This window comes from Sphingomonas sp. R-74633, from assembly GCF_013416555.1.
Lineage (GTDB): Bacteria > Pseudomonadota > Alphaproteobacteria > Sphingomonadales > Sphingomonadaceae > Sphingomonas.
In genome coordinates, this window is sequence record NZ_JACCFG010000001.1 from 57,333 (window position 1) to 965,164 (window position 907,832).

A 907,832-nucleotide genomic window follows, 5' to 3' on the forward strand; every position below is an offset into this window, starting at 1 on the left:
GGGCGTTGCCCGCCGTGTGCCCGTCGGCTCGCATTTCCAGACGCGTATTGCGGTCGACAGCATCGACCAGATCGAAATCCTCGGCTGATCGCCGGGCTCAAGCAGGAATACCAAAAGCATGTGCGGAATCGTCGGGATCGTCGGCAAGGAAGACGTCGCAGAGCGGCTGTATGACGGGCTCAAGCGGCTCGAATATCGCGGCTATGACTCGGCCGGCATCGCCACCGATGTCGAGGGCCGGATCGAGCGCCGCCGCGCCTCGGGCAAGCTGGTCAATCTCGGCAAGGAGCTGGCGGCCAATCCGCTGCCCGGCACCACCGGCATCGCCCACACCCGCTGGGCCACGCATGGCGGCCCCACCACGAACAACGCCCACCCGCACGCCACCGGCGAAGTCGCGCTGGTCCACAACGGCATCATCGAGAATTTCAAGGCGCTGCGCGACGAGCTGCTCGCCCGCGGCCGCACCTTCGAGAGCGAGACCGACACCGAAGTCGTCGCGCATCTGGTGAGCGAGAAGGTCGAGGCCGGCATGGCCCCGGCCGAGGCGGTCGCCGAAGTGCTGCCGCGCCTGCACGGCGCCTTTGCGCTCGCCATCCTGTTCCGCCAGCATCCCGATCTGCTCGTCGGCGCCCGCCTCGGTTCGCCGCTGGTCGTCGGCTATGGTGAGGGCGAGACCTATCTCGGCTCCGATGCCCTCGCGCTCGCGCCGCTGACCCAGCGCATCGCCTATCTCGAGGAAGGCGACTGGGTCGTCATTACCCGGGACGGCGCCCAGATCTTCGACAAGGACAACAACCCCGTCGAGCGCCCGATCACCATCTCGGGCGTCACCGGCGAGCTCGTCTCCAAGGGCAATCATCGGCATTACATGCTCAAGGAGATCTACGAGCAGCCGATCGTCGTCGCCCAGACGCTGCGCTCCTACCTGCAGCGCATGGAAGAGCAGGTCACGCTGCCGATCCCGGACTTCGATCTCTCCGCGATCAAGCGCGTCACCATCGTCGCCTGCGGCACCAGCTTCTACGCCGGCATGGTCGCCAAATACTGGTTCGAGCAGTTCGCCCGCGTCGCCGTCGACCTCGATGTCGCCAGCGAGTTCCGCTACCGCGCGCCGGTGATGGAAGAGGGCGGCCTGATGATCGTCATCAGCCAGTCGGGAGAAACCGCCGACACGCTTGCCGCACTCCGCCACGCCCGCGCCGAGGGCCAGACGATCGCCGCGGTGGTCAACGTCCCCACCAGCTCGATGGCGCGCGAGGCGGACTTGCTGCTGCCCACCCACGCCGGCCCGGAGATCGGCGTCGCCTCGACCAAGGCGTTCACCTGCCAGCTCGCAGTGCTCGCCGCGCTTGCCGCCAATCTCGCCAAGGCGAAGGGCAAGCTGTCCGACGCCGAGGAGAAGGCGCTGGTCAAGCATCTCGCGGAGGCCCCGGCGGCACTCAACGCCGCGCTCGCCTATGACGAGGCGATCCAGGCGATGTCCGGCGTCGTCGCCGCGGCGCGCGACGTGCTCTATCTCGGCCGCGGCACCGATTATCCGCTGGCGCTGGAAGGCGCGCTGAAGCTCAAGGAAATCAGCTATATCCATGCCGAGGGCTATGCCGCCGGCGAGATGAAGCATGGCCCGATCGCGCTGATCGACGATGCCGTGCCGGTGATCGTGATCGCCCCCTCGGGTCCGCTCTTCGAGAAGACCGTCAGCAACATGCAGGAAGTGCAGGCGCGCGGTGGCAAGGTGATCCTGATCTCGGACTATGACGGGATCGAAGCGGCGGGCGAGGGCTGCGTCGCGACGATCACCATGCCCAAGGTCCACCCGCTGATCGCGCCGCTGGTCTATGCGGTGCCGGTGCAGCTGCTCGCCTATCATGTGGCCGTGGCCAAGGGCACCGATGTCGATCAGCCGCGCAACCTGGCGAAGTCGGTCACTGTCGAATAGGCTGGCTCACGGCCGCCAGATCATGCCCTGGTTGATCGCGGTGGGCTCGCCATGGTCAGCGAAACCCAGCCGCAGATAGAGCGCGCGGGCGCGAGGATTGTTGTGCATCACGCTCAGCCGCACGCCCTCGGCGCCCGCGTCAGCGGCGGCGCGCTGCAGCCAGCCGACCAGCGCGCTCCCGATGCCGCTGCCTTGCGCCGGGACCGCCAGCAATATGTCGATCAGCACCCATAAGGGCTCGTGCCGGTTGAAGTAGAAGCGGCCGATCGGCGTGCCGGCCTGCGTCACCGCGCGGAAATCGCCCTTCGAGTGCGCGACGACATAGTGCCGATGCTGCAACACGAATTGCTGGTCGAGAAAGGCGCGCTTCTCCACCTGCGACCAGGGCGCGAGCAGCAGGTCGGCGGCGCGTGAGGCGGCGTGAAGACCGGCGAACAGCGGCAAATGGCTGGCGTCGGCCTGCGGCAGTGCGATGCCAGGCAGGTCCAGCGGCGGCAGCGGCCTTGGCCTCGGGAAAGGCGGAAGGGCGACGCGCTCCATCAGCGATATTCTCCAGTCATTTGCCCCGAAGTGGCGCGGACTGGCTTCCCGCCCGGGGCTGAACCCGGCAGGATGCGGGTCCGCAGGGCTGGACGGCCATGAAGTGCGCGGAAGGGGGAGGAAGAATACATGCGATTGCTCGGGCCCGAAGAATTCCAACCCTGGGTCGGCCGCAAGGTCCGCGTCAATACCGTACCGGAGCCGACGGAGGTCACGCTGGACCGGATCGAGCTCAGCCCGCGCCTCGGCGCCGGTCTGGACTTTCGCCAGCCCTTCTCGCTGTTCTTCTCCTCGCCGCTGAAGGTCTATCTGCTCGACATGGGCTATGAGTTCGACTGCGGACGCGGCGGACCGCACACCATCGTCATCTCGCAGCTGCCGCCTCTGCCCAACATGCGCATCTACCAGGCGAGCTTCAACTAAGGCGTGCTTTCGGCGGAGGTCCGAAAAACTACGGGCCGCGCTGCTAGCAGGAGCGGCGCGGCCCGATGTTCGTTGCCGGTGCGGATCAGTTGCGCGAGGGGAAGAGGCCCGCCGTGCAGATGATCGCGGTCAGGCCCAGATAGGGCTGCATGATCGAGAACGGCAGGTTCTGGCCGGCCGGGCCGGTCGAGCCTGCGATCGTGCCGCCCGCGAGGTTGACCGGCGTGCCCGAGCCTGCCGGCGCGTAGATCACCGGCGAGCTCTTGCCGTCCGCGTCCTGCACCGATGCCAGGCAACCGCCCGCGATCGGATCGGCGCTCTCGTCGGCAGCCGCAACGCCAGTGCAGGCCTGCAGCGTATAGGGGATCGACACGCTGTGCACATGGGCGGGCATCTGGCTGGTGTTCAGCGTCACATTCTCGGTGCCCGAGATTTCGCCAATCTGATAATTGTGACCGACCCCGGGGGCCTGGCCGGTGCCGAGCGCCGCGCGTCCGCCGAGATGCGGCAGCTGGAACGTCTGCATGCCATTGCCGCCGAAGGTCGTACCGAGAATGGCAAACAATGCCGAGCTCTGTGAGATCGAGAGCAATTGCCCCATGCACATCTGAAAGTTCTTCGGCGCGAAATTGCCGCCGAAATACATGACCACTCCCATATAGGCTTCCATGAATATCCCTCCCAGCTGTGCAAGCGGCAGTCGACAACGGGCACAAGCCGCCCGCCGCGGAAGGAGTGACCCATCCGCGTTCGCGATCTCCGAGACGATGCTAACTAAATCTAGATTAACCGATCTACCTGCCGCGAAAACCTGCGGCAGTGCAGAGTATGTTCATCGTGTCGGGATGGCAATGAATTCAGTCGGAAATGGTGCAATTCGAGTAAAGAGCGGCCTGCTTCGAATAAAGACAGTTCTCACAGCCGCTTGCGCATGAACTGTCCTTGCCCTGAAAGAAAAATGCCCTAGTTTCCCGACGATATACGCTCACGCGACTCGCGATGGGCGTGGGGGGATTTTGGGGGCAATTTGATGCATATCGGTGCAATTCCAGCGCTTTGTATGCTTGGCAACGCCATTCGATCCGTCGCGTCGAGCGCTCGACGGGGATTTGGCGCTGCAGCTACCCCTCGTCCCAACCCCAGGGCTGTCGCGCAACTGGCGCTGCTGCTGCTCTTCGGCATCGCGGTTCCCGCGGCCCAGGCATCGACGGGCTGCGACGCGATCAACAGCAATTCAGTCTATTTCCAGGGAAGCGCGACCTATGCCGCAGGTACGCTGACCTCGGGGCTGAAGTTCAAGAACGCGAACCAGAATTCCTACAGCATCGTTCGCACGTCCGCGCAGACCGCCGACAGCAACGTCGGGGGTAACTGGGCCTCGACGCTGGTCCCCGACGGCACGACGACCTATACCTTTGCCGCCGGCGACACGATCAACCTGAATGTGGATGTGAATTCCTATTCGGGCACCGGCACCTATAATGTCAGCATCCTCCACGCCGCCAGCAATGGGGCGAGCACGGTGGAATATGCAGGTGGCACCAGCACCCTGACGTCGAGCGGTGGCACTGTGAGCTATGTCGTCGGCGCCAGCGATACCGAGATCGGTCTTCGTTTCCTCCGTTCGGGAACCAATCTCAACGCGGACATCGATTATCAGATGACCTGTGTGTCGGCCTCCGGCCCGGCGACGCAGCTCGATTTCGTCCAGCAGCCGACCTCGACTGTCGCCAATGCGGCGATCAGCCCGTCGATCACCGTCCGTATCCTCGATGCGGGCGGTACCCTGACGACCAGCACCGCGGCCGTCACGCTCGCGATCGCCAACAATCCGGCTTCCGGCACGCTGGCCGGCACCAGCACGGTGAACGCAGTGGCCGGCGTGGCGACCTTCCCCGGGCTGAGCATCAACAAGTCCGGCAACGGCTACACGCTGTCGGCTGCCTCGGCCGGGCTCAGTCCGGACACCAGCTCGGCGTTCAACATCACACCCGGCGCGACCACGCAATTCACTGTCACGGCGCCTTCAACGGCGACGGCGGGAGTCGCGTTCAACACGCTTGTCGTGACGGCGAAGGACGCCGCCGGCAATACCACGCCTGCTTATGCGGGCACGGTGCATTTCACCTCCAGCGATGGCGCGGCGGTGCTGCCTGCAAACTCCACGCTGACCAGCGGCACCGGCACTTTCTCGGCTACGCTCAACACCGTCGGCTCGCGGACGATCACTGCGACCGATACGGTGACGGGCTCGATCACGGGCACATCGGGTGCGATCACCGTGGCCACGCCGGCGCCCACCGCCTCCGCGGCTAGCGCGAACGCGGCCTACAGCAATGGTTCGCCGGCGGTTCCGACCAATATCGACCTGACCGCCTCGGTGGCGAACGCCAGCTTCGTCAGTCCGGCGACTGCGCCGACGCACGGCACGCTCAATGTGGCGAACGGTGCGAATGCCGCGGGCAAGGTGCTGATCTACACGCCGACCGCCGGCTATCACGGCGCCGACAGCTTCACTTATCGCGCAGTCGCGTCGGACGGCACGACCGTTTCCGCTTCGCCGGCGACCGTGACGATCACGGTGGCCGATCCGGTGCTCACGGCGAGCGTTTCCGGCACCGGTGCGGCGGCAGGCGCGCCGCTCAGCGGCTATACCATCGACACGACGGGCGGTTTCGGCACGCGCACCTGCGCGCCCGGCGCCACCGCGCCGCCGGCCTGGCTGACGGTGAATTCGAACTGCACGCTCACCGGCACGCCGCCGGGAGGGGGCACGGTGAACTTCGGCGTCGACGTCACCGACCAGTCCAACCCGGCCTTCACGGCGTCGAACAAGCCGGTGAGCTTCAACATCCTGTCGAATGACGCGACGCTGTCAGCGCTCGCGATCAAGAACGGCGCGACGACGCTCACGCTGACCCCCAGCTTCGCTTCGGGCACGATCAGCTACACGACCAGCGTTGCGAGCAACGTGACCTCGGTCACCGCCACGCCGACGGTCAATGCCGCGGGCTCGACCGTGACGGTCAACACCGTCGGCGTTACCTCGGGCAATCCGTCGGGCGCGATCGGCCTTGCGGTCGGTACCAATCCGGTCGTCGTGCACGTCACCGCGCCGGACGGCGTGACCACCAAGGACTATACCGTCACGGTCACCCGCGCGACGCCGGTGCCGACGCTTACCTCGCTCTCGGCCTCCGTCGCCAATGGCGTGGGCAGCACCACGGGCGGCGGCAGCGCGAGTACGCTGACGCTCACCGGCTCGGACTTCACCAACGCGACGCAGGTGAATTTCGGCGCGGCGACCCTCAGTGGCGGGGCCTTCACGATCGCCAGCGACACCTCGATCACGCTCACCGTGCCGACCGCGGCGCTGGCGGGCGCAACCGGTGCGGGCAGCACGATCACCGTCAGTGTCGCGTCGAGCGCGGGCACCAGTGGCACGCAGAGCTTCACCTATGTGCTGACGCCGACCGTCAACGCGGTGACCACGCCGAGCAATGACAACACGCCGACCTTCACTGGCACCGCGGCGCCGAACGCGACGATCAACCTGACGCTCACCGGCCCGTCGTCGCTGAGCACCAGCGCGATCACCGCCAATGGCGGCGGCGCCTGGACCTATACGCCGACGGCCCGTTCGGACGGCAGCTACACCGTGTCGGTCACCCAGACTCTGTCGACGGTCACGTCCGGCAGCTCGGGCGCGGTCGCGTTCGACATCGACACCACGGGTCCGGCCGCGCCGGTCGTGACCTCGCCGACCGAAGGTGCGAGCACCGGCAGCAACGTGACGCTGACCGGCACCACCGAGGCGGGCACCACGGTCGAGGTCAAGATCGACGCCGGCGGCTTCCTCGCCGCGTCGGTGACCGGCACGAGCTGGAGCTACAACGCCACCGGCCTCGCGGTCGGCGGGCATAGCGCCACCGTCCGCGCCCGTGACGCGCTCACCAATCCCTCGACCGATGCAGTCCGCAACTTCACCGTCGCCTCGGGTCCGTCGATCGGCTCGCTGTCGCCGAGCGGCGGCCCGATCGCGGGCGGCAACACGGTGACCGTCAACGGCGCCAACCTCACCGGCGCAACGCTGACGGTCGATGGCGGCGCGGTTGCGACCAGTGGCAATACCGGTTCGAGCTTCTCCTTCGTCGCGCCGGCGCATGCCGTCGGGCCGGCGACCGTCGTGGTAACCACCGTCGGCGGTACCGCGTCGAGCAGCTATACCTATATCGCGCCGGTGACGCTCTCGCCCGCGTCCGGGACACTGCCCGGCGGCACGGCGATGACCGCCTATTCGCAGAGCTTCACCGCGAGCGGGGGTACTTCACCCTATACCTATGGCTCGACCGGCACGCTGCCGCCCGGCACCACCTTGTCGGCCGGCGGCGCGCTCTCCGGCACGCCGACCGCAGCGGGTACTTTCAACTTCAATGTGACCGCGACCGACAATTCGGCGACCTTCGGGGGCAGCGCCCTCACCGCGACCGAGAGCTATTCGATCGCGATCGCGCTGGCGAGCCAGACGATCACCTTCGGCCCGCTGCCCAACACCTCGCTCTCGGCCGCGACGCTGACGCTGACGGGCGGTACCGCCGCCACGGCCTCGTCGACCCTGGCGGTGACCTATGGCTCGACCACCACGTCGATCTGCACCGTCAGCGGCAATGTGGTGACGCTTGTCGCCATCGGCACCTGCACGATCACTGCCGACCAGGCCGGCAACGCCGCCTATAGCGCAGCGCCGCAGGTCTCGCAGAGCTTCACGGTGACGCCAGCCACTCTGACGATCGCCGTCACCGCGCCTGTCAGCGCATTGACGGTGGGCACGAGCTACACCCAGACGAATCAGGCCGCGGGCGGTCTCACGCCCTACATCTATGCGATCGCGTCCGGGGCCCTGCCAGCTGGCACGACTCTCGATCCCGCTACGGGCACGGTTGCGGGCAGCCTGACGACCGCGGGCGGCTTCAGCTACTCGATCCAGGCGACCGACCATCAGGGGACACCGGTCACCGTCACGGGAACCACCGTGTCGGGCACCATCGCCAAGGCCAACCAGACGATCACCTTCCAGTCGAGTGCTCCCATCGGCGCATCGGTGGGCGGCGCTGCTTACACCCCGACCGTCACGGCTTCCTCGGGGCTGCCGGTAACCCTCTCCCTGGATGGCGCCAGCAGCGGCTGCGTGCTCTCGGGCGGTACGATCACCTTCAATGCGACCGGTACCTGTGTGGTCAATGCCAACCAGGCCGGCGACAGCAACTGGAACCCGGCGACGCAGGACCAGCAGAGCTTCACGGTAAACGCGGCGGGCGCGATCGGCGTAACGGTCAGCTTCTCGTCGAGCTCGATCGGCGTCGGCCAGGCCGGGACCGCGACGATCACCTTCACCAACGGCAATGCCTCGGCCTCGCCCAACATCGCGCCACTGTTCAGCGGCTCGGCGCTGGTCAGCCGCGGCGCGTTGGGCGGCACCTGCGGCGCAAGCGGAGCGGATAGCGGCGCCGACTTCCAGTTCAACGGCTTCAGCGTGCCCGGCCTGGGCAGCTGCACCGTCACGATCGACTATACCGGTGTCACCGCGGGTTCGGTGGCGGGCCTCTCGCTCGGCGGCTTCACGCCGAGCGGCTATGCGCCCACCGGTGCGGCCAGCAGCAGCGGCTTTGCCGTCCTGCCGACGGTGACCGGCGTGTCGCCGAACACGGGGCCGGTCGGCCAGGTGGTGACGGTCAGCGGCACCGGCTTCAGCATCACCCCGGGCAACAACACCGTGACCTTCGGGTCGGCGGGCAACGGCGCCGTCACGGCCGCGAGCGCGACCTCGCTCACCGTCACCGCGCCGGCTGTCGGCACGGGCGCGCAAACCATCACGGTCAAGGTCAACAACGAGACCAGTACGGGGTCTGCGGCGATCTTCACCTTCGTCGCGCCGCCGACCACGCCGCCCGTGTCGCAGGCGGTGGCCTATGACAGTCCCGGCACGGTGATCCACCTGGCGAGCTCGATCACCGGCAGCTATACCAGCGTCATCGTCACCACCCCGACGCACGGCACCGCCACCATCGCGGGCACCGACGTGACCTATATCCCGACCGCCGGCTATTTCGGGCCGGACAGCTTCGACTATACCGCGACCGGGACGGGCGGATCGAACACGGGTACGGTGACCCTCACGGTGGCAACCCCGGCAGCTCCGACGGTCGCCGCCCAGAGCGCCGCAGTTCCCTATAACAGTGCGGGCACGGCGATTGACTTGTCCGGCTCGATCAGCGGCGTCCATACCGGTATCGCCACCAGCACACCGTCGCACGGCACGGTGACCATCACGAACGACGTGGTCACCTACACGCCGACGACCGGCTATTTCGGGCTGGACAGCTTCACCTACACGGCAACCGGTCCTGGCGGCACTTCGCCCCCGGCCACGGTGACTGTGACGGTCGGGAACCCGCCTGCGCCGAGCGTCGCCAACAAGACCGGCGTCGCGGTGCCCTATGCCAGCACCGGCACAGCGATTGATCTCACTGCCTCGATCACCGGCGTTCATACCAGCATCGCGACCAGCACGCCGGCAAACGGCACGGTGAGCATCGCGGGCGACGTCGTCACCTACACTCCGGCGGCCGGCTATTATGGCGCGGACAGCTTCACCTACACGGCCACCGGCCCCGGCGGCACTTCGGCGCCCGCTACCGTATCGCTGACGGTGGCGACGCCGGCGGCCCCAGTCACGGCGGACAAGCCGGGCGTGGCAGTGCCCTATGCAAGCGCGGGCACGGCGATCGACCTGACGGCCTCGATCACCGGCGTTCACGCGACCATCGCGATCGGCACGACGCCGGCGCATGGCAGCGTTACGATCGCCGGCGATGTGGTGACCTACACTCCGGCGGCCAGCTATTATGGCGCGGACAGCTTCACCTACACCGCGACCGGCCCGGGCGGCACGTCGAACGTCTCGACGGTCAACCTGACCGTGGCGACGCCCGCTGCACCAGTCGCGTCGAACAGGAGCGGCGTCGCGGTTGCCTATAACAGCGCCGGTACCGCGATCGACCTGTCCGGCTCGATCACCGGCGTCCACGCCAGCATCGCCACCAGCACGCCCTCGCATGGCACGGTGACCGTCGCGGGTGACGTCGTCACCTACACGCCGGCCACGGGCTATTTCGGCCCGGACAGCTTCACCTTCACGGCGACCGGTCCTGGCGGCAGCTCGCTCGCGGCGACGGTAAGCCTGACGGTGGCCACCCCGGCGGCGCCGGTCGCGGCCGACAAGAGCGGCGTGGCAGTGCCCTATGCGAGCACCGGCACGGCGATCGATCTGTCGGGCTCGGTCACCGGCGTCCATACGGCAATCGCGATCGGCACGGCGCCGGCGCATGGCACGGTGGCGATTGCCGGCGATGTCGTGACCTACACGCCGAACCCGGCGACCTATTATGGCGCGGACAGCTTCACCTTCACTGCGACCGGCCCGGGCGGCACCTCGGCCCCCGCGACAGTCTCGCTGAGCGTGGCGCTCCCGCCGGCGCCGGTAACGGCGGACAAGAGCGGCGTCGCGGTGCCCTATGCCAGCGCGGGCACGGCGATCGACCTGTCGGGTTCGATCACCGGCGTGCGTTCCGCGATCGCGATCGGCACGGCGCCGGCGCACGGCACGGTGACCATCGCGGGTGAGGTCGTGACCTACACCCCGGCGGCGACCTATTATGGCGCGGACAGCTTCACCTACACGGCCACCGGCCCGGGCGGCACCTCCGCCGCCTCGACGGTGAGCGTGACGGTGGCGACGCCCGCGGCGCCGGTCGCGGCCGCCAAGAGCGGTGTCTCCGTCGGCTATAACAGCGCCGGCACCGCCATCGATCTGGCCCCGTCGATCACCGGGGTGCACAGCGCGCTGACGGTCGCCACGGCGCCGACGCACGGCACCACCACGGTCAGCGGCGATGTCGTCACCTACAAGCCGACCGCCGGCTATTTCGGGGCGGACAGCTTCGCCTACACCGTCACCGGCCCGGGCGGCACCTCCGCCGCGGCGACGGTGAGCCTGACGGTCGCCACGCCGCCGCCGCCGGTCGCGGCGCCGGGCACCGGCTCGGTCGCGGGCAGCACCACCACGGCGGGTACCAGCGTCAATATCGACCTGTCGGCGCTGGTCACCGGCGTCTATGACACGATCCAGATCCAGACGCCGCCGGCGCACGGCACCGTAACGCTGAGCGGCGGCACGCCCAATACGCCGGCCAAGGGCGATGCTGCCCCGGCCAGCCCGATCATCGCGACCTACACCCCGGCGGTGAACTATGCCGGTACCGACAGCTTCACCTTCGTGGCGGTCGGCCCGGGCGGCACCTCCGCGCCTGGCACAGTGTCGATCACCGTGGTCGGCCAGGTGCCGGTCCCCGTCGCCAAGACGGCAACCACGGGTGACGGCCAGATGGTCTCGGTGATGCTCACCGACGGGGCGCAGCGCGGTCCGTTCACCGGAGCGACCGTGGTCAGCGTCTCGCCGGCCAGCGCAGCCACCACCGCGATCGTCGCGGCAGGCGGGGGCTATCGCCTCGACGTGACGCCGAACAACCGCTTCGGCGGCACGATCGTGGTCACCTATACGCTGAGCAACCTCTACGGCGCCTCGCTGCCGTCCACGGTCACGCTCACCGTCCAGGCGCGCCCCGATCCGCGCAACGATCCGAACGTTGGCGCGATCAGCGATGCCCAGTCCGAAGCGACCCGCCGCTTCGCCCGCGCGCAGGTGTCCAACTTCATGCGGCGCACCGAGCAGCTCCATAATGGCGGCGGCCAGGCCGGCATGGCGATGGGCGTGACGCTCGTCTCGCGCGACGGCTATGGCGGAATGCAGCGCCCCGACGACCGGGATTGGGGCCTTGCGATCACCGAGCGGATGCGGATTTCGGGTGAGGATCCGGCGATCGGCCAGTTCGCCAATGATCCGCAGTCGCCGCTCTCGCGCGGGGACAAGCTCGGCTACGCCCGGACGATGACCACGGCGGGCGGCACGACTTCGGCTGCGGACGCACCCTATCAGGCCGCGGAAACGAACGAGGATGGCACCCGCCGCACCGGTTCGGTGGCGACCTGGGCGGGCGGCGCGATCGACATCGGCACGCGCGACAAGACCACCGACCGCACCAAGGTGACGGCAACCACCGCCGGTCTCAGCGCCGGTGCCGACATCAAGCTCGGCGACGGGATCGTCGTCGGCCTGGGCGGCGGCTATGGCAATGACCTCAGCCGGATCGGCTCGGGCGCGCAGGTGCGCGGCACCAGCACGCTCTATGCCGCCTATGCCAGCCTCCAGCCGGCCCAGGGTGCCTTCATCGATGGCGTGATCGGCCGCGGCCAGCTCGACTTCACCACCCGGCGCATCGCCGCGGCGGTGGATGCCACGGCACGCGGCAGCCGCGACGGCAACTATACGGTGGCGGGCATCTCGCTCGGCATCGATCGCAGCAATGGCGGCCTGCAATGGTCGATCTACGGCCGCGGCGAATATATGGATGCCGATCTCAAGGCCTATACCGAGAGCGGGGCAGGGCGGTACAATCTGCGCTTCGATGCCCGTCAGGTCAGCTCGATCACCGGTACGATCGGCGCCCGCTTCCAGTATCGCCAGAAGATGAGCTTCGGTTCGGTCACGCCGCGCGTCCGCGCTGAGTGGAACCATGAGTTCGCCGATGTCGATGCCCAGTGGCTCGATTATGCCGACATCCCGGGTGCCGCGACCTATGCGCTCACCGGCAATGGCTGGAAGCGCGAGCAGCTCCAGCTTAGCCTGGGCGCGCGGTTCGACATATTGAAGGGCGGCTGGTCGTTCGACTTCGAGACCGGGCTGCGCACCGGCCAGGGTGAGAAGGCCGGCACGCTGCAGCTTCGCCTGTCGAAGCAGTTCTAAAGGCGGGGACCGGGGCGGCGGCTGCGCTGCTCCGGGCCTTGCAATGTAGGATTTCGCCTGCTTGGCTTCCGCCTTGTTGGTTCTTTGGCAAGTCGCCCCGCGGGCGCGATCAGGTCCGGAGCATCTGGCCGAGCGCGCCGGCCACCTGGGCCTCGCGATAGGGTTTCTCGATCATCGGCACGCCTTCGCCAAAGCCCTCGGGCGGATTGCCGTAGCCGCTGGCAAAGGCGAAGGGCAGGCCGCGTTCGCGCAGCATCTGGGCGATCGGGGTGCTGCGCTCGCCGCCCAGATTGATGTCGAGGATCGCCGCGTCGAAGCCGCCGGCCTCGGCCAGCGCGATGCCCTCGGCCAGCCGGCTGGCCGGCCCGATCGTCTCGCAGCCTAGCGCCTCCAGCATGTCCTCGAGGTACATCGCCACCACGGGCTCGTCCTCGACGATCAGCACGCGCAGGCCATCCAGCCCGCTCATTCCGCGCCCTCGGGCAGCGGGGCGTCGACCGTGCAGACCAGTCCCTCGGGGCGGAACTCGATCGCCACCGTGCCGCCCAGCTCGGCGGCCAGCCCGCGCTCGATCATCCTGGTACCGAAGCCGCGCCGCGTCGGGATGGTAACCGCCGGGCCGCCCTGTTCCTGCCAGGTCATGGTCAGCCGCGCCGGGCCGCCGTCTCGCACGCGCTGCCAGGCGATCGTCACATGACCCTCGGGCCGCGACAGGGCGCCGTGCTTCACCGCATTGGTCGCCAGCTCGTGGATCGCCAGCGCCAGGCTGATCGCGGTCTTGGGCAGGATCGTCAGGTCGGGCCCGTCCAGCGTGAAGCGGCCGCTTTCGCCGCCATGCGGGCGCAGCGCGTCGTCGATGATCTGGCGCATCGAGACGAGGCTCCAATGCTCGCGAGTGAGCAGGCTGTGCGCCTCCGACAGCGCCGCCAGCCGGCCCTCGAACGCCGCGCGCGCCTGGCGTGGGGGCACGTCGTCCTTGAAGCTTTGCTGGGCGATGCCCTGGACGATCGCCAGCGTGTTCTTCACCCGGTGGTTGAGCTCGTCGACCAGCAGCCGCAGATGCGCCTCGGCACGCTTTGCCTCGGTCATGTCGCGGGCGATCGCGTGCAGCGCCACCGGCCGGCCCTGCTCGTCGAGGCTGAGCTGCGAATTGACTTCCCAGATCAGCTCGCGCCCGCCCTTGGCACGCAGCTTCACGGTAAGCCGGGTCGATCCGCCATGCTGGAGCTTGCGGTTGAACGCATCCATGGCGATCCCGAACTGGTCCGGGTCCATGAAGTCGCTGATCGTGCGGCCGATGATCTCGCCCACGGGATAGCCGATCGCCTCGATCACCGCCGGGTTCACCGAAGTGATCCTGTTGTCGAGCGTGGTGGTGATCAGGAAGTCGTTGGCCTGCTCGAAGATCGTGCGGAAGCGCGCCTCGCTCTCCCGCAGCTCTTCCTCGGCCCATTTGCGGTCGGTCACGTCGAACGAGACGCCGACGAAGCGGCTCATCCGGCTGTCGGCATAGTCGATGCGGCTGCCATGGCTCTGCAGCCAGCGTTCGGCGCCGTCATCGGCGCGCAGGATGCGGTATTCGATCGTATAGGGCACGCCTTGCTCGAAGCAGCGGCGGGCGGCGGTCTCGGCCAGCGCGCGATCCTCGGGATGCACGCGGTCGAGCCATTCCTGGAAGGTACCGCGGCTGTCCGGGCTGCGCGGCATGCCGAGCAGGTCGAAGCGGTTGGGCGACCACACCCCCTCCAGCGTCTCGAGATCGACTTCCCAGGTGGCCATGCCCGCCGTCTCGGTGGCGAGGCGCAACGTCTCCTCGCTCCGGCGCAGCGCCTCCTCGTCCTCGCGCCGCTGAGTCACGTCAAGTGTCACCGAAAGCACGCCGAACGGCTCGCCCGTCGGTCGGCGGATCACCGCCACCGAATTGTTCACCCACACCACGCCGCCATCCTTGCGGATATAGCGCTTCTCGTGGGTGTAGGAGGTGCCATCGCGCACCGCCTTGTCGAACAGCGGCACGTTGCGGGCGAGATCGTCCGGGTGGGTGATCTGCTGCATGGTCATGCCCATCAGCGCGTCGCGGCTCCAGCCGGCGATTTCGCAGAACCGGTCGTTGACCAGCGTGAAATTGCCCTCGAGGTCGACCTGAGCAAAGCCCGCGGTGGTCTGGCTGATAAAGGCGGAGAGCTGTGCCTCGCGTTCCCGAAGCGCGAGTTCGGCGGTCTTGGCGGCGGTCACGTCGTGCGCGACCCCGATAAAGCCGATGTGCCGCCCTTCCGCGTCGCGGCGCGGCTGCGAGGTGGAGTGGAGCCAGCGCCATTCGCCCTGCGCGTTGCGATAGCGGCCTTGCAGCTCGAAAGTGGCAAGGCTCGCCTCGCCCGCGATCGATTCCTCGAGCATCCGCGCCGCATCGTCGGGATGGATGATCCGCCGCCAGTCGAAGCTCAGCGCTTCTTCATAGGAGACGCCGAGGAACTCGACATAGGCGCGGTTGACGAAGCTGCGCTGCCGGTCGAGCCGCGTGACCCACACGGAAACGGGGGCGCTGTCCGCGATCAGGCGGAATTCGTCCTCGCCCACCGGGAGCGGTTCGGCCGAAGCGTCGATCATCTGGCCCCAAGCAGCTGCATCAGTGATTTCCTAGACTTAGCGCAGCTAAACATCATTCCCGGCGCATGGCCAGCACGGCTTGTGCGCGCTTGAGATGCGGCATGTCGAGCATCTCGCCGTCCATGCCGATCGTGCCCACGCCCGGCGCCGCGGCGAAGGCGGCAACGATGCGCTCGGCCCGTTCGACCTCGGCAGGCGAGGCGGAAAAGGCGCGGTTGATCACCGGCACCTGGTCGGGATGGATCGCGAGCATGCCCCGGAACCCCGCACGCCGCGCCTTGGTCGCGACTTTCTCCAGCCCGTCAAGGTCGCGGAAATCGCCATGGATCGTCTCGATCGGCGTCACCGCAGCCGCCGCAGCCCCGGCCAGCGCGAGCGCGCGGAACACCTGATAGGGAAAGTCATATTCGCCGCTTTCGTCGCGATTGTGCGTGGCGCCCAGCGCGGTTGCGCTGTCCTCCGCCCCCCAGGTGAGCGCGGCAAGGCGCGGGCAGCCGCCATAATTGCCCAGCCCGAAGATCGCCGGCGCCGTCTCGGTCGCCACCACGATCGTGCGGATCTCGCCCTGCGGCAGGCCGTGCGCCGCCTCGAGCGCGGTCAGATAATGGTGGAGCAATTCCGCCTCGGCGCGGGTCGCCTTGGGCAGCATGATCCCGTCGGGTTTGCCTGGGACGATCGCGGCCAGGTCGGCCAGCGCGTGGGGCGTGTCGAGCGGGTTGATCCGCACCCATTGCGGCTGGGCACGCTCGGCAGTCTTCAGATGTTCGGCGACCAGGGCGCGCGCCGCCGGCTTGTTCGCCTCGGCCACTGCGTCTTCGAGATCGAGCAGCACCAGATCAGCCCCGCTCGCACCCGCCTTGGTGATCTTCCGTTCGGAATCCCCCGGCGCGAACAGCAGCGATCGTGCGGCCAGCACTTCAGTCATGCATCCTCCTGTTATCCGGCCTTGCTATCGTGCCGGGGCAGGCGGGTAAACCAAAGCGCGCGCCTTAACCCTGTCACGCGGCATTTCCCCTGCGCCGGCGTAACGATTTTACCGCTCCTTAACGCTGTCCGCTTACCCCGTTTGAAGGATTGAGCGAGGGGATACAGGCACGTGCGCATTTTGATCGTGGACGACGAACCGGCGATGCACGAGTCGTACCGCCAGGTGTTCGGGGCGCGAAGCGGCGGAAACGCCATAGCGCTCAACGCGATGGCGGCCGAGCTGTTCGGTGACGATGACGCCGCGCCGGAGCCCGAGCCCGCCAACGACACGCTCGAATTCGATTGCGCGCATTTCAACCAGGGGCTCGACGCGGTCGAGGCGCTCAAAGACTCGATCGAGACCGGCAATCGCTTCGCCGTCGCGTTCATCGACGTGCGCATGCCCCCGGGCATCGACGGCAAGGAAACCGCCCGCCGCATCCGCGCGCTCGATCCCGACATCAACCTGGTGATCGTCACCGGCTATTCCGATTTCTCGCCACTCGACATCAGCCGCGCCGCCGGGCCCGCCGACAAGATCTTCTACATCGCCAAGCCCTTCCAGGCCGAAGAAGTGATGCAGACCGCCACCGCGCTCTCGCATCGCTGGCAGGCGGACGCCAAACTCAAGAGCGCGATCACGCTGCTCGAGGAGCAGAAGCTCGAGCTCGCCGCCAATGAATCCCGCGCCGTCCATATGGCCAACCATGATTCGCTCACCGACGCGCCCAACCGGCTGTCGTTCCTCCACATGCTCGGCAAGGCTGTGAAGGGCGACCAGTGTTTCGCGATGGCGATGATGGACCTCGACCGGTTCAAGATCGTCAACGACACGCTCGGCCATCTCGCCGGCGACGAGCTGATCCGGATGGTCTGCGAGATCCTCCAGACCAATGTCCCCGCCGAAGGCTTTGTCGCCCGCCTGGGCGGCGACGAGTTCGCGATGCTCTATCCGGTCACCGGCGAGGATGAGGCGGAGATGGTCGCCGAGCGGCTGCTCAAGGCCGTCTCGATCAGCTTCAAGGTATTCGGTCATTCGGTCCAGGGCGGCGCCTCGCTTGGCCTGATGGTCGTCGCGCCGGGCACGATCAACGATCCGATCGACGTGATGCGCCGCGCCGACCTTGCGCTCAATGACGCCAAGCATGCCGGCCGCGGCATCGTCCGCCTGTTCGACGAAGTGATGGACGAGTCGATCCGCTTCCGCCGCCAGATCGAAGGCGGGCTTTCCGAAGCCATTGCCAAGGGCGAACTCAAGCTCGTTTTCCAGCCGATCGTCGGCCGCGACCAGCTCGAGATCACCGGCTTCGAGGCGCTGATCCGCTGGTGCAGCCCCGAATATGGCATGGTCTCGCCGGGCATGTTCATCCCGATCGCCGAGGAATCGAACCTGATCCACGAGCTGGGCGACTGGGTGATCGATCGCGCGGTGGAGACGGTGAAAACCTGGCCGGGCCAGTATGTCTCGGTCAATTTCTCGCCGCGCCAGTTCCGCCGCCATAACTTCGTCGCGCACATCATGGAGCGCGTCGCCAGCGCCGGCGTTGAGCCGGGCCGCTTCCAGATCGAAATCACCGAGACGGCGATCTTCGACGATGTCGAGCGTGCGGCCGAGACTTTGTTCAAGCTGCGTCAGATGGGTTTCCGCATCGCGCTCGACGATTTCGGTACCGGCTATTCGAGCCTCTACAATATCCGCCGCTTCGCGCTCGATTGCCTCAAGATCGACCGCAGCTTCGTCGACGGGATGGGCCGCGAGCGCGAGAGCGCCGCGATCGTCCATTCGGTCATCCATCTCGGCCGCGCGCTGGGCATGGAAGTCGTTGCCGAAGGCGTCGAGACCCAGGCCCAGCTCCAGGCGCTGCGCCTGGCCGGGTGCAGCCATATGCAGGGCTATTATCTCGCGCGCCCGATGGACGCCGACGACGCGCTGGTCCTGGCGAACAACCGCTTCATGGGCACCGATGAGCCCGAGGTCGAGCTGAGCAACGGGACGCACGGCTGATGCCATCCGCATGGCGCCTCAAGGCGCCGGCCTCGCTCGGCGCGAAACTGGTACTGATCCTGACCGGCGTCGGCGTGCTTGGCGCCGCCGCACTCGCCCTGCTGCTCGCCACCGTCATCACCCCCAGCTTCCGCCATCTCGAAGACGATGCCGTGGGTGCGCATGTCGCGCGTACCCAGGCCGTGGTGCATGACGTCTCGGCCAAGGTCGAGAACGCGGTGCGGGACTATGGCGACTGGAACTCGTCCTACGATTACATGGCCAACCCGACCAAGGCGTTCGAGGAGGAGAGTTTCTCCGCACTCGCCATGGTCAATCTCGACGTCAACGGCATGGCCTATGTCCGGCCCGATCGCTCGATCGTCATCGCGCGCTGGCTCGACCTCGAGAAGCAGGCCGATGTCCCCGCGATGCGCGCGCGCCTCACCGATGCCATTGCCCGTCTCGATTTCGCCAGGGCGCTGAAGGGCCAGAGCTCGGCCGGCTTCTTCGTTCGCCTCGGCGACACGCTCGCCGCGGTCGGCATCGCCCAGGTCCGCAAGAGCGACGGCAGCGGTACGCCGCGCGGCTATGTGCTGATGGCCCGCGCCGTCACCGCCGCGCAGCTCAGCACCCTGCTCCAATTGAAGGCGAGCCTCGCGCTCGACAACCCGGTGGCCGAAGTCACCCGGACGCCCGGCGCAACGCGCACGCAGATCGCCGTCCCGATCCCGGGCGCAGATGGTCGCCCGGTCGCCACTGCCACCTACAGCGTCCCGCGCGACCTCTCGACGCTCGGCACCCGGATGCTGATCCTCGCCGTGGTCGGGTCGTCGGTATTGTTGGCGATCGTGCTGCTGGCGCTTCGCCGGATGATCACGCGTCTCGTCCTGCGCCCGCTCAAGCGCGTCGAGAGCCATATGGGCGTCGTCCGTGCCTCGGGCGCGCTCGGGCTGCTCACCGACAAGCAGCGCGACGACGAGATCGGCAGTCTCGTCACAAGCTTCAATTCGATGCTCAAGCAGCTCAAGGACCTGCGCGAGCAGCTCGAGGTGCAGAGCTTCACGCTCGGCCGCAGCGAAAGCGCCGTGGCGGTGATGCACAATGTCCGCAATGCGCTGAACCCGATCAGCACGATCCTGAGCCAGGGTCTCGGCACCGGCGCGCCGATGGACCGCGCACTGCTCGATCGCGCGCTTTCGGAGCTGGCGAACGAAGACGTGCCCGCGGTACGCCGCCAGAAGCTCGTCGCCTTCCTCGCCGCCGCGATCGAAAGCGTGGAGCAGGAGCGGGCCGATCGTCGCGAGCAGATCGCGGTGGGCCGCGAGGCGCTGCACCATGTGCTCGAGATCATCGGCCAGCAGCAGGAAGCCGCGCATGAGCGCCCGCCGCTCGACGCCTGCGACATCACTGATATCGTCGCCCAGAACGCGACGATCGCGCGCTATTCGGGCGAGAACTCGATTGCCTTCAGCTTCCCCTCGGCCTCGCATCTGGTGATGGCCAACCGCGTGATCCTCAGCCAGGTCGTCGGCAACCTTTTCGCCAACGCCGCCGAGGCGATCGCGGCGACCGGGCGCAAGAGTGGCTCGATCGCCGTGACGATCCACAACAAGGGCGACAGCACCGAAATCCATATTCGCGATGACGGCGAGGGCTTCGACCCGTCAACCGCGCCCACATTGTTCCAGCGCGGTTTCTCCACCCGTGCGCACAAATCGGGCGGACTTGGGCTGCACTGGTGCGCGAACTCGATGCTGGCGATGGAAGGCCGGCTCGACCTGGTCAGCGACGGCAAGGGGACGGGCGCCAAGGCGATCCTCACCATGGGAACGGCACAGCTCGCCCAGTCGAGCGAGATCGCGGCCTAGCGCCGCCCCACAACCTTTCGCGGCCCGGCGACCTCGTCCTTCCGCCGCAGATAGGGCGCCACCAGGTTGCGCGCGCGGAACCACTCCTGCCGATCGGGGTCGAGGCTGTCGAAATTGCCGATCACCCGGCGGCACCCTTCCGAGCGGCACTGGCAGATCATGTGCCAGTTCGATTCCCTGAGCGTCGTCGAATAATCCCAGGCGATCTCCTCGCCCGGTTCGATCGCGCGCACCGCGACGAGGAACACGCCGTCATCGGTGAAGCGCAGCCCGGCATTGGGGTCGCAGCTATGGTTGACCAGATCGTCGATCCGGCCGGACGGGCCCATATAATGGTCGGGCGTCACCTGGACGAAACGGTCGCCGCGGCCGCGCATCAGGCTGGGGATCTGGTCGGCGCGGAAGCGGCGGCCGGTGAATTCGATCAGCACATCGCCCTCGGCAAAGCCGCTCGCGGCGAACACGGCCTTGCCCAGATGGTTGTCACCCACCTTGAAGAGGTTGTTCGAAGGCCGGTAGCGGTCGAGCCACACCAGCCCGCCACGGCGCGTGCCGAAGCTACGCAGGGGGTTGATCGTCGCGAGGCCGATCAGGAACCATACGCTGGCATGGCAGAGGAACTCGACCACGACATAGCCGAGCTCGGCCACCCCCAGCTCCGCGCCGCGCACCGCAACCAGCAGGGTGGCGAGGTCGCCAAAGGTCCACAGGCCCCAGGCCGGCGAGCGCTCGCGGCTGCGATCGGTCCACACGCTCGCCCAGGTCGGCCAGAAGCTGACGGGCACGGCGATGACGACGAGCATGTGCGCCCAGAATGCCTCACGGAAGACGAGCCACAGCATCAGTGCGGTCAGGCTGGCGGCGATGCAGAAGGTTTCGGTGGGCGAAGGGGCTGCCCAGGACGAGCGCCGCCAGATGCCGAGCGTGACGATGATGCAGGCGACCGAGGAGACTGCGAACACCCAGCCCTGCGGCGCGCCGGGGTTCACCGCGGCATAGGTCAGTGCCTCGAGCGTGGTCGCCGCGCTCCAGATCAGCCACGACGCTCGGTTCGGCTCCACCAGCTCACGACGCAACCCGATCAGGTACGTCGCATAGCCCGCAAAGCTGAATCCGATCGCTAGCCAGAACCAGATTTCGGCAGTCAAAAACGCCCCTCCCAAACGGAGCGTTTACCATATTCGGGATTCGCCGTCTACGCGCGACTCGCCTTGAATCCGCGAGTCGCCGGGAATCGGGAAGAGTCACTTAGCGGTGGAATCTCAGAGATTCAGGCACCGCAATCCTTCACCGCTTCGAGCACGATCGGCGCCCATTCCTTGCGACAGATCAGCAGGTCCGGGATGCTCGTGCTCGGCTGGTTGTAGACGATCGGCGAGCCGTCGATGCGCGAGGCGTGCAGCCCGGCAGCGAGCGCCACTGCGACCGGCGCGCAATTGTCCCACTGATGCTGGCCGCCCGAATGGAGGTAGATCTCGGCCTGGCCGCGCACCACTGCCATCGCCTTGGCGCCGGCCGAGCCCATGCCGATATGCACCGCACCGATCCGCTCGCCGACATTGGCGCAGAGCTGGCTCGGCCGGGTGCGGCTGACCAGCATCCGGGGGGGCAGTTCGCCTTCGGGCAGTGCGGGCGGACAATCGCTCGAAAGCGTGCAGCCAAGCCGGGGCAGGGCGACCGCACCCACCGCCGCCTGGCCGTCGATCGCGAGCGCGACGTGCACCGCCCAGTCCTCGCGCCGCTCGGCGAACTCGCGTGTGCCGTCGAGCGGGTCGACGATCCACACCCGCTTCGCCGCCAGCCGCGCCGGGTCGTCGGCCGATTCCTCGGACAGCACCGCATCGTCGGGCCGGGCGAGCGCCAGCGCGGCGAGGATCAGCGCATTGGCCTCGCGATCGCCGCGATCACCGCCGGCGCACTCCTCCTGGATGCGGAGCAGCAGCGTGCCCGCTTCCGCCGCGATCTCCCGGGCCAGTTCGGCGTCGGTCATCAGATCACCGGGCTCCAGCCGCCCATGATCGTCTCGACGATCCGTTCGGCAGCTTCCTCGGGCGTTTCCTTGGCGGTGTTGACGCGGATCTCTGGGCTCTCCGGCGCCTCATAGGGGCTGGAGATGCCGGTGAAGTTGGCGATCTCGCCGGCGCGCGCCTTTTTGTAGAGCCCCTTCACGTCGCGACTCTCGGCCATTTCCAGCGGCGTATCGATGAAGATCTCGAAGAACTCGCCCTCGGGCAGCATCCGGCGCACCAGCTCGCGTTCCGCGCGGAAGGGCGAGATGAAGGCGGTGAGCACGATCAGCCCGGCATCGGTCATCAGCTTGGCGACTTCGCCCACGCGGCGGATATTCTCGATCCGGTCGGCATCGGTGAAGCCCAGATCCTTGTTGAGCCCGTGGCGGACATTGTCGCCGTCGAGCAGGAAGCTGTGCTTGCCCATCGCGTGCAGTTTCTTCTCGACCAGATTGGCGATGGTCGACTTGCCCGAGCCCGAAAGGCCGGTGAACCACAGCAGGCGCGGAGCCTGGTGTTTCTGGCGGGCATGCGCCTCGCGGTTGATCTCCACCGCCTGCCAATGGACGTTCTGCGCCCGGCGCAGCGAGAAGTTGAGCATGCCGGCGGCGACAGTGGCGTTGGTCGCCTTGTCGATCAGGATGAAGCCGCCCAGGTCTTTGCTGTCCGCGTACGGCTCGAAGACCACGCCGCGATCGGTATAGACTTCGGCCACGCCGATATCGTTGAGCCCCAGCGTCTTCACGCTCAGCTCGGCCATGGTGTTGACGCACACTGCATGGCGCGGCGGCTGGACGGTCGCGCTGACGGTCTGGGTACCGAGCTTGAGCCAATAGGCGCGGCCCGGCAACATCTCGGCCTGGTCCATCCACACGATCGTCGCCTGGAACTGGTCGGCGACCTGCGGCGGCGCATCGGCGGCGGCGATCACGTCGCCGCGCGAGCAATCGACTTCATCGGTGAGCGTGATCGTCACGCTCTCGCCGGCGACGGCTTCCTCGCGATCGCCGCCGAACGCGACGATCCGCGCCACGCTGGTGGTCTGGCCCGAGGGCAGGATCCGCACCTTGTCGCCGGGCTTCACGCTGCCCGCCGCGATCATCCCGGCAAAGCCGCGGAAATCGAGGTTGGGGCGGTTCACCCATTGCACCGGCAGGCGGAAGGGGCGGGTGGCATCGGCATCCGCGTCGAGCTCCACGCTCTCCAGATGCTGGAGCAGCGACAGTCCGGTATACCAGACCGTGTTGGGGCTGGTCCCGGTGATGTTGTCGCCCTTGAACCCTGAGATCGGGATCGGCGTGAATTCGGTGATCCCGATGCTCTCGGCGAAGGCGCGATAGTCCTCGACGATCGCGTCATAGGCGGCCTGATCATAGCCGATCAGGTCCATCTTGTTCACCGCCAGCACGATGTGGCGGATGCCGAGCAGGTGGCAGAGATACGAATGTCGCCGCGTCTGGGTGAGCACGCCCTTACGCGCGTCGATAAGGATCACGGCGAGATCGGCGGTCGAGGCACCGGTCACCATGTTGCGGGTATATTGCTCGTGCCCCGGCGTATCCGCGACGATGAACTTGCGCTTCTCGGTCGCGAAGAAGCGATAGGCGACGTCGATCGTGATGCCCTGCTCGCGCTCGGCGGCGAGGCCGTCGACGAGAAGGGCGAAGTCGATCTCGCCGCCCTGCGTGCCGACGCGCTTGCTGTCGGCTTCAAGCGACGCGAGCTGGTCCTCGAAGATCATCTTCGAATCATAGAGCAGCCGCCCGATCAGCGTGGACTTGCCGTCGTCGACGCTGCCGCAGGTGATGAAGCGCAGCAGCGACTTGTTCTGGTGAAGCTGGAGATAGGCGGAGATGTCGGACGCGATCAGCGCGTCGGGGCGATAGGAGGTCATCAGAAATAACCCTCCTGCTTCTTCTTCTCCATCGACGCGGCCTGGTCGTGATCGATCGCGCGGCCCTGACGCTCGCTGGTCGTCGTCAGCAGCATCTCCTGGATCACCGCCTCCAGCGTATCCGCTTCGCTCTCCACCGCGCCGGTCAGCGGGTAACAGCCGAGCGTGCGGAAGCGCACCGAGCGCTCGACCGGCACTTCGCCGTCCTTCAGCCGGAAGCGATCGTCATCGACCATCAGCAGCAGCCCGTCACGCTCCACGGTCGGGCGGGGAGCCGCGAAGTACAAGGGCACGATCTCGATCCCCTCGGCGAGGATGTACTGCCAGATATCGAGCTCGGTCCAGTTGGAGATCGGGAAGACGCGCATGCTCTCCCCCTTCTGCTTCCGGGCATTGTAGAGATGCCAAAGCTCGGGGCGCTGGTTCTTGGGATCCCAGCGATGCGAAGCGGTGCGGAAGCTGAACACGCGCTCCTTGGCCCGGCTCTTCTCCTCGTCGCGCCGCGCGCCGCCGAACGCCGCGTCGAAGCCGAACTTGTCGAGCGCCTGCTTGAGCCCTTCGGTCTTCCACATGTCGGTATGGCGGCCGCCATGGTCGAACGGGTTGATTCCCTGCGCTTCCGCCTCGGGGTTCTTGTGGACGAGCAGCTCCATCCCGGCATCGCGCGCGGCCTTGTCGCGCAGGTCGTACATCGCGCGAAACTTCCAGGTCGTGTCGACATGGAGCAGCGGGAAGGGCGGGGGCGCCGGGTAAAAGGCCTTGCGCGCCAGATGCAGCATCACCGCGCTGTCCTTGCCGATCGAATAGAGCATCACCGGGCTTTCGGCCTCGGCGACGACTTCGCGCAGGATGTGAATACTCTCGGCTTCCAGCCGCTGGAGATGCGTCAGGCGTGCGGGCGTGAGCCCGGCGGTCGCGCCTTCTGCCTGTGTCTCCGTCATGTTCCGGGAATGCAGCATGGCGGGCGATTTAGGAAGCCCGCCGGGGTCGCGCGATCTAGTTTATGTTTAGCGGTGGATACCGCCGCAAACGGGGCGGGCCGACTACCAAATGGCTGATAATGCGCGTATCAGGACCGCCAACGCAGAAATGAGTCGGAGAGACCGATGCGAGAAGAGGGACTGGAGACTGCGGGCGAGTCCGTCGCGCCGCGGGCCTTTGCATTTGATGGCTGGTCTATGGTGCCGCTCGATGCGCCGCGCCGCGAGCCCGCCGTTGTCGATGCCGATATTGCCGAGAGCGACGTACTGCCCGCCTGATATCTTCCACGGTTAGCAGTTCTTGAACCAATTCCGGTGCACAATTCGCCGTGCGCCGCGCTCCTGTCGCGCCCCGGCGCCGGGGAGGAAAATTGGTCGTTTCGTCCGCATCTGCCGCGCCTTCGGGCCGGCCCGTGAAGGGGATCATCCTCGCGGGCGGCGCCGGTACGCGCCTTTACCCAGCCACGCTGTCGATCTCGAAGCAGTTGCTGCCGGTGTTCGACAAGCCGATGATCTATTATCCGCTGTCGGTGCTGATGCTCGCCGGCATCCGCGACATCCTGATCATCTCGAGCCCGCGCGACCTGCCGATGTTCAAGCTGTTGCTGGGCGACGGTTCGGCCTTTGGTATCAACTTCGAATATGCCGAGCAGCCCGCGCCCGAGGGCCTGGCGCAGGCCTTCACGATCGGCGAGGCGTTTCTCGACGGCGGCCCCGCCGCGCTGATCCTCGGTGACAACATCTTCCATGGCGACGGTCTCGCCACCAAGGGTCGCGCTGCCGCCGAAGCCGCCATGCAGGGCCAGTCGACGGTCTTCGCCTATCAGGTCGACGATCCCGAGCGCTACGGCGTCGCCACTTTCGATTCCGAGACCGGCAAGGCGACCAGCGTGGTCGAGAAGCCCGAGGAGCCCAAGTCGAACTGGGCGGTGACCGGCCTCTATTTCTTCGACAGCCAGGTCGTCGATATCGCCCGCACGCTCAAGCCCAGCCCGCGCGGCGAGCTGGAGATCACCGATGTGATCTCGGCCTATCTGGAGCAGGGCAATCTCAACGTGAACCGGCTCGGCCGCGGCTATGCCTGGCTCGATACCGGCACGCATGACAGCCTGCACGACGCGGCCAGCTTCGTCCGCACGATCGAGAACCGTCAGGGCATCAAGATCGCCTGCCCGGAAGAGATCGCGTTCGACCTCGGCTATCTCTCCGCGGAAACCGTGCTCGCGCGCGCCGATACGATGGGCAAGACCGACTATGCCCGTTATCTGCGCCGCTGCGTGGACGCCGCCGCGGCATGAGCTTCCTTGAACCGGTAGGGGCGCCCGCGCCGAAGATCCGCCGCATCCTGGTAACCGGTGGTGCCGGGTTCATCGGCTCGGCGGTGTGCCGCCTGCTGGTGGCGAAGCGCTACCGCGTCGTCTGCGTCGACAAGCTCACCTATGCCGGCAACATGGCGTCGCTCGCCAGTGTCATGGCCAGGCCCAATTTCCGTTTCGTCGGCGCCGATATCGGCGATGCCGCAGCGATGTTCCGCCTGATGCGCGACGAGCGGATCGAAGGGGTGATGCACCTGGCTGCCGAGACGCATGTCGATCGCTCGATCGACAGCCCGGCGGCATTTGTCGAGACCAATGTGCTCGGCACGGTCCGCTTGCTCGACGCGGCGCTGGAGCATTGGCGCAGCCTGTCCGACGCGAAGCGCGCGGCCTTCCGCTTCCACCACATCTCCACCGACGAAGTGTTCGGCGATCTGCCGTTCGACAGCGGCGTGTTCAGCGAAACCACGCCCTATGCGCCGTCCTCGCCCTATTCGGCGAGCAAGGCCGCGTCGGACCATTTCGTCCGCGCCTGGCACGAGACCTATGACCTGCCGGTGGTTCTCTCGAACTGCTCGAACAATTACGGGCCGCATCACTTCCCCGAGAAGCTGATCCCGCTCGTCATCCTCAATGCGCTCGAAGGCAAGGATCTGCCGATCTACGGCAAGGGCGCGAACATCCGCGACTGGCTCCATGTCGAGGATCATGCCGAGGCGCTGGAACGCGTGCTCACCCGGGGCCGGAGCGGCGAGACCTATCTGATCGGCGGCCGCCAGGAGCGGACCAACCTCCAGGTCGTCGAGGCGATCTGCGACCTGCTCGATACTCGCGTAGGCGGCCGCAAGCACCGCGACCTCATCCGCTTCGTCCAGGACCGGCCGGGGCATGATCGCCGCTATGCGATCGATCCGTCGAAGATCGAGCAGGAGCTGGGCTGGCAGCCGAGCGAGACCTTTGAGACGGGGCTTGCGAAGACCGTCGACTGGTATCTTGCAAACCGCGACTGGTGGGAGCCGATCCGCACCGGTGCCTATCAGGGCGAGCGGCTGGGGGTTCTCTAGACCCCGCCGATCCAGCTGCGCGTCACTTCCAGCGCGTCGTTCACCAGCACCAGGTCCGCCCGGTAGCCCGGCGCGATCCGGCCGAGCTGCCCGCTCAGGCCAAGGAATGCCGCCGGGGTGGCCGAGGCCATGTGCGCCGCCGCGTCGAGCCCCACTCGGCCCTGTTCCATCATGCCCTTCACGGCGCCCGCCATGGTCAGCGTTGAGCCGGCCAGCGTGTTGTCGGCGCCGAGCAGCCGGTCGCCTTCACGGTGGATCTCGCGGCCATGGATCAGGAATATGCTCTCGTCGCTGCCGACGCTCGGCATCGCATCGGTCACCAGCATCAGCCGCTCGGGGCCCTTGGCCCGCAGCGCCACCCGCAGCGTCGCCGGGTGGAGGTGATAGCCATCGGCGATGATCCCGGCGAAGACTTCGGGGTCCTCCAGCGCCGCGCCGACCATGCCCGGGGCGCGGTTGGTGAGCGGGGACATCGCGTTGAAGATATGGGTGAAGCCGCTTAGCCCGTTGTCGATCGCGTCGCGCACTGTCTCATAGGGCGCATCCGAATGGCCGGCCGAGACGATCACGCCCGCCGCGACCAGCCGGGCCACCTGCTCGGGCGTCGCCGCCTCGGGCGCCAGCGTAACCAGCGTCTTGCCGCGCGTGGAGGACTCGAGCAGCGCCAGGAACTGGTCCTGCAGCGGCTGGATCTTGCTTTCGCTATGGATGCCGCGCCGCACCGGATTGAGGAACGGCCCCTCGATATGGATGCCGAGCACGCCGGGCACGCGCGCCTCGATCGCGGCATCGACCGCGCGGATGCCGGCCTCGACTACGGACAGGTCGTCGCTGATCAGTGTCGGCAGCAGGCCTGTGGTGCCATAGCGGCGATGCGTCTCGGCGATCACCCGGATCGTCTCGACGCTGGGATCGTCGTTGAACAACAGCCCGCTGCCGCCATTCACTTGTACGTCGATGAACCCGGGGAGCAGCGTGGCGCCGCCCAGGTCGATCACATCGACGCCCGCAGGGGCCTCGCTCAGGATCGCGGCGATCCGGTCGCCTTCCACCACAACGCACCCATCGTCGCGCCAGCCCTCGGCCAGCAGCATGTGTGCGTTGCGGAATGCCTTCACGCCAGCGTGTCCAAAGCCGCGCCCAGGCTGCCCTGCGCCGCCGTCAGCCGTGCCCTAGCGTCGTCCGGGTTCAGCCCGCGGGCGACCAGCACGGCCGTCTTGATGTCGCGCCCGCCGGCGTCGAGCGCCGCCTCGGCGGGGCCAGCTTCGACCTCCGCCAGCGTGCCGACCATGCGGATCGCGCGCTGGCGCAGCTTTGCGTTCGAGACCTGCATGTTCACCATAAGCCCGTGATGAACGAGCCCAAGGCGCAACATGATCCCGGTGGAGATCAGATTGAGCGTCACCTTCTGCGCAGTGCCCGCCTTCATCCGGGTCGAGCCTGCCACGACTTCGCTGCCGGTATCGGCCAGGATCGCATGTTCTCCGGCGCGCAGCACGGGCGTGTCGGGGTTGTTGGCCACGCCGATGGTCAGAGCGCCCGCCCCGCGTGCGGCCTCGAGCGCGGCGATCACATAGGGCGTGCGCCCGCTGGCGGCGATACCGATCAGCACATCGTCGGGGCCGATCTCTTCGGCGACAATGGCTTGCTCGGCCGCCTCGCGGCTGTCCTCGGCGCCTTCCTGCGTCCGGGTCAGCGCGGCGGGGCCGCCGGCGATCAGGAAGACCAGCCGTTCGAACGGCCAGTTGAAGGTGGGAGTGAGCTCCACGCCGTCCTGCACGCCGATCCGGCCAGAGGTACCGGCGCCGGCATAGGCGATGCGTCCGCCGCGCCGCAGGCGTTCGGCGGCGGCGTTGATAGCTGCGGCCATCGGCGCGGTCTGGCTCTTGAGCGCCGCGATTGCGGCAAGCTGCGCCTCGAGCATCGCCTCCACCGCAGTCTCGGTGGGCCAGCGGTCGATCTCGCGGTAGCGGGGGTCAGTGGTCTCAGTGGACATCGGATTTCCGGGTCGGCAGGGCGGTAGCAGGCAGGCCGGCGAGCAGCAGCGCGCCGTCGAGCGGATCGGAGATCGCATCGGTCAGCCGCGCCACGGTGCGCGCGCGCAGCCAGGGCTTTATCCGCAGCGCCAGGCCGCCGGCGAGCGCGCAGCGAACGGCGCCGCGCGCGAAGATCGTCTCGATGAAGCGCTCGATATGCTGGGCCGCATCCTCGACGATCGAGCGGGCGATCGCGTCGTTGTTCTCGGCATAGTCCATCACCAGCGGGGCGAAGGCGGCATAATCCTTGGGCGTCGCCGCATCCATCCAGGCAACCGCGCGGGCGGTATCATGTCCGAAGCCGGCCGTGACGGCGTGGCTGAGCGGCGTCACTTCGCTGCGACCGTCGAGCGCGCGCAGCGCGTGGCGCATCGCGCTCAGGCCCAAAGCCGCGCCGCTGCCCTCGTCGGAGATCGGGAAGCCATAGCCGCCGATCGCGAAGCTGGTGGTGCCCACGCGGACCTCGGCGATGCTGCCGGTGCCGATGATCAGCGTCGCGCCCTCGGCACCGCCATGCGCGCCGAGGTTGGCAATCGCGGCATCGGTGACGAAGGCGATCTCGGTGAAGGGGAAGGGGAGCGCCGCAAGCTGCTCGCGCATCCCGGTGCGGGTGATCCCGGCGATGCCCATGCCGGCGCGGATCGTCGCGACCTGGGCTTCGTCGAGCCCCGCTTCGGAGATCGCCTGCTGCGCGACGTCGCTCAGCACGGCGTGGAGCCGCTCGATGCCGATCCGCGTATTGGCCGGGCCGCTCTCGCCGGTGCCCAGGATCGCGCCGTCCGCATCCGTCAACCGGCTGCGGCAATGGCTGCCACCCGCATCTATGCCGAGGAAATAAACCATGTCCGTTCCCTACAGCAGGCGGTCGGGCCTGTGCCATGCCCAGCGGCGCCCGGCCCATAAGTGCCGGGCATGGGCGATATCAGAAGCGCGCTTCTTCGTAGACGCGGGTGATGTCGCCGCCCCAGTCGCCATTGTAGCGGTCGAGCAGCACCTGCGCGGGCACCTTGCCGGTGCGCACCACTTCGCGCAGCGGGTCGAGGAAGCCGCTCTCATTGTCGCCCGAGGCGTTGAACCGCGCCCGCGCATTGAGGCCCGCCGTCGCGATGTCGAGAACCTCGCCGGCGATGTCCTTGAGCTTGCCGCCACCCGGCAGCGGCGCGTCGAGCGCCAGCTTGGGCACCGCGCTACGCAGTTCCTCGCGGCCTTCCATCGACCAGCCCTTGACCAGGTCCCATGCCGCGTCGAGCGCACCCTGATCATAGAGCAGGCCGACCCAGAAGGCGGGTAGCGCGCAGATCCGGCCCCAGCGCCCGCCATCGGCGCCGCGCATCTCGAGGAAGGTCTTGAGCCGTACTTCGGGGAAGGCCGTGGAGAGATGGTCCGCCCAGTCGTCGATCGTTGGCTTCTGGCCCGGATAGGCGGGCAACTCACCCTTCAGGAAGTCGCGGAAGCTCTGCCCGGCGGCGTCGATATATTTCCCGTCGCGGTAGACGAAGTACATCGGCACATCGAGCGCATACTCGGCATAGCGCTCATAGCCGAAGCCGTCCTCGAACACGAAAGGCAGCATGCCGGTCCGCGCCGGATCGGTGTCCGACCAGATATGCGAGCGATAGCTGAGGAAGCCATTGGGCTTGCCCTCGGTGAAGGGCGAGTTGGCGAACAGCGCCGTCGCCAGCGGCTGCAGCGCCAGCCCGACGCGGAACTTCTGCACCATGTCCACCTCGGTGGCGTAATCGAGGTTCACCTGGATCGTGCAGGTGCGCAGCATCATGTCGAGGCCGAGATTGCCGACCCGCGGCATGTGGCGGAGCATGATGCCATAGCGGCCCTTGGGCATGATCGGCAGCTCGGCACGTGTCTTGTCGGGCCACATGCCGAGGCCGAGGAAGTTGATCCCCAGCTTGTCGCCGACCTGCTTGACCTGCTCCAGATGGCGCCCGGTCTCGTTGCAGGTCTCGTGGAGATTCTCGAGCGGCGCGCCCGAAAGCTCGAGCTGGCCGGCGGGCTCCAGGCTCACCGTGCCGTCCGGCCCCGAAAGTGCGATCACATTGTCGCCCTCAAGCACCGGCTTCCAGCCATAGCTGGTCAGCCCGTCGAGCAAGGCGCGGATGCCAGCCTGCTCGTCATAGCTTGGCGCGTGATGATCCTGGGTCGAGAATACGAACTTCTCGTGCTCGGTGCCGATCCGCCACTGTTCGCCCGGCTTCTCGCCCCCGGCGAAATAGTCGATCAGCTGCTGGCGATCCTCGATCGGAGCCGACACCTTGGTATTTTCGGTCTTGGTGCTCATGCAAAGGTCTCGACGGGAGGGATGGGCCGGCGGTGGCGCAGTACCGGAACGCGCGAACGGACGTCTTCGACGCGGGCAGGGTCGATCTCGGCCGAGCCAAGCCCGGCTTCTTCGCCCATGTCGAGCAGAATTTCGCCCCAGGGATCGATCACCAGCGAATGGCCATAGGTGGCGCGGCCATCCTCGTGCACGCCGGTCTGCGCCGCCGCGATGACGAAGGCGGCGGCTTCCACCGCACGCGCGCGCAGCAGCAGGTGCCAATGCGCCTGGCCCGTGGGCCGGGTGAAGGCGGCGGGGACGGAAAGGGCGGTGGCGCCCGCATCGCTCAGCGCGCGGAACAGGTCCGGAAAGCGCATGTCATAGCAGATGGCGAGGCCGAGCCTGCCGATCGGCGTGTCGACCACGATCGCGCGCTCGCCGGGACAATAGGTGTTGGATTCGCGCCAGCTCTCGCCGGTGGGCAGGTCGACATCGAACAGGTGGAGCTTGTCGTAGCTCGCCCGGATTTCGCCGGTGCCGTCGATCACGAAGCCGCGATTGAGGAACTTGCCGCTCTCGCCGAGCACCGCCAGCGAGCCGAGGTGCACCCAGACGCCATGTTTCGCAGCTGCCTCGCGCGTCGCGGCGAGAACGCGGTCGTCCGCCTCCGCCACCACATTGCTGCGCGCGCGCTCGCGATTGCCGTCGAGCAGGCCTGACATTTCCGGCGTGAATAGCATCGCGCTGCCTTCCGCCGCCGCGCGCGCCACGCCCTCGGCGATCACGCGTGCATTGGCGGACGGATCGATCCCGCTCGTCATCTGCAGCAGGCTGGCCTTCATTGCTTTCCTCCCCGGAAGAGCGTGGCTCAGGCGCGCTTCGGCTTGCCGACGCCGACCAGCGTCAGGCCGGCACGTGCGGCATCGGCGGGCGGATAGATATTGCGCAGGTCGACGAGCAGCGGCGTCTTGAGCAGCGACTTGATCCGGCTCAGGTCGAGCGCGCGGAAGGCGTCCCACTCGGTCACGATCACCAGCGCATCGGCGCCGTCCGCCGCGGCATAGGCGCTCTCGCTGAATTCGACATTGGGCAGCAGCGGCCGCGCCTGTTCGAAGCCTTCGGGATCATAGGCCTTCACCGTGGCGCCGGCATCCTCCAGCGCCGCGACGATCGAAAGGCTCGGCGCGTCGCGCATATCGTCGGTGTTGGGCTTGAAGGTGAGGCCGAGCAGGCCGACGGTCTTGCCGCGGATGTCGCCGCCCATTGCCTTGATGACCTTGCGGCCCATCGCGCGCTTGCGGGCGTCGTTCACCTGCACGGTGGCCTCGACGATCCGGAGAGGGGTTTCGTTGTCGCCTGCGGTCTTGAGCAGCGCCAGCGTGTCCTTGGGGAAGCACGAGCCGCCATAGCCGGGGCCTGCATGGAGGAACTTGCCGCCGATGCGGTTGTCCATGCCGATGCCGCGCGCGACTTCCTGCACGTCGGCGCCCACTTCCTCGCACAGGTCGGCGATCTCGTTGATGAAGGTGATCTTCACCGCCAGGAACGCGTTCGCGGCATATTTGATCAGCTCGCTGGTGCGGCGGCCGGTGAACAGGATCGGCGCGCTCTGGTTGAGCGACAGCGGGCGATAGATGGCACGCATCACATCGCGCGCTTCTTCGTCATCGGTGCCGACTACCACGCGGTCGGGGCGCTTGAAGTCCTCGATCGCCGCGCCTTCGCGCAGGAATTCGGGGTTGGAAACGACCTTCGCGGCGGCGCCGGACGCCACTTCGCGCAGGATCCGCTCGACTTCGTCGCCCGTGCCCACCGGTACGGTCGACTTGGTGACGATCACGGCCGGCCCAGTCAGGTTCTCGGCGATCTCGCGGGCGGCAGCGAAGACATAGCTCAGATCGGCATGGCCATCGCCGCGCCGGCTGGGCGTGCCGACGGCGATGAACACCGCGTCGGCATCCTTCACGCCTTCGGCCAGATCGGTGGTGAAGGACAGGCGCCCCGCCTTCACGTTCGACGCGACCAGTGCGTCGAGGCCCGGCTCGTAGATCGGCATCACGCCCTGGTGGAGCAGCTCGATCTTGCGCGCGTCCTTGTCGACGCACACCACTTCATGGCCGAAGTCCGAGAAACAGGCGCCGGAAACCAGGCCGACATAGCCCGTGCCGATCATCGCGATGCGCAACGTGGATCCCCTTGGGAAGAAAGTCTGAAGCGCAGATAGCGACGCCAGCGCCCGGGGCAAGGGCGCGATCGTGGCTCTCTCCGTACGCCAGGCAATAAAAAAGGCGGCTCGAGGCCGCCTTTCTGTTTGTCGTCCGGGCCGGTCAGCACGACCTCAATTGAGATCGCTCCACCGCCGGCCCGGATGAACGTTCGTTAGAACGGACGGATGTCGTTGCCGCCGCCGTCACGGAACAGAAGGGTGAAAAACGCAGACATTTCTAATCTCCCATCGGTGCGCACGGATGCGCGATTCGGATGGTTAAAGATCACTTAACAATGAATCAATCAGGATTTCTGCGGAATTGGCGCGATCGAAATCACTTTGGCGGCTTGATTTAACGGTTCCTTCAAGGGTCACCGCTTAGGCAAAAGGGGCATGTCGGCACGCAAAGAGCCTTTGGGGAACCCGACCAGCGCTGCATTCAGCGCGGTCGCGAAATCCGCGGAACACGCGGAAATCGCGAGGGAATTCGTGCTGTCCCATGAAGTGCGGGAAAGCCGGAGCGATAGTGGTGGGCGCGTCGAGCGCCGGGCCAGGCCGCGCCGGGGCGAATTGCACCGGGCAAGTAACGATCGTCACGTCGAAGGGCGCTACTGGCACGTTTTGGGACTGTGCGAGATTGCGAATTTTGCGTCGCTGCGCCGCCATCTCGGCCGTGCGCGCGCCGATTCGCTGGTTCTGGACGTCGCCCGGCGAATCACCACGCTGGTCCCAGACGCCCGAATCGCTGCCGCCGGCCGCGCAATCATCGAGATCGCCTTCGAGCGGGAATCGCCCGAAGCCGCCGCCGATGAGATCGACCGGATCCGCAAGGGTTTCCTGCGCACGCTCGACCTTGATGGCGAGCCGCACCAGCTCCAGATGCATTTCGGTGTTGCTGCAGCGCCTTCGGTCGAGGATGACGAGGTTCTCCTCGCCGAGGCCGCCGAATCCGCGCTCGATCAGGCGCGCGCCGATGGCCGGGTGGTGATGCTCGATCTCACCCGCGCCGATCTCGCCTTCGACAAGCTCACCCTGATGCGCGAACTGCCGCGGGCGATCGCCGGGGGCGAGATGTTCCTGCAATACCAGCCCAAGGTGCATGTCCGCCGCCAGGAGATCGCCAGCGCCGAAGCGCTGGTCCGCTGGCAGCATCCTACCCGCGGGCTGATCCTGCCGGGCGATTTTATCGCGGTTGCCGAGCAGTCGGGCGAAATCTCTGCGCTCACGCTGTGGACGCTGCGCCAGGTGATCGAGGACCAGAAGAAGCTGCGCGCCGACGGGTTCGACCTGCTGCTCTTCGTGAACATCTCGGGCCAGCTGCTGGCCGATCCCGGTTTCGTCAACGAAGTCTGCGAGATGCTGGCGAATACCGATGCCAAGCTGGGCTTCGAAATCACCGAGACCGCGGTCATCCGCGATCCCGAAAGCGCGATCCGCCACCTGCAATGGTTTGCCGACAGCGGCGTGACGCTGGCGATCGACGATTATGGCGCGGGACTCTCCTCGCTCGCCTATCTCAAGAAGCTGCCAGCCAAAGAGCTGAAGATCGACAAGATGTTCGTCATGCAGCTCACCAGCAGCAACCGCGATCCGCTGATCGTGCGCTCGACGATCGACCTCGCCCATGCGCTCGAGATGGAAGTCACCGCCGAGGGCGTCGAGACGCCGTCCGCGCTGGCGCTGCTCAGCGTGATGGGCTGCGACATGGTCCAGGGCTTCCTGATCTCGCGCCCGCTCGGGCTCGACGCCTTCCGCAAGTTCATGATCGACGACGGCCATCTCGACAATGCGGGCGGGTCGCCGACCTCGTTCGTTCGCCCCGAGAGTTTCTGGAAGCGCGCCTGATGCGCGCCGCCTTGCGCCATTTCCTCGCGCTTCTGGCGTTGTTTGCCGTGGTCCCGGCGCTCGCCCAGACATCGCCCGGTGCCGCGCCTGCCTTTACGCCGGCCATCACCGCCGAGATCCAGGCGGCGAAGGACAGCATGATGAGCGATCAAGCGGAGGCGCTGCGCCACGCCGCGACGATCGATCTGCTTGCCCGCAAGTTGCCCGATTCCCGGCAGCGCGCGCTCGCCCAGGCCACTGCGCGCTGGCTGTCGGCGGAGGCGCATCTGCGCAACGACGAACCGGCCAAGGCCGAGCCGTTGATCGCCGACGGGCTTGGCTTGATCAACGCGATCCAGGAGCCGATCAAGTTGCGTGGCGACCTGCTGATGTCGCAGGGAGCGCTGTTCATGGCACTCGACCAGGCGGTGCGCGCGCTCGACAGCTACCAGAACGCATTCCGCATCTTTGGCGAGGTCAAGGAAGCGCGCAGCCAGGCCGTCGCGCTGCAGAACATCGCATCGCTCTACAGCTCGGCAAATGACAATGGCCGTGCCGAGCAATATTTCCGCCAGGCCGCCGATCTCTATGACGGCGATCCGGTGCTCTCGCTCTCGCTGCACAATAATCGCGGCAACGTGCTGTTCGCGATGGACCGCAACGTCGAGGCGGCGCGCGAATATGAAGAGGCGCTGCGCATCGCGCGCGAGATCGGCAAGCCGGTGCTCGAGGCGCGCATTCTCAGCAACTATGCGCGCAGCCAGGTCGCGCTGAAGCATTTCGACCTCGCCAGTGAGCTGATCTCGCGCGGCTTCGAACTGGTGAAGGGGGCGGACGCCGATCTGTTGCGCCGGCACTTGCTGGCGACCGCCGCCGTGCTCGCCTCCGAACGGGGTGACAATGGTGCGGCGGTGCGGCTGATCCGCCAGACCTTTGCCGGCATGGATCTCGCCAAGACTACCGTCGAGTTCCGCAGCGACCATCTCTACGCCTATGAGATATTCGATCGCGCGGGCGCCAATCATGATGCGCTCGAACACCTCAAGGCCGCGAAGCGGCTCGGTGACGAGGCATCGAAGGTCGCCACCACCACCGGCGCCGCACTGATGGCGGCGAAGTTCAACTGGGCCGATCAGCAGACCAGGATCGAGCGCCTGAAAGCCGACGAGGCCGAGCGCACCGCTCGCTACCAGCTCAGCCTGTTCCTGCTGATCGGTGCGGCGACGGTGATCGTGATGGGCGCGCTCGGCTGGGGGCTCGTCACGATCCGCAAGAGCCGCAACCGCGTGCGCGCCGCCAACGTCGTGCTCGGCGAGACCAACAGCGCGCTGGAAAAGGCGCTCAAGGCCAAGACCGAGTTCCTGGCGACGACCAGCCACGAGATCCGCACGCCACTGAACGGCATCCTGGGGATGACCCAGGTCATGCTTTCGGATTCCAGGCTCGAGCCGCAGATCCGCGAGCGGATCGGCATCGTCCACGGCGCCGGCATCACGATGCGCACGCTGGTCGACGACATTCTCGACGTCGCCAAGATGGAGACGGGCAATCTCGCCGTCGAGGCGGCGCCGATGGACCTCACGGCGATGCTGCGCGAAGTCACGCGCCTCTGGGAGGAGCAGGCCCGCGCCAAGGGGCTGACCTTCAAGCTCGAACTGAGCCACGCGCCGCACTGGATCGTCAGCGATACCGCGCGGCTGCGCCAGGTGGTGTTCAACCTGCTCTCCAACGCGATCAAGTTCACCGAAAAGGGCGGCGTCACGCTGCGCGCAGTGGGTGAGGGGGAGGGCGATGCCCGTCGCCTCAAGCTCAGCATCGAGGATACTGGCATCGGCATCCCGCGCGCGAAGTTCGAGGAGATCTTCGAGAGCTTCCGCCAGGTCGATACCAGCACCACCCGGCGCTTCGGCGGCACCGGGCTCGGCCTCGCCATCTGCCGCAACCTCGCCCGCGCGCTGGGTGGCGACATCCAGGTGGAGAGCCAGGACGGCCAGGGCTCGCGCTTCATCCTCGATCTGCCGCTGGTCCCTGCCGAGGCGCCCGAGGCCGCCACGACCAGCGAGTGCGCCGGCGGGCTCGATCTGGTCGTGCTCGACAGGAACCCGATCGCCCGCTCGATGCTGCGCACGCTGTTCGAGCCACGCGTCGCCCGTCTCCGCTTCGCCGCAAACGTCGCTGAGGCGCTGGCGATGCTCGAGGCAGGCGGTGTCAGCCATCTCCTTGCCGATGAGGGGACTCTCAAGATTGAGTCCGAAGGGGCCGCATCCGCCCTTCGCGCGCTCCGCGCGGCGAGCGAGACCACGTCGCATTTCGTGCTCTGGCTCAAGCCCGATGTAGAGACCGTTGATGAGCTGGTTGCGGCAAGTGGCGGGCGGATAATCGAAAAACCCGTTACCGGCGCAGACCTGATCAATGCTATCATTCCGCCTGCGGAAGAAAATTCAAAAGCGGGTGGTCGCGACCCGCTTGTATCTCGAGCGGCTTAGGGCGATAGCACACCGGACATGAAAAAAACGGTCGCGCGCACTTCCTGGAAACCGGTCGCCATGGGCGGGCGGGCATGAACATCCTCTTCATCGAGGACGATCCGATGAACCGTCGGGTCGTGAAGGACATGCTCGACGTTGCGGGGGCGACGATGGCCGAGGCCAGCTGGGCCGAGGAAGGCCTGGCGATGCTCGAGGCCGAGAGCTTCGACGTGGTGCTGGTCGACCTGCGCATGCCGGGCATGGACGGGTTCGAGACGATCCAGCGCATCCGCGCGCGGGGCGACGCCAAGGGCGAGATACCGATCATCGTCGTCACCGCCGATACCGCGGTGGACCTGCGCGAACGCTGCATGGCGGTGGGCGCCGACGATGTGCTGTTCAAGCCGGTGGCGATGGACGCGCTGTTCGATTCGATCGGCCGCGTCCTGGCGATCCGCGGCGGCGGGGGCATGATCCTCTAGGATCACGCCCGCCGCGCCGGCACCCTATCGCGCGATGCCGATCACTGCCGTGGCCGTATAGCCCGCAGTCACGCTGCCGCTCATCACCGGCGTCTGCTGGGCGATCTGCGCGCTGCTATTGTCACCGAACACATTGTCGCTGTTCAGGCTGATGCTCGCGAAGTTGCGCACGCTCGTCGTATAGCCGCTCGCCCCATTATAGACCGTGCTGCACGCCGCGCTCGGCATCGCAAGCTGCGAGACCAGCGTCGCGTAGCGCCCGCCCGTCGCGTTCGCCACGCTCGAGAAGATCTCGAAATGGATGTGCGGCCAGCGCCCCGAATAGCAGCCTGGGAAGATCGTGGTGAAGGTCACCTGGCCGTTGCTGTCGGTCACCCCCACGCCGCGCAGATAGCTCTCTGCCGGCAGGTCGTAGAGCGAGTATTTCCCGTCGCGGTCGCAGTGCCAGATATAGATCGCATAGCCCGCCAGCGGCGCGCACGCCGCGTTCACGTCGACCAGGGTGAGCGTCAGCACCACCTGCACCCCCGCCGCCGTCGCAGTCGAGCTGCCGAGGAAGCTCGAACGGATATCGCTGCGCACCACATTCGCGGCGGTCAGCACATTGGAGGTGATCCCGCTCGACGTGTTGGTACCGTCGGCCGGGTAGGGGCCGTTGGTCTCGGTCGGATCGACCACGCAGGTACCGCTCGTGGCGGTCGCAGTCGGTGTCGGGGTGGCGGTGGCCGAAGGGGTGGGCGTCGGCGTCGCGCTGCCGGTGGAACCGGTGCTCGCGGTGGTGCCGCTGCCCGATCCCCCGTCGCAGGCGGCGAGCAGTGCCGCGCCGCTTGCGCTTGCGAACCAGCCGAGCGCCCGGCGGCGGCTGGCGAGCTGCTCCATGGCCTTCAGGTCATGGGCGAGGCCCAGATCATGGTCGTCGAAATGTTGCATCGTGCCTCCTTGGTAGAAGGCTCCAGTCACATCCCGGACATACGATGCGATTTCGCGGGGTAGCGAAATGTTGCAGCGGATTGCAGCTCAGGCGGGGAGCCGCACCCGCACGCGCCCGCCGCCCTCGCGATTCTCCAGCGTCACTTCGCCGCCATGCGCCTCGGTGATCGAGCGGACGATCGCCAGGCCGAGCCCGGTGCCGCCGGTCTCGCGGTTGCGCGATGCCTCGCCGCGCACGAACGGCGCGAACAGTGCATCGGCGCGGGCCAGGTCGAAGCCGGGCCCGTCATCCTCGACCACCACGTCCACCTTGCCCCCGGCCACGCTCCAGCTGAGGTCGGCGCGCTCGCCATAGCGCACCGCATTCTCGATAAGATTGGCGAACAGCCGCCGCAGCTTCGCCGGATCGCCGCGCACCACCGCGCGCGGGCCCGGCTCGGCGGCCACCGGCGTGCCTGCCGCGGCCAGATCGTCGACCAGGCTCTCGACCAGGCTGCCCAGATCGAGCTTCTCATGCGGGGCCGCGCTGCGTTCGTCGCGGGTGAAGCGCAGCGCCGCCTTCAGCATCGCGCGCATCTCTTCGATATCGGCCTCGGCGCGGACGCGTGCCGCATCGGGGAGCTGCTCGACCCAGAAGGCGATCCGCGAGAGCGGCGTGCCCAGGTCATGCGCGATCGCGCCCAGCATCGCGCCGCGATTCTCGGCCTCGAGCAGGATGCGCTCCTGCATCGAATCTAGCGCGCGGGCGAGGTCGTGCACTTCGCGCGGGCCCTTGTGGGGGATCGGCTGGCGCGCACCGAGCCGCATTCGCGTGGCGGCGCCCGCCAGTTCGCGGATCGGCCTCGAGATGCGGCGCGCAACGCCCCAGGCAAGCAACGACAGCACCAGCAGCGTGCCGAGCATCCCCAGCAGCCGCGCGAGGTGCCAGGGCGTGAAGGCCGGGCGGAACGCGCTGGAGGCAACGACCCAGCCATCGCCGTCCGCCAGCGCCACGGTGAAGCTGCCGTGCATGTCCTGATCGGGGTCACGCGCCGGGAATTCATAGAGCCCGTGCACGCGCTCGACCGGCACGCCCGCCAGCCGTGCGATCGCGGCGTCGCGCTCGGGGGAGGGGCGCTCGTCGGCACGGCCGAACTTGTCCTCGGTGGTGCGGGTCACGCTCATCCGGGCCTGCGCCGTGGGCGCCACGGTGCCGGTGCGCAGCGCCTCCGCCACACGGATGAGCGGCAGCGGCCCCGGCCCGGGGGGCGGGCCGTTGAACATGATCGTGAATTGCGTCGTCGTCGCGATCAGCGCCGCGACGATCACCAGCAATACGATGGGAACGGTGATCGAGCGGCGCGTCCAGGACTGGATCACTTGGTCGTCACCTCGGTGACGAACATATAGCCTTCGTTGCGGATCGTGCGGATCAGCTCTTCCGAGCCCGGGCGGGCCAGCTTCTTGCGCAGGCGGCTCATCTGCACGTCGATCGCCCGGTCGAAATGCTCGGCATTGGGGCCGCGCGAGAGATCGAGCAGCATGTCGCGGGTCAGCACGCGCCGCGGCCGCTCGACCAGCGCGAGCAACAGGCGGAATTCGCCGTCGGACAGGTTGATGATCACATCGTCCGGATCCCAGAGCTGGCGCGCCACGGGGTCGAGCCGCCAGCCGGCGAAGCGCAGGAAGGCGCGGGTCGGGATCGCGGCGGGCGCGGCGCGGTCGCCCTGGCTGCGGCGCAGCACCGAGCGGATGCGCGCCAGCAACTCGCGTGGATTGGCGGGCTTGGGCACATAATCGTCCGCGCCCATCTCCAGCCCGACGATGCGGTCGATGTCCTCGCCAATCACCGAATGGAGGATCACCGCCGGGCCGGTCTCGCGGTCCATCGAGCGCAGGATCGACAGGCCATCCTCGCCCGGCATCATCACGTCGAGGATGATCAATGCATAATCGTGGCGCGCGGCGAGGGTGCGCATCTCGATCGCGCCCGATGCGGTGTCGACGACATAGCCGTGCTGCGACAAGAAGGCCGCGGTGAGTTCGCGGATTCCGGGATCGTCATCGACGATCAGCAGGCGGGTCTCGATATCCAAGGCGGGTGCTAAAGCTGCTTGTGGCATCCCATAGAGATAGAGGCCGAGCCTAACGCCGGTATTGCACGGCTGCAACGCACGGAAACATTAGACGGAGCGGCGAAGGAAAACCCGTAACGGTTTGTCGCGACGGTCCGCACTTTCTTTCCCGCCAACGCTTCTTTCCCCGGCGAAGGCCGGGGCCCAGTCCTTGAAAGTCACGCGCCCTTGGCGCGTCTTCGCCGCGCACGGCTTAGTCTGGGCCCCGGCCTTCGCCGGGGAAAGGGGCGATATGCCCAGCCGTCACCCCGGCCTTGTGCCGGGGTCCACTATGCCTTGCGCAATGACTTCAAACCTCTTGTCCATGGCCAGCCTCGCAGTGGACCCCGGCACAAGGCCGGGGTGACAATGGAAGGGTACGGCCAGTGAGGTCATTTGCTAATGATTAGCAATAACTCATCAATCCTCGAGGATCTGCGAATGTTTCGCAGTGTCCCGCATCCGCAGATAGGTGATCAGCGACACGCCGATCATCGCCGTGACATACCAGTAGAAGCCGCGCTCCCAGCCCTCATGCTTGAACCAGAGCGCCACGCTCGGCGCCGTGCCGCCGAACAGGGCATTGGCCAGCGCATAGGGCAGGGCGACGCCCAAAGTGCGGATATGCGCGGGGAACAGCTCGGCCTTCACCACCGCGTTGATCGAGGTATAGCCGGTGACGATCACCAGCGCGCCGGTCATCAGCAGGAACGCAGTCATCGCGTCGCGCGCGCCTTCCATTGCGACGAAGATCGGATAGCTGAGCAGCGTGCCGAATATGCCGAAGCCGATCATCAGCGGCTTGCGCCCGATCCGGTCCGATAGCGCGCCGGCCAGCGGCTGGATCGCCATGAACACGAACAGCGCCGCCGCATTGACCTGCGTCGCCGCGGCGTCCGAGAAGCCCGCGGTCTTCTTGAGGAATGCGATCGGGTAGATCGTATAGGCGTAGAAGGCGAGCGTGCCGCCGGCGGTGAGCAGCATCACCACTGCCGCCTCGCGCGGATGATCGCGGATCAGCGCCAGCGCGCTCGATTGCTTGCCCGCGTCGCGTTTGGCGAAGCTCTCGGTCTCGGCGAGCCGGCGACGCAGCCAGAACACGCCCAGCGCGAGCACCCCGCCCACCGCAAAGGGGATGCGCCAGCCCCATTGCTTCAGGTCGGCCTCGGTCATCACCGCCTGGAGCACGAGCAGCACGACCAGCGCGACAAGCTGGCCGGAGATCAGCGTGACATATTGGAAGCTGGAGAAGAAGCCGCGGTGCTTCTTGCCCGCCATTTCGGAAAGATAGGTGGCGCTGGCGCCATATTCGCCGCCCAGGCTCAATCCCTGGAGCAGCCGCGCGGCGACGAGCGCGATCGTGGCGGCGACGCCGATCTCCGAATAGCTCGGCGTCAGCGCGATGAGCAGCGAGCCTGCGCACATCAGCGTCACCGACAGCGTCAGCCCTGCCTTGCGCCCGCGCCGGTCGCCATAGATGCCCATCAGCCAGCCGCCGATCGGCCGCATGAAGAATCCGATCGCGAACACGATCCAGGCGCTGATGTCCTGGCTGGCGCCCTTGGGGAAATAATGCGGCGCGAGATAGCTCGCGAGCACGGCATAGGCGTACCAGTCATACCATTCGACCAGATTGCCCGCCGATCCCCCCAGGATCGAGCGCAGGCGGTGCGGGGGCGGGGCGGCGGGCGGCTGGGCGGCGGCGGTGCTCGTCATCGCGCCACTATAACGCGAAGATCGGTCTTGTCTTTGGCGGCGGGATCGGCTGTGGAAAGCCCAGGAATTTGGAGAGGGACTTCATGAAGATGCGTGCCACCCTTCTGGTCGGCGCCCTTGCGCTGGCCGGGTGCCAGTCCGCCGCGGAGCGCCAGGCCGCTGCCACCGGCGAGGTCGATGTGAGCAACGCCTCGATGAAGGACGTCTCGGGCCTCACCAAGGCGGCGCGCGCCAAGCAGGCGATGCAGCCGGGCACCTGGGAATCGGGCACCGAGCTCGTCTCGGCCGATTTCGGGCCGGGACCGGAGCATGACGGGCAGATGGAGGCTGCGGCGAAGATTCCACGGCACGCCGTCAAGTGCCAGAAGGCAAGCGACCTTGCGCCCGTGGACATCACGATGCTCGAAAAGGTTGGTGGCACCTGCACCTTCCCGCACTTCGTCCAGAAGGGCGGCAAGATCGACGTCGAGATCCAGTGTACCCAGGTGAATGGCGCGAAGACCACGCTCCTCTACAAGGGCACGATGGGCAAGGATGCCTATGACGTCGACGTGCAGCAGAACAGCGGCGTGAAGGGCCAGGCCGGCTATGCTGCGGTCCGCATGCGCGTCTATGGCAAGCGCCTTGGTCTTTGCACCGGAAAGCCGGCCGCCTGAGCGGCTCGCCGTATTGCTGGGGGCGTGGGGCCTGTTCGCCCTTGTAAAATAGGATTTACGCTGTTAGGTGGCCGCCCTTACGCCGCAACCTTCGCGTTCCGGCGAACCCTTTTCTATTGATTTGACCGGAGCACTGACGGGTTTATGCAGATCATCGTTCGCGACAACAACGTCGACCAGGCACTGCGCGCACTCAAGAAGAAGCTGCAGCGCGAGGGCGTGTATCGCGAGATGAAGCTTCGTCGTCACTACGAGAAGCCCAGCGAGAAGCGTGCTCGCGAGCGTGCTGCCGCGGTTCGCCGCGCCCGCAAGCTCGAGCGCAAGCGCATGGAGCGCGACAGCGCCCGGTAATCCTGCGCTCGCTCGCGCGCGCTCCCGCGCGTGAGTGTCGTGACTTTCGTGACTTTTGGGTAGCTGAATACCCGGCCTGGAGCTTTTCGCATGTCTGTGACCGCCGTTCCGCTCCAGCCCGTAAAATCCAGCTACAAGGTCTGGCTGTGGGCCGGTCTCGTCCTCGCCATTGCGATCGCAGTGGCGCTGGCCTGGACCGGCACGCGCGCTTCGGTCGCGGCCAAGGGCAGCGACGCGGAGTTCCTCGCCTGGAACAAGGGCCAGATCGGCGTGCAGACCACGCCGTCGGGCCTTGAGTATCAGGTGCTCAAGGAAGGCGCCGGCCCCAAGGCGCAGGAAGGCGACGGCGTGAAGGTGTTCACCACCGGCACGCTGCGCGACGGCACGGTCTTCCAGCCTGCCGGAGAGATTCCGCTCCAGGTCGGCGGCGCGATCCCGGGCTTCGACGAAGCGCTCAAGATGATGAGCAAGGGCTCGAAGCTGCGCGTGTGGATCCCGTCCAGCCTCGCCTATGACAAGGCCGGCCCGCAGCACCCGCTCTACGGCAAGCTCCTCCAGTTCGACCTTCAGGTGAACGACCTGATCCCGGCCGAGCAGCTGCGCCAGATGATGATGCAGCAGATGATGCAGCAACAGCAGCAGGGCGGCGGTGCTCCGGGTGGCCCTGGTGGTCCGGGCGGAGCCCCTGGCGGCCCGCAGCCGGGCGGGCCCGAGGCGCAGTAAGCGCTTGCGGTTGCGCGTTCGGCATGTCCGGTCGCTCTCTCGACGGCTGGGCGTCTGCTACGTATAGACCTGATCCGACGTGAAATTTGAATCGAATTCGGAGGGGCGGGCTGCTGTGAACTCGACGACGCAGGCGGCTGCACGCGATGGCCTGCCGGGCCAGGCTGCGTCGGCCTTGCCAGACTCCGCTGACGACTCCGCGCTCCTCACCACGCATCCGCACATGAAGTACCGCCCGGAGATAGACGGGCTTCGCGCGCTGGCCGTCGTGCCGGTCGTGATATTCCATGCCAGCAAGGATCTGCTCGGCGGGGGCTTTGTTGGGGTCGATGTCTTCTTTGTGATTTCGGGCTTCCTGATCACGTCGATCATCCTCAGCGATATCAATTTCGGTAAGTTCTCACTCATCACATTCTACGAACGGCGCGTACGGCGAATCATTCCCGCCCTGTACATGATGCTGCTGGCGTTGTTCATTGTCGGATTTGTTTCGTTCGATCCCGATCATTTGTTCGCCGCGGCGAAGGAAATCCTGGCGACGACTTTTTTCGCGTCGAACATCCTGTTCCTGCGCCAGGCGGACTATTTCGATTCTGAATCGATATTGAAGCCGCTGCTCAACACTTGGTCGTTATCGGTCGAAGAGCAGTTCTACGTCCTGTTTCCGCCGCTTCTGTTCGTGATTACACGATACTGGCGGCGAGGACTCGAGCCGGTACTCTGGTTCCTGTTCGTCGTGTCGCTCGCGTTCAGCATTGGCCTTCAGCAGGTCAATCCCGACGCGAACTTCTATCTGCCCTTCGGTCGGGCCTGGGAGCTGATGACGGGCAGTCTACTGGCGGTGGGGGCCGTGCCAGCGATCCAGCGGCCGACGACGCGCTCGATTCTCGCGCTGCTCGGCGTGGTGCTGATCGGCATCGCCATGTTTACCTATACCGATCGCACAAGCTTTCCAGGATTGGCGGCGATCCCGCCCTGCCTGGGAGCGGCATTGTTTATCCATTGCGCGCAGAACACCGGCGTCGGCCGCCTTTTCTCTATGCGGCCCTTCGTCTTCATCGGGTTGATTTCCTATTCGCTGTACCTCTGGCATTGGCCGTTGCTGTCGATAGCCCGCTATCTGACCCTCGGCGATCTGACGTTGCCGCACGCGAGCGGTGTCGTGGTGCTCGCGGTGGTCGTGGCCTATCTTTCGACACGCTTCGTGGAGAAGCCGTTCCGCTCGAAGGCGTTGAGTCGCAACAAACTGTTCACGATAGGATTCGTCGCTACGCTGGCGGTCATTGCGCTCTGCGCGGGAACCCTTGCCACGCACGGTGTCGTGTCCCGCGCCAACGCCGCGCCCGAGCAGGCCCAACAGATCGCGAAGGAATCGTCTGCCTTTGGCGCGTCGCCGTGCCTTGTGCAGGGTTCGACGCTTCCGGTGAGCGGGCAGTGCCGTATCGGCGACCCTTCCCGTCCGGTGAACGCGCTGCTGCTGGGGGACAGCCATGCGGGTCAGCTCGCGCCGCTGTTCGAGGCGGAGGCGGTGCGCAACGGCCTTTCCATGGCTCGGTTCACCAAGGCGCGTTGCCTGCCGGTGGTCACCGGCCGGTTCGAACCGGCCGATCCGATCCAGAAGGGCTGCAGCGCATTCAACGCGGCAGTACTGGACTATATCGCCCGCAATTCCGAGCTTAAGATGGTGTTTCTCGCGGCGCGGTGGGACATCTACGCTGACGGAACGATCCGTGCCGGGCCGGCGAGCGGCAAGTGGGTAGGGGATCCGCGATCCTATGTCGCTGGTCAGCTGGCGAGCTTTGCCCAAGCGATGCGCGCCCGCGGAATTGCCGTCGTGGTGTTCGGGCAGGCGCCGATCCCGATGTCGGACCCGGCGTCCTGCCTCAAGGCCGCGGCGTTCAATGGCCGGAGCAATGCCAAGTGCTTGACCTTCGATATAGGGCGCGTGGCTGCGATCGATCGGGAAGTGAACGCTTCTATCCTCGGCCAGCTTCGGGGTTCCGCCACCGTCCTGCCGCTGTTCGATCTCTATTGTGCCGGACAACGGTGCGATGCCGCCCGAGGGGGCGTCATGCTGTTCATGGACAAGGCGCACCTATCCGCCGCAGGTGCGCTGGCCATTTCCGCCCGACTTCAGCAAGTGTTCGACCGCTTGCGGCCGGCGTCGGCAGGTCCGGGTGCCGACAAGGGCAATTAATGCGTTTCCGGTGCCCGCGCGCCTCCAAAGCGGACAGGCTTTGATGCGCGCGATACCCGGCTGGTGATGGGACGGAGGATTGTGTCGACCGACGAACAATGGTTCGACAGGCGTAAGGCGCTGGGGTTGTTTGGCGCTGGCTCCGCGGCGGCGGCGGGTGCTCTTCTGCCGGGTTCGCCCGCCGCTGCCCAGGCGCAGGCGTCCCCGCCGCCGTCCGGGGTTGGGCGCGAAACCAGGTCCTTCGAATCCTTCGGCGCGCGCGCCGACGGCGCCATGGCGCCGCGTCAGCTCTTGGCCGCGATAACGGAGGCGTGGCAGTCCGCATTGCGTTTCGGCCATGATCTCCATCACCCTGGCGGCGTCTACGACATCGGCGACGCGCATTTCCCGTGGCGGCAGACCGGCGCGATCGACGCGCTGCTCGATTGCCGGGATATTGTTATTTCCGGCTGCGGCCCATCCTCGGTGTTCAAGACCACTTCGGTTGGCGGCGCCGACGTCTTCCAGCTTCGCGGTCTGCGCAATCTCCATTTCCGCGACCTGCGCCTGATGGCCGACTTGCTCGGCCGGGCGGGCTCGGGCTCAAATGCTGTGAGCATCACCGGCGGCTTCGACAATATCACCTTGATGGATATCTGGTGCGATCAGCTTCCCTCGGTCGACAAGTCCGATTTCGTCGATGGCGGCAAGGCGCTGACGATCCAATGCTTGCCGCAGACGCGCGACCTCGGGCGGCTCGTGGCGCGGCTGTTCGCCTATGGTTGCGCGCAAGGCTTCGGTGCAGACATCGACCCGGTATCATTCGCCGGCAAAAAGATGGCAGTGGACGTCGAGCTGTTCGCGGAGGCGTGTTTCACCGCGGTCGCGATTGGCGGCGAGCCCGCCTCGCGTCCTGTTCCACCCGGCGCTTATTCCGGGCTGCGGATCAGGGCGCAGGCGATCGACTGCCAGAAGGACGTGCTGCTGGGACGAGTCCATGGCATCGACGTCGATTGCCATGTCATATCGAGCAAGTCGGCCGCGGCGCGGCGGTTGGCACCGTCAGGCAAGCCCTGGCAGGCGCAGGAAGCCACCGTCGAGGCGCTGGTCTGCACCTATGCCAAGAATGCGCGCCTTCGTGTAGTCGGTGACAAGGGCGAGTGCGATCGCAAGGCGCTGATCGGGAGCGCTGACCCAGGGCACAGCGGCCGCGGCAGTGCGACCAGCAGTTGTGACATCTTTCTCGACATCGGCGGCACCGCGCCCAGGGGCGGGGTCGTTGTGGCGGATGACCACGGGCCGCCGCTAAGGGATACCGTTCTGGTCGTCACGCCGGAGACGGGCTCGGTCCCCAAATCCTTTTACGTGCCGGGCGTCGCGAACCTGATCGTGCAGGGCAGTCGTGCGCGCCTCTATGATCCGATCATCGTGGGGAGCATGCGCTTCGCGGGAAGTGACGGCAATGAGACTGCCGAGCTCGGGGGGCTGGACGGCGCGCTCGCGCTTAGGCAGCGCGCATCGTCGGAGGCTGGCCAGCTCGTCTTTGCCATTCAGAACGACAAGGGCCGTATTGTCGCAGGCATAAGAAACGACGGCGCCAGTCTCGCGGGTGCGACAATTCCTGCCGTTGGCATGATTGGGGATGTTGTTTCGGTCAAGCCGGAATATGATGAGCACAATAAGTTGATTGGATACTCGCCAATATATCGATCTTTCAGGCCTGTATGAAGATATATATCCTTGGATCGATCGTTTATTTTTGAATATTGAGTGATGATCGTGAAGATTTACTTATGGTATTATGCCAATACAACTCGAATTATTCCGTGATATTGCGGTGATGGCCGCAGAGTAGGGTTGACGCGCCGCGGCGGAGAAATTAGGGCACGGATGCAATCGGGGCTCGCGGGGCGGTTTCCGAAGTAGATTCGCGGTGGTTTCACTTGGTGCGTCGCAAGACTGATGAGGACCGTGCATCGGCCCAATTCTGGGTGCTGTCAGCATTCCTGGCGGTGACGTTCGCTTTCGGTGGTGGCGCGCGTGGTGATATCCAGTCGCTGATTTTTCTGCGCCCGCTGTCGGTCCTTATGTGCGGCTTCGCAATCTGGACAATCCGACCCGGGGTACTTCGCGCGAGCAAGTTCCTCCTCGGTTTCGTAGCCGCCATCTTCGCCGTTGCGTTAATTCAGCTCATCCCGTTGCCGCCGAGCATCTGGGCGTTGCTCCCCGGGCGCGGCGTTCTCGCTGAAGTTGACCGGCTCAGCGGGGAGGGGGCGACCTGGCGGCCGCTCAGCATGGTGCCGAGCGCGACCTGGAACGCCGTTTTCTCATTGTTCGCGCCGCTTGCTGTGCTGCTTCTCGCAATTCAGCTGCGCCGGCGCGATCTGTCGCGGATTCTGCCTGTTCTGATCGTGGTCTGCTTCGTTTCGGGTCTTGTCGGCCTGTGTCAGATGCTCGACGGCTCGCGCAGTGCCTTCTATTTCTACGAGATCACCAACCGTGGCTCGGCGGTGGGGTTGTTCGCTAACCGCAATCACGCCGCGGTGTTCCTGGCATGCATCTTCCCGATGCTCGCGCTCTTCGCCTCGGAGCCGGTTCGGATGGTCGATCATGCTCGAGTGCGGCAGGGGTTGGCGGTTGCAATCTCGCTCATCGTCGTTCCCCTGATCCTGGTGACGGGCTCGCGCGCTGGCTTGATCGCGGGCGCGTTCGGGCTGCTTGCGGTGCCGTTCCTCTATCGCGCTCCTGAGATTGAAGGGCAGCTCAAGCGCGGCGCGCGCCGGTCGATCGCGCCGCTCGTGATCGTGGGTGCATCGGTGCTCGGCGTTGCCGCGGTGACGATCCTACTCGCGCGTGGCCAGGCATTCGACCGTCTCATCGCGCCTGGCCAGGCGGAGGATGCGCGGTTCGGCATGTGGGGGCCGATTGCTCACATGGCTTCCGGTTACTTTCCCTTCGGATCCGGTCTGGGGTCGTTCCAGCAGGTCTATCAGATCCAGGAGCCGCTTAGCCAATTGCGCACGACTTACGTCAACCATGCGCACAACGACTGGCTCGAAATCTATCTCACCGCCGGCCTGTGCGGGCTGCTCGCGCTCGTCACCGCCGTGGTCGCTTGGGCGGTCGCCTCCCTTCGGGTCTGGCGGCAGGCGGCGACCGGTGCCTCGGCAGCGGCTTATGGCCGATTAGGCTCGGTGGTTCTTTTGATCCTTGGCTTTGCCAGCGTGGGTGACTATCCTCTCCGTGTTCCTTCGCTAGCTTGTTTCGCGGTCGTCGCGGCAGTGTGGTTGCTCGACGGCATGCGAAGCCGGAACGGCCATCTATATCTGCTACGAAACAAGGCTGGAGCGGGCGCTCCGGAGATAGCGGGTTCATGAGTTCGCAACGAGTGTCGCAATGATCAAACTAGCCCTGCCTCTATTTATCTGCATCGCACTTGCCGGCTGCACCGGGGACAAGCGTTCGCTGATGACCCCCGGCGCGCCCTCCAACATCCAGGTGGCGCAAGGCGAGTTGCCGCCGCCCGAGCGCACGGATCTGTTCGAGCAGAACCGCCCGTACCTGATCGGCCCGTTCGACAAGCTGGTCATCGACGTGTTCGGGATCGAGGACCTAAGCAAGAAGGAAGTTCAGACCGATGCCGGTGGACGCATTTCCTTCCCGCTCGCCGGGATCATCGAGGCCGCCGGCAAGACCCCGGGCGAGCTTGAGAAGATCATCGAGGATCGGCTTCGCTCGCGTTTCGTCCGCGATCCGCAGGTTACCGTCAATCTCAAGGAGACGGTCAGCCAGGTAATGACCGTGGATGGCGAGGTGAAGGAGCCGGGCCTCTATCCGGTCGTCGGCAAGATGACGCTGATGCGCGCGGTCGCCACGGCGAAGGGGGCGACGGAATTCGCGCGCCTCAGCGACGTGATCGTCTTCCGTACAGTCGATGGCAAGCAGATGGCTGGCATCTACAATTTGAAGGCGATCCGGAGTGGCTATTATGGCGACCCAGAGGTCTTCGCCAACGACGTGATCGTTGTCGGCGACTCCCAGGCGCGGCGAGTCTTCCGCGATGTGTTGCAGGCTACGCCGCTCTTGACCGCGCCCCTGATACTGCTGCTGCAGTAACGCGCCGCCATCAGTGATTTATTGAGAAAGCGATATGTTTCAGACTTCTGCCGCCAAGAACCTCGCGGTTCAGCCTCAAACTGGCGCCGTCGTCGAGGGCGGCGGTCATGAGTTCTCCGCTGCCCCGATTCTGCTCCAGTACTGGCATATCGTGCTGCGCTGGAAATGGGTCATAGCGAGCATCGTGGCGGCGTCGCTCGCCGCGGGTCTGGTGATCAGCCTGCTGATGACGCCGAAATATACGGCCACTGCTCGCATCGAGATCAGCCGCGAGCAGAAGAACATCACGAACGTCCAGGGCATCGAATCGCCCGAGGCCAGCCGTGATCTGGAATTCTATCAGACTCAGTATTCGCTGCTTTCGGCCCGCTCCCTGGCCGAGCGCGTCTCGCGCACGCTGAAGCTCGGATCGAGCCCGGAGTTCTTCCGTGCCTTCGGCGTCGATATCAGTAACGGTTCGTTCTTCGGCCGCGACGAAGGACCTGTGACGGCGCAGGAGCGCGCCAATCGTGAAGCCCTTGCCGTTCAGCTTCTTCTAAAGAACGTGGCGGTCCAGCCCGTTCGTAACTCGCGCCTCGTTGACGTTGGCTTCACGAGCGCATCGCCGACGCTCTCGGCGCAGATCGCCAATACCTGGACCCAGCAGTTTATCGAGTCGAGCATCGATCGCCGATTCGCGTCAACGTCGGATGCCCGCAAGTTCCTTGAGGAGCGTTTGAACGAACTGCGCGCGAAGGTTGAGAATTCCGAGCGCGAGGCGGTTAACTATGCCCAGAGCAAGGGCATCGTCGCCCTTGGGCGCAGCAAGGGTGCGGATGGCCGTAGCGAGGTCGACCGAACCTTGGTGTCCAGCGACCTCGAGGCGCTTAACGATGCGCTGGCGCGTGCAACTGCGGACCGAGTGACGGCGGAGAGCCGCCAGCAGGCGAGCGGCCAGAACGCGAGCCCCGAGGCGCTTTCCGGCACCTCGTCGATCTCGATGCTGCGCCAGCGACGAGCGGAGGCGGCTGCCGAATATCAGAAGCTTCTGGTTCAGTTCGAGCCTGGCTATCCCGCCGCGCGCGCGCTTGCGGAGCAGATCCGCAGCCTGGATGCGAGCATTGCCCGCGAAGAGGCGCGAGTTCGCACTGGCCGCTCGCGCGAATATACCGAAGCGCTCGAGCGCGAGCAGAACCTGCGCGCGCAGGTCGAGGCGCTAAAGGGCCAGATGAACACGCAGCAGCGTGATACCATCCAGTACAACATCTATCAGCGCGAAGCCGATACCAACCGTCAGCTCTATGACGGCCTGTTGCAGCGCTACAAGGAAATCGGCGTCGCGGGTGTCGGTGCGAACAATATTGCGATCGTCGACGTCGCTAAGGTACCCGAAAAGCCCTCGGCGCCGAAGCTGTCGCTGAACCTCGCCTTCGCGTTGCTCGTGGGCATGGGCCTGGCTGGTCTCGCCACGCTTGGACTCGAGCAGATCGACGAAGGCCTGAGGGAGCCGAGCCAGGTCACGCGAGCGCTGCAGGTGCCGCTGCTGGGCAGCGTTCCGGACGTCGAGGACGAAGACGTGCTGGGCCTGCTCAACGATACCAAATCGGTGTTGTGGGAAGCCTATCTCAGCATACGGTCGAACCTGGCCTTCTCCACGGACCACGGGGTTCCCCGGGCGTTCATGGTGACCAGTACGCACCCTGCAGAGGGCAAGAGCACGACCAGTTGGGCGCTGGCCAAAGTGCTGGGCCGGACCGGCAAGCGTGTCATCATCATCGATGCAGATATGCGTTCGCCCTCGCTGCACCATTTCGTCAACATGACGAACGATCGTGGCCTCAGCAATTTCCTGGCGGGGGAGAACGAGTGGGCAGGCTCGGTCGTCGAGACTGGCAGCCCGGGACTCAGCGCGATGTTCGCCGGGCCGACACCGCCCAGCGCGGCCGAACTGCTCAGCGGTGATCGGATGCGTACGCTCACCAAGGAGCTGCTGGAGAATTACGACCACGTTGTGATCGATTCCCCGCCGATTCTGGGCTTGGCCGACGCTCCGCTTCTGTCGCGCGTGGTCGAGGGCTGCATCTTCGTCGCTCAGGCGGAAGGCGTCGCTATTCGCGGCCTGCGTGCGTCGCTCGAGCGCTTGCGCTCGGTCCACGCCCATGTCTTCGGCACCGTGCTGACAAAGCTCAAGGCGCGCCAGGCGGGCTATGGCTATGGCTATGGCTATGGCTATGGCTATGGCGGCAGCGGCGACGCCAAGGGCGACGCCGAGACGTCGGTCCTGAAATAATGCCTGCTTTGGGGAATGGTAGCGCAGGGCGTATAGCCGGGCGCGTCGCGTTGGCAGCGCTGACCGTCGCTCTGTCGGCTTGGGCCGGGCTGTTCTCCGCCGTGGAATATCTGCGTTATCACAACCCGCCGCGCGCGCTCGCCCTAAATGCAAACGATGCAGGCGCCCTAGTCCGTAACATGGACAATCAGATTCAGCGGGTGGGCCAGGTCCCCAGTGCGAATGCGCTGGCCGATGTGGCGCACCGCGCGCTTCGCTCGGCGCCGCTGTCAGCGGGTGCGGTGCGTCTTCTGGCAATTTCCGAGCAGCTACGCGGAAAGGCCGCCTCTTCCGAGCAACTGCTGTATCTATCCTCTCGCCTGTCGCGGCGCGATCTCGGCACGCAGCTCGCGCTGATCGAGATGATGGTTCAGAACAACGACATTCCAAAGGCGCTGGAGCATTATAATATCGCGCTGACTACGGCGAAGGACGCGGAAGGCATCCTCTTTCCAATCCTTGCCGAGGCGATCGAGGATCCGGTAGTCGGCAATGCGTTCATCAGCCAGGTCCGCGCGGGGCATTCCTGGATCGGTGCTTTTCTGAGCTACGCGATCCGTGCCGGCGGGCACTCGCAGACTGTGGCTCGGATATTGGCTGCTTCCGGTGCTGCTCCGCGTATCGATCCGAACGAGAACATCAAGAGCCTCCTGCTGGTCGGTCTTGGCGCGGAAAGGCATTTCGATACGCTGCGTCAAACCTTCCTGGGTATGCGTGGCGCCAAGGCAGAACTGCTTACGGCTGCCGGTTTCAACCCGGACAGCACCAAGCCGACCTGGGCGCCGGTCTCCTGGCAGCTCACGGGTGCTGCGCCGCTCTCGGTCGGCTTCCAGCGCCGAGAGGCAAGCGGCGAGACGACGGACCTGCATGTGCTTCTCGATTCCGGGGCGCAGCTGATCGCGGCACGCAAGTTGCTGTTCCTGCGTCCGGGGACCTACCATCTCAGGTCGAATCTCCAGAGCCAGTCCTGGCCTGCGGGCGCCGATGGTCGCTGGGCCTTGAAGTGCGCGCTCTCCGCTGCGGAGCCGACGATCTGGATGGGGACATTCGGCAGCGGCGGCACGATGCAAACGCCGACCGCGATCCAGGTTTCGTCGCAATGTGGGGTTCAGTACCTCGATCTCATTGTCACCTCGCCAGAGGGCCAATCGCCGCTTGAGTTCGTGATTTCGTCACCTGACTTGCGCGCAGGCTGATCTCCGCGCTGGGGCGGCTGCAAAACTCAGAATCTGATCGATTGGGATAGCATAGATGGCAAAGGTGTTGGTTACCGGGGCGGATGGGTTCATCGGCTCCCATCTGGTCGAGTTGCTGCTCGCGCAGGGCCACGAGGTCACTGCACTCTCGGTGTACAATTCTTTCAACTATTGGGGCTGGCTCGAAGACGTCGCCGCCAGCGATGCCCTTCGGATTGTCTCGGGCGATGTCCGCGATCCGCATTTCTGCCGCGTCATCACCAAGGGCCAGGATTTGGTGTTCCACCTGGCCGCCTTGATCGCGATTCCCTACTCCTACGTCGCGCCGGCGAGCTATGTGGACACGAACGTCACCGGCACGCTCAACATGTGCCAGGCAGCGCTCGAAAATGGTGTCGGACGCTTCATCCATACCTCGACGAGCGAAGTGTACGGTACCGCGTGCTACGTCCCGATCGACGAGAAGCATCCGCTCCAGCCGCAATCGCCTTACAGCGCTTCAAAAATCGGCGCGGATGCGATGGCAATGAGCTACCACAATGCCTTCGACCTTCCCCTCACCGTGGCAAGGCCCTTCAACACCTATGGCCCCCGCCAGTCGGCGCGCGCGGTGATCCCGACGATCATCAGCCAGATCGCCAGCGGCCAGGAGCAGATCAAGCTGGGTGACATCACCACTACGCGTGACTTCAATTATGTGACCGACACTTGCCGCGGCTTCCTGGCGCTAGCCGAATGTGACGCGGCGGCAGGCGAGACCGTCAATATCGGCTCGAACTTCGAGATCTCGGTGGGCGACACGCTCAACCTGATCCGCGAGCTCATGAACAGCGATGTGGAGTTCATCGAGGACCGGCAGCGCTCCCGGCCGGAAAAGTCCGAAGTCTTCCGCCTGTGGTGCGACAACGCCAAAATTGCCGAGCTCACGGGGTTCAAACCGGAAGTCGACATTCGGGCCGGCCTCCAGAAGACCATCGACTGGTTCGTGGAACCCGCCAATCTAGCGAAATACAAGCCGGGTCTTTACAATGTCTGAGACCGGGACCGCCGATCGCCTGATCCAGTTCATTCGCGAAGAATATCGCACGAGTGATCCGATTCCGCTGCACGCGCCGGCATTCCGGGGCAATGAGCAGAAATATGTCGCGGACGCGATCGAGAGCACCTTCGTGTCGAGCGTCGGCGCCTACGTCGACCGATTCGAACGCGATATCGAGGCGTTCACGGGTTGCGAACGGGCCGTTGCGACGGTGAACGGCACGGCGGCGCTGCATATCGGATTGCGGTTGCTGGGCGTCGGCCCGGGTGATCTGGTAGTGACGCAGCCATTGACCTTCGTCGCAACCTGCAACGCGATCTCCTATTGCGGCGCCGAGCCGTTGTTCATCGATGTCGATCGGCATACCATGGGCCTGTCTCCTGCTGCGCTGGCCGCCTGGCTCGAAGAGAATGCGTTCGTGGACGATGACGGCCTTTGCCGTACCAAGCAGGCCCAGCGCGCGATCCGAGCCTGCGTGCCGATGCACACGTTCGGGCATCCCGTGGAACTCGATCGGCTGGTGGATGTCTGTGCGATCTGGGGCATCCCGTTGCTGGAGGATGCGGCGGAATCGCTGGGGAGCTACTATAATGGACGCCATACTGGCACCTTCGGAGCGGTGGCCACGCTAAGCTTCAACGGCAATAAGACGATCACCACAGGTGGCGGCGGCATGGTGTTGACGTCGCACGCACTCGGCGCACGGGCAAAGCACATTACGACCACGGCGAAGGTCGCGCATCCGTTTGAATATGTGCATGACGAGGTAGGCTATAATTATCGCATGCCCAATCTGAACGCGGCGCTCGGTTGTGCTCAAATGGAGCAGCTCGCGGGCTTCCTCGCGGCAAAGCGTGCGCTGGCGGAGCGCTACGCAGCGCTGCTCGACGGCAACGAATATCAGTTCGTGCGGGAGCCGGAAGGGTGCCGTTCGAATTACTGGTTGAATGCCGTGATTTGCGAAGGCCGCGAGCAACGCGACGCGCTGCTCGGCCAGACTAACGGTCAAGGCGTGATGACGCGCCCGATCTGGGCCTTGATGAACCACTTACCGATGTACGAGAAGTCGATACGGGGAGACCTCAGCAACGCGCAATGGCTCGCGGAGCGGGTGGTCAACCTGCCCAGCAGCGTGCCGCCCGCTCAACTTTGAAGGTTTGGGGTATCACCCTTTTGCGCTTGCGGCTGGGAAAGTGGGTATTTCCGCTTCGGCGGGGCCGGGATGACCAGTCACCTTCGGCGCATCGCAAATTGACTTTGCATGTGCCGGTTTGTCGTGTGAAGGGGCGTCGTACCCGGGCCGGCGAACGCCGACGAATGTGGGGGGACGCGTGGTAGTCTTGGTATCCGGAGCCGCCGGTTTTCTAGGCAGCCGGCTGGTCAATACGCTGGCGCGATCGGGGCGCCCGGTCGTCGCGTTCGCACGTGGGGATGCGCCCGCCGAGATCGGCGGACTAGATGGCGTCCGCTGGGTCCGCCGTGACCTCGCGGCGGACGGAATCGATGCCGCCGACTTCCCCGATGTCGAGGCGGTCGTCCATCTCGCCGGAGCGACCGCAGGCGCACGGCCGCAGCCGGGGCGCGAAGAGAGCTTCTATGTCACTGCGAACGAGCAGACGACTATATGCCTGCTCGAGGCGTTTGCGCCGCGCGTGCGGCGTTTCGTCCTTGCTTCCTCGCAGGTCGTCTATGGCGCACCCAACAATCTTGCGGTCACCGAACAGTTTCCGCTGATCGGCACAGGCCCTTATGCCACAAGCAAGATAAACAGCGAGAATTGGGGGCGTTCTTTCCAGGCGCGCTACGGCGGCACGTATCTGGCACTGCGCCTTTGCGGATTCATCGATGGGGGTGGGGTTACAGATTATCTGATCGACACGCTGGCTGCCGGAAAGCCGGTCGAGCTATTTACCGGAGGCCGAATCCGGCGCGACTATCTGCCGGCGGAAGACGGCGTTGCGGCGCTTGTCGCCGCGATCGACGCGCCCGTCGAGCCGGGCTTCGTGCCGATCAATATCGGTTCCGGCCAGGTGGTTTCCTCGCGCGAAATAGCGGACATCGTCAAGCAGGCGCTCGGTGCCGAAGCTGAGATCAGGCTGCTGGACAACAAGGCCCCCCAAGGGGACTTCGTTTTCGACGTCGATTGCGCGAGGCGCGTGCTGGGCTTCGCACCCACCGATCTGCGTGAGGCGATCCGACGTTACGCGGCGGTCCGCAAGGGACAATTGCAAGGACTGGACAATTGAAGCGATCGATCACCATGGCTGACCCGCATTTCAATGCGGAAGACAAAGCTCGTATCCTCGAGGGGGTCGACCAGATCCTTGATGGCATGCTCAGTATGGGCCCGAATGTGAGGGCTTTTGAAGAGGAATTCGCAGCGATGGTGGGGACTCGCCACGCGATCGCGATGAATGCGTGCACCTCGACGCTCGAGGCTGCGCTGCAATATTATAACGTGGCCGGACGGGAAGTGATCGTGCCGGCGGAGACGTTCATCGCAACCGGGATGGCGGTGCACTTGTCTGGCGGCATTCCGGTGTTCGCAGAGGTCGGCGATAGCCTCTGTCTCGATTTGGCGGATGTCGAGGCGCGTGTCACGGAGCGCACCGCAGGTGTGATCGTCGTCCACATGGCTGGCAATATCGCGCCCGAAATCCAGGCGTTCCGCGAAATGTGCGACGCGCGCGGTATCTTCCTGATCGAAGACGCGGCGCACTCGCCGGGCGCCCGGATCGGCGACCGCCAAGCCGGGAGCTTCGGCCATGCCGGATGCTTCTCATTCTTCTCCACCAAGGTGCTGGCGGCGGGCGAGGGGGGGATGCTGACCACCGACGACGACGCAATCGCGACGTTTGCCCGCAGCTTTCAGCATCGCGGCAGGGATATGACGGCGAAGACTGAGCAGTATCTGATGCCGGGGCGCAACGTGCGCATGACCGAAATGGCTGCGCTGGTGGGGCGCACGCAGCTGGCGCGGCTGCATGAGTATCTCGATCGCCGGCGCATGGTCGCCGCGGTCTATGCTCGTGATCTGGCGGGGCAGAACGGCATCCGGCTCGTGATGCCGGCCAGCCTTGAGAACTCGTCGTTCTGGAAGGTGCCGCTGCTGCTCGATCCCGAGATCGATCGTGTCGCGGTGACCGAATATATGATGGGCCAAGGCGTTGCGGTGGACTGGGCCTATCAGCCGGCGCTACATCTTCAACCGGTGTTCCGGGCGATCGGCGGCTATTCCGAAGGCACGCTTCCCCGCACCGAGGCGCTGCTGAGCCGACACCTTTGCCTGCCGTGTCACCCGCGCATTTCGGAGGACGACGCCATCTACGTCGCGCAAACGCTTGTCGAAGCGGTGCGGACGGCGGCGCGCACGAGTGCATGATGCGGGTATCGATCCATCAACCACAATATCTGCCTTGGTTGCCCTATCTTCTGAAGATCGCGGAGAGCGATCATTTCATCTTTCTCGACAGCGTGGATTTTCAGAAGAACGGTCTGCAAAATCGCAACCAGGTGAAGACTGGGAACGGGCCATTGTGGCTCACGGTACCGGTGCAGCAAAGTCTCGGCCAAAAGATCTGCAACACGCCGATCCAGAACAGCGCCGACTGGCGTAAAAAGCATTTGCAATCGATCAAACAATCTTACGCCAAGGCAAGGGATTTTTCGCGGTTCGAATCCGACCTAGACGAGATCTTCATGCAGGAATGGGATAATCTTTCTGCGCTGAACATCGAGTTGACGCTTCAGATGATGCGGTGGTTCGACATTGCCACGCCCTGGTCGAAAAGCAGTGAAATGGAAGCCACTGGCAAGGCTTCCGATTTAGTACTTAACCTTTGCCAGGAAGTCGGTGCGACGCACTATATTTCGGGTACCGGTGGCAAGGACTATATGATTCTCAAAGATTTCGCGGCAGCTGGCGTCGAGGTAGAGTTTCGTGCGCCGGCGACGGTTGAACCCTATCCACAGATGTATCCAAAGATCGGTTTTGTTGGAGGACTTTCGGCGGTAGACATCCTTTTCAATTGCGGCCCCGAGTGGCGCAACTATCTCAAATCGTGAGCTGGTGATGAGTAAATCAAAAAAGCTGATCCTCGGGGTTACCGGAATTCGTTCCGAGTACGACATCATGTCGTCGGTGTTCGGTGCAATTGAGCGGCACCCGGCCCTCGATCTGAAGATCATCGCGACCGGCGCGCATCTGAGCGAAGCCTATGGCCGGACCATTGACGAGATCCGTGCGGACGGATTCGAAATCGCGGACGAGGTGCATAGTTTGCTCAACGGCGACGACCCCGCGTGCCGCGTCAAGGGGCTTGGAATTCAGCTGCAGGGGCTCGTGCAGGCGGTAAACCGCATCAACCCTGACATGCTGATTGTGCTGGGCGACCGCGAGGAATCGATGACCACCGCGCTGGTCGGCGCGTACATGAACATCGCGGTTGCCCATATCTCCGGCGGGGACCGGGTGGTCGGCAATGTCGACGACCAGGTGCGCCACGCGGTCACCAAGCTCGCGCATCTGCATTTCGCCACGAGCGCGCCGAGCGCCGAGCGGATCCTGCGGCTCGGCGAGCAGCCCGAGCGGGTGTTCAACGTCGGCAACCCCGGGCTCGACCGCCTGCTCGAGGTGCCCGAGCTGTCGAGCTCGGAGCTCTCCGCGCGGCTCGGCATCGAGATCTCGGACGACAAGCCGCTGCTCGCGGTGATCCAGCACGCGCTGTCGACGGAGATCGGCGAAGCCTATCAGCAGATGCGCGCCACGCTCGAAGCGGTGCGCGAGCTGCAGCTGCCGACCGTGCTGAGCTACCCCAATTCCGATGCGGGCGGGCAGCAGATGATCCGCGCGATCCAGGAGTTCGGGGACCTTCCGTTCCTCTACACCGCCGAGAACATCCCAAGGCTCGAGTTCGTCAACCTGCTGCGCCGCGCATCGTGCCTGCTCGGCAATTCGAGCGCGGGCATCCTCGAGGCGCCGCTGCTCAAGCTTCCGGTGGTGAATGTCGGAAACCGCCAGACCGGCCGGCTCAACGCGGGTAATGTAGAGTTCGTCCCCCACGACGTGGCGGCAATCGTCGCCGCCGTGAAGAAGGCGATCTACGACACCGACTATCGCGCGATGGTCGCCGCGTGCCAGAACCCCTATGGCGACGGGCACTCCTCGGCGCGCATCGCCGAGATCATCGCATCGACGCCGATCGACGAAGCGCTCCTCATCAAGGACATCACCTACTGATATGGCCAGGACGATCCTCTGTATCGCGCCGCATCCGGACGACGAAACGCTGGGCTGCGGCGGCACGCTGCTTCGGCACATCGCCGAAGGCGATGCCGTCCACTGGCTGATCGTGACCGAGATTTCGGAGGCGATCGGCTTCGCTGCCGAGCGGGTGGCGAGCCGCGCGGCCGAGATCGAGGCTGTGGCCAAGGCCTATGGCTTTGCCGGCGTCCACCAATGCGCCCTGCCGAGCATGCGCCTCGAAACGCTGCCGTTGCTCGATGTGATCGGCGCCGTGGGTCGCGCAGTCTCGGCGATCGAGGCATCCGTACTCTACGTGCCGTACCGCAACGACGCGCACAGCGACCACGCCGTCGTTTATGACGCCGCCGTCGCCTGCGCGAAGACCTTCCGCTATCCCTATGTCCGCTCGGTCTACGCCTATGAGACGGTATCGGAGACCGAGTTCGGAATGAAGCCGGAGGATCCCGGCTTCCGCCCGAACCTGTTCGTGGACATCGAGGCGCATCTCGACCAGAAGATTTCGATCATGGAGATGTTCGAGGGCGAGATGGGCGCCTTTCCATTTCCGCGAAGTGAAACTTGTATGCGCGCGCTGGCGCAGTTACGCGGCAGCCAGTCCAGCCGGATGGCGGCGGAAGCTTTCATGATCATCAAGGAAATTCGCTGATGCGCGAAGTCTATGTGATTGCCGAGGCCGGTGTGAACCACAACGGCGATCGCGATCTTGCCTTCGCGCTCGTCGACGCTGCCGCGGAGACGGGGGCGAACGCAGTGAAATTCCAGACGTTCAACGCGGCGAAGCTCACCTCGCGCAAGGTCGGCAAGGCCGCGTACCAGACGGCCTCCACCGGCGGCGAAGAAAGCCAGCAGGAGATGCTGAGCAAGCTCGAGCTGCCCTGGGAATGGCATGGCGCGCTCAAGCATCACGCCGAGGCCAAGGGCATGGACTTCATGTCGACGGCGTTCGACGTCGAGAGCCTGGCGCTGCTGGTCGGGCTGGGCATCCCGATGGTCAAGGTGCCGTCGGGCGAGCTCACCAACGGGCCGCTGCTCTGGCAATATGCGCGGGCCAATCTTCCGCTGATCCTCTCCACCGGCATGGCGACGCTGTCCGATGTCGAGCAGGCGCTGGCAGTGTTGTCGCACGCCTTCAACGAGACGGAGGAGCCGCGGTCGCTCGACGACGTCTGGCGGAGCTGGAGCGTGGCCGAGCGGCGGGCGAGCCTGGCTGGACGCGTGACGCTGCTGCACTGCACGACGCAATATCCGACGCGCGCCGACGAAGTGAACCTCGCGGCGATGGACACGCTGCGCGCCGCTTTCGGCCTGCCCGTCGGTTATTCAGACCATACCATGGGTGCCACGGCTTCGGTCGCGGCGGTGGCCAGGGGCGCGGTGCTGGTCGAGAAGCATTTCACCATGGATCGCGCGCTCCCGGGGCCCGATCACGCGGCTTCGCTCGAGCCGGGCGAGTTCGCGGCGATGGTCCGCGAGATCCGCGCGGTCGAGCGCATGATCGGCGACGGGATGAAGGCGCCGCAGCCGAGCGAATGGGATTCGCGCCGTGCCGGGCGCCAGCAGGTCATCGCGGCACGCGACGTTGCCGCCGGCAGCGTGCTGTCCCGCGAAGATCTGACCACGGCGCGCTGTGGAGAGGGGCTCATGCCCGCGGAGATCTGGGGGCTGGTCGGCACCGCTGCCCGCCAGGACGTCGCCGCAGGTGAAGTTTACCCGCGGTGACCGGGATGCGCGTGGCCATCATCGGTGCCGGCGGGCACGCCGTGGTCGTCGCGGATGCGCTGCAGGCCGGGGGCAGCCGGGTGGAGTGTTTTCTCGAGACCGATCCGGCGAAGGTCGGCGCGCATATCTTCGGCATCGCCATTGTGCAGGAAGGTGATTTCCGGGGACGCGTGACCGCAGGCGAGGTCCTGCTCGTCAATGGCATCGGCGGTGTCCGCAGCACCGCCATCCGGCGGCGCGCGCAGGAAGCATTCGAGCGGGACGGGTGGCGCTTCGTCGGGGTGCGGCATCCGAGCGCCATCGTCTCGGAGCATGCGGAGATCGAGGAAACCGCGCAATTGCTGGCGGGAAGCGTGGTGCAGCCCGGGGCCCAGGTCGGGCGGGGCTGCATCGTGAACACGCGCAGCGTGGTAGAGCATGACTGCCAGGTCGGCGATTGGTCGCATATCGCGCCGGCGGCGGTGCTGTGCGGTGACGTCATTCTGAAAGATGGCTGTCATATCGGGGCGAGCGCTACGGTCCTGCAGGGCCGGAGCCTCGGCCCCGAGACGGTGGTAGGTGCGGGGGCCGTGGTCACGCGCGATTTCGAAGGTTACGGCACTCTGACCGGGGTGCCGGCAAGAATTATGGGGCAATTGCAGTGAACAACTGGGAGAGCACGCTCGTCGCTCCTGATGCGCCGCTTCGCGACGCGCTCGTCATGCTCAACCAGGCGGGCACCAAGGTGCTGCTGGTCGCGTCGCCGGACTGCAAACTGCTGGGCACGCTGAGCGACGGGGATATCCGCCGCGCGCTATTGAAGGGGGGCGAATTGTCGTCGCTGGTCAGCGAGGCGATGAACGAGCACCCGCATTGTGCCTCGGCGACGGACAGCACGGAAAGCATCCTCGCGACGATGCGTAGCGCTGCGCTGCATCAGATTCCGGTGCTGGACGAGCGCGGGATCGTGATCGGGCTCCGCCTGATCGACGATTTCCTGGCGCCGACGGCCCGCGACAATTGGGTGGTGATCATGGCCGGCGGCTTGGGCTCGCGCCTGCGCGAGCTGACCAAGTCGACGCCAAAGCCGATGCTTCCCGTGGGGCCGCGCCCGCTGCTCGAGACCATCGTGCGGAACTTCGTGGGGCAGGGCTTCACCAGCATCTACATCGCGGTCAATTATCTCGGCGAGCAGATCGAGGAGCATTTCGGCGACGGCGCGCGGTTCGACGCGGACATCCGCTATCTGCGCGAGGATCAGCGCATGGGCACGGCGGGGCCGCTCGGCCTGCTGCCCGAGCGCCCTGCGCTGCCGATATTGGTGACCAACGCCGATGTGCTCACCAAGCAGAATTTTGGCGCCATGATCGACGACCATGTCGGCCACGACACCGAGATCACCGTCGGCGTGCGCACCTATGACATGCAGGTGCCGTTCGGCGTGGTGCGGCAAAGCGAGGGCCGCGTCGTCGCGATCGAGGAAAAGCCGGTCAGCAGCTACACGATCAGCGCGGGGATGAACGTGATATCGCCCGGATGCCTCGATCTCATTCCACGGAACCAGTTCTACGACATGCCGTCGCTCTTTTCCGAGGCGGTGGGCGCCGGAAAGCTGGTGCGCACCTACAACGTGGAGAGCTATTGGCTTGATGTCGGGCAGCCGCATGAATACGAGCGCGCCAATGCCGACTTCGCCGCTCTCTTCAACTGAGGCCATCCCCGGGGCTGGCCGGGCGACGGTGATCGGCTTCGGTTCGATCGGTCAGCGTCACGCCCGTATCCTCGAGGAGCTGGGCTGCCAGGTCTCGGTGGTCAGCCGCCGCCCGGTCGAGCATCCCCGCGGGCGCCGCACGCTCGAGGAAACGCTCGAGACCGATCGGCCCGATTATGTGGTGATCGCGAACGAGACCGCGGCGCATTATGACACCCTGGCGGCGCTCGCCGCCCTTGGCTTCGAAGGGCGCGTGCTGATCGAGAAGCCGGCCTTCCAGGCCCCGTGCGCGGTTCCGGCGCATCGCTTCGCGGCAGTTTCGGTCGCCTATAATCTTCGATTTCACCCGGGCCTGCAAAAGCTTCGTGCCTTGCTGCAGGGAGAGACGCTGATCTCGACGAACATCTATGTGGGGCAATATCTGCCCGACTGGCGGCCAGGTACCGACTATCGCACCAGCTATTCGGCGGACGCTTCGCTCGGCGGCGGCGCCTTGCGAGACCTGAGCCACGACCTGGATTATGCCGGCTGGCTGCTCGGGCGCTGGCGCAGCGTCGCCGCGCTGGGTGGACATTTCAGCGATCTCGAGATCGCGAGCGACGACGTGTACGCGCTGCTGCTGCAGACGGCGTCCTGCCCAGTGGTGACTGTGCAGATGAGCTATCTGGACCGCGCCGCCCGTCGCCAGCTGGTGATCAACACGCAGGCGCATACCTATGCGCTGGACCTGGTGGCCCACACGCTGACGGTGGACGGCGTGCCGGAAGCGCTCACCGTCGATCGCGACACGACCTATCGCGAGATGCACAAGGCGCTGCTCGCGGGCGCCGATGCGGACGCCTGCAGCCTGGAGGATGGGCTCGACACGCTCCGGCTGATCGATGCCGCGGAGCGGGCAACCGAACGAAGGGAATGGGTGGCGGGATGAAGCGGATCTGCACGATATGCGCACGCGCGGGATCGAAGGGCGTGCGGGGCAAGAACGTCCGGATGCTGCATGGATTGCCGCTGATCGCGCACAGCGTCCGCCAGGGCGTGGCGTCGGGCCTGTTCGACATCGTCGCGGTGAGCAGCGATAGCGATCAGATCCTCAAGATCGCCGGGGAATATGGTGCGATGTGCCTTGTCCGCCGCCCGGACGAGCTGGCGACGGACACGGCCGCCAAGCTGCCGGTGATCCAGCATTGCGTCGCCGAGGTGGAGCGCCAGCTGGGCGCGCGGTTTGACATCTGCGTCGACCTCGACGCCACGTCGCCGCTGCGCTCGATCGAGGACATTCGCAATTCGGTCGCGATGCTCGAGGATCCCGGCGCGACGAATGTGATCACGGCGATGCCGGCCCGTCGCTCGCCCTATTTCAACATGGTCGAGCTCGATTCCGCCGGCGTGCCCCGTCTTTCCAAGGCGCCTCTGGCGCAGGTGGTGCGACGGCAGGACGCGCCTGCCAGCTTCGACATGAACGCCTCCATCTATGTATGGCGGCGCGCGGCACTGGAAAGCGGCAGCTCGCTCTTCTCCGATGGCACGCGCCTTTACGTAATGCCCGAGGAGCGCTCGATCGACATCGACAGCGAAGTAGATTTCCTGCTCGTGGAGCAACTCATGGGGCGCGCTGGCGCCGGAGAAATTTGATGAAGCTCGAGACCGGCGCGTTGCTCGCCGACAACACGGTGATCGTGGCCGGTGGGGCGGGGCGCCTCGGCAAGGCATTCTGCGCGGCGATCGCACGCCAGGGCGGCTATCCGGTCGTGGCGGATCGGGACCTCGCCCAGTCGGAAGCGGCAGCGCAGGCGATCGCGCAAGAGACGGGGCGCCCGGTTGGCGTGGCGCAGCTCGACATCACCTCGACCGACTCCGTCGAAGCGATGATCGCGCAGGTCCATGCGGATCGCGGGCGGATCGATGCGGTCGTCAACAGCGCGTATCCGCGTAACGCCAATTACGGCCGAAAGTTCGAGGAGGTCACCTATCAGGACTTCAGCGAGAACCTCTCGCAGCACGTCGCGGGCATGTTCCTCGTCAGCCAGCGCCTGGCCGCCTATTTCGAGCGCGAGAAAGTGCCCGGGAATATCGTCAACATCGCCTCGATCTACGGCGTGATGGCGCCCCGTTTCGAGGTGTATGAAGGCACGCCGATGACGATGCCGGTCGAATATGCCGCGATCAAATCGGCGGTCATCCACCTGACTCGCTACATGGCGAAATACTTTTACGGCAAGGGTCTCCGGGCGAATGTGATCAGCCCGGGCGGCATATTGGACGGGCAGCCCGAGCCCTTCCTCGACAAGTATCGCAGCTTCTGCGCGAGCAAGGGGATGCTCGACAAGGACGACATCTCCGGTACGTTGGTTTTTCTGCTTTCTAATCTGTCCGAGCACATCACCGGCCAGAACATCGTCGTCGATGACGGCTTTTCACTCTGAGAGATCCCATGCGCAAACTCGCGGTCATCGGTGCCGGACAGCTCGGCAGCCGCCATCTCCAGGCCCTGATGAAGTTGACCTTCCCATGCGAGATATGGGTGATGGACCCTTCAGCCGCCTCGCTCGACACCGCGCGGGAAAGGGCATCGGTCATTGCGCAGGGCGCGGATCATAAGTTGTATTTCACCCAGCAACTGACCGAGCTGCCGAGGGCTCTCGACTATGTCATCGTCGCGACCGCCGCCGATGTGCGGTGGAAGGTGCTGCAGCAGCTGTTGGGTGCCTCCTCGGTGCGGTATCTGCTACTCGAGAAAGTGCTGTTCCAAGACCTTGCGCACTATGACGCGGCGCAGCAACTTTTTGCCTCCTGCGGAACCTCGGTATGGGTCAACTGCACCCGCAGGGCCTATCCCATCTACGACAGGGTGCGCGATTTTTTCGCGGGGCGGCCGCTATGGCAGATGAACGTGTCGGGCGGCGAGTGGGGGCTGGGCTGCAACGGGGTTCATTTCCTTGACCTCTATGCCTTTCTCGGCGGCGAGACCGTCAACGCGTTCTCCACCGACGCGCTCGATCCCCAGGTGATCGCGAGCAAACGGTCGGGCTTCCACGAATTCACGGGAACGCTGACGGGAACCTCGCCGAGCGGCCGGTTCGAAGCGACTTCCCGTGGCGATTCCGGGGAGCCGATCATCATTGAGCTGCGCGCGGAAGGGCGCAGTTGCGTGCTGGATGAGGCAACCGGAACTGCTTTTTTCGGCGATCATGCGGAGAAGCGCTGGACGACCGAAGATTTCACCAACCCGTTCCTCAGCGATGTGGGCGCCCAGATTGCCGAGGGGTTGCTGAGCCGGGGCGAATGCCAGTTGCCGACCTATGCGGAATCGGCTGCCTGCCACGTGCCCTTCGTGCGTGCGCTTGCGTCGTTCGCTGCACGCTATATAGGCCAGCCTGCAAATATTTGCCCGATTACCTGAGGCACCTTCGGCATGCATTCTCAGTCAGTTCTCCTCGTCGGCTCTGGCCCGATGGCTGTCGACTATTGGAACGTGCTGACCGCGATGTCGGTGCCGATCACAGTGGTCGGGCGAAGCGAGGCTTCCGCCGCGCGGTTTCAGGAGAAGACCGGCGCGGAATGCGTGGCGGGTGGTATCGAGAACTATCTTGCGACGGCCCCCGTCTTGCCGGAAGTGGCAATCGTCGCGGTTACCGTGGAGCAGTTGGCACCCGTTGCGCGCGCGTTGATCGATGCTGGTGTCCTGCGCTTGCTGGTGGAGAAGCCCGGCGCACTCAACGAGGCCGCGCTTACTCAGCTCGCCGAGACCGCGCGTGCGCGCGGCGCGCAAGTGTATATCGCCTATAATCGTCGCTTCTATGCATCGGTGATCGAGGCGCGGCGCATCATCGCTGAGGAGGGCGGTGTCCGCTCGCTGACCTTCGAGTTCAACGAGTGGAGCCATATCATCGAGAGGATCCCCAAGGCACCGGGGGTGAAGGAAAACTGGCTCGTCGGCAATTCGACCCATGTGATCGATCTCGCCTTCCATCTCGCTGGCTCTCCGACGGAACTCTACGCGCTGACCTCGGGCGGCCTGGCGTGGCATCCTTCCGCATCCACCTTCGTGGGCGCAGGCAGGACCGAAAGCGGCGCGCTGTTCTCCTACCATGCCAATTGGGCGGCGCCCGGGCGCTGGGGTGTCGAAGTGCTGCTCCCCAGCAAGCGCCTGATCTTTCGCCCGCTGGAAGGACTGCAGTATATTTCGCTCGGCAAGGTTGCGCCGGTCGAAATCGAGCTCGACGACGCGCTCGACAAACAGTTCAAGCCGGGGCTCTACCGCCAGGTCGAGGTGATGCTAGACGGCGACGTCGGGCTCTGCACTCTCGACGAGCAACTGGCGAACTGGCCGATCTACAAGCGGATCGCGAATTACGGTTCCGATCAATAACGCCCGGATGCAGACAAGGGTGCCTCGTCCCACAATCCTGATCATCACTGACTCTCTCGGGTTCCCGCGGTCGGAGCCTGAATGGGTGCTATATGAGCAAAGCTACATCGCCCAGCTGAAGGCGGCGAACCCGGATTATGATGTCATCCACTATGGTCATGGCGGCGCCACGATCGAGCGGCTGTTCAACTATACGAGCTATTTTCACAGGACCGTCCGTCCGGATTTCTGCTTCGTGCAGTCCGGTATTGTCGATTGTGCCCCCCGGGCCCTCAAGGAGATCGAGCTGCAGGCGATCAAGGCGCTCCCGCTTGTCGGGAGAATGATTGGTAAGCTGGTGCAGAAGAATGCGGCGACCATCCGCAAGTTCCGCAAGCTGTCCTACACTCCAATCGACACCTATCGCGTCTATCTCGACAAGTTCGAGCAGACCTTTGGGCGGATCTGGTGGATCACCATACCGCCGGCTTCCTCGGCTTATGAGCAGCAATTGCCGGGTATTACCGCGCAGGTGGACGCATACAACCAGTTGCTCGAGGTGCGCCCTCACGTCGCGACTGCGGATTTCACTGAAGCCGAGATGATGTCTGACTTCCACCATCTCAGCGTGGCCGGGCACAAGAAGCTGTTCGCGCGCATGAACGCGATCGTTAGGGATCGGGGCGCAGGCAGTGTCGCCTAAGGATATTCTGCGAACCGCCCCGGTGAAGATGATCTTTCGTCTGATCAACACTCCGCTGTTGCGGCAGAGTGCGCTGTACACGAGCTCGATGCTCTTTAGCAAAATTGCTCAGCTGTTCTCGGTCTTCGTCTATTCTTATTTCGTCGATCCGGCGGAATTCGGATTCTACAGCGTCTTCTCATCCTATATCTGGATCTTCGCCAGCATTATATCCGTGAACTTGTACCTGGGGGTGGGGCGATATCTATACGAAGACGATGTCGACAATGACGTGATGATCTCCACCGTCCTGGTCGAGCTTGTGCTTGCTTCGTTGATATTCCTTGGCGTGGCGGCCTGGGTGGTCCAGCGCGGCTCCTCCGAATGGCCGCTGACAACCTGGCTATGCCTGCTCTTCGTCACGCACGGCTTCATCTTCGAGAGTCTCATCACGCAATTTGCGGCTTATAACCAGAACGGCATGTTCCTTCTGCGCGCCACGATCATCCGCGCCATCGCTTCTGTGTCGGTGACCATGGTGGCGCTGATGTTCATGACTTCGCATCGCGGCTTCGCACTGATCCTGGGAGACGTGGCGGGTGCCTTGCCCGTGATCGGTTACTTCATCTTCTCGGGCATGTTTCGCTTTAACCTAAAGCTTTCGGTGCCCTACATCCGCAAGATGCTTGGCTATGCCATGCCGATCACGCCCTACATGCTGAGCCTCACCCTGTTGTCGCAGGTGTCGCGTATAATCGTCGAGCATTACCAGGGAGAGCGAGCAGCAGGACTGTTCAGCCTGTCTTACAATTTCGGCATGCTGCCGCTGATCGCGGCGACAGCGCTGACCAATGCGGTGAATCGCAGCTTCTTCGATCAGCTCAAAGGCGATGACCAGAAGGCCCTTGTCTCAGGCGCAGACGATGTCTTTGCGCTGACGGCGCTGTGCTTCGCCGGGGTGATGGCATTCGGGGAGCTTGCGGCGTGGTTGTTCCTGCCCGACCGATATTCGGCCGCGTTTGCGATCATTCCCGTGGTCGCCTATGCCGGGATGGCGCTCGGGTTATTCCAGATCTGGGTGCGCGTGCTCGCGTTCCGGGACCGGCCAGGCGTCGTCTCGGTCGTCGCCACGCTCGGTATGGCGGTCAATATGGCGTTGAATCTGATGCTGATCCCGTCTCTTGGCTTCTCGATCGCCGCTTGGTCGGTCGTGATCGCCTATGTCGGTATGGCTCTCGGGTGTATGATGCTAGTCAAGAAGCTCGAAGGCATTGAACTCTTGTCGGTGAGTGCAGGGGCGCGCCATCTCGCGATAGGGGGGCTACCGCTGCTGATCGGGCTCGATCCCGATATTCCTTTCGCCGTGCGGCAAGTTCTACTTGGCGTCTGGTTCGTCGGATTCGCGATCTATCTGGTATTTCCACTGCTCAAGGTTCGAGGAATTTCCGTTTTCCCGAGCGCTGGAGGCGCGCGCTAGATGTTTCGTATCTATTTTATCCCCGCGCTGATCACGCTGAATCTGCTCATCGGCTTTGCGCCGTGGGGCGGGGTGTCGCTCGCACTGATCATCGTCCTCACCTATCTCGCCTTCCCGCCAGACCGCGTCTTCCATCCGAACAATATGCTTTTCGCATATTACGGACTCTATGTGGTCGTATCGTGCGGGTTGAACTTCATCCTGTCCATGATCGGGTGGGAGTATCAGCTGCCCTGGGGGCAGACTGTGTTCTGGGATACGTTCGCCACCTATACGCTGTATCAGATCGAGGTCACCTATCTCGTTTTGTACTTCGCGCTCTATTTCTTCTGCGGCGGCGCCAAGTCGTCCGCAGTCGGGCAGCCATCCGTCAAGCTGGAGATAGCCGAGGTCAGCCCGCCCATCGTCTATGCGACGATCGGCATATCCATATTCTTGGTTGTGTGGTTCATCCAGGCTACTGCGGGCATCGGTCAGTGGCTGTCGGACTATAGCGAGACCTATCTGTCCAAGCGCGAGGGCTATGGCCTGTTGAACGTGGCGATCGCGCCCGTTGGAACTGCCGCGGTGTTCCTGCTCGGCGTGATGACCTATCACGCCCAGCGCAAGGGCAGGCTCGTCCTGCTGTTCCTTGCGCTGCTGATCATTCTGTCCTTCCAGGCCGGATTCAAAAGCCGCCTCATCGTGTTGATTATGATCTACCTTGCGCCCTATTTGATGAAGCTGCGTTTCAGCCTCAAATGGGTTGGGCGGCTTGCTGTCATATTCTTCGTGCTACTCTACCTGGGGACCCTGATCCGTACAGGGGGATTCTATGCCTCGCCCGCTTTCTTCATGGAAATGCTGATCGGGTACTTCAATACTTATCAACTTCATGACTGGATCGTGGGGACTCGCAATCCGGATTGGTTCACGACCAGCTATCAGGTCCTGATCAAGCCGCTGCAGATTTTCGGCTATGCCGGGGTCGACGACGATTTCGATATCAGCGTAATGCTGACCAAGGAGTTCTTCCCCGAGCAATGGTATCGGGAGCATGCCACGCAGCAATGGCCCCTCGAAACCGAGCTTTACCTAAACTATTACGGTATCCTGCTCGAACCCCTCCCGCTCATAATCTACGCGAGCGTAATCGGCTGGCTGTTTCGTCGCGCGATTATCCGCATGAACCTGCCGATGATCCCGGTTTTTCTGCTCGAGTTCTTGCGCATGTTCAGTATGTTGCGGGGAACGCTCATCCCGTGGGAACTGCCGATCTACATTCTGCAGTATCTGTTGGTGTACGCGATTTGCCGGCTTGCGCTGACCGGCGGCGGTGTTCGCGCCATCTCCCAATATCAGCATGCGTGAGCCACGCACGCCGGCCCGGCCGGGTGCGATTGCCGGACTTGTGTTCCGAGCGTTGGAGAATGAGCGCGCTCTAGACGTCCAGTATCGGCGGGAGAACATGGTTGGCGAGGCCGCTCGCGGTTGGATGCCGAACTATAAGCCGATGGCGCAAATCGCACTTCGGCGGCGGGTGGGAAGGCTCTATCTTCCGTTTCTTGTTGCGGCTGCCGGCGCGATCGCACTCCGGCAGATAGCCGATCTCGCGCTTGCCGCAGGGCGCTCCATCCGAAGTGCGCGTCTCGGCGACGATGTCTGTCTATTGCCGACCGTGCCCAGCAATCGGGCGTTGATCCTGGATGCGATCGCGCAGGCGCCGGCGAGCGAAGGGCCGCCGACGCTTTTCGCAGAACTGACCCCGGCGAAGCTTGCATCCGCGATCGGCGTGCGGGGAGTGCTTCGCTGCGCACTTGCCATTGCGCTGCTCTACGGCCGTGTCCTGTCAGCGCGTTCCGGCCGGCGCTTCGATTTGCTGCTGCATATGCGAGACGCGACCGCGCTTGCGCTGCTGACGGCATTCGCGGCCGAGAATCCGGAACGTGCCGTCTGGACGGACGACCACTATCAGCGCTGGGCCTTTCTGCTTTCCAACGCTTCTCGCCGGCTGTGCATCGTGCAGCACGGGTTCCTCTCCAGCACGCTGGAGTTCCCGCATCGCTTTGGCACGGTGGAGATGCTCGGCGTCCGGGCTGAGCGCTTTGTGGATTTGTTTGCGGCCTATTTCCGCGTCGAACGATGGTTCCTGTTTCAGCGGGAGCCTGCGGCTCCGGCGGCAGTCCGTCAGGACATTCTGCTGCTTGCCTCTTCCGCGCCGCACATCGATGAGGAGATTGCCTTTCTCACGCGCTTCCGTGCCGGATCGGGCCTGCCGGTCGCAGTGAAGCTGCACCCGGCACACGTGTATGATGTGCGCAAGGATACGCTGCTGGATCTGGCCGATATCGTTTGTGCCAAGGAAGACCGCCCGGCGGTTAGCGTGTTCGCAAGCCACAGCTCGTTCATGGAACTGGATTACGAAGGCGGTGGGGCGCTGACATGCTCGATTGCGCGATGCGGCGGCGGAGAAGCTGCGGCGGAATGGTTGCTGGCAGAGCTGAAAGCCCTAGGATAATGATCGTTGCAGTGCCGCATCTTGCTTGCCAGCGAGAATTTTGTAGCCGATAGGAAAATCCGATTCAAACCATCGAGCTATAATCCCAATGTCTTCTGAAGAGCACGCGCGGCCGTATCAGATTTGTAACAATTGCATAATGGATACGAGCGATTCTCAGATTCGGTTCGATGATAACGGGCGCTGCGAATATTGTGAGAACTATTACTCCAATATTCTTCCGAATTGGCATGCCGATGAGCGCGGCGAGCGCGAGATCATGTCTCAGGTCGAGCAGATCAAGAAAGATGGAATCGGTAAAGATTTCGATTGCCTGATCGGTCTGAGCGGCGGTGTCGACAGTAGCTACCTAGTCTATCTCGCCAAGGAAAAATTTGGCCTTCGTCCATTGCTTTATCACGTCGATGCTGGGTGGAACTCCCAGGAGGCCGTGAATAATATCGAAAAGCTTGTGGATGGCCTGGGTCTAGACCTCTACACTGAGGTTGTTGATTGGCCCGAAATGAGGGACTTACAGCTTGCCTTCTTCAAGGCAGGTGTTCCGCACTTGGATACGCCGCAAGATCATGCCTTCTTTGCTGGCCTATACAATTTTGCGGCGAAGAATAAGGTGAAGTACATCTTGACTGGTGCCAATTATTCCACCGAATGCGTGCGCGAGCCGCTGGAATGGCACTATCATGCGTCGGATCTAATGCAGCTGCGTGACATTCACCGGAAGTTTGGCAAGCGCCCGCTCAAGAAGTTCCCATTGGCCGGTATCCTGAAGTTCAAGCTCTTCTACCGGTTCGTGAAGGGAGTCCGGGTAGTCAAGCCGCTCAACTCCGTGCCGTATCGCAAGGAAGCGGCGATGCAGGAGCTAGTCGATCGGTACGGATGGCAGCGCTACCCGCACAAGCACTATGAATCGCGCTTCACGCGCTTCTACGAGGGCTACTGGCTGCGCACACGGTTTGGCTATGACAAGCGCCGCGCGCACTTCTCCAGCCTCATTCTGACCGGTCAGCTGGCGCGCGACGAAGCGCTCGAGCGGATCGAGAAGGCGCCCTATTCGGATGAGCAGGTGCGTCAGGATTTCGACTATATCGCTACCAAGCTCGGTATTGAGAGCGCGGAGCTGCAGGCGATGTTCGAGGCCCCGAAGCACACCTATCGCGACTATCGGAACATCATGCCGGTTATGAGCCTCGGGGCCTGGGTGCTCCGCACGCTGGGGATCCAGAGGGCGATCATCCGGTGATCCATATCGTAGACTACGGCTTGGGGAACGTGGGAGCGTTTCTGACGCTCTACGATCGGCTCAACATCCGGGCAAAGGCAGCACGGACAGCCGAGGAGCTGGCCGAAGCCGATCATATCCTGCTGCCCGGCGTCGGAGCGTTCGATCACGCGATGGACCTGCTTGCCGCGTCGGGCATGCGGTCGATGCTCGATCGCCTGGTGCTCGAGCAGAAGGTGCCCGTGCTTGGTGTTTGTGTCGGGATGCAGATCCTGGGCGACAGTAGCGAGGAAGGGACCAAGCCCGGCTTGGGCTGGATCAGCGGCGTCGTGCGGTCGCTCACTGGGCGATGGTCGGCGCAGAATCAGCTGCCCCTGCCGCACATGGGTTGGAACGACGTCACTGCCGCGCGGCCCGTTAGCCTTTTGCGGAAGATCGAAAACCCCCGCTACTATTTCCTCCACAGCTTCTATTTCGACAATGCGCGAGAGGAAGATACTGCGACGACGGTCGAATATGGCGGGCGCTTCACGTGCATGGTGAATCGCGAGAATGTGTGGGGCGTGCAGTTCCACCCCGAGAAGAGCCATCATTTCGGACGTGAACTCCTCAAGAACTTTGCGGAGCTCTGATCATGCTGCGGCCCCGGATCATCCCCTGCCTGCTCGTGCACGAAGGCGGCTTGGTAAAGACCGTCAAGTTCAAGGACCCGAAGTATGTCGGGGACCCCATCAATGCCGTTCGCATTTTCAACGAGAAGGAATCGGACGAACTGGTCGTCCTCGACATCGACGCGACCAAGAACGGTGTCGAGCCTGACTATCGGATGATTTCCCACCTCGCCGCTGAATGCCGGATGCCGCTCTGCTATGGTGGCGGGATCACGACCGCGGAGCAGGCCTCGCGCATCATTAGTCTCGGCGTGGAGAAGGTCGCCCTTAGCGCGGCGGCGGTGCAGTCGCTAGCGCTGGTAGAGGAGATCGCGGCTGAAATCGGGCGCCAGAGCGTGGTCGTGGTTATCGATGTCCGCAAGCGCATGCTGGGTGGGGGCTACGACGTCTATACGCACAACGGCACTCGTAAGGCGGGCCTTGGCGCGCTGGAATTCGCCGAGGCCGCTGCGCGCGCGGGAGCGGGCGAGATCGTGATGAACGTGATCGAGCGCGACGGAACGATGTCGGGATATGACCTCAACCTCGCCCGGCAACTGCGCGAGCGCGTGAACGTGCCGATCAGCTTCCTGGGGGGATGTGGCTCGCTGGACGATATCGCCGCGCTGATCGATGCCGTTGGTGTCGTCGGAGCGGTGGCGGGAAGTCTTTTCGTGTTCAAGGGGCAGTATCGCGCCGTCCTGATCAACTATCCGTCGCCGGATGCGAGGGAAGCGATTGTCCAGCGAGTGGCGCACACAGGGTAGGGGGCGCTTTTCCGGTCTGTCCGTATGGCAGCAGCGCTGCCTGGAGCTGACCGGTGCGGCCCACGGCTCAATCGGAAAAAATGGGATCGAACTATGTTTGCTGGGAAGAGCCTGCTGATCACCGGGGGCACCGGGTCCTTTGGCAATGCGGTGCTTCGCCGCTTCGTCGACTCTGATTTGGCGGAGATCCGCATCTTCAGCCGCGACGAGAAGAAGCAGGACGACATGCGCAAGCACTTCAACAACTCCAAGTTGAAGTTCTACATCGGTGACGTCCGCGATTATCGTTCGGTCGCGCACGCGGTTCGCGGCGTGGACTTCATCTTTCACGCAGCCGCGCTGAAGCAGGTCCCCTCCTGCGAGTTCCACCCGATCGAAGCGGTCAAGACCAACGTCCTGGGCACGGAGAACGTGCTCGAGGCCGCCATCGCCAACGCCGTAAAGCGCGTCGTCTGTCTCAGCACCGACAAGGCCGTCTATCCGATCAACGCCATGGGCATTTCCAAGGCGATGATGGAAAAGGTCATGGTCGCCTCGTCGCGCAACCTCGAGGGCACTGGCACGGTGATCTGCGGCACGCGCTACGGCAACGTCATGGCCTCGCGTGGTTCGGTGATCCCGCTGTTCGTCGATCAGATTCGCAACGGCAAGCCGATCACGATCACCGACAAGTCGATGACCCGTTTCATGATGACGCTCGACGACGCCGTGGAACTGGTGCTCTACGCATTCCAGAACGGTCGCAACGGCGACATCTTCGTGCAAAAGGCGCCAGCCGCAACGGTCGACACGCTCGCCCAGGCGCTTCGCGAAATGCTGGGTAAGAAGGAGCATCCGATTCGCGTCATCGGCACCCGCCACGGTGAGAAGCTGCACGAGTCGCTGCTCAGCCGAGAGGAAATGGCGCAGGCCGAGGATCTGGGCGACTATTATCGCGTGCCGCCCGATGGCCGAGACCTCAACTACGAGAAGTTCGTCGAGCAGGGCGAAGCGCGCCTCGGTCAGGGCGAGGAATATAACTCGCACAACACGCACCAGCTCGATGTCGCGGGAATGAAGGCGCTCCTAGCCAAGCTCACCTTCATTCAGCGGGTGCAGGTGGGTGAGGACGCCGATAGCGAGGTGGTATAGTGAGCACGATCCTCGTCACTGGTGCAGGCGGCTTCATTGGGCGCAATCTGTGCGTCCGCTTGGCGGAGCTCGGCGTACACAACGTCATTCGAATGGGACGCAGTCCGGACGCCGCCGAGATCGCCGATGCCGCGAGCCGGGCGGAGTTCGTTTTCCACCTGGCGGGGGTCAACCGGCCGCAGGACCCGGACGAGTTCGCCACGGGAAACACCGGCTTCACCGAAACGCTGTGCGAGGCTTTTCGCGAGGCGGGAAACGCCGCACCGTTCGTTTACGCCTCGACCATCCAGGTGGCAGCCGATCATGCCTACGGCACAAGCAAGCGCGAGGCGGAGGACGCTTTGTTGCGGCTCGGCGAGGCCCTGGGTGCTTCCATCCATATTTTCCGGTTGCCCAACGTGTTCGGGAAATGGGCGCGGCCGGACTATAATTCGGCGGTGGCGACCTTCTGCCACAATATAGCCCGGGGCAAGCCGATCACGATCCACGACCCTGTCGCCCCGCTGCAGCTCGTCTATATCGATGACGTGGTCGATGCCTTTCTCGGCCTGCTCGCGAATCCGCCCCAGTGTTCGGGCTTGCGCGAGGTCGAACCGATCTATCGCATTACGGTCGGCGAAGTGGCCGACAGGATCCGGGGCTTTCGCGAGAGCCGTGACACGTTGACCACGCCGCCGGTCGGGACGGGCCTGGAGCGAGCGCTCCATTCGACCTATCTCAGCTATCTTCCTCCGGAAGATTTCAGCTATTCCGTCCCGGTGTATGGCCGCGAGGACCCGCGCGGCGAATTTGTCGAAATGCTGAAGACGGTCGATAGCGGCCAATTCTCCTATTTCATCGCGCATCCCGGCGTGACCCGGGGCGATCATTATCACCACACCAAGGCGGAAAAATTCCTGGTGATCCAGGGCAAGGCCCATTTCGGCTTCCGACACATCGTCACCGGCGAGAGGCATGAAGTGGTTACGCACGGAGGCGAGGGGCTAATCGTCGAGACCATCCCCGGCTGGACGCACAACATCACCAACGTGGGCGACGACAAGCTCATTGTCATGCTTTGGGCCAACGAGATTTTCGATCGCGCTCGCCCCGACACCATTTCGATGAAGGTTTAGGCTGTCATGAAGAAGCTCAAGGTCATGACCGTCGTCGGCACGCGGCCGGAGATCATCCGGCTGTCGCGCGTGCTTGCCGCGCTCGACGAGACTTGCGATCATGTGCTGGTCCATACGGGCCAGAACCACGACTACGAGTTGAGCCAGATATTCTTCGATGACCTCGGCATCCGCAAGCCGGACCATTTCCTGAATGCCGCAACCGGCGTTCCCTCGGCCACCATCGGCAACATCCTGATCAAGATGGATCCGCTGCTGCGCGAAGTGGCGCCGGACGCGTTGCTCGTGCTGGGCGACACCAATAGCTGCCTGTCGGTGATCCCCGCCAAGCGCCAGCACATCCCGATCTTCCACATGGAAGCGGGTAACCGATGCTTCGACGCGCGTGTGCCCGAAGAGACGAACCGCCGCATCGTCGATCACACCGCTGACGTGAACCTCACCTACAGCGATATCGCGCGCGAATACCTGCTGCGCGAGGGCCTCTCGCCCGATCTGGTGATCAAGACCGGCAGTCCGATGTTCGAGGTGCTGCACCATTATATGGAGCGGATCGACGCTTCCGACGTGCTCGACCGGCTCGAACTGACCGAGAACGGGTATTTCGTGGTCAGCGCCCATCGCGAGGAGAACATCGAGAGCGATGCCAACTTCTTCCGGCTCGTCGATATCCTCAATCGAGTGGCGGAGAGCCATCAGCTGCCGGTGGTCGTCTCCACGCACCCGCGTACGCTGAACCGGATCAACGCCGCGGGCGCCACCTTCCATCCGCTCGTCCGCCTCATGAAGCCGCTTGGTTTCCACGATTATGTGCGCCTTCAGAAATCGGCGAGGGCGGTGCTGTCGGATAGCGGAACGATCAACGAGGAATCCTCGATCCTCAACTTCCCGGCACTCAACCTTCGCGAGGCGCATGAGCGCCCCGAGGGCATGGAGGAGGCGGCCGTGATGATGGTAGGTCTCAACATAGAGCGCGTCGAGCAAGGGCTTGCGATTCTCGCCACGCAACCGCGCGGCACCCGGCGCGGGTTACGGCTTGTCGCGGACTATTCGATGCCCAATGTCTCGGCCAAGATCGTGCGAATCATCCACAGCTATACCGACTATGTTCGGCGTACGGTGTGGAAGGCATATTAGGGCGACCGATGCGCCTGCTCATCCTGAGCCAGTATTTTTGGCCGGAGAATTTCCGCGTCAACGACCTCGCGCACGAGCTGATCGCGCGCGGGCATGAAGTCATCGTGCTCACCGGGCAGCCCAACTACCCTGACGGGCATATATTTCCCGACTATCGCGCCGATCCGAAGCGGTTTGCCGAATTCGAGGGGGCGCCGGTCTTCCGGGTTCCCGTCGTGCCGCGCGGGCGCCGCAGCCTTCAGCTCATCGCCAACTATCTGAGCTTCGTCGTTTCCGGCTGGGCGTTCGGCCCGCGCAAGCTGCGTGGCCGCGAGTTCGACGCGATATTCGTTTTCCAGACCTCGCCGATCACGTCGGCATTGCCGGCGCTTTGGTTGCGCTGGCGGCGAGGCACCCCGGTTCTGATGTGGGTGCTGGATCTGTGGCCCGATACGCTTTCCGCGGTGGGCGTGGTCAAGTCCCCTCGTGCGCTGCGGGCGGTGGGGGCGCTGGTGCGCTTCATCTATCGTAGGTGCGATCGCATCCTCGTGCAGTCCAGGGCCTTTTTCGACAATGTCGAGCGCTATGCTGGCGGCACGGAGAAGGTCCGCTACTTCCCGGGTTGGGCGGAGGCGATGTTCGACGCGGACGGCGCAGCGGAGGCGCTGGCGCCCGAGCTCGATCCCTATGCGGACGACTTCAAGATCCTTTTCGCGGGCAATATCGGCCAGGCGCAGGATTTTCCGGCGATCATCGCAGCAGCGGACACGCTGCGCGATACGCCCGCATTGCGCTGGATCGTGGTGGGGGACGGACGCGCAGCGGAAGATGCGAAGGCCGATGTCGCCAGGCGCGGCCTCGAGGACAAAGTCGTCTTCCTCGGCCGCTTCCCGCTCGAACGCATGCCGTCCTTCTTCAATGGGGCCGACTGCCTGCTCGTGTCGCTTAAGAACGACCCGATCTGGAGCATGACCATTCCCGGCAAGGTCCAGAGCTATCTGGCCTCGGGGAGGCCTTTGCTGGGCATGCTGGATGGCGAGGGCGCTAATGTCATTCGCGAATCCGGTGCCGGCGTGGTCGGCCCGGCGAGCGATCCGGTAGCGTTGGCCGAGAATGTCCGTGCACTGATGCGCCTGAGCCCCGAAGAACGAAGGCATCAGGGAGAGAGCGGCCGCCGTTACTGCGCCCAGGAGTTCAATCGGACGGTCCTGGTCGATCGGCTGGAGCGCTGGATCGAGGCACTAGGCGAGGGGCGCCATGGGGTTCGCTGAATTCTCTCCCGCCTTTCTCGACGACCTTGTGGCGCGAGCGGAAGGCGCCCCCCGGCGCCGGCAGCATCATAATGTCCATTCGACCCTGGATGAGCCGGTCCAGAGACTGTTCAATGCCATTTGCGTCGACAGTTACATCCGGCCTCACCGGCATTGTGCCGATCCCAAGCGCGAATTGCTGATCGCCGTTAGGGGGCGGTTCGCGCTCGTTGCATTCGATGATGCGGGCCGCGTGTCGGATTGCGTTCCGTTTGGTACGAGCGCGCAGGATGGGGCTGGGGTCGAGCTCGACCCTGGCCAATGGCATACGGTGATTGCGCTTGCTGCCGGATCGATCCTGTTCGAAGTGAAGCAGGGTCCGTTCCAGCCCGCGGCCGCCAAGGAAGTCTCGTTCTGGTCGCCGGCGGAAGGGAGCGAAGCCGCGGTGCGCTATCACGATTTGCTGCGGGCTGAGGTGGTCAAGCGGTTCGAATGTCGAACTTACTCCGCCGATTCTCCGGCAGCGTCAGGCTCTTGCTTGTCTATGGAGGGCGGCTCCGATACGAGCCGCGCTTAAAGGTCGGAATGAGGCGGTTCGGTTTCGCGTAAACGCGGTGGAAAACGGCAGGGCCGGCTGAAGAGGGTAGATTGGTGGCACGGGTACTGCAAGCTAAGCATCATAATCGCTATGTGGCGTCGCGCATCTGGAACCGTATGCGGCTCCAGATGGGAGGCGCACTGGTGATCGGCGTTGTGCTGCCGATGGCCATTCTCGCGCTCTTCTATCCGAACCTTCTCCAGACATTGTCGGCGCAGCAGACCGCGCTGGGCGCGGCGGTTGCGGCCTTGGCCAGCGTGTATCTCGTCCGAAACATCTCACTCTATCCCGGTATCCACAGCGCCTTTTTCGTGTTTCCTTCCGTTCTCACTTGCTTCGGACTGACCTTCCTCATTTTCCTGCTGTTACGTCTCGACTATAGCCGCGCGGCCATGCTCGGCGCAGGGGGCGCCACGCTGATCTGGCTGTATGTCGTTCAACTGATGATCGAGCGGGCCCCGCCAGTGCGTGTCGGCATTGTGCCCTTCGGCAGCGTTGCCAAGCTCGCGGAGATCGCATCGCTGGAACTCGCCTGGCTGCACGAGCCCGTGCGCAGCGAGGGGCAGTACGACTTTCTCGTCGCAGACTTCCGGGCCGACTTGCCGAATGAATGGGAGGCGTTTCTTTCCGATTGCGCGCTGGAGGGCATGCCAGTCCTTCATGTGAAGCAATTGCAGGAATCGCTTACGGGTCAGGTCGAGATCGAGCATCTCTCCGAAAACAGCTTCGGTTCGCTTATACCGTTCGTGGGCTATCTGCGCTTGCGCCGGGTGATCGATTTCCTGTCGGCGGTTGTCGTCGGCCTGCTGCTGATGCCGTTCTTCGTGATCGTTGCTATACTCATCAAGCTGGACTCGCCAGGGCCTGTGCTCTTCCGGCAGGTCCGTGTCGGATATAGAGGGGAGCGCTTCCGCGTCGCGAAGTTCCGCACGATGGTAACGCGACCGGTGGAAGATGCGCGGGGCGATGCGATGACCAAGGACAACGATCCCCGCATCACGCGGCTCGGTCGGTTCATGCGCCGGACGCGGATCGACGAGCTTCCGCAGATTCTCAACATTCTGCGCGGCGAAATGAGCTGGATCGGCCCGCGGCCCGAAGCCCAGCAGCTTTCTACCTGGTATGAGAGCGAGCTGCCATTCTATCGATATCGCCACATCGTGCCGCCTGGCATTACCGGTTGGGCGCAGGTCAATCAGGGGCACGTCGTCGAGTTGAACCAGGTGATGAACAAGCTCCACTACGACTTTTACTACATCAAGAACTTTTCTCCGTGGCTGGATGCGTGGATCGTCGCGAAGACCCTGCACACCGTCGTGAGCGGTTTCGGATCCAGATAAAGGGAGGCGTCCGGGCTTCCCTTGCAGCTGCGGGCCTCTGGCGTTAGGCGCCGGTCTGCAGAACCCAGCGCTCTGTCCCCTGAAATCCCATGGCTGTCAGGCAGCCCGTGGCATAGGCGCCGGTATCGAGGCCGATCCGATGAGGGTGAATCTCGACCTCCGACGTGATCGTGTGTCCGTGCACGACGATCTTTTCGAATGGACCGAAGAATCCGAGGAATTCGTCGCGTATCCATCGCAGGTCCGATGACCGCTGTTGCGCGAGCGAGGTGCCGGGGCGAATCCCGGCATGGACGAAGACATAGTCGCCAAGGACGATCAGGTCTTCGAACCGCTGGAGGAACGCGCGGTGCGATGGCGGCACCCGCGTGCGCAGCAGCTCGAGCAGTTCGGAATAGTCGACAGCCCGATATTCTTCCTCGGATATGCCATAGCTAAGAATGGTTTCGCGTCCGCCGATTTTGCAGAAAAAGGCGAGCGCCTTCAGGTCGCCGCCCAGCGCCTTAAGGAAGACCTCTTCGTGATTACCCAGCAGGTACCGCGTGTTCCCGGACGCGGTTTCCAGTTGCAGCGCCCGCTCTACCACGCCCGCCGAATCGGGGCCGCGGTCGACCAGATCGCCAAGCAGGATGATCTGCAGAGCTTCGCTGCCGCCGCGCTTCACATGGTCCTGTGCGATCAGGCCTAGCAAGGTGTCGAACAGGTCGGCGCGACCATGGATGTCGCCCACCGCATAGATCCGCTTCCCGGGTGGGATGCTGCCTTGCGGTTCACGGGATACAGCTTTGCGTCGGAACAGTTGAGAAATCATAGGAAGCTTCAATGGAGCTTGTAAGCGAGAGATGCCTTTGGATCACCGTCATAGCGGTAACTCGGCGCCGTGTAACCTCTTGGGAAACAAGTTGCCCGTCAAGGCGATCGTGCATCGGGCCGTTGGGTGCTCGGCTTCACGTTGGCGCTCCGGGCGCGGGGGCGCATCTTTACCGAAGGGTTACCCAGACCAATCGAACGGCATCTACTGGGCACCAAGAAGGCTGGGCATAAAAAAGTGGCGGCCGTTAGGCCGCCACTTCGAAACTCTGCCTAGGCAGTCCGATACTACGGGCTGTCGGGCGTGTCGTCGCTGTCGGCGAGAACCACGGCGCCGCCGATGATGGCGACAGTGGCGAGAACGCCGATCAGAACGGCCGGAGCCAGATCGCTCTTCTTCTTGCTGGCGGTCGCGGTGCGAACACCCGACAGCGACAGCTTCGAAGCGCTCGTCGGAGCGGCCAGAACAGGAGCAGTTGCCATCGACGCGATAGCAGCAGCCGTAAGAAGCTTAGTGAACACTCTTTTTCTCCCTCTTTCGAGCTCTGGTGCTCTCGTCAGGCAGCCCTATGGCACAGGACTTGCGCTGCCGCAACACCTCAAACTTTGGCTACGGAGAGAAAGTTCTCGCCGTGACCCATTCGCAACACTTGGTTCGGTTTGTCCGAACTCCCGTTAGCACTCGGTCGACCCGAACCAAGTGGTTACGGAGCCGTCCTTAACGCGGTGCACCAATATCGCCAAGGGGGTTAATGAAGTCTCTCAGCCAAAATGGGCGTGTTTCGCGATGGTTAGAGGCGGTTTTTTGTGACGGTTTTGTTTAGATTGCACCGTTCCGGGCGAGTTGCGGCGCAAAAATCAGCAAGCGGCGCCCGAATCGCAATGCGGCCCCGGACGATTCGCACCTGCGCGCGCCGGTGCGGTTTGTTGATGGCGCCGGACAAGCGTAGGAGCAGGGCATGATGCTCGCATTTTCTCTGTTTCCCGGTCGCCGGCGCGGCGCAATGTCCGGTTTTATAGCGCTCGCTGCGCTCGTCGCCAGCCCCGCGCAGGCGGATGACACTTCTCTACTTGAGGCGGTGCGGTCGGCCGATATGCGCGTAGCCGGGATTGGCTGGCGGCTGGCGACCGCCAATGTACGCCTCTGTGACCGGATCGAGGCGGGGGTCGGCCTGCAGTTGCACACGCTCGACCAGTTCGACGCAGGCACGCGCGAATCGGCACGCGCGCATTTCCGCTTCGCCACACCGGTCGCGGTGGAAGGCCTGCTGCCGGACGGTCCCGCGGAGCGGGCCGGGCTGCACGCCGATGATTCGCTGGTGCGGCTCGGCACCGTCGATATCGCGGCATTGCCGGGAAAGCCGGGAAGCACCGACAAGCTGGTGGCGGCGCAGCTCGCCATCGCTGCGTTGCCTGCCGATGCGCCTATCGAAGTCGAGGCGATTCGGGCCGGTTCGCCGATTCGGGTCACGCTCGTGCCGGTGCCGGCCTGCAAGTCGCGCTTCGAGCTCGAGCTCGATGGCGGTTTTGGCGCCTCGGCGGACGGCACGATGGTGCAGATTGGCTCCGGCTTTCTGGACGACTATTCCGACGATCAGCTCGCTGCTGTCATCGCGCATGAGTTTTCGCACAACATCCTGCATCACCGCGACCGGCTGGAAGCGCGCGGGGTCGATTACGGGCTGCTCGCCGGATTTGGCGCCAATGTGCAGTATTTTCGCCAGACCGAGGTGCAGGCGGACCTGCTTTCGATCTACCTGCTCGCCAACGCCGATTATCCGATCCGCGCGACCGTCGCATTCTGGAAGCATTTCGGACCCAGCAAGGCGGGCGGCATCCTGCGCAGCCGCTCGCACCCTGCCTGGCGTGATCGAGTGGCGACGCTCGAGGCCGAAGCCGCCAAGATCGAGAAGCTGTCCAACCGCCCGCTGGTGCCGGCGCTGATCGCCGATCGCGGCAAGCCGCTGGACGGCGACTGGCAGTCGATCCTGGTCCGCCACTAAGGGCGGTGGATCAGCTCGCCAGCCGGAGTGGCTCGCCGGCAGTGCCGCGCGGCTGATCGGGCCAGATGCCGCGGGTGTCATAGACCTGCTTGTCGGCACGCTCGTCGAGCGGGACGGACTTGAACACGTCGTGATCGACTAGCACCACGAAGATGCCGCAGCTCTCGATCGCGCTGTCGATGTCGATCAGCCCGGCGCGGGTGCCGTCAAAGGCTGCGGGCAGGGTGTCGGCATAGGGCTCGACGATCTGGATGCGCTCGCCAAAACGCTGCGCCAGCGCTTGCGCGACCTTGAGCGCGGGGCTCTCGCGGAAATCGTCGATATTCGCCTTGAAGGCGAGGCCCAGGCAGGCGACGCGGGCCGCCGGGTTGGCCTCGAGCATCGCGGTGGCGTGCCCGATGACATAATCGGTCTTGCCGTCATTCACTTCGCGGGCGGTGCGGATCAGCGGCGTCTGCTCGGGCGCGGCGCTGACCAGGAACCAGGGGTCGACCGCGATGCAGTGCCCGCCGACGCCGGGGCCCGGCGACAGGATGTTGACGCGCGGATGGCGGTTGGCGAGGCGGATCACTTCCCACACATCGACACCCATCTTCTCGGCGACAAGGCTCAGCTCGTTGGCGAAGGCGATGTTGACGTCGCGGAAGGCGTTTTCGGTGAGCTTGGTCATCTCCGCGGCCTTCGCCGTGGTGGTGACGCATGCGCCGCGCACGAATCGTCGGTAGAATTGCAGTGCCTTGCGGGCGCAGCGCGGGGTGATGCCGCCGATGACGCGGTCATTGTCGATCAGCTCGACCAGGATGCGGCCGGGCAGCACGCGCTCGGGGCAATAGGCGATGGCGACGTCGGCACTGCCGGTGCAATGGCCGGGGATCTTGAGGTCGGGGCGGAGCTGGGCGAGCAGCTCGGCAACCTTCTCAGTGGTGCCCACCGGCGAAGTGGATTCGAGGATCACCACGTCGCCCGCCTTCAGCGTGATCGCGACATTGGTCGCGGCCTTCAGGACATAGCCGATGTCGGGCGCGTGATTCTCGCCGAACGGAGTGGGAACGGCGATGACGAAGACGTCCGCCGGCTCGACATTGAGCGAGGCGCGCAGGCTGCCGCGCGCGACGACGCCGGAGACCAGGCCGTCCAGGTCGATCTCCTCGATATGCACCTTGCCCGAATTGACCGTGTCGACCACCGACTGGTGGACGTCGACGCCCAGCACTTTCGCGCCGGTGCGTGCGATCACCGCTGCTGTGGGAAGTCCGATATAGCCCAGGCCGAGAACACAGACCTTGAGCTCAGAATCCGAAACCATGTGCGACGATCCCCGCAATCCGCGTGAGGCCGGGCCGCAGCTATGCGGGCCATGCCGATTGGAATGCGATCATGCCCGAGGAGCGTTGAGATTTCGGAAACGCGAATTGGCGCGAAGGCAATCGACGATGTTCGAGCCCGCTTGCTAGAATCGGGAGAAAGTGAAAGCATTCCCGGATCATCACGAGCTTGATCGTAAATTATGACCTCCGTCGCTTCGCCCCGCGATCACGTGCCGAATGCTCATCCGAAAGGATTGGAGCGGCGCGAAGCGCTGTTTGCGGTTCCGCTTGTCCTGGCCAGCCTGGTTACGGCGGGCCTGGCCACGGCGCAGGCGCTGTACACCGATACCAATCTGATCAACTTCCTGCTCAACGTGCAGTATCTTGAGGCGCAGTATCACAGCTACGCGACTTCGGGAGTCGGGCTTCCGGCGAATCTGCTGACAGGCACCGGCACTGCCAGCGCGGCGACTGGAGGGCGTCAGGTAACCTTCACCGACGCCAATCTGGCAGCGTATGCGAAAGAGATCGCCGCCGACAAGTTGGGCCATGTCATGGCGTTGCGGGCGCAACTCGGAGGCTCTGCGATTGCGCAACCCGCCATCGATATTGGCGGCACCGGCGCCAACGCGTTTTCGGCGCTGGCGCGCCTCGCTGACAACGATAGCGGTGGCGTCTTCGATCCATACGCCTCCGAAAATAACTACCTGATCGGAGCCTTCATCATCGCGGACGTGAGCGTAACTGCCAGTCGCGGTATTCTTCAGTCGCTCGATGGTCGCGGTGCTGCCTTGGACGTGGCAGTCGGGATCATGACTGCCCAAGCCTATCACGCCGCCGCGATCCGCTCGATCCTGTACGCGCGTGGCATTATCACCTTTGCACTGATCGATGCCGCCGAGAAGTTTTCGGCGGCACGGGACAGCCTCGATGGCACGGCAGACGACGATCAGGGCATTGCCGTGATCAAGGGGCCGCCGGCCGAAAGCAACATCGCGCCCGTCGATACCTCGGGCCGTATCTTCTCGCGCCCGCCGACCCAGGCGCTCAACCTTCTCTACCTCAATGCTTCGGCGGTGTCCTCCGGCGGTTTCTTCCCTGCGGGTGTGAACGGCGGGTTCGTTCGCAGTGATGCGAACTAGCCGAAGGATTGTCAGCATGAGTGGCACAGAGATGCGCAATCGCCGGAACGTCCTGAAACTTGCAGGAGAAGCTTCGATACTGGTCGGAGGCGCGGTGCTGTCGGGCTGCAGCTCGCCGACTCCCACGCCGGCACCCAGTCCCACGCCAACGCCAACGCCAACGCCCACGCCCACTCCAACGCCGACGTCGAACTACAACACGACCGACTATATGAATTTCGCGCTGAACGTCGCCTATCTGGAGGCCCAGTTCTTCGCCTTTGCCAGCACTGGAACCGGGCTCGACGCGTCGCTGCTGACTGGTACCGGTGTCCCGGGATCGGTGACCGGTGGCGCCAAGGCGCCGAGCAGCGGCGTGCTCGACGGTCTCCTCGCCCAGCACGTTGTCGAACTCGCCAGCCACAGCCGGGCGCATGTCATGCTTCTGCGCCAGCTGATCCTCAACGGCAGGATCGCTCAGCCGCAGATCGATATTGGCAGCAGCGCAACCGGCGGCTTCACCACGATCGCGCGTGCGGCAGGTATCGTCGACGCGACTGGGAGCTTCAATCCCTATGAAACGACCGAGACGCTCCTGCTGGCGACGTTCATCCTGCTGGATGTCAGCGTCAGCATGTATCATGGGGTATATATCGCGAGGTTGGCGGCATCCGAAGGAGCCGGGATCGCCGGGGTGCTCGGCGCCAAGGCGTATCATGCCGGCATGATACGCACGACGCTTCAGCGCCTCGGGACGCCGTCGGCGGCATCGCCGCTGATCGACCAGTCCGAGGCGATCTCCAGCGCGCGCGACGGCTTGGATGGAGCTAGCGACCAGGATCAGGGGGGGCGCGCCGTGAACGGAGTTGGCAATCTCGTGCCAACCGGCGCCAATGGCCTTGCCTATGCGCGCGCGCCGGAGCAGGTGCTCAACATCTTGTTCGGCACGCGCTCCGCAACCGATCGCGGCGGGTTCTTTCCCAACGGCTTGAATGGCGCCATCAAGATGAGTGCGGCGAACTAGCCGCGAAAGCTGTTTTCGACGATCGTGGCGATCCGTTCCGAGGCGAAGCCGTCGCCGAACGGATTGTGGGCGCGGGCCATGGCCGAGTAGGCGGACGGCACGTCGAGGAGGGTTGAGATTTCGGAAACGATGCGTTCCGGGCTGGTGCCTACCAGCTTGGCGGTGCCCGCCGCGACGCCCTCGGGGCGCTCGGTCGTCTCGCGCATCACCAGCACCGGCTTGCCGAGCGCAGGGGCTTCTTCCTGCACGCCGCCCGAATCGCTGAGCACGATATGGCAAAGCTCGAGCGCGCGGATGAAGTGCGGATAGTCGAGCGGCTCGATGCGGGCGACGTTGGGCCGGTTCCCCAGCAGCTTGTCCATCGCCGCGACGACATTGGGATTGGGGTGCATCGGAAACAGGATCGCGGTATCGTCGCGGTCGGCGATGCGGCCGAGCGCGCGGGCGATATCCTCCATGCCGCCGCCGAAATTCTCGCGGCGATGCGTGGTGACGAGGACGATGCGCTTGCCGGCGAAGCGGGCAGCGATCGGATCGAGTCCGGCGGCGAGCCCGGGATCCGCTTCGATGCGAGCACGGGTGGCGAGCAGGGCGTCGATCACCGTGTTGCCGGTGACGTGGATCGTTTCCGGCGCGATATTCTCGCGGCGCAGCGCCTCGGCGGCGGTGTCGGTCGGCGCGAAATGCTGGTCGGCGATCGGCGCAACGATGCGGCGGTTCACTTCCTCGGGCCAGGGCTGGTAGATGTCGCCCGAGCGCAGCCCGGCCTCGACATGGCTGACCGGCACCTTGCGGTAATAGGCCGCAAGCGCGCCGACCATCGCGGTGGCGGTGTCGCCCTGGACGATCACCCGGTCGGGCTTCTCGTCATCCATCACCTTGCCCAGGCCGATGAGCAGGCGGGCGGTGAGCTGGTCGAGCGTCTGGCCCGGCTCCATCAGGTCGAGATCGACGTCCGGCGTGAGGCCGGCGATCGAGAGAACCTGGTCGAGCAGCCCGCGATGTTGCGCAGTGACGCAGGTGCGTACGTCGAGCCCGGGTACCGCGGCGAGCGCACGGACGACGGGGAACAGCTTGATCGCCTCCGGCCTGGTGCCGAAGATCAGAAGGATGCGCTTGCCAGTTGCGGTCATGCAGGCTCCTTACCCCGGTCCCCTCACCATGTGGTTACGACAGGGGACATAATTGCGAAACCAAAGGCGCGCCGCTATGGCCGCCCGATTGCATTGGAGAGGCGTTTACTCGATGACCATCAAGCCGCTGCGCAAGGCCGTGTTTCCCGTTGGCGGCCTGGGTACGCGCTTCCTGCCGGCCACCAAGGCGCTTCCCAAGGAGATGCTGCCGATCGTCGATCGGCCGCTGATCCAGTACGCCGTGGACGAGGCGCTGGAGGCGGGGATCGAGCAGATGATCTTCGTCACCGGCCGCGGCAAGAGCGCGATCGAGGACCATTTCGACATCGCCTATGAGCTCGAGACGACGATGTCCGCCCGCGGCAAGTCGCTCGAGGTCCTCGACGCAACGCGCCTCAAGCCTGGCGCAGTCGCCTATGTCCGCCAGCAGGAGCCGATGGGCCTGGGCCATGCCGTGTGGTGCGCCCGCGACATCGTGGGCGACGAGCCCTTCGCGGTGCTGCTCGCCGATGACTTCATGCTCGGCAAGCCTGGTTGCCTGAAGCAGATGGTCGACGCCTATAACAAGGTGGGCGGTAACCTGATCTGCGCCGAGATCGTTCCCGACGACCAGACCCACCGCTACGGCATCATCACGCCGGGCGCGCGCGACGGGTCGCTGACCGAAGTGAAGGGGCTGGTCGAGAAGCCGGCCCCGGGCACCGCGCCGTCCAACCTGTCGGTGATCGGCCGCTATATCCTGCAGCCCGAAGTGATGCGGGTGCTCGAGAAGCAGGGGAAGGGCGCCGGCGGCGAAATCCAGCTGACCGACGCCATGGCCCAGATGATCGGCGGCCAGCGCTTCCACGGCGTGACCTTCGAGGGCACGCGCTATGATTGCGGCGACAAGGCCGGCTTCATCCAGGCGAACATCGCCGTGGCGCTGGAACGCGAGGACATCGCCCCGGCGATCCGCGAATTCATGACGAGCCGCTGCCCCGGCTGAGCCGCCGAAAGTCACGAAAGTCACGACACTCACGCGCGCGCGGGGCATCCTCCGCGATGCGCGAAGCGTGTTATTCCCGATTTCAAAGAACGGCCGGGAGTGATCCCGGCCGCTCGACTCAATCAGACGAAATCCTACATTTCAAGCTCAGGCCGGCTGCTCGACCTGATCGAGCCAGGCGCCATAGCCTTCGGCCTCCATCTGCGCCCGCGGGACGAAGCGCAGCGACGCGGAGTTGATGCAGTAGCGCAGCCCGCCGCGATCGCGCGGGCCATCGTCGAAGACATGCCCCAGATGGCTGTCGCCATTGGCGGAGCGGACTTCGGTGCGGGTCATGCCGTGGCTGGTGTCGCGCAACTCGGTCACATTGGCGATCGGCCGGGTGAAGCTGGGCCAGCCGCAGCCGGATTCATATTTGTCGGTCGAGGCGAACAGCGGCTCGCCGGAGACGATATCGACATAAATGCCCGCCTCCTTGTTGTTCAGATATTTGCCGGTGCCGGGGCGCTCGGTGCCGCTCTGTTGGGTGACGCGGAACTCTTCAGGCGAGAGCGCGGCGATGGCTTCGGGGGTCTTGCGATATTCGGTCATGCGAATCTCCGTTTCGCCTCGATATGTGGGGATGCGGAGGGGGCGCTTCCAAGAGGCGGCGCGGAGAAGCTAGTCGCCCCGCGTGACGGGCCTTGCGCGAAGCTGGACCTCAAGGCTGCGAAGCATCACAGCCCATACGATCTTGCGGATCGTCTCGATCCTCGCAGCGACCATGGTGCTGTCGTCCGACAGCACGGCATAGCGTTCGGGCAAGGCAAGCGTGGCCTGCTTGAAATAGTCCATATCGGGCTGCGGCGGACCAAACACGCCATCGGCCGCGCCCAACCCCGCGATATGCAACGCCACGCAATTGTCCATCCGCTGCCAATCCGGCTTGGCTTGCGTCTCGGCGATGCAGGTTCGCGCCTCCGTGGCGGCCGCTGCGCCGTCGCGGGCGGAAAGCGCGAGAAGGTTCTTGGCCGTGGTCGCGGTGCCGGCCTCATCCACCGGCGGCGGCGCTGTGTCGACTACCGGGCCGGACGGCGCCGCCGCATAAGCACGCGGCGTATCGAGCCCGAGAAAACGGCGGGCATTGGTGCGCATGCGTGAGATCGATGGATCGGTGACGATCCCATAGGCGGCGCGCTGCACCGGCGCGGGGAGGGCGATGTCGCTGTCGACGGCGAGGAACGCCACGCAGCCCATCAGTGCAGCGGTTATCCCCGCCAGGGCGAAGATGCGTAAGCGCCGGCCGCGCCGTCGTGGTGCCGGCACCGGCCGCGGAGGGCTGGGCGCAGGCCTGGCCCAGGGATGGCGCGGGGGCGTCGGCATGACCGCCACGCTGCGGTCATAGGCCCTGCGTGCCTCGGGTGTCATGAGCAGTTTGAAAGCGGCATTGATCCTGGCGGCAGTTTCCGCGGCGTCGGCAGCGGCGCTCGAATCGGGATGATGTTTGCGGATCAGCGCCTTCCAGGCGGCGCGGATCACGACATCGTCCGCCTTGCGGCTGAGGCCGAGAACCTCATAGGGATCGATGTCGCCCGGGCCCGGCATGACGCAGTGTCTATCAGCGGGGCCGGGGCCGCGAAAGAGCGCTGCGCTCAGGCGCGGACGATATTGTCCGATATGACGCCGGCGCGGGCGCAGGCGTTGCGGGTGTCGACGATCAGCTTCGCCGACGCCGCGAGGCCGGCATAGTCGACCGCGTCGTGATCAGTGGCGATCAGCACCGCGTCGTACTTGGCGACCTCCGTCTCGTCCCACGCCACGCCGTTGCGGAAGTTGAGCGTCGGATGCTCGCGGGTATTGTCGATCTGGGCGACGTGCGGATCGTGGAAATCGGCGATGGCGCCGCGCGCCTCGATCATCTCCATCAGGCGGAGCGACGGGCTTTCGCGGATGTCCTCGACATTCTTCTTGTAGGCGACGCCCATCACCAGGATGCGCGCCCCGCGCAGGCCGCGGCCGAAGCGGGCGTCCATCGTGTCGGCGAGGACCCGGACGACATGCTGCGGCATGTCCGCGTTGATCTGGCCGGCCAGCTCGATGAACTTGGTGTGCTGGTTATATTCGCGCGCCTTCCAGGTGAGGTAGAAGGGGTCGATCGGGATGCAGTGCCCGCCCAGGCCCGGGCCCGGATAGAAGGGCATGAAGCCGAACGGCTTGGACTTGGCCGCATCGATCACTTCCCACACGTCGATGTCCATCGCAGTGAAGATGAGCTTGAGCTCGTTGACCAGCGCGATGTTGACGGCGCGGAACACATTCTCGGTGATCTTCACCGCTTCGGCGGTGGCGGCCGATGAGACCTGGATCGCCTGGGGCACGATATGGCGATAGAGCGCGAGCGCCAGGTCTGCCGAGACGGTGTCGTCGGCGCCGACGACCTTGGGGATCTTGGTGGTCGAGAAGGTCGGGTTGCCGGGGTCTTCGCGCTCGGGCGAATAGGCGAGGAAGAAGTCCTTGCCGGCGATCAGCCCCTCGGCCTCGAGGATCGGCTGCATCACTTCCTTCGTCGTGCCCGGATAGGTGGTCGATTCGAGGATGATCAGCTGGCCGCGGCGCAGCGTCTTGGCGATCGCGCGGGTCGTGCTCTCGACATATTTCAGGTCGGGCTCGAGATGGCGGGTGAGCGGGGTGGGGACGCAGATCAGCACCACATCGGCCTCGCCCAGCCGGCCGAGATCGGCGGTGGCGCGCAGCTTCTCGTTCTCGACCAGCGGTGCGATGCGCGCGGCATCGATATGCTTGATGTAGCTCTCACCGGCTTCGAGCGCGTCGATCTTGGCCTGATCAACGTCGAAGGCGAGGACCGGGCAACCGGCTTCGCCAAAGGCAACTGCGAGAGGCAGGCCGACATAGCCCATGCCGACCAGGCCGATGATCGCCGTGCCGCCCTCGATCCGTGCCTGAAGCTTGAGGCCGTGGGCGGGCCATTCGATGCTCATAGAAACCCCATTACCGGTGAAACACGCTCTCGCGCGTCATGCCGGATCAGGGGTTTCAGTTTCGATAATGCGCCAGATACCAATCGATGAAGGCGGGCACGCCGGCGCTGGGCGGGGTGGTGGGCGCATAGCCGGTGAGCGCCTTGAGCAGCGCGGAGCTGGCCTCGGTGGCGGGCACGTCGCCTTGCTGCATCGGCAGGAAGTTCTTGATCGCTTCCTTGCCGAGCGCACGCTCGATCTCGCCGATATAGTCCATCAGTTGGGTCTGCTGGCCGGCGCCGATATTGACGACGCGGAAGGGCGCGACGGGGGAGAGGCTGTCGCCTTCCACCGGCGTGTCACCGGGGACCGCGTCGGTCAGGCGGACGATCGATTCGGCGAGGTCCTCCACATAGGTGAAGTCGCGGACCATGTTGCCGTTGTTGTAGACGTCGATCGGCTCGCCCGCGAGCGTCGCCTTGGTGAACTTGAACAGCGCCATGTCCGGCCGGCCCCAGGGGCCATAGACCGTGAAGAAGCGGAAGAAGGTCATCGGCGTCTTGAAGAGATGCGCGTAGCTGTGGCCCATCAGCTCGGTCGCGCCCTTGGTGGCGGCGTAGAAGCTCAAGGGCGTGGCGGTGCGCTGCGTCTCGGTGAATGGCATGTCCGTATTGGCGCCGTAGACCGAGCTGGTCGAGGCGGCGAGCAGGTGCCCGGTCTTGTGGCGGCGGGCCAGCTCGAGCACATTGAAGGTGCCGATCAGGTTGGCCGCGACATAGGATTCCGGGCTGTCGATCGAGTGGCGCACGCCGGCCTGCGCGGCGAGGTGGATCACTATGTCGGGCTGGAATTCAGCCCATTCTGCACCAAAGGCCTCCATGTCGTCGATCGAAACGCGGGCGACGCGGAAGTTCGGATGGTTCGACAGTATGTCGTTGCGCGCTTCCTTGAGTGCCACGTCGTAGTAGGCGCTGAAATTGTCCACGCCGAGCACGGTGGCGCCGCGCTGGATCAGCTTGCTGGCGGTGTGGAAGCCGATGAAGCCGGCGGAGCCGGTGACAAGGACGCGCTTGGTCATAGCGCGGGCGATACGGATGTACGGCTTTCAAGTCCACCATGGCTCGGCGGGGCTTCCCGGCGCGGAAGCGAGTAGCGTTCAGCATAGAGGCGGACCCGAATCGGGTAGATAAAGTCAATTCATGTCATTGCGAAGTCACGGGAAAAAGGTAGGGTGTTTGTCACGGCGGCGTCTTCGGCTCGCGAAGAATGGTGGGGATGCGATGCTCGGATATCTACGAACGCTAGCAATCCTGGCAATCCCGGCGGTTGCACTATGCGCCGACAACATCGCTCGGTCTGCCGATGCTCCGACGATGACGATCGAATCGGGCAACGGGCAGACGGTGGATCAGAATCGTGATATCGGGCTTCCGTTCCGGGTCAGGCTTACCAATGCAGCAGGTCAGCCCGACCAGAATGTCGGTGTCACTTTCACTGCAACGCGCAACAACGGCCTCAATGCCCCCGAACTGGTCGCGACGAGCACGGCAGGGACGGCAACCTGGGTGCCAGGCGCGTTCCGCAATCCGGGCGCCTATACGATTACCGCATCGGCAGCGGGCTACAATTCGGTGAGCTTCACGGTGACGGTGAACGACACGCCGAACGATTATGACGGGAACTATTACTGCACGACCTATCAGGGCCGTGATTCAACCCCTGGCGAGTCGCCGTCGATCGGGTCGCACGAGTTCACGATCTTGAACAATGCGCTCGTAGCGCGCGACCCGCTACTCTATCATGACTTTACCGGGACCTATGATCCCGCTGCGCACACGGTCGTTGGCTATATCGGGAGCGGGCTCTACGGCGTCGCGTTCAATCGGAGCCCGATCGTCATCGATGAAGAGGGGACGGCGCGGCTGACCGGCAGTTTTACGATTGCCCAGCAGGATGGCGGACTTCAGCCCCGACCGCGCGACTGGCGCTGCACCCGTCGGTGACTGGGCGATGCTCGCCTCGACCCATAAGAATACAAGGTGCCTCAATGTCTCGTGCCGCTGGTTTCGCTTTCGGTTTGATTGCCCTGACATTGGTTGCCGGTTGCGGCAGCGGCAGCGGCAGCGGCAGCTCCACGCCCGCGCCTACGCCTACGCCTACGCCAACTCCCACCCCGACGCCGACTCCCACGCCAACTTCCTCGAGTGGGTCGATTCGCGTCGAATCCGGCGATGCGCAAAGCGTCGATCAAGGCAACATGCTTGCGCGGCCGCTACAGGTACGGCTCACCACCGCGGACGGTGCCATTGCGTCGAATGTGTTGGTGACGTTCACCGGGTTTCGGAATGCAGGGCTGAACATGCCCGACCAAGTACGTACAGACGCGTCGGGGATCGCCACCTGGATGCCTGGCTATTTCAGTCGGCCCGGCATTTTCGCGATCACGGTGTCTGCCAGGGAATATGGTACGGTAAAGTTCAAGGTCGCCGTTGCCGATACTTCAAATCCGTATGATGGCTATTATCATTGCCGTACGGTAAGTACCATATATCCGGATTACTTCAAGATTGCGATCAAGAGCAGTCAAGTTGCTACGATGACTGATGTTCCCGTGCTGTACAGCACTCCTCTAACGATGGTGACTGCAAGCCTGATGCCAGGGACGGACGTCCTGCGCTTCACGCTCGGCAACTCGACGGGAACGATGGAAGGCAGCGCGCACATCATCATCGATTCGCAAGGCACGGCGCGGCCCTTCGGCTATTATGTGATGCATCGGAACAGCAACGGGGCACTTATGGATGCTGGATCCTGGGCCTGCCTGCGCGACTGACGCGACTTCAGGCTAGGGCGTTGCCGGCCCGGCGCAGGCCGGGCAGCCGGGATCCTTGGGGAGCGTGAGCGTGCGGAAGCGGAAGGCGAGCGCATCGACGAGGAGGAGCTTGCCTGCCGGGTCCTCGCCAAAAGGCGCGATTGCGCGAATGGCTTCCAGGGCGGCGAGGCTGCCCATCACGCCGGTGAGTGCGCCGAGCACGCCCTGTTCGGCGCAACTGATGCCGGGGCGCTCGGGGTCATGGCCGACGAAGCAGTGATAGCAGGGCTTTTCCGCCTCCCAGCCGCGGAACACGCCGAGCTGGCCTTCGAACTCGGAGACGGCGGCGGAGACCAGGGGGATGCGGTGGCGCTGGCACGCGTCGGCGACGAGCAGGCGGGTGGCGAAATTGTCGCAGCCGTCGAGGATCACATTCGGCTGGAACTGCGCGATCAGCGCGTCGGCACTGCGGGCATCGATCCGCTGCTCGAATCCGGTGAAGGTCACTTCGGGGTTTAGCGCGGTGACGCGGGCGCAAGCGGCCTCGACCTTGGGCCGGCCAACATCGCCGGTGGCGTAGAGCGTCTGGCGCTGGAGGTTGGAGAGCGAGACCTGGTCGTCATCGACCCCGCCGAGCGTGCCGATCCCGGCGGCCGCGAGATATTCGATCGCAGGCGAGCCGATCCCGCCCGCGCCGATCACCAGCACCCGCGCGGCCTTGAGCCGCATCTGCCCGCCGCCGCCAATCTCGCGCAGCACGATGTGGCGGGCGTAGCGCTCCAGCTCCGCGTCGGAGAGGGTCATTGCGTCCAGGTGAAGGTGAGCGTGGTGCGATACCATTGCTCGGTCGCTCCCGGGCGCGGGAGCAGGTTACCGCGCGCCAGGCCGGGGACGAGAGCCGCGGCATATTGCTCGACCGAGGGGCAGTTGATCGCGCGGGGGACCGAGGTGCGGACATTGCCGCTCTCGTCGATCAGCACCGCGACGGCGACGGCGATCTCGCCGGGCCTGGGCGTCGCGCATTTGCGCAGGCGCACTTCGCGCTTCACGAAGCTCTGCATGTCCGGCGTGACGATCGGCGGCGCGCGCCACGGCAGAGGGGCCAGCGCGTCCCAGTCGATCGGCGCCGTCTGCAGCGCCGCGGCAAGGAGGAGGAGGCTGCTCATCTGCCTGTCGAGCCGAAGCCTCCGCTGCCGCGCGCGGTATCGTCGAGCGATGCCACTTCCTCGAGATCGGCATGCTGGACCGGCGCGGGCACCAGCTGCGCGATACGGTCGCCGCGGGCGATCGGGAAGGGAGTGTCGCCGAGATTGGCGAGGATCACCTTCACTTCGCCGCGATAGTCGCTGTCGATCGTGCCGGGGGTGTTGAGGCAGGTGATGCCGTGCTTGAGCGCAAGGCCCGAGCGCGGGCGGACCTGGACTTCATAGCCGAGCGGGATCGCCATCGCGAAGCCGGTCGCCACCGCATGGCGCGCGCCGGGGGCGAGCACCAGGTCTTCTGCCGCGACCACGTCCATGCCGGCGGCGCCTTCGGTCGCATAAGCGGGGAGGGGCAGGCCCTCACCGTGCGGCAGGCGCTGAAGGGCAATGCGGATCGGTGCGAGCATCAAGATTTTCCTGGCAGGGCGGCGGCAAGGCGCTGGAGCGCGGAGATCACTTCGGGATCGCCGAGCAGCTCATGGTCCTTGCCGGGGATGATACGGAAATCGGTGGCGATGCCGCGCAGCGACAGCGCCTCGGCATAGAGGCGCGAGAAGCGCAGCGGCGTGGTCTTGTCGTCGGCACCGACCAGCACCGCAGCACGCAGCGAGGGCAACATGCCGCCGACCAGCTTCACCGGATCGAGGCTGGTGACCGGTGCGTCCCAGAGCGGGGTCGGCGAGACGGTCTTCATGTGCTTGCGCCATTCGGGCAGCGCACAGGGGCAGGAGACGAGGACGACACCGTCGACCAAGCCGGGATAGGTCGATGCCAGGTCCGCCGCGATCGCGGCGCCGCCCGAATGGCCGACGAGCACGGTGCGCGCCTGGCCATAGCGGTGCTGGAGGTGGCGGATCGTCTCGGCGACGGTGGCAATGCGGTCGGCGGTGTAATTGTCGCCGGTAGTCTGGCCGCGCTCGCCGGGCGAGCGATGGCCCTGCGGGTCCTCATAGCCGGGGCGGAGCAGCGCGACGGCGATGCTCTGCGGCACGGCGTCGGAGGCGGCTCGGGCAAAGGCGTAGTGATAGTCGGGCTTGGCGAAGGGCGCGTCGCCGTGAAGCACGACGATCAGCGTGCGGACCTGCTTGGCAGGCGTGTTGCCGAAGCTCTGGGTATAAAGTCCGGGGGCGGGCGCGGGGCTTCCCGGGCCGGTCGCCGGCGTGCAGGCAGCAAGGGCGCCGCTGAGCACTAGCAATGCGAGGCTAGAGCGCATCGGCGATACGTGCAGCGAGCCGGCGGGCGACTTCGTCCTTGGGCAGGCGTTCCCAGCTTTCGACACCATCTGCGGTGACGATATGAACGGCATTGGCTTCACCGCCCATCACATCGCCCGAAACATCGTTGGCGACAATCCAGTCTGCGCCCTTGCGAGTCCTTTTCGCGGTGGCGTGATCGATGACGTGCTCGGTTTCTGCCGCAAAGCCGATAACGAGTCCCGGCCGGCGCGGGCTGGCCGCGAGCATGGCGAGGATGTCGGGGTTTTCGGAAAGCGTGAGCGAGGGGGGCGTGCCGGCCTGCTTCTTGAGCTTCTGGTCGGCCCGTTCGGCATGCCAGTCGCCGACCGCGGCGACCATCACCGCGGCATCGGCGGGGAGTGCCTGGGCGACGGCATTGGCCATGTCCTGCGCGGTCTCGACATCGATGCGGGTGACGCCCGGGGGCGTGGCGAGCGTGACGGGGCCGGAGACCAGCGTGACCTTTGCCCCGAGGGCCGCGAGCGCGCCGGCGATCGCATAGCCCTGCTTCCCCGAGGAGCGGTTGGCGATGTAGCGGACGGGGTCGATCGGCTCATGGGTTGGGCCGGCGGTGACGAGGATGTGCTTGCCGGTGAGCTTGCCGGTGGCATCACCGGTCCCGCTGCCGAAATGGCGCTGGATCGCGGCGAGGATCGCCTCGGGCTCGGGCAGGCGGCCGGGACCGTATTCGCCGCAGGCCATCGGGCCTTCATCGGGCTCGAGCACCGTCACCCCGTCGCCGCGCAACGTGGCGACGTTGCGGCGGGTGGCGGCGTGCTGCCACATCCGCACATTCATCGCCGGAGCGGCGAGCACGGGCTTGTCGGTGGCGAGCAGCAGCGTGGTGGCGAGATCGTCGGCGATGCCGGCGGCCATCTTGGCCATCAGATCGGCGGTGGCGGGCGCGACAACGACCAGGTCCGCTTCACGGCTCAATTGGATATGGCCCATCTCGGCCTCGTCCTTGAGGTCGAAGAGATTGGTGTAGACCTGGTTCTCGCTGAGCGCCGCGAGCGTCATCGGCGTGACGAAATGCTGGCCGCCGGCGGTGAGCACGCACTTCACTTCGATCCCGGCCTTGCGGCACAGGCGGATCAACTCGCACGCCTTGTACGCCGCTATGCCGCCGCCGACGATCAGGAGGATCTTGTTCATGCGTGCCAGGCTCCACGGCGCACGCGCCACGCGGTCAGCGCGCCGATCATGCTCGCGATGTAGAGATAGAGGGCCGGGAGCAGGTAGCTCCAGATTGTGATCTCCCACCGCTCGAATGGCTCTACCGCCATAAATCCCTCAAACAGCAGGGCGATCGGAGTGGCCGCAGCGATCCCGAGCAGTAGCCAGACGTGGAGCGGCCTGGGGCCACGGCGCTCGGCAAAGCGAGCCAGAAGTACGAAGCACAGCGCGACAGCGGAGGCGATGGTCGCGGTGAGCATCGCGAACGGCAGGATGCCCGGGGACCAGTCCGCGAAGTCGAGGCCCTGCTCGGAGCTCAGGCCCCGCCACGCCTCTATCACGAGGGATAGCGTCGTACCGATCGCAAAGGGCACGAACGCGCCTACAATCCACGCCCGCGCCCAGCTGCCGCTGCGATTTAAAGCTGCGTCGCTCACCGCACCACCTTTGTCACGGTGATCCTACGCCTGTCGAGCGCCTGGCGGAACAGGTCGCGCAGGGCATCGGGCGCGAAGGCGAGGCCGATCAGCGAGAGCGGGGCGACCATCAATGCCCAGTAGAAGGTGTCGGGGCGGGCGAAGAGCGCGATGACGAGGCCGAAGGCAGCGAGCGTGCCGGCGACGCGGGCGGCGGCCTGGTCCTTCCAGCTGATCCAGCCGAACAAGGCGAGGGTGAAGAGCAGCACGCCGAGCGCCAGTGGGAAGAGCTGGAGCGCGGTCGACAGCACCATCGCCTTGGCGAAGAAGCCATAACCGCCCAGGCCCGCCCAGCCGGGCGAGGTGGGATCGGCGGCGCTGGTGACCTGGTTTACGGCGTAGAAGTGGAAGCCGAGCGCTACAGCAAGGCAGGCGAGTGCTGCGCCCCAGCCGATCGCCTCGCGCTTCTGGCCCTCGAGCCAGGCGGCGGCGAACATGACGATGGCGAACAGCGCGGCGGTCTCGCGGATCAGCATGGCGAGCAGTGCGATGCCGACTGCCTCGATCCAGCGACCCGGTTTGCGGATGCCGAGCGCGAGCGCGACGAGCAGCCCCGCCCAGATCTCGTGAAAGGCCCAGAGATCGGGCTGGACGAACGCCATCAGTCCGCCGGCGAGCAAAGTGAGGCCGATCGCGACGGGCGGCCAGCGCGTCATGCCAGAACGCAGCTTCATGCCCCAGACGGCGAAGACCGCGGCGACGAGCGCATAGAGCAGGCCAAGCGTCACCGGCTTGGGCAGGTGCGCCTCGACCATTGCGAGGCCGGGCAGGCGGAAGCAGATGAACGGGCGCAGTGGATAATTGCCGGCGCGAAGGGCGTCCGCCGCGACTTCGTAGTAGCCGCCGCCGTGCGCGACGCCGGCGACGATATTCTCGTAGAGCACGACGTCGCTTTGATCATCGGCGCGCTTGGCGGGGTCGCCGCTCACCGGGGGCGGCCCGAGTGCGACCAGCGCAGTCAGCGAGAGCAGCAGGAACAGGCTGAGAATGCCGAGCGCGATCCGGGCGCGGCCACGGCCGAGCGCGGCGAAGCGCGTCGGCTCGGCCAGCCACCGGAACGCGGGCGCCTTCACGAGAGCAGATACATCATGATCGCGGCACCGACGGCACCGGAGAATACGGCCACCAACGCATAGCGCCAGCCGCCGACCACGCGGATCCGCTCGATCTCCTTGAGCGGTGGCGAGGGCGGCGCGCCGCCCGGCCCGGGAAAGCGCAGCTCGATGTTGCGGATCAGATCGGGCAGGCGGGCGAGGGTACGGATGTCCTCAACGATGCGATCGGCGATCTTGGCCTCGGGGCCCAGCTCGGTGCGGATCCATTCGCGGACGAACGGCGCCGAGACGTCCCACAGGTTGATGTCGGGATCGAGCGTCCGCGCGACACCCTCGACCATCACCATCGTCTTCTGGAGAAGCAGGAGGTGCGGCTGGGTCTGCATGTCGAAGTCGCGGGTGATCGAGAACAGGCCGTCGAGCATCGCGCCCATCGACATGTCCTTGACCGCCAGCCCGCGCATCGGCTCGCCGACGGCGCGCAGGGCGGTGGCGAACTCGGCGACATTATGGTGGGGGGGCACATAGCCCGCCTCGAAATGGATCTCGGCGACGCGCTTGTAATTGCCGGTGATCAGCCCGTAGAGGATCTCGGCGAGCCAGACGCGGGCGCGGCGGTCGATCCGCCCCATGATACCGAAGTCGATCGCGGCGATGCGGCCGTCGGGGAGCGCGAAGAGGTTCCCCTGGTGCATGTCGGCGTGGAAGAAGCCCTCGGCGATCGCCTGGCGGAGGAAGGCCTTGATCAGCCGGCTGGCGAGGACGGTCGTGTCGTGCCCGGCAGCGACCAGCCGGTCGACATGCGACAGCTTGATGCCGTCGATCCATTCGAGGACGAGCACCTTGCCGGTGGTGCGCTGCCAGTCGATCTGCGGGACCATGAAATCGGGCTCGGCCTGCATGCCTTCGGCCAGCTCCGAAGCGGACGCGGCCTCGCGGCGCAGATCGAGCTCGCGCGCAGTCCAGCGCTTGAAGGTCTCGATGACGAGACGCGGGCGCAGGCGCGACGCCTCGCCACCCATGCTCTCGACCTGGGCGGCGGCCCATTCATAGGTGTCGATCGCGCGCGCGAACTCGGTCTCGATGCCGGGGCGCAGCACCTTCACCGCGACCTGGCGGCCGTCGGTGGTGATTGCGCGGTGGACCTGCGCGATCGAGGCGGCGCCGACGGGGTGCTCGTCGAACTCGGCGAAATAGGTCTCGAGCGGGCGGCCGTACGAGGCTTCGATCCGCTGGCGGATTACCGAAAAGGGCAAAGGCGGCAGCGCGTCCTGCAGGCGGAGCAGATCATGCGCCGCCTCGTCGCCGACCAGATCGGGGCGAGTGGCGAGCGTCTGGCCGAGCTTGATCGCGGCGGGGCCGATCGCCTGAAAGGCATCGGCGTAGCGCGGCACCTTGGGCACGCGCGCGCCGAAGCGGGCGAGGCGGGCGACGCGGCGCACGGGCTTGGGCGTGTGCGGATCCTGCTCGATGCCGCGAAGCGCGCCATGGCGCGCGAGGATGCGCCCCCATTTGAGCAGGCGCCAGAGATGGACGGCGGGTGCGGTCACGTGCGCTTAGATCTTCCAGCCCGAATGGATCGCGACCAGCCCGCCGAGCAGCGGCTCGACCTTGGTCTGGGTAAAGCCGGCCTCGCGGATCATGCGCTCGAACTCGGGCATCGGCGGGAAGCGGCGGATCGATTCGATCAGGTAGCGATAGCTCTCCGCATCGCCCGCGAGCATCTGGCCGAGCTTGGGGACGAGCTTGTGCGAATAGGCATCGTAGACTTCGGCGAAACCCGGCCACTGGGTCGTGGAGAATTCGAGCACGAACAGGCGCCCTCCGCGCTTCAATACGCGGTGTGCTTCGCGCAGCGCCTTGGGGATGTCGGTCACATTCCGGATGCCGAACGCGATCGTATAGGCGTCGAAGAACTTGTCGGGCCATTGCAGCGTCTCGGCATTGGCCTCGCTCCACACCAGCCCGTCGATCCCGCGCTCGGCGGCACGCTCGACGCCGACGGCGAGCATCTCGGGGTTGATGTCGGCCACCGTGATCGCGGCGCCCGAAGGCGCCATGCGGAAGGCGATGTCGCCGGTGCCGCCGGCCATGTCGAGGATATGCTCGCCGGCGCGCGGCTTCACGCGGCGGACGAACTTGTCCTTCCACAGGCGGTGGAGGCCGCCCGACATGGCATCGTTCATCAGGTCATATTTGGCCGCGACGCTGGAGAAGACCTCGCCGACGCGGCGGGTCTTTTCCTCGGGGGCCACATCCTCGTAGCCGAAGGAGACGGTGTCGGTCATGTCAGGGGCTCTAGCGGGCGTTTCTCGACGAAGGAAGGGCTGCTGGGCTAGGGAGCGTACATGCCTGAACTACCCGAAGTAGAGACCACTGTCCGCGGGCTGGAGCCCGTCCTCAAGGGCGAGGCGATCACGCGCGTGACGCTTCACCGCCCCGACCTGCGCCGGCCCTTCCCGGAAGGGCTGGGCCAGCGGCTGACCGGGGCGACCGTCACCGGACTCGGGCGGCGGGCCAAATATGGGCTGATCGAGACGAATCGGGGGGATACGCTCGTCTTCCATCTCGGCATGTCGGGGCGCTGGCGGATCGATCCCGAGGAGATCGGCAAGCACGACCATATGGTGCTGGATACCCAGCACCACCGGCTGGCGCTCAACGATCCGCGGCGATTCGGCTCAGTCGATCTGGTGCCGACTGACGCGTTGGCCGCCTGGCCGCCCTTTGCGGCGCTGGGACCGGAGCCGTTGGGTCCGGACTTCAATGCGGCGCATCTTGCGCGCGTGTTCAAGGGACGGGTGGCGCCGGTGAAGGCGCTGTTGCTCGATCAGCGAACGGTGGCGGGGCTCGGCAATATCTATGTGTGCGAGGCGCTCTACATCGCCCGCATCGCGCCGACCCGGGAGGCCGGGACGATCACCAAGCCGCGGCTGGACAAGCTGGTCACTGCGATTCGCGAGGTGCTGGAGAGCGCGATCCGCGCCGGCGGCTCGACGATTCGCGATTATGCCCGGCCCGACGGCGAGCTCGGCTATTTCGCCAAGGAGTGGCGGGTATACGGTAGGGAAGGCGAGCCCTGCGGCTGCGGAGGGTTGGTCGAGCGGCGGGTCGATTCGGGGCGGTCCACTTTCTGGTGCCCTGCCTGCCAGAAATAGGAGGGGGACATGCTGCTGACTGCTCTTGCGTTGCTCGCGGCCGGTACGGCGGACTGCCGGCATATCGGCGGGTCGCTCCGGGCTGCCCAGTTCGACCGGGCGGTACTGCGACCAGGCGACGAGACTGCGATCGAATTCGTGTATCGCGACGGGCCGGACGGCGAAAAGGCGATCCCCCAGCGCTGTATCACCAGCTTGCGGGTGAAGGGCCCGGCGCGACTGCGCGGGGCGCAGCGTTTGCAGGTCAGGCCCGATGCCAAGGCGGGCGAGGAGATCATCCTTTCAATGCGCGTGGGCGGCCTGCCTTATAGCCGCGCGGTGAAGGTCACCGGGCGGGAACAGCAAGTTCTCACTGGAAGCTGGCATCTGATCGAATCGCAGAATTGCCGGGCAAGGATGCCTTCCGAAATCCGCTTCTTCGACAATGGCGGATACGACTTCACCTTCCCGGAGGCGATGGTGGAGACGATGACGAGCGGCAGTGGCAGCTACACCTGGGACCAGGCTACCGGTGCCCTCTCGCTGGGAGGGGAATGGCGGGGCACTGCGCGATTCGAGAACAAGCGGCTCGTGATGGAAGGGGTTTTCTTCGACTCCCGGTGGGTGCCGATGCCAGGCGAGCCCATCCCACCACCGTGCCGTATCGTTCTTGGTTGACCCGAATCGCTGTGGGCGTTAAGGGGCCCGTCTTTCCGGGCGTGGAGGCTTGTTCCCCGCGCCCTAAACATTTCGAGCTAGGAACGACACGGCATGGCGAATACGCCGCAAGCGAAGAAGCGTATCCGGCGCAATGCGCGCCGTGCGGAGATCAACGGCACCCGCGTGAGCCGTATCCGCACCTTCGTGAAGAAGGTCGAGTCGGCCCTTGAGGCCGGCGACAAGGCTGCGGCTGCTGCCGCGCTCGCCGCTGCGCAGCCGGAAATGGCGCGCGGCGTGTCGAAGGGCGTGCTTCACAAGAACACGGCCTCGCGCAAGTTCGCACGTCTGAACAAGCGCGTCGAAGCGCTGGCATAATCGTAACTTTTCCGTAACAAACGCCCCGCGGGACCTGGTTCCGCGGGGTTTTTGTCGTGTCCGACAGATGCTTGCGGAACGAATCGTGGTTACCATCTTGGAACCCTGAGAAACGCGCGAGTCGCACTGTCTTTGGTCTGCAACAATTCGCAGAAACCAAGGTTTTCAGCGGGTTGTAGAAGCGTCCCCACGCATTTCCGTGGGTTATGGCGAGTCAACAAAACTATTTCAGAATCTTTACATGGGACCCCCTTGCTCGACTCGATTGGGGCTCCCTAAAACAGACCTCCCAGGCGAGATTCTTGCTCGGGTATCCGGGGGGTAACCTCACTCGGGTGTAATGGCCTACTGCACCATGACCGGGGATGTCCGGTGCCGGTGGGCTTCATGTCGGATCGAATTGGCGCGCGGGATGCAGACAGCTTCCCGCGAAGGAGGGGTGCGTCACGGTGACTCAGGTGCAGGCCTTGGAGCGGGATGGGATGGAAGCTTTGGTTGCAAAGGCATGGACGCATGTGCGCGCGAATCTGCGCCGCTCGGCGGGCCAGCGCCTGTTCGACCAATGGCTGAAGCCGGTCGTCCTGATCGCGGGCAGCGACGCTGAGATCGTGCGTCTTGGCCTGCCGTCGGCGTTTATGACCCAGTGGGTCAAGAATCACTATGCCGAGCGGCTGCTGCTCGAATTCCGCGGCCAGATCCCGGCCGTGCGCAGCGTTTCGATCGAGACGGTGGCCGAAGAGCCCAAGCGCGTGCTGAGCGCGGCGCCGGTGAGCGCCGATTCGGCTCCGGTGGCGGCTTCGGCCTCGCCGGCCGAGCGTCCGCAGTTCGACCAGCGCTTCACCTTCGACCGTTTCGTGATCGACGCAACCAACCGCGTCGCCTGCAACGCCGCCAAGGCGATGGCCGAGCCGGGTGCGCCCCGCTTCAGCCCACTTTATCTTCACGCCGGCACGGGCCAGGGCAAGACGCACCTGATGCACGCGATCGGCCACGCGTTCCTGGAAGCGAATCCGGAAGCGACCGCGATCTATGTGACCGCCGAGCGCTTCATGTTCGAGTTCGTCCAGGCGCTGCGCAACAAGGACACGCACGCGTTCAAGGCGCGGCTGCGTTCGGTCGACCTGCTGATGATCGACGATCTTCAGTTCATCGGCGGCAAGGACGGTACGCAGCAGGAGTTCTTCCACACCGTCAATGAGTTCATGTCCTCGGGCAAGAAGCTGGTGATCGCGGCGGACCGCGCGCCCCAGGCGCTTGAAGGCTTCGAGCCGCGTCTCGTCGGTCGCCTGGCCTCTGGGCTGGTGGCGGACATCAAGCCGGCTGAACTCGAGCTGCGCCGCGCGATCGTCGGCCGCAAGCTGCTCGAGATGCCGGCAGTGACGATGCCGCACGAAGTGATGGACCTGCTCGCGGCGCGGATCACCACCAATGTCCGCGAGCTCGAAGGCGCGCTCAACCGCCTGGTCGCCTATGCCCAGCTCAACGGCGAGACGATCACGATCGACTTCGCCACCAACGTGCTCGGCGAAGTGCTGCGCTCGGCCCAGCGCCGGATCACGATCGACGAGATCCAGCGCGCAGTGTCATCGCACTTCGAAGTCAAGCAGATCGACCTGATCTCGGAGCGCCGCGCCGTGGCAATCGCCCGGCCGCGCCAGATCGCGATGTACCTCGCCAAGCGCCTGACCACGCGCTCGCTGCCGGAGATCGGCCGCAAGTTCGGCAACCGCGATCACTCGACCGTGATCCATGCGGTGAAGCGGATCGAGGAACTGCGCGGCAAGGACGTGGAGATCGACACCGCAGTACGTACGCTGATGCGTACGCTGGAGGGCTAAAGGGCAAGCTTTAGGGCTATGTTCCCTCCCGTCCCCCGGGAGGGCAGGGTGGAGGAGCTGAGAGCGGGGCAACGCAGATCGGTCACGCCTCCACCCTGATACGTCCCGCAAGGGACGTGCGGAGAGGCCGGGGGGCAAGCCCCGGCCTTTTCTGTTTATGACTAGACATAATCAGCCCGCTCAGGGCACCAGCTTGAAATAATAGCTGTAGTTGCGCGCCGCACCGCTGACGATGACGTTGTTGATCGTTACGTCGTAAGTGGTGTTCGCCGTGAGGCCGGCCACGCTCCACTGCAGATTATTGGGCAGGCCGAAGCCGTCATTGTCGAACGAGATGTTCGACACGGTGAGCGCCGCACCGCCGCGCACCCGCACACTGATCGTCGCACCCGAGAAGTTGACCGAGCTGTTCGTGCCGAAGTTCGACGTCTTGTTGGCGATGACGCCGAATGAGAGCAGCGCGCCATTGTCATAATAGCGCGCCGGATAGTCCTGGAAGGGATAGGCGACATAATCGGGCAGCGGACCGGCGGTGTTCTGGCTGCTGTTGATCACCTTGATCGAGGCGCCATCGGCACGGTTGCTGGTCTGCCAGACGCCGGCAACGCGGCCATAGGCGATCGTCGAGAGGAACGGATAGAGCAGCCAGCGGCGATGGCCGATATTGTTCGCCGTGACGTTGTTGGTGTCGGTAAGCCAGCCGATCATGATGTCGGCATCCTGCGAATAGCGCAGCCCGCCGGTGCCCAGATAGATGTTGCTCTGCCCCGCGGCCGTGGCACCGGCGCTGGTGTAGCAGTTCCAGCTGGTCGGCGGATTATGGCTGAGCGCGCCATTGGCGGCCATCATCAGCGCGGATTGCTGGACGGCGGGCTCGTCCGCCGCAGCATAGGTGACCGGCGGCAGATTGTGATGCGCGCGAATGTCGTTGAGCGTCGCCAGCACGCGCGCGCCGACCTCGGGCTTGAGCGTGCCGGCGTTGCAGGCGCCGATATTGGGCGGAGCGCTGTAGAGCAGCGCCGCGCCGGTCAGGAAGTCGGTGCCGGTGGCGGGCTCGGTGCTGACCGGCGTCGGCGTGGGCGACACCGTGGGCGTTGGCGTCGGGGTTGAGCCGGGGGCGGGAGTCGGGGTGGGCGTGACGACCGTCCCGCCACCGCCGCCGGAACCACCTCCGCCACCGCTACAGGCTGCAACTGCGCTCCCGAGGAGCAGCACGGGTATCAGGCTACGCATGGGCACTCTCCGCCCACAGAAACCCGGCGGTACCCATAAGGGTTCCCCGGCGAAACTGGTCAACAACCCGTAACGGTTGCGGCCTTCGCCGGGGAAGAAGCGGGGATCAGACCTGCAGGCCGACCGCTTTTTGGGCCGCGAGCAGCGTCGGCGCGGCGAGCGTGTTGGCGCGCTCCGCACCCCTGGCGAGCTGTGCGCCCACCGCCGCGCGGTCGTTCAGTAGCTGGTTAAGCCGCTCCCGAACCGGCGAGAGCACCGAGACGGCGAGGTCGGCGAGCGCCGGCTTGAAGGCACCGAAGCCTTGGCCGGCGAACTCGGCGACCACCGATTGCGGATCGCGGTCCGAGAGCGCGGCGAAGATCGTCACGAGGTTCTTCGCCTCGGGGCGCTCGGCCAGCGCGTCGAACGAGTCGGGCAGGGGCTCGGGATCGGTCTTCGCCTTTTTGAACTTCTGCGCGATCGTGTCGTCATCGTCGGACAGGTTGATGCGCGACAGGTCCGAGGGATCGGACTTCGACATCTTTGCGCTGCCATCGCGCAGGCTCATGATCCGCGGCGCGGCCTTGGAGATGAAGGGCTCGGGCAGCGGGAACAGCTCGACTTCATAATCTGTGTTGAACTTGGCCGCGATGTCGCGGGCGAGCTCGAGATGCTGTTTCTGGTCCTCGCCGACCGGCACATGCGTGGCCTTGTAGACGAGCACGTCGGCTGCCTGGAGCACCGGATAGGTGAACAGGCCGACAGACGCTCCTTCACGATTTTTGCCCGCCTTGTCCTTCCACTGGGTCATGCGGTTGAGCCAGCCCATGCGGGCGGTGCCGTTGAGGATCCAGCACAGCTCGGCATGCGCGGGCACGCGCGCCTGGTTGAACAGGACCGCGCGATCGTCGATGCCCGACGCCATCAGCGTCGCGGCCATCTCGATCGTCGAATTGGCAAGCTCCTGCGGCGAGATATTGCCCGTCAGCGCATGGAGATCGGCGAGGAAGAACAGGCATTCCCCCTGGTCCTGCATCGCCACCCAGTTCTTGATCGCCCCCAGATAGTTGCCGAGGTGAAGATTGCCGGTGGTCTGAATGCCGGAAACGACGCGCATGCTATTCCTTCCACGCCCGGGCTGACCGTTCGGCCTTTGGACGGGCCGCGGGTCCGAGACGGCGGGGACGCGGCCGCACAGCGGTGTCAGGGACAAAAGGGCTCTAGCGGGCCGGAAGCGGGGAGGGAAGCGCCGCGAATTGACCGATCGCGGCACCGTCGGCATGCTGGGTGGAGGGGGAATGATGGCGACAGATTTTGCGAAGACGATGGCGCGGCTGCCGGACGAGGCGCTCTTCGATATCGCGCATCCGGATATCGGCGAAGACTATGCGCCCGAGGCGATCGCCGCGGCGCGGGCCGAGATCGGCAGGCGCGGCATCTCGGAGGAGGAAGGCCGCCAGATCCGCTACGATATCTTCCAGGAGCGCGAAGAGCGCCTGCCTCCGGCCGAGGAGCCGCTGAGCAAGGCCGGCCGCATCGCGAGCATGGCGTTCTCGATATGCCTCGGGCCGATGCTCTTCGTCATCCTGATGCTCTTCTTCCTGGGCTATCGGGAAAAGGCACTCAACACGGCCGCGTACATGGCGATCGGCCTCATGGGGTATTTCTGCCTGGGGATCGCGGCGCTCACATTGGTTTGGCTGTTGAGCTGAGTCGGCTCAGCCCGCCGCGCGCCGCCGCACCAGCGCCTTCAGGTCGGACAGGCGGAAGGCGCGCGTGATGAAGCAGGCGACGACATAGATCGCTACGCCTGCGCCGACGAGCGCGACCAGCGCGACATAGCGCTGCCACAGAAAGCCATCGAGCCAGGGATCGAGCAACCGGTCGAACCCGAAGATCGCGGCACCCATCAGCCCTGCCGCCAGCGCGAGGCGGGGGAGGCGGCGCTTGAGCTGCGCATCGGGAATGAAATGGCCGCGCTTGCGCAGCGCCGCGTAGAGCAGCCAGACGTTGACGGTCGAGGACAAAGCCGTCGCCAGCGGCGGGCCGATATGGCCGATCGCCGGGATCAGCGCGAGATTGGCCGCGATGTTCACCGCTACCGAGATCATCGCGAAGCGCACCGGCGTGCGCGTGTCCTGCCGGGCATAGAAGCCAGGGGTCAGCACCTTGACCAGCACATAGGACGGCAGGCCGATCGAGAAGCCGGCGAGCGCCCAGGCGCATTTCACCGTGTCGTCGGCAGTGAAATGGCCATATTGGAACAGCCCGCGCACGATCGGCTCGGCGGCGACGATCAGTGCGACCATCGAGGGCAAAGTGAGGAACAGCGCGAGCTCCATGCCGCGATTCTGCGTCTCCATCGCCTCGGCGTCCTTGCCGGCGGTGAGCAGGCGCGAGATGGTCGGGAGCAGGATCGTGCCGAGGCCGATGCCAATCATCCCAAGCGGCAGCTGGTTGAGGCGATCGGCATAATAGATGAACGAGATCGAGCCTTCACCGAGCAGATAGCCGGAGAGCGCGGTGGAGATGACGAGGTTGAGCTGCACCGCGCCGGCGCCGAGCGCGGCGGGCAGGAGCAGCTTCATCAGCTTGCGTACCTCCGGATCGAGCCGCGGCAGGCGCGGACGCAGCGAGACGCCGGCGGCGCGGCAGGCGAACCACAGCCAGAGCAATTGCGCGACGCCGCCCAGCGGCACCGAGATCGCCTGGGCGCGGGCGGTTTGCTCCGGCGTGCCGTGGAAGACGAACAGCGCCGTCACCATCGCGATGTTGAGCAGGATCGGCGCCGCGGCGTTGACCCAGAATTTGTCGAGCGAATTGAGGATGCCGCCCAGCAACGAGGCGAGGCAGATCAGCATCAGATAGGGGATGGTGATCCGGCTGAGCTCGACCGCGAAGGCGAACTGGTCGTGCGTTGGCGCCTGCTTGTGAAAGCCGCCCGAGAGGATCGCCGTGAGTGGCCAGGCAGCGGCGAGCATCACCAGCGTCATCGCGACGAGGAAGGTGAAGAGCACGGCAAGCGTGCGCTCGGCAAAGTCGAAAGCCGGCCCGCGTTCGCCATCGCTCCCGGCGAGCTTCTGGTTGAACAGCGGGATGAACGCCGACGAAAAGGCGCCCTCTGCGAAGAAGGCGCGGAACATATTGGGGAGGCGGAAGGCGACGAGAAACGCATCCGACGCGAAGTTCGCGCCGACATAGCGGGCCTGCAGCGAATCGCGCACCAGCGCGAGGATGCGGCTGGCGAGCGTGAGCCCGCCAACCGAGCCGAGGCTGCGGGCGAGCTTCATCGCCTTCCCCCCTTAAATATGGATCAGGCTTCGCCCGCCATGTCGCCGGTCAGACCCGACTGGTTCATCTCGCGCTGCTGCAGGTAGATGCCGCCGAAATCGATCGGCTCGAGCATCAGCGGCGGGAAGCCGCCGTCACGCACGGCATCGGCCAGCACGCGGCGGGCGAACGGGAAGAGCAGGCGGGGAGCCTCGCCGAGCAGGAAGCCGTCAAGCGCTTCACCCTCGGGGATGTTGCGGATGCCGAACAGGCCGGCGTAGGACAGATCGACGATGAACGCGGTCTGCGCCTCGGCATTGGCGCGCACTTCGATCTTGAGCACGACTTCGAACACGTCGTCGGCGACCTTGCCCGAGCCGATGTTGAACTGCACGTCGATCGCCGGGGCGGTCGGGTTCTGGTAGATCGCCGGTGCGTTGGGGTTCTCGAACGAGAAGTCCTTCACATATTGCGACAGCAGGCCAACGGCGGGCGCGGTGTCTTCGCCATTCGCTGCGGGCTCGCCGAATTCGGCGATCGTGTCGTTCTCGGCCATTTCAAGCTACCTCTTTTCGGAAAGTTTCACGCTGTTGAAGCGTTGGGTCGGCTGCGCGCCTAGCAGGCGGGCGGCTGTGTTTCAATTACCCCCGATTGTGGCGATTTGAAACGCGGGCCGCTTAGGCCTATGTTAACCGGCGAAGCGTTTGGAGGCGTAGTGTACACGATAATCCTGTTCGCCATGGTGGCCGGTTTCCTGGCTCTCCGTCTTTATGCCGTGCTCGGTAAGCGCACCGGCCATGAACAGGCATTGCCCAAGCCCAGCGAGGAGCGCGTGCCGCTGCCGCCGCTGCCGCGCACGATCGATCAGGTGCCCGAAGTGCGCGAACCCGGCGGGCGCGCGATCGAGAGCGGCGCCGAGACCGGCCTGAAGGCCGTGATCGCCGCGGATTCGAGCTTCGACGTCGCCCAGTTCATCGAGGGCGCCAAGAGCGCCTACAAGATGATCCTCGAAGCCTTTTGGAAGGGCGACGAAGAGACGCTCGGCTGGCTGGTGGAGGACGATGTCCGCGCCGGCTTCGCCCAGGCGATCGCCGACCGCAAGGCCGCCGGCCATGTGCTGGAGAACCGCCTGGTCGTGATCGAGCGCGCCATGATCTCGGAGGCCGTGGTGGAGGGCAAGAATGCCCGCATCACCGTGCGCTTCGATGCCGATATCGCCGCGGTGACGCGCGACAGCGAAGGCAATGTGATCGGCGGCTCGCTGAGCGACGCGGTCGAGACCCACGACATCTGGACCTTCGCGCGGAAGCTCCGCAGCGACGATCCCAATTGGAAGCTCGTCGAAACCGACGAAGCCTAAGGGGCCTGTACATGCGAATCTGGGGGGGAGTCGCGCTCGCTGCGCTGTTGAGCGCGTGTTCGGGCGGCGTGGTGCCGCATGGCGTCGATACCAGCTATACGCCGCCGGCGCGCGAAGTGCCGAGGACCGTGCCCCGCGAGACGCGGAACGTGGCGGAGCCGCATTCCAACCCTGCCGCGCGCCAGCCGATTCCGGCAACGCCGCTCCCCGCGCTGCCGGCGGCGGCCGCGCCTGCCGGTACCGCTAATTCGAAGGCAGCCGGGCTGATCCCGGGACCTGATTTCGACACGCTGCCGTTGAGTGACGATGCTGCGGCACGCGCGCTGGTTGCCTTCCGGCTGAGCTGCCCCTCGCTGGTGCGCCGCACCGACACGAGCGGGCTCACTCAGGGTGCTGACTGGCAGCCGGCGTGCGATGCTGCGAAGACCTGGTCGACTAGCGATGCGCATGCGTTTTTCGGGCGCTGGTTCGAGACGGTGCAGGTCGCCGACGGCAAGGCGCAGGCAACCGGCTATTACGAGCCCGAGATCGCCGGATCGCGCCACAAGCGTTCCGGCTATGAAGTGCCGGTCTATGCCAAGCCCGACGACATCATCGAAGTCGATCTCGGCCAGTTCTCCACCGACCTGAAGGGCAAGAAGATCCGCGGGCGCGTCGCCGGCAAGATGTTCGTCCCGTATTTCGATCGCAAGGACATCGACCAAGGCGCTCTGAACGGGCGCGGGCTTGAGATCGCCTATGCGGCCGATCCGGTCGAGCTGTTCTTCCTCCAGATCCAGGGCTCGGGGCGTCTTCGCGGACCGGACGGGCAGGTGATGCGCATAGGCTTCGCGGGCCAGAATGGCCGCGAATATGTCGGCATCGGCGCGCTGATGCGCGATCGCGGGCTGCTCCAGCCCGGCAAGGCATCGATGCAGGGCATCATGGAATATCTGCGCACCCACCCCGAAGAGGGGCAGGCGATCATGTGGGAGAATAAGAGCTATGTGTTCTTCCAGGAACTGAAGGGCGCGGGGCCGAACGGCTCGCTCGGGCTCCCGGTGACGGGCCAGGTGAGCGCCGCGGTCGATCCCAAGTTCATTCCGCTGGGCGCGCCGGTGTTCCTCTCGATGGACCGCGCGGAGGCCAATGGCCTGTGGATCGCACAGGATACCGGCGGGGCGATCAAGGGCGCCAACCGAGTCGATACCTTCTGGGGCGCGGGCGACGATGCGCGCGCGATCGCAGGCGGCATGAATTCGCGCGGCACTGCCTGGCTGCTGCTGCCGGTCGGCACGCTCAGCAAGCTCGGCGGCGCGCCCATCGCCGGCGTTCGCCAGCGGTGAGACGGCTCGCGCCCGAGGAAGCGGCGCTGTGGAAACGGGTGGTCGCCAGCGTCACGCCGATCAAGGCGCGGCCGGTGAAGTCCGTCGAGGCCCTTGAAAAGGCAGCGCCGGTCGCGCCTGCGCCCGTTCTGGCCAAGCCCAAGCCCAAGGGTCGTGTTCCGGCGCCGCGCCCCGTAGCGCCGCCGCTCGCGCCGGCGCGCGGCCAAGCCGCCAACACGCTCGACGGCTCCTGGGATCGCCGCCTGTCGCGCGGGCTGGTCGCGCCGGAATCGACCGTCGACCTGCACGGGCACAGCCTCTCCTCCGCCTATGACCGGCTCGATTTCGGGCTGGAGGCGGCGATAGCGCGCGGTGACCGGGTGCTGCTGCTCGTCACCGGCAAGGCACCGCGACCGGAATCGGAGCGACCGCATGCCCGCGGCGCGATCCGCGCGGCAGTGGGCGACTGGCTCGGCGCATCGCGCTTCTCCGATCGTATCGCTGCCGTAAGGAGCGCGCATTCGCGCCACGGCGGGGCTGGTGCGCTCTACATCGTGCTGCGGCGGCCCCGAGAAAAATCTTAACTTCTCTCTGCGAATGATCCTGGGTCGTCGCCGGTCTTCTGCCGGCATGTGAGTGATTCCGGGGGGAAGAACGAGCGCAGTGGAAGGGTTTTCGCTCAAGAGCCGTGCAATCGCCTTTGCGATGTGCGCCGGAGCCGTGGCGTTCATCCTGGCGCTGGCTGCAGCCTCGACTCCCGAGATGATCACCGTCGAGAGCGCCGGGCGCGCTCTGATTGCCGCGATTGTCTGCGGCGCGATGTGCTGGGCCTCGGCCGAGCGCACCATCGCCTCCACCGCCGAATCGCTCGACGCCGCCATCGAGCGCCTGCAGGGCGCCGCCAATGGTGATCTGCAGAGCGGCATCCCACCCCAGGTGGGCGAATCGGTGCCGCAGCTTGCCCGTGCCATGGATGGGCTGTTCAGCCAGCTCCACGCCAATCTGGAGAGCGTCCAGCGGCTGGCGATGTTCGATCCGGTCACGTCGCTGCCCAACCGCACCAATTTCCGCCGCGCCGCCGAACGCATGCTCGCCGAGCTGCCGCCGACGACGACCTCGGTGCTCTATTTCATCGATCTCGACCGCTTCAAGCACGTCAACGACACGATGGGCCACGCTACCGGCGACGCGCTGCTCGGCATGGTCGCCAATCGCCTTCGGGCTGTGGCGGACCGCTTCGCCGCCGAGGCCGATGCCCGGCCACCGCTGATCGGGCGTCTCGCCGGTGACGAGTTCACGATGTTCTTCCCGGTGCTGCGCAATGTCCGCGACGCCGAGCGGATCGGCCGCGGCATCCTTTATGCGCTGTCCGAGCCGTTCGACCTGGCCGACCAGGAAGTGTCGATCGGCGCCTCGATCGGCATTGCGCTGCGCCCCGAGCACGGCACGACGCTGCACGACCTGATGCGTGCCGCTGACGCCGCCATGTACCACGCCAAGGCGATGGGCCGCGGCCGCGCCGAGCATTTCACCGAGATCCTCGCCGCCGAGATCGCCGACCGGGCACGCCTCGAAAGCGATCTCCGCGAAGCCGTCGACAAGGACCAGTTCACCCTCGTCTACCAGCCCCAGGTCTCCGCCGCCGACGGCCGCATCGTCGCCGCCGAGGCACTGCTGCGCTGGCGCCACCCCGATGGGCTCAAGATGCCCGGCACCTTCATCCAGCGCGCCGAGGAGACCGGCCTGATCGTCGAGATCGGCGAATGGGTCGTCGAGAGCGTCGCCGAGACCATCTCGCGCTGGGGCCGCCTCGGCATCCAGCAGCGGCTCGCCGTCAACATCAGTCCGCGCCAGCTCGACCATGCCGGCTTCTTCCGGATGCTCCGCGAGGCGATGCTAGCGGCCAATGCCCCGGCGCATCTGCTCGAGCTCGAGATCACCGAGACGCTGGCGATGCACTGTTCGAGCGAAGTGCTCGACGCCATCGCCCTGCTCCGCGCCGACGGTGCCACCGTCGCCATCGACGATTTCGGCACCGGCTATTCCAACATCGGTCGTCTGCGCACGCTGCCCATCGACCGCATCAAGCTCGACCGCCATCTGATCGAGCATGTCGCCGACAGCGCCGAGGCCCGGACCATCGCCCAGGCGGTGATCGGGCTGATCCACGGGCTGGGCTGCGAAGCCGTTGCCGAGGGGATCGAGAGCGAGGACCAGGCCACCGTGCTGCGCGTCATTGGCTGCGACATCCTGCAGGGCTACGCCGTCGCCACGCCGATGGAAGAAGAAGCCTTCCTCGAATGGGCCCGCGGCGTCGCGCCGCAGCAGCGGATCGCAGGTTAAGCGAGCGCTCGCTTCAATATCTCCTCATAGACATTGGTGAGTGCGACGAGATCGGGGAGGGCAACGGCCTCGTCGAGCTTGTGCATCGTGGCGTTGAGCAGGCCGAACTCGACCACCGGGCAGAGCTTCGAGAGGAAGCGTGCGTCGGAGGTGCCGCCGGTGGTGGACAGTTCGGGCACCACGCCCAGCTTCGCCTCGATGGCCCCTGAAATCAGCGCCGAGAGTGCGCCGGGCTCGGTGAGGAACGCCTCGCCATAGACCCGGCCCTTGACCACGCCGCGGGGGGCGTGGCGCTGCACGATTTCCTCGATCCGGGCGATCAGGTCCGGGCCATATTGCTGGTCGTTGAAGCGGATGCTGATCCGCGCCTTGGCCTCGCCGGGGATGACATTGGTCGCCGGATTGCCGACGGTGAGGTCGATGATCTCGATGTTCGAGGGTTGGAACCAGTCATTGCCGGCATCCAACTCGATGGCGTCGATCTCGGCGAGCGCCCGGACCAGGCGGGGAATGGGGTTATCCGCCAAATGCGGATAGGCGACATGGCCCTGCTTGCCGGGCACGACGATGTCGATGACCGTTGAGCCGCGACGGCCGATCTTGATCATGTCACCGAGTCGGTGCTGCGAGGTCGGCTCGCCGACCAGGCACATGTCGGGCAGCAGGCCGCGCTCGGCCATCCGCTCGATGAGGCGGGGCGTGCCGAAGGTGGCGGGGCCTTCTTCGTCGCCGGTGATGATCAGGCTGGTCACGCCGCCCTGAACCCGGGACGCGGCTTCGACGAATGCGGCGATGGCGCCCTTCATGTCGACTGCGCCGCGGCCATAGAGCAGGTCGCCGCGGACTTCCGGCTCGAAAGCGCCGCTGGTCCAGCCGGCACCCGGCGGCACCACGTCGAGATGGCCGGCAAAGGCAAAGTGGGGGCCGCTGGTGCCGCGCACCGCCAGCAAATTCTCGACCGGCCCGTCGGGTGCCTCGCCCTCGACAAAGCGCTCGACCTTGAAGCCGAGGGGGAGGAGCGCCGCCTCCAGCACGTCGAACACGCTGCCCCGGGCTGGCGTGACGCTCTCGGCGGCGATCAGGGCCTTGGTCAGTTCGATGGCGTCGGGCAAGATAGTCTCCGGCATTGGTTGGAGGTGGCATTGCCCAAGCTCGATCTCGATACAATCCCGCAGACCAATGCGACCGGCTATCCGGCCGAATATGCCGGGCCGGTGCAGGGGCGCTGGTATCGCCGGCTGGCCCCGGCCAGCGGGATCACCGACATCGGTTTCAGCCATGTCACGCTCGAGCCCGGCGCCTGGTCCGCCCAGCGGCATTGGCATGAAGGCGAGGACGAGTTCGTCGTCATGCTCGCCGGCGAGGCGGTGCTGGTCGACGATGGCGGCGAGACGATGATGCGGCCCGGCGACGTCGCGGCCTTTCCAAAGGGGGACGGCAACGGCCATGTGCTGCAGAACCGGAGCGATGCGTCGTGCGTGTACATTGCCGTGGGCCGGCCCTCGGCCAGCGACTGCCATTATCCCGACATCGACATGTTCCTGCCTGCCGGACAGGGGTTTCGGCGGAAGGATGGATCGTCCTTTTCCTGATCCGTCATCCCCGCGACGGCGGGGATTCAGGGTAACAAGCCGAATCGCCTTTGGCTCTGGATCCCCGCCTTCGCGGGGATGACGAACGGAAAGGGCAGGGTTTGCCCTCATAAAATCAGCGCCTTCATCTTGGCGTAGCGGGCTTGGCGGTCGGTCCAGCCGTTGGGGTCCTTGGTCGAGGTCGGGCTGCCGCGGTTGATGCCGTTGGATACGGCTTTGAGATTGTCCTTGTCCGCCCAGTCGTTGAGCGCGCAATTGTCCCAATAGGCGCAGAAGGCGAGCAGGCCGAGCGACCAGGCCTCGAGCAGTTCGGGGTTATTCTCGAAATCGATGCCGAGCTTGCGGCCATAGAGGCGGTAATTGGCGCGGCCGGTGAGCTGGCCGGGGCCGCGGCCGAGATAGCGCAGGCCATCGCCGGGTTGATCATTGCCCAGCGCGGCGTTCATCTCATATTTCTTCTGCGCCGCCGTCGGCCCCCAGATTTCGCGGTTATATTTGAAGCCGCCGCTCTCATGCGCGCACTGCGCCATGAAATGGGCGAGGCGCAGGCCGTTATCGAGGATGCCATAGGTGCGCAGATGGACATTGGCGGCGAGCCCGAGCTCGGGGGCAATCGCCGCCGACGCTCCGGCCTTGGCGCACAGGGCGGCAAGCGTATCGCGCCCCAGCCCGCCATCCGCCGTCACGCCGAGGCGCTGCTGAAGCTTCTTCACGTCTAGCATGCACTTTCTCCCGGGTTGAGGTTTGCGACCCGGTGGAAGTGTATTTTGGAAAACCTGCGCGCGACTGCACGGTCGCGCAAGCCGATCAGACCGGATCGGCTTCGAATTGCTGGATCACCCAATCCTCTTCCTGCGCGCCGGCGATCCAGTCCTGCATGAAGGGATGCTGGAGCACGGCGTTCATATAGGCCGGGGCAAAGCGGGCCACGGGCAGCGAATAGGTGACGAAGCGCGTCACCACCGGAGCGAACATGATGTCCACCGCGCCGAATTCGCCGAACAGGAACTGGCCCTCGCCGCCATAGCGGGCACGCGCCTGCGCCCAGAGCTCCATGATCCGGGCGATCTCCTGGAGCACATCGGCATCGGGGGTCTTGGGCGGATAGACCTGGCGGATGTTCATGCCGTGCTTGCGGCGCAGACTGGCGAAGCCCGAATGCATCTCGGCGGCCATCGAGCGGGCCATGGCACGGGCGGCAGGGTCGGCCGGCCAGAACTTCTCGTTGCCGGTCTTGTCGTTGAGATATTCGACGATCGCCAGGCTGTCCCACACCACGGCATCGCCGTCCCACAGGATCGGCACCTTGCCCGAGGAGGGGGCGAACTCGTCGCCCTCGCGGCGCTTCTCCCAATCCTGGTCGTAAAGCGGCACCACCACTTCCTCGAAGGGGAGTCCGGCCTGCTTGCAGGCGAGCCAGCCGCGCAGCGACCAGGAGGAATAGGCCTTGTTGCCGATATAGAGCTTCATGGCAGCCGGGATAGCGGCGGGGCAGGGGGAATGGCAACCGCCCGAAAACGTTGACTCCTTTGACTCGCTTACATGTGACTTTCCGGGGCGAGGCAAGGGAATTTGAGAACATAAATAGAACATAGCTCGGCTATGCACCTGTAGGAAAGCGACAAATGCCAAGTCACCGCAATGGGTTGATCGGTGGCGTGCAGGGAGTTGCCAGCGCGGAGCGGTGCGGTAAGCTTGCGGGCAAGAGGGGGCTTCAATGCTGAAAGCTGGATCGATCGCGTTCGCGCTGCTGGCGGCTGCCGTGCCGGCACAGGCTCAGACGGCACCGCAAGGGCAGGACGCCGTGGCCGCGGTGCAGGCCGGCCTTGGCCACTATGCCGAGCCCGCGGAGAGCGCGCTGCTGCCGGATATCGCGATGGCGCTGACGATGCGGGAGCCCAAGGACGGGCTGGCCGCGTTCGACACGCTGGTCGCCCGGCTCGATCGGCCCACCCCGCTGCGTGGCATCGTCCAGTCGATGCGCGCGACGCTGCTTTCGCGGGTGAACCGGAATACGGACGCGCTGATGGCCGCGGAGGAGGCGATCCGGCTTGCGCCCGGCGTGCCCCAGGTCAAACTCTACGCCATAAATGCGATGGTCTTTTCCGGCGCGCCCCAGCGGGCAGCGGACCTGTGGATGGCGCTGAGCCGCGAATATCCCAGCCTCGCGATGATGAGCGGGAGCTATGAGCTCGACACGATGCGCGAACGGCTGCGCGATCTCGGCGACAACAAGCGTGCCGACGCGCTTTCCGCGCGCATCGCCGAGATGGGCATGGCCGATCAGACCGCACGGCGCACCTCGGACGGGGCGCTGGCGCAGATCCGGATATATGTGGAGGCGGGCAAGATCGCCGAGGCCGGCGCGCTCGTCCCGTCGGTGCTGGCCCCCCGCGATCTCGTGCAGCTCTATCTCGATCGCCGCTACGAGAAGCTGTGGCCGGCGATCGCCCGCTGGAGTGGCGACGACCTTTCCCGCAGCCAGAAGCTGTATTTCGAGGCGTTGCGCCGCGACTGGCGCAGCGGCGGTAGTCTGGATAGCGCAACGGACTATGCCCGGGGCCTGAACAGCGTGCGTGCCTATTCGGCGATCACCGACCTGTTCCTGCCCATGCTCGCGCCCGAGGCGCTGAAGTTCGACGATGACGGAGTGGAGTTCATCACGCCGGTGGTGGCGCGCGGGCTGCTGGGGCAGGGGAAGGGCGACGAGGCGGTCGCGCTGCTCAAGCGCGTCGACGCGGCCTATCCCTATCCCGATTCCGCGCAGCAACTGAACTTCACCGGCAACCTGGCGGAGATCTACTTCACGCTCGGTCGCTATGCCGAGTCCAGCACCACCGCGACCGCGTGGCTGCGTTCCGCCCAGCGCAAGGGCGCCGAGATCAACAAGGCGGCGCTGGTCGGCGTCGAGGCGGTGCGGGCCTGCGCGCTGATCCGGGGCGGCAAGGCCGACGAGGCGCACGGCGATGTCGCCGATGTGCTGATGTCGCGGATCGGACTTCCCGACCCGGCGATAGAAATCTACGGATGCCAGGACGATTTCGCCGGCGGCAAGGCGCTGCTGATCGAGAGCCTGGCCGACGAGAGCCGCCGCGGCTGGGCGCTGCGCTGGCTGCAGCCCAGCTCGGTCAATTATCCGTTCGAGGAATCACGCCGGATCGACCGGTTCCAGAAGCGCCTTGCCGCCGATCCGGACGTGCGCGCGGCGGCGGAGAAGGTGGGCCGGATCCTGCCGTTCACGCTCACCGAGAAGATGCCCGCCGGTTTCGATCCCGCCGGGCCGGCCGATCTGCATGCACCGGAACAGGACGCGGCGCCGCTGAGCTGACGGCAAGCCTTGATGTATATACATGATGTGTATACACGATGCATATGCATCAAGATCAATTTTCCGTGACCTGCGCCTGCACGATGCTGCGCAAGGCGACCCGGGCGGTGGCGCGCGTCTATGACGAGGCGCTGGCCGGCCATGGCATGACCACCGCGCAATTCTCGATCCTGCGCAAGATCTCGCGGGCGCAGCCGCTGGCACTGAGCCGGCTGGCCGAGCAGCTCGAGATGGACCGCAGCTCGCTCTACCGGGCGCTGGCGCCGCTGGAGAAGCTGGGCTGGGTGACGGTGCGCGCCGGCAGCGGGCGGACCAAGCTCGCCACGCTGACACCGGCCGGGCACGCCGCGATGACCGGTGCCGAGCCCGATTGGGAAAAGGTGCAGGGACGGGTGGAGGCGGGCATGGGCAGCGAGCTGCTGCGCGGGCTCGATCTCGGGCTCCAGGCGCTGGTGCGCAGCGCCGAAGGCGGCCGGGCATGATCGCGGTGCTTTCCCGTCTGCCGCTGGGCGCGCGCGGCTATGCCGGGATCGTCGCGGGCGTGACCTTTGTCGCGCTGCTCGTCTCTGCCGGGCTGCGCTCGTCGCCGGGCGTGATGATGCTGCCGCTCGAGCAGCATTTCGGCTGGGATCGCGCGACGATCTCCGCCGCGGCGGCGATCGGCATCATGCTCTACGGGCTGGTCGGGCCGTTCGCCGCCGCGCTGATGCTGTCGTTCGGGATCAAGCGGACGATGCTCGCCGGGCTGGCGCTGATGTCGGCGGCGACCTTTTCGAGCCTGTGGATGACCGAGCCGTGGCAATATGTGCTGAGCTGGGGCGTGTTCTCGGGCGTGGGCAGCGGCGCGGTGGCGTCGGTGCTGGGCGCGGCGGTGGTCAATCGCTGGTTCGCGACGCGGCAGGGGCTGGTGATGGGCATGCTGACCGCGAGCACCGCGACCGGCGCGCTGGTGTTCCTGCCGCTGCTTGCCTGGCTGGCCGAGGGCGGGGCGTGGCGGCCGGTGGCGCTGGCCGTGTCGATCGCCAGCGCCTGCGTGATTCCTTTGGTGCTGTTCTTCATCCCCGAGCATCCGCAGGATGTGGGCGTGCGCCGCTTCGGCGAGACCGAGGCGAGCGCGCCGCCGCCGCCGATGAAGCAGGCGGCGACCCCGGCGCTGGCGTTCACTGCGCTGTTCCGCGCGTCGAAGAGCATGACCTTCTGGCTGTTGTTCGGCACTTTCTTCGTCTGCGGGCTGACCACCAACGGGCTGGTCGGCACGCACATGATCGCCTTTTGCGGCGATCACGGGATCGGGCCGGTGCAGGCGGCGGGGCTGCTTTCGCTGATGGGATTGTTCGACCTGATCGGGACGACCGCTTCGGGCTGGCTGACCGACCGCTATGATCCGCGCAAATTGCTGTTCGTCTATTACGGCCTGCGCGGGCTTTCGCTGCTCGCGCTGCCATTCCTCGATTTCAGCGCGTCGAGCCTGTTGGTGTTCGCGATGTTCTATGGGCTCGACTGGATCGCGACGGTGCCGCCGACGGTGAAGCTGGCGAACGTCCATTTCGGCGAGCGCGATGCGCCGATCGTGTTCGGCTGGGTGATGGTCGGGCATCAGGTCGGCGCGGCGACCGCGGCGTTCGGGGCGGGCGCGGTGCGGGCGTGGACGGGGACCTATACGCCGGCGTTCCTGGTGGCGGGGGCGTTCGGGCTGGTGGCTGCGGTGGCGATCCTCGCGGCGCGGGTGGAGAAGGGGCCGGAGGTGGCGGTGGCTTAAAGCCCTCTCCCTTTGGTAGAGGGTTGGGTGAGGGCAGCTTCGCCGCAAGCTTGAAGGATTGAGGCGCGCCTGCCCTCATCCTTCCCACTCGCTTCGCGAGCGGGCCCCTTCCTTCTCCCAAATGGGAGAAGGAGTTTACGCCGCCCTTAGTGTCCCCAGGAATTCCTGCATCTCGTGCATCAGCCGGCGGGCCTGGCCGACCAGCGTGTCGGTGGCGGCGTCCATTTCGGCCGTGGTGCGGGCGGCGCTTTCGGTGGCGGCTTCGGCGCTGGCGGCGCCGGCCTGGAGATCGGCGGTGAGCGCGGCTGCGGTGCCGGCATAGCTCTGGATCGAGCGGATCACGTCGCCCTGATTGGCGATCGCGTTGCCGACGGCGCCGCCGACTTCGCCGATCCGGTCGAAGCTGTCGCGCATCTCGCCGACGATCGAGGTGGTGGCGTGGACTGCGCCGGTCATGCGCTCGAGCTGGGCGCGGATATCGCCGGTGGCGATCGCGGTCTGGCTGGCGAGGCTCTTCACTTCCTGCGCGACGATCGCGAAGCCGCGGCCGGCCTCACCGGCGCGCGCGGCCTCGATACTGGCGTTGAGCGCGAGGAGGTTGGTGCGCGCGGCGATCTCGGCGATCATGTCGGCGATATTGCCGACGCTGGCGCTGTGCTGGGTGAGCGTACCGAAGCGCGCGTCTGCAGAACGGGAGAGGTCGTGGAGGTGCTGGGTGGTCTCGCTCTGCGCGGCGATGCTCGCCTCGACGGTGGCGAGGGTGCGGCTGAGATTGGCCGATTCCTCGAACAGCGTGGCGGCGCCGGTATCGGCGCGGACGGCGCGGCCGGCGACGCCGCGGATCTCGTCGCGGGTGGAAATGGTGGTGCCAGCCAGGCCCTGGGCGGAGGTGCGGGTCTGCTCGGCGGCGGCGGCGAGCTCGCTGATCGCCGTGACGAACTGGTGCTCGAAGCGGTCGGCGATGCGGGCGATCTCGGCGCGGCGTTCGCGCTCATGCTCGACCTGGGCGCGGTGGCGTGCCTCGGCGGTGTTGGCGGCGTGAAGGAGCTCTTCCTGCTGCTTGGTCGCGTGGACCAGCTCGCGGTCGCTGGCGGCGCGGGCGAGCGCTTCGCCCTGCGCGAACTGCTCGCTGACCAGCTCGGCCTGCCCGATCACGGTGCGGGCGAGCAGGGCGACGAAGACGGCGAGGAAGATGAACACGCCGGTGGGGATATTGGCGAAGATCGCGTAGAGCGCGCAGATGACGACCGCGATGCCGAGCCAGGCGAGGCTGGCGGGCGGGAGCGGGGCGTAGCGCAGCGCGCCGATCGCGACGACTCCGGTGATCGAGGCGGTGGTGACGATCAGCTCCTGATCGGTCGCGCCGACGCCGAGTGTGGACAGGAGCAGGAACCAGCCGAACGAGACCGCGGCGGCTTCGATGACGGTGGCGCGCAGCGTCGTCGCGCTGTTTTCCACCCACCAGTCGCGCGCCTTGCCGTCGCGCCAGCGGACCAGCACCGCGGTATTGATCGCGAGGTGGAGCGCAAGCGCGGCGATGTGCCAGGCGAAATAGCCGTTGGCGTGGATCATCAGCGTCATCATGATGCTGACGAAGACGCTGGCGGCGAAGGAAACCGGATAGCCGCGCTGGATCGCCACGGAGTGCGCGCGCATCAGGCGCGGCTGCAGCGCCGCCCATTTGCCCCAGATCGCCCGCTTGAGCGCGTGTTGGTCAACCTTCCCCATTTGGAAGGTCTCTAGCGTGGGATGGTTACCAGCTCGTTTATCATAGCCGCAGGTGGATGCCGCGCTTGTGGAGCGGGATGAGCAAGGCGAGCACGACCACCAGCAGGCCGAGTGCGAACAGGAACGAGGCGAGGAGCAGGTTGCCCGGCATCAGCGTCTCGAGGCCGTGCCAGGCCCAGCGCTGGAAGCCGGTGCGGATCATCGCGAGCGAGAGCAGCAGCGAGAGCATATAGCCGAGGATGGCGTTCATCCCCAGCACGTCGAGCGGCCACAGCGCACTGCGCACGCCTGCGGAGCGCGACGCGACGATGCAGCCGGTGTACAGGATCGCCGAGAGCCCCGAAGTCCACAACGCGAAGCTGCTGGTCCACAGCTTCTTGTTGAGCGGGAAGGCAAAGGACCAGGCATAGCCGATCACGGTGAGGGCCACGCCCGCGAGCAGGATGCGCATCGTCGCGCGGCCGGGATCCGTCTTCCACAGCAGGGCCGCGAGGGCGCCGAGCAGGACGTTGACCAGCGAGGGCAGGGTGGAGAGCAGGCCCTCGGGATCATAGACGATATTGCCTGCCGCGTCGGTGCCGTAGCGGTACATATGGTGGGTGGTGACGGCGATCCGGTCGATCCAGCCGGCGAGATTGCCCTCAGGGCTGAGGTCGCCCGCCATGTGACCGGGTGCGGCGATGAAGGTCATCAGCGCCCAATAGCCGATCAGCAGGACAGCGGCGGCGATGCCGAGCGCGGGGGCATTGAGGTGCGCGCGGCCGTCGGGGTCGCGGCGGGCGGTGAGGATCGCGAGGCTGGCGGCGAGGCCGTAGCAGAGCCCGAGGCGGGGGAGCACGCCGAAGACGCGGAAGTCGACCGGGCCGCGGGCGAGGAACTGCCAGGCCCAGCCGAGCGCGATCAGCAGCGCGGTGCGCCGGGCGATGCGGGTCCACAGGCTGCGATCGATCGCGCGCGGGAAGGACAGGCCGAGCGCCACGCCCATCGCGCAGAGAAAGGCGGGGAAGACGAGGTCGGTGGGGGTGAAGCCGTGCCACTCGGCATGATCGAGCGGCCACCAGACATGGTCCCAGCTGCCCGGCGTGTTGACGATGACCATGCAGGCCACGGTCAGCCCGCGGAACAGGTCGAGACCCGCGAGGCGGGCGGGTGCGCTGGGCGCAGTGGTCATGTGGCGGGTCCCCTCCGTTTGGGAGGAGTGTGGCCTACAAGCAGGAAGAGGTCACTACCTTACGTGTTTTCGGGCTACTCAGCATGATCTCGATGGTTTCATTGACCAGTTGAAACGGCAGGGTAATTTGGGCCGGATAGATCTGGAGCGGAATGTATGACTGTTGCAGGCGCTGCCACTCTCGCTGGTGAGATTTTGGAGGCCTATGAAGCCATCCGGAAGGGAAGGCAAAATAGAGATCTTAGAGACGAGTGGGCTGAGTTTTGGGGTACACAATACGGTACCGGAGAATTTTGGTTCGCATACGCGCAGTTCGCCGCAAAATTGGATGATCTTCGAAGCCAGATTGAAGAATCCGTGAAAGATGAGAGATCGAAGGAATTGTTCTTAGGGGCCCTTCGTAGAATGAGGGCTTCTTATGATGTAATATATCTTCAGAATAATGTTTCAAATATTGCTCAGCTTGACGAAACGTTCAATATTATTCATCTTGCCTCTAATGTTCTTCCAATGAATACTCGTTCAAATATTGAAACGGTGACAGTGGAGGCGGTGGCTGCCCAAATTGCAGAACTCATTGATGGGATTGAAGGGGCTGATTTTGACGGACAACTTGCAAGGTTTCTCCGCGGACAGTTAACCTTCCTCCACTGGGCAGTTGAGAATTATCCTTCGTTGGGCATTGCTGGGCTCTCAAAAGCCTATGGCATGGTCGCGTCTGAGTTTGCTCGAGCCTGGTCGAACCGGGCCGAGGGAGATGAGGTAAAGGAAAAATGGTGGGAAAAGACCCGGAAGGGTCTTAAACTTGTCGGCGAAGGCGTCATCTGGGGTGAGAAGGTTGCGGCGGGGGCAGAAAAGCTGCTCACGCATGCCGACGATATTGCAGGAATCATAAGTTAGTCAGCCGATGTTATAAAGATACCGTCGGCGAAGCCTTCACGTACACCCAGGCGGTAATGCCCGACGCCAGCGGGGCGGCGACGCGGGTGTAGTTCTCGCTCTCATAGACATCGGCGGCGGCCAGCTCCTCCGGCGTCAGGCGGAAGACCTTGCCGGGAATGGGTGGGGCGCTGGCGTCGGGGACCAAGGCGAGGTGTACTTCGATGCCGCTGGCTTCGAGCACGTCCGGGTCGCGGATCGTGATCTCGATCTGGCGGTAGCCGTGGAGCACGTCGTCGCTGCCTTCGAGCAGGCGGCCGAACTGGCTCAGTTGCACGCTCGCCAGCTGGAGCGTGCCGTAGGAGAAGAGCAGCGCCTCTGCGCTCAACCGATCGCCTCGAGCACCGCGGCGCGCAGCTCGGGGAGGCCCATGCCCTTTTCCGACGAAGTCGAGATGATGTCCGGATGCGCGGCGGGGCGCTTGCGGGCCTCGGCCTGGGTGCGGGCATAGACGTCGGCGAGCTCGCTCGCCTTGATCTTGTCGGTCTTGGTCAGGACGATGCGGTAGCTGACCGCCGCCATGTCGAGCATGTCGAGGATGTCGTTGTCGACATCCTTGATGCCGTGGCGGCTGTCGATCAGCACCAGCGCGCGCTTCAACACGTCGCGGCCGCGCAGGAAGTCGTTCACCAGGTAACGCCACTGGCGCAGCATGTCGCGCGGCGCCTTGGCGAAGCCGTAGCCGGGCATGTCGACCAGGCGGAACCTGAGCGGATCGCCGACGTCGAAGAAGTTGAGCTCCTGCGTGCGCCCCGGGGTATTCGAGGTGCGCGCCAGCGTGTTGCGGTTGGTGAGCGCGTTGATCAGCGACGACTTGCCCACGTTCGAGCGGCCGGCGAACGCAACCTCGGGCACCACCGGATTGGGGAGGTGCTCGAGCTTGGGTGCCGACTTCAGGAACGTGATCGGGCCGGCGAAGAGCTTCCTCGCCGCCTCGATCTGGTCGTCGTCGAAGCTGCTCACTTTGCGGGTGCTTCCTTCTTCATCGACTGCTTGAGCACCGGATGGCGCGAATAGAGCCACTGCTGCTGCAGGATGGTGATGCAGTTCGAGGTGATCCAGTAGAGCTGCAGGCCGACGGCGAACGGCGCCATCATGAACATCAGCATCCACGGCATGATCGCGAAGACCTGCTTCTGGACTTCGTCCATCGGCGCCGGGTTGAACTTCATCTGGAAGAACATCGACACGCCGAGCAGCACCGGCACCACGCCGATCGCCAGGAAGCCCGGCGGGGTGAAGTGGAGATAGCCGAACAGGTTGATGATCGTCGCGGGATCGGGTGCCGAGAGATCGTGGATCCACAGCGCGAACGGCTGGTGGCGCATTTCGATCGTGAGCAGCAGCACCTTGTAGAGCGCGAACATGATCGGGATCTGAAGCAGGATCGGCAGGCAGCCCGCGAGCGGGTTCACCTTCTCTTCCTTGTAGAGCTTCATGATCTCCTGCTGCTGGCGCTGCTTGTCGTCCTTGTGACGCTCCTGCAGCGCCTTCATCTTCGGCTGGACGACGCGCATGCGGGCCATCGATTCGAACTGCTTGTGCGCGATCGGGAAGAGCAGGCCGCGGATGGTGATCGTCAGCAGGATGATCGCCACGCCGAAATTGCCGACGAGGTGGAACAGCCAGTCGAGATAATAGAAGATCGGCTTCTCGACGATCTCGAACCAGCCCCAGTCGATCGCGCGGCTGAGCTGCACGACGCCGAGCTTGGCCTGATAGGCCTCGAGCTGCTTCACTTCCTTCGCGCCGGCGAAGAAGCGGCTGGTGTAGCTGGCCTGCTTGCCCGGCGCGAGCGCAAGCGGCTGGGCCAGGCTGTAATCGGCCTGGTAGGTCTGCTTCGCAGTGCCGCGCTGCTGGAGCGCAACCGGGATATGCTGATCGGGGATCAGCGCAGTCAGCCAGTAATGATCGGTATAGCCGACCCAGCCGCCGGTGGTGGGAAGCTGGGTGGGCGCGGCTTCGATATCGCCCCAGTTGATGTACTTGGCGGCACCGTCGGCGACGGCGACCGGGCCGACATGCGCGGCCCACTGATCGACGTCCTTCGAGCGCTGCGCGCGCGAAACCAGCGAATAGGGCGTGACCGACACCGGCGCCGCGCCGACATTGGCGACCGTCTGGCGGATCGTGAACATATAGTCGGGATCGACCGAGAGATCGATGCGATAGACCTGGCCGGTGGCGGTCTTCGTCGTCAGCGTCACCGGGGTGGTGGGGGTCAGCTTGGTGCCGCTTGCCTGCCACACGGTGTTCTGGTCGGGCGCCTGGGCGCCGCCCTGCCAGCCGAACTGCGCGAAATAGGCGCCCTCGGCACCGCTCGGCGAGAGCAGGCGGATCGGCGGCGATTTCTTCGCGGTCGTCTCGGCATATTCGACGAGCATCAGGTCATCGATGCGCGCGCCCTTGAGGTTGATCGAGCCCTTGAGCGAGGGCGTCTCGATCGCGACGCGCGGGCTCTCGCCCAGCACGACCGCACGGTCGCGCATCGCGGTGGGCGAATCGGTGGCGGGAGTCGCGCCCGGCGTGACCTTGGTCGGCTTGCCGTTCACCGTCTGCGTGGCGGCCGGCTGCTGCGGGAAGAGCCAGTGCGTTGCATAGGGCCATGCGAACAGCAGCAGCCCCGCGATCACCGCGAACAGCACGAAATTCTTCTGGTCTTCCTTCACGTACCGATTCCCCGGAAAAACTTATGGCACTGGGTCGTAGCCGTGGCCGCCCCATGGGTGGCAGCGGGCGATCCGCCGGATGGCGAGCCAGCTGCCTTTGACAGCCCCATAGCGGCGAAGCGCCTCGATTGCATAGGCCGAACAGCTGGGCGAGTAGCGGCAGCTCGGTGGGAGCACCGCCGAAGGGCCGATCTGCCACGCGCGGGTGAGCAGGATGAGGAAGCGGGCGATCACCGCTTCACCTTCGCCAGCGCCTTGACCAGCTCGGCCTTGAGATCGTCGAACGGGCGCTCGATGCCGCTGTTCCGGCCGATCAGCACATGATCGGCGCCGGGCAGGCCCGCTTCGGGCAACACTTCGCGGACAAGCGCGCGGAACCGGCGCTTCATCCGGTTGCGGATCACCGCGTTGCCGACTTTCTTGGATACGGTAATGCCGACCCGCATCAACGGATCGGCATCGTCACGCGCACGAACGATCAGGACAAAACCGGGCATGGGAGCCCGTTTGCCTGCGTTTGCCGCGAGATAATCCTTGCGCTGCGTAAGCCGCGCAACGGCAGTCGGAATTAGGCCGACAGCTTGTTGCGGCCGCGGGCGCGGCGGGCGCGAATCACGTTGCGGCCGCCCGGGGTCGCCATGCGGCTGCGGAAGCCGTGCCGGCGCGCACGCACCAGGTTGCTCGGCTGAAAGGTCCGCTTCATCGCTCATCCTCAAGTATCTAGAACGTAAAAGGGCCACCACAGGGGCGGCCGCGTGTCGGGTGCCCATAGTGGGACGTTCCGACCGAGTCAACGCGCTGTGTCTCCAAAACCCAGCAGTTCGGCCTCTGCACGGGCGATTTTCGCCTCCTCGGCACGCAGACGGCGGCGCCGCGCGCTGGCCCGGCGCAGTGCCTTGTCGGCGTAATGGCCGAATCGCGGCCAGCGGCGCTTGGTACGCGCGAACACCTTCTGCGCCCATAGCGAGTTCTGGAGGACGAGCACCAGCCCGGCGGCGAAGACGAAGATTCCGCCCGGGCCGGGGATGATCCCGACCAGGGGCGCGACGGCGATCAGCAGCGCGCCCGTGACGAACAGGGCAGTGCGGAGGATCGGGCTGCGTGCGCGGGCCATATACTCGACGTGGGGAGTGTGTGTTGGTTGTGCAAGACACGCGGAGTTGGTTCATCGTGCTTTAGGCTTGTTTCATCGACGCGAGGTCAGCCCTTGTCGCACCTTTCTCGTCTGTGCGGGACGCGAGTGGGCAGGGGCGGCGCATGAATAGATCTGCTCCCACGCTCGCCCTTATGCTGTTCCTTGCCGCCTGCAGTGGCGGAGGCGGCGGCGGTGTCGTCTCGCCGACGCCGAGCCCGACGCCTTCGCCGACTGCGACCGGGCAGGTGACGATCAAGATCACCCCGGCAGCCGCGCAGGTCGCGGCCAATGGCAACCAGCAATTCGCCTGTGCGGTGACCGGCGATATCGACACGCGCTGCGGCTGGAGCGTGCAGGAAGCGAATGGCGGTTCGGTTTCGATCGCCGGGCTCTATGTCGCGCCCGAGATGGCGGGGACCTATCATGTGATCGCCAAGAGCCTGGCCGATCCGAGCAAGACGGCGACGGCGACAGTGGCGGTGACGCTGCCCGGCGTCGCCAGGCCCTGGGTAACTGCCTATTATCTCGGATATTTCTGGGACAATATGTATCCGCCCGAAAAGGTCGACATGACCGCGCTCACTCATTTCGTCTTCGGGCGGGTGGCGCCGGGCGGGGGCACGCTGCACGGCGCGCCGGGGGCTGTGGTCGAGGGCGCCGGCACCGCGCACGAGGCGAAGCTGTCGCCGGACGGGGTGCGCAGCGTCGAGGACTATCTGGTCAAGCGCACGCATGATGCGGGCCGCAAGGCGCTGCTGATGCTGGGCGGCGCGGCCGATGGCGACGGCTTCCTGCTCTCGACCAGCGATGCGGTCCGCCCGGTCTTCGTCCGCAACATCGCCGACTATATGGTCGCGCATGACTATGACGGGCTCGACCTCGACTGGGAGGACAAGTTCGAGGGCAGCGACGACATCACTCCGCATGTGAGCGGCGACGAGGCCAAGCGCCGCGTGTTCGCGCTGATCGCCGATCTGCGCGCCGAGTTCGCCAAGCGCCCGCGCTACCAGGGGGCGGGCAAGGCGGCGCTGCTCACGCTGCCGGGCTATACGGTGTCGATCAACGACCTCGAGCCCGGCGGCAAGGTGCCACAATGGCAGGCCGACCTCGCCAACGCCGTCGATCAATACAATATGATGAGCTACGGCATCGGCACGACCTGGAGCGGCAATGGCTGGCTTTCCTGGTTCAGCAGTCCGATCTTCGGCGCGACGGGCAAGACGCCGCGCGACCTGGCGTCGAGCGTCGAGGCCTATGCCAAGACCGGGGTGCCGCGCAGCAAGATCGGCATCGGCATCGGTTTCTACGGCATCTATTTCGGCCCCGGCGTCACCGGCCCGCGCCAGGATACCGAAGCCAACCGGATCTTCGAAGTCGACGATGTGGCGCTGCGCTATTCCGAGCTGGTGCGCATGGGCTATCTGACCAACGGCACCTATCACTGGGATGCCGAGGCGCAGGTCGGCTATCGCAGCTATGCCGGCGGCGGCTACACGCCGGCGGGATCGGGCCGCAACAAGGCGGGATTCCTCTCCTTCGAGAACGAGCAGTCGATCGCGGCCAAGGCGGCCTGGGTGCGCGAGGCGGGGCTGGGCGGCACGATCCTGTGGGCGATCAACTATGATTATCTGCCGAACGGCACGAGCCCGCTGCTGGGCGCAGTGAAGAAGGAGTTCGCGCCGGTGGCGCCGTGATCGTCGGCGCTCAGTCGTTGTTGAAATGCACCGGGATCACCACCCAGGCCTCGGCATCGACCGTAGTGCCGCGCATCGGCGGATTGATCTGGAAGTCGCGCGAGGCATCGAGCGCCGCCGCGCCGAAGAAATAGCCGCGCGGGGTCTCGCGGACGACGCGGCAGGATTTGGGGCGGCGGGTCGGCAGGATGTGGCAGGCGAGCAGCACGTCGCCGCTCTGGTTCTGCGCCTGCGCGCCGGGCGGGTTCACGCGGCGGAGCTCCTCGGGCGTCGGCATATGGACCCAGTCGGGCGGGAGCAGCCGGGGTTTGGCCGGGGCGGGCGCGGGGATACCGCTGCCGGTGCCGCTGCCGGTGCCGCTGCCGGTGCCGCCGCCGATGCCGCCCTTGCCGCTGCCGCCGCTCCCCTGCGCCGTGCCGCTACCGATGCCGCCGGGGCCGATCACGGGCGCGACGGGCGGGGCCGCGGGCGCCAGCGGGGCGAGCGTGGCGGTTGGGGTCTGGGGCGGGGCTGGAGCAGGGGCAGGTGTGCCCGGAGAGATGCGGTGCGACTGGGGCGGGACCGGCTTTGGCTCGGGCCGGGGCAGCTCGGGTGGCGGCGGGAGCGTGACGAATTCGACCGGGAGCGGGCGCTCGTGGGTCGGCGGGAGCAGCAGCACCGAGAGGCCGGCGCGCAGCAGCAGGAACACCAGTACCAGCACGCCCGCCGCCGCCAGGGCGGAAGCGCCGCGATTGCCGGGGGTGAGCGCGCGGACCATGTGCGGCAGGCTATGCCGGTGCGGTGCTTCCCGCAACGGGCCCGCGCTTGATCCATAACGGGGGCACTTCCCCGCCGCTTTGGAGAAATGCCGCTATCCTTGCCAGCACTTGGGGGAGGGCAGGGCTTGGTCGCGAGCGTTTCGACGGTTGCCTATCTGGGGCTGGAGGCACGTGCGGTGGAGGTGCAGTGCAACCTTGTCGCCGGGCTGCCGAAGTTCGTCGTGGTCGGCCTGCCCGACAAGGCCGTGGCGGAGAGCCGCGAGCGGGTGCGCGCCGCGATGGCCGCGATCGGGCTGGCGCTGCCGCCCAAGCACATCATCCTCAACCTCTCGCCCGCCGACCTGCCCAAGGAAGGATCGCATTTCGACCTGGCGGTGGCGCTGGCGCTGCTCGGGGCGATGGGCGTGGTCGATGCCGAGACGCTGGCGGGCTATGTCGTGGTCGGCGAACTCGCGCTGGACGGCCGGATCGCGCCGAGCCCGGGGGTGCTGCTCGCGGCGCTGCATGCGGCGGAGATCGGCAAGGGACTGGTCTGCCCCGCCGCGCAGGGGCCCGAGGCGGCCTGGGCGGGGCAGGTGGAAGTCGTCGCGGCGCCCGACCTGATCGCGCTGCTCAACCACTTCAAGGGCAACCAGCTGCTGCCGGCACCGGCGGCGGGGGAAATCGAGACGCCCGCGTTCGGGCCCGACCTCACTCAGGTGAAGGGGCAGGAGACCGCCCGGCGCGCGCTCGAGATCGCGGCGGCGGGCGGGCATAACCTGTTGATGTGCGGGCCGCCGGGCGCGGGCAAGTCGCTGCTCGCCTCGTGTCTGCCCGGGATATTGCCGCCGCTCGATGCGGGCGAGGCGCTCGAAGTGTCGATGGTCGCGTCGGTGGCGGGGACGCTGAATGGCGGTCGGCTGACGCGGGCGCGGCCGTTCCGCTCGCCGCACCACTCGGCCTCGATGGCGGCGCTGACCGGGGGCGGGCTGCGCGTGAAGCCGGGCGAAGTGAGCCTGGCGCATCTCGGCGTGCTGTTCCTCGACGAGCTACCCGAATTCCAGCGCGCGGTGCTCGATTCGCTCAGGCAGCCGATCGAGGCGGGGGTGGTGAGCGTGGCGCGGGCCAATGCGCATGTGACATTTCCGGCGCGCGTACAACTGGTCGCGGCGATGAACCCGTGCCGCTGCGGGCATCTCGGCGATCCGGCTTTGGCCTGTGCGCGGGCGCCGCGCTGCGCGGCGGACTATCAGGCGAAGGTCTCGGGGCCTTTGCTCGACCGGATCGACCTGCATGTCGAGGTCCAGCCGGTGACCGCGGCGGACCTGGTGCTGGACCGGGTGGCGGAGGGATCGGCCGAGGTCGCGGCGCGGGTGGCGGAAGCACGGGCGGTGCAGGGCGCGCGCTACCGCGACGTGGCGGCGCGGACCAATGCCGAGGCGGACGGGGAGGTCCTCACGGCGCATGCCTCGCCCGACGAGGCCGGGCGCAAGCTGCTGGCGCAGGCGGCGGAGGCGATGCGGCTGTCGGCGCGCGGCTATACGCGGGTGCTGCGCGTGGCACGGACGATCGCGGACCTGGCGGGCGCGGAGGGCGTGGGGCGCATCCATGTCGCGGAGGCGCTGAGCTATCGGCGGCAGGCGCCGCGGAGTTGAGGGCGGGCGCTCATTCCGTCGCGCGCATCCGAACGGATTGAAGCATGCGCTTGGCCCTGTTTAAGAGGGGCGACTGCTGGGACACAAATTGAACGACACGCTTTCATTCTTTGCCGGCCTAGTCCTGTTCATCGCCTGCGCATGGAGCCTGGTGAACGGCTTTCGCACGGGAACCATGACCGTGCCCTGGGGGGTATGGGCGGTCGGCGCGCGCCACAGGCGACCTTTTACTTTCTGGATTTTCGCGGTGAACAACGCAGTCTTCGCTGCTGGGGGAGTCTGGCTGGTAGCGCGCACGCTCAGGTTCGTTCCAGGCTAGACCCGGCCGGACCTGCAATAGCGGCTAGAATTCCTCCGCAGGCCTTCTTATAGCGACCAACATCGATGCCTGGCCGCTGCGCCGATCGGCATGCGGGTGTGGCGGAATGGTAGACGCAGCGGATTCAAAATCCGCCGTTGGCAACAACATGTCGGTTCGAGTCCGACCACCCGTACCAGGACAGTCCGGCGCGCTGCCGCGGAGCGTTGCTCCGACCTTCCGCTTTGACTAACGCTAATCATTCGCAACGGGTAGGCCTGTCGAATGAAGCGCACGCTGCATGGATGAAGGGCAGGAGAGGCCGGGAAACCGGCTGACGCGGCCGCTATGGATCGCGCTGGGACTGTTCTTCGTCGCGCTGGGCATCATCGGCGCGCTGCTGCCGCTGATGCCCACGACGATCTTCCTGATCCTCGCCGCGGGCTGCTTCGCGCGCTCCTCGCCGCGGCTCGAGACCTGGCTGCTCACCCATAAGCGCTTCGGCCCGACGCTCGTCGCCTGGCGCGAGGAGGGGGCGATCCCGGCCCGGGCCAAGGCGTTCGCCTGCGGGGGCATCGCGATCGGCTATGCGGTGTTCTGGTGGGGCGCGCGGCCGCCCGTGTGGGTCGACCTGGTCGTGGCGCTGGTGATGGGCGCCTGCGCGGCCTTCATCCTCAGCCGGCCCGCCCCGAAGCCCCGCCCATAAAAAACCGGCGCGGAACCCGAGGGCGCCGCGCCGGCAAGGACGGAGGTTGGAAGGGTTCGCCGGATCAGAGCTTCAGGCGCGCCCCGAACAGGATCGTGCGGCCGAAGTGGTTATACTCGTAGTTCCGGTTCGCAGCGGTGTCGGTGTAGCGATCGCGATAGGCGTCGGTGAGGTTGGTGCCCTCGACCGACAGCTCGATCCACTCGGTGAGCTTGTAGCGGACCGAGGCATCGACGTTGGTGATCGCGTTATAGCCTTCGAACACGTTGCCGGTGCCCGAGCCCATGTCGACATAGGGTCCGCGATAGCTGACCGAGGCGCGCGCGCTGAACTTCTTGTCCTCATAATAGAGCGTCGCGTTGAACGCCTTTTTCGACACGCCGTACAGCGTCGAGGAGAAGACCTTGTTCGGCAGCGTCAGCGAGCCATTGGCGTTCACTGCCGTGGCCGGGGCCGACTGGCTGTAGTTCGCGGTCGAGTCGATGAAGGTGACGTTGGCGATACCGCCGAAGTTCTTGAGGAACCCGGGCAGGAAGCGGAACGGCGCCTGGATCGAGATTTCCGCGCCCTTCAGCGACGCGCCGGTGCCGTTGATCGTCGTCACGACGGTCCAGATCGGCTGCGACAGCTGGGCAGGGTTGAGGAAGGCCGGCGACGAGGCGGCGAGCACCGTCGAGGGCAGGCCCGTCGAGGTGAAGGTCTGGCCCGTCAGCGTGGCGCTGACCGGGAAGCTCTTCACGTCCTTCTTGAACAGCGCCACCGAGAAGATCGACTGCGGCGCGAAATACCACTCGGCCGCGAGGTCATAGGCCGTGGCGCGATAGGGATCGAGGTTCGGATTGCCGAAGCTCACCCGGTAGTTGAAGCCGTCGGCCGAGCCGCCCGGCGTCAGGCTGCCGAGCGTCGGACGGGTCATCACGTCGGAGATCGCGCCGCGCAGGATGATGTTCTCGGTCGGGAACAGCGCGACGTTCACCGACGGCAGCCAGTCCTCATAATCGCGCTTCACGGTCACCGGCAGCGTGCCGTTGATGCCGGTCGAGCTCTGGTTGGTCTTGGCATAGCGCATGCCGGCGTTGAGCGCGTAGCGCAGGCCGAGAATCTCGCCCTTGGCATCGAACTGGAGATAGCCGCCCTTCACTTCTTCGGTGACCTGGCGGTTGTTGCCCACGTCGAGCAGGAGCGGACGGTTGTAGAGGCCGGTATAGGCCGCGGCCGCATCGACATTGGCGACCACCCAGCTGGTGGTGGTGCCCGCCGGCTGGCCGGCGTTGCCGAGATTGACCAGCTCGGTCAGGCCCGCAGTGGCCGGGAAGCCGTAAACGGCGGTGGGGCCGAAGGTCGCGGTGGTCGAGCAGGTGAGCGTCTTCAGGACCAGATCGAGCCCGCCATTGCCGCACACCGCGGTATCGCGCTGATAGGCGACGACGTCATAGTCGAAGCGGCGATACATCGCGCCGGCCTTGATCTGGAAGCCCTCGGCGACGTCCCATTCGGTGCGCAGCTGCGCGGTCCTGAACTTGTTGGTGACGTTCGACGGGCGATCGCGGATCTCGGCGAGCTGGAAGTTCGCCGGATCGGTCACGCTGGTGCCGAAGCTGAGCACCGGGCTCTGCATGTTGGTATAGTCGTATTTATAGCCCTGCGCGTCGCGGTCATCGAGGATCAGCGTGGTCTCGACCGGGATGTCCGCATTCGACTTGGACAGGCCGCCCATCAGCGTGAAGCGGAAGCTGTCGCCCAGCTCCTGATCCCAGCTGCCGCCGATCTGGTAGAATTCGGTATCGGACTTGCGCAGATAATGTTCGGTGCGGACCCAGGCGTCGTTGAGCGTCGCCGAGATCATATTGTTGTTGCTGTCGTAAACCGGGTTCGCGACGTTGATCGAGCGCTCGTTCGAGCGGAGCAGCACTTCCAGCCACTTCTCCTCGCGGGTTTCCTTGAACCGCGAATAGAGGCCGTCGATCGAGATCTTGGTCGCGTCGCTCGGCGCCCATTGGACGCTGCCGGTCAGGCCCAGCCGCTCGCGATCGTGGCGGACAGTGCCGTAGCGCGGGATGCGCGGGTGGAAGGAGAGCGCTGCCTGCGAGCAGACGGCGCTGGGCACATAGGTGCCGCCCGAATTGGCGGTGGTCCAGCAATTGGTGCCGCTGACCTGGTCGAACGTGGCCTGGGCCCAGCGGACCGAGTTGTTGCCGAGCTCGAGATTGTCGGTCTTCGAATAGGCGCCCGAGACCGAGGCGCCGAAGGTGCCGTCCGCGGACTTCCACGAGAGCAGGCCGGCAAAGCGCGGGCCCCAATTCTTCGAGAGGTCGTTATAGCTGGCCTGGGCCGAGCCGACGAAGGTGAAGCCGGTCTTGCCGTTGAGCGGATTGCCGGTGTTGAGATCGACCACCGCGCCGAGCGAGCCTTCGTCGAGCGAGGCCTCGGCGGTCTTGTGGACGACGAGCGAGCTGAACAGCTCGGAGGCGAAGACGTTGAAATCAAAGGCGCGGTCGCGATTGGCCGAGGCGCCGTCGGTCGAGGTGGCGACGGTCTCGAGGCCGTTGACGCGGACGCGGGTGAACTGCGCGCCGAGGCCGCGAACGGTGATCGCGCGGCCTTCGCCGGCGTCACGCTGGATCGAGATGCCCGGGATACGCTGGAGCGATTCGGCGAGGTTCTGGTCGGGGAACTTGGCGATATCCTCGGCGACGATCGCGTCGACCGAGGAGACCGAGTTCTTCTTCACGTTCAGCGCCTTGTCGAGCGACTGACGGAAACCGGTGACAACAATCGCGCCGTCGGTGGTCTGGTCCGGCTCGGGGGCGGTGTTCTCGGCGGCGGGCGGTGTCTGCGCGTCCTGCGCGAGTGCCGGGGTCGCGATGCTCGCGCCGGCCATTACCGCCAGCGAAACGCCGGCATACCACATGTTGCGAGTCCCTTTACGCATCCTTGTTCTCCCATGATCAGTGTTTCCGGGCCGGCCACTTCTGCGGCTCGCCCGGCTTTTGGCCGGCTGGCGCCGGCTCTCTGTGAAACCATGGCCGGTTCTGATCCGGCCTATGCTCTTGTTACCGCGGTCCGCCTGCGCCCGTTGGCGAGTAGCTCGCGATGGAATTTCCTGAGCGATTCCGGGCCGTTGCGCTTTGCCTTGGTGCCCAGATCGTGCAGATCCAGCCAGGTCAGCGCCTCGGCGGCGCGCATGGCGGGTTCAATGCAGATTCGCTCGATATCCTGCGCCATCGGCGCGAAATAGGCTGCCTCTCCCTGAAATGCGGCGAGCTTGCTGCTCGTCTCTTCCAGTGTTTCATGTCCGATATGGACACCGGTGTCAACCAGTCCGCGGCCGATCCGGAACAACAGCCAGTGCAGATGGCCGAGCAGCGCGCGATCGTCGCCGGCAAAGGCGCCGTCGGCGGCCATCAGCTCCTCGCTGTAGATTGCCCAGCCCTCGGCAAAGGCGGGGGCATATTCGAGGCGCAGCGGGTGTGGATTCGCCGCTGCTTCGATCGGCAACTGGATCATATGGCCGGGCAGCAGCTCGTGATGGACGACGGCGGGGAGCGTCCAGCTGGGGCGATCGCGGATGCGTTGCAGGTCGGGATAATAGGCGCCCGCCGTGGTCTGCGTGGGGACAGTGCGATAGCCCTGCTTGCCCTCGGCTTCTTCCTTCGGCGTCATCCGCACCGCGGCGACGTTGCCGCATTCGGACGGCAGCGCGCCGAACAAGGCGGGCAGGCGCGGACGGGTCCGGGCGAGCCAGGCGTTCATGTCCGCCACGGCGCGGTCGCGCCCGGCATTGTCGTCGCTGTACAGGAAGCGCGGATCGCGGAACGCCGCGCTGATCCGGGCGCCGACGCTGCCCTTGGTATAGCCCAGCCGGCGGAGCACCTTGTCGGCGCGCCTGCCGAGTTCGTGTGCCTTGTGCAGCATCCTGCGATGCGCGTCCTTCGGGTCGACCCGGCCGTAATGGCGCGCGAGCAGCAGCGCGAAATAGTCCTCGCCGCCCGGAAAGCGGCCGGTGCCCGGCTCGGCGGGTGCCTTTGGCGCGAGTTCGGCGAGCAGCGCCGCCTGTTTGCGCAGCGCCTCCGCCGCCGGGCCGTTCGCCTTGCCGGTGGCTGCGGCGACACCGGCGCGGGTCTTTTCGAGCAGCGGGGCGGGCAGGACCACGCCGCGCGCGGCATCGGCCTCGATCTGCGCGGTCTCGGCCTCGACGCGCTCCGCGGCCGGCGCAGCCTCGCGCCAGGCGCCGGCATTGGGCGCGATCACATAGGGCGAGCGCCCGAAGCGGCCGCCGGGGAATATCCGGGCCATCGAGGAGTCGGCGTCGAGCCCGGCGACAACCGTCTCGAGGTCGATTCGCGACGCGGGCGACAGCCCGTCTGGATCGAAGCCGGAGACCCGCCCGAATTTCACCGAGGGCGTGCCCGAAAGCTTGTCGAGCATCGCCCGCAGCTTGGCGTCGCGATCGGGCTCGGCAAAGGCGACGCGCGGGAGCGCGGCGATGCCGGCGGCGGCGAGGAACTGGCGGCGGTACATCGCGATCCTCCGGTTCAGCGGGGCAGCGCCACCACATTGTTGCGCTGCGTGACCTCGGCGGCGTTGCCCGGCAGCGCCACCCGGACGCGGACCGCGCTCTTGGGGAGCGCGAGGCGCAGCGTCGCCGTCTTCGGGGTCAGGTCGAGCGGGGCGGCGAGGGCGGGGATCGCGGTGGTCGCCAGCGCCTTGCCCGCGGCGTCCTCGATCGTCAGCGTGCCGCCCGCCGCTTCCTTCGCGCCGAGGCTGTGGACGGTGACGGCGAGCTTGCCGGACTTCACCACGACATCGTCGCTGCCGATGCCGAGATCGGGGCGCGTCGACACATCCTCGCCCGGCGTCTTCAGCGTGAACTCGATCTCGGTGGTGGCGTGCGGGGCAAAGGTCACCCGGGTCGCGGCGCTGCGCTCGAGATGGAGCGGGCTGGTGGCGCCGCCGCCGGTCATCTCCCACTCACCGGCGGTGACGTTCCAGCTCGTCATCTCGGCGGCCTGGGGCGTGTCGCCGGTGTTATAGGCGATGACCTTGAAATGGGCGGGAGTGGCGCCCGGCACCAGGATCGCGGTCCTGAGCGCGCCCTCGGGATCGTCGAAGCGCCAGCTTACCGCATTGCCCGGCCAGGTCTGGTTGCGGCGCAGCGCAATGCCGCCGAGACGCTCGCGCTGGAGGATCTCATTGGGCTGGTCGACGCGGTCGGACCACCAATGGCCCTCGGTGTACATATATTGGCGCTGCGACTTGTCCTCGATCGCGGCGGCGTGGAGCGAGTCCAGATATTTGGTGTCGCCGGTCGCGTCCCAGGCGGCCCATTGCTCGAAGGCGCCGCCCTTCTTCGCCTTGTCGGTGAGCGTCCTGGACCAGTCCCTGTCCTTGCCGAGCAGCGCGATGACGTTCTCGTTGATGTCCTGCACCGAGCCGGGACCACTCTTGGCGGCGCGGGCGAGCATCGGGGTGAGGTATTTGGCGTCGCCGGTAAAGCGATACGCCGCCCAGGCGGCCTGGAACGGCGTCGAGGCGCCGCCGCCGTCGCCGACACGCTCGGCATCGGTGCGCCAGTTGATCTCGTTGGGGTAGCTCCAATTGCCCTTGGCGTCCTGCTTGCCATGCGCGAGCAGGCCGTCGACCGTGCCGGTGATCAGCCCGCGGGCATCGGGATTGCCGTTGTAGAGGCCGACCAGAACGGGGGCGTGGAGGACGACCCAGCTATAGGGCTTCTGCCACTCGAACGGGCCCTCGCGATAGGTCTTCTGCGCGCCGTACCAGTTGCTGGCGAAGTGCATATGGCCAGCGGCGTTGGGGAGGATGACGGTCTTGAGCGCCTTCACCGTCGCCATCAGCCGCTCGACTGCGCGGGGCTCGCCCCAGTTGAGATAGAGCCGCTCGGCGTCCGAGTTCATGCCCTCCTCATAGGCATGGAGCTCGTCGGTGGTGATGTGGCCGAGGCCGTTCACCATCATGCCGTTCTTGTAGACCGCGTCCGAGAGCGCGCGCAGCGAGCCGTTGATCTTGTCCGGATCGACGCCCATCAGCGCCAGGCCCGGCCATTGCTGGGTGAGGTCGGTATCATCCGAGATGCCGCCGCCGAAATCGCCATAGGGCACCTGGCGATTGTCGATCCACCAGTTGACGAACTGGCGGGTGATCCTGAGGTCCTCGAGCTGGCGGAAGGCCCAGAGCGGCACGCCGGCGGGGGCTTCGGGCTGCTTGAATTCGGGCAGGTTCTGCGCGCCATAGCTGATGTCGGCCCAGTAGCGGCGGGCCTCGACATTGTCGGGATCGACGCGGAGCAGGTCGCTGACATCGCCGAAGACGCGGCGATAGAGGCCGGCGCGCTTGGAGGCGGTATGCTCCTCGACCAGGAAGGCCCAATTGTCCTTCACCTGGCTGAACCGGTCGGCGACATGCTCGGGAAGCGCGGCGGCACGATCCTTGAAGACCAGGCGGATGTTCATGCCGTCGAGCGAGGCCGGGCCGAAGTCGGGCGCGGCGGAAGCGACGCTCAGATAGAGGCTGTCATTGGTGAGGATGCGGTCGCGCAGGTCGAGCCACAGCGTGCGCGCCTCGTTCGGGCGGACCGAGACCGACAGGTCGATCATGTCGCGGCCCGGCCAGATCGGGTCCTTCACCTTGATGTTGAGCGGTATAAGCCCGTCCTTGCCGGGCGTGGCCTTGAGGGCGGGGATGTCGAGCGCGATCCCGTCGAGCCCGTCGCGGGTGTTCTCCCAGCCATAGTTCCAGGCGCGGGCGAGCGCGCGGCCGGGGAAGGCGTCGCCAAAGCCCGAGGGGATCAGGACATGGACGATCGGCATCGCCCCTTCGACATGCGCGGCGGCGCCGGTCGAGGCGGCGCTGCCCGCGCCCGCGGCGGCGGTACCGGCGCCGGGGGGAAGCGCGAGCACGGTGTTGCGCTCGTCGGCGGGGTAGCGGCCGCGGATGAAGGCGTTGAGGCTGTCGAGCGCGGCGAGATTGGCCGAGACCTTGGCGTCTACCGTGTAGTTGAGCTTGAAGCTGCCCTCGGGCTCCTTGAGCGAGCCGACATCATAGGCCCAGATTTCCTGGATCGGCTGCTCCTGCATCACATTGGTGAAGCGCAGCGTGCCGCCCTGTGCCTCGCCGAGCGCGGTGACGCTGCGGACGACGCCCTTGGGGCGCTTGGCCAGGCTGCGATAGGCAGTGCCGTCCGCCGAATAATCGAGCGCGCCATAGGCCGCGCCGCGGATCTCGACGCGGTTGAACTTCTCGGTCGCGGGCACGGTTAGCGTGTAGGTCTTGCCGCCCTCGACATAGACGTTCCAGTCGGGCAGCTCGAAATAATCGTCGCGGCCGGGCAGGCGCGAGCGGTTGTAGACGCCGGGCCAGGTGGTCTCGGCGATGCCGTCGACGCCCTTCCACATCCATTCCTTCAGGTCCTTCGCATCGGCGAACTCGACCTTGCGGACGCTGGTGACCTTGTCGTCGAGCACCGGCGGCGAGGCGGCGTCCCAGCCGAAGCGGTGGAGCCAGGCGGCCTGCTTGCCCGCATCGGCAACGGGGGCCGGGGTCGGGGCGGGCTCGGCCTTGGCGGCGAGCGCGGCGATGCCGGCGGCGTCGAGCATGCGATCATAGACGCGGATCTCGTCGAGATCGCTGCCGCGCATGAAATTGTAGCGGCTCTGCACCTGGTGCGGCGCCATGATCCGGCCCGCGAGGCCGAACTGGTCGAGCCCGGTATCGAGATCGGCCTTCTGGTCCTTGCGCGCGACTTCCTTGCCGTCGACGAACAGCCTGACCCCGACGGTCTCGTCCCAGGCGAAGGCGATGTGCTGCCATGCGTCGGGGGCGGGGGGCTTGGGCAGGGTGAACGAGACGCGGACGCGCGAGAGGTTGGCGTCGGTCACGAAGGCGTCGAAGCCGTGGCCATTCCAGTCGATGCGCAGGAACGCCATGTCCCAGCTCGAATGATCGGCATAGCCGACGCGGAAGATCACGAAGGGTGCTTCGCCGACCTGCTCGCGCGAGCGCCAGAAAAAGGCGAGGGTGCCGCGCTGTGCCTCGATATTGCCGGGCGCGTTCCAGGCGAGATAGCCGTCATCGGCCCAGCGGAACGCGCCGCCGATCGCGCCGTCGGGCGTGGTGGTCACGCGCGACTGGAAATTGGGGACCGCATCGCCGCCTGCCTTCTCCGCCGTGCCGCTCTTGTCGCCCGAGGCGCGGAAGAGCAGGCCGTCATCGGTGCCTTGCGCGAAGGCAGGTCCCGCGGCGAGCGCGAGTGCCCAGGCCAGGGCGATGCTGGTGGCCGAACTGCGGATCATGACATGCCTCTCTGAACGGTAGCAGGACGGTCTTTGCCGCCTTTCCTGTCAAGCATGGCGTCGAGTGACACCGGTGACAATATCTTTCTCGTTTCCGACCCATGTCCGCTTGACGCTGTGGCGCAGACGCGACAGCATCGTGGCAACCGGTGTCAAAAAGTACCGGAATGAGGGGAGATTGCCGATGTCTTCGCGCCGCGACCTGTTGCGCCATGCCGGTGCGGGTGCCGCTTTCGGGCTGGCGCCGCGCGCCGCGTTCGCTGCCGAGTCGGATCCGTGGGACCGGGCGGCCGAGATTGCGCGGGCGGTGAAGGCGCCGGTGTTTCCCGATCGCGACTTCGACATCACCGCGTTCGGAGCGAAGGGTGACGGGACGACGCTCAACACCCAGGCGATCGCCGCCGCGATCGCGGGCTGCGCTGCGGCGGGCGGGGGCAGGGTAGTGGTTCCGGCAGGGCGCTTCCTCACCGGGGCGATACATCTGCAATCGGGCGTGAACCTGCACGTCACCCGCGATGCGACTTTGCTCTTCAGTACCGATCCCGCGCATTACCCGATCGTCTTCACCCGCTGGGAGGGGATGGAGCTGATGAACTATTCGCCGCTCGTCTATGCGCGGCGGCAGAAGAACATCGCGCTGACCGGCGAGGGGACGCTCGACGGGCAGGGGAGTGCGCAGCATTGGTGGGCGTGGAAGGGGCCGTGGGGCGGCACGACCGATCATGGCTGGCGCGAAGGCATGCCCGACCAGCGCAAGGCGCGCGCGCGGCTGTTCCAGATGGCCGAGGACGGCGTGCCGGTCGAGAAGCGCATGTTCGGCGAGGGCGACTATCTGCGCCCGGCATTCGTCCAGCCCTATGAATGCGAGAATGTGCTGATCGAGGGCGTGAAGCTCCGGGGTGCGCCGTTCTGGCAGGTCCACCCGGTGCTGTGCCGCAACCTGATCGTGCGCGGGCTCGACATCATGGGGCATGGGCCGAACAATGACGGCTGCGATCCCGAGTCCGTCGACGGTGCGCTCATTGAGCATTGCATTTTCGACACCGGCGATGATTGCATCGCGGTCAATTCGGGGCGCAACGCCGATGGCCGGCGGCTGGCGCGTCCGTCGCAGAACATCCTGATCCGCAACTGTCGGATGAAAGCGGGGCATGGCGGCGTGGTGGTCGGATCGCAGATCTCGGGCGGCGCGCGCTGGATCTTCGCCGAGGATTGCGTGATGGACTCGCCCGACCTCTGGTACGCGATCCGCTTCAAGAACAACGCGCTGCGCGGCGGGCTGCTCGAGAATTTCTATTATCGCAACCTCGATGTCGGCCAGATCGGCAAGGCCGCGGTGACCTGCGACTTCAATTACGAGGAAGGCGCGAACGGGCCGTTCGTGCCGAAGCTGCGCAATGTCGTAGTCGAAGGGCTGCGCGTGAAGAACGCCGTACGCGTGCTCGACAGCCAGGGCCTGCCGGGAGCGCCGGTGACGGGAATCACGCTGCGGAATTGCAGCTTCGAAGGTGTCACCCAGCCGAGCATCGTCACGCATACCGAGGGGCTTCGGCTCGAAAATGTGCGGGTGAACGGTGCGCTGGTCGATCATCTCGCCTGAGGTGCGTTGACGTGCCCGCCTGACACCGGTAGCATTGGCCAGACAACTCGCGGACCCGCGCAAAGCCGGGCCGCGGCCACTCGGAGAGGAGATCGCGCGCAAGTTACTCGACATGGTCCGGCACCGGTTCGGCCTGTCTTCTCCACCTTAGGGAATCGTCGGAGGCGAGCGGTTCCTGCAAGCGGGCGAAGCGGGACGGGCAGCGATGTCGGGCGCGGCCGCGTTCGCGCGTGCCGGACATGACGAGAGCTCTCTCGCGACCTGCAACATGGGGAATTTGCGTTGATTGAAGGACGGGAACCGGCCGAGGCCATCGCCCAAGCATTTGTTTCGGCCCGCCACACCGGCAATGCGCTGATCGATTATCCGGGCGAGCTACCCGGCACGCTCGACGAAGCCTATGTCATCCAGGAGCGCGCGATCGCGCTGTTCGGGGACAAGGTCGCGGGCTGGAAAGTGGGCAAGATCCCCGAGCCGCTCGACGCCACCTTCGGCACCAACCGGCTGACCGGCCCGATCTTCGCCGATTCGATCGTCACGCCGGGCGCGGGCGAAGTGCCCGAGATGCCGGTGTTCGAGCAGGGCTTTGCCGCAGGCGAGGCGGAATATCTGCTGCGCCTGGGCGCGCTGCCGGAGAATTTCGACCGCGCCTGGACCAACGAAGAAGTCGCCGAATATGTCGACGCCATCCATGTCGGCATCGAAGTGGCGAGCTCGCCTTTCCCGGGCATCAACCTGCACGGCCCGGCGGTCACAGTCTCCGATTTCGGCAACAACAACGGCCTGGTGATCGGCGCGGCGATCCCGCGCGGCACCGATTTTATCGAATGGCCGGTGGCACTTACCATCGAAGGCGAAGTGGCCGGCGAGGCGACGGCGAGCACGATGCTCGACGGTCCCTTCGGTGCCGTGCGCTTCCTGTTCGAGCTTGCCGCCAACCGGCAGCTGCCGCTCGCGCCGGGCCAGTGGATCTCCACCGGCGCGGTCACCGGCGTCCATCCCGTTCGCGTTGGCGAGCTGGTGGAGGCGCGGTTCGCGAATGACTACAGCGTGAAGTGCCGTATCGTCGGCATTCACGACGCCTGATTCGGCGGTCGCGGGCAGAAAATAAGAGGGAGAGAGTGATGGCGGGTTCTGGGGAGGCGGCAATCGCCGGCGCGACGGCGCGCATCGGGCGATACCGCTGGGTGATCGTGGCGCTGCTCTTCGCGGCGACGGCGATCAACTATATCGACCGTCAGATGATCGGGCTGCTCAAGCCGATCATGATGGAAGATCCCGCCCTCCACATGGACGAGCGGACCTATGCCGACATCGTCGTCTGGTTCCAGATCGCCTATGCCATCGGCTATCTCGGCTTCGGCAAGGTCGTCGACGCGATCGGCGCGCGGCTGGGCTATGCCGTCGCGGTGGTGATCTGGACGATCGCCCATATCGCGCATGGCGGCGCCTATAGCGTCACCCAGTTTGCGCTGGCGCGGTTCAGCCTTGGCATCGGTGAATCGGGCAACTTCCCGGCCGGCGTGAAGTCGGTCGCGCAGTGGTTCCCGCAAAAGGAACGCGCTTACGCGATCGGCCTGTTCAACGCGGGCTCGAACGTCGGTGCGATCCTGACGCCGCTGATCGTCTATCTGATGATCTCCCATTTGCACATGAGCTGGCGCACGGTGTTCATCGCCACCGGCATCTTCGGCGTGCTGTGGCTGATCGCCTGGCTGTCCTTCTACCGCGACGATCCCGCCGCGCATCCCAAGGTGGACGAGGCCGAGCTGGCCTATATCACCCAGGATCCGGCCGACCCCGATGTGAAGACCCCGGGCCTGTGGCTGCGCCTGCTCGCCACGCGCGAGACCTGGGCGTTCGCGCTGGGCAAGTTCTTCATCGACCCGATCTGGTGGTTCTATCTGTTCTGGCTGCCCGGCTTCCTGGGCGCGCAGTATAATCTCGATCTCAAGACCTGGTCGACGCCGACCGCGGCGCTGGCGCTGGGCGCGATCTACCTGATCTCAGACGTGGGCAGCATCTTCGGCGGCTGGCTCTCGGGCCGCTTCATGAAGTCGGGCATGAGCGTCAACAAGGCGCGCAAGCTCACCATGCTGATCTGCGCCTTTTTCGTGCTGCCGGTGGTGTTCGCCACTTCGGTCGACAATCTGTGGATCAGCGTCGCGCTGATCGGCATTGCGGCTGCGGCGCACCAGGGCTTCTCGGCCAATCTCTACACGCTGCCTTCCGACACGTTCCCGCGCTTCGCCGTGGGTGCGGTGATCGGCATCGGCGGCACCGTGGGGGCGATCGGCGGCGCGCTGTTCTCGAAATACTCGGGCGACATCCTCGACCGCGTCGGCAGCTACGCGCCGATGTTCATCAGCGCAGGCGCGGCCTATTTCCTCGCCGTGCTGGCGGTGCATCTGTTGTCGCCGCGTCTCGAGCGCGTGGAGAGCTTCCGCGCCTCGACGCCCTGGGCCGTGATCGCGGCTGCGGTGACCGGCTTGGTCGGCGTGGTGATCTTCCTCGCCTCGGGCAAGCCGACGGTCGAGGGTTGCGTGCCGGTGTGGATGGGCCCGGCGAGCCCGTGCTTCGAACCCGGCACCTATCACGCGATCCTGGGCGTCTGCGCGGCGGTCACGGTGCTGGCGATCGTTGTCAACGCAATGACACGCAAAAAGGCGTAAGAGGACCGCATGTCACGTCCCCTCAAGCTCGACCCGGACCGGCTGCTTCCCGCAGAGGACCGCATGCGGGGCATTGCCCGCGCCCTCTATGCGGAAGTGGCCGGGCTGCCGATCATCAGCCCGCACGGTCACACCGATCCGACCTGGTTCTCGACCAACGCCAACTGGTCGAACGCGACCGAGCTGCTGCTGTCGCCGGATCACTATATCTACCGCATGCTCTATTCGCAGGGCGTGTCGCTCGACGCGCTGTGCGTGCCGAGCAAGGCGGGCATGCCGGCGACCGATCCGCGCGCGGCGTGGCGGACCTTTGCCGAGCATACCTATCTGTTCCGCGGCACGCCCTCGGCGATGTGGCTGGGGCATGTGTTCGGCGAGGTGTTCGGCTTTGACGTGGCGCTCGATGCGAGCACTGCGGATCATTATTACGACACGATCAACGAGAAGCTCGCGACCGACGCGTTCAAGCCTCGCGCCCTGTTCGACCGGTTCAACATCGGCTTCCTCGCCACGACCGAGGGGCCGCAGGACGATCTCTCGCCACACCACGCCATCCACAACAGCGGCTGGAACGGGCGGGTGGTCACCACCTATCGCCCCGACGCAGTGATCGACGTCGAGCATGAGCAGTTCGCCGGCGCGATGAAGATCTTCGCCGAGAAGACCGGCGAGGACGTGTATTCGTGGGACGGCTATCTCGCCGCCCATCGCAAGCGCCGCGCCGATTTCCGCGCGGCGGGAGCGACGGCGACCGACCATGGTCACCCGACCGCGGCGACGGCGAACCTGTCGAAGGACGAAGCCGAGCGGCTGTTCCGCACGATCCTGTCGGATCGCTGGACCCCGGCCGATGCCGAGCTGTTCCGCGCGCAGATGCTGACCGAGATGGCGGCGATGAGCGTCGAGGATGGGATGGTGATGCAGATCCACCCCGGCAGCTTCCGCAACCATAATGGCGGGCTGTTCGAGAGCCATGGCCGCGACAAGGGCGCGGACATCCCGATGCGCACCGATTATGTGCACGGCCTCAAGCCGCTGCTCGACCGGTTCGGCACTTCGACCGACCTGTCGATCATCCTCTTCACGCTCGACGAGACCGTGTATTCGCGCGAGCTGGCGCCGCTGGCCGGGCATTATCCGTGCCTCAAGCTGGGGCCGAGCTGGTGGTTCCACGACAGCCCCGAGGGCATGCGCCGCTTCCGCGAGCAGGTGACCGAGACCGCGGGCTTCTACAACACCGTCGGCTTCAACGACGACACCCGCGCCTTCCTCTCGATCCCGGCGCGCCATGACGTCGCCCGGCGGATCGATTGCGGCTTCCTCGCCCGGCTGGTCGCCGAGGGGCGGCTGCTCGACTGGGAAGCGGCGGAGCTCGCCCATGAACTTACCAACGGGCTGGTGCGCAAGGCGTACAAGCTCGACCAACCCGCGCCGGCGCCCGTCGCCGCCGCAGCCTGAACCTAACGGAGTCCTCCCCCATGTTCGATCGTACCTATTACGCCACGCACCCCGACATGATGGAGTGCGTCTCGAACGAGGAACTGCGCGATCGCTATCTGATCACGGACCTGTTCCGCGACGGTGAGTGCGTGCTCAACTACACCCACGCCGATCGCATGGTGATCGGCGGCGTCGCGGTCGACACCGGTTCGGTGAAGCTGCCCGACCAGACCGAGCCGGCCTCGGCGGCGGGGCATCCGTTCCTCGAGCGCCGCGAGCTGGCGGTGGTCAACATCAGCGGTGTCGAAGGCACCGTGACCGTGGACGGCGAGAGCTTCACGCTGGGCAACAAGGACTGCCTGTACGTGACTATGGGCGCCAAGGACGTGCAGTTCTCGGGCGACGGCGCGCGCTTCTACCTGGTCTCGTGCCCGGCGCATAAGGGCTTCCAGACCCGCAAGCTGGGCATCGCCGACGCCAACCGGCTGGACCGCGGCACGCTGGAAGAGTCGAACGAGCGCTCGATCTACCAGCTGGTGATCCCGGGCGTGTGCGACAGCGCGCAGCTGGTGATGGGCCTGACCGTGCTCAAGCCCGGTTCGGTGTGGAACACCATGCCCCCGCACATCCATGAGCGCCGCAGCGAGATCTATCTCTATTTCGAGCTCGAGAATCTCGAGAAGGACCGCGTCTTCCATTATATGGGCCAGGAAGATGCGCTGCGGCACATCGTCGTGCAGAACGAGGAAGCGGTGATCAGCCCGCCCTGGTCGGTGCACATGGGCTCGGGCACCAAGGCCTATGCCTTCATCTGGGCGATGGCCGGCGAGAACCAGGACTATACCGACATGAACGTGCTGGACATCTGCCAGCTGGTGTAAGTCCTTTTACTCCCCTCCCGCTCGCGGGAGGGGCTGGGGGAGGGCGTGTCCTTCCCCGATGCATTACAGGCCCTCCCCCGACCCCTCCCGCAAGCGGAAGGGGAGCGATGGCGGTGAGGGGTGGGAGTAGATCATGACCAATCCCTTCGATCTTTCCGGCAAGGTTGCCGTAGTCACCGGCGCCAATACCGGCATCGGCCAGGGCATCGCGCTGGCGCTCGCCGCCGCCGGTGCGGACGTTGCCGCTGTCGGCCGCACGCCAGCGCAGGAAACGGTCGAGAAGGTGCGGGCGCTGGGCCGCAAGGCGGAGATCATCTCGGCCGATCTCTCGACTATCGAGCCTGTGAACAGGGTTGTGGACGAAGCTGTGGATAAGTTGGGCGGGCTCGACATCCTGGTCAACAATGCCGGCATCATCCGCCGCAACGACAGCCTCGACTTCACCGAGGAGGATTGGGACGCGGTCGTCGACACCAACCTGAAATCGGTGTTCTTCCTCTGCCAGGCGGCGGGCAAGCACATGGTCGCGCAGGGACGGGGCAAGATCATCAACATCGCCTCGATGCTGACCTTCCAGGGCGGCATCCGCGTGCCGAGCTATACGGCGTCCAAGTCGGGCATTGGCGGGCTGACCAAGCTGCTCGCGAACGAGTGGGCGGCCAAGGGTGTCAACGTCAACGCGATCGCGCCGGGCTATATCGCCACCAACAATACCGCGGCACTGCAGGCCGATGAGAACCGCAACCGCTCGATCATGGAGCGCATCCCGGCGGGCCGCTGGGGCGATCCGGCGGACATGGGCGGCGCGGCGGTGTTCCTCGCCTCCTCGGCCTCGGACTATGTTCAGGGCCATATCCTCGCGGTCGACGGCGGGTGGCTGGCGCGATGAGCATTGTCTTTTTCGGCGAGCTGATGCTGCGGCTGTCGCCCCCGGGGCGCGAGCTGCTGCTCCAGACGCCGAAGCTCAAAGTGAATGTCGGCGGGGCCGAGGCGAATGTCGCCACCGGGCTCGCCTGCCTGGGTCACAAGGTCCGGATGATCTCCGCGGTGTCGGACAATCCGCTGGGCGGCGCAGTGATCGGCGAATTGCGCCGGCGCGGGGTCGATACTTCGACGGTGGTTTCGGAAGCCGGCCGACTGGGCCTGTATTTCCTGACGCCGGGCGCGGGGCTGCGCGCTTCCGAGGTCGTCTATGATCGGGCCTATTCGGTGTTCGCCCAGCGCGATGCCTCGTCCTGGGACTGGGATGCGCTGCTCGAAGGCGCCACGCGGCTGCATCTTTCGGGCATTACGCCTGCGCTTGGCCACAACACCGCCGCTGCTGCGATTGCCGCTGCCGAGGCGGCCGGCGCGCGCGGCATTCCGGTGTCGTTCGACGGCAATTACCGCGCAAAGCTGTGGGAGAGCTGGGACAGCGATCCCAAGGCGGTGCTGACCCAGCTGATCGGCCATGCCGATCTGCTGTTCGGCAACCACCGCGACATTTCGCTGCTGCTCGGCCGCGAATTCTCGGGCGACGGCGCCGATCGCCGGCGCGAGGCGGCGGAGGCGGCGTTCGCGGCCTTCCCGAAGCTCCAGACGATCGCCAACACCGCGCGCCATGTCGACGACGCCGACAGCCACCGCGTCTCGGCGCGGGTCGATACGCGGGCCGGTGGCTATCAGACCGACGAAGTTCTTATCGCCGGCATCGTGGATCGTATCGGGGCAGGCGATGCGTTCGCCGCGGGCGTGCTGCATGGCCTGATCGAGAGCAAGGGCGACGCAAAGGCCGCGGCCCATGCCGGCCTTGCGCTGACCGCGTTAAAACATTCGCTACCAGGAGATGCGAGCCTGTTCACGCGCGCCGATCTGGCAGCATTCGACGAAGGCGGACTCGACGTCCGTCGCTAATCGGGCCGGAGGCGAAAAATCGTCCCGGGCAAGGGGTGGGGAATGGCCGATGGGAGAGACGTTCGCGATTGCCGCTGAAGCGGCGCCGGAGGCGCGCGATGCCGCCGATCTGCGCCGGGCTTACGGGATAGACCACACGCTCGAGGCGGAGCTGGGTGAGGCATGGCGCTTCATCGAGCCGCATATCGCCGGCATCGCGCGCGAGCTGCTGGAGCGGCGCGCTGGGCATGCGGTGGCCGACACGCTGGTCGAAAGCCGGGTGGACTATGCCCGGATCAAGCTTTCCCGCCCGATCGACCAGGCCTGGATCGACCGGATCGTGGCGGAGGCTGACCGCATCGCCGAGGACGGGATGGACTTCTCCACCGTCGCCGCATCGATGCTCGTCGCGCAGATGCACATCCATGCGCTGTTCTTCGAGCTTTCGCAGGACCCCGCCCAGCTCGAGCGGCTGACGCGTGCCACGCAGCGGCTCGCCGTGATCGAATTCGAGATCATCGCCAGCCGGCTGCGCCAGATCGCACGGCAACGGGCGCAGGCGACCCGTCGGCAGGAACTGAGCGAAGTGCGCGCCGAGCTCAACGTATCGCTGGCCAGCACCGCGCGGGCGAGCCGCGAGGTCGCCCAGTTCACCGAACATACCGCCGCCGAGCTGCTCGGGCTGCGCAAGCCGGCAACCGAAGTCGCCTCGGCGGCGGATCAGGCGGCGGTGGCGATGGGCGAATCCGCACGCAACGCGGCAGGGCTGATCTCCGCCTATGAGCGCGCGCGCGAGGATGTGCAGGTCGCGGCGGAAGTGGCCGGCAATGCTGATGCGATCGCCAACAAGGGCGCGGAAAGCGCGGACATGCTGGCCAGCCACACCGCGCGTATCGAAAGCGTGATCACGCTGATCTCGGGCGTCGCCTATCAGACCAAGCTGCTCGCGCTGAACGCCAGCATCGAGGCGGCGCGGGCAGGGGATAGCGGGCGCGGCTTCGCGATCGTCGCACAGGAAGTGCGCACGCTGGCCGACCAGGCCGCCGAGGCGACCGGCGGGGTGACCCAGACGATCCGCGAGGCACAGGCGGCGAGCGGCGCGATGGCGGAAACCAACCGCGCCATCCTGGCGATCGTCACCGAACTGCTGGCGCGCGTCCGCGCCATATCGGGCGAGATGGAGGCGCAGATGGCGACGGTGTCGGGCATCCTCGCCTCGATCGACGAGACGGCGGTCTCTTCGCGCGAGATCGCGGTGTTGATCGCGACGATCAGCGACCGGGTGGGCGGGCTGGCCAGCGAGGCCGAGGAAGCCGGGCGCCAGGCCGTGGTGACGCGCGAGGCGCTGGCGCGGATCGAAGAAGCCGCAGGGCATATGATGACGGGAGCTAGTCAATGAGTGGCGTATCGAGGCGTGCGGTGGTGGCGGGCGGCGTGGCGCTGGCGGCGGTGCCGCTGATTGCGCGGGCGGCGCCCGGGGATGCGGTGGTCGAGACCCGAGCCGGGCGCTTCGAGGGCGACAGGCTCGATGGCGGGATGCTGCGCTTCCGGGGCATCCGCTATGGCAACGCCCCGCGCTTCCGCGCGCCGACAGCCTTTGCGGCGCTGGGCCAGAGCGTCCCCGCGCACGACTTCGGACCGATCTGTCCGCAGGGGAAGGGCGGCCAGCCCGCCTCCGAGGATTGTCTGTTCCTCAACATCTGGACGCCCGGCGCCAACAAGGCGGCGAAGCGCCCGGTGATGCTCTACATCCATGGCGGCGCCTATTCGAACGGGAGCGTCACCGTGCCGCTCAACGACGGCGAGAAGCTGGCGGCGGCCGAGGATGTGGTGGTGGTGACGGTGAACCACCGGCTCAACGCGTTCGGCTATCTCTACCTCGCCCGGCTCGACCCGCGCTTCGCCGACAGCGGCAATCTGGGGCAGCTCGACCTGATCCTCGCGCTGCAATGGGTGCGGGACAATATCGCGGCGTTCGGCGGCGATCCGGGCCGCGTGTTCCTGTTCGGCCAGTCGGGCGGCGGCGCAAAGATCGCCACGCTGATGGGGATGCCGGCGGCCAAGGGCCTGTTCCATTCCGCCGCGACGATGAGCGGGCAGCAGGTCACGGCTTCGGGCCCGATCAACGCGACGAAGCGCGCCCAGGCCTATCTGGCGAAGCTCGGGGTGAAGGAGGACAATCTCCAGCCTTTGCTCGACATGCCGGTGGAGAAGCTGGTCGATGCGCTCGACGCGACCGATCCGATCCTGGGCGGGGGCGTCTATTTCGGGCCGGTGCTCGACATGAAGTGGCTCACCCGCCACCCGTTCTGGCCCGATGCCAACCCGCAATCGCTCGCGATCCCGATGATCCTGGGCAACACGCATGACGAGACACGCGCCTTCATCGATCCGGGCTCGGCGAAGGTGAAGGGGCTGACCTGGGACAATGTCGCCGCGCGGATGGCGCCGGAACTCCGCATGGACCTGCTGCCCGAATGGGTCGTCGGCCAGTATCGCGCGCATTTCCCGTCGGACACGCCCGAACAGCTCTTCTACCGCGCGACCACCGCCGGGCGAAGCTGGCCGGGCCAGTTGCTCGAGGCGGATGCGCGGGCGGCCTCCGGGGCCAAGTCGACCTGGGTCTATCAGGTCGATTTCCAGTCGCCGACCAAGCCCGAGCGCGGCGCGCCGCATACGATGGACATCGCACTCGCCTTCGGCACGCTCGAAGCGCCGGGCTCGTTCGCCGGCACCGGGCCGGCCGCGCAGAAGCTCAGCCGGCAGGTGATGGGCGCCTTCGCATCGCTTGCCCGCACCGGGCGTCCGGCGACGCGCGGGCTGGCCTGGGCGCCCTATACGTTGCCCAACCGCGCGACGATGGTCTTCGATGCGAACAGCCGCGTGGTCAACGACCCGCGCAAATGGGAGCGTGAGCTGTGGGGCAGGGTGCCGTATATCCAGCCGGGTTCCTGACCTGACACCGGTTACCTGACAGGGCTGTCGACAAACCCGTATCGCTTTGTCTCGTGGGTCATTATGTTCACGAATATGGAGAGAACCGGAAAGCCCACGATCAACGACGTGGCCCGCATCGCTGGCGTGTCGAAGAAGACCGTCAGCCGCGTGATCAACCGATCGCCGCTGCTCAACGGGGATACCCGCGCCAAGGTGGAGAAGGTGATCGCGGACCTAGGCTATGTCCCCAACGTCCAGGCGCGCGCGCTGGCGCTGCGCCGCAACTTCCTGATCGGGCTGATCCACGACAATCCCAACGCCCAGATGGTGATGAACGTGCAGGCCGGCATGCTCGAGGCGATGCGCGAAACCGAGTTCGAGCTGATCGTCCGCCCGATCGACCGCGGCAGCTCGACGATGCTCGAGGATGTGCGCAACTTCCTCGAGCGCCAGCGCCTCTACGGCGTGATGTTCCTGCCGCCGGTCTCGGAGAACGAGATGGTGGCCGAGCTCTGCCGCGAGCTGGGCATCCGCTATGTCCGCATGGGCTCGGCGACACTGGACTCCTCCGAGCACATGGTCGCGTCGAACGACAGCGAGGTGGTGACCGAGGCGGTGAACCATCTGATCGCGCTGGGCCATCGCCGCATCGGCCTGATCGCCGGCCCGCATGGCTTCCGCTCGGCGCGTGAGCGCCGCAAGGGCTTCGAGAATGCGCTCGAACAGGCCGGGATCAAGCTGCCGCGCAGCCTGATCGCCGACGGCAACTACACCTTCGAGACTGGCCTGGCCGCGGCCGACCGGCTGCTCGACCTGTCGCCGCGTCCCACTGCGATCTTCGCGTCGAACGACGAGATGGCGGCCGCGACACTCCACGCCGCGCGCCGCCGCGGGATGAGCGTGCCCGAGGATCTGTCGATCATCGGCTTCGACGACACCGCGATCGCCTCGCATATCTGGCCGCCGATGACGACGGTGCACTGGCCGATCATCTCGATGGCCCGCTCGGCGGCGCTCAAGCTGCTCGCCGAATATTTCGGGGGCGACGACAATGCCGTGGAGGAGCCGTCGCTGTTTCCCTCCACGCTGATCCACCGCGCCTCGGTCGCCCCGCCGCGCGACGGATAAGGCGTATTTTTGGGGTGCCGCACAGCGGCATTTCCCCGATGTTGCTGAAATAGCGCAATGCCCGAATTGTAACATTTTGTTCAATGACACCGGTTGACATCGGGGGCTTCCCGCGTGATCAAGAGGGTGAACAAGCGTGGCTGAGACGCTTGCGCTCAAGCGAACATGTAGATTCGCATACGGGGCGTAGGAGGGGGCAAGTCGCGACATAGCTGTATTTTGCGGAGCGACTTCGGTCGTCCTCCGCGTTGCTGTGTCGCACCCTAATTCCGGGCTCCAATGGGCGCATCGACCAGTGCTTGTCGATGAGAAGACTTTGGGGAGGAATCGATGCTTTCTACCGCTGACAACCTGGCTGTGCGCCGTTCGGCGCTCCGCGGCACGACGGCGCTCGGCGCGCTCGGCATTGCGCTGGTGATGGCCGCACCGGCCTGGGCCCAGACGGCCGGAGCCGCTGCCGAGACCACGACTGCCGTTGCCGCCTCCGCGCAGGACGTGCCGCAGGAAGCACCGCAGACCCCGGAGCAGGCCCAGGCCCAGGGCGAGACCATCGTTGTCACCGGTTTCCGCGCCTCGCTGGCCAACTCGGTCAACATTAAGAAGAACTCGAATCAGATCGTCGATGCGATCACCGCCGAGGACATTGCCGACTTCCCGGACGCCAATCTGGCGGAATCGATCCAGCGCCTGCCGGGCGTCTCGATCGACCGTGACAATGGCGAGGGCCGCACGATCACCGTGCGCGGCCTGGGCGGCGACTTCCAGTCGGTGCGCCTGAACGGCGCCGACGCACAGAACATCGCGGGCGGCAACCAGTCCGACGCCGGCGCGAACCGCTCGCGCGGCTTCGATTTCAACACCTTCGCCTCCGAGCTGTTCGGCGGGATCAAGGTGACCAAGTCCACTGCGGCGGAGAATGACGAAGGCTCGCTCGGCGCGATCATCGACCTGACCACCGGCCGCCCGCTCAGCTACAAGAAGAACCGCTTCGCCGTGGGCGCCGAGGCCGAGTATCGCGAGAACGGCAAGAGCTGGAACCCGCGCTTCACCGGCCTGGCCTCGGTCCATGTCACCGATAATTTCGGCATCCTGGTCTCGGGCGCGTACCAGAAGCAGGAGCAGCAGATCGACTCGTACCGCCGCAACATCGGCGTGTTCGAATATACGTATCGCAACTCGGCGATCGCGGGCGTGACGCCGGCGGTCTACGGCTTTGCCCGCCCGAACAACCAGGGCACCGGCGCGACCTTCGGTTCGGATCCCGCCGCCTATGCAGTGATCACCCCGACCACGATCATCCCGGGCCTGCCCTCGATCGGCCGCCAGTATCTCGACTATGAGCGGATCGGCGCCACCGCGACGATGCAGTGGAAGCCGAGCGCGGGCACCGAGATCACGCTCGACGGCGTCTTCTCGCGCTACGACCAGAACAGCGACAGCACCGGCATCACGCCGATCGGCCTGAACCGCAACGGCACCAACGCGCGTGTTCTCGGCGTCGGCACCGCCGGCCTGCGCGCGATCGGCACCGCGAATGGCTATGCGGATCGCGTGGCGCTCTATCCGAACTGCGTGCCGAGCGCGACGATCGACTGTAATGGCGATGCAGCGGGCAACGGCGTCGGCCAGACGCCGCTGACGGGCTATTTCAACAGCCTCAACCCGAACAACCTCAACCCGTATGACTATTACAACAATCCGGCCTCGCCCGGCTATGTCGCGAGCGGGACCCAGACCGGCTATTACAACGAGCTGCTCGGCCGTCCGAACACCAAGATCCGCGCCGCGCACGTCAACAGCGCCGGCCAGGCCGATTACATGGTGCTCGACGATGTCGACTGGCGCAGCTTCTCGGACACGCAGTTCGGCCGGACCGACTTCAAGCAGGTGACGCTGAACGTGCACCAGGAGTTCGCACCGAACTTCTATGCCGACGCCACCGGCGGCTGGTCCAAGTCCGAGTTCCGTTCCTACGGCACGCTCACCGAATTCAACGCGATCGATCAGGACAATTATGTCTTCGACGACCGCGGCGGCGACAAGATGCCGGTGTTCAGCCCGGGCTTCGACGTCGCGAACCCGAGCAGCTGGACGCTGGTGAAGGGCCTGTCGACGATCCGCTACTTCACCAACACCGTGGACAATGAGTTCAAGGTGGCGCGCGTCAACTTCACCTTCGACGCGCTGCCCGAGATGTCGATCAAGTTCGGCGGCACCGCCAAGCAGTTCGACTATGTCGGCGACCAGGGCCGTCGCACCCAGTCGATCGAGGCGATCAACCCGACGCTGGCGGAATCGCACCTCAACATCACCGATCTCGGCCGCACGATCAGCTTCGGACAGGGCCTGAACGTGTCGTCGGGCACGCCGACCAGCTATTATGCGCCGGATACCCAGAAGTTCATCAACCAGTTCGGCATCAACTGTAACTGCGTGAACAAATGGGGCGACTTCCGTGCCTCGGTCGACGGCCGCCAGAAGGGTGGCGTCACCGAGCAGGACGTGTCGGGCTATTTCCAGGTCGATTATAACGTCAACCTGCTCGGCCGCCCGCTGCGCGGCAATGCCGGTCTGCGCGTCGCCAACACCCGCGTGTTCGGTTCGGGCAATGTCGGCGGTGCCGATGGCGTCGCCGGCCTCGCAGTGACCGCCAAGAACGAATATTGGGACTGGCTGCCCTCGATGAACGCGAACTGGGAAGTGCAGGACAACCTGCTCATCCGCTTCGCCGCTTCGAAGGTGATGTCGCGTCCGCAGCTGGCCAGCCTGACCCCGGGCACCACTGCGTTCAGCTCGAGCCTCGCCACCAGCGGCGCGGCACCGTCGCTGACCGTGGGCAACCCCTATCTCAACCCGTTCCGCGCGACCAATCTCGACCTGAGCATCGAGAAGTATTTCACGCATAACGGCCTGATCGCAGTGAACCTGTTCAAGAAGAACATCGACAGCTTCCCGCAGCAGGTCGCACTCGAGGCGCCGCTCTCGGCCGTGTTCGAGCCGGCGGTGTACCAGCAGGTGCTGGGCTTCATCACCAACGCCGGCCTCAACGCCTATACCCAGGCGGGCGGGACCTGGGCGATCCGCCAGTTCCAGGACGCACCGGGCGGCACGATCAAGGGCGTCGAAGTCAATCTGCAGAGCGACTTCTTCTTCCTGCCGGGCTTCCTCAAGCATTTCGGCGTGATCGCGAACTACACGCACATCGACTCGAACCTGAGCTATCTGACGGGCACGGTGCTCAACACCACCACCTCGGTCTCGGGCACGGCGGCGAACACCTATGCCGAGGGGCCGTTCCTCAACACTTCGCCGGATGCGTTCAACGCGACGCTCTATTACGAGGACAGCAAGTTCTCGGCGCGTGTCTCGGGTTCGTGGCGCGCGCGCTATGTGAACCGCTTCCCGCTGGCGAGCGGCACCTGCTCGGTGGGCACCACCACCGTGGCGGGCGGCCCGTGCAACTCGCCGGTGTTCGCGGACTTCGGCTATAACGAGGAGCAGCTGAACATCGATTTCGCGATGTCCTACGCGCTCACCAAGTTCGCCAAGCTCTCGCTCGAGGGTCGCAACATGACCAACGCACCGCAGTACCGCACCATGTATGCGGCGAACCCGGTGAGCCAGACCTATGCCAGCACCGGCCGGATCGTGACCGCCGGGCTGCGCATGAACTTCTAGACCTTCGGGGGGAGGGGACGGGGCGGCGCCCGCAAGGCGCGCCGCTCCAACCTTGAGCCCAAATCATTCCCTTTCCTGGCCGGCGCCACGCCTCCGTGCGCCGGTCGTTTTGTGTCCGGCGGCCAGGCGACTTTACGCCTTCTTTATGCCCGGCCCGAACTTCCCCGTGGAACCTTAATGCCGGCCCGCCCCACATCGCCGCCGTGACGATGTGAGGAGTTTTCGCAATGCCGGCGTTACTGCGCCGCCTCGAGACGGGCGGATGCGGCTGGAGAATTGAGCTCGGGTTCCGGCTCGGCGGCGTGCTGCTGCTTGCCGCCTGCGCGCTTGCGCTCTGGACACTGAGCCTCTCGGCCAGCCGGCCGTCCCCCCATCCCGTCGCCCCCGCCGAATTCGGCGAGGCCATGTTTTCCGTTGCCGCCTGGGCACTCGGCTGGGCTCTGCTCGCCGAGGGCCCGGGCCTGTTCCGCCTTTGCGCGCTGCCCGAGCGGCATGCCCGCCACCGATAGGGGAAATCCAATGAACGACCTGATCTGGCTGGGGGTGCTCGCAGGACTGTTCCTGCTGACTCTCGCCTGTGTCCGCCTGTGCGACCAGGCCTGAGGAGAACCGCGATGCCGCTGCCGCTACTTCTCGCCGGGCTCACTGCGCTGGGCCTGCTCCTTTACCTCGTGGCCGTGCTCGTCCGGCCCGAGCGCTTCTGATCGGAACGCGCCATGACCGTCCAAGGCTGGATGCTGATCGTTGTTTTCGTGGCCCTCCTCGTCGCGCTGGCCAAGCCGGTGGGGCTGTGGCTGTTCGCCATTTATGAGGGGCGGCGCACGCCGCTCCATGTCGTGCTGGGCCCCGTGGAGCGTGGCTTCTACAAGCTGGCCGGGGTCGACCCGAATGCCGAGCAGGGCTGGCGCCGCTATGCGCTACATATGCTGGCATTCCAGCTGGCGGCGCTGTTGTTCACCTATCTGGTGCTGCGCTTCCAGGACCTGCTGCCGATGAACCCGCGCGGGCTCGCCGGCCTCTCGCCCGATGGCGCGATGAACACGGCGATCAGCTTCACCACCAATACCAACTGGCAATGGTATTCGGGCGAGGCGGCGCTTTCGAACCTCAGCCAGATGCTGGGGCTGACGATCCATAACTTCCTGTCGGCGGCGACGGGCATCGCGATCGCCTTCGCGCTGTTCCGCGGGTTCGCGCGGAAACAGGCGAGCGGGATCGGCAATTTCTGGGCCGACATGACTCGGGTGACGCTCTACGTGCTGCTGCCGATCTGCGTAGTGTACGCGCTCTATCTGATCGCCAGCGGCGTGCCGCAGACCTTCGCCGCGCTGGTCGATGCGACCACGCTGGAAGGCGCCAAGCAATCGATCGCGCTGGGGCCGGTGGCGTCGCAGGAAGCGATCAAGATGCTCGGCACCAATGGCGGCGGCTTCTTCAACGCCAACTCGGCGCACCCGTTCGAGAACCCCAGTGCGCTGACCAACTTCGTCCAGATGCTGTCGATCTTCATGCTCGGCGTCGGGCTGACCTACACGTTCGGCAAGGCGGTGGGGAATAGGCGCCAGGGCTGGGCGATCCTCGCCGCGATGCTGACGCTGTTCGTGGTCGGTGCGGGCGTGACCTATTGGCAGGAAGCCGCGGGCAACCCGGTGCTCCACCATCTCGGCCTGGCCGGCGGCAATATGGAGGGCAAGGAAGTCCGCTTCGGCATCGCCGCCAGCGCGCTCTTCGCTACCGTGACCACCGCGGCCTCGTGCGGCGCGGTCAATGCGATGCATGACAGCTTCACGGCGCTCGGCGGACTCGTGCCGCTGTTCAACATGGAGCTCGGCGAAGTCGTGGTCGGCGGCGTCGGTGCGGGCATTTACGGCTTCCTGCTGTTCGCCATCCTCGCGGTATTCGTCGCCGGACTGATGGTTGGGCGTACGCCCGAATATGTCGGCAAGAAGATCGAGGGACGCGAAGTGAAGCTCGCGGTGCTGGCGATCGCGGTGCTGCCGCTGATGATCCTCGGCGGCACGGCGCTCGCCTCGGTGCTGCCGGCGGGGCTTGCGGGGCCGCTCAACAAGGGGCCGCACGGCTTCACCGAGATCCTCTACGCCTTCACCTCTGCCACTGCGAACAACGGCTCGGCCTTTGCCGGCCTCACCGCGGGCACGCCCTTCTACAACGGGCTGCTCGGCGTCGCGATGTGGGTGGGGCGCTTCTTCATCATCGTGCCTGTGCTCGCCATCGCCGGCAGCCTGGCCGCGAAGCAGGTCCACCCGGAAAGCACGGGCTCGTTCCCGACGACCGGACTGCTGTGGATCGGCCTGCTCGTCGGCATCATCCTGGTGCTGGGCGGACTGACGTTCCTCCCCAGCCTCGCGCTCGGTCCCATCGCCGATCATCTCGCGATGATCCACGGCCAGCTCTTCTGAGGTCCCTTCAAATGACGACCGCAACCCTGTTCACGCCCGCGCTGATCGGCCCGGCCATCGGCGACGCGTTCAAGAAACTGAGCCCCCGCGCCCTGGTGAAGAACCCCGTGCTCTTCACCACCGCGGTGGTCGCCCTCCTGCTCACCGTGCTGCTGTTCCTCGGCGGGACCAGCCTGTCGATCGGCTTCCAGATCCAGCTCATCGTCTGGCTGTGGCTCACCGTGTTGTTCGGCACCTTTGCCGAGGCACTGGCTGAGGGCAGGGGGCGCGCCCAGGCCGCGTCGCTCCGCGCCACCAAGTCCGAGCTCACCGCACGGCTGCCCGATGGACGGACCGTAGCCGCCTCGCAGCTCAAAAAGGGCGATGTGGTACTGGTCGAGACCGGCGACCTGATCCCGGCCGATGGCGAAGTGATCGAAGGCGTCGCCTCGGTCAACGAAGCCGCGATCACCGGCGAAAGCGCGCCGGTGATCCGCGAGGCGGGCGGCGACCGTTCGGCGGTGACCGCCGGCACGCGGGTGATCTCGGACCGGATCAAGGTGCGCATTACGCAGGAGCCGGGCCAGGGTTTCCTCGACCGCATGATCGCACTGGTCGAAGGCGCAGAGCGGCAGAAGACGCCGAACGAGATCGCGCTGACGATCCTGCTCGTCGGGCTGACGATCATCTTCCTGATCGCGGTTTCGACGATCCCAGGCTTTGCCGCTTATGCGGGCGGGCAAATTCCCGTGGCGATCCTCGCGGCGCTGCTGATCACGCTGATCCCGACGACGATTGCTGCGCTGCTCTCGGCGATCGGCATTGCGGGGATGGACCGGCTGGTGCGCTTCAACGTGCTCGCCAAGTCGGGCCGCGCGGTGGAGGCTGCGGGCGACATCGATGTGCTGCTGCTCGACAAGACGGGCACGATCACGATCGGCGACCGCGCGGCGAGCGAGTTCCGGCCGCTGGGCGGGGTGACCAGCGACGAACTGGCGCGCGCTGCTTTGCTCGCCAGCCTGGCGGATGAGACGCCCGAGGGCCGCTCGGTCGTCGCGCTTGCCCAGGGCAAATATGCGGTGGCGACCAAGATACTGCCCGAGGGCGCGGAGATCATCCCGTTCACGGCGCAGACCCGCATCTCGGGCGTGCGGATGGGCGGCAACCTCATCCAGAAGGGCGCTGTCGATGCGATCCTGCGCGCCAATCCGGGGGTGGGGGAGACGGCTGTCGCCGGCGATCTGCGTCGGGTCTCGGAGGAGATTGCGCGGCAGGGCCAGACCCCGCTGGCGGTGGCCGAGGACGGCCGGCTGCTCGGGGTGATCGCGCTCAAGGACGTGGTGAAGGCAGGCGTCCGCGAGCGGTTCGGCGAGCTGCGCCGGATGGGCATCCGTACCGTGATGATCACCGGCGACAATCCGCTCACCGCCGCCGCTATCGCCGCCGAGGCCGGGGTGGACGATTTCCTCGCTGAGGCGACGCCCGAGGACAAGCTCGCGCTGATCCGCAAGGAGCAGCAGGGCGGGCGGCTGGTCGCGATGTGCGGCGACGGCACCAACGACGCGCCGGCGCTTGCCCAGTCCGACGTGGGCGTGGCGATGAACACCGGCACCCAGGCGGCGCGCGAGGCGGGCAACATGGTCGATCTCGACAGCGATCCGACCAAGCTCATCGAGATCGTCGGCTTGGGCAAGCAGCTGCTGATGACGCGCGGCGCGCTGACCACCTTCTCGGTGGCCAACGACATCGCCAAGTATTTCGCGATCATCCCGGCGATGTTCATCGTGCTCTACCCGTCGCTCGGCGTGCTCAACGTGATGCAGCTGGCGAGCCCGCAAAGCGCGATCCTGTCGGCGATCATCTTCAACGCGCTGATCATCCCGTGCCTGGTGCCGCTGGCGCTGAAGGGCGTGAAATACCGCCCGATCGGCGCGGGACCGCTGCTCGCGCGCAACCTGGCGATCTACGGGCTGGGCGGGGTGTTGGCGCCGTTCGTCGGGATCAAGCTGATCGACCTAGTCGTGTCCGGCCTTCACCTCGCCTGAGGAATAGATAGATGTTGAAAGACTTCACCACCGCGCTCCGTCCGGCGATCGTCCTGACGGTCCTGTTCGCACTGTTGCTCGGCATCGCCTATCCGGCGGCGCTTACCGGCATTGGCCAGCTTGCCTTCCCGCATCAGGCGAATGGCAGCCTGATCGTCGAGAAGGGCCAGGTCCGCGGCTCCGAGCTGATCGGCCAGGGCTTTGCCGGCGCGGGCTATTTCCACGGTCGCCCCTCGGCCGCCGGCGCCAATGGCTATGACGCCAGCGCTTCGGCCGGATCGAACCTCGGTCCCGCAGCGCAGGCGCTGTCCGACCGCGTGACCAAGGACATTGCCGCCACGAAGTCAGCACCAGCAAATTCGGTTCCCGCCGATCTGGTGACCACCTCCGCCTCGGGGCTCGACCCTGACATCAGTCCCGAGGCGGCTCTTTACCAGGTGGACCGCGTCGCCAAGGCGCGCGGGGTGGACGCAGAGAAGGTGCGGGCGATCGTCGAGGCGCATGTCGCGCATCCGCTGCTCGGCTTCCTCGGCGAGCCGCGCGTCAACGTGCTCGCGCTCAATCGCGACCTCGACAAGCAGGTGGCGCAGGGCGCACAAGCCACGCGGTGAGCGACGCGGACAACAGACCCGATCCCGATGCCCTTCTGCGCGCCGCCGCGCAGGAGGGCTTTGGCCGCCTGAAGGTATTCCTCGGCGCCGCGCCGGGGGTGGGCAAGACCTATGAAATGCTCACCGAGGCCGCGGCGCGGCGCAAGGCGGGCACCGATGTGATCATCGGCGTGGTCGAGACGCATGGACGGGCGGAGACCGAGGCGCTGGTCCAGGGGCTGGAGATCGTGCCGCGCCGGCCGGTGGACTATCATGGCCGCACGATCGCCGAGATGGATCTCGATGCGATCCTGGCCCGTGCGCCAGGCCTCGTGCTGGTCGACGAGCTCGCCCACACCAACGCGCCGGGTAGTCGGCACGACAAGCGCTACCAGGATATCGAGGAGCTGCTCGCCGCCGGGATCGACGTCTATTCGACGGTCAACATCCAGCACATCGAGAGCCTGAACGATGTCGTTGCCAGCTTCACCAAGGTGCGAGTGCGCGAGACGGTGCCGGACCGCGTGCTCGAGGCGGCGGATATCGAGATCGTCGACCTGCCGCCCGACGAGCTGATCGAGCGGTTGCGCGAGGGCAAGGTCTATGTGCCCGAGGAAGCGACGCGGGCGCTTGGGCATTTCTTCTCCAAGTCGAACCTTACCGCCTTGCGCGAACTGGCGCTGCGCCGCGCGGCGCAGGCGGTCGACACGCAGATGCTCGACTATCTGCGCACCCATGCGCTGGCCGGCACTTGGGGCGTGGGCGAGCGGCTGGTGGTTGCGGTGAGCGAGCTGCCCGGATCGGTCGAGCTTGTCCGCGCCGCCAAGCGCATCGCCGATGGCCTGCGCGCGCCGTGGACCGCGGTGCATATCGAGACGCCGCGCACCGCGCGCTTCGGCGATGCCGAGAGTGCGCAGGTTGCTGCGTCGATGCATCTCGCCAGCCAGCTGGGCGCGCAGGTCGCATCGGTGCCGGCGGAATCGGTGCTCGACGGCCTCAAGCGCTTCACCGCCGAGGCGCGGGCCACGCAGTTGATCGTCGGCAAGTCGGCGCGCTCGCGCTGGTTCGAACTGCGCCATGGGTCGGTGGTCGATCGGTTGGTCCGCGAGACGCCGGGCGTCGCGGTGCATGTACTGCCGATGCTCGAAGCGACGGCGCCGAGCGGGCCGGTGCGGCGGCCGGCGGGGGAATGGGGTTCGCCGGGGGTCTATGCGATCTCGCTTGCGCTGGTCGCGGGGGTGACCCTGCTCGGGGCGAGCCTGTTCTCGTTCGGCAGCATCACCAATATCGGGCTGCTCTATCTGCTGCCGGTAATGTTCGCGGCGACGCGCTACGGCGTGCGCGCAGGCGTGGTGACCGGGCTGATTTCGTCGCTCGCCTATAATTTCTTCTTCATCCCGCCGACCCACACTTTCACGATCCAGGACCCGCAGAACATCATCACCGTGCTGGTGCTGATGGGGGTGGCGGTGGTCTCGAGCCAGCTGGCCGCGCGCGTGCGGGCGCAGGCGGCGCTGGCGCAACGCAGCGCCGCGCAGAATTCCACGCTCGCCGGGTTCGCGCGGTTGCTCACCGGCATGAGCACGCAGGAGGAACTGGGCCAGACGCTGTGCGCGGAAGTGGCGCGTCTGCTCGACGTCAGCACGATGCTGCTGCTGCCCGAACCCGGGCAGCTGGTATTGCGCGCCGCCTATCCGCCCGAGGACCGGCTCGAGATGATCGAGCAGGCGGCGGCGCAATGGTCGTTCGACCATAACAGCCCGGCGGGGCGTGGATCTGACACGCTCACGGCCTCTGAATGGCTGTTCCACCCGCTTGCCGCCGGCGGGCGCGTGCTCGGTGTGTTCGGGATCGCGCGGAGCGACGCGGGCAATCCGCTGCGCTCGGACCAGCTGCCGCTGCTGCTCAGCCTGCTCGACCAGGCCGCGCTCGCCTTCGAGCGGATCGCGCTGGAGAGCGAGATGGCAACGGTGACGCAGCTGAAGGAGCGCGACCGGCTGCGCGCGGCGTTGCTCTCGTCGGTGAGCCATGACCTGCGCACGCCGCTGACCACGATCCTGGGCATGCTCGGCGAGATGCAGCCGGCGAGCGCGGGGCAGGGCGAGCAGCTCTCCGCAGCACGCGCCGAGGCCGAGCGGCTCAACCGCTTCGTCGCCAATCTGCTCGACATGGTGCGGATCGAGGCGGGGGCGCTCCACCAGTCGATCGAGCCAGTCGACCTGGCCGAGGCAGTGGCGAGTGCGGTGCATGACCTGCGCCGCGTGCTGGACGATCACCCGGTACGGCTGGACGTCTCGCCCGAATTGCCCTTCGTCTCGCTTGACCCGCAGCTCTTCCACCATTGCCTGATCAACCTGATCGAGAATGCCGGGAAATATGGCGACCCCGGCTCGCCCATCACGATCGCCGCGCGGCGCCAGCCGGGCAGCATGACGCTGAGCGTGATGGACGAGGGACCGGGCCTGCCGCCTGGGGATGAGGCGCGGATCTTCGAGACCTTTGCCCGGATCGAAGGATCGGACCGCAAGGGTGGCACCGGGCTGGGCCTTGCGATCGTGAAGGGCTTTGCCGAGGCGATGGGGCTCGGCGTATCGGCGGCGAATCGCAGCGACCCGGCGGGCGCGATCTTCACGATCCGCTTTCCCGAAACACTGCTCCGCAAGGGAAGCGCCGGCGAATGAGCCAACAGGCGAAGATATTGGTGGTGGACGACGAGCCCGCGATCCGCCGGCTGCTGAGCGCCGGCCTGACGCGAGCGGGCTACCGCGTAGTCGAGGCCGGCACCGCGCGCGATGCACTGAGCGCGATGCAGATCGACAAGCCCGAGGCGGTGCTGCTCGACCTTGGCCTCCCCGATCGCGACGGGCTCGAGCTGGTGCCGCTGCTCAAGGCGGCGGGCGCATCGGTGCTGATCGTCTCGGCGCGCGACGCGACTGACCAGAAGGTGACGGCGCTCGACCTGGGCGCGGACGATTATGTCACCAAGCCGTTCGATACCGAGGAAGTGCTCGCCCGCATCCGCACCGCGCTGCGCCACCGGCTTTCGGCCGAGGCGGAGGCGCCGGTGGTGCGGATCGGCGCGATCGAGATCGATCTCGCGGCGCGGCTGGTGCGCAAGGCGGGCGAGGAAGTGCATCTGACGCCGAAGGAGTTCGGCTTCCTGGCGGAGCTGGCCAAGCATCCCGGCCGCGTGGTGACGCACAGCCAGTTGCTGCGCACCGTCTGGGGGCCGGGGCATGAGCATGACGTGGAGTATCTGCGGGTGGCGGCGCGCGGCGTCCGGCGCAAGATCGAGAACGATCCCGCCATGCCCTCGGCGATCCGCAACGAGCCGGGAGTGGGCTACCGCCTGATGGCGTGAATGGTGCCGAGTGCAGGAATCGAACCCGCGACCTTCGGTTTACAAAACCGCTGCTCTACCAGCTGAGCTAACCCGGCACGATCGGGACTGCCGCGGACCCTTGCGGCTTTCTGCGCCTCTGCTCGGATCGGCCCGTCCGGTCAAGACTCGTTGCGGCACTATGCCTGGCTCGAATGATCGGGTGCCTTCTTGCCATGTTGCGTGGCCGACCGGATTGGTGAAGGGAGAGGGCGCGATACCGGACTTTACCGGTGGTGGCGAAAGGCATTGCAATGACCGTTGGCGCGCTTCCCGATCTGAAACTGTTCATCGCCGGCGAATGGCGCGGTGCGGCGGGGCGAGACACGCAGCCGGTGCTCAATCCAGCCACCGGAGAGACGATCGGCGATCTGCCGCTGGCGAACGGGCAGGACCTCGATGACGCGCTGGAAGCGGCGCAGCGCGGCTTCGCGGCGTGGCGGGCGACGCCGCCCGAGGCGCGCGCCGCCGTGCTGATGCGCACCGCCGCGCTGATGCGCGAGCGCGCTGATGCGCTGGCCGCGATCGCAACGCTCGAACAGGGCAAGCCGCTGGCCGAGGCACGGGGCGAGGCGCTCTATTCGGCGGCCCTGCTCGAATTCCATGCCGGCGAGGCGCTGCGCAACTATGGCAAGGTGCTGCCGCGCGTGCCGGGAACGCGTTCGCTGGTGGTCAAGCAGCCGGTCGGCCCGGTCGCGGCGTTCTGCGCCTGGAATTTCCCGGTGATCAATCCGGTGCGCAAGATTTCGCCCGCGCTCGCCGCAGGCTGCTCGGTGATCCTGAAGCCGAGCGAAGAGACGCCGGCCAGCGCGATTGCGGTGATGCAGTGCTTCCAGGATGCGGGGCTGCCGGGCGATGTCGCGCAGATCGTGTTCGGCGTGCCCGACACCGTCTCGCGCACCTTGCTTGCCTCGCCGGTCACGCGGAAGCTGAGCTTCACCGGCTCGGTGCCGATCGGCAAGCATCTGATGAAGCTCGCCGCCGACACGGTGATGCGGATGACGATGGAACTGGGCGGCCATTCGCCGGTACTGGTTTTCGACGATTGCGATCTCGAGAAGACGCTCGACACGCTGGTTGCGCACAAGTTCCGCAATGCCGGCCAGGTCTGCGTCTCGCCGACGCGCTTCTATGTCCAGGACGGCATCTACGACCGCTTCGCCGCGGGCTTTGCCGAGCGTACGGGGCGCATCAAGCTCGGTGACGGGCGTGACGCCGGCACCAACATGGGCCCGACCGCCAATCCGCGCCGCCCCGGCACGATCGAGGCGCTGGTCGAGGACGCCCGCAGTATGGGTGCCAAGCTGCTCGCGGGCGGCGGGCGCGGCGAAGGCAACGGCTTCTTCTTCCAGCCGACGGTGCTCGGCGACGTGCCGATCGACGCGGCGGCGATGAACGACGAGCCTTTCGGCCCGCTCGCGCTGCTCGCCCGCTTCGGCACGGTGGAGGATGCAATCGAACAGGCCAACCGGCTGCCCTATGGCCTCGCCGCCTATTGCTTCACCGAGAATGGCCGGCGCCAGAATCTGCTGGGCGACTCGGTCGAGGCAGGGATGGTCCTGATCAACAATGTCCGCACCTCCTGGCCCGACGCGCCGTTCGGCGGGCTGAAGGAAAGCGGCTTCGGCTCCGAGGACGGGCCGGAGGGCGTTGAGGGTCACATGATCACCAAGGCGATACACGCTAGCTGAGGCCGACAAGGGGGCGTTGGCAAGCGGGCGCGCGCTCCCCATTTGCGGTTCGACAGCTCGAAAAGGACTTGCCCATGCCGCGCCCGCTGAAGATCGATTTCGTCTCCGACGTTTCCTGCCCCTGGTGCATCATCGGGCTGCGTGGGCTGGAGGAAGCGCTGGCGCGGACCGAGGGCGTGGTCGCGGCGGATATCCATTTCCAGCCGTTCGAGCTCAATCCGCAGATGGCGCCCGAAGGCGAGAATATCGGCGAGCATATCGCGCGGAAATACGGCTCGACGCCCGAGCAGTCTGCCGCGAACCGCCAGATGATCCGCGACCGCGCCGCCGACCTGGGCTTCGCGATGAACAGCTCGGCCGATAGCCGCATCTACAACACGTTCGATGCCCACCGGCTGCTCCACTGGGCGGAGATCGAGGGCAAGCAGGCTGCGCTCAAGCATGCACTGTTCACGGCCTATTTCACCGACCAGCAGGATCCGTCGAACGCCGATGTGCTCGTCGCCGCGGCCGAGAAGGCCGGGCTCGACGGTGCGGCGGCGCGCGAGGTGCTGTCCTCGGGCCGCTATGCCGATGAAGTGCGCGCGGCCGAACAGCTGTGGCAGAGCCGCGGGATCAACTCAGTGCCCGCGATCATCATCGAGGACAAATGGCTGATCTCCGGCGGCCAGCCGCCCGAGGCGTTCGAGCAGGCACTGCGCGAGATCGCGGCGCAGGCGGCCTGAGCCGGTTCCGGGTCAATAGGCGGGCGGGTTCTGCGAGCGGGCGCGGAACTGCTTCGCGGTCATCCGCAGGCGCACCACATTGCCGTCTACCCAGGCCTCGCGCGGATAGATGCGGCGCAGGAAGAAAATCCGTTCCTCGAGCGTGAAGAAGCTCTTCTCCGCGACATAGGTCTGGCTGGGCTTTGGGATATAGGCGGTCTTGGCGACGGTCACCCCGTCGGACGAGATCACCGCCATGCCATCCTGCACCGTGATGCTCTCGGATATCGGAGCCGGGGCGGGCGCTGCCTGGGGTGCGAGGATGAGCGACGAGAGAAAGAGGAAAAGGGGCTGCACGCGGTTACTTCCTATGGTTTCCCGCCCCCTGCGCCGCTCGCGTTCCGCTGGCGCGCGCCGCGCGATGAAAGCGGATAGGCCTGCGACCGGTGCCGCTCAGCGCACGCCGAAGGTCCAGCCCTCGGTGCAGGCGAGCTCGGGGGTGAGGCCCTCTGGCGCCCACAGCCCCGGATCGTCCGCTACGGTGCGTAGCCAGGCGGCGCTGAGCATCGCATCGGTGGCGTGGTCATCATAGCGGGCGAGCGGGGAATGGGGACGTGAGCCCAGCACCGCAAGCATCGCGTCGAGCGTTTCGGCGTCGCGTATCTTGGAGATGCCCTTGCGCATCCCTGCGGTGCGCGACGCGAGCGCGGTGTAGATCTCGACGAGCACCGGTCCCGTCTCGGGCAGCGGGTCGAAAGGCCAGATCGGCACCTTGCCCCGGAGCTGGTGCAGCACGCGCATCCCGGTGAGGCTCGATTTGCCGACCTGCGAGGCGCCGACCAGGTTGAAGCAACTGTACGGGGACAGGCGCATCGCCTCCTGGCCATGTTCGCACACTCGGAAGCGCCCGCGACCGGGCGGAAACAGGTCGCCGCAATCGCCTCTCTGGCGGAAGTGGCGGCGCGCCTCGGAGTGCTGCACGAAGCTGGTCGCGGCGAGATGCGGGTCGTCGGCGGAGAGCTGGTCGACCAGCGCCCACAGCGCCGGGCCGTCGGGCGGCGAGCGGTTCCAGCTGGGGAAATAGGCCCCCTCGTCGGCCATCGGGAAAGCAGGGGACAGGTCCAGCCCGATCAGTGCCCGCGTGCCGCTGTCCGCCAACGCGCCGAGCCAGTCGGCAATGTCCTGGCGCGACCAGTTGCGCTCGACCAGTATCGGCGCGTCCGTGCCGGCCTGCGCACGGGCGACGGCCAGGCCCTTGGGGCGCTCGACTGCCTGGCCCGACCAGTCGATCGCAATGAAGTCGGTGAAGTTCAGGGCCGCTCCGCCATCCCGGCGGCGATGCGCTGGGGTTTCTTGGCGCGGTCCCACCAGGCGCGCTGGATGTAGAGCTCGATCCGCTCGCGGCTGTCGGTGCCGTAGCGGACGAGGAGCATCGGGTAGTTGGCGTAGTGGTCGGTCTGCCAGAAGGTCTCGGGGTCGGTCTCGAACAGGATTTCCTTCTCGGGATTGGTGACCATCAGCCCGAAGCTGCCCTTCTCGCGGCCGGGCGACATCAGTCCCTTGCCGTTGATCTTGGGGCAAGGCGTGCCCCACCAGCTTTCCATCACCACTTCGGGCAGGGTGCGGGCGAAGGCAGTGGCGTCGTCCCAGTCATCCATCGCGGCGCTTCTCCCGCATCTCGTTCCACCAGGCGATGCGCTCGGCGATGCGCTTCTCGTGCCCGCGATCGGTGGGGGCGTAGAAATTCTGGGGCGCCATTTCCTCGGGCCAGTAATTGTCGCCCGAAAAGCCGCCCTCGGCATCATGGTCGTAGGTGTAGCCCTTGCCGTAGCCGATGTCCTTCATCAGCCTGGTCGGCGCGTTGAGGATGTTCTGCGGCGGCATCAGCGAGCCGGTTTCCTTCGCCGAGCGCCACGCCGCTTTCTGCGCGGTGTAGGCGGCGTTCGATTTGGGCGCGGTGGCGAGATAGAGGCAGGCCTGTGCGATCGCCAGCTCGCCCTCGGGTGAACCGAGGAACTCATAGGTATCCTTGGCCGCGAGACACTGGACCAGCGCGTTGGGGTCGGCGAGGCCGATGTCCTCCACCGCCATGCGCACCAGCCGGCGCAGCACGTAGAGCGGCTCTTCCCCGGCGGTGAGCATCCGCGCGAGATAATAGAGCGAGGCGTCCGGATCCGATCCGCGCACCGATTTATGGAGCGCGGAGATCAGGTTGTAGTGCCCCTCGCGATCCTTGTCGTAGACCGCGACGCGGCGCTGGAGAAAGTCGCCGAGTGCTGCCGGATCGAGCGGCTTCTCGAAGCTTACCGAGAACAAAGTCTCGGCCTGGTTGAGCAGGAAGCGGCCATCGCCATCGGCGCTTGCGACCAGTGCCTCGCGCGCATCGGGGGTGAGTGGGAGGGGGCGTTCCTCAGCGGCTTCGGCGCGGTCGAGCAGGCGGGTAAGCGCGGCGGCGTCGAGCCGGTGGAGGATCAGCACCTGCGCACGGCTAAGCACGGCGGCGTTGAGTTCGAACGACGGGTTCTCGGTGGTGGCGCCGACCAAAGTGACGGTGCCGTCCTCGACATACGGGAGAAAGCCATCCTGCTGGGCACGGTTGAAGCGGTGGATCTCGTCGACGAAGAGCAGGGTCTTGCGGTCGAGCCGGGAATATTCCTTCGCCTCGGCGAACACCTTTTTGAGGTCGGCCACACCGGAGAACACCGCACTGATCGCGACGAAGCGCAGGCCTACAGCATCGGCGAGCAGCCGCGCGATCGTGGTCTTGCCGGTGCCCGGCGGTCCCCAGAGGATGATCGACGAGAGCTTGCCCGCCGCGACCATCCGCCCGATCGCGCCTTCGGGGCCGGTGAGGTGCTCCTGTCCTACGACATCGGCGAGCTGCTGCGGGCGCAGGCGGTCGGCAAGCGGGCCGTTCAGCGGCGCGGCTTCGGGGGCGAAAGACGGTTCCTGGGCAGCGAAGAGATCGGCCATCGGACCAAGATAGTCGCCCGCGACGATTTCTGCATCCCAAGCTTTGACCAAACGCAATTGGCAACGCGGCGGACCGGTGCATCATGCCCGCAAAGGAGGCGGGTTATGGACTATGACGTCATCATCGTGGGCGGCGGCCCGGCGGGACTGGCGTTGGCGCGGTCGCTGGATGACATGGGACTGGAGACGATCCTGGTCGAGCGCCAGCCGCACGCCGCGCTGGCCGATCCCGCCTATGACGGGCGCGAGATCGCGCTGACGCATGGCTCGCGCGCCATTCTCGAGCGGCTGGGGGCGTGGCGGCGCATTCCCGAAGGGCGGATCTCGCCGCTCAAAGCCGCGCGGGTGCGCAACGGACGCTCGGCCTTCGCGCTCGATTTCGAGCCGGGGCCGGCGGGGGAGGCGCTGGGCTGGCTGGTGCCCAACCATCTGATCCGCCGGGCGCTGTTCGAGAGCGTGGCTGGGCAGCCGGGGCTGCGGCTCGCCTGCGGTTCGAGCGTGGTGTCGGCGCACACCGACCGGCGCTTCGCCGAAGTCGCGCTGTCCACCGGTGAACGGATACGCGGACGGCTGCTGGTCGCGGCGGATTCGCGCTTCTCGCCGCTGCGCGAGGAACTGGGCATCGCCGCTGAGGTCAACCGGCTCGGCCGCTCGATGCTGGTCGCACGGGTGACGCATCCCAAGCCGCACGACCAGATCGCCACCGAATGGTTCGGCCATGGCCAGACGATCGCGCTGCTGCCGCTCAATGGCGGCATGTCGTCGGTGGTGCTGACCTTGCCCGAGCGCGAGATCGATCGGCTGGCGGCGCTGTGCGACACGGCGCTGGCCGTGGAGCTCACCCGCCGCTCGGCCAATGTGCTCGGGCCAATGGAGATGGCCGGATCGCGCCACGTCTATCCGCTGGTCACCACTTGGGCGAAGCATTTCGGCACGCGCCGCGCGGCGCTGATCGGCGATGCGGCAGTGGGGATGCACCCGGTCACCGCGCATGGCTTCAACCTGGGGCTGAGCGGCCAGAATCTGCTCGCGGCGGAGATCGGCGAGGCGGTGCGGCGCGGGCGCGATCCGGGCAGCGACGCAGTGGTCCGTGCCTATGAGGAGGGGCACCGCGCCGCCGCGCGTCCGCTGTGGCTCGGCACCAACTTCCTGGTGACGCTCTATACCGACGAACGCCCGATCGCGCGGGCGGTCCGCCATGCCGGACTGCGGCTCGGTGCGCGGGTGCCGATGTTCCGTTCGGGGGTGCGGAGCATGTTGATGGCGCGCTAGGGCTTGTAAAAAACAGTATAAGATATATCTTGTGCGCATCACGAGTCGTACAAGGAGTATTTATGCGACATCATCATTGCGGCCAGCGTGGCATGCATTTCGGCGGCCGCCGCGGCGGCTTTGGCGGCGGGGGCGACTTCTTCATGGCCTTTGGCCGGGGGCGGGGCGGCTTTGGCGGGGAGCGTGGAGAACGTGGCGCTCGCCGCCGCGTGTTCGACGGCACCGAGCTTCGGCTGGTCCTGCTCAAGCTGATCGAGGAGCAGCCGCGCCACGGCTATGACCTGATCCGCGAGATCGAGGAGCGTTCGGGCGGCGCCTATGCCCCGAGCCCGGGGGTGGTCTATCCGACCCTGACCATGCTCGACGACATGGACCTGATCGAAGAGAGCAAGAGCGAAGGCGCCAAGAAGCAGTTCGCGATCACCGCGGCCGGCACGGCGCATCTCGCCGAGCGGACCGAGGAAGTGGCGGCGCTGTTCGAGCGGCTCCAGATGCTCGGCCAGGAGCGCGAGCGCACCAGCGGCGGCCCGATCCGCCGTGCGATGGGCAATCTTCGCGCCGTATTGCAGGACCGGCTTTCGTCCGAGGGCGTTGATGCCGAGACTCTGCACGACGTCGCCGAGATTCTCGACGAGGCCGCGCGGAAGATCGAGCGGCTCTGAGCCTTGCCGCGGCTCGAACTATTGCGGCGGCGGCTCGGTATCGTGCCGCCGCCGATGGAGACGAAACCTATGACCATGACCACGATATCGGCCGAGACGCTGGCGCCCACCGACCATGCCAGCCGCTACCTCCAGCAGCTCTGCAAGCATTGGGAGCATAACCTCCAGGTAGAGTTCACCCCCGAGAACGGCACGGTGGTCTTCCCCAAGGACGCGCGCGGTGCGGACTACCCGGGGGACGCGGTGGTGACGTTCAACGTTGCCGAGACCGGGCTCGACATCCGCATCGATGCGAGCTCGACCGAGCAGCTCGACGGGCTGAAGGGTGCCGTGGAACGCCACCTCGACCGGTTCGCCTTCCGTGAGGAAGGGCTGAAGTACGACTGGAAGTAAGGGGGTTACGCCCCTCGTGCGTCCATCACTTCCAGATAGGTGTCGAGCACCTTCTGGTTGATCGAGTTCCAGTCATAGGCCGCGGCGATGCGGTGGCCCGCCTCGCCCGCGGCGTGGCGGGCATCGTCATTCTCGCAATAGAACTGGATCGCGTCGGCATAGCGCTGCGCAGCGCCCTTGCCGGGCTCGACCAGCAGGCCGTTGACGCCTTCGTCGACCAGCCCGACCGGTCCCGTCGCGCGCGCGGCGACCACCGCGACGCCGGCGGCCATCGCCTCCAGCGTGACATTGCCGAAGCTCTCGGTGACCGAGGGATTGAAGAAGATGTCCATCGAGGCGACCGCGCGGCCGAGATCGTCGCCCGCCTGGAACCCGGCGAACACCGCCTCGGGCACGCGCTCGGCGAACCATTCCTGTGCCGGCCCCTTGCCGATCACCAGCACGCGGTGCTTCACGCCGCGCTCGCGCAGCTCGGCGATCACCTCGGCGAAGATGTCGAGGCCCTTTTCCAGCACCAGCCGGCCGAGGAAGCTCACCGCCACCTCGTCGTCCTGGATACCCAGGCCACGGCGCCATTCGCTGCTGCGCTTGCCCGGGTTGAACCGCGCATGGTTCACGCCGCGCGACCAGATGTTCATCGGCACCTTCACGCCCCAGCCGCGCAGCATGTCGGTGAGCATCGGGCCAGTCGTCACCACCGCGTCGACGCTGTTGTAGAAGCGCGTCAGCAGCTTGATCAGCGGCTTTTCGAGGAAGCCGACGCCGTAATAGCGCGGATAGGTCTCGAAGCGGGTGTGGAGCGAGGCGACCGACGCGATGTGGTTGCGCCGCGCCCAGCGCACCGCAGCATGGCCGAGGAACTCGGGCGCCGACACGTGGACGATGTTGGGCGCGAAGTCCTTGAGGTCCTCGCGGATCTGCTTGGGCAGGCCGAGCGCGAACTTGTATTCGTCGCGGCCGCCGGGAACGGGAAGCGCGGGCACGCTCACCAGGTCGCCGGTCGGCGGGAAGGCAGGGGTGTCGGTGGTCGGCGAATAGACGCGGACCTGCGCGCCCTGTTCGAGCAGAAAGCCGACGAGCAGATTGAGCGCCTGGTTCGCGCCATCGCGGACATAATTATAGTTGCCGCTGAACAGCGCGACGCGGAGGTCGGTGGGCTTCATGCCGGGCGCGATACCGCCCGCGAGCGCATGGGGCAACCTTGTGGGCATGTGACGAATTGTCCCGCCCATGAGGAACAGCTTCCGAAAAGGCGCAAAGGTTCACTGGACCTGGGCCGACGACACGGCGCACGGCAAGATCGAGGAGCGTTTCGAGCGTCGTGTGCAACGGACCTTCAAGGGCACCAAGGTCGCCCGCAACGGATCACCGGAGAACCCGGCCTATCTGATCGTGCAGGAGGATGGGACCAAGCTGTTGAAGCTCGGCCGGGAGCTGACGGCTGACTAGCCTCTTGTTCCCTTCCTGTTCTCGCGCTACGTCGTGCGCATGGCGAAACCCAAGAAGCGTTATGTCTGCCAGGCCTGCGGCTCGGTCACCTCGCAATGGGCGGGGCAATGCAGCGATTGCGGCGAGTGGAACCAGCTCGTCGAGAACGCCGGCGCGAATGTGACGCCGTTCCAGGCCCGGCATAACCTCCAGTCGGGCGGGCGTGCCATTTTGATGAGCGGGCTCAACACCGACATCGCGCTCCCCGACCGGACCTCGACCGGGATCGCCGAACTCGATCGCGCGCTGGGCGGCGGCTTTGTCGAGGGCAGTGCGACACTGATCGGCGGCGATCCGGGCATCGGCAAGTCGACGCTGCTGCTGCAGGCGGCGGCCAAGATCGCGATGCGCGGGCTGACAGTCGCCTATGTCTCGGGCGAGGAAGCGGCGGACCAGGTCCGGCTGCGTGCGCGCCGGCTCGGTCTGGGCAAGGCGCCGGTGATGCTCGCCGCGGCAACCTCGGTACGCGATATCCTGACGACGATGGGGGAGGGCGAGCCGCCGGCACTGCTGATCATCGATTCGATCCAGACGATGCACTCGGACCTGATCGAGGGCGCACCGGGAACGGTGAGCCAGGTCCGCGCCGCATCGGGCGAACTGATCCGCTTCGCCAAGGAACGCGGCACCGCAGTGGTGCTGGTCGGGCACGTCACCAAGGACGGCAGCATCGCCGGGCCGCGCGTGCTCGAGCATATGGTCGATACCGTGCTGTCCTTCGAGGGCGAGCGCAGCCACCAGTACCGCATCCTGCGCGCGGTGAAGAATCGCTTCGGCGGCACCGACGAGATCGGCGTGTTCGCGATGCAGACCGAGGGGCTGGAGGAAGTCTCCAATCCGTCCTCGCTGTTCCTCACTTCGCGCGACGAGAGCGTGACCGGCACCGTGGTGTTCCCCGCGCTCGAAGGCACGCGGCCGGTGCTGGTCGAAGTGCAGGCGCTCACCGTGCGGCTGGCGAGCGGCGCCACCCCGCGGCGCGCGGTGGTCGGCTGGGATTCGGCGCGGCTGTCGATGATTCTCGCGGTGCTCGAGGCGCGCTGCGGGCTCAGCTTCTCGACCTGCGAAGTCTATCTGAACATCGCCGGCGGCTACCGGGTGCAGGACCCGGCGGCGGATCTGGCGGTGGCGGCGGCCTTGGTCTCGGCGTTGTCCGAACGGCCGATCCCGGCGGATGCGGTGGTGTTCGGCGAAGTCGCGCTTTCGGGCGAGGTGCGTCCCGTTGCGCATGGCGCGCTTCGGTGCAGGGAAGCGGCCAAGCTCGGCTTCGGTCGCGCGATGGCGCCGATCGCGCAGGTCAACGACAAGGGCGGGTTGCAGCTCGCCGGCTTCAAGTCGCTCGGCCAGTTCGTGGATCATCTGCTGGGGCGATAAGTTGAGGCGGCAAGGGGCTATTATTTCCGCAACTTACGCAGCAAAGTGACGCACATGAAACAATCGACCGCCCTCAAGATCGCCGCGGGTGTTGCCGCAGCCGCCATTGGCGGCGCCGTCCTCTATTCGCGCGCCACGCGCCCGCCGGTGATCAACAAGAAGGTGCCCGAGCCCGCCAAGCCGGTCGATCTCGCCCGCTATCTCGGCAAATGGTATGAGCTCGCCCGCCACGAGAACCGCTTCGAGAAGGGGCTGGACGCAGTCACCGCCGAATATGCGCTGCTCGACGATGGGCGGGTCAGCGTGATCAACAGCGGTACGCTGAACGGCGAGCGCAGCGTCTCCGAGGGCAAGGCGATCATCGCGGACGAGGTGACCAACGCCAAGCTCAAAGTCTCGTTCTTCGGCCCGCTCTACACCGGGGATTATTGGGTGCTCGATCATGGCGACGACTATGACTGGGCGATCGTCGGCGAGCCGAGCGGGCGCTATCTCTGGGTGCTCGCGCGCGAGGCGGTGCCGCCCTCGGCACTGGCGCAGAAGGTGATGAAGCGCGTCGAGGAACTGGGCTTTGACCGCTGGGCGTTGCGCATCACTCGCCAGGGCTGATTTCCTCTCCCGCTCCCTTGCCGCTTGAGGCATAGGAGTCCCCGGGAGGGACGTGTTCCAATGACTTTGACCGGGCTCGACATCATCGTGCTGCTCGTGATCGGCGGTGCCGGCGTGCTGGGATTCCTGCGCGGCTTCGTCACCGAAGTGCTGGCGCTGGTCGCCTGGTTGCTGATCGTGCTGGCGCTCAAGCTGTTCCACACCCCGCTCGCCGCGGTGCTGGCCGGGCTTGTCGGCACCGCGCAGGGCGGGGCGGTGCTCGCCTTTGTCGTGCTGACCGGCGTGACCTATTTCGGCGGGCGGCTGCTCGCGCGCTCGATCGGATCGCGCACCCGCGAGAGCTTCCTCGGGCCCATCGACCGCGCGCTCGGCCTGGGCTTCGGCGCGCTGAAGGGCCTGATCCTGGTCAGCATCGCCTTCCTGCTGCTCGTGCTGCTGTTCGACACGGTTGGCGGCGGCCCGGCCAACCGGCCGCAATGGATGACCAAGTCGACCACCTATCCGCTGCTCAACGCGACGAGCGCGGGCATCGCGGATTTCGTCGATCGCCGCCGCAAGGGCGAACCGGTCTTCGGCGGGGCACATGGCAATGAAGCTGCCGAGGTCGAAACGAATTCTACCCGATAGGGGGTCGCGCATCGCGGCCCGCTCCCCTAAGTCGGGGGCACATGAACGCGCCGCTCTACAACACTGAAATCCTGCGCCTCGCGGCATCCGTGCCGTTCGAGGCGCGGCTGGAGGGGGCGATGGCCTCCGTCGAAAAGCGCTCCCCGGTCTGCGGGAGCCGTGTCACCGTCGATGTGAACATGGATGATTCCGGCCGTATCGCCGCGCTCGGGCTGGTCGTGCGCGCCTGCGCGCTCGGCCAGGCATCGGCGGCGCTGATGGAAGCGCACGCGGTGGGCCGATCGGTGGAAGAGCTGGACGTGGCGCGCGACGATCTCACCGCCTGGCTCGCCGGCGATCGCGCCACGCCGCCCGACTGGCCGGGGCTCGACCTGTTCGCGCCCGCGCTCGAGCACCGCGGCCGTCACGCCGCGATCCGCCTCGCCTTTGAGGCGGTCGCCGAAGCCGCAAGCGAGGCGCGCGGCTGATGGAACACGCCAGTGATGCTTCGCTGCTTGGCGAATATGTGCCGCTGCTCGGCTTCGCGCTTGTCTTCGTCCTGATCTTCCGCCGCTTCGGGCTGGGTGCGACGCTCGGCTATCTCGTCGCGGGCGCCGTGGTCGGGCCGCAGGTGCTCGGGCTGGTCGGTGATGCCGAGAGCAAGATGGGCATCGCCGAGCTCGGCATCGCATTGCTGCTGTTCCTCGTCGGACTGGAGCTGAGCCCCTCGCGGCTGTGGCGGATGCGCAAGGATATTTTCGGGCTCGGCTTGCTCCAGGTGTCGATCTGCGGCGTGGTGATCGCCGGGATGGTGTGGGTCGCGACCGGCAGCTCGATCGGTGCCGCGCTCGCGCTCGGCCTGCCGCTGGCGCTGTCGTCGACCGCGCAGGTGTTGCCGATGCTGCAATCGGCGGGGCGGCTGCGCACGCCGCTGGGGGAGCGTGCTTTCGCGATCCTGCTGTTCCAGGACCTGTCGATCGTCCCGCTGATCACGATCGTCGCGGCGCTTTCGCGCAACCCGCACGCGCAGAGCGGCACGCCCGGCTGGCTGCTCGGCATCTATACGGTGGCCGCGATCATCGGGCTGATCCTCGCCGGCCGCTATCTGCTGCGCCCGCTGTTCCGGCTGATCGGCAATCTCGGCGAACGCGAGATGTTCATCTTCGCCGGGCTGTTCACCGTGATTGCCGCGGCGGCGGTGATGGAAGCGATCGGGCTTTCGGCTGCCCTGGGCGCCTTCATCGCGGGCGTGATGCTGGCGGACTCGCCCTATCGCCACGAGCTGGAAGCCGATGTCGAGCCGTTCCGCTCGATCCTGCTCGGCCTGTTCTTCCTGGCGGTGGGCATGACGCTCAACCTTCACGCGATCGCCGAGCGGCCTTTCTTCGTGGTCGGCATGGCGCTGGCGCTGATCGCGGCCAAGGCCGCGCTGATCATGGGGCTGGCGATATTGTTCGGCATGCCGCGCAGACAGGCCTTTGCGCTCGGCGTGCTGCTCAGCCAGGGCGGCGAGTTCGGCTTCGTGCTGTTCGCCCAAGCCCAGTCGGCGATGCTGATCGAAGGGCAGGCGGCGAGCATCTTCGGGGCGATCGTCACGCTGTCGATGGCAACGACGCCGTTCCTGATGATGGCCACCAAGCGGATCCGCACCGAGCCGGCCCCGAGTGCCAAGGACCTCGACCTGCCGCGCCACGAAGGCTCGAACGCGGTCGTGGTCGGCTATGGCCGCTTCGGCCAGACCGTGGCGCAGATGCTCCTCGCGCAGGACATTCCCGTCACCATCATCGATACCGATGTCGAGATGATCCAGACCGCCGGCGATTTCGGCATGAAGGTCTATTATGGCGACGGCCTGCGCATCGACCTGCTGCGCCAGGCAGGCGCTGCCGAGGCCGAGCTGGTGATGTTCTGCAACGACGGCGACAAGATTGACGCCGAGTTCCTCGAGGCCGTCCACCACGCCTTTCCCAAGGCGACGATCTTCGTGCGTGCCTTTGACCGGCGCAGCGTAATCAAGATGAAGGGCGCGCCGATCGGCGGCGTGGTGCGCGAAGTGCTGGAAAGCGCGGTGATGATGGCGCGCCAGGCGATGCAGGCCGTCGGCGTCGACCAGATGGAGATCGACAAGACCGAGGCCGAGTATCGCAAGCGCGACAATGCCCGGCTCGACGTGCAGCGCGAGACCGGCGACCTGCGCGCCGGGATCGACGGCATGATCACCCATGCCAGCCTCGCCGCGGCGATCGAGGTCGATCTCGAGAGTTCGGGATGAAGGGCCGGCCCTTCCGCGAGCGGATGGGCTTCGCGCTCGCCGGCATCCGCACCGGCTGGGCGCGCGAGGCGAGCTTTCGCAGCCAGGCGCGGCTCGCGGGCGCGGCGATCCTCGCACTGCTTGTGCTGCGCCCGGCGCCTATCTGGTGGGGGCTCGTCGCGGTGTGCTGCGCGATTGTCCTCGCGCTCGAGCTGGTCAATTCGGCGATGGAAGCGGTGATCGACCTGCTCCATCCCGGCATCCATCCGTCGATCAAGGTCGCCAAGGACATGCTGGCCGGCGCAGTGCTGGTGATGAGTTTTGCGGCGCTCGCCGTGGGAATCGCGATGGTGGTGGCGAGCGGGCCGCATTTCCTGAAGGAGATTGGATTGTGAGGATCGTGACCGTGCTCGCGGCGCTTTCGGGCGCGCTGGCCGTGGCGGCAGGGGCGTTCGCGGCGCATGGCGCGAGCGGGCAGGCGGCCGAGTGGCTCAAGACCGGCGGGCACTATCAGCTGGTCCACGCGGTCGCGACTTTGGTCGCGGTGCGGATGGGCGAGCGGATTTCGCCCTGGCTGTTCGTGGCAGGCGGCGCGGTGTTCGCGGGAACGCTCTATCTGATGGCGTTTGGCGCGCCGCATTGGCTGGGCGCAGTCACGCCGATCGGCGGCGCGGCGCTGATTGCCGGCTGGATCTGCATGGCGATCGGCGCATGGCGGCGGCCGGCCTGAACGTCACCGAGTTCATCCGGGACCGGCTGCCCGTGCTGCCCGTGCCCGGCATTCCGGAGATCGCGCTGCACAAGGCGGTGCCGGCGAGCGGGCTGGGCCGGCTGGCGGCGGACGATGACGCGTTCGGCTCGCCTTATTGGGCCTATTACTGGCTGGGCGGGCTGGCGCTCGCGCGCTTCGTAGTGGACCGGCCCGAGACCGTGCGCGGACGGCGGGTGCTCGATCTGGGCTGCGGATCGGGGCTGGTGGCGATCGCCGCAGCCAAGGCGGGTGCGGCGAAGGTGCTTGCCGCCGATGTCGATCCCTATGCGATCGCGGCGCTTGCGCTGAACGCCGCGGCGAACGGCGTGATGATCGAAGGCGTGCATGGCGACCTGACCGAAGGACCCGTGCCGGATGTCGATCTAATCCTGGCGGGGGATGTGTTCTACGATCCGGAGCCGGCGGCGCGGATGGAGCCGTTTCTCGCGCGCTGCCGAGCGGCTGGAATAGAGGTGCTGGTGGGCGATCCGTATCGGGCGCCGCTTCGGCTGGAGCGGCTGCGGGTGCTGGCAGAGTACGCCTTTGCGGAGACCGACAGCGCGGTGAAGAAGCCGACCGCGGTGTTCGCCTTCGAATAATTTTTTGCCGCCCGGGAATAAACCCGCGGCTCCTCCTGTCTTGGTGCGTGACGAACACGCAGGACAGGATCCGCCATGGACGACCATCACCACGAACCGCTCGACCGCCGCCGCATGCTCTCGCGCTGTGCCGGCTGGGCCGGGACCGCGGCGCTCTACACGATGAGCGGCGGCATCGCCTCATCGATCGATCTCGACAGCGCGCTCGCGATGCCCGCGATGGCGGGGAAGGGGCCCAAGCCCTTCACTTTCCTCCAGATCAGCGACACGCATATCGGCTTCGACAAGGCGGCCAATCCCAATACGCGCGCCACCGCGATGCAGGCGGTCGAGAAGATCAAGGCGCTCGCGGTGAAGCCCGACCTGATCTTCCATACCGGCGACATCACCCATCTCTCCAAGCCCGAGCAGTTCGACGATGCTGCGAAGATCCTCGCCGGGCTCGACGTGCCGATCTTCTTCGTGCCCGGCGAGCATGACTGGCTCGACGAGACCCCCGGCGCCAATTTCCTCGCCCGTCACGGCAAGGGGAGCATGGGCACCGGCTGGTACAGCTTCGAGCATGGAGGCGTGCATTTCATCGGGCTCAACAATGTCGCGGACCTGAAGGCGGGCGGCATGGCGCATCTGGGCGACGAGCAGCTTGCCTGGCTGGAGAAGGACCTGGCTGGGCTGTCGGCGAGCACGCCTGTCGTGGTGCTGGGGCATATCCCGCTCTGGACGGTCTATGAGGAATGGGGCTGGGGCACCGACGACAGCGCCCGGGCGCTGGCGCTGCTCCGCCGCTTCGGTTCGGTGACCGTGCTCAACGGCCATATCCACCAGATCCTGCACAAGGTTGAGGGCAATGTCGCCTTCCACTCGGCGCGCTCGACTGCCTATCCGCAGCCGGCGCCCGGCGCTGCGCCGTCGCCCGGACCCCTGACGGTGCCGGCGGCGCAGCTTCCGACAATGCTGGGCATTCGCACCGCCAATTTCGTGCGCGGCAACAGCCCCATCGCGCTGATCGAGCAGACGCTCGGCTGATCTTTCCCAAGGAGTATCTGTATGACTTTCCGCCTCACCGCGCGGGTGCTGTTCCTCGCCGCCTTCTCGTTGCCGATGCTCGGGCTCGGCGTCTCGGTCACTGCCGCGGCGATCGCGCCGGCGCCCGCAGTGAGCGTCGCAATCAAGAGCTTCGCCTTCACTCCGCAGGTGCTGACGATCACGGTCGGCACCACGGTGACCTGGACCAATGCCGACGAGGATCCGCACACCGTCACCGCGACTGATCACAGCTTCCACTCGCCCGCCTTGGATACCGGCGGCAAGTTCAGCTACACCTTCACCCGCGTCGGCGAGTTCGCCTATTTCTGCCAGCTCCACCCGCACATGACGGGCAAGGTGATCGTCAAGGCGCGCTGAGGGGATACGTGGGCGTCAGCATCTTCCGACCCAGGCTCGCTTTCTCCGCCGATCGCGCATCGGCGGAGCGCGCCGCCGCGCAGGAAAAGGCCGAGCGCTTCCGCAGTCTGATGCTGCCGCACATGGATGCCGCGCTGACGCTCGCCCGTTATCTGACTCGCGATGCCAGCGCGGCGGAGGACGTGGTGCAGGAAGCCTATCTGCGCGCGTTCCGCAGCTTCGACACATGGCGCGGCGAAGCGCCCAAGGCCTGGCTGCTGGCGATCGTGCGCAATTGTTTCCTGAACAGCCTCGGGGCGGCGCGCGCTACCGAAGAACTGACCGAAGAGCCGGTGGAGGACCAGAGCCCCGAAAGCGTGCTTGCGGAGAAGAGCGAAGCGGCGATGGTACGCGGCGTGGTCGAGCAATTGCCCGAACCGTTTCGCGAGACGCTGGTGCTGCGTGAGCTGGAAGAGATGAGCTACAAGGAGATTGCCGCCATCACCCGGGTTCCGATCGGCACCGTCATGTCGCGGCTGGCGCGGGCGCGGCAGATGCTCGCCGAGCTGCTGCTGCCGGCTGCGGAGAAGCGCGCATGACCTCGCATCCCGAGCCCGCGCTGATCCACGCCTATGCCGATGGCGAACTCGACGCGGCCAATACCGTGTCATTGGAAGCGCATCTGAAGACCTGTCCCGAATGCCGCGCCCAACTCGACGAGATCGAGGCGGTGCGCGCGCTGATGGCCGCTGCCCCGCGGACGGAGGCTTCGCCGGAATTGCGTGGGCGGATCGAGGCGATGCTCGATGCCGAGGTGCCCAAGCCTGCGCGGGCCGGGCTGTTCGGCCATATCGCGAGCGGGCGCTGGGCCTCGGGCGCGCTGACCGGCGCGATTGCCGCGAGCCTGGCGCTGCTCGTCGCGGCGCCACAGCTTACCCGCAGCGATACCGAGGACCAACTCGTCCAAAGCCATGTCCGCTCGCTGATCGCCGGCCATGTCGTCGATATCGCCACGTCGAACCGGCACGTCGTGAAGCCCTGGTTCAACGGCCGGATCGACTTCGCCCCGCCGGTGCCAGAGCTGGCGGCGCAGGGCTTCCCGCTGGTCGGCGGGCGGATGGACTATATCGAGGACAAGCCTGCGGCGGCGATCGTCTACAAGCGCGCGCTGCACACGATAAACCTGTTCGTGCGCCCCGCGGCCGGTCTGTCGCTGCCCGGCGCCAGCGCTGTACGGCACAAGGGCTACAGCCTGGTGCGCTGGACCAATGGTGGGCTCGAATATTGGGCGGTGTCGGACGTCGATCCGAATGACCTGCAGCTGTTCCGCCAAGCCTATCAGGGAGCGACGTCCGCGCGCTGATCAGTCGGTCGCGCCGACGATCTTCGCCACGCCCGCCGCTGCGTTCGGGTGGTACCCCGCCTTGGCGCTCTCGTAGAAGCGCAGCGCGATCGGCTTGCCCCAGTCGCCCTGGGCCATCAGGTCCTTGTAGATCGGATAGATCAGCAGGCCCCGGCCGACGCGCTTCACGAACGCTTCGATCGACGGCAGCGCGGGCTCGTAGCGGTTGGCGATCGCCAGCTCGGCCCAGGCGGAGCGGACATAGGCGTTGTTCGATGCCGAGAGGCCGAGCGTCTCGTCGAGTTCCTTCAGGCGCGCCGGGGTCTGCTGGCGGGGCAGGCCGACCAGGAAGCGCAGCCATTGCTGCGTCGCCCAGCCGGTCGGCTGCACTGCGCTTGCCGGGCCGCCGGCGTTGAAGGCGGCGAGCTTCGCGTCGACGGCGGCGAGCGTCTGCGACTGCACATGGACGGCATTGTCCGGGAGGCCGGCCATATAGGCCCAGCGATCGAGCTCCAGCTTCGCTTCGAGCGCGGCGTCGCCCTTGATCAGGTTCGCGCGCAGGTCGGCGAGGAAGCCGGCGGTGGTCTGCGGCTGGAAGGCGTGACGATCGAAATAGGAACGCAGATATGCGTCCCACTTCGCCCGCCCGACTGCCGCCTCGATCGTGCGCAGGAAGGTCGAGCCTTTGAAATAGTCGAGCTGGCCGAAGGTCGCGCCGGGATCGCCGTGAAGGCGCGTGGTCGGCGCATCATTGCCGCCGGCGTCCTTGATGTCGCGCACGAGGCCGTCCCAATCGAGATCGGCATACATGGCGGCGCGCTCCTTGCCGTAGACCGCCTCCATGATCCGGTTCTCGAAATAGGTGGTGAAGCCCTCGTTGAGCCACGAATCCGACCAGGTCGCATTGGTCACGAGATTGCCCGACCAGCTATGCGCCAGTTCATGCGCGACGACATCGGTGTTCGAGCGGTCGCCCGTGATGATCGTCGGGGTCAGGAAGGTGAGGGTCGGGTTCTCCATGCCGCCGTACGGGAAGCTCGGCGGCAGGACGAGCATGTCGTAGCGACCCCAGCGATAGGGGCCATAGAGCGCCTGCGCCGCGTCGATCATCTTCTCGACATCGCCGACCTCATAGGCGGCGGCATCGAGCTGGCTCGGCTCGGCCCATACGCCCGAGCGCGGGCCGGTCGCCTTGAAGGCGAGGTCGCCCACCGCCATCGCGATCAGGTACGGCGGCACCGGCTTGTCCATCTTGAAGCGGAACTTGCGCTTCTGGTGGGGCACCAGCTCGCCCTTGTCGCCGTCGAGCCGCTCGCCGCTCATCACCGCGACGAAGCCGTCGGGCACGGTGAGCGTGGCGGACCAGGTCTGGCGGATGCCGGGGCTGTCCTGCGTGGGGATCCAGCTGCGGTTGTTGATCGGCTGGCCCTGGCTGAACAGATACGGGATCTTCTTACCCGCGGTCAGCTCGGGCGCGAGCCACTGGAGCGCCGAGGCACCGGGCCTGGTCTTGTAGCGGACCAGGATCTGCGTGTTGCCCTCGAGCTGCACGCTCAGCGCCGAGCCGAGGCCGATCTCGGTCTCACGCGCGCCGATGGTGAAGGGCAGCGGCTTGCCCTTGGGGCAGGTGACGGAATCGATGATGAGGTCATCGACATCGAGCACGATTTTCGTCGCACCCTTGGCCGCCAGCACGTCGAGCGTCGCGACGCCCGAGAGCGTCTTGCTTGCGAAATCAACGTCGAGGTTCAGGTCGACATGCGTGACGCGCGCCACCTGCGGTTCGGCATGGGTCCAGACGTCCTTCGCCTCGGGCGTGGTCAGGATCGGGGCGGGCTTGCCGTTCTGGGCGGCGGCGGGGGCGGCGATCAGCATCGCGGCGGCAAGGGGAGCAAGGATGCGCATGGCGGCGTGCTAAGCCGATCGCGGGTGAACGGCAACTGACGCATCAGCCGTCCAGCACGTCGCGCACCTTCGCCGCCAGGTCGGTATAGGTAAACGGCTTGGGCAACAGCTGGACGCCGGGATCGAGCCGCCCGTGATGGACGATCGCATTGCGCGCATAGCCGGTGGTGAACAGCACCTTGAGCTCCGGCAGCTTCGCCTGCGCTTCGGCGGCGAGCACCGCGCCGGTCATCCCGCGCGGCAACACGACATCGGTGAACAGCAGGTCGATCCGCCCGGGCTCGGCCTCGATCGCCGCCAGCGCGGCGGGGCCGTCGCCCGCCTCGATCACCCGGTAGCCAAGCTCACGCAGCACTTCGACGGTGTAGGCACGGACATTCTCGTCGTCCTCGCACACCAGGATCGTCTCTTCCTGGCTGCCCTGCGGCACCACGTCGTTCGCGATATGCGGCTGCACCTCGGCCGCCTCGCCGAAGAAGCGGGGCAAATAGATCTTCACCGTCGTGCCGTGCCCGCGCTCCGAATAGATGCGCACATGCCCGCCGGACTGCTTGATGAAGCCATAGACCATCGACAGGCCGAGACCCGTGCCGCGGCCGACTTCCTTGGTGGTGAAGAAGGGCTCGAAAGCGCGGGCGGCCGTGTCCGCGTCCATGCCCGTGCCGGTGTCGGAGATGCTGATCAGCACATATTGGCCGGGCCGCACTTCGGCGTCGCGCGCGGTGTAATGGCTGTCGAGGTGCGTATTGGCGGTCTCGACCGTCAGCTTGCCGCCCTGCGGCATCGCATCGCGCGCGTTGATCGCGAGGTTGAGCAGCGCATTCTCGAGCTGGTTGGCGTCGACCTCGACCGGCCAGATGCGCGCGCCCTGCACAATCTCGGTCTCCACCGTCTCGCCAAGGCTGCGGTGGAGCAGGTCGGACATGCCGGCGATCAGCCGGTTGGGATCGATCCGCTCGGGGGCCAGCGGCTGGCGGCGCGCGAAGGCGAGCAGGCGCTGGGTTAGCACCGCGGCGCGTTGCGCCCCGTTCATCGCGGCACCGGCGGCGCGGATCAGGCGGGGCGAATCCGCCGGCAGGTTGCGCTGCAGGATGTCGAGATTGCCGGTGACGATCTGGAGCAGATTGTTGAAGTCATGCGCCACCCCGCCGGTCAGCTGGCCCACCGTCTCCATCTTCTGCGACTGGCGCAGCGCTTCCTCGGCGGCGCGGAGCGCTTCGGAAGCATCGCGCTCGGTAGTGATGTCGCGGGCGACGCAGTAGAGCATCTCGCCCTCGGGCACCGCGGTCCAGCTGAACCAGCGATATTCGCCATCCTTGCCGCGGAATCGGTTCTCGAAGCGCATCGTCGGCGCGCCACAGGAAAGATCGTCGATCTCCTCGCGCGTGCGCCGCACGTCGTCGGGATGCTCCATCCATTGCGAAGTGCGGCCGACCAGCTCCTCGGTGCTCCAGCCGAGAATCTCGGTCCAGGCGGGGCTTACGTTGCGCCACACGCCCTGATTGTCGGCGATCAGGAAAGGGTCGCGCGCCAGCGTCCATAGCCGGTTGCGATCGGCGATCGCCTCGCGTTCGGATAGCACGCGCGCAGTGGTTTCGCTGACGATGCACAGGACGCCGCCGACGCTGCCGTCATCGTCGAACACCGGCGAATAGCTGATGTCGAAATAGACTGTCTCGCCGCGCCCGCCGTCGCGCTCGATATAAAAGGGGCGGTCCTTCGCCCAATAGGTCTCGCCGGTATCGCGCACGCCCTGGAGCAGCGGTCCGAGATCGTCCCACAGCTCGCCCCACCAGATCCGGGCGCTTTGTCCCAGCGCCCGGGGATGCTTGTCGCCGATCGTGGGCACATAGGCATCGTTGTAGAGCGCACAGAATTCCGGCCCCCAGAACATCACGATCTCGGCGCGCGCGGGCAGCATCATCCGCACCGCGGCAGTGAGCGCGTTCGACCAGCCGGAAACCGGCCCAAGCGGCGATTCGGTGCCGATCGCGGCGGTCAGCCGGCCCAGCGTGCCGAGGCTGTCGAACGATGAAGCGGGACTCTCAGGAAAGGCCATCATATCCTTGGCGCAGCAGATTTTTCTGTCGTGGGCGAAGGTGGTGCCGCATCGGCGGCTACCTTCAATCCCGGACAACGCGGGGCGACAACAAGGTTTCCCTGCGCCCGAAGCCGCCATTTCCGATCGTCTCGGAGTCGACACGATACCGGCGGCGCCTAGTATCGGCGGCATCGGGGCGCGAGAAAATGATTCGACGATGATTGGCGTGCAGCGCCGGCTTCTCGGGAAGCCGGGCCGGTACACCTGCGCGAGGGGCGGAACCGATGGCGAATGATCCTGCCGTACGAGATCAGATACGTGGCATCCTGCTGGAGGGCCGCGGCGGACCCCGCCTGCTCACCGAAAGCGCCGTCCAGCTGGACGTATGGTACGCGTTCGGCAGCGATATCAACGGCACGATCGACCTGCTCCTCACGCCGCGCGAGACGATCCCGGCGGCGCGGCTGGCGCGCGCGCTCTTCGACGCATTGCCGCGCGCCGAGCCGGGACGCGAGCGGCACATCATGCCGGTGGAAGGCGCGGTGGCGGCGCGGCTGAGCTTCGACGATCTCGTCCATGTGGTACTGCCGCTCACCGGGCTCGACCTTCCCCAGCGCCTGCGCGAGCTCGACAATCTGATCGCCTCCTCGCCGATGCTGGAGATGCGCGAGGGCTCGTTCCTGATGATGCTGCGGCAATTCGCCAAGCAATATCAGGCCCAGCTCTCGGCCGAGTTGCGCGAGACGCTGCTGGTCGCCACGCTGCTCGCGGCGCGCGACGATCTCAGCTACGCCGGATGGCGCGAGCATATTCACTATGGCTGGCCCCGCCTGCCGCAGGACCTGCTCGACGCCGCCGGAATCTGGCGAGTGTCGCTCAACCGGGCAGTCCAGCCGTTCGGCGTGTCGATCGAGACGGTCAAGGCCGACGCGGCGCTGCGCGTGTTCGACATCGATTGCCGCACGGTGACCTGGGCAGTGATCGATTCGGGAATAGACGGGTCGCACCCCGCCTTTCGCGATCATGACGCGGGTGGCTTCGCGACGCGGATCGACAAGGCGCTCGACTTCTCGATGATGCGCGCGCTTGCCGCGTTCGACCTCGTCCTCGACGAAGCCGCGCGTGCGGCGCAGCTCGCGCTGATCCGCGACAAGCTGGCGATGAGCGAGGAAGAGGCGACGCATTGGCTCGACCGGCTGCGCGACGACGCGACGCAGGGGCGGCCCTATGACTGGGAGGCGCTGTCGCGGCTGCTCGAAGTGCCGATCGACCGGCTCGATCGCGGTTCGGACGACAAGCCCAACGGCCACGGCACCCATGTCGCCGGCGTGCTCGGCGGCGACTGGCGTGAGAATGACGAGCGGGTCTTCCGCGGCGTTTGCCCGACGATCCGGCTCTACGATCTGCGCGTGCTCGGCGAATCGAGCACCGATACCGAAGTCGCGATCCTGGCGGCGCTGGAATATGTCCGATGGCTCAACAGCCGTAACCGCTACATGATGATCCACGGCGTGAACCTGTCGATCGGCATGGAGCACGACATGGACAATTATGCCTGTGGCCGCACCCCGGTGTGCATGGCGTGCGAGGCGACGGTCAGCTCGGGCGTCAGCGTCGTGGCGGCAGCGGGCAATTGGGGCGCGCAGACTTATCTGACGACCAAAGATCCCTATCGCGGCTATGCGGCGATCTCGATCGCTGACCCGGGCAACGCCGCCTCGGTGATCACCGTCGGGGCGACGCACCGCGAGCGGCCGCACGAATATGGCGTGAGCTTCTTTTCCTCGCGCGGACCCACCGGAGACGGGCGCGCCAAGCCCGATGTGGTGGCGCCGGGCGAGAAGATCGACGGGCCGCTGCCCAATCTCGGCATCGGCCGGCTCGACGGCACCAGCATGGCCGCGCCGCACGTCTCCGGCATCGCCGCGCTGCTGATGGCGCGCCACCCGGAGATGGTCGGCGATCCGGCGGCGGTGAAGACGACGATCATGCGCAGCGCCACCGATCTCGGGCGCGAGCGGCACTTCCAGGGCGCCGGCCTGGTCGATGCCCTGCGCGCGCTGCAGACGCGCTGACCATGACCACCGACAGCAACCCGCTGAACGAGAAATACCTCCGGGCGAAGGCCACGGTCCAACCGAAGCCTCCCGAACCACCGACAAGGAGCACGACCATGTTGTTCGAAGCGCTTCCCGCCCGGTACGGCGACTGCCTGTTCCTCACCTTTCCGAGGTCCAACGGAGAACGTCCGCTGCGCCTGCTGATCGATGGCGGTCCGGCGGGCGTCTATGCGGGCTCGCTCAAGAAGCGGCTGGACGAAGAGGCGAAGAAATTTCCCGCCGAGAAACCGCTCAACCTCGATGCGGTGATGATCAGCCATATCGACGAGGATCATATCCTCGGCGTGCTCGACCTGTTCACCGCGATCCAGGATGCCGATCAGCGCAGGGCGCCGCGCCCGTACCAGCCGAAATGGCTGCTCCATAACAGCTTCGACGGACTGCTCGGCGAAGGCGAGGGCAATGCCGCACGTGCGCTCGACGCGCCGACGGTGCTTGCCGGACTGGGCGGCGAGCTGGCCTTCGGCGACGCCAAGTCGCACACCGCGCGGCTGGTGCTGCAAAGCTATGGCCAGGGCAGCAAGCTGGCCAGCATCGCCGCGGCGCTGCGCATCGTGCGCAACCCGCCCGACCAGCGGCTGCTCACGCTCGATCCCACGGCGCCGCGCGTGCTGCAGGTCGGCGACGCGACGATCACCATCGTCGGGCCGATCCAGAGCGGGATCGACAATCTGCGCAAGGAGTGGGCGGCGTGGAAGGCGAAGCAGCAGAAGAAGGACACTGCCGCGCTCGCCGCGCTGGGCGCCCAGCTTGATACCGCGGTGCCCAACCTGTCGAGCATCGTCGCGTTGCTTGAGCTCCACGGCACCAAGATCGTGCTCACCGGCGATGCGCGCGGGGACCATGTCGTGAAGGGGCTGGAGGAAGCCAAGCTGATGCCGGCTGGCGGGGTGCTCGATGTCGACGTGCTCAAGCTGCCGCACCACGGATCGATCCGCAACGTCACGCCCGGGCTGATCAAGCAGGTCCGCGCGAAGCACTATATCGCGTCGGGCGACGGCACCTATGGCAATCCCGATCGCGCGACGCTCGAGTTGATCGAGCAGATCCGGCCCGAGGGCGGCTATACCGTGCACCTCACCTATGATGCGGCGAGCTGCGATGCCACGCACGAAGCCTGGGGCAAGGGGCGCAAGGGCCAGGAATATGACCCGGCCAAGCACTCGATCGTCGAGGTGGTCGACCGCTGGCGGAAGGAAGGCAAGATCGTGGTCGAGGAAGGCCCGGTGAAGCTCGAATTCTAGCGCGGCTGCGCGTCGAGAAAGGCGGCGACGTCGGCAAGATCCACATTCTTGTCGAGATAGGTCTGGCCGATCCCGCGGGCGAGCAGGAAGGGCAGGGTGCCCGCGCTCATCTTCTTGTCGTGCAGCATATGCTCGACCAGACGGGCGCCGCTGGCGCTGATCCCGGCGGCCTTGAGCCCGTTGGGCAGGCCGACGGCAGCGAGGTGCGCCGAGACGCGCTCGGCATCCTGGCCGGGGCAGATGCCCTTGGCCGCCGAGAAGCCGAACGCCAGTGCCATGCCGGCGGCGACGCCTTCGCCGTGGAGCAGCTTGTCGGAGAAGCCGGCCTCGGCCTCGAGCGCATGGCCAAAGGTGTGGCCGAGGTTGAGCAATGCGCGCGTGCCGGTGGTCTCGCGCTCGTCGGCGGCGACGATCCGCGCCTTGGCGCCGACCGAATGGGCGATCGCATATTCGCGCGCCGCCGGATCGCCGGCCATCAGCGCGGCGGCATTGGCCTCGCACCATTCGAAAAAGGCGAAATCGTCGATCAGCCCGTATTTCACCACTTCGGCGTAACCGGCACGCAGGTCGCGGGCGGGCAGGGTATCGAGCACGCTCGGATCGATGATCACCAGGCTCGGCTGGTGGAAGGCGCCGACCAGGTTCTTGCCGGCGCGCGTGTTGATCGCGGTCTTGCCGCCGACCGAGCTGTCGACCTGGGCGAGCAGGGTGGTGGGGATCTGGACGAAGCTGCAGCCACGCTTGAGCACCGAGGTTGCGAATCCGACCAGGTCGCCGATCACCCCGCCGCCCAGCGCAATGACGTTGTCGCTGCGCTCGATACCGAGCTCGAGCAGTCTGTCGAGCAGCGCCTCGAGCTGCCCCCAGCTCTTGGTGCCTTCGCCCGGCGGCAGGATGATCGCCTCGCTCGGGCCGATCGCTGCCTGCAGTGTGGCGAGGTGCGGGCGCACATTCTCGTCGGTCACGATCACCCAGCGCCGCCCTTTGTCGAACGGGGCGAGCGCCTCGCCGGTGCGGGCGAGCAGCCCGGCTTCGATGCGGACGTCATAGCTGCGGTCGCCAAGCGCGACGGGGACGATGGTCACGGGTGCAGGGCCTTCAGGATCGCGTCGACGGTGGTGTCGTGCGGCGCTGCTATGCTGGGCACCCGGATCGGCGCAAGCGCGTAATAGGGATTGCGGACCGCGGCGAGCTCGATGAGCACTTCCTCGGGATCGCGGCCGCGCAGCAGCGGCCGCGTATCGCGCCGGCGGACGCGGTCGGCGAGCACCTCCGGCTCGGCATCGAGCCACACTGCGATGGAATTGCTCAGGATCAGCTCGCGCGTGCCTTCATGCATGAACGCGCCGCCGCCGGTGGCGATGATCTTGGGGGCGCCATCGACCAGCCGGGCGATCACGCGCCGCTCGCCGTCGCGGAAATGCGCCTCGCCGAAGCGCTCGAAAATGTCGGCCACGGTCATCCCGGCGGCAGCCTCGATCTCGTGATCGGCATCGACAAAGGGCAGGCGCATGCGCTGCGCCAGGCGCCGGCCGACCGTGGTCTTGCCCGCACCCATCAGCCCGATCAGCACGATCGGCTTGCCCATCCACCCGCTATTCACTGCCTGCGTCTCTAACATGTTCGTGAGGGCTATACAGCGAGGGCGGTCGTCGGGCAAAAGGCCCGCGAAGCCACTATTTCCGGACCCATTTTCATGTCCCGCTTGATCGTTGCGTTGATCGTCATCCTCGTCGTCCTGGTTGGCGGCCTGTTCTTCCTCGCGGGCCGCGAGACCAAGAAGGAGCCGGTCCGCATGGAGAAGGTGGTCCCGCTTGCAAATCTCGCCAATTAAGGGCCGTCACCTCGCCCTTGCCGGGCTGTTGCTGGCAGGGGCAGCGGTGCCTGCGCTCGGGCAGCAGGACAAGCCCGAATCGCTATTGCCGCCGGGCTTTGACGAGCCGACTCCGGCGCCCAAGCCCGCACCGAGCGCTGCCGCGCCCGCTGCGACGGCCCCTGCCGCGAGCGCGCCCAGCGCCGTGTCGAACGCGACCTATGGTGCCGATGCCGTCGCCGGGATCGTGACTATCGGCAACACCGCCGAGGCGGAGCCGCTGCCCACTGGCCCGGTCGATCTCTCGCGCTACGAACTGCCCGAATTCGCCCGGCATTCGCTGAACAAGGTCGGCGTCATCGCCGCGGGCAACACGCCATTCCCGGCCAAGGCTTTCGGCAAGACCGATGGCCGCGTCCTCGCCGCGCTGATGCAGCGGACGAGCGCGCCGGTCGCCTCGCGCTGGGTGTCGATTGCGCTCCGCCGTGCGCTGATGTCGCCGCTCGACACGCCCGCGCACATCAACGGCGCGGACTTCGCCGCCGAGCGCGCCTGGCTGCTGCTGCGCATGGGCGAGGCCAATGCCGCCCGCGCCGTGGTCAACGACGTCGATGGCGAGAATTACACCACCCGCATGCTCCAGGTGGCGATGCAGGTCTCGCTCGCCACCGCCGATCCGGGTGGCCTGTGCGGCATCGCCGATCGCGGCAACCAATATATCCACCAGCGCGGCTGGGCGCTCGCCAAGGCGATGTGCGCGGGCCTGGCCGGCAAGCCGAACGAAGCGGGCCAGCTGCTCGATCAGGCGCGCGGCGGCACCCCCGCCAGCGACATCGACAATCTCCTTGCCGAAAAGGTGCTCGGCACCGGCGCACAGGGCCGCCGCGCGGTCACGCTCGAATGGGGCGGGATCACCCGACTCTCCGCCTGGCGCTGGGGCCTCGCCACCGCGACGGGCGAGGACGTGCCGCTCTCGCTCTACGGCACCGCCGGCCCGCAGGTCCGCTACTGGCAGGCGCTGGCGCCGCAGCTCAGCCCACGCGCCCGCGCCGCTTCGGCCGAGCTCGCCGCCACTGCCGGCGTCTTTTCCAATGCCGGGCTGGTCGATCTCTACAGCGAGATCGCCGAAAGCGAGGACGCCAACACGACCGAGGGCGGTGTCGCGCGCGATCTGCGCACCGCCTATGTCGATGGCGATGTCGCCGATCGGATCAAGGCGATCCGCACGCTATGGGCCGAAGCGACCACGCCGCGCACCCAATATGGCCGGCTGATCCTCACCGCCCGCGCCGCCTCCTGGATCCCGGCCGATGCCAAGGTCGAGGAGCCCGAGCGGCTGATCGCCTCGATGCTTTCCGCCGGATACGAGACCAAGGCGATGGAGTGGCGCTCGGTGGTGCCGCGCGGCAGCATTGCCTGGGGCATGCTCGCGCTGGGCGATCCCGGGGCCGCCGGCCCGGTCGCCTATGGCGATTTCGACGCGTTCAAGGACGCCGCGGGCAAGCGCCGCGCCCAGCTCGCCTTTGCCGGGCTCGCCGGCCTCGGCCGCTTCGAGACCAGCGACGCCCAGCGTGGTGCCGCCGCGCTCGACGTGCGGATCGGCGCGGCGAACGACTGGACCCGCGCGATCGACGCGGCCGGCAAGCGCGGCGATTCGGGCATGGTCGCGTTGCTCGCCGCGGTCGGCATGCAATCGCGCATCTGGGACAATGTGACTCCCGAGGCGCTGTTCCACATCGTCGCGTCGATGCGCGCGGCGGGGATGACCAGCTATGCGCGGATGATCGCCGTGGAGGCGGTCACGCGGTCGGTTTGACCGCGCTTAGTGGTAGTGCCTCGCAAGGCTCGGCGGGCGAAGACCGCGCGCTGATCGAGCGCTTTCTCGAGATGATGCGGGCGGAGGCGGGTGCCGCCGCCAATACCATCGCCGCCTATGGCACCGACCTTCGCCTCGCCTCCGAGTTCCTCGCCGGCGCGATGAGCGGGGCAGGGCGGCCCGAGATCGAGGCGCTCGCCGCCGAGTGGCAGCCGCTCGCCCGCGCCACCGTTGCGCGCAAATCGGCGGCCCTGCGGCGGTTCTACGCCTTCCTTGCCGACGAAGGCCTGCGCAAGGACGATCCCTCCGCCGCGCTGCCGCGCCCCGGCACCGCCCGCCCGCTGCCCAAGATCCTCAGCGTCGAGGATGTCGACCGCATGTTTGCGGCGATCGCCGCCCGCATCGCCCGCGTGCCGCCCGATCCGAACGACCTGCGTCTCCAGGCGTTGATCGAGCTGCTCTACGGCTCGGGCCTGCGCGCCACCGAGCTGATGTCGTTGCCCCGCAACGCGGTGTCGCCAGACCGGCCTTATCTTATCCTCAAGGGCAAGGGCGGTCGCGAGCGGCTGGTGCCGATCTCGGATCGCGCCCGCGCCGCCGTCGCCGCCTGGCGCGAGCATGTCGCGCCGGGCAAGCCGTTCCTCTTCCCATCGGGCAAGGTCCATCTCTCGCGGGTGCGGCTCTACCAGCTCGTCCGCGCGCTGGCGGGGGAGGCGGGCATCCCGCCCGACCGCGTCAGCCCCCACGTGCTGCGCCACGCCTTCGCCACCCACCTGCTCGAGGGCGGCGCTGATCTGCGCGCGCTGCAGGCGATGCTGGGGCACGCGGACATCGCCACGACCGAAATCTACACCCATGTCGACAGCCGCCGGCTGGTCGAACTGGTCAACCAGAGGCATCCTTTGGGGGAAGCACTCGTTGACGTGAAGACACGGCAAGGTTAGCCCCCGCACCGATGACCACTTTCCTCGACTTCGAGAAGCCGATCGCCGAGCTTCAGACCCGCATCGACGAGCTGCGCCAGACCGCCGAGGGCGGCGCCGTCAACATCGATGCCGAGATCGGCCCGCTCCAGGCCAAGGCCGAGAAGCTGCTGCGCGACACCTATGCCAAGCTCACGCCCTGGCAGAAGACGCAGGTCGCCCGCCATCCCGAGCGTCCGCATTTCAAACATTATGTCGCCGGGCTGATCGAGGAATTCATGCCGCTGGGCGGCGACCGCGCCTTTGCCGACGACAATGCGATCCAGGGCGGTCTCGGCCGCTTCCGCGGGCGCCGGGTGATGGTGATCGGGCATGAGAAGGGCGACGATACCGCCAGCCGGCTCAAGCATAATTTCGGCATGGGCAAGCCCGAGGGCTATCGCAAGGCGATCCGCCTGATGGCGCTGGCCAACAAGTTCAACCTGCCGGTGATTACGCTGGTCGACACCTCGGGCGCGTTCCCGGGCGTGCAGGCGGAGGAGCGCGGCCAGGCCGAGGCCATCGCCCGCTCGACCGAGGCGTGCCTCAATCTCGGGGTGCCGCTGGTCGCATCGATTCTTGGCGAGGGTGGCTCGGGCGGCGCGGTCGCGCTCGCGGCGGGCAATACCGTGCTGATGATGGAGCACGCGGTCTATTCGGTGATCTCGCCCGAAGGCTGCGCCTCGATCCTGTGGCGCACGTCGGACAAGGCGCCCGACGCGGCGGAGGCGATGAAGGTCACCGCGCAGCATCTCAAGGAATTGAAGGTGATCGACCGGATCGTCGGCGAGCCGCTGGGCGGCGCGCACCGCGATGCCGGGGCCGCGGTCCATGCGCTGGGCGATGCGATCGAGGAATCGCTGCAGAAGCTCGACGGCATGTCGCCCGAGAGCCTGCGCCAGGCGCGCCGCGCCAAGTTCCTGGCGATGGGCCGGATCTAGCCGCGCTTAGCGGACCGGCGCGCTGTGCTCGCTGTCGGCGAGGCTCGCGCCCAGCATGCCGAGGCCCTGGACGACGGCGAGCACCGCGCAGACCGCAAGGAACGCGACCAGCACCAGCTCGGCCGGCGATACCGCCTTTTTGGAGGATAGCTGTTTCATCCCCTCCTTATAGGCGCCTGGGATGTACGTTCGGTGAAGCAGCCGGTTTTCCGGGGTTCAGGAAAAATCCCTAGCCGGTCTTCATGCTCGACGAGACATTGGTGAAGGTCTTTTTGAGCGTATTGCCCAGCCCCTGCATCGCCAGGATGGCGGCCACCGCGATCAGCGCGGCGATCAGGCCATATTCGATGGCGGTGGCGGCACGCGATTCGCGCCATAGTCTCAGGAAACGCTTGGGCACAGGCACCTGTCCGCAACGAAAAGGGGCGACGGGATGATAATCCCGCCGCCCCGATTTCGTTCCGAATGTCGGAAGGTGGCTTAGCCGACCTTCATGCTCGACGAAACGTTGGTGAAGGTCGACTTCAGGGTGTTGCCCAGGCCCTGCATCGCGGCAATCGCGGCAACGGCGATCAGAGCGGCGATCAGGCCGTACTCGATTGCGGTGGCACCCTTGGAATTCTTAAGGAACTTGCGGATCTTCATCATAACCGGTCTCCAGTGTTCAATTGCTTCATTCACCCGGCCTCTCCGGAAAACCGGTTCGGCAAGCTCGGGGATACCGGCGGGAAGTAAAGAAACGCCTAAAGGCAAGTGTTACGATGCCGTAACCAAACTTACTGCGAGGCGGCCGCGACCTTGTTGGAGACATTGCCCCACATGCCGATGGTGACGCCGGCCACGCCCTGCAGGCTCGCGATCATCGCGATGACGATAAGGGCGACGATCAGGCCATATTCGATCGCGGTAGCCGCGCGGCTATCGAGGATCGCAGACCGGATTAGGTGAACCAGGGCTCGCATTGACGGCGCTTCTTCTCCAATGATGGCCGGAAATTAGCCAAAGAGGCTTAACGAAGTGTCGATGGGCGTGTCTGAGATGTTGCTGGTCGTTGCGGTGGCGATGCATGACGGAAAGGGCCGCGTGCTCCTCCAGCAGCGCCCGCCGGGCAAGCCGATGGCGGGACTGTGGGAGTTCCCCGGCGGCAAGATCGAAGCGAACGAAAGCCCCGAGGCCGCGCTGGCGCGCGAGCTGCACGAGGAACTGGGAATAACGCTTAGCGTGAAAGACCTGGTGCCCCTGGCCTTTGCCAGCGAGCCGCTGGCGGGGCGGCATCTGCTGCTGCTCCTGTACGGGCTGCGCGAATGGGAGGGCGAGCCGGTGGCCCACCACGCGACCGAGCTGCGCTGGGTGACCCCGGTGGAGATGCGCGCGATGCCGATGCCGCCGGCGGATGTGCCGCTGGTGGAAGCGCTGGTGGGGATGGGGTGATGTGCGAACGACAGGATAGCGAGGGCTAACCCTATATCTCTTCCTCTTCTATGCCGATTGTGGCGGGGAAAGTCTCTACATATTCTCGGAAATCGACGTCATATTCAGGTGCAATATTACGGAAGGCATCACTTAATATCTTACGCGATTCAGGATCAAGTTCTAGCAAATCTATTGCGACGTTCTCCAATATCTTAACCACATCATCTTCGTGGATATCCTCTTCCGAGAAGTCTAGCGCGATATAAAAATTAGCTATCGTTCGTGCTAGTTGATGAACCATCATGATTTGGCTGTCCTAGCTTCGGTTGCGAGGATTGCTGGTGACAACAGCGCCTGGAGGTGGGGTGAATCGGAGCAACTGGTGCTAATATCGCCGGGGCCCGCCTCGTTAATGACAGAGTGGGGCCCGGCTCCAGGATGTGCCTTGGGTCAGCCTTCGAACTTTACCCCTTCATTGCCTTCTAAAGGCGGGTATACGATGGGCTTGTCGCCAAAATATTCCCGAACGATCCTGTCGCGCCGGTCGAGTGAATTCTCGATCTCTATAGGGGCAACCTCGTCAGCGTAGACGTACTTCACTTCGAATTTGCCATCGCGGATCAGATATTCCATCTCGGCCCAGCGCTCCCTCGGGGGAAAAGTATACCAAAGATCAAGGAGCACTTCGTCTAATAGATCAAGAGCCACATCTCGATATATTATATGATCTCCGAGGTCTTTGAAAATAGAGGGTCCGACCATGTTTTCCGCGAGTATCGCGTGAAGTAATATGCTGTCGAAGGGAGGTTCGAGATCTTCTGCAAGGAGATTTCCAATTTCCTGCAGTATTGCCTCACTCTCATTGCTCTGCATTTTCTATCCCCTTGCGCTCATTCCAAAATCTCTTTCTCGATCGATGCCCGTTTGTCGTGTACCTAACAACGATACTCGTGGGCCGCTGCGATGCCCCTCGATAGTGGGGGACGATATTCACTATTACGCGCTTACCTGCACGCTGGGACCGGGCCCACTCATCCTCCAGCCTCCGATATGCGCCCCGATTGAAATTCGCATTCTGAGCGAAATGGTTGAACGCGTCGCTCGGTCCATTAAAGCGCGCTGCGATATAGTGACCGCCGTCATCATCACGCCGTCTGTCGGAGCCGCCAGCTTGTTCCTGAGCTGTACGAGATCTTACTTGAGTCTGGCTTAGCATCAGCGTCCCGGAAACCTGCCGGGTGCGCCCCGCTGAATCGATCTGATATTCATATCCGTTGCGTTCGAAATGACGAAATTGCTCCGGTCGACGACTTCTCGCCGAAGCCTGTTGAAGTTGTGGGCGGGTTTGGGTTGGCGAATTCGGCAGTTTGGGTGCTGCACCCGACCAGCTTCCGCTCGAACCAGCACCGCCAAATTTATTGTCGTTTCTGCCGCTGTCGCTCCAACTGGCAGTCGCACCTGCCCCGCCGAAGCCCAAATTTGGCTTGGTCGGCGTGGGCTTTTGAGGTTTTGTCGACGAAGGGGCAGGCGTCCAACTTCCAGTGGCACCGCCACCTCCGAAGCTTCCGCCACCACCGACAAACCTAGGGACGACCCAGCTGCCAGTGGCGCCACCGCCGCCGAAACTTCCGCCGCCGCCAAAGCGAGGCGTGTCCCAACCTCCAGTTGCGCCGCCTCCACCGCCGCTTCCGCCACCGCCGACAAAGCGAGGTGCTTCCCAACTGCCGGTGGCGCCACCGCCGCCAAAGCTTCCGCCGCCACCGACAAAACCGGGGGCTTCCCAGCTGCTGGTTGCGCCACTGCCGGCAAAGCTTCCGCCACCGCTGACAAAGCGCGGTTCTTCCCAGCTACTGGTAGCGCCGCCACCGCCGCCGCTGCCGCCTCCACCGACAAAGCGCGGATCTTCCCAGGTGCCGCTCGCGCCGCCACCGCCGAAACTTCCGCCGCCGCCCGCGAAGGCGCCGCCAGCCCGGCTACCGGTAGCACCACTACCGCCAAAGCTTTCGCCCCCCGCGCGAGCATCTCCATCTCCTTGGGTTCCGCCTGCGACGCCGCTGCCGGCGAACTTGCCCAGTTGGTTCAGAGAAGTCTTGGCTGAAAAGAAGGCTTTATACCTCTCGTACTGCGCATCAATCGCCTTGAGGTAGTCTGGCTGCCCAGCATGCTTTGACCGCTCCCTAGTCCTCCAGGTCTCTACCTCCGCCATGCTATTGATTGGCGGTAAGGCGGGTTGTTCAACGTAGGTGACCTTTGACGCATCCTGGCTTCGGCGGCCGGCCGCCCTCGCCGTGCGAGCATTGGCCTGACCGCCCTGGCCGTAACTCTGCCCCGCCCCGGCGAACGTAAACTGCCCGTTCCGCGGATCGTGCCACGGGTTGAATTTTACCTCGACGCTTCGTGCTGCCTCCACACGCGGCCATCGCCCCGTCCGCATCCACATCGAAAACGCCGTTCGTCGCTCTTGCCCTGAAAATTGCATCCTGCCGCCTTTCGCTAATGCGGCAAGAACATTTCAGGAACATTTTCCAACATTGCAAGCGTAGTTCACTCCAAACCGGAGCAAACTGGCGCGGGCGGGGAGCAATCGCCGGCCCCTTAACCCTTCCCCTTCAACGCCTCCGCCAGCGACGCCACCGCGCTCCCCCGCTTCGCCGGCTGGGGCTGCGAGGCGTCCGGCGCCCAGCCGGTCAGATAGACGATCTCGAAGCGCTCCGCGGTCTTGCCGTCCGGGGCGGCGCGCTCGGCAAAGGCCTGGGCGGCGCGGGCCAGCGCGCCGCGGGTCAGCGGCGGGGTGCCGGGCAGCAAGTTGGTCGCCGCCATGCCGCGCAGGTCCTGGAGCAGCGCGAACATGCTCGAATAGCGCACGGTCAGCGTGTCGACATCGGCGACCGGCAGCGCGAAGCCGGCGCGGCTGAGCAGGTCGCCGGCGGCGCGCACGTCGATCTGCGGGTGGAAGCGCGCCACCGGGCGGTCGCCCTCGGCCGCGAGGAACACGCTGCGCAAGGTCGCCAGCGTGCCCGCGCCGAGAAAGGCGCCGAGGAACAGCCCGTCGGGGCGCAGCGCGCGGCGGGCAAGGGCGAGGGCGCCAGGCACGTCGTTGATCTGGTCGAGCACGCCGACGCTCACCACCAGGTCGAAGCTCGCCTCGGGGAAGGGGTGGCGGTCCTCGTCGGCGTGGATGCCGCCGGCCGCTTCCGCGAACGCACCGCCGGCGTCGATCCGGGTGATCGCGGCGCCGGGCAGGTCGAAGCCGCCGGCGAAGCTGCCCAGGTCGAGTACGTCGTGGAAGCTGCGGGTCACGCCGACCAGCCGGTCATGGATCCCCTCGAGCATATGCTCGCGGACAAAGCCTTCGTAGCGGCGGGCGGCGCGGTCGCGGCGCTTGCGGCGGAGCGTACGGCTGAAGATCTCGGAATCGCTGGGACCATTTTGGGGCATGGCGCGCTTGTGCGCCGCCGCGCCGCCGGGGACAAGGCGGCTATGGGCTGGGCAGCGCCTCTCGCTCGGATCGCCGATCTCGCGCTGCCGCCGCGCTGCCCGGGCTGCAGCGCGATCACTCCGGCGGACCATCGCTTCTGCCCCGGCTGCTGGACGAGCCTGCGCTTTCTCGGCCCGCCCTGGTGTGCCGCCTGCCATCTGCCGTTCGACTTTGACCGGGGGGAGGGGGCGCGCTGCGCCGCGTGCATCGCCGATCCGCCGCCGCATGACGGGATCCGCGCGGCGGTGGCCTATGGCGAGGTTGCCAGCGGGGTGGCGCTCAAGCTCAAATATTCGGGGCGGCTGGCCTGCGCGGCGACGATGGCGCGGGCGATGGCGCGGCTGATGCCCGAGGAGGCCGCGCTGCTCGTGCCGGTGCCGCTGCATCGCTGGCGGCTATGGTCGCGCGGGTTCAACCAGGCGGCGCTGATCGGGGCGACGCTGTCGCGCGCGCACGGCGTGCCGCTTGCCCCCGGGCTGCTGCGCCGGGTGAAGGCAACGCCGGTGCTGCGCGGGCTCGGCGCGCGGGCGCGGGCAAAGGCAGTCGCGGGGGCCTTTGCGCTGGCGCCCGGCGCGCGGGAAATGCTCGCGGGGAAGACAGTGGTGCTGGTCGACGATGTCCATACCAGCGGCGCCACTGCGGACGCCTGCGCGCGGCTGCTCAAGCGCGGCGGGGCGGGCAAAGTGATCCTTCTGTGCTGGGCGCGCGTTCTGGAAGGAGAAGAGGGCGCGGATTGACAAGCGCCCGTCGCAACCACAGGTTTCCAGGACAATGCCCAAGATCGAAATCTACACCAAGGCTTTCTGCCCTTATTGCACCCGCGCCAAGATGCTGCTCGACGGCAAGCACGCCGAATATGAGGAGATCGACATCTCGATGGGCGGCCCGCGCCGCGCCGAGATGATCGACCGCGCGCATGGCCGCACCACCGTCCCCCAGGTCTTTATCGACGACAAGCATATCGGCGGGTCCGACGACCTCGCGGCGCTCGATGCGCGCGGCGGGCTCGATCCGCTGCTCGCTGCCTGAGGGCAGGCGGGCGTGATCGTCTTTGACCTCAAATGCGCAGGCGGCCATGTCTTCGAGGCGTGGTTCGGGTCGAGCAGTGCCTGGGAAGGCCAGCGCGCCGCCGGGCTGGTCGCGTGCCCGATGTGCGGCAGCGCGCAGGTGGAAAAGGCTGTGATGGCGCCGAATGTGGGCGCCAAGGGCAATGCCGCCGCCGCGCCGGTGCCGGCCGCGGGGGAGGCGCCCGCGCTACCGCCCGAGGCGATCAAGGCGGCGATCTCGGCACTCGCCGCAATGCAGGCGAAGGCGCTGGAGGGCTCGCAGTGGGTCGGCAGCGGCTTTGCCGACAAGGCGCGCGCGATGCATCTGGGCGAGACGCCCCACGCCCCGATCCACGGCAAGACCAGTGCGGCCGAGGCGGTGGCGCTGATCGAGGAGGGCGTCCCGGTGGCGCCGCTGCCGCTGCCGGTGGTCCCGCCCGAGGCGTGCAATTGACCCGCCCGGCGCGGCTCGATACGACGCCCGCCGAGTGCCCCCGTAGCTCAGCCGGATAGAGCGACGGTTTCCTAAACCGCAGGCCGTGAGTTCGAATCTCGCCGGGGGCACCATTTTTTCGCGTGGGCCTGCGCGCTTATCACTTCAGCCTGGTCAGGATATCCGCCGGCGGGGCCAGATCGCCGGGGCGCAGGGTACCGCGGTCGATCCGCACCGCCACCAGGGTGGTCGTGCGGCCCCGAGAGGTAGTGACGCGCTCGAGTATCAACCCGTTCGCCGTCCGGCATTCGAGCTCGCCATAGTCCATCACGCCCGGCGCCATGTCGAACATCGTGCAGCGCTCGCCCAATATGGTTTTGGACGGTGCGCCGGGGACCTTGATCTCCTTGCCCAGCAAAAGGTTCGGATTGTCGTTCTGCGGGTCACGATTGAGGTCCAGCCGTATCAGCCCGCCATCCGCCCGTTCGTTTAGGCTCAGGCGCATCCCCGGCGCGATGAAGACGCGGGTGGTTTGGCGTCCGTCGGTCCACTCGGTCATCCTGGCCTTGCCCAGCCGGCGCACGCGGAAGCTTTCCGAGGGGGTATCGGCAGCACCGCGCAGCAGTACGTCGTCATTGGGGCCACCCGCGGCGCCCGGCTGCCATTCGCCCCAGCTGGTGAGGCGCAGCAGCTCGGCGGGAATCTCCGCGGCCTCGCGTGCGACCTTCCTGCGCGTGATCGAGACTGCCTTCGCGGACGACAATTCCCCGCCGTCGCGCCCGCTCACCAGGCTCTGCCACAGCATAATACCGTCTGCGGTCAGGCAGTTCTTCTCGGTATATTCCTTGGCCTTGAACTGCCAGACCGTGCAGCTTTCGCCGAGCAGGCTGTCGGTCTGCGCGGTCTTTTCGATCGAGAGCGGCGTGGCTCTCGCTTTGCCGATGATCGACAGGCCGGAATAGCGTCCGTCGGGAAAGCGGGCGAGGTGATAGGATACGCCCGATTGCATATCCGAGATCGAGGTCGATTTCTCGCCGTTCTCGATGCCGTCCTCGCGCAGCCAGTGGCCGGACCGGGTGAGGGTCGCCTGATCTTCGCCGGGCGGCCCCCAGCCGCGCTTGACCCGCATCACCGCGATATGGTCGGCGGCAACCGGCACGGCGAAGCGGGACCAGCCCGGCTTGGCGAACACGGTGTCCGCCTGCGCGTCGGCGGCGAGGAGAAGGGCAAGCAGCACTGTCACGCCCGGAAGAATGTCCGCCGGGCGTGACCAAATCGTTACGTCGTCAGTTCTGACTCGGGCTCGCGGTGGTGATCTTTTCCATCGCGTCGCTCACCGTGAAGCTTGCCGCCTTGGCGCGCGGGGGGAACTCCTTGAAGCTCTCGAGCAGCTTGCCGACGATCGCCTGGGCAGGGACGAACAGGAACATCCGGTGCGCCGACCAGTCGCCATAATAGATGCTCTCCGGCCCGCGCTCGAACGGATCCGAGCGGATATTGTAGAGCATCGGCGCGCGTAGCGCAGTGAAGGCGCCCTGCCACACGCCGAGCGGCGTCGTGTGGTCGACCTCCGAATTCTGCTCCTGGAACGCGACCTTCCACTGATGCAGGCGCAGTGCCATCAGGTCGCCGTCGTCGCTCCAATAGGCAAAGCCCGGGCGCGGCCATTGCTTCGCCTCGCCCTTGAAGCCGGGGGCCAGGTCGTGCCCGTCGAGATGCACCTTGAAGCTCTTGTCGCCGATCTTGCCGCCCTTGCGCACGCGCTCGACGACGTCGGTGTCGCCGGCCGCCGCCGCGAAGGTCGGCAGGAAATCCTCATGCGCGCAGATGTCATTGATGATCGTGTCCGGCTCGATGGTGCCGGGCCAGCGGATCACGCAGGGCACACGGAAGCCGCCTTCCCAATTGGTCGCCTTCTCGCCCTTGAACGGCGTGGTGCCGCCATCGGGCCAGGTGAAGCATTCGGCGCCATTGTCGGTGGTGTAGACGACGATCGTGTCGTCCTGGACGCCGAGCTCATCGACCAGAGCGAGCAGCTCGCCGACATGCCCGTCATGCTCGACCATGCCGTCGGGGTAGAGTCCGAGCCCGGTCTTGCCCTTCGACTCTTCCTTCAGGTGCGTGAACACGTGCATCCGGGTCGAGTTGAAATAGCAGAACCACGGGCCGCCCTCGGCGTGCTTGCGCTTGATGAAGTCCTTGGCGTCGGCGAGGAATTCCTCGTCGATCGTCTCCATGCGCTTCTTTGTCATCGCGCCGGTATTGTCGATCGATTGCCCGCCCTTGCCGTCGGCCTTGCACTTCAGGACCCCGCGCGGGCCGAACTTCTCCTTGAACTTCGGATCCTTGGGATAATCTTCATTCTCGGGCTCCTCTTCGGCATTGAGGTGGTAGAGATTGCCGAAGAACTCGTCGAAGCCGTGCATCGTCGGCAGATGCTCGTCGCGGTCGCCGAGATGGTTCTTGCCGAACTGGCCGGTGGCATAGCCCTGCGCCTTGAGCACCTGGGCGATGCAAGGGTCATCGGGCCCGAGGCCGAGATCGGCGCCCGGCAGGCCTACCTTGGTCAGCCCGGTGCGGATCGGGGATTGTCCGGTCAGGAACGCCGCGCGCCCCGCGGTGCAGCTCTGCTGGGCATACCAGTCGGTGAAGCGCGCGCCTTCCTTGGCGATGCGATCGATGTTGGGCGTTTTATAGCCCATCATCCCGCTATTGTAGCAGCTGGGGTTAAACCAGCCGATGTCGTCGCCCATGATGAAGAGGATGTTCGGCTTGCTCGCAGGCATGATGATCGCTCCAGTCCAGGGAACCCTAGGGTTCCAGACTGGGCCGGTTCGGCGGAGCGGGGCATCGGGCCGAACCCCGGTTTCGCGCGGGGGATGGCTTGTAGGGAAGGGGCGGGCTTGCCCCGAGCCTAGCGGACGAGCCGGGCGGTCGTGTCGAGCAACTGGCGGTTGTCGAACGGCTTGGGCAGCAGCTCCGCATCGGCGAACGCGCGCGGCAGCGAAGACCTGCCATAGCCGCTGACGAAGACGAACGGGATATCCTCGCGCGTCAGCAACGCCGCGATCGCATCGACCGTCTGGCCGCCGAGATTGGCGTCGAGCAAGGCGGCGTCGACTCGGTAGCGCTCGATCAGGCTCAGCGCCGCGGGCACGTTCGTCGCAGGGCCGACGACATGGGCGCCGGCATCCTCGAGCTGGCCGGCAATCTCCATTGCCACCAGCGGCTCGTCCTCGATGATGAGGACGCGCTTGCCTTCCAGCCGCTTCGGCGCGGCGGAATCGTTCGCGCCGGAACGCACCGGGGCGATGGCGCGCTGCTCGGCGATTGCGAGATCGGCGGCGCTGTCCTTCGGCAATGCGGCGCCGATCGGAAACACGATGTCCCAGCGCACGCCTTCGGGCTCGGCGAGCATCCGCGCTTCGCCGCCGGCGCCGCGCACGCTCGCTTCGATCAGGCGCGTGCCGAAACCGCGGCGGATCGGTGCCTTGATCTCGGGGCCGCCACGCTCGATCCAGCGCATCTCGATGCCCGCCTCATTGGCGGCCCAACTGATCGTCACCACGCCGCTCGTCTTCGACAGCGCGCCATATTTGAGCGAGTTGGTGCCGAGCTCGTGGAGGATCATCGCCATCTTCGGCACGGCGGTGGCGTCGAGATAGAGGTCCGGCCCCGAAGCCGAGATCTGCGCCTCGTCCACCGGGCCCAGCTTCATCTGGTCCTGGACGATGTCGCGAAGCTGTGTGCCTTTCCAGTCATTGGTGCTCAGCTGCGAATGGACGCGCGACATCGACTGGATGCGCCCGCCGAAGCTCTGGACGAAATCGGCCGGGTCGTCGCAGTGGCGCAGCGTCTGCGATGCGATCGCCTGCACCGTGGCGAGCATGTTCTTCACCCGGTGGCTCAGCTCGCCGGTCAGCATCTTCTGCAGCTCTTCGGACTCGCGCAGCGCCTCCTCTGCGATCGTCCGCTCGAGCAGGTCGGCCGCCTGCCGCGCCAGGATGTCGAGCATCCGCAGGTCGCGCTCCGACGGCTGGTGCGGCTTGCTCCAGTGCGTCGAGATCATCCCGAGCAGATTGCCTTCGCGCGATAGCAGCGGCGTGGTCTGCGCCGAGCGGATGCCGGTGTTGCGAAAGGCGATCAGATCCTCGGTGCCGGCGATCTCGTCCCATTCCTCATAGTCGGAAATGACCGAGCGCTCGCCGGAACGGAGCGCGAGCGCGCAGCTGCTGCGCGCGGCCGGGCTCACCCATTTCCAGAAGCCCACGGCCTCGGGCGGGAGTCCGCGCGAGCAGAGCAGCTGGAGATGGCCGCCGCGGCCCGACGGCTCGTCTGAAGGGGCGAGCATCTGCATCGTCCCGAACTGCGAGCCGGTGATCGAAATCGCCGCGTCGACGATCTTGCCGCAAAGCTCCACCCGGTCCTGCTCGCCGATCAGCGCGATGCTGATCGAGTGCAGAAGCTCGATGTCCGCCAGCTCGGTATCCGTCACGCCAACGGGCTGGTGCCGGGTTTTGGGCAGGCTGGCGTGGAGCTGGTGCGTCATGCGGCGTCCCGAAGGAGCGGTGGGAACGCCGATCATATCAGCTAACGGCTTGAATCGCGAAGCTGTTTTCGTTCCGCAATGGAGGATGCCGGGCATCCGGCCTGCTTCGTCTTGCAATGTAGGATTTCGCCCGCTCACCTGGAACGGCGGCGCCTTTGGCCCGCCGCTCTTTGACCCTGTGATTCCCTACGCTTGAGCGGCGATTTTGTTGCCGGCGTCGTGACTTTTGTGTCCTTCTGGCGGGCGGATTTGTGTAAGTATATTGCTATATCAATAGCTTACCTGGGGGGCGAGGTGTGGCGCAAAAGTCCAACAGCCCAGCCCGCGCAAAACGCGCCTTGGCGCGTACTTCGTGTACTTTGGAGTCCGAAGCGCCTAGATCGCCACCCCAAGCCCGCGCCCGATCGCCCGCACCCGGCCGATCAGCGGCGAGATCAGACGGTCCGGGTCGTTGGCGGGCAGATGGACGCTGTCGGGCAGGACGCCCATCGCCTGGCGCATCGTCACCGCGCCCTGGCGCAGCGCCGGGCGCGCGACCAGCCACCACAGCCGGGCATGCTCGCCATCGACCTCGATCCGCTCTTGTGGGGTGAGGGGTGTGCGGGCGACATGGTCGGCGTGGAGCGCGCCGAGGATGCGCGAAAGGCAGCCGAGCGTCGGCAGGTCGGGCACCGGATCGCGGGCCATGAAATAGCGGACGACCAGTTCGGCGTTCGCCTGGGCCTCGCCGTCGCCGAATACCGGCAGATAGCGCTCGGCAAGCACCCGCGCGGCGCTGGCCGCCATCATCTCGGCGAACTTCTTCGAAGCGCCGCCGGGATGACAGCGATAGAGGAGCTGCGCCTCGTCGAGCCGGGCAATCTGCCCGAAGCGGCTGAGGCGGTGATAGAGGTCGAAGTCCTCGGCATAGCGCACCTGCGGGCGCTCGAACGGGTCGAGCAACCGCGCGGCCTCGGCGCGGAACATGACGGTGGACCAGACCAGCGGGTTCTGAGTGAGCAGCAGCCAGTCGATCACCGCCGGGGTGAGCGCATGGTCGCCCGGCCAAGGCGTGACGCGGCCGTCCTCGAGCAGCTCCGCCGCGGTGGCGACCAGCACAATGCCGGGGTTCGCGTCGAGATAAGCGACCTGCGCGGCGAAGCGGCCGGGCTTGCAGAGGTCGTCCTGGTCGAGCCCGGCGATGTAGCGCCCGCGCGCCGCGGCGAAGCCGGTGTTGCGGGCGACGACCGGGCCGCCATTCTCGGCCGCGTGGATCACGGTGATCCGCGGGTCTGTGAGAGTGGCGAGCACGTCGCGGGTATTGTCGGTCGAGCAATCGTCGACGATCACCAGCTCCCAGTCGGCAAAGTCCTGGGCAAGGACGCTGTCGATCGTCGCGCCGATCCATGCCGCGCCGTTGTACGCCGGCATGATGACGCTGACGGTGGGAGCGGGGCCGGTCATGCGGCGAGGCTCACGGCCTGGCCTAGCAGCTGGTCGACGATGAGCTGGCCGACATCGTTCTGCCACTGCCACAGGCCATTGGCCTTGCCCTTGAAGCTCTTCTCGCCGCCTAGCCGCCCTTCGGGGACGAAGCCCGCGGCGAGGCCGATGCCATAGGCGCCGGGGAGGGGATGCCCCTCCGCATCGGTGACGCGGCAGAGTTGGTCGGCCAGCCGCGGGCGGCCCGGCGCGTGCGCGGCGAGCGCGATGCGCTGGCCGGCGGCGTCGAGCAGGGTCAGCGCGTGCGGCCGATAGCCCAGAGCCGCGACGACGACATCAGCCTCGGCGAGGATCTTCGTTGTCTCGGGGTTCGGCCCGCCAAGCTGGTGGAGGCGCACCCGCGGATCGGGTGTGCGGCCGCCGATCCGCAGCATCCGCAGCACCAGCTCGCGCGCTTCGAGGCGGAAGCCGGCGAGACGATAGACGAAGCCCGAAAGCGGGCAGATGTCATCGGGGCCGAAATCGATGAAGCCGTCGGCATGGGCGGCTTCGGCATTGGGATACCAGGGCCGCAGCGCCTCGCGGTGGAGCAGGCTCAGGCTCTCGGCACCGAACGGGATGTCGGACTTGAGGAGGAGGACGGCGGAGGCGATTGCGGAGGTGGAGGCGCCGATGATCGCGATGCGCGGGGCGCGCTTGTCGGCGATGCGCTCGCGCAGCCGCTCCATGCCGCCGGCGCGCAGCATGTCGTCGCACAGCATCAGCCGCTCGCCGACCTGGTTACGCAGCGGCGTGCCGGCGACGGGTGCAGCGGCAACGCTGGTCGGCGACTGGTAGCCGCCGGTGGCGATGACAATGTTCTGCGAAAGCAGTTCGCGCTCGGTGCCGGTGGCAACATCGCGGATCCGGGTCTGCCAGAGCCCCGCGGCGGTGCGACGACTGTCGAGCACTTCATGGCCGGTCAGCACGCTGCCGCCCGCCTCGGTCACGACCGCGCCGACGCGCTGGCCCATTGCCTCGAGGAATGGGCCAGTGCGGCTGAGGGGTACGCCGAGCTTGCCGATATACTGAGCGACCTCGCGGGACGCCGGGTGGTCCATCAGCGCCGCGATGCTTGGCTCGGGATTGTCCTTCACCGCGCTGAGAAAGGTCTCGGCGGTGCTGTCCGAGGTGATGGCATAGCCCGGCAGCTCGCCCGCACCGAGGCTTGGGCGCCGCTCGATCACCGCAAGCCCGGCGGCGAGTTCGCGCAGCTTGCCCTTCTTGCTTGCCGAGATGAGGAAGGCGACGCCGGCGGGGCCGCCGCCGATCAGGACGGTCGACAGTATGTCGGACTTGGCCGCTGGCACGGCGGCGCGCGGCTTGCGTAGCGCGGCCCGGAGGGCTTCGCAGATGGTGGCGACGTCGCTTTCGCGCATGGCATCGGTGACGGGTAGCGACAGCATCCGTGCGGCGAGGTCGTCGGCCACCGGCGTTGTGCTAACAACGCACTCGCGCTGGAAATAGGGCTGCTGGGCCAGATGCGGCGCGAAATAATGGCCGCTGCCGATGCCCTGCGCAGCAAGCTCTGCCATTACCGCGGCGCGGTCGGTGCCGGCTGGCAACAGCATCGGCATGAACTGGGCGACCTGGCGGGTGGCGGCCGCCGCCTGGAAGGTGACGTCGCCCTCCAGTCCTGAACGATAGGCACGGTCGAGTTCGGCGCGGTGCTTGGCTACGGCGTCGATCTCGTCGAGCTTGGCGAGGGCGAGCAGGCCGAGCACTTCGGGCAGTTTGGCGTTGGTGCCGGGCATCGTCGCCGAGCGCGGGGCGCCGAAGCCGAAATTGTGCATGGTCCGCAGCGCTTCCACCTGCGCTTCGTCGGCGCTGTAGATCAGGCCTCCCTCGGCGGTGGCGAAGGTCTTGGTGGCGTGCAGCGAGAAGACGCTGGCGAAGCCGGCGCCGGTACCGAAGCCATGGCCGGCGGCGTCGAGGCTGCCGAGTGACGCGGCGGCGTCGACCACCACGCCGACGCCGTGCTGCTCGGACAGCCGGGCATAGCGGGCCAGGTCGATGCAAGTGCCGAACGTGTCATAGGGGACAAGCACCGCGATTTCGCCAGCGTGGCGGGCCAGGGCAGCTTCCTCTGCCTCGGCGCTGGCGGCCCAGTTGGCGGGGTCGCTGTCGATAAGGATCGGGGTCAGGCCCCCCCAGATCGCGGCATGGGCGGTGGCGGCGAAAGTGAAGCTGGGGATGAGGGCGTATTTGCCCTTGCGGCCCTCTGCCGCCTGGCGGATCGCCAGGATCAGGCCGATGGTGGCGTTGTTGACCGCCAGCGCCGCGCCCTGGCCGCCGAACAGTTCGGCGACGACCCGCGTCTCGAATTCGCGGACCAACGGGCCGCCATTGCTGTACACGCCGCGGGCCTCGAGGGCCTGCAGTGCTTCGGTCATCTCGCTCAGCCGCGGTGGTTGCGGCGCGATCAGCGGTAGTTTGTGCATGTCCCCGGCAAGGTCCCACTCAATAGCGGGAAGAGGTTAGCCCAGGGTCTCCTAAGATTGCGTAAGTCGCTTCAAGGCCACCAATTCGCGATCCAATGCCTGGAGAAAGGCCGAGCGGTCCGTCGCCGAGAATGGCTTGGGGCCGCCGATCTGGTCGCCGCCGGCGCGCAGGTCGGCCATGATTGCCCGGGTCGCAATCGCCGCGCCGATCGAGCTGGTGGTGAAGGGCTTGCCGGTGGGCGACAGCACCCTGGCACCAGCCTTGAGCGCACGGTCGGCGAGCAGGATGTCGGCGGTGATCACCACACTGTCCGCACCGGCCTGCTCTGCGATCCAGTCATCGGCGGCGTCGAAGCTGTCGCTGACCACCTGGCGGCTGACCAGCGGGTGCTGGGGCACGCGCAGCCAGGAGTTGCTGACAATCACCACGGGCACCTCATGGCGCCACGCGACCTTGTAGATCTCGTCCTTCACCGGGCAGGCGTCGGCGTCGACGAGGACCCTCACCGGTGCGAGGGACCCCGTGCCGGCGGCGCCTTGCGGTACGGCTTGGCCTGGTGGCGCGGCGCACCCGGGCCGCCGGGACCACGCGGGCCGGCCGGACGGTTGGGACCATTGCGCTGCTGCGGCGGGCGACCACCACCACCCTCGACCGGGCCGTCGGACGGCTCGAAGCGGACGTCCTCATCGCTCTCGGCGGTACGCGCCACGGCGGCCATGAACTTGTTGGCCATGTTGCGCGGGATCTGGAACGCGGTCTCGTTCGGACCGATGCGGATCGCGCCGACTTCGTTCTTGGTGATATTGCCGCGGCGGCAGATCAGCGGGAGCACCCAGCGCGGATCGGCATTCTGGCGACGACCGATATCCATGCGGAACCAGACGACATCGTCAAAGCCCTCGCGGTGCGCGCCGGCCTGGCGATCCTCGCGCCGGTCGCTGCGCTCCATCATCTCCTCGGGAGCGGGGAGCGCGGCGCGGTGGGCGCGGACGAGCGCGGCGGCAATCTCGGCGGGCGTGCGTTCGGCGAGCAGGCGCTCGGCGATTGCCGTATCCTCCTCATCCACTTCCACCGGAGCGAGCAGCGCGGCGAGCAGGCGCTCGCGGTCCTGCGCACGGATCGCCTCGGGCGACGGCACGTCGATCCACTCGGCGTTGATGCGGGCGCCGCGCAGCATCGATTCCACCCGGCGACGGCGCGGGAAGGGGACGATGAGGACGGCGGTGCCCTTCTTGCCCGCACGGCCGGTGCGGCCCGAACGGTGCTGGAGCGCCTCGGCGTCACGCGGCAGCTCGACATGGACGACGAGGCTGAGCGACGGAAGATCGATGCCGCGGGCGGCGACGTCGGTGGCGACGCAGACGCGCGCACGGCGGTCACGCAGCGCCTGGAGCGCGTTGTTGCGCTCGGACTGGCTATGCTCGCCCGACAGCGCCACGGCGGAGAAGCCGCGCTCGATCAGCGTGGCGTGGAGGTGGCGGACATTGTCGCGGGTCGCGCAGAACAGGATCGCCGTCTCGGCTTCATGGAAGCGCAGCAGGTTGATCACCGCATGCTCGATGTCCGACGGGCTGACTGCCACGGCCTGATAGCTGATGTCGCCATGCCCGCGATCCTCGCCCACCGTCGAGATGCGCAGCGCATCCTTCTGGTAGCGCTTGGCGAGCGCGACGATCGGCTTGGGCATCGTTGCCGAGAAGAGCAGGGTGCGGCGCGTCTGGGGCGTACCGTTGAGGATCTCCTCGAGATCGTCACGGAAGCCCATGTCGAGCATCTCGTCGGCCTCGTCGAGGACGATGGCACGCAGCGAGGACAGGTCGAGCGCGCCGCGCTCGAGATGGTCGCGCAGACGCCCCGGCGTGCCGACGACGATATGCGCACCGAGGTTGAGCTGGCGACGCTCCTTCGAGGCATCCATGCCGCCGACGCAGGTGGCGATGCGCGCACCGGTGGGGCCATAGAGCCAGATCAGCTCGCGGCTGACCTGCAGCGCGAGTTCACGCGTCGGGGCGATGATCAGCGCATGCGGCTCGCGGGTCGGTACGATCTTGCCGTCCTCGCCGAGCAGCTCGGGATGCATGGCGAGGCCGAAGGCGACGGTCTTGCCCGAGCCGGTCTGTGCGGAGACGACGAGGTCGCGGCCGGCAGCTTCGGGTTCGATGACTGCGGCCTGGACGGCCGTGGGCGCGGCATAGCCACGCGATGCGAGCGCTTCGGCGAGAAGCGCAGGGAGTTCAGCAAATGACATGAGGCCGTGCACATGGGCTTGCAAGGGCCGTATCGCAAGGGAAAAGAGGGTTGATTGCCCTTGACGTGACTTTGTGTCGTTCAACCGATTGGTTGAGCAACTAAATGGCGGATTTACGCGGGTTTTCGATGCGGGTCGCAAAAGCCTGACAGCGAAAACGTTGATTCCGTTGACTCGTCTTCGTGTGAGAAGCCGCGGGAAAGCGGTGCTGGAGTCGGCCTGGCGCTGCATCTGGCAGGATAAACCAGACGAAATCCTACATTGCCAGTTCTATCTCCCCTCCCTTGCAGGAGGGGAAGTAGGTCAGCCGATCAGCGCCTTCACGCCATCGGCAAGGCTCGTGGTCGGATGCCCGATCAGCTTCGAGAGCTGGCCATTGTCGTCGAACAGCGCGCCGTTCGAGGTGTCGACGTCCCAGCCGGCGAGCATGTCGGCGACCGGTGCGGGGAGGCCGGTGCCGGCCAGTGCGGCGGCGTAATTGGTGGCGGAGAGGTTGTTGTAAGGGATGTCGCGGCCGGTCTGGCGCGAGAGTTCGGCGGCGAGATCGGTGAGCGTGAAGGCAGTGTCGCCGGCGAGTTCATAGGTCTTGCCGTCGTGGCCTGGGCCGGTGAGCACGGCGACGGCGGCATCGGCATAGTCGGCGCGGGCGGCGGCGGCGATGCGGCCGTCTCCGGCGGCGCCGATCAGCGCGCCATGGGCGAGGGCGGCCGCCACGCCGGACGCATAATTCTCGACATACCAGCCGTTGCGCAGGATGGTGTGGGGAATGCCCGAGGCGAGAATCGCGCGCTCGGTCTCGCTATGCTCGATGCCAAGGCTGAGCGGCGTCGTGTCGGCGCGCAGCAGGCTGGTATAGACGATGCGGCCGACGCCCGCCTGCTTCGCCGCGGCGATAACGGCGGCGTGCTGCGGCCCGCGCTTGCCGACTTCGCTGCCCGAGATCAGCAGCAGCGTGTCGACGCCGGCGAGCGCGGGGGCGAGCGTCTCGGGCCGGTCATAGTCGAAAGTGCGGGCGGTTACGCCCAGGTTGGCGGCCTTTTCGGGGCTGCGGACGAGCGCGACGATCTGGTCGGCGGGCAGCTTGTCCTTGAGCTTTTGCGTGATGAGGCGGCCGAGCTGGCCGGTGGCTCCGGTGATGGCGGTGGTCATTGGGTCCGTTCCTTATGGTGTCGGACCTCCAGATATTGGCCTTGCTTACTATTCGTAAGTACATACATTTGGGTAAGTATGGAAAATTCTTCTGAGCCTTTCTCGGCCCGGGTGCGGCGCGGCGACCTGATGGAGCCGGGCTGCCCGTCGCGCGAGGTGCTGAAGCACGTCACCAGCCAATGGGGCGTGCTGATCCTGATCGTGCTGGAAAGCGGCACGCATCGCTTCAGCGAATTGCGCCGCAAGGTGGACGGCGTGAGCGAGCGGATGCTGGCGCAGACGCTGCAATGGCTGGAGGGCGACGGACTGGTCGACCGCGTGGCCTATCCGGTGGTGCCGCCGCATGTGGAATATAGCCTGACTCCAATGGGGCGCGAGGCGGCGGCGCATGTCCGGGTGCTGGCCGACTGGATCGAGGCGAGCATGCCGGGGATCCAGCAGGCGCAGGCGGCGCGGCTGGCGGCGGAGTAGGGTCTGTCGCGCCTTCCTTTCTGGCTCCCCTCCCTGCAAGGGAGGGGTCGGGGGTGGGTTGCGAGCGCAGCGAGCCCGGCCAGGTGGTGGCGGAAAAAGAAAAGGCCGGGCATCGAGCCCGGCTTTCTCTAACCCACCCCTAACCCCTCCCTTGCAGGGAGGGGAATTGAAAGCGGGGACGTTCAGACCACGCCCAGCGCTCGCCAATGCGCCGCTGGGGTGCCGTCGCTAAGCGCCTGCAACGCCGCCTCGCTCGCCGGGATCGCCGAACCCAGCGCCGGTGCGGCCACGTAGCGATAGGGCGCGCCCGCAGCCGCCTCTTGGGCGATCACCGCGTTGATCCGGTGCGCAGCGGCGGGGTCGCCGGGCGCGGCGGCTTCGAGCGCCAGTGTGCCGGTGTGGAGCAGCAGCAGGAGCAATTGGCGGACATTGGCCATGCCCTGTTCGCGCAGGCCCGGCAGCGCCGCGATCTGCTCGATCGAGTGCGGGCCGGCGGCCAGCGCATCGAGGATGCCGGCAAAGGCGGGATATTGCAGTGCGATCTCGCCGAACGCGGCATCGACCTTCACCGTGGCGCCGCGCGCGGGCGGGGATAAAAGGCACAGGCGGAGCCGGCCGAGCGGCTGGGGCGCGGGCGCGTCGTCGCCGCGACGAAACAGGTCGCGGCGAAAGCTCTGGTTGATCGTGAAGTCCTGCACGTCCTGGCGCAGCCGCGCGTCGGCCTGCGCAGCGATCGTGTCGCGCAGCGGCGCGGGCAGGATGCCGGGGAGCATCGTCTCGGCCAGCGTCGCGGTGCCGGCATAAGCGAGGCCGGCGGCGGCGAGCTCCTTCGCGACTTCGCTGTGCCAGAAGGGCTGCCAATGCGCGTGGAGATATTCCTGCACGAGATAGCCGGTGCTGCGCGTCTTCACCGCATCGAGCCGCGCCTTGAGGCCGGGCAGGATCTGGAAGGTCGCGGCGCCGCCGGCGCGCAGCCGATCGAACAGCGCGATCGATTGCTCGAACACTGCACCGCCGGTCTTGCCGCTGGTTTCCTTGATCAGGTGCGAGAGATGCTGGAACGGCATGGTGGCGAGCCAGCCGGGCTGGGTGTTGTAGCTGACATAGACCAGGCTGCCGGCGCGGGTGGCGTGGCCGACGCACGCGACCACCGCGGCGCGGACCTTGGGCGGCACCCAGCTGTAGATGCCGTGCAGCGTCACATAGTCGAAGCTGCCGAAATCGCCCGGCCATGCGGCGGCGAGATCGAGGAAATCGGCCTGGACGAAGCGGATATTGGTGAGGCCGGCCGCCTTGGCGAGGCTTTCGGCATGGGCGATCTGTTCGGGGATGAAGTCGATGCCGATGAAGTCGCCGCGCGGATTGGCGGCGGCGAGCAGGCAGAGGCCGAAGCCCTGGCCGCAGCCCAGCTCAAGATAGCGGAAAGGGGCATCGGGTTCGGCGCGCGGCGAGGGCTGGTCAGCGGCGCGGGCGGCGAGATCGAGCCAGTCGGGCGCCATCTCGCGGTAGAAGCCATGGGTATAGGCGACCGAAGTGTCGTAGCCGTGCGTGGCGTCGTGCATGCAATGCCCTTGCGGTAGGTCGCACAGGGCTAGGCCGGTTTCGCTACGGAACGATGTCAGGCGAATGGGGTCAGGCGAATTGGGGGCGCCGCGTGGCGACGCCCCTTCCGGGTGAGATCAGAAGCTTGCCCATTCCTCGCTGGACGCCGGTGCCCGGGCTGCGCGCTGGGGAGCAGCAAGCGGCTTGACCGGGGAGACATAGCCACGCGGTTTTTGCGGGCGGCTGGGCAGATGGCTGCGGGCCGTGCCGCCGACTTCGAACTTGGCGGCCTGCTCGCCAAGTGCGGCGACTTCGCCGGCCAGGTTGCGTGCGGCGGCGGAGGTTTCCTCGACCATCGCGGCATTCTGCTGGGTCGACTGGTCCATCGTGCCGATCGCGGCGCTGATCTGGGTGATTGCGGTCGCCTGGGCCTGGTTGTCGCCGGCCATCTGGCCGAGCAGCGCATGGACTTCGCCGACATCGCCCGAGATGTTGGCGAGCGCGCCGTCGACCTTCTGGACCATCTCGACCGCAGTGACGATGTCGGTCTGGGTGGCGGTAAGCTGGTCGCGCGCGCGGCCGGCTTCTTCCTCGGCGCGCATCGCGAGCGCGCTGACCAGGTCGGCGACGACCGCGAAACCACGGCCCGCTTCACCCGCGCGGCCGGCTTCGACCGCGGCGTTCATTGCGAGGACGCGCGTCTGGAAGGCGATCTTGTCGAGACCCTCGATGACGCTGTCGATACCCTTGGCGCTGTCGGCGACGCGCGTCATTGCCTGCACCGCCTCGTCGGCGATCTCGCGGCCGCCTTCGACCGTGGCGATCGCGCCATCGGCGCGGGCGACAGTACGCCCGGCGGCTTCGGCGGTAGCCTTGAGGCGGCTGTCCATCTGCGCGACGGCGGCGCTGGTTTCTTCAAGGCTTGCGGCGTTGGCTTCGGTGCGGCGGGCGAGGTCCTCCGAGGCCTGGGCGATCTCGCCCGAGCCGGTCTGGATCGACGCGGTGCTTTCGGTGACCGAGCCGATCAGCGTGCGCAGCGAGGCGAGCGCGGCGTTGAAATTGGTCTTGAGCGCGCCATAGCCGGCGGGGAAACCGTCGCCGATATCGGCAGTGAGGTCGCCGCGGGTCATCCGCTCGAGGCTGGTGCCGAGAAGCGTGACTGCGACCGACTGTTCCTCGGCCTGGCGCTGCTGCTCGACGGCGTTGTCGCGGAAGGTGAGCATCGCCTTGGTCATGCGGCCGACGCAATCGGCATAGTCGGTGAACTGGATCGGGCTGGTCAGGTCGCCGGCGGCAAGCGCCTCCATGCGGACCACGGTGGTGACATAGGGATCGGCGATCGCGGTGCGGTAGCGCACGCACTGGATCGCGGCGCCGCCGATCAGCAGCGCGACGAGCGGCAGGGCGATCATCAGCGGCGCGACGAAGGCGACGAGCGCGACGAGCGCCATCACGCCGATCAGCGAGCTGAACGCGACGTAGAGCTTGAGACGGATAGGGGCGGTTGCCTGGAACCAATGCATCGGAAGTCCTCGTCAGAGGGCTCCCACGAGGTGCGACCCGGGAAGCCTGTTAGTTGCGCAGCTGTGCAGAAGCGCAGCCGGCACCTCCTTTGTAGAAGACACGAGTCCGAAACATTCCCATTTCGGTGTAATTCAATACGTATTTTTACGATGACAATTTTGTGGCGGCCGTGCGCATGGCGTGCTGACGCTACGGAATGCGTTGTTTCGTAAAAGCAGGCGCTTGGCGGCGCTTGCTGAGGCTAGAGCGCCAATCCGGCCGCGCGGCCGCTCGCCCAGGCCCATTGGAAATTATAGCCGCCAAGCCAGCCGGTGACGTCTACCGCCTCACCGATCGCATAGAGGCCGGGGAGCTTGCGCGCCTCCATCGTCTGCGAGCTGAGCTCCGCGGTGCTGATCCCGCCGATGGTGACTTCGGCCTTGGCATAGCCTTCGGTGCCGCTGGGGGTGAAGCGCCAGTCGGCGAGGCGGCGGGCGGCGTCGTCGAGCTTGCGGTCGGCGGTGTTGGAGAGCTCGGTGGGGAGATCGAGCTTCTCGGCGAGCGCGTCGGCAAGGCGGGCGGGGAGCGCTTCGCCGAGCAGCTTGCGCAGCGTGACACGGGGGCGCGCCCGCTTGGCGGCGAGCAGCCAGCCGGGTTCGGCTTGCGGCAGGAAATCGATGCCGATGCTCTCACCGTGCCGCCAATAGGAGGAGACCTGGAGGATGGCGGGGCCGGACAGGCCGCGGTGCGTGAAGAGCGCAGCCTCGCGGAAGCTGGCCTTGCCGGCGCGGGCGGTGACGTCGGTCGACACGCCCGAGAGCTCGCGGAACAGGGCTTCCTCGCCGCTCAGCGTGAAGGGCACAAGGGCAGGGCGGGGCTCGACGATCTTGAGGCCGAAGCGGCGGGCGAGGTCATAGGCGAAGCCGGTCGCGCCCATTTTGGGGATCGAGGGGCCGCCGGTGGCGATCACCAGCGCCGGCGCCTCGGCGATGCGCGTGCCGCAGGTGACCTTGTAGCGGGCGTCGGCATGCTCGACCTGCGGGCTGTGACCGAGCCAGATCTCGACGCCGCCTTGCGCGCATTCCTCGAGCAGCATGTCGACGATCTGGCGGGCCGAGCCGTCGCAGAAGAGCTGGCCGAGCGTCTTCTCGTGCCAGGCGATGCCGTAGCGCTCGACCAGGTCGAGGAAATCCTGCGCGGTGTAGCGGCCGAGCGCGGACTTCATGAAATGCGGGTTCTGCGACAGGTAGCGGTCGGGTGCGGTGCCGATATTGGTGAAGTTGCAGCGCCCGCCGCCCGAGATCAGGATCTTCTTGCCCGGTGCATCGGCATGATCGACGAGCAGCACGCGCTTGCCGCGCTGGCCGGCGGTGAGCGCACACATCAGCCCCGCGGCGCCGGCTCCCAGGATGATCGCGTCATACATTGCAGGCGGCCTAGCAGTTGTTCAGGCTGCGGCAAGCGCGGCCGAGGGACGTTGCGGATCCGAAAGGAGATTGGGGATGCATCTTCTGCTTGGCGCGGCGCTGCTGGCGGCGCCTTTCGTACAGGACGATCCGATCTGCGCGGATCTGCAGCGCCTGTCCGCTGCCACGGCGGATGCGCAGGCCTATGCCAGCCTTTACCGCTCGGATTTCGCGCCGCGGCTGTTGCGCGGCTGTTTTCGCAGCGAGGGCTATTTCTGCAGCCAGACGATGCTGCCGTCCGAGATCACCCATGAGACGATGGCCGGGCGGATCGCGGCGTGCCTGCCGGGCGCGACGGTCGCGCCGGGCAAGCCTTGGCCGGGCCTGGGGCATACCGTGGTGACGGGAGGCGGGCTGGTGGTCGATCTCGAGGAGAGCGGCAGCGAACGCGCGCATGTCGGGCGCATCCTGCGGATCCAGATCAAGCCTGCGGCGAAGCCCCAGCCCTAAAGGCTAGTGCAGCTTGGCGATGTTGAGCCCGTCGAGCTTGGCGCGGTCCTTCACCGATTCTTCGCTGCGGGTCAGCGCCTTGGCGATCGCGCGCAGCGGCATGCCCTTCTTGGCCAGCGTGTGGAGTTTCTGGAGCTCATCGGCGCGCCAGGGCTGGCGGTGGCGTTCGAACTTTTCGGCCATCGGGATCTCCTAAAGCAAAAGGGCGGGCCCCGATCGGGAACCCGCCCTTCGCGTTTTCAGCGACAGGGCCTTGCGGCCCCGACCGGCTTACTTGACGTGCTTCGCGATGTGCTTGTTCATCTCGAACATCGTCACCTTGTCGGCGCCGAAGATCGGCTTGAGCGTCGCGTCAGCCAGAATCTCGCGCTTGTTCGCCGGGTTCTGGAGATTGTTCTTCTTGATGTAGTCCCACATCTTCGAAACGATCTCGCTGCGCGGCAGCGGGTCCGAACCGGTGATCTTGGCCAGCTCGGGCGAAGGGGTCACCGGCTTGGCGATACCGCCGCGTGCTTTGGTCTCGGCCATAAAGTCTTCTCCTGTTCCTGCCCTGGACGGGCTATTCCGTCGTGGGCGCCAGCGGCTTGTGCGAACCCTCAGCCGCCTGTCGCGCCTACGATGTACCGTGGTGAGGGCGTTACTCCTCACCTGACAACCCTTTGATCGTGCCAAATCGCGTCTGTCTAGAGAGCAGATGCGCCGAGATGAGCCATGAGAGCGACATTTTGGGGATAAGTGGGGTTAAACCGCCGGTAGGAGAGCGGAAAAGGGCATGCTAAGAGGCATTTTCACGGCGAAAGGGGAGAGCGGGATGCGCGTTCTGGTGCTCGGCGGATTGCTGATTCTGGGCGGCTGCGGTGGCGGATCGACCACCGGGACCAACTATTCCGACCCGCCGCCCATGGCCGAGATCGTCGCCACGCCCAGCCCGAAGGCGACCGAACCGACCCCCGAGCCGACGCCGACGCCCGATCATGTCGAGACGACGGTGATCGCGCCGCCCAATAGCGCAGCTTCGGCAGGCGACAACGCGAACTGAGGTGGACAAGCGCGCGGGGGGCCGTCTAAGGGGTGCCCAACATGACGAACCGCGCGCTTCTTGGTCTGCGACTTATCCGCCCTTAGGGGCCGGACGCGCACGCGCACGCCCCTAAGGGCACATCACAAGTTGCAAACCAAGTCTCCAGCCGAGAGAGAGCTGTCATGTTGCGCGATCCCAGTTCCAAATACCGTCCCTTTCCCCAGGTGAACCTGCCCGGCCGCCAATGGCCGAGCCGCACGATCACCAAGGCGCCCCGCTGGCTGTCGACCGACATGCGCGACGGCAACCAGGCGCTGATCGATCCGATGGACGCCGAGAAGAAGACCCGCTTCTTCGAACTGCTCTGCAAGGTGGGCGTGAAGGAGATCGAAGTCGGCTTCCCCAGCGCCGGCGCCACCGAGTTCGATTTCATCTCGGGCCTCGTCCGGAACGACAAGATCCCCGACGACGTGATCGTCCAGGTGCTGACCCAGTCGCGCCAGGATCTGATCGAGACGAGCTTCCAGTCGCTCAAGGGCGCGAAGAAGGCGATCGTCCACCTCTATAATGCCGTGTCGCCCGCCTGGCGCCGCATCGTGTTCGGGATGAGCCGCGAGGAGATCAAGCAGATCGCCATCGCCGGCGCCAAGGTGCTGCGCGACGAGGCGGCCAAGCAGCCCGACACCGACTGGCATTTCGAATATAGCCCCGAGACCTTCTCGACCGCCGAACTCGATTTCTCGGTCGAGGTCTGCGAGGCGGTGATGGACATATTGCGCCCGACCACCGAGCGCCCGCTGATCCTCAACCTGCCGGCGACGGTCGAGGCGGCGACGCCCAATATCTATGCCGACCAGATCGAGTGGTTCTGCCGCAACATCCGCAGCCGCGACACGGTCGTCATCAGCCTGCATACGCATAACGACCGCGGCACCGGCGTTGCCGCCTCCGAACTGGGGCTGCTGGCTGGCGCGGACCGCGTCGAGGGCTGCCTGTTCGGCAATGGCGAGCGTACCGGCAATGTCGATCTCGTCACGCTGGCGCTCAACATGTACACGCAAGGCGTTGATCCGGGGCTGGATTTCTCGAATATCGACGAAGTGATCCAGACGGTCGAGTACTGCAACGCGCTGCCCGTCCATCCGCGCCATCCCTATGCCGGCGACCTGGTGTTCACGGCCTTTTCGGGCAGCCACCAGGACGCGATCAAGAAGGGCTTCGCGGCGCAGGAAGCGCGCAACGACGAGTTCTGGGACGTGCCGTACCTGCCGATCGATCCCAAGGATCTCGGCCGCGATTACGAGGCAGTGATCCGGGTGAACTCGCAGTCGGGCAAGGGCGGCGTCGCCTGGGTGCTCGAGCAGGACCGCGGGCTCAAGCTGCCCAAAAGGATGCAGGCGGATTTCTCGCGGCACGTCCAGCAGCTCGCCGACGAGACCAGCCGCGAACTCAACGCCGCGGATATCGGCGGGCTGTTCGACAGCACCTATCTGCCCGGCGATGACGCGCGGATTGCGCTGGTCGATTATGAAGAGAGCGGCTCGGCCGGCAATCGCGTGTTCGTCGGCCGCATCGCGGTGGACGGGACCGAGCGTTCGATCTCGGGGCGCGGCAACGGCCTTATCTCGGGCGTGATCGACGCGCTTGCGGGAACGACCGGGCCGAGCCTCGACGTGGTCGACTATAGCGAACATGCGATCGGCCACGGCGCCGATGCGCAGGCCGCCGCCTATGTCGAGTGCCGCACCGCCGATGGGCGCACGGTATTCGGCGTGGGCATCGACGCCGACATCGCGACCGCTTCGGTGCGCGCGGTGCTCAGCGCTGCGAACCGGGCCTGATCGGGAACTGGCGCGGGATGCTCTCCGGTGTCCCGCGCTGGTCCACGCTTTGGGCACTGGCCTGGTGGGCGGGGACGATCTGGGCGTTCATGCTCTACGGGCTCGCCTTTGTGGCGATGCACTCGGTGGCCGTCGCGATCGCCTGCACGATCGCCGGCGGGCTGATAGTGACGCTGGTCCACGAGAGCGGACATGCGGCGGCGGCGCTGTTCAGCGGATGGCGCGTCGTGGTCTTCTCGATGCGCCCGTTCGGCCTGCATCTGCCGACCGGGACGCTCGCCTGGCTGGGGCGGGGGCATGACGAAGGTGTGCGAGGCTATGTGGCCTGCGTGCCCGGGACAGCTGCTTCGGACACCACGGCACGCTGGATGTGGATCCTGGCGGCCGGGCCGATCGCGTGCCTGATCCTGCTCGCGGCCGGCCTGATATCCTGGCAAAGCTGGCTGGTCGCGTTCGACCGGCAGGGGATGATCGCAAGCAATCTCGGGCTCGCACTGGCGATCCAGGCCGGGCTTTCCGCATTTGGATCGTTGCTGCCGCGCGGACGGAATGATGGCGCGCAACTGCTCGCGGCGTGGCGGTGCGATCTGGAGGCGCTTCGCCATCGCCCCTGCATGTGGGTGTCGACGCTACTCGGCTATAATGTCCGCCTGCGCGACCTGCCCGAATGGCTGCTCACCGCACATCGCGCCGTGCCGCACGCCGACGGGGACCGGCATTCGGACGGCATCGAGATCGGCCGGGAGCTGGACAGGGACGCACCAGACTATGCCCGCGCCCGTGCGCTGATTGACGCCTATCGCGGGCGTTATGGCGGCAGCGTCTGGCTCGATTCCTGCGACGCCTATCTCACGGCGATCGGGGAGGAGGATGCCGAAGGTGCCGACGCCCGGCAGTGGTGCGGCGACATCGATCCGCAGATGGCGTCGATGCAACATGCCGCCAGGGCTTCGGTGCTTGCGGTGCAGGGCGACGCGGCAGGGATGCAGGCCGAACTGCACCGCATGCGCAAGGCAGTGCGCGCCCGGTCGCCCTATCGCAACGCCACCTTCCGCGACATTGAGCGCAAGATCCGCGCGGCGCTGCGCCCCGCCTGAGGATTTGGCCGGGCTGAAATCCGGACGACATGAAGCCATTCCACTGCCGCCCGATCGCCATCAGGAGCCTGTTGCAATGAACGAACCTTCGGCCGCGCCAGCCCTTGCGGACGAAGCGGACGGACTGCCGGTCCCGCGCCGCTATTTTGCGGCGGCGGCGATCTGGCTGGCGATCACCATGGCGGTGCTCGACGGCGCGATCGCCAATATCGCGCTGCCGACGATTGCCGGGCAGCTCGGCGCGCCGCCCGCGGTCGCGGTGTGGGTGATCAATGCCTATCAGCTCGCGATCACCGTGCTGTTGCTGCCGCTGGCGGCAATGGGCGACCGGATCGGCCACGCCAAAGTCTATCTGCCTGCGCTCGGCCTGTTCATCATCGGCTCGCTCGCCTGCGCGCTGTCGCACAGCTTGGGCATGCTGATCGCCGCACGCGTGCTGCAGGGCATGGGCGCGGCGGGGATCATGAGCATGAATGCGGCGCTGGTCCGCGCGACCTATCCCTCCGCCATGCTGGGCCGGGGCATGGGCTATAACGCGTTGGTGCTCTCCGCCTCGGCGGCGGCGGGGCCGACGATCGCATCGCTGATCCTGAGCGTGGCGAGCTGGCCCTGGCTGTTCGCGATCAACGTGCCGTTCGGCATCGCCGCGATCCTGCTCGGCCGCCGCTGCCTGCCGCGCGCGCCGGGGCATGGCCGCAAGCCCGATTTCCTCGCGGCCTTGCTCAGCGCCGGCATGCTCGGCTTCATCATTTATGGCGGGGAATCGCTGGCGCGCGAGGGTGCGACGTCGGGGCTGGTGCTGCTCGTGCTGGGCATCCTGCTCGGCATCATCCTGGTCCGGCGCGAGTGGCGGCGGCCGGCGCCGCTGGTGCCGATCGACCTGCTGCGCATCCCGATCTTCGGCCTGTCGATCGCGACCTCGGTCACGTCCTTTTCCGCGCAGATGCTTGCCTTCGTGACCATGCCGTTCCTGCTGCAGCAGGTGCTGGGCTACAGCGTAGTCGCCTCGGGGCTGCTGATGACGCCCTGGCCGCTTGCGGTGGGCTGCGTGGCGCCGTTCGCGGGGCGGCTGGCCGATCGCTATTCGGCAGGGCTGCTCGGCGGCATCGGGCTGGCGATCTTCGCCGCCGGCCTGCTCGCACTCTCCCTGCTCGGGCCCCACCCTTCGGCGATCGACATCATCTGGCGGATGGCGCTGTGCGGCGCCGGGTTCGGGCTGTTCCAGTCGCCGAACAATCGGGCGATGATCGGCGCGGCGCCGCGCGAGCGCTCGGGCGCAGCCGGCGGGATGCTGGCGACGGCGCGGCTGCTCGGCCAGACCATAGGCGCGGTGGCGGTGGCCTCGGGCTTTCACTGGCTCGGGCTCGGATCGGCGGGGATCCTGCTGGGCGGCGCCGCGGGCGCGGCGGCCGTCGCGGCCTGCCTCAGCCTGTTGCGGACGCGCGTCCCCAGCCCGGCAACGCGCCGTGCTGCCGCGATCATCGATCCGCCCTAGGTTCAGCCATTCTTGTTCCCCGGCGAAAGCCGGGGCCCAGAGTCACAGGCGACACGGCAGAGAAACCCTGGGCCCCGGCTTTCGCCGGGGAACTGGATGGGCCAATTGCCAGTCGCCTCAGCGGCTCGGGTCGATCAGATATTTCTCGCCGGTCGCCTTCTTCGCATAGGCTGCCACCACCGTCGGATCGAGCGCCTCGGCGAGCGAGATCGTCGCGGTGTAGGTGCTCGCGAAGGTCGTGGTCAGCTCCGCCGCGACGCGGGCGCGCAGCCGCATCGCGCCTTCCATGCCGAGCTTCATCAGGAAGGGCGTGACCAGGAAGCCATTGACGCCCCAGGCCAAGCCATAGCCGCGATCGAGCTCGGTCGGGCCGGTATCGAGCATCCCGTAGATATAGACCTGCTTCCAGGTCGAGGAGCCATAGCGGCTGTATGCGCCGGCGGTGCGGTTGGCCGCGGCTTCCATCGCGTGGAGGATCGTGTTGACGATCTTGCCGCCGCCAATCGCGTCGAAGGCGAGGGTGGCACCGGTCTCGGCGATCGCATCGGTCAGCGCTTCGCGGAAATCGGGGGCGCTGCTGTCGATGATGTACTTCGCGCCGATCTCGCGCAGGATCGCGGCCTGGGCGTCACTGCGCACGATGTTCACCAGCGGTACGTTATCGGCGATGCAGAGGCGGTTGAGCATCTGGCCGAGGTTCGAGGCGGCGGCGGTGTGGACCAGCGCCTTGTGCCCTTCCATCCGCAGCGTCTCGACCATCGAGAGGGCGGTGAGCGGATTGACGAACATCGAGGCACCGTCGGCCGCGGTGGCGCCTTCGGGCAGCGGGATGCAGTCGCGCGCGTTCAGCTTGCGATATTGGGTATACATCGAGCCGCCGAGCATCCCGACCTTCTTGCCGAGCAGCCCGGCGACGTTCGCCCCGGCCTCGACCACGGTGCCGGCGCCTTCGTTGCCGACGGCCATCGACTGGTCGAGCCGCGCCTTCATCGCGCCCATCCGGGCTGGCGGGATCGCGGCGGTGAGCGTGGGGCGGTCCGCGGTGCCGCCGGCTTCGAGCGTCGTCATGTCGGCCGGGCCGAGCAGCAGGCCAAGGTCGGACGGGTTGATCGGCGAGGCTTCGACGCGGACGATGACTTCGTCGGGGCCGGGCGCGCTCAGCGTCACCGGCTCGAGCGCAAGGGTGAGCTTGCCGTCGCTCGAGATCGTCGAGCGTAGTTCGAGGCTGGTCAGCGGGTCGGCCATTGCACTCTCCAATTGGTTGCCGTCCGTCGCGGCTTTGCACGCTTGATATCGTGCCTGATCGCGGCGTCCAGCGCGACGTTCACTGCGGCAAATACGTACGCGGTAAGGGTGAAATTAACCCATCCCCCGCAATGTCGGGGCTTCGGGGGTAGGTGGTTTGATCGTCAGCCTGACAGCGGTGCATGCATGCGTCTTCGCGACGCTGGCGCTGCTCGTGGGCGCGATCCGCATCGGGATGCGCAACGAATCTGCGCTGTCCTGGATGATCGCCGCGCTGCTGTGCGGCACCACCGAGATGCTGGTCCTCTCGCTCGCGCGGCATGGCGAGGCCGAGCTGCTCGCGGCGATGCTGCTGGTGCCGCCCGCCTATCTCTGCTTCAGCCAGGCGGTGCGCATCGCGACCGGCGGACAGCAGCATTGGCGGCTGATCGGGACGAGCGTGGCGCTGGTGCTTGGCGCGCTGGCGCTGTTCGCGGCGGGGGCACCGTTCGTGGTGACGACGATCCCGTTCCAGCTCGGCTGCGCGCTGGCGCTGGGTGACGGGATCGCGCATCTCTGGCGGCGGCCCAAGGGCGTGGTGGACTATGCCTTGCTTAGCTGCCTCGGCCTGCTCGCCGCGCTTTTCCTCGTCCGCATCCCGCTCTATCCGGTGCTGCTCGGCCTGCGTGTCGACTATGCCATGGTGATGACCGCGCCGTTCGAGCGCGGCCTGCTGCTCGTCTCGGCGCTGCTGACGCCGCCTTCGATTTTCCTGCTGCTCGCCAAGGTGATCGGCGGCATCCTGGCGCGCTACCGGCTGCGCGCCGAGCGCGATCATTTGACCGGGGTGCTCAACCGCCAAGCCTTCGAACAGGCGGTGCGGGCCGAGCCGCTACGTGGTGGCGCGGTGATCTTCAGCGACATCGATCATTTCAAACGGATCAACGATCGCTACGGCCATCATGTCGGCGATGAAGTGATTCGGCTGTTCGCCGACATCCTCGCCGAGACCGGCTTCCGGACGGGGCGGCTGGGGGGCGAGGAGTTCGCGATCTTCCTGCCCGGCAACAGCGCGGCCGATGCGGCCGGGCTGGCCGAAGTGCTGAGAATGCATTTCCATGCCAGCACCCACGAAGCGCTCGCGCCCGATCACCGGCTGAGCGCGAGCTTCGGCGTGGCGAACTATGAGGCCGGGGAGCTACCCACCGAGGCGCTGATCCGCGCCGATGTGGCGCTGTACCGGGCCAAGGGCGAGGGGCGGAACCGCGTCGCGATCTTCCATGCCTGGGGGCTGGGGCCGGTGGTGCAGGAGCCGCCGCGCGCGGCCGCCTGACTTAGCGCGCTCGGACGATTTCGCAGCCGATGCGGGCGTCGGGGTAGATGTCGAGCTTCATCGAGCGGACGATGACCTTGATCACGCGTTCGTCCGCCAGCGCCAGCGCGGCGACTTCGTCGCACAGAGTCTCCTGCAGCTCGAAATGGCGCGATTCCACGAGCTTGCGGATGCTGGTTCGCAGGAAGTCGTAATCGACCACTGCGTCGATCCGGTCCTCGGGCGGCGCATCGTAGCGGCAGGTCATCGCGACGTGCAGCGTCACCCGCTGCGGCGCGGCACGCTCCTCGGGATGGATACCCAGGCCCATCGTCACTTCGAGGCCGTCGAGCAGCACGGTATAGTCAGCCATGCGGGCGCTCCCGGCCTTCGAACATCACGTCGCCGTCGCGCTGGATAAAGCGCTGGCCGCAATCGACGAAGATGTTCTGCCCGGTGATGCTCGGCGTGGTGAGCAGCATCTCGACGGTGGCGGCGATGTCCGCCAGCGCGACCGGGCGCTGGAGCAGGTTCTGGCGGGCATGTTCGGCGAATTCCTCGGCGCTCTGGTCGAGGCTGGGCAGGGTGAGGCCGGGCGAGACGGCGTTGACGCGGATACGCGGGGCGAGGCCGCGGGCGAGCAGCTCGGTCGCGGTGGCGAGCGCGGTCTTGCTCAGCGTGTAGGTGAGGAAATCGGGATTGAGGTTGGCGAGCTTCTGGTCGAGCAGATTGACCACTGCGCCGGCGTCGAGGTCCTCCTGCGCCGCCAGCGCCGAGGCGAGCGCGATCGGGGCGCCGCAATTGACCCGCATATGCTGGTCGAGCAGCGCGAAATCGGTGAGGGGCAGGGCGTCCCAGGCGAATTGCGAGGCGTTGTTGACGAGGCCGTCGATCGGGCCGCCCAGGCCCTCGCGTGCCGCTTCGATCAGGGCAGGGGCAGTCGCCGCGTCCGCAAGCTCGCCGCACACCACGAAGGCGGTGCCGTCTTCCGCCGCGATCTGCGCACGCAGGGCTTCGGCCTCGTCCGGGGCGTGGTGGTGGTGGATCGCCACCTGATGGCCGCGCAGCGCCAGCCGGCGCGCGATCGCCGCGCCGATGCGTCGCGCGCCGCCGGTGACGAGTATTCGCATCAATAGCCCATCAGCTTGAGCACTTCCTGGCGGCTGCGTTCGTCATCGCGGAACACGCCCATCATGCGGCTGGTGACCATGCCGACGCCGGGGGTGCGGACGCCGCGCGCGGTCATGCAGCCATGCGTCGCCTCGATCACCACCGCGACGCCCTGGGGCCGCAGCTTCTCCCAGATGCAATCGGCGACCTGCGCGGTCAGCCGCTCCTGAACCTGGAGGCGGCTGGCGAAGCCGTGGAGCACGCGGGCGAGCTTGGAGATGCCGACGACGCGGTCCTTCGGGAGATAGGCGATCGAGGCCTTGCCGGTGATCGGCGCCATGTGGTGTTCGCAATGCGACTGGAAGGGGATGCCGTTCAGCAGCACGATATCGTCATAGCCGCCGACTTCCTCGAACACGCGGTTGAGGTGGTGCGCGGGGTCCTCGCGATAGCCCTGGCAATATTCCTTCCAGGCGCGGGCGACGCGGTGCGGCGTGTCGAGCAGCCCCTCGCGGCTGGGATCGTCGCCGGCCCAGCGGATCAGCGTGCGGATCGCATCGGCGACGTCATCGGGCACCGGAATCTTGGGCGCCGGCGCGACGATATCGCCATCTTCGGGTCCGTCGTGATCATGCACCATTTTCGTTTCTTCCTCGCCGCTTGCGGGCTTTACGCTACGGCAACTGCGCTTCTCGCAGAAACCGGGTGTGGCTATACTGTATCTACCCGAGAAAAATGGCCGGAAACCGCAGAGTTCCGCCCCTTATCCCCGTTGACGGGCTGAAAAATGCAGCGTTAGTTTCGCTGGCGATAAAAGCAACGCCGCGACCGGTACAAGCCGGCGCCGGCACCCAGAGGAGGGGATGCACCCGATGAAGAAGTTCGACCTGCTCGCGGCGACCGCGATCACGCTGTTCCTTGCGACGCCTGCCTTCGCCCAGCAGACCGCACCGGCGCCGACCCCGGCACCTGCCGCGGAAGATCAGGATTATCAGTCCGCCAACGAGATCGTCGTCACCGCGACCCGCCGTAACGAGACGGTGCAGGACGTGCCGATCGCGATCACGGCTATCGGCGCGCAGGAATTGCAGAACGCCGGCGTCGACAATGTCCGCGACCTCGAGCAGCTCGCCCCCTCCATCCAGAGCTCGACCGGCCAGTCCTCCGCGACCGGCACCACCATCTATCTGCGCGGCATCACCACGGGCGGCGACAATCCGGGCTTCGAGCCGGCGGTCGGCGTGTTCATCGACGGCGTGTTCCGCGCCCGTGCCGGTGTCGCCATCTCCGAGCTTCCCGAGCTGGAGCGCGTCGAAGTGCTGCGCGGCCCGCAGGGCACGCTGTTCGGCCGCAATACCTCGGCCGGCGCGCTGAGCATCTACACCGCGCTGCCGCAGTTCGAGACGCACGGCTATGTCGAGGGCAGCTACGGCAACTATAACGCCTATGGCATCAAGGGCGCGATCACCGGTCCGGTGAGCGAAGAGATCGCGCTGCGCCTCGACGGCAGCTACCGGAAGCGCGACGGCTATATCAAGGACGCCAATAGCGACCGCCGCTTCAACGATGTCGATCGCTGGAACGTGCGCGGCCAGGCGCTGATCGACAGCGGCGACGTGACCTTCCGCCTGATCGGCGACTATTACGAGACCAACGAAGTCTGCTGCGCCACCGTCTCGGTCGTCCGCGGCCCGATCGCCCAGGTGATCAACGGCCTCGCCGCGGCGCAGGGCCGCACCGGCATCTATGCCGGCCCGCCGAGCGACCGCATCCAGGCCGCTTCGCCCAATCGCAACTATGGCGAGAAGGTGAAGGACTGGGGCTTCTCGAGCGAGGTCAACTGGGACCTCGGCACCGTCAAGATGACCTCGATCACCGGTTATCGCGACTGGCGCGCGCTGCGCAGCCAGGACATCGATTTCTCGGGCATCGACCGTGCCTATCGCGACGGCTACCGCACCGAGCTGAAGGACTTCACGCAGGAAGTCCGCTTCCAGGGCTCGGCGTTCAACGGCGCGCTCGACTGGCTGGTCGGCGGCTTCTACCTGCATGAGCAGAACGACCTGACCGACACGGTGCGCGTGGGCAACGACGCCAACCGCTTCGTTGATGCGACCTTCAATGCGCTGGCGGGTCCGTCCTTCGGTGGCTCGGTGCAGTTCTACGGGTCGCTCGGCCCGACGGTGCCGACCCCGGGCGCAGTGTTCCTGAACCCGGCGGTGCCGAATTCGCTGCCGGCGCTTTCGGCGGTCTACGGCGCCACGCTCGCGCCGCTGGTCGGCTGCTTCCGCGCCCAGGCGGGCACGGCGCCGGCAGGCCTGTGCGTGATCCCGGGCTTCCCCTCGGCGCCGATCCCCGGCCTCGCCGCGCTGGCGGCCTCGCCGCTGCCCGGTGCCGCTGCAGGACAGGGCAACAACAACGACAATTTCGGCGTGAAGACCGACGCGATTGCGCTGTTCACCCACAACATCATCAACGTCAGCGACAATTTCTCGGTGACGCTGGGCGCGCGCTGGAATCATGAGCGCAAGGCGCTGAACGCCTCGATCAACAACAACACCGGCAGCTGCACCTTCTTCAACCAGGTGCGCGCGGGCCAGCCCGCGGCGACTGCCTATGCCAACCTGCTCAAGCAGCTCGGCATCTTCAACAACCTGTTCCTGCTGAGCTGCAACCCGGCGATCAACACCGAGTTCAACGGCCACTATACTGACAGCTTCTCCGATGACGAGATCACCGGCACCGTGAAGCTGGCGTACAAGCCGTCGAACCAGGTGCTGATCTATGGCAGCTACGACCATGGCTATAAGTCGGGCGGCTATAATCTCGACCAGGCGACCTTCGATTCGGTGCTGCTCGGCGGCAACGGTCCGCAGGGCCGCGACCTGCGCTTCGGCGCTGAGACCAACGACGCGTTCGAAGTCGGCACGAAGCTCAGCCTGAGCCGCGCGTTCTCGGTGAACGTCGCCGGCTTCTACATGAACTTCTACAACCTGCAGTCGCTGGTGTTCTCGGGCAACAACTTCGTCGTCCAGAACGTGCCGAAGAGCATCTCGAAGGGCCTCGAGATCGAATCGACGATCCGGCCTTCGAAGGACCTGACCTTCCAGCTCGGCTACAGCCTCATCAACGCGCAGTACGCCAAGACGAACAACTTCGCCGGCACGCCGCTGCAGGGCCAGGAAGGCCGCCAGTTCCAGAACCAGCCGAAGCACACGGTGACGAGCTCGGTGACCTGGGAGCCGCAGATCTCGAGCGGGCTCAAGGGCCTGATCCATCTCGATGCGCGCTATAACAGCGAAGTCGACATCCCCTCGAGCAACCCCGATCCGGTGACCGGCCACACGGCGATCCGCAACGAGGGCTACGCGCTGGTGAACGGCTCGATCGGCGTGCAGACCACCAACGGCAAGATCCGCGGCGAGATCTATGTCGAGAACCTGACCAACACCTTCTACTTCATCTCGGGCTTCGCCGTGCCGGAGCAGACCGGCAACTATAACGGCTATCCGGGATATCCGCGCTTCTATGGCGCGCGGGTGCGCTTCGGGTTCTAAGCCTTCGGGTCTTCGGACAGGGAAGGGCGCTCCGGGAAACCGGGGCGCCTTTTTCTTATCCCTCTCCTGAAAGCGGTAGAGGGTTTAATCCCCGAACAGCGCGTCGATCGGGCTCTTCGGCAGGAACCACAGCACCGCCACGACCGCCGCGCAGGCGAGGCCCGCCCAGGGCGAGACGAAGGTGAGGGCGATGCCGCTCACATAGATGGCCGCGGCGAACGCGCCCTTGCGCAGCGTGCGGGTGTGATAGTCCTGCGCGGCCGCGTCCTGCCGGCCGGTGCGGCGGACCACGGTCTGCAGCCACAGATAGGCGAAGCTCGGCAGCATCATCACGCACATGTAAACCAGCGCCGCATCATGGCTGAAATGCTGCTCGCCCAGATAGGCGGTGGCGAAAGGGACCAGCGACAGGGTGAAGAGCAGCGCGATGTTCGACCAGAGCAGGTCGTTGGTGATGTGCGCGGCATGCGCGAACAGGCGGTGGTGATTCACCCAGTAGATCGCGACATAGGCATAGCTGAGCACATAGGCGGTGAGGATTGGCCACAGCGCCCAGAGATGCGAGAGGCCCGGTTCTTCAGGCGCCTTCATCTCGAGCACCATGATCGTGATGATGATCGCGATCACGCCGTCGGAGAACGCCTCCACCCGGTTGACTCCACCACGGCCCTCGTCGGTATCGCTCATGCCTTGCCCCTGAAACAAAAAGACCCTCTCCCGACCAGCGGGAGAGGGTTGGTGGGTGAGCGAGTGCTCACCCTGCGCCTCATTGGGCTCCGTCCCTCTCCCGCAACCGGGAGAGGGATAGATTGCCTCAGTTCTTGTCCTTGTCGACCAGCTTGTTCGCGCCGATCCACGGCATCATCGCGCGCAGCTCGCTGCCGACCTGCTCGATCTGGTGGCGCTTCGCCGCGATGCGGCTGGCCTTGAGCTCCGGCTGGCCGGCGCGGTTGTCGAGCACGAAGTCCTTCACGAAGCGGCCCGACTGGATATCGGCGAGGACGCGCTTCATTTCCTTTTTGGTCTCTTCGGTGATGATGCGCGGGCCGGTCTTGATGTCGCCGTACTCGGCGGTGTTCGAGATCGAGTAGCGCATGTTGGCGATGCCGCCCTCGTACATCAGGTCGACGATCAGCTTGAGCTCATGCAGGCACTCGAAATAGGCCATTTCGGGCGCGTAGCCGGCCTCGACCAGCGTCTCGAAGCCGGCCTGGACCAGGGCGGTGGCGCCGCCGCAGAGCACGGCCTGCTCGCCGAACAGGTCGGTCTCGCATTCCTCGCGGAAATTGGTCTCGATGATGCCCGAACGGCCGCCGCCGACGCCCGAGGCGTAGGCGAGCGCGACGTCATGCGCGTTGCCCGAAGCGTCCTGGTGGATCGCGATCAGGCAGGGCACGCCGCCGCCGCGGGCATATTCGCTGCGCACGGTGTGGCCCGGTCCCTTGGGCGCGATCATGATAACGTCGATGTCCGACGGCACTTCGATCAGGCCGAAATGGATGTTGAGGCCGTGGGCGAAGGCCAGCGCGGCGCCGGGCTTCATATTGCCCTTGAGGTCGTTCTCCCAGATCGCGGCCTGGTGCTCGTCGGGTGCGAGGATCATCAGCACGTCGGCCCATCCGGCGGCGTCCTTGTTGCTCATCACCTTGAAGCCGGCGTCTTCCGCCTTCTTGGCCGAGGCTGAGCCGGGGCGCAGCGCGATCGCGACTTCCTTGACGCCGCTGTCGCGCAGGTTCTGCGCATGGGCATGGCCCTGCGAGCCATAGCCGAGGATAGCGATCTTCTTGCCGGTGATCAGGTTCAGATCGGCGTCGCGATCGTAATAGACACGCATTTGTTCAGTCCCACCTTATGTTGAGCGTGCGGTTGCCGCACGAGACCCCGTTGCCGGGGTGACGGTTATGATTTCAGGCCGCCTCGGCCCCTCTCGCAATCGCGACGATGCCGGTGCGCGCCACCTCGACGAGGCCGAGATCGCGCATCAGCTCGACGAACTTGTCCAGCTTCTCCGAGCCGCCCGTCACTTCGAAGACGAAGCTGGCGACGGTCGCGTCGACGACGCGGGCACGGTAGACTTCGGCGAGGCGCAGCGCCTCGATCCGGTGCTCGCCGGTGCCGGCAACTTTCACCAGCGCCAGTTCGCGCTCGACATGCGGGCCGTGCGCCGTGAGGTCGGTGACCTTGTGCACCGGCACCAGCCGCTCGAGCTGCGCCATGATCTGCTCCATCACCGGCGCCGAAGCGTGGGTGACGATCGTGATCCGGCTGATCAGGTCGTCGTCGCTGATCTCGGACACGGTGAGCGAGGAGATGTTGTAGCCCCGCGCCGTAAAGAGCCCGGCGATCCGGGCAAGGATGCCCGGCTCATTGTCGACGATGATCGCGAGCGTGTGCCGCTCGACGGCTTCTTCCTTGATATGCATGGATTTAGACCAGCGCCTTGGCTTCGTCGTCCATTTCGCCGGAGACTTCGGCGGCCTGGAGCAGCATTTCGGTATGGGCGGCGCCCGACGGGATCATCGGGAAGCAATTGGCGAGCTTAGCCACGCGGCAATCGACGATCACCGGCCCGTCATAGGCGAGCATCTCGGCGATCCCCGCATCGAGCTGGTCGCGGGTGTCGATGCGGATGCCCTTCCAGCCATAGGCTTCGCCCAGCTTGACGAAGTCGGGCAGGGCGTCGCTGTAGCTCTCCGAATAGCGCGACTGATAGGTCAGTTCCTGCCACTGGCGGACCATGCCCATATATTCATTGTTCAAAATGAAGATCTTGACCGGCAGGCGGTACTGGGTCGCCGTCGCCAGCTCCTGGATGTTCATCTGGATCGAGGCTTCGCCGGCGATGTCGATGACCAGCCGATCCGGATTACCCAGTTGCGCGCCGATCGCGGCCGGCAGGCCGTAGCCCATCGTCCCCAGGCCCCCGCTCGTGAGCCACTTGTTGGGCGCGTCGAAGTGGAAGTGCTGGGCGGCCCACATCTGGTGCTGGCCGACCTCGGTGGTGATGATCGGGGCCTTGTCCTTCGTGGCCTCCCACAGCGCACGGATCGCGCGCTGGGGCATGATCGCATTGCCCTCCTCGGGGAAGTCGAGGCACTTGGTCTGGCGCCAGCCGTTGATGCGGCTCCACCATTCGGACAGGTCCGGCTTCGGATGTTTGCGACGTTCATACGCCTCAAGCATCGCGCGGATCGCCGAACCGACATCGGCCACGATGGGCAGGTCGACGCGGACGTTCTTGTTGATGCTCGAACGGTCGATATCGACGTGGATCTTTGCACTGTTCGGCGCGAAGGCGTCGAGCCGGCCGGTCACGCGGTCATCGAAGCGGGCGCCGAGCGCGATGATCAGGTCGGCCTGGTTCATCGCCAGATTGGCTTCGTAGGTGCCGTGCATGCCCAGCATTCCCAGCCACTTGTCGTCCGAAGCGGGGAAGGCGCCGAGGCCCATGAGCGTCGATGTAACCGGTGCGCCCGTCATCTCGGCGAGCCGGCGGAGCAGGCGCGAAGCTTCGGGACCGGAATTGATGATTCCGCCGCCGGTGTAGAAGATCGGGCGCTCGGCCGCGGCGAGCATGTCGACCGCCTTTTCGATCAGCGCCATGTCGGGCTCGGTCTGCGGGCGATAGGTCTTGTGCGCGATCGGGCCGTTGTCGCCGCGCCGCGCGGTGGCGACCTGGACGTCCTTGGGGATGTCGATCACGACCGGGCCGGGGCGGCCCGAGGTGGCGATGTAAAAGGCCTCGCGGATCGTCGGCTCGAGCCGGGCGGGGTCCTTGACCAGATAATTATGCTTCGAGCAGTGGCGCGTGATGCCGACGGTATCGGCTTCCTGGAACGCGTCGGTGCCGATCAGCGCGGTCGGGACCTGGCCGGTGATGACGACCATCGGGATCGAATCCATCAGCGCATCGGTGATCCCGGTGACCGCATTGGTCGCGCCCGGGCCCGAGGTGACGAGGACGACGCCGGGCTTGCCGGTGGCGCGGGCATAGCCCTCCGCCGCATGCGTCGCCGCCTGTTCGTGGCGGACGAGGATGTGCTTGATCTTCTCCTGCTTGAAGATCGCATCGTAGATCGGAAGCACGGCACCGCCCGGATAGCCGAACACGACTTCCACACCGAGATCGCTCAGCGTCTCGATCAGGATGTCTGCTCCACTCTTCTCGGTCACATCGGCCTCCATTGCTGCGGTGCGGGAAACACCGCCGAAGGGCGCTGCTACCTGCACGAAAACTACGCGTCAAGCGGCTTTATAGCAACTTTATGTCGAATTGCTCAACGAGTCTGTTTGTTTGTGTCTCGTCCGTGCGCTCCCATTCCGGGGGCGGCTGGCGGCGGAACCAGGTATATTGGCGCTTGGCGTATTGCCGCGTGGCGAGCGAGCCGGCGAAATGCGCCTCGTCGAAATTGCTCTCGCCGGCCAGCGCCAACCCGACCTCGCGCACCCCGATCGCGCGGAGCACCGGAGCGTCGCTGGGTACGTCGGTGCGCGCAAGCAGCGCCTCGATCTCGGGCTTCGCGACATTGACCATGTGGCGGAAGCGGCGGTCGATCCGGTCGGAGAGCCAGGTCCGGTCGGGCAGGAGGATCGTCGCGGCGATGCGGACCTCGCCGGCGATCCCGCCATGACGCTCGGCCTGCCAATGCGCGAGCGTCTTGCCGGTGGAACGGACGACTTCGAGCGCGCGGGCGATGCGGACGCTGTCGATCGGGCCGAGGCGCGCGGCGGTCTCGGGATCGAGCCGGGCGAGTTCGGCCTGGGCATCGGCCACGGGCAGCGCGCGGACGGCCGCGCGGATGTCGGAATCGATCTCGGGGACCGGGGCGATGCCCTCCACGAGCGTGCGCAGATACATGCCGGTGCCGCCGACCAGGATCGGCAGGCGGCCGTCTTCATGCGCCTCCTGGATAGCTGCGCGCGCCTCGGCGGCCCAGCGCGCGGCGGAATAGGCGTCGGCACCGTCGACATGGCCGAACAGCCGGTGCGGGGCGCGCTTCTCTTCCTCCACGGTGGGACGGGCGGTGAGCACGCGCAGATCGGCATAGACCTGCATCGAATCCGCATTGATCACGGTGCCGCGATGCTTTTCGGCGAGCGCAAGCGCGAGCGCGGACTTGCCGCTCGCGGTCGGCCCTGCGATGAGCGCCACCATTGGCAGATCAGGGGATCCGATGTTCATCGCAACGCTCATAGCAGATGGCTTGACCGCAGGGCAGCTTTCCGACGCGGCCGATCGGCTGGCTTCGGTGCATTGCGCTCCGGGAAGCTGGCGCTGGCTCGATGACGGGCGTGCGGCGGACCTGGAATTCGCCATGCATCCCGATGCGGCGCGCGGCGCGCTCGAGGGGGCGTTTCCGTTTACCGACGTGGCGGTGCAGCCGGCCGAGGGGCGGGCGAAGAAGCTGCTCGTCGCGGACATGGACTCGACGATGATCACCGTCGAGTGCATCGACGAACTGGCCGATTATGCGGGCATCAAGGCGCGGATCGCCGAGGTCACCGAGCGGGCGATGCGCGGCGAGCTCGATTTTGGCGCGGCGCTGGATGCGCGGGTGGCGCTGCTCAAGGGGCTTTCGGAAAGTGCGATCGAACAGTGTTTGCGTGAGCGGGTTCGGTTGATGCCGGGGGCCAGGGCGCTGGTGCAGACGATGCGCGCGCGCGGCGCGACCTGCGTGCTGGTCTCGGGCGGGTTCACGCGCTTTGCCGAGCCGGTGGGGGCGGAGATCGGCTTCCACCGGGTGATCGCCAACCGGCTGGTGATCGCGGACGGCGTGCTGGACGGGACGGTCGAGCGCCCGATCGTCGACAGCGCGACCAAGCTGGACACGCTGCTGGCGGTGCGCGGCGAGCTTGGGCTTTCGGTCGCGGAGACGCTGGCGGTGGGCGACGGGGCGAACGACCTCGCGATGATCCGCGAGGCGGGGCTGGGCGTGGCGTACCACGCCAAGCCGATCGTCGCGGCGGCGGCGGGGGTAAGGGTGGATCATGGGGACCTGACTGCGCTGCTCTATGCGCAGGGGATTGGGCAGGGGGAGTGGACGCGCTGACGCTCCTGCGCGCGAACGCGCAGGAGCCGAGCAGGATCAGCCGTTCTTGGCCGAGACGTACATGAACTGCGGATCCGCCTGTGCGAGCGGGCCGCCGGCATCGATATAGGTGTAGAAGCGCGCGTTCGACGCCGTCTGGCTGCCGAGTGTGATCGAACCGGGATGGCCGGACGGGTTGGTGTTGAGCGACACCGATAGTGCATAGTCGTTGGTACGGAAGGGTTTATCCCAGTTCACCAGATAGTCGCCCACGCCGACGCGAACCACCGAGGCGCCCTGGCCGCCATCGATCACCACATCGGCGCCGTTCCAATGGAACTTCACCCAGGGTTCGGCATGGGCTCCGTCATAGAGCGTAAAGGCCGGGCCGAACGACGCCTTGGACGTTTCCACCGGCGGCGTAAGCGGATCGTTGTCGGTATCGGTGAATTGTGGCTCGGCCAAGAAGCCGGTCACGATGTTTCGCTGCCCATCGTCCACCATCTGCGCAGCGAGCGACGAATAGGAGAAATAGGGGAGCGCGATCCGGTTATTGTGCGAGCTGTTGCCGAGATAGAGGAAATAATCGAGTTGGGGCACCTCGCCCGTCACGTCCTGGCCCTCGATATAGCCATCGGCCATGTGATTGTTATAGCCCCCCACGCGGATCAGGAAGCTGGGATTGGCATTGTTCGGCTGCTTGACCACGGCCTGCAAGGTGTTGCCGCGCCACGAATTGCCCGTGGCATAGGGGCTCTCCTGAACGAGGATGTGATGGCCGCCCTGGAGATCGCAAGTGTCGACCGTCGTGCCGTGTGCCGCCGAGCTCGGGCAGAGGTCGCCGTCGTCCTGCGTAATCAGCTTGTAGGCACCCCAGACCGCGCAGTTGCGGATGGTGTTGACCTCGCCGCCTGCATAGGGGGTGACCTTTTCCTCACCTTCTCCGAGTTCGAGGCCGCTGCTGACATTGCCGATCACGATGCCATAACCTTGGATGTCATATTGCTGGCGGAGCGGCTTATCCAGAGCGCTATCGTGGGGCTTAATATTGCCCACATGCACGCGTTCCACGATCGAGCGCGTGATGTTGCGCAGGTCGACGCCGATCTGGATGTCGGTGGTGGTGATGCTGTTAGACGGGTGCGTCAGGACCACGCCGAAATCGCGCAGCACGACATCGGTGACATAGTCGTTTTCGCCCATTGGGTTGAAGGCGCGGCAGATGATCGATCCGCCCGAATAGGCGGCGAGATCGGTGATGGAACCGCCGCCCTCAAAGGCCCGCAGGATGGTGGCGCCGCGTCCTTCGCCGACGATCTGGCTGCCCGTCCGCACCACCAGGCCGACAGCGGGGTCGATCCGGGAAACGCCGGCGGGAATGAAGATCCGGTAGCTGTTGTCCAATGCCGCCTGGATCGCGGCGGTATCGTCGGTCACGCCATCGCCGGCGGCGGAATAAGGGGCGTCTTTCACATTGACGGTCATGAAGCTTGTCCTCGCTACACGACGGGCGCAGCACCCGTCGAACATAAGGAGAACAAAATCATTTCCTACATTGCAAGCGCTGCGCTCCGGTTTGTGTTCACCGCACGCCCCGCCCAAAGGTGAAGCTCAGCGCCGCACCGCCGGAGAACTGGTCGCGGCTGCCGATCGTGCGGGTGATCGGGCTGTCGGCGCCGTCGCCGGTAAGGCGGTCATATTTGGCATAGGCGTAGATGCCCCAGTGCTTCGAGAACTGGAAGGTCGTGGTGGCGTTGGCGCCGTACGCCTGGATCGCGCTGCCATCGGCCCGGTAGACTGCCAGCCCGGTGCGCGCGGCGACCGTCGGAGTGACTTCGAAATAGGCGCGGCGGTATTTGGCGTCGGAGAGGGTGACGCGCGGGCCGATCGCGAACAGCCATTTGTCGCCGTTTCGCGCGACATAGTCGAAGCCGGCCATGCCGGTCAGGCCGCCATGGCCGTTAATGCCCTGGCGCGCCTCGACGCGGAAGCGCAGCGGCTTGGCCAGCCAATATTGCATATAGCCGCCGAGCTCGACCGTGGTGCCGACCTCGTCGATCGCGATGCCCGCGGTCTTGCGGCGGCGGGCGCCCTGGAGGTTGGCGGCGCCGCCGATCTGGAAGCCCGAATCGTCGAGCATCGGCACTTCGAAACTCTCGTCCGCGGCTTCGAAGACGAAGGGCGTGTCGCCGCGAGTGATGCCGAGATCGATAAGCGGGCTGAGGCGCAGCTTGTCTTCGCCGGGATAGGCAGGGCTGAACTGCGGCCCGAGCGAGACGCGGTAGCGGCGCGGGGCCTTTTCGGCGGTGCCGTCCTGTTCCTGCGCATGCGCGGGAAGGGCGAGGACGAGGAGGGGGGCGAGCGCAAGCAAACGAACCATGGCGCCCCTAACGCCACGATCCGGCTTTTGTTGCAACTGCGATATGATTTGAGCCCTAGTTGCTCACCGGCACGCAGGGGCTGACGCCGCGGCAGGCGCCGGCGGCCTCGCCCTTGCTGGCATAGGGGCCGACCAGCACCTTGGTGAGGCTGCCCGACTTCACATAGCTGACTGAGCGCCCCGGGAAGCGGCTGCCGAGCTGGCCCCACAGCTTGCGGGCATTGGCGGGATCGCCGAACGCGCCGAGCTGGAGGCGCCAGCCGCCGTCGCGGATCGCGGTGGTGACGGGCGGCGGCGCGGCGGCGGCGACCTTGACCGGCGCGGGCGCCGGGGTTGCGGCAGGGCGCGGCGTGCGAACGGGGGGCGTGCGGACCGGCTGGTTGCTCGCCACCTCGACCGGCGGACGGCCGGTGCCCGGAAGCGGCGCGCGGTTCGCTTCCTCTTCGTACTTGCGCGCGAGAGTGAGGCCGGCCTGGCGGTCCTGCACGCTCATGTACTTGTCCATCTGCGACAGCGCGCCCGAGGCTTCGGCGAGGCCCGACTGCGAGGAGCGGGTGACCAGAGCATAGGCGCGCACCCAGTCCTTCTGGACGACGTCGCCGTTGAAATACATCGTGCCGAGAACGTATTGCGCGCGCGGATCGCCGCGGCCTGCGGCGCGCTGGAGCCAGGGCTGGGCGGCTTCGCGCTTGCCATTGGCGAACAGGGCGAGGGCATAGCTTGCCTCGGCCTGTTCATGGCCCTGCGCGGCGGCCTTGCCATACCAGAGTTCGGCCTGGTTGAGGTCGGCGGGAACGCCGCGGCCAAGCTTATAGGCCTGGCCGAGATTGAACTGCGCGTCGCTGTCGCCCTTCATCGCCGGGCCACGCCAGCGATCGACGGCGCCCTTGTAATCGCCGCGTTCCCACGCCTCGACGCCGGCCTTGACCGGGCTTTCCTGCGCGAGCGCAGGCACCGCGGCGAGCGCGAACCCGGCAGCAACGACGTAACCAAGCAATTTCATGCGACCCCGACTCCCGCCCCCGCGCGATTGGATAAATGCCCGTTTACCATCGTCCGGGAAAGAAATCCTTACTGCGAATCTCCTCAGGAGAATCCCGGGGCGGAACGCTGTTAACGCATTCTTAGACGCCGGCATGGCATTCGAAGCCCGGGTAAATAGTATCTCGAGGGGGTTCATGCGCGTTCTAGCGATGGCATCGCAGAAGGGCGGATCCGGCAAGACTACCTTGTCGGGGCATCTGGCCGTGCAGGCGGAACGAGCGGGCTGCGGTCCGGTCGTGCTGATCGACATCGATCCGCAGGGATCGCTGGCGGACTGGTGGAACGAGCGCGAGACGGATCTTCCCGCCTTCGCGCAGACCACGGTCGCGCGGTTGGCCTCGGATCTCGAGATCCTGCGCCAGCAGGGTTTCAAGCTGGCAGTGATCGATACGCCGCCGGCCATCACCATGGCGATCCAGAGCGTGATCGCGGTGGCCGAGCTGGTCGTCGTCCCGACGCGCCCGAGCCCGCATGATCTGCGCGCGGTGGGTGCCACGGTCGACCTGTGCGACCGTGCCGGCAAGCCGCTGATCTTTGTGGTCAACGGCGCGACGCCGAAGGCGCGGATCACCAGCGAGGCCGCGGTCGCCCTCTCGCAGCACGGCACCGTCGCGCCGATCACGCTGCATCACCGCACCGATTTCGCCGCATCGATGATCGACGGCCGCACCGTGATGGAAACCGACCCGAAGGGCCGTTCGGCCGCCGAGGTCGAGGCGCTGTGGACGTATATCAACGACCGGCTCGAGAAGAACTTCCGCCGCACCGTGTTCGCGACTCCGGCTTCGGCGCCGCACTTTGGCGCGGCGCGCTCGGCGGGCGGCTTTGGCCGCCGGGTGGTGAGCTGATGCTCGGCACCCCCAAGCCCACCGCTTCGCTCTCGTCCAGCCTGCTCGCCCGCAAGGGCCAGGCGCGCCCGGCGATGCGTCCGCAGGGGTTTGTCGGGATGAACCCGGCAACTTCGCAGGACGATCTCGGCTGGAACGACATGGGCGACGAAGCCTATGCCCAGCAGTTCGCGCCCGAGCCGGCCGCCAAGCCGCAGGTGCTCCGCCAGATCGAGGAACTCGACGAGCGGCTGAGCCAGAACGAGCCGCAGAGCCAGCCGGCGCTGCAGCCCGTGATCGAGCATCATCTGACGCCCGAGCCCCAGGCGCTTGCCGCGCCGGTGGTGGAACCCGTCGCCGTGCCGGTCGCGTCGCCTGTGATGGCGAAGCTGCCCGCGCTGGGCGCTGCTGCTGCCGAGCGGGTTGCCCGCGAAGTGGCCAAGAAATCCAAGGCGGCGTTCACGCTCCGCCTCGACAATGACCGGCATCTGCGACTGCGCCTCGCGTCCGCCGTCACCAATCGTTCGGCGCAGATGATCGTGACCGAGGCGCTCGACGCCTTTCTCGAATCGCTGGGTGAGGTCGAGGCGCTTGCGCGTCAGGTCGGCCCGGCAGCGAACCGCTAAGGACTGATGCAATGAAGACCCGTAGCAAGCTCCTGATCGGCCTTTCGGCGCTCGCCGCCGGAAGCACGCTGGCGGCCGGCATCGCGACCCAGGGCTTTGCGCTCTCGGCGTTCGCGAGCGACGCGCCCAATGCGAAGAAGGCGGCCGAGGAAGCGTCGGCTGCGCGCAAGGCGATCGCCAAGCGCAAGGGTGGCGACGCGGTGGCGCATGCCGAGCTGGCAGTGGCCAACGACCCGCAGAACGGCGACTATCGCGCGCTGCTCGGCCAGGCCTATCTGCTCTCGGGCCGCTTTGCTTCGGCGAACCAGGCGCTCAGCGACGCGCTGACGCTCAATCCGGGCAATGGCAGCGTGGCGCTCAACCTTGTCCTCGCCAAGATCGCCGGTGGCGACTGGGCGGGTGCGCGCGAGATGCTGGGCAGCCACCAGGACACGATCCCGGCGAGCGACCGCGGCCTGGCCTATGCGCTGGCCGGCGATCCCGTCACTGCCGTCCAGATTCTCGAGCCGGCCGCCCGCGCCGAGGACGCCACGGCCAAGACCCGTCAGAATCTCGCGCTCGCGCTGGCGCTCTCGGGCCGCTGGGCCGAGGCCAAGCAGGTCGCCTCCGTCGACGTCGCGCCCGACCAGATCGGCCCGCGCATGATGCAGTGGCTGACCTTCGCCCGCCCGACCAACGCCTATGACCAGGTTGCCTCGCTGCTCGGCGTGACGCCGGTGCAGGATGGCGGCCAGCCGGTGCGCCTGGCGCTCGCGCAGCAGAACGTCATGCTCGCCGCCGCCGCGACCCAGCCGGTGCAGACCCCGGCGCAGGATCCGGTCGACACCTATATGCCGGGCGTGCCCGCCAATGCCGAAGCGGTTGCGGCTGCTCCGGTTGAAGCCGCTGCACCCGTCGAAGTCGCGGCTGCTGCGGAGACCGCACCGGTTGCCGGCACCAATGCCGGTGTCGTGTTCGGGCCGCGCGCCGAAGTCGTGCAGATGGTTCCGGCCGCCACGGTGCGTGCTCCGGCGCCTGCCGTTTCGGTGAGCGCGCGTGCGCCCAAGCTGATCGAGAAGAGCGCCGTGGCCGCCAAGCCGTCGCGCGGCAATTATTACGTCCAGCTCGGCGCCTATGTGAGCCCGGCGGTGGCGCGTGACGCATGGGGCCGGATGGGCAACCGCGTTCCGGCGCTCGGCAGCCAGACGCCCTATGGCGCCAAGGTTTCGACCAAGGCCGGCAATTTCTATCGCCTGTCGGTGGGCGGCTATGACCGCAGCGGCGCCGACACGCTGTGCCGCCAGGTCAAGGCCGGCGGCCAGACCTGCTTCGTGCGCACCGGCGCCGGCGACGCGCTGGCCGACTGGGTCAAGCCGAGCCGCACGCGCGTGGCTTCGCGCTAACGAGTTTTCCGACTCCCATCGGGAAAACGGAAAGGCCGGGGCGTCGCCGCTCCGGCCTTTTTCGTGTCAGTCCAGCCCCGTCTTGCCCGGCGCCCAATAGGCTTTGGTGATGACGCGAGATCCGGGCAGGCCCAGCGCCTTGAGCGACTGGCGGACGCGCTGGACGGTGCCCGCCTTGCCCGCGAGGACGAAGCTGGCGCCCGCGGCGATCAGCGCGGGGAGGGTGGCTTCCATCGCGGGCAGATGCGTCTCGCCGGCGCGGCGGGGATAGAGCGCGACGCGGCCGAGGCCGAGCTGCTCGGCGACCAGGCAGGCGGCATCGGCATCGCCGATTTCGAAATGGCTGGTGACCGCGCGCTCCTGGCGCGAGAGCGCATAGGCGAGGCCGATCGCAGTCTCGTCGCCGAACAATGCGAGCGGGCCGGGCAGGCGGCTGGCGTCGAGCGAGCCGCGCGGGCCGAACAGGTCGCAGGCGTCGCCCGGCTCGGCACCGCGCACCCAGGCGCTGCCTGGACCCTCGCTATGCGCATAGCCAAGCAGGCACGTGCGACCGACGCTCTCGTTCCATTCGATCGGGGTGTAGGTGCGCGTGGCAAAGCCCGCGCCCATCGCGACCTGAACCTTCTGGCCCGGCGTCCAGCCGACATGGGCGAGTGCCGGGCCTTCAAGCGTGATCAGCCGGAAGCCGCCGGCCAGCTGCTCGTTGGCGATGACCAGGGCAGGGCGCATCAGCAGGCGGCGAAAGGCCTGGCTGAGCCGGCCGGGCGCCACGGTTGCGGCAGGGCGTTCGGGGGAATCGGGGGCGAGCATCACGGGGTCCCTTTGTTCGTGCCGGTGCGGAATTTGCCTCGACCGGCGTTGGGTTAGTTGATAATGGCTCGCAACACTGGCGTCATTACGAACTCCAGTCAGATTATTATTCGTTTCCGCCAACCCGTTTCCACAGGCCGCGCCGATGCCGATCCTCAACAGCCAGACCAAGCATGACGACTGGGTCGATCCCGACCTGGTGCCGCGCCCGGTGCTGTGCTTTGGCGCGGCGATGGCCGATGTTGACGGGTTCGAGCTCGACCATCATCGCCATCGCAAGGGCCAGCTGCTCTATGTGCAGAGCGGCGCGCTGAGCTGTGAAGTCGAGGGCGGGCTGTGGATCGTGCCGCCGCGCAGCGCGATCTGGATCCCGGGCGATGCGATGCACGCGATCAAGGCGTCAGGGCCACTCGAGGGGTATAATGCCTTTGTCGATCCGGACGTGGCGGCGGGGCTGCCGCCGACCTGTTGCGCGGTGTCGGTAAGCCCGTTGCTGCGCGAGCTGCTGGGGCGGGCCGCGCATCTGCCTGCGCTGTACGAGGAGGGCGGGGCGAATTGCCGGATGGTGGCGGTGCTGCTCGACGAGCTGGCGACGGCGGAAGTCGAGGATCTCCATTTGCCGATGCCCGCCGATGCGCGGCTGCGGCGGATCGTCGAGGCGATGATGGCAACGCCGGGCGATCGCGGGACGCTCGACGTCTGGGCGAAGCGGGCGGGGCTGAGCGAGCGGACGCTGGCGCGGCTGATCCACCGAGAGACGGGCATGAGCTTCGGGCGCTGGCGACAGCAACTGGGCGTGATGCTTGCGGTTAAGTGGCTCGCCGCGGGCGCGTCGATCCAGCAGGCGGCGGCGGACCTGGGCTATGAGAGCGTGCCCAGCTTCGTGACGATGTTCCGCAAGGTGCTCGGCACCTCGCCGGGGCGCTATATGGCGGAGCGGCATTCGGGCCGGGCTTGACTAACCGATAACCGTTTGGTTATGAGAACCCATAACTCAACGGTTATGGGAGATTCCATGCTTCGTCAGATCCACCGCTGGAGCGGTTTCGTGTTCAGCATCGCCGCGATCGTCAACATCGTTGCGGTGATCCTGAAGAGCAATGCGCAGTGGCTGGGACTATTGGCGGTCGCGCCGCTGCTGGTGCTGCTGCCGACCGGGCTCTACATGTTCGCGCGCCCCTATTTCGCGAGGAACGCATGACCCGGGAATTGACCGCAGCCGAGCAGATCGACGCCCGCATCGCGGCATTGGACGACTGGCGCGGCGAGACGCTGGCGAAGGTGCGCAAGCTGATCCACGAGGCCGATCCTGAGGTGGAGGAGACGTGGAAGTGGCGCGGCGTGCCGGTGTGGGAACATGCCGGGATTATCTGCACGGGCGAGACCTACAAGGCGGCGGTGAAGCTGACCTTCGCCAAGGGCGCGACGCTGACGGACCCGAAGCGGCTGTTCAATTCGAGCCTCGAGGGGAATGTGCGCCGCGCGATCGACATCCATGAGAGTGCGGCGATCGACGCGGCGGCGCTGAAGGCGCTGATCCTGGAGGCGGTAGCGGCGAACCTGGCCAAGCCGGCGAAGAAGAAGGCCTGATCCGTCATCCCGGCTTTCGGCGGGATGACGGTTATCGGTCTATTCGATCTCGCTGCCACCCTTGAACACGCGGTGGACCTTGCCCTGGACCGGCTGGCGGTGGAACGGCGTGTTGCCGGCGCGGGCCTTCATCGTCGTGCCGTCGACGACCCAAGGAGTGTCGGGCGCGAAGAGGATGAAGTCGGTGGGCTTGCCGGGGGTGAGCGTGCCGGCGTCGAGGCCGAGGATGCGCGCCGGGTTGGCAGCGAGCAGCTCGAACAGGCGCTCCATCGACAGCGTGCCGTCGCGGACGAGGCCGAGCGACAGTGCGAGCAGCGTCTCGGCCCCCGACATGCCGTCCTCGGCGTCTGCGAAGGGCAGGCGCTTGCCTTCGGGGCCGCGCGGGTCGTGGCCCGAGGCGATCACGTCGATCGTGCCGTCCTTGAGCGCGGCGAGCACGGCCTGGCGGTCGCCGTCGCTGCGGAGCGGCGGCGAGAGCCGCGCATAGGTGCGGTAGTCGCTGATATCGATGTCCGACAGCAGCCAGTGCGCCGGGGTGACCCCGCAGGTGACCTTGACCCCGCGGCGCTTGGCCTGGCGGATCAGGTCGAGCCCGGCGGCGGTGGTGACCTGGCGGAAGTGCAGCGTCGCGCCGGTATCCTCGGCGAGCATCGTGTCGCGGGCGATCGCCAGTGCCTCGGCGATGGCGGGGGCGGCGGCGAGGCCAAGCAAGGTGGCGGTGAGGCCCTCGGTCGCGACGGCGTCGCGCGCGAGGTTGCCGTCCTCGGCATGGGCGATGACCGTCAGCCCGCAGTCCCGGGCATAGGCGAGCACCTTGCGCATGACCCCGGCGTCCGCAATCCAGCGGCGGCCCGTGGCGACGGCCCTGGCTCCGGCGGTGGCGTTGATCGCCATCTCGGCGAGATCGGTGCCGGCGAGCCCGCGCGTGGCGGCGGCGAGGGGGTGGACCCAGAGGTCGGGCTTTCCCATCAAGGCGGCGCGGCGGATGATGCCGGGATCGTCGAGGATCGGCGATTGATCGGGCATCAGCCCGACGCGGGTGATGCCGCCGGCGCGACAGGCGGCGCGGTCGACCGCGAACACGCCGAGATCGATGATGCCGGGGGCGAGGGTGAGGCCGTTGCCGTCGATGCTCTCGGTGCCGGTGGCGGCGTCGAGGATCGTCTCGCCGTCCCAGGCGAAGCTGGTCGCGCCGCCGAGCACGCGGACATTGGTGAAGACCTGGCTCATGCCCAGCCCTCCACGCCGCGTTCGGCTCTGGTCAGCACGTCGAGGCAGGCCATGCGGACCGCCACGCCCATCTCGACCTGTTCGGTGATCGCGCTGCGCTCGGGATGATCCGCGACCGAGCTGTCGATCTCGACGCCGCGGTTCATCGGGCCGGGGTGCATGACCAGCGCATCGTCCTTGGCGCGGGCGAGCCGCTCGGGGGTGAGGCCGTAGCGGGCGTGGAATTCGCGGGTCGAGGGGATGAAGCCCCCGGCCATCCGCTCGTTCTGGACACGGAGCATCATCACGACGTCGGCCCGCTCTAGTGCAGCGTCGAAATCAGTGAACGGCGTGACATAGAGCCCCTCGATCGCCGGAGGCATCAGCGTGGAGGGGGCGACGACGCGGACCTCGGCGCCGAGCGCGGTCAGCGCCAGCATGTTCGAGCGGGCGACGCGGCTGTGGAGCAGGTCGCCGCAGATCACTACGCGCTGGCCGGCCACCGAGCCGCGGCGGCGGCGGATGGTGAGCGCGTCGAGCAGTGCCTGGGTGGGGTGCTCGTGCCAGCCGTCGCCGGCGTTGAGCACCGGGCAATCGACCTTGTCGGCGATCAGCTGCACCGCGCCGGACGACATGTGGCGGATGACGATCACGTCGGCGCGCATCGCGTTCAAGGTGACGGCGGTATCGATCAGCGTCTCGCCCTTCTTCACCGAGCTCTGGGCGGCGTGCATGTTGACGACATCGGCGCCGAGCCTTTTGCCCGCGATCTCGAAGGAGAGGAGCGTACGGGTCGAGTTCTCGAAGAACGCGTTGATCTGGGTGATGCCCTCAAGCCGCCGGTCGCTGCGTCCGCGGGTGCGGTTCGCCTCGATCCACTGCTCGGATTCGTCGAGCAGGAACATGATTTCGTGCGGCTGGAGCCCGGCAATGCCGGTGAGGTGCCGGTGCGGGAACACGGCGCGGCCCTGTATCTGGGCAGCGGGGCGATGATCTGAGGCTTGCATTAAAGCCGTCGCCTAGACCCCGGCGAGCCGGGTGGCAAGGAGTCTCGGGCCTGCCGCAAAAGCCGTTTACCAAGTTCGCCGCGTCACGTTTCGGGGGGAGCGTTCGTGTACGGGTGGTGGGCTTCATTTATTGGCTGGATGACGCGCGATCCTGCGTGGCTGGCGGCGCTCGACGCGGGGGCGTTGTTCTTCGGGCTCGCGCTGGCGCTGCTGCTCGGGTGGGAGCGGGCGCGGTGGCGGCCGATGCGGCGCTTGCTGGCGCTGGCGGCGCTGCAGGCGCACCGTGATTGCGGGGAGAATGTGCTGGCGCTCTCCCGGGAGTTCTTCCGCGAGAATGGGGCTGCGCCGCTCGAACGGCTGATCCGCGCGCGGCGGGCGATCGAGCAGCAGGCGGCGGACGGCGCGCGGTTCGGGCGAATGGTGTCGGTCTACGCGCCGGCGGTGGATGCGCGGCACGCGGCGCTGCTCGCCGATACCGCGGGGTTGGTCGGGCAGGCCGAGCATACGCTGGCGGGGCTGGCGCGGCTCTACCTCGGGCAGGCGAGCGTGCGGGTCGGGTCCAATGCGATGCACGGCGACGATGCACTGGGCTATGCGCCGGCGCAGCTCGTGTCGCTGGGCTATGTCGCCGAGATGGAGGCGCTGGCGGATGGCTTTGCCGAGGCCTCGGCGGCGCATCGTGGGCGCGTGGAAGCCGCGCTCGGCCGGCGGGCGCGCAGGGCGGCGCGGGCCGATCTCGAGCGGGTCGACGCGGATGTCGCGATGCTGGGGGCGGACGTGCGGCGGTTCTGCGCGAAGCTCCAGCCGGCGGACGCGGACTGCGTGGGCTACAAGACCCGGCCGCACGGGGAGCGGGTCAGCCGCACGCTCGACGCGCTGATCGCGCGGTTCGACCGGCGCTAGAAATTGGTCAGCGCGTCGATCGCCGCCTGGAGGATGTGCGCGGCGGCCATGTTGTCGATCATCTCGGCGCGGCGAGCGCGGCTGAAGTCCTGTTCGATCAGCGTGCGCTCGACCGCGACGGTGGACCAGCGCTCGTCCCACAACAGGATGGGCATGCCGAGATCGTCCATGTTGCGGGCGAAGGCGCGGGTGGACTGGGTGCGGGGGCTGTCGGTGCCGTCGAGGTTGAGCGGCAGGCCGATGACCAGCCCCTTCACCTGCTGCGCCGCGATCAGCGCCTGGAGCTGGGCCTTGTCCTTGGAGAATTTGGTGCGGCGGACCAGCTCGGCCGGGCTCGCAAAGCTCCAGCCGGCATCGCAGAGCGCGGTGCCGATCGTCTTGGTGCCGACGTCGAGGCCGATCAGGCGGCCGCCGTTGGGGAGCGCGGCGCGGAAGTCTGCGGAGGCGGTAGTGATCACTCCCGCTCTCTAGCTCGGGATTGTCAGAACGGCCAGAACTTGCGCTTGGCCTTCAAGCGCCGCTCGGCATCGGCGCGGACATTGGCCCAGAACAGGCTGTAGTCGAACACGTGATAATTGTTGCCCGGCAGCACATAGGGGCCGAGATCAGGCGGGGTGCTGCCGATCATCAGCACGCCGCGGCCCTCGCAGCGGGCCGGGACCAGGTTCTTCTGGAGCACCGCGCTGGTCAGATCCTTGCTCGGCAGCAGGCCGCCGAGATTGGCCTCCGCGCCCGCGCTGTCGTTCGGCTTGCCGGTGAGCGGGTTGGTGCAGACCATAGGCGTGCCCTTGCGCGGCTGGCCGGTGAAGCCGCTGGTCTGATCGAAGGTGTCGAGGATCAACGAGGGATCGGCCGGATCGGCGAAGCTCTGCCAGGAGAGGATGCAGCCGGTCTCGTCGGGCCCCGAACAGGCGGGGAGGCCGAGCTTGGGCAGGTCGGCAGTGATCGAGACGGGCCAGCCGATGACATAGGCCGCGACGATGCGCTTTGCCAAAGGCTTGCCGGCGACACGGTCGGCGAGCAGCCGGGTGAGGTGGAGCGCGCCCTGCGAATGGCCGGCGAGGATGATCGGGCGGTTGCCGGCTTCCTTGAGGAACTGGTCGAACGCCGCCTCAACGTCGCGATAGGCGAAGTCGAGTGCCTGCTGTGCCTGGGTCTTGCTGGTGAGGAAGGCGCCGAAAGTCGCCTGGCGGTAGCGCGGAGCCCAGACCAGGCCGGTCGAATTGAACGCGCTCGCCTGGCCGCGCAGGAACAGCTCGGCGCGGGCATTCGCCGCGGCGTCGTCGAGCGGGGCGTTCCATTGCGAGCGGTCGAGGAACGAGGTCGGGTGGATAAAGAACACCGCGGCGGGCGGGTTCTCGGCAGGCGTGAAGCCCTGCGGCGTCCATAAAGCGGGATTGCCCGGCTTGTCGGGGCGGGCGAGCCAGAGATCGGGCTTCGAATAGTCGCCGGGCGCGGAGAGCTGCACCACATCCGCGCTCGGCACCATGGCCTGGCGGAGCAGCTCGGCGCCCCAGAATCGAAATGCGAAAGTGGCGGCTGTTGCGAGCACGATGAGTCCTACGACGACATAGAGGAACTTACGGGCCAAGCCCCACTCTCCATTGTGCAATGCAGCATAAAGCCGTTTTGTTGCAATCGCATTCCCGTGGGGCACGATTTCGCCGGATGCAACCGTGATTGCCGTTGCAGCCATTCTGCACCGGAAATCCACTTTACCCATCCAGCGCGATGCGAGAGCATCCCGCCAAAGGGGAGAGCCTGCATGGATGAGATCGAGACCGGGCCGGACGAGGCCCCGGCGCGCTGGGCGCAGCGGCCTTTGCTGCTGGCAGGGCTGGGTCTTGCGACTGGCATCGTCGCGCACCTGATCCTGGGCAGCACCCAGATTTACGACAATGACCTGGACGGCGTGCAGGCCGCGCTGTTGCTCGGCGTGACGCTGGGCGCGGCGCTGATCGGCTTTACGATCGAGCGGCGGCTCTGGTGGGGCTCGCTGCTTTTCGGCGCGGTGATGGGCGTAGTCGCCTTCTTCGTCACGCTCGGCAACGGCGCGCCGGGCGGATGGAGCTCGAGCGAGCTCTGGCGGATTATGAGCCTGGTGCTGGCGCTCGCGATTGCCGCGCCGCTGTTCCAGGCCGCGCGCGACGCATGGACGCTGCGGCCGTCCTATATCGGCGTGCACGACCATGTCTGGTCCAACGTCGTGCTGTGGTGCGCGAGCTGGCTGTTCGTCGCGATCGTGTGGGTGATGGCGATCCTGCTTTCCGAGCTGTTCCACCTGATCAGGATCGACTTCGTCCGCGATCTTCTCGCCAAGGACTGGTTCGGCCGGGCGATGACCGGACTCGCCTTCGGATCGGCGCTGGGGCTGCTGCGCGAGCATGACCTGGTGGTGCGGACATTGCAGCGGGCGGTGGCAATGGTGCTTGGAGTGCTGGCGCCGGTGCTGGCGGTCGGGCTGGGGCTGTTCCTGTTCGCGCTGCCCTTCACCGGGGTGCAGGCATTGTGGGACGCGACATCGGATACCACGCCGCTGCTGCTCACCTGCGCGGCGGGGGCGCTGATCCTCGCCAATGTGGTGATCGGCCGAGAGGCGGCGGACGAGCGGCGCAACCCGCTGCTGCGCTATGGCGCAATGGTGCTGGCGGCGGTGATCCTGCCGCTCGCGGTACTGGCGGCCTTCGCGACCAGCCTGCGCGTCGGCCAATATGGCTATACGCCCGAGCGGCTCTGGGCAGTCGTCTTCGTCACGATCGCCTGTCTGTGGGGCACCGCCTATCTGGTCGCGCTGGTGCGCGGGCGGATGCAGTGGACGCAGCGCGTGCGCCCGGCCAATCTGGTGCTCGCGGTGCTGATCTGCCTGCTCGGCTTCGAGCTGGCCACGCCGCTGATCAGCTTCAACCGCATCTCGGCCCGCGACTAGGTCGCGCGGCTCGAATCGGGAAAGACCAGCCCGGAGCAGTTCGACTGGGCGGCGCTGGCCTTCGATTTCGGCGAGCCAGGCAAGGCGGCGCTCCGCAAGCTGACGAGCGTCAAGAATGCGGCGATCCGCGAAAAAGCGCTGGCGGCGTCGCGCGCACCGAACCGCTGGGTTGTCGAGCATGGTAATTCGCGGGAGCGGGATCGGGAAAAGCTGACACAGACGCTTCGGCTGGTGCCTGCGGGCCATCCGCCTGTCCCGGAGCTGCGCGATCAGGTCGCCAATGACGAGCCGGCGTGCGCCGGAATGTTCAAATGCACGCTGGCGTTCGTCGGGGACGAGGCGCTGCTTTTCAACGACAGCTGCTTCGGCGTGCCGGCATCGCCGGGCACCGCGCCGAAGGCGGACAAGCGTTCTTTCGAACCGATCGAATATTGCCGCGTGTTGGAGAGGTGGGTGCTGGCCGATGGCAAATGGGGACGGCCGGCGGTACGTCCCTCGGCCGATACCGCGCTCGACAAGGCGAATCGCGCGAAGGGCTATGCGGAGGGCAGGATCGAGGTCCGGCCCGTCCAGCGGCGCCAGGTGTTCGTCGGTGGCGTGCCCGTGGGCGAGGCCTTCGAGTAACCGGGTGCTTGAAGGCGGGAGGCGCGGCTGTTAGGCGCCTCCCTATGTCCGTCGATACCGCAACCGTGAAGAAGGTGGCGAGCCTCGCTCGCATCGCGATCAGCGATGCCGAAGCCGAGCGCCTCGCGCCCGAGCTCAACAATATTCTTGGCTGGATCGAGCAGCTCGGCGAGGTCGATACCTCGTCGGTCGAGCCGATGACTGCCGTGATCCCCAACACCCTGCGTCTGCGCGACGATGTGGTGACCGAGGGTAACCAGCGCGACGCCGTGCTGCAGAACGCGCCGCAGGGCGAGCACGGGTTCTTCACCGTGCCGAAGGTGGTCGAATGAGCGACATTACCGATCTGGGCGTAGCCGGGCTGCGCGACGGCGTACGCGGCGGCAAGTTCTCCGCGCGCGAAGTGGCCGATGCCTTCATCGTCAAGGTGAGCAAGGGCAAGGCGCTCAACGCGTTCATCGTCGAGACCCCCGAGCATGCGCTCGCCGCGGCCCGTGTCGCCGACGAGGCGATCGCAAAGGGCGAACCGCTCAAGCCCTTGTCCGGCGTGCCGCTGGGCATGAAGGACCTATTCTGCACCAAGGGGGTGCAGACCACCGCGGCCAGCCACATCCTCGAAGGCTTCAAGCCGGTCTATGAATCGACCGTGTCGCAGAAGCTTTGGGATGCCGGTGCAGGCATGCTCGGCAAGCTCAATCTCGACCAGTTCGCGATGGGCTCGTCGAACGAGACCAGCTATTTCGGCAATGTGATTTCGCCCTGGCGGCGCGGCGGTGGTGACAATGCCCCGCTCGCGCCGGGCGGCTCGTCGGGCGGCAGCTCGGCGGCGATCTCGGCACGGCTGGTGCCGGGCGCGACCGGCACCGATACCGGCGGCTCGATCCGCCAGCCCGCCGCCTTCACCGGCATCGCCGGCATCAAGCCGACCTATGGCCGCTGCTCGCGCTACGGCGTGGTCGCCTTTGCCTCGTCGCTCGACCAGGCCGGGCCGATGGCGCGCGACGTGCGCGACTGCGCGATCCTGCTCGAGAACATGGTGGGCTTTGATCCCAAGGACTCGACCTCGCTCAACCTGCCGGTGCCGAAGTGGGAGGAACTCCTCTCGGGCGACCTGACCGGCAAGAAGATCGGCATCCCGGCCGAATATCTCATCGACGGCATCCCGACCGAGATCGCCAAGCTGTGGGAAGCGGGCATCGCTTGGGTGAAGGATGCCGGTGCCGAAGTGGTGGAGGTCAACCTTCCGCACACCAAATATGCGCTGCCGGCGTACTACATCATCGCACCGGCCGAGGCTTCGTCGAACCTCGCCCGCTATGACGGCGTACGCTACGGTCTGCGCGAGCTGGCGGAGGGGCAGAACCTGCAGGACATGTACGCGGCGACGCGTGCGGCCGGGTTCGGTGACGAAGTAAAGCGCCGCATCCTGATCGGCACCTATGTGTTGTCGGCGGGCTTCTACGACGCCTATTTCACGCAAGCCTCGAAGGTGCGCAGCCTGATCGCGCGCGACTTCGAGAACGCCTTCACGCTGTGCGACCTGCTGCTGACGCCGACCGCGCCTTCGGCCGCGTTTGCGTTGGGTGAGAAGTCGGCCGATCCGCTGGCGATGTATTTGAACGACGTCTTCACCGTGCCGTCGAGCCTTGCCGGCCTGCCGGCGATGAGCGTGCCGGCAGGCGTGGACGCGGGCGGCCTGCCGCTCGGGCTGCAGATCATCGGGCGTCCGCTCGACGAGCAGGGCGTGCTCAATGCGGGCCTGGCGATCGAGCAGCGCGCCGGGTTCACGGCGCGGCCGGAAGCGTGGTGGTGATCAGGATGGAACTCATTCCGGAGCTCGGTCATCATTTCCGAGGCTGGAGCTACACCGTAACTCCTGTGGCGGAACAGCGCGAGCAGTCCTACCTGCCTCCCTCTTTCCATGCGGAAGTCGAGCCACTGACGAGTGAGGCACTTCCGGCATTTCGAGGTTTTTCCGGGCGGATAAGCGAGCCAAGTCATCATCTCGATGGATTGATGGTCCGGTTGATGAAGATCGAGAATCCTTATCATGAAGCAGGCCGGACGAGCGTCTCCGTCGGCGTAGGCGACGAAGGCGACGCTTTCCGAGTCTTCTGGGGCCAGGCTCATGTCAGCGCGGACTATTTCAATGACTGAATCCACCTACCGCATCCAGGGCGAAACTGGCGAATGGGAGGTCGTGATCGGCCTCGAAGTCCATGCCCAGGTGACCTCCAACGCCAAGCTCTTCTCGGGCGCGGCCACCGAGTTCGGCGCGGAGCCGAACAGCCAGGTCAGCCTGATCGACGCGGCGATGCCGGGCATGCTGCCGACGCCGAACCGCGAGTGCATCCGCCAGGCGGTGCGCACCGGCATGGCAATCGGCGCGGTGATCAACAAATGGTCGCGCTTCGACCGCAAGAATTACTTCTATGCCGATCTGCCGCAGGGCTATCAGATCAGCCAGCTCTTCCACCCGCTGGTGGGCGAGGGGCAGATCGAGATCAGCCTCGACGACAAGGATCCCGATGCCGCGATCAAGTCGATCGGCGTCGAGCGCATTCATGTCGAGCAGGATGCCGGCAAGCTGATGCACGACCAGCATCCGTCGCGCTCGTACGTCGATCTCAACCGCGCCGGCGTGGCGCTGATGGAGATCGTCTCGAAGCCCGACATGCGCTCGCCGCAGGAAGCCGGCGCCTATCTGAGCAAGCTGCGCGCGATCCTGCGCTATGTCGGTTCGTGCGACGGCAACATGGACCAGGGCTCGATGCGCGCCGACGTCAACGTCAGTGTGCGCAAGCCGGGCGGCGAGCTCGGCACGCGCACCGAGACCAAGAACGTCAACTCGGTCCGCTTCGTCATGCAGACGGTGGAGATCGAGGCGCGGCGCCAGGTCGAGGTGCTCGAGGCCGGCGGCCGGATCGTCCAGGAGACGCGGCTGTTCGATCCCGATCGCGGCGAGACGCGGTCGATGCGCTCGAAGGAAGATGCGCACGACTATCGCTACTTCCCCGATCCCGATTTGCTGCCGCTCGAGCTCGATGATGCGTTCCTCGAGGCGTGCCGCGAGAGCCTGCCCGAGCTGCCCGACGCCAAGCGCCGCCGCTACGAGAGCGAGCTGGGGCTGAGCGCATACAATGCCGCGACGCTGACCGCTGACGCGGACACCGCGCGCTGGTTCGAGGCGCTGCTCGCAGAGAGCGCGCGGGTGCAGAAGAAGGGCGAGAATGAAGTCGCGCGCGCCGCGGCTAACTGGCTGCTGTCGGACCTGTACGGCGCGCTCAACCGTCTCGGCAAGGACCTCGACGAGAGCCCGGTCAGCCCCGTGGGCGGCGCCGAGCTGCTCGCGCTTTCTGCCGACGGTACGCTGTCGGGTCCGCTGGCCAAGCAGGTGTTCGAGATCATGCTCGAGACCGGCGATCCGGCGGGCAAGATCGTCGAGGAGCGCGGGCTCAAGCAGACCAGCGACACCGGCGCGATCGAGGCGGTGATCGCCGAGATCCTCGCCAAGAATCCCGGCCAGCTCGAGCAGTATCGGGGCGGCAAGGAGGCTTTGTTCGGCTTCTTCGTCGGCCAGACGATGAAGGCGATGGCGGGCAAGGCCAATCCTGCGGTGGTCAACGAGCTGCTGAAGAAGGCGCTGGCGGGCTGAGCCACGCCACCGCCGGCTGCGCTGTCGCGGCCGAGATGCAGGTGAGTGCGACGAGCAGCGCCGCGTTCCGACGTGGCGCGCGCGGGGCGGTGGCGGTCAGGAAATAGGCGAGGCCGCCGATCGTGCCCGTGATCCCGTAGCCGGCGGCGACGAGCCACGCTTGCGGCGTCCCTTCCGAGAATGCGCCGATCACCGGTAGCGCCGCACCCGTGACCGCGCCGGCGGCGAGCGCCGTCCAGATATTCTCCTGCCGGAAATACCGGGCGACAAGGTAGAGCGGCAGCCCGATCAGCGTCGCGATAAACGTGGTGGCCCCGAATATCGGCACGTAGATCATCGGGGTGGTGAAGGCGGGCGGGAAGATGGTGAGCGTCAGCAGCAGCGACGCGAGGGCCACCGACACGAGCAGCGCGAGGCAACCGGGATGGTTCGGTGCAGGAGCGGCGTCGTCGGTCATGGCCGGGCCTCGATGGCCTGCAGGCTAGGCCGCGAGGGCAGCGTTCCGGGCGTCCGCACATCCCAGGCCAGCCCCGCGCGTTCCAGCACCTGGATGAAGACGAAGCCCAGGTCGCTCTGCCCCGGATAGAGGCCGATCTTCGCCGAGCCCGGAAAGGCGTGGTGGTTGTTGTGCCAGGCCTCGCCCATCGTGATGAAGCCGGCCCAGGGCACGTCATGCGCCTGCACCCCGGCATCGGCGACGATCCAGCTCTGCGGTCCGCGATTATGGGCGAGGTGGCCGACGAACCAGTGTCCGTGGACGCAGACGAAGACTCGTGCGCACAGGCCCCAGACGACAAAGCCCCAGCCGCCCGCCCAGAGCAGCAGCGCGGCAATCGGCAGCTGCTGGACCATCCAGCTGGCTTCGAGGAAGCGATAGACAGGGTCCCGGCCGATGCGGCCCAGATCGAAGCGGGGCGGGGCGGTGAGCTCGAGCCGGCAATGGAGCTGCCACCAGGCGTCCTTCCACATCGGGTTGGCGTGGCTGAGATAGGGATGGCAGTCCGCGCGGCGCTGCGCCCAGTCGCGCAGGTCGTGCGTGCGGATTATCGCGAAGGGGCCGCTCATCCCGACCATCGCGCCGAACCAGACCAGCACACGCTCCAGCCAGAGCGGGCAGGCGAAACTGCCATGGATCAGTCGCCGGTGATAGCCGACTGAATGGCCGAGCAGCAGCGTCGCGCCGGTGGTGACCACGAACACCACCCCCGCCGCGGGCGTGAGAGTCAGTGGACCGAGGATCAGCGTCGCCGCCATCATCCCGCCGTTCCATAGCGACTGGACCGGCGCCCAGCGCACCTGTCCGTGCACGGGATCGGCGCCTGGGGTATCGACGAGATAGTTCACGGCGTGCGGATCATGCATGGCAGCGACTCGCAAGTAATTAAGCAATTACCTAATTGCGTAATTCGCACTGGCAGGCAATGAAGAAATTGCTTAAATACCTTTTCATGCAACGCGTATTCGAAGCCCTTGCGTCCACCGTGCGCCGCAAGATCCTTGCCTATCTGAGCCATGCCGACCTGACCGCGGGGGAGATTGCCGCGCGGTTCGACATCTCGAAGCCGGCGGTGTCGCAGCACCTCTCGGTGCTTGAGAATGCGGGGCTGGTGACGAGCGAGAAGCGCGGGCAATATGTCCATTATTCGCTGGTGCGCGAGCATCTCGCCAATGCCCTGAACGGCTATGTGCAGGAAGTCTGCCCGGTATCGCGGCCGCTCAAGCGCGAGAGCGCGCAGCTGGCGGAGACGGGCGAAGAGGAGAAGGAATAGGATGCGCTGGCTTGCCGCTTTTCTGCTGACCTTGTTCGTGATGCCGGCGCTGGCCCAGACCGCGCCCGCAGCGGCTCCCGCTCTCCCGCGCGTCGCGATCGCCACCGCGCAGGGGACGATCACAATCGAGGTGGACAATGTCCATGCGCCGATCACCGGCAACAACTTCCTCAAATATGTCGACCAGAAGCGCCTCGACGGCGCGAGCTTCTACCGGGTGGTGAAGGTCGCCGATCACTATGGCTTCGTGCAGTTCGGCGTGCAGAACGCCCCGGCCAAGGTGCTGCCGCCGATCAGGCATGAGCCGACGACGCAGACCGGCATCAAGCATCTCGACTTCACGCTCTCCGCGCCGCGCCGGGCGGTGGGCACCGCGCAGGGCGAGTTCACGATCATGCTCGGCGACCAGAGCGCGTCGATGGATGCGGACCCGAGCAAGCCGGGCGACAATCTCGGCTATGCCGCCTTCGCGCACGTCGTGGAGGGGCAGGACGTGGTGCTGAAGATCTTCGACGCGCCGGTTTCGCCCGACGGCTCGATCCGCGGCGCGTTCAAGGGCGAGGTTCCCGCGGCGCAGGTGAAGATCCTCACTGCGCGGCGGGTGAAGCCCTGAAACACGCCGTCTTCAGCTGACCGGCTGAACCTGGACGAGGCCGTTGGACCAGAGCAGCAGGCTTTCGCGATTGGCCGGATCGCGGGCGATCAGCGGACCGTAGAAATCCGCGCCGAACGCCTTTTCGCGGCCCTTGGCGGTATAGGCCGCGACGTCCTGCTGGCCGAGCGCCAGCGCGCGCGGGATCAGATCCTCGAAGCGGGCAAAGGCGGCGGTGAGGCCGGCGCGGGCGCGCTTGCCATTTTCCTCGCTCCACAGCGTCGCGTTGGCGCGCGCGTCATAGGAACGGGCGCGCAGCTGGACGACGCTCCACACGCGCTGGCGGAACAGCACCGGATCGACGCCGGTCTTGCGCTTGCCCGCGCGCTCGATGCGGATGTCGGCGAGCACCCGGATCTGCGAGAAATCGGGCGACAGACCGTACCAATAGTCGACGAAGGTCACCTGCGACGCGCTCGATGCCGCGGCATAGCTGGCGCGTTCCTCTGGCGCGGCGTCATGCGCAGTCGCGATCGGCAGGCCCTGGAACCAGTCGTGCTTGCCAAGCCCGGCGCGCGTGGCGGCCAGCGCCAGACCCTCCACGTCGAAGCCGCCAAGCCCCTGGCGGATCGGCGAGGCATTGCTCTCCGCCTTGTCGATCGCGCTGCGCTGCATCTTCTTGGCGCGGTCGTCCATCGCAGAGATGAGGATCGCGCCCAGCAGCCCGCCACCATTATAGTTGGCGGCGATGCGGCCGAGATCGATCGTCGTGGCGATTTCGCGCTGCGCGAGCGTCACGCGGACGGCGCGGCCGGCAGGTGCGCCGCGGTCCTTTTCCGCAAGCAGGATCGGATCCTTGTCCGCTGCGGCTGCGTGGATCGCGCCGCCGGCGGCGAGCGAAAGGGCAAGGCCAAGGCCTAGCAACATGCGCATGGGATTCTCCTAAGGCCAGAGGAGCGGGGCCGCTGCGATGCGCGGCCCCGCCCGGGTTCGCGCCGGCTTACTTGGCCGAAACGCCCTTCGAGAATTCGAGGAAGTTCTTCACGAACGCGTCGCGCAGGTCCAGCTCGGCCGCGGGCTTCTCATCCTCGGTCTTGGGCGGGAAGTGCGACAGGCCGTTGCCGCCGCGGCCCTTGACCAGCTCGGCCTGCGCCTTGCCGTCGCGGAAGTCCTTGAGGATGAAGCGATTGTTGAGCGAGCGGCCGTAGATCGCGGTCTTCTTGAAGAAGTTCTGAGTGACCAGCAGCTCGACATAGCAGGGCGCCGACGAAGCGCTAAGGCGGTTGGTCGCCTTGGTGGTGATCTTGCGATCGGCGATCGGCGTCTCGTAGACGATGGTCGACGGCTGAAGCTTGAGCTCCTTCACGAGGTCGATCGTCTTGAGCGAATCGACCTGGAAGTTCGGCCCGAGCGCGTCCTTCAGATATTCAGCGTCGCGGACGTTGCGGTTCTTGTGGCCCGCCGCATCGGCGACGGCGCCGATCACGCCGAAGCCGGCGAGCAGGCCGGAGGACATCGCCTGGCCCTCAAGCGTCGGGAACACATGGAGCTCGCACGACGGCGCGGCGGCGTCCTGCGCGGCGGCAGCGCCGCTGAGGCCGGCGGTCAGAACCGCGGCGGCGAGCATCAGATAGGTCTTCATTTAGGTCATCCCCCTTTGGATTGCGTATCGCGATTCCGGCGGGAGGATGCTCGTGCGCGGCCGGCGGATACCTTCGATCGGGGGCATTGCGGGCGTGGCTGTTCCGCGTATCGGGCACGACGGAGACGGAGCCCGCGGCCTTGCCACGAACGATCTAGGTACGCCGTACTGAACAGTGCCTTCCCCCCGAAGGCATTCACGATGAATCGACTATAACCGGCGGTTTCGGAAGGGCAATTGGGTTCGCGTGCCGAATTGGGGCGATGTCCCGATCGGGGCGAGCCCTCAGCCGGGCTGGCGGTCGAGATAGAGATAGAGTGGGTCGAACTCGGCCAGTTGCTCGAGCCCCTTGCGGTCATGGATCGTCACCATGCCGCTGCGGAAATCGGCGAGCCCCGCCTCGCGCAGTTCGCGCAGCACGCGGTTCACATGCACGCCGGTAAGGCCCAGGCACTCGGCGAACTGCGTCTGGGTGATCGGCAGGCGGAAGCGGTTGCGCTCGGCCGAATCGACCACCAGCAGCCGCGAATGGAGCTCGCACAGCAAGTGCGCGGCGCGCTCGATCGCGTTGCGGCGGCCTAGCGAGACTTCCCACTCACGATGGATGCTCGCGTCGAGATTGGTCGAGAACCAGAAGCTGCGCGTCAAATGCGGGAAGCGATCGGTGATCATGTCCAGCTTGGTGTGCGGCATCCGGGCGATGCGGCACGGCGTGAGCGACATCAGATTATGGTCGAGATATTTGAGTGTGTAGCCGTGCAGGTCGGCGAAATCGCCGGGCACGTGCAGATGCGTGATCTGGCGCTGCCCGTCGCTCAAATCCTTGTACCGCGCCAGCAACCCCTCGATCAGCAGGATCGAGCTGGTGAGCGGCTCGCCGCGGCGCACGATGATCTGCTCGGCGCCGTAGTCGAACGGGCCCAGCATCGCGGCACGAATGGCCTCCTCCTCGGAAACGCCGATTTCGCAGCGCAGCCGGAGCTTTTGTAGATGTTTTTCGATCATGGGCGGTGGGCGTTACTGCGCGTCCGAGTCCTGGTTCTTGACGTCGCCGGCGGTGCCGCCGACGCCGTCCGAGGCGCCGGGGTCTTCGAGCGGCGAGTGACCGCTGCCGCCTTCGCCGCGCTTCACGGCATCGGCACGCGCTTCGACGGCCTGTTCAAGGTCGGAGCGCGGGTCTTCGCGATTCTGGTCGGGCATCTGTTCTCTCCTAATCAGGCGATGGGCTGGCCGGGGCTGGGCACCGCGGGGGTGGCCGGCTGCGGCGCGGGAACGTCGATGTCCGGCGCCGGCGGATCGAGCTCCGGCGGCGGGGTTGTCGGCTGGCCCGGCTGCGGCGCGGGCGGCTGCTCGGCGGGCGGCACGGTCGGCTGGACAGGGGGCTCAACGGGCACGGACAGTCTCCTTGTTTCGCTTCACCAACGCTTCGTGTCGCGATGAAGTTTCTTGTGCCCTTGCGATGAGACCCCCGACTGCTATAGAGCCCGCCGACCGGCGGTGCCCCTGCGGGCGTGGCGGAACTGGTAGACGCGCCAGATTTAGGTTCTGGTATCGAAAGGTGTGGGGGTTCGAGTCCCTTCGCCCGCACCAGCATCGCCGCTCGTTTCCCGCGTCACCGGACGCCGCGACTCTTTTTCTGATTTTGGAAGCCTGAGAAAAATGCAGACTGTCGAGACGTTGAACGAGGGCCTGAAGCGCGCCTATACGCTCAAGATCACTGCCAAGGACATCGACAAGAAGGTCGATGCCGAGGTCAAGCGGGTTGCCCCGCAGGTGCGCATGCCGGGCTTCCGCCCGGGCAAGGTGCCGACCAACCTGGTGCGCAAGATGCACGGCGAGGCGATCGCGCAGGATGCGCTGAACAATTCGATCCAGGAAGGCGTGCAGAAGCTGATCGCCGACAACAAGCTGCGCCCGGCCGTGTCGCCGTCGGTGAGCCTGGAAGGCGAATATGCGCCCGGCAAGGACGCCGAGATCAAGGTCGAGCTGGAAGTGCTGCCCGACGTGCCGACGCCGTCGATCGACAAGCTGAAGCTCGAGCGCCTGACCGTTCCGGTGAGCGACGACGAAGTGAACGAGCAGCTCAAGCAGCTCGCCGGCCAGCAGAAGGCGTTCACCGACGCGCCCGCAAAGCACAAGGCCGCCCAGGGCGACCAGGTGACCATGGACTTCGCCGGCTCGGTCGACGGCGTCGCCTTTGACGGCGGCACCGGCGAGGGCATGCAGGTCGAAATCGGCACCGGCCGTCTGATCCCGGGCTTCGAGGACCAGCTCGTCGGCGTGAAGGCGGGCGACGAGAAGACGATCGACGTCACTTTCCCCGAAGATTACGGCGTCGCCGACTTGGCCGGCAAGCCGGCGCAGTTCGCGCTGAAGATCACTGCGGTGAAGACCGCGGGCGAGACCGTGATTGACGACGACTTCGCCAAGACGCTGGGCCTGCAGAGCCTTGAGCAGCTCACCGGCCTTCTGAAGGGCCAGCTCGAGCAGCAGCTCGGCGGCCTGACCCGCACCTATATGAAGCGCAAGCTGCTCGACCAGCTGGCCGCCGGCCATGACTTCGAGGTTCCGCCCTCGATGGTCGAGGCCGAGTTCGACCAGATCTGGCACCAGCTCCAGCACGAAGCCGAGCATGAGGCCGATCCGGCCGCGGCCAAGGCCGAGCTGGAAGCCGAGCGCGACGATTATGTGAAGATCGCCGAGCGCCGCGTGCGCCTGGGCCTGCTCCTCTCGGAGATCGGCACTGCCAACGGCGTCGAGGTCAGCTCGCAGGAGATGAACCAGCTCATCGCCCAGGCCGCTGCCCAGTATTCGCCGAACGACCGCGAGCGCTTCTACCAGTATGTCCGCAACGAGCCGATGGCCGCCGCCCAGCTGCGCGCGCCGCTGTTCGAGGACAAGGTGGTCGACTATCTGTTCGACAAGGCCGAGATCAGCGACCGCGAAGTGACTCGCGATGAGCTGGAAGCCGCGATCGAGTCCGACGAGGGCTTCGACACCGGCACGCACCACCACGACCATGACAACCACAAGCCGCGCGCCAAGAAGGCGAAGGCCGAGGGCGCCAAGGACGAGGCCAAGGCCGAGAAGAAGCCTGCTGCCAAGGCAAAGAAGGCCGACAAGGCTGAAGAGCCCGCCGCTAAGGCTGAAGCCGAGCCGGTGAAGAAGGCCGCTGCCAAGAAGGCCCCGGCCAAGAAGGCCGAAGCTGAGGCGGAAGAGGCTCCGGCCAAGCCCGCCAAGAAGGCGCCGGCGAAGAAGAAGGCCGACTAAGTCTTCTTCCTTCGTGGAGAGTTAGAGGCCCTCGCTCCAGCCGGAGCGGGGGCCTTTCTCTTTGGGGTCAGGCGAAGACTTCGGCGACGCGCGGGCTGCGCAGTCTGGCCTGGTTCGCGGCGATCTCGCGGACCAGCTGGATCGCGACCAGCGCCAGCGCAGCTTCGGTGATCGCGAGGAGGAGAAGGATTAGCCGGTCCGCAACAAATCGGGCGAGCAGTATCTCGACACAGCGCGCCAGCCAGATCCCCCACCAGATCACGACGAGCGGTTCGGTCTCGCCAAGATTCCGCCGGCCGCGGCTGGCGTTCCACAGCTCGCGCATGCCCTGATAGGGCACCACGAGATTGGCGAAGGGCACCGCGAACCACCAGACACGCTCGTCGGGCGTGAACTCGAGGTCGTTGACGCCCAAATCGGCCAGGTTGCGGCCAGCGCGGTAGACCCACGCCAGCAACAGGATACCGGTCGCAATCTTGAACAGGGTAGCCAGCTGGTCGAGCCAGAGGCCGTGGGGCAGGATCGCGACGCCGTAGAGGACCCGGAACAGCCAGGCGCTGCCGAATATCAGCGGGAGGTAGAGTGCGTTGAGCGCCGTCATCGCGACAACGACCGCCGTCAATATCCTGAAATTGCGCATTTCCATCGCATATCCCCCCTGTGGAGGATGATGGGCGGAGACCCGGTCGCTGCCAAGGCGAAATTGCTATCGAACCGTAACCGTTTCGGCCTTATGGCTGGCGGATGACCATGCCCAAAGTCGCCGTGATCCTGCCCTGCTACAACGAAGAAGCCGCGATCGCGCAGACGATCGAGGGGTTCCGCAAGGTGCTGCCGGACGCGGCCATCTACGTCTATGACAACAACAGCAAGGACCGGACGATCGAAGTCGCCCGCGCCGCCGGCGCCGTGGTCCGCAGCGAGCGGATGCAGGGCAAGGGCAATGTCGTCCGCCGGATGTTCGCCGATGTCGAGGCCGACATCTATGTGATGGCCGATGGCGATGCGACCTATGACCCCGAAGCGGCCCCCGCAATGGTCGCGCGCGTGGCGGAGGAGGGCCTCGACATGATCGTGGGCACCCGCGTCCACGAGGCGGCGGAGGCCTATCGCCGCGGCCATGTGCTGGGCAACCGGCTGATGACCGGCATCCTCGCCAGCCTGTTCGGGCGCAGCTTCACCGACATTTTCTCGGGCTACCGCGTCTTCTCGCGCCGCTTCGTGAAGAGCTTTCCGGTGCTGTCCGCAGGCTTCGAGATCGAGACCGAGATCAGCGTCCACGCGCTCGAGCTCAAAATGCCCGTCGGCGAAGTCGAGACGCGCTATTTCGCCCGGCTCGAAGGCTCCAAATCAAAGCTCAACACCTATCGTGACGGCTGGCGCATCCTGAAGACGATCGCAGTGCTCTACCGGATCGAGCGGCCGATGCTGTTCTTCGGCTGGATCGCCACGGTGCTCGCCGCGATCGCGGTGGGGCTGAGCATCCCGCTGCTGTGGACCTGGTTCGAGACCGGGCTGGTGCCGCGCTTCCCGACCGCGATCCTGGCGACCGGCCTGATGATCCTCGCCGCGCTGAACGGGTTCACCGGGCTGATCCTCGACACGGTGGTGCGCGGCCGGCGCGAGATGCGGCGGCTGGCCTATCTGGCGCAGCCGGGGCCGCTCAAGCCTTAACCAGCCCCAGTTCGATCAAGCTGTTCGCCGTCGCGAGGATCGCTTCCTCGTTGCTGCGCGGCCGCCAGTCGAGCAGCTTGCGCGCCTTTTCGTTGCTGGCGTTGGACTGGATGCCGAGCCGCGGGGCGGCTTCGCGTGCCATCGGGTTGAACAGCGCCATGATGCGGACCAGCCAGCTCGGGATGCGGCGGCGGGTGATCCTGGCGCCGGCCGGGCCGAGATTCTTGCGCAGCACATCGGCCATTTGCGGGATCGACATCGCCTTGCCGGCGACCGCGAGGAAGCGCTCGCCCGCAGCATCGGGATGCGTCATCGCCTCGATCTGCAGCGCGGCGACATCGCGGACATCGACCACGCCGAACCAGAGATCGGGCAGGCCGGGCATCTTGTCCTCGATCATCGACTGGACCAGCCAGATCGAGGTCGAGAGGTCATCATTGAGTGCCGGGCCGAAGATGCCGACCGGGTTGACCACGGCCAGCTCCATCCCGTCGCCCTCGTTGGCGATGAAGTCCCAGGCGGCGCGCTCGGCGAGCGTCTTGGACTTCATATAGGGCTGGACGGCAGGGCCATCGACATCGGTCCAGTCGGCCTCGGTATAGTCGGCGGTGCGCTGGCCATGGCCATAGCCGATCGCGGCGAAGCTCGAGGTGACGACGACGCGCTTCACGCCGGCGGCATGTGCGGCGCGGAGCACCCGGAGCGTGCCTTCGCGGGCGGGGCGGATCAGCTCCTGCTCGTCCTCGGGCTGGTTGGGCGGGAAGGGGGAGGCGACGTGCTGGACATAGGTGCAGCCGGCGACCGCCTCGGCCCAGCCTTCGTCCTTTTCCAGGTCGGCGGCGGCGAAGCTGAGGTTGCTCGTGTCGGCGCCGGCCTTCTCCAGCGTGGCGCGGACCTGCGCCTCACGCGACAGGCTGCGCACGGTGGTGCGGACGCGGTGGCCCTGTGCCAGCAGCTGGAGGATGACATGGCTGCCCACGAAACCGGAGCCGCCCGTGACCAGGACATTATGCGTCGTCATTGCGTCACCATGGGCGAGCGCCCGCGTCGCTGCAAGGTGAGGAAGGTCTCCACAGCGAGCTGCGCGGCGAGGAAGGCGAGCAGCGGCCAGATCACATAGGCATAGCGCGGGATCGGCATCACCAGCGCATAGGGCAGGCCGGCGAGCGCGAGGTAGAGCGCGAACAGCCCGTAGAAGCGCCGCCGCTGGAACAGCCCGACGGCGAGGCCGAGCAGGCCGAAGGCGGCAACCAGCCGGATCATCTCGATCCTGAGGGTGGGGAAGGCACCCCAATTGGTCAGCCCGCCCTGCCAGCGATCGGGGAGATAGAATTGCCGGTAATGACGCAGCGCCAGCCGGGCGAAGTCGAGCGGGTGCGCGGCGATCCACGCCCAGGTCTCGCGGCCAAGCTGCCTTGAATAAGCGACCTCGCCGCCGGCAGCGCGCAGCCGGGCGAGCACTTCCGGGTTCTGATAGGGGTGGATGGCGCGGGCGCGGGCCAGCGTCTCGGCACGCGGATCGGCGGGATCGAGCGCGCCGGGATAGTTGGCCATCGCGATCTCGAGCCCGAAATTGTCGCGCAGCAGTACCGGGCTGCCCATCACCTCGGCGTTGCGCAGCATCCAGGGCGCGAGGAGCAGCGCCAGCGCCGCGGCAGCGATACCGGCAAAGGCGAGCGCCTGACGCAGCGGCAGGCGCCGCAGCGCGAGCCAGGCCCAGCAGGCATCGACCGCGAGCCCGGTGGTTGGGCTGATGAAGAAGGTGAAGGCCGAGAGCGCGGCGCCGAGCAGCAGCGGCTGGAGGTGGATCGTCTCGCGCTTGTCGAGCGTGACGATCAGCCAGAGATTGGCGAGCGCTAGCAAGGCGGCGAGGCCGCCTTCCCAGACGCGGAAGTCCGCGGCTTCCTGGACGATATGGCCCGGCAGCAGGCAGAGCAGGACAAGGCCTCCGATCAGCGCCTGCGGCCGCCAGCCGGCCTTGGCGAACAGCGCGCGGGCAAGCAGCCAGGTCAGCGCGAGCAGGGCGAGCGTCCACAGGCTGAGCAGCAGCGCGGCCATGCTCGAATTGCCGAAGACATTCTGCACGGCGCCGACCAGCACCACCATGCCCGGCATCAGATGCGCGGTGGGGCCGCTGCCTGGGGCGAAGGCGTCGGCGATCGTTCCGGTGCGGGCCAGCGTCTCCGCCGCCGCGCTTGCTTCGCCGAGATGGAGCGGGGAGAGTAGCGCGCGCACCAGCACCAGCCAGAGCAGCCGCAGCGCGAGCCCGGCGAGGATCAGCCACAAGGCTGCCCTGCGCGTCGCGCTCAGCGCGTCTCTTCTCCGCTCCCCGGTGATATGGCGTCTCCCCCAGATCCGCCTGTTACAGCGTAACCATAACCAAGGCTTGAACTCCGCACGTCAAGCGCCGATGTTGTTCGAGCCAACACACATAACGAGAAAATCATCCATGCATCCGCTTTCTGGTCAGATGACCATTGATCCCGTCACCGGCGGCCTCGTTCCCATCGTTATTGAGCAGTCGAGCCGCGGCGAGCGCAGCTTCGACATCTATTCGCGCCTGCTGCGCGAGCGAATCGTGTTCGTGACCGGCCCGGTCGAGGATCACATGGCTTCGCTGATCACTGCCCAGCTTCTCTTCCTCGAGTCCGAGAACCCGAAGAAGGACATCTGGATGTACATCAACTCGCCGGGTGGCGTGGTGACCGCCGGCATGGCGATCCACGACACCATGCAGTATATCCGCCCCAAGGTGGGCACGGTCTGCATCGGCCAGGCCGCCTCGATGGGCTCGTTCCTGCTCGCCTCGGGTGAGCCGGGCCTGCGCGTGGCGCTCACCAATGCCCGCATCATGCTCCACCAGCCCTCGGGCGGCGCGCAGGGCATGGCTTCGGACATCGAGATCCAGGCGAAGGAAATCCTGCGCATCCGTGCTCGGATGAATGCGCTCTATTCGAAATATACCGGCCAGCCGCTCGAGCGGATCGAGCAGGTCATGGACCGCGACAGCTTCTTCGAAGCGGACGAGGCCAAGGCATTCGGCGTGGTCGACGAGGTTTACGAGAAGCGTCCGACCCCGGCTGACGGCGAGGCAACGCCAGCCTGATTGTCAGTAGGTACTTAAGGAGTCTGGCGTAAAGCCAGATTCCGGTTTGCCCGAGTATCGCCCGCGTGTAGGATGGCGGGTGGCGTAATGTGCGCGCGGCGCACCAAGGATGGATTGAATGACCAAGCTCAGCGGCGGTGACTCGAAGAGCACGCTCTATTGTTCGTTCTGCGGCAAGTCGCAGCACGAAGTGCGCAAGCTCATCGCGGGCCCGACCGTGTTCATCTGCGACGAGTGCGTGGAGCTCTGCAACGACATCATTCGTGAAGAGACCAAGTCCGCGCTCGTTTCGAAGAAGGACGGCGGGGTCCCGACGCCGCAGGAAATCTGCGACGTCCTCGACGATTATGTGATCGGCCAGAAGCGCGCCAAGCGCGTGCTCTCGGTGGCGGTGCACAATCACTACAAGCGGCTCAACCACGGCGCCAAGGGTGCCGATGTCGAGCTGTCGAAGTCGAACATCCTGCTCGTTGGCCCGACCGGCTGCGGCAAGACGCTGCTCGCGCAGACGCTGGCGCGCATCCTCGACGTGCCGTTCACGATGGCCGATGCCACCACGCTCACCGAAGCCGGCTATGTCGGCGAGGACGTGGAGAACATCATCCTCAAGCTGCTCCAGGCTTCCGACTATAATGTCGAGCGGGCACAGCGCGGCATCGTCTATATCGACGAGATCGACAAGATCAGCCGCAAGGCCGAGAACCCGTCGATCACCCGCGACGTGTCGGGCGAAGGCGTGCAGCAGGCGCTGCTCAAGCTGATGGAAGGGACCACCGCGTCCGTTCCCCCGCAGGGCGGCCGCAAGCATCCGCAGCAGGAATTCCTGCAGGTGGACACGACCAACATCCTGTTCATCTGCGGCGGTGCGTTCTCGGGCCTCGAGAAGATCATCGGCGACCGCCTGCAGGGCAAGTCGATCGGTTTCGGCGCGCATGTCGCCGCGCCGGACGAACGCCGCACGGGCGAGACGCTGAAGCAGGTCGAGCCGGAGGATCTCCTCAAGTTCGGCCTGATCCCCGAGTTCGTCGGCCGCCTGCCGGTGATCGCGACGCTCGAGGACCTCGACGTCGATGCGCTGATGAAGATCCTCACCGAGCCGAAGAACGCGCTGGTGAAACAGTATCAGAAGCTGTTCGACATGGAGCAGGTCAAGCTCGGCTTCAACGACGACGCGCTGGTCGCGATCTCGAAGAAGGCGATCGAGCGCAAGACCGGCGCGCGTGGCCTCCGCTCGATCCTCGAGGGCATCCTGCTCGACACGATGTTCGACCTGCCGTCGATGGACGGCGTGGACGAAGTCGTGGTCGACAAGGACGTGGTCGCGGGGTCGAAGGACCCGGTGCGCGTCTATGCCAAGAAGGAAAAGGCGGGCTGAGGCTCGGCTTTACCGATAGATTTTGGAAGGCCCTTCCCGGAAGCGGGGAGGGCCTTCTGCTTTTCGACCTATCGTCATCCCGGCGAAAGCCGGGATCTCGTGCGGCTCCTTCCCGCGCCATCGCCTGAGATCCCGGCTTTCGCCGGGATGACGATCGAGGCGCGCTCTGGCAGGATGCCCTCATGGGGCGGGGAGAGAACAGCACGGACAAACTCGCTGCCCGGCAGGCGCGGCGCCGCAAGGTGCGGTTCCGGCACGCGTTCACCTGGCTGCTGGTCGGCGCGGTCGTCTATGCCGTCGCATTGGCGCTGGCGATCCTGCTCTATCCTGATCCCAAGGACGTGCTGGCGCCGGTCATCGGGCCGAGCCTCTATCTCACGCCATTGTTCGGACTGCCCTATCTCGTAGCCAGCGCGCGTCAGCGCGGCTGGTTCAGGCGGGTACTCTATTTCGGCGCGGTGCTTACCTTCGTCCATATTGTCGCCAACTATCTCGCCTGGCGCCACGCGTCGGTCAGCTTTGCGCTCGAGCCTGATCCCAAGGCCTATGTGCAGGATTTCGGCACGGGCGCGGTCGGCGGGTTCGCCGGCGGCACATTGGCGCTGATGCTGCTGATCCCGCTACGTCTCGCGCCGCTCAACGCGGGCAGCCGGGCGATCATCCTGCTGGGCATCGGTGCGCTCACGCTGCTCGGTGGGCTCGGCATGGCGCAGGGCCTGCTGCTCACCAATGCGCACGGCTATCAGATGAAATCCGCGGGCTTCGTCTTCTGGTTCGAGTGCGTGCATCTGCCGTGGCAGATATGCCTGGCCTTCTTCCTTGCCTGGCTCATGCGGCTGGGGCGGCGACCCGCGGGCTGAGCCGCATCAGGCCGAGATAGACGATCCCCGCGATCGCGAGCCCGACGAACCACGCCCAGGTGTAGATTGCCAGCCACATCGGGGCGACGCTGAACGCCCTGGGCGCGGCAGTGGCAAGAAAGCCGGGGAGGTTGGGCAGCACGCCCGCGGCAAAGGCGACAAGCGCCGCCGGGTTCCAGCCAGCGCGATAGCGATAGGCCCCGTCGGCGCGGTAGAGGTCGTCGACCTGCAATTGCGTGCGGCGGATCAGCCAGTAATCGGCGATCAAAATGCCCGCGATCGGTCCGAGCAGCGCCGAATAGCCGGCCAGCCAGACGAAGATATAGCCGCCACTCGAGGCGAGCAGCTTCCACGGCATCATCAGCACCGCGATCGTCGCGGTGATCATCCCGCCGGTGCGATAACTGATCCGCGACGGCCACAGCGATGAGAAGTCATAGGCCGAGGAGACCAGGTTGGCGGCGATGTTGCACGAGATGGTGTCGATGCTGATCACGACGAGGCCGAGCAGCACGAGCGGCCCGGTGAAGGTGCCGGAAAGCGCGACGGGGTCCCAGATCGCTTCGCCATAGATCACCACGGTGGCGCTGGTGGTGATGACGCTGGCGAGCGCGATCAGCCCCATCATCGGCGGCAGGCCGACCGACTGGCCGATCAGCTGGTCGCGCTGCGAACGCGCGAAGCGGGTGAAGTCGGGGATGTTGAGCGCGAGCGTTGCCCAATAGCCGATCATCGCTGTGAGCGCGGGCCAGAATACCGCCCAGAACTGCCCCTGCTTCGCGCCGCCGGGAACGAAGGCGGAGGGGGCATGGAAGATCGGGCCGAGACCGCCCGCGGCGTCGACTGCCCACCAGACCAGCGCGATGCAGACGAGGATCTTGACCGGCGCGGTCCAGGTCTCGAGCCGGCGGATGGTCAACAGGCCCTTGCGGACAAAGAAGAGCTGGATCGCCCAGAAGCCGAGGAAGGCGATGAGCTGGCCCGAGCCGATGCCGAGCATCGGGTGCGGCGTGCCGCGCAGATCCGTGCCGAGCGCCACGCCGAGCAGCGTCAGCAGAGCCTCGCCGCCGATCCATGTCTGGATGCCGTACCAGCCGCAGGCGACCAGCGCGCGGGCAAGAGCGGGGAGCCTGGCCCCGGTCGTGCCGAACGAGGCGCGGACCAGCACGGCATAGGGAATGCCGTGGCGCGCGCCGGCATGGCCGATCAGCAACATCGGTACGAGCACGATCAGGTTGCCGAGCAGCACTGTAAGCGCGGCCTGGCCGGCGGACATGCCTTGCTCGACGAGCCCGGCCGCGAGCATCCAGGCCGGTACTGCGACGATCATGCCGATCCACAGCGCGGCATAGTGATACCAGGCCCAGTTGCGCTGCTCTTGGCCGGTCGGCGCGAGGTCCGGATTCCACAGGCTGTCGTCGGTCACGCGCGCTTCCCCCAAGATGCTTCCCCAAGCCGCTGGAATGTCGCGCGATCTTCGCTGCGGTGCAAGATCGGCTTTTGTTGACGTGGGGCAAGATGAGGCGCACCTTCACTGTATTAGCCGGATAAAGGAGTCGTCCTATGTCTGATGCTGCCATCCTCGCGGACGAAGATCCCCGCGAGTTTCGTTCGCCGTTCGATCTTGCGCTTGATTCGGCCGCCGGCGCGGCATTCCTTTGGCTTGTTTTGGGCCATCTGCTTTTCGCCGCAGGCCTGTGCGTTCTCGTTCTCTCGAATGTCGCCAATGGGGCGATCTGGATTACGCCGCTATTGACCTTGCCCCTCGTCTGGGCAGGGCGCGGGCACCGGCTGGTGATGAAGGTCGCCGTGCTGCTCATCGGCTTTACCGTCGCGCATTGGGCGGCGGCAGAGCTTGCCGGGCAGGTCAATACGGTCACCCATCCGATGCTGCCGGGGCTTGTCGGCGGCGGGGTGGGAGCCGGGCTCTCACTGCTGCTGGTAATGATCACCGGGCTCGGCCGTCCGGGCACGCCGGTGGCGATCTTCGCGGTGTTCGGCACCGCGCTGCTCGCCGGGATCGGCGCGCTGGTCGTCTACCTCTACATGACGACGCTGGCGGGCAATGAGACCTTCCCTGGCAACTGGCTCCAGCTGCTCAAGATCTACACGCCCTGGCAGATCGGCTTTGCCTATGTGCTGGCCAAGCTGCTGCGGCCCGACGGCGGAATGCCGGAGGACTGAACAGAGGGCGCCCCGGGCTGGCCCCTAGATCAGCCCGGGGATGAAGCGCTTCACGCGCGCGGCATAGGCGTCATAGGCGGCGCCGAACTGCGCGCGCAGGAGCCTTTCCTCGCGGGTGACGCGCATCCAGGTGCCGATCCAGTAGAGCGGCACGCCGAGGATCAGCCCGCGCCAATGGCCGAGCGCCAGCGCCATCACCAGGATCCAGATGAACAGCGCGACGTAGATCGGGTTGCGGATCACCGCGAACGGTCCCCAGGTCACGAGCTGGTGGTCATCGAGCGTGCGCGCGACGATCGCCCAGTTGCGCCCCATCGCCCGCGACGAGGCCATGAACAGCGCGATCACCCCGGCGATCAGCACCAGCACCGCGATGACTTCGCCGATCGCCAGCGCGTCCGGCGATCCCAGGACCAGCTTGAGCGGGCCGAAGCCCACCACCAGAAAACCGAGCGCCTGGATGGCGACGCCCAGCATCGAGCCGGAATCGCGCGTGCTCGCCGCCTCTACTTCCGCGGTGCCGCGCCTGCCCTTGGCAACGAGCAGCACCGCGGCCCAGACGAACAGGCTGCCGAACAGCGCGATGACGGCATAGACGCTGGTGGGTTCGGGATGGACCAGTTCGATCATCATCACCTCCGATAGGCGTAGCGTTGATAGGCCTCGACGGCCGCCGAGTATTTCAGGATGCGCGAGTCCGGATCGACGACGACATGCGCGCCCGCCGGGACCTTGAGCGATCCGGTGCCGCCGCTCATCTCCACCATCTTCACCTTGCCGTCGACCGAGACCTCGACCGGCAGCGGGAAGGGCTTGTCATTCTCCACCTTCCAGCGGAGCGTCAGCGTGTCGCCCTGGCGATCCTCGACCAGATCGGGCAGCTTCGCCTGGTAGAGATAGACGTCGAAGAACCACTGCATGTCCTTGCCGGTCACCTGGTTCACGTACTTGATGAAGTCCGGCGTGGTGGCGAAGCGCGGCGTGAAATTGCCCGGCTTGGGGTCGAGGCGGCCATAGACGAGCAGCCGCGTCGCATCGAAGAACTTCTCGTCGCCGATCAGGTTGCGCAGCGTGTGGAGGATCCAGGCGCCCTTGACGTAGATGTCCTGGCCCGGCCCGCCATTGCCCTCTTCATAGACCTGCTCCTCGGTGCGGATCTGGCCCGAGACCACCGGCGCGCGGTTGAAGACGGTGAGGCGGAAATCCTCCATCATGATCGCATAGCGCGCCTCGCCCTCGCGCCAGCGGCCGTAGAGCGGCTGCATGTACTGGGCGAAGCCCTCGTGCAGCCAGTAATCGTCCCAGTTGCTCGCGGACATCTGGTTGCCGAACCATTCATGGCCGAGCTCGTGCTGGAAGATCTCGTCGAAGCCCGAGGGGTATTGCTTGTAGTTGTTGCCGTAGGCGTTGATCGTCTGGTGCTCCATGCCGAGATGCGGCGTCTCGGCGACGCCGACCTTCTCGTCGCTCCAGGGATAGGGTCCGATCACGCTCTCGTAGAAGTCGAGCGAAGGCGCGAACTCGTCGAACAGCTTCTTCGCCTTCTCGTCGCGGCCCGGCAGATACCAATATTCCATCGGGATCGTGTTGCCGTAGCGGCTCTTATAATCGGCCTGGAGCAGCTTGTAGGGCGCGATCTGGAGCGTCACCGAATAGGGGTTGGGGCTGCGCGTGTGCCAGTTCCAGATCGTGCGGCCATCGGGCAGGGTGTCGGTGCCGACCAGCTTGCCATTGCCGGCGACCTTCAGGTCCTTGGGCACGGTCACGTGCAGGTCGACGGTGTCGGGCTCGCCCTTGGGGAAGTCGAGGCAGGGCCAGAACAGGTCGCAGCCATAGCCTTCGGCGGTGCTGGCGATCCAGGGCAGGCGGTCCGGCCCCGGCGTCTTGGCCCAGACCATGCCGTCGTCCCACGGCGCGCGGACTGCGACATGCGGCGTGCCGCCATAGGTGATCTTCAGCATGACCTTGCCGCCGGCCTTTAACGGGCGGGGCAGGGTGATCATCAGCCGGCCTTCGGGATTGGCCCATTCCTTCGCCGTCAACGCCTTGCCGTCGACGCTGAGCGCGGAGACCGGCAGGTTCTTGTCGAGATCGATCTGAAGGATTTTTTGCGGGATCGCGCTGGTGACGGCCAGCGTCGCGGTGCCCTGGATGCGCTGCTTCTCGGGGAAGACTTCGATGGCGAGATCGACATGGTCGAGATGCAGCGCAGCGCGCTCGGGCGCGATCGGACCACCCGATTCCTGCGTGGTCGGAGTGATCGCCGGCTCGCCGGGCTTGATCGTCTGCGCGGCGGCGGGAAGGGCGGTGAGCGCCAGGGCCGAGGCGGCGAGGAGCAGATGGGTGCGGATGGGAGCCTCCTTCAGGCGATCAGGCGAATGCGGGGATCATAGGAAAACGGCGCGGATTTGAAAGTGGCGCGAGTCGCGGGGTTGGGACGGGCAGAACGGCGCCGGAAGTGCGCAAAAGCCCCTCATGCGGCGTGCTTTGACATCCGCAGCGGGCATAAAACCGCTTGCCCGTGCCGCAATGGGAAGCAACACTCCACAGCCTGATAGCGTTCGGCGATTGATGCCGGCTGCGCGGCCACCATATAATGGAGATGAGGAGCCCTGTGCGGGCTCAGGAGTATCCATGAAGCAGTCCTACCCCGTTCTTCCCCTTCGGGACATTGTCGTCTTCCCGCACATGATCGTGCCGCTGTTCGTCGGCCGCGACAAGTCGGTCGCCGCGCTCGAGGCCGCCATGGCCGACGACAAGGAGATTTTCCTCGTCGCCCAGCTCGATCCGGCCGAGGACGATCCCGGCCGCGAAGACCTGTACGATACCGGCGTCTCCGCCGAAGTTCTCCAGCTGCTCAAGCTGCCGGACGGCACCGTGCGCGTGCTCGTCGCCGGCAAGGAGCGCGGTTCGCTCGTCACGATGGAGGAGGGCGGCGCCTTCCTGACCGCCACGGTCGCGCCGATCGACGATGATGCGGTGGAAGGCACCGAGATCCAGGCGCTGATGCGCTCGGTCGTCGATCAGTTCGAGAATTACGCCAAGCTCAACCGCAAGCTGCCGGCCGAGACCGCGGTGCAGCTCGCCGAGCTGGAAGAGGCATCGCGCCTTGCCGACGCGGTGGCCGCCAACATCGCGGTGAAGGTGTCCGACAAGCAGTCGCTGCTGGTCGAGACCAATCCGATGAAGCGCCTCGAGATGGTGTTCGCCTTCATGGAGGGCGAGCTCGGCGTGCTGCAGGTCGAGAAGAAGATCCGCAGCCGCGTGAAGCGCCAGATGGAGAAGACGCAGCGCGAATATTACCTCAACGAGCAGTTGAAGGCGATCCAGCGTGAGCTCGGCAATGAGGGCGAAGAGGGCGACGGCGACGAGATCGCCGAGCTGACCCAGAAGATCGCCACGCTCAAGCTCTCGAAGGAAGCCCGCACCAAGGCGCAGGGCGAGCTCAAGAAGCTCAAGACCATGGCGCCGATGAGCGCCGAGGCCACGGTGGTGCGCAACTATCTCGACGTGCTGCTGGGGCTGCCCTGGGGCAAGAAGTCGAAGCTCAAGAAGGACCTGGTCGAGGCCGAGAAGATCCTCGATGCGGACCATTATGGGCTGGAGAAGGTCAAGGACCGGATCATCGAGTATCTCGCGGTCCAGGCGCGCACCAACAAGTTGAAGGGGCCGATCCTGTGCCTCGTCGGCCCGCCGGGCGTCGGCAAGACCTCGCTGGGCAAGAGCATCGCCAAGGCGACCGGGCGCGAATTTGTCCGCCAGTCGCTCGGTGGTGTGCGCGATGAGGCCGAGATCCGCGGCCACCGCCGCACCTATATCGGCTCGCTGCCGGGCAAGATCGTGTCGAACCTCAAGAAGACCGGGACCAGCAATCCGTTGTTCCTGCTCGACGAGATCGACAAGCTTGGCCAGGATTTCCGCGGCGACCCCGCCTCGGCGCTGCTCGAGGTGCTCGATCCCGAGCAGAACAACAAGTTCAACGATCACTATCTGGAGATCGACATCGATCTTTCGGATGTGATGTTCGTCACCACCGCGAACTCGCTGAACCTCCCGCAGCCGCTGCTCGACCGCATGGAGATCATCCGGCTCGAGGGGTACACCGAGGACGAGAAGGTCGAGATCGCCAAGGGCCATCTGCTCGACAAGCAGATCGAGGCGCACGGGTTGAAGGAAGGCGAGTTCATCCTCACCGACGGCGGCCTGCGCAAGCTGATCCAGGAATATACCCGCGAGGCGGGCGTGCGTACGCTCGAGCGCGAGATCGCCAAGCTCGCTCGCAAGGCGCTGCGCCGGATTCTGGAAGGCAAGACCGAAAGCGTGACGATCACGCCCGAGAACCTCCACGAGTTCGCCGGCGTGCAGAAATATCGCCACGAGCTCGGCGAGGAAGAGAACCAGATCGGCGCGGTCACCGGCCTCGCCTGGACCGAGGTGGGCGGCGAGCTGCTGACCATCGAGAGCGTCACCGTGCCCGGCAAGGGCATGATCAAGACGACCGGCAAGCTCGGCGATGTGATGAAGGAATCGGTCGAGGCCGCGTTCAGCTTCGTCAAGGCGCGCAGCCCGTCCTATGGCATCAAGCCGAGCTTGCTCCAGCGCAAGGACATCCACGTCCATCTGCCCGAAGGTGCAGTGCCCAAGGACGGGCCGTCGGCGGGCATCGGCTTGGTCACGGCGATCGTTTCGACGCTCACCGGGGTCGCCGTCCGCAAGGACATCGCGATGACCGGCGAAGTGACGCTGCGGGGCCGCGTGCTGCCGATCGGCGGCCTCAAGGAGAAGCTGCTCGCGGCGCTTCGGGGCGGCATCAAGACGGTGCTGATCCCGGAGGACAATCGCAAGGACCTCGCCGAGATTCCGCAGAACATCCGCGACGGGCTCGATATCATCCCGGTCAAGCATGTCGACGAAGTGCTGCGCCTCGCGCTCACCGAGCCGCTGACTGCGATCGACTGGAGCGAGTCCGACGAGCTGGCGGCCCAGCCGCCGGCGGGCACCACGGGCCTGGGGGACGCCGTCCATCATTGATGGGCGGCCGTCGCCAACCGTTCAGGCACCGTAACCTTTTCGTCATTTCGAGCGAAAAGCGGGGTGAAACGTTTTGACAGTGGCGGCGGCGTCGTGCTGACTTGATCGCTCGGCCTGTGGGCGCGACTCGCGTATTTGTGCGTATTTCATGAGGGGGAAAGTCACGAAATGAACAAGCAAGAGCTGATCGGACAGGTCGCCGAGACCTCCGGGCTGGGCAAAGGCGATGCGAGCAAGGCAGTTGAGGCTGTGTTCGATGCCATCCAGACCGCGCTCAAGAAGGGCGATGAGGTTCGACTGGTCGGCTTCGGCACGTTCTCGGTCAGCAAGCGCAAGGCCTCGACGGGGCGCAACCCGCGCACGCGTGAGCCGATGACGATCAAGGCGTCGAACCAGCCCAAGTTCAAGGCCGGCAAGGGCCTGAAGGACGCGGTCAACTAAGCCGCTTCAAACCGGGTTTTGGGGCTGGACAGCAGGGGCTGTGCCGCCTAAAGGCCCGCTTCCCATTTCGGCCTAACGGCCAATGGGCGCGTAGCTCAGTGGTAGAGCACACCCTTCACACGGGTGGGGTCGTAGGTTCAATCCCTACCGCGCCCACCATTTCAAAAGCCCGTCGGTCCTGAGGCCGGCGGGCTTTTTGTCATGTCTCGATCGAACGCGGACGGCGTCTGCATCCTCTCTGCACCCTGGCGAACCATGGCTGCCGAAACGGAAAGAGGGAGCATGTCCGTGCACAGCGGGTTCGCCTTGCTTATCGCTCTGGCGGGGTTGCTGTCGGGTTGCCTCGACCGCTCCGACGGTTGCCGAAATGATCCGCTCTCGGCGGTCGATGCGCCGGACGGCCGGCTGAGCGCAGTGCTGTTCCAGCGCGAATGCGGCGCGACCACGGGGTTCTCCACGCAGATATCCATCCTGCGTCCCGGAGAATTGCCTGCCGCCGGAGGAAATGTTTTCATCTCGGACGACGGTCACGGTGCCGCAATGCCGGCCGATTGGCATGGTCCGTGGGTTGACGTGCACTGGCTTGGCCCGGACCGGCTTCTCGTTCGCTACGCTGCTCGGTCGCGGATATTCCTCCGGAACGAAAATGTGTCCGGCGTGCGGATCACCTACCAGCCCGCGAATGATTTGTAGCCTCCCGCGCAAGGATATTGCGCGTCCCCGAGCAGCGTGACACACTTTCCCCAGACGCGCCTAACGTCGCAATTTCGGGGGACCGCCACGTGAAGAAATATCTGCTGCTCGCCTCGGCCATGGCCGTGCTTGCCGTGCCCGCGATCGGCCTCAGCCAGCAATCGGGCGCGCCCGTTGCCGTGGCCGATGCCGGCGCCACCCGCTACGGCGCCTGGGGCTTTGACCTCACCGGCATGGACAAGAGCGTGAAACCCGGCGACGACTGGTTCCGCTTCGTCAACGGCAAGTGGGTCGATCGCACCACGATCCCCGCCGACCGTTCGTCCTACGGCGCCTTCGCAGTGCTGCGTGACCTTTCCGAAGTCCGCACGCGCAACCTGCTCTCGGGCTATAGCGTCACCGACACCGCGCATCCGGACCGGATGAAGGCGGCGATCCTGTACAATGGCTTCATGGACGAGGCGCTGGCCGAAAAGCTCGACGCCCAGCCGCTCACGGATCGCCTCGCGCCGGTCAAGGCTGCGGCGAGCAAGGACGATCTCGCCCGGCTGATGGGTGCCTCGGTCGGCGGCTTTGGCGGCAGCTTCTTCGGTGTCGGCGTCAACGACGATGCCAAGAGCCCCGACGTCTATGCGCTGTACCTGCGCCAGTCGGGCCTCGGTCTCGGCGACCGCGACCTCTATCTCGACGCCAAGTTCGCGCCGCAGGTGGCGCGCTATCAGCAATATGTCGCGCAGCTGCTCGGCATGGCCGGCTGGGCCGATGCCGATGCGATGGCCGCCAAGGTGGTCGCAATGGAGACCCAGATCGCCAAGGCGCACTGGACCCGCGCGCAGAGCCGCGACCGCGACAAGACCTATAACCCGACCAGCGTCGCCGAGCTCAAGGCCAGCGCGCCGGGCTTTGGCTGGGATAGCTTCTGGGCGGCGGCGGGCCTCACCAAGGCCGACCGGGTGATCGTGTCGCAGAACACCGCGATCCCGGCGATCGCCAAGGTCTTCGCCGACACCGATCTCGAGACGCTCAAGGCCTGGCAGGCCTTCCGCACTACCGATGACATTTCGCCGATGCTCTCGAAGCGCTTCGTCGATGCGCAGTTTGAGTTTCGCTCCAAGTTCCTCAACGGCCAGCCGCAGCAGCGCGATCGCTGGAAGCGCGGCGTGGCGTTCGTCGAGCGCGGCATCGGCGAGGGCGTGGGCCGCGATTATGTCGCGCTCTATTTCCCGCCGGCCTCCAAGGCGAAGATGGACACGCTGGTCGGCAACCTGCGCGTTGCGCTCGCCGGGCGGATCAACAACCTCGCCTGGATGAGCCCGGCGACCAAGGCGCAGGCGCAGGAGAAGCTCAAGGGCTTCACCGTCAAGATCGGCTATCCCGACAAGTGGCGCGACTATTCGGCGCTCGAAGTGAAGCCGGGCGACTTGGTCGGCAATGCCGAGCGCGCCGGCCGCTTCGAATGGGATTTCCGCCGCAACCGCCTCGGTGGGCAGGTCGACAAGACCGAATGGGGCATGACCCCGCAGACCGTGAACGCCTATTACAACTCGGTGAAGAACGAGATCGTCTTCCCGGCCGCGATCCTGCAGCCGCCCTTCTTCGATCCGCAGGCCGATGATGCCGTCAACTATGGCGGCATCGGCGGTGTGATCGGCCATGAGATCAGCCACGGCTTCGACGATCAGGGCCGCAAGTCCGACGGCAATGGCGTGCTGCGCGACTGGTGGACCGCCGAAGACGCCGCCAAGTTCGAAGCCCAGGCCTCGATCCTCGGCGCGCAGTACGAGGCCTACAGCTTCGAGGGACTGCCCGGCGTCCACATTAACGGCCGCGCCTCGATGGGCGAGAATATCGGCGACTTGGGCGGCGTGCTGATCTCGCTCGACGCCTATCACCAGTCGCTCGGCGGCAAGAAGGCCAGGGTGATCGACGGCTATACCGGCGACCAGCGCTTCTTCCTCGGCTGGGGCCAGGTGTGGCGCACACTGTTCCGCACCGAGGCGCTGCGCCAGCAGCTGGTCAGCGACCCGCACTCGCCGGGCCAGATCCGCGCGATCAACCCGCTGCGCAATGTCGATGCCTGGTATGCCGCCTGGAAGATCGACGCGAGCCAGAAGCAATATGTCGCACCGGACAAGCGCGTGCGCATCTGGTGAGGTGATCGCCTTTCGTTGAATGAGCCCGCTGGTTTCATGACCAGCGGGCTGCTCAACCAAAGGTTACACCGTGGGGCTGCTTTGGTCAGTGATCTGCTTGATGGGCTCGTGAGTTAATGCGGGCGGATTGCAGAGGCGGAATTCCTGCTCCGCTTCAATTTTTCGTTCGATTTGAACGGTCTCCATCATTGAATCGATTGTCTTCTTCGCTCCCGGCGCATCCGCGAGGAAGCTGGTAATCTGCGGAAGGGTGCCAATGGCGCCAGCGAGAATCCAAAAAGGACGCAGGCCTGCTCGTTTTTGATCGAGCTGCGCTTCAACGGCATCCAGCTTTTTATGAAGGGAGACTTTAGCAGAATCTGACAGATTCGAGCGGTTCACAGAAGATCTAAGCTCTTCGATTTGTGATCGGATCGTCTCTTTTGTTGTATAGGAAAGAGTCACGGACTCGGTTCGCAGTGACCCGCGGAGTGCGATTTTTATGCTGGTAAGAATCCGAGCAAGCTGTGCATCGAACTCCGCAAGCGTCTCCGTGGTTTGTTGCGCAGTTGCTGCTGTCGGTAGTCCGGGGATTCCGAGCTCATCTGCGATTGCTGTTAGCTCCCAAACATACTGCCTCTGCCATGATTTTGTAGTGTAGGGTCCTCTGGCAGCGTCATCGCCTTGAAGGACTTCTGTTAGTCTGGTTCGCGCTATCTGGGCGAGAAAGAGGAATGCCTCACGATTATCCTCTGGAATGTCGTTCCAGGATTCTTCGGGGATGAGCGATGCTGTGATCATAAAACATATTACTACAGGTCCATAATGCTCTGTCGAGATCTCGGGTGAGGATCTTTTGAGCCGTAATTTCTACTCCTGCACATCCCCTGCACGGCGATTCCTCCGAAAGCTGGTTGGCGCTTTCGGGCGCCGAAGCGCAGAGCCTGACCGTCAACAACGGAGGCAGGCATGGCGGCGCAGGTGATGAACGAACCCCGGACCAGCACCCGGCTGCGGATCGCGGCGTGGAGCGCGGCGGCGGGCTTGCTGATGCTGCCGGCGATCGCGATGCAGCTTACCCGTGAAGTCTCCTGGGGGCCGGTCGACTTCCTCGTCGCGGCGCTGCTGATCGGCGGGACCGGGCTGATGTTCGAGCTGGCGATTCGTGCGCGGACCAGCGGGGCCTATCGCGCCGGGGCGGCGGTGGCGCTGTTCACGGCGTTCCTCACCGTCTGGATCAACCTAGCCGTCGGCATGATCGGCGACGAGGGCAATCCGCTCAATTTGATCTTCGGCGGGGTGATCGCCGTCGCGATCCTCGGCGGGTTCGTTGCGCGCTTCCAACCAATCGGCATGGCCTGGACGATGGCGGCGACCGCATTGGTGCAGGCCGCCACCGTCATCCCCGCGCTTACCACCGAGCCGCGCACCGCCGCGCTGATCGGCGCGTTCACGCTTCCTTGGCTGCTCGCGGCCGCGCTGTTTCGCGCCGCTGCGCGCCGGGGCTAGCGCGCCTTGCCCGCCTTTTCGTCGGCCAGCCGCTTCGCCAGCGCGGTGGCCGACTTGTCGGCATAGGCGCGGCAGGCGCCGGGATCGATATAGGGGTTGGGCCGCACGCCCTTGGCAAAGCGCGCATATTTCTCGATGCCGCCCGAATTGTCGGGATGCGCGCTGAACATGATGTCGCAGGGCATGACGCGGACGCGGGCCTGGGTCGCGCGGAAGCTTGCGACGACTTCGGGATGCTTGGTGAAGCGATAGCCGTCGGCGGCGACCGGGTTGAGGCTCGAGGCGAAGACCATCGTCCTGCACGCGCGGCCCTCGCAGCTCCGCCAGGTCCAGCTCATGCTGCCCGGCGTGTGCCCCGGCGTGGCGCGGGCGGTGACGGTGACGCTGCCCAGTCGGATCGCCTCGCCATCCTTCACCGCCCGCACCCGGGAGACGGCGGGGAAGGGGACCAGCCAAGCGGCCTGGGGATCGTCCGGGGTGCTCATCCCCTGCTTCAAGGCGGTCACCGCCCAGGCCCCGGCCAGCACGGTGGCGCCGCTGTCGCGCACCAGCGCGGCGAGGCCGCCGGCATGGTCGAAATGCGGCTCGGTGCTGAGGATCAGCTTCACATCCTGGATGCGGTAGCCAAGCTTGCTCAGGTTCGCCTCGACCGAGCGAACCGATTGCGGCACCGCGCCGTCGATCAGGATCAGCCCCTTGCCGGTGTCGATCAGGGCGACATTCATCCCCTCGAAGCCGACCAGCGAGGTGTTGCCATAGACGCGGACCGGCGCCTGCGGGCCGATCCACTTGGCCGCGGCCTCGGGCGCGATCGGGCGGGTCAGCGGATCGTCCTGCTGGTGGGTGGTGGCGGTGGTTAGGAGGGCGAGGGCGGCGAGGTGGATCGGCTTCATGCGCGGGTTCCTGAATTGCTGTGCCCGCGAGATGGCCTGCGCAGCCCCCGGCGCACAAACCACCATTTCTCGGAAGAGCCATTAGCTGGGTTGATGGCTCGCCTGGCGATGCCTAAGCGCAACCCGGGTCTGGGATAGGAGTAAGGCGTGCTCTGGGCAGTAGCGACGGTGGCGGCGGCGGGGTTTCAGGTGGGTCGCAACGCGCTCCAGCGGGGCATGATGTCGAACACCGGCCCCTGGGGCGCGACGCTCGTGCGCTTCCTGTTCGGCCTGCCATTCTCGCTCGTCTTCACCGGCGTGGCGTTCGCGCTCAGCCCACATCTCGATCCGCAGTTCGGCTGGGACTTCTGGTGGCCGGCGCTGACCGGCGCGCTGGCGCAGGTCATCGCCACCGCCGCGCTGTTGCTCGCCATGCACCATGCGGGCTTTGCAGTGGGCACCGCGCTCCAGCAAAGCTCGGTGCCGCTGGCGGCCACGGTGGGGCTGGTCGTGTTCGGGGACAATCTCTCCGCACTCGGCTGGGCGGGCGTGGCGGTGACCACCTTCGGGCTCGCCGTGCTGGTCTGGCCCAAGAAGATCGAGGGCGCGCATCACCCCGTGCTCGGCGTGACCTATGGCGTGCTCTCCGGGCTGTTGTTCGGCTTCGCGCTCAACGCCTTCCGCCATGCCGGGCTGCGGCTCGAGCCGCACCATCCCTGGTTCTCGGCGGTGGCGTGCGTCGCGATCGTCCAGGCGGTGCAAGCAGGCGGGCTGGGGCTTTATCTTCTGGTGCGCGACCGGGCGGCGCTGGTTGCAGTGGTCCGGGGCTGGCGCCAGTCGCTGGGCGCCGGGCTGTTCGGTGCGCTCGCCTCGTCGGGCTGGTTCCTCGCTCTCAACCTGGCGCCGGCCGCGGCGGTACGCGCGCTGGGGGTGATCGAGATGCCGATCGCGGCGGCGGCGGGGCACCGGCTGTTCCGCGAGAAGCTCAGCCTGCGCCAGGTGCTCGGCGTGGTGCTGATCGCCGGGGGCGTGGCGATGACCGCAATGTACTAATACTGGCGCTGCGACCGGCGTGCTGCCAGTCTGGCGGCATGACCACGCTCCGCCGCCTGCTCGCCGCCGCCTTGCTGCTCGTTCCGGGCGTCGCCGTCGCGCAAAAGGCGCCGGTGCTGCTCGTGCCCGACCGCGTGTTCACCGCGACCGACCGGGTGATGCACCCCGGCTGGAAGGTGCTGGTCGCCGACGGCAAGATCGTCGCCGCCGGGCCGGACGTCACTGCGCCCACCGGCGCCGAGACGCTCGCGCTGCCCGGCACCACGCTGATGCCCGGGCTGATCGACCTCCACGTCCATCTGTTCCTCCACCCTTATAACGAGACCAGCTGGAACGATCAGGTGATGAAGGAGCCGCTGGCGCTCCGTACCGCCCGCGCCGTCGCGCACGCGCGCGCGACGTTGATGGCCGGGTTCATTACCGTGCGCGATCTCGGCACCGAAGGGGCAGGGGATGCCGATGCCGGGCTCAAACTGGCGATCCAGCAAGGCATTGTGCCGGGACCGCGCCTGCTGATCGCCAGCCGAGCGCTCGTCGCTACCGGAGCCTATGGCCCCAAGGGCTATGCCTATGATGTGCCACAGGGCGCCGAGGAAGTGAGCGGGGAGGGGATCGTTGCCGCGGTCCGCGGCCAGATCGCGCATGGCGCCGACTGGGTGAAATTCTACGCCGATTACCGCTGGGGTCCGGGCGAGCCCAGCCGCGCAACCTTCAGCCTCGACGAGCTCAAGGCCGGCGTCGCCGCCGCGCATGATGCCGGGCGCAAGGTCGCGGTCCATGCCAGCACGCCCGAGGGGATGCGCCGCGCGATCCTGGCGGGCGCCGACACGGTCGAGCACGGCAATGATGCGACCGCCGAGACCTTCGCGCTGATGAAGGCGCACGGCGCCGCCTTCTGCCCGACGCTCGCCGCCACCGATGCGATCACCCGCTATGGCGGCTGGAACGGCATGGCGCCCGAGCCCGAGGCGATCCGGGCCAAGCGCGCGAGTTATGCCGCCGCGCTCAAGTCCGACGTGACGATGTGCGTGGGTGGCGACACCGGCGTGTTCGCCCACGGCGCCAATGCCCGCGAGATCGAATTGATGGCCGGCTGGGGGATGGCGCCGGCCGACGCCTTGTGGACCGCCACGGCGGGCAACGCCGCGATCCTGGGCATGCAGGACCGCATCGGCAGCATCGCGCCGGGCCGAATCGCCGACCTGGTCGCGGTCGCCGGCGATCCGCTCAAAGATTTGTTCGCGCTCGGAAATGTCCGGTTCGTGATGCAATCGGGCAACATCGTCACCACGCCCTGAACCATTTCGGGCGCGTACGGAGGCGCTGTCACAATCGAGTCACGAGAGTGTCTCGGAAACGTCTTCGATTCCGCGCCATCGCGTAACAACCCCCGCCTAGCGCCACTTTTGCGGCCGACGGGGGATAAGCCGAGTCGATCCCGCACACTGTTTCAGAATTCGTGCAACCCGGCGTCCGCCGGAACGGAGATCCTATGGCCAGCTTCAAACGCGTCAGCCTCATCATGATGACCGCAACTGCTTGCGCCGCCCTGGCGGCGTGCGATGGCGCGAACGACATTGCCTCGCCGGGCACCGGCGGCAACGTCATTATCAACAACCCGCCGGCCCCGACCCCGTCGCCCACGCCGACGCCGACGACCGCGCTGGTCACGCCGGCCACGGGCTGCCCGACGATCGCCGATCCCAAGGGCCTGACCGACGCCGGCACGATCACCGGCCCGACCGGCCAGTGGCGCGTCTGCACGCTGCCGTCGATGATCGCCAAGAGCATCACGCTGCCGAAGATCGCCGGCCTCGTCTACCAGATGAGCGGCCGCGTCGACGTCGGTTGCGATGGCGGCATCGTCGCTCCGACGACCGCTGCGCCGCGTGCCAGCACCACCGCGACCTGCACCACCGCCAACGGCATCACGCTGCCCGGCGGCAACCTGACCGCCGACACGAACGTCACCCTGACGATCGAGCCGGGCGTGATCGTGTTCGGCGGCACCGGTACGTCGTGGCTCGCAGTCAATCGCGGCAACAAGCTGAACGCCGTTGGCACCGCCACCGCGCCCATCATCTTCACCAGCCGTGACAACATCCTCGGCCTCAACAACGACCAGACCATCGGTCAGTGGGGCGGCGTCGTGCTGATGGGCCGCGCCAAGATCACCGATTGCACCACCGGTTCGACCGGCGCGGGCACCTGCGAGCGTCAGACCGAAGGCTCGGCCGATCCGGCCGTGTTCGGCGGCACCGACGACACCTACAACGCCGGTAGCGTGAAGTACGTCCAGATCCGCTACTCGGGCTATGTGCTCGGCGCGGACAAGGAGCTTCAGTCGCTCACCACCGAAGGCACCGGTTCGGGCACCACGCTCGACTTCTTCCAGAGCCACAACAGCTCGGACGACGGCGCGGAGTTCTTCGGCGGTACCGTCAACTTCAAGCACTACATCGCTTCGGGCGCCGATGACGACAGCCTCGACATCGACACCGGCCTCCAGGGCGCCTTCCAGTACCTGCTGCTGCTGCAGCGTCCGGGTCAGGGCGACGCGCTGATGGAGATCGACAGCGACGGCTTCGAGACCGACGCGCCGCGCCAGAAGACCGACATCGTCAACTTCACGGCGATCCAGCCGAGCGTCAGCAGCAACAACGAAGGCTCGGGCGACAAGGGTTCGACCCTGGTCCGCGGCAATTCGGACATCCGCTGGGGCAACGGCATCATCGTGTCGCCGAACAACGAGTGCCTGCGCATGAACGGCTCGGGTGCGACCCCGGCCACGCTGCTCGCCCGCGCAGTGGTGATGCAGTGCAACGCCACCAAGTACCTCGCGACCGGCAGCTTCAGCGTTGCCAACGTCTCGGCGAGCTTCGGTGCGGGCGCGAACGCCAACAGCGACACGTTCGTCCCGTCGCTGACCAGCCTGTTCATCAATGGCGCGACCGAAGCGGCCGTCGCCGGCTTCGACGTCAAGACCTGGAACCCCTTCTTCGACACCACGACCTACATCGGTGCCGTGAAGGACGCGAACGACAACTGGTACAAGGGCTGGACCTGCAACTCGGGCTACGCCGCGTTCGATACGACGACCGCTGCGGGCCGCAACTGCCTGTCGCTGCCGACCAACTAAGGCCAGCTGACGGATTGGGGGCGGAGCGCGGCCATGCGGCGGCGCTCCGCCCCTCTCAGGATTTGAATTTGGGGGTTTCACATGACGAAGCCGATGGGGCTCGCCCGCCTGTTGCTACTTACCTCCGCGCTCGTCGCGCCGTCGCTCGCCTGGGCGCAGACGACTTCGCCGGATCCGGCCGGCGCGCAGCCTGGCACCGGCACCACTGCTGAAACCCAGGATCAGGCCGCCGATCCCGCCGTGCAGGAAGAGCCCGCTCCGGACGTCTCCGTCCCGGGCGAGATCGTCGTCACCGGCCGCCGCACCAATGTCGTCCGCGACATGCCGCAGGTCGTCTCGGTGCTGTCGAGCGCCGACATCGCGCGCACCGGCGAAGGCGACATCGCAGGCGCGCTCAGCCGCGTCACCGGCCTCAGCGTGGTCGGCAACGGCTATGTCTATGTCCGCGGCCTCGGCGATCGCTATTCGCTGGCGCTGCTCAACGGCTCGCCGCTGCCCAGCCCCGAACCGCTCAAGCGCGTCGTTCCGCTTGATATCTTCCCGACCAACGTCGTCTCGTCGTCGCTCGTCCAGAAGAGCTATTCGGCCAATTATCCGGGCGAGTTCGGCGGCGGCGTGATCAACCTCACGACCAATTCTCTGCCCAAGGAAAGCTTCCTGACGCTGAGCGGCGGCATGGGCGCCAATCTCGTGACGACCGGCCATATCGGCTATGTCTATTCGGGCGGCGGCTATGACTGGAGCGGCTATGACGACGGCACGCGCGATCTGCCGCCGGCACTCGGCGCCTTCTTCTCCAGCGGCAACCGGCTGAGCTCGGGCACCGTCAACAGCCAGGCGATCGCCGGGCAGCTGGTCAACGCCAACAATTCGCTGGTCCAGAAGAACAGCAGCATCGGCCCGAACTGGTCGGCCAATTTCTCGGGCGGCACCACCTATGATGCGGGTGACGTGCGGCTCGGCCTGATCGCCACCGCCGGCATCAGCAGCAAGTGGACGACCCGCGACTCCACCCAGCAGACCTCGCTCACCAGCGATCTGTCGAGCCTCGAGAGCAATTTCGAGCGCGTCTCGACCGACAATCGCGTCGTGGTGAACGGCCTGCTCGGCGTCGGCGTCGAGTTCGGCGACAACAAGATCCGCTGGACCAACCTCTATGTCCACGACACGCTGAAGCGCGCGCGTCTGAGCCTTGGCCAGCGCCACGGCACCGACACCGACATCATGCAGCAGGACACCGCCTGGTATGAGCGCCAGCTGGTCGACACGCAGGTTGTCGGCGAGTTCAAGCTCAGCCCCGAGTTCAGCCTCGACGTGCGCGGCAGCTATGCCAACACCAAGCGCGAGGCGCCGGACGAATTCTCGTTCGAATATGTCCGCACCAACGCTGCTGCCGACCTTTACGGCGCGTACTTCGTCAACCGCCTCAACAACGGCAATGGCGGCGACGCCACGGTCAGCTACTCGTCGCTCAACGAGAATCTCTGGTCGGGCGGCGCGGATCTCACCTGGAAGCTCGATCCCAATCTGAGCCTTGCGGTGGGCTATGCCTATCTCAACACCCACCGCACCAGTTCGCGCCGTGACTTCCAGTTCAGCGCGTCCACCCCGCTGCCCGGCGGCGTGGCGATGCTGCGGCCGGATCTGCTGCTCGGCAGCGCGATCATCGACTATTACGACGTCAATCTGATCGAGACGAACGAAGGCAATCCGGCCTTTGCCGCCAGCCTCGACAACCATGCCGCCTATTTCCGCGAGAATTGGCAGATCACGTCGGAGCTCTCGCTGGATGCGGGCATCCGCTATGAGACCGCCAAGCTGGTCGTTTCGCCGATCCAGGTGTTCAACACCGTGGGCGCGAGCACCGCGGCGACCAATCTCGACAATGACTATTGGCTGCCCAGCGGCACGCTGACCTGGCAGTTCCAGCCGGGCATGCAGTTCCGCGTGAACGCCTCGAAGACGATCGCACGGCCGCAGTTCCGCGAGCTGGTCTACCAGTTCTACTTCGACCCCGACACCAACCGCCAGTATCGCGGCAACCCGTTCCTCCAGGACAGCCAGCTGCTGAACCTCGAGGCGCGCTACGAATGGTATATCGCGCCGGAGCAGCGCATCACGCTCGCCGGCTTCTACAAGCGCATCGACAATCCGATCGAGGCCTACATCTCGGGTGACGCCTTCGTCACCAGCTTCGCCAACGCGCCCAAGGCGGATCTCTACGGCGCCGAGTTCGAAGTGAACAAGAAGTGGCTGATGTTCGGGGAGCGCAGCCTGATCGCGATCGCCAACTACACCTTCACCAAGTCCAAACTGAAGGTGAATGCCGGCGACGGCGTCTCGGTGTTCGGCTCGTCGTCGAACCTCGCGACCGACTTCTTCAAGGATGGCGCGCCGCTCACCGGCCAGTCGGATCACCTGGTGAACTTCCAGGTCGGTCTGGAGGACAAGGCCTCGCTCTCGCAGCAGACCTTCATCCTCTCCTACGCCAGCAAGCGCGTCACCAGCCGCGGCCTGGCCAATTCGGGCCAGCCGGACGTGTTCGAATATCCGGGGTTCAACCTCGATTTCGTGGCGCGCCAGGGCGTGAAGCTTGCCGGTCAGCAGTTCGACCTCAAGTTCGAGGCCCGCAACCTCACGAACCGGAAGTACAAGGAAACCCAGTCGAACGGGAAGAACACGGTTATCTACAACCGCTATACCCCCGGCACGACGCTGAACGTCTCGGTCTCGACCACCTTCTGACCGAGGGCAGGGGCGCAAAGACAGGGAGCGGCCTGCACATGCGGCGCCGCTCCTTTTCTTTTGGGGCTAGTCTGTTCCGACCCTCGGCTCACCAGCCCCAGGGCTTCTCGCGATACCATTGCGTGACGACGTATTTGAGCCCGGCGCGCACCTTCATCGCGTGGTGGATGGTGCTGGGGTTGGGGGTGCCGTCGGGGCGCAGATTGTTCCAGGCGAGCACCTTGCCGGTCTCAGGCTGGACGATCTTGTCGATTGCCTTGAACCGCGTCGCCCCACCGGCCTCGACGTCGTTGAGGTAGAGCATCACCGTCCAGGTGCGCTGGCCCGCGACGCCGCAATATTTCTGATAGTCCGCGCCCTGCGGCTCGAAATAGTCGGTATGCGCCTTGAACTCCTGGCCCACCTCATAGCGCTGGCCCTGCATCGGCTCGCCGTGGCTGGGATCGAGCCCGGTGAAGGCGGTCATCCGCCGCTTCAATTCCATCACCACCGGGTCCTTCGCGCTGAAGTCGCAGGTCTCGCTGGTGCGGAAGGCATAATCGTCATTGGCGTCGGCGATGGTCGAGGGGCGCCGCTCGGCATCCACCTTGATCCGCAGCAGCTCGCACAGCTCGGGCTCCAGGAAGTTCTTGGCGATGAACATCTGGACCTTGGGGTGCGGCACGCGCTGTACGCCGGGCCACGCCATGATGTGATCGACGATGGGTTCGGACGAAAACCCCGAACCGAGATTGACGAGGGGAGAAGCGGCACTCTGCATCGCGGCTTTCTGCCAAAAGCCATCGCGCTGCGCCAGTATGACGCAAAACCGTCATAAAAACGCAAGCGCCGTGTCACATGACGTGCCTAGCGCGTGACGATCCGCAGAAGGGGATATGATGGACGTGGAAGCTGAAACGCTGGCGCCCGTGGCGGAAACGCCGCCGCCGCCGCTGCTTTCCGCCTCGCGCGCCGAATCGCCCGTCGATGCGCTGCTTGCCGAGGCCCGCCGCCGCCGCGCCTCGCACATCCATCTCGAGATCAGCCCCGCATCCACCGTAGTGCGGATGCGCATCGCCGGCCAACTCACCGAGCCGCGCCATTATCATGTCGACGCAGCGCTGGCCGCGGGCTTCCGCGACGCGCCCGGCGCGGCGCTGCTCGTGCGGGAAGACGGCGAGCGGATCGTGCTGCGCCTCGATGGCGGCGAGCGGCGCGAGCGCGCGCTCGAGGCGATCGGGATGCGCCGTGAACAGGTCGATGCGCTGCTGCCCGCGCTGCGCCGCGGCGGGCTGGTGCTCGTCGCCGGGCAGGCCGGTTCGGGCCGCAGCACGACCATCGCCACCTTGCTCCGCCATTTCGCCGGATCGCCCCGCCATATCGCGACGATCGGCACGCCATCGGTGGAAGGCGCCACCACTATCGACGGCGTCGCCGGTGCTGCCGCGATCCGTGCCGCGCTTGAGCAGGATCCGGACGTGATTGCGCTCGATACGCTCGAGGGTCGCGAGGCCGCCGCTGCCGTTGCAGAAGCTGCGGAGGGCGGCCATCTTGTCTTCGCCGGGATCGATGCGCCCGATGCCGTGTCCGCCATCCGCCGGATGCGTGACTGGCGGGTTGAGCCCTTCCGCCTCGCCTCCAATGTCGCCGCCGTGCTCGCCCAGCGTCTCGTGCGCCGGCTCTGTCCCGATTGCCGCCGCCCGGTGCAGGCGCAGGGGTCGGTCTCCGCGCTGCTCGGCTTCGATTCGGGGGCGATCGTGTTCGCGCCCGTCGGCTGCGAAAACTGCGAGGGCACCGGCTTTGCGGGAATGACCGGCGTGTTCGAGGCGATCATCGCCGATGGCGCGATCCGCCGCCTGATCAACGACGGCGGCGACGAGGCGATCCTGGCGAGCCATGCCTTCCTGCGTGCGCCCAACCTTGGTTCGGCCGCGCGCGCGCTGGTCCGCGAGGGCTGCACCACGCCCGAGGAGGCCGTAAGAATTTCACGCGGATAAGCGCCAAAATATCTCGGCAATTATCTTGCGCTCCGCGGCGACCCCCGCTAAGCGCGCCTTCTTCGTGGCGGTTGTAGCTCAGTTGGTTAGAGCATCGGTTTGTGGTACCGAGGGTCGCGGGTTCAAGTCCCGTCATCCGCCCCATTTCTTCCCTTCGTGACCGCGCGCGGCACACAGACGTGCGGCACTCTCCGCAGGATGTAGCGCTTGATCACCGACTGGGGCTTCCCCGATTTCGACGACCATGAGGGCGTCCACCTGTTCAGCGACCGCGAATCGGGGCTGAGCGCCATCATCGCAGTCCACTCCACCAAGCTCGGCCCGGCGGCCGGCGGCGTGCGCTTCTGGCATTATGCCGATCACCGCGCCGCGATCACCGACGCGCTGCGCCTGTCGCGCGGCATGAGCTACAAGAATGCGATGGCCAATCTGCCGCTCGGCGGCGGCAAGGGCGTGATCCTGGCGAGCGAGCCGGGCGCGACGGTCACCACTGCGCAGCTCGAAGCGTTCGGCCGCGCCGTCGCCTCGCTCGACGGCAAGTACGTCACCGCGGAAGACGTCGGCATGTCCGAAGAGCGGATGAAGGTCGTCGCGACCCAGACGAAGCACGTCTCGGGCCTGCCCGTCGCCGAAGGCGGGGCAGGGGGCGATCCCGGTCCGATCACCGCGCGCGGCGTCTATCTGGGCGTCAAGGCAGCGGCGAAGCGCGGCCTCGGCGCCGATTCGATGGCCGGCGTGCGCGTCGCGATCCAGGGCGTCGGCTCGGTCGGCGGCGGCGTTGCCCGCCTGTTGGCCAAGGACGGCGCCAAGCTGGTGCTGGCCGACGTCAATGCCGAGCGCGCCAAGGCGCTGGCGGCAGAGCTCGGCGGCGAGGCGATCGACGCCTCGGAGATCCTGGGCATCGAGACCGACGTGCTCAGCCCGAACGCGCTGGGTGCGATCTTCACCGAGCAGAGCATCGCCGCGCTCAAGACCAATGTCATCGCCGGCGGCGCGAACAACCAGCTCGCCACGCGTGCGGACGGCCAGCGCCTCCATGACCGCGGCATCCTCTACGCGCCCGACTATGTGATCAACGCGGGCGGGATCATCAATGTCGGCCTCGAATATCTCGGGCAGGGCAACATGGCCGAAGTGATGGCACGCGTGGGGAAGATCCCCGAGCGCCTGATCGAAGTCTGGGACGAAAGCGCCCGCACCGGCGACCCGCAGAGCGAAGTCGCCGACCGCATCGCGCAACGGCTGATCGGGCGCGGCTGATCTCTAAAGCCCTCTCCCCACCGGGGAGAGGGTTGGGAGAGGGGCTGGACGCTGCCGTTGTTCCCGCCGCGCATTGCTCAAGATACACTGCCTCTCTCCCTGTCCCTCTCCCCGGAGGGGAGAGGGAGAAGAAGGCCGCTTGCACCGGTCACGTCCCACCAATAGCCTCGCGCATCCTCCCTCGCTTCCCGCGGAGCCCCATGCGCACTTTCCTCCTCGCCACCGCTGCCCTGCTCGTCGCCGTCCCGGCCGCTGCCCAGTCCGTCGATCCCGCCGCCATGGGCGCGCTGGTCGATCAGGGCACCAGCCATTCGGAAGTGATGAACACCGCCGAGTATCTCGCCGATGTGATCGGCCCGCGGATGACCAATTCGCCGGGCATGCGCGAGGCTGAGGCCTGGACGCAGGCCAAGTTCCGCGAATGGGGCCTCACCGATGTCCACAAGGAAGGCTTCGACTTCGGCCGCGGCTGGTGGATCGAGAAGTCGAGCGTGCGCATGGTCGCGCCGCGCCCCGTCCAGCTCACCGCCATCCCGATCGCCTGGACCCCCGCGACCAACGGGCCGGTGACCGCCCCGGTGATCGTCGCGCCGATGAAGAGCGCCGGCGATTTCGCGCAGTGGAAGGGCAAGCTCGCCGGCAAGATCGTGCTGGTCTCCGCGGCCGGCACCGGCTCCGAGCCGAAGGAGCCCGATTTCCAGCGGCTGAGCGACGCGGACCTCGCCAAGCTCGACACCTATGAAGAGCCGACCTGGGATCCCGCCAAGCAGCAAGCGCTGACGGCGCGGGCCGGTTTCGAGCGGGCGCTCGCCAAATTCCTCGCCGATGAAGGTGCGGTTGCCTATGTCTCGCGCTCGCGCAGCGACGGCAAGCTGGTCCACGGCGAAGGCTATCTCCACCATGTCGGCGAGACGCCCAAGGTGCCCGGCGTCGAGATGGCGGCGGAGGACTATCGCCGCCTCGTCCGCCTCGCTTCGATCGGCAAGGCGCCGAGCCTCGAGATCGAGAACAACGTCCATTTCGACGACAGCGACCCCAAGGCCTATAACATCATCGCCGACATCAAGGGCAGCGATCCCAGGGCCGGCTATGTGATGGCCGGCGCGCATCTCGACAGCTGGGTGGCGGGCGACGGCGCCGCCGACAATGGCGCGGGCAGCGCGATGGTGATGGAGGCCGCGCGCATCATCAAGGCATCGGGCGTCAAGACCAAGCGCACGATCCGCTTCGCGCTCTGGGCCGGCGAGGAGCAGAGCCTGTACGGCAGCATCGCCTATATCGAGCAGCATCTGGCGACGCGTCCGGCCTGGGATCATGTGCCGAGCGCCGACGAATTCTATTACAGCTGGGCGACCCGCTTCCCGATCACGCCGCTGCCCGGCCACAAGGACCTCGCCGCCTATTTCAACATCGACAATGGCTCGGGGAAGATCCGCGGCATCTATGCCGAGAACAACATGGCCGTCGTGCCGATCTTCAAGGACTGGCTCGCCCCCTTCGCCTCGATGGGCGCCTCGACCGTGGCGATCCAGAAGACCGAGGGTACCGATCACCAGTTCATGCAGGCGGTCGGCATCCCGGCCTTCCAGTTCATCCAGGACCCGCTCGATTACGAGACGCGGGTGCACCACACCCAGCTCGACACTTATGACCATCTGAAGTCGGCCGACATGCGCCAGGGCGCGATCATCCTCGCGGCCTTCCTGGTCGACGCCGCCAACGCCGACAAGCCGCTGCCGCGCATGGCCATCCCGACTGCGCCGAGCGAGACCGACGCGATCGGGCAGTCGGCGAAGTAAAGGCACTTACCGGTTCCCCGGCGAAGGCCGGGGCCCAGTCTCAGCGTATTTGGCGAGTTGCGAGAGCCTATCGAAAGACATCGCAACTGGGCCCGGCCTTCGCCGGGGAGCAGCTTGGGGATCGGCACCGAGGGAGGCGCTCCCACGGGCGATTTTTCACGCCAATACGAAAAAATTCGCGCCGCATGTCACATCGGGCGCGGCTGTCTCGTCATGTCTGCGTCAAACCCAAAGGAGATGCATGATGACCACCCGCCTCGACCCCTTCAAGGCAGCCCCCGGCCCGATGAAGCTCTGGCTCGACGCCACCGCCAACATCGCGCCCACGCTCGAGAAGAGCCTGCTCGAACTGGTCAAGATCCGCGCCTCGCAGATCAACGGCTGCGCCAATTGCCTCAACATGCACACCGCCGACGCCCGCAAGGAAGGCGAGAGCGAGCAGCGCATCTATCTGCTGAGCGCCTGGCACGAAGCGCCCTGCTTCACGCCGCGTGAGCGTGCCGCGCTGGCCTGGACCGATGCACTGACGCTGGTTGCCACGGCCCGTGCGCCCGATGCACTCTATGCCGAAGTCGCCGAGCAGTTCAGCGAGGCCGAGCGCGTGGAGCTGACCCTGATGATCAATGCGATCAATGGCTGGAACCGCATCGCAGTCGGCTTCGACCTGTTCTACGGCACCGTGCCCGCCCGGGCGGCAGCATGACCGGCGCGGACGCAGCGGCGAGCTTCGATCCGCTGCGTCCGCGGCTGGCGCGCATCGCCTATCGAATGCTCGGTTCGGTCGCCGATGCGGAGGATGTGGTGCAGGACGCGTTCCTGCGCTGGCTCGATACCGACCGCGACCAGATCCGCGAGCCCGAGGCATTCCTGCGCCGCGTAGTGACGCGGCTGTGTCTCGACCAGCTCAAGTCCGCCCGCGCCCGGCGCGAGACCTATGTCGGCCCCTGGCTCCCCGAGCCGATCGTCGAAGAGGAGGACGAAGTGGAGGATGTCACCCTGCCGCTGATGATGGCGCTCGAACGCCTGTCGCCGCTCGAGCGCGCCGCCTTCCTGCTCCATGACGTGTTCGGTGTGGCCTTTGACGAAGTCGCGGAGACGATCGGCCGCGATCCCGCCGCGACGCGCCAGCTTGCCAGCCGCGCCCGCACCCATGTCCGCGCCGCGCGCCCGCGCTACGATATGCCGAAGGAGAAGGGGCTGGAGATCGCCGCCGCCTTCTTCGCCGCCTCGCGCAGCGGCGACATGACCGCGTTCCGCAGCCTGCTCGCCGACGATGTCGCGACCTGGTCCGACGGTGGCGGCAAGGTGCCCGCGGGCCTGCGTCCGATCCACGGCATCGATGACATGATCAAGCTCTACACTTCGCTCGCGCGCTTCTTCGTCAAGGAGCAGTCGCGGATCATACGCTACGGGATGATCAACGGGCTGCCGGGCTTCGTCTCGGTCGAGCCGGGCGGCGTGTTGCAGACCACCGCACTGGCGATCGAGGACGGCAAGATCACCGGCATCTATGTCACCCGCAATCCCGACAAGCTGGGGCATCTGGGGGCGGTGCATTGAGCTAAGCCGACTGGCCCTATAGCTTCGATGGCGAGCCGCTGGAGAAGGCGATTGGAACTGTTCGCGCTGATGCTGATCGGGCCCTTGCTGCTGCCGCTGGCGGCGCTGGCCTGGCTCCTGCTCAGGCGGCTGAGGCTGCTGCCGCCCGGGGCGCATCCGCTGATCCTGGTAACGCTGCTCTGGGCGATGCTAACCGGTGGCGTATTTGCAGGGATGGAGCTCGATGAACTCGTCGCGCGGCCCTGGCGCCTCCAGGCAGCACATCTCGGCGCGCAATATGGCACGCCCCTCGATCTGCGGCGCTATACCGTAAGCGGCTTCCAGGACGTCGACATCCTGTGGATCTACCAGCTCGCGCCCGATCGGGCGGCCAAACTGCGCACGCGCTGCGGCAAGCCCACATGGATCCGGGAATACCATGGCTGCGAGCTATACGGGTCGTGGATCGAAGCGCAGCAGCGCGGCACCCAGATCATGCTGGGTGGCGACCGGCTCTATCTTTCGGAGAGCATGTGATGCGGCCCTTCTTCCCTGTCGCATTCGCGCTCGGCGCGGTGCTGCTCTTGCTCGGCATCTGGATATTCATGGTCTCGGTGAATCCCGCGCCCACCGTCATGGGATGCGGCGCGGCTACGCTGGCGCTGACTGCGCTGGCGTGGCGCGGGCATCGTCGTGCGCGGAGGGCCGAGGCCGTTGATTAACCTCGACCGTTATCGCGGCGCAAAGCGGGAAGCGGGCAAGACCATGCGCATGAAGCCCCGCGCCCTGTCCCTCTGCCTGTTGATCCTTGCCGGCTGCGGGCAGGGCAACGGCAAGGCCACCGACGAGATCATCGGCCATCGCTGGGCACGCACGCTTGCCGAATGCGACGATTCCTATCTCGATTTCTCGCGCAACATGATCGATTTCGTCCGCGACGGGCGGCCGGTCAATTCGCTCGCGGTGTTGCGGATCGACAGCGATCCGGCGGATTCCTCCATCGCGACGTTCGTGATCGAAGGCGCACGCGGCGCTTCGGATGCCGCGATGGTGTTCAAGGTCGACGGCGACAGCCTGAAGCTTGTCGGCCAGGGCTCGCTGGACGCGCTCCAGCGGGTGGCCGAGGGAACCAGAGGCAATCGCAGCTTCGTCATGCGCCGCTGCCCCGCCTAGCGCCTTGCAATGTAGGATTTCGTCTGTTTCCCTCTTCCGGCCGAAATGTGTTCCGGCCGCTCTTTGACTCGTTGGAAATATAGGATTCGTGCCGCGCAACGATGTTGCGGGACCCGCGCGGTTCTGGGACGACGAGCCAATTTTCACGCCGATTTTACTAGGCTCTGTGCGTGTAGTTCGTGAAATTTGACCCGGCCGGCGGCACCGCAAAGTTGGATGGATTCCGCCCAAGAACCTCGCTAGTCATCGCGCGTGCCTGCCTTGCATGCCTTTGCCAATCCCGCGCGCTTCCTGAAGATTGCGCGGCCGCTGACGCCGGTCCTGTTCTGGGCCGGGGTGGCGCTGGTGGCGTTCGGTTGCTGGGCGGGGCTGACGCTGACGCCACCCGATGCGGTGCAAAAGGAAAGCGCGCGCATCCTCTACATCCATGTCCCCAGCGCCTGGCTGGGCATGGGCGGGTGGAGCGGGCTGGCGATCGCGTGCCTGAGCTATCTGGTCTGGCGGCATCCGTTGGCGAGCATCGCGGCGCGGGCGATTGCGCCGGCGGGGGCCACCTTTGCGGCGCTGTGCCTGCTCACCGGCTCCATCTGGGGCCGCCCGACCTGGGGCACCTGGTGGGAGTGGGACGGGCGGCTGACCTCGATGCTGCTGCTGTTCTTCGTCTATGTCGCCTGGATCGCGCTCGACCGTGCCGACGCCGAGCGTTCGGGCGATGGCCGCGTGCCGGCGCTGTTCGGCGTGGCGGGCAGCGTGCTGCTGCCGATCGTCCATTATTCGGTGATTTGGTGGAACACGCTCCACCAGGGCGAGAGCGTGCTCGCGGGCAAGATCGCGCCGTCGATGCTCTGGCCGCTGTTCTTCACGCTGGGCGGCTTCACTTTGGTCTTCGCCGGCGTGGTGCTGATGCGGATGCGCGCGATCCTCGCCGCGCAGAAGGTCGAAGCCCGGCTGCGGCGGATGGCGGCGGCATGAACCACTGGCCGTTCATCACTGCCGCGTACGCTATCGTGCTGCTCGGCACCGGCGGGCTTGCCGCGCTGAGCTTTGCCGCGATGCGCAAGGCCGAAGCTGCCGCCGAAGCGCTGCGGAGCGGCCGCGAATGAAGGCCAAGCATCAGCGGCTGACCCTCGGGCTGCTCGCGCTCGGCGCGATCCTCGGCGCCTCGGCGCTGGCGATGTCGGCGCTCAAGGATCAGGCGGCGTTCTTCTATGCGCCGGGCGATGTGAAGGGGAAGCCGCTCCCGCTTGACCGGCATGTCCGCCTGGGCGGGATGGTGCAGAAGGGCTCGATCGTCCGCGCCGCCGACGGCATCTCTATCCGCTTCGTGGTGACCGACGGGCAGGCGACGGTGCCGGTCGCGTTCAAGGGCGTGACGCCGGACCTGTTCAAGGAAGGATCGGGCGTGGTCGCCGAGGGCAAGTTCCAGGGCGATGGCAGCTTCGTCGCCGACAATATCCTGGCCAAGCATGACGAGCGCTACATGCCGCCCCAGGCCGCCGGCAACATGCACGAGACGAAGACGCTCGAACAGTGATCGCCGAAGCCGGTCTCGCCGCCTTGTGGCTCGCGACGGGCTTCGCGCTCGTCCAGGTGATGCTCGCCTTTGGCGCCGCCAGAGCCGCCGACGGCGAAGGCGGGGCAATGGTGATGACCGCGCTGCGCCGGGTCACGATCGTCCAGGGCCTGCTGGCGCTCGCCGCGTTCGGCCTGCTGATCACGTTGTTCGTTCAGTCGGACATGTCGGTGCTGCTCGTCATAGAGAACAGCCACTCGATGAAGCCGCTGATCTACAAGATCGCCGGCGCCTGGGGGAACCATGAGGGCTCGATGCTGCTCTGGGTCACCGTGCTGGCGGTGTCGGGGGCGGGCGTAGCGATCTTCGAGAGGCGCCTCGCGCCAGCTACGCTGGCGGCCACCCTGGGGGCGCAGGCGGCGATCGCGATCGGCTTCTATGCCTTTCTCGCCTTCGCTTCGAACCCATTCGTCCGGGTCAGCCCGGCACCTCTCGACGGGCAGGGGCTCAACCCGCTGCTCCAGGACCCGGGCTTGGCCTTCCACCCGCCGACGCTCTATCTCGGCTATGTCGGCCTCTCGGTGGCATTCAGCTTCGCGGTCGGCGCGCTGCTGATGCGTGATGTCGGTCCGGCCTTCGCCAAGGCGATGCGGCCTTGGGTGCTCGGGGCGTGGATCTTCCTGACGATCGGCATCACCGCGGGCAGCTACTGGGCCTATTACGAGCTCGGTTGGGGCGGCTGGTGGTTCTGGGACCCGGTCGAGAATGCGTCGCTGATGCCCTGGCTGGCGGCGACCGCCTTGCTCCATTCGGTGAGCGTGCTCGCCACTCGCGACGGGTTGCGTGCCTGGACGGTGATGCTGGCGGTGGTCGCCTTCTCGATGTCGATGATCGGCACCTTCCTGGTCCGTTCGGGCATATTGGTCAGCGTCCATGCCTTTGCCGTCGATCCGACCCGCGGTACCTTCATCCTCGGCCTTCTCGGCCTCTACATCGGCGGTGCGCTGGCGCTGTTCGGGGCGCGGATCGGCACGGTGAAGCAGGGCACGACCTTCGAGCTGGTGAGCCGTGAAGGCGCGCTGGTGCTCAACAATTTGCTGCTGACGGTGATCCTCGGCGTCGTCTTCATCGGCACGCTCTATCCGCTGGTGGCGCAGGCCGCCGGCGTGCAGCTCTCGATCGGCGCACCCTTCTTCGAGAAGGCGGCGGTGCCCGTCGGTCTGGCGCTCGTTGCGGCGACGGCTTGCGGGCCGCTGCTCAAGTGGCGGCGTGACCAGTGGAACACGCTGCTTGGCAAGCTGCTCGTGCCGGTAGCCGCAGCGGGCGGCACCTTCGCGCTGGTCTTCGTGCTGGCGGGGGCCGAGCACTGGATGGCGGTGCTCACCCTCGCGCTGGCCGCGGGGCTGGCGGTGGCCAGCGTTGTCCCGCTGGTTCGCCGCAACCTGCGCCGCACCCCGCTCAACATCTACGGTATGGTCGTTGCGCATCTCGGTATCGCAGTGAGCATCGCCGGCATGGCCGCGGACAGTGCTTTCAAGTCCGAGCGGCTGGCGGCGATCTCGGTAGGGCAGAACGTCACCGTCGGGCCGTATCGGATCGAGCTGCTCGAGGTGCGCCCGGCGATCGGGCCGAACTGGTCGGCGCTCGAGGCGCATCTCAAGGCCACCCGCGCGGGCGCCGCGCCGTTCGATCTGTTCCCGCAGCAGCGTTTCTTCGCCAATCCGCCGACCAACACCAACGAGGCGGCGATCGCCACCGAGCTCGATGGCCAGCTCTACACCGTGATCGGCCAGGGTGACGGGCAGGGGCGCTGGCAGCTGCGGCTGTGGTGGAAGCCGTTCGTCACGCTGATCTGGCTCGGCGGGTTCCTGATCGCGCTGGGCGGCCTGCTCTCGCTGGTCGGCCGAGTACGGCGCGAGCGGCGCGAGGCGGAGGACGCGCTGTGAGACGGCTGCTCCTCTGGGCGCCGCTGGCGCTGTTCGCGCTGGTCTTCGCGCTGGTCGCCGGCGGGCTGATCAAACCGGCGGACCGGATGGTGCACTCCGCGATGGTGGGCAAGCCGCTGCCCGAGCTGGCGATGAAGCCACTGCTGCCGGGCAAGCCGGGCGTGGCGAGCGCAGACTTCAAGGGCAAGCCGCGGCTGCTCAATGTGTTTGCCAGCTGGTGCATCCCGTGCATCGCCGAGGCGCCGCAGCTGATGAAGCTCAAGCAGGCCGGGGTCGAGATCGACGCAATCACGATCCGCGACACGCCCGAGGCCGTGCAGGCCTTTCTCGCCAGGAACGGCGATCCCTATGCGCGGGTCGGGGACGACCCCACCGGCAAGGCGCAGATCGCTCTGGGCTCGTCGGGCGTGCCCGAGACCTTCCTGGTCAACGGCAAGGGTGAGATCGTCGATCAGCATATCGGCGACATCCGCGCGGACGACATTCCCGAGATCCTGCGCAAGCTGGAGGCGGCGAAGTGAGGCGCCTCGCAATCCTTCTCGCTCTGCTCGCGACCGGCCCGGCGCGGGCGGACTCGAACCGCGCCCCGGCACCGCTTGCCTATAGCCAGCTCCCCGATCCGACGCAGGAGGCTGAGGCCAAGGCGCTGATGGAAACGCTGCGCTGCCTGGTTTGCCAGGGCCAGTCGATCGCCGACAGCGACGCCGAGATGGCCGGCGACATGCGCGCCTTGGTCCGCGAGCGAATCGCAAGGGGCGAGCGGCCCGCGGCGATCCGGACCTATCTGATCCAGCGCTATGGCGACTATGTCACTTATGATCCGCCGCTCAGCTGGGTGACCGCGCCTTTGTGGATAGCGCCGCTGCTGCTGCTGGGCATCGGCCTGTTGCTGGCGCGGCGGCTGTTTCGAAAAGGAGCCGCGTGATGGGCTGGGTGATGCTCGGCGCGATCGCCCTTGTCGCGCTGCTCGTACTGGCAGCGCTGCGCTATCCGGCCAAGCTGTGGGCGGTGCCGGCGACCGCGATCATGCTCGGCGCGGCCGGCTATACCTGGCAGGGCAGTCCGGGACTTGCGGGGCATCCGGTCAAGCCGAACACGCAAAAAGCTGAGGTCGACCAGGGGCTGATCGACCTGCGCGACGCGATGTTCGGCAAATACGGCACCTATGCCTGGAGCTATGCCAACATGGCCGACGGCATGGCCCGCACCGGCAATCCCGAGTTGGTCGTGGCGGTTTGGCAGGGCGCGGTGCGCAAGGTGCCAGAGGATGTCGCGCTATGGACCGGTTTCGGCGTCGCGCTGGCCGAGCATGACGGCAACCAGATCTCGCCGGCCGCGCAGTTCGCGTTCGACAAGGCGCTGGCGCTCAGTCCGGGCCATCCCGGGCCGCCCTTCTTCTACGGCCTCGCGCTGATCCGCGCGGATCGCTTCGCTGAGGCCAAGCCGTGGTGGGAAAAGGCGGTGGCGCTGACGCCGGAGACCGCGAGCTATCACCGCGAGCTGGCGATGCGGCTGCTGGCGCTGGACGCCTTCCTACAGGAAATGGAGCAGCGGCAAGCGATGGAAGCGGGCGCGGCGACCAAGCAATAACTGATCCCCGGCGAAGGCCGGGGATCAGCATCAATCAAGCAGGCAGGCGGTTCAGCCCGCCCAAGCCTCGTACGGCAGGTCGAGATCGTCGGCGACGGCCTTGAACGCGATCTTGCCCTTGTAGACGTTGAGGCCGTTGGCGAGGTGCTTGTCCGCCTTCATCGCGCCCTCGGCGCCGAGATTGGCGAGCTTGAGCACGAACGGCAGCGTCGCGTTGTTGAGCGCGAAGGCCGAGGTGCGGGCGACCGCGCCCGGCATGTTGGCGACGCAATAATGGATGATGCCGTCGACTTCGTAGACCGGGTTGTCATGCGTGGTCGCATGGCTGGTCTCGAAGCAGCCGCCCTGGTCGATCGCGATGTCGACCAGCACCGAGCCGCGCATCATCGTCTTGAGCATTTCCCTGGTGACCAGCTTCGGCGCTGCGGCACCGGGGACGAGCACCGCGCCGATCACGACCTGCGAAGTCTTCACGGCCTCGGCGATCGCGGCCTTGGAGGCATAGGCGGTCTTGATCTGGCTGCCGAAATGCATGTCGAGCTCGGCCAGACGCTCGTTGCTGATGTCGTAGATCGTCACATCGGCGCGCTGGCCGGTGGCCATCTGCGCGGCGTTGATGCCCGAGACGCCGCCACCGAGGATCGCAACCTTGCACGGCGCCACGCCCGGCACGCCGCCGAGCAGCTCACCGCGGCCGCCCTGTTCCTTCTCGAGATAGTGCGAGGCGACCTGGATCGACATGCGGCCCGCGACTTCCGACATTGGCTTGAGCAGGGGCAGGGCGCCCGAGTTCGAAGTGACGGTCTCATAGGCGATGCAGGTCGCGCCCGACTTCATCAGGCCCTCGGCCTGCGGCTTGTCGGCGGCGAGGTGGAGATAAGTGAAGAGCAGGTGGCGCGACTCGAGCATCGCGATCTCGCCCGGCTGCGGCTCCTTGACCTTCACGATCATGTCCGAGCCGGCGAACACGGCCTTGGCGTCCGGCGCGATCTTCGCGCCGACGGCGGTGTAGGCCGAATCGTCGAAATCGATGCCCATGCCGGCCTTGGTCTCGACCAGCACTTCATGTCCGGCATGGACCAGCTCGGCCACCGAAGCCGGGGTCAGGCCGACACGATATTCGTGATTCTTGATTTCCTTGGGAACGCCGATGCGCATGGGAGCCTCTCCGTGAAAGCGATTGGCGCGCAGAATATAACATGGCGGGCGGCGAATCCCTGCAAAGATATGACAAGGGCGTGGGGTTTGCGCATGAAATCCGTGTAATCGCGTGAAATTCCAGCTATCCATGCAACATGGACAGGATCGACGCAGCTATCCTCAAATCGCTCGCCGCAGACGCGCGCGCGCCGGTGAGCGCGATCGCGACTCAGGTCGGGCTATCGCAATCGGCCTGCACGCGCCGGATTCAGGCGCTGGAGGCATCGGGCCATGTCCAGGGCTATGGCGCGCGACTCGGGCATCGGCGGCTGGGCTTCCGGATCACCGCGCTGGTCGACATCACGCTCGGCACGCAGATCGAGGAGGATCTGGCGCGGTTCGAGGCGGCGGTGGCGCAGATCGATGGCGTGGTGGAATGCGCGCTGGTCTCGGGCGGGCAGGATTATCGCCTGAAGATCCTGGCGCGTGACCTCGACGACTACGAGCGGCTGCACCGCGAGCATCTCGGGCGGCTGCCCGGGGTGGTGACGATCAACTCGAGCTTCGTGCTGCGCGCGGTGCCGACGCGGAGCGAGGCGGAGGCGCTGTTCGGGGGGCGGTAGGCGCGGAGCGCTCGCTCACTTCGCCCCAGGCAGTTTGATCCCGAGCAGCACCAGCCGGTCGCCGGTGATGCCGAACCAGTGCGGCACCCCTGCAGGGACCAGGATGACGTCGCCGGGGCCGAGGGTGCGGGTGGTGCCGCCGTCGATGCGGCTGCCGTCGATCAGGCTTGGGTTGCGGGTTTGCGGATCGGCCAGGGTGCCGCCCGAGACCAGTGTGCCGGCGCCTTCCACTACGATCGCATATTCCGCTTCGGCCGGGTGGACGGCGGGGCGGCCCGGTTTCTTCCAGATCTCGATCGCGGCCACGGTCGCGCCGTTGCGCACCAGCGGGCGCCACATGAATCCCTGATCGGGCTTCATCTCGGCGAGCATCGTACGGACCTGAGCCTTCACGTCCGCACCGCTGGCGAAGGCGGTGGGATCGGCGGAGGTGCCAGCGGTGGTTTGCGCGGATGCTTGCCCGATCCCCAAGGAGGTCACCAATAAAATTGCCGGGATGCACGCCAGCGCTTTGCCGATCGCGTTCATGCTGTCTCTCCTGCCGCCGGTCTGCTGCCGCAGCCACGGGAGAACATAAGAAGCGCGACCCGGGGTCAAGTCCCGAGGGGACGGGGGAGCTACGACCATGGTCCAGCTTGCCACGAAAGGCTTTGCGGACGGGGACGCGCAAGGCAGGGAACCTGCCGCCCTCTTGCGCGTCGATCCCCGCGTAACGACATTCGTTGATTGCATATGCTGCGCGTGCTAACCGCCCGCCCGCAATTAGAAGATCGAGAACGCAGGTCGCATGGCCAGGTCCGTTTCCTTTCCGACGCGACATCCGCGCCCGTGAACATCACCCCAGAAGGAGCCGCACAGTCGGCTCCGGCAGAAACCGACGCGCACGCCGCGCATGGCCACGGCCATGATGCGACGTGGAAGCTCGCCATCGGTGCCATCGGCATCGTCTTCGGCGACATCGGCACCAGCCCGCTCTACGCCTTTCGCGAGACGTTCGACGGCCACCACAAGCTGACGCTCGACACGCTCCACATCATGGGCGTGATCAGCCTGATGTTCTGGTCGATGATGGTGGTGGTGACGCTGAAATACGTCACGATCATCATGCGCGCCGATAACAAGGGCGAGGGCGGCAGCCTGGCGCTGCTCGCGCTGATCTCGCGCAGCAGCGGCAATCCCAAGCGCTGGACGCAGGGAATCGTGCTGCTCGGCGTGTTCGCCACCGCGCTTTTCTATGGCGACTCGATGATCACCCCGGCGGTGTCGGTGCTCTCGGCGGTGGAGGGTCTTGCCGTCGCCGCGCCCGGTTTCAGCAAGCTGGTGCTGCCGATCGCAGTGGTGATCCTGGTGCTGCTCTTCTCGATCCAGCGGACCGGCACCTCGCGCGTCGGCACGTTCTTCGGGCCGATCATGCTGTTCTACTTCCTGACGATCGCGACGCTCGGCACGCTCAGCCTGATCCAGACGCCGACGATCCTCCAGGCGCTGTCGCCGCTCCACGCCTTCCAGTTCCTCGCCGACGACCCGCTTAAGGGTTTCCTGGCGCTCGGCTCGGTCGTGCTGGCGGTGACCGGCGCGGAGGCGCTTTATGCTGACATGGGCCATTTCGGCCGCAAGCCGATCCGGATCTCGTGGCTGTGGTTCGTGCTGCCGGCGCTGATCCTCAACTATATGGGCCAGGGCGCGCTGCTGATGCGCGAAGGCCATCACGCGCTGCGCAGCCCGTTCTATATGCTGGCGCCCGAAGTGCTGCAGTTCCCGCTAGTCATCCTGGCGACGATGGCCGCGGTCATCGCCTCGCAGGCGGTGATCTCGGGCGCCTTCTCGGTGACGCAGCAGGCGATCCAGCTCGGCTTCGTGCCGCGGCTGCGCATCGAGCATACCAGCGCCTCGACCGCCGGGCAGATCTACATCCCGCTCATCAACTGGGCGCTGATGATCATGGTGATCCTGCTGGTGCTGGCCTTCCAGACCTCGTCGAACCTCACCGCGGCGTACGGCATCGCCGTTACCGGCGCGATGTTCATCGACAACTGCCTGCTGGCGGTGGTGCTGTTCCAGCTGTGGAAGTGGAAGAAGCGCTATGCGATCCCGCTGCTCGCGATCTTCTTCACCGTCGATCTGGCCTATTTCGCCGCGAACCTGACCAAGGTGCCCGATGGCGGCTGGTTCCCGCTGCTCGTCGGCTTCATCGTGTTCACGCTGCTGACCACCTGGTCGAAGGGCCGCCAGCTGATGATCAACCGGCTTCGCGAGAGCGCGATGCCGATCAAGATCTTCATCACGTCGGCGGCGTCTTCGGCGACGCGGGTACCCGGCACCGCTGTGTTCATGACGTCGACCCCCGACGGCGTGCCGCACGCGCTGCTGCATAATCTGAAGCACAACAAGGTGCTGCACGACCGGGTGATCCTGCTGACGGTGAAGATCAAGGACGTGCCCTATGTCCCGGACGAGAACCGCATGATCGTCGACGATCTCGGCCGCGGCTTCCACCGCATGATCCTGGCGTACGGCTTCATGCAGGAGGCCGATGTGCCCGCCGCGCTTAAGCAGGCGAGCACGTGCGGCGCCGAGTTCAAGATGATGGAGACCAGCTTCTTCCTCGCCAGGCAGACGCTGCTCGCTTCGTCGCGGCCGGGGATGATGATCTGGCGCGAAAAGCTGTTCGCCTGGATGCTGCGCAACGCGGAAAGCGCGATGGAGTTCTTCCGCCTGCCCACCAACCGCGTGGTCGAGCTGGGCAGCCAGGTCGAGATTTGAGCGAACGCGCGGCGCCGCTGATCGTCACGGCGCTGCTCGGGCGCCAGGACCAGGCCTGGTTCAACGCGCTGCGCCGCGAGCATTATCCGCCCGAGCGCAATGTGCTCGATGCACATCTGACGCTGTTCCACCAGCTGCCGCCCTCGGTCGCCGAGGAGCTCAAGCACCGGCTCTCGATCGAGACGCGCGGGGTGCGGGCGCCGCGCGCCAGGGTGACCGGGCTGATGTCGCTGGGCGGCGGGGTGGCCTACCGGATCGAGGCGCCCGAGCTGGTGACGATCCGCGAAGGGCTGGTCGAGGCGTTCGCCGGGCTGCTCACGCCGCAGGACGCAGGCCGCTGGCGCCCGCACGTCACCATTCAGAACAAGGTCCGGCCGGTGCTCGCCAAGACGGTGCTGACGGCCTTGTCGCGCGATTTCGTGGCGCGCGAGGTCGAGATCGCCGGGCTGGCCAGCTGGCATTATCGCGGCGGGCCATGGGAAGCGCATTCGCGTCATATGTTCGCTTGACCGACTGCAAAGCGGGACCTATGTGGCCCCCTCGCTTGGCCGCAAAGCCCGGTTTTCGGGGCGGAGTAGCTCAGTTGGTTAGAGCACGGGAATCATAATCCTGGGGTCGGGGGTTCAAGTCCCTCCTCCGCTACCAAGCGACCATCCGACGATCGGATCCTCCATTTTCACGCAGTTCCTCGTGGCCGCCCTTGGGCGCGTCAGCGGGTGTGCCGCGCTGGGGAGCTGGCACACCCGCCGGTCACAGCGCCGGAAGGGCAGGCGCCGCGCATGGCGCCCGGCAGGGGGGATGGGGGGCGCCTGCTCCTTATCGCCCGTTCGGCGCCGCCCGGCGATCCACAGACGGGGGGAGGCGGCACTACCCATAGGGGGAGCCGGGGACTCGCCTTTGGCGTCATGCCGGTCATGATGGCGCGGGGACGAATCGGGGGGCGGGGGGAATGCTGAGCAGGCGCGAGATCATTGCCATGCTGGCGGCGGGCGCCGCTGCGCCGGCCTGGGCGCTGACGGCACCGGCGCAGCCGCGGCTGCCCTGGGCGGAATTCCGCCGGACGCCCGACTATCCGCGCCTCGTCGAGGCGGTGCGGCGGATGAAGGCCAATCCGAATGCCGACAGCCCGGCAAGCTGGGGCTTCTGGCCGATGGTCCACATGCACCATTGCCCGCACGGCCAGCCCTATTTCCTCGCCTGGCACCGCGGCTACCTCCATCTATTCGAAGCAAAGCTGCGCGAGATATCGGGCTCGACGACGCTGCGGGTGCCCTATTGGGATTATTTCGCCGATCCGCGCATTCCGGCCGAGTTCTCCACCGGCAATAGTGCGACCAACCCGCTGTTCGAGCCGCGCATCGGCGGTGAAGTGGGCAAGGCGCTGGGCTTTGCCGCCTTCGCGCCGCGGATCACCGGCTTCCAGCGCGGCGGCAGCCCCGAATGTTTCGAGGCGGAGGTCGAGGGCTTCCACAACAAGGTCCACAATCTGGTGGGCGGTCGGATGGCGACGATGCTGTCGCCCTCGGACATGATCTTCTGGGTCCATCACGCCAATGTCGACCGGCTCTGGGCCGCCTGGAGCGCGGCGGGCGAAGGGCGGGCGATGCCGCCGGCGGGCGACGCCTATTGGGCGGGCCGTTTCGACTATGCCGAGGGCGTGGCGCTCGATCGGAACGTGGCGCTCGACGGGGCCGGGCTCGGCTATCGCTATCCGGACCTCAAGCTTCCCGTGGGCGAGGCGGCCGGCGGCGCGATCCGCTCGGGCGAGGTGCGCGTGCCGCATGTGCCGCCGCCCGTGCGCGGCGCCCCCGTGATCGTCCAGGCACCCCCGCCGCCGCCCGTCGAGGCGCCGCCGCCCGCGCCGGTCGAGGCCGCGCCGCCCATGGCGATGGCGCCGCCGCCCGCTGCCGCCGCGCCCGCGCCGGTGCCCTATCGTGGCATCTGGCTGGGCGGCAGCCGCTACCAGCGCGAGCCGCTCCAGCGCTCGCGTGGCGCCAGCTATGTGCCCGATGAGGTGACGATAGTGCTCGATCAGGTCTCGCTGAGCGGCGCCGGTCAGCTCGGCGGCTATTTCTACGATCTCTATCTCGACCTGGACGGGGAGGGGCGCACGGTCCCCGAATGCCTGCTCGGCTCGATCGGCCCGTTCCAGATCGCCGCGGCGCGCCACCATAGCGACGACGGCATGGCCCGGCTCGAGCTTCCGGTTGGCGAAGTGATCCGCCGTGAGGCGCAGGGGCTCGACCTGGCCGATCTCGGCGTCGTGTTTCATCGTGTCGAGGTTCAGGGCGCCGCGGAGGGCGAGACGATTGCGATCGGCTCGATCGAGGTGGCGGGCTAGCCCTGCTTTCGGCGCCCCAGCCAAAGCTGTTGTCCACAGCCATTGCGGCACCGCCTACACTACCCATGTTGCCTCAAGCCTTGCCCAGCCCCTAGATGCGGGGCTCAGCCATTTCGGAAGCCTAGATGACCGCCACCCATTCGACTCGCATGCTGATCCTCGGCTCCGGCCCCGCCGGCCTCACCGCCGCCATTTACGGCGCGCGCGCCGGCATGGCGCCGATCGTCGTGCAGGGCATCCAGCCCGGCGGCCAGCTGATGACCACCACCGATGTCGAGAACTATCCCGGCTTCCGCGACGTCATCCAGGGCCCGTGGCTGATGCAGGAGATGCAGGCCCAGGCCGAGCACGTCGGCGCGCAGATGATGTGGGACACGATCGTTGAGGTCGACGTGACGCAGCGCCCGTTCCGCATGGTCGGCGACAGCGGCACCGTCTATCTGGGCGACGTGCTGGTGATCGCTACCGGCGCGCAGGCCAAGTGGCTCGGGCTCGATTCGGAGCGGCTGCTCCAGGGCAAGGGGGTCAGCGCCTGCGCGACCTGCGACGGCTTCTTCTTCCGCGGCAAGAAGGTCGCGGTGATCGGCGGCGGCAATACGGCGGTGGAAGAGGCGCTCTACCTCACCAATCACAGCCATGACGTGACCGTGATCCACCGCCGCGATTCGTTCCGCGCCGAGAAAATCCTCCAGCAGCGCCTGTTCGCCAATGAGCGGATCAACGTGCTGTGGAACAAGAAGGTCGAGCGCTTCATCGGCGGCGGCGATCCCGAGGGCCTCGTGGCGATCGAGTTGAAGGACATGGAGACCGGCGAGCTGTCGCAGATCGAAGTCGATGGCGGCTTCGTCGCAATCGGCCACCACCCGGCGACCGAGCTGTTTCGTGGCCATATCGAGCTCGATTCGGACGGCTACATCACCGTCGAGACCGGCACGACCCGGACGAGCGTGCCTGGCGTGTTCGCTTGCGGCGACGTGATGGACAAGACCTATCGCCAAGCGGTGACCGCCGCCGGCACGGGCTGCATGGCCGCGCTGGACGCCGAGCGCTTCCTGGCCGAGGCGGACTTCGAGACGGTGGTCCAGCACGCGGCGGAGTAAGAGCTAGGCGAGGCGCTCCAGCACGCGCTGGAGCAGCCATGTCTTGTCGTCCGCTGACGCGAAGCTGTGGCTGGCGCTGTCGAGCAGCTCGACTTTCACTCTGGCGCGGGCCGTATCGAAGGCCGGGCTCTTATGGGCATCGGCGAAGGCGATGGCGGTGTTGTCGCCCTTCGCCAGCAGGATCGTCACCGGTAGTTTTGCCTCGCCGAGTGCCACTGCCAGGCGGGCGGGCAGGCCGGCGGGCGCTTCGGGCGGCTTCTGCGAGGCCTTGCGCAAGCCCTTGACCAGCTTGGCGATATTCACCCCACCGCGCAGCAGCCGGAGCCATTCCCTGGGATCGCGCAGCTTGGCGGAATAGTGCGAGCGGATCGCGGCGGCGGGGGGCAGTTCGTCGGTGGCCTCGATCGCCCAGGGATTGGCGAGGAGGAGTGCGTCGATGCCCGCCTGGGCGTGGAAGAAGGCGAGCGCAGTGGCGGCGTCGCAATTGCCGAAGGCGACGATCTTCTCGATGCCGGCTCCGCGGAACGCGCTGGCGGCGGCGGCGATGTCGTCGGCGCTGGTATGGTAGCCGTGATTCTCGCCGGTCGAATCGCCGATCCCGCGGCGATCGAAGCGCAGCACCGGGTGGCCAGCCTCGGCTACGCTGGCGGCGAGCGAGGCCATCCCGCGATGCGCGCCGACACGGATCTCGTTGCCGCCTGAGACGATCAGCAGCCCGGTCTTGTCCGGGGCGTCGTCGAGCGTGCCGGCCAGCGTCTCGCCGGCGCAGGGGAAGGTGATCAGGCGCCGCACGTGCGCATCCAGCCGGCGATGTTGTCGGCGAGCAAGGCGGCGAGCGCGGGGTCGTTGTCGGGCTCGGCGCGGCGCCAGAGCGGGGCGGCGTCGACGCGGAAATCGGCGTTCTTGGGATCGCGGTCGACGCGGACGGTGTAGCCGGCCTCGGGCGCGGCATTGTCGAGTTCGGTGAGGAATTCGGTGGGGAGGAGGTTGCCGCCGAAGTCCTCGCCGCCGCCAGCAGTGCGGATGCGGGCGAGTTCGCGGACCAGTTCGGGGCCGGTCTGGGGAGCGAAATGCCAGCGGCCGGCCAGGACGGCGCCGCTGTCGAGCAGGGCGCCGCTGCGGATCGCGAGGCTGAAGGCCGGGCTGCCCGCGGCGCGGGCTGCGGCGGCATAGGCGGCGCGGAGGTTCGCGAGGCGGATTTCCGCTGTCGGTACAAGGCTTTCGCCCTGGCCGGGCAGATCGGGGAGGGCGCCGGCGATGCCGCGTTCGGCGAGCAGGCGAAGCAGGAGGACCGTGAAGGTCCGCGTGCGGTTCGCCTCCTCGAAGAGCGGCAGCGCCGCGACTACGACCGGGCCGTCAGCGGGACCGAAGCGAAGCATCGCTTCGCGGCCGCCGGCCCAGTCGTAATGGCCTGTCACCCGAGCGCCTTGGCCGCGGCGAAGCGGGTGAGGGCGCCGAAGCTCTCGAGCATCTCGCCGTCGACCTCGTCGTCCTCGATCAATATGCCGAGCCGATCCTCGAGCTCGGTCAGCACGCCGGCGACGGCGAGCGAGTCGAGCTCGGGCAGGGCGCCGAACAAGGGGGTGTCGGCCCGGAAATCGGCGACGCGCTCGGCACTTAGCCCCAGCACATCGCGGAGCACGCCGCGCACGGTATCTTCGACTTGGAGCGACCCATCGGGCTGCAATGCACTTCCCCTAGGAGGTTTTTTCGTTGCCCTAAGGGTTGGCGCGGGCGCTGCCAAGTATAAGGGTAGTCCCGTGATCGAACTCGACCCCGTTCCCCGGCCCCTCGACAGCCTGCCCGCACGGGGGAAACCCGATGCCGTGGCGCTGGAGGACAAGGCCGGGACGCTGACCTATGCCGAGCTGGAAGCGGCGGTGGGCAGCATGGCGGCGGCGCTGCAGGACCTTGGCCTGGCGCCGGGGGACCGGGTGGCGAGCTGGCTGCCCAAGACGCGGACGGCGTGCCTGATGCCGCTGGCGGCGGTGCGGGCGGGGCTGGTGCATGTGCCGATCAACCCGGTGCTCAAGCGGGCGCAGGTGGCGCATATCCTGGCGGACTCCGGGGCGCGGGCGCTGGTTTCCCAACAGGCGCGCCTTTCGATCCTCGAAGTTGGCGATGTTTGCGACCAATGCCGGGTCGTCGAGGAAGCCGCGCTCACCTCGGAGTGGACGCTTCCGGCCGCGGAAGTTGGCACCGACACGCTCGCGGCGATCCTCTATACCTCGGGATCGACCGGCAGGCCCAAGGGCGTGATGCTGAGTCACGCCAATTTATGGCTCGGTGCCATCAGCGTAGCACATTATCTTCACATTGAATCTGAGGATCGCGTGCTCGGCGTGCTGCCGCTCAGCTTCGACTATGGACAGAACCAGCTCTTCTCGACCTGGGCCGCGGGTGCCCGGGTGGTACCGCTCGATTACCTGACCGCGCGCGACGTCATCAAGGCAGTCGAGCGGTTCGGCATCACCAGCCTGGCAGGGGTGCCGCCGCTCTGGGTGCAACTGCTCGAGGCGGAATGGCCGGTTGAGACCGCGTCTAAACTAAAGCGGCTAACCAATTCGGGTGGCGCGCTTACCCCGAAGATGGTCCGCGACCTGCGCGCCCGTTTCCCGAACGCCGATCTCTACCCGATGTACGGCCTGACCGAGGCGTTCCGATCGACCTATCTCGATCCAACACTGGTCGACGCCAATCCCGATTCGATCGGAACGGCCATTCCGTTCGCCGAAGTTGTCGTCGTCGGCCCCGACGGCGCACGCGCCTCTCAGGGCGAACTGGTCCATGCTGGCCCTCTTGTCGCCCAGGGTTACTGGCGTGACGCGGAACGGACAGCGCAGCGCTTCCGCCCCGCGCCGGCGTTCGCGACAAGCGGCGGCATGGCCGTGTGGTCGGGCGACACGGTGAAGCTGGGCGCGGACGGGCTGCTGCGCTTCGTCGGGCGCGACGACGAGATGATCAAGTCGGCCGGCAACCGGATCAGCCCCACCGAGATCGAGGAAGCCGTGCTCTCAGGCGGCGAGACTGGCGAGGCGGCGGCGTTCGGGGTGAAGGACGATCGGCTCGGCCAGGCGATCGTGGTGATCGCGCGCGGCGACGGCGCGCTCGAGGACGCATTGCGGGAACGGCTGCGGCGCGAATTGCCGAGCTTCATGCAGCCGGCGCGCTACGATTGGCGGGCGGAGCTTCCACGCAACGCCAATGGCAAGCTCGATCGCACGGCGCTGAAGGCGAGTTTAGGGGGACTATGACGCTGACTGCCAAGCCGCATGGCCCGATCCCGCCCGAATTTGCCGGTCTGCGCCAACTTCCGTGGCTGGGCGTGCAGACTCCCGCCTATGTCTATGACTTCGCGGTGATCGAGGCGCGGATCGCGCGGTTGCGGGCGGCGCTGCCGGCCCGGGTGGCGGTGCATTATGCGATCAAGGCCAACCCGTTTCCGCCGCTGCTCGAACGGATCGCGTCGCTGGTCGACGGGATGGACGTCGCTTCGGCGGGCGAGATGGCGCGGGCGCTTGGCGTCATGGCGGCGGGCGAGATCAGCTTTGCCGGGCCGGGCAAGCGCGATGCCGAGCTCGAGGCGGCGATCCGCGCAGGCGTGACGCTCAATCTCGAATCGATTGCCGAGGGGCAGCGTGCGCTCGCCACGGCCAAGGCGCTGGGGATTACGCCGAGGCTGGCGGTGCGGGTGAACCCCGATTTCGAGCTGCGCGGCTCGGGGATGAAGATGGGCGGGCGCGCCTCGCCGTTCGGCATCGAGACCGCGCATGTCGCCGAGCTGGTCGCGATGATCCACGGCGAGGGCGGCGAGTGGCGCGGGCTGCATATCTTCGCCGGATCGCAATCGCTCGATACCGCGGCGATCATCGCGACCCAGGCAGCGACGGTGGACCTCGCCGCGCGGCTGGCCGACCAGATCGGCGCGGTGCCACCTTTGGTCAATCTCGGTGGCGGGCTGGGCATTCCCTATTTCCCGGGCGACACGCCCGTGGCGGTCGAGGCGATCGGCGCGGCGCTGGCGGGGGCGGTCGGCACGCTCGATACCGACTATGCGATCGAACTCGGGCGCTGGCTGGTCGGCGAAGCCGGCGTGTATCTCGCCCGCGTGGTCGACCGGAAGGAGAGCCAGGGCGAGACCTTCCTCGTGGTCGAGGGCGGGCTCAACCACCACCTCGCCGCGACGGGCAATTTCGGCACGGTGGTGCGGCGCAACTACCCGGTCGCGGTGGCGCACCGGATGCAGGATCCGGCGGAGGAAGTGGTGACCGTGGTCGGGCCGCTGTGCACGCCGCTGGATCGCCTCGCAGACCGCGTGGCGCTGCCGCGCGCCGAGGTAGGCGACATGATCGCAGTGTTCGCCTCCGGCGCCTATGGCGCGACGGCAAGCCCGAGTGCGTTCCTGGGGCATCCGCCGGTGACCGAGTTGCTGGTCTGAGCCGGGCCCCGATCTCCGCGCGCAGGCGGAAATCGGGGTGCCCAACCGACAGCGCGGCCGTCAGTCCATCGCGGTTGCCAGCTTGAGCCGCTCCATGCCGGTCGGCGGCTTGTGCTCGCCGAACTCGAAGGTGACCGATTCGATCGTCCCGGTGAACGGGAACAGGCCCTTCTCGTCATAGTCGTCACAGACCGGCGAGACGCAGTCCATGCCGACGTCCATCGTCTCGGTGCCGCAGCGCATCGGGATCTGCTCGTCGATCCGACCCTTGGCGACCGCCTTGCCGTCGATCGACAGCACGACATCGGCCGGGCAGCCGGGGGTCTTGGACTCCGGCGTGAAGTCGATAACGACCTCATGCTTGCCCGCACTCAGCTTCTCCGAGACCACGTCGTAGCGGCGGATGCCGAAGAAGTTGTAGTGGAAGCGCGCCTTGCCTTCCCACAGGAACAGCGAGAAGCCCGCGGCATCGCCGCCAAGCGCGAAGAGCACGCCTTCCGCTCCGCCATCGGGCACCTCGATCGGCACCGTCATGCGGAACGGCACGCCGACCAGCTTGGGGCCGCTGCCCTCGGGCAGGCGGGTCATGCCGGGGTAGAAAGTGACCTTGTCGCGCCCGAAGAAATAGCTTGGCCGCAGCGTGACATCGAGCCGCTCGGCGAAACGGTCGTCGAGTGGGAAAACATTGTATTTTGCCGCCTCACCGATGAACAGCGCGCGGAGATAGGTGAGCTTGTCGGGATGCTTGTCAGCCAGATCGACCGCCTGGGTGAAGTCCTCCTCGATATTGTAGAGCTCCCATTTGTCGTCGTCGAAGCTCCACGAGCCATGCGTCTCCCAGGGCAGGCGGCCGTGCCGGCACGAGGCGATCCAGCCATCGGCATACATCGCGCGATTGCCCAGCATCTCGAAATATTGCTGGGTCCGCGTGCTCGGCGCATCGGCATTGGCCTTGGCAAAGCTGTAGGCGAAGCTGGTGCCCTCGATCGGCCGCTGGATATAGCCGTTTACCTCCTTGGGCTCGGCGATGCCGACCACTTCCATCAGCGTGGGCATCACGTCGATGCAGTGGTGGAACTGGCTGCGCAGCGCGCCGTGGTCCTTGATCCGGTCGGGCCAGGAGACGATCATCGTGTTGCGCGTGCCGCCGAAATGGCTGGCGACCTGCTTGGTCCATTGGAACGGGGTGTCGCCCGCCCAGGCCCAGCCCACTGCATAATGCGGCGAGGTGCCGGGCATGCCCCATTTGTCGATGAAGCCGATCGATTCCTCCATGCTCGGCTGGCGGCCGTTGAGGCTCATCAACTCGTTGGGCGTGCCGACCAGCGAGCCTTCGCCCGACGAACCATTGTCGCCGATGATGTAGATGATCAGCGTGTTGTCGAGCTCGCCGAGTTGCTCGATCGCATCGACGACGCGGCCGGTCTCGTAATCGGCATGTTCGAGGAAGTCGGCATAATTCTCGGCCTGGCGCGCGAACAGCTTCTGGTGCTCGGGCGGCTGGCTGTCCCAGGACGGAATCTGCTCAGGGCGCGGAGTCAGCTTGCTGCCCTTGGGGATCACGCCCATTTCGAGCTGCTTCGCATGGACCTGCTCGCGATATTTGTCCCAGCCCATGTCGAAGCGCCCGGCATTGCGCCCACGCCAGTCGAGCGGCGGCTGGTGCGGCGCGTGCGCCGCGCCGGTCGAGAAATAGGCCATGAACGGGCGCTCGGGCGCGATCGACTTTTGCGTGCGGATCCAGCCGATGCACTGCTCGGCCAGGTCGCGGGTGAGCTGATAGCCGTCCTCGGGCCGCGCCGGTGGCTCGATCGGATCGGTGTTCTTGAGCAGCGAGGGGTAGAACTGGTCGGTCTCGCCCGAGATGAAGCCGTAGAACAGGTCGAAGCCCTGGTTGGTCGGCCAATTGTCGAACGGGCCGGCCGCGCTGGTCAGGTTATCGGGGACATTGTGGTTCTTGCCGAACCAGGCGCAGGTATAGCCGGTCTGCTTGAGCAGCTCGGCAAAGGTCGCGCAGCTCTTGGGGATGATGCCGCAATAGCCGGGATAGCCGGTCGCCATCTCCTGGATCACGCCGGTGGCGACGGTGTGGTGGTTGCGCCCGGTCAGCATCGCCGCGCGCGTCGGCGAGCAGAGCGCGGTGGTGTGGAACTGGTTGTAGAGCAGCCCGCGCTTGTGCAGCCGCTCGGCTGTGGGCATCCGCACCAGCCCGCCGCTCGCGCTCGGCCAGCCGAAGCCGATATCGTCGAGCAGCACCAGCAGGATGTTGGGCGCGCCCTCCGGGGCCTCCTTCATCGGCGGGAAATCGGGCTCGGACTCGGTCGCGTACATCCCGATTTTGGCGTTCGGGAATTCCCATTCGGGCTCGGGCAGGTGATTGCGATCGAGGTGAAGGGGGAATTCCGGCTTGTCCGACTTCGCCATGGGGACGGCTCCTTGTGACACAGGGCGCCCGCGCCCGGAGGCGGTTAAGTCTCGAAGCGGCGGGTTGCTTTTGGAGTACGGAGGCCCCCGGTGCGGGCCTATCGGGTAAATCCCCAGAACGCCGGTGTTTTAGCCTGAGAATGGCGGGCAGGGGTTCCGTGCGAGGCGTTGGTGGTGCTTTGCCCGGCAGTTCCAGTAGCTGAACGATGCGGCGGAAACATCACAGAAATATGGATAAAATCCCCGTAGCGGTGCAGTCGAGCGCTGGCGCGGGGCGGGCCCGATTGATAGGGATTGCCCCAGTTAAAGGGGGGATCATGACGATATTGCGAGCCGGCGCGGGCAAGTGCGCCATTGCCATTGCCACATTGGGCCTGGCGCTGAGCGGGTGCAGTGGCGGCGGTGGCGGCGGGGGCAGCACGCCGACGCCCACGCCGACCAACCACGCCCCCGGCATCACCTCCGCCGCGACCTTCAGCGTCGTCGAGAACAGCACTGCCGCCGTCTACCAGGCGAGCGCGACGGACTCGGATGGCGATGCGGTGACGCTGTCGCTGTCGGGCACCGATGCGGCGCGGTTCACGATCAGCGCCACGGGCGATGTCCGCTTCGCCGCGACGCCCAATTTCGAAAAGCCGGCCGATGCCGATGCGGACAATGTCTACAATCTCCAGCTCTCGGCGAGCGACGGCAAGACCAGCGTGAGCCAGGCGGTGACGGTTACCGTCACCAACAGCAAGGAAGGCATCGCGGTCCAGGACATCGCCTTTGGTTTCGACCATCCGGTGGCGATCACGAGCATTCCGGGCGACAGCCGGCTGATGATCGCCGAGCGCTCGGGCGCGATCTACATCTATGATCCGGCGGTGCAGCAGCATGTGCTGTTTGCCAAGGTTCCCAACCTGACCAATGCCGATGGCCAGGGCATCTTGAGCGTTGCCCCGGCGCCCGATTTCGCCACGCGGCCGATCGTCTACACGCTGATCGGGAACGGCACCTGGATCGAGCTCCAGCGGATCGGCGGCGCGAGCAAGGCCTTTATCGGTTACCATAATCTCTACACCAACAATGTCGGCGGCTGGGCGGGCTTCGGGGCGGACGGGCTGCTCTATGTCGCGACGGGCGATGCGGGCGGCACCAACGACCCGAGCGGCAGCGCGCAGAGCGGGCCGGAAAATTTCTTCTCCGCGCTGCTCGGCAAGCTGATGTCGTTCGCGCCGGCGGACTTTGACGCCTGGGAACGCGCGCAGGGCGGGGCCGCGGTGCCGCCGGCGATCGTGCCGCGCGCGGTGCTGGCGAAGGGGCTGCATTATCCGATCGGCGGCAGCTTCTATGCGGGAGGGCTGTTGCTGCCCGATCGCGGCCAATCGGTGCGCGAGGAAGTCAACGCGCTGACGCTGACCGCCGGCGCGACGGACAATCTGGGCTGGCCGTGGCGCGAGGGGACCAGCGTCAACCTCGCCGGCGAGCCTGCCGGGCTGCTCGCCCCGGTGCTCGACTATCCGCACGGCACCGGCACCTATGCCGGGCAGCAGATCATGAGCGGGCTGGTCTATCAGGGCGCCAATGCGTCGCTGGCGGGCAGCTACCTGTTCCTCGATGCGAGCGGGGCAGTGTTCACGGCGCCGGTTGCCAGCCTGCAGCGCGGCAGCACGGCGGGGGCGAGCGCGATGGAGCGGCGCGACCTCGACTTCACGCCGTCGAACGGCACGATCGTCCAGCCGGTGTCGATGACGCAGACCGCGTCGGGCGCGATCTATATCATCTGCGACAATGGCCACATCTTCCGGGTGACCGCGAGCTGAAGGCTCGACCGGGGAGCGGTGCTTGCGCGCCGCTCCCCTCGGCACCTACCAGCCCAGGCCGATACGGGCGTAGACGTAGCGCCCGCCGAACCCGAACGGCGAGTAATAGGGGAAGCCGACGACGCCGGTGGTGTTGTTCGCGGGGATCGTCGCGTCGGGATATTCGTCGAACAGATTGTTCACACCGAGTGCGAACTGCGCGCCCTTGAGTGCCTGATACCGCAGCTCGAGGTCGGCGATGGTGTGCTTGCCGGTATGGATGTCCGCCGCCGGGGTGGTGCCGGGCTGGTTGACGTCGCCATAATAGCTGGCGCGCGCCGTGATGCCGATCTTGTCGAGCGACCAGTCGATCGTGCCGGTGAGCTTCTCGCCCGGCGTGCCCTGTTCGATCGTGTAGATGCGGCTGCGCGCGAACAGCGTCGGGGCCGGGTTGATCGAGCCGGTCGAGGTCGGGATCGAGCTGCGGTCGAGCTTGGTCTGGTTGACGTTGCCGGCGAGGGTCAGGTCGAAAGTGCCGGCATCGGCGGTGGGCAGGCGGTAATGCGCGACGGCGTCGATGCCGCGGACGCGCGAGCGCAGGCCGTTGATGAAGAAGCGCGCCGCCGAGACGTTATAGGGCGCGAGCAGCGTGGCGACCTGGGGGCTGAAGCTCGCCGCGATATTCTCCGACAGCGCGAGCTGGTTGCGCAGGCGGATCTGATAGCCGTCGATCGTCAGGTCGAAGCCGCCCGAGCGGATGACGGTGCCGAGCGAGAGATTGGTCGAGCGCTCCGGCTCCAGGGGCAGGCCGCCCAGTGCGGTGGCGACGGCGCTGGTCGAGGGGAAGGTGCCGGTGAGGATCGGCGAGCCGTTCTGGATCACCGAGGCGACGGACGTGAAATATTGCTGCTGCAGGCTGGGCGCGCGGAAGCCGGTCGAGGCGGTGCCGCGGATCGCGAACCAGGGGGCGAAGTCGTAGCGCAGCGACACCTTGCCGGTGCCGGTGTCGCCAAAGTCGGTGTAGTGCTCGGCGCGGCCGGCGAGGCCGACGAGCAGCTTGTCGGTGACCTGGGCTTCGAGATCGACATAGCCCGAGATGTTCTTGCGGTCCTGCTCGGTGGCGTTGAGCGGGGAGAAGCCGCCAAAGCCCTGCGCGCCCGGCGCCTGGCCGGCGATCACGCCGCTGGTCGGGTAATCATAGGAGGCGCGCTCACCCGGGGTGATCTTGAAGCCCTCGCGGCGGCCCTCGACGCCGAAGGCGACGTTCAGCGACTGAAAGACGTCGAAGCTGCGCGAGACGTCGAGCCCGGCGACCCACTGGTCGTAGATCAGCGCGCCGTCATAGAAGCTGGTCGGCGAGGCGTTGCCATAGGCGTAATTGGCTGAATTGCGGGTGTAATAGGCGATCTTGTTGCGGCCGTACGCGACGTTGAGATCGACATTCCAGCCGGCGACATCGCCCTTGATGCCGAGCGCGCCATTGGCGTTGGTCGACTTGGTGTTGATGATCGGCAGGAAGCCATTGGGGTAGAGTGCCGAGACGGCGGCCGCGGCGGCGGGCAGGCGCGGGAAGGCGGCGCTGCGGCTGTCGCGGTCCTGATAGCCGAACCAGCCATAAAGCTTGAAATTGTCGCCGATGCCGGTGCCGGCGTTCACATAGCCGGTGTACTGCTCGACCGCCGGATCGCCGAAGCGGCCGGTGACGCGGGTGGGCGTGACGCGCGGGTCATAGTCGGCGCGGTTGGTCGCCTCGCGGTTGAGATATTCGCCCGAGACGGTGACGTAGCCGTCATTGCCGAAGCCGAGGCCCTGCCAGGCCGAGAGCGTCAGCGAAGGCTCGCCGGTGACCGAACGGCTGCCGCGCGCGGTGTCGATATCGGTGGCGTAGATGCCATAGGTGGCGGTGGCGCCGCCGCCCGAGCGGGCTTCGCGCAGTCGAATGTTGATCACGCCGGCGATCGCGTCCGAGCCGTACTGCGCCGAGGCGCCGTCCCGCAGCACTTCGATCCGCTCGAGCGCAGTGGCGGGGATGGTGTTGAGGTCGACGGCGGCCGAGCCGCGGCCGACCGAGCCGTTGATGTTGAGCAGCGCCGAGGCATTGGCGCGCACGCCGTTGATCAGGACCAGCGTCTGGTCGGGCGAGAGGCCGCGGAGCGTGGCGGGGCGGATCGCGTCGGTGCCGTCGACCGCAGAGGGGCGGGGGAAGTCGATCGAAGGGGCGACGGTGGCGAGTGCAGCGGCGAGCTCGGTCGTGCCCTGGTTGCGCAGCGCCGCGCCGCTCAGCACGTCGACCGGCGAGGCGGTGTCGAGGCGCGAACGGCCCTGGGCGCGGGTGCCGGTGACGACGATCTGGGTATCTTCGGGGGGCGGACCCTGGTCTGCCTGCGGCTCTGCGGTGGTGCTGCTGTCCTGCGCGAAGGCGGGAGAAGCAGCGAACGCCAGCGTGGTGGCGATGGCGAGGAGCGACGAGGAAACAATACGCATGGTAGCCCACCTTTTCTTATGGTGAGCATAATCTCTACCAATCCACTAGGGATTGACACAAAGGAAAGCTTGGCGCGGGCAAAAATGGATTTTGGCGGTGTGGCGACGTGGCAACACACCTGCATCGAAAACGCCGTTGTCGACGATTGGTTCCGCGAAAATCGCACGCTGTCCCGAGCCGGGACCGGTGCCCATCCGGGAAAACTCCCGCGACCCCTAACCCGATATTTACCTCTCGCTTCCATAGCTGACCCTGATCCTGTGCGGGTTGCTGTCGAGACGTCGACCGCCTCCGACCCCGCGGGAAAAGGAGCTCGGCATGCGTTTCATCGGTTTCGGCAAGACACTTCTGGCTCTCGGACTGGCGGCGGCGCTGGCCGCTTGCGGTGGCGGAGGCCGCCCCGAACTGCCGGCCGCGACTGCGGTGGCGTCGCGCGAGATGCCGAGCGAGGAATATGTCATCGGCCCGATGGACTCGCTCCAGATCTTCGTCTGGCGCAATCCCGAGCTGTCGGCGAAGGTGCAGGTGCGCCCCGATGGCCGCATCACCGTGCCGCTGATCAGCGACATGCCGGCCGTGGGCAAGACCCCGGCGATGCTGGCGGACGACCTGAAATATGCGCTCAGCGAGTATATCAAGGACCCGATCGTCTCGGTGATCGTCGAGAATTTCAACGGGACCTACAGCCAGCAGGTCCGCGTCGTCGGCGCGACCGAGAAGCCGGCGTCGATCCCGTACCGCGCCAACATGACCGCGCTCGACGCGATGATCGTGGTGGGCGGGCTGAGCGAGTTCGCCGCGGGCAACCGCGCGCGGCTGGTGCGCTACGACCGGCAGACCGGCAAGCAGACCGAATACAAGCTGCGCCTGGGTGACCTGCTGAAGAACGGCGACATCAAGGCGAACGTCAAGCTCGAGCCGGGCGACGTGATCATCATTCCTACAAGCATGTTCTGAGGTAGCGCCGGTGGGGAGCCTATACGACGAACTTCGCGGCGCACTGCACGCGATCTGGCAGCGGCGCTGGGTGGCGCTGGCCGTGGCGTGGGGCATCTGCCTCGCGGGCTGGCTGGTCGTCTCGCAGATGCCGAACAATTATGAGTCGCGCGCGCGCATCTTCGTGCAGCTGCGCCAGATCATCCCGACCGACGGGACGACTGCGCTCAACCAGCAAAAGGACCTCGACCGGATCCGCCAGACGCTGACCAGCGCGGTGAACCTGGAGAAGGTGGTGCGCGGCACCGACCTGGCACGGACGGTCTCGACCGACCGTGACGTGGCCGACCGCGTTGCCGGCCTGCAAAAGGCGATCAAGCTGACTGCGCAGCAGGATAACCTGTTCGAGATCAGCGTGACCGCGCCGAGCGGCAAGCTCGCCCGCCAGATCACGCAGAAGCTGATCGACATCTTCGTCGAGGCGAACCTTTCCGACAATCGCGACCAGTCGAGCCAGTCGCTCGACTTCATGGACCAGCAGCTCGCCGAGCGGCAGAAGCAGCTCGCCGACGCCGATACCAAGCGCGCCGATTTCCAGGCACGCTTCCTCGGCTCGCTGCCGGGCACCGGTTCGATCGACGACCGCGTTTCGGCGGCGCGCACGCAGCTTGCCCAGATCCAGGGCGACCTGGCGGCAGCGCAGTCGGGCCTCAACGTGGTCAACGCACAGATGGCGGGCACGCCGGCGAATGTCGCGGGCGGTGGCGGCGGTGCAGTGACGGGCCCGGCCCGCGCGCGCTTCGCGGCGATCCAGGGCCAGCTGGCCGATGCCCGCGCCAAGGGCTTTACCGACAGCCATCCCGACGTGATCGCGCTCAAGAACCAGCTGGCGGCGGCGCAGAGCGCTGCGGCACGCGAGCCGGTGGTGAGCGGCGCTTCGGCGGGCGCTTCGAACCCGGTCTATATCGGCCTCCAGTCGATGCGCGCGGACAAGCAGGCGACCGTCGCCGCGCTCGTCCAGCGCAAGGCGCAGATCGAAGGCGACCTCAATGCGCTCAGCGCCAAGATGGCGGAAGCGCCGGGCGTGGCCGCAGAGCAGGGCGAGATCGAGCGGCAATATCAGGTGCTCAAGGGCCAATATGACACGCTGCTCGCCCAGCGCGAGCAGATGAAGATCTCGAGCCAGGCGCAGACCGTGGCCGATGCCGACAAGTTCAACGTGGTCGATCCGCCGACGCAGCCGCGCGCGCCGACTTCGCCCAACCGTCCGCTGCTGCTCACCGGCGTGCTGATCGCCGGGCTTGGAGCCGGCGTGGCCGCGGCGTTTGCGCTCGGCAAGCTGACCACGACCTTCGCCACCGCCGGCAAGCTGGAAAAGGCGAGCGGGATGACCGTGATCGGATCGATCGGCGAAGTGGTGACCGCGGCGCAGACCGCGATGCGCCGCAAGAAGCTGACTTTGTTCGCCGGCGGGATGGCGGCGCTGGTCGCGGCCTATATCGGGCTGATCGGCGTCGAGTTCGTCCAGCGCGGAATGGGGGCCTGAGATGAACGACCATACGCCCCGCCGCCTGAAGGGATCGCTGCTCGAGCGGGCCGCGCAGGGCTTCCATTACGCGCCTGCGCCAATCGACGATGCGCCTGTAGCGCCGGTTGCGAAGCCGGCGCCGAAGCGCGTCGAGGCGCCGGTAGTAGCGCCTGAGATGCAGGTTCAGCCTGCGCCTGTGGTTGTGCCGCAGCCCGCGCCGCAGGCGGAGCATTTCCCCGGCGAAGGCCGGGGCCCAGCCTCAGCGTCCCAGACTGAAAGTCTGGGCCCCGGCCTTCGCCGGGGAGAAGCTCAGGAAGAAGCCGCTCCCCAGATCGCCGTGGCGCGCCCGACGGGCCGCCGGATGGCGCCGCTCGACCGGGCGGTGCTCGAAAAGGGCGGGATGCTGATGCCCGGCGCCGCGATCGGCCCGCTGGCGGAGGAATTCCGCATGGTGAAGCGCCAGCTGCTGCTCACCGCGCGCGCCGTCGCCGCCAAGGATACCGCGAAGGCCGCCGACCGCGCCCGCATGATCCTAGTCTGCTCGGCCCAGCCGAGCGAGGGCAAGACCTTTTGCGCGATCAACCTCGCGCTCTCGATGGCGACCGAAAAGGACGTCGAGGTGCTGCTGGTCGACGCCGACTTCCCCAAGCCCGACGTGCTGCCGCGCATGGGCCTGCCAGGTGGCCCGGGGCTGCTCGACGTGCTCGCCGGTTCGGTGGCGAACGTCGAAGACTGCATCATCGATACCGACATCCCGCAGCTTTCGGTGCTGCCGGCCGGCGCGCGCTCGAACAGCGACACCGAGCTGCTGGCGAGCGACCGCGCGCGCGCCGTGATCGACGGGCTGGCCGAGGCCAATCCGCGCCGCATCGTGATCTTCGATTCGCCGCCTGCGCTGGCCGCGTCGCCCGCGTCGGTGCTGGCGCTGCACGTCGGGCAGGTGATGCTCGTCGTGCGCGCCGACCAGACCAGCGAGAGCGACCTGCGCGCCGCGGTCAACACGCTCGATGCCTGCGAGCATATCCAGCTCGTGCTCAATTCCGTGTCGTTCCAGCCCGGCGGGCGCCGGTTCGGCAGCTATTATGAATATGGGGAGGAAAGCCGGTGAAGCGGCTGATTATCTTGGCGGGTGTTGCTACGGGGGTGGCGGCGCCGGCACAGGCACAGCGCGTCCAGGTCACGCCCTATATCGAGGCGAGCCAGGTCGTTGCGTCCGACCTCAATGGCGGCGACGTGCTGACCTATTCGACCGTGGGCGCGGGCATCGACGCGACGATGCATTCGCGCCGCGTCGAGGTGCAGGTGAGCTACCGCTACGAGCACCGGTTCGACTATCAGAACAAGCTCAACAACGATCACACGCATAGCGGCCTCGCCACCGTGCGCGCGACCGTCGCGCCGGGCTTCTCGATCGAGGCGGGCGGTATCGCCACGCGCACCCGTTCGGATATTCGCGGCGACGTGCAGACCAGCAATGTCGGCAATTTCAGCAACTCGGCGCAGGTTTTCTCGGGCTATATCGGGCCGAACCTGGCGACGCATCTGGGGCCGATGTTCGTCAACGGCGCCTACCGCTTCGGCTATACCAAGGTGGAGGCGCCCGGCCAGACCGGCGTCGACCCCAGCCAGCCGCGCCTCGATTATTATGACGATTCGACCGTACATGTCGCGACCGCCAGCGTCGGCGTGAAGTCGGGCACGGTGCTGCCGGTCGGCATCACCGCCAGCGGTTCCTACACGCGCGAGAACGCCGGCCAGCTCGACCAGCGCTTCGAAGGGAAGTGGGGCCGCGGCGACGTGGTGCTGCCGATCCTGCGCGGCCTCGCGCTGGCGGGCGGCGTTGGCTATGAGCAGATCAAGATCACCCAGCGCGATGCGCTGACCGTCGGCGGCGTGCCGGTGCTCGACGGGGCAGGGCGGTTCCGCACCGATCCCAATTCGCCGCGCCGCATCGCCTATGATTTGAGCGGCGTGTTCTGGGATGCCGGCGTGATCTGGAAGCCCAGCCGCCGCACCTTCTTCGAAGCGCGCGTCGGCCGGCGCTATGGCTCGATGAGCTATACCGGCTCGCTGAGCTATCAGGCGGGTCCGGGCAGCGGCATCCAGATCGGCGTGTACGACACGGTGCAGACCTTCGGCCAGCAGCTGAACGGCCAGCTCGGCTCGCTGCCGACCGCGCTTGCCAGCACCACCGATCCGTTCGGCAACGAATTCTCGGGCTGCATCTATGGCACCACCGGCGCCGCGACCGGTGGCTGCATGACCGGCATCTTCGCCTCCGCCACCACCTCGGCCTATCGCGGCCGCGGCGTGACCGGCGTGGCGGTGATGGGCCGCGGCGGCACCAAGATCGGCATTGGCGGCGGCTGGGCGAAGCGCGACTTCATCGCGCCGACCGGCGGCGGCACGGCCTTCACCACCAACGGCACCAGCGACACCACCATCTATGGCCAGCTCTTCGCCTCGACCGATGTCGGCGCCAACGGCTCGCTCCAGGGCAGCGTGATCGGCAGCTATTATGATAGCGACCTGCCGGGGAATGACGGCATTTACGGTTGGGGAGCGAATGCTGCCTATACCCACCGCTTCGGACGACTCGGTGCCACGCTTTCGACGGGCATCTTCGGGTTCGAGCGGGATGGCGAAAGCTCGGCCAGCGCGCAGGCGCTGCTCGGCTTGCGCTACGGCTTCTAAGCGTCGGGACGGAAACATGTACGACGACCAATATGGATTGACCGGCCGGCCCTTCCAGCTGACCCCCGATCCGAAATTCTGGTTCGACACGGCGACGCACCGCAAGGCGATGGCCTATCTCGGCTATGGGCTGAGCCAGGGCGAGGGCTTTGTGGTGATCACCGGCGATCCCGGCGTGGGCAAGACCACGCTGATGGGGCATCTGCTCGGCGAGATCGACCGCGAGCGGCTGAACGTCATCAAGATCGTCTCGACCCAGCTGCGCCCCGAGGACCTGCTGCGGCTGGTCTGCCAGGGGCTGCAGATCGACAGCTCGGACCTCAACAAGGCCGAGATGCTGAGCGCGATCGAGCGCGGGCTGCACAGCGTGGCGCGCACCGGGCGCCGCACGCTCGTCGTGGTCGACGAAGCGCAGTCGCTGCCGATCGAGAGCCTGGAGGAGCTGCGCATGCTCTCCAACTTCCAGGCGGGCGGCTATCCGCTGCTCCAGATCTTCCTGCTCGGCCAGCCCGAGTTTCGTCTCACGCTGAGCGATCCCCGCCTCGAACAGTTGCGCCAGCGCGTGATCGCGATGCACCATCTCGATCCGATGCAGGCCGATGAAGTCGAACCCTATCTGATCCACCGCCTGTCGTGCGTCGGCTGGCGGGGCAAGCCGCGCTTCACCAATGACGCGGTGGCGGCGATCCACCGCTGGTCGGGCGGATCCCCCCGGCGCGTCAACCAGCTCGCCAGCCGCGTGCTGCTGTTCGGCGCGGTCGAGGAGCTCGAGACGTTCGGCGCGCAGGAGCTGGCGATGGTGATCGCCGACCTGAACCAGGACACGCCGGTTTCGGCCTATCGCCCGGCACCGGCGCCCGCGCCGGTCGCTGAGCCTTACGAGCTGACCGATGTCGCGCCGATGCCGATGGGCGCGCCGGTGCCGCCGCCGCAGCCGGTGGAAGCCGTGCCGCTGCGCGCCGCGCCCGCGCCGGTTTCGGGCGATCCGGTTCAGCAGCGCATTTCCGAGCTCGAGGCGCAGGTGCGCGACCAGGACGAGGCGCTGCGCCGCGTGCTGGGGCTGCTGGTCGACTGGGTCGAGCAGGGCGAAGGCAATGGCCGCCGTCCGGACCTGTCGGCGGTGCGCGGAAACGCGGCCTGACGCAGATGGTGGTCAACGCCCTCTCGGTGGATGTCGAGGACTGGTTCCAGGTCGGCGCGTTCGAGAACACGATCGCACGCGAGGACTGGGACGGGCTCGAGCACCGTGTCGAGGCGAATACCGACAAGGTGCTGGCGCTGTTCGACGCCGGCGGAGTCAAGGCGACTTTCTTCACGTTGGGTTGGGTGGCGGAGCGCTATCCGGCGCTGATCCGCCGCATCGCCGAGGCCGGGCACGAAATCGCCAGCCACGGCTGGGATCATGCCCGCGTCTTCTCGCTGAAGCCGGAGGAATTCCGCGCCGATCTTGCCCGCGCCAAGGCGGTGCTGGAGGATGCGAGCGGCCAGCGCGTCACCGGATACCGCGCGCCGAGCTTCTCGATCGATCGCCGCACGCCCTGGGCGCATGAGGTGCTCGCCGAGGAGGGCTATGCCTATTCGTCGAGCGTCGCGCCGGTGAAGCATGACCATTATGGCTGGCACGATGCGCCGCGCGGGGCCTTTTGGCCGGTGCCGGGCGCCGAGCTGGTCGAGATCCCGATCACGCTGGCGAGCTTCTTCGGCCGCGAAGTGACGACCGGCGGAGGCTTCTTCCGCCTGCTGCCCGGCGAAGTGACCTATCGCGCGGTGCGCGCCGCCAATGACGCGGCTCGTCCCGCGATTTTCTACTTTCATCCCTGGGAGATCGACCCGGGTCAGCCGCGCGTGCAGGATGCGCCGCTCAAGTCGAAGCTGCGCCATTACAGCCGGTTGGGTGCGATGGCGGGCAAGCTGGGCACGCTGATCGCGGGGCATCAATGGGGTCGCATGGACGAGGTCGCGGCACGCGAGACGGCGCGGCTCAAGGCGAAATGCCGCAAGGAGAAGGCAAAGTGAACGCGCCGCTCCTGAGCAAGCCGGTCGCGCTGCGCATGGCCAATCTCGGCGACGAGATCGAGCGCGCGCGGATCGGGGCGTTCGTCCATGATCATCCCGAGGGCACGCCCTTTCATCTGCCCGCCTGGAGCGTCGGCGTGGCGCGGGGCTGCGGGCAGAGGAGCCATTACCTCGTCGCCGAGAGCGCCAATGGCGAGCTGGCGGGCGTGATGCCGCTTACCGAGATTACGTCGCCAATCTTCGGCAAGGTGCTCGCCTCGGCCGGGTTCGGCGTGGGCGGGGGCATCCTGACGCATGACCCGCGCATCGTCTCGCAGATGGCCGACCATGCCTGGGCGCTGGCGCAGACGCTGAACTGCCCGGTGATGGAAGTGCGCGGCGGACCGCTGCCCGGGCCCGAGTGGAGCGTGGACGACACGCGCTATCTGGGCTTTGTGCGCGAGCTTGCCGCGGACGATGAGGCCCAGCTTCTCGCCATTCCGCGCAAGCAGCGCGCCGAGGTACGCAAGGCGCTGGAGAACGACCTCGAAATCTCGATCGGCTGTAACGCGGATGACGTTGCCGCCCATTATGCCGTCTATGCCGAGTCGGTCCGCAATCTGGGGACGCCCGTATTTCCCCGGAGTCTTTTTTCCGAGGTTTTGCGGGAATTTGGCACTTCGGCGGACGTGCTTGTCGTCCGCCACGGCGGGGTGGCTGTGTCGAGCGTATTGAGCCTGTATTGGAAGGGGACGGTGTACCCCTATTGGGGTGGCGGCACCCCGGCGGCGCGGGGCCTTCGCGCCAATGACCGCATGTATTTCGAGCTGATGCGCCATGCCCGCACCCGCGGCTGCACGCGCTTCGACTTCGGCCGCTCGAAGGTCGGCACCGGCCCGGCGGCGTTCAAGAAGAATTGGGGCTTCGAGCCGAAGCCGCTGACTTATTATGACCGCATCGCCGAGGGCGCCAAGCCGCGCGACGCGAGCCCGGCCAATCCGAAATATTCGCTCCAGGTGCGCGTCTGGAGCAAGCTTCCTTTGTGGATCGCCAACCGCGCGGGTCCCCTCATTGCGAAGGGCCTTGGCTGATGGGCGACATTCTCTTTCTGGCGCACCGCGTGCCCTATCCGCCCGACCGGGGCGACAAGATCCGCGGTTTCCACATCCTGAAATATCTCTCGACGAAGAAGCGCGTCCACCTGATCGCGTTCGCCGACGATCCCGCCGACCTGAAGCAGAAGGGCGGGCTGACCAAGTACACCGGCAACCGCTCGATCGTGTGGCGCGCCAAGTCGCAGCTCATTGCGGGCGTGCAGGCGCTGATCCAGCACCGGCCGGTCTCGCTCACTGCGTTCGACAATGACGCGCTGCGCCAGGCAGTGGAGAACATCCTCGAGCGGCACCGGATCGACACGATCTACGTCTTCTCGAGCCAGATGGCCCAATATCTGCCGGCGCGGCCGCGCCAGCAGGTGATCATGGATTTCGTCGACATGGATTCGGCGAAGTTCGCGGCCTATGCGAAGAGCAGCAAGGGCCCGATGGGCTGGATGCTCGGGCGCGAGGCGCGGCTTTTGCTCGCGCATGAAAAGGCGATCGCGGCGCGCGCCGACGCCAATCTGTTCGTCAGCGAGGCCGAGGCCGACCTGTTCCGCCAGCGCACCCGCGCCGACCGCGTCCATGTCATCGAGAACGGCATCGACACCGAGTATTTCGATCCGGCCGCGACCTTCAAGCGCGTCGACGTGATGGGATCGACGATCGTCTTCACCGGGCAGATGGACTATCGCCCGAACATCGAGGGCGTGACCTGGTTCGTCGAGACGATCCTGCCGCATGTCCGGCTGGTCCATCCCGATGCGCGCTTCATGATCGTCGGCCGCAACCCGACCGACGCCGTGAAGGCGCTTGCCAAGCATCCCGGCGTGGCGGTGATCGGAGAAGTGCCCGACGTGCGCGGCTGGCTGGCGCAGGCGGCGGTGGTCGTCGCGCCGCTCAAGCTGGCGCGCGGCATCCAGAACAAGGTGCTCGAGGGCATGGCGATGGCGCGGCCGGTGGTCGCGAGCGAAGCGGCTGCGACGGGCATCGATCATGGCGGCACGATCCTGGTCGGGTCGACCGTGGGCGAGATCGCCGAGCATGTGACGCGGCTGCTCTCGGACCGCCGCCGCGCGACCGAGCTGGGCAATTCGGCGCGGAAGCGGGTGATGGAGCATTATAGCTGGGAAGCGCGGCTGAGCCCGCTCGACGCCGTGCTCGGCCAGCCGCTGCGCCCGGCCAAGGAAGAGCGCGTGTCGCGCGTTACCGACGTGCCGAAGAAGCCGCGGCGGGCGGCGTGACCGCGGCCGCTGCCCCGGCAGCGGGTCCTGCGCCCGCAACCGCCGTGTTCGATACGCGCTGGAAGCGGCATGCCGCGATCCTGGCGGGCGTGTGGCTCGCGCTGCTGGCGATCTTCCACCGCGACACCGCAGATCTCGCTACGATCTACTGGACCAACACCACCTTCGGGCATTGTCTGTTCATCGCGCCGGTGATCGCCTGGCTGGTGTGGCAGCGGCGCGTGGAGCTGAGCGAAGTGCCGCCGCAGGGCTGGTGGCCCGGGCTGGCGATCGTCGCGTGCGGCGGGCTCGGCTGGATGGTCGGCGATGCCGCGGGCGTCGCGCTGTTCCGCCATGCCGGGCTGGTGCTGATGCTGCAGGGCGCGGTGGTGACCGTGCTCGGGCCGAACGTCGCCCGGGCGCTGCTGTTTCCGCTTTGCTATATGGCGTTCCTCGTGCCGTTCGGCGACTTTCTCGAAGGGCCGCTGCAGGACATCACGATCACGATGATCATGCCGATGCTCCATGCGTTCGGCGTGCCTGCCAGTGTGGACGGGGTGCTGATCACGACGTCGAACGGCTATTTCGAAGTGGCCGAGGCGTGTTCGGGCGCCAAGTTCGTGATCGCGATGGTCGCGTTCGGCGTGCTGGTGGCGAATGTCTGCTATGTCTCGTGGCGGCGGCGCGCCGGGTTCATGGTCGCGGCGATCCTGGTGCCGATCCTCGCCAATGGGCTGCGCGCCTTCGGGACGATCTATGCGGCGTGGTGGACCTCGGTCGAGCAGGCCACCGGCTTCGACCATATCGTCTATGGCTGGGTGTTCTTCGGGATCGTGATGGCCGCGGTGCTGGCGATCGGCTGGAAATGGTTCGATCGCGACCCTGACGCGCGCTGGTTCGATCCCGCGAAATTGCAGGCAGTGCCGGCGAAGCGCGTCGACGCGCCGATCGCGGGTGCGCTGGTGCTGCTGGTGGCGAGCCTGTTCCTCGGCTGGTCGAGCCTCAACGATGCGCGGGCGCAGGCGCTGCCCGCGCAGGTGGCGCTGCCCGAGGTGCCGGGCTGGCACCGCGTGGCTTCGGCGACGCGTGCGGCGTGGTCGCCCAATTTCCCGGGCGCGGATCATATGCTGATCGGGCGCTATGCCGATGATGCGGGGCGGAGCGTCGACCTGGCGGTGGCGGTCTATGCCACGCAGCATGAAGGGCGCGAGCTGGTCGGCTTCGGGATCGGCGCGATCCGCGAGAATGACCGCTGGGTGAAGATCGAGGATCTCGGGCCGGTGCGGCGCGGCGCTGCGCTGCGGATGACCGGGCCGGGCCGGGTCGAGCGCGAGACGGTCACCTGGTACCGGATCGGCGGCGTGCTGACCGGGAGCGAGAAGCGGGTGAAGCTGGAGACGCTCAAGACCAAGCTGCTGGGCGGCAACCAGGCGGGGGTGGCGGTGCTGCTCTCGGCCGAGCAGGGCGCGGAGAATGGCGCGCATGCGACGATCCAGGACTTTCTGGGCGCGCTTGGTCCCGTCGAGGGGCTGGCGGATCGCATGACGGGCGCGCGCTGACTTCCATCTACGCCACTTCGTCACCCCGGCCTTGTGCCGGGGTCCACCCGGAGGCAATGACTGGGCAGGAGGCTCTTGCGCTCTGCGTGAGGCTTAGTGGACCCCGGCACAAGGCCGGGGTGACGGTTGGTTATCTGGGGGACTTCGCCTGAATGTGCGGCATCGCCGGCCTTTACTATCCAGCGCTGGCCAAGCCGGTGGATCCCGCGCGCATCGTGCAGATGACCGATGCGCTGGTCCATCGCGGGCCGGACGGGTCGGGCGTGTGGGTCACCGCGGGCGTGGGGCTGGGGCATCGCCGGCTGGCGATCATCGATCTCGAGGGCGGCGTGCAGCCGATGGCGACGCCGGACCAGGGCGTGGTCGTCACCTACAATGGCGAGATCTATAATTTCCAGGAGGTCCGCGCCGAGCTCGAGGCCAAGGGCGCGCGCTTCGCTACCGACAGCGACACCGAGGTGCTGCTGCACGGCTGGCGCGCCTGGGGGCCGCGGATGCTTGAGCGGCTGAACGGCATGTTCGCCTTTGCGCTCTATGACGCGAGCACGCAGAGCCTGTTCCTGGCGCGCGACCGGTTCGGGGTGAAGCCGCTCCATTATGCCGAACTGTCGGACGGAGCGGTGGCGTTCGCGTCGGAGCTCAAGGGGCTGCTGGCGCATCCGCTGTTCCGCCGCACGCCCGAGTTCAAGGCGGTCGAGGACTATCTGGGGCTCGGCTATGTGCCCGACGACACTTCGATCCTGAGCGGTGTGAAGAAGCTCGCGGCCGGGCATTTCCTGCTGCTCGAGCGCGGCAAGCCGGTGCCGCAGCAGCAGCGCTGGTGGGACATCGACTTTTCCAAGCGCGCGACGGGCAAGGTGCGCGATCTTGAGGCCGAGCTGGTCGACCTGATGCGTGGCGCGGTGCGGTCGCGGATGATCGCCGATGTGCCGCTCGGCGCGTTCCTCTCGGGCGGCGTCGACAGCTCGGCGGTGGTCGCGCTGATGGCGGAGGCGAGCAAGGCGGCGGTGAAGACCTGCACGATCGGCTTTGACGAAGCGGGGCTGGACGAGACGGGCTATGCGCAGATGATCGCCGAGCGCTTCGCCACCGCGCACCAGATCCGGAAGGTGGCGGCGGATGATTTCGCGCTGATCGATACGTTGGTCGGCGCGTTCGACGAGCCCTTTGCCGATGCCTCGGCATTGCCGACCTACCGGGTGTGCGAGCTGGCGCGCGAGAGCGTGACGGTGGCGCTGTCGGGCGACGGCGCGGACGAGGCGATGGCGGGGTATCGTCGCTACAAGTTCTTCGCCGGCGAAGAGCGGGTACGCGGGCTGTTCCCGCAGGACTTCCGCACCAATGTGTTCGGGACGCTGGGACGGCTCTACCCCAAGGCCGATTGGGCGCCGCGGCCGTTCCGTGCCAAGACCACTTTCCTGGCGCTCGCCGAGGCTGGGGAGTTCGCCTATCCCAAGGCGGTGGGCGTGACCGGCCCGGTGCTGCGCCAGACGCTCTACAGCGACGCGATGCGCAAGGCGCTGGCGGGGCACAGCGCCGAGCAGCGCTATACCGATACGATGCGGCAGGCGCCGGCGCGCGATGCGCTCGACCGGGCGCAATATGCCGATATCAAGCATTGGCTGCCGGGCGACATCCTCACCAAGGTCGACCGCACGAGCATGGCGGTGAGCCTGGAGGCGCGCGAGCCGCTGCTCGACTATCGGCTGGTCCAGTTCATGGCGACGCTGCCACCGTCGCTCCGCATCAAGGCGGGGCAGGGCAAGTGGCTGATGAAGAAGGCGCTCGAGCCCTATCTGCCCAAGGACGTGCTCTACCGGCCGAAGATGGGCTTCGTGACGCCGATCAGCGCCTGGTTCCGCAAGGCGCTGGCCGACGAGGCGGCGGCGCTGGGGCGCTCGAAGCTGCTCCACAGCACCGGCTGGTTCGACCTGCAGGCGATCGAGAAGCTCGCCGCCGACCACAAGGCGGGCCGCGCCGAGCATGGCCGGACCTTGTGGCAGCTGCTGATGCTGGAGCGCAGCCTGAACCGGCTATTCGGCTAGCGCGCCTTTGCTGCTCCCCGGCGAAGGCCGGGGCCCAGTATCGGCGGATCAGGTGAGGTGGGTGAACCTCTCGAACAATATCGCAACTGGACCCCGGCCTTCGCCGGGGAGCAGCGTATTGCTAGCGCGCGTACGCCGCCGCAGTCGTCTCCACCGGGGTGGCCGGCGCATGATCGAGCACGATCGCCATGCCCGCGTGGAGCGTCAGCGCCATCAGCACCAATGTCGACAGCAGGAACAAGGCGAAGCGCGTCGAGACGCGGTTGACCGTTGCCTGCACCACGCTGTGGGCGATGCGCAGGATCACATAGGCCCAGGCGAGCCACAAATTGATGCCGTGCCCCTGGCCGAGCAGCGCCAGCGCCAGCGCGACCGCGTAGAACAGGGTCGGCTGCTCGTGGAGATGGTTGTAATTGTGCGCCTTCCACTGCGCTTGGGCGGGCAGCACCTTGTCGGCATCGGTGCCCTTGCTGCCGACCAGCTTGCCCATGTCGATGCCTGCCTTGCGCATCGCCGGCATCCGCATCGCCATCATCCAGACCAGCATGACGAGCGTCCAGGCGACGAGCGCCACCACGGGCGCGAGAATTTCGCTGTGCATTGCAGTCCCCTCCACCTGCATTGAGCGCGGGAGGCTGCCAAAGCCGGTTCGGGAATGCAACTAAACCGGAGCGAGCAGGCTCTCGAGCAGCAGGTGCGTTGAACGGCGGAGCGCCGCTTCATCCTGCGCCGACCAGACGGCGTTGCGGCAGAGCACCCCCATCACATGCGCCTGGACCAGCCAGCCGATCGCTTCGGCATCGGCGCCGGCGCGCGCCTTGCCGGCAGCGGCGAGGCTGCGCACCGCGGCTTCCACGGCGTGGCGCAGGCGTTCGAGATTGGCGGTGGTGCGCTGGCGCAGCCCGGCGTCGGCTGCGCTGGCGGCGGTGATTTCGATGCCGAACCGGGCATTGGCCGGGGGCAAAGCAGGGGCGATCTGGTGCGCAAAAAGCGAGTCGGCGAGGCTCTGGATGCTGTCGCCATCGATCGACCCGAGCTCGGCGGAGAGCAGGTCGGTCACTGCGTGGATCAGCCCCTCCTTGCTCGGGAAATGGCTGTAGAAGGCGCCCTTGCTGATCCCCGCGGCGGTGCACACATCGTCGACAGAGGTGGCCAGTAGCCCACGCTCGAACAGGCAGCGCGCGGCCGCGTCGAGGATATGCGCCCGTCTCTTGGCGGCGGTGGCTTCAGTAAGGCGCGGCATCGACCCGATTCAGTGTTTATTCCCCCTAAGGTGCATCGGATTTGGTTCCAGTATGTTGCTGACCATTGTTGACGTCGGCGAAGGTCCCGCTGCGGGACGGCGCTTCGCCGGGACTGGTGCCTCCGTGGCGCCACTACCTGCCAGGTAGTTGCCTGCAGGACGGGCACGAAGCACGCCTTGCGCCATGAACCACGAGGCGGATTTCATGGCGAATATCGGACGGAGAGAATTGCTCAGGCTGGGCGGCGGGGCAGGGCTTTCGCTCGCGCTGCCGAGCCTCGGGTTTGCGGCGGGCGCGCAGCCGATCATCGATGTGCACCTGCACGCCTATCCCGCATCGATGCCGCTGCCGGCAGGCGCGACCAATCCGATCACCGGCGCCAAGAGCCCGGTGCGCAGCGGCGCCGAGCATCTGACGGCGTGCATCGCGGAAATGAAACGGCACAATGTCGTGCGCGGCGTGGTGAGCGGCGGCGATGGCGACCGGCTGCAGGCGGCGATCGACTGGCGCAATCGCGATCCCGCGCGCTTCATCGCGGGGGCGGGCATCCGCGGGTCCGCGGACACGCCGCTGCCGCCGCTCGACACATTGCGCAGGCTGTTCGCCGACGGGACGATCAGGGTGCTCGGCGAGGTGACAGCGGAATATGCCGGTCTGTCGCTGAGCGATCCGCAATACGACCCCTATCTCGCGCTGGCGGAGGAATTTGACGTGCCGGTGGCGCTGCACATCGGCACCATGCCGTCCGGCACGCCCTTCGATCCCTGCTGCAGCACCGCCCGGGCGCGGCTTGGCCATCCCGAGACGATCGAGGAGGCGCTGAGCAGGCATCCGAAGCTGCGGATCAACCTGATGCACAGCGGCTGGCCCTATATCGAGGAGACCATCGCGATGCTGATGCTCTACCCCAATGTGAATGTGGATACCGGCGCCAATGCCTGGCTGCTGCCGCGCGCCGAATTCCATGCCTGCCTCCAGCGGATCGTCGGCGCGGGCTTCGGCAAGCGGGTGATGTTCGGATCGGACAACATGTTCTGGCCCGAGGCGATCGGGCTGGCGATCGAGGGGGTGGAGAGCGCGAGCTTCCTGAGCGCGACGCAGAAGCGGGACATCTTCTACAACAATGCGGCGGCGTTTTACCGGTTGTAGGCGCCGCCGTTAGTCGCGCAGGCGGCAGAGCGCGTCGCGGTTGGCCAGGGCGAAAGCCCGGATCGCTTCGAGTGAGGCGGCCTTGGTTTCGGGCGCATAGAGCCAGTCGTCAAAGGCGTTGGATGCGTCCTCGTCGGGGGGCACGAAATCGAAGACCGCTTCGCCGCCCGAGGTGAGTTCGCCCCGCACCACTGCAGCCTGATATTTGATCTGAAGTTGCCAATCCTCATTCCGGGCCTCCACCCAGGCGATGTCGCGCTGCGTGACCGGCTGCCACCAGCTTTTGCCCTGCTTCGCCAGGTGCCGGATCAGACGTGCGCGGCTCGCCGCCCATTTCTCGGGCTCATCGTTCAGATTGGGCACGATGCGGGCAACGGGCGCTTCGGGATCGCCCGCGCGCTCGCGAAAGGCCGGGTCGAAGCGGGCCATCAGCTCGGGCCAGTCGAGCAACGCGATCAGCCGATAGGCCAACTTCAGCGAAACGCGGTAATTGTCGATGAACTGCGTGAAGCCGCCATTGCTTACCTGGCCGACGAGATCGGACCACATCATCAGCGCGCGTTGCGGTTCGGTTAGCTGGTCGTTGCCGGGGTGGCCGTAGAGGTCCCAGCCTTCGATCTGCATTACCGCGGGCACATGGACGAACGACTCTCCGGTCGCGCACCATCCCGGATGCTGATACGAGGCCGCGGCTTCGAATTCCGCCGCCGTCATTTCCGGACGTGTTTCGGTCATGGTGCCCCTTTCGCCAACGCGGTGCGTCCGCTTCGCCGGGAGGATTGACGAACCTCGCGGGCATTTCAAAAGAAAAGGGCGGCCGGGGATGTCCCGACCGCCCTGTTTCTGGTCCGATCCGGAAAGGATCAGGCGAAGAGCTTCGCCCAGCCGCGCTTGGCGCGGTCCTTCCAGTGGCCGCGGTGATAGGCGTCGGACGCCAGCAGCGGCATGACCGAGCCCGCTTCGGCGAACACCATCTGCTCGATGCCGGTGTTGACCTTGCCCCACGAGGCGGCCTCCTGGAGGGTCGAGGACGAGCAGGCGCCGTCGCGCACGTCGGCGACGGTGATCTGCACGGCGTATTTGTGCACGGCGACATCGTCATGGCCGAGGATCTCGGCGCAGACGACGGTGTCCTGGATGAAGTTCTTCGGCACGCCGCCGCCGATCATCAGGAGACCGGTGGTGCCGGCCTGGATCTTGATCTCGGTGAGCTCGCGGAAGTCGGCAATGGCGTCGAGCACCATGTACGGCTTGCCCGCCTTGGCGCGATCGACCTGGTGCTTGACCAGGCCGAAGCCGGCCGAGGAGTCGACGAATGCCGGGCAGAAGATCGGCACGTCATGCTCATAGGCGAGCTTGACCAGGCTGTTGTCCTTCTTGCCGTGCTCGACGAGGTACTTGCCCATCTCGCGGATGAACGCGCGCGACGAATAGGGCTTGGCTTCCAGCGTCTCGGCGATCTCGAAGATCGTGTGGTCGACGTTCTGGAGCGCTTCCTCGTCGATGTACGTGTCGTAGATGCGGTCGATGTAGAGCGAGCGCAGCGTGTCGTCGTCGGGGATCTCGAGCGCCTGATAGTGCTTGTGGCCAAGGCCCTCGAAGAAATCCATGTCGACGATGGTCGCGCCGGTGGCGACGACGACATCGACCATGTTGTTGCGGATCAGCTCGGCATAGAGGTCCATGCAGCCGCCGGCCGAGGTCGAGCCCGCGATCACCAGGCAGACCGTGCAGTCCTTGTCGGCGAGCATCTCGTTGTAAATCTTGGTCGCGCGGCCGAGATCGCGGCTGGTGAAGCTCATGTCTGCCATCGCGTCGACGATCGGGCGCGCATCGAACGAGGTGATGTCGATGTGCTTGACCTGCTTCGAGAGCAGCTCCGCCTTGCGGTTCGTCGTGTCCACCGGCTGCGCGGCAGCGGTCTTGATAAGGGAATCGGTCACTGGGGGTTCTCCCATGCGCAATGGCCGCCGTCGTTAAGGGGACGCGGAAACCCGGTTGCGGGGCCCATAGACCCCGAAAACATATCCGTCATCCCCGCGCAGGGGCGACCCGTGCGAGGATGACGGCTTTAAGCGGTGTGCTGTTACAGCTTGACGACGTTCCAGGCCGGACGGCGTTCCGTGAGCTCGACATACATCGAGGCCATCGGTTCGTCCGCCACGACGACAGTCGCGTCGGTGCCGAAGCCGTTGAACGCGGTGCGCATCGCCGAGCCATAGGCGCCGAGCATGCCGATCTCGAAATAGTCGCCGGTGCGGGTGTCCGCCGGCAGAAGGAACGGGCCCTTCATGTAATCGAGATCGTCGCAGGTCGGGCCGTAGAAGCTGAACTCGACGTCCTTGGCATTCGACTCGGGCTCGCGCAGCAGCTCGACCGGGAACTTCCAGTCGATATGCGCGGCGTCGAACAGCGCGCCATAGGCGCCGTCGTTGATGTACAGCTCGGCGCCGCGGCGACGCTCTACGCGCACCACGATCGAGCTGTACTCGGCGCACAGCGCACGACCCGGCTCGGCCCAGAGCTCGGCCGAATAGGAAACCGGCAGGCTCTCGAACGCGCGGTGGATCGTCTCGAAATAATGCTCGAGCGGCGGCGGGGTCATGCCCGGATAGGTCGAGGGGAAGCCGCCGCCGACGTCGATGACGTCCACGGTGACAGCCGATTCGACGATCGCGGCGCGCACGCGCTCCATCGCGTTCGAATAGGCCTCCGGCGACATCGCCTGCGAACCGACATGGAAGCAGATGCCCAGCGCGTCGGCGACCTGGCGGGTCTCGAACAGCAGCTTGGCGGCTTCACCCGGACCGGCGCCGAACTTCGATGCGAGGCTCAGCTTCGAATGGTCCGACGAGACGCGCAGGCGCACGCAGAGCGTCAGGTCGCTCGCGGGCACGCCGTCACGGCTGGTGGCGCGGACGATCTTGGCCAGCTCGTCGAGGCAATCGAGCGAGAAGGTGCGGACGCCGTGGGTGAAATACGCTTCTTCGATCGCTTCCTCGGCCTTGACCGGGTGCATGAAGCAGAGCGTGGCTTCGGGCAGCGTGCGCGCAACCAGGCGAACTTCGCCGATCGACGCCACGTCGTACGTGGTGATGCCGTTATCCCACAGGATCTGCAGCAGCTCGGGCGACGGATTCGCCTTGACCGCATACATGGCCTTGCCCGGGAACTTCTCGACGAAGAACCGAGCGGCCCGTGCCGCAGCGTGCGGACGGACAAGCGTAACCGGCTGAACCGGACCCTGCTTAGCGATGTCGATGCCGGTCACGGAGGAGCCGGCGGTCGAGAGGGGCGCTAACCCCAGCGCGCGATGATGCTGGTGCAACTCAAGGGACCTCCAAATGCCTTTCGGCAAACGTTGAAAAAAGCTGCCTTGCGGTTGGAAGTCCCATGGGGCAGCGGAAGGCGGCACATAAGGACGTTGGAACGGGGTGTAAAGTGATTCGCGTTCCGGATTTTTACTGCGGGGGTGAACTGTGACGATTGTGCGACAGCCAACGCGCGCCGGGGTGCGGGACGCCGCCGCCAAGGTCGCGGCGATCCTGCCGCAACCCCCTTTGTTCGTTCAGGAAATTCGCGGTGTGCCGGTGTGCTTCAAGGCCGAGTGCCTGCAGCCGATCGGCGCGTTCAAGATCCGCGGGGCCTGGCACCGGCTGACCGCATTAGACGGGGTTTTGCGCGAGCGCGGCGTCGTCGCTTTCTCGTCGGGGAATCACGCCCAGGGGGTCGCATGGGCGGCGAAGAAGCTGGGGATGCCGGCGGTGATCGTGATGCCGGCCGACGCGCCCAAGGTGAAGCGCGACGCGACGCTGGCGATGGGGGCCGAAGTTGTCTCCTATGATCGCATGACCGAGAGCCGCGAGAAGATCGCCGCGCATCTCGCCCATGCCCGCGGCGCGACACTGGTGCCGAGCTTTGACGATCCGTGGATCATCGAAGGGCAGGGGAGCGCCGGGATCGAGGCGATGAGCCAGATCGTCGAGGCGCGGCTGCCGGACTTCGAGAATGTGCTGGTACCGTGCGGCGGCGGCGGGCTGGCGGCGGGCATGGCGCTGGCATTGCCTGACGCCGAGATCATCGTGGTCGAGCCCGAGGGCTGGGACGATATGACGCGTAGCCTGGAGGCGGGCTGGATCGAGCCGGTGGGCGACAATCCGCCGCCGACTGCGTGCGACGCGCTGCAGACGACTCGCGTATCGCCGCTGACCTTCGATGTGCTGTCGCGGCGCGGCGCCACCGGGCTTGCGGTGAGCGAGGCGGAGATCCGCAATGCCCAGCGCTGGGCGGCGGCGAAGCTGCGCGTAGTGGTCGAGCCGGGCGGCGCAGTGGCGCTGGCGGCGCTGCTCGCGGGCAAGGTCGATGTGAAGCCGGGCTTGCTCGTCGTGCTTTCGGGGGGCAATGCCGATCCCGATGCCTATGCCCAAGTCCTTTCCGGGAGAGACTGACCCCTTGGCCAATCGCTTCGGTTCCGTGATCGCCACTGTGATGAGCGCCGCCGCGCGCGTGGCCGGCTATGTCATCTACGGCTTCCTGCGCATGATCTATCGCCGCGATCCCGCGATGATCGCGCTGTTCCTCGGGGTGCCGCTGGCCATCGCGCTGCTCGTCTGGCTTGTCCTGCGGTGATCGGGGACGCTTCGCTCGAACCGATCTGGCTGAGTATCGCGGTGATCGCGGTGGGGGTGCTGGTCTGGGGCGGCTGGCGCCAGTTCCGCGCCGACCGGACCAAGGCGATCCTGATGTGGATCTGCGCGGTGGTGATCCTGGGCAATCTGCTGATCCTCAGGGTCTGAGCCCGACACATCTCGTTACACAAGATCGTTGGACGCGCCGGCAACGCCTGCATATCCTCGCACCTAAGGTTCGATGAGGTTTGCGATGCGTAAGGCGCTGATCCTGCTTCCCTTCCTGCTCGCCGCTGCGCCTGCGCTGGCGCAGTCGCCGCCCGGGCATGAGGTTGCCTATGGCAGCGCGGCGCTCCAGAAGTTCGATTTCTACAAGGCGGCCAAGGCGGATGCGCCGCTGGTCGTGTTCATCCATGGCGGCGGCTGGAAGCGCGGCGACAAGGGCAATGCCACCGGCGACGCGAAGATCGCGCATTTCACCGGCAAGGGCTATGCGTTCGCCAGCGTGAACTACCGGCTGGTGCCGGGCGCGACCGTCGAGCAGCAGGCGCAGGACGTCGCCGATGCGCTGGGCTGGATGGTCAAGAATGCCAGGGCGATGGGCGTGGATCCCCGGCACATCGTGGTGATGGGGCATAGCGCCGGCGCGCATCTCGCCGCGCTGATCGCCACCGATCCCGCCTATCTGCAAAAGGCGGGCTGGGGCCTCGAGAAGCTGGCCGGTGTCGTGCTGCTCGACGGCGCCGCCTATGACGTGCCCGCGCAGATGGCCGACGGCCCGCGGGTGATGGGCGGCACCTATGAAGCGGCGTTCGGCAGCGAGCCGGCGCGCCAGCGGGCACTCTCGCCGACGCTGCAGGCAGCGGCACCCAATGCACGGGACTTCCTGATCCTGCATGTGCAGCGCGAGGACGGCACTCGCCAGTCCGAAGCGCTGGGGCGTGCGCTGACGGCGGCGGGGGCGCGGGTGAAGGTGCAGGGTTTTGCCGGGCAGGGTCTGCGCGGGCATATGGAGATCAACCGGCGGCTGGGCGATGCGGATTATCCGGCCACCACGGCAGTCGATCAGTGGATCGACGCGGTGCTGACTCGCTGAGTGTTGGCGAGCGGCGCCGCAATCCCTAGATGGGGCGCATGTCGCTTCTCGCCGAACTCCATTACGACGCGTCCGATTTCGACGTGATCCGTCCGGGCACCCATGTCGTCTGCGCCGTCACCGGCGATCCGATCCCGCTCGACCAGCTGAAATATTGGAGCGCCGCGTTCCAGGAAGCCTATCGCGGCGCGCATGAGGCGACCGCCGCGATCTTGGCGGGCGGGGCGAAGAACCTCAAGAAGGACTGACAGCGGCGTGAGCGTCCGTTAGCTTCCCGGCAAGGGGGGACGGCGGATGCAGCTTCGCGATCTCAAATGCAGTGGTCCCGCCTGGCTGTTCGGCTGGGTGACGGCGGTGTTCCTGCCCGGCCTGCTGATCTCGCTTCAGCGTCACGGGCTGGCGCGGCTGCCGGCAAATAGCTGGCAGATGGGCGACGATATCGGCCCGGCCGCCAAGCTGCTGCTCGGCGCGCTGCTGATGCTGTGCTTCTGGCTGGCGGTACGTGCCCGGATCGGGCCGCTGGCGGTTCGTGCGGCGCTGGGCGCGCTGGCGGCGATGGCGCTCACGCTGGCGCTCATCCCGGCCTATTATTCGCGCGGCTTCGGCATCGGGCTGACCGGTGCCCGGTTCGATCCGGCGGTGCTGCCCTGGTACGCGATCGGGGCAATGGTGGCGGGGCTGGTCTTTGCCTTGGCCTTGGCGCGGTGCCGGGCGCGGAGCTGAGCCCCGCGCCCGTACAGGTCAGCGGATCGGCGAGTTCGGGTCGAGCCGCATGTCGAGATATTTGTCCACGCTGCCCATCAACTCTTCCATTTCCTGCTCGAAGAAATGGTTCGCGCCCGGGATGGTGTCGTGGTGGATGGTGATGTGCTTCTGGGTGCGCAGCTTGTCGACCAGCTTCTGGACGGCGCCCGGCGTGACCACTTCGTCATTTTCGCCCTGGACGATGATGCCCGACGAGGGGCACGGCGCGAGGAAGGTGAAGTCGAACATGTTCGCCGGCGGGGCGACCGAGATGAAGCCGCGGATTTCCGGGCGGCGCATCAGCAGCTGCATGCCGATCCAGGCGCCGAAGCCGAAGCCGGCGACCCAGGTCGAGCTGGCTTCCGGGTGGAAGCTCTGCACCCAGTCGAGCGCCGACGCGGCGTCGGACAGCTCGCCGATGCCGTTGTCGAACGTGCCCTGGCTCTTGCCGACCCCGCGGAAATTGAAGCGGAGCGTCGCGAAACCGCGGCGCTGGAAGGTCTTGTAGAGCTCCTGGACGATGCGGTTGTTCATCGTACCGCCCGCATTGGGATGCGGGTGGAGGATCATGGCGACCGGCGCGCGCGGCTTGGGCGCGGGAGCGAAACGGCCTTCGAGGCGGCCTTCGGGACCGGGGAAGATGACTTCGGGCAAGGTATTTCCCTGTATGAAATCCTGTGCGCAGTGGAGCGCGGAGAGTTGGGCGCTATATAGGCAGCGCGCCCGTTTGCGCAATTATTACGAGAGCAACTTGGCCGACCGCATCTATCTCGATCACGCCGCGACCACTCCGATGCTGCCCGAGGCGCTGGCCGCGGTGGAAGCGGGCATGCGCCACTGGGCCAATCCCAGCTCCCCGCACGCCGAGGGGCGGGCTGCCCGCGCCGCGCTGGAGAACGCCCGGCGCGAAGTGGCCGCGGCCTATGGCTGGGCGCACGAACTGATCTTCACCAGCGGCGCGAGCGAATCGCTGCACATGGCGCTGACCCGGTCGATGGCGCCGCGCCGGCTAATCAGCGCGGTCGAGCATGATTCGGTGCTGCGCCACGCCGAGGGCGCACAGGTTTTGCCGGTGCTGGCCGACGGCACGCTGAACCTCGACGTGCTGAAGGCTGCGCTGGCGGACGGACCACGCGCTTTGGTCGGGGTGCAGCGGACCAATAGCGAGACGGGCGTGATCCAGCCGATCGAGGCGATCGCGGAGATCGTGCACGCAGCGGACGGAATATTGCTCGTCGATGCGGCGCAGATGCCGGCGCGGGCATCGGCGGCGGTGCTGCGCCATGCCGATCTGGTCGCGGTATCGGCGCACAAGCGCGGCGGGCCGCCGGGGATCGGCGCGCTGCTGGTCCGCGATTTTGGCGTGCTGGCGCCGATGGGCGGGCAGGAAAAGGGCTATCGGGCAGGGACCGAGAACCTCCCCGGCGCGCTTGGTTATGCGGCAGCGGTGACGGTGCCAGAGGATCTGGCGCGCATGGCCGAGCTGCGCGCGCGGCTCGAGGCGGCGATAGTGGCGGCGGGCGGCGAAGTCGTCGGCGCGGCCACGTCGCGCAGCCCGCTGATCGGGGCGTACCGGATGCCGGGCGTCTCCTCCGCAGCGCAGCTGATCCGCTTCGACATGGCCGGCATCTCGGTTTCCGCCGGCAGCGCCTGCTCGTCGGGCAGCATGCGGCCGAGCCATGTGCTGGGCGCGATGGGCTGGGAGGAGCCGGCGCTGCGTGAAGTCGTGCGGGTGAGCTTTGGGCGCGGGACGAGCGAGGCGGAGGTGGATGGATTCACGACGCTCTGGCGTCAGATCGCGATCGAGGCCAGAACCAGAGCTGCATGACCTATCTCGATTATCAGGCGACCACGCCGCTCGCCCCCGAGGCGCTGGCCGCGATGCTGCCGCTGCTGGCGAATAATTTCGCCAATCCGCACTCCGCCCATGCCCAGGGCCGTGCGGCCAAGGCGGCGGTGGAAGTTGCGCGCGACGATGTCGCCGGGCTGCTGCCGGTGGGGGGCAAGGTCAGCTTTACCAGCGGCGCGACCGAAGCGCTCAACTGGGCGATCAAGGGGACGAGCGGGGGCATTGTCACCCTTGCCACCGAACATGCCGCGGTGCTCGATACCGTGGCGGCTGAGGCGCGCAAGGGCAGGGACGTGACGGTGCTGCCGGTCGGCCCCGAGGGGCTGGTCGATCTCGCTGCCGCCCGCGCCGCGATCAAGCCTGGGATCGGGCTGGTTGCCGCGATGCTGGTCAACAACGAGATCGGCGTGATCCAGCCGGTCGAGGAGCTGGCGCGTCTCGCACATGCCGCCGGCGCGCTGTTCCTGTGCGACGCGGTGCAGGGCTATGGCCGGGTGCGAATGCCCGAGGGTTGCGACCTGATCGCGGTGTCGGCGCACAAGATCCACGGGCCCAAGGGCATTGGCGCGCTGTGGATCCGCGACGGGGTAACGCTCGAGCCGCTGATGCATGGCGGCGGGCAGGAGCCTGCGGGCCGTTCGGGCACACTCTCGCCCGCTTTGTGCGCCGGGTTCGGCGCGGCGGCCAAGCTCGCCAAGCAGCGCTTCGGGGTGGATCATGCACATGCCGAGCAGCTGTTCCGCGCGGCGCTGAACCGGATCGCCGGCGACTGGATCCTCAACGGGTCGCGCGACGATCGCTATCCGGGCAATCTCAACCTGCGCCATGACGGGCTCGACGTCGCCCGGCTGATCAGCGAGCTGCGCGACATCGCGTTCTCGGCGGGTTCGGCCTGCGCGAGCGGATCGGGACGGCCGAGCCACGTCCTCGAGGCGATCGGGTTGAGCGCCGCGGAGGCGCGGGCGAGCATCCGCATCGGCTATGGCCGCTACACCAGCGAAGACGAACTGATCCACGCGATCGACCGGATCGTCGCCGCCGCCCGCCTGCAGAGCCGCGCAGCATGATCCGCGTCACCTTTATCGGCGCCGATGGCACCCAGCATGATGTCGAGGCCGAAGAGGGGCTTCGTTTGCTCGAAGTCGCGCAGAATGACGGGCAGCCGCTGGAAGGCACCTGCGAGGGGCAGATGGCCTGCTCGACCTGCCATGTGATCGTCGATCCCGAGCATTTCGCCCGGCTGCCACGCGCGGCGGAGGAAGAGGAGGATATTCTCGACCTCGCCATGGGCGCGGTGCGGACCAGCCGGCTCGCCTGCCAGATTTTGCTGACCCCCGAGCTCGATGGGCTGGTGGTGCGCATGCCGGGCGCGCACCGCGACATGCAGGGGCGCTGAAACGCCCCCTCTCCGCTGGTTGAAACGCTACGGCAACGAACCAGACATTCAGCCGCCCGCAATCCGTCCCGTTTCAGGATCGTGCATGGAACCGAAACGATCGTTCCGGTTTCCGCACCCGTAGGGATTATCCCCCTGCTAGCAGGAGAGAGCTAAATGAAGATTCTTCCGATCCTCGCGGCCGCTGCCGCCGCCGCGCTCGCCATCCCCGCCGCCAATGCCGCCGTTGCCCCGGCCGCGACGGTCAAGGCCGAGATCCAGCACCACAATGGCTGGCACAAGAAGCGCGTCTATTACCGCAAGGTGTGCACCACCAAGTGGCGCCATGGCCACCGCTACCAGAGCTGCCGCAACGTGCGCTATTACCGCTAAGCTCTGGCGCTAGAGGTTTTGGGGGTGGGAACGCCGGGAACGTTCCTGCCCCCTTGCCTTATCATCTTGCCTAACCGCCTGACTTTGCCCATATGCGCCGCGGGAGTCGGGCGGACGTAGTCGTCGCCAACCTGGTCAGATCCGGAAGGAAGCAGCCACAACGATTTCGCTGCGGGTCGTTCCGGCTCCCACCTTCTCCCTCTCCCATCGACGGTCTTTTCCCCCGCCCGGCGGCATGCATCGCCTTGGACGCGGCAGCGGAACACGCTAGGAACGGATGGCATGTCCGATTCCCTGCTTGGCCTCGACGAACCCCCACAGCCGCGCGACAGCGCCTATCGGGTGCTGGCGCGCAAATACCGGCCGCAGACCTTTTCCGAGCTGATCGGTCAGGATGCGATGGTCACCACGCTGGGCAATGCGATCAAGCGCGACCGGCTGGCGCACGCCTTCCTGCTCACCGGCGTCCGCGGAGTCGGCAAGACCTCGACCGCGCGGCTGATCGCCAAGGCGCTCAACTGCATCGGCCCGGACGGGCAGGGCGGGCCGACGATCGACCCCTGCGGCATTTGCGAGCCCTGCCGCGCGATCGCCGAGGGCCGGCATATCGACGTGATCGAGATGGACGCGGCGAGCCATACCGGCGTCGACGATGTCCGCGAGATCATCGAGGCATCGCGCTATTCGGCGGTCTCGGCGCGCTACAAGATCTACATCATCGACGAAGTTCACATGCTGTCGAAGAGCGCGTTCAACGCGCTGCTCAAGACGCTCGAGGAGCCGCCGGCGCATGTGAAGTTCCTGTTCGCCACGACCGAGGTGAACAAGGTGCCGGTGACGGTGCTGTCGCGCTGCCAGCGCTTCGACCTGCGCCGCATCCCGGCCGAGCTGCTTGCCGAGCATTTCGCCAAGGTCAGCCAGGCCGAGGGTGTCGAGGCGGAGCCCGAGGCGCTGGGGCTGATCGCGCGGGCGGCCGAAGGGTCCGCGCGCGACGGGCTTTCGATCCTCGACCAGGCGATCGCGCATGCCGGGCTGGAAGGCGAGGGCGTGAAGGCGGAGGCGGTGCGCCAGATGCTCGGCCTGTCCGACCGCGGCGCGATCCGCACCTTGTTCGGGCTGCTGCTCGAGGGCGATGCGCAGGGCGCGCTGGCTTCGCTGCGCGGCCAGTACGACCTTGGCGTCGATCCGCAGGCGGTGCTGCGCACGCTGCTGGAGACGGTGCACGCGGTGACGCTCGCCAAGCTCGGCACCCACCCGAATTCGGGCCAGTCGGCCGAGGAGCTGAAGGCGCTCGAGCGCTGGGCGGCGGGGCTGAGCTTCCCGGCGCTGCACCGGCTATGGCAGCTCGTGCTGCGCGGGCATGACGAGGTCGCCAAGGCCGTGCTGCCGATCGAGGCGGCGGAAATGGCGCTGCTGCGCGTCATCCATGCCTCGCAGCTGCCCGATCCTGGCGAACTTGCCCGCCAGATCGCCAGCGGCAATGTGACCATCTCGGGCGGCGCCGCACCGGCTGGTGCCGCGGCTCCCAATGGCTCGGCGCTGCCGACCAGCTTGGGCCAGCTTGCCGACTATCTCGAGGAGAAGCGCCGCTTCCAGCTCGCCACCCAAGTGCGCGACTATCTGCGCCCGGTGAGCTTTGCGGGCACCGAGATCGAGTTTGCCGCGGCGCGGACGCTGCCGTTCGACTTCCTCAAGGAACTGGGCGCCGCGCTCAAGGAGTTTACCGGTACCAACTGGAAGCTCCAATGCGTAGAGGTGCCGGCGCAGGCGATGACGCTGCGCGAGGAGCAGGCCGCGAACGAGCAGGCCGAGCGCGATTCGGTGCTCGCCTCGCCGATGGTCGCCGCCGCGATGGAAGCCTTTCCCGATGCCGAGCTGATCGGCTGGTCCAAGACAGGAAGTTAGTATGGATCTCGAAAAAATGATGGCCATGGCGCAGAACGTCCAGGCCGAACTCACCAAGGCGCAGGCCGATCTCGACAAGATCGAAGTCGAGGGCGCCGCCGGCGGCGGGCTGGTCAAGGTCCAGGCTTCGGCCAAGGGCCGGATCATCGGGTTGCACATCGACGATTCGCTGATGAACCCGGCGGAAAAGGGCATGCTCGAAGACCTGCTCGCGGCGGCCTTCAACGATGCCCGCGCCAAGGCGGATGCGGCTTCGCAGGAGTCGATGGCCAAGATGACCAGCGGCCTGCCGCTGCCCCCGGGCTTCAAGCTGCCCTTCTGATTTCCGGAACCATCGCAAGACCTTCTCGGTTGCAGCCGCAGGAGTTCGAGGAGGAATGCGATGGTTGAACGTGTAACCGAACGTACCGATGGGGTGACTGCAGAGCGCGTCACCGAGACGGGTGGCGGCACTGTGGTGGTCGAGCGCGGTGGCGGCAGCGGCGTGGGCCTGATCGTCGGGCTGGTGCTGCTGATCGCCGTGGTGATCGGTGCCGTCTACCTGTTCAATCAGAACAACCGCGAGAACGCCAAGACCAACGCCGTGACGCAGGCGGCCAAGGACGTCGGCGGTGCGGCCAAGGACGTGGGCGACGCGGCGCAGGACGCGGCCAAGAAGGTCCAGTAATCCGGAGGGGCCGGCGAGCGCTGGGCTCGCCGGCTACCCGCTTCATCCCTTGAAGTCGCCGAGCCGCTTGGCCATCCATGACCAGGTGCCGAGCTTGACCGGATCGTAGATCGTCGTGAATGGCGGCGACCAGTGCAGGTTCTTCTTGCTCTGCTCGATCATGCGCGCGGTGATCTCCATCGCGGCGATCGTGCTGCCTTTCTCGTCCTTTTCCATCTGTTCCAGCACTTCGTGCTGGGGCGCGCTCTCATAGTTGATCAGCACCGCGATCGAGGGGCGGTATTTCCGTACCGCGTCGATCTTGACCTGGTTGCCGGGGAACCAGTTCTGCGGATCGGGGATGAGCTTGTGCGTCTTGCGGTCATGCTTGAGCAGCACCTGGTAGATCGTCGAATCGAGCTCGGGATTCTTGAACGGATAGACCTCGCCGCCGGCCTGTTTCGGCCAGGGGTTGAGCATGATGTGCTTGAAGCCGAGCCCGACGCAATAATCGATCAGGTCCTGGATCGGCTCGGGGCCGTGCGCCTCGAAATAGCCCTGGGTGTTCTCGAGGCGGATGCAATCGGTGAACGGCCGGTAGTTCTTGGCCATGTCCTTGTACTTCGGGACATTGATCGGGCCGTCACCGGGCTTCTGGCCGACGCCCGGATAGATCGCGATGCCCTTGGCCTTCATCTTGTTGATCATCGGCGCATAGACCGATGCGTCGGCCACGTTGAGCAGGAACGGGATCGCCGCGGTGACGCCGCCGGGCACCTGGTCGAAGAATTTGAGGAAATCGTCGTCGCTATAGGTGTTGCCGAACGCCTTGCCGCCGCTGCGCGCGTAGACGAAGTGGAGCGTGCGGGCATAGACATGGTCGGCGGAGGATTTGGGTGCCGCGCCCGGCATGGCCGCCAGCAGCTTTGCCGCGCTGGCCTGGCTCTCCAGCGCGAGCAGCGCGACCGTGCTCGACCCGACCAGGAACCCGCGTCGATCCAGCTTGCCGATATTCGCCATCTTCCGTCTCCTTGCCTGATGGGCTGGAGTCTTCGCACCAGCGCTCTGTGCGGCGAAATCTGGCGGGCGGAGGCATGGCCCGTCAATAGAATAATTATTTTTATTTTGTTTATTCGGCCGGAATGTCAGCGAATGCAGCTATCCAGCCCGTCGCCACGCACCGTGCCGATGCGCGCGGTGATCGCATTGCCGTAGCGGCGGGTGAAGCCGCGCGGGTCGATGCCGGCGCGCTTCTTGGGGAGCGGCAGCACGGCGGCGATCTGGGCGGCCTCGCGCGGGCTCATCTGCGAGGCGTCATGCTTGAAATAGCGCAGCGAGCCGGCGTTGACGCCGTAGGTGCCGATCCCCGTCTCGGCGACGTTGAGATAGACTTCCATGATCCGGCGCTTGCCCCAGATATTCTCGATCAGGACCGTGAAATAGGCCTCGAGCGCCTTGCGCGCATAGCCGCCGCCCTGGAACAGAAAGACGTTCTTCGCGGTCTGCTGGCTGATCGTCGAGCCGCCGCGGATGCGGCCGCCCTTCTGGTTGCGGGCATAGGCCTGCTCGAGCGCGGTGAAGTCGAAGCCGTGATGCGCGCAGAAGCGCGCATCCTCGGCGGCGATCGCGGCGCGCGGCATGTCGGGATCGATCCGGTCGATCGACATCCAGCGCCGGTTGGCGCCGTGCCCGCCGACGATGTCGCCGATCTGCGTCCAAGTGATCGGTGGGGGCACGAACTTGTAGATCACCACCATGCCGACCGAGACTGCGACGAAGAGCAGGACGGCCTTGAGGATCCAGAAGAGGATGCGGCGGAGTAGGGGGCTGCGGGGTTTCCGCACCTCCTCTTTCCCCGGCGAAGGCCGGGGCCCAGACTCGGAGTCTGGGAGAAGCGCTGCCGCGCTTGAGTCTGATTCAGGGCTGGGCCCCGGCTTTCGCCGGGGATCAGTTTTGCTCGTTGACGCAAACGGATCTGCTTCCTCGCCGAGCGGGCGCAGATCCGGCATCGGTGTGCTGCCCAGTTCGGGCGGCACCGTGGTCGCGCGCGGCGTCCAGTCGCGGGGGCGGGGCGCAGAATCGGAAGGCGCCGGCGGGATGTCCGCCGGCGCTTCCGGAAGACGCGGTGTCTCCGCGTCGTCGCGATCGTTTTCAGCCATGCGCAGCCGTCTTAGGCGGTGAGCAGCCGCTTCTCGCCGGCGATGCGCATCATCGCCTTTTGCAGCTTCTCGAAGGCGCGCACTTCGATCTGGCGTACGCGCTCACGGCTGACGTCATAGACCTGCGAGAGTTCCTCGAGGGTCTTGGGATCGTCGGTGAGGCGGCGCTCTGTCAGGATGTGCTTCTCGCGCTCATTGAGGTCGGTCATCGCCGAGACGAGCATCTCGTGACGGACATCGGCTTCCTGCGCTTCGGCCACGGCCTCGTCCTGAAGCTGGCTGTCGTCCTGCAGCCAATCCTGCCACTGGCCCTCGCCATCCTCGCGCATCGGCACATTGAGCGACGTATCGCCGCCCATCGCCATGCGACGGTTCATCGAGGTGACTTCCTCCTCGGTGACGCCGAGATCGGTGGCGATCTTGGTGAGATGCTCGGGGCTGAGATCGCCGTCCTCGAACGCATCGAGCTTGGCCTTCATCCGGCGCAGATTGAAGAACAGCTTCTTCTGCGCGGCGGTGGTGCCCATTTTCACGAGGCTCCACGAGCGCAGGATGAATTCCTGGATCGAGGCGCGGATCCACCACATGGCGTAGGTCGCCAGGCGGAAACCCCTTTCGGGCTCGAACTTCTTCACGCCCTGCATCAGGCCGATATTGCCCTCCGAGATCAGCTCCGAGACGGGCAGGCCATAGCCGCGATAGCCCATGGCGATCTTCGCCACGAGACGCAGGTGCGAGGTGACCAGCTGCGCGGCGGCATCGGTGTCGCCATGCTCCTGGAACCGCTTCGCGAGCATATACTCCTTCTCGGGAGTAAGGATCGGAAACTTCTTGATCTCGGCCAGATAGCGGTTGAGGCTCGCCTCACCGCCAAGCGCGGGGATCGTCGCCGGGACGTTGCTTCCGCTTGCCATGATCACTTCTCCCTTTACTAGGCGCGCTCCCCCGCAGGCGAAGCGCCGCCGAAAAATTCATACGATGAGGTTATCGAACAGTTCCTGCATGTCGGCAGGGATTTCGCTTTCAAACGCCAAAGCGGTACTATTGATGGGGTGAATGAACCCCAGATGTGCCGCGTGCAAGGCCTGCCGCCGGAAATTCAAGGTTTCCAGAAGTTCGCGGTGTGCCTTGCGAACACTTCCATAAACCGGATCGCCGATGAGGGGATGACCCAAAGAGGCCATATGGACCCGCACCTGATGGGTACGTCCGGTCTCCAGCTTGCATTCGACCAGCGCGGCGTCGTGCAGATCCTTGAGCTTGCGCCAATGGGTGACCGCACGCTTGCCGTTCTTCACGATCGCGACTTTCTTGCGATTGTGCGGCGACCGCGCCAGCGGAGCGTCCACACTACCCTCGGAAAGTCTCAAAAGCCCCGACACGATCGCGCGATAGCGCCGGTCGATTGAATGGGCCTTGAACTGCGCGGCCAGGCCGACATGCGCCCGATCATGCTTGGCGGCTACCATCAGCCCGGACGTATCCTTGTCGATCCGGTGGACGATCCCGGGGCGCGCCTCACCGCCAATGCCCGAAAGCGAGCCGTGGCAGTGATGGAGCAGCGCGTTGACCAGCGTGCCGTCGAGATTGCCGGCGGCGGGGTGGACGACCAGCCCGGCCTGCTTGTCGATCACGATCAGATGCTCGTCTTCATAGACGATGTTGAGCGGGATCTCCTGCGCCTCGTTATGCGCCGGCTTGGGGTCCGGAACCGCGACATTGTAGAGGCCGCCGCCCATCGCCTTTTTCGCCGGATCGCGGACCAGGCCCTGGGGGCCGGTGACCGCACCGCTCGAGATCAGCACCTTCAGCCGTTCGCGCGACATGGTCGGCACGGCGTCGGCGAGCGCACGATCCAGACGCCAGCCATCGGCTGTGTCCGCGATGCGTGCTTCGATGATGGAAACCCCCTGATTCATGTTTTATCATAAATGGGCATGAGGATCGCCATTTCAAGATCTGTACTGATCGGTATTCGACGGATTTCTGCGGTTTCCGCAGGCGTTGAGGCGTGCGGGCTGCTGTTCGGCAGCGGGGATAGGATAGACAGCTTCCAAGCTGTTGAAAATGTTGACGAAGCGCCTGATCGGCATTTCGAGCTGGATCCTGTCGCGTTGTTTGCTGCGCTTCGGGCCGAGCGTGCGGGCGGGCCGAAGATCGCGGGATATTGGCATTCGCATCCAAGCGGGGACGCGATGCCCTCGATCACCGATGCGGCAATGGCCGCCCCCGACGGAAAGCTCTGGGTAATCGTCGGGGGAGACCAGCTGACCGCCTGGCGCGCCGTGGAGCGCGGTTCGCTCCACGGGCGCTTCGATCCGGTTACGATCGACTGACGGCTTAGTTGGTAGGGGCCGGCGGCGTCGGTGCGCCGGCGGGCGGCGGGCCCATGCGATGGCCGCGGCCATCCGGGCCGCCGCGACCTTCACGGCCGGGGCCGCCCTGCGGGCCACCCTGGCCGCCGCGATGCCAGCCGCCCCGCTCGCCATGGCCGCGACCGCCATGCATGCGCATTTCCTCGAAACGGCCGAAGCGCATCTCTTCGCGCGAGATCTTGCCGTCCTTGCTGACGTCGAACTTCTCGAAGCGCGCAGCGGCAGCCTTCATCCACTCGTCCTTGCTGATAGTACCGTCCTTGTTGAGGTCGATCATGTCGTGGTGCGGGCGCCGGGCCTGCTCGGCCTTGGGCGGATTATGATCCTGCTGCGGAGCGGCCATAGCCGCACCTCCGCCGAAGGTCAGGGCGCTGGCTGCGAGCAGCGCGGCGAGTTTCAGTTTCATCATGCCTTTTCTCCGCTCCAGGTGATGTCTGGATTAGGAGGGGATAGGCCCCGCGCGTCTCGCAGGTTTCTCGGTGGAGCGGCTAAATTGTCGCAACTTGTCGAGGGGCAGGGAAGCGCGCGTTAGAGCGGACCGTTGTCCTCGCTGTCGAGCGTCGGCAGGGTGAAGCAGAATTCGGCACCGCCCTCGGGGGCATTGGTGGCGGAGAATACGCCGCCGTGCAGCTCGACAATGCGCTTCGAGATCGACAGGCCGATGCCCATGCCTTCGCTGGTGCTGTTCGCCGAGAAGCGCTGGAAGAGATGCGCGAGCGTCTCGGGCGGCAGGCCGGGGCCGTTGTCGCGGCAACGCACCTCGATCATCGCATCCTCGATGGGGCGCGCAGTGATCTGGATGTGCGGATCGGCCCGTCCGCTGACGCGCAGCGCCTCGACGGCGTTGCGCATTAGATTGACCAGCACCTGCTGGACCTGGACGCGATCGACAAAGACGCGAAGATTAGCGGGCACGACGTCGCAGTCGATCTGCGCGGCGAGGCGGCTCGAACCGACCAGCACCAGCCGGGCGGCATCCTCGATCATCGGCTGGAGCGGCTCGACGCTGCGCTCGGTATCGTTGCGCTCGGTGAAGCTGCGCAGCCGGCGGATGATGTCGCCGGCGTGCATCACCTGCTCGCGGGCATTGCCGACCAGCTCGGTGCCCGGTCCCTCGGCGCCTGTGTTGCGCGCGAGCATCGCGGCGGCGGAGAGATAGTTGGCGGCGGCGGTGAGAGGCTGGTTGAGCTCGTGCGCGAGATCGGCCGCAGCTTCGCCCATCGCGCTCTGGCGGGCGAGGTGGGCAAGCTCCGAATTGAGCTGGGCGACCTGGTCCTCGGCGCTGAACTGGTGGGACATGTCGCGCACGAAGACCGTCAGGCAGCGCAGATCATCCGCCTCGACGCGGCCGGCGCGCGCCTCGAGCGGGAAGAGCGAACCGTCGCTGCGCAGGCCGACGGCGCTGAGCGGGTCGGCGTTCCAGGGGTTGAGCTCGCGCTCCTGCAGTCCGGCGAGCTCGCCCATATAGCGCGGGGCATGATCCTCGGGCGCCAGCATCGTGACCGGCTTGCCGATCACATCCTCGGCGCGGTAGCCCCAGAGCCGCTCGGCGGCGGCGCTGAACTCGACGATCGTGCCGTTCTCCTCGATCAGCATGACGGCATCGGGCACCATCGCGAGCACGGCGCTGAGCTTGGCCTCGCGGATCGCTAGCGCGCGGGCCTGGCCGTCGGCATGGCGGATCGCGCGCATAAGCACGGTGGCAAGGATCAGCACATTGCCGGCCAGCACCAGGAACTGCGCCGCGCTGAAGCCAAGCAGGTCCATCTGGTAGGCGGCAAAGCCGGTCAGCGAGGGGATTGCAGGTAGGATGACGATCATCGGCGTCAGCCGGATGAGCAGGTGCCAGCCGCGCTCGCCCGTCCGGCGCCGCATCGCATAGAGGATCACGCCGGTCGCCGGGAGGAGCGCAACCGCGCTCGACACGGCGGAGCGCCCGAGAAAGGCGGGGGAGGTGCCTCCCGGCTCGCCTATCAATGCCGTGGTGGCGAGCAGGGTCAGCGCGATCGACGCGCTCGACAGGATGATGGCGATCACGCGGTGGATCTGGCGCTCCGAGGTCACGGCCATCGCGGCCAGCCCTCCGATCGCGGCGACGGCGACCGTGCCGCCGGGGCTGAGCCCGTTGTTGCGCACGCCGAGCTTCTGCACGGTCTCGAAGAAGAAGAAGCGCTCCACGGCGATCGCGCCGGTGAGATATTCCAGCGTGATCAGGCTGAGCAGGATCGCGCCGGGGAGGAAGGCGAGGCGGGCGAGCCAGGGGCGCCCGCTCACCGCCAGGAACGCCGCTAGCGTGATGCTGCAGCCGTTGATCGCGCTCAGCGGCGCGACGGCATAGTCGGGGTTGCCGAAGCCGCGCAGCACCGGCACGCCGAACACCCAGCCGAACAGGGGCAGCGAGAGGATCAGGCAGCCGATCCCGGTTATCCATTGCGGAAGGCTGGACGCGCCAAGACCTTCCCAGCCGGGCCCGGGAATCGTCTCCTTGTGCGTGTCCACAGCGCTGCGCGTCATCGAGGGTCCCAGGAAGCGGGTCGGCACCCGCACCTGCGTATTGTAGCAGGAACGCCGGGGGGCGGCGTAATCCGGAAAAGACCGCAGGCCGGGCCGGAACGTTCCGGTGGCGCAACCCGTTAAAGGGGAAACTCTAGACGGAGAGCATGCCGATGCTTTGGACGATCGTAGTCATCCTGCTGGTCCTGTGGTTGCTGGGCTTCACCTTCCACGTCGGCGCCGGCCTGATCCACATCCTGCTGGTCATCGCCGTGGTGGTCGGCCTGATCCAGCTCTTCACCGGGCGCAAGGTAGTCTAGTCGCCAGGCGGCCCGAGATAGGTGTCACCGTAAACCGCCCGGCGGAAGTCGCGGTGGAGTGACACCTGGAAGGGCCGGGTCTGGACGAAGAACACTGCGGCCAGCTTGTTGGCGGGATCGACCCAGAACAGGGTCGAGGCAGCGCCGTCCCAGAAGAACTCGCCGACCGCGCCGCGGTTTTCGTCGGCCGTCTGCGGCTGCCCGATGCGCACCGCGAAGTCGAAGCCGAAGCCGACATTGCCCTTGCCGGGGAGCCAGCTTTTCTCGGTGATCCGGGGATCGAGCTGGTTGGTCGACATCAGGCGGACGGTGGAGGGCTTGAGGATGCGTACGCCGTCCAGCGTGCCTTGCCCCAGCAGCATGCGGGCGAAGCGCATATAATCGTCGATCGGCGCCACGATGCCCGCGCCACCCATCGTCATCGGGGGACGCGGGAAATTGCGGGCGCGGGTGATCGCGTCGGCCTCGCGGGTCAGCTTGCCGTCGGGGCCCAGGATATAGGTGGCGGCGAAGCGATCGAGCCGCTCATTCGGCTGCGTCCAGCCGGCCTCCTTGATGCCGAGCGGACCCAGCACATGCTGGCGGACATAGTCCTCGAACTTCTGCCCCGAGAGCCGCTCGACGAGCAGCGCCTGGACGTCCACCGCCGAGCTGTAGCGCCACTCGGTGCCGGGATCGAAGAGCAGCGGGACATGGGCGAGGCGGCGGCCGAACTCAGTGAGGTCGTGATCGAGCCCCAGCGGATCGGCGGCAGCAAAGGCCTTTTCCGCGGCGCTCGGGCCGTCGCCATAGCCGAAGCCGGCGGTGTGGCGGAGGATGTCGCGCACGACGATCGGGCGTTTCGAGGCGCGCCAGAGCGGCTGACCCGATGCATCGGTGCCGTCCTGGACCAGCATCGTCGCGAATTCGGGGAGATAGCGCGAGAGCGGGTCGTCGAGCCCGAACTTGCCCTGCTCCCATAGTTGCATCAGCGCAGTGCCGGTGACCGGCTTGGTCATCGAATAGACCTGGACCAGCGTATCGCGCCGCATCGGGCGGTTCGCCTCGCGATCGGCAAGCCCGTTGCTGCCGAAATAGACTTCGCGGCCGTCCTTCCACACCAGCGCCTCGACGCCGGTGGCGCGGCCGCTCGAGACCATCTCGGCCAGCGCCTTGTCGATCCGCGCCTTGTCGATCCGGAAGCTGGCGGTGGCGGCGGGTTTCTCCTGCGCGAACGCGGGCAGGGGCTGCGCGATCAGCAGCGCGGCGAGGATGGGCAGGACCTGTCGCATAGCTCTCCCTCATTCTATTTTGCGGCGATGGTAACGCTACCGTCGCGGTGCGTACAGCTACGACCTTGGTAGCGTGTCAGGCACGCGCTTGCAGCATTGCGCGGGCTGCGCCAAAGAGACTGGACCTCGCGGGGAGCCTGCACCTTGAACATCAGCCCGACCGACTTCGCCAGCCTGCTCTGCTCGCGGCTCTGCCACGATCTGCTGAGCCCGGTGGGGGCGCTCAACAACGGGCTGGAGCTGCTCGCCGATGAGCATGATCCCGAGATGCGCGCGCGCTGCCTGGAACTGCTCAACGAGAGCGCCAAGGCGAGCGCCAACAAGCTGAAGTTCTTCCGCCTGGCGTTCGGCGCGGCGGGCGGCTTCGGCGAGACCGTCGATACGCGCGAAGCGCAGGCGGCGATCGAGGGGCTGTTCGGCGAGAACCACCGCGTCAATGTCGGCTGGATGGTCGAGGACCCGGTCCTTCCCAAGCAGGCGATCAAGGTGCTGATGAATCTGTCGCTGATCGGCGGCGATGCGCTGATCCGCGGCGGCCAGCTCGATATCGGCGCCGAAATTGTCGATGGAAATATCGAAATCGTCGTGCGCGCCAATGGCCCGCGCATCGTGCTCGACCCCGAGCTGCGCAGCGCGCTGGCCGGCGGCAAGGACGATTTGCCGATCACGCCGCGCGCGGCGGCGGCGTACCTCGTCCATGCGCTGGTGACGCAGGGCGGCGGCGTGCTCCAGGTGAGCCCGCCCGACGCCGAGGTGCTGCTGTTCGGGGCGAGCTTCAAGGTCGCCTGAGCGGCACGAAGCGCGAACGAACCCCTAGGGGTTTCCAGCAGCTTGGCGGGCGGGCGCCCTTAAGGCTTCCTAGGGATTAACCACCCCTTGGAGTCGCATCCATGTTTATCGATACCGGCCCGCTCGGTCCGCCCTGGGGCGAGACACCCCGGCACAATTGCAAGAGCTGCCAGCAGCCGATCCTGAAGCATCACCGCGTTGAATATGTCCAATTCCCGCAGGAGGGCGAAGGCGCGGAACTGAGCGGTCGCTATCATTCGCAATGTGCGGGGCCCTTCGCCAGCATCGCACACGCGCTGAACATGCTCAGCCGCTTGCCATTCTGAGGCTGAGCAAAGAAGTCCGTCCACTAACGCCCTTTTAACCACCGCGCGCGCAGAACGACCCGGCAAATTTGCTTATCCGGGGCCCCATGGACGACCTGCTACAGGAATTCATCGCCGAAACGCGAGAGACGCTCGAAGCGCTTTCGGGCGAAATCGTCGCGTGGGAGGCGCATCCCGAGGATCGCGCCCGGCTCGATGCAATCTTCCGCTTCGTGCACACGGTGAAGGGGAGCTGCGGCTTTCTCGACCTGCCGCGCCTGGGGCGCCTCAGCCATGCCGCCGAAGACGTGCTGGCCCAGGTCCGCGAAGGCGATCGTGCGCCGGATCGCGCGCTGGTCAACGCCGTTCTCGCGGTGGTCGACCGGATCGGCGAGCTCGTCGAAGCCATCGAATCGGGCACGGGCCTGAGCGATAGTGGCGACGAGTTGCTGATCGCGGCGCTGGCCGAAGGCGCCGAACAGATTGCCCAGGCCGGTGGCCCGGTCGGGCTTCGTGCTCCTGCCCGCAGCGTGCGCCTGAACGTCGACCTGCTCGACCGGATGATGTCCGGCATGTCGGACATGGTGCTGGCACGCAACGAACTCTCCCGGCGCCTGCGCCAGGGCGAAGTGGATCCCACGATCGAGGCGGCGCTCGAGCGGCTGTCGCTCACCGTCGGCGAGATGCGCGACACCGTGACGCGCACCCGCATGCAGAAGATCGACGCGCTGTTCTCCGCGCTGCCGCGCATGGTGCGCGATACGGCGGCGGGGCTGGGCAAATCGGTGATGCTCCAGGTCGAGGGCTCGGACGTCGAGCTCGACCGCGAGATGATCGAAGTGATGCGCGACCCGCTGGTCCACATCATCCGCAATTCGATCGACCATGGCATCGAGCCCCCGGGCGAGCGACGCGCGAGCGGCAAGCGCGAGAATGGCCGCCTGTCGGTCTCGGCGCGCCAGTCGGGCAACCAGATCATCGTCGAGATCGTCGATGACGGCCGCGGCATCGATACCGAGCGGCTGATCCAGAAGGCCGTGGCCGCCGGCCGCGACGAAAGCCAGCTGCGCAAGCTTTCCAACCGCGCCAAGCTCGACCTGGTGTTCGAGCCCGGCCTGTCCTCGAAGGACGTCGTCTCCGACGTTTCGGGACGCGGCGTGGGCATGGACATCGTCCGTGCCTCGATCGAGCAGATTGGTGGCCGCGTCGAACTCGACAGCACGCCCGGCAAAGGCCTGCGCATCGCCATCCATGTACCGCTGACGCTCTCAATCATCTCGACGATCGTGGTGGGCGTGGGCGGCCAGCGCTTCGCGATCCCGCGCCAGTCGATCGAGGAGATCGTCACCGAGCGCGGCGAGGCGATCCGTGTCGATGTGATCGGCGGCTCGCCGGTGGCATCGGTGCGTGAGCGCCGCATGCCGCTGATCCATCTGTCCGACATGCTCGAGCTGCCTGCCGGCGCCTCGCGCGACGAGGGCCGCCAGATGCTCGCCATCGTCAGCGTGAGCGAGGGGAGCTATGCGCTCGCCGTCGAGACGGTGCTCGACAATGAGGAGCTGGTGATCAAGCCGGCGTCGCCCGCAGTGATGTCGACCGGCCTTTATGCCGGTCAGACGCTGCCGGATTCGGGCCTGCCGATGCTGCTGCTCGATTGCGCCGGCATGGCCAAGGTCGCCGGGCTCGATTTCAATCGTGGCGAGCAGCTTTACGAGGAAGAGGAAGAGATCCTCGCGGCGCCGGGGCTGCCCGCGCTGCTGTTCCGCGATCTCGACGGTGTGCGCCGCGCGGTGCCGCTGGCGGCGGTGGACCGGGTGGAGCAGGTCGACGCGAGCGCGGTGCGCTTCGCGGCGGGCCGCTTCCGCGTGACGATCGACGAGCGCATCCTCCCGCTCGCCGCGCATGGCGACCTGGAAGGGCTCGAGCGGATCAACGTGCTGCGCCTGAAGGACGGCACCAACGAAGTTTCCTATGCGATCGACGAGGCGGCCGACATCGTCGTGCTGCCCGAAGAGATCGCGCCGGCGCGCGAGCCCGGCCCGATCGCCGGCGTCGTGCTGGTCGATGGCGAGCAGGTCGAGCTGGTCGACATGCTGTGGATCTTCAACGAACATGCCGAGCGCGAGTTCGAGGACGCTTCGCCGCTGTGCCTCATCGCAGGCGACAGCGACGGCTGGATGGCCTCGTTCGTGAAGCCGCTGCTCGAGGCATCGGGCTATCGTGTGGCACTCAGGCTGGCCGCGGGCGAGACCCCGGCTGTGGTGCTTTCGTCCGAGGAAACGCCCACCGGCGGCGAGGCCGCTCCGGTCGTCCGCCTGCGCAGAAAGCGCGCGGCAGGCGGGTCGGGCGACGACAGCGTCTATAGATACGATAGGGCCGGACTACTTTCCGCGCTCGAAGCCCGGGTTTCCGGCAAGGCAGGTCGCTGATGTCGCATCTCTATCTCATCGCCCAGATTGCGGGCCGCGCCGTGGCGATCGATTCCGAGCAAGTGGAATCGGTGGTCGATATCGGCGAGGTCACTGCGGTGCCGCGTGCATCGACGCATGTCCGCGGGCTCGCCGCGCTGCGCAGCCGCGTGGTGACCGTGGTCGATACCCAGTCGGCGCTGGGCATGGCCGGGGGCAGCACTGCCCGCCGCGCCGTGATCACCCAGTTTGAGGGGCATCATTATGCGATGCTCGTCGATGCGCTCGACGACGTCGCGCCGTTCGAGCTGTTGCCGCTCGCCAGCGGCGTGGCGCTCGATCCGGCCTGGCGTGAAGCCGGGCGCGGGATCGTCGAGCGCGATGGCGAACCGATCCTGGCGATCGATCTTGCCCGCCTGGTGCCCGGCACCGCCGTCGTGAATTGATTAGGCGAGTTAACGTGGCGCTTACGCCTTTCGTGCACTGTCCACTCCTACCTAGATGCCTGAAAGCGGGGAACAGGGGAAAATGAAGACTTGTCTGGTCGTCGACGACTCCAAGGTGATCCGGAAGGTTGCCCGGCACATCCTTGAGACGCTCGACTTTGAAGTGCGCGAGGCCGGTGACGGTCGCGAGGCGCTCGACTCCTGCCTGCAGACCCCGCCGGACGTGATCCTGCTGGACTGGAACATGCCCGTGATGAGCGGCATGGACTTCCTGCGCGCACTGAAGGATTCGGGGCTCCCGACGCGCCCGAAGGTGGTGTTCTGCACCACCGAGAACGGCATGGCCTATATCCGCGCCGCCATCGAGGCGGGTGCTGACGAATATGTCATGAAGCCGTTCGACCGCGAGACGCTGGAAAGCAAGCTGCAGATCGTCGGCGTCGCGTAAGCGGCGCATTCTAGGAGCCACACGTGGCGCACGCATCTCTTGCGGACACCGGGTTCAGCGGCACTCCCGCCGGGCCGGCGCAGGTGCTGATCGTCGACGATTCGGTCGTCGCACGCTCGGTGCTGGGGCGCATGGTGGAAGGCACGCGGCGATTCCGCGTTGCCGCTGCCTATAGCGACGTCCGCGCGGCGCTCGACTATCTCAAGAACCATTCGGTAGACATCATCCTGCTCGACATCGAAATGCCCGGAATCGACGGGCTTACCGCATTGCCCGACATGATCGCGGCAGGGCGGGGGGCCAAGGTGCTGATCGTCTCCTCCGCAGCCGAACAGGGCGCGGCGGTGAGCGTGCAGGCGCTGGCGCTGGGCGCGGCGGACACGCTGGTGAAGCCCGGTATCGGTGCATTCGGCGGCCGCTTCGCCGAAGTGCTCGAGGAGCGGCTGTCGCGCCTGGTCGAGGCGCATGGCCATCACGACGTCCACCATCATCACGGCCCGGTTGCGGCGCCCGATGATTTCGACCTGGTCGCGATCGGCGCCTCGACCGGCGGCATCCACGCGCTGAGCCAGCTTCTGCGCGCGATCCCGGCAAGCTTCCAGGTGCCGATCCTCGTCACCCAGCACCTCCCGCCCAGCTTCATGACCTATTTCGCGACCCAGCTCGCCGTGCTTGGCGGGCGGCCCTGCGAAGTCGCGACCGATCGCATGCGCATCCGGCCGGGCCGGATCATCGTGGCTCCGGGCGACGCGCATATGCGCGTGGTCCGCATGTCCGATGGCGCGGCGATCCGGCTGACCCATGAAAAGGCGCTTAGCGGCTGCATGCCTTCGGTCGATCCGATGTTCGAAAGCGTCGCCGAAGTGTTCGGCAATCGCGCGCTCGGCGTGGTGCTGAGCGGCATGGGCCGCGACGGCTGCGAGGGCGCCAAGGATCTGATCGACTGCGGTGCGCGCGTGCTGGCGCAGGACCGCGCCAGCTCGGTCGTGTGGGGCATGCCCGGCGCGGTGGCCAATGCCGGCCGCGCCAGTGCGGTGATGGCGCCGGACGAAATCGGGCGGCTGATCGCCCGCCGAGGAGGTGCAGCATGATCCCGCCCGGCGGCGCACCGATCGCCTCTTCGGGCGCGATGAACATGCTCGCCGCGCTGCTCGAGCAGCGCGCGGGCCAGCAGATCGCAGCGAACCGCACCTGGCGGATCGAAACGGCACTCAAGCCGATCCTTCGCGAGAAGGGTCTGGCTAGCCTGGATGAGCTGGTTGCCAAGCTCATCACGGCGCGGACGGGGGAGTTGGCGGACTTGGTTGTCGATGCGCTTCTCAATCAGGAGACGAGCTTCTTCCGCGATGCGGCAGTGCTCGACATGATCGCGGACGCCGCCCAGGCGATGCAGGCCGAGGCCGGTCACCGGCGTCTCCGCATCTGGTCGTCGGGCTGCTCGACGGGGCAGGAGCCCCTCAGCCTGGCGATGCTCTTCTCCGAGCGCGGCATGCCCGATCCCGAGATCGTGGCGACCGACGTTTCGCCCGCGGCGCTGGCACGCGCTCGCAGCGGCCGCTTCTCGCAGTTCGAGATCCAGCGCGGCCTGCCGGTGCGCCGGATGATGACCTGGTTCGACACGGTCGGCGCTGATTGGGTCGCCAAGCCCGAGCTCGTCCGCAAACTCCAGTTCCGCCAGCACAATCTGACGCAGGATGCGGCCCCGGCGGGCAGCTTCGACATCATCCTGTGCCGCAACGTGATGCTCTATTTCTCGCCGGCGGTGCGCCGCCAGGTGTTCGATACGCTGGCATCGGCGATGCGGCCGGGCGGCTTGCTGGCGCTGGGCGCGGGCGAGACGGTGATCGGCCAGACCGATCATTTCACGCCGTGCGAGACCTATCGCGGCTTCTATCGCGGCGTGAACGCACCGGGCGCGATGCGCGCGGCGGGTTGATCCCGCCGCCGAACCGGGGCTAGCCTCGCTCGCGATGCACCACGGACTGACCTTTATCGACGCGCCGTCGCCCAATTTCGACGAGCGGGCGCTGCCGGTCACGATGATCGTGCTCCATTATACCGGCATGGAAAGCGCCGAGGCCGCGCTGGCGCGGCTGCGCGACCCCGAGGCCAAGGTCTCCGCGCATTATCTGGTCGATGAGGACGGCACGATCCACCGGCTGGTGCACGAGGACAAGCGCGCCTGGCACGCCGGCCGCTCGCACTGGCGCGGAGTCACCGACGTCAATTCGGCCTCGGTGGGGATCGAGATCGTCAATCCCGGCCATGACCATGGCTATCGTCCGTTCCCGGCCGAGCAGATGGGCACGCTGATCCCGCTCGTTGCGGAGATCAAGGAGCGCTACGGCATCACCCGCGGCAATGTCGTCGGCCATTCGGACGTCGCCCCGGCGCGCAAGCAGGACCCCGGCGAGCTGTTCAACTGGCATGCGCTTGCCCGGCTGCGCCTGGCACTGCCGCGGCCGACCAAGAACCTGGTCGATCCGGGCTGGCCCGATGCCGGCTTCATCATGGCGCTCGAGCGCTTCGGCTATGACGTGAATGACAAGGAAGCCGCGGTCACTGCCTTCCAGCGCCGCTTCCGTCCCGAGCTGATCGACGGCGAGATAGACATGGAATGCCGCTGCCTGCTGCTCGCGCTGCTGCTGCCCAAGCCGCAAGGCGACGAATAGGCCGGGATTTAGTTACGGGTCCGTACACTTAATTCATGCGGCTTTCTGCAAGTATAGGAGGGAATATAGGAGGGCGGAGGTTAATCCGCTTTGACCAATATCTCGACATCCCTGGGCCCCGTACAGGCCTATCTCTCCGGCGTGGCGCGCGCCGACTTCAAGGGCGAAATGCCCTCGTCGGTCAACATTCCCACCGTCAGCGAAGCGACCGAGGCCGTAGACCGGGTCGCCAAGGTGCGCGGCGCCGATGGCGTGGCCGGGATGGGATCGGACTACAGGAAGATCGCGCTCGCATCAGGGCTGAATGTCACCTGGAAGGTCGAGGTGATGGCCTGGGGCACTGCGATGCGCTCGGTCGACCCGGACGAAGCCGCCTGAACGCTTGCGCTGGCGCGCCGCTTCGCTAGAGCGGTCCCCGCCAGAGGGTTGGGCGGCCGCGGGTGCGCAAGCACGCGAGGAAAGTCCGGGCTCCACGGAAACACGGTGCCGGGTAATGCCCGGCGGGGGCGACCCCAGGGAAAGTGCCACAGAGAGCAGACCGCCCACTGGTCTTCGGACTAAGGGCAAGGGTGAAAGGGTGCGGTAAAAGCGCACCGCGCGACCGGTAACGGAAGCGGCATGGTAAACCCCACCGGGAGCAAGACCGAATAGGGGCGGCGCATAGGCCTGGTTCCGGCCTGTCGCCCGGGTTGGTTGCTGGAGCGGCGGAGCAATCCGTCGCCTAGAGGAATGGTCGCACATCGTCGAAAGGCGAGGACAGAACCCGGCTTATAGACCCTCTGGCATTTTTACGGGCCAACGCATTTACGGGACAGCACGGGCTTCCCCGAGCTTGCACCTGCGGGCCGAGTGGCTATCTGGACCCCATGGCAAGATCGACACGCTCGACCGATTGGGGATTCCCCCGCTGGCGCGCCTATGGCGCCGAGCGCGAGGCCGTGCAGGTGCGCATGTGCGACCGCCATGGCTGCGACCAGCCAGGCGACCGGCCCGCGCCCAAGTCTCCGAACAGCCCCGAGCGCTGGTATTTCTGCGAGACCCACGCCGGCGAATATAACCGCAACTGGGACTATTTCGCCGGCCTCACCGCCGAGGAAGCGGCCGAGCGCGAAGCGAATGAGCGGCGCGATGCTTCGGGCTTTTCGGAGGCGAAGTATAATAGCTGGGCAGGGCCGGGCGACGGCAGCCGGTCGCGTGACGAGATGAAGGCGCTGGAAGTACTTGAGCTCGAGGTCGATGCCGACTTCGAGGCGGTGCGCCTCGCCTGGCGCCGGATGGCCAAGTCGAACCACCCCGATGTGAAGCCGAACGACGCCGAAGCCGCCAAGCGCTTCCAGGCGATCCAGGCGGCCTATGACGTGCTCAAGGCCGCGGAGGAGCGGCGGACCTGGAAGGGCGATTGAAGCTCCGCGTCCATTCCAACTGGGACCACACGGTCCTCATCTGCGCGAAATGCTCGAAGAAGCTGGACGGCGGCTTCGGGCCGAAAGGCAAGCAATCGCTCGCCAAGGCGCTGCGAAAGCATCTCGGCCTGAAGAAGGGCCGCAAGGCGGAAGCCGGGGTCGTCGAGGTCAAGTGCATGGGCGTCTGCCCGCGCGGCGCAGTGACGGTGATCGATGCCGGCGGGCCGAAGGAATGGCTGCTGGTGCCGAAGGGGGCGGACCTCGATGCGGTGGCGGAGCAGTTGGGGTTGGCGAAGGGTTAGGCCCTTCTGTTCCCCTACCTTGAAGGCGGGGAAGCGGCTCCGCTCAGCCCGCGTACCGCTCCGCCGTCGCCCGCACCAAGGCGATCATGTTGGGAATGCCCTGCGTCCGGTTGGAGCTGAGCTGGTTCTTCAGGTCGAACGGCGCGAGCGCGCCTTCGATGTCGGTCGCGAGGATCTCGGCCGGAGCCTTGTCCTGCACCGTCAGCAGCACCAGCGCGATAATGCCTTTGGTGATCGCCGCGTTCGAATCGGCAAGGAAGTGGAGCCGGCCGTCGTCGAGACGGGTAGGGTAGACCCACACCGCGGCGGAGCAGCCGCGGACCAAAGTCGCATCAGTCTTGAGCGCTTCGGGCATTTCCTCGAGCCCGCGGCCCAGATCGATCAACAGGCGATAGCGGTCATCGGCTTCGAGGAACGCATATTCGTCCTGCAGGTCGGCGAGGCTGGTAGTCATGCAGGGCGCTATACAGCCCTTGTCCGGGTTTCCAACTGTTCCCCGGCGAAGGCCGGGGCCCAGTTGCGATGTCGTTCGAGAGCTTACCCGCCTCTCGAAGCGGCTGGACACTGGACCCCGGCCTTCGCCGGGGAGCAGTGATCAGAGGTCCACCCCGGCCGCGATCGCTTCGAGCTTGCGGATACGCTCCTTCAGGTCGGCGATCTCGATCCGCGAGCCCGCGGTCGGTGCGCCGATCGGGGCGGCATCCGGCGCGTGGAGCGTGTTGAGCTCCTGGCGCTTCAGGGCAAGCCAGCCGCGCCAACCCGAGAGCCCGGCGGTGGTGATCATGCCGAGCCCGGCGAGACCGGAGACGGCGAGGGTGAGGTACATAGTCGGATCTTGGGTCACGTCATGCCTCCCTTGGTCTGACGTTAGTTTTTGTCGCGCAGCGACTCGATCTCACGGTCGAGACGGACGCTGCCATCGGTGTCGGTAACCACGCGCTCGAGGACCTGGACGCGCTCCTTGAGGGCGCGGATCTCGTCCTTGAGGCGGGCATTCTCGGCGGCGGAGGCGGTGTCCGCGGGGCCGCCGCGATAGACCTCGTTGCCGTTCTGGTCCTTGTGGATGCCGTAGCGCGCCTTGATGACGCTAGCGATCGTGACAATCAGTACGATCGCGACAACCATCTCCAGCGGGTTCATTCCACAACTCCTTCAAAGCGCTTCGGTGTTCAGTTCTGCGTGGCTCGGGCCAGCCGCTCGGCGCGGCGGACGGGGCGATCACGCTTTTCGGCGAGGTACATAGCTCCGCCACACAGTGCCGTCAGCACTGCGACCATCACTATCGCAATCATGTGGGACTTCCTCTTTACTGGCGGCCTCGGCCGCTGGCTCTTTACTGGCGGCGCCCTTGTGCGCCGCGGTGGGTCTTTAATTCAGCGGGTTGTCATCCCGCAGGCTTTCAATCTCGTCGGCAAGGTCGACACCCTTGTCGGTGACGATCCGCTCCAGGACCCGCACCCGCTGCTCCAGCCTTTCGGTCTGGGCGGCATATTGTGCGGCCTTTTCCGCGACCATCTGCGCCTCGAGCTCCATCTTGCGCTGCTGCAGCGCGAGCCAGGGCTTGATGAACACGCCGCCCAGGATGGCTAGCAGGCCGCACGAAATGCCCAGGATCGGAATGATGAGCGGGTTGATCATCGTCGTAATTCCTCAGTTGCTCGGGCCGCGCAGCGCTTCGATCTCGCGATCGAGGCTGTGCGCACTGTCGGTCACGATCCGCTCGACATTGGCGAGCCGGTCCTTGATCGACCCCAGCTCGGCACGGAGCTGGGCGTTTTCCTGGCTCAGGAGCTTGATCCGCTCCATCGCCGCGTCGTCATTCTTCGGATAGATCGCCTGGCCCCATGCGCCGTCGAGCGGGTAGCCATGCTTGATCCGAAGCCAGGTGGTGAGAACCCAGCCGCCCACTGCAAGGGCACCGATGATCACGGCGACCGGGGCGAAAGCTGCGAAAGGAAAATTCATCTTCTAACTCCTCAACGCAGGCTGTCGATTTCGCGGGCCACCCGCTCGGCGGGATCGGTTGCGATCCGCTCGAGCACTGCGATCCGCTCTTCGAGCCGCGAAATCTGGCCGGTCAGCCGCTCATTCTCCGTGGAGAGAAGGGCGATCTTGCGCTCGGCCTCGAGACCTTCGCCAACCTGGCCGCGGTAGCTGCGGCGGCCGCGGCGGCCCTCTTCGTCTTCGATCGGGTAGCCGTGCTTCGCGCGGACCCAGGTCTGGAAAGCCCGGCTCGCCATCACTGCGGCGACGATCAGAACCGGAACCAGCCAACCAAAATCCCTCATGTCTTCCTCCCTGTTGACGTCCTGGCGATTGCTCAGCGCAGGCTGTCGATCTCTGCTTCCAGCCGGTGGGGCTGGTCGGTGATGATCTTCTCCAGAACGGCGAGGCGGCGATGCATTTCGATCGTCTCCCGGCGCTGCTGGCGGTTCTCTTCCAGAGCCTCGGCCGGTGCGGCCTGGGCGATCTGGGCCAGTGCGCGCTTCACCTTGCGGTTGGCGAAGAACTGGATGGCCAGGGTGCCCGCGATCCCGGTGAGCATCCCCATGATGAAATATGGCGTCGGATCCATGTCTTGTCCCCTTTTGACTGCCTGCGCCTCAGCGCAGGCTGTCGATCTCGTCGGCGAGGCGCGTGTTGCGGCTCGTGTAGTAGACCTCGATATCGGCCATGCGGCGGTCGATGTCGCGGAACTTCGAGCGGACCTCGGCGGTCGTGCGGCTCGGGTTCGAGCGGACACCCTGCCAGAACTTCGCTTCTTCCGGGCCCTGATAGAGGCCGTAGGGCTTGTTCGGTGCCATCCAGGCGATCAGCACATAGGCGACCACGTTGATCGGGAAGATCCCGAAGGAGAGCAGGACGAAGCCGAGGCGGAGCCAGATGGCGTCGATGCCGGTATAGTCCGCAAGTCCCGAGCAGACGCCCAGCCACTTGCCGTTTGCCTTGTCGAGGTAGAATTTCGTGCGGCTCGACATGATCAGTTCCTCCTCGAGATGTCGTAGGGGCTCTCTTCGGGACGCTGTTCCCGCTGGGGCCGGAAGTCGGGGTTGTCGGCGGCGATGATGCGCTCGATCGTGATCAGGCGCTCTTCAAGCTGGCGGGCGGTGTAGTGCAGCTCGTCGAGCAGCTTTTCATCCTCGCCGGTAATCGTCGCCGACTGCTTCCACTTCGTGATGTAGTGCATGATCACCCAGGGGAGCCCGATGAAGAGCATCCCGACGATCGTGATCGGAAGAAAGACGTCTTCCATCTTTTAGGCTCCCTTGTTCAGGCGGGCCTTCAGGGCCTCGAGCTCGGCATCCACCTTCTCCGACGAGCGGAGTTCGGCGATTTCCTCGTCGAGCGTCTTCGGGATCGAGCCCAGTCCGGCGGCATCGGCGCGGCCCTCGGCCAGGTCGACACGGCGTTCCAGCACATCGAAGCGCGAGAAGGCGTCCTGCATGCGGCTGCCATTGGTCATCTCGCGCAGGCGGACCCGGTTGCTGGCCGTCTCGAGGCGCGTGACGATCGAGTTCTGGCGGGCGCGGGCCTCGCGCAGCTTGGTCTGGAGCTTGTTGATGTCCTCTTCCGAAGCCTTCAGGGCCTCGTCGAGCACCGCGATCTCCTCGCTCAGCTGCTCGCACATGTCCGAAGCCTTCTGCTTCTCGAGCAGTGCGGCCTTGGCCAGGTCTTCGCGGCCCTTGGAGAGCGCCAGCTCCGCCTTCTCGGTCCAGCTCTCCTGGAGCTTTTCGAGCTTGGCGATGTGGCGGCGCATTTCCTTCTGGTCCGCGATGGTGCGGGCTGCCGAGGCGCGAACCTCGACCAGGGTTTCCTCCATCTCGAGGATGATCATGCGGACCATCTTCGCCGGGTCTTCCGCCTTGTCGAGCAGATCGGTGACGTTGGCGGCGATGATGTCCCGGGTTCGTGAGAAGATACCCATGTCGTCGTTACTCCTTCGTTTTTTGTTTCCCGCCGGGAGGGATCTAGGGGGTGACCCCTCCCGGTGGGTGTCCGCTCGCGAGGGGATGCGAGCGGGGGGACCCTTGTTTTAGGCGATGACCGCCGGACCAACCGCGCCGGCCATGAAGACCAGGCCTGCCGCGACCGAGAAGGCCACTGCGAAGAAGGCGTTGCGGTAGTAGGCGGCGTTGTTGGCGTTGGCGTTCATTGTCTTGTCCTGAACCTTGGCGTTTCTGTTGGCCCGTCAGCGGGCTTGCTCAATGCATTGCAGGGGGCGTGCCAATTTATGAAAACCGCAGAAATCAGCCATTTTTGCCGTTCATAAGGCGTTCAGGTGGCGGATTTAACTTGCCAAGTGTTGGGAAAATACACCAAGGGTTCGGCATGGAGCGTACTACCCAGGTCATCGGCCAGTCCTCGGCTTTCCTCGACGCGCTGGAGCGCGCCAGCCGCGCCGCGGCACTCGATCGTCCCGTGCTGGTGATCGGCGAGCGCGGCACCGGCAAGGAACTGGTCGCCGAGCGTCTCCACCGCCTGAGCCCGCGCTGGGATCAGCCGCTGGTGGTGATGAACTGCGCCGCGCTGCCCGAGACGCTGATCGAGGCCGAATTGTTCGGCCATGAGGCGGGCGCCTTCACCGGCGCGACCAAGGTGCGCGTGGGGCGCTTCGAGGAAGCGCATCGCGGCACGCTGTTCCTCGACGAGCTCGGCACGCTGTCGATGGGCGCGCAGGAACGGCTGCTGCGCGCGGTGGAATATGGCGAGGTCACAAGGATCGGCTCGTCGCGCCCGGTGCAGGTCGATGTCCGCATCGTCGCGGCGACCAACGAGCATCTCCCCGAACGCGTAGAGAAGGGCACCTTCCGCGCCGACTTGCTCGATCGCCTGAGCTTCGAAGTGGTGACGCTGCCGCCGCTCCGGCACCGCCCCGGCGATGTCGAGGTACTCGCCGATTTCTACGGCCGCCGCATGGCGAGCGAGATCGGGCGGCACGACTGGCCGGGCTGGGGCCCGCACGCACTCGACATCCTCGTCAATTACGACTGGCCGGGTAATGTCCGCGAGCTGCGCAACGTCGTCGAGCGCGCGGTCTATCGCTGGGAGCAGGACGGGCCGATCGACGCGATCGAGATCGATCCCTTCCAGTCGCCCTATCGGATGCGGACGATGCAGGGCAGCGCCTCGAGCACGCCGGCACCCGCCGCTGCCGCCGCGCCGTCCGCCGCGCCCCAGGAGGAGCCGATGGCCTTTACCGGCGGGACCGACTTCAAGGGCCGGGTGCAGCGTTTCGAGAAGGAATTGCTGCAGCGTTCGCTCGCCGATCACCGCTTCAATCAGCGCGCGACGGCGGAGGCGCTGGGACTCACCTATGACCAGCTCCGCCATGCGTTGAAGCGACATGAATTGCTGCAGGCGGGCGGTTGAAAATAAGCTATTGATTGTCAGTTGCAACAGTAACTTAGCCAATTAGCCTCGATCGGAATTTTCATTTGCGCGTCGCAACGATTTTTCCGCGACAGCGGTGATTTTTGCGCGCTAGGGGAGGGACCGCATCGCCCGGCGGTTCGTTGCCCGGGTGAACCCCCTGGTGAACCCTGGAGAGACCAAATGGCCTTCGAACTTCCCCCGCTTCCCTTCGACAAGGACGCGCTGGCGCCGCACATGTCGGCCGAGACGCTCGAGTTTCACCACGGCAAGCATCACAAGGCCTATGTCGACAAGACCAATGGCTTCATCGCCGAGAAGGGCCTGGAAGGCCGCAAGCTCAGCGAAGTGATCGCGCACGCCAAGGAGACGGGCGACAAGGGCCTGTTCAACAACTCGGCGCAGATCTGGAACCACAGCTTCTTCTGGCAGGGCCTGACCGGCGAGAAGACCGCGCCGAGCGGCAAGCTCGCCGAGCTGATCGCCTCGCAGTACGGCTCGACCGACGAGCTGGTGAAGAAGCTGGTCGCCGAATCGACCGCGCACTTCTCGAACGGCTGGGGCTGGCTGGTGCTCGACGGCGACGCGCTCAAGGTCACCTCGCTGCACGACGCCGATACGCCAGTGGTCTATGCGGGCATGAAGCCGCTCCTCACGATCGACGTGTGGGAGCACGCCTACTACATCGATTATCGCAACATGCGTCCGAAGTATCTCGAGACGATCACCGCGAACATCATCAACTGGGACTTCGTGTCGCAGAACCTCGACGGCGCTGGCGTGAGCCGCGCGGATCAGGACAGCTGATTTCCGAACAGCGACAAGCAAGGGGCGTCCGAGCGATCGGGCGCCCCTTTTCATATTCAGCGCGCGTTAAAGCCGGGAAGACGAGCTTCCCGCCGACACTTCTTTGGGGAAAGACGTGATGCGCCGATACCCGATCCTTGCACCCTTGCTGCTCGCCGCTGCGCCGGCTTCCGCGCAGACCTGGGGCGGGCCGACGATGCAGGGGCCTTCGGGCAGCTCGATGGGCCACGACCAGCGGGCCGCCGAGACCGCGAAGATCCGCAGCGACATCCGTGACGGACGTGACAGCGGGCAACTGACCCGGCGTGAAGCCAAGCAGCTCAAGCGCGAGGCGTATCAGATCGATACGCTGGAGGAACGCTATGCGACCGGCGGGCTCAGCCCCTCCGAGGAAGCCGAGCTGTTCGTGCGGCGCGAGGCGCTGCGCAATGATGTGACCGCCAAGCGGACGGGCACGCGGAAATAGCTCAGGCCTCCCCGTACAATTCGCGCTGCGAGCGCTCCAGCTCCTCGGCATAGCGGCGGCGCGCGTGGCGCTCGGTGATAAGCCCGGCGACGCTGCCATCGGGCATAACCACCGCGAGATCGTCCGCCGCGACCCGGTCGAACGCTTCCAGCACCTCGCCAATCCCCATTTCGGGGCTCAGCTTCGCCTGCGGCAATTTCCCGAGCTTGCCGATCTCCGCGACCGGCTCGATCTCGGGCGACCAGGCGGCGGCGGTCTCGATGATGCCGGCATAATGGCCGTGCGGATCGAGCAGGACGACGCGCGTGGTCGAGCCAAGCGGGAAGCGCGCGCGAAAGGCGGAAACGCTGGCGTCGGCGGCGAGCTGGGGCACATCGCGGCGCATCATCTGCCCGGCGGTGAGCGCGCGCATCCAGCCGACGTCGCGGCCGCTGCGCAAAGTCTCACCGCGCAGATGGAGCCGCCAGGTCGAGAAGCTGTAGCCGAAGGTCTCGCGCGCGACGGTCGACGAGATCAGCGTCGCCGCCACCGCGACGCCGGTGATGCTGAAGTCGTGGGTCACTTCGAGCACCAGCAGTGACATGGTCAGCGGCCCACCGACCACCGCCACGGCAAGCGCGGCCATGCCGACTACCGTGGCGTCGTCGGGCGCCAGCACATGCAGGTTCGGCACATGTGCCAGCACCACCTGGTAGAGCCGCCCGACCAGCGAGCCGAGGAACAGCGAGGCAAAGAACAAACCGCCGCGAAAGCCGAAGCCCAGCGACAGCGCCGAGGCGAGCATCTTGAGTACGATCGTCAGCACGAGCCCGGCGATCGTCACTTCGGCCGCCAGGTTGAGGTTGAGCGCGCCGTGCCCGCCTGAGAGCGTCTGGGGCGAAATCAGCGCCAGCGGGATCAGCAGCAGTCCGCCGGCCGCCGGTGCCCAGTGTAGCGGCAATTTCGAACGATGGACGGCACGCTCGACCAGCGAGACCAGCCGCATCAGCGCGATGCCCATAACGGCGCAGATCAGCCCGAGGATGCCGTAGAGGACATAGTCGGCGGTGCCGATCGGGTGCATCCCGCCCGCCGCGATTACATAGGGCGTCATCCCCATGCCGCGCGCCAGCACGGCGGCGGCGAGCGCGGCGAGCATCACCGGGGCGACGGTGGCGGTGCTATAGGCGCCGAGCACGACTTCGAAGGCATAGAAGGCGCCGGTGAGCGGCGCGCCGAACGCCGCGCTTACCGCAGCGCCCGCGCCGGCGGCCATCAGCGTGCGCAGGTCGCTTCGCCGGAGCTTGATCTTCTGCCCGAGCAGCGAGGCAAGGCCGCCGCCCGCCTGGGCATAGGCCGCCTCGAGCCCCACCGAGGCACCGAAGGCGTTGGAGAGCAAAGTGGTGCCGACCACGGTCGCAGTGTCGCGCGCCGGGATGCGGCCGCCGTGCAGCGCATTGGCCTCGACAATGTCGACCGCGGTGCGCCGGCGCAGGAACCACAGCACGAGCCCGAGCAGCGCGCCGCCGACGGGAAGGGCGATCAGCCGCCACGGCGCGATCACCTCCGCTGCGCTCAGATGCTCGCCCTGTGCGAGCCCGAACAACAGCCGCTGGGTGCCGCGCGCCAACTGCCCCAGCGCGATCGCGCTCAGCCCCGCGCCGGCGCCGACGAGCAGCGACAGCCCCAGGAACCACAGCGAATTGGAGCGGATCTGCCGCCGGAGCCAATTGGTGGCGCGGACGGCGCGATAGAGCGTAGTCGACACCGCGCTTACTCCTGCGGCGGGACCGGCGCCTCCTCGGGCGTCTCCAGCTGCAGGCCGTGCTTGAGCAGCATCGGGATGTTGAGCATCGCGAAGACGAGCGTGACCGGGATCATCACCCAGGTCTTGAAGACCACCCACTGGTCCCAGCTGACGAAGTGGCGGACGCCCTCATTGGCGACCGCGGCGACCGCGAAGAAGATCGCCCAGTTGAGCGTCAGCAGCCGCCAGCCCTTGGCCGAGAGGCCGGGATAGGCCTGTTCGAGCAGCGTCTGGAGCAGCGGCTTGTCGGCGATCAGGCCGTAGCCGAGCACGATCGCGAACATCGCATAGATGATCGTCGGCTTGATCTGGATGAACGTCTGGTCGTGGAAATAGAGCGTCAGCCCGCCGAACAGCAGCACGAACGCCGCGGTGATCCACAGCATCGGCGAGACGTGGCGGGTCTTCCACCAGCTCAGCACGATCGCGCCGGTCATCGCGACCATGAAGGCGATCGTCGCAGCGAAGACGCGCGCCAGCACCGGGCCGTGCGCGAGCGAGTTCACCAGGAAGAACACCGCGAGCGGCCCGTAATCGATCAACATGCGCACGCCGGGCGAGGCGGCCTTCTTCTCAGCCATTGGTAAGCTCCTCCACGCCCGCGATGATGCGCGCCACTTCCTCTGCGTTGAACGGGCGCAGATCGTCGACCTTCTCGCCCACGCCGATCGCGTGGATCGGCAGACCGTATTTCTCTGCCGCTGCCACGAGGACGCCGCCGCGCGCCGTGCCGTCGAGCTTGGTCATCACCAGCCCGGTGACGCCGGCGACTTCCTTGAACACTTCGATCTGGTTGAGCGCATTCTGCCCGGTGGTCGCGTCGAGCACGAGCACCACGTCGTGCGGCGCCGCCGGGTTGAGGCGCCCGAGCACGCGGCGGATCTTGGCGAGCTCGTCCATCAGCTCGCGCTTGTTCTGCAGGCGCCCGGCGGTGTCGACGATCAGCACGTCGGTGCCGATCTCGGTCGCCTTCTTCACAGCTTCGAACACAATGCCTGCGGCGTCGCCGCCCTCGGGGCCGGTGACGATCGGCACGCCGATCCGTTCGGCCCAGGTCCTGAGCTGGCCGATCGCGGCGGCGCGGAAGGTATCTCCGGCCGCGAGCATCACCGCATAGTCCTGTTCCATCAGCAGGTTGGCGAGCTTGGCGATCGTCGTGGTCTTGCCCGATCCGTTGACGCCGATCACCAGGATCACCTGCGGACGCGGAAACGCCTCGATCTCAAGCTTCTTGGCGACCGGAGCGAGCACCTTGGCGACTTCCTCGGCCACCACCAGGCGGATGCCGAGCTCCTCCATGTTGCGCTCATACTGACCGTCGGCGAGCCGCTGGCGGACGCGCGCGGCGGTGGTTGGGCCGAGGTCGGAGGCGATCAGCGCCTCCTCGATCTCGTCGAGCGTCGCATCGTCGAGGCGTGCCAGGCCGAGGCCGGCAAGGTTACCGATCAGCCGGTCGGACGTCTTGCGGAAGCCACCGAGCAGCTTCTCGTGCCAGCTGGGGCCGCTCATGCGATCAGCTTCCCGTCCTGCACGTCCACGATCTTCACGCTCACAATCTCTCCGACTTGATGGGGGGCGAGGCGGACCTCGGCGAAATTGCCGGCATGGCCCCGCTCGCCGGGGCGCTCTACCAGCACTTGCTGGGTACTGCCTACCAGGCTTTGCAGCCAATTGTCGCGCACGCGCCCGGCCTCTGCGCGAAGGCGGGCGGCGCGGGCCTTGACCAGCTCGGGCGCGACCTGCGGCATCCTCGCGGCCGGGGTGCCGGCGCGGGGGCTGTACGGGAAGATGTGCGCGTGGACGATGTCGCACTCCGCGATCAGCGCGCGCGTGTTCTCGAACATCGCTTCCGTCTCGGTCGGGAAGCCGGCGATCAGGTCGGCACCGATCGCGATGTCCGGCCGCGCCGCGCGCAGGCGCTCGACCAGCGCGACCGACTGAGCACGGCTGTGGCGGCGCTTCATGCGCTTCAGGATCATGTCGTCCCCCGCCTGGAGCGAGAGATGGACGTGCGGCATCAAACGAGGCTCCCCGGTGAGCAGGGCAAACAACCGGTCGTCGACTTCGATCCCGTCGAGCGAGGAAAGCCGAAGGCGCTTGAGGGCGGGGACGTGCGTCAGGATACGCTCGACCAGCTGGCCAAGGGTAGGGGCGCCCGGCAGGTCGGGGCCATAGCTGGTCAGGTCCACGCCGGTCAGAACCACCTCTGCATGGTTCTCGGCCAGCTGCGCGACCCGGTCGATCACGGCACCGGCGGGCACCGAGCGGCTGTTTCCCCGGCCAAAGGGGATCGCGCAGAAGGTGCAGCGATGGTCGCAGCCATTCTGCACCTCGACGAACGCGCGAGCGTGGGTGGAGAAGCTGGCGGCAAGATGCGGCGCGGTCTCGCGCACCGCCATGATGTCCTGCACCACCACCGGGGCGTCCGAGAACCAGGCGTCCGCACGCAATTTCTCGGCATTGCCGATCACCCGATCGACCTCGGGCATCGCCGCAAACGCCTGCGGGTCGATCTGCGCCGCGCAGCCCGTCACGACCAGCTCGGCACCTGGCCGCTCGCGGCGGGCGCGGCGGATCGCCTGGCGGGTCTGCTTGACGGCCTCGTTGGTCACTGCGCAGGAGTTGATCACGACCGTGTCACGATCCGACAGCAGGGCACGGATCGTTTCGCTCTCGGCGAGGTTGAGCCGGCAGCCCAGGCTGATGACGTGAGGGGATGACATTTGGTCGGTGATCTAGGCGCAGCTACTCTCGATGTCCACGCGAAGGCCCGCGAAGTGCTGGGCTTCTGGTTCGCGCTTACGCCCGAGCAGCATTTTGCCAAATCGGCGAAGCTCGACGCGGAGATCGGATCGCGCTTCGGACAATTGCGCGATCTGGTGCTGGGATCGGGCGCCGAGGGCTGGCGCGACGATCCCGAGACCCAGCTCGCCGCGATCATCCTGCTCGACCAGTTCAGCCGCAACCTCCACCGCGGCAGTGCCGAGGCCTTCGCCGCCGATCCGCTGGCGCTGACGCTCACGCTCGAGGCGATCACAAAGGGCTGGGACGCCGACATGCCCGCCGAGCGGCGCCAGTTCCTCTATCTGCCGCTCGAACATGCCGAGGATCCGCTGATGCAGAAGCTGAGCGTGGAGAAGTTCAACACGCTGGGCGAGGACTATGTCTATGATTTCGCCGTGAAGCACGCCGAGGTGATCGCGAAGTTCGGGCGGTTCCCGAGCAGGAATGCGGCGCTTGGGCGGGAGTCGACGCCCGAGGAACTGGCGTTTTTGAGCCAGGACGGCGCCGGCTGGTAGATCAGCCTGCCAGCCGCCGATCGCCCTCGGGCGTTTCCGGCGTGGTCTGGGCGTTTCCGCCGCTCAGGATCAGCCGCCGCTCGGCGAGCAGGCGCCGCACGCCGCTCACCGACAGCGGCTTGCTGTAGAGCCAGCCCTGCGCCTTGGCGCAGCCGGCGGCGCGCAGGCGCTCTTCGATCGCGGCGTCTTCCACGCCCTCGGCGGTGATCGGCAGGTTCAGGCTCGCGCCCAGGCTGATGATCGCGTTGACGATCGCGGCCGAGTCGGCGCTGGTGTTGAGCGACATGATGAAGCTCTTGTCGATCTTGATCCGGTCGAACGGCAGCGCGCGCAGATGCGCCAGCGACGAATAGCCGGTGCCGAAATCGTCGAGCGCCAGCTTGGCGCCCTGGTTCTTCAGGCTGCCGACGATCGACTGGGCAAGCGCCAGATTGTCGAACAGCGAGCTTTCGGTGATCTCCACTTCGAGCCGGCTCGCCGGGAAGCCGGTCTCGGCCAGCACCTTGATGATCTTCTGCGCCAGCCACGCATCGCGCAGCTGCCAGGGCGAGATGTTGATCGACAGCGTGAGGCTGGGATCCCAATCGCGCGCCGCCACAAAGGCCTGGCGCATGATCGAGAGCGAGAGATCGGCGATCATGCCGGTTTCTTCCGCGATCGGGATGAACAGCTCGGGGCTGATCAGCCCGCGCTGCGGATGCTCCCAGCGCGCCAGCACCTCGAAGCCGTGGAGGCGGTTGGTGCTGAGGTCGATCTGCTGCTCGAAATAGGGGACGATCTCGCCGCGCGGGATCGCGGTGCGCAGGCCGTTCTCCAGCTCGTTGCGGATCTGGAGCTCGCGCTCCATCGAATGATCGAACCAGGCATAGCGATTGCGGCCGGATTTCTTGGCCGCGTACATCGCGATGTCGGCCGAGCGCATCAGCGCGTCGATGCTTGCGCAATCGAAGTCCGAACGGGCGATGCCGAGCGAGCAGGAAATATGCAGGCGCAGGCCCTCGGCCTCGAACGGCTGGGCCATGCGGCTGACCAGCCGCTCGGCGATGCGCTCCACCACCGCGGGCTCGCTGGGATCGAACAGGAAGCCGCAGGCGAATTCGTCGCCGCCCAGCCGCGCGGTCACTGCGATCGGCGGCATGACATGCGCGATCTCGCCGGCGACGGCGCGCAGCAGCGCATCGCCCACGGCGTGGCCGTGCATGTCGTTGATCGTCTTGAAGTGATCGAGGTCGAGCATGACCATCGCCATCGCCTTGCGGCGGCGCTGGGCCCGGACGAACATCGCCGCGCCTTCCTCGGCCAGGCTGCGGCGATTGTAGAAGCCGGTCAGCGGATCGCGATTCGCCAGCTGCTGGGCGCGCTCCTCGGCGGCGGCGCGGATCTGCACTTCCTGGCTCAGCGCGGTATGCCGGCGCCAGCCGAACAGGATCAGCGCGACGTTGAGCAGCAGCGCGATCACCAGCGTGCGGTCCGCGGGAGCGCCGCCTTCGAAATAATATTGCAGTGTTTTGGAGAGGACGGCGCTGCCCGTTCCTACGAAGAGCAGAATCGCGGAAACACTGATCGCACCCGAGAGCATGCTCGGGCGCGGCGCGCTTTGCGGAATGGCTTGATCTTCGAGGTCCAGCGACATGCCGGGAAATGTCCCCCAACTGCTATTGGGGCGGTTTCCCATGCTCAGGGTATAGAACGGGTTAAGCCCGGGACATGTTTGCGTAATATTTCTGCGCGGCCCTGCGGGCTTGCCTCGCGCGGGGGGATCGGCTAGGGGCCGCCGCGACCGTTCTCTTTGAACGCGAGACATTTGCCACCTCAAGGGGTGACGCCGGCCGACGAGTTCTCGTCCGCCGGCGTGTTTTGCGTTTGGCGAATCGCGGTTCGGAATTGGAGTTTTTGATGTTCGAGTCTCTGAGCGAGCGGCTGGGTGGCGTCTTCGAGCGCCTGCGTGGTCGTGGCGCGCTCAACGAAGCCGATGTCCGCACCGCCATGCGCGAAGTGCGGATCGCCCTGCTGGAGGCCGATGTCGCGCTTCCGGTGGCGCGCGACTTCGTCGAGAAGGTGACCGAACAGGCCGTCGGCCACGAAGTCCTGCGCTCGATCACGCCCGGCCAGCAGGTCGTCAAGATCGTCCACGACGCGCTCGTGGACATGCTGGGCCCCGATACTGCCGAGCTGAACATCGACGTGACGCCGCCGGCGATCATCATGCTCGTCGGCCTCCAGGGCTCGGGCAAGACGACCACCACCGCCAAGCTGTCCAAGCTGCTCAAGAGCCAGGGCAAGAAGGTGATGATGGCGTCGCTGGACGTTAATCGTCCGGCCGCGCAGGAGCAGCTCGCGGTGCTCGGCACCCAGACCGACGTGCAGACGCTGCCGATCGTCGCCGGCCAGCAGCCGGTCGAGATCGCCCGCCGCGCGCTGAGTGCCGCCAAGCTCCAGGGCTTCGATGTCCTGATGCTCGACACCGCCGGCCGACTGCACGTCGACCAGGCGCTGATGGACGAGATGAAGTCGGTCGCGGACATCGCGCAGCCGAACGAAATCCTCCTCGTCGTCGACTCGCTCACCGGCCAGGACGCCGTCAACGTCGCATCGAGCTTCTCCGAGCAGGTGCCGCTGACCGGCGTGATCCTCACCCGCATGGACGGCGATGCCCGCGGCGGCGCGGCGCTGTCGATGCGCGCCGTCACCGGCAAGCCGATCAAGTTCGCCGGCATGGGCGAAAAGCTCGACGCGCTCGAGCCCTTCCACCCCAAGCGCGTTGCCGGCCGCATCCTCGGCATGGGCGACGTCGTGTCGCTGGTCGAAAAGGCCGCGGCGGCGATCCAGGAGGAAGACGCCGAGCGCATGGCGGCGCGGCTCGCCAAGGGCCAGTTCGACATGAACGACCTGCGCGGCCAGCTTTCGCAGATGCAGCGCATGGGCGGCATCGGCGCGCTCGCAGGCATGATGCCGGGCATGAAGAAGGCGCAGGCCGCAGTCGATCAGGCCGGCGGCGACCGGGTGCTGATCCGCATGGACGCGATGATCACCTCGATGACGCCCAAGGAGCGCTCCAAGCCCGATCTGATCAACGCCAAGCGCAAGATCCGCATCGCCAAGGGCTCGGGGACGACCGTGCAGGACGTCAACAAGCTGCTCAAGATGCACCTCGAGATGCAGACCGCGATGAAGCGGCTGAAGAAGATGGGCGGGCTCAAGGGCCTGATGGGCATGCTCGGCAAGGGCGGCCCCGGCGGCGGCATGGGCGGCATCGGCAATGCGCTGGGCGGCGCCGAGCTGGGCGACATGATGGGCAAGCTTGGCGGCCCCGGCGGCGGCGCCGGCGGGCTTCCCGGCCTGGGTGGCCCGGGCGCTCCGCAGCTCCCGCCCGGCTTCGAGAATTTCCTGAAAAAGAAGTAATTTAACTCAAGATCGTAAGAAGGAAGATTGTAATGGCTATTTCCCTGCGTCTGTCGCGCGGCGGCTCCAAGAAGCGTCCATACTACCGCATCGTCGTCGCTGACGCCCGTTCGCCCCGCGACGGCAAGTTCATCGAGAAGATCGGCACGTACAACCCGCTCCTCGCCAAGGACGACGCCAAGCGCATCGTGCTCGACGGTGAGCGCGCCAGCTACTGGCTGGGCGTCGGCGCGCAGCCGACCGACCGCGTTGCCCGCTTCCTCGATGCCGCCGGCCTCAAGGAGCGTACCGCCAAGAGCAACCCGAACAAGGGCAAGCCGGGCGAGAAGGCCGTCGAGCGCGCTGAAGAGCGTGCCGAGAAGGCCAAGGCCGCTGAGGAAGCCGCTGCCGAGGCAGCTGCCGCTCCGGCTCCCGAGCCCGTCGCTGAGGAAGCTCCGGCCGAGGGCTCGAACGAAGAAGCAGAGGCCGTGATGGCCGCCGAAGTCGAAGCCGCGACCGAAGAGCCGACCCCGGAGGCCGAGCAGGTCGCCGAGGCAGTCGCCGAAGAGACCCCGGCCGTCGAGGCTGCCGCTGAGGAGGCTCCGGCCGCCGAAGCGGGCGAGGAAAAGGCCGAGGGCTGATCCTTGTCGGATAATCGCTCCGTCACGCTTGCCGTCGTCATTGGTGCGCACGGCGTGACGGGCGAGGTCCGTCTGAAGGTCTTCGCCGAGGACCTGTCGGCGCACCGCCAGTTCAATGGCGGTGCGCTGACGCTCAAATCGGTGCGCGGCGGGTCGAACGGCACGATCGCGCGCTTCGCCGAAGTGGCCGACCGCAATGCGGCGGAGGCCCTGCGCGGGACCGAACTCAGCGTCCCGCGCGCGGCGCTGCCCCCGCTTGGCGAGGGCGAATATTATCATGTCGACCTGCTCGGGCTCCCGGCCGTCTCCGACGAAGGTGAGGCGCTGGGCAAGATCGTGGCGATCGACAATTTCGGCGCGGGCGACGTGCTCGAGATCGAGCGGCCGGCCGACGAGAGCGGCAAGGCCAAGCGCTTCATGGTGCCGATGATCCCCGCCGCAGTGCCCGAATGGGATGCCGAGCGCATCGTCGTGAGCGCCGCCTTCGTCGAATGACGCGGACTGCGGTCCTTTCCGACATCCACGGCAACCTGCCGGCCCTGATCGCAGTCGTCGCCGATGCCGAGGCGCGGGGCTGCACCCGCTTCCTCAACCTGGGCGATATCCTCTCGGGCCCGCTATGGCCGGCCGAGACAGCCGAATGGCTGATGGCGCGCGACTGGCCGAGCATCGCCGGCAATCACGAGCGCCAGGTGCTGACGCTGCCGGTGGAGCGGATGAACGCGTCGGACGCTTTCACCCGCGCCGCGCTGGTTCCCGAGGCACTTACCTGGATGGCGGCGCTGCCCGAGACGCTGGTGCTGGACGATATGTTCCTCTGCCACGGCACGCCCGCAAGCGACGTCACCCCGCTCACCGATACGCTCGAGGGTGCCAGCCTGCGCGTCGCCAGCGAGGCCGAACTCGCCACGCGGCTGGCGGGGCGCGGGGAGGGGCTTGTCCTGTGCGGCCACACCCATGTTCCGCGCCTGCTGGACCTGTCCGATGGTCGCTGCGTGCTCAATCCGGGCAGCGTCGGCCTGCAGGCCTATGACGACGATCACCCGCGGCCCTACCGCGTCGAGAATGGCGATCCGCTCGCGCGCTATGCCGTGATCGACGGGGTGGAGATCGGCCTCCACGCCGTTGCCTATGACCATCTCGCCGCTGCCCGTAAGGCCGAAGCGGAGGGCCGCCCCGACTGGGCGATTGCATTGGCAACGGGCCGGATGCGCTAGGGCTGGTTTTCGGGGTTTTCCCCGATCATCGCTGACCCCGCACCCTGATAGATTCCGCTCCGTACAAATCGGAGCCAAGCCCATGAAACCCATCTATTTCGTCGTCGCGCTGCCGTTCGCGCTGCTGGCCACGAGCCCGGCTGCCGCGCAGAATCTCAGCACCAAGGAAAAGCAGCGCGTCGCCCGCGCCGATCCGCGCGATCAGGACGCGGTCTATAATTGCCTGATGGCCAAGAAGAAGGGCGCCAAGACCGGCACGATCGCCGGCGGTGCCGCAGGCGTGGCCGGCGGGGTGATCGGCGGTGCCAGCGTCGGCGGGACGATCATCGCCGGTGCGGTCGGTGCGGGCGCCGGGCGGCTGCTCGGCCAGGGCACGTCGACCAACAGCTATTGCGACGACGTGCTCAAGCGCAACAAGTAGACGATGCCCCCCATCGCGGCATAGGATTGCCTCCATACCGGCTTGAGGGAGCAGGCTATGGGGGTTGTCGCGACAAGGCGCGAATTGCTGCGAAGTGCGGCGGGGCTGGGCCTCGCGGGCATGATCCCGGCGCTGGCCGGCTGCTCGGAGGCGAAGGCCGCACAGCCTCCGAACATCCTGTTCATCCTCGCCGATGACCTCGGTTACGCCGATCTCAGTTGCTACGGCCGGCGCGATTATGTGACGCCTCACCTCGATACGCTGGCGTCGCAGGGCGTGCGGCTGACGCAGGGCTATGCGAACAGCTGCGTCTGCTCCTCGACGCGGATCGGGCTCGTCACCGGGCGCTATCAGCAGCGGCTGGTGGTGGGGTTGGAGGAGCCGATCACCACGCCCAAGCCGACCGACATGCTGCCCGCCGGCCACCCGACCATCGCCTCGCTGCTCAAGGCGCAGGGCTATCGCACCGCGCTGATCGGCAAATGGCATATCGGCGGTGCGCCCGCGGCGGCGCCGACCAATTACGGCTATGATCATTTCTACGGCTATACCGGAGGTGGCACGAGCTATTACCCGCTCAGCGCCGCCAATCCGATGCCCGACGATCTGATCTCGAACGGCAGCCCGGTTGCGTGGAACGGCTATCTCACCGACGTGCTGGCGGACGAGGCGGTTCGCTGGATCACGGGGGGCTGGGGCCCCTTCTTCCTCAGCATGCATTTCAACGCGCCGCATGCGCCCTGGACCGCGCCGGGTGACATGGCGGGCGCCGCGCTATGGACCGATGCACTCGACCGCAATCGCGGCAATCTCGATGCCTTTGCGAAGATCGTCGTCAATCTCGACCAGAATATCGGCAAGATCCTGGCGACGCTCGACGCGCTGCACCTCGCCAACGATACGATCGTCGTCTTCACCAGCGACAATGGCGGGGAGCGTTTTTCGGAGATGTGGCCGTTCACCGGGGTGAAGGGCGAGCTGCTCGAGGGCGGCCTGCGCGTGCCGCTGATCCTACGCTGGCCGGGCAAGATCGCGCCGGCGACCACCTCGCCCCAGGTGATGGTGTCGATGGACTTCCTGCCGACACTGCTCGCCGCGGCAGGCGGGGCGCCCGATCCCGCATTCCCCTCGGACGGCGAGAATCTGCTCCCCGTGCTGACCGGCGCCTCCGCACCGCATCCGCGCAAACTGTTCTGGCGCCACAAGGCGGGCGACCAGGCCGCAGTGCGCGACGGCGACTGGAAGTATCTGCGCCTGGGCGGGAAAGAGCATCTGTTCGATCTCGCCGCCGATGCCCGCGAACGCGCCGATCGCTCGGCCGACGAACCTGCCCGCTTCGCCCAGCTGCGTGATGCCTGGACCGCCTGGAACGCCGGCATGCTGCCGTACAGCGCCGCCAACTTCACTTATGACGTAACCCAGGTCGACGCCGACCGGTATTGAAGGACTGTGCGCATGATCCGGTTCGGCACTGCTCTCCTCGCCGCATTCTGCTGTCTCGCCGCGCCGGCGATGGCGCAGACAAAGGCAACAGCGCTCCAGCCGCAGTTCGACGCGATCGACCGCCAGTTCGAGGCTTTCCAGCGCGACACGCCGACGCCGGGCCTCGTCTATGGGATCGTCGCCGAAGGGAAGCTCGTCCATGTCCGCGGCTTCGGCGTGCAGGAACTGACCGCCAGGCGCCCGGTCACCCCCGACACGCTGTTCCGCATCGCCTCGATGACCAAGGCCTTCACTGCGCTCTCGATCCTGTCGCTGCGCGATGCCGGCAAGCTCTCGCTCGACGATCTCGCCGAAAAATACGTGCCCGAGATGCGCGGCTGGAAATATCCCACCACCGACAGCCCGCGCATCCGGATCCGCGACCTGCTCTCGCACGTCGCCGGCTTCGTCACCGACGACCCCTGGGGCGACCGCCAGACGCCGATGCCCGAGGCGGAGTTCACCAAATTGCTTCAGACCGGCGTGCCGTTCAGCCGCGTGCCCGATACCGCGCATGAATATTCCAACTTCGGCTATGCGCTGCTCGGCCACATCATCGCGAACGTCTCGGGCATGCCCTATCGCAGCTATGTCGAGCGGACGATCCTCAAGCCGCTGGGGATGACCTCGAGCGGGTTCGAAGTCGGCGAATGGCCGATCGAGCGCCGCGCGATCGGCTACCGCTTCGAGAATGGCGCGTGGCAGGAAGAGCCGACGATGCACCACGGCGCTTTCGGCCCGATGGGCGGGCTCCAGGTGAGCGCCAGGGACTATGGCAAGTGGATCGCCTTCCTGCTCTCCGCCTGGCCGCCGCGCGACGGCCCCGATACCGGCCCGGTCAAGCGCGCCACGGTGCGCGAACTGACGCAGGGGCTCAACTTCGTCCGCATGACCCCGCGCTACGGCGCCACCGCGAGGACCGGCTGCATGCAGGGCACCGCCTATGGCAAGGGGCTGCGTGTCTCGCAGGATTGCGAGCTCGGCATGATGCTCCATCACGGCGGCGGCTATCCCGGCTATGGCTCGCACATGCTGCTGGTTCCCGAGGCGGGGGTGGGGATCTTCGTCTTCACCAACCGCACCTATACCGGCGCATCGGGCACCGCCTGGGACGCGATGTTCGGCCTCGACAAGGCGGGCGCGCTGACCTTTGCCGAGGCGCCGGTCACCCCCGATCTCGCCGCGGCGCTCGACACTGCGCGGGCGATCTATGCGGCGGGAGAAGTCACTACCGCGCAATCGTCGCTGGCGATGAACTTCCTGATGGACCGTTCGGCCGAGGGCTGGCGGAGTGACCTGGCCGCCCTGCATGCCCAGCTTGGCGCGTGCACCGCCAAGGCGGAGCCGCCGCATCCGACCGGGCGCTTGTCCGGCGCCTTCCGCTGGCGGTGCGACAAGGGCATGCTCGACGGCACGATCCTGCTCGCGCCGACCAGTCCGGTGACGATCCAGTCACTCAAGTTCACGCCTGTCCCGGCAGCCAAGCCTTGACAATTTAAATCCCCTATGTTAGTGGGAATTTAGATGAGCAAGGCCCCTGGTCTCTCTCGAGCACCCACCGACCACCCGGTCTGGACGGCGCTTTCCCATTATTCCATCGGCCCCGAAGGCGCGGAGCTCAGCTTCGCCGAGCGGCTGGCGCGCGACAATGGCTGGAGCCGCGCCACAGCCGATCGCGTGATCGAGGAGTATAAGCGCTTCTGCTTCCTCGCGGTGACTGCCGAGCATCCGGTCACCCCGTCGGACCAAGTCGACCAGGCCTGGCACCTGCACCTCACTTATACCCGCGATTACTGGGAGCGTTTCTGCCCCCAGGTGCTTGGCCGCGCGCTCCATCACGGCCCCACGGCCGGCGGGCGCGAGGAGGGGCATCGCTACTTCACCCAATATGCCGAGACGCTGCGCAGCTACGAGCAGGTCTTCGGCACGCCGCCCGCGGATCTGTGGCCCGACGCGGGACGGCGACTGCTCGAGGACCACAAGGCGCGCCGCGTGCATCCGCGTGACGCATTCATCCTGCCCCGCAGGCCATACCGGATCACGCTGCCCGTAGCGTTCGCAGCGCTCGTCCTGCTGGCCCTATGGGCTTTCTGAGGAGCTAGGACATTATGTCGCCCTTCGACCTTACCGGCGGGCCGTTCCTTCAACTCTACGGCGTGCTGCTGGTTCTCACCATCCTCGCCGGCGTCCTCATTCCGCGCTGGCTCAGACCCCAGGGCCGCACGCCCCGGCGCATCGATACCGACGATCTCGCCTATCTCGCCGGCGGCGGTATGCGCTTCGCCGAGACTGTCGCCGCCCGCCTGCTCTCGACCAACCGGCTGGCGATGGACGGCAAGAGCCGGTTCACCCCCAGCCAGTTCCCTGGCGGTACCCCCGCCGAGCGCAGCGTGCTCGCGCTCCCCGCCGAGGCGAGCTGGGGCAGGGTCGCCACCGCGGTCGGCAAACATGCCGGCCCGGTCCGCGCGCGGCTGATCGACAGCGACCTGCTGATGGGCACCGGAGAGGCGCTGCAGATGCGCTTCTTCCAGACCTTGCCCTACTTCCTGCTGCTCGGCTTCGGCTACACCAAGCTGCTGATCGGCGAGGCGCGGGGCAGGCCGGTGGGCTTCCTGACCATGCTGTTGGTGCTCACCGCGATCTTCGCGCTGATCCGTTTCCTTACGCTCGACCGCAAGACCCGCGCGGGCAAGGAAGTGCTGGCCGAGGCACGCGACCGCTCCGAACGACTCCGCCGCGCGCCTGCCGGCGGCGAGACCGACCTGGGTGTCGCGCTGTTCGGTACGGTGGTGCTGGTCGGCTCCGACTGGGGCGGCTTCCACCAGATGCGCCAGGCAAGCTCAAGCAGCGATGGCGGGAGCAGCGGCAGCGACGGCGGCGGTGGGGGAGGCGGCTGCGGCGGCGGTGGCTGCGGCGGTTGCGGCAGCTGAGGAGGGGAGGCGGAATATGGACTGGAACTGGCTCTATCTGGCGCTGCCACTCGGCCTCAGCGTGTTGTTCAGCTTTGCGGTCGCCGGATGGCGGCCGCAATGGCCGGTCTGGCGGACCAGCCTGGTCTCCGCCGCGTTCTTGCCTGCGCCGATATTCGTGCTCGGGATGCTGGTGGTCATCAATGTCCTGCTCACCCCCGCGGAGAAATGCGGTGTCGATGCCTGTGGGATGGGCGCAATGGCAGGGATGTTCTTCGCCGGCGGCGCGCTAATGCTGTTCCTGGTCGGCGGCGCGATCAACTTCGCGATCCACGCGCTGATGAACCGTTCCTAGCGCCGGATCGGCTTCCGCTCGGCCAGCAAATTGCGGATGGTCGTGGCGGCGACGCCGGCCTCGCCCATCGCATGGCTGATCTGGTCGAGCCCGCGCGCCACGTCCCCCGCCGCGAACAGGCCGGGGACGCTGGTGCGCTGGTGATCGTCCACCTCCAGGCAGCCATTCTCGTCGCCCCGCGCGCCGACCTGGATCGCCAGCCCCGAGCGGATCACCGAGCCGAGCGCGGGATAGAGCGTGTCGAAGTCCAGCCGTCCCTCGGCGCTGTCGAGCGCGATCCGTTCGCCCTCGATCGCATAGCCCCCGCACGGCCCCTCGATCCGCGCGATCCCGGCGTCGTCGAGCGCCTTGGTCTCTTCTTCCGACAGCGCATGCGCCTCGGCCGCGATCAGCGTCACATCGGCGCTGTAGCCGCGCAGGAACAGCGCCTCGGCCATACCGTGGCTGCCGGTGCCGATCACGCCGATGCGCTTGTCGGTCACTTCATAGCCATCGCAGATCGGGCAATAGCGCAGCAGTCCGCGCGCCAGCGCCGCGTCATGCAGGTCCTTCGGCATATCGGGCCGGTTGTTCACCACGCCCGTGGCGAGCAGCACCGTGCGCGCGCCAAGCTCGCGCTCGCCTACCCGCACGCCGAACCCATCCTCCAGCACCCGCAGCCCGGTGACCTCGGCCTCCTCGCGCACCGCGCCGTATTTCTCCGCCTGCGCCAGCATCCGCGCGAGCAGCTCCTTGCCCGAGATCCCGTCGGGATAGCCGGCATGGTTGCGCGTGCAGGGGATCTGCGCGGCCCGGCTCGATCCGCAATCGAACAGCCGGATGCTCAGGTGAAAGCGCGCCAGATAGATTGCCGCGGTGAGTCCGGCCGGCCCGGCGCCGATGATGATGCAATCGTCCACTTGCCAATCGCGCTCCCGGAGGGGAAAGGCTCCCATGCCTTTCGCTGCAACCGTCCTAACGCTTTACCCCGAGATGTTTCCCGGCCCGCTCGGCATTTCGCTCGCCGGCCGCGGCCTTCGCGAGGGTCTGTGGAGCATGGAAGCCGTCCAGATCCGCGACTTCGCCACCGACAGGCATCGCTCGGTCGACGATACGCCGGCGGGCGGCGGAGCAGGGATGGTGATGCGCGCCGACGTGATCGCCTCCGCGCTCGACAGCGTGGCGCCGGGCCGCCCGATCCTCGCCATGACCCCGCGTGGCAAGCCGCTGGCCCAGGACCGCGTCCGCGCCCTGGCGCAGGGTCCCGGCGCCGTAATCCTGTGCGGCCGGTTCGAGGGGATCGACGAGCGGCTGTTCGAGGCGCGCGAGATCGAGCAGGTCTCGATCGGCGACTATATCCTCTCGGGCGGCGAGATGGCGGCGCTCACGCTGCTTGACGCTTGCATTCGCCTCATTCCCGGAGTAATGGGCGCGCCTTCCAGCGGCATGGACGAGAGCTTCGAAACGGGGCTGCTCGAATATCCGCAATATACCCGACCTGTTGAATGGGAAGGGCGCACGATCCCCGAAGTGCTGCGATCGGGGGATCATGCGAAGATCGAGGCCTGGCGACGCCAGCGTGCCGAGATCGATACACGGTCACGGAGACCGGATCTTTGGGAGCGCCATGAGGGCGCTCGGATCCAGTCTCCCTCTGGCGCGCGGCGACGTAAACAGGACGACAAGTAATGAACCTGATCCAGACGCTCGAAGCCGAGCAGATCGCCAAGTTCAACGAGGCGAAGAAGATTCCGGATTTCCGCCCGGGCGACACCCTCAAGGTCGGCGTGAAGGTCGTCGAAGGCGAGCGCACCCGCGTGCAGAACTATGAGGGCGTGTGCATCGCCCGTGCCAACAAGGGCATGGGTTCGAGCTTCACGGTCCGCAAGATTTCGTTCGGTGAGGGCGTCGAGCGCGTCTTCCCGCTCTATTCGCCGAACATCGACAGCATCGAAGTGGTTCGCCGCGGTGTCGTGCGTCGCGCGAAGCTCTATTATCTGCGTGGCCGCACCGGCAAGTCGGCACGTATCGCCGAGCGCCGCGATCCGCGCCCGAGCGAGGTCGCCGCAGCCGAGTAAGCTTCGGCTTCACGGAACAAGAAAAGGGCGCGGTGGCATGGCTACCGCGCCCTTTTTCTTTTCCACCCGTCACCCTGAATTTGTTTCAGGGTCCAATTCTCCACAGGCGATATCGCTGGAGGAGGGTTGGATGCTGAAACAAGTTCAGCATGACGAAGGCAGTGCGGTCACGCCTCGGCTTTCAGCAGGTCGCGCAGCTTCTTCGTCGTATCGTGCCCCTTGAGCACCGACGTATAGCATTCGCGCACCACGCCCAGCGCGCCGGGCGACATGCGATCGTCCTCGAGCACCCGGTCGAACTCTTCCTTCAGATAGTCCTCGCCGCGCTCGATCTCGCTCAGGATCGCCTCGTCGCCGCCGCCCAGCACACGGCGGAAATCCTCCACGCGGCGGTGGACCGTCGCGGCGGCCGAGCCATATTCGGCGGGCGTGCCGCCCAGCTCGCGGCTCTTCTCCGATAGTGCTTCGACCACGCGCTGGCGTTCGTCGGCCATGTCGGCGAAGAACTGCTGGAAGCGGCCGGCATCGGCGTGCTTTGCTGAATGCTCATAGCCGCGCACGCTGTCGATGGTGGTGACGATCAGGTCGTCGAGCTTGGACACGTCATGGTTGGTGGTCACGCGGGTTCTCCTTGAAACTTCTTGCAGGGAGAACCCGGCGCGCGTCCGCGAGTTGCCGAAAATTGATGGTTAGCCAGGCATTTACGCGTAGCTGACGATCTCGAACTCGGTACCGTCATGATCGAGGAAGTAGAAGCGGCGCCCCGGATCATAGTCGCCATGCGCGAAGGGGATCAGCCCGGCGGTGACCACCCGCCGCTCGATCTCGTCGAGATCGTCGACCAGGATGCCGACATGATTGAGCGGCCGGCCCTTCTCGAAGATCGCCTGGTCGGGCGTCTCGGGTGGCGTGTAGACCGCCAGATAGGTGCGGTCGTCGCCCACATGGATGGTGCGACCGCCGTCCCGTGCCGGGCCTTCCCAGCGGATGTGCCAGTCGAACAAATCGCCGAGCAATTTCGCGGCGCGCTCGGGGCTGCGCACGGTCACGTTGACGTGCTCGATATAGGGCTGGGGCATGGATTTCCTTTCCGATTGGATGCCATGCCGTGAGCAGCTACAACCTCAACCTAGGTTGAGGTCAAGCGGGAAATTGCAGTGCGCGGAAACGAGCTTCTGACGATCGGCGAGCTGGCGGCGCGCACCGGCATCGCGGTGTCGGCGGTGCGCTTCTACGAGGGGAAGGGGATCGTCCATCCGATCCGCACCGGCGGCAATCAGCGCCGTTTCCTGCGCTCGGACATCCGCCGCATCTCCTTTGCGCTGATCGCCCAACAACTGGGCCTGACGCTGCCGCAGATCGCCGAGGAGCTGACCAGGCTGCCCGAGGGGCGCACGCCCACCTCCGAGGATTGGGAGCGGATCAGCCGCGGCATCCGCCAGCGGATCGAAGTGCAGATCGCCCGCCTGCAGCGCACGCTCGACGATCTCGACGGCTGTATCGGCTGCGGCTGCCTGAGCCTGAAGAAATGCGCGCTCTACAATCCCGAAGACCGCGCCGCGGCGAACGGGGCGGGCCCGCGCTTCATCCTCGTCTCGCGCAAGGTGGCGCTGGGGCTGGATTGAGCATGGTGCGGCTTTCCTACACGCCTCGGACCTGCCATAGCCTATCGGAACATAGTAGGAACAGCATCACCCGTTTTTATGCATCACAAGCGCGAACTTTGTGAAATTTCACCGCCGCACGGGGGCTTTACCGCGCGCGTCTGCGCCGCGATAACGCGCCCCAAGGAGATCCGGGGTTATGCAGAAATGGTTGGTCGGGCTTGCGATGCTGGGAGCGCCGTTGATGGCAAATGAAGCACTGGCGCAAACCAAGGGGCTCACGCTCGAGCGCGTGTTCGCCAGTCCCGATCTGAACGGTCCGCAGCCGCGCGCCGCCAAGCTCTCGCCGGACGGCAAATTCCTCACGTTGCTGCGCAACCGCGCCGACGAGAAGGAACGGTTCGACCTCTGGGCGATGGACACGCGCACCGGCGAATGGCGGATGCTGGTCGATTCGAAGAAGTTCGGCACCGGCACCGAACTGTCCGAAGCCGAAAAGATGCAGCGCGAGCGCGCCCGCATCGCCGGCAGCAAGGGCATCATCGCCTATGACTGGGCGCCCGACAGCAAGTCGGTGCTCGTGCCGCTCGAAGGCGAGCTCTACCGCGCCGGTCTCGACGGCGGCGTCGCCAAGCTGCCCGCCAAGGCGGGGCCCAAGCTCAATGCCGAGATCAGCCCGGCGGGTGGTTTCGTGTCGTACGTGCAGGACCAGAATTTGGTCGTGATGGGCTTGGGCGCAGGCAATCCGCGCGCGATCACCGATGACGGCGAAGGCACCGTCCATTGGGGTGAGGCCGAGTTCGTCGCCCAGGAGGAAATGGCGCGCTTCAAGGGCTATTGGTGGGCGCCGAACGATCGCTACGTCGCGGTCGAGCGCTTCGACGAAGCCCCCGTCGGCGTCGTCACCCGCGCCGCGATCGGCGCCGAGGGTACGCAGCTTTTCCAGCAGCGCTACCCCAAGGCCGGCACGCCCAACGCCAATGTCGAACTCTACGTCATGGACCCGAACGGCGACCACAAGGTCGGCGTCGACCTCGGCACCGACAAGGACATCTACCTCGCCCGCGTCGACTGGTCGAAGGACGGCAAGACGCTCTACGTCCAGCGCGAGAATCGCGAGCAGACCGTCCTCGACCTGCTCCAGGTCGATCCCGCCACCGGCAAGTCGGTCGTGCTGTTCAGCGAGAAGGCGCGCGCCAAGAGCTGGGTCAACCTGTCGACCGCGCTGACCCCGCTCGATGATGGCAGCCTGCTCTGGTGGTCCGAGCGCGACGGCCATGGCCATCTCTACCGCTTCGCCAAGGGCAAGTTCGCCCAGATCACCAAGGGCGATTGGGAAGTCGCTCCTGACGTGGTCGGCGTCGACGAGGCCAAGAGCCGCGTCTTCTTCGTCGGCAACAAGGACGGCGTGCTCGAGCGCCACCTTTATTCGGCTGACTATAAGAAGGGCGGGGCGATCACGCGCCTCACCGAAGCCGGCTGGTGGAACGAGGCGACGATGGACCCCTCGGGCACCCGCGCGATCGTCAAGCGCTCGAACCCGAACCAGCCCGCCCAGACCTATCTGGCCGACGCGTCGGGCAAGCGCATCGCCTGGGTGAACGAGAATGCGGTCACCGCCGCCGATCACCCCTATAACCCCTATCTCGCGGCGCATCGCGAGCGCAGCTTCGGCACGATCAAGGCGGCCGACGGCTCGGAGCTGCACTGGGAGATGATCACGCCCAAGCTGGAGCCGGGCAAGAAATACCCGGTGTTCTTCCAGCATTATGGCGGCCCGCATGCGCAGCAGGTGAGCAAGGCCTGGGGCGGCTCGCTCGAGCAATATCTCGTCTCGCGCGGCTATATCTGGTTCCAGCTCGACAATCGCGGCTCGGCCAATCGCGGCGTCGAATTCGAGAGCCAGATCTGGCACGCAATGGGCTCGGTCGAGGTCGAGGACCAGGTCGCGGGTGCGAAGTATCTGAAGACGCTGCCCTATGTGGATGCCAACAAGGTCGTCACCTATGGCTGGTCGTATGGCGGCTATATGACGCTCAAGCTGCTGGAGAAGGCGCCGGGCGTGTTCGCCGCGGGCGTCGCCGGCGCGCCGGTGACCAAGTGGGAACTCTACGACACTCACTATACCGAGCGCTATATGGGTGACCCGACCAAGGTGCCCGAGGCCTATGCCGCGTCGGACAATATCGGCGAGGCCGCGAAGATCGCCGATCCGATGCTGCTGCTCCACGGCATGGCCGACGACAATGTCGTGTTCGAGAACAGCACCGCGCTGGCGGCGACCCTGCAAAAGGCGGAAGTGCCGTTCGAGATGATGTTCTACCCCGGTCACACCCACCGCGTCGGTGGCCCGGGGATCAGCGTCCATCTGTGGAACACGATCCTCGACTTCCTCGATCGCAAGACCGGGGTGAAGTGATCCGGCAGGTGGGGAGGGGCGTCAGCGCCTCCCCACTGCCCCCGGCATCGTCCCGTCGGGCCGGCGGCAGATCGCCCGCGTCTCGGTGCCGTCATAATGGCACAGGTCGATCCACGGCTCGCCCCCGGTGGCGCGGTTGCGGCCATAGTCCATCATGCATTTCATGAAGGCCGGGATGAACATCATGTTCTTGTTCTTCTCCGCCTCCTTGATCGGGCCGCAGGTGATCTTGCTGTCATAGGTCGGCGTGTAGTTGCGATAGCCGTCGGCGCTGACAAACCAGATCGCGCCGCCCGGCCGGCTGAGTCGCAGCCCGGCGATCGAGCTGACCTCGAGCTGGTTGACCATGATCGCCTCGCCGCGCTGTGCCGCACGCAGGGCATCGGCATGGGTGTCGATCTCCGACGGGTAGCCCGGCATCACCACCTGATCGGGCGGCAGAACTGTGGGCCCGTTGCGGATCACATAGATCTCCGCGCCATTGCCCGGTGCGGCAGCCGGAACGTCACGGCCGAGCAGTTCGGCGCGTTTCCGGCGGACGATTTCGCGCGCCAGCCGCTGCGCATCCGCTACCGAGGCGAGGAACACCGACTGGCGCACGCCGCCGTCATAATAGCTCCTGTACAGCTCCTTGGTCCCGACCCGCACCTGCTGGTAGAAAACCGGCACCGCGGCCGAGGCGAGCGCGGCGCCCGCCAGGCACTGCGTGGCCTTGGCGAGATCGGCATCGCTGTTGCCATAGGGCGCGAGCAGTTCCTGCACGTCGACATAGCCAAACTCGCCCGAATTGGCCTCGATCATGCCGAGCAGCACCTTGCGCGTGCTGGCATCGCGCAGCGTCGTCACGATGCACACGCCGGCCTGGCCCGCGGGCGATTTGGGATCGTAGATCTTCGGGCAGATGCGCTGCTCGAAGCGGCGCTTGAGCGGCTTGAGGTTCGCCATCGCCCCGTCGAGCGCGGCCAGCGCCTGGATGCTCTCACGATCGACGATGTCGCTTTCCCTGGCGGGCGAATAGGAGATTTCCAGCGCGTCACGGATCGCCTTGCCCTGGGCATCCTGCCGGTCGATCCCGGCGCCGACGAACAGCGATTGCAGCGCGCCGGTGCTCACGCCCGTCACCACCGCGAAATCGGGAAATTGCCGGTTCTCGACGAGCTGGTTCATCAGCCCTACGCCGAACGCCCCCCATTGCCCGCCGCCCGAGAGCAACAATACCGGGCGATCCGGCCTGGGCGGCGCGTTCAAATTGGCGGGATCGTCCAGCTGCGCAAGCTCGGCGGCGGCGAGGCGGTTGGCGAGCTCGCGCTCGGCAGGGGGCAGCGTCTCGAGATCGAGCGCGCGGATCTGGCGCTCGAGCGGAGTCATCTCGATCGGGTGGATGAACGACGAGAAATTGGCGCAGTCCATCTTGAGCGCGCCCTTGAAGGCGCAGCTGCCCAGGCTCAGTCCCATCAGGACGATCAAGACTATCCGCCGCATCGCTCTGGCCCCCTCTGGCTTTCGCGGTGGAAGGTAACAAAATTACGCAAAACCTGTCTTGGACGAAATCGACCAAAAGCGCAGCAATCGCCGCGAAGAAGCAGCGCTTGCTTGCATGCCGCGCCGCACAAGCGTAGCGCGGCCCCGGTTTCACTCTGGAGTATGTGATGGGCTACCGTGTCGTCGTCGCAGGCGCCACCGGCAATGTCGGGCGCGAAATGTTGAACATCCTCGCCGAGCGGGAATTCCCGATCGACGAGCTCGCCGTGCTGGCCTCGTCGCGCAGCCAGGGCGACATGGTCGACTTCGGCGACACCGGCAAACAGTATAAAGTCCAGAACATCGATAACTTCGATCCGACCGGCTGGGACATGGCGCTGTTCGCGATCGGCTCGGAGGGCTCGAAGCTCCACGCCCCGCGCTTCGCCGCCGCCGGCTGCACGGTGATCGACAATGCGTCGCTCTACCGCATGGACCCGGACGTGCCGCTGATCGTGCCGGAGGTGAACCCCGAGGCGATCGACGGCTATACCAAGCGCAACATCATCGCGAACCCGAACTGCTCGACCGCGCAGATGGTCGTGGCACTGAAGCCGCTCCACGATGCCGCGAAGATCAAGCGCGTCGTCGTCGCGACCTACCAGTCGGTCTCCGGCGCGGGCAAGGCGGGCATGGATGAGCTGTTCGAGCAGAGCCGCAACATCTTCGTCGGCGACAGCGCCGAGCCGAAGAAGTTCACCAAGCAGATCGCGTTCAACGTGATCCCGCACATCGACAGCTTCCTCGACGACGGCTCGACCAAGGAAGAGTGGAAGATGGTCGTCGAGACCAAGAAGATCCTCGATCCCAAGATCAAGGTGACCGCCACCTGCGTGCGCGTGCCGGTGTTCGTCGGCCATTCGGAAGCGATCAACATCGAGTTCGAGGACGAGATTTCGGCCGCCAAGGCAAAGAGTATCCTGCGCGAAGCGCCGGGTGTGATGCTCATCGATAAGCATGAGGACGGCGGCTACGTCACGCCGATCGAGTGCGTCGGCGAATATGCGACCTTCATCAGCCGCGTGCGCGAGGACTCGACCGTCGAGAACGGCCTGTCGCTCTGGTGCGTGTCGGACAACCTCCGCAAGGGCGCGGCGCTCAACGCGGTGCAGATCGCCGAGCTGCTCGGCCGCCGCCACCTCAAGAAGGCGGCGTAAGAACGTGATCGCGGGCGGCTGCCATTGCGGAGCCGTCCGCTACACGCTGGCGCTGGACGAACTGCCGGCGATCTATTGCTGTCACTGCCTGAAATGCCAGAGCTGGGCGGGCAGCGCCTTCACCGAGCAGGCGCCGGTGGCCGAGGATGCGCTGTCGGTCGATGGGTCAGTGGTGGAATACAGCTTCACCAATCCGAGCGGCTCGACCTCGCGTCAGCGCGTCTGCGGCACCTGCCACACCCGAATCTACAACACCAACAGCGCCCGGCCCGGACTGGCAATGGTCCGGGCAGGCACGCTTGACCGCAGCGACGAACTCGTCCCGCGCGCGCATATCTGGGTGAAGCGCAAGCAGCCTTGGGTCGTCATCGCCGACGACGTGCCGCAATGGCCGGAAAGCGCCCCGATGGACGCGTTCGCGGCGCTGCTGCGCCCCTGACCCTTTAGAAGCTCGCCCAGGCGTCGGCGTCGCCCACCGGCTTGGCAGGTACCGGGCGGGTGGTCATCGCCGGCTTGAACCCACGCGGCGCCCCGGCGCGCGGGCGTTCGCCGCCGGAGATACGGAAGGTGCTCGCCTGCGCATCCAGACGGCCGACCTGGTCGGTGAGCGCGCGCGCCGCCGCCGAGGTTTCCTCGACCATCGCGGCGTTCTGCTGGGTCGCCTGGTCCATCGTGCCGATCGCGACGCTCACCTGCGAGATCGCGGTCGACTGTGCCTGGTTGTCCGCCGCGATCGTGCCGAGCAGCGCATGGACTTCGCCGACCGTATCGACGATGTTCGACAGCGCGCTGTCGACGCGCTCCACTGCGCCCTTGGCGGTCTCCACTTCGGTCTGAGTGACGGTTAGCTGGTCGCGGGCGCGCTTGGCTTCTTCCTCCGCGCGCATTGCGAGCGCGCTGACCAGGTCGGCGACCACTGCGAAGCCGCGGCCGGCCTCGCCGGCACGGCCCGCCTCGACGGCGGCGTTCATCGCGAGAACGCGCGTCTGGAAGGCGATCTTATCGAGCCCCTCGATCACGCTGTCGATGCCCTTGGCGCTCTCGCTGACGCGCGTCATCGCCTGCACTGCCTCGTCGGCGGTCTCGCGACCCGATCCGACCACTGCGATCGCCGCATCGGCGCGCGTGACGGTCTGGCTCGCCGCGTCGGCGGTGGCGCGCAGGCGGTGGTTCATCTGGGTGACGGCAGCCGAAGTCTCCTCGAGGCTCGCGGCATTGCCTTCGGTACGGCGGGCCAGATCCTCGGACGCGGCGGCGATCTCGCTCGATCCGGTCTGGATCGCGCCGGTGCTCTCCAGCACCGTGCCGATCAGCTCGCGCAGGCTCGCCAGCGCGGCATTGTAGTGGCCGCCGAGCACGGCATAGTCGCCCGGAAAGTCGGTGCCGACATCCGCGGTCAGGTCGCCGCCAGCCACGCGCTCCAGCGCGCCGCCCAGCATCGCCATCGCCTTTTCGCGCTCGACCTCGCCCAGCTTGTTGCGCGCCTCCGCGGCCGCCTTGTCGTTGGCGGCGACGCGGAAGCGCTCGAGCGCGACCGCCATCTGGCCGATCTCGTCGGCGCTGCGATGCTCGGGCACGGTGATCGCGGCATTGCCGGCGGCGAGCTGCTGCATCGCGCCCGTCATCTGGGCGAGCGGGCGGAACATCGCACGGCAGATCAGGAAGCCGATCACGGTGACGAGCAGCGTGATCAACGTCGCGGTGATCGCCATCGACGAGCGAACCGACTGGATGCCGGCCAGCACGTCCGAACGCGGAATGCCGACATAGAGCACGCCGATCACGGTGCCATTGGCGTCCTTGATCGGATCATAGGCCGTGAAGAAGGGCTTGCCGAGAATGTCGGCAGTGCCGCGGTAGGGCTTGCCCTCGCCGAGCACCGCGTCCTTGGCCGGCCCGGCGGCGAGCGGCGTGCCCACCGCGCGGCTGCCATCGGGCTTGAGCACATTGGTGGTGATGCGCGTGTCGCCTGCGAAGATCGTCGCCGTGCCGCCGACCAGCGTCTTGATCTCGTCGACCGGCGCATCCCAGCCGTTTAGCTTGTGCGTGCCGACATAAAGGTCGCCGCCCTCGGCGCGGAAGCCGTCGCCCTGGTCGTGCAGCACCTTCCACGCCACGCGCATATTGGTCTCCTGGCGATCGGCCGCGACGCGCTCGGCATCGGCAGTGAGCACATGGTCGCTCAGCACGAAGGTGGCGATCGCCAGCAGCAACAGGCTGGAGATCGTGATGATCATGGTCTTGGTGGCGAGGGGCAGGTTGGCAAGTCGCTGGCGCATGGAAAGACTCGTTGGCCGGCGCCAGGGGAGCGGCGCCGGGAAATGCGGAATTTCCATCATTATAGGGCGATCGCGCCCACCGATGTTGCACCTGCGAAGTTACGCTTGCGCAACGATGTCGGTCAGCCGTCGCAGCTGTAATCGGGCGGGTAGATCGAGCTGCCCAGGTCCTTGCGGACGCGGCGGGAAAGCGCGAGCGCCTCGCGGTTACCGAGCTTCTCCGCCTCGCCGAGTAGGTCCGCGAGCGGGCCCGAGCAGCCACCGGCCTTGTTGAGCATCGCGACCAGTCGCGAGGCGCGGATCGCACCATCGGCGGCATTCACCCGCGCGGGCGGGAACCAGCCGATCTGGCTGATCTGGCGCTGCTGCTCGTCATAGCCGAAGTCCTTCTTGTCGACCGGGTCGATCACCTTGGTGCCGAGCAGAATCGCGCCGGCGGCCGCGGCGACGGTGCCAACGCGCGACGGGCTGGTGGTAATGCGGTTGGGGTCCGGCATCGCATAATAGCTGAGCAGCAGCGCAGCGAGCGCGCGGGCACTCTGCTTGTCGCCGACCAGTGCGAGCGCGTCGGGATCGATTTCGATCCGGTCCGCCCGGGCGCGGGCAAAGACGCCGCGCTCCTCGGCGGGAATCGTGGCGAGGGTGAATTCGGCGCCGTTCGGCGTCAGTTCGTGCAGCGCCACGTCGAGCTGCTCGATCGGGGCAGGCCGGGGCGGCGCCGCACCCAGCAGCAACACAGCCGAAATAATGGCGAGACCACGTACCAGCATAGCACCCCCTCTTCAGGCCGGTGATGATAGCGCCGATCGTCACGCCGGGCGATGACTCTTTACCGGGAATTGACTGATCGACGTTAAGCTGGCGCATTCTTTGGGGTAGGTCGCGGCGCGTGGTGGATTTGAGCAATGCCGATCTGGCGCCGGTGCGCGGCAAGGCCCGCATCGATGTGCTCGACATGCTGCGCGGGATCGCGATCCTCGGCATCTTCTACATCAACGTGCCCTATATGGCCGCGAGCGTGTGGACCTTCTCCGCCGACATACGCCTGATCGGCTGGACTCCGCTCGATCGGGACGCCTGGGTCGCGGTCAATCTGTTCTTCGCCGGCACGCAGCGCTGCCTGCTCGAATTCCTGTTCGGTGCGGGCATGATGGTGCTGGTGCGCAAGGCGATGACGCCCGACGGTCCGGTGGCGGTCGCCGATCTTTATTATCGCCGCAATCTGTGGTTGCTCGCCTTCGGGCTGTTCGACGTGTTCGTGCTGCTCTGGCCGGGCGACATCCTGCACATCTATGCGCTCGCCGCGCTGTTCCTCTTCCCGTTCCGCATGTTGGGTCCGAAGACGCTGGTGGCGCTGGGGCTCGGCTGGGCCGTGCTCACCGGACTCGGCATCCCCGAATATGGCGCGCGCGAATATGCCGCGCGGACCGAGCTGGTCCGCCAGGTCGAAGCGGGCGACACGGCGGCGATCGTGGAATGGCGCAAGCTCGCGAACCATAAGCCCGATCCGGCGCTGGTCGCACGCGAGGCAAAGGCGCATCAGGGCGGCTGGCTGCCCTATGCCAAGGAAGCCTGGAGCTATTGGAGCTACCTCGCCAGCCTGTGGCTGGTGTGGGACGTGCTCGAGGCGTTCTGCACGATGCTGATCGGTGTCGCGCTGTGGAAATGGGGCGTGATCCAGGGGCAGCGCAGCGCCCGCTTCTATGCGTGGCTGCTGCTCGCCGGCTATGGCTTCGGCCTCACGGCCCGCGCAATCGGCCTGTCCGAGACGCTGAGCTTCGTGCCCGGTCCGCGCACCCTGTGGATCACCGGCGAATTCGCGCGGATGGCGATCGGGCTCGGCCATCTCGCCCTGGTCAACCTGGCGGTGAAGAGCCGTGCCGGCGCCGCAGTGCTGGGGATGTTCAAGGCGCCCGGACGCATGGCCTTCTCGCTCTATTTCCTCCAGCAGATCGTCGGGATGTACATTCTGTTCGCGCCCTGGGGCTTCAACCTGTGGGGCCGCTTCGGCTGGGCCGAGATGGCGGCGATCTCGACGATCGGAATCGTCGTGCTGGTTGCCTTCGCCAATTGGTGGATGCGCTACTTCGTCAGCGGCCCGCTCGAATGGGCGTGGCGCAGCCTCGCTTATGTGAAGCTGCAGCCGATGCGGCGGACGGAGCTCAGTGCCCCGCCGCCGACGGATCGTTCTTCATCGGCGCAGCTGGCTTCTGCAGCAGCACCACCAGCGGGACGCTGATCGCTGTCACGATCGCCATCAGCCAATAATCGTTGAGATAGGCGATCATCGCCGCCTGCCGGTTCACTTCGGCATCGATCATCCCGGTGACCACGCTGCCCTGCACGCCCAGTTCCTGCACGATCGCACCGACGCCGTTCATCGTGGTCGCGGTGACATGTTCGCTCAGATACTGGTGGCTGCGCTGGATATTCTGCGCGAGGATCGAGCTCACCGCCGAAATGCCCACCGACGCGCCGACGTTGCGCAGCAGGTTGAGCAGGCTCGACGCCTCGGTGCGGAAATGCGGGGGCAGGCCGGCAAAGGCGAGGCCGTTGAGCGGCATGAACACCAGGCCGAGGCCGAGGCCCTGGATGAAGCCCGAAAGGATGAAGGGCGTGCTGCCCATCACCAGCGTCCAGCCCGACATTTCCCAAAGCGACGCCGCTGCAATCGTCAGGCCGATGCCCACCGACCAGCGCGGATCAAGCCAGCCGCGCTGGATCAGCTGCGCGCCCGCGAACATCGTGATCAGCACACCCACGCCGCGCGGCATCAGCAGCAGGCCGGCGTCGAACACCGAATAGCCGTAGAGATTCTGCAGCATCGGCGGCAGCAGTGCCATCGTCGCCATCATCACCAGGCCAATCACCAGCATGAAGAAGATGCCGGTGACGAGATTGCGGTGCTTCCAGAGCTCGCGCTCGAACATAGGGTTCTTGCCGGTGAACAGGTGGACGACGAACATCCACAGCGCGATCACTGCGGCCAGCATCTCGATCCAGATCTCGGTCGAGGAGAACCAGTCCTGGTCCTGGCCACGATCGAGCATCAGCTGGAGCGAGGCAATGCCGATCGCCAGCAGGCTGAAGCCGAACACGTCGAACTGGCGCTTGCGGATCGCGCGCGAGGGGAGGAGCCACCACAGCAGCGCGAAGGTCACCACGCCCACCGGCAAATTGACGTAGAACACCCAGCGCCAGTCGAAATTGTCGGTCAGATAGCCGCCGATCAGCGGCCCCATGATCGGGCCGACCATGATGCCCATGCCCCAGATCGACATCGCCTTGGGCTGGTCCTTGGGCGCGTTGATGTCGAGCATCACCGTCTGGCTCAGCGGGTTGAGGAAGGCGGCGGTGATGCCCTGCAGGATGCGGAAGGCGACCATTTCCTCGAGCGTCTGCGCCGCGCCGCACATGGCGGAGGCGATGACGAAGCCGACGGTGGAGATCAGGAACAGGTTGCGCGAGCCGATCCGGTCGGAGAGCCAGCCGGTGATCGGGATCGCGATCGCCGAGGCGACGATATAGCTCGTTAGCACCCAGTTGATCGTGTCGCGCGTGGCGCCGAGCGATGCCTGCATGTGCGGAATCGCAACGTTGGCGATCGTCGTGTCGAGGATCTGCATGATCGTCGCCATCATGACGCCGAGCGTGAGCAGGCCTTTGTACTTTACAGGAAGCGCGGCACCGCCGCCTGCCTGGGGAGCTTGCGGGCGGGGAGACGAAGAGGGGGACGTCTCACCCGCCCTAGTGGCGCGGCCGGGGGCTGCCGTCGCCATGTTACTTGCAGGGTCCGTTGAAGACGACCTTCACGTCTGCGGAAAGACCGGCGATCAGGGCGCGCTGGCTCTTGTCGTCGATCGCGATGCGCACCGGCACGCGCTGGGTGACCTTCACCCAGTTGCCGTTCGCGTTCTGCGCGGGGAGCACCGAGAATTCCGAGCCGGTGCCGGCGCCCATCGATTCGACATGGCCCTTCAGCTCCAGGCCCGGATAGGCGTCGAAGCTGACGACCGCGCACTGGCCGACGCGCATCTTGTTGAGATCGGTTTCCTTGAAGTTCGCGTCGATCCAGGCCGGCTTGTTCGAGACGATCGTCACGGCGGCGAGGCCGGTGATCATCTGCTGGCCGACCTGCAGGCTCTTGGTCTGGCTGACGATGCCGTCGACCGGGGCGACCACGGTGGTGCGCTGCAGGTCGAGCAGCGCCTTGCTGAGCTGGACGCGTGCGGCGGCGATCTGCGGGTTCTCGCCCGGCACGGCGGCGCCGGTGGCGATCTTGGCGCGCGCCTCGGCGGCGCTTGCTTCGGCATTCTGCAGCTGCGCGCGGCCCTGCTCGAGCGCGTGCTGGGCGGCCTGGAAATTGGCGCGGGTGGTGAAGCCCTGCTTCATCAGCGCGTTCTGGCGGTCGTAATTTTCCTGGGCATTGGCGATCACGTCGCGCGCGGCCTGGATGTCAGCGCCCTTGCCCTGCGAGCTCACCTGGTCGGTGTTGAGCTGCACCTGCGCCGCGGCGATCGCGGCCTGGGCCTGCGCCACGGCGATCTTGTAGGGCTCGGGATCGATGCGGAAGAGCAGGTCGCCGGCCTTGACCGCCTGGTTCTCCTTCACGCCGACCTCGACGATACGCCCGGCGACATCGGTCGAGACCGAGCTCTTGTCCTGCTGGACGTACGCATTATCGGTCGACACGCTCTTGCCGCCGGTAAGGTAAAAGAAGCCTACGATCGCGATCAGGATCGCCGGCACGCCGAACATCAGCAGCGGGCGCAGCAGGCTGCGCTTCGGCTTGGCCGGGGCTTCGGGCGCCTCGGGCACGGTGGTGCCTTCGGTCGGGATCGTGATCGGTGCCGCTTCGGTCTTGTCGATCTTCGGTTCTGCGTCAGCCATGTGCGGCCTCGTTGCCCTCTTGAACGTTGGTTAGGTTTGCGCGCAGCCCTTCGAGCGTCGCGATCAATTCTTCGCGCTGCGTGGAGCTGAACCCCTGAAGCGTCTCTTCGATCAAATCGGCTGCCAGCACGTGGAGCTCATCGAGCACCGGGCCTGCCTTTTCGGTCAGGTGGATGCGCCACGCCCGGCGATCGGCGGGATCGCGGCGGCGCTCGACAAAGCCGGCTTCCTCGAGCCGGTCGATCATCCGGCAGGCGGTGATCGGCTCGACTTCGATCATTTCGGCGAGCTGGCCCTGGTTCAGCCCCGGGCTGCGCGCGAGGATCTTGAGCACGCGCCACTGGGCAACGCTCGAGCCACTGGCCCGCGCGCGCTCGTCGAAGCGCCGGCGCATCAGCCGCGAAATATCGCTAAGAAGGAATCCCAGACTCTCGGTCATACGGCGCACATAATAAGCATAGTTATAGATTGCAATCCGCAACTCGATTGCATTGCGCGGCGCAGCAATTGCAATCAGCGAAATTGGAGAGAGGAATGGCGGAGGAAATGACCGGCGGATGCCAATGCGGGCGGGTGCGCTATGCGGTGCGGATCGCGGATGACGAGGCGTATCTGTGCCATTGCCGCATGTGCCAGCGCGCCACCGGCGGGGTCTCGATCGCGTTCAAGAATGTCGGCAGGGCCGATGTGCGCTGGGAGCGCGAGCCCGAACGCTACGCCTCCTCGCCGATCGCCGTTCGCGCCTTTTGCCGCGAATGCGGCACGCCGCTCACCTATGAAGCGCATGGCCATGACCGGATGGACCTGACGATCGGCAGCTTCGACGCGCCGGATCGTTTCTATCCCACCGAGCATTCGGGCTGCGAGAGCTGGCACAAGGCCTGGCTTGACACGAGCGACCTGCCGGCATCACGGACCGACGAGAACCCGAGCCTCGTCAAACGATGGATGGATACACTTGGCCGACTTCCCGACTGAAACGCACCGCTTCCCCAGCTTCGACGGCGTCGAGATCGCCTGGACCGAGATGGGAGAGGGGCGGCCCGTGGTGCTGATCCACGGCTATTTCTCCACCGCCGAGGTCAACTGGATCAAATATGGCCACGCCGCCAAGCTCGCCGCGAAAGGGTTCCGGGTGATCATGCCGGACCTGCGCGGGCATGGGCAGAGCGCGAAGCCGCATGACGAGGCCAGCTATCCGCGCGACGTGCTCATGCATGACGGCCTCGCGCTGATCGCGCATCTCGGCCTCAGCGATTTTGATCTGGGCGGCTATTCGCTTGGTGCGCGCACCACGGTGCGGATGCTCGCCAACGGCGCCGCGCCGCGCCGGGTCGTGCTGGCAGGCATGGGCCTCGATGGCCTCACCCACACCCAGGGCCGCGGCCGCTATTTCCACCGCGTGCTCACCAATCTCGGCAGCTTCGAACGCGGCACCCCCGAATGGCTGACCGAGGCTTTCCTCAAGACCACCAAGGGCGATCCCGAGGCGCTGCTCCGCATCCTCGATACGTTCGTCGATACCCCGCGCGAGGCGATTGCCGCGATCCAGCAGCCGAGCGTGGTGATCTCGGGCGCCGAGGACTTCGACAATGGCGCCGCGCACGAAGTCGCGGACCTGTTGCCGCACGGCGAATATCGTGAGGTCCCCGGCAACCATATGAGCGCCGTGACGCGGCCGGAGCTGGGCGACGCCATCGCCGAATTCCTCGCGGCTTGACCGGCTGGCGGGGCGCGCGCATCGTCCCGCCATCCAGAAAGTCCCAGGGGAATTCCGCACATGATCCGCACCGGCATTTCGATGCTCGCGTTGGCCTCTTTGCTCGCCGCCGCGCCGCTCGGCGCGCGCGACCGTGACGGCCAGACGCCCGCTCCCACCGCCGCCGAGGCCAAGGCGTTCGTCGCCGATGCCGAGACCAGGCTCTTCGCGCAAGGCGTGATCGCCGCCCGCGCCGATTGGGTCTACAACACCTTCATCACCCAGGACACCGAGGCGATGACCGCGCGTGAAGGCGCGATTCTGACCAAGCTTCAGGTGGATCTGGCGCTCCAGGCCGCGAAATACGCCAATGTCGCCGGGCTCGACTACGATACCAGCCGCAAGCTCGGCATGCTGCGTAACAAGATCGTGCTCCCCGCGCCGGTGCGCGACGGCGCGGCGGAAGAACTCGCCGGGCTCTCGGCCAAGATCACCGGTATCTACGGCGCCGGCAAGGGCACGCTCGACGGCAAGCCGATCAACGGCAGCGACATCGAAGCCGCGATGGGCGAGAGCCGCGATCCCGCCAAGCTCAAGGAAATGTGGACCAGCTGGAACGACAATGTCGGCGCGCCGATGCGTCCCGATTACGCCAAGCTGGTCGGCATCGCGAATGACGGCGCCAAGGGCCTCGGCTATGCCGATGTCGGTGCGATGTGGCGCTCGGGCTATGACATGGACCCCGATGCCTTTGCGGCGATGACCGACAAGATCTGGGATGACCTCAAGCCGCTCTATATCGCGCTCCACACCTATGTTCGCCACAAGCTCAACGAGAAATATGGCGATGCCGTCCAGGCCAAGACCGGGCCGATCCGCGCCGATCTGCTCGGCAATATGTGGGCGCAGGAATGGGGCAATATCTACGACATCGTCGCGCCCCCGGGTTCGGGCAGCGTCGGCTATGACGTGGGCGAACTGCTCAAGGCCAAGGGCTATGACCACACCAAGATGGTCAAGGCGGGCGAGGGCTTCTACTCGTCGCTCGGCTTCAAGCAGCTCCCCGAGACCTTCTGGCAGCGCTCGCAGTTCGTGAAGCCGGCGGACCGCGAAGTCGTCTGCCACGCCTCGGCCTGGGACATCGACAATGTCGACGATCTGCGCATCAAGATGTGCATCAAGGTCAATGCCGACGACTTCGTGACGATCCACCACGAGCTCGGCCACAACTACTACCAGCGCGCCTACAACACCCAGTCGCCGCTCTATCTTGACGGCGCGAACGACGGCTTCCACGAGGCGATCGGCGACTTCATCGCGCTGTCGATTACGCCCGATTACCTCGTCCAGATCGGCCTGCTCGACAAGAGCCAGGTGCCCAGCGCCGACAAGGACACCGGCCTGCTGCTCCGGCAGGCGATGGACAAGGTCGCGTTCCTGCCCTTCGGCCTGCTCGTCGACAAATGGCGCTGGGGCGTGTTCTCGGGCAAGATCCCGACGAACGGCTATCAGGCCGGCTGGGACAAGCTGCGCCTCCAGTACCAGGGCATCGTGCCGCCGGTAGCGCGCGACGAGAGCAAGTTCGATCCGGGCGCCAAGTTCCACATCCCGGCGACCACGCCGTACACGCGCTACTTCCTCGCCCGTGTGCTCCAGTTCCAGTTCTACAAGGCGGCGTGCGACCAGGCCGGCTGGAAGGGGCCGCTCCACCGCTGCTCCTTCTACGGCAACAAGGAAGTCGGCGCGAAGCTGAACAAGATGCTGGCGATGGGCGCCTCCAAGCCCTGGCCCGACGCGCTGCAGGAATTCACCGGCACGCGCGAAATCTCGGGCAAGGCGATGGCCGAATATTTCGCCCCGCTGAAGAAGTGGCTCGATCAGCAGAACAAGGGCCAGCCGCAGGGCTGGTGACGAAACCGGGGCGGGCCGCAAGGCTCGCCCTTTTTCACAAAGGGAGGTTCGAATGCTCAAACATGCTCTCGCACTCGCCGTGATCACACTGCCGCAGGTCGCCATGGCGCAGTCAGCGCCCGTCGATGGCCCGGTGACGGTCGAGATCGTCTCCGCCGGCCAGGTCAAGGTTCCCGCCAACCGCTTCCGTTTCTCCGTGACCGTCACCGGCAAGGGCACGGACGAAGCTGCGGCGGAAAAGGCACTCGCCGCGAACCGCGCCAGGCTGGTCGCGGCGCTGGGCACCCAGGGAATCCAGGAAGGCAAGCCGCTGGAAGGCTCGGCCGGCAACCCGCTCGCCAGCCTGTTCGGCGCCTTTACCGGACGCGGCAAGCCCAGCTTCTCTATGGACACCGCCGAAGACAGCGAGAAGCCGCAGTCGACCGCGACTGAGACGGTCTTCTTCGATGCGCCCACTCGCGCGGTCGCGACGGCAGCCGAGGCCACAGTGACGGCCAACAATGCCAAGATGGCGGACGAAGTGATCGGCCTGCTCGACGATTATGTCGGCCCGACACGGCAGGCCAAGGCCGACGCGATCGCCAAGGCGCGCAGCGAAGCCGATGCCTATGCGAAGACGCTCGGCCTGCGCCGTGCCTCGATCGCGCGGATCAGCGAGCGGCAGGACATTGTCGCCGGATCGATGAGCTTCTTCTTCCAGCTGATCGGCATGTTCGCCGGCAAGCAGGGCGCGGCATCCGACAGCGTCACGGTGAATGCGAGCCTGTCGGTGGAGTTCCAGCTGAGCCGGTAAGGGCAGGCTGGGTTAGGCTAGGCTTTTCCCCGGCGAAGGCCGGGGCCCAGCCCTTTAAAATCACGCGCGATAGCGCGTCTGCGCGCGCACGCCGAGGCTGGGCCCCGGCCTTCGCCGGGGAAAGAGAGATCTCTCGGCAGCGACCGCTTCAGGCTGGCGGATCGCTGTCCGGGATCATGCTCTCGTCAGCGATCTGCGCGTCCCATTCGGCCGAGCTGTCGGTCCCGTCGGGCTGATGCGCGCGGGGCTGTTCTTCGGACGGTTCCTCGGGATCGATCATGGATGCTCTCCTCAAAAGGCTAACGCACCAACCCTAGTACGCCTCGCACCCAATTCCGTCATCCCCGCCTGCGCGGGGATGACGAGGGAAGGTTTATCTGAACGGCGGCTCGTTGAACGCGCGCAGCTTGCGCGAGTGGAGCTTGGCGCCTTCGCGGCGCAGTTCCTCGCAGGTTTCGATGCCGATCTTGAGATGCTCGGCGATCGCCCGCTCGTAGAAGAGGTTGGCCTGGCCCGGCAGCTTGAGCTCGCCGTGGAGCGGCTTGTCGGAGACGCAGAGCAGCGTCCCGTACGGCACGCGGAAGCGATATCCCTGCGCGGCCAGCGTGGCGCTCTCCATGTCGATGCCCACTGCGCGGCTCAGCGAGAAGCGCAGCGCCGATTGCGAGTAGCGCAGCTCCCAGTTGCGGTCGTCGGTGGTGACGATCGTGCCGGTGCGCAGCCGCTGCTTGAGCTCGTCGCCCGACTGGCCCGAAATCGTTCCCGCAGCGCGGGCGAGCGCGAGCTGGACTTCGGCAATGGCGGGGATCGGAATCTCGGGCGGCAGCACGTCGTCCATGATGTGGTCGTCGCGCAGATAGGCGTGGGCGAGGACATAGTCGCCGATCCGCTGGCTCGGGCGCAGGCCGCCGCAATGGCCGATCATCAGCCAGGCCTCTGGGCGCAGCACCGCCAAGTGATCGGTGATCGTCTTGGCATTGGACGGGCCGACGCCGATGTTGACCAGGGTGATGCCCGAGCCGTCCTCGGCCATCAAATGATAGGCCGGCATCTGGTGGCGCCGCCATGCCGAACTGTCGTTGAGCAGCCGGTCGGTATCGTCCCCAGCCTCGACCAGGATGCCGCCCGCGCCCGAGACCGCAGTGAAGCGGCTGCCTTCACCCAGCTGGTCGACCGCCCAGCGGACGAACTCGTCGACATAGCGGTGATAGTTGGTGAACAGGATATATTGCTGGAAATGCTCGACCGGCGTGCCGGTATAGTGCCGCAGCCGCGCCAGCGAGAAATCGGTGCGCAGCGCGTCGAACAATGCGAGCGGGCGAACCTCGTCGCTACTGATCCACAGGCCGTCGGCGATCTCGTCGCCGATATGCGCAAGTTCAGTCGCCGGGAAGTGGCGGCCCAGTTCGGTGACCGAGATCTGGTCCATATTGGCGATGTGGCCGGGATCGAGCACGTATGGGAAGGGGATTTCCTGCCGCCCGGTGACGGCATGAACCTCGACGTCATAATCCTCGATCAGCAGCGTGAGCTGCTCGATCAGGTAGCGGCCGAACATCGCCGGCTTGGTGACGGTGATCCGATACTCGCCTTCCTCGACCAGCCGCCCGAACGAGCGCGGCGGGGTGGGGCGGTTGCGGTCGTTGCTGCCGCGATAAGTGAGGCGCAGCTCGGGATAGGAGAAGCTGCCGTCGCTACGGTCTTCCGGCGCAGGCGGCGTACCGTCGGCGATATAGCGGTTGAGGGCGGCTTTGAGGCGATCGACCGAGGCGGTGTAGAGGCGCTCGAGGTCGGCGACGATGGCGGAAGCTTGAGTCATCTTTGACGGCTAAGCCGCAAAAATGACTCTGGCAAGACCACCCCCTCTTTCGAGGAGGTGGTTCGCGCGCTTCGCTTTACTTCTTGGTCTTGGGCGCCGGCTTGGTTTCGCCACCAAGCTGGGTGGCGGCATAGGCCGCACCGCCGACTGCCGCGGCAACACCGGCGGCGATGCCGGCAGCGGCGATCGGGTGCTCCTTCACCGCGCTTACAGTGGCGTCCACTGCGTCGCTGATCACGTCCTGCGCCTGGGCGAGGAAGCTCTTCGCCTGCTCGGTCGCCTCTTCGAGCGTGGTGGGGATGCTGCTGTTGGCGGTTTCGTTCGCGGTATCGGTCTCGGCCATGTCGGTCCCTTTCTGAAAAGCTCGCCGAATCAACTCCGGCGAGCCTCTCGCGGTTCCGTTACGGCTCCGTTTTCCGGCGTGTTCAGATCACAGCTGGCCGAGAAGATATTCGGCCGAGCTGACTTCGAACTGGCCGGGCGCCTCGACGTTGAGCTGCTCGACCACGCCGTCATTGACCAGCATCGAGAAGCGCTGGCCGCGCGTGCCCATGCCGAACTTCGATCCGTCCATCGTCAGGCCCAGCGCTTCGGGGAAGGCGCCATTGCCGTCGGCGAGCATCGTCACCTTGCCGGCAACGCCGCTCGACTGGCCCCAGGCGCCCATCACGAACGCGTCGTTGACCGCGGTGCAGGCGATCTCGTCGACGCCCTTCGCCTTGATCTCGTCGGCCTTCTCGACAAAGCCCGGCAGATGCTTGGCCGAGCAGGTGGGGGTGAACGCACCCGGCACCGAGAAGAGCGCGACCTTGCGGCCGGCGAAATAGTCGTCCGAGCTGATCTGCTCGGGGCCGCCCTCGGTCACCTTGACGAACGTGACGCTGGGGATGCGGTCGCCAACCTGGATGGTCATTCTTGTCTCTCCTCGGGAATCGGGTGCGGGTTCAATCGGCCTATGGATCAGGATTTTCAAGCGTGGCGGAGCCGAAACGGTCCGGCTACGTTGATCGGCCATGGACTCGACGCGCTTCCTTACCGGCCAGTTCCTTCTCGCCATGCCGGGCATCGGCGATCCGCGTTTCGATCACGCCGTGATCGCGATGTGCGCGCATGATGTCGAAGGGGCGCTGGGCATCGGAATCGGCGACACGATCGAGGGGCTGACGCTCCACGACCTGCTCCAGCAGTTCGAGATCGAACCGGGCGCGGCGCCCGACTGTCCGGTGCATTTCGGCGGCCCGGTCGAGCCCCGGCGCGGTTTCGTCCTCCATTCGACCGACTGGGGCGGGCAGGACACGATCGATGTCGATGGCCGCTGGGCGTTGTCGGGCACGGTCGATGTGCTGCGCGCGATCGCCGACGGCACCGGCCCGTCCAAATATCTCGTCGCGCTCGGCTATGCCGGCTGGGGCGAGGGCCAGCTTGACGGCGAGATGGCACGGCACGGCTGGTTCAATACCGCCGGCACGCCCGACCTGATGTACGAGATCGATGCCGAGGACCGCTGGACCGTCGCCTTTGCCGGCGCGGGCATCGATCCCCGCATGCTGGCGAGCAGCGCGGGGACCGCCTGAACCCGCCGGATCAGTGCGTCTCGCCGGGCGGCGGCGCTTCATCATCGCCGCGCACGAACACCTGGCCGCCTTCCTGCAGCTTGATACGCATCAGCGAGTCCTCATGCGGGGTCGAGCAGAAGCTGCCGGTGGTGTTCACTTCGATCTTCTCGCGCGTGTCGCGCTGGCGCAGCTCGAAGCGCACCGGCAGGTTGCACATGTCCTTGCCGCCGGTCTTGAAGCGCAGCGTCGCCTTGGCCGGCTCGAGCGAATTGGGCAGCTGGTTGTTGCTCCAGCGCGGGCTCCGGCCGGGGCTGGCGGAATCGACGTAGAAGCCGATCACGTCATAGCCCGATGTCTCGTTGACGATGACCATGCAGCCCAGCTTCCAGCAATTGGTCTTCACTCGCTCGGGCGCGTTGCGGATCAGCGTGATCCACGCCTTGGCATCGGCTTCGGGATTGCCGTGTTCGGGAATGATGCCGGCGCTGTCCTGCGCGGCGGCGGGCAGGGCGGGGGCGAGCGAAAGGAGCAACGCGGACGCTACGAACTTGAGCATAAGTGAACTCGCGGCTTGGGTGACGACGAAGAGATCCTGCCTCGGCCCGATCCTTTCGTCACGGGCCGAAAACTGGGGTACCAAAGCTCCGCACCCTTCGCCCTCTAATCCTGCACCGAAGCCGTCGCAACCATCACGAATTCCGCCGAGGCAGCGCGCCGCCGCTCGCCGCTCAGCAGGTCCTCGGCCCATAGCTCGACGCGGACTCGTTGTGAGCGGTTGCCGCGCATCGTCACCCGCGCCGCCAGCTCGATCATCTCGCCCTCGTTGATCGGCGTGGTGAAGTCGACGCGCTCGGATGCGGCCATCACCATCACCTTCCTTGTATCCCGCGTCGAAGCGAGGAACGCCGCCTTGCCGAGCATGCGCAGCGCCTCGCCGCCGAACAGCGTGCCGTAATGATTGGTCTGCGGCGGGAAGACCATGTCGACCATCCGCAGCACCTCCCCGGGCTCCTCTTCTTCGGGCGGCGCGAGGGGCGGCAGGGGGACCGCCGCGCCCTCGCGCGCCACCAGCGTGAAGCGGCCACGCGTACAAAGACGCCGCTCCCCGCTGAGCAGTGCCTCGGCGACCAGCTCGACCTCGACGTCGAGCGAGCGGCTGCCGACGCGTATGACCTTGCCCGTCGCCTCGATCAGCTCGCCCTTCAGCGCGGGCGCGGCGAAGTCGATCCGATCGGAGGCGGCGGTGACGAAGGGCGCCCGGCCATGGCGTGAGGCGGCGAGGAACGCCACCTTGTCCATGTGCGCGAGCGCCACGCCGCCGAACAGCGTGCCGTGGTGGTTGGTGTCGCCCGGGAACACCATGTCGATGAGGCGGACGACACCCGCCATTATGCGGGCTCCGCCACGCGAACGCGCAACTCGCGCGCCGCCGCGACCATCGCGTCGATCGCCGGCTTCACTTCCTCCCACTTGCGGGTCTTGAGCCCGCAATCGGGGTTCACCCACAGCTGCTCGGGCGCGAGATGCGCCTGGGCGAGCCGCATCAGCTCGACCATCTCCGCCTTGGAGGGGACGCGCGGCGCGTGGATGTCATAGACGCCAGGCCCGATCGCGCTCGGATAGCGATAGGCGGCGAAGCCCTCGAGCAGCTCCATCTGCGAGCGTGCGGTCTCGATCGAGATCACATCGGTGTCCATCGCGCCGATCGCCGGCAGGATGTCGTTGAACTCCGAATAGCACATATGCGTGTGGATCTGCGTCGCATCGGCCACGCCCGCCGCCGAGAGGCGGAAGGCATCCACCGCCCAGTCGAGATAGGCCTGCCAGTCGCGCTTCCTCAGCGGCATGCCTTCGCGCAGCGCCGCCTCGTCGATCTGGATCGCCTTGCAGCCGGCCTTTTCGAGATCGACCACCTCGTCGCGGATCGCCAGCGCGATCTGCTGGCACGATGCCGAGCGCGGCTGGTCGTCGCGCACGAAGCTCCAGTTGAGGATCGTCACCGGGCCGGTGAGCATGCCCTTCATCGCCTTGTCGGTCAGCGACTGCGCGTAACGCCACCACTCCACCGTCATCGGCTTCGGCCGCGAGACATCCCCAAAGAGGATCGGCGGGCGCACGCAGCGCGAGCCATAGGACTGGACCCAGCCATTCACCGTGAAGGCGAAGCCGGCGAGCTGCTCGCCGAAATACTGGACCATGTCGTTGCGCTCGAACTCGCCGTGCACGAGCATGTCGATCCCGGCTTCCTCCTGCCAGCGGACGGTGCGCGCGGTCTCCTCGCGGAGGAACTGGTTGTACGCGTCGTCGCTCAAATTGCCGCGATTATACTCGGCGCGGGCGTGGCGCACCTCGGCGGTCTGCGGGAAAGAGCCGATCGTGGTGGTGGGGAAGGGTGGCAGGTCGAGAACCTCGGCCTGAACCCTGGCGCGCTCGGCATAGGCAGACTTGCGCTCGCGCATCGCCTTGGTGACCGACGCGACGCGCGCAGCAACCAGCGGGTCGTGGATCCGCGGCGAGACCTTGCGCGCCGCCGCCGCTTCGCTCGAGGCGAGCAGCTTGGCCGCCACGATCTCACGCCCGCCATTGAGCGCATCCTTCAGCGTCACCAGTTCGTCGACCTTCTGCACCGCGAAGGCGAGCCATTGCTTGATCTCGTCGTCGAGCTTGGGCTCGAGCGCGAGGTCCACGGGCACATGGAGCAGCGAGCAGGACGGGGCGAGGATGATGTCGCGCGTCGCGGCGATCGGCTCGATCCGGTCGAGGAGCTTTTCCAGGTCGGCGCGCCAGATGTTGCGGCCGTCGATCACGCCGAGCGACAGCAGCAGCTTCTTCGGTGCGGCGACCAGCACCTTGTCTAGCTGGTCGGAGCCCCGGACCAGATCGACGTGCAGCCCGGCGACCGGCAGGTTCACCGCCAGCGTGAGATTGTCCTCCAGCGCGCCGAAATAGGTGGCGAGCATGAGGTTGAGGCCGAGGCGCGGCAGCTTGGCATAGGCGCGGGTGATCGCGGCGCGCTGGCGCTCATTCAGGTCGGTCGCGAGGATCGGCTCGTCGATCTGCACCCAGGTCGCGCCGGCATGCTGGAGCTGCGTCAACACCGCCGAATAGAGGCCGAGCACTTCGTCGAGATAGTCGAACGGATCGACATCGCGGCCCTTGGCCAGGCTCAGCCAAGTGACTGGGCCGAGCAGCACCGGCCGCGTCTCATAGCCGAGCGCCTTGGCCTCGCGATATTCGTCGACGATCTTCGACGAGGAGAGCGACAGCTGCTGCCCGGCGACCAGCTCGGGGACCATGTAGTGATAGTTGGTGTCGAACCACTTGGTCATTTCCTGCGCGGTGTGCCCATGGCCGTGTGCGCAGCTCGCGGTCTCGCCGGTCGTGCCGCGCGCCATTGCGAAATAGGTGCCCAGGTCGGCGGTGCCGGCGGCGACGCCATAGCGCTCCGGGATCGCGCCGAGCATCAGGCTGGTGTCGAGCACATGGTCGTAGAAGGAGAAGTCGTTCGACGGCAGCCAGTCGGCCCCGAGCGCGGCCTGGCGGGCCCATGCGGCGGCGCGCAGGCCCTGGGCGGCCTCCAACAGCTCGACTTCGGACGACTTGCCCGACCAGAATTTCTCGAGTGCGAATTTGAGCTCGCGCCGCGGGCCGATCCGCGGGAAACCGAGCGTGGCAACAGTAACGGTCATGGTCTTCATACCCCGATGAAACGGCGGGGGAGACCGGCAGGACACAGGCACGCGAGGACGGTTGCCCGGCCACAGCATGCAAGCGGCCAGACCGGGCACCCCGCCGGTGGACGTTATCGCGTCGGAGGCAGGTCTCCTGGCTCACGGGTCAGCGCGACGGTCCGTCTTCCCAGGGTCCTAGGCCCCAGTGACATGGTTGGACCGCCGCTCGCCGCTTACAGTTGCGGGGGCAGCGCCGGCATCGCACCGGCTTCCCGTCTTAGCTTCCGGGCAAGCCGGAAGAACCTCGACGCCTTAAGCATCCGCCTGTCGGACGACGGCGTCAAGGGTGATATAAAGAATTCTTTATATGGAGGTTTTGGGCCGGCTATGGCTGTTCCCCGGCGAAAGCCGGGGCCCAGAGTTTCTCATCCGTGCAGCCCGTGGCCCTGGGCCCCGGCTTTCGCCGGGGAACAAGAAACTCAAGGTTTGGCAGAGAGCTCCCGCCCATTCCGGTCGATCCGCACCCAGCGGCCACCAGCGTACCAGCTGTGCTCGCCATCGGTGGCGCGCGTGCAGCCCGTGCACACCTCGGCTACCCCCTTTTCGAACGGCATCGCCCCGTCATAGCGCCGCGGGATCACCAGCCGCAGCGACCGGTCGATATAGCCGATCTTCCCGTCCAGCGGCGATCGCGCGCGGCCGTCGACGAAGGGGTCGGCGCCATTGTCCATCGTCATCACCGGCGCGGTGCGGCCGTCGCGGCGGACATAGAGAAAGCTTTCGCCGACATGGATCGCGGCCAGGCCGTCCCGGTCATAGTCGAGCCGGCGCAGATGCCCGGAGGACAACCGGATCGTGCCGTCAGGATCGCGCGCGGCGCAGTCCTGGAAGCTGTCGAGCTCGCCGCCACGTGGGGCGTAGAAACAGGCGAGGGGATAGCGCTCCTGTGCCGGCGCAGCCGCCGCGGTCAGCGCGAAAAGGAGGAAAGGGGCCCAGCGCATGCCTTCAGGCTATCACGCAGCCGCGTCTCCGCCACCCTTCGACGCAACATATAAAGATATCTTTATATTAGGAATTGCGCCCGCGCGGCGAAGCCTGTAGGGGCCCCGCATCCGCTGCCGGCGATTCCCGGCGCGTAACCGATTCACATCTGGAGACCAGCTCGTGGCTACCGTGCTCGACAAGGATTACGTCGTTAAGGACATCACGCTCGCCGATTTCGGCCGCGCCGAGATCAACATCGCCGAGACCGAGATGCCCGGCCTGATGGCACTCCGCGAGGAGTTCGGCGCTTCGCAGCCGCTGAAGGGCGCGCTGATCACCGGCTCGCTGCACATGACGATCCAGACCGCCGTGCTGATCGAGACGCTGACCGCGCTCGGCGCCAAGGTCCGTTGGGCGACCTGCAACATCTATTCGACGCAGGACCACGCCGCGGCTGCCATCGCCGCCACCGGCGTGCCGGTGTTCGCGATCAAGGGCGAGAGCCTGGCCGAATATTGGGACTATGTCGGCTCGATCTTCGATTGGGGTGACGAGACCTGCAACATGATCCTCGACGACGGCGGCGACGCGACGATGTTCGCGCTGTGGGGCGCCAAGCTCGAGGCCGGCCAGTCGTTCGGCGAGCCCGAGAATGACGAGGAAGTCGAGATGCAGCGCGCGGTGAAGGAATTCATTGCGAAGAAGCCGGGCTACCTCACCGAGACGGTCAAGAATATCAAGGGCGTCTCGGAAGAGACCACCACCGGCGTCCACCGCCTCTATGCGATCGCCAAGAAGGGCGAGCTGCCGTTCCCGGCAATCAACGTCAACGACAGCGTGACCAAGTCGAAGTTCGACAACCTCTATGGCTGCAAGGAATCGCTGGTCGATGCGATCCGTCGCGGCACCGACGTGATGCTCGCCGGCAAGGTCGCCTGCGTCGCCGGCTTCGGCGATGTCGGCAAGGGCTCGGCGCAGTCGCTGCGTAACGGCGGCGCCCGCGTGATGGTCACCGAAGTCGATCCGATCTGCGCGCTGCAGGCGGCGATGGAGGGCTTTGAAGTCGTGACGATGGAAGAGGCCGTGACCCGCGCCGACATCTTCTGCACCGCGACCGGCAATGCCGATGTGATCACCGCCGAGCACATGAAGGGCATGAAGAACATGGCCATCGTGTGCAACATCGGCCACTTCGACAGCGAGATCCAGATCGCTGCTTTGTCGAACTACAAGTGGACCGAAGTGAAGCCGCAGGTCGACCTGGTCGAGTTCCCGGACGGCAAGCAGATCATCATCCTGTCGCGCGGCCGCCTGGTGAACCTGGGCAACGCGACCGGCCACCCGTCGTTCGTGATGTCGGCAAGCTTCACCAACCAGACGCTGGCGCAGATCGAGCTGTTCACCAAGGCCGAGCAGTACAATAACGACGTCTACGTCCTGCCGAAGCACCTCGACGAGAAGGTCGCCGAACTGCACCTCGAGAAGCTGGGCGTGAAGCTCACCAAGCTCTCGAAGAAGCAGGCCGACTACATCGGCGTGCCGGTCGAAGGTCCGTTCAAGCCGGATCACTACCGCTACTGATTTGATCCCCTTCGCGGGGGTCGAACGAGAAAGGGCCGCACTCCCCGGGGAGTGCGGCCCTTTTCTTTATTGGGCGAGCGGCCCGAGCACCTGCTTGAGCGGGTCGAGCCACGGCTCGTAGCTGCGCCATAGATCGACTGCGTCGCGGTTGAGCGGGCGGCGGACCTGCTCGGCGCTCGGTGTGCGCACCGCGCGCTTGTTCTCGTGGAAGCGCAGGCAGCCTTCCTCGAACGGCAGGCCCATCCGCTCGAGCATCTCGCGGATCGCCCGCTCGGGATCGTCGAGCAGTTCCTCATGCTGCAGCCGGATCACCCGGCCGGGCAGCACGCTGTCGAAATGCGCCATCTTCCGCACATATTGGCGGTAATAATGGCCGACATCGGTGAGCGAATAGGCGAAGGTCTGGCCGCGGGCGAAGTGCTGCTTGAAGTTGGCGAAGCAGCAGGCCATCGGCTCCCGCCGCGCGTCGATGATCGTCGCGTTGGGGAGGATCAGGTGGATCAGCCCGGTCTGCAGCCAGTTCATCGGCAGCTTGTCGATGAAATAAGGGCGGTCGGTCTTGCGGTGCCGCCTGGTGTCCTCGAGATAGCGTTCGCCCAGCGCCGTGAAGTCGGCCGGCGTCAGGTCCTCGATCACGTGCGGGTAGCGCGCGTTGACGTCCTGCCAGCGATCCGAGACCAGCCGGCGGACCAGCGCGGGCATGTCGGGCAACTCGGCGGTGCCTTCGATCGCCGAATGGCTCGAGAGGATCTGCTCGACCAAAGTCGATCCGGCGCGCGGCATCCCCAGGATGAAGATCGGGTCGCGCGCCTGCGCCCCGGCGCCCTTGCGGGCGGCGAAGAAGTCGGCGCTGAAGAAGTCGATCATCTCGTCGATGCGATGCTCGAACTCGTCGCGCGAATGCGGGACAAGCGCCAGCCGGGTGCGGTTGGCGGCGGCATAATGCTCGAACGAGCGGGCATAATCGCGCTTGTCCTCATAGCCCTTGCCCAGCGCGAAGTGGAAATAGGCGCGGTCGGCCTCGGCGCGCGCCTCGGGCACAAGCGACTCCATTCGCGCCAGCTCCTCGTCGGAGAAGCGATAGGATTTCATGTTCGAGAGCGACCACCAGACCTCGGCACAGAGCGGGTCGATGACGATCGCCTTGCGGAAGGCGAGCACTGCCTCGTCGGCCTTGCCGATCGTGCGCAGCGCATTGCCCTGGCGCAGCAGCGGCCCCGGCGTGCCGGGCTCGAGCCGCAACAGCCGTTCGTGCACGCCGATCGCGCGGTAATATTCGCCCGTCTCGGCGAAGATCCGCTCCTTCATCTTGAGCGCGGCGAGATGGTCCGCATCGCGTGCGAGCAGCGCGTCGAGCGCCGTAATCGCCTCCTCGGTCTTGCCCTGCGCCTTGAGCACCTGGGCGAGCTTGAGCCGGGCGTCGTCGAAGCCGGGCGCGCGGGCGATCGCGCGTTCGAGGAAGCCCTCGGCCTGGTCGAAGATCCCCAGCCGGTCGGCCAGGTCGCCCATCATCGTCAGCGCCAGCGCATCGTCGGGCCGGCGGGCGAGATGGCTGCGGATCAGCCCCTCGGCATTGCCCAGCCGGTCGGCCTCGAGATGCTGGATCGCCTGGACCAGCCCAGGGTCGCGCAGCGATTCCCACACCGCGGCCATGCCGTCATCGGCGGGGGCGGTTTCGGGGGTGGGGAGGGTCTGCGGAGCGGTTTCGGTCATGTCTTGCGCCAGTTACGGGGCCGGCGAGCGGCCGGAAGGGGCACCATAAAGAAAGATCGCCGCCCAAGCGAGTTGGGCGGCGACCTTCAGTTCACTCGGTTTTGCTGAAAGGCGATCAGAACTTCGCCTTGAAGCCCGCATAGAAGAAGCGGCCGAGGTTGTTGTAGATACCCGAGCCGGCACCGGCGCCGGTCAGGTAGTAAGGCGGCAGCTTGTTGAAGACGTTGTCGACGCCCAGGTACATGCTGAACTGCTTGTTGACGTTAATCTCGCCGCGAACGTTGTGATACATTACCGCATCATAATATTCGATCGGGAATGCGTCGGCGTTCTGCGGAGCGCGGCCCTGTACGCTGTGGGCGTCTTCCCAGTTACCCGGCACCATCTTGCCGATGTAGCGGAATTCATAGCCCAGCGTGAACGGACCGCTCTCGATCGCCGCGTTGATGTTGAACGCGTCGATCGGGTCGCCCAGCTCACCCAGCTGACGATTGTAACGGCCCGGATCGGTCGGATCGAGGTAGTTATTGTTCGTGATCGCATGGGTGTAGATGCCGTGCAGCGACACGCGGCCGAAACCGTCGAAGCTACGCTCGAAGCCCAGGTCGAAGTCGATGCCCGAAACCGCCAGCTTCGCGTAGTTCAGCGGAACCAGGTTGAGGCTGTTGTTCAGGATCTGACCGTTCACTTCGCCGGCCGGACCTGCGCCACCGCTCGTATTGCGTGCGAACAGCGCGCAATACTGGTTGCTCAGATTTGCCGCGTCGTAACAGGCGTTGAGGACCTGCTGCGCCGAAGGCGAGGTGATCACGTTCTTCACGTCGATATGGTAATAATCGACGGTGAGCGAGAAGCCCTTGGCAAAGGTCGGCTGGAACACGCCGCCGATGGTGTAGGAGCTCGACTTCTCCGCTTCCAGGTTCGGATTGCCGCCCGACAGATAGCCGATCGAGGCGCGATACTGGAAGTTGTAGGTGTTCGGCACGCCGTCCGCATGGCAGTTCGCCGCGCGGGTCGAGGAGCCGGCACCGATATGCACCGTGTCGCACGGGTCATAGACGGTGTCGAAGTTCTGGCCGAGCGGGGTGTAGAGATCGCTCAGGTTCGGTGCACGCACCGACCGCGCATAGTTGGCGCGCAGACGGAGCGAGCGGACCGGAGCCCATTCGACGCCGCCATTATAGGCGAACACCGTGCCAGTCGCGCCCTTATAGTCGGCGACACGGGCCGCGCCGCTCACCGTCAGCTCCTGGAAGAACGGAACGTCCTTCAGGATCGGCAGGCGAAGCTCGGCAAATGCTTCCTTCACTTCGAACGAAGGCGGCTTGAACTCCGGAATCGCGTTGTAGAAGGTCAGCGCGTTCGCGGTGACATCGTCTTCCTTGTAGTAAGCCGTCTCACGGCGATATTCGCCGCCGACCGAGAAGCCGACCGGGCCGCCGGGCAGGTTGAAGAACTTGCTCGTGTCGCCGCTGATGAAGCCGCTGGCCACGAACTGCGTGATCTTGCCGTCCGCGAACGAGCTCTGGAGCATATAGTCGCGGGCCGCCTGCGTCACCGTGGCGGTGCCGAACAGGTTGACCGGAACGCAGGCCGCGACGTCGGCCGCCAGGCGCGACTGCGCGAAGGCGGCGTTGTTGGCGCCTTCAAAGGCGACTGCCGCGCTCGGATCGATCTTCGAGCGGCAGACGATGTTCCCGTTGGCAACGCCGTTCTGGTAGAGGCCCTGATCCACGGCGTCGATCGACAGCAAATAGCGCTGGAGATTCACGTTGCCGCGGATCTCGGTGTGCTCCTTGAACTCGCCGTAGTTCGCCGAGATTTCGTAGTTCAGATTGTCGGCCAGATCGCCGCGAACACCCAGCACTGCGCGGAACGTCTCGCGACGCGCCTTTTCGGTGCGGTTGGTGAGGTCGACGGCGTTCTTGTAGATGCCGATGCCGCACTGGCCGCGATCGGCGTCAGGGATGCCGTCGCCGCCCGTCACGTACGAGCAGTTCGCGTCATACGAGTCCTGCTGGCGCAGGATGCTGCGGGCCTGGGTGGTCAGATAGGGGTTGTCGCTGAAGAACTTCTCGCGCGGCGAGCCCGTCGCGCTGGTGAAGAACGGACCCGAGGCGCTGCCGAACGAGTCGGTGCGGGTATAGGTCGCTTCGATGAACGGCACGAAGGCCGAGCTGATCTCGAAGTGGCCGATCAGGTTCGCGCTGTAGCGATCCAGCTTCGGCATCAGGCCGAGCTGGGTGCCGTCTTTGAAGTTGTCGCCGTTGCCGCCGACATAGGACGGGGTGAACGACAGCGCCGGGGTGATCTGGCCGGTCTGCGGGGCCAGGTTGCCGTTCGCCTGGAAGATATAGGGCTGATAGGCGATGCCGTTGCCGCCGCCGGTGCGGCAGCAGAGCAGGAAGGTGCCGCCGTTGCTGTAGGTGCCGCTGCGCAGGTCCTTGAAGAAGGCAGTGTCGGGCACGCCGTCGCTGCCGTTCGCAGTGCCGGCCGGGTCCGAATCCACCGTCACCCAGGTGTTGTTGCGGCTCGTATAGGTGCGGTCAGACGCATAGAAGTCGTTCTGGTGCGCATATTCTAGGTTGACGGCGATGTTGCCGCGACCGTCGGCGAAGTTCTTGCCGGCCAGCAGGCTGCCATAATAGGAGCCCGCGTCACCATAGGTGCTGGCGCCGGCCTGGCCGCGCGCCTCGATGCCCTCGAAGTGATCCTTGAGCACGAAGTTGACGACGCCCGCGAGCGCGTCCGAACCGTACACGGCCGAGCTGCCGCCCGTCACCACGTCGACGCGCTCGATGAGATCGGTCGGGATCGTGTTGATGTCGGTCGAAGCGGCGGTGTTCAGGATGTCGCCCGCGACGTGGCGGCGGCCATTGACCAGCACCAGGGTGCGCTGGGTGCCCAGGCCGCGGAGGTCGAGCAGGCTCAGGCCCGCAGTGCCCAGGAAGCGCGTCGAGTTCGACTGGCTGAACGTGCTGCGCAGTGCCGGCAGGTCGTTGAGCGTGTCGCCCACCGAGGTGCGGCCGGTCTGGAAGAATTCTTCGCCCTGCAGCGTGGTCACGGGAACCGGGGAATCCAGGTTCGGGCGGCGGATGCGCGAACCGGTGACGAGAATGGTGTCGCTGTCGGAAGCGGCATCCTGCGGCGCGGCTTCGGGCGCCGTGGCTTCAGGCGTGGGTGCGGTCTGCGTGGCTTCTTGGGCGGCAGCCGGAACAGCCAGCAGCGCGAGCCCAACAAAAGCCGCCGAACGCAGCGCGGTGCCGTTCAGCAGAGAAAGTTTGACCATGTGGATCCCCTATTTTTTACTCGAAGCTATTTTCTAGGCTGGCAAAGTTTTCTTGCTCAAGCCCGGATTGAAGGAAAATGTCGCATTGCGGCAACACTCCGTGCGAATTATGTTACACAGACACAACAGCGCTCAAACACGGAATAAAAGTGGAAACATTACGATAAAGCTTCAGTAACCATCTTGTTCCGTTCGCCCCATCCGAAGTCCGAACAGCTTTCCCAAGCCGGATGCTTTGCCTAGTAGATTCGCATGGAATCCAATTGTTGCCGCGGGTGCGCGGCTTGATCCACATCACGCAATCCGCCGCGGTGCTCGCGGGAGCGGTGCTGGCGCTGCTCGTCATCGGCGGCGTCTGGGCGCTGTTCACCGGGCTGCGCGCGCGTGCCGAGGCTGCGGGAATTGCCGAAACCAATACGCAGCTCGCCGCGCTGGTGAGCGGATCGCCGGCCCAGGCGATGCTGGTGCGTGCCGATGGCCGGATCGAGCTGCCGCGGCGCCTTGGCGATTGGCTGGGCTTCCAGGAATTGCCGCGCGAGCTGGCCGAACTGAGCAGCAAGAATAGCGGGATGCTGCCCGAGGACGCCGATGCGCTTGGCGTCCATGTTTCAGCCGCGCAAAAAGCCGGCAAACCATTCAGCCTTTCGGTGCGCGCCCGCGGTTCCGAGCGCGCGCTGCTGGTGATCGGCGAGCGCGCGCCGCAGGCAGTCAACGCCCCCGGCGGCGTGGTGCTGTGGTTCCTCGACGCCACCGAGAGCCAGGACGAAATCAATCGCCTCCAGCGCGAGGCCACGCGCCTGCGCGCCGCCTTCGATGCGCTCACCGCGCTGATCGAGGCCGCGCCGATGCCGATGTGGTATCGCGGCGGCGACCTGCGCCTGCTCATGGTCAACTCGGCCTATGTCGAGGCAGTCGAGGGCAAGGATGCCGAGGATGTGGTCGAGCGCGGGCTCGAGCTGGTCGAGGGCGTGGGGATGGGCGGTCCGCTCGCCAATGCCGCGATCGCGCGCGACACCGGCGAGCCGCAGACCGCGGCGATGCCCGCCACGATTGGCGGCACTCGCCGGATGCTGCGCCTGCATGACATGCCGCTGCCCACTGGCGGCGTCGCCGGCTTCGCAGTCGATATCGAGGAGCTTGAGCAAGCGCGCGGCGGCCTCAAGCGCTTCGCCCAGGCCCAGCGCGCGATGCTCGACAAGATCTCGGCCGGCGTCGCCCAGTTCGGCGCGGACCGCAGCCTGATCTTTTCCAACCAGCCCTTCCGCCGCATGTTCGCGATGAAGAATGAATGGCTGGCCGATCGCCCCGAATTCGATCGCGTGCTCGATCGCATGCGCGAGGCCAATCGCCTGCCCGAAGTGCGCGACTATCCGGCGTGGAAGTCGGAGCGCCGCGAATGGTTCGTCTCGGCCGAGGCGGTTGAGGAGAATTGGAGCCTGGGCCAGACGCACCTCCGCGTTGTTGCCCAGCCGCTTCCCGAGGGCGGGCTGCTCCTGCTGTTCGAGGATCGCACCCAGCAGTTCGAACTCCAGCGCGAACATGGCGAGATGCAGCAGGTGCGTACCGCCACGCTGGAGAGCCTCGCCGAAGCCGTCGCGGTGTTCGGCAAGGGCAGGCTCCAGCTGTGGAACCGCAAGTTCCGCCAGGTCTGGGATTTCGAGGATGCGTTCCTCGACAGCCATCCGCAGGTCCAGCAGCTCGTCCGCGCCGCCGGTCCCAAGCTGGTCACTGCCGCCCGCGCCGACGTGATCGGCGATCTGGTGCGCATGGCCGCGCAGGAGCGCCAGTCGCGCGGTTCGAGCATCGCCTTTGCCGATGGCCGCCATTTCGACATCACCGCGGTACCGTTGCCCGATGGCAACGCACTGGTGACGATGCTCGACACCACCGACCACCACCGCGCCGAGCGCGCGCTGCGCGACCGCAACGAAGCGCTGGAAGCGGCGGACCGGGTCAAGACCTCGTTCCTCGCCAATATGAGCTACGAGCTGCGCACCCCGCTCACTTCGATCAAGGGCTTTGCCGAGATGCTGCATGGCGGCTTTGCGGGGCCGTTGAGCGAGAGCGGCGGGGAATATTCAGAAGCGATCCTCGTCTCGGTCGAGCGGCTCGGCACGATGATCGACGAAGTACTCGATCTCACCCAGAGCGAAGGCACGCCGCTGGAAAAGGCGCCGGTGGACATCGAGATCGCCGCGCAGAACGCCGCCGAGGCCGTGGCGCCGCTCGCCAAGGCCAAGCAGATCGAGCTCGTGGTCGAGAATGCCGGCAGCGCGGGTGCGATCACCGGCGATGCGCGCCGCATCCGCCAGGTGATCGAGCATCTCCTCCGTCATGCAGTGGCGGCGACGCCCGAACAGGGCAGGGTGCTGCTCCATCTCGACGGCAACAGCCGCGTGGCGCGCGTGATCGTCTCGGACAACGGCCCCGGCATGAGCCGTGACGCAGCGGCGACGGCATTCGACCGCTTCGCACAGTTCGGCAATGCCCGTGGCAGCGAGCGCACGCTCGGCCTCGGCCTGCCGATCGCCCGCCAGTTCGTCGAGGCGCATCGTGGCCGCATCGAGCTGATCTCCGAGCCGGGCGAGGGCACGCTGATCACCGTGGAGCTGCCGCGCGCATGATCCTGCGCAGCCCGGAAGAATCGCTCGAACTGGGCCGGAGGCTCGCCGAAGTCGCGCGCCCGGGCGACGTGATCGCGCTTTCGGGGCCGCTTGGCGCGGGCAAGACGAGCATCGCGCGCGGTCTGCTGGCGGCGCTCGGGCTCGAAGAGGAGGCGCCGTCGCCCAGCTTCGCGATCGTCCAGCCTTATGAACCGCCCGAGGTGCGCTTCCCGGTGCTCCACATCGACCTCTACCGAATCGACGATCCGAGCGAGGCCGAGGAGCTGGGGCTCGACGATGCCCGCAGCGATTCGCTGCTGATCGTCGAATGGCCCGAGCGTTTGGGCGAAGCGGCGTGGCATGACGCGCTGTGGTTGTCCCTGGATGTGGCACCGGATGGCGCGCGCGCCTTGACAGCGAAAGTGCCGGCGGCATGGAAGGACCGATGGTTTCTGACATGAATCCGCCGGCCACGGCGCCCGACTTCCTTGAAGCTGCCGGTTGGGGAGGCGCCGAGATCCGTCCGCTTGCCGGCGACGCCTCGTTCCGTCGCTATTTCCGCGTCGTCGAGCATGACCGCACTGCGATCCTGATGGACGCGCCGCCCCCGCACGAGGACCCGCGCCCCTTCATCAACATCGCGCGCTGGCTCACCGCGCACGGCTTCGCCGCCCCCGAGATCCTCCACGAGGACCTGACCGAGGGCCTCGTCCTCATCCAGGACTTTGGCGACGCCCGCATGCGCGAGACGGTCGACGCTGCCCCCGAGAGCGAGCTGCGCCTGTACGAGGAAGCGATCGACCTGATCATCCGCCTCGCCGAATTCCCGGCCGCGGATATCCTCAAGCCCTACACGCTCGCCGAATATCACCGCGAGGCGGACCTGCTCCCTGAATGGTATTGCCCCGCGGTCGGCCTCGACGCCGATATCGAGGGCTATCGCGCCGCCTGGGAGCAGGTGCTCGCGCCGGTGCTCGCGGGTCACACGCCTGTCACCGTGCTGCGCGACTATCATGTCGAGAACATCATGCTGATCGACGGTAGCGCGGAAACCCTGGGCCTGCTCGACTTCCAGGACGCCCTGGCGGGGCACCCGGCCTATGACCTCGTCTCGCTGCTCCAGGACGCCCGCCGCGACGTGCCCGAGAGCCTCGAGACCGCGATGCTCGATCGCTACAAGCGCATCACCGGTGCCGGCGATGCCTTCGACGTGGCCTATCACGTGCTCGGCGCGCAGCGGAACGCCAAGATCGTCGGCATCTTCACCCGCCTGTGGAAGCGCGACGGCAAGCCGCGCTATCCGGGTCTCTGCCCGCGCGTCTGGACCTATCTCAACCGCGACCTCCAGCACCCCGCGCTCAAGCCCGTCGCCGACTGGTTCGAGGCGAACGTGCCGATGGACATGCGCGGCGACCCCCTGACCATAGCAGGCCCTGGCGCCGGCGCATGAAACAGTCCGCGACCTATTCGCTGCGTCCCAACCCCAGCGTCGCCATGCCCGAGACCGCGATGGTGATGGCCGCCGGCCTCGGCAAGCGGATGCGCCCGCTCACCGTCACGCGCCCCAAGCCGCTGGTCGAGGTCGCCGGCACCACGCTGCTCGACCACACGATGGATCATCTGCGCAGCGCCGGCATCAAGCGCGCCGTGGTCAACGTCCACTATCTCGCCGACCAGGTCGAGGCGCACCTCAAGGCCCGCGCCGGCGACATCGAGATCCTGATCTCCGACGAGCGCGCCCAGCTGATGGAGACCGGCGGCGGCATCGTCCAGGCGCGCGAGATGCTCGGCGACAAGCCCTTCTTCACGGTCAACAGCGACACGCTGTGGATCGACGGCCCGATCGACTCGCTCCACGCGCTCGCCGCAGCTTGGGACGATGAGCGGATGGACGCGCTCCTCCTGCTCGTGCCTCTGGCCCGCGCCTACAGCCATAGCGGCCAGGGCGATTTCCGCCTCGACGCGTTCGGCCGCATCACCGAGCGCCGCAAGCCCGGCCGCCTCGCACCCTTCGTCTATGCCGGCGCGCAGATCCTCTCGCCCCGCGTCATCCGCGACTGGCCCGAAGGCCCGTTCTCGACCAACCTCTTCTGGACCCGCGCGATGGAGCAGGGGCGGTTGTGGGGCACGGTCCACCAGGGCCTGTGGTTCGACGTCGGCACCCCCGGCGCGATCAAGGAAGCCGAGGAAGTCCTGGCGACGGTGTAATCTCCCTCTCCCCGTCCGGGGGGAGGGTGGCGAGGCGTAGCCGAAGCCGGGAGAGGGGCAGGGGGCAGTTATCCACAGCCCCCTCTCCCCGACCCTCTCCCCGGAAGGGGAGAGGGAGATTAGGGTGTCCCCAAGCCCATGCCCACCGCCCTCCACCTCTACACCATCCCCCCGCACCGCGCCTTCGCGGACGCCCTCGCGAACGGGCTGATCAAGCGCTTCGGAGCCGACCCGATGGCGCTCGCCCGCGGCCTCGTCCTGCTCCCCAACAACCGCGCAAAAAAGGCGATCCAGGACGCCTTTGTCCGCGCCAGCGGCGGCGGGCTGCTGCTCCCGCGCCTCGTCGCCGTCGGCGATCCCGAACTCGACGAAGCCCTGTTCGACGCCGCCGGCGATCCCGATCTCGTGCCCCCCGCGGTCGCGCCACTCCAGCGCCAGCTCATCCTCGCCCGCCTGATCCAGGAAGCCGAGCCCCGCCACGACGCCGCCGAGGCCGTGCGCCTCGCCGGCGATCTCGCCGCCACCCTCGACCAGCTGCTGATCGAGGAGGTTCCGCCGAAGAAGCTCAAGGAGCTCGAACTCGGCCCCGAGCTCTCCGCCCATTGGGAACGCTCGCTCCACCTCTTCGAGATCGTCCTCGACCGCTGGCCGAAGGAACTCGCCCGCCTCGGCCGTATCGACCTCGCCGACCGCCGCCGCCTGCTGATCGACAAGGTCGCCACGCGCTGGAAGGCCAATCCCCCGGCCGGCTTCGTCTGCGCCGCCGGCATCACCGCCAGTGCCCCCACGATCGCCCGGCTCCAGCGCGTCGTCGCCGGGCTCCCGCAGGGCATGGTCGTCCTGCCCGATCTCGCCATCTCCATCTCCGAGGCCGAATGGGACATGCTCGGCCCGCACGCTCCCGATCCCGCCGGCCGCCGCAAGCGCAACCTCGAGACGCACCCGCAATTCCACCTCAAGCTCCTGCTCGAGCGGATGGGCGTCCACCGCGACGAGTTCGATCCCTGGCGCGCTGCGAGCGAACATGACGCCGCGCCTTCGCGCAGCAAGGCGATCGCCTCGGCGATGCAGCCGCCCGAACTGACGCATGGCTGGACCACGCTGCCAGAAAAGGAACGCAAGCTAGACGGCGTCCGCGTCCTCGAAGTCGCCACCCCCGCCGAGGAAGCCCAGGCCATCGCCCTCGCGCTGCGCCAGGTGCTCGAAACCCCCGAAAAGACCGCCGCGCTCGTCACCCCCGATCGCGCGCTCGCCCGCCGCGTCGCCGCGCATTGCGCCCGCTGGGGCATCACCGTCGATGATTCCGCCGGCCAGCCACTCTCGATCCTGCCGCCCGGCACACTCCTCCTCGCGCTCGCCGATGCCGCCGCCCAACGCTTCGCCCCGCTGCCACTGCTGACCTTGCTCAAGCACCCGCTGGTCATGCCTGAAACCCGGCCTGAATGGCTCGAAGGCGCACGCCTGCTCGACCGCGCGCTCCGCGGCCCGCGCCCCGCGCCCGACCTCGCCGGCATCGACCGCCATCTCGCCGAGCAGCAGGGCAGGGACGGGCCCTTGCGCAAGGCAGCCCAGGTCTGGTGGCCGGCGGCCCGCGCGCTGCTCGCCCCGCTCGAAGCCGCGTTCAACGCCGGCGCCCAGCCGATCCCGGCGCTGCTCGAAGCGCTGCGCGAAGCCGCCCAGGCGCTCGGCGGCGATAGTCTGTGGAGCCGGGCCGAGGGCCGCGCCGCCGCGACTTTGCTCGACGATCTCGAGCGCGAAGCCGGTGACGGCCCGCGCCGCGCCGACCCCGACACGCTCGCCCCGATGCTGCGCACGCTGATGGACCAGATCGCCGTGCGCCCGCCCCAGGGCGGCCATCCGCGCCTCGCTATTCTCGGCCAGCTCGAAGCCCGTCTCCAGACCGCCGATTTGATGATCCTCTCGGGGCTCAACGAAGGCGTCTGGCCGGGCCTGCCCGCGCCCGATCCCTGGCTCGCCCCGCGCATCCGCGCCGAGCTCAATCTCCCCGGCCTCGAGCGCCGCATCGGCCTGGCCGCGCACGACCTTTCCGGCGCGCTTGGCGCCCCCGAAGTCCTGCTCACCCGCGCCCGCCGCGACGCCACCGCGCCGACCATCGCCTCGCGCTTCTGGCTCCGCCTCGAAGCGCTGTCGGGCGGCCTCGACCGCGCGCCCGATCTCGCCGCCTGGCTCCACGCGATCGACAATCCCGGCACCCACGAACCCGCCGAGCGCCCCGAACCGTCGCCGCCGGTCGAGGACCGCCCCAAGGCGATCTCGGTCACCGAAGTTGATCGCCTGAAGGCCGATCCCTACGCCTTTTACGCCCGCCGCATGCTCAAGCTGATGCCGCTCGATCCGGTCGATGCTGATCCGAGTGCAGCGTGGCGCGGCACCGCGGTGCACGACGTTCTTCAGAAATGGTTCGAACTCGATAATTGCGATCCGTCGCTGCTCCGCGCCCGCGCCGAGGCGATGCTGGCGGACGAACGCACCCACCCGATGATGCGCGCGCTCTTGCAGCCGCGGCTGATGGAAGCGATCGACTGGATCGCCCGCCAGATCGCCGAAAACCCAGACCGTAAGGTCCTCGCAGTCGAGCTCGACGGCGATATCGAGTTCGAGGGCGTCAAGCTGCGCGGCAAGTTCGACCGGATCGATCGCCAGCCCGACGGCAGCCTCGCGATTATCGACTACAAGACCGGCCAGCCGCCAAGCACCCGGGCGGTCCGCGCCGGGTTCAGCCTGCAATTGGGCCTGCTCGGCCTGATCGCCGAGCGCGGGGGCTTCGCGGATATCGAGGGCGTCGCGCGCGCCTTCGAATATTGGTCGCTCGCCCGCTCCCCGCGCACCGGCGGCTTCGGCTATGTCGACTCGCCGGTCGACCCGAAAAAGAAGGAACCGATCCCGGCCGAGGAGTTCGTCGACATCGCCGCGCACCATTTCGGCGAGGCCGTCCGCGCCTGGCTGACCGGCGACCAGCCCTTCACTGCCAAGCTGGTGCCGGAATATGCGCCTTACGCCGAGTACGACCAGCTGATGCGCCGCGACGAATGGTATGGCCGTGATTGAGGCCGGCTTCCCAATATCCTCCCCCGCAAGGGGGAGGTGGCACGCGCAGCGTGACGGAGGGGGAGGTGTGCGAGCCGCCCGTGCGTCGCTTGCCGCCCCCTCCGTCAGCCTCCGGCTGACACCTCCCCCTTGCGGGGGAGGATTAAAGCTTGGCGGAAACCCGAATGTCTGAAGTCCGCCCCCTCCACAAACTCAAGGGCAACCAGAAGGCCGCCAGCGATCCCGGCCGCCATATCTGGCTCTCTGCCTCCGCCGGCACCGGCAAGACCCAGGTGCTCGCCGCGCGCGTCTGGCGGCTGCTGCTCGGCGGCACCGATCCCGGCGCGATCCTGTGCCTCACCTTCACCAAGGCCGGCGCGGCCGAAATGTCCGAGCGGATCACCAGCCGGCTCGCCCGCTGGGTGCGCGCGTCGGACACCGAACTCGCCGCCGACCTTGAGGCGCTCGGCGAGAATATCTCACCCGCCGGCCGTGAAAAGGCCCGCCAGCTCTTCGCCAAGGTGCTCGACGCGCCCGGCGGCGGCATCCGCATCCAGACGATCCACAGCTTCTGCCAGTCGCTGCTCGCCGCCTTCCCGATCGAGGCCGGCCTCGTCCCCGGCTTCCGCCCGCTCGACCAGCGCGAGGAAGCCGTGCTCTCCCGCGAGGCGCTCGCCGAAATGCTGGTCGATGCCGAGCGGGATGGCCGCGGCTGGATCGTCGACGCGGTCGGCGCGCTGTCGCTGCGGCTGGGCGAGGGCAAGGCAGAGGATTTCCTCAAGGCCTGCGCGCGCGAAGGGGAGGCGCTCGCCGCGCTGCCGATCCTGATCCAGCCATATTTGCGCGAAGCACTCGGGCTCCCCCTGGGTGACGTCGATGCCGAGATCGCCTTCCGCTGCGGCGACGACCAGTTCGATCTCGCAAGCCTGCGCATGGTCGCGTCGATGAGCGCGAACTGGGGCACCAAGTCCGGCCTCGAGCGTGCCGACATCATCGCCGCCTGGCTCGCCAAGGGCCCCGAAGCGCGTGCCGCCGGGCTGGCCGATCTCCACAGCGTCTGGGCCACCGCCAAGGGAGATCCGCGCTCGTTCGGCAAGGGCCAGGCGCCGCAGGACGACGGCTATGCCGATTATGCGATGCGGCTCCACGCGACCTGCGCCGAGCTGCTGGGCATGAAGACGCAGGCCGCCTATGCCGATCTGCTCGCGCTAGGGCTCGAGGCCGGCCGGATCTATGCCGAGACCTATAAACAGGCCAAGCGCCGCCTCGGCGCGGTCGATTTCAACGACCTGATCCACCGCACCGTCGCCTTGCTCGCCGAGCCGGGCATGGGCGAATGGGTGCGCTTCAAGCTCGATCAGGCGACCGAGCACGTCCTGATCGACGAGGCGCAGGACACCAATCCCCAGCAATGGGCGATCGTCAGCGCGATCGCCGATGAGTTCTTCGTCGGCGAAGGCGTGCGCGCCGAGACGGTCCGCACGCTGTTCACTGTCGGCGACTATAAACAGGCGATCTTCGGCTTCCAGGGCACCGACCCGATCTTTTTCCGCGCCGCCTTTGAGCGCTTCCTGGCGATGTCGCGGATCAAGGCCGACGCCGACTATGTGTTCGACGAGGGCAAGCCCGAGCCGCGCGAAGTCGAGGAGCTGTCGCTCACGCATAGTTTCCGGTCGACCCGCCCGGTGCTCGAATTCGTCGATGCCGCGCTCGGCGCCTTGCCGCTTCCGGGCATGGGTGAACTTTCGGATGCAGAAGAGCATGCAAGCGAAGTGCCCGGTCCCGGCACCGTCACGCTCTGGCCGCCGGTCACCGAAGGCGGCAGCGAGGCGGACGAAGAGGAATGGGTGAGCGACGCCACCCGCAAGCTCGCCGGCGACATCGCCAGGGCGATCAAGTCGTGGGTCGGAACCCTAGAACTCGAAAGCAAGGGCCGCACGCTCCAGCCCGAGGATGTGATGATCCTCGTCAAGCGCCGCGGCGAACTGGCCTCGCTGATCGTCGCGCGTTTGTACGCAGAAGGCGTGCCGGTGGCGGGCGTCGATCGGTTGCGGTTGAACGCCCCGCTGGCGGTGCAGGACCTGCTTGCCGCAATCCGCTTCGCGCTCCAGCCCGAGGACGATTTGTCGCTCGCGTCGCTGCTGGTTTCGCCGCTGATCGGCTGGACACAACAGGAGCTAATGGACGCCGCGGTCCGCAAAGCTGGCGGCTTGTGGCGGCATCTGCGCAATACCCAGCCCGAGGAACGCCTCGCGCCGCTCTACGCACTCCTCGCACGCGCTGACATCGCCACGCCCTATCGCTTTCTGGAAGAAGTACTTTCCGGTCCTTTGGATGGCCGCCGCAAGCTGCTGCGCCGGCTCGGCGAGGAAGCCCGCGATCCGATCGAAGAACTGCTCAATGCGACGCTCAATTTCGAAAAGTTGGCGACCCCTTCGTTGCAGCGATTCCTCGACTGGTTCGATCGCGGCGATGTCGAGATCGTCCGCGATGCCGCCCAGCCGCAGGGCGCAGTCCGTGTGATGACCGCCCACGGCGCCAAGGGCCTGCAGGCGCCCCTGGTCATCCTCGCCGACGCCACCGTCGATCCCACCCGGAGCCCGCGCGACTTTCTGCAATGGGAAGTGTCTGAAGCGTCTGGAAAACTGCCGATCTTTCGACCCCGCGCCGCTGAGCGGGGTGTGCTGGCCGACGTCATCGAAACCGCCGATACGCGCCAACTTAGCGAACATTGGCGTCTATTCTATGTGGCCGCCACAAGGGCCGAGGAACGGCTGGTCATCGCCGGTGCTTTGGGGCCCATGGCCAAGGGCGTCCCCCCTGCGAAAAGCTGGTACGCCGCCAGCGCCGCCGCCCTCGACGCGCTCGGGGTAGGCGAGGGCGAGACCCGCGAATTCAAGGGCTTGCACCCCCAGCTCCCGGTTCCCGCCAAGGCCCGCCCGGCAGAGGCCACCACGGCGGTGGCCACACTCCCGGACTGGGCCCGCCGCCCCGCCCCAGAGGAAGCCCGCCCGCCGCGCCCCCTCGCGCCCTCCTCACTGGGCGACGACGCCGTCGCCGACCCGCCTCCCACGCCCGCCCTGCGGGCCGCCGCCGAGCGCGGCCGGCTCCTCCACGCCCTGTTCGAGCGCCTGCCCTCGGTCGCGCCCTCGGAGCGGGCCATGGCCGCCGAACGCTGGCTGGCCGGGGCAGGCGGTGTCGCCGATCCCGCGCTGCGCACCGAACTGGTCTCGGCCGCGCTGGCGGTTACCGAAGATGCTGGATTCGCCGAGCTTTTCGGCCCCGATTCGCTAGGCGAGGCCCCGATCGCCGCGGTGGTGGGCGAGGGCGTCGTCGTCTCCGGCACCGTCGACCGGCTGGTCGTCACGCCCAGCCATGTCCGCGTGATTGACTTCAAGACCGGTCGCCGCGCCCCCGCCAGCCTGGCCGAGATCCCGCCCTATCACCTCCGCCAGATGGCGGCCTATGCCGCGGCGCTCGCGGTGATCTTCCCGGGGCGCACCATAGAGGCAGGACTGCTCTACGCGGCGGGCCCGATCCTCCATCTTTTGCCGGCCGAATTACTGGCCGCGCACAAGCCCGGCTTCGTCGCGACGGAGCAAAGCTTGGCTTCGCGCGCTTGACCAGGCGACCAGCCGACATAAATTAGCGGTCAACATCGTATCAGGAGTTTCATCATGGCCACCAAGGCTACCACCGACGCCAATTTCAGCAGCGACGTTCTCGAGGCCGGCAAGCCCGTGCTCGTCGATTTCTGGGCCGAGTGGTGCGGGCCGTGCAAGATGATCGCCCCGGCTCTGGAAGAGCTGGCCGAGGAGCTGGGCGACCAGGTCCAGATCATCAAGCTCGACATTGACGAGAACCCCGACGCGCCGACCAAGTACGGCGTGCGCGGCATCCCCACGATGATCCTGTTCAAGGACGGCCAGCCGGCCGCGACTCAGGTCGGCGCGATGCCGAAGAGCGGGATCAAGAAGTGGCTCGAATCCTCGCTGGCAGCCGGCGCCTCAAACGCCGCCTGATTCCGAGCGTGAGCGGGGGTGGCGCGGCAGATCGTCGTCCGCCTCCGCCCAGCTGATCCGGCTATCGTAATAGATATGAAAGCCCGGCTGCACGCGGTCGGGCTCATACAGCGTCGCCAGGCTGAAATCGACCGTGGCGCCGCCCTTGTCCTGCATCAGCAGCGGCGTGCCGCAGCGCATGCAGAAGCTGCGCTCGCCGGTCTCGCTCGATGCTACACTGCCGATCAGCTCGGTACCCGAAATCAGCACGAAATCGCCGGCCGGTACGGTGGCGAAGGCCATGGCCGGGCTGCCCGAGTTCAGCTGGCAGGTGCGGCAATGGCACCAGCCGGCGTCGGTCGGCTCCGAAGCCAGCCGGTAGCGAATGCCCCCGCAAAGGCAGCCGCCTTCCACTCCTCAGCTCCGATAATCGGCGTTGATCGAGATGTAACCGTGGGTCAGGTCGCAGGTCCACACGGTGGCGCGGCCGTCGCCGAGGCCCAGTTCCACCCCGACCTCGATCTCGCGGCCCTTGAGGTGCGCGGCGACCGGTGCCTCGTCATAGCCTTCCACCGCGAGCCCATCGCGCGCCACCTGGGTGGTGCCGAAGCGGATTGCGAGCTTGTCGCGCTCGGCCCGCTCGCCGGCCTTGCCGACGGCCATCACCACCCGGCCCCAATTGGCATCCTCGCCCGCGATCGCGGTCTTCACCAGCGGCGAATTGGCGATCGACATGGCGATGCGGTGTGCGCTGGCGTCGCTCTCGGCACCCTCGACGGTGATCTCGATCAGCTTCTGCGCACCTTCGCCGTCGCGCACGACGAGCTGGGCGAGCTGGTGGCACATGTCCTGCAGCGCGGCGCGGAAGGCGTCGGCGCCGTCATCCTCGTCGCTGGTCAGCGGGGCATTGCCCGCCGCGCCGGTGGCGAAGGCAAGCACGGTGTCGCTGGTCGAGGTGTCGCCGTCGACGGTGATGCACGAGAAGGTCTTGCGGTTGGCGTCGCCCAGCGCGGTCTGCAGCCAGGCCGGATCGACAGCAGCATCGGTGAAGATGAAGCCGAGCATCGTCGCCATATCGGGCGCGATCATCCCCGAGCCCTTGATGATGCCGATCAGCTGGACGGTCTTGTCGCCGACCACCGCGCGCGTCACCGCGCCCTTGGCGAAGGTGTCGGTGGTCATGATCGTCGCGGCGGCGTCTTCCCAGCTGCAGGGCTCGGCGGTGAAGGCGGCGTCGAGCCCTGCCTCAGCCTTGTCGATCGGCAGCGGCACGCCGATCACTCCAGTCGAGGCGACGAACACATCGGAGGGCTCGCAGCCCAGATGCGCAGCGGCGCGGGCGGCGATTGCCTCGACGGCGGCGCGGCCGCGATTGCCGGTAAAGGCGTTGGAGTTGCCGGCGTTGACGACCAGCGCGCGCGCCTCGCCGAGCGGCAGCGCCTTGCGGCACCATTCCACCTCGGGTGACGGGCATTTGCTGCTGGTCAGAACGCCCGCCACGGCGGTGCCCGGCGCCAGTTCGACAAAGGTCAGGTCGCAGCGGTCCCAGGTCTTGTAGCGGGCACGGGCGACGCGGGGCGTGACCCCGGGGATAGCCGGCAGGGCAGGGAAGGGCAGTGCGAGCGGGGAGCGTTCGATGGACATGGCCGGACCTGTTGCTAAGCTGGCGACCGCTTCGGGCAAGCGGGGGGAAAGATCAATGGTTTTGGCGGGAATGCTGGTATGATCCTGGCGATGTTGCTGATGCTGCAGGACGCAAGTCCAAGCGCAACTGCGGCCAAGCCGCTCAATCTGCCGGAATGGATCACCGAAGACGATTATCCGGCCAGTGCGCTTCGCAACCGCGAAGAGGGCCAGACGAAGTTCAGGCTGACCGTCGCCGGCGACGGCAGCGTCGAGCGTTGCGACATTACCGGTTCGTCGGGCTCGGCGGCGCTCGATGAGGCAACCTGCGCCCTGCTCACTCGGCGCGCCCGGTTCAGCGTCTCGCGGCCCGGTATGCCATACAACAGCAGCGTCATCTGGCAGATCCCGCCGACGCCGCCACAGCCGATCGCCAAGTCGCACATCGCCGCGATCCTTCGCATTTCGGCCGACGACAAGGTGCTTGGATGCGAGGAAAAGCTCGAAGGCACGGTCTCCAGCGCAATGAACGCGCCATGCGACGAGGCCGCCCAAGGGCTTCCGCCGGGCATGCTCGAAGCGATTGGCGGCATGGGCAAGCCGCGCACGCTGACGATGGAGTATTCGAACTGGTTCGGCACCGATGCCGCGCTTGCAGGGCTCTATTCCAGGCCGGGCCAGGTGGTAGTGGGCCGTACGCGAGTCCAATTCGACATCACCGAAAGCGGGAAGGTGGAAAATTGCCGCGAGGTTCCGACAGGACAGGAGGGGATTCTCGAAGGACGTCCCAGCCCTTGCTCCGGGGGAATCGATCCCTTTGTGCCGCCGCTCGATCGGGCAGGTAAGCCGCACGTCACCACCGGCACGATGGAAATAGCCATTTCCAGAACGCCCTGACGCTCCCAGATGGACAGCGCCTCGCCAGGCGCTACCAAGAGCACCGATCGCTTGTGACTCGAAAGGCTTTCCATGATTCTCGCTACCCTGCTGGCGCTTGCCGGCCAGACCGCTTCGGCCCCCATCATGACGATTACCGTGCAGAAGCTGCCGGCGAGCTATACCCAGGCACCGGTCGTGCACCTTGATTTCGACAAGAAGGGCGCGGTTACGGCCTGCACGCTCGAGCAGTCGAGCGGCAGCCCCGGCATCGACAAGGTCGCCTGCCAGCAGGTCCAGACGATCAAGCTGCCGGTCGAAGGCGGCAAGGCTCCGGCATCGCGCTCGGCCCCGGTGGAATTCACCACGGGCGCTGCGGCCAAGTAACGTTGTGCCAGGCCCGGGCGGGGCGCCCGGGCCTTCGTCGCTATCAGGGGGAGGTGGCCGGTGCTTTTCGCATTGTTGCTCGCCGGACAGGCAGTGCCGGCACCGGAGGCGGTTGCCCAGAAGCCGGTGCCGATCTCGCCACAGAACTGGATAACCGACGACGACTATCCGGGAACGGCGCTCGGCCGTGACGAATATGGCAAGGTCCAGTTCGCGCTCGGCGTCGATGCGACGGGGAAAACCGTGGATTGCCGGGTCGTCTGGACCTCGGGCTTCCTCGATCTCGATCAACAGACCTGCGCCGTGCTTCTCGGCCGTGCGCGCTTCAAGCCGGCGCGCGATGCTTCGGGCAACGCCATTCGCAGCATCTATTCGGGCACCTTCTCCTGGAAATTGAACGCCGGCAACGTGCGGTATGACGACGTGCCCGCGCTCGGCCTCGGGATCAGCCTGCAGAAGCTGCCGAAGGACTATACCCGCCCGACCTTGCTGCGAGTGCATTTCGGGCGGTCGGCGAAACCCGACGCCTGCCGCGTGGAACTGGGCAGCGGAAGCGTCGCGCTGGACAAGATCGCGTGCGAGCAGGCGATGGCGCAGGCGACGCCGCTCGACGCGCGCATCAACGGCGGATTGCGGCCCGACACCCGGATGGTCGAGGTCCTGTTCGAGGTCGGCGCGGCGGATTGATGCCCGGGCCGGGCACGCCCGACTGACTGACTATATTCGCTTTCGATTGGACGAAGCCGATCGGAATTACTATGTCGCCGAAGCACGTCCCTCTATTCCGGGGCGCCACGGGTATTTGCGAGCTTCGTTTTTGGAACTGCTGCTTCTCCTGACTGCCTTCCTCGCGAGCCTGACCGGTGTCGGTCAGGCCGATCGCGGCGGGATGCGGCAGGTGCAGGGCGTAGCGGTGGTCCAGGCGGCGCAGGCAGCCCAGGCAGCGGTGCTTCCCGCCCGGCGCGCTGCGCCTGCGGTTGTGGTGCCGCTCCTTCGGCCCGAAAAGGCCACCCCGCTCGCCACCGTGCAGCTTGCGCTTGCCGCGCTGCATTTGCCCTTCGAGCGCCGGCTCGAATGAGCTTTTTCGCGGCCCGCTGAACCCTAGCGGCCGCTTTTTCCGTTTCTGCATCCAAACGGGCGCCGACCGTAGTGGCGCGCCCGTCCGACCACCCTAGATTTAGACTGGAAAACCCATGCTCGGCGGCTTTGCCAAGAACCTGTTCGGCTCCTCGAACGATCGCTACGTCAAATCGCTCGACGGCATCGTCAAGAAGATCGCCGGCTTCGAGCCCGCGCTGGTAGCGATGAGCGATGAGGAGCTTTCGAACCAGACCGTGAAGTTCCGCGAGCGCCTCGCCAATGGCGAGAAGCTCGACGCGCTGCTTCCCGAAGCCTTCGCCACGGTGCGCGAGGCGGCCAAGCGCGTGCTCGGCCAGCGCCATTATGACGTGCAGATGGTCGGTGGCATCGTGCTCCACCGCGGCGAGATCGCCGAGATGCGCACCGGCGAGGGCAAGACGCTGGTGGCCACGCTCGCGACCTATCTCAATGCGCTGCCGGGTGACGGCGTCCACGTCGTCACCGTGAACGACTATCTCGCCGCGCGCGATGCCGACTGGATGGGCCGGGTCTACAAGTTCCTGGGTCTCACCGTCGGCGTGATCATCCCGAACCTGTCGGACCACCAGCGCCGCGAGGCGTACGGCGCCGACATCACCTACGGCACGAACAACGAGTTCGGCTTCGACTATCTGCGCGACAACATGAAGTATGAGCGCAGTTCGATGACGCAGCGCCCGTTCGCCTATGCGATCGTCGACGAGGTCGACTCGATCCTGATCGACGAAGCCCGCACCCCGCTGATCATCTCGGGCCCGACCGACGACAAGTCCGAGCTCTATATGGGCGTCGATGCGGTCGTGAAGCAGCTCGTCAAAGACGATTACGAGATGGACGAGAAGCAGCGCACGATCGTGCTGACCGAGGACGGCACCGAAAAGGTCGAGCGCATGCTCGAGGGCGCCGGGCTGCTCCAGGGCGCGAACCTGTACGACTTCGAGAACACCCAGGTCGTCCACCACCTGAACCAGGCGCTGCGCGCGAACGCGATGTTCAAGCGCGACATTGATTATATCGTGAAGGACGACAAGGTCGTCATCATCGACGAGTTCACCGGCCGCATGATGGATGGCCGGCGCTGGTCCGATGGTCTGCACCAGGCGGTCGAGGCCAAGGAAGGCGTCAATATCGAGCCCGAGAACCAGACGCTCGCCTCGATCACCTTCCAGAATTATTTCCGCATGTACCCCAAGCTCTCGGGCATGACCGGCACCGCCGCGACCGAGGCGCCCGAGTTCTTCGACATCTACAAGATGAACGTCGTCACCATCCCGACCAACCTGCCGGTGCAGCGCGTCGACGAAGAGGACGAGTTCTACAAGTCGATCGACGAGAAATTCGCGGCGATCGCCAAGAAGATCAAGCTGCACGCCGCCAAGGGCCAGCCGGTGCTGGTCGGCACCGTGTCGATCGAGAAGTCGGAAATGCTCTCCGAATTCCTCACCAAGGAAGGCGTGGAGCACAGCGTGCTCAACGCGCGCCAGCACGAGCATGAAGCGCATATCGTGGCGCAGGCGGGCCGTCTGGGCGCGGTGACGATCGCCACCAACATGGCAGGCCGCGGCACCGACATCCAGCTCGGCGGCAACCTCGAGTTCCGCACGCATGACGAGCTCTCGGAAATGGAGGACGGCCCCGCCAAGGACGCTGCGATCGAGCAGATCAAGGCCGAGATCGCGGCAGAGAAGGAGCGGGTGAAGGAAGCTGGCGGCCTGTTCGTGCTCGGTACCGAGCGCCACGAGAGCCGCCGTATCGACAACCAGCTGCGCGGCCGCTCGGGCCGCCAGGGCGATCCGGGCCTCAGCCGCTTCTATCTCTCGCTCGACGACGATCTACTGCGCATCTTCGGTTCGAACACGCTGTTCGCCAAGATGATGCGCAACAACATCGAGGACGGCGAGGCGATCGGCTCCAAGTGGCTGTCCAAGGCGATCGAGACCGCGCAGCGCAAGGTCGAGGCACGCAACTACGACATCCGCAAGCAGGTCGTTGAGTATGACGACGTGATGAATGACCAGCGCAAGGTCATCTACGAGCAGCGCGCGGACATCATGGATGCCGAAACCGTGGGCGACGTGGTCGAGGACATGCGCGCCGAGACAGTGAACGCGATCGTCGGCGAATATTGTCCGCACGGTTCCTATCCCGAGCAGTGGAAGATCGAAGAGCTCCGCGAGAAGCTGGTCGGTACGCTCAACGTGGACGTGCCGGTCGAGCAGTGGATCAAGGACGAGGCGCAGATCGAGCCGGAAATGGTCGAGGAGCGCGTTCGCGAGCTGGCGGACAAGCTGGTCGAGGCCAAGGCCGGGGACCTGGAGCCCGAGACCTGGAGCCAGATCGAGAAGTCGATCCTGCTGCAGAATCTCGATCATCACTGGAAGGAGCATCTTGCGATGCTCGATGCGCTCCGCCAGGTCGTCCATCTGCGCGCCTATGCCCAGAAGACGCCGATCAACGAGTATAAGCACGAGGCGTTCGCGATGTTCGAGCGGATGCTCGGCCAGATTCGTGAGGACGTGACCCGCACGCTCGCCTTCGCCCAGTTCCGCATGGAGTCGGCACCGGCGCTGCCCGATCTGCCTGACTTCCTGACCACGCATATCGACCCGCTGACGGGCGACGATAATACCTATGACTATGATGGTGGCGCGGCCGGGCTGGTCACCACCCGTCTGCCGCAGATGGGCATCCCGCAGCCTTCGGGCGAGGATCTCGGCACCGATCCTTCGCAGTGGGAAGGACTGGTCAGCCGCAACGCGCCGTGCCCGTGCGGCTCGGGCAACAAGTACAAGCACTGCCACGGCCAGGTGGCCTGAGCTCAGACCAAAGAAAAGGGAGGGCTTTTGGCCCTCCCTCTCGAAAGCCCCTCCCGCGCGAACAGGAGGGGCTTTTCGTTTTTAGCTTACTTTGATGTCGGCATCTGGATCGACGGGCCGAGGCGGCTGACCACCTCATGCGCGTCGAAGGCGCGGATATTGTCGGCGGGCTTCGGGCCCTTGCCGATCACGACCTCGGCCACCGCTTCATATTGCGTCACGGTGCGATAGTCCCAGTCGCGGTCACGCCAGAAGGGATCGTCATAGAACGGATCCCAGCTGCGCCAGCCCCAGCGCGAGCCGCGGTAGAAGCGCCAGGACGGGCTCCAATAGCCCCAGGGGCCGGGACCACCCCAGGCACTGGGCGTGCTGACGATGTCGGTCTTCTTCTCGGTGTCACGGTCAGAGAGGACGAAATAATCGCCGCCCTGCTGCAGCGTCAACTCAGCGGCGCGGTACAACAGATACCGTTCCACCGTCTCGCGTGCGGTGAGGCTGTTACCGGCGAAGCTGACGCGGAAGCGATTGCTTTCGATCTGCTGGTCGGAATAGCCGGCGCGGGCGCTGCCGGCGCCGGTGGCGGGCTGATAGGGCGTTGCAGTCATACAGGCGGACAGCGAGATGCTGCCGGCGAGGACGAGAGCAAGCGCTGCGAACCGGGGGCGCTTGGGAGTTCTCAACATGGTTCCTCCGAACTTTGTATATTGGGCACTGCTAATGACGGAACGAACGCGTGCCGGCAGGGATGTGTCCGAGACGGAGCGTGGCATATACGCGATTGACCGCGGGTGAATGAACTCGAATTCATGCAAGCCGTTCAGGCACTTCCATCGCCTCGGCGGCCAGCGTGTCGCGCGGGGCCATGGCCTCCCACGGGAAGACGAACCAGTCCTTGTCGACCGAGCGATCGATCCGGCGCGAGCGATAATCGACTTCCTGTGACGAACGGACATTGTCGAGCAGCACGGCGAATTTGATGCGGCTGGCAATCGCGCCCTCGGCCGCCAGCGCGGCGCGGATCTCGCCGATCGTGCGGCCACTGTCGTTGATGTCCTCGACGAACAGCAGCCGGTCGCCGTCCCGCGTCCGTCGGGCGAGCACAGACACCAGTTCCTCGCCGAACTGGGCAATCTTGGTCGAATGATCGATCGAGACCAGCGGCAGCCCCATGCGATGCGACAGGAACACCGCGGGGGTCAGCCCGCCGCGGCCGATGCCGACGAGCAGGGTGGGGGTCCAGGGTTCGGCCGCCTCGGCGATGGCGTGGACACCCGCCACCATCTCGTCATGGGTGAAATGGGTGAAGACGATGCTCACGAATGTGCCTCCGCATAGGCGTCGACCCGCGCGAGATGCGCGGCGACCTCATCGTCCGAAAGGAACGAGCCGAGGAAACTGTTCCGCGCCAGCGTCACCAGGTCGCGCTTGCTGAGCGCGCGGCCCTTCGCGATCGCCCGGTAATTGTCGGCGACATAGCCGCCGAAATAGGCGGGATCGTCCGAATTCACCGTAGCCCGCAGGCCGAGTGCGAGCATCCGGTCGATCGGGTGCTCGTCGACCGAGGCGACGTTGCACAGCTTGACGTTGGAGAGCGGACAGACGGTGAGCGTCATCGACGAGCGGGCGAGGCGGGCGACGAGCGCCGGATCCTCGAGGCTGCGATTGCCATGGTCGAGCCGGTCGATCTGGAGCAGATCGAGCGCTTCCTCGACATATTCGGGCGGCCCCTCCTCGCCGGCATGGGCGACGCGCCTGAGACCCATCGCGGCGGCGGCGGCGAAGACCCGCTCGAACTTCGAAGGGGGGTGCCCGACTTCGGACGAATCGAGGCCGACACCGGCGATCCGGTCGATCCAGGGCTGAGCCTGGGTGAGCGTCTTGAAGGCGTCTTCCTCATCGAGGTGGCGCAGGAAGCAGAGGATCAGCTTGGAAGTGATGCCCAGCCGCTCTTCGGCCTCGGCCATGCCGGCGAGCAGGCCGTTGGCGGCCACGCCGAAGGGGATGCCGCGGTGTGTGTGCGTCTGCGGATCGAAGAAGATCTCGGCATGGACGACACCGTCCTTCGCCACGCGCTCGAAATAGGCCAGCGCCAGGTCGCGGAAATCCTCCTCGGTGCGCAGGACGTCCGCGCCGGCATAATAGATGTCCAGGAAATCCTGGAGGTTCGAGAATTCATAGGCCGCCCGCACTTCCTCCACCGATGCGAAGGGAATGGCGACGCCGTTGCGCTGGGCGAGGGCGAACATCTGCTCGGGCTCGAGGCTGCCTTCGATATGGAGGTGAAGCTCGGCCTTGGGCAGGCCGGTGATGAAGGCGTCGAGATCGGTCATCGCCGGAACATCGCAGGCGCGCGGGGGAGTCGCAAGGGGAGCTAGGCGGGCAGGTGCGCGCTCACATCGGCCACACCGGTGGTGCAAGGAAACCGCTGGCCTCGATCGCAGAGGGGCCGTTGCTGGCGGAGGGGGGCGCGAAGCCCGGATCGTCATGCGCCGAGCGGCGCCATGTGCTGGGGGCGATGCCGAATTCGGAGGTGAACCAGCGTGTGAAGGCGGCCGGGGAGGTATAGCCCAGCATCTCGCCGATCGAGGCGAGCGAATGCACGCTGTTCAGCAGATGGCGGACGACGAGTTCGCGGCGCACGCTGTTGAGCACGGCGCTGAACCCGGTGCCTTCGCCCTCCAGCTTGCGTTGCAAGGTACGCGCGGCGATGCCGAGGTGGCGCGCGACATTGTCGATCGATCCATGGCCCGAGGGCAGCAGTACATAGAGCGCGCGGCGTGTGCGATCGACCTGGCTGAGCAACGGCGCCGAGGGCAGCAGCGTCTCGAAATAGCTGTTGGCATAGGCGGCCAGGTTCGAACGATAGCCGGGATTGCGTGCCGCGAGCGCCGAACGGCTGTAGACGACGCCGTTCATGTCGCTGCCGAACACTACCGGGCAACCCAGCACACGGTGGTGGACCTCGAGTGAGCGCGGAGCCGCATGCATGAAATGCAGGCATTCCGGTTTCCACGTCTCGCCCGCGATCTCGGTGAAGGCGCGCGACAGGATCGCGCCCACCGCCTCATGCGCCTGGCGCGGTACGAAATCGATGTTGCTGACGATCTGGGTGCGCACGGTGCCCACGTCATCGTGCATTTCGAGCGTGAAGGTCAGCAGATCGCTGAGCAGATGCTGGTAGCGGATCAGTGTGCGGATCGCGTCTTCCAGCGTCTCCTGTTGCTGGAGAACGAGGCTGACCGGACCCATCGCGGAAAGGTCGCGCCGCTCGGCGATCAGCATCGCGAATTGCGGACAATTGGCCTCCATGGCCGATCGTTCCAGGATCGAAGCGATTGCGCCGCGAGGTAATCGCTCTTCCGGATTTCGCAACTGCGAAGGATTTACACCCGTGTCAGCAAGAATTCGATAGGGATCGAGGCCGACTTCCAGAGCGACCGTCACATAATTCATCAATATCGCTGCACGTCCCGAGGTCATGCAGTTCCCTCCCCATGCCCGGAATGCATCCGGGACACTCCATTTCTTATGCAGGTTGACGCCAACTGCCAAGTAGATGGCGTGAATTGCAAAGCAGTTTCATCGCACTATCCCTAAGGGACCCTTGCGACACCGGTTTCCCAGGGCAGGGAAACTGGGGCACGGAGATTAAACTAATGGGGTTCGAGGGCGTTTCGGCTGCCAGGCGTAGCGGACAGGGAAGTGGGCAGCCGCTGTCGGACGTGCATGATTCGGCATCGCTGCCGGCAAGTGATTCGTTTCCGGCGGAAATTTGCGCCCCCCGCGATCCGGATGCGCGTGCACGGCTAACGGCGATGAGCGCGATGGCGGCCGCGATGGCGCACGAACTCAGCCAGCCGCTCACGGCCGCTAGCAATTATATGCAGGGCTGCGCTGCGGTGTTGCGCCAGCGCATCCATGGGCTGGAGCAGTTGCTTGGCTTCATCGAGGACGCCGCCGCCCAGACTGCCCGTGCATCGGATATCGTGCTGCGCATGCGCGCGTTCGTGAAGACCGGCCGGATCGAAGCGCGTCCCGAGTGCTTGAACGAGATGCTCGATGCGGTCAGCGCCCGCTTGTCGTGCCTGAGCAATGTCGAAGTGGTTCGCGCATTTCAGCCCGGATCGACCTGTGTGCTGGGCGACCGCATCCAGATCGAGATGGTGCTGTCGAACCTGCTGCTCAACGCGGCCCAGGCGATGTGGGAAAGCGATGTGCGCCGGATCGAAATTTCCAGCTGGGCCGAGGGCGATCGCGTCCGTATCCGCGTCGCCGATACCGGCCCCGGCGTGGCCGCTGAGATTCGCGAGCATCTGTTCGAGCCGATGGTGAGCACCAAGGTGGACGGCACCGGCCTGGGCCTCGCGATCTCGCAGACGATCGTCGATGCGCATGACGGCACGCTGACCATCGAGCCTTCCGAGCCCGGCGAAGGCGCGGTGTTCGTCCTCGCGCTGCCGCGGGGACAGGAGTTCTTCTAAAAACTTGCCCCCCCTGAGCGGTCCGTTCCCCCCGGACCCTCGAAGCCCCGCCCGACCCCCCTCGGGCGGGGCTTTTTCGTTCGGGATGTTGGAGATCGGGCCGGCGCGCTCGAGAGGCGCGCGCGACAAAGGCCGCGGCGCCACTTCAAAAAATCTAACGATTTCAGTTTGTTTTGGTGGCTCCCTGAGTAGGATTCGAACCTACGGCCGCTCGATTAACAGTCGAGAGCTCTACCGCTGAGCTATCAGGGATCACCATCTTTCCGCTGGGCAAAGCCGCGGCGGAGGCGGCCCTATGCAGCGGCTTTTTCAGAATTGCAAGGGGTCAGGCGACGAATTGTTCCATCGTAATCCGATCGTCCAAAGCGTGCTCCGGATCGAACAGCAAGGTGAGGTCGCGGTGATGGTCGATCTCGATCTCGACCCGAGCGACATCGCGCACTTCGCGCTGATCGGCGACGGCGCTCACCGGCCGCTTGTCAGCCTCCAGCACGCGAATCGCGATGCGCGCCTTGTCCGGAAGAATCGCCCCGCGCCAGCGCCGGGGGCGGAAGGGGCTGATCGGCGTCATCGCCAGCATGCCTGAGCCCAGCGGCAGGATCGGCCCCTGGACGGACAGGTTGTACGCCGTCGAACCGGCGGGCGTCGCGATCAGCATGCCGTCGCACACCAGCTCGGGCAGCACCACGCGGTCGTTGACGGTGACTTCGAGCTTCGCGGTCTGGCGGGTCTCGCGCAGGAACGAAACTTCGTTGATCGCGGGCAGCTCGAAACGTTCGCCGACGGCGTTGACTGCGTTCATCTTGAGTGGGCTCACCTTGAACGGCTTGACCCGGGCAAGCCGCTCGTCGAGCCCCTCGCGCCGCCAGTCGTTCATCAGGAAGCCGATCGTGCCGAGATTCATCCCGAACACCGGGATGTTGCGGCGATATTCGAGCAGCATGTGCAGCGTCTGGAGCATATGCCCATCGCCGCCCAGGGCGACGATCATCTCCGCCTGCTCGACAGGCACCCAGTCATACGCCGCGAGAAGCTCGTCGGCGGCGATCTGGGCAGGTTCGGTGGGCGAGGCGACGAGCGCGCGCAGCTGGCTCATCCGCCGGTGACACTCATATGGCGACGCGTGGCCGGGGCCGCGCCGGCGGCGATGCGGAAGTCGTGACGCGCGGGCTTTATCGCCAGCGCGCCGTCGATTGCCTGGTCGAGGCCGGCGGGCCCGGTGGCGCGCAGCGCCGCCTTCAGGTCTACGCCCTCCTCATGGCCGAGGCACATATAGAGCTTTCCATCGGTAGCGAGGCGGACGCGGTTGCAGCCGTCGCAGAAATTGGCGCTGAGCGGGGTGATCAGGCCTAGCCGGGTGGCGGTGCCCGCGACGCGCCAATAGCGCGCGGGGCCGCCGGTGCGGTGGGTGTCGGGAATCAGGTCGAAGCGCGTCTTGAGATCGGCGAGCACGCCGGTGAGCGGGAGGAAGCGATCTTCGCGATTCTCGTCCACATCGCCGAGGGGCATTGTCTCGATCAGGGTGAGGTCCATCCCCAGTTCGGCCGCCCAGGCCAGCATCGGGGCGATCTCGGCTTCATTGAGATCCTTCAGCGCGACCATGTTGAGCTTCACTGCGAGCCCGGCCTCCTGTGCGGCGGCGATGCCGGCCAGCACCTTGGTAACATCGCCGTGGCGGGTGATGTGGCGGAAGGTCTCGGGATCGCGGCTGTCGAGGCTGACATTGACCCGGCGCACGCCCGCCTCGCGCAGTGCCGCGGCATGCTCGGCCAGGCGGGTGCCGTTGGTGGTGAGGGTGACTTCGTCCAGCCCCTCGCCCAGATGACGTGCCACGCGGCGGACGAGGTCCATCGTGTCGCTGCGCACCAGCGGCTCGCCGCCGGTGAGGCGGATCTTGCGGACCCCGCGCGCGATGAAGCGATCGGCGATCAGCGCGAGTTCGTCGAGGCTCAGCAGCGCGTCGCGCGGCAGGAAGCGCATCTGCTCCGACATGCAGTAGCGGCAGCGCAGGTCGCAGCGATCCGTCACCGATATCCGCAGATAATGGATCGTACGGCCATGGGCGTCGATCAGGGCGGGCGCGGCTGCCATGTGCGACGGGTTACGCATGATGATAGCGGTGGGCAAGCGTTCGCGTTATCGAGGGCGGAATGTCTGAAGATTTCACTGTCATCGAAACCACCAACGCGGCCCACGCAGATGCGGCCCCGGTGTTCGTTCTCAGCTTTCGCCAGCGCGACGAAGTCGCGGCCGCGGCGGCGGGAGGCGGCTGGCGCGTGGTCGCGGCGCGGCGGCCCGATGCGCTCGAGCGGCGCTTCCTGGCCAGCGGTGCCGCGGTTGCGGTGATCGATGCGCGCGGCGCATTGTCGGAGGGGCTCGACGCCGCCAAGATACTGGGCCCGACGATCGAGGGCCACGGCGCGGCGATGCTGATCCTCGTCTCGCAGAGCGACACGGTGCACATGCGCCACTTCTTCGATGCTGGCGCCACGCATTTCCTGTCGAGCCCGATGTCCTCGGCCGCGATGGCGCACGCGATCCGCTTCGCCCAGCGCCATGTCGAACGGATGGCCGGATGGAACGGGCAGGAGAAGGGGCCGCCAGAGCCGCTCGGCTGGCGCTTCGATCCGGCGATGCGATCGCTGCAGCTCACGCCCGCGCTGGCCGGCCTGCTTGGCCTGCCCGAGGCGCCCGGCACCCGCGGCTTCTTCGCCAAGCTCGACCTCGCCGATCGCCCGCTGGCACGCAGCGCGCTCAAGCGGCTGAACGCCGAAACGCCGTCCACGGCCTTTGCGCACGACCTGGCCGGCGTGGGGCGCGTGGTGCAGCATTTGCAATATGACGCGCAGACAAACCGGCTGCATGCGCTGGTCGAGGCGCTGGGCGTGGCACCCGACGCCAATGCCGCGGTGCGCGATGCGCTCACCGGCGCGCGCGATGGGCCCAGCGCGCGGCGCTGGATCGACCGGCGGCTGGCGGAGGGAGGCGCGATCGGGCTCGTGCTGATCGGCCTCACGCGCTTCGAGACGGTGAACACCGCCTATGGCCGGACCACCGGGGACGAACTGCTGCGCAGCGTCTCGCGCCGCGTGGGCGAAGTGGCGCGCGAGATGCTGGGCAAAGGCGCCATCGTCGCGCGGATCGGCGGATCGGAATTCCTGGTCGCCAGCGACGACGCCGATGCGGCGAAGATCGCCTCTGCCGCAGCGCGGCTGGACGACGTGCTGGCGCGGCCCTTTGTGGCGGGCGGCGACATTGCCCCGCTCGGCGCGCGGCTGGTGACGGGCGCAAGCCAGGCGGGCGACAATGCCGCCACGCTGCTGCGCCGGGCGAGCGAAGCGCTGCTCGGCGACGTGCCGCTGGAAAGGGGGGCGCCGCCGGTCGATGTGCTGGTCGACAGCCTGCACCGCGCGCTGGAGCGCGGCGAGATCGGCGTGCTGTTCCAGCCCCAGGTCGCGATTGCGAGCGGACAGATTGTCGGCGTCGAGGCGCTGGCGCGCTGGAACCACCCCGAATTCGGCGAACTGGGTGCCGAGACTTTGTTCGCCACCGCCGAGCGCGCCGGGCTCGACGCGACGCTTTCGGATCATGTGCAGCGGCGCGCGCTGGCGGCGGCGGCCAATTGGCCGATGTCGCTCGCCAAGCTGCGGCTCTCGATCAACGTCACCGCTTCCGATGTGGCGCGGCCGGGCTTTGTCGACGCGCTGCTCGGGCGGATCGACGCGAGCAACTTCCCGCGCAACCGGCTGACGGTGGAACTCACCGAGAGCGGCATCATGTCGGACCTCGGCGAGGCGGCGCGGCTGCTCACCATGTTGCGCGCCGCCGGATGCCGCGTTGCGATCGACGATTTCGGCACCGGCTATTCGAGCCTCGCCTATCTGAAGGCGCTGCCGCTCGACTATCTGAAGATCGACAAGAAGCTTTCGCAGGACATCACCGGGTCGCACCGCGACCGGGTGGTGGTGCGCGGCGTGATCGACATGGCGCGCTCGCTCGGGCTGGCCGTGGTTGCCGAAGGCGTGGAGACGCCCGAGCAGCTCGATCTGCTCGCCAAGGAAGGCTGCCAATATTTCCAGGGCTTCCTCTGCTCCGCACCGGTGGACGTGCCTGCGCTTGCCCATATGGTTGCCCGCGCATGAGCGATCCGCGCGAGATGAGCGGCGTCTGGTATGGCCGCTATGTCAGCAACTTTGGTAACCAGGACAATGGCTTCATCGCCGTGCTGGAAGAAGCGGGCGGCGTGTTCTCCGGCAGCATCAGCGAGCCGGACGGGCAGGGTGGCGTGCGCCGGGCCACCGTAGCAGGGCGGCGAAGCGGCGCGCGCATCCAGTTCGTGAAGCAATATCACGGCCGTTGGAACCATGCCGTGTTCTATGAGGGCAGCGTCGACGATCAGGGCACCGCCGTGAGCGGCAACTGGAAGCTTGAGCACGTGGTTGGCGGCTTCGACATGCAGCGCGAGAAATTCTCGGTCGAAGAGCTTGAGGAAGAGATTGAGGAAGGCCTGGAACTCCGCTGAGCGGAGTCAGGCCGGGTCGGCGCCACGGCCCTCGGTGACGCGGCCCAACGTGACGCCGGCATAGCGCGCCAGGCTGGCGAGCAGGGCCGAGGTGCCGGGATCGATCGGGCCGGCCGCGCTCCAATAGGCGCCCATCGCCATGCTGGGGCCCATCAGCCCGATCGGATACATCGCCATGCTGCGCACGAAGGTGGGTTCATAGGCGTCGACCGGCACGCGCGGATCGTCGTAAATGTCCGGGATGTGGATCGGGCGTGCTTCGAGAATGGCGAGGCCCGAGATGCAATTCTCGATCGGAAAATCCGAGCCCGCCCAGAGCGGCTGCAGCGCGTCCTCGGCGATATAGGCCACGCGGTCGCCCTGGCGGCGGATCACGGTGATCCCGTCGGCGCCGGAGATCGTACGAGCGCACCGGCGCAGAATGTCGACGATCTCGTCGATCGAGCCTGCGCGGGAAAGACGCGCCATCGCTTCGGTCAACAGCCGGCGCTGTTCGAAACTGTCCGGCTCGGCCAAGCGTCGCTCCTCGCGCGCGGACCCGCCACGGGTCTCGCCAATCTCAACAACATCCGTCACGGCTAGATACGCAGCCTTACTCTTGTCATTTCAACGCGAAACATCGCCAGAACGGGTCAGCCCGGAACGTGGAACGACGCGACGACTCAAGCCTGCTCGCGCTCGTAGGAGCACGGCAGACATGGTCTTCACGCGACCGGCAATGTTTCAGCGAATATCCTGAGCGCAGTTGCAGTTCGCGCAACTACGCAAAAATACCGGTGCGCCCGTTAACGTGGCCGGCGGCGCCACCCGGGCGCCCCAAGTGCCGGAGTCGCCGCCCGAAGGCGACGCATCATCCGGCTGCCTTGGCGAGCCCGCGCGAGATCTGGAGCGCGGCGTTCAACCTCGCCTGGGGAGTGGCCCAGGCGCGCGTGACGACCAGCTTCATGTCGGGGCGCAGCCTTGCCGTGCCCTCCAGCTTGTCGACATAGGCCAGCAGCCCCGCGACATTGGGGAACTTGTCGTCGTGGAAGGTAATGAGCGCGCCCTTGGGGCCGACATCGAGCTTGGCGATGCAGGCGGTCTTGGCATTGAGCTTGGCCTCGATCAGCGTGATCAAATTCTCGGTCGCCTCGGGCAGCTTGCCGAACCGGTCGATCAGCTCGGCGGCAAAGGCCTCGATGCCGCCGCGATCCTCGACGTCGTTGAGGCGGCGATACAGGCCCATGCGCAGGTCGAGATCGGGGACATAGTCCTCGGGGATCATGATCGGCGCATCGACAGTGATCTGCGGGCTCAGGTCGCGCGGGCGCTCGTCGCGGAGACCACCGGCCTTGGCGTCCATGATCGCCTCTTCAAGCATCGACTGGTAGAGTTCGTAGCCGACTTCCTTGATGTGGCCGGACTGCTCGTCGCCGAGCAGATTGCCCGCGCCGCGGATGTCGAGATCGTGGCTGGCGAGCTGGAAGCCGGCACCCAGGCTCTCCAGATCGGAGAGAACCTTGAGCCGCTTGTCCGCCGCTTCGGTCATCAGCCGTTCGGGCGGCGTGGTAAGATAGGCATAAGCGCGCGTCTTGGCGCGCCCGACGCGGCCACGCAGCTGATAGAGCTGGGCAAGGCCGAACTTGTCGGCGCGGTTGATGATCAGCGTGTTGGCGCTGGGGATGTCGATGCCGCTCTCGATGATCGTCGTCGAGACGAGCAGATCATATTTCCGGTCATAGAAGGCGGACATCCGCTCCTCGACCTCGGTCGGCGCCATCTGGCCGTGCGCGACGACATAGGTGATCTCGGGCACGTCGCTGCGCAGGAATGCCTCGATATCGGGCAGGTCCGAGATGCGCGGGGTGACGAAATAGGCCTGGCCGCCGCGATAATGTTCGCGCAGCAGCGCCTCGCGCAGCACGACCGGGTCCCAGGGCATGACATAGGTGCGCACCGCGAGGCGATCGACTGGCGGGGTCTGGATCACGCTCAGCTCGCGTAGGCCTGACATTGCCATCTGCAGCGTACGCGGGATCGGGGTGGCGGTGAGGGTGAGGACGTGGACGTCCGCCTTCATCGCCTTCAGCCGTTCCTTGTGCGTCACGCCGAAGCGCTGCTCCTCGTCGACGATGACGAGGCCGAGCCGCTTGAACTCGACGCCCTTGGCAAGGACCGCGTGCGTGCCGACGACGATGTCGATCGTGCCGTCCGCAGCGCCGTCCTTGGTTGCCTTCATCTCGGTGGTGCCGACCAGGCGCGACAGGCGGCCGACCTTGATCGGGAAGCCCTCGAAACGCTGGGTGAAGTTGTTGAAGTGCTGGCGGGCGAGCAACGTGGTCGGGCAGACCACTGCCACCTGCATACCCGCCATCGCGGCAACGAAGGCGGCGCGCAGCGCGACCTCGGTCTTGCCGAAGCCGACATCGCCGACGATCAGCCGGTCCATCGGACGGCCGGCGGCGAGGTCTTCGAGGACGTCGGAGATTGCGCGGTCCTGGTCGTCGGTTTCCTCATAGGGGAAGCGATCGACAAAGGCGGGATAGCCGCCGGCATCGGGCTCGGCGATTTCGGCGGGGCGAGTGGCGCGCTTGGCCGCAGTGGCGATGAGCTCGCCCGCGATCTCACGGATCCGCTCCTTCATCTTCGACTTGCGGCGCTGCCACGCCTCGCCGCCGAGCCGGTCGAGCGTCGCGCCCTCTTCGCCCGCGCCGTAGCGGCTCAGGACCTCGAGATTCTCGACCGGGACATAGAGCTTGTCGCCGCCGGCATAGCTGAGCGCCACACAGTCGTGCGGCGCCTTCTGCACCGGGATCTGGGTGAGCCCCTCATAGCGGCCGATGCCGTGATCGACGTGCACGACCAGATCGCCGGGCGAGAGCGTCGCCAGCTCGTTGAGGAAGGCGTCGGTCGACTTGCGGCGCTTGGCACGGCGGACCAGGCGGTCGCCGAGCATGTCCTGCTCGGTGAGCACCGCGACGTCGGGTGCGGAGAAGCCGTGATCGAGCGGCAGCACGATCATCGCGACGGCGCTGTCGGCGATGCCCATCGCCTCGTGCCAGCTCTCGGCCTTGCGCGCGGTCTTGAGGCCGTGATCGGCGAGCAGGCCGGTCAGGCGCTCGCGGGCGCCGTTCGAATAGCTGGCGAGGATCGGCTTCTTGCGCGCCTTGCGCAGCTTGGCGATGTGCTCGACCACCGCCTCATAGACATTGGTGTTCGCCGCACGCTCGGGAGCGAAATCGCGCGGGCCGTCGACGTTGAAGTCGAGGACGGTGGCGCTTTCGGGCTCGTGGAAGGGCGTGGCGGTGTGCGCGGGCCAGTCGGCGACGCGCTGCGCCCATTCGCCGGCGGTCAGGTAGAGCGCGTCGGCAGCGAGCGGGCGATAGCTGCCGGGGTCGGCCGACTGGGCGCGGACGCGGTTGGACTGATAGTCCGCGATCGCTTCGAACCGTGCCTCGGCGGCGCCGGCATCGCCCGCGTCGCGGATCAGGATCGCATCGTCGGGGAGATGCTCGAACAGCGTTTCAAGGCGCTCCTCGAACAGCGGCAGCCAATGCTCCATGCCGGCGAGGCGGCGGCCGTCGCTGATCGCCTGGTAGAGCGGGTCGCCGGTGGCGGTGGCGCCGAACTTCTCGCGGTACCGGGTGCGGAAGCGCTTGACCGAATCCTCGTCGAGCAGCGCTTCGGAGGCGGGGAGGAGGGTAAAGCCGTCGATCCGGCCGGTGGTGCGCTGGTCGGCGGGGTCGAAGGTGCGGACGCTCTCGATCTCGTCGCCGAAAAAGTCGAGGCGCAGCGCCTGTTCGGCACCGCTCGGGAAGAGATCGACCAGCCCGCCGCGCACCGCGAACTCGCCGGAGTCGTTCACCGTATCGACGCGGACATAGCCATTGGCCTGGAGCAGCACCGCGAGCTTGTCGAGGCCGATCCGCTCGCCGGGGGCGAGGCGGGCGACGAGCTGGCGGATGCGGAACGGCGTGAGCGTGCGCTGGGTGACGGCGTTGACCGTGGTGACGATCAGCCGCGGCTTGTTCGAGCCCGTCTGGAGCGCGTGGAGCGTCGCCAGCCGCTCGGCCATGACGCGCAGCGTGGGGCTGGCGCGGTCATAGGGAAGGCAGTCCCAGGCCGGAAAGCTCAGGACCTCAAGCTCGGGCGCGAAATAGGGCGCGGTGCCCGCCACGGCGCGCATCGCTGCCTCGTCGGGCGCGACGAACACGGTTATCCGCCCGGTGCGCGCCAGATCGGCCAGCATCCAGGGAAGGAAGCCGGTTGGTGCGCCCGAAAGGGTGAGCGGCTTTTGGGCGGAGAGGATCGTCTTGAGGTCGGGCATTCAGGCTCAGCTGGAAATCGGCACGTAGTTCAGTGCCTTGAGGGCAGTCATCACGGTCCCGGCATAGCGTTCCGGCACCAGCGCGGTTCCCATCGCCCAGGCCATGATGTCGACGTCCTGCTCCTCGAGCAGTTCCTCGAACAGGTCCATCTCGGCATCGCTCCAGCCGGCGCCATGCTTGTCGAAGAAGCCGCCGATCAGCAGATCGGCTTCCTTGACGCCGCGGTGCCAGGCGCGGAAGCGCAGGCGCTTGAGACGGATTTCGCGGTCCATGCGGGTCCTCAACGGCAAACGGCCGGCAGCGCGAAAATGCGCGGTCGGCGAGGGGGAATATCTGGCCTCCAGATAGGTCGCCGGCGCCGGGAAAGCCAGTCCACAACTTAATCGCGCGAATCCGCCTGCCGCGCGGGGGATCTTGCTATGATGGGAAACAGTCTGCGTAGAGGTCTGCCAAATATGCGTTTCGTGATGCTCAAATCGATCAATGGCGACCCGCTTCTGGTGAACATCGCCGAAGTGCGCACCGTCGCGACGATCAACATGGCCGGCGACGATGTCGGTGTACTCTCCTTCGACGGCGCGCATGAAGTGGTGGTCGGCTCGACCGTGCCCGAAGTGCTCGCGGCGATCGAGGCTTCGGGCCAGCGGATCGCGGCCGTCGCCTGATCCTGCGCGCGCCCCCTAGCGGCGCGCCAACGCAGTGGTTACGTCGGGCCCGATGCGGCCCGATGTCCTCAACCCACTTTTCGCCGAAGTCACTGCACTCAAGGGCATCGGCGCGGCGCTGGCCAAGCCGCTCGAGAGGCTTGGCCTTGCGCGGGTGGTCGATGTCGCCTTCCACCTGCCCACCGGCTTTATCGACCGGATCCCGCGCGACGAGCTGATGGCATCGGACGTCGGCCGCGTCATCGCGATCGAACTCACCGCCGCCAATTACCGCTTCGGCAGCAGCCCGCGCTCGCCCGCCCGGGTTCAGGCGGTGGACACCCACGGCAATTTCGTCAGTCTCGTCTTCTTCGGCGGCAATTCGGGCTGGGCGAAGAAGCTGCTCCCCCTCAATGAGAAGCGCTGGGTCTCCGGCCGGCTCGACCAGTACGGCCAGGAGCTGCAGATCGTGCACCCCGAGGTAGCCGTGCCCGAAGAGGCTGATGGCGGCGGGCGCGAGGCGGTCTATCCCTGTTCCGAAGGCATCACGTCCAAGCGGATCGCGGCGATGGCCGCGCAGGCGCTCGAGCGCGCGCCCGACCTTCCCGAATGGATCGAGCCGAGCCTGAAGGACCGGCACCAATGGCCCGGCTGGAAGGACGCACTCGCGCGCATTCATGCCGACCCCGCCGACGCCAAGGCGCGCGAGCGGCTGGCCTATGACGAGGTCTTCGCCAACCAGCTCGCGCTGATGCTGGTGCGCGGCGAGGCGCGGGCCAAGCGCGGGCGCTCGCTCCAGGGCGACGGACGGCTGCGCGACAGGCTCCGGCTCCCCTATACCCCCACCGGCGCGCAATCGCGGACGATCGGCGAGATCGAAGGCGATATGGCGCAGAGCCAGCCGATGCTCCGCCTGCTCCAGGGCGATGTCGGCGCGGGCAAGACTTTGGTGGCGACGATGGCGCTGCTGATCGCCGCCGAGGCCGGGGCACAGGGCGCGATGCTGGCACCGACCGAGATCCTGGCGCGCCAGCATTACGAGAACCTCTCTCGCCTGCTTGCCGGGCTCGACGTGCGAATCGCGATCCTGACCGGGCGCGACAAGGGCAAGGCGCGCGAGGCGACGCTGATGGGGCTCGCCGCGGGCGAGATCGACATACTGGTCGGCACCCATGCGATCTTCCAGCAGGGCGTGACCTATCGCGACCTCGGGCTGGTGGTGGTCGATGAGCAGCATCGCTTCGGCGTCGCCGAGCGGCTGATGCTCCAGGCCAAGGCGCAGGTGCCGCCGCACCTCCTCGTGATGACCGCTACCCCGATCCCGCGCACGCTGCAGCTCGCTTCGCACGGCGAGATGGACGTGAGCCGGCTCGACGAGATGCCGCCGGGCCGCCAGCCGATCCAGACCACGGTGATCTCCGAGGACAAGCTTGACGCGGTGATCGCGGGGCTGGGCCGGCATCTGGACGCGGGCAAGCAGGCCTATTGGGTGTGCCCGCTGGTTGAGGAGAGCGAGAAGACCGACCTAGCCGCCGCCGAGCATCGTGCGGCGGTGCTCAAGGCGCTGTTCGGCGACAAGGTCGGGCTGGTCCATGGTCGGATGAAGGGGCCGGAAAAGGACGCGGTGATGGCGCGCTTTTCGAGCGGCGAGCTGGGCGTGCTGGTCGCGACCACGGTGATCGAAGTCGGCGTCGATGTGCCCAATGCCACGCTGATCGTGATCGAGGCCGCCGATCGCTTCGGTCTCGCCCAGCTCCACCAGCTGCGCGGCCGCGTCGGGCGGGGCGGGGGGCAATCGCACTGCATCCTGCTGCGCGGCGACAAGCTCAGCGAGACCTCGCGGGCGCGCCTCGCCCTGATGCGCGACACCACCGACGGGTTTTTGATCGCCGAGCGCGACCTCGAACTGCGCGGGGCAGGCGAAATCCTGGGCACGCGGCAATCGGGGGAACAGACGTTCCGGCTGGCGACGCCCGAGAGCCTGGCGACGCTGATCGCGGCGGCGAACGGGGATGCGCGGCTGCTCGAGGATCAGGATCGGTCGTTGCAATCGCCAAGAGGGCAGGCGGCGCGGGTGGCGCTGTACCTGTTTGAGCGGGATGCGGCGGTTAGTTTGCTTAGGGCGGGGTAGGCGCCGCTCGTTCCGAAGGCGAGCGATCGGGAAGAGGCCGCATTGGCTGGTTTGGTCAAATGCATCGGGAAAATCCGATGCTTATTGCATCCTGAAAAACCATCGGCTATTTCCGATGCATGGAAACCGATACTGCGTTGGCGGTGCTTGCCGCGCTCTCACACCCGACCCGGCTCGATGCCTTTCGGCTGCTCGTTCGGCATGAACCGGACGGCCTGTCGACGGGCGCGCTGGTGGAAGCGAGCGGGCTGAGCCAGAGTACCTTCTCCACCCACCTTGCCGTCCTAGCCAAGGCTGGCCTCGTGGTTTCCGAGAAGCGTGGCCGACAGCAAATCCAGCGTGCCGGCATCGACTCGCTGCGGGCGCTGATGACGTTCCTTGCCAAGGACTGCTGCCAGGGGCGCGCGGAACTTTGCGAGCCGCTGCTCGCCGAACTTACCCCCTGCTGCTGAAGGGCTGCGCCGTGACTGATGTCATTATCTACCATAACCCGGACTGCGGCACTTCGCGAAATGTGTTGGCGCTAATCCGCAATTCGGGCGTCGAGCCGCATATCGTCGAATATCTCAAGACGCCGCCGGCCCGCGCGCTTCTGGCCGAGGTGATCGATCGCGCGGGGATGACACCCCGCGATCTGCTGCGCGAGAAGGGCACGCCGTTTGCTGAACTCGGTTTGGCGGACGCGGCGCTCTCCGACGACGCGCTTCTCGATGCCATGATGGCGCATCCGATCCTGATCAATCGGCCGCTGGTGGTCACGCCCCTGGGCGTGAAGCTCTGTCGCCCTTCGGAAGCCGTGCTCGATATCCTGCCCGACGCCCAGAAGGCTGCCTTCGTGAAGGAAGATGGCGAACAGGTCATCGATGCCGCCGGCAACCGCATCCGGCCGGCGTGAAGCGCCGGGCCGTCCTTGCCGAGGCGCTGGGCAGTTCGATGCTGTTCTCAACCGTGATCGGTTCCGGCATCATGGCCGAACGGCTTGCCGGCGGTAACGTCGCCATCGCGCTGCTCGGCAATACGCTCGCGACCGGGGCCATTCTCTTCGTACTCGTCACCATGCTCGCACCGGTATCGGGTGCACATATGAACCCCGCCGTCACGCTGGTCATGCGTCTACGTGGCCAGATCGGCACCGACATGGCGATCGCCTATGTTGTCGCCCAGGTGCTTGGCGGCATCTGCGGCGTCTGGCTCGCGCATCTTATGTTCGACGTGCCGGTGTTCCAGCTATCGGCAAAGATACGCATCGGCCCGGGGCAATGGATTGCCGAGCTAGTCGCCACCTTTGGGCTGTTGCTGACGATCATCGGGACAGTGAAAACAAGACCTGAAAGCGTCGCGGCGAGCGTCGCTCTCTACATCGCCGCGGCCTACTGGTTCACCGCGTCCACGAGCTTCGCGAACCCCGCCATCACGATTGCGCGCTCCCTGAGCGACAGCTTCGCCGGCATCGCTCCATCCTGCGTGCCCGCTTTCATCGCGAGCCAGCTCGTCGGTGCGGTGACTGCCCATGTGGTCGCGGATGCGATCTTCACCGAACCCTCCGCGGAGTCGCTATGAGCCGCCTTCGAATCCTGATCGACGCTGAACATCTGCCGGCCCTCGATCCCGCCTTCGCGATCCGGCGTCCCGCTCTCGGCATCGGCGAGGACCAGCCAGCGCCCCGTATTCTGCTGCTTTACGGCTCGCTGCGGGAGCGCTCCTTCTCGCGCCTTGCGGTCGAGGAAGCGGCCCGGATACTCCAATTCTTTGGCGCGGAGACGCGCATCTTCGATCCGTCGGATCTTCCGCTGCCCGATCAGGTCGCTGGCGACGACCATCCGGCCGTTCACGAATTGCGGGCGCTGTCGCTATGGTCGGAGGGGCAGGTCTGGTGCAGCCCGGAGCGGCACGGCGCGATTTCGGGGGTCATGAAGGCGCAGGTCGACCATCTTCCGCTGGAGATGCGCGGCATGCGCCCCACCCAGGGGCGGACGCTCGCCGTCATGCAGGTGTCGGGCGGGTCCCAGTCGTTCAACGCAGTCAACATGCTGCGGCTTCTTGGGCGCTGGATGCGGATGTTTACGATCCCGAACCAGTCGTCGGTCGCCATGGCCTACAGGGAATTCGACGAGGCCGGCCGGATGAGGCCGTCGAGCTATTATGATCGCATTGTCGATGTGATGGAGGAACTGGTGCGGATCACCGTCCTGATGCGACCGCATGCCGGCCGGCTCGTCGATCGTTATTCCGAGCGGAAGGCGGCGGGCGCTCTCGTTCAGGCGGTAGATCATTCGGCGGTGGCGATCGGTCGCGGTTAGCCTGATCCGAGAGTTTGCGTTCGGAAACGCTGTCTACTTCGCCTTCACCATCGTCGAGATCAGCTCGTAATAGCTGGCGAGATCGATAGCATGCTCGAACTGACAGCCGAGGCGGCCGCCGAGCGACCAGCGGACTTCCGCCACCACCGTGCCGGCATGCGGCAGCGCGACGCGGATGCGGTCGCCGGGTTCAAAGGGATCGTCGCAGCGCGCCATCAGGCCATGCGCCGAGATGTTGACGATGATGAAATTGAGCTGCTTTGCGTCCGGGCCGAACGCGCGCGCGCGGTAATGGACGTCTTCACGCCCTTCCCGCCGGGGATCCGAATAAGCCAGGCTCGGTCCAAAACTCACGCATGCCTCACAAACGCTTGAGGTATGTATGCGGTGATAACGCTACCGCCTGAATCCTGTTGCAACGAAGCTGCTTAACATCGAATTATCAGACCACCCGGAATGTTACGCAGGAACGAGCAGCCCGTGCTTCTTCTTGCCGAAGCTGAGCTTCACCTGGCCGGTCACCGAAATCGCCTGGGCGGGATCGCTCACCACCTGGTCGTCCACCCGGATCGCGCCTTCTGCGACCTTGCGGCGCGCCTCGCCCTTGGAGGGGCAGAGGCCCAGCGCGACCAGCGCATCGGCCACGGTGATGCTGCCGCCCTCGACCGTGTAGGTCGGCAGCGAGCCGCCGGCAGAACCTTCCTCGAACACCTTGCGCGCGGTCTCGGCGGCTTCCTCGGCGGCGGCACGGCCGCGGCACATCGCAGTGGCCTCGTTGGCGAGGATCTTCTTGGCCTCGTTGATCTCGGCGCCCTCGAGCTTTTCGAGGCGGGCGATCTCGTCGAGCGGCATATCGGTGAACAGGCGCAGGAAGCGGCCGACGTCGCGATCGTCGGTGTTGCGCCAGAACTGCCAGTAATCGAAGTGCGGCAGCTGGCCTTCGTTGAGCCAGACGGCGCCCGACATGGTCTTGCCCATCTTGCCGCCGTCCGCCGTGGTGATCAGCGGGGTGGTGACGCCGTAGACCTCCGTGCCGTCGACGCGGCGCGACAGCTCGATGCCGTTGACGATGTTGCCCCACTGATCCGACCCGCCCATCTGGACGCGGCAGCCGGCGCGGCGCGACAGCTCCAGGAAGTCATAGGCCTGGAGGATCATGTAGTTGAATTCGAGGAACGACAGCGACTGCTCACGATCGAGGCGCAGCTTGACCGAGTCGAAGCTCAGCATCCGGTTGACCGAGAAATGCTGGCCATAGTCGCGCAGGAACGGGAGATATTCGAGCGCGTCGAGCCATTCGGCATTGTCGACCATCACCGCGTCGGTCGGGCCGTCGCCAAAGGTCAGGAAATTCTCGAACACGGTCTTGATCGAGGCGATGTTCGAATTGATCGTATCGACCGTCATCAGCTTGCGTGCCTCGTCCTTGAACGAGGGATCGCCGACCTTGCCGGTGCCGCCGCCCATCAGGACGATCGGCTTGTGGCCGGCCTGCTGCATCCGGCGCAGGAGCATGATCTGGACGAGGCTGCCGACGTGCAGCGACGGCGCGGTCGGGTCGAAGCCGATATAGCCGGGCACGATCTGCTTGCTGGCGAGCGTATCGAGGCCTTCCGGGTCGGTGACCTGGTGGATGTAACCACGCGTGGAGAGCAGGCGGAGCAGATCGGACTTGAATTCGGTCATAGTGCGGGCCGCATAGCGGAGGCGAACGCGCACGTCATCCCCAAGGCGCCAGGGCTTCGGCGTTTACCGACTATTTGGGTTGGTGCGCGAAAAGGGGCGCGATGACGCTTTCCCTGCTCCTGGATGCGCTGCGCCAGTCGTTCGCCGGCTGGCTTTTCGTGCTTGCGGTGCTGACCGTGTTCGAGCTGCTCAACCGGCGCGAGGGCGAGGCGCTGCGCACCCGCATCCATGGCGTGATCTTCTGGCTGATCTCGGTGCCGCTCTGGGCGCTATCGACCGAGATGCTCTACGCCGCCTGGGAGGTGCTCGGGGTGCGGCCGCTGTTCCTGCTGCAGGTGCCCGAGGGGGGCGGGTGGCAGGCGATCGGCATCGGCGTGGGCGCGGCGCTGGTGGGTGCGGTGGCGCACGACTTCTTCTTCTATTGGTGCCACCGTGCGCAGCACCGCTTCCTGTGGCGCTGGCACAAGGTGCATCACTCGGTGCGCCATTTGAACGCCGTGAACTCCTATCACCACATCACCGAGCCGCTGCTCGAGATGCTGCTGATCCAGGCACCGCTGACGCTGCTGATCGGCAATGCCGGGCCGGCGCTGCCGTTCGTGGCGCTGACCTTGTGGCTGCATATCGTATGGATCCATTCGCCTACCCGGGCGACGCTGGGGCCGCTGCGCGTGCTGATGGTCGATAATCGCTTCCACCGTATCCATCACTCGCTGGAAGAGCGGCATTTCGACAAGAATTTCGGCGCCTTCACCACGGTCTGGGACCGGCTGTTCGGCACCTGCCATATGCCCGCAAAGGACGAATGGCCCGATGTCGGGCTGGAGGGTGTCGAGCAATTGGCGGGGGTAGGGGACTGGTTCGCGGCGCCGTGGCGCGAGGGCGAGCCTGTCCCGGCAGAGCCGGCCTCCGGGCGCGACCCGCTGACCGCCTGAGCCCTATGCCTCTTGCGGGGCGGCCGCGCAGGCCATCGCCGCCTTTGCCGCATAGGCATTGAGGATCGCCGCGAGCAGCCCGGGGTAGCGCGCATCCACTTCGGCGCAGCGTGAGGTGTTGCGCATTTCGACGCCCTGGCGCTCGGAATGGATCAGCCCGGCCTCCCGCAACACCTTGAAATGCTGCGATAGCGACGATTTCGGGATCATCCGGTCGCCGATCCTGGCGAAGGCCGAACAGCCCTGGACGCAGCCGGCGCCAGCCAGCTCGGCGAAGATCGCCGCGCGCGCCGGATCGGACAGCGCATGGAGGATCGCCTCTACCGACACGTCTTCGATCGAAGGATGAAACAGGGGGCGCATGATTTTTATCTAGTGCCTCTTGAAGCTTGGTTCAACAGTTCCGAAATCCTGAACTATGGGAATAAGGCGCCATGTCGGCAGTCCGGCCCATGGAGAATTTCAGTCATGTCGAAGCTCGCAGACAAGGTCGCGATCGTTACCGGAGCATCCAAGGGCATCGGCGCCGGCATCGCCAGGGCGCTTGCCGCAGAGGGCGCCGCGGTCGTGGTCAACTATGCGTCGAGCAAGGCCGGCGCGGACGCAGTGGTGAGTGAGATCACCGCGGCCGGCGGCAAGGCGATCGCCGTGCAGGGCGATGTGTCGAAGGCCGAGCAGGCCCAGGGCCTGGTCGATGCGGCGATCGAGGCGTTCGGCCGGCTCGACGTGCTGGTCAATAATTCGGGCATCTACGAGTTCGCCTCGATCGAGGAGACGACCGAGGAACTGTATCGCCGGACCTTCGACGTGAACGTGCTCGGCGTGCTGCTCACCACCCAGGCTGCTGCGAAGCATCTCGGCGAGGGCGCGAGCATCATCAACATCTCGTCGGCGGTGACGAGCCTCTTCTCGCCCAATTCGGCGGTCTATACCGGTACCAAGGGCGCGGTGGACGCGATCACCGGCGTGCTGGCCAATGAGCTTGGCCCGCGCAAGATCCGCGTCAACGCGATCAATCCGGGTGTCGTCGAGACCGAGGGCACGCACAGCGCAGGCTTTGTCGGCTCCGAGTTCTTCGACGCAGTGATCGGGCAGACCCCGCTGGGCCGCGTGGGCTATCCGGACGACATCGCGTCGATCGCGGTCTTCCTGGCGTCGGACGATGCCCGCTGGCTCACCGGCGAGAAGCTCACCGCCAGCGGCGGGCTTCGCTAAGCGAGGGGGCGGGGGATTTGGCATCGCGCCATCCGACGCTTAGGCTGGTGCCGTGAAGCTGATCCCCCATCCCGCATCGCCCCCGGTCGCCGTTTCTGCCGTCGAAGTGGAAGCTGCGATCGTGCGCGGAAAGAGCGTGCTGATCTATCGGGTGACAGGCGGGCCGGTCTCGATCCCGCCCACCACGGCTCCCGCCCGCACCGATGGGCTATGGCAGACGACCTGCTTCGAACTGTTCATCAAGCCGGTGGGGGGCGAGGGCTATTTCGAGTTCAACTTCTCGCCCTCGACGGCCTGGGCGGCCTATCGCTTCGACGGGTACCGCGAGGGGATGGCCGACCAGTCGCTCGATGCGCCGCGGATCGAGCCGGTCGAGGACGGGATTCTCGTGAGAGTCGACCTTGGCGGGCTGCCGGAGGGCGACTGGCACGCCGCGATCACCGCCGTGATCGAGGAGACGAACGGCACCAAATCCTATTGGTCGATCGCCCATCCCGCAGAGAAACCCGACTTCCACGCCGCCGCCAATTTCGCGCTCGAACTGGTGGGCTAGGCCAGCGCGGTGTGCCCGGGGCTGGCGGGCGTGGTGAAATGCGTCAGTTCCTCGGGGAAGGTCGCCAGCGCGGCGGCGAGCGCGGCCGAGACGGTGAGCGCGTCCTCGACTAGTCCTGTAGAGATCTGGTGTTCGCCGTTCATCGCGCGCATCCGCGCAGTGTAGGTGAGATAGGAGGCGACCGCCGCCGTCCCCGCAGCGATTGCTCCGGCGGCGAACCGGTGCTTGCGCGGTGCCATCGCCATGCCGGCAAAGGCCGCGTTCCAGCTGCGGATGATCACCGCGGGTGTGATGATGCGATCGGGCGCGGTCTTCTGCTTGTCGCCGACCAGCTCATAGGCGGCGAGCGCGGTGGTTCCGAGCGAGATGATCGGATGCGCCAGGAAGCGCGGCGCGCCATTGTCGGCGGGCAGCTTGCCGGTGCGCGCGGCATTGGCGACGACGGCGAGCGGCGTCATCGCGCGGGCGCCGGCGGCGAGGCCCATCAGGACGGATCGGATCATGCATGCGTTCCCTTGTGGTTTCGCAGGCTCAACCGACAAAGGCGCACGACGATCCGGCTTGCGTCGCACGCCGCTTGCCCGCATCCAGCGGCACATGAAATTCGGTATCGACCGGCTGCTCGCCGACCCTGAGCTTCGTCGTCCTCTTGAAGGCAAGCGCGTCGCGTTGCTCGCGCATCCCGCCTCGGTCACGGCGGACCTGACGCATTCGCTCGACGCACTCGTGGCGACCGGACTCAACGTCTCGGCGGTGTTCGGCCCGCAACACGGCGTGCGCGGCGACCTGCAGGACAATATGATGGAGTCGCCGGACTATACCGATCCCACCTACGGGATGCCGGTGTTCAGCCTCTATGGCGAAGTCCGCCGCCCGACCGGCCAGTCGATGGGGACGTTCGATACGATCCTGATCGACCTGCAGGATGTCGGCTGCCGCATCTACACTTTCGTGACGACGCTGCTCTACATCCTCGAAGCCGCCGCGGAGCATGGCAAGAGCGTGTGGGTGCTCGATCGGCCCAATCCCGCCGGGCGCCCGGTCGAGGGCACGACTTTGCTGCCCGGCTGGGAAAGCTTCGTCGGCGCCGGCCCGATGCCGATGCGCCATGGCATGACGCTGGGCGAAATGGGGCATTGGTTCATCGAGCAGTTCAAGCTGAACGTCGACTATCGTGTGATCGCGATGGAAGGCTGGCAGCCCGATGCCGCACCCGGCTTCGGCTGGCCCGCTGAGCGCCCCTGGATCAATCCGAGCCCCAATGCCGCCAACGTCAACATGGCGCGCGGCTATGCCGGCACGGTGATGCTGGAGGGCACGCTGCTGTCGGAAGGGCGCGGTACCACGCGCCCGCTCGAGCTGTTCGGCGCGCCGGACATCGATGCCAAGGCGGTGATCGCCGAGATGCACCGCCTGGCGCCTGCCTGGCTGACCGGCTGCACGCTGCGCGACATCTGGTTCCAGCCGACCTTCCACAAGCATGTCGGCCAGCTCTGCTCGGGCGTGTTCATCCATGCCGAGGGGCCGGGCTATGACCATGCCGCCTTCAAGCCGTGGCGGGTGCAGGCGCTGGGCTTCAAGGCGATCCGCAAGCTCTATGGCGATTACGACCTGTGGCGCGATTTCCCGTACGAATATGTGTTCGACAAGCTGGCGATCGACGTGATCAACGGCGGTACGGACCTGCGCGAATGGGTGGACGATAGCGCCGCCGAACCTGGTGATCTCGATGCGCGGACCGTGCCGGACGAGGCGGCGTGGGTCGAAGCCCGCGCACCGCATTTGCTGTACTGATCGAAACGGCTTAACGACCCAGACCATGCTCGCGGGGCTCATATTTGCTGTCGAAGAGGCGGAAGGCCGCCCCGGTACGCTGATGGCGACATTGCCGTTCGGCGGGATGACGCTGCTCGAATATCAGGCGCGGCTGCTGTTCGGCGCCGGCGCCGAACAGGTACTCGTCGCGGTCGGCAAGATGACGCCGGCGCTGCTCGCCGCGGTCAACCGCGCCGCCAAGCGGCATCCGCGCATCGAGATCGTCCGCTCGGCCGAGGAAGCCGCCGAGAAGATCACTCCCGGCGCACAGGTGCTGGTGATGGCGGACGGGCTGGTCACCACCGATCCGGTGATGGACAAGATGGCCGCCACCGATGGCGAAGCGCTGCTCGTCACCGATGATCCCACCTCGCCCGCCGCGATCGAGCGGCTCGACATGCGCGACAGCTGGGCCGGCGTCGCCCGCATCACGCTCGCGCAGCTCGGCCAGATCGCGCAGATGCCCGAGGATTATGATTTCCAGTCGGCGCTGTTGCGCGTCGCCGCGCAATCGGGCGCCGAGCATGTGCCGCTTACGGCGGGCCTGCTCCGCAGCGGCCATGCCGTCGAGCGCAGCGTCGAGGGGCTGGCCGCACGCAACACCGGCGTGCTCGCCGCGCTGACCGAACGCCGCACCGACTGGGCGGACCGCTGGGTATTCACCCGCGCCGCGCGGATCGTGCTGCCCGAGCTGGTCGGCCGCAACGTGCCCGGCTGGGTCGTGAGCATTGCCGGCGGCGTGGTCTCCGCGCTCGCGTTGGTCGCTACGGCGATGAGCTGGTTCGGGACGGGCACCGTCATCGCGGTGGTCGGCACCGCGACGCTTGCCACCGGCGCGGCGATGGCGGTGCTGCGCGGCGAGGACAAGCGTGCCGGGCTGCTCGAATGGGCAATCTTCGCGCTGTTCGCGCTGATCGCGATTCTCACCGGCTGGGCCCAGTTCGCCGCTACCGGCAGCTCCACGCCGCCGGTGCTCGCGCTGGTTGCCGCAGCTGCGCAACTGCTCGTCGAGCGCGTGCCCGCCCGGCCGAAGCGCTGGTGGGCGAGCCCCTCCGCGCATCTCCTTGTTCTGGCGCCCTTTGCCATCGCGGGATTCGCCACGATCGGCCTTGCTGCACTTGCGATATATTCCTTCGCGACGCTCGCTGCGGCGGTTGAGGGCACGCGCGAAAAAGCTTAGTCTCGTCTTAAGGACATTTCCGCTAGCTTGAGGTCGATGTCGGATAATCCCGTCGGCACGCGCGATGGCTTTGCCATTGGCGCCCGCGAGCTGCTCGCACGCGCGGCGGCTGCGGAGCTGCGCGCCTATAAGGGGCTGATGGTCGCCGTTGACGATTTCTTCCTGCCCGAAGAGGCACGGCTCGATGAGCATAGCCGCGCGGAGCTCGCCGCGCTGCTGCGGAGCCTTGTCGAGACGGTAGAGGGCGAAATCCGCGAACATGCGGTTCGTTTGCTCACCGGGCGGGGCGAGTCGGCGTTGGTCGTGGCGCTGATCGAACCTGGCGCACCGGTGCTCACGCGTTTGTGGAATTCCGGGCTGCTGCGCGACGGCGAGCTGATGGCCGAACTGGTCGCTCGGGTAGGCCAGGAGATGCTCGGTGCCGCGCTGCCGATGAGCGCGCCGGACGATCCCGAACGGCCCAGCCTGATCAACCGATTCGTCCAGCACCCCGACCGCGTCGTCGCCGCCAGCGCGATGGCGGTGCTGATCGCCGAGAGCCGGCGCAGGACAAGTCCCGATACGGGACAATATCAAAGCGAGCTGCCTGCAGAGCTGCACCACAAGCTGGTGTGGTGGACGGCAGCGGCGCTGCGTGAACGGGTGGCAGAGCCGAACGAGGCGCTCGATCAGGTGCTGTGCGATGCCGCCCAGCGCAGCCTTTCCGCTTATGACGAGGGCGATCGGCTCGAGGCGGCCGCGATGCGTTTTGCCGCGGCGATCGACGCGCAGCCGGGCGAGCTCGCGGGCATGTTCGCCGAGGCGCTGGGTGATCGCCGAATCGTGCTGTTCATCGCGCTGCTCGGCCATGCGCTGGGCGTGCCCTATGCGCTTGCCCGCGACCTGGTGCTCGACCCCGCGAGCGAGCGGTTGTGGCTGGCGCTCCGCGCGCTGGAGATCGGCCGCGAGGGCGTCGCCCAGATCGGCTATGCGCTGAGCGAGGCCGATCCGCGCCGTGACCTCGAGAAGTTCGCCGACACGCTCGATACGATCGCCGCTATCGCCCCGGCGGAAGCGCGCGCCGCGCTGGCGCCGCTCAAGCTCGATCCCGATTATCGCGCTGCCCTGATCGCCCTTGAGCGGGGAGGGGCGAAGTGAACGTCATCGATCCCTCGCTGCCGCTCGCGATCGCGCGGCTCGATTCCGAAGGCCGGCTGCTCGATGCCGAGGCACGGATGTTCGAACTCAACATGCGCGCCGGCGGCATGATCGGCGCGCCGCTCGCGGTGCCGCAGATCGCCACGCTGGCGCGGCTGGCGCAGCGGCTGGGCATCGCCATTTCGCGCAACGTGATCGCCGCGGACGGCGAGGACGACCTGGAGCTCTGGGTCCGCGCCGAGCCCGATCAGGGCGGCGTCCGCCTCGAAGTCAGCGGCTGGCGGCTGCGGCCGGGCTGGCGCGCGCCGGCCAGCGAGCCCGAGCGCGACGGCGACTTCTTCCGTTCCGCCGCCGACTGGCTGTGGGAAACCGACGCATCGCTGCGCATTACCTTCCTCTCGATCGAGGCAGGCGCGCGCTACGGTTTCGACAGCTCGGCGATGCTCGGCCAGCCGCTTACGCGGCTTTTCCGGCTCGAGCAGGATGAGGCCGGCGAACTGCCGATCCTCACCGCCGTTGCCGCCCAGGCGCGGTTCGACGGGCAGAAAGCGGAGCTGCGCGGCACCGGCCGGATGGTTCGCCTTGCCGCCACCCCGCGTACCGATCCTGGCGGGCGCTTCGCCGGCTTTGTCGGCGCGGCGCACATGCTTGACCTGGCGGTGCCTGCTGCGCCCAAGGTGGACGCACCCGTGCCTGCCGCCGAAGTCCCGTTCGGCGGCTTCCCTGATTCGTTCAGCCAGCGGCTCGATCGGGCGCTGCGCGGTCCGCTCGGCAAGATCATCGCCAATGCCGATTCGATCAGCGCGCAGACCGAAGGGCCGCTCAAGCCCGACTATGCCGAATATGCGAGCGACATCGCCAATGCCGGGCGCCATCTGCTCGGGCTGGTCGACGATCTGGTCGATCTCCAGGCGATCGAACGCGACGACTTCGACACCACCGACGAGATGATCGACCTCGCCGATGTCGCCCGTCGCGCTGCTGGACTGCTCGCGGTGCGCGCCGCGCAAGCTGAGGTGCGGATCGACCGGCCGGCGATGGACGAGACCATTCCCGTGCACGGCGAGTTCCGTCGTGCGCTGCAGGTGCTGGTCAATTTGATCGGCAACGCGGTGCGTTATTCGCCGCCGGGCGCGATGGTGTGGATCCGGCTGGAACGCGACGAGGCGCGCGGCCATGTGATCGTCGCCGATCAGGGAAAGGGCATCGCCTCTGCCGATCAGGACAAGATTTTCGAAAAGTTCGGCCGCGTCGACCCGACCGAGCCTGGTGGCTCTGGACTGGGTCTCTACATCGCACGCCGGCTTGCCCGCGCAATGGGCGGCGACCTGGTCGTGGACAGCGCACCGGGGCAGGGCGCACGCTTCGTGTTCAGCCTTCCCATAAGGCAATAGGGCGCCCGCCGGCTCTCGCGGCGGACGCCCTGATGTTGCCCGGTCTCAGGCCTTAGCGGCGATAGCAGACCTGCACGCGGCGATGGTGACGCCACTCGGTGCGGCAATAGCGGCTGCTGCGATGATAGCGGCCACGGTTATAGTAGCGACCACGGTCATAGCGATCATGACGGTCATAGCGGTCGTGATGGCGCCAGTCCTGCGCGGCCGGCGCGATAACGCTGGTGGCAGGGGCAGCTGCGGCAGCAACCGGGGTGGTGGCGCTCGCAACGCCAACGGTGGCCAGTGCGGCCGCGGCAATCAGCTTGGCAAGGTTCATTGTAACTCTCCATTCCTCTCTTCCCGCAGATAGAACGATAGAGAGGCGTTTGAGTCGCGTTGCTGAACCGCTTTGTACGCTGAGGTTAAGGTTAATCGCGATCGATCGCGCGCCTTGCCGCCTTGCGCTCGGCGGGGGTGGGGACGAGGCGGACGCCCGCGACCAGGATTGCGCTGAGCGCGGCGATGATGCCGCCGCGGACTACCCAGGTCTGGCTGCCGATCATCGGGCTGGTGATCGGCGCGCGCAGGATGCCGAGCCCCTGGAGCATGAACACCACACCGGCGATGAAGCCCAGGATGCCGATGAGGATCAGGAGGTTCTGGCGCATTCCACGACTCCGAAAAGCAGATCGCGGCTTGGTTAACGCAAATCGCCGCCCCCGCGAAGGCAGGGACGGCGAATTTGAGTGTCCGATGCTGGAACGGAAAGCGGCTTAGCGCTTGCCCACCGGCACGTAGTCGCGCTGCACCGGGCCGGTGTAGAGCTGGCGCGGACGGCCGATCTTCTGCTCGGGGTCCGAGATCATCTCGTTCCACTGCGCGACCCAGCCGACGGTGCGGGCGAGCGCGAACAGCGCGGTGAACATCGTGGTCGGGAAGCCGATCGCCGAGAGGATGACGCCCGAATAGAAGTCGACGTTCGGGAACAGCTTCTTCTCGATGAAATACGGATCGCTGAGCGCCATTTCCTCGAGCTGGAGCGCCACCTCGAAGACCGGATCGCTGACATTGAGCGCCGCGAACACTTCGCGGACAGTCTTCTGCATCACGGTCGCGCGCGGATCGTAATTCTTGTAGACGCGGTGGCCGAAGCCCATCAGCCGGAACGGATCGTTCTTGTCCTTGGCGCGCGCGATGAACTCGGGGATGCGCTCCGGACGGCCGATCTCGTGCAGCATGTTGAGCGCCGCTTCGTTGGCGCCGCCATGCGCCGGGCCCCACAGGCAGGCGATGCCCGCCGCGATGCAGGCGAACGGGTTCGCGCCCGACGAGCCGGCAAGGCGTACGGTCGAGGTCGAGGCGTTCTGCTCGTGATCGGCGTGGAGGATGAAGATGCGGTCGAGCGCCTTCTCGATCACCGGGTTCACCACATATTCCTCGGCCGGGACGCCGAAGGTCATGCGCAGGAAGTTGCCGGTGTAGCTCAGCGAGTTGTCTGGATAGAGGAAGGGCTGGCCGACGCTGTACTTGTAGGCCATCGCCGCGATCGTCGGCATCTTGGCGATCAGGCGATGCGACGCGATCATGCGCTGCTTCGGATCGGTGATGTCGGTCGAGTCGTGATAAAAGGCCGAAAGCGCACCGGCGACGCCGCACATCACCGCCATCGGGTGCGCGTCACGGCGGAAGCCGCGATAGAAGGTCGCCAGCTGCTCGTGCAGCATGGTGTGGCGCGTGATCGTGTTCTCGAAGCCGGTCAGCTCGTCCTGGTTCGGCAGTTCGCCGTTCAGGAGCAGATAGGCGACTTCCATGAAGCTGCTGTTCTCGGCGAGCTGGCCGATCGGATAGCCACGGTGGAGCAGCACGCCCTCGTCGCCATCGATATAGGTCAGGCCCGATTCGCACGACGCCGTCGACGTGAAGCCGGGGTCGTAGGTGAACATGCCGGTCTGGCCATAGAGCTTGCGGATGTCGATGACATCCGGCCCGACGCTGCCCGACAGGACCGGATACTCAACATCCTTCCCCGGAACCTGCAGCTTCGCGGTGTCGCTCATAAACGTCGTCCTTGTCTGGGCCGAACCTGGGATCAGGCCGGCACGGTCATCTGGTCAGCGATACGGGCCAGGCTTTCCTCGCGTCCCAGCAGCACCAGGACGTCGAAGATGCCCGGAGATGTCCGGCGCCCGGTGAGTGCCGCGCGCAGAGGCTGCGCAGTCGCACCGAGCTTGACACCCGCATCTTCCGCAACGGTGCGTACCGCCGCTTCGAGCGCCTCCGTATCCCAGCTTTCCACACCGTCAAGTGCGGTGTGCAACTGAGCGAGGAAGGCCCGCGCGTCGCCCTCTAGCAGAGCCTTGGCGCCGTCGTCCAATTCCAGTGGGCGAGTGCGAAAAAGGAAGGCCGCGCCCTCCGCCAATTCGAGGAGATTCGCGGCGCGCGGCTTCAATGCGGCCATGCTGCGGCGCAGAAGATCGGCTTGCGATTCCGAAAGTTCGAAACCGAGTCGCGCGGCAACCAGCCCGGCCAGGCGATCGTCGTCCGCCAGGCGGATATAATGGCCGTTGAGACTCTCGAGCTTCTTCAGGTCGAAGCGCGACGGGCTCTTGCCGACGCCCGCGAGATCGAACCATTCGGTCGCCTGCTCGCGGCTGATGAATTCGTCATCGCCATGCCCCCAGCCGAGGCGGAGCAGATAGTTGTTCAGCGCTTCGGGCAGGATGCCCAGCTCGTCGCGATACGCGTCGACGCCCAGCGCGCCGTGGCGCTTGGAAAGCTTGGCGCCGTCCGATCCGTGGATCAGCGGGATATGGGCATATTCGGGCTCGTCCCAGCCCATGGCGCGATAGATCGGCAGCTGGCGGAAGGCGTTGTTGAGATGGTCGTCGCCGCGGATGACGTGCGTCACGCCCATGTCGTGATCGTCGACCACCACCGCGAGCATATAGGTCGGCGTGCCGTCCGAGCGGAGCAGGACCATGTCGTCCAGCTCGCTGTTGTTGACGGTGACGCTGCCCTGGACCTTGTCCTCGATCGTCACCGATCCTTCGCGCGGCGCCTTGAGGCGGACGACGAAGGGCGCGCCTGCGGGCGCTTCGCTCTCGTCGCGGTCACGCCAGCGGCCGTCATAGCGCAGCGGCTGCTTGTTCGCACGCTGCTCGGCGCGCATCGCCTCGAGCTCCTCGGCGGTGGCGAAGCACTTATAGGCGTGGCCGTTGGCGAGCATCTCGTGCGCCACCTCGGCGTGCCGCGCGGCGCGAGCGAATTGATAGACCTCGTCGCCGTCCCAATTCAGATCGAGCCAGCGCATCCCGTCGAGGATCGCCTCGATCGCCGGCTGGGTCGAGCGCGCGCGATCGGTATCCTCGATGCGTAGCAGGAACTTGCCGCCGTGATGGCGGGCGAACAGCAGGTTGAACAGCGCGGTGCGCGCACCGCCGATGTGCAGGAACCCGGTAGGGGACGGCGCGAACCGCGTGACGACCTGTTTCGCGCCCGTATCAGATGTTGCGCCCAACCGAGCTTGCTCCCAGACTATGTTTCCGATGGCCCATTCAGCCGCCGAGGGCGCCCCTAGCACGGGGTTTACCTCCCTTCAAATGGGGGGCGGGGCGGCGTTTCGCCAGATCGGGGAGGCGATCGAGCACTGGCTCGAGGCCGAACGCGCGCAACTGCCGCTCTGGTTGCCCATCGCGCTGGGCGGCGGGATCACCGCCTGGTTCCTGCTTCCCGATGCGCCGCGCTGGATCGGCTTCCTGCTGGCCTCAGGAGCGATCGCGCTGCTCGGCCTTGCTCTGCCAGGGCGGCTGGGGCGCTCGCTGCTGATCGGCGGGCTCGCCATGGCGCTGGGCTGCGGACTGATCTGGTGGCGCGCCGAGAGCGTCGCGGCGCCGGTGCTGGCGCGGCCCGCGGTGGTCGAGATGACCGGGCGGGTGGTGCGGGTCGAGCGGTTGCCGGCGCGGGAGATCGTGCGGGTGACGCTGTTGCCGGGGCGGAGCGACCTGCCGCCGCGTGTACGCGTGAACCTTCCGATCAAAGACGTGCCTGCCGGACTGGCGCGCGATTCGGTGGTCAAGCTGCGCGCCCGGCTGATGCCACCTGCCGAGGCCTCGGTGCCCGGCGGTTATGATTTTGCGCGCTCCGCCTGGTTCACCGGGCTCGGGGCGACGGGCAAGGGCTTCACGCCGATCGAAGTGGTGACGCCCGCCAAGGCGTCGGGCGCCGACCTGCGCGCCTCGCTCTCGGCGCATATCCAGGCACGAGTCGCCGGCAGCGCGGGCGGCATCGCGAGCGCGCTCGCTACCGGTGACCAGGGCGCGATCGCCACCGACGATGTCGAGGCGATGCAGCGCTCGGGCCTTGCCCACCTGCTCTCGGTGAGCGGCCTTCACGTCACCGCGGTGACTGCCGCGGCGATGCTGCTGATCCTCAAGTTGCTCGCTTTGAGCCCGACCCTAGCGTTGCGCTGGCGGCTGCCGCTCGTCGCGGCGGGCGGCGGCGCTCTGGCGGCGATCGGCTATACCTGGCTCACCGGCGCCGAGGTGCCGACGATCCGCTCCTGCGTGGCGGCCTTGCTGGTGCTGCTCGCGCTGAGCTTGGGGCGCGAGGCGATCACGTTGCGGTTGGTCGCGGCCGGCGCGGTGATCGTGCTGCTGCTCTGGCCTGAGGCGCTGGCGGGCGCGAGCTTCCAGCTGAGCTTCGCCGCGGTGACCGCGATCGTCGCGCTGCACGAAAGCCCGCGAATGGAGCGTTGGTTCGGCAAGCGGGAAGAGGGACGGCTGGCGAAGCTGGGGCGCGAACTCGGCTCGCTGCTGCTCACCGGCGTGGCGGTGGAGCTGGCGCTGATGCCGATCGGCATGTTCCACTTCCACCAGGCCGGGCTCTACGGGGCTCTGGCGAATATCGTCGCCATCCCGCTGACCACCTTCGTGATCATGCCGCTCGAGGCATTGGCACTGTTGCTCGATACGGTCGGGCTGGGCGCGCCTGCCTGGTGGCTGACCGACCAGGCGCTGGAACTGCTGCTGTGGATCGCGCGGACCACGGCGGCCGCACCCGGCGCGGTCGCCGCGCTGCCGACCATGCCCGCCGGCGCCTTCGCACTGATGATGGCAGGCGGCCTGTGGCTGGCGCTGTGGCGGACACGGGCGCGCTGGGCGGGCGCGGCGCCGCTGGCGATCGGTCTCGCCTGGATGCTGGCGACGCCGGCGCCCGACCTGATCGTCACCGGCGATGGCCGCCATCTCGCGATCCGGATGCCCGACGGCAGCATGGCGCTGCTGCGCGACCGCGCGGGGGACTATACCCGCGACATGCTCGCCGAGACCGGCGGCAGCGATGCCGAGCCCGTAGCGCTCTCCGACCAGCCGGGCGCGCGGTGCAGCCTGGACGCCTGCCTGATCGAACACCGCGCCGGCGACCGGGTGTGGCGAGTCGCGGCGACGCGGAGCCCCTACGTCCTGCCATGGGCCGAGTTTACCGCTTTGTGCCGCAGCGTTGACGTGATGATCAGCGACCGCCGCCTGCCCGCAGGCTGCACGCCGCGCTGGCTCAAGCTCGACCGCCCGGCGCTGGCGAAGACGGGCGGCGTGGCGATCGCGTTTCGAAGTGGGCGGGTGACGATGGTTCGCGGCGTCGGGAAGCATCCCTGGCTGAACCCGCCAAAAGTGCAGCCGCCCTATGTGCCCGAACAGCCAAATGTCGCTGTCCGGACACGAAATCGCTGGCGTTAGGCGGCGGCTGGGGTTTTCCTCGGGTCATGATGCGAGCCCCGAAGAAGAGCGACACGATCGAAGTGCGGCTGCCCCACGCGGTGAAGCGCGCCTTCATGGAGCATTGCCGGGCCGAAGGGCGGACGGCGAGCGATGTGGTGCGGGGGTTTGTCGAGGCGCGCCTTGCCGACGGTCCTCCCGAGCCGCCGGCGCCGCGCCTTCGCCTCGCGGTAGCCGCCGCAATGTGCGGCGCGCTGGGAATGGCGATGCCGGCGGCGGTGGCTTCTGCACCCGATCTGCGACCGAGCTTCGCCATGGCCGACCGCAACCATGACGGGCTACTCACTCCCGACGAATATGGCGCCCGGCCACAGCCGCCCGGCCGTGAATGTGGTCCGCATCACGTGCTGGCATTGCCGCTGCGTGACGGCGCGATTTCGCACGCTCGGGGCATGCGGCCCTTCATGATCGGCGCGGCGGATTTTAGCTTTGCCGGATCGGATGCCAACAAGGACGGCAAGGTCAGCTTCACCGAATATGCCGCGCACCGGCTGAAGATGCTGCGGGCCGGCTTCGGCGAGCTTGACGCCAATCACGACGGCAGCCTGACCCCGGCCGAATATGCCACCGCCTGGGACATCTTCAGGTTCCGGGACGACCAGCCCGACCTGGCATCCTTCCAGGAACTCGATCGCAACGGCGACGGCAAGGTCGCCTGGACCGAGTTCCTGGCCTGACCCTCAATATTTGCGCAGCAGGCCAGCAAGGCGGCCCTGCACGCGGACCTGGTCGGGACGGTAGCGCTGCGGGTTATAGTCGCGGTTCGCCGGATCGAGCCGGATCATCGCGCCTTCCTTGCGGAAATACTTCAGCGTCGCTTCATTCTCGTCGATCAGCGCCACGACGATCTCGCCGTCACGCGCGGTCTCGGTGCGGCGGATCAGCGCATAGTCGCCGTCGAGAATGCCGGCCTCGACCATCGAGTCACCGGCAACCTCGAGCGCATAATGCTCGCCCGCGCCGAGCAAAGCGGCGGGGACCGGGAGCATCGATGAATCCTGGAGCGCCTCGATCGGCGTACCGGCGGCGATGCGGCCGTGCAGCGGGATCTCGATCACGTCATTGGCCGGCGCCGGGAGATTCGTTGATTCCGTTGACTCGGCAACGCGCGAGGGAGCCTTGGGGGTGACCTTCTTGGTCTCGCCGCGCTCCGGCATCCGCAGCACTTCGAGCGCGCGGGCGCGGTTGGGCAGGCGGCGAATGAACTCGCGCTCTTCCAGCGCCGAAATCAGCCGATGCACGCCCGACTTCGACTTGAGATCGAGCGCTTCCTTCATTTCCTCGAACGAAGGCGACACGCCGGTCTCGGCAAGCCGGTCGGCAATGAAGCAGATGAGCTCGTGCTGCTTGCGCGTGAGCATCCAGTTTCTCCTGGCCTTGGAACAGACTGGGAACGTTTATGCAATGTTCCGCGCGCTTGTCAAGCGATGTCGAGGATTTCTGCCGAGTCGCCGGTTTTTGCCTCCGGAGCGCCCGCCGGACGCACGATCAGGCAGGTGGCGCGCGCCAGCGTGCGCAGCATCGAGGAATCCTGGATCGTCGCGGCACAGACCCGCCCGTCGACCAGTTCGGCGCGCAGATAGTCGGCGCGCGGGCCATTGGCGGGCAGGGGCTCGCCAAGCGGGACGGTGCGCGTCTTCGGCAGCGGATCGGCGGCGCCCGCCAGATGGGCGATCAGCGGACGGGCGAACAGGGTGGCGGTGACGAAGGCTGAGACCGGATTGCCGGGCAGGCCGAGCACCACGGCGGTGCCCAGCCGGCCCGCCATCATCGGCTTGCCCGGACGCACCGCGACTTTCCAGAAATCGATCGCGCCGCCTGCCGCTTCGAGCGCCGGGCGGACGAGATCGTGATCGCCGACCGAGGCGCCGCCGGTGGTGACCAGCAGGTCGCAATCCAGCGCCCGGAATGCGGCCTCCAGCGCCGAGCGGTCGTCGGGCAGGATGCCGAGGTCGATCAGCTCGACGGGGAGGTCGGCGAGCAGCGCCGACAGCAACAGGCGGTTGGTCTCGGGGATCTGGTCCGGGCCGAGCGCGGTGCCGGGCGGGACAAGCTCGTCGCCGGTCGAGAGCAGGGCGACGCGGACCTTGCGGCGCGCCGGCAGCGTGGCGTGACCGGCTATCGCAGCCAGCGCGAGCCGGGCCGGGGTGATCGCTTCCCCGGCGCCGATCAGAACCTCCCCCTCGGTAAAATCGAGCCCGCGCGCGCGGACGCTGCTGCCGTGGCGCGGCGGTCCTTCGCCGGCCAGCGTCAGGCGGGTTCCGTCGCGCGCCGCTTCTTCCTGCACCAGCACCGTGTCCGCGCCGGTCGGGAGCGGGGCGCCGGTGAAGATGCGCACCGCCTGGCCGGCGGCGACTTCGCCCGTAAAACTGCGGCCCGCAGCGCTCTCGCCGATCACCTGCCACGGCCCGGGCAGATCGGCGAAGCGGATTGCGTAGCCGTCCATTGAGGAGAGATCGGAAGCTGGTTGAGTCCGCAGCGCAGGAACGTCGCGCGAGGTCCAGCGGCTGGCGGCGTCGCCCAGCGGGCATGTTTCCTCCGCCACGGGCGCGGCGAGCGCGAGGAGGCGGCGCTGGGCTTCGGCGACGGGGAGGAGCGCGGGCATTGGCCTTGCCTAAGGCATTGGGAGAAGCTGCGTCGAGCCTTTCCCTGAGCAGTCCCCCGGCGAAAGCCGGGGCCCAGGGCCACAAGACGCTCGGCAGAGAAACCCTGGGCCCCGGCCTTCGCCGGGGATCAGCAGAGGAGCACGATCGAGGTCAGTTCGCCCCGGAGATCCGCCCGAGGTCGCGCGGCTTGAGCGGCAGGCGGAACTCGCAGAGGTAGCGGTTGCGGTCGTCGCTCTCGATCACCGAAGCCGGGCCGCCGCCGATATGGGGCAGCGAGATCCACAGCTGGGCCCCGGTCGCGAAGGGCGCGCTCGTCTCGAACTCGACCATCTGCGGAGTGATCGCGCGCAGCTTGACGTTCCACCAGCGCACACCCTCGCGCACCCGCGCCGGGGCGTCGAGGCGGATTGCCTGCTTGTCGGGGATCAGGCCGTTCGGCTCGCCGATCATCGCCATGCGGGTGTGGTGCGACGGCGCCTGTTGCACCTGGCGCAACCAGGGCATGAGCAGCTGCCAGGGAATATCCTCGTCAAAGGCGACGCCGGCGGCATTGCCCTGCGACCATTTCACCACGCCATCGAGCGGGCGCAGGCCGTCGAAATTGATCTGGACCGAGTCGCCCACCTGGAGCGCGATGTCGGTCTCGAAGCCGCAGCCGCCCTGGGAGAGGTTGCGGGCGCGGGTGAATTCCACCTGGTTGCCGCGGCGCACGCAGATCGTCTGGTGCAACTCGACGCGCGGCACGCTGCGGCGCTCGGCGGGGAGGGCGGCGAGGTTACGGGCAATCGTGCTGATCACGTCGATCGGCTCGGCGAACAGGAAGCCGGCCGAGCCCTGCTCGGTCCAGCCGATGCGCCCGGCCAGCGACTGGCCGTTGGCGAGCTCGAGGTGGAGCCCTTCGCTTTCCACCACTTCGTCCTCGAGCGCGAGCATGGCGCCGACCGAACTCAGCTTGCGGAGCGTGCAGGGCAGGCGACTGGTTTCGCCGACGAGAAAGGCGGAATCGAATGCGGTGTGCTCACCCGGCTCGGCCAGAGGCTGCACTGCCGGCAGCTCGCCCGAGAGGCTGAAAATCGTGGAGGACGCAAGTCCTTGTCGCATAACTAATTTTTTCCCGCCCCAGCGCCCGTGTGGATAGTGGGCGCTGGGCATGAAGGCGGGGTTAAGCCGCAGGGTTGCGGAATCCCTAATGCGGCGGTGAAACGATCAATCGCGGTCGGGCGCACCGAGCGGGAAATAGCCGCGATAGGGCCGCGCTTCCTCGACGCAGCGGGCAACCGAGGGGCGGGCGAGCAGCCGGGCGCGATAGGCGCGCAGATGGGTTAATGCCTCCGGGATCCGGCGGACCCAATCGGCGTAGAAGAGCGAGGGCGCGGCGGCGCAGTCGGCCAGCGTGAAGGCGTCGCCTACGGCCCATTCGCGATCGGCTAGATAAGTGTCGAGCCAGGCATAGACCTTGTCGAGCTTCGCCATCGCTTCGTCGAGACCGATCGGATCGCGCCGTCCTTCGGGCAGCAGCGAATTGAGTACGGGGCGCTGCATCAGGCCCATGACGTGATTGTCGAAGATCCGGTCGAGCATCCGCGCCTGCACCGCGAGATCGGGATCGGCCGGGATCATCGCCACGGGGCCGGGATGATGGACCTGCAGATATTCGATGACCGCGGTTGCTTCGACGATCGTGCGATCGCCATCGACCAGGATCGGGAAGAGCTTGAGCGGCCAGCGGGCTTCCAACTCCGCGCCCGCTTCGGCGTCTTCCAGATTGCGGAAGATGAACGGGGTGCCGTTTTCGTAAAGCGGGATCAGCGCCTTCCAGGTGTAGGAGGAGAAGGGGTGGCCGAAGAGCTGGAGAGTCATGGCATCCTCGAATAGTTAGGTTTATGGCTAAGTATCTTGGCGTAAGGAGGTTGTCACGCGAAATCGCATGTTCCGTGTCTCTCTCGCAGGCGCGCTTCGTTCCCCTCCCTGGAAGGGAGGGGTTAGGGGTGGGTGGATGTATGCGATACATCGAAGGAAGGTGGCCTGCCGGCGGTACGCCCGGACGCGACCCACCCCCAGCCCCTCCCTTCCAGGGAGGGGAGCTTGAAGGACATGCCCTTAAGCCGCCCAGTCGCCCGATTTGCCGCCCTTTTTGGAGAGCAGGCGGATATCGCCGATCACCATCGCCTTATCGAGCGCCTTGGCCATGTCGTAGAGCGTGAGCAGCGCAGTCGAGACGGCAGTGAGCGCCTCCATCTCGACCCCGGTCTGCGCCTCGGTGGCGGCCGTCGCGGTGACGGTGACGCCGGTCTCGTCGGGAGCGAGATCGACCGCCACCCGGGTCAGCGGCAGCGGGTGGCAGAGCGGGATCAACTCGGCGGTACGCTTGGCGGCCATGATTCCGGCGATGCGCGCGGTGGCGAGGACGTCACCCTTCTTCACGGCGCCCGCGCGGATCGCGGCGGCAGCCTGCGCCGACATGGTGATGCGCCCGGTGGCGACGGCCTCGCGCTGGGTCACCGCCTTGCCCGCGACATCGACCATGCGCGCGGCGCCGGTCTCGTCGAGGTGGGTGAGTTTACCAATTTCCCTCTCCCCATCGGGGAGAGGGAGGGAGCCGACGAAGTCGGCGGAAGGGAGAGGGGCATGAGAAGCGGTCGACGACTGCCCCTCTCCCCGACCCTCTCCCCGGAGGGGAGAGGGAGATTTATGCTCTCCGCTCACCCAACCAGCGCCCGGGTCGCAGCCTCGACATCGGCTTGCCGCATGAGCGACTCGCCGATCAGGAAGCAGCGAATGTCGTGTTCGGCCATCGCATCGAGATCGGCGCGGCCATTGAGCCCGGACTCGGCGACGAAGGTGCAGTCCTTCGGCGCCTGCCCGACCAGGTCATAGGTCTTCTGCACGTCGACCTCGAAGGTCTTGAGATTGCGGTTGTTCACCCCGATCAACCGCGACCGGAGCTTGAGCGCGCGTTCCAGCTCGTCGGCATCATGGACCTCGACCAGCACGTCCATGCCGAGGCCGAATGCGGCGTCCTCGATCTCGGCCATCTGCCCGTCCTCGAGCGCGGCGACGATGATCAGGATCGCGTCGGCGCCGATCGCGCGCGATTCGAGCACCTGCCAGGGATCGACCATGAAGTCCTTGCGGATCACCGGCAGCTTGCAGGCGGCGCGGGCGGCGATGAGATAGTCCTCATGCCCCTGGAAATATTCCTGGTCGGTCAGCACCGACAGGCAGGCGGCGCCGCCGGCCTGATAGGCGCGGGCATGGGCGGGGGGATCGAAATCGGCGCGGATCAGGCCCTTGGACGGGCTGGCCTTCTTGATCTCGGCGATCAGGCCGTAGCCGGTCGCGGCTTTGGCATCGAGCGCAGCCTTGAAGCCGCGCGGCGGGGTGCGGGTGAGCGCCATGCCGTGCAGGTCGGCGACCGACGTCGTTTTGCGGCGCGCAGCGACTTCGTCGTGCTTGGTGGCGATGATCGTGTCGAGGATGGTGCTCATCAAAAGGCGATCCAGCAGTCGAGCAGCGCGTTGGCAAGGCCCTTGTCGATCGTCTCGGCGGCTTCCTCGGCGCCTTCGCGCAAGTCGCTGGCCGCGCCCGCGATCACGAGCGCGGCGGCGGCGTTGAGCAGCACGGCGTCGCGATAGGGGCCGGGCTCGCCCTGGAGCAGCCGGCGCAGCGCCAGCGCGTTATATTCGGGGTCGCCGCCGCGGATCGCCGAGAGCGGGTGGCGGGGCAGGCCGGCATCCTCGGGCACGATGCGCGAAGGCAGGCCCGAACTGCCGATGCTCACGACCACGCTGGCATGCTCGGTCGAAAGCTCGTCCAGCCCTTCCTCGCCCGAGACGATCGCGGCGGCCTCGACGCCGAGCTGCTCGAGCGCCTCGGCATAGATCGGCGCATAATCGGGGCGGGCGATACCGATCAGCTGACGGGTAACATGCGCGGGGTTCGCCAGCGGTCCCATCAGGTTGAAGATCGTGCGGCGGCCGATCCGGCGGCGCAGCGGGCCGATGCGGGCCATCGACGGGTGGTGCGCCTGGGCGAAGAGGAAGGCGATGCCGAGCTCGTGCAGGCTCTCCTCGGCGCGCGCACCGGCACGGTCGAGATTGAGGCCCAGCGCCTCGAGCGTGTCCGCGGCGCCCGATTTGGACGAGGCGGCGCGGTTGCCGTGCTTGGCGACCGGCACGCCGGCCGCCGCGACGACCAGGCTGACCGCGGTCGAGACGTTGAGCGTGTGATGCCCGTCACCCCCGGTGCCGCATACGTCGATCGCGCCTTCGGGCGCCGTGATCGGGATCAGCCGCGCGCGCATCGCCCGGGCGGCCTCGGCAATCTCGATGCTGGTCTCGCCGCGTTCGGATAGCGCGATCAGGAAACGCTCGATCTCGGGCTCGGGCGCGGTGCCGTCGAGGATGTCGGCAAAGGCCTGCGCCGCGGATTCGCGGGCGAGCGGCGATACGGGATCGGGGAGGAGGCTGAACGTCGTCACGCGGGCTCTATCGGGCCTTCAGCAGGGCCAAGTCGAGAAATTCCTGCTTTAGCCTGCCTCGATAAGATGGCGCCCTTCGGGGCTGATCGCCAGGTCGCGCCAGTCGAGCTCTTCCTGGAGCTGCTCGTAAAGGTCCTGCCCGATCACGTCGCTGTCGCGCAGATGATCGAGCTTGTCGCGCTGGGCGGCGATCGCGCACAGGCGCAGGCGCTGGCGGGCGTCGAACTCGGGGCAGACATTGACGGCGCCGTTGCGATCGATCTCGAACTGGCGGCGCGTCTCTTCGGCGATACGGCCCTCTTCGCTCTCCAGCGCGGCGAGCGCGGCCTCGGCGAGCTTGCGGCGGGCGTGGTTGAGCAGCTCTTCGCCATCGCCCTTGCCGGCGAGGCCGAGCAGCTTGATCAGCGGCTGGAGCGTGAGCCCCTGCAGCACCAGTGTCGCCAGCACCACGGCGAAGGCGGCGAGCACGATCATGTCGCGCTGGGGGAAGTCATGCGGCAAGGCCATGGCGGTGGCGAGCGTCACCAGCCCGCGCATCCCGCACCAGCCGACGACCACGCTCTGCGCGAAGCTGGGTGGGGGCAAGCCGCCGCGCAGGACGGGCAGGGCGCGGACGATGAGGTTGTAGGTCAGCGACCAGGCCATGCGCGTGACGATCACGCCGAGCACCACCAGTCCGGCGAACCCTGCGGCCTCGCGCAGCCGCTCGGCGCTCATCGCGGCGACGATCTGGCGCGCCTGCATGCCCATCAGCAGGAAGGCGACGACGTTGAGCACGAACACGCCCACGCCCCATACCGCGAAGGACTGCACCCGGTTGCGCGCGCTGATCGGCACGGCGGGCGAATTGGAGACGTACATCGCGCAGGTCACCACGCAGAGCACCGCCGATAGCCCCAGCCGCTCGGCGATGATCCAGGCGATCCACGTGTTGACGAACTCGAACAGGTTTCCGCCGAACGAGCCCCGGGTGAACGGCATCAGCTTGCCCATCAGCCAGCCACAGGCGAGCCCGAGCAATATGCCGCCGGGCACCGCGAGGCTGAGCCTTGTGGCGACCATCGCGTCGATCCCGCCATGGCTCTGCACCGCCAGCGCCGAGGCGAAGAGCAGCAGCGCGGTGGCGTCGTTGAGCAGGCTCTCGCCGGTGAGCACCTGGACGGTGCGGCGCGGGAGGGCGGCGGACTGCAGCACGGTGGTGGCGGCCGCTGCGTCGGGCGGGGCGACGATCGCGCCCAGCGCGATGGCGGCGGCGATCGGCAGCCCGGCGAAGGCCCAGCCGATCCAGGCGACCACTGCAGTGGAGAGTAGTACCGCGATCACCGCGAGCGCGACGAGCGGCCGCCACAGCCGCTTGATCGCCGCGAGGGGGAAGTCAAACGCCGCGTCGAGCAGCACCGGCGCGATGAACAGCGCCATCGCGGTGTGCCCGTCGAGCGCGATGTCGGGCGATCCGGGGATCGTCGCGACGATCACGCCGGCGGCGGCGAGCATCGTCGGATAGGGAATCGGCGTGCGCCGCGAGACCTGCAGCAGCAGGACCGCGAGCGCGAGCAGCGCGACGAGGCTCTCGAAGAAAGTCACGCGGTGGAGGCTAGCGCCCGTGCCGCGCGGTGCAATCCCCCTCCCGCACGGGGAGAGGGAAAGGCAGGTCAGTTCATGTTGCCCGGCAGGGCCTGCGGCGCAGCGGCGGGCGGAGCAGCGTCATCCTCCGGACCGTCAAACCCGTGCGGCCCGTGATGCCGGCCATGCCCGTGCGGCGGCGGGGGCGGGACTTCGCCGACGATCAGCTTACCGTCCTTGTTGGCATCGAAGCGGTCGAACCGGGCATTGGCCGCTGCGACCCATTCGGCGCGGGTGATCGTGCCGTCGCCATTGGCGTCGGCATGGGCGAAGGGTCCCATCGGGCCACGGCCCATGCTGGCAACGGCGATGCCGCCCGCCGCGACCGTGACCAGCACGCCGGCGAGCGTCGCGCCGACAAGCTGAAGCTTGTGATTCATTGCACTCTCCATGTGCCCGGGGATCGGGCCATGGTGCAGGGAATCGCAGCGCCACGTCGCGCGCCGATGTCACCGCACGCGCGAAATTGTCGCAAATCTATGCAGGTTCAGGCGAACGCGTGCGCCTCGATCCCGGATAGCCGCAGGAAGTTCGCCAGCATGGCGTGGCCATGCTCGGTGGCGATGCTCTCGGGGTGGAACTGCACGCCGTGGATCGGCAGCTCCTTGTGGCGGAAGCCCATCACATGCGCGTCGTCCGCCGTGGCGTTGACCACCAGATCGTCGGGAATATCGGTGACGATCAGCGAGTGATAGCGCGTCGCGGTGAAAGGCGAGGGCAGGCCGGTGAACAGGCCGGTGCCGTCATGGCTCACCGGGCTGGTCTTGCCGTGCATCAGCCCGCCGCGCACGACCGAACCGCCGAAATGCTGGCCGATCGCCTGATGGCCGAGGCACACGCCGAGGAGGGGCTTTCCGAGATCGGCGCAGGCCGCGACGAGATCGAGGCTGATCCCCGCTTCGTTGGGCGTGCACGGCCCCGGCGAGATCAGGAAGGCCTGGGCGTTGCTCGCCACTGCGTCGCGCGCGCTGAGCGCGTCGTTGCGCACCACCTGGACCTCGGTGCCGAGCTCCATCAGGTAGTGGACGAGGTTCCAGGTGAAGCTGTCGTAATTGTCGATGACGAGGATCATGCGGAATGCGCTACCTTTTCTGGAGCGCGACGACAATCGGCCCGATCGGTGCCCCGCCGTCGAGGCGGCCCGATACCGGATCCCATAGCCGCGAAACCGCGCCGTCGAGATAGAGCGCGTCGGGTGCGGCGAGCTTGTCGCGGAACAGGCGGGCGAAGCGGCCGAACGACACCGGCTCCTTGCTGATCGCGAACCAGGCGCTGCCATTCATGCCGACGCCCACGGCGTTGCGAACCGTCAGCGACGTGCCGTTTTCGGCGAGCTTGGGATGGAGCTGGCCGCCGATCAGCAGCATCGGCCCCGACTGGGTGGCGAAGCGGACATGGGCGGGCTTGTTCGCGGCGAAATCATCGGTGGTCGCCACGTGCCAGCCCCTGGCATCGCCCCAGAACACGCCGTTGGGCTGCATGTGGAAATTGCCGGGGCCGGGGCGCCGGTTGAGCGGCTTCTGCTCGGCGCCGTCCTCGACATAATAGCCGATCGGCAAACCCGCGGCGTCGAACATGCCCGCGTTCATCGCGAAGGCGATGCGCGGATAGCGCTCGCCCAGCCGCGGCTCGAGCCCGGTAAAGTCGCGCATCGGGCGGCCATCCGCGCCCTGGTCGACCAGCAGCAGATCGTGCTTCTGCGGATCGGCGCGGCACACGGTGAAGCGCGTATCCTCGAAGCTGATGTCCTGGCACGCGTCGTCAATCCCTCCGCGAGAGGAGCAGGCGGCTAGCATCAGGAGGGCGCCGGCAGCGGCGATCGGCCGGATCATGCCTGCCACTTAGGAGGAAATGTCGCCGAGGCAAGCCACGCGCGTGCCTTGGGCTTGCCACAGTAGGGCGGCACGTCCAGCGGCGAGGGGCGTTGTAACGCCAAGAGGAGTGTTCATGATCGTTCGTTTGCTTGTTGCCGCCGCGCTGCTCGCCGGTCCTGCCATGGCGCAGGACAGCAAGCAGTCCCAGGATAGCAGCAGCGGCCCGCCCAAGCGCGTGCGCAGCATCCTGCTCTACGGCAAGGAAGAATGCCCGAAGTCGCAGAACGAGGAAGAAATCGTCGTCTGCGCCAATGCCGGCGAATCGCCCTATCGCATCCCCAAGGCATTCCGCGACAAGCCCAAGGAAGGCCCCGGTGGCCAGGCCTGGACCAACCGCGTCGAGATGGTCGAGGACGTCAACCGTGCCGGCCTGCCGAACAGCTGCTCGCCGGTGGGCAGCGGCGGCCAGACCGGCTGCACGCGCCAGATGATCCGCCAATGGTATCAGGAGCGCCTCGACGCCAAGGCGAAGGCCGCGCAGATTCCTTGAGGTAAAACTCCCGCTCCCTTTGGGAGCGGGAAGGGGCCCGCGAGGCGAAGCCGAGTGGGAAGGGTGAGGGCAGGTTTCTTTCCTCACCCTTCCGCCGCTTCGCGGCTCCCTCCCTCTCCCAAAGGGAGAGGGATCTTACTGCCCGAAGCCCGCTTCGCCGGCCTGGCGGACTGCTTCGCGCGCGGCGGCGAACAACGCGCCCGCCTTGGCCTCGCATTCGCGCTGCTCATATTCGGGCACGCTGTCAGCGACGATGCCCGCGCCCGCCTGGACGTGCATCATGCCATCCTTCACCAGCGCGGTGCGCAGCACGATGCAGCTGTCCATCGATCCGTCGGGCGAGAAATAGCCGACACCGCCGGCATAGGGGCCGCGCGTCTCCTGCTCGAGCTCGGCGATGATCTCGCAGGCGCGCACCTTCGGCGCGCCGCTCACTGTGCCCGCAGGGAAGCCGGCGAACAGCGCGTCGAGCGCGTCCTTGCCCGGCGCCAGCGTGCCGACGACGTTCGAGACGATGTGCATGACGTGGCTGTAGAATTCGACCGTATAGCTGTCGGTCACCTTCACGCTGCCCGCTTCCGCGACCCGGCCGACATCGTTGCGGCCGAGATCGAGCAGCATCAGATGCTCGGCGCATTCCTTGGGATCGGCGAGCAGGCTGGCGCGGTTTTCCTCGTCCTCCGCCGCGGTCTTGCCGCGCGGGCGGGTGCCGGCGATCGGGCGGATCGTGACTTCATTGTCGCGCACGCGCACCAGAATCTCGGGGCTCGAGCCGGTGAGCGCGAAGCCCGGCAGGTCGAGATGATAGAGGAAGGGTGAGGGGTTGATCCGGCGCAGCGCCCGGTAGAGCTCGAAGGGCGGCAGCGCGAACGGCGTGGTGAAGCGCTGGGCGAGCACCACCTGAAAGATGTCGCCGGCGGAGATGTACTCCTTCGCGGCGGCGACCATCTCGCCATAGCGGCCGGGGCGCAGCGCAGGAGTGAGCTTCACTTCCTCGGGCTCGGCGCGGACGGGCGCGGGCAGGGCAGCGGTAGCGAGCTGCGCGGCAACCGCCTCGATCCGCTCGGCGGCGAGGTCGACATCGCCGCCCGGCCATACCGGCGCGACGAGGAACAGCGCATCGGCGAGCCGGTCGAACACCAGCACCACCGTGGGGCGCACGAACATCATGTCGGGCACGCCGATCGGGTTCTCGGGCGGGCGCGGCAGCTTCTCGACGAGGCCGACCGTCTCATAGCTGAAATAGCCGACCAGGCAGGCGAGCGCGCGCGGCAGTTCGGCCGGCACTTCGGTGCGGCAGCGGGCGGCCAGCGCGCGTAGCGCATCGAGCGCAGGCTCGGCACAGGGCTTGAATGCCTCCCGGTTGGTCAGCCATTCGGGGTTGATCGCAGCTTCGTTGCCGGTGGCGCGGAAGACGAGGTCGGGCGCCAGCCCGATCAGGCTGTGGCGCCCGCGGACCGAACCGCCCTCGACCGACTCCAGCAGGAAATCGCCGCGACCCGGTTCGATCAGCTTGAGTGCGGCGGCGACCGGAGTCTCCGTGTCCGCGATCTGACGCCGCCAGAGCAGCGCCGGCCGCCCCGCGGCATTTGCCGCGCGGGCGGCTTCGATCCCCTCGATCACCGGCTTAGCGGACGCCCTGGCGCGTCAGATCCGCGCGCAGGCGGGCGATCGCCGCTTCGTTGCGCGTGATCTTCACGTCGCCGCGCACCGCACGGATGAACTGGCGGGCATATTCGGCACCGACCTGCTGCTGCAGCGCGCTGCGCATCCCCGCCATGGCGATCGGGTCACCCGACGCGTCATGCGGCTCCACGGCGTCGACATAGACGATGTAATAGCCCTTGCGATCGGGTGCCTCGAGCATGCGCGCCTTCTTCGGCAGCATGCTGAAGGCCAGCTTGATGAACTGCTCCTTGTCGCCGATTTCCTGGCGCTTGAAGTCGAACGGCTTGGCGGGCGGGCCCTTGGCGCCGGCATCGGCGAACGCCTTGGCCAGCGGCACGCCCTTGTCCATCGCCGCGACGACCTGGAGCGCGGCGGCCTTGGCCTTTTCCAGCGCCTTGTCGACCAGATAGTCGGTCTTCACCTTGTCGCGCACGGTGGCGAGCGGGCGCGGCGCGGCGGGCACGACCTTGTCGAGCGTCACGATCGCGAAGCCGCCCTCCTGCGAGACCTGGACGATCTGCGGCTCGTCGCCGACATTCTCCGCCGCGAAGCCACCGCGCATGATCGCGACCATCGCGGGGTCGGGCTTATAGGCTTCGTTGTCCGGATCTGTGCCCTGCGCGGTGAGCGCCGGGGTGGTCTGCGCGGTCAGCTTGGCATCGGCCAGCAGCTCGGCGAAATTCTTGCCGTTGCCCGCGCCGTCCTCGATCTTCTGACGGATAGCGGCCAGTGCCTCCGCGGTCTTGCGCTGGGTGATCTCGGTGGCGAGTTCGTCATGCGCCTGGGCGAGCGACTTGGCGGCGATCTTGTCGATCTTCTCGACGACCAGGATGTGCCAGCCGAGCGCCGACTTGATCGGGCCGACCGCGGCGCCCTGAGCCGCGGCAAAGGCGGCGTCGGCGATCGCGGCGCTGGTCTGGCGGGCCAGTTCGGGCTTCTCGACCGCGTCGAAATTGGTCGCCTCAAGGCCGGCGGCCTTGGCAGCGTCGACCAGCGTCTTGCCGCCCTTCACTTCGCCGGCGACCTTGTTGGCGGTCGCCTGGTCGAGCACGACGAGCTGGCGCACGCTGCGCTTCTCGGTCGCGGCATAGCGCTTGCCGGCCTTGGCGAAGGCATCGGTGATCTCGGCTTCGGTCGCGGTCTGCTGGGCACGAATCTGCTCGGGCAGGATCGAGGCGAAGCGCACGACGCGGCGCTGCGGCACCAGATAGCGGGCGCGGTGGCTGACATAATAGGCGTTGAGCGTCTTGTCGTCCGGATCGGCGCCCGGATCCATCTGGGCGGTGTTGATCAGGCCGACCAGGCCGGTGCGGCGCTCGAGCAGCAGCGAGGCATAGGGCGCGACCACGCCGTCGGGAATTTCGCTGCCGATCGTCGCGCGGTTGACCAGCCAGTTGCCGTAACGCTCTTGGGTCAGGCTCTCGCGATAGGTGGCGGGGGCAAGGCGGTTGTCGGCCAGCAGCTTCTCGAACGCCTGCTGGTTGAACTTGCCGTCGATGCCCGCAAAGGACGAGTTGCTGGCGATATCGCCATCGATCAGCTTCTTCGAGACCTGCATCCCGTTCTTCTGCGCGAATTCCACCAGCGCGGCGGAATTGATCATCTCGTCGATCGCGATCTCCAGCCCGCCCTGGGCGAGGAACTGCTCCATCGTCACATTCTGGCCGCCGCGCTGGGCGTTGCGCAGGAAGCGATCGATCCGGTCCTTCACATCGGTGTCGCTGATCTTCTGGCTGCCCACGGTGGCGAGCGTGCTGCTCGAGGCGCCGTTGCCCATGTTGCGGACGCCGGTCACGTCACCCGCGGCGAAGGCGATCGCGATCAGGCCGAGGAAGATGAACACCGCGATCAGGCCGTAGCGCGACTTGGTGAAATTGCGGAAGAAGCTGAGCATGAAGGGCCGATCGTTGGAAGGATTTGGGGCTGCTTTAGGGGGCTATGTCGCGGCCATCAAGCTTGTGCGAACGCCCGCGCCTGCTATCCGCGACCGAAATAAACACAAAATCGGAGGTTGGGGTGATGCGGCGCAAGCTGGTGGCCGGAAACTGGAAAATGCACGGGCTGCGCGCGCAGCTGCCGGAGATCGAGGCGATCGCGGCGGCGGCGGGGGCAAACCCGTCGGTCGATGTCGCGCTGTGCGTGCCCTATACGCTGATCCATCCGGCGGTGCAGGTCGCTGGCAGCCTGCCGATCGGCGCGCAGGACCTGCACGAGGCCGACAAGGGCGCGCATACCGGCTGCATCTCGGCACCGATGCTCGTCGAGGAGGGCGCGACGCTCGCCATCGTCGGCCATAGCGAGCGCCGCGGCGACCAGCATGAGACCAGCCACGACGCCTATATGAAGGCCGCTGCCGCCCACCGGCACGGCCTGCGCGTGATCCTGTGTTGCGGCGAGCTCGAGGCCGAGCGCGCCGCCGGGCGCGCCGAGCGCATCGTCCAGTCGCAGATCGAGAAGTCGCTGCCCGATGATGCCGATCCGAGCTGGCTGACGCTCGCCTATGAGCCGCGCTGGGCGATCGGCACCGGCAAGACGCCGACGCCCGACGAGATCGCCTCGATGCACGCGATCATCCGCGCCAAGCTGCGCATGATGATCGGCGATGCCAAGGCGGACGGCGTCCAGATCCTCTATGGCGGGTCGGTCACCGGCGCCAATGCCGCGCAGATCCTTGCGCTCGACAATGTCGATGGCGCGCTGGTCGGCGGCGCGAGCCTGACCGCCGAGAAGTTCGTCCCGATTATTGCGGGGGCTGCTTCGGTTTCCTGACCTCACCCAGGGTAAGGAACGCCGTCACGCCCGACAGGGCAGCTGCGGCGGCGCCGACGAGCGCGCCGCCGTGGAAGGCGCTGACCAGCCCCGCGCCTGCCGCTGCGATCACCGCGCCGGCGATGGCGGTGGCGATCAGCCCGCCGGTCCGCGCGATCGCGCTGTTGAAGCCCGATGCGGTGCCGGTGTGCCGCTCGTCGACCGAGGCGAGCACCGCGGTGGTGAGCGGCGCGGCGACGCTGGCCATGCCGATCGCGATCGCCAGCACGCCGGGGAATATCGAGCTCCAATAGGACGCATCCGCCTCGACGCGGAGCAGCAGCGCGAAACCGAGCGCGACGATCATCGGTCCGATGGTCAGCGGCCAGCGCGGGCCGATCCGCGCAGTGACTTTGCCCATCACCCGGCTGGCGATTCCCATGCCGAGCGGCATCGGCAACAGCGCGAAGCCTGCATGGAGCGCCGAATAGCCGCCCGCCTGGATCAGCACATAGGGCAGGAGCAGCAGCACCCCGCCGAGCGCGCCGTAGAGCAGGAAGGTCAGCAGCGTCAGCCCGGCAAAGGCGCGCGAGCCGAACATCGCCACCGGCATCATCGCCCGGTCGCCGCGGTGGTGCTCGATCCACAGGAACAGGCCAATCGCGGCGAGACCGGCGGCAAGCCCGATCGCCACCGTCGTATCGATCGCGTGGTGGCTCGACCAGATCGTCAGCGCCCAGGTGAGCGCGCCCAGCGCCAGCGTCGCTGTCAGTGCGCCGGGCAGGTCGAGCGGCAGGTCGCCCTCGGCGCTTTCCTCGACATAGAAAAGCGCGATCCCGATCGCGGCGAGCGCCACCGGCACATTGACGTAGAAGATCGCCCGCCAGCCGATCGCATCGACCAGCCAGCCGCCCAGCGGCGGCCCGACGGCCCCGGCAATCGCGCCGATCCCCGCCCAGGTGCCGATCGCCTTGCCGCGCGCCTCACCGGTAAAGGCATGTCCGAGCGTCGCCAGACTGTTGGGCAGCAGGATCGCCGCGCCGATGCCCTGCACCGCGCGGGCAGTGAGCAGCAATGTCAGGTCCGAGGCGATCGCGCAGGCGATCGAGGCAAGCGTGAAGATCGCAATGCCGAGCACGAGCGAGGCGCGACGCCCGAACCGGTCTCCTGCCGCGCCGCCGATCAGCAGCAGCGCCGAGAGCGGCAGCATGTACGCGTTGATCGTCCATTGCAGCTCGGCGGGGGTGGCGTGCAGGTCCGCGCCGATCGCCGGCAGCGCGACATTGGTCACCGATCCGTCGATGAACGCCAGGCTCGAAGCGAGGATGCAGGCGGCCAGGGTCAGGTTGGGATGTTTGGCCGCCATCGCGCAGGCGTAGCAGAGCCGGGCGCAGACGGGGAGGGCGAACGGCGCGGCCGGTGCATTTGCCCGCCAATCTACTGAAATTACGGAATCTTCCGCTGCCCGGCCATGCCGCCTTGCTATATATGGATATGCTGAGGCTCACGCTTCCTGCCCTGCAAGAAGACGGCGACTGGAATCGCGCGATTCTGGTTGAGCAATTTGCTGCCCTGCGCAAGCAGGTGCCGCTGATGTACGCGATGATGTTCGTCGATGCGACGTTCCTCGCTTTCGCGGCCTATGGCACGGTCAGCCCGTGGTGGAGCCTGGGCATGCCGACGCTGCTGGGCCTGCTCTCCGCAGCGCGCGCGATATTCTGGTTGCGCCGCCGCAGCTTCACGCCCCGGCCGGAACTGATCCCGCATTTCCTGCGCGGTACCATCGTTGTCGCCGCCGTGCTCAGCCTCGGCTTCGGCGGGTGGGGCCTGCTCCTCTACGCCCAAGGCGACCTGGTCCGCCGCGCCTGCATCGCGCTCTACATCTTCATCGGCGCGATCAGCTGCTGCTATTGCCTTCAGTCGGTGCCCCGCGCCGGCCAGGCAGTGGTGGTGTTCGGCGCGGCGCCCGTCACGCTCTGCCTGCTTTTCGCCGACGACTGGTTTCTGCGCGGCCTGGGCTGCAACATCCTGCTGGTCGGATTCGTCGTGCTGCGGATGATGCGCAACAGCCATGCCGGCTTTGTCGAGATGCTCGCCTCGCGCTCGCACATGGTCGCTGAGCAGGAGCGTGCGAAGGGCGCCGAGCAGCGTGCGCACCAGCTCGCCTATCACGATCCGCTCACCGGCCTGCCCAATCGCCGCGCGCTGGCCGAGGCGCTCGAGCAGCGCACCACCCCCGCGGGCGATGGCGCGCCGCTCGGGCTGCTGATCATCGACCTCGACCGCTTCAAGTCGATCAACGACGTCCATGGCCATCCGGCGGGCGATCAGCTGCTCCGCGACGTCGCGGCGCGGCTCAGCAATGTCGTCGGCGAGCAGGGGACAAGCTACCGGCTGGGCGGCGACGAGTTCGCGGTGATCATCGACGGCGACGGCGACGCCGCCCGCCGCGTGGCGCACGCCATCGTCAACGCGATGCTGCGCCCCTTTGCCGGGCCCGAACTGGTCCATCACATCGGCGCCAGCGTCGGAATCTCGCTCTACCCGCACGACGCGCTCGACCTCGACACGCTGATGCGCCGCGCCGACATCGCGCTCTACAAGGCCAAGCATAGCGGGCGCAGCCAGCATTGCGCGTTCGAGCCGATGCTCGACGCCGAGATCCGCCGCCGCGCCGAGATCGAGCGCGAGATGCGCGAGTCGATGGGCCGCGACGCGTTCGTGCCGCATTATCAGGCGATCGTCTGCCTCAAGAGCGGCGACGTGGTCGGCTATGAGCTGCTCGCCCGCTGGCGCCGCGACGGCGAGGAGATCGGCCCCGAGCAGTTCATTCCGATCGCCGAGGAATGCGGGCTAATCGACACACTGATGCTCCGCCTGCTGCGCCGTGCCTGCCAGGAGACGCGCGACTGGCAGGTGTCGATCTCGATCAACGTCTCGCCGACCCAGCTCAAGGACCCGTGGTTCAGCCAGAAGCTGCTGGCGGTGCTGGTGCGCGAGCGCTTCCCCGCGCGGCGGCTCACCATCGAGATCACCGAGAATGCGCTGATCGTCGATGCAGAGAGCGCGCAGGAGGCGATCGCCTCGCTGCGCAACCAGGGCGTGCAGCTGGCGCTCGACGATTTCGGTACCGGCTATTCCTCGCTCCAGCATCTCCAGATGCTGCCGTTTGACCGGCTGAAGATCGATCGCTCGTTCGTCGCCGCGATGGGCCGCGATCCGCAGGCGATGCGGCTGGTGCTGGCGATCGTCACGCTCGCCAACACGCTTGGCCTGCCGGTGGTCGCCGAAGGGATCGAGACCGCCGCCGCTGCACAGACTCTCACCCAGCTCGGTTGTGCGATGGGGCAGGGGTATCTCTTCGGCCACCCGATGTCCGCGGCGGACATCGTGGCGGCCCGGGAAGCCAGCGCGGCCTGAGTTTCTTCACTCCCCTCCCTGCAAGGGAGGGGTCGGGGGTGGGTTGCGAGCGTAGCGAGCCCAACGACGCACTTCGGAAAAAGAAAAGGCCGGGCATCGAGCCCGACCTTTTCTAACCCACGCCCCTCCCTAAGAGGGAGGGGAATTGGCGTTACTTCGCGTAGCGGTCCTTCAGCACCTTCCACACCGCGCGCAGGCTCACGGCCTCGGCGCCCTTGGGGCGGCCCGGCTTGGCGCTGCCGTTCCAGCAGAAGATGTCGAGATGCGCCCATTGCGCCTTCTCGGGCACGAACTCCTTGAGGAACAAGGCCGCGGTCAGCGCGCCGCCGAACGGGGCCTCGGCCGCGTTGACCATGTCGGCCACGTCGGACTTCAGCATCTCCTTGTACGGATCGTAGAGCGGCAGGCGCCACATCGGATCCGCCTCTGTCTCCGCTGCGGCCATCAGTTCGCTGGCGAGCGTATCGTCATTGGCGAACAGCGCCTGGAGGTCGGCACCCAGCGCGACGCGGGCAGCGCCGGTGAGCGTCGCATAGTCGATCACCAGCTCGGGGGTCTTTTCCTCGGCCTTGGTCAGCGCGTCGGCGAGGATCAGGCGACCCTCGGCGTCGGTGTTGCTGTTCTCCACCGTGATGCCCTTGCGCGAGCGCATGATGTCGCCCGGGCGCGTCGCTTCGCCGTTGATCGAATTCTCGACCGCGGGGACGAGCATGTGCAGCCGCACCGGCAGGCGCGACGACATGATCAGCTCGGCAGTGGCGAGCGCGTGCGCCGCGCCGCCCATGTCCTTCTTCATCAGCCGCATGCCCGATGCGGGCTTGATGTCGAGGCCGCCGCTGTCGAAGCAGACGCCCTTGCCGATGATCGCGATCTTGGGATGCTCGGGATTGCCCCATTCGATCTCGATCAGGCGCGGCTCACGGCCCTTGCCGGCAGCCTTGCCGACCGCCCAGAGCAGGCCATAGCCCTTCTCGATCTCGTCGCCCTTCACCACGGTGAGCTGGCCGCCATAGGCCTTGACCAGATCGGCGGCGGCAGCCTCGAGATCCGCCGGGCCCATGTCATTGGCGCCGGTGTTGATCCGGTCGCGCAGCTTGTAGGTGGCATTGGCCATGCGCACGGCTTCCTCGATCCGCGCGACATCGGCGGTGAGCAGCACGCGCGGGCCGACCGGGGTCTTCTCGTCCTTCTTGTAGGTGTCGAACTTGTACTGGGCGGCGAGCCAGCCATGGAGCGCCTTGCCGGGCTCGGCGCCGTCGATGCGGTAGCTGCCCTCGGGCAGCGTCTCGGCGAGCTTGGCGAGGCACCAGGGCGACAGGCGTTCTGCGTTCGCCACGACGGTCACCACCGACCAGTCCTCGGCACCGTCGCCGGGCAGGATCGCGCTGGAATAGGCACTGGGCGCCAGCTTCTGCGCCGCGGCCGCGGTGCGGTGGCGCGGCGGTTGAGCATTGAGCCATGCGTCGAAGCCCTTGGCGTCGATCACATATATGGTGCGGGCGGGCTGGCCCTTGTCGGGCTGAACGAGCGTGTTGAGATCAGGCATGTGCCCTGATCTAGGTAATGGGGGCGGCGAGGGCTAGGGGGATTTGGCCCGATTTCTGTCATTCGGGGCCAGGATGGGGCGATCGCCGGCGCTCGGGGCTAACCCTTAGAACAACATGAAATTTCCTTCATGATGGAACGCAATCGTTTCGGCCTCGGTTTGTTGGTGTCTGCTTGCAACCGGGAGAAGGGCGATGACCGACACGCGCTACGAGGGGGAACGCGTTCCCTATCTGGAGCCGGTGGAGGTGACGCCCCGACGCAGAAGCATCGCCGCGATGATCGTCGGCGGCGTGATCGCGCTGATCGGCCTGGTCCTTGCCATCGGCGGCGCCTGGCTCGCGGTGCTCGGCGGATCGCTCTATTACGTCATCACCGGCGCGCTGATGGTCTGGTCGGGCGTGCTGTTGATCCGCGGCCGGATGACCGGCGGCTGGCTCTACCTCGCCATCGTCATCGCCAGCGTGCTGTGGGCGTGGTGGGAGTCGGGCGCCAATCCCTGGGCGCAGGTGCCGCGCGTGATCGCGCCGGTCGTCCTCGCCATCGCCGTGATCCTGGTGCTGCCGACGCTGACCACCGCGCCGGGCAAGTGGCGACTGGCGGGCGGTGGCGTGCTGGTCGCGCTGGTGCTCACAGTCATCAATTTCTGGGCCGCCGCAGCGGGCATGCCCAATCCGGTGATGATGGGCCTGCCCGCGCCGGGTACGGCGGGCATGATGGATCCCTCAGGCCAGCAAACCGGCGCCGACTGGCCCGTCTATGGCGGCACCACCAGCGCGCGGCGCTATTCGCCGCTGGTCCAGATCACCCCGGCCAATGTCTCGAAGCTCAAGCAGGTCTGGCTCACCCATACCGGCGATCTGCCCAGCAACGCGATGATCCGGAAGACCTATGGCGCGGAGAACACCCCGCTCAAGGTCGGCGACAGCCTCTATATCTGCACGCCCAAGAACATCATGATCTCGCTCGATGCCGCCACCGGCATGGAAAAGTGGCGCTACGATCCCAAGGTGCCGGATGACGCGATCCCGTACACGGCGGCCTGCCGCGGTGTGGTCTATTATGCCGTGCCCAACGCGCCGGCCGAGCAGCCTTGCGCCACCCGGATCATCGAAGGCACGCTTGATGCGCGCCTGATCGCGGTCGATGCCCGCAACGGCAAGCCGTGCGCCGATTTCGGCACCAATGGCCAGGCCGATGCCAAGCAGGGCATGGGCAAGGTTCCCGCTGGCTTCGTCTCGATCAACTCGCCGCCGACGCTCGTCCGCGGCGTGCTCGTCACTGGCCACCAGGTGCTCGACGGACAGGATCGCTGGGCGCCCTCGGGCGTGATCCAGGGCTTCGACGTCGTCACCGGCAAGCTGCGCTGGGCCTGGGACATGATGAATCCGAGCTGGAGCGGCGCGCCGCCGGCGGGCAAGGAATGGGCACGCGGCACCCCGAACATGTGGACGATGGCGAGCGGCGACGAGCAGCTCGGGCTGGTCTATCTGCCGATGGGCAATGCCGCCGCCGATTATTACTCGTCGCTGCGCCGCCCCGAGGAGAATATGTTCGCGACCTCGCTCGTCGCGCTCGACGTGACCACCGGCAAGCCGAAGTGGCGCTTCCAGGCAGTGCGCAACGACGTGTGGGACTATGACTTCGGCGCCCAGGCGACGCTGGTCGACTATAAGGGCGCCCCGGCTTTGGTGCTGCCGTCCAAGCAGGGCGACATCTACATCCTCGATCGCCGCACCGGCCAGCCACTCACCCCGGTAGGCGAGATGAAGGTGCCCGGCGGCGGCGTCGAGCCGGCGCAGCGCGCCGCTACCCAGCGCGTCTCGCTCTGGCATACGCTGCGCAAGCCCGACCTGACCGAGCGTGACATGTGGGGCATGTCGCCGATCGACCAGATGCTTTGCCGCATCCAGTATCGCCAGGCGAGCTACAAGGGCTTCTTCACGCCGCCCGAGGCCGGTCGTCCCTCGGTCGAATATCCCGGCTATAATGGCGGCACCGATTGGGGCGGCATCGCCGTCGACCCGCAGCGCGGGATCATCGTCGCCAATTACAACGACATGCCCAACTATGTCCGGCTCGTTCCGCGCGCCAAGGCCGACAAGCTCGGCTGGGCACCGCGCGACCAGGCCCGCGGCAAGATCGGCGGCGCGGAGGGCGCGGGCGATCCGCAGGCGAACACGCCCTATGCGATCAACGTCAATGCCGGCTGGCGGATGCCGTTCACCGGGCTGCTCTGCAAGCAGCCGCCCTATGGCGGGATCCGCGCGATCGACATGGCCACCGGCAAGACGATCTGGGACCGTCCGTTCGGCGAGGCGCGTACCAACGGCCCGTTCGGCATCCCCTCGATGCTGCCGATCAGCATCGGTACGCCGAACAATGGCGGCTCGGTGGTGACGGCCGGTGGGCTGATCTTCGTCGCGGCCTCGACCGACAATCTGATCCGCGCGATCGACCTGAAGACGGGCAAGACGCTGTGGAAGGCCGTGCTGCCCGCGGGCGGCCAGGCAACCCCGATCGTCTATGAGGCGGGCGGCAAGCAGTATCTCGTCATCTATGCCGGCGGCCACCACTTCATGGAAACGCCGGTGGGCGACGAGGTGGTCGCGTACGCGTTGCCTTGAACAAAGCCGTCATCCCGGCATTCGCCGGGGTGACGGCTATTGCGGATGCGCCTTTACATAGTCGATGAACGCCCGGAGCGGCGCCGGCACCAGCCGCCGTCCGGGATAATAGAGGAACGGCCCGGAGAAGCTCTCCCACCAATCCTCCAGCACCGGCACCAGCGCGCCGCTGTTGAAGCTTGGCCGCAGCCAGTCCTCGAACAGGCTGACGATCCCCGTGCCCGCAGCCGCGGCGTCGAGCATCAGGTCGATCGCGCTGCCTACATTGACGATCAACGGGCCGCTCACTTCGATCGCAATGGCCTCGCCGTCGCGTTCGAACTCCCAGGTCGTCAATCGGCCGCTCGGGAAGCGGGCGCGGATGCAGGCATGATCCAGCAAGTCGCGCGGATGCCTGGGCATGCCGTGGCGGGCGAGATAGTCGGCGGAGGCGCCGGTCGCGAAGCGCTGGATGCGCGGGCCGATCGGCACTGCGATCATGTCCTGTGCCAGCCGCTCGTCATAGCGGATGCCCGCATCGCAGCCGGCGGCGAGCAGATCGACCAGCTCGTCCTCGGCAATAACCTCGAGCTGGATCTCGGGATAGGCAGCCAGGAAACCGGGGATGATCGCCGGCAGCACCAGCCGCGCTGCGACAACAGGCACGTTGAGCTTGAGCGTGCCGGCCGGCCGGTCGCGGAACACGTTGACCACGTCGAGCGCCGCCTCGACTTCGCCGAGCGCCGGGCCGAGCCGTTCGATCAGCCGCGCGCCTGCCTCGGTCGGCGCGACGCTGCGGGTGGTTCGGTTGAGCAGGCGCACGCCCAGCCGTGCCTCGAGCCGCCGCACCGCTTCGCTCAGCCCCGAGGCGCTCGCCCCGGTCGCCCGTGCAGCATCGCGGAAGCCGCCGGCGCGAGCGACCGACAGGAACGCATTCAATTCGCCGAGGTCGAGGTCCATTGTTCGAGATTCCGCACAGCCCGTGCAGATTGTGCCCGGTTATCGTGCGGCGAGGCAAGGGCTAGATAACGGCCACCAGTTTTCAGGAGACGTACCATGGCGAGCACTTTCCTCCTCGGCGATCGCACCGTGAACCGCATAGGCTATGGCGCGATGCAGCTCGCCGGCCCGGGCGTATTCGGCCCGCCCAAGGACCGCGACCAGGCAGTCGCGGTGCTGCGCGAGGCAGTTGCCTCGGGCGTCAACCACATCGACACCTGCGACTATTACGGCCCGCACGTCGTCAACGAGATCATCCGCGAGGCGCTGCACCCCTATCCGGACGATCTCGTGCTGGTCACCAAGGTCGGCGCGCGGCGCGGTGCGGATGGGTCCTGGCTGCCGGCTTTCACGCCGGACGAGCTGGAATCGGCAGTGCACGACAATCTCCGCAACCTCGGGCTCGAGGCGATCGAAGCAGTCAATCTGCGCGTGATGGGCGACGGCGGCCATGGCCTCAGCGAAGGCACGATCGCGCCGCAGTTCGAGCGGCTGGCAAAGCTGCGCGAGCAGGGGCTGATCCGCCATCTCGGCATCAGCAACGCCACGCACAAGCAGATCGAGGAAGCCCGCGGCATCGCCCCGGTGGTCTGTGTGCAGAACCATTATAACCTCGCCCACCGCGAGGATGACGCGCTGATCGACACACTGGCCGAGGCGGGGATCGCCTATGTGCCCTTCTTCCCGCTCGGCGGCTTCTCGCCGATCCAGTCGGGCACGCTCGACCAAGTGGCGAAGGGCCTGAACGCCACCCCGATGCAGGTCGCGCTCGCCTGGCTGCTCCAGCGCGCGCCGAACATCCTGCTGATCCCGGGCACCTCGTCGCTCGGCCATCTGCGCGAGAACCTCGCGGTGCGCGATCTGGTGCTGCCGGCCGAGGCAGTGAAGACGCTGGACGGGATCGCCGGCTAGCGGCCGATCGCCTTCACCTTGGGAGCGCACATCGCAATCGCGTGATCGACCATGAAGCTCAGGCGATCGCGGGCAAGGGCGAGCTCGGCCGGGTCCAGCCCCCGGTCGAGCGTCTCGAAGTTGAGATAGCTCAGCCCGTGCAGCACCGCATAGTTGGACAGCGACCCGTCGCTCGCCACTACGCGCTCCTGCACCACGTTGAAGTCGGCCTGGACCATCGCGTCGCGGCAAAAGGCTTCGCCCGGCTGGTTGCGGGAGAGATAGGTCGCGAAGCCGACGGTGTCGTCGTCGTCGAACGGATAGGCCTTGGTCACCGAAGGACTGGGGTTGAGCGTGTCGTCGCAGAAGCGGATCGAGATCACGCCGCTGCCCTGGGGATCGCCCTTGTTGCAGCGCGAGTCCCCGGTGTCGAAGCCCTTTGCATTGGTGTGGAGCGCGATGATCGGCCAAGCGCCGTTGGCCAGGTCGGCCAGGATGTTGTGGGCATAGCCGGGCAGGGCGCTGTCGAAATTGCGATTGGGATCGATCGGCTTTCCATAGTCGACCGCGCGATTCATCCGGACGCCGTCATTGCCTGGAGAGACACCCGAATCGACTGCGATCAGCACGCCGCCATATTTCCGGACCGCGGCAAGCCCCGCCTCGAAGCCGGCATTCTCATTGTCGTGCGGAACGAAGAAAAGCGGACCCTTCGGATGCTTTACGTTGACGATCCGCCACAGCCGCCACGGCGCGCGCTCCTCGCGGAACTCATGGGCAGTCACCGCCAGCCCCTTCCACTCCACCGGGTCGCGGTGGCGGGCGAAGTCGTCGTCCTGCACAGTGATCGGATCGACCGGGCGGACCGTTACCGTATCGGGCGGCGTGGCGCTGAACAGCGCGGCGGCGGCGAGGGCGAGCGTGCGCATCAGTCCCTCGGCTGGATCAGGAACTGCTCGAAGCGCCCGTCCGCGCCCGGCTCGGCATAGGTGATGGCGACCAGCTTGCGGCCATCGGCATAGGTGATCTGGTAGTTGCGATTGACGAACCCGCCGCGCAGCCGGGCCTTGCCGAGCGATTCGAACCCCACCGGATCGCCGAGCGGGGCGAGGCTGGCATGATAGTCCTCGGTCGCCTGGGGGGTGAAGTAATAAGCGGCGTTGTCGGTCAGCCGCTGCCGCATGAGCTTCCCGGCACGAAGCTCATCAAACACCCGGCGCGCCCGCTGGTCGCGCAGTTGGTCGAGCGTGAGGGCAACCGGCGGGGGCGGACCTTCGGGCACCAGCAGGTCTGTGATGCCGCCGGTGATCGCATCCTGCGCGCCCCCGAAATCGGCGTTGACCAGTGCGACCACGGCGAAGCGCTTCTGCGGGATCACGAAATTGTCGGAGAGGAAGCCCACCGCTTCGCCGCCATGCTCGACGGTGCGGACGCCGTCGCGGTAGCCGAGCGACACGCCCAGCCCGTAATGCGTGTCGGCGCCGCCCGTAAGCGTGATCGAGGTCTCCTGCGTCTCCCAATCCTCGGGCGTCAGGATCTTGCGGTCGATCCGGGCGATGTCCCACTTGGCGAGGTCGGTCGCCGACATGGCGAGTTCGCCCGCCGCCCATAGCCAGCCATGCGCCGCCGGTCGGGCCGCGCGGACAGGACCAAGCGCGAAGCGGTGATTGCCCTGGGGGAAGCCCTTGCCGTTGGCATAGTCCTGATCCATCGCGTCGATGCCGAGCGGCTTGAGGATCTTCTTCTGGAGATAGTCGAGCAGCTTCATGCCCGAAGCCTTCTCGATGATCATGCCCGCGACGACATAGCCGGTGTTCGAATATTGCCAGGCCGCGCCGGGCTCGAAATCGAGCGGCTTCTTCGCCCAGCGATCGAGGATCTCCTGCGGCGTGACCGGCTTCTCCATCGCGGCGAAGTCATAGTCCTGCGGCCAGTAATCCTGCACGCCGGCGGTGTGGCTGAGCAGCTGGCGGATGGTGATCTTGTCGGCGTCCGTGATGTCCGGAACCCATTTCGACACCTTGTCGTCGAGGCTGAGCTTGCCCTCGTCCTCGAGCAGCAGGATCGCCGCGGCGGTGAACTGCTTCGAGATCGACGCGATCTGGTATTTCGCGGCCGGGCTGGTCGCCTTCATCCCGGGACCCTGGTCGCCATAGGCGTGCGCGAAGACGATCTTGCCGTCGCGGACGATCGCGATCGAGGCCGAGGGTGCGCCGGAGGATTTGAGCGCCTGCGTGACGATCGCATCGACCTGGGTGGTCTCGGCGGGCGTCAGCTGCTGCGCGGCGGCAGGGGTGGCGATCAGAAAGGCGGCGGCAAGGGCAGGTCGGAACATTGGGCCTCCGGAACGAGATTGGCGCAAGCTTAGGCCAGCATGCGGTTTCCGTCATCTTTCCATCTGGCATGGGCACCTTGCCACGGGGGCATGGGCATCGATGCATCTCAGGGTTCATCCCCCCGAAACGGTGTAATTGCCTGTTAGTAACGTCCGAGTTCCTCTCGCGAGGAGGAAATGTAGCCTGCGTTCTTTTGCAAGTATCGCTGTGCTATGCTCCCAACAGGGTCGAAGCATAACAACAGGATTCATTTCACCCGCAATGGGGGAGGAATTGCCATGTTATTTGCTTTTGCAGCGATGATGGGATGGTGCGGCACCAAATGGCCGGGCTGGTGGCGCTGGCCGCGTCCGCCACATCCGGATCCCGAGCCCTGGTGGCGTCTGGTCGACGGCATTCTTGGAGCTGTAGGTGGCGTGATCGTCATCAACGTCTTCGAGCCTCTGCTGCGCGATCAGGGCCTGATGGTTGCTGGCGGAGCAGCGTTCTTCGGCGGCCTTGCCGCGGCGACGCTGGTCGAGTCGGTGATGGGGCTGAACGCCAAGGCGCGCTGACGCCGGGGAGGGAGGCGGTGCCGGGGGCACCGCCTTTCCCGAATAGCCTCAGGCCAGCGGCACGCCGTACAGATCGTGCTCGTCGGCATCCTCGATCTCGACCATGACGATGTCGCCCTGGTTGAGGTGCCCGGCATCGCGCAGGAACACTTCGCCGTCGATCTCCGGGGCGTCGGCCTGGCTGCGGCCGGTGGCGCCGCCTTCCTCGCCGACTTCGTCGATGATCACTTCGACCGTCCGGCCGATCTTGGCCTGGAGCTTGGCGGCGCTGATCGCGGCCGTCTTCTCCATGATCCGGGCGTAGCGCTCTTCCTTGACCTCTTCCGGCACCGCGCCGGGCAGGTCATTGGCGGCCGCGCCCTCGACCGGCTCGAAGCGGAACGCGCCGACGCGGTCGAGCTGGGCTTCGTCGAGCCAGTCGAGCAGATACTGGAAGTCCTGTTCGGTCTCGCCAGGGAAGCCGACTACGAAGGTCGAGCGGATCGTCAGGTCGGGCGCGATCGCGCGCCAGTTCTTCAGCCGCTCAAGCACCTTGGCCTCATTGGCCGGGCGCTTCATCATGCGCAGCACCGACGGGCTGGCATGCTGGAACGGGATGTCGAGATAGGGGAGGATCAGCCCCTCGGCCATCAGCGGGATGACCTGGTCGACATGCGGATAGGGATAGACATAGTGGAGCCGCACCCAAGGCGCGATCTTGCCGAGCTCGCGGGCAAGGTCGGTCATGTGCGGGACGATCTCCTCGCCCTTCCACATGCGCGGCTGCTTGCGGATGTCGACGCCGTACGCCGAGGTATCCTGGCTGATGACCAGCAATTCCTTGGTGCCCGCCTCGACCAGCTTCTCCGCCTCGCGCAGGATCGCGTCGGGGCGGCGGCTGACCAGGTCGCCGCGCAGCGCCGGGATGATGCAGAAGGCGCAGCGGTGGTTGCAGCCCTCGGAGATCTTCAGATAGCTGTAGTGGCGCGGGGTGAGCTTCAGCCCGCTTTCCGGCACCAGATTGAGGAATGCGTTGGGCGGCATCGGCGCCGCGTCGTGCACCGCGCCAACCACTTCCTCATATTGGTGCGCGCCGGTGACCGCGAGCACGTTGGGGAAGCGCGCGCGGATGACCTCGGCTTCCTTGCCCATGCAGCCGGTGACGATGACGCGGCCATTCTCGGCGATGGCTTCGCCAATCGCTTCGAGCGATTCTTCCTTGGCCGAGTCGAGAAAGCCGCAGGTGTTGACCAGCACGACGTCGGCGCCGGCATAGTCGGGCGACATCGCATAGCCGTCGCTGCGCAGCTTGGTGAGGATGCGTTCGCTGTCGACGAGGTTCTTCGGACAGCCGAGCGACACCATCCCTACGCGAGGGGCCTCAGGAAGTTTAGTTGCCATGATCGGGCCGCGACATAGGGATTTCTGGCGAAATTGCTAGCCGGGGCTTTCCGGCGTAGCTTCATGCCTCTGCAAATATAGGGGGAGAGGCAATATGCAAATTCACTGGTTGGCGATCCTGGCCGCGGCGGTGGCCGGCTTCGTGGTGGGCGGACTCTGGTACGGGCCGCTGTTCGGCAAGGCGTGGATGCAGGCGCGCGGGATCAGCCCGGAAGAGGCGAAGGCCGGCGTGAACATGCCGCTGCTGTTCGGCAGCACCTTCGTGCTCAACCTGGTCGCGGCGTTCATGCTCGACCATCTCTACAACACCTATGACACGACCGTGGGGTTCCACCATTCGCTGGTGATCGCCGGGATCATCGGAGTGGGTTTCATCACCACCTCGATCGGCGTGAACTATCTGTTCTCGCGGCTGCCGCGATCGCTGTTCCTGATCGATGCGGGCTATTGGATCGTCATGTACCTGGTGATGGGCGCGATCTTCGGGCTGCTCAGTTGAACGCTCAGGCGTGTGACTTGAACAGGAACCACGCGCCGCCCGCGATCAGCGAGAAGCCGATCAAATGGTTCACCGTGATCTTCTGGCCGAGATAGAAGACCGAGAAGACGACGAAGACGATCAGGGTGATCACTTCCTGCATCGCCTTGAGCTGGGCCGCGGAATAGACCGCGCTGCCCCAGCGATTGGCGGGCACCGCGATCAGATATTCGGGCAGTGCGATCAGCCAGCTCACGCCGATCACCAGCGCCAGCGGCACCGCCTTGAAGCGGAGATGGCCGTACCAGGCGATCGTCATGAAGACGTTCGAGGCGATGAGCATGAGGATCGGCAGGGCGCGGGCAGTGAAATCAGGCATGGCGCGACCATGGCGGGGATGGCATCCAGGTCAAGATAGCCCAAAGGTCAGGATGGAGATGATTTCCCGAACCCGGCTGGTCGAGCAGCTCCGCGCGCTGGGCGTGCGCGAGGGCGGCGTGCTGCTCGTCCACACCAGCTTTCGCAATGTCCGCCCCGTCGAGGATGGCGCCGAAGGGCTGATCGCGGCGCTGGGCGAGGCGCTGGGGCCGGAGGGCACGCTGGCCATGCCTTCGGCGACGGGCGACGACGATGCGCCCTTCGACCCGGCGAGCACGGTCAATCGCGACGATCTCGGCGCGGTCGCCGATCTGTTCTGGCGGATGCCGCATGCCGTGCGCAGCCCGCATTTCGATGCAGTGGCGGCGCGCGGCCCGCAGGCCGAATGGATCACCGGCGGCCCCTTCGTGCTGCCGCCCGCGGCGCCGGGCAGTGCGATCGACCGCATCCGCCTCGCCGGCGGCCAGGTGCTGCTGCTCGGCGTGACGCACCACGCCAACACGATGCTGCATCTGGCCGAGCTGCTCGGCGGCGCGCCCTATCGCAGCGACTTCCATTACATCGATGCCGCGGGTGCCGAAGTCCATTACGGCGAAAATGACAGCTGCTGTGCGAAGTTCGAGCTCGCCGATACCTGGCTGCGCGCCGAGGGGCTGCAGCTGGAGGGGCAGGTCGGCCATGCCGAGGCGCGGCTGATGGAGGCGGAGGATCTGGTGCGGATCGCCGCGGCCCGGGTGCGCGAGGATCCGCTGATCTTCCTCCACGGCCCGGAAGAGGGCTGCGAGGAGTGTGACGAGGCCCGCGAGAGCCTCTAGCTGGCGGTGACGATCTCGATGATGATGTCGCCTGCCGCCAGCGCCTGCGCCTGGGGTTCGGCGAAGCTGTAGGGCTGGCCGCCGCGATAGATACGCACGCCGAGGCCGGTGGCGATGCCGGCGAGCGGCTTGCCCACTTCCGCCGGCATAACCTTGCGCTCGGCAAGCGCGACGCGGCCATGGATCGAGGCCAGGTCCATCAGATAGTCGGTCAGGTGATTCCCCGTGCAGCTGCTGGCGAGCAGCAGCCCGGCAAAGCTGACCGGGTTGACGACCGTAGTCGCCCCGGCAGCGCGGGCGGGAAGCTCATTGTCCTCGTTGCGCACGATCGTGCTGATCGGCAGCTCGGGCGCGAGGTGGCGCGCGGTGAGCGTGATCAGGATCGAGGTGTCGTCGCGCCCGGCGGCAACGATCATCGCGGCGGCCTGGCGAATGCGCACATCCTCGAGGATCGCATCGCGCGTGGCATCGGCCTGCAGCACCGCGCAGCCGCACGCCTTGGCGCGCGCCAGATTGTCCTCATTGGTGTCGATGACGACGAAATTGGCCGGCTTCTCGCCGCGGGCGATCAGCTCGTCGACCGCCTCGGAGCCGGTGCTGCCATAGCCGGCGATGACGATGTGGCCGGTAAGGTTTCGCTGGATCGCTGCCATGCGCCATTTGTCCCAGGTTCGCTTGAGCACGAAATTATAGGCGGTGCCGATGAAGAGCAGCACCACGAACACGCGTATCGGCGTGACGATGAACGCGTCGAACATCCGCGCCGAATTGCTCACCGGCACGATGTCGCCATAGCCGGTGGTCGTTACCGAGATCGATGTGAAATAGAGGATGTCGAGGAAGCTGACATGGCCGTCGGCCGTGTCCTTCAGCCCGTCGCGCTCGATCCAGTGGACGCCCACCGCGAGAGCTAGGAGCGCCACCACCGCCAGCACACGCCACCCGATCGAGGCCCAGACGGGAAGGCTGGACTTGCGTTTGAGCGTGGCGGGTGGCTGCAGCGCCATCAGCGCGCGGGCAGTCTCGGCAGCGGATCGACCGGATTGCGGCCCTGGCGAATCTCGAAATGGAGTTCGGGGCGGTCCGCAAAGCCTGAATTGCCGGAGAGCGCGATCATCTGGCCCTTCTTCACTGCCTGGCCGCGCTGCACGAGCAGCTGGCCGGCATGACCATACACTGTCGTCCAGCCATCGCCATGGCGGATAATCACTAGTCCGCCGAGCGCTGGAATGTCCGAACCGACATAGGCGACGACACCGTCCGCGGCGGCGAGCACCGGCGTGTCGAGTGGCGTGGCGATCTTGATGCCGTCATTGCGCTCGCCCGAAGCGCCGGGGCCGAAGCGCTTGATGACATTGCCCTTGAGCGGCCATTGGAAGCCGCCGGCCAGGCGCGCGGGTGCGGCCACCGGGGTGGTCGGCGAGAGCACGCGCGCGGAGGAGGAGGTCGGCTGGGCCGGCTTGGCCTTTTCGGCGATGGCGGGCTGGCCGCCGGTGACGATATCGTCGACGCCGAGATCGAGATGGAAGCGCGCGGCGCGCTGCTCGATCGTCTCGGGGCGGCCCGATGGCGAGGCGTCGTCGGGGATCAGCAGCCGCTGGCCGGTGCGCAGGATGTACGGCTCTTCGAGCTCGTTGACCGCGATGATCCGCGACCAGCTGACGCCATAGGCGACGGCGATCGCGATGCCGGTCTCGCCGTCACGGACCAGATGGTAGCGGCCGCCCGGAATGACGAGCTTCTGGCCGACGCGGATCACGAAGGGCGGCGGGATGTCGTTGGCGCGCGCGATCGCTTCCGAACCCGCGCCGGTCTTCACCGAGATCGAGCGCAGCGAGTCGCCGGGCTGCACAGTGTAGCTGCGGCCCGCGACCACGCGCGAATCCGCCTGCGCCTTGCGCGATTGCCAGGCTTGGGGCGGGGCGGGGAGGCGGCGCACGTCCTGTTCATTGCCGAGCGCGGGGCGCTCCCAGCGCTCCTGTTGCGGCTGGACGGGACGGTCCTGCCGGTCGTGGCGCTGCTGCGGCGCCGGGCGATAGCCGGTGTCCTGATAGGCGCCGCCGCTCTGCGGAATACAGGCGGCGAGCAACAGCAGCGCCATCGGCGCCATCCGCTTCGCAGCCATCATCCCCGACCCCCACATTAACCAAATAATGCCGCACCATAACGCGCATTTCCGCGCGCGTCAGGTACGTCTGAATGCGGAGGTACTCAGTTTGCCGGTTCGAGCCGCTCCAGGCCCTTGAGATAAGGCTTGAGCACCTCGGGGATCGCGACCGAACCGTCTTCCTGCTGATAGTTTTCCAGCACCGCGACGAGCGTGCGCCCCACCGCCAGGCCCGAGCCGTTGAGCGTGTGGACGAAGCGCGTCGCCTTCTCGCCCGCCGGGCGATAGCGCGCATTCATCCGGCGCGCCTGGAAGTCGCCGCAGGTCGAGCAGGACGAGATCTCGCGGTAGCGGCCCTGGCCGGGCAGCCACACTTCGAGGTCATAGGTGCGCGCCGCGGTGAAGCCCATGTCGCCGGTGCACAGCTTCATCCGGCGGAACGGCAGGCCGAGCGCCATGAGGATGCCCTCGGCGCACTGCGTCATGCGCTCATGCTCGGCCTCGGACTGTTCGGGCGTGGTGATCGAGACCATCTCGACCTTCTCGAACTGGTGCTGGCGGATGAAGCCGCGCGTGTCGCGGCCCGCCGCACCGGCTTCCGAGCGGAAACAGGCCGTCAGCGCGGTGAAGCGCAGCGGCAGCACTTCCTCGGTCAGGATCTTCTCGCGGACGATATTGGTGAGGCTCACCTCGGCGGTGGGGATCAGCCAGCGGCCGTCGGTGGTCTTGAACAGGTCCTCGGCGAATTTGGGGAGCTGGCCGGTGCCGAACACTGCCTCGTCGCGGACGAGCAGCGGCGGTACGGTCTGCTCGAAGCCCTGCGCCTCGAGGCTGTCGAGCATGAACTGGCCGAGCGCGCGGTGCAGCTTGGCAGCGGCGCCGCGCACCAAAGTGAAGCGCGCGCCCGAAAGCATCGCGCCGGTCTCGAAATCGAGGCCGAGCGCCGGGCCGATCAGGTCATGCTCCTTCACCTCGAAGCCGAAGCTGCCCGGCTCGCCGACGGTGGAGACGAGTGCGTTGTCGTCCTCGTCCTTGCCCTGCGGCACATCGGCGAGGGGCAGGTTCGGGATCGACGCGAGCAGGCCGGTGAGCTCCGCGCCGACTGCCTTCTCCTCGGCGTCGATCTGCGGCATCCGCTCCTTGAGCTCAGCGACTTCGGCCATCAGGTCGGTGGGGTCGTCGCGGCGCGCCTTGGCGGCGCCGATCGCCTTCGAGGCCTCGTTGCGGCGCGCCTGCACCGTCTGCGCCTCGGTGATCAGCGCGCGGCGCTTCTCGTCGAGCGCAAGCAGCGTGGCGGACTGCGGTTCCAGCCCGCGGCGGGCAAGGCCGGCGTCGAAGGCTGCGGGGTTCTCACGGATGGCGCGGATATCGTGCATGGCCGGGCGTATGACCGCGCGCACTCCTGCGTGCAAGTCCGCCGCGCGCAACCCTGCCGCGTCCGGGGGCGTTAAGGAGCCACAACCAAAACAAAGGAGAATTCGAGATGCAGGTTCCGCATGACGCAGTCGTGGTGGTCGCGGATGGCCGCAAGATGCTGTTCCTGAGGAACGAGGGCGATGCCCGAAACCCGAACCTGCAGGTCGAGAAGAAGGTGATCGACAAGCACAACCCCTCGCACCACGATCAGGCGACCGACCTGGCCGGCGGCGCCTCAAGCACGCGCGGTGGCGGGCAATGGGGTGGTGGCAGCATGGAGGAAGTCGACTTCCACCAGCTCGAGGAAGACCGTTTCGCCGCCGAGACTGCCGCGCTGCTCAAGGAGCGCGCGCTGCGCCAAGACTATGAGTCGCTGATCATCGTCGCCCCGCCCAAGACGCTGGGCGAGCTGCGCAAACATTATCACAAGGAAGTGAGCGACCGGCTGACCGGCGAGCTCGCCAAGGATCTGACCGGCCATCCGGTTTCGGAGATCGAGCAGGCGCTGCTCAAGGCGGAATAGAGCCGCCCGCTCCAAATACACGTCATCCCCGCGAAGGCGGGGATCCAGAGCCAGGAGCGTCGCCCTCAGTTACCCTGGATCCCCCGCCTTCGCGAGGATGACGATTTTCTTGTGTGTCAGGCCTCGGTCGTTTCGTCCGGCTTCTTCTTGGCGAAGCGCTTGCGGGCGACGAGCGCCGCGGCGGCGCCGCCGAACAGCAGGATCATCGGCGGGGCCGGGACCGGCGCGGGGCCGCCCGAGCTGCTGCCGCCGCAGCCATGCCCGCAGCTGCTGCTGCCGCCATAGCTGCTCGAACCGTGATGCCAGCCGCTCGAACCCCAGCCGCTGGAGTTGCTCCAGTGGCTGCTCGAGCCGTTCGACGACGACGAAGTCGACGAGGAATTGGACGAGCTGGTCGAAGAGCTGTTCGACGACGAGGTCGAGACGTCGCCGCTCGACGAGGTCGAGGAGCTGGTCGAAGTCGAGGACGAGACATCGCCGCTCGACGAGGACGAGGTCGACGAGGACACGTCGCCGCTCGACGACGAGGTCGAGCTCACTTCGCCGCTCGACGTGGAAGTCGAGGAGCCGCCGGTGGAGGTGGAAGTCGAGGACCCGCCCGTCGAGGTGGACGAGCCGCCCGTCGACGTGGACGTCGAGCCGCCTGACGAGGACGAGTTGGACGAAGAGATTTCGATGTTGATGCCGCTCGAGCCGCTGCCCGAGCCGGAGCCTGAACCGCTGCCGCCGAAGAAGCCGCCTGCGAAAAAGCCGCCCATGAAGCCGCCGCCGCCCGAGCCGCCGATCACGCCCGACGAGGACGAACCGCTGCTGCTCGAGGAAACCACCGGCATCTCGCCATAAGGCGGGGGCGTCGGGATCGGTGCGCCCTGCGCCGTGACGACGACGACCTGGGGCTGGCCCTGAGTCGTCGTGGTGACCGTGCGCTTCACGACTCGCTTCACGGGCCGCGCGACCGTGCGCTTCACGACGCGCTTCTTCGCGACAGTGACCTGCTTCACCACGCGGGGCTGATGAATGCGTTCGGTGACGTACACGCCACCGCCGCCTATCACTGCGCCTCCGCAGGTGCAGGCGCACAGTTTGGCCAGGGCCATGCGAACCGACATTGTTCCCACTCTTCCTTTGCTGGCGTGTCGCTCCCCACGGGACCGTCAGCAGCTTCACGCCTGTCAATGCAGGAAAAGTGCAAAACAAACTATTAAGTGCAACGGCGTAAGAGTTCATTAACCATATTATTGCGCGATTTTCGCTTAGAGGAATTCTGCCGCGAAGGTTAATGTTCTACTTCGGCACGGAAGCGCCTGTTCGTAGGTAGCCCTTTGTGAACATTACCGGTTAATTTTCAGGCGCTTCGACCCCCGGTTCAGCCCGCGCTAATTTCCCCCCATTTACGGGGCATTACGCCTGTGGATTAAAACAACGGCGCGCTTGTTAACGCCCTCGCGCATAAGTATAGGGCCGCGCAGGGCAAAGCGGTCTCCGTGCGGCTCAGCCAAGCGGCGACCGGAGTGGAGTAGTGGGGATGGCTACTGTTTTGGATCGCTTCGACGAACCGAGTAAACGTGTTCCTACCGCCGCCAATGACGGCGACAACGGCTATCGGCCGAGCAACGACGAACCCTTCATGAACCCGCGTCAGCTGGATTATTTCCGCGATAAGCTGAATGCGTGGAAGGAAGATATCTTCCGCGAGTCGGCCGGAACGCTCAACCAGCTGCAGACCGATACGCTGCGCGAGGCCGATCTCACCGATCGCGCTTCGAGCGAGACCGACTGGTCGATCGAGCTGCGCACGCGTGATCGCCAGCGCAAGCTGATCTCGAAGATCGACGCCGCGCTGCGCCGAATCGAGGACGGCGAGTACGGTTATTGCGAAGTGACCGGCGAGCCGATCAGCCTCGGTCGCCTGGAAGCGCGGCCGATCGCGACGATGACCGTTGAGGCGCAGGAACGCCACGAGCGCAACGAAAAGGTATCGAGGGACGAATAGTAGGGGGCTTACGGCCTCCTTTTTTGTGCCTCCCCGGTACAACCGCGGAGGCACATTTTCGGCTCTTGTTTACGCTTTCGACAAGGTTTGCTGGTCTATTCTACGCGCGTAACCCCTTGCGTTCGAGCGACACGAATGGACCAGTTCTCCTTTGACCCTCTCACGGCGCTTTCGGCGGACGATTTCGCCAGCCAGCGCACGGACTCACGCGATAGCCTGATGCTGTCGGCGCTGTTCCGCGTTGCGGGACGGCCGGACGAGCAGGTGCGGGTGCGAAATCTCTCGTCGGGCGGCCTGATGGCCGAATATGCCCAGCCGATCGATCGCGGGGCGCATGTCGAAGTGGAAGTGCGCGGTGTGGGCTGGGTCGCCGGTCGCATCGCCTGGGCGACTGATGGCCGCGTGGGCATCGCCTTCGATTCGTCGATCGATCCGATGCTGGCGCGAAAGCCGGTCGGCAAGGGTGCGCACACGCCGAGCTTCGTGAAGCCGATCATCACCCGGCGCTAAAGTGCCTCCGGGTTCAGTTCTTTCGATGATTTCGCGCGTCGGGGTGCGGCTTGGGCCACACCCCTTGTTGCGCGGCGCCTCTAACGCGCCATCTCTTCCTTGAGTCGAAGCTTCTGCTTCTTCAGGGAGGCCAGGACCAGATGGTCCGGCTGAGGCCGTTGCGATTCGGCGGCGATTCGCTGGTCGAGCACATTGTGCTTGGCCGAAAGTGCCGAGAAATGCGCGTTCTGCATCGAAGCAGTCTCCTTCATCGGTGGCCGGAACCTGTGAATAAATCACTTTTCCACAGCTTTGTCGCGGGCGAATCGCGGTTGCTGAACGGCTAATCGACAGTGTGCGGAAATAGCGCGATGATCCGTTGCGGAGCCTCTCGCCGTGGTGCAGGGAGCTTCGGGTATCGGGGGCGTTCGCGATGGACGAGAGAGAGATTGTGCGGCGGCTCGAGACGGTGCGGACCGAGCATCGCGATCTCGATGCCGCGATCGATGCGCTGCTCGCCACCGGCACGGCCGATCAGCTCCAGGTCGCCCGGCTCAAGAAGCGCAAGCTCATGCTGCGCGACGAGATCGCGATGCTGGAAGACCAGCTGATCCCCGACATCATCGCCTGATCACACGGCTTGATCCGTTACGGGACGTAACTCCTGTGAAATTAAGCATTTCGTTACCATGAAGGCTATGGCAGCGTCCCAAGTCATGGGGAAACAGGGCACAGCAACGATCCATCGCAAGCTGATCGACTCGCTCTATGTCGAGGCGATGCTGCTCGCGGATGAGGCGCGCGCTTATTTCGATGAGCTCGGCCGCGACGAGCGCGAGGCGCTGGAAGCGCTCAACCGAGTCGCCTTTTCCTGCGAGTCGCTGAAGGTGACGACCCGGCTGATGCACATCATCGCCTGGTTGCTCACCCAGCGCGCGGTCGACGCGGGCGAACTCAGCCCCGGCGACGCGCTGGCGCCCTCGCGCCGGCTCGGCGAGGGGCCCGAGACCGAGGAAGCGCTGCTGGCGGCAATGCCGGAACATGCGGTGTCGATCATCAACACCAGCATCGACCTCTATCGCCGCGTCGGCCGGCTCGACGAGTCGCTGGAGGAGCAGTTCGTGGCCGTCGAAAGCCCCGCGCGCTCGATGATGGACCGGCTGGCCGCGGCTTTCTGACGCTTACGTCATCCTGGCGAAAGCCGGGGTGACAGTTAGCCGCAGAGCGCGGCCTTCGCCGCGGCATATTCTGCCTTCATCTTCTCGATCTTCACCGCCGCCGGCTCGATCGCATGGACCGCGCCGATGCCCTGGCCCGAACCCCAGATGTCCTTCCAGGCCTTGGCCCCGCCGAAGTTCATCGCGCTCGGATCGCTCTCGGGCAGCTTGTCCGGGTCGAGCCCGGCATTGACGATCGATGCCTTCAGATAATTGCCGTGCACGCCGGTGAAGAGGTTCGAATAGACGATGTCCTCCGCCGTGCCCTCGACGATGCCCTGCTTGTAATCCTGCGTCGCATTGGCCTCGTCGGTCGCGATGAAGGGCGAGCCGATATAGGCGAGGTCGGCGCCCATCGCCTGAGCGGCGAGCACCGAGCGGCCATTGGCGATCGCGCCCGAGAGCACCACCGGCCCGTCGAACCATTCGCGCACTTCCTGGACGATCGCGAAGGGGCTGAGCCGCCCGGCATGGCCGCCGGCGCCGGTCGCGACCAGGATCAGCCCGTCGGCGCCCTTTTCGACGGCCTTGTGGGCGAAGCGGTTGTCGATCACGTCGTGCAGCGTGATGCCGCCCCAGCCATGGACGGCATCATTGAGCTCGGGCCGCGCGCCGAGCGAGGTGATCACGATCGGCACCTTCCACTTGGCGCACACCGTCACGTCATGCTCGAGCCGTGGGTTGGAGCGGTGGACGATCTGGTTGACCGCGAAGGGGGCGGCCGGCGTGTCGGGATTGTCGCGGTCCCAGGCGGCGAGTTCCTCGGTGATCTGGTGGAGCCATTCGTCGAGCTTGGTATCCGGCCGCGCATTGAGCGCCGGGAACGAGCCGACGATCCCCGCCTTGCACTGGGCGATGACCAGCTCGGGCACCGAGATGATGAACAGCGGCGACCCGATGACGGGAAGGCGCAGGCGATCGAAGAGCGGGGGCAGGGCCATGGATCGGTTTTGTAGCGAAACGGAATGGCCGTCCAGCCCGGTGCAGGCGACGCTACGGCAACGCCGGGTGCAGGATCCGGGCACAGCGCCGACTCGGGGCCGCATTGAAGCAAACCCGCCGAATCCCCATTATCGGGCGATCCAGTTGCCCCGGGGAGTCTCATGGTCACCAACGAGGTCTACATCATCGTCCGCGACGCAATCAAAGCCGCGTCGCTCCAGAGCGGCAAGCTCTACGAAGAGGGGCAGGAGAGCCATTATCAGGCCCTCGCCGCGGTGATGGCGCTACGCCAGGCGGGTTACGAGGTGACCAAGCGGCTCGACAATTAGTCGAACGGCCGCTGCCAGACCACAAAGGTATCGACCTCGGGCGAGCGCACCGCGGCGGCATAGGCGTGGTGGCGGAAGCCCGGCAGTTCGGCGATCCGCTTGACCATCGCGCCTTCACCCCGCGCACCCAGCGGCACGGTGAAGGCGATGTCCTCATCCAGCCCGTAGAATAGCCACCACGCGCCGCGTCCGTCCGGGCCATAGTCGCTGGTTTCGATCGCGATCGCCCCCAACGCGTCGATCACCGTGGCGCGCCGGTTCCCCTCGGGGTCGATTGACCAGAGGCTGTCGATATCCGCGCCGGCGCGCCATTGGCCTTCGAATTCCGGCTCGGCGATCGGGGCGGGCGGTTCGGCGGGAACGGATAGGGGAGCCGGTGCCGGACGGCGACGCTTCAACCAATCGAACAAACCCATTGCGACCTCTCGACTCGAAAGGCCCATGGGCTAGCCGGGCAATGTGACGGCTGATCAGTCGACGCGTTTCAGTCCCGCGGCATATTCGCGCTGCTTGGTCGCGTAGAGCGTGGCGCTGGCCTTGAGCATCGCCTTCTGCATCTCGTCGAGCGGGCGGACGGCCCTGGCGGGGGAGCCGACGATCAGATGCCCTGCCGGAAATTCCTTGCCCTCGGTCACCAGCGCGCCGGCGCCGACCAGGCAGTCCTCGCCGATCACCGCGCGGTTGAGGATTGTTGCACCCATGCCGATCAGCGTGCGGTTGCCGATCGTGCAGCCGTGCAGGATCGCATGGTGGCCCACGGTCACGTCCTCGCCCACGGTGCAGGGCGCGCCGGGATCGGAATGGAGCATCGCCCCGTCCTGGATGTTCGAGCGCGCACCGATCACGATCGGGGTGTTGTCCGCGCGCACCACCGCGCCGAACCAGACCGAGGCCAGTTCGGCCAGATGGACGTCGCCGATCAGGTCGGCACTCGGCGCGACCCAGGCGTCTTCAGCTAGGAGGGGCTGATGCCCCGCAAATTCGTAAAGCGGCATCCGCTCAGAATAGCGGCGCGGAAAGCTCCGGGGGAAGCGGAATGTTCGCGCCGAGCGCGAGCGCCAGCGCGACCGCGCCGAGCAGCACCGCCAGCGTCGACGAAAGCGAGAACAGGCCCCAGCCGACCATCGTGACGACCTGCGGGTTCGCACGCTGCTCGCGCTTGTTGCGCTGCATCGACATGATCACGAACATCGCGAGCATCGCATATGCGAAGACAAAGAACTCGGTCATCAATCCCACCCCGGAAATCCCCACGGCGATTTTAGGCGAGGAGGGTTAACGCTTCAATGCCGCACGCCTCCGGTTTACCGCAGTGCAGCAAGGATCCGTCGCGGGCGAAATGATCAGTGGTGGGCGGCCGTGCTCGCCGACTTGCAGCTGCACGCGCAGACGCAGGCGGGCATGCAGAGGCAGGGCTGGGGAACTGCGCAGTGGCAGGTGTGCGCGGCGGGCTTGTGCTCGTCCTTCTTCGGCTTTTCGGGCGCACCGGGCAGCGGCAGCAGGTCGCGCGCATTGCCAGTATAGATGGTGTGGGCGTCGGCGCTGCCGCACGCGGTGCAGCCATCATGCTCCTCGTCATGATCGTGGCTGCTGCCGAAGCTGAAGCTGTGGCCCGACTCCTTCTTGAGCACCTTCTTCGCGGCCTCGCACACCGCAATCGCATAATTGCCCAGCGTCGAGACCATCTGGCCCATCGCGACCTGCTCGGTGGCGAAATAGTGGACTAGCATCGCGTCGCGGTGGGCATCCACCGGCTCGCGCACCGCGGGATAGCTCAGCATCTGCTGCAGGTCGGCGAGCTGCGATTCCATCGCGCCGATCTGGCCGCTCCAATTGTTGAACGCGGCGAACAGGTCGTAATGCGGCCAGCTCGCCGGCGCCTGGGGGCGCATCTGCTCGACGAAGTTGACCGGCCCGGCCAGATCCTCGCGCAGCAGCCGGAGCAGCACGCGCAGCGTCACCACGTCGCGCTGCGGCTGGCGCAGGCGCTGGGCGAAGGTTTCGGTCACCGTGCCGGTGTGCTTCCACACCTGCCGGCACAGCATGCGGGTGAATTCCTCGTCGCGCTTCTTCGGCTTGGCGAGCAGCGCGGACTTGAGCGACGAGAGCACGCCGATCACGATCAGCAGTGCGATCAATACCCCGCCGACCAGGATCCAGGCCGGCCAGTAGATCGCTTCCGCGCTGATCGGCTGGGCGGCAGTGCTGGCATTGGCGACCGAGGCATTCGCCGCGCTCGCCGCCAGATTGCCGATCGAAGCCAGAATAATCGCCACGCCATTCCCCCTGAGTCGCGGGCGATATGGTTAACAGAAATGAACGGGCAGCACAGTCATGACTCATCCGTTTCGAAACGGAGATGTTGCATAAACCTGCGCAATTGCTGCGCGCGTCAGAGCGTGACGCCGCGCTTCCAGATCGCGATCTCGCGCTCGCCATTGCGTTCGGCAGCGGTTTCCTTGCCTGACGCGATCGCGGCGATCGTGTCGAGCAGCGCATCGGCAGCGACGTCCATGCCCTGATCGAGCACCTGGCCCGCGTCGAAGTCGATCCAGCCGGGCTTGCGCGTGGCGAGGTCGCTGTTCGAAGCGATCTTGATCGTGGGCACCGGGAAGCCGAGCGGCGTGCCGCGGCCGGTGGTGAACAGGATCGCAGTCGCGCCCGCCGCGGCCAGCGCAGTAGAGGAGACCGCGTCGTTGCCCGGTGCCTCGAGCAAGGTCAGCCCCTTGCGGCGGACGCGGCCGCCATAGGGGATCACATCGGTGACGATCGCATGCCCGGCCTTCTGCACTGCGCCGAGCGACTTCTCTTCCAGCGTGGTGATGCCGCCGGCGATGTTGCCGGGCGAGGGGTTCTCGGAGACCGGCTCGCCGTGCCGGGTGAAATATGCCTTGAAGTCGTTCACCAGCTCGACAATCCCGTCGAACACCGCTTCATCCTGCGCGCGCTCCATGAGGAGCTGCTCGGCGCCGAATATCTCGGGGATCTCGGTAAGGATCGCGGTGCCGCCTGCCGCGATAACCGCGTCGGCCATGCGCCCGACCAGCGGATTGGCGGTGAGGCCAGAAAAGCCGTCCGACCCGCCGCACTTCACCCCGAGCACCAGTTCGGAGAGCGGGGCGGGGGTGCGCTCGGCCTGCGCGCCGGCGACCAGTTCCTCGACCAGCGCCAGGCCTTCCTCGATCTCGTCGCTCGCCATTTGCGCGCCGAGCGTGCGCAGGTTCGGATGCTCGATGCCCTCGAGCATCCCCGAAATCTGGTTGTTCTCGCAGCCGAGCCCGACGATCAGCACGCCGCCGGCATTGGGATGATTGGCCAGCGCCGAGAGGATCGCACGGGTGCCCTGCAGGTCATCGCCGAGCTGCGAGCAGCCGAACGGGTGGGGGAAGGCATGGACGCCGTCGATCCTGCCCGCGTGCAGCTTTTCGGCACGCTCGGCGATCTTCTGCGCGGTGCGGGCAACGCAGCCGACGGTAGGGATCACCCAGATCTCGTTGCGCGTGCCGACCCTGCCATTTGCGCGGCGATAGCCCAGGAAGCCCGGACCCTCGACCAGAGCGTCGTCCTGCGCCGAAGGGGTGAAGGCATAGTCGCCGCTGCCCTTGAGCGCGGTTGCTACATTGTGCGTGTGGACATGCTCCCCTGGCGCGATCGCCCGGGTGGCGACACCGATCGGGAAGCCGAATTTGAGCACGGGCTCGCCCGGCGCGATCGGCTTCATCGCAACCTTGTGACCCTTGCCGATCGGCTCGGCGAGCGTCACGCCCAGCGCCTGCTCGCCGGCTGCCATGTCACGCAGCGCCGTGGCGGTGCTGTCCTTGGGGTCGATGCGGAAAAGTGCCGGGATCATGGCGCCCGATATAGGTCTGCGGCCCGGCTATGGAAACCGGTTTCCATCAGCCCGCCGCCAGCCAGGCGAAGCGGATTACGAACAATCCGGCCAGTAGGAGCAGCAGCCAGTCGCCCGCAGTGATCTTGCCGCGGATCAGCCGGATCAGCGCATAGGCCGTGATGCCGAAGGCCAGGCCGTTTGCGATCGAGAAGGTGAAGGGGATCATCGCCACGGTGAGGAAGGCGGGGATCGCCATCTCGGGATCGTCCCAGTCGACATCGGCTAGCGGCGCCATCATCAGCCCGCCGACCAGCACGAGCGCCGGGGCGGTCGCGGCGATCGGCACCAGTTGCGCCCAAGGCGCGACGAACATCGCGAGCAGGAACAGCACCCCCGTCACCACTGCGGTAAGCCCGGTGCGGCCGCCGGCCTGCACGCCCGCGGCGCTCTCGACATAGGAAGTCACCGTGCTTGTACCGGCCAGGCTGCCGGCGATGCTGGCCACGGCGTCGGTGAACAGGATGCGGTTGAGCCGCGGGATGCGGCCCTGTTCGTCGATCAGCCCGGCGCGGCGAGTGACGCCGACGAGCGTGCCGACATTGTCGAACAGGTCGACGAAGAGGAACACAAACAGGATCTCGAACAGCCCGAGGCCATGGCTGCCCGACAGGCCGAATACGCCGGCGAGATCGAGATGGAAGGCGACCTGGCTGATCGCCGTCAGGTCATAGGGCTCCGGCTTGAAGACGACCTGGCCGGTCGCCCAGGCGGCGAGCGTGGTTGCGACGATGCCGATCAGGATCGCCCCGCGCACCTTCCACGCGGCGAGGCCGGCGGTGATGACGAGCCCGAACAACGCCAGCGCTGCGCCGGGCGCGTGGAGGTCGCCGAGCGTCACCAACGTCGCGGGGCTGGTGACGATGATCCCGGCATTCTTCAACCCGATCAGGCCGATGAACAGGCCGATGCCGCCGGCCACCGCGGCGAAGAGCTGGGGCGGGATCGCCGCGATGATCAACTGGCGGATGCCGGCGAAGGTGAGCAGCAGGAAGGCGACGCCGGAGAGGAACACGCAGCCAAGCGCCACCGGCCAGGGCACGCCCATGCCCTGCACGACGGTGAAGGCGAAATAGGCGTTGAGCCCCATGCCCGGCGCCAGCGCGAGCGGCACGTTTGCGGTAAGCCCCATCAGGATGCTCGCGAGGCCGGCGGCAAAGCAGGTCGCGGCGGCGACGGCGGCCACCGGCATCCCCGCGGCGCTCAGGATCGCCGGATTGACGATGATGATATAGGCCATGGTCAGGAAGGTCGTGCTGCCCGCCAGCACTTCGGTGCGCACCGTCGTGCCGCGCTCGGCCAGCGCGAAATGGCGCTCGATCAGGCCCGGTTCGTCGGTGTCGGCCACAAGCATTCCCCTATGCTGCCCGGGCTTAGTCTAGCGGTCCTAGGCCTGTTCGACCACCTGCCGCTGCTCGCCCAGCCCGTCGATGCCCAGCCGTACTTCGTCACCCGGCTGGAGGAACACCGGCACCGGCTTTTGTGCCATGCCGACGCCGGGCGGCGTGCCGGTCGAGATGATGTCGCCGGGCTGCAGGCTCATGAACTGGCTGATGTACGAGACGAGGAAGCCCGGCTTGTAGACCATCGTCGCGGTCGAGCCGTCCTGATAGCGCTTGCCGTTGACCTCGAGCCACATGCCGAGCGCGTTGGTGTCGGCGATCTCGTCGGGCGTCACCAGCCACGGGCCGATCGGTCCGAAGGTGTCGCAACCCTTGCCCTTGTCCCAGGTGCCGCAGCGCTCGTTCTGGAATTCGCGCTCGGACAGGTCGTGGCAGATGAAATAGCCCGAGATCGCGGCCAGGCCCTCTTCCTCTGTCACGTAGCGGCAGTCGCGGCCGATCACGATGCCGAGCTCGACTTCCCAGTCCATCTTGGTCGATCCGCGCGGGCGCAGGATCGGGTCATTGGGGCCGGAAACCGCGCTGGTCGCCTTGCTGAACAGCACCGGCTCCTTGGGGATCTCGACACCGGTCTCCGTGGCATGATCGGCATAGTTGAGGCCAATGCAGAGGAACTTGCCCGGCCTGGCGACACAGGGGCCGAGGCGCGGCTGGCCCTCGACCACAGGCAGGGCGGAGAGGTCGGCCGCGGCGATGCGGGCGATCACGGCGTCGCTGCCATCGATGTCCGCCACAACGGCGGACAGGTCGCGCAACCGGCCCTCGCCATCGATCAGGCCCGGACGTTCGGCGCCTGCGGTGCCGTAGCGAACCAGTTTCATGCATCTCTCCCTCGTCTGTCTGGCCCCAGCCTTCCACATTTTCTATGCTCACGCCATGACCACGCCGCTCTTCCACCTCGCCATCCCCGTCGACGATATCGAGGCGGCCCGCGCCTTTTACGGCGGCACGCTCGGTTGCCCGCAGGGGCGCGAGGATCCGGGGCACTGGATCGACTTCGATTTCCGCGGCCACCAGCTTGTCGTCCACAAGGCGGAAGGGGCAGGGGTGAAGGCGCGCAGCGGCGTCGATGGCGATGCGGTGCCGGTCCCGCATTTCGGGCTCGTGCTCGGCTGGGAGGAATGGGAGGCGCTGGCCGAGCGGCTGCGCGCCGCCGGAACCGACTTCGTGATCGAGCCGCATATCCGCTTTGTCGGAAAGCCCGGCGAGCAGGCGACGATGTTCTTCTATGATCCCGCCGGCAATGCGCTGGAGTTCAAGGCGTTTCGCGACCTGGGGCAGCTCTTCGCGACCTAGCGCTGGTACTTGTCCTTCTTGCGCTTGCCGAACAGCATGCCGCGTTCCAGCCGCCGGGCGAGCGCGGTGTAATAGGCCTCAAGAAAGGCATATTCGTCACCCTCCGCCGCCAGCATGCCGATCCGGTCGCGGATTGTGCGCGCGACGACGATCATCGAATGATCGTCGTTCCGGCGCAGCACTTCCTCGAGCTTCTGCAGCTCGAACTCGCCATAGACGGCGAGCTGCGCGTCGGTGAAGCTGTAGCGCGATTGCTCGGGCGCGACGTTGGTGGCGACGCTGTGGCTGAGGCTGCGCCGCGGCATCCGCACCACCCAGGTGCCGGCGATCAGGTCGCCGACGCGCAGCCGGTCGCGGTTGAACAGCGGGAACAGCGCGAAGACGCCGGTCCAGAGCAGGCCGACCAGCCCGGTGGCGATGTCTCCAAGGCCCTGCGAGCTTTGATAGGCAGCGAAGGACAGCGGCAGGAACAGCTCCAGCTCGCGCATCGCATTGCGCGCGAGGACCTGGTGGCCGCGCAGCCGCGAGCCGCTGCGCGAGACGACGCGGAGCTTCATCAGCCTTTTGCCCGGCGTCGCGGCGCGTGGGCCGAGCTCGAAGATCGCGAAATAGCCGTTTCGCAGCACGAAGAAGCCGAGCAGCCAGATCATCGCGATCGCCTGGGCCAGCGCCTTGCCGCCGCCCATCAGGACGAACACCAGGAACAGTGTGAAGATCACCAGCGTCAGCACGATGATGACGATGTCGAGCATCACCGCGCCGGCGCGCTCGCCGACGCTGGCGATGTCGAGCTTCAGATCGACGCCTTCCGGTGTCACGAAGGTGCGGCGGTTGGTGTACTTGTCCACGCGCCGGCGCGGCTTGGCGCGGGGCTTAGCCATCGCTGCTCTCCGCACTTACGGGCAGCGCGTAGAAATAGAGCAGCCAGCCGGCGAGCACCGTGCCGCCGATTGCGACGCGGATCAGGTCGGACTGGACGATCTGGCGCCCCACGCCCTCGAGCAGGCCGGCCACCGCGAGCATCAGCACCACGCCGATCATTGCGAGGGTGGCGGTGCGCCCCGCCCGGGTGGTCGCCGCGGTCCGCGAATGCTTGCCGGGAAAGGCGACTGCCATGCCGATGCGCAGCCCCGCGGCGCCGGCGATCCCGATGGCGAACAGCTCGGTCGTGCCGTGGATCGTCAGCCAGGCGGTGAGCGGCCAGCCCAGGCCCTTGGAGACGAACACCGCGACGAAGGCGCCCAGGATGGCGCCCTGGTAGACGAGCAGCAGCAGTGTCGGCACGCAGAATGCGAAGCCCAGCGCGAAGCACATCAGCGCGATCTGGGCATTGTGGGTGAACAGATAGGTGGCGAAGGCGCCGAGCATGTCGTTGCTGTCGCCGCCGCTGTCGTACAGCGTCTGGCGCAGCTCTGCCGGGCTCGATTGCGGTCCGCGCCCGCCGGCCAGCCCCTCGGGGACGATCGAATGGTACCAGCTGGGGTCGCTGGCGACGAGGCAATAGGCCGCCACGCCGCCCAGCACCATCATCAGCATCGCGACCAGCGTCTCGCGCACCAGGCTGCGCATGGCCAGCGGCCAGCCCGTGCCGAAGAATGCCGCGAGCCGGCGGCGAAGCGGTGGCTGGACGCCGTAGAGAACGAAATAGGCGCGGGCGCACAGCGACTCGAGATAGCCGATGAGATCCGCATCGAGCGACGTTTCGCGCGCCACCGACAGCGAGGAGAGTGCGGCGCGATAGAGCACCGGCAGTTCGAGCAGGTCCTCGTCCGAAAGCGTCGCCGCCTTGCCGCGCTCGATCTGGAGGACGCGCTGCTCGAGCTCCGCCCAGTCGATAGCGCGGGCTTCGCGGAAGCGCATGCTGGCGAACTGCGACGATGCGCCGCGGCTCACAGCACGTTCCTCCGCTTGAAATCGAAATATTGGCGGACGAGCGCTGCGCCCACGTCGCGGTGCGGTGCCTCGAGCACATGAATGCCGGCATGGCGCAGCCGCGCCGCGACGATCCGGCGCTCGCGCAGCATGGATGCGGCGATCACGGCGCGCGAGACATCGTCGATCGCCAACGGCTCGGCGGCGGCCAATTCCTCCAGCTCGTCATCGGCGAGGATCACGAACAGCACGAGATGTCCGCGCAGCAGGTTGGTCGCGGCGCGGATCATCAGCTCGGCGCCGGTGGGATCGGTGAATTCGGTGAAGATGACGACCAGCGAGCGGCGGGTGAGGTCGCCCGCCAGCGTGGCGAGTGCCAGCGTGTAGTTGGTCTCGGCGGTGCTATAGTCGAGCTGGGCCGCGAGCCGCTGCATCAATGGGAAGGCGCGCGTTCCCGAGACTGCGCCCGAGGCGACACGCGGCTGCGAGTCGAAACCGAACAGCGCCACCCGGTCACCCAGCTTGAGCCCGGCATAGGCGCCGAGCAGTGCCGCGGAGATTGCCCGGTCGACACGCGGCAGACCGTCGATCGGCTCGCACATCACCCGGCCGGTATCGATTGCGAAGACGATCTGGTTGTTGCGCTCGATCCGGTTCTCGCGCGCCAGCAGCTTGAGGTGGCGGGCGCTATGGTTCCAGTCGATTGTCCGGCGCTCCATGCCCGAACGCCATTCGCTGAGCGCCTCGAACTCGCTGCCCTCGCCGCGATCGACCCGCGCCATCTCGCCGACCTGCGCGTCGCGCAGCAGCAGGTGAGCGGACTGGCGGACAGGGCGGATGTCCGGGGTGATCGTCACGCTGCGGTTCAGCATCTCGCTGCGCTGGCGCCAGACCAGGCCGAACGGGCCGGTCCAGCGGCTCCACAGCGCCCGCACGGCGTCGGTGCCGCGGCGAACGGGCAGGAAGGCGATTGCCGCGTGGTTCTCCCGGCCTTTGAACCTGACGCGTCCATCCGCGCGCGGGGCCAGCCTGGGGCCCGTTGCCACGGCGAGTTCCAGCCCGTCGATCGGCTTGCTGGTCAGCGTCACATTCACGATCAGTGGCGCGCCGACTTCGATCACGCCCGGGCTCTCTACTTGCAGCACCGGCGCGCGTGGTGCGAGCAGCAGATCGATCGCCGCAAAGGCGAGCACCACCGGCACCCACACCAATCCGGCAAACCATAGCTGCGGCGCGAACACGCCGACGAGCAGCGCGGGCGGCGCCCCCGCGGCCATCAGCAGCACGCAGCGAAGCGTGGGTCGGATCAACGCGGCGCCTCGACCTGCTCGATCAGCCCGGCGATGATCGCGTCGGCGTTGCGCCCGTCGATCTCGGCGGCGGGCGAGAGGATCACGCGGTGGCGCAGCGCCGCGGGGGCGAGCTTCTTCACGTCATCGGGCAGCACGAAATCGCGCCCGTCGAGCGCGGCATGCGCGCGTGCGGCGGCGGCAAGCGTGGCCGCTGCGCGCGGACTGGCGCCGGTCTGAAGATCGCCGGTCGCGCGCGTCGCGCGGATCAGGCGCACAACATAGTCCACCACTTCGTCGGCCAGCCGGGCCCCGGCCACTGCATCGGCCGCGGCGCTGATTGTCGCGTGATCGGCCACCCGGCTCACGCCCCATTCCTCGGGCTTGGGCATGCCGAAGCGGGCGCCCTGCTGCGCGACGATGGCGCGTTCCTGCTCCAGGCTCGGATAGCCGACCTCGAACTTGAACAGGAAGCGATCGAGCTGCGCCTCGGGCAGCGGATAGACGCCCTGGCTCTCGATCGGGTTCTGCGTGGCGACGACCATGAACCGGTCAGAAAGCTTGTGATCGATCCCGTCGATCGTGACGGTGCGCTCCTGCATCGCCTGGAGCAGCGCCGCCTGCGTCTTGGGCGGGGTGCGATTGATCTCGTCGGCGAGCAGCAGCTCGGTGAAGATCGGGCCCTGGGTCAGCGTGAACTGGCTCGTCTGGAAATTGAACAGGTTCGAGCCGATGATGTCGCCGGGCAGCAGGTCGGGCGTGAACTGGACGCGCCCGTAATCGAGCCCAGCCGCCCGCGCGAAACATTGCGCCAGGAAGGTCTTGGCGGTGCCCGGCGGTCCTTCAAGCAGGATGTGCCCCGATGCGAAGAGGGCAACGAGCATCAGCTCCACCGCTTCGTCGAGCCCCACTACAGCCTTGCCCACTTCGGCGCGGATCGTGTCGCCCAGCGCCTTCACTTCATCAATGTTCACGCGTGACGGTCCTTTTCCATTGGTAGAGGGCGCGGGCGGCGTCGAGCAGCGCGCGGGTATCCTGGGCATGCTCGGCGCGGCCGGCCATTTCGGTGAAGGGCTCGCCGCCCTTGTCGAGCCGATCGAGATAGCGGTCGAGCGCTTCGGGCGGCAGGCTGGCGGGCGCCCCAGTGGCGCTGGCCGCCGCATCGCGGATAAGCGCGGCATAGCGGTCCCCCGTGCGGTGCCGCCGTCCGGCGAGACGGAGTAGGGCTGCGCCATTCTCAGCGATCGCGCGCTTGCCGAAGGCCACGCCGCGCCCCTCGGGGAGCGCGGGGCCGAAGCGCAGCATCGCGTGCCAGCCCGCCAGCAGCGCGGCGATGATCAGGCACAGCGTGAGCGGCAGGAACGGGGCTTCGAAAGCAAGCTTGAGCAGGTTCGGATTGAGGCCATAGCCGTGGAGCGTCAGGTCGAATGCGATATCGTCGGCGACTGCATATCGATCGAGCACATCCATGGCGCGCTCGGCGCCCGCGAGCGTCGCGAGCCCCTGATTGTCGAGCAGGTCGGGATCGGCGACGACGATGGTCAGTCGGTCCTTGACCTGCGCGGCCAGCATCCGGCCCTGATCATCGTCGATCAGCGGCTCGAGGGTCTCGCCCGAAATCGTCCGCAGGCCCTTCGGATTATCGGTGAGCGTCATCGCGCCGAGCGGGGCGACGAGCTTCACGATCCTGGCGGGATCCAGCGTGCCGATCGACTGGACCCAGGCCGGCTTGTCACGGCGCGGGAAGGTGATCCATTTCGGCAGCACCACGATCGTGGGATAGTCGCTGCGGCGCTCGAGGATCTTTTCGAGCAGCTTGGGATCGGTATCGGCAGCGGGCGTCAGCACGATGAGCTGGTTTACGTTATCGAAGTCGCCGTCACGCCGGATGAAGCCGACCTTGCCATGGACTTGCCGCACCAGTTCCGCCGCACCGGCAAAACCCACTGCCGAGGTCGAAAGCGCATGGTTGCCCGGCCGCTGCGCCGGTTGCAGGTCCTCGCCATAGGCGGCGAGCAGCAGGAAGGCGAGAAAGCCGACAGTGCCCAGCACCACCATGACGAGCACGGTGCGCATCGCAAAGGGCGCGGCATTGCTGTCCGCGCTCATTTCCACGCTCCCGGCAACGCGAACTCGCCATAGGCGGCGCGCGCCTCCTCCCAATCGCCCTGCGCAAGGCTGCGTCCGCCGAACAGGCTGCGCTCGACCGGCGCTGCCATGGCGGCGAAGGCACGGCGGACGATATCGGGCATCCAGCCCGCGCCGGCGATCTCGCGGCTGGTGAGCGCTGGGCGGAGCAGCCGCGGGCGATTGCGCTGGATGTCTTCGAGGCTGCGCTGGAGCAGCAGATGCACGGCCTCGGCGTAGCGGCCTTGGGCCGCCAGCGCCTCGGCATCGGCAAGCAGTGCGCGCGCCGCCCGTTCGGTCGGGCGCCAGGTGGCAACGTCCTGCTCGGCTTCGGCCTTGGCGTCGCGCGAAGGGAGCCACCGGATGATCGCGGTGATGACCAGGTAGAGAATGATCGCGGCGCCCACGGCCACGCAGATCCAGAAGATCGTCGGCGCGAAGGGCGAGAAATGCGAAAGCTGCTTGCCGAGCCAGCGCGTCCATTCGGGCACTTCGGGCGGTTTCGCCGGCGCCATGCTGAACTGGATGTCGGCGCGGGCGCGCAGCGCCTCATGCGCCTTCGCGACGGACTGCGCAGTCGATGCCTGAACGGTCACGTCGAATCCCCCACGATCCAATTGCTACCGGAACAAACCGCGCGAGGAAAGCCGCGCAAGGCCGGACTTTTGAACCGTTTTTGCTCGGCTTTGCGCGCCGCTTCCTTTCCGCTTCGGCGTCGATCTGGCGCGGCTGATCAGGCATCGGACGATAGGGGGAGACCGGGCGGGCGAGGGGTACCCGCCCGGCTCGTTGCATGGCGCCGGGCCGGTTGCAGCGGCGTCGGCGTTGGCCGGCCAAATCTAGGCCCGGGAACCAACGCTCCACCATCGGCAAAAACCATTAGGGCAGGGGTGGGCGGACCGCGGCGGCGCCCTCTTGTCCGGGACCCTACCGGATGACCAAGCCGCGCGCTCAGGGTTTGTCCCGATAGTGCGTCTCGGGAAACGGCGCACACTGCATGCGACAACAGGGACGGAGCTTTCCCATGCAGATGCGCACTCGGTACGGCTGGGTTCGTCAGGGGCTTTCGGGAGCGGGGTGCGCGGCGGCGCTGCTCGTGCTGCCGGGCGTGGCGCACGGCCAGACGCTGGACGACAAATACTGGATCGAGATCTCGGGCTATTGGCCTGACGTCGATTCCAAGGTGCAGGTGGCGAATGTCGCGCACCCGAATATCGCGACCGAGATCGATCTGGAATCGGATCTCGATCTGTCGGACCGCAAGGTGCTGCCCGCGGTGAATGCCGGCGTGCGGCTCGGTCATTTCGTGCTCGCCGCCGAATATTATTCGCTGCGCCGCTCGAACAGCCACGCGATCGAGCGCGACCTCACCTTCGACGATGTCACTTATCCGGTCGGCGCGACGGTGAGCAGCGAGTTCAATTCGGACATTTACCGCTTCACTGTCGGCTATGACATCGTGAAGCAGGAGAATGTCGAGTTCGGCCTCGCGCTCGGCGCGCATGTCACCAATTTCGAAGTCGGGCTGAGCGGGCAGGCGACGGTCTCCGGATCGCCGGTGCTGACCACCGAGGCACGCAAGAAATCGGTGCTGGCGCCGCTGCCGACGCTGGGTGCCTATGGCGCGGTCAAGCTGGTGCCGCGGCTGATGCTGAGCGGCAGGGTCGACTGGCTGTCGGTCAAGATCGACGATTACAAGGGCCGGCTATGGAACGTGCAGGCCGAGATCAACTACCGCATCTTCAAGAATGTCGGGATCGGGGTGATGTACCGTTATGTCGACTATCGGCTCGACGCGGACAAGGAGAAGTGGACCGGCAGCATGACCTACCGGTTCAGCGGCCCTGCCGCCGTGCTGCGCATCGGCTTCAAGTGAAGGCGCCCGCGCATGAACGTGCTGCTGGCAGAATGGCTGTTCCTCACCCCGGTGTGGAGCATCGGCCTGATCCTGTTCGTCGGAATGGCCGCAGCGGGGTGGCTTGGCTCCTGGCTGCGCAAGCGCCGCGACCGCACGCATCCGAAGCCTGAAGCCGGCAAGAAGGACAAGGAGGATAGCCAGGAAGGGCTGATCGTCTCGGCAGTGATGGGCCTGCTCGCGCTGCTTGTCGGCTTCACCTTCTCGCTGGCGCTCGACCGGTTCGACAATCGCCGGGTGGGGGTGCTCGAAGAAGCCAATGCGATCGGCACCACTTATCTGCGTACCCAGATGATCGATGCGCCCTATCGCGCGCAGATCAGCCAGTTGCTCGCGGATTATACCGACAACCGGGTGGCGCTATCGCACGAAAAGGCCGGTTCGCGCGCCGAGGCGCTGATGGTGCGCAACGACCAGTTGGTCACCCAGCTCTGGACCGCCACCCGGGCGGCCTGGCCGACGATGAAGGGGCTGGATTTCTCCAGCGCCTATCTCGATTCGATGAACGCGATGATCGACATGGACGCCACAAGGCGGGCGGCGCGAAGGGCGCATGTGCCGGCGGAGGTGTTCCTGTTGCTGTTCATCTATCAGTTCGTCGCGGCGGGCGTACTCGGCTATGTGCTGGTCGGCGCGCGCGGGCGGCAGACCGGCGCCTTCCTGTTCTTCCTGTTCGGCCTGTCGCTGCTGCTGGTGATCGATCTGGACCGGCCCGTGGACGGCGGAGTCACCGTCTCGCAGCAGCCGATGCTCGACGTGCGCGACATGATCCGCGCCAACCCGCCGGCGGTCTATGATCGCCCGCCGGCACCCGTGCCACAGCTTTAGCCGATCAGAACTTCAGGCTGAGCGTTGCGCGTCCCCCATGCTCGCGGGCACCGCTTGCCAGCACGCCGCTATAGCCGACGCGCAGGCTCAGCGTATCACTGACATCGACCGTCAGGTTGAGGTTGGCCGCTGCCGCGAACCGGTCGATCTCCGCCGATCGCACGTTGAATGCCTGGCTGGGCGCAGCTGCCAGCGCGATGACCGGATCAACGACGCGGTCGCCAAAGGCGGTGCGCAGCCCGATATTGCCACCCAGTCGGACGCTGCCCTTGTCACCGCCACCGACCAGCGCCGTTTCCCCGCGCAGGCCGAGTTCGGCGATGCCGAGCACGCTCTTCTGCCCGCCAACCATCAGCGCTGCCGGCCCGCTGCGCTCGGCGAAGCGGCCGAAGGTGACGCGCGAGGCGCTTCCGGCCAGATACGGCTCGACGAACGCGTTCTTGCCTGCTTCGATCCGGTAGCTGAGCTCGCCGAAGGTCTGGAGCATCACGCCCTGCTTCTTGCCGCGCTCGCTGGTGGCGAGCCCGGGGATCGCGATCGTGCGGCGTGCCTTGAGATCGAGCAGCGACAGCGACGCGCCGACGCGGACACGCCAGCCGTTCATTGCGGCGCCGGCGTAGAAGCCGCCGCCGGTCCGGTCGATCGTGGCGCGACTGCCGCGCGCGTCGGCCGGCACGGTGATGCGGGTATAATGGCCCATCACGCCGGCGCGCCACGACCCCTCCTCGGTCGCGGAGCCGGCATCCAGGCCCATCAGCATGCCGGCGCGGTTCACATCGTAGCCGGCGGCATTGCCGTCGCTGCTCACGCTGCCCCAGCTGCCGATCACCTGACCCCAGGCCCCGTTGCCCGAAACGCCAAGATCTGCCGCTTCGGCGAGGCGCCCGATCACCGCTTCGCGCACCACGCGTTCATCTTCCAGCGTTGCGCGCGTGGCGTCGGCATAGATTTCGCCCGAGAGCTGGTCGAGCGCCGCCGGGATTGCGGTGGGGGCCAGGCTGTAGAGCGCGCTCAGCGCCACCGGATCATAGCCGCCGGTGATCACCGCGGCATCGATACGGCCGATCGTGCTGGTCTGGTTGTAGGTGAGCGGCACGCCGGTACCGAGGATAGCGGAGAGCTGGTTGGGTGCGAGGAACAGCTGCACCTCGTTGGCGGTGTAGATGATCTTCGCGCGATAGGCCAAGCCGAAGCTGGCGAGGTTGGTCGTGGCGAAGGTGCCATTCAGGCCGCCATCGGCATGGAGCAGCACGAAAGCGCTGTTGATGCCGTAATTGCCGCCGAGCGCGATGACCTGCAGCGTGCCGTTCAGCTGCGCGGTGCCGGTCGCCTGGATCCTGTCGCTGCTATTGCCCTGGACCTCGGCCGCGAACAGCGAGCCTGCCTGGAACAGGACATTGCCGGCGACATTGAACGTGCCCACGCTGTTGCCCGGCGCCACCGTGCCGCCGCTCTGCACGACCAGCCCGCCGACCGTGCCGGTGCCGCCCACCGTCGCGCCGTTGGAGACGGTGACCGTCGAGCGCGAGAGCAGGCCGTTGATCGCCATCTGGCCGGCAATCACATTGGTCGCGCCGGTGAAGGTCGCGCTGTTGCCGGTGAAGTTCAGGCTTCCCGTGCCGGTCTTCTCCAGCAGGCCCGCGCCGGACAGGCTGCCGGCATAGGTGCCCGCGCCGGTCTGCGCGAACTCGAGAGCACTATCGATCCTGATATCGCCCTGGAGCGACGTCGTATCTCCCCGCAGGCGGCCCGTCGCGACGCGCGTGCCGCCGGTATAGCTGTTGGCGCCGATGAGCGTGGTGGTGCCGGTGCCGGCCTGCACGAAGCCGCCGGAGCCCGACATGATATTGGCCAGCGTCACAGCGTCGCTGCGGTTGATCGCCAGCAGGCCATTGTTGACGATCGCACCCGAGAGCGAGCCGGTAGTGCCGCCAGCGCCAATCTGCAGCATGCCGCCCGAGATTGTCGTTCCGCCGGTCTGTGTCGCGGCGCCGGTGAGCACCAGCGTACCGGTGCCGGTCTTGGTCAGGCTGCCTGCGCCCGAGATTGTGCCGGCGAAGGACGCGTTGCCGCCTGCCGAACCCACGCTGAGCGCACCGGTGCCCAGTGTGATCGCACCCGAACCGGTGAGCGCGCCGAGCGATACGCCGAAGCCGGCCAGGTTGAAGGTGCCGGTGGCGTTCTGCTGCAGCACCGCGACCGTGGCGGCGCCGGTGAAGTTGACCGCGCCGTTGTTTGCCAGGCCGGTGCCGACCGTACCCGCCAGCGAAGCGGTGCCGTTATTGATCAGCCCACCGGCGAGATTGCCGGTGCTGGTCAGCGTGGCGTCGTTCTGCACCGGACCGATTACCGTGCCGGCATTGGTGAAGGTCGCCTGGTTGCGCACTGCGCCGGCGATGCTACCGCTCGCGCCGATGGCCAGCGTGCCGGCCGATACCAGGGTCAGGCCGGTATAGGTGTTGGCACCGGTCAGCGTCTGCGTGCCGGTTCCGACCTTCGTCAGGCCGCCACTGCCGCTGATTACGCCGCCGAAGCTCGCCCCGCCATTGCCGCTGCCCAGCGTCAGCGTCGCGCCGCCGTTATCTACGCTGCCCGCGCCGGCAAGGCTTCCGAAGCTGGTATCGAACCCGTTCAGCGCGATGCTGCCGCCCGCCGTCTGGGTTACTGCGCCGATGCCGCTGGTGCTGCCGATCAGGCCAATCGTGCCGCTATTGGACACGCCACCGGTCAGTGTGCCGGAGATCGAGGCGGTGCCGCTGTTGTTCAGCCCGCCGTGCAGCGTGCCGATGCTGGCGAGCGTACCGGTGTTGGTCACCAGACCATCCACCCAACCGGCGTTGTTGAATGTCGCGTCGTTGCGCACTGCGCCGGCGATCTCGCCGGTGGCGCTCAGCTGGAGCGTGCCGACGCTGGCGGTGGTGAGGCCGGTGTAGCTGTTGGCGCCGGTGAGCGTGAAGACGCCGGTGCCTGCCTTGGTCAGCCCGCCACTGCCCGAAATCACGCCGCCGAAGCTGGTCGAGCTGTTGTCGCTGCCAATGGTCAGCGTCGCGCCGCCAAGTGCTACCGTGCCCGCGCCGGCAAGGCTGCCGAAGCTGGTGCTGACGCCGGCCAGGTTGAAGGTTCCGCTTCCGGACTGGGTAACCGCGCCGATGCCTGCAGTCGCCCCGGTCAGCGTGATCGTGCCGCTGTTCGCCACTGCGCCGGTGAGCGTTCCGGCAAGCGACGCGCCGCCGCTGTTGCTCAGCCCGCCGCCGAGCGTGCCGGTGCTGACCAATGTGCCGGTGTTGGTCACCAGCCCCGCGACGGTGCCGGCATTGTTGAACATGGCATCATTCTGCACCGCGCCGGCTAGCGAACCGCCGGCCGTCAGCATCAGCGTGCCGCCAGAGACCGTCGTGATGCCGGTATAGCTGTTGACCCCGCCCAGACTGAGCGTGCCGGTGCCGGTCTTGGTGAGCCCGCCCGTACCCGAGATGACCGTGTTGATCGTTGCGCCCAGGCCCCCGGAGACATCGACCACCGAGAAGCCGCCGGTCGTCGCGAGGCCGTCTGCCGCCGTCGCGCCGCCGATCGCGTAGCCGTCGGTGGTGAAGCGCAGTTCCTGGAATGCCCGGACGCCCTGCACCGTGACCGCGCCACCGGCGCTGCCGCCGAATATCGCGACCTGGCCGCGCCAGCTGTCGTTGACGCCATAGTCGGTCGGTGCGGTCCAGTTGGTGTTGGTGCCGCTCCACACGCCGGCGCCGCCATTGCCGCCCGTCGCGGTCGAGCTGCCGGTGAGATCGGTGCCGTCCCAATACTGAATCGCCTGCGGGCTGCTGGCGAACAGGAGGTTCACCTGACCCCCGATATTGGTGAGCAGGGTGCTGGTGAAGCCGGCGGGCAGGCTGCCCATGATCAGCCCGTTGTCGGTGAGGGTGCCGCCATAGTTGAACAGGCGGTAATAGCCCTCGCCGAAGCCGGCCAGTGCCGTGACGTTGAGCGTGCCGTCGAGTTTCAGATTGCCGCCGACATTGATCAGATCGTTGACGCCGCCGCCGACCGCGCCGGGCTGGGTCAGCTCGAAGTTGAGGATCGTCGCGGCGCCGAGGTTCAGATTGCCGGCGATGTTCAGCGTGCCCGGGCTGTTGCCGGGCGAGAGGGTGCCGGCGCCAATGGTCATGTCGCCATGGAAGGTACCGCTGCCGCCCAGCGAACCACCGTTCAGCGTCAAGCTTGCGCTGTTGGCGGTCAGGTCGCCGAAATCGCCGTTCAGCACCAGCTTGCCGCTGTCGAGGCTCACCGTGCCGGTGAAGTCCTGTCCCGCATAGTTCGAGCCGGAAAGCGTGACTGCCACGCCGGCGCCTGTGTTGACGCCGATATGCCCGTTGCCGGTGATCACGCCGGCATAGGTGTAGTTGGCGGTGTTGGCGAAGTTGAGCGTCGATCCGGCGGCCTCGAGCGCGACGCCGCCGCTGCCCAGCGTGCCGCCCGTCACATTGACCGTCGCGCCCGCGCCGATCATCGTGCCCTCATACTGGTTGGTGCTGCCGAGCGTGAACGAGGCCGTGCCGCCGCCCGAAACGGCGAAGCGGACATAACCGTCGTTGATCTCGCCGTTCAGCGTGGTGCTGGAGCCGCCGACCCCGCTGATCGTCGCCAGGGTGCCGGCTGCGATCGTGATGTTGTTGGCCAGCGTGACCGGCGCTCCCGTCTGAACGTTGCGCACGCCCGTGGCGCTTGCGAGACGGATCGTGCCGCTGCCCAGCGCCTGGCCATTGTCGAAGGCGACCGTACCGGCATTCACATTGGTGCCGCCGTCATAGCTGTTCAGTCCGGTCAGGGTCAGCACGTTGGAGCCCGATTTGACCAGGATGCCGCTGCCCGAGACCGCGTTGCCGAAAGTCCGGTCGGTCGTGCCGTCGAACTCGAGGAACGAGCCGTTCACCACGGCACCGCCGCCGATCGCGCCGCCTTCGGCCAGCAGCAGCGTCCCGTTGTTGATGACGGTCGCGCCGCCATAGGTGCTGACGCCGCTCAGCGTCAGCCTGCCTTCGCCGTTCTTGGTGATGCCGCCGGTGCCGGTGATGACGCCGGTGAAGATCGTGGTGCTCTCGTCACCGCCTACCGTCAGTCGGCCGCTGCCCAGCGCGACGGTGCCGCTCTCGCTCAGCGAACCAAAGGCGGCGTTGTTGTTGGCCAGGTTGAAACTTGCGCCGCTCGACTGGCTGAACCGCCCGGTGCCGACGAGGTTGCCGCTCAGCGTGATGCTGCCGGCCTGGTTTGAGACCAGTCCGTTGGCGGTCCCACTCAGCGTCGCGGTGCCATTGTTGGTGAGGCCGTCACTCAGAATGCCGCTGGAGGCGAAATTGGCGTTGTTGACCACCGCGCCGGCGATCGTACCGGTGCTGGTTATCAGCAGCGCGCCGCCACTGACCAGCGTCTGGCCGGTATAGCTATTGGCGCCGGTGAGCGTCAAAGTGCCGGTGCCAGTCTTGGTCAGGCCGCCGCTGCCCGTAATCACGCCGTTGAACACAGTGCTGGCGCCGTTCGCGCCCACCGTCAGTGCATAGGCGCCGAGATCGACATTGCCCGCGCCGGCCAGCGAGCCCAGCTCTAGGCCCGCATTGAGGGTGAGCTGGCCCGTCGCACCCTGGCTGAAGCCGGTGATGCCGGTGAGCGCGCCGGTGTTCCGGAAGCTGCCATTGCTCTGGACCGCGCCGTTGATCTGGCCCTGCGCCACGACTTGGCCGCCCGCATTGTTGATCAGCGCAATCGGACCGGTGCTATCGAGAATGCCCGTGACGGCGAGCGAGCCGCTATTGGTGGTGAGACCGGTGACCGTGCCGGCATTGGTGAAGGTGGCGCCGCTGGCGATCGTCACATCGCTGGTCAGCGTGCCGGCAGCGCCAAGCGCGAGCTCGCCCTGGTTGACCGCGGTGGCGCCGGTATAGTTGTTCGCGCCGGTCAGTATCTGGATTTCGTTGCCGGTCTTGATCAGCCCGCCGCTGCCCGAGATCACGCCGTTGAAGGTCGCGCCTGGCGCGGTTCCGCCCAGGGTGAGCGTGGCGGTGCCGAGCTGGATCGTGGCGGTGCTGGGCGTGCCGATGTCGACGAGCCCGCCGACCTGGGTGTTGAACCCGGCAAGATCGAAGGTCGATCCGTCCGCGGCCTGATATTCGGTGATGCCGGTCACCGCGCCGGTCAGCGTCACGGTCGCGCTCGAGCCGTTGATCAGCGCGGCGTTGAGCTGGCCTTCCAACTGGGCCGTGCCGAGATTGTTGAACCCGCCATTGATGATGCCGGTGCTGGCGAAGCTGCTCGAATTGGTGACGAAGTTGGCCGTGCCGGCATTTGTTGCGGTGCCGCCGTTGACTTGGAGCAAGTCGACCGCGCCGGTGGCGTTGTTGCTGAAGCTGCCGGAACTTTGAACCGTGCCCGTGACGGTGCCGTCATTGATGAAGCTGCCGGAGCTCTGGAGCACAACGCTGGTCGCGATGGTGCCGGTGTTGATGAGCGTTCCGGAATTCTGGAACATGCCGGCCGTCACCGTGCCGGCGTTGGAGAATGTCGCGGGTGCCTGGAGCGTCACAGTATCGGCCGTGACGGTGCCGCTGCCGGTGACCAGGAAGTCGCCGACAGCGACTTCGAGCGCCGTGGCGCCGCCTGGGACGCTGGTCAGGGCGATGCTGCCGCTGAGCGTGAAGGTCCCGGTGCCGATCTTTGTGACTCTGCCGGTGCCGTCGCCGGCGCTGGTCAGGGAGCCGCCGAACAGCGACACGCCATTATTGGCGCCGACCAGGAGCGTGCCGCCCGCGCCGAGCGTCACGTCGCCGGTGCCGGACAGCGAATTGAAGCTGGCGTTGTAGCCCGCGATGTCGAGCAGCGCGCTGGCGGAAACGCTGACGTCCGACTGGCTCGAGATCGCATTGGCGTCGCGCATCCGCAGCGTGCCAGCGGCGATGTCGGTCGGGCCGGCATAGCCGTTGGCGGCCGAGAGTAGCAGCGTCCCGGTGCCGTCCTTGGTGAGGCCGGCAGTGCCGTTGATGCTAACGCCGATATCGGCGGTGATGCCCGCGGAGACGTCGATGATCGAGAAACCGGCAGTGGTCGCCAACTGCGCGCTCGAGTCGTTCGGGCGCAACTGATAGCCGTCGGTCTCGAAGCTCAGCTTCTCGAAGGCAAGCGCGCCGTCGATGGTGACCGTGCCACCCGCTGCCCCGGCGAACACCCCGGCCTGGCCGCGCCAGCTGTCGTTGATCGCGAAGCCGGCGGGGGCCGTCCAGTTGGTGCTCAAGGCGTTCCAGATGCCGCTGCCGCCACTGCCACCCGCGGTAGCGCTGCTGCCGGTGGTATCGCCGCCATCCCAATATTGAATGATCTGCGCGCCGCCGAGGCGGACATTCACCTGCCCGCCGATATCGGTCAGCACCTGCGCGTCGAGCCCGCCGGCGATCGAGCCCACGACGATCTCGTTGTCAGTAAGCGTGCCGCCATAGTTGAACAGGCGATAATAGCCCGGGCCATAGCCCGCGCCCGATGCGATTGTGTTGAGCGTACCGTTCAGCGTCAGGTTGCCGGCGACATTGACCAGGTCGTTGCTGGCGCCGCCCACGGTGCCGGGTGCGCCGAGTTCATAGTTGAGGATCGTGCCCGTGCCGAGCGTCAGGTTGCCGGCGATGGCCAGCGTGCCCGGGCTGTTGCCGGGGGCGAGCACTGCATTGTCAAGCGTGACGCTGCCGTGGAAAGTGCCGCTGCCACCGAGCGCAGCGGTCGGGCCACCACCGCAGAAGCAGCTGTCGTCGAGGAACAGAGAGGCCGTATTGCCCGTGACGTCGCCAAAGTCGCCGTTAATCACCAGCCGGCCGCTCATCACTTCGACCGAGCCGGTGAAATTGTCGCTGGCGGTATTCGAGCCGGTCAGCGTGACCATGGCCGCCGCATCGGCCTCGACGCTGACGATTCCCGCGCCGATGATCCGGCCGCCATAGCTGTAATCAGCGCTGTTCTGGAAGACGAGCGCTGCCGGCGTGGCGGGATCGGACGGCACGGCGTCGAACACGACATTGCCCGTACCCAGCGTGCCATCACGCACGATCAGCGCGACGTTGGGGCCGATCAGCGAGTCCCGATAGCTGTTCGCGCCGTTGAGCGCGATGCGGCTCCCATAAAGCGGAGGGGTGTAGCTGTTGATGAAATGGACGTCGCCGCCGCTGATCGCGCCGTTGAGGTTCATATCGGCGTCATTGCCGTCGATCGTCCCCACGCCGCCGATCGCGATCTGGATCGCGTTGTCGACATTGAGCTCGGAGCAACCGCACGAGGCATTCTGCAGCGTAGTGCCGTCGGCGAGCTTGATGATGCCCGTACCCGCCACGCCGTCCTGTACCAACGCCAGCGTGCCCTCGGTGACGTTGATGCCGCCGGCACCGGTGCTGGACCCGAAGGCGTTCACAAGGACCAGAATCCCGGAGCCGGTCTTGGTGAGTTCACCCTGGAAGTCGACATCGCCGAGCAAGCCGAGGAAATGCGTGCCCGTGTCTATGGTGCCACCGCCCGACAGGACCGTCATGCCGAGCCCGTAGACATCGTCGAGCGCGTGCAGCTCTGCGCCATTGTCGATCTCGATCTCGCCGGAGCCGAGCGCGGTCTGGGTAACGGCCACCGTGCCGTCGAGGATCGAAAGGGTACCCAGGAAATTGCCGTTGAAGCCGCTCAGCGTGAGCGTGCCCGCTCCCAGTTTGGTGATCTGGCCGATGCCCTGGATGTCGTCGGCAACGCTGATGTCGTCCGAACGGTTGAAGACCAGCGTGCCGTAATTGTCGATGGTGCCGGTGCCGAGCGCGCCGACGGTCCCGCCGGTGCCCACCTGGACGGTGCCGTCCTCGATGTCGGTGCCGCCGGTATAGGTGTTGGAACCGGTGAGGATCAGCGTGCCGGTGCCGAACTGGCCGAGCAGACCCGATCCACCAATCGCCGTGGAGAGCGTGACGTCGTCCGATCGGTTGAAGGCCAGTATGCCGTCCGTCGTGACGGTGCCTGTGCCCAGCGTGCCGTTGGTGCCGCCATCGCCGATCACGAGCGTGGCGAAGGCACCGACGCTGGTGTCGCCATAGCTGTTGTTGCCGGTCAGGGTCGTGACGCCGCTTGGGAAGGTGTTGTCGTCGAAGACCAGGTTTCCGCCGGTCAGGTCGCCGGTGAACAGGAATTCGCCGCCGTTGGAATCGATCGTCGCCGTGCCGGCGACACTGATCGCGTTGCCGATCGTCAGCAGGCTGCAGCCGCAGGTGGCGTTGAGCAGCGTCGTGCCGTTGCCGAGCAGGATGGTCCCGGTGCTGGCGGAATCGTCGAGCGACAGCCCGAGCGTGCCGGCCAGGACGGTGGTGTTCCCGCCGTAGGAATTGGACCCGTCGAGAAACAAGGTGCCCGCGCCGGTCTTGGTGATCCCGCCGGTGCCGGTCAGGCTGCTGACTAGCGAAACATCATTGCCGTTGGTGTCGAACGTGCCGCCGTCGATGCCGATCGGGTTCAGGCGCGCCGAAATGTCGAAGCTGCTGCCCGAAGCCCATTGCAGGCCGCCGCCGTTCAGCGTGACGGTGCCGCTGCCGAAACTGTCGCCGTCGATGAAATTGATCAGGCCGCCGCTGATCAGCGTGTCGCCGCTATAGCTGTTGACGGCGGTCAGGATCAGCGTGCCGGTGCCGATCTTCTCGAAGCCGCGGCCGGGCTGGTCCTCACCAATTTCGCCGCTCTGGGTCGCGACATCGGTGCCCAGCACTTCGAGCTGGGTGCTATTCGATGCGATCAGGATGACAGAGCTGTTGTCGACGCCGTCGGCGAAGCTGATCACCGAACCGATCGTCGCGATCATATTGCCCGCGCCGCCCGTCGCACCGGTCTCGCCGATCACCAGCTTGCCGTCCACCAGGATGCCGCCGGTCAGCAGGTTGTTGCCGAGCATCGTCAGCGTGCTTCCGCTGGCGACCGTGAGGCCCACGGCCGCGCTGATCGAGCCGCCATTGCTGCCGAACACCGTTTCTTCGCCGCTGACCGTCGTCAGGCCGCCGCCGCCGGACGATTCAATGGTACCCGTGCCGGTGATGCCGAGGCCCTGCACGAACGGCAGATCATAGCTTCCGAGATCGAGTGTGCCGCCGTCGAGGACGATGCCCGCCCCGTGGAGCGCGGTTGCATTATTCTGCAGCAGAGTGCCGTTGCCGATCGTCACCAGGCCGTTGAAGCTGTTGTTGCCCGACAGGGTGAGAATGCCGCCGCCGATCTTGGTCAGCCCGCCGCCGGAGAGCGAGGTCGCCAGCGTCACGTCATTGCCGTTCGTATCGAAGACGCCGCCGCCCGCGCCGATCACACCCAGGCGCGCGGAGATATCGGCCGTGTTGCCGGCGTCCCATTGCAGCCCGCCGCCGTCCAGCGTGATCCCGCCCAGGCCCAAATTGCCGGGATCGGAGAAGTTGATCAGCCCGGCGGTGATGACCGTGCCGCCCGTATAGCTGTTGGCACCGGTCAGCGTGAGCACGCCCAGTCCGGCTTGCCCGACCGATCCGTCGCCGTCGATCTGGCCCGCTACAGTGTAGGCGTCGGAACGGGCGAAGACCAGGCTGGCGCCGGTCGAGACGCTGATGTTGCCGGTCAGCGTCCCGCTTGTCGCGCCGCTGCCGCCCGCGCCGATCTGCAGCGTGCCACCGGCGACCAGGGTGCCGCCGCTGTGGTCGCTGTCGCCGGTCAGGATCAGCCTGCCGGTGCTGGTTTTCTCGAGAGCCTGGGTGCCGGTTATCGTGCCGGCGAAATTGCCGGAGGTGATGATCGTCGTAGCGCCGTCGTTCAGCAGCGTACCGCCGCCTTCGAGATCGTTGAGGGTCGTGGTCGGCTGCACCCCGTTGATGTCGAGCGTCGCACCGGAATCGATCTGGACGGCCTCGAAATTGCCCATCGAGAGGCTCATCAAGCCAGTGCCTGCCCGGAAGGTGCCGCCGCCGATGATCAGGCGCTGCAAAGCGCTGCCGTCCGACGACCCGGTGAAGAAGGCCCCGATGATCGTGCCGGCATCGATGGCTGTGCCGAACTGGACGACCGTGTTTTCCCCGTAGACGTTCAGCGTGCCGCTGAGTGTCAGCGTCGTTCCCGTCGCCGCGGCGAGCGCGCCGGTCGCGCCGTTCTCCCAGAACAAGTTATTGGCGAGCGCGCCGTCGAAGGTCGTGCGAAGCCCACCTGTGTTGAGCGTTATCGCGCCGCTGCCGATGCTCGCGGGATCGTCGATCTGCAGCGTTCCGCCGTCGAGGGTCGTGGAGCCGGAATAGCTGCTGGCGCCGGTCAGGATCAGCGTGCCGGTGCCGGCCTTGGCGATCGATCCGGCGCCCGAAATCACATTGTCCAGCGTCTGGGGGGCGCTAACGTCGAAGGTAAGCAGGCTCCCCATATCGAGCTGGATTCCACCGGTGACGCTCCCTCCGGCAGACAGCGTGAGCCGGTTGACCCCGCCGGTGACGTGAAGCGCATAGGCGCGCGTCAGGCCGTCGCCGCTCAGGCCGCCGGCGATGCTGCCGTCGTTGTAGATCGAGAGGTCCGCGCCGCGGATGCCGGTCCCGCCCGCGCCACTGGCTCCGGCGCCGCCGCCGGGCGAGCCTGCGCCGCCCAGACCGCCAACGCCACCTGCGATCGACCCCGTCGACAGATTGTGGATCTCGCCGCCGGCGCTGGCGACTATGCCCGTGCCGCCCTCGCCGCCGTCGCCGCCAGTGCCGGGGGAGCCCGAGAAGAAGCTTGGACTTCCACTCCCGCCATTGCCGCCATTGCCGCCGGCCACGATGCCACTGTTGATCAGCGGCGGCCCGCTCAGGATCAGGCCGTTGCCGCCGCCGCCGCCGCCGCCGCCGCCGTTGCTGTAATTCCCGCTATCTCCATTGCCGCCGCTGCCGCCCGCGCCGCCGATCGGTGCGGCCGGGGATCCGTCGGCGCCGCCGCCGCCGCCGCCGCCCGGGCCGGCGACGCCGGTAGAGCCAGTGCCGCCGTTCCCACCGGGTGCCGTACCGGCTGCGCCGCCTGCGACGTCGCACTCGGCGACGGAGACGATCACGCAGCTCGACCGGCCGCCTGCCTGGCCCGCTTCGCCGCCGGTGCCGCCATCGCCGAAGCCGCCCGAACCGCCCGCGCCGCCCTGGGCCTGTGCCAGGGCGGGCGTTGCGAGGAGGATGGTCGCGGCCAAGCCGCCCATTAGAGCCGTCGCCGTGCGGTAGCGGCGCGCGGTGCGCCCGCGCGTATTCGCCTTGCGCGTGCTGACGATCGCGAACGAAGCGGTGTTTTGAGCCATTTGATCCCCCGTGTGCGCGGAGGCAGACCTTCCTAGGGGTTGGTGTCAAGATGCCATTTGGGAGTCCGAGGGGCGCCGCACGGGGGCGATTGGCGCGGGGTTCGGAAGGACATCGCGCCAAGCCCTTGGAACTAGGGGCGCATCAGCTGCCGGCTTCGCGGGCTGCCGCGAACCGAATAGAAAAAGACGAGCAACAATTTTTTGCGTGATCGTGCAGGCACCCGTCCAAAGCTGCGTTTGGCGCGCTTTGCGGGCCTTCAGGCGATGATCAGCTTCACGCCCGCCTGTTCGATCATGCGAGCGTGCGCGTCGCTGATCGCCGCGTCGGTCACGATCACGTCGAGTTCGTCCAGCCCGCAGACCACCGAGCCCGAGGGCGCGGCGAACTTCGAGCTGTCGACGAGCAGCGCCACCCATTCGGCGCGGTCGATCATCTGGCGTTCGGCGGCGGCGAGCACGACATCGGCCTGCATCACGCCCTGCGCGCCGACGAATGCGGCGCCCATGAACAGGCGCGGGGCGTGGACGCGCGGCATGCATTCCTCGCCGCCGATGCCCAGGATGATGTTTTGCTCGCGGAACAGCGATCCGCCGGGAACGGCGATGCGAGTGCCCGGCTGCGGCAGCAGCGCACTCACCACATGCAGCGAGTTGGTCAGAACCTGGAGGTTGAGGCCGGCGAGGTGGCGGCACATCTGCAGCGTGGTCGAGCCGCCATCGATAATGATCGATTCACCCGGCTGGCAGAGCGCGGCGGCGGCGCGGCCGATCGCTTCCTTCTGCTTGCGGTTGCGATCGATATTCTCGTGGAAGGGAACGCCCGCCAGCGACTGCACGTCGGTGCGCTCGCCCGCAGATTCGTCATCGACGAGCCGGGCGCCGCCGCGCACGCGCTGGATCACGCCCTTGCCCTCGAGCCGGTCGAGATCGCGGCGCAGCGTGGCGGGGGAGGCCGCGACGCTGGCCTCCAGGCTCTTGAACGACACAAAGCCCGTTTTCCCGATCAGATCGAGGATCAGGCTGTCGCGCTCTTCGACATGCATTTCCGGTTAGGCCCCATATTCTTCAAGGCCTTGTGCCGGGCAAATCGCCCGAAATCAATCTTTTCCGCTCAAACGATGCCAGCGCCGAGGCCGACCGCATTGCGCTCCTGCGCCTTGCGGGCGCGCCAGCCGCTGTCGCGATAGGCGAGGACCGGATCGATCGCGCCGCCGGCCTCCATCCGTGTCATGGCGAGGATCGGCGAGACGTCGGTGCGATAGCCTTTCCGCAGAGTGAGAAAGGCGAGCATCGTGTCGTTGTCCGCCTGTGCCGCGCCTAGGGCCTCGCGGTCGACGATGCTCGCCTTGGCAAAGGCGCCGGCGATCGCCTCGGCGGAGGAAATCATGCTCTCGATCGGATCGGTGACGTTGTGCGACTGGTCGATCATGTAGGCCGGGTCGAACCCGTCGCGCGGGTTCTGCTCGGCCTCGATCAGCTCGTTGAAGACGAGGAAGAGCTGGTGCGGGTTGATCGATCCGCTGTCGAGATCGTCATCGCCATATTTGCTGTCATTGAAGTGGAAGCCGCCCAGCTTGCCGAAGCGGTGGAGCCGGGCGACGATCTGTTCGATGTTCACATTGGGCGCGTGGTGGCCGAGATCGACCAGGCACTTTGCCTTGGGGCCAAGCTCCTGCGCGGCAAGGATCGAGGAGCCCCAGTCCGAGATCACGGTGGAGTAGAAGGCCGGCTCGAACATCTTGTGCTCAAGCAGCATCCGCCAGTTGTCGGGCAGCGCGGCATAGACTTGGGCTGCCGTCTCCAGATAGCGGTCGAGCGACTTGGCGAGGTCCTGCTGGCCGGGGAAGTTGGTGCCATCGCCCACCCAGACGGTGAGCGCGGTCGAACCGAGCTGCCGGCCGATCTCGATGCACTCGATATTATGTTCGACTGCCTGGGCGCGCACGCCGGCGTCCCCGGCAGACAGGCTGCCGTCGCGGTAGCTCAGCTTCTGGCCGGGCTGGTCCTGGAAGGTGTTTGAATTGACTGCGTCGAAGCCGAGCCCGAGCGCCGCCGCTTCCTGGCGCAGCGCCGCATAGTCGCTGACCTTGTCCCAGGGGAAATGCGGGCTGACGCGCGGTGTGACGGTCGAAAGCTGGTGGATCACCGCGCAGTCGGCAAGCTTCTCGTGGATCGTCGTCGGCTCGCCGGGAATCGGAAATTTGGCGAAGCGCGTGCCGCCACGGCCGGCGCCCCAGCTCGGCACCGCGACCGAGAAATCGGCGACGCGGGCCTTCACTGCATCGATATCGACTCCCCGGCGGGCAAGCGCGCGGCCCAGGCTGTCATATTCGTCCTGCAGCGCTTCCGCGCGCACCGCGTTGTGGCTTTCGATCTGGTCGACCGAAAGCGGCAGTTCCTTCGCCATTCCACCCTCTTTCCCGTTCTTTTATCGCGTGAATGCCTGCGCGTTCCCGGCGTCTACATTGACGATGTTGCCCGTCGATTTTGAAGAGGCTTCGGAGGCGAAGAAGTGCACTGCCTCGGCCACGTCCTCGGGCAGCACGTCGCGCTTGAGCATCGATCGGTTGCGGTAATGCTCTTCCAACTCGGAGCCGGGGTCGATGCCGTGCGCGCCGGCGCGCTCCTTGCGCCAGTCGCCGTCCCAGATCCGCGAGCCCTTGATCACCGCGTCCGGATTGACCGTGTTGACGCGGATGCCGTGCGGGGCGCCCTCCAGTGCCAGGCAGCGCGCGAGATGCAGCGCCGCCGCCTTGGCCGAGGCATAGGCGGAGGCGTTGACTGCCGCGGCCAGCGCGTTCTTCGAGCCGATGAACACGATCGAGCCGCCGCCGACCGCACGCATCAGCGGGAAGGCGGCGCGGGCACTGAGGAAATAGCCCTCGGCCAGCACGCCATAGTTGCGGCGCCACAGCTCGACGCTGGTCTCCTCGAGCGAGGCGGAGGAGGCGATGCCGGCATTGGCGACAAGGATGTCGAGCCCGCCGAACTCGCGGGTACACGCTTCGAACGCAGCGGCGACCTGGCCTTCATCGGTGACGTCGCAGGTCTCGGCGCGGACCACGTCCTTGCCGAACGTCTGCGCCATCTCGCCGCGCACGCGCTCCGCGGCTTCGGTGTCGCGGTCGACCAGCATCACGCAGGCGCCGTCCTCGAGCAGGCGGCGGACCGTCGCCGCACCGATGCCGCCCGCACCGCCGCTCACCAGCGCGATGCGGCCGACCAGCGGTTTTGGCTTGGGCATGCGCTGGAGCTTGGCTTCCTCTAGCGCCCAATATTCGATGCCGTACGCTTCCTTCTCGGGCAGGCCGACATAGTCGCCGATCGCCTCGGCGCCGCGCATCACGTTGATCGCGTTGCCGTAGAACTCGCCTGCCAGCCGCGCCGTGGCCTTGTCGGCGGCGAAGGTTATCCGGCCGATGCCGGGGATCAGCACCACCACCGGATTGGGATCGCGCATCGCCGGGTCGCCGGGCGCGGCGCAGCGCTGGTAATAGGCGGCATAGCCCTCGCGATAGGCATCGAGCGACGCGGCCAGATAGGCCTCGTCGTCGAGCCGGGCCGGGTCGAGCGCGAGCGGCGCGATCTTGGTGCGCAGGAAGTGATCGGGGCAGGAAGTGCCGATCGGCACCAGCCGGGCGAAATCGTTGCTCCCGATGAACTCGAGCGTTTCCGGATCGTCGGAGAAATGGCCGATCTTGCCGCGCGCGCCGGCCATCAGTCCGCGCAGTCGGGGCATCAGCCGGGCGGCGGCAGCGGCGCGGTCGGAAGCGGGCAGGGGAGCGACGATCTCGCCGCCAAATGCCGGGCCCTTGGCGAGGCGCGCGTTGAGATAGGCCGCTGCATCGGCAATCAGCGCGATCGTGTTGTCGTAGCAGGCCTTGGACGTGTCGCCCCAGCAGATGATGCCATGGCCCTCGAGCATCACTCCGCGCAGGTTGGGCTTCTCGGCGGCGAGCGTGCGGAGCTGGAGCCCGAGCTCGAAGCCGGGGCGCTTCCACGGCAGCCAGCCGACCATGCCGCCCCAGATCGCATCGGTCGCCGCCTTGCCTGCGCTCGACGCGGCCAGTGCGATGATCGCGTCGGGATGGACGTGATCGACATGGGCATAAGGGAGGTAACCGTGCAGCGGCGTGTCGATCGAGGCTGCGCGCGCGTTGAGGTTGAACGTGCAGTGCGGCAAGTAACCGACCATCTCGTCCTCGAATTCGACGCCACGATAGCGCGATTTGAGACTCAGCAGCTTGTCGAGATAGAGCGTCGCAAAACCATCGAGCTTCATCGAGCCGATGTCGCCGCCCGATCCCTTCACCCATAGCACTGTCGCCGGCGCACCGGTGAGCGGGTCGACCGTCTCGATCTTCGCCGAGGTGTTGCCCCCCCCGAAATTGGTGACGGTAAGGTCCGAGCCGAGCAGGTTCGAGCGGTAGAGCAGCAGGGCTTCCGGCGACATGCCTGCGGCCTCGGCATCCGACCAGCGGTTGCCCGGCACGGCGAACGGAATGGCGGATGCCGCGCTGCGCACCCTTGTTTCGTCTTCAAGCATCCGGAATCACTCTCCCCCAGCGCCCCGTTCGGCGCGAGTTTCGCATTACGTGACTAGCCAGATACAATCAACTTCGCTAAATATCAATCATAACAAAAAGGGGAGGCAGCATTGGGGGATGGGCTGAGCGTCGTGCTCGATCTGGGCAAGACCTTGTCGAAGCTCAGTCTATGGGACGCGTCGGGGGCAATGCTCGCCCGGCGGACGCGGCCGAATGCGCAGATCAACGCAGTGATCGGTGGCGAGAGCATCCGCGTGCTCGATTCGGCGGGGATCGAGGCCTGGGCGGCGGAGGTGCTGCGCAAATTTGCCGGGCTTGGCCGCGTGGCGCGGATCATCCCGGTGGGGCATGGCGCGGCGGCCGCGATCGTGCGCGATGGGGCGCTGGCGGCGCCATCGCTCGATTATGAGCAGCCGATCCCGGCGGAGCAGATCGCCGCCTATCACGGCCAGCGCGACCCGTTCGCCCGCACCGGCTCGCCCGCGCTGCCCGATGGGCTCAATTTGGGGCTGCAGCTCCATTTCCTTGAGACATTCGATCGCGAGTTGCTTACCGGCGACGCGACGATCCTGCCCTGGCCGCAATATTGGGCCTGGCGCTTCTCGGGCGTCACTGCGTCGGAAGTAACGAGCCTCGGCTGCCATAGTGATCTCTGGTGCCCCGCTTCGGGTAATCCTTCGGCGCTGGCGGAGCGGCGTGGTTGGGCGGCCCGGCTCGCGCCGCTGCGCCATGCGGGCGAAGCGATCGGCACGATCAACGCCGAATGGGCGGAGCGCACCGGTCTGCCGGCCGATGTGGCGGTGCATTGCGGGCTGCACGACTCGAACGCTGCGCTGCTGGCTGCGCGCGGTTTTGCCGATATCGCCGAGCATGAGGCGACCGTACTTTCGACCGGCACCTGGTTCGTCGCAATGCGGACGCCGGGCAAGGCCGCGCGGATCGACCTGGCGGGGTTGCCCGAGACCAGGGATTGCCTGGTCAATGTCGATGTCCACGGCACGCCGATCCCTTCGGCCCGCTTCATGGGCGGGCGGGAGATCGAGTTGCTGACCGGCATCGATACGCGGCGGGTCGACATCAACCCGGACCAGCCTGCGATCATCGCGGCCCTGCCGGGCGTGGTCGCAAGCGGAGCGATGGTGCTGCCCACGCTCACCCCGGGGGTCGGGCCTTTCCCCGGCGGCGCTACGCGCTGGATCAACCGGCCTGCGGAATCGATCGAACTGCGAGCGGCGGTGTGCCTGTACGCCGCGCTGGTGGCGGACGAGATGCTCGGTCTGATCGGCACTCGCGAGCGCGTGCTGGTCGAGGGGCGGTTCGGCGAGGCGCAGGCCTTTGTCCGCACGCTCGCCACGCTGCGGCCGGACCTGCGCGTGCTCGTCTCCAACCAGCAAAATGATGTCTCGTACGGTGCGCTGCGGCTGATCGACCCTGCGCTCGCGCCGCCGTCCGAACTGATCCAAGTCCAGCCGCTCGATCGCGATCTCAGCGCCTACGCCGCACGCTGGCGGGCCCTGATCACGGGCAGCAGCGAGGCAGCATGAAGGCAGCGTCGATCTCGGACTATCGCGAACTCGCGCGGCGGCGGCTGCCGCGGTTCCTGTTCGAATATATCGATGGCGGCTCTTATGCCGAAGTGACGCTAGGGCGGAACGTCGCCGATCTCGAGGCGGTGGCGCTGCGGCAGCGGGTGCTGCGTGACATTTCCGACATCGATCTGTCGACCACCTTGTTCGGACAGAAGCTCGCAATGCCGGTCGCGCTGGGGCCGATCGGGCTGGCGGGGCTCAATGCCCGGCGCGGCGAGGTGCAGGCGGCGCGGGCGGCGGAGGCGGCGGGGGTGCCGTTCACGCTGTCGACCGTCTCGGCCTGTCCGCTGGCCGAAGTGGCGGGGGCGGTGGGCACGCCGCCCTGGTTCCAGCTCTACATGATCTGCGACCGCGGCTTCATGATCGACCTGATGCAGCAGGCGAGTGCCGCGGGCTGCCCCGTGCTGGTGTTCACCGTCGACATGCCAGTGCCGGGAACGCGCTACCGCGACTATCGCTCGGGGCTCGCCGGCGCGCCGGGGCTGGGCGGATCGCTGCGGCGGTTCGGCCAGGCGCTGACGCATCCACGCTGGGCCTGGGATGTCGGCCTGCGGGGTCGGCCGCACCATCTCGGCAATGTCGCGCCGGTGCTGGCGGGCAAGACCGGGCTCAACGACTTCTTCGCCTGGATGCGTGGCAACTTCGATCCGGGGATCCGCTGGGACGATCTCGATTTCGTCCGGCAGCACTGGAAGGGGCCGATCGTGCTCAAGGGCATCCTCGATCCCGAGGACGCTCGCGAAGCCGCAGCGCGGGGGGTGGAGGGGGTGATCGTCTCCAACCATGGCGGGCGGCAGCTCGACGGCGTGCTGTCCACCGCTCGGGCGCTGCCAGCGATCGCCGATGCGGTGGAGGACAAGATGACCTTGCTGGCGGACGGCGGGATCCGCTCGGGGCTCGACGTGGTGCGGATGCTCGCGCTCGGCGCCAGGGGCGTGCTGCTCGGTCGGGCCTGGGCCTGGGCGCTGGGCGGGGCGGGGCAGGCGGGGGTGGCGCATGTGCTGGCGCTGCTCGAGGCGGAGATGCGCGTCGCCATGGGGCTGACCGGAGTCACGCGGATCGACCAGATCAACGAGAATATACTCGCGGGGAGGGAATAAGATGGGCGGAAATCCGCTGATTGGCGTGTTATTTCATTGGCTTGGCGGGCTTTCTTCCGCGAGTTTCTATGTTCCCTATCGCCGCATCCAGGCCTGGTCCTGGGAGATTTTCTGGCTGGTCGGCGGGGTCTTTTCCTGGCTGATCGCGCCCTGGTTGTTCGCCTCGATCCAGACGCACGACCTGCTCGGCGTGCTCGCCCGCACCCCGCAATCGACCTGGTTCTGGTGCTGGTTCTGGGGGGCGATGTGGGGCTTTGGCGGACTCACTTTCGGGCTGACCATGCGGTATCTCGGCCTCTCTCTCGGTATGGCGGTGGCGCTGGGGCTGACCACGGTGATCGGCACGATGGGGCCGCCGATCTTTCGCGGCACTTTGGGCGAGCTTGCCGGTACGCCCAGCGGGCAGATGACCTTTGTCGGCATCGTCATCACGCTGGCCGGCATCCTGGTGGTCGCGAGTGCCGGGCGTCGCAAGGAACGTGAGATGGCGGGGTCCGCCGCCAGCCAGAGCGTCAGCGAGTTCAACCTGCCCAAGGGGCTCGCGATCGCGGTGTTCTCCGGGATCATGTCGGGCTGTTTCGCCTGGGGGCTCGATGCGGGTGCGCCGATCCGCGCGGCGACACTTGCGGCGGGGACCGACCCGCTGTGGCAGGGGCTGCCGGTGCTGTGCGTCGTGCTGCTCGGCGGCTTCACCACCAACTTCCTCTGGTGCGGCTGGCTGATCCTGCGCAACCGATCGGCGGGGCAGATCCTGGGCGCCAGCGCCACGGGCGAGAAGCCGCCGCTGCTGCGCAACTATGCGCTCGCCGCGCTGGGCGGCACGCTGTGGTACTTCCAGTTCTTCTTCTACACGATGGGCGAGAGCCAGATGGGGAAGTACGGCTTCTCCTCCTGGACGCTGCACATGGCGAGCATCATCCTGTTTTCGACGCTCTGGGGCTTCGCGCTCAAGGAGTGGGCAGGGGTGCGCGGGGGCACGCGGCTGCTGGTGTGGACCGGCATCGGCGCGCTGCTGCTCTCGACCGTGGTGATCGGCGTCGGCAATTATCTCGCGGCATGAGCGAGGCGGCGCGGCGCCCGCTGATCCTGGGCAATTGGAAGATGCACGGGCTGGGTGCCGACCTAGCCGAGATCGCGCGGATAGACGACGCGGTCGCAGAGCTTGGCGTCGATGCCGGGCTGATGCTGCCGGCGTCGCTGATGGAGCGGGCCGCGCGCCAGGTACGGACGGTGAAGATCGGCGGGCAGGATTGCTATCCCGCCGCCGAAGGTGCGCATACCGGCGGCGTGTCGGCGGCGATGCTGCGCGATAGCGGGGCGGCGCTTACCCTGGTCGGGCATAGCGAGACCCGCGAGGACAGCCTGAGCGTGGCGGCGAAGGCGCGCGCGGCGCAGGCCGCCGGGCTGACGGTGGTGATCTGCGTCGGCGAGGGCGAGCGTTCGGCGGATGCGCGCGGGCTGGTGGCGGCGCAGCTCCGCGCGTCGCTGCCACCCGATCTCAACTGGTCGCGCGCCGCGATCGCCTATGAGCCGGTCTGGTGCATCGGCGGCGACGCGGTGCCCGATGCGGCGCATCTCGCGCGGATCTTCGAGATGCTGCGGGCCGAGGCGGGCGAGGCGCGGCTGCTCTATGGCGGTGCGGTGGACGGCGGAAATGCTGCAGAGCTGCTGGCGCTGGCGGGCGTCGACGGGCTGCTCGTCGGGCGTGCGAGCCGTTCGGTTGCCGATTTCCTGCCGGTGCTGGAGGCTGCCGCCTGCGGCTAGGCCGTTCCTACGGGCTGGATTTCGGCGACTCGGCAAAGGACGTGATGTACGCGCCAAAAGCCGATTTTCGCGGCGCTTAGGTTGACACAGTTCGGGGAAACGGCGCGCGTCTCGCAAGATCCTTGCGTGCGCGGACTCCTATATTTCCTACAAATCAAAGAGCGGCCGGGGCATGTGCCTTGGCCGGATGAGCCCAACAGACGAAATCCTACATTGCAATATGTTTCCCCGGCGAAGGCCGGCGCCCAGACTAAGCGTGTGCGGCGGAGACGCGCCAAGGCGCGTGACTTCCAAGACTGGGCGCCGACCTTCGCCGGGGAAAGAACGAGGTACAGCGGATGCCGCCAAATAACCGTCACCCCGGCATGAGGCCGGGGTGACGGAGTTGGTGGGTTATTCCTAGTTGATCGGCCTCCTCGCCGTGACGCGGATGCTCGCCTTGAGACGGACATCATCCGAAGCGCTGCCGACGAGCAACTGATAGGCACCGGCGCGGGCGACCCAGTGATGCGTGGCGGTGTCCCAATAGCCGAAGGCACGGGGGTCGAGGGCGATCTCCACCATCCGGCTCTCGCCGGGCTTGAGTGCAACCTTGGCGAAGCCGGCAAGCTGCTTGATCGGCTCGTCGGGCGTGCGCTCGGTACGCGCGACATAGAGCTGGACGACTTCCTTGCCCGGCAGCTTGCCGGTGTTGCGGACCGACAGCCGCACCTTCGCCGGCACGCCGGGCGCCACCGTCGCCGGGGCGGAGAGCCCGGCATAGGCGAAGCTGGTGTAGGACAGCCCGTGGCCAAAGGCGAAGAGCGGCGCGAGCCCACGCGCCTCATAGCCGCGATAGCCGACCAGCAGCCCCTCGGCGTACTTCGCCTTCATGTCGGTGAGCAAAGTGGGATCGTCGGCGCTCGCCTTGGGGAAGGTCACCGGCAGCTTGCCCGACGGATTGACCTTGCCGATCAGGATATCGGCCAGCGCCGCCGCGCCTTCCTGGCCGGGCAGCCACATGTCGACGATGCCGGGGACCTTCTCGGCCCAGGGCATCGTCATCGCTGCACCGGCATTGACCACCACCACGGTGGAGGGGTTGGCCGCGGCGACCGCAGCAATCAGCTTGTCCTGATCGCCCGGCAGGTCGAAATTGCCGCGATCATAGCCTTCGCCCTCGGTGAGCGAGGCCGAGCCGGCGATCACCACCACGGCATCGGCGCGCTTCGCCGCGGCGACTGCGGCGTCGAAATCGGGCCGGGGCACGCGCACGCCGAACTTGAGCGCCTCATAGGGCGTCTGGCCGGTGACGTAGTCGAGCTGGATCGGGTAAAGCTTGCCACCCTCGAGCTGGATCTGGACGGTGCGGTTGGGCACCGGGAAGCCGATCACGTCGCGATTGTCGGGTGTGGCCGGCGTCGCCTTGTCGAGGATCTTCTTGCCGTCGAGCGTCAGCACGCCCGATCCGGTGCCGCGCACGCTGAACTCATAGGTGCCAGTGGCCGGCGCGCGCAGCGCCCCCGACCAGCGCATCGAGGCATAGCCGATCACCTTGGCGCTCGCGATATTGGCGCTGATCCGCTTGGTGAAATCGGTGACGTGCTGGCTCTTGACCGGGGCGCCGCTGAAATCGGGCTCGGCATAATAGATCGCCTGGAGCCCGGTCTCCTTGCTGTCCACCGAGGGGCTGAACAGTGCGGGGTCGGCGGTGGGCGGCGTTTCCTCGCTGTCGACGCCCTTTTCGTAGACCACCTCGACCCCCGGAAGCGCGGCACGGATCGCATCGAGCGGGGTGAGCAGCTTGTCGAACGGCGCCACGGCCGAGCTGCCGCCGCCCTGTATGCGGGCGATATCGGCGTTGGGGCCGATCACCGCGAGCGTCTTGATGCCCGGCTTCAAGGGCAGCACGCCGCTGTTCTTGAGCAGGACGATCGCCTCGTCGGCTGCCGCGCGGGCGGCGGCACGATGCTTCTCGCCGCCGATCTCGCCCTTGGGCAGCGGCCCGTCGAGCGCCCCGCTGCGGACGATCAGCCGGACGATGCGCCGGGCATTGTCGTCGAGCTGCGCCTCGCTGACTTCGCCGGCGCGCACCGCGGCGAGCAGCTTCTCGCCAAACTTCTGGGCGGGGCCGGGCATTTCGAGATCGAGCCCGGCATTGACTGCAGGGGTGGAGTGAGTCGCGCCCCAATCGGAGACGACGAAGCCCTTATAGCCCCATTCCTTCTTGAGCAGATCGGTCAGCAGCCAGCGGTTCTCGCTGGCATAGGTGCCGTTGACCTTGTTGTATGAGGCCATGACCGACCAGGGATCGGCCTGCTTCACCACCATCTCGAAGGCGGGGAGGTAGATCTCGCGCAGCGTCCGGTCATCGACGATCGAGTCGACGAAGAAGCGGTTGGTCTCCTGGTTGTTCGCCGCGAAATGCTTGATCGAGACGCCGACGCCCTTGCCTTGCGCGCCGGCAACATAGCCGAGCGCGAGCTTGCCGGCGAGCAGCGGGTCTTCCGAATAGGTCTCGAAATTGCGGCCCCAGCGCGGGGTGCGGACGATGTTCACCGTCGGCGCGAGCAGCACCGAGGCGCCATAGCCGAGCGTTTCCTCGGCGATCGCGGCGCCGACCGATCTGGCCAGCTCCGGGTTCCAGGTCGCGGCGATGGCGACGCCGACCGGGAAGACGGTGGCGGGCTTGCCCTCCGGTGAGCGAACGCCGGTGGGCCCATCTGTCACCTTGATCGACGGGATGCCCAGCCGCGGGATCGACTGGAGCGTCATCGAGCTTTCGCCGGCGAGAAGCGAGACCTTCTCCTCCGGCGTGAGCCGGGCCATCAGGTCTTCGACGCGCTTTTCGAGCGGTGCGCTCTTCTCACGATAGGTCATGCGGGTGTTCTGCGCCTGCGCGAGGGCCGGGGTGCCGGCAATCAGCGCGGTGACGGCGACGCAGGCAAGGATATTTTGCCTGGTCATTATTTGATGGCAGCGAGGTCGGTTGCGACCTTGGCGAGGATCTCGTCGGTGAGCTTGCCGTCCGAATAGGCCTGGACCTGCTTGAGGCTGAGGCCCTTGAACATGTCGTATTGCGGCAGGCCGATCAGGCCGGGCAGGTCCTTGTCGATCACGGCCTTGCCCTGCGTGTCCGCCACGATGTCCTGGATCGGCGTGTCGAGAGTGAATTTCGGAGTGGCAGCCGGCGTGGCGGCGGGTGCGGGCGCCGGGGCGGTCTGGGCCATGGCGGTACCCGGCAGCGCGAACAGCGCGGCGATCATAAGCTTGTGCATCATCCTCATCCTTGGCTTGTGGTTTGGAGATCCAGCTCGGCGATCATCGCCTCGCGGATCAGGAATTTCTGGACCTTGCCGGTCACGGTGGTGGGGAAGGCGTCGACGAAGCGGACGTAGCGGGGCACCTTGTAGTGGGCGATGCGGCCGCGGCAGAAGGCGCGGACCTCTTCCTCGCTGCCGGTCGAGCCGGCGCGCAGGCGAATCCAGGCGCAGAGCTCCTCGCCCATGCGATCGTCGGGCACGCCGACCACCGCGACGTCCTCGACTGCCGGATGGCCGTAGAGGAACTCCTCGATCTCGCGCGGATAGATGTTCTCGCCGCCGCGGATCACCATGTCCTTCAGCCGGCCGACGACATTGCCGTAGCCCGCGTCATCGATCACCGCGAGGTCGCCGGAATGCATCCAGCCCTCGGCGTCGAGCACGGCGGCGGTCTTTTCGGGTTCGTCCCAATAGCCGAGCATCACCGAATAGCCGCGGGTGCAGAGCTCGCCGGGGGTGCCGATCGGGACGACCGCGCCGGCCTCATCGACGATCTTGCATTCGAGATGCGGCTGGACGCGCCCGATCGAGCCGATGCGGCGCTCGAAGGGATCGTCGGCGGCGGTCTGGAAACTGACCGGGCTGGTCTCGGTCATCCCATACGCGATCGTGACCTGGGGCATGTGGAGCCGCTCGACCACGGCGCGCATCAGCGGCTCGGGGCAGACGGCGCCGGCCATCACGCCGGTGCGCAGCGAGGCGATGTCGAACCGATCGAAATCGGGGTGGGCGAGCAGGGCGATGAACATCGTCGGCACGCCGTAGAGCGACGTGCAGCGCTCGCGCTCGATCGCTGCAAGGGTGGCGCCGGGGTCGAAGCCGGCGGCGGGGTAGACCATCGTCGCGCCGCGGCTGAGGCTGGCGAGATTGCCCATCACCATGCCGAAGCAATGGTAGAGCGGGACGGGGATGCAGACGCGGTCGTCGGGCGAGAGCCGCTGGGCGAGGCCGACGAAATAGCCGTTGTTGAGGATGTTGCGGTGGCTGAGCGTCGCGCCCTTGGGCTGGCCGGTGGTGCCGCTGGTGAACTGGATGTTGATTGGGTCGGTGGGGCGCAGCGTCGGGCCGATCGCCTCGAGCTGGGCGCGGTGGGTGTCGTTGGCGTGGCCGGGGACCTGATCGAAGGCGAGCCAGCCGGGACGCGATGCGGCGCCGATGCAGATGATGTTGCGGAGCGCGGGCAGCTCGGGCGCGATCTCGGCGACCATCGCGGCATAGTCGCTGGTCTTGAAGCGCTCGGCGAAGACCAGTGCAGCGAGGCCGACCTTGGCCATGGTGAAGCTCGCCTCGGAGGTGCGGTAGGCGGGGTTGATCGTCACCAGGATCAGCCCTGCGCGGGCGGCGGCGAATTGGGTGAGCGTCCACTCGACGCAATTGGGCGCCCAGATGCCGATCCGCTCGCCCGGTTCGAGGCCGAGCGCGAGCAGTCCGGCGGCGAGGGCGTCCGACCGCTCGAGCAGGTCGGCGAAGGTCCAGCGTATGTCCTGCTCGACCGAGACCAAAGCCTCGCGCGCGCCCCAGCGGGCAGCGGCCAGCGCCAGAGCCGCGCAGATCGTATGCTCGATCAGCGGCGGGGTGTCGGCACCCCGGACAAGGCTGGTGGCGAGCGTCACGGTTTGCCCGGCGCGACGCAGGTGAAGTTCGCCGCCTCGTCGGTCGAGCCCTTGCCGGTCCAGCGCGCGACCTTGGGGAAGGCGCACAGGGGGCGGGTGCGGACAGCCTTGGCCGGGAAGCCGAGATAGCCGAACAGGTCATTGTCGAACTTGGTGGCGGTCATCGCTTCGGGCGCGGGGCCGCCCTGGCGCCATTTGTCGAGCGTGCCGAGCGCGTCGAAGGTGTTCGGACCGGGCCCGGCGAGGCAGTGCGACATGCCGGGGACCATGAACAGGCGGACCGAACTCTTCGCCGCCGTGCCGAGGCGCTTCTGGACCGCCTGATAATAGTCGATCGTGTTCTCGGGCGCGATCGCGGCGTCGTTCCAGCCATGGTAGAGGATCAGCTTGCCGCCGCGCTTGAGGAACGGGCCGACGTCCGGATTGTCGCTGTCGAGTGCCGAGGCGAGGCGGCGGGCCGCGGCATAGTCGCGGGCCATATTGAACGCGGTGTTCTGCCAGTCGGCATTCGAGTGGACCATGTAGCGGAAAAACTCGCCGGCGAAGATGCCGTGCTGCGCCTTGGGGCCGGTGAGCCAGACGTCCCAGGCGCCGGGCACCGCTTCGGCACCGGGCATGTAGCCGGGGAAGAACTTCCTACCCTTCGCATCGACCGCGCCGCGATACAGCGCGCGGGCGGCGGTGACCTGGGGGGCGGTGAGGCAGGAAGCGTTGTCGCCCGCCTTGCACTGGAGCACGACGGGATCGAAGCCGCACTGGCGCGGATCGTCGAGCACGCCGTCCTTGACCCCGTCCTTCGCGTCGCACTGGGCGATTGCGGCGTCCTGGAGCAGCTTGAGCTTGGCATTGGGGATCGCGCTTTCGGGGCGGGAGAACACCGCGCGGTCATCGGCCATGAAGGCAGTCATCAGCCGGGTCCAGGCATTGGCCGGGGCGCCCGCGACGATCGCGTCATAATCCTCGGGATAGCGCTGCGCCTCCATCAGCGCCTCGCGCCCGCCGTCCGAGCAGCCCTGGAAATAGGCGGCCTTGGGCGCGCTGCCATAATAAGCCGCGATCACGGCCTTGCCGACGCCCGAGGCAAGATGGTTGGCGCGGTGGCCGAAGTCGATGATCCGCTCGGGCTCGTTCAGCGCCCATTTGGCGTCGGTATCGGCGGTGCCGATATGGCCCATGTCGGTGCCGACGGTGGCATAGCCCTTGCCGAGCGCGCCCTGCATGGTGAGCTGCGGGAGCAGCATCGAGCCGCCATAACCGCCATTGCCGGCGCCGAGCAGCTTGCCGTTCCACGCGTCGGAGACGGGCAGCCAGACCTCGACCTTGATCTTCGAGCGCGGCGTCGGGCTCAGCTCGGCATAGACGCGGCAAAATGCCGCCTGTGAAGGCAGGCCGGGCGTGCCCTCCTTGGTCGAGACCATGCCGCCCTTGGCGACCTGCTCGGTCTTGACGATCTTGCCGTTCGCCAGCGCCATGCCGGTGAGCGCGGCGCAGCTGTCGGCCGCCGGAGCGGCAGGCGTGAAGGCGGCGGCGGGCTCGGGGTTGCTCCCCGAGACGAGCAAGGCGGTGGCGACGGCGCCGAGTGCGCCGAAATGGAGGATCCGGTTCATTTGTTGAGCAACCCCTTGGCCTGGAACCACGCCTGCGCCTGTTCGGGCCAGGCGTCCGACGGTTTTCCACTCTTCTTGATGCCGAAGCCGTGACCGCCCTTGGCGAAGGTCACGAGCGTCGCGTCGTCGCCCGCGGCCTTCCATGCGTCGACCACGCGGCCGGCTTCGCCGCGGACGAGCGGATCGTCCTCGGCGACCATGGCGAGCAAAGGCGGGGCCTTGGCGGGCACGGTCAGCGGATCGCCGACCAGCCCGGGATACATGGCTACGATGAAATCGGGCCGGCTGGCGGGCTTGCCGCCGAGCACGGCCCACATCGTCACTGCACCGCCGGCCGAGAAGCCCATCATGCCGATGCGACCGGGCTTCACGCCCAGCTTTGCGGCATGGGCGCGGACATAGCGGACCGCTTCCTCGCCATCGGCGGTGGCGAGCGGGCGGAGTGGCACGATCGCGGCCTCGAGCGATTTGAAGTTCATCAGCCGGCGGATCATCACCGCGCCGAAATCGTCGCCCGTGGGAAGCAGGCGGTAGCGGAGAACGATGGCGGTGATGCCGAGGCTGTTGAGCCAGCGCGCGACGCCTTCGCCTTCATTCTCGATCGAGAGGATATGGAAACCGCCGCCGGGAGCGACGATCACCGCGGTGCCGTTGGCGATCTTGGGATCGGCGGCGAACACGGTCAGCGTCGGATCGGCGACGTTGCGGGTGATCCGGCCATAGGGCGCCTTGTCGACGGTGGTCTCGGCCTCCATCGTTCCCATCGATCCAGGCGCGCCGTTCGGCCAGAGGCGGATGGCCTCCTGCGCCTGGGCGGTGGTGCTGACCGCTGCTAGCGCGAACGGCGCGAGGATCCGGACCAGACTGTGCATCGTCTTCCTCATTTCTTCTTGGCCGCATCGCGGGCGGCGGCGATCGCCTTGATCTCGGGCGCGCCTGCGGGAGCGGCTTCGGTCTTGTCGATGCCGATCCGCAGCATCTGGGCGCCGGGCGTGAAACGCGGCCATGCAGGGAGGCCCTTGCCGTTGGGATCGCCTGTCTTGGCGAACTGGGCCCAATAGTCGGCGACCAGCTTGGCGGCGGCCATGTCTGCGGAGGTGGGCTTACCGCCCGCCGCGGCGAGGTTGTCGAACTGATAGGGCACGTCGGTGGCGTGCGAGGCGCCGGCGAGTGTCGCGCGCTTCGCCTCGGCGACATAGCCGAAGCGGTAGAGCCAGGTCGGCGCGCTTGCCGACTGGCGGGTGGCGAGCGAGAAGGCGGGCTCGGTGAAGGTATAGTCGCTCGGGATATGCCGGTCGTAGGCTTCGGGCGAGCCATAGGCGGTGCGCACCGCATCGGCGGAAGCACCCAGCATCGCAGTCGCCTTGGCGACGAAACCCTTGAGGAAAGGTGCGGGGATGAAGCCCAGCTCGTCGCTGTTCGAGCCGACGATGTAGCGGATGCCGCGCGCCTTGCCGGCGGCGATGAGCGTGTCGGTATCGCCGGTGATGATGTGGCCGTCGGTCATCGGGCCCGAATATTTGGCCTCGTCGGGATTGAGCAGGCCGATGCCGCCCTGGACCTTGTCGGCGGGCAGCGCGCGGAGCGCGACGAGATCCTCGGCGCCGGCGCTCTTCGCGAAGGCCACGCCCTTGGCCTCGCCCGTGGCAAGATCGGGCCAGCTGTCGCGCCCGCCGCCCGAAGCGGCGATCGTCTTGGTGAACAGGCCCTTGGTAGCCGGCGAAACCATCAGCCGGTTCACCGACTCCCCGCCGGCGGATTCGCCGAAGATGGTGACGTTGGCCGGGTCGCCGCCGAACGATGCGATGTTGCGCTTCACCCATTGGAGCGCGGCGATCTGGTCCATCAGCGCCCAGTTGCCGGTTGGGCCGGCGCCTGCCTCTGAGGTGAGTGCGGGATGGGCGAAGAAGCCGAAGCGGCCGAGGCGGTAGTTGAAGGTGACGACTACCACGCCGCGCGCCGCCAGCCGGGTGCCGTCGAGGATCGCCGAGCTGCCCGATCCGGTCGAGAAGCCGCCGCCATGGATATAGACCATCACCGCCAGCCTGGCGCCGGGCTTTGGCTGGGGCGTCCAGACGTTGAGGAACAGGCAGTCCTCGGCCATCGGCAGCGTGGTGTTGGCGAGGTCGCCGGGCATGCGCGACTGGACACAGTCATTGCCGTAGCCGGTCGCGTCGCGCGTGCCGGTCCAGGCCGGGGCGGGCATCGGCGCGTGCCAGCGCAGCGGGCCGACCGGCGCGGCGGCATAGGGGATGCCCTTGAAGCTGGTGACGTCCGAGGCCGCGGCGCCGTGCAGCGTGCCGGCGGGGCTGCGGACTTCCTGCGCCTGGGCAGTGCCCGCGAACAGCACGGCGAGGGTGGCTAGTGCGGTCTTCATTTGCGGCCCTCGGTGACGAACGTGAAGCTGCCGGGACCGGTGGTGTAGATGGTCGCGGCATCGGTCTTGCGGAGCAGCGTGGTGCCTTCGGGCGCGGTGGCTGCACCGAAGCGCGTGGGCACCCAGATCTCGCCCATAGCGTTCATCGGCACCGTCGCGGTGAGCGTCAGGCGGCCATTCTCGACCTGCCAGCCTGCGCGCGCTTCACCCTGCGGCGTCGCCATCGTCGCGGCGGCCGAAGCGAGGCCCTGCGGGATTTCGGGGCGGACCAGCACGAGACGGTAGCCCGGCGCACCGGGACGCAGGCCGGCGAGGCGCTGGCGCATCCAGTCGGCGATCGAGCCGAAATAATGATGGTCGCGCGAGCGGGCATTGAGGCTCCATGCCTCGAGCATCGTGCTGTGCCCGCTCTTCAGCCAGAAGCCCCAGCTCGGCTCGTCGGTGCGCGTCGCGACCTTGTAGGCGAGGTCGGCATGGCCATGGTCGCTGAGGATCTCGAGCAGATAGCGTGTGCCGAACACCCCGGCGCGCAGGCCGCGGGCTTCGACATCGCCGGCGATCGTGTCGGCGACCTTCTGCTCGGCGCCCTCGGGCACCATGCCGAAGGCGAGCGGCAGGATGTTCTGCGACTGGGTCGGTCCCTTGGTCGCGCCCTTGTCGTCGAGCGTGCGGTACCAACCGTTGACGCCGTCCCAATAGCGGGCGTTATAGGCGCGGCGGATATCGGCGGCGAGTGCGGCGTAGCGCTCTGCATCGGCCTTGTTGCCGATCACCGCCGAGGATTTGGCCAGCAAATCCGCCTCATGGAAAAAATAGGCAGTGGTGATCGCGTCGATGCCGCCATTGTTGGTGGCGAAGATGTCGAGCGGGCCGGGCGCGCTCCATTCGCTGAGGCCCGAGGTGTGGCGATAGTCGGGCGCCTTGAAGACAGTGGCGGTATAATCGACCAGCCGCTTCTGCATGTCGTGCATCCGCGCGAGGATGCGGGTGTCGCCTTCGGTCTGGTAGAGCTCCCAGGGGAGCATCATCGCGGCGACGTCCCAGGGTGTCGACGGGCCCCAGACGAACGACCAGCCGGGGGTGTTCTCATAGCCGTACCAGGGCGTGGCGGGGACGATCTCGGGCAGTTCGCCGTTCGGCGCCTGCCCATCGGGATAGTCGTTCAACCACTTGGTCCAGACGCGCGCGATGCCGAGGCTGCGCGCGGCGGCGCCGGCCGAGGCCTGGGCATCGCCGGTCCAGCCATTCTTCTCATAAGTCGGCGTATCGGTCTGATAGCCGTGCATGTTGTTGAGGATGGTGCGGATCGCCGCCTGGTCGATCTGCTCGAGCAGCTTGTTGGCGCTGGTAAAGCTGCCGGTGCTGGCGACTGAGCTATGCGCGACCTTGCCGGTTAGCGTCGACAACGTCGGCGTGCCCGGATAGCCGCGCAGCTCGACATAGCGGAAGCCGCGATAGCCGAAGCTCGGCTCCCAGCGCTCGCGCCCGTTGCCGGCGAGCGTGTAGCGATCGGTCTGGAGCTGTGCGTCGATCAGGCCTGAGGCGGGGACGACCATGTTTTCGTCGTTGATCCGCTCGCTGGCGACGAGCGAGACGGTGGGGCCGCGGGGCCCGGTAACGTCGAGCGCGGTCCAGCCGGAGAAGATGCGGCCGAAATCATAGACCCAGACGCCCGGCTTCACCTGCGTAAGCGAGACGGGGGCGACCTGCTCGACCGGCGCGATGGGTTCGAGATTGGCCGCCTGGAGGATGCCCCTGGGCCCCTGGACCGTCTGCGCGGCGGTCCAGCCCTTGCCGGTGAAGCCTGCGGTGTCCCAGCCGGCGGGGAGCAGGCGTGCGTCGTAGCGCTCGCCGCGATGGACGGAATCGTTGCGGGTCGGGCCGGAGATCGTCTGCCAGCTCGCATCGCTGGCGATGGTCTGGCGCGATCCGTCGGCGAAGGTGACTTCAAGCTGCGCCTTGAGCGCGGGCTCGCCGTGCCAGGGCGCCTGGTTGAAATACCATTCGTTTGGGTCGGTCAGCCCGTACCACCCGCGGCCGAGCTCTGCGCCGAGCAGGTTCTTTCCGGCGCGGACACGGTCGGTGACGTCATAGGTCTGGTAGAGGACGCGCTTGTCATAGGCAGTGAAGCCGCTCGCCATCGCGCTGGCGCCGACGGTGCCGCCGTTGAGGTGGATCCGTGGCCAGCCTGCGCCGGCGACATAGAGTCGGGCGGCCGCAATCTTCCTGGCGGGCAGGGTGAAAGCCTTGCGGACGAGCGGGGCGGGGGCCTCGATCGGCAGGACGATGTCGACATTCGGCACGCCGGCGGCGACGGTCAGCCCGTCGGCTTCGACGGTGCCGCCGACGAACGGGTTGTCATTGGCCGGGAAGCGGGTGGCGAAGGCGGGGCTGCCGGTGCCGGTTACGCTGACCGCGTGGATCGTCGCGGCATTGGCTTCCTTGGAGGAGAAGCCGATCGTTCCGCCCGCCTGGCCGGTGTCGGTGAGCAGGTCGACTTGCTTGCCGTCGATCGCGGTGGCGATGCTGGTGCCGTGCGCGGTGATCGTGACCTTGTGGCGCACGCCCTTGAGCGTGATGCCGGTGAGCGGCACGCGCTTGAGTTCGGTGACCTTAACCCCTGAGCTGGTGCCGCCCGGATAATGGCGGACGCGCTCGATCAGGACCGGGCCGGTCTTCTCGTCGGCGAGCGTCCAGACATAGGCCTCGCCGTACGTCTTGCCGGCCGCATGGGCGCGGAAGAGCAGGTCGAGGGAGCTGCCTTTGAGCGTCAGGTCGCTCTCGAAGCGGACGTCGCGCCAGTCATGGTCGCGGCGTGCCGGCCCGGCGATCCACTTGCCCGACCAGTCGGCGGGCGCGAGCAGGCCCATTTCCCACCAGCCGGGTGCGCTCCAGCCGCTCTCGCGGCCATCGGCGTCCCAGGTCTTCACCTGCCACGCATAGCGCGCGCGGGCTGCCAGTGCCGGGCCCGCATAGGGGACCTGGGCATTGTCGGCCGAGGCGATCTTGCCGCTGTCCCATACCGGCTTGCCGGCGCTGGTCACGCGGATCTGGTAGGCGGTCTGGCGCTTCGCCGCCGAATGCCAGCCGAGGCGCGGGGCGGGCTCGTCGATGCCGAGCGGTGCGTCGGTATATTCCGTCGTTAGCTGCGTCGGCACCGGATCGGTGGCCTGGGCGGTGGCGGCCATGGCGGTGATGATCGCCATGGCCGTTGCGCCCGAGATAAGCAGGGTACGCGCCCGGAGCGACGGGATACGCATCCTCCGGACAGATGACGGTACGGGCACCGGCTTCCCTTCCTTAGAACTTGGTCCGGATGCCGAAGGTGACGAGCCGTCCCAGCGTGCTGCCATTGGTATAGGCGGCCGCGCTGTTCAGCCAGGGTGGATCCTGGTTGAAGAGATTGTCGACGTTGAGGGTCAGCATCGCGTTCTTGAGAAAGCCGTGCTCGCCCAGGTCATAGGCAAGGAAGGCGTCCACGGTTTTGAACGCGTCGATCCGGGTCTGCGGCGCGACGCCGAGGATCGGGAAGCCGCCCTTGTAGTTGAACGAGGCCGAGGCAATGAACCCGCCCGACTTGCCGCCCAGCGTGGCGACGAAGTTGGTGCGGCCGACGCCGTTCTTCAGATCGTCGGTGAACGGCCCGCCCGCGACTGCCTGCGACTTGCGATCGAGCGTATAGGTGCCGGCGATGCTGGCGTTGATCGCGCCGAAGCCGGTCAGGCGGGTATAGGCCAGGTTGAAGTCGAGCCCGTCGGTGTTGACCGCGCCGAGGTTATTGCGGCGCGCGTCGATCACGACATAGGGCCCGAGCGGCCCGGCATAGAGGCTGGCAATGCTCGGCGCGCCGACGACGGTGAGGCTGCCTACCCGCGCCTGGGTCTGCGCCAGCGTCGGGTTCAGCGTATAGAAGCTGGCATAGTTGGTGTTGGTGAACAGCGTGGGCGAGAGGAACGGCGCCAGGCCGATCGCGTCCTTGAACTTCACATTGTAGTAAGTGAGGTTCGCCACCAATCCCGGCACCGCGTGCGGCGTCCAGTCGAACCCGGCGGACCAGGTATCGGCGCGCTCGGGCTTCAGGGTCGGGTTGCCGCCGGCCAGCACGATCGTCGAGCGCAGCGGATCGGTGGGCGCGAAGCCCGGTGCGAGGAACGGGCTGAACGGCAGCACCGTGGCGCGCGAGTCCGAGGTGCTGGTCGTGTCGGCAAGGCTCGGCGCGTGGAACGAGGTGCCCCAATTGCCGCGGATCGTCAGGTCGGTGAACGGCTTGTAGTTCACGCCGATCTTCGGATTGGTCGTGCCGCCCTGGTCGCTGTAATCGTCATAGCGGACCGAGGCCGAGAGCTGCAGGCCGCGCATGCCGGGGACGCCATTTTCGGCGCCGAAGATCGGGACCATCAGCTCGCCGAACGCCGAGCGCACGTCGCGTGAGGCGCGCGACATCTTGGCGCTGGCATAGGAGCCGACCGCACCCTGGGCGATGCGCGAGGCGATATTCTCGTAATGATATTCCGCGCCCACCGCGACGCGGATGTCGCCGCCCGACAAATGCGCCAGCGAACCGTCGAGGATCAGCCGGCCCTCGGCGAGTTCCTGCGTGGCGTCGCCGTAATTCTCGTAATTGGCGATCGCCGCCAGCGCCGCGGGGCTGCTTGCCGGCAGGTTATAGGGGTTGAGCGCGACACCCGGGATCACGCCGGCGAGCGCGAGCGTCGCGGTGGTCGTGTCGAGCGCGGCCTCGCGGACCAGGTTCGAGCTGCGGCCGAAATTGCTCTCCGCGCGCAGCTGCCACTTGTCGCCGAGCGCGAAGGAGAAGCTGGGCGTGACGCCATAGCTCTCGAAATGCTGCTTGCTGGTCAGGCTGTTGCCATAGACGTTGGCGAAGGAGAACGAGGCGTTCTGCTGCAGCTCTCCCGCGATCGAGTGGAAAAACGGGTTGAGCAGGCTGATCGTGCCCGAGAGCATGCCCTGCGCCTGCTTCGTCGTCGTGTCGCGCTGCGACCAATAGGCCGTCGCAGTGAAGTCGACGCTGTCGTTCAGATGCTGGGTAAGCGAGCCGAATACCGAGTGACGTTCCTCGCGCGGGAACAGGTCGGCATAGGCGTTCTGGTCGCACTTGTTGACCGATCCGGCGGTGAAGCCGGGCAGGGCATAGTTGGTCGCGCCGACCTGGATATTGCCCGGAGCGCAGGTGGTGACGCGGAAGTCGCCACCGCCCTTCGAGCGCCGATCGGCCGAGGTATAGTCACGGTCGAGAGCGAGCACATTGTCGTGCTTGACGAAGGAATAGGCGACGAACAGCGAGCCGCTGCCCCAGTCCTTGCCGGCGGTCAGGTTGGCGTCGATCGAATGATAGTCGTCGGCAAAGCCATAGCGCGCATTGGCCGAGAGGCCGTTGAAGCGCTTGCGGGTGATGAAGTTGACCACGCCGCCGATCGCGTCCGAGCCGTAAATCGCCGAGCCGCCATCGGGGACGATCTCGACGCGCTCGAGAATGTCGGGCGGCAGGATCGAGGGGTCGACCGTCGTCTGCAGGATGCCCGCGCCGACGCCGCGATGGCCGTTGATCAGCACCAGCGTGGTGCTGCCGCCCGAGGCGCCGAGGTTGCGGATATTGGGGCGGATCACCGGCAGGCCGAACGAGGCGGTGCCGACCGGGGTCGTGCCGAAATTGCCGACCTGCGGGATCTTGGCGAGAAGGTCGTTCGACGAAGTGACGCCGCGCGCCACGATCGTGTCGCGGTTGATGCCGATCACATTGGTGCCGGTGGGCGCGACGCCGCGCAGCAAGGTGCCGGTGACGATGATGTTTTCCTGCTGCTCCTGTGCGGCGGCGTCATCGGCAGTATCTGCCTGCGCGGCCTCGGGCGCTGCGGGGGTGGTCTGTGCATGGGCGGTGCCGGTGGCGGCCAGCATCGTGGCGAGCGCCAGCATCGAAAGCCCCGCCTGTTTCGCGAAACCGCGTGCGCGCGGTGCCTTGATCTCGGTGTTCATATTCCCTCCCCTTGGTCCTTCGGACTCTCATATCCCGCGTGGTCATTGCCCTTTCGCGGCGTGGTCTCGCTCGTAGCGGCGTTTTTTCCACAATCATTCAATCTCGATCTTTTTCGATCATGTCAATGATCAAATTAGATTGCGGCTGGAAAGCCGGGGAGAGGAGGGCTGCCCAAATCAGCGCACGCGTCACGCCCGAATAAAACACGCTTGCACGCGCTACAAATGTAGCCTACGCTACAAATGTAGCTTGAGAAAGATATGTGATGCTCAACAACCTGCCACCGCGTGAACGCCAGATCGTCGACATGCTCTATGAGCGCGGCGCGATGGCGGTTTCGGACATTTGCGACTCATTGCCCGACCGGCTTTCCGGCTCGGCGGTCCGCGCGATGCTCACGCGGCTCGAGCAGAAGGGCTTCGTCCAGCGCGAGTCGAGCGACCGCGGCTTCCTGTTCTCGCCGACGGTGACCGAGGCGAAGGCGAGCAGCACCGCGCTCGGCCAGATCGTCCGCACCTTCTTCAACGGATCGCCGGTCAGCGCCGCGAGTGCGCTGCTCGGCATGAGCGAGAAGCTCGAAGATTCCGATCTCGATGAGCTCGAGGCGATGATCGCCGCGGCCCGCGCGCGCAAGGGAGCCTGATCATGATGCTGCTGCTCATCGGCCTTTTGCTCAAGTCGCTGGCCGTCGCTGCGGTCACGCTGCTCGCGCTTCGCCTCACCCGCAGCCGCTCTGCCGCCGAGCGTTCGCTGATCGCGCATCTCGGCCTGCTCGCGCTGGTCGCGCTACCGGTGGCGACGCTGCTGCTGCCGTCGCTCAACGTGCCGCTGCCCGAGGCGATGCGGAGCCAGGTCCTCCCGGCCACGCCGCTGGCGGCGCAGATCGCCGACGCCCCGTCGTCTGTAACCCCGGAGACGAAGGTCGCCGCGGAGCCGATCTCCAGTCCAACGATCACCGCCCAGGTTGCCCCGACGCTGCGGGCGCTGGCGCCCTATGCCTATGCGCTGCCCGCGCTTGCGCTGCTGCTGCTGACGATCGCGGCGCTCGCCCATCTCGCCCGACTGCGCGCCCGCGCCGAGGTGCTCGTCGACCCGGTCTGGCTGAGCGCGCTGGCGCATGCCCAGCGCCGCATGGGCCACAAGAGCGGCACTGCGCTGCTGGTCAGCGATACATTGCCGTCACCGATCTCCTGGGGTCTCGCCCGCCCGACCATCCTGCTCAGCGCTGACGCGCTCGCAGCATCGGGCGAGGCGGAGGCGATCATCGCGCATGAGCTGGCGCACGTCGCGGCGTTCGACTGGGTCAAGCTGATGCTCGCCCGGGTCGCCACTGCGATCCACTGGTTCAACCCGCTCGCCTGGCGGCTCGCCCGCGAAGCGCACCAGCTGCGCGAGGAAGCTGCCGACGACATGGTGCTCGGCGCCGAGATCGCGGCGCCCGACTATGCCCAGCTGCTCGTCCGCGTCGCCCGGCACGAGAGCAAGGGCCTGCTGCTCGGTGCGCATGGCGTCGCCCCGGGCAGAGGCAGCCTCAAGCGGCGCGTCGGCCGCGTGCTCGACACTGCCTTGCCGCGCACCCCCGCGCGCGGATCCTGGATGGCGGGCTTCGGCGCCGGCATGCTAGTGATGGCTGCACCGCTCGCTGCGCTGAGCGTCGGCGCCGTGCAGCAGGTGGACGCACATTCGACCAGGGGCTTGGCCGTCACCACCGTCACCGATCACGGGCCTGCGCCGGCGCATGTTGCAGCCACGCCGGTCGCGCCGCACGCCGCTGCATTGCCGGCAGAGCCCGCCGAGATCGCAGCAGCCGCGCCTGTCGCTGCCGCCGTCGCTGCGGCGATGCAGGATCGGCACGACAAAAGTAACCGGCACGACCAGACCGTCGATGCGATCATCGGCGCCAAGGCGACCGGCGTCACCCCCGACTATGTTGCGTCGATCCGCCGTGCCGCGCCGCAGCTGGGTTCGATCAGCCTGGACGATGCCACCGCGATGCGCGCCATGGGTGTCACTCCCGAATATGTCGGGGCGCTCGCCTCCAGCGGGATGCGCAACGTCACTGTCGAGAACGTCATCGCGGCGCGCTCGCTCGGCATATCGCCGGCCTATATCCGCTCGATGGCGTCGGCGGGCTTCCGCGGATCGCTCGACGACTACGTCTCGCTCGCCGCGGTGGGCGTGACGATGGAAGACGTCAAAAACTATCGCCGCGCCGGCATCCCTCTCGATGCGGACGACATGACCGCGCGCAAGGCGATGGGCGGCAATCCGCGCCCGCATCCCCATCCGGATCCTGACGACTAAACGCTCTTTACCCCCAGCCTGACCCCCATTGCCGATCGCCATCAACACCCCCGTTCGGGGTGAACGGGACCGGCTTGTCCATTGTCTTAGGAGAACTGCCATGAACCGAGCTTTTGTGATCATCGCCTCCTGCGCCGCCCTTCTCGCCACCGGCGCGATTGCCGAAAACCGGCACGATAGTGTCTCCGCCTCCACGCGGATCAACTTCACTCTGCAACTCGGCGCGGGCGGCACCCGGCTTGAGCTCAAGCTGAGCACCGGCGATCGCTCGAACATGACGAACAGCTTCTCGCCCGAGGCGCTGGAAGGCCTCGATCGCGGCGCGCTACAGAATTCTGGACATGTGCGCTTCGCCCTGTCGCGTGAGCCCGGCCGGCTCGATTGCGAGGGCGAGGCGGCCCGGCAAGTTGCCCGCGGGGATTGCAGCTTCGCGCCCGATCAGGACTTCGCGCGCTACCTCGCCGAGCGCGGGATCGGCAAGCCGAGCTTCGAGCAGTCCTATGCGCTGGCGATGACCGGTGCGAAGCGCGAGCTGGTAGAAGCGCTGGCCGAGGCGAACTATCCCAAGCCGACGGTCGACCAGCTGATCGCGCTTTCCGCGCTGCAGGTCGACCGCGCCTATGTCGCCGATCTCTCGCAGCATGGCTTCCGCCCCGACGACCTCGATGACCTCACTGCCTTCGCGGCGCTCCATATCGACGGCGCTTTTGCCGGCGGGATGCAGCGCGCGCTGCCGGGCAAGCTCAAGGCGAGCGACCTGATCGCGCTCAAGGCGATCGGGGCTAGCCCGGATTATGTCGCGGAGATGGGCCGGGCGGGCCTGCACGGCCTGTCCGGGGATGACCTGGTCCAGTTGAAGGCGCTCGACGTGAGCCCGGCCTATATTCGTGACCTGGCTGCCGTGGGCTACGCCAATCTGCCGGCCGACAAGCTGGTCGCGATGAAGGCGGTGGGCGTCACCGCAGAGGACGTGCGGCTCGCCAAGAAGGCGGGCATCGACAATCCTTCGGCCGACGATCTTGTGGAATTCCGCGCGCTGCGCCGTCGTTGAACGCACGACCGGAGAGTAACCAATGTTTCGATATCGTGTGATCGGCCTGGGGCTCCTGGCCGGAGCCTCGCTGCTGCCCTGCATCGCCTTGGCGCAAACCACCGCGCCGAGTGCCGACCCTGCCGTGTCGCCGCCGCCCAAGGCGAGCGCCACGGCGGACGGCAAGCAGGTCTACACGCCGGAGGACTTTGCCCGCTTCGCGCCGAAGACCGCCTATGACATGCTCGTCCAGGTCCCCGGCTTCACGATCAAGAGTGCGGACCAGGAGCGCGGGCTGGGCCAGGCGTCGGAGAACGTCCTGATCAACGGCGAGCGCGTTGCCGACAAGCAGGGCGGTGCCGTGGTGCAACTCCAGAAAGTCGCGGCGGGCAATGTCACGCGGATCGAGATCGTCAGTGCCTCGACGCTCGGCATTGCCGGGCTGGTTGGGCAGGTCGCCAATGTCGTGCTCAGCGACGCCACCAAGTCCGGCGGCCAGTTCGAGTGGCGCCCCGATTTCCGCGCGCATTATTCGGTGCCCAACCGCTATCGCGGCAGTGTCAGCTACACCGGCAAGACCGGCAAGCTCGACTATACGCTGTCAGTGGAGGACCAGGCCGGCCGCGGGGCGATCGGTGGCCCGGTGCTGCTCTACGCGCCGAACGGCGCTTTGCTCGAGCGGCGCGACGAGGTGTTCCACTCGGAATCGGACACGATGTACGTGAAGGCCAAGCTCGGCTTCCAGGGGCCGGGCTCCGCCAAGGGCCATTTGACGCTCAGCTATTCGCCCTATTGGGGGCCGGTCTACGACATCGAGCACATCACCCGCGCCGATGGCAATGACAGCACCCGGCTGCGCAAGCAGCAGCTCAACGGCTGGTTCTACGACATCAACGCCGATTACGAGTTCGCGATCGGGCCGGGGCGGCTGAAGCTGATCGGGCTGCGTCATTTCGATCATGAGCCGATCGTCTCCACCCAGGTAGAGGATTTCGCCAACGGGTCGCCCAGCGAGGGCACCCGCTTCGGGCGCAACTCGCACATCGCCGAGACGATTGGACGCGGCGAATATCGCTGGAAGACCGGCAAGAACGACTGGCAGGTCTCGCTCGAGCGCGCGGTAAACTCGCTCGACCAGCGCGGGTCGCTGGCGACGCTGCAGCCGGATGGCGAATTTACGCCGATCCCGTTCCCGGACGGCAGCGGCAAGGTGCAGGAAATCCGCTACGAGGGACTGGTCACGCTCAGCCGTCCGCTCGGGGCGAAGCTCAGCTTGCAGGTCGCCGGGGGTGCGGAGGTCAGCACACTCGAGCGCCTCGACGGCAATCTGCCTGCACGCCGCTTCTTCCGGCCCAAGGGGAGCGTCACTTTGGGCTGGCAGCCGGACAAGGACTGGGATCTCAGCCTGAAGGTCCGCCGCCGCGTCGGCCAGATCAGCTTCTACGACTTCCTGTCGCAGCCCAACCTCAAGGAAAACCGCCCGAATACCGGCAATGCCGATCTCGTGCCGCCGCAGAGCTGGGAGTTCGAAGGCGAGATCGGCCGCAATCTCGGCGCGGCGGGCAAGACCCGGCTGCGCGGCTATTACCACCGTATCGAGGATATCGTGGACATCATCCCGATCGGCGTGGACGGGCAGGGGGTGGGCAATCTCCCCAATGCCACACGGATGGGCCTGGAGAGCACCAGCACGATCCAGCTCGGGCCGCTTGGCCTGAAGGGGATGAAGATCGACGCGACCCTAGGCATCGAGCGTACCCGGGTGCGTGATCCGCTGACCGGCGAGATGCGCCCGATCAGCAACACGATGGACCGCTGGGCGGACATCACGCTGCGCCACGACATCCCGCACAGCAACCTGGCATGGGGCGGCGAGGCGACCCTCAATCACTATGGTTTTTATTACTATCTTACCGAGGTGAACCGCGAGTGGGAGGGGCCGTGGTACATCAGCGCCTTCATCGAGCATAAGGACGTGTTCGGCCTGACCGTGCGCGCGCAGGTGACCAACATCACCAATGCCCGGCATTTCTACGATCGCTATGTCTATGACGGGCGCCGGAATACCAGCCCGCTACTGTATCACCAGGTGAACAACCAGCTGGTCGGCCCGATGTTCATGTTCACCGTGCGCGGGAGTTTCTGATCGCGCAGGCCGCGCGGCTCCTTCGTCCCCGTTGATCGTAAATGCAGCACACAAAGGGATGTCAGCCACCATTCCTAGGGGTTCCTCCCGATGGCTTCCGGATCGATCGAGGCGGAAGTCTGGTCGCGAACCGGCGGCCGGGGGAACCCCGCGCGCCCGGTTCGTGTCAGCGCAATCCGAGGAGCGAAGCGGTGGAAAAGAAGCAGTTCAAGGGCGTGATCAAGCTCGATATCCGCGATTCCAAGGCGGACTGGGCTCCGTTCCTGCCACCCTCCGCGCCCGAGGGTGCCCCGAACGTGCTGATCGTCCTCTATGACGATACCGGCCAGGCGGCGTGGCAGCCCTATGGCGGCGCGATCAACATGCCGACGCTGCAGAAGCTGGCCGACAATGGCCTGACCTATACGCAGTGGCATACCACGGCGCTCTGCTCGCCGACGCGCTCCTGCTTCCTCACCGGGCGCAACCACCACCTCAACGGCATGTCGTGCATCACCGAAGCCTCGAACGGCTTCCCCGGCTGGAGCGGCCGGCTCCCCGAGAACTGCATGACGATCGGGCAGGTGCTGCAGGACAGCGGCTACAGCACTTTCTGGCTCGGCAAGGACCACAATGTGCCCGAGCAGGACATCTGCTCGGGCGGGCCCAAGTCCGAATGGCCGCTGCAAAAGGGCTTTGACCGCTATTACGGCTTCCTCGGCGGCGAGACCAACAACTGGTATCCGGACCTGACCGAGGACAACAAGTTCATCGACCAGCCCTATAGCCCCGAGGAGGGCTATCATTTGTCGAAGGACCTGGTCGACCAGGCGCTGCAGATGATCCGCGACCAGAAGGCGAGCAACCCTTCCAAACCCTGGTTCATGTGGCTGTGCCCGGGCGCCAACCACGCCCCGCACCACGCGCCCAAGGAATATGCCGACCGCTACAAGGGCAAGTTCGACAAGGGCTATGACGATTATCGCAAATGGGTCGTGCCGCGGATGATCGAGAAGGGCATGCTGCCCGCCGGCACCAAGATCGAAGACTTCAACTTCATGCCCGAGAGCCAGGCCAATCCCGGCGACTATGTGCGCCCCTGGGAGGAGCTCAACGACAAGGAGCGCCGTCTCTTCTCGCGCATGGCGGAAGTCTATGCCGGCATGTCCGAATATGCCGACGAACAGGTCGGCCGGCTGATCGAGTATCTCGAGCATAGCGGCCAGCTCGACAACACGATCATCCTCTATTGCTCGGACAATGGCGCGTCTGGCGAGGGCGGCCCCAACGGCTCGGTCAACGAGAACAAGTTCTTCAACAACTATCCGGACAGCCTGGAGGAGAATTTGAAATATCTCGACGTGCTCGGCGGGCCGGAGACGTACAACCACTATCCTACCGGCTGGGCGGCCGCCTTCTCGGCGCCGTACAAGATGTTCAAGCGCTATTCGGAATATGCCGGCGGCACCGCCTGCCCGATGATCATCTCGTGGCCCAAGGGCATCAAGGCCAGGGGCGAGGTGCGCAACCAGTATCACCACGCGGTCGATCTGGTTCCCACCCTGCTCGAGTGCATCGGGCTCGAGATGCCGAAGACCTATCGCGGCGTGGAGCAGCATCCGCTGTCGGGCGTGTCGATGAAGTACAGCTTCGAGGCCGACGGCAAGACCCAGAAAAAGCGCCAATATTACGCGATGCTCGGCACGCGGGGTATGTGGATGGATGGCTGGAAGGCCGCCGCGATCCACGCGCCGCTCACCGGCACGGGCCATTTCGACAAGGATGAGTGGGAACTCTACAATGTCGAGGAGGACCGCTCGGAAACGGTCAACCTCGCCAAGGAGCATCCCGACAAGCTCAAGGCACTGGTCGATGCCTGGTACGAAGACGCGGAAGCCAACAACGTGCTGCCGCTCGATGACCGCACCGCCGCCGAAATACTCGGTATCGAGCGCCCGACCACGGAAGCGCCGCGCGAGCGCTACGTCTATTATCCGGGGACGGCGCCGGTGCCGGAGGGCGTGGCGGTGAATGTCCGCGGCCGCTCGTTCAAGATCATCGCCGACGTGGAGATCACCGACCAGAGCGAAGGCGTGCTCTTCGCGCACGGCTCACGCTTTGGTGGGCACGCCTTGTACATCAAGGACCACAAGCTCCATTATTCTTACAACTTCCTGGGCATCAAGCCCGAGCAGAAGTTCATCTCGGGCCCGCTCAAGCCGGGCAAGTACGCGCTCGGGATGGAATTCATTCGCGAAAGCACGGGCGAAGCGGGCGAGTCCCACGGCAAGACCACGCTCTATGTGAACGAGGAAGCCGTGGCGTCCGGCGACATGAAGACCCAGTTCGGCAAGTTCACGCTCGCCGGCGACGGCCTGTGCGTCGGGCGCGACAGCGGCGACGCGGTGAGCGAGGACTATACGACCCCCGGCGAATTCAAGAACGGCAGGATCTGGGGCGTCGGCGTCACTGTCGAGAAGGAACAGTATCTCGATCTCGAGAAGCTCGCTGCCGCGGCAATGGCGGTCGACTGATACACGTGCTCGACTGGTCCCGCGAACGGCGCTGCCGGATCGCGGGACCAGCCGGCCGGCAACCGCAACCCCCTGAAAACAAACCCGGACCCAAGTCAGGGTTTGACCCGATCCTCCCGGTTTCGGGGCGGGTGTAGTTCTGTTCGGACTGGTTGAACGCATTCGCCGGAGTCACCCATGACCCGCTGCAAGAAATCGCATTCCCTGCTCCTCAGCACCGCTTTGTCGAGCCTGTTCGGGCGCCACGGCGCGGCGCTGGGCGCGTTCGCGCTGCTCGCCGGCGCGACGCCCGCTTATGCGCAGGACGCGCTGCCGACGGGCGGCACCTTCGTGCAGGGCCAGGGGCAGATCGGCCAGCCGTCGCCCAACCAGCTGGAGGTCCGCCAGGGCTCCACGCGCGGAGTGATCGACTGGCAGTCCTTCTCGATCGCCGATGCCTATCGCGTGCTGATCGACAATGGCGACGGCGCGACGCTCAACCGGGTGCGCGGTGGCGATATCTCGCGGATCGACGGGCTGCTGTCGGCGACCGGCTCGGTCTATCTGATGAACCCCAATGGCGTGATCGTCGGCCCGGGCGGCAAGGTGCTGGCCGGCGGAAATTTCGTCGCCTCGACACGGGCGATCGACGCTGATGCGTTCATGGCGGGCGGGGCGCTGGCGGTGCGCGGCAGTGGCGATGGCGCGATCGTCAATGGCGGCTCGATCGTCTCCAAGACCGGCAGCGTGGTGATGATCGCGCGCGCAGTGACCAACACCGGCAGCATCGCGGCGAAGGCGGGCCATGTGACGCTCGCCGCGGCGGACGACGTGCTGCTGGCGGCGACCGACGGCAAGTCGGACGGGATCTATGTCGCGGTCGGCGGCGGCAGGGGCGACATCACCCAGGCCGGGCGGATCGAGGCGGCGGCGGTCGCGCTCAGGGCAGCGAACGGCAATATCTTCGCGCTGGCGGGCAATCGCGACGGGCTGGTCCAGGCGACCGGCACCGCCACGGTGAACGGCGAGCTGTGGCTGACCGCGCCGCAGGGGACGGTCGAGGTCTCGGGCACGCTCAAGGCGAGCAATGCCGATGGCAGCGGCGGGCGCGTGACGGTCAATGGCCGCGACGTGGCGCTTGGAGCGACCGCCGATATTTCCGCTGCCGGCACGCGCGGCGGCGAGGTGGTGATCGGCGCGGCGACCTATGGCAGCGGTACCGGTCTCGCGCGGACCACGCGTATCGCCGATGGCGCGCGGATCATTGCGGGCGGCACGAGCGGCGGCGGCCGGATCGAGACCTCGGGCAAGGCGCTCGACATCGGCGCGGCGCATATCGTGGCGGGCACCGGCGGCAAGTGGCTGATCGATCCCGACGACCTGCTGATCGACACCGCCGCGGCAACCGCGATCGTCACGTCGCTTAACGGCGGGACCGATGTCCAGCAGGTGACCACTGCCGGCGGCACCGGCGGCGTGGGCGACATCACCGTCGCCGCGCCGATCGTGTGGACCGGATCGGGCGACCTCGAGCTCAATGCCTATCGCGACGTGCTGGTCAACCAGACGATATCGGGCGGCGGCAACGTGCAGATCACTGCGGCGCGCAATATCGCCGTCAACGCCGCGATCTCCTCGACGACGCAGATCGACGGCGTGGCCGCCGCCTCCTTCACCATCGGCGCGGCCGGATCGCTGAGTTCGGCGGGGAATGTCGGCATTGCGGGCGCGAGCTTCGTCAACCAGGGCGGCGCCGGGTCGGTAAGCTCATCCGGCGGCAGGTGGCTGATCCTGTCGGATGATGCAGCCGGCAGCAGCGACGGCGGGCTGACGCCCGACTTCTACCAATATGACTATGCCGTGGCCGCCGCGCCGGGTAACGGGCGCGCCTATCGCCAGGCGCCCAGTGTCAGCTTCACGCTGGGGCCGGTGGTCAAGGACTATGATGGCACCACCACGGCGCTGCTCGACGGCAGCAACGTCAACGCCACCGGCCTCGTCAACGGCGACGCTTTCGCGCTCGACGGCAGCTACGCGACCAAGAACGCCGGCACCGGCATCAACGTCACTGCGACCAACTTCACCGCGAACCGCGGTGGCATCCCGGTGTTCGGCTACAATGTCACGACGCCCAGCGTTACCGCGGCAGTAGGCACTATCAACCGCGCGACGCTGACCGCGGCGATCATCGGCAATCCGACCAAGACCTATAACGCCACCACTGCGGTTTCGCTGACCTCGGCCAATTTCGGGCTCATCGGTATTGCGGCGGGCGAGTCGATCATCGTCAACGGCGCGGCGACCGAGGCCTATGACAGCGCGAATGCCGGCAGCAGGACGGTCGATGCGACGTTCCAGACGTCGAATTTCACGGCGGGGTCGGGCACGGTCCTGACCAACTATATCCTGCCGACCACCGCCACGGGCGCGGGGTTGATCAATCCGGCCTCGCTGATCGTCAGCGGCGTGACCGCCAACGACAAGGTCTATGACGGCACCACCGCAGCGACGCTCGACACGGGCGCGGCGAGTGTCTTCGGCATCGTTGGCGGCGACGATGTGTCGCTCGATCTCAGCGGTGCCTCGGGCGTGTTCGCGACCAGGAATGTCGGCAATGCAATCGCGGTGACCGGCACGGGCTTCGCGTTGAGCGGCACCGATGCCGCCAACTATGTCGTCGGCCAGCCCTCGGGCATCGCTGCCAACATCACGCCGGCTGCGCTGGTCGTGTCCGGGCTGGTCGCGAACGACAAGACCTATGACGGCACCACCACCGGCACGCTGAACACCGCCGGCCTGCAGATCACCGCGCTGATCTCCGGCGATGACGTGACGCCCGACGGCAGCGGCGCGCAGATCAATTTCGCCACGAAGAATGCCGGACAGGACATTCCGGTCAGCATCGCCGGGGTGACGCTGACCGGCGCCGATGCGGGCAATTACGAAATCACCTATTCGGGCAGCCTGACTGCCGACATCCTGCAACGCGTGCTGACCTTCGGGTTCGCGGGCGTCCCGACCAAGGTCTATGACGGCACCACCAATGTCGTCGTGTCGGGCGCAAACGCATCGCTCGGCAACGTCGTCGCCGGGGAAAGCGTCTCGATCGCGCAGGCGGCGAACGTCGAATATGCCTCGAAGAATGTCGGCGTGTGGAACATCATCGGCACACTGACCCCGGCCGATTTCGTCGCCGGGGCGGGGACGTTGCTGGCCAATTATTCACTGCCGACGACCGTGGGCTCGCAAGGCGAGATCACGCCCGCGCCGCTGACGATCAGCATCACCAACAATCCCACCAAACCCTATGACGGCAATGCCGGCGCGTCGCTCGGGCCGGGCAATTTCGCGGTTTCGGGTTTCGTTGTCGGCGAAGGCGCGACCGTCACCGAGACCTCGGGCACCTATGCCGCGTCCGACGCGGGCGTGTGGACCGTGTCCGCCAATCTCGACGCGAGCGACTTCGATCCCAACGCCAACACGATGATGTCGAACTACATCATCCCGTCGCCTGTCACCGGGCCGGGGACGATCACCCGCATCCCGCTGGGGCCGGGCGTGATCGTCGTCGACATCACCGGCAATCCGTCCAAGACCTATGACGGCACCACTGTCGCGACGCTCACCTCGTCGGATTACACGCTGGACGGCTTCATTGCGGGCGAAGGCGCGACGATCACCGAGACGGTGGGCACCTATGACCTGAAGGATGCCGGGTTGCGCGCCGTGCTGGTGCTGCTCGACCCCTCGGACTTCGCGCCCGATCCCGGCACCAACCTCGCCAACTATACGCTGCCCACCCAGGCGACGGGTATCGGCACGATCTTCCAGCGCGCGCTCACCGCCGCGATCATCGGCAACCCGACCAAGATCTACAACGGCACCACGCGCGCCATCGTCGTGCCGGGCAACTACAGCATCACCGGGCTCGTCGCCGGCGAAAGCGTGACGGTCGCTCCCGGCGTGGTCGCCACCTATGGCAGCGAGGATGCGGGGGTTCGCCTTATCACGGCGAACTTCACCGCGGACTCGAACTTCGTGTTCGCGTCCGGCACGTCGCGGGGCAATTACATCCTGCCGGTGATTGCGCAGGGGCCCGGGACGATCACCCCCGCGCCGCTCCTCGTGCTGGGCGTCAGCGCCCAGAACAAGGTCTATGACCAGACCACCACCGCGATACTGGCGGGCAGCGCCTCGCTGTTCGGCGTGGTGGCGGGCGACACGGTTACGCTCGACGGCGGATCGGCCAGCGGCACCTTCGCCACCGCAAATGTCGGCAACGGCATTGCGGTCACCGTCGCGGGATACGGCATTTCGGGCACCGATGCGGGCAATTACCAGCTCTTCCAGCCCACCGGTCTCAGCGCGAACATCACGCGGCGTGGCCTCGTCATCGCCAATGTCTCGGCGCTCGACCGGGCTTATGACGGCACCACCGTCGCGACGCTCGATCTCGGCAGCGCGGGGCTGAACGGGGTGCTGGGCAGCGACGATGTGCTGCTCGATTCCGGCGGCTCGAGCGCGGTGTTCCTGCAGAAGAATGTCGGCACCAACCTGCGCGTGATCGCCAGCGGCTTCGCGCTCACCGGCGCGCAGGCGGGCAATTATTCGCTCAGCCAGCCAAGCGGCCTGACCGCCGACATCACTGCGCTGGCACTGACCGGCGCCATACTGGGCAACCCGACCAAGACCTATGACGGCACCACCAGCGTCTCGCTGACCGGCGCCAATTATTCGCTCACCGGGTTCGTCGCGGGCGAGGGCGGGTCGATCACCCAATCCTCCGGTGCGGCCTATGACAGCGCCAATGCGGGCGGGCGCATTGTTACCGCGACTCTGGTCGTCTCGGACTTCGTCGCCAATGCGGGGACGTTGCTCAGCAACTATGCGCTGCCCACTTCGATCAGCGGTGCCGGCACGATCACCCAGGCACAGCTGATCGCCGCGATCATCGGCAACCCGACCAGGGTCTATGACAGCAGCACCAACGCGACGCTGACCAGCGCCAACTATCAGCTCGCCGGCTTCGTGGCGGGCGAGGGCGCCACGATCACCGAGACGGCGGGGCTCTACGATACCAAGAATGTCGGTGGCCGCACTGTTACCGCAACGCTCGACACGGGCGACTTCACCGGCACCGGCTCGACCAACCTCGCCAATTATGCCCTGCCGGTCAGCGCGAGCGGCGCGGGCACGATCACGGCGGCGCAGGTCCAGGTGACCGGCATCCTCGCCAACGACAAGACCTATGACGGCACCACCGCCGCGACGCTGGACAGCAGCGGCGGCGGCCTGAGCGGCGTATTTGGCGGGGACACGGTCAGCCTGGTTTCGGGCGGCGCCAGCGGCGTGTTCGCGACCAAGAATGTCGGCACCAACATCACGGTAACCGCGACCGGCTATGCCATTTCCGGCGCCGATGCCGCCAATTACACCGTGCTCCAGCCGATCGGCCTCGCCGCCGACATCACCCAGGCGACGATCCAGCTCGCTTCGGTCACCCGGGTCTATGACGCCACCACCGCCGTGCCGAGCGCAGACAGCGCCTATACGCTCGCCGGCGTGTTCGCGGGCGATGCCGTGGGCGTCAATGCGAGCGGGATCACCGGCAACTATGCCGACAAGAATGTCGGGACGGGCAAGTCGGTCACGCTGAGCGGCGTCCTGCTGAACGGTGCGGACGCGGGTAATTACCTCATCGCAGGAAGCGTCACCAACGCGCTGATCGGCATCATCACCCCGGCGACGCTCAACGTGCTGGGCGCGGTGGCGCTCGACAAGACCTATGACCAGAACACGGTTGCCCAGCTCGACAATAGCGGCACTACGCTGAGCGGCGTGCTGCTGAGCGACGTGGTCAATCTCGCCTTCGCCACCACCGGCAATTTCGACAATGCCAATGCCGGGACGAACAAGCCGGTCACCACCACCGCCTACAGCATCTCGGGCACTGACGCCGCCAACTACACGCTCGTCCAGCCGCAGGGGCTGACCGCCACGATCAACCCGCTCGAGATCTTCCTCGCCTCGGTGACCAAGGTCTATGATGGCAACACCAGCCTGCCGAGCGCATCGACCGGCTATGCCTTTACCGGCGTGCTGAGCGGCGACACCGTGGTCGCGCAGACCTCGGGCGCGACCGGCCAGTATGACGACAGCAAGAATGTCGGCACGGCCAAACCGGTCACGGTCAATGGCCTGACGCTCACGGGCGCCCAGGGCGGCAATTACTTCATCAGCTCAAGTATCACCGGCAATCTCGGCACGATCACGCCCGCGCCGCTGACCGTGACGATCACCGGCGATCCGACCAAGACCTATGACGGCAACAACCTCGCGAGCCTGGTATCGGGCGACTATACGATCACCGGGCTCGTCGCGGGCGAAATCCTGACGATCAACCAGACCGCCGGCGTCTACGACACGCCCAATGCCGGTACCCGCGTCGTGACCGTCAACCTGACGCCGTCCAATTATACCGAGGTGTTCGACTCGCGGGATAATTACATCCTGCCGACCAGCGCGAGCGGAGCCGGCACGATCGACCCGCGGCTGCTGACGATCACCGGGGTGACGGCGGACAACAAGGTATATGACGGCAATGCCGTCGCGTCCCTCAACAGCAGCGGCGCGGCGCTGCAAAATGTGGTGAGCGGCGATACGGTCGCCCTTAACAGCGCCGGCGCGACCGGCGTTTTCGCCAGCCCCAATGTCGGCACCGGCATCGCCGTGACCGCGTCGGGCTATGCGCTCACCAACAATCCGTTCGGCAACTACACACTGCAGCAGCCGACCGGCCTCAGCGCCGACATCACCCAGGCATTGCTAACGATCAGCCGGGTGTCGCGCGTCTATAACGGCCTGCTCACGCTGCCGACGGACTCGGCGGGCTGGACGCTGGCCGGCGCGGTCAGCGGCGACGATGTGTTCGTCGATACCGGCGCGGTGCTCGGCGCCTATGCGTCGAAGAATGTCGGCACCGGCATCGCGGTCACTGCCTCGGGCATCGTGCTGGGCGGCAGCGACAGCGCCAATTACTCGCTCGCCCCGACCCTGGTCGCCGCGCCGATCGGCGAGATCACGCCGGCGACGCTCACCGCCGCGATCATCGGCACACCGACGCGGATCTATGACGGCACCACCGCCGCGACGCTGAACGCAGGCAATTTCCAGTTCAGCGGCTTCGTGCTGAGCGAAGGTGCGACCGTCACCCAGACCGCGGGCACCTACAACTCGCCCGATGTGGTCTCGGCGACCAGCGTGACCGCAGCGCTGACCGGCTTCATCACCGCCGATCTCGGCACCGATCTTTCCAACTATATCCTGCCGGCCAGCGCCACCGGCGCGGGCGCGATCACCCCGCAGGCGCTGACCGCGGCGATCCTCGGCGATCCGACCAAGACCTATGACGGCACTGCGGCGGCGCTGCTGGCCGCAGCCAATTACGGACTGACGGGCCTGGTCAGCGGGCAGAGCATCACCGTTACCCAGACCGCGGGCCTCTATGCCTCGCCCAATGCCGGCGCCCGGCTGGTGACCGCCACGCTCGGCAGCGGCGACTTCACTGCGGGCGGCGGCACCCTGCTCTCCAACTATGTGCTGCCGACGAGTGCCGCCGGGCTCGGCACGATCGACCCGCGCGTGCTCACCGCCGCGATCATCGGCAACCCGACCAAGATCTATGACGGAAACACGATCGCCGCGCTGATCTCGGGCAATTTCGCGCTCACTGGCTTCCTGAGTGGCGAGGGGGCGACCGTCACCGAGACGGTAGGCGCCTATGACGATGCCGATGCCGGATCGCGCACCGTCACCGCCACGCTCGATGCCGGCGATTTCAGCGCGACTGGCGCCACTTTGCTCGCCAACTACGTCCTGCCCGTCAGTGCGAGCGGGGCGGGGACGATCGGGCAGAAGGCGCTGAGCGCGCTGATCATCGGCGATCCGACCCGGCCCTATGACGGCACCAATATCGCCTCGCTCCTTGCCGCTAATTATCTGCTGACCGGCTTTGTCGGGTCCGACAGCGCGACTGTCACCCAGACGGCCGGCACCTATGCGTCGGTCAATGCCGGCACCTGGCTGGTGACTGCGCTACTCGCGGGAGGCGACTTCACTGCGGGCAGCGGCACGACGCTCGCCAATTATGCGCTGCCGACCAGCGCGACCGGCCTGGGCACGATCACCCGGCTCGCGCTCGGCGTCACGGTCACCGGCAATCCGACCAGGATCTATGACGGCACCACCGCCGCAACGCTCACCAGTGGCGACTATACGCTTACCGGCTTCCTCTCCGGCGAAGGCGCGAACGTCACTGAGACCGTCGGCGTCTATGACAGCCGCAATGCCGGCGCGCGCACGGTGAACGTGACGCTCGATGCCGGCGATTTCGCTGCGCTCAGCGGTACCCTCCTCGCCAATTACGTGCTGCCGAGCAGCGCCACCGGCGCGGGCACGATCAATCAGCGCGCGCTCACCGCCGCGATCACCGGCCTGCCGACCCGGATCTATGACGCGACCGATGCGGCGATCCTCGCCTCGTCCAACTACGCGCTCACCGGCTTCGTGGCGGGCGAGGGTGCGACGGTCACCGAGACCGCCGGTATCTACGCCTCGCCCAATGCCGGCATTCGCGCAGTCTCCACGACGCTCGACGCCGGGGATTTCCAGGCGAACGCCGGCACGTTGCTCGCCAATTACATCCTGCCGACCAGCGCGACCGGCGCCGGGATCATCCAGCGCGCCACGCTGAGCGCGGTCATCATCGGCAACCCGACGCGAACCTATGACGCGACGACCGCGGCGGCGCTCACCTCCGCCAATTACCAGTTGCTCGGCTTCATCGGCGGCCAGGGCGCGACGGTCACCGAGACGGTCGGCCAATATGCCTCGCCCAACGCCGGCATACACACGGTCACCGCCACGCTGGGCAGCCCCGATTTCACTGCGGACGCCGGGACATTGCTCACCAACTATGTACTGCCCGCCACCGCGAGCGGGCTGGGCACGATCGACCCCAAGGAGCTGACGGTGCTGATCGTCGGCACGCCGACGCGGGTCTATGACGGCACGACCGCCGCGGTTTTGAGCGCGGGGGACTTCCAACTTGTCGGCTTTGTGGGCGGCGAGGGCGTCGGGCTGACCGGCACGGTCGACGGCAGCTACGGCGCCAAGGATGTCGGCTTACGCACGGTGACGATCGATCCGGCAAGCGCCAATTTGACCGCCAACCCCGGCACATTGCTCTCCAACTATGCGCTGCGCGCCGGCCCCAATGGCATCGGCCAGATCACCCCGGCGCCCCTCACCGCGGCGCTCGTTGATGTGTTCAAGACCTATGACGGCACCACCGCGGCGCTGCTGAACAGCGCCAACTTTACGCTCGGCGGCTTTGTGGCGGGGGAGGGGGCAAACGTCACTGAGACGGCAGGCAGCTACGCCTCGCCCAACACCGGATCGCATCTCGTCACCTCGGCGCTCGACGCCAGCGACTTCACTGCGAACAGCGGGACCGACCTCAACAATTACATGCTTCCGGCGAGCGCCACCGGTATCGGCATCATCGGCCAGGCGACACTCACTGCCGTGATCATCGGCAACCCAAGCCGGACCTATGACGGCACGGTCGCGGCGCTGCTGAACGCCGGCAACTATCTGCTGACCGGTTTCATCAGCGGCGAGAGCGCCACCGTTACCGAAACTGCCGGCGTCTATGGCGAGGCAAATGCGGGAACGCGCGCGGTCACCGCCACGCTCGGCGCGGACGACTTCGCCGCAGGTTCGGGCACCTTGCTCTCGAACTATATCCTGCCGACCGGCGCCGCAGGACTGGGCACGATCGACCCCAGGGCGCTGAGCGTGGCGATCATCGGAAACCCGTCGCGTATCTATGATGGCACCACCGTTGCCTCCCTGATCTCGAGCAATTTCGCGCTGACCGGCTTTGTCAGTGGCGAGGGGGCGAGCGTCACCGAGACAATGGGCGCCTATGACGATCCCAATGCCGGATCGCGAAACGTCACCGCGACGCTCGATGCCGGCGACTTCAGCGCGAGCGGGGCCACGCTGCTTTCCAACTATGTCCTGCCTACCGATGCGACCGGTGCAGGCACGATCGACCAGCGGGCGCTGACTGCCGCGATCATCGGCGACCCGACCAGAGCGTATGACGGCACCGATCTGGCGACACTGGCCGCGTTCAATTTCCAGCTGACCGGCTTTGTCGGCGCCGAAAGCGCGGCAGTCACACAGACCGCTGGCCGCTACGATTCCCCCAATGCCGGGTCGCGGATCGTGACCGCGTTGTTGGCAGGCGCCGATTTCACCGCGGGCGCGGGCACGTCGCTTTCCAACTATATCCTGCCGACCAGCGCCACCGGCACGGGCACGATCGACCGTCTGGCGCTCGGCGTGGCGATCACCGGCAACCCTACCCGAACCTATGACGGCACCACCACCGCAACGCTGACGAGCGCCGATTATACGCTGACCGGCTTTATCGCCGGCGAGGGTGCCAGCATCACCGAGACCGCCGGCAGCTATGACAGCAAGGATGCCGGCCCGCGCACCGTGAGCGTCACGCTGGATGGCGGCGACTTCGCGGTCATCGGGGGCACCCTGCTCTCGAACTATATCCTGCCGACCAGCACCACCGGCGCCGGGACGATCACCCAGGCGATGCTCAGTGCCGCGATCATCGGCAACCCCACGCGCGCCTACGACGCGACCACCGGCGCGACCTTGAGCTCGGCCAATTTCGCGCTGACCGGCTTCGTGGCGGGCGAAGGCGCGACTGTCACCGAGACCGCAGGTATCTATGCATCGGCCGATGCCGGGCTCCGCATCGTCTCGGCTACGCTCGACGGCAGCGATTTCCAGGCGAACAGCGGCACAATGCTGTCCAACTATGTGCTTCCCACCGGAGCGGCGGGCCTGGGGACGATCACCCAGGCGATGCTGACCGCCGCGATCATCGGCAACCCGACCCGCAACTATGACGGCACTACCGCGGCGACGCTGACCGGCGCCAACTACCAGCTCACCGGCTTCATCGCGGGCCAAGGGGCGAGCGTCACGCAGAGCGCGGGCGCCTATGACTCGCCCAATGCCGGATCGCGGATCGTGACGGCATTGCTGGCGGGCGGCGACTTCGCGGCGAATGCCGGGACCTCACTGTCCAACTATGTGCTGCCCGTCAGCGCTACGGGCGCAGGCACGATCGACCCGCTGGCCATCGGCGTCGCGATCACCGGCAACCCCACGCGGAGCTACGACGGCACGACCGCCGCGACGTTGACCAGCGGCGACTACACGCTCACCGGCTTCATCGTTGGTGAGGGCGCCAGTATTACCGAGACTGCCGGCGCCTATGACGGCAAGGACGCCGGGGCCCATATCGTCACCGTCACGCTTGATGGCGGCGATTTCGCGGTCATCGGCGGCACCTTGCTCTCGAACTATATCCTGCCGACCAGCGCCACCGGCGCCGGAGCGATCACCCAGGCGATGCTCAGTGCCGCGATCATCGGCAACCCGACCCGGGTCTATGACGCGACCACCGCCGCGACCCTGGGCTCGGCCAATTTCGCGCTGACCGGCTTCGTGGCGGGTGAGGGCGCGTTCGTCACCCGGACATCGGGGACCTATGACGATCCCAACGCAGGCGCGCGCATCGTCAGTACCACGTTGGCGAGCGGCGACTTCACCGCCAGCGGCGGGACCCTGCTCTCCAACTATATCCTGCCCACCAGCGCGACGGGCGCGGGGACGATCACCCCGGCGATGCTCGCCGCCGCGATCATCGGCAATCCGACCCGAATCTATGACGGCACCACCGCCGCCGCGCTGACTGGCGCCAATTACCAGCTCACCGGCTTCATCGGTGGCCAGGGCGCGAGCGTCACGCAGACCGTAGGTATCTATGACAGCCGCAACGCCGGGGTGCGCACGATCATCGCCGCGCTGGGCCAGGGGGACTTTACTGCGGATGCGGGAACCTCGCTCTCCAACTATCTGCTGCCGAGCAGCGCGTCGGGCGCGGGCACGATCGATCCGCGCGCGCTTACCGCTGCGATCGTCGGCAACCCCACCAGGCCCTATGACGGCACGGTCGCAGCGACACTCAATCCGGGCAATTTCGCGCTGAACGGCTTTGTCGCGGGCGAGGGGGCCAGCGTCACCCAGACCAGCGGCACCTATAGCGACCGCAATGCCGGTTCGCGCACCGTCACCGCCACACTGGCCGCCGGCAATTTCGCCGTTACCGGCGCCACCTTGCTCGCCAACTATGTCCTGCCGACCAGCGCAACCGGCGCCGGCCAGATCGACCGCGCGCCGATCACCGTGACGATTACCGGCTATCCGACCAAGACCTATGACGGCACTACCGACGCCACGCTCACTTCGGGCGATTATGCGCTGGCGGGATTCGTCACTGGCGAAGGCGCGACGATCACCGAGACGCACGGCGCCTATGCTACCCAATATGTCGGCGTGCAGCAGGTCAGCGCGGCGCTTGAAGCGGGCGATTTCAGTGCCAGTTCCGGGACATTGCTCTCAAACTATATCCTGCCGACCAGCGCCGTCGGGCAGGGCGAGATCCTCATCGATCCGGTCAACCCGCGCTGCGTGATCGACCTGCGCGGCGGCTGCCTGCCCGATGCGCCCGTCATTTTCATCCGCTACGGCAAGACGGTCGGGAACCCGCATTTCTACATCCCCTATCCGGTGATCGATCCGATTTATCTGGGGCGGACCAACGGCTTTGGCGGTCTGCCGAGCATCATCGCCGCGCGCACCGCCACGCCCACCGACAGCAGCGTCATCGTCCAGAGCGGTGCACCCACCGTCAACTCGACCGAGCAGATCCTGCAACAGGGCGGACGCGACAAGCAGTGGCGGGTCGTCTCCACGCTGCCGACCGCCGTCGATTTCCCCGCGGAGGCTCCATGAGCAGGAAGAGGCCGTTCGCAGCCTTCCTGCTCGGCACGCTGCTGCCGGTGGCGGCACATGCGCAGGATTTCAAGCGCGTCGAGCCCAAGTTGCCGCCGCCGCCCGAAACCCCCAAGGTCGAGGTGCCGCCCGACGCGACACCGCCCGCGCAGGATGGCAGGGTATTGGTGCCGGAGCTCAGGGGGCTGGTCTTCGTTAACGGCATCGGCGCCGTGCAAGCGAACGGAGTCGCTCCCGAGGCGGTCGCCAACGGCGTTGCGATCCACGGCCTGCCGCTCCTCGACGATCCCGACTTCACCGCGAGCCTGCGCACATATCTCGGCCGGCCGCTGACCCAGGCGGACCTCGACACGATCGGCCGGCTGGCGCGCGAACTGTATCGCGTGCGGGAACACCCCTTCGTCCATGTCTCGGTACCGCCGCAAAAGGTGCAGAACGGCATCGTCCAGCTGGTCGTCACCGAATATCGGCTGGGCGAGGTGACCGTCACCGGCAATCGCCATTTCTCGAGCCGGCTGATCCGCGAGATGGGCAATCTCGAAAGCGGCGAGCCGCTGACCACGCCGCGCCTGCGCGGCGCGCTCGAGGACTATAACCAGAACCCGTTCCTCACCGTCAGCGCGGTCGCCAAGCCGGGCGGCGAGACCGGCCTGACGGACATCGAGCTCGAGGCGCGCGACCGCGCGCCGTGGCGGGTCTATGGCGGCTATGACAATCAGGGCGTGCCCACGCTCGACCGCAACGAATGGTATCTCGGCTTCAACTGGGGCAACGTCTTCGGCGAGGGCCAGCTGCTCTCCTACCAATATACCCGCGCCTTCAACGGCCGCTACAGCTCGCATTCGGCAAGCTATGTCGCACCGGTCGATCCCGATAACCGCGTCATCTTCTTCGGTGCCTACGCCACGCAGGAGCCGCGCATCGCCCCGATCTTCCGGAGCGTGGGGCATTCCGGCCAGATCAGCGGGCGCTGGGCAGTCGATCTGCCCGAATGGGGCCGGCTGCGGCATTCGCTGCAGGTCGGAGTCGACTACAAGCGCACCAACAACAACCTCGAATTCTTCGGCTTCCGCATCCTCGATACAGCGGTGGAGATCTTCCAGTACCCGCTGATTTATACCGCCAGCATGCCGGACGATGCCGGCGAGACAGTGATCGAGAACCGCCTGGTCTGGTCGCCGGGCAATCTGCTCAAATACAATAACGACCGGTCGATGCGGCAGCTCGTGCCGGGGGCCAGTGCCTCTTATGTCTATGACCGCTTCTCGCTTACCCGGACCACGACACTGCCGGCGGGCATGAGCTGGATCGTGCGCGGTATGGTGCAGCTCGCCAGCGTCAATCTCCCCTATAGCGAGCAGATCGGCGGTGGTGGTATCGGCGGGGTGCGCGGCTATGACACCAATGTCGCGCTGGGCAGCCAGGGCGTGCTGGTCACCAGCGAGATCCGCTCGCCCGCCTTCAGCATTTTCGGGGGGAAGCGGGCGGGGTCGATCAAGGACCTGTTCCAAGGCGGCGTGTTCCTCGATTACGGCTATCTGCGCCAGCGTACCCGCTTCGCCGACCTGCCGCGCGACGACCGCCTCGCTAGCGTCGGCGTGAGCCTTCACTACACCGTCGAGCGCTATCTCGATCTGCAGGCCGAGATCGGCCAGCAGCTGCGCCGGGCACCCTTTGCACGCGACAAGGCACTGCAGGCCGCCGTCGTGGCGACAATCAGCTTCTGAAGGGAAAACGCCGTGGAGGAAGCCTCTCACATCTATGCCGAATATGTCGGCCTGGGCGTCAATATCCTGGCGATCACTGCGATCGCGGTGGGATCAGTGCTGGGTGCGATCGGGCTGTTCAGATCGATGCTGACCCACGCGTCGGAAGATCAGTTGCGACCAATATGGCTCGCCTTCGGCCGATGGCTGGTTGCCGGCCTGACGTTCCAGCTGGCCGCCGACATCGTCGAGACCACGCTGGCACCCAGTTGGGACGATATCGGCAAGCTCGCCGCGATCGCGGCGGTGCGGACCTTCCTCAACTATTTCCTCGACCGCGACATGGACACGCTGCGTGAGCGCGGCGCCCGGGCTTCGGAATAGTCGCGGGGGGTGGGCGAGCGTTGCCAGGCTCGAATGCGCGCGGCTTCTCGTCTGAGAGCTCTGGGCTAAATCATTGTGGGGAATGGTGGACGCACTTGGGCTCGAACCAAGGACCCGCTGATTAAGAGTCAGCTGCTCTACCAACTGAGCTATGCGTCCATTCCGGGTTGTTTCGGCGCTCTTGGTGAGTGCGCCTCCGCAGTGGAGGAGCGCCTTTAGCGGCGCACTTCGCGGCTTGTAAACCCCTAAATCGAAAAAATTACCAGCGCTGTACGCGGCGGCTCTGGCGGTCGATCGACAGGAGGATTCCGAAGCAGATCATGAAGGTCATCACGGCGGTGCCGCCGAAGCTGATCAGCGGCAGCGGCACGCCCACCACCGGCGCCAGGCCCATCACCATCGCCATGTTGATCGAGCAGTAGAAGAAGATCGTGCCCGACAGGCCCGCCGCGGTCAGCCGCCCGAAGCGGCTCTGCGCGCGCAGGCTCACCCCGATCGCCCATTTGATCAGGATTCCGAAGGCGCCAATCAGGAAGAAGCCGCCGAGCAGGCCCCATTCCTCCATCATCGTCGCCAGCGCGAAATCGGTATGCCCCTCGGGCAGATAGTCGAGATGGCTCTGTGTGCCCTGCAGGAAGCCCTTGCCGAACACGCCGCCCGAACCGATCGCGATCTTGGACTGGCTGATGTGATAGCCGGTGCCCAGCGGATCGCTCTCGGGATCGAGGAAGATCAGCACGCGGTTGCGCTGATAGTCATGCAGGAAGTTGATCCCGATCGGCGCGGCCACCGCGATCAGCAGCGCGCCGGCGATGAACAGGCGCAGGGGGATGCCCGCGAGGAACACCACCGTCGCCCCGCAAAAGCAGATCATCAGCGCGGTGCCGAGATCGGGCTGGAGGATCACCAGCAGCGCCGGCACGCCGATCAGCACCGCCGCCGGCCAGATCGCGGCGAACTTGCGGATCTCGCCCACCGGCAGCATTTCGTAGAAGCGCGCGAGCGCCAGCACGATCATCGGCTTCATCAGCTCGGATGGCTGGAACTGCATGAAGCCCAGGTTGATCCAGCGCTGGCTGCCGCCGGCGACCTTGCCGAGCAGTTCGACGCCGATCAGCGCAAGCACCAGCCCGGCATAGGCGGGGAGGGACCCAAACGCCCACCAATTCTCCGGCACGCGCGACATGCCGATCGCCATCGCCAGGAACACGGTGAAGCGCAGCCCCTGGTTGAATGCCCAGGGGTTCATGCTGCCGCCGGCTGCTGAATAGAGGATGAGCTGGTCGAACGCACCGATCAGGATCACCAGGCCGATGATCCGCCAGGGAAGCTGCGCCAGCGGGCCGGGGACGATGCCCGAAGGGCCCAGGCTGGAGGTGTGAAGCGTCGCCATCAATCCTGCTCCACGCTGCCGCGTTCGGCTGCGCTGCTGTCTACGGTGTTGCTGGTGGTGGCGTTGGCCGCCTCCGAAGCGACGTTGCTCGCCGCCTCGGCTGCATCTTCCGGCGCTTCCGGCGGCGGCGCGTTCTGCGTCACTTCAAAGGCCCTGGCCTGCTCGGCCGCCCGCATCCGGTAATCGCCGCCCCAGGTCGGTTCCTCGCGGTGGAGCGAGTCCATCGCCACCTTGCGGTCGAACAGGAAGGTCATGATGTCGCGGCCGATCATCGGCGTGTCGAGATTTCGGACCGTGTGGCCGTTATGCTCGAGCACGATGCCGGCGGCATATTTGGGATTGTCCGCTGGCGCGAAGCAGACGAGCAGCGCGTGGTCGCGCAGCTTGAATGGCAGCGAAGCATTCTTGAGCACGCCCGAGGCCCGCTCCGCCATGGTGATGCGGCGGACCTGCGCCGTGCCGGTCTTGCCCGCCATCGTCAGGCCCTGGACCTGGATCCGCGCCGCGCCGCCGGTGCCGCCCGAATTGATCACGCCGAACATCGCGTCGCGGATGATCGCAAGCTGCTCAGGGGTGGCGGCGAGCGGCGCTGCCTGCTGGTAGGGCGCGTCGGCGATCAGCCTGGGAACCAGCTGGCGCCCCGAGGCGAGCCGGCTTGCCATCACCGCGAGCTGGAGCGGGTTGGCGAGCACATAGCCCTGGCCGATCGAGGCGTTGAGCGAGTCCGCCACGGTCCATTGCTGCTTGTAGCGCTTCAGCTTCCAGGCGCTGTCGGGCACGGTGCCGAAGCGCTGGGTGGAGAAGGGCAGGTCGAACTTCTGGCCAAGCCCCATCGAGCGCGCGATCGGCGCCACCGCATCATAACCCACGCGGCGCACCATTTCGTAGAAATAGATGTCGCAGCTCTGCATGATCGCGTTCTTGAGGTCGAGCGGGCCGTGGCCGCTCTTCTTGTGGCAGTGGAAGATGCCATTGCCGACGCGCATCGCGCCCGAGCAGACCACCCGCGCGGTGGGGTCCACGCCCGCATGCATCAGCGCGAGGCCGTTCATCGGCTTCACTGTCGAGCCCGGGGGATACAGGCCCTGCAGCACCTTGTTCATCAGCGGGACGTGATCGTCCTCGCTCAGCATCTTCCATTCGTTGCGGCTGATGCCGTCGGAAAAGCTGTTGGGGTCGTAGGCAGGCATCGAGACCATGGCGAGGATGTCGCCATTGCTCACGTCGATCACCACCGCCGAGCCCGAATTGGTGCCCATCCGGCGCGCGACATATTCCTGGAGCAGCGCGTCGATCGTCAGCTTCACCGTCTCGCCGGGCGAATCCGGCCGCGTGGCGAGCTCCTTGACCAGCCGGCCATGCGCAGTGACCTCGACGCGCTTGGCGCCCGGCGTGCCGCGCAGCCGGTCTTCCAGCGTCTTCTCCAGCCCGTCCTTGCCCAGCTTGAAGCCGGGGGCGACGAGCAGCGGGTCCTTGTCCTTCTTATACTGTTCGGCGGAAGCAGTGCCGACATAGCCCACGAGATGCGCTACGCCCGCCGCCAGCGGATAGTTGCGCGAAAAGCCGCGGGTGGGCTGCACGCCCGGCATCTCGGGCACGCGCACACTTACCGCGGCGAACTGCTCCCAGGTCAGGCTGTCCGACACCTGCACCGGCTGGAATCCGGCGGCGCGCTTCAGATCGGTGCGGATCCGTGACGTGTCTTCTTCGGAGAGGCTCAGGATCTGCTGGAGCATGCCCAGCGTCTTTTCCTTGTCCTCCATCCGGTCGGGAATAAGGTCGACGCGAAATGCCGTGCGGTTATTGGCGATCGGGATGCCGGCGCGGTCGATGATCCAGCCGCGCCGCGGCGGCGTGAGCGTCAGGCGCACGCGGTTGCTCTCGGCGGTAAGCCGGTAGCGCTCGTTCTCGAAAACGGCGAGCCAGGTCATCCGCCCGGCCAGCACCAATGCCGCAGCGCCCTGCAACCCGCCCAGCACCAGCGCGCGGCGGGAGAAACTATAAGCCTGCGCTGCCTCGGTGATCCGTACCATTATTGTCGCTTCTTATCCCGATCCAGCCACGCGCAGAAGCGCGCGATTACGGGAAAGAGCGCGGCGGATACACAAATCTGGATAAGCAGCGCGGTATCGACATGCGCGGCAAAGGGAGAGGCGACCAGCCGGCCGGCAATCAGCACGAATGCAATCGCGCCGCTGGCGATCAGCCAATCCTGCCAGAAATCGCGCCACACCAGCCTGGTGTCGAGCACATCGATCATCAGCACCGAGGCAGACCAGAGTAGCATCGCGCTGCCGAGCGGCTGTCCGCTCATCATATCGTCGAAGAAGCCGAGCGGCACCGGCATCCACACCTTCATCGAATCGCCGCGCACCAGTCGCCAGGCGAGCATCATCATCAGCCCGAACGGCGGCAGGAACGGCACGGTGGCGACCATCGGCAGCAGCGTCGTCAGCGAGCCGAGCACCACCGAGAGCGGTGCCAGCCACAGGCTGCGCGGCATCTTCTCGCGGCGGCCGAGCGGGATGAAGTCCGCCGCCATTATTTCAGCTCGGCGTTGGGCTTGGCGCTGGCCGAGGGCTTGGGGGTAGGGGCGGGCGTCGGGTCGGGCAGGAAGGTCGCCTGGACCAGCGCGAAGTCGAGCGCGTCGGGATTGGCCGAGGGTTCGGCCACCGCGATGTCGCGCGAGGTACGGATCACGCGCGCCACCGGGATGTTCGGCGGGAAGATGCCGCCAGTGCCCGAAGTGACGAAAGTGTCGCCCGGCTGGAAGATCATCGTCGCCACGCTCGCCGAGCGAATGTCCAGCAGCCCGTCGCCGCGGCCGGTGGCGATGCCGGGCAGGCCGTCGCGGGTGCGGCGCACCGGCACGATGCTCTCCGAATCGACGATCAGCAGCACGCGCGCGGTATTGGGGCTGGTCTCGATCACCTGGCCGATCAGCCCGTCGGGCTGGCGGACGGGCTGGCCGACCTTCACGCCCTGCCAGCCGCCGGCGTTGAGCGTGGCATAGCGGCGCGTGCTCGCTACCGAGCTCGCCACCAGCCGGGCCGCCACCACCGCATCGGTGGAGACGTCGCGCAGCTTGAGCATGTCGCGCAAATGCCGGTTTTCCTGGTTGAGCGTGCGCGCCCGGCCGACGAGCAGCGCGTTATCGGCGAGCTCCTTCTTCAGCCGCGCATTCTCGCCGCGCACGTTCCAGTAGGAGGAGACACCCGAAGGCACGCCCGCCACGCTGGTACGCACCCAGGTGAAGCCGCTGGCGACGGGCGTGGTGATCTCCGAAAAGAACCCCCGCACCGCCGAGAAGGCGGGCGGGTTGAACGTCGAGAGCAGCAGCAATGCCACGCCGATCAGCATGCCGCCGACGACGCCCACATAACCCAGGAAGAGCCCGTATTGCGCCCGTCGCGAAAACCCCGGGCGCCGGTTGCGTGGCGGCGCCATCTCCCCTTACCTCTCGCTTAGACCTGGATCAGCACGCCGCGGAACACCGGATCCTCGAGCGCGCGGCCGGTGCCGAGCGCCACGCAGGTCAGCGGGTCCTCGGCGATCGTCACGGGCAGGCCGGTCTCGTCGCGGAGCACTTCGTCGATGCCCTGCAGCAGCGCGCCGCCGCCGGTGAGCACGATGCCCTGGTCGACGATGTCCGCCGCCAGCTCGGGCGCGGTGTTCTCGAGTGCGATGCGCACGCCTTCGACGATCGTGCCGACGGGCTCGCTGAGCGCCTCGGCGATCTGGCCCTGGTTGATCTGGATTTCCTTGGGAACGCCGTTGACCAGGTCGCGCCCCTTGATGTGGATCGTCTGGCCGATGCCGTCCGCGGGCGGCTTGGCGATGCCGACTTCCTGCTTGATGCGCTCGGCCGTGGCCTCGCCGATCAGCAGATTATGGTTGCGGCGCACGTAGGAGACGATCGCCTCGTCCATCTTGTCGCCGCCGACACGGACCGAAGTGGAATAGGCCAGGCCGCGCAGCGAGAGCACGGCGACTTCGGTGGTGCCGCCGCCGATATCGACGACCATCGAGCCGATCGGCTCGGTCACCGGCATGTCGGCGCCGATCGCGGCCGCCATCGGCTCCTCGATCAGCCAGACCTGCGAGGCGCCGGCGTTCGACGCCGCGTCGCGGATCGCGCGGCGCTCGACCGAGGTCGAGCCCGAGGGGACGCAGATCACGATCTGCGGCCAGCGCATGAAACGCCGCTGGCCGTGCACCTTGCGGATAAAGTGCTTGATCATCTCTTCGGCGATGTCGATGTCGGCGATCACGCCATCGCGCAGCGGGCGGATCGCCTCGATGCTGCCCGGGGTCTTGCCCATCATCAGCTTGGCGTCGTCACCGACTGCCTTGACTCTCTTGACGCCGTTCAGCGTCTCGACTGCGACCACCGACGGTTCGTTGAGCACGACGCCGCGGCCGCGCAGATATACCACCGTGTTCGCGGTGCCGAGATCGATCGCCATGTCGTGCGACATGAAATTGAAGAAGCGGGAAAATGCCATTTATGGTTCCGTCCTGCGGCGCGGGCGCCCGCCGCGCAGCTCTTCACAAAATTCTAGTGCGGCCCCCTCCGGGTCGGACTGAAAAATCCGGCCTGGTGCGATGCGGTTGGGGTCGCGGGATGCCGCCGCTTGGGCTAGAGCAACGACCATGTCAATACGCCGTCTGCCCGAGCATCTTGTCAACCGAATAGCAGCAGGAGAAGTGGTCGAACGCCCTGCCAGCGCGCTGAAAGAACTGGTCGAAAACGCAATCGACGCGGGAGCGACCCGGATCGCCGTGAAACTGGCGGGTGGCGGCACCGATCTGATCGAAGTGACCGACGATGGCTGCGGCATGTCGCCGGCGGAAATGGCGCTCGCGCTGGAGCGTCATGCCACCTCCAAGCTGCCCGATGACGAGATCGACCAGGTCACCACCTTGGGCTTCCGTGGCGAAGCGCTGCCCTCGATCGCCAGCGTCGCGCGAATGAGCCTCGAAAGCCGGGTGCGCGGGGCAGAGGGCTGGAGCCGCGTGGTCGATAATGGCGCGGTGGTCTCCGAAGGCCCCGCCGCGCTGCCGCCGGGCACCCGCGTGCGAGTCGAGCAGCTGTTCGGCCGCGTTCCCGCGCGCCGCAAGTTCCTGCGCTCGCCGCGCGCCGAATATGCCGCCAGCCTCGATGTGATGAAGCGCCTCGCCATGGCCCGGCCCGACATCGCCTTCTCGGTCGAGCATGACGGGCGCAAGGCGCTGCAGGTCCAGGGCGGCGAGACCAGCCCCGAGCGCGTCGCCGGCCTCACCGACCGCGCGCTCGCCGAGAACAGCGTTGCGGTGGATTTCGAGCGGGAAGGGGTGTTCCTCGGCGGCGTCGCCGGCCTGCCGACCTTCAATCGCGGCGTGGCGGACCACCAATATCTTTTCGTCAATGGCCGCCCGGTGAAGGATCGCCTTCTCATCGGCGCCCTGCGCGGCGCCTATGCCGAGATGCTCGCGCGCGACCGTCATCCGGTGGTGGCGCTGTTCCTCGACGTCCCCGCCGACCAGGTCGACGTCAACGTCCACCCCGCCAAGACCGAGGTCCGCTTCCGCGATCCGGCGCTGATCCGCGGCATGATCGTCTCGGGCCTGCGCCGTGCGCTCGACGAGGCCGGCCACCGCAGCGTCCAGCGCCCGAGCGAGGCAGCTTTGGGGATGTGGACCAGCGAACCGGTCGCGCCGGCGCCCCAGCTATGGGACGCAGAACCTTCCGCCGCGCCTGCCTACAGCCCGGCGCCGCAGTATAACTATGCCAGCGTCCACGACCGCCGCCCGAGCTTCAGTGCCCCGCCGCCGCTCGCCCGCGCCGAAGTCGCGGTCGAGCCCGTGCCGCAGAGCGTCCAGCATCCGCTCGGCGTCGCGCGCGGCCAGGTCGCCAAGACCTATATCGTCGCCGAAGCCGAGGACGGACTGGTCCTAGTCGACCAGCACGCCGCACACGAACGCCTCGTCCTCGAGCGGATGCGCCGGGCAATGTCGGAGGACGGCGTCGCCTCGCAGGGGCTGTTGGTGCCCGAAGTGGTCGAACTCGACGAGCCCGGCTGCGATCGTCTCGAAGCCCGCGTCGCCGAACTCTCCGAATTCGGCCTCGACCTTGAGCGCTTCGGCCCGCGCGCCATGCTCGTCCGCGCCGTCCCCGCCGCGCTCGGCAAGGGCGACGTCCACGCGCTGGTCACCGATCTCGCCGACGAGCTCGCCAGCTTCGACGAGGCGCTCAGCCTCAAGGAAAAGCTCGACCATGTCGCCGCGACCATGGCCTGCCACGGCTCGGTGCGGGCAGGGCGCGTGCTCTCGGTTGCCGAGATGAACGCGCTGCTCCGCGAGATGGAAGTCACGCCGCATTCGGGCCAGTGCAACCACGGTCGCCCGACCTGGGTGAAGCTGGCGCACGGCGATATCGAGAAGCTGTTCGGGAGGAAGTGAAGGAGGGCAGCTAGACGGATGTCGGCCAGGGCAGAGGATCCACCCTGGGCGGCGGCCCGTGGAGCTCGGTTTCCCAAATCTCGAATGGGGGCTCCGGTGCCTTGCCGGTCACATATTGCAGGATGTATTGGGCTGCCCTGTGCTCTGCCCATTTCGCATTGAGGACACCGCCCCGCTCGTCGATCTCGATGACATTGGCGAAGATCGCAAAGGCCTGCTCGAGCGCGCCTGGCTCTTCGAAGATGCAGGAATAGTCGACGCCTTCGAGCACGGGATTGCCGACCGAGCGATTGGCGATCCAGAACGCGAAGGTCCGTAATGCCCCGCTAAACTGTCCGCTGAGCTTCATCTTGCTATCTACCGCCGCACCCGCCCGAAGTGCCACGCGCAATAGCTCCCCAGCACCAGCCACCCCGCAATCACCGGCCACACGCCATAGTCCTTCAGCGGATAGCTGAGCAGCGCCGAGATCCCGATCAGCAGGTTCGCGGTGCCCCAATAGAAGTTCATCAGCGGCGAGGAGAGCCCCACGCCGCGCGGGCGGGCAAAGGGGGTGGGGAAGGGCTCGCCGCGCAGGCCGGCGGCGAGATGCGGGATCGCGTTGCAAAGCAGCGCTCCGGCCAGGAACAGCACTAGATACCCCATCGCCCGCGATCCTCACTGATAAGTGAGCATCTGGCAATCCGGCTTGCGTCGCACCCTTATGTTCCCCGGCGAAGGCCGGGGCCCAGTCTCGGCGTCGCTGATTGGGGCGGTCAAACCTCTCGAGCGACATTGCAGCTGGGCCCCGGCCTGCGCCGGGGAGCGGCTATGCCGGGGGCATCGGTAAACCCGGTATCAGCGCTTGGCCGGCATCCGGAAGATCTGGCCGCCGCGCGCCTTCGCCCAGGCGGGCACCAGCGGCGAGCCATCGGCGGTGCCGGCGAAATCGACCACGCAGATATTGCCGAAGCGGCGATGCGCACCGCAGCCCACCCCGGCGAAGCGGAAGTCCGACTGGAACAGCAAGGCGCGATGCCCCCGCGAGCGCACGCCGTCGTCGACGATCAGGCTGCGCACCACTGCGCCGGCATCGCCGCTGCCATACCAGATGCCTTCGCCGACATAGATGTCGCCGCCGCGCCGCTTGACCCGGTCGCCGGGCGTCATCCCGTCGCGCGAGACATGGCCCGAGCCACCGAACGAACCCTGGTCGTCGGCATGGTCCTGCGCCGCCAGCACCAGCAGCTCGCCGCGACTCAGTGCCGGCAGCGGGTCCTGGCGCTCGAGAAAGTCGATCGCCTCGTCCACTGCGTCGAGGCCCTCATTGGTGATCACGCCATTGGGATCGCCCGGCAGGAACAGCACGCGGCCATCGAAATAGCGGCGATAGTCGCGAAGCTGCTCGGCATATTCGCGCGGATGCTGGCGGGCATAGTTGATCTCGGTGAGCACATCGCGCTCAAGCCGCGAAATGTCGGTGGCGCGCTCGCCGGCATGGGCAGCGACGCTCGGCAACAGCAAGGCGCACGCGCCCAGCGCGGCGGCAAGACGGCCCTTGGCAATCATGTGTGGCGCTCCCCCCGGAGCCGGCACGGGCCCCGCGCCCGTCCGTATATCTCACCGGTAGCGATACTGGCTTAACCGCTTGAGAAGGCAAGCGGATATTCGGGAGTTAACCTTAGGCCTAGGGCCGTCCGTCCGGCTTGCGGCCGAGATCTGCCACGCACATCACCCGGTAATCGCGGTGCGGCCCGCAGGCGACGCCCGCATAAACCATCTCGGCGGCGAACAGAGTCTTGCGGTGTCCGCGCCCGGGCACGGCATCGTCGACGATCAGCTGGCGCACCACTTCGACGGCGCTCGGCGGACCATAGGTGATCACCTCGGCGACATAGTCCCCACCGCCGCGGCGCTGGACCCGCGTGCGCGGATTGCCGCCATCGGCGGAGATATGCCCGGTCGCGCCGTTCGGACCCTGCTCGCGGGCATGATCGCGCGCGGCGCGGGCGAGCAGATCGGCGGAAGCGATCGGTGCCAGCGGCGCCTGGCGCTCGAGGAAGCGGATCGCCTCGTCCACTGCGCGCGTGCCTTCGCTGGTGCGCAGCCCGGTGGGGTTGCCGGGATACCAGACGATCTTGCCCTTGAAGTATTTGCGATACTGGCGGAGCCGCTCGGCATAGTCGCGGGGCCGGGTGCGCGCGAAGTTGATCTCTGCGAGCACGGCACTCTCGATTCCCGATTGGGCGGGGGCGGAGTGCAAAGGCGCCAGGGCCAGTGTCAGGGGAAGGAGAGACAGCATCGCCCCCTCATAAACCCGTTCGAGGTGAATGCCTGCCGAACAAAAGATTAACGTAAGCTGCAACCTTGGTCGATTGAGCTCGTTTTATACCCCGAGCGACAGAAAAGGTCCGGGTTGAAATGGCTAAGGTTTTCCCAGTGATGCTCGCCCTGATCCCGCTGGTTGCGGTAATCGGCGCCTGCGTTTCGTGCCCGTAACGCTGCGGCGTTACTTGAGAGGCACGCCGATATACTAGGTTATTCAGTTCCCTCGGTGGTCGCACCAAGGAAAAGGGCCGCCCCGGCAACCCGGGACGGCCCTTCTTTTTTCCTCGCGAAAGGCGATCAGCCCTCGGCGGTCTCGCCTTCGTCGGCGGCCGGAGCCTCCTCACGAACTTCGGCGGTCGCGCCCGGCTCGGCGTTGGGATCGTAATCCTCAACGAAGCCGGCTTCTTCCTTCTCGAACATCGCGGCCATCACGTCGACGCCCTGCGACTGCATCTCGGCCTCTTCCGGCGAGCGGGCGACGTTGACCTTGACGGATACCGACACCTCGGGGTGCAGCGCGACGCGGATCTCGTACACGCCGATCGACTTGATCGGCTTGTCGAGAACGACCTGCGCCTTGTTGACCTTGTGGCCGTCGGCGACGAGCGCCTCGACCAGGTCACGCACGGCGACCGAACCATAGAGATGGCCGGCGTTCGATGCCTGACGGATCAGGGTGACCGAAACGTCGTTGAACGTGCCGGCTTCCTTCTCCGCGTCCGAACGGCGCGAAGCGTTGTCGGCTTCGATGCGCGCGCGGTTGGCTTCGAAAACCTTGCGGTTGGCGGCGTTCGAGCGGAGCGCCTTCTTGTTCGGGAGAAGGAAGTTGCGGGCGAACCCGTCCTTCACCGTCACGACGTCGCCGATGGCGCCGAGCTTCTCAACGCGCTCAAGCAGAATGACTTCCATGAGTCTGCGCTCCTTACTTAACGATGTAGGGCAGCAGGCCCAGGTGGCGGGCGCGCTTGATGGCCTGGGCCAGCTCGCGCTGCTTCTTCGCACTCACCGAAGTGATGCGCGACGGGACGATCTTGCCGCGCTCAGAGACGAAGCCCTGCAGCAGACGGACGTCCTTATAGTCGATCCGGGGAGCGTCCTTCGCGGAGAAGGGGCAGCTCTTGCGACGGCGGAAAAACGGGCGTGCCATGGTCTATATCTCCTTATTCGCCGCCGCCGAAACCGGTGTTGCCGCCGGCATCGTCGCGATCACGACGGCCGCGGCCGCGCTCACGGTCCTGGCCCTTGCGCATCATCACGGTCGGACCCTGCTCCAGCTCATCGACCTTGACGGTCATGTAGCGGATCACGTCTTCGTTGATCTGCGTCTGGCGCTCGAGCTCGGCGACGACACCCGCGGGGGCGTCGATTTCGAGCATCACGTAATGCGCCTTGCGGTTCTTCGCGATGCGGTAGGCGAGCGAACGAAGACCCCAGGTCTCGGTCTTCACGACCTTGCCGTTATTGTCCTCGATGATCTTGGTGGCGGCTTCCGCCAGTGCGTCCACTTGCGCCTGTGCCAGATCCTGGCGCGCAAGGAACACGTGCTCGTACAGAGCCATGCGTTCTCTTCCATCCTTGGCCGATCGCTGACGTGCACCCCATGTGCAACGCCCCTCCGGCTGTCGTCGTGCAATGATTCGCACGAGCGGGAATCGCTTCCCGACCCGAACGAAGGGGCGCGCATAGCGGAGGCAGAGAGGGAAGGCAACTGCTTTGCCCACCCGTGCGCCCAATAACCGTCGCCTTCGCGCGGCTGACGAACTAACTAGTAGCGCTCGCCACTCCCGCGCGGCCGCGGCTGCGGGCGGGGCGGTTCGCTGCCGACTACGATCGGCGCCGGGCTGCGCGAGAGCCAGCCCCCGTCATCGTCGAGCCGCGGCTTGGGGAAGTCCGCCGGCGGATGGATCGGCCCGCAGGCCTCGTCATCCCAGGACAGGCAGCGTAGCCGGTCGTTGAACATCACGCCGCGGATGTTGCCGGTGCTGCCGTCCTGGCGGGTATAGCTGCTGTCGAGATACCATTCGCGGTTCTTCTTGCGCTTGCCCGACTGGACCGGCTCAGAGACGCGGCCCATGTCGATGCCGCGGAAGTGGCGCGAATAGCTGTCGAGCTCGACCGCGGCGCGGAAGCGGCTCTCCGCCGCGCCGACGCCGTCGATCTTCTGGCTCAGCCAGTTAATCCGCCGGTCGCGCCGCGCTTCCTCCTCGCCCAGCTTCGAGATCCAGCCGGTGTCGCGCATGAACATGCCGACGGTGGAGAAGCTCACTTCGGATTGCTTGGGGATGCCGCGCACCGAGACGATCTGGCCCTGGAAGCCCTTGCTGCCGCAGGTCGTCGCCTGCCACATCGTGCCGTCCGCCTCGTAGAGTTCGCAGCCCACCGAGGTGCGCCGCCCGATCAGCGTGCCTTCGCGCAGCCCGTTCGGCCCCTCGAACCCGCCGACCGAGTAATAGAAGCCGGTCACATGCTCGCCGTCGAAGCTGAGTACGACCTTCACGCCGCCGCCGACGATCTGCTGGTAGCAGCGCTGGTCCTGATAGGGGCAGGGGCCCTGGTCGCGCCGGCGCTGATCGGCGGTGACCGATGTCTTGCCGGTATAATTGCCGAAATAGGCGACCTGGCCCTCGAAATCGGGGGAGAGGCTGCCGTCATTGCGGTCATCTGCCTGCGCCGCGAACGGCATGAGCATGGCGACGGCTAGGGCCGTAAGGGCTGCCCGGAACATCCTGCACTCCTCCCAGTCGATTGCGTTAACCATAACACTAACGCAGGCGAAACGAGGAGTCGGATTCTTCTCATAGTTGTAAAACGGCAGGGCATGGGCCCTGCCGTTTCATGCTTTGTCAGGCGATCGTCTTAGCGGATCGCGTTCGCGAACACCGCGGCGATGATGCCGGAGGTGATGCCGACCAGCACCGCGTCATTGCCCGACTGGACATAGCGATAGCCGCGCGGCGGGGCCTTCAGGCCACGATAGTGGCGATAGTCGACCTGGCGATAGTTGCGCGCATAGCGGCTGTCGAAGCGGTCGCCCTTGTGCCAGCTGCGATAAGTCGGCTTGGCGACGACGACCTTCTTCTTGACCACCACCTTCTGCACCGGCGGACGGCCGTGATACTGCTGCGGTGCTGCGGCGAGCACCGGGGTGGCGACCATCGAAGCCAGTGCGGCGGCGATAATGAACTTCTTCATGACTGCACTCCTCTTTCTCTCTCTGGCGCCGGTTGGCTCCGGCGTTGAGGTCAATTTGGGGACCGCGTGTCGCAGACGTTTGTCTCGGGCATTGCGAAATGGTCGCAATGTTTCGCAATCCTGTCCCGAGCGTTCATCTTCGCGGCAGAGCGCCGCAGGGTTGCGTCGGGCAGGGCAGGGTTCTAACCCGCGCCCCCAATCAAGCGTCGCCGATTTAGGAGAGAGACATGCGCGCCTTCATCTTCCCCGGACAGGGCAGCCAGGCCGTCGGCATGGGCAAGGCCCTCGCCGACGCGAGCGCCGTGGCGCGCGAAGTCTTCCAGGAAGTCGATGACGCGCTGGGCCAGAAGCTGTTCCAGCTGATGACCGAGGGTCCCGAGGACCAGCTGACCCTCACCGCCAACGCCCAGCCGGCGATCATGGCCAATGCCATCGCGGTGCTGCGCGTGCTCGAGAAGGAAGGCGGCATCCGCCTCGCCGACAAGGCCGATTTCGTCGCCGGCCACAGCCTCGGCGAATATACCGCGCTGTGCGCCGCAGGTGCCTTCGATCTCGCCACCACCGCCCGGCTGCTGCGCGTCCGCGGCGACGCGATGCAGGCCGCCGTCCCGGTGGGCGTCGGCGCGATGGCCGCGATCCTCGGCGCCGACCGCGAAAAGGCCCAGGCAATTGCGGATGCCGCGGCCGAGGGCCAGGTCTGCACCGTCGCCAACGACAATGATCCCTCGCAGGTCGTGATCTCGGGCCACCGCGAGGCGGTCGAGCGCGCGCTGCCGATCGCCAAGGAAATGGGCGCCAAGCGCGCGCTGCTCCTGCCCGTCTCCGCGCCCTTCCATTGCCCGCTGATGCAGCCTGCCGCCGATGCGATGGCCGAGGCGCTCGCCGCCGTCGCGATCCAGGCGCCGTTCGTGCCCGTCTACGCCAATGTCACCGCCGCGCCCGTCGCCGACCCCGACACAATCCGCGCGCTGCTCGTCGAGCAGGTCACCGGCATGGTCCGCTGGCGCGAATCGGTGCTGGCGATGTTCGCCGCGGGCGTGACCGACTATGTCGAGTTTGGTGGCAAGGTGCTGGGTGGCATGGTCAAGCGTATCACCCCCGACGCCGCACCGGTGAGCGTGGTGTCGATGGACGACATCGAAGCGCTCGTGAAGAGCCTCTAACTGGCCCCGAATAGGAGAAGACCAATGTTCGACCTCACTGGCATGACCGCCCTCGTCACCGGCGCCTCGGGCGGTATCGGCTCCGCGGTGGCCAAGGCGCTCGCTGCGCAGGGCGCCCGGCTCGCCATCTCCGGCAGCAATGTCGAGAAGCTCGAGGCCTTCCGCGCCGAACTGGGCGGCGACCATGTCGCGCTCCCGTGCAACCTGTCCGACGCGGCGCAGGTCGACGCGCTCGTCCCCCAGGCGGTCGAGGCGCTCGGCGGCAAGCTCGACATCCTCGTCAACAATGCCGGCGTCACCCGCGACAACCTCACCATGCGGATGAAGGACGAGGAGTGGGACCAGGTCATCACGGTGAACCTCGAAGCCGCCTTCCGCCTGATCCGCGCCGCCGCCAAGCCGATGATGAAGGCCCGATTCGGCCGCATGATCTCGATCACCTCGGTTGTCGGCGCGACGGGTAACCCGGGCCAGGCCAACTACGCCGCGTCCAAGGCCGGCCTGGTCGGCATGTCCAAGGCAGTCGCCCAGGAACTGGCCAGCCGCAACGTGACGGTGAACTGCGTCGCCCCGGGCTTCATCCGCTCGGCGATGACCGACGTGCTGCCCGAGGCGCAGAAGACCGCGCTGCTCACCCGCATCCCGGCCGGCGACCTCGGCACCGGGGAGGATATCGGCGCCGCCGTCGTCTATCTCGCCAGCAAGGAAGCCGGCTATGTCACTGGCCAGACCTTGCATGTGAACGGCGGTATGGCGATGCTCTGAGCCCTGAACGGGGAGGAGATATCATGCTGGCTTTCGGAATCGCGCTCGGGCTGGCTTTGGCGCAACAGGCGCATAGCCCGGCCGATTGCGTGCTGGACCGATTGACGGCAGGCCAGCGCGCGGGGCTGGCCGATACGGCCGTGGGCATGGTCAGGACCGGCACGTTCGGGGGCGACACCCTGTCCAACCTGTCACCCATGCCGGGGTGCCAGTCCGAGAATCACTGGTCGGCGCAACAGGCCGAGTTCGTCGCGCGCTATACCATTGCCCGCTCGGGGCTGTCCGACGCGCGCAAGGCCATGCTCGAGGCGGGGTTCGATGCGGATGCCATCGAAGCGGCCTATCGCGCGCTCCCCGAGGCGAGGCGTCGGCAGCAGCTCGCTCGCGAGGAAGTCGTCGCCATCTTCAGCCATCTCGGCGCCAAGGGGGTGAAGATTACGGCGGAAGGCGCACCCGTGATCGGCCGCTATGTCGGCCTGCTCAACATTATCGACGCGGTTCCGGTACTGCTCACCGCCGGAAAGTGATCCGGGGCTTGTGCAAAGGCCGCGCGGCGGCGATGCTTGTGCCCCGGGGACCAGGAGTTGAAGTGCATGCGTAGTCTCGTCCTTGCTACCCTCGGCGTACTCGTCACGGCCATGCCGGCCCATGCCGCCGATCTCGCGACGATCGATTGCGTGATCGGCAAGCTCAAGCCCGCGCTCACCGCGCAGATCACGACCGACATCACCCGTAACATGGAGGATGCCACCGCGGTGCGCCCTACCTATGATGCGGCGGTGGGCAGCGGCATCTCGATCGCCGCCAAGGAATGCGCGACCGAGAATAAATGGTCCGATGCGGCGCTGGAAGCCGCGCGCGTCTACACGCTCGCCAAGCTCGGCCAGCCGATCGCCGAAAAGGCCGTCGTCGCGCAGGGGTTCGATACCGGTGCGCTCGAAGCGCAGTTCGACGGGCTGCCCGAGGACACGCAGAACCGCCCGCTCACCACGGTGGAGATGCAGGGCCTGGTTATCGCCTCGGTCACCGACGAGGCGAAGCAGACCCGCGCCAACGCCGCACTTCTCAACAAATATTTCCTCTTCCTCAGCACCGTGCGCTATTCTGCGTGGCAGTTTTCGCAGGCCTGAGGATAAGCCTAACGTTACGGTGCGGGTGCGCACCCTCTTGCAACGGCACCATGTGCGATCTAGGTGCGTTCCAACGATTGAGCCCCTAGCTACAAAGGAAAACAGGGACCATGGCCACTCAGGAAGAGATCACCACCCGCGTGACCGCGCTCGTTGTCGATCACCTCGGCGTCGACAAGAATGATGTCACGCTGACGGCGAGCTTCATCGACGATCTGGGCGCAGACAGCCTCGACATCGTCGAGCTGGTGATGGCGTTCGAAGAAGAATTCGGCGTCGAGATCCCCGACGATGCGGCTGAGAAGATCAGCACCGTCGGCGACGCGGTCAACTACATCTCCGAGCACCAGGCGGGCTGATCGTCCATCCGGACGATCGCGCCCTTATGGGCCGAGCTTGAATCAGCGGCTCCCCGTCCCGGGCTCGAAAAGAGTTGGGCGGGGAGCCGTTTTGTTTATGGCCTGGGAAGCCTGATTTTTCAGGAGCTTCCGGGCAAGAATTTGAAGTTTGACGGAGAAAGCGGATGCGCCGTGTAGTTGTCACCGGCCTTGGCCTCGTCACCCCGCTGGGTGCCGATGTCGAGACAGCCTGGAAGAACATCATCGCCGCCAAGTCTGGCGCGGGCACGATCACCCGCTTCGATGCGACCGACTTCCACAGCAATTATGCCTGTGAAGTGAAGGGTCCGGAGCATGAATATGGCTTCGATCCGAACAAGCGCGTCGACCACAAGGTCCAGCGCCAGGTCGATCCGTTCATCATCTTCGGCATCGATGCCGCCGGCCAGGCGATCGAGGATGCCGGTCTGCTCGACATGGACGAGGCGACCCGCTTCCGCGCCGGTTGCTCGATCGGCTCGGGCATCGGCGGCCTGCCGGGCATCGAGAGCGAATCGCTCGTGCTCGCCGAAAAAGGCCCGAAGCGCGTCTCGCCGCACTTCGTCCATGGCCGCCTGATCAACCTGATCTCGGGCCAGGTCAGCATCAAATACGGCCTGATGGGCCCGAATCACGCCGTGGTCACCGCCTGCTCGACCGGCGCCCATTCGATCGGCGACGCCGCGCGGATGATCGCGATGGACGATGCCGACATCATGCTCGCCGGCGGTGCCGAGGCGACGATCTGCCCGATCGGCATTGCCGGCTTCGGCCAGGCACGCGCGCTGTCGACCAGCTTCCGCGACGAGCCGTGGCGCGCCAGCCGCCCCTGGGACCAGGACCGTGATGGCTTCGTCATGGGCGAGGGCGCGGGCATCGTCGTGCTCGAGGAATATGAGCACGCCAAGGCGCGCGGCGCGAAGATCTATGCCGAAGTCGTCGGCTATGGCCTGTCGGGCGACGCCTATCACGTCACTGCGCCGCATCCGGAAGGTTCGGGTGCGTTCCGCTCGATGCAGATGGCAGTGAAGAAGTCGGGCCTCGACCTCTCCGACATCGACTACATCAACGCGCACGGCACCTCGACGCCGCTCGGCGACGAGCTCGAGCTGGGCGCGGTTCGCCGCCTGTTCGGCAATGCGATCGGCGATCTCTCGATGAGCTCGACCAAGTCGGCGATCGGCCACCTTCTGGGCGGTGCCGGCGCGGTAGAGAGCATCTTCTGCATCCTCGCACTGCGCGACCAGATCGTCCCGCCGACGCTCAACCTCGACAATCCGAGCGAGAATTGCGCGGGCATCGACCTCGTCCCGCACAAGGCCAAGGAGCGCAAGGTGAAGGCCGTGCTGAACAACTCGTTCGGCTTCGGCGGCACCAATGCCAGCCTGGTGATGAAGGCTGTCTGAGGACACATCTGCGCCGGCAGCCAAGCCCGCCCGGAAGCCGCGCAAGCGGCGGCTGGGCGGCTGTGCGCTGCTCGTCGCGATCCTGGTGCTGGTCGCGCTCGGCATGGGCGTGCTCCAGCTCTGGGGCGGAGCGGGACCGGCGCGGCAGAATATCTCGGTCCTGATCCCCGAAGGCTCGAGCCTGTCGCGCGCCGCGACCGAGCTCGAAAAGGCCGGTGCGATCGGTTCGGCCCGCCAGTTCCTCGTGCTCGCCAAGATCCTTGGCAGCAAGGATCCGATCAAGGCGGGCGAATATCGCGTGCCCGCGCGGCTCAGCCAGTCCGACATCCTCAAGATGATGCAGGGCGGCCGCACGCTCCAGCGCTTCGTCACGATCCCTGAGGGCACGCCCTCGATCGTCGTCTACGAGACGCTGATGAAGGCGCCCCAGCTGAGCGGCGAGATCGAAGTGCCGGTCGAAGGCACCGTGCTGCCCGACAGCTATGCCTATAATCGCGGCGATACCCGCCAGGCGGTGCTCGATCGCATGCAGAAGGCGATGGTCAATTACCTCGCCCGCGCCTGGGAGGCCCGCAAGCCCGGCATCGCAGTCAACGACCCGCGCGACGCGCTGACGCTGGCCTCGATCGTCGAGAAGGAAACCGGCAAGTCGGAAGAGCGCAAGACGGTCGCCGCGGTCTATTCGAACCGCCTGCGCCAGAACATGATGCTCCAGGCCGACCCGACCTTCATCTACCCGATCACCAAGGGCAAGCCGCTGGGCCGCCGTCCGCTGCTCTCCGAAGTGCACGCGAAGAACGCCTACAACACCTATGAGATGACTGGCCTGCCCGCAGGCCCGATCACCAATCCGGGCCGCGCCAGCATCGACGCGGTGCTCGATCCGGCGAACTCCTCTGCGCTCTATTTCGTCGCGGACGGGACAGGCGGCCATGTGTTCGCCGACACGCTCGAGCAGCACAACGCCAATGTGCAGAAATGGTACGCGATCCGGCGGGCACGCGGCGAGATGTAAGAAGCCGTCAGGCGAACCCTTCGCCCGGCTTCAGTCCCATCTGCCCGTGATGGTGGATCGCGATCCCGTTGAGGAAGCTGTTGGCGATCATTCGGGCGCGTTCGTGGACATGCTCGGCGGCATCCCCGCCGCCGATCTCGGCCAAAGTCGCGGCGAACAGGTCGAGCCAGCGCGCGAACATCGCCTTGTCGAGCCCGGGTATCGCCAGATGCAGCGGCATCGGCCGCCCGAGATATTCGCCGCTGCTGAACAGGACCGAGCGCCAGAAGCGCTTCATCTGTGCCAGATGCGGCGCCCAATCCGTGATCCGCGCGCCGAAGATCGGCCCGAGCACCGGATCAGCCTGGATGCGCCCGTAGAAGCGGTCGACCAACTCGGAGACGAACGCATCGTCGATCCCCATTTCGGCCGCCGCGCGCCGCTTCTCGTCGCGCATCGCGGTCGCGTGGGGGGATGGGGTGCCGGTCTTCTCCATTGCCGCTATCTGGGGACGGCGGCCCGCGATGGAAATGGGACATTCGGTCCCAGCATCAGCGGCGGAACGAAATGGGGCGGGCCGCCGGATAGCGACCCGCCCCAATTTGTACCCGAAAGCGCGGCTCAGCGCGGCAGTGCCGCCGCCTCGCGCGCCAGCGCCTCGACCTGCTCGTAGCTCGCACCCTTCGGCGTCACCCAGGAGCCGCCGACGCAAAGGATCGGGTCGAACGCCAGCCACTCCGGCGCGGTTGCCGCTGAGATGCCGCCGGTCGGGCAGAATTTGCACTGGTAGAAGGGCGCAGCCAGCGCCTTCAGCGCCTTGAGGCCGCCCGACGTCTCCGCCGGGAAGAACTTGAAGTGCGTCAGCCCGAGATCGAGCCCACGCATGATGTCGCCCGCATTCGCGATGCCCGGCAGATACGGCACGCCGCTGCGGACGATCGCGTCGCCCAGGCGGTCCGTCAGGCCCGGCGAGACGATGAACTCGGCATCGGCCTTCATCACCTGCTCGAACTGGTCGGTGTTCACGACCGTGCCCGCGCCGACGATCGCGCCTTCGACCTTCTTCATCTCGGCGATCGCTTCGAGCGCCGCCTCGGTGCGCAGCGTCACTTCGAGCACGCGCAGGCCGCCCTTCACCAGCGCCTCCGCCAGCGGGCGCGCCGTGGCGGCGTCTTCGATCACGAGCACCGGGATCACCGGCGCGGTCTGCATGATGGCTTCGATATTCAAAGTGCGTGCTCCTGCGCGAACGCCGCGGCGGCACCGTACAGGCCCGGCTGCGGGTGCGTGATGAGCTTCACCGGAATGGAGGACATCAGACCCTGGAACCGGCCCTTGGCGACGAACCGCTGGCCGAAGCCCGACTGCAACAGATGGTCCTTCAAGCGCAACCCCAGACCGCCGGCAATTACGACACCGCTGGGTCCGTGGCACAGCGCCAGGTCGCCCGCGATCGCGCCCAGGCTCAGGCAGAAGCGGTCAAGCGCGGCCACCGCCAGCTCGTCCTTGCCTTCCAGCGCCAGCGTCCAGATCGCCTTGTCGTCGAGCCTATGGACCGGCTTGCCCTCGAGCTCGGCCAGCGTCTCGTACAGCGCGACGATGCCCGGGCCGGCGACCACGCGCTCCTTCGAGACGCGGGTATAGGTCTTGCGCAGCCGCTTCACGAGCGCGTCCTCGATCGGGTCGAGCGGCGCGAAATCGCTATGCCCGCCCTCGGTGGCTATCACGTCATAGCCGGCGCGGTGGCGGAACACCTGCGCCACGCCGAGGCCGGTGCCCGGTCCGCAGACGGTGATCGATCCGCTGTCCGGCAGCGATTCGTCGGGCCCGCACAGATGCAGGAAATGTTCGCTGCCCATCTGCGCCACGGCATGGCCGATCGCCGCGAAGTCGTTGACCACAGTCCAGGTATCGGCGCCCAGTCGCTCGGGGATCAGGGCAGGGCGGATGATCCAGGGATTGTTGGTCAGCTTGATGATGTCGCCGCCCACCGGCGATGCCACCGCCAGCGCCGCCGCCTTGGGCAGCGGCCGGCCGAGCGCCTCGCCATAAGCCTGCCAGGCGAGCTGGAGGCTCGGATGTTCGGCAACCTTCTGCGTGATCGGCTCGCTGATCGAGACGACGCGGCCATTCGCGACTTCTGCGACGGCAAAGCGGGCATGCGTCCCGCCGATATCGACCGCGACGACTTCCATGCCTTCTCCTCACGCCTCTCCACGCGCCACCTTGGGTATGGCAGCGTTGTCGGCGCCCTTCTCTAGGTTACCGCCGCGGAAGTAAAGCGGCATCGCCAAATCACCCGGAAAGCCTTTTGCGCGGCGTCAAACCCTGCGGCCCCGTGCGAGCGTAACGCGGCCTCCTCAATCAAGGAGACCGAAGATGCGCCGCGCTATTCCCCTCGCACTGGCACTCGCCGCCGGCATCGCCATGCCCGCGCAGGCGCAGGAGGAGACCGGCATCGGGGCCGGCGACGTGCTCGTCCGCCTGCGCACCATCCTGGTCGCGCCTACCGAAAAGGCCGGGCCGATCCAGCCGGGCGTACCCACCGGCTCGGTCAAGGTCGATAACGGCTACATGCCCGAGGTCGACTTCACCTATATGGCGACCGATCATATTAGCGCCGAGCTGATCGTCTCGACCACCAGGCACAATATCCAGGGCACCGGCGCGATCGCCGGGCTCGGCAAGGTGGCGGACACCTGGGCGCTGCCGCCCACGCTGACGCTGCAATATCATTTCGCGCCGAAAAGCCATGTCCGGCCGTACGTGGGCGCCGGCGTCAACTACACGATCTTCTATTCGAGCGGCGCGTCCGATTCGCTCAACGCCGCGCTCGGCGCCACCAAGGTGAAGCTCGACGACAGTTTTGGCTATGCGCTCCAGGCCGGCGTCGACGTCGACATCACGAAGAAGGTCTTCGTCAATCTCGACGTGAAGTTCATCGACATCGACACCACCGCGCGCCTCACCACCGGCGGCGCGGTCAACAAGGTCAATGTCAGCCTCGATCCGTTCGTGTTCGGCGCGGGTGTCGGCTTCCGCTTCTAGGGGAGCGGAAAACTCCCCTCCCTGAAAGGGAGGGGCTGGGGGTGGGTGGAATGCCCACTATGCAGGCGGGGCAGGCGACACGAAGCCGTATCGCCAGGCGCTACCCACCCCTCGATCCCCTCCCTTTCAGGGAGGGGAAGCAGTTACAGCCCGGCTTCCGCCAGCATCGCCGAGGCACCCTTTTCGGCCTCGTCGCAGTGGTGGCGCAGCATCGCGAACAGCTCGCGGCCGGTGCCGATCGCCGGCGGCGGCGTCTCGGCCTGTTCGCGGGCATCCCACTCGGCCGGATCGACCAGCGCCGTCAGCACGCCTTCCTCGGCGCAGACGCGGACGATGTCGCCGGTGCGCAGCTTGCCGATCGGGCCGCCGCCCAGCGCCTCGGGGCTGAGATGGATCGCGCACGGCACCTTGCCGCTCGCGCCCGACATGCGGCCATCGGTCACCAGCGCGACCTTGAAGCCGCGATTCTGCAGCACGCCCAGCGGCGGGGTCAGCTTGTGCAGCTCGGGCATTCCGTTCGCCTTGGGCCCCTGGAAGCGGACGACCACCACGATATCGCGATCCAGTTCGCCGGCCTTGAAGGCTTCCTGCACTTCGGCCTGGTCCTGGAACACACGGCACGGCGCCTCGATCGTCCAGCGATCGCGCTCGACGGCGGAGACCTTGATGCAGGCGCGCCCCAGATTGCCCTTGAGGATGCGGAAGCCGCCCTCGGGGGAGAAGGGCTCGGCTGCGGTGCGCACGATAGTGTCGTCACCGCTCTGCGCGCCGTGATCGGTCCATACCAGCGCGTCGCCCGCCATTTCGGGCTTGCGGCCATAATCGGCCATGCCGCCCTTGCCGACGGTCAGCGTGTCGCCATGCATCAGCCCGGCGCCGAGCAGCTCCCGGATCACGAAGCTGGGCCCGCCGGCATCCTCGAAGCCGTTCACGTCGGCCGAGCCGTTCGGATAGACGCGCGCCAATAGCGGCACGATGCGCGAGAGCCGGTCGAAATCGTCCCAGTCGATCGTGATCCCCGCCGCCCGTGCGAAGGCCGGGACGTGGATCAGGTGATTGGTCGAGCCGCCCGTCGCCAGCAACACGATCGCCGCGTTGACGATCGTCTTCTCGTCGACGACATGGCCGATCGGGCGATAATCCTCGCCGTTCCAGCCGATATCCGCCAGCCGGTGGACGGCGGCACGAGTCAGCTCCTGGCGCAGCTTGGTGCCCGGGTTGGCAAAGGCCGCGCCCGGCATGTGCAGGCCCATCGCCTCCATCATCATCTGGTTCGAATTGGCGGTGCCGTAGAAGGTGCAGGTGCCCTTCGAGTGATAGGCCGCGATCTCGGCGTCGAGCAGCTCGTCGCGGCTGACTTTCCCTTCCGCGTACAGCTCACGGATCTTGGCCTTTTCCTTGTTGGCCAGCCCCGAGCGCATCGGCCCGCCCGGCACCATCACCATCGGCAGATGCCCGAAGCGCAGCGCGCCCATCAGCAGCCCCGGCACGATCTTGTCGCAGATGCCGAGCAGCGCCGCGCCTTCGAAGGTGCGGTGGGAGAGGGCGACCGCGGTGCTCAGCGCGATCGTGTCGCGGCTGAACAGCGACAGCTCCATGCCCTGATAGCCCTGGGTGACGCCGTCGCACATCGCCGGCACGCCGCCCGCGACCTGCGCCGTAGCGCCGGCCTCGTGCGCCCAGATCTTCATCTGCTCGGGGTAGCGATAATAGACCGCATGCGCCGACAGCATGTCGTTGTAGGCGGTCACGATCCCGATGTTCATCTTCTTGCCGGCCTTGAGCTCGTCGCGCTGCTCGTCGGTGCCGGCATAGGCATGGGCAAGGTTGGCGCAGCCGAGCTTGGGCCGGTCATTGCCCGAGGCGAGCTCGGTATCGACCAGAGCGAGATAGGCGCGGCGCTTCGCTTTCGAGCGCTCGATGACGCGATCGGTGACGGCGGCGATTTCGGTGTGGAGCTGGGTCATATGCCTATTCCGCTTGCACTATCTGCAATAGCTGCTCCCCGGCGAAGGCCGGGGCCCAGTCTCGGGCTGGTAACTGAGGTGCCCGAACCTCTCGAAAATCATCGCAACTGGGCCCCGGCCTCCGCCGGGGAACAGCAGGGATGCATCACGCCGCCCAGTGAATATCCACCGGCAGCTCGACATCGGCGAGCACGCGACCGACCGGGTAGGACGACGACGCGCCCTGTTCGATCGCCGCTTCGAGCACTTCCTTCTTGGTGTCGCCGGTGATCGCGATCATCAGCGCGCGCGCCGTGGTGATCGCCGAGCGCGACAGCGTCACGCGGGCAACCGGGGCCTCGGGCGGCAGCGGATCGGGCATCACGCCCAGTGCGCGGCGCTCCTTCGGGCCGTTGAGCGCTTCATCATAGTCGGGGCCGGGGAAGATCGAGGCGCAATGCCCGTCGCCGCCAATGCCGAGCAGGCAGAGGTCGAGCGGCCAGTGCACGTCCTGAAGCAGCGCATCGGCCGAGCGGCCCGCGGCCTTGTAGTCGGGCGCCTTGTCCGAGACGAGCGGGATCACCCGCGCGCCCTTGGGGATGAAGATCTTGCCGATCGCGGTGACGTTCGAAAGCGGATCGCCGAGCGGCACGATGCGATCATCGCCGGGGATGATCGTCACGCGCTTCCAGTCGATCTTCGCCTTCACCAGCTTCTCGTAGATCGGCAGCGGGGTCTTGCCGCCCGCCAGCGCGATCACCGCCGCGCCGCGCGCATCGATCGCGCTCTCGATGATGAAGCCGATATCCCCCGCGACGGCCTCGGCCATCTCGTCGGCATCGTCATAGTCCCACCATTCGATTTCGGTCGTCATGTTCTTTCCTTGCGCTTCAGGTGGGTATCCAGGGTTCAAAAATCATCGTCATGCTGAACTTGTTTCAGCATCCAAGGCTCCGCTTGGGAAACCGTCGCCTGCGGCACGTTGGACCCTGAAACAAGTTCAGGGTGACGGTTCCCCACAAACTATCACTCGTTCCACGTCACCCCATCGCGCTCGGTGAGCGCGACCGAGGCGCTCGGTCCCCAGCTGCCCGAGGCATAGGGTTTGGGCTTCACGCCGCTGGCCTTCCAGCCGTCGCGGATCGCATCGATCCATTCCCACTGGGCTTCCACCTCGTCACGGCGGACGAACAAGGTCGGGTCGCCCTCGATCAGGTCGAGCAGCAGCCGCTCATAGGCGATGCGGCGGCGGGTGCCGGCGAATTCATGCTCGAGGCTCAGGTTGAGCGGTACTTCCGCGAGGCGAATGCCGTCGCGGTCGAGACCCGGCTCCTTCGCCATCACCAGCAGCTGGATATATTCCTCGGGCTGCAGGCGGATCACCAGCGTGTTGGGCTTCAGCGCGCCGCCGCGCTCCTCGAAGATCGAGTGCGGCACCGGCTTGAATGTGATCACGATCTCGCTGCGCCGTTCTGCGAGGCGCTTGCCGGTGCGCAGGTAGAAGGGCACGCCGTGCCAGCGCCAATTGTCGACATGCGCCTTGATCGCGACGAAGGTCTCGGTGTCCGAGTTCTTCTCCAGGTCGGTGTCGTACGAGCGGACGATCTCGCCCTTCACCGCGCCGCCGCCATATTGGCCGGTCACCGTCAGGTTGGGCACGTCAGCGCCCTTGATCGGGCGCAGCGAGCGCAGGACCTTGACCTTCTCGTCGCGGATCGCAGTGCCGTTGAAGCGGGCAGGGGGCTCCATCGCGATCAGTGCGAGCAGCTGGAGCATGTGGTTCTGCACCATGTCGCGCAGCGCGCCGACATCGTCATAATAGCCCGCGCGGCCCTCGAGCCCGACCGTCTCGGAGACGGTGATCTGGACATGCTCGATGCCCTGCGCGTTCCACACCGGCTCGAACAGCGAGTTGCCGAAGCGCAGCGCCAGGATGTTCTGCACCGTCTCCTTGCCGAGATAGTGATCGATCCGGAAGGTGCGGTCCTCGGGAAAGGCCTCGGCGACGATGTCGTTGACCACGCGGCTGGAGGCGAGGTCGACGCCCAGCGGCTTCTCAAGCCCGATGCGGACATTGTTGCCGGTCAGCCCCGCCGATTCGAGCCCCTTGATCGTCGGGCCGAACAGCGAGGGCGCGGTCGACAGGAAAATCGCCAGCCCGCCCGAGATGTCGCCAAGCTTCTCCGCCAGCGCGGCGAAGCCGTCGGTCTTCGAGGCATCGAGCCGCTGATAGAACAGCCGCTCGAGGAAACTCCCGACAGCGCTGTCATCTTTCCTGTCAGCAGGAAGGAATTTTTCGAGGGCTTCGCGGGTGAATTCACGGAAGCCCGCATCGTCGTGATCCGAGCGTGCGGTGCCCGTGATGGTCAGGCCCTGGGGCAGCAATCCGTCGGCATGGAGGCCGTAGAGCGAGGGGAGCAGCATCCGCTGGGAAAGGTCGCCGGTGGCGCCGAACAACAGCAATTTGCCCGCGGGCTGGCTCATGGATCGCCTCTCTTTTTCGTTTCGGGCCCCGGAGACACCAATGGAACGCAAAGATCAAGGCTGGTGGCAAAGGTTACCGGTGGCAATGATCCGTCATCCCGGCGAAAGCCGGGATCTCAGGCCGTATCGCCCCACCGCACGAGATCCCGGCTTTCGCCGGGATGACGGTCAGTGACTAGAGCACCAGGCCGTCGGTCTGCTCGAACCCGGCCATGATGTTGAGGTTCTGCACTGCCGCACCCGCGGCGCCCTTGCCGAGATTGTCGAGCGTCGCCACCAGCCGTGCCTGGCCGGTCTCGGCATTGCCGAACACGCGCAGCGAGAGCCGGTCGGTGCCCGCATCCTCCTCGATCGTCACTGCGGTAACGTCGCTCGGCAGCACCTGCACGATCGGCGAATCCTTGTATGCCTCGCGCAGTGCGTTCTCGATCGCCTCGAGCGAAGGCCGCCGGGTGAAGGCGTGGAGGGGCAGGGGCACCTCGACCAGCATCCCGCGATAGGTCCGCGCCACCGCCGGCTGGAAGATCGGCGGGTGCACGATGCGGGCGTGCTTGGTCATCTCGGGCACATGCTTGTGCCCCAGCGTCAGGCCATAGTTGCGGAACGCCGTCTCGGTATAGGTCGCGCCCTTGGCGTCCTCGAACTCGGCGATCATGTTCTTGCCGCCGCCCGAATAGCCCGAGACCGCGTTGACGCTCAGTGGATAGTCGTGCGGCACCAGGCCCGCGCGGACCAGCGGGCGAATCAGCGCCAGGAAGCCGGTGGGGTAGCAGCCGGGGTTGGAGACGCGCGCGGCTTCCGCGATCTGCGCCGCCTGGCCGGGCTCGAGCTCGGGGAAGCCATAGGTCCAGCCATCCGCCACGCGGTGCGCGCTCGACGCGTCGATCACGCGGACCTTGGCCGCCTTGATCATGTCGACCGCTTCGCGCGCCGCGTCGTCGGGCAGGCAGAGAATCACGAAGTCCGCCGAATTGAGCGCATCCTCGCGCTTCGCGGCGTTCTTGCGGTCCTTGTCGCTCAGGATGATCTGCTCGATCCCCGCCCGGCCATCCAGCCGCTCGCGAATCTCCAGGCCCGTGGTGCCCACGGCGCCGTCGATGAAAACCCGAATCGTCATGCCGCAGGCCGCTCCAGCACGCTGGCGGGCACATAGCCGACCAGCTTCTGCCCCGGGACGACACCCCAGGCATGGTCGCCTGCCAGTTCGAGCACTTCGAAGATCTCGCCCTGCTTCAGCTGGGCGAGCACGTCCGAATCGGGCTTGGGACCCGCATGGAGCGCGATGGGAGCGATGATCGAGCGTGGCATAGGTGCAGCATAATGGGGTGCGAACACCCGATCCGCCAGACGCACGTCTGCCAGGTCACGACGAACGGCATCGACCCTGGGATCGATGGCAACCGAACGACCCTTCAGCGAGAAACGCTTACGCGCTGGCCCTGCGGGCGACTGGTTCGGCGATGTGCCCCCCAGCGAGGAAATGCCCGAATTCTGCAAGAAACTCTGCCCCTTCCGCGGTCTTGGCGACGAAGATGTTCCGCTTGTCGGTATCGTCGCGCTGGCGGCGCAGATAGCCGAGCGTGCCCAGTCTATTCAAGGCACGTGTCACGACGGGCTTCGATACGTTCAAAGCCCGGGCCAATCCGCGCACGGTGTGAGGGCCGGGATCCAGATAGACGAGCATCAGCAGCGCCATTTGCCTATTGGTCAAGTCCGGTTCGCCCGATCGCACATAGTCGATCAGCGTGTTCTTCCACGAAGAAAGCGAGCTGTCGGTCATTGCGTTCACGGCATATACTCTGTTGTTACGCCCCCGGTACGCCCGGGTGACTCCTCTTAACGCGCATGAAACGATCCGGTTTCGCTCCGGGTGCGAAATGTTACATCTTTGTTGGGGATGTTGCGCTTCAAGGGGCGAGCCGGTGGTTGATCGCGGCGGGTTGCTCCCCTATGTGCCGCCTTTCACAAGAGGCCCGCGCACTTTCATGTTCACCTTCCTGCTCGTCATCCAGGCAATCATCGCGGCGCTGCTCGTGACCGTGATCCTCATGCAGAAGTCGGAAGGCGGCGGCCTTACTTCGAGCGGCAGCCCCTCGGGCCTGATGTCGGCGCGCAGCGCGGCGGACTTCCTGACGCGCACCACGGCGATTCTCGCAGGCACCTTCATCCTGATGTCGATCGTGCTCGCCTTCATCGCGGCGAGCCGCCACGGCTCGACGATCGATGCATCGCTCCAGCGCGCCACCCCGGTCACCGCGCCGCAGGCGCTGCCGACCAGCGCACCTCCGGGCGGCGCTCCGTTCGCGCCGACTCAGGGCAACAGCACGGCTCCGGCCGCGCCGTCGGCCCAGGGCAACAGCGCGGTTCCGCTCGCCCAATAATCCGCCGACCCGGGCTGAACCCGGGTTCGTCCACAAAAATAGTGCCCGGTGGCGTGATTCGCACGCTTCCGGCGCGCGTCCATTCACGTTAGGCGTTTTCTCCCATGGCGCGGTATATCTTCATCACCGGCGGCGTGGTCTCCTCGCTTGGCAAGGGTCTCATGGCAGCGAGCCTCGCGGCTCTGCTCCAGGCTCGAGGCTATCGGGTCCGCATCCGCAAGTTCGATCCCTATCTCAATGTCGATCCCGGCACGATGTCGCCGCACCAGCATGGTGAGGTCTACGTCACCGACGACGGCGCCGAGACCGATCTCGACCTGGGGCATTACGAGCGCTTCACCGGCGTCGCCTCGCGCCAGAGCGACAACATCACGTCGGGCCGGATCTACAAGACGATCATCGAGCGCGAGCGCCGCGGCGACTATCTCGGCGCCACCGTCCAGGTGATCCCGCACGTCACCGATGCGATCAAGGTCTTCGCCCAGGCGGATACCGAGGATCTCGATTTCGTCCTGTGCGAGATCGGCGGCACCGTCGGCGACATCGAGTCGCTGCCCTTCGTCGAGGCGATTCGCCAGCTCAGGAACGATCTCGGCCGCGGCAACTCGGTCAGCGTTCACCTGACGCTCGTGCCCTACATCGCCGCCGCCGGCGAGCTGAAGACCAAGCCGACCCAGCACAGCGTCCGCGAGCTCGCCTCGCTCGGCGTCCATGCCGACGTCATCGTCTGCCGCAGCGAGAAGCCGCTGCCGGAGAGCGACCGCGCCAAGATCGCCTTGTTCTGCAACGTCCCGGCCTCGTCGGTCATCCCCGCGCTCGATGCCAAGAGCATCTACGGCGTGCCGCTCCAATATCATGCCGAGGGACTCGACATCGAAGTGCTCCGCGCCTTCGGCATCGAAGTCGCCGAGGGTTCGCCCGATCTCACCCGCTGGGAGCAGATTCTCGATCGCATCGAGAACCCCGAGGGCGAAGTCACGATCGGCGTGGTCGGCAAATATATGGGCGTGCCTGACGCCTATAAGTCGCTCACCGAGGCGCTCACCCATGGCGGCATTGCCAACCGCGTGAAGGTCAACATCCGCTGGATCGACGCCGAATTGTTCGAACAGGACGATGAGGAAGAAATCACCGCGCAGCTCGAGCCGCTGCACGGCATCCTCGTCCCCGGCGGCTTTGGCGAGCGCGGCAGCGAGGGCAAGATCGCCGGCGTCAAGTTCGCCCGCGAGCGCAACGTGCCGTTCTTCGGCATCTGCCTCGGCATGCAGATGGCGTGCATCGAGGGTGCGCGGGCAGGGGGCGTCACCGATGCCTCGACCACCGAATTCGGCCCGACGCAGGAGCCGGTGGTCGGCATGATCACCGAATGGATGACCTCGGACGGCCTGCAGAAGCGCGAGGAAGGCGGCGATCTCGGCGGCACAATGCGCCTCGGCGCCTATACCGCGAAGCTCGGCGGCAACTCGGTCGTCAGCTCGATCTACGGCGCCGACGAGATCAGCGAGCGCCACCGCCACCGCTACGAAGTCAACACCGCCTACAAGCCGGTGCTCGAGGCAGGCGGCCTGGTCTTCTCCGGCATGTCGCCCGACGGTGCGCTGCCCGAGATCGTCGAGCGGCCCGACCATCCCTGGTTCGTCGGCGTGCAGTTCCACCCGGAACTCAAGTCAAAGCCCTTCGAACCGCACCCGCTCTTCGCCGGCTTCATCGAAGCCGCGGTTCGGCAGAGCCGGCTGGTCTGAACCGATACCCAAGCTGATCCCCGGCGAAGGCCGGGGCCCAGGGTTTCTCTGCCGTGTCGTTTGCAACTCTGGGCCCCGGCTTTCGCCGGGGAACTGGAAGATATGAACGCCCCGCGCTAAGCCCCTGCGAAAAGGGGCCATTGCATGTCGGATTTCGAGTTCATCTTCGCGCTGTACGGCCTGTTGCTCGGCCTGTCGCTCGCCGAAGTGCTGGGCGGGCTCGCCCGCGCGATCGAGGCACGGCTGCGGCCCGGGTCCACCGTCCGCATCGGCTGGCTCACCCCGCTGCTCGGCGCCTTCGTTCTGCTCGACCTGCTGTCCTTCTGGCAGGCCGCCTGGGTGGTGCGCGATACCGTGCTCGTCTCGGGCAAGGCGCTGATGGCGATCACCGCCTTTGCCGGTGCCTATTATCTCGCCGCGCACCTCGTCTTCCCGCGCGACGTCGAGAACCAGCCCGATTTCGACGCGCATTTCTTCCGCGTCCGCCGCGTCATCATCGGCGTGCTGGTCGCACTGCTCATCTGCCAGCTCGGCTTGTACGCCAGCCTGCCGACGATCGCCCCGCACCTCCTGCGCCCGCTGGCCCTCGGCCTCGTCGCGATCCTGCTGCTGCTGATGGGGGCGGCGATGTTCGTGCCGACCGAGCGGTGGGCGCGCGTGGTGATGCTCGCCCTCGTCGCGCGCTATGTGGTGGTGTACCTGCTCTAGGTTGCATGCTCGAAGCTGATCCCCGGCGAAGGCCGGGGCCCAGTCTCGGCGTCTCTGGTTAGGCGGTCGAACCCCTCGAACGACATTGCAGCTGGGCCCCGGCCTTCGCCGGGGAACTATGAGCCCTTCGCCTCCACCGCCGCCCGCACCTTCGCCGCCACCTCCGCCGTGGCGGGATTGTAGATCATCAGGTTGAGCTCCGGCCGCCCCTCCACCGCGAAGGTCGAGAATTCCAGCGTGATCGGCCCCAGCACCGGATGCCGCAGCCGCTTCACGCCGTCGCCCGGATAGCCGACGACATCATTGCTCTGCCACAGCGCCGCGAACTCGGCGCTGGTCCGGCTGAGCTCCTCGACCAGCGCGCTGATCTCGTGCGAGGCGCCCGCCCGCGTCACGTCCGCCCGGAACGCCGCGACGAGATAGCGCGCCACGCTCATCCAGTCCTCCTGCGCCGCCTGGGTCGCCGAATCGGAGAACATCCGCCGCAGCACGTTACGCTCGGCCGGCGCCACCGTGCCATAATCGGTGAGCGCCACGGCCGCCGCGCGGTTCCACGCGACCACGTCCCAGGTCGCCGTGCGGATCATCGCCGGGACGAACTCCATTGCGTCGAGCACCCGTTGCAGCCGCGGCGAAATCCCCTCGCCACCGCGATAGCGGGCCTCGGGCGGGTGCCCGAAGGCGAGCATGTAAAGATGCTCGCGCTCGGGCTCGGTCAGCATCATGCCGCTCGCGATCCGGTCGAGCACATCGGCCGAGGGCGCGCCGCCGCGGCCCTGTTCGAGCCAGGTGTACCAGGTCGGGCTGATGTTCGATCGCTGCGCCACTTCCTCGCGCCGCAGCCCCGGCGTCCGCCGCCGCCCGCTCCCGAACCCGAAGCTCGCCGGATCGAGCCGCGTGCGCCGGTCGCGCAGGAACCTGCCCAGGGGGGTGCCGATCTCTTCCATGCCGATCCTGTTGGTCATTATACTAGGATAAGGTCACTACTTTAACAGGAAGAGCGCCAGTCCCACAACAGTCTTCGAACGACAAAACGGAGTTTGTCCCATGCGTGTTTTCCTCACCGGCGCCACCGGCTTCATCGGTTCGCGAATCGTCCCCGAGCTGCTCGCCGCCGGCCACCAGGTGCTCGGCCTCACTCGATCGGACGCCGGCGCCGCCGCGCTCGAGGCGCAGGGCGCACAGGTCCATCGCGGCACGCTCGAGGATCCCGCCAGCCTCGCCGCGGGCGCGGCACAGGCGGACGCGGTGATCCACACCGCCTTCGATCACGACTTCGCCAACTTCGTCGCCAATTGCGAGAAGGACCGCGCCGTCCTCGAGGCGATGGGCGAAGCGCTCAAGGGCAGCGACCGCCCGCTGATCCTCACCTCGGGCACCGGCATGGGCGGCGTCGGCCATGGCAAGCTCGCCGACGAGGACGTGTTCGACGACAGCCACCCCAATCCGCGCATCCTTTCCGAGCTGACTGGCCAGAAGCTGCTCGACGCCGGCCTCGACATTCGCGTCGTCCGCCTGCCGCAGGTGCACGATCCGGTCCGCCAAGGCCTGATCAGCCCCTATGTCCAAATCGCGGGCGAGAAGGGCGTCGCCGCCTATATCGGCGATGGCGCCAATCGCTGGCCCGCGGCGCATGTCGATGACGTGGCCAGGCTCTATGTCCTCGCGCTCGACAAGGGCACGAAGGGCGCGCGCTATAATGCGGTCGCCGAGGAAGGCGTCACCGCCCGCACGATCGCCGAAGCCGTCGCCGCCGGGCTGGACGTGCCGGCCCGTTCGCTCACGCCCGAGGAGGCCGGCACGCATTTCGGCTGGCTCGCGATGTTCATCGCCCTCGACATGCCCGCCTCGAGCGCCAAGACCCGCCAGCGCCTCGGTTGGCAGCCGACCGGTCCGGGCCTGATCGAGGACCTGCGTGCGATGGATTATGCGGTGCCGCTCAAGCCCTGGTAAGCCGCGGCACTTTCTTTCTTGGTTCCCCGGCGAAGGCCGGGGCCCAGTCTCGGCGCATCTGGTTAGGCGCGGGAACCTCTCGAACGACATCGCAACTGGGCCCCGGCCTTCGCCGGGGAGCAACTAATCAGGGTTCAGCCCGCCCTAGTCCTCGCTCCGCCCCACGCCCTTCCCGATCGCGCACATAATGATGCGCAAGCGGGAAGGGCGGCAGCCAGCTTTCGCGCCGCACCGTCCAGTTCTCATAGCTCGGCACGAACTGGTCCGGCGTATCCAGTGACCCCAGCGTCACTTCGATCTCGTCGCCATAGCGCGCAAACACCGACGAGCCGCAGACCGGACAGAAGCAGCGCCCCTTATAGTCGCGCGTCTCGCCGGTGATCGTCACGGCGTCCTCCGGGAAGATCGCCGCGGCATAGAACAGCGCGCCGTGATGCTTGCGGCAGTCGAGGCAGTGGCACAGCCCGACCCGGTACGGCTCGCCGGCCGCCTCGATCCGCACCGCGCCGCACAGGCAGCCGCCGCTATGTGTTTCCATGCCTGGCCTCCTCCATACGCTATGGTCGCCGATGTTCACGCGGAACGCTTTGGCGCGGGAAAACGCTTCCAAAACCCGTCCCGTTTCGATTAGCGAGCCCGCATGCGTATCCTTGTCGCCCTCCTCGCGCTCTGCCTCACTGCCGCCGCCGCTCCACAGGAGCCCGGCACGATCCGCGTGCGTCTGGTCACTTCGGCCGGGAATATTGTCGTCGCGCTGGATGCGAAGCACGCGCCGAAGACGGTCGCCAATTTCATGGCCTATGTCGACGATGGCCGGCTGGAGAAGACGGAATTCTACCGCTCGGCGCGGCGCAAGGGCGATCCCACGCACGGCTTTGTCCAGGGCGGGATCGGCACCGATGCGCGGCGGATGCTGCCCTCGGTGCCGCTCGAATCGACCGAAGTGACCGGACTGAAGCATCTGGACGGCACGATCTCGATGGCGCACGGCCCCAACCCGGACGGCGCCAATTGCAACTTCTCGATCATGGTCGGCCCCAACCCCGGGCTCGACGCGCGCGGCCAGTTCCGCGGCTTTGCGGCGTTCGGCAAGATCGTCTCGGGCATGGACGTGGTGAAGCGCATCCTGGCGCTCCCCACCGGCGGTGGCCGCGATGCGATGAAGGACCAGATGATCCTCCAACCGGTCAGGATCCTCCGCGCAGAGCGGCTCGACGGCGTGGCCAAGCCTACCGGCCGCGTGAAGCCCTGGCTGATCGGCGCCGGCCGCTAGGGGCCTTTCCTACACGCCAATGTTCCACTAATGTTCCAGCGTCCCGCAAGGGCCGCTCTTTGAACCGGTGAAAGCAGCAATGTGAACTTCGGGCGTCCGAAGTGTCTGGGCGTGCATCCTTCCGCACTCCCGGGAGCGATACGTGAGCGCGCCGCGAAACCCTGCCAGGCCGCAAAGCTAGCAAACATCCGCGTACGAAAGTGTCCGAAAGTGTCTGAATCATGCGGATACACAAAGGGCGCCCGAACCATGGTCCAGGCGCCCCCCGCTGCGACGTCCAAAGGGAGGAAGACGTCGCGAGCCGTGGTGGGTGGTGTCAGGCGGCGTCCGCCTCGCGATGCTCGATCGGGCTCGGCTGGCCGGCGCCGTTCACTGCGATCTTCTTCGGCTTCATCGCCTCGGGCACTTCGCGGACCAGCTCGACCACGAGCAACCCGTCGGCCAGATCGGCGCGCTCGACGCGGACGAAGTCGGCCAGTTCGAATCGGCGCTCGAAGCTGCGGTTGGCGATGCCCAGGTGCAGATAGGCGCCTTGGTTGTTCTCGTTCTCCTCGCGCTTCTTGCCGGCCACCTGCAGCAGATTCTGCTGCGCGGTGATGTCGATCTCGTCGGGCTTGAAACCGGCGACGGCGAGGGTGATCCGGTAGCGGTCCTCGGCGATGCGCTCGAGGTTGAACGGGGGATAATTCTCGGATGCCTGCTGGCGGGCGCTGGCCTCGAGCAGGTCGAACAGCCGGTCGAAACCGATCGTCGAGCGGCGGAAGGGAGTGAAGTCGAACTGGCGCATATCAAGACCTTCGTGAAGCGAATTGATCGATGTCCACGGCGCCCGGACAGCCCGCGACGCCGCGGTTTTTCGCGGCCCGTTACGGCGCCGCTTGATACAGATTGTGTTGGATCGGGTGGCTTTCAAGTGCGCCGAAACGAGGGCGCGGCGCGGCGGTCAACCGCGGCTAGGGATCGCTAAACATCTCCTTGTTCGCTAATGTCCACCAAATCAGTGGAGATTAAGTGCAACACGGCCAAAGGGGATGATGATGAGCCTTGCTTCGCTTTCGCTACTGCTCCTGACGAGTACCGCTCCCGCGCCTCAGGACGCGCCTGTGCCGCAGGAAAAGGCCAGGCCGGCGCAGGAAGGCGGGGAGATCGTCGTCACCGCGCGGCGCCGCGAGGAGCGCGCCCAGGACGTGCCGATCGCGATCTCGGTGATCGGTGGCGCGACGATCGAGAATACCGGCGCGAGCAACCTCAATCGCCTGCAGACTTCGCTGCCCGCGGTGCAATTCTACTCGAGCAACCCGCGCAACTCGGCGATCAACATCCGCGGCCTCGGCGCGCCGTTCGGCCTCACCAATGACGGCATCGAGCAAGGCGTCGGCTTCTATCTCGACCAGGTCTATATCGGCCGCATCGGTGCATCGACCTTCGACTTTGTCGATGTCGAGCGAGTCGAGGTGCTGCGCGGTCCCCAGGGCACGCTCTACGGCAAGAACACCACCGCCGGTGCGATCAACATCACCACCCGCGCACCCAGCTTCACGCCTGAGAGCAAGGTCGAGCTCAGCGTCGGCAATTATGACCTGATCTCGGCCAAGGCATCGGTCTCGGGGCCCTTGAGCGACACGGTCGCGCTGCGCATCTCAAGCGCGGTGACCAGCCGTGGCGGGACGATCGAGAATGTCCGCACCGGCGAGGACCTTCACAAGCAGCGCACGAGCAGCTTCCGCGGCCAGCTGCTGTGGAAGGTGAACGACGATATCGACCTGACCTTCTCGGGCGACTGGAACCTCCAGAACCCGCTGTGCTGCGTCCAATATTATGTCCGAACCGGAGCGACCCAGCGCCCGCTCGCCCGCCAGTACGCGGCACTCGCCACGGCGCTGGGCTATGCGCCGCCGAGCACCGACGCCTTCGATCGCAAGACCGATCTCGATGCCGAGATCAACTCGCGCCAGGAGATTGGCGGCGCCTCGCTCGTCGCCAACTGGAACCTCGGCCCGGTCACGCTGACCTCGGTCACGGCATGGCGCTATTGGGACTGGCAGCCGAAGAACGACCGCGATTTCATTGGCCTGCCGATCACGACGGTCTCGCAGAACCCGTCGCAGCAGAAGCAGTTCAGCCAGGAACTGCGCCTCGCCTCGAACGGCGACGGCCGGCTCGACTACACGCTCGGCGCCTTCTTCTTTCACCAGACGATCAATACCCAGGGCTCGCAGGTCCAGGGCGCGGCGGCCAGCCGCTGGCTGCTCTCGGGCGCCGACTCGCTCAACCCGAATGTGCTGAACGGGCTGACCTCGACCAACACGATTAACTTCGACAACACCAGCTTCGCGCTGTTCGGCAAGCTAAACTGGGAGCCGGCCGACGGCTTCCACATCCAGCCGGGCCTGCGGCTGAACTACGACAAGAAATCGGGCTATTACGACTCGGTCGTCAGCATCCACAACGCGCAGTATAATTTCGATGCCTCGGCGGATAACGTCGCAGCGCTGTTTGCCGCCACCTCGGGCGCGGCGCGGACGACCTTCCAGAACCAGATCAACACGCTGGCGCCGCAGCGCTACAGCCCGCGCTTCAGCGACTGGAACGTGTCGGGCGACATCACCGCCTCATACGACCTGTCGCGCGATGTTCACGCTTACGCCACCTATGCGCGCAGCTTCAAATCGGGCGGCATCAACCTCTCCGGCCTGCCGCTCAACTCGACCAGCACCGGCGTCGATCTCACCACCCAGACGGTGAAGCCCGAGAAGGTCGATCACTTCGAGATCGGTCTCAAGACCCAGTTCCTCGATCGCCGCCTGACGATCAACGCCGCGGCGTTCTGGACCGAAGTGAAGGACTATCAGGCGACGGTGAACAACAACGCGATCAACGTTATCCGCGGCTATCTCGCCAATGCCGGCAAGGTCCGTTCGCGCGGCTTCGAGTGGGACGCCTCGTTCCGACCCAGCCGCGCGTTCAACCTCTACTTCAACGGCGCCTATACCGACGCCAAATATATCGACTTCAAGAACGCACCGTGCCCGCCCGAGCTCTCCGGCGGCACCGCGACTGCGCCGGGCGGCGTCACGGATCCGGCCGGCACGCCCGGTGGCCGCAGCCCCGCTTATTGCGACATTTCGGGCCAGGTGCTGCCGGGCATCTCCAAATGGTCGCTGAGCTGGGGCGGCGAGGTTCGCCAGCCGGTCGGCGATGGCGATGTCTATCTCGGCTATGACGGCAGCTGGCGCGAGCGCTTCTCGTCCAACCCGTCGCCCTCCGCCTATACCTGGATCGACGGCTATTCGCTGTCGAACGTCCGCCTCGGCTGGCGGCGCCCGGACCTCAACATCTATGGCTGGGTCCGCAACGTCTTCGACCAGAACTATTATGAGCTGCTCTCGACTCAGTCGGGCAGCACCGGCCTGATCGTGGGTCAGCCGGGCGATCCGAGGACCTATGGCCTGACGATCAGCAAGTCGTTCTGAGTTGCACGATCTGACCTCCTGCCATGGCCGGGGGAGGTTAGGGGAAGGGAGGCGGCGCCCGCACCGCCTCCCTTCTTTACATGCCGGCCGCGCTATTTGATCTGGGTTTAACCGACGCTCGCTATACTTCGCCTCTATATTGGGGAGGTCATGCGGGTAGCCAGGAAATCTGTGCCGAGCTTCAGCGGGGCGGGCTTGCTCGCCGCGCTGGTGTGCGCGTGCCAGATCGTCGGCGGGCTGGTGTGGGTGCAGACCACAGCCTTCAGCAACGCAGGCTATGTCAACGTCCTGCTGATTGCCTCGCTCTGCATCTCGGTGCTGGTGGTCTCGCGCCTCAGAATCCCCAACCCGATCCGCGCGCTGCTCGTGCTGGGCGCAATCATCGTATTGCTCGGCGTCGCCGTGCGCGGCGACCTGACCGGCGTGAAGAGTGTGAGCGAGACGGTGATGTCGGTGCTGGGACGGCGCTCCACCGAAATTCCCCAGCCCGAGCAGGAGGCGGGCGGTACGGCGCGGCCCAAGGCCGGTGCTGCGCGGGTCGAACTGGTGCCGGGCGAGGGCGGGGACGGCGGCTGGGCCGGTCGGCTAAACGATGCCGCGCGCGCGCGGATCGAGGGCGGCGCTCCGGCGGAGATCCATGGCAATGTCACGCTCGCAGAGGGCGACACCAGCCGTCCGCGAATCGGCTGGTCGGTCGCCTGGTCTGGGACGACGCTATCCTGCGGTCGGCTGAGCGCAGTAGCGACTCGCCCTGAAGGGCTGACCAATCAGGTCGTCGGCACCTTCCAGCAGGCGCTCGCGCGGACCGCCGAGCTCAAGCGGCCTTCCTGCTACTGAACCGTCTCCGTGCTCTGATCGAGCGTGACGATCACCATTGCGCCGCCCACGGCATAGCCGCTGGCAAGCGGCGCGACCGAGATGCGCGCGCCGATCTCCTCCGCGCCCCCGCACAGCAGTCGCGCGTCGAACGCCTCCGCTTCCGCGCGGCCGCTCAGTACACGTTCGATCGCCTCGCGGGCCACCGAACGGTCGCGTACGGCCAGCAGATCGGAGAAGCGCAGCCCGAGGATCCGCTCGCGCGCCAGGCCGACCAGCTTGGCGAACTCGGCCTCGACCATCGTCACGGTGCCGCGCACGGTGAGCCGCAGCACTTCGATCCGTCCATGCGCCTGCCGGGCCTTTTCCAGCGCAGTCTGTTCCGCCAGCCTGGCTTCCTCATCGTCCTCGTAGCTGACCCGGAGCAGCAGTGCGACGCCCTCGACCCAGGGAAAGGCGCGCACGCGTAGCCGCGTGCCATTCTCCTCGTCGAGCAGCAGGTCGAACTGCGCCTGCTCGCCGCTGCGCAACACGTGGCGCAGGCTGGAGAGCATCGTGGCGTGCGTCGAACTGGGCAGCACGTCGGTGATCGGAGTCCCGACCATCGTCGCCGCTGCCCGCCCGATGATCAGCGCTGCCGCGCTGGAGGCGTCGGTGATCCGCAGCGCGGTGTCGGCGACGAGCAGGCCGCCGTCCATATGCTCGACGAGGAACTGATATTCCAGTTCGCGCCGGGCGTTCTCGCCATCGCTTATCGAGCGCTCCGCATCCCAGCTCTCGGCGGCGAGCAGCACGTAGCGAGGGCGCCCATGATAGGTGATCGTCACCGGGCCGTGCATCGCGCGGTCCTGCCAATAGGCGAAATTGCGGGTAAGTTCCGCCGATGAAACCGTCTGTACAGAGGATCGTTGCATGAGGCGAAGCTCCGGGATTGTTCTACGAAACTGAAATTGTTCGCGTGGTTCGGCAGTAAATCCGATAATTACGTAAATTGCTCAATTTCAGTTGGACTCCGAAAATATCAGGAGATTAACGTAAATCAATATTGGGTAGATCGAGAATGGAGTTAAAAATCAATAGGATCGCCCGGGAAACGTCGATTCCGGACGTGAGCGGCGGTGGCATATGTTTACTGAAAATGCGGATATCTAACTTGCGATCGCACAAGGGATTTGGAAGGCGCCCCATGCGAAGAATCGCGCATGTGCCGGTGCTCGCCTCTGCCCGTTTTCCAGCCCTTCCGGGGGTGGCTGCGTCTGTGGCGTGACCGCCGCGGGGCGGCTGCGATCGAAATGGCGTTTTCGCTGCCGATCTTGCTGATGCTGATTTGCGGCATCGTCACCTATGGCGGCTGGTTCCTCTGCGCCAACAGCGTGCAACAGGCGGCGAACGAGGCGGCGCGGGCCTCGCTGGGCGGGCTCGATCCCAATGAACGCGCGACGCTGGTCCGCCAGGCGCTCGACGCCAATATGCGCAAGACCGGCACGCTCAAGACCGAGCGCATGAACAGCCTGATCGACGATGACGGGCACACGCTCACCGTGCACCTCAGCTACGACGCGGCGAAGGATCCGCTGCTCTCGATCAAACTCGTTCCGCTGCCCGCCGCGATGATCGAGCGCAGCGCCACCGTCGTGCTTTCCGCGCCATGAGCCGCGTCAATTCGATCCGGCTTCTCGGCGCACTGGCTGCGGACCGGCGGGGCAACATCACCATGTTGTTCGCGGGAGGCTTCGTGATGCTCGCCGGCTCGGCGGCGTTCGCAGTGGATACCGGCTCGCTCTATCTGGAGAAACGCCGGCTGCAGGGCGTGGCCGATGCCGCGGCGTTGAGCGCCGCCAACAGCGAAGCGGCAGAGACTGCGGCGCGATCGGCGATCAGCGCGAACAAGGCGGGCGACACGAATATCGAGCAGATCGAGCGCGGCAGCTATTCGCCCGACACCTCGCTGGCCCCCGATGCGCGCTTCTCGCCGTCGGGCAGTGACGGCAATGCCGTGCGCCTGACGATCGGCCGTGATGTGCCCCTGTTCTTCGGCAAGTTCCTGACCGGGCGGCCGACGGCGCGGGTATCGGTGCGCGCAGTCGCGGCGCGCGTGGATCTCGCCTCCTTCTCGATCGGCTCGCGACTTGCCTCGGTTGGTGGTGGGCTGCCCGGGCAGCTGCTGTCGAGCATCGCGGGGACCGACCTCAGCATCAATGTGATGGACGCGCAGGGACTGGTGAACGCCGATGTCGACCTGCTCGCCTTCATCGATGCGCTGCGTACCCAGGCAAGCCTTCAGGGCCTGACCTTTGGCGAGACGCTGGCGACCAATATCAGCCTGCCCAAGGTACTGAACGCGCTGGCGAGCACGGCATCGGGCACGAGCGCGCAATCGGCGCTGCGCGCGATCGCAGTGAAGGTGCCGCCGGTTACTGTGAAGCTCTCCCAGCTGATCGACCTCGGCCCGCTATCGGGCGAGACCAAAGTCGATCCCTCGCGCCCGATCAAGGCCGACGCCTATGCGCTGGTCCGCGAGGTACTGGAGACCGCAACCGGCAAACGCCAGCTCGATCTCGATCTTGGTGCCAATGTGCCGGGCGTGGTCTCGACCAAGGTGACGCTGGCGATGGGCGAGCGTCCGGCCAATTCGCCCTGGCTGGCAGTAGCGAAGGATCGCGGCATCAAGGTGCGCACCGCGCAGACGCGCCTCTATGTTGATGCTCGGGTCGGCGGATCGGGGCTGCTCTCGTCGACCTCGGTGCACCTGCCGATCTTCGTCGAACTCGCCAATGCCGAAGCCTCGCTCCGCAGCATTTCCTGCCCGACACCGTCCAGCGCGACGGTGTCGCTCGACGTGACCACCGCCGCCGGCCAGGTCGGGCTCGGCGACGTCGATACGGCGATATTGGGCAATTTCAACGCCGCGATCACGCCGCGTCGCACGACACTGGTGAAGCTGCTGGGCCTCGCCGAGGTTACTGGCGTGGCGAATGTCACGCTGGGCGGGGCGGGGGCGCAGAAGGCGACCTTCACCGCGCAGGAGATCGCGGCGGGCACTTCGCATTCGGTCTCGACCCACGATCTGACTGCGGGCGTCGCCGGTTCGTTGGTGAAGGGCATGGACATTCAGGCCAATGCGCTGGGGATTGGCGTCAATCTCACTCCGGTCACTTCCGCGGTGGGCGGGCTGCTGCAGGGCGTAGCGGTGCCGATCGATTCGCTGCTCAATGACCTGACCGGATTGCTGGGCGTGAATGTGGGACAGGCGGATGTGCGTGTGAACGGGCTGCGTTGCGGCAAGCCGATTCTAGTAGGGTAGGGAAGAAATGCCGGGTGACCGCCGAGGGTTGAAGATTACGCAGGGTGTGGACCGGCGCGATGCGATGCGCTGGCCGGTGTCGATCGCGGCGACGGTGAAGGAATCGCGCCTCTGCTTTCAGAGCGTGGCGATGGTCGAGATCTCGCGCACCGGCTGCCGGCTCGAGACCGGCTTCCTGCTGCCGCCGGGGATGCAGACGATCATCCGCCTGCCCGGCTTCAAGGCGCTGAACGCGACGGTGGTGTGGAGCGATCGCGCGGCGGCGGGCCTGCGCTTTGCTGCGCCATTGCATCCCGGCGTCGTGACGCATCTCATGAACCTGCCGAGCAAGCAGGAGCAATCCGAATATCGTCCGCTTTCGGCGCTGCGTTGAAGCAGCTCCCGGAGCCCTGAAACGGCAAACGCCCGGACCGTTTCCGATCCGAGCGCCTGCGTGACGAATGCTCGTCAGCCCCCTTTGTCAGGTCCATGCCCACACACTCGTACTTGCCTACGAGCGGGACTTGGAACCTCCCCGAACCACGGCCTTTCGCCTGCGCTTCGACGAGGGTTTTGCTAGGCGCCGGAACCGCTTTTGTCACTGGCATTACAAAGGCTAGGCGCAGATTGGTCGCACCCTGTGTTGAATCGGCAACATAGCGGTTCGCAGTAGGAATTTGCCGCAGCCGTTGCGGGAATTCGTTACACCCCGTAGAGCGTCGGCAGGGCACCCTCCTGGCGAGTTACCAGACGCGCATGCTGCTTTCACGTTACGAACGGATGATCGCCCGCCGCTATCTGTTGCCCGGGCGGAGTGAGGCGTTCATCGCCGTCGTCGCCGGGTTCAGCCTTGTCGCAGTCATGCTGGGCGTCGCTGCGCTCATCGTGGTGATGAGCGTGATGAACGGTTTCCGCGCCGAGCTGTTCGACAAGATCACCGGATTGAACGGGCACGGCGTGGTGCAGGGCTATGGCGGCCAGCTGCGCAACTGGCGCACGGTGCTGGAAGAGGCGAAGAAGACGCCCGGCGTGACCAGCGCCGTCCCGCTGATCGAGCAACCGCTGTTCGCGACCTATAACGGCCGCGCCGAGTTCATCCAGCTGCGCGGAATGCGGATGGAGGACATCCTCAGCAACCACACGCTCAAGGGCAAGGAAGTGGTCGGCTCGCTCAAGAGCCTCAAGCCCGGCGGAGAGCAGGTGGCGATCGGCTCACGGCTGGCGGAGGCGCTGGGCGCCACGGTGGGCAGCGAGATCTCGATCTTCAATCCTGCCGGCGCGGCCACGCCGTTCGGCACCATGCCGCGAATCGTGAAGTACAAGATCGCCGCGATCTTCGAGATCGGCGTCTACGACTATGACAAGGTGTTCGCGATCATGCCGATCGAGGATGCGCAGACGCTGCTCCTGCTCGGCGACGGCGTATCGATGATCGAGCTCGAGACGAGCGATCCGGACCGGGTGGGCGAGATACTTCAGCCGCTGAACGACAAGGTCAGCAGCGTGGGCCAGGTCACCGATTGGCGGACGATGAACGCCGAGCTGTTCGAGGCGCTGGCTGTCGATCGCACGGTTTCCTTCACCATCCTGTCGATCATCCTGGTAGTCGCCGCCTTCAACATCGTCTCGTCGTTGATCATGCTGGTCCGCTCGAAGACACGAGACATCGCCGTGCTGCGCACGATGGGCGCCACGCGCGGCGGATTGATGCGGATATTCGTTACCGTGGGCACCACGATCGGCGCGCTCGGCGTAGCCGCGGGCGGGGTGCTGGGCTTCCTGTTCATCACCTTCCGTGAGCAGGTGGTGAGCTTCATCGGACTGGTTACCGGGCAGAATATCTGGGATCCCTCGATGCGCTTCCTCACCGAGCTGCCGGCCAAGACCGATCCGTTCCAGACGGTCGGGATCTGCGTGATGGCGATGATCTTCTGCTTCCTCGCCACGCTCTATCCCGCCTGGAAGGCGGCGAACACGGATCCGGTACAGGTGCTGCGCTATGAGTGACGCCGTCCTCCAGACGCGCGGCCTCGCGCGCAGCTTCCATCAGGGTGGCGAGACGATCGAAGTGCTGCGCGGCGTCGACCTCGACGTCCAGCCGGGCGAGATCGTCGCGCTGCTCGGGCCTTCGGGATCGGGCAAGTCGACCTTGCTTCAGGCAGTCGGCCTGCTCGAGGGCGGGTTCCAGGGATCGATCCGCATCGTCGGCAAGGAAGCGGCGCAGCTCGACAGTCAGGGCCGCACGGCGGTGCGCCGCGATCATCTGGGCTTCGTCTACCAGTTCCACCATTTGCTGCCCGACTTCAGCGCGCTCGAGAATGTCGTGCTGCCGCAGATGATCCATGGATCGCTCCGCGCCGATGCGGACAAGCGCGCCGAGGAATTGCTCTCCGCGCTCGGCCTTGGGCACCGGCTGACGCATCGGCCCAGCCAGCTTTCGGGCGGCGAGCAGCAACGCGTCGCCGTGGCCCGCGCACTCGCCAACAAGCCGGCGCTGGTGCTGGCAGATGAGCCTACGGGCAATCTGGACGAGGCGACTTCGGACAAGGTGCTCGCCGAGTTCCTTTCCCTGGTCCGCACCCAGGGCTCGGCTGCGCTGATCGCCACCCATAATGAGCGCCTAGCCGCGCGAATGGACCGGGTGGTGCGGCTGCATGAAGGTCATCTCGAGTGAGCGGCTGGCGCGAAGTGCCGACCCTCTCGGGGCGTCACGTCACGCTGCGCCCGATGCTGCGCGAAGATCGAGCCGGGCTGCTGCAGGCTTTCGAAGGGCTCCACCAGCTCTTCCACACCACCGTGCCCGACGATACGAGCATCGATGGCTGGATGGACCGGATCGAAGGCGACACCGCCGCCGGCCGTGCCTTGCCGTTCACCGTGGTTGACGCCGAAGGGCGCATTGCAGGCGTCACGCGCTTCATGCGGATGAGCGAGGGGCATCGCCGGCTCGAGATTGGCGGGACGCTCTATTCTCCGCGTGTCCAGCGCACGGGACTCAATACCGAAGCCAAATACATGCTGCTGCGCCACGCCTTCGAGGGGCTCGAGGTGAACTGCGTCCAGATTCGCACCGATTTCCTCAACCACGCCTCGCGCCGCGCGATCGAGCGGCTCGGCGCGCGGCTCGACGGCGTGCTGCGCGGCCATCTGATCCTGAAAGGGCATATGCGCGACAGCGTGGTCTATTCGATCCTCGCGCATGAATGGCCGGGCGTTCGCCGTAATATCGAGCTGCTGATGGCGCGCTATGAAGGAGAGACCGCATGACCGCGATCACCGATATCCCCGTCACCATGCCGGGTGGCGAGGCGACCACGCTCGCCGATCACGCCGGCGAAGTGCTGCTGATCGTCAACACCGCCTCGAAATGCGGCTTCACTCCGCAATATGAGGGCCTCGAAGCGCTTTATCGCAAGTACAAGGATCGCGGCTTTTCCGTGCTCGCTTTCCCTTGCAACCAGTTCGGCGCGCAGGAGCCGGGTGACGCCGCGGAGATCGCGAACTTCTGCTCGCTCAGCTATGACGTGACCTTCCCGGTCTATGCCAAGATCGACGTCAATGGCGACAATGCCGCACCCTTGTTCGAAGCACTGAAAAAGGCGGCGCCGGGCGTGCTGGGAAGCAAGGGCATCAAGTGGAACTTCACCAAGTTCTTGGTTGATCGCAGCGGCAACAAGGTCGAGCGTTTCGCGCCGACGACTAGCCCCGACGCGATTGGCCCCGAGATCGAGAAGCTGCTGTAAGCCGTCCCGGCGCCGGCAACAGACGCACCGGCTGCGGTGCCGGCCGGGCAGGGCGACGCAGCCCATCGAAGATGCTTGCCATCACGAAGCGGCTGGTGAGGCCGAGCAGCATCGCTGCGCCGGCCCGGTGCGGTCGAGCGCGGCGCTGGCCGAATTCGATTGCGCTGCCGTCACGCGGACGATGCCGGCGCGGGGCAGGGGCCAGGGCCATGCGCTCGGCCACAGCTGCGGCGCTGGCGCCGGTCGCCCGACGACGCCAGACCACTTTCTGGCCGGCGGGGACCTCCGCCCATTCCTCGGCGTCGATCGGCCGAAGCAGATCATCGCCGCAGCGGATGCAGATCGAGAACTCGGTCTCGCCATTGCGATAATGAGTCGGCATCGCGGCGTGACCGAGCAGATGGCAGCGCAGCGCGCCCATCAGCGGCGGACCGGGCGGGCGCGGCGGCTGCCGGCGCGCGGGGCATGGCGGTGCGTCACCTGCCAGGTGGCAAGCTCGCGGAAGCGGCCATCGGTATGGGCCACGGCGAGCTGTGGATTCCAGATCTCGAACCGGTCGCCCGCGCCGACGACCAGTGCAACGCTTTCGATTCGGCCAAGATGGCGCATCACCGTGGGGAGCAGCAGGCCGTGCTCGCTGCGCGGCGCCACCTCGACGATGCCGAACAGCCGGCGCATCCGCTCGTGATGCGCGCTGGCGTCGCGCCCGGCATCCTCGTCGGCCAGCCGCCAGCGCTCGGTGCGCGTGCGAATCTCGCCCAGATGTGATTTCGCATAACCGACCAGACACTGGTCGCGCTCATGCGTGGAAAGGAACAGCGGTTCGTCCGCCGAGGGGAGGCCGAGCGCCCGGGCGGTGGGTTCTGCCAACAGGACATTGCCGTCGGCGTCGACTTCGCAAAGCGCGCACCCCAGATATAGCGAACCCATTTTACCCCTTCCAACGCAACGCGTTACGCTGACTGTCCACAAACTTATCCACAGGGTTAACGCACATCAACCAAAATATGCGCGGCAGGGCGTTTCTGACGCGAGACGAGGCGTGCGTGGGACGAGCTGGGCAGCCCGTCATGGGACGGTTGTTAAAACGACATTCATCGCAAACGCGGCATCGGCGTTGGGGATCGGCTTGAACGGGGCGAGAGGGGCAACTAGAGGTGCCCCGAAAGCCCCCCGCTCTTTCCCCGTTTATGGAGAGTTTCGCATGAACTTCGCTTCCAAGCTGGCGCTGGCCGCCGTGCTGTCGCTGGGCACCACTGCGCTTACCGTCGCGCCGGCGGCTGCGCAGAAGAAGGACGACAAGAAGGCCGACCCGAACGCGCTCAAGGTGAGCGACGACTTCCGCAAGGCTGCCGCCGCCGCTGAAGTCGCGGTCAAGGCCAAGGACTGGACGACCGCCGAGCCGCAGATCGTCGCCGCCGAAGCCGTGGCGAAGAATGACGACGAGAAATATTATTCGGCATGGCTGCGCCTCCAGCTCGAGCTGGGCCGCGGCAACGAAGCCGGCCAGGCGATTCCGCTCCAGGTGCTTGCCGGCAATCCGCGCACGCCGCCGGAGAATGTCGGTCCCTACACCGCGCGCCTGAACTTCCTGCAGGGCAAGGCCGCCAATTCGGCGAAGAAGTACCCCGACGTCATCACCTACATGACCAAGGCGCGTCAGCTCGGTGAGAAGAACATCGATATCTCGCTGATGATGGCGAACGCCTATGCCGCCATGGGCAAGAACGTCGAGGCGGCAGCCGAAGCGCGCAACTCGATCGAGTTCGCCAAGGCGAGCGGCCAGAAGGCGCCGGAAGCCTGGTATCAGTTCGCCATCCCGAAGGTGAATGCCAGTGGCAACCGCGATGCCACCGCGGACTGGCTGGCCTATTATCTGAAGGACTATCCGACGGTGAAGAACTGGCGCTGGGCGATGGAAGTGCTCGGCCAGGGCGCCAAGGGCACCGATCGCAACGCCAAGATCGAGCGCATCGACCTGTATCGCCTGCGCCGCGGCACCAATGCGCTGGCCGATCGTGGCGACTATGCCGACTATGCCTATGTCGCGCAGTCCTCGGGCCTGCCCTGGGAGTCGATCTCGGTGATCGATGAGGGCCGCAAGGCCGGTAAGCTGCCGGCTACCGATCCGGACACCACCAAGATCTATGGTGCGGCCCAGGCCGGCGTGAAGAGCAGCCCGTCGCTCGACGCGCTGGTCAAGCAGGGTGGCGTCGATAACGCCGATGCGCTGCTCGCCGCCGGCGACAACGCCCGTGCGCTGCAGCTCTATGATGCGGCGCTCGCCAAGGGCGGTGCGAATGCGGATGAGATCAACCTACACCGCGGCATCGCGCTGAGCCGTCTCGGCCGCAAGGATGAGGCGAAGACGGCGTTCGCGTCGGTGAAGACCGGCCCGTTCGTCAACGTCGCGCTGCTCTGGCAGGTCTCGCTCGAATCGCCGCCGCTCAGCTGAGCGCGGCTTCGGCGGAAGCAATGGGAGGGGCGGCCGCGTGCCGCCCCTTTTCGTTTCAGGCGACAGGAACGCCCGGCAGCGCCTTGGACGTGCGGATGGTGAGCGAAGTCTTCACATGCTCGACATTCGGCGCCGGGGTGAGGCGCGTGGTCAGGATGTGCTGGAAGCTCTGCAGGTCCGGCGCGACGATCTTCAGGATGAAGTCGATCTCGCCGTTGAGCATGTGACATTCGCGGACTTCTGGAATCTCCGCCATCATCTGCTCGAAGGCGCGCAGGTCCGCTTCCGCCTGGCTCTTCAGGCTCACCATCGCGAATACCGTGAGGTTGTAGCCCAGGGCGGCGGGATCGAGGGCGGCATGATAGCCGGTGATTGCGCCTTGCTGCTCGAGTGCGCGGACGCGCCGGAGACACGGCGGCGCCGTCAGCCCAACACGTTCGGCAAGCTCGACATTGGTCATCCGGCCATTATCCTGCAGCAGGCCGAGAATCCGTACGTCGATGTCGTCGAATCGCATTTATGTTCCTTTTGGCTTTTGATTCGTTTCCGTGTGTTGCGTTTAGACATAATATAATTACGTCGCAACGCAATTGTCCCACAATGCGACGTGCCGAAATGGACGGTTCCGAACGGGCGTTTGGCGGGTTAAGGATTCGTTACGGCGCGCGTTGCAGCGTCGGGTAAAGGGTGGGCACGCGTTGCGCTTCGACGACACATTGGAGACCGTGCTCGCTTCGGATTTGAGCACGCCCTATGGCGTCCAGTCCGCATGGCGCCAGCTCGTCGATCTGATCGGACGTCGTCGTGCAGTGGCGGGAAGTCGTGCGATGGGCGTGCTTCGCTCGATCCGCGATTCGGTGCCGCTGCCCGTCCGCGCCGCCAGCGCCCGCGCGCTCGAATTCGCCGATCCGCCACCGCCTTTGGTCCGTCTTTTCGGCCTGGACGAGCTTCAGGTCGCACTGCCCGTGCTGCGCAGCGCCCGGATGAATTCCGCCGAATGGATCCAGCTTCTGCCCGAGCTCGCGCCCGCTGGCCGCGCCGTGCTGCGCAACCGGCGCGACCTGAGCCCCGTGGTGCGCCGTGCGCTCGAGAGTTTCGGGCCGATCGATTTCGTGCTGCGCGACGAGACCGTGAAGGAAGTGCCGGCCGAAGCCGCGCCGCCGGAGACCGAAATCGTCGTTGAGGAAATCGTCGAGGCGGTTGCGATCGACTGGTCCGAAGTCGTCGATGCGGGCCCCGCCGAGGTTGAGCCGGTCGAAGTGGCGGCACCCGAAGCGGTAGAAGCGATCGCCCTGCCTGAGCCCGAGCCCGAACCGGTCGAAGAAACCGAAGCCAGATCGGTCGTTTATTGGAGTGCCACGACGCCGGCGCGCGACCAGAGCCTTTCCGCGTTGCTCGCCCGGTTGCCGGAGCCGGGCCAGCCCGCCCCTTCGGTTGTCGATAGTGCGGACGAAAGCGTCGTGGCGATCGAGCCTGAGGGCGCAATCGCGCCCGCAGTCGAAGCCGAGGATCTTTCCTTTGTCGCGCTCGCCGGCCTTGCGCCGTCGCTGAGCGCTGCGGCGGCGCAAGCCGTTGAAACCCCGAAAAATCCGATCCGCCCGATCCAATCCGGGACAGGCGAGTCACTCGTTTCCGCCGAAGCGATTGCGCCGCCCCGACCCGACGCGCAGGGTCCTGGCATGGATTACGGGGATGCACTGGTTGCGCAGAATGCGCAGCAACTCGCAGAAGGCGGGACGCAGGACGACGGCACATTCGAGATCGCCGAAGTCGTTGCGCGGATCGATGCATTCTGGCGCCATCGTGAGGAAACCGGTCCGGTCGAGCCGGCTGCGCTACGCCCCGCCGACGAATTCCGCTTCGAGACCGATGCCAAGGGCATGATCCGCTGGGTCGATGGCGTCAGCCGCGCGCCGCTGGTCGGCGTGTCGCTCGATAGCCAGGCCAGCCCGGGCGCGATCGAAGCTTCGCGCGTCGACGGCGTTGCCGCGGGTGCCTTCCGCCGCCGCGCCGGCTTCTCCAATGCCCGCCTTGCCGTCGAGGGCGAGTCGGACGCGGCGGGCGACTGGCTGATCTCGGCGATCCCGGTCTTCGACCCCGCCAATGGCCGCTTCACCGGCTATCGTGGCACCGCACGGCGCCCGCGCGTCGACGAACGCGCCGAGCCGGTGCGCACCGCCACCGGCCCGTCGATGCCCGCCGATTCGCTACGCCAGCTCGTCCATGAGCTACGCACGCCGACCAATGCGATTGCGGGCTTTGCCGAGATGATCGAGGCCCAGATGCTTGGCCCGGTAGGGGATGCCTATCGTGACCGAGCCCAGGTGATCCGTTCCCAGGCGCGCGAACTGCTCGGCGCGATCGACGACATCGATCTCGCCGCGCGTATCGATAGCGCGGCGCTCTCGCTCGTGCCCGGCCAAATCTCCTTGCGCCCGGTCCTGGCTATGATCGTTGACGATCTTGCGCCGCTTTCGGAGCTGCGCGGCTCGGTGATCGCGCTGCCGATCGCTGACCTCGCCGTCACTGGCGATCGCCGCGCGGTCGAGCGCCTGCTGGCCCGGCTCCTCGCCACGCTCGTCTCGGCGAGCGGGCAGGGCGAGCGCATCGGCGTCCATATGGCGGCCGAAGGCACCGATAAGGTAGCGATCACGATCGATCGCCCCCAGGCGCTGGCCGACTATCCAGGCGATCAGGTGCTCGACATCGATGACGAACGCGAGGACGCCACGCTTCTCGGCACCGGCTTCGCACTGCGTCTTGCCCGCAACCTCGCCCGCGAACTGGGCGGTGCGCTGGTGATCGGGCCGGAGAGCTTGACTTTGCGGCTTCCGGCCGCCGTAAACGAGCAGGTGGGCCAGGCACATCTGAACTGACGTGGGAGAGGGGGCTCCCAGACGCGGCGGCTATCGCGTGCCGGTGCCCGATCCGGGCGCGCGGGTGCAGTGGCCGGAAGATTTCGGCACGCGCTTCACCATTTTCGTCGATACCGAGGAAGAGTTTGATTGGGGCGCTCCGCTGCGCTCGGACGCTGACGGCACCGGCCATCTCGCCGCGCTGCCGCCCGTCCATGCCCGTTTTGCCGCGTCGGGCGTGCCGCTCACCTATCTCGTCGACTATCCCGTCGCTTCCTCACCGCTGGCGATCGAGGTGCTGGGCGGCCTGATGGCCGACGGCCGCTCGGCGATCGGCACGCAGCTCCATCCCTGGGTGAACCCGCCCCTCGAGGAAGAAGTGAACGGGTTCAACAGCTTCACCGGCAACCTCCCGCTCGATTTGCAGCGCGCCAAGCTGGTGGCGCTTACCGATCAGGTGACTCGGGCGTTCGGCAAGCGCCCGATCGTCTATCGCGCCGGCCGCTACGGGATCGGCCCGGACACGCCGGCGTTGCTCGCCGAGCTCGGCTATCGGATCGATAGCTCGATGCGCGCGGGCTACGACTATTCGGCGGAAGGTGGCCCCGATTTCACTGCGGTGTCCAATCCTGCCTTCCACCTCGGGGCGGGGCTGATCGAGTTGCCGTTCAGCACCGTGTTCACCGGCCACCTGCGTCGCCGCGGGGCAGGACTGCATCGGCGGCTCGGCCGCTTGCCGCGCGGGATTGGCATAGCGGCTCGGCTCGGGCTGCTCTCGCGCGTGGCGCTGACGCCGGAGGACATGCCGCTGCACGAAGCCAAGGAGGCCGTCCGCATCGCGCTGGGCGAGGGACTGCAGCTCCTCAACTTCGCCTTTCATTCCCCCTCGGTCGAGCCCGGCCACACGCCCTATGTACGCACGCAGGCGGACCTGGCGGCATTCCTGCATTGGTGGGACGAGATGCTCGCGCTGCTCGACCGGTCGGGGGTGCGGGCCGCATCTGTGGATGAGATTGTTGCGGCGGCTTGCGGCCCGGCCTGACCTTCCGCTAGTGCCGGGTTGCTGGGGGGCCTGTAGCTCAATTGGTTAGAGCTGGCCGCTCATAACGGCTAGGTTGCGGGTTCAAGTCCTGCCGGGCCCACCAGCATTGGCCTTGTGTCGGCGCCTCGTACCGCCTAGGGCCGCAATCCGCGTCGGGGAGTGGCGCAGTCCGGTAGCGCGCCTGCTTTGGGAGCAGGATGTCGCAGGTTCGAATCCTGTCTCCCCGACCATTTCTTTTCCGCAGCCGGTCAAGTTCGTCGTCGCGTGGACGGCGTCTGTCGCGATCGGGTGGGTCTGTCCGGATTTGCACCTATCGGGCGGCGCATGAATATTCTGCGCCTCCCATTCTGCATAGCAGGCAAGCACAAGCGATCGCGCGGCAGGGCGCGCGAAGTAAACTGGCAGTTTGAAAGTGTGTGTCGGCACTGCGGCGTGCGAATGCGCAAGGGGATCGGCGGTTGGCGCACGATCCCGCCGCGCTCCGCGGACGTGGCGCCGTCAGCCTAAGCCGACGGCGCACGCTAGTATCAGAAAGCGACGCGCACGCCGCCATAGGCCGCGGCGCCCGGCGTCGCGGTGCTGAACACTTCCTCGTAATCGACGTCGAACAGGTTCTCGACCCGGCCGAATACCGAGAAACGCGGGCTCAGCTTGTACTGGGCGTTGAGGTTGACCAGCGTATAGGCCTTGAGCGTCACGACCGGCGACGTCGCATAGGTCGGGTCGGTAAAGGTGACGTCGGTCATCCGGCCATTGTAGCGCACCGTCAGCGTGGTCGAGAAACGCTCGTCCGTGCTCGAGAAGGTGGCGTTGACGCTGGCGATGTCGCCGGGGCGTCGCACCTCGGTGACGCCGTTTTCCTTGGCGATCAGGTGGGTATAGGCCGCGTCGAAGCGCAGCTGCGGTACCGGCGTCAGGGCTGCCGTCACTTCCACGCCGTGCTGCTTCGAGTCGGTTGCGCGGTTGGACGGCGTGGCGACGAAGAGCGGCGCCGGATAGGTGGTGTAGATCTCGTCGGTCAGCGTCGAATCGAAATAGGTCGCGCCGATCTCGGCCTTGCCGCCCAGGAAGCTCTGATCGATGCCCGCTTCCCAGCCCTTGGACTTCTCCGGCTTCAGGTTCGGGTTGCCGATATATTTGCCGTCCGAAAAGCCATAGAGCTCGTAATAGCCCGGGTTCTTCACGCCCGTGCCGTACGCGGCGTGGACGCGGGTGTCGGTCGGCAGGCGATAGCCGGCCTGGACGCGCCAGGTGGTGGTGTCGGCGAAGCGATTATTGTCGTCGTAGCGGATCGATGCGCCGCCGGTGAAGCCGCCCGCGGTCAGCTCATATTGCCCGACCAGGCCGAGATTGTCGGTGGTGCGCTTGCCGGTGAAGGCGTCGAAGGGCGATCCCGATCCCGGCGTGGTGTTGCGGAACTGCTCGCGCTCGACATCGACCGCGCCGGTGATGCGGTGGACGAGCGCACCGGTGTCCAGGCGCAAGCTCGAGACGAACGAACCCTTGTAGCGCTGGCCCTTGTCGCCATAGCCGACGCCGGAGGTGGTGTAGCCGGTGCGGGTGGTATCGGCGAACTGACCGGTCAGCGTGTTGGTCCAGCGGCCGTCGAGCGCAGTCAGCTCGGCGGCGAGCAGGCCATAGAACGCATCATTGGAAAAGCGCGTGCCCGGGGTGTCGACGGTATAGCCAAAGGTCGGGCTGGCCGGATTGCTCTCGCTGTCGTTGGTCTCGGCGTTGGTGTAGCTGTAGCGCAGCACGCCGGTCAGCTTGAAATTGTCCGAAGGCTTCCAGTTCACCTTGGCGGTGGTGCCGACATTGTCCGAGCCGATGTCGCGCGTGCCACCGCGCGCGGTCGGCGTGCCTTTGGTGTGGAACCAGGTGCCCGAGACGGCATAGTCGAACTTGTCCGACACGCCGGCCATGCGCGCCGCGGTGCTGACGGTGCCGAACGAGCCGCCCTCGACGCGGACCGAGACGCCCGGCGCTTCGGTGCCCGAGAGCGTGGTATAGCTGATCACGCCACCGATCGCGTCCGAACCGTAGAGCGAGCTCTGCTGGCCGCGCAGCACTTCGATACGGGCGGAGGGGTCGGCAATCAGCGTGCCGAAGTCGAATTCGCCCTGATAGGGGTCGGCGGCCTCGATACCGTCGATCAGCACCAGAACGTGGTTGCCCTCGGTGCCGCGGATGCGGATCTGGGTCATGCTGCCGGTGCCGCCGGTGCGGTTCACCGCCACGCCGGGCACGTTGCGCAGGACGTCGGAGACGAAGCGGGTCTGGCGGTCGTCGAGCGCCTTGGCGTCGATCACCGTGGCCGAGGCCGGCAGGTCCTTGAGCTCAATGCCTTCGCCCGAGCGCGATGCGGTGACGATGATCGCGTCCTGCGGATCGTTGGCGGCGGCTTGGGTGTCGGTCTGGGCGAAAGCCGGCGTGGCGGCGGCGATCGCGATCAGCGAGACGAAACTGGTCTTCAACATGGGTATCCCCCGGTCAGCGCCGTGACGACTGCCGGAGCCTGCCGGGGCGCGGACGCGCATCGGCCGATGCCGGACACGCAGACGGGCGCTGGAACCCCTGACGCGCGGCACCGAAGCGGCTCCAGCCGCTTGGGTCGTCGCTCAGACGGAGCATACCGTGCCGTGACCATCCCCTGGGCCAAGGCGAGAGCGACCAAGCGCAGGCAGGTTTCCTGGCTCGCGGGTCAAGGCTTGATGCACGCCTTCCCGGATTCTCGATCCAGTGGCTGCCCCCATGAACATGGAGGCCTGTGCATCGCGCTCACCGCTTACAGTTGCAGGGACAGCTGCGGATTTGGACGGGGCTCCGTCCGCACCGCATTCCCTATTAAGCCCCTTGCGGGGCACCGGCGCGATCATATGCGGGGCGGCCAGGCCGCTCCACGGCGGGCCCTTAGGGCAATCGCGCGGGATAATACAATGCCGGTTGGTTTCCGCTCCGTTTTCAGTCCGGGAGTGTGTCTGCCTTGCCACTCAGTGCACGGGCCAGCGCGGCGCGGTCGAGCCGGCCCTCCCAGCGTGCCACGACGATCGTCGCCACGGCGTTGCCGATGAAGTTGGTCAGGCTGCGGCATTCGCTCATGAAGCGGTCCACGCCCAGGATCAGCGCCATGCCGGCCACCGGGATCGAGGGCACCACCATCAGCGTCGCCGCCAGCGTGGCGAAGCCCGCGCCGGTGACGCCGGCGGCGCCCTTCGAGGTGAGCATCGCGGTGCCGAGCAGGATGAGCTGGTCGCCGAGCGAGAGCTGCACCCCGGTCGCTTGGGCAATGAACAGCGCTGCGAGCGTCATGTAGATATTGGTGCCGTCGAGGTTGAACGAATAGCCGGCGGGCACCACCACGCCGACCACTTCCTTGTCGCAGCCGGCGCGCTCCAGCTTGTCGATCAGCGCGGGCAGGGCGGCTTCGGAAGAGGAAGCGCCGAGGACGAGCAGCAGCTCCTCCTTGAGGTAGCGCAGCAGCTTGACGATCGAGAAGCCGTTCAGCCCGCAGACAATGCCCAGCACGCCGAGGATGAACAGGAGCGAGGTGAGGTAGAAGGTCGCGACCAGCCCGCCGAGGCTGAGCAGCGCGGTCAGGCCATATTTGCCGATGGTGAAGGCCATCGCACCGAATGCGCCGATGGGGGCGGCACGCATCAGCAGGGCGACGATGCGGAACACCATCTCCGAGGCCAGCTCGAGCAGATCAACCAGCGGGCGCACCCGCTCGCCGATGCTGGCCAGCGCAATGCCGCACAGGATGGCGACGAACAGCACCTGGAGGATCGAGCCGGCGGTCAGAGCGGAGACCAAAGTGGTCGGGATGATCGCCATCACGAAACCCGTGACGCTGGTCTCGTGCGCCTGCTTCTCGAAACCGGCGACCTTGGCCTCGCTCAGGCTGTGCGGGTCGATGTGCATGCCGGCGCCGGGCTGGACGACATGGGCGACGATCAGGCCGAGGATCAGCGCTAGGGTGGAGAAGAACAGGAAATAGCCCAGCGCCTTCACCACCACCCGGCCGAGCGAGCCCAACTCGCGGGCGCCGGCGATGCCGGTCACCAGGGTGAGGAAGATCACCGGGGCGATGATCATCTTGACCAGGTTGACGAAGGCGAGACCCAGCCATTCCAGCGAGGCGCCGACAGCCGGCCAGAGCGCACCGACGAGGATGCCGGTGGCGATGCCGACCAGCACCTGGACATAGAGCATCTGCCACCAGCGCTGCGGCTTGGCCGGCGGCCCGGCATGGCTGGTTGCGACTGCGCTCATATCCTCTCCCCCATATTCGCCCCGGCATAGCGGAGCGCGCGAATGGCCCAAACGGAAAAGGACGCCCCCTTGCGGGAGCGTCCTTTCCTATCTCTCGGTCCGGCGTGAAGCCGGGTGCCGAACAGAGATCAGTGCGCGTTCGCGTTTGCCGCGTCGGCCTTGTTCTCTTCCACGTTCGCGGCGTTCTCGAGAACGGTCTCGGCAGCAGCGTTGGTGGTGTTGTCGGCAGCGGCCTCATAGGCAGCGGCATTCGCTTCATGCGAATCGGCAACGTTCTCGGCAGTGGTGTTGGTGGTGCCACCGTTGCAAGCCGCGAGCGACATCAGGCCGGCGGTCGCAGCAACAATCAGGATCTTCTTCATGTGGTGCTCCTAAAGGAACTTAAACGTTTCGCAGCCGGCCCTTTGCCGTCGCGAACCGCTGGAATAGCGGTCGTTGCGTTTGCGTCAATCGCAAATTCACCGGCGGGCAGGATTTAGGACATTTTTTGGCCCAAATCTCGCCCGCTGGCCGCCATCAATGAACGAGGCGGCCGGAGGTTCCCTCACTCGCCCTCACCCTTGGGGATCGGTCCGATGTCCTCGGGCGCGTTGGCGGTCACTGCCAGCATCGCGGTCCAGGCTGCCACATTCTGCCGCAGTTGCTCGGGATCGATCTTGTCGAGCGTGTCGTCAGGCGTGTGGTGATAGTCGAAATAGCGCAGGCCCGACTGGCTCATGTCGATCACGCCGACGCCGGTGTTGATCACCGGGCCGACATCGGTGCCGCCATGCGCCGTACCACGGCCCCGCGAGATGCCAAGCGGCGAAAGCGCGGTGGCCAGGCGATCGGCGATCGGCTTGGCGCCTTCGGGCAGGTTCGTCTCGAACTTCCAGACGCGATCGGCGCCGAAATCGGATTCCTGGGCGAGCACATGGCGCTCACCCGCGTGCGCCTTGGCATAGGCCGCGCCGCCAAAGCCGCCCGGCTCCTCGGCGCCGAACCAGACGACGCGGATCGTGCGGCGCGGCTGGCCGGCGTCCATGATCCGCTTGGCGGCAGCAGTGGTGATCGCCACGCCCGCCGCATCGTCGATCGCGCCGGTGCCGAGATCCCAGCTGTCCAGATGGCCCCCGACCAGGATGATGCCCGCCGAAGGATCGCTGCCCGGCACGTCGGCGACGACATTGCCCGATTCGGCCTCACCCTTCATGCCCGCAGTGATCTGCACGCGCAGCTTGACCGGTCCGCGCTTGAGCAGCCGCGCCAGCTGCTCGGCGTCGGGGAGCGACAGCGCGGCGGCGCCGATCGGCTTCACGTCCTTGGCCCAGTTGGTCACGCCGGTGTGCGGGTTGCGGTGATAGTCGGTACCGATCGAGCGGATCAGGATCGCCACCGCGCCCTTGCTCGCCGCGAGGTTCGGTCCCGAGCGGCGGGCTGCGCCGTAATAGCCGTATTGCGAGCCGTCCTGAGTGGGCGTCATCGCGTTGCTGACGAACACGATCTTGCCCTTCACGGCCTCAGCCGGGGCGGCCTGGAGATCGGCGAGCGTGGGGAAATAGGCGACCTCGGCCTCGACCGGCTTCGGCCCCGTCGAGCCCGAATTGCCGAGCGCGGCGATGGTGAGCTTCTGCGACGAGGCGCCGAGCACTTCGGCCGTCTCGATCCCGCGCTCCCACAGCGGCATCTTGTAGGTCTCGATATGGACGTTCTGAAAGCCGAGCGCAGTGAGCTTCCTGACCGCCCAGGCGCGGGCGCGCGCCTCGGCCTCGGTCGCGGCGAGGCGCTGGCCGACTTCGGTGGTCAGACCTTCGACCACATCCCAGGCAATATCGTCCTTGAGCGCGGCGTCGCGCAGCGCGGCGACATCATGCGTCTGGGCCAGAGCTGGGAGGGGAAGGGCGAGCGCGGCGACGGCCGCGAGCAGGATGCGCTTGGTCATGGCGGCGGACGCTAGTCGCGAGCGAAACATTCGGCAATGGACCGACGGTTTCCGCTGCGTTTCCGAGCGATATTCAACCGGCTGGTTGACCAATTCATTGACTCCTTTGACTCGCTTTCACGGGAGGCTCGGTCAACCGATCGGTTGAATGACGCCCACCTTTGCGCCCTGCTGTCCCGAGAGGACGACAACAGACGAAATCCAACATTGCAAGCGGATTGGCCCTCTGGAAACCGGAAGCCGGGATCAAAAAACTTCTCGTCACCCTGAACTTGTTTCAGGGTCCAACTTTCCACGTGCGATACCGCCGGTGGCGCGTTGGATGCTGAAACAAGTTCAGCATGACGGGGGTAGAAAGGTCCAGCGCAAGGCGAGGGAGGCAGGCTGGGCTTAGTGGACGCCAGCGCGCCACCGCCGCGTTGCCATTTCGCCGTCCCATCGCTACATCGCCGCCAAACTTCCTGCACATCCAGACCTGCGAACGGAGACCGCCACGTGGCCGCCCAATACGCCTTCGTCATGAAGGACATGACCAAGACCTTCCCCGGCGCTGCCAAGCCGGTGCTGAGCAACATCAACCTGCAATTCTATCAGGGTGCCAAGATCGGCATCGTCGGCCCAAACGGCGCCGGCAAGTCGACCCTGATGAAGATCATGGCAGGCGTCGACAAGGACTTCACCGGCGAGGCATGGCCGGGCGAGTATATCACCGTCGGCTATCTGGAGCAGGAGCCCCAGCTCGACCCGACCAAGACCGTGCTCGAAAACGTCAAGCAGGGTGCGCGCGAGACCGCCGACCTGGTCGACCGCTTCAATGCGATCTCGGCCGAGATGGGCGATCCCAAGGACGACACCGATTTCGACGCGCTGCTCGAGGAAATGGGCAATCTCCAGACCAAGATCGACGCGGTCGATGGCTGGACGCTCGACAACCAGCTCGAAGTCGCGATGGAAGCACTGCGTTGCCCGCCGGGCGACTGGCCGGTCGAGAACCTGTCGGGCGGTGAACGCCGCCGCATCGCGCTCACCCGGCTGCTGATCCAGAAGCCGTCGATCCTGTTGCTCGACGAGCCGACCAACCACCTCGACGCCGAGAGCGTCCAGTGGCTTGAGAACCACCTCAAGGAATATGCCGGCGCGGTGCTGATGATCACCCACGATCGCTACTTCCTCGATAACGTGGTCGGCTGGATCCTCGAGATCGATCGCGGCAAGTATTTCCCGTACGAGGGCAATTACTCGACCTATCTCGAGAAGAAGGCCAAGCGCCTCGAGCAGGAGGATCGCGAGGAATCGAGCCGCCAGACCGCGATCAAGAACGAGCTCGAATGGATCCGGCAGGGCGCCAAGGCCCGCCAGACCAAGTCCAAGGCGCGTATCGCCAAGTTCGACCAGCTGGTCGAGCAGCAGAAGAACCGCAAGCCGAGCGGCGCCCAGATCGTCATCCAGGTGCCCGAGCGGCTGGGCGGCAAGGTCATCGAAGTCGAGAACATCTCGAAGGCCTATGGCGACAAGCTGCTGTTCGAGAATCTCTCGTTCACGCTGCCTGCCGGTGGCATCGTCGGGGTGATCGGGCCGAACGGCGCCGGCAAGTCGACGCTGTTCAAGATGATCACCGGCCAGGAGACCCCTGACGAAGGCACGATCGAAATGGGTTCGACCGTGCGCCTCGGCTATGTCGACCAGAGCCGCGATCACCTTGACGACAAGAAGAACGTCTGGGAGGAAATCTCGGACGGCCATGATTACATGAAGGTCAACGGCCACGACGCCTCGACGCGTGCCTATGTCGGCGCGTTCAACTTCAAGGGCGCCGACCAGCAGAAGAATGTCGGCAAGCTCTCGGGTGGTGAGCGCAACCGCGTCAACATCGCCAAGATGCTGAAGCGCGGCGGCAACGTGCTGCTGCTCGACGAGCCGACCAACGATCTCGACGTCGAGACGCTGGGCGCGCTGGAAGAGGCCATCGAGAATTTCGCGGGCTGCGCCGTGGTCATCAGCCACGATCGCTTCTTCCTCGATCGCCTCGCCACGCACATCCTCGCCTTCGAAGGCAACAGCCATGTCGAATGGTTCGAGGGCAATTTCGAAGCCTATGAGGAAGACAAGCGCCGCCGTCTGGGCGACGCGGCGGATCGTCCGACCGCGCTGGCCTACAAGAAGCTGACGCGCTGAGGAAACGCTGCTCCGGCAACGCGCTGGAGCGGCTTCCTGACCAAAATCGAAGAGCGCCCGGGTGGAAACGCCCGGGCGTTTTTCGTTGCGCCCCCGCACTCCCTCCGGATTCGGCTCTATAAAATCATAAATTACGAAGTTGCCGGAGTTGCATGATGACGTTGAAGCAAAAGCTGCTCGCCGCGCTGGTGATGCTGGGGATCGTCCTCGGCGCCGTCATCGCAGGGTTTTCCTGGTCGGCCACGACGAGCCGCAATGCGCTCGACACGGTGCTCGCGGATCGCGTGATCCCGCTCAAGGACCTCAAGCTCGTCGCCGATAGCTATGCGGTGAACATCGTCGATTCCGCCCAGAAGGCGCGCACCGGCAATCTCAGCTTCGATCAGGCCGCCGCGAACATCCAGAAGGGCAAGGCCGATCTCGACGCCGCCTGGAAGCGCTATGCCGCTTCGGACGCGACCGAGGAGGAAGAGGCGCTCGCCAAGCAGGCGGAAGCCGCGATGGCCAAGGCCAATGACGGCGTCGCCCGCCTCGAGAAGATCCTGCGCGCCGGCGACCGTGCCGGGCTCGACCAGTTCATCGCGGGCGAAATCTATGCGGACGTCGATCCGGTGTCCGACACCGTCGGCAAGCTGGTCAACATGCAGATCAGCGTCGCCAGCGAAGTGACCACCAATGCGCTGGGCTGGGCGAATGTCGCCACCGCCATCGTGATCGCGCTCGGCCTGATCGCGCTCGGCGTGCTGGGCGGGGCTTTCTACATCGTCAGCCGCAAGGTCGTGGCGCCGATCAAGGGCCTGGCCGAGGTGATCCACGGCCTGGCGCGCCAGAATGGCGGCGCCAAGGTGCCGCATCTCGACCAGCGCGACGAGATCGGCGACATCGCCCGCTCGGTCGATGCGTTCCTCGAAGCCGTGATCGCCAAGGAGCGCGATGCCGCAGCCGCCGCTGCCAAGACGCAGAAGATCGTCACCACTGCGCTGGCCGATGGCCTGTCGGCGCTGGCGGACGGCGACCTGACCGGCGAGATCCGGGTCGAGTTCCCGGAGAGCTATGCGACGCTCAAGACCAACTTCAACAGCGCGCTGACTGCACTGCGCACGCTGATCGCGGCAGTGAGCGAAGGCGCGATCGCGATCCAGTCGGGCTCGACCGAGATCGCCCAGGCTTCGGAAGACCTGGCGCGCCGGACCGAAGCCAGTGCTGCGAGCATCGAGGAAACCTCGGCTGCGCTCGCCCAGATGGACGAGCGGCTGCGCGGCTCGGCCGAATCGGCCAGCCAGACGGTGCGCAGTGCCGACGAGGCGATCCGCGTGGTCGGCGATGGCCGCACGCTCGCCGAGCAGGCAGTCACTGCGATGGGCCGGGTCAGCGACAGCGCCCGCGGCATCGACGACGTGATCGAGGGTCTCGACAAGATCGCCTTCCAGACGCGCGTTCTCGCGATGAACGCCGCGGTCGAGGCCGGGCGTGCCGGTGAAGCCGGCCGTGGCTTCGCAGTGGTCGCCGACCTGGTCTCGGCGCTGGCGATGCGCGCCGAGGAGGAAGCCAAGCGCGCCCGCGAGCAGCTCACGGTCACGCAGGACGAAGTCGGCTCCGCAGTCGATGCCGTGCAGCGGATGGACACTGCGCTCGAGGCGATCTCGGGCGGCGTGGGTGCCGTGCACAAGCTGCTCGACGCCATGGCGGCAGACAATCAGGCGCAGTCGACCGCGATCACCCAGATCGTGACGGCGGTGAGCGAGATGGACCGCGGCACGCAGCAGAATGCGGCGATGGTCGAGGAAACCTCGGCTGCCTCGCGCAATCTGGCGGTGGAAGTCGCCAATCTCGCCGACCAGTCGAGCCGCTTCCGCACCGGCCCGGCGACCAGCGCCACGCCGCGCAGCCGCTCGACCGCGCAGCTGCACAGCGTCGCGGCGTAACCCGCTCCACCCGGGGATCGCGCGCCCTTAGAAGCGGCGCGCGATTCCCAGGTAGAGCTCCACGTCCGGGCTCGCCGCATTGAGCCCGGCGACGGCGCCCATGTCGAGCTGCAGGTTCGACTTCGGCTGCCAGGCGAAGGACAGGCTGGCGAGCGCCTCGGTGGCGTGGCCCGCGGGATCCTTGTCGCGCACCGCTTCCAGCTCGAAGGCGCTGCTCACCGATTTGCTGAGCGCCGTGGTGATTCCGATGGCGCTGCCATAAGCGAGGTGGCGGCCATGGCGGTCGCCATCGACGGCGGCGTCGATCTCCGGGGTCAGCGAGAGGCCGAGCGTATCGGTGAGGCTGTAGCTGAGCGGCAGGATCAGCCCGGCGCCCCAATCGCCCGCGCCGAGCGTCGCGCCGCCGGTGGGTAGCGTCGCATAGGGCATGATCGCGGCGGCGAAGCCCGAACCGTCCGGATGGGAGAGATTGTGGCGGACGGCGATGCTCGTGTCGCCGGTGCCGCTTGCATGGCTGACCGTGCCGCCCGCCCGGGTGCGCACCGTGCCGAGCGCCGTCCAGCCGAGCTGGACTTCCGTATCCGACGTGACGCCGTAGCGCAGCAGCAAGTCGCCAAAGGTGAAGCTGTCGCTGCGCTGACTTGCGTCGCGATCGAGCGACCAGTCCACCGCGCCCATCTCCGCCACCAGATGCCCACGATCGACGATGCAGGCGGGAGTGTCGAGGCCGGGCCGGTCCGGGCAGAGCGGACGCAGGTCCTGCGCGTGCGCGGTGCCGATCCCGGCAAAGGCGGCGATTGCCAACAGGCGCAGATGCTTGATCATCGCCCGCTCATAGACCTAGGCTTCGGGCAAGGGGAGTGGGATGCGCGAGTGGATTCGGGAGAAGGCTGGCCGGGTCGTCGTGCTGGCGATGCTGGTGGCGCTGTTCCTCTCGCCCTTCGTGGCGCTGCGCTGGATGACGTCGGTGCCGGGGACGTCCTGGGAAGGGCCGTTGCCGGCACTCAGCACCGAGGAGCACGACCTCGCCGGGCGGCTGCGCGGGCATGTCGTCGCGATCGGCAGCACGCCGCACAATATCGGCCATGCGCCCGCCTATGCCGCGGCGGCCGGCTATATCGAGCGGACGCTGACGGGGCGGGGCTATACGGTGACGCGGCAGGCGTTTGACGAGGGGCTGGCGGTCAACCTCGAAGCGGTGATCGAGCCGGCATCGGCCAGCGCGCCGACGCTGGTGGTGGGCGCGCATTACGACAGCGCCCGGTCTGCGCCCGGCGCCAACGACAATGGCAGCGGCACCGCGGCATTGCTCGAGCTCGCCCGGCTGCTCGCCGACCTGCGCGGCAAGGCGAATGTGCGCATCCGGCTGGCCTTCTTCGCCAATGAGGAGCCACCCTTCTTCAAGACCGAGCGGATGGGCAGCCTGGTCTATGCCAGGGCGCTGGCGGACAAGGGGCAGAAGCCCGACGCGATGTTCTCGCTCGAGACCTTGGGCTTCTACCGCGACACGCCGGGCAGCCAGCATTATCCGTTCCCGCTCGGCGCGCTTTATCCGGACACGGGCAATTTCGTCGCGTTCGTTGGCACGGTCTCGGCGCGGCCGCTGGTGCGCAGGACGGTCGGGGCGTTCCGCGCCGTCGCGCAATTCCCGAGCGTCGGCGGCACCGCGCCGGGCTTCGTCCAGGGCATCGACTGGTCGGATCACTGGTCGTTCGGTCAGATCGGCGTGCCCGCACTGATGATCACGGACACTGCGCCGTTCCGCTATCCGCATTATCACACGGCGAAGGATACACCGGACAAGCTCGATTATGAGCGGCTGGCGCGGGTGACCGCAGGGCTGGAGCGGCTGCTGCGCGGCTGGCGATGAAGAGGAGGCATAGGATGCGATCGATCCTGCTGGCAGCCGCACTGCTCATGGCCGCGCCCGCCGCGGCGCAGGCGCCGGCGCTGCAATCCACCACCGACGCGTTCGATACATTCGCGACGTCCACGACGACGATGCCGCCTGCGGAGCGCGTAAGGGCGTTCCGCGACAGGTTCGATGCGCTGGTACCGGGCTTTTACGAGCCGCGCTTCGGGGCGACCGAGGCGCAGTATGATGCGCGGGTGCAGAAGGCGCTCGAGGACTATCCGGCGGCGCGCGACAAGTTCCTCGCCGTCGCAAAGAGCTTCTCGGCGGCCTATGCCACCGCGACCACGCGCTTTCGCACCTTCTTCCCCGACTACGCGCCCGACATGCCGGTCTATCTGGTGCACTCGCTAAACGAGATGGACGGCGGCACGCGCGAGCTGCGCGGCAAGACGGTCGCGATCTTCGGCGCGGATGTGATCGCGAAGATCCACGATCCCGCATCGATCGGACCGTTCCTCGACCATGAGATGTTCCATTTCCACCACGCGAAATACTTCCCGGATTGCCCGGCGCTGTGGTGCTCGCTGTGGCAGGAAGGGCTGGCGGTCTATGTCGCGTCGCGGATGAACCCGGGTGCGGACGACCGTGCGCTGCTGCTCACCGTCCCGCGGCCGATCCGGCCCGAGGTGGAGCCGAGGCTGGCGGCGGCGATGTGCCTCCTCCGGGGCAGGCTCGCATCGACCGATCAGGACGATTACGCGATGTTCTTCTTCGGCAAGGGCGGCAAGGCGCAGGCCGGCTGGCCGCCGCGCTTCGGCTATTATCTGGGCTATGTGCTGGCGAAGCAGCTGGGGGAGTGCATGTCGCTCGATGCGCTCGCCAGGCTGCCGCCGGAGCAGGTGAAGGCGAAGCTGGAAGCGGCGCTGGCGAGCTATCGCTGCTGACCGTGCCGGGGGCCGGCACGGCCAACATCGGGCCTCAGGCCTTCTTCATCGCCGCATCCGCGCTCCACGCACCGCCGCCGGCGGCTGCGAGGTAGAGGAAGATGAAGCAGTAGAGCAGGATCGTCTCGCCGCCGTTCACCAGCGGGAAGAATTTCGCGCCCATGCCCGCATGCGCCATGAAATAGCCCACCGCGCACATGCCGGAGGCGATGAACGCGACCGGGCGGGTGAACAGGCCGATCACCAGCAGCGCGCCGGCGACGAGCTCGATCGTGCCCGATGCCAGCAGGATCGGCGGCATCGGCGAGGGGAACGGCATCGGCGACGGCGGAAAGCCGAAGAACTTGCTCAGGCCGTGCTGCAGGAATGCGAGGCCCGCGACGATGCGCAGCACGCTGAGCAGCTTGTCGGACCAGGTGGCGGGAATGGGCATGAACGTCTCTCCTCACGGCCACGCCCCAAGCGCGCCGTTTCGAGGCTGAAATGTTTCATCTCATGTCCCGCCGGTCAACCGACGCCCCGGAAACCGTATGTTTCCGGTCGCAGGCTTCAGGCCGTGAAGCGCTTGGTGAAGCCCTTGGCGTGCTTGTCGCCCGACGTCTGGAAGGCCTCGACATGGTCGACCACCGCCATCGGCGGCCCCTCCCGAAGCGCCTCAGTAAGCGAGACGAGCACTTCGTCATCGCCCTCCGCGAGCAGCTCCACGCGTCCGTCGTTGAGGTTGCGAACCCATCCCTTCACGCCAAGCTGCTTGGCAAGGCGAACCGCCCAGTCGCGATAGCCGACACGCTGCACGCGCCCCGACACCAGAATACGCTGTGCCGTCATATATCCCCACGCTCTTTTACCCGGCCGGCGTCCCTCGCGGCCTGTCACAACTCTATCATTTTGAAGATGCGAGGGAATCAGCCCAGGGTGCGGCTCGTCGCGCCTTAGGGGTAGGTGATCGCAATCACTTCATATTCGCGCTCTCCGGCGGGGAGCATCACGCGCCTGAGGTCGCTGATCGCGGCACCGCGCAGCGCACGCGCAATCGGCGAATTCCAGCCGACCAGCCCCTTGCCGGCATCGGCCTCGTCATCGCCGACCAGCGTGAGCGTGCGGTGATTGTCGTCCTCATCGGCGATCTGGACGGTGGCGCCGAAATAGACGCGGCTGCGGTCTTCCTGCTGGGCAGGGTCGACGACCTTGGCTGCCTTCATCCGCTTCGACAGCCAGCCCAGCCGCCGGTCGATCTCGCGCAGCCGCTTGCGGCCGTAGATGTAATCGCCATTCTCCGAGCGATCGCCATTGCCCGCGGCCCAGGAGATCGTCTCGACCAGGGCGGGGCGCTCGGTGCCGAAGAGATTGTCGTATTCGGCCTTGAGCACGGCGTAGCCGGTGGGGGTGATGTAGTTGGGGCGGTCCACAAATAGTGCTGTAGCAGCCGGGCGTTCGATGTGAAAAGGAATTGGGCTTGGCCGCGCTGTCCGGTAGACAGGGCCAACAGGGCATATTGTTCGCCGTAGCGGCGCCAGGAATTTGGGAGCGGACCGAGGAACTGGCCAAGGGGGGTGTATGATCCATCATCGGCATATTCGCGATGTTCGTATCATGAAGGCAGGATATTGGCGCGCACGCTCCAACCTATCCTTGCGCCTCTGTGGCAGCATTGTCGCTGCGAGCGCGGCAGCCTATTCGCCCGCTGCCTTTGCGCAATGCGTCGCGCCCAACCCCGCCGCGCCGAACAACGTGGTCTGTTCCGGGACCAACACCACCCCGCAGACCGTTACCAGCACCGCGCCCGATGTCACCACGGCGCCGGGCTTTTCGGTCACGGCGAGCGGAACCGGGCTCGGGATCACCGCGGCTGCCGGCGGCGCATCCTATACCGATGCGAACGCATCGTCGCTGACGTCCGGCACCATCGCGTTGCAGGTCGACGTCTCCGGTACCGGCCCGCTGCGCGTCGACGTCAATGGCGCGATCAGGGGCGGCTCGGATGGCATCCTCACGAATAATTTCGGTTCGGGTGCAACCAATGTCGTGACGCGGGGAGCGGTGACTGCGACCGATGCCGATGCGATCACCTTGCTCAACGGCGGCGATGCTACCGACGTCAGCCTGCGGACCGAGGGCGCGGTCTACGGCCAGCATTACGGCATCACGATATTGCGGTTCGGGGCGGGTTCCGGGGTTGGCACCTTCAACCTAACGGCGCTTGGCGACGTGGTCGGCGAGTTTCGAGACGGGATCGACGCCGTTACGGGTGCCGGCGCATCGGTGATGAATGTCTCCGTCAACAACGTCACCGGCGGCCTGTATGGCATGTTGCTCGCGAACAGCGGTACGGGCGCCACGACAGTGATCGCCACCGGGACGGTTATCGGGCAAGGCCTGGGTTCGCGGCAGGCCGGAATCTATATCGAGAATGCGGCGCCGACGACCGACTTAACGCTTCGGGCGGCAACGGTTGCGGGCGGCATGTACGGCATCGACGTGCGCCAGAACGGCACCGGGCGTACCGATATCGTGGCGGCCGGCCCCGTCACCAGCCATCGTTTCGGGATTGCGGGCATCAACGTGCTGATTGGCGCCAATGGCGGCGATGTGTCGGTTCAGGTCGCGCAGGTAAGCGGGCTGTCAGGCATGGCGGTGACCAACCAGGGCAGGGGCAGTACCACGGTGATCGCTACCGGACCGGTCCAGGCGCTGGGCGCGGGTACCGGCCTCGTTGCCTATAATCCGGGAGCCAATACCACCGATCTCACCGTGACGACCTCCGGCATCGTGACCGGCGGCAACACCGGCATCTTTGCGTCCAACCTGGGCACCGGGACCACTAGGGTAACGGCGGGCGCGGCCGTCACTGCGCAAATCGGGCCGGGTATCGATGCACGGGGTGTGGGTGCCTCCGGCGACCTTTTCGTCACTGCCACCGACACGTCCGGGGACTACGGCATTCGCGCGACCAGCGAGGGGCGCGGGCGCACGACGATCGTCTCCACTGGGCTTGCCGCGGGCGTGCAGGACGGCATCCGCGCGACCGCGCAACCCAGTTCGGTTGCGCCGGCACAGCCGGCAACGGCCGGCGCCATCGCCGTCACGGCCAACAATGCGACCGGCGCGAACAGCGGCATTGCCATCGACAATCGCGGCACGGTGGGCGCGTCGATCCAGGTGAACGGGACGGTGCAGGGCGGGGTGGCGGCGATTTATGCAACCAGCACCCCCACGCTGGGGCTCGCGATCGTCAACAACGGCACCCTCCGCAACGCGTCGGGTGCCAGCGCCAGCCAGGCGATCTTCGCAACGGGCGGGCCGGTGTCGATCGTCAACAACGGCACCCTGCTCGGCACGCTCAACCTTGCCGGTGCGGGCGGCGACGACAGCGTCGTGAACAACGGCCTGTTCGATTCCATCGGCGGCACCAGCAATTTCGGAGCGGGCAGCGATCGCCTGACGAATGCGGCAACGGGCACGATCCGGGCCGGCTTCGGCAATGCCGCGGAGACGACGACCTTCTCCGACCTCGAGCTGCTCAGCAACGCCGGCATGATCACCATGCGCGACGGCGCCGCGGGCGACAGGATCACCACTAGCGGCGCGGCGGTGTTCGCAGCGGGATCGCAGCTCGCCATCGATTTCGGTGGCGGTGCGGTCGATCTGCTGACGGCGGGCGGCGCGCTCACCATCCAGCCCGGCGCGGCGCTGACGGTCAACCAGGTCGGGCCCATGGCGCTTGGCGAGCGCTATGTCTTTCTCTCGGCTGCGGGCGGCATCACCGGCAGCTTCGCCTTCGAGCCTCGCTTCCAGAGCGCGTTTGTCGGCCTGCAGGTCGGCTACACCGCGACGACCGCCTACCTCGAATATGCGCAGCTGCGCGCTTTGGCGGCAGCCGGCCTGACCGGAAACCAGCGCGCGGTGGCGGCTGGGCTTGATTCGCTGCCGGCAACCAATGCCCTTCGGAATGCGACATTGCTGCTGCCGACCGACGCCGAGGCACGCGCCGCATTCGACAACCTCTCGGGTGAAATCCACCCGGACACGCGCACGGCGATGATCGAGGATAGTCGACTGCTTCGCAACGCGGTCCTGCGCCGGCTCGGTGCCCGGGAGAGCGGCGGCATATGGGGGCAGCTGACCGGCAATTGGGGCGAAACCGACCGGACTGCCGATGCGGCGCGCCTGCGGCGCCAGGCGAGCGGCGCCTTGCTCGGCGTGGACGTGGATGTGGCCGACGGGATCGGCTTGGGCATTGTCGGGGGCTATCTGGACGACAGCATCCGCGTGTCCGACCGGGCCAGCAGCGGGGCGATACGCAGTTTCCAGATCACGGCCTATCTGGGCGGCAGCGCAGGGAATTTCCAATTCGATGCCGGCGGTGGCTATGCGCATGTGGAAATCGCCACGCGGCGCCAGGTGGGCTTTCCGGGATATGCCGGTGGCCGCCTGAGTGCCGATTATAACGGGTCGATGTGGCACGGCTTCGGGTCGCTGGGGTATCGCGTGCCGCTCGGTGGGGGGCATGTGGAGCCCTTTGCCGGGATCGCGGTGCTGCGTGCCGAGACGGATGGCTTTGCCGAGCGCGGTGCGCCGGCCGCGGCGCTCACCGTGGCGCCAGGCCATGACAATGCGACGCTGTCGACCGCCGGCCTGCGGTTTCGTACCCCAGCCGTGGCGCGCCTTTCGTTCGACGGCGAATTGGGCTGGGCGCACGGTTTCGGCGAGCGGACCCCGGTCAATCGCCACGCCTTTGCCAGCGGCGCCGCCTTCGAAGTGATCGGCGTCTCTCGCTTCCGCAATTCGGCCTATGCGAATATCCGCGCGGCCTATCGGATCACCGACAGCGTGCGCCTCGATCTGTCCTATGACGGCGCGCTCGGGTCCGCAGGCCAGGACAATGGCGTGAGGGGCGGAATAGCCATCGCGTTCTAATGGCGCGGGGTGATCGCCGCGAAATCGATGCGCGAGGGTGGCGCTCAGCCCGGCCGGTTCTTGCCCAGATACCAGCTCGTATTCGCCGGCCCGCGCGAGCGGGCGCGTTCGGGGTTGAGCAGGTCATAGACCACCGCGTTCTCGATCACGCGCTGGACGTAGTTCTTGGTCTCGAAGATCGGAATCTGCTCGATCCACTGGACCATGTCGCCGCCCGGCAGGCGGGGATCGCCGTTCGCGCGGATCCACTTGTTCACATTGCCGGGACCGGCATTGTAGGCGGCGATCGCCAGCGGGTAGCTGCCGTAGAGATTGTACATCCGCTGGAAATAGGTCGAACCGAGCTGGATGTTGTAATCGGTGTTCGAGTTGAGCGAGCCCGGATCATAGCTCATGCCGAGCTTGGTCGAGACTTCGCGTGCCGTGCCCGGCATCAGCTGCATCAGCCCGCGCGCGCCGGCATGGCTGACCGCGTCGCGATCGAACTGGCTTTCCTGGCGGGCAATGGCGTGGACGATCGTCCAGTAATCCTGCTGCGAGGCGGGGACCGCGACCGTCGGATAGCCCGCGGCGGTATAGTCCGACAGGCCGTTCTGGAGCGCACTCTTGCCGACCAGCACGCCGAGATCGGGGCGGCCGATCGCGCGGCTCAGCTCGGCGGCGAGGATGTGATCGGTGTCGCTGGTCGCGTCATTGGCGATCTGGCGGATGAACAGGCCCTGGTCCTGGCGATTGCCCATCGTGCCGAGCAGCTGCGCGGCGCGGACGGTTTCCTTCTTGAAGAAAGCGTCGCGAACCGCCGGATCGCCGACGCGGGCGTTGAAGTCGGGCGGGCGCTTGAGCGGGTTGCCGAGATGCTCGGTGGCGAGCTGGCCGTAATAGACGTCGGGGAAGCCGGCGGCCTGCGTGAAATATTTGGTCGCGGTCGCCTGGTCGCCCGCCCTCTCGGCGGCGCGGCCGGCCCAGTAGAAGCCCTTGGACTGGGTAGTCGGCGTCTTCGAGCCATGGCCGTAGCGATCGAACATGCCGATCGCATCGCGGCTGCGGCCGAGATTGTTGAGCGCCACCGTGCCGGCGAGCCAGGTGAGGCTGGTATAATCGTCGCGTTCGCCGAGCGGCTGCTCGCTGATGTCGGTGCCCGCCGGGAAGGCGTCGTCGACCTGGCTGGCGATCTGATAGGCGAGGCTGAACTGCCCGTCCGACTGGGCACCGCGCGCCGCGGTCAGCAGCACTTCATACCATTCCTCGGCATCACCCGGGAACGACGCGAGCTGGCGCGGCTGGGCGAGATAGGCGCGCATTGCCGGGCTCTGGCCGGTGTCACGCAGCCATTGCGCGCGATCGGCGATGAAGCCCGGATTGGTCCGGCCAAGGGCAAGCGCGTTCGAACCCTTCAGATCGGCATCGGGCGCCTTGGTACGGAAGGCGACGCGCGCGTCGAACACCGGGCGCATCGCGGGCGAGACATAGGAAAGCTGGCGCTGCGCGGCGCTGAGCGAGCCGGCCCAGAGCAGCATGTCCATCCGCGCGTCATGATCCGCGGGCGTCAGCGCCGACGAGAAGCCGGCGAGGAGCGCGGTTTCGTCACGCGGACGCAGCACGCCGTGGCGCCAGGCGCGGCGGGCCTGCTCTTCGCCTTCGGCGCGGCGGCCCGAGGCGGCCAGCGCCTCGGCGTAGCGGGTGCGTCCGGCGGCGGTGAGGGGCGGAAAGCGCTCGAAGTAGCGGATGACCAGGCCGGGTGCCCAGGTGCCGCTTTCGAGCACGGTCTCGGCGGCGGCGCGGCGGCTCTTCTCGCCGGGCCAGCCGGGATGCATGAGCAGGAAATTGGCATAGTCGGAGAAGGGGAAATTATCCGACTGTTGCAGGCGCTTCCATTCGACGAGCGCATCGGAAAGCTGATCGGCCTGGATATAGGGCGGCGGCACGCGCGGTACCCCGGCTTCGAGCGCAACCTTGTACCACTGGATCTGCTCCTGGGTCAGCTGCGACGAAGCAGCGAGCCCGGAGACACCGGCGAACAGCAACGCGCTTTTGAACAGCGGAGCAAGCATACTGGACATGATACGCGTGTCGCCCCTATCTGCCAGCCCCGATTTCGGGAATTAAGGAAGATTCTGAGACCATGTTTTCGGGCTCCATTCCCGCGCTGGTGACGCCGTTCCGTAACGGCAACTTCGCGGAGGAAGATTATCGCGCGCTTGTTGAATGGCAGATTGCCGAGGGCTCTGCCGGGCTGGTGCCGTGCGGCACCACCGGCGAGGCCGCGACGATGCCCAAAGACGAGCATTTCGAAGTGGTCCGCATCTGCGTCGACCAGGCGAAAGGCCGTGTGCCGGTGCTCGCGGGCGCCGGATCGAACGACACTTTGGTCGCGGTCGAGAATGTGAAGGCGGCGCAGGCCGCCGGTGCCGACGCCGCGCTGATGGTCCCGCCTTATTACAACCGCCCGAGCCAGGAAGGCATCTTCCGCCACTTCGAAGCGGTGGCCGAGAAGACCGACCTGCCGATTGTGCTGTATAATGTGCCGGGCCGCACGGTGACCGACATCCAGCCGGGCACGATGGCGCGGATCGTCAAGGCGTTCCCGGGCAAGTTCCTGGGCGTGAAGGACGCGACGGGTGCGCTCGGCCGCGTGACCGAGCAGCGCGCCGGCTGCGGGGCGGACTTCATCCAGCTTTCGGGCAATGACGAGACCGCGCTCGCCTTCAACGCGATGGGCGGAACGGGGTGCATCTCGGTGAGCGCGAACGTGGCGCCGAAGCTGTGCGCCGAGTTCCAGGCCGCCTGGGCTTCTGGCGACACCGCCAGGGCGCTCGCGCTGCACGACCGTCTCTACCCGCTGCATCTGGCGATGTTCACCGATGCCTCGCCGGGGCCGGTGAAATACGCGATGACCAAGGTGCGTCCGGGCTTCCCCGAGGAGCTGCGCCTGCCGATGACGCCGGCGAGCGAGGCGAGCCGGGTCGCGGTGGATGCGGCGCTGGCGCATGCTGGGCTGATCTAGGCTTCGTCACCCTGAACTTGTTTCAGGGTCCAACTATCGGCGAGCGCCAGACAAGAGGTTCTGGCGTATTCGCCTGATGCGCGTTGGATGCTGAAACAAATTCAGCATGACGGGGGTCAGGTCCGCTGCTCGCCGCCCGAATAATAGGTCGGCACCGGGCCCTTGATCCACGCATTCTCGCGGAACCACTTGGTGACGATGTACTTCGTCCCCTCGATCACGCGCATGCCCTCGTGGAGCGTGTCGTAATTGGGGGTGCCGTCTTCCTGCATGTTGTTCCAGATCAGCATCATGCCCTTTTTGGGCTTGAAGCGGACGCCGGCGCGCGGGAACCAGGTGGCGCCGCCTTCCTCGACATCGTTGAGATAGACCATCGCGGTCCAGGTGCGCTGGCCGCCGGTCTCGACCATGCGCTCCCAATATTCCGCGTTCTCGTGGAAATAGTCGCAATGCGCGCGGAACTGCTGGCCGGGCTCGTAGCGCTGGCCCTGCAGCGTCTCGGCATTGACCGGCGGGATGCCGAGCGTGTGGGCAATGCGATCGTCGATCGGCCAGATCTCTTCGGACCAGCGATCGAGATCGGTCGAGCTGCTGGTGCGGAACTCGGGATCCTCGTGCATGGCGAGCAGGGTTGAGGGGCGCGCGGCGTCGTCGATCAGGCGGACGAGCATCGCGCATTCTTCATCGCTGAAGAAGTTCGGATAGGTAAACATCTGCGCCGCCTCGACCTTGGCGCGCTTGACCTCCGGATTGGCCTCCAGCTTGGCCACCACCTCCCGCGCCATCCGCGCACGGACGGGCGAGGGGGATCCCGATACTCTGCCGATATTCTTGCTCACAATGGGCCAATTCGCGCCTGACGGGAGGAAAAGCAAGAGGCCCGGTCCATGGCGGACCGGGCCTCCCGTTTCTGGCAAGATGCGGGCTGCTTACCAGAAGATGTCGTAGATCGTGTCGACCACTTCACCCGTCTCGACGTCCACCAGCAGCGCGTCGTTGTAATAGCGCACCCAGCGATACGGGCCGTAGGCCTCCGGGAGACGGTAGTAATAGGGATCGTTGATCCAGTATTGCGACGAGAACAGGATCGAGTTCAGCGTGAAGCCGATCCCGAAGCGGCGATAGCCATAGCCCCAGCCCGACGGCGCGTAATAGCGCGGCAGGCGATAGGCGCTGCGGTTCGAGCTGCGATAGCTGCGCCAGTCATAGCGGCTGTTGGTGCGCCAGCTGTTGTTCCAGCGCCCGCTGTTGCTGCCGTTCCAGCCGCGGTTGTTGTCATAGCCGCGGTTGCTGCCGTTGCGGTTCCAGTCCGAGCGGCCGTCGTTGCGGTTGCGGTCGTTCCAGCCCGAATTGCCGCGATTCCACTGGCCGTTGCTGCTGCTGCCGCGATTGTCATTGCGGTTCCAGTCCTGGCGGGTGCTGCTGCTGCTGCTCTGGCCGCCACGGTTCCACTGGCTGCCGTTGCTGCTGCCACGGTTGCCGCTCCAGCTGCGCTGGGGCTGAGCCTGTGCCTGCGGCGCCGCCTGGGGCTGCGCGACCTGCTGGCTCGGGCGCTGGCCGCGGTTCCAGCCGCCGCCGCTGTTGCCGCCGCCGTTCCAGCTGCGCTGGGGCTGGGCCTGCTGCTGCGGCTGTGCCGACTGCTGCTGGCCGCCGCCACGGTTCCAGCCGCCGCCATTGCCGCCGCGATTCTGCGGAGCAGGCTGCGAGGCGCCCGAATTGCTGCCGCCACGGCCGCCGCCGTCGCCGCGATGCCCACGGTCCTGCGCCAGTGCCGGCGGGACCAGGGCTGTTGCGGCGATGATCGCCGCTAGCAAGGTCTTCTTCATTATGTGTCTCCGCTGGGACCGGCACGATGCCGGGCTCTGAAGGTAAACATCCTTTAAAGCCCGGTGGCTGACACGACCCTGAATTCGACTGTCAGCTTATTGAAAGCATTTGAAACATTAGGGTTCCGGCGTGCTGGGTGCATCCTGTCCGGCCACCGGTTCGGGCGCGTCGCCGCGGGTGATGCGGGCGGCGTCCTGGATCGCGTCGATCAGCCGCGGATAGATGCCACAGCGGCAGATATTGGGGATCGCGTCCTTGATGTCCTGCTCGCTCGGATTGCGGTTGGTGCGCAGCAGCGTCGAGGCGGCCATGACCACGCCGGGGATGCAATAGCCGCATTGCGGCACGTTGGCCGCGATCAGCGCCTGCTGGACGGGATGGCTGCGATCCTTGGACAGGCCCTCGATCGTGGTGACGAACGTGCCCTCGAGCGCACCGATCGTTTCCTGGCAGGCGAGGCGGGCGGTGCCGTCCACATCGACCGTGCAGGCGCCGCAATCGCCGGTGCCGCAGCCATATTTGGTGCCGGTGAGGTTCGAGGCATCACGCAGCGCCCAAAGGAGCGGCGTGCGCGGATCCATCTTGTAGGCGACCGGCTGGTTGTTGACGGTGAAGCGAGTCATGCGGGAGGTGTAGCGGGAAACGCGGTGTTTCCGAAACCGCCATTGTGCCGGGCCGTGCGCCACGCGACATCAGCCGCATGACACTTCCCACGCTCTTCATTCCGCACGGCGGCGGCCCCTGCTTCTTCATGGACCCGAACGGCGGCCCTCCGGACCCGATGTGGCAGTCCATGCAGGCCTATCTCGCCGGGCTGATCGACTCGCTGCCCGAGAAGCCCAAGGCGATCCTGCTCGTCTCGGGGCATTGGGAGGAGGACCAGGTCACCGTCCATAGCGGCAACGGCCAGCCCTTGCTGTTCGACTATTATGGCTTCCCCGAGCACACTTATCGCCTGCGCTGGGATGCGCCGGGTTCTCCGCAAGTCGCGGCCCGAGTGAAGGCGTTGCTCGAAGGCGCGGGTTTCCCGGTGGGCGAGGAGGCAGAGCGGGGCTGGGATCACGGGGTGTTCATCCCGATGATGGTCGCGGTGCCGGGGGCGGATATTCCGCTCGTCCAGCTCTCGTTGCGCAAGGATCTCGATCCTGCCGACCATATCGCGCTCGGCAAGGCGCTGGCGCCGCTGCGCAATGAAGGTGTGCTGATCGTCGGTTCGGGCATGAGCTTCCACAATTTGCGCGCCCGTGGTCCGCAGGTGACGCCGATCGCTGACGAGTGGGACGATGCGCTTACCGCGGCGGTGACCGACGCCGATCCGGCGCGGCGTGCCGAGCGGGTGGCTGCCTGGGACCAGCTCCCGCACGCGCACTTCGCCCATCCGCGCGAGGAGCACCTCCTGCCGCTGATGGTCGCGCTCGGCGCGGGTGGCGACGGGCCGGCGGTGCGCGATTACCGCGACCATGTGCTGGGGTGGACGGTGAGCGGGTACCGGTTCGGCTGACAAGTTAGTCCACTTCGGACCCACCTTCGTCACCCCGGCCTTGTGCCGGGGTCCACCGGCCCGCACACAATGCCGCCCGCGATGGACCGCACACCCTGCGTCTACATCCTGGCCAACCGTTACAACGGTGCGGTGTATGTCGGCGTGACGTCGAACCTGCTCGGTCGGATACGCCAGCATCGCGAAGGTACTTTCGACGGGCATACCAAGCGGCTCGGAATCAAGCGGCTGGTCTATTTCGAAATAGGCGAGAGCATGGAAGGCGCCATCGCTCGGGAAAAGCAGCTCAAGCGCTATCGGCGAGATTGGAAACGGAACCTGATCGAGCGGCAGAATCCGATGTGGAATGACCTTGCGGTGGGTTTTGGGCTGGAACCTCTGCCGGTATGACGCGTGGCGCGGTGGGCCCCGGCACAAGGCCGGGGTGACGGTTTAGGTGCTTGGCGCGACTATTCCCGCCAGCTCTTGTCCGTCCGGTCGACCAGCCGCACCATCGCTGCGAAGTCGGCCGCGCCCGGGCCTCCCGGTACCTGCGCCATGTGGAGGTCGCGCTGGTGCACGGCGACCACCTCGTCGGACACCACCAGCGGCTCGCCCATGCTTGCTGTCGCGATCTGGATCTCGCAGGCGCGCTGGAGCGACCAGTGCTTGATGAACGCCTCGGGCAACGTCCGCCCCATCACCAGGATGCCGTGGTTCTTGAGCAGCATCACGCGCTTGTCGCCCAGATGCTCCAACAGCCGTTCGCCTTCCTCGTCGCGGACGGTCACGCCCTCGAAGTCGTGATAGGCGATCTGGCCGGCGAAGCTGCAGGCGTAGAAGTTGGTCGGGCGCAGGCCGCCCTCGACCGACGCCACGGCCATGCCCGCGGTGGTGTGGGTGTGGGCGATGCAGTGCGCGTCGGGCAGATGGCGGTGGAACAGCGCGTGCTGGACGAAGCCGGCGCGGTTCACCGGATAGGGCGAGTCGTCGAGCTTGTTGCCGTCGATGTCGATCTTGACGAGGTTCGATGCCTTCACTTCACTGAAGTGCAGCCCGAACGGGTTGATCAGGAACGCGCCTTCCTCCCCCGGGATCTTCAGCGTGATGTGGTTGTAGATCATCTCGGACCAGCCGAGCATGTCGAACACGCGGTAGCAGGCGGCGAGCTGCTGGCGGGCCTCCCACTCGGCTTCGGTCATTTGCGAGTTTTTGAGCGCGGTGGCCATGTAACCTCTCCCAAGGCTTTTTCGTTTTTCGGGTATGCCACGCACCGGCCGCCCCCCGCAACTGGCTCCGGATCGAATATGCGGGTGACGCGTTTCGCCCGCGCAACGGTCGAGGGGTGTGTTCTGTATGCTCAAGGTCAAACTGCGCCAGGGTGTCGTCCTGGCGGGATTGTTCACGCTGGCTGCCTGTGGCGGCGCAGGGTCTGGAAGCGGCAACGGATCGGCGGCCGTCGAGGCGACGCCTGCGGTGGCGGCCAAGGTCAGCGGCTATACCGAGGCGTATAACGCGCTGATCGACACATTCGGCCTGCCGCGGACAGCCGACGAATATAAGGGCGAGAAGATCGCCACCCGCTCGGCCAGCGACAATATCACGATCAGCCAGGGCTGGATCGAGGCCGCGGAGGGCAAGCTCAAGACGGCGCGGGCGCTCCCGGGCGCGTTGGGCGAACTCGATGCCAAGGCCGAGGCGCTCGACAATGCGCTGCTTAAGGTGCTGGCGCGGCTCGGACCGCTCTACGGCTATTACAACACCAAGGCCTATCGTCAGGACGGCCTCAAGCGCGGCAAGGCCGAGGACGCGGCGATGACCGCCGAGTTCGATGCGGCGCTGAAGGCGATGGAGGATTTCAACGACGCGCTGGTTCAGCAGCGTCGTGCCGGTGTGGATGCCGAACTGGCGAGGTTCAAGGCTGCCGGCGACATGGTCGGCTACAACAACAAGCAAGCGATGCAGCAGGCCGAGGACCTGGTGATGCTGTTCAACAAGCCAGAGGACCTGAAGGACCCGGCGGTGTTCGCCAAGGCGGATGCGATCGTCGGGCCGCTCGAGAAGCTGCTGACCGATCAGCAAAAGGCGATTGCGGAGGCCAAGCCCAAGGCGACCGAGCCGCTCCGGAAGAGTCAGCTAGGCGTGTACGGCCTGGTCAGCGACATGCTGGGCACGATGATCGGCCAGTATCGCCAGCTAAAGCAGTCCCATTCGGGCAACGACATGAAGTCGATGGTCGACAGCTATAACAACGCTGTCGGCATGGCCAACGACATCAATTGAAGCCGTAAGGCACCACGCTCCGCCGGTCGGGATCGATCGCGATCGCCGAGCCGGCGGGCGGGAAGGCGCGCTGGTCGCAATCGGTGCGCGGGCAGATGCGGCAGCTCGCGCCGATCGGGGTGGCTGCGCCGCCCGGCTTGAGATCGTCGGCATAGACGAAGTCGGCCGCGTGCATCTCCTCGCATCCGAGCGTCACCGCATAGCGGCGCGGCGGACGGGCGTAGCTGCCCGAGGGCTTCACCAGTCCCTTGGCCATCGAGACATAGCGCGTGCCGTCGGGCATCTCGGCATGCTGGACGAGGATGCGGTCGGGGATCGCCACTGCCTCGTGGACCATCCACAGCGGGCAGGCGCCGCCGAAGCGGGCGAATTGCAGGCGGGTGGCCGAGTGGCGCTTGGTGATGTTGCCGGCCATGTCGACGCGGCAGAAGAAGAAGGGCAGGCCCTGCATGCCGGGTCGCTGGAGCGTCGAGAGGCGGTGACAGGCCTGCTCGAAGCTCACCCCGAAGCGCTGGCGCAACCGGTCGATGTCGTGGCGGACGTCGCGCGCCGTGTCCTTGAACGCGGCATAGGGCATCAGCAGCGCGCCGGCGGCATAGTTGGCGAGGCCGATGCTGAGCAACTCGCGCGAGGCGGGGGAGGCGAGGCCCGAGCCCTCGACCACTTCGCGCATCTCATTCTCGAATTCGTAGCGCACCAGCCGGTGGGCGAGCAGGAAGGCGCGGCTCTCGGGCGGGAGCGCGCTGTTGACCGCGAGGGTGCGGTCGCGCGGATCGAAGCGGCTGAGCTGGCCGCCGTCGCCATCCTCGTTGATCACCTTCACGCCGTGCCAGCGCAGGCGATCCTCGAGGCCGCGGGTGGGCCGATCGGGATCGAGGTCGCCGGCGAGCGTTTCGGCCGACAGGTCGATCGCGTCGACATAATTGCCCTCGGCGTGAAACCAGTCGCGCACCTCTTCCCAGGGGAGCGGGGCGGCATCGGTGGTGCCGCTGTCGAAGCGGTCGTCGAGCACGCGAAGCTGCTCCTGGCTGCGGCGCCAGGCGTCGTGGAGCGCGACCATGCGGCGGGCGAGGAGGGGCTGCTGCTCGATGCCGCGGCGGACATCCGCCTCCTCGATCCGCTCGGCGGGGACGCTGGCATCGGTGGCGGCGTCGATCGTGCGGAGCAGCGCCGAGCTGTCCGCGGCGTCGCCGAACGCTTCGAGCGGGAATTCGCGGGCGAGGGCGACGAGGACGATGTCGGTAATCGGGCGGTCGTTATTCTCGATCTGCGAAAGATAGGAAACCGAGATGCCGAGGCGCGTTGCCATTGCGGCCTGGCTCAATCCGACGCGCCGCCGCAACTCGCGCAGGCGAAAGCCCTCGAAGACGCGGCGGCGGGGAGAATTGCTCATCCGTGCAGTATATCTGCAAACCCGTGGGATACAACTTTGCAACATTGCATTTGCAGGGAGGGCGTGTCCGGATGCAGAGGCGCAGCCACCAAGGGGAACCGCATGTCGTCGACGATCGAGGAACTGGAACGCCGCCGCGCCGCCGCCCGCCTGGGCGGGGGGCAGAAGCGGATCGACGCGCAGCACGCCAAGGGCAAGCTCACTGCGCGTGAGCGGGTCGAAGTGCTGCTCGACCAGGGATCGTTCGAAGAGCTCGACATGTATGTCGAACACAACTGCGTCGACTTCGGCATGCAGGACCAGATCGTCCCCGGCGACGGCGTCGTCACCGGCAGCGGCACGATCAACGGCCGGCTCGTCTTCGTGTTCAGCCAGGACTTCACGGTGTTCGGCGGCTCGCTTTCCGAGCGCCATGCACAGAAGATCTGCAAGATCATGGACATGGCGATGAAGGTCGGCGCGCCTGTGATCGGGCTGAACGACAGCGGCGGCGCGCGCATCCAGGAGGGTGTCGCGTCGCTCGGCGGCTATGCCGAGGTTTTCCAGCGGAACGTATTGGCGAGCGGCGTGGTGCCGCAGCTCTCGCTGATCATGGGACCGTGCGCCGGCGGCGCGGTCTATTCCCCAGCGATGACCGACTTCATCTTCATGGTGAAGGACTCGTCGTACATGTTCGTCACCGGCCCAGATGTAGTGAAGACCGTTACCAACGAGATCGTCACGCAGGAGGAACTGGGCGGCGCTGTGACGCATACCACGAAGTCGGGGGTCGCTGACGTGGCCTTCGATAACGATATCGAGGCGCTGCTCGCGGCCCGCGACTTCGTGGACTTCCTTCCCGCCTCGAACCGCGAGGCCGTTCCGGAGCGCCCGTGTGACGACCCCTGGGATCGTCTCGAGCCGAGCCTCGACAGCCTGATCCCGCCGAACGCGAACCAGCCCTATGACATGCACGAGCTCATCAAGAAGACGCTCGACGAGGGCGAGTTCTTCGAGCTGCAGCCGAGCCACGCCGGCAACATCCTGATCGGCTTCGGGCGGATCGAGGGGCGTACGGTGGGCGTGGTCGCGAACCAGCCGATGGTGCTGGCCGGGTGCCTCGATATCAACTCGTCGAAGAAGGCGGCGCGGTTCGTGCGCTTCTGCGATGCGTTCGACATTCCGATCGTCACCTTTGTCGACGTGCCGGGCTTCCTGCCGGGCGTCGGCCAGGAGCATTCGGGCATCATCAAGCACGGTGCGAAATTGCTCTACGCCTATGCCGAGGCGACGGTGCCCAAGATCACCGTGATCACGCGCAAGGCCTATGGCGGCGCCTATGACGTGATGGCCTCCAAGCATCTGCGCGGCGACCTCAACTATGCCTGGCCGACCGCCGAGATCGCCGTGATGGGCGCCAAGGGCGCGGTGGAGATCATCTTCCGCGGCAAGACGCCCGATGAGATCGCAGAGCGTACGGCCGAATATGAGGCGCGCTTCGCCAATCCGTTCGTGGCGGCGAGCAAGGGGTTCGTCGACGAAGTGATCATGCCGCATTCCACGCGGCGGCGGATCGCGCTGGGGCTCAGGAAGCTGCGGAACAAGCAGCTCGAGAACCCGTGGAAGAAGCATGACAATATTCCTCTTTAAAACCGTCGCAATGCTCGCCCTTGCGGCCGGGCAGCAGGACTTCACGCCGCCGGTGCCGCGCAGCGAGCTCGAGCAATTGGTCTTGTCCGCGAAGGATGACCGAAACATCGTTGTCGCGAACTGGCTGAAGGCGCACGCGTCCGATCCGGCATCGGTTCGTCGCGCGCTGGCATCGATCGGCTTCCAGCGCGAGGCGCCGCTTCAGGCGGGGTGCGAATCCTATTCGCATGGGCGCATCGTCGATAGAAACGGCCTGGAATTGCGTGCAAGGATCGAGCTTTGTCCCGGCAAGGAGCCGTTCGTGATGCTGCTCAGGGGCTTTTTCTCGAACATGCAGGCGCCGGATGCGAACGCACCGACGGTGTCGATACCTTTGCCGGATCCGCCCGCACCTCCGGCACCTTCCGCCCCACCCAAATGAGCATTCACGCATGAAACTCGGCCGCCTCAACCATGTCGGCGTCGCGACGCCTTCGATCGAAGCGTCGATCGCCTTTTACCGCGACGTGATGGGCGCGCAGGTGATCCACGAGCCGTTCGACCTGCCGGCGCAGGGCGTGAAGGTCTGCTTCGTCGATACGCCGAACAGCCAGATCGAGCTGATCGAGCCGCTGGGCGAGAGCTCGCCGATCCATGGCTTCCTCGCCAAGAACCCGGCGGGCGGGCAGCATCACCTCTGCTACGAAGTGCCTGACATCCATGCGGCCAAGACCTGGTTCGAGGCGAAGGGCGCCAAGGTGCTGGGCGAGCCGCGCATCGGGGCACATGGCACGCCGATCTTCTTCGTCCACCCCAAGGACATGGGCGGCGTGCTGACCGAGATCATGGAGACGCCCAATGACCATTAAGGGCGTGGCGAGCACGGACGACTGGAAGGCGCTCGCCGACAAAGAGGTCAAGGGCAAGGACCTGACCTGGCACACGCCCGAGGGCATTGCGGTCAAGCCGCTTTACACCGCCGAGGATGTCGCCGGGATCGATCCCGGCCTGCCGGGCTTCGCGCCGTTCACGCGCGGGGTGCGCGCATCGATGTATGCCGGGCGGCCCTGGACGATCCGGCAGTACGCTGGCTTCTCGACGGCCGAGGCGTCCAACGCCTTTTACCGCCGCAACCTCGCGGCCGGGCAGAAGGGGCTGAGCGTCGCCTTCGATCTCGCCACGCACCGCGGCTACGACAGCGACCATCCGCGCGTCACCGGCGATGTCGGCAAGGCGGGCGTGGCGATCGACAGCGTCGAGGACATGAAGATCCTGTTCGACGGTATTCCGCTCGATCAGATGAGCGTTTCGATGACGATGAACGGCGCGGTGATCCCGATCCTCGCCTTCTTCATCGTGGCGGGCGAGGAGCAGGGCGTCGACAAGAGCCTGCTCGACGGGACCATCCAGAACGACATCCTCAAGGAGTTCATGGTCCGCAACACCTATATCTACCCGCCTGAGCCGAGCATGCGGATCATCTCGGACATTTTTGCATATACGTCCGCCAACATGCCGAAATTCAACAGCATTTCCATTTCCGGCTATCATATGCAGGAAGCCGGGGCGACGCAGGTGCAGGAGCTTGCCTTCACCATCGCCGACGGCATGGAATATGTGAAATACGGCGTCGCCTCGGGCCTCGATATCGACAAGTTCGCAGGGCGTCTGAGCTTCTTCTTCGCAATCGGTATGAACTTCTTCATGGAAGTCGCTAAATTGCGGGCCGCTCGTGTGCTGTGGCACCGGGTGATGACCAGGCTCGAGGCGAAGGATGAGCGCAGCAAGATGCTGCGTACCCATTGCCAGACCAGCGGCGTGTCGCTCACCGAGCAGGACCCGTACAACAACGTCATCCGCACGACGATCGAGGCGATGGCGGCGATGCTGGGCGGCACGCAGAGCCTGCACACCAACGCGCTCGATGAAGCGATCGCGTTGCCGACCGATTTTTCCGCCCGGATCGCGCGCAACACCCAGATCGTCATCCAGGAAGAGACCGGGATGACCAAGGTCGTCGATCCGCTGGGCGGCTCCTATTATATCGAGAGCCTGACCCAGGAGCTGGTCGACAAGGCCTGGGAGATCATCGAGCGGGTCGAGGCCGAGGGCGGCATGGCCAAGGCGGTGGCGGCAGGCTGGCCCAAGGCGATGATCGAGGAAGCGGCGGCGGCGACTGCGGCGCGGATCGATCGCGGCGAGCAGGTGATCGTCGGCGTCAACAAATACCGCAAGGCGGACGAGGACCCGATCGACATCCTCGATGTCGACAACCACGCCGTGCGCGAGGCGCAGATCGCGCGGATCAAGCGGGTGAAGGCGTCGCGCGACGAAGCGGCCTGCCAGGCGGCGCTTGAGGCATTGCGGGCGGGAGCGGAAGGCACCGACAACCTCCTCGCGCTCGCCGTGGACGCCGCCCGCGCCCGCGCGACGCTCGGCGAGATCAGTTCGGCGATGGAGGCCGGCTTCGGCCGCTACGCCACCAAGCCGACGCCAGTGCAGGGCGTCTATGGCGGCGCCTATCAGGACGACGCCGTCTGGGAGCGGCTCAAGGAGGGCGTCACCGCCACCGAGCGCCGCCTCGGCCGCAAGCCGCGGATGCTCGTCGCCAAGATGGGGCAGGACGGGCATGACCGCGGCGCCAACCTCGTCTCCTCGGCGTTCGGCGACCTCGGCTTCGACGTGGTGCCGGGTCCGCTGTTCCAGACTCCGCACGAAGCCGCCGTGCTGGCGATCGAGAGCGATGTCGACGTCGTCGGCGCCTCGAGCCTCGCCGCGGGCCACAAGACCTTGATCCCCGAGCTGATCCGCGAGCTACAGGACGCCGGCCGGGCCGACATCAAGGTGATTGCGGGCGGGGTGATCCCGGCGCAGGACTATGAGTTCCTGCGTGAGGCGGGCGTGCAGGCGATCTTCGGGCCGGGCACCAACCTTGTCAAAGCCGCCGAAGAAGTGCTGAGGCTGCTGGGGCACAATATGCCCCCTGTGGAGGAAGCCGCCGAATGATGTTTTTCGCGCTGTCACTGCTCGCTTTGGCGCCGCCGCAGGACGCGGCCATCGCCGATCCCGTATCCGCCGCCGATGCGGTTGCCTTGTTCAAGCGCGTATGCGCCGATCCGTTCCCGGATCCCGCCCGGTTCAAGGCGGCAGTCGAAGCCCCCGATCTGGGCCTGCGCATCGTGACCAAGCCGCCCGAGGCAATGGGCCAGCCCGGCGATCGGTGGAACGGGCGAAATGCGCAATTTTCCTACACTTCTGCGGACTGGTTGCCGCGCGACCTGCCGTCGCCGCAATGTTCGATGCGGGTGAGGCTGGCCAGTGTCCCCGATCATGCCGGCATCGCCGCAGCCACCGCCGAAGGGCTCGGGCTTCCCGCCGGCAAGACCTCGGGGAAACGCCGCCAGACGACGCAGTGGGACGTCGGCAACGCGCGCTATTTCCTCAACACCGCAACGCTGCCGGACGGCACCTATGAAATGAGCCTGATGCTCCTCAATCTGCGAGACAAAAAGTGACCGTGCGTACCGACTGGACCCGCGAAGAAATCGCCGCGCTGTTCGATCTGCCCTTCACCGAACTCGTGTTCCAGGCGCAGACGGTCCACCGCCAGCACCACGCTGCCAACGAGGTGCAGCTCTCGACTTTGCTCTCGATCAAGACCGGCGGTTGCCCCGAGGATTGCGGCTATTGCAGCCAGTCGGTCTCGGCGGAGACCGGGCTCAAGGCGACCAAGCTGATGGACGTGCGCCAGGTGCTCCAGGCCGCGGCGCAGGCCAAGGATCATGGCTCGTCGCGCTTCTGCATGGGGGCCGCCTGGCGCAACCCCAAGGACCGCGACATGCCCGCCATCGTCGAGATGGTGCAGGGCGTCCGCGCGATGGGGATGGAGACCTGCATGACGCTGGGCATGCTCAGCGAGAAGCAGGCGGGGATGCTCGCCGATGCCGGGCTCGACTATTACAACCACAATATCGACACTTCGCCCGAACGTTACGCCGAGGTGATCACCACGCGCAGCTTCGAGGACCGCCTCGATACGCTGGAGCATGTCCGCGAGGCGGGGATCAACGTGTGCTGCGGCGGCATCGTCGGCATGGGAGAGACCCGGCCGGACCGTGTCGGCTTCATCCATGCGCTCGCGACCTTGCCGGTGCATCCGGGCAGCGTGCCCGTCAATGCGCTGGTGCCGATCAAGGGCACGGTGCTCGGCAACATGCTGGCCGACACGCCGCTGGCGCAGATCGACGACATCGAGTTCGTCCGCACGATCGCGGTGGCGCGGATCACGATGCCGGAGAGCATGGTGCGCCTGAGCGCTGGGCGCGAGAGCATGAGCGACGCCACCCAGGCTTTGTGCTTCCTGGCGGGCGCCAACTCGATCTTCACCGGCGACAAGTTGCTCACCGCGGGCAATGCCGGCGACGACAAGGATGCGGCGCTGTTCGCGCGGCTGGGCGTCAAGCCGATGCAGGCCGAAGTGAAGGTGGAGCTGGAGGCAGCGGAGTGAAGCTTGGCCGCGCACTTCTGGTGGTGATCGGCCTGGCCGTCGCGTGGGCGGTGCTCACCGTGGCGATATGGTTCGCGACCGGCTTTGGCAGCACGGCTTTCTTCGCGCGGATGGATCACCCGGTCCACCTTTGGTTCAGTACGTTCACGATGGTCCTGGGATGGGTGAGCCTTGGCTCGTACCTGCTCGTCACCGGCCTCATTCTTCGGAAGATGCTACGCTGATGTTCAAGAAGATCCTGGTCGCCAATCGCGGCGAGATCGCGTGCCGCGTGATGCGCACCGCCAAGAAGATGGGGATCGCCACGGTGGCGGTCTATTCCGACGCCGATGCGCGCGCACCGCATGTGCTGATGGCGGACGAGGCGGTGCGGCTTGGGCCGGCGCCGGCGGCGGAATCCTATCTCAAGGCCGAGCTGATCCTGCTCGCCGCGAAGGAAACCGGGGCGGATTGTATCCACCCAGGCTATGGCTTCCTCTCCGAGCGCGAGAGCTTTGCCAAAGCCTGCGCCGAGGCGGGGATCGCCTTTGTCGGGCCGCCGCCGAACGCCATCGCGGCGATGGGCGACAAGATCGAGTCGAAGAAGCTCGCCAAGGCGGCGGGCGTGAATGTCGTGCCCGGGTTCGTCGGGGTGATCGACGATACCGAGCACGCCGTGCGTATCTCGAACGAGATCGGCTATCCGGTGATGATGAAGGCCTCGGCCGGCGGCGGCGGCAAGGGCATGCGGCTGGCGTGGAGCGAGCAGGACGTGCGCGAAGGCTTTGAGGCGACCAAGCGCGAAGGCCTGGCGAGCTTCGGCGACGACCGCGTGTTCATCGAGAAGTTCATCGAGTCGCCCCGCCATATCGAGATCCAGGTGCTGGGCGACCAGCATGGCAACATCCTCTATCTGGGCGAGCGCGAATGCTCGATCCAGCGGCGCCACCAGAAGGTGGTCGAGGAGGCGCCGTCGCCCTTCGTCTCGCCTGAGATGCGCAAGGCGATGGGCGAGCAGGCCGTCGCGCTGGCGCAGGCGGTGGGCTATTTCAGTGCCGGCACGGTCGAGTTGATCGTCTCGGGCGCCGACAAGACCGGCGCGGGCTTCTACTTCCTCGAGATGAACACCCGGCTCCAGGTCGAGCATCCGGTGACCGAGGCAGTGACCGGCATCGACCTGGTCGAGCAGATGATCCGCGTCGCCTGCGGCGAGAAACTGGCCTTCACACAGGACGACATCAAGCTCACCGGCTGGGCGATCGAGAACCGCGTCTACGCCGAGGACCCCTATCGCGGCTTCCTGCCTTCGACCGGGCGGCTGGTGCGCTATCGCCCGCCGGCGAGCGAGGAAACGCCCTATGGCGCGCCCGGCACGCGCGGCGACCATGGCTATGTCCGCGTCGATGACGGCGTGGTCGAGGGCGGCGAAGTCTCGATGTTCTACGACCCGATGATCGCCAAGCTGGTGACCTGGGGCGAGACGCGCGACGAGGCTGCGGATTTGCAGGTCGATGCGCTCGACCGGTTCCGGATCGACGGGATCGGCCACAATGTGGATTTCCTCTCGGCGCTGATGCAGCATCCGCGTTTCCGCTCGGGCGAGATCACCACCGGCTTCATCGCCGAGGAATATCCGGAAGGGTTTCACGGAGCGCCGGCTTCGGCCGAACTGAAACGCAAGCTGGCAGCGCTGGCGGCGGTGATCGACCTCGAGCGCGCCGAACGCGCCGCCGCTACCTCGGGCCAGCTCAATGGGCCGGTCGCGATTGGCGAGGCGCGCGTGGTGCTGATCGACGGCGAGCGGTTCGAAGTCCTTGTGGACGAGGACGTCACGGTTGATGGCGAGCCGATCGAGATCGATGGCGAATGGCAGGCGGACAATCTGATCCTCAGCGCTGTCATAGATGGCGCGCCTCTCAGTGTCGGAGTCGCGCGCAAGGGCGCGGCGTGGAAGCTGACCGCGCACGGCGCGACGCATCTGGTCGAGGTCTATCCGCCGCACATCGCGCGATTCCGGCACCACATGATCGAGAAGGTCCCGCCCGACATGAGCAGGTTCCTGCTCGCGCCGATGCCGGGCCTGCTCACCCAGCTCCACGTGGCGCCCGGCGACAAGGTCGAGGCGGGGCAGCCGCTCGCGGTGGTCGAGGCGATGAAGATGGAGAACATCCTGCGCGCCGAGCGGGCCGGGGTGGTGAAGGCGGCAAACTTCGGCCCCGGCGAGAGCCTGGCGGTGGACGCGGCGATCCTCGAGTTCGAATGAGGCGGCGAAGCGGGCAGGGCGCTTGACGGTGGGGGCGGCAGATGATGGAAACAGCCGCGTGAACGACAGTCAGCAGATCCCGCCCGACCTTCCCCCGCAGACCCAGGCCGAGGCCAATGCCGAGGCGCGCGCCGCCGAATCCGCAGCGATCCGGCGCCGGTGGATCACGCTGGGCGAAGTGCTGGCGGTGATCGCCGTCGTCATCTCGGGCCTCACGCTGTGGAACAGTTGGAGCGAGCGTAGCGACAGCAAGGCAGTGGAGAGCGCGGACGCGCAGCGGGCTTCGGCGCGCGCCGCGACTTTGGTCCTCGTCGCAGCCGATGCCGGGAAGCACAGCCTGCGGTTGAAGCCATCCTCGGCCGAACAATCGGTCCAGAGCCAGACGCTGCTCTTCCCCACCGCGCTGGGCGTGGCATCCGCGCAGACCACCGGCGAGCCGCGGATCGAAGGGGACTGGTTCGAGCGCGGGCTCGAAAAGGCGCGCGAGGCGGCGAAGCTGCCCGACAATAGCCGCGGGGATGAGCGCCTGCCTGTGGCCATCGTCACGCGCTTCCTGGTCGATGGCGAGGCGCATGAGGACGTCGCGCTCTACGACATCGGCTACACGATCTCGGGCCGGCTGCTCAGCGGGCACAGCGTGGCGCTGCGCGGGATTTCGTTTGTGTCGCGGGTGAAGAAGAGTGCGGCGCAGGCAAAGCTCGATGCGCGCTGGAAGGAACTGTTTCCTTCGAAGTGATGCTGTTCCTGGAAAGCTGCTGGTGACGGCTTTGCCGGTCACCGCGGGTGAAACCGCGCCCCGCGCGATTTCATCTCCGCTGGTGACCCCTACGAGAATCGAACTCGTGTTTTCGCCGTGAGAGGGCGACGTCCTGACCGCTAGACGAAGGGGCCGTGCAGCGGAAGCGGGCAATTACGGGCAGTGCCTCTGCCCGTCAAGCGCTTCCGGAAGGTGTGAGCAATTTTGTTGTTCTTACCCCGCGACCGGCAGCCGCAGCGCGCCGTTCGGCTCGTAATGGACCTCGCTATACGCCGTCACCGCATCGAGCGGCAGCGGGGCATAGAGGTGCGGAAAGAGCTGGCCGCCGCGCGAGGGCTCCCAGCGCACCGCGTCGGCCATTGCCTCCAGATCGACCGCAGCAAGCCACAGGCCGGTCTGGCCGGCGAAATGCTTGTCCAGCGTCTCCACCAGCTGCTGGGCGGTGGAGAGGTGGATATAGCCGTCCTGCAGGTCGATCGGCGCGCCCGCGAACACGCCTTCATGCTCCAGCGCGTGCATCTGCTCCGCGGTCAGGATCTTGTAGGCAGTGTTCGGGGTCTCGCTCATTCGCCGCCTTCCGGCCCGCTGGCGAGGTCTTCGCCGGTATTGCCGTCCGGGGTGGCTTCGCCGGCGACCGGGCCGTCGCCCAGATTGGCTTCGGCTTCGTCGTCGCTCTCCTCGATCCGCGCGGCCGAGACGACATGCTCGTCCTTGGCGACGCGGAAGAGGATCACGCCCTGGGTGTTGCGCCCGGTGACGCGGACCGAGCCGACTGTGGTGCGGATCAGCTTGGCCTGGTCGGTGACGAGCATCAGCTGCTCGCCATTATGCGCCGGGAAGCTCGCCACCACCGGGCCGTTGCGGTCCGAGCTGACGATGTTGGTGATGCCCTGGCCGCCGCGATTGGTGCGGCGATACTCGTAAGCCGAGGTGCGCTTGCCATAGCCATTGGCGGTGACAGTGAGGACGAACTCTTCCGCTGCCTCGAACTCGGCCATGCGCTCGGGCGACAGCGTGATCTCGCGCTCGCCTTCCTTCCAGGGGGCGGCCTTGAGGTAATCCTCGCGCTCCTGCGGCGTGGCGTCGAAGCCGCGCAGCACGGACATCGAGATCACCTCGTCGCCCTCGGCAAGGCGCGCACCGCGCACGCCGGTCGAATCGCGGCTCTGGAACTCGCGCACATCGGTGCCGGCAAAGCGGATCGCCTTGCCCTGCTTGGTGGCGAGCAGGATGTCGTCCTCTTCAGTGAGCAGCGACACGCCGATCAGGCGATCCTCGCTACCTTCCTCGAACTTCATCGCGATCTTGCCCGAGGTGCGGATATTGGCGAACGCATCCATCGAGTTGCGGCGCACCGAGCCCTTGGCGGTGGCGAACATGACGTGGAGCGCGCCCCACTCATTCTCGTCCTCGGGCAGCGGCAGCACGGTCGAGATCGTCTCGCCCGCCGCCAGCGGCAGCAGGTTGATCATCGGGCGACCGCGCGTGGCCGGCCCGCCCTCGGGCAGGCGCCAGACCTTCATGCGGTAGACCTTGCCCTCGGTGGAGAAGAACAGCACCGGGGTGTGGGTCGAAGTGACGAAGAGGTGCGTCACCGCGTCCTCATCCTTCGTCGCCATGCCGGCGCGGCCCTTGCCGCCCTTGGCCTGCGCGCGGAAGGTCTCGAGCGGGGTGCGCTTGATATAGCCTTCCATCGTCACCGTGACGACCATGTCCTCGCGCTCGATCAGGTCCTCGTCGTCGATCCCGTCGGCGGCGGCGGCGATCTCGGTGCGGCGCGGCGTGGCGTAGAGATCGCGGACCTGGGTCAGCTCCTCGACCATCACTTCATAGAGGCGCGCGCGATTGCCGAGGATCTCGAGCAATTCGGTGATCGTCTCGGCCAGCTTGGCCAACTCCTCGCCGATCTCGTCGCGGCCGAGCGCGGTCAGGCGGTGCAGGCGCAGGTCGAGGATCGCGCGGACCTGCGTGTCCGACAGGCGATAGCTGTCGCCGCTTACTTCGGTGTCGATCGCTTCGACCAGGCGGATGTACGGCGCGATCTCGGCGATCGGCCAGTCGCGCGTCAGCAGCCGGTCGCGGGCGACCGCGGGGCTGGGCGACGAGCGGATGATCTTCACCACTTCGTCGAGATTGGTGACGGCGATCACCAGGCCGAGCAAGATGTGCGCGCGCTCACGTGCCTTGGCGAGCTCGAACTTCGAGCGCCGCGTGATCACTTCCTCGCGGAACTTGACGAACGCCTCGATAATGTCGCGCAGGTTGAGCAGTTCAGGGCGGCCACCGCGGATCGCGAGCATATTGGCCGGGAAGCTCGATTGCGCCGGGGTGTTGCGCCAGACCTGGTTGAGCACGACTTCCGGAGTGGCATCGCGCTTCAGGTCGATGACGATGCGGACGCCCTCGCGCGACGATTCGTCGCGGATATCGCTGACGCCTTCGATCCGCTTGTCCTTGGCTGCCTCGGCGATCTTCTCGACCAGCGCGTTCTTGCCCTGCTGGTAGGGAATTTCGGTCAGCACGATCGAGCGGCGCTCGCCACGCTGCTCGAAGGTGTGACGGCAGCGGACCAGGATCGAACCGCGTCCGGTCTGATAGGCCGAGCGGCAGCCCGAGCGGCCGAGGATGATCGCGCCGGTCGGAAAATCCGGACCGGGGACGATCTCCATCAGCTCTTCGACGCTGATCCCGCCATTCGAGATATAGGCCAGGCAGGCGTCGATCACTTCGCCGAGATTGTGCGGCGGGATGTTGGTCGCCATGCCGACCGCGATGCCGCCGGCACCGTTGACCAGCAGATTGGGGAAGCGGGCGGGCAGGACCGCGGGCTCGCTCTCAGACCCGTCATAGTTCGGGACGAAATCGACGGTGTCCTTGTCGATGTCCTCGATCAGATAGGTCGCGACCTTGGCGAGGCGCGCTTCGGTGTAGCGCATCGCGGCCGGCATGTCGGGATCCATCGATCCGAAATTGCCCTGACCGTCGATCAGCGGCACGCGCATCGACCAGTCCTGCGCCATGCGCGCCATGGCCATGTAGATCGAGCTGTCGCCGTGCGGATGGTATTTACCCATCACGTCACCGACGAGGCGGGCGGACTTGCGGTAAGGCCGGTTGGCGAGATAGCCGCCTTCCTGCGCCGCGTGGAGAATGCGGCGGTGGACGGGCTTGAGACCGTCGCGAACGTCCGGGAGCGCGCGCGCCACGATCACGCTCATCGCGTAATCGAGGTAGCTCGTCTTCATCTCGTCGACGATCGAGATCGGCGTAATGTCGGAGGGGTCGTCGGCGAGGATGGTCTCGTCGGTCAAAGGATCACGCTTTCGGGTTCTTGAGTGTGACCTACGGCTCTAGCCGGGCCGACGCATCCTGCCAACCCCGCCCGCGCGCACGCGCGTACGCGAGGGAAAGCTGGGGATAAGTCGGTTTCAGGCCGGAAGCTGCTTGCAACTCAGATAGATCGTCTCGGCATTGCCACGATCCGGCAGGGAGCGAATGGCATCGAGCAACGCTCCGACGGGAAGTCCCTTGGAATCGATCGCCGCATCGAAGCGATCGCTGAACCGCGCCATGAGCGGCTCGATCGATTTCAGCGTCGCCGGGTTAGGCAGTTGCGCGGCGGCGCCCGCCTGCAGCGTGATTGCTGCAAAGCAGAGGATATCGCGATCGGCGGGATCCGACGGCAAGGGCGCCGGCGCGGTGGCGCGAGCAAGCGGGAAGCGCTTGTCGCAGGCGATCGCGATAGCACTGCTGTTTCGCGTGGCGGCGGGTATCAGCGAGGAGGCCTGGTTCAATACCTTGGAAGCGCTTGCGAGCAGGACATCGTTGCCGGCGCCCTCTGCGCGCGCAGCGGCGAGGCCGAGATAGCCGATTTGCGAGGCGGTGCGGAGTGGATTGACGCCCCGGCGCTTCGCATCGACCGTGAACGCAGCAGCACATCGGCGCGCGGCCTTGCCGATATCGGCGTCGATTTGGGCAGATTGGCCGAGCAGTGCGAGCGACAGGATGAACATCGGGGCCCCCTCTGTATTGCGCCATCAGCGTAACGGCGCGTGAAGGAAGAGGGAAGGTGGCCGATGGCGGGGGGGAGGAGGACACCTCGCCACCGGCACTTGGGAAGGTCGCGCTGTTGCCGGCGCGTCCTTCCGTAACTCAGTGCTTGCCGCCCGCGTGGGGCAGGCGAATGACGTACTGGCCGTTGGGCTCGATGCCGGCGGAGTCGTCCTCCACCTCGCCGCCCACCAGCTTGCCCAGGTTGGCGAGCGCGCCGACCATGCCGAAGCCGCTGCTGAACGGGCGGCCGCGCGGGTCGCGGCGCGGGGCGGGGCGGGCGTTACGCGGATCGCGGCGGCGCGGCGGCGGCGCCATGCGCGCCATGCGGTCGGCGACCGAGGCGGCATCGCTGGTGCGGCCGAACTCGCGCCAGACGACCTGGAAGCCCTCGGGCACTTCGCTCCACTCGCCGTCCTGCGGGCGGACGAGGTCGCAGCCGCAATGGTGGCAGACCGCGAAATCGAGGCCCTGATTGTGGTGGTGACGGGTGCCGGCGGTGTGGCCCATCATGTTGCAGCGGATGCTCATCTCAATGCACTCCAGTCGTCTTGGTGCCGCGCGTGCGGAGCCGGAATTCGGCCAGGGCGCGGAAATGCTCGTCGTCGCTTTCGAGCGCGAGCGCGGGGTTCCAGATTTCAAAGCTGTCGCCGGTGCCGACGAACAGCGCGAGGTCGTCGATGCGGCCAAGATGGCGCATCGCGGCCGGGATGCGCAGGCCCTTGCCCTCGCGCTTCATCCGCTCGGACAGGCCGAAGGTGCTGCGCATCCGGTGATAATGGCCACGGGCTTCCTCGCCGCGGTCTTCCTCGGCCAGGCGGCGGCGCTCGGCGCGCTCGGCAAGCGTGGAGAGATGACCGGTGCCATAGCCAATCAGGCAGCTATCGGCCTGGTGCTTGGCGACGACGATCTCGGGGCTGGTTTCGGGGGCGAGTGCGTCTTCGAGAAAGGCCGGTATCGCGACGTTGCCGTCCGCATCGACTTCGCAAAGCTCACTGCCATGGTAAAGATTGGTCATGGGCATCGACTCGTCAGAAAAGGGGGTTCTTTTGCTGGTAAGTCATTGAAACCTTACCGGGTTTCCGTGCTTGCCTTATAGCTGCCATAATAACGCCCAATTCTGATCCTGCGATGAACCGTTATGTTCCATCGACGAAACGTTTACTGCCATTAACCATCATCTGGGGCATCGAGCGCGCCGGCACCATTCAGGAGAGCACCCGTCCGAGTCCGTGCGTAGGGACAAATCCTGAGCCCAAACGCTTGAAAATTGTGGACAACGCTCCCCACGGGTGGCGCTACGGAGAGCGGCTCCCTACACTTGCCCCATGCATTCCGGCTTCGTTCCGCTTCGGGTCTTCTCGTCCTTCACGCTGCTGGAGGGCGCGATCGAGCCGAAGGCGATCGCCAAGCGCGCCAAGGAGCTGGGTTTTCCGGCTGTCGCGCTGGCGGATCGCAACGGCCTCTATGCCGCGATGAGCTTCGGCGACGCGTGCATCAAGGCAGGCATCCAGCCGATCATCGGCACGTTGCTTGCGGTGAAGCGGCCCGACATGCCCGACGGCGTGACCGCGCCGATCGACTGGCTGGCGCTCTATGCGCAGGACGAAGCGGGCTATCTCAACCTGTGCGACCTGGTTTCGATGGCCCATCTCGATCGCCCGATCGAGGAGGATGCGCATGTGCCGTTCGAAGCGCTGGAAGGGCGTACCGACGGATTGCTCTGCCTGACCGCCGGACGCGAGGGCGCGCTGGCGCGGCTCTATGCCGATCAGCAGGATAGTGCCGCCGATTCCTACGCGCGCCGGCTGGAGTCGCTGTTCCCCGAACGGCTGTACATCGAGATCGTCCGCCGGCTCGACGAGACCGAGGGCAAGGCCGAAGCCCGTTTGCTCGATCTCGCCTATGACCGGGGTCTGCCGCTGGTCGCGACCAACCCCAGTTGCTTCGCCGAACCGACCTTCCACGAGGCGCATGACGCCATGCTGTGCATGGCCAGCAGCTCGTACGTCGCCTCGGATGATCGCCCGCGTTCCTCGCCCGATGCGTGGATGAAGCCGGCGAACGAGATGAAGAGCCTGTTCGCCGATCTGCCCGAGGGCATCGCCAACACGCTCGTCGTCGCCCAGCGCTGCGCCTATGCCGCGCCCAAGCGCAAGCCGATCCTGCCCAGCCTCGCCGGCGACCGCGAGGGCGAGGCGAAGATGCTGCGCGAGCTGAGCTGGCAGGGCCTCGACGCGCGGCTCGAAAAGGCCGGGATCACCGGGGCGGAAGCGCGCAAGCCTTATGAGGATCGGCTCGAGTTCGAGCTCGACGTCATCATCCAGATGGGCTTCCCCGGTTACTTCCTGATCGTTGCCGACTTCATCCAATGGGCGAAGGCGCACGACATCCCTGTGGGTCCGGGCCGCGGCTCGGGCGCGGGCTCGGTGGTCGCCTGGGTGCTGACCATCACCGATCTCGATCCGCTGAAGCTCGGCCTGCTCTTCGAGCGCTTCCTCAACCCGGAACGCGTCTCGATGCCCGACTTCGACATCGACTTCTGCGAAACCCGGCGCGGCGAAGTGATCCGCTATGTGCAGCAGAAATACGGCGCAGATCACGTCGCACAGATCATCACCTTCGGTACGATGAAGGCACGCGCGGTGGTCAAAAGCGTCGGCCGCGTGCTGCAGATGAGCTATGGCCAGATCGACCGCCTCGCCAAGCAAATCCCGAACCACCCCACCGATCCCTGGACGCTCGAGCGCACGCTGAACGGCGTCAGCGAGTTCCTCGCCGAATATAACACGCACAAGGACATCAAGTACCTCGTCGACCTGTCGATGCGGCTCGAGGGGCTTCCCAGCCATAGCTCGACGCACGCCGCCGGCGTGGTGATCGGCGATCGTCCACTCGCCCAGCTCGTCCCGCTCTACCGCGATCCGCGTTCGGACATGCCGGTCACTCAGTTCGACATGAAATATGTCGAGGGCGCCGGGCTGGTGAAGTTCGACTTTCTCGGACTGAAGACGCTGTCGGTGCTGAAGAAGGCGGTCGAGCTGCTGTCGGACCGCGGTATCGACGTCGATCTCGACACGCTCGAATGGGACGACACCGAAGTCTATGATCTGCTCCAGCGCGGCGACACGGTGGGCGTGTTCCAGCTCGAATCGGAGGGCATGCGGCGCACGCTGACTGCGGTGCGTCCCACGAACTTCGGCGACATCATCGCGCTCGTCTCGCTCTATCGCCCGGGCCCGATGGACAACATCCCGAGCTTCGGCCACCGCAAGGGCGGGCGCGAGGAGATCGTCTATCCGCACGATTTGCTCGAGCCGATCCTGAACGAGACCTATGGGATCTTCGTCTATCAGGAGCAGGTGATGCAGGCCGCCCAGATCCTGGCGGGCTACAGCCTCGGCGGCGCCGACATGCTCCGCCGCGCGATGGGCAAGAAGATCAAGGCGGAGATGGACGCCCAGCGCGAGACCTTCGTGAAGGGCTGCGCCGAGCACAACAAGATCCCGGCGGGCAAGGCCAATGAGCTGTTCGACCTGATCGACAAGTTCGCCGGCTATGGCTTCAACAAGTCGCACGCCGCCGCCTATGCGCTGCTCGCCTACCAGACGGCGTGGCTGAAGGCGCATTACCCGCACGAATTCTTCGCCGCCTCGATGGCGTACGACATCCACCAGACCGACAAGCTGGCGATCTTCGCGGACGACATGAAGCGCCTCGGCGTGAAGTGCCTGGGGCCTGAGATCAATTGCAGCGAGTCCGACTTCTTCGTCGAGAAGACCGAGGACGGGCTGGCGGTGCGCTATGCGCTGGGCGGGCTGAAGGGCGTGGGCGAGCGCGCGATGGAGCTGCTGGTCGAGGAGCGCGAAGAGCGCGGTTCGTTCAAGTCGCTCGACGATTTCGCGAAGCGTGTTGACCCGCGGCTGCTCAACAAGCGCCAGGTCGAGACCTTGGCCGGGGCGGGGGCGTTCGATGCGCTCGATGACAATCGCGCCGGAGTCTATGCCGCGGCCGAGACGATCCTCGCGGTCGCGCAGCGCACCTGGCAGAACAAGACCAGCGGGCAGGGAGGCCTGTTCGGCGAGTCAGAGCCGAGCGGCGGGGCGATCCAGCTGCCGCAGAGCGCGCACTGGTCGCTGGCCGACCGGATCGGCGCCGAGCGCGACGCCTTTGGCTATTATTTCTCGGCGCATCCGCTCGACCGGTTCCAGCACCTCGCCAGAAGCTTCGGCGCGCGCGACATCGCGACGCTCGGCGAGATCGATATCCCGCCCGGGGCCCGCATCGGCGCGACGATCGCGGCGCTGGTCGAGGATTGCCGCCCGCGCACCTCGGCACGCGGCAACAAGTACATGATGGCGACGATCTCGGACAAATCGGCGCAGACCATCGCGACCTGTTTCGAGGACAGCGCCGTCCCCGATCTTGAGCGCTGCGCGCGCGAAGGCGGCTGCGCGGTGCTGACCGTCGAGCTCGACAAGCGTGCGGGCGAGGATACGCCGCGCGTCTCGATCAAGCGCGTCCAGCCGTTCGAGGGGCTGGCGAATACCGCGCGGCTGGTGCTCGACGTGGCCGTGGATGACGTCCGCGCCATCCCGGTGCTGGCCGGCATCATCGGCGACCAGCGCGGCGGGCGCGGCGAGGTGCTGGTGCGCGTCGGCATCCAGGGTGGCGAGGCGGAGCTTGTGCTCGGCCGCGACTTCCGGCTCGACGGCGAGCTTCGCCAGAAGATCGAGAACATCCCCGGCATCCGCTGGGCCTCGCTCAAGAGCGCCGCGGCGAAGCTGGCCGAAGCGGCCTGACCGCCACCGCCCCGACATCCTTCCTTACACAGCCCGCCCTCGACACCTCCGCCGTTCACGTATTACGCTCTCGAAAAAGCGGTACGGAGAAGATCGATGCTGGGCGGGATGCAGGATTTCGAATTGCGCGTGACGACGTTGCTCGATCATGCGGCGCGCGAGCATTGGGCGCGCGAGATCGTCACGCGCTGGGCGGACGGCAGCGAGACGCGCACCACCTGGGCCGGCATCGCCCGCGACGCGCGGAAACTCGCCCAGGCGCTCGAGCGGCTCGGGCTCAAGAAAGGCGACCGCGTCGCCACGCTGGCGATGAACCATGGCCGCCACCTCGTCGCCTGGTACGGCGCGGCCGGGATGGGCGGGCTGATCCACACGATCAATCCGCGCCTGTTCGACGACCAGCTCGCCTTCATTGCCAACCATGCCGAGGACAAGGTGCTGTTCTACGACCGCGCCTTTGCGCCGATCGTCGAGCGGTTGAAGTCGCAGTGGAAGACGATCGAGCATTATGTTTGCTTCGACAGCGACGGACCCGACGGCTTCGAGGCACTGCTCGCCGCCGAGGACGGCAGTTATGACTGGGTGACGGGCGATGAGCGCGAGCCCTGCATGATCTGCTACACCAGCGGCACTACGGGCAATCCCAAGGGCGTGATCTACACGCATCGCTCCACCGTGATCCACGCGCTCGCCGAGATGCAGCCCGACGTGTTCGAGCTCTCCGCGCGCACCGTGGCGATGCCGATCGTGCCGATGTTCCATGCGGTCGGCTGGGGCCTGCCCTGGGCGGGTGCCGCGGCGGGGATCAAGTTCGTCTTCTCGGCGGTCAATGATCCGCTGGTGCTGTGCGACCTGATGAACCGCGAGAAGGTGACGCACACCGCCGGCGTGCCGACCGTGTGGTTCGCGATGTTCCAGCATATGGATGCGACCGGCGAGACGCCCAAATATCTCAAGGTCGTGACCATCGGCGGCTCGGCCGCCCCGCGCGCGATGATCGAGCGGCTGATGAAGATGGGCATCCGCGTCAATCACGCCTGGGGCATGACCGAGACCAGCCCGATCGGCACGATGGGCGCGCCGTCCTGGGATTGGGATGAGCTGAGCTTCGAGGCGCAGGTCGACCAGGTCACCAAACAGGGCAAGGTGCCCTACGGCGTCGAGCTGCGCGTGGTGGATGACGAAGGCGTGGTCCAGCCGCGCGACGGCAAGAGCTCGGGCCGGCTTCAGGTCCGCGGGCCGTGGATCGTGTCGCGCTATTTCAAGGCGGACGAAGCGGCGGTCGATGCCGATAACTGGTTCGACACCGGCGACGTCTCGGTGCTCCACCCCGACGGCACGATGCAGATCACCGATCGCGCCAAGGACGTGATCAAGTCGGGCGGCGAGTGGATCAGCTCGGTCGATCTCGAAAATGCCGCGGTCGGCTGCGCAGGCGTCGCCGAGGCGGCGGCGATCGGTGTCTTCCATCCCAAATGGGACGAGCGTCCGATCCTGCTGGTCGTCCGCAAGCCCGGCAGCGCCGTGACCGCCGAGGAAGTCCAGGCGCATCTGGCGAAGCATGTCGCCAAATGGTGGCTGCCCGACGAGGTCCATTTCGTCGAGAGCCTGCCGCACACCGCCACGGGCAAGCTGCTCAAGACCGCGATCCGCGAGCAATATAAGGACTTCAGGCTGGCGGCGGCCTGACCCGCCCCGCCTGCGGGTTATCCCGCCCCCTGGAAGCGGGTTCCTACCGATGGCGCGGGGGCGCTCCCCGAGGTGTACTCAGCTGCACTTTCGGGAGATCGTCATGCGCATCAGATATCGGCAGATCGCGGCCCTTTGCGGCGTGGCAGCGCTGGCCGTTGCCAGTCCGTCGCTAGCCCAGAGCAAGAAGGCGGCGGCCAAGCCGGCTAAGCCCGCCGCCGCCGCGGTGGATACGCAAATCCTCGGCGCACTCCAGCGCATGGCCAATGCGATGAAGTCGATGGACAGCTTCGAGCTGCGCGCCGACATGACCAGCGAGGACGTGCTCGACAGCGGCCAGAAGCTGCAAAGCTCGAACACGATGACCGCGCTGATCCGCCGCCCCAACCGGCTCCAGATCACGATGGACTCCGAGCGCCGCAACCGCCGCTTCTTCTATGACGGCAAGCAGCTGACCATCTACGGCCCGGCCACCGGCTATTACGCCCAGGTCGCGGCGCCGCCGACCATTCGTGCGATGCTGAACGATGTCGCGGATCGCTACGGCGTCGATACCCCGCTCGCCGATCTGATGATGTGGGGCGAGACCGCGGTGAAGACCGACCAGATCAAGAGCTCGATGTATGCCGGTGCCGATCGGATCGGCACGGAGGTGTGCGATCAATATGCCTTCCGCCAGGATGGGACCGACTGGCAGTTGTGGATCCGCCGCGCCGATCCCGCGCTGCCCTGCAAGGTAGTGATCACCAACACCGATGATCCCGCGCAGCCGCAGACGACGGCCGTGTTCACCTGGATGCCGCGCAGCTTCACCGACGCGGATTTCGCCTTCACGCCGCCGGCCGATGCCAGGCGCATCGAGATCGGCAAGACCCAGACCGCTGCCAATGGAGGTGGACAATGATCATCGTGGCACTCTTCTCGCCGCTCGCGCTGATGGCTGTCGACTTGCCGCCGACGCCTGCGATCCAGGGACGGCGCGGCGGTGGCGGTGCGAGCGCCGGCGGACGGCAGGTGCGCAACACCTCGCATTCCAACATCAGCCGCCCGCCGGCGGGTGGTGGCGGTGCGAACGTCAATCGGGGCGGCAACGTCAATCGCAACGGCAACCGCAACACGAACGTCAACCGTAACGTGAACGTGAACAACAACGTCAACGTCAACCGGAACGTCAACGTGCATGGCGGCGGCTATTATGGCGGCGGGGGCTGCTATGGTTGCGGCTGGGACGACCATGACTTCGCGCGCGGCGCCGCCGTCGGCCTTGCTACCGGCGCGGTGGTCGGTGCCGCCGTGGCGAGCAGCAACAACACGACGACGGTGGTGGTATCGCCCGGATCGGTGGTGACGACGCTGCCGTCGGGCTGCTCTGCGACAGTGGTTGGATCAACCACCTATCAGCGCTGCGGCTCGGTCTGGTATCAGCCGCAGTTCGTCGGCTCGAACGTCCAGTATATCGTGGTCGCCCAACCCTGAGGGTTCGCCCCGGCCTTGTCAGCCGGGGCGGTAGCCTCACATCCCGGCGAAGGCCGCGGTCACTTCGCCTGCCTTGGCGTCCTTGAAGCGGGCGCAGTTGCGGATGCCTTCCACGGCGCGATCGACCGACAGGTTGCTGCCGCTGGCGCCGTGCAGCTTGGCATTCACTGCGTCGGCCGCGGCGAGGCTGCACTGCGATCCGAACATCTGCGCCGCGCGGCCCGAGAAGATACCGCCGCCGCCGGTGAGCTTCGCGAACTCATCGAAATGGGCGAGCATATAGTCGAGTGCGGCGTCGCGGGTGCTGGCGTGGCTCATGAAGATTGCCGAGGCGAACAGCCGCTCGCGCGGCGAGTAGCGCGGATCGTTGAACTCGCCGAAATACCATTTGGCGACCTCGGCATTGCCCGACGAGGCGATCGCGCGGAACGCCGCCTGACGCAGGCCCGGCACCTTGCCGTCCAGCGCCGTCGCGGCCAGCGTCCTGGCGAAGGGCACGCCGCGATCATCGACCGTCACTGCCAGCGCGAGCGGGGCGAAATCGCCGTCCAGCGCCTTGGCATCGCCGGCCAGCCAGGCATCGGCCGCCTTGGTCAGCTGCGCGCGGACCGTGGCGTCATGGCCGTTATCCGCCACGAAACCGACCAGCTGCTCGCGCAGTTCGACCGTGTCGGCATTGTCGGCCTCATGCGCGCCGGCCTTGGGATCGAAGCCGATCTTGGCGAGCATCGGCGCGTAGAGATCGACGAACAGCTTGCGATAGGCAGCCTGCGCCGCCGGCCCGATCAGCCCGCGCGATTCCATGCCCGCGAGGCGATCTCCGTTCGAGAGCTGCATCTTGGTCTTGGGGTGCGCGGCCATCGAACGGGCGAGCGCGACGAGCTGGCTGGTCTTGGCCTTACCCGCGTAGAAGCTGGCCCACAGGCTGTCGTCCAGCGCCAGCGCCTCGCCGGTCGGCAGCGTCGGGGCCGCGGCGATCAGCGCGTCCCAGTCGGCGGGATCCAGGTCGAAGCGGTAATAGCCCCAGCCGCCGGCATTGGGCACCAGCGTGCCCGTGCCATTGGCGACGATCGGCGCGCTCGGCTTGTCGAGCAAAGTGCAGTTCTTGGTCTCGCCCTGGCGGACGCAGACCGGCACGATCCACTGCTGTGCCGGCGCGTTGGTGCCGAAATAGGCGAAGCGCTGCTGGCTGGCGGTCAGGATGCCATTCTGGCGGTGGAAGGTCACCACCGGCACGCCTTGCTGGTCGACGAAGCTCTTGAGCGAAGCGAGCACGCGCGGATCGTGCGCGGCGTCGGCGAGTGAGCCGAAGAACTGCTCGGTCGAGGCATTGCCGTATTTGTGCCGCGACATGTGCAGGCGCACGCCCTCGCGGAACTTGTCGTCGCCCATATAGGCGGCGATCATCCCGACGACCTGGCCGCCCTTGCCATAGGTGATCTGGTCGAACGCCGCGTCGATATCGGCATCGTTGGTGATGCGCTGGTGGATCGGCCGCCCGGCGACGAGCGCATCGAGATCCATCGCGTCGAAGCCCTCGGAAATCGCGTCCACGCCGATGTCGAGATCGGGGCGCCATTCATTGCCGATGCGGTAGCCCATCCAGTTGGCGAAGCTCTCGTTCAGCCAGATATCGTCCCACCAGGCGGGGGTGACGAGATCGCCGAACCACTGGTGCGAAAGCTCGTGCGCCACGACCATGCCGAAGGTCTGCTTGCTCGAAGTCGCGTCCTTCTCGTCGACGAACAGGATGCCGTCGCCATAGATGTCGGCGCCGGCATTCTCCATCGCGCCCGGCATGATCGGCGAACCGATCTGGTCGAGCTTGGGGAAGGGGAAGGGCTGGCCGAAATATTTCTCGAGCAGCGCGACGATCGGCCCCGAATTGTCGAGCGCGAACTGCAGCTCGTCCTTGTTCGGCTGGGTGCCGACGACGCGCAGCGGCAGCGGCGCCTTGCGCTGCGGGGTCGGCGCCACCTTGCCCTGGAGCGTCGCGAACGGGCCGACGACGAAGGCGACCAGATAGGTCGGCAGCGGCTTGGTGGCGAGGAAGCGGTGCTTCACCAGCTCACCGACCTTGACCGGCTTGCCGGTCTCGGGCGCGTTGGTGACCGCGGCATAGCCCGGCTTGGTGGTGAGCGAGACCGTGAAGGGCGTCTTGTAGCCCGGCTCGTCAAAGCCCGGGAAGGCGGCGCGCGCATCGATCGATTCGAACTGGGTCCAGCTATACCAGCTGCCCGCGATGTTCAGGTGATAGGGACCCGAAGCGCCGCTGCCGAAGGGCGCGTCATAATCGAACTTCAGCGTCAGCTTGCCCGGCTGCACCGTCTTGCCGAAACCGAGCTGGACCAGGCCGTACGGGCTCTTCTGGGTGAAGGTGACGGGCATTTCCTTGCCGCCGATCACCGCAACCGCCTTCGTGACGTTCAGCCCGCGGCCGTGCATCCACACCGCGTCCGCCGCCTTGTTCAGCTGCACGTCGATCTCGGTATGGCCGTTGAAGCGCGGCTTTTCCGGGAGGATCGTCAGGTCGAGCCGATAGGCGAGCGGCTTCACCGTCTCGGGCAGCTTGCCGGTCGGCTGCGCATCCTGGGCGATAGCGGTGGCGGGGAGAGTGAGGGCGACAGCAAAGGCGAGCGCGCGCATGGAAGTTCCTTATCGTGTGGGCGAGAACTAGGCCTCGCTCTCGGGCCACGCAATCCACGAACTATTTCCGTTACGCTACTGTATGTTTCCGGATTGTGTCGGACTCCGGAAGCGTTAAGGTTGGTGTCAGGTCAGGGGTGGGCAACGCTTCCAGGCCACCGGGCGGCGTCTTGGATCCCTCTTTCCGCCGCCCGGCCTAAACATACTTGGGCCACCAGGTTCCCGCACGGTGGCCCACCATTTTCCCCGCATCCTTCCAGATAACAACGGCATTGCGCTCTGCCGTGGCTTGGATATGGTAGCGCTATCATAACGATAAGCATGGTTGGGAGAGGGATATGGGGCTGATCGCGCGCTTGGCTGTGCTCGTCCTGCTGCTGGGCGCCGTCGCGCCGCCGGGCGAGCGCTGGGTGACCGCCTGGGCGACCTCGCAGATGATCCCCGGCAACAATGCCCTGCCGAACGAGGATCTGAAGGACGCGACGCTGCGCCAGCTCGTCCGCATCCAGATCGCCGGCAGCAAAATGCGCGTGCGGCTCACCAATGCCTATGGCACCCAATCGCTGCGAATCGGCGCCGCGACGATCGCGCGAGCGGTGGATCCGGCTTCGGCAAGTATCGACGCGGCCAGTCTGGTTCGGCTCACCTTTGGCGGCGCGAAGAGCGTCACGATCCCGGCGGGGGCGGACTATTGGTCCGATCCGATCGCGCTGCCCGTCAAGGCCGGCGCCGACCTGGCGCTGACGCTCTATCTGCCCGATGCCCCGGCACAGCAGACCAGCCATCCCGGCTCGCGCGCGACCAGCTACTATCTCCATGGCGATCACAGCGCCGATGCCGACCTGCCCGGCGCGAAGACCGCCGAGCGCTGGTATCAGATCGGCGCGATCGAAGTCGCGTCGGGGAAGGCGTCGGCCGTGGTCATCCTCGGCGACTCGATCACCGACGGATACGGCGTCCCCGCCAACAGCAACACGCGCTGGACGGACGCGCTCCAGCTCCGCCTGCGCGCCACCCCGGCGCTGGCCGACATGGCGGTGCTCAATGCCGGGATCGGCGGCAACCGGCTGCTCAACGACGGGCTTGGCCCCAATGCGATGGCGCGGTTCGACCGCGAGGTGCTGACCTATCCGGGGGTCAGCCATCTGGTGATCTTCGAGGGCGTCAACGATCTCGGCGTGCTCACCCGTGACGCGCCGGCGACGCCTGAGGTGCATGCCGCGCTCGTCGAGGGGATGATCGGCGCCTATCGCCAGATGGTCGCCCGCGCCCGCGCGCATGGCATCAAGGTGATCGGCGCGACGATCACGCCCTATGGCGGCTCGGCCTATTACCACCCCGATGCCGCGAACGAGGCCGACCGCGCCGCGATCAACGCCTGGATCCGTACCCCCGGCAATTTCGACGGGGTGATCGATCTCGACGCCGCGATGCGCGATCCCGCCGCGCCGACCAGGCTGCGCAAGGCCTATGACAATGACGGCCTCCACCCCTCGGTTGCCGGCTATCAGGCGATGGCGGATGCCGTGCCGCTGTCGCTCTTCTCGAGCCTAGTGAAGGACAAGGGCAGGGTGGCCGCATCGCCCGCGGAGCCCACGCCGGCCATCGCCTTCACCTTCGACGACCTCACCGCGCATGCGCCGCTGCCCGCGGGCTATACGCGTGTCGGCATCGCCGAGCAGATCATCGCCGCGCTCAAGGCGGGCGGCGCGCCGGCGACAGGCTTCCTCAATGGCGTTCAGCTGCAGAACGAGCCCGCCTCGGCACCGGTGCTCGACAAATGGCGCGCGGCGGGACTGACGCTCGGCAATCATGGCTGGAGCCACGCCAATCTCGACCAGTTGACCGACGAGCAATTCCTGAGCGAACTCGAGAAGAACGAGCCGATCCTCAAGGCCAAGATGGGCGCCGCCGACTGGCACTGGTTCCGCTACCCGTTCCTTTCCGAGGCCGCCGCCAACCCCGAGCGCCGCGCCCGCATCCGCAAGTTGTTGGCGGACAAGGGCTACAAGGTCGCCACGGTGACGATGGATTTCTCCGATTGGGCATACAACAACGCCTATGCCCGCTGCGTGGCGAAGGGCGACAGCAATGCGATCCTGGCGATGGAGCATGCCTGGCTCGGCAATGCCTCGGTCCAGGCCGATCGTGCCCGCGCCATGGCGCATGCGCTTTATGACCGCGACATCCCCTATGTGCTGCTGATGCACCTCGGCGCCTTCGACGCGCACATGATGCCCCAACTCGTCGCGCTCTATCGCGAAAAGGGCTACCGCTTCGTCAGCCTCGCTGAGGCGGGCAAGGACCCCTATTACGCCCCCGAGCTGAACCCCGCGCTTACCCCGCAGCCCCAGGGGCTGAACGGCGCGATGGCGGCCAGGGGGCTGAAGGAGCCGCCGGCCCCCGCGATGCTGCCGCTCGACACGATGTGCAGCTAGGACGATGCGCGCGGGGATCGCCTGTGCGCCGGTGTGGAGCGTGCTGGCCTGCCTCGCTTTGGCCGCGCCTGCGTCCGCGGTCCGCCAGGAGGCGCCGCAGGACGCCGAACCGTCGAACGAGATTATCGTCGTCGGGGTCCGGAAGGCGGAAGGCAGCGAGATCGTGGTTCGCGCGGTGCCGCGTTGCTACGGCCGCGATGGCGACCCGATCGACGCCGTGCCGGTCCCGCAAGGCATCCGTACGCAGAGCGTGATCGCCCCCGATGCGACCGGGACGATCCGCTGGCGCGATGATGACGAGCCCATACTTGGTCCCGCGGTCTGGCAGCGGACAGGCAATGCGATCGGGGACTATCGATTCCGCGTGCCGACGGATGGCAAGCCGCTCTGCATCGGCGCGCTGCCCTCTGCCGCACAGGGGTTCGCCCAGCTTCGCCGGATCGTGGCGGCGGACGGGATGCACGGGCGCTACGTCCATTTCTCCGCGCGCGTCATGACCCGCAAGGCGGGGGAGGTCCGGTTCTGGCTCGCCGCCGGCGATGCGCGCAATCGTCGCTATCGGGGCGGCGATACGCGCCACAAGCCGATCCGGGGCACGCATGGCTGGCAGCAGGTCGATCTCATCGTCGGGCCGGTGCCCTCCTATGCCAACCACATCAGCTATGGCTTTCTCCTCTGGGGACGCGGCGACGCCTGGCTCGCCGATCCGGTGCTGGAAGTGCTGAGCCGGGAACAGGCGCTCAGCGTCGCCTCGCTGCCGATTTCGAAGCTCAGGAACTGAGGCGCGCGGCGCGGCTCAGAACAACTCGCCCTGCGGCCCGCTCGGTGGCCTGAACAGGTCGGTCCGCAGCCGCAGCACTTCGCGGTCGAGCCCGTAGCGCCTGGCCGCCATTTTGAACCGAGTCCGCAGCAGCTCCGCCCAAGGACCGTGTCCGCGGAAGCGCGTGTGGAAATTGGGGTCGTTGTCCTTGCCCCCGCGGATCGACTGGATCGTCGCCATCACCTTGCCCGCGCGATCGGGGAAATGCGTGTCGAGCCAGGCGCGGAACAGCGGGGCGACTTCGTGCGGCAGCCGCACCGGCAGGAAGAACGCCGTGCGTGCTCCGGCCTGCGCCGCGCGCTCGAGGATGTGCTCGATCTCGTGATCGGTCACTTGCGGGATCACCGGTGCCAGTGAGACGAACACCGGGATCCCCGCATCGGCGAGCTGCCGCACCGCCTGCAGCCGTTTCTCCGGATGCGGCGCGCGCGGCTCCACCGTCATCGCGATCTTGGGGTCGAGCGACGTGATCGAGACCATCACCGCCGCCAGCCCTTTGGCCGCCATCGGCGCGAGGATGTCGATGTCGCGCGTCACCCGGTTCGACTTGGTTGTGATCGTCAACGGATGGTCATGCTCGGCCAGCACTTCGATGCATCCCCGGGTGATCCGCCACTCGGCCTCGATCGGCTGATAGGGATCGGTATTGGTACCGAACGCAATCGGCCGGCAGACATAGCCGCGCTTGCCGAGCTCGGTGCGCAGCAGCGCCGGCGCATCGGGCTTGGCAAAGAGTTTGCTCTCGAAATCGAGCCCCGGCGACAAATCGAGATAGGCATGCGTCGGCCGCGCGAAGCAATAGATGCAGCCATGCTCGCAGCCGCGATACGGGTTGATCGAGCGATCAAAGGCAATGTCGGGCGACTGGTTGCGGGTGATGATCGTCCGCGCCCGCTCTACCGTCACGCTGGTCCGCAGGGGTGGGGGCGCGTCGTCCAGCGCCTCGCGCATGTCGAGCCATTCGCCGTCCGCCTCGCGCGCCGGCAGGTTGAAGCGGCTGCTCGCTTCATTCAGCGTGGCGCCGCGGACGGGACGATTCTTCGCCATTGCCAAAGCCTAGGCCTGGCGCTAGAACATAGCAAGAACATTGGAGGATTTCATGGCACGGATCAGCTATCTCGAACTGCCGTCGAAGGATGTGGCGGGCACGCGCGATTTCTATGCAAAGGCGTTCGACTGGGCGTTCACCGATTTCGGCCCGGACTATGCTGCGACCACCACTGGCGACACCGATCTCGGGATCAATGGCAGCACCGATCACATCATCGAGCAGCTGCTGCCGGTAATCGAAGTGCAGGATCTCGAGGCAGCATTCGAGGCGGTGAAGGCGGCGGGCGGTGAGATCGTCGTGCCGATCTTCGCTTTCCCCGGCGGCCGCCGCTTCCATTTCCGCGATCCCGCCGGCAACGGCCTGGGCGTGTTCGTCAACGAGCCGGAATGAATTGCCGCGCGGTGGCGGCGTGATAGGCTGGGCGCAAAGGGGGAGTGCCGATGCGCCTGATCGCAATCACCGCCGCCGCGGCGCTGGCCGGCTGGGCGATGCCCGCCGCCGCGCAGGACCGTGCGCCCTGCGGCAAGGACCTGGTCTGCGCCAACGCGCCTGAGACGATCGTCCAGACGATGCTCGCCGCCAAGCTCAATGCGAAGCTGGCCAAGGACGAGAATGGCGATCCGATGGTCGAAGTGACGGGCGAGCCTTACCGGTTCGACGTCTATTTCTACGGCTGCGAACAGCATCGGAACTGCGATTCGCTGCGCTTCGAAGTCTCCTTCTCCAAGGAAGAGGGGGCAGGGATCGCGCTCGCCAACAAGTGGAATGCCGGCCACCGCTTCATCAGCGCCTCGGTGCGGGAGAATGGCAATTTCGTGCTGTCCTACGACATCGGCATGATCGGCGGCACGACGAAGCGCAATTTCACCGACACGCTCGACTGGTGGAACTCGATGCTGGGCGAGGCAGCGGATTTCTTCGTGAAGGAATTGAAGCGGTGACGCTTGCCTGTTCCCCGGCGAAAGCCGGGGCCCAGGGTTTCTCTGCCGTGTCGCTTGGGACCCTGAGCCCCGGCCTTCGCCGGGGAACAGCATGCCAGCGGACCCGCTCGGGAAGTTAGTCCCTCAGCGCTCGCCCAGCCGCGGCAGCAGCTCGACGAAGTTGCACGGCTTGTGGCGCACATCCAGCTGGCTCGCCAATATCCCGTCCCACGCATCGGTGACCGCGCCGGTCGAACCGGGCAGTGCGAAAATATAGGTCCCGCGCGCCACGCCCGCAGTCGCGCGGGACTGGATCGTCGAGGTGCCGATCGACTGGTAGCTCAGCCAGCGGAACAGCTCGCCGAAACCAGGGATCTCCTTGTCCCACACGCGGGCGAGGGCTTCGGGCGTCACATCGCGGCCGGTAACCCCGGTGCCGCCGGTGGTCAGCACCACTTCGACCGAAGCATCGTCGATCCAGGCGTGAAGCTGCGCGACGATCGCATCCGCATCATCGCGCACGATCTGCCGCGCGGCCAGCAAATGCCCCGCGGCGGTCAGCCGCTCGACCAGCCGGTCGCCTGAGCGGTCTTCAGCGAGGGTCCGTGTGTCGGAAACCGTCAGCACTGCGATCCGCACCGGGCGGAACGCGACTGCGTTATCGATTGGCATTGCTGTCCTGATGGAAAGCGAGCTTCTTGACGCTCAGCTTGACCGCCGACGGGCCCTGCATGCCCGGGAATTTCGGCCACAGGCCCTGCGCCAGCGCCTCGCGGCTGCTCGATTTGCGGCCTTCCTGGTTCTCGTACATCCAGTAATTGCGCAGCACGGTCATCACATAGCCGCGCGTCTCCCAATAGGGGATGCTCTCGATATAGAGCAGCGGATCGCCGCCATCCTTGATCATCGCGTTCCAGTTGGCGACGGGCGTCGGCCCGGCATTGTAGGACGCAATCACCTTGGGCAGCAGCCCGCCGGTAAAGGGCTGGTCGCGCAGCTGCTCGAGATAGGACTGGCCGATCTCCATGTTCACCGAAGGCTTGGTGAGGTCGCTGGCGGCATAGGTGATGCCGTTGCGCCGGCCGATATCGATCGCCGCGCCGGTCTTGACCTGCATCAGGCCCATCGCGCCCGCGGCGCTGCGGATCTCCGAATTGAAGCGCGATTCCTGCAGCGTGTGGGCGAACACCAGCGCCTTGTCGACGCGCCAGCCACCCGCCGGCGTCCAGTTCGGCGCAGGATAGCGCGCCTCGACCAGCGGCTGGGTACCCTGCGGGCAATTATGCGTGAGCCAGAGCTGGGTGCTCGGCAGATTGAGCCGGCCGGCAAGGCGGGTCAGCGCAGCATGTTCGGTGGGCGTGCCCAGCTTCGCCTGGTAGCGCAGCACTTCGTCGGCCAGGTCGTCCTCGTCGATCTCGACCAGCGCAGCGGCGACGCGCACATTCGGGCGACGCTCCAGCGCGCGCCAATCCTCGGCGACAAACTTCTCGCCCCGGCTCGGCTTCTCGTCGATGCCGAGCGCGGCCTTGGCGAGCAGCCCGTAGAAGGTCTCGCTATATTGGGTGGCGGCGCGCAGCTTTACCGCGACCTTGTCGGGATGGCCGCACGCCATCTCGGCGCGCGAACCCCAATAGAGGCCGGCGGAGCGCAGCTCGGTATCGGCGGCGCGGGTGGCGACGCGCTCGAAGGCGGCGGTGGCGCCGGCGCAATCCTGTTCGCGCCAGGCGGCGAGCCCGGCGACCCAATCGGCCTGCGGCGCCCATTCGCCGATCCCGTCCTGCGCCTTGGCGGCGACGCGGCGGGCATTGTCGTCGTCTCCGGCGACATAATAGATCCAGGCAACCTTCTGCTGCCACTCGGTCTTCGCCTCGGGCGTCAGATCGGCTTCGAACTGGGTAACCACGGCCTCGGCGGGTGCGCCCTGATCGGCCTTCACATAGGGCTGGATGGCGAGCGCGATCTCGGTGGCGGCGGTGTCGCTCTTGATCGAGCGGGCGCGCTGGCGGACCGGGGCGCCATCATACCAGACCAGCCGGGCGGCGACCGGGATCGCAGGCGTGGTCAGCGCGCCGCGGGTCTTGGCCATGCGGCTGAGCTGGTCGGCCTGCGGGAGCTCGGGGGCGTCGCTGATCAGCTGGAGGATCGGCGCCAGCTCGACCTTGGGCGAATTCTTGGCGGTGTAGAGCTCGGCGCGCGCGATCGAATGGAGCGGACCCGGCTTCATCGAATCGAGCTGGAGCTGCGCATCCTGCCAGCGCTCGGCGCGGATCGCGGCGAACACCTTGCGGTATCCGGCCTTCTGGTCGCTATCGAGCTGCTCGGGAATGCCGTCGCCTTCGCGCGGGGCGGGGGCAGCAGCGGAGGAATTGTCGTCGGCGCCCGTTGCATCGGCATGGGCGGCGGTGGTCAGTGCCGTGGACGCCAGAAGCGCAGCGGCAAGCAGGATACGCATGGTCACAGGCTCCCCCGGGTCAACAGCAACAAATGCTTCCAGGCTTCGCTTTTTGAGGCGGGCCGCTGTTCCAACAGGAAACGCGGGTGCAGGCTCGCCAACGCCTGCGTTTTTCCGCCGAAATGGTTAACATCGACTAAACCATTCGCTGCCGCCGCGTCGTTCGTCTCAGGTACGACACGGCTCGCCGTTTGTCCTAAAATCAACAGCTTAGTGGGCTGCAGCAGCTTCAGGTGATGGCGCGCAATCTCGATCAGCCGGTCTTCCTGGTCGGGCGAAATCCGCCCGGCGAGAGGGCGGGCGGCGGCGAGCGACAGGAAATAGACCGAATCGCGGGCGATTCCGGCCGCGGTCAGCATCCGCGAAAACAGGGTTCCGACCGGTCCGGCGGCCAGAAGTTCACTCTGGTCGTCGCTTTCCGGCATGTCGGTCAGCACCACCAAAGCGGCCTGTGCGGGGCCGCTCGGGCCGACCAACGGAGTCATCCACGCCGCCTCGGGCACGGTCTCGCCGGTGCGCCAGGCCGTGAAGGCGGCGAGTGTATCGGGCAGGGTTTCTGGCTGGGGCGACGCTACGGCAATCTGCGCCGCCTGCACGGGCGCGGGCTGCGCGAGCCAGTCGCGAGCCTCGTCTTCCTGGAGTGTCTCGACACCCGCGTCACGCCACCATTCGAGTGCGCTCGCGAGGGTTCGCCCCCAATCTGCTGTGTATTCGCCTCCCACGCTGCCTAAGAGTCATGCCTTGACGGGCGGGTCAATCTGCCTTCATCGACCAAGGGACAGGACGTTGCCAGCTTGCGACGAGACAGGCGTGCGGCGTGTGCCAGACCAAGACTAGAAGGATGCGATGATGAGCGAACGGGAGTCGATGCCCTATGACGTCGTGATCGTCGGCGCGGGCCCCGCGGGCCTTTCGGCGGCGATCCGGCTGAAGCAGCTGGCCAGCGAGGCTGGCGGCGAGCTTTCGGTGTGCATCCTCGAAAAGGGCTCCGAAGTCGGCGCCCATATCCTTTCGGGCGCTGTGATCGATCCCAAGGCGCTCGACGAGCTGCTGCCGAGCTGGCGCGAGGACGGCTGCCCGCTCGCGCAGACGCCGGTCACCGAGAACCATCACTGGGTGCTGAGCGAGAAGGGCCATATGGCCTTCCCCGAGTTCATCACGCCGCCGTTCCTGCACAATAGGGGCACCTACACGGGCTCGCTCGGCAATCTCTGCCGCTGGCTGGCGGGCAAGGCCGAGGAGCTGGGCGTCGAGATCTTCCCGGGCTTCGCCGCCGCCGAGATCCTCTACAACGACAATGGCAGCGTGAAGGGCGTCGCCACCGGCGACATGGGCGTCGCGCGCGACGGCGAGCACAAGGGCGATTACCAGCCTGGCCTCGAGCTCCACGCCAAATATACCTTCTTTGCCGAAGGCTGCCGCGGGCACCTGACCAAGCAGATGATCCGCAATTTCGAGCTCGACAAGGACAGCCAGCCGCAGATCTACGGCATCGGCATCAAGGAGCTGTGGGACATCGATCCGGCGCTGCATGTGCAGGGCCGGGTGATCCACACCCAGGGCTGGCCGCTTACCAAGGGCGCGAACGGCGGCGGCTTCCTCTATCACCAGGCCGATGGGCAGGTCGCGCTCGGCTTCGTCACCTGGCTCAACTACAAGAACCCCTATCTCTCGCCCTTCCAAGAGATGCAGCGCTGGAAGACGCACCCGGAGATCGCCGCGATCCTCAAGGGCGCCAAGCGCGTCTCCTACGGTGCCCGCGCCATCTCGGACGGCGGCCTGCAGTCGGTGCCCAAGCTCGTTGCTCCCGGTGCCGCGCTGATCGGCGATGCGGCGGGCTTCCTCAACGTGCCGCGGATCAAGGGCACGCACACCTCGATGAAGAGCGGCATGATGGCGGCCGAGGCGGCGTTCGCCGCAGTCACCGCCGGCCGCGAGGCGGACGAGCTGGCCGCCTATCCCGAGGCCTATGAGAAGAGCTGGGTCTACAAGGAGCTGCGCGGCGTCCGCAACGTGGCGCCTCTGGTCAAGAAGTTCGGCGACAAGCTCGGCACGATGCTCGCGGGTGCGGCGATGTGGAGCGAGCTGCTCGGCATCCGGTGGCCCTTCACGATGCAGCACAAGCCCGACAATGAGGGGCTGTGGCACGCCTCCGAAGCGCCGAAGATCGATTATCCCAAGCCCGACGGCGTGCTGACCTTTGATCGTCTCTCCTCGGTGTTCATCTCGAACACCAATCACGAGGAGGACCAGCCGGTCCATCTGACGCTGAAGGACCCTGAAGTCCCCATTCACTACAATCTTCCGATGTACGCCGAGCCGGCGCAGCGCTACTGTCCGGCGGGTGTCTATGAAGTTGTCGGCGAAGGCGACGATCTGCGCTTCCAGATCAACGCGCAGAATTGCGTCCACTGCAAGACGTGCGACATCAAGGATCCCACCCAGAACATCAACTGGGTGGTCCCTGAAGGCGGCGGTGGCCCCAATTATCCGAACATGTAGCCTTGTCCTGGCGCTCGCGGCGACACTGCCCGCCGCGGCCCAGCAGGCCGCTCCGCCGCAAGTCGATCTGCGCGACTATGCACGCACCCGCGCCGCCGATGCGGCGGGGGAGGCGGCGCTGGCCGCTGCCGGCTATGCCCGTGCGCTCGATACGGTGCCCGACGATCAGGTTCTGGCGATGCGTGCCTATCGCCAGGGGCTCGCCGCCGGTGATTTCGCGCTCGCCAGCCGTGCCGCCGCGATCCTCGATCGTGCCACCGTCGCCCCGCCCGACACCGCGCTGCTCGCCTTCGCCGTCGCGCTGCACGATCATGACGGGATCGGCGAGGACCGCGCGCTGACGCGGCTCTCGCAGGCGCAGCTCGATTTCCTCGTCCCGGTGCTGCGCGCCTGGGTCGCGTTCGATCGCGGCCAGGATCCGATGCCGCTGCTCGATGCCGCGCGCGGCAACGGGCTCGCCACGCCCTTTGCCGAGCGTCACCGGGTGCTGCTGCTGATCGCCGCGGGCAAGCCCGATGAAGCCCTGTTCGCGCTCGCCGCCTCGAGCAATGTCGAGCAGGCGCAGGATCCACGCATCGACGCGGCGATCGCGCTGCTCCGCGCGGGCCGCAAGGACAAGGCGGAGACTATCCTCTCGGGCCTCGCCGGCGCCTCCAAGGCGTGGCGCAAGCGCCAGGCCAGGGCCGGCAATCCCGATGCGGCATTCGGCGCCGCGCATCTGTTCCTCGGCCTCGCCAGCGACCTGCGCGACGCCGACATGGCGCCGCTCTCGATACTGCTGACCCGCGCCGCCTTGCTGCTCGACCCGCAGGAGGATCGCGCCCGCCTGCTGCTCGCTGACGCGCTGTCGCGCAGCAACGCCACCGATGTCGCGCTCGACATGCTTGCCGGCATCCGCCTCGACGGTCCCTTCGCGCGCAGTGCCGCGGCCGGGCAGGTGGGCGCGCTCCGCCGCGCCGGCCGTCTGCCCGAAGCACTGGCGCTTGCCGAGAAGCTCGCTGCCGCCCAGGGCGCGACCGCACATGATCTGCGCACCTATGGCGAGCTGCTCTACCAGAATGGCCGCTTCGACGATGCCGCTTCCGCCTATGGCCGTGCACTCGGCAAGGCCGAGGGCGATGGTGGCTGGGAACTCAACTATCTGCGCGGCGCCGCGCTCGATCGCGCCGGCAAATGGGACGAGGCGCTGCCCGTGCTCCAGCGCGCGGTGACGCTCGCGCCCCAGGAACCCGAGGCGCTGGCCTGGCTCGGCAATGCCCAGGTCGAGCGCGGCGTCGACCTGCCCGGCGCCCAAGCGCTGCTCGAGCGCGCCCGCACCCTCAAGCCCGACGATCCCGAGATCACCGACTCGCTCGGCCGGGCCTATTATGCCGAGGGCCAGCTCGCCCGCGCGGTCCCGCTGCTCGAGACGGCGGTGCGCGCCGATCCCGGCAATGCCCACGCCAACGAGCATCTCGGCGACGCCTATTGGAAGCTCGGCCGCCGCATGGAGGCACGCTATGCCTGGCGCGCCGCCCAGGTCACTGCGGAGGAGGCCGACACCGCCCGGCTCAAGGCCAAGCTCGCGGACGGGCTGACCCAGTGATCGTCGAGATCGCGAAGGCCAAGCTCAATCTGGCGCTGCACGTCCGCGCGCGGCGGGCGGACGGTTATCACGAGCTGGAGACGCTGTTCGCCTTTGTGGCGGATGGCGATGTCGTCACCGTCGCACCGGCCGATGCCGACAGCTTCGCGCTCACCGGCCCGTTTGCGGCCGGGCTGGACGGGGAGGGCGACAACCTCGTCACCCGCGCCGCCCGCAGTTTCCGCGAGAAATTCGGCGGCGGCACGCATGCGATCACGCTCGACAAGCGCCTGCCGGTCGCCTCGGGCATTGGCGGCGGCTCGGCGGATGCGGCGGCGACGCTGCGGGCACTCGGCCGACTCCACGGTGTCACGCCCAACGCGATGTTCCCGATCGCCGACGCGCTGGGCTCGGACGTCCCCGCCTGCCTTTATGGCGTCAGTGCGATCGGTCGAGGCAGGGGCGAACAACTCGAGCCGGTGCCCGGCCTGCCCGGCACACCTGTGCTGCTGGTCAATCCGGGCGTCGCGGTTTCCACCGCCGAAGTGTTTCGCCGCTGGGACGGTATCGACCACGGCCCGCTGCCCGCCGATCCGCGCGCAGGCCGCAACGACCTCGAACCGCCCGCCCGCGCAATCGCGCCGGTGATCGACGAGGTGCTCGATATGCTGGTGAAGCAGCCGGGTGCAGTGCTCACCCGCATGTCCGGCTCGGGCGCGACGTGCTTCGCGCTGTTCGACGGCGAAGCGAGTCGCGATGCGGCTGCGGCCGCGATCGCTCCCAAGGGCTGGTGGCTCCTGGCGACGAGTCTAACCTGATTCCCCAAGCGGATCCCCGGCGAAGGCCGGGGCCCAGGGTTTCTCTGCCGAACCGCTTGTGGCCCTGGGCCCCGGCTTTCGCCGGGGAGCAGGAAAGTGGAGCGATTAACCACCCTCGAAAACCCGCCCTTTTCACTTTCGTCCGTACACCATCCCCAGCGGATCGCCTGCCGGGAGCAGAACGTCCGTTGGTGGCGCGGGCAGGGGCATTTGGCCCTGGCCCGCCCCATCCCCTTAACAGCAGGCCGCCATTCGGGCAGAGCCACTAAATGATCCAAGTCACGCGCAGCGGCACCGTCGCCACCATCGCTCTGGCCCGCCCCGAGGCGCGGAACGCACTCCCCATCGCCGCCTGGCAGGCGCTCGCCGCCGCCGCGCGCGAAGTGGGCGATGCCCGCGCGGTGATCCTCAAGTCCGATGTCGCCGGGATTTTCTCCGCCGGCGCCGATATTCGCGAGTTCGAGCAGCTCCAGGCCGATCCCGCGCTGCGCACCCAATTCCGTACGGCGATGCGCGATGGGATCGAGGCGATCGCCGCGCTGCCCATGCCCGTCATCGCCGCCGTCGATGGCGGCTGCTTCGGCGCCGCGGTGGCGCTGATCCTGGCCGCCGATATCCGCATCGCGGGCAACCTCTCCGAATTCGCGATCACCCCCGCGCGCCTCGGCCTCGGCTATCCGCGCGAGGATGTCGCCCGGCTCGAGGCGCTGGTCGGCAAGGGCATCGCCGCCTTGCTGCTCTTCACCGGCGACAAGCTGCGCCCTGACGAGGTCCACAAGATCGGCCTGGTCGAATTGAAGACCCGCAAGGCAATCGACACCGCCACTGCCATGGCGAGCGCCATCGCCGGCAATGCCCCGGAAGCCGTGAAGCTGCTCAAGCGCACGCTGCGCGGCGAGCAGACCGACCAGGGCTTTGAGGACGCCTTTGGCGGCGCTGAGCTGGCCGAGGGCCTTACCGCTTTTCGCGAACGCCGGAACCCGGCCTGGTGAGCGCCGCCGAGATACTCGAGGGCAGCGCGCAAAATGTCCTGCTCCTGTGCGACCACGCCTCCAACGCCGTGCCCGCGGATATCGATCTCGGCATCGATCCGGCTTTGCTCGATCTCCATATCGCGATCGATATCGGCGCCGCCGCCGTCACCCGCGCGCTCGCCCAGAAGCTCGACGCCCCCGCGATCCTCGCCACCGTCTCGCGCCTGGTGATCGATCTCCACCGCGAGCCCGACCATATCGGCCTGATCCCGCACCGCAGCGACGGCCACCTGATCCCGGGCAACGAGAGCGTCGACAAGCCCGCGCGCATCGCCCGCTTCCACGCGCCCTATCACCGCCTCCTGCGTGACCGCATCCGCGCCCAGCGCCCCAGGCTGATCCTCTCGATCCACAGCTTCACGCCCTGCCTTGAACATGGCGGCACCGATCGCCCCTGGCAGGTCGGCGTGCTCTACAACCGCGACACCCGCGCCGCGCACCCCACGGTGCAGTTCTTCGAGAGCCGCGGTTATGTCACCGGCGACAACGAGCCCTATTCGGGCCGCCTGCTCAACGCGACGCTCAACCGGCATGCGGAAGGGCAGGGGATTCCCTCGGTGGCGATCGAAATCCGCAACGACCTGATCCGCGATGCGGCGGGGGTGGAGGAATGGGCGGGGGTGCTGGCCGAGCTGGCGCGGCATCTCACGTCTGACGAGGTTTAGCAGTTCCCCGGCGAAAGCCGGGGCCCAGTGTTTCTCTGCCGTGTCGCTTGCTACCCTGGGCCCCGGCTTTCGCCGGGGAACAACCTTGCGTTAGCGCGATCGAGAAATTTCTTTGCGCAATAGTCTTGCGCAAAACGCCTCATCCACGACATAGGCTTGCGCATCATGACCAGCCGATTCGACAAGTCCAAGCTCCCCAGCCGCTACGTTTCCGTCGGCATCGAGAGCGCACCGCACCGCAGCTATTATTACGCCATGGGCCTCACCGAGGAGGAGATCGCCCGGCCGTTCGTCGGCATCGCCTCGGCGGGCAATGACAGCGCGCCCTGCAACACCACGCTCGATCAGCAGGCAGACTGGTGCCGTGCCGGCGTGAACGAGGGCGGTGGCATGCCGCGGCGCTTCAACACGATCACCGTGACCGACGGCATCGCCATGGGCCACCAGGGGATGAAGTCCTCGCTGGTCAGCCGCGAGGTCATTGCAGACTCGGTCGAGCTCTCGGTCCGCGGCCATTGCTACGACGCGCTCGTCACCTTCGCTGGCTGCGACAAGTCGCTCCCCGGCATGATGATGGCGATGCTCCGCCTCAACGTGCCGTCGATCTTCGTCTATGGCGGTTCGATCCTGCCGGGCCGCTATCAGGAGCGTGACCTCACCGTTATCGACGTGTTCGAGGCGGTCGGCCGCTATTCCGCCGGCAAATGCCCGCTCTCGGAAGTCACCGCGATCGAGAAGGCGGCCTGCCCGGGCCATGGCGCCTGTGGCGGCCAATATACCGCGAACACCATGGCCTGCGTTGCCGAGGCAATCGGTTTGTCCTTGCCGAACAGCAACATGGCACCGGCACCTTACAAGTCGCGTGAAGAGATTGCGGTGGCTGCCGGCCGCCAGGTGATGGAACTGATCGCCCAGAATATCCGCCCGCGCGACATCTGCACCCGCGAGGCGTTCGAGAACGCCGCCCGTATCGTCGCCGCGACCGGCGGCTCGACCAATGGCGCGCTGCATCTCCCTGCGATGGCACACGAAGCGGGCATCGAATTCGACCTGTTCGATGTCGCCGAGATCTTCAAGTCGACGCCGTACATGGCCGATCTCAAGCCGGGCGGCCGCTATGTCGCCAAGGACATGCACGAGGCCGGCGGCATCTACATGCTGATGAAGTCGCTCGCGCAGACCGGGCTGCTCCATCTCGATTGCATGACCGTCACTGGCAAGACGCTCGGCGAGAACATCGACCAGGTCACCTGGAACCCCGACCAGAAGGTCATCTACGACGCCAAGACGCCAATCACCCCCACCGGCGGCGTGGTCGGGCTCAAGGGCTCGCTCGCCCCTGAAGGCGCCATCGTGAAGGTCGCGGGCATGCACCGCCTCCAGTTCACCGGCATCGCCAAGGTGTTCGAGCGCGAGGAGGATGCCTTCGCCGCGGTCGAGGCCAATGCAATCAAGGAAGGCACCGTCGTCGTCATCCGCTATGAAGGGCCCAAGGGTGGGCCCGGCATGCGCGAGATGCTGTCGACCACTGCGGCGCTCTATGGCCAGGGGTTGGGCGAGAAGGTCGCGCTGATCACCGATGGCCGCTTCTCGGGCGGCACCCGCGGCTTCTGCATCGGCCATGTCGGCCCCGAAGCGGCCGAGGGCGGCCCGATCGCCCTCGTCGAGGATGGCGACGAGATCAGCATCGATGCCGAGGCCGGTACCGTCGATCTCAACGTCCCCGAGGACGTGCTCGCCGCGCGCCGCGCCAAGTGGGAGCCGCGCCGGAACGATTACCAGTCCGGTGCGCTCTGGCGCTTCTCGCAAAATGTCGGCCCGGCTTATAAGGGGGCTGTCACGCACCCCGGAGCCAGCGCCGAAACCCATGTGTTTGCCGATATCTGAACCAGGTAGGGAGAGGGGAAGGGCACGTCAGGCGCTAACGCTTGCGGCCCTTCTTTCCCTGCCAACGCTTTTCCTGACTGGCTGCAACGTCCAGGTCCGCGACAAGGCCACCGAAGCGCGCAACGAAGCGCATGCCGAGAAGATGGAAAAGGCGGAAGGGCGCATCGAATGCGCCCCGCCCGGCGCCGAGACCTTCTCCTTCGCCTGCACGATCGACCGGGTCCAGTCGCAGGACGGGCTGTTCCTGACGCTCCGCCACCCCGATGGCGGTTTCCGCCGGCTTCTCGTCACCACCGACGGGCGCGGCGTGATCGCGGCGGACGGCGCCGAGAAGGCCGAGGTCACGATCCTCGCCCCCGATCAGATCGAAGTCGCGATCGGCGGTGCGCGCTACCGCTTGCCTGCGACCGTGCGCGGGGCCAAACCGGGCAAATGATCCCGCCCGGCGTACCGATCGTCACCGCTGCCCAGATGCGCGCCGCCGAAGAGGTGGCGTTCCGGCGCGAGCCCCAGGAAGCGGTCATGGAGCGCGCCGGCGCCGCCGTGGCGCGCGAGGCGGCGCGTTTCGCGCATGGCGATCCGATCCTTGTCCTTGCCGGCCCCGGCAACAATGGCGGAGACGCCTATGTCGCCGCGCGATTGTTGAAGGCAGCCGGCCATGACGTCGCGGTCGCCGCCTGTGGCGAGCCCGGCACGCCGCTCGCCCGGGTGATGCTCGAGCGCTGGGGCGGGGAGGTCGCCTCGCTCTACCAGGCACGCCCTCGCCCGGTGCTGATCGACGGCCTGTTCGGCACCGGCGTGACCCGCCCGCTCGAGCGCGGCATTGCCCCGGTCTTCGCCGAACTGGTGAACGCCGCGCGCTTTTCGCTGGCGATCGATCTTCCCTCGGGCCTCGCCACCGACAGCGGCGCCGATCTCGGTGCGCCCAGGGGGATCAGCGCCACGCTCGCGCTCGCCGCGCTCAAGCCCGCCCATCTGTTGGACGCCGGGCTCGAGCGCTGCGGCAAGGTCCTGCTCGCCGATATCGGCATAGCGGTGGAGAGCCACTGGCGCCGCGTCTCGCGCCCACAGCTCAAGGCCCCCGGCGCCCGCGCGCACAAATATAGCCGCGGCCTGGTCGTGGTGGTCGAGGGCGATATGCCCGGCGCCGCCCGTCTCGCCGCGCACGCCGCGATGGCCGGAGGGGCGGGCTACACGATCCTCGCCTGCGCCGATGGCAGCAGCGGCGGCCCCGATGCGCTCGTCCGGCACCGTGTCAGCAATGGCGACGATCTCGCGGACTTCCTCACCGAGACCCGCATCGGCGCCGTGGTGGTCGGCCCTGGCCTCGGCCGCGATCGCCGCGCCGAAGGGCTGCTCAAGGCGGCGCTGGGCGCCAATCTTCCGCTGATCCTCGACGGCGACGCCTGCACCCTGCTCGGCAAGTCCGCCGCCGCCTGGCTCCAGCGCCGCACCGCCGCGACCTGGCTCACGCCGCATTCGGGCGAGTTCGACCGCATGTTTGAGAGCGAAGGCGACAAGATCACCCGCACGCTCACAGCCGCCGCCGACTCGCGCGCCACCGTGATCCACAAGGGCGCCGACACCGTGATCGCCACGCCGCGCGGTGAAGTCCGCGTGCTCGCCCAGGCCTCGTCCTGGCTCTCCACTGCCGGCACCGGCGACGTGCTGGCGGGAACGCTCGCCGCGCAGGTCGCCTCGGGCAACAAAAACGCCGCCGAAGCCGCGGTCTGGCTCCACGCCCGCGCGGCAAGGCTTGCAGGACCGGCCTTCATCGCCGATGCGCTGCCGATGCATCTTCCCCCGGCGATCTCCGAATGTCTCTAAGCACCGTCCTCCGCGTCGCGGGGCGCGGCGAAGGCGTCACTGACGACGGCCGCTACATCCCCTTCGCGGCCCCCGGCGACCAGGTCGACGCGCAGGGCACAGTCACCCGCGGCCCGCACCATCAGGAGCCGCCCTGCCGGCACTTCCCCGAATGCGGCGGCTGCCAGCTCCAGCATCTCGACGATACCGCGTGGAGCGGCTTCATCACCGACCGGGTCGCCGGCGCGCTCGCCCAGCACAAGCTCACCACCGAGATCCGCGCGCCTTTGCTCTCGCCCCCGCGCACCCGCCGCCGGGCCACGCTCCATGCCGAGCGCCGCGGCCGCCAGGTGCTGCTCGGCTTCACCGGCCAGGGCAGCCACAACCTCATCGACCTGGCCGAATGCCATGTCCTCGATCCCGAGCTGTTCGCGCTGCTCGCGCCGCTGCGCGGCCTGCTCGCCGCGCTGCTGCCGACGTCGCGGCGGATCAACGTCCACCTCGCCAGGGCCGATCAGGGCATCGACGTCCTGCTCGACGGCCTCGAAGCCGAAGGCCTCGCCGCCGCCGAGGCGATCAATGCCTTCGCGCATCGCCACCAGCTCGCCCGCTTCTCGATGGACGAGGGCCTCGGCCCGTCGGCGCGCTGGGAACCCGATCCGGTGACGATCACGCTCGGCGGCGTGCCCGTGGCGTTCCCGCCCGGCAATTTCCTCCAGGCGACGCCCGAAGGCGAGGCGGCGCTGATCGCCACGGTCCAGGAGATCGTCGGCGGCGCCGGCACGATCGCCGACCTGTTCGCCGGTCTCGGCACCTTCACGTTCGCCTTCCCCAAGGCCAAGGTCTATGCCGGCGAAGCGGCGCGCGATCCGATCCTGGCGCTCAAGGCCGCCGCGGCGCAGGCCAAGCGCATGGTCTTCGCCGATCATCGTGACCTGTTCCGCCGTCCGGTGACGACCTCCGACCTCGACAAGTTCGAAGCAGTGATCCTCGATCCCCCGCGCGCCGGCGCCCGCGAACAGGTTGCCGAGCTGGCCAAGGCACGCGCTCCGCTTGTCGCCTATGTATCCTGCAATCCCAATACCTTCGCACGTGATGCGGAGACTTTGTGCGAAGGCGGCTACACGCTCGACTGGATCCAGCCGGTCGGCCAGTTCCGCTGGTCCACCCATGTCGAGCTGGCCGCGAAGTTCAGCCGGTAAGGCCACCCTCCCGCTTGCGGGAGGGACCTAGGGATAATCCGCCCACAGGAAGAACAGCCCGTCCGACGGCGCATTGAGCCCCAGTGCGGCGCGGTCGCGCGCCTCCAGCGCCGCGGTCATGTCGTCGGGCGTCCAGCGCCCCTGGCCGACCAGCACAATGCAGCCGACCATCGAGCGGACCTGGTGATGCAGGAACGAGCGCGCCGAGGCGAAGACGCTGATCCGCTCGCCCTCCGCGACCACCTCGAGCCGGTCGAGCGTGCGCAACGGGCTATCGGCCTGGCAATGCGCCGAGCGGAAGGTGGTGAAATCGTGCCGCCCGACCAGCCGTGCCGCACCCTCGGCCATCAGCCCGGCGTCGAGCGGCGGGATCACTCGCCACGCCAGGCCCTTCTCCCAGGTCAGCGGCGCCCGCCTTGTTGAGATTCTGTATTCATAATGGCGTGCAACACACGAGAAACGCGCATGCCAATCGTCCGCCACCTCGACGCAATCGAGGATCGCGACCGGATTGGGCCGCACCCGTGCGTTGAGCGCCTCCATCAGCCGGAACGCGGTGATCGGCTTCGCGATATCGATATGCGCGCGCATGCCGAGCCCATGGACGCCGGCGTCGGTGCGCCCCGCGGCCTGCACCGAGGCGCGTTCGCCGGTGACCGCAAACGCCGCGTCCTCGATCGCCTGCTGCACGCTCGGGCCATGATCCTGCCGCTGCCAGCCCATGAACGGGCGGCCGTCAAACTCCACGGTCAGCGCGAACCGCGTCAAAGCCGGGTGCCCGCGGGGATTTGCAGGCCGTTGAGCAGCTCGCGTGACGTCATGACGCCGCGTCCTGCGCGCTGGACAAGGGTGGGGCGGATCGCACCCGCCGCGCAGGTGATGGTCAGCGCATCATCGAGCACCACGCCCGGCGCGCCAGCACCCTCAAAAATCTCAGCCGCATGCACCCGGAACCGCTCCCCCCCGAACTCGAAGAACGCCCCCGGCGCCGGATTGAACGCGCGAATTTGCCGCTCAACCTCCACCGCAGGCCGCGAGAAATCCAGCCGCGCCTCGGCCTTGTCGATCTTCGCGGCATAGGTCACGCCGTCCTCGGGCTGCGCCACCGCGGGATGCCCGTCGAAATCCGCCAGCACCGTCACCATCAGCCGCGCGCCCATCGCGCTCAGCTCGGCGGTGAGATCGCCCGCGGTCTTGCCGTCCACCGGCGTCCGTTCCTCGAGCCGCACCGGCCCGGTATCGAGCCCGGCCTCCATCTGCATGATCCCGACACCCGTTTCCGCGTCGCCCGCCAGGATCGCCCGCTGGACCGGCGCCGCACCGCGCCACCTGGGCAGCAGCGAGCCATGCACGTTGAGGCAGCCATGTTTCGGCGCATCGAGCACCGCCTGGGGCAGGATCAGGCCGTACGCGGCGACCACCGCGACATCGGCCTCCAGCGCCTCGAACGCCGGCAGCGCCTCGGGATCCTTGCGGAACGAGAGCGGGGTGCGCACTTCGATCCCCAGCGCCTCCGCTCTGGCCTGCACCGGCGAAGGCGTCAGCGCCTTGCCGCGCCGCCCGCCGGCCCGCGGCGGCTGACTGTAAGCCGCCACGACGTCGTGCCCGGCCTCGACCAGCGCATCGAGCACCGGCACGGCAAATTCGGGCGTTCCCATGAATATCACTCGCATGAAGAGCCCTTAGCCCTACTCGTCATCCCGGCGAAAGCCGGGATCTCGTGCGGCTCCTTCCGCGCGCCGTCGCCTGAGATCCCGGCTTTCGCCGGGATGACGGCCAGTTTCCTTTTCGTTCCCGCATAGCTATCTCCCTCCCATGGCATCTCCCGAGATCGAAGCGCTTACCCAGGCCCTGTCGCGACTGCCCGGCCTCGGACCCCGTTCGGCGCGCCGCGCGGTGCTGCATCTGCTCAAGAAGCGCGAGACCGCGCTCGATCCGCTGCTCGCCGCATTGGGCGCGGTCAGCCGCAACCTCGAGACCTGCGCGACCTGCGGCAATGTCGACACCGCCAACCCCTGCCAGATCTGCGCCGATCCGCGCCGCGACGCCCGTTCGCTCTGCGTGGTCGAGGAAGTCGCCGACCTCTGGGCGCTCGATCGCGCGCGCCTCTTCCCCGGCCGCTTCCATGTCCTTGGCGGCCGCCTCTCGGCGCTCGAAGGCGTCCGTCCCGAGGATCTGCGCATCGATCGCCTCGTCGCCCGCATCGCCGCGGGCGGCATCGACGAGGTCGTGCTGGCGATGAACGCCACGCTCGAGGGCCAGACCACCGCGCATTACATCGCCGAGCGGATCGAGACCTATCCGGTCCGCGTTACCCAGCTTGCCCACGGCCTGCCGGTGGGTGGCGAGCTCGACTATCTCGACGAAGGCACGCTCGCCCAGGCATTGCGCGCACGGCGCCCGGTGGCCTAGGGGCACGCCCTCTCTTGCCCGAAAAGCCCCGAAAGCTTAAATTACACCCATGGCTATTCTACCGATCGTCGAAGTACCCGATCCGCGTCTGCGTCTCATCTCCGAACCCGTGGCGGAGGTGAACGACGAGCTTCGTGACCTGATCGCGGACATGTTCGACACCATGTACGACGCGCCCGGCATCGGCCTCGCCGCCATCCAGGTGGGCGTTCCCAAGCGCGTGATCGTGATGGACCTGCAGGAGCAGGAAGACGAGGAGGGCAAGCCGATCCGCGAGCCGCGCGTCTTCATCAATCCCGAGATCCTCGATCCCGCCGAGGAGCAGTCGGTCTATACCGAAGGCTGCCTGTCGATCCCCGAGCAGTTCGCCGATGTCGAGCGCCCCGCGCGCTGCCGGGTGAAGTGGCTCGACGAGCAGGGCGGTGCGCATGACGAGACGTTTGAGGGCCTGCTCGCCACCTGCATCCAGCACGAGATGGATCATCTCGAGGGCATCGTCTTCATCGATCACCTCTCGCGCCTGAAGCGCGACATGATCCTCAAGAAGCTCAACAAGGCCCGCCGCGCCGCGGCCTGATCCTCGGGGGCCGTGGCGCCCCCGAAATTTTCCTGTCCTACAAGGATCGTTCGGTATATGTTCCGCGCATGGGCACTCGTGCGCGGGTGCCTGTGCTCGCGCGTGCGCCCGCATATGCCCGCGCGTGAGTGTCGTGACTTTCGTGACTTTCCGGGGAGGCTTTGTTGGATTTGCTGGCGCTAGTGATCGCGGTTGCCGCGCTCGTAATCGGGCTTGGCCTCGGCATGTTCCTGGGCGGCCGCCCGGCTTCGCAGATGCGCTCGGAGCGCGACCAGCGCGAGGCGGAGTTCAAGACCGCCGCCGCCGAGCTCGGCCGTGCCCAGATCGAGCTGGCCGGGCTCAAGGCCGAGACCAGCGGCATGGAGTCGCGCTTCGCCGAGCTGGCGCACCGCATCCTCGGCGAATCGCAGAAAAGCTTCCTCGAGCGCGCCGACCAGCGCTTCGCCCAGGCGGGCGAGAGCAATGAGGCGAAGATGAAGGCGCTGCTCAGCCCGGTGCAGGAGACGCTCCAGCGCTATCAACAGGGGCTGAGCGAAGTCGAGAAGGAGCGGGTGGGCAGCTATCAGGCGCTGCGCGAGGCGGTGCAGACGCTGCATGCCGGTCACACCCAGGTGCGCGACGAGACCGCCAAGCTGGTCAATGCGCTGCGCGCCAGCCCCAAGGCGCGCGGCCGCTGGGGCGAGCAGAGCTTGCGCAACGTCCTCGAACAGGCCGGCCTCTCGCAGCACGCCGATTTCCAGACCGAAGTCTCGGTCAACACCGAGGATGGGCGACTGCGCCCTGACGTGATCGTCCGCCTGCCCGGCGGCAAGAAGCTGATCATCGACGCGAAATGCTCGCTCAATGCCTTTCTCGATGCCAGCGAGGCGCATGACGAGGCCAGCCGCACCGCGCACCTCGTCGCCCACGCAACCGCGATCCGCCGCCATGCCGAGCAGCTCGGCTCGAAGAATTACTGGGCGCAGTTCGGCGACGCCGCCGATTATGTGATCCTCTACATCCCGGGCGAGCATTTCCTCACCGCCGCGCTCGAGCAGGACGATGCGCTGTGGGAATGGGCATTCGAGCGCCGCGTGCTGCTCGCCACGCCGACCAACCTCGTCGCGATCGCGCGCACCGTCGCCAGCGTCTGGCGGCAGGAGAAGCTCGCCGAAGAGGCGGCCGAGATCGCCCGGCTCGGCAAGGAGCTCCATTCGCGCCTGGCCACGATGGGCAGCCATGTCGCGAAGATGGGCCGCAATCTCGAACTGGCGAACGGTGCATACAACGCAATGGTCGGCAGCCTGGAGAGCCAGGTGATGAGCCAGGCCAAGCGCTTCGAGGCGCTCGAAGTGTCGAGCGGCGCCAAGGAGATCGAGCCGCTACCGATGGTCGAGACCGCGCCGCGTCCGCTTACCAAGCTGGTGACTGGGCCGGCGGACGAAGCGGAAGCTGCGGAATAGCCATGGCGTCAAAGTCGGGCTAGGCTTTGAGAGACAATCGAAGAGGGGGATTTCGATGAAGCTTGCACTTGCACTCTTGCTTGCCACGACGTCCGTCGGCACCGCCTTTGCCCAGCAGAGCCCCGCGGAGACTGCCCGCGACAGCCGGCTCAGCGAGATCATCCAGCTGATCCAGGGCGGCCAGCCGCAACAGGCGGTCGACAAGCTCAATCCGCTGATCGTCGAATATCAGGCTGCCTATCCCGGCGATACGCAGAAGCTCTGCAAGGTCGAGGACTATGAGACCGCCGCCTATGCCGCGCTGCCGGGCGGCAAGAGCGCGACGCTGGTCGAGGGTGGCTGGTGCATCGCGCTTTGGGCCAAGGGTTTCGCGATGATCGATCTGAACCAGCTCGACGGGTCGGTGCTGTTCCTTGAACGTGCGGTGACGATGGCGCCGCTCCATCCGCATTATCTGTCCGAGCTCGGCTATGCCTATCAGGCGCAGAAGCAGTGGCAGCGCTCCTATGATCTCTACGCCCGCGCTGCGGATGCGGCGAAGCGCGAGAGCGGCGAGCGCCAGGTCAAGTCGCTGCGCCGCGCCTGGTTCGGCATGGCCTATGACCTGATCGAGCTGGGCCAGCTCGATCAGGCCGAAATCTATCTGCGCAAATGCCTTACGCTGACGCCCGACGATCAGAAGGTGAAGGACGAGCTTCAGTATATCCTCGACGAGAAGGCGAAGAAAAAGGCGAGCTAGCCGGGGTTACGGCCGTGCGCGGACCAGCGTCAGCGTGCGGCCGCGGGTGCCGGAGAGCACCAGCTTGCCCTGTCGGTTGCTCGACACGGTCAGCCGGTCGCCGAACAGGTTGAGGATGGCCTGTTCCTGCTGGTTCCGCGTCCGGTCGGTGCAGGCCATGCGGGTGCTGGCCAGCGGCCCCGCGGTCAGCCGGCCGCGCTCGAAGCGGAAGTTGCCGTTGAAGCGGTTGCAGCTCGCATTGCCCGAGATGCGGCCGTTGTCGAAGGACACGGTCGGGCTGGTACCGCGGGCAACGGGGCGCCCGTTCAGCGCCTCGATCCGCCAATTGCCCTCGACCGGGCTTGCGGCGGGCAGGGCGCGGGGCTCACCGCCGCAGCCCTTATAGCTGCGCCCGTCGACGGTGACGGTCACGGTGTCGGGATAGGTGCGGTCGCTCATCCCGTCGCTGCACTTGATGTGGTTGGTGTTCACGTTGATCCGGCGCGTCTGCCAGATCTCGCCGGCAAAGCCGTGGATCACCCGCGGCGTCGCCACGCTCACCGGCGGGCGGCCCGGCGCCTCGAAGCGCATCGTCCGGGCGCCGATGGTCAGGCTCCAGAACGGCTCGGTGCCGGAGGCGCGATAATCGGCCTGCGCCTGGGCGGCGGCGGGCAGGGCAGTCAGCGCGATCAGGCTGGCGGCGGCGATGGTGGGGATACGCATTGGATTCACTCCTCTTTCGAGAAGCGCAATGCACCGGAGCGGCTGAACGCTCCATGGCCGTAACGATTAGCTGCCGTTCAGCTTCGCTGCTGGCCGAGCACTTCATAGGCCATGACCGCAGTGGCGATCGCGGCGTTCAGGCTGTCCGCCTTGCCGAGCATCGGGATCTTGACCAGCAGGTCGCACGCCTCGGCCATGAAGCCCGGCATGCCCTGCGCCTCGTTGCCGGTGAGCAGGAAGGTCGGCGCCTGGTAGTGGGGGCTGCGATAGTCATGCTCGGTGTCGAGGCTGAGCCCGACCAGCTGGCCCGGCCCCTTGCGCAGCCAGACGAGGAAGTCGCCCCAGCTCGATCGCGCCACCGGCACGGTGAACAGCGCTCCCATGCTGGCCCGCACCGCCTCGACCGAAAAGGGATCGACACAGTCGTCGATCAGGATCAGCCCGCCGGCACCCACCGCATCGGCGGTGCGCAGGATGGTGCCCATGTTGCCCGGATCGCGCAGCCGCTCGGCGACCAGCCAGATGCCCGCCTTGCTCCGGTCGAGATCGGCCAGCGTGACGGCGAATTCGGGATAGACGCCGATGACGACACCGGGATTGTCCTTGCCCGAGAGCTTGGAGAGGATGTCGGCATTGGTCTCGACTGCCCAGCCGCCCGCCGCTTCGGTAGCGTCGACCAGCGACCGGACCAGAGCATGGCCCGCCATGTCCTTCGAGAAGAACAGATATTCCGGAACCCGCCCGGCCTCATGCGCTTCGGTGAGGATGCGCAGCCCCTCGGCGAGGAACAGCCCTTCCTCGCGCCGGTGCTTCTTGTCGCGCAGGTTGCGGACACGCTTGATGAGGGGGTTGGAAAAGGCAGTGATTTCGCGTGGCATCGGCTGCCCTTAGCTACTCCACGCCCCCGAGGCTATTCCTCGTTGAACCGCGCCTCGACCAGCTCGACCAGTGCCTGCACCGCGCCATCGGCGCCGTCGCCCTCCGCGCTGATCGCGATCGTGTCGCCCTTGGCGGCGCCGAGCATCATCAGATCGAGGATCGATGTGCCCGAGGCGGTATTGCCGTCCTTCTCGACGGTGAGTTCGACCGGCTGGGCGGTGGCGAGGGTCACGAAGGCCATGGAGGCGCGCGCGTGCAGGCCGCGCTTGTTCTCGATCGTGACGGTTCGGATCGTGCGACTCAAGCGGCAGCCTCTCCCAGGACTTCGGATGCGACGGTGATGTATTTGCGGCCGGCATCGCGCGCCGCGGCCACGGCTTCAGTGACCTTCATCGTCTTGCGCGCGCTGCCCAGGCGGATCAGCATCGGCAGGTTGATCCCGGCGATCACCTCGACCCGGCCCGCTTCCATCAGCGAGATGGCGAGATTCGACGGCGTGCCGCCGAACAGATCGCTCAGCACGATCACCCCGCGACCCGAATCGACGCTCTTGATCGCCTCGGCGATGTCCGCGCGGCGACCTTCCATATCATCTTCGGGGCCGATGCAGATCGATGCGATCTGCTCCTGTTTGCCCACCACATGCTCCATCGCGACTACGAACTCCTCTGCGAGTCGTCCGTGCGTCACGAGCACCAAACCGATCATCTCAAACTCCGCCCCCTGCCACGGTCACCGGGTGCCCCTCCAGCGAGTCCTGCGGCGCGGTCTTCGTATCACGATGCGTCACCGTGGGCGAAAAACCTGCGCCGCGCAACCGCGTGGCCATCCGTTCGGCGACATGGACCGAGCGGTGACGGCCCCCCGTGCATCCGAACGCTATCGTAACATATGCCTTGCCCTCGGCCTGGTAGCGCGGGAGCAGCAGGAGCAGCAGCGACTCGATCTGCTCCATCGCCGCCGGATAGGCGGGATCGGCCGCGATATAGGCGGAAACATCGGCGTCCTTGCCCGTGCCGGGGCGCAGCTCGGGCACCCAGTGCGGATTGCGCAGGAAACGCATGTCGAACACCAGGTCGGCGTCGCGCGGCAGGCCGCGGGCGAAGCCGAACGACACCACCGAGATCACCGTCTCGCCCAGGCCCTCGCCCGAAAAGGTGGTGCGGATCTGCTGGGCCAATTCGTTCGAGCTGAGATCGGTCGTGTCGATCAGGCGGTTCGCCCAGCGCCTGAGCGGCGTCAGCAGTTCGCGTTCATGGGCGATCCCGTCCTGCGCCGGCCGGTCCTGCGCCATGGGATGGCGCCGCCGCGTCTCCGAATAGCGCCGCTCGAGCTCGGCGCCCGAGCATTCGAGGAACAGCGTGCCGACGTCATGGCCGTGATTCTCGCGCAGCTTCTTGATGCGCCGCACGATGCTCTCGGGGTCGAAGCCGCGCGTCGTGGTGCCGATGCCGATCGCGAGCGGGCGGTCGTCTTCCACTTCCGCCGGCGCGGTGTCGAGCAGCCGGTTGAGCAGCAGCAGCGGCAGATTGTCGACGATCTCCCAGCCCAGATCCTCGAGCGTGCGCAGCACCGTCGACTTGCCGGCGCCGGACATGCCGGTGACGAGCAGGATCTGCTTGGGTTTGCTCACTGCGCGAATGCCTTCAGCGCATATTCGACCTTGATCGGCGCAGCGGGCTCGGACGGGCCGAGCGCCAGCACGGGCACCGCGATGCCGGCGATGTTCCGGAAGCGGCGATCCTCGGGCAGGCGCGGCGCGGCGTCGAGCACGACGGCGATCAATGCCACGCTCACTTCGGCGAGGCTCTCCTTCTTCACCGCGCCGATGCCGCGAATCTCTACCTGCCCCCCGGTGCCGGCGGGCGCGGTGGCCTGCAGATTGGAGCCGCTCCGGGTACAGGCAGTGCGGGCATCGGAGACCAGCACAGCGCCGCGATCGAGCAGGCGCAGGAGGAGGTCGGTGCGCTGGGCGTCGTCGCGGGCTTCGATCAGCACGCCGCGGCCATCGATCGCCACACAGGCGCCCTGGATCGTCTCTGAAGACAGTTCGGCCATCAAATGCGTCCCGCCAATGGCAGATGGACGACGAATCGTGCCCCGCTCAATCGATCCTCCCGCGATTCGACTGAAATATTCCCCTGGTGGCCCTCAACGATCGTGCGGGCGATGGCAAGCCCCAGCCCGGAATGCTGGCCGAACGCTTCTTCCTGCGGGCGCACGGTGTGGAAGCGGCGGAAGATGTTCTCGCGCGCTTCCTCGGGCACGCCGGGACCTTCGTCCTCCACCCGGATCGTCAGATATTCATCGTCACTCGATGCCGAGATCGCGATCAGGCCCTTGGGCGGCGAGAAGGAGATGGCGTTCTCGATGAGGTTCTCGAACACGCGCTCCAGCCGCGCCCCTTCGCCGAGCACGGTCAGCTCGGCCCCCCGGCCGCGGTCAAAGGCGATGCGGATGCCGCCGGGAATGCCGCGCGCCTCGCGCTGGTCGAGCAGCGCCTGGATCATCGTGCCGATGTCGACGGGCTCGAAGGTGGCGCGGCTCAGCTGTGCGTCGAGTCGCGACGCCTCGGAAATATCGGTGATCAGCCGGTCGAGCCGCAGCACATCGTCGCGCACGATCTCGAGCAGCTGGTCGCGATGCTCCTTCTTCTTCACCGCCGCCAGGCTGTCGACCGCGGAGCGGAGCGAGGCGAGGGGGTTCTTGAGCTCGTGCGTCACGTCGGCGGCGAACGCCTCGGTTGCGTCGATCCGGGCACGCAGGGCGCCCGTCATGTCGGACAGCGCGCGGGCGAGCAGTCCGATCTCGTCGCTGCGGTCGGGCAGCCGCGGCACCACCACTTCGCGGGCACGCCCCAGCCGCACCCGGATCGCTGCGCGGGCGAGCAGGCGCAGCGGCCGCACGATCGTCCGGGCGAGGAACAGCGAGAGCAGGATCGAGAAGACCGAGACGAACAGCAGCACCATGCCCAGCCGGAAGCGCTCGGCGCGAACGGTCTGAGTGATGTCACGCGCGTTGACCGTGGTCATCACCACGCCCAGCTCGGTGATCGGCGCGGCGGCGGTGATCACCGGGGTGCGATCGGGTGCGCGCCACACGGTGGCGGGCGTGCCATGCGCCGAGAGCGCGGTGCGCACATCGGGCCAGTCGAGGCCCATGTCCGCCGCGCGTTCGCGGTAGAGCGGGGCGCGGTCGGCACCCGCCACCGTATCGATCACCGCATCGAGGAACCGCGCCGCCTCCAGCCCCCAGGGATCCTTGTCCGGATCGCGCAGCACGACGTTGCGCAGGCCCAATGTCTTGCTGTCCGAGAGCAGCTTACCCTTCTCGTCGTACAGTCGGATCCGCGTGCCGGTGTCGCGCGCCAGGCTGAGCACCAGCAGGTCGCGGCGCTTCTCGTCCTTGGCCGAGGCCAGCGCCTGCGCGATCAGCCGGACCTCGCGACCGGCCTGTTCCACCCGGCTGTCGACGATCCGGCTGCGGTACGAGTCGAGGTAGGAGAAGCCGCCGCCCAGCAGCGCCAGCGCGAAGATGTTCACCGCGAGGATGCGTGGCGTCAGGCTGACGCGATTGGACCATTTGAGCGCGAGGTCGCGCTCGTCCCTATTCGTCCGAGAACCGGTAGCCCGCGCCATAGAGCGTCTCGATAGCATCGAATTCCGGATCGACCTGCCGGAATTTGCGGCGGACGCGCTTGATGTGGCTGTCGATGGTTCGGTCATCGACATAGATGTCGTCCTGATAGGCGGCATCCATCAGCTGGTTGCGGGTTTTCACGATGCCCGGGCGCTGCGCGAGCGTCTCGAGAATCAGGAATTCGGTGACGGTCAGCGTCACGTTGGTCCCGCTCCAGGTCACGCGGTGGCGTGCCGGATCCATCACCAGCCGGCCACGCTCGAGCACTTCGGCGGGGGTTTCCTCACCGCCCTCGGCGGTGGGCTGGGCGACTTCGGTGCGGCGCAGGATCGCGCGGATGCGGGCGATCAGCAGGCGCTGGCTGAACGGCTTGGCGATATAATCGTCCGCGCCCATTGCCAGGCCCAGCGCCTCGTCCAGCTCATCGTCCTTGCTGGTCAGGAAGATGACGGGGATCGAGCTTTTCTCGCGCAGGCGCCGCAGCAGCTCCAGCCCGTCCATCTTCGGCATCTTGATGTCGAGCACCGCCAGATCGGGCGGATTGTCGATCAGCGCCTTCAGTGCGCTCTCGCCATCCGAATAGACACGCGTCAGAAAACCCTCGGTCTGGAGGGCGATCGAGACGGAGGTCAGGATATTGCGGTCGTCATCGACCAGCGCGATCGTTGCAGTCATGCGTTTTGGGCACTCGGAACCATTGATCTAACGGCGTAACCGAAACTTCTTTACCGCTCAATCGCCTGACAACGTTTACTCGGGTTGACCCCCTTTCCGGCGCGGGCCTATGGCCACGCAATAATATTGCACGGGGCGGCAACAGCCCCGGCAAGAGACACCCACCAGGGTGCATGGAGACGGAGGCCGATTTTGACCGAGCGCACGCCGCGCAACGGTCTCGATGCCATGGGCATCGGGACCGGCGCTGAACTTTTCTGGAATCTCGAAACCGCCCAGCTCGTGGAGCACGCCGTGCGACGCGGCGAGGGCAAGCTTGCCAAGGACGGCCCGCTGGTCGTCACCACCGGCAAGCACACCGGCCGCAGCGCCAAGGACAAGTTCATCGTCCGCGATGCCACTACCGAGGACAGCGTCTGGTGGGGCAACGTCAACAAGGGGATGACTTCGGGCCATTTCGCCGCGCTCAAGGAGGATTTCCTCGCCGAGCTGGCGCAGCGCGACACGCTCTACGTCCAGGACCTGTACGGCGGCTCGCAGCCCGAGCACCGCGTCAATGTCCGCGTGATCAACGAGCTGGCCTGGCATAATCTGTTCATCCGCACGCTGCTCGTCCGCCCCGAGGGCGCCGAGCTCGCCGGCTTCCAGCCCGAATATACGATCATCGACCTGCCGAGCTTTCGCGCCGACCCTGAGCGCCATGGTTGCCGCAGCGAGACGGTGATCGCCGTCAACTTCACCGAGAAGCTGATCCTGATCGGCGGCACCGCCTATGCGGGCGAGATGAAGAAGAGCGTGTTCGGGCTGCTCAACTATCTGCTGCCGAAGGACGGCATCATGCCGATGCACTGTTCGGCCAATATCGGCCCGAACGGGGACACTGCAGTGTTCTTCGGCCTCAGCGGCACGGGCAAGACTACGCTCTCGGCCGATGCCAGCCGCACGCTGATCGGCGATGACGAGCATGGCTGGTCGGACACGGCGGTCTTCAATTTCGAGGGCGGCTGCTACGCCAAGATGATCAACCTCTCGGCCGAAGCCGAGCCGGAGATCTTCGCGACCACCAGGCGCTTCGGCACGGTGCTCGAGAATGTCGTGATGGACGAGGCAAGCCGCACGCTCGACTTTGCCGACAACAGCCTCGCGGAGAACAGCCGCGGCGCCTATCCGATCGACTTCATCCCCAACACCTCCGAGCGCAATCTCGGGCCGGTGCCGCGCAACATCATTTTCCTGACCGCAGACGCGTTCGGGGTGATGCCGCCGATCGCGAAGCTCACGCCCGACCAGGCGATGTACCACTTCCTCTCGGGCTACACCGCCAAGGTCGCCGGCACCGAGATCGGGGTGACCGAGCCCGAGGCGACCTTCTCGACCTGCTTCGGCGCCGCCTTCATGCCGCGTCACCCGGCAGTGTATGGCAACCTCCTCAAGGAGCGGATCGCCGCGGGGCAGGTCGATTGCTGGCTGGTCAATACCGGCTGGAGCGGCGGGCGGGCCACCGATCCGGGTATCAAGCGCATGCCGATCAAGGTGACCCGCGCGCTGCTCAACGCTGCGCTCGACGGCAGCCTGGCCCAGGCCGAGTTCCGCAAGGATCCGAATTTCGGCTTCATGGTCCCCGTCGCGGTCAACGGCGTCGACAGCGCGATCCTCGACCCGCGGGCGACCTGGCAAAACAAGGCGGACTATGACGCCACGGCCGGCCGGCTGGTCGACCAGTTCGTCGAGAACTTCGCCCAATTCGCGGATCACGTAGATGCCGGGGTGCGCGAAGCTGCACCCAAGGTCACCGCATAGCTGGCCCGGTCATCGATCGGGCGATAGGAGCCCGATCGATGACCGAGTTCTCGCCAAGACTGTTCGCCACCGACGCCGAGATCGCGCATCTCGGCGAAGGCCTGCTCGCCCGCTCGCTCGCCAAAGAGGAGTGGACGCACGAGGCGCATCTCGCGGCCTGCCTCTATTTGCTCGCCGAACGCTCGGATATTGACCTCGACGCCGAGATCGCCGGCCTGATCTCACGCTTCAACGAGAGCGTCGGCGGGGTGAATGACGATCAGGGCGGCTATCACGACACGATCACCCGCGCCTATGTCGCCGGGGCCCGCCTGTTCCTCGGCCAGACCGAGGAAACCGGCCTTGCCGCGCGCGTCAACGCGCTGCTCCAGTCCCCGATGGGCCGCCGCGACTGGCCGCTTGGCTTCTACAGCCGCGAGCTGCTCTTCTCCGTCCCGGCGCGCCGGGGCTTCGTTCCGCCGGATCGGGCACCGTTGCCGATGGGCTAAGCCGCGCGTGCGTGGTAGATACGCTCCCGTTCCGAACCCTCGTAACGGGAGTAAACCCATGAGCATCCTCGACGGCATCCTCGGCCAGGTCACGCAGAATGTGGACGTCGCCAATCTGGCGGCCAAGGTCGGTCTTTCGCCCGAGCATGTCGAGCAGGCCGTGCAGGCGCTCGCCAAGTTCCACCCGATGGATACCGACACCGCCGAGGGCGCAGCCGCGTCGACCGGCCTGCCGGTGGAGAAGCTCCAGGAGATTATCGGCCATATCGGCGGCGAAGGCTCGCTCGGCCATTTCGCCAATCTGCTGAACACCGAGGGCGGCAGCGTGCTCGGTCAGCTCGGCGGGCTGTTCGGCAAGAGCTGAGTTAGGGGCGCGCCGGGGCGCGGGCGATGATCCGCTCCCCGGCCAGCGCCAGCGCGGCACCGGCCGCATAGGCGACGAAGTCCAGCCACTCGAAGCTGCCGCCCAGCAGTACGCGCAGGACCCTGTTGTGCAGCCCGAGCAGGTCGAGGACATGGATCGCCTGCCCGAACTCGATCAGCGCCGCGATCCCGAACGCCAGCGCGGCCGTGGCCACCGGTCGGAGCGGCAGCACCGTGCGCAGCCCGCAATAGACCAGCACCACGGCCAGCACGTCACCGAGATAGGGCCGCACGAAGCGGTCGCGCACGAACAGCGCGATCCCTACCTCGACAAGGAACAGCGAAGCCGCCGCAGCGGCATATCCCCAGCGCCAGGTCAGCCCTTACGCTCCGCGATGTGGCGATCGATCACATGGCCGAGCACTGTCATCGGCACGTTGCCGCCCAGCACCACGGCATCGTTGAACGCGCGGAAGTCATAGCGGTCGCCCAGCGCCGCCTGCGCCTTCTCGCGCAGCTTCACGATCGCGCTCTGGCCTACCTTGTAGCCGCAGGCCTGGCCCGGCCAGGAGCAATAGCGGTCGACCTCGCCCGAGACTTCCTCGACCGAAGACCCGTTATTGGTGACAAACCAGTCGATCGCCTGCTGCCGCGTCCAGCGCTTGGCGTGCAGCCCGGTATCGACCACCAGCCGGCAGGCGCGGAAGCCCATCGACTGGAGATAGCCGAGCTTCTCCGCCGGGTTCTCGGCATAGACGCCCAGCTCGTCGGCCAGCTGCTCGGCATAGAGCGCCCAGCCTTCCGAATAGGCGTTGAACGCCAGGATGGAGCGGATCAGCGGCATCTTGTTGGCGTACTCGCCCTGCCAGACATGCCCCGGAATGCCCTCGTGATAGGCGAGGTCGGGCAGCGAGAAGCGCGTGTGCAGCTTGGTTGTGCGCAGGTTGAGCCAGATCTTCCCCGGCACCGTCCCGTCGATCGATCCGGCGCCGCCATAGGCCCCCGGCGCGCCCGGCTCTTCCTCGAGCGGCAAGCGGCGCACCTCGAGATTGCCCTTCACCAGCGTGTGGAATGCCTGCGGCATCCGCCCGCGAATATCGGCGACGCGGTCCTGCATGAACTTGATGATCTCGGCGCGCCCGGCATCATTGTCGGGGAAGGTGAAGCGCGGATCCTTGCCCAGCGCTTCCATCCGCGCGCCGACCGACCCTTGCGAATAGCCTTCCTTCTTGAGGATCGCGTCCATCTCGGACTGGATCTTCGCAAGCTGGTCGAGGCCCATCTGGTGGACCTCCTCCGGCTTCATCGTCGTGGTCGTGCCGGCGCTCAGCGCCCAGGCATAATAGGCCTCGCCATCGGCGAACTTCCACACGCCGGCATCGCTGGTCGCGCGCTTGCGGTGCTTCTCCAGCTCGGCGATCTGGCGGTCGAGCGCCGGGGTCAGCTTGTCCTTGGCGAGCATCCAGGCATGTTCGCCGAAATCGCCATCCATCCCCGCGGTGCGATTGGCGAGCGACGTCACCACGCCCCAGCCGGCAGGATTGCCGCTGCGCGCCAGCTTGATCTGCTTCAGGCATTTGTCGAGCAGGAAGTCGGGCGCGATCACACCCTTGGCCGCGGCGCGCTTCAGCCGCTCGGTCTCGCCGTCCAGCTGCTCGGCATAGCTTTCCAGCCGGTCGAGATAGGCTTCGGCGTCCTCCACATTCGCGACCTGGTGGTCGCTGTCGAGCATCCGCGGCGTGTCGAGGAACGCGCCAACATTCTGCACCACCACATAAGGCGAGTTGCGCCAGCTGCCCGTGGCGACATCGCCATAGCCGAAGGCAAAGCCCTGCAGCGCGTTGGAGAAGCTCGCCTGGACCACATCGATATGCGTGCGCATCGCCGGGCTCAGCGCGTTGAGATCGAGCTTCGCGATGTCCGCCAGCGCCTTTCGCAGGTTCGCCGCGATCCTGGCCTGCCCCTTGAGCGAGCGGTCCATCAGCTGGTGCTTCAGGTCGGCGCGCTTGCCCTTGTCGACGCCGAGCGTCGTCGCGGTCTCGGGATAGTCGCGCAGCATCTGCTCGGCGATCCGGTCGATCAGTGCCTGGGCCGGCCCGTCATTCGCGGCGGCGCGGGCGCAGGCGGAAAGCGGGACGCCGGCCAGCGCGAGCGTCGAGCCCGCGCCGAGCAGCAACTGGCGGCGAGTGGTGTCCATTCGATATTCCTCGACTAAAACTCAGGCGGGCTCGACGTCGAGCGAGCCGCCCCGTGCACCGGTGATGCGGACCTGCGCGCCGGCGGGCGCGTCCGGCCCGTTGGCGATCCATTCGCCATCGCCCACCTTCACCCGGCCCTGGCCCGAGGCGATCGGCTCGACCACGGTGACGACCTGGCCGACCAGCCGGGCGACACGATCATTGAGCAAGGGATCGGCGCTCGGTACCGGGTTCCTGCGATACCAGCGCCGGCCGACCGCCACCGCCCCCGCCGAGGAAGCGGCGAACAGGAAGACCTGGAACACCATGTCGAAATTCGGCACGAGCAGCGTGACGATGCCCGTCACCGCGGCGCCGGCGGCGACGAACACCAGGAAGATGCCCGGCGCCAGCAGCTCGGCAATGGCGAGCAGGGCGGCGAGGATCAGCCAGGCCAGGCCCGGCACGGCGAGCAGCTCGTTGAGGTTCATCTCAGCCCTCCTTCGGCTCGAACGGACGCGGACGCGACGGGGCAGGGGGCGCCGGCGGACGCGGCGTGCCGCCATTGCCGAACGCATCCTTGGCCAGCTCGCCAATCCCGCCCAGCGTGCCGATCAGCTGCGTCGCCTCGACCGGGAACAGGATCGTCTTGGCATTGGGCGAGGTCGCGAACTTGCTGACCGCCTCGACATATTTCTGCGCGATGAAGTAATTGAGCGACTGGCTCGAACCCGCCTCGATCGCATCCGAGACGAGCTGGGTCGCCTTGGCTTCGGCTTCGGCCGAGCGCTCGCGCGCCTCGGCGTCGCGGAACGCGGCTTCGCGCCGGCCCTCGGCCTCGAGGATCTTCGACTGTTTCTCGCCCTCGGCGCGCAGGATCGCGCCGGCGCGGCTGCCTTCGGCCTCGAGGATGTTGGCGCGCTTCTCGCGCTCGGCCTTCATCTGGCGGCCCATCGCGTTGACGATGTCGGCGGGCGGGCGGATGTCCTTGATCTCGACGCGGGTGATCTTCACGCCCCAGGGGGTCGTGGCATGATCGACAACCGAGAGTAGCCGCGCATTGATCTCGTCGCGCTTCGACAGCGTCTCGTCGAGGTCCATCGAGCCCATCACGGTGCGCAGGTTGGTCGTCGTGAGCTGGAGCAGCGCGACATAGAGGTCGCTGACCTCATAGGCCGCCTTGGCGGCGTCGAGGACCTGGAAGAACACCACGCCGTCGGTGGAGATCATCGCATTGTCCTTGGTGATGATCTCCTGGCCGGGGATGTCGATCACCTGCTCCATCATGTTCACCCGCCGGCCTACCCGGTAGAAAAAGGCGGGGAAGAAATTGAAGCCCGGCGTCGCCACGCTGGTGAAGCGGCCGAAATGCTCGATCGTGTACTGATAGCCCTGGCGGACGATGGTCACGCTGGAGAAGAGGTAGAGCACGACCACGGCGGCCACCGCGCCCAGGAAAACATTGAGTACGAGCATCCGACTCCCCCTTAAGACTCTTGGCCCTTCACGATTTGCCTCTTGCTAGCATAGAGAAGGGCCATGACCACAGCCCGTCTCGCACCGCGCACCGCGCTATTTCTGCCGGCTTCGAACCCGCGCGCGATCGAGAAGGCGCGAGGGCTCGCCGCCGATCTCGTGATCCTCGATCTGGAAGATGCAGTGAAGGACGCGGACAAGGGCACGGCGCGCATCGCTGCGGTGGCGGCTGTGGCGGAGGGCTTCGGCCCGCGCCTCGCCGCGATCCGGCTGAACGGGATCGAGTCGGGCGAGCATCTGGAGGATGTGACTGCCGTCGCTGCCTCGCTGGCCGACTTCGCCGTGCTGCCCAAGGCAGAGAGCGCAGCTGACGTCGCGCAAGTGTCAAAGGCGCTCGGCAAGCCGCTGCTCGCAATGATCGAGACCCCGCTCGGCGTTCTCGCCGCGGCCGAGATCGCGGCAGTCCCCGGCGTCTCCGGCCTGATCGCCGGCACCAACGATCTCGCCGCCTCGCTCCGCCTGCCGCCGTCGAGCGGCCGCGCGCAAATGTCGGTCGCGCTCCAGACGATCGTGCTCGCCGCCCGGGCAAGCCAGGTCTGGGCGCTCGACGGTGTATTCAACAAGCTCGATGACCCTGAGGGCCTGGCCGCCGAATGTCGCGAGGGCAGGGCGCTCGGCTTCGACGGCAAGAGCCTGATCCATCCTAATCAGATCGCAATCGCCGCCGGCGCCTTCGGCCCCGGCGAGCGGGAGCTGGAAGACGCCCGAGCGCTGATCGCCGCGGCGACGGGTGGAGCAGAGCGCTATCAGGGCCGGATGATCGAGACGATGCACGTTGATCAGGCCCGCGCCTTGCTCGAACGATCGTCAGATTAATCCACTATGGGAACATTACGGAGGCTCGATCCGCCTCTGTAACGATCTCCCCTCTACAAAGGGGATATGGCTGACCTTCCGACGCTGCACCGCGACCTTCTCGCCGCGCTCGACGAGATCGAGATGCTGGTTTCGCAACCGGAGCTCGATCCGCTGCGCCTGTCGCGCGTCCGTCTCTATATCTCCAAGGTCAATGGCGAGCGCCGCAACAAGGTCGATGCCCTGTGCGACGAGCGCGAGCGCCGTGCGACGGGCGCGGTTGCCGAGCAATTCGCGGCGCTGCGCCAGTCGAACATCGAGAACCGCATCGAATATACGATGCATGTCGGTGCCTGGAGCCCGCAGAAGCTGACGCAGGACTGGCCGGGCTATTGCCGCGCCTCGCTGGCGCTGTCGCGGAGCATCCGGCACCAGATCGTCATCGAGCAGGCGCTGCTTTGCACGTCCGCAGACTCCGACCCCCTAGCGCTTTCCGACCCTCGCGGTTACATGGGCCGCCAACTTCCGAATCAGGACATTGGCGCACCCCATGGACATCCCCCTCGGCCTCACCTTCGATGACGTTCTCCTTTATCCGGGGGAATCCGAAGTCCTGCCGAGCATGGCCGACACCCGCACGCGGGTAACGCGCGGCCTTTCGCTCAACATTCCGATCCTTTCCTCGGCGATGGATACCGTCACCGAAGCCGACATGGCGATCGTCATGGCGCAGCTCGGCGGCATCGGCGTCCTCCACCGCAATCTCGACATCGACGAGCAGGTCGAGGCGGTCCGCCTGGTCAAGCGCTTCGAAAGCGGCATGGTCGTCAACCCGATCACCATGGCGCCGAACGGCACGCTGGCCGAAGCCCGTGCGCTGATGGCGATGCACAAGATCAGCGGCGTCCCCGTGGTCGAGGCGAACGGCAAGCTCGCCGGCATCCTCACCAACCGCGACGTCCGCTTCGCCGAGCGTCCCGACCAGCTCGTCTCCGAGCTGATGACGCATGAGAATCTCGTCACCGTCCGCGCTGGCGTCAGCTCGGAAGAGGCGCGCCGCCTGCTCCACCAGCGCCGGATCGAGAAGCTGCTGGTCGTCGACGACGCCTATCGCTGCGTCGGCCTGATCACGGTGAAGGACATCGAGAAGGCCGTGAACTATCCGAACGCGACCAAGGATGCGGCCGGCCGCCTCTGCGTCGCCGCCGCCACCACCGTGGGCGACAAGGGCTTTGCGCGCACCGAGGCGCTGGTCGATGCCGAAGTCGACCTGATTGTGATCGACACCGCACACGGCCATAATGTCGAGGTCAGCCGCGCGGTCGAGCGCGTGAAGAAGCTCTCCAACCGCGTCCAGGTCATCGCCGGCAATATCGCCACCGCCGAGGCCGCCAAGGCACTGATCGGCGCGGGCGCGGACGGCATCAAGGTCGGCATCGGCCCCGGCTCGATCTGCACCACCCGCGTCGTCGCCGGCGTCGGCGTGCCGCAGCTCACCGCAGTGATGGAAGCCGCCAATGAAGCGTCGAAGCATGACGTGCCGGTGGTCGCCGATGGCGGCATCCGCACTTCGGGCGATGTCGCCAAGGCGCTTGCCGCCGGCGCCTCGACCGCGATGATCGGCTCGCTGCTGGCGGGTACCGAAGAAGCGCCGGGCGAGACCTTCCTCTACCAGGGCCGCGCCTACAAGTCCTACCGCGGCATGGGCTCGGTCGGCGCGATGGCGCGCGGCTCGGCGGACCGCTATTTCCAGCAGGACGTCAAGGACCAGCTCAAGCTGGTGCCCGAGGGTATCGAGGGCCAGGTCGCGTTCAAGGGCCCGGCCAAGGACGTGATCCACCAGCTGGTCGGCGGCGTGAAGGCGTCGATGGGCTATGTCGGCGCCGCGACGATTCCGGACTTCCAGAAAAAGGCCCGGTTCGTCCGCATCACCAATGCGGGCCTGCGCGAAAGCCATGTCCACGACGTGACGATCACCCGAGAGGCGCCGAACTATCCGACGCGCTGAGCTGGCGTTCCGTCGCAGCGGCCCCAGTCTGGCACGATCGCCCTCGGGCGATGTGATTGCGCGGGCTGGGCAAATCGCTAACACGGGTGTCAGTGTCCAGTTTTGATCGCCTCGGGCCCGTACCGGCCTATGCCCTTCATCGACCGCTTCCCAGCGCAGCGCCCGAGATGTCTCTCAACATTTCGGAGCAGCCCGCTGACGTCGGCTTCGCCCCCGCGCTGCTGTTCGGCGCGCTCGGGCTGAGCCTTCTCGCCTGCACCGCGCTGCTCTGGAAAACTGGGCTCCGCGTCGACCTGCTGCGGCCGGGCAACTTGCCCTATTTCGCCGCGCTCGCGCTGCTGTTCGCGGTCAAGCCCGTGCTGGCGACCCGGCAGCACCGCTGGGCGAAGCCGGGCGCCGAGTTCGCGCAATATGTCGGCTTCTTCATGGCGCTGTCGCTGATCGGCGCGGTCACCACTTATCCCCTGGCAGCACTCTCGCACGGCTTTGCCGATGCCTGGCTCCAGCGCATCGACGAGACGCTCCATTTCGACTGGCTGGCCTGGTACGAAGCCGCCGCCCGCCACCGCAGCCTGCAGCTGCTCGGTATCGCGGCCTATCAGAGCATCTATGTGATCCCCGCGGCGATCCTCGCCACCTATGCCTTGCGCGGCCAGCGCCGCGACGCGCACCGTTTCCTCGCCGCCTTCTGGCTCTCCGCGATCCTGACGCTCTCGCTCTACATCTTCATGCCCGCGGTCGGCCCGCTGAGCTATCTGTGGAAGGGGACGATCCCCTATATGCCGAGCAGCGCGATCTGGCAGGAGACGATCATCCCGCCGCTGCGCGCCCACCAGTTCACGCTGATCAACTTGAACGAGCTGCGCGGCCTGGTCTCGGCCCCGAGCTTCCACACTGCCTCGGGCGTCCTCTACATCGCCATGGCCTGGCGCACCGGCAACCTGCGCTGGCCGCTGATCGGCCTTAGCGTCGCGATGCTGTTCTCGGTGCCGGTCGAAGGCACCCATTATTTCTCCGACATGATCATCGGCGCGCTGGTGGCGCTGGTCGGGCTGATCGGCGCCTCGAAGCTGATTGCGCGCTTCGGGACCACCCGCCCGCTTGCCTAGGGCGGCGCGGCTGGGCTATCCGCATTTCGTGGAGTGGTTCCAACCGCTTCGCATGATCGCGCCGGTGCCCGAAAGGGCTTGAAAGGGAATGCGGTGCGGGCGGAGCGATCCACCCAATTCCGCGGCTGTCCCTGCAACTGTAAGCGGTGAGTTCGATGCGCTGCGCTCCCCAATGAGGGAGCGGCCACTGGAGGGTTCTCCGGGAAGGCCGTGCATCGGGCAGTGACCCGCGAGCCAGGAGACCTGCCAGCGCACCGGTCGCTCTTGCCTTGGTCCAGGGAATGGCCGCGGCACGGTCTCTCCGTCTGAGCGACGAACCTGCGGCATCGGGGCCGCAAGGGTTGCGCCGGAGCGGGGGACAAGCGCCCTCCCGAACCGCGTGCACCACCGCGCATCGCGCGGCGCCCCTTCGCCTTCGTCGCCCGGCGCTGGGGGAAGAGTATATGCACATGGAACGCAGCGCCGCCTGGTCGGCTGCACTCGCCGTCGCTACCGTCGGCGGCAGCCTGGTCGCCGCCTGCCTGATGCCCTTTGTCGCGCTCGCCGCGATGGCCGCGTCCACGCTGCCGCGCCGGGAGGGAATCACGACGATGCTCATCGCTTGGGCGGCAAACCAGGCGATAGGCTTCACGCTGCTCGACTATCCGCTCGATGCCGCCACGCTCGGCTGGGGCATAGCGATCGGCGTCGCCGCGCTCGCCGCCTATGCCGCGATCCGCGCGGTCACCGAGCGCACGCACGGCCTGTTGCCGCTGCTCGGTGCCTCCGCCCTCGGCTTCGTCGCCTATGAGCTGGTGCTCTACGCCTATGGCGCAGCCGGCGGTGGCACCGGCGCCTTCACCCAGGCGATCGTCGCGCTGCTGGCGAAGAACGAGGTCCTGTGGCTCGCCGGCCTGCTTATCGTCCGCGAAGCGGTGCTCCGCTTCGTCCCCGGCTGGGCGCCCGCACCGCGCGCCGCCGCATGAGCGCCGCCCCCCGGATAGTCTCGCTCCTGCCCAGTGCCACCGAAGTCGCCGTCTCGCTCGGGCTCGGCGAGGCGCTGGTCGGACGTTCGCACGAATGCGACTTCCCGCCCTTCATCCGTGACCTGCCGGTCTGCACCGCCACCAAGCTCGAAAAGGGCCTGACCTCGCTCGAGATCGACCGGCGCGTGCAGGAAATCGTGCGCCAGGGCCTGTCGGTCTACGAAGTCCATGCCGAGCTGCTGCGCAGTCTCAAGCCCGACCTGATCCTCACCCAGACCCAGTGCGCGGTCTGCGCGGTCACCCCCGCCGACCTCGAGGAATCGCTCTGCGCCTGGCAGGGCATGGCGCCGAACCTGCTCTCGCTCGCCCCCGACAATCTGAGCGACGTCTGGGCCGATTTCCGCGCGGTCGGCGCGGCGACCGGCCGCGAGTTCGCCGCCGAGAAGGCGCTGCTCGGGCTCGACCGCCGGATGGAGGCGATCCGCGATCGCTCGATGGCGCGGGGCTTCATGCCACGCGTCGCCGCGATCGAATGGTTCGACCCGCTGATGGCGGCGGGCAACTGGGTCCCCGAGCTCATCCAGATCGCCGGCGGCGAGCCGCTATACTGCACCCCCGGCCAGCACTCGCCCTGGCTCGACTGGGACGTGTTCGTCGAGAGCGACCCCGACGTGATCGTGCTGATGCCCTGCGGCTACCAGATCCCCCAGAGCCGCGCCGACATCCAGGCCGTGGTCGGCGACCCGCGCTGGGCCGGCATCGGCGCCGTGCGCCGCGGCCAAGTCTACGTCGCCGACGGGCATCACTTCTTCAACCGTCCCGGGCCGCGGCTGGTGGAGTCGGCGGAGATCCTCGCCGAGATATTCGATGCCTGGGCAGGGGATGCGCGGCTTGGCGGGATGGGGTGGGAACGGTTTTAGAAGCCGCTGTAAGGGGTTCAAAGCCGAAACGGCTTGCCTATGGTGCAACTCGATTGCGGCTACTGAAATTCTTCTAGCCGCAAAATGGCAACTTTGCGACCATCGACGCTGACACGAAACCGCACTCCGTCAGCTTTAATCTCAAAGATATGGCGAATGAATCCGAGATACAGAGTTGGGAGAGCTTCGCCGATGCTCTCTTCGGGTGGCGTCGCCAAATCTTCTTCAGCTATGTGCATTGTTCGATAGCCGATTAGTTGGATAGTATGTGGCAGGCCGCCCATCTCATTGAATACGGCCTCCACGGCCAAGACCGCTGCGCCCTGACGATTTAGGAATACAGGGCGCTTAAAGAAGGAGCGGATTTTCGCGGCCATATCGCGCCACGCCTTCAAGTTTTCTTGTAGTGGTTTGCCAAGGAAAAGGGCTGCGCTCAGCAGCACCCACGCAGGAACAATCGCTGTCCCCTGGAGGAGCGCCACGAAGGCGGGAAGGCTCGCGCCGGGGCCAATATCAGCATCGCAGAACGGTAGGTCGAATTCTGCTTCAAGGCTTTTGCGATATGCCTCGCGATCCCGTGCCCATGCATCATCCTCGCTAACGGCGTAGGTTTCATCGACCACGGCGATCAAAATCTGCCCGTCGTGCTCAGTCGGTTGTAGAAATTCATCGCTCACTGAGCAACATCGGCACCTAATAGGTGTATTGTCAAACCACCAAATGAATTTAGATAGCCGACCGCTCGGCGACTTGATTCTCTATCTCTTTTGCCCGGCGTTCTGTTTCGCTGAGACCTGCCAGCGTCAGTGCCAAAGGGCCGTGGGTCCCGTCTTTGAATTCACGCAAAGCGCAGTCTTCTAACGCCCTGCGATATTCCTGCCATCGAGCCTGTGCTGTTTCCATCAGTTCGAAATCATCATCTCCCAGCAGCAGGCGCAAATCTATTAGCGCTTGGCCCAAACGCGCTTCGGCGACGGCATACGCGGCACCGGCACGAGCTCTCAATCCTACGGTGGACTGAAACTCCGTGGGCTCCCTTTTTTCGTCAACGACAGCCTCTACAATATCAATGGCAGCCGCACTGTTCGCAATGGCGGGCTTGCGCATAAGCGCTTCAAACTCATGTACGTCCTCAATCGTCATTCCGCTGCCGCGCAATTTAGCGGCGAGGTCCGCAATGCTATTTAAGTACGTCGCTTGTGAATGGCGGGGCTCTCCGGTCCACCAGCGTCGGAGAACAAATGCTATAGCACGCCCAAGCCAGGCAATTAATCCACCGGCTATGCCAATTAGTGCGGCAACAAGGGTGGCTTGAGGAGCGGTAAACTGCAACATTCCTAGGACTATAGTGGACCGTCCGATCGATTGCGATCTATCAGAATCTACGCCTTTTAGATCGCATACCCAATCCGCACCAACCCAGCCGCCTCAGCTGCAACCCGGCGTGCCGCATCGGTATCGCCAGCCATCGCCAGCGCCACCCCCATCCGCCGATAGGGCCGCGAATTCGGCTTACCGAAAATCCGCACATCCACTTCGCCGCCCGGCACGGCCAGCGCCTCCGCCAGCCCCTCGTAGGACAAATCCTCCGAAGCCCGGTCCGCCAGGATCACTGCGCTCGCCGAAGCTCCGCGCAGCGTGATCGCCGGGATCGGCAGCCCCATCACCGCCCGCGCATGCAGGTCGAACTCGCTGAGGTTCTGCGAGATCAGCGTGACCATGCCGGTGTCGTGCGGGCGGGGCGACAATTCGGAGAAGATCACCTCTTGGCCCTTCACGAAGAACTCCACGCCGAACAGGCCATAGCCGCCCAGATCGTCGACGACCTTGCGCGCCATGTCCTGCGCATCTGCAATGGCGGAATCCGACATTGCCGCGGGCTGCCAGCTCTCCTGATAGTCGCCGCGCTCCTGGCGGTGGCCGATCGGCGGACAGAACAACACGCCGTCGCGCGTCCGGATCGTCAGCAGCGTGATCTCATAGTCGAAGGCGACGAACTCCTCGACGATCACGCGCTTGCGGTCGCCGCGCATGTTGGCCACCGCATAGTCCCAGGCGGCCTCGAGCTGGTCCGCCGCGCGCACCGTGCTCTGGCCCTTGCCCGACGAGGACATGACCGGCTTGATCACGCAAGGGAGCCCGGTGTGCTCGGCGCCCGCCAGCACTTCCTCCAGGCTCTCGGCGTACCGGTACCGAGAGGTGCGCAGGCCCAGCTCGACCGCGGCGACTTCGCGAATGCCGTCGCGGTTCATCGTCATCTGGGTGGCGCGGGCGGAGGGGACGATGGCAAAGCCCTTGGCCTCCAGCTCGGCAAGCACTTCGGTGCGGATCGCCTCGACCTCGGGCACGACATAATCGGGCCGGTGCTTCTCCACCGCGGCGCGCAGCCTGTCGCCGTCGAGCATCGAGAACACTTCGTGCGCATCCGCCACCTGCATCGCCGGGGCGCCTTCATAGGCATCGCACGCGATCACATAGGCGCCCAGCCGCTTGGCCGAGATCACGAACTCGCGGCCGAGCTCGCCCGAGCCGAGGAGCAGGATCTTCGCCGTGAACGCCATGTGCTTGCCTTCCTTTGGGGTTGGCGCGTCACTGGCGGGAAGGCGGGCGCTTGTCCATTCCCCACGCCCCGATCCGGGATACCGAACCGACCTAATCAGTTCCCCGGCGAAAGCCGGGGCCCAGGGTTTCTCTGCCGTGTCGCTTGCGACCCTAGGCCCCGGCCTTCGCCGGGGAACCGTGCTGGAGCGCCGCTAGCCACCAGATTTCGCTACCAATGTTGGAAATGTTCTGCTTTTGGTCAGGGCTATGCCGAGCGCGATTTCCTTGACCCATGATGCCCTTCTCACCCGAAGAGCGAGTCAACGGAATCAACGAATTGCACAACCGATCGGTTTAATGTCGTGAACCCCTCCGCCCGGCTCCAGGCCGCCATCGACCTGCTCGACAGGATCACCGCCGCTGCCCGGGACCAGGGCGGATCGGCCGACACGATCATCGCCCGCTGGTTCGCCGAGCGCCGCTATGCCGGCTCGAAGGACCGCCGGGCGATCCGCGAGCTGGTCTATGACGCGATCCGCATGCTCGGTGAGCGCCCCGAGACCGGCCGCGCCGCAATGCTGGCGCTGGCCGGGCGCCGTCCCGAACTGGCCGAATTGTTCGACGGCTCGCCCTATGGTCCGGCGCCGGTCGAGCCTGGCGAGCCCGTGGCTGAAGCCGGCGTGCTGCCGGCATGGCTGGCAAGGGCCTTCACCGCATCGGGGCTCGATGCCGACGAGCAGGCGGCTTTGCTCGAGCGTGCGCCGCTCGATATCCGCGTCAACACGCTCAAGGCCGACCCCGCGGCGATCCAGGCCCAGATCTCCGGCTCGGTGCCGCTGCCATGCCTCCCTGCCGGCCTGCGCCTGCCCTCCGACACCCCGGTCGAGCAATTGCCTGCCTATAAGGACGGCGAACTCGAAGTGCAGGACGCCGGCAGCCAGTTCGTCAGCTTGGCGGCAGGTGTCGAGCGCGGCCAGCATGTCATTGACCTGTGCGCCGGCGGCGGCGGCAAGACGCTGGCGCTTGCCGCGGCAATGGCCAATCACGGCTCGATCCTCGCCAGCGACATCGACCGCGCCCGGCTCTCCCGGCTGATGCCGCGCGCCGAGCGGGCAGGGGTGAATATCGTCGAGACCCGGCTGCTCAATCCCAACCACGAAGCGAGCATGCTCGCCGACCAGACCGGCCGCGCCGATGTCGTGCTGATCGATGCGCCTTGCTCGGGTACCGGCACCTGGCGCCGCAATCCCGAAGCGCGCTGGCGGCTCAGCCTGCAGCGGCTCGATCGCTATGTCGCCACCCAGGCCGCGTTGCTCGATCTTGCCGCCGATCTCGCCCGCCCCGGCGGCACGCTCGTCCATGTCGTCTGCTCGCTGCTCGATGCCGAAGGGGCAGGGCAGGCCCAGGCGTTCCTCGACCGGCATCCGGGCTGGACCGCCGAGCCGCTCTCGCTCGGCGCCGGCACGCCGCGCGGCCCGGGGCTTCGCTTCACCCCGCTAAGGGACTCGACCGACGGCTTTTTTGTCGCGAGGATGCGTAGGCCATGATAGCGACGGCCAAGATTTCGGAGAATGTGATGCGTTTCACTGCGATTGGAGCGGCCGGTGCGTTGATGCTGCTCTCGGTTTCGACGTCGCTCATGGCACAGCGGGCAGACAATCAGATCGACCCGCGCTCGGTGGAACTGGTCAAGCAGGGCCGCGCCGCGCTCGCCGCCGGCAATGCCCAGGGCGCCGGCGATCTGCTCGAGAGCGCGCTGGCGGTCGACCCGCGCAACCGTGACGCCTTCATCACCCTCGCCGAGATCGCCCGCAGCGGCGGCCTGCCCGGCAAGGCGATCCGCCTCTATCGCGAGGCGCTGAGCCTCGAGCCCAACGACACCGCGGCACTGCGCGGCCAGGGCGAGGCGATGGTTGCCAAGGGTGCGATGGAGCGGGCCAAGGAGAACCTCGCCAAGATCGAGAAGCTCTGCGTCAAGGCGTGCGCGGACTCGACCGCACTCTCCGCCGTGATCGCCAAGGGGCCGCCGGTGACCACCGCCCAGGCCGATCCCGCGCCGATCCCGACGCCGGCAGCCAAACCGAACTGAGCCGGCTTGTAATGTAGGATTTCGTCTGCTTGGGTTGCCTGGCAGGCCGACCCGGCAAGCCGCTCTTTCTCAGCCCAACGCGCGCGCCAGGGCGACGAATTCTTCGACGCTCACCGTCTCGGCGCGGCGGCTGGAATCGATGCCCAGCGTTTCCATCGCCGCAAGCGCGCCGGGCACGCCCTTCAGGCTCTGGCGCAGCATCTTGCGGCGCTGGCCAAAGGCATTGGCGGTAAGGTTCTCCAGCGTCTTCAGCCGAACGCCTTCCGGCTGCGCGGCGGGGACGATATGGACCACCGCCGACATGACCTTGGGCGGCGGAGTGAAGGCCGAGCGATGCACGTTCATCGCGATCTTCGGAGTCGAGCGCCACTGGGAGAGCACCGCCAGCCGGCCATAATGTTCGCTGCCGGCCGCCGCGACGATCCGCTCGGCGACTTCCTTCTGGAACATCAGCGTCAGGCTGGCCCACCACGGCTCCCATTCCGCCGACAGCCAGCCGACCAGCAGCGCGGTGCCGACATTATAGGGCAGGTTGGCGACGACATGCGGCTTGCTTGCGAACAGCGTCGGCGCGTCGACTTCGAGCGCGTCGCCTTCGATGACCTTGAGCTTGTCGGGGAAAAAGGTGCCGAGCTCTTCCAGTGCCGGGATGCAGCGCCGGTCGCGCTCCACTGCGGTCACGCTGGCGCCGCCTTCGAGCAGTGCGCGGGTCAGGCCGCCGGGGCCGGGGCCGACCTCGAACACTTCGGCGCCGTCGAGCTTGCCCGGCACCTTGGCGATGCGGGCGAGCAGCTGGTGGTCGAACAGGAAATTCTGCCCCAGCGCCTTGCTCGCGCTGAGACCATATTTGCTGATGACTTCCCGGAGAGGCGGCAGGCTGGTCACGCTGCTGCGTCGGCCCTGCGCTGGGCGGCGCTGGCGGCCATCTTGATCGCGGCAATCATCGCGCCGGGATTGGCCTGGTCAGTGCCGGCGATGCCGAAGGCGGTGCCATGGTCGGGCGAGGTGCGGACGATGGGCAGGCCGAGGGTGATGTTCACGCCCTCGTCGAAATGGAGGGTCTTGATCGGGATCAGCGCCTGGTCGTGGGTCGGGCAGAGCGCGGCGTCATAGCCGGCGCGGGCTCGTGGGTGGAACATCGCATCGGCTGCGAAGGGCCCGATCGCGTCGATCCCTTCCTCGCGGAGAAGGGCGATGGCGGGCTGGAGCACGTCGATCTCCTCCCGCCCGATCTCGCCGCTCTCGCCGGCATGCGGGTTGAGGCCGGCAAAGGCGAGGCGCGGCCGCTCGATGCCGAAGTTGCGCAAAAGGCCCCGGGCCGTCACCCGTGCCTTGGCGAGTACCAGTTCGATGGTGAGCAGTTCGGAGACGGCGGAGATCGGCACATGGACGGTGATCGGCACCACCCGCAGCGTCGGTCCTGCCAGCATCATCACGGCATTCTCGGGAGAGATGCCGCAACGCTCGGCGACAAACTCGGTCTGGCCCGGATGCGTGAAGCCGATCTTGTAGAGCTGGACCTTGGAGACTGGCCCGGTGACCACGCCGCCCGCCGCGCCGGCATTGGCGAGGCCCACCGCCAGCTCGAGCGACTGGAGTGCGGCCTTGGCGCTGTCTTCGTCAGGGCTGCCGGGCGTCACTTCGCACGTGTCGCCCACGGCGAGCACGGGCAGCGCGCTATCGAAGACGGCCGCCGCCTGGTCGGGGTTGGTGATCCGGGCGATCGGCCCGTCCCACACCTTCTCCACGGCGCCGGGACAGCCCACGGCGAAGAAGGGCGCGAGCGAGTGCAGCTCGCGCGCCTTCCAAGCCTTGGCGGTGATCTCGGGCCCGACTCCGGCCGAATCGCCCATCGATATGGCGAGCGGCCGGATCATGCGCTCAGCGATATTCGATCAGCGCGTCGCGCCGGATGTCGCGGAGCATGCGCTGGGCACGCAGGTTGACGCGCTGGTCCTCGAGCTCGCCCTGCACCTGCGCCACCGAGGGCAGGTTGGCCACGGGCGGATCGTCGCGGCCGCAGACCACGAGCACGCGCACGCCGTCTTCGATCGTGCCGAAGGGCTGCGTCACCTGGCCCACCTGGAGCGGCAGGATGATCTGCTGCAGCGCCGCCGGCAGGTCGCCGATGACGATACCGTCCTTCTCGACCATCTCGGCGTTCTGCGCCGCGGCGACATTGGCAGCGTCGCCGCAGCCCTTGATCGCCTGCGTCGCCTGGGCGAACTGGCCCGCGCGGGACTGGGCCTGCGCCTCGGTCGTTCCCTTGGGGAAGGTGATGGTGATCTGGCGCAGTGACAGCTTGGCGCCGCGCGGATCGGCCATGCCGACCTTGCGCTTGTCGGCGAGGTAAAGGATCGAGAAGCCCGTTGCGAGCGGGATCGGGCCGGCGACCTGGCCGGGTGACATCTCCGCCACGGCCTTGGCCATCTCGTCGGGCAGCAGGCCCGGGGCGAGGCGAACCCAGCCGAGATCGCCACCGCGGCCCTTGGTCGAGCTCTCCGAATAGGTCTTGGCCAGATAGTCGAACGGCGCGCCTTCCTTCATCTGCTGGATGATGCGCTGCATGCCGGCATAGACTTCCTGCTTCCGGTCTTCGGTCGCGTTCAGGTAAATCTCGTAGACGTGGAATTCTTCGCTGCCCTGCGCGGCCTTGAGGCGCTTGATATAGTCCTCGGCTTCTTGGTCGCTGACGTTGATGTCGACCTTGCGGCGCAGCACGCGGTTCCAGGCAAGCTCGCCCTCGATCTGCTTGCGCATCGTGCGCTCCGAGGCACCGGCCTGGCGCAGGAAGGCGCGAAGCTGCTCGGGCGTCTTCTGGAGGCGGCGGGCGACCGCAGCGAAGCTGTTGTCGATTTCCTTGGGCTCGACGGTGATCTCGTTGGCCTTGGCCTCCTGGATCTGCAGCGTCTCGTCGATCAGCTGGCGCAGGATCATCATGCGATACTGATCATGCTCTTCCGGCTTCAGATTGAGCTTGTTGAGGGCGATGATCAGGTTGAGCCGCTGATCGACATCGGTGCCGGTGAGCACGGCGTCGTTCACGATCGCGGTGGGCTTGCGGATATTGGGGTCCGCCTTGCCGAACAGCTTGAGATCGGTTGGGAAATCGAGCTGCGCAGCAAGGGCTGCGGCGGAGTCCTGCTGCGACGGCGCGGGCGGCGCGGCCGGGTCCGCGGCCGTCTGTGCCATCGCGCCGGAGGCGAGGCTGGAGATCGCGAGCGCGAGAATGGACAAGCGGCCTGCGCGGATCGCCTTGGTAACACCAATGTTCACGTGATTCCGTACCCTCAAATCTGCCGGAAAGTGGCGCTTAATGGCCAATTGTGCCTGAACTTAGGCTTACCAGCTGTTCCCCTCAGCGCAAAAGCCTAGCGCCCGAGGTTCTTGAACGCCAGCGTCAACAGATAGGAATTGCCCTTCGCCGCGTCGCCGGTGGTGGCGTAATCGCGCTTCCAGGTGAAGCCGAGGCGAAGGCAGTCATCCTCATAGGTAATGCCCAGGCGGTGGCGCACCGGCTCGAACCCGTCCGCCAGCGACGTCGGATCTTCCTTGCGGTCGGTAAGGTCGATCAGCGTCGAGCCCGAGACCGACCAGAATCGGGCGATCTGGATGCGGGCGCCCACGCGGGCCTCCTCGCGGTCCTGCAGGTCCTCCAGCGTCGGGTCGATATTCCGATTGAGCCGCAGATAGCCGAGCGTGAAATAGGTCGCGCGCGAGCCCACCGTCATGTCGACTTCGTTGCGGCGGAAGGCGAGGCCGTCCTTGTCGAGCCGGTAGCGGTGCGAGAAGCTGATGAAATCCCTGAACCGGATCGTGGTGCGGCCGACAATGTCCGACACGCGGCCGTTCAGGCCTGTCCCGTCCGGGAACAGGGTGGGGCGCTGCGAGATGCGGTAGCTCTGGCCGACATTTGCGTCGATCGAGAAGCCCGGCAGGTAGAGCGCGTAATCGAGGCCCCAGGTGAAGCGGGTCGAATCGTCGAACCGGTCGTAACCCGGGAAGCGGTTGAGCGCGAAGAGGTTCGAATCCTCGAGGTCTACGGCGCGGGCGTCTTCGTTGGGGACTTCGAGATTGGCGATCTTGGGCGAGGCGACGAGCTGCACGCGCGGGGTGATGCGCTGCGTGCCGCCGAACAGCGAGCCCACCAGCGGCCATTTCACGTCGATCGCACCCGCTGCGATGCCGCGGGTGTGGAAGCCGTCCTCGCCGCGATAGCTGGCGATCGTGGTGAGCATCGTGTCCGACGCGTTGTAGAGATCGCCGCGGGCATAGGCAGTGAAGATCACCTCCTGACCCCAGTTGGTGAGCTTGCGCAGGTCCCATTTGGCGCTGGCGAAGGCGCGCTGCGAATCCTGCCCGTCGGAACGGCCGATCGCCAGGCTGTTCACCTGGAACTCGAAACGCCCGCCGATCAGGCCGTCGTCCATCCGGCGGCGATAGTCGATCTCGGGCAGCGCATAGGGCTGAAGGCCCTGGCGCTCACCGACGCGCAGCGTCTGGACTACCCATGCGTTGATCGAGAAATAGCTATCCGGATCAATGCGTTCGATGCGGATATTATTACGCAGCCTGTCGTCGCGCGAAATATCGTAGCGGCGCAGGAAGGTGCGGTCGGTGACGAGCCGGAACGAGGCACTGGCGCTCCAGTTCGGATCGAGCTGGAAATTGCCGACCGCGTCGAGATAGCCGCGGAAATCGTTCTTCGAGGTCGTCGGCGTGATCGGCACGGTGAGGTCGTCGGCGCGGCGGCTATAGGTACCGTAGGCGGCGATGCGGAAGGCGCCGAGCGAATTGAGCTCGCGATACTCGGCCTGCATCATCGGCAGGACGTTGGTGTAGATGCGCGGCGTGACGGTCAGGTCGCGATTGGGCGCGAAGCTGAAATAATAGGGCAGCGCGAACTGGAAGCCATTGGTGCGGTTGTAGCGCAGATCGGGCGACAGGAAGCCGCTGGCGCTGTCGCCGCCGACCGGATGCGAGAAGACCGGCAGCGGGATCGTCGCGAAGCCGAACACCGAGACGCGCGCACCCGAATAGCGCAGGCGCTTCTTGGCGGGTTCATAGATCACCCGGTTCGCAGTGACCTTCCACGACGGCTCCTTCGGGCAGCCGTTCGAATCGGAGACCGAGCAGGGCGTGTAGGCCGCGTTCTCGACCGTGAAGCTGCCATCCTCGTGCCGCTCGCCGCGCTGGGCGGCGATCCGCCCGCCGGCGTCGAGCACGACCAGCATGTTCTGGACGACACCGTCCTTGAGGCTGTCGGTCAGCTCGACCTTGTCGCCATAGGCGCTGTCGCCCTGCGGATTGACGATGACGACATTGCCCTCGGCCACCACCCGGCCGGTGTCGCGGTTCCACACCACCTTGTCGGCGCGCAGCCGCTCGCTGCGGCGATAGAGGCGCACGTCGCCGGTGGCGGTGACCACCTGCTGCTGATCGTCATATTCGAGCAGGTCGGAGGTGAACTGGATCTGGTCGTCGCCCTCTGGCAGCACAGTGGGCGAGGGGGGCGGTGGCTCCACTGCGGGGGTCTGCAGGCTCGGAGTCGCATCCTGAGTCGGCGCCGGCTGGGGCGCCGTCTGAGTCGGCTCGGTCGTCTGCTGGGCGCGCGCTTCTGCCGCCAGGCACAGGCCGAGCGCGGCCGACAGCAGCAAGGCCTTGCGCGTCACTTCGATTCCCACCTTTATTTCTCACTCCCGTGCACGCGGCCGTTCCCGCCCTATCGCAGCGGTTGCGCCATCGCAACGTCACGTGCGTTGGCCCGAACGCACGGAAGCGCTAACAGGAGCCATGCAGGTCGATTTCTATCATTTGACGCAGCTTCCGCTGGAGCGCGTGCTGCCCCGGATCGCGGAACGCGTGGTCGAGTCCGGCGGACGATTGCTGATCGTCGCCGGCGATGCAAGCGAGCGGACCAAGCTCGACCAGCTGCTATGGACCTATAGCGCGGAAAGCTTCCTGCCGCACGGCCAGGCCGGCGGGCCCGATGACGATCGCCAGCCGATCCTGATCGGCGAGGCGATGGAGGCCGGCAATGGCGCACGCAACGTCGTGCTGGCCGACGGCGTTTGGCGCGACGACGCGCTGGGCTTCGAGCGGGCCTTCCACTTCTTCGACGAAGACAAGATCGTCGAGGCGCGGCTCGCCTGGAAGGGGCTGGCCGGGCGCGAGGGAGTGGAGCGCAACTATTGGAAGCAGAACGAGCAGGGGCGCTGGGAGAAGGTCGCCTGATCCGAACGCTTCGGACGCGGAAGTTTGCGATATTTGCGGGGTAGGGTCCCTTGAAAGCCAGGGTTTCGGACTGTTTTGATCCGTTGCCGTCTCCGCAGTGGGTGTTGCACTTCCGGACGGGTTGGACGCGGATGTTTGCACCACCGCCCGACTTCGCCATCCCGGCCCCGTGCCGCGATCCACGGTTCCGCACGCTTTGGACAAGACGGGTTGCGGCATGAATCGCCGCGCAGTGGACCCCGGCACGAGGCCGGGGTGACGGCTATGGCGAGGGGTTCGCGCGGCTACTGCCCGCACGGTGCTTGCTTCGATTTCACGGTTCAAAGAGCGTCTTCGGGAACAATAGCAGAACGTGAGCCTGTAGGACAGCAGGTGGCGCTTGCATCCGGCGCAACCCCGGACTAGGGAGCCGCGACTTTTCCACACCCTCAAAAGCAGGAGCCGCACGGCCATGGCCGCGACCCGGACCTTTTCGATCATCAAGCCCGATGCCACCCGCCGCAACATCACCGGCGCCGTCACCAAGATGCTGGAGGAGGCCGGCCTGCGCGTCGTTGCTTCCAAGCGCATCCAGATGAGCCGTGAGCAGGCCGAGGGCTTTTACGGCGTTCACCGCGAGCGTCCCTTCTTCAACGACCTGGTCGAGTTCATGATCTCGGGCCCGGTTGTTGTGCAGGTGCTCGAGGGCGAGAACGCCGTCCAGGCGAACCGCGACATCATGGGCGCGACCAACCCCGCCAATGCAGACGCCGGCACGATCCGCAAGGAACTGGCCGAATCGATCGAGGCGAACTCGGTGCACGGTTCGGACTCGGAAGAGAATGCAGCGATCGAGATCGCCTTCTTCTTCAAGCCGGAAGAGATCGTCGGCTAAACGCCGCGGTTTCTACACCGAATTGGATGCGAAAGGCCGGGGCGAAAGCTCCGGCCTTTTCGTTTCTTCGGACGGCGCAAACTTCCGAGTAGCGTCGCCATCGGGGAACGCGCTGGACCGGACGGCGATGCGATCGGCCGGAGCGCCGGATCAATAGTTCATCCAGGCCTCGAGGAGGCCGTTCTCCGTCGCGATACGCTCCTCCTCCTCCCAGCTGGGCTGCCTGCCGTGGCGCACGACCCAGCGAGCGATGATCATATCCAGACGCTGGCGCGGCGTGGGGGCAGGTTGCTGGACGATCTGGCCACCCACGCCCATCGGGATAGTGCCCATGTTGCGCACCATCATGTTGTAGGAATCGTCGGCTTGCCGAAGCTCGACGGGATCGTCGCCCCTGCGATGCTGTTGCGCATAGCCGATCTGGTTGATCGCCATCGCGATATCGGGATTCTGGTCGCGCAGCGCCTGTCCGGTCCAATCGCGATATTCGGTCGAATTGAGACCCGAATCGTCGGCCGTGCCGCTGGTACCGGTGCCGATATGATCGCGGTGCGAGTCGTGATGCTCCTGATAAGCCGGCGCGGTGTTCTCGATCTCGCGCATGAGCGCGCCTTCCCCGCGCGTGCCGGCGATATCGCCGCGCAGCACCGCAAAGCCAAAGGGATGCTCGGACTGGTGCGTGTCGCCGGTCACCAGCCGCCGCCATCGCCACCGCAGGCGCTGCTGCTCGCGCTTCTTTCCGCCATGCTGGAAGGTCTTGTACTTGCTGCGCTTGGTGTTGCGGCACTTGCTGCCCTTGATGCACAGCGGGCTGAAGCAATAGGGGCAGCCGCCGCCGCGCCAGGGCGGCGGAGGCGGGGGCGGGCCCATTCCCATCATCATCGGCTGGATCGTGACGCGGACTGGCGCACCGACCCGCTTCAGCTGGATTGCACCCGGCGGACCGACGCGCTTGGGCTGGATGGCGACGGGCGGGCCCGCGGGCTTGCGCTGCACCGCGCCTGCCTGGCCGGCAGGCGCGCGATAGGTGAGCGCGCGGCGGGCCATCGCATCGGCCTCCGCCTCCAGCGCATTGTTCTGCACGACCGCGACGCCGCCGCCGAACGGATTGGCGACCCGACCTTGGCGCTGCTGCACGACATGGGCAAGTTCGTGGCCGATCAACTCGCGACCGGCCGGCGTATCGGGCTGATACTGGCCGGGCGCGAAATACAGGTCGTTGCCCGTGGTGAAGGCAATCGCACCAATGCTCTGGGCCTGGGGCCCGACATGGATGCGCACCGCCGAGAAATCCGTGCGCATCGCGCCTTCCATCTGGGTCCGCAGCGAATCGGGCAGCGCCTTGCCCGGCCCCTGCTTGCGGAGCACGGCCTCGCCGACCTGGAAGGAACCGCCGCTGCCGCCGTGCCGCATGGCGACCGCACCTGGCCGCGCCGCACCACCATGCGGAGCCGCCGGGGCGCCGACCCTGGCAGGCGGGCCGACCGGTGCCGCGCCGGCGCGTGGCGTGGGCGCCTGACGCGGCTGGATTGCTGGCGCACCAACATGGCCCGGCCGCATACGCCCCTGGATGACACGTCCGGCCATGATCGCTCCCTTTGGCTTCCAAAGGGTGCATATCATCCGGGAAACGCTTGTAATAGCGGGGAAAGCCCCGGAACGGCTTAGCTCCGCGGCAGCGTGATCGTCGCGACCAGGCCGCCGCCCTCGCGGTTGACCAGGGTGATCTCGCCGCTGGCGTCGCGGACAATGGCACGGGCCAGCGCGAGGCCCAGTCCGGCGCCGCCGGTCTCGCGGTTGCGCGATTCCTCGAGGCGCGTGAAGGGATCGAAGACCTTTTCGAGCTTGTCCTGCGGGATGCCCGGGCCGCGATCGCAGACTTCGATGCGGACATTGCGGTCGTCGGAGCGCAGGCGGACCTCGGTCGCACCGCCATATTTGATCGCATTCTCGATCAGGTTGCGGACCGCACGGCGCATCAGCGAAGGGCGTAGATGCATCCTGAGGCGCGGCGCCTCCTCGAAGGTCACATCCTGATCGAGGTCGCGGAAATCCTCGACCACGGCGTCGATCAGCGCGGACAAGTCAACATCGGTGGCCGGTTCGCTCGGACGTCCGAGCCGGGCGAGGCTGAGAATGTCGTCGAGCGTGTGGTTCATCTCGTCGATCGTGTCGGCCATGCGGGCACGGTCTTCGTCATCGTCGACCGATTCGATGCGCACCCGAAGCGCGGCGAGCGGCGTGCGCAGGTCATGGCCGATCGCGCCGAGCATCCGGTCCTTCTCGTCGAGCATCGCCGTGACGCGGGTGCTGAGCGAATTATAGGCGGCGATCACCGCGCGCACGTCGCTCGGACCGCTCTCCTCGACCGGATCGGCATTGTCGTTCGGGTGAAAGGCACGCGTCGCCTCGGCAAGCTTGCGCAAGGGCCGTGCGATGCGGTGGCCGGCCCAGAGCACGGGCAGCAACACGACGATGTAGAGGATCAACGTCTGCGCGAAGAGCTGCCAGATCAGGTTGCGCTCGCTGCGCGGCCAGGCCGAACTAAGCGAGAGCCAGCCCTTGCCGGGCAGCTCGACCGCGACGATCAGTTCGGCGCCCATGCGGCGCAGGCGATCGGCGCGGGCGGGGTCCATGCGCTTGAGCAGCGGGCGATTGGCGTCGATCGGGTGGACCACGGCAATCACCTGGCCGACCTGGACGCCGCCGTCGGTGAGGCCGCGGCGCAGGTCGTTCTCGACATCGGGGCGGCGGGCGAGTTCGGCGGGGATCGGGTTGGCGGGGACGAAATCGACGCGCCCGCCACGGTTCTGGCGGCGGCCGTCGCCGCGCCCGCCGCCCTGGCCGTCACGGCGATCGACGCCGGCGGGCGTGTCCGCGCGAGGATTCACCGGGGTGCCGAGACGCTCGGCGCCGTCGATCAGCCGGGTGACGGTGGGCACGATCACCTGGGCGAAGCGCGCACCCTGCCGCTCGCGGACGAGCAGGCCGAAATTGATCGCCTGCGCGACGAAGAGCGCGACCGCGACGAGAAGCGCGATCTGGCCGGGGAGCGAGCGGGGGACGATGCGGTTCATGCCAGAGCCGTCATCCGAATTTCGCCGGGGTGACGGAAATGGGAAATCACAGCCGCGTCACTTCCGCCGCCAGCGTATAGCCGCCGCCCCATACCGTCTTGATGATCGCGGGCGCCTTGGGATCGGGTTCGATCTTCTTGCGCAACCGGCTGACCTGGTTGTCGATCGCGCGATCGAAGGCGGCGGCTTCGCGGCCCTGCGTCAGGTCGAGCAACTGGTCACGGGTCAGCACCGCGCGGGGGCGGGTGACCAAAGCGTGGAGCAGGTTATATTCGCCGGTCGAGAGCGGGACCGAGACGCCTTCGCGGTCGACCAAGGCGCGCTCGCCGGTTTTGAGCACCCAGCCGGCAAAGGCATAGCTGCCCGTCTCGGGCGCGTGCTGGCGGGTGCCGCCGACCTGGAGGCGGCGCAGCACCACCTTGATGCGGGCAGCGAGCTCGCGCGGGGAGAAAGGCTTCACGACATAATCGTCTGCGCCCATTTCAAGGCCGACGATGCGATCGGTCTCTTCGCCGCGCGCAGTGAGCAGGATGACCGGGGTCTCGCTGGTCTCGCGGATATGGCGGCAGAGCGACAGGCCGTCCTCGCCGGGCATCATGATGTCGAGCACGACCAGGTCGATCGCATAGGCGGCCATGCGGGCGCGCGCGCCCTCGGCATCGCCGGCTTGGGTGATCCGGAAGCCCTGCTTGGTGAGATATTGGGCAAGCGGCTCACGAATGGAGCGCTCATCCTCGACGAGCAGGAGGTGCGGCGTGTCCGACATGTCTGGTTCGTAGGTCATCGGAGCGCCGCAAGACAAGGGTGCAGGAAGGTGCCCGGGCGGGCGACGAGAGGAGGCACACAGCCCGCCCGAGCGAGATCCGGGTGGCTCAGTTGTTTTCCGAGCCGCCCGGCGGGGGCGCTTTACGGCTGCCCATGCGGGCGCGCATCGCATCGCGCTCCGCCTGGTCGATCTTGCCGTCCTTGTTGGTGTCGATGCGGTCGAACCGCTTGGCGGCCATCGCCTGCATGTCGGCGAGGGTCATGTCATCGGTCATGCCGCGGCCGCCGGCGCGCGGGCCCGCCGCGGTGCGCTCGTCGGCGCTGATCTTGCCGTCCTTGTTGGTATCGATCTTGGCGAAGCGCGCCGCGATATCGGCGTTATATTCGTCCTTGGTGATGACGCCGTCCTTGTCGGCGTCCATCTGGTCGAACATCTTGGCGCCGTGCTTCGGAGCGTCCTGCGCAAAGGCCGGGGCGGCGAGGAGAGTCGCGCCGAGAGCGGCTGCGACGAGGAACGTCTTCATGGGGGCAACTCCTTGGTCCCGGAGGTCCAAGCCCCCGACAGAAGCTGCTTTTCACCCGGGGCTGTCGCACGGATTTGTCAGGCCTGCGGGAAACTGTCGCAAATTGTCTCAGCCCCCGGATCAGCCGAAGATGGCGACGCCCTGCATGGCCTCGGCGATCGGTTCACCGGCGGAATCCCAGATCGTCATGCGCTGGGTGGAATAGCCGTCGCGGGCAGTGCCGGCGCTGGCGTGCAGGAGCCACCAGCCATCGGTGGTGGCGGGCGCGGGGTTCTGGAAGTTGATCTGCCAGTTGAGCGAGCTGAGCGGCGTGCGCTTCTCCGCGAGCAGCTTGAAGGCGGCGGGGGGCAGCGCGTCGCCGATCGCCATCAGCTCGACGAACGGGTGGAGATCGTCGCGGGCGCGCAGGCGTGCCCAACGCAGCCACTCGGCGGGGCCGGTGCCGGGGGTATGGTCGCAGAAGTTGAAGTTGCCGGTGAAGAAGTCGTCGGGGCCGGTGTAGAGATTGGCCGCGGGCGTCGGCGGCGGGATCGGGCCGCGCTCGGCGGTGTCGTGTGCGATGCTCGACGGCAGCGGCGCCATGAAGACGAAGGTGGCGCGCAGGCCGAGGCCGGCTTCGGAGGTCACGTCGGACTGGAGGAAGGCGGCGTTGCGGCCGCGGCGCAGCTTGGTCGCGGTGACGGTGACGTCGCCGGCGAGCGGGCCAATGAACGCGACCTGCGCCGAGCGGAGCGGCGGGAGGTCGGGCTCGGCCTCGAGCGCGGCCTGGAGCGCGAGCGCGGCGGAGAGGCCGCCATAGGCCGTGCGGCCCTGCATCCAGTCGGTGGGGATTGCAGTGGTAAAGCCGGTTTCGGTGCGGCTGGCGCCGGCGATGATCTCGGCAAGCGGCGTCACGCGGCGAGATACCGGTCGCGCAGCTCGCGCTTGAGCACCTTGCCGATCGCACTGCGGGGGAGTTCGTCGACCTTGCGCAGGTCGGCGAGGCGCTGGGTCTTGCCGACGCGGTCGTTGAACCAGGCGAGTGCTTCGGCGGGGTCGGCGGGGCCGGTGAAGAAGCCGAGCGGGGTCTCGCCCCATTGCTCGGAAGGGATGCCGATCACGGCGCAATCGGTGATGCCCGGGTGCTCGATCAGCACGCCCTCGAGGTCCGAGGGATAGATGTTGAACCCGCCCGAGATGATCAGGTCCTTCTTGCGGTCCATCAGGATGAGGAAGCCGTCCTCGTCGAAGCGGCCGACATCGCCGTGGCGGATGAAGCGGTTGCCGTCGCTGTCGTGCCAGGTCGCGTCGCGGGTGGCGTCGGCGCGGCCGTGGTAGCCGCTCATCATCGCGCCCGAGCGGCCGACGACTTCGCCCATCTCGCCGCGCGGGACTTCGTTGCCCGCCTCGTCGATCAGCCGGATGTCCTGTCCCGGCAGCGGCACGCCGACGGTGTGGAGCTTGGTGGGATGCGCGTTGCAGATCAGCACGGTGGTGCCGCCGCCCTCGGTCATGCCGTAATATTCGACGAGCAGGCCGGGCCAGCGGGCGAGGATGTCTGCCTTGAGCGCGGGCGAGAAGGGCGCGCTGGTGCAGGTCTTGAAAGCGAAGCTCGACAGGTCGAAGCTGTCGAAATCGGGGAGCGCCATGATCCGCTGATACTGGACGGGGACGAGCATCGCGTGGGTGGCACGGTGCTTCGCGGCCTGGGAGACGAAGGCGCGCGCGTCGAACTTGCCGAGCAGCACTGCGGTGCCGCCCCAGGCGATCGTCGGGATGAAGCTGACCAAGGTGGTGTTCGAATAGAGCGGGGTGGCGACCATCGTCACGGCGCTGCCGAAGCCGCCGGGCGCGCGGGCGATGTGGAGCCAGCGCATCGATTGGGGCTGGACGATGCCCTTGGGCACGCCGGTGGTGCCCGAGCTGTAGATGATGTTGAACGGGTCGTCGGGGGTGACTGCGACCGGCGCGGGCTTGCTGCCCTCCGGTGCGAGGAACTCGGCGAGCGGGGTGCCGGCATCGCTGCCGTCGAGCGCGACGCGCTGCACGGTAGTGGCGGCGTCGCCGAGTGCCTTGGCGCCAATCGCATCGAGGAAGAGCACGGGAGCGCCGCAATCGGCGATCATCGCGGCGAGCTGCGCGGGCGTGGCGGAGGGTTGGAGCGGGGCGGGGACACCGCCGGCGCGCAGCGTGCCGAGGAATGCGCAGCCATAGTCGATCGACGTGGCGGCGAGGATCGCCACTGCCTGGCTCTTCCCGAGCCCCTCGCGCTGGAGCGCGGCGGCGATGCGATCGAGCATGACGTCGAGCGCCGCATAGCTGATACTGCGGTCTTCACAGACCATCGCCGGCTTGTCCGGCCGCTCCACCGCGTGCGCGCGGATCAGATCGGAGAGCGACGCGAAGTCGCTGGTCAACATCGCTGCCGCGTTCAATTCCTGCCCCATGCTGGCAGGCCTAGAAGAGCAAAGCCGCGAACGCCATACGCAATTTTCGAAAAATGGCTAACGGGTCATTCGGACCCTGGCTCGGCCGCGCCGGGGCGGATGGCCGGGACGAACAGCGCGATGATCAGCGCCGCGCCTGCCATCAGCCCACCCGCGACGAGAAAGGCCGCGCCGTCGAACCCGTGGCGCGTGCCGCGGGCCAGCGCCTGCGATGCGATCAGCGGGCCGAGGATCATCGTGACATTGTTCATGCTGGCGATGCCGCCCTGCAGCGCCCCCTGGCGCGTGGCGTCGACCATGCGCGACAGGATGCCGTTGAGCGCGGGATAGGCGAAGGCCCCGAAGGCGCCGATCAGGAAGAAGGCATAGACCTGCCAGCCCTGCTGGGTGAGGGCATAGGCGAACAGGGTGACCGAGGCGCAGGCGAGCGCGAGCAACGCCGCGTTGCGCTCGCCGATCCGGCCGATCACCCGGCCGGTGAGGAAGCCTTGCACCAGGCCGGTGAGCAGTCCGACATAGGCCAGCGACCAGCCGATTGCGTTCGCATCCCAGCCGAAGCGGATCGCCGCCCAGAACGCCCAGGTCGTCGGATAGACGGTGCCGGCGAGCTGCCAGAGGAACCAGGCGAGCAGCAGCGGGGCGGCGTTGCCGGCGTGGAAGAGCGGGCGGAACGCGCCGATGATGTGCGCGTCGCGCAGGCGGAATGGACGGCGATTCTCCTGCGCCAGCGTCTCGGGCAGGAAGAAGAACATGATGATCGCGTTGAGCCCCGCGCAGATCGCGGCGATCACGAAAGGCGCGCGCAGGCCGAGGCCCGCGCTGATCCCGCCCAGCGCCGGGCCGAGGATGAAGCCCAGGCCGAATGCCATGCCGATCATGCCGAACGCCGCGCTGCGCTTCTCGGGCGGAGTGACGTCGGCAATCACCGCGGCGGCGGGGCCGAAGGTCGCGCCCGCGGCGCCGGCAATGATGCGGCCCACGAACAGCCAGGCCAGTGTGGGCGCGGCGGACATCAGCGCATAGTCGATCGCAAAGGCGCACATCGAGACGATCAGCACCGGGCGGCGGCCATAGCGGTCGCCGAGATTGCCGAGCACCGGACCGGCGAAGAAGCCCGCCAGCGCGAAGGCCGCCGACATCCAGCCGGCAATGTCCGCCGCCGCGTCGAGCTTCACATGGCCGAGGCTGGTGACCAGCCCCGGCAGCACCGGCATGACAATGCCGAAGCCGATCACGTCGATGAGCACCGCGACCAGCACGATCGGGATCGCGCGATGTTCGAACTTCATGTCTATCCCCTCTTCGCGCGCTCCTTAGCAGAGGCGGACGCTGCGGCCATGCGCAAACATGCAGGAACATATCAGGAACAACCTTGGTCAAGCAAGTGCGTTTGTTTCAGGCGTTGCGCGATCCTGCGATCGAGATAGCTTGACGCCGCCCAAGCCATACCGCAAATTCGAAACAAGCAAGAAGACTATCCCGGGAGAGAGTGATGGCTACGGCCCCCGACATCGATGCACCGGCAAATCCGCTGGATGCGTTCCGCGTGCAGGTCCGCGACTGGCTCGCGGCGAATTTTCCCGCCAGCCTGAAGGGCAAGGACAATGCCATGTCCGCGGTCGAAGGGCCGCACACCAACTCGCCCGAGGAGGATGCCTGGCAAAAGGCGATGGGCGAGAAGGGCTGGGGCGTGCCGACCTGGCCGAAGGAATATGGCGGCGGCGGCCTCAGCCGCGGCGAGGCGCGGGTGCTGCAGGAAGAGATGCAGCGCGCCGGCGCCTGGAACCCGATCGGCGGGATGGGCGTGATGATGTTCGGCCCGACGCTGCTCGAATATGGCACCGAAGAGCAGAAGCACGAGCATATCCCGGCGATCGCCAAGGGGACGGTGCGCTGGTGCCAGGGCTATTCGGAGCCGGGCGCGGGATCGGACCTCGCCTCGCTCCAGACCTTCGCGGCGGATGAAGGCGATCATTATGTCGTCAACGGCCAGAAGACCTGGACCAGCGGCGGGCAATGGGCGGACAAATGCTTCATGCTCGTCCGCACGGACAAGTCGAAGAAGCATGAGGGCATCACCTTCCTGCTCTGCGACATGGACACGCCGGGCGTCGAGGTGAAGCCGATCCAGCTGATCTCGGGCTCGTCGCCCTTTTGCGAGACCTTCTTCACCGATGTGAAAGTGCCCAAGGCGAACCGCGTCGGCGCGGAGGGCGAGGGCTGGACGATCGGCAAAAGGCTGCTCCAGCACGAGCGTTCGAGCCTGTCGGGCGGCGGATCGACGGCGGGGCGGATGTTTGCCGGGGCGTCGCTCGGGCAGATCGCCAAGAAATATGTCGGCACGGACGCCGAGGGGCGCATCGCCGATGCCGATCTGCGCAGCCGGATCGCGCGGCACGAGATGGATTTGCGTGCCTTCATGCTGACGCTGCGCCGCGCCTCGCTCGAGGCCAAGTCGAACCAGGGGCCGAGCGCGGCGACGTCGATCATGAAGAATGTCGGCGCGCGGATCATGCAGGAGCGTTCGGAGCTGCTGATCGAGATCCGCGGCTTCGCCGGCATGGGCTGGGACGGCGAGGGTTTTGGCGAGGACGAACTGCGCGATGTGCGCACCTGGCTCTTCGGCAAGGCAGTGTCGATCTATGGCGGCTCGACCGAAATCCAGAACAATGTGATCGCCAAGCGCATCCTGGGGATGCTGGATCATCAGTAATCAAAGCCCTCTCCCCACCGGGGAGAGGGTTGGGAGAGGGGCAGAGGTGGAGAGTGCGCCGCACTTCCCCTCTCCCCGACCCTCTCCCCGGCGGGGAGAGGGAGAAGGGATAGAAAATGGCAATCCTCACCGAAGAACAGACGATGCTGCGCGACATGGCGCGCGAGTGGGCGGATAACGAGGCGCCCGTCAGTGCCTTTCGCAAGATGCGCAACACTGCACCAGGCGCGGGCTATGACGCAGCGACCTGGCAGGCGCAGGCCGAGATGGGCTGGACCGGGATACTGGTGCCCGAAGCGCAGGGCGGGGCGGGGATGGGCTATGTCTCGCTCGGCCTCGTGCTCGAGCAGCTGGGCCGCAATTTGGTCGCGACGCCGCTGGCGAGTACCGCGGCGGCAACGAGCGCGATCCTGATGGCCGGTTCGGATGCGCAAAAGGCCGAGTGGCTGCCGAAGATCGCCGCGGGCGAAGTGGTCGCCACGCTGGCGATCGACGAAGGGCCGCGCTTCGATCCTGCGAAGATCGAGACCAGCGTCGAGGGCGGCAAGCTCAGCGGCACCAAAATGTTCGTGCCCGAGGGCGACAGCGCGCAGCTGTTCGTCGTTGCGGCGACCGACGGGCTCTATCTCGTGTCGGGCGATGCCGGGGTGACCCGCTCGCCGCGCCACCTGATCGACAGCCGCAGCCATGCACAGGTCGTGTTCGACAATGCGCCTGCCGAAGCGCTCGGCGGCGGCGTCGAGCTGATCGGCCATATCGCGGACCGCGCGGCGGCGGCGAATGCCGCGGAGATGCTCGGCATGGCCGAAAGCGCCTTTGCCCAGACCAACGACTATCTGAAGACGCGCGTCCAGTTCGGCCAGGTGCTGGCCAGCTTCCAGGCGCTGCAGCACCGGATGGCCAAGATGTTCACCGAACTGGAGCTGACCCGCTCGGCAGTGGAAGCCGCGCTCGAGGCGATCGACAGCGGCCGGGTGAATGTCGCGCAGGAAGTGAGCCTGGCCAAGGCGAGCGCGAACGAGACGCTGCATCTGGTGAGCCGCGAGATGGTCCAGCTGCACGGCGGCATCGGCATGACCGACGAGCATGACGCGGGGTTCTATCTGAAGCGCGCGCGAGTGCTCGAGGCGCAATGGGGCAATGCGGCGTGGCATCGCGAGCGGTTTGCGCGGCTGAACGGATACTAAATCGAGTGGCGCTGTTCCCCGGCGAAAGCCGGGGCCCAGGGTCGCGAGCGATGCGGCAGAGAAACCCTGGGCCCCGGCTTTCGCCGGGGAACGATAAGTTGGAATGCCGAACGGTGCGGTTGCCGTAGGGGAAACTACTCAGACACAATATGACATTTGCGCAACACTGTTGAGCCAGTCCCCTTTTGCAACTCTTGTTCTGCTTGACGTCTCTCAGGGACGTGTCAGTATTCGAGGATAGGGTATGGAGCCGCTAAAGTGCTCCGGCCCGTGGTGGGAGAGAGATGATGATGCGGTTTCGCCTTTTGACGGCCGTTGCGGTTCCCGCGCTTACCATGGCACTCGCGACGCCTGCTTTTGCACAGGATACTCAGACTCCGCCAGCCGACGCGTCGGCCCAGGACGATAATAGCGCCCGCGATCCCAACGAGATCGTGGTGACCGCCCAGGGCCGTGCCCAGGTGCTCGCCGACGTGCCGCTCGCGGTCTCCGCGGTGAGCGCCGAGCAGCTCGAGCGCACCGGCGCGACCGACATCCGCAGCCTCAACCAGGTTGCCCCCTCGCTGCTCGTCTCCTCGACCGGCAGCGACGCCAACACCTCGGCGCGTATCCGCGGCGTCGGCACGGTGGGCGACAATCCGGGCCTCGAAAGCTCGGTCGCGACCTTCATCGACGGCGTCTATCGCTCGCGTACCGGCCTGGGCCTCAACGACCTGGGCGAAATCGAGCGGATCGAAGTGCTGCGCGGCCCGCAGGGTACGCTGGGCGGCCGCAACGCCTCTGCCGGCATGCTGAGCGTCACCACCAAGGCGCCGAGCTTCACCTTTGGCGGGATGGCCGAGGCGACCTACGGCAATTACGACTTCTGGCGCCTGCAGGGTGCGGTGACCGGCCCGATCTCCGAGCAGGTCGCCTTCCGCCTCGAGGGGCTCTACGCCAAGCGCAACGGCTTCTACAACGACGTGAACACCGGCCGCGACATCAACAATCGCGATCGCTATCTCGTCCGCGGCCAGCTGCTGTTCCAGCCGAATTCGGACATCTCGGTCCGCCTGATCGGCGACTATAGCTATCGCAAGGAAGATTGCTGCGCGGCCGTCTATGCGACTGCCGATGTGTCGCCGGCGAACAACGGCCTGATCGCGCCGGGTACCCCGGTGGCGACGGTGCTGACCGGCATTACCGGCACCACCTTCGCGCAGTATTTCCCGGGCTATAACAACGCCTATTCGCGCCGGATCGCGACGAGCGCCAACCGCTCCTATACCGGCATCACCAAGGACTGGGGCTTCTCGGGCGAGGTGAACTGGAATCTGGGCGGGGCGGAGATGACTTCGATCACCTCCTATCGTGACTATAAGAATACCCAGGCGGCCGATGCCGATTACGGCCTGGCCGACATCCTCTATTTCGGCCCCGCAAGCGGCCGCGAGTTCAAGACCTTCACCCAGGAACTGCGCTTCCACGGCACGGCCTTCAACGACAAGCTCGACTGGCTGGTCGGCGGCTATTACGCCAACGAGGACCTGGAGACGAAGAGCCAGCTCAAGTTCGGCAACGACTATGGCCGCTTCGCCAGCTGCCGTATCGTTTATGGCTCGTTCAACGCCTTCTACGCACCCGGCAATGTCGGGTGCCTGAGCGCCACCGGCGTGGCGGTGCTCAGCAACTCGCTCGGACCGCTCGGACCGGCGGGCGCAGCGATGGTCGGCGGCCTGCAGCGGCTCGACACGGTACGCAACGTCGGCGACGACACGGCGAACTTCAACCAGAACAGCTCGAACTTCGCGTTCTTCACGCACAACATCTTCCACGTGACGAGCAACGTCGATCTGACGGTGGGCCTGCGCTACACCAACGAGACCAAGAAGCTCGACGCGAACTTCAACAACAACAACACCGCATGCCCGGCCCAGCAGGCGGCGCTGCTGCCGTTCATGGGCGTGCCCGCGCTGGCCCCGCTCGCCGGCGGCATCATCACGCTGACCTGCCAGGGCGGATCGTCCTCGGCACTCAACGCGCTGACGCTCAATGACGAGCGCAAGGAGAACAAGTTCACCGGCACGGCGATCCTGTCGTGGAAGCCGACCGACGACATGCTGCTCTATGCGAGCTATTCGCGTGGCTACAAGTCGGGCGGCTTCAACCTGGATCGCTCGGCGTTCAAGAACCCGCTGGCGACCCAGCCGCTGCCGATCTTCCCGATCAGCACGGCGAATGCGGGCTATTATGCCGATGTCCTCCAGTTCGATGAGGAAACGGTCAACGCCTATGAAGCCGGCATGAAATATTCGAGCCGGGGCTTCAACCTGAACATCGCCGGCTTCCGCCAGGAGTTCAGCAACTTCCAGCTGAACACGTTCAACGGCACGGTCTACCTCGTCCAGAACATCAATGGCTGCAAGACCAGCCTGGGCGGTGCCGATCGTGACCTGAGCGCTGCCACGGGCACCTGCTCGCCGGACAATATCAAGCCGGGCGTGGTCTCGACGGGCTTCGAAGTCGAGATGGGCCTGTCGCCGGTGCGCGCGCTGACCTTCAACATGGGCGTGACCTACGCCAAGACGAAGTACGCCAACAACCTGGTCGGCTCGAAGACCGGCGCGCCGCTCGATCCGGCGCTGCGCCTGCTGCCGGGGGACCTGCTCTCGAACGCGCCGGAATGGGTGGTCACCAGCTCCGCGGCCTGGACGCCGTCGCTGGGTGGCGGCCTGCGCGGCCTGTTCTATGTCGATGCCCGCCTGGCCGACGACTATAACACCGGCTCGGATCTGTTCCCGCAGAAGGAGCAGGACAGCTTCGTGGTGGTTAATGGCCGTGTCGGCATCAGCGCCGAGGACCAGAAATGGGCCCTGGAGTTCTGGGTCCAGAACGCCACCAAGGCCAATTACATGCAGGTCGGCTTCAGCTCGCCGTTCCAGGCAGTGAGCACCACGCCGACGGCGGGTTATCCGGGCGGATCGCAGATCTTCTCGTCCTACCTCGCCGAGCCGCGCCAGTACGGCGTGACGCTGCGCTCGCGCTTCTAAATCCCAGGAGGGTGTGGAACGGGCTCGCGGAGAAATCCGCGGGCCCGTTTCCGTTTGTTCAGCCCATGCGGCGCACGGGCGGAGGCGTCCAGCTGCCGTCGATCACGGCGGGTCTCGGCCCATAGGCGCGCAAATACAGCGTGAAGTCGGCGCCGGCGGGGGCGGGCAGCCAGTTGCTCTCGCGTTCGGGCCCGGGCGTATCCGCCTGGACGAGGAGCGTCAGCGACCCGTCCGCGCCGGTCTGCAGCGACTTGTTCTTGGTGCCGAGCGAATAGCGGTCGATCGGGTTGGGCACGAAGAAATGATGCGCGTCGTAAAGGGTGAGCGACCAGAAGCCGTCAACGGGCGGGGTCTGGCCGGCGGGGAAGGTGACTTCATAGCGATTGTCGCCGTTCAGCCGCGCGCCGTCGGCATCGAGGTCCTGATAGAGATAGCAGGTCTCGTTGGCCGAATTGACGAGGATGTTCGATCGAGCGACGGCGGTGCGGGTGAAATGATCGGTGCCGAACACCGCGCCATTGGCGATCGTGCTCCAACGGTTGCCGGCCTGGATGCCCCAGTTGCGGAACTGGAGCAGCGGATCGATCAGTTCGACATCGGTGCGTCGGGCCTCGTCGATCGCGGCAGACTTGAGCGCGGGATCGCGGGCGATGGCATCGAGCAGCGCCTGCGCCTCGGCATAGAGCGCTTCCTCGCCGGGACGGGCGGGAGCGTCGGCCAGCACGTCGGGGAGCTGGTCGAAGAACTTGTCGGGAAAGACCCATTTGGTCTCCTCCGATCCGGCCTCATTGCCCATGAATCTGGGGAGCTGGCGCCAGTCGCGGCGCTTCGGCGTGCTGGTGAACTGGTCGAGCGTGTAGATGTCGAGCCCGTCGATCAGCTCCTGGATCGCCGCGCGGTCTTCGTCGCTGTCGTCCTGGAAGACGCGCGGGACGAGCATCGCGGTGTTGCCGGGGCAGTGGAAGACCTGGGTGATGCCCTTGGGGACTTCGCCCTGCCAGCCGGGGCCGGTGATCAGGTAGAATCCCGCCTTGCTGCCATACATCGAGCCAAGCTTAAGGAAGCTGTCGGTGCGCAGATCGACGCCCTCATAGACCCAGAAGCGGTCGCCGAAATCGGGGACCTGGAGGACGACCGGCGAACGTTCGAGCGCGGCGATGCCGGCGCCATAGACCACGTCCTGGTTGGGACAGGCGACCCAGCGCTGCTCGGGCGCGATATAGTCGTGGAGCATCGACAGCGTGTTGAGCGGGGCGAGCGGGAGGACGCCGTTCATCAGCCCGGGCGCGGGCGCCTGATCGAAGGCGAGGCGGCGGTTCCAGACATTCACCAGCGGCCAGGCCCAGAAATAGACATGGCGCGCGGCCATGCGGGCATAGGCTTCGGTGACCTTGGTGGAGCGGGTCGGGGCGGCAGGCATAGGTCCTCCTTCGGCGCGGGAGGCAGGCTAAGCGCCGGGCATGCCGGACCCTATCGGGGGAAACCCTTGCTCGAGGCACGGGCAGGTGCGGAGCTTTCAGAAGCGGTTCAGGCGGGTGGCGCGAAGATGGCATCGATGTTGAAGGAATTGATCATGCGTGCCCTGCTGCCTGTCCTTGGCCTTCTCGTATTTGCCGCCCCGCTGCCCGCCTTCGCGCAGGCCGCTCCGGCGGCGCATTGCGCGGTCAGCGTGCAGTTCGGCAGCTATGCGATGGGGATCGACCGGCCTGCGTTCGAGCGGGTGCGGACGCTGCTGGCGCATGACCGCGGCGTGCTGACGGTGGAGCATCAGCGCTGGGGCCGCGAAGGCGAGACGACGCTGTGCGTGCAGCTGCGCAAGGCAAGCGATACGCGGCGGGTGTTCGGCCGCGTGAAGGCGGCGCTGCCCGCCCGGCCGAAGGGGCCGGTCACGCTCGAGGCACGCGGCGGGCTACGCTTCACGGCACCGCGAAGCACCGCCCGCTGAGCCGCTATTCCGCTGCCACTGCCTCGCGTTTCGGCGCGGTCTCTGCGGAGGGCCTAGCGCCGGGCTTGATCTCGATCGTCACCTTCTCGATCCGCCCGGTGAACTTGAACGGCATCTTGTAGGTGAAATCGATCGGCGAGCCGGTGTCCATGCCGATGTCGAGCCCCTCGCCGAGCGAGAACTGGATCGGCACCGAACGCTCGATCCGCCCTTCGGCCAGCACTTCGCCGTCGGCCGAGACGGTGAACTTGCCGCCCTTGCCCATGCCGCCGCCATCATAGGCGAAGTCGACGACGAGGATGTGGCGGCCCGCGCCGAGCGCCTTGCTGGCCGCGAAGGTGGGACGGTCGACCGAGAGGAAGTTATAGACAAAGACCGGCTTGCCTTCGCGCAGATAGAGACCGTAGCCACCCTCGAGCCCGCCATGGGTGACGATCATGCCCTCCGCTCGATCGTCGGGCAGCTCGATCTCGGCGGTGATCGTCCAGCTCTTGTTGAGCATCGGCAGGCAGGCGGCATCGGGCAGCCCGACCTGGCCTTCATGATAGACCGCCCTGGTGCGGTGACCGACCATCGAGGGGCGGCCCATCGCCTCGGCATTCATCCGGATCGTCGCGCGCCAGTCGAGCGGGAGGACGTTGTATTTCGCGGCCTCGACCCACCAGAGGTCCTGCAGCTCGCGCAGCTTGTCCGGATGCTCGGCGGCGAGGTCGCGGGCCTGGGAGAAGTCCTTGTCGAGCTTGTAGAGTTCCCACACCTGATCGTCGGGGCTCCAATCCTCCGAGCGAACCGGCTGCCAGGGGACGAAGCTTGGTGCCGAGGCCATCCAGCCATCGTGATAAAGGCCGCGATTGACCCCCAGCTCGAAATACTGGGTCTTGCGATGGCTGGCCGCGCCGGCATCTTCGAAGACATGGGCGAAGCTGACGCCCTCGATCGGCTTTTGCTGGATGCCGTTGAGCTCGGTGGGCGCGGTGATGCCGCAGATCTCGTAGAGCGTCGGCACGATATCGATCGTGTGGATGAACTGGTCGCGCAGCCCGCCGGCTTCCTTGATCCGGTCGGGCCAGGAGATGATCATCGGGTTGCGCGTGCCGCCGAAATGGCTGGCGACCTGCTTGGTCCATTGGAAGGGCGTGTTCATCGCGTGCGCCCAGGCCGAGGGGAAATGGTTGAAGTGCTTCGGCCCGCCGAGCTCATCGATCGCCTTGATATTGTCTTCCCACTTCTCGGGGAAACCGTTGAAGAACATGTTCTCGCACAGCGACCCCTCGATGCCGCCCTCGGCGCTCGAGCCATTGTCGCCGGCGATGTAGAGGATGATCGTGTTGTCGGCGTCGGGCAGTTCCTTCACCGCGTCGATCACCCGGCCCATGGCGACATCGACCTGCGCGCCATAGCCGGCGAAGACTTCCATCATCCGGGCATAGAGGCGCTGCTGGTCGGCATTCAGGCTGTCCCAGGCGGGCAGACCCTTCGAGCGCGTGGTCAGCTCGGTATCCTGCGGAATCACGCCCCGCTGCTTCTGCCGTTCGATCGTCGCCTCGCGATAGGCGTCCCAGCCGCTGTCGAACTGGCCCTTGAACTTGTCTGCCCACGCATTGGGCGCGTGGTGCGGGGCGTGGGTGGCGCCGGGGGCGACATAGAGGAAATAGGGCTTGTCGGGCGCGATGCTCTTCACCTTGCGCACCCAGGTGATCGCGCGGTCGGCGAGGTCCTCGGTCAGGTGATAATCGGGATCGTCCGAGGCGGGGACGAGATCGCGGTTCTCGAACAGCAGCGGGTTCCAATGGTTCATGTCGCCGCCGTTGAACCCATAGAAATAGTCGAAGCCCAGGCCATTGGCCCAGCGATCGAACGGGCCGGTCGCACTCGTCTCCCAGGTGGGGGTATTGTGGTTCTTGCCGATCCACGCGGTCATATAGCCGTTCTGGCGCAGCACCTCGCCGATCGTGCCGCAGCTGCGCGGGAGGATGCAGCAATAGCCGTCATAGCCGGTCGCCAGTTCGGTGATCCCGGCGAAGCTGGTCGAATGGTGGTTGCGCCCGGTGATCAGCGCGGCGCGGGTGGGGCTGCACAAGGCGGTGGTATGGAAATAGTTGAAGCGCAGCCCTTCCTCGGCGAGCCGGTCCATGGTGGGCGAGGGGACGCCGCCGCCAAAGGTGGAGAACTGGCCGAAACCGACATCGTCGAGCAGGATCAGCACGATATTGGGGGCGCCCTTGGGCGGCTGCACCGGCTGGGGAAAGGTTGCCGGATCGCTATCCTGATAGGTGCGGCCGACTTCGCCGGTGAAGTGGAAATCGGGGCGCGGCAGGACGTCCGGGGTCTCGCTCGGCATGGCTGGTCTCCTGAAGGGAGTGCCGAGGGTAATCCGCTTGGAGACGCGGCTTTATCGGGGGGAACCCGCAGGGGCGGCGGGGGAAATATCCGGGGATCAACCCAAGAGGTTCTGCGGGTTGGCCCCGATGCCGCGGCCGCTCGGTCGTTTCCTATAACGGCCTCGGGTCGCCCGCGAGCGGTCCGAATCCCGGAGAACCGCGATGAATGCAGAGACCAGCCTGGCGAGCGTGCCCGTCACCACCGACAATTTCATTCGCGCTGAATCGGATCTCTATTTCGGCCATAGCGTGAGCGCGGGCGCGCTCGGCAAGTTCGTGCCGATGCGCGAGCCCATGGCGATCGACAACCAGACGGTGATCCGCGCCAATCGCGACACGCTGTACTCGCGGGCGGTGTTCGATCTCGATGCCGGGCCGGTGACGATCACCTTGCCCGATGGCGGCGAACGCTTCCTGTCGATGCAGGTGTTCGACGAAGACCAGTACACGCCGGAAGTGATCTACAAGCCGGGCCGCTACAGCTTTACCCGCGAGGGCGTAGGCACGCGCTACATGCTGATCGGTATCCGTATTCTGGTGAACCCTGCCGACCCCGGGGATCTTGCCGCGGTCCACGCGCTCCAGGACGCGGTCCAGGCCGAGCAACCGGGAGGCGCGGGCAGTTTCGAGGTGCCGAACTACGACAAGGCGAGCCAGGACAGGGTGCGTGAGGCGCTGTTGACGCTCGCCTCGATGCTGCCCGATGTGAGCCACGCTTTTGGTGCGCGCGGCACGGTGGATCCCGTCCGTCGCCTAGTGTGTACGGCCGCTGCCTGGGGCGGCAATCCCGACAAGGAAGCGAGCTATCTGAACGTCACCCCGGAGCGCAACGATGGCGATACGGTCTATCGGCTCCGGGTGCGCGATGTGCCGGTGGACGGCTTCTGGTCAATCAGCGTCTACAACGCCGAAGGCTATTATGTCGCCAATCCGCAAAATGCCTACTCGGTGAACAACATCACCGCGCAGAGGGAAGCGGATGGGTCGATCGTGATCCAGTTCGGCGGCTGTGATGGCAGCGGGGCCAATTGCCTGCCGATCGTGCCGGGGTGGAATTACATGGTGCGGCTGTACAGGCCGCGGGCGGCAATCCTAGACGGCAGTTGGCGGTTTCCGGAGGCGGAGCTGGCGTGAGCGCGCCTCAGTCCCCCAGCACCCGATCGTCGAACAGGCCGAACGCCAGCGTCGAGGCGTAGCAGGCCACCGCGCGGTCGCGGGACATGGTACTGGCCCATTTGCGCATGTCGAAGGCGGCGTTCTGCAGCGCCATCAGCGTCTGCGAGGCGACGAGCGGGTCGATCGCGCGGATCGAGCCCTGGGCGATGCCGTCGGACAGCATGCCGGCAAAGCGGCGGGCGATGCGGTTCGAGCGGTCGATCATCGTCGAGCGGACCTGCGGCGGCAGGCCGGAGAGCGCGGTGGTGCGCAGCAGCGGGCCGCGCTCGCTGAACTGATAGTCGAGCAGCGTGGCGATCGTGCTTTCCAGCTGCTCCCAATGCGTGCCGCCGCGGGTCTCGGCCAGGCGCTGGGCATCGGCAATGATGTCGAAGCTGCGCTTGTAGCAGGCGATGACTAGCTCATCCTTGGCGTCGAGATGGTGGTAGAAGCTGCCCTTGGTGACGTTGAGCTCGCTGGCGATCTTCTGAACGGAGGCGCCGCGATAGCCGAGCTCGTTGATCAGGCGGGTGGCGGCGAGGAGGAAGGCTTCGCGGCCGGGTTCGGGCTCTTCATGCTCGAGATCGAGGACATGCGGCGTCCACGCCTGGCCCGGGCCGGCGATGCCGGTGCGGAACACGTCCATCAGGCGCGCCTCGACGCGGGGATATTCGTCGACCTCGTAGCGCGGCAGCCACGCCGTCAGCCAGAAGGTGTTTTCGAGCAGGACGTGCGCGCGGGCGCCGTGGAGATCGGTCTCGGCGCGGCTCACGGCCGGCCCCCAGAGCGCACGGGTCTTGCGGAAGATGTCGCGCCAGCGATCGAGCAGTTCGCGCTTGATCGGGTCTTCCATGGCGCGCAGGTCGGAGAGGATCGCGAAGTCGCGCGCCTCGCCGCGGCGGATGCGGGCGAGCCGCTCCATGTTGATGTTGAGATAGCGCGCGACGCGCGCCTCGGGCGTCGGCTCCTGCGCGGCGTCGTCGAGCATCGCGTCGAGCCGGTCGAGCGTGTGCTCGAAGGCAGCGGCGGCAAGGTCTTCCTTGCGCTTGAAGTAATAGGTGACCGACGTGGTGTTGAGGCCGACGCGGCGGGCCACGTCGGCGAAGGTCATTCCCTTGGCGCTCTGCTCGTTGATCGCATCCGCAGCCGCGGCGAGGATTGCATCCCGCTTGGCTTGGAAGCGTTTCGTCGCGCTTGCGATTTCTAATTTCCCCGGTGCATTCATTGCAATCAGTCTAGCCGATTTGGGGCTAACCAAAAGCGCTTTTTTGAATCGCGGTTGTGCTGATTTTCGCAGAGGCCCGACTTTACCGAATATCCGGTATGCTCTACGCCGTTCCTCGACAAATATTCGGAGAGGATGTGCCATGGATTTCACGCTGAGCGAGCGCGAGACCTATTTTCGCGACCGGGTGAAGGCATTCATCGACACCTGCATCCGGCCTCGCGACCATGAGTATCGCGATCAGCAACGCGAAGGCGATCGCTGGAAGGTGCTGCCCGTTATCGAGGAAGTGAAGGCCGAGGCCAAGGCCGCCGGCCTGTGGAATTTCTTCATGCCGCCGCACTCGGGCCAGCGCCATGTCGACGACAGTTTCGAGTTCCAGGGCACGCAGCTCACCAATCTCGAATATGCGCTGTGCGCCGAGGAGATGGGGCGGATCGGCTGGGCTTCGGAATGCTTCAACTGCTCGGCACCCGACACCGGCAATATGGAGGTGTTCCACCGCTATGGCACGCGGGCGCAGAAGGATCGCTGGCTCAAGCCGCTGATGGAAGGCGAGATCCGCTCGGCCTTCCTGATGACCGAGCCGGCGGTGGCGAGTTCGGACGCGACCAATATCCAGACGCAGATGGTGCGTGACGGCGACCATTATGTGATCAACGGGCGCAAATGGTGGAGCTCGGGCGTGGGCGACCCGCGCTGCGCGGTGTCGATCGTGATGGGCAAGACCAATCCCGATGCCGCCAAACATGCCCAGCAGAGCATGATCCTGGTGCCGATGGGCGCGCCGGGCGTGAAGATCGAGCGGATGCTTTCGGTTTTCGGGTATGATCATGCGCCGCATGGCCACGGCGAAGTGGTTCTCGAGAATGTCCGGGTACCCGTCGACCATGTGCTGTTGGGCGAGGGCCGCGGCTTCGAGATCGCACAGGGGCGGCTCGGGCCGGGGCGCATCCACCATTGCATGCGGACGATCGGTGTCGCCGAAGAGGCGATCGAGGCGATGTCGAAGCGGCTCGTTTCGCGCGTCGCGTTCGGCAAGCGGCTGTCGGATCACTCGGTGTGGGAACAGCGCATCGCCCGCGCGCGCATCGACATCGAGATGACGCGGCTGCTCTGCCTCAAGGCGGCGGACATGATGGACAAGGCGGGCAACAAGGCCGCCCAGCTCGAGATCGCGATGATCAAGGTGCAGGCGCCGCAAATGGCGCTGCAGATCATCGACGACGCGATCCAGGCGCATGGCGGCGCGGGCGTGTCGGGCGACTTCCATCTGGCGCATGACTGGGCGGGCATCCGCACGCTGCGGCTCGCGGACGGGCCGGACGAAGTGCATTGCCGGGCGATCGCGCGCAACGAGTTCGGGAAATATGCGGACTTCAAGGCGGACCGGGTTTCGTCGGGCGACGTGGGGGTGAGCCGGTGAAGGCAGCCGTTCTTTACGAAGCGGGCAAGCCGCTCGAGATCACCGAGGTCCGCGTCTCCAAGCCAAGGCCGCGTGAGGTGCTGATCCGCACCAAGGCGGTCGGTGTGTGCCGATCGGACCTGCATTTCGTCGACGGTGCCTTCCCGCATCCGGTGCCGACGGTGCCGGGGCATGAGGCGGCGGGCGTGATCGAGGCGGTTGGTTCGGACGTCGCGCATCTGAAGGTGGGCGACCATGTCATCACCTTCTTCACGGTATTCTGCGGCTCGTGCGAGATGTGCGTCACCGGGCGGCCGTCGCTGTGCATCGATCCGTCGACGCGGCGACCGGCGGATGCCGAGCCGCGGCTGTCGCTGAGTGACGGCACGCCGCTGGCGCCGTTCCTCAACCTGTCCGCCTATGCCGAGCAGATGCTGGTCCATGAGAATGCCTGTGTGGCGATCTCGAAGGAGATGCCGCTCGATCGGGCGGCGCTGCTCGGTTGCGCAGTGATCACCGGCGCGGGCGCGGTGTTCAACGACAGCCGAGTGCGGCCCGGTGAGAGCGTCGCGGTGATCGGCGCGGGCGGAATCGGGCTCGCCGCGATCAACGCCGCCAAGATCGCCGGCGCCGGGCAGATCCTGGCGATCGATCCGATGCCCGAGAAGCGCGAGCTAGCCCTCAAGCTGGGCGCGACGGAGGCGCTCGACCCGGGTTCGGAGACGATCGTCAAGGACGTGCTCAAGCGCACCGGCGGCGGCGTGCATTATGCGATCGAGGCGGTCGGGCGGTCGAACACTGCGGAACTGGCCTGGAATATCCTGCGCCGCGGCGGCACCGCGACGATCCTGGGAATGATCGCGCCGGGGAACAGCGTGAGCCTGCCGGGGCCGACCTTCCTGACCGGCAAGAAGATCCAGGGCTCGCTGCTGGGCAGCACGCGCTTCCCGATCGACATGCCGCGACTGGTGCAGATGTATCTCGACGGGCTGCTCGACCTCGACACGATGGTCGCCGAGCGGATCCGGCTGGAGGACGTCAACGACGCGATGCAAAAGCTGCGCGACGGGCACAGCGTGCGCTCGGTGATCGAGTTCGCATGAGCGACCTCGACGAAGCGAAGCTCGAAGCGTGGCTGGCGGCCCATGTCGCGGGCTATGCGGGGCCGGCCAGCGTCACCAAATTCCCGGGCGGGCAGAGCAATCCGACCTATCGGATCGATGCCGGTTCGGGTTCCTACGTGCTGCGGCGCAAGCCGTTCGGGCCGATCCTGCCCTCGGCGCATGCGGTGGAGCGCGAATATGCGCTGATCGCGGCGCTGCATCCGACCGGCTTCCCGGTCGCGCGTCCCTATGGGTTGTGCGAGGATCCGGAGGTGCTCGGGTCGCCCTTCTACATCATGGAGATGGTCGAGGGGCGGACGCTGTGGGACGGTTCGCTGCCCGGCATGGCACCGGCGGGGCGGACCGCGCATTACAATGCGATCGTCGACACGCTCGCGGCGCTGCACGCGGTGGACTATGCGGCGGTCGGGCTCGGCAGCTACGGCAAGCCGGGTAATTATTTCGCGCGACAGGTCGAGCGCTGGTCGAAGCAATATCGGATGAGCCAGACCGACGAGCTGCCCGAGGTCGAGCGGCTGATCGAGTGGCTGCCGCGGACGGTGCCCGAGCAGACGCGGACGTCGATCGTGCACGGCGACTACCGCATCGACAATCTGATCTTCGCGAATGCCGGGCCGCAGGTACTGGCGGTGCTCGACTGGGAGCTGTCGACGCTCGGCGATCCGCTGGCCGACTTCTCCTATTTCCTGATGAGCTGGGTGACCGAACCCGAGGGGCGCTCGGGGGTAAAGGGGCTGACCGGGCGCGAGACCGGCATCCCGGGAATCGAGGACATGGTGGCGCGCTATTGCGCGGCGACGGGGCGCGACGGGGTGCCCGATCTGAACTGGTATTTCGCCTATAACCTCTTCCGGCTGACCGGGATCGTCCAGGGCATCAAGAAGCGGATCATCGACGGCAATGCGTCGAGCGCCAATGCGGCAGCGACCGTGGAGCGGCTGCCCGGGCTGGTCGCAGCTGCGTGGCATTTCGCACAGGAGGCAGGGGCTTGAGCGGCTTGTTCGATCTGACCGGCAAGGTGGCGATCGTCACCGGTTCCTCGCGGGGGATCGGCAAGGCTTCGGCGGAAGCGCTGGCTGCGCAAGGCGCCAAGGTGGTGATCTCGAGCCGCAAGCAGGATGCCTGCGACGAGGTCGCGGCGGAGATCAACGCGCGACATGGCGCGGGCAGCGCACTGGCGGTGGCGGCGAGCATTTCGGACAAGGAGGCGCTGCGTCATCTCGTCGACGAGACGCGGCGGGTATTCGGGCGCGTCGACGTGCTGGTCTGCAACGCCGCCTCCAATCCCTATTACGGGCCGCTCGAGGGGATCGCGGATGATCAGTTCCGCAAGATCCTCGACAACAATATCCTGTCCAACCACTGGCTGATCCAGATGGTCGCGCCCGAGATGCGCGAACGCCGGGACGGCTCGATCGTGATCATCTCCTCGATCGGCGGCCTGCGCGGCTCGCCGGTGATCGGGGCGTATAACGTCTCCAAGGCGGCGGACCTGCAGCTCGCGCGCAACTATGCGGTGGAGTTCGGGCCGGACAATGTACGGGTCAACTGCATCGCACCAGGGCTGGTGAAGACCGATTTCGCGCGTGCTTTGTGGGAAGATCCGGACCGGATCGCGGTGACCAACTCCACCACGCCCTTGCGTCGGATCGGCGAGCCCGAGGAGATTGCCGGCGCAGTGGTATATCTGGCGAGCCGTGCGAGCGCGTTCATGACCGGGCAGGCAATGGTGATCGACGGGGGCGTGACGATCTGAACAGTTCCCCTCCCGCTTGCGGGAGGGGTTAGGGGAGGGGCCATCCCTCCCGTCCAAGATTTCAGGCCCTCCCCCGACCCCTCCCGCAAGCGGAAGGGGAGCAGAAGGAATAAGACATGCGGTTCGAAGGCAAGGTCGCGATCGTGACGGGTGCGGGCTCCGGGATCGGGCGAGCGACGGCGCAGGCGTTTGCGGAAGCCGGCGCGATGGTCGTCGCGGCGGACCTGAGCGCGTCGGTCGACGAGACGGTGGCGGACCGCGAGAACATGATCGCTGTGCATATGGATGCCGGCGACGAGGCGGATGTCGAGCGATTGGTCGCGACGGCGGTCGATACCTTCGGCGCGCTCGACATCTTCTATGCCAATGCCGGCATCTCGGGCGGCGCGACGGGGATCTTCGACACGCCGGTCGAGCTCTGGGCCGAAGTGCTGCGCGTCAATCTGATCGGCCCGGCGCTGGCGATCAAGCATGCCGGTCCGCGTATCGTCGAGCGGGGCGGCGGGGCGATCCTGTGCACTGCGAGCGTGGCCGGGTTGCGCTCGGGCGCGGGCGGGCCGGCCTATTCGGCGAGCAAGGCGGGGGTGATCAACCTCGTCCAGACCGCTGCGCAGCAGTTCGCCGGATCGGGCGTGCGCGTGAATGCGATCTGCCCCGGATTGATCGAGACGGGGATGACCCAGCGCGCGTTCGACTATGCGCGCGAGAACGGCAAGGAAGACAAGCTCGGCCGTTTGAACCCGCTGCGCCGTGCCGGTGTACCCGACGAGATCGCGCGGGTGGCGCTGTTCCTCGCGTCCGATGCGGCGAGCTATGTCAACGGCCAGGCCTGGGTAGTGGATGGCGGGCTTTCGTCGAGCCATCCGGTGACGCGGCAGGAATTCGGCAAGCCGGCGTTCTGAACCGCGGTTGGGGGCGAGAGCATGGATCCGCATTATTCGGCGATCGGCGTCTCCTGCCCGGAGCCGCAGCAGCATAGCGTCGAGATCGTGGCGACGCCGGCTGGCGAAGCGCCGCTCTGGGTGCGCGAGGCCTGGATCGGCCTGACGCTGCCACTCTGGCCCGGCTATGCGCGCGGGACATGGCGGAGCGCGGGTGTGTTGAGCAGTCCGCGGACGCGCTGGGGTGCGTTCTGGGCCAGCCTCTTCGATCGCAAGCGGACGACGGGCTATCTCGTGCCGAGCGCGCAAGCGATCCGCCTGCTCGCAGCACATAGTCCCGAGGCTGCGGATTGGTGGCGGACCCACACGGGCTTTGCCGACGATGAGTATATGGGCTTCATCTTCGACGCGCCGGCCTGTCGCCCGATCGACTAGGGCCGCAGGTCAGAGTTCGACTTCACCCCGGAACACCGGCACGCAACGCCCCGCGACGCTACCGCGGATACCCTCGGGCGTGTTCCAGGCGCGGACGGTGAGACTGCTCGGGCGGCCCATTTCGACGCCTTGGCGGACTTCGAAACGGTCGCCCTCGCCGAGCGAGAGCAGCAGCGCGCCGAGCGTGGCGTTGGCGCTGCCGGTGGCGGGGTCTTCCCAAGTGCCGGTGAGCGGGGAGAACATGCGGGCGCGAATGCGGTTTTCCTCGCGGGCATAGAGGAAGATCGACAGGCGGGTGGCGTGTTCCTGCTCGGCGAGGCGCTGATAGGCGGCGATGTCCGGGCGGGCGAAGCCGAGCGCCTCCTCGGTCACCTGAACGAAGACGAAGTCTACGCCGAGGGTAGCGCGGGTCGGGACATGCGTGTCGGTGACCAAATCGGCGGGGTCGAGGCTGAGGCAGGCGGCGATCCCGGGCACCGGCAGCGTACCGAGCAGCTGGAGCGGCTGCGGCGCGTCGATCTCGGCGCCGAGCACCTGGCCCATTTCGTCGCGCTCGATGCGAATCTCGACGAGCCCGGCGATCTCCTCGAAACGCAGCGTGTCGCCGACGTCCCGGCGCAGGCCGGCGAGGACGAAGCCGGTGCCGACATTGGGATGGCCGGCGAAGGGCATCTCGGCAGTGCGGTTGAAGATGCGGACACGCGCGGTGTTGGCGGGATCGGCGGGCGGGAGGACGAAGGTCGTCTCGCTGTAATTCATCTCCGCCGCAAGCGCCTGCATCTCGGCGTCGGTGATCCCCTCCGCAGCCGTGAACACGGCGAGCGGATTGCCGCCGAAACGGGTCTCGGTGAACACGTCGAGCGTGACATAGTCGAAGCGGCGCGGAGTCGTTTTCATGGCGCCGCTTCTAGCTATTCTCCGCGCAGGCGCACCAGCCCTTCCTGGGCGACGCTGGCGACGAGGCGGCCATCGCGCGCATAGATGCGGCCGCGGTTGAATCCGCGAGAGTGGCCGGACCAGGGGCTGTCGGTGGTGTAAAGCAGCCAGTCGTCGAAGCGGAACGGCTCGTGCAGCCAGACCGCGTGATCGAGGCTGGCGGTCTGCACGTCGCCGGTCATCCAGCTGACGCCGTGCGGCAGCATGCAGGTGCCGAGCAACGTCATGTCGGTGGCGTAGGTGAGCATCGCGCGGTGGAGCGCTGGATCGTCGGGCAGCGGCGCGACGACGCGGAACCAGCTGCTCTGGACGGGCTCGCTCTTCACCGGCTTGAACCAGTTGCGCGGATTGACCGGGCGGATCTCGATCGGGCGCGCGCGCAGGAAGAAGCGGCGGAACTTCTCGGGCACTTCGTCACGGATCGCCTCACGCAGTTCGCGTTCGGAGACGAGCTCATCGGGACCCGGAACGTCGGGCATGTCGAACTGGTGGTGCAGGCCTTCGGCCGGGGCCTGGAAGCTCGCGGTCATGTTGAGGATCGGCTTGCCGCCCTGCATCGCGATGACGCGGCGATTGGCGAAGCTGCGCCCCTCGAAATCGCGGACGACACGGTAGATGATCGGGTGGTTCTCATCGCCCGGGCGCATGAAATAGGCGTGGAGCGAATGGGCGGTCTTGTCGTCCTCGATCGATCGCTGCGCGGCCTGGAGTGCCTGGGCGACGACCTGGCCGCCGAACACGCGGCCGACGCCGCCGGGCTGGCGGGGGCCGCGATAGAGATCGGTGTCGATGCGTTCGACATCGAGCAGCGCAGTGAGCTGGTCGACCTGGCCCTGGGGGTCTTCGGCGCGTTCGGCGGGCTCGGTCATCAGTATCCGGCGGCCTTGGCCAGCGCATTGGCGTGGAAATTGGTATCGCCGAACATCTCGGCGAGGACGCGGGCGCGCTTCATGAAGAAGCCGATGTCATATTCGTCGGTCATGCCTATGCCGCCATGCATCTGGACACCCTCCTGCACGGCGAGCGTGGTGGCAAGGCCGGTCATCGCCTTGGCGACGGCGACGGCTTCGCTCGCGTCCTGCCCGGCGTCGAGCAGCTGCTGCGCCTTGAGCACGGCGGCGTGGGCGACTTCCATCTCGCTGTAGAGGTGCGCGGCGCGATGCTGGAGCGCCTGGAAGCTGCCGATCGTCACGCCGAACTGCTTGCGCTCCCGCAGATAGGCGACGGTCATGTCCATTGCGCCGCCGCCGACGCCGACCATCTCGGCCGAGGCGCCGGTGCGGCCCGCGGCGAGCAGGCGGGCGAGCGGGCCATCGCCCTGGTTGACTTCGCCGATCACCGCATCGGCATCGACTTCGACGCCGTCGAACGCGAGGCGCGCGGCGATACTCGAGTCCGCCAGGCGCTCGGGCGTGGCAGTGAGGCCGTCGGCATCGCTCGGGACGGCGAACAGGGTGGTGCCGTTCTCGGTCTTCGCGGCGACGATCAGCAGGTCGGCGACATGGCCGTGGGTGACGAACTGCTTGGCGCCGGTGAGGCGGAAGCCATTGCCGGCGCGCTGGGCCTGCATCGCGATCCTGCCATTGTGCTTGGCGCTCTCGTCGATCGCGAGCGCGGCGACGGTCTCGCCCGACAGGATACCGGGATACCATTGCGCCGCGGCTGCGGTGCCCTTGAGTGCTTCCACCGCCGCCACGGCGGTGGCGAGGAAGGGGGAGGGCGAGAGGTTGCGGCCGATCTCCTCGAGCACCACTCCTGCCTCGACATGGCCGAGGCCGAGGCCGCCATCCGCTTCGGGGATCAGGATGCCGGTGAAGCCCATCTCGGCGAACTGCTTCCACAGCGGGCGCGAGAAGCCGTCGGCGTCGTTTGCGTCGCGCAGGGCGCGCATATGCGCGACGGGGGCTTCGGAGGCGACGAAGTCCTTCGCGGTGTCGCGGAGCATTGTCTGGTCGTCATTGAGGTAGAGGGGCATTTTCTTCTTCCTAGCTCCCTCTCCCCATCGGGGAGAGGGCTGGGGAGAGGGGCATGAAGGAGAGGGCATTGCGCAGCCCCTCTCCCAACCCTCTCCCCGGTGGGGAGAGGGCTTTTAAGAAGGCAGATCCAAAATCCGCTTGGCGATGATGTTGAGCTGGATCTCGCTGGTGCCGCCCTCGATCGAATTGGCCTTAGTACGCAGCCAGGTGCGGGCCGCGGCGCCTTCGTGCGAGGCTTCGCTTTCCCATTCGAGCGCGTCTGAGCCCCCGGCCGCCATCTGCAGCTCGTGGCGGGTCTTGTTCAGCTCGGTGCCATAGTATTTCATCATCGAGGGCTGGGCGGGATGCGCCTGGCCTGCCTTCAATTCGTCGATGAACTTCTCCGACATCGCCGAGAACGCCTTGGAGCGCACGTCGAACAGCGCGATCTGGGCGCGCAGGATCGGGTCGACGCCGGCGCGTGCGGCTTCGACCAGCGGGTCCTTGCCGGCGCCGCCGAGCCCGAAGCCCGAGATCATCTCGCGCTCATGGCCGAGCAAATACTTCGCGACGTCCCAGCCCTTGTTGAGCGTGCCGAGCAGGTTCGCCTTGGGCACTTCGACATTGTCGAAGAAGGTTTCGCAGAAGGGCGAGTTGCCACTGATCAGCAGGATCGGCTTGGTCGAGACGCCGGGCGAGGCCATGTCAAACAAGAGGAAGCTGATGCCGGCCTGCTTGACGGTCTTGTCGGTGCGGACGAGGCAGAAGATCCAGTCGGCCTTGTCGGCGTAGCTGGTCCACACCTTCTGGCCATTGACGAGGAAATGGTCGCCCTTGTCCTCGGCCGAGGTTTGCAGGCCGGCGAGGTCGGAGCCGGCGTTCGGCTCGCTATAGCCCTGGCACCAGCGGATCTCGCCGCGCGCGATCTTGGGCAGATGCTCGAGCTTCTGCTCTTCGGTGCCGTATTTGAGCAATGCCGGCCCGAGCATCGAGATGCCGAACGAATTGAGCGGATTGCGCGCCTTGATGCGCTTCAGCTCCTCGCGGAGGATCTTGGTCTCGGCCGGCGAGAGTCCGCCGCCGCCATAGGCGCTGGGCCAGTCGGGCACGGTCCAGCCGCGTGACGCCATGCGATCGAGCCAGAGCTTCTGGTCGGGATGCGCATAATAGGGATTGCGGCCGCCCCAGGTGGTTTCCTTCTCCGACTTGGGCGGGGTGCGCATTTCCGGCGGGCAATTGGCTTCGAGCCAGGCACGGGTTTCGGTGCGGAAGGTTTCCAGATCCTCTGCCATATTCTTTTTCCTTCAAGCCCTCTCCCCATCGGGGAGAGGGGCAGGAGGGGAGAGCTTGTTGCACTTCCCCTCTCCCCGGCCCTCTCCCCGGAGGGGAGAGGGAGTTTTGCTTACTTGTTGAACTTCTCGCCCTTTTCCGCCTTTTCGCGGAGCAGCGGGGCGACTTCGAAGCCGTATTTCTCCAGGCCTTCGACGATCTTCTTGAGGCCCTCGGTGTCGGCCCAGAACATGGGACCGCCGCGGTACGGGGGCCACCCATAGCCATACACCCACACGACATCGATGTCCGACGCGCGCTGCGCCATCTTCTCGGCGAGGATCAGCGCGCCTTCGTTGACCATCGTGTAGAGCGTGCGGACGACGATCTCTTCCTCGGTGATCTCGTGCGCGGGGACGTTCAGCTTCTCGCGCCATTCGGCGATCAGCTCGGCGACGCGGGGCGAGTTCGAGGGCCGACGCTTCTCGTCATAGTCGTAGAAGCCGGCGCTCTTCTTCTGGCCCCAGCGGCCCTCGGCGGCGAGCGCGTCGCGGATGTTCTCGATCCGGTTCGGGTCGCGGTGCCAGCCGATGTCGACACCGGCGAGGTCGGCCATCTGGAACGGCCCCATCGGCATGCCGAACGCGACATGGACCTTGTCGATCTGCTCGGGCGTGGCGCCTTCGAGCAGCATCTTGTTGGCCTCAACCTGGCGCGGCATCAGCATGCGGTTGCCGATGAAGCCATAAGTGACGCCGGCGATAACGGCGACCTTCTTGATCTTCTTCGACAGCGCCATCGCGGTGGCGAGCACATCGTCGGCGGTCTTGGCGCCGCGGACGATCTCGAGCAGCTTCATCACGTTCGCCGGCGAGAAGAAGTGCAGGCCGAGCACGTCCTGCGGGCGGCTGGTCACCGCCGCGATCTCGTCGATGTTGAGATAGCTGGTGTTCGAGGCGAGGATCGCGCCGGGCTTGGCGATCTTGTCGAGCCGGCCGAACACGTCCTTCTTGACGTCCATGCTCTCATAGACCGCCTCGATGATCAGGTCGCACTCGGCGAGATCGTCGAAATTGAGCGTCGGCCTGAGCAGACCCATCGCGCCTTCGACCTGCTCGGCGGTCATGCGGCCCTTGGCGGCGGTCGCCTCGTAATTCTTGCGGATGACGCCGGTGCCGCGGTCGAGCGCTTCCTGCGCCATCTCGACGATGGTCACCGGTACGCCGGCGGTGAGGAAGTTCATCGAGATGCCGCCGCCCATCGTGCCGGCGCCGATAACGCCGACGCGCTTGATGTCGCGCAGCTGGATGTCGTCGGCGATGCCGTCGATCTTGGCGGCCTTGCGCTCGGCGAAGAAGATGTGGCGGAGCGCCGCGGACTGCGTGCCCATGATCAGCTTCATGAAGCCCATGCGCTCGGCCTGGACGCCCTCGGCATAGGGCTTGCCGGCGGTCTGCTCGATCAGGTCGACGATCGTGTTGGGCGCGTCCATGCCGCGGAAGCGCTTGGCATTGGTGGCGCGGAATTTGGCGAAGACCTCGGGATCGACGGTGATCGGGCGCTCGGACGAACGCGAGACGGGCTTGCCGATCACTTCGTTCGCAAAGGCGACGGCGTCGGCGACGAGGTTGCCCTCGGTCGCGAGGCGGTCGACCAGGCCGGCGGCCTTGGCCTGCTCGGCCGAGATCGGGTCGCCCTTGCTCGCCATTTCCAGCGCGGTCTCGACGCCCGCGACGCGCGGCATGCGCTGGGTGCCGCCGGCGCCGGGCAGGATGCCGAGCTTGACTTCGGGCAGGCCGAACTTGGCTGAGGGGACGGCGATCCGGTAATGCGAGGCGAGCGCGACTTCGCAGCCGCCGCCCAGCGCAGTGCCGTGGACCGCCGAGATCACCGGCTTGTCGAGCGCTTCGATTTCATCGACGAGCACGGGGAGCGAGGGCTCCTGCATCGGCTTGCCGAACTCGGTGATGTCGGCACCGGCGAAGAAGGTCTTGCCCGCGCAGGTGATCACGACCGCCTTGATGCTGTCGTCGCCCTTGGCTTCCTGGATGCCGGCCTGGATGCCCTGGCGGACCGCCGCGCCGAGCGCGTTCACCGGCGGATTGTCCGAGGTGATGATCAGGACGTCGCCCTGGCGGGTCGTGGTGATGGGGGAAGTCATTCTAGTCTCCAAGAGAGAAGAGTTCAGTCGTTCAAAGCGGAATAGATCAGCGTCTTCAGCTCGCGCCGGATGGGGTAGAGCATGGACGGGGAAAGCTGCGTCATGAAGACCATCGAGAGCTGCTCGACGGGGTCGATGAAGAACGAGGTCGAGAACATCCCGCCCCAATAATATTCGCCGGCCGAACCCGGGATCATCGCCTTGGCCGGGTCTATCGTGATCGCGAAGCCCAGGCCGAAGCCGGTGCCTGCGTTGGTGGTCTCGCTGAACAGCGACTTGGACATGGTATTGAGGTCCGAGCCGCCGGGCAGGTGGTTGACCGTCATCAGGTCGATCGTCTTGCGGCTGACGAGGCGGGTGCCGTCCAGCTCTCCCTTGTTCAGGAAGAAGGTGCAGAGGCGGTGATAGTCGAGCGCGGTCGAGACGAGGCCGCCGCCGCCCGAGACGAGCTTCGGCTCGCGCGACCAGGCGCTCTCGGCACCGCGATCGTACATCACGCGGCCCTTGCCCTGGACCATCGCCCAGCAATCGGACAGGCGATCAATCTTGTCGGCAGGGACGGTGAAGCCGGTGTCGGCCATGCCGAGCGGGGCGAAGATGCGCTGCGCGAAAAAGGCGCCGAGCTTCATGCCCGAGACGCGCTCGACTACGGCGCCGAGCACGTCGGTGGAGACCGAGTAGTTCCACTCGGTGCCCGGCGAGAATTCGAGCGGAATCTCGCCGAGGGCGGCGATGAAGCCGTCGAGATCGAGATTATGGTGCCAGTCCTCGATCTTGCCGGCGCGATAGGCGGCGTCGACATTGGTGCGGTTCTGGAAGCTGTAGGTGAAGCCCGAGGTGTGGCGCAGCAGATCGATCATCCGCAGCGGCTCTTCGGTGGGGAGGGTCTGGAACGGCACGCCGCCGCCGCCGGCCTTGAACACGCCGAGGTTCTTGAGCTCGGGGAGGATGTGGTGGACGGGCGTGTCGAGGCCGACCAGGCCCTCTTCGAGCAGCATCATGAAGGCGAGGCTGGTGACCGGCTTGGTCATCGAGGCGATGCGGAAGATCGTGGTCTCGTCGACGGGCGCGCCGCCTTCGCGGGCCGCGCCCTGGCTCGAAAAGTGCACGATCTCGCCGTTTCGCGCGATCAGCAGCTGGGCATGGGGCAGCTTGCCCGAGTCGAGATAGCGGGTCTTCAGATACGGATCGATCCGGGCCAGCCGGCCGGCATCGAAACCCTGACTTTCGGGCTTGGCAATCTTCATGCGGCTGGCATACCTCTCATTCGAAACCGGTGACTCGCGTCTTCGTGCGGACGTGCTTCCCCTATTGCCTTGAGCGCGCGATGAATCAACACTAACGTTGTTTACGGTACGGCATCCGATGCCAAACCCAACATTCTAGAAACATAACGCACATAAGCCGGAGAGAATCGCCTTGGCCCCCGAACCGATCGTGCCCCTCGACCCCAATTGGCCCGCAATGTCGCTGGAGCAGGTGAAGGGGGCGCTGACCGCCCCGGGCGGGCGTTTCGAGATGGACGAGGTGGAGATCCGCGGCGTGCGGACCCGCGTGTGGAAGAACGCCCCGCCGACGCTGGCGATCCTCGCGCAGCTCGCCCGGCTCTATGGCGACCGCGTCTTCACCATCTATGAGGATGAGCGCGTCACCTATGAGGCGAACTACCGCGCGACCTGCCATCTGGCGCAGCGGCTGAGCGAGATGGGCGTGGTGAAGGGCGACCGCGTCGCGCTGGCGATGCGCAACCTGCCCGAATGGCCGACGATCTTCTTCGCGGCGGTGAGCCTGGGTGCGATCATCGTGCCGCTCAATGCGTGGTGGACGGGCGGCGAGCTCGAATATGGCCTGAAGGACTCGGGCGCCAAGGTGCTTTTCGTCGATGCCGAGCGCCATGCACGGCTGAAGGACTGCTACGACCAGCTGCCCGATCTCGAGCGCGTGGTGGTGAGCCGCTGCAGCGAGGAGCTGGGCGGCAATGTCAGCCGGCTCGAGGTGCTGATCGGCACGCGGCACGACTGGGCGAGCCTGCCCGACATCCCGTTCCCGCAGGTCGCGCTGACGCCCGAGGATGATGCGACGATCTTCTATACCAGTGGCACCACGGGCAGCCCGAAGGGCGCGCTGGGCACGCACCGCAACATCTGCACGAACATCCTGTCGAGCGGCTACAGCGCCGCCAAGTCGATGCTGCGCCGGGGCGAGATGCCGCCGGCGGTGATCCCGCACAAGGTGGGCCTGCTGGTGATCCCGCTGTTCCACGTCACCGCCTGCAGCGCGGCGCTGATGGGGGGCGTCGCGACCGGGCAGACAGTGGTGTTCATGCGCCGCTGGGATGCCGAAAAGGCGATGCAGGTGATCCAGGACGAGAAGGTGACCTTCACCGGCGGCGTGCCGACGATCGCCTGGCAGCTGCTCGAGCATCCGGCGCGCGACCAGTATGACCTCTCCAGCCTTGAGGCGATCTCTTATGGCGGTGCCCCCTCCGCGCCCGAGCTGGTCAAGCGCATCTATGAAGAGTTCGGCGCGCTGCCCGGCAATGGCTGGGGCATGACCGAGACGATGGCGACGGTCACGCAGCATAGCGGCGAGGACTATCTGAGCCGCCCGACCAGCGCCGGCCAGCCGGTGGCGACGGCCGACCTCAAGATCATGACCGTCGAAGGCGATCGCGAGCTGCCGGTCGGCGAAGTCGGCGAGCTCTGGGCGAGCGGGGCGATGATCGTGAAGGGCTATTGGAACAAGCCCGAGGCGACGGCGGAAACCTTCGTCAACGGCTGGGTTCGCACCGGCGACCTCGCCAAGCTCGACGAGGAAGGGTTCCTCTATATCGTCGACCGGGCCAAGGACATCATCATCCGTGGCGGCGAGAACATCTATTCGAGCGAAGTCGAGGATGTGCTCTACGCCTTCCCCGGCGTGACCGACGCAGCGCTGATCGGCGTGCCGCACAAGATCCTGGGCGAGGAGCCGGTGGCGGTGGTCCATATGGCCCCGGGCACCAGCGCGACCGAGGCGGAGCTGCAGGACTTCGTCCGCCAGCGGCTCGCGGCGTTCAAGGTGCCGGTGCAGGTGCGCTTCGTGGGCGATACGCTGCCGCGCAATGCCAATGGCAAGATCCTGAAGAAGGACCTGCGCGAGCTGTTCGTGGGGGAGGCGGCGGCCTGACGGGGCCTGCGCCACCGATATCGTGCAATTCCCGCTTGTGATGGCGCCCCGGCAGCGTACCGTTGCGCCGGGGGGACAGCACGATGGGCTGGTCAGCAAGCATAAGCGCGCAACTCTCCCGGTCGGCGCGGTGGCGCACATCCGGGCTGGGTCTGCTCCTGTTGGGATCGTCAATGCTGGGCGGTTGCATGCCCCAGAACATTGCCGGCACCGTCTACGATAATCGCGAGGCGCTGGCGCGTGCGGTGAGGCGGCCGATGCTCGTGAACGAGGCGCGCAACCTTACTCTGCTGCGCAGCGGCGCCGTCTTCTATCCCGATACGCAACCGATTGTGCCCGGGGCGCTGCCAGCGCTGGAGGATGTATCGATCAACCTGATCGGCTCGATCATGAACGTCGAGCTGGAGCGGATCCGCAATGCTCAGCGGGTGCATGCGGCGATGCTCGGCCGCGCGTTTCCGGGTCACGACGCGCTGCGCGTGCCGATGCATATCGTGCCGACCGACAATGGCGTGGCCTCGGCCCAGGCGGACACCGGGACCGGCGCGGTTATGGTGGATGTGCGCATCATCCAGGCGGCCTATCGGGCAGCGCTCATCATGGTTTTCGCCGCCGAGGATGACCTGCCGTCCAGTGTCGATACGCCGGCGAAGCGCGAAGCCTATGCGTTCAACGCCTTCGCCAACTACCGCGCGCGGCTGCGCCGCCTGCGTTCCTTTGCCTTGGGGGACGATCTGACGGGTGCCCGCCTGGGAATGTCGGTGCTCGGGAATGACGCGGATCGCGATCGCGCGATTGCCCAGGCGGGCGCGATGTTCGACCGTGCCCTGGAAGAATCCTCGACGATTATGGAATCCAAGTCGCTCGAGCGGGCGTTCCTCGGTGCGATCCGCTTCATGCTGGCCCATGAGGCGGGCCATGTCGCGCTTGGGCATTCGACGTCGCCGGCCAACTGCGACGAAGCGCTCGCCAACGAAGCTGCGGCGGATCGCTATGCCGTGCTGGTCAGCGACCTGGCCGATTATGGGCGTATTCCCGGAATCATCGTTGCGCGTGGCGCGACGGACCACTCCGTACAGTTCGTCACGCCGCTCGAAAGCATGGTGACGGATCCGAGTGACGGCGCGCACCAGTTCTTTGGCTTCGCCTATGGCCTGGCCGGGCTCGACACGCGGCTGCGCGCCGTGCCCGGCTGCAGCTATCCTGCGCCCGAGCTGCGGCTCGCGGAGATCCAGCCACTGGCGAATGTGATCGACAGTGTTCACGATCTGGCAGTGACCGACCAATATCTCCGCCGGTTCGGCGCACGGGATACGAAACAGCGCGTAGGGACGGGACGCTTCGACATGTATTTCCCGCGCCTTCAGGAAATCGCCACGGCGGAAAAGCCGTTTCCCGCCGATCTTGCTCCGCTGCGCGACCAGCTTTCCGAGGTCTACTATGACACCTTCCGCCGCGAGAATTGACCGGGTTCGCCGAACCTTGAAGCGCGTGACCTGGATAGGCGCGCTGCTGCTCGCGACCTCGGCCGAAGCACAGCATGGGGCGCAGCCGCAGTCGCCCTGGGCGGTCCAGCTGCCCTATCGCACCAACGGCGCGGGGGTCGGCGGGGGCGACGTGACCGGCCAGATCCGGATCGCGCCCGGCACCGAGCAGAATATTGCATCGCGAGCGCTGGTGCAGACACTCCAGCAGATGCACTTCACCGTCGCGAGGCCGCAATTGGGGGTCGCCGGGGTCCTGGCGCCGCGGCAGAGATGGGAGAGCGATACCGTCGAAGTGCCGCGCGCGATGATCGATGTCTACAATCGCAGCGTGCCGCAGATGCAGCTGCCGAACGCGCGCTACGGCCTGCAATTCAAGGGCGAATATGACATCGCCTATGGCAGGTTCCGCTACAAGATCAGCGCGCAGCTGTTCGAGCGCGGCTCGCTCGCCTCGTCGTGGCGGAGGGTGCAGGACTCGCGTTACGCGGGCGACTTCTTCGTTGGCGAGCTGGCTCGGCTGATGCTCGAAGAACTGAAGCGCAGCGGATTGCCCGATCGATGACCGCGCGCATTGCCCTTGCCCTGCTCTGGCTCGCCGCGCTGCTCGGCGCGCTGTTGGTGACCGAGGCGTATTTCTGGGTGCACGATGCGGACGGCTACCCGTTGCTGCTGCCGCCCGATCGATCGAGCGTGTATCCGCCGGTCGTCGCGATCTATTCGGCGACGATCGCGCCGTTGCTCGCGGCGCTCTATTTCCGCCCCTTCGCGCCACCTGCCTCGGCGCCGCGGGGCAAGGCGCTCAACCGGCTCGCGCTGGCGCTAACGGGCTTCTACAATGCGCTGCTGCTCTATCTGCTTGCCCAGGGGTTCTGGCATCGCGGGATCGGGATCGAGGAGATTGTGAGCCAGGCCAAGCAGGCGGCGCTGTTGCTGGGATTCCTGGTGGTGCCGGTGAACGCCTATTATTTTGGGATCAAGGGGAAGGCGGGCGAAGACTAGGTCAGGACGCCGCGCACGGCATGGGCCCAGCCCGCAAGGCGCGCGGTACGGTCTTCTTCCGCCAACTTCGGTTCGAAGGTGATCCCGGCGCCACGCATCGCCGCGGCCTCCTCCAGCCCCTTGAACATCCCGCAGCCGACGCCCGCCAGCATGGCCGCCCCAAGCGCCGTCGTCTCGGCGAAATCGGGGCGATCAACGGGAATGGCGAGGATGTCGGCAAGGTCCTGGGCGATCCAGTCATTGGTGACCATGCCGCCGTCGATGCGCAGGCGCGACCAGTCGGCGCCGTCGGCGGCGAAGGCGGTCTTCAAATCGTGGCTCTGGTGCGCCATCGCCTCAAGCGCGGCGCGGACGATATGGGCGCGGGTGGCGGAGAAGCTGAGGCCGGAGATCGCGGCGCGGGCCTCGGGCTGCCACCAGGGCGCGCCGAGGCCGGAAAGGGCAGGGACGAGATAGACCCCGCCATTGTCCTTCACCGAACGGGCCAGGCCTTCGGTCTCCTGTGCATTGCCGATCAGTTGGATCGAGTCGCGCAGCCACTGGACCAGGCTGCCGGCGACGAACACCGAGCCTTCGATCGCATAGGTGCGCCGGCCACCGAGCTGCCAGAGCACGGTGGCGAGCAGTCGGTTCTTCGAGCTGGGCGGAGCGGTGCCCGCATTGGTGAGGACGAAGGCGCCGGTGCCATAGGTCGCCTTGGTGTCGCCGCGCTCGAGACAGGCCTGGCCGATCGTCGCGGCCTGCTGGTCGCCCGCGAGCCCGCAGATCGGGATCTCGCCGCCGAAGAGCTTCGTCGTGCCGAACCGGCCGGCGCAGTCGACGATCTCTGGCAGCGCATCGCGCGGGGCGGAGAACATCTCGAGCAGGCCATCGCTCCAGCCGCCCGAGCCGAGGCCCATCAACAGCGTGCGCGAGGCGTTGGTCGCGTCGGTGACGTGGAGGCCGCCGGTGAGCTTCCAGACCAGCCAGCTCTCGATCGTGCCGATGGCAAGCCGGTCACCGACGCCCTTGAGCTGGGGCCAATGCTGCATCGCCCAGGCAATCTTGGTGCCGGAGAAATAGGGGTCGAGGAGAAGGCCGGTGCGTGCCTGAACGCCGGGTTCCTCGCCTGCATCGCGCCAGGCACGGCACATTGCGGCGCTGCGCCGGTCCTGCCAGACGATGGCGGGAGCGAGGGGCTCGCCGGTGGTCTTGTCCCAGAAGACGATCGTCTCGCGCTGGTTGGTGATGCCGATCGCGGCGATATGCTCGTGTCCGCCGGCCTCGCGGACCATCGCCATCGCGCACTCGAGCGTGCGCTTCCAGATCTCGCCCGCGTCATGCTCGACCAGACCGGGGCCGGGATAATGCTGCGTAAGCTCGGCGCTGTGGCTGCCCAGGCACTTGCCCGAAAGCGCGAACAGCATCGCGCGGGTAGAGGTGGTGCCCTCGTCGATGACCAGGATGTTTTCGCCCATAAACCCCAAGCTAGCTGGGATTACATCCGTTGCAATCCGCGCTAGGGTTACCGGGAGAGAAGGGAAGGGCATAAGTGAGCGATCGTTCCGGCAGCATCGGCAGCGAACCCGTGGACGAGGGCGTGCCTTCGGGCCCCGCCCGGACGCCGCTGATCGGGCCCTCGACCCAGGAAAGCATGGGCGACGGCCAGAAGCGCGACCGGCTGATGGCCGCGATGACGCTGATCGCCGGCATCGGACTGGTGCTGGCGCTGCCGTTCGCGCTGCAGGCTGGCGCGGTGTTCTTCCTGCCGCTGACCACTGCGCTGGTCATCGCCATTGCGCTCGTCCCGCTGCTCGAATGGCTGGAGCGCCACCGCATTCCCGCGCCGATCGCGGCGTTCATCTGCGTGCTGCTGTTCCTCGTCGCGGCGAATGTGGCGTTGGCGTCGATCGTGGTGCCGGCCTGGCAGTGGATCCGAGACCTTCCCGCCAAGATCCCGCAGATCCAGGAGAATCTGAAGCCGCTGATTGAGTTCTACGCGAACCTCGACAGCTTCGTGAACAAGACGGTGATGAACTTCGCCTCGGCGCCGATGAAGCAGCCCGAGGTGATGGCCGCGACCCCGCCGCGCTCGCTGATCGACCTGTTCGCGACCTCCGCTCCGTCGGCACTGGTCGAGATGTTCTTCGCGATCCTCGTCATCTATTTCTTCCTGTCAGGCTGGACCCGCCTCAGGCGCAACGCGATCACCAGCCGGGCGAGCTTCGGCGGCGCGATGGCGACCGCGCGGGTGATCCAGGACGTGGTCGACGATACCTCGGCCTATCTCGGCACGATCACACTGATCAACCTGACGCTGGGGCTGATCGTGTCCGGGGTGCTGTGGGCGATCGGCATGCCGACGCCGCTGATGTGGGGCGGCATCGTCACCTTGCTCAACTACATTCCCTATTTCGGGCCGGTCTTCGCCGCGCTGCTGCTCGCCATGGGCGGGCTGATGACCTTTTCGGACCTGGGCTGGGCATTCGTGCCGCCGATCGTGCTGATCGCCTGCCACCTGGTCGAGGCGAACGTCGTGACGCCGCTGATCGTCGGCCATCGCCTGACAATCAGCCCGATCATGATCCTGATCTCGCTGAGCTTCTGGGGATGGGTGTGGGGCACCACCGGGGCGCTGCTCGCGGTGCCGCTGTTGATCATCATCCAGACCGTGGTGAACGCCGCCGGCAAGCCCGACATTGCGGGTTTCCTGTTCGAACACGGCACCTTGGTGAGCGATCCTGTGGATAATCGGCCGCTCAGGCGAAAAAGTCGCGACCAATCCGGTTGACACCCCCGAAACCCGCGTCTAGTGCCCGCCTCCTCGCTTCGAGAGAGCGGGTGTAGCTCAGTTGGTTAGAGCGCCGGCCTGTCACGCCGGAGGTCGCGGGTTCGAGCCCCGTCACTCGCGCCATCCCCTATATATCGGTTCGGGAAGGCGCCCATGACGGCGCCGGGTCCGGGCGATATGATGCCGGTGATGGTCTATCCTGAAGCGCGTATGCGGGTGTAGCTCAGTTGGTTAGAGCGCCGGCCTGTCACGCCGGAGGTCGCGGGTTCGAGCCCCGTCACTCGCGCCACGCGCTTGCACTTGGCAGGCGCCGGGCCTAGCCTTCCTCCCAACAGCTTCAAATCAACAAGCGGTCGCGCGTTCCCCATGCTCCCTGGAGGAAGCCATGCGACGTCTTGCGCTGCCGATCCTGCTCACGCTGCTCGCCGTTTCGGGATGCAACCCGACGCCGATGTCCGTCTCGAACACGTCGGTGATCGAAACGGGCGGGACCGACAATATGGCGGTCGGCGGCAATGCGGCGGTGGATACCGCTCCCATCGCCTGCCCGGCAATCGGCGGCAAGCTGGCGGCGCCCGCGCAGTGCGACGAATATACCCGTCAGGCGAATGCGTTGACCGACGGCGTCGCCGCGTTCGATCCGCCCCGCAAGATGCGGATGGGTGCGCCGGAAACCATCACGCTGGTGATCGGGCAAGCCGCCGATGCGGGGGCGGTGACGAACGCGGTGGTCGGCGATTCGGGTGACACCAATATGGTTCGGACCGAGAAGATATCGATCGGCGAGAATGTCTCGGCCGAGCTGACCTCGCCGAACGCCATGTTCAAGATTGCACCGGAAGGTCGCGTGGTGAAGGCGATGCCGGCGCGGGGGCAACAGATTTGGCAATGGAGCGTCGAGGCGCTGGTCCCCGGCAAGCACAAGCTGACCCTGACAGTGGGGGTGCCGATTATGGGAAGCGGAGGCGAAGTCTGGCAGCCGGTACTTGAGCCGAGAACCTTCGAGATCGACGTGCAGGCTCGACAGCGGACCTGGCCGGAATATTTCGACGACATGGCCAAGTTCTTCACCAGCCTGAAGGGCGCGCTGCTGGCGCTTGCGGCGGTAGTCGGCGCGGTCGGCGCGATCTGGTTGGCGCTGAAGAAGCTGCGCGGCGGGCAGGAAGCCGGTAACGAGGAAAACAGCGGGAAGGACGGCGAGGGCGGCTAGGCGCTGCGCCAGCGCCCCGTTTCCATCCAGCGTAGAACGCCGCCCAGCGGCAGCACCCACACCACGCCGGTGACGATGTAGATCGGCAGCTGGGCGAGCACGTGTAGCTGGCCGATCCAGCTCGAGAAGCTGGCGACCAAGATCACCCAGAGGAAGATCCAGGCGATGATGCCCAGTGCGCCGGCGGGCTTGCGCCAGCTCGGCTTCACGCTCCCTGGTGCCATGTCATGCCTTTCTCGGTGATCACTGCGTGGAGCGGCACGTCCCAGATGTCCGACGGGATCGCGGAGACTTCCTGGACCGACCAGGCGACGCCGATGCGCGTGGCGTCGGGATAGCGGGCAAAGGCGCGGTCATAATGCGCGGCGCCCTGGCCGAGGCGGTTGAGGCGCGCGTCGAACCCGACCAGCGGGGTGAGGATCACGTCCGGGGTCACTTCGGGGCTGTCGGCATGCGGCTGGCGTAGGCCAAAGGGGCCGTCGACCAGCGGCTCGCCCATCTGCCAGGCGAGGAAGCGGATCGGCTCGGCGCGGCCGATGACGAAGGGGAGGGCGAGCCGGCAGCCATGCTCGGCCGCGGCGGCGGCAAGCTGGGTGGGATCGGCCTCGCTGCCGATCGCGACATAAGTGGCGACAATCAGATCGGGCGCGAGCTTCTCGAGGAAATGCGCCGGGGCGAGGATCGCCTCGCTCGCCTGCTGGGCGAAGGCATCACGCTCGGCGCGGAGCTGGGCCCGCAAGGCAAGCTTGTCGATCATGCGACGTCTTTAGGGGAGCGGTGGCGGGACCGCCATGGCCGTTTGCCAGAATATCCTCCGACGCCTGTTACGTCAGGTGGGGACCATATGCCGCAGACCAGGATCTGCACAGGGACAGCCCCCATGGAAGATGAATAGCCTCAGGGATAATTGCAAAGGCTCGTACCGGGCAGTGCCCGCCACGGATGGATATAGGCGCTGGGGCCGGGGTTAGCAACGGCTTCGGCCCAATTTCAGCGAGATAAGGGTCAGGCCTCGGAGGCATCCTCTTCGAGCGCCGCCGCGACCGCTTCCAGCCGATCCGCGATCCGTTCGAGCAGCACCGGCGACACGCCCTCGGGCGGGTTGCGCTCGGTCTCGTCGAGCAGGTCGGCAAGGATCAGCGCGAGGTAGATCAAGGTGCGCTCGGCATTGAGCCCGCCCGAGGCGCGCAGCGCGGTGTCGGCATGGCGCTGCAGGATCGATTCGAGATGGCGCAGATGCGTCTCGTCGCCTTCGCGCGCGGCGACGGTGTAGCTGCGTCCGGCAACGCTAATGTCGATGTCGGCCATCAGTCTTCCTCGCCGCGGGCTTCGCGGGCAATCAATGCGTCGAGCGACGACACGGCGTCCTCGATCCGCGAGCGCAATTTCGCGTGGCGCTGGGTGATGCGTTCGCAGGCATAGGCCCGCGCTGCTGCGGCTTTCTCGATGCGGACGAGGGCCAGTTCGATACGATCGGCGGGCGTACTTGCCATGGATCAAGCGTTACGCACCCCATCCCAAGCTAGCAACCCCCGAATGGCACGGGTTTCATCCCCGCATCGGTGAGGCGAACCGGAGCAGCGCCCACCCGAGTCCGCGGTTGACGTGACGGGCCAAGGTGCCCAAAGGCGTCCGCGCCAGCATCAGGGGACTCCAAGTGACCGCAAGCTTCACCGATTGCGCCAATGCCATCCGCGCATTGTCGATGGACGCAGTGGAGGCCGCCAATTCGGGGCATCCGGGCATGCCGATGGGCATGGCGGACGTCGCGACGGTGCTGTTCCAGAATTACCTGAAGTTCGATCCGGCCGATCCGAAATGGCCGGACCGCGATCGCTTCGTGCTCTCGGCCGGTCACGGCTCGATGCTGCTCTATTCGATGCTGTACCTCACCGGCTATGCGCGCCCGACGCTGAAGGACATCCAGGACTTCCGCCAGATCGGCAGCCCTTGCGCCGGGCACCCTGAGAATTTCGAGCTGGCGGGCGTCGAATGCACCACCGGCCCGCTCGGCCAGGGCTTTGCGATGGCGGTCGGCATGGCCGCCGCCGAGCGGCACCTCAACGCCGCCTATGGCGACGATCTGGTCGATCACCGCACCTGGGTGATCGCCGGCGACGGCTGCCTGATGGAAGGCATCAATCACGAGGCGGTCGGCCTGGCCGGGCACCTGAAGCTCGGCAAGCTGATCGTGCTGTGGGACGACAACAAGATCACGATCGACGGCGCAGTCTCGCTCTCGTCGAGCGAGGACATCCCCGCGCGCTACCGTGCGTCTGGCTGGCACGTCGTCGAGTGCGACGGCCATGACGCCGCCGATATCGCCCGCGCCTTTGACGAGGCGATTGCGAGCGAGCTGCCGTCGCTGGTCAAGTGCCGCACGGTGATCGGCTTCGGTGCGCCGAACAAGCAGGGCTCGTCCAAGGTCCACGGCTCGCCGCTGGGCGCCGACGAAGTCGCCGCAGCGCGCGTGCAGCTCGGCTGGAACCACCCCGCCTTCGATATCCCCGGCGACATTCGCGAGACCTGGCTCGAAGCCGGCAAGCGCCGCGCCGCGCCGCATGCCGAGTGGAACAAGCGCCTCGAAGCGCATGAAGACCGCGCGGAGTTCGAGCGCCGGATGCGCGGCGAGCTGCCGGCCTGGTTCTCGATGGCCGACCATATCCAGGGCCTGATCGACGCGCCGCAAAAGGTCGCGACCCGCAAGGCGAGCGAAATGGCGCTCGAGGCGATCAACGCGCAGATCCCCGACACGGTCGGCGGATCGGCCGACCTTACCGGTTCGAACAACACGCTGACCAAGGGCCTCGGCGCCTTCACCGCCGAGAATTACGGCAGCCGCTATTTCTATTACGGCATTCGCGAGTTCGGCATGTCGGCGGCGATGAACGGCATGGCGCTGCACGGCGGCGTGATCCCGTATGGCGGCACCTTCCTGGTCTTCGCCGACTATTGCCGCGCCGCGATCCGCCTCTCGGCGCTCCAGCAGGCGCGTGTCGTCTATGTAATGACGCACGACTCGATCGGGCTTGGCGAAGACGGCCCGACGCACCAGCCGGTCGAGCATCTGACCAGCTTGCGCCTGATCCCCAACCTCGACGTCTATCGCCCGTGCGACGTGGTCGAGACCGCCGAATGCTGGGAGCTCGCGCTGCAGCGCGCCGACGGCCCGGGCCTGCTCGCGCTCAGCCGCCAGAACCTGCCGCAGCTGCGCACCGAGGCCGGCGAGAACCGCTCGGCGCGCGGTGGCTATGCGATCCGCGAAGCGGAGGCGCCGCGCCAGGTGGTGCTGATCGCAAGCGGCTCCGAAGTCGAGATCGCGGTCGATGTGCGCGACGCGCTGGAAGCCCAGGGTATCGGCGCCGATGTCGTCTCGATGCCGTGCTGGGAGCGCTTCGATGCGCAGGATGCGCAGTATAAGCGCGATCTGCTGCCGGCGCACGCGCTCAAGGTCTCGATCGAGGCGGGCGCGACACTCGGTTGGGAGCGATACACTGGCTTGGATGGGCTAAACTTTGGTGTGGATGGATTTGGCGCCTCGGGTCCCTATCTGAAGCTTTACGAGCATTTCGGGCTCACTGCGGGAGCCATCGTTCCGCAGATCGTCGAAAAGTTGAACGGAGAACAGGCATGACGAAGGTTGCGATCAACGGGTTCGGGCGTATCGGTCGACTGGTCGCGCGTGCGATCCTCGAGCGTCCCGATAGCGGGCTCGAACTGGTCACGATCAACGATCTTGCGGACGCCAAGTCGAATGCCTGGCTGTTCTCGCGCGACAGCGTGCACGGCAAATATCCGGGCACCGTCTCGGCGGACGGCGACGATCTGGTCGTCGACGGCAAGCGCATCAAGGTGACCAAGGAGCGCGATCCCGCCAACCTGCCGCACACCGAGAACGGCGTCGAGCTGGTGCTCGAGTGCACCGGCTTCTTCACCGACCGCGCCTCGGCCCAGAAGCATATCGATGCCGGCGCCAAGAAGGTGCTGATCTCGGCACCGGGCAAGAATGTCGACCTGACCGTCGTGTTCGGCGTCAACAACGACAAGCTCGAGGCGGGCCACACGATCGTGTCGAACGCATCGTGCACCACCAACTGCCTGGCGCCGATCGCCAAGGTGCTGAACGACAAGATCGGCATCGAGCGCGGGCTGATGACCACGGTCCACGCCTATACCAACGACCAGAAGATCCTCGACCAGATCCACCCGGACCTGCGCCGCGCGCGTGCCGCCGCGATGAGCATCATCCCGACCACGACGGGCGCCGCCCGCGCCGTGGCCGAAGTGCTGCCCGAGCTGAAGGGCAAGCTGGACGGCTCGGCGATCCGCGTTCCGGTTCCGGACGGCAGCCTTGTCGACCTGACCTTCACGCCGAAGCGCGACACGACAGTCGAGGAAGTGAACGCAGTGCTCAAGGCGGCGTCGGAAGACGGTCCGCTCAAGGGCATCCTCTGGTATTCGGACGAGCCGCTGGTCTCGATCGATATCGTCCACACCTCGGCCTCGTCGACCGTCGACAGCCTGGAGACCGCGGTGATCGACGGCAAGCTGGTGCGCGTCGTTAGCTGGTACGACAATGAGTGGGGCTTCTCGAACCGCATGGTGGACACCGCCGGCGCGATGGCGAAGCTGGGCTGATTTGCATGTTCCCCTCCCGCTTGCGGGAGGGGCTAGGGGAGGGGCTGTCCCTCCCCAACATTTTACAGGCCCTCCCCCGACCCCTCCCGCAAGCGGAAGGGGAGCGAATACGGATAGGTGAGACTATGACCCGCCCCTTCAAGACGCTCGACGACATGGGCGAGATCGCCGGCAAGCGCGTGCTGGTCCGCGAGGACCTCAATGTGCCGATGGCCGATGGCCGGGTGACCGACGACACCCGGCTGCGCGCCGCGGTGCAGACTGTCGCCGAGCTGGCGGACAAGGGTGCCAAGGTCGTGGTCCTCGCGCATTTCGGGCGCCCCAAGGGCCAGCGTAACCCGGAGATGAGCCTGTCGCTCGTGACCCAGGCATTCAGCCATGTGCTGGGCCGCGAAGTGCGCTTCATCGACAGCGATGGCGCTGCGGAAGCAGTTGCGTCGATGGGCGAGGGCGACATCGCGCTGCTCGAGAACACGCGTTTCGATCCCGGCGAGGAGAAGAACGCGCCCGAGACCATCGAGCGCTTCGCGGCGCTGGGTGATCTCTATGTCAACGACGCCTTTTCGGCCGCGCACCGTGCCCATGCCTCGACCGAAGGCCTGGCGCACAAGCTGCCCGCCTTTGCCGGCCGCCAGATGGAAGCCGAGCTCGACGCACTCGACAAGGCGCTGGGCAATCCCGAGCATCCGGTCGCGGCGGTGGTCGGCGGTGCCAAGGTCTCGTCCAAGCTCGATGTGCTCAAGCATCTGGTCGACAAGGTCGATCACCTGATCATCGGTGGCGGCATGGCCAACACCTTCCTCGCCGCGCGCGGCGTCGATGTGGGCAAGTCGCTGTGCGAGCACGACCTGACCCGCACCGCCGAGGAGATCCTCGACGCAGCCGATCGCGCCAACTGCACCGTGCATCTGCCGTACGACGTCGTGGTGTCGAAGGAATTCGCGCCCAACCCGCCGAGCCTGCGCACGATCAACGTCCATGAAGTCGCCGCCGACGAGATGATCCTCGATATCGGCCCGGCAGCGACCGAAGCGCTGGCGGACGTGCTCAAGACCTGCCGCACGCTGGTGTGGAATGGTCCGCTCGGCGCGTTCGAGACCCCGCCCTTCGACACGGCGACGATCAGCCTGGCCAAGACCGCGGCGGCGCTGACCAAGGAAGGCCAGCTCGTCTCGGTCGCCGGTGGCGGCGATACCGTGGCGGCGCTCAACCAGGCCGGTGTGGCGGACGAGTTCAGCTTCGTCTCGACCGCGGGCGGCGCCTTCCTCGAATGGATGGAAGGCAAGGAACTGCCGGGGGTCGCCGCGCTCTCGCGCTGAGGCCGGACTACGTATTTTACGTAGGGGCACCGGCGCTTTGGCCGGGCTCCTATAATGCCCATGCGGGGACAGGCGCGTCCGGCGCCCGTGCTCGCGTGGAGCGTTCATGACCAAGTCCCTGCCGATTTCGCACAAGCTGGCCAGCGCCTTCGCGCTGGTGATCCTGATCGCCGCCGCGATCATGACCTTCGTCTATGTCACGTCCGCGGAAGTGGGCAGCCTGACCGAAGCGAACGGCAAGATCGACGAGGAACAGGCGCTCGCATCCGAGATCGAGAATTCGCTGCTCGCCGCCGTCGCCAATCTGCGCGGCTATACGATGAGCAACGATCCCGCCGACGCCGCCGCCTTCCAGCGCAGCATCGCGCAGTTCGACAAGGCGGCGACGGCGCTGGGTCCGTTGCTCAAGGATCCCAAGGACCAGGCGCTGCTCAATTCCACCGTGGTGGGCGTCGGCAAGTGGCGCACCGAGACGGTGGCACCTTTGCTTGCCCATATGTCGGCCTCCGAGGCCGCACGGGCGCGCGAGCTTCTGCAGGACGAGCACGCCTCGGCAGGGGTGCGCACGCTGGCGCAGGGCGCCGAGGCACTGCGCGAAGAGAAATACAAGGATGTCCAGGCGAGCCTGGCCGAGATCGACACCGCGAGCCGCGAGGAAGAGCGTTCGATCGTGCTCGGCGGGCTCGCGCTCGTCGTTGCCGCAGGCGCACTGTGGCTGCTGCTGCGCAAGCTGCTCGGTTCGCCCATCGTTTCGATGACGGGGATCATGAAGCGGCTCGCCGGGGGCGACAACCGCGTCGAGGTGCCCGATGCCGAGCGCAAGGACGAGATCGGCGACATGGCGCGCGCGCTGCTGATCTTCCGCGACGCCGCGATCGCCAAGGAAGCCGCCGACGCGGCCAAGGCCGTGGCGGACGCCGAGCAGCGCCGTGTGGTCGAAACGCTGACCGAAGGGCTCGGCAAGCTCTCCGAAGGCGACCTGACCGCGCATATCGGCGGCGACTTCCCGGCAAGCTACGCGGTGGTGAAGTCCAATTTCAACGACGCGCTGGGCAATCTGCGCGGACTGATCGGCGCGGTGCGCGACAGTGCCGAGGCGATCCGTTCGGGCGCGGGCGAGATCGCCGATGCCTCGGAGAACCTCGCCGAGCGCACCCAGAGCAATGCGGCGAGCCTCGAGGAGACCAACGCGGCGATCAACCAGGTCGACAACCGCCTGCGCGTGAGCAGCGAGGCTGCGACGCGGACCGTCGCGCGCGCCAGCGAGGCGATCGGCACGGTCAATGGCGGCCGCGAAGTCACCGATGAGGCCGTGCAGGCGATGGGCCGCGTCAGCGAGAGCGCCAAGGGTATCGACAGCGTGATCGAGGGGCTCGACAAGATCGCCTTCCAGACGCGCGTGCTGGCGATGAACGCCGCCGTCGAAGCCGGCCGCGCCGGCGAGGCGGGCAGGGGCTTCGCAGTGGTGGCGGACCTCGTCTCCGCGCTCGCCATGCGTGCCGAGGAAGAGGCCAAGCGCGCCCGTGACCAGCTGACCGTAACCCAGACCGACATCCACGCCGCAGTCGCCGCGGTGGAGCGCGTCGACGGCGCACTGGCCGGGATCTGCGACGGCGTCGGCGAAGTCCATGCGCTGGTTGACGGCATGGCGGCGGACAATGCCGTGCAGGCCAGCGCGATCGCCGAGATCAACGGCGCGATCGGCTCGATGGACCGCACCACGCAGCAGAACGCCGCGATGGTCGAGGAGACCTCCGCCGCGTCGCGCTCGCTGTCGAACGAAGTGACTCAGCTTGCAGCCCAGGCAGCTCGGTTCCGGGTGGATAGTGCGGCCCCGGCCCGCGGCACGGCGCCGCGCAGCCTGGCGATGATGCACTAAAGGTTTAGCGCCGGGGCAGCGGCCTCGGCGGAACGCCTTCGCGGGTGATCCGCACCGGCGCGATGCTGCCGTCCTCGCGGAAGACCATCGGTTCGAGCGCCAGCTGGCGGTGATTGCCGTCGGTGTCGCCTAGCGGGCGGCGATGGTAGCAGATGTACCAGTCGTCGGTGCCGGGGATGTTGATTACCGAATTATGACCGGCACCGCGCGCGATGTGCGCATCCTGCTGGAGCACCACGCCGCGGGGGGTAAATGGGCCGATCGGCGAGGGGCCGGTGGCATAGGCGACGCGGTAATCCGGGCCGGTCCATTCGCCTTCGGACCACATCAGGTAATAAATGCCCCTGCGTTTCAGCATGTATGGTCCCTCGACATAGTCGGGCGAGGGCGTGATCGACTTGAAAGTCGTGCCGTCGGCATGGGGCAGCAGGCGGGTCAGGCTGTCGTCGAGGCGGACGACATTGCAGTGCTGCCAGCCGCCATAATAGAGATAGATCGACCCGTCGTCGTCCTTGAACGCCATCTGGTCGATTGGCTGGGCGCCATTCACGATCTGCCCGATCAGCGGCTTGCCGATCGCATCGCGGAACGGGCCACCCGGATGGTCGCTCACCGCCACCCCGATGCCGCCCAACTGGTTGTCATTCTTGATGTCGTTGGCGCCGAAGAACAGGAAATAGCGGCCCTTGTGGTGGATCGCCGAGGGTGCCCACATTGCATAGGCGGCCCAGGTGACGTGCTCGACATCGAGAATGCGCGGATGGCGGGTCCAGTGGACCAGGTCGGGCGAAGAGAAGGCATCGAGCTGGGTCTGGTGCAGAAACGGCGCCCAGATCTTCGGGTTGCGGCGCTGCTCGATCTGCGCGGGCGTGAAGCGCTCCCCGGGCAGCGGGCCGGAGCCGTCGGCCGAGAGCGTCGGGTAGACCCAGTAGCGCCCGTCGAAGATGTGGATTTCGGGATCGGCATACCAGCCGGGAATGATCGGGTTCTCCGCCCGGGCGGCGAGCGGCAGGCCGCCAAAACCCAGCACTGCGGCGCTTCCCAGAAACCGGCGGCGATCCATGGTCATGCCCTTTACTTGCCGATCACACTCTTGCGGTCAAACAGCGCGAACACCGCCAGGCACAGCGCGCCGATCCCGGCACCGATCAGCGACGTGAGCGGCCAGCCGCCCGCCTCGTAGCTCGCCGTGCCGACCAGCGAGCCGAGCGCGCCGATGACGAACATGATCGTCATGTAGATCGCGTTGATCCGGCCGCGGGCATGCGGATCGAGGCCGAAGATGATCCGCTGGCCCGAGATCTGGTTGAGCTGCACGGCGGCGTCAATCAGCACCGCGGTTACCGCGAAGGCGATCACGCTGCCCAGCGCGACGACCCAGTCCGCCGCGAGGAAGGACAGGCCGAGCAGTGCAAGCGCACAAGCAGTCGTGAGCTTGACCTTCCCCTTGTCGGCGAGGTGCCCGGCGATCGGTGCGGCCAGCGCGCCGCCCGCGCCGGCCAGCGCGAACAGCGCGACGCCGCCATGGCCGAGATGGAAACGGTGGATCAGCACGAGCGGCGCGACGGTCCAGAACAGATTGAACGCGAGGAACAGCAGCGACTGGTAGAAGGCACGCAGGCGAAGCTGGCCATGGTCGCGGAGCAACTGGAGCAGCGAGGCGAGGATCGCGCCGTAATGCAGGCCGGCCTTGGGCTGGCGGTGCGGCAGCCATAGCCAGAGCGCCGCGCCGGTCGCAGCCAGGATTCCGGCTGAGACGAGGAATACTGCCCGCCACCCGGCGATCTCCGCGACGAAGCTGGCGAAGGGGCGCGACAGCATGATGCCGGTCAGCAATCCGCTCATCACCAGGCCGATCGTGCGGCCCTGGCGCTTCTCGGAAGAGAGATGCGAGGCCATCGGCACCAGGATCTGGGCGCCGACCGAGCACACGCCGGTGAGCAGCGAAGCGGCGAGGAAGATCTCGGGCCCGCGCGCGAAGGCGATGCCGAGACAGCCGAGGATCGCGCCGCCGGTGGCGAGCAGGATCAGCCGCTTGTTCTCGTAGAGATCGGACAGCGGCACGATCAGGGCCAGGCCAACGCCATAGCCGAGTTGGGTGAGCGTCACGATTGCGCCGGCAATCCAGGGCGACAGGCCGATGTCCGGCCCGATGCTGTCGATCAGTGTCTGCGCATAATAGAGATTGGCGACCATCAGCCCGCAGGCGACGGCCATCAACAGGGTAAGGCCGGGGCCGAGATCATGCGTGTCGGAACTGCTCATCGCGCTCCTCAAGCGCTGCGGTGCAGCAAAGGCAACCCCAAATGGGTGATACGGCAGCGTTGTCAGCCTTTCCGCCTGCGAAACAGGTCGATAGGGGCCATGCAGCACTACACGAATCAGGGGACAAAAATGTCGATCACCCCGGCCGTCAAAGCCATTCTCGCAAACTATGAGTCCGACAATCCCGGCGTGAAGGCCAACCTTGCGCGCATCCTGATGCAGGGCAGGCTGGGCGGCACGGGGAAGCTGATCATTCTGCCGGTGGACCAGGGATTCGAACATGGCCCGGCGCGCAGCTTTGCAGTGAACCCGGATGCCTATGATCCCCATTATCACTATCAGCTGGCGATCGACGCGGGCCTGAGCGCCTATGCCGCACCGATCGGCATGATCGAGGCCGGAGCCGACACCTTTGCCGGCCAGATTCCGACGATCCTCAAGTGCAACAGCTCGAACAGCTGGGCGACCAGCGCCAACCAGGCAGTGACCGCCGGCGTCGACGACGCACTACGCCTCGGCTGCGCGGCGATCGGCTTCACCATCTATCCGGGCTCGGACGACGTGTTCGAGATGATGGAGGAGATCAAGGAGCTCTCGGCCCAGGCCAAGTCGGTCGGCATCGCCACCGTGCTCTGGTCGTACCCGCGCGGCGGCAAGCTGCCCAAGTCGGGCGAGCTGGCGCTCGACGTCGGCGCTTACGCCGCGCACATGGCGGCGCTGCTTGGCGCGCACATCATCAAGGTGAAGCTGCCGAGCGACCATATCGAGCAGGAAGAGGCCAAGAAGGCCTATGAGGGCACCGACTGGTCGGCCCAGTCGACCCGCGTCGGCCATGTCGTGAAGAGCTGCTTCAACGGCCGCCGCATCGTCGTCTTCTCGGGCGGCGCGGCCAAGGGTGCCGACTCAGTCTACCAGGACGCCCGCGACATCCGTGACGGCGGCGGCAATGGCTCGATCATCGGCCGCAACACCTTCCAGCGCCCGCGCGACGAGGCACTGGCGATGCTCGACAAGCTGGTGCGCATCTACAAGAACGAGGAATAAGCCCTCGATGAACCCAAGCGAACACCCCTATCATCGCAGCCTCGCGCCGATGATGTGGGTGTTCGCCGGGATTGCCGGGCTGGAACTGGTGATCGTCCATTTCCTGCTGGCCTTGTGGGACTGGCGGGTGGCGCTGGCCGTGACCTTGGTCAGCCTGGCCGGCGTGACCTGGCTGGTGCGGGCGATCCGGTCCTTCCGCACCATGCCCGTGACCCTCGATAGCGAGCAGGTGGCTTTCCGGGCCGGGCATATCGCCGCGCTCGAAGTGCCGGTCGCCAGTGTCTCGGCGGTGCGCACCCAATGGGCGGGCCCGGAAGTCAAGCGACGCGACGTGCTTAACCTCGGGCTGATCGCCTATCCCAATGTACTGGTGGAGCTTTCGGAGCCGGTGCAGCGCCGGCGCCGCGCGATCCGCGCCGTAGCGCACCGCTTCGACGATCCGGCAGCCTTCATTGCGGCGCTCGAAGCGGCTAGAAGGCCTGCATGACCCTGTCCCGCAGACCCGTGCTGGCCGGCCTCGCGCTCGCGATGCTGGGCGGGCCTGCCTTTGCCGGAGTGTTCCGCATGGAAGAAGTCGAGCTCTACGGCATGATCGGCAAGATGAAGGCACAGCCCGGCAAGCGCGCCGAACTGGTCGCGCTGCTGACCGCCGGCACCGCCGACATGCCGGGCTGCCTGGCCTATATCGTCTGTGAGGACCTGAAGGAGCCGGACGTCCTCTGGATCACCGAGATCTGGAAGACGAAGCAATATCACGACGACTCGCTCAAGCTGCCCGCGGTGCGCGACGCGATCGCCAAGGGGCGACCGCTGATCGCCGGGTTCGAGATGGGCGCCGAGGTGAAGCCGGTGGGCGGCATCGGGATTAAGGGATGATGCAGGATTGGGCGGCTGTGGACGGCTATATCGTCGATCATCTGCTGGACGAGGATTCCGCGCTCGATGCCGCGCTTGAGGCAAATGCCGCGAACGGTCTCCCCGCGATCGACGTGTCGGCGGCCCAGGGCAAGATGCTGCAGCTGTTTGCGCGGATGGCGGGGGCGCGGCGGATCCTCGAAGTGGGAACGCTGGGCGGCTATTCGACGATCTGGCTTGCAGGAGCGCTGCCGGAAGACGGGAAGCTGGTGACGCTCGAGCTGGAGCCGCATCATGCCGAGGTCGCGCGCGCAAATCTGGCGCAGGCAGGGCTGGCGGATCGTTGCGAGGTGCGCACCGGGCCCGCGGTGGATAACCTGGCGGCGATGATCGGGGCGGGCGAGGCGCCGTTCGACCTGGTGTTCGTCGATGCCGACAAGCCGAGCAATGTCGCCTATCTGCAGGCCGCCATGCGGCTCACCCGGCCGGGCAGCGTGCTCGTGTTCGACAATGTCGTGCGTAGCGGCGCAGTGACCGACGCCGCCAGCGCCGATCCCAGCGTGCGTGGCACCCGCGCGCTGTTCGACGCGATCGCCGCCGACCCGCGTATCGACGCCACTGCGATCCAGACCGTCGGCGACAAGGGTTGGGACGGGTTCCTGCTGGCCATCGTCGGCGCTTGAATTTCCCCGACGCTCGCGCGCAGGATGCGTGCAAAGAGGGGGGATCATCATGAAACGCTATTTGCTGGCGGCATTGCTGCCGTGCGCGCTCGCGCTGCCCGTACATGCCCAGACCACGCCCAAGGAACGCCCGGCCACCGAGAAGCTCGCCCCGGAAGATTCCGAGATGAAGGCGGTGCAGACCGAAATGGCCGCCTATGGCGCCTGGCTCGTTCGGCTCGACGCGGCGAACCAGGAGGCGACGAATGAGCTCCAGAATATCCAGTCCGAATGGCGCGCGGCGGCCAAGGCTCCAGCGGCGCAAGCCGTAGCGCGGTTCCGTCCGGTCGTCGCGCGGGCAAAGGTCAAGGTGGCGGAGGCGCGCCTGCGCGTACGGGCACTCGATACGCCGGCCTTCCCGGCGCTGGATCTCGACGCTGACTCATCAACCCCCGCGCTCGTCGCGCAGGTGCTCAAGCTCTACGACCGGATCGACATGCTGCTCGACAGCTTCGGCCCGATGCTGACCGCAATGGCGCGCAACGATGCACAGGCGACGATCTCCGCGGCGTCGCAGATGCTCGACGCCGCGCAGTTGCTGCTCGATACCCAGGCGATCCTGATCAACGCGGGGCTGGCCACCGCCGACCGCGAGATGGGCTCCTATCAGGTCGGCCTGCTGCAGGTGCGCATCTTCCAGGCGGCGAGCCGCTCGATGGGCGCCGCCAAGCTGGCGATGGTGGGCAAGCAGGATCCGGGGCTGGCGAGGGACCTCGAGCGCTTCGCCACCGAGATCGATGCCGCGTCCCGGGAAGGCAAAGCGGTGATGACCGCAAAGTTGGCCCAATGGGATGTGCTGACCAAGACCGGCGACAGCGACGCGGTTCAGGTGTTGCGCCGGACCAGCGCGGTGCTGCGCGTCGATCTGAAGCTGTTCGATGCGACGCCGGCCTATACCGCAGTGTTGCGCGCAACCGCTGCCCATGCGCGCGCGGGCCGCCTGGCAATCGGCGACATCAGCGCTGTATCGCGGGCGTTCGGCGAGATCCGCAACCTGATCAACGAGATCAGCACGCAGGAGAATGCGGCGATGGCGGGGAGCTAAGCGCTTGACCGCGAGGCTGTGCGGGGAGATGGCGGCGGGATGACCGAGTTTGATGAAGACGGCCTGCCGCCGCTCGACCCCAATTTCGCCGACCAGTTCGTGCGCGATGTCCGCCGTCCGGCGTGCCAGCTCTATCTGATCTCGCCGCTCGACGTGAGTGGGGCGTTCCCGGAGCGGCTGAAGCGCGCGCTTGGCGCCGGGCCCGTGGCGGCGTTCCAGCTGCGGGTGAAGGGCGTCGATCAGCATGAAGCGGCGCGTCTTGGCGAACCGCTGCGCCGGATCTGCGCCGATGCGGACGTCGCGTTCATCGTCAACGACGATGTCAGCCTGGCAAAGCGACTGGATGCCGACGGTGTGCATCTGGGGCAGGATGACGGCGATCCGCGCGAGGCGCGCTCGGTGCTCGGCCCCCAGGTACAGATCGGCGTGACCTGCCACGACAGCCGCCATCTCGCGATGGAAGCGGGTGAGGCGGGCGCGGACTATGTCGCGTTCGGCGCCTTCTACCCGACGACGACCAAGGAGACCCGGCACCATCCCGATCCGTCGATCCTGAGCTGGTGGTCGACGATGTTCGAGCTGCCTTCGGTCGCGATCGGCGGGATCACGCCGGCCAACGCGGCGCCGCTGGTCAAGGCGGGGGCGGATTTCCTCGCGGTGTCCAACGCCGTGTGGGGCGGGGATGAAGAAGCGGCGGTCAAGGCGTTCGCGCAAATCCTGATCTGACGAAACCCGTACCGGTTCCAGCCGTTGTCCTTGCGGAACATCATCGGCAGGAGCTTGATTTGGTGCGGAAATTCCTCGGTTTTGCGACTTGTCTCGCTTGTGCCTCGTTCGGTCCCGCTGCGGTGGGGCAGGCGGGAACTTCCGCGCGACCCCCGATCGACTATTCCATCCTTCATGCCCAGGTGATCCTCGATCACCTCGGCTTTTCGCCGGGTATTCTCGACGGGCGCGAAGGCCAGTCGCTCACCGCAGCGCTCAAGGGCTTCCAGACTTCGCAGGGGCTCAAGGCCAGCGGCGAACTCGATCGGGCAACGCTGCGCGCGCTTGCGCCCTATGCGTCGCTGCGCCCGACCAAGCGGCTGACGCTCGATGCGGACACGCTCAAGGGGCCGTACGTCAATCCGATCCCCAAGGACCCCGAGCAGCAGGCCAAGCTGGCCTCGCTTGCCTATACCCGCCCGCTCGAGAAGCTGGCCGAGATGTTCCACACCACGCCCGAGGTGCTGGTGGAGCTCAACCCCGGTGGCCGGGCGATCAAGCCGGGGGCGGAGTTCGTCTTCCCCAACGCGCTGCCCGCCTCGCGCGACTATCCGACTGACATCAAGCCCGAGTGGCGCCAGACGCTCAACGACCTGAATGTCGAGGCAAAGGTGCCCGAGGCGGACCATGTCGTCGTCGACAAGAGCGACAAGGTGCTGCGCGTGTTCGACAAGCAGGATCGCCTCGTCGCCCAGTTCAGCGCGACGATGGGCAGCGAGCATGACCCGCTGCCGCTCGGGACCTGGAAGATCAACGGCGCGGACACCAACCCCAAGTTCCACTACAACCCCAAGCTGTTCTGGGATGCGAAGAAGGACTCCGATCCGGCGATGCTGCCGCCGGGGCCCAATGGACCGGTGGGGGTGGTGTGGCTGGATCTTTCCAAGGAGCATTACGGCATCCACGGCACGCCCGAGCCGCAGACGATCGGCCGCACCGAAAGCCATGGCTGTATCCGCCTGACCAATTGGGACGCGGCGCGGCTCGCGCTGATGGTCAAGCCGGGTACCGAAGCCGTGTTCCAGGAGTAGGCGCGATGGTCCTTTGGGCGAAACGAGTTGGGTGGGGGATGGCGGCGTTGCTCGCGCTTCTGGTCGCGGGTTTCGCCTCGATGGTGCGCGTCACGATCCAGCCTTCGGTGCCGCCGCCGACGGTGGCCAGTGTGCCGGCAGCGAGTGCGCCCGAGGCCAGCTCGGCGCTGGTTGGCAGTCCTGCGACCGGTCCGGTGACTGCGCAGGCGGGGGATCCGCTGCCGCTGATCATTCCGGTCGAGGGCGTGGTCGCGCGCCAGCTCAGCGATACCTGGGGCGAGAGCCGTGGCGGCGGCCAGCGCGAGCATCACGCGATCGACATCATGGCCGCGCGGGGCACGCCGGTGCTCGCCGCGGCGTCGGGCACGGTCGAGAAAGTCTTCGAGAGCGTGAATGGCGGGCACACCATCTATGTCCGCACCCGCGACGGCACGACGGTCCATTATTACGCGCACCTCGACAGCTATCTCGTCGCCGAGAAGCAGGCGGTGCGCCAGGGGGAGCGGATCGCCACCGTCGGCAATACCGGCAGCGCCGCGGGCGGGGCGCCGCACCTCCATTTCGAGATCAAGCTGATGCAGCCCGGCGAAGGCTGGTGGCAGGGCCAGAACATAAACCCCTATCCGCTGCTGCGGGATTTGCAGCGTTGATCCGTCTGTCGGTGGGAGCCGGGATCTCGCGCCGCAAATGGACAGCGTGTGGCACGAGACCCCGGCTTTCGACCGCGATTCCGGATGACTTGCTCAACGCGGCCCGCCCGGCTAAAGGCGCCGGCTCGGCTCTTTCTCAAGTTCTAAGGTCTCGATCATGAAGATCAGCGGCGTGGACATCCGTCCCGGCAACATCATCGAATATGAAGGCGGCATCTGGCGCGCGGTGAAGATCCAGCACACGCAGCCCGGCAAGGGTGGTGCGTACATGCAGGTCGAGCTCAAGAACCTGCGCGACGGCCGCAAGAACAATGTCCGCTTCCGCTCGGCTGAGACCGTGGAGCGCGTGCGCCTCGACACCAAGGATTTCCAGTTCCTGTTCGCCGAGGGTGACACGCTCACCTTCATGGACAAGGAAACCTATGACCAGACCACGCTGCCGCGCGACCTGCTCGGCGACGCCGCTGCCTTCCTGCAGGACGGCATGGACGTGGTGATGGAGCTTTACGACGAAGACCCGATCAGCGTGCAACTGCCCGACACGATCGAAGCGACGATCGTCGAGGCCGATGCCGTGGTGAAGGGCCAGACGGCCTCGTCGTCGTACAAGCCCGCCGTGCTCGACAATGGCGTGCGCATCCTCGTGCCGCCGCACATCGCTTCGGGCACGCGCATCGTCGTCGACGTGTACGAGCAGACCTACGTCCGCCGCGCGGACTGAAACTGAACGGTCGAGGCGGGTAGCGTCGCTATCCGTCCGGCCCGCCGGCTCAGGCCGTTAGAACCGTTGTTGTAGGGAAGTTAAATTGGTCAGCCATTCCGGCCTCATCACCGTCATGGAGCGCGCCTGCCGCAAGGCCGGCCCGCGCCTGCGTCGCGACTTCAACGAAGTCTCGCAGCTCCAGGTCAGCCGCAAGGGGCCGGCGGACTTTGTCAGCATTGCCGACAAGCAGTCCGAGGACACGCTGATCGAGGAGCTCCAGAAGGCGCGCCCGGATTGGGGCTTCCTGGTCGAGGAGCGCGGCGAGATCGCCGGCGATCCGGACAAGCCGCGCTGGATCATCGATCCGCTCGACGGCACCAGCAACTTCCTCCACGGCATTCCGCATTTCTGCATCTCGATCGCGATCGAGGATCCGCGCGGTGCGCAGGGCAAGCCCGAGATTACGCACGGCTATGTCTACCAGCCGCTCACCGATGAGAGCTTCTGGGCCGAGAAGGGCCGCGGTGCCTGGCTGCAGGGCCAGCGCCTGCGCGTCTCGGCGCGCCGCAACCTCGACGAAGCGCTGATCGCCACGGGCATCCCGTTCATGGGCCATGGCAATTTCGCCGAGTGGAGCCGCATCTTCGGTGCCGTCGCGCCCGAAGTCGCCGGCATCCGCCGCCTTGGCTCGGCCGCGCTCGACCTCGCCTGGGTCGCCGCGGGCCGTTTCGACGGCTTCTGGGAGAGCGACCTCAAGCCCTGGGATGTCGCTGCCGGCATGCTGCTGGTGAAGGAAGCCGGCGGCTTCATCACCGATTATCGCGGGCAGGACATGTCGCGCGAGCGCAACCAGTATCTCGCCGCGAACGACGTGCTCCACTCCAAGCTGCACAAGCTCGTCGCCAACTCGCTGCGTTAATAGACCGGCGAGATCGTCATATAGGGCAGGGGACGCGGCGCGCCCTTCTGCATCGATGGGGCGGGCGAGCCCCAGGCGGCGCCCAGTCCGGATAGCGTGAGAAATCGCTTCTGGGCCTCGGCACTCTGCGCCGCGCTCGGCTTGTAGCAGGGCGCAGCCGGTTTACCGGTGACCGCAGTCGAATAGGCCGCCTTGTAGGAATCGTTGAGCGGCTCGGCCGCGCCGTCGGCAAAGGCGATGACGAAGCGCTCGGTGCTCGCCGCGACATTGCGCCAGCGCGTCCACCAATGGCAGTTGAAGTCGAACTGATCGACGACGATCTCGCCCGCGATCGTGCCCTTCGCCGCGATCGAACGCAGCACCTCTTCGGGCATATCGAGGTTCATCCCGCCTTCGTTGGCGGCGAGCGGCACGGTGACGACGCGACCGCGATAGCCCGGCGCCCGCGACAACAGCAGGTCGCGCCAGTTCTGCATCGTGCCGATGATCCCGAACAGGAAGGCAGCGACTTCCGCGATCGCGCCGGGCCGCTCGATCGACTGGTAGCGGCGCGACCAGCCCGAGACATTATCGGGATGCAACGACACTTCGCGCGGCCGGGCATCGTCGGTGCCGGCATAGATCAGGTCGATCGCGAAGGTCGGCCAGCGCGGCAGCGGCGCATCGAACAGGTGGATCGGGAAGTTGCTGCTGATCCCGCCGTCCGAGAACCAGCAGATGCGGAAGGGCCGGTCGGGCTGCGCGTCGCCGGGGCGGGCACCGCCCGAGGTAAGCGCGTCGGTCGCGTCGAGCCGGCGCGCGGGCTGGGCGGTGGTATCGGCGCCGACCTTGGCTTCGACGGTGGCGGCGAAATCGGGCTCGTAGAGCGGGATCGCGCTGATCAGCAGCGGGAAGCTGAGGCTCATCCGTGCCGCGACGATCACCGGCAGGTCGCCGCCATTGGGAAGCGGATGATAGGTCTTGCCCGCCACGGTGCGCGGCTCACCCTGCGCGACCATCCAATCGACCACGCTCGCCGGGAACAGCCGGTCGAACTCCTCGCGCCGGAACCAGAACTGGCCGCCGCCCTTCTCGAGCGGCAGGCTGCGCGGCTCGTGGTGCGAGACGCTGGTGGTGATGACGCGCAGGGTGAGTGTCTCGTGCGTGGCGGGCTCCCCGGGGTAGCGCTCGGCCTTCCACAGATGCTCGAAGCGCAGCGGGTCGTTCGCGGGCTGGCCCGAGAGCGACTGGATGACGCCGTGCAGCCACTCGGTGAGCGCCGGCGTGCCCCGGTCGCGGCTCCCCTGCGGCCGCATACCGGTGCAGATGCCCATCTGGTTGGCGCGAATCGTCGATGCCGCCTGACGGATGCTCCACCCACCGCCTGCGAGGAGTGCGCACAGCAAGGAGGGCAGGGCCGCCGCGGCAAGCCCCGCGAGGCCGCCCAGTGCATAGCCGAGCCCGAGCAGCGCCAGCAGGACCAGCAGGAAAACCAGCCCTGCGCCCCAGGCCATCGCCACGAGCGCTGCGACGATCGCCGCAGCCAGGCCTTTCTTCGCCGCGGCCACCACCAGCAGCCGATAGACCGAGCGCACGCCGGCGCTGGGTTGGAACAGGCCGTAGATGAAACCCTTGCCGGAGAGGTCCTTCGCCACCGCCTCGAGCCCGGCGAATCCCATCGCGTCGCCGCCGGCGAACTTCCTCGGCTGGAGCTCCTTGCGTCGCTGGCCGAGTGCCGCGGCGGCGCAGGCTGCAGCGGCGATCGCGCCTGCCGAGGTGCCACCGACGTTCTTGAAAGTATATTCGCGGGACAGCGCAATAGCGGCGGTGGGATATACCAGCCCGCTCGTGATTCCGCCCTTCATCACCAAGTCGCAATAGCGGCGCGTCATCTTTTCCTCCGCTGCCAACACTTTACGGCGCCAAGAACTGCGGGCGCCGCATGCCGTGAGCGACCTGACCGGCTTCTCCAGCTCTTGCCCGCAGATTGTCACGGCGGCCGGGTGTAGGAAAGCACAAGAAAAACCGTTCCCGGGCACTTGCTAATTGCGAGTGATTCTCAAGGGTTTCCGCCCTTGTCGCAGGCTTGTCACCGTCCTAAAGCCACCCTCAGATTCCGCATCCGCGAGAAGAGAAGTCGCTTGGTCGATCTGTCACAATATCTGCCGATCCTGTTGTTCCTCGGGGTCGCCCTCGCGCTTTCCAGCGCGTTCGTCTTTCTGCCCATGCTGGTCAGCCGGCTTACGGGCTCCCATCAGCCCACCGAGGCGAAGCTCAGCGAATATGAGTGCGGCTTCCCCGCATTCGAGGATTCGCGCAGCCAGTTCGACGTGCGGTTCTACCTCGTCGCGATCCTGTTCATCGTCTTCGATCTCGAAGCGGCGTTCCTGTATCCCTGGGCGGTCTCGGTGTTCAAAATGGGCACCGTCGCGGCCAGCTGGACCGCGTGGATCTCGATGATGGTCTTTATCGGCGAGCTGCTGCTTGGCCTTGTTTACGCCTGGAAGAAGGGAGCGCTCGAATGGGAGTAGAACTCAGCCCGTCGTCGTCGCCCCTGCCGGGCAGCGGCCTGATCGGCGCGCCGCCTCCCGGCACGCTGCCGGACGTCGGCTTCCTCAACGACATCAATGCCGAGATCGGTGACAAGGGCTTCCTGGTCACGTCGACCGAGGAGCTGTTCCAATGGGCCCGCACCGGCTCGCTGTGGTGGATGACCTTCGGCCTGGCCTGCTGCGCGGTCGAGATGATCCACGTCAACATGCCGCGCTACGACATGGAGCGCTTCGGCGCCGCGCCGCGCGCATCGCCGCGTCAGTCGGACGTGATGATCGTCGCCGGCACGCTGTGCAACAAGATGGCCCCCGCGCTCCGCAAGGTCTATGACCAGATGTCGGAGCCCAAATACGTCATCTCGATGGGCAGCTGCGCCAATGGCGGCGGCTATTACCACTATAGCTACAGCGTCGTACGCGGTTGCGACCGGATCGTGCCGGTGGACATCTATGTCCCGGGCTGCCCGCCGACCGCCGAGGCGCTGCTCTACGGGATCATGCAGCTCCAGCGTAAGATCCGCCGCGTCGGGACGATCGAACGGTGAGCGTCGTGAAGACCGCTGCCCCGCGCTACGCCTCGAACGAAGGCGTGATCGACACGGCCAAGGCCGCGCTCGGTGACATCCTGATCTTCTCCGAAGACAGCGTCGGCGAAGTGAATCTGGTGCTCGACCGCGCCCGCGTGGTGGAGGGCATGACCGCGCTCCGCGACACGCCGGGCCTCGAATATCAGCAGCTGATGGAGATTGCCGGTGTCGACTATCTCGACCGCGAGGAGCGGTTCGAGGTCGTCTATTGCCTGCTCAGCCTGACGCGGAACCACCGCATCAAGGTGAAGGTGGGCACCGACGAGGAAAAGCCTGTCCCCAGCGTCACCGGCATCTGGCCGGTCGCGGGCTGGCTCGAGCGCGAAGTGTACGACATGTACGGCGTGCTCTTCTCGGGCAACACCGACCTGCGCCGCATCCTGACCGACTATGGTTTCGTCGGCCATCCGCAGCGCAAGGACTTCCCGCTGACCGGGTTCGTTGAGCTGCGCTACTCGGAAGAGGCGAAGCGCGTGGTCTATGAGCCGGTGACGCTGGCGCAGGACTTCCGCAACTTCGACTTTATGAGCCCGTGGGAGGGTGCCGAGTACATCCTGCCCGGCGACGAGAAGTACGTCGCGCCGACACCGCCGGCCCCTCCGCCCGCACCGGCTGCGAAGCCCGCGGCTGCTCCGGCTCCAGCAGTTGCGCCGCAGCCCCAGGCCAAGGGCGCGCCGACGCCGCTAACTGCGGACGAGATCGCCAAGCCCGCGCCGGCCTCCAAGCCGACCAAGGCGAAGGTGACCAAGCCCAAGACCAGCGGCAGCACCGCCGAGACCGGCGCCGGCAAGGCAGGTCCCGACGACGGCCCTGCGCCGGCGAACCCGGACCTGGTCAAGAAACCCCGCAAGCCGCGCGTCAAGAAGGCGCCGGAGGGTGAAGCGTAATGGCTGATTATCTCGATGAGATCGAAGGCGTCACCGATTCCGGCAAGCCGGAAAAGGGCGACACCGAGATCGCCAACTACACGATCAACTTCGGCCCGCAGCACCCCGCGGCGCACGGCGTGCTGCGCCTGGTCACCGAGCTCGATGGCGAGATCATCGAACGCGTCGATCCGCATATCGGCCTGCTCCACCGCGGCACCGAGAAGCTGATCGAGTACAAGACCTACACCCAGGCGCTGCCGTATTTCGATCGGCTGGATTACTGCTCGCCGCTGGGCATGGAATACAGCTTCGTGCTGGCGGTCGAGAAGCTGCTCGACCTCGAGGTTCCGATCCGCGGCCAGTATCTGCGTGTGTTCTTCGCCGAGCTGACCCGCATCTGCAATCACATGCTCAACCTCGGTTCGCACGTGATGGACGTTGGCGCGATGACGCCGAACCTGTGGATGTTCGAGCTGCGCGAAGACTGCCTGAACTTCTTCGAGCGTGCTTCGGGCGCGCGCATGCACTCGAATTATTACCGCGTCGGCGGCGTCCGCCAGGACGTGCCGCTCAAGCTGCTGACCGACATTGCGGAGTGGCTCGACACGCGCCTGCCGCGCCTGTTCGGCGATGCGATCAGCCTGGTCGCCGAGAACCGCATCTTCAAGCAGCGCAACGTCGACATCGCCGTGGTGAACCGTGACGATGCCGTGCGCTGGGGCTTTTCGGGCCCGATGATCCGCGGCGCGGGCATCCCCTGGGACATCCGCCGCTCGCAGCCCTATGACGTGTACGACCGTATGGAGTTCGACATCCCCGTCGGCACCCGCGGCGACTGCTATGACCGGTTCATGGTTCGCGTCGAGGAAGTCTATCAGTCCGCGCGCATCATGAAGCAGTGCCTTCAGGAAATGCCGGAGGGGCCGGTTCTCACGCTCGACCGCAAGGTCGCGCCGCCGCGCCGCGGCGAGATGAAGCAGTCGATGGAAGCGCTGATCCACCACTTCAAGCTCTTCACCGAAGGCTATCACGTGCCCGCGGGCGACGTGTATGTCGCGACCGAGAGCCCGAAGGGCGAGTTCGGCGTCTATCTGGTCTCGGACGGCAGCAACAAGCCGTACCGCTGCAAGATCCGCCCGACCGCGTTCAGCCACCTCCAGGCGATGGACTTCATGTCGAAGGGCCATATGCTCGCCGACATCACCGCCATCCTGGGTGCGCTCGACATCGTGTTCGGGGAGTGCGACCGGTGAGCGCAGACCGCATCGCCCTCACGCATCAGATGATCGCGCACTACAACGCGCAGGATGCCGACGCGTATGTGGAACTGATGACCGACGGCGCCTGCGAAGCGGGCTATCGTGGCGCAGTGCTGCGCGAGGGCAAGGAAGGCGTACGCTCGGGGCTGAAGGCGATGTTCGCCGAATTCCCGGAGAACCGTGCCGACATCCTGACCAGCTATGCGCTTGGCGACACCGTGGTTCTCCACGAGAAGGTCGCCCGGTCGCCCGAGAGCGAGCCCTTCGAGGTTATGTCCATCTATTCTTTCGCCGACGACAAGGTCGATCGCGTGGAGTTCATTCGTTAAATGGCTGACGCACCTCAACTCCCCGATGAAGCGGAAGTCCGCGCGCGCTGGGGCAATTTTGCCTGGACGCCGGAAAACGCCGTCAAGGCGCAGGAAATCATGGGCCGCTATCCCGCGGGCCGGCAGCTTTCGTGCAGCCTCCCGTATCTCGACCTCGCCCAGCGCCAGGTCGGTGCGGAGACCAATACGCAGGGCTGGCTGCCGATTCCTGTGATCGAGTTCGTCGCCCGCGAGATCGGTGTGCCGTACATCCGCATCTTCGAGGTCGCGACCTTCTACACCATGTTCAATCTGGTGCCGGTCGGCCGCTATCACGTGCAGGTCTGCGGCACGACGCCGTGCATGCTGCGCGGCTCGGACGACGTGTTTGCCGCCTGCAAGTCGCGCGGCATGAAGAAGGGCCACACCACCGAGGACGGGCTGTTCACGCTCACCGAGGTCGAGTGCATGGGCAATTGCTCCTCGGCGCCGATGGTCCAGATCAACGACGACAATTTCGAGGATCTCGACTTCGATCGCACGCTGGCGATCCTCGACGCGCTGGCCAAGGGCGAGAGCCCCAAGCCCGGCACGCAGGAGCCCGGCCGCCACACGGTGGAGCCGCTCGGCGAGCCGACCAACCTGGCCGCGATGGAAACCGAAAATCACGATTACCGGGGGGAATGGTGATGAAAGCTGAGACCAAGAACCTCGTCTTCGTCATCCTCGCGATCATCGGCGGCATCGTCGTGCTCGGCTGGGTGCTCAAGGTCGCGTTCAAGCTGATCGGCATCGCGATCGTGCTCGGCATTTGCGTGCTCGGGTATATTCTTATTCAGAACATGGTGGGGAAGGGCCGATAATGCTCGCGGATAAGGACCGCATCTTCACCAACGTCTACGGCTTCCAGCCGTGGAATCTGGCGGCTGCCCAGCAGCGCGGTGATTGGGACAACACCAAGGACCTGATGGCGATCGGACAGGACGCCGTCATCGACCGGATCAAGGCGTCGGGCCTGCGCGGCCGCGGCGGCGCCGGCTTCCCGACCGGCATGAAGTGGAGCTTCATGCCCAAGGAACCGCGCCCGGATCGGCCGAACTTCCTGGTGATCAACGCCGACGAGTCCGAGCCGGGCTCGTGCAAGGACCGCGAGATCATCCGCCACGATCCGCACAAGCTGATCGAAGGCGCGCTGATCGCCGGCTTCGCGATGCGTGCGCGTGCGGCGTATATCTACGTGCGCGGCGAATATATCCGCGAGACCGAGACGCTGCGCGCGGCGGTGCAGGAGGCGTATGACGCCGGCCTGCTCGGCAAGAACGCCTGCAAGTCGGGCTATGATTTCGACGTGTTCGTTCACCGCGGCGCCGGTGCGTATATCTGCGGCGAAGAGACCGCGATGCTCGAGAGCCTCGAGGGCAAGAAGGGGCAGCCTCGCCTGAAGCCGCCGTTCCCGGCGGGCGCGGGCCTCTATGGCTGCCCGACCACGGTGAATAACGTCGAGTCGATCGCGGTCGTCCCGACGATCCTGCGGCGCGGCCCGGAATGGTTTTCCAGCTTCGGCGCCGAGAACAACCGCGGCACCAAGCTCTTCCAGATCTCGGGTCATGTGAACAAGCCGTGCGTGGTCGAAGAGGCCATGTCGATCCCGTTCCGCGAACTGATCGAGAAGCATTGCGGCGGCATTCGCGGCGGGTGGGACAATTTGCTCGCAGTGATCCCGGGCGGCTCCTCGGTGCCGCTGGTTCCGGCGGCGCAGATCATGGACTGCCCGATGGATTTCGACGGCCTGCGCGCGCTCGGCTCGGGCCTCGGCACCGCAGCCGTGATCGTGATGGACAAGTCAACCGACGTCGTCCGTGCGATTTCGCGTCTCTCCTACTTCTACAAGCATGAGAGCTGCGGCCAGTGCACGCCGTGCCGCGAAGGCACCGGCTGGATGTGGCGCGTGATGGAGCGGCTGCGCACCGGCGATGCCGACATCAGCGAGATCGACACGCTGCAGCAGGTCACCAAGCAGGTGGAAGGCCACACGATCTGCGCGCTCGGCGATGCCGCGGCGTGGCCGATCCAGGGCCTGATCCGCCACTTCCGCCCCGAGCTGGAGCGCCGGATCAACGAGCGCCAGGCCGGCGCCGGCATGCAGGAGGCTGCGGAATGAAGGCCGCGCTGGGTTTCCTCGCCGCTGCCGGCGCGCTCTCCCTGACTGTGCCTGCCCATGCGCAGCCGCAGGATGGCGAGCCGCAGATGAAGAAGAACCGCGACGCCGAGAAGCTGGTCGCGGAGCTGATGGGCTGTTTCGTGCGCAGCGAGCGGCCCAAGGCGATCGACGTGATCCGCTTCGAGCCGGGCAGTGACGCGGAAGGCAAGGCGTTCATGGCGCTGTTCGACAATGCGCGCATGTGCGTTCCGCGCGGCAAGAAGATCAACTCGCCGGGGATCTCCCTGCGTGGTGCACTTGCCGAGGCGCTCTATCTGAAGAGCTTCAAGGTCACCGGCCCGGCTGCCGGCGCTGCCCAGCTCGACTGGATGAAGCAGCCGGTCCATCAGGCCTATTCGATCGCCCAGTGTGCCGCGGAGCGCGACCCGGATGCCGCTGATGCGCTGGTGCGGACCAAGTGGCATTCGGACGAGGAAGTCGCGGCGGCCAGCGCGATCATGCCTGCGCTCCAGGCCTGCGCGAATGGCCGCAAGGTGAATTTCGATCGCGTCACGCTCCATGGGCTGATCGCGGAAGGATTGTTCAGGGCGCGCGGCGGCTTGTCCGCGTCCGAGGGAAATAGCTGAGATGCCCAAGCTAACCGTCGACGGAATTGAAGTGGAGGTGCCCGCGGGCGCCACCGTGCTCCAGGCCTGCGAAGCCGCGGGCAAGGAAATTCCGCGCTTCTGCTATCACGAGCGCCTTTCGATCGCCGGCAATTGCCGCATGTGCTTGGTCGAGGTGAAGCCCGGGCCGCCCAAGCCCCAGGCTTCGTGCGCGCTGCCCGCCGCCGACAACCAGGAGATCCGCACGGACTCCGCAATGGTGAAGGCCGCGCGCGAAGGCGTGATGGAGTTCCTGCTGATCAACCACCCGCTCGACTGCCCGATCTGCGATCAGGGCGGTGAGTGCGACCTGCAGGACCAATCGGTCGCCTACGGCCGCGGCCACTCGCGCTACACCGAGAACAAGCGCGCGGTGACCGAGAAGTACATGGGTCCGATCATCAAGACGATCATGACCCGCTGCATCCAGTGCACCCGCTGCGTCCGCTTCGGCGAGGAAGTGGCCGGCGTGGAGGATATCGGCGCGATCTATCGCGGCGAGAACATGCAGATCACGACCTATCTGGAAAAGGCGTTCAAGAGCGAGCTTTCGGGCAACGCCGTCGACCTTTGCCCGGTAGGCGCGCTGACCCACAAGCCGGTGGCGTTCGAGTACCGCAGCTGGGAGCTCAAGAAGAACCTGTCGATCGACGTGATGGACGCGGTCGGCACCAACATCCGCCTCGACAGCCGCGGCCGCCAGGTGATGCGGGTGCTTCCGCGGATCAACGAAGACGTCAACGAAGAGTGGGCGCACGACAAGACCCGCTACCATGTCGACGCGCTGGTCCGTCGCCGTCTCGATAAGCCCTATGTCCGCAAGGGCGGCAAGCTGGTCGAAGCGAGCTGGGACGAAGCGTTCGACGCGATTGCGGCCGCTGCCAAGAAGGCCGGCTCGAGCGTCGCGGCGATCGCCGGCGACCTGGTCGATTGCGAGACGATGTTCGCGGCCAAGGCGCTGGTGAAGGCGCTGGGCTCGGACCTGCTCGAAGGCCGCCAGACCGGTCTGGCCTATGACGTGACGAACCTCGGCTCGGTGGCGTTCAACACCACGATCGCCGGGGTCGAGGACGCCGACGCGATCCTGCTGGTTGGCTCGAACCTGCGTTTCGAAGCGCCGCTGATCAACACGCGCGTGCGCAAGGCGATCAAGAAGGGCGCCAAGGTCTTCGCGATCGGGCCCGAGACCGACCTGACCTACAAGGTCGAGTGGCTGGGCAACGACCTGTCGATCCTCGGCAAGCTGCCCGACCGTGCCGCCGAGGCGCTCGACGCCGCGAAGAAGCCGGTGCTGATTGTCGGCCCGGGCGCACTCAAGGAAGGGCAGGGCGCCACGCTCGCCATGGCCTCGGCCTTCCAGCGGGACGGCTGGAACGGCTTCAATGTCGTCCACACCGCCGCGGCGCGCATGGGCGGGCTGATGCTCGGCTATGCCCAGAAGGGCGGCATCGCGGACATCGTTGCCGCTGCGCCCAAGCTGACCTTCTTCCTCGGCGCCGACGAAGTCGATTTCGAGGCGTTCAAGACCAGCTTCAAGGTCTATGTCGGCCATCACGGCGACAATGGCGCGCACCATGCGGACGTGATCCTGCCGGGCGCGACCTATGCCGAGAAGCCGGGCACGTACGTGAACCTCGAAGGCCGCGTGCAGCGCGCCGACCGCGCGGTGTTCGCTCCCGGCGACGCCCGCGAGGACTGGACGATCCTGCGCGCGCTTTCGGATCGCCTCGGCCACACGCTGCCGTTCGACAATTTCGAGCAGCTGCGCGCCGAGATGGCGAACGAAGTGCCCGCGCTGGGTCGTGAAGGCCTGGCCGGATACGCGTTCTCGCCGCCGTCGCTGTCGGCTTCGGCCAGCGGTGCGCTCGGCTATCCGATCGCCGACTTCTACCTCACCAACGCCATCTGCCGTGCGTCGCCCACCATGCAGCGCTGCTCGGCCGAACTGATCCACGGCGAAGACTTCGCAGAGGCCGCAGAATGACCGCGCTTTTCCAATGGATGGGCCTGCCCTTCGAGGGCGCGTGGTTCATCGCAACCATCATCGGCATCCTGCTGATCGCGCTGCCGCTGATGCTCGCGGTGGCGATGATCATCTATGTCGACCGCAAGATCTGGGCGGCAATGGCACTGCGCCGCGGCCCGAACGTGGTCGGCCCGCTCGGCCTGCTCCAGTCGTTCGCGGACGGCCTGAAGGTCTTCCTTCAGGAAACGATCATTCCGTCGAGCGCCAACAAGGTGCTGTTCCTGCTCGCGCCGATCATCACCTTCACGGTGGCGCTGATCGTGTGGGCGGTGGTGCCGTTCGGCACGCTGGGCGGCATGAATGTCGTGCTGTCGAACATCAATGTCGGCCTGCTCTACGTGCTCGCCGCCTCGTCGCTCGGCGTCTACGGCATCATCCTGGCGGGCTGGGCCTCGAACTCGAAATACCCGTTCTATTCGGCGATCCGCGCAGCCGCGCAGATGGTGAGCTACGAAGTCTCGATCGGCTTCGTGCTGATCTCGGTCGTGCTCTGGGCCGGCAGCTTCAACCTGGGCGAGATCGTCAACGCGCAGAAGGGCCATGTCTTCGGCATCATCAACGGGTTCTACGCCAACCCGCTGCTCTTCCCGATGGCGGTGGTGTTCTTCATCTCGTCGCTCGCCGAGACGCAGCGCGCGCCGTTCGACCTCACCGAGGCAGAGAGCGAGCTCGTCGCGGGCTATCAGACCGAATATTCGTCGATGGCCTTCGCGCTCTACTGGCTCGGCGAATATGCCAACGTCATCCTGATGTGCGCACTGAACGCGACCCTGTTCTGGGGTGGCTATCTGCCGCCGCTGGATATCCCGGTGCTCTATCTGATCCCGGGCATCGTCTGGCTGCTGCTCAAGATGTGCTTCTTCTTCTTCTGCTTCAGCTGGGTGAAGGCCACGGTGCCGCGGTACCGTTATGACCAGCTGATGCGCCTGGGCTGGAAGATCTTCCTGCCGCTGTCGCTGCTTTTCGTTTTCCTGGTGTCGGGCTGGCTGATGCTCCACCGCGTGGAAGGTCTCGTATGAACGTCGCCCATTTCATCCGCACCTGGACTCTCTGGGAGTTCATCAAGGCGCACGCGCTGACCTTGAAGTATTTCTTCAAGCCCAAGGCGACGATCAACTATCCGTACGAGAAGAACCCGATCTCGCCGCGCTTCCGCGGTGAGCACGCGCTGCGCCGCTATCCCAATGGCGAAGAGCGTTGCATCGCGTGCAAGCTGTGCGAGGCGGTGTGCCCGGCGCTGGCGATCACGATCGAGGCCGAACCGCGCGAGGACGGCAGCCGCCGCACCACGCGCTACGACATCGACATGACCAAGTGCATCTATTGCGGCCTGTGCCAGGAAGCCTGCCCGGTCGATGCGATCGTCGAAGGGCCGAACTTCGAGTTCGCGACCGAGACCCGTGAGGAGCTGATCTACCAGAAGGAGAAGCTGCTCGAGAACGGTGACCGCTGGGAGCGCGCGATCGCCGCGAACCTTGCCGCCGATGCACCGTACCGTTAAGCGCACGCCAACTTACAGGGGCTGTCCGATTCCGTGATCCAGATCCTCGCCTTTTACCTGTTTGCGTTTGTCGTGTGTGCCTCGGGCCTCATGACGATCCTTTCGCGCAATCCGGTGCATTCCGTCCTGTGGCTCATCCTGGCGTTCTTCAACGCCGCCGGGCTGATGGTGCTCGCTAATGCCGAGTTCATCGCGATGCTGCTCGTCATCGTCTATGTCGGCGCCGTCGCCGTGCTGTTCCTCTTCGTGGTGATGATGCTCAACATCGACTTCGCGGAGCTGCGCGCCGGCGTGATGCGCTATGCGGCGGTCGGCGTCGCGCTCGCCATTGCGCTGATCGCCGAGATCCTGATCGCCGCGGGCGCCTATAGCGCCGGCACGCTCCAGCTCGCCCGCCGCATCGCGCCGGTCGACGCAAAGGTGCCCAACATCGAAGCGATCGGTCAGTTGCTCTATTCGCGCTATCTGTTCGTGTTCGAAGGCGCCGGTCTGGTGCTGCTCGTCGCGATGATCGGTGCGATCGTGCTGACGCTGCGTCCGCGCGGCGACGTGAAGCCGCAGAACATCAACCGTCAGGTCCAACGCCGCGCCAAGGACGCCACCCGCAACGTGAACCATCCCGTGGGGCAGGGGGTCGAGCTGTGATCACCCTTACGCACTATCTCGTCGTTTCGGCGATCCTGTTCACGCTCGGCGTGCTCGGCATCTTCATGAACCGCAAGAACCTGATCGTCATCCTGATGGCGATCGAGCTGATCCTGCTGGGCGTGAACCTGAACCTCGTGGCGTTCGCGAACGCACTGAACGACCTGGTTGGCCAGGTGTTCGCGATGTTCGTGCTCACCGTCGCTGCCGGTGAGGCCGCGATCGGCCTCGCCATTCTCGTTATCTACTTCCGCGGCCGCGGCACGATCTCGGTCGAAGACGTCAATCGGATGAAGGGCTGATGTCGGCGATCCATTTCATCGTAGGCCTGCCGCTGCTCGCAGCGGTGGTAGCCGGGCTTTCCAACAAGTCCTTCGGCAGCTTCTTCCCGAAGCTGATCACCACGGGTTCGCTGTTCGTCGCCTGCGCGCTGAGCTGGCCGATCTTCATCAGCTATCTGGGTGGCCATGCCGAGCCGACGGTGTCGCCGGTGTTCACCTGGATGCTGAGCGGCTCGATGCAGGTCGACTGGGCGCTGCGCGTCGACAGCCTGACCGCGGTGATGCTCGTGGTGGTGACCAGCGTCTCCTTCCTCGTCCACCTCTATAGCTGGGGCTATATGAGCGAGGAGCCGGATCAGCCGCGCTTCTTCGCCTATCTGTCGCTCTTCACCTTCGCGATGCTGATGCTCGTCACGGCCAACAACCTGGTGCAGATGTTCTTCGGCTGGGAAGGCGTGGGCCTCGCGTCCTACCTGCTGATCGGCTTCTGGTTCCGGAAGCCGAGCGCAAACGCCGCCGCGATCAAGGCTTTCGTGGTCAACCGCGTCGGCGACCTTGGCTTCATGCTCGGCATTTTCGGCACCTATCTGGTGTTCGGCACGATCGACATCCCGACGATCCTCGCCGCCGCGCCGAACATGCATGGTTCGACGATCGGTTTCCTCGGGGCACGCTGGGATACGATGACGATCCTGTGCCTGCTGCTGTTCGTCGGTGCGATGGGCAAGTCGGCGCAGCTCGGCCTGCACACCTGGCTTCCGGACGCGATGGAAGGCCCGACCCCGGTGTCGGCGCTGATCCACGCCGCGACCATGGTGACCGCAGGCGTGTTCATGGTCTGCCGCATGTCGCCGATGTTCGAGCAGAGCCAGGTGGCACTCGGCGTGGTGACCTTTGTCGGCGCCGCGACCTGCTTCTTCGCCGCGACGGTCGGCACGACGCAGACCGACATTAAGCGCGTGATCGCCTATTCGACCTGTTCGCAGCTCGGCTACATGTTCTTCGCCGCCGGCGTCGGCGCGTACGGCGCGGCGATGTTCCACCTGTTCACGCACGCCTTCTTCAAGGCGCTGCTGTTCCTGGGCGCGGGCTCGGTGATCCATGCGATGCACCACGAGCAGGACATGCGCTACTATGGCGGGCTGTGGAAGAAGATCCCGGTGACCTACTGGACGATGATGGCGGGCACGCTCGCGATCACCGGCGTCGGCATCCCCGGCATCTTCGGCAACACCGCCTTCGGCTTTGCCGGCTTCCACTCGAAGGACGCGATCATCGAGGCGAGCTATGCCGCGGGCCAGACCAGCGCGTTCTGGGTTGGCGTGTTCGTCGCGCTGCTCACCAGCTTCTACAGCTGGCGCGTGGTGTTCCTGACCTTCCACGGCAAGCCGCGCTGGGCAGGCTCGGAGCATATCCAGCACGCCGTTCATGACGCGCATGGCCACGGCCATGTCGATCATCACGCGCACGCCCATGACGATGCCCCCGCCGCAGAGGATGCCGGCCACACGCCGACCGCGGACGAGATCCTGCACGATCATGGCCATGAGGGCACGGCGGGCTACCACCCGCATGAGAGCCCGATCGTGATGCTGATCCCGCTGCTGATCCTTTCGGTCGGTGCGGTCGCCGCAGGCTTCGTCTTCCACGGCTTCTTCATCGAGCCGACCGCAGGCGAGAGCTACTGGCACGGCGCCGTCGCCTTCAACGAGCATCTGATGCACAACATGCATCTCGTGCCGGTGTGGGTGAAGCTCAGCGCGACGATCGCGATGCTGAGCGGCCTGGCCATTGCGTATGGCGCGTACATCGTGTCGCCGGACTTCCCGGCGAAGTTCGCCGAGGCGTTCCGCCCGCTGTACCTCTTCTCGCTCAACAAATGGTATTTCGACGAGCTCTACAACTTCCTGTTCGTGCGCCCCGCTTTCGCGATCGGCCGCCTGTTCTGGAAGAAGGGTGACGAAGCCACGATCGACCGGTTCGGCCCCAATGGTGTCGCGAAGGTCGTCCAGCTCGGCGGTGGTGTCACTGCCCGGCTGCAATCCGGATATGTCTACGCCTATGCCTTCATCATGCTGATCGGCCTCACTGCCGCGCTGACCTGGGTGATCGCGCGATGAGCGGCTTCCCGATCCTCACCGTCATGCTGGCGGTCCCGGCGCTTGCCGCGGTCGCCTGTCTCTTCCTCGACGACAAGTCGGCGCGCTGGCTCGCGCTGGCCGCCACCTTCGTGGACCTCGCTCTGGGCATGCTGCTCTGGTCGGGCTTCCAGACCGGGGACGGCGCTGCCCAGTGGCAGTTCGTCGAGCATGTCCGCCTGTTCGGCATCGGCCAGGCCGAGTTCGCCTGGGCGCTCGGCATCGACGGCTTCGCGCTGCTGCTGATCGTGCTGTCGGTCTTCCTGATGCCGATCTGCATCGGGGCGAGCTGGCTCTCGATCACCAAGCGCGTGCCCGAATATATGGCGGCGTTCCTCGCCACCGAAGTGCTGATGATCGGCACCTTCGCGGCGCAGGACCTGATGCTGTTCTACGTCTTCTTCGAAGGCGGCCTGATCCCGATGTTCCTGATCATCGGCATCTGGGGCGGCGCCAACCGCATCTACGCGTCGTACAAGTTCTTCCTGTACACGCTGCTCGGCTCGCTGCTGATGCTGATCGCGATCATCTACATGATCCTGACCACGGGCACGACGTCGATCCCGGCGCTGATGGCGCACGACTTCCCCGCGCACGTGCAGACATGGCTATGGCTGGCCTTCTTCGCTTCGTTCGCAGTCAAGATGCCGATGTGGCCGGTCCACACCTGGCTTCCCGACGCGCACGTGCAGGCGCCGACCGCCGGTTCGGTCATCCTGGCGGGCGTGCTGCTGAAGCTCGGCGGCTACGGCTTCCTGCGCTTCTCGCTGCCGATGTTCCCGGAGGCCTCGGCCCAGTTCCTGTGGCTCGTCTTCGCGCTCTCGGCCGTCGCGGTGGTCTACACCTCGCTCGTCGCGCTGGTGCAGAGCGACATGAAGAAGCTCATCGCCTATTCGTCGGTCGCGCACATGGCGATCGTGACCTTCGGCCTGTTTGCGTTCAACGCGCAAGGCATCGAGGGCGCGATGATGGTGATGCTCGGCCACGGCGTGGTCTCGGGCGCGCTCTTCCTGTGCGTCGGCGTGATCTATGACCGCCTGCACACCCGCGAGATCGACCGTTACGGCGGCCTCGCGATCAACATGCCGCGCTATGCCGTGCTGTTCCTGCTGTTCACCATGGCCTCTGTCGGGCTGCCGGGCACCAGCAACTTCATCGGCGAGTTCCTGAGCCTCGCCGGCCTGTACCAGGTCTCGACGCTCTACGCGCTGCTTGGCACCACCGGCATCATCCTGGGTGCGGCGTACATGCTGTACCTCTACCGTCGCGTCGCCTTTGGCGACCTGACCAAGGACGATGTGAAGGCGATGCCGGACCTCGACGTGCGCGAGTTCCTCATGCTCGGCGCGCTGGCCGCGGTTACCCTGTGGATGGGCATCTATCCGGAGAGCTTCATGAAGCCGATGCGCGGCGACGTGGAGAAGCTGGCCGCCCGCCTCGAGCGTGCTGCGCCCGCCGGTGACTCGCTGCCGACCGCCGGCAAGGCTGCGCCTGCCGCTGAACATGGCGAACACGCCGCTGCCCCTGTTGCGCACGGGGAGGCGCACTGATGAACTATTCGCTCCAATTGATGATGTCGCTGCCCGAGGTCGTCCTCGCGCTCGGCGCCATCGTCCTGATGCTCGTCGCCGCATGGGGCGGCCCGCAGTCGACCAAGCTGGTCAGCTGGACCGCGATCGCGGTGCTGATCGGCGCCGGCATCGCGCTGGCCGGCCCGGCTTCGGCCGGGGGTGAGGCCTATGGCGGCCTCTACCGTCCGGATATGTTCGCCGCCTTCTCGAAGGCGCTGATCTTTCTGGCCGCCGGTGTCTCAATCCTGATCGCGCCGCGCTTCTTCTCCGAGACCGCGGGCGACGATCTGCGCCCGGAATATCCCGTGCTGATCCTGCTCTCCGCAGCCGGCATGGGCATGATGGTCTCGGCGGGCGACCTGATGAGCCTCTATGTCGGCCTCGAGCTGCAGAGCCTCTCGGCATACATCCTCGCCAGCTTCATGCGCCGGGACGCGCGTTCGGCCGAAGCGGGTCTGAAGTATTTCGTCCTCGGCGCGCTGGCCTCGGGTATCCTGCTCTACGGCATCAGCCTGGTGTACGGTTTCTCGGGCACGACGCTCTTCTCGGGCATCGCCGACGCCTATGCCTCGGGCGACCAGAAGATCGGGTTGCTGTTCGGCCTGGTGTTCGTCTTCTCGGGCCTGGCCTTCAAGATGTCGGCCGTGCCGTTCCACATGTGGACGCCCGACGTGTACGAAGGCGCGCCGACCCCGGTGACGGCCTTCTTCGCCTCGGCCCCCAAGGTCGCCGCGATCGCGCTCGCCACCCGCGTCGCGATCGAGGCAATGGGCCCGGCGATCGCCGACTGGCGCCAGATCGTGATCTGCGCCTCGCTGCTCTCGATCATCTTCGGCTCGGTCGCGGCGATCCGCCAGGAGAACATCAAGCGACTGCTTGCTTACTCGTCGATCGCCAATGTCGGCTTCGCGCTGGTCGGCCTCGCCGCCGGTGGTGAGGCGGGCGTGTCGAGCGTGCTCTATTACATGGCGATCTACGTCGTGATGACGCTGGGCAGCTTCCTCGTCGTGCTCCAGATGCGCGATACGGACGGCCGCCCGGTCGAGACGATCTCGAGCCTCGCCGGCATGTCGCGCACGCGCCCCGGTCTCGCAGTGGCACTGGCGATCTTCATGTTCAGCCTTGCCGGTATCCCGCCGCTGCTCGGCTTCTTCTCGAAGTTGCAGGTGTTCTTGGCTGCCGTTCATGCGGGTCTGTACGTCTTCGCCGCGGTGGCTGCAGCCGCCTCGACGATCGGCGCCTATTATTATCTGCGCGTGATCAAGGTGATGTATTTCGACGAGCCGGCGCCGGCCTTTGGCGGCCGCACCGATCCCGTCGAGGGCGCGTTGCTGGTGATCGCAGCCGTGGTGATCTCGCCGCTGGGCTGGCCGCTGCTCGGCTATCTCGAAGTCTGGACCGGCGCGGCCGCGAAGGCGCTGTTCTGACCGCGATTGTCCGGACCGTCGCCGAGACGGGTTCTACCAATGCCGACATGGCCGAGCTCGCCCGGGGCGGGGCGAGCGAAGGCCTGTGGCTGCGGGCCGAGCGGCAGACCGCCGGCAAGGGCCGCCAGGGTCGCGCCTGGCAGTCGCCGGTGGGCAATCTCTACGTCTCGACGCTGATCCGGACGCGGGCGGGTGAGCCTTCGCCCGCGACGCTTGCGCTCGTAGCGGCGGTCGCGTTGGAAGAGACGGTTTCGACCTTCCTGTTCCCCGGCGAAGGCCGGGGCCCAGCCTCCGCGTCGCCGATGCTGAAATGGCCGAATGACGTCCTCATCGATGGTGCCAAGCTCTCCGGAATCCTGCTCGAGCGGGTAGGGGACGCCGTCATCCTCGGCTTCGGCGTGAACCTCGCCCATCATCCTGAAGATCTGGATCGCAAGGCGACGAGCCTGGCGGCCCACGGCGTCACCCCCGACCCTCAGCTCTTCGCCGAGACGCTGGCCGAAAGCTTCGCCCGCTGGGTTTCGCGCTGGCGTGACGGCATCGCTCCGGTCCGCGAGCGCTGGCTTGCCCGCGCGCATCCGATTGGCACTGCGCTCACCGCTCGCCTCGCTGACGGCTCCAGCATGGACGGCCTGTTCGGCGGACTCGACAGCGAAGGCGCGCTCATCCTTCGCTTGGCCGATGGCACCAGCCATGTCATTCACGCCGCCGACGTGTTCCTGCTCTGAGAGGCCCGGAAATGCTGCTCGCGATCGATGCCGGCAACACCAATGTCGTCTTCGCCCTGTTGGACGGCGGCGAGATCCGCGCGCGCTGGCGGATCGCGACCGATCCGCGCCGTACTGCGGACGAATATGCAGTATGGCTCAGCCAGCTCCTCAGCCTCGAAGGCTATGACCGTTCGGACGTGACCGGCGTGATCGTCGCCACCGTCGTCCCGCGTGCGCTGCACAACCTTCAGGTGCTGAGCAGCAAATATTTCAAGACCGACGCGGTGATCGCGGGCCAGGGCAAGGCCGAATGGGGCTTCGCGCTCGATGTCGAGGAGCCGAACAGCCTCGGCGCCGATCGCGCGCTCAACGTCATCGCCGGGCATGCGCTGCACCAGGGCGACCTGATCATCATCGATTTCGGCACCGCCACCACCTTCGAGCTGGTCGACTATCGCGGGGCCTATAAGGGCGGCATCATCGCCCCGGGCATCAACCTGTCGCTCGACGCGCTCGTCACCGCGGCCGCCAAGCTGCCCCGCATCGCGATCACCGCGCCGGAAAGCACCAGCGTGATCGGCCGCAACACGGTCGACCAGATGCATATCGGCATCTATTGGGGCTATGTCGCGATGATCGAAGGGCTGGTCGCGCGGATGAAGGCCGAGATCGGCCGCCCCGTCAAAGTAATCGCCACCGGCGGTCTGGCCGTGCTTTTCGAGAAGCGCACCCCCATATTCGATGTGATCGAACCCGATCTGACCATTCAAGGGTTGGCGATGCTGTGGGAACGCAGCCGTTGACCGAGGAAACCAAGTGACCCCTGAAAAAGAACTCCTCTTCCTCGCGCTCGGCGGCTCGGGCGAGATCGGCATGAACGTCAATCTCTATGGCTGCCAGGGCAAGTGGCTGATGGTCGATTGCGGCATCACCTTTGGCGACGCCAATTATCCCGGCATCGACGTGATCCTGCCCGACCTCCAGTTCATCGAGGAGCGGCTCGACGATCTGATCGGCATCGTCCTCACCCACGGGCATGAAGACCATATTGGCGCGCTGCCCTATCTAGCCGGCGACCTGGGCGTGCCGCTCTATGCCACCCCGTTCACCGCTGGCCTGATCCGCGGCAAGCTCGAGGAAGAAGGCATCGAGGAGAAGGTCGAGCTCAACGTGGTCGATGAGGAAGGCCCGTTCAACCTCGGCCCGTTCCGCATCACCTACACGCCGCTCGCCCACTCGATCCCCGAGGGCAATGCCGTCCTGATCGAGACGCCCTATGGCAACATCTTCCATACCGGCGACTGGAAGCTCGACGACAGCCCCGCGCTGGGCGGCGCCTCGACCGCGGCCGAACTGACCGCGATCGGCGACAAGGGTGTGCTCGCACTCGTCTGCGACAGCACCAATGTGTTCAATCCCGAGGCTTCGGGCTCCGAGGGCGCGGTGCGCGAGGGCCTCGACCAGGTCATCGGCGCCGCGAAGGGCCGCGTGCTCGTCACTACCTTCGCCTCGAACGCCGCCCGCCTGCAGACGCTGGGCGAAGTCGCCCGCGACACCGGGCGCGAGCTCTGCGTCGCCGGGCGCTCGCTCGACCGGATCATCCGCGTTGCCAAGGCGACCGGCTACCTGCGCGACTTCCCCGAGACGATCGACTTCGACACCGCGATGGACCTGCCGCCCAACAAGGTGCTGATCGTCGCCACCGGCGGACAGGGCGAGCCGCGCGCCGCGCTTAACCGCATTGCCGAGGGCAGCCATGTCCTCAAGGTGCATGAGGGCGACACCGTGGTGTTCTCTTCGCGCCAGATCCCCGGCAACGAGATTGCAATCGGGCGGATTATGAACACGCTGGCCGGCAAGGGCGTCGAGCTGATCACCGATCGCCAGGCCTTCATCCACGTCTCCGGGCACCCGGGACGCCCCGAACTGGCCGAGATGTACAAGTGGATCCGGCCCGAGATCGTCGTGCCGGTGCACGGCGAGGTCCGCCACATGTACGAGCAGGCGCGTTTCGCGCTCGAGCAGGGCGTGCCGCAGTCGATCCGCCAGGTGAATGGCGACATCATCCGCCTGGCCCCGGGCAAGCCGCACAAGATCGGCGAGGCCCCGGTCGGCCGCCTCGTCCTCGACGGCGACATCATCCTGCCGGCGGACGGCCCCACGATCAACGAGCGCCGCCGCGTGGCCCTTTACGGCCAGATCAGCGCCGCGGTGGTGATCCGCAACGGCAAGCTCGCCGGCGACCCGCAGATCCGCCTCCAGGGCATCCCCGTGGAGGAGGACCGTGACGACTTCCTCGCCGAGGCCAGCGACGCTGCCCGTGAGGCAGTGAAGAAGGACGGCAAGGGCGAGCTCGAACGGCTGCGCGAGTCGATCCGGCTTGCGGTACGGCGGGCTGCGGTGCGTTACACCGGCAAGAAGCCCGTGGTGGACGTGCTGATCATCGAGCAATAGGGCGCCGTCGCTTACTGCTCCCCGGCGAAAGCCGGGGCCCAGGGTTTCTGTGCCGCGTCGCTCTTGGCCCTGGGCCCCGGCTTTCGCCGGGGAGCAGCTCAGGATCAGACGGCTTCCGTTCCCCGCAATCTCACTCTACTAGCGCTCCATGCCCTGGAAGTCCGCGCTCGCCATCTATTTCCTGTTCTGGGCCTTCTCGGTCTTCCTCGTCCTGCCGTTCGGCGTGAAGACGAGCGAGGAGGCGGGCGTGGAGCTGGTCCCCGGCCAGGCGCCGAGCGCACCCCACGAGTTCAGCACGAAGAAGATCGCCAAGCGCACTACGGTCGTCGCGACCGTGTTGTTCGGGATTTTCTACCTCAACTACGTCAATGGCTGGGTCACCACCGAGATGCTCGACTGGTGGGCGCACATGCACCCGCCGGGCGGCTCCTGAGCCGCGCCTTCGTCGGAACGGCGCGGCTAATCCGCGCCGCTGAGCACCCCGTGGAGTGTCTCCAGGATCGCGTCTCCCTCGGCGGAGCTGGCGATCAGGCAGGGATCGTCCCATTGATGCTGGAACGTGAAGCTGCATCCACCGAAGCGATAGACGGTCAGCATCGGATAGCGCTTGGTCTTCGGCGTCCCATAGCGATCCAAGATGGCGGACTTGAGCGCGTCCAGGTCCGCTGTCTCGAGTTCGAGCGAATAATATCCGCTCTGCTGCCGTACCAGGCTCGCCGACACTAGGTCCGCAGCCGCTCGATCGCCTGTGCCAGCGCGACGTACAGTTTGCCCATGTCCGACGACAGCAGCGTCACGCCCATCGGCGATCCGTCGCGCAGCGCCAGGATCTGGCGCAGCATCGCCTCGAAATCATGGATGTAGCGATTGACGTTGTCGCGGAAGCCCTCGTCGTCCTCGTAGAGTCGGTGGATTTCCTTGGTTTCCGACGGGTCGAGCAGACGCACTGCACGGCGGGTGAAGACGCCGCGATCGCCCTTCAGATAGGCCGACCACGCGCTGTCGGTCACTTCGGCCGAGAAGGCCTTGGTGATCTCGATCGAGGCCGAATTGAGCGCTTCGATCAGCAGCGAGACGCGGCGGGCGAAATTGTCGCTGTCCGAATCCTCGCGCTCCTTGCGACCCTCCGCGATACGGCTCTCGACCTGCGAAGTGGTGTCGGCAAGCGCCACCATCTGCTGGGTCAGCCGTTCGGAGGCGCGGGAGGCGGCGTTGACCGCTGCCTCGGTCGTCTCGGCAAGCTCGGTGAGCTGGCGGCGGATCGAAGCATCGACTGCGCGGCGCAGCGCATCGCCGGCCGCTTCCTCGATTGCGCGTTCGGCATGCGGCACGATTGCGGACAGCGTCTCGCGGGCATGGTTGGCGGCAGCGCTGGAGGTCTCGCGGACGCTGAGCAGCGCCTCGACCAGCTGCGGCGCTGCGCTCTCCGCGAAACGCCGGGTGGTGTTGATCGTCTCGTCGACGATCGCGCTCAGCTGCTCGGCCTGGTCGCCGCCGGTGGCGAGCGTCTCGAGCAGCGAGGCCTGGGTCTTGGCGAGCGTGTCGCGCTGCTGGCTGACGACGTCGGCGATGGCCTCGATCGCGTCATGCGTGCTCTCGGCGGCGGTGACCAGCGCCAGCAGCTCGGGCTTGGCGCCGGCGACGACCTGGCGGCTCGCGGTGATGCGGGCGTCGAGCCGCTCCAACGCTTCGGGCAGCGTCTCGTCGATCTCGCGCGCTGAGGCGTCGAGCGCGGTCAGCAGCTCCTCGGAGGTCCCGATCACCTTGCGGGCGGTATCGTCGCCCGTGTTGAGTGCCACCGTCATCGCATCGACCGAGCCGTGCAGCGCGCTAATCGAGGCGGCGAGGCGCTGGGTGCGCTCGGTACCGGCGGCATCGAAATCGTCCATCGTCCGGTCGAGCCGGTCGATGCCGATCGCCAGGCTCTCGAACAGCGCGTCGCCGCGGGTCTGTTCCTCGCCGAGGCGCGAGCTGATCCGGCCGATCGCTTCCTCGATCGTCGCCATTCGTTCGCCCAGCGCCTCGGCGCTGTCGCGCCCGGCGCGGTCGAGCGCGGCCTGGTTGGCGGAGAGCATCGCCAGGATCGCCTCGCCCTGGGTGGCGATGCCCTTGCGTGCCTCGTCCACCGCACTCGCCGCGCGGTCGAGCACGGCATCGACCTGGGTCGACATCTCGCCGGTGACCGCTTCGAGCCGCGCGCTGGCGGTCTCGCTGGTCGCTTCCATCCGGGCGATGTGCGCGGCGAGCCGGTCGGCGGCGCCGCCGGCGATCTGGTCGGCCTCGCGGCCCCGTTCGGACAGCGCGGAAAGCTGGGTGTCGAGCGCGGCGGCGCGTTCGCTGGCGAGCAGCCCGGCGGCGTCGACCCGGTCGGACAGCCCGCGCATCTCTTCATGCGCCTTGGGCAGCGAGGAAAGGATGACCTCAACACGCCGCTCGGCATCGGCGGCGGACTCTCCGAAATGGCGGGTGCTCGCGTCGATCGAGCGGGCCTGCGCCGCAGCGCTGTTCGAGGCGCTCTCCAGCTTCTCGGAGGCGCGCTCGCCCATCGCGATCAGGATGTTGGTCTGCTCGGCCAGCGCCGCGCGGTTCTCCTCGATCTTGCGCGAAAGCGTGGCAACCACGCGCTCAAGGCTCGCCGCCTCGGCGCGCATCGCCCGCGCGCTGGCGCCGAAGCGCTGCGCCTCGGCCCGGCTCGTGCGGAGCATCAGGAGATACAGGATACCGACCAGGGCAGGGGGCACGCACAGCGCTGCGATCAGCTGGACGAGCCGGGCCGGATCGACCGGACCGACGAAATCCCCGCGCAGCAGCCAGCCCATCGTCCCGAACCAGCCCAGCACCAGCAGGACGGCAAGGGCAGGGACCACCCAGCCGAACCGACGGCGCGGCGCGTCTTCATCCTCGTCGTCATCGGCCTCGTCATAGGCGACGGGCTCCGCCGCGACCGGTGCAACGGCCTCGGCTTCGGACAGGACCAGCTCTTCCGCGTCATTGTTCGCGGTCAGCGGTTCAGCAGGTTTTCCCCCAATCATGTCGTGCATTTACCACATTTCGGCGCTGTACCAACAGTTCCGCCAATATGGCCTTGGAAACGCGGCGTTAACGGTGTCTGCGCTAGGGTTTGACCATGGCGTATGATCCGGGTGCAATCGATGCGACGCTGGCGGCGGCTGTGGGCGACGAGCCCGCGCTGATCGCCGAGCTGCGCGAGGCGTTTCTCGACGGGGTGCAGCGCTGCCTCGAAACCATGAAGTCGGCCGAAAGCCCCGATGCCTGGGCCGCCGCCGCGCTGCGCCTCAAGGGGCTCGCCGCCAGCTTCGGCGCGGTCCGCCTGATGGCGCTGGCCACCGAAGCCGCCAATGGCCAGGCGCATGACGGCGCGATCCTCCGCCGTCTCCACCGCGCGGTCGACCGACTCTAACAAATCGGTAATATAGCGGCAGTGGACAGCCGCTTTTGCGCACGATAATTCTTGCGTTCCATCGGGCTGTCGACCGACTCTGAAGAAGTCGGCGCATGCGGAGATCCCGACGAACGAGAGGATCGAACGTTATGCGTGCCCGCCTGGCTTCCCTTTTCCTGCTTTCGTCTTTCGCCGCCATCCCCCTCGCTTATGCGCAGGAGGCGCCCAAGCAATCGCAGGACGGCAACATCGTCGTTACCGGCCAGGCGCAGAAGCCGATCAAGAAGGCCCAGCGCTACATCCGCCAGGTGCTGGATACGCAGGACGGCCAGCTCGCCCGCTTCATCGACCCGGTCTGTCCGCTGGTCATCGGGCTGCCCGAGCGCTTCAAGGCGTCGATCGAGGACCGCATCCGCACCGTCGGCAGCGCCACTTCGGTCCGCATGGCCAAGGAGAAGTGCGAGCCGAACCTGATGATCGTGTTCGCCGAGGATTCCGATGCGCTGATCCAGCTGATGCGCAAGCGCCGCAACGCGGCCTTCACCAACCTCGATGACGGCGCGCTGCGCGATGCCTTTCAGAAGGGGCCGATCCATGCCTGGCGCCTCGTCGTCACCCGCGACGAGGTCGGCAATATCTCGACCGGCAATGACGATCCCGATTATCCGCCGATGATGGAGGGCGACACCCAGGCGGTGACGATCAACGCCGTCGTCGTGATGGACCGCAAGGTCGCGCTCGGCAAATCGGTGCGCCAGCTCGGCGACTATGTCGTGATGCGCACCCTGGTCGGCGCCAAGCCGCCCGCCAAGGGCTCGATCGCCTCGGCGTCGATCCTGTCGCTGTTCGACCCCAACGTCGCGCCGCCGCCCACCGAGATCACCGACATGGACCTCGGCCTGCTCGCCGGCCTCTACCATCTGCGCAACCCGAACGAACAGGCTTCGGACCAGGCCTGGCGGATCTCCAGGGGCATGGTCTCGGGCAAGCAGCGCTGATCATGCGCACCGCATTCTCCGCCGCCGCCCTCGCTCTGACCCTGACCGTCACCCCGGCGCTCGCCCAGGACAAGAAGCCGCAGGCCAAGCAGGAGCAGGACGACAGCAACATCGTCGTTGTCGGTGCCAAGGGCGTGCCGCCCAAGACCGCGAAGCGCTTCGTCCGCCAGATCAGCTCGAGCGTCGAGGGCCAGCTTGCGCGCTTCGCCGAGCCGATCTGCCCGATCGTCGCCGGGCTCGGCCCCGACGCCGCCAAGGCAATCGAGGCCCGGCTGCGCGCCGTAGCGCTCGATGCCGGCGCCAAGGTCGGCGAGCTGGGCTGCCAGCCCAATATCGCACTGATGGTCGCGCATGACGCCGATGATTTCGTCGTGGCGCTGCGCAAGAGCTTCCCCGGCTTCTTCGGCAATCTCGACACCAGGAATCTTCGCAAGGCGCTGAGCGAAGGTCCGGTCCACGCCTGGAGCACGATTGAAGTGCGCGACGAACTGGGCAACCGCGCCGACAGCGATGATGACGGCGTCAAATATGTCAGCAGGTGGGGCGCCTCGAACATCACCATGGCCACCCAGCAGGTGACCGTGAAGTCGATCGTGGTGATCGACGACAAGGCAGTGGTCGGGAAGTCGGTGGTGCAGATCGCCGACTATGTCGCGATGCGCACGCTCGCCGGCGCCCGCCCGCCCAAGGACGGTGCCAACGTCGATTCGATCATCACTTTGTTCGACAAGGACACCAGCTTCACCGATCCCGAGTTGACGGCGCTCGACCAGGGCTTCCTGCAGGGGCTCTACAAGAGCCGCCCGGACGTCAACGCGATCAAGCAGAAGGGTGAGGTTGCCCGGCAGATCATCCGGAATACACGCGACGAGGCGGCGGCGAGCAAGCCCTAGCGCTTGCGGCTCAGCTCGCGCATCGCCTCGTCAAGCCCGGCCAGGTTGAGCGGGTACATCCGGTCGCCCATAAGCTCGCGCAGGATCTTCACCGACTGGGTATAGCCCCATTGCTCGCGCGGGATCGGGTTGATCCACACCGAGGCGGGATAGGTGTTGAGCGCACGCTGCATCCACACCGCGCCGGGCTCCTCGTTGAAATGCTCGACCGAGCCGCCGGGATGGGTGATCTCGTAAGCGCTCATCGAGGCATCGCCGATGAAGATCAGCTTATAGTCGTGGCCGTACTTGTGGAGGATGTCCCAGGTCGGCGTGCGCTCCTGGAAGCGGCGGCGATTGTCCTTCCACACGCCCTCGTACAGGCAGTTGTGGAAATAGAAGAACTCCAGGTTCTTGAACTCGGCGGTGGCCGCCGAGAACAGCTCCTCGCAGAGCTTGATGAACGGGTCCATCGATCCGCCGACGTCCAGGAAGAGCAGCAGCTTCACTGCATTATGCCGTTCCGGGCGCATCCGCACGTCGAGCCAGCCCTGGCGGGCGGTGCCGTCGATCGTCGCGTCGATGTCGAGCTCGTCGGCGGCGCCTTCGCGGGCGAAGCGGCGCAGGCGGCGTAGCGCGACCTTGATGTTGCGGGTGCCCAGTTCCTTGGTGCTGTCGAGGTTGCGGAACTCGCGCCCCTCCCAAACCTTCAGCGCACGCTTGTGCCGGCTCTCGCCACCGATGCGGACGCCCTCGGGGTTGTAGCCGCCATTGCCATAGGGGGAGGTGCCGCCGGTGCCGATCCACTTGCTGCCGCCCTGGTGGCGCTCATGCTGCTCCTCGAGGCGCTTCTTGAGCGTCTCCATGATCTCGTCCCACGAGCCGAGCGACTCGATCCTCGCCATCTCTTCGGGGCTGAGATACTTCTCGGCGATCGCGCGCAGCCATTCCTCGGGGATGTCGGCCGGCGCCACGCCATAGCTGGTGGCGATCCCCTTGAAGACCTTGGCAAAGACCTGGTCGAACTTGTCGAGCAGCCCCTCGTCCTTCACGAAAGTGGCGCGGGCGAGATAGTAAAAGGCCTCAGGCGTCTGCTCGATCACGTCGCGGTCGAGCGCCTCGAGCAGCACCAGATGCTCCTTCAGGCTGGCGGGGATGCCCGCGGCACGCAGTTCGTCGAGGAAAGAAAGGAACATCGCGCCGGTTTAGGGGAGAGGCCGGCGCTCGTACAGGTTCCAGTCGGTGCCCGACAGGCTGCGCATCCGGTGTTCGGCGATGGGCACGAAGTGTATTCCGCAGCGATCGACATTCTGCGGGAACGTCTCGCCCAGGAAGCGGTCGATCAGCAGGAAGCGGGCCTGCGGATCGCACCGGCCCAGGATCGCCTCGAGCTTGTACTTGCGGCGTGCAGCGGCAACATCGATCGCCGCCTGTCCCGTGTCGCGGTCGAGCAGCATCTTGGTGCCCTGGGGTGCCAGCGCCATCATCGTGCGCACCGGGCCACCCGGATCGCCGCGCTGGTCGACTGCCAGCACATAGTCGCACCACAGGCTTCCGACGAGCATCACCGCAAGGCCGATAGCGGCGACGATGCGCCTCCAGTCGGCCTTTTCCAGCCCGAAGCCGATCATCTCGCCCAGCATCAGCAACAGCGGGATCAGCGCGGGCATGTAATAGCGAGCATGGCCGACGTTGCCGGCGTGGAGCACCGCGAGCATGAACGGGAAGCCGAAGATCGCCAGGCGGTACAGCGCGATGCGCGAGGCACCGGAACGCGGCGCGAGGACGAGCAGCACCAGCACCAGGACGATCGGCCAGATGTCCTTCCAGGGCACGCCGATCGTGTAGCCAATCGCCGTGGTGGTGCCGTTCAGGAACATCATCAGGTCGAACGGATCGTAGCGCCCGAAGCGGAAGCCGGTGCCCGCCAGCTTGCCGGCGAGCAGGACGAAGGCGAGTACGCCTATCAGCACCAGCACCGGCACGATGAAGGTCTTGAAAGTCTCGATTACCGCAGCCTGGAAGCCATTCCTCTTCCACAATACGAAGAACGGCCAGCCGACCAGCGCCACGGCCGCGAAGATCATCGTGAGCTGCGAGAAGGCGCCCAGGAAGAAGCACAGGGCAAAGGTGGTCGGGCGGCGATAGCTCAGGTCGCCTGCCAGCCAGCGATCGATGAACAGGATCGCGACCAGCATCGCCAGCGACATGCTGGCATAGCCGCGTGCTTCGGATCCCATCGTCACCAGCATCGGCGAGAAGGCGAAGAGCAGGGCGGTGATCGCCATGGTGATCCGCCCACGCGGCTCGGCGATCTTCGCTGCCACCAGGATCGCCGCGGTGCTGCTCAGGATCGAAATCAGGCGCACCAGCGGCGGCCAGGCGCCGAAGCCGACGAACTGCATCCACAGCGAGTTGATATGGTGGTTATTGTCGTGGTTGATCCCGGTGAACACGCCGATCGGCGTCAGCGCGTCGCGCGCCTGCGCCGCCGACCAGGCCTCATCGAACCACAGGTCCCCGAGCGAGCAGACGAACCGCACCGCCAGGCCTGCAAGAACGATCGCGTAGATCGCCCACCACCAGCGCCGATTCGCGCCCTGATCTCCCCCGGTCATGCTGCGTTAGATGCCTTGCCGCTTGGCGCCGGGCAAGCTCAACTCACCGCGTTACATACGCGTCGATCAGCGAGCCGACATAGTCGGGCTGGCGCGACGTGAGTTCGGCCGAGGGGCGGGCCTTGCGCACGGTGGCGGGGGCATCGCGGTCAGGCATGCCATAGATGAAGCCGTGCGCCGGATAGATCGAGCTGCCCAGCCCGTTGCGGTCACGGTACCAGACCTTGACCAGGCTCCAGTCGCCGCGCTCGGAGACATCGAACAGTGTCACGTCCTGCTCGGCATGGCCGCGCTCGCCATTCTGGCGGGACCAGTTGGCATGGGTGATCATCAGCACGCGCTTCTCGACGATCCGGCTCACCACCGCGACATGGCCGAGGGGGAGGCGGGCACTCTTGGAAAAGGCTAGGACGGCGCCGACCTTCGGCACCTGGCCGCGCTGATAGCGTCCGGCGGCCTGGCCCCACCAGGTCCAGGCATCGCCATAGATCTGGATGCCCGAAGCCGCGCGCGCAAAGGGCACGCACTCGCCGACATATTCGAGGAGAGATTGTGCGCCGGCGGGCGCTGCGGCCGATAGCGCAGCGGCAAGGAGCACAGGGAACGCAACACGCAAACGCATACTCGGAGACCCATACAAGGTCCCCCCCAAGCAGACCGTAACCCGGGCTGGTTTAAGAGTGGTTAACCGTATTTCTACTTAGGCGCCGACTGAGAATGACGGCTTCCAATGTAGGATTTTGTCTGAGACACTTCGCGCGCTCTTTCTCATCGCGAAGACAAATTCGGCATCCAGGCGAAAGCCGGGATCTCGTGCGACGCTTGCCCCGCGCCGTCGCCTTGGATCCCGTTTTGGGTAAAAGGCGACGTCCGAGAAAGGCGCAATCGCTGCTTCTTACGTGTCGCGACTTTCGTGACTTTTCATACTCAATCTGGGTAAATTAGATTTTGGGTGGCGCCGGGGGCTGGCGCGGATGAGTCTCCATCGCCGGATCGATCTGCGCCCAGGCCGGTGCCTCGTCGGTCCAGATCGCCACCTGCGGCGCCAGGCCCTCGGCATTGTCGAGGAAACCGAGTCGCAGCGTGCGGAACTGCGGCCGGGCCGAAGACTGGCCCATTACCGGGGTACCGCACGTGCCGCAGAAGCTCTGGGTCAGCGTGTTACCGCTCTCGGCGACATAGCTGGTGCTCGAAAGCGTGCCGGTCAGCGCCAGGTCGTCGGTGGCGAACATTGCATTGGCGGTCGCGGATCCTGCAGCGAGGCGCTGGCACTGGCGGCACCAGCATTGGCGCACCGCAACCGGCTCGCCGCGGATCTCGGCGGTGACCGCCCCGCAGGCGCAGCTCCCGGTGTACGGCATCACTTGCCCTGCTGGCGGCGGGCCATGAAGGCGAGCCGCTCGAACAGCATCACATCCTGCTCGTTCTTGAGCAGCGCGCCGTGCAGCGGCGGGATCGCCTTGGTCGGGTCCTTGTTCTGCAGCACTTCGAGCGGCACTTCCTCGTGAAGGAGCAGCTTGAGCCAGTCGAGCAGTTCGCTGGTGCTGGGTTTCTTCTTCAGGCCCGGCACTTCGCGGATCTCGTAAAAGATATCCATCGCCTTGCTGACCAGGATCTTCTGGATGCCGGGGAAGTGGACATCGACGATCGCCTGCATCGTCTCGCGGTCGGGGAACTTGATATAGTGGAAGAAGCAGCGGCGCAGGAACGCGTCGGGCAGGTCCTTCTCGTTGTTCGAAGTGATCACCACGATCGGCCGCTCGGCGGCGCGGACGGTCTCCTGGGTCTCGTAGACATGGAATTCCATGCGATCGAGCTCCTGGAGCAGGTCGTTGGGGAACTCGATATCGGCCTTGTCGATCTCGTCGATCAGCAGAACGGGCAGTTGCGGGGCAGTGAACGCCTCCCACAATTTGCCCTTGCGGATATAGTTGGCGATGTCGTGGACGCGCTCGTCGCCGAGCTGGCCGTCGCGGAGGCGGGCGACCGCGTCATATTCGTACAGGCCCTGATGTGCCTTGGTGGTCGACTTGACGTTCCACTCGATCAGCGGCGCGCCGACCGCCTTGGCGATCTCATAGGCCAGCACGGTCTTGCCGGTGCCGGGTTCGCCCTTGACGAGCAGGGGGCGCCGCAGAGTGACGGCGGCATTGACCGCGACCTTCAGGTCATCGGTCGCGACATAGCTTTGGGTGCCTTCGAAACGCATGCCACGGCTTAGAGGGCCGCGGTGCTCCGATGCAAGACGCTTACAGGCTGTCGCGGGCCGAGGCGCGGGCCTCGAGCAGATCCCACAAGCCGCGATGCTGGGCGAAGAGCTGCTGCGCGCCGAACAGCATGGCGCGCTCAAGCATGCCTTCGCGGACCAGCGTGTCGACCACCGTCACCGTCTCCTCGGCGAGCGGCAGCTGCGAGGAGGGCGGGGTGAGGCCCAGGCGTTCCCCGGCGGCGTCGAGCGATTCGCGGATCACCGCCCAGTCCATCGCCAGCGCAATCGCCGCGCCGGTCGCGCAACCGGCGCGGTCCGACTGGGCGAGCATATCGATGGCGTGGCGCTGGGCGGCGGTGGCCGCTTCGGTCTCGGCATGGCCCGGCGTGCTGGGCAGCGGCCCCGCAGCGGCGACGATACGGACGAGGAAGGCGCGTTCGATCACAAAGGCATCTGCCGCGGCTTCCAGCCAGTCGCGCTCGATGCCGAGCCGGGCATGGCCCAGCGCGTGATCGATTACGCCGGGATGGCGACCGTGGAGCAGGCAGATGTGATGCGCCGCGTCGGAGAGGTCGCGCAGCGGCTCCTCATTGCGGGCGAGGCGCTGGAGATAGGGGTGGTTGCCACTGCCATCGGACGCGATGAGCTGACCCATCGAGCCCCACGCACCGCCCAATCGCGCAACTTGTACGGAATCAAACGGCATAGGCCCCCGCATCTCCTGCCGGCCCCATGCCAGCGGGTAGGTTTTGCAACCCCGGGATATACCGAAGCACGTAAAGACACAGTGAATCCGAAATTTACTGTGGATAAACCACATGTTCCGGCGCTGTTCCGGGCAAAATACGAAAACGCCCCGGAAGCTAGTTCCGAGGCGTTTCGACAATATCCGTAAAGTTACGGGAAGTTACTGGTCGAGGAACGACCGCATCTTCCGCGAGCGGCTGGGGTGCTTGAGCTTGCGCAGCGCCTTGGCCTCGATCTGACGGATTCGCTCGCGAGTCACGCTGAACTGCTGGCCGACTTCCTCGAGCGTGTGATCGGTGTTCATGCCGATGCCGAAGCGCATGCGCAGCACGCGTTCTTCGCGCGGCGTCAGGCTGGCAAGGACGCGGGTGACCGTTTCCTTGAGGTTCGCCTGGATCGCGGCATCGACCGGGATGACCGCGTTCTTGTCCTCGATGAAATCGCCCAGGTGCGAATCTTCCTCGTCGCCGATCGGCGTTTCGAGGCTGATCGGCTCCTTGGCGATCTTCATCACCTTGCGCACCTTCTCGAGCGGCATGCTCAGGCGCTCGGCCATTTCCTCGGGCGTAGGCTCACGGCCCTGCTCGTGGAGGAACTGGCGGCTGGTGCGAACCAGCTTGTTGATCGTCTCGATCATATGGACCGGGATACGGATCGTCCGCGCCTGATCGGCGATCGAGCGGGTGATCGCCTGACGGATCCACCAGGTCGCATAGGTCGAGAACTTGTAGCCGCGGCGATATTCGAACTTATCGACCGCCTTCATCAGGCCGATATTGCCCTCCTGGATAAGATCCAGGAACTGCAGGCCGCGATTGGTGTACTTCTTGGCGATCGAGATCACGAGGCGGAGATTGGCCTCGACCATCTCCTTCTTCGCGATACGCGCCTCGCGCTCGCCCTTCTGCACCATGTTGACGATGCGGCGGAACTCGCCGAGCGCCATGCCGGTCGACTGGGCGATCTCAGCGATCTCGATGCGGATGCGATCGACCGCGGCGACTTCGTTGAGCGCGAACGCTGCCCACTTCTTGTCGAGCTTCTCGACCGAGGCGATGAAGCCCTCGTCGAGTTCGTGATCGACATAGCGGTCGAGGAAGTCCTTGCGGCTCACCTTGTGGCGCTCGGCAAGGCGCAGCATCTGACCGCCCAGCGCGGTCAGGCGCCGGTTGAAGCTGTAGAGCTGGTCGACGAGATATTCGATCTTCTGCTGGTGGAACTGGACGCTCTCGACCTCGGCCGTGAGCTCCTCGCGCAGCTTCTGATACTTCTTCTCGTCCGACGCAGCGAGCTCGCCGCCGGCGGCCATCGCGTCGAGACGCGAGAGCTGCATCTTGGAGAATTTCTTGTAGATCGAGGTGATGTTGGCGAACTTCTCAAGCGCCTGCGGCTTGAGCGTCTCTTCCATCTGCGCGAGGCTGAGGGTGTTGTCCTCTTCCTCGTCGTCCGAAGGCCGCGGAGTGCGGCGCTCGGTCATCGAGTCCTCGTCCTCCTCGTCCTGAACTTCTTCAACTTCTTCCTCTTCCTTGAAAGAAGTTCCGGCGGTCTTTTCGCTGATCTCGCCCGAATCGTCGTCCTCAGCGCCTTCGACCTGCTCGGCCGACGGGCCCTTGGAGAGCATCGCGTCGAGATCAAGGATCTCGCGCAGCTGCATCGTGCCTTCGTTGAGGGCGTTCGACCAGCCGATGATCGCGTTGAAGGTGATCGGCGACTCGCACAGACCCAGGATCATTGTGTCGCGGCCGGCCTCGATGCGCTTCGCGATCGCGATCTCGCCTTCGCGGCTGAGCAGCTCAACGGCGCCCATCTCGCGCAGGTACATGCGCACCGGATCGTCGGTCCGGTCGACGGTTTCCTTCTTCTTGGTCTCGAAGGCAGGGGCCGAATCGTCGCCGCTGTCGCTCGAATCGGCTTCGTCCTGGCTGTCGTCCTCGGGCTCGGCGTCTTCGCCGGCTTCCTCGTTCTCGACGACATTGACGCCCATATCGTTGAGCGCCGCCATCACATCCTCGATCTGCTCCGAGGACATCTGGTCCTGCGGCAGCATCTCGTTGAGCTGGTCGACGGTGATGTAGCCGCGCTTTTTGGCTCGCGCGACGAGCTTCTTGATCGAACCTTCGTTCAGATCGATCAGCGGAGCGTCGCCCACTTCCATGGTCGTGTCGTCGCCGCTTCCGCCGCCATTAGCCTTCGCCATCAATAACCCTCGAAACTTGGATGGCGGCAATTATACGCCGCTCTAATCCTCGAAATTTTCATCGTCCGCAAGCATCAGATTCGCGAGGCGCGTTTCCAGCTCCTGGCGCTGCCGCAGCAAAGCCGTTTGCCGGGCAAACGCCACGTCGTCGAAACGCTCGAGCATCACGGCCGTTGCCTCTGCCAGCGCCGCGTCCACTGCCGGTCGCGCCACCATCACTGCGATCGCCTCGTTCAGGTCTTCGCGCGCCTTCTTTTCCTCGGCCTCGGGCCGGGTAAAGGAGAAGGGCAGGGTATCGGCCCGCAGCAGCTCGCTCGCCATCTGATCAAATCCGGACCGCGCCAATATGGTGAGCACTTTGGCACGATCAAGCTGTCGGTCTTCCAGCGCCACATCGACCACTGCCTCGAACAGCTTGCCGAGCGCCCCTGAGGCGCCGCGCAGACTACCGAGCACCTCCATATGGCGAGCGATCTCGGCCGGATGGCGGATCAGCCCGGCGAGCACGGCTTTGGCGAGGATCGGATCGAGCCCGCCGGCCTGTACCGAGCGTGTCTGCTGGGTCAGCGGCGGCTCGGGGGGGAGCCAGTTACCGCGCTTGTCGCGCTTGCCACGCGCGGCGGGAGCGCCGGGGCCGCGCTGCCCGCGGGCCTCAAAGGCGCGCTGGCCGCGCCCGAAATGCATGTCGGTACGCTCGCGGAACTCGGCGAGATATTCGTGTTTGACGTTCGCGTCGCCGATCGTGTCGGCGAGCGCGGCAAGGCGGCGCTTGAGCCCGGCGCGCTGCTCGGGCGTGTCGAGCGGCTCGGCGGCGATCTCGCTTTGCCAGAGGCGATCGACCAGCGGCTGCGCCTTGCCGAGCAGCGCTTCAAAGGCACCCGGGCCCTGGGCGCGGACCAGATCGTCGGGATCGAGCCCGTCGGGCAGCGTGACGAAGGCGAGGCTGCGCCCGGGCTCGAGCATCGGCATGGCGCGGTGCGCGGCGCGTAGCGCAGCCTTTTGCCCCGCCGAATCGCCGTCAAAGCAGAGCAGGGGGACGTCGGCGATCCGCCAGAGCCGCTCGAGCTGGTGCTCGGTCATCGCCGTGCCGAGCGGCGCCACTGCCTCGCCGAACCCGGCCTGGGCGAGCGCGATCACGTCCATATAGCCCTCGACTGCGATGATCCGGCCGGACTTGCGCGCCGCGGCCTGGGCGCGGTCGAGATTGTAGAGCGTGCGGCCCTTGTCGAAGAGCGGGGTCTCGGGAGAGTTGAGATATTTCGGCTCGCCGTCGCCGATGATGCGGCCGCCGAACGCAATCGCGCGGCCGCGTACATCGCGGATGGGGATCATCAGCCGGCCGCGGAATCGGTCGTACGGGTCCTTGCCCTCGACCGAGATCAACATCCCGGCCTCGACCAGCATCGGATCGCCGTAGCTTTTCAGCGCTTCCTTTAGCTTGCCGCGCGAATCGGGGGAGAAGCCGATACCGAACGTCTTGGCGGTCTCCTCGTTGATCCCGCGCTTCTTGAGCACCGCGCGCGCCTCCGCGCCCTCGATGCCGTGGAGCCGCTCGACGAAGAACTTTGCCGCATCCTCCATCGCCTCATGCAGGCCCTTGGCGCGCTCGGCTTTTTCCGCCGACCGGCGATCCTGCTCGGGCATTTCGAGGCCGGCGGCCTGGACCAGCTCCTTCACCGCATCGATGAAGGGCAGGCCCCGCTGGTCGGTCATCCAGCGGATCGCGTCGCCATGGGCGCCACAGCCGAAGCAGTGATAAAAGCCCTTGTCGTCATTGACGTAGAAGCTCGGCGTCTTCTCATTGTGGAACGGGCAGCAGGCACGGAATTCCCGTCCCGCCTTCTGGAGCTTGACCGTCTTGGCGATCAGCCCGGACAGCAGGGTGCGGGCGCGGAGTTCGTCGAGAAAGGCGGGAGTGAGGGACACTTACTCCCCCTCCCTTCCAAGGGAGGGGGCTGGGGGGAGGGTGCGTCCGCGATTCCACTGTCGCACGGGAAGCCCCCGCGCCCGAGCCGCTATCGTCTCAAGTACGCCGTCGATGTTGGTCGCGACCTCATGATTGGTAAAGCGAAGCACTGTGTAACCTAATTGGCCAAGTCCGATGTCACGATCTCTGTCGGCATCGGCAACATGGGTGTCGCCATCGACCTCGACCACCAGCCCTATGCTAGCAGCGCAGAAATCGACGATGCACGGTTCGATGATGTGCTGGAAGCGAAACTTGAGCCCTTCCAGCTGAGAGGCCCGAAGGCGCTGCCAGAGCTTTTCTTCCATGGGCGTGGGGTTGTGGCGAAGCTCCTTCGCTCGCGCCTGCATCCACAGCGTGCTCTGCGTGAACACTCACCCACCCCCCAACCCCCTCCCTTGGAAGGGAGGGGGAGCTAGATTTAGCTCAGCGCCGCCTTCACCAGGCCGCTGGCCTTGCTCATGTCGAGCGTGGTCGCGTGGCGCGTCTTCAGTTCGGCCATCACGCGGCCCATGTCCTTCATGCCCGACGCGCCGAGCTCGGCCTTGATCGCCTCGATCGCGGCGCTGGTCTCGGCGTCGCTCATCTGAGCGGGGAGGAAGCGCTCGATCACCGCAACCTCGGCCTTCTCGTTATCGGCGAGTTCCTGGCGGCCGCCTTTCTCGAACATCTCGATCGATTCGCGGCGCTGCTTGACCATCTTCTGGAGCACTTCGATCACCATCGCGTCGTCGTCCATCGGCTGCGCCTTCACGCGTTCCTCGATGTCGCGGTTCTTGATCGCGCTCTGGATCAGGCTGATCGCGCCGCGGGTCTCCTTGTCGCCGGCTTTCATCGCGGTGATCTGGGCTGCCTTGATATCGTCTCGGATCATTTCATCTCTCGTGAATCGGGGATTGACCTCGCAATAGACCCGGGAACCGGTTGACGCGAGGGGGGTAGGGGTCTAGCGGGCGGCACTTAGCGACATTGCTGCAATCTGATGGAGAGCCACCCCTAAATGGCCGAAGCCAATTCCATGCCCATGCCTTCCGGAGCCACGGGCGTATTGGTGTTAGCGTCAGGGGATGTAATCTGGGGCCGCGGCTTCGGCGCAGAGGGCCAGGCCGTCGGCGAAGTGTGCTTCCACACCGCGATGACCGGCTATCAGGAGATCATGACCGACCCGAGCTTCGCCGGTCAGATCATCAACTTCACCTTCCCGCATATCGGCAATGTCGGCGCCAACCCCGACGATATCGAAGCGGACGATCCACATGCGCTGGGCATGATCGTGCGCGAGGACGTGACCGAGCCGAGCAACTTCCGTTCGACCGAGCATCTCGATGCTTGGATGAAGAAGCATGCCCGTATCGGCCTCTCCGGCATCGATACCCGCGCCCTGACCCGCCGCATCCGGCTTGCCGGTGCGCCCAACGGCGTGATCGCACATTCGGCCGAGGGCAAGTTCGATATTCCGCTGCTCCTCGAGATGGCGCGCGGCTGGCCGGGCCTGGAAGGCATGGACCTCGCGATTAGCGTGACGACCGAGACGCATTATGGCTGGGAAGGCGGCGTCTGGCGCCTGGGCTTCGGCTATGGGCCGGAAGGCGCCGAGGACAATCGCCCGCACGTCGTGGCGATCGATTACGGCTCGAAGCGCAACATCTTCCGCAACCTGGTTGCCGCCGGCGCCAAGGTGACCGTGCTGCCTGCGGCTGCGACCTTTGAGCAGGTGATGTCGTTCAACCCGGACGGCTTCTTCCTGTCGAACGGCCCGGGCGACCCGGCCGCGACCGGCGAATATGCCGTGCCGGTGATCCGCCAGCTGCTCGACACCGGCAAGCCGCTGTTCGGCATCTGCCTGGGCCACCAGCTGCTTGGCCTGGCGGTGGGCGCCGAGACCACCAAGATGTTCCAGGGCCATCGCGGTGCCAACCATCCGGTCAAGCGGCTGGAAGACGGTGCGGTCGAGATCACCAGCATGAACCACGGCTTCGCAGTCGAGCGCGAGACGCTGCCCGAGAATGTCCGCGAGACGCATGTGTCGCTGTTCGACGGATCGAACGCGGGGATCGAGCTGACCGACCGGCAGGCGTTCAGCGTCCAGTATCACCCCGAGGCCAGCCCGGGGCCGCAGGACAGCCTGTATCTGTTCGAGCGGTTCGTGGGGATGATGGCCAAGTGATCGCGCTGGCGCTCCTCCTGGCCTTTGTAGCCCCGCAGGATGCCCAGCGCCGGCCGCCGACTTTCACAGTTACGGCTGCCGACGGGTCGAAGCAGACATTCCTGGGCTTTGTAGCCTTCGGCACAGAAGAAGTGCTGGGCAAGCTCGACGCGGCGGCCAAGGCGAAGAACCTCGCCACCGCGCGCGCCGATGAAGGCGGCAAGCTCGAGTTGATGGTCTTCTTCGATTCGAAGACCGACAAGAAGACCGCGACTGCGCTGTATGCACAGGCATCGAGCGGTGCCTTTGGCGCGCTGCAAACTGGCATGTTGCTGGTTCCGCAGGGTGCAGTGCGCCCCAACTGATCTCCGCAGCCCGTAAGGGATCTGCCAGAATTAGGACCGAATACGACTGATGCCCAAGCGTACCGACATCTCCTCGATCCTCGTCATTGGTGCCGGCCCGATCGTGATCGGCCAGGCTTGCGAGTTCGACTATTCGGGCACGCAGGCGATCAAGGCGCTCAAGGAAGAGGGCTATCGCATCGTCCTGGTCAATTCGAACCCGGCGACGATCATGACCGATCCCGAGCTGGCCGACGCCACCTATGTCGAGCCGATCACGCCGGCGATCGTCGCCAAGATCATCGAGAAGGAGCGCCCCGATGCGGTGCTGCCGACGATGGGCGGCCAGACCGCGCTGAATACCGCGCTCGCATTGGCGAATGACGGCACGCTGGAGAAGTTCGGCTGCATCATGATCGGCGCCGATGCCGAGGCGATCGACAAGGCCGAGGACCGGCTGAAGTTCAAGGACGCGATGACCAAGATCGGGCTCGAAAGCGCCCGCAGCCATATCGCGCATACCGAGGCCGAGGCGCTGGCGGGGCTCGAGCATGTCGGCCTGCCGGCGATCATCCGCCCCAGCTTCACCATGGGCGGCTCGGGCGGCGGCATCGCGTACAACCGCGAGGAGTTCATCGCGATCGTGCGGACGGGCCTCGACCTGTCGCCGACGACCGAGGTGCTGATCGAGGAGTCGCTCCTCGGTTGGAAGGAATATGAGATGGAGGTTGTCCGCGATCGCAAGGACAACGCCATCATCGTGTGCAGCATCGAGAATGTCGACGCGATGGGCACGCATACCGGCGATTCGATCACCGTCGCCCCGGCGCTGACGCTGACCGACAAGGAATACCAGATCATGCGCAATGCATCGATCGCGGTACTCCGGGAAATCGGCGTCGAAACCGGCGGTTCGAACGTGCAGTTCGCAGTGAATCCGAAAGACGGCCGCCTGATCGTCATCGAGATGAACCCGCGCGTGTCGCGCTCGTCGGCGCTGGCTTCGAAGGCGACCGGCTTCCCGATCGCCAAGGTCGCGGCCAAGCTGGCGGTGGGCTATACGCTCGACGAGATCGACAACGATATCACCGGTGCGACCCCGGCGAGCTTCGAGCCGACGATCGATTACGTCGTCACCAAGATCCCGCGCTTCGCCTTCGAGAAGTTCAAGGGCGCCGAAGCCACGCTTGGCACCGCGATGAAGTCGGTCGGTGAGGTGATGGCGATCGGCCGCAACATCCACGAATCGATGCAGAAGGCGCTGCGCGGCCTCGAGACCGGGCTCAGCGGCTTCAACAATGTCGACAAGCTCGCCGGGGCCCGCCGGGACGAGATCGAGGCGGCGCTCGCCGTGCGCTCGCCCGACCGGCTCCTGATCGCCGCCCAGGCGCTGCGCGAGGGCTTCACCGTCGCCGAGGTCTGCGCGGTCGCGCAATACGATCCGTGGTTCATGGAGCGCATTGCCGAGATCATCGCGGCAGAAGATGAGGTCGCCAGCAAGGGGCTCCCCCAGGACGCGCAGGGCATGCGCCGGTTGAAGGCGATGGGCTTCAGCGACAAGCGCCTGGCCTTCCTCGCGCTCAAGTCGGCGAACCTGCGCGAAGGCACCGATGCGATGGCGAAGAGCTCGGGGCTGATCGGCGAAGTCGTCAAGGCGATGACCGGCGGCGTGACCGAGAACGACGTGCGCGCGCATCGCCACAAGCTGGGCGTGCGCCCGGTTTTCAAGCGGATCGACACCTGCGCCGCCGAGTTCGAGGCGAAGACGCCGTATATGTACTCGTCCTACGAGGCGCCGACCTTTGGCGAGCCCGAGAACGAGGCGATGCCGAGCGATCGCAAGAAGATCGTGATCCTGGGCGGCGGTCCGAACCGCATCGGCCAAGGCATCGAGTTCGACTATTGCTGCTGCCACGCCTGCTTCGCGCTGGCGGATGCGGGCTATGAGACGATCATGGTCAACTGCAATCCGGAGACGGTGAGCACCGACTATGACACGTCGGACCGCCTCTATTTCGAGCCGCTGACTGCCGAGGACGTGCTGGAGATCCTGCATGTCGAGCAGTCGAAGGGCGAGTTGGTCGGCGTGATCGTCCAGTTCGGCGGCCAGACCCCGCTCAACCTCGCCAAGGCGCTGGAAGCGGAGGGTATTCCGATCCTCGGCACCTCGCCCGACGCGATCGATCTGGCCGAGGACCGCGAGCGCTTCGCCGACCTGGTCGAGAAGCTTGGCCTCAAGCAGCCCTCCAACGGCCTTGCCCGCACGCGCGACGAGGCGGTGAAGATCGCCGAGCGGATCGGCTATCCGGTGCTGATGCGTCCCAGCTACGTGCTCGGCGGCCGCGCGATGGAGATCGTCGACTCGACCCAGCAGCTCGACGACTACATCCAGACCGCGGTGCAGGTCTCGGGCGACTCGCCCGTGCTGATCGACCAGTATCTGCGCGATGCCGTGGAAGTGGACGTCGACGCGATCGCCGACGGCACCGATGTGGTGGTGGCCGGCGTGCTCCAGCATATCGAGGAAGCCGGCGTCCATTCGGGCGACAGCGCCTGCTCGATCCCGCCCTACAGCCTGCCGGCCGAGATCATCGCCGAGATCGAGCGCCAGACCGAGGCGCTCGCCCGGGCGCTGATGGTCAAGGGCCTGATGAACATCCAGTTCGCGGTGAAGGATGGCGAGGTCTACCTGATCGAGGTGAACCCGCGTGCCTCGCGCACGGTGCCCTTCGTCGCCAAGGCGATCGGCATTCCGGTCGCCAAGATCGCCAGCCGGGTGATGGCGGGCGAGAAGCTCGCCGACCTGCCGAAGATCGACCGCAACATCGATTATATCGCGGTCAAGGAAGCGGTGTTCCCGTTCAACAAGTTCCCCGGCGTCGATCCGGTGCTCTCGCCCGAGATGAAGTCGACCGGCGAAGTCATGGGTATCGACATGGACTTCGCGACCAGCTTCGCCAAGGCGCAGCTGGGGGCGGGGACGGTGCTGCCGAGCACGGGGCGGCTGTTCGTCAGCGTCAAGGATACCGACAAGCCGGTGGTGATGCCCGGCGTCCGCCTGCTCGCCGAGCTTGGCTTCACCATCGTCGCGACCGGCGGCACCGCGGATTATCTCGAAGCCGAGGGCATCGCAGTGGAGCGGGTCAACAAGGTGGCGCAGGGCCGTCCGCACATCGTCGATCGCATCCTGGACGGCGATATCGGGCTGATCTTCAACACGACGGAAGGCTGGCAGTCGCTGAAAGACTCGTCGGACATCCGCCGCTCGGCGCTCAACCTCAAGATCCCCTATTTCACCACGGCGCAGGCAAGCGTCGCGGCGGCGCGGGCAATCGAGGCGCTGTCGAAGCACAGCCTGGACGTGCGGCCGCTGCAGGACTTCTACGCCTCGCGCGGCTGATCCTCTTTCTTGCTTCACCGGCGAAAGCCGGGCCCAGCACGACGCGCTCGAGGCGCAGCACGCGCCTCGTAAGTCATTGCAACTGGGCCCGGCCTTCGCCGGGAAACAACGAGATATATTAGGCCTACGCAGACTAGATAACTTTCCTAGCCTTGCACGGCGCCCGCAGGCGTCTTATTATTCGCATTCGCACAATTGATCTCCCCCATCAGTATCCATGTGCGGGCGTCCCCCCGGGGCCGCTTGTGGAACGGGGCGTTTTGAAGGGCTTTGGTGGATGGCGACGGTCGAAAAGATGCCGATGCTCAAGGAGGGCTACGAGAAGCTCACCGCAGAGCTGAAGCGCCTCAAAATCGAGCGACCTCTGATCGTGGATGCGATCGAGGAAGCCCGCGCGCATGGCGATCTTTCGGAAAACGCCGAATATCATGCCGCCAAGGAGCAGCAGGGCCAGAACGAAGCGACGATCGCCGATATCGAAGGCAAGCTGAGCCGCGCCCAGATCATCGATCCGCGCGAGCTTTCGGGCGACAAGGTCGTGTTCGGCGCGACGGTGACGCTGCTCGACGAGGACGAGAAGCCGATCAAGTACCAGATCGTCAGCGAGACCGAGGCCGATGCCGGCAAGGGTCGCATCTCGTACAACTCGCCGCTTGGTCGCGCGCTGATCGGCCGCAAGGTGGATGAAGAGGTCGAGGTCTCGGTGCCCGCCGGCGACCGCTATTATCTGGTGTCGAAAATCGAATTCATCTGAGCGTGAAGTTTCGCGACTTTCCCGCAACGATCACGATCTGTGCGATCACGGCGCTGGTCAGTGCCGTGATCCTGATCACGCGCCAGCTTCCGGATGCGGTGGTGCTGGCAGGCTTCATTCCCGCCCGGCTGCAGACCGAACTGTTCGCGCCCGGCACCTGGGCGGTGCCGGCGCTGCTGACGCCGTTCTCGACGCTTTTCATCCATGCCGGCGCGCTGCAGATCTTCTTCAACGTACTGATGCTGGTCATCACCGGGCAGAAGACCGAGCAGGCGATCGGCTGGCCGCAGTTCGTGCTGCTTTACGCATTCGGCGCCTTCGCTTCCGCTGCCACTTATTATCTGGTCGCACCCGACGCGATGTGGCCGCTGCTCGGCATGAACGGCGCGCTCTCGGCAGTGATCGGAGCCTATTCGCTGCTCTATGGGCAGCCGCGCAATCCGCCGATCGGACCGTTTTCGGCGCGTACGGTGCACGTGGCATGGCTCGCCGCGGCGTGGACGGCGATCAGCGTGCTGGGCGCCTTGATCCAGCCGGTATCCGCCGGCAGTTCGGCCTGGGAAGTGTTCGCCTGGGGCGCCGCGGCGCCGATCGGCGGCTTCCTAGCGGGGCTGGCCGCTGCGCGGCCCCTGTTCATGTGGCACTGGCGCAAGGCCTGAGCGCTTTCGAGCGCTGAACGCTGCTCCCCGGCCGAGGCCGGGGAACGCATCACTGAAACTTAGGCGTCGAGATCGGGCTCGAGCAGCCGGTGCAGATGCACCACGACATAGCGCATCTCGGCATCATCAACCGTGCGCTGGGCGGCACTGCGCCAGGCATTCTCCGCGCTGGCATAGTCGGGATAGATGCCGACGACATCGAGCTTGGTCGGATCGACGAAATCGAGAGTCATCGGATCGGTCACGCGACCGCCGAAGACGAGATGCAGCTTGCTCATTGGGCCTCCGAAAACGTTTTCTTGTTTATAGAGGCCTTAGACAGGGCGGGCGCTTCGCCTCAAGCCTTTTGCGTCGCCCCCTTGGCTGCATCGACGAGATTGCCGAACAGCGCGCCCACGCGATCCTGCGCGGCCTGCTTGCTCGGCAGCAGCCCTTCGATCTCCGCCTTGCCGGCATCCTTCACTGCCTGGACCGTACCGGTAACCCTGTCGGCGATCTGCTGCCCGGCCCCCTGAAGGAGTTCGCGCTCCTTCTGGCTGCGCGGGATCAGCATGCCGATCAGCACGCCCAGCGCGATGCCGCCACCGACCAGCACATAGGGGTTCTCGGTCAGGCTCTCGCTCTGCTCATTTGCGGGGTTGGTGCTCATCACGAGGATCCTTTCTTGCCTTTAGGCTTCAAACCCGTGGCCGGGTCGCGAGTTTCATGCCGCTTGCCGAGGATGTCGCCGATCCAGCCCCGCGCCATGACGAGGCCGATCGTTGCAACGACGCCGGCGGCGGCGAGGGGGCGGCTACGCACCGCTTCGGCGCCCTTGCGGGCAACGGTGGCGACGCCGTGCGCAGCGCTCTCCACGGCGTCCTGGGCGAGGTTGGAGGGGCTGAGCCGCTCCTGCACCTGACCCAGCGTGCCGAAAAGCTGCGCCTTTGCCGCTTCGATCCGCGCCTTGGCGGCATCCACGTCGTGCGGATTCTCGCTCACGGCTTTTCCTTGTAGATACGCTTCACATGCGTCCAGGCGAGCCAGCCCATCAGGCCGGCGATCGCGAGGAACGCCGTCACCACGATCAGCGTGGCAAAGCCAGGACCGACCAGCGGGGAGAGGGTGAGCACCAGCCCGACGACAAGCGCGACCGCCGCGGCCTGGGCCAGGACCAGCGCGACCCCGCCCATCCACAGCATCGCCCGCGCGTCACGGAGCTTCGATCGCGCCAAAGTGCGATAATAGCCGAGCTCGGCGTCGGCATAGGACTTGCCGTCCTCGACCAGCTGCTGAAGCAGCTCGCCGACGCTCTTTTCGTCAGGCCGCGGCGTGTCCACCCCCCGTTACGCTCCTATGCCTTGTCGTTGTCGGCCGCGTCGGACGCGGCATCGACTCCGGACTTGATCAGCCGCGCCAGCACGAAGCCCAGGCCCGCAGCGACACCGACAGCAATCGCCGGGCTCTTGCGGACGAACTTGGTGACGTCGTCGATCAGGTCGTCGACTTCCTTGCCGCGCAGGCTCTCGGCGAAGTTCGAAATGCCGTCCGCCGCCGAGCGGGCATATTTGCCATATTGCTCGCCGAGCCGCGTATCGACGTCGGTCGCGGCCGACTGCATCATCTTGGCGACCTCATCGAGCGCGCCCGTGGCCTTTTCCTTGCCATCGGCGGCAAAGGCACGCGCGCGGTCCGCTGCTTCACTGCCGATCTCGCCGGCCTTTTCGCGGATCGTATCTGTTGCGGAGCGCCTGGCGCTCTCGGCGGTCGTTTCCGCCGTTGCGTCGATCGTCTCGCCCGTCGTTTCGTCAGCCATGCCAAAAACCCTCCATGCCTTTTGCGAAACAACCACGGCCACGTTTGCGAGTTCCATCGGTTGCCGTTAGAGGCCGCGTCGCGCCCTCAATACCCCATACCTAGGGAGACCGTTTCGTGACCGCAATCATCGACGTCCATGCTCGCCAGATTCTCGACAGCCGTGGTAACCCCACCGTTGAGGTCGATGTGATGCTTGAGGATGGCAGCTTCGGCCGCGCCGCCGTGCCCTCGGGCGCTTCGACCGGTGCGCATGAAGCCGTCGAGATGCGGGACGGCGACAAGTCGCGCTGGCTCGGCAAGGGCGTCGACAAGGCGGTCGAAGCCGTCAACAGCGACATCTTCGAGGAAGTCGTCGGCATGGAAGCCGAGGACCAGGCCGATCTCGATATCGCGATGATCGAACTCGACGGCACCGAGAACAAAAGCCGTCTCGGCGCCAATGCGATCCTGGGCGTCAGCCTGGCCGTCGCCAAGGCCGCTGCCGACGCGCGCGGCCTGCCGCTCTATCGCTACGTCGGCGGCGTCAACGCGCACGTCCTGCCGGTGCCGATGATGAACATCATCAACGGCGGCGAGCATGCCGACAATCCGATCGACTTCCAGGAGTTCATGATCGTGCCGGTGGGCGCGGAGAACATCGTCGAGGCAGTGCGCTGCGGCTCGGAGATCTTCCACACGCTGAAGAAGAAGCTGCACGAGAAGGGCCTGGCGACCAGCGTGGGCGACGAGGGCGGCTTCGCGCCGAACATCGCCAGCACCACCGAGGCGCTGGACTTCATCATGAGCTCGATCGAGGCCGCCGGCTACAAGCCGGGCGACGACGTGATGCTCGCGCTCGATTGCGCTGCCACCGAATATTATCGCGAAGGCCTCTACAAGATGGTGGGCGAGGGCAAGACGCTCTCCTCGGCCGAGAATGTCGAGTTCCTCGCCGGCCTGGCCGCCAAGTATCCGATCTTCTCGATCGAGGACGGCATGGCCGAGGACGATTGGGAGGGCTGGAAGGCGCTGACCGAAAAGCTCGGCGGCAAGGTTCAGCTGGTCGGCGACGATCTGTTCGTCACCAACCCCAAGCGCCTCCAGCGCGGCATCGATGGTGGCTATGCCAATTCGATCCTGGTGAAGGTCAACCAGATCGGCACGCTCACCGAGACGCTCGAGGCGGTCGGCCTGGCGCATCGCTCGTCCTACACCGCAGTGATGTCGCACCGTTCGGGCGAGACCGAGGACGCCACGATCGCCGATCTCGCGGTCGCCACCAATTGCGGGCAGATCAAGACTGGCTCGCTGTCGCGCTCGGACCGGCTCGCCAAGTACAACCAGCTGATCCGCATCGAGGAAGAGCTGGGCGACGTGGCGGTCTATGCCGGCCGTTCGGTGATCAAGAAGTAAGATGGACGAAGGGCTTCCTTGCCATAGGGCAGGGGAGCCCCTTTCCGGGTCAATACGGGCCTTGCGTGGAACGCATGGTTAAGCGAGAATCACCTTATGCGCTCGCGTAACGCCTCTCCGATCCAGACCCTGCTCCGCCGCGCCGGCCTGCCCGCGCTGGTGCTGATCGCGGTCGGCTTCTTCGCCTATAACGCCGTGCTGGGACCGACCGGCGTGATGGCGACCAAGCAGATCAAAGCCGACTACGACCAGAAGAGCGCCGAATATGCCGCGCTCGACAAGAAGCGCGCGGCGCTCAAGAACCGTGTCGAACTGCTCGACCAGAAGCGCGGTGTAGATCCCGACCTGGCCGACGAACTGGCGCGCAAGCAGCTCAATGTTGTTCGCCCGGACGAAGTGGTGATCCCGCTCGACAAGCACGCGCCGGCTCCCACCGGGCGCTGATTGCGTTTGTTGCAATGCAGCGTGCTAAAACCGCATTTCTGATTGCATAGACTGCAATTGCCGTAAGGGCACGTGAACGGCACGCGCTATCCGCGCGTTAGTTGCGCGGCGGGTAAAAACGCGCTTATAGGCACCCGCCTTCCCCCTCCCCGGACGAGGATTTCCTGTGGCCAAAGCACCGGCACGCAAAACGACTGAACCCGCTGTACCCAATCGCGAACGGCCGGCCGAGCCGGAACGGTTCGAGGCTTCGAAGGAGCAGCTGCTCGAATTCTACAAGCAGATGCTGCTGATCCGCCGCTTCGAGGAGAAGGCCGGCCAGCTCTACGGCCTCGGCTTCATCGGCGGCTTCTGCCACCTCTATATCGGCCAGGAAGCGGTCGCGGTCGGCCTGCAGTCGGCGCTCGACGGCGAGAAGGACTCGGTGATCACGGGCTACCGCGATCACGGTCATATGCTCGCTTACGGCATCGATCCCAAGGTGATCATGGCCGAGCTGACTGGTCGCGCTGCTGGCATCAGCCGCGGCAAGGGCGGCTCGATGCACATGTTCTCGACCGAGAAGAAGTTCTACGGCGGCCACGGCATCGTCGGCGCGCAGGTGTCGCTCGGCACCGGCTTGGCCTTCGCCCACAAGTATAATGAGGATGGCGGCGTCGCCATGGCCTATTTCGGCGATGGCGCGTCGAACCAGGGCCAGGTGTACGAGAGCTTCAACATGGCCGAGCTGTGGAAGCTCCCGATCATCTATGTGATCGAGAACAACCAGTATGCCATGGGCACCAGCGTCAACCGCTCGTCGTCGGAAGACCAGCTCTATCGCCGCGGCGAGAGCTTCCGCATCCCCGGCATCCAGGTGGACGGCATGGACGTGCTGGCCTGCCGCGGTGCCGCCGAGGAGGCGCTGGCCTGGGTCCGCGCCGGCAAGGGTCCGATCATCCTCGAGATGAAGACCTATCGCTACCGTGGCCACTCGATGTCCGACCCGGCCAAGTATCGCAGCCGCGAGGAAGTCCAGTCGGTCCGCGACAAGTCGGATCCGATCGAGCAGGTCAAGCGCGAGCTCGAGGAGATGAAGGTCACTGAGGCTGAGCTGAAGACGATCGAGCAGGAGATCCGCAAGATCGTCAACGAGGCCGCGGACTACGCGGAGCAGACGCCCGAGCCCGATCCTTCCGAACTGTATACCGACGTGCTGGTGGAGTCCTACTGAGATGGCGATCGAACTTAAGATGCCGGCGCTCTCGCCCACCATGGAAGAGGGCACGCTCGCCAAGTGGCTCGTCAAGGAAGGCGACACGGTCAAGTCGGGCGACATTCTCGCCGAGATCGAGACCGACAAGGCGACGATGGAGTTCGAGGCTGTCGACGAAGGCACGATCGCCAAGATCCTGATCGCCGAGGGCACCGATAACGTGAAGGTCGGCACCGTGATCGCCACGATCGCGGGCGAGGGCGAAGACGCTTCGGCGCCTGCTCCCACGCCGGCCCCGGCGCCTGCCGCCACCGCCGAAGCGCCCAAGAAGGACGCTGAACCCGCCGCAGGCGAGGATGGCGGCCCGAAGAAGGCCGACAGCGGCACCAAGCAGCTCGCCAGCGAGAAGGCGGCTACCGTCAAGGATCCCGCGATCCCCGAGGGCACCGAGATGGTCAAGACGACCGTCCGCGAGGCGCTGCGCGATGCGATGGCCGAGGAAATGCGCAAGGATCCGCGCGTTTTCGTGATGGGCGAGGAAGTCGCCGAATATCAGGGTGCCTACAAGGTCACCCAGGGCCTGCTCGAGGAGTTCGGTGCGAAGCGCGTGATCGACACGCCGATCACCGAATATGGCTTTGCCGGCCTCGGTTCGGGCGCGGCGATGGGCGGCCTCAAGCCGATCGTCGAGTTCATGACCTTCAACTTCGCGATGCAGGCGATCGACCACATCGTGAACTCGGCGGCCAAGACCAACTACATGTCCGGCGGCCAGATGCGCTGCCCGATCGTGTTCCGCGGCCCGAACGGCGCGGCGTCGCGCGTCGGCGCGCAGCACTCGCAGAACTATGGCCCGTGGTACGCCAGCGTCCCCGGCCTGATCGTGATCGCGCCCTATGACGCGCAGGACGCCAAGGGCCTGCTCAAGGCCGCGATCCGCTCGGAAGATCCGGTCGTGTTCCTCGAGAACGAGCTGATGTACGGCCGCAGCTTCGAAGTGCCGAAGCTCGACGATTACGTCCTGCCGATCGGCAAGGCGCGCATCGTTCGCGAGGGCAAGGACGTGACCATCGTCAGCTACTCGATCGGCGTGGGCGTCGCGCTCGAAGCCGCTGAGAAGCTGGCTGCCGAGGGTATCGACGCCGAGATCGTCGATCTGCGCACGCTGCGCCCGCTCGACACCGCCACGGTACTCGAGAGCCTGAAGAAGACCAACCGCATGGTGGTGGTCGAGGAAGGCTGGCCGGTCTGCTCGATCTCGTCGGAGATCGTCGCGGTGGCGATGGAGCAGGGCTTCGACGATCTCGACGCCCCGGTGCTGCGCGTGACCAACGAAGACGTGCCGCTGCCTTATGCCGCCAATCTCGAGAAGCTGGCACTGATCACCGCGGACAAGGTCGTCACGGCGGTCAAGAAGGTCACCTATAAGGGCTGAGCCTCACGCCATCGAACACGGAAAAGGCCGGGGGAGACCCCGGCCTTTTCTTTTCCTGCTCGATCGAGGGAGAATGATCAGCAGGTCGAAGCGGTGACGCCGGCGACCTTGTAGACGCCCAGCGGGTGCTGCGGGTTCGGGTTGTTGGTGCCGTTGGGGAGCTTGGTGTCGTCGCTGGTGTCGCGGCGGTCGCGCACCATCATCGAGGCGATCTCGTCGAAGGTGGTGGAAGGCGAGAGCGACGTCTTGATCAGCGGCGTATATTGGTAGCGCACCTCGACGAACATGGTGACGCCGTCGGTTGCTGCGGCGACCATGCGGCCGGCAGGGCCGACCCCCGTAAGGTTGGTCGCGCCAGCGTTGCCGTAGGTCGAGGTCATGGCGGTCTTGTTGCCCTTGCAGCGCTGCCAGCGGATCGTCGACTTGCCGGCGTTGACCGGGTCCGGCTCGATGCTGGAGATCGTCACGCGGCCATTGGTGAACAGTCCGAGCTCGCCGGACTGAAGATCGGCGCCGGTCAGCAAGTCGTTGATATCCGCCTCGCTGATCGTCTTGGCCTGGAGCTGGGTGCCCACGCCGATACGTGCGGCGTTATCCGCCAGATGCAGCGCGATCTGGCTCACCCGCATCTTGGTGATGATGAAATTGGTCAGCTCCGCGCCGGTGAGGCACAAAGTCGCGAAGATCGGCAGCGTGAAGGCGAATTCGAGCATCGCCAGGCCGCTCTCGTCGCGGCGGAGGCGGCGCAGCAGGCGGGGAAGGGGGAAAGCACGCTTCACGGGCAATTCCTCTCGGTGCCGGCGCCCTGGTCGCCATAGGGCTGGTTGCGCAGCACGGTGGTGGCGGTGACGGTGGTGCTCGTGCCGCCGCCAATGATCCGATAGACCGGAAACATGCGCGGATAGGTGACGTTCACCGTGTAGACCATTGCATCCTTCGCGCCGCCCGAGCCCAGATTGCCGCCGGTCGCATCCCAATGGCCGTTATTGTTATTGTCTTCATAGGGCTCGCCCGGCGTCGAGCCGGACGGCCCGTCGCACGTGCCGTTGCCGTTGGTATCGGTGAACGGCTCGAACTTCGCGGCCGCGGCATTGCTGAAGGTGCGATACCATTTGCGCGTGATCGTCACCGTGGCGTTGTTCGACAGCGCCCGGGCCTGTGCCGTTACCTTGGCGTCGAGTACTGCCTGCGTAGCGGCGTCGAGGCCGGTTTCGAGCGATGAATCGCGTCCGACCTTCTGCACTATGCCTTGCAGCACCGCACGCATGTAGAGCGTGTGCGCCACGTCGAAGGCGCCGAGCAGCAATATGCCCATCACGGGCGCAATCATCGCGAACTCGACGATCGTCGCGCCGCGCGCATCGCCGCGAAGCGTGAGAAGCGCCCGGCGCCGGATCACTTGGTGAGCCTCAGCGCGGAGATTTGATCGGCGATCTTCTTGAAGGTGGCCTGGAGATCGGCGGCGCTGGTAGCCTTGAAGTAGCGGCCCGTGGTCGCGCAGTTCGTAAGGCGCGTTTCGGTGGTAGCCGCGAGATTGCCGAAGGCGATGACCCAGAGCGTGATCTTGTGGTTCTTGATCGCGGTGCACAGCCCCTCGGTGCGCAGGTTGATCTGCTGGGTGAGGTTGCCGGTGCTGGTACAGCCTTCGCTCGGCGTGGTGCTCGCGGGCAAGGTGACCGGATTGTACCAGTCGACGCCGTGCGACGTGTAGTTCTCCAGGTCAGTACAGGCGTCACCGTCGGTCATGAAGATCATGTGGCGCTCGATTTCGCCGCCGTCGTCGGTCAGCTTGTTCTCCGCCGCGAACAGGCCGCCATTGCCGTTGGCATCGCCCGGGGACATCAGCCGCGCGCCCCAGACCAGGCCCGCATCGTGATAGGTGTTGCCGCCCGGCTGGAGCGTATCGACATAGGTGTCGAAATCCGAGGCGCTCGGCCAGCGCTGCAGCTTCTTGGCGCTGACGGGGCACGTGTAGTTCGCGCCCTGCGAGTAGTTGGTCGTCGTCGTCGACGAGGCGCGGGACCAGTTGGTGGTATTGTTGGTCGAGGTCGAGGCGCGCGTGTAGGTCAGGCCCGGCAGCGCCATGCCCCATTTCGTATCCGCGCTGTTCGGCACGGTGTCGATGTCGAGATCCTTGGCATCGCTCGGGATCGGATCGTAGCTCGTATAGCTTACGGTCTTGCGCTCTTCGATGCAGCCGTCCCAGGCGATCGTCTTGTTGACGCCGTTGTTGCCGACCGGCCACTGGAAATTGTTGTTCCAGTTGGTGCCGTTCTTGAGCAGGCTGACGTTGACCGCCATCTGATCGTAGGTCCAGTCCTTGAAGGCCGGGACATAGGTCGTCGTCGTATCGGTGCGCTGGCGCCGGCAGCTCTGGTTGGTGCCGCTGTTGTCAGACGAGCCGTTCCAGCCAAATTCGCCATTGTTGCCGCCCTGACTTGCGACGCCGTCACTCTGGAACGTGACGTCGATCTTCGGCGACGGCGAGCTGCCCGAGGTGGTCGGCGTCGGCGAGAAGCCGCTGAACGACTGGTTGTTCATGAACTTCAGGCAGTCGCTCTGCGAGATCGAGCCGCCCGAATAGACTTCCCAATAGGGTCCGTTGCTCGTGGTGCCCGGCGGAGTCCAGTTGGCCTGCCGCGTCTGATATTCCCAGCTGTCGGCGAACCACTCCGGCTTGAGCAACCGGCCCACGTTCACATTCTGGTCGTACGGCACGAATCCGAAGCGGATCTGCACCTGGTTGCCGGTGCCGCCGCTGGGCGTGCCGGTGGTGCAATTGGCGTCGGTATCGAGGCGCGCGACGATCTCGTAGAAGCACTTCACCGCGGTCTTGAGCGCCGCCATCTTGGTCACGGTGTCGCCGGGCTGCGGATCGGCCATCGAGCCGGTGACGTCGAGCACGAACATCACGTCGGTGTTCGGGAGCCGCATTTCGGCGTCGCAGGTGACGGTGAGCGTCTCGGTCGTCTTGCCGAAGATGCGCATCAGCGTCATCGGCAGCGTCGCCTGGGCGCTGCCGCTCACCTTGCCGGCATTCTCGGTGAAGCTCTTGGAGACGTTGGTCGCGCCATAAGCCGCGCTATTGTAGTTCGCGTCGAAGAACTGGCCGGCGGTGACCTGGGGATAATTGGCCACGCTGCCGACGGTCTGGTTCCAGGTGCCGCCACCCATCGACTTGCGGCCGGCAAGCGCGCCGGCGTCGCAGGCATGTTGCAGCCGCGTCTTGACGATGTACATGCGGCTGATGTCGATGCCGCCGCCGACCATGCCCGCAAGCGGGATCAGCGCCGCCGCCATGATGGCGAGCGTGTTCGCACGCGTGTCGCGTGTGAGCTTGCCCAGAAAGGCGCGCGCATTCGCCAATTTCAGCCGTCCTTCATGCATGGAAGGGCCCCTATTCCCCGGTCAACGAGGCAGTTTGGATCAGTTGTCGCTAAATACGTATAAATTCCGATGGTTAACGCGGCCCTTATGCTCATGGTACGTAGCATGACGGGGGTCGTGGAGGATCCGGAACGAAATCTGATACTTACCTATGCGCTGGCGACAGGTCGGGCAGGGCTGGCGGCGTTGCTCGCGCTCGACGATGCGCTCGCCAAGCTGTTGCGCACCACGCGTGAGCCGGCGCTGGGCCAGATGCGGCTCGCCTGGTGGCGCGAGGCGCTCGAGAAGCTCGACCACATGCCAGCTCCCGCCGAACCCGTACTCAAGGCGTTGGAGGCCGAGGTGCTGCGTCATGGCGTCACCGGCGCGTCGCTCGTGCAGATAGTCCATGGCTGGGAAGTGCTGATCGAGGAGGAAGCGCTCGGCATCGACGCGATGCGCCGCTTCGGCGAGGGTCGGGGGCAGCTGTTCGTCGCTGCCGGTACGCTGCTCGGCAGCAAGGGCGACCCGCTGGAAGCTGCGGGGCAAGGCTGGGCGCTCGCCGATCTCGCCGGCAATTTGCAGGCGGAGGAGGAGCGGGCGATTGCCCGCGATCTCGCGCGTCCATTGCTCGATCGCGCCGCCGGTGCCCGCTGGAGTCGTGGCGGCCGCGCGCTCGGCGCACTGGCGCATCGCGCGCGGCTCGACCTGGCCGAGGCCCCCAAGGCGGCCGGCGCGCCTTCGCGGGTCGGGCGGCTGCTCTGGCATCGCCTTACTGGACGCTGACCCGCCGGTCGGGTTAGCCTCCGTTGCTCAGCGGGGAGAGAGGCAATGTGGCGCTATTTGGTCGGTGCGGGCGGTGCGATGCTGCTGGTCGTGGCCGGGCTGTTCCTGTTCCGAGGCAGCGCGAGCACCGAAACCAGGCTCCCTGGAGCCCCCGCCGCCGCGGTTACATCCGAAACGGAGCAGGATCTTCCCGCCGAGCCGCCCAGCGCCGCCGCCAAGACCCGCGAGCAGAAGCGCTTTGACCGGATCGACAAGGACAAGAACGACACGATCACCAAGGACGAGTATTTCGCCCTGCGCCGCAAGTTCTTCGCCCGGCTGGATACCGATCACGACGGCAAGCTGAGCTTCGAGGAATGGTCGGTAAAGGCGGTCGAGAAGTTCGCCGGCGCCGACAAGGACAAGTCCGGTACGCTCAACCGCACCGAGTTCGCCACTACGGCAGTGGTCCGCAAGCCGGCCAAGCCGCGCTGCGCCTGCGCGCCGGCCAAGACCGTGGCCGCGAAGCCGGCTCAGGACTCCGCGGAAGACAGCGACGACTGAGCCATCCAGCCCTGCATCGCCTCGCGGGCACGGTCGGTATACATCAGCTTGCGATCGGCCTTCTTGGTCTTGCCCGGGATCGGCGGGAACAGCCCGAAATTGACGTTCATCGGCTGATAGGTCTCGGCCTCCGCCTCGCCGGTGATGTGCGAAAGTAGCGCCCCCAGCGCCATTTCGCGCGGCGGCGAAGTCAGCGTCTCCCCCGCCAGTTCGGCCGCGGCGAAGCGGCCCGCCAGCAGGCCGATCGCGGCGCTCTCGACATAGCCTTCGCAGCCGGTGATCTGGCCGGCGAAGCGAATATGTGGCGCATTCTTGAGACGAAGCTGAGCGTCCAGTAGCTCGGGCGACTTGATGAAGGTGTTGCGGTGCAGCCCGCCCAGGCGCGCGAACTCGGCGTTCTCCAGGCCAGGAATCGTCCTGAACAGAGTGACTTGCTCGGCATATTTAAGCTTCGTCTGGAATCCGACCATGTTCCACAGCGTGGCGCTCGCATTGTCCTGGCGCAGCTGGACCACCGCATAGGGCCAGCGCCCGGTCTTGGGGTCATCGAGGCCGACGCCCTTCATCGGGCCGAAGCGCAACGTCTCGACACCGCGCTCCGCCATCACTTCGATCGGCATGCAACCTTCGAAGTACGGAACGTTCTCCCATTCGCGAAACTCGGTCTTCTCGCCGGCGAGCAACGCCGCGTGGAAGGCGTAATATTGCTCCTTGGTCATCGGGCAGTTGATGTAATCCTTGCCCGTGCCGCCCGGTCCGACCTTGTTCCAGCGCGACTGGAACCAGGCCACCTCCATGTCGATCGAGTCGCGGTGCACGATCGGCGCGATCGCGTCGAAAAAGGCGAGCTGGTCCTTGCCGGTCGCGGTACCGATGCTCTCGGCGAGGCTCGGCGCGGTGAGCGGGCCGGTGGCGACGATCGTCAGGCCGCTTTCGGGAAGCTGGTCAACGCGCTCGCGGACGATCTCGATATTGGGATGGGCGGACAGCGCCGCGGTCACGCCGTCCGAAAAGCCGTCGCGATCCACCGCCAGCGCCGAGCCCGCGGGCACCTTATGGATGTCGCCCTGTCCGATGATCAGCGAGCCGAGGTCGCGCATCTCCTGATGGAGCAGGCCTACCGCGTTGTTCTGCGCGTCGTCCGAGCGGAAGCTGTTCGAGCAGACCAGCTCGGCCAGCCCTTCGCCCTGGTGCGCCGGCGTCATCGAGCCGCTGCCGCGCATTTCGGAGAGGCGAACCTTGAAGCCCTTGCTTGCGAGCTGCCACGCGGCTTCCGAGCCGGCAAGGCCGCCGCCGATGATATGAATGTCGTGCATCGCGCTCCGATAGAGCCAAGCTTGGCAGAGCGCCAGCCACACGGCATCAAGGGCGAATGGACCGCACCCGTATCGAACCGCTCTTCGCTGCCGCGCTGATCGCCGGCATCACCTTTACAGCCAATGGCTGGGTTGGCCTTCACGGCACGCCGGCAGTGATATGGAAAGGCGCAGGTGTCGCGCTGCTGGCGCTCTGGGCCCGCAGCAAGGCAGTGAATTCGGGTGGGCGGATGATCGCTGCGGTGCTGGCGCTCGGCGCTCTCGGGGACGTGCTGCTCGAGCTGCAGGGCATGGCTGCGGGCGGTCTGGCCTTTCTCGCCGGGCATTTTCTCGCCAGCTATCTCTATCTGCGCAACGCCCGCGTACCGGCGGCGAACTGGATCGCGCCGCCCGTCGCGATGGGCGTGGCGCTGTTCGCCTGGTGGGTATTCAAGGGCGGCTACCAGGTCGAGCTGCTCGCCTTCTACGTTTTCGGCCTGTCGCTGATGACCGCCTCGGCGATGCTCAGCCGGCTCGGTACGCTGGTGGCGCTTGGCGCGCTGCTGTTCTTCGTTTCCGACTGGCTGATCTTCCTGAACCAGGGCCGGCTGATCGCACCGCAAATCGCCGAGCTTCTGGTCTGGCCGACCTATTTCGCCGGCCAGGCGTTTATCGCCTGGGGCGCGGTCCACGCGCTCGCCCAGGAGAAGCCCACGCAATGAAGATCTTCACCATCGGCTATGAAGCGACGACGATGGACGAGTTCATCGCCGCGTTGCGCAAAGCCGGGGTGGAGCGGGTGATCGACGTGCGCGCGGTGCCGCTTTCGCGCCGCCCGGGCTTTTCCAAGAACATTCTCGCCGCGAGCCTGAAGGACGCGGGGATCGACTATGTCCTGCTCAAGAATCTCGGCACGCCGAAGCTCGGCCGCGACGCCGCCAAGAAGGGCGATGTGAAGACGCTGCGCGCCGTCTACGAAGGCCAGCTCGAACTGCCCGAAGCCCAGGCCGAAGCGGCGATCATGCGTGCGCTGGCCGAGGAGAAGCCGAGCGCGCTGCTCTGCTTCGAGCGCAACCCCGAACATTGCCACCGCACCCTGTTGCTCGCGGCGGAAGGCGAAGGGGCGGAAATCGTCGATCTCTACCCCTGACGAGGAGAAGACCGGTGCTCGATCATGTCGGTTTCGCAGTTTCGGACGCCAACGCCTCGAAGCGCTTCTACGAAGCGGCGCTTGCCCCGCTCGGCATCACCCTGCTGATGACGGTGCCCGCCGAGGAGAATGGCTCGGGCGGCACCGCGTACGGCTTTGGCAAGGACGACAACCCCTTCTTCTGGGTCGGCGACAATGAGCGCGTCGGCGAGGGGACTCATGTCGCCTTCCGCGCCGACACGCGGGGTCAGGTCGATGCTTTCCACAAGGCCGCACTGGCGGCGGGCGGACGCGACAATGGCGGACCGGGGCTGCGGCCTAATTACGGGCCGAACTATTATGCCGCCTTCGTCTATGATCCAGACGGGCTGAACATCGAAGCCGTCTGCCACGCGCCCGGCTGAAAGGCCGGGGCGGCCGGAATAGTAGGGGAATTCGGCCGCCCCAGTAGTTCAGGGGTGCCGGCGTACAGAGGGGCAGACGCCGACCCGGATCGCTCTGGCGGGCGGGCCTTGCTGTGGTATTTCAGTTTGTTGCGCCGTAGGTCAGGCAGTCTCGGCATCAGCCGATACGGTCGGCAACGTGAAGCTGAACACCGCCCCGCCATCGGGGCCATTTTCCGCCCATAGCCGCCCGCCATGCGCTTCCACGATCGTGCGGCATATCGGCAGGCCAAGCCCGGTGCCGCTCTCCTTGGTGGTACGAAAGGGCTCGAACAGATTCTCGAGCATCGTCTCGCTCAGGCCAGGCCCGGTATCGGCTACCTGGACGCACACTTCCTCGCCCTCGAGGTAGCTGGTCACTACGACTTCGCGCCGTTCGCAGCCAGCAGTGGCCTCGACGCCGTTGCGGATCAGGTTGCTCACCACCTGCTCGATCTGCAGCGAATCGCCGATCAGGCAGGCCTGGATCGGGTCGAAATCGCAATCGATGCGGGCGCCTGCCGCCACCTTGAGCTGGCGCACGGCTGCGCAGGCCGCCCGAACCACGGCGTTCAGGTCCATGCGCGTCTTGGCGACGTCCCCGGTCACGGTGAAGGAGCGGATCTTACGAATGATGTCGCCGGCCCGCAGCGCCTGCACCCGGGCGCGATCGAGCGCATCGAGGATCGAGTGATCAGGATCGCCGCGCGAGCGGGTGAGATAGCGGCAGGCCTCGAGATAATTGGTGATCGCCGCCAGCGGCTGGTTGAGTTCATGCGCGAGCGTGGAGGCCATTGCGCCCATCGCGTTCAGGCGGGCGAGGCGCAGCAGCTTCTCATGCACTTCGCGCAGTTGCGCATCGGCTTCCATGTCGCGGGTGATGTCGATCGCCAGTCCGATCAGACGGGGATGGCCGTCATGCGCATCATAATGGCCCTGCAGCGTCACCCAGCGCGCCTCCCCGCCGGGCAGCGTCAACGCGAGCGTCATGTCGAGCGGTCCTTCGCTCTTGCGCGCATTGCCGATCGCCTGGCGCAACGCCAGCACCTGCGCTTCCCCCATCGGAGCGGCGATATCGGCCATGCGATACTCGCCCTCGCGCCATTCCAGCCCGAACATCCGCGCCGTCTCGGGCGACTGCCGCGAACCGCCATCGATGAGGTCGATCTCCCACATGCCCACGCCCGCGGCTTCCTGGGCCAGACGCAACATTTTCTCGCTCTTCTCCAGCGCCTGTTGCGCAGCGACCCGCTGCGAGATGTCCAGCATGACGACCGCGATATAGTCGCTGGCGCCGCCGCCCGCCCGAACGATGTTCGCGGTGCAATGGATGGGGCGTACGATGCCATCGCCGGTATGCAGCATCCGATCGCCCGAGAAGAAGTTTTCCTCGCCCCGGACCATCGCGTCGATCGCCTTCACGGTCGACTGCGCTTCCTCGGCAACGCCGAACTCGCTGAGGTTGCGCCCGATCAGCACTTCGCGCGGATAGCCGCAAATCTCGCAGCCCCGGTCGTTGATTTCCAGTATCTCGCCCTGCAGCGAAAGCCGGCCGACGCCGACGCCGGCCTGCTCGAACACCGTGCGATAGCGGCGCTCGGCCTCTTCCAGCTTGCGGCGGGCCTCCATTTCGGCGGTCACGATCTCGCTCGACAGGACGATACCGGCAATGCGGTCATCCTCGTCATACCAGGGCCGTTGGCTCCAGCGGACATAGTCGATGCTGCCATCGGGATTCGTGAACGGCTGGCTGTCGCCGGACAGCTGCTCGCCGTTCAGCACGCGCTGGTAGTTGGCGTGCCGCTCCGGCTCGATGCCCGGGAAGACTTCGAAATGGGTGCGCCCTTCGAGCGGCACGTCCAGGGGCAGGTGGAAATCCTTGAGGTAGCGCGGTGATGCGGCGATGTAGCGCAGGTCGCGGTCGAGGATCGCCACCGCGGTGGCGGAGTCACGCGCCATGTTGGTGAGGTTGCGGCGCGATACTTCGAGCCGCTTGGCGGCGAGGCGCAGCTTGTCCTCGGCGTGGCGCCCATCGGCATAGGTGGCGAGGAGGAAGATCGTCGCAGCGGTGACCGCCACGAACATCTGCGCGATCATCACCTGATGCTGAGGCGCGGCGAGCGAGAAGGGGCCGGTGTGGATCTCGGCGCTCCACAGCATGATCACCGAGCTGATCGCCACCGCGGTCGTCGCACCGCGCAGGTGCCAGCCCAGCGCCGCCAGCACGAGCGGCGGAAAGATCGCGCCGCCGATCGGTCCACTGTCCGGCGCGAGGAACACAAGCGCCGCCACCGCCGCGCAGAAGATCATGGTCGCCACGAAACCCGCCCAGCGCAGCGCAGACCAGCGCTGGCGCGGCGGCGTTGCCCAGACCAGCACCAGCGGTGCCACCAGCAGCATGCCCAGCCCTTGCTGCGCGAACTTGTCGAGCAGCGAGAAAGAGCGCCCCACCGCCAGCACGCCCAGCGCCACGACGCCCGCCGAAAGCGCCGAACCGGCGATCGCGGCGGCGAATACCCATAGCAGCGAGCGCGGGTCGAGCAGCTCGGCCGGCCTTATCCCCCGGCGCTGGATCATTGTCGCGGTGAGCAGCGAACCGCCGGCTAGGCCGATGGCGCTCGCCAGCTGCGTGGCCAGGGAATAGTGGACGTCGAACATCCAATAGGTGACGAGGACGGCGACGATGAGCAGCGGCCAGAGCCGCGTGCCGAACAGGATCAACCCGCCCACGGACAGGCCGATGGCGATGCCAAGCGGCGGGTTGGAGCCGGTGACGCGATACCACAGGGCCCAGCTCACGCAGCCGGCGAAGGCGCCCAGAAAGACCAGCAGCGCCGGACGCACCGACGCAAACCGCCTCACTGGCCAACGTTCCTCCACCGTCGCCATCAATACTCCGCGTAAAGCGAAGCCCTTCGTGGAAGACGGCGACGATGTAAATCCGCTAATTTACGGAATTTTGAAGCAACTATTTATCAAGCAGCGGCTTTTCGACGCTCGGACATTTCCTCGTTGAGCATCTCGGCCAGCAAAAAGGCGAGCTCAAGACTTTGTCCCGCATTGAGACGCGGGTCGCAATGCGTGTGGTAGCGGTCGGCCAGACCCTGCTCGGTAATGTCGATCGCACCGCCGGTGCATTCGGTGACGTTCTGTCCGGTCATCTCGGCATGGATGCCGCCGGCGAAGGTACCCTCGGCGCGGTGGACTGCGAAGAAGCCGCGCACTTCGGCGAGGATCCGGTCGAACGGGCGCGTCTTGTAGCCATTGGCCGCCTTGATCACGTTGCCGTGCATCGGATCGCAGCTCCACACCACCTGGTGCCCCTCGCGCTTCACCGCGCGGACGAGCTTCGGCAGCCCGGCCTCGATCTTGTCGTGCCCAAAGCGGGTGATCAGCGTCATCCGTCCCGGCGTGCGGCTCGGGTTGAGCGTGTCGAGCAGCTTTAGCAGTGCGTCGGGCTCGAGGCTCGGACCGCACTTCATCCCGATCGGATTGCCGATGCCGCGCAGAAACTCGACATGCGCCGAGCCCTCGAAGCGGGTGCGGTCGCCGATCCAGAGCATGTGGGCGCTGGTGTCGTACCAGTCGCCGGTCAGCGAGTCCTGGCGGGTCATCGCCTGCTCATAGGGGAGCAGCAGCGCCTCGTGGCTGGTATAGAAGCTGGTCGCCTTCAGCTGCGGCACGCTGTCCGCATCAATGCCGCAGGCGGCCATGAAGTCGAGCGCCTCGCCGATCCGGTCGGCGACATCGGCATATTTCTTCGCCCAAGGGCTGCGGCCCATGAAGTCGTGCGTCCATTTATGGACCTGGTGCAGGTTCGCATAGCCGCCCTGCGCAAAGGCACGCAGCAGGTTGAGCGTCGCCGCCGACTGCGAATAGCCCTGGAGCATGCGCTGCGGATCGGGGATGCGCGCTTCGGGAGTGAAGGCGATGTCGTTGACATTGTCGCCGCGGTAGCTCGGCAGCTCGACGCCATCGATGATCTCGGTATCGGCCGAACGCGGCTTGGCGAACTGGCCCGCCATGCGCCCCAGCTTCACCGTCGGCAGCTTCGAGGCGAAGGTAAGCACCACCGCCATCTGGAGCAGCACGCGGAAGGTGTCGCGGATGTTGTTCGGGTGGAACTCGGCGAAGCTCTCGGCGCAGTCGCCGCCCTGGAGCAGGAAGGCCTCGCCGCGCGACACCTTGGCCAGCTCGCTGGTCAGCTCGCGCGCCTCGCCGGCGAAGACGAGGGGCGGGAAGGAGGTCAGCTGGGTTGTCGCCGCATCGAGCGCACCCTGATCGGGATATTTGGGCAGCTGGCGCGCCTCAGCCGCCTTCCAGCTCGACGGGCTCCAGCTCGCGCTCATGTCATTCTCCGCATCACGCACCGTGACGTTCCAGTCGGCATGGTCGGCGATGCCGTGCGCGGCGATCAGGTTCATCACCTTCGCATTTGCGCGCTTGCCGTCCTTCTCCCAGCCCTGGACCGTAGAGCCCGGAATATCGAACCACGTACCGAACGCGGCGCGGGTGAGGGAGCGTTCCTCGCGGAAGCGATGAATCTTGGTGCCTGCCAGTGTCGTCATAGTGCGGCGACTTACCCGCGCTGGGTAAAATTACGCAAGCAAAAAATTTCCCCGCCGGGGTAAAATCAATCCGGCAGTGTCTCGCCGAGCTTGTCGTATTGCAGGCTGATCCCGTGGAAACGCGAACCTTCGTCCGCATAACCGTCGAGATAAATGCCGTGCTCGGTGTGGAGCAGGCGGGTGCCGTCGCCATCGGGCAGCATCTCGATCGAACAGAGGTTCACCGAGATCGGCTTGCCGTCGATCTTCATGCGATAGGCATAGACGATGCGGCTGTCGGGCACGATGTCGTGATAGGAACAGTCGAAGCGGGTAACCCTGCCGCTATGCCACTTTCCCTCAAGATGTTCGGTGCCGCCGGTGCGGAAATCGAAATGGCGGTCGACCATCTCCCAGGCGTCGTTCGGCCCTGAGAACCAGCGCGCCTTGCCTTCTTCGGTCGAGAAGGCGGCGAACACGCGCGCCGGGCTCTGCTTGAAGCGGCGTTCGATGACGAACTTGTCGTGGACGGCTTCCGCCATGGTCACTTCTCCTGGTCCTGGGCGTCGAGGAATTTGGCGAGGCGATCGTAGCGCGCCTCGGTCGCGCGGCGGCGCTCTATGATCCATTGCTCGACCGCGGCGAGCGCCAGCGGCTCGAGCGTGCAGGTGCGCACGCGCCCCTGTTTCTCAGTGCGCACCAGTCCGGCGCCTTCGAGCACGCGGACATGCTGGAGGAAGCTCGGCATCGCCATGGTGAAACTGCCGGCGAGCTCGCTCACGCTGGCCGGCCCATTGCCGAGCTGCTCGACCACCGCCCGGCGGGTGGGATCGGCGAGCGCGGCAAAGGCGGCATCGATTTGGTTAGGCATAAACCTAACTAATGCGCGAATAGGCCACAGCGCAAGCGGAAACTTAGGCGATTAGCGAAGTTTCAATAGCCGGCTGCGAGATCGACCTCGTTCTTGAGCGGGCGCCCTTCGACAAAGGCGTGGATATTCTCCACGAACAGCGCCGCCGCGCGCAGGAACATCCGCGTCTGGCTGCGGCCGGAGAGATGCATCGAATGGATCACGTTGGGCGTGTTCCAGAGCGGGTGCTCGGGCGGCAGCGGCTCGGGGGTAACGGTATCGAGGAAGGCACCGGCGATGCGTCGTTTCGTGCAGGCCTCGATCAGTGCCCCCTGGTCGATCAGCTCGCCGCGGCCGACATTCACGATCCAGGCGCTCGGCTTCATCGCGGCCAGTTCCTCCGCACCGATCATCGCGCGGCTCGCATCGGTCGAGGGCGCGGCGAGGAACACCCAGTCCGTTTCGGGCAGCAGCGCGCGCCACGCGTCCGGCCCCACCGTGCCGTCGGCGCCCGAGCGCGTGACGCCAGTCACTTCGACCCCGAATCCCTTCAGCCGCTCGCCGATCAGCTTGCCGATCGTGCCATAGCCGATCACCAGTGCCTTGCTCTCGAACAGTTCGAGCTTGCCCGGCGCGTCCGTGGGCCATTCATGGCGATCGGCGGCGCGGACGACCTGATCGAAGCGCTTGGCGGCCACCAGCGCACCCATCACCGCATATTCGGCGACTGTATGCGCATTGACCCCGCTGCCGTTGGTCACCCGCGTGCCGCGTGTCCGCAGCAGATCGGTGTCGAGCACGTCCAGCCCGGCATAGATGGTCGAGAGCCATTTGAGCTTGCCCGCCGCCACAACGCTGCGTGCCCATTCGCGCGGGTTATTATTGTCGAGCCAGGCGATGTCGGCATCCGCGGCGAGCGCGACCGCTTCGTCGGTCGAGGCGAACCAGTGGACGTCGAGACCCGCCGGGAGCTGTGGCTCAACCAGCGGGCGGGCGAGGGCGGGGAGAACGGCCTTCATGAGACGGAGGCTAGCGCGCTCGCGCGTCCGGTTCAAACATCGCCGTCGAGAGAAATCCGGTTCCCCGGCGAAAGCCGGGGCCCAGGGTAACAAGCGACACGGCAAGGAAACCCTGGGCCCCGGCCTCCGCCGGGGATCCGCTCAGTGCTTAGTGGCGATCGCGGTCGCGATCCCGATCGCGGTCACGGCCATGATCAGACGTGGCGGTCGGTGAAGGGGCGGGGGAGGGCGTCGCGCCGGGGCGATGATCCCTGTCGTGATCGCCGCGCGGATTGTCGCGGGCATGGTCGCGCGCCTGCTCGGCCTGCTCGCGGCGGTCATGCGCCTTGGTCGCCGCCTCGTCGGCCTCGCGAACGCGATCGGCATCGGGAGCGCGCGCCTTGCCGTCATGATCAAACTCGCGGGTCGGCTTGCCACCCTGGAACGCGTAGCTGCGGTCGCCGCGCTGGACGAAGAAGGGCTTGCCCTCGCCGGGGCGGAAATAGGCGACTTCCTTGCCGTCGCGATCCGCGGTGCGGACGATCTTGCCGCCGCGGGTCCAGGCCCAGCCATCGCCATAGCGGATGCGCTGGACGTTCTTGCCGTCGCGGATCTCGTCCTCGATCGTGCCGGCGTCGTGGAGCGGCGCGGCATCAGCGGCGGCAATGCCCGCGGCGGCCTTGGGCACGGCGGCGACGGTCACCGCAGTCGCGTCATCGGCGTCCTCGACCACGGGCGCTTCGTTGAGCGTCGAATCGTCGGGCGCGACGGCATTCTCGACGGCAACCGACTCATTATCGGTGGTCTTGGGCGCCTGGTTGCACGCGCCGAGTGCCAGCGCGGCGACCAAAGCGGTGAGGGGAAGGGACTTCAACATACGCATCCTACTCCGTTGCCGCCCACCCTCCCGGTGAGCGCAGCACGGGGTGCAACGCGCATGCGTCTCGGATTTATCCGCCCAGGGCAGGCTTCCAGTCCCAACCCAGCGGATCGCCGTCCATCACTTCGACGCCGGCGGCCGTGAGTTCGTCGCGAATCGCGTCGGAGCGGGCGAAATCCTTGGCCGCGCGGGCTTCCTTGCGCTCGATCAATCGCGCCTCGATCTCCTCGGCGGTGATCGTCGCGGCTGCCGGGCGCATACGCAGCGACTGGCGGTCCAGGTTGAGCAGGTTGAGCCCGAGCACATCGTCGAAATGGACGAGGAGCGCGAGCTTGCGGCCGGCCGTCAGCTTCTTGTCGGCGACCATCGCCTCGAGCAGCGGCAGCGCGCGCGGCGTGTTGAGGTCGTCACTCACCGCCGCATCGAGCTGTGCGAGATAATCATCATCCCCCGAAGCATCGGTGGCGGGGGACAGCGGCAGCGCGCGAACCGCCATCACCAGCCGCTTGAGCCGGGTCAGCGCCGCCGCCAGGTTCTCGGCGCTGAACTCCAGTTCGCTGCGATACTGCGCCGAGATGCACATCAGCCGATAGGCGAGGGGGTGCACGCCCGCGTCGATCAGCGACTGGAGCGTGGTGAAGCCGCCCTTGGATTTCGACATCTTCCCCTGGCGGTCGACCAGGAAGTTGTTGTGCATCCAGAAATGCGCACCCGTGTCCGAGCAGCCGCAAAACGCCTGATTCTGCGCGATCTCATTGGGGTGGTGGATCTCGCGGTGGTCGATGCCGCCGGTATGGATATCGAACGGCGCGCCGAGATATTTGATGCTCATCACCGAGCATTCGAGGTGCCAGCCGGGCGCGCCCTTGCCCCAGGGCGAATCCCATTCCATCTGGCGCTGCTCGCCCGGGGGCGACTTGCGCCAGATCGCGAAGTCCTGCGGATGACGCTTGCCCTCCACCGCTTCGATCCGGCCCTCGCGTGTGTCGTCCTGCGATCCGGCGAGCTTGCCGTAGTCGGGCACGGTGGTGCTGTCGAAATAGAGGCCGGTGTCGAGCTCGTAGCAATGCTCGGGCGCGATCTTCTCGGCGAAGTCGATCATCTCGGCGATGTGATCGGTCGCCACCGACCAGCGGCTGGGCTGGCGGATGTTGAGGTCGGCGATGTTCTGCTTGAACGCCGCGGTATAATGCGCAGCGATGTCCCAGATGCTCTTCGCCTGAGACCTGGCCGCGGCTTCCATCTTGTCGTCGCCGACATCGGCGTCGCTGGTCAGATGGCCGACATCGGTGATGTTGATGACGTGCGTTAGGGGAAACCCCTTCCAGGTCAGCACCCGGCTCAGCGTGTCGGTGAACACGTACGCGCGCAGATTGCCGAGATGGGCGTAATTATAGACCGTCGGCCCGCACGAATAGACGCGCACGCCCTTTTCGGGGTCGAGCGGCTGGAAGGCTTCCAGGCTGCGGGTGAGCGAATTGTAGAGCGTGAGGGGTGCGCCGGTCATGCCAGCGGCATTAGCGGCTCACGCCCCGGCTGCAAGCCTCAGGCGGGCTCGGCGACCTTCTCGTCGGCATGTTCCAGCGCAGCGCGCACCATAGCGTTCCAGATCAGGGCAGGGTCGCCACCCGCGCCGCGCCCGGCCTCGACCATCTCGCGAGTCGGCTCGCGCAGCGTGTGCAGGATCGCCACCGCACGCTCGACCTCGGCGCGCCAGATACGCTCGACGATGACGCTCACCGGCTCGTCCGGCCCTTCGGCGGCCTCGCCATTGGGGCTCACCATCTCGGCGGCAATCACGCGCGCGATCCGTTCGATCGGCGAGGTCACGGAAACATCGGTCATAAGCGCTCCTGCGGATTCCCCCCGCGAAACGCGTGTGCCTTGCGAAAGGGTTCAGGCGGCGAGTGCCACCCCGGCCTGGCGGATCAGCCCGTTGCCGCTGGCACCGCCCGCGACGAGCGGCAATGCCGTCGCGCAGAACGCACATTCAGCGGTCAGCCGGCCAACTACCCAGTGCGATCCTCCGCAACCCGGGCAATAATTCTGCTGCTCAGGACGGTACGCAACACGATAGCCAGAAAGAGCGTGTCGGATGCCGAAATCGTACATGTCTCGTCTCCCGATAGTCGGAAGCTCAACGGTAACGAGTCGCGCTTTGTTCCGGTATCGGGTCGAAACGCCCCCGGCAGTCCGTGCAAATACGGAGACGAGTGGCGCGAAAGACACACAATGCCACGATAACGCAGCGGGTGACGGGCTGCGTTGGCAATGTAGGGAAGTGGAGGCCCGAGCCGGAATCGAACCGGCGTGCAAGGATTTGCAGTCCTCTGCGTCACCACTCCGCCATCGGGCCTCGGAGCGAGCGGCGGCAATGCGCAGGAGCTTCGCCGCCTGTCAACATTGCAGTGCAAAAATAGCTGCCCGCATTGCTTGGCGAGGGGTTGCGGAAGAGATACAAGCCGCCCTACATAATCAGTGTATTGCACAACTAATACGGTTGTGCCAGATAGCCGGGGTAATGATGGCTCTTACGGTCGATTTTGAGGCGATGCGCCACGCGATGGTCGCGAGCCAGCTGCGCACCAACGCGGTCAACGACGTGCGCGTGGTCGAGGCGATGGCAGTGCTGCCGCGCGAGGATTTCCTGCCCGAAGCACATCGCGATATTGCGTATCGCGACACGCTGCTGCCGCTCGCCGGCGGCCGCCAGCATAATTCGCCGCTCGCCACGGGCCGACTGCTCACCGCCGCCGAGCTGCGCGCGACCGACAAGGTCCTGCTGATCGGCGGCGCCGGTGGCTATACCGCCGCGCTGCTCGCCGGCCTGGTCAATTCGGTGGTCGCCGTGGAAGCCGAGCCGGCACTCGCCGCGCTCGCCCGCACCGCGCTTGCCGCCTATGCCAATGTCGAGCCGGTCGAAGGCCCGCTCGCCGCCGGCCATGCCGCGGAAGCCCCTTATGACCTGCTGGTCGTCGACGGCGCAGTGGAGGAACTCCCCGCCGCGCTGCTCGAGCAGCTTGCCCCGGGCGCCCGCGTGGTGACCGGCGTGGTCGATCGCGGCGTTACCCGCCTCGCCACGGGCCGCCGTACCGAAGGCGGCTTCGGCCTGACCGATTTCACCGATATCGAATGTGCAGTGCTTCCCGGTTTCGAGCGCCTACGAACCTTTCAATTCTGATCTGAAGATGAGGCTCATGCGAATTTCCTCTCTGTTCCTGGGCGCCAGTCTTGTTGCGCTCGCCACGCCTGCGATCGCGCAGACCACCACGACCCGCAGCGGCACCCAGACGCCCGTGCAGGTCGAGGTCGGCACCGCCGCGCCCGCCCAGAACGCACAGCCGACCACGACGCTGCGCGATGCGATGGTGCTTGCCTACAACACCAATCCCGGCCTCGAATCGGAGCGTGCCAACCAGCGCGCCAATGACGAGAATGTGCCCATCGCCAAGGCGGCGGGCCGCCCGGGCCTGGCCGGCACTGCCTCGGTCAGCACCAGCCCCTATAATAGCGACGCGACCGATCTGAACCCGACCCGCACGGGCTCGGTCGGCATGAACCTGTCGGTGCCGATCTACACCGGCGGCGCGGTGCGCAATTCGGTGCGTGGCGCCGAGACGCGCGTAGATGCCGGCCGCGCCAGCCTGCGCGGTGCCGAGGCACAGCTCTTCACCGATACCGTGACGGCCTATGTCGACGTGCTGCGTTTCGAGGCGATCGTTCGCCTGAACCAGCAGAACGTCCACGTGCTTGAGGTCAACCTCCAGGCCACGCGTGACCGTTTCGAAGTGGGCGATCTGACCCGCACTGACGTTGCCCAGTCCGAAGCGCGCCTCGCGCTCGCCCAGAGCCAGCTGCGTACTGCCGAGGCGGCGCTGATCGGCTCGCGCGAGAATTACATCCGCGTGATCGGTTCGCCCCCGGGCGTGCTGGCCCAGCCGCCGGCGCTGCCGGGCATCCCGGTGGATGTGCAGGATGCCGAACAGGCCGCGCTCGCCAACAATCCGAACCTCGAAGCCGCGCAGAAGCAGCGTGACGCCACGCGCTTCGACGTGAACGCGGCCAAGGCCTCGCGGCTGCCCACGGTCAGCGTCGGCGTCGGCACCGACTATTACAATTATCTCGGCTCGCTCTCGAACCGCGCCCGTACGCTCGGCGGCCTCAGCGCGGACGGCGTGTCGACCACGCTGGGCGCGCAGGTAAGCCTGCCGCTGTTCCAGGGTGGCCGCCCGGCCGCGCAGATCCGCCAGGCCCAGGCGCGCGAAGCCTCGGCGATGGAGACCGTCACGCTCACCGAGCGCGGCGTGATCGCCCAGGTGCGTTCGGCCTATGCCAATTATTCCTCTGCGCAGCGCGTGATCGAATCGACGCGTGTCGCAGTGGAAGCCAACCGCCTGTCGCTCGAAGGCGTCCGCGCCGAGAACAGCGTCGGCACGCGCACGATCCTCGACATCCTGAATGCCGAGCAGGAACTGCTCAACAGCCAGGTCAATTACGTGACCGCCGAGCGCGACGCCTATGTCGCCGGCTTCCAGCTGCTTGCAGCGATGGGCCGGGCCGAGGCCGACGATCTTAACCTTGATGGCGGCCCGCTCTACGATCCCGGCGTCAACTACAAGCGCGTGAAGAATCGCTGGTCCGACTGGAGCAACGACCCCGATCCGCAGGCGGTGGGCACGAGCACCAAGTCGACTCCGGCACAGAGCCCGGACGTCTCGACGACGGCGCTGGATCCTGTACTTCAGCGCAACGATGCAACGCGGCCTGTTGACATTAACCGTAAAAAGCCCTGATTACGCGCCTCCGGGGCTTTGTGGAGTAGCCGGTTGATGGGGGACATCAGTAGCGAGCCGTCGATGGAGGAGATTCTCTCCTCCATTAAGCGCATCATCGCCGAAGAAGGTGATTCGGCCGTAGCGACGCGTGCGCGCCGCGGCGGGCGTGCAACGACGACGGTGGCGGAGAAATCTGCTATCGACGAAGTGCTCGAACTGAGCCAGCCGGTCGACGATGACGACGACATACTGGAGACGCCCACACCGATGTCGATGGGTTCCCCCACGCCGCCCAAGGCCGCCGCTGAAAAGCCGGCGCGCCCTGTCGTCGCTCCCGTGGCGGAAACGCCCGCAGAGCCGATCGTCTCCGACAGCGCCGCCCAGGCGACGCGCGGGCCGCTCGAAGCACTGTCGCGGATGGTGAAGCCCAGCGAAGCGTCGGAGATCCACGGCACCGACACGATCGAGGGCCTGGTCCGCGCGATGCTCAAGCCGATGCTCAGCGAATGGCTCGACGCCAATCTGCCGCGCCTTGTCGAAGACATGGTCGCGAAGGAAATCTCGCGGATCACCGGGCGCTGACACGCCCGCCTGTCATCCCGGCGAAAGCCGGGATCTCCGGCCATATTTCCTGACTGGTCGCGATTGTAACGATCGCACGCTTCTGCTGTATTCGCGGCCATGAAGCATCTCCTGCTCGCGAGCGTTGCACTCGCCGCCACCACTGCGCCCGCGCTGGCGCGTGACCTCACCATCCAGGACGTCCAGTCGCTGTCGCGCGTCGGCGCCCCTGCAGTGTCGCCCGACGGCCACTGGCTCGTCTGGCAGCAGCGCGAGGCGGATATTGCCGCCAACAAGGGCCGCTACGACCTGTGGCGTCTCGACCTGACCGTGAAGGGCGCCAAGCCCGAGAAACTGGTTGCCGAGGCCGATGTCAACGAAACCGCCCCGCAATTCTCCGCCGACGGCAAGACCGTCTGGTTCCAGTCGGACAAGGGCGGCGACGATGCCGTATGGAGCGTCGCCGTCACCGGTGGCACCGCAACCCAGCTCACCCATATCCCGGGCGGGTTCAGCGGCTTCAAGGTCTCTCCCGACGGCTCCAAACTGCTCGTCTGGGCCGATCGCAAGCCCGGCGCGCCCAGCCTCGAGCCGGCAATGGTCAAGAAGGACCCGAACGCCGGCGTTGGCCGCACCTATGACCAGCTCTTCATCCGCCACTGGGATACGTGGAGCAACGGCGAGCGCTCGCAGCTCTTCGTCCTTCCCTTCGGTCCGGGCGGCGCGACCGGCAACGGCGTCGCGATCGAAGGCGGCCTGATCGGCGATGCGCCGTCCAAGCCCTTTGGCGGCGGCGAGGAAGTGACCTGGTCGGCCGACAGCAAGACCGTCTATTTCGCCCTGCGCGAAGCGGGTCGGATCGAATCCAAGTCGACCAATCTCGATATCTTCGCGGCGCCCGCGGACGGCTCGGCGGCCCCGGTGAACCTGACCAAGGCGAATGAGGGGATGGACAATCTCCCCACCGTCTCGCCGGACGGCAAGTGGCTCGCTTATTTCTCGATGGCCCGCGCCACCTATGAGGCCGATCGCCAGGTGCTCCAGCTGCGCAATCTCGCCACCGGCGAGACCAAAGCGCTGACCCAGGCCTGGGACCGCTCGGTCGGCTCGATTGCCTGGTCGCAGGACTCCAAGACGATCTACGTCACAGCCGAGGACACGCAGGAAAACCCGATCTGGTCGGTCGATCCGAAGAGCGGCAAGGTCGCGCGGCTCACCCAGATCGGCAATGTCAGCGCCGTCGTTCCGACCAAGGGCGGCGTGGTCTATTCGATGAACAGCCTCACGGCGCCGGATGACTTCTACCAGCTCAAGGGCAAGGCCAGCACCCAGCTCACGTCGGTCAACGCCGAGAAGCTCGCCGGCATTCCGATGCCCAAGGTCGAGCGCTTCAGCTTCACCGGCGCGAACAACGACACCGTCTGGGGATATACCGTGAAGCCCGCCGGCCTGGCCGAGGGCAAGAAGGCGCCGATCGCCTTCATCGTCCATGGCGGCCCGCAGGGATCGAGCAACAACAGCTGGTCCTATCGCTGGAACCCCGCCGTGTTCGCTGGCGCCGGCTATGCGGTGGTCGCCGTCGATTTCCACGGCTCCACCGGCTACGGCCAGGCCTTCACCGATGCGATCCGCAACAACTGGGGCGGCTGGCCGCTCGAGGACCTGCAAAAGGGCCTCAAGGCCGCGACAGACAAGTTCGCCTATCTCGACGCCGACAATGCCTGCGCGCTCGGCGCCTCCTATGGCGGCTATATGATGAACTGGATCGAAGGGCAGTGGCCCGACCGGTTCAAGTGCATCGTCCAGCATGACGGCGTGTTCGACGCCCGTGCCATGGCCTATGAGACCGAGGAGCTGTGGTTCGACGAGTGGGAACATGGCGGCAAGGCCTATTTCGAAGACCCCGCCGCGTTCGAGAAGTGGAACCCGGTCAACCATGTCGACAAGTGGAAGACCCCGCAGCTGGTGATCACCAGCGAGAAGGACTTCCGCATCCCCTATACCCAGGGCCTGGCCGCCTTCACTGCGCTCCAGCGCCGCGAGATCCCGTCCAAGCTGCTGGTCTTCCCGGATGAGAACCACTGGGTGCTCAAGCCGAAGAACAGCATGCAATGGTATGGCGAAGTGCTCGGCTGGCTGAACAAGTATACCAGCAAGACACCGGAATAACTTCGCTCGGAAATGGCTTAAAGCCCATTAGCTAGCGGGCTGCGCATCGGGTAACCTCCTGCCTTGTCTTTGGGGGAGACACGCGATGCGCAGCCTGTTTGCCATTCTATTCCTTCTTTCCGCCAGCCTTGCTTATTCCGCACCGGCACTGGCACAGGACAATGCGGCCATCGCGAACGAGGCGGCGGCCGACACCGGCAATGCGAGCGCCGCGCCGGTTGCGAATGCCACCCAGCCCAATGCGACGAATGCCGATCAGGGGCAGGGTGCCCAAGGCCAGTCGGGCGCCAATAGCGGCACCGCCCCGGCGCCGCAGGTCATCACCGAATCGGGCAAGGTGCTCGTCGTCCTGTTCGTGCTCGCGGCGATCCTCGAGTCCGCGCTGGCCTGGTTCTTCAACCTTCAATTCTTCGCAGCGACCTTCAACGGGCGCAGCGTCAAGCCGCTCATCTCCTGCCTGTTCGCCCTGGCGGTGACCTTCGGCTTCAAGTCGGTGCTGCTCATCGATCTGTTCGCCAAATATAGCTACGACACGAGCGGCGCCGACGCGCATTTCCTCTGCCGCCTGATCGAATCGCTGGTGCTCGCCGGGGGCAGCGCCGGGGTGAACCGGCTGCTGCGCAACCTCGGCATCCGCCCGATCGATCCGATCGCCGAGCGCAATCCCACGCCGCCGCCACAGGAAGCCTGGCTCGCCGTCGAGCATAGCCGCACCAACGCGGTCGGCCCGGTAGCGGTCGAGATCAGCATCGGCACCAATCCTGCCACCCCCGCGGGCATCTGGCAGGTTGCCGGACAGATCAGCGGCCGCAAGCGGTTGACCGGCATCTCGCGCTGGCTGTTCCGCGACCGGAGCCGCTTTCCGGCGAGCGGTGGCTATGCCGTGCTGCCGGGTGCGCCGATCATGGTGAGGCTGTCCTGGACCAAGCCGGATGGCACGGTCGTCTATTCGCCCGTCTGGGGACCGAATGCGCTGGCGGATCGCGCGATCGTCGACATCGCCCTGCCAATCTAGGCCGCCACAGCGCGCACCGGCTTGGATTTTCTGGCGGCGGGGCTAAGGCGGCAGGATGAGCGAACTGCCGAAGACCTTCGACCCCGCCGAGCTGGAATCCCGCTGGTACAGCCATTGGGAAGCAAATGGCCTGTTCCGTCCCGAACGCGACGGCGCCGATCCCTGGACGCTGGTCAATCCGCCGCCCAATGTGACGGGCAGCCTGCATATCGGGCATGCGCTCGACAATACGCTGCAGGACATTCTCGTCCGCCACGCCCGCTTGAAGGGCAAGGACGCGCGCTGGGTGGTCGGCACCGATCACGCGGGCATCGCGACGCAGATGGTCGTCGAGCGCCAGCTCAACGCGAAGCAGCGGAAGCGCACCGACTTCACGCGCGAGGAATTCGTCGCGAAGGTCTGGGAGTGGAAGGAAGAGAGCGGGGGCGAGATCACGCAGCAGCTCCGCCGGCTCGGCTGCTCGATGGACTGGTCCGAAGAGCGTTTCACGATGGACGAGGGCTTCTCGAAGGCCGTCCTCAAGGTGTTCGTCGAGCTGCACAAGCAGGGGCTGCTCTACCGCGACAAGCGGCTGGTGAACTGGGATCCGGGCCTCGGCACCGCGATCAGTGACCTTGAGGTCGAGACCAAGGACGTCAAGGGCAGCTTCTGGCACCTGAAATACCCGCTCGCCGACGGCTCGGGCTTCATCGAGGTCGCGACCACGCGCCCCGAGACGATGCTTGCCGACATGGCGGTGGCAGTGAATGCCGAGGACACACGCTACACCCATCTCGTCGGCAAGATGGTCAAGCTGCCGATCACCGGCCGCCTGATCCCGATCGTCACCGACGAGCATGCCGATCCCGAGCTCGGTTCGGGCGCGGTCAAGATCACCCCGGGGCATGACTTCAACGACTTCGAAGTCGGCCGCCGCGCCGGGATCGAGGCGCGCGATATGCTCAACATGCTCGACGCCAAGGCCCGCATCACCCAGACTTCGGACGGGCTGATCCCCGACGAGCTGCTCGGCCTCGACCGGTTCGAGGCGCGCAAGCTGGTGGTCGCGCGGCTAAAGGGCGAAGGCTATCTGATCCCGCATGTCGACAAGGACGGCGAGGAGCATGACGCCGAGCCGCGCACGATCGCGACGCCATTCGGCGATCGCTCGGGCGACGTGATCGAGCCCTGGCTGACCGACCAATGGTATGTCGACGCCGCGACGCTCGCCAAGCCGGCGATCGAGGCCGTCCGCTCGGGCGCGACCAAGATCGTGCCGAAGAGCTGGGAAAAGACCTATTTCAACTGGATGGAGAACATCCAGCCCTGGTGCGTCTCGCGCCAGCTCTGGTGGGGGCACCGGATCCCGGCCTGGTTCGCCGAGGATGGCAGCATCTATGTCGCCGAGACCGAGGCTGAGGCCCAGGCGCAGGCCGGGGAGGGCGTGCAGCTCACCCAGGACAACGACGTGCTCGACACCTGGTTCTCCTCGGCGCTTTGGCCCTTCGCGACGATGGGCTGGCCGGAGAATCCCGATCCCACGCTCGGCGGGCGTTATCCGAACGACGTGCTGATCTCGGGCTTCGACATCCTGTTCTTCTGGGATGCCCGCATGATGATGCAGGGCCTGCAGTTCATGAAGGCGGTGCCCTTCAAGACGCTGTATCTGCACGGCCTCGTTCGCGCGGCGGACGGACAGAAGATGTCCAAGTCCAAGGGCAATGTCGTCAATCCGCTCGGGCTGATCGACAGCTACGGCGCCGATGCGCTGCGCTTCTTCATGGCGGCGATGGAAAGCCAGGGCCGCGACATCAAGATGGATGAGCGCCGGATCGAGGGTTATCGCAACTTCGCGACCAAGCTGTGGAACGCCGCGCGCTTCGCCCAGTCGAACGGCATCTCCGCCTCGACGCATATCGAAGCGCCCGAGGCGACGCTGGCAGTCAACCGCTGGATCATCGCCGAGACGGTCGCCACCGTGCAGGCGCTCGACCTCGCGTTGGCCGACCTCCGCTTCGACGAGGCAGCGAACACGATCTACCAGTTCGTCTGGAGCCGCTTCTGCGACTGGTATCTCGAGCTGATCAAGCCGGTCCTCCAGGGCGAGGGCGCCGAGGGTGCCGAAGAGACCCGCGCGGTCGCCGGCTGGGCGCTCGACCAGATCCTGGTCATGCTCCACCCGTTCATGCCCTTCATCACCGAAGAGCTTTGGTCGAAGATGGGCCCGCGCGAGCATGAGCTGATCGTCGCGAAATGGCCGATGGCCGATGCCCGCGCGCTCGATCCCGCTGCCGCGCAGGAAGTCGACTGGCTGATCCGCCTGGTCAGCGAGATCCGTGCCGCGCGCACCGAACTCAACGTGCCGCCGGGCGCCCGCCTGCCGGTCTTTGTGCGCGATGCTTCGGTCGAAACCATTGCACGCCTCGGCCGCCAGGAAGCCGCGCTGGCGCGTCTCGCCCGCGTCGATCAGGCATCTGGCGAGGTTCCCGCCGGCGGTTCGCTCCAGATCGTCGTCGATGAGGCCACCTTCGTGGTGCCGCTCGGCGATGTGGTTGACATCGAAGCCGAGAAGACTCGCCTCGCCAAGGCAATTGCCGCGGCCGAGAAGGAGCGCGACGGTCTCGCGGGGCGCCTCAACAACCCGAGCTTCGTCGAACGCGCCAAGCCGGAAGCGGTCGAAAAGGCGCGTGCCGACCATGCCGAGAAGGCTGCGGAAGCCGAACGGCTGAGCGCGGCGCTGGCGCGGCTGGGGTAAACAACAATCGTCACTCCGGCGAAAGCCGGGGCCCAGGGTCACACAGGTCAACGCCCGTAACCCCAGGGCCCCGGCTTTCGCCGGGGAACAACATAATCAGAGGGGAGTAGGGCAGGGATGGCACCACCGGCAAAGCGCCACGACCTGACCCAGGGCCCGATCGGCAAGACCCTCCTCCTGTTCGCGCTCCCCACGCTCGGCTCGAACATCCTTCAGTCGCTGAACGGCTCGATCAACTCGATCTGGGTCGGCCGCTTCCTTGGCGAGCAGGCGCTGGCGGCCACCAGCAACGCCAACATCATCATGTTCCTAATGTTCTCGGCGGTGTTCGGCTTCGGCATGGCGGCGACGATCCTGATCGGCCAGTCGATGGGCCGGCACGACGTCGAGGCGGCACGCCGCGCCTTCGGCTCCGCCATCGGCCTGGTGATGACCGGCGCGGTGCTGATCGCGATCCTCGGCTGGGTCTTCGCACCCCAGATCCTGCATCTCCTCGCCACCCCCGGCGAGGCGCAGGCCATGGCGCTGGCCTATCTGCGCGTGATCTTCCTGGGGCTCCCCTTCGCGATGCTCGGCGTGCTCATCCAGATGAGCCTGCGCGGCACCGGCGATTCGATCACACCGCTGTGGTTCATGGTGCTCAGCGTCACGATCGACGCCGGCCTCAACCCGCTGCTCATCGAAGGCATCGGCCCGTTCCCGCGCATGGGGATCGCCGGCTCCGCCACCGCAACGCTCTGCGCCGGTGTCGCCTCGAGCCTCGGCCTGCTAATCTATGTCTATGCCCGCGACCTGCCCATCCGCCTGAGGGGGGCCGAATTCCGCTACCTCATCCCCGAAAAGGCGCTGATCCGCACGATCGTCGCCAAGGGCCTGCCGATGGGCGCGCAGATGCTGGTGATGTCCACCGCCGGCCTGTCGATGATCGGGCTGGTCAACCGGCTGGGTGTCGACACCGCCGCGGCCTATGCCGTCTCGCAGCAGCTCTGGACCTATATCCAGATGCCCGCGATGGCGATCGGCGTCGCCGTCTCGAGCATGGCCGCGCAGAATATCGGTGCCGGCAAATGGGAGCGGGTCAATTCGATCACCCGCGCGGGCCTGACCTACAACACCGCGATCACCCTCATCGTGATCGTCGCAATCATCCTGTTCGATCGCCCGGTGATGGCGCTGTTCGTCGGCGGCGATTCGCCCGCCATCCCGATCGCCCGCCACATCCAGCTGATCTCGAGCTGGACCTTCGTCATGTTCGGCGCGACGATGGTGCTGTTCTCCACCGTCCGCGCCAACGGCGCCACCATCCCGCCGCTCGTCATCCTGGCGATCACGCTGTTCCCGATCCGCTTCGGCTTCGCGATCCTGGGCCAGCGCTGGCTGGGCCACGATGCGCTGTGGCTGGCCTTCCCGATCGGATCGGCCTGCTCGCTGGCGCTGGCCGCGCTCTATTTCCGCTATGGCAACTGGCGCAGCGAAGTGCTGGTCGTGCCCGAACCCCAGGATCTCGAGGAAGAGGCGCAGGCCACCAGCGAACCCGCGGGGCGCTTGCAACCCAATTGCTGAGGGCGCATCAGCGCCACCATGAGTCAGTATCCCGCGCTCCGCCTCCGCCGCACCCGTGCCTCCGAGTGGAGCCGCCGGATGCATGCCGAAACCGTGCTGACCCCGGCGAACCTGATCTGGCCGCTATTCGTCACCGAGGGCGATGCCGAAGAACCGATCGCCTCGCTCCCCGGCGTCTCGCGCTGGGGCCTGAAGGCCATTGTCGAGCGCGCCCGCGAAGCCCGCGACCTCGGCATCCCGTGCCTGGCGCTCTTCCCCAACACGCCGCGTGAACTGCGCACCGATGACGGGCGCGAGGCGCTCAATCCCGACAATCTGATGTGCCGGGCGATCAAGGCGATCAAGGACGCGGTGCCCGATATCGGCATCCTCACCGACGTCGCGCTCGATCCCTATACCGCGCACGGCCATGACGGCATCGTCGACGCGCAGGGCTATGTCCTCAACGACGAGACCAGCGCGGTGCTGGTCGACCAGGCACTGCTCCAGGCCGAGGCTGGCGCGGACATCGTCGCCCCGTCGGACATGATGGACGGCCGCGTCGGTGCGATCCGCGGCGCGCTGGAGGCGAACGGCCACGTCAACGTCCAGATCATGGCCTATGCCGCGAAATACGCCTCGGCATTCTACGGCCCGTTCCGCGACGCCGTCGGCTCGCGCGGGCTGCTCAAGGGCGACAAGAAGACCTACCAGATGGACCCGGCCAATGCCGAGGAAGCCCTGCGAGAGGTCGCGCTCGACATCGCCGAGGGTGCGGACAGCGTGATGGTCAAGCCCGGGCTGCCCTATCTCGACATCATCCTGCGCGTGAAGAGCGAGTTCCAGGTACCGGTCTTCGCCTATCAGGTGAGCGGCGAATACGCGATGATCGAGGCCGCTGCGGCAGCCGGGGCGGGGGAGCGCGAGGCGCTCGTTCTCGAAACGCTGATGGCCTTTCGCCGCGCCGGCTGCTCGGGCGTGCTCACCTATCACGCCCCGCTGGCGGCGAAGCTGCTCGCCAAGTGATCGAAACCAAGCGCCTGCTTCTCCGTCCCTGGCGCGAGGCGGACAAGCCTGGCTTCCATGCGCTGGTCAACACCCCGGCGATGATGGCGCATTTCGGCGGTCCGGTGCCGCAGGCCAGGCATGACGCGATCCTCGACAAGCAGATCGCTCAGCAGGAACGCTTCGGCCACTGCATGTGGGCGGTTGAACTCCGCGAGACCGGCGAGCTGGCGGGCGTCTGCGGCGTCCGCATCGGCGGCCATCCGAACACCCCGGTGCCCGAGGAGCTCGAGATCGGCTGGCGCATCGGCGAGAAATATTGGGGGCAGGGCATCGCCCGTGAGGCAGCCGAAGCAAGCCTCGCCTGGGGCTGGGCGAACACCGACCGGCCTCGAATCGCCGCCTGGACGGTGATCGGCAATACGCGCAGCTGGGGCCTGATGGAGCGGCTCGGCATGGTCCGCCGCGCCGATCTCGACTTCCACCACCCCGAATATCCGCCCGAGGACCCGTTCGGCGCGATGATCGTCTACGCGATCGACCGCCCGTGATCGAAACCGCGCGCCTCCGCCTGCGCCCCTGGGCGGCTTGCGATCGCACAGCGTTCGATTCGCTGTTCAACACGCGGTTGATGATGGCCCATCTCGGCGGCATCCGCTCGCTTGAGAAGATGGCCGCGATGTTCGAGCGCCGCCTGCACGACCAGGAACATTATGGTCATTGCTACTGGGCCGCCGAACTGCGCGACACCGGCGAGCTGGTCGGCAGCTGCGGTATCCGGATCGCGCATGACTATGGCGCGCACGCCGCGGTGGCCGGCATGCCGGAGATCGGCTGGCGCGTCTCCGAAAAGCATTGGGGCAAGGGCTATGCCCGCGAGGCAGCGGAGGCGAGCATCGCCTGGGGCTGGGCCAATCTCGACGCTTCGGCAATCGGTGCCTGGACGACCCAGCCCAACAGCCGGAGCTGGGGCCTGATGGAGCGGCTCGGCATGACCCGCCGCGCCGATCTCGACTTCCATCACTATGGCTATCCGAGCGAAGATCCCACCGGCGCGATGATCGTCTATCTGCTGGACCGCCCCCGATGATCGAGACCCCGCGGCTGATCCTGCGCCGCTGGCAGGACAGCGATCGCCCCGCCTGGCACGCGATGGGCCAGGATCCCGTGGTCATGGAATTTCTCGGGCCGCCGCTCACCCCGGAGGCTGCCGACGCCGCCATGGAGCGCCAGAACGCATTGATCGACGCGCACGGCCATTGTTTCTGGGCGGTCGAGCGCAAGGAAGACGGGGCGTTCCTCGGCTTTTGCGGCCTCAAGCCCGGCCCCGAAGGCACGCCGCTGCTCGGCGAGATCGAGATCGGCTGGCGTTTCGCGCCCGCTTACTGGGGCAAGGGCTATGCGCGCGAGGCAGCGCAGGCGAGCCTCGACTGGGCCTGGGCCCATCTCGAAGTGCCGACGGTCGCCGCGATGACCGTCCTCGGCAATACGCGAAGCTGGGGGCTGATGGAGCGTCTGGGCATGACGCGCGTTCCCGCCGACGACTTCATCCATCCCCAGGCACCCGAATGGCTGAACCCGCACATCACCTATCGGATCGCGCGGCCAACCGTTCATCGCGGCGAAAGCCCGTCCGGCTAAGCCGGGGTGGGGGAGGATGTTGATGGACGACCAGACCGACGAACCGGCCGTCCTGCACGCCCCGCGCTGGCTGTTCGTCGCCGCGATTCTCGCCGGCTCCTTCCTGCTCTTCCTCGTCCAGCCGATGGTCGCCCGGATGGCGCTGCCGCAACTGGGCGGCGCGCCGGCGGTGTGGAACAGCGCGATGCTGGTCTATCAGGCGCTTCTGCTCGGCGGCTACGCCTATGCCCATTGGCTCGGCCGCGTGCCGCCGCGGATGCAGGCGACGATCCACCTCGCCGTGCTGGTCGGCGCCGCGCTCTGGCTGCCGATCGGCGTGATCGCGATGGAGCTGCCCGGCGACGCCGAACCGGCGCTGTGGGTGCCCTGGCTGCTCGTCGCTTCGATCGGCCCGCTGTTCTTCGCCATTTCGGCCCAGGCCCCCTTGCTCCAGCGCTGGTACAGCATCGCCAGTCACGGCCGCGATCCCTATGCGCTCTATGCCGCCTCCAATATCGGCAGTTTCGGCGGGCTGCTCGCCTATCCGCTGATCGTTGAGCCGACTTTGGCGCTCAAGGGCCAGAGCTGGCTGTGGACCGCCAGCTATGTCCTCGTCCTGCTACTAGTCGCCGGTTGCGCCTCCCGCCTGCCGCGCAAGGCCGATGATGAGCCCCATGTCGTGCACCACACCCCCGCGCCCGGCTGGGGCAGGGTGTTCCACTGGGTCGTCCTCGCGCTCGTCCCCTCGGGACTGATGCTGGCCACCACCACTTTCCTCACTACCGACATCGTCGCCGTGCCGATGCTGTGGGTGCTGCCGCTCGGCCTGTACCTGCTCAGCTTCTCGGTCGCCTTCCGCGACGATGCCGTGCTACCCGAGATCCTCACCAAATTCGCGCCGGTGATCATCCTGATGTTCGGCGCGACGCTGATCGCCGGGCACCAGAAGCTCGCCTATCTCAATGCGATCATCGGGCTGCTGCTGTTGTTCACGGTCTCGGTGACGCTTCATGCCCGGATGTATGTCCTGCGCCCGGCGCCGGACCGGCTGACCGGCTTCTACCTCGCAATGTCCTTCGGCGGAGCGCTGGGCGGGGTGTTCGCCGCCCTGATCGCACCGCTCGTGTTCGACTGGACCTATGAATATCCGCTGCTCGTCTTCGCGGCCGGCGCGCTGTGCCCGCAGATCTTCCTTATCCCGGCGATCGGGGCGCTATGGCGTCGTAACGCCAGCCTGAAGACGCTGGTGCTCGCCGCCACCGTGGCGCTGCTGGTCTGGCTCGGCATCGCCAATCCGGGCGGCCTGTTCGGCGAGTTGCACGAGCAGATCGCCTTCGTGCTCGTCGCCGCGCTTGGGCTGCTCGCCGTCGGGCGCCGTCCCGCTTTCCTCGCCGCGCTGGCGGGTGGGCTGATCCTCTTCGGCGGCTACAAGGCGATCCAGCTTTCGCTCAGCGACGCCCGCACCCGCAGCTATTTCGGCGTCTACACCGTCACCGACTATGCGAATGAGCGCCAGCTCGCACACGGCACCACGCTGCACGGCGTCCAGCTCAAGGGCGCGCTATCGACCCGGCCGACCACCTATTACGTCCCCGGATCCGGCGTGGGGCAGGCGATGCAGGCGCTGCCCGATCTCTATGGCCCGGCGGCCCGCGTCGGCGTGGTCGGCCTGGGGACCGGTACGCTCGCCTGCTATGCGAAGCCCGGCCAGAGCTGGCGCTTCTTCGAGATCGACCCGGCGATCGTCCAGCTCGCCCGCGATTCGGGCAAGTTCACCTTCCTGCGGCAATGCGCTCCGCAGACGGCCATCTCGATCGGCGACGCCCGCGTCCGCCTGACCGAATCGCAGTCCGCCAGCCTCGACCTGCTCGCGCTCGACGCCTTCTCGTCGGACACGGTGCCGATGCACCTGCTCACGCGCGAGGCCTTTGCCACTTATGACCGGGTGCTGGCGCCAAACGGCTTGCTGCTGGTGCACATCTCCAACCGGTTCATGGCGCTCGCCCCGGTCGTCTCGGCGGCAGCGCGCGACGGTGGCTGGCGGGCGGTGCGGCTGTCTTATGAGCCTGCGCCGCACTTCGTCGCCGCGCCCAGCCTCAGCGGAGGTACCAAGGTCGACCAGGTCGAGCCCGAAGGCGAATCGGCGTCCGAATGGATCGCGCTCAGCCATGATCCTGCCGTGCTGAACCGGCTGGTCGCCCGCGGGGGCGGCTGGCGGCCGCTCGCCGCCTGGCCGGGCTTCACGCCCTGGACCGACGATTACGCCTCGGTGATCCCCGTGCTGCGCCTGCTCCACCCGGAACTGGCCAACGACTAGCCGCCGGTGCCACCCAGTGCGGCCTCGAGCGAATCGATGCGGGCCTGCTGCGTATCGGCAGCCTTGGCGGCATCGGCCGCTGCGGCATCGAGCGCAGGGTAGGGCGGCAGGCCATCGACGCCGCGCTGCGTCGCCAGTTCCTCCAGGTCGGACAGCGCAGTGACGGCGGGGCGGCGCAGCTCGGCGAGGCCGCCCATCGCCACCTGCGCCTGCAGCCAGGGCTCGGAGCCCTGCGGCAGGCCGCGCGCCACGGCGATCTTGGCCTCCGCGTCCTGCGCGCCTGCGACGAACGCCTTGTTGCCTGCCTCGAGGCCGGCGCGAATCTCGGCGACCTTGGTGTCGAGCGCCGGGTCGGGCGTTGCCACCGGCACCGGGCGATCGGGCTCGGCGAGGCTGGTCTGCTCGATCGGGCGGGGAAGCAAGGAGGGGTAACGCCCCGAAGGCTGGGTGCAGCCGGCAAGGGCGGTAAGGCTGAGCAGCAGGATAAATCGCATGGATGTGCCTTATGCCTGTGGAAAACTGCACGCAACGGCTTGCGCGATCCGAAAACCGCTTCTAAAGGCACCCCTCCAATGCGCGCCCGTAGCTCAGCTGGATAGAGCATCAGACTACGAATCTGAGGGTCGGACGTTCGAATCGTTCCGGGCGCGCCATTAAAAACCCCGCTAGGCCAGTGGCTTAGCGGGGTTTTTATGTTATGGGGCTGAAGGGATCGTCGGGGCGATTCGCGCGCCGTACCAACCCAAAGAAAAACCCCGCCGAGCAAAGCTGCCAGGCGGGGTTTCGATTTCCAGAGCCAGGAAGCTCGTCGTCAGGCCGTAGGCGGGTTGCCCGGCAGGATCACCGTCACGCGCAGGCCGCCAATCGGCGAGCGGCTCGCCTCGATCCGCCCGTGATGCGCCTCCACGATCGCGCGTGCCGTCGCCAGGCCCAGGCCCGAGGCGGCCGATTCATCGGCACGGTCCGAGCTGCGGTAAAAGGGCTCGAACAGCCGCTGAGCGAGCATGACGTCCACGCCGGGGGCATTGTCGTCGATGATCAGCCGCCAGGCATCGCGCGAGCTCTCCAGCCCGAGCACGATTCGGCCGTTCTTAGGCGTGTAGCGCAGCGAATTGTCGATCAGGGCGCTGAACAGCTGCTCGATCCGCGCGCCGTCCCATTTCACGATCACGGTATATTCGGGCAACGTGCTCGTCTCGAGCCGCACGCCCTGCGCCTCGGCGCGCTTCTTGTCGGCATAGATGGCGTTGTGGATCAGCGCGCGTGGGTCGACCGAGGCGAAGGTGACCGGCAGGCGGCCGAGATCGGCCAGCGCGACGGCATTGAGGTCCTCCGCCATGTGGATCAGCCGGCGCGTGTCCTCTTCGATCGCACCGATCAGCTCGGGCGGGAGCGGGGGCTCGACCTGGCAGAGCTTGATGAAATGCTCGCCCATATTCTCGGTGGGGTTCTTGAGCTCGCCCGAGATCGAGACGAGCCAGGTGCGGCGTGCGGTCTCCAGCCGGCTGAACTGGCTGGCGATGCGGCGCAGATTGCGCATCGTCGCGACGATTTCCGCCGGCCCGTCCTCGTCGAAATAGAGGTCGAGATCCCCGTTCACCACGTCCCGGCTCATCCCGTAGAGCTGGAGCTGCGGCTTCGACCAGCGCCGCGCGAAGATATAGGCCATCACCAGCAGCAGCACGAACAGCACCACCACGATTGCCGCCACGCCGATATATTGGGTGGCGAGCACGCGGCGGTCCTGGTCGGAAAGCTCGGGCTCACGGACGATCTTGGCGGTCGCCACCGTGCGGCCATCGACCTGCACCGGGCGCTCCGCACGCGCGGCCACGCCGGTAGTCGGGCCGGCGATCGCCTGACCCTGGGGATCGACCAGCAGTACGCGGCCGGCCAGCGGCCCCGATTGCTGCATCACCTGATCAAGCGGGCGCCCCGCGCGGGCCGCCTCGGCAACCGTCTGGACAAAGGCATCGAGCCGCTCGCTCTCGCGCTGCGCGAGCGTGGCCTGCTGGCCCTCATGCATTACGAAGACCATCAGCCCGCCCGGCACGATGGCCGCGAGCAGCGCCTGCGCCGCTAGGGTGGAAAAGATACCCGGAAACAAACGCACGCGCTTTAGAACCTCCCCACAGGTCACTCCATTTCGGAGTTACCCCCCGAGCGTTACAGACGCAATTACTCGCTCACTCGGGAACATCGAAGCTGTCCAATATCTTGGCGCCCGCCATGAACACCGCGATCGGGCAGGCCGCGAACAGCATCCAGCCGCCATAGCCGGGGAAGGTGCCGAGATAATGCACGCCCCGCTCGGTCGCGCCGCAGGCGAGGCCGTAGATCACGAGGAATGCCTCGAACTTGGTCTTGATCACGAACAGGCGGCCGAGGCGATAGAACATGCCAAAGGTTAAGCAAGCGCCGGGCCAACCGCGAAAACACGTAGTTTCGCGTTAAATTTGGTGGTTACCTGTAAGTAAATCCGACAGGTCGAGCGCCTCGAGCAGCGCCTGCCGCGCCGCCTCGACCTGCGCGATCAACGCCGGATCGCCGATCGAATCGTAGGGGATCGCTTCGGGCCAATGCGCCTCGATCACCGCGGCAATTCGGTCGAGCTTCGCGCCGTCGACCAGGAAGCGCGGATCGACGGTCGCCGGATCGCACACCACCCGCAGCCGCAGGCACGCCGGTCCGCCGCCATTGGCCATCGACTGGCGGACGTCGACCACCTCGAGCCGCCGGATCGGTCCATTGCCCGCGACATGGTCCTGCAGCCAGGTCCACACGCTCGGCGTGTCGCGTGCCTCGCCGGGCAGCACCAAAGCCATTTCGCTGGAGGGCAGCGTCACCAGCTGGGCATTGAACAGATAGGATTTGATCGCATCCGCAAGGTTCACCTCAGCCGCGGGCACCTCGACGATCTCCACTTCGGGCAGCATCGCGCGCAGATCGGCGTAGAAGCGGTCCTTGTCGGCAAAGGCATGCTCATGCGCGAACAGCACCCGTCCGTTCGCCACTGCGACCACATCATTGTGGAACGCTCCCGCGGCGATCGCTTCCTGCGACTGCTGGACGAACAACACCCGCTCCAACCGATGCTTGCGCGCCACCGCCGCACTGGCGTCGGGGTGCTGGCGGGCAGGGAAAGGGCCGCCCGAGATGCCGTAGACGAACACCTCAACCCCCGGCGCGCCGTGATCGGCGGCAAGGCGCATGTGATTGGCCGCGCCCTCGTCGCCGAACGGCGCCGGTACCGGGCCGTGCACGGTGAAGGCGGGATCGGCAAAGGCCAGCCGAAGCTGCGCCAACGTCTCGGGCCATTCATGGCTGCGGTGCGGCATCGTCACGAGGTTGGCGACGCTGAGATGGCATTTGCCGTCGCCGGTATCGGGCGCGGGCGAGACGGTGGCGGCGTTGGCCGCCCACATCGGCGAGGCCGAGAGCGCCTGCGCCTGGGTGTGGGGCGGCGCATCCTCGAAGCGCGTGCCGAGCGAGGCGAGCCAGCGATGATTCGGCCGGGCATGCGGCAACAGGATGCCCTGGGTCAGCCCCAGCGCGATATTCGATCGCATCTTGGCGATACCCTGCAGCGCCGCCGCGCGCGGGTGCGATGTCTCGCCCCGGTTGCGCGTCGCTGCTAGGTTGCCGTGGCTCAGGCCGGCATAATTGTGGCTCGGGCCGATGATCCCGTCGAAATTGATCTCGGTGAGCATCAGCGGCCGACGTGCAGCACGTCGTCGCCGACGCCGACGCCAAGCAGCTCGGCCGTCCGTGGATCGATCGCCGCGCCGTCGCCTCGCAGGGCAACACGCCCCTGCGTCACGCGGAAGGCCTTGAGCGAGCCCGTCGCGACCAGCGCAGCGTCGCCGCCCGCCTCCACCGCCGCGATTTTCGCTGCCTTGGCGTCACGCACGGTGTGCACCTGATCGGTCCGCGCGGTCATCGTCGGGCCGCCATCGAAGATGTCGACATAGCGTTCCCAGGCGAACCCCTCATTCTCGAGCATCCGCATCGCCGCGCGACCCGAGGGGTGTGGTAGGCCGATCACGCTGCGGGCACTTTCCTGGAGCATTGCGGTGTAGACGGGATATTTGGGCATCAGGTCGGCGATGAACTGGTTGCCGTGCACCGCATTGAAGCTGTCCGCCTCCTGGAAATTCATCCCGAAGAAGCGCCCGGCGATGCCATCCCAGAAAGGCGATCCACCCGCCTCGTCGATTACGCCGCGCAGTTCGGCGAGGATCCGCTCGGCGAAGCGCTGGCGGTGGCAGGCGATGAACAGATAGCGGCTGCGCGCGAGCAGCATGCCGAGGCCACCGGCGCGCTCGCCCGGATGGAGGAATAGCCCGCCCACCTCAGAACAGCCCTCCAGGTCGTTGACCAGGCTCAGCGTCTCGGCGCGGAAGGTGCGGCCCAGTTCCTCGCTATGCTTGGTCTCGGTGGCGAGGCGATAGGAATAGAAGGGCCAGCGCTGCCCCACTGCGGTGAAGATCTGGCAGGTGCCGCGTACTTCGCCGGTATCGGCATTTTCGAGCACCAGCACGAACACATCGTCGCCGGTCTCGCCCTCGGCCCGCTCAAACGCTTCATGGCTGCGGGCGAGCTTGGCGCGCAGCACGTCCTTTTCGGGCTGCAAATTGGTGAAGCCGCCGCCGGTGAGCTTCGCCATCTCGTAGAGCGCCTGCAGGTCCTCGTCGCGGGCAGCTCGGATCACGAAACTCATAACTTCCCCTTCTCGGCGATACGCAACATGGTGACGGCGGAGAGCGCGGCGCGTTCGGCCAGGCTCTCCGGGATCAGGAATTCGTCGGAACTGTGGATCAGGCCGCCACGCGCGCCCATCGTGTCGACCACCGGCACGCCGCACGCGGCGATGTTGTTGCCGTCGCACACCCCGCCCGAGAATTTCCACGACACCGGAATGCCCAGATCGGCGCCCGACGCCTTGACCAGCGCGAACAGCTTCTCGGCGCCGGGGTCGAGCGGCTTGGGCGGGCGGTTGAAGCTGCCATGCACATGGACGTGGACGTCATGCTTCACCGATACGATCGCCACCGCCTGGTCAATCGCGATCCGCGCGCGCGTGATCGCCTCGGGATCCTTGGGCCGGAAATTGACGCGCAGGATCGCTAGGTCGGGCACGACATTGTTCGGTCCGCCGCCGTCGATCTTGGCCGGGTTCACGGCCAGCCCGGGGGTCTTGGCGTCATTCAGCCGCATCGCGAGATCGGCCGCCGCGACGAGCGCATTGCGGCCCTCGTCGGGGTTGCGCCCCGCATGCGCCGACTTGCCGTGCACCACGATCGAGAAATTGCCGGTGCCGCCGCGCGCGCCCGCCAGCGTGCCGTCGGGCAAAGCAGGCTCATAGGTCAGTGCGGCGATCTTCCCCTGGGCCGCGCCCGCGATCAGGCTCGCGGAGGAGAAAGAACCCGTCTCCTCATCCGAATTGATCAGCACCTCATAGCCGAGCTGCCCGGCAAGCGGGCTTGCCTCCACTGCCTCCAGCGCCGCGAGCATCAGCGCGAGTCCGCCCTTCATGTCAGCGGCACCGGGCGCGTTGAGATTGCCGTCGGGCAACCAGCTATTCGCCTGGAAGGGATGATCGGCGCCGAACACCGTGTCCATATGCCCGGTCAGCAGGATCTGCACCGGTGCCTCGGGCCGCACTGCGATATGGAGATGCCGGCCATGCGCCAGCGGCAGCACTTCGCCGGCGGCGGTCACGCTCTCGGCAGCTTCAGGCTCCACCAGCACGAGGTGGCCGGGCAGGGGAGAGAACGCGTCGGCCAGCACGTCGGCCATCCGGGCCAGGCCCGCCAGGTTGCGCGTGCCGCTGTTGATCGCCGTCCAGGCCTCGGTCCGCGCCAGCATCGGCGAGGCCGCAGCCCTCTCCACCGCCGCGCATTCTGTCTTGGAAAGCTCGGTCATGCCGAGGGGGTAGCGCGAAATATTATTGCGGTCACCCCAGCGAACGCCGGGAAGTGCATGCAATCAGGGAATAGGTCGTCAGAAATCGACGACGAGGGCGGCGCGGCTCGTGGAGTCGGTGCTCTTGCGGCCCACCGCCGGCGTGCTTTCGAACTGCAGCGAATAGCTGAACTGCGCCGAGAGCGGCCCGAACAACCGGGTCAGCAACGCCGATTTGGACGAGACGGTGCTGTTCGCATTCTGCAGATAGGCCGAGGCGTTCTGCGTCACCGAGATGCCCTTGGTGATCTTCCAGCCGAAATCGAGGCTGCCGCGCGCCGCCGCGTTGCTCTCGGACGCCTGGTCGATGAAATTGGTGTAGCGGAACGCCGGACCCACTTCGAGGTCGAGCTTCACTGCCGGCGACTTGATCGCGCTGTAACCGATGCCGCTCGAGACCGAGACGCGGTCGCTGAAGCCCGAGAAGCGATCGCTCTCATACTGCGCGGCGCCGTAGAGATAGGCGCGGTCGTCGAACTTCCAGTTGGGCTCATAGGCGGCGAGATAGCGCTCGCGCGTGGTGATCCCCAGGCTCTCCTGGTAATCGCCCTGGATGCGCAGCTTGTGGCGCCATTCGAGCCCCTCGCGCTTCAGCTCCATCGCCGCGGCGATGCCGACATTCTCGGTATTGCCGGTGGTGACATAGCCGCCCAGCTCGGCATGGCCCTTCACCAGCGCGAAGAAATCGGCGCTGCGAATCTTGGCCTGCGCCTTCTTCACCCGGGAGTCGCGCCAGTCGGCGGCGATCTTCACGAGCTTGTCCGCGCTGTCCGGCGCTGCGCTACGGGCATATTTCACGATGACGGCGACGTCGTTCTCATTGCCCGATTCCATCGCCGCCTCGAGCATCAGCTTGAGCGCCGGCGGAACGTTGATCGCGGCCAGCGCGGCGGCGGCACCGTCATCATCATCGTCCATCGGCACGGCGAAGGCCGGAGCGGCGGTGAGCAGCAACGGCAGGGCAAGGAGCGAGGCGCGCATGAGTGGGTCCGTATCGCCCTTATGGGAGCGAAACTAGGGCAGGATCAGACGAGATGTTGTCCAAAGACGGTCAACAGCTCCTTATAGAGCTCCCGCTTGAACGGCACGATGAGGTCCGGGAGATCTTTCGGTTCCGACCAGCGCCAGGCGCGGAATTCGGGCTCGGCGGTCTCGATGTTGATGTCGCTGTCCTCGCCGAGGAAGCGGAACAGGAACCAGCGCTGCCGCTGCCCGCGCCATTTGCCCTTCCACAGGCGGCCGACCAGATCCTCGGGCAGGTCGTAGAACAGCTCGTCCGGCGCGGTGGCGACCAGCTCGGCCAGCTCCCGCTTCACGCCGGTCTCTTCCCAAAGCTCGCGCCACGCGGCCTCGATGGCGTCCTCGCCCGGATCGATCCCGCCCTGCGGCATCTGCCAGGCCTCGACCACCGAATCGAGCCGCTGGCCGACGAATACCTGGCCGTGGCGATTGAGCAGCATCACGCCCGCGCAGGGGCGATAGGGAAGGGAGGCGATATCGGTCATGGCGCCCATCTAGCGATGCGGGGCCGCCGCGCCTAGCTTCAAGGCGAATGATCCACCTCGTCCACCACCCCGACTATGTCGCCCCGGCGCCCAAGCGCAGCCAGTATCAGTGGAACAAGAACGGCCTGGTCCGCGACCTGCTGCGCGCCGAGGGCGAGATATTCACCTGGCACGAGCCCGAGCCGATGCCGCGCGCCTGGCTAGAGGCGGTCCACGATCCCGATTACGTCGAGGAAGTCCTCACGGCGCAGGTCCCGCCCGAGAAGGAGCGCCGCATCGGCTTCCCGGTCACGCCCGAAGTCGCCCGCCGCTCGCAGGCGGTACCCGGTGGCACGTATCTCGCCGCCCGCCTCGCGCTCGAGCACGGCTTCGCGGCTAACACCGCGGGCGGCAGCCACCATGCGCTTGCCAATACCGGCGCCGGCTTCTGCGTGTTCAACGATCTCGCGCTCGCGGCCGTCCGGCTGGTCGAGGAGGGCCACCGCATCCTGATCGTCGATTGCGACGTCCACCAGGGCGACGGCACCGCCGCGCTCACCGCGGGCCGACCTGAGATCGCCACCTATTCGATCCATGCCGAGAAGAACTTCCCGGTCCGCAAGGCGCGCTCCACCCTCGACGTGCCGCTGCCCGACGGGGTCGGCGACGACGAATATATGGAAACGCTCGAGCGCACGCTCCTCCCGCTGCTCCACGGCTTCGCCCCGGACCTCGTCCTCTACCAGGCCGGCGTCGACCCTTTGGCGGGCGACCGGCTCGGCCGTCTCGCGCTCAGCTATGAGGGGCTCGTTACCCGCGACCGATGGATTTCCGGCGTCATGACGTCACTCGGACTGCCCTTCGCCAGCGCCTTGGGTGGCGGATACGGCGAAGATGCGCTTGAGGTTTCCCGCCGCCACGTCGCCTCGATCCTCGCGCTGGGACAAGCAGTTGCGGGCCGGGCTTTGCAGTATTGAAATTGGGGCGTAGACATCTGCGCAACGATATAAAGACGCAGGAGACCGGCAATGGCGACTGCCGCGCATATGCTCACGCCTGAGGAGGCGTCGGCGCATCCCGCACCCGAGGCGATCGTGGTTCGCTTCGCCGGTGATTCCGGTGACGGGATGCAGCTCACCGGCGGCCAGTTCACGCTATCCACTGCGCTTGCCGGCAACGACCTTGCCACCTTCCCGGACTTCCCCGCCGAGATCCGCGCCCCGCAAGGCACCTTGTTCGGCGTCTCCGCCTTCCAGATCAATTTCGGCTCGGCCCAGATCGACACCGCGGGCGACCAGCCCGACGTGCTCGTCGCGATGAACCCGGCAGCGCTCAAGACCAATGTCGAGGCATTGAAGCCCGGCGGCCTGATCATCGCCGACGAGGGCGAGTTCGGCCAGCGCAACCTCGACAAGGCGAAATACGCCGCCAATCCGCTCGAGGATGGCAGTCTCGCCAAATGGCAGTTGCTCAAGCTCAATATCTCGCAGCTCACCCTCGATGCGGTGAAGCCCTTCGGCCTTGGCAACAAGGAGGCGCTGCGCTGCAAGAACATGTGGACGCTGGGGCTGGCGCTCTGGATGTTCGACCGCGACCGCCAGCCACTGGTCGACTGGCTCAAGGCCAAGTTCGCCAAGGCTCCCGAGCTCGCCGAGGCCAATATCGCCGCGCTCAACGCCGGCCACGCCTATGGCGAGACTGCCGAACTGGGCGCGATGGGGATCAGCCAGCGCCAGGTCGCCGCCGCACCCGCCGAGCCAGGGCTCTACCGCACCGTCACCGGCGCCGACTCGATCTCGCTCGGCCTCGTCGCGGGTGCGCAGCTTGCCGGGCTGAAGATGTTCTTCGGCGGCTATCCGATCACGCCCGCATCGGCGATCCTCCACGCGCTGGCGCGCTACAAGGAATATGGCGTCACCACCTTCCAGGCCGAGGACGAGATCGCCGCGATCGCGTCTGCCCTGGGCGCGTCCTATGCCGGCCAGCTCGGCGTGACCTCCTCCTCGGGGCCCGGCATCGCGCTCAAGGGCGAGGCGATGGGGCTGGCGATCATGACCGAGCTGCCGCTGGTCATCGTCAACTCGCAGCGCGGGGGCCCCTCGACCGGACTTCCCACAAAAACTGAACAATCCGATCTATATCAAGCGGTATACGGCAGAAATGGCGACGCGCCGATGCCAGTGCTCGCCGCGCGCTCGGCCGCCGACTGCTTCGATGTCGCGATCGAGGCGGTGCGGATCGCCACGCAATATATGACCCCGGTGATGCTGCTGACCGACGGCTATATCGCCAATGCCGCGGAGCCCTGGAAGGTGCCCGACATGAGCAGCTACAAGCCGTTTCCGGTCGCCTTCCACACCGAAGTCCCCGCCGAGGGCGAGAAGTTCCAGCCCTATGGCCGCGACGCCAGCCTCAAGCGCCCTTGGGTCAAGCCGGGCACGCCGGGCCTGCTGCATCGGATCGGGGGCATCGAGAAGGCGCAGGGCACCGGCAACATCGATTACTCCCCGGCCAACCACCAGGCGATGACCGACATCCGCCGCGACAAGGTGCTAGGCATCGACATCTCCGATCAGGCGGTCGAACAGGGCCAGGCCGGCGGCAAGCTCGTCGTGGTCGGCTGGGGCTCGACCTATG

The 907,832-nt window shown here is 66.5% G+C and carries 847 protein-coding genes, 16 tRNA genes, 2 other RNA genes, 1 pseudogene and 3 riboswitches (2 of these 869 cut by a window edge); of the genes and pseudogenes, 480 read left to right on the forward strand and 386 right to left on the reverse strand.

Translation table 11 applies throughout. From position 1 onward, the window contains the following. Together HZY97_RS00250 and glmS are read left to right on the forward strand one after the other, a co-directional pair. Window positions 1-88, forward strand: the 3' portion of a protein-coding gene (locus tag HZY97_RS00250; protein WP_180139150.1) for a hypothetical protein. Its footprint begins 305 nt before the window's first position; only the last 88 of its 393 coding nucleotides appear in the window; its start codon lies beyond the left edge, outside the window; it ends in the stop codon at window positions 86-88. Between the two features lie 30 nt (window positions 89-118). Next, window positions 119-1,942 carry a glutamine--fructose-6-phosphate transaminase (isomerizing) gene (gene glmS, locus HZY97_RS00255; RefSeq protein ID WP_180139153.1) on the forward strand — a complete coding sequence of 608 codons (1,824 nt, stop codon included), beginning with the start codon at window positions 119-121 and terminating at the stop codon, window positions 1,940-1,942. 6 nt (window positions 1,943-1,948) lie between these two features. Here glmS and HZY97_RS00260 read toward each other — a convergent pair whose 3' ends face one another. After that, entirely contained in the window at window positions 1,949-2,482 is a 534-nt protein-coding gene (locus HZY97_RS00260) for a GNAT family N-acetyltransferase (protein ID WP_180139156.1), read from the reverse strand. A gap of 129 nt (window positions 2,483-2,611) precedes the next feature. Between HZY97_RS00260 and HZY97_RS00265 the strand changes: the two genes are divergently transcribed. Continuing rightward, on the forward strand, window positions 2,612-2,905 hold the full coding sequence (locus HZY97_RS00265) for a hypothetical protein (protein ID WP_180139158.1): 294 nt from the start codon (window positions 2,612-2,614) through the stop codon (window positions 2,903-2,905). Window positions 2,906-2,990: 85 nt separating this feature from the next. Here HZY97_RS00265 and HZY97_RS00270 read toward each other — a convergent pair whose 3' ends face one another. After that, entirely contained in the window at window positions 2,991-3,575 is a 585-nt protein-coding gene (locus HZY97_RS00270; RefSeq protein ID WP_218942837.1) for a phage tail protein, read from the reverse strand. 390 nt (window positions 3,576-3,965) lie between these two features. On the opposite strand from HZY97_RS00270, the gene HZY97_RS00275 reads away from it, so the two are divergent. Then, window positions 3,966-12,827, forward strand: a complete 8,862-nt coding sequence (locus tag HZY97_RS00275; RefSeq protein ID WP_180139161.1) for a tandem-95 repeat protein — start codon at window positions 3,966-3,968, stop codon at window positions 12,825-12,827. A 109-nt stretch (window positions 12,828-12,936) separates the two neighbouring features. On the opposite strand, the gene HZY97_RS00280 is transcribed toward HZY97_RS00275, so the two are convergent. From HZY97_RS00280 to HZY97_RS00290, 3 genes are read right to left on the reverse strand one after another with little or no spacing between them, the layout of a single operon-like run. Then, entirely contained in the window at window positions 12,937-13,296 is a 360-nt protein-coding gene (locus HZY97_RS00280; protein WP_180139164.1) for a response regulator, read from the reverse strand. Then, a complete protein-coding gene (locus tag HZY97_RS00285) occupies window positions 13,293-15,434 on the reverse strand; it encodes a PAS domain S-box protein (protein WP_180139167.1) in 2,142 nt (713 codons plus the stop codon). The genes HZY97_RS00280 and HZY97_RS00285 overlap by 4 nt, the downstream gene beginning before the upstream one ends. A 52-nt stretch (window positions 15,435-15,486) precedes the next feature. After that, window positions 15,487-16,359 carry a CoA ester lyase gene (locus HZY97_RS00290; RefSeq protein ID WP_180139170.1) on the reverse strand — a complete coding sequence of 291 codons (873 nt, stop codon included), beginning with the start codon at window positions 16,357-16,359 and terminating at the stop codon, window positions 15,487-15,489. Window positions 16,360-16,563: 204 nt separating this feature from the next. Between HZY97_RS00290 and HZY97_RS00295 the strand changes: the two genes are divergently transcribed. Together HZY97_RS00295 and HZY97_RS00300 are read left to right on the forward strand one after the other, a co-directional pair. Next, window positions 16,564-18,405, forward strand: a complete 1,842-nt coding sequence (locus HZY97_RS00295; protein WP_180141543.1) for a bifunctional diguanylate cyclase/phosphodiesterase — start codon at window positions 16,564-16,566, stop codon at window positions 18,403-18,405. Further along, a complete protein-coding gene (locus tag HZY97_RS00300; RefSeq protein ID WP_180139172.1) occupies window positions 18,405-20,255 on the forward strand; it encodes a CHASE4 domain-containing protein in 1,851 nt (616 codons plus the stop codon). The genes HZY97_RS00295 and HZY97_RS00300 overlap by 1 nt, the downstream gene beginning before the upstream one ends. On the opposite strand, the gene HZY97_RS00305 is transcribed toward HZY97_RS00300, so the two are convergent. The 4 genes from HZY97_RS00305 to cysD form a co-directional block, all read right to left on the reverse strand. After that, a complete protein-coding gene (locus HZY97_RS00305; RefSeq protein WP_180139175.1) occupies window positions 20,252-21,403 on the reverse strand; it encodes an SET domain-containing protein in 1,152 nt (383 codons plus the stop codon). The two genes, HZY97_RS00300 and HZY97_RS00305, sit on opposite strands and share 4 nt — an antisense overlap. Window positions 21,404-21,525: 122 nt before the next feature. Then, window positions 21,526-22,245, reverse strand: coding sequence for a 3'(2'),5'-bisphosphate nucleotidase CysQ (locus HZY97_RS00310; protein WP_180139178.1), 720 nt, complete (start codon window positions 22,243-22,245; stop codon window positions 21,526-21,528). Beyond that, complete coding sequence (gene cysN, locus HZY97_RS00315; protein ID WP_180139181.1) at window positions 22,245-24,158, reverse strand: sulfate adenylyltransferase subunit CysN; 1,914 nt, start codon at window positions 24,156-24,158, stop codon at window positions 22,245-22,247. The genes HZY97_RS00310 and cysN overlap by 1 nt, the downstream gene beginning before the upstream one ends. Continuing rightward, a complete protein-coding gene (cysD, locus tag HZY97_RS00320) occupies window positions 24,158-25,099 on the reverse strand; it encodes a sulfate adenylyltransferase subunit CysD (RefSeq protein WP_180139184.1) in 942 nt (313 codons plus the stop codon). Before cysD ends, cysN begins: the two co-directional genes overlap by 1 nt. 165 nt (window positions 25,100-25,264) lie before the next feature. On the opposite strand from cysD, the gene HZY97_RS00325 reads away from it, so the two are divergent. The 3 genes from HZY97_RS00325 (at window position 25,265) to rfbB (ending at window position 27,518) form a co-directional block, all read left to right on the forward strand. Next, window positions 25,265-25,417 (forward strand): hypothetical protein, encoded by a 153-nt coding sequence (locus tag HZY97_RS00325; protein ID WP_180139187.1) that lies wholly within the window; start codon window positions 25,265-25,267, stop codon window positions 25,415-25,417. A 134-nt stretch (window positions 25,418-25,551) separates the two neighbouring features. Beyond that, a complete protein-coding gene (gene rfbA / locus HZY97_RS00330) occupies window positions 25,552-26,436 on the forward strand; it encodes a glucose-1-phosphate thymidylyltransferase RfbA (RefSeq protein ID WP_180139190.1) in 885 nt (294 codons plus the stop codon). Continuing rightward, a complete protein-coding gene (gene rfbB, locus HZY97_RS00335; RefSeq protein ID WP_180139193.1) occupies window positions 26,433-27,518 on the forward strand; it encodes a dTDP-glucose 4,6-dehydratase in 1,086 nt (361 codons plus the stop codon). The genes rfbA and rfbB overlap by 4 nt, the downstream gene beginning before the upstream one ends. Here the strand turns inward: rfbB and nagA are convergent. The 6 genes from nagA to HZY97_RS00365 all read right to left on the reverse strand — a co-directional run bounded on the left by nagA (window position 27,515) and on the right by HZY97_RS00365 (window position 34,014). After that, window positions 27,515-28,636 (reverse strand): N-acetylglucosamine-6-phosphate deacetylase, encoded by a 1,122-nt coding sequence (gene nagA, locus HZY97_RS00340; RefSeq protein WP_373684238.1) that lies wholly within the window; start codon window positions 28,634-28,636, stop codon window positions 27,515-27,517. The two genes, rfbB and nagA, sit on opposite strands and share 4 nt — an antisense overlap. Continuing rightward, window positions 28,633-29,514: an N-acetylmuramic acid 6-phosphate etherase gene (locus HZY97_RS00345; RefSeq protein WP_180139196.1), complete on the reverse strand. Its 882-nt coding sequence runs from the start codon at window positions 29,512-29,514 to the stop codon at window positions 28,633-28,635. The genes nagA and HZY97_RS00345 overlap by 4 nt, the downstream gene beginning before the upstream one ends. Then, window positions 29,504-30,397, reverse strand: coding sequence for a BadF/BadG/BcrA/BcrD ATPase family protein (locus HZY97_RS00350; RefSeq protein WP_180139199.1), 894 nt, complete (start codon window positions 30,395-30,397; stop codon window positions 29,504-29,506). The genes HZY97_RS00345 and HZY97_RS00350 overlap by 11 nt, the downstream gene beginning before the upstream one ends. A gap of 79 nt (window positions 30,398-30,476) precedes the next feature. Then, window positions 30,477-31,850 carry a glutamate--cysteine ligase gene (locus HZY97_RS00355; protein ID WP_180139202.1) on the reverse strand — a complete coding sequence of 458 codons (1,374 nt, stop codon included), beginning with the start codon at window positions 31,848-31,850 and terminating at the stop codon, window positions 30,477-30,479. Then, window positions 31,847-32,671 (reverse strand): carbon-nitrogen hydrolase family protein, encoded by an 825-nt coding sequence (locus HZY97_RS00360; protein ID WP_180139205.1) that lies wholly within the window; start codon window positions 32,669-32,671, stop codon window positions 31,847-31,849. Before HZY97_RS00360 ends, HZY97_RS00355 begins: the two co-directional genes overlap by 4 nt. Window positions 32,672-32,697: 26 nt before the next feature. Further along, window positions 32,698-34,014, reverse strand: a complete 1,317-nt coding sequence (locus tag HZY97_RS00365) for a UDP-glucose/GDP-mannose dehydrogenase family protein (RefSeq protein ID WP_180139209.1) — start codon at window positions 34,012-34,014, stop codon at window positions 32,698-32,700. A 645-nt stretch (window positions 34,015-34,659) separates the two neighbouring features. Here HZY97_RS00365 and HZY97_RS00370 point away from each other — a divergent pair. From HZY97_RS00370 to HZY97_RS00380, 3 genes are all read left to right on the forward strand, one after another. Beyond that, window positions 34,660-35,883: an EAL domain-containing protein gene (locus tag HZY97_RS00370; RefSeq protein ID WP_373684302.1), complete on the forward strand. Its 1,224-nt coding sequence runs from the start codon at window positions 34,660-34,662 to the stop codon at window positions 35,881-35,883. Beyond that, window positions 35,883-38,348 (forward strand): ATP-binding protein, encoded by a 2,466-nt coding sequence (locus HZY97_RS00375; protein WP_180139214.1) that lies wholly within the window; start codon window positions 35,883-35,885, stop codon window positions 38,346-38,348. Before HZY97_RS00370 ends, HZY97_RS00375 begins: the two co-directional genes overlap by 1 nt. 74 nt (window positions 38,349-38,422) lie before the next feature. After that, a complete protein-coding gene (locus HZY97_RS00380) occupies window positions 38,423-38,812 on the forward strand; it encodes a response regulator (protein WP_180139217.1) in 390 nt (129 codons plus the stop codon). A gap of 24 nt (window positions 38,813-38,836) precedes the next feature. On the opposite strand, the gene HZY97_RS00385 is transcribed toward HZY97_RS00380, so the two are convergent. The 4 genes from HZY97_RS00385 to HZY97_RS00400 form a co-directional block, all read right to left on the reverse strand. Beyond that, entirely contained in the window at window positions 38,837-39,742 is a 906-nt protein-coding gene (locus HZY97_RS00385; RefSeq protein ID WP_180139220.1) for an intradiol ring-cleavage dioxygenase, read from the reverse strand. Between the two features lie 87 nt (window positions 39,743-39,829). After that, entirely contained in the window at window positions 39,830-41,101 is a 1,272-nt protein-coding gene (locus HZY97_RS00390) for an ATP-binding protein (protein ID WP_373684239.1), read from the reverse strand. Next, window positions 41,098-41,844 (reverse strand): response regulator, encoded by a 747-nt coding sequence (locus tag HZY97_RS00395; protein ID WP_180139223.1) that lies wholly within the window; start codon window positions 41,842-41,844, stop codon window positions 41,098-41,100. The genes HZY97_RS00390 and HZY97_RS00395 overlap by 4 nt, the downstream gene beginning before the upstream one ends. 411 nt (window positions 41,845-42,255) lie before the next feature. Next, window positions 42,256-43,551: an MFS transporter gene (locus tag HZY97_RS00400; protein ID WP_180139226.1), complete on the reverse strand. Its 1,296-nt coding sequence runs from the start codon at window positions 43,549-43,551 to the stop codon at window positions 42,256-42,258. Window positions 43,552-43,634: 83 nt separating this feature from the next. On the opposite strand from HZY97_RS00400, the gene HZY97_RS00405 reads away from it, so the two are divergent. The 37 genes from HZY97_RS00405 to HZY97_RS21105 all read left to right on the forward strand — a co-directional run bounded on the left by HZY97_RS00405 (window position 43,635) and on the right by HZY97_RS21105 (window position 82,981). Beyond that, window positions 43,635-44,207, forward strand: coding sequence for a DUF3617 family protein (locus HZY97_RS00405; protein ID WP_180139229.1), 573 nt, complete (start codon window positions 43,635-43,637; stop codon window positions 44,205-44,207). A 144-nt stretch (window positions 44,208-44,351) separates the two neighbouring features. Further along, entirely contained in the window at window positions 44,352-44,558 is a 207-nt protein-coding gene (gene rpsU, locus HZY97_RS00410; protein WP_010545388.1) for a 30S ribosomal protein S21, read from the forward strand. Window positions 44,559-44,648: 90 nt separating this feature from the next. Beyond that, on the forward strand, window positions 44,649-45,281 hold the full coding sequence (locus tag HZY97_RS00415) for an FKBP-type peptidyl-prolyl cis-trans isomerase (RefSeq protein ID WP_180139232.1): 633 nt from the start codon (window positions 44,649-44,651) through the stop codon (window positions 45,279-45,281). Window positions 45,282-45,396: 115 nt separating this feature from the next. Continuing rightward, a complete protein-coding gene (locus tag HZY97_RS00420) occupies window positions 45,397-47,478 on the forward strand; it encodes an acyltransferase family protein (protein ID WP_180139235.1) in 2,082 nt (693 codons plus the stop codon). An 81-nt stretch (window positions 47,479-47,559) separates the two neighbouring features. Further along, window positions 47,560-49,185, forward strand: a complete 1,626-nt coding sequence (locus HZY97_RS00425; protein WP_180139238.1) for a hypothetical protein — start codon at window positions 47,560-47,562, stop codon at window positions 49,183-49,185. 218 nt (window positions 49,186-49,403) lie between these two features. Continuing rightward, on the forward strand, window positions 49,404-50,834 hold the full coding sequence (locus HZY97_RS21100) for an O-antigen ligase family protein (RefSeq protein WP_180139241.1): 1,431 nt from the start codon (window positions 49,404-49,406) through the stop codon (window positions 50,832-50,834). 19 nt (window positions 50,835-50,853) lie between these two features. Further along, on the forward strand, window positions 50,854-51,573 hold the full coding sequence (locus tag HZY97_RS00435; RefSeq protein WP_180139244.1) for a polysaccharide biosynthesis/export family protein: 720 nt from the start codon (window positions 50,854-50,856) through the stop codon (window positions 51,571-51,573). Between the two features lie 34 nt (window positions 51,574-51,607). After that, the gene (locus HZY97_RS00440; protein WP_180139247.1) at window positions 51,608-53,842 is read left to right on the forward strand and encodes a polysaccharide biosynthesis tyrosine autokinase; all 2,235 of its coding nucleotides are present in this window, start codon (window positions 51,608-51,610) and stop codon (window positions 53,840-53,842) included. A gap of 50 nt (window positions 53,843-53,892) precedes the next feature. Beyond that, a complete protein-coding gene (locus HZY97_RS00445; RefSeq protein ID WP_180139250.1) occupies window positions 53,893-55,077 on the forward strand; it encodes a hypothetical protein in 1,185 nt (394 codons plus the stop codon). 55 nt (window positions 55,078-55,132) lie between these two features. Then, entirely contained in the window at window positions 55,133-56,113 is a 981-nt protein-coding gene (locus HZY97_RS00450) for an NAD-dependent 4,6-dehydratase LegB (RefSeq protein WP_180139253.1), read from the forward strand. Further along, the gene (locus HZY97_RS00455; RefSeq protein ID WP_180139256.1) at window positions 56,106-57,269 is read left to right on the forward strand and encodes a LegC family aminotransferase; all 1,164 of its coding nucleotides are present in this window, start codon (window positions 56,106-56,108) and stop codon (window positions 57,267-57,269) included. The genes HZY97_RS00450 and HZY97_RS00455 overlap by 8 nt, the downstream gene beginning before the upstream one ends. A gap of 178 nt (window positions 57,270-57,447) precedes the next feature. Then, on the forward strand, window positions 57,448-58,362 hold the full coding sequence (locus HZY97_RS00460) for an NAD(P)-dependent oxidoreductase (protein ID WP_180139259.1): 915 nt from the start codon (window positions 57,448-57,450) through the stop codon (window positions 58,360-58,362). Window positions 58,363-58,376: 14 nt separating this feature from the next. Continuing rightward, window positions 58,377-59,498, forward strand: coding sequence for a DegT/DnrJ/EryC1/StrS aminotransferase family protein (locus tag HZY97_RS00465; protein ID WP_180139262.1), 1,122 nt, complete (start codon window positions 58,377-58,379; stop codon window positions 59,496-59,498). Continuing rightward, entirely contained in the window at window positions 59,495-60,181 is a 687-nt protein-coding gene (locus HZY97_RS00470) for a WbqC family protein (protein ID WP_180139265.1), read from the forward strand. Before HZY97_RS00465 ends, HZY97_RS00470 begins: the two co-directional genes overlap by 4 nt. Before the next feature lie 7 nt (window positions 60,182-60,188). Further along, the gene (gene neuC, locus HZY97_RS00475; RefSeq protein ID WP_180139267.1) at window positions 60,189-61,355 is read left to right on the forward strand and encodes a UDP-N-acetylglucosamine 2-epimerase; all 1,167 of its coding nucleotides are present in this window, start codon (window positions 60,189-60,191) and stop codon (window positions 61,353-61,355) included. A 1-nt stretch (window position 61,356) separates the two neighbouring features. Beyond that, window positions 61,357-62,028 carry a PIG-L deacetylase family protein gene (locus tag HZY97_RS00480; protein ID WP_180139271.1) on the forward strand — a complete coding sequence of 224 codons (672 nt, stop codon included), beginning with the start codon at window positions 61,357-61,359 and terminating at the stop codon, window positions 62,026-62,028. Then, window positions 62,028-63,101, forward strand: coding sequence for an N-acetylneuraminate synthase (gene neuB / locus HZY97_RS00485; RefSeq protein WP_180139274.1), 1,074 nt, complete (start codon window positions 62,028-62,030; stop codon window positions 63,099-63,101). Before HZY97_RS00480 ends, neuB begins: the two co-directional genes overlap by 1 nt. 5 nt (window positions 63,102-63,106) lie before the next feature. Then, window positions 63,107-63,745 (forward strand): acetyltransferase, encoded by a 639-nt coding sequence (locus tag HZY97_RS00490; protein WP_180139277.1) that lies wholly within the window; start codon window positions 63,107-63,109, stop codon window positions 63,743-63,745. Then, entirely contained in the window at window positions 63,742-64,791 is a 1,050-nt protein-coding gene (locus tag HZY97_RS00495) for a nucleotidyltransferase family protein (RefSeq protein WP_180139280.1), read from the forward strand. The genes HZY97_RS00490 and HZY97_RS00495 overlap by 4 nt, the downstream gene beginning before the upstream one ends. Beyond that, a complete protein-coding gene (locus HZY97_RS00500) occupies window positions 64,763-65,719 on the forward strand; it encodes a Gfo/Idh/MocA family protein (protein WP_180139283.1) in 957 nt (318 codons plus the stop codon). The genes HZY97_RS00495 and HZY97_RS00500 overlap by 29 nt, the downstream gene beginning before the upstream one ends. Next, a complete protein-coding gene (locus HZY97_RS00505) occupies window positions 65,716-66,423 on the forward strand; it encodes an acylneuraminate cytidylyltransferase family protein (protein ID WP_180139286.1) in 708 nt (235 codons plus the stop codon). Before HZY97_RS00500 ends, HZY97_RS00505 begins: the two co-directional genes overlap by 4 nt. Beyond that, on the forward strand, window positions 66,423-67,214 hold the full coding sequence (locus HZY97_RS00510) for an oxidoreductase (protein ID WP_180139289.1): 792 nt from the start codon (window positions 66,423-66,425) through the stop codon (window positions 67,212-67,214). The genes HZY97_RS00505 and HZY97_RS00510 overlap by 1 nt, the downstream gene beginning before the upstream one ends. A gap of 8 nt (window positions 67,215-67,222) precedes the next feature. After that, complete coding sequence (locus HZY97_RS00515; protein WP_180139292.1) at window positions 67,223-68,191, forward strand: Gfo/Idh/MocA family oxidoreductase; 969 nt, start codon at window positions 67,223-67,225, stop codon at window positions 68,189-68,191. A 12-nt stretch (window positions 68,192-68,203) separates the two neighbouring features. Further along, window positions 68,204-69,160, forward strand: coding sequence for a Gfo/Idh/MocA family protein (locus HZY97_RS00520; protein ID WP_257214831.1), 957 nt, complete (start codon window positions 68,204-68,206; stop codon window positions 69,158-69,160). Between the two features lie 85 nt (window positions 69,161-69,245). Further along, a complete protein-coding gene (locus tag HZY97_RS00525) occupies window positions 69,246-69,842 on the forward strand; it encodes an SGNH/GDSL hydrolase family protein (protein ID WP_180139298.1) in 597 nt (198 codons plus the stop codon). 28 nt (window positions 69,843-69,870) lie between these two features. Continuing rightward, on the forward strand, window positions 69,871-71,298 hold the full coding sequence (locus HZY97_RS00530) for a lipopolysaccharide biosynthesis protein (RefSeq protein ID WP_180139301.1): 1,428 nt from the start codon (window positions 69,871-69,873) through the stop codon (window positions 71,296-71,298). After that, window positions 71,299-72,648: a hypothetical protein gene (locus HZY97_RS00535; RefSeq protein WP_180139304.1), complete on the forward strand. Its 1,350-nt coding sequence runs from the start codon at window positions 71,299-71,301 to the stop codon at window positions 72,646-72,648. It abuts the gene before it with no gap. Between the two features lie 97 nt (window positions 72,649-72,745). After that, window positions 72,746-73,795: a hypothetical protein gene (locus HZY97_RS00540; RefSeq protein ID WP_180139306.1), complete on the forward strand. Its 1,050-nt coding sequence runs from the start codon at window positions 72,746-72,748 to the stop codon at window positions 73,793-73,795. A gap of 88 nt (window positions 73,796-73,883) precedes the next feature. Then, on the forward strand, window positions 73,884-75,035 hold the full coding sequence (locus HZY97_RS00545) for an N-acetyl sugar amidotransferase (protein WP_180139309.1): 1,152 nt from the start codon (window positions 73,884-73,886) through the stop codon (window positions 75,033-75,035). Next, window positions 75,032-75,646: an imidazole glycerol phosphate synthase subunit HisH gene (gene hisH, locus HZY97_RS00550; protein ID WP_180139312.1), complete on the forward strand. Its 615-nt coding sequence runs from the start codon at window positions 75,032-75,034 to the stop codon at window positions 75,644-75,646. Before HZY97_RS00545 ends, hisH begins: the two co-directional genes overlap by 4 nt. A 2-nt stretch (window positions 75,647-75,648) precedes the next feature. Further along, the gene (locus HZY97_RS00555; RefSeq protein WP_180139315.1) at window positions 75,649-76,431 is read left to right on the forward strand and encodes an AglZ/HisF2 family acetamidino modification protein; all 783 of its coding nucleotides are present in this window, start codon (window positions 75,649-75,651) and stop codon (window positions 76,429-76,431) included. Between the two features lie 93 nt (window positions 76,432-76,524). Next, window positions 76,525-77,562, forward strand: a complete 1,038-nt coding sequence (locus HZY97_RS00560) for a polysaccharide biosynthesis protein (RefSeq protein ID WP_180139318.1) — start codon at window positions 76,525-76,527, stop codon at window positions 77,560-77,562. Continuing rightward, window positions 77,562-78,677: an NAD-dependent epimerase/dehydratase family protein gene (locus tag HZY97_RS00565; RefSeq protein WP_180139321.1), complete on the forward strand. Its 1,116-nt coding sequence runs from the start codon at window positions 77,562-77,564 to the stop codon at window positions 78,675-78,677. The genes HZY97_RS00560 and HZY97_RS00565 overlap by 1 nt, the downstream gene beginning before the upstream one ends. 6 nt (window positions 78,678-78,683) lie before the next feature. Continuing rightward, window positions 78,684-79,814, forward strand: a complete 1,131-nt coding sequence (gene wecB / locus HZY97_RS00570) for a non-hydrolyzing UDP-N-acetylglucosamine 2-epimerase (RefSeq protein ID WP_180139324.1) — start codon at window positions 78,684-78,686, stop codon at window positions 79,812-79,814. An 8-nt stretch (window positions 79,815-79,822) separates the two neighbouring features. Further along, complete coding sequence (locus HZY97_RS00575) at window positions 79,823-81,064, forward strand: glycosyltransferase family 4 protein (RefSeq protein WP_180139327.1); 1,242 nt, start codon at window positions 79,823-79,825, stop codon at window positions 81,062-81,064. After that, complete coding sequence (locus HZY97_RS00580) at window positions 81,051-81,620, forward strand: WbuC family cupin fold metalloprotein (RefSeq protein WP_180139330.1); 570 nt, start codon at window positions 81,051-81,053, stop codon at window positions 81,618-81,620. Before HZY97_RS00575 ends, HZY97_RS00580 begins: the two co-directional genes overlap by 14 nt. A gap of 74 nt (window positions 81,621-81,694) precedes the next feature. Beyond that, window positions 81,695-82,981: a sugar transferase gene (locus HZY97_RS21105; protein ID WP_180139332.1), complete on the forward strand. Its 1,287-nt coding sequence runs from the start codon at window positions 81,695-81,697 to the stop codon at window positions 82,979-82,981. A 43-nt stretch (window positions 82,982-83,024) separates the two neighbouring features. Here HZY97_RS21105 and HZY97_RS00590 read toward each other — a convergent pair whose 3' ends face one another. Further along, window positions 83,025-83,711, reverse strand: a complete 687-nt coding sequence (locus HZY97_RS00590) for a metallophosphoesterase (protein WP_373684241.1) — start codon at window positions 83,709-83,711, stop codon at window positions 83,025-83,027. 368 nt (window positions 83,712-84,079) lie between these two features. After that, window positions 84,080-84,313, reverse strand: coding sequence for a hypothetical protein (locus HZY97_RS00595; protein ID WP_180139337.1), 234 nt, complete (start codon window positions 84,311-84,313; stop codon window positions 84,080-84,082). 482 nt (window positions 84,314-84,795) lie between these two features. Between HZY97_RS00595 and HZY97_RS00600 the strand changes: the two genes are divergently transcribed. Then, complete coding sequence (locus HZY97_RS00600; protein WP_180139338.1) at window positions 84,796-85,794, forward strand: M48 family metallopeptidase; 999 nt, start codon at window positions 84,796-84,798, stop codon at window positions 85,792-85,794. 10 nt (window positions 85,795-85,804) lie between these two features. Here the strand turns inward: HZY97_RS00600 and wecC are convergent, their stop codons facing one another. Next, window positions 85,805-87,100, reverse strand: a complete 1,296-nt coding sequence (gene wecC, locus HZY97_RS00605; RefSeq protein ID WP_180139340.1) for a UDP-N-acetyl-D-mannosamine dehydrogenase — start codon at window positions 87,098-87,100, stop codon at window positions 85,805-85,807. 201 nt (window positions 87,101-87,301) lie between these two features. On the opposite strand from wecC, the gene HZY97_RS00610 reads away from it, so the two are divergent. Both HZY97_RS00610 and HZY97_RS00615 read left to right on the forward strand, forming a co-directional pair. Then, window positions 87,302-88,243 (forward strand): ferritin-like domain-containing protein, encoded by a 942-nt coding sequence (locus HZY97_RS00610; RefSeq protein ID WP_180139342.1) that lies wholly within the window; start codon window positions 87,302-87,304, stop codon window positions 88,241-88,243. 16 nt (window positions 88,244-88,259) lie between these two features. Then, window positions 88,260-89,246 (forward strand): ferritin-like domain-containing protein, encoded by a 987-nt coding sequence (locus HZY97_RS00615; protein ID WP_257214832.1) that lies wholly within the window; start codon window positions 88,260-88,262, stop codon window positions 89,244-89,246. Here the strand turns inward: HZY97_RS00615 and wecB (HZY97_RS00620) are convergent. Further along, window positions 89,243-90,379 (reverse strand): non-hydrolyzing UDP-N-acetylglucosamine 2-epimerase, encoded by a 1,137-nt coding sequence (wecB, locus tag HZY97_RS00620; RefSeq protein ID WP_180139348.1) that lies wholly within the window; start codon window positions 90,377-90,379, stop codon window positions 89,243-89,245. The genes HZY97_RS00615 and wecB (HZY97_RS00620) overlap by 4 nt on opposite strands. A gap of 112 nt (window positions 90,380-90,491) precedes the next feature. Between wecB (HZY97_RS00620) and galU the strand changes: the two genes are divergently transcribed. Continuing rightward, window positions 90,492-91,364, forward strand: coding sequence for a UTP--glucose-1-phosphate uridylyltransferase GalU (gene galU / locus HZY97_RS00625; RefSeq protein WP_180139369.1), 873 nt, complete (start codon window positions 90,492-90,494; stop codon window positions 91,362-91,364). A gap of 147 nt (window positions 91,365-91,511) precedes the next feature. On the opposite strand, the gene msrB is transcribed toward galU, so the two are convergent. The 4 genes from msrB to HZY97_RS00645 all read right to left on the reverse strand — a co-directional run bounded on the left by msrB (window position 91,512) and on the right by HZY97_RS00645 (window position 95,399). Next, complete coding sequence (msrB, locus tag HZY97_RS00630) at window positions 91,512-91,955, reverse strand: peptide-methionine (R)-S-oxide reductase MsrB (protein WP_180139378.1); 444 nt, start codon at window positions 91,953-91,955, stop codon at window positions 91,512-91,514. 69 nt (window positions 91,956-92,024) lie between these two features. Further along, on the reverse strand, window positions 92,025-92,948 hold the full coding sequence (locus HZY97_RS00635) for a J domain-containing protein (RefSeq protein ID WP_180139382.1): 924 nt from the start codon (window positions 92,946-92,948) through the stop codon (window positions 92,025-92,027). 47 nt (window positions 92,949-92,995) lie between these two features. Then, window positions 92,996-94,342 carry a nucleotide sugar dehydrogenase gene (locus HZY97_RS00640; RefSeq protein ID WP_180139385.1) on the reverse strand — a complete coding sequence of 449 codons (1,347 nt, stop codon included), beginning with the start codon at window positions 94,340-94,342 and terminating at the stop codon, window positions 92,996-92,998. Window positions 94,343-94,397: 55 nt separating this feature from the next. Then, window positions 94,398-95,399, reverse strand: a complete 1,002-nt coding sequence (locus HZY97_RS00645) for an NAD-dependent epimerase/dehydratase family protein (RefSeq protein WP_180139388.1) — start codon at window positions 95,397-95,399, stop codon at window positions 94,398-94,400. Between the two features lie 295 nt (window positions 95,400-95,694). Here HZY97_RS00645 and HZY97_RS00650 point away from each other — a divergent pair, with 295 nt between their 5' ends. Together HZY97_RS00650 and HZY97_RS00655 are read left to right on the forward strand one after the other, a co-directional pair. Further along, a complete protein-coding gene (locus HZY97_RS00650) occupies window positions 95,695-96,324 on the forward strand; it encodes a hypothetical protein (protein ID WP_180139391.1) in 630 nt (209 codons plus the stop codon). Between the two features lie 44 nt (window positions 96,325-96,368). Next, window positions 96,369-97,154 carry a hypothetical protein gene (locus tag HZY97_RS00655; RefSeq protein WP_180139394.1) on the forward strand — a complete coding sequence of 262 codons (786 nt, stop codon included), beginning with the start codon at window positions 96,369-96,371 and terminating at the stop codon, window positions 97,152-97,154. 12 nt (window positions 97,155-97,166) lie between these two features. On the opposite strand, the gene HZY97_RS00660 is transcribed toward HZY97_RS00655, so the two are convergent. The 9 genes from HZY97_RS00660 to HZY97_RS00700 are packed head-to-tail and all read right to left on the reverse strand — an operon-like array spanning window position 97,167 to window position 104,565. After that, window positions 97,167-97,937 (reverse strand): molybdopterin-synthase adenylyltransferase MoeB, encoded by a 771-nt coding sequence (locus HZY97_RS00660; protein ID WP_180139397.1) that lies wholly within the window; start codon window positions 97,935-97,937, stop codon window positions 97,167-97,169. Then, on the reverse strand, window positions 97,934-98,299 hold the full coding sequence (locus HZY97_RS00665; protein WP_180139400.1) for a hypothetical protein: 366 nt from the start codon (window positions 98,297-98,299) through the stop codon (window positions 97,934-97,936). Before HZY97_RS00665 ends, HZY97_RS00660 begins: the two co-directional genes overlap by 4 nt. Continuing rightward, the gene (dut, locus tag HZY97_RS00670) at window positions 98,296-98,742 is read right to left on the reverse strand and encodes a dUTP diphosphatase (RefSeq protein ID WP_180139403.1); all 447 of its coding nucleotides are present in this window, start codon (window positions 98,740-98,742) and stop codon (window positions 98,296-98,298) included. The genes HZY97_RS00665 and dut overlap by 4 nt, the downstream gene beginning before the upstream one ends. After that, window positions 98,742-99,548 carry an alpha/beta hydrolase gene (locus HZY97_RS00675; RefSeq protein ID WP_180139406.1) on the reverse strand — a complete coding sequence of 269 codons (807 nt, stop codon included), beginning with the start codon at window positions 99,546-99,548 and terminating at the stop codon, window positions 98,742-98,744. Before HZY97_RS00675 ends, dut begins: the two co-directional genes overlap by 1 nt. Continuing rightward, complete coding sequence (gene coaBC / locus HZY97_RS00680) at window positions 99,538-100,725, reverse strand: bifunctional phosphopantothenoylcysteine decarboxylase/phosphopantothenate--cysteine ligase CoaBC (protein ID WP_180139409.1); 1,188 nt, start codon at window positions 100,723-100,725, stop codon at window positions 99,538-99,540. The genes HZY97_RS00675 and coaBC overlap by 11 nt, the downstream gene beginning before the upstream one ends. Next, complete coding sequence (locus HZY97_RS00685; protein ID WP_180139412.1) at window positions 100,722-101,183, reverse strand: hypothetical protein; 462 nt, start codon at window positions 101,181-101,183, stop codon at window positions 100,722-100,724. The genes coaBC and HZY97_RS00685 overlap by 4 nt, the downstream gene beginning before the upstream one ends. Beyond that, on the reverse strand, window positions 101,180-102,295 hold the full coding sequence (locus HZY97_RS00690) for a hypothetical protein (protein ID WP_180139415.1): 1,116 nt from the start codon (window positions 102,293-102,295) through the stop codon (window positions 101,180-101,182). The genes HZY97_RS00685 and HZY97_RS00690 overlap by 4 nt, the downstream gene beginning before the upstream one ends. Beyond that, a complete protein-coding gene (gene ubiB, locus HZY97_RS00695) occupies window positions 102,292-103,827 on the reverse strand; it encodes a 2-polyprenylphenol 6-hydroxylase (protein ID WP_180139418.1) in 1,536 nt (511 codons plus the stop codon). Before ubiB ends, HZY97_RS00690 begins: the two co-directional genes overlap by 4 nt. A 6-nt stretch (window positions 103,828-103,833) precedes the next feature. Then, complete coding sequence (locus HZY97_RS00700; protein WP_180139421.1) at window positions 103,834-104,565, reverse strand: class I SAM-dependent methyltransferase; 732 nt, start codon at window positions 104,563-104,565, stop codon at window positions 103,834-103,836. A 60-nt stretch (window positions 104,566-104,625) separates the two neighbouring features. On the opposite strand from HZY97_RS00700, the gene mutM reads away from it, so the two are divergent. The 4 genes from mutM (at window position 104,626) to dnaA (ending at window position 108,287) form a co-directional block, all read left to right on the forward strand. Beyond that, window positions 104,626-105,435 carry a bifunctional DNA-formamidopyrimidine glycosylase/DNA-(apurinic or apyrimidinic site) lyase gene (gene mutM, locus HZY97_RS00705; protein ID WP_180139424.1) on the forward strand — a complete coding sequence of 270 codons (810 nt, stop codon included), beginning with the start codon at window positions 104,626-104,628 and terminating at the stop codon, window positions 105,433-105,435. Window positions 105,436-105,444: 9 nt separating this feature from the next. Continuing rightward, on the forward strand, window positions 105,445-106,092 hold the full coding sequence (locus HZY97_RS00710) for a hypothetical protein (RefSeq protein WP_180139427.1): 648 nt from the start codon (window positions 105,445-105,447) through the stop codon (window positions 106,090-106,092). Window positions 106,093-106,185: 93 nt separating this feature from the next. Continuing rightward, entirely contained in the window at window positions 106,186-106,449 is a 264-nt protein-coding gene (rpsT, locus tag HZY97_RS00715; RefSeq protein ID WP_180139430.1) for a 30S ribosomal protein S20, read from the forward strand. A gap of 482 nt (window positions 106,450-106,931) precedes the next feature. Then, entirely contained in the window at window positions 106,932-108,287 is a 1,356-nt protein-coding gene (dnaA, locus tag HZY97_RS00720; RefSeq protein ID WP_218942839.1) for a chromosomal replication initiator protein DnaA, read from the forward strand. Window positions 108,288-108,467: 180 nt separating this feature from the next. Here the strand turns inward: dnaA and HZY97_RS00725 are convergent, their stop codons facing one another. Together HZY97_RS00725 and trpS are read right to left on the reverse strand one after the other, a co-directional pair. Then, complete coding sequence (locus HZY97_RS00725) at window positions 108,468-109,520, reverse strand: CAP domain-containing protein (RefSeq protein ID WP_180139436.1); 1,053 nt, start codon at window positions 109,518-109,520, stop codon at window positions 108,468-108,470. Window positions 109,521-109,626: 106 nt separating this feature from the next. Beyond that, on the reverse strand, window positions 109,627-110,616 hold the full coding sequence (gene trpS / locus HZY97_RS00730) for a tryptophan--tRNA ligase (protein WP_180139439.1): 990 nt from the start codon (window positions 110,614-110,616) through the stop codon (window positions 109,627-109,629). Between the two features lie 184 nt (window positions 110,617-110,800). On the opposite strand from trpS, the gene HZY97_RS00735 reads away from it, so the two are divergent. Further along, window positions 110,801-111,211 carry a hypothetical protein gene (locus HZY97_RS00735; RefSeq protein WP_180139442.1) on the forward strand — a complete coding sequence of 137 codons (411 nt, stop codon included), beginning with the start codon at window positions 110,801-110,803 and terminating at the stop codon, window positions 111,209-111,211. A 6-nt stretch (window positions 111,212-111,217) separates the two neighbouring features. Here the strand turns inward: HZY97_RS00735 and murJ are convergent, their stop codons facing one another. Then, on the reverse strand, window positions 111,218-112,789 hold the full coding sequence (gene murJ, locus HZY97_RS00740) for a murein biosynthesis integral membrane protein MurJ (protein WP_180139446.1): 1,572 nt from the start codon (window positions 112,787-112,789) through the stop codon (window positions 111,218-111,220). A 23-nt stretch (window positions 112,790-112,812) separates the two neighbouring features. Next, window positions 112,813-113,325 carry a protein-export chaperone SecB gene (gene secB / locus HZY97_RS00745; protein ID WP_180139449.1) on the reverse strand — a complete coding sequence of 171 codons (513 nt, stop codon included), beginning with the start codon at window positions 113,323-113,325 and terminating at the stop codon, window positions 112,813-112,815. Window positions 113,326-113,484: 159 nt separating this feature from the next. Between secB and HZY97_RS00750 the strand changes: the two genes are divergently transcribed. The 4 genes from HZY97_RS00750 to HZY97_RS00765 all read left to right on the forward strand — a co-directional run bounded on the left by HZY97_RS00750 (window position 113,485) and on the right by HZY97_RS00765 (window position 117,776). After that, the gene (locus HZY97_RS00750; RefSeq protein ID WP_180139452.1) at window positions 113,485-114,129 is read left to right on the forward strand and encodes a Tim44/TimA family putative adaptor protein; all 645 of its coding nucleotides are present in this window, start codon (window positions 113,485-113,487) and stop codon (window positions 114,127-114,129) included. Between the two features lie 5 nt (window positions 114,130-114,134). Further along, entirely contained in the window at window positions 114,135-115,454 is a 1,320-nt protein-coding gene (locus HZY97_RS00755) for a murein transglycosylase A (RefSeq protein ID WP_257214895.1), read from the forward strand. Beyond that, window positions 115,451-116,017 carry a Smr/MutS family protein gene (locus HZY97_RS00760; RefSeq protein WP_180139459.1) on the forward strand — a complete coding sequence of 189 codons (567 nt, stop codon included), beginning with the start codon at window positions 115,451-115,453 and terminating at the stop codon, window positions 116,015-116,017. The genes HZY97_RS00755 and HZY97_RS00760 overlap by 4 nt, the downstream gene beginning before the upstream one ends. A gap of 79 nt (window positions 116,018-116,096) precedes the next feature. Continuing rightward, window positions 116,097-117,776 carry an EAL domain-containing protein gene (locus HZY97_RS00765; protein WP_180139462.1) on the forward strand — a complete coding sequence of 560 codons (1,680 nt, stop codon included), beginning with the start codon at window positions 116,097-116,099 and terminating at the stop codon, window positions 117,774-117,776. Here HZY97_RS00765 and dapE read toward each other — a convergent pair. Then, window positions 117,773-118,903, reverse strand: a complete 1,131-nt coding sequence (gene dapE / locus HZY97_RS00770; RefSeq protein WP_180139465.1) for a succinyl-diaminopimelate desuccinylase — start codon at window positions 118,901-118,903, stop codon at window positions 117,773-117,775. The two genes, HZY97_RS00765 and dapE, sit on opposite strands and share 4 nt — an antisense overlap. 15 nt (window positions 118,904-118,918) lie before the next feature. Between dapE and HZY97_RS00775 the strand changes: the two genes are divergently transcribed. Next, window positions 118,919-119,368, forward strand: coding sequence for a cupin domain-containing protein (locus HZY97_RS00775; protein ID WP_180141547.1), 450 nt, complete (start codon window positions 118,919-118,921; stop codon window positions 119,366-119,368). 107 nt (window positions 119,369-119,475) lie between these two features. On the opposite strand, the gene HZY97_RS00780 is transcribed toward HZY97_RS00775, so the two are convergent. Together HZY97_RS00780 and HZY97_RS00785 are read right to left on the reverse strand one after the other, a co-directional pair. Further along, window positions 119,476-120,090 (reverse strand): glycoside hydrolase family 19 protein, encoded by a 615-nt coding sequence (locus HZY97_RS00780; RefSeq protein ID WP_180139468.1) that lies wholly within the window; start codon window positions 120,088-120,090, stop codon window positions 119,476-119,478. Between the two features lie 85 nt (window positions 120,091-120,175). Beyond that, window positions 120,176-120,838 carry a glutathione S-transferase family protein gene (locus HZY97_RS00785; RefSeq protein ID WP_180139470.1) on the reverse strand — a complete coding sequence of 221 codons (663 nt, stop codon included), beginning with the start codon at window positions 120,836-120,838 and terminating at the stop codon, window positions 120,176-120,178. A gap of 247 nt (window positions 120,839-121,085) precedes the next feature. Between HZY97_RS00785 and HZY97_RS00790 the strand changes: the two genes are divergently transcribed. Genes HZY97_RS00790 through HZY97_RS00800 form a run of 3 tightly spaced genes read left to right on the forward strand, consistent with a single transcriptional unit; the run spans window position 121,086 to window position 124,455 of the window. Then, the gene (locus HZY97_RS00790; protein WP_180139473.1) at window positions 121,086-122,696 is read left to right on the forward strand and encodes a hypothetical protein; all 1,611 of its coding nucleotides are present in this window, start codon (window positions 121,086-121,088) and stop codon (window positions 122,694-122,696) included. 44 nt (window positions 122,697-122,740) lie between these two features. After that, window positions 122,741-123,178 (forward strand): MarR family winged helix-turn-helix transcriptional regulator, encoded by a 438-nt coding sequence (locus HZY97_RS00795; protein WP_180139476.1) that lies wholly within the window; start codon window positions 122,741-122,743, stop codon window positions 123,176-123,178. Next, window positions 123,175-124,455, forward strand: a complete 1,281-nt coding sequence (locus HZY97_RS00800; RefSeq protein WP_180139479.1) for an MFS transporter — start codon at window positions 123,175-123,177, stop codon at window positions 124,453-124,455. Before HZY97_RS00795 ends, HZY97_RS00800 begins: the two co-directional genes overlap by 4 nt. Before the next feature lie 135 nt (window positions 124,456-124,590). Here the strand turns inward: HZY97_RS00800 and HZY97_RS00805 are convergent, their stop codons facing one another. Together HZY97_RS00805 and HZY97_RS00810 are read right to left on the reverse strand one after the other, a co-directional pair. Further along, window positions 124,591-126,183 (reverse strand): methyl-accepting chemotaxis protein, encoded by a 1,593-nt coding sequence (locus HZY97_RS00805; RefSeq protein ID WP_180139482.1) that lies wholly within the window; start codon window positions 126,181-126,183, stop codon window positions 124,591-124,593. 40 nt (window positions 126,184-126,223) lie between these two features. Beyond that, a complete protein-coding gene (locus HZY97_RS00810; protein WP_180139485.1) occupies window positions 126,224-127,354 on the reverse strand; it encodes an acyltransferase family protein in 1,131 nt (376 codons plus the stop codon). A 156-nt stretch (window positions 127,355-127,510) separates the two neighbouring features. Between HZY97_RS00810 and HZY97_RS00815 the strand changes: the two genes are divergently transcribed. Beyond that, entirely contained in the window at window positions 127,511-128,254 is a 744-nt protein-coding gene (locus HZY97_RS00815; RefSeq protein ID WP_180139488.1) for a hypothetical protein, read from the forward strand. A gap of 10 nt (window positions 128,255-128,264) precedes the next feature. Here HZY97_RS00815 and HZY97_RS00820 read toward each other — a convergent pair whose 3' ends face one another. From HZY97_RS00820 to HZY97_RS00850, 7 genes are all read right to left on the reverse strand, one after another. Beyond that, window positions 128,265-128,621, reverse strand: coding sequence for a gamma-glutamylcyclotransferase family protein (locus HZY97_RS00820; RefSeq protein ID WP_180139491.1), 357 nt, complete (start codon window positions 128,619-128,621; stop codon window positions 128,265-128,267). After that, window positions 128,618-129,256, reverse strand: coding sequence for a ribosome biogenesis GTP-binding protein YihA/YsxC (gene yihA, locus HZY97_RS00825; RefSeq protein WP_180139495.1), 639 nt, complete (start codon window positions 129,254-129,256; stop codon window positions 128,618-128,620). The genes HZY97_RS00820 and yihA overlap by 4 nt, the downstream gene beginning before the upstream one ends. After that, on the reverse strand, window positions 129,253-130,962 hold the full coding sequence (yidC, locus tag HZY97_RS00830; protein ID WP_180139498.1) for a membrane protein insertase YidC: 1,710 nt from the start codon (window positions 130,960-130,962) through the stop codon (window positions 129,253-129,255). The genes yihA and yidC overlap by 4 nt, the downstream gene beginning before the upstream one ends. Window positions 130,963-130,983: 21 nt before the next feature. Then, on the reverse strand, window positions 130,984-131,196 hold the full coding sequence (yidD, locus tag HZY97_RS00835; RefSeq protein ID WP_180139501.1) for a membrane protein insertion efficiency factor YidD: 213 nt from the start codon (window positions 131,194-131,196) through the stop codon (window positions 130,984-130,986). Beyond that, on the reverse strand, window positions 131,193-131,459 hold the full coding sequence (gene rnpA / locus HZY97_RS00840; RefSeq protein WP_373684243.1) for a ribonuclease P protein component: 267 nt from the start codon (window positions 131,457-131,459) through the stop codon (window positions 131,193-131,195). The genes yidD and rnpA overlap by 4 nt, the downstream gene beginning before the upstream one ends. A gap of 71 nt (window positions 131,460-131,530) precedes the next feature. Beyond that, window positions 131,531-131,665, reverse strand: coding sequence for a 50S ribosomal protein L34 (gene rpmH / locus HZY97_RS00845; RefSeq protein WP_086128886.1), 135 nt, complete (start codon window positions 131,663-131,665; stop codon window positions 131,531-131,533). 87 nt (window positions 131,666-131,752) lie between these two features. After that, complete coding sequence (locus tag HZY97_RS00850; protein WP_180139504.1) at window positions 131,753-132,076, reverse strand: hypothetical protein; 324 nt, start codon at window positions 132,074-132,076, stop codon at window positions 131,753-131,755. 143 nt (window positions 132,077-132,219) lie between these two features. Here HZY97_RS00850 and HZY97_RS00855 point away from each other — a divergent pair, with 143 nt between their 5' ends. Next, on the forward strand, window positions 132,220-133,791 hold the full coding sequence (locus tag HZY97_RS00855) for a glycoside hydrolase family 18 protein (RefSeq protein ID WP_180139507.1): 1,572 nt from the start codon (window positions 132,220-132,222) through the stop codon (window positions 133,789-133,791). A 10-nt stretch (window positions 133,792-133,801) separates the two neighbouring features. On the opposite strand, the gene HZY97_RS00860 is transcribed toward HZY97_RS00855, so the two are convergent. Further along, complete coding sequence (locus tag HZY97_RS00860; RefSeq protein WP_180139510.1) at window positions 133,802-134,548, reverse strand: energy transducer TonB; 747 nt, start codon at window positions 134,546-134,548, stop codon at window positions 133,802-133,804. 126 nt (window positions 134,549-134,674) lie between these two features. Here HZY97_RS00860 and HZY97_RS00865 point away from each other — a divergent pair, with 126 nt between their 5' ends. The 4 genes from HZY97_RS00865 to HZY97_RS00880 all read left to right on the forward strand — a co-directional run bounded on the left by HZY97_RS00865 (window position 134,675) and on the right by HZY97_RS00880 (window position 137,187). Next, window positions 134,675-136,183 carry a YifB family Mg chelatase-like AAA ATPase gene (locus tag HZY97_RS00865; RefSeq protein WP_180139513.1) on the forward strand — a complete coding sequence of 503 codons (1,509 nt, stop codon included), beginning with the start codon at window positions 134,675-134,677 and terminating at the stop codon, window positions 136,181-136,183. Window positions 136,184-136,271: 88 nt separating this feature from the next. Further along, complete coding sequence (locus HZY97_RS00870) at window positions 136,272-136,502, forward strand: hypothetical protein (protein WP_180139515.1); 231 nt, start codon at window positions 136,272-136,274, stop codon at window positions 136,500-136,502. A gap of 92 nt (window positions 136,503-136,594) precedes the next feature. After that, a tRNA-Leu gene (locus tag HZY97_RS00875) sits at window positions 136,595-136,680 on the forward strand. Window positions 136,681-136,782: 102 nt separating this feature from the next. Further along, window positions 136,783-137,187 (forward strand): YbaN family protein, encoded by a 405-nt coding sequence (locus HZY97_RS00880; protein ID WP_180139518.1) that lies wholly within the window; start codon window positions 136,783-136,785, stop codon window positions 137,185-137,187. A 64-nt stretch (window positions 137,188-137,251) separates the two neighbouring features. Here the strand turns inward: HZY97_RS00880 and HZY97_RS00885 are convergent, their stop codons facing one another. The 3 genes from HZY97_RS00885 to HZY97_RS00895 all read right to left on the reverse strand — a co-directional run bounded on the left by HZY97_RS00885 (window position 137,252) and on the right by HZY97_RS00895 (window position 145,496). Next, window positions 137,252-140,119: a TonB-dependent receptor gene (locus tag HZY97_RS00885; protein ID WP_180139521.1), complete on the reverse strand. Its 2,868-nt coding sequence runs from the start codon at window positions 140,117-140,119 to the stop codon at window positions 137,252-137,254. 110 nt (window positions 140,120-140,229) lie between these two features. Next, entirely contained in the window at window positions 140,230-141,708 is a 1,479-nt protein-coding gene (locus tag HZY97_RS00890; protein ID WP_180139524.1) for a DUF885 family protein, read from the reverse strand. A 14-nt stretch (window positions 141,709-141,722) separates the two neighbouring features. Continuing rightward, window positions 141,723-145,496: a LamG-like jellyroll fold domain-containing protein gene (locus tag HZY97_RS00895; protein WP_180139527.1), complete on the reverse strand. Its 3,774-nt coding sequence runs from the start codon at window positions 145,494-145,496 to the stop codon at window positions 141,723-141,725. 184 nt (window positions 145,497-145,680) lie between these two features. On the opposite strand from HZY97_RS00895, the gene HZY97_RS00900 reads away from it, so the two are divergent. The 18 genes and pseudogenes from HZY97_RS00900 (at window position 145,681) to HZY97_RS00985 (ending at window position 170,099) form a co-directional block, all read left to right on the forward strand. Next, entirely contained in the window at window positions 145,681-147,096 is a 1,416-nt protein-coding gene (locus HZY97_RS00900) for a glycoside hydrolase family 28 protein (protein WP_180139530.1), read from the forward strand. A gap of 282 nt (window positions 147,097-147,378) precedes the next feature. Beyond that, window positions 147,379-148,182, forward strand: coding sequence for a 2-keto-4-pentenoate hydratase (locus tag HZY97_RS00905; protein WP_218942841.1), 804 nt, complete (start codon window positions 147,379-147,381; stop codon window positions 148,180-148,182). Between the two features lie 38 nt (window positions 148,183-148,220). Then, window positions 148,221-149,534: pseudogene (locus HZY97_RS00910) on the forward strand (MFS transporter); the annotation flags it as partial. A gap of 243 nt (window positions 149,535-149,777) precedes the next feature. After that, window positions 149,778-151,226: a glucuronate isomerase gene (gene uxaC, locus HZY97_RS00915; RefSeq protein ID WP_180139536.1), complete on the forward strand. Its 1,449-nt coding sequence runs from the start codon at window positions 149,778-149,780 to the stop codon at window positions 151,224-151,226. 20 nt (window positions 151,227-151,246) lie between these two features. Further along, window positions 151,247-152,089 (forward strand): 5-dehydro-4-deoxy-D-glucuronate isomerase, encoded by an 843-nt coding sequence (gene kduI / locus HZY97_RS00920; protein ID WP_180139539.1) that lies wholly within the window; start codon window positions 151,247-151,249, stop codon window positions 152,087-152,089. Window positions 152,090-152,222: 133 nt separating this feature from the next. Further along, the gene (gene kduD, locus HZY97_RS00925) at window positions 152,223-152,978 is read left to right on the forward strand and encodes a 2-dehydro-3-deoxy-D-gluconate 5-dehydrogenase KduD (protein WP_180139542.1); all 756 of its coding nucleotides are present in this window, start codon (window positions 152,223-152,225) and stop codon (window positions 152,976-152,978) included. After that, window positions 152,975-153,982 carry a sugar kinase gene (locus HZY97_RS00930; protein WP_180139544.1) on the forward strand — a complete coding sequence of 336 codons (1,008 nt, stop codon included), beginning with the start codon at window positions 152,975-152,977 and terminating at the stop codon, window positions 153,980-153,982. The genes kduD and HZY97_RS00930 overlap by 4 nt, the downstream gene beginning before the upstream one ends. 49 nt (window positions 153,983-154,031) lie before the next feature. Continuing rightward, window positions 154,032-155,360, forward strand: coding sequence for a methyl-accepting chemotaxis protein (locus HZY97_RS00935; protein ID WP_180139546.1), 1,329 nt, complete (start codon window positions 154,032-154,034; stop codon window positions 155,358-155,360). Next, window positions 155,357-156,916, forward strand: a complete 1,560-nt coding sequence (locus HZY97_RS00940; protein WP_180139548.1) for a carboxylesterase/lipase family protein — start codon at window positions 155,357-155,359, stop codon at window positions 156,914-156,916. The genes HZY97_RS00935 and HZY97_RS00940 overlap by 4 nt, the downstream gene beginning before the upstream one ends. 75 nt (window positions 156,917-156,991) lie before the next feature. Continuing rightward, window positions 156,992-158,026, forward strand: a complete 1,035-nt coding sequence (locus tag HZY97_RS00945) for a LacI family DNA-binding transcriptional regulator (protein ID WP_180139550.1) — start codon at window positions 156,992-156,994, stop codon at window positions 158,024-158,026. Window positions 158,027-158,356: 330 nt separating this feature from the next. Further along, on the forward strand, window positions 158,357-161,704 hold the full coding sequence (locus HZY97_RS00950) for a TonB-dependent receptor domain-containing protein (protein WP_180139554.1): 3,348 nt from the start codon (window positions 158,357-158,359) through the stop codon (window positions 161,702-161,704). Between the two features lie 227 nt (window positions 161,705-161,931). Further along, window positions 161,932-162,213, forward strand: coding sequence for a hypothetical protein (locus tag HZY97_RS00955; RefSeq protein WP_180139558.1), 282 nt, complete (start codon window positions 161,932-161,934; stop codon window positions 162,211-162,213). 105 nt (window positions 162,214-162,318) lie between these two features. Then, window positions 162,319-162,408 carry a potassium-transporting ATPase subunit F gene (locus tag HZY97_RS00960; RefSeq protein ID WP_116840353.1) on the forward strand — a complete coding sequence of 30 codons (90 nt, stop codon included), beginning with the start codon at window positions 162,319-162,321 and terminating at the stop codon, window positions 162,406-162,408. Window positions 162,409-162,420: 12 nt separating this feature from the next. Then, complete coding sequence (kdpA, locus tag HZY97_RS00965) at window positions 162,421-164,124, forward strand: potassium-transporting ATPase subunit KdpA (RefSeq protein ID WP_180139561.1); 1,704 nt, start codon at window positions 162,421-162,423, stop codon at window positions 164,122-164,124. An 11-nt stretch (window positions 164,125-164,135) separates the two neighbouring features. Continuing rightward, on the forward strand, window positions 164,136-166,148 hold the full coding sequence (gene kdpB, locus HZY97_RS00970; RefSeq protein WP_180139564.1) for a potassium-transporting ATPase subunit KdpB: 2,013 nt from the start codon (window positions 164,136-164,138) through the stop codon (window positions 166,146-166,148). 11 nt (window positions 166,149-166,159) lie between these two features. Continuing rightward, window positions 166,160-166,759: a potassium-transporting ATPase subunit KdpC gene (kdpC, locus tag HZY97_RS00975; RefSeq protein ID WP_180139567.1), complete on the forward strand. Its 600-nt coding sequence runs from the start codon at window positions 166,160-166,162 to the stop codon at window positions 166,757-166,759. Then, a complete protein-coding gene (locus HZY97_RS00980; protein WP_180139571.1) occupies window positions 166,756-169,419 on the forward strand; it encodes a sensor histidine kinase KdpD in 2,664 nt (887 codons plus the stop codon). The genes kdpC and HZY97_RS00980 overlap by 4 nt, the downstream gene beginning before the upstream one ends. Beyond that, complete coding sequence (locus tag HZY97_RS00985) at window positions 169,416-170,099, forward strand: response regulator (RefSeq protein WP_180139574.1); 684 nt, start codon at window positions 169,416-169,418, stop codon at window positions 170,097-170,099. The genes HZY97_RS00980 and HZY97_RS00985 overlap by 4 nt, the downstream gene beginning before the upstream one ends. Window position 170,100: 1 nt before the next feature. Here HZY97_RS00985 and HZY97_RS00990 read toward each other — a convergent pair. Then, window positions 170,101-170,176 (reverse strand) — tRNA-Thr (locus HZY97_RS00990). A gap of 195 nt (window positions 170,177-170,371) precedes the next feature. Here HZY97_RS00990 and HZY97_RS00995 point away from each other — a divergent pair. Beyond that, window positions 170,372-171,808, forward strand: a complete 1,437-nt coding sequence (locus HZY97_RS00995; RefSeq protein WP_180139577.1) for an NAD-dependent succinate-semialdehyde dehydrogenase — start codon at window positions 170,372-170,374, stop codon at window positions 171,806-171,808. Between the two features lie 74 nt (window positions 171,809-171,882). Next, on the forward strand, window positions 171,883-172,533 hold the full coding sequence (locus HZY97_RS01000; RefSeq protein WP_180139580.1) for a DsbA family oxidoreductase: 651 nt from the start codon (window positions 171,883-171,885) through the stop codon (window positions 172,531-172,533). A gap of 12 nt (window positions 172,534-172,545) precedes the next feature. On the opposite strand, the gene HZY97_RS01005 is transcribed toward HZY97_RS01000, so the two are convergent. From HZY97_RS01005 to HZY97_RS01020, 4 genes are all read right to left on the reverse strand, one after another. Next, window positions 172,546-172,869 carry a hypothetical protein gene (locus tag HZY97_RS01005; protein ID WP_180139583.1) on the reverse strand — a complete coding sequence of 108 codons (324 nt, stop codon included), beginning with the start codon at window positions 172,867-172,869 and terminating at the stop codon, window positions 172,546-172,548. Window positions 172,870-172,965: 96 nt separating this feature from the next. Next, window positions 172,966-173,880 (reverse strand): hypothetical protein, encoded by a 915-nt coding sequence (locus HZY97_RS01010; protein WP_373684249.1) that lies wholly within the window; start codon window positions 173,878-173,880, stop codon window positions 172,966-172,968. Next, the gene (locus tag HZY97_RS01015; RefSeq protein WP_180139586.1) at window positions 173,823-174,170 is read right to left on the reverse strand and encodes a hypothetical protein; all 348 of its coding nucleotides are present in this window, start codon (window positions 174,168-174,170) and stop codon (window positions 173,823-173,825) included. Before HZY97_RS01015 ends, HZY97_RS01010 begins: the two co-directional genes overlap by 58 nt. Then, window positions 174,163-175,485: a replication-associated recombination protein A gene (locus HZY97_RS01020; protein ID WP_180141555.1), complete on the reverse strand. Its 1,323-nt coding sequence runs from the start codon at window positions 175,483-175,485 to the stop codon at window positions 174,163-174,165. Before HZY97_RS01020 ends, HZY97_RS01015 begins: the two co-directional genes overlap by 8 nt. 105 nt (window positions 175,486-175,590) lie before the next feature. On the opposite strand from HZY97_RS01020, the gene ubiM reads away from it, so the two are divergent. From ubiM to HZY97_RS01035, 3 genes are all read left to right on the forward strand, one after another. Then, window positions 175,591-176,757: a 5-demethoxyubiquinol-8 5-hydroxylase UbiM gene (gene ubiM, locus HZY97_RS01025; RefSeq protein ID WP_180139589.1), complete on the forward strand. Its 1,167-nt coding sequence runs from the start codon at window positions 175,591-175,593 to the stop codon at window positions 176,755-176,757. Window positions 176,758-176,819: 62 nt separating this feature from the next. Next, window positions 176,820-177,419: a PadR family transcriptional regulator gene (locus HZY97_RS01030; protein WP_257214833.1), complete on the forward strand. Its 600-nt coding sequence runs from the start codon at window positions 176,820-176,822 to the stop codon at window positions 177,417-177,419. Window positions 177,420-177,494: 75 nt separating this feature from the next. After that, complete coding sequence (locus tag HZY97_RS01035) at window positions 177,495-177,812, forward strand: DUF2218 domain-containing protein (protein ID WP_373684250.1); 318 nt, start codon at window positions 177,495-177,497, stop codon at window positions 177,810-177,812. A gap of 5 nt (window positions 177,813-177,817) precedes the next feature. On the opposite strand, the gene HZY97_RS01040 is transcribed toward HZY97_RS01035, so the two are convergent. Next, on the reverse strand, window positions 177,818-178,975 hold the full coding sequence (locus HZY97_RS01040) for a glycosyltransferase family 1 protein (protein ID WP_180139595.1): 1,158 nt from the start codon (window positions 178,973-178,975) through the stop codon (window positions 177,818-177,820). 67 nt (window positions 178,976-179,042) lie between these two features. Between HZY97_RS01040 and HZY97_RS01045 the strand changes: the two genes are divergently transcribed. The 13 genes from HZY97_RS01045 (at window position 179,043) to HZY97_RS01105 (ending at window position 188,233) form a co-directional block, all read left to right on the forward strand. Next, complete coding sequence (locus HZY97_RS01045; RefSeq protein ID WP_180139598.1) at window positions 179,043-179,261, forward strand: DUF2945 domain-containing protein; 219 nt, start codon at window positions 179,043-179,045, stop codon at window positions 179,259-179,261. Window positions 179,262-179,300: 39 nt separating this feature from the next. Continuing rightward, window positions 179,301-180,671: a DNA repair protein RadA gene (radA, locus tag HZY97_RS01050; protein ID WP_180139601.1), complete on the forward strand. Its 1,371-nt coding sequence runs from the start codon at window positions 179,301-179,303 to the stop codon at window positions 180,669-180,671. 54 nt (window positions 180,672-180,725) lie between these two features. Beyond that, complete coding sequence (locus HZY97_RS01055; RefSeq protein ID WP_180139604.1) at window positions 180,726-181,280, forward strand: lipocalin family protein; 555 nt, start codon at window positions 180,726-180,728, stop codon at window positions 181,278-181,280. Window positions 181,281-181,340: 60 nt separating this feature from the next. Further along, window positions 181,341-181,907 carry a CvpA family protein gene (locus tag HZY97_RS01060; RefSeq protein WP_180139608.1) on the forward strand — a complete coding sequence of 189 codons (567 nt, stop codon included), beginning with the start codon at window positions 181,341-181,343 and terminating at the stop codon, window positions 181,905-181,907. 41 nt (window positions 181,908-181,948) lie between these two features. After that, window positions 181,949-182,374, forward strand: a complete 426-nt coding sequence (locus HZY97_RS01065; RefSeq protein ID WP_180139611.1) for an iron-sulfur cluster assembly scaffold protein — start codon at window positions 181,949-181,951, stop codon at window positions 182,372-182,374. Continuing rightward, entirely contained in the window at window positions 182,374-184,158 is a 1,785-nt protein-coding gene (locus HZY97_RS01070) for a monovalent cation:proton antiporter-2 (CPA2) family protein (RefSeq protein ID WP_180139614.1), read from the forward strand. The genes HZY97_RS01065 and HZY97_RS01070 overlap by 1 nt, the downstream gene beginning before the upstream one ends. Further along, window positions 184,155-184,532, forward strand: a complete 378-nt coding sequence (locus tag HZY97_RS01075; RefSeq protein ID WP_180139617.1) for a diacylglycerol kinase — start codon at window positions 184,155-184,157, stop codon at window positions 184,530-184,532. The genes HZY97_RS01070 and HZY97_RS01075 overlap by 4 nt, the downstream gene beginning before the upstream one ends. After that, window positions 184,529-184,867, forward strand: coding sequence for a DUF423 domain-containing protein (locus HZY97_RS01080; RefSeq protein ID WP_180139621.1), 339 nt, complete (start codon window positions 184,529-184,531; stop codon window positions 184,865-184,867). The genes HZY97_RS01075 and HZY97_RS01080 overlap by 4 nt, the downstream gene beginning before the upstream one ends. Then, window positions 184,849-185,487: a methyltransferase gene (locus tag HZY97_RS01085; protein ID WP_180139625.1), complete on the forward strand. Its 639-nt coding sequence runs from the start codon at window positions 184,849-184,851 to the stop codon at window positions 185,485-185,487. The genes HZY97_RS01080 and HZY97_RS01085 overlap by 19 nt, the downstream gene beginning before the upstream one ends. A 75-nt stretch (window positions 185,488-185,562) precedes the next feature. Further along, window positions 185,563-186,513 (forward strand): metallophosphoesterase, encoded by a 951-nt coding sequence (locus HZY97_RS01090; RefSeq protein WP_180139628.1) that lies wholly within the window; start codon window positions 185,563-185,565, stop codon window positions 186,511-186,513. 21 nt (window positions 186,514-186,534) lie between these two features. Next, entirely contained in the window at window positions 186,535-186,891 is a 357-nt protein-coding gene (locus HZY97_RS01095; RefSeq protein ID WP_180139631.1) for a cupredoxin family copper-binding protein, read from the forward strand. Window positions 186,892-186,899: 8 nt separating this feature from the next. Continuing rightward, window positions 186,900-187,469, forward strand: coding sequence for a sigma-70 family RNA polymerase sigma factor (locus tag HZY97_RS01100; RefSeq protein WP_373684251.1), 570 nt, complete (start codon window positions 186,900-186,902; stop codon window positions 187,467-187,469). Then, window positions 187,466-188,233 carry an anti-sigma factor gene (locus HZY97_RS01105; protein WP_180139634.1) on the forward strand — a complete coding sequence of 256 codons (768 nt, stop codon included), beginning with the start codon at window positions 187,466-187,468 and terminating at the stop codon, window positions 188,231-188,233. Before HZY97_RS01100 ends, HZY97_RS01105 begins: the two co-directional genes overlap by 4 nt. Here HZY97_RS01105 and HZY97_RS01110 read toward each other — a convergent pair whose 3' ends face one another. Together HZY97_RS01110 and HZY97_RS01115 are read right to left on the reverse strand one after the other, a co-directional pair. After that, window positions 188,234-190,117 (reverse strand): M1 family metallopeptidase, encoded by a 1,884-nt coding sequence (locus tag HZY97_RS01110; protein ID WP_180139636.1) that lies wholly within the window; start codon window positions 190,115-190,117, stop codon window positions 188,234-188,236. A gap of 43 nt (window positions 190,118-190,160) precedes the next feature. Next, window positions 190,161-192,179, reverse strand: coding sequence for a PAS domain-containing sensor histidine kinase (locus tag HZY97_RS01115; protein ID WP_257214834.1), 2,019 nt, complete (start codon window positions 192,177-192,179; stop codon window positions 190,161-190,163). Between the two features lie 4 nt (window positions 192,180-192,183). On the opposite strand from HZY97_RS01115, the gene HZY97_RS01120 reads away from it, so the two are divergent. The 3 genes from HZY97_RS01120 (at window position 192,184) to HZY97_RS01130 (ending at window position 195,522) form a co-directional block, all read left to right on the forward strand. Next, complete coding sequence (locus HZY97_RS01120; RefSeq protein ID WP_180139639.1) at window positions 192,184-192,453, forward strand: hypothetical protein; 270 nt, start codon at window positions 192,184-192,186, stop codon at window positions 192,451-192,453. Continuing rightward, entirely contained in the window at window positions 192,443-194,233 is a 1,791-nt protein-coding gene (locus HZY97_RS01125; protein WP_180139642.1) for a S8 family peptidase, read from the forward strand. Before HZY97_RS01120 ends, HZY97_RS01125 begins: the two co-directional genes overlap by 11 nt. A 98-nt stretch (window positions 194,234-194,331) precedes the next feature. After that, complete coding sequence (locus HZY97_RS01130) at window positions 194,332-195,522, forward strand: hypothetical protein (protein WP_180139645.1); 1,191 nt, start codon at window positions 194,332-194,334, stop codon at window positions 195,520-195,522. On the opposite strand, the gene aroB is transcribed toward HZY97_RS01130, so the two are convergent. Both aroB and HZY97_RS01140 read right to left on the reverse strand, forming a co-directional pair. Then, window positions 195,519-196,607 (reverse strand): 3-dehydroquinate synthase, encoded by a 1,089-nt coding sequence (gene aroB, locus HZY97_RS01135; protein ID WP_180139648.1) that lies wholly within the window; start codon window positions 196,605-196,607, stop codon window positions 195,519-195,521. The two genes, HZY97_RS01130 and aroB, sit on opposite strands and share 4 nt — an antisense overlap. Beyond that, the gene (locus HZY97_RS01140; protein WP_180139651.1) at window positions 196,604-197,143 is read right to left on the reverse strand and encodes a shikimate kinase; all 540 of its coding nucleotides are present in this window, start codon (window positions 197,141-197,143) and stop codon (window positions 196,604-196,606) included. Before HZY97_RS01140 ends, aroB begins: the two co-directional genes overlap by 4 nt. Window positions 197,144-197,218: 75 nt before the next feature. Between HZY97_RS01140 and HZY97_RS01145 the strand changes: the two genes are divergently transcribed. Genes HZY97_RS01145 through HZY97_RS01160 form a run of 4 tightly spaced genes read left to right on the forward strand, consistent with a single transcriptional unit; the run spans window position 197,219 to window position 201,054 of the window. Then, window positions 197,219-197,356 (forward strand): hypothetical protein, encoded by a 138-nt coding sequence (locus HZY97_RS01145; protein WP_180139654.1) that lies wholly within the window; start codon window positions 197,219-197,221, stop codon window positions 197,354-197,356. 28 nt (window positions 197,357-197,384) lie between these two features. Then, window positions 197,385-199,151: a hypothetical protein gene (locus HZY97_RS01150; protein ID WP_257214835.1), complete on the forward strand. Its 1,767-nt coding sequence runs from the start codon at window positions 197,385-197,387 to the stop codon at window positions 199,149-199,151. Beyond that, window positions 199,148-200,095 carry a tyrosine-type recombinase/integrase gene (locus tag HZY97_RS01155; protein ID WP_257214836.1) on the forward strand — a complete coding sequence of 316 codons (948 nt, stop codon included), beginning with the start codon at window positions 199,148-199,150 and terminating at the stop codon, window positions 200,093-200,095. Before HZY97_RS01150 ends, HZY97_RS01155 begins: the two co-directional genes overlap by 4 nt. 11 nt (window positions 200,096-200,106) lie before the next feature. Continuing rightward, window positions 200,107-201,054, forward strand: a complete 948-nt coding sequence (locus HZY97_RS01160; protein WP_180139657.1) for an acetyl-CoA carboxylase carboxyltransferase subunit alpha — start codon at window positions 200,107-200,109, stop codon at window positions 201,052-201,054. A 6-nt stretch (window positions 201,055-201,060) separates the two neighbouring features. Here HZY97_RS01160 and HZY97_RS01165 read toward each other — a convergent pair whose 3' ends face one another. The 4 genes from HZY97_RS01165 to HZY97_RS01180 all read right to left on the reverse strand — a co-directional run bounded on the left by HZY97_RS01165 (window position 201,061) and on the right by HZY97_RS01180 (window position 202,016). Next, complete coding sequence (locus tag HZY97_RS01165; protein ID WP_180139660.1) at window positions 201,061-201,213, reverse strand: hypothetical protein; 153 nt, start codon at window positions 201,211-201,213, stop codon at window positions 201,061-201,063. A 70-nt stretch (window positions 201,214-201,283) separates the two neighbouring features. Further along, entirely contained in the window at window positions 201,284-201,454 is a 171-nt protein-coding gene (locus tag HZY97_RS01170; protein WP_180139663.1) for a Flp family type IVb pilin, read from the reverse strand. A gap of 80 nt (window positions 201,455-201,534) precedes the next feature. Then, the gene (locus HZY97_RS01175; protein ID WP_180139666.1) at window positions 201,535-201,702 is read right to left on the reverse strand and encodes a Flp family type IVb pilin; all 168 of its coding nucleotides are present in this window, start codon (window positions 201,700-201,702) and stop codon (window positions 201,535-201,537) included. Window positions 201,703-201,830: 128 nt separating this feature from the next. Beyond that, window positions 201,831-202,016 (reverse strand): Flp family type IVb pilin, encoded by a 186-nt coding sequence (locus tag HZY97_RS01180; RefSeq protein WP_180139669.1) that lies wholly within the window; start codon window positions 202,014-202,016, stop codon window positions 201,831-201,833. Window positions 202,017-202,077: 61 nt separating this feature from the next. On the opposite strand from HZY97_RS01180, the gene HZY97_RS01185 reads away from it, so the two are divergent. Then, window positions 202,078-202,485 carry a (deoxy)nucleoside triphosphate pyrophosphohydrolase gene (locus HZY97_RS01185; protein WP_180139673.1) on the forward strand — a complete coding sequence of 136 codons (408 nt, stop codon included), beginning with the start codon at window positions 202,078-202,080 and terminating at the stop codon, window positions 202,483-202,485. Between the two features lie 31 nt (window positions 202,486-202,516). Here HZY97_RS01185 and HZY97_RS01190 read toward each other — a convergent pair whose 3' ends face one another. From HZY97_RS01190 to HZY97_RS01205, 4 genes are all read right to left on the reverse strand, one after another. Continuing rightward, the gene (locus tag HZY97_RS01190; RefSeq protein ID WP_180139676.1) at window positions 202,517-202,771 is read right to left on the reverse strand and encodes a hypothetical protein; all 255 of its coding nucleotides are present in this window, start codon (window positions 202,769-202,771) and stop codon (window positions 202,517-202,519) included. Between the two features lie 146 nt (window positions 202,772-202,917). Further along, window positions 202,918-203,340: a hypothetical protein gene (locus HZY97_RS01195; RefSeq protein WP_180139681.1), complete on the reverse strand. Its 423-nt coding sequence runs from the start codon at window positions 203,338-203,340 to the stop codon at window positions 202,918-202,920. Continuing rightward, window positions 203,327-204,877: a DNA/RNA non-specific endonuclease gene (locus tag HZY97_RS20865; protein ID WP_373684253.1), complete on the reverse strand. Its 1,551-nt coding sequence runs from the start codon at window positions 204,875-204,877 to the stop codon at window positions 203,327-203,329. The genes HZY97_RS01195 and HZY97_RS20865 overlap by 14 nt, the downstream gene beginning before the upstream one ends. Window positions 204,878-205,062: 185 nt before the next feature. Further along, a complete protein-coding gene (locus tag HZY97_RS01205) occupies window positions 205,063-205,905 on the reverse strand; it encodes a methyltransferase domain-containing protein (RefSeq protein ID WP_180139684.1) in 843 nt (280 codons plus the stop codon). Between the two features lie 42 nt (window positions 205,906-205,947). On the opposite strand from HZY97_RS01205, the gene HZY97_RS01210 reads away from it, so the two are divergent. The 4 genes from HZY97_RS01210 (at window position 205,948) to HZY97_RS01225 (ending at window position 207,558) form a co-directional block, all read left to right on the forward strand. Continuing rightward, complete coding sequence (locus HZY97_RS01210; protein ID WP_180139687.1) at window positions 205,948-206,682, forward strand: ComF family protein; 735 nt, start codon at window positions 205,948-205,950, stop codon at window positions 206,680-206,682. Window positions 206,683-206,716: 34 nt separating this feature from the next. Then, window positions 206,717-206,974 (forward strand): glutaredoxin 3, encoded by a 258-nt coding sequence (grxC, locus tag HZY97_RS01215; protein WP_180139690.1) that lies wholly within the window; start codon window positions 206,717-206,719, stop codon window positions 206,972-206,974. Between the two features lie 12 nt (window positions 206,975-206,986). Further along, complete coding sequence (locus HZY97_RS01220) at window positions 206,987-207,445, forward strand: DUF1178 family protein (RefSeq protein ID WP_180139693.1); 459 nt, start codon at window positions 206,987-206,989, stop codon at window positions 207,443-207,445. Window positions 207,446-207,481: 36 nt separating this feature from the next. Then, window positions 207,482-207,558 (forward strand) — tRNA-Arg (locus HZY97_RS01225). Window positions 207,559-207,584: 26 nt separating this feature from the next. Here HZY97_RS01225 and HZY97_RS01230 read toward each other — a convergent pair. From HZY97_RS01230 to HZY97_RS01265, 8 genes are all read right to left on the reverse strand, one after another. Beyond that, on the reverse strand, window positions 207,585-208,661 hold the full coding sequence (locus HZY97_RS01230; RefSeq protein WP_180139696.1) for a hypothetical protein: 1,077 nt from the start codon (window positions 208,659-208,661) through the stop codon (window positions 207,585-207,587). A 49-nt stretch (window positions 208,662-208,710) separates the two neighbouring features. Next, window positions 208,711-210,210, reverse strand: coding sequence for an arylsulfatase (locus HZY97_RS01235; protein WP_180139700.1), 1,500 nt, complete (start codon window positions 210,208-210,210; stop codon window positions 208,711-208,713). A 128-nt stretch (window positions 210,211-210,338) separates the two neighbouring features. Next, a complete protein-coding gene (locus HZY97_RS01240; protein WP_180139703.1) occupies window positions 210,339-211,973 on the reverse strand; it encodes an HWE histidine kinase domain-containing protein in 1,635 nt (544 codons plus the stop codon). A gap of 375 nt (window positions 211,974-212,348) precedes the next feature. Further along, window positions 212,349-213,416, reverse strand: coding sequence for a glycosyltransferase (locus HZY97_RS01245; RefSeq protein ID WP_180139706.1), 1,068 nt, complete (start codon window positions 213,414-213,416; stop codon window positions 212,349-212,351). Further along, window positions 213,413-215,875 (reverse strand): aminotransferase class I/II-fold pyridoxal phosphate-dependent enzyme, encoded by a 2,463-nt coding sequence (locus HZY97_RS01250; RefSeq protein WP_180139709.1) that lies wholly within the window; start codon window positions 215,873-215,875, stop codon window positions 213,413-213,415. Before HZY97_RS01250 ends, HZY97_RS01245 begins: the two co-directional genes overlap by 4 nt. Window positions 215,876-215,926: 51 nt before the next feature. Further along, the gene (locus HZY97_RS01255; RefSeq protein WP_180139713.1) at window positions 215,927-216,382 is read right to left on the reverse strand and encodes a YaiI/YqxD family protein; all 456 of its coding nucleotides are present in this window, start codon (window positions 216,380-216,382) and stop codon (window positions 215,927-215,929) included. Next, on the reverse strand, window positions 216,379-218,124 hold the full coding sequence (locus HZY97_RS01260) for a DEAD/DEAH box helicase (protein ID WP_180139716.1): 1,746 nt from the start codon (window positions 218,122-218,124) through the stop codon (window positions 216,379-216,381). The genes HZY97_RS01255 and HZY97_RS01260 overlap by 4 nt, the downstream gene beginning before the upstream one ends. A 303-nt stretch (window positions 218,125-218,427) precedes the next feature. Continuing rightward, complete coding sequence (locus HZY97_RS01265) at window positions 218,428-219,273, reverse strand: SDR family oxidoreductase (RefSeq protein WP_180139719.1); 846 nt, start codon at window positions 219,271-219,273, stop codon at window positions 218,428-218,430. Window positions 219,274-219,351: 78 nt separating this feature from the next. Here HZY97_RS01265 and HZY97_RS01270 point away from each other — a divergent pair, with 78 nt between their 5' ends. Next, window positions 219,352-219,744: a helix-turn-helix domain-containing protein gene (locus HZY97_RS01270; RefSeq protein ID WP_180139722.1), complete on the forward strand. Its 393-nt coding sequence runs from the start codon at window positions 219,352-219,354 to the stop codon at window positions 219,742-219,744. 182 nt (window positions 219,745-219,926) lie between these two features. Here the strand turns inward: HZY97_RS01270 and HZY97_RS01275 are convergent, their stop codons facing one another. The 3 genes from HZY97_RS01275 to HZY97_RS01285 form a co-directional block, all read right to left on the reverse strand. Then, a complete protein-coding gene (locus tag HZY97_RS01275) occupies window positions 219,927-221,306 on the reverse strand; it encodes a class I SAM-dependent methyltransferase (protein ID WP_180139725.1) in 1,380 nt (459 codons plus the stop codon). A gap of 117 nt (window positions 221,307-221,423) precedes the next feature. After that, a complete protein-coding gene (locus HZY97_RS01280; RefSeq protein WP_180139728.1) occupies window positions 221,424-222,809 on the reverse strand; it encodes a methyl-accepting chemotaxis protein in 1,386 nt (461 codons plus the stop codon). Between the two features lie 242 nt (window positions 222,810-223,051). Further along, window positions 223,052-224,215, reverse strand: coding sequence for an NAD(P)/FAD-dependent oxidoreductase (locus tag HZY97_RS01285; RefSeq protein ID WP_180139731.1), 1,164 nt, complete (start codon window positions 224,213-224,215; stop codon window positions 223,052-223,054). A gap of 76 nt (window positions 224,216-224,291) precedes the next feature. Here HZY97_RS01285 and HZY97_RS01290 point away from each other — a divergent pair, with 76 nt between their 5' ends. Continuing rightward, a complete protein-coding gene (locus HZY97_RS01290; protein WP_180139734.1) occupies window positions 224,292-224,705 on the forward strand; it encodes a hypothetical protein in 414 nt (137 codons plus the stop codon). A 3-nt stretch (window positions 224,706-224,708) separates the two neighbouring features. Here the strand turns inward: HZY97_RS01290 and HZY97_RS01295 are convergent, their stop codons facing one another. Together HZY97_RS01295 and HZY97_RS01300 are read right to left on the reverse strand one after the other, a co-directional pair. Further along, window positions 224,709-224,888: a hypothetical protein gene (locus tag HZY97_RS01295; protein WP_180139737.1), complete on the reverse strand. Its 180-nt coding sequence runs from the start codon at window positions 224,886-224,888 to the stop codon at window positions 224,709-224,711. Window positions 224,889-224,975: 87 nt separating this feature from the next. Beyond that, entirely contained in the window at window positions 224,976-225,233 is a 258-nt protein-coding gene (locus HZY97_RS01300) for an SWIB/MDM2 domain-containing protein (RefSeq protein ID WP_116840470.1), read from the reverse strand. Between the two features lie 283 nt (window positions 225,234-225,516). Between HZY97_RS01300 and HZY97_RS01305 the strand changes: the two genes are divergently transcribed. From HZY97_RS01305 to HZY97_RS01320, 4 genes are all read left to right on the forward strand, one after another. Then, a complete protein-coding gene (locus HZY97_RS01305; protein ID WP_180139739.1) occupies window positions 225,517-225,744 on the forward strand; it encodes a hypothetical protein in 228 nt (75 codons plus the stop codon). A gap of 164 nt (window positions 225,745-225,908) precedes the next feature. Continuing rightward, window positions 225,909-227,567: a 2-isopropylmalate synthase gene (gene leuA, locus HZY97_RS01310; protein ID WP_180139742.1), complete on the forward strand. Its 1,659-nt coding sequence runs from the start codon at window positions 225,909-225,911 to the stop codon at window positions 227,565-227,567. Between the two features lie 17 nt (window positions 227,568-227,584). Next, window positions 227,585-228,664 (forward strand): M50 family metallopeptidase, encoded by a 1,080-nt coding sequence (locus tag HZY97_RS01315; RefSeq protein WP_180139745.1) that lies wholly within the window; start codon window positions 227,585-227,587, stop codon window positions 228,662-228,664. Window positions 228,665-228,740: 76 nt separating this feature from the next. After that, on the forward strand, window positions 228,741-230,159 hold the full coding sequence (locus HZY97_RS01320; RefSeq protein ID WP_180139748.1) for an MFS transporter: 1,419 nt from the start codon (window positions 228,741-228,743) through the stop codon (window positions 230,157-230,159). 117 nt (window positions 230,160-230,276) lie between these two features. Here the strand turns inward: HZY97_RS01320 and HZY97_RS01325 are convergent, their stop codons facing one another. Beyond that, window positions 230,277-231,404 carry a zinc-binding dehydrogenase gene (locus tag HZY97_RS01325; protein ID WP_180139751.1) on the reverse strand — a complete coding sequence of 376 codons (1,128 nt, stop codon included), beginning with the start codon at window positions 231,402-231,404 and terminating at the stop codon, window positions 230,277-230,279. A gap of 157 nt (window positions 231,405-231,561) precedes the next feature. On the opposite strand from HZY97_RS01325, the gene HZY97_RS01330 reads away from it, so the two are divergent. Further along, window positions 231,562-232,716 (forward strand): diguanylate cyclase, encoded by a 1,155-nt coding sequence (locus HZY97_RS01330; protein WP_180139754.1) that lies wholly within the window; start codon window positions 231,562-231,564, stop codon window positions 232,714-232,716. A 1-nt stretch (window position 232,717) separates the two neighbouring features. On the opposite strand, the gene HZY97_RS01335 is transcribed toward HZY97_RS01330, so the two are convergent. The 3 genes from HZY97_RS01335 to folE are packed head-to-tail and all read right to left on the reverse strand — an operon-like array spanning window position 232,718 to window position 234,445. Further along, window positions 232,718-233,068: a dihydroneopterin aldolase gene (locus HZY97_RS01335; RefSeq protein ID WP_180139757.1), complete on the reverse strand. Its 351-nt coding sequence runs from the start codon at window positions 233,066-233,068 to the stop codon at window positions 232,718-232,720. Beyond that, window positions 233,061-233,825, reverse strand: coding sequence for an SDR family oxidoreductase (locus tag HZY97_RS01340; RefSeq protein ID WP_180139760.1), 765 nt, complete (start codon window positions 233,823-233,825; stop codon window positions 233,061-233,063). Before HZY97_RS01340 ends, HZY97_RS01335 begins: the two co-directional genes overlap by 8 nt. Next, a complete protein-coding gene (folE, locus tag HZY97_RS01345) occupies window positions 233,825-234,445 on the reverse strand; it encodes a GTP cyclohydrolase I FolE (protein ID WP_180139763.1) in 621 nt (206 codons plus the stop codon). Before folE ends, HZY97_RS01340 begins: the two co-directional genes overlap by 1 nt. A 232-nt stretch (window positions 234,446-234,677) precedes the next feature. Here folE and HZY97_RS01350 point away from each other — a divergent pair, with 232 nt between their 5' ends. Then, window positions 234,678-237,362, forward strand: a complete 2,685-nt coding sequence (locus tag HZY97_RS01350) for a TonB-dependent receptor (protein ID WP_180139766.1) — start codon at window positions 234,678-234,680, stop codon at window positions 237,360-237,362. A gap of 84 nt (window positions 237,363-237,446) precedes the next feature. Here the strand turns inward: HZY97_RS01350 and HZY97_RS01355 are convergent, their stop codons facing one another. From HZY97_RS01355 to miaA, 5 genes are all read right to left on the reverse strand, one after another. Next, a complete protein-coding gene (locus HZY97_RS01355; protein ID WP_180139769.1) occupies window positions 237,447-238,049 on the reverse strand; it encodes a TMEM175 family protein in 603 nt (200 codons plus the stop codon). Between the two features lie 127 nt (window positions 238,050-238,176). Beyond that, a complete protein-coding gene (gene ilvC, locus HZY97_RS01360; protein WP_180139772.1) occupies window positions 238,177-239,196 on the reverse strand; it encodes a ketol-acid reductoisomerase in 1,020 nt (339 codons plus the stop codon). A gap of 73 nt (window positions 239,197-239,269) precedes the next feature. After that, window positions 239,270-239,785: an acetolactate synthase small subunit gene (ilvN, locus tag HZY97_RS01365; RefSeq protein WP_180139775.1), complete on the reverse strand. Its 516-nt coding sequence runs from the start codon at window positions 239,783-239,785 to the stop codon at window positions 239,270-239,272. Between the two features lie 4 nt (window positions 239,786-239,789). Then, complete coding sequence (gene ilvB, locus HZY97_RS01370; RefSeq protein WP_180141568.1) at window positions 239,790-241,547, reverse strand: biosynthetic-type acetolactate synthase large subunit; 1,758 nt, start codon at window positions 241,545-241,547, stop codon at window positions 239,790-239,792. A 67-nt stretch (window positions 241,548-241,614) separates the two neighbouring features. After that, on the reverse strand, window positions 241,615-242,544 hold the full coding sequence (gene miaA / locus HZY97_RS01375) for a tRNA (adenosine(37)-N6)-dimethylallyltransferase MiaA (protein WP_180139778.1): 930 nt from the start codon (window positions 242,542-242,544) through the stop codon (window positions 241,615-241,617). Here miaA and serB point away from each other — a divergent pair. After that, on the forward strand, window positions 242,537-243,412 hold the full coding sequence (gene serB / locus HZY97_RS01380; RefSeq protein WP_180139781.1) for a phosphoserine phosphatase SerB: 876 nt from the start codon (window positions 242,537-242,539) through the stop codon (window positions 243,410-243,412). The two genes, miaA and serB, sit on opposite strands and share 8 nt — an antisense overlap. 36 nt (window positions 243,413-243,448) lie before the next feature. On the opposite strand, the gene HZY97_RS01385 is transcribed toward serB, so the two are convergent. The 3 genes from HZY97_RS01385 to HZY97_RS01395 all read right to left on the reverse strand — a co-directional run bounded on the left by HZY97_RS01385 (window position 243,449) and on the right by HZY97_RS01395 (window position 246,774). Next, window positions 243,449-244,876 carry a glycosyl hydrolase family 28-related protein gene (locus HZY97_RS01385; RefSeq protein WP_180139784.1) on the reverse strand — a complete coding sequence of 476 codons (1,428 nt, stop codon included), beginning with the start codon at window positions 244,874-244,876 and terminating at the stop codon, window positions 243,449-243,451. A gap of 97 nt (window positions 244,877-244,973) precedes the next feature. After that, window positions 244,974-245,771, reverse strand: a complete 798-nt coding sequence (locus HZY97_RS01390) for a MipA/OmpV family protein (RefSeq protein ID WP_180139787.1) — start codon at window positions 245,769-245,771, stop codon at window positions 244,974-244,976. Between the two features lie 55 nt (window positions 245,772-245,826). After that, window positions 245,827-246,774 carry an SPOR domain-containing protein gene (locus HZY97_RS01395; RefSeq protein ID WP_180139790.1) on the reverse strand — a complete coding sequence of 316 codons (948 nt, stop codon included), beginning with the start codon at window positions 246,772-246,774 and terminating at the stop codon, window positions 245,827-245,829. Between the two features lie 175 nt (window positions 246,775-246,949). Here HZY97_RS01395 and HZY97_RS01400 point away from each other — a divergent pair, with 175 nt between their 5' ends. Genes HZY97_RS01400 through HZY97_RS01410 form a run of 3 tightly spaced genes read left to right on the forward strand, consistent with a single transcriptional unit; the run spans window position 246,950 to window position 249,650 of the window. Next, on the forward strand, window positions 246,950-247,663 hold the full coding sequence (locus tag HZY97_RS01400; RefSeq protein WP_180139793.1) for a ParA family protein: 714 nt from the start codon (window positions 246,950-246,952) through the stop codon (window positions 247,661-247,663). Further along, complete coding sequence (locus HZY97_RS01405; protein ID WP_180139796.1) at window positions 247,663-248,268, forward strand: hypothetical protein; 606 nt, start codon at window positions 247,663-247,665, stop codon at window positions 248,266-248,268. The genes HZY97_RS01400 and HZY97_RS01405 overlap by 1 nt, the downstream gene beginning before the upstream one ends. A gap of 11 nt (window positions 248,269-248,279) precedes the next feature. Next, window positions 248,280-249,650 carry an SPOR domain-containing protein gene (locus tag HZY97_RS01410; RefSeq protein ID WP_180139799.1) on the forward strand — a complete coding sequence of 457 codons (1,371 nt, stop codon included), beginning with the start codon at window positions 248,280-248,282 and terminating at the stop codon, window positions 249,648-249,650. A 66-nt stretch (window positions 249,651-249,716) separates the two neighbouring features. Here HZY97_RS01410 and HZY97_RS01415 read toward each other — a convergent pair whose 3' ends face one another. Beyond that, window positions 249,717-250,460 carry a siderophore-interacting protein gene (locus HZY97_RS01415; RefSeq protein ID WP_180139802.1) on the reverse strand — a complete coding sequence of 248 codons (744 nt, stop codon included), beginning with the start codon at window positions 250,458-250,460 and terminating at the stop codon, window positions 249,717-249,719. A gap of 145 nt (window positions 250,461-250,605) precedes the next feature. On the opposite strand from HZY97_RS01415, the gene HZY97_RS01420 reads away from it, so the two are divergent. From HZY97_RS01420 to HZY97_RS01430, 3 genes are read left to right on the forward strand one after another with little or no spacing between them, the layout of a single operon-like run. Then, window positions 250,606-251,418 carry a helix-turn-helix domain-containing protein gene (locus HZY97_RS01420; RefSeq protein WP_180139805.1) on the forward strand — a complete coding sequence of 271 codons (813 nt, stop codon included), beginning with the start codon at window positions 250,606-250,608 and terminating at the stop codon, window positions 251,416-251,418. 57 nt (window positions 251,419-251,475) lie between these two features. Continuing rightward, window positions 251,476-251,661: a hypothetical protein gene (locus HZY97_RS01425; protein WP_218942842.1), complete on the forward strand. Its 186-nt coding sequence runs from the start codon at window positions 251,476-251,478 to the stop codon at window positions 251,659-251,661. Next, on the forward strand, window positions 251,658-252,050 hold the full coding sequence (locus HZY97_RS01430; protein WP_180139811.1) for a DUF1801 domain-containing protein: 393 nt from the start codon (window positions 251,658-251,660) through the stop codon (window positions 252,048-252,050). The genes HZY97_RS01425 and HZY97_RS01430 overlap by 4 nt, the downstream gene beginning before the upstream one ends. A 39-nt stretch (window positions 252,051-252,089) precedes the next feature. On the opposite strand, the gene HZY97_RS01435 is transcribed toward HZY97_RS01430, so the two are convergent. Both HZY97_RS01435 and HZY97_RS01440 read right to left on the reverse strand, forming a co-directional pair. Beyond that, window positions 252,090-253,280: a dihydroorotase family protein gene (locus tag HZY97_RS01435; RefSeq protein WP_180139813.1), complete on the reverse strand. Its 1,191-nt coding sequence runs from the start codon at window positions 253,278-253,280 to the stop codon at window positions 252,090-252,092. Then, the gene (locus HZY97_RS01440; RefSeq protein WP_180139816.1) at window positions 253,277-254,266 is read right to left on the reverse strand and encodes an aspartate carbamoyltransferase catalytic subunit; all 990 of its coding nucleotides are present in this window, start codon (window positions 254,264-254,266) and stop codon (window positions 253,277-253,279) included. Before HZY97_RS01440 ends, HZY97_RS01435 begins: the two co-directional genes overlap by 4 nt. 138 nt (window positions 254,267-254,404) lie before the next feature. Here HZY97_RS01440 and HZY97_RS01445 point away from each other — a divergent pair, with 138 nt between their 5' ends. Beyond that, window positions 254,405-255,169 carry a hypothetical protein gene (locus HZY97_RS01445; protein ID WP_180139819.1) on the forward strand — a complete coding sequence of 255 codons (765 nt, stop codon included), beginning with the start codon at window positions 254,405-254,407 and terminating at the stop codon, window positions 255,167-255,169. Here HZY97_RS01445 and ruvX read toward each other — a convergent pair. After that, window positions 255,166-255,627, reverse strand: a complete 462-nt coding sequence (gene ruvX, locus HZY97_RS01450) for a Holliday junction resolvase RuvX (protein ID WP_180139821.1) — start codon at window positions 255,625-255,627, stop codon at window positions 255,166-255,168. The two genes, HZY97_RS01445 and ruvX, sit on opposite strands and share 4 nt — an antisense overlap. Window positions 255,628-255,650: 23 nt before the next feature. After that, on the reverse strand, window positions 255,651-256,760 hold the full coding sequence (locus HZY97_RS01455; RefSeq protein WP_180139824.1) for a DUF3089 domain-containing protein: 1,110 nt from the start codon (window positions 256,758-256,760) through the stop codon (window positions 255,651-255,653). Between the two features lie 174 nt (window positions 256,761-256,934). On the opposite strand from HZY97_RS01455, the gene HZY97_RS01460 reads away from it, so the two are divergent. From HZY97_RS01460 to gatB, 6 genes are all read left to right on the forward strand, one after another. After that, window positions 256,935-258,095 carry a DUF4153 domain-containing protein gene (locus HZY97_RS01460; protein WP_180139827.1) on the forward strand — a complete coding sequence of 387 codons (1,161 nt, stop codon included), beginning with the start codon at window positions 256,935-256,937 and terminating at the stop codon, window positions 258,093-258,095. A gap of 231 nt (window positions 258,096-258,326) precedes the next feature. Next, on the forward strand, window positions 258,327-258,719 hold the full coding sequence (locus HZY97_RS01465) for a hypothetical protein (protein ID WP_180139831.1): 393 nt from the start codon (window positions 258,327-258,329) through the stop codon (window positions 258,717-258,719). A 44-nt stretch (window positions 258,720-258,763) separates the two neighbouring features. Further along, complete coding sequence (gatC, locus tag HZY97_RS01470; protein ID WP_180139834.1) at window positions 258,764-259,051, forward strand: Asp-tRNA(Asn)/Glu-tRNA(Gln) amidotransferase subunit GatC; 288 nt, start codon at window positions 258,764-258,766, stop codon at window positions 259,049-259,051. Next, complete coding sequence (gene gatA / locus HZY97_RS01475) at window positions 259,048-260,532, forward strand: Asp-tRNA(Asn)/Glu-tRNA(Gln) amidotransferase subunit GatA (RefSeq protein ID WP_180139837.1); 1,485 nt, start codon at window positions 259,048-259,050, stop codon at window positions 260,530-260,532. The genes gatC and gatA overlap by 4 nt, the downstream gene beginning before the upstream one ends. A 5-nt stretch (window positions 260,533-260,537) precedes the next feature. Then, window positions 260,538-260,876 carry a hypothetical protein gene (locus HZY97_RS01480; protein WP_180139840.1) on the forward strand — a complete coding sequence of 113 codons (339 nt, stop codon included), beginning with the start codon at window positions 260,538-260,540 and terminating at the stop codon, window positions 260,874-260,876. Beyond that, window positions 260,869-262,374: an Asp-tRNA(Asn)/Glu-tRNA(Gln) amidotransferase subunit GatB gene (gene gatB, locus HZY97_RS01485; RefSeq protein WP_180139843.1), complete on the forward strand. Its 1,506-nt coding sequence runs from the start codon at window positions 260,869-260,871 to the stop codon at window positions 262,372-262,374. Before HZY97_RS01480 ends, gatB begins: the two co-directional genes overlap by 8 nt. Here gatB and HZY97_RS01490 read toward each other — a convergent pair. Then, window positions 262,340-262,831: a hypothetical protein gene (locus HZY97_RS01490; RefSeq protein WP_180139846.1), complete on the reverse strand. Its 492-nt coding sequence runs from the start codon at window positions 262,829-262,831 to the stop codon at window positions 262,340-262,342. The genes gatB and HZY97_RS01490 overlap by 35 nt on opposite strands. Beyond that, window positions 262,828-263,736, reverse strand: a complete 909-nt coding sequence (locus HZY97_RS01495; protein WP_180139849.1) for an acyl-CoA desaturase — start codon at window positions 263,734-263,736, stop codon at window positions 262,828-262,830. Before HZY97_RS01495 ends, HZY97_RS01490 begins: the two co-directional genes overlap by 4 nt. Before the next feature lie 86 nt (window positions 263,737-263,822). Between HZY97_RS01495 and HZY97_RS01500 the strand changes: the two genes are divergently transcribed. Continuing rightward, complete coding sequence (locus HZY97_RS01500) at window positions 263,823-264,143, forward strand: metalloregulator ArsR/SmtB family transcription factor (RefSeq protein ID WP_180139853.1); 321 nt, start codon at window positions 263,823-263,825, stop codon at window positions 264,141-264,143. A gap of 1 nt (window position 264,144) precedes the next feature. Beyond that, window positions 264,145-264,756 carry a peptidylprolyl isomerase gene (locus tag HZY97_RS01505; protein WP_180139856.1) on the forward strand — a complete coding sequence of 204 codons (612 nt, stop codon included), beginning with the start codon at window positions 264,145-264,147 and terminating at the stop codon, window positions 264,754-264,756. 12 nt (window positions 264,757-264,768) lie between these two features. Here HZY97_RS01505 and HZY97_RS01510 read toward each other — a convergent pair whose 3' ends face one another. From HZY97_RS01510 to HZY97_RS01530, 5 genes are all read right to left on the reverse strand, one after another. Further along, window positions 264,769-265,668: a hypothetical protein gene (locus tag HZY97_RS01510; RefSeq protein ID WP_180139859.1), complete on the reverse strand. Its 900-nt coding sequence runs from the start codon at window positions 265,666-265,668 to the stop codon at window positions 264,769-264,771. 67 nt (window positions 265,669-265,735) lie between these two features. Then, the gene (locus HZY97_RS01515) at window positions 265,736-266,377 is read right to left on the reverse strand and encodes a hypothetical protein (protein WP_180139861.1); all 642 of its coding nucleotides are present in this window, start codon (window positions 266,375-266,377) and stop codon (window positions 265,736-265,738) included. 285 nt (window positions 266,378-266,662) lie between these two features. After that, window positions 266,663-267,382, reverse strand: a complete 720-nt coding sequence (locus HZY97_RS01520) for a Crp/Fnr family transcriptional regulator (RefSeq protein ID WP_180139864.1) — start codon at window positions 267,380-267,382, stop codon at window positions 266,663-266,665. Window positions 267,383-267,394: 12 nt separating this feature from the next. Next, complete coding sequence (locus HZY97_RS01525; RefSeq protein ID WP_180139867.1) at window positions 267,395-267,577, reverse strand: hypothetical protein; 183 nt, start codon at window positions 267,575-267,577, stop codon at window positions 267,395-267,397. 14 nt (window positions 267,578-267,591) lie between these two features. Continuing rightward, entirely contained in the window at window positions 267,592-267,771 is a 180-nt protein-coding gene (locus HZY97_RS01530) for a hypothetical protein (RefSeq protein WP_180139870.1), read from the reverse strand. A gap of 111 nt (window positions 267,772-267,882) precedes the next feature. On the opposite strand from HZY97_RS01530, the gene HZY97_RS01535 reads away from it, so the two are divergent. Both HZY97_RS01535 and tig read left to right on the forward strand, forming a co-directional pair. After that, window positions 267,883-267,967: transfer RNA gene (locus tag HZY97_RS01535), tRNA-Leu, on the forward strand. 69 nt (window positions 267,968-268,036) lie between these two features. Further along, complete coding sequence (gene tig, locus HZY97_RS01540) at window positions 268,037-269,647, forward strand: trigger factor (protein ID WP_180139873.1); 1,611 nt, start codon at window positions 268,037-268,039, stop codon at window positions 269,645-269,647. A gap of 67 nt (window positions 269,648-269,714) precedes the next feature. Here tig and HZY97_RS01545 read toward each other — a convergent pair whose 3' ends face one another. After that, a complete protein-coding gene (locus tag HZY97_RS01545) occupies window positions 269,715-270,293 on the reverse strand; it encodes a DUF4328 domain-containing protein (RefSeq protein WP_180139876.1) in 579 nt (192 codons plus the stop codon). Window positions 270,294-270,391: 98 nt separating this feature from the next. On the opposite strand from HZY97_RS01545, the gene HZY97_RS01550 reads away from it, so the two are divergent. Next, entirely contained in the window at window positions 270,392-271,321 is a 930-nt protein-coding gene (locus tag HZY97_RS01550; RefSeq protein ID WP_180139879.1) for a glycosyltransferase family 2 protein, read from the forward strand. Here the strand turns inward: HZY97_RS01550 and HZY97_RS01555 are convergent. Next, a complete protein-coding gene (locus tag HZY97_RS01555) occupies window positions 271,311-272,342 on the reverse strand; it encodes an aldehyde reductase (protein WP_180139882.1) in 1,032 nt (343 codons plus the stop codon). The two genes, HZY97_RS01550 and HZY97_RS01555, sit on opposite strands and share 11 nt — an antisense overlap. Then, on the reverse strand, window positions 272,339-273,607 hold the full coding sequence (locus HZY97_RS01560; protein WP_180139885.1) for a hypothetical protein: 1,269 nt from the start codon (window positions 273,605-273,607) through the stop codon (window positions 272,339-272,341). Before HZY97_RS01560 ends, HZY97_RS01555 begins: the two co-directional genes overlap by 4 nt. Before the next feature lie 184 nt (window positions 273,608-273,791). On the opposite strand from HZY97_RS01560, the gene HZY97_RS01565 reads away from it, so the two are divergent. From HZY97_RS01565 to HZY97_RS01575, 3 genes are all read left to right on the forward strand, one after another. Further along, window positions 273,792-274,427 carry an ATP-dependent Clp protease proteolytic subunit gene (locus HZY97_RS01565; protein ID WP_257214837.1) on the forward strand — a complete coding sequence of 212 codons (636 nt, stop codon included), beginning with the start codon at window positions 273,792-273,794 and terminating at the stop codon, window positions 274,425-274,427. Between the two features lie 118 nt (window positions 274,428-274,545). Beyond that, window positions 274,546-275,802 (forward strand): ATP-dependent Clp protease ATP-binding subunit ClpX, encoded by a 1,257-nt coding sequence (gene clpX / locus HZY97_RS01570; RefSeq protein ID WP_180139891.1) that lies wholly within the window; start codon window positions 274,546-274,548, stop codon window positions 275,800-275,802. A gap of 182 nt (window positions 275,803-275,984) precedes the next feature. Then, window positions 275,985-276,662 carry a hypothetical protein gene (locus tag HZY97_RS01575; RefSeq protein WP_180139894.1) on the forward strand — a complete coding sequence of 226 codons (678 nt, stop codon included), beginning with the start codon at window positions 275,985-275,987 and terminating at the stop codon, window positions 276,660-276,662. On the opposite strand, the gene HZY97_RS01580 is transcribed toward HZY97_RS01575, so the two are convergent. After that, on the reverse strand, window positions 276,631-278,088 hold the full coding sequence (locus HZY97_RS01580; RefSeq protein ID WP_373684255.1) for an NCS1 family nucleobase:cation symporter-1: 1,458 nt from the start codon (window positions 278,086-278,088) through the stop codon (window positions 276,631-276,633). The two genes, HZY97_RS01575 and HZY97_RS01580, sit on opposite strands and share 32 nt — an antisense overlap. Before the next feature lie 137 nt (window positions 278,089-278,225). Between HZY97_RS01580 and HZY97_RS01585 the strand changes: the two genes are divergently transcribed. Continuing rightward, window positions 278,226-278,846, forward strand: a complete 621-nt coding sequence (locus tag HZY97_RS01585) for a hypothetical protein (RefSeq protein ID WP_180139899.1) — start codon at window positions 278,226-278,228, stop codon at window positions 278,844-278,846. A 24-nt stretch (window positions 278,847-278,870) separates the two neighbouring features. Here the strand turns inward: HZY97_RS01585 and HZY97_RS01590 are convergent, their stop codons facing one another. Beyond that, window positions 278,871-279,479: an isoprenylcysteine carboxylmethyltransferase family protein gene (locus HZY97_RS01590; RefSeq protein WP_180139901.1), complete on the reverse strand. Its 609-nt coding sequence runs from the start codon at window positions 279,477-279,479 to the stop codon at window positions 278,871-278,873. Then, complete coding sequence (locus tag HZY97_RS01595) at window positions 279,479-280,888, reverse strand: M1 family metallopeptidase (RefSeq protein ID WP_257214838.1); 1,410 nt, start codon at window positions 280,886-280,888, stop codon at window positions 279,479-279,481. The genes HZY97_RS01590 and HZY97_RS01595 overlap by 1 nt, the downstream gene beginning before the upstream one ends. Before the next feature lie 66 nt (window positions 280,889-280,954). Between HZY97_RS01595 and HZY97_RS20870 the strand changes: the two genes are divergently transcribed. The 6 genes from HZY97_RS20870 to HZY97_RS01620 all read left to right on the forward strand — a co-directional run bounded on the left by HZY97_RS20870 (window position 280,955) and on the right by HZY97_RS01620 (window position 287,164). Continuing rightward, on the forward strand, window positions 280,955-281,239 hold the full coding sequence (locus tag HZY97_RS20870) for a hypothetical protein (protein ID WP_257214839.1): 285 nt from the start codon (window positions 280,955-280,957) through the stop codon (window positions 281,237-281,239). Window positions 281,240-281,480: 241 nt separating this feature from the next. Continuing rightward, window positions 281,481-283,877, forward strand: coding sequence for an endopeptidase La (gene lon, locus HZY97_RS01600; RefSeq protein ID WP_180139904.1), 2,397 nt, complete (start codon window positions 281,481-281,483; stop codon window positions 283,875-283,877). Window positions 283,878-284,045: 168 nt separating this feature from the next. Next, on the forward strand, window positions 284,046-284,318 hold the full coding sequence (locus HZY97_RS01605) for an HU family DNA-binding protein (protein WP_180139907.1): 273 nt from the start codon (window positions 284,046-284,048) through the stop codon (window positions 284,316-284,318). 84 nt (window positions 284,319-284,402) lie between these two features. Next, window positions 284,403-284,477 (forward strand) — tRNA-Val (locus HZY97_RS01610). 123 nt (window positions 284,478-284,600) lie between these two features. Further along, on the forward strand, window positions 284,601-285,011 hold the full coding sequence (locus HZY97_RS01615; protein ID WP_180139910.1) for a hypothetical protein: 411 nt from the start codon (window positions 284,601-284,603) through the stop codon (window positions 285,009-285,011). Between the two features lie 119 nt (window positions 285,012-285,130). Continuing rightward, window positions 285,131-287,164 (forward strand): M13 family metallopeptidase, encoded by a 2,034-nt coding sequence (locus HZY97_RS01620; RefSeq protein WP_180141572.1) that lies wholly within the window; start codon window positions 285,131-285,133, stop codon window positions 287,162-287,164. Between the two features lie 63 nt (window positions 287,165-287,227). Here the strand turns inward: HZY97_RS01620 and HZY97_RS01625 are convergent, their stop codons facing one another. Beyond that, the gene (locus tag HZY97_RS01625) at window positions 287,228-287,944 is read right to left on the reverse strand and encodes a hypothetical protein (RefSeq protein ID WP_180139913.1); all 717 of its coding nucleotides are present in this window, start codon (window positions 287,942-287,944) and stop codon (window positions 287,228-287,230) included. 183 nt (window positions 287,945-288,127) lie between these two features. Here HZY97_RS01625 and HZY97_RS01630 point away from each other — a divergent pair, with 183 nt between their 5' ends. Further along, window positions 288,128-288,652, forward strand: coding sequence for a hypothetical protein (locus HZY97_RS01630; RefSeq protein WP_218942843.1), 525 nt, complete (start codon window positions 288,128-288,130; stop codon window positions 288,650-288,652). Here the strand turns inward: HZY97_RS01630 and bla are convergent. Then, the gene (gene bla, locus HZY97_RS01635; RefSeq protein ID WP_180139919.1) at window positions 288,649-289,545 is read right to left on the reverse strand and encodes a subclass B3 metallo-beta-lactamase; all 897 of its coding nucleotides are present in this window, start codon (window positions 289,543-289,545) and stop codon (window positions 288,649-288,651) included. The genes HZY97_RS01630 and bla overlap by 4 nt on opposite strands. Before the next feature lie 147 nt (window positions 289,546-289,692). Between bla and HZY97_RS01640 the strand changes: the two genes are divergently transcribed. The 4 genes from HZY97_RS01640 to HZY97_RS01655 all read left to right on the forward strand — a co-directional run bounded on the left by HZY97_RS01640 (window position 289,693) and on the right by HZY97_RS01655 (window position 296,461). Beyond that, window positions 289,693-290,577: a DMT family transporter gene (locus tag HZY97_RS01640; RefSeq protein WP_180139921.1), complete on the forward strand. Its 885-nt coding sequence runs from the start codon at window positions 289,693-289,695 to the stop codon at window positions 290,575-290,577. Window positions 290,578-290,615: 38 nt separating this feature from the next. Further along, window positions 290,616-291,875, forward strand: coding sequence for an amidohydrolase family protein (locus tag HZY97_RS01645; RefSeq protein ID WP_180139923.1), 1,260 nt, complete (start codon window positions 290,616-290,618; stop codon window positions 291,873-291,875). Window positions 291,876-292,069: 194 nt separating this feature from the next. Continuing rightward, entirely contained in the window at window positions 292,070-293,716 is a 1,647-nt protein-coding gene (locus HZY97_RS01650; RefSeq protein WP_180139926.1) for a hypothetical protein, read from the forward strand. An 81-nt stretch (window positions 293,717-293,797) separates the two neighbouring features. Further along, window positions 293,798-296,461 (forward strand): TonB-dependent receptor domain-containing protein, encoded by a 2,664-nt coding sequence (locus HZY97_RS01655; protein ID WP_180139929.1) that lies wholly within the window; start codon window positions 293,798-293,800, stop codon window positions 296,459-296,461. Between the two features lie 88 nt (window positions 296,462-296,549). On the opposite strand, the gene HZY97_RS01660 is transcribed toward HZY97_RS01655, so the two are convergent. Further along, entirely contained in the window at window positions 296,550-297,221 is a 672-nt protein-coding gene (locus HZY97_RS01660) for a 2OG-Fe(II) oxygenase (RefSeq protein WP_180139931.1), read from the reverse strand. Between the two features lie 118 nt (window positions 297,222-297,339). On the opposite strand from HZY97_RS01660, the gene HZY97_RS01665 reads away from it, so the two are divergent. The 16 genes from HZY97_RS01665 (at window position 297,340) to HZY97_RS01740 (ending at window position 309,257) form a co-directional block, all read left to right on the forward strand. Next, window positions 297,340-298,437, forward strand: coding sequence for a GspE/PulE family protein (locus HZY97_RS01665; protein ID WP_180139933.1), 1,098 nt, complete (start codon window positions 297,340-297,342; stop codon window positions 298,435-298,437). Window positions 298,438-298,504: 67 nt separating this feature from the next. Beyond that, a tRNA-His gene (locus tag HZY97_RS01670) sits at window positions 298,505-298,581 on the forward strand. A gap of 63 nt (window positions 298,582-298,644) precedes the next feature. Next, a complete protein-coding gene (locus HZY97_RS01675; RefSeq protein WP_180139936.1) occupies window positions 298,645-299,697 on the forward strand; it encodes a Glu/Leu/Phe/Val dehydrogenase in 1,053 nt (350 codons plus the stop codon). A gap of 200 nt (window positions 299,698-299,897) precedes the next feature. Further along, complete coding sequence (locus HZY97_RS01680; RefSeq protein WP_180139940.1) at window positions 299,898-301,496, forward strand: M20/M25/M40 family metallo-hydrolase; 1,599 nt, start codon at window positions 299,898-299,900, stop codon at window positions 301,494-301,496. Between the two features lie 244 nt (window positions 301,497-301,740). Next, entirely contained in the window at window positions 301,741-302,199 is a 459-nt protein-coding gene (locus HZY97_RS01685; RefSeq protein ID WP_180139943.1) for a carboxymuconolactone decarboxylase family protein, read from the forward strand. Continuing rightward, window positions 302,196-303,056, forward strand: coding sequence for a sigma-70 family RNA polymerase sigma factor (locus HZY97_RS01690; protein WP_180139946.1), 861 nt, complete (start codon window positions 302,196-302,198; stop codon window positions 303,054-303,056). The genes HZY97_RS01685 and HZY97_RS01690 overlap by 4 nt, the downstream gene beginning before the upstream one ends. 51 nt (window positions 303,057-303,107) lie before the next feature. Then, on the forward strand, window positions 303,108-303,572 hold the full coding sequence (locus tag HZY97_RS01695) for a hypothetical protein (protein WP_180139949.1): 465 nt from the start codon (window positions 303,108-303,110) through the stop codon (window positions 303,570-303,572). Continuing rightward, on the forward strand, window positions 303,572-303,757 hold the full coding sequence (locus tag HZY97_RS01700) for a hypothetical protein (RefSeq protein WP_180139952.1): 186 nt from the start codon (window positions 303,572-303,574) through the stop codon (window positions 303,755-303,757). Before HZY97_RS01695 ends, HZY97_RS01700 begins: the two co-directional genes overlap by 1 nt. 49 nt (window positions 303,758-303,806) lie before the next feature. Further along, the gene (locus HZY97_RS01705) at window positions 303,807-304,208 is read left to right on the forward strand and encodes a hypothetical protein (protein ID WP_180139954.1); all 402 of its coding nucleotides are present in this window, start codon (window positions 303,807-303,809) and stop codon (window positions 304,206-304,208) included. 252 nt (window positions 304,209-304,460) lie between these two features. Next, complete coding sequence (ccmC, locus tag HZY97_RS01710) at window positions 304,461-305,180, forward strand: heme ABC transporter permease CcmC (protein WP_180139965.1); 720 nt, start codon at window positions 304,461-304,463, stop codon at window positions 305,178-305,180. Beyond that, window positions 305,177-305,311, forward strand: coding sequence for a heme exporter protein CcmD (locus HZY97_RS01715; RefSeq protein ID WP_180139968.1), 135 nt, complete (start codon window positions 305,177-305,179; stop codon window positions 305,309-305,311). The genes ccmC and HZY97_RS01715 overlap by 4 nt, the downstream gene beginning before the upstream one ends. Continuing rightward, window positions 305,308-305,742, forward strand: coding sequence for a cytochrome c maturation protein CcmE (gene ccmE / locus HZY97_RS01720; protein ID WP_180139971.1), 435 nt, complete (start codon window positions 305,308-305,310; stop codon window positions 305,740-305,742). Before HZY97_RS01715 ends, ccmE begins: the two co-directional genes overlap by 4 nt. After that, window positions 305,739-307,667 (forward strand): heme lyase CcmF/NrfE family subunit, encoded by a 1,929-nt coding sequence (locus HZY97_RS01725; protein ID WP_180139974.1) that lies wholly within the window; start codon window positions 305,739-305,741, stop codon window positions 307,665-307,667. Before ccmE ends, HZY97_RS01725 begins: the two co-directional genes overlap by 4 nt. Next, window positions 307,664-308,188: a DsbE family thiol:disulfide interchange protein gene (locus tag HZY97_RS01730; RefSeq protein WP_180139977.1), complete on the forward strand. Its 525-nt coding sequence runs from the start codon at window positions 307,664-307,666 to the stop codon at window positions 308,186-308,188. The genes HZY97_RS01725 and HZY97_RS01730 overlap by 4 nt, the downstream gene beginning before the upstream one ends. Then, entirely contained in the window at window positions 308,185-308,592 is a 408-nt protein-coding gene (locus HZY97_RS01735) for a cytochrome c-type biogenesis protein (RefSeq protein ID WP_180139980.1), read from the forward strand. Before HZY97_RS01730 ends, HZY97_RS01735 begins: the two co-directional genes overlap by 4 nt. Then, window positions 308,592-309,257 carry a cytochrome c biogenesis factor-like protein gene (locus HZY97_RS01740; protein WP_180139984.1) on the forward strand — a complete coding sequence of 222 codons (666 nt, stop codon included), beginning with the start codon at window positions 308,592-308,594 and terminating at the stop codon, window positions 309,255-309,257. The genes HZY97_RS01735 and HZY97_RS01740 overlap by 1 nt, the downstream gene beginning before the upstream one ends. Before the next feature lie 51 nt (window positions 309,258-309,308). Here HZY97_RS01740 and ald read toward each other — a convergent pair whose 3' ends face one another. Beyond that, window positions 309,309-310,415 carry an alanine dehydrogenase gene (ald, locus tag HZY97_RS01745; protein ID WP_180139987.1) on the reverse strand — a complete coding sequence of 369 codons (1,107 nt, stop codon included), beginning with the start codon at window positions 310,413-310,415 and terminating at the stop codon, window positions 309,309-309,311. A 137-nt stretch (window positions 310,416-310,552) separates the two neighbouring features. Between ald and HZY97_RS01750 the strand changes: the two genes are divergently transcribed. Beyond that, window positions 310,553-311,020 (forward strand): Lrp/AsnC family transcriptional regulator, encoded by a 468-nt coding sequence (locus tag HZY97_RS01750; protein WP_180139990.1) that lies wholly within the window; start codon window positions 310,553-310,555, stop codon window positions 311,018-311,020. A gap of 15 nt (window positions 311,021-311,035) precedes the next feature. Here the strand turns inward: HZY97_RS01750 and HZY97_RS01755 are convergent, their stop codons facing one another. After that, complete coding sequence (locus tag HZY97_RS01755) at window positions 311,036-311,548, reverse strand: cupin domain-containing protein (RefSeq protein ID WP_180139993.1); 513 nt, start codon at window positions 311,546-311,548, stop codon at window positions 311,036-311,038. A gap of 306 nt (window positions 311,549-311,854) precedes the next feature. On the opposite strand from HZY97_RS01755, the gene HZY97_RS01760 reads away from it, so the two are divergent. The 5 genes from HZY97_RS01760 (at window position 311,855) to trxB (ending at window position 317,224) form a co-directional block, all read left to right on the forward strand. Then, on the forward strand, window positions 311,855-313,783 hold the full coding sequence (locus tag HZY97_RS01760) for a potassium transporter Kup (RefSeq protein WP_373684303.1): 1,929 nt from the start codon (window positions 311,855-311,857) through the stop codon (window positions 313,781-313,783). Beyond that, a complete protein-coding gene (locus HZY97_RS01765) occupies window positions 313,780-314,292 on the forward strand; it encodes a 2'-5' RNA ligase family protein (RefSeq protein ID WP_180139995.1) in 513 nt (170 codons plus the stop codon). Before HZY97_RS01760 ends, HZY97_RS01765 begins: the two co-directional genes overlap by 4 nt. Before the next feature lie 59 nt (window positions 314,293-314,351). Next, window positions 314,352-314,428: transfer RNA gene (locus HZY97_RS01770), tRNA-Met, on the forward strand. A gap of 304 nt (window positions 314,429-314,732) precedes the next feature. After that, window positions 314,733-316,124: a tyrosinase family protein gene (locus tag HZY97_RS01775; protein WP_180139998.1), complete on the forward strand. Its 1,392-nt coding sequence runs from the start codon at window positions 314,733-314,735 to the stop codon at window positions 316,122-316,124. A gap of 125 nt (window positions 316,125-316,249) precedes the next feature. Next, window positions 316,250-317,224, forward strand: a complete 975-nt coding sequence (gene trxB / locus HZY97_RS01780; protein ID WP_180140001.1) for a thioredoxin-disulfide reductase — start codon at window positions 316,250-316,252, stop codon at window positions 317,222-317,224. A gap of 3 nt (window positions 317,225-317,227) precedes the next feature. Here the strand turns inward: trxB and HZY97_RS01785 are convergent, their stop codons facing one another. From HZY97_RS01785 to HZY97_RS01795, 3 genes are read right to left on the reverse strand one after another with little or no spacing between them, the layout of a single operon-like run. Then, window positions 317,228-318,016 carry a hydrolase 1, exosortase A system-associated gene (locus HZY97_RS01785; RefSeq protein ID WP_180140004.1) on the reverse strand — a complete coding sequence of 263 codons (789 nt, stop codon included), beginning with the start codon at window positions 318,014-318,016 and terminating at the stop codon, window positions 317,228-317,230. Further along, window positions 318,004-318,642, reverse strand: coding sequence for a hypothetical protein (locus HZY97_RS01790; protein WP_180140006.1), 639 nt, complete (start codon window positions 318,640-318,642; stop codon window positions 318,004-318,006). Before HZY97_RS01790 ends, HZY97_RS01785 begins: the two co-directional genes overlap by 13 nt. Next, entirely contained in the window at window positions 318,639-318,875 is a 237-nt protein-coding gene (locus HZY97_RS01795; RefSeq protein ID WP_373684256.1) for an acyl carrier protein, read from the reverse strand. Before HZY97_RS01795 ends, HZY97_RS01790 begins: the two co-directional genes overlap by 4 nt. 109 nt (window positions 318,876-318,984) lie before the next feature. Here HZY97_RS01795 and HZY97_RS01800 point away from each other — a divergent pair, with 109 nt between their 5' ends. Both HZY97_RS01800 and HZY97_RS01805 read left to right on the forward strand, forming a co-directional pair. Next, window positions 318,985-320,478, forward strand: a complete 1,494-nt coding sequence (locus HZY97_RS01800) for an acyl-CoA ligase (AMP-forming), exosortase A system-associated (protein ID WP_180140010.1) — start codon at window positions 318,985-318,987, stop codon at window positions 320,476-320,478. Continuing rightward, on the forward strand, window positions 320,475-321,662 hold the full coding sequence (locus HZY97_RS01805) for a pyridoxal-dependent decarboxylase, exosortase A system-associated (protein ID WP_180140012.1): 1,188 nt from the start codon (window positions 320,475-320,477) through the stop codon (window positions 321,660-321,662). Before HZY97_RS01800 ends, HZY97_RS01805 begins: the two co-directional genes overlap by 4 nt. 60 nt (window positions 321,663-321,722) lie before the next feature. On the opposite strand, the gene HZY97_RS01810 is transcribed toward HZY97_RS01805, so the two are convergent. Beyond that, a complete protein-coding gene (locus HZY97_RS01810) occupies window positions 321,723-324,086 on the reverse strand; it encodes an arylsulfatase (RefSeq protein WP_180140014.1) in 2,364 nt (787 codons plus the stop codon). 317 nt (window positions 324,087-324,403) lie between these two features. On the opposite strand from HZY97_RS01810, the gene HZY97_RS01815 reads away from it, so the two are divergent. Further along, complete coding sequence (locus HZY97_RS01815) at window positions 324,404-325,891, forward strand: sorbosone dehydrogenase family protein (RefSeq protein WP_180140016.1); 1,488 nt, start codon at window positions 324,404-324,406, stop codon at window positions 325,889-325,891. A 45-nt stretch (window positions 325,892-325,936) separates the two neighbouring features. Here HZY97_RS01815 and HZY97_RS01820 read toward each other — a convergent pair whose 3' ends face one another. Then, window positions 325,937-328,354, reverse strand: a complete 2,418-nt coding sequence (locus HZY97_RS01820) for a TonB-dependent siderophore receptor (RefSeq protein WP_180140018.1) — start codon at window positions 328,352-328,354, stop codon at window positions 325,937-325,939. 319 nt (window positions 328,355-328,673) lie between these two features. On the opposite strand from HZY97_RS01820, the gene HZY97_RS01825 reads away from it, so the two are divergent. The 10 genes from HZY97_RS01825 (at window position 328,674) to HZY97_RS01870 (ending at window position 341,432) form a co-directional block, all read left to right on the forward strand. Continuing rightward, window positions 328,674-329,312 (forward strand): XrtA/PEP-CTERM system exopolysaccharide export protein, encoded by a 639-nt coding sequence (locus tag HZY97_RS01825; protein ID WP_180140020.1) that lies wholly within the window; start codon window positions 328,674-328,676, stop codon window positions 329,310-329,312. 10 nt (window positions 329,313-329,322) lie between these two features. Beyond that, window positions 329,323-330,837: an XrtA system polysaccharide chain length determinant gene (locus HZY97_RS01830; RefSeq protein WP_180140022.1), complete on the forward strand. Its 1,515-nt coding sequence runs from the start codon at window positions 329,323-329,325 to the stop codon at window positions 330,835-330,837. Between the two features lies 1 nt (window position 330,838). Next, on the forward strand, window positions 330,839-331,927 hold the full coding sequence (locus HZY97_RS01835) for an AAA family ATPase (protein ID WP_180140024.1): 1,089 nt from the start codon (window positions 330,839-330,841) through the stop codon (window positions 331,925-331,927). After that, window positions 331,924-333,513 carry a hypothetical protein gene (locus tag HZY97_RS01840; RefSeq protein ID WP_180140026.1) on the forward strand — a complete coding sequence of 530 codons (1,590 nt, stop codon included), beginning with the start codon at window positions 331,924-331,926 and terminating at the stop codon, window positions 333,511-333,513. Before HZY97_RS01835 ends, HZY97_RS01840 begins: the two co-directional genes overlap by 4 nt. Window positions 333,514-333,529: 16 nt before the next feature. Then, window positions 333,530-334,654, forward strand: a complete 1,125-nt coding sequence (locus HZY97_RS01845; RefSeq protein ID WP_180140028.1) for an ExeA family protein — start codon at window positions 333,530-333,532, stop codon at window positions 334,652-334,654. Window positions 334,655-334,659: 5 nt separating this feature from the next. After that, window positions 334,660-335,529 carry an XrtA system polysaccharide deacetylase gene (locus HZY97_RS01850; protein ID WP_180140030.1) on the forward strand — a complete coding sequence of 290 codons (870 nt, stop codon included), beginning with the start codon at window positions 334,660-334,662 and terminating at the stop codon, window positions 335,527-335,529. Next, entirely contained in the window at window positions 335,526-336,599 is a 1,074-nt protein-coding gene (locus tag HZY97_RS01855) for a FemAB family XrtA/PEP-CTERM system-associated protein (RefSeq protein WP_180140032.1), read from the forward strand. The genes HZY97_RS01850 and HZY97_RS01855 overlap by 4 nt, the downstream gene beginning before the upstream one ends. Continuing rightward, a complete protein-coding gene (locus HZY97_RS01860; protein ID WP_180140034.1) occupies window positions 336,599-337,849 on the forward strand; it encodes a TIGR03087 family PEP-CTERM/XrtA system glycosyltransferase in 1,251 nt (416 codons plus the stop codon). Before HZY97_RS01855 ends, HZY97_RS01860 begins: the two co-directional genes overlap by 1 nt. Then, window positions 337,846-339,387, forward strand: a complete 1,542-nt coding sequence (gene xrtA / locus HZY97_RS01865) for an exosortase A (RefSeq protein ID WP_373684257.1) — start codon at window positions 337,846-337,848, stop codon at window positions 339,385-339,387. Before HZY97_RS01860 ends, xrtA begins: the two co-directional genes overlap by 4 nt. 152 nt (window positions 339,388-339,539) lie before the next feature. Then, on the forward strand, window positions 339,540-341,432 hold the full coding sequence (locus HZY97_RS01870) for an XrtA/PEP-CTERM system amidotransferase (RefSeq protein WP_180140036.1): 1,893 nt from the start codon (window positions 339,540-339,542) through the stop codon (window positions 341,430-341,432). Window positions 341,433-341,553: 121 nt separating this feature from the next. On the opposite strand, the gene HZY97_RS01875 is transcribed toward HZY97_RS01870, so the two are convergent. Further along, on the reverse strand, window positions 341,554-342,033 hold the full coding sequence (locus HZY97_RS01875; RefSeq protein ID WP_180140038.1) for an MAPEG family protein: 480 nt from the start codon (window positions 342,031-342,033) through the stop codon (window positions 341,554-341,556). Between the two features lie 60 nt (window positions 342,034-342,093). Further along, a complete protein-coding gene (locus HZY97_RS01880) occupies window positions 342,094-342,675 on the reverse strand; it encodes a TetR/AcrR family transcriptional regulator (RefSeq protein ID WP_180140040.1) in 582 nt (193 codons plus the stop codon). A gap of 184 nt (window positions 342,676-342,859) precedes the next feature. Here HZY97_RS01880 and HZY97_RS01885 point away from each other — a divergent pair, with 184 nt between their 5' ends. Further along, entirely contained in the window at window positions 342,860-343,825 is a 966-nt protein-coding gene (locus HZY97_RS01885; RefSeq protein ID WP_180140042.1) for an amidohydrolase family protein, read from the forward strand. A gap of 9 nt (window positions 343,826-343,834) precedes the next feature. Here HZY97_RS01885 and HZY97_RS01890 read toward each other — a convergent pair whose 3' ends face one another. The 3 genes from HZY97_RS01890 to HZY97_RS01900 all read right to left on the reverse strand — a co-directional run bounded on the left by HZY97_RS01890 (window position 343,835) and on the right by HZY97_RS01900 (window position 347,153). Next, a complete protein-coding gene (locus HZY97_RS01890) occupies window positions 343,835-344,560 on the reverse strand; it encodes a hypothetical protein (RefSeq protein ID WP_180140043.1) in 726 nt (241 codons plus the stop codon). A 128-nt stretch (window positions 344,561-344,688) separates the two neighbouring features. Beyond that, a complete protein-coding gene (locus tag HZY97_RS01895) occupies window positions 344,689-345,768 on the reverse strand; it encodes a deoxyhypusine synthase (protein ID WP_180140045.1) in 1,080 nt (359 codons plus the stop codon). A 143-nt stretch (window positions 345,769-345,911) separates the two neighbouring features. Next, the gene (locus tag HZY97_RS01900; RefSeq protein WP_180140047.1) at window positions 345,912-347,153 is read right to left on the reverse strand and encodes a type III PLP-dependent enzyme; all 1,242 of its coding nucleotides are present in this window, start codon (window positions 347,151-347,153) and stop codon (window positions 345,912-345,914) included. Between the two features lie 151 nt (window positions 347,154-347,304). Between HZY97_RS01900 and HZY97_RS01905 the strand changes: the two genes are divergently transcribed. From HZY97_RS01905 to HZY97_RS01930, 6 genes are all read left to right on the forward strand, one after another. Continuing rightward, window positions 347,305-348,273 (forward strand): pyridoxal-phosphate dependent enzyme, encoded by a 969-nt coding sequence (locus tag HZY97_RS01905; RefSeq protein ID WP_180140048.1) that lies wholly within the window; start codon window positions 347,305-347,307, stop codon window positions 348,271-348,273. A gap of 4 nt (window positions 348,274-348,277) precedes the next feature. Then, complete coding sequence (locus HZY97_RS01910; protein WP_180140050.1) at window positions 348,278-348,454, forward strand: hypothetical protein; 177 nt, start codon at window positions 348,278-348,280, stop codon at window positions 348,452-348,454. Further along, window positions 348,451-348,621: a hypothetical protein gene (locus tag HZY97_RS01915; RefSeq protein WP_257214936.1), complete on the forward strand. Its 171-nt coding sequence runs from the start codon at window positions 348,451-348,453 to the stop codon at window positions 348,619-348,621. The genes HZY97_RS01910 and HZY97_RS01915 overlap by 4 nt, the downstream gene beginning before the upstream one ends. Before the next feature lie 85 nt (window positions 348,622-348,706). Further along, a complete protein-coding gene (locus HZY97_RS01920; protein ID WP_180140052.1) occupies window positions 348,707-349,549 on the forward strand; it encodes an alpha/beta hydrolase in 843 nt (280 codons plus the stop codon). 38 nt (window positions 349,550-349,587) lie between these two features. Further along, window positions 349,588-349,797, forward strand: a complete 210-nt coding sequence (locus tag HZY97_RS01925; RefSeq protein WP_257214840.1) for a DUF2093 domain-containing protein — start codon at window positions 349,588-349,590, stop codon at window positions 349,795-349,797. A gap of 46 nt (window positions 349,798-349,843) precedes the next feature. Beyond that, window positions 349,844-350,272 (forward strand): hypothetical protein, encoded by a 429-nt coding sequence (locus HZY97_RS01930; protein ID WP_180140056.1) that lies wholly within the window; start codon window positions 349,844-349,846, stop codon window positions 350,270-350,272. Between the two features lie 18 nt (window positions 350,273-350,290). Here the strand turns inward: HZY97_RS01930 and HZY97_RS01935 are convergent, their stop codons facing one another. Next, a complete protein-coding gene (locus tag HZY97_RS01935; protein WP_180140058.1) occupies window positions 350,291-350,947 on the reverse strand; it encodes an alpha/beta hydrolase in 657 nt (218 codons plus the stop codon). Between the two features lie 97 nt (window positions 350,948-351,044). On the opposite strand from HZY97_RS01935, the gene HZY97_RS01940 reads away from it, so the two are divergent. From HZY97_RS01940 to HZY97_RS01975, 8 genes are all read left to right on the forward strand, one after another. Beyond that, a complete protein-coding gene (locus HZY97_RS01940) occupies window positions 351,045-352,121 on the forward strand; it encodes a cysteine desulfurase family protein (protein ID WP_257214841.1) in 1,077 nt (358 codons plus the stop codon). Then, on the forward strand, window positions 352,118-353,209 hold the full coding sequence (locus tag HZY97_RS01945; RefSeq protein ID WP_180140063.1) for a cysteine desulfurase family protein: 1,092 nt from the start codon (window positions 352,118-352,120) through the stop codon (window positions 353,207-353,209). The genes HZY97_RS01940 and HZY97_RS01945 overlap by 4 nt, the downstream gene beginning before the upstream one ends. Beyond that, the gene (locus tag HZY97_RS01950; RefSeq protein WP_180140064.1) at window positions 353,206-353,538 is read left to right on the forward strand and encodes a 2Fe-2S iron-sulfur cluster-binding protein; all 333 of its coding nucleotides are present in this window, start codon (window positions 353,206-353,208) and stop codon (window positions 353,536-353,538) included. Before HZY97_RS01945 ends, HZY97_RS01950 begins: the two co-directional genes overlap by 4 nt. A 156-nt stretch (window positions 353,539-353,694) precedes the next feature. Then, window positions 353,695-353,910: a hypothetical protein gene (locus HZY97_RS01955; RefSeq protein ID WP_180140066.1), complete on the forward strand. Its 216-nt coding sequence runs from the start codon at window positions 353,695-353,697 to the stop codon at window positions 353,908-353,910. 98 nt (window positions 353,911-354,008) lie between these two features. Beyond that, an RNA gene (gene ffs, locus HZY97_RS01960) (signal recognition particle sRNA small type) lies at window positions 354,009-354,106 on the forward strand. 86 nt (window positions 354,107-354,192) lie between these two features. Then, entirely contained in the window at window positions 354,193-355,815 is a 1,623-nt protein-coding gene (locus HZY97_RS01965; RefSeq protein WP_180140068.1) for a DNA polymerase III subunit gamma/tau, read from the forward strand. A 1-nt stretch (window position 355,816) separates the two neighbouring features. After that, window positions 355,817-356,137 carry a YbaB/EbfC family nucleoid-associated protein gene (locus HZY97_RS01970; protein WP_180140070.1) on the forward strand — a complete coding sequence of 107 codons (321 nt, stop codon included), beginning with the start codon at window positions 355,817-355,819 and terminating at the stop codon, window positions 356,135-356,137. 60 nt (window positions 356,138-356,197) lie between these two features. Then, complete coding sequence (locus HZY97_RS01975; protein ID WP_180140072.1) at window positions 356,198-356,482, forward strand: hypothetical protein; 285 nt, start codon at window positions 356,198-356,200, stop codon at window positions 356,480-356,482. Between the two features lie 42 nt (window positions 356,483-356,524). Here HZY97_RS01975 and HZY97_RS01980 read toward each other — a convergent pair whose 3' ends face one another. The 4 genes from HZY97_RS01980 to HZY97_RS01995 form a co-directional block, all read right to left on the reverse strand. Then, entirely contained in the window at window positions 356,525-357,481 is a 957-nt protein-coding gene (locus tag HZY97_RS01980; protein WP_180140074.1) for a hypothetical protein, read from the reverse strand. Between the two features lie 125 nt (window positions 357,482-357,606). After that, window positions 357,607-358,305: a monofunctional biosynthetic peptidoglycan transglycosylase gene (gene mtgA / locus HZY97_RS01985; RefSeq protein WP_180140076.1), complete on the reverse strand. Its 699-nt coding sequence runs from the start codon at window positions 358,303-358,305 to the stop codon at window positions 357,607-357,609. Between the two features lie 326 nt (window positions 358,306-358,631). After that, a complete protein-coding gene (gene rpoH, locus HZY97_RS01990) occupies window positions 358,632-359,534 on the reverse strand; it encodes an RNA polymerase sigma factor RpoH (protein WP_180140078.1) in 903 nt (300 codons plus the stop codon). A gap of 57 nt (window positions 359,535-359,591) precedes the next feature. Continuing rightward, a complete protein-coding gene (locus HZY97_RS01995; RefSeq protein WP_180140080.1) occupies window positions 359,592-360,539 on the reverse strand; it encodes an RluA family pseudouridine synthase in 948 nt (315 codons plus the stop codon). An 18-nt stretch (window positions 360,540-360,557) separates the two neighbouring features. Between HZY97_RS01995 and HZY97_RS02000 the strand changes: the two genes are divergently transcribed. Then, window positions 360,558-360,956 carry a M67 family metallopeptidase gene (locus HZY97_RS02000; RefSeq protein ID WP_180140082.1) on the forward strand — a complete coding sequence of 133 codons (399 nt, stop codon included), beginning with the start codon at window positions 360,558-360,560 and terminating at the stop codon, window positions 360,954-360,956. A 4-nt stretch (window positions 360,957-360,960) separates the two neighbouring features. Here HZY97_RS02000 and HZY97_RS02005 read toward each other — a convergent pair whose 3' ends face one another. Together HZY97_RS02005 and HZY97_RS02010 are read right to left on the reverse strand one after the other, a co-directional pair. Further along, complete coding sequence (locus HZY97_RS02005) at window positions 360,961-361,404, reverse strand: hypothetical protein (RefSeq protein WP_180140084.1); 444 nt, start codon at window positions 361,402-361,404, stop codon at window positions 360,961-360,963. Between the two features lie 119 nt (window positions 361,405-361,523). Continuing rightward, a complete protein-coding gene (locus tag HZY97_RS02010) occupies window positions 361,524-363,509 on the reverse strand; it encodes a sensor histidine kinase (protein WP_180140086.1) in 1,986 nt (661 codons plus the stop codon). Window positions 363,510-363,661: 152 nt separating this feature from the next. Here HZY97_RS02010 and HZY97_RS02015 point away from each other — a divergent pair, with 152 nt between their 5' ends. Continuing rightward, window positions 363,662-363,808, forward strand: coding sequence for a lmo0937 family membrane protein (locus tag HZY97_RS02015; RefSeq protein WP_180141581.1), 147 nt, complete (start codon window positions 363,662-363,664; stop codon window positions 363,806-363,808). Here the strand turns inward: HZY97_RS02015 and HZY97_RS02020 are convergent. After that, window positions 363,805-365,079 (reverse strand): serine hydrolase, encoded by a 1,275-nt coding sequence (locus HZY97_RS02020; protein WP_180140088.1) that lies wholly within the window; start codon window positions 365,077-365,079, stop codon window positions 363,805-363,807. The genes HZY97_RS02015 and HZY97_RS02020 overlap by 4 nt on opposite strands. 144 nt (window positions 365,080-365,223) lie before the next feature. On the opposite strand from HZY97_RS02020, the gene HZY97_RS02025 reads away from it, so the two are divergent. From HZY97_RS02025 to HZY97_RS02080, 12 genes are all read left to right on the forward strand, one after another. Then, window positions 365,224-365,868 carry a histidine phosphotransferase family protein gene (locus HZY97_RS02025; RefSeq protein WP_180140090.1) on the forward strand — a complete coding sequence of 215 codons (645 nt, stop codon included), beginning with the start codon at window positions 365,224-365,226 and terminating at the stop codon, window positions 365,866-365,868. A 101-nt stretch (window positions 365,869-365,969) separates the two neighbouring features. Beyond that, window positions 365,970-366,194 carry a hypothetical protein gene (locus HZY97_RS02030; protein ID WP_180140092.1) on the forward strand — a complete coding sequence of 75 codons (225 nt, stop codon included), beginning with the start codon at window positions 365,970-365,972 and terminating at the stop codon, window positions 366,192-366,194. Between the two features lie 86 nt (window positions 366,195-366,280). Further along, a complete protein-coding gene (locus HZY97_RS02035; protein WP_180140094.1) occupies window positions 366,281-368,602 on the forward strand; it encodes a chemotaxis protein CheA in 2,322 nt (773 codons plus the stop codon). Beyond that, window positions 368,602-369,027, forward strand: coding sequence for a chemotaxis protein CheW (locus HZY97_RS02040; protein WP_180140096.1), 426 nt, complete (start codon window positions 368,602-368,604; stop codon window positions 369,025-369,027). Before HZY97_RS02035 ends, HZY97_RS02040 begins: the two co-directional genes overlap by 1 nt. An 82-nt stretch (window positions 369,028-369,109) precedes the next feature. Further along, the gene (locus HZY97_RS02045) at window positions 369,110-369,475 is read left to right on the forward strand and encodes a response regulator (protein ID WP_180140099.1); all 366 of its coding nucleotides are present in this window, start codon (window positions 369,110-369,112) and stop codon (window positions 369,473-369,475) included. Between the two features lie 23 nt (window positions 369,476-369,498). Beyond that, complete coding sequence (cheB, locus tag HZY97_RS02050) at window positions 369,499-370,566, forward strand: chemotaxis-specific protein-glutamate methyltransferase CheB (RefSeq protein WP_373684260.1); 1,068 nt, start codon at window positions 369,499-369,501, stop codon at window positions 370,564-370,566. Continuing rightward, window positions 370,563-371,411: a protein-glutamate O-methyltransferase CheR gene (locus tag HZY97_RS02055; protein ID WP_180140101.1), complete on the forward strand. Its 849-nt coding sequence runs from the start codon at window positions 370,563-370,565 to the stop codon at window positions 371,409-371,411. Before cheB ends, HZY97_RS02055 begins: the two co-directional genes overlap by 4 nt. A 34-nt stretch (window positions 371,412-371,445) precedes the next feature. Continuing rightward, window positions 371,446-372,147: an N-acetylmuramoyl-L-alanine amidase gene (locus HZY97_RS02060; protein WP_180140103.1), complete on the forward strand. Its 702-nt coding sequence runs from the start codon at window positions 371,446-371,448 to the stop codon at window positions 372,145-372,147. 90 nt (window positions 372,148-372,237) lie between these two features. Next, entirely contained in the window at window positions 372,238-372,525 is a 288-nt protein-coding gene (locus HZY97_RS02065) for a hypothetical protein (RefSeq protein WP_180140105.1), read from the forward strand. Between the two features lie 40 nt (window positions 372,526-372,565). After that, an RNA gene (rnpB, locus tag HZY97_RS02070) (RNase P RNA component class A) lies at window positions 372,566-372,934 on the forward strand. A gap of 79 nt (window positions 372,935-373,013) precedes the next feature. Continuing rightward, window positions 373,014-373,550 carry a J domain-containing protein gene (locus HZY97_RS02075; RefSeq protein WP_180140107.1) on the forward strand — a complete coding sequence of 179 codons (537 nt, stop codon included), beginning with the start codon at window positions 373,014-373,016 and terminating at the stop codon, window positions 373,548-373,550. Further along, window positions 373,547-373,852, forward strand: a complete 306-nt coding sequence (locus tag HZY97_RS02080) for a (2Fe-2S) ferredoxin domain-containing protein (protein WP_180140109.1) — start codon at window positions 373,547-373,549, stop codon at window positions 373,850-373,852. The genes HZY97_RS02075 and HZY97_RS02080 overlap by 4 nt, the downstream gene beginning before the upstream one ends. Window positions 373,853-373,895: 43 nt before the next feature. Here HZY97_RS02080 and HZY97_RS02085 read toward each other — a convergent pair whose 3' ends face one another. From HZY97_RS02085 to pspA, 11 genes are all read right to left on the reverse strand, one after another. Next, window positions 373,896-374,306 (reverse strand): SufE family protein, encoded by a 411-nt coding sequence (locus HZY97_RS02085; RefSeq protein ID WP_180140111.1) that lies wholly within the window; start codon window positions 374,304-374,306, stop codon window positions 373,896-373,898. Between the two features lie 141 nt (window positions 374,307-374,447). Then, complete coding sequence (locus tag HZY97_RS02090; protein ID WP_180141584.1) at window positions 374,448-374,678, reverse strand: hypothetical protein; 231 nt, start codon at window positions 374,676-374,678, stop codon at window positions 374,448-374,450. Window positions 374,679-374,719: 41 nt separating this feature from the next. After that, window positions 374,720-374,992 carry a hypothetical protein gene (locus tag HZY97_RS02095; RefSeq protein ID WP_180140113.1) on the reverse strand — a complete coding sequence of 91 codons (273 nt, stop codon included), beginning with the start codon at window positions 374,990-374,992 and terminating at the stop codon, window positions 374,720-374,722. A gap of 29 nt (window positions 374,993-375,021) precedes the next feature. Then, window positions 375,022-375,144, reverse strand: coding sequence for a hypothetical protein (locus HZY97_RS20875; RefSeq protein ID WP_257214842.1), 123 nt, complete (start codon window positions 375,142-375,144; stop codon window positions 375,022-375,024). A gap of 76 nt (window positions 375,145-375,220) precedes the next feature. Further along, on the reverse strand, window positions 375,221-375,490 hold the full coding sequence (locus HZY97_RS02100; protein ID WP_180140115.1) for a hypothetical protein: 270 nt from the start codon (window positions 375,488-375,490) through the stop codon (window positions 375,221-375,223). A 12-nt stretch (window positions 375,491-375,502) separates the two neighbouring features. Beyond that, the gene (locus HZY97_RS02105; protein ID WP_180140117.1) at window positions 375,503-375,817 is read right to left on the reverse strand and encodes a hypothetical protein; all 315 of its coding nucleotides are present in this window, start codon (window positions 375,815-375,817) and stop codon (window positions 375,503-375,505) included. An 11-nt stretch (window positions 375,818-375,828) separates the two neighbouring features. After that, a complete protein-coding gene (locus HZY97_RS02110) occupies window positions 375,829-376,140 on the reverse strand; it encodes a hypothetical protein (RefSeq protein WP_180140118.1) in 312 nt (103 codons plus the stop codon). A 32-nt stretch (window positions 376,141-376,172) separates the two neighbouring features. Continuing rightward, the gene (locus HZY97_RS02115; RefSeq protein WP_180140120.1) at window positions 376,173-376,427 is read right to left on the reverse strand and encodes a hypothetical protein; all 255 of its coding nucleotides are present in this window, start codon (window positions 376,425-376,427) and stop codon (window positions 376,173-376,175) included. A 28-nt stretch (window positions 376,428-376,455) separates the two neighbouring features. Next, the gene (gene pspC / locus HZY97_RS02120) at window positions 376,456-376,833 is read right to left on the reverse strand and encodes an envelope stress response membrane protein PspC (protein ID WP_180141586.1); all 378 of its coding nucleotides are present in this window, start codon (window positions 376,831-376,833) and stop codon (window positions 376,456-376,458) included. After that, on the reverse strand, window positions 376,833-377,105 hold the full coding sequence (gene pspB, locus HZY97_RS02125) for an envelope stress response membrane protein PspB (protein WP_180140122.1): 273 nt from the start codon (window positions 377,103-377,105) through the stop codon (window positions 376,833-376,835). The genes pspC and pspB overlap by 1 nt, the downstream gene beginning before the upstream one ends. Window positions 377,106-377,108: 3 nt before the next feature. Then, window positions 377,109-377,777 carry a phage shock protein PspA gene (pspA, locus tag HZY97_RS02130; protein WP_180140124.1) on the reverse strand — a complete coding sequence of 223 codons (669 nt, stop codon included), beginning with the start codon at window positions 377,775-377,777 and terminating at the stop codon, window positions 377,109-377,111. A gap of 404 nt (window positions 377,778-378,181) precedes the next feature. On the opposite strand from pspA, the gene pspF reads away from it, so the two are divergent. From pspF to HZY97_RS02145, 3 genes are all read left to right on the forward strand, one after another. Next, window positions 378,182-379,222, forward strand: a complete 1,041-nt coding sequence (gene pspF, locus HZY97_RS02135) for a phage shock protein operon transcriptional activator (protein ID WP_180140131.1) — start codon at window positions 378,182-378,184, stop codon at window positions 379,220-379,222. A 183-nt stretch (window positions 379,223-379,405) separates the two neighbouring features. Next, window positions 379,406-380,029, forward strand: coding sequence for a superoxide dismutase (locus tag HZY97_RS02140; RefSeq protein ID WP_180140133.1), 624 nt, complete (start codon window positions 379,406-379,408; stop codon window positions 380,027-380,029). Window positions 380,030-380,147: 118 nt separating this feature from the next. Next, window positions 380,148-380,495 carry a hypothetical protein gene (locus tag HZY97_RS02145; protein ID WP_180140135.1) on the forward strand — a complete coding sequence of 116 codons (348 nt, stop codon included), beginning with the start codon at window positions 380,148-380,150 and terminating at the stop codon, window positions 380,493-380,495. A 1-nt stretch (window position 380,496) separates the two neighbouring features. On the opposite strand, the gene HZY97_RS02150 is transcribed toward HZY97_RS02145, so the two are convergent. From HZY97_RS02150 to mtaB, 4 genes are read right to left on the reverse strand one after another with little or no spacing between them, the layout of a single operon-like run. Then, window positions 380,497-382,242, reverse strand: a complete 1,746-nt coding sequence (locus HZY97_RS02150) for a chloride channel protein (protein ID WP_180140136.1) — start codon at window positions 382,240-382,242, stop codon at window positions 380,497-380,499. A gap of 5 nt (window positions 382,243-382,247) precedes the next feature. After that, window positions 382,248-382,862: a septation protein IspZ gene (gene ispZ / locus HZY97_RS02155; protein WP_257214843.1), complete on the reverse strand. Its 615-nt coding sequence runs from the start codon at window positions 382,860-382,862 to the stop codon at window positions 382,248-382,250. Beyond that, entirely contained in the window at window positions 382,855-383,790 is a 936-nt protein-coding gene (ftsY, locus tag HZY97_RS02160; RefSeq protein WP_180140138.1) for a signal recognition particle-docking protein FtsY, read from the reverse strand. Before ftsY ends, ispZ begins: the two co-directional genes overlap by 8 nt. Next, window positions 383,787-385,004 carry a tRNA (N(6)-L-threonylcarbamoyladenosine(37)-C(2))-methylthiotransferase MtaB gene (gene mtaB, locus HZY97_RS02165; protein ID WP_180140140.1) on the reverse strand — a complete coding sequence of 406 codons (1,218 nt, stop codon included), beginning with the start codon at window positions 385,002-385,004 and terminating at the stop codon, window positions 383,787-383,789. The genes ftsY and mtaB overlap by 4 nt, the downstream gene beginning before the upstream one ends. Between mtaB and HZY97_RS02170 the strand changes: the two genes are divergently transcribed. Continuing rightward, window positions 385,005-385,580, forward strand: coding sequence for a DUF924 family protein (locus HZY97_RS02170; protein ID WP_257214844.1), 576 nt, complete (start codon window positions 385,005-385,007; stop codon window positions 385,578-385,580). Between the two features lies 1 nt (window position 385,581). Here HZY97_RS02170 and HZY97_RS02175 read toward each other — a convergent pair whose 3' ends face one another. Beyond that, window positions 385,582-387,213 (reverse strand): bifunctional diguanylate cyclase/phosphodiesterase, encoded by a 1,632-nt coding sequence (locus tag HZY97_RS02175; RefSeq protein ID WP_180140142.1) that lies wholly within the window; start codon window positions 387,211-387,213, stop codon window positions 385,582-385,584. A 263-nt stretch (window positions 387,214-387,476) separates the two neighbouring features. On the opposite strand from HZY97_RS02175, the gene ffh reads away from it, so the two are divergent. The 10 genes from ffh (at window position 387,477) to HZY97_RS02225 (ending at window position 395,986) form a co-directional block, all read left to right on the forward strand. Then, on the forward strand, window positions 387,477-388,982 hold the full coding sequence (gene ffh, locus HZY97_RS02180; RefSeq protein ID WP_180140144.1) for a signal recognition particle protein: 1,506 nt from the start codon (window positions 387,477-387,479) through the stop codon (window positions 388,980-388,982). Between the two features lie 32 nt (window positions 388,983-389,014). Beyond that, entirely contained in the window at window positions 389,015-389,602 is a 588-nt protein-coding gene (gene rpsP / locus HZY97_RS02185; protein WP_180140147.1) for a 30S ribosomal protein S16, read from the forward strand. A gap of 3 nt (window positions 389,603-389,605) precedes the next feature. Continuing rightward, window positions 389,606-390,097, forward strand: coding sequence for a ribosome maturation factor RimM (gene rimM / locus HZY97_RS02190; protein WP_180140149.1), 492 nt, complete (start codon window positions 389,606-389,608; stop codon window positions 390,095-390,097). Further along, window positions 390,094-390,819 carry a metallophosphoesterase gene (locus tag HZY97_RS02195; protein ID WP_180140151.1) on the forward strand — a complete coding sequence of 242 codons (726 nt, stop codon included), beginning with the start codon at window positions 390,094-390,096 and terminating at the stop codon, window positions 390,817-390,819. Before rimM ends, HZY97_RS02195 begins: the two co-directional genes overlap by 4 nt. Before the next feature lie 82 nt (window positions 390,820-390,901). Continuing rightward, window positions 390,902-391,240, forward strand: a complete 339-nt coding sequence (locus tag HZY97_RS02200; RefSeq protein ID WP_180140153.1) for a hypothetical protein — start codon at window positions 390,902-390,904, stop codon at window positions 391,238-391,240. A 57-nt stretch (window positions 391,241-391,297) separates the two neighbouring features. Continuing rightward, entirely contained in the window at window positions 391,298-392,683 is a 1,386-nt protein-coding gene (locus HZY97_RS02205; protein ID WP_180140155.1) for a sulfatase-like hydrolase/transferase, read from the forward strand. Between the two features lie 12 nt (window positions 392,684-392,695). Beyond that, a complete protein-coding gene (locus HZY97_RS02210; protein ID WP_180140157.1) occupies window positions 392,696-394,213 on the forward strand; it encodes a serine hydrolase in 1,518 nt (505 codons plus the stop codon). A 33-nt stretch (window positions 394,214-394,246) separates the two neighbouring features. After that, entirely contained in the window at window positions 394,247-394,816 is a 570-nt protein-coding gene (locus tag HZY97_RS02215; RefSeq protein ID WP_180140158.1) for a hypothetical protein, read from the forward strand. Window positions 394,817-394,830: 14 nt separating this feature from the next. Further along, window positions 394,831-395,652: a TIGR04222 domain-containing membrane protein gene (locus HZY97_RS02220; RefSeq protein ID WP_180140159.1), complete on the forward strand. Its 822-nt coding sequence runs from the start codon at window positions 394,831-394,833 to the stop codon at window positions 395,650-395,652. A 16-nt stretch (window positions 395,653-395,668) separates the two neighbouring features. Next, window positions 395,669-395,986 (forward strand): hypothetical protein, encoded by a 318-nt coding sequence (locus HZY97_RS02225; protein WP_180140160.1) that lies wholly within the window; start codon window positions 395,669-395,671, stop codon window positions 395,984-395,986. Here the strand turns inward: HZY97_RS02225 and HZY97_RS02230 are convergent. After that, window positions 395,983-396,885, reverse strand: coding sequence for an NAD(P)/FAD-dependent oxidoreductase (locus tag HZY97_RS02230; protein ID WP_373684263.1), 903 nt, complete (start codon window positions 396,883-396,885; stop codon window positions 395,983-395,985). The genes HZY97_RS02225 and HZY97_RS02230 overlap by 4 nt on opposite strands. Window positions 396,886-396,919: 34 nt before the next feature. Here HZY97_RS02230 and trmD point away from each other — a divergent pair, with 34 nt between their 5' ends. Both trmD and rplS read left to right on the forward strand, forming a co-directional pair. Next, window positions 396,920-397,654 carry a tRNA (guanosine(37)-N1)-methyltransferase TrmD gene (gene trmD, locus HZY97_RS02235; protein ID WP_180140162.1) on the forward strand — a complete coding sequence of 245 codons (735 nt, stop codon included), beginning with the start codon at window positions 396,920-396,922 and terminating at the stop codon, window positions 397,652-397,654. Beyond that, window positions 397,654-398,043 (forward strand): 50S ribosomal protein L19, encoded by a 390-nt coding sequence (gene rplS, locus HZY97_RS02240; RefSeq protein WP_180140164.1) that lies wholly within the window; start codon window positions 397,654-397,656, stop codon window positions 398,041-398,043. Before trmD ends, rplS begins: the two co-directional genes overlap by 1 nt. 167 nt (window positions 398,044-398,210) lie before the next feature. On the opposite strand, the gene HZY97_RS02245 is transcribed toward rplS, so the two are convergent. Beyond that, entirely contained in the window at window positions 398,211-398,663 is a 453-nt protein-coding gene (locus HZY97_RS02245) for a PA2169 family four-helix-bundle protein (RefSeq protein WP_180140166.1), read from the reverse strand. An 81-nt stretch (window positions 398,664-398,744) separates the two neighbouring features. Further along, a complete protein-coding gene (locus HZY97_RS02250) occupies window positions 398,745-399,122 on the reverse strand; it encodes a VOC family protein (RefSeq protein WP_180140168.1) in 378 nt (125 codons plus the stop codon). A gap of 78 nt (window positions 399,123-399,200) precedes the next feature. Here HZY97_RS02250 and soxR point away from each other — a divergent pair, with 78 nt between their 5' ends. Continuing rightward, a complete protein-coding gene (gene soxR / locus HZY97_RS02255; RefSeq protein WP_180140170.1) occupies window positions 399,201-399,668 on the forward strand; it encodes a redox-sensitive transcriptional activator SoxR in 468 nt (155 codons plus the stop codon). A gap of 178 nt (window positions 399,669-399,846) precedes the next feature. Next, window positions 399,847-402,066: a S9 family peptidase gene (locus HZY97_RS02260; RefSeq protein ID WP_180140172.1), complete on the forward strand. Its 2,220-nt coding sequence runs from the start codon at window positions 399,847-399,849 to the stop codon at window positions 402,064-402,066. Window positions 402,067-402,087: 21 nt separating this feature from the next. On the opposite strand, the gene HZY97_RS02265 is transcribed toward HZY97_RS02260, so the two are convergent. Beyond that, a complete protein-coding gene (locus tag HZY97_RS02265) occupies window positions 402,088-403,548 on the reverse strand; it encodes a patatin-like phospholipase family protein (protein WP_180140174.1) in 1,461 nt (486 codons plus the stop codon). Between the two features lie 167 nt (window positions 403,549-403,715). On the opposite strand from HZY97_RS02265, the gene HZY97_RS02270 reads away from it, so the two are divergent. Together HZY97_RS02270 and HZY97_RS02275 are read left to right on the forward strand one after the other, a co-directional pair. Continuing rightward, window positions 403,716-404,744 carry an aspartate-semialdehyde dehydrogenase gene (locus HZY97_RS02270; RefSeq protein WP_180140181.1) on the forward strand — a complete coding sequence of 343 codons (1,029 nt, stop codon included), beginning with the start codon at window positions 403,716-403,718 and terminating at the stop codon, window positions 404,742-404,744. A gap of 4 nt (window positions 404,745-404,748) precedes the next feature. Further along, a complete protein-coding gene (locus HZY97_RS02275) occupies window positions 404,749-405,183 on the forward strand; it encodes a GFA family protein (protein WP_180140183.1) in 435 nt (144 codons plus the stop codon). A gap of 4 nt (window positions 405,184-405,187) precedes the next feature. Here HZY97_RS02275 and HZY97_RS02280 read toward each other — a convergent pair whose 3' ends face one another. Next, window positions 405,188-407,023 (reverse strand): cache domain-containing protein, encoded by a 1,836-nt coding sequence (locus HZY97_RS02280; protein WP_180140185.1) that lies wholly within the window; start codon window positions 407,021-407,023, stop codon window positions 405,188-405,190. A gap of 122 nt (window positions 407,024-407,145) precedes the next feature. Beyond that, window positions 407,146-407,793 carry a hypothetical protein gene (locus tag HZY97_RS02285; protein WP_180140187.1) on the reverse strand — a complete coding sequence of 216 codons (648 nt, stop codon included), beginning with the start codon at window positions 407,791-407,793 and terminating at the stop codon, window positions 407,146-407,148. A 119-nt stretch (window positions 407,794-407,912) separates the two neighbouring features. Here HZY97_RS02285 and HZY97_RS02290 point away from each other — a divergent pair, with 119 nt between their 5' ends. Next, window positions 407,913-409,262, forward strand: coding sequence for a DUF418 domain-containing protein (locus tag HZY97_RS02290; protein WP_373684265.1), 1,350 nt, complete (start codon window positions 407,913-407,915; stop codon window positions 409,260-409,262). On the opposite strand, the gene HZY97_RS02295 is transcribed toward HZY97_RS02290, so the two are convergent. The 3 genes from HZY97_RS02295 to HZY97_RS02305 all read right to left on the reverse strand — a co-directional run bounded on the left by HZY97_RS02295 (window position 409,186) and on the right by HZY97_RS02305 (window position 412,352). Further along, the gene (locus tag HZY97_RS02295; RefSeq protein ID WP_373684266.1) at window positions 409,186-410,664 is read right to left on the reverse strand and encodes a DHA2 family efflux MFS transporter permease subunit; all 1,479 of its coding nucleotides are present in this window, start codon (window positions 410,662-410,664) and stop codon (window positions 409,186-409,188) included. The genes HZY97_RS02290 and HZY97_RS02295 overlap by 77 nt on opposite strands. A 139-nt stretch (window positions 410,665-410,803) precedes the next feature. Then, window positions 410,804-411,913, reverse strand: a complete 1,110-nt coding sequence (locus HZY97_RS02300) for an HlyD family secretion protein (RefSeq protein WP_180140190.1) — start codon at window positions 411,911-411,913, stop codon at window positions 410,804-410,806. Next, on the reverse strand, window positions 411,906-412,352 hold the full coding sequence (locus HZY97_RS02305) for a MarR family winged helix-turn-helix transcriptional regulator (protein WP_180140192.1): 447 nt from the start codon (window positions 412,350-412,352) through the stop codon (window positions 411,906-411,908). Before HZY97_RS02305 ends, HZY97_RS02300 begins: the two co-directional genes overlap by 8 nt. Before the next feature lie 95 nt (window positions 412,353-412,447). Here HZY97_RS02305 and HZY97_RS02310 point away from each other — a divergent pair, with 95 nt between their 5' ends. From HZY97_RS02310 to HZY97_RS02325, 4 genes are read left to right on the forward strand one after another with little or no spacing between them, the layout of a single operon-like run. Further along, window positions 412,448-412,891, forward strand: a complete 444-nt coding sequence (locus HZY97_RS02310; protein WP_180140194.1) for a GFA family protein — start codon at window positions 412,448-412,450, stop codon at window positions 412,889-412,891. Beyond that, complete coding sequence (locus HZY97_RS02315; RefSeq protein ID WP_257214846.1) at window positions 412,872-413,633, forward strand: alpha/beta fold hydrolase; 762 nt, start codon at window positions 412,872-412,874, stop codon at window positions 413,631-413,633. The genes HZY97_RS02310 and HZY97_RS02315 overlap by 20 nt, the downstream gene beginning before the upstream one ends. A gap of 60 nt (window positions 413,634-413,693) precedes the next feature. Next, a complete protein-coding gene (locus tag HZY97_RS02320) occupies window positions 413,694-415,523 on the forward strand; it encodes a M2 family metallopeptidase (protein ID WP_180140196.1) in 1,830 nt (609 codons plus the stop codon). A 52-nt stretch (window positions 415,524-415,575) separates the two neighbouring features. After that, complete coding sequence (locus tag HZY97_RS02325) at window positions 415,576-416,316, forward strand: SIMPL domain-containing protein (protein ID WP_180140198.1); 741 nt, start codon at window positions 415,576-415,578, stop codon at window positions 416,314-416,316. Window positions 416,317-416,464: 148 nt separating this feature from the next. Here the strand turns inward: HZY97_RS02325 and HZY97_RS20880 are convergent, their stop codons facing one another. The 4 genes from HZY97_RS20880 to HZY97_RS02340 all read right to left on the reverse strand — a co-directional run bounded on the left by HZY97_RS20880 (window position 416,465) and on the right by HZY97_RS02340 (window position 419,048). Further along, window positions 416,465-416,596, reverse strand: a complete 132-nt coding sequence (locus HZY97_RS20880; RefSeq protein WP_257214847.1) for a hypothetical protein — start codon at window positions 416,594-416,596, stop codon at window positions 416,465-416,467. Window positions 416,597-416,689: 93 nt separating this feature from the next. Continuing rightward, window positions 416,690-418,135 carry an AMP nucleosidase gene (locus HZY97_RS02330; RefSeq protein WP_180140200.1) on the reverse strand — a complete coding sequence of 482 codons (1,446 nt, stop codon included), beginning with the start codon at window positions 418,133-418,135 and terminating at the stop codon, window positions 416,690-416,692. Between the two features lie 76 nt (window positions 418,136-418,211). Continuing rightward, window positions 418,212-418,478 (reverse strand): hypothetical protein, encoded by a 267-nt coding sequence (locus tag HZY97_RS02335; protein WP_218942848.1) that lies wholly within the window; start codon window positions 418,476-418,478, stop codon window positions 418,212-418,214. 87 nt (window positions 418,479-418,565) lie between these two features. After that, entirely contained in the window at window positions 418,566-419,048 is a 483-nt protein-coding gene (locus HZY97_RS02340; protein ID WP_180140202.1) for a peroxiredoxin, read from the reverse strand. Between the two features lie 100 nt (window positions 419,049-419,148). Here HZY97_RS02340 and HZY97_RS02345 point away from each other — a divergent pair, with 100 nt between their 5' ends. After that, window positions 419,149-419,709, forward strand: coding sequence for a YqgE/AlgH family protein (locus tag HZY97_RS02345; protein WP_180140204.1), 561 nt, complete (start codon window positions 419,149-419,151; stop codon window positions 419,707-419,709). 10 nt (window positions 419,710-419,719) lie between these two features. On the opposite strand, the gene HZY97_RS02350 is transcribed toward HZY97_RS02345, so the two are convergent. From HZY97_RS02350 to HZY97_RS02365, 4 genes are all read right to left on the reverse strand, one after another. Beyond that, a complete protein-coding gene (locus HZY97_RS02350; protein ID WP_180140206.1) occupies window positions 419,720-420,247 on the reverse strand; it encodes a hypothetical protein in 528 nt (175 codons plus the stop codon). A 104-nt stretch (window positions 420,248-420,351) separates the two neighbouring features. Continuing rightward, entirely contained in the window at window positions 420,352-421,080 is a 729-nt protein-coding gene (locus tag HZY97_RS02355) for an acyl-CoA thioesterase (protein WP_218942849.1), read from the reverse strand. Beyond that, complete coding sequence (gene metE, locus HZY97_RS02360; protein ID WP_180140208.1) at window positions 421,080-423,380, reverse strand: 5-methyltetrahydropteroyltriglutamate--homocysteine S-methyltransferase; 2,301 nt, start codon at window positions 423,378-423,380, stop codon at window positions 421,080-421,082. Before metE ends, HZY97_RS02355 begins: the two co-directional genes overlap by 1 nt. 108 nt (window positions 423,381-423,488) lie before the next feature. Beyond that, a riboswitch (cobalamin riboswitch) is annotated at window positions 423,489-423,684 on the reverse strand. A gap of 157 nt (window positions 423,685-423,841) precedes the next feature. Then, complete coding sequence (locus HZY97_RS02365) at window positions 423,842-424,363, reverse strand: WG repeat-containing protein (protein WP_180140210.1); 522 nt, start codon at window positions 424,361-424,363, stop codon at window positions 423,842-423,844. Between the two features lie 163 nt (window positions 424,364-424,526). On the opposite strand from HZY97_RS02365, the gene ahcY reads away from it, so the two are divergent. Next, window positions 424,527-425,927, forward strand: coding sequence for an adenosylhomocysteinase (gene ahcY, locus HZY97_RS02370; RefSeq protein ID WP_180140212.1), 1,401 nt, complete (start codon window positions 424,527-424,529; stop codon window positions 425,925-425,927). 66 nt (window positions 425,928-425,993) lie between these two features. Here ahcY and HZY97_RS02375 read toward each other — a convergent pair whose 3' ends face one another. Both HZY97_RS02375 and HZY97_RS02380 read right to left on the reverse strand, forming a co-directional pair. Next, on the reverse strand, window positions 425,994-427,640 hold the full coding sequence (locus HZY97_RS02375; protein ID WP_180140214.1) for a sulfotransferase: 1,647 nt from the start codon (window positions 427,638-427,640) through the stop codon (window positions 425,994-425,996). A gap of 115 nt (window positions 427,641-427,755) precedes the next feature. After that, window positions 427,756-430,929 carry a TonB-dependent receptor domain-containing protein gene (locus HZY97_RS02380; RefSeq protein ID WP_180140215.1) on the reverse strand — a complete coding sequence of 1,058 codons (3,174 nt, stop codon included), beginning with the start codon at window positions 430,927-430,929 and terminating at the stop codon, window positions 427,756-427,758. 284 nt (window positions 430,930-431,213) lie between these two features. On the opposite strand from HZY97_RS02380, the gene HZY97_RS02385 reads away from it, so the two are divergent. From HZY97_RS02385 to trxA, 7 genes are all read left to right on the forward strand, one after another. Next, window positions 431,214-433,553: a PAS domain-containing sensor histidine kinase gene (locus tag HZY97_RS02385; RefSeq protein ID WP_257214848.1), complete on the forward strand. Its 2,340-nt coding sequence runs from the start codon at window positions 431,214-431,216 to the stop codon at window positions 433,551-433,553. Next, window positions 433,550-433,993: a tRNA (adenosine(37)-N6)-threonylcarbamoyltransferase complex ATPase subunit type 1 TsaE gene (gene tsaE / locus HZY97_RS02390; protein WP_180140219.1), complete on the forward strand. Its 444-nt coding sequence runs from the start codon at window positions 433,550-433,552 to the stop codon at window positions 433,991-433,993. The genes HZY97_RS02385 and tsaE overlap by 4 nt, the downstream gene beginning before the upstream one ends. After that, a complete protein-coding gene (locus HZY97_RS02395) occupies window positions 433,990-434,982 on the forward strand; it encodes an aminoglycoside phosphotransferase family protein (protein WP_180141601.1) in 993 nt (330 codons plus the stop codon). Before tsaE ends, HZY97_RS02395 begins: the two co-directional genes overlap by 4 nt. Continuing rightward, entirely contained in the window at window positions 434,979-435,740 is a 762-nt protein-coding gene (locus HZY97_RS02400; protein ID WP_180140221.1) for a nucleotidyltransferase family protein, read from the forward strand. The genes HZY97_RS02395 and HZY97_RS02400 overlap by 4 nt, the downstream gene beginning before the upstream one ends. 138 nt (window positions 435,741-435,878) lie before the next feature. After that, window positions 435,879-438,809, forward strand: coding sequence for a double-strand break repair protein AddB (gene addB, locus HZY97_RS02405; protein WP_180140223.1), 2,931 nt, complete (start codon window positions 435,879-435,881; stop codon window positions 438,807-438,809). Window positions 438,810-438,973: 164 nt separating this feature from the next. Then, window positions 438,974-442,411, forward strand: a complete 3,438-nt coding sequence (gene addA / locus HZY97_RS02410) for a double-strand break repair helicase AddA (protein WP_180140225.1) — start codon at window positions 438,974-438,976, stop codon at window positions 442,409-442,411. Between the two features lie 54 nt (window positions 442,412-442,465). After that, complete coding sequence (gene trxA, locus HZY97_RS02415) at window positions 442,466-442,810, forward strand: thioredoxin (protein WP_180140227.1); 345 nt, start codon at window positions 442,466-442,468, stop codon at window positions 442,808-442,810. On the opposite strand, the gene HZY97_RS02420 is transcribed toward trxA, so the two are convergent. Further along, window positions 442,796-443,203, reverse strand: a complete 408-nt coding sequence (locus HZY97_RS02420; protein WP_180140229.1) for a GFA family protein — start codon at window positions 443,201-443,203, stop codon at window positions 442,796-442,798. The genes trxA and HZY97_RS02420 overlap by 15 nt on opposite strands. A 3-nt stretch (window positions 443,204-443,206) precedes the next feature. Next, window positions 443,207-444,433, reverse strand: coding sequence for a bifunctional glutamate N-acetyltransferase/amino-acid acetyltransferase ArgJ (argJ, locus tag HZY97_RS02425; protein WP_180140231.1), 1,227 nt, complete (start codon window positions 444,431-444,433; stop codon window positions 443,207-443,209). A 78-nt stretch (window positions 444,434-444,511) separates the two neighbouring features. Here argJ and HZY97_RS02430 point away from each other — a divergent pair, with 78 nt between their 5' ends. From HZY97_RS02430 to secA, 5 genes are all read left to right on the forward strand, one after another. Further along, on the forward strand, window positions 444,512-445,309 hold the full coding sequence (locus tag HZY97_RS02430; protein ID WP_180140232.1) for an energy transducer TonB: 798 nt from the start codon (window positions 444,512-444,514) through the stop codon (window positions 445,307-445,309). Window positions 445,310-445,381: 72 nt separating this feature from the next. Continuing rightward, window positions 445,382-445,675, forward strand: a complete 294-nt coding sequence (locus tag HZY97_RS02435) for an energy transducer TonB (RefSeq protein ID WP_180140234.1) — start codon at window positions 445,382-445,384, stop codon at window positions 445,673-445,675. Window positions 445,676-445,735: 60 nt separating this feature from the next. Further along, window positions 445,736-446,362 carry an energy transducer TonB gene (locus HZY97_RS02440; RefSeq protein WP_180140236.1) on the forward strand — a complete coding sequence of 209 codons (627 nt, stop codon included), beginning with the start codon at window positions 445,736-445,738 and terminating at the stop codon, window positions 446,360-446,362. A gap of 130 nt (window positions 446,363-446,492) precedes the next feature. Next, a complete protein-coding gene (locus HZY97_RS02445; protein WP_180140238.1) occupies window positions 446,493-446,753 on the forward strand; it encodes a hypothetical protein in 261 nt (86 codons plus the stop codon). Window positions 446,754-446,868: 115 nt separating this feature from the next. After that, window positions 446,869-449,610 carry a preprotein translocase subunit SecA gene (gene secA / locus HZY97_RS02450; RefSeq protein WP_180140239.1) on the forward strand — a complete coding sequence of 914 codons (2,742 nt, stop codon included), beginning with the start codon at window positions 446,869-446,871 and terminating at the stop codon, window positions 449,608-449,610. A gap of 86 nt (window positions 449,611-449,696) precedes the next feature. Here the strand turns inward: secA and HZY97_RS02455 are convergent, their stop codons facing one another. The 4 genes from HZY97_RS02455 to HZY97_RS02470 all read right to left on the reverse strand — a co-directional run bounded on the left by HZY97_RS02455 (window position 449,697) and on the right by HZY97_RS02470 (window position 453,090). Then, complete coding sequence (locus tag HZY97_RS02455) at window positions 449,697-450,215, reverse strand: hypothetical protein (RefSeq protein WP_306670043.1); 519 nt, start codon at window positions 450,213-450,215, stop codon at window positions 449,697-449,699. A 199-nt stretch (window positions 450,216-450,414) separates the two neighbouring features. Then, the gene (locus HZY97_RS02460) at window positions 450,415-450,927 is read right to left on the reverse strand and encodes a phosphoribosyltransferase (protein ID WP_373684268.1); all 513 of its coding nucleotides are present in this window, start codon (window positions 450,925-450,927) and stop codon (window positions 450,415-450,417) included. Further along, window positions 450,924-451,940, reverse strand: a complete 1,017-nt coding sequence (locus HZY97_RS02465; protein ID WP_180140241.1) for an adenosine deaminase — start codon at window positions 451,938-451,940, stop codon at window positions 450,924-450,926. The genes HZY97_RS02460 and HZY97_RS02465 overlap by 4 nt, the downstream gene beginning before the upstream one ends. A gap of 61 nt (window positions 451,941-452,001) precedes the next feature. Next, on the reverse strand, window positions 452,002-453,090 hold the full coding sequence (locus tag HZY97_RS02470) for an AraC family transcriptional regulator (protein WP_180140242.1): 1,089 nt from the start codon (window positions 453,088-453,090) through the stop codon (window positions 452,002-452,004). A 335-nt stretch (window positions 453,091-453,425) separates the two neighbouring features. Between HZY97_RS02470 and HZY97_RS02475 the strand changes: the two genes are divergently transcribed. Further along, the gene (locus HZY97_RS02475; protein ID WP_180140243.1) at window positions 453,426-454,091 is read left to right on the forward strand and encodes a sensor histidine kinase; all 666 of its coding nucleotides are present in this window, start codon (window positions 453,426-453,428) and stop codon (window positions 454,089-454,091) included. A 177-nt stretch (window positions 454,092-454,268) separates the two neighbouring features. Here HZY97_RS02475 and HZY97_RS02480 read toward each other — a convergent pair. The 3 genes from HZY97_RS02480 to moaA form a co-directional block, all read right to left on the reverse strand. Further along, window positions 454,269-454,343, reverse strand: a tRNA-Asn gene (locus tag HZY97_RS02480). 73 nt (window positions 454,344-454,416) lie between these two features. Continuing rightward, window positions 454,417-455,187, reverse strand: coding sequence for an NAD kinase (locus tag HZY97_RS02485; protein ID WP_180140244.1), 771 nt, complete (start codon window positions 455,185-455,187; stop codon window positions 454,417-454,419). Then, a complete protein-coding gene (gene moaA, locus HZY97_RS02490) occupies window positions 455,184-456,182 on the reverse strand; it encodes a GTP 3',8-cyclase MoaA (RefSeq protein ID WP_257214849.1) in 999 nt (332 codons plus the stop codon). The genes HZY97_RS02485 and moaA overlap by 4 nt, the downstream gene beginning before the upstream one ends. A 59-nt stretch (window positions 456,183-456,241) precedes the next feature. Here moaA and HZY97_RS02495 point away from each other — a divergent pair, with 59 nt between their 5' ends. Both HZY97_RS02495 and HZY97_RS02500 read left to right on the forward strand, forming a co-directional pair. Beyond that, the gene (locus HZY97_RS02495) at window positions 456,242-458,233 is read left to right on the forward strand and encodes a bifunctional diguanylate cyclase/phosphodiesterase (protein ID WP_180140246.1); all 1,992 of its coding nucleotides are present in this window, start codon (window positions 456,242-456,244) and stop codon (window positions 458,231-458,233) included. Further along, window positions 458,230-458,613 carry a hypothetical protein gene (locus HZY97_RS02500; RefSeq protein ID WP_180140247.1) on the forward strand — a complete coding sequence of 128 codons (384 nt, stop codon included), beginning with the start codon at window positions 458,230-458,232 and terminating at the stop codon, window positions 458,611-458,613. Before HZY97_RS02495 ends, HZY97_RS02500 begins: the two co-directional genes overlap by 4 nt. A gap of 6 nt (window positions 458,614-458,619) precedes the next feature. Here the strand turns inward: HZY97_RS02500 and HZY97_RS02505 are convergent, their stop codons facing one another. The 3 genes from HZY97_RS02505 to HZY97_RS02515 all read right to left on the reverse strand — a co-directional run bounded on the left by HZY97_RS02505 (window position 458,620) and on the right by HZY97_RS02515 (window position 463,192). Next, window positions 458,620-459,129 carry a GAF domain-containing protein gene (locus HZY97_RS02505; RefSeq protein ID WP_180140248.1) on the reverse strand — a complete coding sequence of 170 codons (510 nt, stop codon included), beginning with the start codon at window positions 459,127-459,129 and terminating at the stop codon, window positions 458,620-458,622. 334 nt (window positions 459,130-459,463) lie between these two features. Beyond that, window positions 459,464-462,919 carry a transcription-repair coupling factor gene (gene mfd, locus HZY97_RS02510; protein ID WP_180140249.1) on the reverse strand — a complete coding sequence of 1,152 codons (3,456 nt, stop codon included), beginning with the start codon at window positions 462,917-462,919 and terminating at the stop codon, window positions 459,464-459,466. A 6-nt stretch (window positions 462,920-462,925) separates the two neighbouring features. Beyond that, a complete protein-coding gene (locus HZY97_RS02515) occupies window positions 462,926-463,192 on the reverse strand; it encodes a succinate dehydrogenase assembly factor 2 (RefSeq protein ID WP_180140250.1) in 267 nt (88 codons plus the stop codon). Between the two features lie 183 nt (window positions 463,193-463,375). Here HZY97_RS02515 and HZY97_RS02520 point away from each other — a divergent pair, with 183 nt between their 5' ends. The 6 genes from HZY97_RS02520 (at window position 463,376) to arsH (ending at window position 467,995) form a co-directional block, all read left to right on the forward strand. Then, window positions 463,376-463,585: a hypothetical protein gene (locus HZY97_RS02520; RefSeq protein WP_180140252.1), complete on the forward strand. Its 210-nt coding sequence runs from the start codon at window positions 463,376-463,378 to the stop codon at window positions 463,583-463,585. A 52-nt stretch (window positions 463,586-463,637) separates the two neighbouring features. Further along, entirely contained in the window at window positions 463,638-465,695 is a 2,058-nt protein-coding gene (gene recG / locus HZY97_RS02525) for an ATP-dependent DNA helicase RecG (RefSeq protein ID WP_180140254.1), read from the forward strand. Window positions 465,696-465,814: 119 nt separating this feature from the next. Continuing rightward, complete coding sequence (locus tag HZY97_RS02530) at window positions 465,815-466,147, forward strand: helix-turn-helix transcriptional regulator (protein WP_180140257.1); 333 nt, start codon at window positions 465,815-465,817, stop codon at window positions 466,145-466,147. A gap of 11 nt (window positions 466,148-466,158) precedes the next feature. Continuing rightward, window positions 466,159-466,590, forward strand: coding sequence for an arsenate reductase (glutaredoxin) (gene arsC / locus HZY97_RS02535; RefSeq protein WP_180141605.1), 432 nt, complete (start codon window positions 466,159-466,161; stop codon window positions 466,588-466,590). Further along, the gene (locus HZY97_RS02540; RefSeq protein ID WP_180140259.1) at window positions 466,587-467,255 is read left to right on the forward strand and encodes an MIP/aquaporin family protein; all 669 of its coding nucleotides are present in this window, start codon (window positions 466,587-466,589) and stop codon (window positions 467,253-467,255) included. Before arsC ends, HZY97_RS02540 begins: the two co-directional genes overlap by 4 nt. After that, the gene (gene arsH / locus HZY97_RS02545; protein WP_180140261.1) at window positions 467,252-467,995 is read left to right on the forward strand and encodes an arsenical resistance protein ArsH; all 744 of its coding nucleotides are present in this window, start codon (window positions 467,252-467,254) and stop codon (window positions 467,993-467,995) included. Before HZY97_RS02540 ends, arsH begins: the two co-directional genes overlap by 4 nt. A gap of 33 nt (window positions 467,996-468,028) precedes the next feature. Here arsH and HZY97_RS02550 read toward each other — a convergent pair whose 3' ends face one another. Further along, entirely contained in the window at window positions 468,029-468,349 is a 321-nt protein-coding gene (locus tag HZY97_RS02550; RefSeq protein ID WP_180140264.1) for a PilZ domain-containing protein, read from the reverse strand. Window positions 468,350-468,454: 105 nt separating this feature from the next. After that, complete coding sequence (tyrS, locus tag HZY97_RS02555) at window positions 468,455-469,681, reverse strand: tyrosine--tRNA ligase (protein WP_180140266.1); 1,227 nt, start codon at window positions 469,679-469,681, stop codon at window positions 468,455-468,457. A 101-nt stretch (window positions 469,682-469,782) separates the two neighbouring features. On the opposite strand from tyrS, the gene HZY97_RS02560 reads away from it, so the two are divergent. Further along, window positions 469,783-470,616, forward strand: coding sequence for a sterol desaturase family protein (locus HZY97_RS02560; protein WP_180140268.1), 834 nt, complete (start codon window positions 469,783-469,785; stop codon window positions 470,614-470,616). 3 nt (window positions 470,617-470,619) lie between these two features. On the opposite strand, the gene HZY97_RS02565 is transcribed toward HZY97_RS02560, so the two are convergent. Beyond that, on the reverse strand, window positions 470,620-470,979 hold the full coding sequence (locus tag HZY97_RS02565) for a helix-turn-helix transcriptional regulator (RefSeq protein ID WP_180140269.1): 360 nt from the start codon (window positions 470,977-470,979) through the stop codon (window positions 470,620-470,622). 105 nt (window positions 470,980-471,084) lie between these two features. Between HZY97_RS02565 and HZY97_RS02570 the strand changes: the two genes are divergently transcribed. Together HZY97_RS02570 and HZY97_RS02575 are read left to right on the forward strand one after the other, a co-directional pair. Continuing rightward, window positions 471,085-471,831: a glucose 1-dehydrogenase gene (locus tag HZY97_RS02570; protein WP_180140271.1), complete on the forward strand. Its 747-nt coding sequence runs from the start codon at window positions 471,085-471,087 to the stop codon at window positions 471,829-471,831. Window positions 471,832-471,883: 52 nt separating this feature from the next. Continuing rightward, window positions 471,884-472,384, forward strand: coding sequence for a DOMON-like domain-containing protein (locus HZY97_RS02575; protein ID WP_373684270.1), 501 nt, complete (start codon window positions 471,884-471,886; stop codon window positions 472,382-472,384). On the opposite strand, the gene HZY97_RS02580 is transcribed toward HZY97_RS02575, so the two are convergent. Next, window positions 472,381-472,887 (reverse strand): DUF4126 family protein, encoded by a 507-nt coding sequence (locus HZY97_RS02580; protein ID WP_180140273.1) that lies wholly within the window; start codon window positions 472,885-472,887, stop codon window positions 472,381-472,383. The two genes, HZY97_RS02575 and HZY97_RS02580, sit on opposite strands and share 4 nt — an antisense overlap. A 94-nt stretch (window positions 472,888-472,981) precedes the next feature. Between HZY97_RS02580 and HZY97_RS02585 the strand changes: the two genes are divergently transcribed. Genes HZY97_RS02585 through HZY97_RS02600 form a run of 4 tightly spaced genes read left to right on the forward strand, consistent with a single transcriptional unit; the run spans window position 472,982 to window position 477,910 of the window. Next, window positions 472,982-474,178 carry an exo-beta-N-acetylmuramidase NamZ domain-containing protein gene (locus tag HZY97_RS02585; RefSeq protein ID WP_180140275.1) on the forward strand — a complete coding sequence of 399 codons (1,197 nt, stop codon included), beginning with the start codon at window positions 472,982-472,984 and terminating at the stop codon, window positions 474,176-474,178. A gap of 25 nt (window positions 474,179-474,203) precedes the next feature. Beyond that, a complete protein-coding gene (locus HZY97_RS02590) occupies window positions 474,204-475,379 on the forward strand; it encodes a hypothetical protein (protein WP_180140277.1) in 1,176 nt (391 codons plus the stop codon). 36 nt (window positions 475,380-475,415) lie between these two features. After that, window positions 475,416-476,516 carry a DUF2336 domain-containing protein gene (locus HZY97_RS02595; RefSeq protein WP_180140279.1) on the forward strand — a complete coding sequence of 367 codons (1,101 nt, stop codon included), beginning with the start codon at window positions 475,416-475,418 and terminating at the stop codon, window positions 476,514-476,516. After that, window positions 476,513-477,910 carry an ATP-binding protein gene (locus HZY97_RS02600; protein WP_373684271.1) on the forward strand — a complete coding sequence of 466 codons (1,398 nt, stop codon included), beginning with the start codon at window positions 476,513-476,515 and terminating at the stop codon, window positions 477,908-477,910. Before HZY97_RS02595 ends, HZY97_RS02600 begins: the two co-directional genes overlap by 4 nt. Before the next feature lie 52 nt (window positions 477,911-477,962). On the opposite strand, the gene HZY97_RS02605 is transcribed toward HZY97_RS02600, so the two are convergent. The 4 genes from HZY97_RS02605 to gltX form a co-directional block, all read right to left on the reverse strand. Beyond that, window positions 477,963-478,229 carry a hypothetical protein gene (locus HZY97_RS02605; protein WP_180140281.1) on the reverse strand — a complete coding sequence of 89 codons (267 nt, stop codon included), beginning with the start codon at window positions 478,227-478,229 and terminating at the stop codon, window positions 477,963-477,965. Between the two features lie 91 nt (window positions 478,230-478,320). Continuing rightward, complete coding sequence (locus HZY97_RS02610; protein ID WP_180140283.1) at window positions 478,321-478,560, reverse strand: hypothetical protein; 240 nt, start codon at window positions 478,558-478,560, stop codon at window positions 478,321-478,323. 105 nt (window positions 478,561-478,665) lie between these two features. Beyond that, complete coding sequence (locus HZY97_RS02615) at window positions 478,666-479,949, reverse strand: citrate synthase (protein WP_180140290.1); 1,284 nt, start codon at window positions 479,947-479,949, stop codon at window positions 478,666-478,668. A gap of 32 nt (window positions 479,950-479,981) precedes the next feature. Further along, window positions 479,982-481,409 carry a glutamate--tRNA ligase gene (gene gltX, locus HZY97_RS02620; protein ID WP_180140292.1) on the reverse strand — a complete coding sequence of 476 codons (1,428 nt, stop codon included), beginning with the start codon at window positions 481,407-481,409 and terminating at the stop codon, window positions 479,982-479,984. Window positions 481,410-481,491: 82 nt separating this feature from the next. Between gltX and HZY97_RS02625 the strand changes: the two genes are divergently transcribed. Then, window positions 481,492-483,624 carry a ComEC/Rec2 family competence protein gene (locus HZY97_RS02625; protein ID WP_180140294.1) on the forward strand — a complete coding sequence of 711 codons (2,133 nt, stop codon included), beginning with the start codon at window positions 481,492-481,494 and terminating at the stop codon, window positions 483,622-483,624. Between the two features lie 26 nt (window positions 483,625-483,650). Beyond that, entirely contained in the window at window positions 483,651-484,340 is a 690-nt protein-coding gene (locus HZY97_RS02630; RefSeq protein ID WP_180140296.1) for an EF-hand domain-containing protein, read from the forward strand. Between the two features lie 3 nt (window positions 484,341-484,343). Here HZY97_RS02630 and lexA read toward each other — a convergent pair whose 3' ends face one another. The 11 genes from lexA to HZY97_RS02685 form a co-directional block, all read right to left on the reverse strand. Continuing rightward, complete coding sequence (lexA, locus tag HZY97_RS02635) at window positions 484,344-485,024, reverse strand: transcriptional repressor LexA (RefSeq protein WP_180140298.1); 681 nt, start codon at window positions 485,022-485,024, stop codon at window positions 484,344-484,346. A 59-nt stretch (window positions 485,025-485,083) separates the two neighbouring features. Further along, on the reverse strand, window positions 485,084-486,268 hold the full coding sequence (gene glp / locus HZY97_RS02640; protein WP_180140300.1) for a gephyrin-like molybdotransferase Glp: 1,185 nt from the start codon (window positions 486,266-486,268) through the stop codon (window positions 485,084-485,086). Window positions 486,269-486,419: 151 nt separating this feature from the next. Continuing rightward, window positions 486,420-487,370, reverse strand: coding sequence for a PilZ domain-containing protein (locus HZY97_RS02645; protein WP_180140301.1), 951 nt, complete (start codon window positions 487,368-487,370; stop codon window positions 486,420-486,422). A gap of 105 nt (window positions 487,371-487,475) precedes the next feature. Then, on the reverse strand, window positions 487,476-488,129 hold the full coding sequence (locus tag HZY97_RS02650) for a glutathione S-transferase family protein (protein ID WP_180140303.1): 654 nt from the start codon (window positions 488,127-488,129) through the stop codon (window positions 487,476-487,478). A gap of 240 nt (window positions 488,130-488,369) precedes the next feature. Then, window positions 488,370-488,837 (reverse strand): cyclic pyranopterin monophosphate synthase MoaC, encoded by a 468-nt coding sequence (gene moaC / locus HZY97_RS02655; RefSeq protein WP_180141611.1) that lies wholly within the window; start codon window positions 488,835-488,837, stop codon window positions 488,370-488,372. Between the two features lie 134 nt (window positions 488,838-488,971). After that, entirely contained in the window at window positions 488,972-489,757 is a 786-nt protein-coding gene (trpC, locus tag HZY97_RS02660) for an indole-3-glycerol phosphate synthase TrpC (protein WP_180140307.1), read from the reverse strand. Then, complete coding sequence (trpD, locus tag HZY97_RS02665) at window positions 489,757-490,749, reverse strand: anthranilate phosphoribosyltransferase (protein WP_180140308.1); 993 nt, start codon at window positions 490,747-490,749, stop codon at window positions 489,757-489,759. Before trpD ends, trpC begins: the two co-directional genes overlap by 1 nt. Before the next feature lie 48 nt (window positions 490,750-490,797). After that, window positions 490,798-492,333 carry a cation:proton antiporter gene (locus HZY97_RS02670; RefSeq protein ID WP_180140310.1) on the reverse strand — a complete coding sequence of 512 codons (1,536 nt, stop codon included), beginning with the start codon at window positions 492,331-492,333 and terminating at the stop codon, window positions 490,798-490,800. Between the two features lie 68 nt (window positions 492,334-492,401). Further along, on the reverse strand, window positions 492,402-492,752 hold the full coding sequence (locus HZY97_RS02675) for a hypothetical protein (RefSeq protein ID WP_257214850.1): 351 nt from the start codon (window positions 492,750-492,752) through the stop codon (window positions 492,402-492,404). Window positions 492,753-492,859: 107 nt separating this feature from the next. Beyond that, a complete protein-coding gene (locus HZY97_RS02680) occupies window positions 492,860-493,444 on the reverse strand; it encodes an aminodeoxychorismate/anthranilate synthase component II (RefSeq protein ID WP_180140314.1) in 585 nt (194 codons plus the stop codon). A gap of 10 nt (window positions 493,445-493,454) precedes the next feature. Further along, complete coding sequence (locus tag HZY97_RS02685) at window positions 493,455-494,204, reverse strand: phosphodiester glycosidase family protein (RefSeq protein ID WP_180140322.1); 750 nt, start codon at window positions 494,202-494,204, stop codon at window positions 493,455-493,457. A 115-nt stretch (window positions 494,205-494,319) separates the two neighbouring features. Between HZY97_RS02685 and HZY97_RS02690 the strand changes: the two genes are divergently transcribed. Beyond that, the gene (locus HZY97_RS02690) at window positions 494,320-494,736 is read left to right on the forward strand and encodes a hypothetical protein (protein WP_180140324.1); all 417 of its coding nucleotides are present in this window, start codon (window positions 494,320-494,322) and stop codon (window positions 494,734-494,736) included. Between the two features lie 135 nt (window positions 494,737-494,871). On the opposite strand, the gene trpE is transcribed toward HZY97_RS02690, so the two are convergent. Further along, window positions 494,872-496,356 (reverse strand): anthranilate synthase component I, encoded by a 1,485-nt coding sequence (gene trpE, locus HZY97_RS02695; RefSeq protein WP_180141613.1) that lies wholly within the window; start codon window positions 496,354-496,356, stop codon window positions 494,872-494,874. A gap of 7 nt (window positions 496,357-496,363) precedes the next feature. Next, the gene (locus HZY97_RS02700; RefSeq protein WP_180140326.1) at window positions 496,364-498,298 is read right to left on the reverse strand and encodes a peptidylprolyl isomerase; all 1,935 of its coding nucleotides are present in this window, start codon (window positions 498,296-498,298) and stop codon (window positions 496,364-496,366) included. A 122-nt stretch (window positions 498,299-498,420) separates the two neighbouring features. Between HZY97_RS02700 and tpiA the strand changes: the two genes are divergently transcribed. Next, on the forward strand, window positions 498,421-499,173 hold the full coding sequence (tpiA, locus tag HZY97_RS02705) for a triose-phosphate isomerase (protein ID WP_180140328.1): 753 nt from the start codon (window positions 498,421-498,423) through the stop codon (window positions 499,171-499,173). Here tpiA and HZY97_RS02710 read toward each other — a convergent pair. Next, on the reverse strand, window positions 499,145-500,518 hold the full coding sequence (locus HZY97_RS02710) for an MFS transporter (RefSeq protein WP_180140330.1): 1,374 nt from the start codon (window positions 500,516-500,518) through the stop codon (window positions 499,145-499,147). The genes tpiA and HZY97_RS02710 overlap by 29 nt on opposite strands. Before the next feature lie 128 nt (window positions 500,519-500,646). Between HZY97_RS02710 and HZY97_RS02715 the strand changes: the two genes are divergently transcribed. Then, complete coding sequence (locus HZY97_RS02715) at window positions 500,647-502,572, forward strand: bifunctional diguanylate cyclase/phosphodiesterase (RefSeq protein WP_180140332.1); 1,926 nt, start codon at window positions 500,647-500,649, stop codon at window positions 502,570-502,572. A 151-nt stretch (window positions 502,573-502,723) separates the two neighbouring features. Here the strand turns inward: HZY97_RS02715 and HZY97_RS02720 are convergent, their stop codons facing one another. Next, window positions 502,724-504,118 carry a M17 family metallopeptidase gene (locus HZY97_RS02720; RefSeq protein ID WP_180140334.1) on the reverse strand — a complete coding sequence of 465 codons (1,395 nt, stop codon included), beginning with the start codon at window positions 504,116-504,118 and terminating at the stop codon, window positions 502,724-502,726. 193 nt (window positions 504,119-504,311) lie between these two features. On the opposite strand from HZY97_RS02720, the gene HZY97_RS02725 reads away from it, so the two are divergent. Beyond that, complete coding sequence (locus tag HZY97_RS02725; protein WP_180140336.1) at window positions 504,312-506,744, forward strand: membrane-bound PQQ-dependent dehydrogenase, glucose/quinate/shikimate family; 2,433 nt, start codon at window positions 504,312-504,314, stop codon at window positions 506,742-506,744. A gap of 36 nt (window positions 506,745-506,780) precedes the next feature. On the opposite strand, the gene HZY97_RS02730 is transcribed toward HZY97_RS02725, so the two are convergent. Continuing rightward, window positions 506,781-507,683: a LysR family transcriptional regulator gene (locus HZY97_RS02730; protein ID WP_180140338.1), complete on the reverse strand. Its 903-nt coding sequence runs from the start codon at window positions 507,681-507,683 to the stop codon at window positions 506,781-506,783. A 96-nt stretch (window positions 507,684-507,779) separates the two neighbouring features. Here HZY97_RS02730 and HZY97_RS02735 point away from each other — a divergent pair, with 96 nt between their 5' ends. Then, entirely contained in the window at window positions 507,780-508,634 is an 855-nt protein-coding gene (locus tag HZY97_RS02735; protein ID WP_180140340.1) for an aldo/keto reductase family oxidoreductase, read from the forward strand. On the opposite strand, the gene HZY97_RS02740 is transcribed toward HZY97_RS02735, so the two are convergent. Together HZY97_RS02740 and HZY97_RS02745 are read right to left on the reverse strand one after the other, a co-directional pair. Beyond that, window positions 508,631-509,542: a hypothetical protein gene (locus HZY97_RS02740; protein WP_180140342.1), complete on the reverse strand. Its 912-nt coding sequence runs from the start codon at window positions 509,540-509,542 to the stop codon at window positions 508,631-508,633. The two genes, HZY97_RS02735 and HZY97_RS02740, sit on opposite strands and share 4 nt — an antisense overlap. Further along, window positions 509,542-510,948 carry a serine hydrolase gene (locus HZY97_RS02745; RefSeq protein ID WP_180140344.1) on the reverse strand — a complete coding sequence of 469 codons (1,407 nt, stop codon included), beginning with the start codon at window positions 510,946-510,948 and terminating at the stop codon, window positions 509,542-509,544. Before HZY97_RS02745 ends, HZY97_RS02740 begins: the two co-directional genes overlap by 1 nt. A gap of 279 nt (window positions 510,949-511,227) precedes the next feature. Between HZY97_RS02745 and HZY97_RS02750 the strand changes: the two genes are divergently transcribed. Next, on the forward strand, window positions 511,228-511,503 hold the full coding sequence (locus HZY97_RS02750) for a hypothetical protein (protein WP_180140346.1): 276 nt from the start codon (window positions 511,228-511,230) through the stop codon (window positions 511,501-511,503). Window positions 511,504-511,551: 48 nt separating this feature from the next. Here HZY97_RS02750 and rimO read toward each other — a convergent pair whose 3' ends face one another. Then, complete coding sequence (rimO, locus tag HZY97_RS02755; protein ID WP_180140348.1) at window positions 511,552-512,883, reverse strand: 30S ribosomal protein S12 methylthiotransferase RimO; 1,332 nt, start codon at window positions 512,881-512,883, stop codon at window positions 511,552-511,554. A 94-nt stretch (window positions 512,884-512,977) separates the two neighbouring features. Between rimO and HZY97_RS02760 the strand changes: the two genes are divergently transcribed. After that, window positions 512,978-513,382 (forward strand): DUF1761 domain-containing protein, encoded by a 405-nt coding sequence (locus HZY97_RS02760; RefSeq protein WP_180140350.1) that lies wholly within the window; start codon window positions 512,978-512,980, stop codon window positions 513,380-513,382. A gap of 4 nt (window positions 513,383-513,386) precedes the next feature. Here the strand turns inward: HZY97_RS02760 and HZY97_RS02765 are convergent, their stop codons facing one another. Continuing rightward, the gene (locus HZY97_RS02765; RefSeq protein WP_180140352.1) at window positions 513,387-513,740 is read right to left on the reverse strand and encodes a DMT family protein; all 354 of its coding nucleotides are present in this window, start codon (window positions 513,738-513,740) and stop codon (window positions 513,387-513,389) included. Window positions 513,741-513,798: 58 nt separating this feature from the next. Here HZY97_RS02765 and HZY97_RS02770 point away from each other — a divergent pair, with 58 nt between their 5' ends. Beyond that, window positions 513,799-514,554 (forward strand): AAC(3) family N-acetyltransferase, encoded by a 756-nt coding sequence (locus HZY97_RS02770; protein ID WP_257214851.1) that lies wholly within the window; start codon window positions 513,799-513,801, stop codon window positions 514,552-514,554. On the opposite strand, the gene HZY97_RS02775 is transcribed toward HZY97_RS02770, so the two are convergent. The 3 genes from HZY97_RS02775 to serS form a co-directional block, all read right to left on the reverse strand. Further along, complete coding sequence (locus HZY97_RS02775; protein WP_180140355.1) at window positions 514,551-515,561, reverse strand: TrkA family potassium uptake protein; 1,011 nt, start codon at window positions 515,559-515,561, stop codon at window positions 514,551-514,553. The two genes, HZY97_RS02770 and HZY97_RS02775, sit on opposite strands and share 4 nt — an antisense overlap. Then, window positions 515,561-516,682, reverse strand: a complete 1,122-nt coding sequence (locus HZY97_RS02780) for a M23 family metallopeptidase (protein WP_257214852.1) — start codon at window positions 516,680-516,682, stop codon at window positions 515,561-515,563. The genes HZY97_RS02775 and HZY97_RS02780 overlap by 1 nt, the downstream gene beginning before the upstream one ends. A gap of 83 nt (window positions 516,683-516,765) precedes the next feature. After that, the gene (serS, locus tag HZY97_RS02785; RefSeq protein ID WP_180140357.1) at window positions 516,766-518,037 is read right to left on the reverse strand and encodes a serine--tRNA ligase; all 1,272 of its coding nucleotides are present in this window, start codon (window positions 518,035-518,037) and stop codon (window positions 516,766-516,768) included. A 107-nt stretch (window positions 518,038-518,144) separates the two neighbouring features. On the opposite strand from serS, the gene HZY97_RS02790 reads away from it, so the two are divergent. Beyond that, on the forward strand, window positions 518,145-518,600 hold the full coding sequence (locus HZY97_RS02790) for a host attachment family protein (RefSeq protein WP_180140359.1): 456 nt from the start codon (window positions 518,145-518,147) through the stop codon (window positions 518,598-518,600). A 116-nt stretch (window positions 518,601-518,716) separates the two neighbouring features. Here HZY97_RS02790 and HZY97_RS02795 read toward each other — a convergent pair whose 3' ends face one another. Continuing rightward, window positions 518,717-519,697: a PEP-CTERM sorting domain-containing protein gene (locus HZY97_RS02795; RefSeq protein WP_257214853.1), complete on the reverse strand. Its 981-nt coding sequence runs from the start codon at window positions 519,695-519,697 to the stop codon at window positions 518,717-518,719. 428 nt (window positions 519,698-520,125) lie between these two features. On the opposite strand from HZY97_RS02795, the gene dksA reads away from it, so the two are divergent. Further along, complete coding sequence (gene dksA, locus HZY97_RS02800) at window positions 520,126-520,593, forward strand: RNA polymerase-binding protein DksA (protein ID WP_180140370.1); 468 nt, start codon at window positions 520,126-520,128, stop codon at window positions 520,591-520,593. A gap of 135 nt (window positions 520,594-520,728) precedes the next feature. Beyond that, a complete protein-coding gene (locus tag HZY97_RS02805; RefSeq protein WP_180140377.1) occupies window positions 520,729-521,103 on the forward strand; it encodes a PilZ domain-containing protein in 375 nt (124 codons plus the stop codon). A gap of 80 nt (window positions 521,104-521,183) precedes the next feature. Here the strand turns inward: HZY97_RS02805 and HZY97_RS02810 are convergent, their stop codons facing one another. After that, entirely contained in the window at window positions 521,184-521,336 is a 153-nt protein-coding gene (locus HZY97_RS02810; RefSeq protein WP_180141617.1) for a YdcH family protein, read from the reverse strand. A 179-nt stretch (window positions 521,337-521,515) separates the two neighbouring features. Between HZY97_RS02810 and HZY97_RS02815 the strand changes: the two genes are divergently transcribed. Both HZY97_RS02815 and HZY97_RS02820 read left to right on the forward strand, forming a co-directional pair. Continuing rightward, window positions 521,516-521,713 (forward strand): YdcH family protein, encoded by a 198-nt coding sequence (locus HZY97_RS02815; RefSeq protein ID WP_180140380.1) that lies wholly within the window; start codon window positions 521,516-521,518, stop codon window positions 521,711-521,713. Window positions 521,714-521,798: 85 nt separating this feature from the next. After that, entirely contained in the window at window positions 521,799-522,260 is a 462-nt protein-coding gene (locus HZY97_RS02820; RefSeq protein ID WP_180140382.1) for a DUF1465 family protein, read from the forward strand. A gap of 35 nt (window positions 522,261-522,295) precedes the next feature. Here HZY97_RS02820 and HZY97_RS02825 read toward each other — a convergent pair whose 3' ends face one another. Next, complete coding sequence (locus HZY97_RS02825; RefSeq protein ID WP_180140384.1) at window positions 522,296-523,240, reverse strand: nitronate monooxygenase family protein; 945 nt, start codon at window positions 523,238-523,240, stop codon at window positions 522,296-522,298. A gap of 162 nt (window positions 523,241-523,402) precedes the next feature. Between HZY97_RS02825 and HZY97_RS02830 the strand changes: the two genes are divergently transcribed. Beyond that, on the forward strand, window positions 523,403-523,570 hold the full coding sequence (locus tag HZY97_RS02830; protein ID WP_180140386.1) for a hypothetical protein: 168 nt from the start codon (window positions 523,403-523,405) through the stop codon (window positions 523,568-523,570). Here HZY97_RS02830 and HZY97_RS02835 read toward each other — a convergent pair. From HZY97_RS02835 to HZY97_RS02865, 7 genes are all read right to left on the reverse strand, one after another. Then, the gene (locus HZY97_RS02835; RefSeq protein ID WP_180140388.1) at window positions 523,567-523,986 is read right to left on the reverse strand and encodes a hypothetical protein; all 420 of its coding nucleotides are present in this window, start codon (window positions 523,984-523,986) and stop codon (window positions 523,567-523,569) included. The two genes, HZY97_RS02830 and HZY97_RS02835, sit on opposite strands and share 4 nt — an antisense overlap. A 54-nt stretch (window positions 523,987-524,040) precedes the next feature. Beyond that, window positions 524,041-524,565: a gamma carbonic anhydrase family protein gene (locus tag HZY97_RS02840; protein ID WP_180140390.1), complete on the reverse strand. Its 525-nt coding sequence runs from the start codon at window positions 524,563-524,565 to the stop codon at window positions 524,041-524,043. 4 nt (window positions 524,566-524,569) lie between these two features. Beyond that, on the reverse strand, window positions 524,570-524,800 hold the full coding sequence (locus HZY97_RS02845; protein ID WP_180140392.1) for a hypothetical protein: 231 nt from the start codon (window positions 524,798-524,800) through the stop codon (window positions 524,570-524,572). 113 nt (window positions 524,801-524,913) lie between these two features. After that, window positions 524,914-525,846, reverse strand: a complete 933-nt coding sequence (locus HZY97_RS02850) for a hypothetical protein (protein ID WP_180140394.1) — start codon at window positions 525,844-525,846, stop codon at window positions 524,914-524,916. A 116-nt stretch (window positions 525,847-525,962) separates the two neighbouring features. After that, the gene (locus HZY97_RS02855) at window positions 525,963-527,420 is read right to left on the reverse strand and encodes a UxaA family hydrolase (RefSeq protein ID WP_180140395.1); all 1,458 of its coding nucleotides are present in this window, start codon (window positions 527,418-527,420) and stop codon (window positions 525,963-525,965) included. 46 nt (window positions 527,421-527,466) lie between these two features. After that, window positions 527,467-528,807, reverse strand: a complete 1,341-nt coding sequence (locus HZY97_RS02860) for an NCS2 family permease (RefSeq protein WP_373684272.1) — start codon at window positions 528,805-528,807, stop codon at window positions 527,467-527,469. A 39-nt stretch (window positions 528,808-528,846) separates the two neighbouring features. Beyond that, window positions 528,847-529,683, reverse strand: coding sequence for a fumarylacetoacetate hydrolase family protein (locus HZY97_RS02865; RefSeq protein WP_180140399.1), 837 nt, complete (start codon window positions 529,681-529,683; stop codon window positions 528,847-528,849). A gap of 55 nt (window positions 529,684-529,738) precedes the next feature. Between HZY97_RS02865 and HZY97_RS02870 the strand changes: the two genes are divergently transcribed. Then, a complete protein-coding gene (locus HZY97_RS02870; RefSeq protein WP_180140401.1) occupies window positions 529,739-530,158 on the forward strand; it encodes a VOC family protein in 420 nt (139 codons plus the stop codon). Here HZY97_RS02870 and HZY97_RS02875 read toward each other — a convergent pair. The 6 genes from HZY97_RS02875 to HZY97_RS02900 are packed head-to-tail and all read right to left on the reverse strand — an operon-like array spanning window position 530,155 to window position 536,042. Continuing rightward, on the reverse strand, window positions 530,155-531,039 hold the full coding sequence (locus tag HZY97_RS02875) for an RDD family protein (protein ID WP_180140402.1): 885 nt from the start codon (window positions 531,037-531,039) through the stop codon (window positions 530,155-530,157). The genes HZY97_RS02870 and HZY97_RS02875 overlap by 4 nt on opposite strands. Next, on the reverse strand, window positions 531,032-532,051 hold the full coding sequence (locus HZY97_RS02880) for a stage II sporulation protein M (RefSeq protein ID WP_373684273.1): 1,020 nt from the start codon (window positions 532,049-532,051) through the stop codon (window positions 531,032-531,034). The genes HZY97_RS02875 and HZY97_RS02880 overlap by 8 nt, the downstream gene beginning before the upstream one ends. Continuing rightward, window positions 532,048-533,340 carry a DUF58 domain-containing protein gene (locus HZY97_RS02885; protein ID WP_180140404.1) on the reverse strand — a complete coding sequence of 431 codons (1,293 nt, stop codon included), beginning with the start codon at window positions 533,338-533,340 and terminating at the stop codon, window positions 532,048-532,050. The genes HZY97_RS02880 and HZY97_RS02885 overlap by 4 nt, the downstream gene beginning before the upstream one ends. Further along, window positions 533,337-534,293: a MoxR family ATPase gene (locus HZY97_RS02890; RefSeq protein ID WP_180140406.1), complete on the reverse strand. Its 957-nt coding sequence runs from the start codon at window positions 534,291-534,293 to the stop codon at window positions 533,337-533,339. The genes HZY97_RS02885 and HZY97_RS02890 overlap by 4 nt, the downstream gene beginning before the upstream one ends. Next, on the reverse strand, window positions 534,283-535,428 hold the full coding sequence (locus HZY97_RS02895; protein ID WP_180140407.1) for a hypothetical protein: 1,146 nt from the start codon (window positions 535,426-535,428) through the stop codon (window positions 534,283-534,285). The genes HZY97_RS02890 and HZY97_RS02895 overlap by 11 nt, the downstream gene beginning before the upstream one ends. Next, complete coding sequence (locus tag HZY97_RS02900) at window positions 535,425-536,042, reverse strand: hypothetical protein (protein ID WP_180140409.1); 618 nt, start codon at window positions 536,040-536,042, stop codon at window positions 535,425-535,427. Before HZY97_RS02900 ends, HZY97_RS02895 begins: the two co-directional genes overlap by 4 nt. Before the next feature lie 428 nt (window positions 536,043-536,470). On the opposite strand from HZY97_RS02900, the gene HZY97_RS02905 reads away from it, so the two are divergent. Further along, a complete protein-coding gene (locus HZY97_RS02905; RefSeq protein ID WP_180140411.1) occupies window positions 536,471-537,322 on the forward strand; it encodes a hypothetical protein in 852 nt (283 codons plus the stop codon). Between the two features lie 12 nt (window positions 537,323-537,334). Further along, window positions 537,335-538,189: a hypothetical protein gene (locus HZY97_RS02910; RefSeq protein WP_180140412.1), complete on the forward strand. Its 855-nt coding sequence runs from the start codon at window positions 537,335-537,337 to the stop codon at window positions 538,187-538,189. A 4-nt stretch (window positions 538,190-538,193) separates the two neighbouring features. Here HZY97_RS02910 and HZY97_RS02915 read toward each other — a convergent pair whose 3' ends face one another. From HZY97_RS02915 to HZY97_RS02930, 4 genes are all read right to left on the reverse strand, one after another. Then, a complete protein-coding gene (locus HZY97_RS02915) occupies window positions 538,194-550,493 on the reverse strand; it encodes an autotransporter-associated beta strand repeat-containing protein (protein ID WP_180140418.1) in 12,300 nt (4,099 codons plus the stop codon). 257 nt (window positions 550,494-550,750) lie between these two features. Next, complete coding sequence (locus tag HZY97_RS02920) at window positions 550,751-551,536, reverse strand: DeoR/GlpR family DNA-binding transcription regulator (protein ID WP_180140419.1); 786 nt, start codon at window positions 551,534-551,536, stop codon at window positions 550,751-550,753. A 68-nt stretch (window positions 551,537-551,604) separates the two neighbouring features. Further along, complete coding sequence (gene rhaI / locus HZY97_RS02925; protein WP_180140421.1) at window positions 551,605-552,900, reverse strand: L-rhamnose catabolism isomerase; 1,296 nt, start codon at window positions 552,898-552,900, stop codon at window positions 551,605-551,607. Between the two features lie 21 nt (window positions 552,901-552,921). Further along, on the reverse strand, window positions 552,922-555,039 hold the full coding sequence (locus HZY97_RS02930; RefSeq protein ID WP_180140422.1) for a bifunctional rhamnulose-1-phosphate aldolase/short-chain dehydrogenase: 2,118 nt from the start codon (window positions 555,037-555,039) through the stop codon (window positions 552,922-552,924). Between the two features lie 111 nt (window positions 555,040-555,150). Between HZY97_RS02930 and HZY97_RS02935 the strand changes: the two genes are divergently transcribed. Genes HZY97_RS02935 through HZY97_RS02950 form a run of 4 tightly spaced genes read left to right on the forward strand, consistent with a single transcriptional unit; the run spans window position 555,151 to window position 559,493 of the window. Continuing rightward, the gene (locus tag HZY97_RS02935) at window positions 555,151-556,584 is read left to right on the forward strand and encodes an FGGY-family carbohydrate kinase (protein ID WP_180140424.1); all 1,434 of its coding nucleotides are present in this window, start codon (window positions 555,151-555,153) and stop codon (window positions 556,582-556,584) included. Next, window positions 556,581-557,729, forward strand: coding sequence for an FMN-dependent L-lactate dehydrogenase LldD (gene lldD / locus HZY97_RS02940; protein WP_180140426.1), 1,149 nt, complete (start codon window positions 556,581-556,583; stop codon window positions 557,727-557,729). Before HZY97_RS02935 ends, lldD begins: the two co-directional genes overlap by 4 nt. A 1-nt stretch (window position 557,730) precedes the next feature. Next, window positions 557,731-558,789 carry an L-rhamnose/proton symporter RhaT gene (rhaT, locus tag HZY97_RS02945; protein WP_180140428.1) on the forward strand — a complete coding sequence of 353 codons (1,059 nt, stop codon included), beginning with the start codon at window positions 557,731-557,733 and terminating at the stop codon, window positions 558,787-558,789. Continuing rightward, window positions 558,786-559,493 carry a triose-phosphate isomerase family protein gene (locus HZY97_RS02950; RefSeq protein ID WP_180140429.1) on the forward strand — a complete coding sequence of 236 codons (708 nt, stop codon included), beginning with the start codon at window positions 558,786-558,788 and terminating at the stop codon, window positions 559,491-559,493. Before rhaT ends, HZY97_RS02950 begins: the two co-directional genes overlap by 4 nt. A gap of 399 nt (window positions 559,494-559,892) precedes the next feature. Here HZY97_RS02950 and HZY97_RS02955 read toward each other — a convergent pair whose 3' ends face one another. The 8 genes from HZY97_RS02955 to HZY97_RS02990 all read right to left on the reverse strand — a co-directional run bounded on the left by HZY97_RS02955 (window position 559,893) and on the right by HZY97_RS02990 (window position 574,386). Further along, window positions 559,893-562,439, reverse strand: a complete 2,547-nt coding sequence (locus HZY97_RS02955) for a glycoside hydrolase family 3 protein (protein WP_180140431.1) — start codon at window positions 562,437-562,439, stop codon at window positions 559,893-559,895. Continuing rightward, complete coding sequence (locus tag HZY97_RS02960) at window positions 562,439-562,753, reverse strand: hypothetical protein (protein WP_257214854.1); 315 nt, start codon at window positions 562,751-562,753, stop codon at window positions 562,439-562,441. Before HZY97_RS02960 ends, HZY97_RS02955 begins: the two co-directional genes overlap by 1 nt. A gap of 2 nt (window positions 562,754-562,755) precedes the next feature. After that, on the reverse strand, window positions 562,756-564,408 hold the full coding sequence (locus HZY97_RS02965) for an AMP-binding protein (RefSeq protein ID WP_180140433.1): 1,653 nt from the start codon (window positions 564,406-564,408) through the stop codon (window positions 562,756-562,758). Next, window positions 564,405-566,015 (reverse strand): tannase/feruloyl esterase family alpha/beta hydrolase, encoded by a 1,611-nt coding sequence (locus HZY97_RS02970; RefSeq protein WP_180140435.1) that lies wholly within the window; start codon window positions 566,013-566,015, stop codon window positions 564,405-564,407. The genes HZY97_RS02965 and HZY97_RS02970 overlap by 4 nt, the downstream gene beginning before the upstream one ends. Next, window positions 566,012-566,887 carry an alpha/beta hydrolase gene (locus HZY97_RS02975; RefSeq protein WP_180140437.1) on the reverse strand — a complete coding sequence of 292 codons (876 nt, stop codon included), beginning with the start codon at window positions 566,885-566,887 and terminating at the stop codon, window positions 566,012-566,014. The genes HZY97_RS02970 and HZY97_RS02975 overlap by 4 nt, the downstream gene beginning before the upstream one ends. A gap of 8 nt (window positions 566,888-566,895) precedes the next feature. Then, window positions 566,896-568,392: a carboxylesterase/lipase family protein gene (locus HZY97_RS02980; RefSeq protein WP_180140439.1), complete on the reverse strand. Its 1,497-nt coding sequence runs from the start codon at window positions 568,390-568,392 to the stop codon at window positions 566,896-566,898. Continuing rightward, a complete protein-coding gene (locus HZY97_RS02985) occupies window positions 568,389-571,598 on the reverse strand; it encodes an alpha-L-rhamnosidase (RefSeq protein WP_180140441.1) in 3,210 nt (1,069 codons plus the stop codon). The genes HZY97_RS02980 and HZY97_RS02985 overlap by 4 nt, the downstream gene beginning before the upstream one ends. Window positions 571,599-571,692: 94 nt before the next feature. Then, window positions 571,693-574,386: a TonB-dependent receptor domain-containing protein gene (locus HZY97_RS02990; protein ID WP_180140443.1), complete on the reverse strand. Its 2,694-nt coding sequence runs from the start codon at window positions 574,384-574,386 to the stop codon at window positions 571,693-571,695. Window positions 574,387-574,652: 266 nt separating this feature from the next. Between HZY97_RS02990 and HZY97_RS02995 the strand changes: the two genes are divergently transcribed. The 8 genes from HZY97_RS02995 to HZY97_RS03030 all read left to right on the forward strand — a co-directional run bounded on the left by HZY97_RS02995 (window position 574,653) and on the right by HZY97_RS03030 (window position 597,400). Then, a complete protein-coding gene (locus HZY97_RS02995) occupies window positions 574,653-575,030 on the forward strand; it encodes a BlaI/MecI/CopY family transcriptional regulator (protein ID WP_180140444.1) in 378 nt (125 codons plus the stop codon). A gap of 2 nt (window positions 575,031-575,032) precedes the next feature. Beyond that, window positions 575,033-576,691 (forward strand): M56 family metallopeptidase, encoded by a 1,659-nt coding sequence (locus HZY97_RS03000; protein ID WP_180140446.1) that lies wholly within the window; start codon window positions 575,033-575,035, stop codon window positions 576,689-576,691. 100 nt (window positions 576,692-576,791) lie between these two features. Further along, entirely contained in the window at window positions 576,792-577,742 is a 951-nt protein-coding gene (locus tag HZY97_RS03005) for a hypothetical protein (protein WP_180140448.1), read from the forward strand. Window positions 577,743-577,764: 22 nt separating this feature from the next. Continuing rightward, complete coding sequence (locus HZY97_RS03010; protein ID WP_180140450.1) at window positions 577,765-579,867, forward strand: TonB-dependent receptor plug domain-containing protein; 2,103 nt, start codon at window positions 577,765-577,767, stop codon at window positions 579,865-579,867. A 191-nt stretch (window positions 579,868-580,058) separates the two neighbouring features. Continuing rightward, on the forward strand, window positions 580,059-582,380 hold the full coding sequence (locus tag HZY97_RS03015) for an arylsulfatase (protein ID WP_373684274.1): 2,322 nt from the start codon (window positions 580,059-580,061) through the stop codon (window positions 582,378-582,380). Window positions 582,381-582,557: 177 nt separating this feature from the next. Beyond that, window positions 582,558-595,310, forward strand: coding sequence for a YDG domain-containing protein (locus tag HZY97_RS03020; RefSeq protein WP_180140454.1), 12,753 nt, complete (start codon window positions 582,558-582,560; stop codon window positions 595,308-595,310). Beyond that, complete coding sequence (locus HZY97_RS03025; protein WP_180140455.1) at window positions 595,307-597,037, forward strand: ShlB/FhaC/HecB family hemolysin secretion/activation protein; 1,731 nt, start codon at window positions 595,307-595,309, stop codon at window positions 597,035-597,037. The genes HZY97_RS03020 and HZY97_RS03025 overlap by 4 nt, the downstream gene beginning before the upstream one ends. A 12-nt stretch (window positions 597,038-597,049) precedes the next feature. Next, the gene (locus HZY97_RS03030; RefSeq protein ID WP_180140457.1) at window positions 597,050-597,400 is read left to right on the forward strand and encodes a DUF1622 domain-containing protein; all 351 of its coding nucleotides are present in this window, start codon (window positions 597,050-597,052) and stop codon (window positions 597,398-597,400) included. An 83-nt stretch (window positions 597,401-597,483) separates the two neighbouring features. On the opposite strand, the gene HZY97_RS03035 is transcribed toward HZY97_RS03030, so the two are convergent. The 6 genes from HZY97_RS03035 to HZY97_RS03060 all read right to left on the reverse strand — a co-directional run bounded on the left by HZY97_RS03035 (window position 597,484) and on the right by HZY97_RS03060 (window position 603,298). Next, window positions 597,484-597,559, reverse strand: a tRNA-Lys gene (locus HZY97_RS03035). A 100-nt stretch (window positions 597,560-597,659) separates the two neighbouring features. Then, on the reverse strand, window positions 597,660-598,793 hold the full coding sequence (rodA, locus tag HZY97_RS03040; RefSeq protein ID WP_180140459.1) for a rod shape-determining protein RodA: 1,134 nt from the start codon (window positions 598,791-598,793) through the stop codon (window positions 597,660-597,662). Beyond that, the gene (gene mrdA, locus HZY97_RS03045; protein ID WP_180140460.1) at window positions 598,793-600,826 is read right to left on the reverse strand and encodes a penicillin-binding protein 2; all 2,034 of its coding nucleotides are present in this window, start codon (window positions 600,824-600,826) and stop codon (window positions 598,793-598,795) included. The genes rodA and mrdA overlap by 1 nt, the downstream gene beginning before the upstream one ends. Then, window positions 600,826-601,335, reverse strand: coding sequence for a rod shape-determining protein MreD (gene mreD / locus HZY97_RS03050; protein ID WP_180140462.1), 510 nt, complete (start codon window positions 601,333-601,335; stop codon window positions 600,826-600,828). Before mreD ends, mrdA begins: the two co-directional genes overlap by 1 nt. Further along, the gene (gene mreC / locus HZY97_RS03055; protein WP_373684275.1) at window positions 601,335-602,171 is read right to left on the reverse strand and encodes a rod shape-determining protein MreC; all 837 of its coding nucleotides are present in this window, start codon (window positions 602,169-602,171) and stop codon (window positions 601,335-601,337) included. Before mreC ends, mreD begins: the two co-directional genes overlap by 1 nt. An 86-nt stretch (window positions 602,172-602,257) precedes the next feature. Continuing rightward, on the reverse strand, window positions 602,258-603,298 hold the full coding sequence (locus HZY97_RS03060; RefSeq protein WP_180140466.1) for a rod shape-determining protein: 1,041 nt from the start codon (window positions 603,296-603,298) through the stop codon (window positions 602,258-602,260). A 148-nt stretch (window positions 603,299-603,446) separates the two neighbouring features. Here HZY97_RS03060 and mutL point away from each other — a divergent pair, with 148 nt between their 5' ends. Beyond that, window positions 603,447-605,234, forward strand: coding sequence for a DNA mismatch repair endonuclease MutL (gene mutL / locus HZY97_RS03065; protein WP_180140468.1), 1,788 nt, complete (start codon window positions 603,447-603,449; stop codon window positions 605,232-605,234). 10 nt (window positions 605,235-605,244) lie between these two features. Here mutL and HZY97_RS03070 read toward each other — a convergent pair whose 3' ends face one another. The 9 genes from HZY97_RS03070 to HZY97_RS03110 form a co-directional block, all read right to left on the reverse strand. Beyond that, entirely contained in the window at window positions 605,245-605,583 is a 339-nt protein-coding gene (locus tag HZY97_RS03070) for a hypothetical protein (protein ID WP_180140469.1), read from the reverse strand. A gap of 8 nt (window positions 605,584-605,591) precedes the next feature. Continuing rightward, complete coding sequence (locus tag HZY97_RS03075; protein ID WP_180140471.1) at window positions 605,592-605,879, reverse strand: hypothetical protein; 288 nt, start codon at window positions 605,877-605,879, stop codon at window positions 605,592-605,594. 192 nt (window positions 605,880-606,071) lie between these two features. Beyond that, the gene (locus HZY97_RS03080) at window positions 606,072-606,782 is read right to left on the reverse strand and encodes a CAP domain-containing protein (RefSeq protein WP_180140473.1); all 711 of its coding nucleotides are present in this window, start codon (window positions 606,780-606,782) and stop codon (window positions 606,072-606,074) included. A gap of 118 nt (window positions 606,783-606,900) precedes the next feature. After that, window positions 606,901-607,437, reverse strand: coding sequence for a CAP domain-containing protein (locus HZY97_RS03085; RefSeq protein WP_373684276.1), 537 nt, complete (start codon window positions 607,435-607,437; stop codon window positions 606,901-606,903). Between the two features lie 401 nt (window positions 607,438-607,838). After that, window positions 607,839-608,450, reverse strand: a complete 612-nt coding sequence (gene rplI / locus HZY97_RS03090) for a 50S ribosomal protein L9 (protein WP_180140476.1) — start codon at window positions 608,448-608,450, stop codon at window positions 607,839-607,841. Between the two features lie 13 nt (window positions 608,451-608,463). After that, window positions 608,464-608,688 carry a 30S ribosomal protein S18 gene (rpsR, locus tag HZY97_RS03095; RefSeq protein WP_010543816.1) on the reverse strand — a complete coding sequence of 75 codons (225 nt, stop codon included), beginning with the start codon at window positions 608,686-608,688 and terminating at the stop codon, window positions 608,464-608,466. 13 nt (window positions 608,689-608,701) lie between these two features. Then, window positions 608,702-609,100, reverse strand: coding sequence for a 30S ribosomal protein S6 (gene rpsF / locus HZY97_RS03100; RefSeq protein ID WP_180140478.1), 399 nt, complete (start codon window positions 609,098-609,100; stop codon window positions 608,702-608,704). A 206-nt stretch (window positions 609,101-609,306) separates the two neighbouring features. Beyond that, the gene (locus HZY97_RS03105) at window positions 609,307-610,266 is read right to left on the reverse strand and encodes a hypothetical protein (protein ID WP_180140479.1); all 960 of its coding nucleotides are present in this window, start codon (window positions 610,264-610,266) and stop codon (window positions 609,307-609,309) included. A 131-nt stretch (window positions 610,267-610,397) separates the two neighbouring features. Next, entirely contained in the window at window positions 610,398-610,733 is a 336-nt protein-coding gene (locus tag HZY97_RS03110) for an RcnB family protein (protein WP_180140481.1), read from the reverse strand. 227 nt (window positions 610,734-610,960) lie between these two features. Between HZY97_RS03110 and fabD the strand changes: the two genes are divergently transcribed. The 7 genes from fabD (at window position 610,961) to mltG (ending at window position 616,589) form a co-directional block, all read left to right on the forward strand. Further along, the gene (fabD, locus tag HZY97_RS03115; RefSeq protein WP_180140483.1) at window positions 610,961-611,896 is read left to right on the forward strand and encodes an ACP S-malonyltransferase; all 936 of its coding nucleotides are present in this window, start codon (window positions 610,961-610,963) and stop codon (window positions 611,894-611,896) included. Between the two features lie 24 nt (window positions 611,897-611,920). Further along, the gene (gene fabG / locus HZY97_RS03120; RefSeq protein WP_180140485.1) at window positions 611,921-612,661 is read left to right on the forward strand and encodes a 3-oxoacyl-[acyl-carrier-protein] reductase; all 741 of its coding nucleotides are present in this window, start codon (window positions 611,921-611,923) and stop codon (window positions 612,659-612,661) included. A gap of 23 nt (window positions 612,662-612,684) precedes the next feature. Further along, window positions 612,685-613,188 (forward strand): hypothetical protein, encoded by a 504-nt coding sequence (locus tag HZY97_RS03125; RefSeq protein ID WP_180140487.1) that lies wholly within the window; start codon window positions 612,685-612,687, stop codon window positions 613,186-613,188. 66 nt (window positions 613,189-613,254) lie between these two features. Beyond that, on the forward strand, window positions 613,255-613,791 hold the full coding sequence (locus HZY97_RS03130; RefSeq protein ID WP_180140489.1) for a hypothetical protein: 537 nt from the start codon (window positions 613,255-613,257) through the stop codon (window positions 613,789-613,791). Window positions 613,792-613,901: 110 nt separating this feature from the next. After that, window positions 613,902-614,150, forward strand: a complete 249-nt coding sequence (locus HZY97_RS03135) for an acyl carrier protein (protein ID WP_180140491.1) — start codon at window positions 613,902-613,904, stop codon at window positions 614,148-614,150. Between the two features lie 164 nt (window positions 614,151-614,314). Continuing rightward, window positions 614,315-615,574: a beta-ketoacyl-ACP synthase II gene (fabF, locus tag HZY97_RS03140; protein ID WP_180140493.1), complete on the forward strand. Its 1,260-nt coding sequence runs from the start codon at window positions 614,315-614,317 to the stop codon at window positions 615,572-615,574. Window positions 615,575-615,653: 79 nt separating this feature from the next. Then, window positions 615,654-616,589: an endolytic transglycosylase MltG gene (gene mltG, locus HZY97_RS03145; RefSeq protein WP_373684304.1), complete on the forward strand. Its 936-nt coding sequence runs from the start codon at window positions 615,654-615,656 to the stop codon at window positions 616,587-616,589. Between the two features lie 7 nt (window positions 616,590-616,596). On the opposite strand, the gene HZY97_RS03150 is transcribed toward mltG, so the two are convergent. The 3 genes from HZY97_RS03150 to glk form a co-directional block, all read right to left on the reverse strand. After that, window positions 616,597-617,064: a group III truncated hemoglobin gene (locus tag HZY97_RS03150; RefSeq protein ID WP_218942855.1), complete on the reverse strand. Its 468-nt coding sequence runs from the start codon at window positions 617,062-617,064 to the stop codon at window positions 616,597-616,599. Window positions 617,065-617,189: 125 nt separating this feature from the next. Further along, entirely contained in the window at window positions 617,190-617,780 is a 591-nt protein-coding gene (eda, locus tag HZY97_RS03155) for a bifunctional 4-hydroxy-2-oxoglutarate aldolase/2-dehydro-3-deoxy-phosphogluconate aldolase (RefSeq protein WP_257214914.1), read from the reverse strand. Between the two features lie 14 nt (window positions 617,781-617,794). Continuing rightward, window positions 617,795-618,763 (reverse strand): glucokinase, encoded by a 969-nt coding sequence (gene glk / locus HZY97_RS03160; protein ID WP_180140497.1) that lies wholly within the window; start codon window positions 618,761-618,763, stop codon window positions 617,795-617,797. Between the two features lie 184 nt (window positions 618,764-618,947). On the opposite strand from glk, the gene HZY97_RS03165 reads away from it, so the two are divergent. Further along, window positions 618,948-619,616 (forward strand): OmpW family protein, encoded by a 669-nt coding sequence (locus HZY97_RS03165; RefSeq protein ID WP_180140499.1) that lies wholly within the window; start codon window positions 618,948-618,950, stop codon window positions 619,614-619,616. Window positions 619,617-619,759: 143 nt separating this feature from the next. Here HZY97_RS03165 and edd read toward each other — a convergent pair whose 3' ends face one another. From edd to HZY97_RS03195, 6 genes are all read right to left on the reverse strand, one after another. Then, entirely contained in the window at window positions 619,760-621,583 is a 1,824-nt protein-coding gene (edd, locus tag HZY97_RS03170) for a phosphogluconate dehydratase (RefSeq protein ID WP_180140501.1), read from the reverse strand. Window positions 621,584-621,728: 145 nt separating this feature from the next. Then, complete coding sequence (gene pgl, locus HZY97_RS03175) at window positions 621,729-622,436, reverse strand: 6-phosphogluconolactonase (protein ID WP_180140503.1); 708 nt, start codon at window positions 622,434-622,436, stop codon at window positions 621,729-621,731. Window positions 622,437-622,588: 152 nt separating this feature from the next. Further along, a complete protein-coding gene (gene zwf / locus HZY97_RS03180) occupies window positions 622,589-624,046 on the reverse strand; it encodes a glucose-6-phosphate dehydrogenase (RefSeq protein ID WP_180140505.1) in 1,458 nt (485 codons plus the stop codon). Between the two features lie 175 nt (window positions 624,047-624,221). Then, entirely contained in the window at window positions 624,222-625,163 is a 942-nt protein-coding gene (argC, locus tag HZY97_RS03185) for an N-acetyl-gamma-glutamyl-phosphate reductase (protein WP_180140506.1), read from the reverse strand. Beyond that, window positions 625,160-625,354, reverse strand: coding sequence for an SH3 domain-containing protein (locus HZY97_RS20885; protein ID WP_257214855.1), 195 nt, complete (start codon window positions 625,352-625,354; stop codon window positions 625,160-625,162). The genes argC and HZY97_RS20885 overlap by 4 nt, the downstream gene beginning before the upstream one ends. Window positions 625,355-625,472: 118 nt before the next feature. Further along, the gene (locus HZY97_RS03195; RefSeq protein WP_180140508.1) at window positions 625,473-625,826 is read right to left on the reverse strand and encodes a MarR family transcriptional regulator; all 354 of its coding nucleotides are present in this window, start codon (window positions 625,824-625,826) and stop codon (window positions 625,473-625,475) included. 205 nt (window positions 625,827-626,031) lie between these two features. On the opposite strand from HZY97_RS03195, the gene secG reads away from it, so the two are divergent. From secG to HZY97_RS03210, 3 genes are all read left to right on the forward strand, one after another. Beyond that, entirely contained in the window at window positions 626,032-626,427 is a 396-nt protein-coding gene (gene secG / locus HZY97_RS03200; RefSeq protein ID WP_180140510.1) for a preprotein translocase subunit SecG, read from the forward strand. Window positions 626,428-626,531: 104 nt separating this feature from the next. Next, window positions 626,532-628,169 (forward strand): CTP synthase, encoded by a 1,638-nt coding sequence (locus HZY97_RS03205; protein WP_180140512.1) that lies wholly within the window; start codon window positions 626,532-626,534, stop codon window positions 628,167-628,169. Between the two features lie 144 nt (window positions 628,170-628,313). Then, complete coding sequence (locus HZY97_RS03210) at window positions 628,314-628,877, forward strand: hypothetical protein (RefSeq protein ID WP_180140514.1); 564 nt, start codon at window positions 628,314-628,316, stop codon at window positions 628,875-628,877. Between the two features lie 116 nt (window positions 628,878-628,993). Here HZY97_RS03210 and HZY97_RS03215 read toward each other — a convergent pair whose 3' ends face one another. Next, complete coding sequence (locus tag HZY97_RS03215) at window positions 628,994-629,842, reverse strand: helix-turn-helix transcriptional regulator (RefSeq protein ID WP_257214856.1); 849 nt, start codon at window positions 629,840-629,842, stop codon at window positions 628,994-628,996. Window positions 629,843-629,924: 82 nt separating this feature from the next. Between HZY97_RS03215 and HZY97_RS03220 the strand changes: the two genes are divergently transcribed. Further along, window positions 629,925-630,830, forward strand: a complete 906-nt coding sequence (locus HZY97_RS03220; RefSeq protein WP_180140515.1) for an SDR family oxidoreductase — start codon at window positions 629,925-629,927, stop codon at window positions 630,828-630,830. Window positions 630,831-630,957: 127 nt separating this feature from the next. On the opposite strand, the gene HZY97_RS03225 is transcribed toward HZY97_RS03220, so the two are convergent. Continuing rightward, a complete protein-coding gene (locus tag HZY97_RS03225) occupies window positions 630,958-631,368 on the reverse strand; it encodes a GFA family protein (protein ID WP_180140517.1) in 411 nt (136 codons plus the stop codon). Window positions 631,369-631,470: 102 nt separating this feature from the next. On the opposite strand from HZY97_RS03225, the gene HZY97_RS03230 reads away from it, so the two are divergent. Continuing rightward, window positions 631,471-632,103 carry a peptidylprolyl isomerase gene (locus HZY97_RS03230; protein WP_180140519.1) on the forward strand — a complete coding sequence of 211 codons (633 nt, stop codon included), beginning with the start codon at window positions 631,471-631,473 and terminating at the stop codon, window positions 632,101-632,103. A gap of 316 nt (window positions 632,104-632,419) precedes the next feature. Here HZY97_RS03230 and HZY97_RS03235 read toward each other — a convergent pair whose 3' ends face one another. After that, window positions 632,420-632,890 (reverse strand): Hsp20 family protein, encoded by a 471-nt coding sequence (locus HZY97_RS03235; RefSeq protein WP_180140521.1) that lies wholly within the window; start codon window positions 632,888-632,890, stop codon window positions 632,420-632,422. Between the two features lie 250 nt (window positions 632,891-633,140). Between HZY97_RS03235 and HZY97_RS03240 the strand changes: the two genes are divergently transcribed. Together HZY97_RS03240 and HZY97_RS03245 are read left to right on the forward strand one after the other, a co-directional pair. After that, window positions 633,141-635,576: a TonB-dependent receptor gene (locus HZY97_RS03240; protein WP_180140523.1), complete on the forward strand. Its 2,436-nt coding sequence runs from the start codon at window positions 633,141-633,143 to the stop codon at window positions 635,574-635,576. Between the two features lie 171 nt (window positions 635,577-635,747). Continuing rightward, complete coding sequence (locus HZY97_RS03245; protein ID WP_180140525.1) at window positions 635,748-636,413, forward strand: hypothetical protein; 666 nt, start codon at window positions 635,748-635,750, stop codon at window positions 636,411-636,413. Here HZY97_RS03245 and HZY97_RS03250 read toward each other — a convergent pair. After that, window positions 636,407-637,306 (reverse strand): PAS domain-containing protein, encoded by a 900-nt coding sequence (locus HZY97_RS03250; protein WP_180140527.1) that lies wholly within the window; start codon window positions 637,304-637,306, stop codon window positions 636,407-636,409. The genes HZY97_RS03245 and HZY97_RS03250 overlap by 7 nt on opposite strands. 288 nt (window positions 637,307-637,594) lie before the next feature. Between HZY97_RS03250 and HZY97_RS03255 the strand changes: the two genes are divergently transcribed. The 7 genes from HZY97_RS03255 (at window position 637,595) to HZY97_RS03285 (ending at window position 643,418) form a co-directional block, all read left to right on the forward strand. Beyond that, complete coding sequence (locus HZY97_RS03255; protein WP_257214857.1) at window positions 637,595-638,044, forward strand: TadE/TadG family type IV pilus assembly protein; 450 nt, start codon at window positions 637,595-637,597, stop codon at window positions 638,042-638,044. Next, window positions 638,041-639,696 carry a pilus assembly protein TadG-related protein gene (locus HZY97_RS03260; protein ID WP_180140530.1) on the forward strand — a complete coding sequence of 552 codons (1,656 nt, stop codon included), beginning with the start codon at window positions 638,041-638,043 and terminating at the stop codon, window positions 639,694-639,696. The genes HZY97_RS03255 and HZY97_RS03260 overlap by 4 nt, the downstream gene beginning before the upstream one ends. Window positions 639,697-639,703: 7 nt before the next feature. Further along, window positions 639,704-640,069, forward strand: a complete 366-nt coding sequence (locus tag HZY97_RS03265) for a PilZ domain-containing protein (protein ID WP_180140532.1) — start codon at window positions 639,704-639,706, stop codon at window positions 640,067-640,069. 362 nt (window positions 640,070-640,431) lie between these two features. Then, window positions 640,432-641,682, forward strand: a complete 1,251-nt coding sequence (locus tag HZY97_RS03270) for a lipoprotein-releasing ABC transporter permease subunit (protein WP_180140534.1) — start codon at window positions 640,432-640,434, stop codon at window positions 641,680-641,682. Continuing rightward, window positions 641,675-642,349 (forward strand): ABC transporter ATP-binding protein, encoded by a 675-nt coding sequence (locus HZY97_RS03275; RefSeq protein WP_180140536.1) that lies wholly within the window; start codon window positions 641,675-641,677, stop codon window positions 642,347-642,349. Before HZY97_RS03270 ends, HZY97_RS03275 begins: the two co-directional genes overlap by 8 nt. After that, on the forward strand, window positions 642,346-642,942 hold the full coding sequence (locus tag HZY97_RS03280; RefSeq protein WP_373684278.1) for a GNAT family N-acetyltransferase: 597 nt from the start codon (window positions 642,346-642,348) through the stop codon (window positions 642,940-642,942). The genes HZY97_RS03275 and HZY97_RS03280 overlap by 4 nt, the downstream gene beginning before the upstream one ends. After that, on the forward strand, window positions 642,939-643,418 hold the full coding sequence (locus tag HZY97_RS03285; protein ID WP_180140538.1) for a glutathione peroxidase: 480 nt from the start codon (window positions 642,939-642,941) through the stop codon (window positions 643,416-643,418). Before HZY97_RS03280 ends, HZY97_RS03285 begins: the two co-directional genes overlap by 4 nt. Here HZY97_RS03285 and HZY97_RS03290 read toward each other — a convergent pair. Together HZY97_RS03290 and HZY97_RS03295 are read right to left on the reverse strand one after the other, a co-directional pair. Beyond that, the gene (locus tag HZY97_RS03290) at window positions 643,375-643,839 is read right to left on the reverse strand and encodes a hypothetical protein (RefSeq protein ID WP_180140540.1); all 465 of its coding nucleotides are present in this window, start codon (window positions 643,837-643,839) and stop codon (window positions 643,375-643,377) included. The genes HZY97_RS03285 and HZY97_RS03290 overlap by 44 nt on opposite strands. Next, window positions 643,839-644,348: a hypothetical protein gene (locus HZY97_RS03295; RefSeq protein ID WP_180140542.1), complete on the reverse strand. Its 510-nt coding sequence runs from the start codon at window positions 644,346-644,348 to the stop codon at window positions 643,839-643,841. The genes HZY97_RS03290 and HZY97_RS03295 overlap by 1 nt, the downstream gene beginning before the upstream one ends. Window positions 644,349-644,622: 274 nt before the next feature. Here HZY97_RS03295 and HZY97_RS03300 point away from each other — a divergent pair, with 274 nt between their 5' ends. Further along, entirely contained in the window at window positions 644,623-645,873 is a 1,251-nt protein-coding gene (locus HZY97_RS03300; RefSeq protein ID WP_180140544.1) for a hypothetical protein, read from the forward strand. Window positions 645,874-645,928: 55 nt separating this feature from the next. Here HZY97_RS03300 and HZY97_RS03305 read toward each other — a convergent pair whose 3' ends face one another. Next, complete coding sequence (locus HZY97_RS03305) at window positions 645,929-646,390, reverse strand: Lrp/AsnC family transcriptional regulator (protein WP_180140546.1); 462 nt, start codon at window positions 646,388-646,390, stop codon at window positions 645,929-645,931. A 181-nt stretch (window positions 646,391-646,571) separates the two neighbouring features. On the opposite strand from HZY97_RS03305, the gene HZY97_RS20890 reads away from it, so the two are divergent. The 4 genes from HZY97_RS20890 to HZY97_RS03325 all read left to right on the forward strand — a co-directional run bounded on the left by HZY97_RS20890 (window position 646,572) and on the right by HZY97_RS03325 (window position 650,000). After that, window positions 646,572-648,749: a HAMP domain-containing sensor histidine kinase gene (locus HZY97_RS20890; protein ID WP_257214858.1), complete on the forward strand. Its 2,178-nt coding sequence runs from the start codon at window positions 646,572-646,574 to the stop codon at window positions 648,747-648,749. Window positions 648,750-648,786: 37 nt separating this feature from the next. Continuing rightward, window positions 648,787-649,770, forward strand: coding sequence for a polysaccharide deacetylase family protein (locus HZY97_RS03315; protein WP_306670044.1), 984 nt, complete (start codon window positions 648,787-648,789; stop codon window positions 649,768-649,770). A gap of 26 nt (window positions 649,771-649,796) precedes the next feature. Then, window positions 649,797-649,873, forward strand: a tRNA-Ile gene (locus HZY97_RS03320). Window positions 649,874-649,923: 50 nt separating this feature from the next. Next, window positions 649,924-650,000 (forward strand) — tRNA-Pro (locus HZY97_RS03325). A 297-nt stretch (window positions 650,001-650,297) separates the two neighbouring features. Here HZY97_RS03325 and HZY97_RS03330 read toward each other — a convergent pair. The 4 genes from HZY97_RS03330 to HZY97_RS03345 all read right to left on the reverse strand — a co-directional run bounded on the left by HZY97_RS03330 (window position 650,298) and on the right by HZY97_RS03345 (window position 655,963). Continuing rightward, window positions 650,298-652,247, reverse strand: coding sequence for a TonB-dependent receptor (locus HZY97_RS03330; RefSeq protein WP_180140548.1), 1,950 nt, complete (start codon window positions 652,245-652,247; stop codon window positions 650,298-650,300). 184 nt (window positions 652,248-652,431) lie between these two features. Next, a riboswitch (cobalamin riboswitch) is annotated at window positions 652,432-652,653 on the reverse strand. A 78-nt stretch (window positions 652,654-652,731) separates the two neighbouring features. Next, window positions 652,732-654,042, reverse strand: a complete 1,311-nt coding sequence (gene dctA, locus HZY97_RS03335) for a C4-dicarboxylate transporter DctA (protein WP_180140550.1) — start codon at window positions 654,040-654,042, stop codon at window positions 652,732-652,734. A 128-nt stretch (window positions 654,043-654,170) separates the two neighbouring features. Beyond that, entirely contained in the window at window positions 654,171-654,404 is a 234-nt protein-coding gene (locus HZY97_RS03340) for a hypothetical protein (RefSeq protein ID WP_180140551.1), read from the reverse strand. Between the two features lie 182 nt (window positions 654,405-654,586). Then, entirely contained in the window at window positions 654,587-655,963 is a 1,377-nt protein-coding gene (locus HZY97_RS03345) for a M20/M25/M40 family metallo-hydrolase (protein ID WP_180140553.1), read from the reverse strand. 495 nt (window positions 655,964-656,458) lie between these two features. On the opposite strand from HZY97_RS03345, the gene ettA reads away from it, so the two are divergent. Both ettA and HZY97_RS03355 read left to right on the forward strand, forming a co-directional pair. Beyond that, the gene (ettA, locus tag HZY97_RS03350; RefSeq protein ID WP_180140555.1) at window positions 656,459-658,138 is read left to right on the forward strand and encodes an energy-dependent translational throttle protein EttA; all 1,680 of its coding nucleotides are present in this window, start codon (window positions 656,459-656,461) and stop codon (window positions 658,136-658,138) included. 155 nt (window positions 658,139-658,293) lie between these two features. Beyond that, window positions 658,294-660,063 carry a methyl-accepting chemotaxis protein gene (locus HZY97_RS03355; RefSeq protein WP_180140557.1) on the forward strand — a complete coding sequence of 590 codons (1,770 nt, stop codon included), beginning with the start codon at window positions 658,294-658,296 and terminating at the stop codon, window positions 660,061-660,063. A gap of 27 nt (window positions 660,064-660,090) precedes the next feature. On the opposite strand, the gene HZY97_RS03360 is transcribed toward HZY97_RS03355, so the two are convergent. Beyond that, window positions 660,091-660,888, reverse strand: coding sequence for a transporter (locus tag HZY97_RS03360; protein ID WP_180140559.1), 798 nt, complete (start codon window positions 660,886-660,888; stop codon window positions 660,091-660,093). Window positions 660,889-660,928: 40 nt separating this feature from the next. Here HZY97_RS03360 and HZY97_RS03365 point away from each other — a divergent pair, with 40 nt between their 5' ends. Both HZY97_RS03365 and HZY97_RS03370 read left to right on the forward strand, forming a co-directional pair. Continuing rightward, a complete protein-coding gene (locus HZY97_RS03365; protein ID WP_180140561.1) occupies window positions 660,929-661,933 on the forward strand; it encodes a M28 family peptidase in 1,005 nt (334 codons plus the stop codon). A gap of 14 nt (window positions 661,934-661,947) precedes the next feature. Continuing rightward, on the forward strand, window positions 661,948-662,862 hold the full coding sequence (locus HZY97_RS03370) for a hypothetical protein (RefSeq protein ID WP_180140563.1): 915 nt from the start codon (window positions 661,948-661,950) through the stop codon (window positions 662,860-662,862). Between the two features lie 34 nt (window positions 662,863-662,896). Here HZY97_RS03370 and HZY97_RS03375 read toward each other — a convergent pair whose 3' ends face one another. From HZY97_RS03375 to greB, 3 genes are all read right to left on the reverse strand, one after another. After that, a complete protein-coding gene (locus HZY97_RS03375; protein WP_180140565.1) occupies window positions 662,897-663,295 on the reverse strand; it encodes a DoxX family protein in 399 nt (132 codons plus the stop codon). A 116-nt stretch (window positions 663,296-663,411) separates the two neighbouring features. After that, window positions 663,412-663,690, reverse strand: coding sequence for an acylphosphatase (locus HZY97_RS03380; protein WP_180140567.1), 279 nt, complete (start codon window positions 663,688-663,690; stop codon window positions 663,412-663,414). Between the two features lie 104 nt (window positions 663,691-663,794). Further along, entirely contained in the window at window positions 663,795-664,271 is a 477-nt protein-coding gene (greB, locus tag HZY97_RS03385; RefSeq protein WP_180140569.1) for a transcription elongation factor GreB, read from the reverse strand. Window positions 664,272-664,455: 184 nt separating this feature from the next. On the opposite strand from greB, the gene HZY97_RS03390 reads away from it, so the two are divergent. Beyond that, a complete protein-coding gene (locus HZY97_RS03390) occupies window positions 664,456-667,779 on the forward strand; it encodes an autotransporter domain-containing protein (RefSeq protein WP_180140571.1) in 3,324 nt (1,107 codons plus the stop codon). Between the two features lie 44 nt (window positions 667,780-667,823). Here the strand turns inward: HZY97_RS03390 and HZY97_RS03395 are convergent, their stop codons facing one another. Next, a complete protein-coding gene (locus HZY97_RS03395) occupies window positions 667,824-669,830 on the reverse strand; it encodes a lytic transglycosylase domain-containing protein (RefSeq protein WP_180141636.1) in 2,007 nt (668 codons plus the stop codon). Between the two features lie 71 nt (window positions 669,831-669,901). On the opposite strand from HZY97_RS03395, the gene dapA reads away from it, so the two are divergent. Beyond that, window positions 669,902-670,783: a 4-hydroxy-tetrahydrodipicolinate synthase gene (gene dapA / locus HZY97_RS03400; protein WP_180140573.1), complete on the forward strand. Its 882-nt coding sequence runs from the start codon at window positions 669,902-669,904 to the stop codon at window positions 670,781-670,783. A 116-nt stretch (window positions 670,784-670,899) separates the two neighbouring features. On the opposite strand, the gene HZY97_RS03405 is transcribed toward dapA, so the two are convergent. The 3 genes from HZY97_RS03405 to HZY97_RS03415 all read right to left on the reverse strand — a co-directional run bounded on the left by HZY97_RS03405 (window position 670,900) and on the right by HZY97_RS03415 (window position 673,233). Further along, window positions 670,900-671,622, reverse strand: a complete 723-nt coding sequence (locus tag HZY97_RS03405) for a prolyl hydroxylase family protein (protein ID WP_373684280.1) — start codon at window positions 671,620-671,622, stop codon at window positions 670,900-670,902. Window positions 671,623-671,712: 90 nt separating this feature from the next. Continuing rightward, window positions 671,713-672,609 (reverse strand): RcnB family protein, encoded by an 897-nt coding sequence (locus HZY97_RS03410; protein ID WP_180140575.1) that lies wholly within the window; start codon window positions 672,607-672,609, stop codon window positions 671,713-671,715. A gap of 117 nt (window positions 672,610-672,726) precedes the next feature. Next, window positions 672,727-673,233, reverse strand: coding sequence for a (2Fe-2S)-binding protein (locus HZY97_RS03415; RefSeq protein WP_180140577.1), 507 nt, complete (start codon window positions 673,231-673,233; stop codon window positions 672,727-672,729). 77 nt (window positions 673,234-673,310) lie between these two features. Between HZY97_RS03415 and HZY97_RS03420 the strand changes: the two genes are divergently transcribed. Both HZY97_RS03420 and HZY97_RS03425 read left to right on the forward strand, forming a co-directional pair. After that, on the forward strand, window positions 673,311-674,111 hold the full coding sequence (locus HZY97_RS03420; protein WP_180140579.1) for a class III extradiol ring-cleavage dioxygenase: 801 nt from the start codon (window positions 673,311-673,313) through the stop codon (window positions 674,109-674,111). 81 nt (window positions 674,112-674,192) lie between these two features. Beyond that, on the forward strand, window positions 674,193-674,501 hold the full coding sequence (locus HZY97_RS03425) for a GIY-YIG nuclease family protein (RefSeq protein WP_180140581.1): 309 nt from the start codon (window positions 674,193-674,195) through the stop codon (window positions 674,499-674,501). Window positions 674,502-674,560: 59 nt separating this feature from the next. On the opposite strand, the gene HZY97_RS03430 is transcribed toward HZY97_RS03425, so the two are convergent. Then, window positions 674,561-675,319 carry a class II aldolase/adducin family protein gene (locus tag HZY97_RS03430; protein ID WP_180140583.1) on the reverse strand — a complete coding sequence of 253 codons (759 nt, stop codon included), beginning with the start codon at window positions 675,317-675,319 and terminating at the stop codon, window positions 674,561-674,563. 127 nt (window positions 675,320-675,446) lie between these two features. Between HZY97_RS03430 and HZY97_RS03435 the strand changes: the two genes are divergently transcribed. Further along, on the forward strand, window positions 675,447-676,373 hold the full coding sequence (locus HZY97_RS03435; RefSeq protein WP_180140585.1) for a DUF3829 domain-containing protein: 927 nt from the start codon (window positions 675,447-675,449) through the stop codon (window positions 676,371-676,373). On the opposite strand, the gene HZY97_RS03440 is transcribed toward HZY97_RS03435, so the two are convergent. Beyond that, window positions 676,366-677,766 carry a short-chain fatty acyl-CoA regulator family protein gene (locus HZY97_RS03440; RefSeq protein ID WP_180140587.1) on the reverse strand — a complete coding sequence of 467 codons (1,401 nt, stop codon included), beginning with the start codon at window positions 677,764-677,766 and terminating at the stop codon, window positions 676,366-676,368. The genes HZY97_RS03435 and HZY97_RS03440 overlap by 8 nt on opposite strands. Window positions 677,767-677,868: 102 nt before the next feature. Between HZY97_RS03440 and HZY97_RS03445 the strand changes: the two genes are divergently transcribed. Genes HZY97_RS03445 through HZY97_RS03485 form a run of 9 tightly spaced genes read left to right on the forward strand, consistent with a single transcriptional unit; the run spans window position 677,869 to window position 686,859 of the window. Beyond that, entirely contained in the window at window positions 677,869-679,395 is a 1,527-nt protein-coding gene (locus HZY97_RS03445) for an acyl-CoA carboxylase subunit beta (protein WP_180140588.1), read from the forward strand. After that, on the forward strand, window positions 679,376-679,816 hold the full coding sequence (locus HZY97_RS03450) for a hypothetical protein (RefSeq protein WP_180140591.1): 441 nt from the start codon (window positions 679,376-679,378) through the stop codon (window positions 679,814-679,816). The genes HZY97_RS03445 and HZY97_RS03450 overlap by 20 nt, the downstream gene beginning before the upstream one ends. 10 nt (window positions 679,817-679,826) lie before the next feature. After that, on the forward strand, window positions 679,827-680,243 hold the full coding sequence (gene mce / locus HZY97_RS03455; RefSeq protein WP_180140593.1) for a methylmalonyl-CoA epimerase: 417 nt from the start codon (window positions 679,827-679,829) through the stop codon (window positions 680,241-680,243). Beyond that, entirely contained in the window at window positions 680,233-682,380 is a 2,148-nt protein-coding gene (gene scpA / locus HZY97_RS03460; RefSeq protein ID WP_180140595.1) for a methylmalonyl-CoA mutase, read from the forward strand. The genes mce and scpA overlap by 11 nt, the downstream gene beginning before the upstream one ends. Then, window positions 682,377-682,889 carry a hypothetical protein gene (locus tag HZY97_RS03465; RefSeq protein WP_180140597.1) on the forward strand — a complete coding sequence of 171 codons (513 nt, stop codon included), beginning with the start codon at window positions 682,377-682,379 and terminating at the stop codon, window positions 682,887-682,889. Before scpA ends, HZY97_RS03465 begins: the two co-directional genes overlap by 4 nt. After that, window positions 682,886-683,881 (forward strand): biotin synthase BioB, encoded by a 996-nt coding sequence (bioB, locus tag HZY97_RS03470; RefSeq protein ID WP_180140599.1) that lies wholly within the window; start codon window positions 682,886-682,888, stop codon window positions 683,879-683,881. The genes HZY97_RS03465 and bioB overlap by 4 nt, the downstream gene beginning before the upstream one ends. Next, window positions 683,878-684,105 carry a hypothetical protein gene (locus tag HZY97_RS03475; protein WP_180140601.1) on the forward strand — a complete coding sequence of 76 codons (228 nt, stop codon included), beginning with the start codon at window positions 683,878-683,880 and terminating at the stop codon, window positions 684,103-684,105. Before bioB ends, HZY97_RS03475 begins: the two co-directional genes overlap by 4 nt. After that, window positions 684,105-686,123 (forward strand): acetyl/propionyl/methylcrotonyl-CoA carboxylase subunit alpha, encoded by a 2,019-nt coding sequence (locus tag HZY97_RS03480; protein ID WP_180140603.1) that lies wholly within the window; start codon window positions 684,105-684,107, stop codon window positions 686,121-686,123. Before HZY97_RS03475 ends, HZY97_RS03480 begins: the two co-directional genes overlap by 1 nt. A gap of 58 nt (window positions 686,124-686,181) precedes the next feature. Continuing rightward, window positions 686,182-686,859 carry a hypothetical protein gene (locus tag HZY97_RS03485; protein ID WP_373684281.1) on the forward strand — a complete coding sequence of 226 codons (678 nt, stop codon included), beginning with the start codon at window positions 686,182-686,184 and terminating at the stop codon, window positions 686,857-686,859. Window positions 686,860-686,939: 80 nt separating this feature from the next. Here the strand turns inward: HZY97_RS03485 and HZY97_RS03490 are convergent. From HZY97_RS03490 to HZY97_RS03515, 6 genes are all read right to left on the reverse strand, one after another. Next, window positions 686,940-687,014, reverse strand: a tRNA-Glu gene (locus tag HZY97_RS03490). A gap of 79 nt (window positions 687,015-687,093) precedes the next feature. Then, on the reverse strand, window positions 687,094-687,447 hold the full coding sequence (locus HZY97_RS03495; protein WP_180140605.1) for a DUF952 domain-containing protein: 354 nt from the start codon (window positions 687,445-687,447) through the stop codon (window positions 687,094-687,096). Then, on the reverse strand, window positions 687,444-690,191 hold the full coding sequence (gyrA, locus tag HZY97_RS03500) for a DNA gyrase subunit A (protein WP_180140608.1): 2,748 nt from the start codon (window positions 690,189-690,191) through the stop codon (window positions 687,444-687,446). Before gyrA ends, HZY97_RS03495 begins: the two co-directional genes overlap by 4 nt. A gap of 117 nt (window positions 690,192-690,308) precedes the next feature. Beyond that, window positions 690,309-690,893, reverse strand: a complete 585-nt coding sequence (locus tag HZY97_RS03505) for a hypothetical protein (RefSeq protein WP_180140610.1) — start codon at window positions 690,891-690,893, stop codon at window positions 690,309-690,311. A gap of 139 nt (window positions 690,894-691,032) precedes the next feature. Further along, on the reverse strand, window positions 691,033-691,461 hold the full coding sequence (locus tag HZY97_RS03510) for a hypothetical protein (protein ID WP_180140612.1): 429 nt from the start codon (window positions 691,459-691,461) through the stop codon (window positions 691,033-691,035). A 1-nt stretch (window position 691,462) separates the two neighbouring features. Beyond that, the gene (locus tag HZY97_RS03515) at window positions 691,463-691,948 is read right to left on the reverse strand and encodes a hypothetical protein (protein WP_180140614.1); all 486 of its coding nucleotides are present in this window, start codon (window positions 691,946-691,948) and stop codon (window positions 691,463-691,465) included. A 310-nt stretch (window positions 691,949-692,258) separates the two neighbouring features. On the opposite strand from HZY97_RS03515, the gene dnaE reads away from it, so the two are divergent. The 4 genes from dnaE to HZY97_RS03535 all read left to right on the forward strand — a co-directional run bounded on the left by dnaE (window position 692,259) and on the right by HZY97_RS03535 (window position 698,897). Beyond that, on the forward strand, window positions 692,259-695,732 hold the full coding sequence (gene dnaE / locus HZY97_RS03520) for a DNA polymerase III subunit alpha (protein ID WP_180140616.1): 3,474 nt from the start codon (window positions 692,259-692,261) through the stop codon (window positions 695,730-695,732). 96 nt (window positions 695,733-695,828) lie between these two features. Then, a complete protein-coding gene (locus HZY97_RS03525; RefSeq protein WP_180140618.1) occupies window positions 695,829-697,421 on the forward strand; it encodes a long-chain fatty acid--CoA ligase in 1,593 nt (530 codons plus the stop codon). Window positions 697,422-697,524: 103 nt separating this feature from the next. Continuing rightward, window positions 697,525-698,325: a DUF2092 domain-containing protein gene (locus HZY97_RS03530; RefSeq protein ID WP_180140620.1), complete on the forward strand. Its 801-nt coding sequence runs from the start codon at window positions 697,525-697,527 to the stop codon at window positions 698,323-698,325. Then, entirely contained in the window at window positions 698,322-698,897 is a 576-nt protein-coding gene (locus tag HZY97_RS03535) for a hypothetical protein (protein WP_180140622.1), read from the forward strand. Before HZY97_RS03530 ends, HZY97_RS03535 begins: the two co-directional genes overlap by 4 nt. A gap of 36 nt (window positions 698,898-698,933) precedes the next feature. On the opposite strand, the gene HZY97_RS03540 is transcribed toward HZY97_RS03535, so the two are convergent. Then, window positions 698,934-701,543, reverse strand: a complete 2,610-nt coding sequence (locus HZY97_RS03540) for a M1 family metallopeptidase (protein WP_180140624.1) — start codon at window positions 701,541-701,543, stop codon at window positions 698,934-698,936. Window positions 701,544-701,881: 338 nt separating this feature from the next. Here HZY97_RS03540 and HZY97_RS20815 point away from each other — a divergent pair, with 338 nt between their 5' ends. Next, window positions 701,882-703,981 carry a GDSL-type esterase/lipase family protein gene (locus HZY97_RS20815; protein ID WP_218942857.1) on the forward strand — a complete coding sequence of 700 codons (2,100 nt, stop codon included), beginning with the start codon at window positions 701,882-701,884 and terminating at the stop codon, window positions 703,979-703,981. A 4-nt stretch (window positions 703,982-703,985) separates the two neighbouring features. Further along, entirely contained in the window at window positions 703,986-704,762 is a 777-nt protein-coding gene (locus HZY97_RS03550) for a hypothetical protein (RefSeq protein WP_180140626.1), read from the forward strand. 15 nt (window positions 704,763-704,777) lie between these two features. On the opposite strand, the gene HZY97_RS03555 is transcribed toward HZY97_RS03550, so the two are convergent. Beyond that, window positions 704,778-705,848, reverse strand: coding sequence for a PA0069 family radical SAM protein (locus tag HZY97_RS03555; protein ID WP_180140628.1), 1,071 nt, complete (start codon window positions 705,846-705,848; stop codon window positions 704,778-704,780). Between the two features lie 52 nt (window positions 705,849-705,900). Between HZY97_RS03555 and HZY97_RS03560 the strand changes: the two genes are divergently transcribed. Together HZY97_RS03560 and HZY97_RS03565 are read left to right on the forward strand one after the other, a co-directional pair. Next, on the forward strand, window positions 705,901-706,242 hold the full coding sequence (locus tag HZY97_RS03560) for a VOC family protein (RefSeq protein ID WP_180140630.1): 342 nt from the start codon (window positions 705,901-705,903) through the stop codon (window positions 706,240-706,242). A 50-nt stretch (window positions 706,243-706,292) separates the two neighbouring features. Continuing rightward, window positions 706,293-706,793 carry a YbjN domain-containing protein gene (locus HZY97_RS03565; RefSeq protein ID WP_180140632.1) on the forward strand — a complete coding sequence of 167 codons (501 nt, stop codon included), beginning with the start codon at window positions 706,293-706,295 and terminating at the stop codon, window positions 706,791-706,793. Window positions 706,794-706,916: 123 nt separating this feature from the next. On the opposite strand, the gene moaB is transcribed toward HZY97_RS03565, so the two are convergent. The 3 genes from moaB to HZY97_RS03580 are packed head-to-tail and all read right to left on the reverse strand — an operon-like array spanning window position 706,917 to window position 709,946. Next, a complete protein-coding gene (gene moaB / locus HZY97_RS03570) occupies window positions 706,917-707,444 on the reverse strand; it encodes a molybdenum cofactor biosynthesis protein B (protein WP_180140634.1) in 528 nt (175 codons plus the stop codon). Continuing rightward, window positions 707,431-709,224, reverse strand: coding sequence for a lytic transglycosylase domain-containing protein (locus tag HZY97_RS03575; RefSeq protein ID WP_180140636.1), 1,794 nt, complete (start codon window positions 709,222-709,224; stop codon window positions 707,431-707,433). Before HZY97_RS03575 ends, moaB begins: the two co-directional genes overlap by 14 nt. Before the next feature lie 2 nt (window positions 709,225-709,226). Continuing rightward, window positions 709,227-709,946: a uracil-DNA glycosylase family protein gene (locus HZY97_RS03580; RefSeq protein WP_180140638.1), complete on the reverse strand. Its 720-nt coding sequence runs from the start codon at window positions 709,944-709,946 to the stop codon at window positions 709,227-709,229. A gap of 127 nt (window positions 709,947-710,073) precedes the next feature. Here HZY97_RS03580 and HZY97_RS03585 point away from each other — a divergent pair, with 127 nt between their 5' ends. From HZY97_RS03585 to HZY97_RS03625, 9 genes are all read left to right on the forward strand, one after another. Beyond that, complete coding sequence (locus HZY97_RS03585) at window positions 710,074-711,726, forward strand: electron transfer flavoprotein-ubiquinone oxidoreductase (protein WP_180140640.1); 1,653 nt, start codon at window positions 710,074-710,076, stop codon at window positions 711,724-711,726. Continuing rightward, entirely contained in the window at window positions 711,701-713,311 is a 1,611-nt protein-coding gene (locus HZY97_RS21110; RefSeq protein ID WP_180140642.1) for a tetratricopeptide repeat protein, read from the forward strand. Before HZY97_RS03585 ends, HZY97_RS21110 begins: the two co-directional genes overlap by 26 nt. Then, the gene (locus tag HZY97_RS03595) at window positions 713,308-714,108 is read left to right on the forward strand and encodes a 4-(cytidine 5'-diphospho)-2-C-methyl-D-erythritol kinase (RefSeq protein WP_180140644.1); all 801 of its coding nucleotides are present in this window, start codon (window positions 713,308-713,310) and stop codon (window positions 714,106-714,108) included. The genes HZY97_RS21110 and HZY97_RS03595 overlap by 4 nt, the downstream gene beginning before the upstream one ends. Before the next feature lie 269 nt (window positions 714,109-714,377). Further along, on the forward strand, window positions 714,378-715,100 hold the full coding sequence (locus HZY97_RS03600) for an enoyl-CoA hydratase/isomerase family protein (protein ID WP_180140646.1): 723 nt from the start codon (window positions 714,378-714,380) through the stop codon (window positions 715,098-715,100). Continuing rightward, window positions 715,097-715,807, forward strand: coding sequence for an N-formylglutamate amidohydrolase (locus HZY97_RS03605; protein WP_180140648.1), 711 nt, complete (start codon window positions 715,097-715,099; stop codon window positions 715,805-715,807). Before HZY97_RS03600 ends, HZY97_RS03605 begins: the two co-directional genes overlap by 4 nt. Before the next feature lie 165 nt (window positions 715,808-715,972). After that, window positions 715,973-717,694, forward strand: a complete 1,722-nt coding sequence (gene ilvD / locus HZY97_RS03610) for a dihydroxy-acid dehydratase (protein ID WP_180140650.1) — start codon at window positions 715,973-715,975, stop codon at window positions 717,692-717,694. A 142-nt stretch (window positions 717,695-717,836) separates the two neighbouring features. Then, complete coding sequence (locus tag HZY97_RS03615) at window positions 717,837-718,130, forward strand: hypothetical protein (protein WP_180140651.1); 294 nt, start codon at window positions 717,837-717,839, stop codon at window positions 718,128-718,130. After that, the gene (locus HZY97_RS03620; RefSeq protein WP_180140653.1) at window positions 718,127-719,521 is read left to right on the forward strand and encodes an NAD(P)H-hydrate dehydratase; all 1,395 of its coding nucleotides are present in this window, start codon (window positions 718,127-718,129) and stop codon (window positions 719,519-719,521) included. The genes HZY97_RS03615 and HZY97_RS03620 overlap by 4 nt, the downstream gene beginning before the upstream one ends. Continuing rightward, the gene (locus tag HZY97_RS03625) at window positions 719,512-720,702 is read left to right on the forward strand and encodes a class I SAM-dependent RNA methyltransferase (protein ID WP_180140655.1); all 1,191 of its coding nucleotides are present in this window, start codon (window positions 719,512-719,514) and stop codon (window positions 720,700-720,702) included. Before HZY97_RS03620 ends, HZY97_RS03625 begins: the two co-directional genes overlap by 10 nt. A 27-nt stretch (window positions 720,703-720,729) precedes the next feature. On the opposite strand, the gene truA is transcribed toward HZY97_RS03625, so the two are convergent. Continuing rightward, complete coding sequence (gene truA, locus HZY97_RS03630; protein WP_180140657.1) at window positions 720,730-721,470, reverse strand: tRNA pseudouridine(38-40) synthase TruA; 741 nt, start codon at window positions 721,468-721,470, stop codon at window positions 720,730-720,732. Then, entirely contained in the window at window positions 721,467-722,375 is a 909-nt protein-coding gene (gene fmt / locus HZY97_RS03635; RefSeq protein ID WP_180140659.1) for a methionyl-tRNA formyltransferase, read from the reverse strand. The genes truA and fmt overlap by 4 nt, the downstream gene beginning before the upstream one ends. 142 nt (window positions 722,376-722,517) lie before the next feature. On the opposite strand from fmt, the gene recR reads away from it, so the two are divergent. From recR to HZY97_RS03655, 4 genes are all read left to right on the forward strand, one after another. Further along, the gene (gene recR, locus HZY97_RS03640) at window positions 722,518-723,114 is read left to right on the forward strand and encodes a recombination mediator RecR (RefSeq protein ID WP_180140661.1); all 597 of its coding nucleotides are present in this window, start codon (window positions 722,518-722,520) and stop codon (window positions 723,112-723,114) included. Window positions 723,115-723,163: 49 nt separating this feature from the next. Then, window positions 723,164-723,691 carry a peptide deformylase gene (def, locus tag HZY97_RS03645; protein WP_180140663.1) on the forward strand — a complete coding sequence of 176 codons (528 nt, stop codon included), beginning with the start codon at window positions 723,164-723,166 and terminating at the stop codon, window positions 723,689-723,691. Window positions 723,692-723,855: 164 nt separating this feature from the next. Next, complete coding sequence (locus HZY97_RS03650) at window positions 723,856-725,133, forward strand: DNA recombination protein RmuC (RefSeq protein ID WP_257214859.1); 1,278 nt, start codon at window positions 723,856-723,858, stop codon at window positions 725,131-725,133. A 55-nt stretch (window positions 725,134-725,188) separates the two neighbouring features. After that, the gene (locus HZY97_RS03655; RefSeq protein WP_180140665.1) at window positions 725,189-725,872 is read left to right on the forward strand and encodes a tetratricopeptide repeat protein; all 684 of its coding nucleotides are present in this window, start codon (window positions 725,189-725,191) and stop codon (window positions 725,870-725,872) included. 6 nt (window positions 725,873-725,878) lie between these two features. Here the strand turns inward: HZY97_RS03655 and HZY97_RS03660 are convergent, their stop codons facing one another. From HZY97_RS03660 to HZY97_RS03695, 8 genes are all read right to left on the reverse strand, one after another. After that, window positions 725,879-726,574 carry an META domain-containing protein gene (locus HZY97_RS03660; RefSeq protein ID WP_180140667.1) on the reverse strand — a complete coding sequence of 232 codons (696 nt, stop codon included), beginning with the start codon at window positions 726,572-726,574 and terminating at the stop codon, window positions 725,879-725,881. Window positions 726,575-726,651: 77 nt separating this feature from the next. Next, window positions 726,652-727,452 (reverse strand): RNA methyltransferase, encoded by an 801-nt coding sequence (locus tag HZY97_RS03665; protein ID WP_180140669.1) that lies wholly within the window; start codon window positions 727,450-727,452, stop codon window positions 726,652-726,654. Between the two features lie 32 nt (window positions 727,453-727,484). Further along, a complete protein-coding gene (locus HZY97_RS03670; RefSeq protein WP_180140671.1) occupies window positions 727,485-727,757 on the reverse strand; it encodes an HPr family phosphocarrier protein in 273 nt (90 codons plus the stop codon). Next, complete coding sequence (locus HZY97_RS03675; protein WP_180140673.1) at window positions 727,754-728,161, reverse strand: PTS sugar transporter subunit IIA; 408 nt, start codon at window positions 728,159-728,161, stop codon at window positions 727,754-727,756. Before HZY97_RS03675 ends, HZY97_RS03670 begins: the two co-directional genes overlap by 4 nt. Before the next feature lies 1 nt (window position 728,162). Beyond that, window positions 728,163-729,086, reverse strand: a complete 924-nt coding sequence (rapZ, locus tag HZY97_RS03680; protein WP_180140675.1) for an RNase adapter RapZ — start codon at window positions 729,084-729,086, stop codon at window positions 728,163-728,165. After that, window positions 729,083-729,511: an aldolase gene (locus HZY97_RS03685; RefSeq protein WP_180140677.1), complete on the reverse strand. Its 429-nt coding sequence runs from the start codon at window positions 729,509-729,511 to the stop codon at window positions 729,083-729,085. The genes rapZ and HZY97_RS03685 overlap by 4 nt, the downstream gene beginning before the upstream one ends. Beyond that, on the reverse strand, window positions 729,511-731,091 hold the full coding sequence (locus HZY97_RS03690) for a stimulus-sensing domain-containing protein (RefSeq protein ID WP_180140678.1): 1,581 nt from the start codon (window positions 731,089-731,091) through the stop codon (window positions 729,511-729,513). Before HZY97_RS03690 ends, HZY97_RS03685 begins: the two co-directional genes overlap by 1 nt. Continuing rightward, entirely contained in the window at window positions 731,060-731,767 is a 708-nt protein-coding gene (locus HZY97_RS03695; RefSeq protein WP_180140680.1) for a response regulator transcription factor, read from the reverse strand. The genes HZY97_RS03690 and HZY97_RS03695 overlap by 32 nt, the downstream gene beginning before the upstream one ends. A gap of 192 nt (window positions 731,768-731,959) precedes the next feature. On the opposite strand from HZY97_RS03695, the gene HZY97_RS03700 reads away from it, so the two are divergent. The 3 genes from HZY97_RS03700 to HZY97_RS03710 are packed head-to-tail and all read left to right on the forward strand — an operon-like array spanning window position 731,960 to window position 734,419. Beyond that, on the forward strand, window positions 731,960-733,567 hold the full coding sequence (locus HZY97_RS03700) for a phosphoenolpyruvate carboxykinase (RefSeq protein WP_180140682.1): 1,608 nt from the start codon (window positions 731,960-731,962) through the stop codon (window positions 733,565-733,567). A gap of 38 nt (window positions 733,568-733,605) precedes the next feature. Continuing rightward, a complete protein-coding gene (locus tag HZY97_RS03705; RefSeq protein ID WP_180140684.1) occupies window positions 733,606-734,055 on the forward strand; it encodes a hypothetical protein in 450 nt (149 codons plus the stop codon). 58 nt (window positions 734,056-734,113) lie between these two features. Beyond that, the gene (locus HZY97_RS03710; RefSeq protein WP_180140685.1) at window positions 734,114-734,419 is read left to right on the forward strand and encodes a hypothetical protein; all 306 of its coding nucleotides are present in this window, start codon (window positions 734,114-734,116) and stop codon (window positions 734,417-734,419) included. A 1-nt stretch (window position 734,420) separates the two neighbouring features. Here the strand turns inward: HZY97_RS03710 and HZY97_RS03715 are convergent, their stop codons facing one another. From HZY97_RS03715 to HZY97_RS03730, 4 genes are all read right to left on the reverse strand, one after another. Continuing rightward, window positions 734,421-734,726, reverse strand: coding sequence for a DUF2809 domain-containing protein (locus tag HZY97_RS03715; protein WP_218942858.1), 306 nt, complete (start codon window positions 734,724-734,726; stop codon window positions 734,421-734,423). Between the two features lie 68 nt (window positions 734,727-734,794). Further along, window positions 734,795-736,615: a DUF885 family protein gene (locus tag HZY97_RS03720; protein WP_180140687.1), complete on the reverse strand. Its 1,821-nt coding sequence runs from the start codon at window positions 736,613-736,615 to the stop codon at window positions 734,795-734,797. Window positions 736,616-736,636: 21 nt separating this feature from the next. Further along, window positions 736,637-737,086, reverse strand: a complete 450-nt coding sequence (locus tag HZY97_RS03725) for an NfeD family protein (RefSeq protein ID WP_180140689.1) — start codon at window positions 737,084-737,086, stop codon at window positions 736,637-736,639. Window position 737,087: 1 nt separating this feature from the next. Next, on the reverse strand, window positions 737,088-738,071 hold the full coding sequence (locus HZY97_RS03730; protein WP_180140691.1) for an SPFH domain-containing protein: 984 nt from the start codon (window positions 738,069-738,071) through the stop codon (window positions 737,088-737,090). Window positions 738,072-738,134: 63 nt separating this feature from the next. Between HZY97_RS03730 and HZY97_RS03735 the strand changes: the two genes are divergently transcribed. The 6 genes from HZY97_RS03735 (at window position 738,135) to HZY97_RS03760 (ending at window position 743,928) form a co-directional block, all read left to right on the forward strand. After that, on the forward strand, window positions 738,135-738,947 hold the full coding sequence (locus tag HZY97_RS03735; RefSeq protein ID WP_180140693.1) for a CoA ester lyase: 813 nt from the start codon (window positions 738,135-738,137) through the stop codon (window positions 738,945-738,947). A 66-nt stretch (window positions 738,948-739,013) separates the two neighbouring features. Further along, window positions 739,014-739,508 carry a hypothetical protein gene (locus HZY97_RS03740; protein ID WP_180140695.1) on the forward strand — a complete coding sequence of 165 codons (495 nt, stop codon included), beginning with the start codon at window positions 739,014-739,016 and terminating at the stop codon, window positions 739,506-739,508. Continuing rightward, complete coding sequence (gene guaB, locus HZY97_RS03745) at window positions 739,477-740,934, forward strand: IMP dehydrogenase (protein WP_180140697.1); 1,458 nt, start codon at window positions 739,477-739,479, stop codon at window positions 740,932-740,934. The genes HZY97_RS03740 and guaB overlap by 32 nt, the downstream gene beginning before the upstream one ends. Window positions 740,935-741,101: 167 nt before the next feature. Next, on the forward strand, window positions 741,102-742,043 hold the full coding sequence (locus HZY97_RS03750) for a phosphatase PAP2 family protein (RefSeq protein ID WP_180140699.1): 942 nt from the start codon (window positions 741,102-741,104) through the stop codon (window positions 742,041-742,043). Window positions 742,044-742,088: 45 nt separating this feature from the next. Further along, window positions 742,089-742,309: riboswitch (cobalamin riboswitch) on the forward strand. A 183-nt stretch (window positions 742,310-742,492) separates the two neighbouring features. Beyond that, window positions 742,493-743,008, forward strand: a complete 516-nt coding sequence (locus HZY97_RS03755) for a hypothetical protein (protein ID WP_180140700.1) — start codon at window positions 742,493-742,495, stop codon at window positions 743,006-743,008. Beyond that, complete coding sequence (locus HZY97_RS03760) at window positions 743,005-743,928, forward strand: cobalamin-binding protein (protein ID WP_180140702.1); 924 nt, start codon at window positions 743,005-743,007, stop codon at window positions 743,926-743,928. Before HZY97_RS03755 ends, HZY97_RS03760 begins: the two co-directional genes overlap by 4 nt. 59 nt (window positions 743,929-743,987) lie before the next feature. Here the strand turns inward: HZY97_RS03760 and HZY97_RS03765 are convergent, their stop codons facing one another. The 3 genes from HZY97_RS03765 to purT form a co-directional block, all read right to left on the reverse strand. Continuing rightward, entirely contained in the window at window positions 743,988-744,605 is a 618-nt protein-coding gene (locus HZY97_RS03765) for a hypothetical protein (RefSeq protein ID WP_180140704.1), read from the reverse strand. A 49-nt stretch (window positions 744,606-744,654) separates the two neighbouring features. Then, window positions 744,655-745,071, reverse strand: a complete 417-nt coding sequence (locus HZY97_RS03770; RefSeq protein ID WP_180140706.1) for a lysozyme inhibitor LprI family protein — start codon at window positions 745,069-745,071, stop codon at window positions 744,655-744,657. Window positions 745,072-745,319: 248 nt separating this feature from the next. Then, window positions 745,320-746,489 carry a formate-dependent phosphoribosylglycinamide formyltransferase gene (gene purT, locus HZY97_RS03775; protein WP_180140708.1) on the reverse strand — a complete coding sequence of 390 codons (1,170 nt, stop codon included), beginning with the start codon at window positions 746,487-746,489 and terminating at the stop codon, window positions 745,320-745,322. A 342-nt stretch (window positions 746,490-746,831) separates the two neighbouring features. Here purT and HZY97_RS03780 point away from each other — a divergent pair, with 342 nt between their 5' ends. Together HZY97_RS03780 and HZY97_RS03785 are read left to right on the forward strand one after the other, a co-directional pair. Continuing rightward, window positions 746,832-748,016: an RsmB/NOP family class I SAM-dependent RNA methyltransferase gene (locus HZY97_RS03780; RefSeq protein ID WP_180140710.1), complete on the forward strand. Its 1,185-nt coding sequence runs from the start codon at window positions 746,832-746,834 to the stop codon at window positions 748,014-748,016. Next, on the forward strand, window positions 748,013-748,558 hold the full coding sequence (locus HZY97_RS03785) for a lipopolysaccharide assembly protein LapB (protein WP_257214860.1): 546 nt from the start codon (window positions 748,013-748,015) through the stop codon (window positions 748,556-748,558). The genes HZY97_RS03780 and HZY97_RS03785 overlap by 4 nt, the downstream gene beginning before the upstream one ends. 69 nt (window positions 748,559-748,627) lie before the next feature. Here HZY97_RS03785 and rsmA read toward each other — a convergent pair whose 3' ends face one another. From rsmA to HZY97_RS03805, 4 genes are all read right to left on the reverse strand, one after another. Further along, a complete protein-coding gene (gene rsmA / locus HZY97_RS03790) occupies window positions 748,628-749,443 on the reverse strand; it encodes a 16S rRNA (adenine(1518)-N(6)/adenine(1519)-N(6))-dimethyltransferase RsmA (RefSeq protein WP_180140711.1) in 816 nt (271 codons plus the stop codon). After that, window positions 749,440-750,435, reverse strand: a complete 996-nt coding sequence (pdxA, locus tag HZY97_RS03795) for a 4-hydroxythreonine-4-phosphate dehydrogenase PdxA (protein ID WP_180140714.1) — start codon at window positions 750,433-750,435, stop codon at window positions 749,440-749,442. Before pdxA ends, rsmA begins: the two co-directional genes overlap by 4 nt. 4 nt (window positions 750,436-750,439) lie before the next feature. Further along, a complete protein-coding gene (locus HZY97_RS03800; protein WP_373684283.1) occupies window positions 750,440-751,834 on the reverse strand; it encodes a peptidylprolyl isomerase in 1,395 nt (464 codons plus the stop codon). Between the two features lie 95 nt (window positions 751,835-751,929). Beyond that, entirely contained in the window at window positions 751,930-754,230 is a 2,301-nt protein-coding gene (locus tag HZY97_RS03805) for an LPS-assembly protein LptD (protein ID WP_373684284.1), read from the reverse strand. A 121-nt stretch (window positions 754,231-754,351) separates the two neighbouring features. Between HZY97_RS03805 and HZY97_RS03810 the strand changes: the two genes are divergently transcribed. Then, window positions 754,352-754,792 (forward strand): DNA polymerase III subunit chi, encoded by a 441-nt coding sequence (locus HZY97_RS03810; protein WP_180140718.1) that lies wholly within the window; start codon window positions 754,352-754,354, stop codon window positions 754,790-754,792. A gap of 451 nt (window positions 754,793-755,243) precedes the next feature. Then, a complete protein-coding gene (gene ndk, locus HZY97_RS03815) occupies window positions 755,244-755,666 on the forward strand; it encodes a nucleoside-diphosphate kinase (protein WP_180140720.1) in 423 nt (140 codons plus the stop codon). Between the two features lie 150 nt (window positions 755,667-755,816). Here the strand turns inward: ndk and HZY97_RS03820 are convergent, their stop codons facing one another. From HZY97_RS03820 to HZY97_RS03850, 7 genes are all read right to left on the reverse strand, one after another. Then, window positions 755,817-757,253 (reverse strand): DUF4157 domain-containing protein, encoded by a 1,437-nt coding sequence (locus HZY97_RS03820; RefSeq protein ID WP_180140722.1) that lies wholly within the window; start codon window positions 757,251-757,253, stop codon window positions 755,817-755,819. 77 nt (window positions 757,254-757,330) lie between these two features. Beyond that, a complete protein-coding gene (locus HZY97_RS03825; RefSeq protein ID WP_180140724.1) occupies window positions 757,331-758,743 on the reverse strand; it encodes a HAMP domain-containing sensor histidine kinase in 1,413 nt (470 codons plus the stop codon). 46 nt (window positions 758,744-758,789) lie between these two features. Next, window positions 758,790-759,509 (reverse strand): response regulator, encoded by a 720-nt coding sequence (locus tag HZY97_RS03830; protein WP_180141643.1) that lies wholly within the window; start codon window positions 759,507-759,509, stop codon window positions 758,790-758,792. 106 nt (window positions 759,510-759,615) lie between these two features. Next, window positions 759,616-760,032, reverse strand: coding sequence for an EF-hand domain-containing protein (locus HZY97_RS03835; RefSeq protein WP_180140726.1), 417 nt, complete (start codon window positions 760,030-760,032; stop codon window positions 759,616-759,618). Window positions 760,033-760,152: 120 nt separating this feature from the next. Further along, window positions 760,153-760,926, reverse strand: coding sequence for a thioesterase family protein (locus HZY97_RS03840; protein WP_180140728.1), 774 nt, complete (start codon window positions 760,924-760,926; stop codon window positions 760,153-760,155). After that, window positions 760,923-762,458, reverse strand: a complete 1,536-nt coding sequence (locus tag HZY97_RS03845) for a class I adenylate-forming enzyme family protein (protein WP_257214861.1) — start codon at window positions 762,456-762,458, stop codon at window positions 760,923-760,925. The genes HZY97_RS03840 and HZY97_RS03845 overlap by 4 nt, the downstream gene beginning before the upstream one ends. Window positions 762,459-762,523: 65 nt before the next feature. Beyond that, complete coding sequence (locus HZY97_RS03850) at window positions 762,524-763,747, reverse strand: MFS transporter (protein ID WP_180140730.1); 1,224 nt, start codon at window positions 763,745-763,747, stop codon at window positions 762,524-762,526. 203 nt (window positions 763,748-763,950) lie between these two features. Here HZY97_RS03850 and HZY97_RS03855 point away from each other — a divergent pair, with 203 nt between their 5' ends. From HZY97_RS03855 to HZY97_RS03865, 3 genes are all read left to right on the forward strand, one after another. Beyond that, the gene (locus tag HZY97_RS03855; protein WP_180140731.1) at window positions 763,951-765,171 is read left to right on the forward strand and encodes an acyl-CoA dehydrogenase family protein; all 1,221 of its coding nucleotides are present in this window, start codon (window positions 763,951-763,953) and stop codon (window positions 765,169-765,171) included. A gap of 116 nt (window positions 765,172-765,287) precedes the next feature. Beyond that, on the forward strand, window positions 765,288-766,358 hold the full coding sequence (locus HZY97_RS03860) for an acyl-CoA dehydrogenase family protein (protein WP_180140733.1): 1,071 nt from the start codon (window positions 765,288-765,290) through the stop codon (window positions 766,356-766,358). Window positions 766,359-766,693: 335 nt separating this feature from the next. Beyond that, complete coding sequence (locus HZY97_RS03865; RefSeq protein WP_257214862.1) at window positions 766,694-769,387, forward strand: TonB-dependent receptor; 2,694 nt, start codon at window positions 766,694-766,696, stop codon at window positions 769,385-769,387. A gap of 58 nt (window positions 769,388-769,445) precedes the next feature. On the opposite strand, the gene HZY97_RS03870 is transcribed toward HZY97_RS03865, so the two are convergent. Next, window positions 769,446-770,807 (reverse strand): DUF1254 domain-containing protein, encoded by a 1,362-nt coding sequence (locus tag HZY97_RS03870; RefSeq protein ID WP_180140735.1) that lies wholly within the window; start codon window positions 770,805-770,807, stop codon window positions 769,446-769,448. A 153-nt stretch (window positions 770,808-770,960) separates the two neighbouring features. Between HZY97_RS03870 and HZY97_RS03875 the strand changes: the two genes are divergently transcribed. Further along, the gene (locus HZY97_RS03875; RefSeq protein ID WP_180140737.1) at window positions 770,961-771,332 is read left to right on the forward strand and encodes a hypothetical protein; all 372 of its coding nucleotides are present in this window, start codon (window positions 770,961-770,963) and stop codon (window positions 771,330-771,332) included. Window positions 771,333-771,336: 4 nt separating this feature from the next. On the opposite strand, the gene HZY97_RS03880 is transcribed toward HZY97_RS03875, so the two are convergent. Then, window positions 771,337-773,673 carry an arylsulfatase gene (locus HZY97_RS03880; RefSeq protein WP_180140739.1) on the reverse strand — a complete coding sequence of 779 codons (2,337 nt, stop codon included), beginning with the start codon at window positions 773,671-773,673 and terminating at the stop codon, window positions 771,337-771,339. 202 nt (window positions 773,674-773,875) lie between these two features. Between HZY97_RS03880 and HZY97_RS03885 the strand changes: the two genes are divergently transcribed. After that, window positions 773,876-774,847, forward strand: coding sequence for a DUF1214 domain-containing protein (locus HZY97_RS03885; protein WP_180140741.1), 972 nt, complete (start codon window positions 773,876-773,878; stop codon window positions 774,845-774,847). Between the two features lie 7 nt (window positions 774,848-774,854). Here the strand turns inward: HZY97_RS03885 and HZY97_RS03890 are convergent, their stop codons facing one another. Beyond that, window positions 774,855-776,093 (reverse strand): TetR/AcrR family transcriptional regulator, encoded by a 1,239-nt coding sequence (locus tag HZY97_RS03890; RefSeq protein ID WP_180140743.1) that lies wholly within the window; start codon window positions 776,091-776,093, stop codon window positions 774,855-774,857. Between the two features lie 142 nt (window positions 776,094-776,235). On the opposite strand from HZY97_RS03890, the gene HZY97_RS03895 reads away from it, so the two are divergent. The 6 genes from HZY97_RS03895 to HZY97_RS03920 all read left to right on the forward strand — a co-directional run bounded on the left by HZY97_RS03895 (window position 776,236) and on the right by HZY97_RS03920 (window position 781,694). Beyond that, complete coding sequence (locus HZY97_RS03895; protein WP_180140745.1) at window positions 776,236-777,519, forward strand: acyl-CoA dehydrogenase family protein; 1,284 nt, start codon at window positions 776,236-776,238, stop codon at window positions 777,517-777,519. Then, window positions 777,516-778,601 carry a Zn-dependent alcohol dehydrogenase gene (locus HZY97_RS03900; protein WP_180140747.1) on the forward strand — a complete coding sequence of 362 codons (1,086 nt, stop codon included), beginning with the start codon at window positions 777,516-777,518 and terminating at the stop codon, window positions 778,599-778,601. The genes HZY97_RS03895 and HZY97_RS03900 overlap by 4 nt, the downstream gene beginning before the upstream one ends. Then, window positions 778,598-779,614, forward strand: a complete 1,017-nt coding sequence (locus tag HZY97_RS03905) for a phosphotransferase family protein (RefSeq protein ID WP_180140749.1) — start codon at window positions 778,598-778,600, stop codon at window positions 779,612-779,614. Before HZY97_RS03900 ends, HZY97_RS03905 begins: the two co-directional genes overlap by 4 nt. Further along, entirely contained in the window at window positions 779,611-780,378 is a 768-nt protein-coding gene (locus HZY97_RS03910) for an SDR family oxidoreductase (protein ID WP_180140751.1), read from the forward strand. The genes HZY97_RS03905 and HZY97_RS03910 overlap by 4 nt, the downstream gene beginning before the upstream one ends. Before the next feature lie 116 nt (window positions 780,379-780,494). Further along, the gene (locus HZY97_RS03915) at window positions 780,495-781,280 is read left to right on the forward strand and encodes an SDR family NAD(P)-dependent oxidoreductase (protein WP_180140753.1); all 786 of its coding nucleotides are present in this window, start codon (window positions 780,495-780,497) and stop codon (window positions 781,278-781,280) included. A gap of 21 nt (window positions 781,281-781,301) precedes the next feature. Continuing rightward, window positions 781,302-781,694: a hypothetical protein gene (locus HZY97_RS03920; RefSeq protein ID WP_180140755.1), complete on the forward strand. Its 393-nt coding sequence runs from the start codon at window positions 781,302-781,304 to the stop codon at window positions 781,692-781,694. 9 nt (window positions 781,695-781,703) lie between these two features. Here the strand turns inward: HZY97_RS03920 and HZY97_RS03925 are convergent, their stop codons facing one another. The 6 genes from HZY97_RS03925 to HZY97_RS03950 all read right to left on the reverse strand — a co-directional run bounded on the left by HZY97_RS03925 (window position 781,704) and on the right by HZY97_RS03950 (window position 789,262). Continuing rightward, complete coding sequence (locus HZY97_RS03925; protein ID WP_180140757.1) at window positions 781,704-782,591, reverse strand: PhzF family phenazine biosynthesis protein; 888 nt, start codon at window positions 782,589-782,591, stop codon at window positions 781,704-781,706. 14 nt (window positions 782,592-782,605) lie between these two features. Further along, window positions 782,606-783,499, reverse strand: coding sequence for an acyl-CoA thioesterase II (locus HZY97_RS03930; protein ID WP_180140759.1), 894 nt, complete (start codon window positions 783,497-783,499; stop codon window positions 782,606-782,608). Then, entirely contained in the window at window positions 783,499-784,605 is a 1,107-nt protein-coding gene (locus tag HZY97_RS03935; protein ID WP_180140761.1) for an acyl-CoA dehydrogenase family protein, read from the reverse strand. The genes HZY97_RS03930 and HZY97_RS03935 overlap by 1 nt, the downstream gene beginning before the upstream one ends. Window positions 784,606-784,719: 114 nt before the next feature. Then, window positions 784,720-785,877, reverse strand: coding sequence for an acyl-CoA dehydrogenase family protein (locus HZY97_RS03940; RefSeq protein ID WP_180140763.1), 1,158 nt, complete (start codon window positions 785,875-785,877; stop codon window positions 784,720-784,722). 110 nt (window positions 785,878-785,987) lie between these two features. Beyond that, on the reverse strand, window positions 785,988-788,015 hold the full coding sequence (locus HZY97_RS03945) for a 3-hydroxyacyl-CoA dehydrogenase NAD-binding domain-containing protein (protein ID WP_180140765.1): 2,028 nt from the start codon (window positions 788,013-788,015) through the stop codon (window positions 785,988-785,990). A 23-nt stretch (window positions 788,016-788,038) separates the two neighbouring features. Continuing rightward, window positions 788,039-789,262: a serine hydrolase gene (locus tag HZY97_RS03950; protein WP_180140767.1), complete on the reverse strand. Its 1,224-nt coding sequence runs from the start codon at window positions 789,260-789,262 to the stop codon at window positions 788,039-788,041. 217 nt (window positions 789,263-789,479) lie between these two features. Here HZY97_RS03950 and HZY97_RS03955 point away from each other — a divergent pair, with 217 nt between their 5' ends. From HZY97_RS03955 to HZY97_RS03970, 4 genes are all read left to right on the forward strand, one after another. Beyond that, entirely contained in the window at window positions 789,480-791,183 is a 1,704-nt protein-coding gene (locus HZY97_RS03955) for a class I adenylate-forming enzyme family protein (RefSeq protein WP_180141646.1), read from the forward strand. A 173-nt stretch (window positions 791,184-791,356) separates the two neighbouring features. Then, window positions 791,357-792,649, forward strand: coding sequence for a hypothetical protein (locus tag HZY97_RS03960; protein WP_180140769.1), 1,293 nt, complete (start codon window positions 791,357-791,359; stop codon window positions 792,647-792,649). A gap of 25 nt (window positions 792,650-792,674) precedes the next feature. Then, window positions 792,675-793,232: a hypothetical protein gene (locus HZY97_RS03965; protein ID WP_180140771.1), complete on the forward strand. Its 558-nt coding sequence runs from the start codon at window positions 792,675-792,677 to the stop codon at window positions 793,230-793,232. Next, window positions 793,229-793,669 (forward strand): hypothetical protein, encoded by a 441-nt coding sequence (locus tag HZY97_RS03970; RefSeq protein ID WP_180140773.1) that lies wholly within the window; start codon window positions 793,229-793,231, stop codon window positions 793,667-793,669. Before HZY97_RS03965 ends, HZY97_RS03970 begins: the two co-directional genes overlap by 4 nt. Here the strand turns inward: HZY97_RS03970 and HZY97_RS03975 are convergent. After that, window positions 793,666-795,126: a glycerol kinase GlpK gene (locus HZY97_RS03975; RefSeq protein ID WP_180140775.1), complete on the reverse strand. Its 1,461-nt coding sequence runs from the start codon at window positions 795,124-795,126 to the stop codon at window positions 793,666-793,668. The two genes, HZY97_RS03970 and HZY97_RS03975, sit on opposite strands and share 4 nt — an antisense overlap. A gap of 74 nt (window positions 795,127-795,200) precedes the next feature. Between HZY97_RS03975 and HZY97_RS03980 the strand changes: the two genes are divergently transcribed. The 4 genes from HZY97_RS03980 to HZY97_RS03995 all read left to right on the forward strand — a co-directional run bounded on the left by HZY97_RS03980 (window position 795,201) and on the right by HZY97_RS03995 (window position 797,649). Further along, complete coding sequence (locus HZY97_RS03980; RefSeq protein ID WP_373684285.1) at window positions 795,201-796,439, forward strand: AI-2E family transporter; 1,239 nt, start codon at window positions 795,201-795,203, stop codon at window positions 796,437-796,439. 46 nt (window positions 796,440-796,485) lie between these two features. Continuing rightward, window positions 796,486-796,562, forward strand: a tRNA-Asp gene (locus HZY97_RS03985). 89 nt (window positions 796,563-796,651) lie between these two features. Next, window positions 796,652-796,728: transfer RNA gene (locus HZY97_RS03990), tRNA-Asp, on the forward strand. 96 nt (window positions 796,729-796,824) lie between these two features. Next, the gene (locus HZY97_RS03995; protein WP_180140777.1) at window positions 796,825-797,649 is read left to right on the forward strand and encodes a hypothetical protein; all 825 of its coding nucleotides are present in this window, start codon (window positions 796,825-796,827) and stop codon (window positions 797,647-797,649) included. On the opposite strand, the gene HZY97_RS04000 is transcribed toward HZY97_RS03995, so the two are convergent. The 4 genes from HZY97_RS04000 to HZY97_RS04015 form a co-directional block, all read right to left on the reverse strand. Beyond that, on the reverse strand, window positions 797,646-797,873 hold the full coding sequence (locus tag HZY97_RS04000) for a DUF2842 domain-containing protein (protein WP_180140779.1): 228 nt from the start codon (window positions 797,871-797,873) through the stop codon (window positions 797,646-797,648). The genes HZY97_RS03995 and HZY97_RS04000 overlap by 4 nt on opposite strands. Beyond that, a complete protein-coding gene (locus HZY97_RS04005; RefSeq protein ID WP_180140780.1) occupies window positions 797,855-798,406 on the reverse strand; it encodes a 5-formyltetrahydrofolate cyclo-ligase in 552 nt (183 codons plus the stop codon). Before HZY97_RS04005 ends, HZY97_RS04000 begins: the two co-directional genes overlap by 19 nt. A gap of 248 nt (window positions 798,407-798,654) precedes the next feature. After that, window positions 798,655-798,957, reverse strand: coding sequence for a cell division protein ZapA (locus HZY97_RS04010; RefSeq protein ID WP_180140782.1), 303 nt, complete (start codon window positions 798,955-798,957; stop codon window positions 798,655-798,657). Continuing rightward, the gene (locus HZY97_RS04015) at window positions 798,957-799,142 is read right to left on the reverse strand and encodes a hypothetical protein (RefSeq protein WP_180140784.1); all 186 of its coding nucleotides are present in this window, start codon (window positions 799,140-799,142) and stop codon (window positions 798,957-798,959) included. Before HZY97_RS04015 ends, HZY97_RS04010 begins: the two co-directional genes overlap by 1 nt. Window positions 799,143-799,306: 164 nt before the next feature. Between HZY97_RS04015 and tkt the strand changes: the two genes are divergently transcribed. The 4 genes from tkt to HZY97_RS04035 all read left to right on the forward strand — a co-directional run bounded on the left by tkt (window position 799,307) and on the right by HZY97_RS04035 (window position 805,485). Continuing rightward, entirely contained in the window at window positions 799,307-801,283 is a 1,977-nt protein-coding gene (gene tkt, locus HZY97_RS04020; protein WP_180140786.1) for a transketolase, read from the forward strand. Beyond that, window positions 801,280-802,287, forward strand: a complete 1,008-nt coding sequence (gene gap / locus HZY97_RS04025; protein ID WP_180140788.1) for a type I glyceraldehyde-3-phosphate dehydrogenase — start codon at window positions 801,280-801,282, stop codon at window positions 802,285-802,287. Before tkt ends, gap begins: the two co-directional genes overlap by 4 nt. A gap of 125 nt (window positions 802,288-802,412) precedes the next feature. Then, window positions 802,413-803,606, forward strand: coding sequence for a phosphoglycerate kinase (gene pgk / locus HZY97_RS04030; protein ID WP_180140790.1), 1,194 nt, complete (start codon window positions 802,413-802,415; stop codon window positions 803,604-803,606). A gap of 106 nt (window positions 803,607-803,712) precedes the next feature. Further along, complete coding sequence (locus HZY97_RS04035; protein WP_180140792.1) at window positions 803,713-805,485, forward strand: methyl-accepting chemotaxis protein; 1,773 nt, start codon at window positions 803,713-803,715, stop codon at window positions 805,483-805,485. Between the two features lie 4 nt (window positions 805,486-805,489). On the opposite strand, the gene HZY97_RS04040 is transcribed toward HZY97_RS04035, so the two are convergent. Continuing rightward, complete coding sequence (locus HZY97_RS04040; RefSeq protein ID WP_257214863.1) at window positions 805,490-806,554, reverse strand: glycoside hydrolase family 43 protein; 1,065 nt, start codon at window positions 806,552-806,554, stop codon at window positions 805,490-805,492. A gap of 5 nt (window positions 806,555-806,559) precedes the next feature. Continuing rightward, window positions 806,560-807,750: an MFS transporter gene (locus HZY97_RS04045; protein ID WP_180140793.1), complete on the reverse strand. Its 1,191-nt coding sequence runs from the start codon at window positions 807,748-807,750 to the stop codon at window positions 806,560-806,562. Window positions 807,751-807,879: 129 nt separating this feature from the next. Between HZY97_RS04045 and HZY97_RS04050 the strand changes: the two genes are divergently transcribed. The 10 genes from HZY97_RS04050 (at window position 807,880) to HZY97_RS04095 (ending at window position 815,484) form a co-directional block, all read left to right on the forward strand. Beyond that, window positions 807,880-808,794 (forward strand): class I fructose-bisphosphate aldolase, encoded by a 915-nt coding sequence (locus HZY97_RS04050; protein ID WP_180140795.1) that lies wholly within the window; start codon window positions 807,880-807,882, stop codon window positions 808,792-808,794. Window positions 808,795-808,801: 7 nt separating this feature from the next. Then, window positions 808,802-809,281 carry a hypothetical protein gene (locus HZY97_RS04055; protein WP_180140797.1) on the forward strand — a complete coding sequence of 160 codons (480 nt, stop codon included), beginning with the start codon at window positions 808,802-808,804 and terminating at the stop codon, window positions 809,279-809,281. Continuing rightward, window positions 809,278-809,670 carry a putative quinol monooxygenase gene (locus HZY97_RS04060; protein ID WP_180140798.1) on the forward strand — a complete coding sequence of 131 codons (393 nt, stop codon included), beginning with the start codon at window positions 809,278-809,280 and terminating at the stop codon, window positions 809,668-809,670. Before HZY97_RS04055 ends, HZY97_RS04060 begins: the two co-directional genes overlap by 4 nt. Then, window positions 809,667-810,332: an O-methyltransferase gene (locus HZY97_RS04065; RefSeq protein ID WP_218942860.1), complete on the forward strand. Its 666-nt coding sequence runs from the start codon at window positions 809,667-809,669 to the stop codon at window positions 810,330-810,332. Before HZY97_RS04060 ends, HZY97_RS04065 begins: the two co-directional genes overlap by 4 nt. A gap of 49 nt (window positions 810,333-810,381) precedes the next feature. Next, window positions 810,382-811,416: a hypothetical protein gene (locus HZY97_RS04070; RefSeq protein WP_180140800.1), complete on the forward strand. Its 1,035-nt coding sequence runs from the start codon at window positions 810,382-810,384 to the stop codon at window positions 811,414-811,416. Between the two features lie 39 nt (window positions 811,417-811,455). Then, window positions 811,456-812,142, forward strand: coding sequence for a thiamine phosphate synthase (gene thiE / locus HZY97_RS04075; protein WP_180140802.1), 687 nt, complete (start codon window positions 811,456-811,458; stop codon window positions 812,140-812,142). 122 nt (window positions 812,143-812,264) lie between these two features. Beyond that, window positions 812,265-813,212: a L,D-transpeptidase gene (locus HZY97_RS04080; RefSeq protein ID WP_180140804.1), complete on the forward strand. Its 948-nt coding sequence runs from the start codon at window positions 812,265-812,267 to the stop codon at window positions 813,210-813,212. Between the two features lie 38 nt (window positions 813,213-813,250). Continuing rightward, complete coding sequence (locus tag HZY97_RS04085; RefSeq protein WP_257214864.1) at window positions 813,251-813,862, forward strand: M23 family metallopeptidase; 612 nt, start codon at window positions 813,251-813,253, stop codon at window positions 813,860-813,862. A 157-nt stretch (window positions 813,863-814,019) separates the two neighbouring features. After that, a complete protein-coding gene (gene efp / locus HZY97_RS04090; protein ID WP_180140806.1) occupies window positions 814,020-814,583 on the forward strand; it encodes an elongation factor P in 564 nt (187 codons plus the stop codon). An 85-nt stretch (window positions 814,584-814,668) separates the two neighbouring features. Then, window positions 814,669-815,484, forward strand: a complete 816-nt coding sequence (locus HZY97_RS04095) for an inositol monophosphatase family protein (protein ID WP_180140808.1) — start codon at window positions 814,669-814,671, stop codon at window positions 815,482-815,484. Here the strand turns inward: HZY97_RS04095 and HZY97_RS04100 are convergent. Next, window positions 815,481-817,355 (reverse strand): patatin-like phospholipase family protein, encoded by a 1,875-nt coding sequence (locus tag HZY97_RS04100; RefSeq protein ID WP_180140810.1) that lies wholly within the window; start codon window positions 817,353-817,355, stop codon window positions 815,481-815,483. The two genes, HZY97_RS04095 and HZY97_RS04100, sit on opposite strands and share 4 nt — an antisense overlap. A 249-nt stretch (window positions 817,356-817,604) precedes the next feature. Here HZY97_RS04100 and ndhC point away from each other — a divergent pair, with 249 nt between their 5' ends. The 21 genes from ndhC (at window position 817,605) to HZY97_RS04205 (ending at window position 837,029) form a co-directional block, all read left to right on the forward strand. Next, on the forward strand, window positions 817,605-817,994 hold the full coding sequence (gene ndhC, locus HZY97_RS04105) for an NADH-quinone oxidoreductase subunit A (RefSeq protein ID WP_180140812.1): 390 nt from the start codon (window positions 817,605-817,607) through the stop codon (window positions 817,992-817,994). Beyond that, window positions 817,985-818,560 carry an NADH-quinone oxidoreductase subunit B family protein gene (locus HZY97_RS04110; RefSeq protein WP_180140815.1) on the forward strand — a complete coding sequence of 192 codons (576 nt, stop codon included), beginning with the start codon at window positions 817,985-817,987 and terminating at the stop codon, window positions 818,558-818,560. The genes ndhC and HZY97_RS04110 overlap by 10 nt, the downstream gene beginning before the upstream one ends. Window positions 818,561-818,565: 5 nt before the next feature. Next, on the forward strand, window positions 818,566-819,489 hold the full coding sequence (locus HZY97_RS04115) for an NADH-quinone oxidoreductase subunit C (protein ID WP_180140817.1): 924 nt from the start codon (window positions 818,566-818,568) through the stop codon (window positions 819,487-819,489). Continuing rightward, window positions 819,489-820,724: an NADH-quinone oxidoreductase subunit D gene (locus tag HZY97_RS04120; protein ID WP_180140819.1), complete on the forward strand. Its 1,236-nt coding sequence runs from the start codon at window positions 819,489-819,491 to the stop codon at window positions 820,722-820,724. Before HZY97_RS04115 ends, HZY97_RS04120 begins: the two co-directional genes overlap by 1 nt. Further along, complete coding sequence (locus HZY97_RS04125) at window positions 820,721-821,059, forward strand: nuclear transport factor 2 family protein (RefSeq protein ID WP_180140821.1); 339 nt, start codon at window positions 820,721-820,723, stop codon at window positions 821,057-821,059. Before HZY97_RS04120 ends, HZY97_RS04125 begins: the two co-directional genes overlap by 4 nt. Beyond that, window positions 821,060-821,728: an NAD(P)H-dependent oxidoreductase subunit E gene (locus tag HZY97_RS04130; RefSeq protein WP_180140823.1), complete on the forward strand. Its 669-nt coding sequence runs from the start codon at window positions 821,060-821,062 to the stop codon at window positions 821,726-821,728. Further along, window positions 821,728-821,901 carry a hypothetical protein gene (locus HZY97_RS04135; protein ID WP_180140825.1) on the forward strand — a complete coding sequence of 58 codons (174 nt, stop codon included), beginning with the start codon at window positions 821,728-821,730 and terminating at the stop codon, window positions 821,899-821,901. The genes HZY97_RS04130 and HZY97_RS04135 overlap by 1 nt, the downstream gene beginning before the upstream one ends. Continuing rightward, window positions 821,901-823,199 (forward strand): NADH-quinone oxidoreductase subunit NuoF, encoded by a 1,299-nt coding sequence (nuoF, locus tag HZY97_RS04140; protein ID WP_180140826.1) that lies wholly within the window; start codon window positions 821,901-821,903, stop codon window positions 823,197-823,199. Before HZY97_RS04135 ends, nuoF begins: the two co-directional genes overlap by 1 nt. After that, on the forward strand, window positions 823,196-823,825 hold the full coding sequence (locus HZY97_RS04145) for a hypothetical protein (RefSeq protein ID WP_180140828.1): 630 nt from the start codon (window positions 823,196-823,198) through the stop codon (window positions 823,823-823,825). Before nuoF ends, HZY97_RS04145 begins: the two co-directional genes overlap by 4 nt. Window position 823,826: 1 nt before the next feature. Further along, window positions 823,827-825,827 (forward strand): NADH-quinone oxidoreductase subunit NuoG, encoded by a 2,001-nt coding sequence (gene nuoG / locus HZY97_RS04150; protein ID WP_180140830.1) that lies wholly within the window; start codon window positions 823,827-823,829, stop codon window positions 825,825-825,827. Further along, complete coding sequence (gene nuoH, locus HZY97_RS04155) at window positions 825,824-826,888, forward strand: NADH-quinone oxidoreductase subunit NuoH (protein ID WP_180140832.1); 1,065 nt, start codon at window positions 825,824-825,826, stop codon at window positions 826,886-826,888. Before nuoG ends, nuoH begins: the two co-directional genes overlap by 4 nt. Next, window positions 826,885-827,370 (forward strand): NADH-quinone oxidoreductase subunit NuoI, encoded by a 486-nt coding sequence (nuoI, locus tag HZY97_RS04160; protein ID WP_180140834.1) that lies wholly within the window; start codon window positions 826,885-826,887, stop codon window positions 827,368-827,370. The genes nuoH and nuoI overlap by 4 nt, the downstream gene beginning before the upstream one ends. A 33-nt stretch (window positions 827,371-827,403) precedes the next feature. Beyond that, window positions 827,404-828,015 (forward strand): NADH-quinone oxidoreductase subunit J, encoded by a 612-nt coding sequence (locus tag HZY97_RS04165; RefSeq protein WP_180140836.1) that lies wholly within the window; start codon window positions 827,404-827,406, stop codon window positions 828,013-828,015. Beyond that, window positions 828,012-828,317, forward strand: coding sequence for an NADH-quinone oxidoreductase subunit NuoK (nuoK, locus tag HZY97_RS04170; protein WP_180140838.1), 306 nt, complete (start codon window positions 828,012-828,014; stop codon window positions 828,315-828,317). The genes HZY97_RS04165 and nuoK overlap by 4 nt, the downstream gene beginning before the upstream one ends. Continuing rightward, window positions 828,317-830,416, forward strand: a complete 2,100-nt coding sequence (gene nuoL, locus HZY97_RS04175; RefSeq protein WP_180140840.1) for an NADH-quinone oxidoreductase subunit L — start codon at window positions 828,317-828,319, stop codon at window positions 830,414-830,416. The genes nuoK and nuoL overlap by 1 nt, the downstream gene beginning before the upstream one ends. Continuing rightward, complete coding sequence (locus HZY97_RS04180) at window positions 830,413-831,984, forward strand: NADH-quinone oxidoreductase subunit M (protein ID WP_180140841.1); 1,572 nt, start codon at window positions 830,413-830,415, stop codon at window positions 831,982-831,984. The genes nuoL and HZY97_RS04180 overlap by 4 nt, the downstream gene beginning before the upstream one ends. Further along, a complete protein-coding gene (gene nuoN, locus HZY97_RS04185) occupies window positions 831,984-833,432 on the forward strand; it encodes an NADH-quinone oxidoreductase subunit NuoN (protein ID WP_180140843.1) in 1,449 nt (482 codons plus the stop codon). The genes HZY97_RS04180 and nuoN overlap by 1 nt, the downstream gene beginning before the upstream one ends. Before the next feature lie 5 nt (window positions 833,433-833,437). Then, entirely contained in the window at window positions 833,438-834,160 is a 723-nt protein-coding gene (locus HZY97_RS04190) for a biotin--[acetyl-CoA-carboxylase] ligase (RefSeq protein ID WP_180141651.1), read from the forward strand. An 11-nt stretch (window positions 834,161-834,171) separates the two neighbouring features. Beyond that, window positions 834,172-834,945, forward strand: a complete 774-nt coding sequence (locus tag HZY97_RS04195; RefSeq protein WP_180140845.1) for a type III pantothenate kinase — start codon at window positions 834,172-834,174, stop codon at window positions 834,943-834,945. A 13-nt stretch (window positions 834,946-834,958) separates the two neighbouring features. Further along, a complete protein-coding gene (locus HZY97_RS04200) occupies window positions 834,959-836,596 on the forward strand; it encodes a ribonuclease J (RefSeq protein ID WP_180140847.1) in 1,638 nt (545 codons plus the stop codon). A gap of 148 nt (window positions 836,597-836,744) precedes the next feature. After that, complete coding sequence (locus tag HZY97_RS04205; RefSeq protein ID WP_180140849.1) at window positions 836,745-837,029, forward strand: DUF1467 family protein; 285 nt, start codon at window positions 836,745-836,747, stop codon at window positions 837,027-837,029. 26 nt (window positions 837,030-837,055) lie between these two features. Here HZY97_RS04205 and HZY97_RS04210 read toward each other — a convergent pair whose 3' ends face one another. Continuing rightward, a complete protein-coding gene (locus HZY97_RS04210; protein ID WP_180140851.1) occupies window positions 837,056-837,319 on the reverse strand; it encodes a hypothetical protein in 264 nt (87 codons plus the stop codon). Beyond that, the gene (locus HZY97_RS04215) at window positions 837,319-839,637 is read right to left on the reverse strand and encodes a hypothetical protein (RefSeq protein WP_180140853.1); all 2,319 of its coding nucleotides are present in this window, start codon (window positions 839,635-839,637) and stop codon (window positions 837,319-837,321) included. Before HZY97_RS04215 ends, HZY97_RS04210 begins: the two co-directional genes overlap by 1 nt. 86 nt (window positions 839,638-839,723) lie before the next feature. Here HZY97_RS04215 and HZY97_RS04220 point away from each other — a divergent pair, with 86 nt between their 5' ends. From HZY97_RS04220 to HZY97_RS04230, 3 genes are all read left to right on the forward strand, one after another. Further along, window positions 839,724-840,017 carry an Hpt domain-containing protein gene (locus HZY97_RS04220; protein ID WP_180140855.1) on the forward strand — a complete coding sequence of 98 codons (294 nt, stop codon included), beginning with the start codon at window positions 839,724-839,726 and terminating at the stop codon, window positions 840,015-840,017. 131 nt (window positions 840,018-840,148) lie between these two features. Beyond that, window positions 840,149-840,997 (forward strand): hypothetical protein, encoded by an 849-nt coding sequence (locus tag HZY97_RS04225; RefSeq protein WP_180140856.1) that lies wholly within the window; start codon window positions 840,149-840,151, stop codon window positions 840,995-840,997. Between the two features lie 2 nt (window positions 840,998-840,999). After that, entirely contained in the window at window positions 841,000-841,890 is an 891-nt protein-coding gene (locus tag HZY97_RS04230) for a hypothetical protein (protein ID WP_180140858.1), read from the forward strand. On the opposite strand, the gene HZY97_RS04235 is transcribed toward HZY97_RS04230, so the two are convergent. From HZY97_RS04235 to HZY97_RS04280, 10 genes are all read right to left on the reverse strand, one after another. Further along, window positions 841,887-843,065, reverse strand: coding sequence for a VWA domain-containing protein (locus tag HZY97_RS04235; RefSeq protein WP_180140860.1), 1,179 nt, complete (start codon window positions 843,063-843,065; stop codon window positions 841,887-841,889). The two genes, HZY97_RS04230 and HZY97_RS04235, sit on opposite strands and share 4 nt — an antisense overlap. A gap of 9 nt (window positions 843,066-843,074) precedes the next feature. Continuing rightward, entirely contained in the window at window positions 843,075-844,487 is a 1,413-nt protein-coding gene (locus tag HZY97_RS04240) for a hypothetical protein (RefSeq protein ID WP_180140862.1), read from the reverse strand. A 43-nt stretch (window positions 844,488-844,530) separates the two neighbouring features. Next, entirely contained in the window at window positions 844,531-845,109 is a 579-nt protein-coding gene (locus tag HZY97_RS04245) for a CHAP domain-containing protein (protein ID WP_180140863.1), read from the reverse strand. Window positions 845,110-845,428: 319 nt separating this feature from the next. Beyond that, window positions 845,429-845,848, reverse strand: coding sequence for a GFA family protein (locus HZY97_RS04250; RefSeq protein WP_180140865.1), 420 nt, complete (start codon window positions 845,846-845,848; stop codon window positions 845,429-845,431). Further along, window positions 845,848-846,696, reverse strand: coding sequence for a MoxR family ATPase (locus HZY97_RS04255; protein ID WP_180140867.1), 849 nt, complete (start codon window positions 846,694-846,696; stop codon window positions 845,848-845,850). Before HZY97_RS04255 ends, HZY97_RS04250 begins: the two co-directional genes overlap by 1 nt. A 40-nt stretch (window positions 846,697-846,736) precedes the next feature. Next, on the reverse strand, window positions 846,737-847,351 hold the full coding sequence (locus HZY97_RS04260) for a hypothetical protein (protein WP_257214866.1): 615 nt from the start codon (window positions 847,349-847,351) through the stop codon (window positions 846,737-846,739). A gap of 252 nt (window positions 847,352-847,603) precedes the next feature. After that, window positions 847,604-849,640 carry an RNA polymerase sigma factor RpoD gene (rpoD, locus tag HZY97_RS04265; protein ID WP_180140871.1) on the reverse strand — a complete coding sequence of 679 codons (2,037 nt, stop codon included), beginning with the start codon at window positions 849,638-849,640 and terminating at the stop codon, window positions 847,604-847,606. Between the two features lie 42 nt (window positions 849,641-849,682). After that, window positions 849,683-851,566: a DNA primase gene (dnaG, locus tag HZY97_RS04270; RefSeq protein WP_180140873.1), complete on the reverse strand. Its 1,884-nt coding sequence runs from the start codon at window positions 851,564-851,566 to the stop codon at window positions 849,683-849,685. Next, window positions 851,567-851,980 (reverse strand): DUF559 domain-containing protein, encoded by a 414-nt coding sequence (locus tag HZY97_RS04275; RefSeq protein WP_180140875.1) that lies wholly within the window; start codon window positions 851,978-851,980, stop codon window positions 851,567-851,569. 47 nt (window positions 851,981-852,027) lie between these two features. Then, the gene (locus tag HZY97_RS04280; RefSeq protein ID WP_180140877.1) at window positions 852,028-852,480 is read right to left on the reverse strand and encodes a GatB/YqeY domain-containing protein; all 453 of its coding nucleotides are present in this window, start codon (window positions 852,478-852,480) and stop codon (window positions 852,028-852,030) included. A 126-nt stretch (window positions 852,481-852,606) separates the two neighbouring features. Between HZY97_RS04280 and carA the strand changes: the two genes are divergently transcribed. The 5 genes from carA to HZY97_RS04305 all read left to right on the forward strand — a co-directional run bounded on the left by carA (window position 852,607) and on the right by HZY97_RS04305 (window position 858,909). Further along, the gene (carA, locus tag HZY97_RS04285; protein ID WP_180140885.1) at window positions 852,607-853,773 is read left to right on the forward strand and encodes a glutamine-hydrolyzing carbamoyl-phosphate synthase small subunit; all 1,167 of its coding nucleotides are present in this window, start codon (window positions 852,607-852,609) and stop codon (window positions 853,771-853,773) included. Further along, entirely contained in the window at window positions 853,770-854,117 is a 348-nt protein-coding gene (locus HZY97_RS04290) for a hypothetical protein (RefSeq protein ID WP_180140887.1), read from the forward strand. The genes carA and HZY97_RS04290 overlap by 4 nt, the downstream gene beginning before the upstream one ends. 49 nt (window positions 854,118-854,166) lie before the next feature. Beyond that, on the forward strand, window positions 854,167-857,496 hold the full coding sequence (gene carB, locus HZY97_RS04295; protein ID WP_180140895.1) for a carbamoyl-phosphate synthase large subunit: 3,330 nt from the start codon (window positions 854,167-854,169) through the stop codon (window positions 857,494-857,496). A gap of 277 nt (window positions 857,497-857,773) precedes the next feature. Further along, the gene (greA, locus tag HZY97_RS04300; RefSeq protein WP_180140897.1) at window positions 857,774-858,250 is read left to right on the forward strand and encodes a transcription elongation factor GreA; all 477 of its coding nucleotides are present in this window, start codon (window positions 857,774-857,776) and stop codon (window positions 858,248-858,250) included. Window positions 858,251-858,252: 2 nt separating this feature from the next. Beyond that, on the forward strand, window positions 858,253-858,909 hold the full coding sequence (locus tag HZY97_RS04305; protein ID WP_180140905.1) for a rhomboid family intramembrane serine protease: 657 nt from the start codon (window positions 858,253-858,255) through the stop codon (window positions 858,907-858,909). A gap of 59 nt (window positions 858,910-858,968) precedes the next feature. Here the strand turns inward: HZY97_RS04305 and HZY97_RS04310 are convergent, their stop codons facing one another. The 5 genes from HZY97_RS04310 to HZY97_RS04330 are packed head-to-tail and all read right to left on the reverse strand — an operon-like array spanning window position 858,969 to window position 860,704. Continuing rightward, a complete protein-coding gene (locus tag HZY97_RS04310) occupies window positions 858,969-859,187 on the reverse strand; it encodes a DUF4170 domain-containing protein (RefSeq protein ID WP_180140907.1) in 219 nt (72 codons plus the stop codon). 59 nt (window positions 859,188-859,246) lie between these two features. After that, window positions 859,247-859,558: a hypothetical protein gene (locus HZY97_RS04315; protein ID WP_180140909.1), complete on the reverse strand. Its 312-nt coding sequence runs from the start codon at window positions 859,556-859,558 to the stop codon at window positions 859,247-859,249. Continuing rightward, window positions 859,558-859,890: a DUF3618 domain-containing protein gene (locus tag HZY97_RS04320; protein WP_180140912.1), complete on the reverse strand. Its 333-nt coding sequence runs from the start codon at window positions 859,888-859,890 to the stop codon at window positions 859,558-859,560. The genes HZY97_RS04315 and HZY97_RS04320 overlap by 1 nt, the downstream gene beginning before the upstream one ends. Then, on the reverse strand, window positions 859,887-860,228 hold the full coding sequence (locus HZY97_RS04325) for a phage holin family protein (RefSeq protein WP_180140914.1): 342 nt from the start codon (window positions 860,226-860,228) through the stop codon (window positions 859,887-859,889). Before HZY97_RS04325 ends, HZY97_RS04320 begins: the two co-directional genes overlap by 4 nt. Window positions 860,229-860,242: 14 nt before the next feature. Then, a complete protein-coding gene (locus tag HZY97_RS04330; RefSeq protein ID WP_180140915.1) occupies window positions 860,243-860,704 on the reverse strand; it encodes a hypothetical protein in 462 nt (153 codons plus the stop codon). Window positions 860,705-860,820: 116 nt separating this feature from the next. On the opposite strand from HZY97_RS04330, the gene eno reads away from it, so the two are divergent. The 4 genes from eno (at window position 860,821) to HZY97_RS04350 (ending at window position 865,172) form a co-directional block, all read left to right on the forward strand. Continuing rightward, window positions 860,821-862,098 carry a phosphopyruvate hydratase gene (gene eno / locus HZY97_RS04335; RefSeq protein WP_180140917.1) on the forward strand — a complete coding sequence of 426 codons (1,278 nt, stop codon included), beginning with the start codon at window positions 860,821-860,823 and terminating at the stop codon, window positions 862,096-862,098. Between the two features lie 96 nt (window positions 862,099-862,194). Continuing rightward, window positions 862,195-862,542, forward strand: a complete 348-nt coding sequence (locus HZY97_RS04340; protein WP_180140919.1) for a septum formation initiator family protein — start codon at window positions 862,195-862,197, stop codon at window positions 862,540-862,542. Between the two features lie 166 nt (window positions 862,543-862,708). Beyond that, a complete protein-coding gene (gene pdhA / locus HZY97_RS04345; RefSeq protein ID WP_180140921.1) occupies window positions 862,709-863,755 on the forward strand; it encodes a pyruvate dehydrogenase (acetyl-transferring) E1 component subunit alpha in 1,047 nt (348 codons plus the stop codon). A gap of 1 nt (window position 863,756) precedes the next feature. Then, window positions 863,757-865,172 (forward strand): pyruvate dehydrogenase complex E1 component subunit beta, encoded by a 1,416-nt coding sequence (locus HZY97_RS04350; RefSeq protein WP_180140922.1) that lies wholly within the window; start codon window positions 863,757-863,759, stop codon window positions 865,170-865,172. Window positions 865,173-865,249: 77 nt separating this feature from the next. Here HZY97_RS04350 and HZY97_RS04355 read toward each other — a convergent pair whose 3' ends face one another. Genes HZY97_RS04355 through HZY97_RS04365 form a run of 3 tightly spaced genes read right to left on the reverse strand, consistent with a single transcriptional unit; the run spans window position 865,250 to window position 868,559 of the window. Further along, a complete protein-coding gene (locus tag HZY97_RS04355) occupies window positions 865,250-865,951 on the reverse strand; it encodes a TadE/TadG family type IV pilus assembly protein (protein WP_373684287.1) in 702 nt (233 codons plus the stop codon). Beyond that, complete coding sequence (locus HZY97_RS04360; protein WP_180140924.1) at window positions 865,948-866,571, reverse strand: TadE/TadG family type IV pilus assembly protein; 624 nt, start codon at window positions 866,569-866,571, stop codon at window positions 865,948-865,950. Before HZY97_RS04360 ends, HZY97_RS04355 begins: the two co-directional genes overlap by 4 nt. Then, window positions 866,568-868,559, reverse strand: a complete 1,992-nt coding sequence (locus tag HZY97_RS04365; protein ID WP_180140926.1) for a TadE/TadG family type IV pilus assembly protein — start codon at window positions 868,557-868,559, stop codon at window positions 866,568-866,570. Before HZY97_RS04365 ends, HZY97_RS04360 begins: the two co-directional genes overlap by 4 nt. Window positions 868,560-868,664: 105 nt before the next feature. Between HZY97_RS04365 and HZY97_RS04370 the strand changes: the two genes are divergently transcribed. Both HZY97_RS04370 and HZY97_RS04375 read left to right on the forward strand, forming a co-directional pair. Next, on the forward strand, window positions 868,665-869,324 hold the full coding sequence (locus HZY97_RS04370; RefSeq protein WP_180140928.1) for a hypothetical protein: 660 nt from the start codon (window positions 868,665-868,667) through the stop codon (window positions 869,322-869,324). 45 nt (window positions 869,325-869,369) lie between these two features. Further along, window positions 869,370-869,867 (forward strand): EF-hand domain-containing protein, encoded by a 498-nt coding sequence (locus tag HZY97_RS04375; RefSeq protein ID WP_180140930.1) that lies wholly within the window; start codon window positions 869,370-869,372, stop codon window positions 869,865-869,867. Here HZY97_RS04375 and trmFO read toward each other — a convergent pair. Further along, window positions 869,837-871,183, reverse strand: coding sequence for a methylenetetrahydrofolate--tRNA-(uracil(54)-C(5))-methyltransferase (FADH(2)-oxidizing) TrmFO (gene trmFO, locus HZY97_RS04380; RefSeq protein WP_180140932.1), 1,347 nt, complete (start codon window positions 871,181-871,183; stop codon window positions 869,837-869,839). The genes HZY97_RS04375 and trmFO overlap by 31 nt on opposite strands. Window positions 871,184-871,239: 56 nt before the next feature. Here trmFO and HZY97_RS04385 point away from each other — a divergent pair, with 56 nt between their 5' ends. The 3 genes from HZY97_RS04385 to HZY97_RS04395 are packed head-to-tail and all read left to right on the forward strand — an operon-like array spanning window position 871,240 to window position 872,716. Continuing rightward, the gene (locus HZY97_RS04385; protein WP_180140934.1) at window positions 871,240-871,884 is read left to right on the forward strand and encodes a lysoplasmalogenase family protein; all 645 of its coding nucleotides are present in this window, start codon (window positions 871,240-871,242) and stop codon (window positions 871,882-871,884) included. Beyond that, the gene (locus HZY97_RS04390; RefSeq protein ID WP_180140936.1) at window positions 871,881-872,312 is read left to right on the forward strand and encodes a DUF488 family protein; all 432 of its coding nucleotides are present in this window, start codon (window positions 871,881-871,883) and stop codon (window positions 872,310-872,312) included. Before HZY97_RS04385 ends, HZY97_RS04390 begins: the two co-directional genes overlap by 4 nt. A 14-nt stretch (window positions 872,313-872,326) precedes the next feature. Then, on the forward strand, window positions 872,327-872,716 hold the full coding sequence (locus HZY97_RS04395) for a VOC family protein (RefSeq protein WP_180140938.1): 390 nt from the start codon (window positions 872,327-872,329) through the stop codon (window positions 872,714-872,716). Between the two features lie 141 nt (window positions 872,717-872,857). Here HZY97_RS04395 and HZY97_RS04400 read toward each other — a convergent pair whose 3' ends face one another. The 10 genes from HZY97_RS04400 to HZY97_RS04445 form a co-directional block, all read right to left on the reverse strand. Further along, window positions 872,858-875,596, reverse strand: a complete 2,739-nt coding sequence (locus HZY97_RS04400) for a PAS domain S-box protein (RefSeq protein WP_180140940.1) — start codon at window positions 875,594-875,596, stop codon at window positions 872,858-872,860. 113 nt (window positions 875,597-875,709) lie between these two features. After that, a complete protein-coding gene (locus HZY97_RS04405; protein WP_180141653.1) occupies window positions 875,710-877,083 on the reverse strand; it encodes a class II 3-deoxy-7-phosphoheptulonate synthase in 1,374 nt (457 codons plus the stop codon). Window positions 877,084-877,367: 284 nt separating this feature from the next. Further along, complete coding sequence (locus HZY97_RS04410; RefSeq protein WP_180140942.1) at window positions 877,368-877,823, reverse strand: SRPBCC family protein; 456 nt, start codon at window positions 877,821-877,823, stop codon at window positions 877,368-877,370. Window positions 877,824-877,825: 2 nt separating this feature from the next. Then, a complete protein-coding gene (locus HZY97_RS04415) occupies window positions 877,826-878,152 on the reverse strand; it encodes a helix-turn-helix transcriptional regulator (RefSeq protein WP_180140944.1) in 327 nt (108 codons plus the stop codon). A 62-nt stretch (window positions 878,153-878,214) separates the two neighbouring features. Next, window positions 878,215-879,150: an NAD(P)-dependent oxidoreductase gene (locus HZY97_RS04420; protein WP_180140946.1), complete on the reverse strand. Its 936-nt coding sequence runs from the start codon at window positions 879,148-879,150 to the stop codon at window positions 878,215-878,217. Between the two features lie 148 nt (window positions 879,151-879,298). After that, window positions 879,299-880,003, reverse strand: coding sequence for a hypothetical protein (locus HZY97_RS04425; RefSeq protein WP_180140947.1), 705 nt, complete (start codon window positions 880,001-880,003; stop codon window positions 879,299-879,301). A gap of 76 nt (window positions 880,004-880,079) precedes the next feature. Next, complete coding sequence (gene cysS / locus HZY97_RS04430; RefSeq protein WP_180140949.1) at window positions 880,080-881,516, reverse strand: cysteine--tRNA ligase; 1,437 nt, start codon at window positions 881,514-881,516, stop codon at window positions 880,080-880,082. A gap of 38 nt (window positions 881,517-881,554) precedes the next feature. Then, on the reverse strand, window positions 881,555-881,854 hold the full coding sequence (locus HZY97_RS04435) for a hypothetical protein (RefSeq protein ID WP_180140951.1): 300 nt from the start codon (window positions 881,852-881,854) through the stop codon (window positions 881,555-881,557). A 51-nt stretch (window positions 881,855-881,905) separates the two neighbouring features. Next, window positions 881,906-882,121 (reverse strand): hypothetical protein, encoded by a 216-nt coding sequence (locus HZY97_RS04440; RefSeq protein ID WP_180140953.1) that lies wholly within the window; start codon window positions 882,119-882,121, stop codon window positions 881,906-881,908. A gap of 170 nt (window positions 882,122-882,291) precedes the next feature. Beyond that, window positions 882,292-882,365: transfer RNA gene (locus tag HZY97_RS04445), tRNA-Cys, on the reverse strand. A 165-nt stretch (window positions 882,366-882,530) separates the two neighbouring features. On the opposite strand from HZY97_RS04445, the gene HZY97_RS04450 reads away from it, so the two are divergent. From HZY97_RS04450 to HZY97_RS04505, 12 genes are all read left to right on the forward strand, one after another. After that, window positions 882,531-883,190, forward strand: coding sequence for a protein-L-isoaspartate O-methyltransferase (locus HZY97_RS04450; protein WP_373684288.1), 660 nt, complete (start codon window positions 882,531-882,533; stop codon window positions 883,188-883,190). Window positions 883,191-883,206: 16 nt separating this feature from the next. Continuing rightward, window positions 883,207-884,802 (forward strand): TolC family outer membrane protein, encoded by a 1,596-nt coding sequence (locus HZY97_RS04455; RefSeq protein WP_180140955.1) that lies wholly within the window; start codon window positions 883,207-883,209, stop codon window positions 884,800-884,802. Between the two features lie 36 nt (window positions 884,803-884,838). Further along, a complete protein-coding gene (locus HZY97_RS04460) occupies window positions 884,839-885,366 on the forward strand; it encodes a DUF2497 domain-containing protein (RefSeq protein WP_180140957.1) in 528 nt (175 codons plus the stop codon). Between the two features lie 99 nt (window positions 885,367-885,465). After that, window positions 885,466-887,514, forward strand: a complete 2,049-nt coding sequence (locus HZY97_RS04465; RefSeq protein ID WP_180140959.1) for a S9 family peptidase — start codon at window positions 885,466-885,468, stop codon at window positions 887,512-887,514. Between the two features lie 85 nt (window positions 887,515-887,599). Beyond that, a complete protein-coding gene (locus HZY97_RS04470) occupies window positions 887,600-888,529 on the forward strand; it encodes a hypothetical protein (protein ID WP_180140961.1) in 930 nt (309 codons plus the stop codon). Between the two features lie 55 nt (window positions 888,530-888,584). Continuing rightward, window positions 888,585-891,263 (forward strand): valine--tRNA ligase, encoded by a 2,679-nt coding sequence (locus tag HZY97_RS04475; protein WP_180140968.1) that lies wholly within the window; start codon window positions 888,585-888,587, stop codon window positions 891,261-891,263. 117 nt (window positions 891,264-891,380) lie between these two features. Continuing rightward, the gene (locus tag HZY97_RS04480; RefSeq protein ID WP_180140970.1) at window positions 891,381-892,826 is read left to right on the forward strand and encodes an MATE family efflux transporter; all 1,446 of its coding nucleotides are present in this window, start codon (window positions 891,381-891,383) and stop codon (window positions 892,824-892,826) included. Window positions 892,827-892,844: 18 nt separating this feature from the next. Beyond that, on the forward strand, window positions 892,845-893,831 hold the full coding sequence (hemB, locus tag HZY97_RS04485; protein ID WP_180140972.1) for a porphobilinogen synthase: 987 nt from the start codon (window positions 892,845-892,847) through the stop codon (window positions 893,829-893,831). Then, window positions 893,828-894,361, forward strand: coding sequence for a GNAT family N-acetyltransferase (locus tag HZY97_RS04490; protein ID WP_180140974.1), 534 nt, complete (start codon window positions 893,828-893,830; stop codon window positions 894,359-894,361). Before hemB ends, HZY97_RS04490 begins: the two co-directional genes overlap by 4 nt. Then, a complete protein-coding gene (locus tag HZY97_RS04495; protein ID WP_180140976.1) occupies window positions 894,358-894,900 on the forward strand; it encodes a GNAT family N-acetyltransferase in 543 nt (180 codons plus the stop codon). The genes HZY97_RS04490 and HZY97_RS04495 overlap by 4 nt, the downstream gene beginning before the upstream one ends. Continuing rightward, on the forward strand, window positions 894,897-895,451 hold the full coding sequence (locus HZY97_RS04500; protein WP_180140978.1) for a GNAT family N-acetyltransferase: 555 nt from the start codon (window positions 894,897-894,899) through the stop codon (window positions 895,449-895,451). Before HZY97_RS04495 ends, HZY97_RS04500 begins: the two co-directional genes overlap by 4 nt. 22 nt (window positions 895,452-895,473) lie before the next feature. Continuing rightward, a complete protein-coding gene (locus tag HZY97_RS04505; protein WP_180140980.1) occupies window positions 895,474-897,747 on the forward strand; it encodes a fused MFS/spermidine synthase in 2,274 nt (757 codons plus the stop codon). On the opposite strand, the gene HZY97_RS04510 is transcribed toward HZY97_RS04505, so the two are convergent. Further along, a complete protein-coding gene (locus tag HZY97_RS04510) occupies window positions 897,744-898,241 on the reverse strand; it encodes a hypothetical protein (RefSeq protein ID WP_180140982.1) in 498 nt (165 codons plus the stop codon). The genes HZY97_RS04505 and HZY97_RS04510 overlap by 4 nt on opposite strands. Before the next feature lie 82 nt (window positions 898,242-898,323). On the opposite strand from HZY97_RS04510, the gene HZY97_RS04515 reads away from it, so the two are divergent. Further along, a tRNA-Arg gene (locus HZY97_RS04515) sits at window positions 898,324-898,400 on the forward strand. A 158-nt stretch (window positions 898,401-898,558) separates the two neighbouring features. On the opposite strand, the gene HZY97_RS04520 is transcribed toward HZY97_RS04515, so the two are convergent. The 7 genes from HZY97_RS04520 to HZY97_RS04550 form a co-directional block, all read right to left on the reverse strand. Further along, window positions 898,559-899,860, reverse strand: a complete 1,302-nt coding sequence (locus HZY97_RS04520; protein ID WP_180140984.1) for an ATP-binding protein — start codon at window positions 899,858-899,860, stop codon at window positions 898,559-898,561. Window positions 899,861-899,933: 73 nt separating this feature from the next. Beyond that, a complete protein-coding gene (locus tag HZY97_RS04525) occupies window positions 899,934-900,146 on the reverse strand; it encodes a hypothetical protein (protein WP_180140986.1) in 213 nt (70 codons plus the stop codon). A 51-nt stretch (window positions 900,147-900,197) separates the two neighbouring features. Then, window positions 900,198-901,457: an N-succinylarginine dihydrolase gene (locus HZY97_RS04530; RefSeq protein ID WP_180140988.1), complete on the reverse strand. Its 1,260-nt coding sequence runs from the start codon at window positions 901,455-901,457 to the stop codon at window positions 900,198-900,200. Beyond that, window positions 901,457-902,467, reverse strand: coding sequence for an arginine N-succinyltransferase (locus tag HZY97_RS04535; RefSeq protein ID WP_180140990.1), 1,011 nt, complete (start codon window positions 902,465-902,467; stop codon window positions 901,457-901,459). The genes HZY97_RS04530 and HZY97_RS04535 overlap by 1 nt, the downstream gene beginning before the upstream one ends. Beyond that, on the reverse strand, window positions 902,464-903,672 hold the full coding sequence (locus tag HZY97_RS04540; protein WP_180140992.1) for a hydrolase: 1,209 nt from the start codon (window positions 903,670-903,672) through the stop codon (window positions 902,464-902,466). The genes HZY97_RS04535 and HZY97_RS04540 overlap by 4 nt, the downstream gene beginning before the upstream one ends. Window positions 903,673-903,750: 78 nt before the next feature. Next, window positions 903,751-904,692 (reverse strand): YdiY family protein, encoded by a 942-nt coding sequence (locus tag HZY97_RS04545; protein WP_180140995.1) that lies wholly within the window; start codon window positions 904,690-904,692, stop codon window positions 903,751-903,753. 44 nt (window positions 904,693-904,736) lie between these two features. Further along, on the reverse strand, window positions 904,737-905,216 hold the full coding sequence (locus HZY97_RS04550; protein WP_180140997.1) for an RNA pyrophosphohydrolase: 480 nt from the start codon (window positions 905,214-905,216) through the stop codon (window positions 904,737-904,739). A 47-nt stretch (window positions 905,217-905,263) separates the two neighbouring features. Between HZY97_RS04550 and HZY97_RS04555 the strand changes: the two genes are divergently transcribed. Both HZY97_RS04555 and HZY97_RS04560 read left to right on the forward strand, forming a co-directional pair. After that, window positions 905,264-906,172, forward strand: a complete 909-nt coding sequence (locus HZY97_RS04555; protein ID WP_180140999.1) for a histone deacetylase — start codon at window positions 905,264-905,266, stop codon at window positions 906,170-906,172. A gap of 51 nt (window positions 906,173-906,223) precedes the next feature. Continuing rightward, a protein-coding gene (locus HZY97_RS04560; protein WP_180141001.1) for a 2-oxoacid:acceptor oxidoreductase subunit alpha crosses the window boundary here: on the forward strand, window positions 906,224-907,832 show its 5' portion. The gene runs 335 nt beyond the window's last position; 1,609 of the gene's 1,944 nt are visible here — the first part of the coding sequence; the start codon lies at window positions 906,224-906,226; the stop codon falls past the right edge of the window.

Coding starts and splice junctions, on each gene's coding strand:
- argC (WP_180140506.1), bottom strand. CDS start 625,163: ATGACGATTCGGGTTTTCATCGACGGCGCCGTGGGCACCACGGGCCTG.
- HZY97_RS04180 (WP_180140841.1), top strand. CDS start 830,413: ATGAGCGGCTTCCCGATCCTCACCGTCATGCTGGCGGTCCCGGCGCTT.
- HZY97_RS00640 (WP_180139385.1), bottom strand. CDS start 94,342: ATGAGCATCGAATGGCCCGCCCACGGCCTCAAGCTTCAGGCACGGATC.
- rpoD (WP_180140871.1), bottom strand. CDS start 849,640: ATGGCGAAGGCTAATGGCGGCGGAAGCGGCGACGACACGACCATGGAA.
- HZY97_RS01260 (WP_180139716.1), bottom strand. CDS start 218,124: ATGTCATTTGCTGAACTCCCTGCGCTTCTCGCCGAAGCGCTCGCATCG.
- mce (WP_180140593.1), top strand. CDS start 679,827: ATGAAACTCGGCCGCCTCAACCATGTCGGCGTCGCGACGCCTTCGATC.
- edd (WP_180140501.1), bottom strand. CDS start 621,583: ATGACCCAGCTCCACACCGAAATCGCCGCCGTCACCGATCGCGTCATC.
- HZY97_RS00580 (WP_180139330.1), top strand. CDS start 81,051: ATGGGGTTCGCTGAATTCTCTCCCGCCTTTCTCGACGACCTTGTGGCG.
- HZY97_RS02495 (WP_180140246.1), top strand. CDS start 456,242: ATGTCTGAAGATTTCACTGTCATCGAAACCACCAACGCGGCCCACGCA.
- dapA (WP_180140573.1), top strand. CDS start 669,902: ATGTTTTCGGGCTCCATTCCCGCGCTGGTGACGCCGTTCCGTAACGGC.
- HZY97_RS02565 (WP_180140269.1), bottom strand. CDS start 470,979: ATGCGCCCCCTGTTTCATCCTTCGATCGAAGACGTGTCGGTAGAGGCG.
- HZY97_RS04085 (WP_257214864.1), top strand. CDS start 813,251: ATGGCGGCGTTGCTCGCGCTTCTGGTCGCGGGTTTCGCCTCGATGGTG.
- HZY97_RS01185 (WP_180139673.1), top strand. CDS start 202,078: ATGGGCGTGTCTGAGATGTTGCTGGTCGTTGCGGTGGCGATGCATGAC.
- HZY97_RS03885 (WP_180140741.1), top strand. CDS start 773,876: ATGAATGCAGAGACCAGCCTGGCGAGCGTGCCCGTCACCACCGACAAT.
- HZY97_RS00535 (WP_180139304.1), top strand. CDS start 71,299: ATGTTTCGTATCTATTTTATCCCCGCGCTGATCACGCTGAATCTGCTC.
- HZY97_RS01355 (WP_180139769.1), bottom strand. CDS start 238,049: ATGAGCGATACCGACGAGGGCCGTGGTGGAGTCAACCGGGTGGAGGCG.
- HZY97_RS00350 (WP_180139199.1), bottom strand. CDS start 30,397: ATGGTTTATTTCCTCGGCATAGATGCGGGTGGCAGCCATTGCCGCAGC.
- HZY97_RS02690 (WP_180140324.1), top strand. CDS start 494,320: ATGATCGTTCGTTTGCTTGTTGCCGCCGCGCTGCTCGCCGGTCCTGCC.
- greA (WP_180140897.1), top strand. CDS start 857,774: ATGGCGACGGTCGAAAAGATGCCGATGCTCAAGGAGGGCTACGAGAAG.
- HZY97_RS01845 (WP_180140028.1), top strand. CDS start 333,530: ATGTACGACGACCAATATGGATTGACCGGCCGGCCCTTCCAGCTGACC.
- HZY97_RS01620 (WP_180141572.1), top strand. CDS start 285,131: ATGGCCGTGCTTGCCGTGCCCGCGATCGGCCTCAGCCAGCAATCGGGC.
- lexA (WP_180140298.1), bottom strand. CDS start 485,024: ATGCTCACGCGCAAGCAGCACGAGCTCATCTGCTTCATTGCCGACCGG.
- HZY97_RS02960 (WP_257214854.1), bottom strand. CDS start 562,753: ATGATGCACAAGCTTATGATCGCCGCGCTGTTCGCGCTGCCGGGTACC.
- HZY97_RS00665 (WP_180139400.1), bottom strand. CDS start 98,299: ATGAGCAGCCTCCTCCTCCTTGCCGCGGCGCTGCAGACGGCGCCGATC.
- HZY97_RS02110 (WP_180140118.1), bottom strand. CDS start 376,140: ATGAGGGATTTTGGTTGGCTGGTTCCGGTTCTGATCGTCGCCGCAGTG.
- leuA (WP_180139742.1), top strand. CDS start 225,909: ATGTTGCGCGATCCCAGTTCCAAATACCGTCCCTTTCCCCAGGTGAAC.
- HZY97_RS04420 (WP_180140946.1), bottom strand. CDS start 879,150: ATGAAGGCCGTTCTCCCCGCCCTCGCCCGCCCGCTGGTTGAGCCACAG.
- HZY97_RS04390 (WP_180140936.1), top strand. CDS start 871,881: ATGAAGATCTTCACCATCGGCTATGAAGCGACGACGATGGACGAGTTC.
- HZY97_RS04405 (WP_180141653.1), bottom strand. CDS start 877,083: ATGAGCGCGAGCTGGAGCCCGTCGAGCTGGAAGGCGGCTGAGGCGCGC.
- ilvN (WP_180139775.1), bottom strand. CDS start 239,785: ATGCATATCAAGGAAGAAGCCGTCGAGCGGCACACGCTCGCGATCATC.
- HZY97_RS03060 (WP_180140466.1), bottom strand. CDS start 603,298: ATGGCATTTTCCCGCTTCTTCAATTTCATGTCGCACGACATGGCGATC.
- dnaA (WP_218942839.1), top strand. CDS start 106,932: ATGGAAGCTTTGGTTGCAAAGGCATGGACGCATGTGCGCGCGAATCTG.
- HZY97_RS04040 (WP_257214863.1), bottom strand. CDS start 806,554: ATGACCATGGATCGCCGCCGGTTTCTGGGAAGCGCCGCAGTGCTGGGT.
- HZY97_RS01240 (WP_180139703.1), bottom strand. CDS start 211,973: ATGACGCACCAGCTCCACGCCAGCCTGCCCAAAACCCGGCACCAGCCC.
- HZY97_RS01880 (WP_180140040.1), bottom strand. CDS start 342,675: ATGCCGCGCCTTACTGAAGCCACCGCCGCCAAGAGACGGGCGCATATC.
- HZY97_RS03915 (WP_180140753.1), top strand. CDS start 780,495: ATGCGGTTCGAAGGCAAGGTCGCGATCGTGACGGGTGCGGGCTCCGGG.
- HZY97_RS01860 (WP_180140034.1), top strand. CDS start 336,599: ATGGGCGACATTCTCTTTCTGGCGCACCGCGTGCCCTATCCGCCCGAC.
- HZY97_RS03935 (WP_180140761.1), bottom strand. CDS start 784,605: ATGCCCCTCTACCTCAATGACGACCAGACAATGCTCCGCGACACCGCG.
- HZY97_RS00710 (WP_180139427.1), top strand. CDS start 105,445: ATGCTGCTGACTGCTCTTGCGTTGCTCGCGGCCGGTACGGCGGACTGC.
- HZY97_RS01055 (WP_180139604.1), top strand. CDS start 180,726: ATGAAACAATCGACCGCCCTCAAGATCGCCGCGGGTGTTGCCGCAGCC.
- HZY97_RS03240 (WP_180140523.1), top strand. CDS start 633,141: ATGAGCCTTGCTTCGCTTTCGCTACTGCTCCTGACGAGTACCGCTCCC.
- HZY97_RS01420 (WP_180139805.1), top strand. CDS start 250,606: ATGCCGATCCTCAACAGCCAGACCAAGCATGACGACTGGGTCGATCCC.
- HZY97_RS02055 (WP_180140101.1), top strand. CDS start 370,563: ATGATCCCGCCCGGCGGCGCACCGATCGCCTCTTCGGGCGCGATGAAC.
- HZY97_RS03565 (WP_180140632.1), top strand. CDS start 706,293: ATGCGCCTGATCGCAATCACCGCCGCCGCGGCGCTGGCCGGCTGGGCG.
- HZY97_RS01415 (WP_180139802.1), bottom strand. CDS start 250,460: ATGCTCGCCCCCGATTCCCCCGAACGCCCTGCCGCAACCGTGGCGCCC.
- HZY97_RS01820 (WP_180140018.1), bottom strand. CDS start 328,354: ATGCGTATTGTTTCCTCGTCGCTCCTCGCCATCGCCACCACGCTGGCG.
- HZY97_RS04215 (WP_180140853.1), bottom strand. CDS start 839,637: ATGCACGACATGATTGGGGGAAAACCTGCTGAACCGCTGACCGCGAAC.
- HZY97_RS02730 (WP_180140338.1), bottom strand. CDS start 507,683: ATGGACCTCGACCTCGGCGAATTGAATGCGTTCCTGTCGGTCGCTCGC.
- gatC (WP_180139834.1), top strand. CDS start 258,764: ATGTCCGTCGATACCGCAACCGTGAAGAAGGTGGCGAGCCTCGCTCGC.
- HZY97_RS04000 (WP_180140779.1), bottom strand. CDS start 797,873: ATGGCACCAGGGAGCGTGAAGCCGAGCTGGCGCAAGCCCGCCGGCGCA.
- addA (WP_180140225.1), top strand. CDS start 438,974: ATGTCTGAAGTCCGCCCCCTCCACAAACTCAAGGGCAACCAGAAGGCC.
- HZY97_RS01565 (WP_257214837.1), top strand. CDS start 273,792: ATGACCATTGATCCCGTCACCGGCGGCCTCGTTCCCATCGTTATTGAG.
- HZY97_RS02455 (WP_306670043.1), bottom strand. CDS start 450,215: ATGACTGCAACGCCCTATCAGCCCGCCACCGGCGCCGGCAGCGCCCGC.
- HZY97_RS01585 (WP_180139899.1), top strand. CDS start 278,226: ATGTCTGATGCTGCCATCCTCGCGGACGAAGATCCCCGCGAGTTTCGT.
- HZY97_RS02760 (WP_180140350.1), top strand. CDS start 512,978: ATGCAAATTCACTGGTTGGCGATCCTGGCCGCGGCGGTGGCCGGCTTC.
- HZY97_RS01885 (WP_180140042.1), top strand. CDS start 342,860: ATGAACCACGAGGCGGATTTCATGGCGAATATCGGACGGAGAGAATTG.
- HZY97_RS02095 (WP_180140113.1), bottom strand. CDS start 374,992: ATGAACCCGCTGGAGATGGTTGTCGCGATCGTACTGATTGTCACGATC.
- HZY97_RS03925 (WP_180140757.1), bottom strand. CDS start 782,591: ATGAAAACGACTCCGCGCCGCTTCGACTATGTCACGCTCGACGTGTTC.
- HZY97_RS04350 (WP_180140922.1), top strand. CDS start 863,757: ATGGCGATCGAACTTAAGATGCCGGCGCTCTCGCCCACCATGGAAGAG.
- HZY97_RS00375 (WP_180139214.1), top strand. CDS start 35,883: ATGCGCGCCGCCTTGCGCCATTTCCTCGCGCTTCTGGCGTTGTTTGCC.
- HZY97_RS03875 (WP_180140737.1), top strand. CDS start 770,961: ATGCGTGCCCTGCTGCCTGTCCTTGGCCTTCTCGTATTTGCCGCCCCG.
- HZY97_RS02645 (WP_180140301.1), bottom strand. CDS start 487,370: ATGCGACAAGGACTTGCGTCCTCCACGATTTTCAGCCTCTCGGGCGAG.
- HZY97_RS04260 (WP_257214866.1), bottom strand. CDS start 847,351: ATGGGTCAGCTCATCGCGTCCGATGGCAGTGGCAACCACCCCTATCTC.
- HZY97_RS04220 (WP_180140855.1), top strand. CDS start 839,724: ATGGCGTATGATCCGGGTGCAATCGATGCGACGCTGGCGGCGGCTGTG.
- HZY97_RS03215 (WP_257214856.1), bottom strand. CDS start 629,842: ATGACCAACAGGATCGGCATGGAAGAGATCGGCACCCCCCTGGGCAGG.
- HZY97_RS00955 (WP_180139558.1), top strand. CDS start 161,932: ATGCCGGCGTTACTGCGCCGCCTCGAGACGGGCGGATGCGGCTGGAGA.
- HZY97_RS01660 (WP_180139931.1), bottom strand. CDS start 297,221: ATGCAGAGTGCCGCTTCTCCCCTCGTCAATCTCGGTTCGGGGTTTTCG.
- HZY97_RS03850 (WP_180140730.1), bottom strand. CDS start 763,747: ATGAAGTTCGAACATCGCGCGATCCCGATCGTGCTGGTCGCGGTGCTC.
- HZY97_RS02060 (WP_180140103.1), top strand. CDS start 371,446: ATGCACCACGGACTGACCTTTATCGACGCGCCGTCGCCCAATTTCGAC.
- HZY97_RS04135 (WP_180140825.1), top strand. CDS start 821,728: ATGAAAGCTGAGACCAAGAACCTCGTCTTCGTCATCCTCGCGATCATC.
- HZY97_RS02855 (WP_180140395.1), bottom strand. CDS start 527,420: ATGATCCCGGCACTTTTCCGCATCGACCCCAAGGACAGCACCGCCACG.
- HZY97_RS01175 (WP_180139666.1), bottom strand. CDS start 201,702: ATGATGAAGATCCGCAAGTTCCTTAAGAATTCCAAGGGTGCCACCGCA.
- HZY97_RS02265 (WP_180140174.1), bottom strand. CDS start 403,548: ATGCGGCGGATAGTCTTGATCGTCCTGATGGGACTGAGCCTGGGCAGC.
- bla (WP_180139919.1), bottom strand. CDS start 289,545: ATGAAGCCGATCCACCTCGCCGCCCTCGCCCTCCTAACCACCGCCACC.
- HZY97_RS01920 (WP_180140052.1), top strand. CDS start 348,707: ATGCGTAAGGCGCTGATCCTGCTTCCCTTCCTGCTCGCCGCTGCGCCT.
- HZY97_RS04225 (WP_180140856.1), top strand. CDS start 840,149: ATGCGTGCCCGCCTGGCTTCCCTTTTCCTGCTTTCGTCTTTCGCCGCC.
- HZY97_RS03290 (WP_180140540.1), bottom strand. CDS start 643,839: ATGGGCGCGCTGCGCTGCCATCTGCTCGGTCACGCCGCGATGCCGACT.
- HZY97_RS02015 (WP_180141581.1), top strand. CDS start 363,662: ATGCTTTGGACGATCGTAGTCATCCTGCTGGTCCTGTGGTTGCTGGGC.
- HZY97_RS03905 (WP_180140749.1), top strand. CDS start 778,598: ATGAGCGACCTCGACGAAGCGAAGCTCGAAGCGTGGCTGGCGGCCCAT.
- HZY97_RS03505 (WP_180140610.1), bottom strand. CDS start 690,893: ATGTTCATCCTGTCGCTCGCACTGCTCGGCCAATCTGCCCAAATCGAC.
- pdxA (WP_180140714.1), bottom strand. CDS start 750,435: ATGATCCGGCCGCTCGCCATATCGATGGGCGATTCGGCCGGAGTCGGG.
- HZY97_RS01065 (WP_180139611.1), top strand. CDS start 181,949: ATGAACGCGCCGCTCTACAACACTGAAATCCTGCGCCTCGCGGCATCC.
- HZY97_RS03195 (WP_180140508.1), bottom strand. CDS start 625,826: ATGACCGACAGCTCGCTTTCTTCGTGGAAGAACACGCTGATCGACTAT.
- HZY97_RS03450 (WP_180140591.1), top strand. CDS start 679,376: ATGACAATATTCCTCTTTAAAACCGTCGCAATGCTCGCCCTTGCGGCC.
- HZY97_RS03150 (WP_218942855.1), bottom strand. CDS start 617,064: ATGGAGAAGACCGGCACCCCATCCCCCCACGCGACCGCGATGCGCGAC.
- HZY97_RS02005 (WP_180140084.1), bottom strand. CDS start 361,404: ATGATGAAACTGAAACTCGCCGCGCTGCTCGCAGCCAGCGCCCTGACC.
- HZY97_RS00395 (WP_180139223.1), bottom strand. CDS start 41,844: ATGCCACAAGCAGCTTTAGCACCCGCCTTGGATATCGAGACCCGCCTG.
- HZY97_RS01950 (WP_180140064.1), top strand. CDS start 353,206: ATGATCCGCGTCACCTTTATCGGCGCCGATGGCACCCAGCATGATGTC.
- HZY97_RS00295 (WP_180141543.1), top strand. CDS start 16,564: ATGCACGAGTCGTACCGCCAGGTGTTCGGGGCGCGAAGCGGCGGAAAC.
- HZY97_RS03555 (WP_180140628.1), bottom strand. CDS start 705,848: ATGGCGAAGAATCGTCCCGTCCGCGGCGCCACGCTGAATGAAGCGAGC.
- HZY97_RS02500 (WP_180140247.1), top strand. CDS start 458,230: ATGAGCGATCCGCGCGAGATGAGCGGCGTCTGGTATGGCCGCTATGTC.
- HZY97_RS02870 (WP_180140401.1), top strand. CDS start 529,739: ATGACCACGCCGCTCTTCCACCTCGCCATCCCCGTCGACGATATCGAG.
- folE (WP_180139763.1), bottom strand. CDS start 234,445: ATGGTGCATGATCACGACGGACCCGAAGATGGCGATATCGTCGCGCCG.
- HZY97_RS03390 (WP_180140571.1), top strand. CDS start 664,456: ATGAAGGCAGGATATTGGCGCGCACGCTCCAACCTATCCTTGCGCCTC.
- HZY97_RS02715 (WP_180140332.1), top strand. CDS start 500,647: ATGCTGAGGCTCACGCTTCCTGCCCTGCAAGAAGACGGCGACTGGAAT.
- HZY97_RS01510 (WP_180139859.1), bottom strand. CDS start 265,668: ATGCGCATGTTGCTAGGCCTTGGCCTTGCCCTTTCGCTCGCCGCCGGC.
- HZY97_RS01930 (WP_180140056.1), top strand. CDS start 349,844: ATGCAGCTTCGCGATCTCAAATGCAGTGGTCCCGCCTGGCTGTTCGGC.
- HZY97_RS03440 (WP_180140587.1), bottom strand. CDS start 677,766: ATGAGCAATTCTCCCCGCCGCCGCGTCTTCGAGGGCTTTCGCCTGCGC.
- HZY97_RS02970 (WP_180140435.1), bottom strand. CDS start 566,015: ATGAACCGGATCCTCCATTTCGGCGCACTCGGCGCCGTCGCCACCGCC.
- HZY97_RS02865 (WP_180140399.1), bottom strand. CDS start 529,683: ATGAAACTGGTTCGCTACGGCACCGCAGGCGCCGAACGTCCGGGCCTG.
- HZY97_RS01245 (WP_180139706.1), bottom strand. CDS start 213,416: ATGACCGGCCCCGCTCCCACCGTCAGCGTCATCATGCCGGCGTACAAC.
- HZY97_RS01125 (WP_180139642.1), top strand. CDS start 192,443: ATGGCGAATGATCCTGCCGTACGAGATCAGATACGTGGCATCCTGCTG.
- HZY97_RS02105 (WP_180140117.1), bottom strand. CDS start 375,817: ATGAATTTTCCTTTCGCAGCTTTCGCCCCGGTCGCCGTGATCATCGGT.
- HZY97_RS01825 (WP_180140020.1), top strand. CDS start 328,674: ATGCGTTTCATCGGTTTCGGCAAGACACTTCTGGCTCTCGGACTGGCG.
- kduI (WP_180139539.1), top strand. CDS start 151,247: ATGTTCGATCGTACCTATTACGCCACGCACCCCGACATGATGGAGTGC.
- HZY97_RS03860 (WP_180140733.1), top strand. CDS start 765,288: ATGGCAATCCTCACCGAAGAACAGACGATGCTGCGCGACATGGCGCGC.
- HZY97_RS00700 (WP_180139421.1), bottom strand. CDS start 104,565: ATGACCGACACCGTCTCCTTCGGCTACGAGGATGTGGCCCCCGAGGAA.
- HZY97_RS01425 (WP_218942842.1), top strand. CDS start 251,476: ATGCTTCGTCAGATCCACCGCTGGAGCGGTTTCGTGTTCAGCATCGCC.
- HZY97_RS00615 (WP_257214832.1), top strand. CDS start 88,260: ATGAGTGGCACAGAGATGCGCAATCGCCGGAACGTCCTGAAACTTGCA.
- HZY97_RS03675 (WP_180140673.1), bottom strand. CDS start 728,161: ATGATCGGTTTGGTGCTCGTGACGCACGGACGACTCGCAGAGGAGTTC.
- HZY97_RS01275 (WP_180139725.1), bottom strand. CDS start 221,306: ATGCACGACGCCACGCACGGCTACGACACTTCGGTCGCCTATACCCAT.
- HZY97_RS03740 (WP_180140695.1), top strand. CDS start 739,014: ATGGCTGACCTTCCGACGCTGCACCGCGACCTTCTCGCCGCGCTCGAC.
- HZY97_RS03995 (WP_180140777.1), top strand. CDS start 796,825: ATGCGACGTCTTGCGCTGCCGATCCTGCTCACGCTGCTCGCCGTTTCG.
- mfd (WP_180140249.1), bottom strand. CDS start 462,919: ATGCCCGACCTCAAGACGATCCTCTCCGCCCAAAAGCCGCTCACCCTT.
- mrdA (WP_180140460.1), bottom strand. CDS start 600,826: ATGGTACGGATCACCGAGGCAGCGCAGGCTTATAGTTTCTCCCGCCGC.
- HZY97_RS03255 (WP_257214857.1), top strand. CDS start 637,595: ATGTGCCGGTGCTCGCCTCTGCCCGTTTTCCAGCCCTTCCGGGGGTGG.
- HZY97_RS02195 (WP_180140151.1), top strand. CDS start 390,094: ATGACGCGGACTGCGGTCCTTTCCGACATCCACGGCAACCTGCCGGCC.
- rfbB (WP_180139193.1), top strand. CDS start 26,433: ATGAGCTTCCTTGAACCGGTAGGGGCGCCCGCGCCGAAGATCCGCCGC.
- efp (WP_180140806.1), top strand. CDS start 814,020: ATGAAGATCAGCGGCGTGGACATCCGTCCCGGCAACATCATCGAATAT.
- HZY97_RS03865 (WP_257214862.1), top strand. CDS start 766,694: ATGGCACTCGCGACGCCTGCTTTTGCACAGGATACTCAGACTCCGCCA.
- HZY97_RS04525 (WP_180140986.1), bottom strand. CDS start 900,146: ATGTTCTATCGCCTCGGCCGCCTGTTCGTGATCAAGACCAAGTTCGAG.
- galU (WP_180139369.1), top strand. CDS start 90,492: ATGACCATCAAGCCGCTGCGCAAGGCCGTGTTTCCCGTTGGCGGCCTG.
- HZY97_RS02920 (WP_180140419.1), bottom strand. CDS start 551,536: ATGCATGTCGAAGAGCGCGACAGCCTGATCCTCGATCTGATCGGGAAA.
- HZY97_RS02100 (WP_180140115.1), bottom strand. CDS start 375,490: ATGATCAACCCGCTCATCATTCCGATCCTGGGCATTTCGTGCGGCCTG.
- HZY97_RS00575 (WP_180139327.1), top strand. CDS start 79,823: ATGCGCCTGCTCATCCTGAGCCAGTATTTTTGGCCGGAGAATTTCCGC.
- HZY97_RS03340 (WP_180140551.1), bottom strand. CDS start 654,404: ATGAAGAAGATCCTGATTGTTGCTGCGACCGCCGGCCTGATGTCGCTC.
- guaB (WP_180140697.1), top strand. CDS start 739,477: ATGGACATCCCCCTCGGCCTCACCTTCGATGACGTTCTCCTTTATCCG.
- HZY97_RS02465 (WP_180140241.1), bottom strand. CDS start 451,940: ATGACCGATCTCGACGCCTTCATCACCGGCCTGCCCAAGGCCGAGCTT.
- HZY97_RS01435 (WP_180139813.1), bottom strand. CDS start 253,280: ATGAGCCAGGTCTTCACCAATGTCCGCGTGCTCGGCGGCGCGACCAGC.
- HZY97_RS00635 (WP_180139382.1), bottom strand. CDS start 92,948: ATGCCGGGCCCGGGCGACATCGATCCCTATGAGGTTCTCGGCCTCAGC.
- HZY97_RS02010 (WP_180140086.1), bottom strand. CDS start 363,509: ATGACGCGCAGCGCTGTGGACACGCACAAGGAGACGATTCCCGGGCCC.
- HZY97_RS01505 (WP_180139856.1), top strand. CDS start 264,145: ATGCGCTGGCTTGCCGCTTTTCTGCTGACCTTGTTCGTGATGCCGGCG.
- HZY97_RS00465 (WP_180139262.1), top strand. CDS start 58,377: ATGGCTGACCCGCATTTCAATGCGGAAGACAAAGCTCGTATCCTCGAG.
- HZY97_RS03955 (WP_180141646.1), top strand. CDS start 789,480: ATGTCGCTGGAGCAGGTGAAGGGGGCGCTGACCGCCCCGGGCGGGCGT.
- HZY97_RS03355 (WP_180140557.1), top strand. CDS start 658,294: ATGACGTTGAAGCAAAAGCTGCTCGCCGCGCTGGTGATGCTGGGGATC.
- HZY97_RS02905 (WP_180140411.1), top strand. CDS start 536,471: ATGCAGATGCGCACTCGGTACGGCTGGGTTCGTCAGGGGCTTTCGGGA.
- HZY97_RS03105 (WP_180140479.1), bottom strand. CDS start 610,266: ATGTTCCGGGCAGCCCTTACGGCCCTAGCCGTCGCCATGCTCATGCCG.
- HZY97_RS04555 (WP_180140999.1), top strand. CDS start 905,264: ATGATCCACCTCGTCCACCACCCCGACTATGTCGCCCCGGCGCCCAAG.
- HZY97_RS00275 (WP_180139161.1), top strand. CDS start 3,966: ATGCTTGGCAACGCCATTCGATCCGTCGCGTCGAGCGCTCGACGGGGA.
- ilvD (WP_180140650.1), top strand. CDS start 715,973: ATGACCAGCCGATTCGACAAGTCCAAGCTCCCCAGCCGCTACGTTTCC.
- HZY97_RS01605 (WP_180139907.1), top strand. CDS start 284,046: ATGAACAAGCAAGAGCTGATCGGACAGGTCGCCGAGACCTCCGGGCTG.
- HZY97_RS00655 (WP_180139394.1), top strand. CDS start 96,369: ATGTCTCGTGCCGCTGGTTTCGCTTTCGGTTTGATTGCCCTGACATTG.
- HZY97_RS01975 (WP_180140072.1), top strand. CDS start 356,198: ATGGTTGAACGTGTAACCGAACGTACCGATGGGGTGACTGCAGAGCGC.
- HZY97_RS02045 (WP_180140099.1), top strand. CDS start 369,110: ATGAAGACTTGTCTGGTCGTCGACGACTCCAAGGTGATCCGGAAGGTT.
- HZY97_RS03205 (WP_180140512.1), top strand. CDS start 626,532: ATGGCGCGGTATATCTTCATCACCGGCGGCGTGGTCTCCTCGCTTGGC.
- HZY97_RS03830 (WP_180141643.1), bottom strand. CDS start 759,509: ATGTCGGACACGCCGCACCTCCTGCTCGTCGAGGATGAGCGCTCCATT.
- argJ (WP_180140231.1), bottom strand. CDS start 444,433: ATGTCCATCGAACGCTCCCCGCTCGCACTGCCCTTCCCTGCCCTGCCG.
- HZY97_RS00435 (WP_180139244.1), top strand. CDS start 50,854: ATGATCAAACTAGCCCTGCCTCTATTTATCTGCATCGCACTTGCCGGC.
- HZY97_RS02335 (WP_218942848.1), bottom strand. CDS start 418,478: ATGGCCGAGACCGATACCGCGAACGAAACCGCCAACAGCAGCATCCCC.
- nuoI (WP_180140834.1), top strand. CDS start 826,885: ATGAACGTCGCCCATTTCATCCGCACCTGGACTCTCTGGGAGTTCATC.
- trxA (WP_180140227.1), top strand. CDS start 442,466: ATGGCCACCAAGGCTACCACCGACGCCAATTTCAGCAGCGACGTTCTC.
- HZY97_RS02815 (WP_180140380.1), top strand. CDS start 521,516: ATGGACGAGAGAGAGATTGTGCGGCGGCTCGAGACGGTGCGGACCGAG.
- HZY97_RS01645 (WP_180139923.1), top strand. CDS start 290,616: ATGACCACGCTCCGCCGCCTGCTCGCCGCCGCCTTGCTGCTCGTTCCG.
- rodA (WP_180140459.1), bottom strand. CDS start 598,793: ATGGCGACGCTTCACACCTCCAGCCTGGGCCCTTCGGGCATCGTCCCC.
- HZY97_RS03265 (WP_180140532.1), top strand. CDS start 639,704: ATGCCGGGTGACCGCCGAGGGTTGAAGATTACGCAGGGTGTGGACCGG.
- eda (WP_257214914.1), bottom strand. CDS start 617,780: ATGCAGACCGCGCCGGTGATCCCGGTGCTCGTGATCGAAGACGCCGCC.
- HZY97_RS03270 (WP_180140534.1), top strand. CDS start 640,432: ATGCTGCTTTCACGTTACGAACGGATGATCGCCCGCCGCTATCTGTTG.
- HZY97_RS00540 (WP_180139306.1), top strand. CDS start 72,746: ATGGTTGGCGAGGCCGCTCGCGGTTGGATGCCGAACTATAAGCCGATG.
- HZY97_RS00675 (WP_180139406.1), bottom strand. CDS start 99,548: ATGCGCTCTAGCCTCGCATTGCTAGTGCTCAGCGGCGCCCTTGCTGCC.
- HZY97_RS00560 (WP_180139318.1), top strand. CDS start 76,525: ATGTTTGCTGGGAAGAGCCTGCTGATCACCGGGGGCACCGGGTCCTTT.
- HZY97_RS01210 (WP_180139687.1), top strand. CDS start 205,948: ATGGGCTGGGCAGCGCCTCTCGCTCGGATCGCCGATCTCGCGCTGCCG.
- HZY97_RS03820 (WP_180140722.1), bottom strand. CDS start 757,253: ATGGCCGGACGTGTCATCCAGGGGCGTATGCGGCCGGGCCATGTTGGT.
- HZY97_RS02210 (WP_180140157.1), top strand. CDS start 392,696: ATGATCCGGTTCGGCACTGCTCTCCTCGCCGCATTCTGCTGTCTCGCC.
- HZY97_RS00380 (WP_180139217.1), top strand. CDS start 38,423: ATGAACATCCTCTTCATCGAGGACGATCCGATGAACCGTCGGGTCGTG.
- HZY97_RS01015 (WP_180139586.1), bottom strand. CDS start 174,170: ATGGATGACTGGGACGACGCCACTGCCTTCGCCCGCACCCTGCCCGAA.
- addB (WP_180140223.1), top strand. CDS start 435,879: ATGCCCACCGCCCTCCACCTCTACACCATCCCCCCGCACCGCGCCTTC.
- fabG (WP_180140485.1), top strand. CDS start 611,921: ATGTTCGACCTCACTGGCATGACCGCCCTCGTCACCGGCGCCTCGGGC.
- HZY97_RS04035 (WP_180140792.1), top strand. CDS start 803,713: ATGACCAAGTCCCTGCCGATTTCGCACAAGCTGGCCAGCGCCTTCGCG.
- HZY97_RS00310 (WP_180139178.1), bottom strand. CDS start 22,245: ATGACCGACGCCGAACTGGCCCGGGAGATCGCGGCGGAAGCGGGCACG.
- HZY97_RS03785 (WP_257214860.1), top strand. CDS start 748,013: ATGATAGCGACGGCCAAGATTTCGGAGAATGTGATGCGTTTCACTGCG.
- tsaE (WP_180140219.1), top strand. CDS start 433,550: ATGATCCTGCGCAGCCCGGAAGAATCGCTCGAACTGGGCCGGAGGCTC.
- HZY97_RS01020 (WP_180141555.1), bottom strand. CDS start 175,485: ATGGCCGATCTCTTCGCTGCCCAGGAACCGTCTTTCGCCCCCGAAGCC.
- HZY97_RS04230 (WP_180140858.1), top strand. CDS start 841,000: ATGCGCACCGCATTCTCCGCCGCCGCCCTCGCTCTGACCCTGACCGTC.
- HZY97_RS01060 (WP_180139608.1), top strand. CDS start 181,341: ATGACTTTGACCGGGCTCGACATCATCGTGCTGCTCGTGATCGGCGGT.
- HZY97_RS02735 (WP_180140340.1), top strand. CDS start 507,780: ATGGCGAGCACTTTCCTCCTCGGCGATCGCACCGTGAACCGCATAGGC.
- HZY97_RS02810 (WP_180141617.1), bottom strand. CDS start 521,336: ATGCAGAACGCGCATTTCTCGGCACTTTCGGCCAAGCACAATGTGCTC.
- cysS (WP_180140949.1), bottom strand. CDS start 881,516: ATGACCGGCGCACCCCTCACGCTCTACAATTCGCTCACCCGCAGCCTG.
- HZY97_RS20875 (WP_257214842.1), bottom strand. CDS start 375,144: ATGATTGCGATAGTGATGGTCGCAGTGCTGACGGCACTGTGTGGCGGA.
- HZY97_RS04415 (WP_180140944.1), bottom strand. CDS start 878,152: ATGCCTAACCAAATCGATGCCGCCTTTGCCGCGCTCGCCGATCCCACC.
- trmFO (WP_180140932.1), bottom strand. CDS start 871,183: ATGCACGACATTCATATCATCGGCGGCGGCCTTGCCGGCTCGGAAGCC.
- HZY97_RS01115 (WP_257214834.1), bottom strand. CDS start 192,179: ATGATGGCCTTTCCTGAGAGTCCCGCTTCATCGTTCGACAGCCTCGGC.
- trpS (WP_180139439.1), bottom strand. CDS start 110,616: ATGCGCGTCGTTTCCGGCATTCAGACCACCGGCAATCTTCACCTCGGC.
- HZY97_RS01810 (WP_180140014.1), bottom strand. CDS start 324,086: ATGGCGAAGTCGGACAAGCCGGAATTCCCCCTTCACCTCGATCGCAAT.
- tyrS (WP_180140266.1), bottom strand. CDS start 469,681: ATGACCGAATTCAAGTCCGATCTGCTCCGCCTGCTCTCCACGCGTGGT.
- HZY97_RS01390 (WP_180139787.1), bottom strand. CDS start 245,771: ATGGTTCGTTTGCTTGCGCTCGCCCCCCTCCTCGTCCTCGCCCTTCCC.
- HZY97_RS00545 (WP_180139309.1), top strand. CDS start 73,884: ATGTCTTCTGAAGAGCACGCGCGGCCGTATCAGATTTGTAACAATTGC.
- HZY97_RS03710 (WP_180140685.1), top strand. CDS start 734,114: ATGAGCATCCTCGACGGCATCCTCGGCCAGGTCACGCAGAATGTGGAC.
- HZY97_RS04370 (WP_180140928.1), top strand. CDS start 868,665: ATGACGGGGGTCGTGGAGGATCCGGAACGAAATCTGATACTTACCTAT.
- HZY97_RS02685 (WP_180140322.1), bottom strand. CDS start 494,204: ATGATCCGGCCGATCGCCGCTGCCGGCGCCCTCCTGATGCTAGCCGCC.
- HZY97_RS03920 (WP_180140755.1), top strand. CDS start 781,302: ATGGATCCGCATTATTCGGCGATCGGCGTCTCCTGCCCGGAGCCGCAG.
- HZY97_RS02895 (WP_180140407.1), bottom strand. CDS start 535,428: ATGAGCGCGGACAGCAATGCCGCGCCCTTTGCGATGCGCACCGTGCTC.
- nuoL (WP_180140840.1), top strand. CDS start 828,317: ATGTCGGCGATCCATTTCATCGTAGGCCTGCCGCTGCTCGCAGCGGTG.
- HZY97_RS03660 (WP_180140667.1), bottom strand. CDS start 726,574: ATGCGTATCCCCACCATCGCCGCCGCCAGCCTGATCGCGCTGACTGCC.
- HZY97_RS02530 (WP_180140257.1), top strand. CDS start 465,815: ATGGAAACCGATACTGCGTTGGCGGTGCTTGCCGCGCTCTCACACCCG.
- HZY97_RS03560 (WP_180140630.1), top strand. CDS start 705,901: ATGGCACGGATCAGCTATCTCGAACTGCCGTCGAAGGATGTGGCGGGC.
- pspB (WP_180140122.1), bottom strand. CDS start 377,105: ATGGAAGACGTCTTTCTTCCGATCACGATCGTCGGGATGCTCTTCATC.
- HZY97_RS03690 (WP_180140678.1), bottom strand. CDS start 731,091: ATGGCGCGGGCTACCGGTTCTCGGACGAATAGGGACGAGCGCGACCTC.
- HZY97_RS04130 (WP_180140823.1), top strand. CDS start 821,060: ATGGCTGACGCACCTCAACTCCCCGATGAAGCGGAAGTCCGCGCGCGC.
- HZY97_RS01965 (WP_180140068.1), top strand. CDS start 354,193: ATGTCCGATTCCCTGCTTGGCCTCGACGAACCCCCACAGCCGCGCGAC.
- HZY97_RS03275 (WP_180140536.1), top strand. CDS start 641,675: ATGAGTGACGCCGTCCTCCAGACGCGCGGCCTCGCGCGCAGCTTCCAT.
- HZY97_RS02740 (WP_180140342.1), bottom strand. CDS start 509,542: ATGCGCACGCTCGCCCTCGCCGCCGCCGCGCTGTTCAGCGCCACGCCG.
- HZY97_RS00520 (WP_257214831.1), top strand. CDS start 68,204: ATGCATTCTCAGTCAGTTCTCCTCGTCGGCTCTGGCCCGATGGCTGTC.
- HZY97_RS02400 (WP_180140221.1), top strand. CDS start 434,979: ATGAAACAGTCCGCGACCTATTCGCTGCGTCCCAACCCCAGCGTCGCC.
- pspF (WP_180140131.1), top strand. CDS start 378,182: ATGGAGCGTACTACCCAGGTCATCGGCCAGTCCTCGGCTTTCCTCGAC.
- HZY97_RS03720 (WP_180140687.1), bottom strand. CDS start 736,615: ATGGACACCACTCGCCGCCAGTTGCTGCTCGGCGCGGGCTCGACGCTC.
- HZY97_RS01300 (WP_116840470.1), bottom strand. CDS start 225,233: ATGGCCGAGACCAAAGCACGCGGCGGTATCGCCAAGCCGGTGACCCCT.
- moaA (WP_257214849.1), bottom strand. CDS start 456,182: ATGGCAGCCGCGCCCGCCCTGATCGACGCCCATGGCCGTACGATCCAT.
- HZY97_RS03575 (WP_180140636.1), bottom strand. CDS start 709,224: ATGCGTATCCTGCTTGCCGCTGCGCTTCTGGCGTCCACGGCACTGACC.
- HZY97_RS00800 (WP_180139479.1), top strand. CDS start 123,175: ATGATCGCGGTGCTTTCCCGTCTGCCGCTGGGCGCGCGCGGCTATGCC.
- HZY97_RS02040 (WP_180140096.1), top strand. CDS start 368,602: ATGTCGCATCTCTATCTCATCGCCCAGATTGCGGGCCGCGCCGTGGCG.
- HZY97_RS02085 (WP_180140111.1), bottom strand. CDS start 374,306: ATGACTACCAGCCTCGCCGACCTGCAGGACGAATATGCGTTCCTCGAA.
- dksA (WP_180140370.1), top strand. CDS start 520,126: ATGGCTACTGTTTTGGATCGCTTCGACGAACCGAGTAAACGTGTTCCT.
- HZY97_RS00815 (WP_180139488.1), top strand. CDS start 127,511: ATGACTGTTGCAGGCGCTGCCACTCTCGCTGGTGAGATTTTGGAGGCC.
- HZY97_RS03525 (WP_180140618.1), top strand. CDS start 695,829: ATGCTGGGCGGGATGCAGGATTTCGAATTGCGCGTGACGACGTTGCTC.
- HZY97_RS01995 (WP_180140080.1), bottom strand. CDS start 360,539: ATGAATCAGGGGGTTTCCATCATCGAAGCACGCATCGCGGACACAGCC.
- rplI (WP_180140476.1), bottom strand. CDS start 608,450: ATGGAAGTCATTCTGCTTGAGCGCGTTGAGAAGCTCGGCGCCATCGGC.
- HZY97_RS04145 (WP_180140828.1), top strand. CDS start 823,196: ATGAAGGCCGCGCTGGGTTTCCTCGCCGCTGCCGGCGCGCTCTCCCTG.
- HZY97_RS02795 (WP_257214853.1), bottom strand. CDS start 519,697: ATGGCCCTGGCCAAACTGTGCGCCTGCACCTGCGGAGGCGCAGTGATA.
- HZY97_RS01145 (WP_180139654.1), top strand. CDS start 197,219: ATGTCCCGCTTGATCGTTGCGTTGATCGTCATCCTCGTCGTCCTGGTT.
- HZY97_RS01235 (WP_180139700.1), bottom strand. CDS start 210,210: ATGCCTGCGAGCAAGCCGAACATCCTCTTCATCATGGGCGACGACATC.
- HZY97_RS04070 (WP_180140800.1), top strand. CDS start 810,382: ATGAAACGCTATTTGCTGGCGGCATTGCTGCCGTGCGCGCTCGCGCTG.
- HZY97_RS02330 (WP_180140200.1), bottom strand. CDS start 418,135: ATGACTCAAGCTTCCGCCATCGTCGCCGACCTCGAGCGCCTCTACACC.
- HZY97_RS04440 (WP_180140953.1), bottom strand. CDS start 882,121: ATGTACGATTTCGGCATCCGACACGCTCTTTCTGGCTATCGTGTTGCG.
- HZY97_RS02340 (WP_180140202.1), bottom strand. CDS start 419,048: ATGACCATCCAGGTTGGCGACCGCATCCCCAGCGTCACGTTCGTCAAG.
- HZY97_RS04045 (WP_180140793.1), bottom strand. CDS start 807,750: ATGAGCAGTTCCGACACGCATGATCTCGGCCCCGGCCTTACCCTGTTG.
- HZY97_RS03940 (WP_180140763.1), bottom strand. CDS start 785,877: ATGGCAGAGGATCTGGAAACCTTCCGCACCGAAACCCGTGCCTGGCTC.
- HZY97_RS02200 (WP_180140153.1), top strand. CDS start 390,902: ATGAAACCCATCTATTTCGTCGTCGCGCTGCCGTTCGCGCTGCTGGCC.
- HZY97_RS00415 (WP_180139232.1), top strand. CDS start 44,649: ATGTCTGTGACCGCCGTTCCGCTCCAGCCCGTAAAATCCAGCTACAAG.
- HZY97_RS00610 (WP_180139342.1), top strand. CDS start 87,302: ATGACCTCCGTCGCTTCGCCCCGCGATCACGTGCCGAATGCTCATCCG.
- HZY97_RS03725 (WP_180140689.1), bottom strand. CDS start 737,086: ATGAACCTCAACGAGCTGCTCGCCGTGCCGGGCCTGGCCTGGCTGATC.
- HZY97_RS02630 (WP_180140296.1), top strand. CDS start 483,651: ATGATGCGAGCCCCGAAGAAGAGCGACACGATCGAAGTGCGGCTGCCC.
- HZY97_RS02845 (WP_180140392.1), bottom strand. CDS start 524,800: ATGACCGAGTTCTTTGTCTTCGCATATGCGATGCTCGCGATGTTCGTG.
- HZY97_RS02585 (WP_180140275.1), top strand. CDS start 472,982: ATGAAATTCGGTATCGACCGGCTGCTCGCCGACCCTGAGCTTCGTCGT.
- HZY97_RS01615 (WP_180139910.1), top strand. CDS start 284,601: ATGTCCGTGCACAGCGGGTTCGCCTTGCTTATCGCTCTGGCGGGGTTG.
- HZY97_RS04455 (WP_180140955.1), top strand. CDS start 883,207: ATGCGAATTTCCTCTCTGTTCCTGGGCGCCAGTCTTGTTGCGCTCGCC.
- carB (WP_180140895.1), top strand. CDS start 854,167: ATGCCCAAGCGTACCGACATCTCCTCGATCCTCGTCATTGGTGCCGGC.
- HZY97_RS03235 (WP_180140521.1), bottom strand. CDS start 632,890: ATGCGCCAGTTCGACTTCACTCCCTTCCGCCGCTCGACGATCGGTTTC.
- ccmE (WP_180139971.1), top strand. CDS start 305,308: ATGAAGGCCAAGCATCAGCGGCTGACCCTCGGGCTGCTCGCGCTCGGC.
- rpsF (WP_180140478.1), bottom strand. CDS start 609,100: ATGGCTCTGTACGAGCACGTGTTCCTTGCGCGCCAGGATCTGGCACAG.
- HZY97_RS02075 (WP_180140107.1), top strand. CDS start 373,014: ATGGCAAGATCGACACGCTCGACCGATTGGGGATTCCCCCGCTGGCGC.
- HZY97_RS02090 (WP_180141584.1), bottom strand. CDS start 374,678: ATGTACCTCACCCTCGCCGTCTCCGGTCTCGCCGGGCTCGGCATGATC.
- fabF (WP_180140493.1), top strand. CDS start 614,315: ATGCGCCGTGTAGTTGTCACCGGCCTTGGCCTCGTCACCCCGCTGGGT.
- HZY97_RS00930 (WP_180139544.1), top strand. CDS start 152,975: ATGAGCATTGTCTTTTTCGGCGAGCTGATGCTGCGGCTGTCGCCCCCG.
- HZY97_RS04460 (WP_180140957.1), top strand. CDS start 884,839: ATGGGGGACATCAGTAGCGAGCCGTCGATGGAGGAGATTCTCTCCTCC.
- HZY97_RS20885 (WP_257214855.1), bottom strand. CDS start 625,354: ATGCCACGCTCGATCATCGCTCCCATCGCGCTCCATGCGGGTCCCAAG.
- HZY97_RS03890 (WP_180140743.1), bottom strand. CDS start 776,093: ATGAATGCACCGGGGAAATTAGAAATCGCAAGCGCGACGAAACGCTTC.
- HZY97_RS03625 (WP_180140655.1), top strand. CDS start 719,512: ATGTCTCTAAGCACCGTCCTCCGCGTCGCGGGGCGCGGCGAAGGCGTC.
- HZY97_RS01700 (WP_180139952.1), top strand. CDS start 303,572: ATGCGGCCCTTCTTCCCTGTCGCATTCGCGCTCGGCGCGGTGCTGCTC.
- HZY97_RS01270 (WP_180139722.1), top strand. CDS start 219,352: ATGGAAAATTCTTCTGAGCCTTTCTCGGCCCGGGTGCGGCGCGGCGAC.
- HZY97_RS01405 (WP_180139796.1), top strand. CDS start 247,663: ATGCTCGGCACCCCCAAGCCCACCGCTTCGCTCTCGTCCAGCCTGCTC.
- HZY97_RS00885 (WP_180139521.1), bottom strand. CDS start 140,119: ATGCGTAAAGGGACTCGCAACATGTGGTATGCCGGCGTTTCGCTGGCG.
- HZY97_RS02710 (WP_180140330.1), bottom strand. CDS start 500,518: ATGGCGGCCAAACATCCCAACCTGACCCTGGCCGCCTGCATCCTCGCT.
- HZY97_RS02990 (WP_180140443.1), bottom strand. CDS start 574,386: ATGAACACCGAGATCAAGGCACCGCGCGCACGCGGTTTCGCGAAACAG.
- HZY97_RS03285 (WP_180140538.1), top strand. CDS start 642,939: ATGACCGCGATCACCGATATCCCCGTCACCATGCCGGGTGGCGAGGCG.
- HZY97_RS01325 (WP_180139751.1), bottom strand. CDS start 231,404: ATGGCCGACCCGCTGACCAGCCTCGAACTACGCTCGACGATCTCGAGC.
- HZY97_RS03480 (WP_180140603.1), top strand. CDS start 684,105: ATGTTCAAGAAGATCCTGGTCGCCAATCGCGGCGAGATCGCGTGCCGC.
- HZY97_RS01705 (WP_180139954.1), top strand. CDS start 303,807: ATGAAGCCCCGCGCCCTGTCCCTCTGCCTGTTGATCCTTGCCGGCTGC.
- HZY97_RS02320 (WP_180140196.1), top strand. CDS start 413,694: ATGATCCGCACCGGCATTTCGATGCTCGCGTTGGCCTCTTTGCTCGCC.
- murJ (WP_180139446.1), bottom strand. CDS start 112,789: ATGAAGCTCGCCCGCAGCCTCGGCTCGGTTGGCGGGCTCACGCTCGCC.
- glp (WP_180140300.1), bottom strand. CDS start 486,268: ATGCCCGCGCTCCTCCCCGTCGCCGAAGCCCAGCGCCGCCTCCTCGCG.
- HZY97_RS01740 (WP_180139984.1), top strand. CDS start 308,592: ATGGGCTGGGTGATGCTCGGCGCGATCGCCCTTGTCGCGCTGCTCGTA.
- serS (WP_180140357.1), bottom strand. CDS start 518,037: ATGCACGATATCCGCGCCATCCGTGAGAACCCCGCAGCCTTCGACGCC.
- HZY97_RS01070 (WP_180139614.1), top strand. CDS start 182,374: ATGGAACACGCCAGTGATGCTTCGCTGCTTGGCGAATATGTGCCGCTG.
- HZY97_RS00285 (WP_180139167.1), bottom strand. CDS start 15,434: ATGATCGACGCTTCGGCCGAACCGCTCCCGGTGGGCGAGGACGAATTC.
- HZY97_RS01835 (WP_180140024.1), top strand. CDS start 330,839: ATGAACGACCATACGCCCCGCCGCCTGAAGGGATCGCTGCTCGAGCGG.
- HZY97_RS00290 (WP_180139170.1), bottom strand. CDS start 16,359: ATGACTGAAGTGCTGGCCGCACGATCGCTGCTGTTCGCGCCGGGGGAT.
- ald (WP_180139987.1), bottom strand. CDS start 310,415: ATGCGCATCGGCGTTCCCAAGGAAATCAAGAATCACGAATATCGTGTC.
- HZY97_RS00530 (WP_180139301.1), top strand. CDS start 69,871: ATGATCTTTCGTCTGATCAACACTCCGCTGTTGCGGCAGAGTGCGCTG.
- HZY97_RS03415 (WP_180140577.1), bottom strand. CDS start 673,233: ATGACTCGCTTCACCGTCAACAACCAGCCGGTCGCCTACAAGATGGAT.
- dapE (WP_180139465.1), bottom strand. CDS start 118,903: ATGCCGGAGACTATCTTGCCCGACGCCATCGAACTGACCAAGGCCCTG.
- HZY97_RS04330 (WP_180140915.1), bottom strand. CDS start 860,704: ATGGCTGACGAAACGACGGGCGAGACGATCGACGCAACGGCGGAAACG.
- HZY97_RS03870 (WP_180140735.1), bottom strand. CDS start 770,807: ATGCCTGCCGCCCCGACCCGCTCCACCAAGGTCACCGAAGCCTATGCC.
- HZY97_RS00400 (WP_180139226.1), bottom strand. CDS start 43,551: ATGACGAGCACCGCCGCCGCCCAGCCGCCCGCCGCCCCGCCCCCGCAC.
- HZY97_RS01290 (WP_180139734.1), top strand. CDS start 224,292: ATGCATCTTCTGCTTGGCGCGGCGCTGCTGGCGGCGCCTTTCGTACAG.
- HZY97_RS03225 (WP_180140517.1), bottom strand. CDS start 631,368: ATGGAAACACATAGCGGCGGCTGCCTGTGCGGCGCGGTGCGGATCGAG.
- HZY97_RS04385 (WP_180140934.1), top strand. CDS start 871,240: ATGGACCGCACCCGTATCGAACCGCTCTTCGCTGCCGCGCTGATCGCC.
- HZY97_RS04205 (WP_180140849.1), top strand. CDS start 836,745: ATGCCCTGGAAGTCCGCGCTCGCCATCTATTTCCTGTTCTGGGCCTTC.
- HZY97_RS03380 (WP_180140567.1), bottom strand. CDS start 663,690: ATGACGGCACAGCGTATTCTGGTGTCGGGGCGCGTGCAGCGTGTCGGC.
- msrB (WP_180139378.1), bottom strand. CDS start 91,955: ATGACCGAATATCGCAAGACCCCCGAAGCCATCGCCGCGCTCTCGCCT.
- HZY97_RS01305 (WP_180139739.1), top strand. CDS start 225,517: ATGCGCGTTCTGGTGCTCGGCGGATTGCTGATTCTGGGCGGCTGCGGT.
- HZY97_RS01955 (WP_180140066.1), top strand. CDS start 353,695: ATGAAGATTCTTCCGATCCTCGCGGCCGCTGCCGCCGCCGCGCTCGCC.
- HZY97_RS02145 (WP_180140135.1), top strand. CDS start 380,148: ATGCGCCGATACCCGATCCTTGCACCCTTGCTGCTCGCCGCTGCGCCG.
- HZY97_RS03970 (WP_180140773.1), top strand. CDS start 793,229: ATGACCGCGCGCATTGCCCTTGCCCTGCTCTGGCTCGCCGCGCTGCTC.
- ubiM (WP_180139589.1), top strand. CDS start 175,591: ATGGACTATGACGTCATCATCGTGGGCGGCGGCCCGGCGGGACTGGCG.
- radA (WP_180139601.1), top strand. CDS start 179,301: ATGGCGAAACCCAAGAAGCGTTATGTCTGCCAGGCCTGCGGCTCGGTC.
- HZY97_RS00810 (WP_180139485.1), bottom strand. CDS start 127,354: ATGACCACTGCGCCCAGCGCACCCGCCCGCCTCGCGGGTCTCGACCTG.
- HZY97_RS00725 (WP_180139436.1), bottom strand. CDS start 109,520: ATGCGTAGCCTGATACCCGTGCTGCTCCTCGGGAGCGCAGTTGCAGCC.
- HZY97_RS04315 (WP_180140909.1), bottom strand. CDS start 859,558: ATGAGCACCAACCCCGCAAATGAGCAGAGCGAGAGCCTGACCGAGAAC.
- HZY97_RS02590 (WP_180140277.1), top strand. CDS start 474,204: ATGCTCGCGGGGCTCATATTTGCTGTCGAAGAGGCGGAAGGCCGCCCC.
- HZY97_RS03515 (WP_180140614.1), bottom strand. CDS start 691,948: ATGACCAATCTTTACCATGGCAGTGAGCTTTGCGAAGTCGATGCGGAC.
- HZY97_RS01035 (WP_373684250.1), top strand. CDS start 177,495: ATGACCACGATATCGGCCGAGACGCTGGCGCCCACCGACCATGCCAGC.
- HZY97_RS03950 (WP_180140767.1), bottom strand. CDS start 789,262: ATGAAGATTGCCAAGCCCGAAAGTCAGGGTTTCGATGCCGGCCGGCTG.
- HZY97_RS02300 (WP_180140190.1), bottom strand. CDS start 411,913: ATGGCTGACGCAGAACCGAAGATCGACAAGACCGAAGCGGCACCGATC.
- HZY97_RS01045 (WP_180139598.1), top strand. CDS start 179,043: ATGAGGAACAGCTTCCGAAAAGGCGCAAAGGTTCACTGGACCTGGGCC.
- HZY97_RS00805 (WP_180139482.1), bottom strand. CDS start 126,183: ATGGGGAAGGTTGACCAACACGCGCTCAAGCGGGCGATCTGGGGCAAA.
- HZY97_RS01385 (WP_180139784.1), bottom strand. CDS start 244,876: ATGACCGTCAATGTGAAAGACGCCCCTTATTCCGCCGCCGGCGATGGC.
- HZY97_RS00510 (WP_180139289.1), top strand. CDS start 66,423: ATGAAGCTCGAGACCGGCGCGTTGCTCGCCGACAACACGGTGATCGTG.
- rpsR (WP_010543816.1), bottom strand. CDS start 608,688: ATGGCACGCCCGTTTTTCCGCCGTCGCAAGAGCTGCCCCTTCTCCGCG.
- HZY97_RS03730 (WP_180140691.1), bottom strand. CDS start 738,071: ATGCTCGTACTCAATGTTTTCCTGGGCGCGGTGGCCGCCGTGGTCGTG.
- HZY97_RS01515 (WP_180139861.1), bottom strand. CDS start 266,377: ATGAAGACCTATCTGATGCTCGCCGCCGCGGTTCTGACCGCCGGCCTC.
- nuoH (WP_180140832.1), top strand. CDS start 825,824: ATGACCGCGCTTTTCCAATGGATGGGCCTGCCCTTCGAGGGCGCGTGG.
- HZY97_RS02355 (WP_218942849.1), bottom strand. CDS start 421,080: ATGGCGGGTGTCGTCCGCCTCATCGACATGGTGTTCCCGGGCGACACC.
- HZY97_RS01395 (WP_180139790.1), bottom strand. CDS start 246,774: ATGAAATTGCTTGGTTACGTCGTTGCTGCCGGGTTCGCGCTCGCCGCG.
- mtaB (WP_180140140.1), bottom strand. CDS start 385,004: ATGTCATCCCCTCACGTCATCAGCCTGGGCTGCCGGCTCAACCTCGCC.
- HZY97_RS03260 (WP_180140530.1), top strand. CDS start 638,041: ATGAGCCGCGTCAATTCGATCCGGCTTCTCGGCGCACTGGCTGCGGAC.
- HZY97_RS03945 (WP_180140765.1), bottom strand. CDS start 788,015: ATGACTTCCCCCATCACCACGACCCGCCAGGGCGACGTCCTGATCATC.
- ffh (WP_180140144.1), top strand. CDS start 387,477: ATGTTCGAGTCTCTGAGCGAGCGGCTGGGTGGCGTCTTCGAGCGCCTG.
- HZY97_RS00950 (WP_180139554.1), top strand. CDS start 158,357: ATGCTTTCTACCGCTGACAACCTGGCTGTGCGCCGTTCGGCGCTCCGC.
- kdpC (WP_180139567.1), top strand. CDS start 166,160: ATGTTGAAAGACTTCACCACCGCGCTCCGTCCGGCGATCGTCCTGACG.
- HZY97_RS04245 (WP_180140863.1), bottom strand. CDS start 845,109: ATGCGTTTGCGTGTTGCGTTCCCTGTGCTCCTTGCCGCTGCGCTATCG.
- HZY97_RS00985 (WP_180139574.1), top strand. CDS start 169,416: ATGAGCCAACAGGCGAAGATATTGGTGGTGGACGACGAGCCCGCGATC.
- HZY97_RS02840 (WP_180140390.1), bottom strand. CDS start 524,565: ATGCCGCTTTACGAATTTGCGGGGCATCAGCCCCTCCTAGCTGAAGAC.
- HZY97_RS04235 (WP_180140860.1), bottom strand. CDS start 843,065: ATGTTCCTTTCTTTCCTCGACGAACTGCGTGCCGCGGGCATCCCCGCC.
- secG (WP_180140510.1), top strand. CDS start 626,032: ATGTTCACCTTCCTGCTCGTCATCCAGGCAATCATCGCGGCGCTGCTC.
- tig (WP_180139873.1), top strand. CDS start 268,037: ATGCAGACTGTCGAGACGTTGAACGAGGGCCTGAAGCGCGCCTATACG.
- HZY97_RS02560 (WP_180140268.1), top strand. CDS start 469,783: ATGACGCTTTCCCTGCTCCTGGATGCGCTGCGCCAGTCGTTCGCCGGC.
- HZY97_RS03410 (WP_180140575.1), bottom strand. CDS start 672,609: ATGAAGAAGACCTTGCTAGCGGCGATCATCGCCGCAACAGCCCTGGTC.
- HZY97_RS00995 (WP_180139577.1), top strand. CDS start 170,372: ATGACCGTTGGCGCGCTTCCCGATCTGAAACTGTTCATCGCCGGCGAA.
- HZY97_RS03165 (WP_180140499.1), top strand. CDS start 618,948: ATGCGCCGCGCTATTCCCCTCGCACTGGCACTCGCCGCCGGCATCGCC.
- HZY97_RS03010 (WP_180140450.1), top strand. CDS start 577,765: ATGTTTCGATATCGTGTGATCGGCCTGGGGCTCCTGGCCGGAGCCTCG.
- HZY97_RS04535 (WP_180140990.1), bottom strand. CDS start 902,467: ATGAGTTTCGTGATCCGAGCTGCCCGCGACGAGGACCTGCAGGCGCTC.
- HZY97_RS00300 (WP_180139172.1), top strand. CDS start 18,405: ATGCCATCCGCATGGCGCCTCAAGGCGCCGGCCTCGCTCGGCGCGAAA.
- HZY97_RS03230 (WP_180140519.1), top strand. CDS start 631,471: ATGCGTATCCTTGTCGCCCTCCTCGCGCTCTGCCTCACTGCCGCCGCC.
- HZY97_RS00500 (WP_180139283.1), top strand. CDS start 64,763: ATGCCGACTTCGCCGCTCTCTTCAACTGAGGCCATCCCCGGGGCTGGC.
- dnaE (WP_180140616.1), top strand. CDS start 692,259: ATGCATTCCGGCTTCGTTCCGCTTCGGGTCTTCTCGTCCTTCACGCTG.
- uxaC (WP_180139536.1), top strand. CDS start 149,778: ATGTCACGTCCCCTCAAGCTCGACCCGGACCGGCTGCTTCCCGCAGAG.
- pspA (WP_180140124.1), bottom strand. CDS start 377,777: ATGGGTATCTTCTCACGAACCCGGGACATCATCGCCGCCAACGTCACC.
- HZY97_RS02775 (WP_180140355.1), bottom strand. CDS start 515,561: ATGGCGCTGCAGCCACCCGCCACGCTCAAACGCAAGTCCAGCCTTCCC.
- HZY97_RS02115 (WP_180140120.1), bottom strand. CDS start 376,427: ATGGATCCGACGCCATATTTCATCATGGGGATGCTCACCGGGATCGCG.
- HZY97_RS00555 (WP_180139315.1), top strand. CDS start 75,649: ATGCTGCGGCCCCGGATCATCCCCTGCCTGCTCGTGCACGAAGGCGGC.
- HZY97_RS01685 (WP_180139943.1), top strand. CDS start 301,741: ATGACCACCCGCCTCGACCCCTTCAAGGCAGCCCCCGGCCCGATGAAG.
- HZY97_RS03530 (WP_180140620.1), top strand. CDS start 697,525: ATGCGCATCAGATATCGGCAGATCGCGGCCCTTTGCGGCGTGGCAGCG.
- HZY97_RS03370 (WP_180140563.1), top strand. CDS start 661,948: ATGCGATCGATCCTGCTGGCAGCCGCACTGCTCATGGCCGCGCCCGCC.
- HZY97_RS01085 (WP_180139625.1), top strand. CDS start 184,849: ATGGCGGCGGCCGGCCTGAACGTCACCGAGTTCATCCGGGACCGGCTG.
- miaA (WP_180139778.1), bottom strand. CDS start 242,544: ATGAACATCGGATCCCCTGATCTGCCAATGGTGGCGCTCATCGCAGGG.
- cysN (WP_180139181.1), bottom strand. CDS start 24,158: ATGACCTCCTATCGCCCCGACGCGCTGATCGCGTCCGACATCTCCGCC.
- HZY97_RS02260 (WP_180140172.1), top strand. CDS start 399,847: ATGCAGAAATGGTTGGTCGGGCTTGCGATGCTGGGAGCGCCGTTGATG.
- HZY97_RS02515 (WP_180140250.1), bottom strand. CDS start 463,192: ATGGACCGCGAAATCCGTCTCAAGCGCCTGCGCTTCCGCGCCTGGCAC.
- HZY97_RS02395 (WP_180141601.1), top strand. CDS start 433,990: ATGAATCCGCCGGCCACGGCGCCCGACTTCCTTGAAGCTGCCGGTTGG.
- HZY97_RS02350 (WP_180140206.1), bottom strand. CDS start 420,247: ATGCTCAAGTTCGTAGCGTCCGCGTTGCTCCTTTCGCTCGCCCCCGCC.
- HZY97_RS01715 (WP_180139968.1), top strand. CDS start 305,177: ATGAACCACTGGCCGTTCATCACTGCCGCGTACGCTATCGTGCTGCTC.
- HZY97_RS02770 (WP_257214851.1), top strand. CDS start 513,799: ATGATTTCCCGAACCCGGCTGGTCGAGCAGCTCCGCGCGCTGGGCGTG.
- lon (WP_180139904.1), top strand. CDS start 281,481: ATGAAGCAGTCCTACCCCGTTCTTCCCCTTCGGGACATTGTCGTCTTC.
- HZY97_RS02570 (WP_180140271.1), top strand. CDS start 471,085: ATGTCGAAGCTCGCAGACAAGGTCGCGATCGTTACCGGAGCATCCAAG.
- gap (WP_180140788.1), top strand. CDS start 801,280: ATGACGAAGGTTGCGATCAACGGGTTCGGGCGTATCGGTCGACTGGTC.
- rpsT (WP_180139430.1), top strand. CDS start 106,186: ATGGCGAATACGCCGCAAGCGAAGAAGCGTATCCGGCGCAATGCGCGC.
- trxB (WP_180140001.1), top strand. CDS start 316,250: ATGACCGCCACCCATTCGACTCGCATGCTGATCCTCGGCTCCGGCCCC.
- HZY97_RS01750 (WP_180139990.1), top strand. CDS start 310,553: ATGGACAGGATCGACGCAGCTATCCTCAAATCGCTCGCCGCAGACGCG.
- HZY97_RS00450 (WP_180139253.1), top strand. CDS start 55,133: ATGGCAAAGGTGTTGGTTACCGGGGCGGATGGGTTCATCGGCTCCCAT.
- nuoF (WP_180140826.1), top strand. CDS start 821,901: ATGCTCGCGGATAAGGACCGCATCTTCACCAACGTCTACGGCTTCCAG.
- HZY97_RS00890 (WP_180139524.1), bottom strand. CDS start 141,708: ATGTACCGCCGCCAGTTCCTCGCCGCCGCCGGCATCGCCGCGCTCCCG.
- HZY97_RS00270 (WP_218942837.1), bottom strand. CDS start 3,575: ATGGAAGCCTATATGGGAGTGGTCATGTATTTCGGCGGCAATTTCGCG.
- HZY97_RS01285 (WP_180139731.1), bottom strand. CDS start 224,215: ATGTATGACGCGATCATCCTGGGAGCCGGCGCCGCGGGGCTGATGTGT.
- HZY97_RS01335 (WP_180139757.1), bottom strand. CDS start 233,068: ATGGCTGACTATACCGTGCTGCTCGACGGCCTCGAAGTGACGATGGGC.
- HZY97_RS03425 (WP_180140581.1), top strand. CDS start 674,193: ATGGACCGCACACCCTGCGTCTACATCCTGGCCAACCGTTACAACGGT.
- HZY97_RS03735 (WP_180140693.1), top strand. CDS start 738,135: ATGACCACAGCCCGTCTCGCACCGCGCACCGCGCTATTTCTGCCGGCT.
- purT (WP_180140708.1), bottom strand. CDS start 746,489: ATGGCGTTCACGGCGAAGATCCTGCTCCTCGGCTCGGGCGAGCTCGGC.
- HZY97_RS00455 (WP_180139256.1), top strand. CDS start 56,106: ATGTCTGAGACCGGGACCGCCGATCGCCTGATCCAGTTCATTCGCGAA.
- HZY97_RS01480 (WP_180139840.1), top strand. CDS start 260,538: ATGGAACTCATTCCGGAGCTCGGTCATCATTTCCGAGGCTGGAGCTAC.
- HZY97_RS00280 (WP_180139164.1), bottom strand. CDS start 13,296: ATGAGCGGGCTGGATGGCCTGCGCGTGCTGATCGTCGAGGACGAGCCC.
- HZY97_RS02375 (WP_180140214.1), bottom strand. CDS start 427,640: ATGACCGAAACCGCTCCGCAGACCCTCCCCACCCCCGAAACCGCCCCC.
- HZY97_RS00795 (WP_180139476.1), top strand. CDS start 122,741: ATGCATCAAGATCAATTTTCCGTGACCTGCGCCTGCACGATGCTGCGC.
- HZY97_RS02220 (WP_180140159.1), top strand. CDS start 394,831: ATGTCGCCCTTCGACCTTACCGGCGGGCCGTTCCTTCAACTCTACGGC.
- HZY97_RS02435 (WP_180140234.1), top strand. CDS start 445,382: ATGATTCTCGCTACCCTGCTGGCGCTTGCCGGCCAGACCGCTTCGGCC.
- HZY97_RS01400 (WP_180139793.1), top strand. CDS start 246,950: ATGCGCGTTCTAGCGATGGCATCGCAGAAGGGCGGATCCGGCAAGACT.
- HZY97_RS01180 (WP_180139669.1), bottom strand. CDS start 202,016: ATGCGAGCCCTGGTTCACCTAATCCGGTCTGCGATCCTCGATAGCCGC.
- HZY97_RS04450 (WP_373684288.1), top strand. CDS start 882,531: ATGATGGCTCTTACGGTCGATTTTGAGGCGATGCGCCACGCGATGGTC.
- HZY97_RS02610 (WP_180140283.1), bottom strand. CDS start 478,560: ATGCGCCAGAACCTCCTGATCCTCATCGGCATCCTGGGCTTCATCGCC.
- HZY97_RS03395 (WP_180141636.1), bottom strand. CDS start 669,830: ATGCTTGCTCCGCTGTTCAAAAGCGCGTTGCTGTTCGCCGGTGTCTCC.
- HZY97_RS03465 (WP_180140597.1), top strand. CDS start 682,377: ATGATGTTTTTCGCGCTGTCACTGCTCGCTTTGGCGCCGCCGCAGGAC.
- metE (WP_180140208.1), bottom strand. CDS start 423,380: ATGACCGTTACTGTTGCCACGCTCGGTTTCCCGCGGATCGGCCCGCGG.
- HZY97_RS04545 (WP_180140995.1), bottom strand. CDS start 904,692: ATGCGCGCCTCGCTCCTTGCCCTGCCGTTGCTGCTCACCGCCGCTCCG.
- HZY97_RS03360 (WP_180140559.1), bottom strand. CDS start 660,888: ATGATCAAGCATCTGCGCCTGTTGGCAATCGCCGCCTTTGCCGGGATC.
- HZY97_RS00855 (WP_180139507.1), top strand. CDS start 132,220: ATGAATAGATCTGCTCCCACGCTCGCCCTTATGCTGTTCCTTGCCGCC.
- thiE (WP_180140802.1), top strand. CDS start 811,456: ATGACCGAGTTTGATGAAGACGGCCTGCCGCCGCTCGACCCCAATTTC.
- HZY97_RS04530 (WP_180140988.1), bottom strand. CDS start 901,457: ATGCTCACCGAGATCAATTTCGACGGGATCATCGGCCCGAGCCACAAT.
- HZY97_RS00940 (WP_180139548.1), top strand. CDS start 155,357: ATGAGTGGCGTATCGAGGCGTGCGGTGGTGGCGGGCGGCGTGGCGCTG.
- HZY97_RS04100 (WP_180140810.1), bottom strand. CDS start 817,355: ATGACGCGCCGCTATTGCGACTTGGTGATGAAGGGCGGAATCACGAGC.
- HZY97_RS04015 (WP_180140784.1), bottom strand. CDS start 799,142: ATGGCAAGTACGCCCGCCGATCGTATCGAACTGGCCCTCGTCCGCATC.
- kdpB (WP_180139564.1), top strand. CDS start 164,136: ATGACGACCGCAACCCTGTTCACGCCCGCGCTGATCGGCCCGGCCATC.
- HZY97_RS01350 (WP_180139766.1), top strand. CDS start 234,678: ATGAAGAAGTTCGACCTGCTCGCGGCGACCGCGATCACGCTGTTCCTT.
- rpsU (WP_010545388.1), top strand. CDS start 44,352: ATGCAGATCATCGTTCGCGACAACAACGTCGACCAGGCACTGCGCGCA.
- HZY97_RS02790 (WP_180140359.1), top strand. CDS start 518,145: ATGCAGGTTCCGCATGACGCAGTCGTGGTGGTCGCGGATGGCCGCAAG.
- HZY97_RS00325 (WP_180139187.1), top strand. CDS start 25,265: ATGCGAGAAGAGGGACTGGAGACTGCGGGCGAGTCCGTCGCGCCGCGG.
- HZY97_RS00490 (WP_180139277.1), top strand. CDS start 63,107: ATGCGCGTGGCCATCATCGGTGCCGGCGGGCACGCCGTGGTCGTCGCG.
- HZY97_RS02280 (WP_180140185.1), bottom strand. CDS start 407,023: ATGCGCCAGCGACTTGCCAACCTGCCCCTCGCCACCAAGACCATGATC.
- HZY97_RS01870 (WP_180140036.1), top strand. CDS start 339,540: ATGTGCGGCATCGCCGGCCTTTACTATCCAGCGCTGGCCAAGCCGGTG.
- HZY97_RS02820 (WP_180140382.1), top strand. CDS start 521,799: ATGGGGAAACAGGGCACAGCAACGATCCATCGCAAGCTGATCGACTCG.
- secB (WP_180139449.1), bottom strand. CDS start 113,325: ATGGCCGAGAACGACACGATCGCCGAATTCGGCGAGCCCGCAGCGAAT.
- HZY97_RS01295 (WP_180139737.1), bottom strand. CDS start 224,888: ATGGCCGAAAAGTTCGAACGCCACCGCCAGCCCTGGCGCGCCGATGAG.
- HZY97_RS02580 (WP_180140273.1), bottom strand. CDS start 472,887: ATGATCCGATCCGTCCTGATGGGCCTCGCCGCCGGCGCCCGCGCGATG.
- HZY97_RS02615 (WP_180140290.1), bottom strand. CDS start 479,949: ATGAGCGACACCGCGAAGCTGCAGGTTCCGGGGAAGGATGTTGAGTAT.
- HZY97_RS04550 (WP_180140997.1), bottom strand. CDS start 905,216: ATGACCGATATCGCCTCCCTTCCCTATCGCCCCTGCGCGGGCGTGATG.
- HZY97_RS01440 (WP_180139816.1), bottom strand. CDS start 254,266: ATGCAAGCCTCAGATCATCGCCCCGCTGCCCAGATACAGGGCCGCGCC.
- HZY97_RS01665 (WP_180139933.1), top strand. CDS start 297,340: ATGGACGTGGAAGCTGAAACGCTGGCGCCCGTGGCGGAAACGCCGCCG.
- secA (WP_180140239.1), top strand. CDS start 446,869: ATGCTCGGCGGCTTTGCCAAGAACCTGTTCGGCTCCTCGAACGATCGC.
- HZY97_RS03420 (WP_180140579.1), top strand. CDS start 673,311: ATGACACTTCCCACGCTCTTCATTCCGCACGGCGGCGGCCCCTGCTTC.
- wecB (WP_180139348.1), bottom strand. CDS start 90,379: ATGACCGCAACTGGCAAGCGCATCCTTCTGATCTTCGGCACCAGGCCG.
- HZY97_RS00470 (WP_180139265.1), top strand. CDS start 59,495: ATGATGCGGGTATCGATCCATCAACCACAATATCTGCCTTGGTTGCCC.
- HZY97_RS01655 (WP_180139929.1), top strand. CDS start 293,798: ATGACGAAGCCGATGGGGCTCGCCCGCCTGTTGCTACTTACCTCCGCG.
- HZY97_RS01040 (WP_180139595.1), bottom strand. CDS start 178,975: ATGAAGCCCACCGACCTCCGCGTCGCGCTGTTCAGCGGCAACTATAAT.
- HZY97_RS00345 (WP_180139196.1), bottom strand. CDS start 29,514: ATGTCCACTGAGACCACTGACCCCCGCTACCGCGAGATCGACCGCTGG.
- HZY97_RS00385 (WP_180139220.1), bottom strand. CDS start 39,742: ATGCAACATTTCGACGACCATGATCTGGGCCTCGCCCATGACCTGAAG.
- HZY97_RS04465 (WP_180140959.1), top strand. CDS start 885,466: ATGAAGCATCTCCTGCTCGCGAGCGTTGCACTCGCCGCCACCACTGCG.
- HZY97_RS02140 (WP_180140133.1), top strand. CDS start 379,406: ATGGCCTTCGAACTTCCCCCGCTTCCCTTCGACAAGGACGCGCTGGCG.
- wecC (WP_180139340.1), bottom strand. CDS start 87,100: ATGGTTTCGGATTCTGAGCTCAAGGTCTGTGTTCTCGGCCTGGGCTAT.
- rpoH (WP_180140078.1), bottom strand. CDS start 359,534: ATGGCAAGCGGAAGCAACGTCCCGGCGACGATCCCCGCGCTTGGCGGT.
- HZY97_RS01165 (WP_180139660.1), bottom strand. CDS start 201,213: ATGAAACAGCTATCCTCCAAAAAGGCGGTATCGCCGGCCGAGCTGGTG.
- HZY97_RS00850 (WP_180139504.1), bottom strand. CDS start 132,076: ATGGCCCGCGCACGCAGCCCGATCCTCCGCACTGCCCTGTTCGTCACG.
- fabD (WP_180140483.1), top strand. CDS start 610,961: ATGCGCGCCTTCATCTTCCCCGGACAGGGCAGCCAGGCCGTCGGCATG.
- HZY97_RS04195 (WP_180140845.1), top strand. CDS start 834,172: ATGCTGCTCGCGATCGATGCCGGCAACACCAATGTCGTCTTCGCCCTG.
- pgk (WP_180140790.1), top strand. CDS start 802,413: ATGACCCGCCCCTTCAAGACGCTCGACGACATGGGCGAGATCGCCGGC.
- zwf (WP_180140505.1), bottom strand. CDS start 624,046: ATGAGCCAGCCCGCGGGCAAATTGCTGTTGTTCGGCGCCACCGGCGAC.
- HZY97_RS03540 (WP_180140624.1), bottom strand. CDS start 701,543: ATGCGCGCGCTCGCCTTTGCTGTCGCCCTCACTCTCCCCGCCACCGCT.
- HZY97_RS03825 (WP_180140724.1), bottom strand. CDS start 758,743: ATGAACCGCATCGTCCCCCGCTCGCTCCCCGGCCAGATCGCGCTTCTC.
- HZY97_RS03305 (WP_180140546.1), bottom strand. CDS start 646,390: ATGCGATTCGACGACATCGACGTACGGATTCTCGGCCTGCTGCAGGAT.
- HZY97_RS01130 (WP_180139645.1), top strand. CDS start 194,332: ATGTTGTTCGAAGCGCTTCCCGCCCGGTACGGCGACTGCCTGTTCCTC.
- HZY97_RS04475 (WP_180140968.1), top strand. CDS start 888,585: ATGAGCGAACTGCCGAAGACCTTCGACCCCGCCGAGCTGGAATCCCGC.
- HZY97_RS03210 (WP_180140514.1), top strand. CDS start 628,314: ATGTCGGATTTCGAGTTCATCTTCGCGCTGTACGGCCTGTTGCTCGGC.
- HZY97_RS02915 (WP_180140418.1), bottom strand. CDS start 550,493: ATGGCTCAAAACACCGCTTCGTTCGCGATCGTCAGCACGCGCAAGGCG.
- HZY97_RS04435 (WP_180140951.1), bottom strand. CDS start 881,854: ATGACCGATGTTTCCGTGACCTCGCCGATCGAACGGATCGCGCGCGTG.
- clpX (WP_180139891.1), top strand. CDS start 274,546: ATGACCAAGCTCAGCGGCGGTGACTCGAAGAGCACGCTCTATTGTTCG.
- HZY97_RS01575 (WP_180139894.1), top strand. CDS start 275,985: ATGGGGCGGGGAGAGAACAGCACGGACAAACTCGCTGCCCGGCAGGCG.
- HZY97_RS00935 (WP_180139546.1), top strand. CDS start 154,032: ATGGGAGAGACGTTCGCGATTGCCGCTGAAGCGGCGCCGGAGGCGCGC.
- kdpA (WP_180139561.1), top strand. CDS start 162,421: ATGACCGTCCAAGGCTGGATGCTGATCGTTGTTTTCGTGGCCCTCCTC.
- HZY97_RS04480 (WP_180140970.1), top strand. CDS start 891,381: ATGGCACCACCGGCAAAGCGCCACGACCTGACCCAGGGCCCGATCGGC.
- mutL (WP_180140468.1), top strand. CDS start 603,447: ATGTCAATACGCCGTCTGCCCGAGCATCTTGTCAACCGAATAGCAGCA.
- HZY97_RS02020 (WP_180140088.1), bottom strand. CDS start 365,079: ATGCGACAGGTCCTGCCCATCCTCGCCGCGCTGCTGATCGCGCAGCCC.
- ilvC (WP_180139772.1), bottom strand. CDS start 239,196: ATGCGTGTCTATTACGATCGCGACGCCGATCTGAACCTGATCACCGGC.
- HZY97_RS04510 (WP_180140982.1), bottom strand. CDS start 898,241: ATGCGATTTATCCTGCTGCTCAGCCTTACCGCCCTTGCCGGCTGCACC.
- HZY97_RS04310 (WP_180140907.1), bottom strand. CDS start 859,187: ATGAGCAAGCTGCATCTCGTCTTCGGCGGTCGCGTGACCGATCCGATG.
- HZY97_RS03125 (WP_180140487.1), top strand. CDS start 612,685: ATGCTGGCTTTCGGAATCGCGCTCGGGCTGGCTTTGGCGCAACAGGCG.
- HZY97_RS03750 (WP_180140699.1), top strand. CDS start 741,102: ATGTCTCTCAACATTTCGGAGCAGCCCGCTGACGTCGGCTTCGCCCCC.
- HZY97_RS02975 (WP_180140437.1), bottom strand. CDS start 566,887: ATGCACAGTCTGGTCCGGATCCTCGCGCCGTTCGCGCTAGCAGCGGTC.
- HZY97_RS01925 (WP_257214840.1), top strand. CDS start 349,588: ATGTCGCTTCTCGCCGAACTCCATTACGACGCGTCCGATTTCGACGTG.
- HZY97_RS03665 (WP_180140669.1), bottom strand. CDS start 727,452: ATGCCACGCGAAATCACTGCCTTTTCCAACCCCCTCATCAAGCGTGTC.
- HZY97_RS03535 (WP_180140622.1), top strand. CDS start 698,322: ATGATCATCGTGGCACTCTTCTCGCCGCTCGCGCTGATGGCTGTCGAC.
- HZY97_RS03250 (WP_180140527.1), bottom strand. CDS start 637,306: ATGCAACGATCCTCTGTACAGACGGTTTCATCGGCGGAACTTACCCGC.
- scpA (WP_180140595.1), top strand. CDS start 680,233: ATGACCATTAAGGGCGTGGCGAGCACGGACGACTGGAAGGCGCTCGCC.
- HZY97_RS02225 (WP_180140160.1), top strand. CDS start 395,669: ATGGACTGGAACTGGCTCTATCTGGCGCTGCCACTCGGCCTCAGCGTG.
- HZY97_RS01410 (WP_180139799.1), top strand. CDS start 248,280: ATGAAGACCCGTAGCAAGCTCCTGATCGGCCTTTCGGCGCTCGCCGCC.
- carA (WP_180140885.1), top strand. CDS start 852,607: ATGGCCGAAGCCAATTCCATGCCCATGCCTTCCGGAGCCACGGGCGTA.
- fmt (WP_180140659.1), bottom strand. CDS start 722,375: ATGCGAGTGATATTCATGGGAACGCCCGAATTTGCCGTGCCGGTGCTC.
- HZY97_RS02520 (WP_180140252.1), top strand. CDS start 463,376: ATGCGTTTCGTGATGCTCAAATCGATCAATGGCGACCCGCTTCTGGTG.
- wecB (WP_180139324.1), top strand. CDS start 78,684: ATGAAGAAGCTCAAGGTCATGACCGTCGTCGGCACGCGGCCGGAGATC.
- HZY97_RS04050 (WP_180140795.1), top strand. CDS start 807,880: ATGTCGATCACCCCGGCCGTCAAAGCCATTCTCGCAAACTATGAGTCC.
- HZY97_RS03220 (WP_180140515.1), top strand. CDS start 629,925: ATGCGTGTTTTCCTCACCGGCGCCACCGGCTTCATCGGTTCGCGAATC.
- HZY97_RS01500 (WP_180139853.1), top strand. CDS start 263,823: ATGCAACGCGTATTCGAAGCCCTTGCGTCCACCGTGCGCCGCAAGATC.
- HZY97_RS01890 (WP_180140043.1), bottom strand. CDS start 344,560: ATGACCGAAACACGTCCGGAAATGACGGCGGCGGAATTCGAAGCCGCG.
- HZY97_RS03025 (WP_180140455.1), top strand. CDS start 595,307: ATGAGCAGGAAGAGGCCGTTCGCAGCCTTCCTGCTCGGCACGCTGCTG.
- trpC (WP_180140307.1), bottom strand. CDS start 489,757: ATGAGCACCATCCTCGACACGATCATCGCCACCAAGCACGACGAAGTC.
- HZY97_RS03345 (WP_180140553.1), bottom strand. CDS start 655,963: ATGACCAAGCGCATCCTGCTCGCGGCCGTCGCCGCGCTCGCCCTTCCC.
- HZY97_RS03080 (WP_180140473.1), bottom strand. CDS start 606,782: ATGATTGCCAAGGGCCGTCTTGCCGCCGCGCTGGGCGCGTGCGCCTTG.
- HZY97_RS04375 (WP_180140930.1), top strand. CDS start 869,370: ATGTGGCGCTATTTGGTCGGTGCGGGCGGTGCGATGCTGCTGGTCGTG.
- HZY97_RS03655 (WP_180140665.1), top strand. CDS start 725,189: ATGAAGCTTGCACTTGCACTCTTGCTTGCCACGACGTCCGTCGGCACC.
- lldD (WP_180140426.1), top strand. CDS start 556,581: ATGAAGGCAGCGTCGATCTCGGACTATCGCGAACTCGCGCGGCGGCGG.
- HZY97_RS01250 (WP_180139709.1), bottom strand. CDS start 215,875: ATGCACAAACTACCGCTGATCGCGCCGCAACCACCGCGGCTGAGCGAG.
- HZY97_RS02750 (WP_180140346.1), top strand. CDS start 511,228: ATGTTATTTGCTTTTGCAGCGATGATGGGATGGTGCGGCACCAAATGG.
- HZY97_RS01090 (WP_180139628.1), top strand. CDS start 185,563: ATGGACGACCATCACCACGAACCGCTCGACCGCCGCCGCATGCTCTCG.
- HZY97_RS04055 (WP_180140797.1), top strand. CDS start 808,802: ATGAACCCAAGCGAACACCCCTATCATCGCAGCCTCGCGCCGATGATG.
- HZY97_RS01340 (WP_180139760.1), bottom strand. CDS start 233,825: ATGCGAATACTCGTCACCGGCGGCGCGCGACGCATCGGCGCGGCGATC.
- arsH (WP_180140261.1), top strand. CDS start 467,252: ATGAGCCGCCTTCGAATCCTGATCGACGCTGAACATCTGCCGGCCCTC.
- rhaT (WP_180140428.1), top strand. CDS start 557,731: ATGGGCGGAAATCCGCTGATTGGCGTGTTATTTCATTGGCTTGGCGGG.
- HZY97_RS01190 (WP_180139676.1), bottom strand. CDS start 202,771: ATGATGGTTCATCAACTAGCACGAACGATAGCTAATTTTTATATCGCG.
- HZY97_RS03615 (WP_180140651.1), top strand. CDS start 717,837: ATGGAAAAGGCGGAAGGGCGCATCGAATGCGCCCCGCCCGGCGCCGAG.
- HZY97_RS03755 (WP_180140700.1), top strand. CDS start 742,493: ATGGAACGCAGCGCCGCCTGGTCGGCTGCACTCGCCGTCGCTACCGTC.
- HZY97_RS00780 (WP_180139468.1), bottom strand. CDS start 120,090: ATGCTAGACGTGAAGAAGCTTCAGCAGCGCCTCGGCGTGACGGCGGAT.
- trmD (WP_180140162.1), top strand. CDS start 396,920: ATGCCTTTCGCTGCAACCGTCCTAACGCTTTACCCCGAGATGTTTCCC.
- HZY97_RS04250 (WP_180140865.1), bottom strand. CDS start 845,848: ATGCCGTACACCGGGAGCTGCGCCTGCGGGGCGGTCACCGCCGAGATC.
- HZY97_RS04060 (WP_180140798.1), top strand. CDS start 809,278: ATGACCCTGTCCCGCAGACCCGTGCTGGCCGGCCTCGCGCTCGCGATG.
- HZY97_RS00265 (WP_180139158.1), top strand. CDS start 2,612: ATGCGATTGCTCGGGCCCGAAGAATTCCAACCCTGGGTCGGCCGCAAG.
- HZY97_RS20815 (WP_218942857.1), top strand. CDS start 701,882: ATGGGGCTGATCGCGCGCTTGGCTGTGCTCGTCCTGCTGCTGGGCGCC.
- HZY97_RS01160 (WP_180139657.1), top strand. CDS start 200,107: ATGACCACTTTCCTCGACTTCGAGAAGCCGATCGCCGAGCTTCAGACC.
- HZY97_RS00650 (WP_180139391.1), top strand. CDS start 95,695: ATGACGATCGAATCGGGCAACGGGCAGACGGTGGATCAGAATCGTGAT.
- gatB (WP_180139843.1), top strand. CDS start 260,869: ATGACTGAATCCACCTACCGCATCCAGGGCGAAACTGGCGAATGGGAG.
- HZY97_RS00355 (WP_180139202.1), bottom strand. CDS start 31,850: ATGAGCACCAAGACCGAAAATACCAAGGTGTCGGCTCCGATCGAGGAT.
- HZY97_RS02875 (WP_180140402.1), bottom strand. CDS start 531,039: ATGGCTAAGCCCCGCGCCAAGCCGCGCCGGCGCGTGGACAAGTACACC.
- cysD (WP_180139184.1), bottom strand. CDS start 25,099: ATGACGGAGACACAGGCAGAAGGCGCGACCGCCGGGCTCACGCCCGCA.
- dut (WP_180139403.1), bottom strand. CDS start 98,742: ATGCTCGCACCGATCCGCATTGCCCTTCAGCGCCTGCCGCACGGTGAG.
- HZY97_RS01320 (WP_180139748.1), top strand. CDS start 228,741: ATGAACGAACCTTCGGCCGCGCCAGCCCTTGCGGACGAAGCGGACGGA.
- HZY97_RS01850 (WP_180140030.1), top strand. CDS start 334,660: ATGGTGGTCAACGCCCTCTCGGTGGATGTCGAGGACTGGTTCCAGGTC.
- HZY97_RS01550 (WP_180139879.1), top strand. CDS start 270,392: ATGACCATGCCCAAAGTCGCCGTGATCCTGCCCTGCTACAACGAAGAA.
- grxC (WP_180139690.1), top strand. CDS start 206,717: ATGCCCAAGATCGAAATCTACACCAAGGCTTTCTGCCCTTATTGCACC.
- HZY97_RS02345 (WP_180140204.1), top strand. CDS start 419,149: ATGGACTCGACGCGCTTCCTTACCGGCCAGTTCCTTCTCGCCATGCCG.
- HZY97_RS00645 (WP_180139388.1), bottom strand. CDS start 95,399: ATGACCAAGCGCGTCCTTGTCACCGGCTCCGCCGGCTTCATCGGCTTC.
- HZY97_RS01140 (WP_180139651.1), bottom strand. CDS start 197,143: ATGTTAGAGACGCAGGCAGTGAATAGCGGGTGGATGGGCAAGCCGATC.
- HZY97_RS02475 (WP_180140243.1), top strand. CDS start 453,426: ATGAGCGCGATGGCGGCCGCGATGGCGCACGAACTCAGCCAGCCGCTC.
- HZY97_RS03960 (WP_180140769.1), top strand. CDS start 791,357: ATGCTGGGCGGTTGCATGCCCCAGAACATTGCCGGCACCGTCTACGAT.
- neuB (WP_180139274.1), top strand. CDS start 62,028: ATGCGCGAAGTCTATGTGATTGCCGAGGCCGGTGTGAACCACAACGGC.
- HZY97_RS03110 (WP_180140481.1), bottom strand. CDS start 610,733: ATGAAGAAGTTCATTATCGCCGCCGCACTGGCTTCGATGGTCGCCACC.
- HZY97_RS01445 (WP_180139819.1), top strand. CDS start 254,405: ATGACGCGCGATCCTGCGTGGCTGGCGGCGCTCGACGCGGGGGCGTTG.
- HZY97_RS02310 (WP_180140194.1), top strand. CDS start 412,448: ATGGCGGAGGAAATGACCGGCGGATGCCAATGCGGGCGGGTGCGCTAT.
- HZY97_RS01980 (WP_180140074.1), bottom strand. CDS start 357,481: ATGGCGAATATCGGCAAGCTGGATCGACGCGGGTTCCTGGTCGGGTCG.
- HZY97_RS20880 (WP_257214847.1), bottom strand. CDS start 416,596: ATGATCGATCCCGAGGAACCGTCCGAAGAACAGCCCCGCGCGCATCAG.
- HZY97_RS00480 (WP_180139271.1), top strand. CDS start 61,357: ATGGCCAGGACGATCCTCTGTATCGCGCCGCATCCGGACGACGAAACG.
- HZY97_RS02035 (WP_180140094.1), top strand. CDS start 366,281: ATGGACGACCTGCTACAGGAATTCATCGCCGAAACGCGAGAGACGCTC.
- HZY97_RS00860 (WP_180139510.1), bottom strand. CDS start 134,548: ATGGTCCGCGCGCTCACCCCCGGCAATCGCGGCGCTTCCGCCCTGGCG.
- pgl (WP_180140503.1), bottom strand. CDS start 622,436: ATGACGACCGAAATCGAATGGTGGGACTATGACGATGCCGACGAGATG.
- HZY97_RS01490 (WP_180139846.1), bottom strand. CDS start 262,831: ATGACCGACGACGCCGCTCCTGCACCGAACCATCCCGGTTGCCTCGCG.
- HZY97_RS01945 (WP_180140063.1), top strand. CDS start 352,118: ATGACCTATCTCGATTATCAGGCGACCACGCCGCTCGCCCCCGAGGCG.
- ispZ (WP_257214843.1), bottom strand. CDS start 382,862: ATGGCTGAGAAGAAGGCCGCCTCGCCCGGCGTGCGCATGTTGATCGAT.
- HZY97_RS02745 (WP_180140344.1), bottom strand. CDS start 510,948: ATGTTCCGACCTGCCCTTGCCGCCGCCTTTCTGATCGCCACCCCTGCC.
- HZY97_RS00790 (WP_180139473.1), top strand. CDS start 121,086: ATGCTGAAAGCTGGATCGATCGCGTTCGCGCTGCTGGCGGCTGCCGTG.
- HZY97_RS01775 (WP_180139998.1), top strand. CDS start 314,733: ATGCTGAGCAGGCGCGAGATCATTGCCATGCTGGCGGCGGGCGCCGCT.
- glk (WP_180140497.1), bottom strand. CDS start 618,763: ATGGAAGTCGTCGCGGTCGATATCGGCGGGACGCATGCCCGCTTTGCC.
- HZY97_RS03135 (WP_180140491.1), top strand. CDS start 613,902: ATGGCCACTCAGGAAGAGATCACCACCCGCGTGACCGCGCTCGTTGTC.
- HZY97_RS04540 (WP_180140992.1), bottom strand. CDS start 903,672: ATGACCGAGCTTTCCAAGACAGAATGCGCGGCGGTGGAGAGGGCTGCG.
- HZY97_RS02825 (WP_180140384.1), bottom strand. CDS start 523,240: ATGGCCCTGCCCCCGCTCTTCGATCGCCTGCGCCTTCCCGTCATCGGG.
- recR (WP_180140661.1), top strand. CDS start 722,518: ATGGCATCTCCCGAGATCGAAGCGCTTACCCAGGCCCTGTCGCGACTG.
- HZY97_RS01875 (WP_180140038.1), bottom strand. CDS start 342,033: ATGCACAGCGAAATTCTCGCGCCCGTGGTGGCGCTCGTCGCCTGGACG.
- HZY97_RS00600 (WP_180139338.1), top strand. CDS start 84,796: ATGTCCGGTTTTATAGCGCTCGCTGCGCTCGTCGCCAGCCCCGCGCAG.
- HZY97_RS01105 (WP_180139634.1), top strand. CDS start 187,466: ATGACCTCGCATCCCGAGCCCGCGCTGATCCACGCCTATGCCGATGGC.
- HZY97_RS04500 (WP_180140978.1), top strand. CDS start 894,897: ATGATCGAGACCCCGCGGCTGATCCTGCGCCGCTGGCAGGACAGCGAT.
- HZY97_RS02325 (WP_180140198.1), top strand. CDS start 415,576: ATGCTCAAACATGCTCTCGCACTCGCCGTGATCACACTGCCGCAGGTC.
- HZY97_RS01195 (WP_180139681.1), bottom strand. CDS start 203,340: ATGCAGAGCAATGAGAGTGAGGCAATACTGCAGGAAATTGGAAATCTC.
- HZY97_RS01680 (WP_180139940.1), top strand. CDS start 299,898: ATGCGCACTTTCCTCCTCGCCACCGCTGCCCTGCTCGTCGCCGTCCCG.
- HZY97_RS03020 (WP_180140454.1), top strand. CDS start 582,558: ATGACCCGCTGCAAGAAATCGCATTCCCTGCTCCTCAGCACCGCTTTG.
- HZY97_RS02250 (WP_180140168.1), bottom strand. CDS start 399,122: ATGCCCCAGCCCTATATCGAGCACGTCAACGTGACCGTGCGCAGCCCC.
- HZY97_RS03000 (WP_180140446.1), top strand. CDS start 575,033: ATGATGCTGCTGCTCATCGGCCTTTTGCTCAAGTCGCTGGCCGTCGCT.
- HZY97_RS02720 (WP_180140334.1), bottom strand. CDS start 504,118: ATGCCTGATCTCAACACGCTCGTTCAGCCCGACAAGGGCCAGCCCGCC.
- HZY97_RS00785 (WP_180139470.1), bottom strand. CDS start 120,838: ATGAAGCTCTATATCGGCAACAAGGCCTATTCCTCCTGGTCGCTGCGC.
- HZY97_RS03430 (WP_180140583.1), bottom strand. CDS start 675,319: ATGGCCACCGCGCTCAAAAACTCGCAAATGACCGAAGCCGAGTGGGAG.
- HZY97_RS03005 (WP_180140448.1), top strand. CDS start 576,792: ATGAACCGAGCTTTTGTGATCATCGCCTCCTGCGCCGCCCTTCTCGCC.
- HZY97_RS04010 (WP_180140782.1), bottom strand. CDS start 798,957: ATGGCCGACATCGACATTAGCGTTGCCGGACGCAGCTACACCGTCGCC.
- HZY97_RS01805 (WP_180140012.1), top strand. CDS start 320,475: ATGACGCTGACTGCCAAGCCGCATGGCCCGATCCCGCCCGAATTTGCC.
- HZY97_RS03620 (WP_180140653.1), top strand. CDS start 718,127: ATGATCCCGCCCGGCGTACCGATCGTCACCGCTGCCCAGATGCGCGCC.
- HZY97_RS01430 (WP_180139811.1), top strand. CDS start 251,658: ATGACCCGGGAATTGACCGCAGCCGAGCAGATCGACGCCCGCATCGCG.
- HZY97_RS03895 (WP_180140745.1), top strand. CDS start 776,236: ATGGATTTCACGCTGAGCGAGCGCGAGACCTATTTTCGCGACCGGGTG.
- HZY97_RS03070 (WP_180140469.1), bottom strand. CDS start 605,583: ATGAAGCTCAGCGGACAGTTTAGCGGGGCATTACGGACCTTCGCGTTC.
- HZY97_RS02675 (WP_257214850.1), bottom strand. CDS start 492,752: ATGAATCACAAGCTTCAGCTTGTCGGCGCGACGCTCGCCGGCGTGCTG.
- ndk (WP_180140720.1), top strand. CDS start 755,244: ATGGCCGCGACCCGGACCTTTTCGATCATCAAGCCCGATGCCACCCGC.
- dctA (WP_180140550.1), bottom strand. CDS start 654,042: ATGAGCGCAGTCGCAACCAGCCATGCCGGGCCGCCGGCCAAGCCGCAG.
- HZY97_RS04280 (WP_180140877.1), bottom strand. CDS start 852,480: ATGATCCGAGACGATATCAAGGCAGCCCAGATCACCGCGATGAAAGCC.
- HZY97_RS01525 (WP_180139867.1), bottom strand. CDS start 267,577: ATGCCCGACCAGAATCGCGAAGACCCGCGCTCCGACCTTGAACAGGCC.
- HZY97_RS03495 (WP_180140605.1), bottom strand. CDS start 687,447: ATGAGCGAGACCCCGAACACTGCCTACAAGATCCTGACCGCGGAGCAG.
- HZY97_RS04110 (WP_180140815.1), top strand. CDS start 817,985: ATGGGAGTAGAACTCAGCCCGTCGTCGTCGCCCCTGCCGGGCAGCGGC.
- HZY97_RS02950 (WP_180140429.1), top strand. CDS start 558,786: ATGAGCGAGGCGGCGCGGCGCCCGCTGATCCTGGGCAATTGGAAGATG.
- HZY97_RS02175 (WP_180140142.1), bottom strand. CDS start 387,213: ATGTCGCTGGACCTCGAAGATCAAGCCATTCCGCAAAGCGCGCCGCGC.
- HZY97_RS01460 (WP_180139827.1), top strand. CDS start 256,935: ATGGATGAGATCGAGACCGGGCCGGACGAGGCCCCGGCGCGCTGGGCG.
- HZY97_RS04240 (WP_180140862.1), bottom strand. CDS start 844,487: ATGACCGGGGGAGATCAGGGCGCGAATCGGCGCTGGTGGTGGGCGATC.
- HZY97_RS02270 (WP_180140181.1), top strand. CDS start 403,716: ATGGGCTACCGTGTCGTCGTCGCAGGCGCCACCGGCAATGTCGGGCGC.
- HZY97_RS04340 (WP_180140919.1), top strand. CDS start 862,195: ATGCGCTCGCGTAACGCCTCTCCGATCCAGACCCTGCTCCGCCGCGCC.
- HZY97_RS02680 (WP_180140314.1), bottom strand. CDS start 493,444: ATGATCCTCGTCATCGACAATTACGACAGCTTCACCTGGAACCTCGTC.
- nuoN (WP_180140843.1), top strand. CDS start 831,984: ATGAACTATTCGCTCCAATTGATGATGTCGCTGCCCGAGGTCGTCCTC.
- HZY97_RS02805 (WP_180140377.1), top strand. CDS start 520,729: ATGGACCAGTTCTCCTTTGACCCTCTCACGGCGCTTTCGGCGGACGAT.
- HZY97_RS01590 (WP_180139901.1), bottom strand. CDS start 279,479: ATGATGATCGAACTGGTCCATCCCGAACCCACCAGCGTCTATGCCGTC.
- HZY97_RS02605 (WP_180140281.1), bottom strand. CDS start 478,229: ATGAACCTTGCCAAGCTGATTGCCGCGGCCGCACTGGCCACCGTTGGC.
- HZY97_RS00405 (WP_180139229.1), top strand. CDS start 43,635: ATGAAGATGCGTGCCACCCTTCTGGTCGGCGCCCTTGCGCTGGCCGGG.
- moaB (WP_180140634.1), bottom strand. CDS start 707,444: ATGCCAATCGATAACGCAGTCGCGTTCCGCCCGGTGCGGATCGCAGTG.
- HZY97_RS03510 (WP_180140612.1), bottom strand. CDS start 691,461: ATGAGCATCCGCTGCAACATGATGGGCCACACCGCCGGCACCCGTCAC.
- HZY97_RS00880 (WP_180139518.1), top strand. CDS start 136,783: ATGGATGAAGGGCAGGAGAGGCCGGGAAACCGGCTGACGCGGCCGCTA.
- HZY97_RS03880 (WP_180140739.1), bottom strand. CDS start 773,673: ATGCCGAGCGAGACCCCGGACGTCCTGCCGCGCCCCGATTTCCACTTC.
- rimO (WP_180140348.1), bottom strand. CDS start 512,883: ATGGCAACTAAACTTCCTGAGGCCCCTCGCGTAGGGATGGTGTCGCTC.
- HZY97_RS02285 (WP_180140187.1), bottom strand. CDS start 407,793: ATGCTGGTACGTGGTCTCGCCATTATTTCGGCTGTGTTGCTGCTGGGT.
- rhaI (WP_180140421.1), bottom strand. CDS start 552,900: ATGGCGAAGGAACTGCCGCTTTCGGTCGACCAGATCGAAAGCCACAAC.
- HZY97_RS00660 (WP_180139397.1), bottom strand. CDS start 97,937: ATGACCCTCTCCGACGCGGAGCTGGAGCGCTACGCCCGCCACATCGTG.
- HZY97_RS02765 (WP_180140352.1), bottom strand. CDS start 513,740: ATGCCTGATTTCACTGCCCGCGCCCTGCCGATCCTCATGCTCATCGCC.
- def (WP_180140663.1), top strand. CDS start 723,164: ATGGCTATTCTACCGATCGTCGAAGTACCCGATCCGCGTCTGCGTCTC.
- HZY97_RS01625 (WP_180139913.1), bottom strand. CDS start 287,944: ATGATCACAGCATCGCTCATCCCCGAAGAATCCTGGAACGACATTCCA.
- HZY97_RS01110 (WP_180139636.1), bottom strand. CDS start 190,117: ATGCGCATCCTTGCTCCCCTTGCCGCCGCGATGCTGATCGCCGCCCCC.
- HZY97_RS02830 (WP_180140386.1), top strand. CDS start 523,403: ATGGTCACCAACGAGGTCTACATCATCGTCCGCGACGCAATCAAAGCC.
- HZY97_RS03075 (WP_180140471.1), bottom strand. CDS start 605,879: ATGGGGTATCTAGTGCTGTTCCTGGCCGGAGCGCTGCTTTGCAACGCG.
- neuC (WP_180139267.1), top strand. CDS start 60,189: ATGAGTAAATCAAAAAAGCTGATCCTCGGGGTTACCGGAATTCGTTCC.
- HZY97_RS02780 (WP_257214852.1), bottom strand. CDS start 516,682: ATGATGGCTGCGAAGCGGATGGCGCCGATGGCGCTGCTGTTGCTCGCC.
- HZY97_RS02205 (WP_180140155.1), top strand. CDS start 391,298: ATGGGGGTTGTCGCGACAAGGCGCGAATTGCTGCGAAGTGCGGCGGGG.
- HZY97_RS00505 (WP_180139286.1), top strand. CDS start 65,716: ATGAAGCGGATCTGCACGATATGCGCACGCGCGGGATCGAAGGGCGTG.
- HZY97_RS02365 (WP_180140210.1), bottom strand. CDS start 424,363: ATGCGCTGGGCCCCTTTCCTCCTTTTCGCGCTGACCGCGGCGGCTGCG.
- HZY97_RS03300 (WP_180140544.1), top strand. CDS start 644,623: ATGAACTTCGCTTCCAAGCTGGCGCTGGCCGCCGTGCTGTCGCTGGGC.
- hemB (WP_180140972.1), top strand. CDS start 892,845: ATGAGTCAGTATCCCGCGCTCCGCCTCCGCCGCACCCGTGCCTCCGAG.
- HZY97_RS03760 (WP_180140702.1), top strand. CDS start 743,005: ATGAGCGCCGCCCCCCGGATAGTCTCGCTCCTGCCCAGTGCCACCGAA.
- HZY97_RS01690 (WP_180139946.1), top strand. CDS start 302,196: ATGACCGGCGCGGACGCAGCGGCGAGCTTCGATCCGCTGCGTCCGCGG.
- HZY97_RS00360 (WP_180139205.1), bottom strand. CDS start 32,671: ATGAAGGCCAGCCTGCTGCAGATGACGAGCGGGATCGATCCGTCCGCC.
- HZY97_RS04505 (WP_180140980.1), top strand. CDS start 895,474: ATGGACGACCAGACCGACGAACCGGCCGTCCTGCACGCCCCGCGCTGG.
- HZY97_RS01030 (WP_257214833.1), top strand. CDS start 176,820: ATGCGACATCATCATTGCGGCCAGCGTGGCATGCATTTCGGCGGCCGC.
- HZY97_RS02835 (WP_180140388.1), bottom strand. CDS start 523,986: ATGGGTTTGTTCGATTGGTTGAAGCGTCGCCGTCCGGCACCGGCTCCC.
- HZY97_RS03975 (WP_180140775.1), bottom strand. CDS start 795,126: ATGGGCGAAAACATCCTGGTCATCGACGAGGGCACCACCTCTACCCGC.
- HZY97_RS01495 (WP_180139849.1), bottom strand. CDS start 263,736: ATGCATGATCCGCACGCCGTGAACTATCTCGTCGATACCCCAGGCGCC.
- HZY97_RS02985 (WP_180140441.1), bottom strand. CDS start 571,598: ATGGCGATCATCACCGCCATGGCCGCCACCGCCCAGGCCACCGATCCG.
- serB (WP_180139781.1), top strand. CDS start 242,537: ATGTTCATCGCAACGCTCATAGCAGATGGCTTGACCGCAGGGCAGCTT.
- HZY97_RS01815 (WP_180140016.1), top strand. CDS start 324,404: ATGACGATATTGCGAGCCGGCGCGGGCAAGTGCGCCATTGCCATTGCC.
- HZY97_RS00260 (WP_180139156.1), bottom strand. CDS start 2,482: ATGGAGCGCGTCGCCCTTCCGCCTTTCCCGAGGCCAAGGCCGCTGCCG.
- HZY97_RS03835 (WP_180140726.1), bottom strand. CDS start 760,032: ATGAAGACGTTCCTCGTCGCAGCCGCTCTCGGCGCGACTCTCCTCGCC.
- coaBC (WP_180139409.1), bottom strand. CDS start 100,725: ATGAACAAGATCCTCCTGATCGTCGGCGGCGGCATAGCGGCGTACAAG.
- HZY97_RS02485 (WP_180140244.1), bottom strand. CDS start 455,187: ATGAGCCAGCTGCGCGCGCTCGTCGCCTCGCCCACCGAACCTGCCCAG.
- HZY97_RS01315 (WP_180139745.1), top strand. CDS start 227,585: ATGCTCTCCGGTGTCCCGCGCTGGTCCACGCTTTGGGCACTGGCCTGG.
- HZY97_RS03330 (WP_180140548.1), bottom strand. CDS start 652,247: ATGTTGAAGACCAGTTTCGTCTCGCTGATCGCGATCGCCGCCGCCACG.
- mreD (WP_180140462.1), bottom strand. CDS start 601,335: ATGGCGGCGGACTTCATCCCGCTCGGCCGCCGCGAGAAGATGCCGCGC.
- HZY97_RS03445 (WP_180140588.1), top strand. CDS start 677,869: ATGTCGTCGACGATCGAGGAACTGGAACGCCGCCGCGCCGCCGCCCGC.
- HZY97_RS02470 (WP_180140242.1), bottom strand. CDS start 453,090: ATGACCTCGGGACGTGCAGCGATATTGATGAATTATGTGACGGTCGCT.
- rplS (WP_180140164.1), top strand. CDS start 397,654: ATGAACCTGATCCAGACGCTCGAAGCCGAGCAGATCGCCAAGTTCAAC.
- HZY97_RS04005 (WP_180140780.1), bottom strand. CDS start 798,406: ATGATCGACAAGCTTGCCTTGCGGGCCCAGCTCCGCGCCGAGCGTGAT.
- HZY97_RS03600 (WP_180140646.1), top strand. CDS start 714,378: ATGATCCAAGTCACGCGCAGCGGCACCGTCGCCACCATCGCTCTGGCC.
- HZY97_RS02625 (WP_180140294.1), top strand. CDS start 481,492: ATGGGGGGCGGGGCGGCGTTTCGCCAGATCGGGGAGGCGATCGAGCAC.
- HZY97_RS03585 (WP_180140640.1), top strand. CDS start 710,074: ATGAGCGAACGGGAGTCGATGCCCTATGACGTCGTGATCGTCGGCGCG.
- HZY97_RS03130 (WP_180140489.1), top strand. CDS start 613,255: ATGCGTAGTCTCGTCCTTGCTACCCTCGGCGTACTCGTCACGGCCATG.
- HZY97_RS02000 (WP_180140082.1), top strand. CDS start 360,558: ATGAGGATCGCCATTTCAAGATCTGTACTGATCGGTATTCGACGGATT.
- HZY97_RS02380 (WP_180140215.1), bottom strand. CDS start 430,929: ATGGTCAAACTTTCTCTGCTGAACGGCACCGCGCTGCGTTCGGCGGCT.
- HZY97_RS01555 (WP_180139882.1), bottom strand. CDS start 272,342: ATGACGACGCATAATGTCCTGGTCACGGGCGGCTCCGGTTTCGTGGGC.
- HZY97_RS02995 (WP_180140444.1), top strand. CDS start 574,653: ATGCTCAACAACCTGCCACCGCGTGAACGCCAGATCGTCGACATGCTC.
- HZY97_RS00440 (WP_180139247.1), top strand. CDS start 51,608: ATGTTTCAGACTTCTGCCGCCAAGAACCTCGCGGTTCAGCCTCAAACT.
- ftsY (WP_180140138.1), bottom strand. CDS start 383,790: ATGAGCGGCCCCAGCTGGCACGAGAAGCTGCTCGGTGGCTTCCGCAAG.
- HZY97_RS03845 (WP_257214861.1), bottom strand. CDS start 762,458: ATGGGGCAGGAATTGAACGCGGCAGCGATGTTGACCAGCGACTTCGCG.
- HZY97_RS02650 (WP_180140303.1), bottom strand. CDS start 488,129: ATGACTCTCCAGCTCTTCGGCCACCCCTTCTCCTCCTACACCTGGAAG.
- mutM (WP_180139424.1), top strand. CDS start 104,626: ATGCCTGAACTACCCGAAGTAGAGACCACTGTCCGCGGGCTGGAGCCC.
- HZY97_RS02430 (WP_180140232.1), top strand. CDS start 444,512: ATGATCCTGGCGATGTTGCTGATGCTGCAGGACGCAAGTCCAAGCGCA.
- HZY97_RS04410 (WP_180140942.1), bottom strand. CDS start 877,823: ATGGCGGAAGCCGTCCACGACAAGTTCGTCATCGAACGCCGCTTCAAG.
- rpmH (WP_086128886.1), bottom strand. CDS start 131,665: ATGAAGCGGACCTTTCAGCCGAGCAACCTGGTGCGTGCGCGCCGGCAC.
- HZY97_RS03930 (WP_180140759.1), bottom strand. CDS start 783,499: ATGACCGAGCCCGCCGAACGCGCCGAAGACCCCCAGGGCCAGGTCGAC.
- HZY97_RS01755 (WP_180139993.1), bottom strand. CDS start 311,548: ATGAACGCGATCGGCAAAGCGCTGGCGTGCATCCCGGCAATTTTATTG.
- HZY97_RS03810 (WP_180140718.1), top strand. CDS start 754,352: ATGCAGGTCGATTTCTATCATTTGACGCAGCTTCCGCTGGAGCGCGTG.
- HZY97_RS02725 (WP_180140336.1), top strand. CDS start 504,312: ATGACCGACACGCGCTACGAGGGGGAACGCGTTCCCTATCTGGAGCCG.
- HZY97_RS01205 (WP_180139684.1), bottom strand. CDS start 205,905: ATGCCCCAAAATGGTCCCAGCGATTCCGAGATCTTCAGCCGTACGCTC.
- recG (WP_180140254.1), top strand. CDS start 463,638: ATGCGGCCCGATGTCCTCAACCCACTTTTCGCCGAAGTCACTGCACTC.
- HZY97_RS00895 (WP_180139527.1), bottom strand. CDS start 145,496: ATGATCCGCAGTTCGGCCACCAGCATCGCCCTGGCCTGGGCACTCGCG.
- HZY97_RS02215 (WP_180140158.1), top strand. CDS start 394,247: ATGAGCAAGGCCCCTGGTCTCTCTCGAGCACCCACCGACCACCCGGTC.
- HZY97_RS02980 (WP_180140439.1), bottom strand. CDS start 568,392: ATGAAGACCGCACTAGCCACCCTCGCCGTGCTGTTCGCGGGCACTGCC.
- rpsP (WP_180140147.1), top strand. CDS start 389,015: ATGGCTATTTCCCTGCGTCTGTCGCGCGGCGGCTCCAAGAAGCGTCCA.
- HZY97_RS02595 (WP_180140279.1), top strand. CDS start 475,416: ATGTCGGATAATCCCGTCGGCACGCGCGATGGCTTTGCCATTGGCGCC.
- HZY97_RS03435 (WP_180140585.1), top strand. CDS start 675,447: ATGCTCAAGGTCAAACTGCGCCAGGGTGTCGTCCTGGCGGGATTGTTC.
- HZY97_RS01095 (WP_180139631.1), top strand. CDS start 186,535: ATGACTTTCCGCCTCACCGCGCGGGTGCTGTTCCTCGCCGCCTTCTCG.
- HZY97_RS04365 (WP_180140926.1), bottom strand. CDS start 868,559: ATGCATGAAGGACGGCTGAAATTGGCGAATGCGCGCGCCTTTCTGGGC.
- gatA (WP_180139837.1), top strand. CDS start 259,048: ATGAGCGACATTACCGATCTGGGCGTAGCCGGGCTGCGCGACGGCGTA.
- HZY97_RS02305 (WP_180140192.1), bottom strand. CDS start 412,352: ATGACCGAGAGTCTGGGATTCCTTCTTAGCGATATTTCGCGGCTGATG.
- HZY97_RS03375 (WP_180140565.1), bottom strand. CDS start 663,295: ATGCCCATTCCCGCCACCTGGTCCGACAAGCTGCTCAGCGTGCTGCGC.
- HZY97_RS00515 (WP_180139292.1), top strand. CDS start 67,223: ATGCGCAAACTCGCGGTCATCGGTGCCGGACAGCTCGGCAGCCGCCAT.
- HZY97_RS01650 (WP_180139926.1), top strand. CDS start 292,070: ATGGCCAGCTTCAAACGCGTCAGCCTCATCATGATGACCGCAACTGCT.
- rnpA (WP_373684243.1), bottom strand. CDS start 131,459: ATGCCCGGTTTTGTCCTGATCGTTCGTGCGCGTGACGATGCCGATCCG.
- HZY97_RS02910 (WP_180140412.1), top strand. CDS start 537,335: ATGAACGTGCTGCTGGCAGAATGGCTGTTCCTCACCCCGGTGTGGAGC.
- HZY97_RS00735 (WP_180139442.1), top strand. CDS start 110,801: ATGGCGACAGATTTTGCGAAGACGATGGCGCGGCTGCCGGACGAGGCG.
- kduD (WP_180139542.1), top strand. CDS start 152,223: ATGACCAATCCCTTCGATCTTTCCGGCAAGGTTGCCGTAGTCACCGGC.
- glmS (WP_180139153.1), top strand. CDS start 119: ATGTGCGGAATCGTCGGGATCGTCGGCAAGGAAGACGTCGCAGAGCGG.
- HZY97_RS03365 (WP_180140561.1), top strand. CDS start 660,929: ATGCGCGAGTGGATTCGGGAGAAGGCTGGCCGGGTCGTCGTGCTGGCG.
- HZY97_RS03855 (WP_180140731.1), top strand. CDS start 763,951: ATGGCTACGGCCCCCGACATCGATGCACCGGCAAATCCGCTGGATGCG.
- HZY97_RS04065 (WP_218942860.1), top strand. CDS start 809,667: ATGATGCAGGATTGGGCGGCTGTGGACGGCTATATCGTCGATCATCTG.
- HZY97_RS02955 (WP_180140431.1), bottom strand. CDS start 562,439: ATGACCAGGCAAAATATCCTTGCCTGCGTCGCCGTCACCGCGCTGATT.
- HZY97_RS03685 (WP_180140677.1), bottom strand. CDS start 729,511: ATGGCCGAACTGTCTTCAGAGACGATCCAGGGCGCCTGTGTGGCGATC.
- HZY97_RS00960 (WP_116840353.1), top strand. CDS start 162,319: ATGCCGCTGCCGCTACTTCTCGCCGGGCTCACTGCGCTGGGCCTGCTC.
- HZY97_RS03770 (WP_180140706.1), bottom strand. CDS start 745,071: ATGACGATTGAGGACGTACATGAGTTTGAAGCGCTTATGCGCAAGCCC.
- HZY97_RS01520 (WP_180139864.1), bottom strand. CDS start 267,382: ATGATCGAAAAACATCTACAAAAGCTCCGGCTGCGCTGCGAAATCGGC.
- HZY97_RS03705 (WP_180140684.1), top strand. CDS start 733,606: ATGACCGAGTTCTCGCCAAGACTGTTCGCCACCGACGCCGAGATCGCG.
- HZY97_RS01630 (WP_218942843.1), top strand. CDS start 288,128: ATGAACGAACCCCGGACCAGCACCCGGCTGCGGATCGCGGCGTGGAGC.
- HZY97_RS00945 (WP_180139550.1), top strand. CDS start 156,992: ATGGAGAGAACCGGAAAGCCCACGATCAACGACGTGGCCCGCATCGCT.
- HZY97_RS02930 (WP_180140422.1), bottom strand. CDS start 555,039: ATGCTTGAAGACGAAACAAGGGTGCGCAGCGCGGCATCCGCCATTCCG.
- HZY97_RS01280 (WP_180139728.1), bottom strand. CDS start 222,809: ATGCATTGGTTCCAGGCAACCGCCCCTATCCGTCTCAAGCTCTACGTC.
- ilvB (WP_180141568.1), bottom strand. CDS start 241,547: ATGGAGGCCGATGTGACCGAGAAGAGTGGAGCAGACATCCTGATCGAG.
- HZY97_RS04120 (WP_180140819.1), top strand. CDS start 819,489: ATGGCTGATTATCTCGATGAGATCGAAGGCGTCACCGATTCCGGCAAG.
- HZY97_RS02030 (WP_180140092.1), top strand. CDS start 365,970: ATGTTTATCGATACCGGCCCGCTCGGTCCGCCCTGGGGCGAGACACCC.
- HZY97_RS04470 (WP_180140961.1), top strand. CDS start 887,600: ATGCGCAGCCTGTTTGCCATTCTATTCCTTCTTTCCGCCAGCCTTGCT.
- HZY97_RS01970 (WP_180140070.1), top strand. CDS start 355,817: ATGGATCTCGAAAAAATGATGGCCATGGCGCAGAACGTCCAGGCCGAA.
- HZY97_RS00900 (WP_180139530.1), top strand. CDS start 145,681: ATGTCTTCGCGCCGCGACCTGTTGCGCCATGCCGGTGCGGGTGCCGCT.
- HZY97_RS01000 (WP_180139580.1), top strand. CDS start 171,883: ATGCCGCGCCCGCTGAAGATCGATTTCGTCTCCGACGTTTCCTGCCCC.
- HZY97_RS01075 (WP_180139617.1), top strand. CDS start 184,155: ATGAAGGGCCGGCCCTTCCGCGAGCGGATGGGCTTCGCGCTCGCCGGC.
- nuoG (WP_180140830.1), top strand. CDS start 823,827: ATGCCCAAGCTAACCGTCGACGGAATTGAAGTGGAGGTGCCCGCGGGC.
- HZY97_RS01545 (WP_180139876.1), bottom strand. CDS start 270,293: ATGGAAATGCGCAATTTCAGGATATTGACGGCGGTCGTTGTCGCGATG.
- HZY97_RS02295 (WP_373684266.1), bottom strand. CDS start 410,664: ATGATGGCGACGATCATGCAGATCCTCGACACGACGATCGCCAACGTT.
- HZY97_RS02700 (WP_180140326.1), bottom strand. CDS start 498,298: ATGCTCAGCTTCTTCCGCAATTTCACCAAGTCGCGCTACGGCCTGATC.
- HZY97_RS01265 (WP_180139719.1), bottom strand. CDS start 219,273: ATGACCACCGCCATCACCGGAGCCACCGGCCAGCTCGGCCGCCTCATC.
- HZY97_RS03295 (WP_180140542.1), bottom strand. CDS start 644,348: ATGGGTTCGCTATATCTGGGGTGCGCGCTTTGCGAAGTCGACGCCGAC.
- HZY97_RS03695 (WP_180140680.1), bottom strand. CDS start 731,767: ATGACTGCAACGATCGCGCTGGTCGATGACGACCGCAATATCCTGACC.
- HZY97_RS04255 (WP_180140867.1), bottom strand. CDS start 846,696: ATGCGTTTCGAAGGCACCCAAAGCTATGTCGCGACCGATGACCTGAAG.
- HZY97_RS03550 (WP_180140626.1), top strand. CDS start 703,986: ATGCGCGCGGGGATCGCCTGTGCGCCGGTGTGGAGCGTGCTGGCCTGC.